The sequence below is a fragment of the Escherichia sp. UTM R2 genome (assembly GCF_048593455.1).
Classification (GTDB): domain Bacteria; phylum Pseudomonadota; class Gammaproteobacteria; order Enterobacterales; family Enterobacteriaceae; genus Escherichia; species Escherichia coli.
This window is the reverse complement of sequence record NZ_JBFWDY010000002.1, coordinates 2127707-3050452: the sequence shown is the minus strand read 5'-3', so window position 1 is coordinate 3050452 and position 922746 is coordinate 2127707. Positions and strand designations below refer to the sequence as shown.

At 50.1% G+C, this 922746-nt stretch carries 837 protein-coding genes, 5 tRNA genes, 6 other RNA genes, 40 pseudogenes, 1 riboswitch and 1 other annotated feature (2 of these 890 only partly in view); of the genes and pseudogenes, 478 read left to right on the top strand and 410 right to left on the bottom strand.

Annotation, left to right across the window (positions count from 1 at the left end; all coding sequences use genetic code 11):
* On the top strand, nt 1–399 hold the 3' portion of the coding sequence (gene modB / locus AB4H76_RS15605; RefSeq protein ID WP_000604034.1) for a molybdate ABC transporter permease subunit. 291 nt of this gene lie to the left of the window's left edge; 399 of the gene's 690 nt are visible here — the last part of the coding sequence; the start codon falls outside the window, past its left edge; it ends in the stop codon at nt 397–399.
* Between the two features lie 2 nt (nt 400–401).
* Nucleotides 402–1460 (top strand): molybdenum ABC transporter ATP-binding protein ModC, encoded by a 1059-nt coding sequence (modC, locus tag AB4H76_RS15600; protein ID WP_000891692.1) that lies wholly within the window; start codon nt 402–404, stop codon nt 1458–1460.
* On the opposite strand, the gene ybhA is transcribed toward modC, so the two are convergent.
* Nucleotides 1461–2279, bottom strand: a complete 819-nt coding sequence (gene ybhA / locus AB4H76_RS15595; protein WP_001300666.1) for a bifunctional pyridoxal phosphate/fructose-1,6-bisphosphate phosphatase — start codon at nt 2277–2279, stop codon at nt 1461–1463.
* A gap of 154 nt (nt 2280–2433) precedes the next feature.
* Between ybhA and pgl the strand changes: the two genes are divergently transcribed.
* Complete coding sequence (gene pgl / locus AB4H76_RS15590) at nt 2434–3429, top strand: 6-phosphogluconolactonase (protein ID WP_000815435.1); 996 nt, start codon at nt 2434–2436, stop codon at nt 3427–3429.
* A gap of 40 nt (nt 3430–3469) precedes the next feature.
* Here the strand turns inward: pgl and AB4H76_RS15585 are convergent, their stop codons facing one another.
* Nucleotides 3470–4423 (bottom strand): LysR family transcriptional regulator, encoded by a 954-nt coding sequence (locus tag AB4H76_RS15585; protein ID WP_000679972.1) that lies wholly within the window; start codon nt 4421–4423, stop codon nt 3470–3472.
* Nucleotides 4424–4606: 183 nt separating this feature from the next.
* Between AB4H76_RS15585 and AB4H76_RS15580 the strand changes: the two genes are divergently transcribed.
* The 3 genes from AB4H76_RS15580 (at nt 4607) to AB4H76_RS15570 (ending at nt 9612) form a co-directional block, all read left to right on the top strand.
* Nucleotides 4607–5659 carry a 4-oxalomesaconate tautomerase gene (locus AB4H76_RS15580; RefSeq protein ID WP_000723652.1) on the top strand — a complete coding sequence of 351 codons (1053 nt, stop codon included), beginning with the start codon at nt 4607–4609 and terminating at the stop codon, nt 5657–5659.
* 75 nt (nt 5660–5734) lie between these two features.
* Nucleotides 5735–7168, top strand: coding sequence for an anion permease (locus AB4H76_RS15575; RefSeq protein WP_001036475.1), 1434 nt, complete (start codon nt 5735–5737; stop codon nt 7166–7168).
* A 182-nt stretch (nt 7169–7350) separates the two neighbouring features.
* The gene (locus tag AB4H76_RS15570; RefSeq protein ID WP_000593936.1) at nt 7351–9612 is read left to right on the top strand and encodes a hydratase; all 2262 of its coding nucleotides are present in this window, start codon (nt 7351–7353) and stop codon (nt 9610–9612) included.
* Between the two features lie 233 nt (nt 9613–9845).
* On the opposite strand, the gene AB4H76_RS15565 is transcribed toward AB4H76_RS15570, so the two are convergent.
* The 3 genes from AB4H76_RS15565 to bioA form a co-directional block, all read right to left on the bottom strand.
* Complete coding sequence (locus AB4H76_RS15565) at nt 9846–11129, bottom strand: putative acyl-CoA thioester hydrolase (protein ID WP_001091587.1); 1284 nt, start codon at nt 11127–11129, stop codon at nt 9846–9848.
* Between the two features lie 151 nt (nt 11130–11280).
* On the bottom strand, nt 11281–11757 hold the full coding sequence (locus AB4H76_RS15560; protein WP_000767389.1) for a kinase inhibitor: 477 nt from the start codon (nt 11755–11757) through the stop codon (nt 11281–11283).
* 58 nt (nt 11758–11815) lie between these two features.
* On the bottom strand, nt 11816–13105 hold the full coding sequence (bioA, locus tag AB4H76_RS15555; RefSeq protein ID WP_001300379.1) for an adenosylmethionine--8-amino-7-oxononanoate transaminase: 1290 nt from the start codon (nt 13103–13105) through the stop codon (nt 11816–11818).
* 86 nt (nt 13106–13191) lie between these two features.
* On the opposite strand from bioA, the gene bioB reads away from it, so the two are divergent.
* The 5 genes from bioB (at nt 13192) to uvrB (ending at nt 19395) form a co-directional block, all read left to right on the top strand.
* Nucleotides 13192–14232, top strand: coding sequence for a biotin synthase BioB (gene bioB, locus AB4H76_RS15550; RefSeq protein WP_000951213.1), 1041 nt, complete (start codon nt 13192–13194; stop codon nt 14230–14232).
* Nucleotides 14229–15383, top strand: coding sequence for an 8-amino-7-oxononanoate synthase (gene bioF / locus AB4H76_RS15545; RefSeq protein ID WP_000118826.1), 1155 nt, complete (start codon nt 14229–14231; stop codon nt 15381–15383). Before bioB ends, bioF begins: the two co-directional genes overlap by 4 nt.
* Nucleotides 15370–16125, top strand: coding sequence for a malonyl-ACP O-methyltransferase BioC (gene bioC / locus AB4H76_RS15540; RefSeq protein WP_000246761.1), 756 nt, complete (start codon nt 15370–15372; stop codon nt 16123–16125). The genes bioF and bioC overlap by 14 nt, the downstream gene beginning before the upstream one ends.
* Entirely contained in the window at nt 16118–16795 is a 678-nt protein-coding gene (bioD, locus tag AB4H76_RS15535) for a dethiobiotin synthase (protein WP_000044843.1), read from the top strand. The genes bioC and bioD (AB4H76_RS15535) overlap by 8 nt, the downstream gene beginning before the upstream one ends.
* 578 nt (nt 16796–17373) lie before the next feature.
* A complete protein-coding gene (gene uvrB, locus AB4H76_RS15530) occupies nt 17374–19395 on the top strand; it encodes an excinuclease ABC subunit UvrB (RefSeq protein WP_000042533.1) in 2022 nt (673 codons plus the stop codon).
* Between the two features lie 191 nt (nt 19396–19586).
* On the opposite strand, the gene yvcK is transcribed toward uvrB, so the two are convergent.
* Nucleotides 19587–20495: a uridine diphosphate-N-acetylglucosamine-binding protein YvcK gene (gene yvcK, locus AB4H76_RS15525; protein WP_001295302.1), complete on the bottom strand. Its 909-nt coding sequence runs from the start codon at nt 20493–20495 to the stop codon at nt 19587–19589.
* 264 nt (nt 20496–20759) lie between these two features.
* Nucleotides 20760–20904, top strand: a riboswitch (molybdenum cofactor riboswitch).
* On the opposite strand from yvcK, the gene moaA reads away from it, so the two are divergent.
* From moaA to AB4H76_RS15490, 7 genes are all read left to right on the top strand, one after another.
* Entirely contained in the window at nt 20892–21881 is a 990-nt protein-coding gene (gene moaA / locus AB4H76_RS15520; RefSeq protein WP_001340186.1) for a GTP 3',8-cyclase MoaA, read from the top strand. It overlaps the preceding riboswitch by 13 nt.
* 21 nt (nt 21882–21902) lie before the next feature.
* On the top strand, nt 21903–22415 hold the full coding sequence (gene moaB / locus AB4H76_RS15515) for a molybdenum cofactor biosynthesis protein B (RefSeq protein ID WP_000084639.1): 513 nt from the start codon (nt 21903–21905) through the stop codon (nt 22413–22415).
* A 2-nt stretch (nt 22416–22417) separates the two neighbouring features.
* A complete protein-coding gene (gene moaC, locus AB4H76_RS15510) occupies nt 22418–22903 on the top strand; it encodes a cyclic pyranopterin monophosphate synthase MoaC (RefSeq protein ID WP_000080885.1) in 486 nt (161 codons plus the stop codon).
* Entirely contained in the window at nt 22896–23141 is a 246-nt protein-coding gene (gene moaD / locus AB4H76_RS15505) for a molybdopterin synthase sulfur carrier subunit (protein ID WP_000598619.1), read from the top strand. Before moaC ends, moaD begins: the two co-directional genes overlap by 8 nt.
* A 1-nt stretch (nt 23142) precedes the next feature.
* Nucleotides 23143–23595 carry a molybdopterin synthase catalytic subunit MoaE gene (moaE, locus tag AB4H76_RS15500; RefSeq protein WP_000852296.1) on the top strand — a complete coding sequence of 151 codons (453 nt, stop codon included), beginning with the start codon at nt 23143–23145 and terminating at the stop codon, nt 23593–23595.
* Nucleotides 23596–23731: 136 nt separating this feature from the next.
* Complete coding sequence (locus tag AB4H76_RS15495) at nt 23732–24436, top strand: Bax inhibitor-1/YccA family protein (protein WP_000373624.1); 705 nt, start codon at nt 23732–23734, stop codon at nt 24434–24436.
* A 204-nt stretch (nt 24437–24640) separates the two neighbouring features.
* The gene (locus AB4H76_RS15490) at nt 24641–25354 is read left to right on the top strand and encodes a Bax inhibitor-1/YccA family protein (protein WP_000446917.1); all 714 of its coding nucleotides are present in this window, start codon (nt 24641–24643) and stop codon (nt 25352–25354) included.
* 35 nt (nt 25355–25389) lie between these two features.
* Here the strand turns inward: AB4H76_RS15490 and AB4H76_RS15485 are convergent, their stop codons facing one another.
* Genes AB4H76_RS15485 through AB4H76_RS15475 form a run of 3 tightly spaced genes read right to left on the bottom strand, consistent with a single transcriptional unit; the run spans nt 25390 to nt 28345 of the window.
* Nucleotides 25390–26346 (bottom strand): lysylphosphatidylglycerol synthase domain-containing protein, encoded by a 957-nt coding sequence (locus AB4H76_RS15485; protein ID WP_000045450.1) that lies wholly within the window; start codon nt 26344–26346, stop codon nt 25390–25392.
* A complete protein-coding gene (clsB, locus tag AB4H76_RS15480; protein ID WP_000650316.1) occupies nt 26346–27587 on the bottom strand; it encodes a cardiolipin synthase ClsB in 1242 nt (413 codons plus the stop codon). The genes AB4H76_RS15485 and clsB overlap by 1 nt, the downstream gene beginning before the upstream one ends.
* Entirely contained in the window at nt 27584–28345 is a 762-nt protein-coding gene (locus AB4H76_RS15475) for an endonuclease/exonuclease/phosphatase family protein (RefSeq protein WP_001113347.1), read from the bottom strand. Before AB4H76_RS15475 ends, clsB begins: the two co-directional genes overlap by 4 nt.
* 132 nt (nt 28346–28477) lie before the next feature.
* On the opposite strand from AB4H76_RS15475, the gene AB4H76_RS15470 reads away from it, so the two are divergent.
* A complete protein-coding gene (locus AB4H76_RS15470) occupies nt 28478–28888 on the top strand; it encodes a YbhQ family protein (RefSeq protein ID WP_000871982.1) in 411 nt (136 codons plus the stop codon).
* Here AB4H76_RS15470 and AB4H76_RS15465 read toward each other — a convergent pair.
* Genes AB4H76_RS15465 through cecR form a run of 5 tightly spaced genes read right to left on the bottom strand, consistent with a single transcriptional unit; the run spans nt 28850 to nt 34491 of the window.
* On the bottom strand, nt 28850–29956 hold the full coding sequence (locus AB4H76_RS15465; protein WP_000469031.1) for an ABC transporter permease: 1107 nt from the start codon (nt 29954–29956) through the stop codon (nt 28850–28852). The genes AB4H76_RS15470 and AB4H76_RS15465 overlap by 39 nt on opposite strands.
* 10 nt (nt 29957–29966) lie before the next feature.
* Complete coding sequence (locus AB4H76_RS15460) at nt 29967–31100, bottom strand: ABC transporter permease (protein WP_000070131.1); 1134 nt, start codon at nt 31098–31100, stop codon at nt 29967–29969.
* On the bottom strand, nt 31093–32829 hold the full coding sequence (locus AB4H76_RS15455) for an ATP-binding cassette domain-containing protein (RefSeq protein ID WP_000996107.1): 1737 nt from the start codon (nt 32827–32829) through the stop codon (nt 31093–31095). The genes AB4H76_RS15460 and AB4H76_RS15455 overlap by 8 nt, the downstream gene beginning before the upstream one ends.
* Nucleotides 32822–33817, bottom strand: coding sequence for a secretion protein HlyD (gene hlyD / locus AB4H76_RS15450; RefSeq protein WP_000743444.1), 996 nt, complete (start codon nt 33815–33817; stop codon nt 32822–32824). Before hlyD ends, AB4H76_RS15455 begins: the two co-directional genes overlap by 8 nt.
* A gap of 2 nt (nt 33818–33819) precedes the next feature.
* The gene (cecR, locus tag AB4H76_RS15445; RefSeq protein WP_001296991.1) at nt 33820–34491 is read right to left on the bottom strand and encodes a DNA-binding transcriptional regulator CecR; all 672 of its coding nucleotides are present in this window, start codon (nt 34489–34491) and stop codon (nt 33820–33822) included.
* 228 nt (nt 34492–34719) lie between these two features.
* Here cecR and rhlE point away from each other — a divergent pair, with 228 nt between their 5' ends.
* The gene (gene rhlE / locus AB4H76_RS15440) at nt 34720–36084 is read left to right on the top strand and encodes an ATP-dependent RNA helicase RhlE (protein WP_000007101.1); all 1365 of its coding nucleotides are present in this window, start codon (nt 34720–34722) and stop codon (nt 36082–36084) included.
* A gap of 231 nt (nt 36085–36315) precedes the next feature.
* Here the strand turns inward: rhlE and ybiA are convergent, their stop codons facing one another.
* Complete coding sequence (ybiA, locus tag AB4H76_RS15435; RefSeq protein ID WP_001145126.1) at nt 36316–36798, bottom strand: N-glycosidase YbiA; 483 nt, start codon at nt 36796–36798, stop codon at nt 36316–36318.
* A 119-nt stretch (nt 36799–36917) separates the two neighbouring features.
* Between ybiA and dinG the strand changes: the two genes are divergently transcribed.
* The 4 genes from dinG to ybiE all read left to right on the top strand — a co-directional run bounded on the left by dinG (nt 36918) and on the right by ybiE (nt 41410).
* Nucleotides 36918–39068, top strand: a complete 2151-nt coding sequence (gene dinG / locus AB4H76_RS15430) for an ATP-dependent DNA helicase DinG (RefSeq protein ID WP_001340191.1) — start codon at nt 36918–36920, stop codon at nt 39066–39068.
* A 27-nt stretch (nt 39069–39095) separates the two neighbouring features.
* Nucleotides 39096–40058 (top strand): DNA-binding protein YbiB, encoded by a 963-nt coding sequence (gene ybiB, locus AB4H76_RS15425; RefSeq protein ID WP_000386551.1) that lies wholly within the window; start codon nt 39096–39098, stop codon nt 40056–40058.
* 140 nt (nt 40059–40198) lie between these two features.
* Complete coding sequence (gene hcxB / locus AB4H76_RS15420; RefSeq protein ID WP_000443530.1) at nt 40199–41284, top strand: hydroxycarboxylate dehydrogenase HcXB; 1086 nt, start codon at nt 40199–40201, stop codon at nt 41282–41284.
* A 66-nt stretch (nt 41285–41350) separates the two neighbouring features.
* Complete coding sequence (ybiE, locus tag AB4H76_RS15415; protein ID WP_211180490.1) at nt 41351–41410, top strand: protein YbiE; 60 nt, start codon at nt 41351–41353, stop codon at nt 41408–41410.
* A 102-nt stretch (nt 41411–41512) separates the two neighbouring features.
* Here the strand turns inward: ybiE and ybiJ are convergent, their stop codons facing one another.
* The 5 genes from ybiJ to mcbA all read right to left on the bottom strand — a co-directional run bounded on the left by ybiJ (nt 41513) and on the right by mcbA (nt 45904).
* Nucleotides 41513–41773 (bottom strand): DUF1471 family protein YbiJ, encoded by a 261-nt coding sequence (ybiJ, locus tag AB4H76_RS15410; RefSeq protein ID WP_000849301.1) that lies wholly within the window; start codon nt 41771–41773, stop codon nt 41513–41515.
* A 264-nt stretch (nt 41774–42037) separates the two neighbouring features.
* On the bottom strand, nt 42038–42304 hold the full coding sequence (ybiI, locus tag AB4H76_RS15405; protein WP_000146343.1) for a C4-type zinc finger protein YbiI: 267 nt from the start codon (nt 42302–42304) through the stop codon (nt 42038–42040).
* 73 nt (nt 42305–42377) lie between these two features.
* A complete protein-coding gene (gene ybiX / locus AB4H76_RS15400) occupies nt 42378–43055 on the bottom strand; it encodes a PKHD-type hydroxylase YbiX (RefSeq protein WP_000990177.1) in 678 nt (225 codons plus the stop codon).
* A 41-nt stretch (nt 43056–43096) separates the two neighbouring features.
* Nucleotides 43097–45379, bottom strand: coding sequence for a catecholate siderophore receptor Fiu (locus AB4H76_RS15395; RefSeq protein WP_085452637.1), 2283 nt, complete (start codon nt 45377–45379; stop codon nt 43097–43099).
* Between the two features lie 264 nt (nt 45380–45643).
* Entirely contained in the window at nt 45644–45904 is a 261-nt protein-coding gene (gene mcbA / locus AB4H76_RS15390) for a DUF1471 family periplasmic protein McbA (RefSeq protein WP_032279019.1), read from the bottom strand.
* Nucleotides 45905–46179: 275 nt separating this feature from the next.
* On the opposite strand from mcbA, the gene rlmF reads away from it, so the two are divergent.
* A complete protein-coding gene (rlmF, locus tag AB4H76_RS15385; RefSeq protein WP_159189409.1) occupies nt 46180–47106 on the top strand; it encodes a 23S rRNA (adenine(1618)-N(6))-methyltransferase RlmF in 927 nt (308 codons plus the stop codon).
* Here rlmF and ybiO read toward each other — a convergent pair.
* The 6 genes from ybiO to rhtA form a co-directional block, all read right to left on the bottom strand.
* Nucleotides 47103–49328: a mechanosensitive channel protein gene (ybiO, locus tag AB4H76_RS15380; protein WP_001267253.1), complete on the bottom strand. Its 2226-nt coding sequence runs from the start codon at nt 49326–49328 to the stop codon at nt 47103–47105. The two genes, rlmF and ybiO, sit on opposite strands and share 4 nt — an antisense overlap.
* Before the next feature lie 260 nt (nt 49329–49588).
* Nucleotides 49589–50311, bottom strand: a complete 723-nt coding sequence (gene glnQ, locus AB4H76_RS15375) for a glutamine ABC transporter ATP-binding protein GlnQ (RefSeq protein ID WP_000569083.1) — start codon at nt 50309–50311, stop codon at nt 49589–49591.
* Entirely contained in the window at nt 50308–50967 is a 660-nt protein-coding gene (gene glnP / locus AB4H76_RS15370; RefSeq protein WP_001159065.1) for a glutamine ABC transporter permease GlnP, read from the bottom strand. The genes glnQ and glnP overlap by 4 nt, the downstream gene beginning before the upstream one ends.
* A gap of 138 nt (nt 50968–51105) precedes the next feature.
* Entirely contained in the window at nt 51106–51852 is a 747-nt protein-coding gene (gene glnH, locus AB4H76_RS15365) for a glutamine ABC transporter substrate-binding protein GlnH (RefSeq protein ID WP_000843866.1), read from the bottom strand.
* A gap of 403 nt (nt 51853–52255) precedes the next feature.
* Nucleotides 52256–52759 carry a DNA starvation/stationary phase protection protein Dps gene (gene dps, locus AB4H76_RS15360; protein ID WP_000100800.1) on the bottom strand — a complete coding sequence of 168 codons (504 nt, stop codon included), beginning with the start codon at nt 52757–52759 and terminating at the stop codon, nt 52256–52258.
* Between the two features lie 298 nt (nt 52760–53057).
* Nucleotides 53058–53945: a threonine/homoserine exporter RhtA gene (gene rhtA, locus AB4H76_RS15355; RefSeq protein WP_001295297.1), complete on the bottom strand. Its 888-nt coding sequence runs from the start codon at nt 53943–53945 to the stop codon at nt 53058–53060.
* A gap of 234 nt (nt 53946–54179) precedes the next feature.
* Here rhtA and AB4H76_RS15350 point away from each other — a divergent pair, with 234 nt between their 5' ends.
* A complete protein-coding gene (locus AB4H76_RS15350; RefSeq protein WP_120795379.1) occupies nt 54180–54245 on the top strand; it encodes a protein YliM in 66 nt (21 codons plus the stop codon).
* A gap of 52 nt (nt 54246–54297) precedes the next feature.
* Complete coding sequence (ompX, locus tag AB4H76_RS15345) at nt 54298–54813, top strand: outer membrane protein OmpX (protein ID WP_001295296.1); 516 nt, start codon at nt 54298–54300, stop codon at nt 54811–54813.
* Between the two features lie 48 nt (nt 54814–54861).
* Here the strand turns inward: ompX and opgE are convergent, their stop codons facing one another.
* Both opgE and mntS read right to left on the bottom strand, forming a co-directional pair.
* Entirely contained in the window at nt 54862–56445 is a 1584-nt protein-coding gene (gene opgE / locus AB4H76_RS15340) for a phosphoethanolamine transferase (protein ID WP_077492831.1), read from the bottom strand.
* A 271-nt stretch (nt 56446–56716) separates the two neighbouring features.
* A complete protein-coding gene (gene mntS / locus AB4H76_RS15335) occupies nt 56717–56845 on the bottom strand; it encodes a manganase accumulation protein MntS (RefSeq protein WP_001001761.1) in 129 nt (42 codons plus the stop codon).
* Nucleotides 56846–57030: 185 nt separating this feature from the next.
* Between mntS and mntR the strand changes: the two genes are divergently transcribed.
* Both mntR and AB4H76_RS15325 read left to right on the top strand, forming a co-directional pair.
* A complete protein-coding gene (gene mntR, locus AB4H76_RS15330) occupies nt 57031–57498 on the top strand; it encodes a manganese-binding transcriptional regulator MntR (protein WP_000091016.1) in 468 nt (155 codons plus the stop codon).
* The gene (locus tag AB4H76_RS15325) at nt 57495–58613 is read left to right on the top strand and encodes an anion transporter (protein WP_420062605.1); all 1119 of its coding nucleotides are present in this window, start codon (nt 57495–57497) and stop codon (nt 58611–58613) included. Before mntR ends, AB4H76_RS15325 begins: the two co-directional genes overlap by 4 nt.
* 58 nt (nt 58614–58671) lie before the next feature.
* On the opposite strand, the gene ldtB is transcribed toward AB4H76_RS15325, so the two are convergent.
* Nucleotides 58672–59592: a L,D-transpeptidase gene (gene ldtB, locus AB4H76_RS15320; protein ID WP_001056384.1), complete on the bottom strand. Its 921-nt coding sequence runs from the start codon at nt 59590–59592 to the stop codon at nt 58672–58674.
* A gap of 218 nt (nt 59593–59810) precedes the next feature.
* Here ldtB and AB4H76_RS15315 point away from each other — a divergent pair, with 218 nt between their 5' ends.
* Nucleotides 59811–61403: an ABC-F family ATPase gene (locus tag AB4H76_RS15315; protein WP_000961458.1), complete on the top strand. Its 1593-nt coding sequence runs from the start codon at nt 59811–59813 to the stop codon at nt 61401–61403.
* A gap of 240 nt (nt 61404–61643) precedes the next feature.
* Here AB4H76_RS15315 and AB4H76_RS15310 read toward each other — a convergent pair whose 3' ends face one another.
* The 4 genes from AB4H76_RS15310 to AB4H76_RS15295 all read right to left on the bottom strand — a co-directional run bounded on the left by AB4H76_RS15310 (nt 61644) and on the right by AB4H76_RS15295 (nt 67359).
* Complete coding sequence (locus AB4H76_RS15310) at nt 61644–62909, bottom strand: DUF1479 domain-containing protein (protein WP_000168797.1); 1266 nt, start codon at nt 62907–62909, stop codon at nt 61644–61646.
* 151 nt (nt 62910–63060) lie between these two features.
* Entirely contained in the window at nt 63061–63876 is an 816-nt protein-coding gene (gene ybiV, locus AB4H76_RS15305) for a sugar-phosphatase YbiV (protein ID WP_000114272.1), read from the bottom strand.
* Between the two features lie 145 nt (nt 63877–64021).
* Nucleotides 64022–66454: a glycyl radical protein gene (locus AB4H76_RS15300; RefSeq protein WP_077492832.1), complete on the bottom strand. Its 2433-nt coding sequence runs from the start codon at nt 66452–66454 to the stop codon at nt 64022–64024.
* Nucleotides 66455–66459: 5 nt separating this feature from the next.
* Nucleotides 66460–67359, bottom strand: coding sequence for a glycyl-radical enzyme activating protein (locus AB4H76_RS15295; protein ID WP_001295295.1), 900 nt, complete (start codon nt 67357–67359; stop codon nt 66460–66462).
* Nucleotides 67360–67489: 130 nt separating this feature from the next.
* Here AB4H76_RS15295 and fsa point away from each other — a divergent pair, with 130 nt between their 5' ends.
* Nucleotides 67490–68152 (top strand): fructose-6-phosphate aldolase, encoded by a 663-nt coding sequence (gene fsa / locus AB4H76_RS15290; protein ID WP_077492833.1) that lies wholly within the window; start codon nt 67490–67492, stop codon nt 68150–68152.
* Between the two features lie 75 nt (nt 68153–68227).
* Here fsa and moeB read toward each other — a convergent pair whose 3' ends face one another.
* Nucleotides 68228–68977, bottom strand: a complete 750-nt coding sequence (moeB, locus tag AB4H76_RS15285; protein WP_000829217.1) for a molybdopterin-synthase adenylyltransferase MoeB — start codon at nt 68975–68977, stop codon at nt 68228–68230.
* Nucleotides 68977–70212 (bottom strand): molybdopterin molybdotransferase MoeA, encoded by a 1236-nt coding sequence (gene moeA, locus AB4H76_RS15280; RefSeq protein WP_000397340.1) that lies wholly within the window; start codon nt 70210–70212, stop codon nt 68977–68979. Before moeA ends, moeB begins: the two co-directional genes overlap by 1 nt.
* Nucleotides 70213–70415: 203 nt before the next feature.
* On the opposite strand from moeA, the gene iaaA reads away from it, so the two are divergent.
* The 7 genes from iaaA to AB4H76_RS15245 all read left to right on the top strand — a co-directional run bounded on the left by iaaA (nt 70416) and on the right by AB4H76_RS15245 (nt 80511).
* Nucleotides 70416–71381: a beta-aspartyl-peptidase gene (gene iaaA / locus AB4H76_RS15275; RefSeq protein WP_000513775.1), complete on the top strand. Its 966-nt coding sequence runs from the start codon at nt 70416–70418 to the stop codon at nt 71379–71381.
* Nucleotides 71368–73239: a glutathione ABC transporter ATP-binding protein GsiA gene (gsiA, locus tag AB4H76_RS15270; protein WP_001301279.1), complete on the top strand. Its 1872-nt coding sequence runs from the start codon at nt 71368–71370 to the stop codon at nt 73237–73239. The genes iaaA and gsiA overlap by 14 nt, the downstream gene beginning before the upstream one ends.
* A 19-nt stretch (nt 73240–73258) precedes the next feature.
* On the top strand, nt 73259–74797 hold the full coding sequence (gene gsiB / locus AB4H76_RS15265) for a glutathione ABC transporter substrate-binding protein GsiB (protein ID WP_000090140.1): 1539 nt from the start codon (nt 73259–73261) through the stop codon (nt 74795–74797).
* 17 nt (nt 74798–74814) lie between these two features.
* Nucleotides 74815–75735, top strand: coding sequence for a glutathione ABC transporter permease GsiC (gene gsiC, locus AB4H76_RS15260; protein ID WP_000936043.1), 921 nt, complete (start codon nt 74815–74817; stop codon nt 75733–75735).
* A gap of 2 nt (nt 75736–75737) precedes the next feature.
* On the top strand, nt 75738–76649 hold the full coding sequence (gene gsiD / locus AB4H76_RS15255) for a glutathione ABC transporter permease GsiD (protein ID WP_001236051.1): 912 nt from the start codon (nt 75738–75740) through the stop codon (nt 76647–76649).
* A 177-nt stretch (nt 76650–76826) separates the two neighbouring features.
* Nucleotides 76827–79175, top strand: coding sequence for an EAL domain-containing protein (locus tag AB4H76_RS15250; protein ID WP_001459603.1), 2349 nt, complete (start codon nt 76827–76829; stop codon nt 79173–79175).
* Nucleotides 79176–79182: 7 nt separating this feature from the next.
* Entirely contained in the window at nt 79183–80511 is a 1329-nt protein-coding gene (locus AB4H76_RS15245) for a GGDEF domain-containing protein (RefSeq protein WP_000086904.1), read from the top strand.
* A 46-nt stretch (nt 80512–80557) separates the two neighbouring features.
* Here the strand turns inward: AB4H76_RS15245 and rimO are convergent, their stop codons facing one another.
* Nucleotides 80558–81883, bottom strand: a complete 1326-nt coding sequence (gene rimO, locus AB4H76_RS15240; protein ID WP_000049367.1) for a 30S ribosomal protein S12 methylthiotransferase RimO — start codon at nt 81881–81883, stop codon at nt 80558–80560.
* 212 nt (nt 81884–82095) lie between these two features.
* Here rimO and bssR point away from each other — a divergent pair, with 212 nt between their 5' ends.
* Nucleotides 82096–82479, top strand: coding sequence for a biofilm formation regulator BssR (gene bssR / locus AB4H76_RS15235; RefSeq protein WP_000497137.1), 384 nt, complete (start codon nt 82096–82098; stop codon nt 82477–82479).
* 110 nt (nt 82480–82589) lie between these two features.
* Nucleotides 82590–83705, top strand: a complete 1116-nt coding sequence (gene yliI / locus AB4H76_RS15230) for an aldose sugar dehydrogenase YliI (RefSeq protein ID WP_077492838.1) — start codon at nt 82590–82592, stop codon at nt 83703–83705.
* Here the strand turns inward: yliI and gstB are convergent.
* A complete protein-coding gene (gstB, locus tag AB4H76_RS15225; RefSeq protein ID WP_001295292.1) occupies nt 83702–84328 on the bottom strand; it encodes a glutathione S-transferase GstB in 627 nt (208 codons plus the stop codon). The two genes, yliI and gstB, sit on opposite strands and share 4 nt — an antisense overlap.
* A gap of 246 nt (nt 84329–84574) precedes the next feature.
* Between gstB and dacC the strand changes: the two genes are divergently transcribed.
* Nucleotides 84575–85777: a serine-type D-Ala-D-Ala carboxypeptidase gene (gene dacC, locus AB4H76_RS15220; RefSeq protein ID WP_077492841.1), complete on the top strand. Its 1203-nt coding sequence runs from the start codon at nt 84575–84577 to the stop codon at nt 85775–85777.
* A gap of 46 nt (nt 85778–85823) precedes the next feature.
* Here dacC and deoR read toward each other — a convergent pair whose 3' ends face one another.
* Nucleotides 85824–86582 carry a DNA-binding transcriptional repressor DeoR gene (gene deoR / locus AB4H76_RS15215; RefSeq protein WP_000450121.1) on the bottom strand — a complete coding sequence of 253 codons (759 nt, stop codon included), beginning with the start codon at nt 86580–86582 and terminating at the stop codon, nt 85824–85826.
* A 57-nt stretch (nt 86583–86639) separates the two neighbouring features.
* On the bottom strand, nt 86640–87236 hold the full coding sequence (gene ybjG / locus AB4H76_RS15210) for an undecaprenyl-diphosphate phosphatase (protein WP_001295291.1): 597 nt from the start codon (nt 87234–87236) through the stop codon (nt 86640–86642).
* Nucleotides 87237–87520: 284 nt separating this feature from the next.
* Between ybjG and mdfA the strand changes: the two genes are divergently transcribed.
* Nucleotides 87521–88753, top strand: a complete 1233-nt coding sequence (mdfA, locus tag AB4H76_RS15205) for a multidrug efflux MFS transporter MdfA (RefSeq protein ID WP_001180089.1) — start codon at nt 87521–87523, stop codon at nt 88751–88753.
* A gap of 40 nt (nt 88754–88793) precedes the next feature.
* On the opposite strand, the gene ybjH is transcribed toward mdfA, so the two are convergent.
* The 3 genes from ybjH to AB4H76_RS15190 all read right to left on the bottom strand — a co-directional run bounded on the left by ybjH (nt 88794) and on the right by AB4H76_RS15190 (nt 91190).
* Nucleotides 88794–89078: a protein YbjH gene (gene ybjH / locus AB4H76_RS15200; protein WP_000605480.1), complete on the bottom strand. Its 285-nt coding sequence runs from the start codon at nt 89076–89078 to the stop codon at nt 88794–88796.
* Nucleotides 89079–89163: 85 nt separating this feature from the next.
* Entirely contained in the window at nt 89164–89982 is an 819-nt protein-coding gene (ybjI, locus tag AB4H76_RS15195; protein ID WP_085452638.1) for a 5-amino-6-(5-phospho-D-ribitylamino)uracil phosphatase, read from the bottom strand.
* A complete protein-coding gene (locus AB4H76_RS15190) occupies nt 89982–91190 on the bottom strand; it encodes an MFS transporter (protein WP_000217859.1) in 1209 nt (402 codons plus the stop codon). The genes ybjI and AB4H76_RS15190 overlap by 1 nt, the downstream gene beginning before the upstream one ends.
* An 83-nt stretch (nt 91191–91273) precedes the next feature.
* Here AB4H76_RS15190 and rcdA point away from each other — a divergent pair, with 83 nt between their 5' ends.
* On the top strand, nt 91274–91810 hold the full coding sequence (gene rcdA, locus AB4H76_RS15185; protein ID WP_001295289.1) for a DNA-binding transcriptional regulator RcdA: 537 nt from the start codon (nt 91274–91276) through the stop codon (nt 91808–91810).
* A 104-nt stretch (nt 91811–91914) separates the two neighbouring features.
* Here the strand turns inward: rcdA and AB4H76_RS15180 are convergent, their stop codons facing one another.
* The 4 genes from AB4H76_RS15180 to AB4H76_RS15165 all read right to left on the bottom strand — a co-directional run bounded on the left by AB4H76_RS15180 (nt 91915) and on the right by AB4H76_RS15165 (nt 96140).
* Nucleotides 91915–92967: a tyrosine-type recombinase/integrase gene (locus AB4H76_RS15180; protein ID WP_000290937.1), complete on the bottom strand. Its 1053-nt coding sequence runs from the start codon at nt 92965–92967 to the stop codon at nt 91915–91917.
* 86 nt (nt 92968–93053) lie between these two features.
* Nucleotides 93054–94571, bottom strand: coding sequence for a KAP family P-loop NTPase fold protein (locus AB4H76_RS15175; RefSeq protein ID WP_241359471.1), 1518 nt, complete (start codon nt 94569–94571; stop codon nt 93054–93056).
* 25 nt (nt 94572–94596) lie between these two features.
* Nucleotides 94597–95520, bottom strand: a complete 924-nt coding sequence (locus AB4H76_RS15170; RefSeq protein WP_000107166.1) for a phage repressor protein CI — start codon at nt 95518–95520, stop codon at nt 94597–94599.
* A 50-nt stretch (nt 95521–95570) separates the two neighbouring features.
* Nucleotides 95571–96140, bottom strand: a complete 570-nt coding sequence (locus AB4H76_RS15165) for a phage repressor protein CI (protein ID WP_001047317.1) — start codon at nt 96138–96140, stop codon at nt 95571–95573.
* 125 nt (nt 96141–96265) lie between these two features.
* On the opposite strand from AB4H76_RS15165, the gene AB4H76_RS15160 reads away from it, so the two are divergent.
* The 13 genes from AB4H76_RS15160 (at nt 96266) to AB4H76_RS15100 (ending at nt 105076) form a co-directional block, all read left to right on the top strand.
* Nucleotides 96266–96487, top strand: coding sequence for a hypothetical protein (locus AB4H76_RS15160; protein WP_000804007.1), 222 nt, complete (start codon nt 96266–96268; stop codon nt 96485–96487).
* Nucleotides 96488–96519: 32 nt separating this feature from the next.
* Nucleotides 96520–97029 (top strand): phage regulatory CII family protein, encoded by a 510-nt coding sequence (locus tag AB4H76_RS15155; RefSeq protein WP_000460902.1) that lies wholly within the window; start codon nt 96520–96522, stop codon nt 97027–97029.
* Between the two features lie 7 nt (nt 97030–97036).
* Nucleotides 97037–97237 (top strand): phage filamentation protein Fil family protein, encoded by a 201-nt coding sequence (locus AB4H76_RS15150; RefSeq protein ID WP_000956184.1) that lies wholly within the window; start codon nt 97037–97039, stop codon nt 97235–97237.
* Entirely contained in the window at nt 97201–97542 is a 342-nt protein-coding gene (locus AB4H76_RS15145) for a DUF5347 domain-containing protein (protein WP_000963473.1), read from the top strand. Before AB4H76_RS15150 ends, AB4H76_RS15145 begins: the two co-directional genes overlap by 37 nt.
* A 67-nt stretch (nt 97543–97609) precedes the next feature.
* Nucleotides 97610–97843: a DUF2732 family protein gene (locus AB4H76_RS15140; protein ID WP_001244228.1), complete on the top strand. Its 234-nt coding sequence runs from the start codon at nt 97610–97612 to the stop codon at nt 97841–97843.
* Nucleotides 97843–98070 carry a TraR/DksA family transcriptional regulator gene (locus tag AB4H76_RS15135; protein WP_000752613.1) on the top strand — a complete coding sequence of 76 codons (228 nt, stop codon included), beginning with the start codon at nt 97843–97845 and terminating at the stop codon, nt 98068–98070. The genes AB4H76_RS15140 and AB4H76_RS15135 overlap by 1 nt, the downstream gene beginning before the upstream one ends.
* Nucleotides 98067–98924 carry a DNA adenine methylase gene (locus AB4H76_RS15130; protein ID WP_000104133.1) on the top strand — a complete coding sequence of 286 codons (858 nt, stop codon included), beginning with the start codon at nt 98067–98069 and terminating at the stop codon, nt 98922–98924. Before AB4H76_RS15135 ends, AB4H76_RS15130 begins: the two co-directional genes overlap by 4 nt.
* Nucleotides 98921–101335, top strand: coding sequence for a replication endonuclease (locus AB4H76_RS15125; RefSeq protein WP_420062604.1), 2415 nt, complete (start codon nt 98921–98923; stop codon nt 101333–101335). Before AB4H76_RS15130 ends, AB4H76_RS15125 begins: the two co-directional genes overlap by 4 nt.
* Nucleotides 101336–101487: 152 nt before the next feature.
* On the top strand, nt 101488–101676 hold the full coding sequence (locus AB4H76_RS15120; protein WP_001154434.1) for a hypothetical protein: 189 nt from the start codon (nt 101488–101490) through the stop codon (nt 101674–101676).
* Between the two features lie 10 nt (nt 101677–101686).
* Nucleotides 101687–101920 (top strand): DinI-like family protein, encoded by a 234-nt coding sequence (locus AB4H76_RS15115; protein ID WP_001217575.1) that lies wholly within the window; start codon nt 101687–101689, stop codon nt 101918–101920.
* Nucleotides 101921–102222: 302 nt separating this feature from the next.
* Nucleotides 102223–103287 (top strand): hypothetical protein, encoded by a 1065-nt coding sequence (locus tag AB4H76_RS15110; RefSeq protein WP_000829586.1) that lies wholly within the window; start codon nt 102223–102225, stop codon nt 103285–103287.
* Nucleotides 103287–104363 carry a hypothetical protein gene (locus tag AB4H76_RS15105; RefSeq protein WP_420062603.1) on the top strand — a complete coding sequence of 359 codons (1077 nt, stop codon included), beginning with the start codon at nt 103287–103289 and terminating at the stop codon, nt 104361–104363. Before AB4H76_RS15110 ends, AB4H76_RS15105 begins: the two co-directional genes overlap by 1 nt.
* A gap of 8 nt (nt 104364–104371) precedes the next feature.
* Nucleotides 104372–105076 carry a hypothetical protein gene (locus tag AB4H76_RS15100; RefSeq protein ID WP_000853473.1) on the top strand — a complete coding sequence of 235 codons (705 nt, stop codon included), beginning with the start codon at nt 104372–104374 and terminating at the stop codon, nt 105074–105076.
* A gap of 106 nt (nt 105077–105182) precedes the next feature.
* Here the strand turns inward: AB4H76_RS15100 and AB4H76_RS15095 are convergent, their stop codons facing one another.
* Entirely contained in the window at nt 105183–106220 is a 1038-nt protein-coding gene (locus AB4H76_RS15095) for a phage portal protein (protein WP_000520375.1), read from the bottom strand.
* Nucleotides 106220–107116, bottom strand: a pseudogene (locus AB4H76_RS15090) (terminase large subunit domain-containing protein); the annotation flags it as partial. The gene AB4H76_RS15095 and the pseudogene AB4H76_RS15090, both read right to left, overlap by 1 nt.
* Here AB4H76_RS15090 and AB4H76_RS15085 point away from each other — a divergent pair.
* Nucleotides 107103–107546, top strand: a pseudogene (locus AB4H76_RS15085) (contractile injection system protein, VgrG/Pvc8 family); the annotation flags it as partial. The pseudogenes AB4H76_RS15090 and AB4H76_RS15085 overlap by 14 nt on opposite strands.
* A 90-nt stretch (nt 107547–107636) precedes the next feature.
* Nucleotides 107637–107855: an ogr/Delta-like zinc finger family protein gene (locus AB4H76_RS15080; RefSeq protein ID WP_000972391.1), complete on the top strand. Its 219-nt coding sequence runs from the start codon at nt 107637–107639 to the stop codon at nt 107853–107855.
* Between the two features lie 235 nt (nt 107856–108090).
* Here the strand turns inward: AB4H76_RS15080 and AB4H76_RS15075 are convergent, their stop codons facing one another.
* Entirely contained in the window at nt 108091–109776 is a 1686-nt protein-coding gene (locus AB4H76_RS15075; RefSeq protein ID WP_001024876.1) for an aspartate:alanine antiporter, read from the bottom strand.
* Between the two features lie 269 nt (nt 109777–110045).
* Here AB4H76_RS15075 and AB4H76_RS15070 point away from each other — a divergent pair, with 269 nt between their 5' ends.
* Nucleotides 110046–110423, top strand: a complete 378-nt coding sequence (locus tag AB4H76_RS15070) for an inner membrane protein YbjM (RefSeq protein WP_000681108.1) — start codon at nt 110046–110048, stop codon at nt 110421–110423.
* A 29-nt stretch (nt 110424–110452) separates the two neighbouring features.
* Here AB4H76_RS15070 and grxA read toward each other — a convergent pair whose 3' ends face one another.
* Entirely contained in the window at nt 110453–110710 is a 258-nt protein-coding gene (grxA, locus tag AB4H76_RS15065) for a glutaredoxin 1 (protein WP_420062602.1), read from the bottom strand.
* Between the two features lie 159 nt (nt 110711–110869).
* Here grxA and AB4H76_RS15060 point away from each other — a divergent pair, with 159 nt between their 5' ends.
* From AB4H76_RS15060 to rlmC, 10 genes and pseudogenes are all read left to right on the top strand, one after another.
* Complete coding sequence (locus AB4H76_RS15060) at nt 110870–111157, top strand: DUF1418 family protein (protein WP_001201560.1); 288 nt, start codon at nt 110870–110872, stop codon at nt 111155–111157.
* Nucleotides 111141–111865, top strand: a pseudogene (gene nfsA / locus AB4H76_RS15055) (nitroreductase NfsA). Before AB4H76_RS15060 ends, nfsA begins: the two are co-directional and overlap by 17 nt.
* A gap of 60 nt (nt 111866–111925) precedes the next feature.
* Nucleotides 111926–112828, top strand: coding sequence for a 30S ribosomal protein S6--L-glutamate ligase (gene rimK / locus AB4H76_RS15050; RefSeq protein ID WP_000684321.1), 903 nt, complete (start codon nt 111926–111928; stop codon nt 112826–112828).
* 87 nt (nt 112829–112915) lie between these two features.
* Nucleotides 112916–113392 carry a YbjN domain-containing protein gene (locus tag AB4H76_RS15045; RefSeq protein ID WP_000203025.1) on the top strand — a complete coding sequence of 159 codons (477 nt, stop codon included), beginning with the start codon at nt 112916–112918 and terminating at the stop codon, nt 113390–113392.
* 350 nt (nt 113393–113742) lie between these two features.
* Nucleotides 113743–114855 carry a spermidine/putrescine ABC transporter substrate-binding protein PotF gene (potF, locus tag AB4H76_RS15040; protein ID WP_000126073.1) on the top strand — a complete coding sequence of 371 codons (1113 nt, stop codon included), beginning with the start codon at nt 113743–113745 and terminating at the stop codon, nt 114853–114855.
* A gap of 94 nt (nt 114856–114949) precedes the next feature.
* Entirely contained in the window at nt 114950–116083 is a 1134-nt protein-coding gene (gene potG / locus AB4H76_RS15035; RefSeq protein ID WP_000996005.1) for a putrescine ABC transporter ATP-binding subunit PotG, read from the top strand.
* Between the two features lie 9 nt (nt 116084–116092).
* A complete protein-coding gene (gene potH / locus AB4H76_RS15030; protein ID WP_001093854.1) occupies nt 116093–117046 on the top strand; it encodes a putrescine ABC transporter permease PotH in 954 nt (317 codons plus the stop codon).
* Complete coding sequence (potI, locus tag AB4H76_RS15025; protein WP_001061665.1) at nt 117043–117888, top strand: putrescine ABC transporter permease PotI; 846 nt, start codon at nt 117043–117045, stop codon at nt 117886–117888. The genes potH and potI overlap by 4 nt, the downstream gene beginning before the upstream one ends.
* A 59-nt stretch (nt 117889–117947) precedes the next feature.
* Nucleotides 117948–118436, top strand: a complete 489-nt coding sequence (locus tag AB4H76_RS15020; protein ID WP_000389260.1) for a YbjO family protein — start codon at nt 117948–117950, stop codon at nt 118434–118436.
* 40 nt (nt 118437–118476) lie between these two features.
* Nucleotides 118477–119604, top strand: a complete 1128-nt coding sequence (gene rlmC, locus AB4H76_RS15015; RefSeq protein WP_001149766.1) for a 23S rRNA (uracil(747)-C(5))-methyltransferase RlmC — start codon at nt 118477–118479, stop codon at nt 119602–119604.
* A 28-nt stretch (nt 119605–119632) separates the two neighbouring features.
* Here the strand turns inward: rlmC and artJ are convergent, their stop codons facing one another.
* From artJ to AB4H76_RS14985, 6 genes are all read right to left on the bottom strand, one after another.
* The gene (artJ, locus tag AB4H76_RS15010) at nt 119633–120364 is read right to left on the bottom strand and encodes an arginine ABC transporter substrate-binding protein ArtJ (protein ID WP_001295905.1); all 732 of its coding nucleotides are present in this window, start codon (nt 120362–120364) and stop codon (nt 119633–119635) included.
* Between the two features lie 291 nt (nt 120365–120655).
* Nucleotides 120656–121324: an arginine ABC transporter permease ArtM gene (gene artM / locus AB4H76_RS15005; RefSeq protein WP_000464491.1), complete on the bottom strand. Its 669-nt coding sequence runs from the start codon at nt 121322–121324 to the stop codon at nt 120656–120658.
* Nucleotides 121324–122040: an arginine ABC transporter permease ArtQ gene (gene artQ, locus AB4H76_RS15000; protein ID WP_001001691.1), complete on the bottom strand. Its 717-nt coding sequence runs from the start codon at nt 122038–122040 to the stop codon at nt 121324–121326. The genes artM and artQ overlap by 1 nt, the downstream gene beginning before the upstream one ends.
* Before the next feature lie 6 nt (nt 122041–122046).
* The gene (gene artI / locus AB4H76_RS14995) at nt 122047–122778 is read right to left on the bottom strand and encodes an arginine ABC transporter substrate-binding protein ArtI (RefSeq protein ID WP_000756569.1); all 732 of its coding nucleotides are present in this window, start codon (nt 122776–122778) and stop codon (nt 122047–122049) included.
* Nucleotides 122779–122795: 17 nt separating this feature from the next.
* On the bottom strand, nt 122796–123524 hold the full coding sequence (artP, locus tag AB4H76_RS14990; protein ID WP_000027205.1) for an arginine ABC transporter ATP-binding protein ArtP: 729 nt from the start codon (nt 123522–123524) through the stop codon (nt 122796–122798).
* 217 nt (nt 123525–123741) lie between these two features.
* Nucleotides 123742–124257, bottom strand: a complete 516-nt coding sequence (locus AB4H76_RS14985) for a lipoprotein (RefSeq protein WP_044863778.1) — start codon at nt 124255–124257, stop codon at nt 123742–123744.
* Nucleotides 124258–124382: 125 nt separating this feature from the next.
* Between AB4H76_RS14985 and AB4H76_RS14980 the strand changes: the two genes are divergently transcribed.
* Nucleotides 124383–124706, top strand: a complete 324-nt coding sequence (locus AB4H76_RS14980; protein WP_001160737.1) for a heavy metal-binding domain-containing protein — start codon at nt 124383–124385, stop codon at nt 124704–124706.
* Nucleotides 124703–125533, top strand: coding sequence for an N-acetylmuramoyl-L-alanine amidase AmiD (gene amiD, locus AB4H76_RS14975; RefSeq protein ID WP_001255168.1), 831 nt, complete (start codon nt 124703–124705; stop codon nt 125531–125533). Before AB4H76_RS14980 ends, amiD begins: the two co-directional genes overlap by 4 nt.
* On the opposite strand, the gene AB4H76_RS14970 is transcribed toward amiD, so the two are convergent.
* The 8 genes from AB4H76_RS14970 to aqpZ all read right to left on the bottom strand — a co-directional run bounded on the left by AB4H76_RS14970 (nt 125530) and on the right by aqpZ (nt 135837).
* Complete coding sequence (locus tag AB4H76_RS14970; protein ID WP_001338420.1) at nt 125530–126543, bottom strand: NAD-dependent epimerase/dehydratase family protein; 1014 nt, start codon at nt 126541–126543, stop codon at nt 125530–125532. The two genes, amiD and AB4H76_RS14970, sit on opposite strands and share 4 nt — an antisense overlap.
* Nucleotides 126544–126641: 98 nt before the next feature.
* Nucleotides 126642–128072: an SDR family oxidoreductase gene (locus tag AB4H76_RS14965; RefSeq protein ID WP_001136560.1), complete on the bottom strand. Its 1431-nt coding sequence runs from the start codon at nt 128070–128072 to the stop codon at nt 126642–126644.
* 10 nt (nt 128073–128082) lie between these two features.
* Nucleotides 128083–129084 (bottom strand): low-specificity L-threonine aldolase, encoded by a 1002-nt coding sequence (ltaE, locus tag AB4H76_RS14960; protein ID WP_000566372.1) that lies wholly within the window; start codon nt 129082–129084, stop codon nt 128083–128085.
* A gap of 36 nt (nt 129085–129120) precedes the next feature.
* Entirely contained in the window at nt 129121–130839 is a 1719-nt protein-coding gene (poxB, locus tag AB4H76_RS14955; protein WP_000815335.1) for a ubiquinone-dependent pyruvate dehydrogenase, read from the bottom strand.
* Between the two features lie 132 nt (nt 130840–130971).
* The gene (gene hcr / locus AB4H76_RS14950; protein WP_000178677.1) at nt 130972–131940 is read right to left on the bottom strand and encodes an NADH oxidoreductase; all 969 of its coding nucleotides are present in this window, start codon (nt 131938–131940) and stop codon (nt 130972–130974) included.
* Nucleotides 131941–131951: 11 nt separating this feature from the next.
* Nucleotides 131952–133604 (bottom strand): hydroxylamine reductase, encoded by a 1653-nt coding sequence (hcp, locus tag AB4H76_RS14945; RefSeq protein WP_000458809.1) that lies wholly within the window; start codon nt 133602–133604, stop codon nt 131952–131954.
* Between the two features lie 143 nt (nt 133605–133747).
* Nucleotides 133748–134647, bottom strand: coding sequence for an L-lysine exporter LysO (lysO, locus tag AB4H76_RS14940; protein ID WP_000491142.1), 900 nt, complete (start codon nt 134645–134647; stop codon nt 133748–133750).
* 494 nt (nt 134648–135141) lie between these two features.
* Nucleotides 135142–135837 carry an aquaporin Z gene (gene aqpZ / locus AB4H76_RS14935; protein ID WP_001298299.1) on the bottom strand — a complete coding sequence of 232 codons (696 nt, stop codon included), beginning with the start codon at nt 135835–135837 and terminating at the stop codon, nt 135142–135144.
* Nucleotides 135838–136261: 424 nt separating this feature from the next.
* On the opposite strand from aqpZ, the gene AB4H76_RS14930 reads away from it, so the two are divergent.
* Nucleotides 136262–137920, top strand: a complete 1659-nt coding sequence (locus AB4H76_RS14930; protein ID WP_000599806.1) for an ATP-dependent endonuclease — start codon at nt 136262–136264, stop codon at nt 137918–137920.
* Here AB4H76_RS14930 and AB4H76_RS14925 read toward each other — a convergent pair.
* Complete coding sequence (locus tag AB4H76_RS14925; protein ID WP_001355621.1) at nt 137917–138873, bottom strand: VirK/YbjX family protein; 957 nt, start codon at nt 138871–138873, stop codon at nt 137917–137919. The genes AB4H76_RS14930 and AB4H76_RS14925 overlap by 4 nt on opposite strands.
* A 150-nt stretch (nt 138874–139023) precedes the next feature.
* Here AB4H76_RS14925 and macA point away from each other — a divergent pair, with 150 nt between their 5' ends.
* Nucleotides 139024–140139: a macrolide transporter subunit MacA gene (gene macA / locus AB4H76_RS14920; RefSeq protein ID WP_000746460.1), complete on the top strand. Its 1116-nt coding sequence runs from the start codon at nt 139024–139026 to the stop codon at nt 140137–140139.
* Nucleotides 140136–142082, top strand: coding sequence for a macrolide ABC transporter ATP-binding protein/permease MacB (macB, locus tag AB4H76_RS14915; protein WP_000188180.1), 1947 nt, complete (start codon nt 140136–140138; stop codon nt 142080–142082). Before macA ends, macB begins: the two co-directional genes overlap by 4 nt.
* Before the next feature lie 72 nt (nt 142083–142154).
* On the opposite strand, the gene cspD is transcribed toward macB, so the two are convergent.
* Nucleotides 142155–142379 carry a cold shock-like protein CspD gene (gene cspD / locus AB4H76_RS14910; protein ID WP_000410785.1) on the bottom strand — a complete coding sequence of 75 codons (225 nt, stop codon included), beginning with the start codon at nt 142377–142379 and terminating at the stop codon, nt 142155–142157.
* Nucleotides 142380–142528: 149 nt separating this feature from the next.
* On the opposite strand from cspD, the gene yljB reads away from it, so the two are divergent.
* From yljB to clpA, 3 genes are all read left to right on the top strand, one after another.
* Nucleotides 142529–142603: a protein YljB gene (gene yljB, locus AB4H76_RS14905; RefSeq protein ID WP_001406719.1), complete on the top strand. Its 75-nt coding sequence runs from the start codon at nt 142529–142531 to the stop codon at nt 142601–142603.
* Between the two features lie 98 nt (nt 142604–142701).
* Nucleotides 142702–143022: an ATP-dependent Clp protease adapter ClpS gene (clpS, locus tag AB4H76_RS14900; protein WP_000520781.1), complete on the top strand. Its 321-nt coding sequence runs from the start codon at nt 142702–142704 to the stop codon at nt 143020–143022.
* A gap of 30 nt (nt 143023–143052) precedes the next feature.
* A complete protein-coding gene (gene clpA, locus AB4H76_RS14895) occupies nt 143053–145329 on the top strand; it encodes an ATP-dependent Clp protease ATP-binding subunit ClpA (protein ID WP_000934040.1) in 2277 nt (758 codons plus the stop codon).
* A 342-nt stretch (nt 145330–145671) separates the two neighbouring features.
* Here clpA and AB4H76_RS14890 read toward each other — a convergent pair.
* The 7 genes from AB4H76_RS14890 to trxB all read right to left on the bottom strand — a co-directional run bounded on the left by AB4H76_RS14890 (nt 145672) and on the right by trxB (nt 152192).
* A non-coding RNA gene (locus AB4H76_RS14890) (RtT sRNA) lies at nt 145672–145807 on the bottom strand.
* Nucleotides 145808–146026: 219 nt separating this feature from the next.
* Nucleotides 146027–146114 (bottom strand) — tRNA-Ser (locus tag AB4H76_RS14885).
* A gap of 252 nt (nt 146115–146366) precedes the next feature.
* Nucleotides 146367–146585: a translation initiation factor IF-1 gene (infA, locus tag AB4H76_RS14880; RefSeq protein ID WP_001040187.1), complete on the bottom strand. Its 219-nt coding sequence runs from the start codon at nt 146583–146585 to the stop codon at nt 146367–146369.
* 284 nt (nt 146586–146869) lie between these two features.
* Nucleotides 146870–147574: a leucyl/phenylalanyl-tRNA--protein transferase gene (gene aat / locus AB4H76_RS14875; RefSeq protein WP_001241677.1), complete on the bottom strand. Its 705-nt coding sequence runs from the start codon at nt 147572–147574 to the stop codon at nt 146870–146872.
* Nucleotides 147575–147615: 41 nt separating this feature from the next.
* Entirely contained in the window at nt 147616–149337 is a 1722-nt protein-coding gene (cydC, locus tag AB4H76_RS14870; protein ID WP_001202201.1) for a heme ABC transporter ATP-binding protein/permease CydC, read from the bottom strand.
* A complete protein-coding gene (gene cydD, locus AB4H76_RS14865; RefSeq protein WP_001043621.1) occupies nt 149338–151104 on the bottom strand; it encodes a heme ABC transporter permease/ATP-binding protein CydD in 1767 nt (588 codons plus the stop codon). It abuts the gene before it with no gap.
* Between the two features lie 122 nt (nt 151105–151226).
* A complete protein-coding gene (gene trxB, locus AB4H76_RS14860; RefSeq protein WP_000537418.1) occupies nt 151227–152192 on the bottom strand; it encodes a thioredoxin-disulfide reductase in 966 nt (321 codons plus the stop codon).
* A gap of 544 nt (nt 152193–152736) precedes the next feature.
* Between trxB and lrp the strand changes: the two genes are divergently transcribed.
* From lrp to dmsC, 8 genes are all read left to right on the top strand, one after another.
* Nucleotides 152737–153231, top strand: a complete 495-nt coding sequence (gene lrp, locus AB4H76_RS14855) for a leucine-responsive transcriptional regulator Lrp (protein ID WP_000228473.1) — start codon at nt 152737–152739, stop codon at nt 153229–153231.
* A gap of 134 nt (nt 153232–153365) precedes the next feature.
* Entirely contained in the window at nt 153366–157394 is a 4029-nt protein-coding gene (ftsK, locus tag AB4H76_RS14850; RefSeq protein ID WP_073544309.1) for a DNA translocase FtsK, read from the top strand.
* A gap of 154 nt (nt 157395–157548) precedes the next feature.
* Entirely contained in the window at nt 157549–158160 is a 612-nt protein-coding gene (gene lolA / locus AB4H76_RS14845; protein ID WP_001295343.1) for an outer membrane lipoprotein chaperone LolA, read from the top strand.
* A gap of 10 nt (nt 158161–158170) precedes the next feature.
* On the top strand, nt 158171–159514 hold the full coding sequence (rarA, locus tag AB4H76_RS14840; protein ID WP_000067755.1) for a replication-associated recombination protein RarA: 1344 nt from the start codon (nt 158171–158173) through the stop codon (nt 159512–159514).
* Between the two features lie 90 nt (nt 159515–159604).
* Nucleotides 159605–160897, top strand: coding sequence for a serine--tRNA ligase (serS, locus tag AB4H76_RS14835; protein ID WP_000886683.1), 1293 nt, complete (start codon nt 159605–159607; stop codon nt 160895–160897).
* A 238-nt stretch (nt 160898–161135) separates the two neighbouring features.
* Nucleotides 161136–163580 carry a dimethylsulfoxide reductase subunit A gene (dmsA, locus tag AB4H76_RS14830; protein WP_000850306.1) on the top strand — a complete coding sequence of 815 codons (2445 nt, stop codon included), beginning with the start codon at nt 161136–161138 and terminating at the stop codon, nt 163578–163580.
* Nucleotides 163581–163590: 10 nt separating this feature from the next.
* A complete protein-coding gene (gene dmsB, locus AB4H76_RS14825) occupies nt 163591–164208 on the top strand; it encodes a dimethylsulfoxide reductase iron-sulfur subunit DmsB (RefSeq protein WP_000213098.1) in 618 nt (205 codons plus the stop codon).
* 1 nt (nt 164209) lies between these two features.
* Entirely contained in the window at nt 164210–165073 is an 864-nt protein-coding gene (gene dmsC / locus AB4H76_RS14820; protein ID WP_000534637.1) for a dimethyl sulfoxide reductase anchor subunit DmsC, read from the top strand.
* 34 nt (nt 165074–165107) lie between these two features.
* On the opposite strand, the gene ycaC is transcribed toward dmsC, so the two are convergent.
* On the bottom strand, nt 165108–165734 hold the full coding sequence (ycaC, locus tag AB4H76_RS14815) for an isochorismate family cysteine hydrolase YcaC (protein WP_000165879.1): 627 nt from the start codon (nt 165732–165734) through the stop codon (nt 165108–165110).
* 313 nt (nt 165735–166047) lie between these two features.
* Here ycaC and AB4H76_RS14810 point away from each other — a divergent pair, with 313 nt between their 5' ends.
* Nucleotides 166048–167196, top strand: coding sequence for an MFS transporter (locus tag AB4H76_RS14810; protein WP_000109259.1), 1149 nt, complete (start codon nt 166048–166050; stop codon nt 167194–167196).
* Nucleotides 167197–167405: 209 nt separating this feature from the next.
* Entirely contained in the window at nt 167406–168836 is a 1431-nt protein-coding gene (locus AB4H76_RS14805; RefSeq protein ID WP_077492896.1) for an APC family permease, read from the top strand.
* Here AB4H76_RS14805 and AB4H76_RS14800 read toward each other — a convergent pair whose 3' ends face one another.
* Nucleotides 168837–169745 carry a LysR family transcriptional regulator gene (locus tag AB4H76_RS14800; RefSeq protein ID WP_001242684.1) on the bottom strand — a complete coding sequence of 303 codons (909 nt, stop codon included), beginning with the start codon at nt 169743–169745 and terminating at the stop codon, nt 168837–168839.
* A gap of 99 nt (nt 169746–169844) precedes the next feature.
* Here AB4H76_RS14800 and AB4H76_RS14795 point away from each other — a divergent pair, with 99 nt between their 5' ends.
* Nucleotides 169845–170435 (top strand): NAD(P)H oxidoreductase, encoded by a 591-nt coding sequence (locus tag AB4H76_RS14795; protein WP_001190363.1) that lies wholly within the window; start codon nt 169845–169847, stop codon nt 170433–170435.
* Nucleotides 170436–170516: 81 nt separating this feature from the next.
* On the opposite strand, the gene pflA is transcribed toward AB4H76_RS14795, so the two are convergent.
* The 4 genes from pflA to ycaO form a co-directional block, all read right to left on the bottom strand.
* Nucleotides 170517–171257 (bottom strand): pyruvate formate lyase 1-activating protein, encoded by a 741-nt coding sequence (pflA, locus tag AB4H76_RS14790; RefSeq protein WP_000111043.1) that lies wholly within the window; start codon nt 171255–171257, stop codon nt 170517–170519.
* Nucleotides 171258–171448: 191 nt separating this feature from the next.
* On the bottom strand, nt 171449–173731 hold the full coding sequence (pflB, locus tag AB4H76_RS14785) for a formate C-acetyltransferase (protein WP_001292822.1): 2283 nt from the start codon (nt 173729–173731) through the stop codon (nt 171449–171451).
* 54 nt (nt 173732–173785) lie between these two features.
* A complete protein-coding gene (gene focA / locus AB4H76_RS14780) occupies nt 173786–174643 on the bottom strand; it encodes a formate transporter FocA (RefSeq protein ID WP_000642546.1) in 858 nt (285 codons plus the stop codon).
* Between the two features lie 405 nt (nt 174644–175048).
* Nucleotides 175049–176809 carry a 30S ribosomal protein S12 methylthiotransferase accessory factor YcaO gene (ycaO, locus tag AB4H76_RS14775; protein WP_001295344.1) on the bottom strand — a complete coding sequence of 587 codons (1761 nt, stop codon included), beginning with the start codon at nt 176807–176809 and terminating at the stop codon, nt 175049–175051.
* 129 nt (nt 176810–176938) lie between these two features.
* On the opposite strand from ycaO, the gene AB4H76_RS14770 reads away from it, so the two are divergent.
* From AB4H76_RS14770 to AB4H76_RS14705, 14 genes are all read left to right on the top strand, one after another.
* Entirely contained in the window at nt 176939–177631 is a 693-nt protein-coding gene (locus AB4H76_RS14770) for a DUF421 domain-containing protein (RefSeq protein ID WP_000642849.1), read from the top strand.
* A 198-nt stretch (nt 177632–177829) separates the two neighbouring features.
* Nucleotides 177830–178918, top strand: a complete 1089-nt coding sequence (serC, locus tag AB4H76_RS14765) for a 3-phosphoserine/phosphohydroxythreonine transaminase (protein WP_000057149.1) — start codon at nt 177830–177832, stop codon at nt 178916–178918.
* Nucleotides 178919–178988: 70 nt separating this feature from the next.
* Entirely contained in the window at nt 178989–180272 is a 1284-nt protein-coding gene (aroA, locus tag AB4H76_RS14760; RefSeq protein WP_000445249.1) for a 3-phosphoshikimate 1-carboxyvinyltransferase, read from the top strand.
* Nucleotides 180273–180440: 168 nt separating this feature from the next.
* Nucleotides 180441–181205 (top strand): metallopeptidase YcaL, encoded by a 765-nt coding sequence (gene ycaL / locus AB4H76_RS14755; RefSeq protein ID WP_001295345.1) that lies wholly within the window; start codon nt 180441–180443, stop codon nt 181203–181205.
* A gap of 172 nt (nt 181206–181377) precedes the next feature.
* Complete coding sequence (gene cmk, locus AB4H76_RS14750; protein ID WP_000125016.1) at nt 181378–182061, top strand: (d)CMP kinase; 684 nt, start codon at nt 181378–181380, stop codon at nt 182059–182061.
* Between the two features lie 111 nt (nt 182062–182172).
* Nucleotides 182173–183846 (top strand): 30S ribosomal protein S1, encoded by a 1674-nt coding sequence (rpsA, locus tag AB4H76_RS14745; protein WP_000140327.1) that lies wholly within the window; start codon nt 182173–182175, stop codon nt 183844–183846.
* Nucleotides 183847–184005: 159 nt separating this feature from the next.
* Nucleotides 184006–184290 carry an integration host factor subunit beta gene (gene ihfB, locus AB4H76_RS14740; protein WP_000167336.1) on the top strand — a complete coding sequence of 95 codons (285 nt, stop codon included), beginning with the start codon at nt 184006–184008 and terminating at the stop codon, nt 184288–184290.
* A gap of 207 nt (nt 184291–184497) precedes the next feature.
* Nucleotides 184498–186762, top strand: a complete 2265-nt coding sequence (locus AB4H76_RS14735; RefSeq protein WP_420062601.1) for a ComEC family protein — start codon at nt 184498–184500, stop codon at nt 186760–186762.
* Nucleotides 186763–186798: 36 nt separating this feature from the next.
* Nucleotides 186799–188547: a lipid A ABC transporter ATP-binding protein/permease MsbA gene (gene msbA, locus AB4H76_RS14730; RefSeq protein ID WP_000551270.1), complete on the top strand. Its 1749-nt coding sequence runs from the start codon at nt 186799–186801 to the stop codon at nt 188545–188547.
* Nucleotides 188544–189530 carry a tetraacyldisaccharide 4'-kinase gene (gene lpxK / locus AB4H76_RS14725; protein ID WP_000570539.1) on the top strand — a complete coding sequence of 329 codons (987 nt, stop codon included), beginning with the start codon at nt 188544–188546 and terminating at the stop codon, nt 189528–189530. The genes msbA and lpxK overlap by 4 nt, the downstream gene beginning before the upstream one ends.
* A 36-nt stretch (nt 189531–189566) precedes the next feature.
* Nucleotides 189567–190799, top strand: a complete 1233-nt coding sequence (ycaQ, locus tag AB4H76_RS14720; protein ID WP_000056538.1) for a crosslink repair DNA glycosylase YcaQ — start codon at nt 189567–189569, stop codon at nt 190797–190799.
* 51 nt (nt 190800–190850) lie between these two features.
* Complete coding sequence (gene ycaR / locus AB4H76_RS14715) at nt 190851–191033, top strand: protein YcaR (protein ID WP_000350058.1); 183 nt, start codon at nt 190851–190853, stop codon at nt 191031–191033.
* Nucleotides 191030–191776: a 3-deoxy-manno-octulosonate cytidylyltransferase gene (gene kdsB / locus AB4H76_RS14710; protein ID WP_000011603.1), complete on the top strand. Its 747-nt coding sequence runs from the start codon at nt 191030–191032 to the stop codon at nt 191774–191776. The genes ycaR and kdsB overlap by 4 nt, the downstream gene beginning before the upstream one ends.
* A 153-nt stretch (nt 191777–191929) precedes the next feature.
* On the top strand, nt 191930–192823 hold the full coding sequence (locus tag AB4H76_RS14705; protein WP_000436922.1) for a YcbJ family phosphotransferase: 894 nt from the start codon (nt 191930–191932) through the stop codon (nt 192821–192823).
* On the opposite strand, the gene elyC is transcribed toward AB4H76_RS14705, so the two are convergent.
* Nucleotides 192800–193579, bottom strand: a complete 780-nt coding sequence (elyC, locus tag AB4H76_RS14700; RefSeq protein ID WP_000899600.1) for an envelope biogenesis factor ElyC — start codon at nt 193577–193579, stop codon at nt 192800–192802. The genes AB4H76_RS14705 and elyC overlap by 24 nt on opposite strands.
* A 135-nt stretch (nt 193580–193714) precedes the next feature.
* Here elyC and cmoM point away from each other — a divergent pair, with 135 nt between their 5' ends.
* The 7 genes from cmoM to gloC all read left to right on the top strand — a co-directional run bounded on the left by cmoM (nt 193715) and on the right by gloC (nt 204475).
* Nucleotides 193715–194500, top strand: coding sequence for a tRNA uridine 5-oxyacetic acid(34) methyltransferase CmoM (gene cmoM / locus AB4H76_RS14695; RefSeq protein WP_001298300.1), 786 nt, complete (start codon nt 193715–193717; stop codon nt 194498–194500).
* Nucleotides 194497–195819 carry a chromosome partition protein MukF gene (gene mukF, locus AB4H76_RS14690; RefSeq protein ID WP_001288850.1) on the top strand — a complete coding sequence of 441 codons (1323 nt, stop codon included), beginning with the start codon at nt 194497–194499 and terminating at the stop codon, nt 195817–195819. Before cmoM ends, mukF begins: the two co-directional genes overlap by 4 nt.
* Nucleotides 195800–196504 (top strand): chromosome partition protein MukE, encoded by a 705-nt coding sequence (gene mukE, locus AB4H76_RS14685; RefSeq protein WP_001295347.1) that lies wholly within the window; start codon nt 195800–195802, stop codon nt 196502–196504. Before mukF ends, mukE begins: the two co-directional genes overlap by 20 nt.
* A complete protein-coding gene (mukB, locus tag AB4H76_RS14680) occupies nt 196504–200964 on the top strand; it encodes a chromosome partition protein MukB (RefSeq protein ID WP_000572670.1) in 4461 nt (1486 codons plus the stop codon). The genes mukE and mukB overlap by 1 nt, the downstream gene beginning before the upstream one ends.
* Before the next feature lie 260 nt (nt 200965–201224).
* Nucleotides 201225–203072 carry a L,D-transpeptidase gene (gene ldtD / locus AB4H76_RS14675; protein WP_420062600.1) on the top strand — a complete coding sequence of 616 codons (1848 nt, stop codon included), beginning with the start codon at nt 201225–201227 and terminating at the stop codon, nt 203070–203072.
* Between the two features lie 180 nt (nt 203073–203252).
* Nucleotides 203253–203801: a YcbK family protein gene (locus AB4H76_RS14670; protein WP_001295932.1), complete on the top strand. Its 549-nt coding sequence runs from the start codon at nt 203253–203255 to the stop codon at nt 203799–203801.
* A gap of 26 nt (nt 203802–203827) precedes the next feature.
* Nucleotides 203828–204475 carry a hydroxyacylglutathione hydrolase GloC gene (gene gloC / locus AB4H76_RS14665; protein WP_001109487.1) on the top strand — a complete coding sequence of 216 codons (648 nt, stop codon included), beginning with the start codon at nt 203828–203830 and terminating at the stop codon, nt 204473–204475.
* Between the two features lie 221 nt (nt 204476–204696).
* Here the strand turns inward: gloC and aspC are convergent, their stop codons facing one another.
* The 4 genes from aspC to pncB form a co-directional block, all read right to left on the bottom strand.
* Entirely contained in the window at nt 204697–205887 is a 1191-nt protein-coding gene (gene aspC / locus AB4H76_RS14660) for an aspartate transaminase (RefSeq protein ID WP_077492851.1), read from the bottom strand.
* Between the two features lie 184 nt (nt 205888–206071).
* Entirely contained in the window at nt 206072–207160 is a 1089-nt protein-coding gene (gene ompF / locus AB4H76_RS14655) for a porin OmpF (RefSeq protein ID WP_077492852.1), read from the bottom strand.
* A 600-nt stretch (nt 207161–207760) separates the two neighbouring features.
* Nucleotides 207761–209161 (bottom strand): asparagine--tRNA ligase, encoded by a 1401-nt coding sequence (gene asnS / locus AB4H76_RS14650; protein WP_000117881.1) that lies wholly within the window; start codon nt 209159–209161, stop codon nt 207761–207763.
* A gap of 168 nt (nt 209162–209329) precedes the next feature.
* The gene (pncB, locus tag AB4H76_RS14645) at nt 209330–210532 is read right to left on the bottom strand and encodes a nicotinate phosphoribosyltransferase (protein ID WP_001297200.1); all 1203 of its coding nucleotides are present in this window, start codon (nt 210530–210532) and stop codon (nt 209330–209332) included.
* Nucleotides 210533–210797: 265 nt separating this feature from the next.
* Between pncB and pepN the strand changes: the two genes are divergently transcribed.
* Nucleotides 210798–213410 (top strand): aminopeptidase N, encoded by a 2613-nt coding sequence (gene pepN / locus AB4H76_RS14640; protein ID WP_000193841.1) that lies wholly within the window; start codon nt 210798–210800, stop codon nt 213408–213410.
* 42 nt (nt 213411–213452) lie between these two features.
* On the opposite strand, the gene ssuB is transcribed toward pepN, so the two are convergent.
* The 5 genes and pseudogenes from ssuB to ssuE form a co-directional block, all read right to left on the bottom strand.
* Entirely contained in the window at nt 213453–214220 is a 768-nt protein-coding gene (gene ssuB, locus AB4H76_RS14635; protein ID WP_001090506.1) for an aliphatic sulfonates ABC transporter ATP-binding protein, read from the bottom strand.
* Nucleotides 214217–215008 (bottom strand): aliphatic sulfonate ABC transporter permease SsuC, encoded by a 792-nt coding sequence (gene ssuC, locus AB4H76_RS14630; protein WP_000235203.1) that lies wholly within the window; start codon nt 215006–215008, stop codon nt 214217–214219. Before ssuC ends, ssuB begins: the two co-directional genes overlap by 4 nt.
* 10 nt (nt 215009–215018) lie before the next feature.
* Nucleotides 215019–216164: an FMNH2-dependent alkanesulfonate monooxygenase gene (gene ssuD / locus AB4H76_RS14625; RefSeq protein ID WP_088537982.1), complete on the bottom strand. Its 1146-nt coding sequence runs from the start codon at nt 216162–216164 to the stop codon at nt 215019–215021.
* A pseudogene (ssuA, locus tag AB4H76_RS14620) lies at nt 216161–217119 on the bottom strand (aliphatic sulfonate ABC transporter substrate-binding protein SsuA). The gene ssuD and the pseudogene ssuA overlap by 4 nt, the downstream one beginning before the upstream one ends.
* Nucleotides 217112–217687 (bottom strand): NADPH-dependent FMN reductase, encoded by a 576-nt coding sequence (gene ssuE / locus AB4H76_RS14615; protein ID WP_001263933.1) that lies wholly within the window; start codon nt 217685–217687, stop codon nt 217112–217114. The pseudogene ssuA and the gene ssuE overlap by 8 nt, the downstream one beginning before the upstream one ends.
* 355 nt (nt 217688–218042) lie before the next feature.
* Here ssuE and AB4H76_RS14610 point away from each other — a divergent pair, with 355 nt between their 5' ends.
* The 9 genes and pseudogenes from AB4H76_RS14610 to zapC all read left to right on the top strand — a co-directional run bounded on the left by AB4H76_RS14610 (nt 218043) and on the right by zapC (nt 226668).
* On the top strand, nt 218043–218582 hold the full coding sequence (locus AB4H76_RS14610; RefSeq protein ID WP_000750304.1) for a fimbrial protein: 540 nt from the start codon (nt 218043–218045) through the stop codon (nt 218580–218582).
* Nucleotides 218583–218664: 82 nt separating this feature from the next.
* The gene (locus AB4H76_RS14605) at nt 218665–219366 is read left to right on the top strand and encodes a molecular chaperone (protein ID WP_016242023.1); all 702 of its coding nucleotides are present in this window, start codon (nt 218665–218667) and stop codon (nt 219364–219366) included.
* 24 nt (nt 219367–219390) lie between these two features.
* Nucleotides 219391–221991 (top strand): fimbrial biogenesis usher protein, encoded by a 2601-nt coding sequence (locus AB4H76_RS14600; protein WP_000286333.1) that lies wholly within the window; start codon nt 219391–219393, stop codon nt 221989–221991.
* Nucleotides 221982–223052, top strand: coding sequence for a fimbrial protein (locus AB4H76_RS14595; RefSeq protein ID WP_001165668.1), 1071 nt, complete (start codon nt 221982–221984; stop codon nt 223050–223052). The genes AB4H76_RS14600 and AB4H76_RS14595 overlap by 10 nt, the downstream gene beginning before the upstream one ends.
* Before the next feature lie 11 nt (nt 223053–223063).
* Nucleotides 223064–223606 (top strand): fimbrial protein, encoded by a 543-nt coding sequence (locus tag AB4H76_RS14590; protein WP_000730614.1) that lies wholly within the window; start codon nt 223064–223066, stop codon nt 223604–223606.
* Between the two features lie 7 nt (nt 223607–223613).
* Nucleotides 223614–224129: a fimbrial protein gene (locus AB4H76_RS14585; RefSeq protein ID WP_000919497.1), complete on the top strand. Its 516-nt coding sequence runs from the start codon at nt 223614–223616 to the stop codon at nt 224127–224129.
* Nucleotides 224095–224831 (top strand): annotated as a pseudogene (locus AB4H76_RS14580) (fimbrial chaperone). The gene AB4H76_RS14585 and the pseudogene AB4H76_RS14580 overlap by 35 nt, the downstream one beginning before the upstream one ends.
* 110 nt (nt 224832–224941) lie before the next feature.
* Nucleotides 224942–225952 (top strand): quinone-dependent dihydroorotate dehydrogenase, encoded by a 1011-nt coding sequence (gene pyrD / locus AB4H76_RS14575; RefSeq protein ID WP_001295352.1) that lies wholly within the window; start codon nt 224942–224944, stop codon nt 225950–225952.
* A gap of 173 nt (nt 225953–226125) precedes the next feature.
* Nucleotides 226126–226668 carry a cell division protein ZapC gene (zapC, locus tag AB4H76_RS14570; protein WP_001295353.1) on the top strand — a complete coding sequence of 181 codons (543 nt, stop codon included), beginning with the start codon at nt 226126–226128 and terminating at the stop codon, nt 226666–226668.
* Here zapC and ycbX read toward each other — a convergent pair.
* Nucleotides 226665–227774 carry a 6-N-hydroxylaminopurine resistance protein YcbX gene (ycbX, locus tag AB4H76_RS14565; protein ID WP_000224273.1) on the bottom strand — a complete coding sequence of 370 codons (1110 nt, stop codon included), beginning with the start codon at nt 227772–227774 and terminating at the stop codon, nt 226665–226667. The two genes, zapC and ycbX, sit on opposite strands and share 4 nt — an antisense overlap.
* 243 nt (nt 227775–228017) lie before the next feature.
* On the opposite strand from ycbX, the gene rlmKL reads away from it, so the two are divergent.
* From rlmKL to rmf, 6 genes are all read left to right on the top strand, one after another.
* A complete protein-coding gene (gene rlmKL, locus AB4H76_RS14560) occupies nt 228018–230126 on the top strand; it encodes a bifunctional 23S rRNA (guanine(2069)-N(7))-methyltransferase RlmK/23S rRNA (guanine(2445)-N(2))-methyltransferase RlmL (protein WP_001086517.1) in 2109 nt (702 codons plus the stop codon).
* A gap of 10 nt (nt 230127–230136) precedes the next feature.
* Nucleotides 230137–232044, top strand: coding sequence for an ABC transporter ATP-binding protein (locus AB4H76_RS14555; protein ID WP_000053089.1), 1908 nt, complete (start codon nt 230137–230139; stop codon nt 232042–232044).
* Between the two features lie 129 nt (nt 232045–232173).
* Nucleotides 232174–233427 carry a membrane integrity-associated transporter subunit PqiA gene (gene pqiA / locus AB4H76_RS14550; protein ID WP_000333176.1) on the top strand — a complete coding sequence of 418 codons (1254 nt, stop codon included), beginning with the start codon at nt 232174–232176 and terminating at the stop codon, nt 233425–233427.
* A 4-nt stretch (nt 233428–233431) separates the two neighbouring features.
* Nucleotides 233432–235072 carry an intermembrane transport protein PqiB gene (pqiB, locus tag AB4H76_RS14545; protein ID WP_000445533.1) on the top strand — a complete coding sequence of 547 codons (1641 nt, stop codon included), beginning with the start codon at nt 233432–233434 and terminating at the stop codon, nt 235070–235072.
* Nucleotides 235069–235632 carry a membrane integrity-associated transporter subunit PqiC gene (pqiC, locus tag AB4H76_RS14540; protein ID WP_000759123.1) on the top strand — a complete coding sequence of 188 codons (564 nt, stop codon included), beginning with the start codon at nt 235069–235071 and terminating at the stop codon, nt 235630–235632. The genes pqiB and pqiC overlap by 4 nt, the downstream gene beginning before the upstream one ends.
* A 255-nt stretch (nt 235633–235887) precedes the next feature.
* The gene (gene rmf, locus AB4H76_RS14535; RefSeq protein WP_000828648.1) at nt 235888–236055 is read left to right on the top strand and encodes a ribosome modulation factor; all 168 of its coding nucleotides are present in this window, start codon (nt 235888–235890) and stop codon (nt 236053–236055) included.
* Between the two features lie 69 nt (nt 236056–236124).
* On the opposite strand, the gene fabA is transcribed toward rmf, so the two are convergent.
* A complete protein-coding gene (gene fabA, locus AB4H76_RS14530; RefSeq protein ID WP_000227927.1) occupies nt 236125–236643 on the bottom strand; it encodes a bifunctional 3-hydroxydecanoyl-ACP dehydratase/trans-2-decenoyl-ACP isomerase in 519 nt (172 codons plus the stop codon).
* A 68-nt stretch (nt 236644–236711) separates the two neighbouring features.
* Nucleotides 236712–238472 (bottom strand): AAA family ATPase, encoded by a 1761-nt coding sequence (locus tag AB4H76_RS14525; protein ID WP_000156526.1) that lies wholly within the window; start codon nt 238470–238472, stop codon nt 236712–236714.
* Nucleotides 238473–238657: 185 nt separating this feature from the next.
* Between AB4H76_RS14525 and matP the strand changes: the two genes are divergently transcribed.
* The gene (gene matP, locus AB4H76_RS14520) at nt 238658–239110 is read left to right on the top strand and encodes a macrodomain Ter protein MatP (protein ID WP_000877158.1); all 453 of its coding nucleotides are present in this window, start codon (nt 238658–238660) and stop codon (nt 239108–239110) included.
* A gap of 74 nt (nt 239111–239184) precedes the next feature.
* Here matP and ompA read toward each other — a convergent pair whose 3' ends face one another.
* A complete protein-coding gene (gene ompA, locus AB4H76_RS14515; protein ID WP_000750419.1) occupies nt 239185–240237 on the bottom strand; it encodes a porin OmpA in 1053 nt (350 codons plus the stop codon).
* Between the two features lie 356 nt (nt 240238–240593).
* Nucleotides 240594–241103 carry an SOS-induced cell division inhibitor SulA gene (sulA, locus tag AB4H76_RS14510; protein ID WP_000288710.1) on the bottom strand — a complete coding sequence of 170 codons (510 nt, stop codon included), beginning with the start codon at nt 241101–241103 and terminating at the stop codon, nt 240594–240596.
* A 218-nt stretch (nt 241104–241321) separates the two neighbouring features.
* On the opposite strand from sulA, the gene sxy reads away from it, so the two are divergent.
* Complete coding sequence (gene sxy, locus AB4H76_RS14505) at nt 241322–241951, top strand: CRP-S regulon transcriptional coactivator Sxy (RefSeq protein ID WP_000839153.1); 630 nt, start codon at nt 241322–241324, stop codon at nt 241949–241951.
* On the opposite strand, the gene yccS is transcribed toward sxy, so the two are convergent.
* Together yccS and AB4H76_RS14495 are read right to left on the bottom strand one after the other, a co-directional pair.
* The gene (gene yccS / locus AB4H76_RS14500; RefSeq protein ID WP_000875019.1) at nt 241914–244076 is read right to left on the bottom strand and encodes a YccS family putative transporter; all 2163 of its coding nucleotides are present in this window, start codon (nt 244074–244076) and stop codon (nt 241914–241916) included. The two genes, sxy and yccS, sit on opposite strands and share 38 nt — an antisense overlap.
* Nucleotides 244077–244085: 9 nt before the next feature.
* Entirely contained in the window at nt 244086–244532 is a 447-nt protein-coding gene (locus AB4H76_RS14495; RefSeq protein WP_001261235.1) for a YccF domain-containing protein, read from the bottom strand.
* Between the two features lie 122 nt (nt 244533–244654).
* On the opposite strand from AB4H76_RS14495, the gene helD reads away from it, so the two are divergent.
* Nucleotides 244655–246709 (top strand): DNA helicase IV, encoded by a 2055-nt coding sequence (gene helD / locus AB4H76_RS14490; protein WP_000420536.1) that lies wholly within the window; start codon nt 244655–244657, stop codon nt 246707–246709.
* Between the two features lie 31 nt (nt 246710–246740).
* On the opposite strand, the gene mgsA is transcribed toward helD, so the two are convergent.
* Nucleotides 246741–247199 carry a methylglyoxal synthase gene (gene mgsA, locus AB4H76_RS14485; RefSeq protein ID WP_000424181.1) on the bottom strand — a complete coding sequence of 153 codons (459 nt, stop codon included), beginning with the start codon at nt 247197–247199 and terminating at the stop codon, nt 246741–246743.
* Between the two features lie 95 nt (nt 247200–247294).
* Nucleotides 247295–247957, bottom strand: coding sequence for a DUF2057 family protein (locus AB4H76_RS14480; RefSeq protein ID WP_000847791.1), 663 nt, complete (start codon nt 247955–247957; stop codon nt 247295–247297).
* 172 nt (nt 247958–248129) lie between these two features.
* Between AB4H76_RS14480 and AB4H76_RS14475 the strand changes: the two genes are divergently transcribed.
* A complete protein-coding gene (locus AB4H76_RS14475) occupies nt 248130–248543 on the top strand; it encodes a CoA-binding protein (protein WP_000665217.1) in 414 nt (137 codons plus the stop codon).
* Nucleotides 248544–248587: 44 nt separating this feature from the next.
* Here the strand turns inward: AB4H76_RS14475 and hspQ are convergent, their stop codons facing one another.
* Nucleotides 248588–248905 (bottom strand): heat shock protein HspQ, encoded by a 318-nt coding sequence (hspQ, locus tag AB4H76_RS14470; RefSeq protein WP_001295356.1) that lies wholly within the window; start codon nt 248903–248905, stop codon nt 248588–248590.
* Between the two features lie 57 nt (nt 248906–248962).
* Nucleotides 248963–250153, bottom strand: a complete 1191-nt coding sequence (gene rlmI / locus AB4H76_RS14465; protein WP_000116288.1) for a 23S rRNA (cytosine(1962)-C(5))-methyltransferase RlmI — start codon at nt 250151–250153, stop codon at nt 248963–248965.
* A 94-nt stretch (nt 250154–250247) separates the two neighbouring features.
* On the opposite strand from rlmI, the gene yccX reads away from it, so the two are divergent.
* Nucleotides 250248–250526: an acylphosphatase gene (yccX, locus tag AB4H76_RS14460; protein ID WP_000048250.1), complete on the top strand. Its 279-nt coding sequence runs from the start codon at nt 250248–250250 to the stop codon at nt 250524–250526.
* Here the strand turns inward: yccX and tusE are convergent.
* The 3 genes from tusE to AB4H76_RS14445 form a co-directional block, all read right to left on the bottom strand.
* Nucleotides 250523–250852 carry a sulfurtransferase TusE gene (tusE, locus tag AB4H76_RS14455; RefSeq protein ID WP_000904442.1) on the bottom strand — a complete coding sequence of 110 codons (330 nt, stop codon included), beginning with the start codon at nt 250850–250852 and terminating at the stop codon, nt 250523–250525. The two genes, yccX and tusE, sit on opposite strands and share 4 nt — an antisense overlap.
* 90 nt (nt 250853–250942) lie before the next feature.
* A complete protein-coding gene (yccA, locus tag AB4H76_RS14450) occupies nt 250943–251602 on the bottom strand; it encodes an FtsH protease modulator YccA (RefSeq protein WP_000375136.1) in 660 nt (219 codons plus the stop codon).
* Between the two features lie 206 nt (nt 251603–251808).
* Nucleotides 251809–251896 (bottom strand) — tRNA-Ser (locus AB4H76_RS14445).
* A gap of 426 nt (nt 251897–252322) precedes the next feature.
* On the opposite strand from AB4H76_RS14445, the gene hyaA reads away from it, so the two are divergent.
* The 10 genes from hyaA (at nt 252323) to appA (ending at nt 262099) form a co-directional block, all read left to right on the top strand.
* A complete protein-coding gene (hyaA, locus tag AB4H76_RS14440) occupies nt 252323–253441 on the top strand; it encodes a hydrogenase 1 small subunit (RefSeq protein ID WP_001058323.1) in 1119 nt (372 codons plus the stop codon).
* A complete protein-coding gene (gene hyaB / locus AB4H76_RS14435; RefSeq protein WP_000107384.1) occupies nt 253438–255231 on the top strand; it encodes a Ni/Fe-hydrogenase large subunit in 1794 nt (597 codons plus the stop codon). Before hyaA ends, hyaB begins: the two co-directional genes overlap by 4 nt.
* 18 nt (nt 255232–255249) lie before the next feature.
* Nucleotides 255250–255957 carry a Ni/Fe-hydrogenase b-type cytochrome subunit gene (gene hyaC / locus AB4H76_RS14430; protein ID WP_001186424.1) on the top strand — a complete coding sequence of 236 codons (708 nt, stop codon included), beginning with the start codon at nt 255250–255252 and terminating at the stop codon, nt 255955–255957.
* Complete coding sequence (gene hyaD, locus AB4H76_RS14425; RefSeq protein ID WP_077492715.1) at nt 255954–256541, top strand: hydrogenase 1 maturation protease; 588 nt, start codon at nt 255954–255956, stop codon at nt 256539–256541. The genes hyaC and hyaD overlap by 4 nt, the downstream gene beginning before the upstream one ends.
* Entirely contained in the window at nt 256538–256936 is a 399-nt protein-coding gene (gene hyaE / locus AB4H76_RS14420; RefSeq protein ID WP_000063978.1) for a hydrogenase-1 operon protein HyaE, read from the top strand. Before hyaD ends, hyaE begins: the two co-directional genes overlap by 4 nt.
* Entirely contained in the window at nt 256933–257790 is an 858-nt protein-coding gene (locus AB4H76_RS14415) for a hydrogenase expression/formation protein (protein ID WP_000004899.1), read from the top strand. Before hyaE ends, AB4H76_RS14415 begins: the two co-directional genes overlap by 4 nt.
* A gap of 133 nt (nt 257791–257923) precedes the next feature.
* A complete protein-coding gene (gene appC, locus AB4H76_RS14410; protein ID WP_000263577.1) occupies nt 257924–259468 on the top strand; it encodes a cytochrome bd-II oxidase subunit 1 in 1545 nt (514 codons plus the stop codon).
* An 11-nt stretch (nt 259469–259479) separates the two neighbouring features.
* A complete protein-coding gene (gene appB / locus AB4H76_RS14405; RefSeq protein ID WP_000460803.1) occupies nt 259480–260616 on the top strand; it encodes a cytochrome d ubiquinol oxidase subunit II in 1137 nt (378 codons plus the stop codon).
* A 12-nt stretch (nt 260617–260628) separates the two neighbouring features.
* Entirely contained in the window at nt 260629–260721 is a 93-nt protein-coding gene (cbdX, locus tag AB4H76_RS14400; protein WP_000270305.1) for a cytochrome bd-II oxidase subunit CbdX, read from the top strand.
* A gap of 79 nt (nt 260722–260800) precedes the next feature.
* Entirely contained in the window at nt 260801–262099 is a 1299-nt protein-coding gene (appA, locus tag AB4H76_RS14395) for a bifunctional acid phosphatase/4-phytase (RefSeq protein ID WP_001300464.1), read from the top strand.
* Between the two features lie 114 nt (nt 262100–262213).
* On the opposite strand, the gene etk is transcribed toward appA, so the two are convergent.
* The 8 genes from etk to cspH all read right to left on the bottom strand — a co-directional run bounded on the left by etk (nt 262214) and on the right by cspH (nt 270582).
* The gene (gene etk, locus AB4H76_RS14390; RefSeq protein WP_077492718.1) at nt 262214–264394 is read right to left on the bottom strand and encodes a tyrosine-protein kinase; all 2181 of its coding nucleotides are present in this window, start codon (nt 264392–264394) and stop codon (nt 262214–262216) included.
* Between the two features lie 19 nt (nt 264395–264413).
* On the bottom strand, nt 264414–264860 hold the full coding sequence (gene etp / locus AB4H76_RS14385; protein WP_000057871.1) for a protein-tyrosine-phosphatase Etp: 447 nt from the start codon (nt 264858–264860) through the stop codon (nt 264414–264416).
* Complete coding sequence (locus tag AB4H76_RS14380; protein ID WP_001295357.1) at nt 264848–265987, bottom strand: polysaccharide export protein; 1140 nt, start codon at nt 265985–265987, stop codon at nt 264848–264850. Before AB4H76_RS14380 ends, etp begins: the two co-directional genes overlap by 13 nt.
* A 45-nt stretch (nt 265988–266032) precedes the next feature.
* Nucleotides 266033–268129 (bottom strand): YjbH domain-containing protein, encoded by a 2097-nt coding sequence (locus AB4H76_RS14375; RefSeq protein ID WP_077492719.1) that lies wholly within the window; start codon nt 268127–268129, stop codon nt 266033–266035.
* A complete protein-coding gene (locus tag AB4H76_RS14370) occupies nt 268129–268875 on the bottom strand; it encodes a capsule biosynthesis GfcC family protein (RefSeq protein ID WP_077492720.1) in 747 nt (248 codons plus the stop codon). The genes AB4H76_RS14375 and AB4H76_RS14370 overlap by 1 nt, the downstream gene beginning before the upstream one ends.
* The gene (gene gfcB, locus AB4H76_RS14365) at nt 268872–269516 is read right to left on the bottom strand and encodes a lipoprotein GfcB (RefSeq protein WP_001316256.1); all 645 of its coding nucleotides are present in this window, start codon (nt 269514–269516) and stop codon (nt 268872–268874) included. Before gfcB ends, AB4H76_RS14370 begins: the two co-directional genes overlap by 4 nt.
* A gap of 106 nt (nt 269517–269622) precedes the next feature.
* On the bottom strand, nt 269623–269928 hold the full coding sequence (locus tag AB4H76_RS14360; protein ID WP_000681082.1) for a hypothetical protein: 306 nt from the start codon (nt 269926–269928) through the stop codon (nt 269623–269625).
* A 441-nt stretch (nt 269929–270369) separates the two neighbouring features.
* The gene (gene cspH / locus AB4H76_RS14355) at nt 270370–270582 is read right to left on the bottom strand and encodes a cold shock-like protein CspH (protein WP_000087763.1); all 213 of its coding nucleotides are present in this window, start codon (nt 270580–270582) and stop codon (nt 270370–270372) included.
* Nucleotides 270583–270867: 285 nt separating this feature from the next.
* On the opposite strand from cspH, the gene cspG reads away from it, so the two are divergent.
* Genes cspG through AB4H76_RS14335 form a run of 4 tightly spaced genes read left to right on the top strand, consistent with a single transcriptional unit; the run spans nt 270868 to nt 271647 of the window.
* Nucleotides 270868–271080, top strand: a complete 213-nt coding sequence (gene cspG / locus AB4H76_RS14350) for a cold shock protein CspG (RefSeq protein WP_000066490.1) — start codon at nt 270868–270870, stop codon at nt 271078–271080.
* 10 nt (nt 271081–271090) lie between these two features.
* A complete protein-coding gene (locus AB4H76_RS14345) occupies nt 271091–271279 on the top strand; it encodes a cold-shock protein (RefSeq protein ID WP_071524879.1) in 189 nt (62 codons plus the stop codon).
* The gene (ymcE, locus tag AB4H76_RS14340) at nt 271254–271484 is read left to right on the top strand and encodes a protein YmcE (RefSeq protein WP_001309400.1); all 231 of its coding nucleotides are present in this window, start codon (nt 271254–271256) and stop codon (nt 271482–271484) included. The genes AB4H76_RS14345 and ymcE overlap by 26 nt, the downstream gene beginning before the upstream one ends.
* Nucleotides 271474–271647: a GnsA/GnsB family addiction module toxin gene (locus AB4H76_RS14335; RefSeq protein WP_001019197.1), complete on the top strand. Its 174-nt coding sequence runs from the start codon at nt 271474–271476 to the stop codon at nt 271645–271647. Before ymcE ends, AB4H76_RS14335 begins: the two co-directional genes overlap by 11 nt.
* A gap of 48 nt (nt 271648–271695) precedes the next feature.
* Here AB4H76_RS14335 and AB4H76_RS14330 read toward each other — a convergent pair whose 3' ends face one another.
* Together AB4H76_RS14330 and torS are read right to left on the bottom strand one after the other, a co-directional pair.
* On the bottom strand, nt 271696–272769 hold the full coding sequence (locus tag AB4H76_RS14330) for a 4Fe-4S binding protein (RefSeq protein ID WP_085452645.1): 1074 nt from the start codon (nt 272767–272769) through the stop codon (nt 271696–271698).
* 71 nt (nt 272770–272840) lie between these two features.
* A complete protein-coding gene (torS, locus tag AB4H76_RS14325; RefSeq protein WP_077492722.1) occupies nt 272841–275585 on the bottom strand; it encodes a TMAO reductase system sensor histidine kinase/response regulator TorS in 2745 nt (914 codons plus the stop codon).
* Nucleotides 275586–275667: 82 nt separating this feature from the next.
* Here torS and torT point away from each other — a divergent pair, with 82 nt between their 5' ends.
* On the top strand, nt 275668–276696 hold the full coding sequence (gene torT / locus AB4H76_RS14320) for a TMAO reductase system periplasmic protein TorT (protein ID WP_001264933.1): 1029 nt from the start codon (nt 275668–275670) through the stop codon (nt 276694–276696).
* On the opposite strand, the gene torR is transcribed toward torT, so the two are convergent.
* A complete protein-coding gene (gene torR / locus AB4H76_RS14315) occupies nt 276669–277361 on the bottom strand; it encodes a two-component system response regulator TorR (protein WP_257244462.1) in 693 nt (230 codons plus the stop codon). The two genes, torT and torR, sit on opposite strands and share 28 nt — an antisense overlap.
* A gap of 129 nt (nt 277362–277490) precedes the next feature.
* Between torR and torC the strand changes: the two genes are divergently transcribed.
* Genes torC through torD form a run of 3 tightly spaced genes read left to right on the top strand, consistent with a single transcriptional unit; the run spans nt 277491 to nt 281805 of the window.
* Entirely contained in the window at nt 277491–278663 is a 1173-nt protein-coding gene (torC, locus tag AB4H76_RS14310; protein ID WP_001230242.1) for a pentaheme c-type cytochrome TorC, read from the top strand.
* Nucleotides 278663–281209, top strand: a complete 2547-nt coding sequence (torA, locus tag AB4H76_RS14305; RefSeq protein WP_077491981.1) for a trimethylamine-N-oxide reductase TorA — start codon at nt 278663–278665, stop codon at nt 281207–281209. Before torC ends, torA begins: the two co-directional genes overlap by 1 nt.
* A complete protein-coding gene (torD, locus tag AB4H76_RS14300) occupies nt 281206–281805 on the top strand; it encodes a molecular chaperone TorD (RefSeq protein WP_000209868.1) in 600 nt (199 codons plus the stop codon). The genes torA and torD overlap by 4 nt, the downstream gene beginning before the upstream one ends.
* 151 nt (nt 281806–281956) lie before the next feature.
* Here the strand turns inward: torD and cbpM are convergent, their stop codons facing one another.
* Both cbpM and cbpA read right to left on the bottom strand, forming a co-directional pair.
* Nucleotides 281957–282262, bottom strand: a complete 306-nt coding sequence (cbpM, locus tag AB4H76_RS14295) for a chaperone modulator CbpM (protein ID WP_000024560.1) — start codon at nt 282260–282262, stop codon at nt 281957–281959.
* Nucleotides 282262–283182 (bottom strand): curved DNA-binding protein, encoded by a 921-nt coding sequence (gene cbpA / locus AB4H76_RS14290; RefSeq protein ID WP_000420621.1) that lies wholly within the window; start codon nt 283180–283182, stop codon nt 282262–282264. Before cbpA ends, cbpM begins: the two co-directional genes overlap by 1 nt.
* A 260-nt stretch (nt 283183–283442) precedes the next feature.
* On the opposite strand from cbpA, the pseudogene AB4H76_RS14285 reads away from it, so the two are divergent.
* Together AB4H76_RS14285 and agp are read left to right on the top strand one after the other, a co-directional pair.
* Nucleotides 283443–284693, top strand: a pseudogene (locus AB4H76_RS14285) (YccE family protein).
* A 292-nt stretch (nt 284694–284985) separates the two neighbouring features.
* On the top strand, nt 284986–286227 hold the full coding sequence (gene agp / locus AB4H76_RS14280) for a bifunctional glucose-1-phosphatase/inositol phosphatase (RefSeq protein ID WP_085452646.1): 1242 nt from the start codon (nt 284986–284988) through the stop codon (nt 286225–286227).
* Nucleotides 286228–286264: 37 nt separating this feature from the next.
* On the opposite strand, the gene AB4H76_RS14275 is transcribed toward agp, so the two are convergent.
* Nucleotides 286265–286492, bottom strand: a complete 228-nt coding sequence (locus tag AB4H76_RS14275; RefSeq protein ID WP_001143120.1) for a YccJ family protein — start codon at nt 286490–286492, stop codon at nt 286265–286267.
* Between the two features lie 20 nt (nt 286493–286512).
* Entirely contained in the window at nt 286513–287109 is a 597-nt protein-coding gene (gene wrbA / locus AB4H76_RS14270) for an NAD(P)H:quinone oxidoreductase (protein WP_001151437.1), read from the bottom strand.
* 372 nt (nt 287110–287481) lie between these two features.
* Here wrbA and AB4H76_RS14265 point away from each other — a divergent pair, with 372 nt between their 5' ends.
* Nucleotides 287482–287655: a general stress protein gene (locus AB4H76_RS14265; RefSeq protein ID WP_001273658.1), complete on the top strand. Its 174-nt coding sequence runs from the start codon at nt 287482–287484 to the stop codon at nt 287653–287655.
* Nucleotides 287656–287912: 257 nt separating this feature from the next.
* Here AB4H76_RS14265 and rutG read toward each other — a convergent pair whose 3' ends face one another.
* Genes rutG through rutA form a run of 7 tightly spaced genes read right to left on the bottom strand, consistent with a single transcriptional unit; the run spans nt 287913 to nt 293356 of the window.
* Nucleotides 287913–289241, bottom strand: coding sequence for a pyrimidine utilization transport protein G (rutG, locus tag AB4H76_RS14260; protein ID WP_001301229.1), 1329 nt, complete (start codon nt 289239–289241; stop codon nt 287913–287915).
* 20 nt (nt 289242–289261) lie between these two features.
* Nucleotides 289262–289756: an NADH-dependent FMN reductase RutF gene (gene rutF, locus AB4H76_RS14255; protein WP_001028095.1), complete on the bottom strand. Its 495-nt coding sequence runs from the start codon at nt 289754–289756 to the stop codon at nt 289262–289264.
* Nucleotides 289757–289766: 10 nt separating this feature from the next.
* On the bottom strand, nt 289767–290357 hold the full coding sequence (locus AB4H76_RS14250) for a malonic semialdehyde reductase (protein ID WP_001001169.1): 591 nt from the start codon (nt 290355–290357) through the stop codon (nt 289767–289769).
* 9 nt (nt 290358–290366) lie between these two features.
* A complete protein-coding gene (rutD, locus tag AB4H76_RS14245; RefSeq protein WP_121689838.1) occupies nt 290367–291167 on the bottom strand; it encodes a pyrimidine utilization protein D in 801 nt (266 codons plus the stop codon).
* A 7-nt stretch (nt 291168–291174) separates the two neighbouring features.
* Nucleotides 291175–291561: a 3-aminoacrylate deaminase gene (rutC, locus tag AB4H76_RS14240; RefSeq protein ID WP_001126780.1), complete on the bottom strand. Its 387-nt coding sequence runs from the start codon at nt 291559–291561 to the stop codon at nt 291175–291177.
* An 11-nt stretch (nt 291562–291572) separates the two neighbouring features.
* Nucleotides 291573–292265 (bottom strand): peroxyureidoacrylate/ureidoacrylate amidohydrolase RutB, encoded by a 693-nt coding sequence (gene rutB / locus AB4H76_RS14235; RefSeq protein ID WP_001307100.1) that lies wholly within the window; start codon nt 292263–292265, stop codon nt 291573–291575.
* The gene (rutA, locus tag AB4H76_RS14230; protein ID WP_001301233.1) at nt 292265–293356 is read right to left on the bottom strand and encodes a pyrimidine utilization protein A; all 1092 of its coding nucleotides are present in this window, start codon (nt 293354–293356) and stop codon (nt 292265–292267) included. Before rutA ends, rutB begins: the two co-directional genes overlap by 1 nt.
* Nucleotides 293357–293643: 287 nt before the next feature.
* On the opposite strand from rutA, the gene rutR reads away from it, so the two are divergent.
* Complete coding sequence (gene rutR / locus AB4H76_RS14225; RefSeq protein WP_077491591.1) at nt 293644–294282, top strand: HTH-type transcriptional regulator RutR; 639 nt, start codon at nt 293644–293646, stop codon at nt 294280–294282.
* A 39-nt stretch (nt 294283–294321) separates the two neighbouring features.
* On the opposite strand, the gene putA is transcribed toward rutR, so the two are convergent.
* Nucleotides 294322–298284 carry a trifunctional transcriptional regulator/proline dehydrogenase/L-glutamate gamma-semialdehyde dehydrogenase gene (gene putA, locus AB4H76_RS14220; protein WP_077491593.1) on the bottom strand — a complete coding sequence of 1321 codons (3963 nt, stop codon included), beginning with the start codon at nt 298282–298284 and terminating at the stop codon, nt 294322–294324.
* A gap of 54 nt (nt 298285–298338) precedes the next feature.
* On the opposite strand from putA, the gene AB4H76_RS14215 reads away from it, so the two are divergent.
* The 6 genes from AB4H76_RS14215 (at nt 298339) to phoH (ending at nt 305458) form a co-directional block, all read left to right on the top strand.
* Nucleotides 298339–298548 carry a hypothetical protein gene (locus AB4H76_RS14215; protein WP_077491595.1) on the top strand — a complete coding sequence of 70 codons (210 nt, stop codon included), beginning with the start codon at nt 298339–298341 and terminating at the stop codon, nt 298546–298548.
* 158 nt (nt 298549–298706) lie between these two features.
* Entirely contained in the window at nt 298707–300215 is a 1509-nt protein-coding gene (gene putP / locus AB4H76_RS14210) for a sodium/proline symporter PutP (RefSeq protein WP_001018486.1), read from the top strand.
* 541 nt (nt 300216–300756) lie between these two features.
* The gene (gene efeU / locus AB4H76_RS14205; protein WP_000497942.1) at nt 300757–301587 is read left to right on the top strand and encodes an iron uptake transporter permease EfeU; all 831 of its coding nucleotides are present in this window, start codon (nt 300757–300759) and stop codon (nt 301585–301587) included.
* Nucleotides 301588–301644: 57 nt separating this feature from the next.
* Entirely contained in the window at nt 301645–302772 is a 1128-nt protein-coding gene (gene efeO, locus AB4H76_RS14200; RefSeq protein WP_085452648.1) for an iron uptake system protein EfeO, read from the top strand.
* Between the two features lie 5 nt (nt 302773–302777).
* The gene (gene efeB, locus AB4H76_RS14195; RefSeq protein ID WP_001199471.1) at nt 302778–304049 is read left to right on the top strand and encodes an iron uptake transporter deferrochelatase/peroxidase subunit; all 1272 of its coding nucleotides are present in this window, start codon (nt 302778–302780) and stop codon (nt 304047–304049) included.
* 620 nt (nt 304050–304669) lie between these two features.
* Nucleotides 304670–305458, top strand: coding sequence for a phosphate starvation-inducible protein PhoH (gene phoH / locus AB4H76_RS14190; RefSeq protein ID WP_000533522.1), 789 nt, complete (start codon nt 304670–304672; stop codon nt 305456–305458).
* 49 nt (nt 305459–305507) lie between these two features.
* On the opposite strand, the gene pgaD is transcribed toward phoH, so the two are convergent.
* Genes pgaD through pgaA form a run of 4 tightly spaced genes read right to left on the bottom strand, consistent with a single transcriptional unit; the run spans nt 305508 to nt 311691 of the window.
* Nucleotides 305508–305921, bottom strand: a complete 414-nt coding sequence (gene pgaD, locus AB4H76_RS14185) for a poly-beta-1,6-N-acetyl-D-glucosamine biosynthesis protein PgaD (protein ID WP_420062599.1) — start codon at nt 305919–305921, stop codon at nt 305508–305510.
* A 1-nt stretch (nt 305922) separates the two neighbouring features.
* Nucleotides 305923–307248 carry a poly-beta-1,6-N-acetyl-D-glucosamine synthase gene (pgaC, locus tag AB4H76_RS14180; RefSeq protein ID WP_000610451.1) on the bottom strand — a complete coding sequence of 442 codons (1326 nt, stop codon included), beginning with the start codon at nt 307246–307248 and terminating at the stop codon, nt 305923–305925.
* Nucleotides 307241–309259, bottom strand: coding sequence for a poly-beta-1,6-N-acetyl-D-glucosamine N-deacetylase PgaB (gene pgaB, locus AB4H76_RS14175; protein WP_072647698.1), 2019 nt, complete (start codon nt 309257–309259; stop codon nt 307241–307243). Before pgaB ends, pgaC begins: the two co-directional genes overlap by 8 nt.
* 8 nt (nt 309260–309267) lie before the next feature.
* On the bottom strand, nt 309268–311691 hold the full coding sequence (pgaA, locus tag AB4H76_RS14170; RefSeq protein WP_000287458.1) for a poly-beta-1,6 N-acetyl-D-glucosamine export porin PgaA: 2424 nt from the start codon (nt 311689–311691) through the stop codon (nt 309268–309270).
* A 586-nt stretch (nt 311692–312277) separates the two neighbouring features.
* Between pgaA and AB4H76_RS14165 the strand changes: the two genes are divergently transcribed.
* The gene (locus AB4H76_RS14165) at nt 312278–313636 is read left to right on the top strand and encodes a GGDEF domain-containing protein (protein WP_000409883.1); all 1359 of its coding nucleotides are present in this window, start codon (nt 312278–312280) and stop codon (nt 313634–313636) included.
* Nucleotides 313637–313676: 40 nt separating this feature from the next.
* Here AB4H76_RS14165 and AB4H76_RS14160 read toward each other — a convergent pair.
* Both AB4H76_RS14160 and AB4H76_RS14155 read right to left on the bottom strand, forming a co-directional pair.
* Nucleotides 313677–314839, bottom strand: a protein-coding gene (locus AB4H76_RS14160; protein ID WP_085947771.1) for an IS3-like element IS3 family transposase whose coding sequence is annotated in 2 segments (ribosomal slippage) — nt 313677–314578 and nt 314578–314839 — 1164 coding nt in all. Because the reading frame shifts where the segments join, the coding sequence is not laid out codon by codon here.
* A 228-nt stretch (nt 314840–315067) separates the two neighbouring features.
* Nucleotides 315068–315155, bottom strand: a tRNA-Ser gene (locus tag AB4H76_RS14155).
* A 233-nt stretch (nt 315156–315388) separates the two neighbouring features.
* Between AB4H76_RS14155 and ghrA the strand changes: the two genes are divergently transcribed.
* From ghrA to AB4H76_RS14135, 4 genes are all read left to right on the top strand, one after another.
* Nucleotides 315389–316327, top strand: coding sequence for a glyoxylate/hydroxypyruvate reductase GhrA (gene ghrA, locus AB4H76_RS14150; RefSeq protein WP_000351315.1), 939 nt, complete (start codon nt 315389–315391; stop codon nt 316325–316327).
* Nucleotides 316328–316381: 54 nt separating this feature from the next.
* Nucleotides 316382–317119 (top strand): zinc-binding phosphatase, encoded by a 738-nt coding sequence (gene ycdX / locus AB4H76_RS14145; protein WP_000283664.1) that lies wholly within the window; start codon nt 316382–316384, stop codon nt 317117–317119.
* Nucleotides 317120–317142: 23 nt separating this feature from the next.
* Nucleotides 317143–317697: a molecular chaperone YcdY gene (ycdY, locus tag AB4H76_RS14140; RefSeq protein WP_077491897.1), complete on the top strand. Its 555-nt coding sequence runs from the start codon at nt 317143–317145 to the stop codon at nt 317695–317697.
* 101 nt (nt 317698–317798) lie between these two features.
* Nucleotides 317799–318290, top strand: coding sequence for a DUF1097 domain-containing protein (locus AB4H76_RS14135; protein WP_001300785.1), 492 nt, complete (start codon nt 317799–317801; stop codon nt 318288–318290).
* Nucleotides 318291–318353: 63 nt separating this feature from the next.
* On the opposite strand, the gene csgG is transcribed toward AB4H76_RS14135, so the two are convergent.
* Genes csgG through csgD form a run of 4 tightly spaced genes read right to left on the bottom strand, consistent with a single transcriptional unit; the run spans nt 318354 to nt 320699 of the window.
* Nucleotides 318354–319187: a curli production assembly/transport protein CsgG gene (csgG, locus tag AB4H76_RS14130; RefSeq protein ID WP_001189321.1), complete on the bottom strand. Its 834-nt coding sequence runs from the start codon at nt 319185–319187 to the stop codon at nt 318354–318356.
* Nucleotides 319188–319213: 26 nt separating this feature from the next.
* Nucleotides 319214–319630 carry a curli production assembly/transport protein CsgF gene (csgF, locus tag AB4H76_RS14125; protein ID WP_001264088.1) on the bottom strand — a complete coding sequence of 139 codons (417 nt, stop codon included), beginning with the start codon at nt 319628–319630 and terminating at the stop codon, nt 319214–319216.
* 24 nt (nt 319631–319654) lie between these two features.
* Entirely contained in the window at nt 319655–320044 is a 390-nt protein-coding gene (csgE, locus tag AB4H76_RS14120; protein WP_000833288.1) for a curli production assembly/transport protein CsgE, read from the bottom strand.
* A gap of 4 nt (nt 320045–320048) precedes the next feature.
* Nucleotides 320049–320699, bottom strand: coding sequence for a biofilm master transcriptional regulator CsgD (gene csgD / locus AB4H76_RS14115; RefSeq protein ID WP_000481505.1), 651 nt, complete (start codon nt 320697–320699; stop codon nt 320049–320051).
* A 754-nt stretch (nt 320700–321453) separates the two neighbouring features.
* Here csgD and csgB point away from each other — a divergent pair.
* From csgB to clsC, 6 genes are all read left to right on the top strand, one after another.
* Entirely contained in the window at nt 321454–321909 is a 456-nt protein-coding gene (gene csgB, locus AB4H76_RS14110; RefSeq protein ID WP_000791650.1) for a curli minor subunit CsgB, read from the top strand.
* A 40-nt stretch (nt 321910–321949) separates the two neighbouring features.
* On the top strand, nt 321950–322405 hold the full coding sequence (gene csgA / locus AB4H76_RS14105) for a curli major subunit CsgA (protein WP_000771437.1): 456 nt from the start codon (nt 321950–321952) through the stop codon (nt 322403–322405).
* A gap of 58 nt (nt 322406–322463) precedes the next feature.
* Nucleotides 322464–322796, top strand: a complete 333-nt coding sequence (gene csgC, locus AB4H76_RS14100; protein WP_001094300.1) for a curli assembly chaperone CsgC — start codon at nt 322464–322466, stop codon at nt 322794–322796.
* Between the two features lie 120 nt (nt 322797–322916).
* The gene (gene ymdA, locus AB4H76_RS14095) at nt 322917–323228 is read left to right on the top strand and encodes a protein YmdA (protein WP_000489587.1); all 312 of its coding nucleotides are present in this window, start codon (nt 322917–322919) and stop codon (nt 323226–323228) included.
* Nucleotides 323229–323322: 94 nt separating this feature from the next.
* Complete coding sequence (gene ymdB / locus AB4H76_RS14090; RefSeq protein ID WP_000857405.1) at nt 323323–323856, top strand: O-acetyl-ADP-ribose deacetylase; 534 nt, start codon at nt 323323–323325, stop codon at nt 323854–323856.
* Nucleotides 323798–325279 carry a cardiolipin synthase ClsC gene (clsC, locus tag AB4H76_RS14085; protein WP_001307714.1) on the top strand — a complete coding sequence of 494 codons (1482 nt, stop codon included), beginning with the start codon at nt 323798–323800 and terminating at the stop codon, nt 325277–325279. The genes ymdB and clsC overlap by 59 nt, the downstream gene beginning before the upstream one ends.
* 7 nt (nt 325280–325286) lie before the next feature.
* On the opposite strand, the gene mdoC is transcribed toward clsC, so the two are convergent.
* Nucleotides 325287–326444, bottom strand: a complete 1158-nt coding sequence (mdoC, locus tag AB4H76_RS14080; RefSeq protein ID WP_001070375.1) for a glucans biosynthesis protein MdoC — start codon at nt 326442–326444, stop codon at nt 325287–325289.
* Nucleotides 326445–326837: 393 nt separating this feature from the next.
* On the opposite strand from mdoC, the gene mdoG reads away from it, so the two are divergent.
* The 3 genes from mdoG (at nt 326838) to AB4H76_RS14065 (ending at nt 331309) form a co-directional block, all read left to right on the top strand.
* The gene (mdoG, locus tag AB4H76_RS14075; protein WP_001343212.1) at nt 326838–328373 is read left to right on the top strand and encodes a glucans biosynthesis protein MdoG; all 1536 of its coding nucleotides are present in this window, start codon (nt 326838–326840) and stop codon (nt 328371–328373) included.
* Nucleotides 328366–330909 carry a glucans biosynthesis glucosyltransferase MdoH gene (gene mdoH, locus AB4H76_RS14070; protein ID WP_001295445.1) on the top strand — a complete coding sequence of 848 codons (2544 nt, stop codon included), beginning with the start codon at nt 328366–328368 and terminating at the stop codon, nt 330907–330909. The genes mdoG and mdoH overlap by 8 nt, the downstream gene beginning before the upstream one ends.
* A 172-nt stretch (nt 330910–331081) precedes the next feature.
* Nucleotides 331082–331309, top strand: coding sequence for a YceK/YidQ family lipoprotein (locus AB4H76_RS14065; RefSeq protein WP_001237205.1), 228 nt, complete (start codon nt 331082–331084; stop codon nt 331307–331309).
* On the opposite strand, the gene AB4H76_RS14060 is transcribed toward AB4H76_RS14065, so the two are convergent.
* The 3 genes from AB4H76_RS14060 to lpxL form a co-directional block, all read right to left on the bottom strand.
* Complete coding sequence (locus AB4H76_RS14060; protein ID WP_000180056.1) at nt 331310–331684, bottom strand: MysB family protein; 375 nt, start codon at nt 331682–331684, stop codon at nt 331310–331312.
* Between the two features lie 82 nt (nt 331685–331766).
* Nucleotides 331767–332993: a multidrug efflux MFS transporter MdtG gene (gene mdtG, locus AB4H76_RS14055; RefSeq protein ID WP_000074172.1), complete on the bottom strand. Its 1227-nt coding sequence runs from the start codon at nt 332991–332993 to the stop codon at nt 331767–331769.
* A 171-nt stretch (nt 332994–333164) separates the two neighbouring features.
* Nucleotides 333165–334085, bottom strand: coding sequence for a kdo(2)-lipid IV(A) lauroyltransferase (lpxL, locus tag AB4H76_RS14050; RefSeq protein ID WP_274428247.1), 921 nt, complete (start codon nt 334083–334085; stop codon nt 333165–333167).
* Between the two features lie 224 nt (nt 334086–334309).
* On the opposite strand from lpxL, the gene AB4H76_RS14045 reads away from it, so the two are divergent.
* Nucleotides 334310–335362: a rhodanese-related sulfurtransferase gene (locus AB4H76_RS14045; protein WP_001144615.1), complete on the top strand. Its 1053-nt coding sequence runs from the start codon at nt 334310–334312 to the stop codon at nt 335360–335362.
* A 41-nt stretch (nt 335363–335403) separates the two neighbouring features.
* Here the strand turns inward: AB4H76_RS14045 and AB4H76_RS14040 are convergent, their stop codons facing one another.
* The 10 genes from AB4H76_RS14040 to mdtH all read right to left on the bottom strand — a co-directional run bounded on the left by AB4H76_RS14040 (nt 335404) and on the right by mdtH (nt 342832).
* On the bottom strand, nt 335404–335979 hold the full coding sequence (locus AB4H76_RS14040) for a YceI family protein (protein WP_000749261.1): 576 nt from the start codon (nt 335977–335979) through the stop codon (nt 335404–335406).
* Between the two features lie 3 nt (nt 335980–335982).
* Entirely contained in the window at nt 335983–336549 is a 567-nt protein-coding gene (locus tag AB4H76_RS14035; protein ID WP_000011114.1) for a cytochrome b, read from the bottom strand.
* Nucleotides 336550–336809: 260 nt separating this feature from the next.
* The gene (locus tag AB4H76_RS14030) at nt 336810–336923 is read right to left on the bottom strand and encodes a YceO family protein (RefSeq protein ID WP_001253418.1); all 114 of its coding nucleotides are present in this window, start codon (nt 336921–336923) and stop codon (nt 336810–336812) included.
* Between the two features lie 47 nt (nt 336924–336970).
* Nucleotides 336971–338089, bottom strand: coding sequence for an N-methyl-L-tryptophan oxidase (solA, locus tag AB4H76_RS14025; RefSeq protein ID WP_000872833.1), 1119 nt, complete (start codon nt 338087–338089; stop codon nt 336971–336973).
* Nucleotides 338090–338203: 114 nt separating this feature from the next.
* A complete protein-coding gene (bssS, locus tag AB4H76_RS14020) occupies nt 338204–338458 on the bottom strand; it encodes a biofilm formation regulator BssS (protein ID WP_000414437.1) in 255 nt (84 codons plus the stop codon).
* Between the two features lie 289 nt (nt 338459–338747).
* Nucleotides 338748–338993, bottom strand: a complete 246-nt coding sequence (dinI, locus tag AB4H76_RS14015; protein ID WP_001217754.1) for a DNA damage-inducible protein I — start codon at nt 338991–338993, stop codon at nt 338748–338750.
* Nucleotides 338994–339066: 73 nt separating this feature from the next.
* Nucleotides 339067–340113 (bottom strand): dihydroorotase, encoded by a 1047-nt coding sequence (gene pyrC, locus AB4H76_RS14010; protein WP_000126543.1) that lies wholly within the window; start codon nt 340111–340113, stop codon nt 339067–339069.
* 105 nt (nt 340114–340218) lie between these two features.
* A complete protein-coding gene (locus AB4H76_RS14005; RefSeq protein ID WP_001295443.1) occupies nt 340219–340779 on the bottom strand; it encodes a lipoprotein in 561 nt (186 codons plus the stop codon).
* 133 nt (nt 340780–340912) lie between these two features.
* Nucleotides 340913–341560, bottom strand: coding sequence for a glutaredoxin 2 (grxB, locus tag AB4H76_RS14000; RefSeq protein WP_000780912.1), 648 nt, complete (start codon nt 341558–341560; stop codon nt 340913–340915).
* A gap of 63 nt (nt 341561–341623) precedes the next feature.
* A complete protein-coding gene (gene mdtH / locus AB4H76_RS13995; RefSeq protein WP_000092206.1) occupies nt 341624–342832 on the bottom strand; it encodes a multidrug efflux MFS transporter MdtH in 1209 nt (402 codons plus the stop codon).
* A 235-nt stretch (nt 342833–343067) separates the two neighbouring features.
* On the opposite strand from mdtH, the gene rimJ reads away from it, so the two are divergent.
* From rimJ to murJ, 4 genes are all read left to right on the top strand, one after another.
* Nucleotides 343068–343652 carry a ribosomal protein S5-alanine N-acetyltransferase gene (gene rimJ / locus AB4H76_RS13990; RefSeq protein WP_000468186.1) on the top strand — a complete coding sequence of 195 codons (585 nt, stop codon included), beginning with the start codon at nt 343068–343070 and terminating at the stop codon, nt 343650–343652.
* A gap of 10 nt (nt 343653–343662) precedes the next feature.
* The gene (locus AB4H76_RS13985) at nt 343663–344310 is read left to right on the top strand and encodes a YceH family protein (RefSeq protein ID WP_000877107.1); all 648 of its coding nucleotides are present in this window, start codon (nt 343663–343665) and stop codon (nt 344308–344310) included.
* Between the two features lies 1 nt (nt 344311).
* Complete coding sequence (locus AB4H76_RS13980; RefSeq protein WP_000736158.1) at nt 344312–345235, top strand: Gfo/Idh/MocA family protein; 924 nt, start codon at nt 344312–344314, stop codon at nt 345233–345235.
* A gap of 109 nt (nt 345236–345344) precedes the next feature.
* Nucleotides 345345–346880, top strand: a complete 1536-nt coding sequence (murJ, locus tag AB4H76_RS13975; protein ID WP_001050683.1) for a murein biosynthesis integral membrane protein MurJ — start codon at nt 345345–345347, stop codon at nt 346878–346880.
* A 39-nt stretch (nt 346881–346919) separates the two neighbouring features.
* On the opposite strand, the gene flgN is transcribed toward murJ, so the two are convergent.
* From flgN to flgA, 3 genes are all read right to left on the bottom strand, one after another.
* Entirely contained in the window at nt 346920–347336 is a 417-nt protein-coding gene (gene flgN / locus AB4H76_RS13970) for a flagella biosynthesis chaperone FlgN (RefSeq protein ID WP_000197363.1), read from the bottom strand.
* A 4-nt stretch (nt 347337–347340) separates the two neighbouring features.
* Nucleotides 347341–347634, bottom strand: coding sequence for a flagellar biosynthesis anti-sigma factor FlgM (gene flgM, locus AB4H76_RS13965; protein ID WP_000020880.1), 294 nt, complete (start codon nt 347632–347634; stop codon nt 347341–347343).
* A gap of 75 nt (nt 347635–347709) precedes the next feature.
* A complete protein-coding gene (flgA, locus tag AB4H76_RS13960) occupies nt 347710–348369 on the bottom strand; it encodes a flagellar basal body P-ring formation chaperone FlgA (RefSeq protein ID WP_000905458.1) in 660 nt (219 codons plus the stop codon).
* Nucleotides 348370–348523: 154 nt separating this feature from the next.
* Here flgA and flgB point away from each other — a divergent pair, with 154 nt between their 5' ends.
* From flgB to flgL, 11 genes are all read left to right on the top strand, one after another.
* On the top strand, nt 348524–348940 hold the full coding sequence (flgB, locus tag AB4H76_RS13955) for a flagellar basal body rod protein FlgB (protein ID WP_000884702.1): 417 nt from the start codon (nt 348524–348526) through the stop codon (nt 348938–348940).
* Nucleotides 348941–348943: 3 nt separating this feature from the next.
* On the top strand, nt 348944–349348 hold the full coding sequence (flgC, locus tag AB4H76_RS13950) for a flagellar basal body rod protein FlgC (RefSeq protein WP_001196460.1): 405 nt from the start codon (nt 348944–348946) through the stop codon (nt 349346–349348).
* A gap of 11 nt (nt 349349–349359) precedes the next feature.
* Nucleotides 349360–350055 (top strand): flagellar hook assembly protein FlgD, encoded by a 696-nt coding sequence (gene flgD, locus AB4H76_RS13945; protein WP_000020486.1) that lies wholly within the window; start codon nt 349360–349362, stop codon nt 350053–350055.
* A 24-nt stretch (nt 350056–350079) separates the two neighbouring features.
* Complete coding sequence (gene flgE / locus AB4H76_RS13940; protein ID WP_420062598.1) at nt 350080–351288, top strand: flagellar hook protein FlgE; 1209 nt, start codon at nt 350080–350082, stop codon at nt 351286–351288.
* 19 nt (nt 351289–351307) lie between these two features.
* Complete coding sequence (gene flgF / locus AB4H76_RS13935; RefSeq protein WP_000349316.1) at nt 351308–352063, top strand: flagellar basal-body rod protein FlgF; 756 nt, start codon at nt 351308–351310, stop codon at nt 352061–352063.
* A gap of 171 nt (nt 352064–352234) precedes the next feature.
* Complete coding sequence (gene flgG / locus AB4H76_RS13930; RefSeq protein ID WP_000625837.1) at nt 352235–353017, top strand: flagellar basal-body rod protein FlgG; 783 nt, start codon at nt 352235–352237, stop codon at nt 353015–353017.
* A gap of 52 nt (nt 353018–353069) precedes the next feature.
* Nucleotides 353070–353768 (top strand): flagellar basal body L-ring protein FlgH, encoded by a 699-nt coding sequence (gene flgH, locus AB4H76_RS13925; protein WP_001295442.1) that lies wholly within the window; start codon nt 353070–353072, stop codon nt 353766–353768.
* An 11-nt stretch (nt 353769–353779) separates the two neighbouring features.
* A complete protein-coding gene (gene flgI, locus AB4H76_RS13920; RefSeq protein ID WP_000589326.1) occupies nt 353780–354877 on the top strand; it encodes a flagellar basal body P-ring protein FlgI in 1098 nt (365 codons plus the stop codon).
* Nucleotides 354877–355818, top strand: coding sequence for a flagellar assembly peptidoglycan hydrolase FlgJ (gene flgJ, locus AB4H76_RS13915; RefSeq protein WP_001295441.1), 942 nt, complete (start codon nt 354877–354879; stop codon nt 355816–355818). The genes flgI and flgJ overlap by 1 nt, the downstream gene beginning before the upstream one ends.
* A gap of 65 nt (nt 355819–355883) precedes the next feature.
* Complete coding sequence (gene flgK, locus AB4H76_RS13910) at nt 355884–357527, top strand: flagellar hook-associated protein FlgK (protein ID WP_000096480.1); 1644 nt, start codon at nt 355884–355886, stop codon at nt 357525–357527.
* An 11-nt stretch (nt 357528–357538) separates the two neighbouring features.
* Nucleotides 357539–358492 carry a flagellar hook-associated protein FlgL gene (flgL, locus tag AB4H76_RS13905; RefSeq protein WP_001212776.1) on the top strand — a complete coding sequence of 318 codons (954 nt, stop codon included), beginning with the start codon at nt 357539–357541 and terminating at the stop codon, nt 358490–358492.
* A 195-nt stretch (nt 358493–358687) separates the two neighbouring features.
* Here the strand turns inward: flgL and rne are convergent, their stop codons facing one another.
* Nucleotides 358688–361873 (bottom strand): ribonuclease E, encoded by a 3186-nt coding sequence (rne, locus tag AB4H76_RS13900; protein ID WP_000827409.1) that lies wholly within the window; start codon nt 361871–361873, stop codon nt 358688–358690.
* A gap of 572 nt (nt 361874–362445) precedes the next feature.
* Between rne and rluC the strand changes: the two genes are divergently transcribed.
* Entirely contained in the window at nt 362446–363405 is a 960-nt protein-coding gene (rluC, locus tag AB4H76_RS13895; RefSeq protein WP_000846343.1) for a 23S rRNA pseudouridine(955/2504/2580) synthase RluC, read from the top strand.
* 111 nt (nt 363406–363516) lie between these two features.
* Here rluC and yceF read toward each other — a convergent pair whose 3' ends face one another.
* Entirely contained in the window at nt 363517–364101 is a 585-nt protein-coding gene (yceF, locus tag AB4H76_RS13890) for a 7-methyl-GTP pyrophosphatase (RefSeq protein WP_001125202.1), read from the bottom strand.
* A 198-nt stretch (nt 364102–364299) separates the two neighbouring features.
* On the opposite strand from yceF, the gene yceD reads away from it, so the two are divergent.
* The 14 genes from yceD (at nt 364300) to ptsG (ending at nt 376807) form a co-directional block, all read left to right on the top strand.
* Complete coding sequence (gene yceD, locus AB4H76_RS13885) at nt 364300–364821, top strand: 23S rRNA accumulation protein YceD (RefSeq protein ID WP_001174481.1); 522 nt, start codon at nt 364300–364302, stop codon at nt 364819–364821.
* Between the two features lie 51 nt (nt 364822–364872).
* Complete coding sequence (gene rpmF, locus AB4H76_RS13880; RefSeq protein WP_000290727.1) at nt 364873–365046, top strand: 50S ribosomal protein L32; 174 nt, start codon at nt 364873–364875, stop codon at nt 365044–365046.
* An 80-nt stretch (nt 365047–365126) separates the two neighbouring features.
* On the top strand, nt 365127–366197 hold the full coding sequence (gene plsX, locus AB4H76_RS13875) for a phosphate acyltransferase PlsX (protein WP_000197578.1): 1071 nt from the start codon (nt 365127–365129) through the stop codon (nt 366195–366197).
* A 67-nt stretch (nt 366198–366264) separates the two neighbouring features.
* Nucleotides 366265–367218 carry a beta-ketoacyl-ACP synthase III gene (gene fabH / locus AB4H76_RS13870; RefSeq protein WP_000288146.1) on the top strand — a complete coding sequence of 318 codons (954 nt, stop codon included), beginning with the start codon at nt 366265–366267 and terminating at the stop codon, nt 367216–367218.
* A gap of 15 nt (nt 367219–367233) precedes the next feature.
* Nucleotides 367234–368163, top strand: coding sequence for an ACP S-malonyltransferase (gene fabD / locus AB4H76_RS13865; RefSeq protein WP_000191372.1), 930 nt, complete (start codon nt 367234–367236; stop codon nt 368161–368163).
* A 12-nt stretch (nt 368164–368175) separates the two neighbouring features.
* Nucleotides 368176–368910, top strand: a complete 735-nt coding sequence (gene fabG / locus AB4H76_RS13860) for a 3-oxoacyl-ACP reductase FabG (RefSeq protein WP_001008535.1) — start codon at nt 368176–368178, stop codon at nt 368908–368910.
* Between the two features lie 210 nt (nt 368911–369120).
* Nucleotides 369121–369357: an acyl carrier protein gene (gene acpP, locus AB4H76_RS13855; RefSeq protein ID WP_000103754.1), complete on the top strand. Its 237-nt coding sequence runs from the start codon at nt 369121–369123 to the stop codon at nt 369355–369357.
* Nucleotides 369358–369444: 87 nt separating this feature from the next.
* On the top strand, nt 369445–370686 hold the full coding sequence (gene fabF, locus AB4H76_RS13850; protein ID WP_064670244.1) for a beta-ketoacyl-ACP synthase II: 1242 nt from the start codon (nt 369445–369447) through the stop codon (nt 370684–370686).
* Nucleotides 370687–370805: 119 nt separating this feature from the next.
* Nucleotides 370806–371615, top strand: a complete 810-nt coding sequence (gene pabC / locus AB4H76_RS13845) for an aminodeoxychorismate lyase (protein ID WP_000478681.1) — start codon at nt 370806–370808, stop codon at nt 371613–371615.
* Nucleotides 371616–371617: 2 nt separating this feature from the next.
* On the top strand, nt 371618–372640 hold the full coding sequence (gene yceG, locus AB4H76_RS13840) for a cell division protein YceG (protein ID WP_000756827.1): 1023 nt from the start codon (nt 371618–371620) through the stop codon (nt 372638–372640).
* The gene (tmk, locus tag AB4H76_RS13835; protein WP_001257000.1) at nt 372630–373271 is read left to right on the top strand and encodes a dTMP kinase; all 642 of its coding nucleotides are present in this window, start codon (nt 372630–372632) and stop codon (nt 373269–373271) included. Before yceG ends, tmk begins: the two co-directional genes overlap by 11 nt.
* Complete coding sequence (gene holB / locus AB4H76_RS13830) at nt 373268–374272, top strand: DNA polymerase III subunit delta' (RefSeq protein WP_001267956.1); 1005 nt, start codon at nt 373268–373270, stop codon at nt 374270–374272. The genes tmk and holB overlap by 4 nt, the downstream gene beginning before the upstream one ends.
* 10 nt (nt 374273–374282) lie before the next feature.
* The gene (locus AB4H76_RS13825; RefSeq protein ID WP_000480245.1) at nt 374283–375080 is read left to right on the top strand and encodes a metal-dependent hydrolase; all 798 of its coding nucleotides are present in this window, start codon (nt 374283–374285) and stop codon (nt 375078–375080) included.
* A gap of 293 nt (nt 375081–375373) precedes the next feature.
* Nucleotides 375374–376807 (top strand): PTS glucose transporter subunit IIBC, encoded by a 1434-nt coding sequence (gene ptsG, locus AB4H76_RS13820; protein WP_000475719.1) that lies wholly within the window; start codon nt 375374–375376, stop codon nt 376805–376807.
* Between the two features lie 59 nt (nt 376808–376866).
* On the opposite strand, the gene fhuE is transcribed toward ptsG, so the two are convergent.
* Entirely contained in the window at nt 376867–379056 is a 2190-nt protein-coding gene (gene fhuE, locus AB4H76_RS13815; protein WP_000953449.1) for a ferric-rhodotorulic acid/ferric-coprogen receptor FhuE, read from the bottom strand.
* 333 nt (nt 379057–379389) lie between these two features.
* Between fhuE and hinT the strand changes: the two genes are divergently transcribed.
* From hinT to AB4H76_RS13775, 8 genes are all read left to right on the top strand, one after another.
* Nucleotides 379390–379749, top strand: coding sequence for a purine nucleoside phosphoramidase (gene hinT / locus AB4H76_RS13810; RefSeq protein WP_000807125.1), 360 nt, complete (start codon nt 379390–379392; stop codon nt 379747–379749).
* A gap of 2 nt (nt 379750–379751) precedes the next feature.
* The gene (locus tag AB4H76_RS13805; RefSeq protein WP_001225276.1) at nt 379752–380129 is read left to right on the top strand and encodes a YcfL family protein; all 378 of its coding nucleotides are present in this window, start codon (nt 379752–379754) and stop codon (nt 380127–380129) included.
* A gap of 13 nt (nt 380130–380142) precedes the next feature.
* A complete protein-coding gene (gene lpoB, locus AB4H76_RS13800; RefSeq protein ID WP_000164439.1) occupies nt 380143–380784 on the top strand; it encodes a penicillin-binding protein activator LpoB in 642 nt (213 codons plus the stop codon).
* Nucleotides 380765–381589, top strand: a complete 825-nt coding sequence (gene thiK / locus AB4H76_RS13795; protein WP_001116549.1) for a thiamine kinase — start codon at nt 380765–380767, stop codon at nt 381587–381589. Before lpoB ends, thiK begins: the two co-directional genes overlap by 20 nt.
* A gap of 10 nt (nt 381590–381599) precedes the next feature.
* Complete coding sequence (gene nagZ / locus AB4H76_RS13790) at nt 381600–382625, top strand: beta-N-acetylhexosaminidase (RefSeq protein ID WP_000529267.1); 1026 nt, start codon at nt 381600–381602, stop codon at nt 382623–382625.
* Between the two features lie 22 nt (nt 382626–382647).
* Nucleotides 382648–383190: an alpha/beta hydrolase YcfP gene (ycfP, locus tag AB4H76_RS13785; RefSeq protein ID WP_000587933.1), complete on the top strand. Its 543-nt coding sequence runs from the start codon at nt 382648–382650 to the stop codon at nt 383188–383190.
* A 399-nt stretch (nt 383191–383589) separates the two neighbouring features.
* Complete coding sequence (gene ndh, locus AB4H76_RS13780) at nt 383590–384894, top strand: NADH-quinone dehydrogenase (protein ID WP_000211045.1); 1305 nt, start codon at nt 383590–383592, stop codon at nt 384892–384894.
* Between the two features lie 226 nt (nt 384895–385120).
* On the top strand, nt 385121–385660 hold the full coding sequence (locus tag AB4H76_RS13775) for a glycine zipper 2TM domain-containing protein (RefSeq protein ID WP_001043459.1): 540 nt from the start codon (nt 385121–385123) through the stop codon (nt 385658–385660).
* Nucleotides 385661–385721: 61 nt separating this feature from the next.
* Here AB4H76_RS13775 and comR read toward each other — a convergent pair whose 3' ends face one another.
* Entirely contained in the window at nt 385722–386354 is a 633-nt protein-coding gene (gene comR, locus AB4H76_RS13770; RefSeq protein WP_001336528.1) for a TetR family copper-responsive transcriptional repressor ComR, read from the bottom strand.
* Nucleotides 386355–386594: 240 nt separating this feature from the next.
* Here comR and bhsA point away from each other — a divergent pair, with 240 nt between their 5' ends.
* A complete protein-coding gene (gene bhsA, locus AB4H76_RS13765; RefSeq protein WP_000800153.1) occupies nt 386595–386852 on the top strand; it encodes a multiple stress resistance protein BhsA in 258 nt (85 codons plus the stop codon).
* A gap of 82 nt (nt 386853–386934) precedes the next feature.
* Here bhsA and ldtC read toward each other — a convergent pair whose 3' ends face one another.
* The 3 genes from ldtC to AB4H76_RS13750 form a co-directional block, all read right to left on the bottom strand.
* A complete protein-coding gene (gene ldtC, locus AB4H76_RS13760; protein WP_001300895.1) occupies nt 386935–387897 on the bottom strand; it encodes a L,D-transpeptidase LdtC in 963 nt (320 codons plus the stop codon).
* A 143-nt stretch (nt 387898–388040) separates the two neighbouring features.
* Entirely contained in the window at nt 388041–391487 is a 3447-nt protein-coding gene (mfd, locus tag AB4H76_RS13755; RefSeq protein WP_001115094.1) for a transcription-repair coupling factor, read from the bottom strand.
* A gap of 127 nt (nt 391488–391614) precedes the next feature.
* Complete coding sequence (locus AB4H76_RS13750) at nt 391615–392688, bottom strand: acyltransferase family protein (protein ID WP_000810253.1); 1074 nt, start codon at nt 392686–392688, stop codon at nt 391615–391617.
* 261 nt (nt 392689–392949) lie between these two features.
* On the opposite strand from AB4H76_RS13750, the gene lolC reads away from it, so the two are divergent.
* Genes lolC through cobB form a run of 5 tightly spaced genes read left to right on the top strand, consistent with a single transcriptional unit; the run spans nt 392950 to nt 397882 of the window.
* Nucleotides 392950–394149 (top strand): lipoprotein-releasing ABC transporter permease subunit LolC, encoded by a 1200-nt coding sequence (lolC, locus tag AB4H76_RS13745; RefSeq protein WP_000284714.1) that lies wholly within the window; start codon nt 392950–392952, stop codon nt 394147–394149.
* A complete protein-coding gene (gene lolD, locus AB4H76_RS13740) occupies nt 394142–394843 on the top strand; it encodes a lipoprotein-releasing ABC transporter ATP-binding protein LolD (protein WP_001033694.1) in 702 nt (233 codons plus the stop codon). The genes lolC and lolD overlap by 8 nt, the downstream gene beginning before the upstream one ends.
* Nucleotides 394843–396087, top strand: a complete 1245-nt coding sequence (lolE, locus tag AB4H76_RS13735) for a lipoprotein-releasing ABC transporter permease subunit LolE (protein ID WP_001251348.1) — start codon at nt 394843–394845, stop codon at nt 396085–396087. The genes lolD and lolE overlap by 1 nt, the downstream gene beginning before the upstream one ends.
* A gap of 28 nt (nt 396088–396115) precedes the next feature.
* Nucleotides 396116–397027 carry an N-acetylglucosamine kinase gene (gene nagK / locus AB4H76_RS13730; protein ID WP_000291270.1) on the top strand — a complete coding sequence of 304 codons (912 nt, stop codon included), beginning with the start codon at nt 396116–396118 and terminating at the stop codon, nt 397025–397027.
* A gap of 15 nt (nt 397028–397042) precedes the next feature.
* On the top strand, nt 397043–397882 hold the full coding sequence (gene cobB / locus AB4H76_RS13725; RefSeq protein ID WP_000952737.1) for a Sir2 family NAD+-dependent deacetylase: 840 nt from the start codon (nt 397043–397045) through the stop codon (nt 397880–397882).
* A gap of 119 nt (nt 397883–398001) precedes the next feature.
* Here the strand turns inward: cobB and AB4H76_RS13720 are convergent, their stop codons facing one another.
* The 6 genes from AB4H76_RS13720 to potA are packed head-to-tail and all read right to left on the bottom strand — an operon-like array spanning nt 398002 to nt 403117.
* Nucleotides 398002–398790: a TPM domain-containing protein gene (locus tag AB4H76_RS13720; RefSeq protein ID WP_000713462.1), complete on the bottom strand. Its 789-nt coding sequence runs from the start codon at nt 398788–398790 to the stop codon at nt 398002–398004.
* Entirely contained in the window at nt 398787–399248 is a 462-nt protein-coding gene (locus tag AB4H76_RS13715; protein WP_000076376.1) for a DUF3592 domain-containing protein, read from the bottom strand. Before AB4H76_RS13715 ends, AB4H76_RS13720 begins: the two co-directional genes overlap by 4 nt.
* A gap of 57 nt (nt 399249–399305) precedes the next feature.
* Entirely contained in the window at nt 399306–400352 is a 1047-nt protein-coding gene (gene potD, locus AB4H76_RS13710; RefSeq protein ID WP_000759317.1) for a spermidine/putrescine ABC transporter substrate-binding protein PotD, read from the bottom strand.
* On the bottom strand, nt 400349–401143 hold the full coding sequence (gene potC, locus AB4H76_RS13705) for a spermidine/putrescine ABC transporter permease PotC (RefSeq protein WP_000580316.1): 795 nt from the start codon (nt 401141–401143) through the stop codon (nt 400349–400351). Before potC ends, potD begins: the two co-directional genes overlap by 4 nt.
* Nucleotides 401140–401997 (bottom strand): spermidine/putrescine ABC transporter permease PotB, encoded by an 858-nt coding sequence (potB, locus tag AB4H76_RS13700; RefSeq protein ID WP_000799401.1) that lies wholly within the window; start codon nt 401995–401997, stop codon nt 401140–401142. The genes potC and potB overlap by 4 nt, the downstream gene beginning before the upstream one ends.
* Complete coding sequence (gene potA, locus AB4H76_RS13695; RefSeq protein WP_000531601.1) at nt 401981–403117, bottom strand: spermidine/putrescine ABC transporter ATP-binding protein PotA; 1137 nt, start codon at nt 403115–403117, stop codon at nt 401981–401983. The genes potB and potA overlap by 17 nt, the downstream gene beginning before the upstream one ends.
* 249 nt (nt 403118–403366) lie before the next feature.
* Here potA and pepT point away from each other — a divergent pair, with 249 nt between their 5' ends.
* Entirely contained in the window at nt 403367–404593 is a 1227-nt protein-coding gene (pepT, locus tag AB4H76_RS13690) for a peptidase T (protein WP_000359441.1), read from the top strand.
* A gap of 48 nt (nt 404594–404641) precedes the next feature.
* Here the strand turns inward: pepT and roxA are convergent, their stop codons facing one another.
* The 8 genes from roxA to rluE form a co-directional block, all read right to left on the bottom strand.
* Entirely contained in the window at nt 404642–405763 is a 1122-nt protein-coding gene (gene roxA, locus AB4H76_RS13685; protein ID WP_001295435.1) for a [50S ribosomal protein L16]-arginine 3-hydroxylase, read from the bottom strand.
* Between the two features lie 75 nt (nt 405764–405838).
* Nucleotides 405839–407299 (bottom strand): two-component system sensor histidine kinase PhoQ, encoded by a 1461-nt coding sequence (gene phoQ, locus AB4H76_RS13680; protein ID WP_077492788.1) that lies wholly within the window; start codon nt 407297–407299, stop codon nt 405839–405841.
* Nucleotides 407299–407970, bottom strand: coding sequence for a two-component system response regulator PhoP (gene phoP / locus AB4H76_RS13675; RefSeq protein ID WP_001265471.1), 672 nt, complete (start codon nt 407968–407970; stop codon nt 407299–407301). Before phoP ends, phoQ begins: the two co-directional genes overlap by 1 nt.
* 168 nt (nt 407971–408138) lie before the next feature.
* Entirely contained in the window at nt 408139–409509 is a 1371-nt protein-coding gene (gene purB, locus AB4H76_RS13670) for an adenylosuccinate lyase (RefSeq protein ID WP_000423742.1), read from the bottom strand.
* 3 nt (nt 409510–409512) lie between these two features.
* Nucleotides 409513–410154: a high frequency lysogenization protein HflD gene (gene hflD, locus AB4H76_RS13665; protein WP_001297479.1), complete on the bottom strand. Its 642-nt coding sequence runs from the start codon at nt 410152–410154 to the stop codon at nt 409513–409515.
* A 35-nt stretch (nt 410155–410189) separates the two neighbouring features.
* Nucleotides 410190–411296, bottom strand: a complete 1107-nt coding sequence (mnmA, locus tag AB4H76_RS13660) for a tRNA 2-thiouridine(34) synthase MnmA (protein WP_001297484.1) — start codon at nt 411294–411296, stop codon at nt 410190–410192.
* Between the two features lie 53 nt (nt 411297–411349).
* A complete protein-coding gene (gene nudJ / locus AB4H76_RS13655) occupies nt 411350–411811 on the bottom strand; it encodes a phosphatase NudJ (RefSeq protein ID WP_000476093.1) in 462 nt (153 codons plus the stop codon).
* Between the two features lie 9 nt (nt 411812–411820).
* A complete protein-coding gene (rluE, locus tag AB4H76_RS13650; RefSeq protein WP_077492724.1) occupies nt 411821–412474 on the bottom strand; it encodes a 23S rRNA pseudouridine(2457) synthase RluE in 654 nt (217 codons plus the stop codon).
* 171 nt (nt 412475–412645) lie between these two features.
* On the opposite strand from rluE, the gene icd reads away from it, so the two are divergent.
* A complete protein-coding gene (gene icd / locus AB4H76_RS13645) occupies nt 412646–413896 on the top strand; it encodes an NADP-dependent isocitrate dehydrogenase (protein ID WP_077492725.1) in 1251 nt (416 codons plus the stop codon).
* Between the two features lie 102 nt (nt 413897–413998).
* Here icd and AB4H76_RS13640 read toward each other — a convergent pair whose 3' ends face one another.
* The 6 genes and pseudogenes from AB4H76_RS13640 to bluF all read right to left on the bottom strand — a co-directional run bounded on the left by AB4H76_RS13640 (nt 413999) and on the right by bluF (nt 417792).
* Entirely contained in the window at nt 413999–414322 is a 324-nt protein-coding gene (locus AB4H76_RS13640; protein ID WP_077492726.1) for an anti-adapter protein IraM, read from the bottom strand.
* Between the two features lie 255 nt (nt 414323–414577).
* Entirely contained in the window at nt 414578–414622 is a 45-nt protein-coding gene (locus AB4H76_RS13635; protein ID WP_120795380.1) for a protein YmgK, read from the bottom strand.
* A 235-nt stretch (nt 414623–414857) separates the two neighbouring features.
* Nucleotides 414858–414968 (bottom strand): hypothetical protein, encoded by a 111-nt coding sequence (locus AB4H76_RS13630; RefSeq protein WP_032082692.1) that lies wholly within the window; start codon nt 414966–414968, stop codon nt 414858–414860.
* A 52-nt stretch (nt 414969–415020) separates the two neighbouring features.
* Entirely contained in the window at nt 415021–415425 is a 405-nt protein-coding gene (locus AB4H76_RS13625; RefSeq protein ID WP_000373101.1) for a DUF1398 domain-containing protein, read from the bottom strand.
* A gap of 220 nt (nt 415426–415645) precedes the next feature.
* Nucleotides 415646–416377, bottom strand: coding sequence for a DNA-binding transcriptional repressor BluR (gene bluR, locus AB4H76_RS13620; protein ID WP_000332303.1), 732 nt, complete (start codon nt 416375–416377; stop codon nt 415646–415648).
* Nucleotides 416378–416581: 204 nt separating this feature from the next.
* Nucleotides 416582–417792: pseudogene (bluF, locus tag AB4H76_RS13615) on the bottom strand (blue light-responsive regulator BluF).
* 313 nt (nt 417793–418105) lie between these two features.
* Between bluF and ycgZ the strand changes: the two are divergent.
* The 7 genes and pseudogenes from ycgZ (at nt 418106) to ycgH (ending at nt 424567) form a co-directional block, all read left to right on the top strand.
* Nucleotides 418106–418342: a regulatory protein YcgZ gene (ycgZ, locus tag AB4H76_RS13610; protein ID WP_000554140.1), complete on the top strand. Its 237-nt coding sequence runs from the start codon at nt 418106–418108 to the stop codon at nt 418340–418342.
* 42 nt (nt 418343–418384) lie between these two features.
* Nucleotides 418385–418657 carry a two-component-system connector protein YmgA gene (locus AB4H76_RS13605; RefSeq protein ID WP_000858002.1) on the top strand — a complete coding sequence of 91 codons (273 nt, stop codon included), beginning with the start codon at nt 418385–418387 and terminating at the stop codon, nt 418655–418657.
* 28 nt (nt 418658–418685) lie between these two features.
* On the top strand, nt 418686–418952 hold the full coding sequence (ariR, locus tag AB4H76_RS13600; RefSeq protein ID WP_000888772.1) for a biofilm/acid-resistance regulator AriR: 267 nt from the start codon (nt 418686–418688) through the stop codon (nt 418950–418952).
* A gap of 112 nt (nt 418953–419064) precedes the next feature.
* Nucleotides 419065–419313 (top strand): protein YmgC, encoded by a 249-nt coding sequence (gene ymgC, locus AB4H76_RS13595; RefSeq protein WP_001065752.1) that lies wholly within the window; start codon nt 419065–419067, stop codon nt 419311–419313.
* Between the two features lie 331 nt (nt 419314–419644).
* Nucleotides 419645–421170: pseudogene (locus AB4H76_RS13590) on the top strand (EAL domain-containing protein).
* 131 nt (nt 421171–421301) lie between these two features.
* Nucleotides 421302–421520: a cell division-associated protein YmgF gene (ymgF, locus tag AB4H76_RS13585; protein ID WP_001065861.1), complete on the top strand. Its 219-nt coding sequence runs from the start codon at nt 421302–421304 to the stop codon at nt 421518–421520.
* A gap of 399 nt (nt 421521–421919) precedes the next feature.
* Nucleotides 421920–424567: pseudogene (gene ycgH / locus AB4H76_RS13580) on the top strand (autotransporter YcgH).
* Nucleotides 424568–424623: 56 nt separating this feature from the next.
* Here the strand turns inward: ycgH and AB4H76_RS13575 are convergent.
* From AB4H76_RS13575 to ymgI, 3 genes are read right to left on the bottom strand one after another with little or no spacing between them, the layout of a single operon-like run.
* Nucleotides 424624–424959 carry a YmgD family protein gene (locus AB4H76_RS13575; RefSeq protein ID WP_162749039.1) on the bottom strand — a complete coding sequence of 112 codons (336 nt, stop codon included), beginning with the start codon at nt 424957–424959 and terminating at the stop codon, nt 424624–424626.
* A 3-nt stretch (nt 424960–424962) separates the two neighbouring features.
* The gene (locus AB4H76_RS13570; RefSeq protein ID WP_000726974.1) at nt 424963–425307 is read right to left on the bottom strand and encodes a YMGG-like glycine zipper-containing protein; all 345 of its coding nucleotides are present in this window, start codon (nt 425305–425307) and stop codon (nt 424963–424965) included.
* 1 nt (nt 425308) lies between these two features.
* A complete protein-coding gene (gene ymgI / locus AB4H76_RS13565) occupies nt 425309–425482 on the bottom strand; it encodes a protein YmgI (RefSeq protein ID WP_000122462.1) in 174 nt (57 codons plus the stop codon).
* A 100-nt stretch (nt 425483–425582) separates the two neighbouring features.
* Between ymgI and ymgJ the strand changes: the two genes are divergently transcribed.
* From ymgJ to AB4H76_RS13550, 3 genes and pseudogenes are all read left to right on the top strand, one after another.
* Nucleotides 425583–425768, top strand: coding sequence for a protein YmgJ (gene ymgJ, locus AB4H76_RS13560; RefSeq protein WP_001325005.1), 186 nt, complete (start codon nt 425583–425585; stop codon nt 425766–425768).
* Nucleotides 425729–425848, top strand: coding sequence for a hypothetical protein (locus tag AB4H76_RS13555; RefSeq protein ID WP_001131446.1), 120 nt, complete (start codon nt 425729–425731; stop codon nt 425846–425848). The genes ymgJ and AB4H76_RS13555 overlap by 40 nt, the downstream gene beginning before the upstream one ends.
* Nucleotides 425849–425882: 34 nt before the next feature.
* Nucleotides 425883–426226 (top strand): annotated as a pseudogene (locus tag AB4H76_RS13550) (autotransporter outer membrane beta-barrel domain-containing protein); the annotation flags it as partial.
* Between the two features lie 371 nt (nt 426227–426597).
* On the opposite strand, the gene minE reads toward AB4H76_RS13550, so the two are convergent.
* The 3 genes from minE to minC are packed head-to-tail and all read right to left on the bottom strand — an operon-like array spanning nt 426598 to nt 428399.
* Complete coding sequence (gene minE / locus AB4H76_RS13545; RefSeq protein WP_001185665.1) at nt 426598–426864, bottom strand: cell division topological specificity factor MinE; 267 nt, start codon at nt 426862–426864, stop codon at nt 426598–426600.
* Nucleotides 426865–426867: 3 nt separating this feature from the next.
* On the bottom strand, nt 426868–427680 hold the full coding sequence (minD, locus tag AB4H76_RS13540) for a septum site-determining protein MinD (protein ID WP_000101055.1): 813 nt from the start codon (nt 427678–427680) through the stop codon (nt 426868–426870).
* 23 nt (nt 427681–427703) lie between these two features.
* Entirely contained in the window at nt 427704–428399 is a 696-nt protein-coding gene (gene minC, locus AB4H76_RS13535) for a septum site-determining protein MinC (RefSeq protein WP_077492729.1), read from the bottom strand.
* Nucleotides 428400–428918: 519 nt separating this feature from the next.
* On the opposite strand from minC, the gene AB4H76_RS13530 reads away from it, so the two are divergent.
* A complete protein-coding gene (locus AB4H76_RS13530; RefSeq protein ID WP_001056848.1) occupies nt 428919–429287 on the top strand; it encodes a YcgJ family protein in 369 nt (122 codons plus the stop codon).
* Between the two features lie 102 nt (nt 429288–429389).
* On the opposite strand, the gene pliG is transcribed toward AB4H76_RS13530, so the two are convergent.
* Entirely contained in the window at nt 429390–429791 is a 402-nt protein-coding gene (pliG, locus tag AB4H76_RS13525) for a g-type lysoyme inhibitor PliG (protein ID WP_000695218.1), read from the bottom strand.
* A 241-nt stretch (nt 429792–430032) separates the two neighbouring features.
* Between pliG and AB4H76_RS13520 the strand changes: the two genes are divergently transcribed.
* From AB4H76_RS13520 to AB4H76_RS13510, 3 genes are all read left to right on the top strand, one after another.
* Complete coding sequence (locus tag AB4H76_RS13520; RefSeq protein WP_001297679.1) at nt 430033–430326, top strand: YcgL domain-containing protein; 294 nt, start codon at nt 430033–430035, stop codon at nt 430324–430326.
* Nucleotides 430327–430397: 71 nt separating this feature from the next.
* Nucleotides 430398–431057, top strand: a complete 660-nt coding sequence (locus AB4H76_RS13515) for a fumarylacetoacetate hydrolase family protein (RefSeq protein ID WP_000284277.1) — start codon at nt 430398–430400, stop codon at nt 431055–431057.
* Between the two features lie 91 nt (nt 431058–431148).
* The gene (locus AB4H76_RS13510; protein ID WP_001306825.1) at nt 431149–431595 is read left to right on the top strand and encodes a YcgN family cysteine cluster protein; all 447 of its coding nucleotides are present in this window, start codon (nt 431149–431151) and stop codon (nt 431593–431595) included.
* Nucleotides 431596–431801: 206 nt separating this feature from the next.
* On the opposite strand, the pseudogene hlyE reads toward AB4H76_RS13510, so the two are convergent.
* A pseudogene (hlyE, locus tag AB4H76_RS13505) lies at nt 431802–432703 on the bottom strand (hemolysin HlyE).
* A gap of 372 nt (nt 432704–433075) precedes the next feature.
* Here hlyE and AB4H76_RS13500 point away from each other — a divergent pair.
* Nucleotides 433076–433495 (top strand): translesion error-prone DNA polymerase V autoproteolytic subunit, encoded by a 420-nt coding sequence (locus AB4H76_RS13500; RefSeq protein WP_000897378.1) that lies wholly within the window; start codon nt 433076–433078, stop codon nt 433493–433495.
* On the top strand, nt 433495–434763 hold the full coding sequence (gene umuC, locus AB4H76_RS13495; RefSeq protein ID WP_000457616.1) for a DNA polymerase V catalytic protein: 1269 nt from the start codon (nt 433495–433497) through the stop codon (nt 434761–434763). The genes AB4H76_RS13500 and umuC overlap by 1 nt, the downstream gene beginning before the upstream one ends.
* A 45-nt stretch (nt 434764–434808) precedes the next feature.
* Here umuC and dsbB read toward each other — a convergent pair whose 3' ends face one another.
* Together dsbB and nhaB are read right to left on the bottom strand one after the other, a co-directional pair.
* Nucleotides 434809–435339: a disulfide bond formation protein DsbB gene (gene dsbB / locus AB4H76_RS13490; RefSeq protein WP_000943459.1), complete on the bottom strand. Its 531-nt coding sequence runs from the start codon at nt 435337–435339 to the stop codon at nt 434809–434811.
* A 145-nt stretch (nt 435340–435484) separates the two neighbouring features.
* Nucleotides 435485–437026: a Na(+)/H(+) antiporter NhaB gene (gene nhaB, locus AB4H76_RS13485; protein ID WP_000406391.1), complete on the bottom strand. Its 1542-nt coding sequence runs from the start codon at nt 437024–437026 to the stop codon at nt 435485–435487.
* 220 nt (nt 437027–437246) lie between these two features.
* On the opposite strand from nhaB, the gene fadR reads away from it, so the two are divergent.
* Nucleotides 437247–437966 (top strand): fatty acid metabolism transcriptional regulator FadR, encoded by a 720-nt coding sequence (gene fadR, locus AB4H76_RS13480; RefSeq protein WP_000234823.1) that lies wholly within the window; start codon nt 437247–437249, stop codon nt 437964–437966.
* Between the two features lie 51 nt (nt 437967–438017).
* Here the strand turns inward: fadR and AB4H76_RS13475 are convergent, their stop codons facing one another.
* The gene (locus AB4H76_RS13475) at nt 438018–439550 is read right to left on the bottom strand and encodes a SpoVR family protein (RefSeq protein ID WP_000190854.1); all 1533 of its coding nucleotides are present in this window, start codon (nt 439548–439550) and stop codon (nt 438018–438020) included.
* Between the two features lie 329 nt (nt 439551–439879).
* Here AB4H76_RS13475 and dadA point away from each other — a divergent pair, with 329 nt between their 5' ends.
* The 4 genes and pseudogenes from dadA to AB4H76_RS13455 form a co-directional block, all read left to right on the top strand.
* The gene (gene dadA, locus AB4H76_RS13470) at nt 439880–441178 is read left to right on the top strand and encodes a D-amino acid dehydrogenase (RefSeq protein ID WP_001266908.1); all 1299 of its coding nucleotides are present in this window, start codon (nt 439880–439882) and stop codon (nt 441176–441178) included.
* 9 nt (nt 441179–441187) lie between these two features.
* Complete coding sequence (dadX, locus tag AB4H76_RS13465; protein WP_000197884.1) at nt 441188–442258, top strand: catabolic alanine racemase DadX; 1071 nt, start codon at nt 441188–441190, stop codon at nt 442256–442258.
* A gap of 168 nt (nt 442259–442426) precedes the next feature.
* Nucleotides 442427–443772, top strand: a protein-coding gene (locus AB4H76_RS13460) for an IS3 family transposase (RefSeq protein WP_088538007.1) whose coding sequence is annotated in 2 segments (ribosomal slippage) — nt 442427–442910 and nt 442910–443772 — 1347 coding nt in all. Because the reading frame shifts where the segments join, the coding sequence is not laid out codon by codon here.
* A 219-nt stretch (nt 443773–443991) separates the two neighbouring features.
* Nucleotides 443992–444132 (top strand): annotated as a pseudogene (locus AB4H76_RS13455) (hypothetical protein); the annotation flags it as partial.
* Here the strand turns inward: AB4H76_RS13455 and AB4H76_RS13450 are convergent.
* Nucleotides 444067–445803, bottom strand: coding sequence for a potassium/proton antiporter (locus AB4H76_RS13450; RefSeq protein ID WP_000340194.1), 1737 nt, complete (start codon nt 445801–445803; stop codon nt 444067–444069). The pseudogene AB4H76_RS13455 and the gene AB4H76_RS13450 overlap by 66 nt on opposite strands.
* Before the next feature lie 94 nt (nt 445804–445897).
* Complete coding sequence (gene ldcA, locus AB4H76_RS13445; protein WP_000051560.1) at nt 445898–446812, bottom strand: muramoyltetrapeptide carboxypeptidase; 915 nt, start codon at nt 446810–446812, stop codon at nt 445898–445900.
* A gap of 99 nt (nt 446813–446911) precedes the next feature.
* Here ldcA and emtA point away from each other — a divergent pair, with 99 nt between their 5' ends.
* Entirely contained in the window at nt 446912–447523 is a 612-nt protein-coding gene (emtA, locus tag AB4H76_RS13440) for a membrane-bound lytic murein transglycosylase EmtA (RefSeq protein WP_001301104.1), read from the top strand.
* 1 nt (nt 447524) lies between these two features.
* Here emtA and ycgR read toward each other — a convergent pair whose 3' ends face one another.
* A complete protein-coding gene (gene ycgR / locus AB4H76_RS13435; protein WP_000020169.1) occupies nt 447525–448259 on the bottom strand; it encodes a flagellar brake protein YcgR in 735 nt (244 codons plus the stop codon).
* A 200-nt stretch (nt 448260–448459) separates the two neighbouring features.
* Between ycgR and AB4H76_RS13430 the strand changes: the two genes are divergently transcribed.
* Together AB4H76_RS13430 and ycgY are read left to right on the top strand one after the other, a co-directional pair.
* Entirely contained in the window at nt 448460–448714 is a 255-nt protein-coding gene (locus AB4H76_RS13430) for a GlsB/YeaQ/YmgE family stress response membrane protein (protein ID WP_000511313.1), read from the top strand.
* Between the two features lie 177 nt (nt 448715–448891).
* Nucleotides 448892–449332, top strand: a complete 441-nt coding sequence (gene ycgY, locus AB4H76_RS13425) for a protein YcgY (RefSeq protein ID WP_000615067.1) — start codon at nt 448892–448894, stop codon at nt 449330–449332.
* Nucleotides 449333–449410: 78 nt separating this feature from the next.
* Here the strand turns inward: ycgY and treA are convergent, their stop codons facing one another.
* The 4 genes from treA to dhaK form a co-directional block, all read right to left on the bottom strand.
* Nucleotides 449411–451108, bottom strand: a complete 1698-nt coding sequence (gene treA / locus AB4H76_RS13420; RefSeq protein WP_000841714.1) for an alpha,alpha-trehalase — start codon at nt 451106–451108, stop codon at nt 449411–449413.
* Between the two features lie 319 nt (nt 451109–451427).
* Nucleotides 451428–452846: a dihydroxyacetone kinase phosphoryl donor subunit DhaM gene (gene dhaM / locus AB4H76_RS13415; RefSeq protein WP_001301101.1), complete on the bottom strand. Its 1419-nt coding sequence runs from the start codon at nt 452844–452846 to the stop codon at nt 451428–451430.
* 10 nt (nt 452847–452856) lie between these two features.
* Nucleotides 452857–453489, bottom strand: coding sequence for a dihydroxyacetone kinase subunit DhaL (gene dhaL, locus AB4H76_RS13410; RefSeq protein ID WP_000059411.1), 633 nt, complete (start codon nt 453487–453489; stop codon nt 452857–452859).
* Nucleotides 453490–453499: 10 nt separating this feature from the next.
* On the bottom strand, nt 453500–454570 hold the full coding sequence (dhaK, locus tag AB4H76_RS13405; protein ID WP_000733715.1) for a dihydroxyacetone kinase subunit DhaK: 1071 nt from the start codon (nt 454568–454570) through the stop codon (nt 453500–453502).
* A gap of 227 nt (nt 454571–454797) precedes the next feature.
* On the opposite strand from dhaK, the gene dhaR reads away from it, so the two are divergent.
* Nucleotides 454798–456717 carry a dihydroxyacetone kinase operon transcriptional regulator DhaR gene (dhaR, locus tag AB4H76_RS13400; protein WP_001295618.1) on the top strand — a complete coding sequence of 640 codons (1920 nt, stop codon included), beginning with the start codon at nt 454798–454800 and terminating at the stop codon, nt 456715–456717.
* 99 nt (nt 456718–456816) lie between these two features.
* Here dhaR and AB4H76_RS13395 read toward each other — a convergent pair.
* The 3 genes and pseudogenes from AB4H76_RS13395 to pth form a co-directional block, all read right to left on the bottom strand.
* Nucleotides 456817–459683 (bottom strand): annotated as a pseudogene (locus AB4H76_RS13395) (autotransporter outer membrane beta-barrel domain-containing protein).
* Between the two features lie 768 nt (nt 459684–460451).
* Complete coding sequence (ychF, locus tag AB4H76_RS13390) at nt 460452–461543, bottom strand: redox-regulated ATPase YchF (protein WP_000505866.1); 1092 nt, start codon at nt 461541–461543, stop codon at nt 460452–460454.
* A 116-nt stretch (nt 461544–461659) separates the two neighbouring features.
* Nucleotides 461660–462244 (bottom strand): aminoacyl-tRNA hydrolase, encoded by a 585-nt coding sequence (gene pth, locus AB4H76_RS13385; protein ID WP_000152933.1) that lies wholly within the window; start codon nt 462242–462244, stop codon nt 461660–461662.
* A gap of 277 nt (nt 462245–462521) precedes the next feature.
* Here pth and ychH point away from each other — a divergent pair, with 277 nt between their 5' ends.
* The gene (gene ychH, locus AB4H76_RS13380; RefSeq protein ID WP_000823885.1) at nt 462522–462800 is read left to right on the top strand and encodes a stress-induced protein YchH; all 279 of its coding nucleotides are present in this window, start codon (nt 462522–462524) and stop codon (nt 462798–462800) included.
* 54 nt (nt 462801–462854) lie between these two features.
* On the opposite strand, the gene dauA is transcribed toward ychH, so the two are convergent.
* The 4 genes from dauA to lolB form a co-directional block, all read right to left on the bottom strand.
* Nucleotides 462855–464534, bottom strand: coding sequence for a C4-dicarboxylic acid transporter DauA (gene dauA / locus AB4H76_RS13375; protein ID WP_001033352.1), 1680 nt, complete (start codon nt 464532–464534; stop codon nt 462855–462857).
* Nucleotides 464535–464658: 124 nt separating this feature from the next.
* On the bottom strand, nt 464659–465606 hold the full coding sequence (prs, locus tag AB4H76_RS13370) for a ribose-phosphate diphosphokinase (protein ID WP_001298109.1): 948 nt from the start codon (nt 465604–465606) through the stop codon (nt 464659–464661).
* Nucleotides 465607–465756: 150 nt separating this feature from the next.
* Complete coding sequence (gene ispE / locus AB4H76_RS13365; protein ID WP_001260323.1) at nt 465757–466608, bottom strand: 4-(cytidine 5'-diphospho)-2-C-methyl-D-erythritol kinase; 852 nt, start codon at nt 466606–466608, stop codon at nt 465757–465759.
* On the bottom strand, nt 466608–467231 hold the full coding sequence (gene lolB, locus AB4H76_RS13360) for a lipoprotein insertase outer membrane protein LolB (protein WP_001130692.1): 624 nt from the start codon (nt 467229–467231) through the stop codon (nt 466608–466610). The genes ispE and lolB overlap by 1 nt, the downstream gene beginning before the upstream one ends.
* Before the next feature lie 213 nt (nt 467232–467444).
* On the opposite strand from lolB, the gene hemA reads away from it, so the two are divergent.
* From hemA to kdsA, 6 genes are read left to right on the top strand one after another with little or no spacing between them, the layout of a single operon-like run.
* Nucleotides 467445–468701: a glutamyl-tRNA reductase gene (gene hemA / locus AB4H76_RS13355; RefSeq protein WP_001295619.1), complete on the top strand. Its 1257-nt coding sequence runs from the start codon at nt 467445–467447 to the stop codon at nt 468699–468701.
* A 41-nt stretch (nt 468702–468742) separates the two neighbouring features.
* A complete protein-coding gene (prfA, locus tag AB4H76_RS13350) occupies nt 468743–469825 on the top strand; it encodes a peptide chain release factor 1 (RefSeq protein ID WP_000804726.1) in 1083 nt (360 codons plus the stop codon).
* Nucleotides 469825–470658 carry a peptide chain release factor N(5)-glutamine methyltransferase gene (gene prmC / locus AB4H76_RS13345; protein WP_000456454.1) on the top strand — a complete coding sequence of 278 codons (834 nt, stop codon included), beginning with the start codon at nt 469825–469827 and terminating at the stop codon, nt 470656–470658. Before prfA ends, prmC begins: the two co-directional genes overlap by 1 nt.
* Nucleotides 470655–471047 carry an invasion regulator SirB2 gene (gene sirB2 / locus AB4H76_RS13340; protein ID WP_000200373.1) on the top strand — a complete coding sequence of 131 codons (393 nt, stop codon included), beginning with the start codon at nt 470655–470657 and terminating at the stop codon, nt 471045–471047. The genes prmC and sirB2 overlap by 4 nt, the downstream gene beginning before the upstream one ends.
* A gap of 3 nt (nt 471048–471050) precedes the next feature.
* Nucleotides 471051–471860 (top strand): invasion regulator SirB1, encoded by an 810-nt coding sequence (gene sirB1, locus AB4H76_RS13335; protein ID WP_001257044.1) that lies wholly within the window; start codon nt 471051–471053, stop codon nt 471858–471860.
* Nucleotides 471861–471895: 35 nt separating this feature from the next.
* On the top strand, nt 471896–472750 hold the full coding sequence (kdsA, locus tag AB4H76_RS13330; protein ID WP_000811065.1) for a 3-deoxy-8-phosphooctulonate synthase: 855 nt from the start codon (nt 471896–471898) through the stop codon (nt 472748–472750).
* Between the two features lie 146 nt (nt 472751–472896).
* On the opposite strand, the gene AB4H76_RS13325 is transcribed toward kdsA, so the two are convergent.
* The 3 genes from AB4H76_RS13325 to chaA all read right to left on the bottom strand — a co-directional run bounded on the left by AB4H76_RS13325 (nt 472897) and on the right by chaA (nt 475044).
* Nucleotides 472897–473004 carry a type I toxin-antitoxin system toxin Ldr family protein gene (locus AB4H76_RS13325; RefSeq protein WP_000170951.1) on the bottom strand — a complete coding sequence of 36 codons (108 nt, stop codon included), beginning with the start codon at nt 473002–473004 and terminating at the stop codon, nt 472897–472899.
* A gap of 427 nt (nt 473005–473431) precedes the next feature.
* Nucleotides 473432–473539: a type I toxin-antitoxin system toxin Ldr family protein gene (locus AB4H76_RS13320; protein ID WP_000170963.1), complete on the bottom strand. Its 108-nt coding sequence runs from the start codon at nt 473537–473539 to the stop codon at nt 473432–473434.
* A 404-nt stretch (nt 473540–473943) separates the two neighbouring features.
* Nucleotides 473944–475044, bottom strand: a complete 1101-nt coding sequence (gene chaA, locus AB4H76_RS13315) for a sodium-potassium/proton antiporter ChaA (RefSeq protein WP_001295620.1) — start codon at nt 475042–475044, stop codon at nt 473944–473946.
* 269 nt (nt 475045–475313) lie between these two features.
* Between chaA and chaB the strand changes: the two genes are divergently transcribed.
* Nucleotides 475314–475544, top strand: a complete 231-nt coding sequence (chaB, locus tag AB4H76_RS13310) for a putative cation transport regulator ChaB (RefSeq protein WP_001146444.1) — start codon at nt 475314–475316, stop codon at nt 475542–475544.
* Between the two features lie 157 nt (nt 475545–475701).
* Nucleotides 475702–476397 (top strand): glutathione-specific gamma-glutamylcyclotransferase, encoded by a 696-nt coding sequence (gene chaC / locus AB4H76_RS13305; protein WP_001336325.1) that lies wholly within the window; start codon nt 475702–475704, stop codon nt 476395–476397.
* 43 nt (nt 476398–476440) lie between these two features.
* Here the strand turns inward: chaC and ychN are convergent, their stop codons facing one another.
* A complete protein-coding gene (gene ychN / locus AB4H76_RS13300; protein ID WP_001169669.1) occupies nt 476441–476794 on the bottom strand; it encodes a DsrE/F sulfur relay family protein YchN in 354 nt (117 codons plus the stop codon).
* A gap of 185 nt (nt 476795–476979) precedes the next feature.
* On the opposite strand from ychN, the gene ychO reads away from it, so the two are divergent.
* On the top strand, nt 476980–478374 hold the full coding sequence (gene ychO / locus AB4H76_RS13295; RefSeq protein ID WP_077491895.1) for an inverse autotransporter invasin YchO: 1395 nt from the start codon (nt 476980–476982) through the stop codon (nt 478372–478374).
* Here ychO and narL read toward each other — a convergent pair whose 3' ends face one another.
* Both narL and narX read right to left on the bottom strand, forming a co-directional pair.
* Entirely contained in the window at nt 478375–479025 is a 651-nt protein-coding gene (gene narL, locus AB4H76_RS13290) for a two-component system response regulator NarL (RefSeq protein WP_000070491.1), read from the bottom strand.
* Nucleotides 479018–480814, bottom strand: a complete 1797-nt coding sequence (gene narX, locus AB4H76_RS13285) for a nitrate/nitrite two-component system sensor histidine kinase NarX (protein ID WP_000918073.1) — start codon at nt 480812–480814, stop codon at nt 479018–479020. The genes narL and narX overlap by 8 nt, the downstream gene beginning before the upstream one ends.
* Nucleotides 480815–481152: 338 nt before the next feature.
* Here narX and narK point away from each other — a divergent pair, with 338 nt between their 5' ends.
* The 5 genes from narK to narI (AB4H76_RS13260) all read left to right on the top strand — a co-directional run bounded on the left by narK (nt 481153) and on the right by narI (AB4H76_RS13260) (nt 489599).
* Entirely contained in the window at nt 481153–482544 is a 1392-nt protein-coding gene (gene narK, locus AB4H76_RS13280) for a nitrate transporter NarK (RefSeq protein ID WP_000019827.1), read from the top strand.
* A gap of 392 nt (nt 482545–482936) precedes the next feature.
* On the top strand, nt 482937–486680 hold the full coding sequence (locus tag AB4H76_RS13275) for a nitrate reductase subunit alpha (protein WP_077491699.1): 3744 nt from the start codon (nt 482937–482939) through the stop codon (nt 486678–486680).
* Complete coding sequence (gene narH, locus AB4H76_RS13270) at nt 486677–488215, top strand: nitrate reductase subunit beta (protein ID WP_000702660.1); 1539 nt, start codon at nt 486677–486679, stop codon at nt 488213–488215. Before AB4H76_RS13275 ends, narH (AB4H76_RS13270) begins: the two co-directional genes overlap by 4 nt.
* Nucleotides 488212–488922, top strand: coding sequence for a nitrate reductase molybdenum cofactor assembly chaperone (gene narJ, locus AB4H76_RS13265; protein ID WP_000571699.1), 711 nt, complete (start codon nt 488212–488214; stop codon nt 488920–488922). Before narH (AB4H76_RS13270) ends, narJ begins: the two co-directional genes overlap by 4 nt.
* A complete protein-coding gene (gene narI, locus AB4H76_RS13260) occupies nt 488922–489599 on the top strand; it encodes a respiratory nitrate reductase subunit gamma (protein ID WP_001160110.1) in 678 nt (225 codons plus the stop codon). The genes narJ and narI (AB4H76_RS13260) overlap by 1 nt, the downstream gene beginning before the upstream one ends.
* A gap of 183 nt (nt 489600–489782) precedes the next feature.
* Here narI (AB4H76_RS13260) and AB4H76_RS13255 read toward each other — a convergent pair.
* From AB4H76_RS13255 to AB4H76_RS13215, 9 genes are all read right to left on the bottom strand, one after another.
* A non-coding RNA gene (locus AB4H76_RS13255) (RtT sRNA) lies at nt 489783–489914 on the bottom strand.
* Nucleotides 489915–489961: 47 nt separating this feature from the next.
* Nucleotides 489962–490093, bottom strand: a non-coding RNA gene (locus AB4H76_RS13250) — RtT sRNA.
* Nucleotides 490094–490139: 46 nt separating this feature from the next.
* A non-coding RNA gene (locus AB4H76_RS13245) (RtT sRNA) lies at nt 490140–490271 on the bottom strand.
* Nucleotides 490272–490317: 46 nt separating this feature from the next.
* Nucleotides 490318–490449: non-coding RNA, RtT sRNA (locus AB4H76_RS13240), on the bottom strand.
* 46 nt (nt 490450–490495) lie between these two features.
* Nucleotides 490496–490580: transfer RNA gene (locus AB4H76_RS13235), tRNA-Tyr, on the bottom strand.
* A gap of 34 nt (nt 490581–490614) precedes the next feature.
* A non-coding RNA gene (locus tag AB4H76_RS13230) (RtT sRNA) lies at nt 490615–490746 on the bottom strand.
* A gap of 43 nt (nt 490747–490789) precedes the next feature.
* Nucleotides 490790–490874: transfer RNA gene (locus AB4H76_RS13225), tRNA-Tyr, on the bottom strand.
* Between the two features lie 159 nt (nt 490875–491033).
* Entirely contained in the window at nt 491034–491876 is an 843-nt protein-coding gene (purU, locus tag AB4H76_RS13220; RefSeq protein ID WP_000555849.1) for a formyltetrahydrofolate deformylase, read from the bottom strand.
* A 49-nt stretch (nt 491877–491925) separates the two neighbouring features.
* Entirely contained in the window at nt 491926–492384 is a 459-nt protein-coding gene (locus AB4H76_RS13215) for a YchJ family protein (protein ID WP_001362540.1), read from the bottom strand.
* Nucleotides 492385–492496: 112 nt separating this feature from the next.
* Between AB4H76_RS13215 and rssA the strand changes: the two genes are divergently transcribed.
* The 3 genes from rssA to galU all read left to right on the top strand — a co-directional run bounded on the left by rssA (nt 492497) and on the right by galU (nt 495617).
* Complete coding sequence (gene rssA, locus AB4H76_RS13210; protein ID WP_001295622.1) at nt 492497–493402, top strand: patatin-like phospholipase RssA; 906 nt, start codon at nt 492497–492499, stop codon at nt 493400–493402.
* Between the two features lie 91 nt (nt 493403–493493).
* Complete coding sequence (rssB, locus tag AB4H76_RS13205; protein WP_000193447.1) at nt 493494–494507, top strand: two-component system response regulator RssB; 1014 nt, start codon at nt 493494–493496, stop codon at nt 494505–494507.
* A 201-nt stretch (nt 494508–494708) separates the two neighbouring features.
* Nucleotides 494709–495617, top strand: a complete 909-nt coding sequence (gene galU, locus AB4H76_RS13200) for a UTP--glucose-1-phosphate uridylyltransferase GalU (protein WP_000718995.1) — start codon at nt 494709–494711, stop codon at nt 495615–495617.
* A gap of 143 nt (nt 495618–495760) precedes the next feature.
* Here the strand turns inward: galU and hns are convergent, their stop codons facing one another.
* Nucleotides 495761–496174: a histone-like nucleoid-structuring protein H-NS gene (gene hns, locus AB4H76_RS13195; RefSeq protein WP_001287378.1), complete on the bottom strand. Its 414-nt coding sequence runs from the start codon at nt 496172–496174 to the stop codon at nt 495761–495763.
* Between the two features lie 604 nt (nt 496175–496778).
* On the opposite strand from hns, the gene tdk reads away from it, so the two are divergent.
* Nucleotides 496779–497396 (top strand): thymidine kinase, encoded by a 618-nt coding sequence (gene tdk / locus AB4H76_RS13190; protein ID WP_000068077.1) that lies wholly within the window; start codon nt 496779–496781, stop codon nt 497394–497396.
* A gap of 301 nt (nt 497397–497697) precedes the next feature.
* Here the strand turns inward: tdk and adhE are convergent, their stop codons facing one another.
* Nucleotides 497698–500373 carry a bifunctional acetaldehyde-CoA/alcohol dehydrogenase gene (adhE, locus tag AB4H76_RS13185; RefSeq protein WP_000301651.1) on the bottom strand — a complete coding sequence of 892 codons (2676 nt, stop codon included), beginning with the start codon at nt 500371–500373 and terminating at the stop codon, nt 497698–497700.
* Nucleotides 500374–500765: 392 nt separating this feature from the next.
* Here adhE and ychE (AB4H76_RS13180) point away from each other — a divergent pair, with 392 nt between their 5' ends.
* Together ychE (AB4H76_RS13180) and ychE (AB4H76_RS13175) are read left to right on the top strand one after the other, a co-directional pair.
* Nucleotides 500766–500819: a protein YchT gene (ychE, locus tag AB4H76_RS13180; RefSeq protein WP_211180492.1), complete on the top strand. Its 54-nt coding sequence runs from the start codon at nt 500766–500768 to the stop codon at nt 500817–500819.
* A 30-nt stretch (nt 500820–500849) separates the two neighbouring features.
* Nucleotides 500850–501497: an NAAT family transporter YchE gene (ychE, locus tag AB4H76_RS13175; protein WP_000616773.1), complete on the top strand. Its 648-nt coding sequence runs from the start codon at nt 500850–500852 to the stop codon at nt 501495–501497.
* Between the two features lie 157 nt (nt 501498–501654).
* Here the strand turns inward: ychE (AB4H76_RS13175) and AB4H76_RS13170 are convergent, their stop codons facing one another.
* A complete protein-coding gene (locus tag AB4H76_RS13170) occupies nt 501655–501951 on the bottom strand; it encodes a hypothetical protein (protein ID WP_420062597.1) in 297 nt (98 codons plus the stop codon).
* 283 nt (nt 501952–502234) lie between these two features.
* Between AB4H76_RS13170 and oppA the strand changes: the two genes are divergently transcribed.
* From oppA to oppF, 5 genes are all read left to right on the top strand, one after another.
* Entirely contained in the window at nt 502235–503866 is a 1632-nt protein-coding gene (gene oppA / locus AB4H76_RS13165) for an oligopeptide ABC transporter substrate-binding protein OppA (RefSeq protein WP_001297114.1), read from the top strand.
* An 85-nt stretch (nt 503867–503951) separates the two neighbouring features.
* Entirely contained in the window at nt 503952–504872 is a 921-nt protein-coding gene (oppB, locus tag AB4H76_RS13160) for an oligopeptide ABC transporter permease OppB (protein ID WP_000911112.1), read from the top strand.
* A 14-nt stretch (nt 504873–504886) separates the two neighbouring features.
* Nucleotides 504887–505795 (top strand): oligopeptide ABC transporter permease OppC, encoded by a 909-nt coding sequence (oppC, locus tag AB4H76_RS13155; RefSeq protein ID WP_000979661.1) that lies wholly within the window; start codon nt 504887–504889, stop codon nt 505793–505795.
* A gap of 11 nt (nt 505796–505806) precedes the next feature.
* Nucleotides 505807–506820: a murein tripeptide/oligopeptide ABC transporter ATP-binding protein OppD gene (oppD, locus tag AB4H76_RS13150; RefSeq protein ID WP_000110945.1), complete on the top strand. Its 1014-nt coding sequence runs from the start codon at nt 505807–505809 to the stop codon at nt 506818–506820.
* Nucleotides 506817–507821 (top strand): murein tripeptide/oligopeptide ABC transporter ATP-binding protein OppF, encoded by a 1005-nt coding sequence (oppF, locus tag AB4H76_RS13145; RefSeq protein WP_000994905.1) that lies wholly within the window; start codon nt 506817–506819, stop codon nt 507819–507821. Before oppD ends, oppF begins: the two co-directional genes overlap by 4 nt.
* Before the next feature lie 52 nt (nt 507822–507873).
* On the opposite strand, the gene AB4H76_RS13140 is transcribed toward oppF, so the two are convergent.
* Together AB4H76_RS13140 and cls are read right to left on the bottom strand one after the other, a co-directional pair.
* Complete coding sequence (locus tag AB4H76_RS13140) at nt 507874–508203, bottom strand: HI1450 family dsDNA-mimic protein (RefSeq protein ID WP_000366959.1); 330 nt, start codon at nt 508201–508203, stop codon at nt 507874–507876.
* A 34-nt stretch (nt 508204–508237) separates the two neighbouring features.
* On the bottom strand, nt 508238–509698 hold the full coding sequence (gene cls / locus AB4H76_RS13135) for a cardiolipin synthase (protein WP_000214516.1): 1461 nt from the start codon (nt 509696–509698) through the stop codon (nt 508238–508240).
* A 142-nt stretch (nt 509699–509840) separates the two neighbouring features.
* On the opposite strand from cls, the gene AB4H76_RS13130 reads away from it, so the two are divergent.
* Nucleotides 509841–510014: a YciY family protein gene (locus tag AB4H76_RS13130; RefSeq protein ID WP_001309467.1), complete on the top strand. Its 174-nt coding sequence runs from the start codon at nt 509841–509843 to the stop codon at nt 510012–510014.
* A 54-nt stretch (nt 510015–510068) separates the two neighbouring features.
* Here the strand turns inward: AB4H76_RS13130 and kch are convergent, their stop codons facing one another.
* Nucleotides 510069–511322, bottom strand: coding sequence for a voltage-gated potassium channel protein (kch, locus tag AB4H76_RS13125; RefSeq protein WP_001295624.1), 1254 nt, complete (start codon nt 511320–511322; stop codon nt 510069–510071).
* Between the two features lie 299 nt (nt 511323–511621).
* The gene (locus AB4H76_RS13120) at nt 511622–511918 is read right to left on the bottom strand and encodes a YciI family protein (protein WP_000967595.1); all 297 of its coding nucleotides are present in this window, start codon (nt 511916–511918) and stop codon (nt 511622–511624) included.
* Between the two features lie 223 nt (nt 511919–512141).
* Here AB4H76_RS13120 and tonB point away from each other — a divergent pair, with 223 nt between their 5' ends.
* A complete protein-coding gene (gene tonB, locus AB4H76_RS13115; protein WP_001360141.1) occupies nt 512142–512861 on the top strand; it encodes a TonB system transport protein TonB in 720 nt (239 codons plus the stop codon).
* Between the two features lie 39 nt (nt 512862–512900).
* On the opposite strand, the gene yciA is transcribed toward tonB, so the two are convergent.
* The 4 genes and pseudogenes from yciA to AB4H76_RS13095 form a co-directional block, all read right to left on the bottom strand.
* Nucleotides 512901–513299, bottom strand: a complete 399-nt coding sequence (yciA, locus tag AB4H76_RS13110) for an acyl-CoA thioester hydrolase YciA (RefSeq protein WP_000108160.1) — start codon at nt 513297–513299, stop codon at nt 512901–512903.
* A gap of 104 nt (nt 513300–513403) precedes the next feature.
* Nucleotides 513404–513943, bottom strand: a complete 540-nt coding sequence (locus tag AB4H76_RS13105; protein WP_000808667.1) for a septation protein A — start codon at nt 513941–513943, stop codon at nt 513404–513406.
* Between the two features lie 29 nt (nt 513944–513972).
* Complete coding sequence (locus AB4H76_RS13100) at nt 513973–514716, bottom strand: YciC family protein (protein WP_000028545.1); 744 nt, start codon at nt 514714–514716, stop codon at nt 513973–513975.
* Between the two features lie 27 nt (nt 514717–514743).
* Nucleotides 514744–514833 (bottom strand): annotated as a pseudogene (locus AB4H76_RS13095) (YkgJ family cysteine cluster protein); the annotation flags it as partial.
* A gap of 239 nt (nt 514834–515072) precedes the next feature.
* Here AB4H76_RS13095 and ompW point away from each other — a divergent pair.
* Nucleotides 515073–515711: an outer membrane protein OmpW gene (ompW, locus tag AB4H76_RS13090; protein ID WP_000737226.1), complete on the top strand. Its 639-nt coding sequence runs from the start codon at nt 515073–515075 to the stop codon at nt 515709–515711.
* Between the two features lie 59 nt (nt 515712–515770).
* On the opposite strand, the gene AB4H76_RS13085 is transcribed toward ompW, so the two are convergent.
* The 9 genes from AB4H76_RS13085 to trpL all read right to left on the bottom strand — a co-directional run bounded on the left by AB4H76_RS13085 (nt 515771) and on the right by trpL (nt 524135).
* Nucleotides 515771–516277, bottom strand: coding sequence for a ferritin-like domain-containing protein (locus tag AB4H76_RS13085; protein ID WP_001079505.1), 507 nt, complete (start codon nt 516275–516277; stop codon nt 515771–515773).
* Nucleotides 516278–516322: 45 nt separating this feature from the next.
* The gene (locus AB4H76_RS13080; RefSeq protein WP_001056490.1) at nt 516323–516823 is read right to left on the bottom strand and encodes a ferritin-like domain-containing protein; all 501 of its coding nucleotides are present in this window, start codon (nt 516821–516823) and stop codon (nt 516323–516325) included.
* A gap of 85 nt (nt 516824–516908) precedes the next feature.
* Nucleotides 516909–517088, bottom strand: a complete 180-nt coding sequence (locus AB4H76_RS13075) for a general stress protein (protein ID WP_000807651.1) — start codon at nt 517086–517088, stop codon at nt 516909–516911.
* Between the two features lie 380 nt (nt 517089–517468).
* Nucleotides 517469–518275 (bottom strand): tryptophan synthase subunit alpha, encoded by an 807-nt coding sequence (trpA, locus tag AB4H76_RS13070; RefSeq protein WP_000443067.1) that lies wholly within the window; start codon nt 518273–518275, stop codon nt 517469–517471.
* Entirely contained in the window at nt 518275–519468 is a 1194-nt protein-coding gene (trpB, locus tag AB4H76_RS13065; protein WP_000209520.1) for a tryptophan synthase subunit beta, read from the bottom strand. The genes trpA and trpB overlap by 1 nt, the downstream gene beginning before the upstream one ends.
* An 11-nt stretch (nt 519469–519479) precedes the next feature.
* Complete coding sequence (trpCF, locus tag AB4H76_RS13060) at nt 519480–520841, bottom strand: bifunctional indole-3-glycerol-phosphate synthase TrpC/phosphoribosylanthranilate isomerase TrpF (protein WP_000983912.1); 1362 nt, start codon at nt 520839–520841, stop codon at nt 519480–519482.
* A complete protein-coding gene (gene trpD, locus AB4H76_RS13055; RefSeq protein ID WP_000763511.1) occupies nt 520842–522437 on the bottom strand; it encodes a bifunctional anthranilate synthase glutamate amidotransferase component TrpG/anthranilate phosphoribosyltransferase TrpD in 1596 nt (531 codons plus the stop codon). It lies immediately after the preceding gene.
* Nucleotides 522437–523999, bottom strand: coding sequence for an anthranilate synthase component I (gene trpE, locus AB4H76_RS13050; RefSeq protein WP_077491407.1), 1563 nt, complete (start codon nt 523997–523999; stop codon nt 522437–522439). Before trpE ends, trpD begins: the two co-directional genes overlap by 1 nt.
* 21 nt (nt 524000–524020) lie before the next feature.
* Nucleotides 524021–524114, bottom strand: a sequence feature (Trp leader region).
* A complete protein-coding gene (gene trpL, locus AB4H76_RS13045) occupies nt 524091–524135 on the bottom strand; it encodes a trp operon leader peptide (RefSeq protein ID WP_001700591.1) in 45 nt (14 codons plus the stop codon). It overlaps the preceding feature by 24 nt.
* Before the next feature lie 137 nt (nt 524136–524272).
* On the opposite strand from trpL, the gene rnm reads away from it, so the two are divergent.
* From rnm to rluB, 4 genes are all read left to right on the top strand, one after another.
* Entirely contained in the window at nt 524273–525154 is an 882-nt protein-coding gene (gene rnm, locus AB4H76_RS13040; protein WP_001285663.1) for an RNase RNM, read from the top strand.
* A complete protein-coding gene (locus tag AB4H76_RS13035) occupies nt 525151–525771 on the top strand; it encodes an L-threonylcarbamoyladenylate synthase (protein WP_001295575.1) in 621 nt (206 codons plus the stop codon). Before rnm ends, AB4H76_RS13035 begins: the two co-directional genes overlap by 4 nt.
* A 27-nt stretch (nt 525772–525798) precedes the next feature.
* The gene (locus tag AB4H76_RS13030) at nt 525799–527694 is read left to right on the top strand and encodes a DUF2207 domain-containing protein (protein WP_001301109.1); all 1896 of its coding nucleotides are present in this window, start codon (nt 525799–525801) and stop codon (nt 527692–527694) included.
* 212 nt (nt 527695–527906) lie between these two features.
* A complete protein-coding gene (gene rluB / locus AB4H76_RS13025) occupies nt 527907–528782 on the top strand; it encodes a 23S rRNA pseudouridine(2605) synthase RluB (RefSeq protein WP_001291217.1) in 876 nt (291 codons plus the stop codon).
* A gap of 39 nt (nt 528783–528821) precedes the next feature.
* Here rluB and cobO read toward each other — a convergent pair whose 3' ends face one another.
* Nucleotides 528822–529412 carry a cob(I)yrinic acid a,c-diamide adenosyltransferase gene (gene cobO / locus AB4H76_RS13020; RefSeq protein WP_001278906.1) on the bottom strand — a complete coding sequence of 197 codons (591 nt, stop codon included), beginning with the start codon at nt 529410–529412 and terminating at the stop codon, nt 528822–528824.
* Complete coding sequence (locus AB4H76_RS13015; RefSeq protein WP_000559286.1) at nt 529409–530167, bottom strand: YciK family oxidoreductase; 759 nt, start codon at nt 530165–530167, stop codon at nt 529409–529411. The genes cobO and AB4H76_RS13015 overlap by 4 nt, the downstream gene beginning before the upstream one ends.
* Before the next feature lie 219 nt (nt 530168–530386).
* On the opposite strand from AB4H76_RS13015, the gene sohB reads away from it, so the two are divergent.
* Nucleotides 530387–531436 (top strand): protease SohB, encoded by a 1050-nt coding sequence (gene sohB / locus AB4H76_RS13010; protein WP_000422045.1) that lies wholly within the window; start codon nt 530387–530389, stop codon nt 531434–531436.
* A gap of 35 nt (nt 531437–531471) precedes the next feature.
* Here the strand turns inward: sohB and AB4H76_RS13005 are convergent, their stop codons facing one another.
* Entirely contained in the window at nt 531472–531723 is a 252-nt protein-coding gene (locus AB4H76_RS13005) for a YciN family protein (RefSeq protein ID WP_001031530.1), read from the bottom strand.
* A gap of 379 nt (nt 531724–532102) precedes the next feature.
* Here AB4H76_RS13005 and topA point away from each other — a divergent pair, with 379 nt between their 5' ends.
* The 6 genes from topA (at nt 532103) to acnA (ending at nt 539561) form a co-directional block, all read left to right on the top strand.
* Entirely contained in the window at nt 532103–534700 is a 2598-nt protein-coding gene (topA, locus tag AB4H76_RS13000; protein WP_001297122.1) for a type I DNA topoisomerase, read from the top strand.
* A 209-nt stretch (nt 534701–534909) separates the two neighbouring features.
* Nucleotides 534910–535884, top strand: coding sequence for an HTH-type transcriptional regulator CysB (cysB, locus tag AB4H76_RS12995; protein ID WP_000776253.1), 975 nt, complete (start codon nt 534910–534912; stop codon nt 535882–535884).
* 318 nt (nt 535885–536202) lie between these two features.
* Nucleotides 536203–536343: a YmiA family putative membrane protein gene (locus tag AB4H76_RS12990; protein ID WP_001300896.1), complete on the top strand. Its 141-nt coding sequence runs from the start codon at nt 536203–536205 to the stop codon at nt 536341–536343.
* Between the two features lie 2 nt (nt 536344–536345).
* A complete protein-coding gene (gene yciX / locus AB4H76_RS12985) occupies nt 536346–536513 on the top strand; it encodes a protein YciX (protein ID WP_001297116.1) in 168 nt (55 codons plus the stop codon).
* Between the two features lie 113 nt (nt 536514–536626).
* Nucleotides 536627–536722, top strand: a complete 96-nt coding sequence (ymiC, locus tag AB4H76_RS12980) for a small membrane protein YmiC (RefSeq protein ID WP_001310756.1) — start codon at nt 536627–536629, stop codon at nt 536720–536722.
* 163 nt (nt 536723–536885) lie between these two features.
* Nucleotides 536886–539561 (top strand): aconitate hydratase AcnA, encoded by a 2676-nt coding sequence (acnA, locus tag AB4H76_RS12975; RefSeq protein WP_000099534.1) that lies wholly within the window; start codon nt 536886–536888, stop codon nt 539559–539561.
* 63 nt (nt 539562–539624) lie between these two features.
* On the opposite strand, the gene ribA is transcribed toward acnA, so the two are convergent.
* Nucleotides 539625–540215: a GTP cyclohydrolase II gene (gene ribA, locus AB4H76_RS12970; protein WP_001176295.1), complete on the bottom strand. Its 591-nt coding sequence runs from the start codon at nt 540213–540215 to the stop codon at nt 539625–539627.
* 169 nt (nt 540216–540384) lie between these two features.
* Here ribA and pgpB point away from each other — a divergent pair, with 169 nt between their 5' ends.
* The 5 genes from pgpB (at nt 540385) to yciH (ending at nt 544038) form a co-directional block, all read left to right on the top strand.
* Nucleotides 540385–541149 carry a phosphatidylglycerophosphatase B gene (gene pgpB, locus AB4H76_RS12965; protein ID WP_001256538.1) on the top strand — a complete coding sequence of 255 codons (765 nt, stop codon included), beginning with the start codon at nt 540385–540387 and terminating at the stop codon, nt 541147–541149.
* Between the two features lie 148 nt (nt 541150–541297).
* On the top strand, nt 541298–541606 hold the full coding sequence (gene lapA / locus AB4H76_RS12960; protein ID WP_000876286.1) for a lipopolysaccharide assembly protein LapA: 309 nt from the start codon (nt 541298–541300) through the stop codon (nt 541604–541606).
* A 6-nt stretch (nt 541607–541612) separates the two neighbouring features.
* A complete protein-coding gene (lapB, locus tag AB4H76_RS12955; RefSeq protein ID WP_000891353.1) occupies nt 541613–542782 on the top strand; it encodes a lipopolysaccharide assembly protein LapB in 1170 nt (389 codons plus the stop codon).
* A 192-nt stretch (nt 542783–542974) separates the two neighbouring features.
* The gene (pyrF, locus tag AB4H76_RS12950) at nt 542975–543712 is read left to right on the top strand and encodes an orotidine-5'-phosphate decarboxylase (RefSeq protein WP_000176278.1); all 738 of its coding nucleotides are present in this window, start codon (nt 542975–542977) and stop codon (nt 543710–543712) included.
* Complete coding sequence (yciH, locus tag AB4H76_RS12945; RefSeq protein WP_001295580.1) at nt 543712–544038, top strand: stress response translation initiation inhibitor YciH; 327 nt, start codon at nt 543712–543714, stop codon at nt 544036–544038. The genes pyrF and yciH overlap by 1 nt, the downstream gene beginning before the upstream one ends.
* A gap of 125 nt (nt 544039–544163) precedes the next feature.
* Here yciH and osmB read toward each other — a convergent pair whose 3' ends face one another.
* The 3 genes from osmB to yciZ form a co-directional block, all read right to left on the bottom strand.
* Nucleotides 544164–544382: an osmotically-inducible lipoprotein OsmB gene (gene osmB / locus AB4H76_RS12940; protein ID WP_000498253.1), complete on the bottom strand. Its 219-nt coding sequence runs from the start codon at nt 544380–544382 to the stop codon at nt 544164–544166.
* 268 nt (nt 544383–544650) lie between these two features.
* Entirely contained in the window at nt 544651–545400 is a 750-nt protein-coding gene (locus AB4H76_RS12935) for a DNA-binding transcriptional regulator YciT (protein ID WP_001088621.1), read from the bottom strand.
* A gap of 89 nt (nt 545401–545489) precedes the next feature.
* Nucleotides 545490–545663: a protein YciZ gene (yciZ, locus tag AB4H76_RS12930; protein WP_001288368.1), complete on the bottom strand. Its 174-nt coding sequence runs from the start codon at nt 545661–545663 to the stop codon at nt 545490–545492.
* Between the two features lie 36 nt (nt 545664–545699).
* On the opposite strand from yciZ, the gene ymiD reads away from it, so the two are divergent.
* Complete coding sequence (ymiD, locus tag AB4H76_RS12925; protein WP_212740988.1) at nt 545700–545828, top strand: protein YmiD; 129 nt, start codon at nt 545700–545702, stop codon at nt 545826–545828.
* On the opposite strand, the gene pdeR is transcribed toward ymiD, so the two are convergent.
* Entirely contained in the window at nt 545810–547795 is a 1986-nt protein-coding gene (pdeR, locus tag AB4H76_RS12920; protein WP_000859984.1) for a cyclic di-GMP phosphodiesterase, read from the bottom strand. The genes ymiD and pdeR overlap by 19 nt on opposite strands.
* 53 nt (nt 547796–547848) lie before the next feature.
* Between pdeR and AB4H76_RS12915 the strand changes: the two genes are divergently transcribed.
* A complete protein-coding gene (locus tag AB4H76_RS12915; RefSeq protein WP_000221855.1) occupies nt 547849–547953 on the top strand; it encodes a hypothetical protein in 105 nt (34 codons plus the stop codon).
* A gap of 76 nt (nt 547954–548029) precedes the next feature.
* On the opposite strand, the gene rnb is transcribed toward AB4H76_RS12915, so the two are convergent.
* The 13 genes from rnb to puuA all read right to left on the bottom strand — a co-directional run bounded on the left by rnb (nt 548030) and on the right by puuA (nt 561959).
* Nucleotides 548030–549964 carry an exoribonuclease II gene (gene rnb / locus AB4H76_RS12910; protein WP_000484966.1) on the bottom strand — a complete coding sequence of 645 codons (1935 nt, stop codon included), beginning with the start codon at nt 549962–549964 and terminating at the stop codon, nt 548030–548032.
* A gap of 67 nt (nt 549965–550031) precedes the next feature.
* Complete coding sequence (locus tag AB4H76_RS12905) at nt 550032–551159, bottom strand: carboxymuconolactone decarboxylase family protein (RefSeq protein WP_001301103.1); 1128 nt, start codon at nt 551157–551159, stop codon at nt 550032–550034.
* 143 nt (nt 551160–551302) lie between these two features.
* Nucleotides 551303–552091: an enoyl-ACP reductase FabI gene (fabI, locus tag AB4H76_RS12900; RefSeq protein WP_000506490.1), complete on the bottom strand. Its 789-nt coding sequence runs from the start codon at nt 552089–552091 to the stop codon at nt 551303–551305.
* Between the two features lie 367 nt (nt 552092–552458).
* Nucleotides 552459–552812, bottom strand: a complete 354-nt coding sequence (locus AB4H76_RS12895) for a DUF559 domain-containing protein (protein ID WP_000565727.1) — start codon at nt 552810–552812, stop codon at nt 552459–552461.
* A gap of 67 nt (nt 552813–552879) precedes the next feature.
* Nucleotides 552880–553686: a peptide ABC transporter ATP-binding protein SapF gene (gene sapF / locus AB4H76_RS12890; RefSeq protein ID WP_000573407.1), complete on the bottom strand. Its 807-nt coding sequence runs from the start codon at nt 553684–553686 to the stop codon at nt 552880–552882.
* 1 nt (nt 553687) lies between these two features.
* Entirely contained in the window at nt 553688–554680 is a 993-nt protein-coding gene (sapD, locus tag AB4H76_RS12885) for a peptide ABC transporter ATP-binding protein SapD (RefSeq protein WP_001128858.1), read from the bottom strand.
* Entirely contained in the window at nt 554680–555570 is an 891-nt protein-coding gene (sapC, locus tag AB4H76_RS12880; protein ID WP_001146163.1) for a peptide ABC transporter permease SapC, read from the bottom strand. The genes sapD and sapC overlap by 1 nt, the downstream gene beginning before the upstream one ends.
* Nucleotides 555557–556522, bottom strand: coding sequence for a putrescine export ABC transporter permease SapB (sapB, locus tag AB4H76_RS12875; protein ID WP_000583277.1), 966 nt, complete (start codon nt 556520–556522; stop codon nt 555557–555559). Before sapB ends, sapC begins: the two co-directional genes overlap by 14 nt.
* A complete protein-coding gene (sapA, locus tag AB4H76_RS12870) occupies nt 556519–558162 on the bottom strand; it encodes an ABC transporter substrate-binding protein SapA (RefSeq protein WP_001250216.1) in 1644 nt (547 codons plus the stop codon). The genes sapB and sapA overlap by 4 nt, the downstream gene beginning before the upstream one ends.
* 311 nt (nt 558163–558473) lie before the next feature.
* Entirely contained in the window at nt 558474–558719 is a 246-nt protein-coding gene (locus AB4H76_RS12865; RefSeq protein WP_001015099.1) for a YmjA family protein, read from the bottom strand.
* Between the two features lie 133 nt (nt 558720–558852).
* Nucleotides 558853–560238: a putrescine/proton symporter PuuP gene (gene puuP / locus AB4H76_RS12860; protein ID WP_000996861.1), complete on the bottom strand. Its 1386-nt coding sequence runs from the start codon at nt 560236–560238 to the stop codon at nt 558853–558855.
* A complete protein-coding gene (locus AB4H76_RS12855) occupies nt 560228–560392 on the bottom strand; it encodes a protein YmjE (protein WP_120795382.1) in 165 nt (54 codons plus the stop codon). The genes puuP and AB4H76_RS12855 overlap by 11 nt, the downstream gene beginning before the upstream one ends.
* 148 nt (nt 560393–560540) lie before the next feature.
* Nucleotides 560541–561959, bottom strand: a complete 1419-nt coding sequence (gene puuA, locus AB4H76_RS12850) for a glutamate-putrescine ligase (RefSeq protein WP_077492036.1) — start codon at nt 561957–561959, stop codon at nt 560541–560543.
* Nucleotides 561960–562170: 211 nt separating this feature from the next.
* On the opposite strand from puuA, the gene puuD reads away from it, so the two are divergent.
* From puuD to puuE, 5 genes and pseudogenes are all read left to right on the top strand, one after another.
* Nucleotides 562171–562935: a gamma-glutamyl-gamma-aminobutyrate hydrolase gene (gene puuD, locus AB4H76_RS12845; protein WP_077492038.1), complete on the top strand. Its 765-nt coding sequence runs from the start codon at nt 562171–562173 to the stop codon at nt 562933–562935.
* Between the two features lie 26 nt (nt 562936–562961).
* Complete coding sequence (puuR, locus tag AB4H76_RS12840; RefSeq protein ID WP_001278727.1) at nt 562962–563519, top strand: HTH-type transcriptional regulator PuuR; 558 nt, start codon at nt 562962–562964, stop codon at nt 563517–563519.
* Nucleotides 563520–563793: 274 nt separating this feature from the next.
* A complete protein-coding gene (gene puuC, locus AB4H76_RS12835; RefSeq protein ID WP_001009090.1) occupies nt 563794–565281 on the top strand; it encodes an aldehyde dehydrogenase PuuC in 1488 nt (495 codons plus the stop codon).
* A gap of 1 nt (nt 565282) precedes the next feature.
* Entirely contained in the window at nt 565283–566563 is a 1281-nt protein-coding gene (gene puuB / locus AB4H76_RS12830; RefSeq protein ID WP_420062596.1) for a gamma-glutamylputrescine oxidase, read from the top strand.
* Between the two features lie 37 nt (nt 566564–566600).
* Nucleotides 566601–567866 (top strand): annotated as a pseudogene (puuE, locus tag AB4H76_RS12825) (4-aminobutyrate transaminase).
* 119 nt (nt 567867–567985) lie between these two features.
* Here the strand turns inward: puuE and pspF are convergent.
* Nucleotides 567986–568963 (bottom strand): phage shock protein operon transcriptional activator, encoded by a 978-nt coding sequence (gene pspF, locus AB4H76_RS12820; RefSeq protein WP_000852835.1) that lies wholly within the window; start codon nt 568961–568963, stop codon nt 567986–567988.
* 166 nt (nt 568964–569129) lie between these two features.
* Here pspF and pspA point away from each other — a divergent pair, with 166 nt between their 5' ends.
* The 16 genes from pspA (at nt 569130) to ompG (ending at nt 583904) form a co-directional block, all read left to right on the top strand.
* Nucleotides 569130–569798, top strand: a complete 669-nt coding sequence (gene pspA / locus AB4H76_RS12815; protein ID WP_000511025.1) for a phage shock protein PspA — start codon at nt 569130–569132, stop codon at nt 569796–569798.
* A gap of 53 nt (nt 569799–569851) precedes the next feature.
* Nucleotides 569852–570076, top strand: a complete 225-nt coding sequence (gene pspB, locus AB4H76_RS12810) for an envelope stress response membrane protein PspB (RefSeq protein ID WP_001274963.1) — start codon at nt 569852–569854, stop codon at nt 570074–570076.
* Entirely contained in the window at nt 570076–570435 is a 360-nt protein-coding gene (gene pspC, locus AB4H76_RS12805) for an envelope stress response membrane protein PspC (protein WP_000907387.1), read from the top strand. The genes pspB and pspC overlap by 1 nt, the downstream gene beginning before the upstream one ends.
* 8 nt (nt 570436–570443) lie before the next feature.
* A complete protein-coding gene (pspD, locus tag AB4H76_RS12800) occupies nt 570444–570665 on the top strand; it encodes a phage shock protein PspD (RefSeq protein ID WP_001295585.1) in 222 nt (73 codons plus the stop codon).
* 74 nt (nt 570666–570739) lie between these two features.
* The gene (gene pspE, locus AB4H76_RS12795; RefSeq protein ID WP_000473109.1) at nt 570740–571054 is read left to right on the top strand and encodes a thiosulfate sulfurtransferase PspE; all 315 of its coding nucleotides are present in this window, start codon (nt 570740–570742) and stop codon (nt 571052–571054) included.
* Between the two features lie 212 nt (nt 571055–571266).
* Nucleotides 571267–572946, top strand: a complete 1680-nt coding sequence (gene ycjM / locus AB4H76_RS12790; protein WP_000810500.1) for a glucosylglycerate phosphorylase — start codon at nt 571267–571269, stop codon at nt 572944–572946.
* Between the two features lie 13 nt (nt 572947–572959).
* A complete protein-coding gene (locus AB4H76_RS12785; RefSeq protein WP_000597460.1) occupies nt 572960–574252 on the top strand; it encodes an ABC transporter substrate-binding protein in 1293 nt (430 codons plus the stop codon).
* 20 nt (nt 574253–574272) lie between these two features.
* On the top strand, nt 574273–575154 hold the full coding sequence (locus AB4H76_RS12780; RefSeq protein WP_001080778.1) for a carbohydrate ABC transporter permease: 882 nt from the start codon (nt 574273–574275) through the stop codon (nt 575152–575154).
* Nucleotides 575141–575983, top strand: a complete 843-nt coding sequence (locus AB4H76_RS12775) for a carbohydrate ABC transporter permease (RefSeq protein ID WP_000224659.1) — start codon at nt 575141–575143, stop codon at nt 575981–575983. Before AB4H76_RS12780 ends, AB4H76_RS12775 begins: the two co-directional genes overlap by 14 nt.
* A gap of 30 nt (nt 575984–576013) precedes the next feature.
* The gene (locus AB4H76_RS12770; protein ID WP_000737347.1) at nt 576014–577066 is read left to right on the top strand and encodes a zinc-dependent alcohol dehydrogenase; all 1053 of its coding nucleotides are present in this window, start codon (nt 576014–576016) and stop codon (nt 577064–577066) included.
* Nucleotides 577067–577084: 18 nt separating this feature from the next.
* Entirely contained in the window at nt 577085–577873 is a 789-nt protein-coding gene (locus AB4H76_RS12765) for a sugar phosphate isomerase/epimerase family protein (RefSeq protein ID WP_000690229.1), read from the top strand.
* Between the two features lie 9 nt (nt 577874–577882).
* Nucleotides 577883–578938, top strand: coding sequence for a Gfo/Idh/MocA family protein (locus AB4H76_RS12760; protein ID WP_001300711.1), 1056 nt, complete (start codon nt 577883–577885; stop codon nt 578936–578938).
* Nucleotides 578935–581202: a kojibiose phosphorylase gene (gene ycjT / locus AB4H76_RS12755; RefSeq protein WP_077492903.1), complete on the top strand. Its 2268-nt coding sequence runs from the start codon at nt 578935–578937 to the stop codon at nt 581200–581202. The genes AB4H76_RS12760 and ycjT overlap by 4 nt, the downstream gene beginning before the upstream one ends.
* Entirely contained in the window at nt 581199–581858 is a 660-nt protein-coding gene (pgmB, locus tag AB4H76_RS12750) for a beta-phosphoglucomutase (protein WP_000775794.1), read from the top strand. The genes ycjT and pgmB overlap by 4 nt, the downstream gene beginning before the upstream one ends.
* Nucleotides 581859–581871: 13 nt before the next feature.
* Nucleotides 581872–582954: an ABC transporter ATP-binding protein gene (locus AB4H76_RS12745; protein ID WP_000057985.1), complete on the top strand. Its 1083-nt coding sequence runs from the start codon at nt 581872–581874 to the stop codon at nt 582952–582954.
* Nucleotides 582955–582998: 44 nt separating this feature from the next.
* The gene (ompG, locus tag AB4H76_RS12740; protein WP_000735257.1) at nt 582999–583904 is read left to right on the top strand and encodes a monomeric porin OmpG; all 906 of its coding nucleotides are present in this window, start codon (nt 582999–583001) and stop codon (nt 583902–583904) included.
* A 110-nt stretch (nt 583905–584014) separates the two neighbouring features.
* Here the strand turns inward: ompG and AB4H76_RS12735 are convergent, their stop codons facing one another.
* Nucleotides 584015–585013 (bottom strand): LacI family DNA-binding transcriptional regulator, encoded by a 999-nt coding sequence (locus tag AB4H76_RS12735; RefSeq protein WP_077492904.1) that lies wholly within the window; start codon nt 585011–585013, stop codon nt 584015–584017.
* A gap of 155 nt (nt 585014–585168) precedes the next feature.
* On the opposite strand from AB4H76_RS12735, the gene AB4H76_RS12730 reads away from it, so the two are divergent.
* From AB4H76_RS12730 to tyrR, 3 genes are all read left to right on the top strand, one after another.
* Nucleotides 585169–586566, top strand: a complete 1398-nt coding sequence (locus AB4H76_RS12730; RefSeq protein WP_000825775.1) for a YcjX family protein — start codon at nt 585169–585171, stop codon at nt 586564–586566.
* Nucleotides 586563–587624 carry a YcjF family protein gene (locus AB4H76_RS12725; protein WP_000138728.1) on the top strand — a complete coding sequence of 354 codons (1062 nt, stop codon included), beginning with the start codon at nt 586563–586565 and terminating at the stop codon, nt 587622–587624. The genes AB4H76_RS12730 and AB4H76_RS12725 overlap by 4 nt, the downstream gene beginning before the upstream one ends.
* Before the next feature lie 147 nt (nt 587625–587771).
* Entirely contained in the window at nt 587772–589313 is a 1542-nt protein-coding gene (gene tyrR / locus AB4H76_RS12720; protein ID WP_001300658.1) for a transcriptional regulator TyrR, read from the top strand.
* A 43-nt stretch (nt 589314–589356) separates the two neighbouring features.
* Here tyrR and tpx read toward each other — a convergent pair whose 3' ends face one another.
* Nucleotides 589357–589863 carry a thiol peroxidase gene (tpx, locus tag AB4H76_RS12715; protein WP_000084387.1) on the bottom strand — a complete coding sequence of 169 codons (507 nt, stop codon included), beginning with the start codon at nt 589861–589863 and terminating at the stop codon, nt 589357–589359.
* A 118-nt stretch (nt 589864–589981) separates the two neighbouring features.
* On the opposite strand from tpx, the gene ycjG reads away from it, so the two are divergent.
* Nucleotides 589982–590947 (top strand): L-Ala-D/L-Glu epimerase, encoded by a 966-nt coding sequence (gene ycjG / locus AB4H76_RS12710; RefSeq protein WP_077492905.1) that lies wholly within the window; start codon nt 589982–589984, stop codon nt 590945–590947.
* Here the strand turns inward: ycjG and mpaA are convergent.
* The 3 genes and pseudogenes from mpaA to AB4H76_RS12695 all read right to left on the bottom strand — a co-directional run bounded on the left by mpaA (nt 590922) and on the right by AB4H76_RS12695 (nt 592905).
* Nucleotides 590922–591650 (bottom strand): murein tripeptide amidase MpaA, encoded by a 729-nt coding sequence (gene mpaA, locus AB4H76_RS12705; protein ID WP_000219122.1) that lies wholly within the window; start codon nt 591648–591650, stop codon nt 590922–590924. The genes ycjG and mpaA overlap by 26 nt on opposite strands.
* Nucleotides 591651–591776: 126 nt before the next feature.
* Nucleotides 591777–591914 (bottom strand): annotated as a pseudogene (locus AB4H76_RS12700) (NAD-dependent dehydratase); the annotation flags it as partial.
* Between the two features lie 70 nt (nt 591915–591984).
* A complete protein-coding gene (locus AB4H76_RS12695) occupies nt 591985–592905 on the bottom strand; it encodes an alpha/beta hydrolase (RefSeq protein ID WP_001300523.1) in 921 nt (306 codons plus the stop codon).
* 137 nt (nt 592906–593042) lie between these two features.
* On the opposite strand from AB4H76_RS12695, the gene pgrR reads away from it, so the two are divergent.
* A complete protein-coding gene (gene pgrR, locus AB4H76_RS12690; RefSeq protein ID WP_000817708.1) occupies nt 593043–593942 on the top strand; it encodes a DNA-binding transcriptional regulator PgrR in 900 nt (299 codons plus the stop codon).
* A gap of 336 nt (nt 593943–594278) precedes the next feature.
* A complete protein-coding gene (mppA, locus tag AB4H76_RS12685) occupies nt 594279–595892 on the top strand; it encodes a murein tripeptide ABC transporter substrate-binding protein MppA (protein WP_000683020.1) in 1614 nt (537 codons plus the stop codon).
* A 50-nt stretch (nt 595893–595942) separates the two neighbouring features.
* Here the strand turns inward: mppA and ynaI are convergent, their stop codons facing one another.
* A complete protein-coding gene (ynaI, locus tag AB4H76_RS12680) occupies nt 595943–596974 on the bottom strand; it encodes a low conductance mechanosensitive channel YnaI (RefSeq protein ID WP_000559900.1) in 1032 nt (343 codons plus the stop codon).
* Between the two features lie 243 nt (nt 596975–597217).
* Between ynaI and AB4H76_RS12675 the strand changes: the two genes are divergently transcribed.
* Nucleotides 597218–597475, top strand: a complete 258-nt coding sequence (locus tag AB4H76_RS12675; protein ID WP_000605090.1) for a DUF2534 family protein — start codon at nt 597218–597220, stop codon at nt 597473–597475.
* Between the two features lie 49 nt (nt 597476–597524).
* On the opposite strand, the gene uspE is transcribed toward AB4H76_RS12675, so the two are convergent.
* From uspE to abgA, 6 genes and pseudogenes are all read right to left on the bottom strand, one after another.
* Entirely contained in the window at nt 597525–598475 is a 951-nt protein-coding gene (gene uspE / locus AB4H76_RS12670; protein ID WP_001262123.1) for a universal stress protein UspE, read from the bottom strand.
* A 151-nt stretch (nt 598476–598626) separates the two neighbouring features.
* A complete protein-coding gene (fnr, locus tag AB4H76_RS12665) occupies nt 598627–599379 on the bottom strand; it encodes a fumarate/nitrate reduction transcriptional regulator Fnr (protein WP_000611911.1) in 753 nt (250 codons plus the stop codon).
* Between the two features lie 194 nt (nt 599380–599573).
* Nucleotides 599574–600089, bottom strand: coding sequence for a methylated-DNA--[protein]-cysteine S-methyltransferase (gene ogt, locus AB4H76_RS12660; protein ID WP_000945011.1), 516 nt, complete (start codon nt 600087–600089; stop codon nt 599574–599576).
* A gap of 10 nt (nt 600090–600099) precedes the next feature.
* Entirely contained in the window at nt 600100–601626 is a 1527-nt protein-coding gene (abgT, locus tag AB4H76_RS12655) for a p-aminobenzoyl-glutamate transporter (RefSeq protein WP_077492682.1), read from the bottom strand.
* Nucleotides 601627–601662: 36 nt separating this feature from the next.
* Nucleotides 601663–603108: pseudogene (gene abgB, locus AB4H76_RS12650) on the bottom strand (p-aminobenzoyl-glutamate hydrolase subunit AbgB).
* Complete coding sequence (abgA, locus tag AB4H76_RS12645; RefSeq protein WP_077492680.1) at nt 603108–604418, bottom strand: p-aminobenzoyl-glutamate hydrolase subunit AbgA; 1311 nt, start codon at nt 604416–604418, stop codon at nt 603108–603110. The pseudogene abgB and the gene abgA overlap by 1 nt, the downstream one beginning before the upstream one ends.
* A 175-nt stretch (nt 604419–604593) precedes the next feature.
* On the opposite strand from abgA, the gene AB4H76_RS12640 reads away from it, so the two are divergent.
* Nucleotides 604594–605502: a LysR family transcriptional regulator gene (locus AB4H76_RS12640; protein ID WP_000885454.1), complete on the top strand. Its 909-nt coding sequence runs from the start codon at nt 604594–604596 to the stop codon at nt 605500–605502.
* Nucleotides 605503–605831: 329 nt separating this feature from the next.
* Nucleotides 605832–606395, top strand: a complete 564-nt coding sequence (gene smrA, locus AB4H76_RS12635; protein WP_001046829.1) for a DNA endonuclease SmrA — start codon at nt 605832–605834, stop codon at nt 606393–606395.
* 20 nt (nt 606396–606415) lie between these two features.
* On the opposite strand, the gene dgcM is transcribed toward smrA, so the two are convergent.
* Nucleotides 606416–607648, bottom strand: coding sequence for a diguanylate cyclase DgcM (dgcM, locus tag AB4H76_RS12630; protein ID WP_077492686.1), 1233 nt, complete (start codon nt 607646–607648; stop codon nt 606416–606418).
* Between the two features lie 193 nt (nt 607649–607841).
* On the opposite strand from dgcM, the gene ydaN reads away from it, so the two are divergent.
* The 4 genes from ydaN (at nt 607842) to dbpA (ending at nt 610737) form a co-directional block, all read left to right on the top strand.
* On the top strand, nt 607842–607889 hold the full coding sequence (gene ydaN, locus AB4H76_RS12625) for a protein YnaN (RefSeq protein WP_211180494.1): 48 nt from the start codon (nt 607842–607844) through the stop codon (nt 607887–607889).
* Nucleotides 607890–607902: 13 nt separating this feature from the next.
* The gene (zntB, locus tag AB4H76_RS12620; protein ID WP_000387388.1) at nt 607903–608886 is read left to right on the top strand and encodes a zinc transporter ZntB; all 984 of its coding nucleotides are present in this window, start codon (nt 607903–607905) and stop codon (nt 608884–608886) included.
* A 274-nt stretch (nt 608887–609160) separates the two neighbouring features.
* Nucleotides 609161–609334 carry a protein YnaL gene (ynaL, locus tag AB4H76_RS12615; protein WP_077492678.1) on the top strand — a complete coding sequence of 58 codons (174 nt, stop codon included), beginning with the start codon at nt 609161–609163 and terminating at the stop codon, nt 609332–609334.
* 29 nt (nt 609335–609363) lie between these two features.
* Entirely contained in the window at nt 609364–610737 is a 1374-nt protein-coding gene (gene dbpA / locus AB4H76_RS12610) for an ATP-dependent RNA helicase DbpA (RefSeq protein ID WP_077492676.1), read from the top strand.
* Nucleotides 610738–610865: 128 nt separating this feature from the next.
* On the opposite strand, the gene ttcA is transcribed toward dbpA, so the two are convergent.
* The 7 genes and pseudogenes from ttcA to recE form a co-directional block, all read right to left on the bottom strand.
* Nucleotides 610866–611801: a tRNA 2-thiocytidine(32) synthetase TtcA gene (gene ttcA / locus AB4H76_RS12605; protein WP_001157407.1), complete on the bottom strand. Its 936-nt coding sequence runs from the start codon at nt 611799–611801 to the stop codon at nt 610866–610868.
* Between the two features lie 51 nt (nt 611802–611852).
* Complete coding sequence (locus AB4H76_RS12600) at nt 611853–613088, bottom strand: tyrosine-type recombinase/integrase (RefSeq protein WP_000040852.1); 1236 nt, start codon at nt 613086–613088, stop codon at nt 611853–611855.
* A 1-nt stretch (nt 613089) separates the two neighbouring features.
* Nucleotides 613090–613305 carry an excisionase XisR gene (xisR, locus tag AB4H76_RS12595; RefSeq protein ID WP_000079604.1) on the bottom strand — a complete coding sequence of 72 codons (216 nt, stop codon included), beginning with the start codon at nt 613303–613305 and terminating at the stop codon, nt 613090–613092.
* Between the two features lie 78 nt (nt 613306–613383).
* Nucleotides 613384–613593: a double-strand break reduction protein RcbA gene (rcbA, locus tag AB4H76_RS12590; RefSeq protein ID WP_000276809.1), complete on the bottom strand. Its 210-nt coding sequence runs from the start codon at nt 613591–613593 to the stop codon at nt 613384–613386.
* The gene (gene ralR, locus AB4H76_RS12585; RefSeq protein ID WP_001317028.1) at nt 613586–613780 is read right to left on the bottom strand and encodes a type I toxin-antitoxin system endodeoxyribonuclease toxin RalR; all 195 of its coding nucleotides are present in this window, start codon (nt 613778–613780) and stop codon (nt 613586–613588) included. Before ralR ends, rcbA begins: the two co-directional genes overlap by 8 nt.
* A gap of 56 nt (nt 613781–613836) precedes the next feature.
* Nucleotides 613837–614646, bottom strand: coding sequence for a recombination protein RecT (gene recT, locus AB4H76_RS12580; protein ID WP_000166319.1), 810 nt, complete (start codon nt 614644–614646; stop codon nt 613837–613839).
* Nucleotides 614639–616519: pseudogene (gene recE, locus AB4H76_RS12575) on the bottom strand (exodeoxyribonuclease VIII); the annotation flags it as partial. The pseudogene recE and the gene recT, both read right to left, overlap by 8 nt.
* Here recE and AB4H76_RS12570 point away from each other — a divergent pair.
* The 8 genes and pseudogenes from AB4H76_RS12570 to AB4H76_RS12535 all read left to right on the top strand — a co-directional run.
* A pseudogene (locus tag AB4H76_RS12570) lies at nt 616519–616842 on the top strand (lysis protein); the annotation flags it as partial. The pseudogenes recE and AB4H76_RS12570 overlap by 1 nt on opposite strands.
* Nucleotides 616843–616979: 137 nt before the next feature.
* Nucleotides 616980–618437, top strand: coding sequence for a Trk system potassium transporter TrkG (gene trkG, locus AB4H76_RS12565; protein WP_001097895.1), 1458 nt, complete (start codon nt 616980–616982; stop codon nt 618435–618437).
* A 137-nt stretch (nt 618438–618574) separates the two neighbouring features.
* A complete protein-coding gene (locus AB4H76_RS12560; protein WP_001291094.1) occupies nt 618575–619366 on the top strand; it encodes a ParB/Srx family N-terminal domain-containing protein in 792 nt (263 codons plus the stop codon).
* Nucleotides 619359–620291, top strand: a complete 933-nt coding sequence (locus tag AB4H76_RS12555; RefSeq protein WP_001204037.1) for a hypothetical protein — start codon at nt 619359–619361, stop codon at nt 620289–620291. Before AB4H76_RS12560 ends, AB4H76_RS12555 begins: the two co-directional genes overlap by 8 nt.
* Nucleotides 620269–620478, top strand: coding sequence for a hypothetical protein (locus AB4H76_RS12550; protein WP_000126788.1), 210 nt, complete (start codon nt 620269–620271; stop codon nt 620476–620478). Before AB4H76_RS12555 ends, AB4H76_RS12550 begins: the two co-directional genes overlap by 23 nt.
* 3 nt (nt 620479–620481) lie before the next feature.
* Nucleotides 620482–621576: a terminase small subunit gene (locus tag AB4H76_RS12545; protein ID WP_000089447.1), complete on the top strand. Its 1095-nt coding sequence runs from the start codon at nt 620482–620484 to the stop codon at nt 621574–621576.
* Nucleotides 621577–621650: 74 nt separating this feature from the next.
* Nucleotides 621651–622157: pseudogene (locus AB4H76_RS12540) on the top strand (tail fiber protein); the annotation flags it as partial.
* The gene (locus AB4H76_RS12535; protein WP_001351719.1) at nt 622157–622732 is read left to right on the top strand and encodes a tail fiber assembly protein; all 576 of its coding nucleotides are present in this window, start codon (nt 622157–622159) and stop codon (nt 622730–622732) included. The pseudogene AB4H76_RS12540 and the gene AB4H76_RS12535, both read left to right, overlap by 1 nt.
* 97 nt (nt 622733–622829) lie before the next feature.
* Here AB4H76_RS12535 and AB4H76_RS12530 read toward each other — a convergent pair whose 3' ends face one another.
* The 3 genes from AB4H76_RS12530 to AB4H76_RS12520 all read right to left on the bottom strand — a co-directional run bounded on the left by AB4H76_RS12530 (nt 622830) and on the right by AB4H76_RS12520 (nt 624152).
* Complete coding sequence (locus tag AB4H76_RS12530) at nt 622830–623420, bottom strand: recombinase family protein (RefSeq protein ID WP_000078178.1); 591 nt, start codon at nt 623418–623420, stop codon at nt 622830–622832.
* Nucleotides 623421–623736: 316 nt separating this feature from the next.
* Nucleotides 623737–623970, bottom strand: a complete 234-nt coding sequence (gene ydfK / locus AB4H76_RS12525; protein ID WP_000836768.1) for a cold shock protein YdfK — start codon at nt 623968–623970, stop codon at nt 623737–623739.
* 68 nt (nt 623971–624038) lie between these two features.
* Nucleotides 624039–624152 (bottom strand): YnaM/YnfT family protein, encoded by a 114-nt coding sequence (locus AB4H76_RS12520; RefSeq protein WP_120795384.1) that lies wholly within the window; start codon nt 624150–624152, stop codon nt 624039–624041.
* A 339-nt stretch (nt 624153–624491) separates the two neighbouring features.
* Here AB4H76_RS12520 and AB4H76_RS12515 point away from each other — a divergent pair, with 339 nt between their 5' ends.
* Nucleotides 624492–624665, top strand: coding sequence for a hypothetical protein (locus AB4H76_RS12515; protein ID WP_001157925.1), 174 nt, complete (start codon nt 624492–624494; stop codon nt 624663–624665).
* 264 nt (nt 624666–624929) lie between these two features.
* Here the strand turns inward: AB4H76_RS12515 and uspF are convergent, their stop codons facing one another.
* The 3 genes from uspF to nifJ all read right to left on the bottom strand — a co-directional run bounded on the left by uspF (nt 624930) and on the right by nifJ (nt 630529).
* Nucleotides 624930–625364 carry a universal stress protein UspF gene (gene uspF, locus AB4H76_RS12510; protein WP_001295593.1) on the bottom strand — a complete coding sequence of 145 codons (435 nt, stop codon included), beginning with the start codon at nt 625362–625364 and terminating at the stop codon, nt 624930–624932.
* Between the two features lie 140 nt (nt 625365–625504).
* Nucleotides 625505–626638, bottom strand: a complete 1134-nt coding sequence (gene ompN, locus AB4H76_RS12505) for a porin OmpN (protein ID WP_000837924.1) — start codon at nt 626636–626638, stop codon at nt 625505–625507.
* A gap of 366 nt (nt 626639–627004) precedes the next feature.
* Nucleotides 627005–630529 (bottom strand): pyruvate:ferredoxin (flavodoxin) oxidoreductase, encoded by a 3525-nt coding sequence (nifJ, locus tag AB4H76_RS12500; protein WP_000628174.1) that lies wholly within the window; start codon nt 630527–630529, stop codon nt 627005–627007.
* A 273-nt stretch (nt 630530–630802) separates the two neighbouring features.
* Between nifJ and AB4H76_RS12495 the strand changes: the two genes are divergently transcribed.
* Nucleotides 630803–631069 (top strand): DUF333 domain-containing protein, encoded by a 267-nt coding sequence (locus AB4H76_RS12495; protein ID WP_001295715.1) that lies wholly within the window; start codon nt 630803–630805, stop codon nt 631067–631069.
* Here the strand turns inward: AB4H76_RS12495 and hslJ are convergent.
* Both hslJ and ldhA read right to left on the bottom strand, forming a co-directional pair.
* A complete protein-coding gene (hslJ, locus tag AB4H76_RS12490; RefSeq protein WP_001298828.1) occupies nt 631066–631488 on the bottom strand; it encodes a heat shock protein HslJ in 423 nt (140 codons plus the stop codon). The genes AB4H76_RS12495 and hslJ overlap by 4 nt on opposite strands.
* A 110-nt stretch (nt 631489–631598) precedes the next feature.
* Nucleotides 631599–632588 carry a D-lactate dehydrogenase gene (gene ldhA, locus AB4H76_RS12485; protein WP_000762229.1) on the bottom strand — a complete coding sequence of 330 codons (990 nt, stop codon included), beginning with the start codon at nt 632586–632588 and terminating at the stop codon, nt 631599–631601.
* A gap of 207 nt (nt 632589–632795) precedes the next feature.
* On the opposite strand from ldhA, the gene AB4H76_RS12480 reads away from it, so the two are divergent.
* From AB4H76_RS12480 to AB4H76_RS12470, 3 genes are read left to right on the top strand one after another with little or no spacing between them, the layout of a single operon-like run.
* Nucleotides 632796–635435 carry a YdbH family protein gene (locus tag AB4H76_RS12480; RefSeq protein WP_024243334.1) on the top strand — a complete coding sequence of 880 codons (2640 nt, stop codon included), beginning with the start codon at nt 632796–632798 and terminating at the stop codon, nt 635433–635435.
* Entirely contained in the window at nt 635432–635617 is a 186-nt protein-coding gene (locus AB4H76_RS12475; RefSeq protein ID WP_000698141.1) for a YnbE family lipoprotein, read from the top strand. Before AB4H76_RS12480 ends, AB4H76_RS12475 begins: the two co-directional genes overlap by 4 nt.
* Nucleotides 635618–635621: 4 nt before the next feature.
* A complete protein-coding gene (locus AB4H76_RS12470; protein ID WP_001345059.1) occupies nt 635622–635951 on the top strand; it encodes a YdbL family protein in 330 nt (109 codons plus the stop codon).
* A gap of 171 nt (nt 635952–636122) precedes the next feature.
* Here the strand turns inward: AB4H76_RS12470 and feaR are convergent, their stop codons facing one another.
* Nucleotides 636123–637028, bottom strand: coding sequence for a transcriptional regulator FeaR (gene feaR, locus AB4H76_RS12465; RefSeq protein ID WP_001067523.1), 906 nt, complete (start codon nt 637026–637028; stop codon nt 636123–636125).
* Between the two features lie 235 nt (nt 637029–637263).
* Here feaR and feaB point away from each other — a divergent pair, with 235 nt between their 5' ends.
* Nucleotides 637264–638763, top strand: a complete 1500-nt coding sequence (gene feaB, locus AB4H76_RS12460) for a phenylacetaldehyde dehydrogenase (RefSeq protein WP_000138622.1) — start codon at nt 637264–637266, stop codon at nt 638761–638763.
* A gap of 57 nt (nt 638764–638820) precedes the next feature.
* Here feaB and tynA read toward each other — a convergent pair whose 3' ends face one another.
* Together tynA and paaZ are read right to left on the bottom strand one after the other, a co-directional pair.
* On the bottom strand, nt 638821–641094 hold the full coding sequence (gene tynA, locus AB4H76_RS12455; protein WP_077491887.1) for a primary-amine oxidase: 2274 nt from the start codon (nt 641092–641094) through the stop codon (nt 638821–638823).
* 247 nt (nt 641095–641341) lie between these two features.
* Nucleotides 641342–643387 (bottom strand): phenylacetic acid degradation bifunctional protein PaaZ, encoded by a 2046-nt coding sequence (paaZ, locus tag AB4H76_RS12450; protein WP_001186469.1) that lies wholly within the window; start codon nt 643385–643387, stop codon nt 641342–641344.
* 284 nt (nt 643388–643671) lie between these two features.
* On the opposite strand from paaZ, the gene paaA reads away from it, so the two are divergent.
* From paaA to paaY, 13 genes are all read left to right on the top strand, one after another.
* Nucleotides 643672–644601, top strand: a complete 930-nt coding sequence (gene paaA / locus AB4H76_RS12445) for a 1,2-phenylacetyl-CoA epoxidase subunit PaaA (protein ID WP_000191077.1) — start codon at nt 643672–643674, stop codon at nt 644599–644601.
* Between the two features lie 11 nt (nt 644602–644612).
* Complete coding sequence (paaB, locus tag AB4H76_RS12440; RefSeq protein WP_000073393.1) at nt 644613–644900, top strand: 1,2-phenylacetyl-CoA epoxidase subunit PaaB; 288 nt, start codon at nt 644613–644615, stop codon at nt 644898–644900.
* Between the two features lie 8 nt (nt 644901–644908).
* Nucleotides 644909–645655: a 1,2-phenylacetyl-CoA epoxidase subunit PaaC gene (gene paaC / locus AB4H76_RS12435; RefSeq protein WP_001072837.1), complete on the top strand. Its 747-nt coding sequence runs from the start codon at nt 644909–644911 to the stop codon at nt 645653–645655.
* Nucleotides 645656–645669: 14 nt separating this feature from the next.
* Nucleotides 645670–646167, top strand: a complete 498-nt coding sequence (gene paaD, locus AB4H76_RS12430; RefSeq protein ID WP_001189201.1) for a 1,2-phenylacetyl-CoA epoxidase subunit PaaD — start codon at nt 645670–645672, stop codon at nt 646165–646167.
* A 7-nt stretch (nt 646168–646174) separates the two neighbouring features.
* A complete protein-coding gene (gene paaE / locus AB4H76_RS12425; RefSeq protein WP_000206388.1) occupies nt 646175–647245 on the top strand; it encodes a 1,2-phenylacetyl-CoA epoxidase subunit PaaE in 1071 nt (356 codons plus the stop codon).
* Entirely contained in the window at nt 647242–648009 is a 768-nt protein-coding gene (gene paaF, locus AB4H76_RS12420) for a 2,3-dehydroadipyl-CoA hydratase PaaF (protein WP_001292353.1), read from the top strand. Before paaE ends, paaF begins: the two co-directional genes overlap by 4 nt.
* Entirely contained in the window at nt 648009–648797 is a 789-nt protein-coding gene (paaG, locus tag AB4H76_RS12415) for a 2-(1,2-epoxy-1,2-dihydrophenyl)acetyl-CoA isomerase PaaG (RefSeq protein ID WP_000969784.1), read from the top strand. Before paaF ends, paaG begins: the two co-directional genes overlap by 1 nt.
* A 1-nt stretch (nt 648798) precedes the next feature.
* The gene (gene paaH / locus AB4H76_RS12410; RefSeq protein WP_085452652.1) at nt 648799–650226 is read left to right on the top strand and encodes a 3-hydroxyacyl-CoA dehydrogenase PaaH; all 1428 of its coding nucleotides are present in this window, start codon (nt 648799–648801) and stop codon (nt 650224–650226) included.
* Nucleotides 650216–650638 (top strand): hydroxyphenylacetyl-CoA thioesterase PaaI, encoded by a 423-nt coding sequence (gene paaI, locus AB4H76_RS12405; protein WP_000018413.1) that lies wholly within the window; start codon nt 650216–650218, stop codon nt 650636–650638. The genes paaH and paaI overlap by 11 nt, the downstream gene beginning before the upstream one ends.
* Nucleotides 650638–651843, top strand: coding sequence for a bifunctional 3-oxoadipyl-CoA/3-oxo-5,6-dehydrosuberyl-CoA thiolase (gene paaJ, locus AB4H76_RS12400; protein ID WP_001206197.1), 1206 nt, complete (start codon nt 650638–650640; stop codon nt 651841–651843). Before paaI ends, paaJ begins: the two co-directional genes overlap by 1 nt.
* 26 nt (nt 651844–651869) lie before the next feature.
* Nucleotides 651870–653183, top strand: coding sequence for a phenylacetate--CoA ligase PaaK (gene paaK, locus AB4H76_RS12395; RefSeq protein WP_000632280.1), 1314 nt, complete (start codon nt 651870–651872; stop codon nt 653181–653183).
* Between the two features lie 100 nt (nt 653184–653283).
* Nucleotides 653284–654234 (top strand): phenylacetic acid degradation operon negative regulatory protein PaaX, encoded by a 951-nt coding sequence (gene paaX / locus AB4H76_RS12390; protein ID WP_000039887.1) that lies wholly within the window; start codon nt 653284–653286, stop codon nt 654232–654234.
* Nucleotides 654216–654806: a phenylacetic acid degradation protein PaaY gene (gene paaY / locus AB4H76_RS12385; protein ID WP_001123464.1), complete on the top strand. Its 591-nt coding sequence runs from the start codon at nt 654216–654218 to the stop codon at nt 654804–654806. The genes paaX and paaY overlap by 19 nt, the downstream gene beginning before the upstream one ends.
* A gap of 103 nt (nt 654807–654909) precedes the next feature.
* Here the strand turns inward: paaY and AB4H76_RS12380 are convergent, their stop codons facing one another.
* Nucleotides 654910–654975 carry a hypothetical protein gene (locus tag AB4H76_RS12380; RefSeq protein ID WP_010723099.1) on the bottom strand — a complete coding sequence of 22 codons (66 nt, stop codon included), beginning with the start codon at nt 654973–654975 and terminating at the stop codon, nt 654910–654912.
* A 161-nt stretch (nt 654976–655136) separates the two neighbouring features.
* Here AB4H76_RS12380 and AB4H76_RS12375 point away from each other — a divergent pair.
* The 7 genes and pseudogenes from AB4H76_RS12375 (at nt 655137) to AB4H76_RS12345 (ending at nt 670563) form a co-directional block, all read left to right on the top strand.
* Nucleotides 655137–662374 (top strand): annotated as a pseudogene (locus tag AB4H76_RS12375) (autotransporter domain-containing protein).
* Between the two features lie 207 nt (nt 662375–662581).
* Complete coding sequence (gene pdxI / locus AB4H76_RS12370) at nt 662582–663442, top strand: pyridoxine 4-dehydrogenase (RefSeq protein WP_077491563.1); 861 nt, start codon at nt 662582–662584, stop codon at nt 663440–663442.
* Nucleotides 663443–663505: 63 nt separating this feature from the next.
* On the top strand, nt 663506–665812 hold the full coding sequence (locus tag AB4H76_RS12365; RefSeq protein ID WP_077491561.1) for a DUF2773 domain-containing bactofilin: 2307 nt from the start codon (nt 663506–663508) through the stop codon (nt 665810–665812).
* Nucleotides 665813–665982: 170 nt separating this feature from the next.
* A complete protein-coding gene (locus tag AB4H76_RS12360) occupies nt 665983–666588 on the top strand; it encodes a CDP-alcohol phosphatidyltransferase family protein (protein WP_000177526.1) in 606 nt (201 codons plus the stop codon).
* A complete protein-coding gene (locus tag AB4H76_RS12355; protein ID WP_077491559.1) occupies nt 666588–667484 on the top strand; it encodes a phosphatidate cytidylyltransferase in 897 nt (298 codons plus the stop codon). Before AB4H76_RS12360 ends, AB4H76_RS12355 begins: the two co-directional genes overlap by 1 nt.
* A gap of 15 nt (nt 667485–667499) precedes the next feature.
* Nucleotides 667500–669257, top strand: coding sequence for a bifunctional alpha/beta hydrolase/class I SAM-dependent methyltransferase (locus AB4H76_RS12350; protein WP_000431845.1), 1758 nt, complete (start codon nt 667500–667502; stop codon nt 669255–669257).
* A complete protein-coding gene (locus AB4H76_RS12345) occupies nt 669247–670563 on the top strand; it encodes a phosphatase PAP2/dual specificity phosphatase family protein (RefSeq protein WP_124061961.1) in 1317 nt (438 codons plus the stop codon). The genes AB4H76_RS12350 and AB4H76_RS12345 overlap by 11 nt, the downstream gene beginning before the upstream one ends.
* 50 nt (nt 670564–670613) lie before the next feature.
* Here the strand turns inward: AB4H76_RS12345 and azoR are convergent, their stop codons facing one another.
* Nucleotides 670614–671219 (bottom strand): FMN-dependent NADH-azoreductase, encoded by a 606-nt coding sequence (gene azoR / locus AB4H76_RS12340; RefSeq protein ID WP_000048951.1) that lies wholly within the window; start codon nt 671217–671219, stop codon nt 670614–670616.
* 200 nt (nt 671220–671419) lie between these two features.
* Here azoR and hrpA point away from each other — a divergent pair, with 200 nt between their 5' ends.
* Both hrpA and AB4H76_RS12330 read left to right on the top strand, forming a co-directional pair.
* Nucleotides 671420–675322, top strand: coding sequence for an ATP-dependent RNA helicase HrpA (gene hrpA, locus AB4H76_RS12335; protein ID WP_000139568.1), 3903 nt, complete (start codon nt 671420–671422; stop codon nt 675320–675322).
* A 271-nt stretch (nt 675323–675593) separates the two neighbouring features.
* Nucleotides 675594–676246: pseudogene (locus AB4H76_RS12330) on the top strand (YdcF family protein).
* Here the strand turns inward: AB4H76_RS12330 and AB4H76_RS12325 are convergent.
* On the bottom strand, nt 676243–679209 hold the full coding sequence (locus tag AB4H76_RS12325; protein WP_001138014.1) for a Tn3-like element TnAs1 family transposase: 2967 nt from the start codon (nt 679207–679209) through the stop codon (nt 676243–676245). The pseudogene AB4H76_RS12330 and the gene AB4H76_RS12325 overlap by 4 nt on opposite strands.
* A 3-nt stretch (nt 679210–679212) precedes the next feature.
* On the bottom strand, nt 679213–679773 hold the full coding sequence (locus AB4H76_RS12320) for a recombinase family protein (protein ID WP_001161490.1): 561 nt from the start codon (nt 679771–679773) through the stop codon (nt 679213–679215).
* A 309-nt stretch (nt 679774–680082) separates the two neighbouring features.
* Between AB4H76_RS12320 and AB4H76_RS12315 the strand changes: the two genes are divergently transcribed.
* From AB4H76_RS12315 to aldA, 3 genes and pseudogenes are all read left to right on the top strand, one after another.
* Nucleotides 680083–681660: a PAS domain-containing methyl-accepting chemotaxis protein gene (locus tag AB4H76_RS12315; protein ID WP_001323889.1), complete on the top strand. Its 1578-nt coding sequence runs from the start codon at nt 680083–680085 to the stop codon at nt 681658–681660.
* A 186-nt stretch (nt 681661–681846) separates the two neighbouring features.
* Nucleotides 681847–682038 (top strand): annotated as a pseudogene (locus tag AB4H76_RS12310) (YdcF family protein); the annotation flags it as partial.
* A 196-nt stretch (nt 682039–682234) separates the two neighbouring features.
* Nucleotides 682235–683674 carry an aldehyde dehydrogenase gene (aldA, locus tag AB4H76_RS12305; protein WP_077491587.1) on the top strand — a complete coding sequence of 480 codons (1440 nt, stop codon included), beginning with the start codon at nt 682235–682237 and terminating at the stop codon, nt 683672–683674.
* Nucleotides 683675–683715: 41 nt separating this feature from the next.
* On the opposite strand, the gene gap is transcribed toward aldA, so the two are convergent.
* Nucleotides 683716–684717 carry a type I glyceraldehyde-3-phosphate dehydrogenase gene (gene gap, locus AB4H76_RS12300; protein WP_077491585.1) on the bottom strand — a complete coding sequence of 334 codons (1002 nt, stop codon included), beginning with the start codon at nt 684715–684717 and terminating at the stop codon, nt 683716–683718.
* Between the two features lie 188 nt (nt 684718–684905).
* Between gap and cybB the strand changes: the two genes are divergently transcribed.
* The 3 genes from cybB to yncP all read left to right on the top strand — a co-directional run bounded on the left by cybB (nt 684906) and on the right by yncP (nt 685948).
* The gene (gene cybB / locus AB4H76_RS12295; RefSeq protein WP_001571380.1) at nt 684906–685436 is read left to right on the top strand and encodes a cytochrome b561; all 531 of its coding nucleotides are present in this window, start codon (nt 684906–684908) and stop codon (nt 685434–685436) included.
* A 244-nt stretch (nt 685437–685680) separates the two neighbouring features.
* Complete coding sequence (locus AB4H76_RS12290) at nt 685681–685854, top strand: periplasmic protein (protein ID WP_000731833.1); 174 nt, start codon at nt 685681–685683, stop codon at nt 685852–685854.
* A gap of 25 nt (nt 685855–685879) precedes the next feature.
* Complete coding sequence (gene yncP / locus AB4H76_RS12285) at nt 685880–685948, top strand: hypothetical protein (protein WP_212591405.1); 69 nt, start codon at nt 685880–685882, stop codon at nt 685946–685948.
* On the opposite strand, the gene hokB is transcribed toward yncP, so the two are convergent.
* A complete protein-coding gene (hokB, locus tag AB4H76_RS12280) occupies nt 685926–686075 on the bottom strand; it encodes a type I toxin-antitoxin system toxin HokB (RefSeq protein WP_001320773.1) in 150 nt (49 codons plus the stop codon). The two genes, yncP and hokB, sit on opposite strands and share 23 nt — an antisense overlap.
* 99 nt (nt 686076–686174) lie before the next feature.
* Nucleotides 686175–687544, bottom strand: a protein-coding gene (locus AB4H76_RS12275) for an IS3-like element IS150 family transposase (protein WP_088538165.1) whose coding sequence is annotated in 2 segments (ribosomal slippage) — nt 686175–687064 and nt 687064–687544 — 1371 coding nt in all. Because the reading frame shifts where the segments join, the coding sequence is not laid out codon by codon here.
* A gap of 375 nt (nt 687545–687919) precedes the next feature.
* Between AB4H76_RS12275 and trg the strand changes: the two genes are divergently transcribed.
* On the top strand, nt 687920–689560 hold the full coding sequence (gene trg / locus AB4H76_RS12270) for a methyl-accepting chemotaxis protein Trg (protein WP_077492173.1): 1641 nt from the start codon (nt 687920–687922) through the stop codon (nt 689558–689560).
* Nucleotides 689561–689598: 38 nt separating this feature from the next.
* Here trg and AB4H76_RS12265 read toward each other — a convergent pair whose 3' ends face one another.
* Nucleotides 689599–690522, bottom strand: a complete 924-nt coding sequence (locus tag AB4H76_RS12265; protein ID WP_000414564.1) for a LysR substrate-binding domain-containing protein — start codon at nt 690520–690522, stop codon at nt 689599–689601.
* A 216-nt stretch (nt 690523–690738) separates the two neighbouring features.
* Here AB4H76_RS12265 and AB4H76_RS12260 point away from each other — a divergent pair, with 216 nt between their 5' ends.
* The 4 genes from AB4H76_RS12260 (at nt 690739) to rimL (ending at nt 694928) form a co-directional block, all read left to right on the top strand.
* Nucleotides 690739–692082, top strand: coding sequence for a VOC family protein (locus tag AB4H76_RS12260; protein WP_077492171.1), 1344 nt, complete (start codon nt 690739–690741; stop codon nt 692080–692082).
* A gap of 224 nt (nt 692083–692306) precedes the next feature.
* Nucleotides 692307–693962 (top strand): glucan biosynthesis protein OpgD, encoded by a 1656-nt coding sequence (gene opgD, locus AB4H76_RS12255; RefSeq protein ID WP_000375956.1) that lies wholly within the window; start codon nt 692307–692309, stop codon nt 693960–693962.
* Nucleotides 693963–694101: 139 nt separating this feature from the next.
* Complete coding sequence (locus tag AB4H76_RS12250; protein WP_001296778.1) at nt 694102–694326, top strand: YdcH family protein; 225 nt, start codon at nt 694102–694104, stop codon at nt 694324–694326.
* Between the two features lie 62 nt (nt 694327–694388).
* Nucleotides 694389–694928 (top strand): 50S ribosomal protein L7/L12-serine acetyltransferase, encoded by a 540-nt coding sequence (gene rimL, locus AB4H76_RS12245; protein WP_001491065.1) that lies wholly within the window; start codon nt 694389–694391, stop codon nt 694926–694928.
* Here the strand turns inward: rimL and ydcK are convergent.
* Nucleotides 694920–695900 carry a YdcK family protein gene (ydcK, locus tag AB4H76_RS12240; RefSeq protein ID WP_077492028.1) on the bottom strand — a complete coding sequence of 327 codons (981 nt, stop codon included), beginning with the start codon at nt 695898–695900 and terminating at the stop codon, nt 694920–694922. The genes rimL and ydcK overlap by 9 nt on opposite strands.
* Before the next feature lie 123 nt (nt 695901–696023).
* On the opposite strand from ydcK, the gene tehA reads away from it, so the two are divergent.
* From tehA to AB4H76_RS12225, 3 genes are all read left to right on the top strand, one after another.
* Nucleotides 696024–697016, top strand: a complete 993-nt coding sequence (gene tehA, locus AB4H76_RS12235; protein ID WP_001301046.1) for a dicarboxylate transporter/tellurite-resistance protein TehA — start codon at nt 696024–696026, stop codon at nt 697014–697016.
* Entirely contained in the window at nt 697013–697606 is a 594-nt protein-coding gene (gene tehB / locus AB4H76_RS12230) for a tellurite resistance methyltransferase TehB (RefSeq protein WP_000586720.1), read from the top strand. Before tehA ends, tehB begins: the two co-directional genes overlap by 4 nt.
* 302 nt (nt 697607–697908) lie before the next feature.
* Entirely contained in the window at nt 697909–698577 is a 669-nt protein-coding gene (locus tag AB4H76_RS12225) for a DUF3313 domain-containing protein (RefSeq protein WP_001261013.1), read from the top strand.
* Between the two features lie 31 nt (nt 698578–698608).
* Here AB4H76_RS12225 and tnpA read toward each other — a convergent pair.
* Nucleotides 698609–699100, bottom strand: a pseudogene (tnpA, locus tag AB4H76_RS12220) (IS200/IS605 family transposase).
* Nucleotides 699101–699107: 7 nt separating this feature from the next.
* Here tnpA and AB4H76_RS12215 point away from each other — a divergent pair.
* Nucleotides 699108–700316: an RNA-guided endonuclease InsQ/TnpB family protein gene (locus AB4H76_RS12215; RefSeq protein ID WP_420062595.1), complete on the top strand. Its 1209-nt coding sequence runs from the start codon at nt 699108–699110 to the stop codon at nt 700314–700316.
* Between the two features lie 39 nt (nt 700317–700355).
* On the opposite strand, the gene ydcO is transcribed toward AB4H76_RS12215, so the two are convergent.
* Nucleotides 700356–701570 carry a BenE family transporter YdcO gene (ydcO, locus tag AB4H76_RS12210; RefSeq protein WP_072169390.1) on the bottom strand — a complete coding sequence of 405 codons (1215 nt, stop codon included), beginning with the start codon at nt 701568–701570 and terminating at the stop codon, nt 700356–700358.
* A 52-nt stretch (nt 701571–701622) separates the two neighbouring features.
* Here ydcO and sutR point away from each other — a divergent pair, with 52 nt between their 5' ends.
* Entirely contained in the window at nt 701623–702159 is a 537-nt protein-coding gene (gene sutR / locus AB4H76_RS12205; RefSeq protein WP_000429150.1) for a DNA-binding transcriptional regulator SutR, read from the top strand.
* A gap of 72 nt (nt 702160–702231) precedes the next feature.
* Nucleotides 702232–704193, top strand: coding sequence for a 23S rRNA 5-hydroxycytidine C2501 synthase (gene rlhA / locus AB4H76_RS12200; protein ID WP_077491395.1), 1962 nt, complete (start codon nt 702232–702234; stop codon nt 704191–704193).
* 91 nt (nt 704194–704284) lie between these two features.
* Here the strand turns inward: rlhA and AB4H76_RS12195 are convergent, their stop codons facing one another.
* Nucleotides 704285–704515 carry a YncJ family protein gene (locus tag AB4H76_RS12195; RefSeq protein ID WP_000494244.1) on the bottom strand — a complete coding sequence of 77 codons (231 nt, stop codon included), beginning with the start codon at nt 704513–704515 and terminating at the stop codon, nt 704285–704287.
* Nucleotides 704516–704736: 221 nt separating this feature from the next.
* Between AB4H76_RS12195 and hicA the strand changes: the two genes are divergently transcribed.
* From hicA to patD, 8 genes are all read left to right on the top strand, one after another.
* Nucleotides 704737–704913: a type II toxin-antitoxin system mRNA interferase toxin HicA gene (gene hicA, locus AB4H76_RS12190; protein ID WP_000813794.1), complete on the top strand. Its 177-nt coding sequence runs from the start codon at nt 704737–704739 to the stop codon at nt 704911–704913.
* A gap of 45 nt (nt 704914–704958) precedes the next feature.
* Nucleotides 704959–705375 (top strand): type II toxin-antitoxin system antitoxin HicB, encoded by a 417-nt coding sequence (gene hicB, locus AB4H76_RS12185; protein ID WP_001270286.1) that lies wholly within the window; start codon nt 704959–704961, stop codon nt 705373–705375.
* A 78-nt stretch (nt 705376–705453) separates the two neighbouring features.
* Nucleotides 705454–706860, top strand: a complete 1407-nt coding sequence (locus tag AB4H76_RS12180) for a PLP-dependent aminotransferase family protein (RefSeq protein WP_000760626.1) — start codon at nt 705454–705456, stop codon at nt 706858–706860.
* A 244-nt stretch (nt 706861–707104) separates the two neighbouring features.
* The gene (gene ydcS, locus AB4H76_RS12175) at nt 707105–708250 is read left to right on the top strand and encodes a putative ABC transporter substrate-binding protein YdcS (RefSeq protein WP_077491393.1); all 1146 of its coding nucleotides are present in this window, start codon (nt 707105–707107) and stop codon (nt 708248–708250) included.
* A gap of 17 nt (nt 708251–708267) precedes the next feature.
* Complete coding sequence (locus AB4H76_RS12170) at nt 708268–709281, top strand: ABC transporter ATP-binding protein (protein ID WP_077491391.1); 1014 nt, start codon at nt 708268–708270, stop codon at nt 709279–709281.
* Complete coding sequence (locus AB4H76_RS12165) at nt 709282–710223, top strand: ABC transporter permease (protein ID WP_001251315.1); 942 nt, start codon at nt 709282–709284, stop codon at nt 710221–710223.
* Nucleotides 710213–711007, top strand: coding sequence for an ABC transporter permease (locus AB4H76_RS12160; protein ID WP_000555471.1), 795 nt, complete (start codon nt 710213–710215; stop codon nt 711005–711007). The genes AB4H76_RS12165 and AB4H76_RS12160 overlap by 11 nt, the downstream gene beginning before the upstream one ends.
* A 21-nt stretch (nt 711008–711028) precedes the next feature.
* Entirely contained in the window at nt 711029–712453 is a 1425-nt protein-coding gene (gene patD, locus AB4H76_RS12155) for an aminobutyraldehyde dehydrogenase (protein ID WP_001163884.1), read from the top strand.
* Between the two features lie 96 nt (nt 712454–712549).
* Here the strand turns inward: patD and yncL are convergent, their stop codons facing one another.
* Nucleotides 712550–712645 carry a stress response membrane protein YncL gene (gene yncL, locus AB4H76_RS12150; protein WP_001303494.1) on the bottom strand — a complete coding sequence of 32 codons (96 nt, stop codon included), beginning with the start codon at nt 712643–712645 and terminating at the stop codon, nt 712550–712552.
* 194 nt (nt 712646–712839) lie between these two features.
* Here yncL and ortT point away from each other — a divergent pair, with 194 nt between their 5' ends.
* Nucleotides 712840–713013 (top strand): orphan toxin OrtT, encoded by a 174-nt coding sequence (ortT, locus tag AB4H76_RS12145; RefSeq protein WP_001595729.1) that lies wholly within the window; start codon nt 712840–712842, stop codon nt 713011–713013.
* An 85-nt stretch (nt 713014–713098) separates the two neighbouring features.
* A complete protein-coding gene (gene ydcY, locus AB4H76_RS12140; protein ID WP_077491387.1) occupies nt 713099–713332 on the top strand; it encodes a DUF2526 family protein YdcY in 234 nt (77 codons plus the stop codon).
* Here ydcY and AB4H76_RS12135 read toward each other — a convergent pair whose 3' ends face one another.
* Both AB4H76_RS12135 and AB4H76_RS12130 read right to left on the bottom strand, forming a co-directional pair.
* On the bottom strand, nt 713333–713782 hold the full coding sequence (locus AB4H76_RS12135) for a DMT family transporter (RefSeq protein WP_001076540.1): 450 nt from the start codon (nt 713780–713782) through the stop codon (nt 713333–713335).
* A complete protein-coding gene (locus AB4H76_RS12130) occupies nt 713779–714297 on the bottom strand; it encodes a GNAT family N-acetyltransferase (protein ID WP_075331259.1) in 519 nt (172 codons plus the stop codon). The genes AB4H76_RS12135 and AB4H76_RS12130 overlap by 4 nt, the downstream gene beginning before the upstream one ends.
* A gap of 180 nt (nt 714298–714477) precedes the next feature.
* On the opposite strand from AB4H76_RS12130, the gene curA reads away from it, so the two are divergent.
* Together curA and mcbR are read left to right on the top strand one after the other, a co-directional pair.
* Nucleotides 714478–715515: an NADPH-dependent curcumin/dihydrocurcumin reductase gene (gene curA / locus AB4H76_RS12125; protein WP_077491672.1), complete on the top strand. Its 1038-nt coding sequence runs from the start codon at nt 714478–714480 to the stop codon at nt 715513–715515.
* Between the two features lie 197 nt (nt 715516–715712).
* Nucleotides 715713–716378 (top strand): colanic acid/biofilm transcriptional regulator McbR, encoded by a 666-nt coding sequence (mcbR, locus tag AB4H76_RS12120; protein ID WP_053883758.1) that lies wholly within the window; start codon nt 715713–715715, stop codon nt 716376–716378.
* Nucleotides 716379–716413: 35 nt separating this feature from the next.
* Here the strand turns inward: mcbR and pqqU are convergent, their stop codons facing one another.
* The gene (gene pqqU / locus AB4H76_RS12115; RefSeq protein ID WP_077491674.1) at nt 716414–718516 is read right to left on the bottom strand and encodes a TonB-dependent receptor PqqU; all 2103 of its coding nucleotides are present in this window, start codon (nt 718514–718516) and stop codon (nt 716414–716416) included.
* 241 nt (nt 718517–718757) lie between these two features.
* On the opposite strand from pqqU, the gene AB4H76_RS12110 reads away from it, so the two are divergent.
* Complete coding sequence (locus AB4H76_RS12110) at nt 718758–719819, top strand: YncE family protein (protein ID WP_121689834.1); 1062 nt, start codon at nt 718758–718760, stop codon at nt 719817–719819.
* Nucleotides 719820–719933: 114 nt separating this feature from the next.
* Here AB4H76_RS12110 and ansP read toward each other — a convergent pair whose 3' ends face one another.
* Nucleotides 719934–721433 (bottom strand): L-asparagine permease, encoded by a 1500-nt coding sequence (ansP, locus tag AB4H76_RS12105; RefSeq protein ID WP_001400324.1) that lies wholly within the window; start codon nt 721431–721433, stop codon nt 719934–719936.
* 266 nt (nt 721434–721699) lie between these two features.
* Here ansP and AB4H76_RS12100 point away from each other — a divergent pair, with 266 nt between their 5' ends.
* The 7 genes and pseudogenes from AB4H76_RS12100 (at nt 721700) to AB4H76_RS12070 (ending at nt 726249) form a co-directional block, all read left to right on the top strand.
* Nucleotides 721700–722317 (top strand): glutathione S-transferase family protein, encoded by a 618-nt coding sequence (locus AB4H76_RS12100; protein WP_077491680.1) that lies wholly within the window; start codon nt 721700–721702, stop codon nt 722315–722317.
* Between the two features lie 75 nt (nt 722318–722392).
* Nucleotides 722393–722605, top strand: a complete 213-nt coding sequence (locus AB4H76_RS12095; protein WP_000226995.1) for a YncH family protein — start codon at nt 722393–722395, stop codon at nt 722603–722605.
* A gap of 819 nt (nt 722606–723424) precedes the next feature.
* A pseudogene (tssI, locus tag AB4H76_RS12090) lies at nt 723425–724348 on the top strand (type VI secretion system tip protein TssI/VgrG); the annotation flags it as partial.
* Nucleotides 724345–725319 (top strand): annotated as a pseudogene (locus AB4H76_RS12085) (RHS element protein); the annotation flags it as partial. The pseudogenes tssI and AB4H76_RS12085, both read left to right, overlap by 4 nt.
* Before the next feature lie 71 nt (nt 725320–725390).
* Nucleotides 725391–725843: a hypothetical protein gene (locus AB4H76_RS12080; protein ID WP_001449436.1), complete on the top strand. Its 453-nt coding sequence runs from the start codon at nt 725391–725393 to the stop codon at nt 725841–725843.
* Between the two features lie 11 nt (nt 725844–725854).
* Complete coding sequence (locus tag AB4H76_RS12075; protein WP_088543184.1) at nt 725855–726040, top strand: hypothetical protein; 186 nt, start codon at nt 725855–725857, stop codon at nt 726038–726040.
* Complete coding sequence (locus AB4H76_RS12070; protein ID WP_001001073.1) at nt 726040–726249, top strand: hypothetical protein; 210 nt, start codon at nt 726040–726042, stop codon at nt 726247–726249. The genes AB4H76_RS12075 and AB4H76_RS12070 overlap by 1 nt, the downstream gene beginning before the upstream one ends.
* 21 nt (nt 726250–726270) lie before the next feature.
* Here the strand turns inward: AB4H76_RS12070 and AB4H76_RS12065 are convergent.
* Nucleotides 726271–726369: pseudogene (locus tag AB4H76_RS12065) on the bottom strand (IS1 family transposase); the annotation flags it as partial.
* 327 nt (nt 726370–726696) lie between these two features.
* Here AB4H76_RS12065 and AB4H76_RS12060 point away from each other — a divergent pair.
* Together AB4H76_RS12060 and pptA are read left to right on the top strand one after the other, a co-directional pair.
* Nucleotides 726697–727470, top strand: a pseudogene (locus AB4H76_RS12060) (ISAs1-like element ISEc5 family transposase); the annotation flags it as partial.
* 50 nt (nt 727471–727520) lie between these two features.
* Nucleotides 727521–727748: a tautomerase PptA gene (gene pptA / locus AB4H76_RS12055; protein ID WP_001120141.1), complete on the top strand. Its 228-nt coding sequence runs from the start codon at nt 727521–727523 to the stop codon at nt 727746–727748.
* A 3-nt stretch (nt 727749–727751) separates the two neighbouring features.
* On the opposite strand, the gene AB4H76_RS12050 is transcribed toward pptA, so the two are convergent.
* The gene (locus AB4H76_RS12050) at nt 727752–728321 is read right to left on the bottom strand and encodes a flavin reductase family protein (RefSeq protein ID WP_000085912.1); all 570 of its coding nucleotides are present in this window, start codon (nt 728319–728321) and stop codon (nt 727752–727754) included.
* Nucleotides 728322–728493: 172 nt separating this feature from the next.
* Between AB4H76_RS12050 and nhoA the strand changes: the two genes are divergently transcribed.
* Nucleotides 728494–729339 (top strand): N-hydroxyarylamine O-acetyltransferase, encoded by an 846-nt coding sequence (gene nhoA, locus AB4H76_RS12045; RefSeq protein WP_000187904.1) that lies wholly within the window; start codon nt 728494–728496, stop codon nt 729337–729339.
* Nucleotides 729340–729434: 95 nt separating this feature from the next.
* Here the strand turns inward: nhoA and AB4H76_RS12040 are convergent.
* From AB4H76_RS12040 to yddG, 9 genes and pseudogenes are all read right to left on the bottom strand, one after another.
* Nucleotides 729435–730328 (bottom strand): annotated as a pseudogene (locus AB4H76_RS12040) (PhzF family isomerase).
* 78 nt (nt 730329–730406) lie between these two features.
* Nucleotides 730407–731087 carry a respiratory nitrate reductase subunit gamma gene (narI, locus tag AB4H76_RS12035; RefSeq protein ID WP_000617115.1) on the bottom strand — a complete coding sequence of 227 codons (681 nt, stop codon included), beginning with the start codon at nt 731085–731087 and terminating at the stop codon, nt 730407–730409.
* Entirely contained in the window at nt 731084–731779 is a 696-nt protein-coding gene (gene narW / locus AB4H76_RS12030; RefSeq protein ID WP_001166353.1) for a nitrate reductase molybdenum cofactor assembly chaperone, read from the bottom strand. The genes narI (AB4H76_RS12035) and narW overlap by 4 nt, the downstream gene beginning before the upstream one ends.
* Nucleotides 731779–733323, bottom strand: coding sequence for a nitrate reductase subunit beta (gene narH / locus AB4H76_RS12025; RefSeq protein WP_000702542.1), 1545 nt, complete (start codon nt 733321–733323; stop codon nt 731779–731781). The genes narW and narH (AB4H76_RS12025) overlap by 1 nt, the downstream gene beginning before the upstream one ends.
* On the bottom strand, nt 733320–737060 hold the full coding sequence (gene narZ / locus AB4H76_RS12020; RefSeq protein WP_000040458.1) for a nitrate reductase Z subunit alpha: 3741 nt from the start codon (nt 737058–737060) through the stop codon (nt 733320–733322). The genes narH (AB4H76_RS12025) and narZ overlap by 4 nt, the downstream gene beginning before the upstream one ends.
* Before the next feature lie 81 nt (nt 737061–737141).
* Nucleotides 737142–738530 (bottom strand): nitrate/nitrite transporter NarU, encoded by a 1389-nt coding sequence (gene narU, locus AB4H76_RS12015; RefSeq protein WP_001207896.1) that lies wholly within the window; start codon nt 738528–738530, stop codon nt 737142–737144.
* 323 nt (nt 738531–738853) lie between these two features.
* Nucleotides 738854–740184, bottom strand: a pseudogene (locus AB4H76_RS12010) (leucine-rich repeat domain-containing protein).
* A gap of 38 nt (nt 740185–740222) precedes the next feature.
* A pseudogene (locus AB4H76_RS12005) lies at nt 740223–740498 on the bottom strand (porin); the annotation flags it as partial.
* Between the two features lie 258 nt (nt 740499–740756).
* Complete coding sequence (gene yddG, locus AB4H76_RS12000; protein ID WP_000198221.1) at nt 740757–741638, bottom strand: aromatic amino acid efflux DMT transporter YddG; 882 nt, start codon at nt 741636–741638, stop codon at nt 740757–740759.
* A 231-nt stretch (nt 741639–741869) separates the two neighbouring features.
* Between yddG and fdnG the strand changes: the two genes are divergently transcribed.
* From fdnG to fdnI, 3 genes are read left to right on the top strand one after another with little or no spacing between them, the layout of a single operon-like run.
* Nucleotides 741870–744917, top strand: coding sequence for a formate dehydrogenase-N subunit alpha (gene fdnG, locus AB4H76_RS11995; protein WP_012767733.1), 3048 nt, complete (start codon nt 741870–741872; stop codon nt 744915–744917).
* A 12-nt stretch (nt 744918–744929) separates the two neighbouring features.
* Nucleotides 744930–745814 (top strand): formate dehydrogenase N subunit beta, encoded by an 885-nt coding sequence (gene fdnH, locus AB4H76_RS11990; RefSeq protein ID WP_001240582.1) that lies wholly within the window; start codon nt 744930–744932, stop codon nt 745812–745814.
* Entirely contained in the window at nt 745807–746460 is a 654-nt protein-coding gene (fdnI, locus tag AB4H76_RS11985) for a formate dehydrogenase-N subunit gamma (RefSeq protein ID WP_000045648.1), read from the top strand. The genes fdnH and fdnI overlap by 8 nt, the downstream gene beginning before the upstream one ends.
* Nucleotides 746461–746688: 228 nt before the next feature.
* Here fdnI and AB4H76_RS11980 read toward each other — a convergent pair whose 3' ends face one another.
* The 5 genes and pseudogenes from AB4H76_RS11980 to bdm form a co-directional block, all read right to left on the bottom strand.
* Nucleotides 746689–746973 carry a HigA family addiction module antitoxin gene (locus tag AB4H76_RS11980; RefSeq protein ID WP_000781370.1) on the bottom strand — a complete coding sequence of 95 codons (285 nt, stop codon included), beginning with the start codon at nt 746971–746973 and terminating at the stop codon, nt 746689–746691.
* A gap of 145 nt (nt 746974–747118) precedes the next feature.
* A pseudogene (gene adhP, locus AB4H76_RS11975) lies at nt 747119–748129 on the bottom strand (alcohol dehydrogenase AdhP).
* 133 nt (nt 748130–748262) lie between these two features.
* Nucleotides 748263–749960, bottom strand: coding sequence for a malate dehydrogenase (gene maeA, locus AB4H76_RS11970; RefSeq protein WP_000433476.1), 1698 nt, complete (start codon nt 749958–749960; stop codon nt 748263–748265).
* 156 nt (nt 749961–750116) lie between these two features.
* Nucleotides 750117–750254, bottom strand: coding sequence for a stationary-phase-induced ribosome-associated protein (sra, locus tag AB4H76_RS11965; protein ID WP_000841554.1), 138 nt, complete (start codon nt 750252–750254; stop codon nt 750117–750119).
* Between the two features lie 101 nt (nt 750255–750355).
* Nucleotides 750356–750571, bottom strand: coding sequence for a biofilm-dependent modulation protein (gene bdm, locus AB4H76_RS11960; RefSeq protein WP_000495771.1), 216 nt, complete (start codon nt 750569–750571; stop codon nt 750356–750358).
* 344 nt (nt 750572–750915) lie between these two features.
* On the opposite strand from bdm, the gene osmC reads away from it, so the two are divergent.
* Nucleotides 750916–751347, top strand: coding sequence for a peroxiredoxin OsmC (osmC, locus tag AB4H76_RS11955; RefSeq protein ID WP_000152305.1), 432 nt, complete (start codon nt 750916–750918; stop codon nt 751345–751347).
* A gap of 55 nt (nt 751348–751402) precedes the next feature.
* Here osmC and AB4H76_RS11950 read toward each other — a convergent pair whose 3' ends face one another.
* The 14 genes from AB4H76_RS11950 to AB4H76_RS11885 form a co-directional block, all read right to left on the bottom strand.
* Nucleotides 751403–752329, bottom strand: coding sequence for an oligopeptide/dipeptide ABC transporter ATP-binding protein (locus AB4H76_RS11950; protein ID WP_001285555.1), 927 nt, complete (start codon nt 752327–752329; stop codon nt 751403–751405).
* Complete coding sequence (locus AB4H76_RS11945) at nt 752322–753308, bottom strand: ABC transporter ATP-binding protein (RefSeq protein WP_000193546.1); 987 nt, start codon at nt 753306–753308, stop codon at nt 752322–752324. Before AB4H76_RS11945 ends, AB4H76_RS11950 begins: the two co-directional genes overlap by 8 nt.
* Nucleotides 753305–754201, bottom strand: a complete 897-nt coding sequence (gene ddpC / locus AB4H76_RS11940; protein WP_000979613.1) for a D,D-dipeptide ABC transporter permease — start codon at nt 754199–754201, stop codon at nt 753305–753307. Before ddpC ends, AB4H76_RS11945 begins: the two co-directional genes overlap by 4 nt.
* The gene (locus AB4H76_RS11935; RefSeq protein ID WP_000145123.1) at nt 754198–755220 is read right to left on the bottom strand and encodes an ABC transporter permease; all 1023 of its coding nucleotides are present in this window, start codon (nt 755218–755220) and stop codon (nt 754198–754200) included. Before AB4H76_RS11935 ends, ddpC begins: the two co-directional genes overlap by 4 nt.
* Before the next feature lies 1 nt (nt 755221).
* Nucleotides 755222–756772, bottom strand: coding sequence for an ABC transporter substrate-binding protein (locus AB4H76_RS11930; protein ID WP_000830550.1), 1551 nt, complete (start codon nt 756770–756772; stop codon nt 755222–755224).
* Between the two features lie 13 nt (nt 756773–756785).
* The gene (ddpX, locus tag AB4H76_RS11925; protein ID WP_001285835.1) at nt 756786–757367 is read right to left on the bottom strand and encodes a D-alanyl-D-alanine dipeptidase; all 582 of its coding nucleotides are present in this window, start codon (nt 757365–757367) and stop codon (nt 756786–756788) included.
* Nucleotides 757368–757624: 257 nt separating this feature from the next.
* Nucleotides 757625–760024, bottom strand: a complete 2400-nt coding sequence (dosP, locus tag AB4H76_RS11920) for an oxygen-sensing cyclic-di-GMP phosphodiesterase DosP (RefSeq protein WP_024179168.1) — start codon at nt 760022–760024, stop codon at nt 757625–757627.
* 24 nt (nt 760025–760048) lie between these two features.
* Complete coding sequence (dosC, locus tag AB4H76_RS11915; protein ID WP_000426292.1) at nt 760049–761431, bottom strand: diguanylate cyclase DosC; 1383 nt, start codon at nt 761429–761431, stop codon at nt 760049–760051.
* Between the two features lie 371 nt (nt 761432–761802).
* A complete protein-coding gene (locus AB4H76_RS11910; protein WP_000350395.1) occupies nt 761803–763122 on the bottom strand; it encodes a family 10 glycosylhydrolase in 1320 nt (439 codons plus the stop codon).
* A 130-nt stretch (nt 763123–763252) separates the two neighbouring features.
* Nucleotides 763253–764788: an acid resistance gamma-aminobutyrate antiporter GadC gene (gene gadC, locus AB4H76_RS11905; RefSeq protein WP_000246019.1), complete on the bottom strand. Its 1536-nt coding sequence runs from the start codon at nt 764786–764788 to the stop codon at nt 763253–763255.
* A gap of 155 nt (nt 764789–764943) precedes the next feature.
* A complete protein-coding gene (locus AB4H76_RS11900; protein WP_104769276.1) occupies nt 764944–766344 on the bottom strand; it encodes a glutamate decarboxylase in 1401 nt (466 codons plus the stop codon).
* A 361-nt stretch (nt 766345–766705) separates the two neighbouring features.
* Nucleotides 766706–769489, bottom strand: a complete 2784-nt coding sequence (locus AB4H76_RS11895) for a M16 family metallopeptidase (RefSeq protein WP_170996507.1) — start codon at nt 769487–769489, stop codon at nt 766706–766708.
* A 56-nt stretch (nt 769490–769545) separates the two neighbouring features.
* The gene (locus tag AB4H76_RS11890; RefSeq protein WP_000832435.1) at nt 769546–771918 is read right to left on the bottom strand and encodes a TonB-dependent receptor plug domain-containing protein; all 2373 of its coding nucleotides are present in this window, start codon (nt 771916–771918) and stop codon (nt 769546–769548) included.
* A gap of 37 nt (nt 771919–771955) precedes the next feature.
* A complete protein-coding gene (locus tag AB4H76_RS11885; protein ID WP_000628585.1) occupies nt 771956–773641 on the bottom strand; it encodes an ABC transporter ATP-binding protein/permease in 1686 nt (561 codons plus the stop codon).
* Nucleotides 773642–773843: 202 nt separating this feature from the next.
* Between AB4H76_RS11885 and AB4H76_RS11880 the strand changes: the two genes are divergently transcribed.
* Nucleotides 773844–773966: a hypothetical protein gene (locus AB4H76_RS11880; protein WP_124061941.1), complete on the top strand. Its 123-nt coding sequence runs from the start codon at nt 773844–773846 to the stop codon at nt 773964–773966.
* Here the strand turns inward: AB4H76_RS11880 and AB4H76_RS11875 are convergent.
* The 17 genes and pseudogenes from AB4H76_RS11875 to lsrR form a co-directional block, all read right to left on the bottom strand.
* Nucleotides 773932–775089 carry an anaerobic sulfatase maturase gene (locus tag AB4H76_RS11875; protein WP_001301030.1) on the bottom strand — a complete coding sequence of 386 codons (1158 nt, stop codon included), beginning with the start codon at nt 775087–775089 and terminating at the stop codon, nt 773932–773934. The two genes, AB4H76_RS11880 and AB4H76_RS11875, sit on opposite strands and share 35 nt — an antisense overlap.
* Nucleotides 775090–775140: 51 nt before the next feature.
* Nucleotides 775141–776823: a sulfatase-like hydrolase/transferase gene (locus AB4H76_RS11870; RefSeq protein WP_001295684.1), complete on the bottom strand. Its 1683-nt coding sequence runs from the start codon at nt 776821–776823 to the stop codon at nt 775141–775143.
* A 401-nt stretch (nt 776824–777224) separates the two neighbouring features.
* On the bottom strand, nt 777225–777986 hold the full coding sequence (gene ydeO, locus AB4H76_RS11865) for an acid stress response transcriptional regulator YdeO (protein WP_000060500.1): 762 nt from the start codon (nt 777984–777986) through the stop codon (nt 777225–777227).
* A gap of 73 nt (nt 777987–778059) precedes the next feature.
* Nucleotides 778060–778257, bottom strand: a complete 198-nt coding sequence (gene safA / locus AB4H76_RS11860) for a two-component system connector SafA (RefSeq protein WP_000543394.1) — start codon at nt 778255–778257, stop codon at nt 778060–778062.
* A gap of 247 nt (nt 778258–778504) precedes the next feature.
* Nucleotides 778505–780784, bottom strand: coding sequence for an acid resistance putative oxidoreductase YdeP (ydeP, locus tag AB4H76_RS11855; protein WP_000726695.1), 2280 nt, complete (start codon nt 780782–780784; stop codon nt 778505–778507).
* A 333-nt stretch (nt 780785–781117) separates the two neighbouring features.
* The gene (locus AB4H76_RS11850) at nt 781118–782032 is read right to left on the bottom strand and encodes a fimbrial protein (protein ID WP_000520676.1); all 915 of its coding nucleotides are present in this window, start codon (nt 782030–782032) and stop codon (nt 781118–781120) included.
* 58 nt (nt 782033–782090) lie between these two features.
* Nucleotides 782091–782594 (bottom strand): fimbrial protein, encoded by a 504-nt coding sequence (locus tag AB4H76_RS11845; protein ID WP_061354230.1) that lies wholly within the window; start codon nt 782592–782594, stop codon nt 782091–782093.
* Between the two features lie 12 nt (nt 782595–782606).
* Nucleotides 782607–783137, bottom strand: coding sequence for a fimbrial protein (locus AB4H76_RS11840; protein WP_061354229.1), 531 nt, complete (start codon nt 783135–783137; stop codon nt 782607–782609).
* 13 nt (nt 783138–783150) lie between these two features.
* A pseudogene (locus tag AB4H76_RS11835) lies at nt 783151–784376 on the bottom strand (fimbria/pilus outer membrane usher protein); the annotation flags it as partial.
* A gap of 254 nt (nt 784377–784630) precedes the next feature.
* Nucleotides 784631–784723 (bottom strand): annotated as a pseudogene (locus AB4H76_RS11830) (hypothetical protein); the annotation flags it as partial.
* A 22-nt stretch (nt 784724–784745) separates the two neighbouring features.
* Nucleotides 784746–785443, bottom strand: a protein-coding gene (locus AB4H76_RS11825) for an IS1-like element IS1A family transposase (protein WP_239606100.1) whose coding sequence is annotated in 2 segments (ribosomal slippage) — nt 784746–785194 and nt 785194–785443 — 699 coding nt in all. Because the reading frame shifts where the segments join, the coding sequence is not laid out codon by codon here.
* Nucleotides 785444–785499: 56 nt separating this feature from the next.
* A pseudogene (locus AB4H76_RS11820) lies at nt 785500–785616 on the bottom strand (AraC family transcriptional regulator); the annotation flags it as partial.
* Between the two features lie 311 nt (nt 785617–785927).
* Nucleotides 785928–787250: a type II toxin-antitoxin system serine/threonine protein kinase toxin HipA gene (gene hipA / locus AB4H76_RS11815; RefSeq protein WP_001125439.1), complete on the bottom strand. Its 1323-nt coding sequence runs from the start codon at nt 787248–787250 to the stop codon at nt 785928–785930.
* Nucleotides 787250–787516 (bottom strand): type II toxin-antitoxin system antitoxin HipB, encoded by a 267-nt coding sequence (hipB, locus tag AB4H76_RS11810; RefSeq protein WP_001301023.1) that lies wholly within the window; start codon nt 787514–787516, stop codon nt 787250–787252. Before hipB ends, hipA begins: the two co-directional genes overlap by 1 nt.
* A gap of 222 nt (nt 787517–787738) precedes the next feature.
* Nucleotides 787739–793158, bottom strand: a pseudogene (locus AB4H76_RS11805) (ECSE_1600 family autotransporter).
* Between the two features lie 530 nt (nt 793159–793688).
* The gene (lsrK, locus tag AB4H76_RS11800; protein ID WP_420062594.1) at nt 793689–795281 is read right to left on the bottom strand and encodes an autoinducer-2 kinase; all 1593 of its coding nucleotides are present in this window, start codon (nt 795279–795281) and stop codon (nt 793689–793691) included.
* Between the two features lie 78 nt (nt 795282–795359).
* Nucleotides 795360–796313: a transcriptional regulator LsrR gene (gene lsrR / locus AB4H76_RS11795; protein ID WP_420062593.1), complete on the bottom strand. Its 954-nt coding sequence runs from the start codon at nt 796311–796313 to the stop codon at nt 795360–795362.
* Nucleotides 796314–796561: 248 nt separating this feature from the next.
* On the opposite strand from lsrR, the gene lsrA reads away from it, so the two are divergent.
* From lsrA to tam, 7 genes are read left to right on the top strand one after another with little or no spacing between them, the layout of a single operon-like run.
* The gene (gene lsrA / locus AB4H76_RS11790) at nt 796562–798097 is read left to right on the top strand and encodes an autoinducer 2 ABC transporter ATP-binding protein LsrA (RefSeq protein WP_085452659.1); all 1536 of its coding nucleotides are present in this window, start codon (nt 796562–796564) and stop codon (nt 798095–798097) included.
* The gene (gene lsrC / locus AB4H76_RS11785) at nt 798091–799119 is read left to right on the top strand and encodes an autoinducer 2 ABC transporter permease LsrC (RefSeq protein WP_077491526.1); all 1029 of its coding nucleotides are present in this window, start codon (nt 798091–798093) and stop codon (nt 799117–799119) included. The genes lsrA and lsrC overlap by 7 nt, the downstream gene beginning before the upstream one ends.
* Nucleotides 799119–800111, top strand: a complete 993-nt coding sequence (gene lsrD, locus AB4H76_RS11780; RefSeq protein ID WP_001222721.1) for an autoinducer 2 ABC transporter permease LsrD — start codon at nt 799119–799121, stop codon at nt 800109–800111. The genes lsrC and lsrD overlap by 1 nt, the downstream gene beginning before the upstream one ends.
* 11 nt (nt 800112–800122) lie before the next feature.
* Nucleotides 800123–801145 carry an autoinducer 2 ABC transporter substrate-binding protein LsrB gene (gene lsrB, locus AB4H76_RS11775; RefSeq protein ID WP_000172479.1) on the top strand — a complete coding sequence of 341 codons (1023 nt, stop codon included), beginning with the start codon at nt 800123–800125 and terminating at the stop codon, nt 801143–801145.
* Nucleotides 801146–801171: 26 nt separating this feature from the next.
* Nucleotides 801172–802047 carry a 3-hydroxy-5-phosphonooxypentane-2,4-dione thiolase gene (gene lsrF / locus AB4H76_RS11770; protein ID WP_000774189.1) on the top strand — a complete coding sequence of 292 codons (876 nt, stop codon included), beginning with the start codon at nt 801172–801174 and terminating at the stop codon, nt 802045–802047.
* A gap of 23 nt (nt 802048–802070) precedes the next feature.
* Nucleotides 802071–802361, top strand: a complete 291-nt coding sequence (lsrG, locus tag AB4H76_RS11765; RefSeq protein WP_000558520.1) for a (4S)-4-hydroxy-5-phosphonooxypentane-2,3-dione isomerase — start codon at nt 802071–802073, stop codon at nt 802359–802361.
* 56 nt (nt 802362–802417) lie between these two features.
* Nucleotides 802418–803176 carry a trans-aconitate 2-methyltransferase gene (tam, locus tag AB4H76_RS11760; RefSeq protein ID WP_077491524.1) on the top strand — a complete coding sequence of 253 codons (759 nt, stop codon included), beginning with the start codon at nt 802418–802420 and terminating at the stop codon, nt 803174–803176.
* Nucleotides 803177–803179: 3 nt separating this feature from the next.
* Here the strand turns inward: tam and AB4H76_RS11755 are convergent, their stop codons facing one another.
* The 6 genes from AB4H76_RS11755 to sad all read right to left on the bottom strand — a co-directional run bounded on the left by AB4H76_RS11755 (nt 803180) and on the right by sad (nt 810274).
* Nucleotides 803180–804094, bottom strand: coding sequence for a bestrophin family protein (locus AB4H76_RS11755; protein WP_000637082.1), 915 nt, complete (start codon nt 804092–804094; stop codon nt 803180–803182).
* A gap of 207 nt (nt 804095–804301) precedes the next feature.
* Complete coding sequence (gene uxaB / locus AB4H76_RS11750; protein WP_000854624.1) at nt 804302–805753, bottom strand: tagaturonate reductase; 1452 nt, start codon at nt 805751–805753, stop codon at nt 804302–804304.
* Nucleotides 805754–805979: 226 nt separating this feature from the next.
* Nucleotides 805980–807398 (bottom strand): diguanylate cyclase, encoded by a 1419-nt coding sequence (locus tag AB4H76_RS11745; protein WP_000558044.1) that lies wholly within the window; start codon nt 807396–807398, stop codon nt 805980–805982.
* Between the two features lie 138 nt (nt 807399–807536).
* The gene (locus AB4H76_RS11740) at nt 807537–807896 is read right to left on the bottom strand and encodes a DUF4186 domain-containing protein (RefSeq protein ID WP_001191027.1); all 360 of its coding nucleotides are present in this window, start codon (nt 807894–807896) and stop codon (nt 807537–807539) included.
* Nucleotides 807896–808822: a glutaminase B gene (glsB, locus tag AB4H76_RS11735; protein ID WP_000257409.1), complete on the bottom strand. Its 927-nt coding sequence runs from the start codon at nt 808820–808822 to the stop codon at nt 807896–807898. The genes AB4H76_RS11740 and glsB overlap by 1 nt, the downstream gene beginning before the upstream one ends.
* 63 nt (nt 808823–808885) lie before the next feature.
* The gene (gene sad, locus AB4H76_RS11730; RefSeq protein ID WP_001296740.1) at nt 808886–810274 is read right to left on the bottom strand and encodes a succinate-semialdehyde dehydrogenase; all 1389 of its coding nucleotides are present in this window, start codon (nt 810272–810274) and stop codon (nt 808886–808888) included.
* A 100-nt stretch (nt 810275–810374) separates the two neighbouring features.
* On the opposite strand from sad, the gene ptrR reads away from it, so the two are divergent.
* The 3 genes and pseudogenes from ptrR to ydeA all read left to right on the top strand — a co-directional run bounded on the left by ptrR (nt 810375) and on the right by ydeA (nt 813787).
* The gene (gene ptrR / locus AB4H76_RS11725; RefSeq protein ID WP_000366497.1) at nt 810375–811256 is read left to right on the top strand and encodes a putrescine utilization regulator PtrR; all 882 of its coding nucleotides are present in this window, start codon (nt 810375–810377) and stop codon (nt 811254–811256) included.
* A gap of 76 nt (nt 811257–811332) precedes the next feature.
* Nucleotides 811333–812447: pseudogene (yneK, locus tag AB4H76_RS11720) on the top strand (putative protein YneK).
* Between the two features lie 149 nt (nt 812448–812596).
* Nucleotides 812597–813787, top strand: a complete 1191-nt coding sequence (gene ydeA / locus AB4H76_RS11715; protein ID WP_000210804.1) for an L-arabinose MFS transporter — start codon at nt 812597–812599, stop codon at nt 813785–813787.
* Between the two features lie 24 nt (nt 813788–813811).
* On the opposite strand, the gene marC is transcribed toward ydeA, so the two are convergent.
* The gene (gene marC, locus AB4H76_RS11710; RefSeq protein ID WP_000885033.1) at nt 813812–814477 is read right to left on the bottom strand and encodes an NAAT family transporter MarC; all 666 of its coding nucleotides are present in this window, start codon (nt 814475–814477) and stop codon (nt 813812–813814) included.
* 211 nt (nt 814478–814688) lie between these two features.
* Between marC and marR the strand changes: the two genes are divergently transcribed.
* From marR to marB, 3 genes are read left to right on the top strand one after another with little or no spacing between them, the layout of a single operon-like run.
* Nucleotides 814689–815123: a multiple antibiotic resistance transcriptional regulator MarR gene (gene marR, locus AB4H76_RS11705; protein ID WP_000843419.1), complete on the top strand. Its 435-nt coding sequence runs from the start codon at nt 814689–814691 to the stop codon at nt 815121–815123.
* A gap of 19 nt (nt 815124–815142) precedes the next feature.
* On the top strand, nt 815143–815526 hold the full coding sequence (marA, locus tag AB4H76_RS11700; protein WP_000091199.1) for an MDR efflux pump AcrAB transcriptional activator MarA: 384 nt from the start codon (nt 815143–815145) through the stop codon (nt 815524–815526).
* Nucleotides 815527–815557: 31 nt separating this feature from the next.
* Complete coding sequence (marB, locus tag AB4H76_RS11695) at nt 815558–815776, top strand: multiple antibiotic resistance protein MarB (RefSeq protein WP_000803659.1); 219 nt, start codon at nt 815558–815560, stop codon at nt 815774–815776.
* A 56-nt stretch (nt 815777–815832) separates the two neighbouring features.
* Here the strand turns inward: marB and AB4H76_RS11690 are convergent, their stop codons facing one another.
* From AB4H76_RS11690 to AB4H76_RS11670, 5 genes and pseudogenes are all read right to left on the bottom strand, one after another.
* Nucleotides 815833–817272 carry a 6-phospho-beta-glucosidase gene (locus tag AB4H76_RS11690; RefSeq protein WP_000012618.1) on the bottom strand — a complete coding sequence of 480 codons (1440 nt, stop codon included), beginning with the start codon at nt 817270–817272 and terminating at the stop codon, nt 815833–815835.
* Nucleotides 817273–817296: 24 nt separating this feature from the next.
* Nucleotides 817297–818970: a carbohydrate porin gene (locus AB4H76_RS11685; RefSeq protein ID WP_077491360.1), complete on the bottom strand. Its 1674-nt coding sequence runs from the start codon at nt 818968–818970 to the stop codon at nt 817297–817299.
* 55 nt (nt 818971–819025) lie between these two features.
* A complete protein-coding gene (locus tag AB4H76_RS11680; RefSeq protein WP_001296721.1) occupies nt 819026–819337 on the bottom strand; it encodes a PTS lactose/cellobiose transporter subunit IIA in 312 nt (103 codons plus the stop codon).
* A gap of 27 nt (nt 819338–819364) precedes the next feature.
* Nucleotides 819365–820686: pseudogene (locus AB4H76_RS11675) on the bottom strand (PTS sugar transporter subunit IIC).
* Nucleotides 820687–820800: 114 nt separating this feature from the next.
* Nucleotides 820801–821112 (bottom strand): PTS sugar transporter subunit IIB, encoded by a 312-nt coding sequence (locus tag AB4H76_RS11670; RefSeq protein WP_000722571.1) that lies wholly within the window; start codon nt 821110–821112, stop codon nt 820801–820803.
* Between the two features lie 198 nt (nt 821113–821310).
* Here AB4H76_RS11670 and AB4H76_RS11665 point away from each other — a divergent pair, with 198 nt between their 5' ends.
* On the top strand, nt 821311–822009 hold the full coding sequence (locus tag AB4H76_RS11665) for a GntR family transcriptional regulator (protein ID WP_000577184.1): 699 nt from the start codon (nt 821311–821313) through the stop codon (nt 822007–822009).
* Nucleotides 822010–822053: 44 nt separating this feature from the next.
* Here the strand turns inward: AB4H76_RS11665 and eamA are convergent, their stop codons facing one another.
* Complete coding sequence (gene eamA / locus AB4H76_RS11660) at nt 822054–822953, bottom strand: O-acetylserine/cysteine exporter (protein ID WP_000087216.1); 900 nt, start codon at nt 822951–822953, stop codon at nt 822054–822056.
* A gap of 194 nt (nt 822954–823147) precedes the next feature.
* Between eamA and ydeE the strand changes: the two are divergent.
* The 3 genes and pseudogenes from ydeE (at nt 823148) to mgtT (ending at nt 824662) form a co-directional block, all read left to right on the top strand.
* Nucleotides 823148–824336: pseudogene (gene ydeE, locus AB4H76_RS11655) on the top strand (efflux MFS transporter YdeE).
* 126 nt (nt 824337–824462) lie between these two features.
* A complete protein-coding gene (gene mgtS, locus AB4H76_RS11650; RefSeq protein WP_000901367.1) occupies nt 824463–824558 on the top strand; it encodes a protein MgtS in 96 nt (31 codons plus the stop codon).
* Entirely contained in the window at nt 824558–824662 is a 105-nt protein-coding gene (mgtT, locus tag AB4H76_RS11645; RefSeq protein ID WP_211180496.1) for a protein MgtT, read from the top strand. The genes mgtS and mgtT overlap by 1 nt, the downstream gene beginning before the upstream one ends.
* A 114-nt stretch (nt 824663–824776) precedes the next feature.
* Here the strand turns inward: mgtT and dgcZ are convergent, their stop codons facing one another.
* Nucleotides 824777–825667 carry a diguanylate cyclase DgcZ gene (dgcZ, locus tag AB4H76_RS11640; protein WP_000592826.1) on the bottom strand — a complete coding sequence of 297 codons (891 nt, stop codon included), beginning with the start codon at nt 825665–825667 and terminating at the stop codon, nt 824777–824779.
* Between the two features lie 254 nt (nt 825668–825921).
* Nucleotides 825922–826314, bottom strand: coding sequence for a YdeI family stress tolerance OB fold protein (gene ydeI, locus AB4H76_RS11635; protein ID WP_000671731.1), 393 nt, complete (start codon nt 826312–826314; stop codon nt 825922–825924).
* Nucleotides 826315–826589: 275 nt separating this feature from the next.
* Here ydeI and AB4H76_RS11630 point away from each other — a divergent pair, with 275 nt between their 5' ends.
* Entirely contained in the window at nt 826590–827108 is a 519-nt protein-coding gene (locus tag AB4H76_RS11630) for a 2-oxo-tetronate isomerase (RefSeq protein ID WP_001024561.1), read from the top strand.
* Between the two features lie 44 nt (nt 827109–827152).
* Here AB4H76_RS11630 and dcp read toward each other — a convergent pair whose 3' ends face one another.
* Complete coding sequence (gene dcp / locus AB4H76_RS11625) at nt 827153–829198, bottom strand: peptidyl-dipeptidase Dcp (RefSeq protein WP_077491829.1); 2046 nt, start codon at nt 829196–829198, stop codon at nt 827153–827155.
* A gap of 136 nt (nt 829199–829334) precedes the next feature.
* On the opposite strand from dcp, the gene ydfG reads away from it, so the two are divergent.
* The 3 genes from ydfG (at nt 829335) to ydfZ (ending at nt 831237) form a co-directional block, all read left to right on the top strand.
* Nucleotides 829335–830081, top strand: a complete 747-nt coding sequence (gene ydfG, locus AB4H76_RS11620; RefSeq protein ID WP_000636571.1) for a bifunctional NADP-dependent 3-hydroxy acid dehydrogenase/3-hydroxypropionate dehydrogenase YdfG — start codon at nt 829335–829337, stop codon at nt 830079–830081.
* Between the two features lie 88 nt (nt 830082–830169).
* Nucleotides 830170–830856: a DNA-binding transcriptional regulator rspR gene (gene rspR, locus AB4H76_RS11615; RefSeq protein WP_000215549.1), complete on the top strand. Its 687-nt coding sequence runs from the start codon at nt 830170–830172 to the stop codon at nt 830854–830856.
* A 177-nt stretch (nt 830857–831033) separates the two neighbouring features.
* On the top strand, nt 831034–831237 hold the full coding sequence (gene ydfZ / locus AB4H76_RS11610) for a putative selenium delivery protein YdfZ (protein ID WP_000214712.1): 204 nt from the start codon (nt 831034–831036) through the stop codon (nt 831235–831237).
* 35 nt (nt 831238–831272) lie between these two features.
* Here ydfZ and AB4H76_RS11605 read toward each other — a convergent pair whose 3' ends face one another.
* The 4 genes from AB4H76_RS11605 to AB4H76_RS11590 all read right to left on the bottom strand — a co-directional run bounded on the left by AB4H76_RS11605 (nt 831273) and on the right by AB4H76_RS11590 (nt 836006).
* Entirely contained in the window at nt 831273–832733 is a 1461-nt protein-coding gene (locus AB4H76_RS11605) for a mannitol dehydrogenase family protein (protein ID WP_077491831.1), read from the bottom strand.
* A 132-nt stretch (nt 832734–832865) separates the two neighbouring features.
* Nucleotides 832866–834200 (bottom strand): MFS transporter, encoded by a 1335-nt coding sequence (locus AB4H76_RS11600; protein WP_000255061.1) that lies wholly within the window; start codon nt 834198–834200, stop codon nt 832866–832868.
* Nucleotides 834201–834259: 59 nt separating this feature from the next.
* On the bottom strand, nt 834260–835474 hold the full coding sequence (gene rspA, locus AB4H76_RS11595; RefSeq protein WP_001295394.1) for a starvation-sensing protein RspA: 1215 nt from the start codon (nt 835472–835474) through the stop codon (nt 834260–834262).
* 205 nt (nt 835475–835679) lie between these two features.
* Nucleotides 835680–836006, bottom strand: a complete 327-nt coding sequence (locus AB4H76_RS11590; RefSeq protein ID WP_000598292.1) for a YnfA family protein — start codon at nt 836004–836006, stop codon at nt 835680–835682.
* A gap of 134 nt (nt 836007–836140) precedes the next feature.
* Here AB4H76_RS11590 and AB4H76_RS11585 point away from each other — a divergent pair, with 134 nt between their 5' ends.
* Together AB4H76_RS11585 and speG are read left to right on the top strand one after the other, a co-directional pair.
* Nucleotides 836141–836482 carry a DUF1283 family protein gene (locus tag AB4H76_RS11585; RefSeq protein ID WP_000705211.1) on the top strand — a complete coding sequence of 114 codons (342 nt, stop codon included), beginning with the start codon at nt 836141–836143 and terminating at the stop codon, nt 836480–836482.
* Between the two features lie 34 nt (nt 836483–836516).
* Nucleotides 836517–837077: a spermidine N1-acetyltransferase gene (gene speG, locus AB4H76_RS11580; protein ID WP_001138581.1), complete on the top strand. Its 561-nt coding sequence runs from the start codon at nt 836517–836519 to the stop codon at nt 837075–837077.
* Between the two features lie 2 nt (nt 837078–837079).
* Here speG and AB4H76_RS11575 read toward each other — a convergent pair whose 3' ends face one another.
* Nucleotides 837080–837790: a YnfC family lipoprotein gene (locus AB4H76_RS11575; protein ID WP_001321287.1), complete on the bottom strand. Its 711-nt coding sequence runs from the start codon at nt 837788–837790 to the stop codon at nt 837080–837082.
* Nucleotides 837791–837897: 107 nt separating this feature from the next.
* Here AB4H76_RS11575 and AB4H76_RS11570 point away from each other — a divergent pair, with 107 nt between their 5' ends.
* The 7 genes from AB4H76_RS11570 to clcB all read left to right on the top strand — a co-directional run bounded on the left by AB4H76_RS11570 (nt 837898) and on the right by clcB (nt 846904).
* On the top strand, nt 837898–838203 hold the full coding sequence (locus tag AB4H76_RS11570) for a DUF1161 domain-containing protein (protein ID WP_001300836.1): 306 nt from the start codon (nt 837898–837900) through the stop codon (nt 838201–838203).
* 198 nt (nt 838204–838401) lie between these two features.
* Nucleotides 838402–840828, top strand: coding sequence for a selenate/tellurate reductase subunit YnfE (gene ynfE, locus AB4H76_RS11565; protein ID WP_088537937.1), 2427 nt, complete (start codon nt 838402–838404; stop codon nt 840826–840828).
* A 60-nt stretch (nt 840829–840888) separates the two neighbouring features.
* Complete coding sequence (gene ynfF / locus AB4H76_RS11560; protein ID WP_001340362.1) at nt 840889–843312, top strand: selenate/tellurate reductase subunit YnfF; 2424 nt, start codon at nt 840889–840891, stop codon at nt 843310–843312.
* A gap of 10 nt (nt 843313–843322) precedes the next feature.
* Nucleotides 843323–843940 carry a DMSO reductase like molybdoenzyme iron-sulfur subunit YnfG gene (gene ynfG, locus AB4H76_RS11555; protein WP_000213028.1) on the top strand — a complete coding sequence of 206 codons (618 nt, stop codon included), beginning with the start codon at nt 843323–843325 and terminating at the stop codon, nt 843938–843940.
* Nucleotide 843941: 1 nt separating this feature from the next.
* Nucleotides 843942–844796, top strand: a complete 855-nt coding sequence (gene ynfH, locus AB4H76_RS11550; protein WP_000526503.1) for a selenate reductase membrane anchor subunit YnfH — start codon at nt 843942–843944, stop codon at nt 844794–844796.
* A gap of 42 nt (nt 844797–844838) precedes the next feature.
* Nucleotides 844839–845453, top strand: coding sequence for a Tat proofreading chaperone DmsD (gene dmsD, locus AB4H76_RS11545; protein WP_000148710.1), 615 nt, complete (start codon nt 844839–844841; stop codon nt 845451–845453).
* 158 nt (nt 845454–845611) lie between these two features.
* The gene (gene clcB / locus AB4H76_RS11540; protein WP_001315626.1) at nt 845612–846904 is read left to right on the top strand and encodes a voltage-gated ClC-type chloride channel ClcB; all 1293 of its coding nucleotides are present in this window, start codon (nt 845612–845614) and stop codon (nt 846902–846904) included.
* On the opposite strand, the gene bioD (AB4H76_RS11535) is transcribed toward clcB, so the two are convergent.
* The 3 genes from bioD (AB4H76_RS11535) to AB4H76_RS11525 form a co-directional block, all read right to left on the bottom strand.
* Complete coding sequence (gene bioD / locus AB4H76_RS11535; protein ID WP_000919231.1) at nt 846857–847552, bottom strand: dethiobiotin synthase; 696 nt, start codon at nt 847550–847552, stop codon at nt 846857–846859. The two genes, clcB and bioD (AB4H76_RS11535), sit on opposite strands and share 48 nt — an antisense overlap.
* 124 nt (nt 847553–847676) lie before the next feature.
* Nucleotides 847677–848897, bottom strand: coding sequence for a sugar metabolism global transcriptional regulator Mlc (gene mlc, locus AB4H76_RS11530; protein ID WP_000225276.1), 1221 nt, complete (start codon nt 848895–848897; stop codon nt 847677–847679).
* Between the two features lie 134 nt (nt 848898–849031).
* A complete protein-coding gene (locus tag AB4H76_RS11525; RefSeq protein ID WP_077492771.1) occupies nt 849032–849925 on the bottom strand; it encodes a LysR family transcriptional regulator in 894 nt (297 codons plus the stop codon).
* Between the two features lie 106 nt (nt 849926–850031).
* Here AB4H76_RS11525 and AB4H76_RS11520 point away from each other — a divergent pair, with 106 nt between their 5' ends.
* Nucleotides 850032–851285 (top strand): MFS transporter, encoded by a 1254-nt coding sequence (locus tag AB4H76_RS11520; protein WP_000091840.1) that lies wholly within the window; start codon nt 850032–850034, stop codon nt 851283–851285.
* Nucleotides 851286–851333: 48 nt separating this feature from the next.
* Here the strand turns inward: AB4H76_RS11520 and AB4H76_RS11515 are convergent, their stop codons facing one another.
* Nucleotides 851334–851438 carry a KPN_01571 family protein gene (locus AB4H76_RS11515; RefSeq protein WP_001351109.1) on the bottom strand — a complete coding sequence of 35 codons (105 nt, stop codon included), beginning with the start codon at nt 851436–851438 and terminating at the stop codon, nt 851334–851336.
* Nucleotides 851439–851708: 270 nt separating this feature from the next.
* Here AB4H76_RS11515 and asr point away from each other — a divergent pair, with 270 nt between their 5' ends.
* From asr to AB4H76_RS11500, 3 genes are all read left to right on the top strand, one after another.
* Complete coding sequence (gene asr / locus AB4H76_RS11510) at nt 851709–852017, top strand: acid resistance repetitive basic protein Asr (protein ID WP_001339636.1); 309 nt, start codon at nt 851709–851711, stop codon at nt 852015–852017.
* 92 nt (nt 852018–852109) lie between these two features.
* The gene (locus tag AB4H76_RS11505; protein ID WP_000233092.1) at nt 852110–852193 is read left to right on the top strand and encodes a hypothetical protein; all 84 of its coding nucleotides are present in this window, start codon (nt 852110–852112) and stop codon (nt 852191–852193) included.
* 99 nt (nt 852194–852292) lie between these two features.
* Nucleotides 852293–853114 (top strand): trypsin-like serine peptidase, encoded by an 822-nt coding sequence (locus AB4H76_RS11500; protein ID WP_077492770.1) that lies wholly within the window; start codon nt 852293–852295, stop codon nt 853112–853114.
* Between the two features lie 38 nt (nt 853115–853152).
* Here AB4H76_RS11500 and mdtI read toward each other — a convergent pair whose 3' ends face one another.
* The 3 genes from mdtI to AB4H76_RS11485 all read right to left on the bottom strand — a co-directional run bounded on the left by mdtI (nt 853153) and on the right by AB4H76_RS11485 (nt 854111).
* Entirely contained in the window at nt 853153–853482 is a 330-nt protein-coding gene (gene mdtI, locus AB4H76_RS11495) for a multidrug/spermidine efflux SMR transporter subunit MdtI (protein WP_000046661.1), read from the bottom strand.
* A complete protein-coding gene (mdtJ, locus tag AB4H76_RS11490) occupies nt 853469–853834 on the bottom strand; it encodes a multidrug/spermidine efflux SMR transporter subunit MdtJ (protein WP_077492769.1) in 366 nt (121 codons plus the stop codon). The genes mdtI and mdtJ overlap by 14 nt, the downstream gene beginning before the upstream one ends.
* A gap of 106 nt (nt 853835–853940) precedes the next feature.
* Nucleotides 853941–854111 (bottom strand): hypothetical protein, encoded by a 171-nt coding sequence (locus AB4H76_RS11485; protein WP_001329370.1) that lies wholly within the window; start codon nt 854109–854111, stop codon nt 853941–853943.
* Between the two features lie 134 nt (nt 854112–854245).
* Here AB4H76_RS11485 and tqsA point away from each other — a divergent pair, with 134 nt between their 5' ends.
* Complete coding sequence (gene tqsA / locus AB4H76_RS11480) at nt 854246–855280, top strand: AI-2 transporter TqsA (RefSeq protein WP_001118241.1); 1035 nt, start codon at nt 854246–854248, stop codon at nt 855278–855280.
* Nucleotides 855281–855304: 24 nt separating this feature from the next.
* Here the strand turns inward: tqsA and pntB are convergent, their stop codons facing one another.
* Nucleotides 855305–856693 (bottom strand): Re/Si-specific NAD(P)(+) transhydrogenase subunit beta, encoded by a 1389-nt coding sequence (pntB, locus tag AB4H76_RS11475; protein ID WP_000014036.1) that lies wholly within the window; start codon nt 856691–856693, stop codon nt 855305–855307.
* A 10-nt stretch (nt 856694–856703) separates the two neighbouring features.
* On the bottom strand, nt 856704–858236 hold the full coding sequence (gene pntA / locus AB4H76_RS11470) for a Re/Si-specific NAD(P)(+) transhydrogenase subunit alpha (protein WP_001295398.1): 1533 nt from the start codon (nt 858234–858236) through the stop codon (nt 856704–856706).
* 523 nt (nt 858237–858759) lie between these two features.
* Here pntA and ydgH point away from each other — a divergent pair.
* The 3 genes from ydgH (at nt 858760) to folM (ending at nt 862031) form a co-directional block, all read left to right on the top strand.
* Nucleotides 858760–859704, top strand: a complete 945-nt coding sequence (gene ydgH / locus AB4H76_RS11465; protein WP_021553643.1) for a DUF1471 family protein YdgH — start codon at nt 858760–858762, stop codon at nt 859702–859704.
* Nucleotides 859705–859889: 185 nt separating this feature from the next.
* The gene (locus AB4H76_RS11460; protein ID WP_000412379.1) at nt 859890–861272 is read left to right on the top strand and encodes an amino acid permease; all 1383 of its coding nucleotides are present in this window, start codon (nt 859890–859892) and stop codon (nt 861270–861272) included.
* 36 nt (nt 861273–861308) lie between these two features.
* On the top strand, nt 861309–862031 hold the full coding sequence (gene folM / locus AB4H76_RS11455; RefSeq protein ID WP_000513673.1) for a dihydromonapterin reductase: 723 nt from the start codon (nt 861309–861311) through the stop codon (nt 862029–862031).
* Here the strand turns inward: folM and AB4H76_RS11450 are convergent.
* Nucleotides 862028–862363 (bottom strand): GlpM family protein, encoded by a 336-nt coding sequence (locus AB4H76_RS11450; RefSeq protein ID WP_000524868.1) that lies wholly within the window; start codon nt 862361–862363, stop codon nt 862028–862030. The two genes, folM and AB4H76_RS11450, sit on opposite strands and share 4 nt — an antisense overlap.
* 128 nt (nt 862364–862491) lie before the next feature.
* On the opposite strand from AB4H76_RS11450, the gene rstA reads away from it, so the two are divergent.
* The 3 genes from rstA to tus all read left to right on the top strand — a co-directional run bounded on the left by rstA (nt 862492) and on the right by tus (nt 865521).
* Nucleotides 862492–863211: a two-component system response regulator RstA gene (rstA, locus tag AB4H76_RS11445; protein ID WP_001092504.1), complete on the top strand. Its 720-nt coding sequence runs from the start codon at nt 862492–862494 to the stop codon at nt 863209–863211.
* A gap of 3 nt (nt 863212–863214) precedes the next feature.
* The gene (rstB, locus tag AB4H76_RS11440; protein WP_262936165.1) at nt 863215–864516 is read left to right on the top strand and encodes a two-component system sensor histidine kinase RstB; all 1302 of its coding nucleotides are present in this window, start codon (nt 863215–863217) and stop codon (nt 864514–864516) included.
* Nucleotides 864517–864591: 75 nt separating this feature from the next.
* On the top strand, nt 864592–865521 hold the full coding sequence (gene tus / locus AB4H76_RS11435) for a DNA replication terminus site-binding protein (protein ID WP_001295399.1): 930 nt from the start codon (nt 864592–864594) through the stop codon (nt 865519–865521).
* Here tus and fumC read toward each other — a convergent pair.
* Both fumC and fumB read right to left on the bottom strand, forming a co-directional pair.
* On the bottom strand, nt 865518–866921 hold the full coding sequence (fumC, locus tag AB4H76_RS11430) for a class II fumarate hydratase (RefSeq protein WP_001099085.1): 1404 nt from the start codon (nt 866919–866921) through the stop codon (nt 865518–865520). The two genes, tus and fumC, sit on opposite strands and share 4 nt — an antisense overlap.
* A 142-nt stretch (nt 866922–867063) precedes the next feature.
* A complete protein-coding gene (gene fumB, locus AB4H76_RS11425; RefSeq protein ID WP_000066639.1) occupies nt 867064–868710 on the bottom strand; it encodes a class I fumarate hydratase in 1647 nt (548 codons plus the stop codon).
* Between the two features lie 198 nt (nt 868711–868908).
* On the opposite strand from fumB, the gene manA reads away from it, so the two are divergent.
* Nucleotides 868909–870084 carry a mannose-6-phosphate isomerase gene (gene manA / locus AB4H76_RS11420; protein ID WP_001170683.1) on the top strand — a complete coding sequence of 392 codons (1176 nt, stop codon included), beginning with the start codon at nt 868909–868911 and terminating at the stop codon, nt 870082–870084.
* A 100-nt stretch (nt 870085–870184) separates the two neighbouring features.
* On the top strand, nt 870185–871693 hold the full coding sequence (locus tag AB4H76_RS11415; protein ID WP_001043339.1) for a YdgA family protein: 1509 nt from the start codon (nt 870185–870187) through the stop codon (nt 871691–871693).
* Between the two features lie 225 nt (nt 871694–871918).
* Here AB4H76_RS11415 and uidC read toward each other — a convergent pair whose 3' ends face one another.
* The 6 genes from uidC to malI all read right to left on the bottom strand — a co-directional run bounded on the left by uidC (nt 871919) and on the right by malI (nt 879513).
* Complete coding sequence (uidC, locus tag AB4H76_RS11410; protein ID WP_001227036.1) at nt 871919–873184, bottom strand: glucuronide uptake porin UidC; 1266 nt, start codon at nt 873182–873184, stop codon at nt 871919–871921.
* A 38-nt stretch (nt 873185–873222) separates the two neighbouring features.
* A complete protein-coding gene (gene uidB, locus AB4H76_RS11405) occupies nt 873223–874596 on the bottom strand; it encodes a glucuronide transporter (protein ID WP_001075863.1) in 1374 nt (457 codons plus the stop codon).
* Nucleotides 874593–876404: a beta-glucuronidase gene (gene uidA / locus AB4H76_RS11400; protein WP_000945881.1), complete on the bottom strand. Its 1812-nt coding sequence runs from the start codon at nt 876402–876404 to the stop codon at nt 874593–874595. The genes uidB and uidA overlap by 4 nt, the downstream gene beginning before the upstream one ends.
* Nucleotides 876405–876794: 390 nt before the next feature.
* Entirely contained in the window at nt 876795–877385 is a 591-nt protein-coding gene (gene uidR, locus AB4H76_RS11395; protein WP_000969092.1) for a DNA-binding transcriptional regulator UidR, read from the bottom strand.
* Between the two features lie 220 nt (nt 877386–877605).
* Nucleotides 877606–878373, bottom strand: coding sequence for a 7-alpha-hydroxysteroid dehydrogenase (gene hdhA, locus AB4H76_RS11390; RefSeq protein ID WP_000483353.1), 768 nt, complete (start codon nt 878371–878373; stop codon nt 877606–877608).
* 111 nt (nt 878374–878484) lie between these two features.
* Entirely contained in the window at nt 878485–879513 is a 1029-nt protein-coding gene (gene malI / locus AB4H76_RS11385; protein ID WP_000179510.1) for a mal regulon transcriptional regulator MalI, read from the bottom strand.
* Nucleotides 879514–879687: 174 nt separating this feature from the next.
* Here malI and malX point away from each other — a divergent pair, with 174 nt between their 5' ends.
* The 3 genes from malX (at nt 879688) to add (ending at nt 883567) form a co-directional block, all read left to right on the top strand.
* Entirely contained in the window at nt 879688–881280 is a 1593-nt protein-coding gene (gene malX, locus AB4H76_RS11380; protein WP_000125609.1) for a PTS maltose transporter subunit IICB, read from the top strand.
* Between the two features lie 9 nt (nt 881281–881289).
* Nucleotides 881290–882462 carry a bifunctional maltose regulon transcriptional repressor/cystathionine beta-lyase MalY gene (gene malY, locus AB4H76_RS11375; protein WP_000459379.1) on the top strand — a complete coding sequence of 391 codons (1173 nt, stop codon included), beginning with the start codon at nt 881290–881292 and terminating at the stop codon, nt 882460–882462.
* A gap of 103 nt (nt 882463–882565) precedes the next feature.
* Entirely contained in the window at nt 882566–883567 is a 1002-nt protein-coding gene (gene add / locus AB4H76_RS11370) for an adenosine deaminase (RefSeq protein WP_000567490.1), read from the top strand.
* Nucleotides 883568–883600: 33 nt separating this feature from the next.
* Here the strand turns inward: add and AB4H76_RS11365 are convergent, their stop codons facing one another.
* On the bottom strand, nt 883601–884641 hold the full coding sequence (locus AB4H76_RS11365; protein ID WP_001282516.1) for an oxidoreductase: 1041 nt from the start codon (nt 884639–884641) through the stop codon (nt 883601–883603).
* A gap of 242 nt (nt 884642–884883) precedes the next feature.
* On the opposite strand from AB4H76_RS11365, the gene blr reads away from it, so the two are divergent.
* The 12 genes from blr (at nt 884884) to gstA (ending at nt 895315) form a co-directional block, all read left to right on the top strand.
* Nucleotides 884884–885009, top strand: a complete 126-nt coding sequence (gene blr / locus AB4H76_RS11360; RefSeq protein ID WP_001300888.1) for a division septum protein Blr — start codon at nt 884884–884886, stop codon at nt 885007–885009.
* Between the two features lie 272 nt (nt 885010–885281).
* The gene (ydgT, locus tag AB4H76_RS11355) at nt 885282–885497 is read left to right on the top strand and encodes a transcription modulator YdgT (protein ID WP_000217950.1); all 216 of its coding nucleotides are present in this window, start codon (nt 885282–885284) and stop codon (nt 885495–885497) included.
* Between the two features lie 85 nt (nt 885498–885582).
* Nucleotides 885583–886023 (top strand): DUF2569 domain-containing protein, encoded by a 441-nt coding sequence (locus AB4H76_RS11350; protein ID WP_001310854.1) that lies wholly within the window; start codon nt 885583–885585, stop codon nt 886021–886023.
* A gap of 76 nt (nt 886024–886099) precedes the next feature.
* Nucleotides 886100–886681, top strand: a complete 582-nt coding sequence (gene rsxA / locus AB4H76_RS11345) for an electron transport complex subunit RsxA (protein ID WP_000133193.1) — start codon at nt 886100–886102, stop codon at nt 886679–886681.
* Nucleotides 886681–887259, top strand: a complete 579-nt coding sequence (gene rsxB / locus AB4H76_RS11340; protein ID WP_000991805.1) for an electron transport complex subunit RsxB — start codon at nt 886681–886683, stop codon at nt 887257–887259. The genes rsxA and rsxB overlap by 1 nt, the downstream gene beginning before the upstream one ends.
* Nucleotides 887252–889474 carry an electron transport complex subunit RsxC gene (rsxC, locus tag AB4H76_RS11335; RefSeq protein ID WP_088537935.1) on the top strand — a complete coding sequence of 741 codons (2223 nt, stop codon included), beginning with the start codon at nt 887252–887254 and terminating at the stop codon, nt 889472–889474. The genes rsxB and rsxC overlap by 8 nt, the downstream gene beginning before the upstream one ends.
* Nucleotides 889475–890533 carry an electron transport complex subunit RsxD gene (gene rsxD / locus AB4H76_RS11330; RefSeq protein ID WP_000231927.1) on the top strand — a complete coding sequence of 353 codons (1059 nt, stop codon included), beginning with the start codon at nt 889475–889477 and terminating at the stop codon, nt 890531–890533.
* A gap of 3 nt (nt 890534–890536) precedes the next feature.
* On the top strand, nt 890537–891157 hold the full coding sequence (gene rsxG / locus AB4H76_RS11325) for an electron transport complex subunit RsxG (RefSeq protein ID WP_000920784.1): 621 nt from the start codon (nt 890537–890539) through the stop codon (nt 891155–891157).
* A 3-nt stretch (nt 891158–891160) separates the two neighbouring features.
* Nucleotides 891161–891856, top strand: coding sequence for an electron transport complex subunit RsxE (gene rsxE, locus AB4H76_RS11320; protein ID WP_001289652.1), 696 nt, complete (start codon nt 891161–891163; stop codon nt 891854–891856).
* Complete coding sequence (gene nth / locus AB4H76_RS11315; RefSeq protein ID WP_001030339.1) at nt 891856–892491, top strand: endonuclease III; 636 nt, start codon at nt 891856–891858, stop codon at nt 892489–892491. The genes rsxE and nth overlap by 1 nt, the downstream gene beginning before the upstream one ends.
* A gap of 610 nt (nt 892492–893101) precedes the next feature.
* Nucleotides 893102–894604, top strand: a complete 1503-nt coding sequence (gene dtpA / locus AB4H76_RS11310; protein ID WP_000100932.1) for a dipeptide/tripeptide permease DtpA — start codon at nt 893102–893104, stop codon at nt 894602–894604.
* A 105-nt stretch (nt 894605–894709) separates the two neighbouring features.
* Nucleotides 894710–895315: a glutathione transferase GstA gene (gene gstA, locus AB4H76_RS11305; RefSeq protein ID WP_000765749.1), complete on the top strand. Its 606-nt coding sequence runs from the start codon at nt 894710–894712 to the stop codon at nt 895313–895315.
* A 43-nt stretch (nt 895316–895358) separates the two neighbouring features.
* Here the strand turns inward: gstA and pdxY are convergent, their stop codons facing one another.
* The 5 genes from pdxY to anmK form a co-directional block, all read right to left on the bottom strand.
* Nucleotides 895359–896222, bottom strand: coding sequence for a pyridoxal kinase (pdxY, locus tag AB4H76_RS11300; protein WP_001307229.1), 864 nt, complete (start codon nt 896220–896222; stop codon nt 895359–895361).
* A 58-nt stretch (nt 896223–896280) separates the two neighbouring features.
* Nucleotides 896281–897555, bottom strand: coding sequence for a tyrosine--tRNA ligase (gene tyrS, locus AB4H76_RS11295; RefSeq protein WP_077491370.1), 1275 nt, complete (start codon nt 897553–897555; stop codon nt 896281–896283).
* A gap of 128 nt (nt 897556–897683) precedes the next feature.
* Nucleotides 897684–898340, bottom strand: coding sequence for a pyridoxamine 5'-phosphate oxidase (gene pdxH / locus AB4H76_RS11290; RefSeq protein ID WP_001282319.1), 657 nt, complete (start codon nt 898338–898340; stop codon nt 897684–897686).
* A 58-nt stretch (nt 898341–898398) separates the two neighbouring features.
* A complete protein-coding gene (mliC, locus tag AB4H76_RS11285; RefSeq protein ID WP_000178044.1) occupies nt 898399–898728 on the bottom strand; it encodes a C-type lysozyme inhibitor in 330 nt (109 codons plus the stop codon).
* A 97-nt stretch (nt 898729–898825) separates the two neighbouring features.
* Entirely contained in the window at nt 898826–899935 is a 1110-nt protein-coding gene (gene anmK, locus AB4H76_RS11280) for an anhydro-N-acetylmuramic acid kinase (RefSeq protein WP_000835077.1), read from the bottom strand.
* 273 nt (nt 899936–900208) lie between these two features.
* Here anmK and slyB point away from each other — a divergent pair, with 273 nt between their 5' ends.
* Nucleotides 900209–900676 (top strand): outer membrane lipoprotein SlyB, encoded by a 468-nt coding sequence (gene slyB, locus AB4H76_RS11275; protein ID WP_000597196.1) that lies wholly within the window; start codon nt 900209–900211, stop codon nt 900674–900676.
* A 46-nt stretch (nt 900677–900722) separates the two neighbouring features.
* Here the strand turns inward: slyB and slyA are convergent, their stop codons facing one another.
* On the bottom strand, nt 900723–901157 hold the full coding sequence (gene slyA / locus AB4H76_RS11270; protein ID WP_001296943.1) for a transcriptional regulator SlyA: 435 nt from the start codon (nt 901155–901157) through the stop codon (nt 900723–900725).
* Between the two features lie 200 nt (nt 901158–901357).
* On the opposite strand from slyA, the gene AB4H76_RS11265 reads away from it, so the two are divergent.
* From AB4H76_RS11265 to AB4H76_RS11255, 3 genes are read left to right on the top strand one after another with little or no spacing between them, the layout of a single operon-like run.
* Entirely contained in the window at nt 901358–901594 is a 237-nt protein-coding gene (locus AB4H76_RS11265; protein ID WP_000670998.1) for a DUF1656 domain-containing protein, read from the top strand.
* A 2-nt stretch (nt 901595–901596) separates the two neighbouring features.
* A complete protein-coding gene (locus AB4H76_RS11260) occupies nt 901597–902454 on the top strand; it encodes an HlyD family secretion protein (protein WP_001300356.1) in 858 nt (285 codons plus the stop codon).
* Nucleotides 902454–904466, top strand: a complete 2013-nt coding sequence (locus tag AB4H76_RS11255) for an FUSC family protein (protein ID WP_000994333.1) — start codon at nt 902454–902456, stop codon at nt 904464–904466. The genes AB4H76_RS11260 and AB4H76_RS11255 overlap by 1 nt, the downstream gene beginning before the upstream one ends.
* On the opposite strand, the gene sodC is transcribed toward AB4H76_RS11255, so the two are convergent.
* From sodC to AB4H76_RS11240, 3 genes are all read right to left on the bottom strand, one after another.
* Nucleotides 904467–904988 (bottom strand): superoxide dismutase [Cu-Zn] SodC, encoded by a 522-nt coding sequence (gene sodC / locus AB4H76_RS11250; RefSeq protein WP_001296937.1) that lies wholly within the window; start codon nt 904986–904988, stop codon nt 904467–904469.
* Between the two features lie 80 nt (nt 904989–905068).
* Nucleotides 905069–905965 (bottom strand): aldo/keto reductase, encoded by an 897-nt coding sequence (locus AB4H76_RS11245; RefSeq protein WP_000250656.1) that lies wholly within the window; start codon nt 905963–905965, stop codon nt 905069–905071.
* A gap of 48 nt (nt 905966–906013) precedes the next feature.
* Nucleotides 906014–906253 (bottom strand): DUF1289 domain-containing protein, encoded by a 240-nt coding sequence (locus AB4H76_RS11240; RefSeq protein WP_000840481.1) that lies wholly within the window; start codon nt 906251–906253, stop codon nt 906014–906016.
* 102 nt (nt 906254–906355) lie between these two features.
* On the opposite strand from AB4H76_RS11240, the gene nemR reads away from it, so the two are divergent.
* The 5 genes and pseudogenes from nemR to AB4H76_RS11215 all read left to right on the top strand — a co-directional run bounded on the left by nemR (nt 906356) and on the right by AB4H76_RS11215 (nt 914037).
* The gene (gene nemR / locus AB4H76_RS11235) at nt 906356–906955 is read left to right on the top strand and encodes a DNA-binding transcriptional regulator NemR (protein WP_001032936.1); all 600 of its coding nucleotides are present in this window, start codon (nt 906356–906358) and stop codon (nt 906953–906955) included.
* Between the two features lie 36 nt (nt 906956–906991).
* The gene (gene nemA / locus AB4H76_RS11230; RefSeq protein ID WP_000093589.1) at nt 906992–908089 is read left to right on the top strand and encodes an N-ethylmaleimide reductase; all 1098 of its coding nucleotides are present in this window, start codon (nt 906992–906994) and stop codon (nt 908087–908089) included.
* An 80-nt stretch (nt 908090–908169) separates the two neighbouring features.
* Nucleotides 908170–908577 carry a lactoylglutathione lyase gene (gene gloA, locus AB4H76_RS11225; RefSeq protein WP_001237796.1) on the top strand — a complete coding sequence of 136 codons (408 nt, stop codon included), beginning with the start codon at nt 908170–908172 and terminating at the stop codon, nt 908575–908577.
* Between the two features lie 102 nt (nt 908578–908679).
* Entirely contained in the window at nt 908680–909327 is a 648-nt protein-coding gene (gene rnt / locus AB4H76_RS11220; protein WP_001282281.1) for a ribonuclease T, read from the top strand.
* A gap of 92 nt (nt 909328–909419) precedes the next feature.
* Nucleotides 909420–914037 (top strand): annotated as a pseudogene (locus AB4H76_RS11215) (ATP-dependent helicase).
* Nucleotides 914038–914087: 50 nt separating this feature from the next.
* Here AB4H76_RS11215 and grxD read toward each other — a convergent pair.
* A complete protein-coding gene (gene grxD, locus AB4H76_RS11210) occupies nt 914088–914435 on the bottom strand; it encodes a monothiol glutaredoxin 4 (RefSeq protein ID WP_000108172.1) in 348 nt (115 codons plus the stop codon).
* Between the two features lie 333 nt (nt 914436–914768).
* Here grxD and mepH point away from each other — a divergent pair, with 333 nt between their 5' ends.
* A complete protein-coding gene (gene mepH, locus AB4H76_RS11205; RefSeq protein ID WP_000101193.1) occupies nt 914769–915584 on the top strand; it encodes a peptidoglycan DD-endopeptidase MepH in 816 nt (271 codons plus the stop codon).
* A gap of 127 nt (nt 915585–915711) precedes the next feature.
* A complete protein-coding gene (gene sodB, locus AB4H76_RS11200; RefSeq protein WP_000007283.1) occupies nt 915712–916293 on the top strand; it encodes a superoxide dismutase [Fe] in 582 nt (193 codons plus the stop codon).
* A gap of 145 nt (nt 916294–916438) precedes the next feature.
* Here the strand turns inward: sodB and AB4H76_RS11195 are convergent, their stop codons facing one another.
* Both AB4H76_RS11195 and cydH read right to left on the bottom strand, forming a co-directional pair.
* Nucleotides 916439–917608 (bottom strand): MFS transporter, encoded by a 1170-nt coding sequence (locus tag AB4H76_RS11195; RefSeq protein WP_000701040.1) that lies wholly within the window; start codon nt 917606–917608, stop codon nt 916439–916441.
* Between the two features lie 165 nt (nt 917609–917773).
* The gene (cydH, locus tag AB4H76_RS11190; protein WP_000102278.1) at nt 917774–917863 is read right to left on the bottom strand and encodes a cytochrome bd-I accessory subunit CydH; all 90 of its coding nucleotides are present in this window, start codon (nt 917861–917863) and stop codon (nt 917774–917776) included.
* Between the two features lie 298 nt (nt 917864–918161).
* On the opposite strand from cydH, the gene purR reads away from it, so the two are divergent.
* A complete protein-coding gene (gene purR / locus AB4H76_RS11185) occupies nt 918162–919187 on the top strand; it encodes an HTH-type transcriptional repressor PurR (protein WP_000190982.1) in 1026 nt (341 codons plus the stop codon).
* Here purR and punR read toward each other — a convergent pair.
* Nucleotides 919184–920116, bottom strand: a complete 933-nt coding sequence (punR, locus tag AB4H76_RS11180; RefSeq protein ID WP_000269501.1) for a DNA-binding transcriptional activator PunR — start codon at nt 920114–920116, stop codon at nt 919184–919186. The two genes, purR and punR, sit on opposite strands and share 4 nt — an antisense overlap.
* A 112-nt stretch (nt 920117–920228) precedes the next feature.
* Here punR and punC point away from each other — a divergent pair, with 112 nt between their 5' ends.
* The gene (punC, locus tag AB4H76_RS11175) at nt 920229–921440 is read left to right on the top strand and encodes a purine nucleoside transporter PunC (RefSeq protein WP_032173857.1); all 1212 of its coding nucleotides are present in this window, start codon (nt 920229–920231) and stop codon (nt 921438–921440) included.
* Nucleotides 921441–921730: 290 nt separating this feature from the next.
* Nucleotides 921731–922746, top strand: partial view of a cyclopropane fatty acyl phospholipid synthase gene (gene cfa / locus AB4H76_RS11170; RefSeq protein ID WP_077491352.1) — the 5' portion only. Its footprint extends 133 nt past the window's final position; 1016 of the gene's 1149 nt are visible here — the first part of the coding sequence; its start codon is at nt 921731–921733; the stop codon falls past the right edge of the window.

Here is a 922746-nt window from a genome sequence, read left to right as displayed (position 1 = left end):
GCTGCCGCCGTCATGTCGTTTCCGCTGATGGTGCGGGCAATTCGTCTGGCGCTGGAAGGGGTTGATGTCAAACTGGAACAGGCCGCAAGAACACTGGGGGCCGGGCGCTGGCGCGTTTTCTTTACTATCACGTTACCGCTGACCTTACCGGGAATTATTGTTGGTACGGTACTGGCTTTTGCTCGTTCTCTCGGTGAGTTTGGTGCAACCATCACCTTTGTGTCGAACATTCCTGGTGAAACGCGAACCATTCCTTCTGCCATGTATACCCTGATCCAGACCCCCGGCGGGGAAAGTGGAGCGGCGAGACTGTGCATTATTTCTATTGCGCTGGCGATGATCTCCCTGTTGATTTCAGAATGGCTGGCCAGAATCAGCCGTGAACGGGCGGGGCGCTAATCATGCTGGAACTGAATTTTTCCCAGACGTTGGGCAACCATTGCCTGACTATTAATGAAACGCTGCCCGCCAATGGCATCACTGCTATCTTTGGCGTCTCCGGTGCCGGAAAAACTTCGCTGATTAACGCCATCAGTGGACTGACGCGCCCGCAAAAAGGGCGGATTGTCCTCAATGGGCGGGTACTAAATGATGCCGAAAAAGGTATCTGCCTGACGCCGGAAAAGCGTCGCGTTGGCTATGTTTTTCAGGATGCGCGGCTGTTCCCGCATTACAAAGTGCGTGGCAATCTGCGCTACGGCATGTCGAAAAGTATGGTCGATCAGTTCGATAAGCTGGTGGCGCTTTTAGGCATTGAACCGTTGCTTGACCGTTTACCAGGCAGCCTGTCCGGAGGCGAAAAACAGCGCGTGGCGATTGGTCGGGCTTTGCTGACAGCACCGGAATTGCTGTTGCTGGATGAACCGCTGGCGTCACTGGATATTCCGCGTAAACGCGAACTGTTGCCTTATCTGCAACGGCTGACACGGGAAATCAACATTCCGATGTTGTATGTCAGCCATTCGCTGGATGAGATCCTCCATCTGGCAGACAGAGTGATGGTACTGGAAAACGGTCAGGTGAAAGCCTTTGGCGCGCTGGAGGAAGTGTGGGGCAGTAGCGTGATGAATCCGTGGCTGCCGAAAGAGCAACAAAGTAGCATTCTGAAAGTGACGGTGCTTGAGCATCATCCGCATTACGCGATGACCGCGCTGGCGCTGGGCGATCAGCATTTGTGGGTCAATAAGCTGGACGAACCGCTGCAAGCTGCGCTACGTATCCGCATTCAGGCTTCCGATGTTTCTCTGGTTTTACAACCGCCGCAGCAAACCAGCATTCGTAACGTATTGCGGGCAAAAGTTGTTAATAGTTATGACGACAACGGCCAGGTGGAAGTGGAACTGGAAGTCGGCGGTAAAACGCTGTGGGCGCGTATCAGCCCGTGGGCCAGGGATGAACTGGCGATCAAACCTGGCCTGTGGCTGTACGCGCAAATTAAAAGTGTGTCGATAACCGCCTGATTAAATCAGGTGGCTATAAATGAACTGGGCAATGCTGTCGGTGGTGTTATCACCAATCACAATGTTGGCGCGCGCTTTTACCGCGTCATCGGCGTTGCCCATCGCCACGCCTGTACCAGCGGCTTCCAGCATACTGATATCATTAAAGTTATCGCCGAATGCCACGACGTTTTCCATCGACCAACCTTGCGCCTCAACCCATTTCGTCAAACGTTTACCTTTGCTGTTGCCGCCGCGTGCAATATCAACCTGATCGTGCCAGGACCATTCACACTCCAGTCCCAGTTCATGTTCGACATGCTTACCAAAATGCTGCAATTGCGGCAGGTCATCGTGCGTCAGGGCGAACTTCCATACGGCGTTAACTTGTTGCGCCGTTTCAGCCAGAGAAGCGACTTGTGTGAAAGTCGGACGCTGTTCCGGCGGCAGGGTTTGCGCCCAGTTAGATGTGCGAATGACATGCCCGGTCGGGTGCTCATAGACCATTGCATCATCGACATACATCAGACCGTGAATGTGGTGTTCATTCAGCATCTCAATGAGTTGCAGGGCTTTAATAACGGGCATTGGGTCCGCTTCCAGCACGGTTTTTGCATGATAATCATACAAATAGGTGCCATTACAGCAAATAGCAGGTGTATCCAGCGCCAGCGCCTGATAAAAAGGATGAATAGCGACGTGATGGCGACCTGTGACGATGATTAATTGATAGCCTGCTTCGCGAGCGCGGGCCAGGGCTTCTATCGATGAAGGAAGCAGGGTCTTTTTCGGGGTCAATAAGGTGCCGTCTAAGTCGAGAGCAATCACGCGTGTGGTCATGGCGTATTCCAGATTAAGGTTAAGAATTTTCGTCTGCGCGAATGGTACACCGATACCACTATCGGACAAAATTCTGCGTTTTAATTCAGCATTCACCGCCAAAAGCGACTAATTTTAGCTGTTACAGTCAGTTGCTAAATGCAAAGGAGCATTCATGAAGCAAACAGTTTATATCGCCAGCCCTGAGAGCCAGCAAATTCACGTCTGGAACCTGAATCATGAAGGCGCACTGACGCTGACACAGGTTGTCGATGTGCCGGGGCAGGTGCAGCCGATGGTGGTCAGCCCGGACAAACGTTATCTCTATGTTGGTGTTCGCCCTGAGTTTCGCGTCCTGGCGTATCGTATCGCCCCGGACGATGGCGCACTGACCTTTGCCGCAGAGTCTGCGCTGCCGGGTAGTCCGACGCATATTTCCACCGATCACCAGGGGCAGTTTGTCTTTGTAGGTTCTTACAATGCGGGTAACGTGAGCGTAACGCGTCTGGAAGATGGCCTGCCAGTGGGCGTCGTCGATGTGGTCGAGGGGCTGGACGGTTGCCATTCCGCCAATATCTCACCGGACAACCGTACGCTGTGGGTTCCGGCATTAAAGCAGGATCGCATTTGCCTGTTTACGGTCAGCGATGATGGTCATCTCGTGGCGCAGGACCCTGCGGAAGTGACCACCGTTGAAGGGGCCGGCCCGCGTCATATGGTATTCCATCCAAACGAACAATATGCGTATTGCGTCAATGAGTTAAACAGCTCAGTGGATGTCTGGGAACTGAAAGATCCGCACGGTAATATCGAATGTGTCCAGACGCTGGATATGATGCCGGAAAACTTCTCCGACACCCGTTGGGCGGCTGATATTCATATCACCCCGGATGGTCGCCATTTATACGCCTGCGACCGTACCGCCAGCCTGATTACCGTTTTCAGCGTTTCGGAAGATGGCAGCGTGTTGAGTAAAGAAGGCTTCCAGCCAACGGAAACCCAGCCGCGCGGCTTCAATGTTGATCACAGCGGCAAGTATCTGATTGCCGCCGGGCAAAAATCTCACCACATCTCGGTATACGAAATTGTTGGCGAGCAGGGACTACTGCATGAAAAAGGCCGTTATGCGGTCGGGCAGGGACCAATGTGGGTGGTGGTTAACGCACACTAACCGCTGATTTAACCGGCGCAGTCTCTCCTGCGCCGGTGTATTAACCTATCTCCTGTAACGCATGTCTCTGGCGTTCGACGATATTGGTCCACAAATTGTCTTTATCGTCAGTCCACAAATTAATCAGCAAGGCAAAAAAGCGTTCAGCTGCCGGAGAAAGCACGGCATCTTTGCGGCGAATAATCCCCAATGTCCGACGTATAACGGGTTCCACCAGTGGGATACCAATAATCGAAGAATAGGGCGCATGGGGCATTGCCAGACCAGGAAGCGCCGAAATCCCCAGTCCTGCCTCCACTAGTCCTAATGACGTCGAAAGATGACGCACTTCGTAAAACCAGTCCAGCTTCCAGGGCTTGTCGGCTAGCTGTTGTTCTATCAACAATCGGTTGCCGCTGGAGGAACGTACGCCAATCATTTTGTAACCCACTAACTCCTGCCATTCTACAAGCTGCTTTTTGGCCAATGGATGGTCACGCCGACAGGCCAGCACGAATGGCTCGTTGACCAGTGGGGTAAAATCAATGGATGAATTTGTGACGTTGTTCATGTTTATGCCAAAGTCTGATTCGTTACACAGCACCGATTCCATGCAATTATTCGTGCCTTGTTCCAGAATCCGCACTTTAATATTGGGATACAGCTCATTAAATTTACCGATTGCCAGCGGTAAAAAATAAAATACTGCGGTCGGAATACACGCTAACGTCACCATACCACGATGATAAGCATTCATATCACGAATATTAAAAAGCGTTTCATCGAATTTCTTTATTAATTCCCGCGCCTCCGGGAGCAACCTTTTTCCTGCTTTTGTTAACGTAACCTTGCGAGTTGTACGCTCAAATAGTTGAATATGTAAATCTTCCTCCATCTTTTTTATTCTTCGCGTTAATGCAGGTTGCGTAATATTGAGTAATTTAGCGGCATTGTTAAATGAACTGGACTCTGCCAGTATGACAAATGCCTTCATACTTGATAATTCATGCTTCATTATTACTCCGGAAAATGGAAGCGACGATTTTGGGTGGCTGGTCGTTAAAAATTTTAACTGCATTTAGCCAACTTAAATTAATGAAAAAAAGTTATTAATCGTTGAGCTAAAGTCATTAGAGATGCTTTGTCCTTAATGTAACCATATCGCAATAAGTTATGTTTTTAAATTGAGGGCATTATTATGAAAAAAATACCCTGCGTGATGATGCGAGGTGGAACCTCGAGGGGCGCGTTCCTGTTAGCGGAACATTTACCCGAAGATCAAACGCAGCGCGATAAAATATTGATGGCAATTATGGGTTCCGGTAACGATCTGGAAATTGACGGTATTGGCGGCGGTAATCCACTGACCAGTAAAGTCGCCATTATTAGCCGTTCCAGCGATCCGCGTGCTGATGTCGATTATCTGTTTGCTCAAGTTATCGTCCATGAGCAACGTGTCGATACCACGCCTAACTGCGGCAATATGCTGTCTGGCGTAGGGGCATTCGCCATTGAAAATGGTTTGATTGCAGCGACTTCGCCAGTTACCCGTGTACGTATCCGCAACGTCAATACGGGTACGTTCATCGAAGCTGATGTGCAAACGCCAAATGGTGTTGTCGAGTACGAGGGTAGCGCCAGAATTGACGGCGTACCGGGTACTGCCGCACCGGTTGCGCTCACTTTCCTGAATGCCGCTGGAACGAAAACCGGAAAAGTTTTCCCGACTGATAATCAGATTGATTATTTTGACGATGTCCCGGTGACCTGTATCGATATGGCGATGCCAGTCGTCATTATTCCGGCTGAATATCTGGGAAAAACAGGTTATGAATTACCGGCGGAACTGGATGCCGACAAAGCATTATTAGCCCGCATTGAATCTATCCGGCTACAAGCGGGTAAAGCAATGGGCTTAGGTGATGTCAGTAATATGGTTATCCCTAAACCTGTGCTTATTTCTCCAGCGCAGAAAGGCGGGGCAATTAATGTGCGTTATTTTATGCCGCATTCTTGCCATCGCGCGCTGGCGATAACCGGTGCTATTGCTATTTCCAGTAGTTGTGCATTGGAAGGCACCGTCACCCGACAAATCGTCCCTTCTGTAGGATATGGCAATATCAATATTGAACACCCCAGTGGTGCGCTCGACGTTCATTTAAGTAATGAAGGTCAGGATGCCACGACGTTACGCGCATCTGTTATTCGGACAACCAGAAAAATATTTTCCGGTGAAGTTTATCTTCCCTGAAAAAATTCGTTGTCAGGATAAGGACAATCAATAAAGGACTTCTGTATGAGTCATACAGAAAGAACAGGATTTTAAATGAATAAGAAATCGTTATGGAAGCTAATTCTGATATTAGCGATCCCATGTATTATTGGTTTTATGCCAGCTCCGGCAGGATTAAGCGAACTGGCGTGGGTGCTTTTTGGTATTTACCTGGCGGCCATTGTGGGTCTGGTTATCAAGCCTTTCCCGGAACCTGTCGTACTGTTAATTGCCGTTGCTGCCTCAATGGTGGTGGTCGGTAACTTATCCGACGGTGCGTTTAAGACCACCGCCGTATTAAGCGGTTACTCTTCAGGTACTACCTGGCTGGTGTTCTCGGCGTTTACCTTAAGCGCCGCATTTGTGACCACCGGTTTAGGTAAACGTATTGCCTATCTGCTGATTGGTAAAATCGGTAACACCACGCTGGGTCTGGGTTACGTTACGGTATTCCTCGATCTGGTACTGGCTCCGGCAACACCGTCTAACACCGCGCGTGCGGGCGGCATTGTGTTACCGATCATCAACAGCGTGGCGGTGGCTTTGGGGTCCGAACCGGAAAAAAGTCCGCGTCGTGTCGGACATTACCTGATGATGTCCATTTACATGGTCACCAAAACCACCAGCTATATGTTCTTTACCGCAATGGCGGGGAACATTCTGGCGCTGAAAATGATCAACGACATTCTGCACCTGCAAATTAGCTGGGGTGGATGGGCACTGGCCGCCGGATTGCCGGGCATCATTATGCTGCTGGTCACCCCGCTGGTGATTTATACCATGTATCCGCCAGAAATTAAGAAGGTGGATAACAAAACCATCGCCAAAGCGGGCCTTGCCGAACTGGGACCGATGAAAATCCGCGAAAAAATGCTGCTCGGTGTCTTTGTGCTGGCGCTACTGGGCTGGATTTTCAGTAAGTCTCTGGGGGTTGATGAATCCACTGTGGCAATCGTTGTTATGGCGACCATGCTGCTGCTGGGTATCGTTACCTGGGAAGACGTGGTTAAAAATAAAGGCGGCTGGAATACCTTAATCTGGTACGGCGGTATTATCGGCTTAAGCTCCTTATTATCGAAAGTTAAATTTTTCGAATGGTTAGCTGAAGTCTTTAAAAATAACCTGGCATTTGATGGTCACGGTAACGTTGCTTTCTTCGTTATTATTTTCCTCAGCATCATCGTGCGTTATTTCTTCGCTTCCGGTAGTGCCTATATCGTTGCTATGTTACCGGTATTTGCCATGCTGGCGAACGTCTCCGGCGCACCGTTAATGTTAACCGCGCTGGCACTGTTGTTCTCCAACTCCTATGGCGGCATGGTTACTCACTATGGCGGCGCGGCAGGTCCGGTCATCTTTGGCGTGGGTTACAACGATATTAAATCCTGGTGGTTGGTCGGTGCGGTACTGACGATATTAACCTTCCTGGTGCATATCACCCTCGGCGTGTGGTGGTGGAATATGCTGATCGGCTGGAACATGCTGTAAATATTCTCGTCATACTTCAAGTTGCATGTGCTGCGTCTGCGTTCGCTCACCCCAGTCACTTACTTATGTAAGCTCCTGGGGATTCACTCGCTTGTCGCCTTCCTGCAACTCGAATTATTTAGAGTATATCCATTTATTATCTTTCTGCGCACTTCACGGTGCGCAGATATCTGGAGCATTTGATGATCAAGTTATCTGAAAAAGGCGTGTTTCTCGCCAGTAATAACGAAATAATTGCCGAAGAACATTTCACCGGCGAAATTAAAAAAGAAGAAGCCAAAAAAGGCACTATTGCCTGGTCTATTCTCTCTTCGCATAATACGTCCGGAAATATGGATAAACTTAAAATTAAGTTTGATTCATTAGCCTCTCACGATATTACCTTTGTTGGTATTGTACAGACCGCTAAAGCGTCCGGTATGGAACGTTTCCCGCTGCCGTATGTGCTGACCAACTGCCATAACTCACTCTGCGCCGTCGGCGGCACTATTAACGGTGATGACCATGTTTTTGGTTTATCGGCGGCCCAGCGTTATGGCGGTATTTTTGTGCCTCCGCATATTGCGGTCATCCATCAATATATGCGTGAGATGATGGCAGGCGGCGGCAAAATGATCCTCGGGTCAGACAGCCACACCCGTTACGGTGCATTAGGGACAATGGCAGTCGGTGAGGGCGGCGGTGAGTTGGTAAAACAGCTGCTTAATGACACCTGGGATATCGACTATCCGGGCGTGGTTGCGGTGCATCTGACCGGAAAACCTGCGCCGTATGTGGGGCCACAGGATGTGGCGCTGGCTATCATTGGCGCGGTGTTCAAAAACGGTTACGTCAAAAACAAAGTCATGGAGTTCGTTGGACCGGGCGTTAGCGCGCTCTCTACCGATTTCCGTAACAGCGTTGACGTGATGACCACGGAAACCACCTGTTTAAGCTCCGTCTGGCAAACTGATGAAGAAGTGCATAACTGGCTGGCGCTGCACGGTCGCGGCCAGGATTACTGCCAGCTTAACCCTCAACCGATGGCGTACTACGATGGCTGCATCAGCGTTGATTTAAGCGCCATCAAACCAATGATTGCGCTGCCGTTCCACCCGAGCAACGTGTATGAAATCGACACACTGAACCAGAACCTGACCGACATTCTGCGTGAGATTGAAATTGAGTCCGAACGCGTGGCGCACGGTAAAGCCAAACTCTCGCTGCTGGATAAAGTGGAAAATGGTCGCCTGAAAGTGCAGCAGGGGATTATCGCGGGCTGTTCTGGCGGTAACTACGAAAACGTCATCGCGGCGGCGAATGCACTGCGCGGTCAATCCTGTGGCAATGACACCTTCTCGCTGGCAGTTTACCCGTCATCACAGCCGGTGTTTATGGATCTCGCCAAAAAAGGTGTGGTAGCAGATTTGATTGGCGCAGGCGCAATCATCAGAACCGCGTTCTGCGGCCCATGCTTTGGCGCGGGCGATACGCCAATCAACAACGGTTTGAGTATTCGCCACACCACGCGTAACTTCCCGAACCGCGAAGGCTCTAAGCCAGCTAATGGGCAGATGTCAGCGGTGGCGTTGATGGACGCTCGTTCTATCGCTGCGACTGCGGCAAACGGTGGCTATTTAACCTCTGCCAGCGAACTTGATTGCTGGGACAACGTGCCGGAGTACGCCTTCGATGTAACGCCGTATAAAAATCGCGTTTATCAGGGCTTTGTGAAAGGGGCAACTCAGCAACCGCTGATTTACGGACCGAACATTAAAGACTGGCCGGAATTGGGTGCGCTGACTGACAATATCGTCCTGAAAGTGTGCTCGAAGATCCTCGACGAAGTGACCACCACCGACGAACTGATTCCTTCCGGTGAAACCTCTTCTTATCGTTCAAATCCGATTGGTCTGGCGGAGTTTACCCTGTCACGCCGCGATCCCGGTTATGTTGGCAGAAGTAAAGCGACTGCTGAGCTGGAAAATCAGCGTCTGGCGGGGAATGTCAGCGAGCTGACAGAGGTGTTTGCGCGCATTAAGCAGATTGCTGGTCAGGAGCATATTGATCCGCTGCAAACTGAAATTGGCAGCATGGTATATGCGGTGAAACCAGGCGATGGTTCTGCGCGTGAACAGGCGGCGAGCTGCCAGCGTGTGATTGGCGGTCTGGCGAATATTGCCGAAGAGTACGCGACTAAACGCTACCGTTCTAACGTCATCAACTGGGGGATGTTACCGCTGCAGATGGCAGAAGTGCCAACCTTTGAAGTGGGGGATTACATTTACATCCCTGGCATTAAAGCGGCGCTGGATAATCCGGGTACGACGTTTAAAGGTTATGTGATCCATGAAGATGCGCCGGTAACGGAAATTACGCTCTATATGGAAAGTCTGACTGCTGAAGAGCGCGAGATTATCAAGGCGGGTAGTTTGATTAACTTCAATAAAAACCGTCAGATGTAAAAAGCGCCATGTGAATGTAGGTCGCATTCGGCACTTATTGTCGGATGCGATGCTTGCGCATCTTATCCGACCTACGAATCGCATCGAATCTGTAGGCCAGATAAGGCATTTTCGCAGCATCCGGCACTTATTGTCGGATGCGATGCTTGCGCATCTTATCCGACCTACAAATCGCATCGAACCGTAGGCCGGATAAGGCGTTTACGCCGCATCCGGCAAATAGTTAATTGCTCTTACTTCTTCGCCTCTGCAACCACTTTACTACCCACGCCGCGGTTATTGTATTCCCACATGCGGTTGTAGTTAGTGTCATTCAGATTGCGCTGTATTTCGTCGTTATCATCTACGCTGCCGGTATTACCCGCAAACGGACGATTAGAGATCACCGCATCGGCCCACGGTTTAGCCGTGTTAAAACCTTCGTTGATGGCGCTATCACGGATCACCACCTGACCGTTGGTATTGGCATCAACATCCAGCGAGCGGCCCAGTTGCGCCACACCATCACCGAAAGCATTGAAACGGCTGTTTACGGCGAGGAAACCGTAGTAAATGTTGGACAGCGTAGCCGGTGCAAACACATACGCTTCTTGCTGAGTACGTGAGTTCACCACGCGGAATTCGGTGTTATCGAACACCACTGCGCCGCGACCAGAAACGATATCCACATCCCCTTCAATGTAGCTGTTGGTCACCAGCGTACGCGGCTGACGATTCGTTTCCAGACGGTTCTGCACACCGCTGTTGGTGACAAAGAAGGTGTTCTGACGACCGAGAATGTTAACGTTGTTAATCTGTACCTGGTCACCATCAGTACGCAGTGCCACCGCCGGATGGTTACCTGCATCTACGCTATCGCCCAGCGTGTTTTCGATGGTCAGATTTTGCAGTTGCAGGCCATTGTTTTGTGACCAGAAGACCGCAGAGCAGAGAACACCGATACTGTCGCTGCGTTTGCTCTGGCAGCTATCGTACATATACCACGCTGGTTTACCTGGCATATATTTGCCGCGCGGGTTGACGTCGTGACGCCAGTCGGCAGGGCTCATGCCACCATCAAGGGAAAGCCCAATCTTCACATCAATCGGTTTTTCACCTGTACCGTACAGAGTAATTCCACCCGGAGCGGCAGGGACATATACCGTTCCCTGATACTCACCAGGCATCACGGCAATATACTGGCGCTTGTTGGTACGCTTGATAATTGCCGCATCTACCGCCGCCTGAATCGTGGTATGCGTTACACCTTGAGTGCCCGCCGGGCCGACAACAAATTCAGGTTGCGCAGGCAGGGTAATCGGGGAAGGATTCCACGCTGCAGCACCTGGTGTCAGGGATGCAAAATAGTGTTGAGCATCGAAATTCTGCGCTTCTTTTGCCGACAGAATCGGGCGAGAAGAGGTACCAGGCGCGGTTTGATCAGAAGGACGTTGATCGGGCGGGGTTGAGCTACAGGCGGTCAGCGTCACGCCAAAAGCCAATGCCAGCGCCAGACGGGAAACTGAAAATGTGTTCACAGGTTGCTCCGGGCTATGAAATAGAAAAATGAATCCGTTGAAGCCTGCTTTTTTATACTAACTTGAGCGAAACGGGAAGGTAAAAAGACAAAAAGTTGTTTTTAATACCTTTAAGTGATACCAGATGGCATTGCGCCATCTGGCAGAGTGATTAACTAAACATTGCAGTAATCGAGGCGCTTGCCAGAGAGTGGAAATGAACGTTAAACCCGACCATCGCGCCGCTGGCACCTTCATCGACATCAATACGTTCTATATCCAGCGCGTGAACGGTAAAAATGTAGCGATGAGTTTCGCCTTTCGGCGGTGCTGCGCCATCGTACCCGGTTTTACCAAAGTCGGTACGCGTCTGCAAAACGCCGTCTGGCATTGCTACCAGACCAGAGCCAAACCCTTGCGGTAATACGCGGGTATCAGCGGGTAAGTTAACAACTACCCAGTGCCACCAGCCGGAGCCGGTTGGCGCATCCGGGTCGTAGCAGGTGACAACAAAACTTTTCGTTCCCGCAGGAACATCATCCCACGCCAGATGCGGTGAAATATTATCGCCATCGTAACCCATGCCGTTAAAGACATGACGATGCGGCAATTTATCGCCATCGCGCAGATCGTTACTGATGAGTTTCATGAACCCTCCTTTCTTGTTTGCAGAAAGTGTAGCCAGAAACCCTCACGCGGACTTCTCGTTATTGGCAAAAAAATGTTTCATCCTGTACCGCGCGGTTAACCGCTGCGGTCAGACGCTGCAACTGTTGCGGGAGAATAATATAGGGCGGCATCAGGTAAATCAGTTTGCCAAAAGGCCGGATCCAGACACCCTGTTCGACAAAGAATTTTTGCAGCGCCGCCATATTCACCGGATGAGTGGTTTCGACCACGCCAATGGCCCCCAGTACGCGCACATCGGCAACCATTTCGGCATCACGGGCGGGGGCAAGTTGCTCGCGCAGCTGTACTTCAATATCCGCCACCTGTTGCTGCCAGTCGCCAGATTCGAGAATCGCCAGGCTGGCGTTTGCTGCCGCGCAGGCCAGCGGATTGCCCATAAAAGTTGGCCCATGCATAAAGCAACCGGCTTCACCGTTACTGATGGTTTCTGCAACCTCGCGCGTGGTGAGTGTGGCGGAAAGGGTCATTGTGCCGCCGGTTAAGGCTTTACCGAGGCACAAAATGTCCGGCGCGATTTCTGCATGTTCACAGGCAAACAGTTTCCCGGTACGACCAAATCCAGTGGCGATCTCGTCGGCAATCAGCAAGATACCTTCGCGATCGCATATTTTGCGGATTCGTTTTAACCATTCCGGATGGTACATGCGCATCCCGCCTGCGCCCTGGACAATCGGCTCAATGATCACCGCCGCGATTTCATGACGATGCGCCGCCATCAGGCGGGCAAAGCCCACCATATCGCGCTCATCCCATTCGCCATCCATACGGCTTTGTGGGGCGGGAGCAAACAAGTTTTCTGGCAGATAGCCTTTCCACAGGCTGTGCATTGAGTTGTCCGGATCGCACACCGACATCGCGCCAAAGGTATCGCCATGATAACCATTGCGGAAGGTCAGAAAACGCTGGCGCGCTTCGCCTTTGGCCTGCCAGTACTGCAACGCCATTTTCATCGCCACTTCCACCGCTACGGAGCCGGAGTCCGCGAGAAAAACGCATTCCAGCGGTTGCGGCGTCATTGCCACCAGTTTGCGGCATAGCTCGATGGCGGGCGCATGGGTGATACCGCCAAACATCACATGCGACATAGCATCAATTTGCGACTTCATCGCCGCATTAAGCTGCGGGTGATTATAGCCGTGGATCGCCGCCCACCAGGACGACATACCGTCAACCAGGCGTCTGCCGTCAGACAAAATTAGCTCGCAACCTTCGGCGCTCGCGACCGGATAAACCGGCAGAGGGGAGGTCATGGATGTGTATGGGTGCCAGATATGGCGTTGGTCAAAGGCAAGATCGTCCGTTGTCATAATCGACTTGTAAACCAAATTGAAAAGATTTAGGTTTACAAGTCTACACCGAATTAACAACAAAAAACACGTTTTGGAGAAGCCCCATGGCTCACCGCCCACGCTGGACATTGTCGCAAGTCACAGAATTATTTGAAAAACCGTTGCTGGATCTGCTGTTTGAAGCGCAGCAGGTGCATCGCCAGCATTTCGATCCTCGTCAGGTGCAGGTCAGCACGTTGCTGTCGATTAAGACCGGAGCTTGTCCGGAAGATTGCAAATACTGCCCGCAAAGCTCGCGCTACAAAACCGGGCTGGAAGCCGAGCGGTTGATGGAAGTTGAACAGGTGCTGGAGTCGGCGCGCAAAGCGAAAGCGGCAGGATCGACGCGCTTCTGTATGGGCGCGGCGTGGAAGAATCCCCACGAACGCGATATGCCGTACCTGGAACAAATGGTGCAGGGGGTAAAAGCGATGGGGCTGGAGGCGTGTATGACGCTGGGCACGTTGAGTGAATCTCAGGCGCAGCGCCTCGCGAACGCCGGGCTGGATTACTACAACCACAACCTGGACACCTCGCCGGAGTTTTACGGCAATATCATCACCACACGCACTTATCAGGAACGCCTCGATACGCTGGAAAAAGTGCGCGATGCCGGGATCAAAGTCTGTTCTGGCGGCATTGTGGGCTTAGGCGAAACGGTAAAAGATCGCGCCGGATTATTGCTGCAACTGGCAAACCTGCCGACGCCGCCGGAAAGCGTGCCAATCAACATGCTGGTGAAGGTGAAAGGCACGCCGCTTGCCGATAACGATGATGTCGATGCCTTTGATTTTATTCGCACCATTGCGGTCGCGCGGATCATGATGCCAACCTCTTACGTGCGCCTTTCTGCCGGACGCGAGCAGATGAACGAACAGACTCAGGCGATGTGCTTTATGGCAGGCGCAAACTCGATTTTCTACGGTTGCAAACTGCTGACCACGCCGAATCCGGAAGAAGATAAAGACCTGCAACTGTTCCGCAAACTGGGGCTAAATCCGCAGCAAACTGCCGTGCTGGCAGGGGATAACGAACAACAGCAACGTCTTGAACAGGCGCTGATGACCCCGGACACCGACGAATATTACAACGCGGCAGCATTATGAGCTGGCAGGAGAAAATCAACGCGGCGCTCGATGCGCGGCGTGCTGCCGATGCCCTGCGTCGCCGTTATCCGGTGGCGCAAGGAGCCGGACGCTGGCTGGTGGCGGATGATCGCCAGTATCTGAACTTTTCCAGTAACGATTATTTAGGTTTAAGCCATCATCCGCAAATTATCCGTGCCTGGCAGCAGGGGGCGGAGCAATTTGGCATCGGTAGCGGCGGCTCCGGTCACGTCAGCGGTTATAGCGTGGTGCATCAGGCACTGGAAGAAGAGCTGGCCGAGTGGCTTGGCTATTCGCGGGCACTGCTGTTTATCTCTGGTTTCGCCGCTAATCAGGCAGTTATTGCCGCGATGATGGCGAAAGAGGACCGTATTGCTGCCGACCGGCTTAGCCATGCCTCATTGCTGGAAGCTGCCAGTTTAAGCCCGTCGCAGCTTCGCCGTTTTGCTCATAACGATGTCACTCATTTGGCGCGATTGCTTGCTTCCCCCTGTCCGGGGCAGCAAATGGTGGTGACAGAAGGCGTGTTCAGCATGGACGGCGATAGTGCGCCACTGGCGGAAATCCAGCAGGTAACGCAACAGCACAATGGCTGGTTGATGGTCGATGATGCCCACGGCACGGGCGTTATCGGGGAGCAGGGGCGCGGCAGCTGCTGGCTGCAAAAGGTAAAACCAGAATTGCTGGTAGTGACTTTTGGCAAAGGATTTGGCGTCAGCGGGGCAGCGGTGCTTTGCTCCAGTACGGTGGCGGATTATCTGCTGCAATTCGCCCGCCACCTTATCTACAGCACCAGTATGCCGCCCGCTCAGGCGCAGGCATTACGTGCGTCGCTGGCGGTCATTCGCAGTGATGAGGGTGATGCACGGCGCGAAAAACTGGCGGCACTCATTACGCGTTTTCGTGCCGGAGTACAGGATTTGCCGTTTACGCTTGCTGATTCATGCAGCGCCATCCAGCCATTGATTGTCGGTGATAACAGCCGTGCGTTACAACTGGCAGAAAAACTGCGCCAGCAAGGCTGCTGGGTCACGGCGATTCGCCCGCCAACCGTACCCGCTGGTACTGCGCGACTGCGCTTAACGCTAACCGCTGCGCATGAAATGCAGGATATCGACCGTCTGCTGGAGGTGCTGCATGGCAACGGTTAATAAACAAGCCATTGCAGCGGCATTTGGTCGGGCAGCCGCACACTATGAGCAACATGCAGATCTACAGCGCCAGAGTGCTGACGCCTTACTGGCAATGCTTCCACAGCGTAAATACACCCACGTACTGGACGCGGGTTGTGGACCTGGCTGGATGAGCCGCCACTGGCGGGAACGTCACGCGCAGGTGACGGCCTTAGATCTCTCGCCGCCAATGCTTGTTCAGGCACGCCAGAAGGATGCCGCAGACCATTATCTGGCGGGAGATATCGAATCCCTGCCGTTAGCGACTGCGACGTTCGATCTTGCATGGAGCAATCTCGCAGTGCAGTGGTGCGGTAATTTATCCACGGCACTCCGCGAGCTGTATCGGGTGGTGCGCCCCAAAGGCGTGGTCGCGTTTACCACGCTGGTGCAGGGATCGTTACCCGAACTGCATCAGGCGTGGCAGGCGGTGGACGAGCGTCCGCATGCTAATCGCTTTTTACCGCCAGATGAAATCGAACAGTCGCTGAACGGCGTGCATTATCAACATCATATTCAGCCCATCACGCTGTGGTTTGATGATGCGCTCAGTGCCATGCGTTCGCTGAAAGGCATCGGTGCCACGCATCTTCATGAAGGGCGCGACCCGCGAATATTAACGCGTTCGCAGTTGCAGCGATTGCAACTGGCCTGGCCGCAACAGCAGGGGCGATATCCTCTGACGTATCATCTTTTTTTGGGAGTGATTGCTCGTGAGTAAACGTTATTTTGTCACCGGAACGGATACCGAAGTGGGGAAAACTGTCGCCAGTTGTGCACTTTTACAAGCCGCAAAGGCAGCAGGCTACCGGACGGCAGGTTATAAACCGGTCGCCTCTGGCAGCGAAAAGACCCCGGAAGGTTTACGCAATAGCGACGCGCTGGCGTTACAGCGCAACAGCAGCCTGCAGCTGGATTACGCAACAGTAAATCCTTACACCTTCGCAGAACCCACTTCGCCGCACATCATCAGCGCGCAAGAGGGCAGACCGATAGAATCATTGGTAATGAGCGCCGGATTACGCGCGCTTGAACAACAGGCTGACTGGGTGTTAGTGGAAGGTGCTGGCGGCTGGTTTACGCCGCTTTCTGACACTTTCACTTTTGCAGATTGGGTAACACAGGAACAACTGCCGGTGATACTGGTAGTTGGTGTGAAACTCGGCTGTATTAATCACGCGATGTTGACTGCACAGGTAATACAACACGCCGGACTGACTCTGGCGGGTTGGGTGGCGAACGATGTTACGCCTCCGGGAAAACGTCACGCTGAATATATGACCACGCTCACCCGCATGATTCCCGCGCCGCTGCTGGGAGAGATCCCCTGGCTTGCAGAAAATCCAGAAAATGCGGCAACCGGAAAGTACATAAACCTTGCCTTGTTGTAGCCATTCTGTATTTGGTTAAATTGCGAGCGAGATCGCGTCTTCGATTGACTGCAATTTAACCAATTAAATTCTAAAATAATCACGAAAAAAATTTTACTTCCGCCTCATGCGGCGAATGTGGGAATTGCCCAGGCGGCGGGGGATAGGGGCTGGAGACAGTTATCCACTATTCCTGTGGATAACCATGTGTATTAGAGTTAGAAAACACGAGGCAAGCGAGAGAATACGCGGCTTGCACGCGAATTGGCGTTAAAGACGGCTCAAAGAAATATCTTTTATTTTTTAACTGGTTAGATAAATGCAATGGCAGTCACTGAACAGGCATCTCTTGCCATAAAACTGTCATCACTCATCTTGACAAATGTTAAAAAAGCCGTTGCTTTGGGGATAACCCGGTAAGGCCGGAGTTTTATCTCGCCACAGAGTAAATTTTGCTCATGATTGACAGCGGAGTTTACGCTGTATCAGAAATATTATGGTGATGAACTGTTTTTTTATCCAGTATAATTTGTTGGCATAATTAAGTACGACGAGTAAAATTACATACCTGCCCGCCCAACTCCTTCAGGTAGCGACTCATGAGTAAACCGTTCAAACTGAATTCCGCTTTTAAACCTTCTGGCGATCAGCCAGAGGCGATTCGACGTCTCGAAGAGGGGCTGGAAGATGGCCTGGCGCACCAGACGTTACTTGGCGTGACTGGCTCAGGGAAAACCTTCACCATTGCCAATGTCATTGCTGACCTTCAGCGCCCAACCATGGTACTTGCGCCCAACAAAACGCTGGCGGCCCAGCTGTATGGCGAAATGAAAGAGTTCTTCCCGGAAAACGCGGTGGAATATTTCGTTTCCTACTACGACTACTATCAGCCGGAAGCCTATGTACCGAGTTCCGACACTTTCATTGAGAAAGATGCCTCGGTTAACGAACATATTGAGCAGATGCGTTTGTCCGCCACCAAAGCGATGCTGGAGCGGCGTGATGTGGTTGTGGTGGCGTCTGTTTCCGCGATTTATGGTCTGGGCGATCCTGATTTATATCTCAAGATGATGCTCCATCTCACGGTCGGTATGATTATCGATCAGCGCGCGATTCTGCGCCGACTGGCGGAGCTGCAATACGCTCGTAATGATCAAGCATTCCAGCGTGGTACTTTCCGCGTTCGTGGCGAGGTGATAGATATCTTCCCGGCAGAATCGGATGACATTGCACTTCGCGTGGAACTGTTTGACGAGGAAGTGGAACGATTGTCGTTATTTGACCCGCTGACCGGGCAGATTGTTTCCACTATTCCACGTTTTACCATCTACCCGAAAACGCACTACGTCACACCGCGCGAGCGCATCGTACAGGCGATGGAGGAGATCAAAGAAGAGCTGGCCGCCAGACGCAAAGTGCTGTTGGAAAACAACAAACTGCTGGAAGAGCAGCGGCTGACCCAGCGTACCCAGTTTGATCTGGAGATGATGAACGAGCTGGGCTACTGTTCGGGGATTGAAAACTACTCGCGCTTCCTCTCCGGTCGTGGACCGGGTGAGCCACCGCCGACGCTGTTTGATTACCTGCCTGCCGATGGGCTGCTGGTCGTCGATGAATCTCACGTCACCATTCCACAAATTGGCGGCATGTATCGCGGTGACCGGGCGCGTAAAGAGACACTGGTGGAGTACGGCTTCCGCCTGCCATCAGCGCTGGATAACCGTCCGCTTAAGTTTGAAGAGTTCGAAGCATTAGCGCCGCAAACCATCTATGTTTCGGCGACGCCGGGTAATTACGAGCTGGAAAAATCCGGCGGCGATGTGGTGGATCAGGTGGTGCGTCCAACCGGATTGCTTGACCCGATTATCGAAGTGCGGCCGGTGGCGACACAGGTTGATGATCTTCTTTCGGAGATTCGTCAGCGAGCGGCAATTAACGAACGCGTACTGGTCACCACACTGACCAAGCGGATGGCGGAAGATCTTACCGAATATCTCGAAGAACATGGCGAGCGCGTGCGTTATCTTCACTCAGATATCGACACCGTCGAACGTATGGAGATTATCCGCGACTTGCGTCTGGGTGAGTTCGACGTGCTGGTAGGGATCAACTTACTGCGCGAAGGTCTGGATATGCCGGAAGTGTCGCTGGTGGCGATCCTCGACGCTGACAAAGAAGGCTTCCTGCGTTCCGAACGTTCGTTGATCCAGACCATTGGTCGTGCGGCACGTAACGTTAACGGTAAAGCGATTCTCTACGGCGATAAGATCACCCCATCAATGGCGAAAGCGATTGGCGAAACCGAACGTCGCCGTGAGAAACAGCAGAAGTACAACGAGGAACACGGAATTACGCCGCAAGGCTTGAACAAGAAAGTGGTCGATATCCTGGCGCTGGGGCAGAACATTGCCAAAACCAAAGCGAAGGGCAGAGGAAAATCGCGCCCGATTGTTGAGCCGGATAATGTGCCGATGGATATGTCGCCTAAAGCGTTGCAGCAGAAAATCCATGAGCTGGAAGGGTTGATGATGCAACACGCGCAGAATCTGGAGTTCGAAGAAGCGGCGCAAATTCGTGACCAGTTGCATCAGCTGCGTGAGCTGTTTATCGCGGCATCGTAACAGGATAGCGAAGAAGACTGATGACAAACGGAAAACAGCCTGATGCGCTACGCTTATCAGGCCTACATTTTCTCCGCAATATATTGAATTTGCGCGGTTTGTAGGCCGGATAAGGCGTTCACGCCGCATCCGGCATAAACAACGCGCACTTTGTCTTCAATAGGAAGCCGGAATTTTCCTTCGGATTTCCGTTAACCTAAAGCCTGTAACGCCTTTTCCAGCGCGTTATGTAACAACTGGCGGTCATGACGATACGGAATATCGCTGGCCTCCAGTACCTCCTGGATCACAATCCGCTCTTTCACCGCCGAGACATCCACTTTTGGCCCGACGATGACCGCATCAATGACCTTTTTACCAACATACTGCTCCATAATTGCCAGCTTGCTTTCCAGCTTCAAATTAGCCGCAGGTAAACTCAACTCACGCCCCAGATTGCCGATATAAACCATCGGCGCTGGCGTGCGGCGTAATGCCTGGGCGATTTCCTTCAGCAGCAGAATTGGCATCAGGCTGGTATAAAAACTGCCAGGCCCAATAATGATGAGATCCGCTTCATTGATAGCGTGAACCGCCTCACGCGTTGCGGGTACATTAGGCGTTAACAATAACTCTTGAATCGGCGTAGTTAACTGGTCGATATTGACCTCGCCGTAAACTTCATGCCCCTGATCGTCAATCGCCATCAGATCAACAGGATGCTCTGACATTGGAATCAAATGCGTATCCACTTTCAGCAGATTACGAATTAAATTGATGGCTTCCAGAGGCCGCACGCTAAGGTGATCCAGCGCCTTTAACATCAAGTTTCCGAGATTATGACCGGAAAGTTCGCCATTGCCACCAAAACGGTATTCAAACATCGCGGAGGCGACGCTCGGTTCCGTTATCAGCTGGTTGAGGCAGTTGCGCATATCGCCCCAGGCAATGCCGCCTTCTGAACGGCGAATACGCCCCGTCGAGCCACCATTATCGGTGGTGGTGACGATACCCGTTAAACGAGAACCCAAAGACGAAAGTGATGAGAGAACGCGTCCCAGTCCATGCCCTCCGCCGAGAGCAACGACACGATCAAGATCAGCCAGCGTACGATTGCGCATATAGTTTCCTGGAGTCAGATTATCCGCGCTACAGTAGCGCAAATTGCGGGGAAACAGCAATTAACCTGCCAATATTGAGGATACAAACTATTTTCTTCTACCTCTAAAGGACGATGCACGCTATGCCTCCCTGATGATGTATATCAAAGTAAAACCGCCATTTTCCCTTATTCTGTAGCGAAATAGCACGATCATGACGCTATATACATGATTACATAGCGAAAGTGTGGATGGTAAAAATCTCATTTACACGCTAGTATCGGCATAACCACTAAACACTCTAGCCTCTGCACCTGGGTCAACTGATACGGTGCTTTGGCCGTGACAATGCTCGTAAAGATTGCCACCAGGGCGAAGGAAGAAATGACTTCGCCTCCCGTATCTGGAAAGGTGTACATGGCTTCACAACTGACTGATGCATTTGCGCGTAAGTTTTACTACTTGCGCCTGTCGATTACCGATGTGTGTAACTTTCGTTGCACCTACTGCCTGCCGGATGGCTACAAACCGAGCGGCGTCACCAATAAAGGCTTTCTTACCGTCGATGAAATTCGCCGGGTTACGCGCGCCTTCGCCAGTCTGGGCACCGAAAAAGTGCGCCTGACAGGAGGAGAGCCGTCTTTACGCCGCGACTTTACCGATATCATCGCCGCTGTGCGGGAAAACGACGCTATCCGCCAGATTGCGGTCACAACCAATGGTTACCGTCTGGAACGCGATGTGGCGAGCTGGCGCGATGCGGGACTTACTGGCATTAACGTCAGTGTCGACAGTCTGGACGCCCGCCAGTTTCACGCTATTACCGGGCAGGATAAATTCAACCAGGTCATGGCAGGGATTGATGCTGCATTTGAGGCCGGTTTTGAGAAGGTCAAAGTCAATACCGTGCTGATGCGTGATGTTAATCATCACCAGCTCGACACCTTTCTGAACTGGATCCAGCATCGCCCTATCCAGCTGCGTTTCATCGAACTGATGGAAACGGGCGAGGGCAGCGAGCTCTTCCGTAAGCATCACATCTCTGGTCAGGTTCTGCGTGACGAGCTACTGCGTCGCGGCTGGATCCACCAATTACGTCAACGCAGCGACGGTCCCGCGCAAGTCTTTTGCCATCCAGATTACGCCGGAGAGATTGGCCTTATCATGCCGTATGAAAAAGACTTCTGCGCCACTTGCAACCGCCTGCGCGTTTCCTCCATTGGTAAACTCCATCTCTGCCTGTTTGGTGAAGGCGGCGTTAACCTGCGCGATCTGCTGGAAGACGATACCCAGCAACAGGCGCTGGAAGCGCGTATTTCAGCGGCGCTGCGGGAGAAGAAACAGACCCATTTCCTGCATCAAAACAACACCGGTATTACGCAAAACTTATCGTACATTGGCGGCTAAAACGTCAAAAGGAGAGATCAGATGAGTCAGGTAAGCACTGAATTTATCCCGACCCGTATTGCTATTCTTACGGTTTCTAATCGTCGCGGTGAAGAAGACGATACCTCCGGTCACTATCTGCGCGATTCGGCGCAAGAAGCGGGCCATCACGTTGTCGATAAAGCCATTGTGAAAGAAAACCGCTACGCTATTCGCGCTCAGGTATCTGCGTGGATCGCCAGCGACGATGTACAAGTGGTATTGATTACGGGTGGTACTGGCCTGACGGAAGGTGATCAGGCTCCCGAAGCATTGCTGCCGTTGTTCGACCGTGAAGTTGAAGGTTTTGGTGAAGTGTTCCGGATGTTGTCGTTTGAAGAGATTGGCACTTCCACGTTGCAATCTCGTGCGGTAGCGGGCGTCGCCAACAAAACGCTGATTTTCGCCATGCCGGGTTCGACCAAAGCGTGCCGTACCGCATGGGAAAATATCATCGCGCCGCAGCTGGATGCCCGTACGCGTCCGTGTAATTTCCATCCACATTTGAAGAAATAAGTATGTCGCAACTGACCCATATCAACGCCGCTGGCGAAGCGCACATGGTGGATGTCTCCGCCAAAGCGGAAACCGTGCGTGAAGCGCGGGCGGAAGCCTTTGTCACCATGCGCAGCGAGACGCTGGCGATGATTATTGATGGTCGCCACCACAAAGGCGACGTATTTGCCACTGCGCGTATTGCCGGTATTCAGGCGGCAAAACGCACCTGGGATCTGATCCCGCTCTGTCATCCGCTGATGCTCAGCAAAGTTGAAGTCAATTTACAGGCCGAGCCGGAGCACAATCGGGTGCGTATAGAAACCTTATGCCGCCTGACCGGGAAAACCGGTGTCGAAATGGAAGCATTAACCGCGGCCTCCGTGGCGGCGCTGACCATTTATGACATGTGCAAAGCGGTGCAAAAAGATATGGTGATTGGTCCGGTACGTTTGCTGGCGAAGAGCGGCGGCAAGTCGGGTGACTTTAAGGTGGAAGCGGATGATTAAAGTTCTTTTTTTCGCCCAGGTGCGCGAGTTGGTGGGAACAGATGCAACCGAAGTGGCTGCGGATTTCCCAACTGTTGAAGCGTTACGCCAGCACATGGCTGCGCAGAGCGATCGCTGGGCGCTGGCGCTGGAAGATGGCAAATTACTGGCTGCCGTCAACCAGACGCTGGTGAGTTTTGACCATCCGCTGACTGACGGCGACGAAGTAGCTTTCTTCCCGCCGGTAACCGGAGGTTAAGATGGCAGAAACCAAAATTGTTGTTGGTCCGCAGCCGTTCAGCGTAGGAGAAGAGTACCCGTGGCTGGCGGAGCGTGACGAAGACGGTGCGGTAGTCACCTTTACTGGTAAGGTGCGCAACCATAACCTGGGCGACAGCGTCAACGCATTAACCCTCGAACACTATCCGGGGATGACTGAAAAAGCACTGGCAGAAATTGTTGATGAAGCGCGTAACCGCTGGCCGCTGGGGCGCGTCACTGTGATTCACCGCATCGGGGAATTATGGCCGGGCGATGAAATCGTTTTTGTCGGTGTCACCAGTGCGCATCGCAGCAGTGCGTTTGAAGCCGGGCAGTTTATTATGGATTATCTCAAAACCCGCGCACCGTTCTGGAAGCGCGAAGCCACGCCGGAAGGCGACCGCTGGGTTGAAGCTCGGGAGAGCGATCAGCAGGCGGCAAAACGCTGGTAGTTTTTTGTTAGCCGGATAAGGCACCGCTGCGTCCGGCAATTTCACCGCTCAGTACATACGTTTACGCTGCGTCGATGCACAGCCTCATCATTTTGCAGTATCCTTAAGATATTCCTTATATCTTCAGGAGATCGTCATGGACAGATTCCCACGTTCTGATTCAATCGTACAACCCCGGGCTGGCTTGCAAACTTATATGGCTCAAGTCTATGGCTGGATGACCGTTGGCTTGTTGCTGACCGCATTTGTTGCCTGGTATGCGGCTAATTCCGCGGCCGTGATGGAGCTGTTGTTCACTAACCGTGTCTTTTTAATCGGTCTGATCATCGCGCAATTAGCATTGGTTATTGTGTTATCAGCGATGATTCAAAAGCTGAGCGCAGGTGTAACGACGATGCTCTTTATGCTTTATTCGGCGCTGACGGGTCTTACGCTTTCCAGTATATTCATTGTCTATACCGCTGCTTCTATCGCCAGTACTTTCGTCGTTACTGCCGGGATGTTCGGCGCAATGAGCCTGTACGGTTACACCACGAAGCGCGATTTAAGTGGCTTTGGCAATATGCTGTTTATGGCGTTAATCGGCATTGTGCTGGCATCGCTGGTCAACTTCTGGTTGAAAAGCGAAGCATTGATGTGGGCAGTTACCTACATCGGCGTGATTGTCTTTGTCGGATTGACGGCGTATGACACGCAGAAACTGAAAAATATGGGTGAGCAGATTGATACCCGCGACACGTCGAACCTGCGCAAATATTCCATTCTTGGCGCGTTAACCTTGTATCTGGACTTCATCAACCTGTTCCTGATGTTGTTGCGGATCTTCGGCAACCGCCGTTAATTCTTTTTCACCATCACTATCCCGGCCATGTGTCGGGATTTTTTTCTTACTAAAAACGACACTTAACAAGTACCAGGTATAAAATATGCCTTATGGACGAGCGGAAGCGTTTTCTGTATCCATAAATGCAAAAGTATTTTGTATGCGTGGTTTTAAATTTATTGATGGTGAATATTAATATTTTTTCTAAGGATAACTAAAAGAATGGAATCATACTCGCAAAACAGCAATAAATTAGATTTTCAGCACGAGGCCAGGATATTAAACGGTATATGGCTCATTACCGCTTTAGGTTTGGTGGCAACCGCAGGACTAGCCTGGGGAGCTAAGTATCTCGAAATTACGGCAACCAAATATGATTCACCACCAATGTATGTCGCCATAGGGTTATTATTACTTTGTATGTATGGCTTAAGTAAGGATATCAACAAGATAAATGCCGCCATCGCGGGCGTAATATATCTGTTTTTACTCTCTTTGGTGGCGATTGTCGTTGCAAGTTTAGTTCCTGTATATGCCATTATCATCGTGTTCAGCACTGCGGGCGCGATGTTTTTAATCAGTATGCTGGCCGGTTTATTATTTAATGTTGATCCTGGTTCTCACCGTTTTATCATTATGATGACGTTGACAGGGTTGGCCCTGGTAATCATCGTGAATGCGGCATTAATGAGTGAACGGCCCATTTGGGTAATAAGTTGCTTAATGATTGTGTTATGGTCAGGCATTATCTCGCATGGACGAAATAAGCTCCTTGAATTGGCGGGGAAATGCCATAGTGAAGAGTTGTGGAGTCCGGTTCGTTGCGCTTTTACAGGTGCATTAACACTCTATTACTATTTTATCGGCTTCTTTGGGATACTTGCCGCGATAGCTATAACGCTTGTCTGGCAAAGGCATACGCGTTTTTTTCATTAGCCGTAAATGCACATACTAAAGAACTTAACTAAACTTCACATCGCCGCTTCATTTTTCGCCCGTAGCTTCTTCGCCTGGCTTTCCAGCAACAGGTAACAGATCAGCGCCAGCAGCAGTGGGATAAAGTAATACAGCACACGGTAAGCGAGTAGGGCGGCGATAATTGTACCTTTGGAGGTATGCTCCCCAGCCAGTAGTGCGATAAACACCGCTTCCAGCACACCGATCCCCGCCGGAATATGCACGATGACGCCAGCAATACTACTAACCAGTAACACGCCCAGTACAAAGAAATAGTTCACGCTTTGACCAAGTAACAGCCAGATAATCGCCCCCATTACCATCCAGTTAACGCTGGAAATCAGCATCTGAGCGAGGGCGAATTTCCATGAAGGCAGCACCAGCTTTTGCCCTTTGATGGTCATATGGCGGTGCTTCGCGAAAGCGCAAAACCACAAATAAACCGCGATAATCATCAGTAAGCCAATGCCGAGAATACGCAGCGTAGTTTGATCGACATACCAGTGATCCGGCAACTCCACCACGCCTGCGGTAAAGATAATCCCTGCCAGTAAAATGTAGCCCAGCCAGTTGGTGGTAATACTGAGCGAGAAAATCCGCGTAATAGTGCTACCGGGCAACCCCAGACGAGAGTACAAACGATAGCGCATACCAATGCCGCCGACCCAGGTACTGAGCGTCAGGTTGAAGGCGTAGCAGATAAACGACACCAGCATCACCTGGCGCTTCGCCAGTTTGTGACCGCAGTAAAAGCGGGCGAGCAGGTCATAGCAGCCGTAAATCAGATAGCTGACGACCACCAGCCCGACCGCACTAAGCAGCGCAACGCGATTGTAGTCGCGGATGACCTTCCAGACCTCTTCCCAGTCCACTTTTTTGGCGTAGACCACCAGCAACACAATCACCGCGATAAAAAACAGCCAGGTGAGGATCTTCTTTGCTAAGCGCCAGCGCGGGTGTGATTTACTCATCAGGGTTTTACCCCCGTGTTTTCAGTTTCTACCCGATCCTGCGTTTCCATTGTCGGTTGTGCGGGCGGATCAACCTGCGCCAGACGTGGCGTGTGTGCCGGAAGCCAGCCAACCAGCGCCGGGAAGTGGCGTAAAAAGTGGAACGCCAGCACGCTTTTGGTCAGGTTCCACCAGGTGCGTTTGGGCAGCATGGTTTCATCCACCTGCTGACAATCTGCGGCAATAATGCCGTTCAGATTATCGCGCAGCGTCTGGTTAAAATGACGATCGTGGATGATGACATTTGCTTCGAGATTCAGTGACAAACTGAGCGGATCGAGATTACTGGACCCTACTGTCGCCCAGTGATCGTCCATCAATGCCACTTTGCCGTGGAGCGGGCGGCGGCGGTACTCAAAAACCTGAACGCCGCCTTTAACCAGATAGTTATACAGCAAGCGCGCACCGACTCTGACAATCGGCATATCCGGTTCGCCCTGAATGATCAGTTTGATCCGCACCCCGCGCCGTGCCGCTTTACGCAAGGCGTGTAAAAATCGATAGCCGGGGAAGAAGTAGGCGTTGGCGATAATCACTTCCCGCCGCGCCTGAGTGAGCATTTTCAAATAATGGCGTTCAATATCATCGCGATGTTCTTCGTTATCGCGCCAGACCAGCAATACCTGCGCTTCTCCCGGCTGGCGATTTTCTTCCGCTTTGTGATGACGTCGCCACCAGCGTCGTGCCGCGCTCTGTCCAGGCAGGTTTTCCAGCTCAAACTGGAGAATATCTTCGACAATCGGCCCTTCAAGGCGTACCGCGTAATCCTGTTTAGCCTCTGGACCGTAGCTGGACATATGCTCGGCGGAGTAATTCAGCCCGCCAATAAAGGCGATACGCGCGTCGATCACCACAATTTTGCGATGCATCCGGCGAAACACATTGGTGCGCATACCAAAAAGGCGAGGGCGGGGATCGTAGTAGCGAAATACCACGCCAGCTGCCGTCAGTTCATTGACAAACTCATCGCTGAGATCCGGCGAACCGTAGCCATCCAGCAAGACTTCCGCTTTAACCCCGCGTTGCGCTGCTGCCAGTAGTGCCGCATGCAGCTGTTTGCCGACGTCATCCTCAAACCAGATAAACGTTTCAAGAATGATGCGTTCTTGTGCCTCGCCAATCGCCTTAAACACCGCGGGATAATATTGCTCGCCGTTTTCCAGCAACTCGATCTTATTGCCTTCACGCCAGCTACATTTCATAAATGAATCTCCGCACTTAAAGGGGCATGATCAGAAAGGTGTCGCCATGTCTGCAGCGGCAACGCGGTTGGCGCGCTGGCGCTGGCATTTTTGACGTAGATCCTGTCCAGACGTAGTAGAGGAAATTGCACCGGAAACGTGCGCGCCGGGCGTCCGTGGGCGCGGGTAAATATCTCATCCAGTCCGGCCTGCACTTTTAACGGATGATTAGCTTTTTGCCGCCAGTCATTGAAATCACCCGCCACCAATACCGGTTCGCCGTCCGGTAGCTCATTCACCCATTCGGCGAGCATCGCAAGCTGCGCCTGACGGTGCGCCTCACGCAGGCCCAGATGTACGCACATCACATGAATCGCTTTTCCGGTCATCGGCGGCACAATGCGGCAGTAGAGCACGCCGCGCTTTTCCGCACCATCGACCGAAACATCGCGATTCTCATAATGTTCAATGGGATAACGCGACAGTACGGCGTTGCCGTGATGCCCTTCCGGGTATACGGCATTGCGACCGTAGGCAAAATCGCTCCACATAGTGTCGGCGAGAAACTCGTAGTGCGAGGTATCGGGCCAGTTTTCCACATGCAGCGGATGAACTTCGTGCGCGCCCATCACTTCCTGCAGGCAAACAATATCGGCGCTGACGGTACGCACGGCGTCGCGAAGTTCCGGCAAAATGAAGCGTCGGTTAAACGCGGTAAAGCCTTTGTGAATATTGATGGTGAGCACCTTGAACGAAAATTGTTGTGTTTGATCGGGCATAATTTTCCTGTCTTTGCCTCTTATCTCATTGAAATAGTGTAGTCGGCGTCACAAAAAGGTGCGGTCTTACGGAATTTTCCGTAAAGTTCGGTACTCTGAGTAAGTAGAGATAAATTCTTCAGGAGAGAAGCCATGAAGTGGCAACAACGTGTTCGTGTCGCAACGGGTCTAAGTTGCTGGCAGATTATGTTGCATTTACTGGTAGTGGCGCTGCTGGTGGTGGGCTGGATGAGTAAGACTCTGGTTCACGTCGGCGTGGGATTATGCGCACTGTATTGTGTCACGGTAGTGATGATGCTGGTGTTTCAGCGCCACCCCGAGCAACGCTGGCGTGAGGTGGCAGACGTGCTGGAAGAGCTGACCACGACCTGGTATTTTGGCGCAGCGCTGATTGTGCTGTGGCTGTTGTCCCGCGTTCTGGAAAACAACTTTTTGCTGGCAATTGCAGGGCTGGCAATCCTTGCCGGCCCGGCGGTAGTGTCTTTGCTGGCGAAAGATAAGAAGTTACATCACCTTACGTCTAAACATCGCGTACGCCGCTGACCCTGTCGTGGCCGTTATCACCAGTAGCGGCCACAAACTATTCCACACAATATCCAGACTCGCATCCTTCAAATAAATCTGCTTGGTAATGTCCGTAAAGTGGCGAATAGGGTTAATCCACGTCAGGTTTTGCAGCCATACCGGCATGTTTTCCACCGGAGAAACGTAACCGGAAAGGAGAATGGCGGGCATCATAAAGACAAACACGCCGATAAACGCCTGCTGTTGTGTTGAACAGAGTGATGAAATCAACAGACCGAATCCCACCAGCGATAAACCATAAATCACCATCGTAAAGTAGAACAGCGCCAGCGATCCGGCGAAGGGGATTTGATACGCCCAGATACCAATCGCCAGCACAATGGTGGCCTGGAAGGTGGCGACAATTAACGCCGGTACGGCTTTGCCGATGAAGATCTGCCAGGTGGTGAGCGGCGAAACCAGTAGCTGATCGAGCGTACCTTGTTCACGTTCGCGGGCGACGGAAAGTGAAGTGACGATCATTACGCCGATAGTGGTGATCATGGCGATCAGTGACGGCACCACAAACCATTTGTAGTCGAGATTCGGGTTATACCAGTTGCGTACCACCAGCTCGCTGTTGTTAGGTTTCGGTTTTCCTTCCAGCAGCTCCTGCTGATAATTTTTGACGATCTGTTGCAGGTAGTTGGCGGCAATTTGCGCACTGTTGGAGTTACGCCCGTCGAGGATCAACTGCAACGGCGCGGTCTGGAAGGTATCCAGTTTGCGCGAGAAGTCAGCCGGGAAACGCACCAGTAGTAACGCCTTTTGTGTGTCGATGGTTGGGCGGATCTCCTGTGGGCTTTTCAGCAGCAGCACATGGGTAAAGGCGCTGGCGCGGGCAAAACGTTGGGTCAGCTCCACCGAATGCTCGCCGTTATCTTCATCGTAGATGGCGATGGTGGCGTTAGTCACTTCCAGCGTGGCGGCGAACGGGAACAGGATCACCTGAATAAGCACAGGTAAAATCAGAATCGCGCGGGTTTGTGGTTCGCGCAGCAACGACTGCAACTCTTTGCGGATTAACGTCCATAAGCGATGAAACATGCTCTTCTCCCTAATCCAGCCGACGTTTGGTTTTCAGCCACGTCAGGCCGATAAACATCACCGCCGAAGCGATCAAAAACAGCACGTTTACCACCAGCACCACTGGAATATTCCCGGCGAGGAACAGGCTTTGCAGGGTGCTGACGAAATAACGAGCGGGAATAATGTACGTCACCGCGCGGATCACCGCGGGCATACTGTCGATCTGAAAAATAAAGCCGGAAAGCATAATCGACGGCAGGAACGCGGCGTTCAGGGCGACCTGAGCGGCATTGAACTGGTTGCGGGTAATCGTGGAAATCAGCAGCCCCATCCCCAGGGTACTGAGTAAAAACAGGCTGGAGATAAAAAACAGAATAAGCAGCGAACCGCGATACGGCACGCCGAGAATAAACACTGACACCAGCATACACAGCAGCATCGCCAGCATCCCGAGAAAGTAATAAGGGATCAGCTTACACAGCAGCAGTTCCGTGCGGGTAATCTCCGTAGAGAGCAGAGCCTCCATGGTGCCGCGTTCCCATTCTCGCGCCACCACCAGCGAGGTGAGAATCGCGCCGATGACCGTCATGATAATGGTCACCGCACCCGGGATAATAAAGTGCTGGCTTATCGCCGCCGGGTTAAACCAGTAGCGGGTTTGTACATCAATAAGCGGTTCAAAAGTCTGCCCGTTGTCCTCCGCTCGCTGCATTTGCCAGATCTGCCAGATCCCTTCGACATACCCCTGTACAAAGTTAGCGGTATTCGGCTCACTGCCGTCGGTGATCACCTGAATCGGTGCGGTGGCGTTGGCGCGCTCCATCTGTTCCGCAAAATCCACCGGAATAACCACCAGACCGCGAATTTTCCCCGCCTGCATTTTGGCGATCAGTTCCTGACGGTTATCGCTGATGGTGGCGTCGATGTAGGGCGAACCGGTCATGGTGTGGGTGAAATCCAGCGCCGCTTCGCTACGCTGTTCCAGCAAAATCCCGACCCGTAGCTTGCTGGAGTCGAGGTTAATGCCGTAACCAAAAATAAACAGCAGTAGCAGTGGGATCACTACCGCAATCAGCCAGCTACTCGGATCGCGAACGATCTGCCGCGTCTCTTTGACGCACAGCGCCCGCACGCGACGCCAGGAAAGGATCGGGTTACTCATTGCTATGCTCCTTATCCCAGTCGTGGATCAACTGAATAAAGGCTTGCTCCATGGTGGGATCGGGTTGCTCATCGTTAGCCGACTGTGCTTTCAAATCGTCCGGCGTGCCGCTGGCGATTAATTTCCCGCGGTACACCAGGCCGATGCGGTCGCAATATTCCGCTTCATCCATAAAGTGGGTGGTGACCATCACCGTGACGCCTTTCTCTACCATGCTGTTGATGTGCAGCCAAAATTCACGGCGGGTGAGGGGGTCAACGCCGGAAGTCGGTTCGTCGAGAAACAGAATGTCCGGTTCATGCATCAGCGAACAGGCCAGCGCCAGCCGCTGTTTAAAACCTAATGGCAGTTCATCGGTGGCGTGGGAGGCGATACTTTTCAGGCCGAACGCCTCGCTCATGCGGGAGATTTTTTCGTTCTGCGCCCGACCGCGTAAGCCATACACACCAGAGAAAAAGCGTAAATTCTGTTCGACCGTCAGGTTACCGTAGAGCGAAAATTTTTGCGCCATATAGCCGAGATGCTGGCGCGCTTTACCGGAACTCTCTTTCAGATCCATCCCCAGCACCAGCGCCTGGCCGGAAGTCGGCACCAGCAAACCGCACATCATCTTAAAGGTGGTCGATTTACCCGCGCCGTTTGGCCCCAGCAAACCAAAAATCTCCCCACGTTTAACGGCAAAGTTGACGTGATCGGTGGCGGCAAAATCCCCAAATTTCTTGGTCAGTTCTTTCGCTTCGATCACCGTCTCGCCGGGTGTGCCTTCTACCGTATGTAATATTGCGCCCAGCGGCGATTCCGAGGTTCCGGCACCGCCCAGCAAATCAATAAACGCATCTTCAAAACGCGGCGTAGTTTCGTTGATGTTGATTTCCGGCATCCCGTCGGCATGGCGAATATCGTCTGGTGTGGCCTCTTTTTTGAGGATCAGACGTACCGATTTCCCCTGAATCATGCCGTCGCTGACCTGCGGCAGTTTCAAGGCGCGTTGCAACAGTTTGCGGTTGCCCTCGTGTGGACTGGTCATCAGAAAGCTGCGTCCGGCCATGGTTTGTGTCAGGGCTTTTGGTTCTCCCTGATACAGCAACTCGCCTTCGTTCATCAGTAACACGTCACGGCACTGCTCGGCTTCGTCGAGATACGAGGTACTCCAGAGGATTAACATCCCTTCGCCCGCCAGCTCATGCACCATCTGCCACAGTTCGCGCCGTGAGATAGGGTCAACGCCGACGCCGGGTTCATCGAGCAGCAACACTTTCGGTTCGCCCACCAGGGTACAGGCCAGGCCGAGTTTTTGTTTCATCCCACCGGAGAGCTTGCCCGCCAGGCGTCCGGTAAACGGCCCAAGAGACGTAAACTCCAGCAGGCGAGCAAAAGTTTGCTTACGTGCCTCGCCGGTGACGCTGCGCAAATCCGCGTACAGATTGAGGTTCTCCATCACCGTGAGATCTTCATACAGACCAAATTTCTGCGGCATATAACCGAGCACGGCGTGCAGCGCGCCGTCGTTTTTGATCGGATCAAAGCCAATCACCGTGGCACTGCCGCTGTCGGGTTTCAGTAATCCCGCCAACATCCGCATCAGCGTGGTTTTACCTGCACCGTCCGGCCCCACCAACCCCGTCACATAACCGGCGTGAATGGTACAATCGAGCGGCGCGACGGCGGGCTTGTCCATGCCCGGAAAGCGTTTTTCCAGGCCGTTCAGCGTGATAACGGCATCATTCATGTCCTGCCTCGTCACCGAATTGTACCGTCACTGGCATTCCCTGGCGTAACGCATCATCGGCGTCGGTCACCACAATACGCAGGCGATAGACGAGGTCGGTACGCAGATCCGGCGTTTCGACGGTTTTCGGGGTAAATTCAGCAGTCGGCGAAACGAAACCAATCTGCCCGTGATACGGCTTGTCCGGGCGACCATCGGTATAAAGCAGCACTTTGCGCCCCGGCTGGGCCTGGTCAAGATTACGTTCATCAACATAAGCGCGCACCCACACCGGACGCGTTAGTGAAACGGTAAACACCGTGCCACCTTCATTGAGGACCGTGCCTGGCTCCACCGCGCGCGTTAACAGCGTGCCATCAGACGGGGCTATCAACGTTGAGTCCTGTAAATTCAACTCCGCCTGCGCCAGTTGCGCCTGCGCCTGTTCGAGGCTGGCTTTCGCCTGAGCGATGTCCTGTTCACGGTTACCGGAACGGTACTGACGCAATTTATCCTGTGCTGATTTCAGCGTTGCCTGCGCCTGGTCGCGCGAGGAGCGGGCATTTTCCAGGTCATTTGCCGAAATAGTGCGGCTTTTCCACAACCCTTGCTGGCGGTTATAGAAGTTCTGCGCATAGTCATAGGCGGCTTGCGCCTGTTTCACCGCTGCGGCGGCCTGAGCGATTTCTTCATCGCGATACCCGGCAAGCATCAGGTCATACTGCGCCTGTGCCACCGAAACACCCGCTTTCGCCTGCATCAGGGCAATCTCATACGGCTTGTGATCCAGTTCGCCCAGCACCTGGCCCGCTTTGATAGCATCACCTTCGTCCACCGCCAGCGATTCAACGCGCCCCCCAACACGGAAACTAAGATTTACCGTACGAATATCCACGTTGCCATACAGCGTCAGGCCGTTATCCTGGCGGCTTTGATACCACCAGTAGCCTCCGGCAACCACGGCGGCAAGTACCACTACCGCCAATCCGATCACGACAGGTTTTTTCATCACTACAAACTCCTTTGCGATAATCCTTGCAAAATCAGGTCGATATGACAGGTCACCGTCTGGTTGATCAGTTCGGTCTTTTCTTCATCGAACGCGGTCCAGCCGGTACGTAACAGAATTGTTTCTTTGCCAAGACGGAACGCCAGAATCTCACCAATCAACGCATGGGTATGAAGGATCATGCGGGTGTCATTGGCGTCGCAGCCGGTCCAGGCGGCAATCAGGCGTGTCAGGTGGCTGTGTAGCGGACTAATCACCTGTTCGTGCACCAGGTGGTAGGCTGCCGTGGGAGAGAGCTGCTCACGGGAGATAAACTTGCTGAGGTTGACGGTGTCATCCTGGGTGAGCAGCTTAATCATGTTCCTGCAGGCGCGAAGGATCAGTTCACGGATGGCAGCCCGATCAGGCTGTGGTTGCGCGAACAAGCGTTCGGCTTCCTCGGCATGCGGACGGAACTGCTCGCCAATAAAATCGGCAATCCACTGGGCGCAGGCGAGGTACAAATCTTCTTTCGAACCGAAGTAGTAGGTGATGGCAGCGATATTCTGCCCGGCCTGGGCGGCTATCTCGCGAGTGGTGGCGTTCATTCCATATTCACCAAACTGCGCCAGTGCGGCAGCAATCAGCTGTTTTTTCGCCTGTTCACCCTTGATTGTCATGGCAGGATTATTCATCGCACAGTCCATTCTTAATCAAATGATTGATTAAGATTATGACTCCATAGGGGAGTTGTCCAGTATGGCTAAGAATTTTAGCAACGCCAGTCACAGGGATAATTTATGCGCTGCGTCACAAAAACTGCTACACTCCGCTCCCTCATGACATTGTGGTTTTTGTCATTTTCCTTTTCAGTATCTCCCTGAAAACTACACCGGTAACGGTCGGGGCGGTTCGGAGTAGTTATGTCTTTCGATTCTTTGGGTTTAAGCCCTGATATCCTGCGCGCCGTTGCCGAGCAGGGTTACCGTGAACCCACCCCTATTCAGCAGCAGGCGATCCCTGCGGTGCTGGAAGGCCGCGACCTGATGGCTAGCGCCCAGACCGGCACCGGCAAAACAGCGGGCTTTACGCTGCCGCTGTTGCAACACCTGATCACTCGCCAGCCGCACGCCAAAGGGCGTCGTCCGGTACGTGCGCTCATTCTTACCCCGACCCGTGAACTGGCGGCGCAGATTGGCGAAAACGTCCGTGATTACAGCAAATACCTGAACATTCGTTCGCTGGTGGTGTTTGGTGGTGTGAGTATTAACCCGCAGATGATGAAACTGCGTGGCGGCGTTGATGTGCTGGTGGCAACCCCGGGACGTTTGCTGGACCTGGAACATCAGAATGCAGTGAAGCTGGATCAGGTTGAAATCCTCGTCCTCGATGAAGCTGACCGCATGCTCGACATGGGCTTTATCCACGATATCCGTCGCGTGTTAACAAAACTACCTGCGAAGCGCCAGAACCTGTTATTCTCCGCGACCTTCTCTGACGATATTAAAGCCCTGGCGGAAAAACTGTTGCACAACCCGCTGGAAATCGAAGTGGCACGCCGCAATACCGCGTCTGATCAGGTGACCCAGCACGTTCACTTTGTCGATAAGAAACGCAAACGCGAATTGCTGTCGCACATGATTGGGAAAGGGAACTGGCAGCAGGTGCTGGTGTTTACCCGTACCAAACACGGCGCTAACCATCTGGCTGAACAGCTCAATAAAGATGGCATCCGTAGTGCGGCGATCCACGGCAATAAATCGCAAGGTGCGCGTACTCGTGCGCTGGCTGATTTTAAATCGGGCGATATTCGTGTACTGGTGGCAACTGACATCGCTGCGCGCGGCCTGGATATTGAAGAGCTGCCGCACGTCGTCAACTATGAACTGCCAAACGTACCTGAAGATTATGTCCACCGTATCGGGCGTACCGGTCGTGCGGCTGCTACCGGTGAAGCGTTGTCGCTGGTGTGTGTTGATGAACACAAACTGCTGCGTGATATCGAAAAACTGCTGAAAAAAGAGATCCCGCGCATTGCGATTCCGGGCTATGAGCCGGACCCGTCAATCAAAGCCGAACCGATCCAGAACGGTCGCCAGCAACGTGGCGGCGGCGGTCGTGGGCAAGGTGGTGGTCGCGGTCAACAGCAACCACGCCGTGGGGAAGGTGGCGCAAAATCTGCAAGCGCGAAACCTGCAGAAAAACCGTCTCGCCGCCTCGGCGATGCCAAACCGGCAGGCGAACAACAACGTCGCCGCCGTCCGCGTAAACCTGCCGCTGCGCAGTAATCTTTTATGCCGGGCTATGCCCGGCATCAGGCTGATGAACAAACGCAAAACTGCCTGATGCGCTACGCTTATCAGGCCTACGTGAACTCTGCAATATATTGAATTTGCATGCTTTTGTAGGCCGGATAAGGCGTTTACGCCGCATCCGGCATTTCACAACAAGCACTTGTCAGCAATTTGAGAACACGGGAAAAAATTTATCTGTTTTACCGCCCATAAGCCACCGAGACGTTACTTCTCTATAGCCAATTGTTCGCGCAACTCCATTAAAAGGTAGCCCAGTCGATTCTTGCCCTTACCATGACCACCGTCTCCCCAGTAAGCATCGTTTTCCGTATGCTCAACCAGTTTTGCGGGCGCGGTTGCCAGCAAGAGCGCACGCAGTTCTGCATGCTGTTCGAATTTAGCGCGAAGTGCTTTTCGCATCACCTGTTCTTTGACCGACTCCCAGTTTTTACGCAGAGGCTTAGAACGATCGCGCCCCATGCGTGCGGCGACCATAGGGGAAGAAACCCGACGGATCTCTTCGCGGTATTTTTCATCAAGGAATTTTTGTGCCTGAAAATAGTGTTCTGAGGTGGGCCAGGTTTTCCCGTCAACCTTGATGGGCCAGGCGGCAAAGTTAGAAAAATCACCGTAGTCATCGCTGGTGCTGTAGAAATTTATGATGGTGTCTTGCATGACGTGTTGGATCCTTTGTGCTCGAACGGGCATTAAACCGCATTATGTTGGTGGTTATTGCGAGCCGCTTTCCAGAAACAGAAAAACCATTACCCCTGAAAACCGAAAAATGCCACAATATTGGCTGTTTATACAGTATTTCAGGTTTTCTCATGGCATTAACCGCCGCGCTTAAAGCGCAAATTGCCGCCTGGTATAAGGCGCTTCAGGAACAGATCCCCGACTTTATTCCCCGTGCGCCGCAGCGGCAGATGATTGCGGACGTCGCCAAAACGCTGGCCGGAGAAGAAGGGCGGCATCTGGCGATTGAAGCCCCCACCGGCGTTGGGAAAACGCTCTCCTATTTGATCCCCGGCATCGCCATTGCCCGCGAAGAGCAAAAAACGCTGGTGGTGAGTACCGCCAACGTGGCGTTGCAGGATCAGATTTACAGCAAAGATTTACCGCTGCTGAAAAAGATCATTCCCGATCTTAAATTCACTGCCGCTTTTGGGCGTGGGCGCTACGTTTGCCCGCGTAATCTGACGGCGCTCGCCAGCACTGAGCCCACGCAACAGGATCTGCTGGCGTTTCTTGACGACGAACTGACGCCAAATAATCAGGAAGAGCAAAAACGTTGTGCGAAGCTGAAGGGCGATCTCGACACTTATAAATGGGATGGTCTGCGCGATCATACTGATATCGCTATAGATGACGATCTCTGGCGTCGTTTAAGTACCGACAAAGCCAGCTGCCTCAACCGCAACTGTTACTACTATCGTGAATGCCCGTTTTTTGTTGCTCGTCGGGAGATTCAGGAAGCGGAAGTGGTGGTGGCAAACCATGCGCTGGTGATGGCGGCGATGGAAAGCGAAGCGGTATTGCCTGACCCGAAAAATTTACTGCTGGTGCTGGACGAAGGCCATCACCTGCCGGATGTGGCGCGGGATGCGCTTGAGATGAGCGCCGAAATCACCGCGCCGTGGTATCGGCTACAGCTGGACTTGTTCACGAAACTGGTCGCTACCTGCATGGAGCAGTTTCGCCCGAAGACCATCCCACCGCTGGCGATCCCTGAACGTTTGAATGCGCATTGTGAAGAGTTGTATGAGCTTATCGCCTCGTTAAACAACATTCTCAATCTCTACATGCCTGCCGGGCAGGAGGCAGAGCACCGTTTTGCGATGGGCGAACTGCCAGATGAAGTGCTGGAGATCTGCCAGCGGCTGGCAAAACTCACCGAGATGCTGCGTGGCCTGGCGGAGTTATTTCTTAACGATTTAAGTGAGAAAACCGGCAGCCATGACATTGTACGTCTGCATCGGTTGATTTTGCAGATGAACCGCGCGTTGGGGATGTTCGAGGCGCAAAGCAAACTCTGGCGGCTGGCTTCGCTGGCGCAATCTTCCGGTGCACCGGTGACCAAATGGGCGACGCGGGAAGAGCGCGAAGGGCAGCTACACCTCTGGTTTCACTGCGTGGGAATACGTGTCAGCGATCAGCTGGAAAGGCTGCTGTGGCGCAGTATTCCGCACATTATTGTCACCTCCGCAACCTTGCGTTCGCTGAACAGTTTTTCGCGTTTGCAGGAGATGAGTGGTCTGAAAGAGAAAGCGGGCGACCGTTTTGTGGCGCTGGATTCCCCCTTTAACCACTGCGAACAGGGCAAAATTGTTATTCCCCGGATGCGCGTTGAGCCTTCCATCGACAACGAAGAGCAGCATATTGCCGAAATGGCGGCCTTTTTCCGTAAGCAGGTGGAGAGCAAAAAACATCTCGGTATGTTGGTACTGTTTGCCAGCGGACGGGCGATGCAGCGCTTTCTCGACTATGTGACGGATTTACGTCTGATGTTGCTGGTTCAGGGCGATCAGCCGCGTTACCGTTTAGTTGAACTGCACCGCAAACGCGTCGCCAACGGTGAGCGCAGCGTGCTGGTGGGCTTACAGTCATTTGCCGAAGGGCTTGATTTGAAAGGTGATCTGCTCAGCCAGGTGCATATCCACAAAATCGCTTTTCCGCCCATCGACAGCCCGGTGGTGATCACCGAAGGGGAATGGCTGAAAAGCCTCAACCGCTATCCGTTTGAGGTGCAAAGCCTGCCGAGCGCCTCGTTTAACCTGATTCAGCAGGTTGGGCGACTGATTCGAAGCCACGGTTGCTGGGGCGAAGTGGTTATCTACGACAAACGCTTGCTGACCAAAAATTATGGCAAGCGACTACTGGATGCATTACCGGTATTTCCGATAGAGCAACCGGAAGTCCCTGAAGGTATAGTTAAAAAGAAAGAAAAAACGAAATCCCCACGCCGTCGGCGGCGTTAATGATGTGAGTCAGGTAAGGAGTCGTAAATGGACTATCGCAAAATCATTAAAGAGATCGGGCGCGGGAAAAACCACGCGCGCGATTTAGACCGGGATACTGCGCGCGGTCTGTATGCTCATATGCTCAATGGTGAAGTCCCTGACCTTGAGTTGGGCGGCGTATTGATTGCGCTGCGTATCAAAGGAGAAGGGGAAGCAGAGATGCTCGGCTTTTACGAAGCCATGCAAAATCACACCATCAAGCTGACGCCGCCAGCAGGCAAGCCGATGCCGATTGTCATCCCCAGTTACAACGGCGCGCGTAAACAGGCCAACCTGACGCCGTTGTTGGCGATTCTCCTGCACAAACTCGGTTTTCCTGTGGTGGTTCACGGGGTTAGCGAAGATCCAACCCGCGTGCTGACTGAAACCATTTTTGAATTGATGGGTATTACGCCAACGTTGCACGGCGGGCAGGCGCAGGCGAAGCTCGACGAACATCAACCGGTGTTTATGCCAGTCGGCGCGTTTTGCCCGCCGCTGGAAAAACAACTGGCGATGCGCTGGCGGATGGGCGTGCGTAACAGTGCACATACCCTGGCGAAACTGGCGACGCCATTTGCCGAAGGTGAGGCGCTGCGTCTTTCCAGCGTTTCGCATCCGGAATACATTGGACGCGTCGCGAAGTTCTTTAGCGATATCGGCGGGCGGGCGCTACTAATGCATGGTACTGAAGGTGAAGTGTATGCTAATCCGCAGCGCTGCCCGCAGATCAATCTCATTGACCGTGAAGGGATGCGGGTGCTGTATGAAAAACAGGACACTGCTGGTAGCGAGTTACTGCCACAAGCAAAAGATCCGGAAACCACGGCGCAGTGGATTGAGCGTTGCCTTGCTGGCAGCGAACCGATTCCCGAATCGCTGAAAATCCAGATGGCTTGCTGCCTGGTGGCTACGGGTGAAGCGGCAACTATCAGCGACGGCCTGGCGCGCGTTAATCAGGCATTTTAATTCTTTTCTCAGCCGGATGAGCCATGTCATCCGGCTTTTACCCCACCGCAATATGAAATTCCTGCATCTTTATTGACCTTCCCACGCCCGGCGTGCAGCATAAAAATACAACAAACACATAACATAAACAGGAGTTAACCATGGAAAGTGGTCATCGCTTTGATGCTCAGACGCTGCACAGTTTTATTCAGGCTGTATTTCGTCAGATGGGTAGCGAGGAACAAGAAGCGAAATTAGTTGCCGATCATTTAATCGCGGCAAACCTGGCAGGGCATGATTCACATGGTATTGGCATGATCCCAAGCTATGTACGCTCCTGGAGTCAGGGGCACCTGCAAATTAACCATCATGCCAAAACCGTTAAAGAGGCGGGGGCGGCGGTCACGCTCGATGGCGATCGCGCATTTGGTCAGGTCGCGGCACATGAAGCGATGGCGCTGGGGATTGAGAAAGCGCATCAGCACGGTATTGCCGCCGTGGCGCTACATAACTCGCATCATATCGGCCGTATCGGTTACTGGGCGGAGCAGTGTGCAGCGGCGGGGTTTGTCTCTATCCACTTTGTTAGCGTGGTCGGTATTCCAATGGTCGCGCCGTTCCACGGTCGCGACAGCCGCTTTGGCACCAATCCGTTCTGTGTGGTTTTCCCTCGTAAAGATAATTTCCCGCTGTTGCTTGATTACGCCACCAGCGCCATTGCATTTGGCAAAACCCGCGTCGCCTGGCATAAAGGCGTCCCCGTGCCGCCAGGTTGCCTGATTGACGTTAACGGCGTGCCGACGACCAATCCGGCGGTAATGCAGGAGTCGCCGTTGGGTTCGCTGTTGACCTTTGCCGAACATAAAGGCTACGCCCTTGCAGCGATGTGTGAAATTCTTGGCGGGGCGCTTTCCGGCGGTAAAACGACGCATCAGGAAACGTTACAAACCAGTCCCGATGCCATTCTTAACTGCATGACCACTATCATCATCAACCCGGAACTCTTCGGCGCGCCGGATTGTAACGCGCAGACCGAAGCCTTTGCCGAGTGGGTGAAAGCCTCGCCGCATGATGATGATAAGCCGATTTTGCTACCGGGCGAGTGGGAAGTGAACACGCGTCGCGAACGGCAGAAGCAGGGGATTCCACTGGATGCGGGAAGCTGGCAGGCCATTTGTGATGCAGCGCGGCAGATTGGTATGCCGGAAGAGACGTTGCAGGCTTTCTGTCAGCAGTTAGCCAGCTAAAAAAAAGCCCGTCCAGTGGCGGACGGGCAAACAAGGGTAACATAGGATCAATGAGGGTTAGAGCATATGCGTCTGTCGGCAAACAGACAGGGAAATACTTGTGCTGGACGTAGCGTAAACGCCTGATCCGTCCAACGGTTCGGATTTTGTAGGCCTGATAAGACGCGGTAGCGTCGCATCAGGCATCTGTTGCCGGATGCGGCGTAAACGCCTTATCCGTCCTACGAATTACTTATAAATTACCGCAGTACCGCTTAATTTATTGTTGTTGGTGGCGGAAGTGATGCTGTATCCACTGGCACCGGCTGCCGCGGCTTTCTCAGCCAGTTTCGCTTCCAGGGCATCGAGGGTGGATGCGCCATCGGCAGAAACCACGCCGATTTTATTCATGTTCTGTGCCTGGGATGCCGTTACCGGTTCCGCCGCGAACACGCCAAATGACAGAGTTGAAAGAGCCATAGCAGCAACAACAGTATTGATAGTTTTCATAATTAATCTCTCGCAGGTGATTTTTGTATAAGTGACGTTGTTTCGTCGATGTGATGAGTATCACGTTTTTTTACGAGAGATAAAATCGAAGAGAATTGACCGCCTTGTTCAAATAAATTGATTGATATCTAACCTACTGATAAACCATTTATTTGTTGTACTTATGAACTTGTTTTATACCGCGTGGCAGTCACAGCAGCGTTAAAGGCACGGAATGACACGCAAAATACAAATTATACTCGCTATGCATCTCGCCAGTTGTAGTTAACGTAACTGGCTGTCTTTCGAACCTCTGCGATTATATCCTGTATAAGCTGGTTTTTGTAAATCTTTCTCCTGCTGACAATGAATACATAAGCGCACGCCAGGAATGGCTTCCCGACGGGCCTGCGGGATGGGGGCACCGCACTCTTCACATTCATCCAAGCTTTCGCCGCGCGGAATTTCACCCCGAGCGCGGGCAATCGCATCTTCAATTGTACTGTTGATCTGTTCGTTGACGGCGTCATCGTTAGCCCAACCGGATGCCATATCGACCTCCCCATATCAATACTTGTACAGTTAAGTGTAGCTAATCCAGGGACGAACTCGGGCAGTTCAAGCATCAGATCTCCGACCATTCCCGCAGCAGATTATGATAAAGATTAAGCAGCGACAGGATCTCTTCACTTTCGCCGTAGCGGCTTTTCAGCGACTGAATATTGTTGTCCAGTTCAAACAGCATGGCGCGCTTTTTATCATCGCGGATCATCGACTGGATCCACATAAATGATGCCACTCGTACGCCGCGGGTTACGGGTGTCACGCAATGCAGGCTGCTGGAGGGATACAACACGAGATCGCCTGCCGGGAGTTTTACCCGATGTTGTCCGAAGGTGTCATTAACGACCAGTTCGCCGCCGTCGTAGCTTTGTGGATCGCTTAAAAACAGCGTGGCAGAAAGGTCAGTACGCATCCAGCCGTTTTGTGGATGGCTGCGTACTGCGCCATCCACATGGAAACCATAGGTTTCATTGTTCTGATAGCGATTAAACAGCGGCGTGGAAAGGGTACGCGGCAAGGCCGCGGCAAAGAATAAAGCATGTTGGTTAACCGCGTTCAGCACCTCATTTTGCAGGGCGGCGTATAACGTGCTGCGGGTGTCGACCTGTTGATTGTTCTTAACTTGCGCACCTTGTGCGCCGGTGGTGACGCGTCCATCCACCCATTCGGCTTGTTCCAGTTGTTCGCGAAAACGAGCGACGTCCTGTGGCGATAACACGCCGGGAATGTGGTACATCATACAATTTCTCCAAAAAGTGGGGCCTGCGCCCCACATCTGAATCAGAAATGCATATTGGCTGTGAGCAAGAAGGTTCTTGGCTCGCCCGGGTGATAACGGTAGCCGCTCTTGTTGATTGAGGCGACGTAATCGGTATCAAACAGGTTGTAAACGTTTAGCTGGAAGTCGAGATTGCGATTAACTCGATACCCCAGTTTGGCATCGGCGACCCAGTAACCTTCGGTAAACGCTGGCGTTCCCACCGCGCCGTCTGAACCTTTATGCATACTGCCGATATAGCGTGCGCCCGCGCCAACAGAGATATCGTCGGTTGCCTGATATTGGCTCCATAAGGTGAAGGCGTGCTCCGGGGTATACGGCAGCGATGAGGAACCATCCTGGGCAACATCTTTGCCGTTTTTGATGGTTGCTTTTTGCTGGGTATAGCCGCCAATCACCTGCCACGCGGGAGTGATATTCCCGGCCACGGATATCTCATAGCCTTCGACGCGTTTCTTACCGTATTGCGAGTAAGTTCCGTCATCATTTTGCTCAACTTCATTTTCGATATCAGTGCGGAACAGCGCGGCGGTGAGCAACAGACGTTTATCCAGAACCTGCCATTTGGTGCCAATCTCGCTGGTGTTGGCTTTTTGCGGTTTAAAATCGGTGCGGTTGGCACTGTTACCGCTGCCAGACTGCGCAAGGGCGAAGTTGTTGCCGCCCGGAGGCTGCTGGGAAACGGCATAGTTAATATAGACATTGCCGTTTTCCGTCAGGTGATACAGCGCCCCGGCTTTCCAGTTCATCAGATTGCCCGACTTGGCGGTGTCGACGGTGGTGACCGGAGAACCTTTTGCCACACCAGTTGGGCAGGTGATGGCACCGCGTCCGCTGCCGCCGCAGGCGGTGGCACTGTCATATTCAGTATGATAATTATCCAGACGGATCCCGCCGTTCAGCTCAAAATCACGGGTGATTTGCAGCGTATCAAAGGCGTAAATTGCGAAGGTATCCGTCTGACCATTGGCGTTTGCGCCGTTGCGCGTCAGGCCGCCGGGATGAATGCTGCTGTCAGGATGATAAATATTTACCGCGGGTAACGTCACCGGATTAACGCCGTAGTTAGTCTGCGTTTCACGGGTAAATTCCACGCCGGTACTGACATCATGACCGATAGAACCGGTATAGAACGTCGAGGTCAGGTTGGTCTGGTTGGTGAGAATTTTATTACTCACATCTTTGGTATTCGCCGTGCGTGACCAGGTCCAGCTATTCACATCGCTGGTGGGCTGAGTAATATTCGACGCCCCGCCCATAATCGCCGTCATCAGGTAATCCTGCTTTACGCGCGACCAACGGGTAGTATTGCGAATGGTGGTGTTATCGTTGATGTCGTGCTCAAAACGCATGGTGGCGGTGTCGGTGGTCGAATCGTCGTAATCGGAATCCGTGCCGTAAAAGTTATGAGTATCAACTTTTCCGGAATGATTCAGGGCCGCCGTTCCCGCAGATGGGGCAGAATAGCCCGGCAAACCGATGGTCGGAATGCCGCCGTCTGGCGTGTTGTGCTGAGTGACATGCAGATAATTAAGATACAAACGATTCGCTGTACCAAGGCCAAAAGCGACAGAAGGGGCGACGCCGTAACGCTCATTTTTGACTTTGTCGCGTCCGGCATCGTGCGTTTTTTCGCCCATCACATTCAGGCGCACCGCGGTAGTATCACCAATGACCTGATTGACGTCCAGCGTGCCGCGGCGGAACCAGGCGCTGCCAATACTGGCGGAGGCGTCAATGCCGGAATCATTGCGCGGCTGTTTGCTGATCATATTGATCGAGCCCGTCGGTGCGCTGCGCCCGTAGTCGGTGCCGGACGGCCCTTTAATCACTTCGACCTGCTCGGTATTGAAGGTGTCGCGCGAGACGCTGCCGATATCGCGAATGCCATCAATATAAATGCTGTTAGAGGTATCGGCACCACGCATATAAATGGCGTCGCCAGTGGTGGAGTTACCGTTCTCACCCGCAAAAAACGCACCCACGCCGGGGACGTTTTTGAGCGCGTCGGTAAGGTTGGTTGCGCCCTGATCTTTAATCACTTGTTCAGAAATCACCGTCATCGTGCGGGTAGTATCCGCTACCGGACGCGAGAATTTCGGATCGGCAGATTGTTGTGGCGCATAAAGCGAAGGCGTTGATGCTTCGACAACCAGCGTGTCATCCGCGTTAGCTTGCCCTTCGGCGGCGAGTGCCTGTGCCACAGGCGTAATACCAATACAAAGACCGGCAAAGAACGTGAGCGAATGAAATTGTCTGGCAGGGAAATTGCGATTGTTTTCCATTTAGCAGGTGACTTTTTCTTATATGTTTAAGTTTTCACTGTCACGAGAAAGCATCTCTGCGGATGCGATGCCACTGTTAATCTCGTGATAGTATTCGTGTAAGTGATAATAATTTTGATAAGCATTATCACTTGGCGCGATTTTCTATCACCCATTGCGCGAAAAAGAAATACATTTATTTACATTGCGTTCATATTTGATGTTTTTTGATTACAAAACAGGCGAAAACTGCATCCAGAGGCGAATGCAGTTACGTTGGTGGGGTTATTTGTAGATGGTTGCAGTACCGAACATCTGGTCATTTCCGCCTGCGGAATTAATGACATAACCTTTCGCGCCTTGTTCGCGCGCTTTTTCTGCCAGTTTATCCTCCAGATCGCTTAGGTTTGATGCGCCAGTTGCCGAAACGGTACCGGCGGGCCGTAGCTGACCGCTGTCCAGGTTACTCATCGGTTGCGTGGCATAAGCCGTGAGAGAGATTCCGCTCAGGACGGTGGCAATCAGTAGTGTGAGGCACTTTTTCATAATGACATCCTCATAAATACGACGGGTAGTGCCTGATAAGGGTAGGTCGCCTGCGCGATGCAAATGACGCAAAAAATTGACAGAGATGTGCTTATTTTTTGAACGATATATTTTTACAAAATAAGACAAATCAATGACATGCATAATGCTGATTTTTATGATGAATTGCCATAAACCATAGCCATGTTAAGGTTTTGGGGAATGATAAACGCAGCCAGATATTTACCCTGTCGCGTTATGCGGGTATCTTACGCCGCTGCTTAAAGGAGAATGCTATGTCCGCCCAGAAACCGGGGTTGCATCCGCGCAACCGTCATCACAGCCGCTACGATCTCGCCACGCTTTGTCAGGTCAATCCTGAACTCAGGCAATTCCTCACGCTTACACCCGCCGGGGAGCAAAGCGTAGACTTTGCCAATCCGCTGGCGGTGAAGGCGCTCAATAAGGCGTTGCTGACCCATTTTTACGCCGTAGCGAACTGGGATATCCCCGACGGTTTTCTCTGCCCACCAGTACCGGGCCGGGCGGATTATATTCATCACCTTGCCGATTTACTGGCAGAAGCAAGCGGAACAATTCCAGCGAATGCCAGCATTCTGGATATCGGCGTTGGTGCGAACTGTATTTATCCGCTGATTGGCGTACATGAATATGGCTGGCGTTTTACCGGTAGTGAAACCAGCAGCCAGGCGTTAAGCAGTGCGCAGGCGATTATCAGTTCTAATCCGGGGCTTAACCGCGCCATTCGTCTGCGTCGGCAAAAAGAGAGTGGGGCGATTTTTAACGGCATCATCCATAAAAACGAGCAATACGACGCGACCTTGTGTAACCCGCCATTCCACGATTCCGCCGCTGCGGCACGGGCAGGTAGTGAGCGTAAACGCCGTAACCTGGGGCTGAACAAAGACGATGCACTGAACTTTGGCGGCCAGCAACAGGAGTTGTGGTGTGAAGGCGGTGAAGTCACCTTTATCAAAAAGATGATTGAAGAGAGCAAAGGCTTCGCGAAGCAGGTGATGTGGTTTACATCACTGGTATCTCGTGGTGAAAACTTACCGCCGTTGTATCGTGCCCTGACGGACGTGGGCGCGGTGAAGGTGGTTAAAAAAGAGATGGCCCAGGGGCAAAAGCAGAGTCGCTTTATTGCCTGGACCTTTATGAACGACGAGCAGCGCCGCCGTTTTGTCAATCGCCAGCGTTAAAGCGTTGGTTCCCCCGGCGGTAACGGTTCAGCCGGGGTCGCGCCCGGAGCAGGCAGCACCTGATAAGTCTGCACTGGCGCGCGAACGCCCGCCAGGTCGAAATGTTTTTTCACCTGGCTGTCGAGGGCAAAGCGTACCGTCCACTGTTTGAGTGGCAGCGTGGTGAACGAAACACGCAGTGTAAACGCGGTATTGCTTAAGCCGACAATCCCGGCAAAATTCGGTTCACCAATAATCAGCCCGCGAATTTCTTCGTTTTCCATTAATTCCGCTACCGCATCTTTCAGTGCCTGATTGGCTTTATCAGCATCTTCATGGCGATCAACATCATAATTTGCCACCACCGAACCAATGCCGCGGACAAAGTTAGCAAAGGTGGTTATCGAAGACCACGGAATGATGTGATACGCCCCGGTATCCTGGCGTACGCCCACGGAGCGAATCGACATCCGTTCCACTGTGCCGGTCAACGGCCCGATAGTCACCAAATCTCCAGTGTTCATGCCGTTTTCAAACTGAATAAATACCCCGGTGATAATATCTTTCACCAGCGTTTGCGAACCAAACGAGATAGCCAGACCTAATGCCCCGGCACCTGCCAGCAATGGCGCGATATTGACGCCGATTTCCGACAACACAATCATGATGGTGATGGTACTGATAATCACCGCCAGCGCGTTACGAAACAGCGTAAGCAGGGTACGCGTGCGGGCGCTGGGTAGCGGGCGGCCATGAATATCCGAAGCCAGCCGGTTTTCGATCAAACTGGCGAGCACCGTCCAGCCAACCGCCGAGAAGAAAAGAATGAGTGCGATACGGATCAGGATATCTACGGTTTTCTGCCCCGCGCCGTTTTGCAGCCAGTTCCAGAAATCGAACAATCCCCATGCGCTCAACAGCAACATTACCGCCACGCAGACTGTCAGAATACGCGCCGTTTTCAGCGCCGCCGACAGCCAGCCATTCAACCGTTTTTGCAGCTCCGGATAGTTACGCTGAGTATGTGGCGAGAGAGTGATGGTTTTCGCCAGCCAGCGGGAAAACATACCGGAAACAAACGCTGCGATACCAATAATCGCCAGGCTGCGCACCGTTGCACCCATCATAAATTTCAGGCTGTTGCCCGGATCGAACAACGAAAAGAAAAACAGCACGATAAAATAGGCGCTTGCCAGCCAGTGCCACACCAGCGCAAAGGCGCGGATAAACAGGCTGAAAAAGGCCAGCGAATGCTCCGCGAAGTTGAGCAAATGCTGGGTAATCTCTTTTTTATTACGAAAGATCAGGTACAACGCCCAGACGGTCATGCACAGCATAATGATGACGTTCGCCAGCGCACCTATCTGTACATTCACCTGATTAGAGATAATCGGCACGGCCACAATCAGGCCATAACCTATCAAACTGCTTAACCAGCTCAGGCGACGACTCCAGTAACGGGCGCTCTCGTCCTGAATCGTGAACGGGCGCAGCTCCGCCACGTTTGGGCAAAAAATCAGGCGTAGTACGGCTTTGAAAAATTCAATGAGGGCAAAGGCGTTGAGAAACAAACTTTGTTGGAAAGCGATGGTGCGACTGCCTGCATTCAGGTTGTCGCTTAATACCTGGCCGACAAATAATGTCAGGGCCAGTAACAGCAGGTCGATAATAAACGCCCCGATAATCATCGCCGGAAGCTGCAACCAGTTGCTGCGCTCACGATTTTTTTGCCGCGCCCACTGACCCATTTTGCGATACAGCGGCAGTGCGCACAGGCGAATCAGCCAGTAAAAACCAAACACTAATACCGCTAACATTGAAAAATGGGTCAGCGCATTGCTGAAGGTTTGTGGATTAAACGGCTTATGCGGGGAGCCGGTGATATTGCGATAAAGTTGCCCGAAGCGGGCGGAAAGGGCTTCACCATAATGGCGGCTGACTTCGGTGACCTTTTGCAGCACGGTTTGCTCTTCGACCAGCGTCGGCGGCACTATTTTTGGTACCGGTTCAGCAGGGGGCGTAGCGGCAACGGTGCGCAACTGGTCGATCAACTCTTTACGCGAGGTGTCATTATCCAGCACATCCGCCAGTGCGCCATAGGCCGCTTTTTTTTGTTCGATATCCGGTTCCGGGGCCGGTTCAGTCGTTGAGTCCGTTGTCGTTGTGGTTGTAACGCCGGGTATGGATACCGCGTGGGCAGGTGCGCCCAGCAGGCAGAAGAGGATGAACAGGATCCACCGCATGACTCCTCCAGTGAGAAAATAGAGCAAAAAGATAAGTATAGATGCTGGAGGAGGGGCGATTTTAAATGAGAGGAATCTGGTGTGCCTCCCTTTCGGGTGAAAGGGAGGAAGGGATATTAAGCAGGTTGCTGACAACGTGCGGGCTTTTTTGCCGGATGCGGCGTGAACGCCTTATCCGTCCTACAAGTTCATGCAATTTTAATAAGTTGCCAGATATCCTGTAGGCCTGATAAGCGTAGCGCATCAGGCAATGTGTCTTATTAAGAGACGTGCTGCAAAAATTCCTGCAAGCGCTGGCTCGGCGGGTTCTTGATCAACACCTGCGGATTGCCATCTTCCGCAATCCGGCCTTTGTCGATAAAGATCAGCCGCGAAGCTACTTTCTCGGCAAAACCGATTTCGTGGGTCACGATCACCATCGTCATCCCTTCTTCAGCCAGATCCTGCATAACCTTCAGCACTTCATGGCGCAGTTCCGGGTCAAGAGCGGAAGTCGGTTCATCAAACAGCATCATTTTCGGCTTCACCGCCAGCGCGCGGGCAATCGCCACACGCTGCTGTTGACCACCAGAAAGTTCGGAAGGGTAGTGATGTGCACGTTCTGCCAGACCGACTTTCGCCAGCAGCTCACGCGCCAGTTTTTCCGCCTCTTCTTTGTTCGCGCCACGCACGCGTAGCGGACCAAACATGACGTTTTCCAGCGCCGTCAGATGCGGGAAGAGGTAAAACTGCTGGAACACCATACCTGCTTCCTGGCGAATCAGGCGCTCGTCAACTTTCGGATCGTTAACCTTCAGGCCATCGACAATCAGATCGCCGGAGGTGATTTCTTCCAGTTTGTTGATGCAGCGCAGCAGGGTCGATTTACCGGAACCGGACGGCCCGATAATCACCACGACTTCGCCCTGGGCAATGTTCAAATCGATATTGTGCAGCACCTGGGTTGGGCCAAAGTGCTTGGAGACGTTTTTAAATTCAATCACAGGATTTTCATCCTTCTTTCCAGACGACGCAGAATAAAGCTCAGCACCAGGGTAATAATCAGATAGAACACCGCCACGGCGCTCCAGATCTCAAGGGCGCGGAAGTTACCGGCAATAATTTCTTGCCCCTGACGGGTCAGTTCCGCCACGCCGATCACAATAAACAGCGAGGTGTCTTTAATGCTGATGATCCACTGGTTACCCAGCGGCGGCAGCATACGACGCAGTGCCAGCGGTAAAATGACGTAGCGAATGGTTTCCCAACGTGAAAGACCGAGCGCCAGTCCTGCTTCACGAAAACCTTTGTGGATAGACAGCACCGCACCACGCGTGATTTCCGCAATATACGCGCCGGAGTTGATCATGATGGTGACCACCGCCGCAGTAAATGGGTCGATGCGTAAGTCGTTAAACGCCATCGGCAGGGCGAAATAAATAAACATCACCTGGACGACGATAGGTGTGCCGCGGATCACTTCAATAAAGACCAGCGCGACGTGGTTGGCTATCCAACCTCCGAAGGTGCGTGCAAAACCTGCCAGCAATCCGATTACCAGACCGCCTGCCAGACCGAGGACCGAAATCCACAGGGTCATTTTGGCACCTTCAATCAGAAGCGGAATGGCAGGCCAGATGGCACTCCAGTCAAACTGCATATGTTGTTCCTGTTACCGTGGTGTAAATAATCAAATTCAGGGTAATTAATGGCCCCGGAGCGGGTTTGCGCCCCTCACCCTAATCCTCTCCCCAGAGGGGAGAGGGAACTGCCAGTGCGTTTTACAGGTGTAGCGTTATTATTTCGGTTCAGTACCGAACCATTTTTTGTAGATTTCGTTGTAAGTTCCGTTCTCGCGCAGGGTTTTCAACGCGCCGTTGACTTTGTCACGCAGCTCGTCGCTACCTTTCGGGAACGCAATACCGTATTGCTGCGCTTCCAGAGAGTCACCTACCGCTTTGAACTGACCGTTACCGGCGGTTTTGATGAAGTACAGAATGTTTGGCGTATCGTGCAGAACGGCGTCTGCGCGGTTGGTGCCCAGTTCCATATAGGCGTTATCGATGTTCGGGAACTGACGCAGATCTTTAGTTTTGATGTTTGCTTTCGCGTAATCAACGGAGCCAGTACCGCTCTTCACAGCAACCACTTTCCCGTCGAGATCTTTCACGCTTTTCACATCGTTATTGTTAGCTTTCACCATCACTAACAGGCCGCTTTTGTAGTAGCCGTCAGAGAAATCGATCGCTTTTTTACGCTCGTCGGTGATGGTAATGCCCGCCAGCGCCAGATCGACGTTTTTGGTTTGCAGTGCCGGAATGATCCCACTGAAATCCATCGGCTTCAGTTCGTAATCCAGCTTCAGCTCTTTAGCGATGGCAGCCCACAGATCAACGTCAAAGCCCACATATTTATCGCCCTGTTTAAATTCAAACGGAACGAAGGCGGTATCCGTCGCGACAACTAATTTTTTATCCGCGGCATGAGAAGAAACCGCAAAAGCCAGGGTCAGTGCAGCCAGTGAAACTTTTAATACAGACTTCATAGCATTTCCTTTTTTCTATCCACGGGACGATCCCCTGCGTGACATTCACATATATGAAAAAATCGTGCCAGTTTTGCAACTCCTTGATTTTTCGAGATGCGGCAAAAACGTGATGCACGATTTATAGGGCAATACCCTGAAGATGCACCATTCTGGGGCACCAATCTGGTGCGCTAAAATTGTGCACTCAACACAGTGATTATTTAGCGTAAAACCTGATGAAAAAACAATCTTTATGTAACGATTGTGTGATGATGTGGATACAAAAAATTTACTTAATCAGCTGGAGATAGCAGATGGATGCACTAAATAAGTGCGTTGAGGTGGGCTGCAAAACAAAACGGCCTCCTGTCAGGAAGCCGCTTTTATCGGGTACTAAAGTTCTGCACCATCAGCGATGGATTTATTCGATGTTAGACTCGATAAACCACAGGAATTTATCCAGGTCGCGAGACGCGGCGGTCAGGATATCTGCGGTGTCGTCATCTTTCGCTTCGCCAATCGCTTTGCGTACGTCATTAGCGACGATTGCGTAACGGTCAGCCAGTTCTTTCAGGTGATCCTGAACGTTGTGGATGTCCAGCGGGTAACTTTTCAGCGGGGTTTTGCTGTTGATAACTTGAGTGGTCCCCAGAGCTACACCGCCCAGCTGCACTGCACGTTCTGCCATGGTATCCAGATGATCGATCAGTGCGGTGCGGAAGCCATCCAGCATTTCATGTACGGCAATGAAGTTAGCGCCGCGCATGTTCCAGTGCGCTTGTTTGGTAATCAAAGAAAGATCAATAAACTGGATAACCTGGCGATTCAGCAACTCTACTGTTGCTTTTTTCTCGCTGTCGGAGACATCGTTGCGGGTATAAAGCAGATTGGTCGCTTTTGATTTAACTAATTTAGCGGTACTCATAATTTCATATCCTCTTGATGTTATGTCCCAGTAATTAACGAGACTAAGTATAGCACCGGCTATGTGTTCCGCTATTCTGGCTGTTCCTATCACACTAATAGTGGTAACAAGCGTGAAAAACAAAACTAATAAAGATTCAATGAGTTAGATATATTGATAAGAACAATTCTTATTTATCTGCTCGCCAGGAATTTTCGGAATAAATATGCTTTTGCATAATTCGATATATAAAGACGGTGTAGAGGAAAAGTAGCGAGAAATTCTGCATGGTTATGCATAACCATGCAGAAATGTAAATTTAATTAATGTCTAATTCTTTTATTTTGCTCTCTTTGCGTACTGTCAGCGTAGACCCCATTGAAGCGGCGATGATAGCGCCGAGCGCCAGTAGCTGTATGGGTGTCAGTGTTTCTCCGAGGAAAATCATCCCGGAAACGGCAGCCAGCGCCGGTTCCATGCTCATCAGCGTACCAAATGTCCGTGTTGGTAAACGGGTGAGGGCAATCATTTCCAGCGAATAAGGCAGAGCGGTCGAGAGAATAGCGACAGCCAGACCCAATGGAATAACCGACCAGTGCCAGAGTGCTTCACCAGCCTGAAGCGCTCCAATTGGCACGAAAATTAACGCTGCAATCAACGAACCAATTGCCACCGTCGCAGGGCCATGTTCCGCTCCTGCGCGTTGCCCACTTAAAATGTAAATAGCCCAACAAGCCCCGGCCCCCAGTGCCAGCGCACAGCCGGTTAAATCGACATGGGAAACGTCTTGCCCCAGCGGTAGCAGGAACCACAGACCAAGAACCGCCAGCACAACCCAGACGAAATCTACCGGGCGACGAGAAGAGAACAGCGCCACCGCCAGTGGTCCGGTGAACTCCAGCGCCACCGCAATACCCAGCGGTACTGTCTGAATAGAAAGATAAAAAAGATAATTCATCCCACCCAGCGAAACGCCGTAAAACAACAGCGGTAACCGTTGCTCTTTGGCAAAGCGCAGTCGCCATGGCTTAAAGAACGCGATGAGGATCAGCGTTCCTAATGCCAGACGCAGCGCAGTGACACCCGGTGCGCCCACCAGAGGAAAAAGTGACTTAGCTAACGAGGCTCCACCCTGAATAGACGCCATGGCAACGAGCAATATGACTATTGGTAACCAGACCGGCATTTTACGTAATGAACCAGGCATCCTTTCTCCCACAAATATCTAGACTTAAGTAAAGCGTGGAGTGTACTGGATATACCCAATGCTGGTTGAGCATTTGTTGAAAAAATTTTCCCCCGTTTTGACTAAAATGCGCCAGGATTGATGGAATCATTAGTCTGGTGATTAGGAATAATCTGGATGAATGACAGGGAAAACATGCGTAATACTTACGCAGTTCTCTGAAAAAGTGATTTAAATTTAGATGGATAGCGGTGTATGGAAACGTTCTGTTACATGAAATGGCCCGTTAGACATCACAAATCGCGAAGAGTTTCCCATTAATTTTTGATATATTTAAAACTTAGGACTTATTTGAATCACATTTGAGGTGGTTATGAAAAAAATTGCATGTCTTTCAGCACTGGCCGCAGTTCTGGCTTTCACCGCAGGTACTTCCGTAGCTGCGACTTCTACTGTAACTGGCGGTTACGCACAGAGCGACGCTCAGGGCCAAATGAACAAAATGGGCGGTTTCAACCTGAAATACCGCTATGAAGAAGACAACAGCCCGCTGGGTGTGATCGGTTCTTTCACTTACACCGAGAAAAGCCGTACTGCAAGCTCTGGTGACTACAACAAAAACCAGTACTACGGCATCACTGCTGGTCCGGCTTACCGCATTAACGACTGGGCAAGCATCTACGGTGTAGTGGGTGTGGGTTATGGTAAATTCCAGACCACTGAATACCCGACCTACAAACACGACACCAGCGACTACGGTTTCTCCTACGGTGCGGGTCTGCAGTTCAACCCGATGGAAAACGTTGCTCTGGACTTCTCTTACGAGCAGAGCCGTATTCGTAGCGTTGACGTAGGCACCTGGATTGCCGGTGTTGGTTACCGCTTCTAATCACTTTGGTGATATAAAAAATCCGCCTCTCGGGGCGGATTTTTGTTTTTAAGGTTTCGGGTCGAAAATATCGGTTCCGAGATGGTTGTAATCCACCTTCTGTAACTGGAAGTTGGTGATGTATATCGGCCCGGCTTTCTTCTCAGATATAAACGGGTATTTGATGTTAATTTCCTTCGCTTTAATCCCCGTCCACTGGGAGAAAAAGCCTAAGAAGTCATTGGCTGAGCGGCGGGCTTTAATCACACGATGCGCTTTATCGTTGCTGGAAATGACCATAAAAGGCACCTGGAAATTTTGCTGATATTTATCATCATGGGCAAGGTATTGCACGTCTTTACCGCGCTCTTTAAAGGCCAGACCGTGGTCAGAAAAGTAAACCAGCGAGAAGCTGCTGCCGCTGTTGCGTAACTGATCGTACAGCTTGCGCAGTAAATCGTCCGTTTGCGTCATGGTATAGAGATAGCACGACGTTTCTTTCGATTGCACAAAGGTTTCGTATTTTCCTTGTGTCCTGTCGCAGGCCTGCGGATGTGAGCCCATCAGATGTAGAACAATCAGCTGCGGTTGCGAGTGCTCTTGCGCCAGCACTTGAGCGGTCATATCCAGTAACGCTTCGTCTTTGGTGTTTTTATCTGCTTCAAAATTACCTTCTTTCAGGAAGTACACTTCATCTGCTCGTTTGGCGATGCTGGCGATAGCGGTATCGTATTCGCCGATTTGACCCTGGTTGGAAAACCACCAGGTCTGGAAGCCCGCGCGATTTGCCAGGGTGACAAAGTTATCCTGAAACTGTGGTTTGCCATCGACAACGCGATTGAGCGTTAAGCCAAGCGATTTCTGCGTGGAGCCACTGGCGGCAATGTAGTCAGCAAATATCAAACCGTTAACGCTGCTGGCAAACGGGGTATTGTCCCAGTGACCGCCAAAGGCACCGAGGGCATCGCGACGCGCGCTTTCACCGATCACCACCACATAGGTCTGATACTTCGGCTTAACGGCAGTGACCGTCCAGGTATCTTTCATTCCGGAAAGTTTTGCCATCCGTTCTTGCTCTTCAATCACCTCGTTATTATTGACGATGACATCCTTAGCAAAACGAAATACCGGATAGCCAGTATCTTTCAGTTTAAATACGCCACCCCAGGCCAGGTTTTGCACGGGAGCAACAAAAAATGTCGCCACACTGAATACCAGACACAGGCTGTCGAAGGTATTCCAGCGCGCTTTTTCATTCTCTTTTTTTCGCCTGATTGCTATTACGCCGAGCGCAAAAATAAATAAGCCGACCAGGTAGCTGTACCACGGAAAAATCGTCAGGATTTCGGTCGACTCTTCCATATTGGTGGAGTGCAATGCCAGCAATGTATTGAAATTAGGCGCGCCGTAGGCCTGAGCAAAAGGGAAATAACAAGCCGCCACCAGCGAACTGACACCGACCAGAACTTTTTGTACGCGAGGCAATGTTCGCCATAGCAAAAGCAAAATAGCCGTAAACGCAGCGGTGTAGAGCAAACTGAAGGGGTAACCTAAGCCGAGGTTAATTAATAGCGACTGTAAAAAGTAGAACGCAGTCCACGGGCTAAATACCCGGCTACGGGTAACAAGCGATTCTTTGAGGGTTAAATTCATATGCCACTATCGTAACAAACGCCATGTGCTTACCCTGGCGTCAAGGGTCAATACCTGCAAGAGTGCGTGAAGAGTGGAAAGGGGTCCGCATCCGCGAGCCGCAATATACGCAGGGCTGCAAGAAGATAGAGCGAGCCGCCGTTCAGGTCAACTACTGACGAACAAATCTTTTGCGAAGGGGATTGCAAATCCGACAAAAAGTGGGGTTTTTCAGACCAAAACGCGTTATGCCTGCATGAAAGCAGGAGTGAAGCGGCGTACCGCGACGCCGCTATTTATCGGAAGGTTTATCTTGCTGCGGTTTGTTGTTGACCATATCGCACAACATAGAGAGCAGCATTAACCGTACTTTAAAGGGAGAATGACTAAACACGCGCATACACCTCTTGAACTCATTCATAAGACCTCCTGACTTGCTAATCCCGTCGATCCTTGAGGGATGATTGCATTACATACAGATATAGCACAGGCTATATTATATAGCTATTGCTAAAACGTTAATTTTTTGTACCTTCGCAACTCTGGTTTACAATGTGCGCACGAAATGAGAACGCTATGTATGCGTCACCATAATGAGGAAGCACAATGAGTCGTCGCGCAGGTACGCCAACAGCAAAAAAAGTGACGCAGTTAGTGAACGTGGAAGAGCACGTTGAAGGGTTCCGCCAGGTCAGAGAGGCGCATCGGCGCGAGCTTATTGATGATTACGTTGAGCTGATTTCTGACTTGATCAGGGAAGTGGGGGAAGCTCGTCAGGTGGACATGGCTGCTCGTCTGGGAGTTTCGCAACCGACGGTGGCTAAAATGCTTAAGCGGCTGGCAACCATGGGGCTGATTGAAATGATCCCCTGGCGTGGCGTGTTTTTAACGGCAGAAGGAGAGAAGCTGGCGCAGGAAAGCCGCGAGCGACATCAGATAGTCGAAAATTTCTTGTTGGTGTTGGGCGTCAGTCCGGAAATCGCCCGTCGCGACGCGGAAGGCATGGAGCACCATGTTAGTGAAGAGACGCTCGACGCTTTTCGTTTGTTTACCCAGAAACACGGTGCCAAATGAGTCTGCCTTTTTTACGCACGCTGCAAGGCGATCGTTTTTTTCAGTTATTAATTCTTGTTGGTATCGGATTAAGCTTTTTCGTGCCCTTTGCACCGAAATCCTGGCCTGCTGCTATCGACTGGCACACCATCATCACCTTAAGCGGCCTGATGCTGCTGACCAAAGGTGTGGAGTTAAGCGGTTATTTTGATGTGCTGGGGCGCAAAATGGTGCGCCGCTTTGCTACGGAGCGTCGGCTGGCGATGTTTATGGTGCTGGCGGCGGCGCTGCTTTCTACCTTTCTGACCAACGATGTCGCGCTGTTTATTGTTGTTCCGCTGACTATCACGCTAAAAAGACTGTGTGAGATCCCGGTTAATCGGCTGATTATTTTTGAGGCGCTGGCAGTCAACGCTGGTTCGCTACTGACGCCAATTGGCAACCCGCAAAATATTCTTATCTGGGGACGTTCTGGTCTTTCGTTTGCCGGATTTATTGCCCAAATGGCACCGCTGGCTGGCGCAATGATGCTGACGCTCCTGCTCCTGTGCTGGTGTTGTTTCCCTGGAAAGGCGCTGCAATACCATACGGGGGTGCAAACACCGGAGTGGAAACCGCGGCTGGTGTGGAGTTGTCTGGGGCTGTATATCGTCTTTCTGACGGCGCTGGAGTTCAAACAAGAGCTGTGGGGACTGGTGATTGTGGCGGCAGGCTTTGCGCTGCTGGCACGTCGCGTGGTGCTCAGTGTGGACTGGACGCTGCTGCTGGTGTTTATGGCGATGTTTATCGACGTCCATTTACTGACCCAGCTTCCAGCGTTGCAAGGCGTGTTGGGTAACGTGAGTCATCTATCTGAACCCGGGTTATGGTTAACGGCAATCGGTTTATCGCAGATGATCAGTAACGTGCCGAGTACCATATTGTTGCTGAACTATGTGCCGCCGTCTTTATTACTGGTATGGGCGGTAAACGTAGGTGGCTTTGGGTTATTACCCGGATCGCTGGCAAATTTGATTGCGCTACGTATGGCGAACGATCGCCGCATCTGGTGGCGTTTCCATCTCTATTCAATACCGATGCTGTTGTGGGCGGCGTTGGTGGGATATGTTTTGTTAGTTATACTCCCGGCCAACTAGGGTCTGGCAAATAAAAAAGGCGGATTATGAGTCCGCCTTTTGCTTTAAGTTTTGAAGATTAATTCAGACGAACCGGCATCCCGGAGCGGTTTTTAATCGCTTCATCAAGAACAACCTGGTCAACATCTGGCTGACCGGTCACTGTTTGCACGCTCTTCGTCAGGGTAATTGGCACAATTTCCTGACCTTCAAACTGGGCTTCGGTGGTAGACAGCGGGTTATGGACTTCAATATAACGGCTGCCGTCTGGCTCGGTGGTCGCTTTTACCGGCTCATCAATAAACTGTACGCGGGTACCGACCGGTACTTTCTCGAACAGGAATTTGATGTCTTCGTTACGCAGACGCACACAACCATGACTTACACGCAGGCCGATACCGAAGTTGGCGTTGGTGCCATGGATAGCGTACAGGCGACCGATGTAGAGTGCATACAGCCCCATCGGGTTATCCGGACCTGCCGGAACGACAGCCGGAAGCGGTTCGCCCGCAGCGCGGTACTCTGCGTGCATTTTGGCGGTCGGCGTCCAGGTCGGGCCTGCTTTCTTACGCTCAACTTTGGTGGTCCAGTTGATAGGCGTATCTTTGCCTAACTGACCAATGCCGATCGGCAGCACGATAACGGTGTTGGTCCCTTTCGGATAGTAATACAGACGCATCTCTGCACTGTTAATGACGATGCCTTCATGAACGGTATCCGGCAGGATCAGCTGCTGCGGAATGTTCAGTACAGTACCGCCTTTCGGCAGGAAGGTATCCACACCCGGGTTCGCTTCCATCATATTGGAAAGCCCCATCTGGTACTCCGCGGCAAAATACTCCAGCGGCTGAGTGTTACCTTCAGGAATGGTGATCACCTGATTCTGACCAACCAGGCGACTCCCGTCGGTTGGCAGAGGATAAGTTACCGCAGAGGCGGTACTGCAAAAGCCGACAACAGCGAAGGCCGCTGCGAATAATGTTTTCAATTTCATATTCATGTTAAGCGAGATTTTGTGCCTGGCAGGCCATTGGGTTGAGAATATTAGAGTATTGGAAGCGCATTATAAGTTCATTCCAGCTCACAGTGAAATCAGATGTGTACGAAATCACATTTTTTGCCTTTGGCTTGAGTGTAGACCTTAAGCGAGGAGCAGGATCTTCTTTCAGACTTATGGCATAATGCGCGGTTTGTCATATCTCTTTTCAGGATACGCCTGTGTTAGTTTCCAGTAACGTCACCATGCAGTTCGGCAGTAAGCCGTTGTTTGAAAACATTTCCGTCAAATTTGGCGGCGGCAACCGTTACGGCCTGATTGGCGCGAACGGTAGTGGTAAATCCACCTTTATGAAGATCCTCGGCGGCGACTTAGAGCCGACTTTGGGTAACGTTTCCCTCGATCCCAACGAGCGCATTGGTAAGCTGCGTCAGGATCAGTTTGCCTTTGAAGAGTTCACTGTGCTGGATACGGTGATCATGGGGCATAAAGAGTTGTGGGAAGTGAAGCAGGAGCGTGACCGCATCTATGCTTTGCCGGAAATGAGTGAGGAAGACGGCTATAAAGTGGCCGATCTGGAAGTTAAATACGGCGAAATGGACGGTTACTCTGCGGAAGCTCGCGCCGGTGAACTGTTGCTTGGCGTGGGAATTCCAGTGGAACAGCACTACGGCCCGATGAGTGAAGTTGCTCCTGGCTGGAAGCTGCGTGTGCTTCTGGCGCAGGCGCTGTTTGCTGATCCGGATATTCTCCTGCTCGACGAACCGACCAACAACCTCGACATCGACACCATTCGCTGGCTGGAACAGGTGCTGAACGAGCGTGACAGCACCATGATCATCATCTCGCACGACCGTCACTTCCTTAACATGGTCTGTACCCACATGGCGGATCTGGATTACGGCGAGCTGCGCGTTTATCCGGGTAACTACGATGAGTACATGACGGCGGCGACCCAGGCGCGTGAACGTCTGCTGGCCGATAACGCCAAGAAGAAAGCGCAGATTGCTGAGTTGCAATCTTTCGTTAGCCGCTTTAGCGCCAACGCCTCGAAATCTCGCCAGGCAACTTCGCGCGCGCGCCAGATTGATAAAATCAAACTGGAAGAGGTGAAAGCCTCCAGCCGTCAGAACCCGTTCATCCGTTTTGAACAGGATAAGAAACTGTTCCGTAACGCGCTGGAAGTGGAAGGTCTGACCAAAGGGTTTGATAACGGTCCGCTGTTTAAAAATCTCAACCTGCTGCTGGAAGTGGGTGAAAAACTGGCGGTACTGGGTACCAACGGCGTCGGTAAATCAACGCTGCTGAAAACGCTGGTGGGCGATCTGCAACCGGACAGCGGCACCGTAAAATGGTCTGAGAACGCGCGCATTGGTTACTATGCTCAGGACCACGAATATGAGTTTGAAAATGATCTGACCGTGTTCGAATGGATGAGCCAGTGGAAGCAGGAAGGCGATGACGAGCAGGCGGTACGCAGTATTCTCGGTCGTTTGCTGTTCAGCCAGGACGACATCAAAAAGCCAGCTAAAGTGCTTTCCGGTGGGGAAAAAGGGCGGATGCTGTTTGGTAAGTTAATGATGCAGAAGCCGAACATTCTGATCATGGACGAACCGACCAACCACCTGGATATGGAATCCATTGAGTCGCTGAACATGGCACTGGAACTGTATCAGGGCACGCTGATCTTTGTTTCACACGACCGTGAGTTCGTAAGCTCCCTGGCGACCCGCATTCTGGAAATCACCCCGGAACGCGTGATCGACTTTAGCGGTAATTACGAAGATTACCTGCGTAGTAAAGGGATCGAGTAAGTGATTATCCGTCACCCCGATACTGTCGGGGTGACGGCGGCTGATGACAAATGCAAAATAGCCTGATGCGCTACGCTTATCAGGCCTACGCAGTACCTGCAATATATTGAATCTGCAGGACTTTGTAGGCCGGATAAGGCGTTAACGCCGCATCAGGCATTAACAAAGCGCATTTGTCAGCAATCTGAGTAACGTCGAATCGATTTTCTTAATCCCACATCAATTCACTTCCATTAATTCTCAAACATCCATGCCCAACGCTCGCTTACCGTGAATGTTGAGGTCGGCAAGCGTAAAGCGTCCTTCCCAGTTTGTTTCATAGTCCTCGCGCGGGAAGTCGCCCGGCGATGCGCCTTTTTCCAGTGCGGCCTTCACCTTGTGCGCGTAGGCAAGATTTTTCTCGCACATCGGTGCCGCAGGAATGTACATCACGTTGCCCCAACCTTGTTGATTTTCAACGGGGGCAACGGAATGGATGACGTCGCAGTGCCACCAGACGGAGTCTCCGGCTTCGAGTTTTGGAATGCTGGTTAACGCCTCAATCAACAGTGGATGCCATTGCTCTGATACCGGCAATACTCTTCCGGGCGCTACGCCGCACAGTTCATCCTCCGGCACATCATCAAGCAGCGGACGTAACAGTACGTACGCCATAGCTTCAGGAATGGGCACGACGTGCAGCAGCCCCTGACCAGGCAGCATATCAGAGAGCGCTGTCCAGCCCTGGAATGTCCGAAACACGGAACATTTGGTGGTGTTGTCCACCGTGTACTCTTCAACTTCCGTACGATGTGCCGCATGCCAGGGATCATATTGCGCCAGATTGCCATTAAAGACGTTGGCGAAAACGCGCTGATACGCTGGAAGCAGCCAGCGTTCCAGTGCCCCGGAGTCGGTATGCGCTCCAAGACCTTTGGAGGTCGTTCCGGGCGGACGGCGGCGGATACGGTCAGGGTAGATGACGCTCACATCCGGGTTAAACCATTGCTTTCCATCACTTTCAAATGTCCACAGACGATTGAGAAACGACTGCGCATTCGCCATTTCTTCACTCTGGCGGGCCTGCATTTGCGCCTGCGACCAGTAGATGGGGTAAATCTCGGGACGTGAAGCGCTGAGCGTCCCGAAGAAATTATCGCCGGGGCCTTTGTAGACCTCGTCAAAGCGGTTGCGGTCCAGATAGTCCAGCATCGACTGATCCCAGCCTAGCGCTTGTTCGCGGGGGAAATGGCCTTTTATCACCGCACAACCGCGACGTTTAATCTGTTCGCGCTGCTCTGCAGTAACATGACCTGCTTTGATATCGGCATAAGACAGCACCGGCCAGACGGCATCGCCCTGTGCTTTGAGTGCGTTGATTTCAGCCACTCGCGTGGCAATGTCATCGCTTAGCTGATTAAAGATCTGCTGGACGTCGCCAAGCTGCGCCCGCAGCGCGTGCTTCATCTGACGGATAGCTGCTTTGTGATCGGCAGGCAATGTGTCGCTGGTAAAAGTAGAAGCCATAACCACCTCTCATTAACTTTCATTCGAAACCATTCTGATTTGCATATGACAATATAAGTTATAAATAAGTTAATGCAAGTTTAATGATTTGATGTGATGTACAGGATGTAAAAAGAAGGGAAAACCGGAGCGCACGGCTCCGGTAGAGAGGTCAGCTGTTAAAAGGGGATGTGTTATCCAGCACCGCCTGAATCACATTCAGCGCGCCTTCATGATTATTATCATCGGTAGCGTAACGGGCGATTTGTTTAATGTTTTCCGCAGCATTGCCCATCGCAAAGGAATAACGCGCCATTTTCAGCATCTCCGCATCGTTACCGCTGTCGCCAATCGCTACCACATTTTGCGGTGACAGATCCCAGCGTTTCAGTAACCGCGAAATACCGTTTGCTTTATGTAGACCGGGAATAATCAGGTCGATAAAGCCAAAACCACTGGTAACGGGTTTCATAATGCCATCGAGCGCTACGTGCAGTTTGTCGATCACTAACGGGATTTGTTCATCCGGCAGGTTGAGCGAAAACTTGAACAGTACGTCGTCAATCTCCTGATAATCTTTTACAGGTTTCAGGCGATGGTAGTGTTTTGCCATCAGTGCGACAAATGCTTCGGGGGCATTTTCGCTGACATATGCACTTTGCAGACCGCAGGCGACAAAATTGAGTTGCTTATCTTTTAGCAACTCGCCAATAACAATCCGCGATTCATGTCGGGTCAGTTCGCCGTGGAACAACTGCTTGCCATGTTCGTAAACCAGTGCGCCGTTTTCCGCGACAAAAGAGATCTCATCCTTTAGCTCAGGAAAGAATGAAATAAGCTGGTAATACTGATTACCGCTGGCAACAACGAACTTAATGCCGCGCTTTTTCAGTTCCTGATATTGCGCCATAAAACGTGGTTGGTTGTACGTTTTGGCGTCGTTAAGAAAAGTACCGTCCATGTCTGTGACGATAACTTTTACGCTCATAGGTGTGCTCCTGGCTCGAAAATGAAACCGTAACAGTGTAATAACAATGTGACGCAGAGCACAAATTATATTTCGAATGAAAGTAAGGATGAAATTGATGATGTGAATGATTTAGCCCGGCGACGACGCCGCCGGGCCGAGGAGATTACAGCATATGTTCAGTACGGGCGATGATATCGTCCTGAGCGTCTGGAGAGAGCGCGGTGAAGAACGCGGAATAGCCCGCGACACGCACTACCAGATCGCGATACTGATCGGGATGTTTTTTCGCATCCAGCAGCGTTTCGCGGGAAACGATGTTGTACTGAATATGCCAGCCTTTATGCACTTCAAAGAAGGTACGCAGCAGGATCATCAGTTTCTGCTTGTCAGATTCGTTCTCCAGCGTTGCCGGATTCAGTTTCTGGTTGAGCAACACGCCGCCGAGAATCGCTGCCGTAGGCAGTTTACCCACTGAGCCAATGACCGCAGTAGGGCCAAGATGGTCAGTACCGGAGGCCGGGCTTGCGCCTTCTGCCAGCGGGGTGTGGGCTTTACGCCCGTCCGGTGTTGCCATAGTCTGCGCGCCAAACGGTACGTTAGCGGAGATTGATGACGTACCCGCGTAATAGTTGCCGCCAACCGGACCACGACCGTAGCGCGGATTATGGTACTGTTTCAGTTCGTCGATATAGGTCTGATAAGCGCGAGCCAGCAGCGTATCGACAGTATCATCGTCGTTGCCGTACTTCGGCGCACCGTTAATCAGCCGCTGACGCAGCTGCTCGTGAGTCAGGCCGTCGAAGTCATCTGCCAGTGCGGCAGCAAGCTGTTGCTGACCAATCGCACCTTGTTCAAACACCAGTTTCTTCACTGCCGCCAGGCTGTTGCCGAGGTTGGCAATGCCGACCTGCAGGCCAGAAACCCAGTCATATTTCGCGCCGCCTTGCTTGATACTTTTCGCTCGCTCAATACAGTCATCCACCAGCGCCGAGCAGAGAATATCGTGCACGTTCTCTTCCAGCATGGTGTCGACGACATATTCGATTTCGATTGATTTGCGGGTGTAGTAACGGATTTGCGTATCCCACGCGTCCATCACTTCATCGAAGTTGTTGAAGTTACCTGCCGACAACGCTTTTTCTTGTGGCAGGAACACTTTGCCGCTGGTGGCATCATGCCCGCCTTCCAGCGCCGCCAGCATCACGCGGGCGAAGTTGATAAAGCTCATGCCGGTACAGCGATAGCCCCATTTGCCACCGACGGCGGTTTCTATACAACCAATCGCTGCGTAGTCATAAGCGTCATGCGGTTCAATACCGAGTTTAATAAATTCCGGGATCACGATTTCGTCGTTGTTGAACGCCGGCATCCCGAAGCCGCAACGGATCACCTGTACGCAGGCGTCGAGGAAATCGTTGCTCATTCCTGCATGGTAACGCACGCTGAGGTTAGGCTGAGTGGAACGCAGGCGACCGCAGGATTCGAGGATCGCGTAAGAGAGTGGATTCACCGCGTCCATTGGTTGACCATCAACCAGATTTTGCCCGCCAATAGTGACGTTCTGATACAGCGGACTTCCCGCAGAGGCTTTTGAGTGTGAGCCGGAGCGGATCTTGTTCACTTCCAGCAGTTTCAGCCAGCAGCTATGCAGCATCTCGATGGCGTGTTCGCGATCCAGCGTCTGGTTGAGTTCAACGTCGCGGCGATAGTACGGGTAGAGATACTGGTCCATACGACCAAACGATACTGAGTGACCGTTAGATTCGATCTGCAAAATCAACTGGATGAAGTAACACAGTTGCAGCGCCTGCCAGAAAGTCTGCGGCGGCTGGTGGGCGATAAGATCGCAGTTTTCTGCCATCGCCAGCAGTTCATCGCGACGGCTTTCGCGGGTTTCGGTCGCGGCCATTTCACGCGCCAGGGCAGCGAAACGTTCAATGTGTTCACTGACTGCCACCAGCACGATATCAATCGCTTTCAGGAATTGCTCACCGTGTAAATCTTCCAGCACCGTCAGGTTGATGCGCGAGCGACGTTCCGCTACTTTCTCGCGCAGACCATCAAGCCCTTTTTCCAGCAGCAGCGGGAAATTCACCGCCAGGTGCGCATCGCCGGAGGTCATATTGCCTTCCGCTTTAATGATTCCGGTCGCCAGCAGACCTTTTTGCTCATCGGTAAACATGCCGTAGCAGCGATCCTGTACGGTCTGACCGCGCCACCACGGGCACACTTCATGCAGAACGCGTTTGTTCTCTTCGCTCACCGCAAAGCCAGCACCGGGACGATCTGCCAGATCATCAATCTCTTTTTCGATCCACGAGACAGTATATTCCGGGAAGATCGGCGCGGCGCGAACTTCGCTTGCCTGGTTGCCAATGATCAACTCATCGTGTTTGATCCAGATGGTGCGATTCGCCAGGTGATGCGCCAGTGCCAGCGCGCGACGTACCGGGATCGGCTTATCGAGATGTTGTTGATACATCTCGGTATAGTGCTGCGCGCGCTCGGTACAGACTGGCGGTTTCACAATATGCACCAGCGCATTTTTGTGCGCTTTAATGCGGTCGCTGAGCGTGTCCAGTTTCAGTGTGGTCATGGTTGTTATCCTCGTAAGGTCGCGGTTAACCCTTTCTGGCAGGCATACTGCTGGGCAAAGTCGAGCAGTTCTGGCGCATCAAGCGGTTTTTCCGGGGCGTCATAGGGCAGATTAAGTAAGTGATATTTGTTGATGCCCAGCGTGTGGTAGGGCAGAAAATGAATTTCGCCAACGTGCAGCTCGTCGGCGGCAAAATCGGTAATGGCTTTTACAGAGGTTTCGTCGGCATTAAAGCCCTGAATCAGCGGCACGCGGATAATGATTTTTTTGCCCGCTGCGGCGAGTTTTTTCAGGTTATCCAGCACTCTGGCGGCGTTACCGTCGGTCCACTGTTTAAACGGCGCGTCGGCAACGTGTTTTAAATCGGCAAGAAACAGATCGATATAGGGCAGAGAAGGGGCGATATATTTCCACGGCACATGCAGACAGGTTTCTACCGCAGTATGAATGCCTGCCTCGTGGCTGGCTTGCAGTAGCGCCATCGCCATTTCCGGCTGCATAAAGGGCTCACCACCCGAAAGCGTTAAACCGCCGCCGCTGCGATCGTAAAACGGTTTATCGCGCAGAACGGTCGTCATGATCTCCTCAACGCTTTTCACTTCACCACACACGGTTAATGCCTGTGTCGGACAGCAGTCGGTTAACGCCGTCAGATGCTCCGGGGTTAACTTTTCCCGATGAATAAGCAAACCATTCAGCGCGCGCTCAATCACTTCCGGCGCGGCCTTAGCGCACAGCTCGCAGCCTTCCAGACACAGTCGTGCGTCATACAGCAGATCCTGCGTGCGGGCGCGGCTTTCCGGGTTCTGACACCAGCGGCAGCCCAGCGAACAGCCTTTAAGAAATACGACCGTGCGGATACCGGGGCCATCATGGGTCGAGTAGCGCTGAATATTGAAAATCATAGTTGCCTCTCTATTTCGTTCAAGCATTAAAATACTTTCGAATGAAAGTTAGATTGATGTGCGTCAACTGTTCAGAGAGTTTTCCCGTGATAGTCTACATTCAGACAAAAAGTACATTTTGAGGATGGTTATGGAACTGTATCTGGATACTTCAGACGTTGTTGCGGTGAAGGCGCTGTCACGTATTTTTCCGCTGGCGGGTGTGACCACTAACCCAAGCATTATCGCCGCGGGTAAAAAACCGCTGGATGTTGTGCTTCCGCAACTTCATGAAGCGATGGGCGGTCAGGGGCGTCTGTTTGCCCAGGTAATGGCTACCACTGCCGAAGGGATGGTTAATGACGCGCTTAAGCTGCGTTCTATTATTGCGGATATCGTGGTGAAAGTTCCGGTGACCGCCGAGGGGCTGGCAGCTATTAAGATGTTAAAAGCGGAAGGGATTCCGACGCTGGGAACCGCGGTATATGGCGCAGCACAAGGGCTGCTGTCGGCGCTGGCAGGTGCGGAATATGTTGCGCCTTACGTTAATCGTATTGATGCTCAGGGCGGTAGCGGCATTCAGACTGTGACCGACTTACACCAGTTATTGAAAATGCATGCGCCGCAGGCGAAAGTGCTGGCAGCGAGTTTCAAAACCCCGCGTCAGGCGCTGGACTGCTTACTGGCAGGATGTGAATCAATTACTCTGCCACTGGATGTGGCACAACAGATGATTAGCTATCCGGCGGTTGATGCCGCTATGGCGAAGTTTGAGCAGGACTGGCAGGGAGCGTTTGGCAGAACGTCGATTTAACCGGACGTTCTGCATCCTCATAAATTGCTGATGACGTGGCGGAGTGCCGCGTCTTATCAGGCCTGGAGGTGGCAATTACTGCCCACACACCTCACACCCCGGATTACGCATCAGTTTCATTTCGCGAAACTGACAGGTCATCGCATCGTACATGACGATTTTCCCGCTGGCCGGTTTGCCATAACCTGCCAGCATTTTGATCGCTTCCATTGCCTGCAACGAACCAATTACGCCGATCAACGGTGCCATTACGCCTGCTTCCACGCAGGTTAATGCATTTTCACCAAACAAACGGCTAAGGCAGCGATAGCACGGTTCACCGTCCTGATAAGTAAAGACGGTGATTTGACCTTCCATACGAATTGCCGCGCCGGAAACCAGCGGTACCTTCGCGGCAAAACAGCCTGCGTTCAGTTGATTACGTACCGCAACGTTATCCGTACAGTCGAGCACCAGATCGTGTTCAGCAATCAATGCTGCAAGTTCTGCGTCATCCAGCAGTGCATTGACTGGCGTAATCGCGATATGTGGGTTGATCCGCGTCAGGGCGTCACGGGCGGATTCCACCTTCGGTTGCCCGACCGTGGCATCACTGTGCAGTGTCTGGCGTTGCAGATTCGAGAGCGAAACCGTGTCGAAGTCGAGCAGCGTCAGGTTACCGACACCGGCGCTTGCCAGATACTGCGAGGCTGCACAGCCGAGGCCGCCCAGGCCCACTATCAGCACGCGAGAATCTTTCAGCGCCTCCTGGCCGTCAAAATCAAAGCCGCGCAGAATGATTTGCCGGTTGTAGCGCAGCATCTCCTGATCGCTGAGTTCCGCCATTACAGGCCTCCGAACAACGCGTTAAACGGTTCTACTTCCACCCATTCGCCCACTTCCACATTGCCGCGATCGCGTTCCAGCACGATAAAGCAGTTGCCGAGGCTAAAGGAGCTAAATATATGTGAACCCTGATGTCCGGTGGTCGTCACTTCCAGTTCGCCATCGGCGTTGCGTTGCAGCACGCCGCGCTGGAAATCAAGACGTCCTGGCGTTTTTTTCAGGCGGGACGCTGTGCGTACGCGCTGGCGCGCGGGCAGGCCGCTGGCGGTGTTACCGCTTAGTTTTGCCAGCAAAGGCTGTACCAGTTGATAGAAGGTCAGCGTCGCTGAAACCGGGTTGCCCGGCAGGCCGCAGAACCAGCTATTGCTGAGTTTACCGAACGCGAACGGTTTACCTGGTTTAATCGCCAGCTTCCAGAAGGCGATCTCCCCCAGCTCTTCAAGAATCGTTTTGGTGTAATCCGCCTCACCCACTGAAACACCGCCGGAACTGATCACCACATCCGCCTGGCTGTCGGCTTCAATAAATGCGGCGCGCAGGGCATGGGGATCGTCGCGGATAATCCCTAAGTTAATTACCTCGCATCCCAACTGTTCTAACATCAGGTGTACGGCGAGACGGTTGGTATCGTAGATTTGGCCGTCGCCCAGCGGCTGACCGGGCAACTGGAGTTCATCACCGGTAGAAAAAAGCGCTACACGCACTTTACGAATCACCGGAACTTCGGCAATCCCCAGTGAAGCAATTACTGGCAGCTCTGCGGTAGTCAGGCGAGTTCCCGCCGGGAAAACAACCGCACCTGCAGAGATATCTTCACCGCGACGGCGAATATTTTGCCCGCTACGCACTTCAGCAGTAAAACGCACGCCATTGTCCATTTGTTCAGTCTGCTCCTGCATCACCACCGCTTCGCAGCCTTCCGGCACCGGCGCACCGGTCATAATACGAATGCAGGTACCCGCAGGCCATTCACCATGGTATGGCTGACCGGCAAAGGATTTACCGGCAACGGGCAGCGGTTGCCCGGAGGCAATATCGGCTAAACGCACCGCGTAGCCGTCCATTGCGGAGTTATCAAACCCCGGAACATCAAGCGGCGAAACGACATCGCTCGCCAGAATACGACCAAAACACTGTACCAGTGGCAGCGTTTCCTGGGCGGTCAGTGGGGTGACGCGAGAAAGCATCTCATTAAGCGCGGTGTCGAGCGACATCAATCCGGTGGTAAATTCCATGAAAACACTCCTGCGGAGGCAAAATCGAATTTGCCTATTATGTCAGAAAAACGCCACAGACTGTATGCCACCTCGGGCGTAGCGCTGGGTCCTGCCTTTACATGCCATATCCATCTTTCTATATTCAAAAATTGAATGAGTAATTCATAAAAATTCTGATATTTATAGCAAAAGTGGCGAACCACCCTTAATGGACGAATACTATGGGCAAAGCAGTCATTGCAATTCATGGTGGCGCAGGTGCAATTAGCCGCGCGCAGATGAGTCTGCAACAGGAATTACGCTACATCGAGGCGTTGTCTGCCATTGTTGAAACCGGGCAGAAAATGCTGGAAGCGGGCGAAAGTGCGCTGGATGTGGTGACGGAAGCGGTGCGTCTGCTGGAAGAGTGTCCACTGTTTAACGCCGGAATTGGCGCTGTCTTTACGCGTGATGAAACCCATGAACTGGACGCCTGTGTGATGGATGGTAACACCCTGAAAGCCGGTGCGGTGGCGGGCGTTAGTCATCTGCGTAATCCGGTTCTTGCCGCCCGGCTGGTGATGGAGCAAAGCCCGCATGTGATGATGATTGGCGAAGGGGCAGAAAATTTTGCGTTTGCTCGTGGCATGGAGCGCGTCTCGCCGGAGATTTTCTCCACGCCTTTGCGTTATGAACAACTACTGGCAGCGCGCAAGGAAGGGGCAACCGTCCTCGACCATAGCGGTGCGCCACTGGATGAAAAACAGAAAATGGGCACCGTGGGGGCCGTGGCGTTGGATTTAGACGGCAATTTGGCGGCAGCCACGTCCACAGGCGGAATGACCAATAAATTACCCGGACGAGTTGGCGATAGTCCCTTAGTGGGTGCCGGATGCTACGCCAATAACGCCAGTGTGGCGGTTTCTTGTACCGGCACGGGCGAAGTCTTCATCCGCGCGCTGGCGGCATATGACATCGCCGCGTTAATGGATTACGGCGGATTAAGTCTCGCGGAAGCCTGCGAGCGGGTAGTAATGGAAAAACTCCCTGCGCTTGGCGGTAGCGGTGGCTTAATCGCTATCGACCATGAAGGGAATGTCGCGCTACCGTTTAACACCGAAGGAATGTATCGCGCCTGGGGCTACGCAGGCGATACGCCAACCACCGGTATCTACCGTGAAAAAGGGGACACCGTTGCCACACAGTGATGAACTTGATGCCGGTAATGTGCTGGCGGTTGAAAATCTGAATATTGCCTTTATGCAGGACCAGCAGAAAATAGCTGCGGTCCGCAATCTCTCTTTTAGTCTGCAACGCGGTGAGACGCTGGCAATTGTTGGCGAATCCGGCTCCGGTAAGTCAGTGACTGCGTTGGCATTGATGCGCCTGTTGGAACAGGCGGGCGGTTTAGTACAGTGCGATAAAATGCTGTTGCAGCGGCGCAGTCGCGAAGTGATTGAACTTAGCGAGCAGAACGCTGCACAAATGCGCCATGTTCGCGGTGCGGATATGGCGATGATATTTCAGGAGCCGATGACATCGCTGAACCCGGTATTTACTGTGGGTGAACAGATTGCCGAATCAATTCGTCTGCATCAGAACGCCAGTCGTGAAGAAGCGATGGTCGAGGCGAAGCGGATGCTGGATCAGGTACGCATTCCTGAGGCACAAACCATTCTTTCACGTTATCCGCATCAACTCTCTGGCGGGATGCGCCAGCGAGTGATGATTGCGATGGCGCTGTCATGCCGCCCGGCGGTGCTGATTGCCGATGAGCCAACCACCGCGCTGGATGTCACTATTCAGGCGCAGATCCTGCAATTAATCAAAGTATTGCAAAAAGAGATGTCGATGGGCGTTATCTTTATCACTCACGATATGGGCGTGGTGGCAGAGATTGCCGATCGGGTACTGGTGATGTATCAGGGCGAGGCGGTGGAAACGGGTACCGTCGAACAGATTTTTCATGCACCGCAACATCCTTACACCCGTGCGCTGTTAGCTGCTGTTCCGCAACTTGGTGCGATGAAAGGGTTAGATTATCCCCGACGTTTCCCGTTGATATCGCTTGAACATCCAGCGAAACAGGCCCCCCCCATCGAGCAGAAAACGGTGGTGGATGGCGAACCTGTTTTACGAGTGCGTAATCTTGTCACCCGTTTCCCTTTGCGCAGCGGTTTGTTGAATCGCGTAACGCGGGAAGTGCATGCCGTTGAGAAAGTCAGTTTTGATCTCTGGCCTGGCGAAACGCTATCGCTGGTGGGCGAGTCTGGCAGCGGTAAATCCACTACCGGGCGGGCGTTGCTGCGCCTGGTCGAATCGCAGGGCGGCGAAATTATCTTTAACGGTCAGAGAATCGATACCTTGTCACCCGGCAAACTTCAGGCATTGCGCCGGGATATTCAGTTTATTTTTCAGGACCCTTACGCTTCGCTGGACCCACGTCAGACCATCGGTGATTCGATTATCGAACCGCTGCGTGTACACGGTTTATTGCCAGGTAAAGACGCGGCTGCACGCGTTGCGTGGTTGCTGGAGCGCGTGGGCCTGTTACCTGAACATGCCTGGCGTTACCCGCATGAGTTTTCCGGCGGTCAGCGCCAGCGCATCTGCATTGCTCGCGCGTTGGCATTGAATCCAAAAGTGATCATTGCCGACGAAGCCGTTTCGGCGCTGGATGTTTCTATTCGCGGGCAGATTATCAACTTGTTGCTCGATCTCCAGCGTGATTTCGGCATTGCGTATCTGTTTATCTCCCACGATATGGCCGTGGTAGAGCGGATTAGTCATCGTGTGGCGGTGATGTATCTCGGGCAAATTGTTGAAATTGGTCCACGGCGCGCGGTCTTCGAAAACCCGCAGCATCCTTATACGCGTAAATTACTGGCGGCAGTTCCGGTCGCTGAACCGTCCCGACAACGACCGCAGCGTGTACTGCTGTCGGACGATCTTCCCAGCAATATTCATCTGCGTGGCGAAGAGGTGGCAGCCGTCTCGTTGCAATGCGTCGGGCCGGGGCATTACGTCGCACAACCACAATCAGAATACGCATTCATGCGTAGATAACATTCAGGCGGAGAATAAAATGGCAAGAGCTGTACACCGTAGTGGGTTAGTGGCGCTGGGCATTGCGACAGCGTTGATGGCATCTTGTGCATTCGCTGCCAAAGATGTGGTGGTGGCGGTAGGATCGAATTTCACCACGCTCGATCCGTATGACGCAAATGACACGTTATCTCAGGCCGTAGCGAAATCGTTTTACCAGGGGCTGTTCGGTCTGGATAAAGAGATGAAACTGAAAAACGTGCTGGCGGAGAGTTATACCGTTTCCGATGACGGCATTACTTACACCGTGAAATTGCGGGAAGGCATTAAATTCCAGGATGGCACCGATTTCAACGCCGCGGCGGTGAAAGCGAATCTGGACCGGGCCAGCGATCCGGCGAATCATCTTAAACGCTATAACCTGTATAAGAATATTGCTAAAACGGAAGCGATCGATCCGACAACGGTAAAGATTACCCTCAAACAGCCGTTCTCAGCGTTTATTAATATTCTTGCCCATCCGGCGACCGCGATGATTTCACCGGCAGCGCTGGAAAAATATGGCAAGGAGATTGGTTTTTATCCGGTGGGAACCGGACCGTATGAACTGGATACCTGGAATCAGACCGATTTTGTGAAGGTGAAAAAATTCGCGGGTTACTGGCAGCCAGGATTGCCCAAACTGGACAGCATAACCTGGCGTCCGGTGGCGGATAACAACACCCGCGCGGCAATGCTGCAAACCGGTGAAGCGCAGTTTGCTTTCCCCATTCCTTACGAGCAGGCCACACTGCTGGAGAAAAACAAAAATATCGAGTTGATGGCCAGTCCGTCAATTATGCAGCGTTATATCAGTATGAACGTGACGCAAAAGCCGTTCGATAACCCGAAGGTCCGTGAGGCGCTGAATTACGCCATTAACCGTCCGGCGCTGGTGAAAGTTGCCTTTGCGGGCTATGCAACGCCAGCTACTGGTGTGGTACCGCCAAGTATCGCCTACGCGCAAAGTTATAAACCGTGGCCTTACGATCCAGTGAAAGCGCGCGAATTACTGAAAGAGGCGGGATATCCCAACGGTTTCAGTACCACGCTGTGGTCGTCACATAACCACAGTACCGCGCAGAAAGTGCTGCAATTTACCCAGCAGCAGTTAGCGCAGGTCGGGATTAAAGCCCAGGTGACTGCGATGGATGCCGGACAGCGGGCGGCAGAAGTTGAAGGTAAAGGGCAAAAAGAGAGCGGCGTGCGGATGTTCTACACTGGCTGGTCGGCTTCAACCGGCGAAGCGGACTGGGCACTATCGCCGCTGTTTGCCTCGCAGAACTGGCCACCGACGCTGTTTAATACCGCGTTTTACAGCAATAAACAGGTGGATGACTTCCTGGCTCAGGCACTGAAAACTAATGATCCGGCGGAAAAGACCCGCTTATATAAGGCGGCGCAGGATATCATCTGGCAAGAATCGCCGTGGATCCCGCTGGTGGTAGAAAAACTGGTGTCGGCACACAGTAAAAACCTGACCGGTTTTTGGATCATGCCAGACACCGGCTTCAGCTTTGAAGACGCGGATTTGCAATAAGCAACGCAGGGAGTGGAATGCTTAATTACGTTATCAAACGCTTACTGGGGTTGATTCCGACGCTGTTTATCGTCTCGGTGCTGGTGTTTTTATTTGTCCATATGCTGCCCGGCGATCCGGCGCGATTGATTGCCGGGCCCGAAGCTGATGCGCAGGTTATAGAACTGGTGCGTCAGCAGCTGGGGTTGGATCAGCCGCTGTATCACCAGTTCTGGCACTATATCAGCAATGCTGTGCAGGGGGATTTTGGCCTGTCGATGGTGTCGCGTCGTCCGGTTGCCGATGAGATTGCCAGCCGCTTTATGCCAACGCTGTGGCTGACCATAACCAGTATGGTCTGGGCGGTTATATTTGGTATGGCGGCGGGAATTATCGCCGCCGTCTGGCGTAACCGTTGGCCGGATCGATTGAGTATGACCATTGCGGTGTCGGGGATCTCGTTTCCGGCATTTGCTCTGGGGATGCTTTTAATTCAGGTATTCTCCGTTGAACTGGGCTGGCTGCCTACCGTGGGAGCAGACAGTTGGCAGCACTACATTTTACCCTCCCTGACGCTCGGCGCGGCAGTGGCCGCCGTGATGGCGCGCTTTACCCGCGCGTCGTTTGTCGATGTTTTAAGCGAAGATTATATGCGTACCGCGAGGGCGAAAGGGGTGAGCGAAACCTGGGTTGTCCTCAAACACGGGCTACGTAACGCGATGATCCCGGTAGTGACCATGATGGGCTTACAGTTTGGCTTTTTGCTCGGTGGTTCCATCGTTGTGGAGAAAGTTTTCAACTGGCCGGGACTTGGACGCTTACTCGTTGACTCCGTAGAAATGCGTGATTACCCGGTGATTCAGGCGGAAATTCTGCTTTTCTCGCTGGAATTTATTCTTATCAACTTAGTGGTGGATGTGCTTTACGCCGCCATTAACCCGGCTATCAGGTACAAGTAAGGATGCGACTATTTAACTGGCGACGTCAGGCGGTGTTAAACGCCATGCCACTGGTCAAACCTGACCAGGTACGTACACCGTGGCATGAATTCTGGCGACGATTTCGCCGTCAGCATATGGCGATGACCGCCGCATTATTCGTTATTTTATTGATTGTGGTGGCCATTTTTGCACGCTGGATCGCTCCCTATGACGCCGAAAATTATTTTGATTATGACAATCTGAATAACGGACCTTCTTTGCAGCACTGGTTTGGCGTCGATTCACTGGGGCGTGACATTTTCAGCCGTGTCCTGGTTGGTGCGCAAATCTCGCTGGCGGCGGGCGTGTTTGCCGTGTTTATCGGTGCGGCGATCGGGACGTTGCTGGGCTTGCTCGCTGGATATTATGAAGGCTGGTGGGATCGGCTGATCATGCGCATTTGCGATGTGCTGTTTGCCTTCCCGGGTATTTTACTGGCGATCGCTGTTGTTGCGGTGTTGGGAAGCGGCATTGCTAACGTGATTATTGCAGTCGCCATTTTTTCCATCCCCGCGTTTGCCCGCCTGGTGCGCGGCAACACGCTGGTGTTGAAACAGCAAACCTTTATTGAGTCAGCACGCAGTATTGGTGCCAGCGATATGACCGTTTTGTTGCGTCATATCCTGCCTGGGACCGTCTCTTCTATCGTGGTGTTTTTCACCATGCGCATTGGTACCTCGATTATCTCTGCCGCCAGCCTCTCATTTCTCGGCCTCGGTGCGCAGCCGCCGACACCAGAGTGGGGAGCAATGCTCAATGAGGCTCGAGCGGATATGGTTATCGCGCCGCATGTCGCTGTTTTTCCGGCCCTGGCTATTTTTCTGACCGTACTGGCGTTCAATTTGTTGGGCGATGGTTTACGCGATGCGCTGGATCCGAAAATTAAAGGATAGTTACGTTTGAATATTGCTTGAAAGGGTAATCACCTCACAGGAAATTATTGCCCTAAGCAAGTGTTGTAACTTTCTGCTGATTTTGTAGAATCGGGTAATTTGGTTAAAAAGCCGCAGCAAGGGACAATTTTTGCAGCGGCACAGCGTTCAGATAGTTATTTTGTTAAATGTATTAACATGCTGAGTTTATACGAAAAGATAAAGATAAGGCTGATAATTTTATTTTTATTGGCAGCACTGTCATTTATTGGTCTTTTTTTCATCATTAACTATCAACTGGTATCGGAGCGCGCGGTAAAACGTGCCGATAGCCGCTTTGAACTTATTCAGAAAAACGTTGGCTATTTCTTTAAAGATATTGAACGTTCGGCCCTGACATTAAAGGACTCACTGTATTTATTAAAAAATACAGAGGAGATTCAACGCGCCGTGATTCTTAAAATGGAAATGATGCCATTTTTAGACTCGGTGGGACTGGTACTTGATGATAATAAATATTATCTTTTTTCGCGGAGGGCGAATGATAAAATCGTTGTTTATCATCAGGAACAAGTAAATGGACCGCTTGTCGACGAGTCAGGGCGGGTTATTTTTGCCGATTTTAACCCATCGAAACGACCGTGGTCGGTGGCTTCAGATGACTCTAACAACAGCTGGAATCCGGCATACAATTGCTTTGATCGTCCGGGTAAAAAATGTATCTCTTTTACGCTACACATCAACGGCAAAGATCACGATTTGTTAGCGGTGGATAAAATTCATGTCGATTTAAACTGGCGATATCTGAACGAGTATCTTGATCAAATCAGCGCTAATGATGAAGTTCTATTTTTGAAACAAGGCCATGAGATCATTGCCAAGAATCAACTCGCTCGTGAAAAACTGATTATTTATAATAGCGAAGGTAATTATAATATTATTGATTCTGTCGATACTGAATATATCGAAAAAACATCAGCGGTGCCAAACAACGCATTATTCGAAATCTATTTTTATTATCCTGGCGGTAATTTATTGAACGCCTCAGATAAACTTTTTTATCTGCCGTTTGCGTTCATTATTATCGTATTGCTGGTGGTTTATTTAATGACCACTCGTGTGTTCCGTCGGCAATTTTCTGAAATGACAGAGCTGGTTAATACGCTGGCATTTTTGCCCGACTCAACGGATCAAATCGAGGCTCTGAAAATTCGCGAAGGCGATGCGAAAGAGATTATCAGCATTAAAAATTCGATCGCGGAAATGAAAGATGCCGAAATTGAACGGTCAAATAAATTGCTCTCACTGATCTCTTACGATCAGGAAAGCGGTTTTATTAAAAATATGGCGATTATTGAGTCCAACAATAATCAGTATCTGGCTGTGGGGATCATCAAACTGTGTGGTCTGGAAGCCGTGGAAGCGGTGTTTGGTGTTGATGAACGCAATAAAATCGTCAGGAAATTGTGTCAGCGAATTGCCGAGAAATATGCGCAATGCTGCGATATCGTGACATTCAATGCCGATCTCTATTTACTTCTGTGTCGGGAAAATGTACAGACATTTACCCGTAAAATAGCGATGGTAAACGATTTTGACAGCAGCTTTGGCTACCGCAATCTGCGCATCCATAAGTCTGCCATTTGTGAACCTTTGCAGGGGGAAAACGCCTGGAGTTACGCAGAAAAACTGAAACTGGCGATTTCCAGTATCCGTGACCATATGTTCTCCGAGTTTATTTTCTGTGATGACGCGAAACTCAACGAAATAGAAGAGAATATCTGGATTGCGCGTAATATTCGCCATGCAATGGAAATTGGCGAACTATTCCTCGTCTATCAACCGATCGTTGATATTAACACCCGCGCCATTCTGGGCGCGGAGGCGTTGTGCCGTTGGGTTTCTGCGGAGCGGGGGATCATTTCACCGCTGAAGTTCATTACCATTGCTGAAGATATCGGGTTTATCAATGAGCTGGGTTATCAGATTATTAAAACGGCAATGGGTGAATTCAGACATTTTAGTCAGCGTGCGTCGCTGAAGGATGATTTCTTACTGCATATTAATGTTTCGCCCTGGCAGTTAAACGAACCGCACTTTCATGAGTGTTTTACCACCATCATGAAAGAAAATGGCCTGAAGGCGAACAGCCTCTGTGTTGAGATCACTGAAACCGTGATCGAGCGAATTAATGAACATTTTTATCTCAATATTGAACAACTGCGTAAACAAGGGGTACGGATATCGATTGATGACTTTGGCACCGGTTTGTCAAACCTGAAACGTTTTTATGAAATTAATCCAGACAGCATAAAGGTGGACTCGCAATTTACCGGCGATATTTTCGGTACTGCGGGAAAAATTGTGCGCATTATTTTCGATCTGGCACGCTATAACCGGATCCCGGTGATTGCGGAAGGCGTAGAGAGCGAAGACGTTGCGCGCGAATTAATTAAATTAGGATGTGTTCAGGCTCAGGGGTATCTGTACCAGAAACCCATGCCATTCTCCGCCTGGGATAAAAGTGGAAAATTAGTAAAAGAGTAGTTTACGTATGTCCAGAATCAATAAGTTCGTACTTACAGTCAGTCTGCTGATTTTTATCATGATTTCAGCAGTTGCCTGCGGGATCTACACTCAAATGGTAAAGGAACGGGTGTATAGCCTGAAACAGTCCGTTATTGATACTGCTTTTGCGGTGGCAAATATTGCTGAATATCGGCGTAGCGTGGCAATTGATCTTATCAACACGCTAAATCCCACGGAGGAACAGCTGTTGGTTGGTTTGCGCACAGCTTACGCCGACTCGGTTTCCCCCTCTTATTTGTACGATGTCGGTCCTTATCTGATTTCCAGTGACGAATGTATTCAGGTAAAGGAGTTCGAGAAAAATTATTGTGCAGATATTATGCAGGTTGTGAAGTATCGACATGTCAAAAATACAGGGTTTATCTCTTTTGACGGTAAAACCTTCGTCTATTACCTCTATCCGGTAACTCACAATCGTAGTCTGATATTTTTGCTTGGTCTGGAGCGTTTTTCTTTACTGTCAAAATCGCTGGCGATGGACAGCGAGAACCTGATGTTCTCTCTATTTAAGAACGGTAAACCGGTGACCGGTGATGAATATAATGCTAAAAACGCCATCTTCACCGTTTCGGAAGCGATGGAGCACTTCGCCTATTTGCCGACCGGATTGTATGTATTTGCGTATAAAAAAGATGTTTATTTGCGGGTTTGTACATTGATTATTTTCTTTGCCGCATTGGTGGCAGTGATATCGGGTGCCAGTTGCCTCTATCTGGTACGCAGAGTGATTAATCGTGGTATTGTGGAGAAAGAAGCCATCATTAATAACCATTTTGAACGCGTACTGGATGGCGGGCTTTTCTTTTCGGCTGCCGATGTCAAAAAACTCTACAGTATGTATAACTCGGCGTTCCTGGACGACCTGACCAAAGCAATGGGCAGAAAATCCTTTGACGAAGATTTAAAAGCGCTGCCGGAAAAAGGCGGTTATTTGTGCCTGTTTGACGTCGATAAATTCAAAAACATTAACGACACCTTCGGTCATTTGCTGGGCGATGAAGTGTTGATGAAAGTGGTGAAAATCCTTAAATCACAGATCCCGGTAGATAAAGGTAAAGTCTACCGCTTCGGCGGTGACGAATTTGCGGTGATTTATACGGGTGGAACGCTGGAAGAGTTGCTATCGATTCTAAAAGAAATCGTTCATTTCCAGGTGGGAAGCATTAATTTAAGTACCAGTATCGGTGTAGCACATTCAAATGAATGTCCTACCGTCGAACGCTTGAAAATGCTGGCGGATGAGCGGCTGTATAAGAGTAAGAAAAACGGCAGGGCACAGATTAGCTGGCAGTAATCATTATTCGCAGGCCGGACAAATGATTTTGCCCGGCCTGAATTAATTAAACCCGGCTACCCCACAAATCGTACTCATCGGCGTGCTCGACTTTCACACGCAGGATATCACCCGGCTTAACGTTGGTTTCACCATTGAGATAAACCGCGCCGTCGATTTCCGGTGCATCTGCCATGCTGCGACCAATTGCGCCTTCTTCGTCCACTTCGTCGATAATCACCAGAATTTCACGGCCCACTTTCTCTTGCAGGCGCTCGGCGGAAATCTGCTGCTGCAGCTGCATGAAACGGTTCCAGCGTTCTTCTTTCACTTCTTCCGGAACCTGGTCAGGCAGGGCATTGGCGTCTGCACCTTCAACCGGGCTGTATTTAAAGCAGCCAACGCGATCCAGACGCGCTTCTTTCAGGAAGTCGAGTAGCATCTGGAAATCTTCTTCCGTCTCGCCAGGGAAGCCGACAATAAAGGTTGAGCGTAGGGTCAGTTCCGGGCAGATTTCGCGCCACTGTTTGATGCGCGCCAGTTGGCGATCTACAGAACCCGGACGCTTCATCAGTTTGAGAATGCGCGGGCTGGCGTGCTGCAACGGAATGTCCAGATACGGCAGGATTTTGCCTTCTGCCATCAGTGGGATGACGTCGTCCACATGCGGATAAGGGTAAACGTAGTGCAGACGTGTCCAGATCCCCAGTTTCGATAACTGTTCGCACAGGCTGACCATGCTGGTTTTTACCGGCTCGCCGTTGTGGAAGCCAGTACGATGTTTAACATCAACGCCATAGGCGGAAGTATCCTGCGAGATCACCAGAATCTCTTTAACGCCCGCATCTACCAGACGTTTCGCTTCACTTAACACTTCGCCAATCGGACGGCTCACCAGGTCGCCGCGCATAGACGGAATAATGCAGAAGGTGCAGCGGTGATTACAGCCTTCAGAAATTTTCAGATAGGCATAATGACGCGGCGTCAGTTTCACACCTTGTTCTGGCACCAGGCTCAGGAATGGGTTGTGTTTCGGTTTCGGCACGTAGTGATGAACGTGCTCCAGAACCTGCTCATAGCTATGAGGCCCGGTGATTTCCAGCACTTTCGGGTGGACTTCGCGGATCTGATCTTCTTTTGCCCCCAGACAACCGGTCACAATAACCTTGCCGTTTTCATTCAACGCTTCACCAATGGCTTCCAGTGATTCTTGTACCGCGCTGTCAATAAAGCCGCAGGTGTTGACGATCACCATGTCCGCATCGTCATAGCTCGGTACCACGTCATAACCTTCAGTGCGGAGTTCGGTGAGAATACGCTCTGAATCAACAAGGTTTTTCGGACAGCCAAGGGAAACAAAGCCGATTTTCGGCTGGGGAGTTACTTTGCTCATAGCTTAAAAAATATTCAGTTACAGGAAAGGTCAGGGCAGGGATTCTACAGAGTTCTGGATAAAATTTGTATCGCAATCTCATTCGCTGGCGGAGGCGAAGGAAATGTAAATTTTGTTAATTCGGCGTGAATAATTGATCCTGGACAGCATTTTGCTCAAAAAATAGCCATACTATTTAATTGCAACAAGGCTGGAAAGAGGAGGATCGAAGTATGTTCGTTGACAGACAGCGAATCGATCTGCTGAACCGGTTGATCGACGCACGCGTTGACCTCGCCGCATACGTGCAACTGAGGAAGGCAAAAGGATACATGTCCGTCAGCGAAAGCAATCATCTACGAGATAACTTTTTTAAACTGAATCGCGAACTGCACGATAAATCGCTGCGGTTGAATCTTCATCTGGATCAGGAAGAGTGGAGTGCTCTTCATCATGCTGAAGAAGCATTAGCGACAGCCGCAGTATGTTTGATGAGTGGGCACCATGATTGCCCGACTGTTATTACCGTCAACGCCGATAAGCTTGAAAATTGTCTGATGAGCTTAACGCTGAGTATCCAGAGCCTGCAGAAGCACGCCATGCTTGAGAAGGCCTGAAAACTAAGGGGGAGAAAGCGTCTCCCCCTTCATGTTTAAGTTTTTGTAAAAATGAATTTGTTATCTCCTCCACTGACTACGCTTTAAGCCAGAGTCAATCCGGAGGCGTTATGCATCGACAATCCTTTTTCCTTGTGCCCCTTATTTGTCTTTCTTCCGCTCTCTGGGCGGCTCCTGCAACGGTAAATGTCGAAGTACTGCAAGACAAACTCGACCATCCCTGGGCACTGGCCTTTTTACCCGATAATCACGGTATGTTAATCACTCTGCGCGGCGGCGAGTTGCGTCACTGGCAAGCAGGAAAAGGATTATCTGCGCCGCTTTCCGGAGTTCCGGACGTTTGGGCGCACGGGCAGGGCGGCCTGCTGGACGTGGTTTTAGCGCCTGATTTTGCTCAGTCTCGCCGCATCTGGTTAAGTTATTCCGAAGTTGGCGATGATGGCAAAGCCGGAACTGCTGTGGGTTATGGCCGCTTAAGTGATGATCTCTCAAAAGTGACCGACTTCCGCACCGTCTTTCGCCAGATGCCAAAACTGTCTACCGGCAACCATTTTGGCGGGCGGCTGGTATTCGACGGTAAAGGTTATCTTTTTATTGCTCTGGGCGAAAACAATCAGCGCCCGACGGCGCAGGATCTGGATAAATTACAGGGCAAACTGGTGCGTCTGACCGACCAGGGCGAAATCCCGGATGATAATCCTTTTATAAAGGAATCCGGTGCGCGCGCCGAGATCTGGTCTTATGGCATTCGTAATCCGCAAGGAATGGCGATGAATCCGTGGAGTAATGCACTGTGGCTGAATGAACATGGCCCGCGCGGTGGTGATGAAATTAATATCCCGCAAAAAGGCAAAAACTACGGCTGGCCGCTGGCAACCTGGGGAATCAACTATTCAGGCTTTAAGATACCGGAAGCGAAAGGGGAGATCGTCGCCGGGACCGAGCAACCTGTTTTTTACTGGAAAGATTCGCCCGCTGTGAGCGGCATGGCCTTCTATAACAGCGATAAATTCCCCCAGTGGCAGCAAAAATTATTTATTGGCGCGCTGAAAGATAAAGATCTCATTGTGATGAGCGTCAACGGCGACAAAGTGACAGAAGATGGCCGTATTTTAACGGACAGAGGGCAGCGAATTCGTGATGTTCGCACTGGACCCGACGGTTATTTATACGTTCTCACCGACGAGTCCAGTGGGGAATTACTTAAAGTTAGCCCACGCAATTAGCTAACGGGAATCATCACCACTTTGCGCACTGCGGGGCGTTCAGTGAGTTGCTGATACCAGCGTTGCAGATTTGGACGCGGTGTCCAGGTCAGGCCAACGTTAAACAAATTGTAGATGAACGGTGCGATAGCGATATCGCCCACACCAAACTCGTCGCCAGAGAACCATTTTACTTTTGCCAGTTCCGCATCGAGCAGGGCAAACAGGGCGTCGCACTCTTTGCAACTGGCATCAATGGCGGCCTGATCGCGCTCTTCCGGTGGTGTTCTGACTAATCCCATCAGGATCCCGCGATGAGCATTACTGAGCGTCTGGTTTGCCCAGTCCATCCATTTTTCCGCTTCCGCACGACGTGCCGGTGAGTCGATCCACAGGCGTTTTTGCCCGTACTGTGCCGCCAGATAGCGGACAATGGCGTTTGATTCCCAAAGAATGAGATCACTTTCGTCGTCACGCAACAACGGCACCAGCCCGTTAGGGTTCATCGCCAGAAAATCAGCATCGTGATTTATCCCAAACTCACGGCCCGCGAGAATTTGCTCATAAGGTAGTTCCAGTTCTTCGAGCGTCAGCAATACTTTTTTTACGTTAGTTGAATTATTCCGACCCCACAGCGTAATCATACTCACCCCTTTTCCGACAGGCAGCCACAGGCTGAACAGGACCCCGATGGTGAAGTAAAGTTAACTTTTAAGCAACAGCTGGCAAAAAAATGACACCAGAAGCAGCGAAGCGGCAGGATATTGCATAAACTTTAAAAACTTTACCAACTTACGGTTTCTTTAAGTTTGTGTGTGCGTTATTAATCACCAAACTTATCATACGGCGATATAACGTATTTTTTTTGAATGGATACTCGGGTGGCATTTATGACGCAATACTCCTCTCTCCTTCGTGGTCTTGCAGCGGGTTCTGCATTTTTATTCCTTTTTGCCCCAACGGCATTCGCGGCGGAACAAACCGTTGAAGCGCCGAGCGTGGATGCGCGTGCATGGATTTTAATGGATTACGCCAGCGGTAAAGTGCTGGCAGAAGGCAATGCGGATGAGAAACTGGATCCCGCGAGCCTGACTAAAATCATGACCAGCTATGTGGTTGGGCAGGCGCTTAAGGCCGATAAGATTAAACTCACCGATATGGTGACGGTCGGTAAAGATGCCTGGGCGACGGGAAATCCGGCACTGCGTGGTTCATCGGTAATGTTCCTCAAACCGGGCGATCAGGTTTCGGTGGCAGACTTGAACAAAGGTGTGATTATCCAGTCCGGTAATGACGCCTGTATTGCGCTGGCTGATTACGTTGCCGGGAGCCAGGAGTCATTTATTGGTCTGATGAATGGTTATGCCAAAAAACTGGGTCTGACCAACACTACCTTCCAGACGGTGCACGGCCTGGATGCGCCGGGGCAGTTCAGCACCGCGCGCGATATGGCATTGCTGGGTAAAGCATTGATCCACGATGTGCCGGAAGAGTACGCCATTCATAAAGAGAAAGAGTTCACCTTCAACAAAATTCGTCAGCCTAACCGTAACCGTCTGCTGTGGAGCAGCAATCTGAATGTTGATGGCATGAAGACAGGAACCACGGCAGGCGCGGGATATAATCTGGTTGCTTCGGCTACCCAGGGCGATATGCGTTTAATCTCCGTAGTGTTGGGGGCGAAAACCGACCGTATCCGTTTTAATGAGTCTGAGAAATTATTGACCTGGGGTTTCCGCTTCTTTGAAACCGTGACGCCAATTAAACCTGATGCCACCTTTGTGACTCAGCGCGTCTGGTTTGGTGATAAGAGCGAAGTGAATCTCGGGGCAGGTGAAGCGGGCTCAGTGGCCATACCGCGTGGGCAGCTGAAAAACCTGAAAGCGAGTTATACGTTAACGGAACCGCAGCTTACCGCACCGCTGAAAAAAGGTCAGGTTGTCGGGACCATTGATTTCCAGCTTAACGGTAAATCCATTGAGCAGCGTCCGCTGATCGTGATGGAAAATGTGGAAGAGGGCGGATTCTTTGGTCGGGTGTGGGATTTCGTGATGATGAAATTCCATCAGTGGTTCGGCAGCTGGTTCTCTTAATCTTCTGATAACCGGATGGCGCGAAACGTCATCCGGTTATACGTCATTAATACATCAACTTAATGCGCTGCGTCTGCGCGTACTTCACATACTCATCTTCCGGGCAACAATCGCTCACCACAATATCAAAGCGTTTCAGGTCACCCATGCGCGCCGGACGCACCTTGCCAAATTTACTGTGGTCGACAACCAGCACATGCTTTTGCGCCATCGACATGGCCCAGTGTTTTACCGGCAACTCTTCAAGATTAAAACAGGTAGCGCCTTTACTGACATGCACGCCCGCCGCAGAATAAAAAGCGATATCCGGGCAAAAATTATTCAGCGTTTGCTGAAAATCGATGGGTTTGAAAATGGCGTTGCTGGCGTGAAATTCACCACCGCAAAGAAACGCGCGGCAATGGGGTTTCTCTTTCAGCGCCAGAAAGGTATTTAGCGAATAACAAACGGCGGTAAAAGGGATTTCATTATCAATCGCTTCAATAATCCACGGCGTGGTGGTGCCACAGTCAAAAAAGAGGGTCTGATCGGGTTCTACCAGCGTCGCAGCCAGTTTTGCCGCCCGGCGTTTTTCTTCCACCAGGCGGGATTTTTGATCGCTTAACAGGTAATGGCTGGCACTGCGCGGTTCCAGAACAATATAGCCGCCGAGCAAAACGACGGGCGCACTGTGGTTGTTCAGATCGCGACGAATCGTCATCTCCGAAACCCCAAGCAGGGCGGCGGCGTCTTTAAGATGTAACTTATCGCTGCGTTTTAATTCTTGCAGCAGCTGCCCGATACGCTCTTCGCGACGTGTTTCCATAATCCCTCTGAATAGTTATTGAAGCGAGCCGCTCAATACTACACTTTTTAGCAGAGATCAGTCACGCACCCAGCCTTTGCGGATCGGTAATGCAAAACAGACGCGATACCACGATTGCAGACGTTGATAGAGTTTATGCCCCATCGCTTGCCAGATAATCTGGGCACTAAGGCAGCCAATCATACCTGCCAGCAATCCACCGAGCATATCCAGCGGCCAGTGGACGCCAAGATAAACGCGCGACCAGGCAATGACGACGGCCAGCACCATTAAAAGTGAGCCGGACCACAGGCGATGCCAGCATAAAAATGCCAGTGCAAAGGTGAAAATCACCGTACCGTGATCGCTTGGGAATGAGTCATCCGCCGCATGATGCAGGAAGTTATAGCCGATATTTTCGACAAAGGGTCGGTCGTGCGGAAAAAGATGTCCCATCGTCCAGGACACAAACAGGCTGACCGCCAGCGCGATAGCGATTTTTATCACCAGTTGCCGTTGTGCTGTAAGCCCCCACAACCAAAGTACCACGGCCAGCAACGGCACCACGGTAATCAAATCTTTAGCAATAAAAATCGCCAACGAGATCATCCACGGAGCCGAGTCTGGCGTCGCGTTAATAAGAGAGAATAGAGAGAGATTCAAATTTTCCAGCATAACTTCCCGACGCAAAGTGATTAAAAGGGAGCCAATACAGGCAAGTCGTTGAGAATAAAGTGCAGGTTAAACTGGGTAAAGCGGCATCGTCTTATTTCCCTCAAGCGGCCTGTTTACGGTGGGTGATTGTAACGGGCATAGGTTAAATAAAACTTAAAGAAAGCGTAGCTATACTCGTAATAATGTAAGAATGTGCTTAACCGTGGTTTCAGCTACAAAATTCGCTTTCTCGTTAGCTGCGCTTTTATTAAACTCTGCGCGATTATTATTGGCGAAGAAATTGCATGCAAAATAAATTAGCTTCCGGTGCCAGGCTTGGACGTCAGGCGTTACTTTTCCCTCTCTGTCTGGTGCTTTACGAATTTTCAACCTATATCGGCAACGATATGATTCAACCCGGTATGTTGGCCGTGGTGGAACAATATCAGGCGGGCATTGATTGGGTTCCTACTTCGATGACCGCGTATCTGGCGGGCGGGATGTTTTTACAATGGCTGCTGGGGCCGCTGTCGGATCGTATTGGTCGCCGTCCGGTGATGCTGGCGGGAGTGGTGTGGTTTATCGTCACCTGTCTGGCAATATTGCTGGCGCAAAACATTGAACAATTCACCCTGTTGCGCTTCTTGCAGGGCATAAGCCTCTGTTTCATTGGCGCTGTGGGATACGCCGCAATTCAGGAATCCTTCGAAGAGGCGGTTTGTATCAAGATCACCGCGCTGATGGCGAACGTGGCGCTGATTGCTCCGCTACTTGGTCCGCTGGTGGGCGCGGCGTGGATCCATGTGCTGCCCTGGGAGGGGATGTTTGTTTTGTTTGCCGCATTGGCAGCGATCTCCTTTTTCGGTCTGCAACGAGCCATGCCTGAAACCGCCACGCGTATAGGCGAGAAACTGTCACTGAAAGAACTCGGTCGTGACTATAAGCTGGTGCTGAAGAACGGCCGCTTTGTGGCGGGGGCGCTGGCGCTGGGATTCGTTAGTCTGCCGTTGCTGGCGTGGATCGCCCAGTCGCCGATTATCATCATTACCGGCGAGCAGTTGAGCAGCTATGAATATGGCTTGCTGCAAGTGCCTATTTTCGGGGCGTTAATTGCGGGTAACTTGCTGTTAGCGCGTCTGACCTCGCGCCGCACCGTACGTTCGCTGATTATTATGGGCGGCTGGCCGATTATGATTGGTCTATTGGTCGCTGCTGCGGCAACGGTTATCTCATCGCACGCGTATTTATGGATGACTGCCGGGTTAAGTATTTATGCTTTCGGTATTGGTCTGGCGAATGCGGGACTGGTGCGATTAACCCTGTTTGCCAGCGATATGAGTAAAGGTACGGTTTCTGCCGCGATGGGAATGCTGCAAATGCTGATCTTTACCGTTGGTATTGAAATCAGCAAACATGCCTGGCTGAACGGGGGCAACGGACTGTTTAATCTCTTCAACCTTGTCAACGGAATTTTGTGGCTGTCGCTGATGGTTATCTTTTTAAAAGATAAACAGATGGGAAATTCTCACGAAGGGTAAAAAAATGCCTGACTGCTTTGTGCGATCAGGCATTCTCGAATCAATGGTGATGGTCGTCAATCTGGTGTTCGATAACCATCCCTTCACCTACGCTGGCAAGATGGCGAACATAAGGATGCGGGCGGTAAGCCGGAGCTGGCGCAGGAGCCACATAGACGGTTTGCGGCACAGTCGCGACGCTGACCGCTTGTGGAACGCTGACTGAATCAGGAACCACAACCACTTTGTATCCACTCGGCACATCGACGGTGACACTTTGCGCCATCGCCACACCAGTAAAGCCCATTAAAAGCGCGCCCAACAGTAGACAATTTTTCATAATCATTTCGCCTGAAATAATGCAGCGGGTTAATTTCCGCGAATTATGCAGCCTTCATTCAGGCATTGTGTTGCCGGGCGTGCTGCCGTTTTTATTGGTCAAATGGCGCTTCGTGTTTAAGAACTTTATCGATCACATCCAGTACGCCTTCACGGTTATTGGAGCCTGCGCGGTATTTTGCCGCTGCGACGACCGCGCTACCGGCATTTTCCATTGCAAAACTAAAGCCTGCCTGACGCAGCATCTCAATATCGTTACCGCCATCGCCAAAGACCACCACTTCGCTGTCGTCTATTCCCCATAATTTCTGCAGTTGGCGAAGGCCATTGGCTTTATGTACGCCGGGGATAATCAGATCGATGCTGCCGTTGCCGGTGTGGACCGACACCATAATATCGCCGATGGCCTCATGTAATGCTTTTTGTACTTGTGGAATCAGTTCATCGGAAAGATTCAGGCCAAACTTAAAGAAGATATCCTCTAAGTTGTCAAAGTTATGGACGTATTCCAGACGGTGATAATACATTTCCGCCACCGTTTTCATGGCATCGTCATATTTTTTGAGTGTATAGGCACTATTTTTTCCGCAGGCAATAATTTCCACTTCCGGGCGCGTCAGCAAATGTTCCACGACAGTAGCAAACGCATCCTTCGATAGCTCGCCATTAAAAACATCTTTGCCTCCTTCGCTCACTACCCAGCCGCCGTTTTCAGCCACAAAGGCAATTTCATTAGCAATTTCAGGGAAGAAAGAGATCAACTGATAATATTGATTCCCGCTGGCGACTACAAAGCGAATTCCTTGTGCTTTCATTTGCTGATACTGAGCCATAAACCGCTCACGGTTATAGGTTTTTTGATCGCTTAAGAAAGTACCATCCATGTCTACCGCAATTAATTTAATGCTCATCAACTATTCTCCATCGCCGTCTGCGTTTTGGTATCGGGTTTGGCGACGGCTTTCGCGACAATAGCCGCGAGAATAACCAGCGCCAGTACAACCAGCATTGCACTACGTAATCCATAATGTTCGCCGAGATAGCCCAGCAGCGGCGGCCCGACGAGGAAAGCCAGATAACCGGTCGTTGCTACCACACTGACGCGGGTTGGTGCATCGGGGCCGGTATCGCTGGCGGCAGAAATGGTCAGCGGGAAGCCCAGCGAGGCACCCAGTCCCCAGAGTACAACAGACACCCCAGCGACCCAGGCGCTATCGACAAAAATAATCAGCCCAATACCCAACGCCCCCATTAGTGCACTGGCCCGAACCACGGCAACGCGACTGTAACGGTCGATAAACCAACCGCCGGTGAAGCGTCCAACGGTCATCCCCAGGGTAAAACCGGCATAAATCAGCGAGCCGGAAGTAGGGCTAAAACCGTGACCGTCAACCATTAATAAGGGTAACCAGTCGTTGGCAGAACCTTCGGCAAAGGCCATCGCCAGCACCACAACACCTATCAGCAGCAACTGGATATCGCGATAAAAAGGTACGCCTTTTTCGCCATGCTGGGTGCCATCGGCAGCATTTTTGCCCGTACCGTCAGGGATTGCCTGAATGGCGATATAAATAGGTGCGATACCTACCAGCGCCGCCAATAAAATGTGCACCGTTGCCGGAACGCCAAAGGCCGTCAGTGCCATCCCGACACCTGCGCCTGCCAGCGTGCCCAGGCTATAAAAACCGTGCATCATCGGCAAAACCGTCTTATTCATTTCTCGCTCAACGGCAGCACCTTCAACGTTTATCGCCACTTCCGCAGAACCAAAACTTGCCCCAAAGACGCCGAGACCAACGGCAAAGAGCAGGGGCGATGTCAGCCAGAGTGCCAGACTTAATATCATCATCCCGATCAATGCGCAGGACATCGTGACCAGGATGACATTACGTGTCCCAAAGCGTTTCACTAACCACGCCGAGCAGAGAATACCGCTCATCGAACCGATCGACAGACCAAAGAGAACACCGCCCATTTCAGCGATCGAGACAGAGAGAATATCGCGGATAGCAGGCGTACGGGTTGCCCAAGACGCCATTAACAGGCCTGGCAAAAAGAAGAACATAAACAGCGCCCAGGTTCGGCGTTTCAATGCATTACGTGAAGAATTTACGGTCATAGATCACGTCAAAATAAGAAGAGGGAAGACAACATTAGCAAGGTTGTGTACATTTGTACACAATTGCAGAGAGAGGAAATGACATGCGTCGCGCTAACGATCCGCAACGGCGAGAAAAAATTATCCAGGCCACGCTGGAGGCGGTGAAACTTTACGGAATACATGCTGTTACGCACCGCAAAATTGCTACCCTTGCCGGGGTACCGTTGGGATCGATGACCTACTATTTTTCAGGAATTGATGAGTTGTTACTGGAGGCGTTCAGCAGTTTTACTGAGATCATGTCCCGGCAATATCAGGCATTTTTTAGCGATGTTAGTGATGCTCCGGGCGCATGCCAGGCTATCACCGATATGATCTACAGCTCACAGGTTGCAACGCCGGATAACATGGAGCTGATGTACCAGCTCTACGCGCTGGCTAGCCGAAAACCGCTATTAAAAACGGTAATGCAAAACTGGATGCAGCGCAGTCAGCAAACGCTCGAACAATGGTTTGAACCCGGAACCGCCCGCGCGCTTGATGCGTTTATTGAGGGGATGACGCTGCATTTTGTCACCGACCGTAAGCCGCTATCGCGCGAGGAGATTTTGAGGATGGTTGAGAGGGTTGCAGGGTAGTAGATAAGTTTTAGATAACAAAAAACCCATTTATGTAAACGGGTTAATGAAAACAATAACTTAGAGTAAAAACAATAAGTTGGGTTGGTGGTCAGTGGTGGTTATTACGGGGTAATGCCAACCGCTGCCGCCACTTTGTCGCCACTTGGCAGCGTTGCCAGAGGATTGAAACGGAGCGCCGTTTCCAGATGATCCGGTGCCAGATGTGCGTAACGCATAGTCATTTTTATATCGTGGTGCCCGAGAATTTTTTGTAAAGCCAGAATGTTTCCACCCGACATCATGAAGTGCGCCGCAAACGTATGGCGCAGAACGTGTGTGAGTTGACCGCGAGGGAGCACGATAGACGTTTTTTCCATCACGGATAAAAATTGAAAATAGCAGTCTGTGAAGAAATTGAACCCATCAAGCGCCATGATCTCTTCGTAAAGCTCTTTACTGATAGGGATGCTTCTGTTTTTCTTCCCCTTCGTTCTTACAAAGGTAATTCGGTATTTGGTCACCTGTGAGCGGGTAAGATTTACGGCTTCTCGCCAGCGTGCGCCTGTGCTTAAGCATATCTTAACTACCAGTGCCAGAATTGGGTCCTGACGTTTGCAATCAGCTAGTAATTCAACAATCTGCTCATGGGTAAGCCATGCCATCTCTTTTTCTGCGATGGTGAATTTTCGCATGTTCTCCAGTGGGTTCGGATACGACCATTCGCCCAGGCGGGATAGTTCGCTAAAAACACTACTTAGATAGCTTTGCTCCAGGTTAATGGTGACCGGGCTTGCTCCTTTCTTCCATTTCTCACTGAAGTAGATCTCACCTGTCAGGCGTTTATCTCGATAGTGGGCAAACATTTTAGAGGTTAGATCAGTTGCAAGGGGATTGCCCAGAGCGTCAACCATCAGCAGCAATTTGTCATAGACATGCTGCCCAGCAGTCAGAGATTTACCATGTAGTTTGAACCATAGCTCAACCACGTCTTTCAGTGTTCGACGATCCACTGATTCACCCAGCCAGGGCTTTGCTTCGGTTTCTTCCATCGTGTGACGCTCAAAAGCCAGTGCTTCGCCTTTGGTGGCGAATTGTTTACGCACACGACGCCCACTACGTCCGGCGGGGTAACATTCGCAAAGCCATTTTCCTGTGGTGAGTTTTCGTACTGCCATAATAAAGCCCTCATATCAGAGGGCTAAATTTAACTGTATGTTTGACCAGTGGTCAATGTATGGTTTAGTTTATTCAAACAATGCTTTTAATCAAATGATGTGGCCAGTTCAATTAATTCAATGTAATTATGTAAGGCATAAAAAGATGTATTCAGACCATTCTCTATAAGGGCTCCTTGCAAATACTTTATAGCTGTATCACCATCAATAGGGCCTTGTTGAGATATAATCATTAGTGAATTTTGCCCATTGTTTTTTATACTTGATTTAAGCATGTTTATATTATTAATAAAATACAATGCAACATCTAAGTAATTTATTAATGTTAAATTTATTTTGGGCTCGATCTGTGAGATGAATAATCTACTGCTCGCCGTTCTATAGATATAATTGACACCTATTCTTTGCTGATTTGTATCAAGATTTAATTCAAGGATGGCTTGAGAAACACCTTTTAAATTGGAGCTTTGCTTTATCGAATCAGTGAAACGTTGTGCTGCATTTCTTCGACCAATTAGTCCATCTATAATTTGACGATCCTTATCATATATAATCATTAGCGAAATTATAAAAATATAATCTACTTTCTTTTTGACTAAATCAGATTTAAGAATGTCTATTAACCTTTCAGTATTTCGGATTGAGTCTCTTAGATTTAACCCAAATGCTTCAAATACGTTGGAAATATTTATTGAAAAGTCTTCTAATGTTGCTGTTAGTGGGTATGTTTTTGATGTGATATTTTCAAAATCGGTACCAATATAATCACCAACAACACCATTAATTAAATCTTTAAGTTCAGGTTGTTTTAAAGTAAATCTTCTATGAAAAAAACGGCCTAAATAGTCATTTGCGGAAAAATCATTACCGTAAACATTCTTGATTGAATGTTGTAATTGATCTGTGTCAGTAGCAATAATAAAGACAAAATTTTTAATATCGAATATATGTTTAACAATCTCTAAAAGAGAAATTGCATAATCTGGCCTGCATCTGTCTAATTCATCTATAAAGATAAATATAGGACATGAAAAACTATTTTCATATGCCAACCTAGACCATAACGTTAGTTCTTTTTTTAATACCTTAATGCTCTTCAGTTTTTCCTGGTGTTCCTTCAGCATTATTAATGAGGCTTCTTTGGCTATATCACCTACGTTATCTACTCCTGCATAAGTCTTGATTAGGCCAGATATGATTTCAGGTAGAACACCTTTTGTAAAGCGTCCGATAGCATGGCCGCTTTGTATCAATCGAGCATCAAGTTTTCCTGCATATGTTTGCAATTGTTGTGACAAAGAAGAAAAAAGGGTTAAAAATGCATCATCAGAAAAGTCTTGCTTCCAGGCATCAATGTAAACGCATGGGTGTGCATCTTTTATTGAGTTATAAAATCTCTTTATGAAAAAACTTTTACCAGCTCCCCATTCTGCATTAAGGTTGATTACCGTGTTGTTCTTTTGCCCCTTTTCCTTAAGATAAAAATATAGATATTCTGCATAGTGTCTCCGATTAAGTTTGTCTTTGGAAAGAATTTCCTCTTCGTCGTCTAATATAAAGGTAGTTTCTTCATCCCAGTTCCAATTACAATCACCAAATTTCACTATGAAGTCTCCATGAAAAATTTACTTAATGTAAACAACTTATAATAACTTTTGCAATAAACTCAATATCTGTAAGCGAACATTCAAAAGAGTGATTTTGGGATGAAATATAAACTCGTCCTTTAGGTAGTCGAGTTATCATTCTAAATGAATTCTCTCCATCAATATTTACTAGCCACTTACCATCATGTACATCTTTAAAACCCATTTCACATATTAATTCAGAGTCTTCGGTAGATACTACGAATGCATTTTTTAAATTGGAAGGTAGAAAGCATGGGTCAAATAAATATGAGCCATCATTTATTAACTTGCCATTGATTAATACTTTTTTCACTAATGTTAAAGTATCTTTATTTTTTGCGTTTTTCATTTCTCCTGTACCAAATGAAATCCATTCAATAGAATGGCCCGTTTCTATTGCACACTGCAAAACCCAGTCTGCAGGAAAAATGTCACGCATGTATCGTGTGGCTAATGTGCTTTTTGAAATACCTAGGTGATCAGCTAATGCTTGGCGCGTTTTGTAACCGTAAGCCTCGACAATTCGTTCTATTGTTGCCTTACCCCCTCGGTTAAAATTCATGAGTTTTTCATTATCGAACTTTATAGTGGGAATGTATACTTCATTGCAAAGGCCATTAACGGCATGTTTTTCAGAATATTGCTCTGATGAAGGAGCAGTATCTGAACCAAGAACTAACCATTCAATTGATGCTCCTGTTTCTATGGAACATATAACAACCCAATCTGCAGGAAAGGTATTACGTGCATATCTGTTGGCCATAGTACTTTGGGAAATACCTAGATGATTACATAATGCCTGTCGTGACTTGAAGCCATAGGCTAGGAGTATACGCTCAATAACTTTTTGCCCTCCACGATTCTGCATAACTATTGCTTTCAGATCGTTTTTGATATGGCTAAATTTTAATTTTTGAGTTGACATATTTTTTACACCACAACAAATGCTTTACCAAGCATAAAAACATTCCTATATTACTCAAAGTACTTAACTGTTATGCTTATAATTTTTCCAATAATTTCGATTTCTTCTTTTTTACATTCGAAAGCCCTATTTCCACCTTCAACTAAGATTCTTCCACCAGGTAAACGAGTGATATCGCGGATTGTTACTTCGGCATCAATACTTATTACCCATTTGCCGTCACGAATATCGTTAAACTCTTTATCGCAAATAAAAACGGAATTGTTATCGGTGATTACAAACGGATTTTTGAGCGTAGATGGTAGAAATTCTTTATCGAAAATATAAAAACCATCTTCCTGCAAGGTTCCATCAGATAATACATATTTAACGACTTCCATAGTATTTGTATTACCTGAAGTTTGCTTTGAACCATGTCCGGTCGTGAGCCAGTTAAGCGAGGCGCCCGTTTCAAGTGCGCACTGGATTACCCATTCAGCAGGGAATGAGTCACGCATATAGCGTGTGGCGAGAGTACTTTTAGAGATTCCTAAGTGATCGCACAACGCCTGTCGAGTCTTGAAGCCATATGCTTCTACCATGCGCTCTATAGCGCCTCGTCCGCCTTTCTCCAAATTCATGGTCACTCCAAGTGAACTTTTGTCTTGACGATTTCATTATGCGATCGTATGTTTATGATGTTCACAAAATACAAACGATCCGTATTCGTCCTGATTAATCAACATTAAACGAGGAATGTTGCATCATGAAACCTAACATTTCAATCACTCTTACCACGCCTCATGTGACTATTGAACGTTATAGCGAGCTGACAGGGCTATCCATCGATACTATCAATGACATGTTGGCTGATGGACGTCTTATCCGTCACCGTCTGCGGAAAGATAAAAAACGCGAAAAAGTGATGATCAACATAGCAGCCATGACCGTTGATGCGCTTTCAGAATGCAATCTAAACCTTAATTAGTTCGATTCTGAAATACATCAGAGGCATTGACCATGTTTGATTACCAAGTTTCCAAACACCCGCATTTTGATGAAGCCTGTAGAGCTTTTGCACTTCGTCACAATATGGCGAAGCTGGCAGAACGTGCAGGAATGAATGTCCAGACTCTGCGAAACAAACTCAACCCAGATCAACCGCATCAGCTCAATGCGCCAGAAATCTGGCTGCTTACCGATCTGACTGAAGATTCAACGCTGGTAGATGGCTTTCTGGCACAGATTCACTGCCTGCCATGTGTACCGATTAATGAGGTGGCAAAAGAGAAACTGCCGCATTACGTCATGAGTGCAACTGCAGAGATAGGGCGTGTCGCGGCAGGTGCGGTTTCTGGCGATGTAAAAACCAGTGCAGGCCGTCGTGATGCGATCAGCAGCATTAACTCTGTTACACGACTGATGGCGCTGGCTGCTGTTTCATTGCAGGCCCGTTTACAGGCTAATCCTGCGATGGCGAGTGCAGTTGATACCGTGACTGGCCTCGGTGCTTCATTCGGTTTGCTGTGAGGTGCTTATGCTGACGAAAGAACCATCATTTGCATCGCTGCTGGTAAAACAAAGTCCGGCAATGCACTACGGTCACGGCTGGATCATGGGTGAGGATGGTAAACGCTGGCATCCGTGCCGTTCACAAGATGAATTGCTGGCAGAACTATCAACGAAAAAACGGGGGAACCAATGGCTATTGAAGGCGCTGCGGCGACTGTTCCATTAAGCCCCGGTGAACGCCTGAATGGACTTAATCATATTGCGGAATTAAGAGCGAAAGTTTTTGGCCTGAATATTGAGTCAGAGCTTGAGCGGTTTATTAAAGATATGCGTGATCCACGGGATATCAATAATGAACAAAATAAACGGGCACTGGCTGCCATATTCTTTATGGCAAAAATTCCAGCTGAACGTCATAGCATCAGCATTAATGAGCTGACCACTGACGAAAAGCGGGAGCTGATTAAAGCAATGAATCATTTTCGTGCAGTGGTGAGCTTATTTCCCAGACGGCTAACCATGCCGAATTAACCAACTAATGAAATTCATGGCGTAAACCCGCCAGGCATCCCTTTATCTAAATTCAGGAGAATTGATTATGCGTAATATTGAAACCCTCACGACTAAAACCGGACCGGATGATGCAGGGCTTAATATTTTACTGACAGAGGCTCGTCTGGAAGAACGCCGGGCAAGGGCTGAAGCAATGGCAGCTCGCCTTGATAGCCTGGCGTGTCATATCACATCCCGCCAGCTAAACCACGTCGAAGCGGCAGAACTGCTGCGTGTGACTGCTGAAGCAATCCAGAACGAAGCGCAGGAGATCCACTGATGGCTGATGCAATGGATCTCGTACAGCAGCGCGTTGAAGAAGAACGCCAGCGTCATATCCGTGCTGCCCGCGCCAAAACGCCGGGCGTATCCCGCGTGCTTTGCATTGAGTGTGAAGCACCAATTCCGCCAGCACGACGTCGCGCCATTCCGGGTGTGCAGCTTTGCATTACCTGTCAGGAAATCGCAGAGCTGAAAGGCAAACATTACAACGGAGGTGCTGTATGAGCACCATCCTGAAATGGGCGGGTAATAAAACCGCCATTATGCCAGAACTGAAAAAATACCTTCCTGCTGGCCCGCGACTGGTTGAACCTTTCGCGGGTTCTTGTGCTGTGATGATAGAGACGGATTACCCCAGCTATCTTGTTGCGGATATTAATCCTGATTTAATCAACCTCTATAAAAAGGTTGCTGCTGATTGCGAGGCGTTTATATCTCGTGCCAGAGCTTTATTTGAGGAAGCAAACAGGGAGGTGGCTTATTACAACATAAGGCAGGAGTTTAATTACTCCACTGAAATTACTGATTTCATGAAAGCGGTATATTTCCTGTATCTCAATCGTCATGGTTACCGTGGGTTATGTCGCTATAACAAGAGCGGGCATTTCAACATTCCCTACGGGAATTATAAAAATCCGTATTTCCCTGAAAAAGAAATTCGCAAATTTGCAGAAAAAGCCCAGCGAGCAACGTTTATCTGCGCCAGCTTTGATGAAACGCTGGCGATGTTGAAGGCGGGGGATGTGGTGTATTGCGATCCGCCTTATGACGGTACGTTTTCCGGCTATCACACTGATGGCTTCACTGAGGATGACCAGTATCACCTGGCATCCGTTCTTGAACATCGATCATCTGAAGGTCATCCGGTCATTGTTTCTAACAGTGACACATCCCTGATTCGTTCGCTGTATCGCAATTTCACTCACCACTACATCAAGGCAAAACGCAGCATCGGCGTGTCGGCTGGCGAGAGTAAATCTGCAACAGAAATCATTGCTGTTTCCGGGGCGCGCTGCTGGGTGGGATTTGATCCTTCGCGTGGCGTGGATAGTTCTGCTGTGTACGAGGTGCGTGTATGAGTCATGATGATATGAGCAACTCTAGCGGCTTTAACGAGGCCGCTGCAGCATTTTCATGGAACGGCCCGAAAAAGGCCATTAACCCTTATCTGGACCCGGCGGAAGTTGCGCCGGAGTCTGCACTTTCAAACATGATCACTCTGTACGCTGCCGATAACGAGCAGGAACAGCTGCGCCGCGATGCACTGAGTGAGCAGGTCTGGGAGCGTTATTTCTTTAATGAATCCCGTGATCCTGTCCAGCGCGAAATGGAGCAGGATAATCTCATTAGTCGGGCAAAGCTGGCGCATGAGCAGCAGCGTTTTAACCCGGACATGGTCATTCTGGCGGACGTCAGCGCCCAGCCCACCCACATCAGCAAGCCGCTGATGCAACGTATCGAATACTTCAGCAGCCTGGGCAGGCCAAAGGCTTATTCCCGCTATTTGCGTGAGACGATTAAGTCATGTCTGGAGCGACTGGAGTATGTACGCGACAGTCAGCTATCCGCTTCTTTCCGTTTTATGGCAAGCCATCAAGGGCTTGAGGGCCTGCTGATCCTGCCTGAAATGAGTCAGGATCAGGTAAAACGCCTGTCCACCTTGGTAGCAGCGCATATGAGCATGTGTCTTGAGGCCGCTTGTGGTGATTTGTATGCCTCCGATGACGTTAAGCCAGAAGAAATCCGCAAGACATGGGAAAAGGTGGCAGCGGAAACCCTGCGTCTGGATGTTATCCCGCCTGCGTTTGAGAAACTCCGTCGGAAAAGAAACCGCCGCAAACCCGTGCCCTATGAACTCATACCGGGTTCGCTGGCACGTATGCTTTGCGCCGACTGGTGGTATCGAAAATTGTGGAAGATACGTTGCGAATGGCGGGAAGAGCAGTTGCGTGCTGTCTGCCTGGTCAGCAAAAAAGCATCTCCCTATGTCAGCTATGAAGCAGTGACGCATAAACGTGAGCAGCGCCGCAAGTCGCTGGAGTTTTTCCGTTCTCATGAACTGGTGAACGAAGACGGCGACACGCTGGATATGGAAGATGTGGTAAACGCCAGCAGCAGCAACCCGGCGCACCGCCGCAATGAGATGATGGCCTGTGTTAAAGGTCTGGAGCTTATCGCGGAAATGCGTGGTGACTGCGCCGTTTTCTACACCATTACCTGTCCGTCACGTTTCCATTCTACGCTCAATAACGGCAGACCAAACCCAACCTGGACAAATGCGACGGTAAGACAAAGCAGCGATTATCTGGTCGGCATGTTTGCTGCATTTCGTAAGGCTATGCACAAAGCCGGGTTGCGCTGGTATGGCGTGCGGGTGGCTGAGCCGCACCATGACGGTACTGTGCACTGGCATCTCATGTGTTTCATGCGCAAAAAAGACCGCCGCGCCATTACTGCATTGTTGCGTAAGTTTGCCATCCGTGAAGACCGCGAGGAACTGGGCAATAACACGGGTCCACGCTTTAAGTCTGAGCTGATAAACCCGCGCAAAGGAACGCCGACAAGCTACATCGCGAAATACATCAGTAAGAACATTGACGGACGTGGTCTGGCTGGCGAGATCAGCAAGGAAACGGGTAAATCCCTGCGTGATAACGCCGAATACGTTAATGCCTGGGCGTCTCTGCATCGTGTTCAGCAGTTCCGCTTCTTTGGTATTCCGGGGCGTCAGGCGTACCGTGAACTTCGCTTGCTGGCTGGTCAGGCGGCAAGGCAACAGGGTGACAAAAAAGCAGGTGCGCCGGTACTGGATGACCCGCGCCTTGATGCCATCCTGGCTGCCGCTGATGCTGGCTGTTTTGCCACCTACATCATGAAGCAGGGCGGCGTACTGGTTCCCCGCAAATATCACCTTATCAGAACAGCTTATGAAATTAACGAAGAGCCGACCGCTTATGGCGATCACGGTATTCGTATTTATGGCATCTGGTCACCCATTGTACAGGGCAAGATCTGCACTCATGCAATGAAATGGAAAATGGTTCGTAAGGTCGTTGACGTTCAGGAGGCGGCAGCCGACCAGGGCGCTTGCGCCCCTTGGACTCGTGGCAATAACTGTCCCCTTGCTGAAAATTTGAGCCAACAAGGGAACGACAAATCAGCTGATGGGGATATCAGAACGGACATTACCCGCATGGATGACAAGGAGTTGCACGATTACCTGCACAGTATGAGCAAAAAAGAGCGCCGGGAACTGGCTGCAAGGTTACGCCAGGTGAAACCGAAACGGCGTAAAGACTACAAACAGCGAATTACAGACCATCAGCGACAGCAGCTCGTCTATGAACTGAAGTCCAGAGGATTTGATGGCAGCGAGAAAGAAGTCGATTTACTCCTTCGCGGCGGCAGTATTCCGTCAGGAGCAGGCCTGCGTATCTTCTATCGGAACCAGCGTTTGCAGGAAGATGATAAGTGGCGGGAGCTGTATTAATTACGCGGGTTAACAATTCGTGCTCTTAATAATACCAGGTATATCAGGCTGATGAACGTAAAAAAACGTTTTACATCAGTAAGATTATTATATACTGTAAATATAAACAGTGATTATATATACAGTATTGTTTTGGTGTCATAGGAGGAAAGATGCAGGACTATTTTTTGGAGTCTTTGAAGCTCCAGCGCATTGATTTTTTTCTTAAGCTTGTAGCGGCTAGTGAGTGTAGTGATGAAGAGAAGGGGCTGGCTCTGCAGTGGGTTTCTGAGTTGACTGATGAACTCATGGCAAAAATCAGAACTCACGAATACAACCGCTCAATGGATGTCATCAGTTGAGGTGACTTTTATGCGCATTGAAATAATGATCGATAAAGAGCAGAAGATTAGCCAGTCTACCCTGGACGCCCTTGAATCCGAGCTTTACCGCAATCTGCGCCCCCTGTATCCCAAAACGGTAATTCGCATTCGCAAAGGTAGCTCTAACGGTGTGGAACTAACCGGACTGCAACTGGACGAAGAAAGAAAACAAGTGATGAAAATTATGCAGAAGGTGTGGGAAGACGACAGCTGGCTGCATTAAGAAACGTTGCTGGCGTCTGAACTTGCTTCTGGCGTCAGCAAGGTTGAACAACGAGCCCTTGCGAGGCGTTAGCTCTGTAGTGCATGTCTATGCCGCATGAGATCGCATGATCGTTTGAGGATCGTTTTTGCTAAGGCCCGCCAGAACTGGCGGGCTTTTGCGTAGATCATGCAGGTGCATGAAAACCACTACATAAAGCGGGCAGGCGTGGCGGGGATACGAGCGCGCGCTAACTAAAAAGCTAGAGAATCTGTGAATTTTTCAATAGTATTATTCTTAGTTAACTAAAGGAGAATCTTATCATGGCAGAAAACGGACCTCGTGAAGACTTGGCGAAGCTGGTGTCCCATAAACTATTGGAAAGATTTAAGTGGAAGCAACACGGTCCGACCGATCATGATTTTCCGTGTACTGAACAAGAATTACACAAGCCAGCGGAAAAAACGCAAGACCACACACATCCAGTTGATATTGTCTTTCATTATAAAGATCCTTACTTAAATAAAATTGTTTATCTAAATACTGATTTGAAAAGTTATTCAAAAGGGTCTTTAAATTCTAAAATGGTTGAAAATGCTTTAGATTCCTTAGCAAAAACTATTCATTGTGCGCAGAATAGTCAGGTATGGAAAAGTCGCTATGAGACAACCATGTCTAAAAGTGAAGTACGAGGGTTACTTTTTGTATATAATCATGATAATGACTATAAGCATAATTTCTATGACTATTTTTATCCTCCTAAACCCAAAAAAGGGAAAAGACCTGCGGCAGTTAATTTAGACAGAGTAAATGTATCTGAAAATCAGCAAATACATATAATTGAGCCACGAACTATTAGTTATCTTATGTCTGTTGTTGCTGATATGAACGAAATGATTGCGGAAAATAAATTCCCGCGTGATGATTATGGGTTCTATTATCCTCAATTAATACTTCATAAGGTTGTGACTGCAGAAGAATATCTTCCAGCTACAGTGGAAACTCTAACATCCCCCTACATGATAATTAAACATGGTCCAGTAATAGAATATAATAGAGCTAAAAAGGAGGACGAGCTGGTTTATCCTGAAGGGTTTATTGTTTATTACAACCGCTCCGGTAAAACAGACTTAGAGTTTAATTATTTATTAGATACTCTAGCTAACTACCAGATATTAAACTCAAAAAATAATATTAGAATTAGAGTAGCATGTATTGATAAAAGTGAGCACATACGGACTAATTTTATAAAAGCTATAGAAAAATTTTCATATCAGTGGGGATATGATGAATCTATGAAGGAAAAATTATTATCTATTGAGCTATATATTGTGCCTCTATCTCGAGAGCAATATTTAACAGAAGAAAGATCATGGGATGTTAAATAATGAGTGAAATACACAGTGTTACAGACAAAGCTTTATACGAGGCTTTATGCCAATCACGTGTCACTGATAATGATATGGTGGAATTGTTTTTATCCCGTGGAATTTTGGTGTCAAAAAAAACTGAGCGTAAGCAACTAGCAAAAAATTTCTCAAAGCTCACTCATGATTATTATTTGCATCAGAAAATTTCTGGAATATTTGGAGGTTTTTTAAGGCGAGAGAAATCTACGGCTATAGTTATTAAGAATAATATTGATAAGCCACTACTTGTTAAGGCTGCTAATAAGCTTAAAGATCAGCTGGAAAGCGAAGATGATATATGTCATGTAATCAGTGATAAAGATTTTATTAAAATTAGCATTACATACTTATCAACCAATTTTGGTAAAAGTGAATTTAACCAAGTAGAGAAGAAAACTGCTGTTTTTGAAATCGAGTCCCTTTCGGATGGTTTTTCAATTCGTAGGCCTGATAGTGAACAAGCTGAGATTTATAATAAAAAACTACTAAGTATTATCGAACAGGTTATACAAAAGGAAAAAGATATAGAAGCAACGACTTTAGATACAGAAGAAATCAACCTCGCGAACATCGATGACGCAGATAAAAGAACAGAATTTTTTAAGCGGCTCATCAATGGGTTGGATGGATATATTTTAGATGATGTTACGGATGTTCATATCTACCATCCTAAACCTGCTGTCATGGAGGAGGAAGATGGGGATTCTGAAACAGGAATACATATTAGCAAAGCATCTTTGAAAGGAGAGGGGGTGCTTAAATCTGAAGAGTTGAATTCTTTGTATGATAGAGGGTTTTATATTTGGAAAATAAGATGGAGAATAAAGGATAAATCTACTACTCCAGATCTTTATGATTTTGAAGCTCAGTTTAGTGATCCTTTAGAGTTTAAGAGCTTTTCATATATTTCTAGAGGGGTGAGGAAATATAAAGGTGCCGGAGAATATAATAAAAATCCGAGCCAATTACCGGATGATGAAGAATATCATTTTAAAAGACTTATTGAAAAAACGGCGCGTTCAATTATAATGGATATTAATAAAGAGTATGAGTGAGATAACAAATGAAAACACTGGATAAAATTAAGTGGAGCAGAGTGAAGTTATCAATAACCTTCTCTGAACTAATTGATTATTTTAAACGTAATTCTTATGATGAAAGTAAAGGTTATGGTTATACTTTTGTGAATTTTACTGAACATGAAGTTTCCGCTTCTTATGTTGAAAAGTCATTGCGTACAGAAGTTATTGTATCGCCCGCGGGAGATGAGATAGAACAAGATTTTTTAGAGTATGAAACCATAAAATTTGCATTAAAGCCCGTATCTAAAAATCTCTCTTTATTGGCTATTTTTAATCCCCCTAAATCTATAAAGAAATTGACGGATAGACTTAGTGTAGATTTCAATTATAGGGTTGGATTTGGTTCAATTACCTTAAATTTAAAGGAGTATATAAATTATCTAAGTTTACAGCATTCAATAAGTCTATTACATATTGATAAAATTAAAGTTAGCAATGTTGTGTTAAATGGGAACTCCAAGGCCTCGGTTGAGATAACTTCCACAAAAAATGCATTGTTAGAGCTAGAAAGTATTTTTACTAACAAAAAATATAATATAGATAAAGTTAGGTTGCATTGTTTGATTTACGGGGAACCTTCTTTTGTTGAGCTTTCAAAAAGCGCTTTTATTAATTCAGATTCTAATCATCTGGATTTTTACTCCGACTTCCTCATTCAGCAATTATCTAATGATGAATTTCGTTAATAAAGGCGGGTATGCCCGCCTTGCTGGCGATATGTTGAGCTACGCTCAATTGACTTTTCTATTTATATGGTTATTAATTGATTTGTTTATAATATCTGAATTTTTATTAAGTTGCCTTTTCAAGCTTGTAAGGGATAAAACGTATAATCTCGTGGCCGAGCCAGCAGTTAAGCTCCATTATTAGCTTCTGTAGTGGCAATAATTCATTCCTTACAAATACATTACTTGCCTTCTCCACATCCCCAAACCCCCCAACATTATTCGGCATAATCCCCATCATTTGCGGCGGCACACGATGCGCCGCCATCATGTCGTCCCGGCTTACGTTCTTGATGTTCAGAAACTCATCCTTTGCCGCCACTTCTGACAGCGGGATGATCTGAAGCCCGTCCTTTTTGCCGTTAGGCGAGTACATAAACAGGTTGCGGAAGTTGCCCGGACCTTTGGCGCTTTTCATCGCGTTGCGGAGGTTGTTCACATCCTCCTGGTTCTGAGCGGCATCGGTCATGTACATTATGAATCCTGCATGGCTGCCATTAATATAATATTTGCGTCGGAACAGCGTGGCGGACTCGTTGAGCAGGGCTGACGGAATGGCAGAAAGATAGCCGGGCAGGCCGTAGATCTCCTGGTTGATATCGGGTTCCATCAGATGAAAGATGCTGCCTTTCGTGAACTGATACGGCTGGGTTGTCATACCGTATTGCACAAACCAGTAGGTATCCAGGTCTAACCCGCGTCGGGTGTATTTTGCCAGAGCAGGCTCAAGGGCGATAACTTCACCGAAGCGGTTCGTGCGTTTCTCCAGGTAGGCGTTACCAAATACCAGATAGTCCTGCACAAAACGTGAAAAAGCCTGCTGGCTAAGCAGCGGGTGAGGGATGTAGGTGCTGGTTAGAATGTTGCATTTCACTGCAATGGGTGAGCTGTGATGCACGGCGGCGCGGAAGGTTCGCGCCAGTCCGTCAAAGCTGACGGGCGGCTCATACCAACGGTCCATCTGTACGCATTCCACATAGTCCAGTAATTCTCGGCGGTCCAGTACTGGAATGGGATCGCCGAAGCTGAATGCTTCGGCTGAAGTCTGGCTTTTATGCTGGGTCTGGTTCTGCGACGCAGCGCGGTTCTTCTTACTCTTTCCCATCAAAAAATCTCCACAATATTGCTGGTATTGGCGGACTCGCCCTGCAGCGGTTCGTTAAACAGTGCGTGCATTGTTGCCCAGGCCAGATCGGCGTGGCTGGCTTCTTCGCTGCGGCTGGCTTCATAGGTCGGGCGGTTGCCACTGGCGGTGGTGGCGCGACGGATTGCCATAAATGACTGCGCTATGTCGGTGTGTCCGGCGTCAAACTCCAGACGGCGGTGGCTGATAATGTCGTAGGCCTTGAGTACCAGAGCGTTTTTAACGTTGGGGTTGTAGACAAACTCCCGGACGGCAGGAAAGAACGCTTTCACGTTCTCATAAACCCCGTGACCGACGCCTGTCGAGTCAATGCCGATATAGGTCACGTTGTACTGCTCGGTCAGTTTTTTGATTGCATCAGCCTGGGCGCGGAAGTCCATCCCGCGCCACTGGTGACGCTCAAGAATGCGAAACTTACCGCCTGGCACGGCTGGCGGTGCCACCACCACGCATCCGGCGCTGTCGCCGTTCTGCGTACCTTTTGCCGGGTCATAACCGATCCATACCTCGCGCCAGCCAAACGGGCGCAGGGCCAGTGCATGAAAGTCGGTCCAGACTTCCCAACTGTCCACCATGCACGCCTGCAGTTCGCTGAGCGGGAACACGGACGCGAGATCGTCCACGAACTCGCACATCAGCAGGTTCTGGTATTCGTCCGGGCTGTACTCCATGCGTAGCTGGTCGAGGTCGAACAGGTTACAGCCGCCGCGCACCGCATCTTCCACGGTGACTATCTGGCGGTATTGCCCGTCTGCGCACAGCAAGCCGGGGGCCAGATTGTTGTGGGACAGGTCGATGTCCACCTTATCGGCTTTGTTGCGCCCACGGTTAAACAGCGCACCGGACCAGAACGGATACACGGGCGTAATTGCCAGTTGGTTGCATACCCGCGAACCCGCGAAGAAAGAAAGCACCACGGTGAAGCGTAAGCGCAGGACTAAGAAGCAGAAGAAAGAGCCGGAAGCGAAGCAGGGCGATTACCTGGTGGGTACGGATGAAAACGTGCTGGTACTTAATCGCACTTATGCCAACCGGAGCAACGCCGAACGGGCAGCGAAAATGCAGTGGGAACGCCTGCAACGCGGCGTTGCATCATTCTCGCTACAACTGGCGGAAGGGCGGGCAGATCTCTACACAGAAATGCCTGTGAAGGTCAGTGGCTTTAAACAGCCGATAGATGATGCGGAATGGACCATTACGACTCTGACGCATACCGTCAACCCCGATAACGGTTTTACAACCAGTCTGGAGCTTGAAGTGAGGATTGATGATTTCGAAATGGAATGATTCTTCGCAATGGAGAACTTTTAAGTTTGCAAAATGGAATAATGCGGTATCATTATTGTGAATTTAGCAAAAATGGGGAGAACTCGAAAAATGATGATTTGCCCACTGTGTGGAAGTGCCGCCCATACTCGCAGCAGTTTTCAGGTATCTTCATTGACCAAAGAGCGTTACAACCAGTGCCAGAACATTAACTGCAGCCATACTTTTGTTACCCATGAAACTTTTGTTCGTTCGATTGCAACGCCAAAAGAGTCAAATCCGGTTCAGCCGCATCCAATGAAATCAGGACAGGTGGCGCTCTCTCTTTGACGCTGCCGCCATTTTGTCGCCATCGTTAAAAAACAGTGTTTCTAACATCATGATTTTAAACAGCTTAAATTTCAGGCAACAAAAAACCCATCAACCTTGAACCGAAATGGCGGGGTTGATGGGCTCCACAAAATGGGGACATCAAAGAAAAGCAGTGGCACTAATTAAGACTGATGCCCTGCGGAAAAGTTCTGCGGTTGTGCAAAAAAATTTCATTTTCAGGGCAACTTCAGTTTTATCCTAATCCTGGCCATACCATGACGATGATTGTCCCTGCCAGCGTCAGCAGGACGTTGGCGATTGCATAGGTGCCCGCATAGCCCAGCGCCGGGATGTTACTGCGAGCTGTATCACTGATGATCTCCATTGCCGGCGCGCAGGTACGTGCGCCCATCATTGCGCCGAACAACAGCGCGCGGTTCATTCGCAATACATAAGCACCGAACAAGAAACAGATAACCACGGGCACCAGACTGACAATCAATCCGGCAATCAACATCTGACCGCCAATCGCGCCCAGGCCGTTATTAATACCGCTACCGGCGCTCAGACCAACGCCTGCCATAAACACCATCAAGCCGAACTCTTTCACCATGCTTAATGCACCCTGCGGAATGTAACCGAAGGTCGGGTGGTTAGCACGCATAAAGCCCAGCATAATTCCGGCGAATAACAACCCGGCAGCGTTCCCCATGCCGAAACTGAATGTGCTGAACTGGAAGGTGATCATCCCGATCATCAGCCCAATAACAAAGAAGGCGCAGAATGCCAGCAGGTCAGTGACCTGGCTGTGAATCGAGATAAAGCCGATGCGATCGGCGATGGTTTTTACGCGGCGGGCATCGCCGCTGACTTGTAAAACGTCACCTTTGTTAAGCACGACGTTGTCATCTATCGGCATCTCAATCTGGCTACGAATGACGCGGTTAAGGAAGCAACCGTGATCGGTCAACTTCAGTTGTGCGAGACGTTTACCTACAGCGTTATGGTTTTTAACGACCACTTCTTCAGTGACGATACGCATGTCGAGAAGGTCACGATCGAAAACTTCTTTACCGTTACGGAAGCTGGGATCGAGTCGGGCATGGGCGTCGGGATAGCCTACCAACGCTATTTCATCGCCCATTTGTAGCACGGCATCACCGTCTGGATTTGCCAGAATCCCGTTACGTCGAATACGTTCAATGTAGCAGCCGGTTTGTCGATAAATACCCAGTTCACGCAGATTTTTGCCGTCGGTCCAGGCCACCAGTTCCGGGCCGACGCGATAGGCGCGGATCACCGGTAAATAAACCTTACGGTTGGCATCAGTGTCCAGGCCACGTTCGCGGGCGATTTGCTGGGCGCTGGTCTGTAAGTCCTGATGCTGCAATTTCGGCAAGTAACGCGCACCAACAATCAAACTCACCAGACCGATTAAATAGGTTAAGGCATACCCGAGGCTCAGATTATCCAGTGCCAGTGAGAGCTGCCTGCTTTCCATGCCGGAATGACGCAGTGTATCGCCAGCACCGACCAGAACCGGTGTCGACGTCATAGAGCCTGCTAACATACCGGCCGTCAGGCCAATATCCCAGCCAAACAGCTTACCTAACCCTAAGGCGATCACCAGCGCACTGCCAACCATCACCAGTGCTAACATTAGGTAATTTTTCCCATCGCGAAAAAAAATGGAAAAAAAGTTCGGTCCGGCTTCAACCCCAACACAGAAAATAAACAGCATAAAGCCAAGATTAAGCGCATCGGTGTTAATGCTGAAATGTTGTTGGCCTAATAACAGCGATACGACTAAAACGCCAATGGAATTACCCAGTTGGATCGAACCAAGTCGTAACTTTCCGAGACATAGCCCAAGCGCGAGGACCACAAATAATAACAGAATGTAATTCCCATTTAACAATTCGGCGACGTTTATATTCACGGAGGCTAACTTCTTGTTTACTAGTAAGCTGTTGAAAGAAATGGTAATTTACGATAATGTTTTTTACCAGAATTCAGGACGCAGATTCATTCAGCGCACCTAAACGATAGTAAAGTAACAATATATTTTACTAGTGTAATCACATTAGGTATCAACGGCTATATGAATTGCGTTGGCCTATATTAGCATGGAATGCGAAGCGGCTTTATCTTACTGAACGCCACACTGGCGAAAAATGTGTTCGATAGACGCAGTGTCAGGAGGAACGAGTGAAACATAAACAACGTTGGGCGGGGGCAATCTGCTGTTTTGTCCTCTTCATTGTGGTGTGCCTTTTTCTGGCGACGCACATGAAAGGCGCTTTTCGGGCTGCCGGGCATCCTGAAATCGGCTTGCTATTTTTCATTCTTCCTGGAGCAGTCGCCAGCTTCTTTTCACAGCGTAGAGAAGTCCTGAAACCTCTGTTTGGCGCAATGCTGGCGGCACCCTGTTCGATGCTCATTATGCGGCTGTTTTTTTCACCGACGCGCTCATTCTGGCAAGAGCTGGCATGGTTATTAAGTGCGGTGTTCTGGTGTGCGCTGGGGGCACTGTGTTTCTTATTTATCAGTAGTTTGTTTAAACCACAGCACAGAAAAAATCAGTAAAGCCCTCAACGCGAGGGCTTGTCAGACGATCAGGCGTCCAGATTTTCTTTCACCCATGCAGCAAAATCGGTATAGCCGCCGATATGTTGCTGATCGACAAAAATCTGCGGCACGGTTTCTACGGGGTTACCTGCCTTTTGTTGTAGATCTTCTTTAGTGATCCCTTCCGCACGAATATCTACATAGTGATACTGAAAATCATCGTGTTCATTGCTCAATTTCTCAGCCAGATCTTTTGCACGCACACAGTAAGGGCAACCCGGACGACCAAAAATAACGGTTTGCATTATTTCTCTCCTCATAGATTTATGCCTGTAATGATCACGCTAAAATGTATTCGCTGAAAGTAGGTTTAACCTGTTGCATTAATTGCTAAAAGCTATAACTGTTAAACACAATACAGTGAAAAGTTTTAGACTGAAGGCTCACTTTGCAGAGGGAAGCGTATGCGCGCGATCGGTAAATTGCCTAAAGGCGTGTTGATACTGGAATTTATCGGAATGATGCTACTGGCGGTGGCGCTGCTGTCGGTAAGTGACTCCCTGTCGCTGCCTGAGCCATTTTCTCGGCCAGAAGTGCAGATTCTGATGATTTTTCTCGGTGTTTTGCTCATGCTTCCCGCTGCGGTGGTGGTTATTCTTCAGGTGGCAAAACGTCTTGCCCCACAGCTGATGAACCGTCCACCGCAATATTCACGTTCAGAAAGAGAAAAAGATAATGACGCCAACCATTGAACTTATTTGTGGCCATCGCTCCATTCGCCATTTCACTGATGAACCCATTTCCGAAGCGCAGCGTGAGGCGATTATTAACAGCGCCCGTGCGACGTCCAGTTCCAGTTTTTTGCAGTGCAGTAGCATTATTCGCATTACCGACAAAGCGTTACGTGAAGAACTGGTGACGCTGACCGGCGGGCAAAAACACGTAGCGCAAGCGGCGGAGTTCTGGGTGTGTTCTGTGCCGACTTTAACCGCCATTTACAGATCTGTCCGGATGCTCAGCTCGGCCTGGCGGAACAACTGTTGCTCGGTGTCGTTGATACGGCAATGATGGCGCAGAATGCATTAATCGCAGCGGAATCGCTGGGATTGGGCGGCGTATATATCGGCGGCCTGCGCAATAATATTGAAGCGGTGACGAAACTGCTGAAATTACCGCAGCATGTTCTGCCGCTGTTTGGGCTGTGCCTTGGCTGGCCTGCGGATAATCCGGATCTTAAGCCGCGTTTACCGTCCTCCATTTTGGTGCATGAAAACAGCTATCAACCGCTGGATAAAGACGCACTGGCGCAGTATGACGAACAACTGGCTGAATATTACCTCACCCGTGGCAGCAATAATCGCCGGGATACCTGGAGCGATCATATCCGCCGAACAATCATTAAAGAAAGCCGCCCATTTATTCTGGATTATTTGCACAAACAGGGTTGGGCGACGCGCTAAAACCGCCACGTCGATGTATGATACGCGGGCTTTTGACCAGGTCTGACAGAGAGGTGCAGGGTGAAAATTGCCATATTGTCCCGGGATGGAACGCTCTATTCGTGTAAGCGGCTGCGTGAAGCCGCTATACAGCGCGGTCACCTGGTTGAAATTCTTGATCCGCTTTCTTGCTACATGAACATAAATCCTGCGGCGTCTTCTATTCACTACAAAGGCCGCAAGTTACCCCATTTTGACGCAGTGATCCCGCGTATTGGCACCGCCATTACCTTTTATGGGACGGCGGCACTGCGCCAGTTCGAGATGCTGGGGAGCTATCCGCTCAATGAGTCGGTCGCCATTGCCCGGGCGCGTGACAAATTGCGTTCCATGCAACTGCTGGCGCGTCAGGGCATCGACCTGCCTGTCACGGGCATTGCGCATTCGCCGGATGATACCAGCGATTTAATCGACATGGTCGGTGGTGCGCCGCTGGTGGTCAAGTTGGTTGAAGGCACGCAGGGAATTGGCGTCGTGCTGGCGGAGACGCGTCAGGCGGCGGAAAGCGTGATTGACGCTTTCCGCGGTCTGAACGCGCATATTCTGGTGCAGGAATATATCAAAGAGGCGCAAGGGTGCGATATCCGCTGTCTGGTTGTTGGCGATGAAGTGGTCGCTGCGATTGAACGGCGGGCGAAAGAGGGCGATTTTCGTTCCAATTTGCATCGTGGCGGCGCGGCAAGCGTCGCCAGTATCACACCACAGGAGCGTGAAATCGCGATAAAAGCCGCGCGAACGATGGCGCTGGACGTTGCTGGTGTGGATATTCTGCGTGCTAATCGCGGGCCGTTGGTGATGGAAGTGAATGCGTCGCCGGGGCTGGAAGGAATAGAAAAAACCACCGGTATCGACATCGCGGGTAAAATGATCCGCTGGATCGAACGCCACGCTACGACAGAATATTGCCTGAAAACGGGTGGTTAGTCGCAATCACATTACTGATCATGGTTTTGCCTGCGCTTTTTGCGTAAGCTGTGCCGGTCTTTTTATCGAAAGAGGTTGTACAAAATTATGACATCGCTGGTCGTTCCTGGTCTGGATACGCTGCGTCAATGGCTCGATGACCTGGGGATGAGTTTTTTTGAATGTGATAACTGTCAGGCTCTGCATCTGCCCCATATGCAGAATTTCGACGGTGTCTTTGATGCCAAAATCGATCTGATCGATAACACGATCCTGTTTTCTGCCATGGCGGAAGTCCGACCTTCAGCCGTATTGCCGCTGGCGGCGGATTTATCTGCCATCAATGCCAGTTCGCTGACCGTGAAAGCATTTCTTGATATGCAGGATGATAATCTGCCAAAGCTGGTGGTTTGCCAGTCTTTATCCGTTATGCAGGGCGTAACCTATGAGCAGTTTGCATGGTTCGTGCGTCAGAGCGAAGAGCAGATTTCGATGGTCATTCTTGAAGCTAATGCCCATCAACTGCTGTTACCGACTGATGATGAAGGGCAAAACAACGTTACCGAAAACTATTTCCTCCACTGATAACTCCTTTCGAGCACGCAGTCGCTGGTGCAGTGGCTGCGCGCTGCAAAATTATCTGCTGTTTTTAACCTTTTCTTAAAGATTATTTCACTTCTCTTGTGTCGATTTGGCTTTATCACATAGAGCAAATATGCATAAAAATTTGTTAAATACCGTTTTTTAATCCGAGCTATAGTCTCAAACCCTGGCTAAAGTTATTCTTGCGATGCTTTTATATAGCGAGCAGTGCTGGCCGGGAGAAAGTTCTCTTTTCTTACACCGCGCCGATAAAAAATATGCACGTTTATTGCATATCTTTCAGTGTGACAACTTTTGTTCGTTTGTTAACGAACTTTCAGAAGGAAAGAGATATGACCGCCTTAAATAAAAAATGGCTATCGGGTCTGGTTGCGGGTGCTCTGATGGCCGTCTCTGTCGGCACGCTCGCGGCTGAACAAAAAACACTCCACATTTATAACTGGTCTGATTATATTGCCCCGGACACGGTGGCCAATTTTGAAAAAGAAACCGGTATTAAAGTCGTCTACGATGTTTTCGACTCTAACGAAGTACTGGAAGGCAAATTAATGGCCGGGAGTACCGGCTTTGATCTGGTGGTTCCATCTGCCAGCTTTCTGGAGCGCCAGTTGACTGCGGGAGTTTTCCAGCCGCTGGACAAAAGCAAATTGCCGGAGTGGAAGAATCTCGACCCGGAACTGCTGAAGCTGGTCGCCAAACACGATCCCGACAATAAATTTGCTATGCCCTATATGTGGGCGACGACCGGGATTGGCTATAACGTTGATAAAGTTAAAGCGGTGCTGGGCGAAAACGCGCCCGTCGATAGCTGGGACTTGATCCTCAAACCTGAAAATCTGGAAAAACTGAAAAGCTGCGGTGTCTCTTTCCTGGATGCGCCAGAAGAAGTTTTTGCTACCGTGTTGAATTATCTCGGCAAAGATCCCAACAGCACTAAAGCGGATGATTACACCGGACCGGCAACAGATCTGCTGTTAAAGCTGCGCCCGAACATTCGTTATTTCCATTCATCTCAATACATTAACGACCTGGCAAACGGCGATATTTGCGTCGCTATCGGCTGGGCAGGTGATGTCTGGCAGGCGTCAAACCGCGCGAAGGAAGCGAAGAATGGAGTGAATGTCTCGTTCTCGATTCCAAAAGAAGGGGCGATGGCGTTCTTTGATGTATTCGCCATGCCTGCGGATGCCAAAAACAAAGACGAAGCCTATCAGTTCCTGAATTACCTGCTGCGCCCGGATGTAGTAGCGCATATTTCCGACCATGTGTTCTATGCCAACGCCAATAAAGCAGCCACGCCGCTGGTGAGTGCGGAAGTCCGTGAGAACCCGGGTATTTATCCGCCTGCGGATGTTCGTGCGAATCTGTTCACTCTGAAAGTGCAGGACCCGAAAATCGACCGTGTGCGCACCCGCGCGTGGACCAAAGTGAAGAGCGGAAAATAATCCGCAGCCTTAGATGCCGGGCGGGCGCACCACACCCGCCGGCAATTCGCACCATCATGGTGCGCTTGCACACATTCAATGCCGGAGAGCAGCCGTGAATGACGCTATCCCTCGCCCGCAGGCGAAAACCCGTAAGGCGCTGACGCCGCTATTAGAAATCCGCAACCTCACCAAATCCTACGATGGTCAACATGCGGTGGATGATGTCAGCCTGACTATCTACAAAGGTGAAATCTTCGCGCTGCTGGGCGCTTCCGGCTGTGGTAAATCCACGCTGCTGCGTATGCTGGCAGGTTTTGAACAACCCTCTGCCGGACAGATTATGCTTGATGGCGTCGATTTGTCACAGGTGCCACCTTATCTACGCCCCATCAATATGATGTTTCAGTCTTACGCATTGTTTCCCCATATGACTGTGGAGCAGAACATCGCCTTTGGCCTGAAACAGGACAAACTACCGAAAGCGGAAATTGCCAGCCGGGTCAACGAGATGCTTGGGCTGGTGCATATGCAGGAGTTCGCCAAACGCAAACCGCATCAGCTTTCCGGCGGTCAGAGACAGCGTGTGGCGCTGGCCCGAAGCCTTGCCAAGCGCCCAAAACTTCTGCTGCTCGACGAACCGATGGGCGCGCTGGATAAAAAATTGCGTGACCGGATGCAGCTTGAAGTGGTGGATATTCTGGAGCGCGTCGGTGTGACCTGCGTGATGGTTACTCACGATCAGGAAGAGGCGATGACCATGGCGGGGCGCATCGCCATTATGAATCGTGGGAAATTTGTCCAGATTGGCGAACCGGAAGAGATCTACGAGCATCCGACTACCCGCTATAGCGCCGAATTTATTGGCTCGGTAAACGTCTTTGAAGGCGTACTCAAAGAGCGTCAGGAAGATGGCCTGGTGCTTGATTCGCCGGGGCTGGTGCATCCACTGAAAGTCGACGCGGATGCCTCGGTGGTCGATAACGTGCCGGTACATGTGGCTCTGCGCCCGGAAAAAATCATGCTTTGCGAAGAGCCGCCCGCCAATGGTTGTAACTTCGCGGTGGGGGAGGTGATACATATTGCCTATCTCGGCGATCTTTCGGTGTATCACGTTCGTCTGAAAAGTGGGCAGATGATTAGCGCCCAGCTACAAAACGCCCATCGTCATCGTAAAGGGTTACCGACCTGGGGCGACGAAGTGCGTTTGTGCTGGGAAGTGGACAGCTGTGTGGTGCTGACGGTTTAAGGAGCAAAGATGAATACACTTGAACCTGCTGCCCAGTCGAAACCGCCGGGCGGATTTAAGCTGTGGTTGTCGCAGCTGCAAATGAAGCATGGGCGCAAACTGGTCATTGCGTTGCCATATATCTGGTTGATCTTGCTGTTTCTGCTGCCATTTCTGATCGTCTTTAAAATAAGTCTGGCGGAGATGGCGCGCGCCATTCCGCCTTATACCGAACTGATGGAGTGGGCTGACGGGCAACTGTCCATCACTCTTAATCTCGGTAATTTCCTGCAACTGACCGACGATCCGCTCTATTTCGATGCTTATCTCCAGTCGCTACAGGTGGCTGCGATTTCGACATTTTGCTGTTTACTGATCGGCTATCCGCTGGCGTGGGCAGTGGCGCACAGTAAGCCTTCGACCCGTAATATCTTATTACTACTGGTGATCCTGCCGTCGTGGACCTCGTTTCTGATTCGTGTCTACGCCTGGATGGGAATATTAAAAAACAACGGTGTGCTGAATAATTTTCTGCTGTGGCTGGGGGTTATCGATCAACCGCTGACCATTCTGCATACCAATCTGGCCGTTTATATCGGCATTGTTTACGCTTACGTGCCGTTTATGGTACTGCCGATTTATACCGCGTTGATTCGTATTGATTATTCGCTGGTGGAAGCAGCGCTGGATCTCGGTGCACGACCGCTGAAAACGTTCTTTAATGTGATCGTGCCGCTGACTAAAGGTGGGATTATTGCCGGATCGATGCTGGTGTTTATCCCGGCTGTGGGCGAGTTTGTGATCCCGGAACTGCTCGGTGGCCCGGACAGCATCATGATCGGGCGCGTGCTGTGGCAGGAGTTCTTTAACAACCGCGACTGGCCGGTGGCCTCGGCGGTAGCGATCATCATGTTGCTGCTGCTAATTGTGCCGATAATGTGGTTTCACAAACACCAGCAAAAAAGCGTGGGAGAACACGGATGAATAATTTACCGGTAGTTCGTTCGCCCTGGCGGATTGTGATTTTGCTGTTGGGCTTCACCTTTCTCTACGCGCCAATGCTGATGCTGGTGATCTATTCATTCAACAGCTCGAAACTGGTGACGGTGTGGGCCGGCTGGTCAACGCGCTGGTATGGTGAGTTATTGCGCGATGACGCGATGATGAGTGCGGTTGGTTTAAGCCTGACAATTGCTGCCTGTGCGGCAACGGCGGCGGCGATCCTCGGGACTATTGCGGCGGTGGTGCTGGTGCGCTTTGGCAGGTTTCGCGGATCAAATGGCTTTGCCTTTATGATCACCGCGCCGCTGGTGATGCCAGATGTCATCACGGGCTTGTCGCTGTTGTTGTTATTCGTCGCGCTTGCTCATGCCATTGGCTGGCCTGCGGACCGCGGGATGCTTACCATCTGGCTGGCGCATGTCACGTTCTGTACGGCTTATGTGGCAGTCGTTATTTCGTCGCGTCTGCGGGAACTGGATAGCTCGATAGAAGAAGCAGCGATGGATCTCGGTGCGACGCCGCTGAAAGTATTTTTCGTCATTACGCTACCGATGATCATGCCCGCGATCATTTCTGGCTGGTTACTGGCTTTTACTTTGTCGCTTGATGATCTGGTGATCGCCAGCTTTGTTTCTGGGCCGGGAGCCACCACGTTACCGATGCTGGTCTTTTCCAGCGTGCGGATGGGGGTGAATCCGGAAATCAACGCCCTTGCAACGTTAATTCTCGGTGCGGTCGGAATTGTCGGATTTATCGCCTGGTATCTGATGGCTCGCGCAGAAAAACAGCGGATACGCGATATCCAGCGTGCAAGACGTGGCTGAAGACACTAAAATTTTCCAACCTGGCTACATAATGCCGCGCATGCCGCGGCATTGTTTTCATGGAAGACGAAACGTTGGGATTTTTTAAGAAAACATCTTCATCTCATGCTCGCCTGAATGTGCCTGCGCTGGTGCAGGTAGCGGCGCTCGCCATTATTATGATCCGTGGCCTCGACGTGCTGATGATTTTCAATACGCTGGGCGTGCGCGGTATTGGCGAGTTCATTCATCGCAGCGTACAAACCTGGAGCTTAACGCTGGTCTTTTTAAGCAGTCTGGTGCTGGTTTTTATCGAGATCTGGTGTGCGTTTTCACTGGTGAAAGGGCGTCGCTGGGCGCGCTGGCTATATCTGCTGACACAAATCACCGCCGCAAGTTACTTGTGGGCGGCTTCGCTGGGGTATGGTTATCCGGAGCTGTTCAGCATTCCCGGTGAATCAAAACGTGAAATCTTCCATAGCCTGATGCTGCAGAAGCTGCCGGATATGCTCATCCTGATGCTGCTGTTCGTTCCCTCGACCAGTCGGCGGTTCTTCCAGTTGCAATAATGTGTATAATCGTCGGCCCTGATGATGTGAAGGTCAATGTATGCAGTGCGCACTTTACGACGCGGGTCGCTGTCGTTCCTGTCAGTGGATAACGCAGCCGATTCCACAGCAACTCTCCGCTAAAACCGCCGATCTTAAGAATCTGCTGGCCGATTTTCCGGTTGAGGAATGGTGCGCGCCGGTGTCAGGCCCGGAACAAGGGTTTCGTAATAAAGCCAAAATGGTGGTGAGTGGTAGCGTTGAAAAACCCCTGCTCGGTATGCTGCATCGAGACGGCACACCGGAAGACCTTTGTGACTGCCCGCTTTATCCAGCCTCATTTGCGCCCGTTTTTGCGGCGCTAAAACCGTTTATCGCCCGAGCGGGGTTAACGCCCTACAACGTGGCGCGTAAGCGTGGCGAACTGAAATACATTCTGCTGACTGAAAGCCAGAGTGATGGCGGCATGATGCTGCGCTTTGTACTGCGTTCTGATACCAAGTTGGCGCAACTGCGTAAGGCGCTGCCGTGGTTACACGAACAACTACCGCAGCTGAAAGTTATTACCGTCAATATTCAGCCGGTACATATGGCGATTATGGAAGGGGAGACGGAGATCTACCTGACCGAACAACAGGCACTGGTAGAGCGTTTTAATGACGTACCGCTGTGGATCCGTCCGCAAAGTTTCTTCCAGACTAATCCGGCGGTCGCCAGCCAGTTGTACGCCACCGCGCGCGACTGGGTACGACAGCTGCCGGTTAAACATATGTGGGATCTGTTCTGCGGTGTGGGGGGCTTTGGTTTACACTGCGCGACGCCTGACATGCAGTTAACCGGGATCGAAATTGCGCCAGAGGCCATTGCCTGTGCAAAGCAGTCAGCCGCTGAACTGGGCTTAACGCGTTTACAATTTCAGGCGCTGGACTCCACTCAGTTTGCCACTGCTCAGGGGGAGGTGCCGGAGCTGGTGCTGGTTAACCCGCCGCGCCGCGGCATTGGTAAACCGCTGTGTGATTATCTCTCAACGATGGCACCGCGTTTTATTATCTACTCCAGCTGTAACGCCCAAACCATGGCGAAAGATATCCGCGAACTGCCAGGTTACCGCATCGAACGGGTACAGCTTTTTGATATGTTCCCGCACACCGCGCACTATGAAGTGCTGACGCTGCTGGTGAAGCAATAAAAAAGCCGCAGGTGCGGCTTTCTGAATCTTACTGTGGGAACCACTGGTCATTGATTTTCTGATATGTACCGTCAGCTTTAATTGCTGCCAGCGCGTTATTCAGTTTTTCCAGCAGGGCTTTGTTATCCGGACGTACAGCGATGCCCAGGCCGGTGCCAAAATATTGCGGATCGGTCACTTTCTCAGTAGCAACACCAAGTTGTGGATTGGTTTTCAGCCATTCGTTTACCACCGCTGTGTCACCAAATACCCCATCAATACGACCATTTTTCAGATCGATAAAGGCATTCTGATAACTGTCATAGGAGACAGTTTTCACTTCGGGGTGCTGATCCTGAATATATTTCTGGTGCGTGGTGCCGTTTTCCATCCCAATACGTTTGCCTTTCAGATCGGCAAACGTTTTGTAGGTATCTTTTTTGGCAATCACGACGGCTGAGTTTTCATAGTAGGGCGTGGTAAACGATACCTGCTTGCTACGCTCGGGCGTGATATCCATACCGGAGATTACGGCGTCATATTTTCTGAATTTCAGTGACGGGATCAGGCTGTCGAACGCGTGATTAGTAAAAGTACATTCTGCCTGCATTTGTTTGCACAAGGCTTTTGCCAGATCGATATCAAAGCCGACAATCTCATTATTAGCACCTATAGATTCAAAGGGGGGATAGGTGGCTGAAACGCCAAAATTGATTTTCTCTGCGGCAGAAGCACCGAAAGTAAAGGAAGCAAGTAAAGCGGCAAGAACTAACTTTTTCATGATGGAACTCCCGTCTGTCAATCTTATGATTTTTGGCCGTGTCTGCGGCATGGGATAACAATGCCATCAAGTGAATTTATATGCAATAAATATGATTAAATAATTTAAATGAAATAAAAAAAGACGGATAACTTAGTGGGTTGTCCGTCTTCATTATAAGAATTTATGCACTATGTAGGCCGGATAAGGCGTCCCCGCCGCATCCGGCACAGGCACCGTGCTGATGTCTGATGCGACGCTGGCGCGTCTTATCAGACCTACAAAACCCCCCGGCGAATGTACGCAGCCACATTAATTTCGCCGTTCGAATGCCAGCGCTTTGCGCTCGATCAGACGCATCATCAGCGTCAGCAGGCCGTTAACGACCAGGTAAATAATCCCTGCCGCACCGAACACCATTACATCGTAGGTGCGTCCGTACAACAACTGGCTGTATCCCATCACTTCCATCAGCGTAATGGTGTATGCCAGAGAGGTACTTTTGAATACCAGCACCACTTCGTTGGAATAAGAAGAGAGCGAGCGTTTAAAGGCATACGGCAGCAGGATCGCCAGCGTATCTTTTTTGCTCATTCCCAGGGCGCTACAGGACTGCCACTGACCTTCCGGGATCGCACGAATTGCACCGTAAAACAGCTGCGTGGTATACGCCGCACTATTCAGCGACAACGCAATCAGCGCACATAACCACGGTTCTGACAACAAATGCCACAGTGCCGGATACTCCTGCAAAGTCGGAAACTGGCCCGGCCCGTAATAAATCAGGAAGATCTGCACCAGCAGCGGCGTACCGGTAAACAGCGTGATATAACCCCGCACCAGCCACACCAGCACCGGCGTTTTCAGCGTCAGGATGATGGTAAAAATCAATGCCAGAATCAGTGCCACAATCAGCGAGGCAACGGTTAGCGTCAGGCTGGTGTGTAGCCCTTTCATCAGTTCGGGTAAATACTCAAACATTAGCTGGGCCTCCGTTCAAAACGTGTCGCGCGCAGGTCAATGCGTTTGAGAATGTACTGACTGAGCAGGGTGATCACCAGGTAAATCGCCGCCGCCACAATGTACCAGGTAAATGGTTCCTGGGTACGAGTAGCGATGCTTTTTGTTTGCAGCATTAAATCATTCACACTAATCAAACTGACCAGCGCGGTATCTTTCAGCAGCACCAGCCACTGGTTACCGAGGCCAGGCAGCGCATGACGCCACATCTGCGGCATCACCAGACGGAAAAAGATAGCCGATTTCGACAGCCCCAGCGCCTGACCAGACTCCCACTGACCCACCGGCACCGCTTTCAACGCGCCCCGAAGCGTTTGCGAGGCATAGGCGGCATACAGCAGTGACAGAGCGATGACACCACAAAGGAACGGGCTAACGTCGAAGTTCTCAATGTCCATCTGCACTGGGATCTGCACGAACCCAAGATTGATAGTGAAGCCATCCGAAAGCGTCAGCAGCAGCTGCGAGGAGCCAAAATAGATAAACAGCACCACCAGAATTTCTGGCAGGCCACGCAGAATGGTTACCAGCGCTGAACCTGCCCACGCGACAGGACGCCATTTTGCCGACTCCCATACCGCAAAGAACATCGCCAGCGCCAGCCCGACAATCAATGCACAAACGGCAAGGCCGACGGTCATCCCGGCGGCGCTTGCTAAAGGAAAAAATTCATTCATCAGGAATTACTTCTGGAACCATTTGTTGTAGATGGTTTCGTAAGTGCCATCTTTCTTCACTTTTTCCAGCGCAGTGTTGAGTTTCTGCTGCAGCTCAGTGTTGCCCTGACGTACCGCGATGCCGAGGCCAGTGCCGAAGTAATCTTTATCGGTCACTTTGTCGCCCACCGCCGCCAGTTTCGGGTTATCTTTCAGCCACTCAGTGACCACTGCGGTGTCACCGAAGACGCCGTCGATACGCCCGTTTTGCAGATCCAGTTTTGCGTTCTGGTAGCTGTCATACGGAACGGTAGTGATTTCCGGGTGCTTATCCATAATGAATTTCTGGTGTGTCGTCCCGTTCTGTACGCCGACTTTTTTGCCTTTCAGCTGATCAACACTGGTGTATTTGCCTTGCTGACCCACAAACAGGGCAGAGTTGTCATAGTACGGGGTGGTAAACAGCACCTGCTTTTCACGCTCCGGAGTGATATCCATGCCCGCCATCACGGCTTCTACGCGACGGAATTTCAGGCTTGGGATCAGGCTGTCAAACGCCTGGTTAGAGAAAGTGCAGGTTGCATCAATCTCTTTACACAGCGCTTGTGCCAGGTCGACGTCAAAACCAACGATCTGGTTGTTTGCATCAATCGATTCAAACGGAGGATAGGAGGCTTCGGTAGCAAAACGAATGGTTTCGGCAGCTGTGGCGGAAAGACTAAAACCTGCAATTAACGCGGCAATCAGAACTTTTTTCATTGTTGTTATCCCGAATCTTAGTGAGAGAGATAGTTTTTAAATGCTTCGGTTTGCGGCTCGGTAAAGCAGCTCGCGTCGCCTTGTTCTACGATATGACCATTTTCCATATACACCACTCGGCTGGCGGTTTTACGCGCCACTTCAACTTCGTGGGTGACGATCACCTGGGTAATATTCGTTTCTGCCAGCTCACGAATGATGCTGACGATTTGTGCCGTAATTTCCGGGTCCAGTGCGGCGGTCGGTTCATCGAACAGCAGTACCTGCGGTTCCATCATCAACGCACGGGCAATAGCAACACGCTGCTGCTGACCACCAGAAAGATGCAGCGGGTAACGATCGCTATAAGGTTTGAGACGCAGACGTTCCAGCAGTTTTTCTGCACGGGCCAGCGCCTGATCTTTACTCAACCCCAGTACACGGCAGGGCGCTTCAATCAGGTTTTGCTGCACGGTCAGATGCGGCCACAGGTTGTATTGCTGAAACACCATGCCAACGTTACGACGCAAATCGCGAATCGCTTTGTCAGAGGGTGTTTTGGTGAAATCGAAATGGTTGCCTGCAATGTTGAGCGTACCGGAGCGCGGCATCTCAAGCAGATTGAGTACACGCAGCAGCGAGCTTTTACCCGCGCCGCTGGGGCCAAGTAACACCAGCGTTTCGCCCTGTGGGCAATCCAGCGTGATATCGAACAGCGCCTGATGCGCGCCGTAGAAGCAATTAATGCCGTTTAATTGAATACTCATTGACACTCGTATACTGGCAGTCTGATAGCTATTGAGGTCGAAGATAGTACCTTTGACAGAATAATTATGCAATATTTCTGCTTTAAAAGTTAAAAGCAAAGCGCATTATTCAATAAACATAGCACAAAATAACGGGGGCGGTGGTCGGCGAGCATAAATGTCGGCATTCCTCACGAAATGCCGGACAATTTACGGGGTTTATTGGTTGATCAAGGCGTTAGCGATTCTCGATGGACTGACGGAGCGTACCCGCCGTGGCATGAACGCTACCGCCTAAGTAACGCACATCGTCGATGACCCAACACTGGCCTTCCTGAATCATTAACACTTCATCCTGCCAACCCTGGTCACCCTGTTTGAGATCCACGCGCAATGGAATGTTACGGGCATCACGATTAGGGATAGTCGATGCACTGGCAACGTGGGCGCTATCTGGCAAGGTGGTTCGACTGGAGAATGGATCGTTGGTCAGTAGTTCCCGATGGTTATTATCCCGGGAGGCATCGCTAAGCAGTGTCGCCAGTTTGTCGCTCAGATAAGGGCGCAAGGCGGTGATGTCGTTGCTGCGGTGCAAAATGCGGTAGTCATAAAAGTGCTGGGCCACGTTATCCGGGCCTCCTTCAACGCAAGGACCACTGCGTGTGCCGTTATCTTTATAAGCTGGAGTGACTGTGGTGCAGGCACTGAGGAGCAGTGCGCAGGGGATAAGCATTGTCAATTTGCTGTAGCGCATAATGATTTCCTTATAAGCGATCGCTCTGAAAGCGTTCTACGATAATAATGATATCCTTTCAATAATAGCGTATCAGTCTGATAATGCTTTTGAGATCGAAGGCTTAGCAAACAAGGAGATCGATCATGCAATTTTCTACAACCCCAACTCTGGAAGGCCAGACCATCGTTGAATATTGCGGTGTGGTGACCGGCGAAGCGATTTTAGGTGCCAATATTTTCCGTGATTTCTTTGCCGGTATCCGCGATATCGTTGGCGGACGTTCCGGCGCGTATGAAAAAGAACTGCGTAAAGCACGGGAGATCGCCTTTGAGGAATTAGGCTCCCAGGCGCGGGCGCTGGGGGCCGATGCCGTCGTCGGTATTGATATCGACTACGAAACGGTCGGGCAAAACGGCAGTATGCTGATGGTTAGCGTCAGCGGTACGGCGGTGAAAACGCGTCGATGAGAAGAGTCTTCTGGCTGGTCGCTGCCGCTCTGTTATTGGCAGGGTGTGCAGGCGAAAAAGGCATTGTCGAGAAAGAGGGATATCAGCTTGATACCCGACGCCAGGCGCAGGCGGCGTATCCGCGCATTAAAGTGCTGGTGATCCACTACACCGCAGATGATTTTGATAGCTCGCTGGCGACACTGACCGATAAGCAGGTCAGCTCGCATTATCTGGTCCCTGCGGTACCACCGCGATACAACGGTAAACCGCGCATCTGGCAACTGGTGCCGGAACAAGAACTGGCCTGGCATGCGGGGATTAGCGCCTGGCGCGGGGCAACGCGCCTTAACGACACCTCTATTGGCATTGAGCTGGAAAACCGTGGCTGGCAAAAATCGGCCGGAGTGAAATATTTTGCCCCGTTTGAACCGGCACAGATTCAGGCGCTTATTCCACTGGCGAAAGATATTATTGCCCGTTATCACATCAAGCCGGAAAACGTAGTGGCACATGCGGATATCGCACCGCAGCGCAAAGACGATCCGGGGCCATTATTTCCCTGGCAGCAACTGGCGCAGCAGGGGATTGGTGCCTGGCCGGATGCGCAGCGGGTTAACTTTTACCTTGCCGGGCGCGCGCCGCACACTCCTGTAGATACTACGTCATTGCTGGAGCTTTTGGCACGCTACGGTTATGACGTTAAACCTGATATGATACCGCGCGAGCAGCGGCGCGTGATTATGGCATTCCAGATGCATTTCCGCCCGACGTTATATAACGGCGAAGCGGATGCAGAAACTCAGGCGATTGCCGAAGCATTGCTGGAGAAATACGGGCAGGATTAGCGCGGCAGTTTTCCGTGGTCGCGTAGCCAGGCGGCAGTTTTCTCGATACCTTCATCCAGGGTGATGACCGGCTGATAACCTAACTCTTCCTGCGCACGCGTAATATCCAGCGTAAAGTCAAAATTCAACTTGGAGACGCCGTAGTGGGTCAGCGGCGGCTCTTTTGCTGACTTGCGGCCTAAACGCTCCATGCTGCGGGCGATCATATCCAGCATCGGGTAGGGGACGGAACGAATACGACAGTCAATATTCAACTCGTCGATCAGCTTCTGCACGATGCTGCGCAGTGTGCGATGCTCGCCGTTGGTGATGTTGTACACACGCCCGGAAGGTAGCTTATCGCAGGCTTCCTGGCTTGCCAGCCACATTGCGTGCACGGCATTTTCATAGTAGGTCATATCGACCAGCGCACTGCCGCCATGCGGTAACAGAATACTGCCGTAGTGGTGCATCATATGCGCCAGACGGGGAATAAAGACTTTATCGTGCGGTCCGAACAGACTTTGTGGGCGCAGAATAGTAAAGCGCGTTTGTGGATTCGCCTGCGAAAGCATATTGATCACTTCTTCGCTGGCTGCTTTGCTGCGGGCAAACTCGTTGGCGAAGCGGTGAGGGCGAAAATCTTCTTTAATATCGCGATGGTGGTGATAATCGAAGTACAGGGAGGGGGAAGAGATATGAATAAAGTTACGCACACCCCAGGCGACAGCCCATTCACCCAGGCGGCGAGTGGCGCGAACGTTAGCCAGATCGAAAGCCTGTTGTGTCCCCCAGGGTGAGGTAAAGCTGGAGCAGTGCCACAGCGTATCAATGCCCGCGAGCATCACTTTAGCTTGTGATGAAACCAGCTCGGTCAGATCCGCCGGAACAAACTCTGCGCCCATTTTTTCCAGCAATTTGCCCATTGCCTCGTTGCGACCGGTCGCTCGCACGCTGATGCCTTTCTGGCATAAAAACTCTACCGCGTTTCGACCTAAGCCGCTGGTGGCGCCGGTAACCAGTACCTTCATATCAATCCACTGTTGTTGAGAAAATAACGTGCGCATTCTTCCGTGATTTCCCCCATGATGCAATGGGAAACATGAAAGAATAACGCAGGTTTTGTCGATTAATCTGTGCTTTGTTCTGCCAGTCTGGCGATTTGTTTTGCCATTCCGCGAAAAATAAACAGATGCGCGGGGATCATCAATAACCAGTAAAACAGCCCCGGCATACCGTGCGGATGCCAGAAAGCGCGGACATCGATAGTACGATAGTCGCCTTTATCTTCCAGGCTAAAACACAGTCGTCCCAGCCCCGGCGCTTTCATGCCAAATAACAACGTAAGTTGTTTTTCCGGTTCAACGACAATCACTTTCCAGCTATCTACCGCATCGCCAGTCTGTAAATATTCGCGCTCCGGGCGGCCTTTCGCCAGCTTATGACCGATCGCGCGGTCCATCAACACCCGTGTCTGCCACAAAATATTGCCAAAGAAATAACGCTCTTTACCGCCGATTTGGTTCACTACCTGCCATAAAGCAGCAAGGCTGGCGGACGTTTTAACGGTAAACCCCGCCTGTTTGGCAAAATAACCGTACTCCGGTCGCCAGCGGGCAAAGGCCTGAGCGTCGTAGCCCCAGTCGCTGGAGTTGACCAGTTTTTCCTCCTCTTTCAACGTGCTACGTACCGCGTCATCGAAAGCGATCAGCCGTTGTGGGATGAGTGCACGTAGCGCGGTATCATCCGCCAGCAGATCGTGTTTCAGCCCCTGAATCAACGCCCTGGCGGTGGTGGGCGGTACGGAAGTAATCACATTGAGAAACCACACCGAAATCCAGCGGGTGGGGAGGGGGATGGGGATCAACCAGCGGCGCTTACCGCTCACCGCCATAAAATGTTCAAACTGTTGCTGATAACTGAGCACCTCTGGTCCGGCGGCTTCGAAGATGCGGTGTTCGCTGGCCGGATGATCTAACAACGCCACCAGATAGTGCAGCAAGTTTTCCAGCGCGATGGGCGTGGTGCGTGAACGTACCCAGCGTGGCGGCGTTAACACTGGCAGGTTGTAGACCATATCGCGCATGACTTCGAACGCCGCTGAACCTGCGCCAACGATAATTCCGGCCCGAAGTTCGGTCACAGGTACATTCGCTTCACGAAGAATGTCCGCCGTAGCCTGACGAGCACGCAGATGATCCGACTGCTCATGTGGCGGGGCCTGCAACGAACTGAGAAAGATTAATTGCTTAACTGGTACTTCACGTAGCGCATCGCGGACGTTGAGAGCCACCTGGCGCTCCTGAGCGATAAAATCGCCGCCTTCGCCCATGCTGTGCACCAGAAAATAGACGGTATCGATATCCTGCAACAGGGCCGGAAGGTTATCCGGCCAGCTGAGATCGACTTTATGGCAACTGACGTTTGCCAGTTGCAGCTTTGCAAGCCTGTCGACATGACGTGCCGCCGCCAGGATCTGATGCCCTTGCTGGCTGAGTGTGCGCACCAGATGCTGACCAATGTAGCCACTGGCACCGAGAACTAAAATGCGTTGCGGCACGTCTCTCTCCTTAACGCGCCAGGAATGCGCGCCAGTGGGCGGCGACTTCCGCCAGTTGTTCGCGCGAGACGTCAAGATGCGTCACCAGGCGGACAATCGGCGAGGCGTTAATCAGCACGTTTCTCGCTTTCATGTATTCGCCTAACGCGGCAGCATTTTCTTCCCCGACGCGAACAAACAGCATATTAGTGTCCTGACGCATCACATCCGCGCCTGCTTCACGCAGTTGCTCCGCCATCCAGGCGGCGTTGTCGTGATCTTCCTGCAACCGTGCGACGTTATTTTTCAGGGCATACATCCCGGCGGCAGCCAGAATCCCGGACTGACGCATCCCGCCACCGGCCATTTTCCGCCAGCGGATGGCACGTTTAATGTAATCACGATTACCGACGAGTAATGAACCGACTGGCGTCCCAAGACCTTTCGACAGGCAAATGGTGAACGAATCACAATATTGCGTGATCTCTTTCAGTTCGCAGCCGTAAGCCACCACGGCATTAAAGATGCGCGCACCGTCAACATGCAGCGCCAGATTGCGCTCGCGGGTAAATTCCCATGCTTCTTTCAGGTATTCACGCGGCAGCACTTTGCCGTTGTGGGTGTTTTCCAGACTGAGTAATTTGGTGCGGGCGAAATGGATATCGTCGGGTTTGATTTTCATCGCCACTTTATCCAGCGGTAGCGTGCCGTCGGCAGCCGCGTCGATGGGTTGCGGCTGAATACTGCCCAGCACCGCTGCGCCACCGGCTTCAAACAGATAGTTATGCGCGGCCTGACCGACAATATACTCTTCGCCACGTTCGCAGTGACTGAGCAGAGCGACCAGGTTGGCCTGAGTGCCGGTCGGCAGAAAAATGGCGGCTTCTTTACCGGAAAGCTCTGCGGCGTAGTCCTGCAGAGCATTAACGGTAGGGTCGTCTCCGTAAACGTCGTCCCCAACCGGGGCGGCCATCATTGCTTCGAGCATGGCGCGGCTCGGTCGGGTAACGGTATCACTGCGTAAATCAATCATGGCATGTCCTTATTATGACGGGAAATGCCACCCTTTTTACCTTAGCCAGTTCGTTTTCGCCAGTTCGATCACTTCATCGCCGCGTCCGCTGATGATTGCGCGCAACATATACAAGCTAAATCCTTTGGCCTGTTCGAGTTTGATCTGCGGTGGAATGGCTAACTCTTCTTTGGCGACCACCACATCCACCAGCACCGGACCGTCGATGGAGAAGGCGCGTTGCAGGGCTTCATCAACTTCAGACGCTTTTTCTACACGGATACCCGTAATGCCGCACGCTTCGGCAATGCGGGCAAAGTTTGTGTCGTGTAGTTCGGTGCCGTCAGTCAAATAGCCACCAGCTTTCATCTCCATCGCCACAAAGCCCAGCACGCTGTTGTTAAAGACGACAATTTTCACTGGCAGTTTCATCTGCACTACTGAGAGGAAATCGCCCATCAACATGCTAAAACCGCCATCGCCGCACATGGCGACCACCTGACGTTCTGGCTCTGTCGCCTGCGCACCCAGCGCCTGCGGCATGGCGTTAGCCATCGAACCGTGGTTAAACGAACCTAACAGGCGACGCTTGCCGTTCATTTTTAGATAACGTGCCGCCCACACCGTTGGCGTACCAACGTCACAGGTGAAAATAGCGTCATCGGCGGCAAAATGACTAATTTGCTGCGCCAGATATTGCGGGTGAATGGCTTTCTCGCTCGGTTTAGCTAAATCGTCCAGCCCTTTGCGGGCGTCGCGGTAATCTTCCAGCGCTTTATCCAGAAACTTGCGATCGGCTTTTTCTTCCACCAATGGAAGCAATGCACGCAGAGTCGACTTGATATCGCCGACCAGTGCCATATCCACCTTGCTGTGAGCGCCGATGCTGGCTGGGTTGATATCAATCTGAATGATTTTGGCATCGGTCGGGTAGAAGGCGCGGTAGGGAAATTGCGTGCCGAGTAGCACTAACGTGTCGGCGTTCATCATGGTATGGAAACCTGACGAGAAGCCGATTAACCCGGTCATTCCAACATCATACGGATTATCGTATTCGACATGTTCTTTACCGCGCAGGGCATGAACAATAGGCGCTTTAATTTTCCCGGCAAACTCAACTAACTCTTTATGCGCCCCCGCGCAGCCGCTGCCACACATCAGGGCGATATTGCTGGAATAACGCAGCAGTTGCGCCAGTTTGCGTAACTCTTCTTCTTCCGGCGTCACGACTGGTTGTGGCGCATGATACCAGTGCATGGTTGCCCCTTCTGGCGCAGGTTTTAACGCCACGTCGCCTGGTAACACGACAATCGAAACGCCACGGTTAAGCACCGCTTTGCGCATGGCAATCGCCAGTACTTGTGGGATCTGCTCCGGGCTGGAAACCAGCTCGCAATAGTGACTACATTCGCGGAATAGCTCTTGTGGGTGGGTTTCCTGGAAATAGCCGCTGCCAATTTCGCTGGAGGGAATATGAGCGGCAATCGCCAGTACCGGAACGTGATTGCGGTGGCAATCGAACAGGCCGTTGATTAAGTGCAGGTTGCCGGGGCCGCACGATCCGGCACAGACCGCCAGTTCTCCGCTAAGTTGTGCTTCAGCGCCAGCGGCAAAGGCCGCCACTTCTTCGTGGCGGGTGGACATCCACTCGATGGTGCCCATGCGATTAAGACTGTCACTAAGACCGTTCAGAGAGTCGCCTGTGACTCCCCAGATGCGTTTCACCCCTGCCGATTCGAGTGTTTTGGCGATATAAGCTGCAACCGTTTGTTTCATGGTTCTCCATCTCCTGAATGTGATAACGGTAACAAGTTTAGTTCATCTGACGGAGGGGGAAGGGATGGGAGAGAAAGGAGGCACTAACGGTTAAATAGCCCGATGAAAGGAATATCATCGGGCATAAGGCGATTATGCGAGAACCAAATCCCCCTGCGGATGGCAGGAGCAGGCCAGTACGTAACCTTCAGCGATTTCGGCGTCGGTCAGCGTCATTGTGCTGCTCACCGTATATTCACCGGAAACCACTTTTGTCTTACAGCAGCCGCAAACACCCGCACGGCAGGCAGCGACAACCGGAACGTTATTGCTTTCCAGCGCCTCCAGTAGCGTGGTGCCAACCGGGGCGTAAAATTCTCGTGCCGGTTGCAGTTTGGTGAATTTCAGACCGCTGGTCGCCGCTTCTGCTACTGGGGTGAAGAATTTCTCTTTAAAGAAACGCGTCACGCCGAGCGCTTTCACTTCCTGCTCTACCCAATCCATATACGGAGCCGGGCCGCAGGTCATCACGGTACGTGAAGCTAAGTCAGGTACACCTGCCAGCAGTTCGCGAGTGAGACGACCAGCGATAAAGCCTTCGGTAACGTTATTTTCTGCCACCAGCGTTACCGGATAGTTACGCCACTCATCGGCGAAAATAACATCCTGCGGCGTACGCACGTTGTAGATCACCCGCACATCGGCCTGTGGACGGTTCTTCGCAAGCCAGCGACGCATCGACATAATCGGCGTGACGCCGCAGCCTGCCGCCAGCAACAGGAATTTATCTTCTGCTTTATCGTCGCAGGTAAATTCCCCCATCGCGTCCGAAAGCCAGAGATAATCACCGCGTTTTACATCGCGCGTCAGCCACTGGGAGCCGACACCGTCATCAATCCGCCGCACGGTCAGGGTGATATATTCACTCACGCCTGGCGTGGAGGAAATGGTGTAAGCACGCAGCGTTTCCGCTGAGTTTCGCACGCTGACCAGTGCATATTGCCCGGCGCGATATGGGTAGTAATCGTGGCAAATCAGGGAAATCGTCCACACATCCGGCGTTTCTTGCGTAATGTGATGAACCTGCATCCGCCACGGGCATTGATTCGTTGGCATCGTCATCGACAAACTCCTTACGCGCTCAACAGTTGCTTCATGTCTTCTTCAACAGTGGTGATAGAACGCAGGCCGAATTTCTCGTTCAGCACCGCCAGCAGGTCTGGTGTCAGGAAACCAGGTGCAGTCGGGCCGGTGACGATATTTTTCACGCCCAGAGAAAGCAGCGTCAGCAGAATGACGATCGCTTTCTGTTCAAACCAGGAGAGCACCAGCGACAGCGGCAGATCGTTGACACCGCAGCCCAGTTTCTCTGCCAGAGTGACAGCCAGAATAATCGCTGAGTAAGCATCGTTACATTGACCTGCATCTACCAGACGCGGCAGACCTTCGATATCGCCAAACTCAAGTTTGTTAAAGCGATATTTACCACAGGCGAGGGTCAGGATCAGGCAGTCATCCGGCACGCTGGTGGCGAAATCGGTGAAGTAGTGGCGCTCGCCGCGTGCGCCGTCACAGCCACCAAGCAGGAAGATATGACGCAGTTTTTCACGGCTCACCAGATCAATCAGCGTATCAGCAGCGCCAAGCAGCGTCTGGCGACCAAAACCCACGGTGATAAGGTGCGGAATTTCGCTGTACGGGAAGCCTGCCATCTGTTGCGCCTGGGTGATAACCGCAGAGAAATCATCACCGTCCAGATGACGCACGCCAGGCCAGCCAACAATGCTGCGGGTCCAGATACGATCGTCATAAGCGCCTACGGTTGGGTCGATGATGCAGTTCGAGGTCATCACGATGGGGCCAGGGAAACGAGCGAACTCCACTTGCTGATTCTGCCAGCCGCTGCCGTAGTTACCGACCAGATGCTTGAATTTACGCAGCTCCGGGTAGCCATGCGCAGGCAGCATTTCGCCGTGGGTGTAGACATTAACGCCCGTGCCTTCGGTCTGTTCCAGCAGGTTGTAGAGATCTTTGAGATCGTGACCGGAAATCAGAATGCATTTACCCGCCGTCGCTTTGACGTTGACCTGGGTTGGCGTCGGGTGACCGTATTTACCGGTTTCGCCTGCATCCAGAATGCTCATCACTTTGAAGTTCATCTGGCCGATTTCCATTGAACACTCAAGAAGCGCGTTCATATCGGCAGGCCAGGTCCCCAGCCACGCCATGATTTTATGGTACTGGGCATAAATATCGTTGTCGTATTGACCGAGAACATGCGCGTGTTCCATATAGGCCGCCGCACCTTTCAGGCCATACAGGCACAGCAGACGCAGGCCGAGAATGTTTTCGCCAATCGCCGCTTTATCTTTGTTAGGGGTAAATTCTGCTGCCTGACGTTGCAGCTCGCCGAGATCGTCGCTCACCAGTTGCAGGTCAGCCATCGGGTTATCGACGCGCGCGTTGGCATCTACAGCCAGGCATTGCGCTTTCAGCGCCTCGCGCAGGGCAATCGCTTCACGAGCGTAGCCGACAATACGCGGAGAATCGAAGTTAACGTTGGTCAGGGTTGAGAAAAAGGCACGTGGCGCGAAGCTGTCAACATCGTGGTTGATGATGCCGTATTCACGCGCTTTTACCGCCCAGGCAGAAAGCCCTTGCAGCGCCGCGATGAGTAAATCCTGAAGGTCAGAAGTTTCCGCCGTTTTACCACACATCCCCTGCGCGTATGAGCAGCCGTTTCCTGCCGGAGTACGGATAGTTTGTTCACATTGCACACAAAACATGATCACACCTTTTAAAGTTATATTTAATATGCATGTTTAAGGTTAAGACGCTTAACGCGGGGATAAAAGGGATTTTTCATGCAACTTTAAGGGAGATTGATTTAGCGCAATTTTGGCGGCAGGGATCTACCGCCAGAGAGGTATTACGCAGAGAAAAAGGCGATGAGGATCGGCACTAACAGGCTAAGAATAAAACCGTGAACAATTGCCGCCGGGACCATATCCAGCCCGCCAGTACGTTGAAGAACGGGCAGGGTGAAATCCATTGATGTGGCACCGCATAAGCCCAGTGCAGTAGAGCGGCTGCGGCGAATCAGCCCAGGGATCAACATAATAGCAATCAGTTCACGGGCCAGATCATTAAAAAACGCCGCGCTCCCGATTACCGGACCAAAAGATTCGGTCAATAAAATACCGGAAAGAGAATACCAGCCGAAACCGGAGGCCATTGCCAGCGCGGTATTGATGGGGAGATCAAGAATAAAGGCGTTAATTAAACCACCAATTAATGAACTGACAACCACCACCACGGCGACAATCATTCCCCGGCGATTAAGGACAATCTGCTTTAAGGTCATGCCATTATTGCGCAACTGAATACCAACGAGGAAAAGTAGCAAAATTAACGTGTATTCACTGGCTTCGGTCGCGTGTTGTAAGAAAGCCAGTCCACTTAGACCAATGGCAAAACCAATCACTACTACGCCGCACAGTTTTAGCGACTCCAGCGCCATCGCAATACGCGACGGGAGTTTTTCTTGCTGATGGTGGTTGCGCCACGGCAGGCCTCGCTCCAGCCACATCAGGGCGGCAATATTACACAGTAAAATAACGGTAATACTGACGGCAGAATAATGCAGAATCGCCAACAGGTTACTGGCGAGGTTATCGAGAAACGCCAGACTGATACCCATAAAAAAGAGAATAAGGTAAACCATCCAGCTTAATAGCTGATTAATAACTTTTAACGCAGCTTGTTGGCGAAGCGGAATGAGGTAACCCACAATCAGGGGAACCAGAATGATTAACAGCCCAGAAAACATGAAAACCCAGTCCTTGCAAAGATGAAGTCGAAATGCGCGATGACACACTACTGAAAGCGGAAGGACGAGTAAAGTTGCAATTAAAAGGAAATGTTATGCATAAGGAGCAGTAGAGTATTCGTTTTCATTTAAAGATATTCTTGCGCTTTAATTACAAACTGCACCGATGTTGGTGGCGTCAAAATCGCCGAGGCGTTCCCTGAAGGCCGGGGCAGCCCACATGGATGTGGGCTGAGGGCGCGTTTTACAGGGATGTTACCTCGCGCCCGACCCGGTAGCCGTAAGGGATAAGTCGAGGGCACCGCGCAGCGGCGATTTTGTTCGCCAGAGCCCGGGGGTGCAGGGGGCGGCGGCGATTGGCCGCCCCCTGCGCGCTCCTTGCGCCAGTGGCAATATGTTGCTTAGCTCATGAAAGGAGCGCAACAAGATGATGAATCAACATATAACAACATCTTAAAAAAAGGCCTGACATTACGCCAGGCCTTCTGCGTTAATTAATCACGCTTTTCCAGCAGGGTCCGGTAAATCAGACCACCGATAATGCCGCCGACAATTGGCACCACCCAGAAGAACCACAGTTGTTCTAATGCCCAGCCGCCCTGGAAGATAGCAACCGCGGTGCTGCGCGCCGGGTTAACAGAAGTGTTAGTCACCGGAATACTGATTAAGTGAATCAGGGTTAAGGCCAGACCAATAGCGATCGGCGCAAAACCTGCCGGCGCGAATTTGTCGGTTGCGCCGTGGATCACCAACAGGAAACCTGCACTCAATACCAGTTCAACTACCAGCGCGGAAAGCATGGAATAACCGCCTGGTGAATGCTCGCCATAACCGTTAGAAGCAAAACCGCTGGCTGCCGCGTCAAAACCCGTTTTACCACTGGCAATTAAATACAGCAGCGCCGCTGCAACAATACCGCCGACAACCTGGGCAATTACGTAGCCAACGACTTCTTTTGCCGGAAAACGTCCGCCAGCCCATAAACCAATAGTGACCGCCGGGTTAAAATGACCACCAGAAATATGACCAACAGCAAAGGCCATCGTCAGAACGGTCAGACCGAACGCCAACGCCACGCCGGCAAAACCAATGCCTAATTCCGGGAAGCCTGCGGCCAGTACAGCACTACCACAGCCACCAAAAACAAGCCAGAAAGTACCAAAACATTCAGCTGCTAATTTTCTGAACATATCCACCTCAATTAAAAATTGACCCTGTGAAAAATATGGTCGTTTTATAGGGTCGTCGTAAAAAAGTGACGACGGAAATAATGCGCGGCTATTTTAAAAACGAAGGCGAGTCATTCACCAGATAAATAAATCCAGTAAATTTGATTTAGGGCAACAGCGGGTTGCCCCATATAGTCATTTGTCTGATTGACAGTGTAGTGCACGCAAAAGATTTAATCCTTTAGGCGTAATAAAAAATAATTTATCATGCTAATTATTTGATTTTGTTGTTTTTGCAGACTTATCAGCAAGAGGGAGTATACGCGATTATTCGCTCATTTTTCAGACATTTGCCATGCTTAAATGTGATGTCATCACGTATTAGCAAGGCCTTTCCCGTTATACTGCCAGCGTAAAGGATAAGTCACATATTTCTGGAGGGGATATGATTCTTGAGCGCGTTGAAATTGTGGGTTTTCGCGGTATCAACCGTTTGTCGTTGATGCTGGAACAAAACAACGTCCTGATTGGGGAGAACGCGTGGGGTAAATCCAGCTTGCTGGACGCCTTAACCCTGCTGCTATCGCCAGAATCAGATCTCTACCATTTTGAGCGCGACGATTTCTGGTTCCCGCCGGGAGATATCAACGGGCGAGAACATCATCTGCATATTATTTTGACCTTCCGCGAATCGCTGCCAGGCCGACATCGGGTTCGCCGTTATCGGCCGCTGGAAGCGTGCTGGACGCCATGCACCGATGGCTATCACCGTATTTTTTATCGTCTGGAAGGGGAGAGTGCGGAAGACGGCAGCGTGATGACACTGCGCAGTTTTCTCGATAAAGACGGACATCCGATTGATGTCGAGGATATTAACGATCAGGCACGCCATCTGGTGCGTTTAATGCCGGTGCTGCGCTTGCGTGATGCCCGTTTTATGCGCCGTATTCGTAACGGCACGGTGCCAAATGTCCCTAATGTGGAAGTCACCGCGCGCCAGCTCGATTTCCTCGCCCGTGAGTTATCCTCACATCCGCAAAATCTCTCTGATGGGCAGATTCGTCAGGGACTTTCCGCAATGGTACAGCTGCTTGAGCATTATTTCTCTGAGCAGGGGGCCGGACAGGCGCGATATCGTTTAATGCGGCGGCGAGCCAGCAATGAGCAACGAAGCTGGCGCTATCTGGATATCATCAACCGGATGATTGACCGACCTGGTGGGCGCTCGTATCGGGTTATTTTGCTCGGCCTGTTTGCTACTTTGTTGCAGGCAAAAGGCACATTGCGACTGGATAAAGACGCCCGTCCATTGTTGCTGATCGAAGATCCAGAAACCCGTTTACACCCCATTATGCTTTCAGTTGCCTGGCATCTGTTGAATCTTCTGCCATTGCAGCGCATTGCCACCACCAACTCGGGTGAGTTGCTTTCGTTAACGCCGGTAGAGCATGTTTGCCGACTGGTACGTGAGTCCTCGCGCGTTGCCGCCTGGCGTCTGGGGCCGAGTGGCTTGAGTACCGAAGATAGCCGACGCATATCCTTTCACATTCGTTTTAACCGTCCGTCATCGCTGTTTGCACGCTGCTGGTTGCTGGTGGAAGGGGAAACAGAAACCTGGGTTATCAATGAACTGGCGCGTCAGTGCGGACATCATTTTGATGCCGAAGGGATCAAGGTCATTGAGTTTGCCCAGTCCGGGCTAAAGCCACTGGTTAAATTTGCCCGCCGAATGGGGATTGAATGGCATGTACTGGTCGATGGCGATGAAGCAGGGAAGAAATATGCCGCTACGGTACGCAGCCTGTTGAATAACGATCGGGAAGCCGAACGAGAACATTTAACGGCGTTACCGGCGCTGGATATGGAACATTTTATGTATCGCCAGGGATTTTCCGATGTGTTCCACCGCGTGGCGCAAATCCCGGAAAATGTACCGATGAATCTACGCAAAATTATCTCGAAAGCGATCCATCGCTCTTCCAAACCCGATCTTGCCATTGAAGTGGCAATGGAGGCAGGACGTCGTGGTGTGGACTCCGTACCGACGCTGCTGAAAAAAATGTTCTCACGCGTGCTGTGGCTGGCGCGCGGTCGCGCGGATTAACCGCGAAACATCGTGGCCATTTGTGGCTGAATAGCGTCGAGCATCTCATAGCGCCGACGGTATTCAGCCCGTTTTTTACTGGCGATTTCGGCAATCTCTTTTCGTGCTATCTGTGCTGGAAGGCGGTAATGGCGTTCAGCATCACATACGCCGCCAACCGATTCCCAGAAAGCGTTGTAATCAGCGTGGATCTTGCCTTCTTTATCGCGATAACGCAGGCTGCGGTAAATATGCGTTTCATTGCTGACGGCAATAATCTGCTCTACCTGCAAACGTTGGGCAAACAGACAGGCCGCTTCCATCACGAGGCGTTTGGGAAATAGCCCGTGGCAGGCTTTCGTCGCATTCTGGATTTCCTGATGTGGAATTTCCCATTTTGCGCCTTGCAGTCCGCCAATAAACATCGTTCTTTTCCCCTGATATTCACACAGGGTAAACGTGATCTCTGCCAGAGGAATACCTTCGCTGTTGCGGAACAGGATTGTGCTGTCACCTTCTTTATCCATTGAGATCATCATGGTCAGCTCAAGCGTGAACTGCTCGCCGTTTTTGCCTTCCAGCTTCGCCAGTTGCAGCCCGGGGGTATTCAAATATAAGCTGAATTCTTCCGCCGACATACATCCGCGGAGTAACGCATAATGGTAACGTAACGCCTCCAGCAATTGCTTACGGCTAAGATTCGCCGCAAGGTAAGGGCGATGCAGACGCACAGGCAGTCGCGGCTGGCGCGTTAACAATACATTGAGATTAGGCCAGTGGGAAAGTTCGTTCATCCACTCAACGCTTAAACGCGGCATAATCAACGAGCGCAGCAAAAATTTCTGGCGAAAACTACGGCGATGCCAGAATTTACCCGGCCGACACTGTCCACGTGCCAGACTAAGAAAAAGTGACAGGCTGCTGAGAGATTCAGATGGCGTAAAGGTCCGTTCAGTTAGCTGCGACATATTCATGAAATCAATGGTTATACATGACGTCGATTTCACCATTGCGTATCTTAACCAAACATCAATAGTGTGATTACTAACGTAAATTTTAGGGGTTTGTTGATATTTCGTTGAAGTTAATGACCCGGATTGGCATATGGAGTATTCAGAATATTTATGAAAAAGCGGAAAACCGTGAAGAAGCGTTACGTTATTGCGCTGGTGATAGTCATCGCCGGACTGATTACGTTATGGAGAATTCTTAACGCACCCGTGCCGACTTATCAGACACTGATTGTGCGCCCCGGTGATTTACAGCAAAGCGTGCTGGCGACCGGAAAGCTGGACGCGCTGCGTAAGGTTGACGTGGGCGCGCAGGTCAGCGGTCAGTTGAAAACGCTGTCGGTGGCGATTGGCGATAAAGTAAAAAAAGACCAGCTTTTAGGGGTCATTGATCCTGAACAGGCTGAAAACCAGATCAAGGAGGTCGAAGCAACGCTGATGGAGCTACGCGCGCAGCGGCAGCAGGCGGAAGCGGAGCTGAAACTGGCGCGGGTGACGTATTCCCGTCAGCAACGTCTGGCACAAACGCAGGCGGTTTCACAGCAGGATCTCGACACCGCCGCGACGGAGATGGCTGTGAAACAGGCGCAAATTGGCACCATTGACGCGCAAATCAAGCGCAATCAGGCTTCTCTCGATACGGCTAAAACCAATCTCGATTACACTCGCATCGTTGCCCCGATGGCCGGGGAAGTCACGCAAATCACCACTCTGCAAGGCCAGACGGTGATTGCCGCACAACAAGCACCGAACATTCTGACGCTGGCAGATATGAGCACCATGCTGGTAAAAGCGCAGGTTTCTGAAGCGGATGTAATCCACCTGAAGCCGGGGCAAAAAGCCTGGTTTACGGTACTTGGCGATCCACTGACGCGCTACGAGGGGCAAATCAAGGATGTACTACCGACGCCGGAAAAGGTTAACGACGCTATTTTCTATTACGCCCGTTTTGAAGTCCCCAACCCCAATGGTTTGCTGCGGCTGGATATGACTGCGCAAGTGCATATTCAGCTCACCGATGTGAAAAATGTGCTGACGATCCCTCTGTCGGCGTTAGGCGATCCGGTTGGCGATAATCGTTATAAAGTCAAATTGTTGCGTAATGGTGAAACACGCGAGCGTGAAGTGACGATTGGCGCACGTAACGATACCGATGTTGAGATTGTCAAAGGGCTGGAAGCGGGCGATGAAGTGGTGATTGGTGAGGCCAAACCAGGAGCTGCACAATGACGCCTTTGCTCGAATTAAAGGATATTCGTCGCAGCTATCCTGCCGGTGATGAGCAGGTTGAGGTGTTGAAGGGCATCACCCTCGATATTTATGCTGGTGAGATGGTGGCGATTGTTGGCGCTTCGGGTTCCGGTAAATCGACCCTGATGAATATTCTCGGCTGTCTGGATAAGGCCACCAGCGGCACCTATCGCGTCGCCGGTCAGGATGTTGCCACGCTGGACGCCGATGCGCTGGCGCAACTGCGCCGCGAGCATTTCGGCTTTATTTTCCAGCGTTACCATTTGCTTTCGCATTTAACCGCCGAGCAGAACGTTGAAGTTCCCGCCGTCTATGCTGGTCTTGAGCGGAAACAGCGGCTGCTTCGCGCCCAGGAGTTGCTGCAACGGCTGGGGCTGGAAGACCGTACAGAGTATTATCCGGCACAGCTTTCGGGTGGTCAGCAACAGCGCGTCAGCATCGCGCGGGCATTGATGAACGGCGGTCAGGTAATTCTTGCCGATGAACCAACCGGCGCACTGGACAGCCATTCTGGCGAAGAGGTGATGGCGATCCTGCATCAGCTGCGCGATCGCGGGCATACGGTGATTATCGTCACCCACGATCCGCAGGTCGCTGCTCAGGCCGAGCGGGTGATCGAAATTCGCGACGGCGAAATTGTGCGCAATCCTCCCGCCATTGAAAAAGTGAATGTTGCTGGCGGGACGGAGCCTGTTGTCAACACGGTGTCTGGCTGGCGGCAGTTTGTCAGCGGTTTTAACGAGGCGCTGACGATGGCATGGCGGGCGCTGGCAGCGAATAAAATGCGTACTTTACTGACCATGCTGGGGATTATTATCGGTATTGCGTCGGTGGTTTCCATTGTCGTGGTGGGTGACGCCGCCAAACAAATGGTGCTGGCGGATATTCGTTCTATTGGTACGAATACTATTGATGTCTATCCCGGGAAAGATTTTGGCGATGACGATCCGCAATATCAACAGGCGCTGAAGTACGACGACTTAATCGCCATCCAAAAACAACCGTGGGTCGCCTCAGCCACACCTGCCGTCTCGCAAAACCTGCGCCTGCGTTATAACAATGTTGATGTTGCTGCCAGTGCCAATGGCGTGAGCGGCGATTATTTTAATGTCTATGGCATGACCTTCAGTGAAGGGAACACCTTTAATCAGGAGCAGCTGAACGGTCGTGCGCAGGTCGTGGTTCTCGACAGTAATACTCGCCGCCAGCTTTTCCCCCATAAAGCAGATGTGGTTGGCGAGGTGATTCTGGTCGGCAATATGCCCGCCAGAGTCATTGGTGTGGCGGAAGAAAAACAGTCGATGTTTGGTAGCAGTAAAGTGCTGCGTGTCTGGCTACCTTACAGCACGATGTCCGGGCGAGTTATGGGCCAGTCGTGGCTTAACTCCATTACTGTCAGGGTGAAAGAAGGATTTGACAGCGCCGAGGCGGAACAGCAACTCACGCGTTTACTTTCACTGCGCCACGGAAAGAAGGATTTCTTTACCTGGAACATGGACGGCGTCTTGAAAACTGTTGAAAAGACCACACGTACTTTACAACTGTTTCTGACGCTGGTGGCGGTGATTTCGCTGGTGGTGGGCGGTATTGGTGTAATGAATATTATGCTGGTGTCAGTGACCGAGCGGACGCGGGAAATTGGCATTCGCATGGCTGTAGGTGCGCGAGCAAGCGATGTTTTGCAACAGTTCCTGATCGAAGCCGTACTGGTTTGCCTGGTCGGTGGCGCGTTGGGAATAACACTGTCACTGTTAATTGCTTTCACCTTGCAGCTTTTCTTACCCGGCTGGGAGATTGGTTTTTCACCGTTGGCGCTGCTGCTGGCGTTTCTCTGCTCGACGGTCACCGGGATTTTATTTGGCTGGTTACCCGCACGAAATGCGGCACGACTGGATCCAGTAGATGCTCTGGCACGAGAGTAATTTTTGAGATAAAAATGCCAGCCGATCGGGCTGGCATTTTGCCTTTAGGATGTACACAATGAGACAGAAGAGCTATGCGACTGCCGCTTCTACTTCGACGGGCACAATAACACTGGCGTGATTGCCTTTTGGCCCCTGGTGGACATCAAACTGAACGGATTGTCCAGCTTTTAGCGTTCTGTAACCATCCATCTGAATGGTGGAATAATGAGCGAAAATATCTTCGCCGCCGCCTTCAGGGCAGATGAAACCAAACCCTTTGGCATTGTTGAACCACTTAACAGTACCCTTTTCCATGCTTCGACATCCTTCGCAAATCTTATACAAGTAAGATGGAATAAACCGGGGTCAGAGAGGGGGCTGTTCAAAACCTCGCCAACTCTAGAAATACAATTTAGAGAATTAGGGCGAGCCGTCAAGCATTTGACAGGGGACAAGGGGCAGGTATGAATCAAAAATTTGAAGCAGTTAACGCTATTGACAGGAATGTGACAGATGTCGCTGATGCCAACGATAGATGATAGTTATCTATCATGTGGAGTAGATTGGTCAGGCAAATAAGCTCTTGTCAGCGGCAGGGCGTTCTGCCGATAACCGTAACCGAAGATGATAACTGACAATGGGTAAAACGAACGACTGGCTGGACTTTGATCAACTGGCGGAAGAAAAAGTTCGCGACGCGCTAAAACCGCCATCTATGTATAAAGTGATATTAGTCAATGATGATTACACTCCGATGGAGTTTGTTATTGACGTGTTACAAAAATTCTTTTCTTATGATGTAGAACGTGCAACGCAATTGATGCTCGCTGTTCACTACCAGGGGAAGGCCATTTGCGGAGTCTTTACCGCCGAGGTTGCAGAAACCAAAGTGGCGATGGTGAACAAGTACGCGAGGGAGAATGAGCATCCATTGCTGTGTACGCTAGAAAAAGCCTGAATGCAGGCATAAAAATTGGGGGAGGTGCCTATGCTCAATCAAGAACTGGAACTCAGTTTAAATATGGCTTTCGCCAGAGCGCGCGAGCACCGTCATGAGTTTATGACCGTCGAGCACTTGTTACTGGCGCTGCTCAGTAACCCATCTGCCCGGGAGGCGCTGGAAGCGTGTTCTGTGGATTTGGTTGCGCTCCGTCAGGAACTGGAAGCCTTTATTGAACAAACCACACCCGTTCTGCCTGCCAGTGAAGAGGAGCGCGACACACAGCCGACGCTGAGTTTTCAGCGTGTACTGCAACGTGCGGTCTTCCATGTCCAGTCCTCCGGTCGCAATGAGGTTACCGGTGCAAACGTTCTGGTCGCTATCTTTAGCGAACAGGAGTCGCAGGCGGCATATCTGTTGCGTAAACATGAAGTCAGCCGTCTCGATGTGGTGAATTTTATCTCTCATGGCACGCGTAAAGACGAGCCGACACAGTCTTCTGATCCTGGCAGCCAGCCAAACAGCGAAGAACAAGCTGGTGGGGAGGAACGTATGGAGAATTTCACGACGAACCTGAATCAGCTTGCGCGCGTGGGCGGAATCGACCCACTGATTGGTCGTGAGAAGGAGCTGGAGCGTGCTATTCAGGTTCTCTGCCGTCGCCGTAAAAACAACCCGCTGCTGGTGGGGGAATCTGGTGTCGGTAAAACCGCGATTGCGGAAGGTCTTGCCTGGCGAATTGTTCAGGGCGATGTGCCGGAAGTGATGGCTGACTGTACGATTTACTCTCTCGATATCGGTTCTCTGTTAGCGGGCACAAAATATCGCGGCGACTTTGAAAAACGTTTTAAAGCGTTGCTCAAGCAGCTGGAGCAGGACACTAACAGCATCCTGTTTATTGATGAGATCCACACCATTATCGGTGCGGGTGCAGCGTCTGGTGGTCAGGTCGATGCGGCTAACCTAATCAAACCGTTGCTCTCCAGCGGTAAAATTCGTGTAATTGGTTCGACAACCTATCAGGAGTTCAGCAACATTTTCGAGAAAGACCGTGCTCTGGCGCGTCGCTTCCAGAAAATTGATATTACTGAACCGTCGATCGAAGAAACTGTTCAAATCATCAATGGCCTGAAACCGAAGTATGAAGCGCACCACGACGTGCGTTATACCGCAAAAGCGGTGCGTGCGGCGGTAGAGCTGGCGGTGAAATACATTAACGATCGTCATCTGCCGGATAAAGCCATTGATGTTATCGACGAAGCGGGCGCTCGCGCACGCCTGATGCCGGTAAGCAAACGCAAGAAAACCGTTAATGTGGCGGATATTGAGTCCGTGGTGGCCCGTATTGCACGCATTCCAGAGAAGAGTGTTTCTCAGAGTGATCGTGATACCCTGAAAAACCTCGGCGATCGCTTGAAAATGCTGGTCTTCGGTCAGGATAAAGCCATTGAGGCGCTGACTGAAGCCATTAAGATGGCGCGTGCAGGTTTAGGTCACGAACATAAACCGGTTGGTTCGTTCCTGTTTGCCGGCCCTACCGGGGTCGGGAAAACAGAGGTGACGGTACAGCTTTCGAAAGCTTTGGGCATTGAGCTTCTGCGCTTTGATATGTCCGAGTATATGGAACGCCATACCGTCAGCCGTCTTATTGGTGCGCCTCCGGGATACGTTGGTTTTGATCAGGGCGGTTTGCTGACTGATGCGGTCATCAAGCATCCACATGCGGTGCTGCTGCTGGACGAAATCGAGAAAGCGCACCCGGACGTGTTCAATATTCTGTTGCAGGTGATGGATAACGGTACGCTGACCGATAACAACGGACGCAAAGCAGACTTCCGTAACGTGGTGCTGGTGATGACCACCAACGCCGGGGTACGGGAAACTGAGCGCAAATCCATTGGTCTTATCCACCAGGATAACAGCACCGATGCGATGGAAGAGATCAAGAAGATCTTTACACCGGAATTCCGTAACCGTCTCGACAACATTATCTGGTTTGATCATCTGTCAACCGACGTGATCCATCAGGTGGTGGATAAATTCATCGTCGAGTTGCAGGTTCAGCTGGATCAGAAAGGTGTTTCTCTGGAAGTGAGCCAGGAAGCGCGTAACTGGCTGGCCGAGAAAGGTTACGACCGGGCAATGGGCGCTCGTCCGATGGCGCGTGTCATCCAGGACAACCTGAAAAAACCGCTCGCCAACGAACTGCTGTTTGGTTCGCTGGTGGACGGCGGTCAGGTCACCGTCGCACTGGATAAAGCGAAAAATGAGCTGACTTACGGATTCCAGAGTGCACAAAAGCACAAGGCGGAAGCAGCGCATTAATCTGATTGTCAGGTAGGTTGGTCAAGTCCGTAATCTCGAAAGAGGTTACGGACTTTTTATTTATGGGGTGGAACGGTGAAAACCCTATTTTTGGAGGTGAAGGTAAGTTGTTGATAATTAGTGCTGCTGGAAGGTAAGGATAAAAAAGGGTGCTGCAGGAGAATGGGATGGTTTTGCTTTATTAACAACGGGCTAAACGTGTAGTATTTGAGTTCACTGCCGTACAGGCAGCTTAGAAATTCACAGGTAACATACTCCACCCGCCCACCATGTTCACTGCCGTACAGACAGATAAAATGCGAAAAAAAAGCTCGCACTTTCGTACGAGCTCTTCTTTAAATATGGCGGTGAGGGGGGGATTGACTCGCTTCGCTCGCCCTGCGGGCAGCCCACTCACTGCGTTCGTGGTCTGTCCAACTGGCTGCGCCAGTTGTCGAACCCCGGTCGGGGCTTCTCACCCCCCCTGGAGTGCATTATGCGAAAAAAAGCTCGCACTTTCGTACGAGCTCTTCTTTAAATATGGCGGTGAGGGGGGGATTGACTCGCTTCGCTCGCCCTGCGGGCAGCCCACTCACTGCGTTCGTGGTCTGTCCAACTGGCTGCGCCAGTTGTCGAACCCCGGTCGGGGCTTCTCACCCCCCTGGAGTGCATTATGCGAAAAAAAGCTCGCACTTTCGTACGAGCTCTTCTTTAAATATGGCGGTGAGGGGGGGATTCGAACCCCCGATACGTTGCCGTATACACACTTTCCAGGCGTGCTCCTTCAGCCACTCGGACACCTCACCAAATTGTTTTGTCGCCTGACCTCATGGGGGCAACGGGGCGCTACTATAGGGAGTTGGAGTAAAACGGTCAAGAAGAATTTTAATGATAATTATTGTTTGCTCATACTGTAAACAAGTTGTGCAGTATATCTACATCGAGACAAGTTACGGACTTATACTTCCAAAGTACTTCATACATATCACAAAATAAAAAGGCCGGTTAAACCGACCTTTTACTCGTTCTTTCTCTTCGCCCATCAGGCGGTAAAACAATCAGCGACTACGGAAGACAATGCGGCCTTTGCTCAGGTCGTACGGGGTCAGTTCAACAGTCACTTTGTCGCCCGTCAGGATGCGGATGTAGTTTTTGCGCATTTTACCGGAGATGTGTGCAGTAACCACGTGACCGTTTTCTAACTCTACGCGGAACATGGTATTAGGCAACGTTTCAAGAACGGTACCTTGCATTTCAATATTGTCTTCTTTGGCCATCTAATCCTCTGGGGTATCACTACCGTAATTTGAACCGGCAAGATAATGCCGAAGTTCTGTAAATAAGTAAAGATTTGCGCGCTAAATCGCAACAAACAGGTTCGGCACATTACTCCGAAAACACACGGCTAAGCCGCACCAAAAGCGCAACGTATAAGGGAGCGGTGAGATAAACGATGGGCGTTACCTGACGCGAAAAATTCCTTATCGGCAGCGGGGTAATGAGCGTAACCAACTCTGCGACCGCAATTATAACACTCTGGGGAGAAATGTGCCGAAAACATTCATTCTTGTGGTGAAAACAAGCATCGTGGTACCCAGAAATTATTCGGCAATCGTCCGAGGCGCATTTGATTGAGATAATTAAGGTAATCCCGGCGGAGAATTTCGCAGGCACCAAGCGATGCTGTGTGATCGTTAAGGACCTGGCAGTCGATAAGCTTACCGCCATGACCGATAAATTCCTCACAGAATACCAGAAGCGCCGTTTTAGACGCATTTTCCATCCGGCTGAACATGGACTCGCCACAAAATAGCGTTCCCTGGGCCACGCCGTACATACCGCCGACAAGCTCATCTTCACGCCAGACTTCAATGGAGTGGGCATGGCCGAGTTCGTGAAGGCGATGGTAGGCTTCGACCACGCCACGCGTGATCCAGGTTCCTTCTTCGCGATCGCTGGCACAGCCTTCAATGACCTGACCAAAAGCGTAATTCATCGTGACACGATAGGGCGAGCGTTTATGAAATCGCTTCATACTACGGCTGATATGCAGTGATTCAGGCCAAAGCACCGCGCGAGGATCGGGCGACCACCAGAGGATGGGGTCGCCTGGAGAAAACCACGGAAAAATACCACGCTGGTAAGCCATTAACAGGCGCGCAGGGCTAAGATCGCCCCCCAGAGCCAGCAGGCCGTTAGGCTCACGTAATGCGCCTTCCGGGGAAGGGAAGGCTATTGAATGGCGAGAAAGCTGAACCAGGCGCATGACCGCAAAACTCCACGCAAGTCGGATCGTTCAATAATAGCTTACAAACCCTGCTTAAACTGGTAATAACGCCCCTGTCTGGCAAGCAGTTCTGCGTGAGTACCTTGCTCAATAATTTGCCCGTTGTCCATCACTATTATTTGTTGGAAACGAGAGAGTCCGCGAAGTCGATGGGTGACCATTAACACCGTTTTCTCATGCATCATTTCTGCAAGCAATTCAAGGATCTGACTTTCGGTTGTGGCATCTAAGCCTTCTGTAGGTTCATCCAGCAACACCAGTGGCGCATCATGTAACAGCGCACGGGCGATAGCCAGACGGCGCAGTTCACCACCGGAGAGCTGGCGTCCGCCTTCACCTAACCAACTGTTGAGACCTGCATCCTCGAGCAGCTTCTCCAGACCAACGCGACGCAAGATCTCCGCCAGAGCCTCATCACTACTGCCAGGCGAGGCGAGTAACAGATTATCACGCAGCGTGGCGCTAAACAGATGCACTCGCTGAGGAACAACGCTGATGGTCTGTCGTAGAGCCGCTTCATTCAGGCTGGCTATGGGGCTATCGTTAAGCAAAATCTCGCCCTGTTGCGGGTCCCATGCGCGGGTCAGCAGTTGTAACAGTGTTGATTTGCCGCATCCGGTTCGCCCGAGAATCGCTATATGTTCCCCGGCGTTTACCTGAAGAGAAATCCCTTTAAGTGCCTGTTGAGATTGCTCCGGATAAGTGAACTGAACATCCCGTAACGTCAGCGAAACGCGATAGGCAACACGAGTTTGGGTATCAGGGAAGGTGACTTCCGGTTTTTGATCCGTTAAATCAGTGATCCGAACGGCAGAGGCAATGACTTGCCCCAGATGCTGAAATGCACCCGTTACTGGTGCCAGTGCTTCAAACGCGGCTAACGCGCAGAAGACAAACAGGGCAATTAACGCGCCGGGTTGAGCATTGCCGCCAACGCCGCCAGACGCCATCCACAGCATCAGGATCACCGCTAACGCGCCGATGAGCAGCATTATCGCTTGCGACAATGCGGTCAGTTCAGATTGACGGCGTTGCGCTTCCAGCCATTGAATTTCTGTATTCTCTAATTGCGTGCGATAACGATCGCTGGCACCAAAAATGGTCAGCTCAGCTTGCCCTTGCAGCCAGGCCGTCAGTTGTTGGCGATACTGCCCGCGAAGATGAGTCAGATTTTGCCCGGTGCTTTTTCCCGCACGATAAAACAGCGGTGGCATCAGGAAAAGCGTCAGTAACATAATGCCGCCCAGCGTAAAGGCGAGGGTGAAATCAAGGAAACTTAACCCGATTGTCACCACCATAATCACCACAAAAGCGCCCACCAGCGGCGAGATAACGCGCAGGTAAAGATGATCGAGCGTATCAACATCCGCCACCACGCGGTTGAGCAATTCGCCCTGACGATAGCGCGCCAGTCCGGCAGGGGAGAGGGGCAACAATTTGCTGAAGGTGTAAATGCGCAGATGCTGCAACACGCGGAAAGTCGCGTCGTGACTTACCAGACGTTCAAAATAACGCCCGGCAGTACGGGTGATTGCGGCACCACGCACGCCCGCAGCGGGTAGCATATAGTTGAAGCTGTACAGTCCGGCAACCCCCGCAACCGCTGAGGCCGAGAGGAACCAGCCGGAAAGTGTCAACAGACCGATACTGGCGAGCAGCGTCACAATTGCCAGCACAATACCAAGACTTAACATCCATTTATGACGTTTATACAGTGCCAGATAGGGTAGCAAAGCGCGCATTTAAATCTCCTCCTGACGATGGGCCAGTAATGTGGCGAATGGGCCACCAGCCACACTTAATTCCGCGTAACGTCCTTGCTCAATAATCCGGCCATCCTGCATAACCCAAATGACATCCCACTCAGCAAGATCTTCTAACTGGTGGGTGACCATTAACGTTGTCTGGCGCAGAGAGGCGGCATTCAGCGCCTCCATTACGCGCTGTTCACTGTGAGCATCAAGGCTAGCAGCGGGTTCATCCAACAGTAATAGCGAACAGGGATTTAGTAACGCACGGGCCACCGCCACGCGCTGCGCCTGCCCCACGGAAAGGCGGGCAGCCTGGTCGCCAACAGGCGTATCAACGCCTTGTGGCAGGAGCTGTAGAAACTCGCTGACCCAGGCGTTATCCAGCGCTGCTTGTAATTCTTGTTCGCTGGCATCAGGTCGCGCCAGTAGTACGTTATCCCGCAATGTTGCTGCCGGTAATTGTGGGTTTTGCCCAACCCAGGAGAGATGTTTACGCCATGATTCTGGTGATAAATCGCGTAATTCTATCCCGTTGATTCGTAATGATCCCTGATATGAGAGAAAACCAGAAAGCGCGTTCAACAGTGAACTTTTACCTGAACCGCTGCGACCAACCAACACGGCACGTTGGCCTGCTGGCAAAGTAAAGTTCAGCGGTCCGGCCAGCGTTTTACCTTCCGGCGACGTGATAAACAGATCCTCGGCCTCAATGGTCACCGGATCGGTCGATGCTAATTCCACCTCGCCACGCTGCGGATGGGCGAGCGGGGTTTCCATAAACGTTTTCAGACTGTCAGCTGCACCAACAGCCTGGGCTTTAGCATGATAAAACGTACCGAGATCGCGTAATGGCTGGAAAAACTCTGGCGCAAGGATCAGGGCCAGAAAACCCGCAGCCAGCGTCACGCCAGTATCGTAGTGACCAAAATCCAGCTCGCCGAGATAGGAAAAACCAAAGTAGACCGCCACCAGAGCAATTGACAGCGAGGTAAAAAATTCGAGAATGCCGGAGGATAAAAACGCCAGTCGTAGCACTTCCATTGTCCGTTGGCGGAAATCTTCCGAAGCAGAACGAATACTTTCAATTTCAGCTTCACCACGACCAAAAATACGCAATGTTTCCATGCCGCGCAGGCGATCGAGGAAATGCCCACTTAAGCGAGCAAGAGCGAGAAAGTTACGTCGGTTAGCATCGGCAGCCCCCATTCCAACCAGCGCCATAAACAACGGAATTAGCGGTGCTGTGCCCAGCAGAATGAGCGCCGCAGCCCAGTTAGAGGGGAAGATCGCCACCACAATCAGCAACGGCACCGACACTGCCAGCGCCATTTGCGGCAGATAGCGTGCATAGTAATCATGCATATCGTCAATTTGCTCGAGTACCAGCGTCGCCCAGCTCCCCGCAGGTTTACCCTGAATCCACGCTGGCCCTGCTTGTTGCAGACGGTCGAGAACCTGACGGCGGATGGCAAAGCGGATATGCTGCCCGGCGTGATAACCCACCCGTTCGCGTAACCAGACCACCCATGCGCGCAGTACAAAGGTCAGAACCAGTAACGTAAAGGGAAGCAGCAGGGCTTCACGGGGAATATTCTCCATAATCATATGTTGCAGAATTCGCGCCATGAACCAGGCCTGGGCAATGATCAATATGCCGCTCACAAAGCCCAGCAGACGAGAAATATTCAGCCAACGTTGGGAGATGACGCTTTGCTGTTTTAACCAGCGGGTTAACTCTTTTTGACGAGATTTATTCATTGCACGCTTAGCAGGTGAGTTATCAGAATTATTTGCAGAGCAATGTTACAACGGGGAAAAAATAAAGGCGACCCATAGTCGCATGGTGTCGCCTTCTTTACTTTTGTTACTGATTTGTAAAATTATTTTGCGTCAGCTAAACCATCGAGGTAGCGTTCCGCATCAAGTGCTGCCATGCAGCCTGTACCAGCAGATGTAATGGCCTGGCGATAAATGTGATCCATCACGTCGCCTGCGGCAAAGACGCCAGGAATGCTGGTCTGGGTGGCATTACCATGAATACCCGACTGCACTTTGATGTAGCCGTTTTCCAGTTCCAGCTGCCCTTCGAAAATGGCAGTATTCGGGCTGTGACCGATAGCAACAAACAGACCGGCAACGTCGAGTGACTCGATGTTATCGCTGTTTTGCGTATCGCGCAGACGAACGCCAGTGACACCCATTTGATCGCCGGTCACTTCTTCCAGCGTACGGTTGGTGTGCAGAATGATGTTGCCGTTCTCCACTTTATCCATCAGACGCTTAATAAGGATTTTTTCCGCGCGGAAACCGTCACGGCGGTGAATCAGATGCACTTCCGAAGCGATGTTAGACAGATACAGCGCCTCTTCAACCGCGGTATTGCCGCCGCCGATGACCGCAACTTTCTGGTTGCGATAGAAGAAACCGTCGCAGGTTGCACAAGCAGAAACCCCACGGCCTTTAAAGGCTTCTTCAGAGGGCAGGCCGAGATAGCGTGCAGAAGCTCCGGTGGCAATAATCAGCGCGTCGCAAGTGTATTCGCCGTTATCGCCATTCAGACGGAACGGACGGTTTTGCAGATCCACCTTGTTGATATGATCAAAAATGATCTCAGTTTCAAACTTGGTGGCATGTTCGTGCATGCGCTCCATTAATAACGGACCGGTCAGATCGTTTGGATCGCCAGGCCAGTTTTCCACTTCCGTGGTGGTGGTCAGTTGGCCGCCTTTTTCCATGCCGGTAATCAGCACAGGTTGCAGGTTGGCGCGCGCCGCGTAGACAGCAGCGGTGTATCCCGCCGGGCCTGAACCCAGGATAAGCAGTTTACTGTGTTTGGTCGTGCCCATGAGATCCCCATAGTTGTTGGCAGACAATGGGCAGGATTGTAGGGAATTTACAGACGTAAAAAAAGAGTATGACGATTTTGTTAACAATTTGTGCAATCGGCAGCATCGATAAGCAGGTCAAATTCTCCCGTCATTATCACCTCTGCTACTTAAATTTCCCGCTTTATAAGCCGATTAAATGATGAATAAACGCCCCTGTTAATGAATATCTGGCATGTTGTACTAAAAATCGATGTTTTGCTTTGACAATCCCCTGGTGTTTTGCGAAAACATTCGAGGAAGAAAAAAAACAGTATTCTTATATGCGCATAACCATGCATGTAAATACCATGTTTACCGTGCTAGTGAAATCTACGTATGGCGTGGACAGACGCCATTCGTGATGTCGATAGCTGCCACAAGGCAACGGTCTTCTCACCGTAGACCCAGGCATTGCGCGCCGTGAATCTTCATGATTTCGGTCTATCGTGACGGGTAGCGACTCTGAACAGTGATGTTTCAGGGTCAGACAGGAGTAGGGAAGGAATACAGAGAGACAATAATAATGGTAGATAGCAAGAAGCGCCCTGGCAAAGATCTCGACCGTATCGATCGTAACATTCTTAATGAGTTGCAAAAGGATGGGCGTATTTCTAACGTCGAGCTTTCTAAACGTGTGGGACTTTCCCCAACGCCGTGCCTTGAGCGTGTGCGTCGGCTGGAAAGACAAGGGTTTATTCAGGGCTATACGGCGCTGCTTAACCCCCATTATCTGGATGCATCACTTCTGGTATTCGTTGAGATTACTCTGAATCGTGGCGCACCGGATGTGTTTGAACAATTCAATACCGCTGTACAAAAACTTGAAGAAATTCAGGAGTGTCATTTAGTATCTGGTGATTTCGACTACCTGTTGAAAACACGCGTGCCGGATATGTCAGCTTACCGTAAGTTGCTGGGGGAAACCCTGCTGCGTCTGCCTGGCGTCAATGACACACGGACATACGTTGTTATGGAAGAAGTCAAGCAGAGTAATCGTCTGGTTATTAAGACGCGCTAACACGGAACAGGTGCAAAATCGGCGTATTTTGATTACACTCCTGTTAATCCATACAGCAACAGTACTGGGGTAACCTGGTACTGTTGTCCGTTTTAGCATCGGGCAGGAAAAGCCTGTAACCTGGAGAGCCTTTCTTGAGCCAGGAATACACTGAAGACAAAGAAGTCACATTGACAAAGTTAAGTAGCGGCCGTCGCCTTCTGGAAGCGTTGCTGATCCTTATTGTCCTGTTTGCCGTCTGGTTGATGGCTGCCTTACTAAGCTTTAACCCTTCGGACCCCAGCTGGTCGCAAACGGCCTGGCATGAACCTATCCATAATTTAGGTGGGATGCCCGGTGCGTGGCTGGCAGATACGCTGTTCTTTATTTTTGGCGTGATGGCTTACACCATTCCCGTCATTATTGTCGGCGGTTGTTGGTTTGCCTGGCGTCATCAGTCCAGTGACGAATACATTGATTATTTTGCCGTTTCGCTACGCATCATTGGCGTTTTGGCGCTCATCCTTACCTCCTGTGGTCTGGCGGCAATCAACGCTGACGATATCTGGTATTTTGCCTCCGGTGGCGTCATTGGCAGCTTACTAAGCACTACGCTACAACCACTGCTACACAGTAGCGGGGGAACTATTGCGCTGCTCTGCGTTTGGGCTGCGGGCCTGACGCTGTTCACCGGTTGGTCATGGGTGACCATTGCTGAAAAACTCGGCGGCTGGATTTTAAACATTCTCACCTTCGCTAGTAATCGTACCCGTCGCGATGATACCTGGGTCGATGAAGATGAATATGAAGATGACGAAGAGTATGAAGATGAAAACCACGGCAAACAGCATGAATCACGCCGTGCCCGTATTCTTCGCGGCGCGCTAGCGCGTCGTAAACGGTTGGCGGAAAAATTCATTAATCCGATGGGGCGGCAAACAGACGCTGCGTTGTTCTCCGGTAAGCGGATGGATGATGACGAAGAGATTACCTACACTGCACGCGGTGTGGCTGCCGACCCGGACGACGTCCTATTTTCGGGCAATCGTGCAACGCAGCCAGAATATGACGAATACGATCCATTATTAAACGGTGCGCCAATTACCGAACCTGTCGCTGTGGCAGCTGCTGCTACCACGGCGACACAAAGCTGGGCTGCGCCGGTTGAACCTGTGACTCAGACGCCGCCTGTTGCCTCTGTTGATGTTCCACCTTCGCAACCTACAGTAGCCTGGCAGCCTGTACCGGGTCCACAAACGGGAGAGCCGGTTATTGCTCCTGCACCGGAAGGTTACCCACAGCAGTCACAATATGCGCAGCCTGCAGTGCAATATAATGAGCCGCTGCAACAACCAGTACAGCCGCAGCAGCCGTATTATGCACCTGCAGCTGAACAACCTGCGCAACAACCTTACTACGCTCCTGCGGCGGAACAACCTGTTCAGCAACCGTATTACGCCCCTGCGCCAGAACAACCGGTGGCAGGTAACGCCTGGCAAGCCGAAGAGCAGCAATCCACTTTTGCTCCACAGTCTACATACCAGACTGAGCAAACTTATCAGCAACCAGCCGCTCAGGAGCCGTTGTACCAACAGCCGCAATCCGTTGAACAGCAGCCTGTTGTGGAGCCTGAACCCGTTGTAGAAGAGACAAAACCCGCGCGTCCGCCGCTTTACTATTTTGAAGAAGTGGAAGAGAAGCGAGCCCGTGAACGTGAACAACTTGCGGCCTGGTATCAACCGATTCCAGAACCGGTTAAAGAACCAGAACCGATCAAATCTTCGCTGAAAGCACCTTCTGTTGCAGCAGTACCTCCAGTAGAAGCCGCTGCCGCTGTTTCCCCGCTGGCATCTGGCGTGAAAAAAGCGACACTGGCGACGGGGGCTGCCGCAACCGTTGCCGCGCCAGTCTTCAGTCTGGCAAATAGCGGTGGACCGCGTCCTCAGGTCAAAGAGGGGATTGGTCCGCAGTTGCCACGACCGAAACGTATCCGCGTGCCAACTCGTCGTGAACTGGCGTCTTACGGTATTAAGCTGCCCTCACAGCGTGCGGCGGAAGAAAAAGCCCGTGAAGCCCAGCGCAATCAGTACGATTCTGGCGATCAGTACAACGATGATGAAATCGATGCGATGCAGCAGGATGAACTGGCACGTCAGTTCGCCCAGACACAGCAGCAACGCTATGGCGAACAGTATCAACATGATGTGCCCGTAAACGCAGAAGATGCAGATGCTGCGGCAGAGGCTGAACTGGCTCGTCAGTTTGCGCAAACTCAACAACAACGTTATTCCGGCGAACAACCGGCTGGGGCGAATCCGTTCTCGCTGGATGATTTTGAATTTTCGCCAATGAAAGCGTTGCTGGATGATGGTCCACACGAACCGTTGTTTACGCCAATTGTTGAACCTGTACAGCAGCCGCAACAACCGGTTGCACCGCAGCAGCAATATCAGCAGCCGCAACAACCAGTTCCGCCGCAGCCGCAGTATCAGCAGCCACAACAGCCGGTTGCGCCGCAGCCACAATATCAGCAGCCGCAACAACCGGTTGCGCCACAGCAGCAATATCAGCAGCCGCAACAACCGGTTGCGCCGCAGCCGCAGTATCAGCAGCCACAACAGCCAGTTGCGCCACAACCGCAGGATACCCTGCTTCATCCGCTGTTGATGCGTAATGGCGACAGCCGTCCGTTGCATAAACCGACGACGCCGCTGCCTTCTCTGGATTTGCTGACACCGCCGCCGAGCGAAGTGGAGCCGGTAGATACCTTTGCGCTTGAACAAATGGCTCGCCTGGTGGAAGCGCGTCTGGCTGATTTCCGTATTAAAGCCGATGTCGTCAATTACTCTCCGGGGCCGGTTATCACTCGCTTTGAATTGAACCTGGCACCGGGCGTAAAAGCGGCGCGCATTTCTAACTTGTCACGGGACCTTGCCCGTTCACTTTCGACGGTGGCGGTGCGTGTCGTTGAAGTTATTCCTGGCAAACCCTATGTAGGTCTGGAGTTACCGAATAAAAAACGACAAACCGTTTATCTGCGCGAAGTTTTGGATAACGCCAAATTCCGCGATAATCCGTCGCCATTAACCGTGGTGCTGGGTAAAGATATCGCCGGTGAGCCGGTGGTTGCCGATCTGGCGAAAATGCCGCACTTGTTGGTTGCGGGGACTACCGGTTCCGGTAAATCTGTCGGTGTGAACGCGATGATCCTGAGCATGCTTTATAAAGCACAGCCAGAAGATGTGCGTTTCATCATGATCGACCCGAAAATGCTGGAGCTTTCGGTTTATGAAGGCATTCCGCATCTGTTAACGGAAGTCGTTACTGATATGAAAGATGCCGCCAACGCGCTGCGCTGGTGTGTTAACGAGATGGAGCGTCGGTATAAACTGATGTCTGCGCTGGGTGTGCGTAATCTGGCGGGTTATAACGAAAAAATTGCTGAAGCCGATCGCATGATGCGTCCGATTCCAGACCCGTACTGGAAGCCGGGTGACAGTATGGATGCCCAGCATCCGGTGCTGAAAAAAGAACCATACATTGTGGTGTTGGTTGACGAATTTGCCGACCTGATGATGACGGTAGGTAAAAAAGTGGAAGAGCTGATAGCTCGTCTGGCGCAAAAAGCTCGTGCCGCGGGTATCCACCTCGTACTGGCAACTCAGCGTCCATCGGTTGATGTTATTACTGGTCTGATTAAAGCGAATATTCCGACCCGTATCGCCTTTACCGTATCCAGTAAGATTGACTCACGTACCATTCTTGATCAGGCTGGCGCGGAATCACTGCTGGGTATGGGGGATATGCTCTACTCTGGGCCGAACTCCACGTTGCCGGTACGTGTCCATGGTGCTTTTGTTCGCGATCAGGAAGTTCATGCCGTGGTGCAGGACTGGAAAGCGCGTGGTCGCCCACAGTATGTTGATGGCATCACCTCCGACAGCGAAAGCGAAGGTGGTGCGGGTGGTTTCGATGGCGCTGAAGAACTGGATCCGTTGTTCGATCAGGCGGTGCAGTTTGTCACTGAAAAACGCAAAGCGTCAATTTCTGGCGTACAGCGTCAGTTCCGCATTGGTTATAACCGTGCAGCGCGTATTATCGAACAGATGGAAGCGCAGGGGATTGTCAGCGAACAGGGGCACAACGGTAATCGTGAAGTGCTGGCCCCACCGCCGTTTGACTAATTAATGCATTGCCGGATAAGGCGCGGTAGCGTCGCATCCGGCACTCTATCAACTGAAAATTCAGTATTTTCTTCTTTCCTCAAGCTGATTATTAGCCTGGAATAGAGAGTAGAGGGAACTCCCGATCGGGAGTGACGTAATTTGAGGAATAATGATGAAAAAAATTGCCATCACCTGTGCATTACTCTCAAGCTTAGTAGCAAGCAGCGTTTGGGCTGATGCCGCAAGCGATCTGAAAAGCCGCCTGGATAAAGTCAGCAGCTTCCACGCCAGTTTCACACAAAAAGTGACTGACGGTAGCGGCGCGGCGGTGCAGGAAGGTCAGGGCGATCTGTGGGTGAAACGTCCAAACTTATTCAACTGGCATATGACACAACCTGATGAAAGCATTCTGGTTTCTGACGGTAAAACACTGTGGTTCTATAACCCGTTCGTTGAGCAAGCTACGGCAACCTGGCTGAAAGATGCCACCGGTAATACGCCGTTTATGCTGATTGCCCGCAACCAGTCCAGCGACTGGCAGCAGTACAATATCAAACAGAATGGCGATGACTTTGTCCTGACGCCGAAAGCCAGCAATGGCAATCTGAAGCAGTTCACCATTAACGTGGGACGTGATGGCACAATCCATCAGTTTAGCGCGGTGGAGCAGGACGATCAGCGCAGCAGTTATCAACTGAAATCCCAGCAAAATGGGGCTGTGGATGCAGCGAAATTTACCTTCACCCCGCCGCAAGGCGTCACGGTAGATGATCAACGTAAGTAGAGGCACCTGAGTGAGCAATCTGTCGCTCGATTTTTCGGATAATACTTTTCAACCTCTGGCCGCGCGTATGCGGCCAGAAAATTTAGCACAGTATATCGGCCAGCAACATTTGCTGGCTGCGGGGAAGCCGTTGCCGCGCGCTATCGAAGCCGGGCATTTACATTCTATGATCCTCTGGGGGCCGCCGGGTACCGGCAAAACAACTCTCGCTGAAGTGATTGCCCGCTATGCGAACGCTGATGTGGAACGTATTTCTGCCGTCACCTCTGGCGTGAAAGAGATTCGCGAGGCGATCGAGCGCGCCCGGCAAAACCGCAATGCAGGTCGCCGCACTATTCTTTTTGTTGACGAAGTTCACCGTTTCAACAAAAGCCAGCAGGATGCATTTCTGCCACATATTGAAGACGGCACCATCACTTTTATTGGCGCAACCACTGAAAACCCGTCGTTTGAGCTTAATTCGGCACTGCTTTCCCGTGCCCGTGTCTATCTGTTGAAATCCCTGAGTACAGAGGATATTGAGCAAGTACTAACTCAGGCGATGGAAGACAAAACCCGTGGCTATGGTGGTCAGGATATTGTTCTGCCAGATGAAACACGACGCGCCATTGCTGAACTGGTGAATGGCGACGCGCGCCGGGCGTTAAATACGCTGGAAATGATGGCGGATATGGCCGAAGTCGATGATAGCGGTAAGCGGGTCCTGAAGCCTGAATTACTGACCGAAATCGCCGGTGAACGTAGCGCCCGCTTTGATAACAAAGGCGATCGCTTTTACGATCTGATTTCCGCACTGCATAAGTCGGTACGTGGTAGCGCACCCGATGCGGCGCTGTACTGGTATGCGCGAATTATTACCGCTGGTGGCGATCCGTTATATGTCGCGCGTCGCTGTCTGGCGATTGCGTCTGAAGACGTCGGTAATGCCGATCCACGGGCGATGCAGGTGGCAATTGCGGCCTGGGATTGCTTTACTCGCGTTGGCCCGGCGGAAGGTGAACGCGCCATTGCTCAGGCGATTGTTTACCTGGCCTGCGCGCCAAAAAGCAACGCTGTCTACACTGCGTTTAAAGCCGCGCTGGCCGATGCTCGCGAACGCCCGGATTATGACGTGCCGGTTCATTTGCGTAATGCGCCGACGAAATTAATGAAGGAAATGGGCTACGGGCAGGAATATCGTTACGCTCATGATGAAGCAAACGCTTATGCTGCCGGTGAGGTTTACTTCCCGCCGGAAATAGCACAAACACGCTATTATTTCCCGACAAACAGGGGCCTTGAAGGCAAGATTGGTGAAAAGCTCGCCTGGCTGGCTGAACAGGATCAAAATAGCCCCATAAAACGCTACCGTTAATGTTATCGTTGCGGTAATGTTGTTACTGTATCCCTGTGGTCGCAGGCTGTGGCCACATCTCCCATTTAATTCGATAAGCACAGGATAAGCATGCTCGATCCCAATCTGCTGCGTAATGAGCCAGACGCAGTCGCTGAAAAACTGGCACGCCGGGGCTTTAAGCTGGATGTAGATAAGCTGGGCGCTCTTGAAGAGCGTCGTAAAGTATTGCAGGTCAAAACGGAAAACCTGCAAGCGGAGCGTAACTCCCGATCGAAATCCATTGGCCAGGCGAAAGCGCGCGGGGAAGATATCGAGCCTTTACGTCTGGAAGTGAACAAACTGGGCGAAGAGCTGGATGCAGCAAAAGCCGAGCTGGATGCTTTACAGGCTGAAATTCGCGATATCGCGCTGACCATCCCTAACCTGCCTGCAGATGAAGTGCCGGTAGGTAAAGACGAAAATGACAACGTTGAAGTCAGCCGCTGGGGTACCCCGCGTGAGTTTGACTTTGAAGTTCGTGACCACGTGACGCTGGGTGAAATGCACTCTGGCCTCGACTTTGCAGCTGCAGTTAAGCTGACTGGTTCCCGCTTTGTGGTAATGAAAGGGCAGATTGCTCGCATGCACCGCGCACTGTCGCAGTTTATGCTGGATCTGCATACCGAACAGCATGGCTACAGTGAGAACTATGTTCCGTACCTGGTTAACCAGGACACGCTGTACGGTACGGGTCAACTGCCGAAATTTGCTGGCGATCTGTTCCATACTCGTCCGCTGGAAGAAGAAGCAGACACCAGTAACTATGCGCTGATCCCAACGGCAGAAGTTCCGCTGACTAACCTGGTGCGCGGTGAAATCATCGATGAAGATGATCTGCCAATTAAGATGACCGCCCACACCCCATGCTTCCGTTCTGAAGCCGGTTCATATGGTCGTGACACCCGTGGTCTGATCCGTATGCACCAGTTCGACAAAGTTGAAATGGTGCAGATCGTGCGCCCGGAAGACTCAATGGCGGCGCTGGAAGAGATGACTGGTCATGCAGAAAAAGTCCTGCAGTTGCTGGGCCTGCCGTACCGTAAAATCATCCTTTGCACTGGCGACATGGGCTTTGGCGCTTGCAAAACTTACGACCTGGAAGTATGGATCCCGGCACAGAACACCTACCGTGAGATCTCTTCCTGCTCCAACGTTTGGGATTTCCAGGCACGTCGTATGCAGGCACGTTGCCGCAGCAAGTCGGACAAGAAAACCCGTCTGGTTCATACCCTGAACGGTTCTGGTCTGGCTGTTGGTCGTACGCTGGTTGCAGTAATGGAAAACTATCAGCAGGCTGATGGTCGTATTGAAGTACCAGAAGTTCTGCGTCCGTATATGAACGGACTGGAATATATTGGCTAATACCCAATTTTTCTGAATCTAAAAAGCGCCTGCGGGCGCTTTTTTTGTCTCCCTTTGATACCGAACAATAATTACTCCTCACTTACACGTAATACTACTTTCGAGTGAAAATCTACCTATCTCTTTGATTTTCAAATTATTCGATGTATACAAGCCTATATAGCGAACTGCTATAGAAATAATTACACAATACGGTTTGTTACTGGAATCAATCGTGAGCAAGCTTGAGTGAGCCATTATGAAAACGAAAATCCCTGATGCGGTATTGGCTGCTGAGGTGAGTCGCCGTGGTTTGGTAAAAACGACAGCGATCGGCGGCCTGGCAATGGCCAGCAGCGCATTAACATTACCTTTTAGTCGGATTGCGCACGCTGTCGATAGCGCCATTCCAACAAAATCAGACGAAAAGGTTATCTGGAGCGCCTGTACAGTTAACTGTGGTAGTCGCTGCCCGCTACGTATGCACGTCGTGGACGGTGAAATCAAATATGTCGAAACGGACAATACCGGCGATGACAATTACGACGGCCTGCACCAGGTTCGCGCCTGCCTGCGTGGGCGTTCCATGCGTCGCCGTGTCTACAATCCGGACCGCCTGAAATATCCGATGAAACGAGTCGGGGCGCGCGGTGAAGGCAAATTCGAGCGCATTAGCTGGGAAGAAGCCTACGACATCATCGCGACCAATATGCAGCGCCTGATCAAAGAGTACGGCAACGAGTCTATCTATCTGAACTATGGCACCGGTACGCTGGGCGGCACCATGACCCGCTCCTGGCCGCCGGGAAATACCCTGGTCGCGCGGCTGATGAACTGCTGCGGCGGCTATCTGAACCATTACGGCGACTACTCCTCCGCGCAAATTGCGGAAGGTTTGAACTATACCTACGGCGGCTGGGCAGATGGCAACAGCCCGTCGGATATCGAAAACAGTAAGCTGGTAGTGCTGTTTGGTAATAACCCTGGCGAAACGCGAATGAGTGGCGGTGGGGTGACTTACTATCTTGAACAGGCACGCCAGAAATCTAATGCCCGCATGATCATCATCGATCCGCGCTATACCGACACCGGTGCCGGGCGCGAAGATGAGTGGATCCCTATTCGTCCGGGAACAGATGCCGCACTGGTTAACGGTCTGGCGTACGTCATGATCACTGAAAACCTGGTGGATCAGGCATTCCTCGATAAATATTGCGTTGGCTACGATGAGAAAACCCTGCCAGCCAGTGCGCCGAAAAATGGCCACTATAAAGCTTATATTCTGGGTGAAGGGCCAGATGGCGTGGCTAAAACACCGGAATGGGCCTCACAAATCACCGGTGTTCCGGCAGACAAAATCATCAAACTGGCTCGTGAAATCGGCAGTACCAAACCGGCGTTTATCAGCCAGGGATGGGGCCCGCAGCGTCACGCTAACGGTGAAATCGCAACCCGTGCTATCTCGATGCTGGCGATTCTGACCGGTAACGTTGGTATTAACGGAGGCAACAGCGGCGCGCGTGAAGGTTCATACAGCTTACCGTTTGTCCGTATGCCGACCTTGGAAAACCCGATCCAGACCAGCATTTCGATGTTTATGTGGACCGATGCCATTGAACGTGGCCCGGAAATGACAGCGCTGCGTGATGGTGTACGCGGGAAAGATAAGCTGGATGTGCCGATCAAAATGATCTGGAACTATGCCGGTAACTGCCTGATTAACCAGCATTCTGAAATCAACCGTACCCATGAAATCCTTCAGGATGATAAGAAGTGCGAGCTGATTGTGGTTATCGACTGCCACATGACCTCATCGGCGAAATATGCTGACATCCTGCTGCCTGACTGCACCGCTTCCGAACAGATGGACTTTGCACTGGATGCATCCTGCGGGAATATGTCTTACGTGATTTTCAACGATCAGGTGATTAAACCGCGCTTTGAATGTAAGACCATCTATGAAATGACCAGCGAACTGGCAAAACGTCTTGGCGTTGAGCAACAGTTTACTGAAGGCCGTACACAGGAAGAGTGGATGCGGCATCTGTATGCCCAGTCGCGGGAAGCGATTCCTGAACTGCCAACGTTTGAAGAGTTCCGCAAGCAGGGGATCTTTAAAAAGCGCGACCCACAAGGGCACCACGTTGCTTATAAAGCTTTCCGTGAAGATCCTCAGGCAAATCCACTGACCACGCCATCGGGCAAAATTGAGATTTATTCGCAGGCGCTGGCTGACATTGCCGCTACCTGGGAATTGCCAGAAGGCGATGTAATCGATCCACTGCCGATCTACACGCCGGGCTTTGAAAGTTATCAGGATCCGTTGAACAAACAGTATCCGCTGCAGCTTACGGGTTTCCACTATAAATCTCGCGTTCACTCAACTTACGGCAACGTTGATGTGCTGAAAGCAGCTTGCCGTCAGGAAATGTGGATCAACCCGCTTGATGCGCAAAAACGCGGTATCAACAACGGCGATAAAGTCAGGATCTTTAACGATCGTGGTGAGGTTCATATTGAGGCGAAAGTGACGCCACGAATGATGCCGGGTGTGGTCGCACTGGGTGAAGGTGCCTGGTATGACCCGGATACAAAACGTGTCGATAAGGGCGGTTGTATCAACGTACTGACCACTCAACGTCCGTCTCCTCTCGCTAAGGGGAATCCGTCACATACAAACCTTGTTCAGGTTGAAAAGGTGTAAGGAGTAACCGATGACAACCCAGTATGGATTTTTTATTGATTCCAGCCGTTGCACCGGTTGCAAAACCTGCGAGCTGGCCTGTAAAGACTACAAAGATTTGACGCCAGAAGTCAGCTTCCGCCGCATTTATGAATATGCTGGCGGCGACTGGCAGGAAGATAACGGTGTCTGGCACCAGAACGTGTTTGCCTACTATCTGTCGATTTCATGTAACCACTGCGAAGATCCGGCTTGTACTAAAGTCTGCCCGAGCGGTGCGATGCATAAACGTGAAGATGGTTTTGTTGTGGTCGATGAAGATGTGTGCATTGGCTGCCGCTACTGCCATATGGCTTGCCCGTATGGCGCACCGCAATATAACGAAACGAAAGGCCATATGACCAAATGCGATGGTTGTTATGACCGTGTTGCGGAGGGTAAAAAGCCGATCTGTGTTGAATCTTGTCCGCTGCGGGCGCTGGATTTCGGCCCTATCGACGAGCTGCGTAAAAAACATGGCGATCTGGCGGCCGTTGCGCCGTTGCCGCGAGCTCACTTTACCAAACCGAATATTGTGATCAAACCCAATGCCAATAGCCGCCCGACCGGGGATACCACTGGCTATCTGGCAAACCCGAAGGAGGTGTGAGATGGGAAGTGGATGGCATGAATGGCCGCTGATGATCTTCACGGTCTTCGGGCAATGTGTAGCAGGTGGTTTTATCGTTCTGGCTTTGGCGCTGCTCAAAGGCGACCTGCGAGCAGAAGCCCAGCAGCGTGTTATCGCCTGCATGTTTGGTTTATGGGTGCTGATGGGCATTGGCTTTATCGCCTCTATGCTCCATCTTGGTTCACCAATGCGCGCTTTTAACTCGCTCAACCGGGTAGGGGCTTCAGCACTCAGTAACGAAATCGCCAGCGGTTCGATCTTTTTTGCCGTAGGCGGCATCGGCTGGTTGCTGGCAATGCTGAAAAAGCTGTCACCGGCATTGCGTACGCTGTGGCTGATAGTGACGATGGTTCTTGGCGTCATCTTTGTCTGGATGATGGTGCGTGTGTATAACAGTATTGATACCGTTCCGACCTGGTACAGCATCTGGACGCCGATGGGCTTCTTCCTGACGATGTTTATGGGCGGCCCGTTACTGGGTTACCTGTTGTTGAGTCTGGCTGGCGTCGATGGCTGGGCGATGCGTCTGCTGCCAGCAATTTCTGTACTGGCACTGGTAGTGAGTGGCGTGGTGTCAGTGATGCAGGGCGCAGAGCTGGCGACTATTCATAGTTCTGTGCAGCAGGCCGCAGCGCTGGTGCCGGACTATGGTGCGCTGATGTCCTGGCGGATCGTGCTTTTGGCCGTTGCCCTGTGCTTGTGGATTGCACCACAGCTAAAAGGTTATCAGCCTGCGGTTCCGCTACTTTCTGTATCATTCATTCTGCTTCTGGCAGGGGAATTAATCGGTCGCGGCGTATTCTATGGTTTGCATATGACCGTGGGGATGGCCGTCGCAAGCTAATCATAACAACCGGGGTTTCGGCCCCGGTTCTCTTTTATTTCTGCTTCGTTAACGTGTCATAACTGGTCATCAAATTACGATAATCAGGAATGTGGTTAGAGAACAACGTCGCCAGTCCTTCAATATCATTACGCCAGTCGCGATGCAGCTCGCACGCCACGCCGAACCATGTCATCAATTGCGCACCAGCTTGCGACAAGCGATCCCATGCCGAATGCCGGGTAATTTCATTAAAGGTCCCTGACGCGTCAGTCACGACAAAGACGTCAAACCCTTCTTCAATGGCTGAAAGCGCCGGGAATGCCACGCAAACTTCGGTTACCACACCGGCAATAATTAACTGTTTTTTACCTGTCGCTTTGACAGCTTTTACAAAATCTTCGTTATCCCAGGCGTTAATATTTCCCGGGCGAGCAATGTAAGGTGTATCGGGGAATTGTGCTTTCAGTTCTGGAACTAATGGGCCGTTAGGACCGGTTTCAAAACTGGTGGTAAGAATAGTTGGTAAGTTGAAATACTTAGCCAGGTCACCCAGCGCCAGCACGTTATTTTTAAACTTATCGGGTTCGATATCCCGTACAAGGGAAAGTAAACCAGCCTGGTGATCAACAAGCAAAACGGCAGCATCATTTTTATCAAGACGAACATACGGTTTGGTCATCCTCTTCTCCTTTCGAGAGTCAGTGGTACGTCTGAAATCGATCAGACGCGATGCATTGCTCTGAAAGCATAGACGGGAAATATGAGTTTGCTGTGACCATGAAATTTTTCGACTGAACGAAGCGTATGAAATTTGTGTTAGTTCAATAAAAACAATCAGATGAGACTAATCATCTCTTCAGCATTAGCGTTATGAATGAGTAATATAAATCGATAATACCGCCGCTGGGATATCGCGTATTTTCACCCATTGACAATGTTTTTGGCGGTGGCATGATGCGCATGAAATTTGAACTTCCTCACGGTTTTAATTCATGTCCACGTATACCCAGCCTGTCATGCTTTTGCTGTCTGGCCTGCTTTTGTTGACTCTGGCGATTGCGGTGTTAAATACACTCGTGCCGCTTTGGCTCGCCCAGGAACACATGTCCACATGGCAGGTAGGCGTTGTCAGCTCATCCTATTTTACCGGCAACCTTGTCGGTACATTGCTGACAGGGTATGTCATTAAGCGCATTGGCTTTAACCGCAGCTATTATCTGGCCTCCTTCATTTTTGCCGCTGGCTGTGCCGGCCTTGGCCTGATGATTGGATTCTGGAGCTGGTTGGCTTGGCGTTTTGTCGCGGGCGTCGGCTGTGCCATGATTTGGGTGGTTGTTGAGAGCGCGCTGATGTGCAGTGGGACGTCACGTAACCGTGGGCGTTTGCTTGCTGCGTATATGATGGTTTATTACGTGGGAACGTTTTTAGGCCAGTTACTGGTCAGCAAAGTTTCAACCGAGCTGATGTCCGTATTGCCGTGGGTTACAGGTTTGACGTTGGCAGGGATCTTACCGCTGTTGTTTACGCGTGTGCTGAATCAGCAGGCTGAAAACCATGATTCGACGTCAATTACGTCAATGCTAAAACTCCGTCAGGCGCGGCTTGGCGTGAATGGCTGCATTATCTCAGGAATCGTTCTGGGATCTCTATATGGCCTGATGCCGCTGTACCTCAATCACAAAGGGGTGAGCAATGCCAGCATTGGTTTCTGGATGGCGGTACTGGTCAGTGCGGGTATCCTTGGACAATGGCCGATTGGACGTCTGGCGGATAAGTTTGGTCGACTGCTGGTGTTGCGTGTTCAGGTCTTTGTCGTCATTCTCGGCAGTATCGCGATGCTTAGCCAGGCGGCGATGGCCCCAGCGTTATTCATCCTCGGTGCCGCTGGCTTTACGCTATATCCGGTGGCGATGGCATGGGCTTGCGAGAAAGTTGAACATCATCAACTGGTGGCGATGAACCAGGCCTTACTGTTGAGCTATACTGTGGGAAGTCTGCTTGGCCCGTCATTTACCGCTATGCTAATGCAGAATTTCTCCGATAATTTATTGTTTATCATGATCGCCAGCGTATCGTTTATCTATTTGCTGATGCTGCTGCGCAACGCCGGTCATACGCCGAAACCCGTTGCTCACGTGTAAATGAATTCAAGCAGAGTGTGAACTTACTGTTTCACACTCTGCTTTTTTGTTTCTTCTATCTGACTTGCTTTATTCCAAATTTTATTCGTTTAAAAATAAAATGTGCAGCAGGTTATAATTTTGCATTTCGCTATTTCCGCACTTCTTATTTGCCGCGCATAATCCCTCGTTTTACAGATGCCCCTTTAATTTTGGCGAAGGATTTGTCTATGGCTGGGAATGTTCAGGAAAAACAGTTGCGATGGTACAACATTGCGCTGATGTCTTTTATCACTGTCTGGGGTTTTGGCAACGTTGTTAATAACTATGCCAACCAGGGGCTGGTGGTTGTTTTTTCATGGGTGTTTATCTTTGCACTCTATTTCACACCTTATGCGCTAATTGTTGGTCAGTTAGGCTCGACCTTCAAAGATGGGAAGGGCGGGGTCAGTACCTGGATTAAACACACGATGGGACCCGGACTGGCTTTTCTCGCCGCGTGGACCTACTGGGTGGTGCATATTCCCTATCTGGCACAAAAACCCCAGGCAATTCTGATTGCGCTCGGTTGGGCGATGAAAGGCGACGGTTCGCTAATCAAAGAATATTCAGTCGTAGCGTTACAGGGGTTAACGCTGGTGCTGTTTATCTTCTTTATGTGGGTTGCTTCACGCGGTATGAAATCGCTGAAAATCGTCGGTTCTGTGGCAGGGATTGCTATGTTTGTTATGTCGCTCCTGTATGTGGCGATGGCGGTAACCGCGCCTGCAATTACTGAAGTGCATATTGCGACCACAAACATTACCTGGGAAACGTTCATTCCTCATATCGACTTTACCTACATTACCACTATTTCAATGCTGGTTTTCGCGGTTGGCGGAGCAGAGAAGATTTCTCCTTACGTTAATCAAACGCGCAACCCAGGAAAAGAATTTCCAAAAGGGATGTTATGCCTGGCGGTGATGGTTGCGGTTTGTGCCATTCTGGGCTCGCTGGCGATGGGGATGATGTTTGATTCGCGTAATATCCCGGATGACTTAATGACCAACGGTCAGTATTACGCCTTTCAGAAGCTGGGCGAGTATTACAACATGGGTAATACTTTAATGGTGATTTACGCCATTGCGAATACCCTGGGACAAGTAGCGGCGCTGGTATTCTCGATTGATGCCCCGCTTAAAGTGCTATTAGGTGATGCTGACAGCAAATATATTCCAGCCAGTTTATGTCGTACCAACGCTTCTGGTACGCCCGTTAATGGCTATTTTCTGACCCTGGTACTGGTGGCGATTCTGATTATGCTGCCGACTCTCGGCATTGGTGATATGAACAATCTCTATAAATGGCTGTTGAACCTTAATTCGGTAGTGATGCCGCTGCGTTATTTATGGGTATTTGTTGCATTTATTGCAGTCGTTCGCTTGGCGCAGAAATATAAACCAGAATATGTCTTTATTCGTAATAAGCCTCTGGCAATGACCGTCGGGATTTGGTGTTTTGCCTTTACCGCCTTTGCCTGTTTGACGGGGATCTTCCCGAAAATGGAAGCCTTCACTGCAGAGTGGACCTTCCAGTTGGCGCTGAATGTTGCAACGCCGTTTGTGCTGGTAGGATTAGGACTGATATTCCCGCTGCTGGCGCGTAAAGCGAATAGTAAATAATTATTGTGGTCGGTGACGCTGACTCTGGCAGATCTGACCCGTTTTTACATAATCGAGAAATGCGCGCAAGCCGCAGGACATATACTGGCGGTTTGGATAATAGATCTGGAAGCCTGGACGCTCTGTGCTCCAGTCTTCCAGTACACATTCTAAACGACCAGTATCAAGGTACTCCTTGATCTGTTCATAGAGCAGATACCCGATACCAGCACCCATCAAAACGGCCTCCAGTTCAGCATCAACATCATCCAGAATGATATTTCCTGCGACAGCAATTTCCAGCTCCTTTGCAAATTGCCAGTGGAAAGGTTTGCCGCTGGGATAACGAAAAACAACACATTGATGATTAAGCAGATCATGAGGATGGCGGGGTTTGCCATATCTTGCAAAGTACTCTGGCGTTGCTGCTACACATAATTTCACTGGCGGGCCGATCGCCACGCTGATCATATCTTTTTCGACGATGCAACTAAGTCGAACGCCAGCGTCAAAGCCCTGTTGGACGATATCGACAAGAGAGTCGTCAGTTGTGAGCTCGACTTTAATATCAGGATATTCACGTGTGAAACCAACCAGTAAAGACATTAAAAATATACGTGCAGCTACCCGGGCGGCATTGATTTTGAGCGTTCCTGTCGGTGTCAGACGAAAATCATTCATCTCATCTAACATGATCTGAATTTCGTCGAAAGCTGGGCGCAATCGTTCATAGAGATTAGAACCCGCTTCCGTTAACGATACGCTTCGGGTTGTCCGATTGAATAAGCGAATTTTAAGACGTTGTTCCAGTGTTTTAATACTATGGCTAATGGCGGACGAGGATAAGCCTAACTCATCGCCCGCTGCACGAAAGCTTTGATTACGGGCCACGGCAAAGAAAGTGGCAAAGTCAGACATATTCATCCGCATTAGTGAAAATCCTTCATTAACTCATCCTGAATCATCACGTTTACAGGATTATGCCGCCTGCGTAAAGTGCGCTCCAGAACTTAACGTGGAGGTAAAATTATGCAGTCTGAACGTATTTATTTGGTATGGGCCCATCCTCGTCATGATTCATTGACCGCACATATTGCTGATGCGATCCATCAGCGGGCAATGGAGCGGAAAATACAGGTGACGGAACTCGATTTATATCGGCGTAATTTCAACCCAGTGATGACGCCGGAAGATGAACCAGACTGGAAGAATATGGATAAACGTTATTCTCCAGAGGTTCATCAGCTTTATTCAGAGCTGCTTGAACATGACACGTTAGTGGTGGTTTTTCCTCTCTGGTGGTACAGCTTCCCGGCAATGCTAAAAGGATATATTGACAGAGTATGGAATAATGGGCTGGCTTATGGAGATGGGCACAAATTACCATTCAATAAAGTTCGTTGGGTGGCGCTGGTTGGAGGAGACAAAGAATCATTTGTCCAGATGGGCTGGGAAAAAAATATAAGCGATTATTTAAAAAATATGTGCAGTTATCTTGGTATTGAAGATGCCGATGTCACTTTCTTGTGTAATACAGTGGTATTCGATGGGGAAGAACTTCACGCGAGCTATTATCAGTCGTTATTATCTCAGGTACGGGATATGGTAGATGCACTATAAGATGTGTTAAAAACGCTGTAGCAGAATGAAGCGCGGAATAAAAAAGCGGCAACTCAATAAAGTTGCCGCTTTACGGGGAAATTAGAACATTACCTTATGACCGTACTGCTCAAGAATGCCTTTCACGCGTTCCATGGTCTCTTTCTTCGGTGGTTTAACACCGTCGAGTTTGTACTCTTCACCCATTGCCACCCATTTGTGTTTGCCCAGCTCGTGGTAGGGGAGAAGCTCGATTTTCTCAACGTTGCCCATATCACGGGTAAATTCACCGAGGCGATGCGCTGAATCGTCATCGTCAGACCAGCCTGGGACAACAACGTAGCGGATCCACACCTTCACATTTTTGTTCGCCAGATATTTAGCGAACTCCAGCGTGCGGTGGTTGGAAACTCCAACCAGATTTTGGTGGATCTCGTCGTTCATCTGTTTGAGATCGAGCATTACCAGGTCGGTTACTTCCAGCAGTTCATCAATCACCGGATCGTAACGACGAACAAAACCGTTGGTGTCCAGACAGGTATGAATGCCTTCTTTTTTGCAGGCGCGGAACCAGTCACGAACAAACTCAGCTTGCAGGATTGCTTCACCGCCGGATGCGGTAACGCCGCCGCCGGAAGCGTTCATAAAGTGGCGATAGGTCACCACTTCCTTCATCAAATCTTCAACGGTAACTTCTTTACCGCCATGCGTGTCCCAGGTGTCGCGGTTATGACAATACAGGCAGCGCATCAGGCAGCCCTGGAAAAAGGTGATAAAGCGAATACCCGGGCCGTCTACGGTTCCACAGGATTCAAAGGAGTGAATGCGACCAATAACTGACATTGCGGTGTTTCTCCAGATGTGGCCCATCTGAGGCCGTGTTGGTGCGCAGCTCGAAGGCTACGTCGAGTCTGTTTTGGCAGTCACCTTAAAGTATAGATAGCTGACAAAAAAGGCTCTCGCGCTAAAAAAGGCCCCACTTTCGTGGAGCCTTTATTGTACGCTTTTTACTGTACGATTTCAGTCAAATCTAATTACATAGATTGAGTGAAGGTACGAGTAATAACGTCCTGCTGCTGTTCTTTAGTCAGCGAGTTGAAACGTACTGCGTAGCCAGATACACGGATGGTCAGCTGCGGATATTTTTCCGGGTTTTCCATCGCGTCGAGCAGCATTTCACGGTTCATCACGTTAACGTTCAGGTGCTGACCACCTTCGATGGATGCTTCGTGGTGGAAGTAACCATCCATCAGACCAGCCAGGTTGGTCTTACGAACTTCGTCGTCTTTACCCAGTGCGTTCGGAACGATAGAGAAGGTGTAGGAGATACCATCTTTAGCGTAAGCAAACGGCAGTTTAGCAACGGAAGTCAGAGAGGCTACTGCACCTTTCTGGTCACGACCGTGCATCGGGTTAGCACCCGGTCCGAACGGCGCGCCAGCACGACGACCGTCTGGGGTGTTACCCGTTTTCTTACCATACACAACGTTAGAAGTGATGGTCAGAACAGACTGAGTCGGGATAGCGTCACGGTAGGTGTGCAGTTTCTGAATTTTCTTCATGAAACGTTCTACCAGGTCAACAGCCAGGTCATCTACACGCGGATCATTGTTACCAAACTGCGGGTATTCGCCTTCGATTTCGAAGTCGATAGCCAGACCGTCTTCGTCACGAATCGGTTTAACTTTCGCATATTTGATTGCAGACAGGGAGTCAGCAGCAACGGACAGACCAGCGATACCACACGCCATGGTGCGGATAACGTCACGGTCGTGCAGCGCCATCAGAGAGGCTTCGTAGCTGTACTTGTCGTGCATGTAGTGGATGATGTTCAGTGCAGTGATGTACTGTTTAGCCAGCCAGTCCATGAAGTGATCCATGCGCTCCATCACTTCATCATAGTTCAGGACATCGCCTTTGATCGGTTCAGACTTCGGACCAACCTGCATTTTCAGTTTTTCGTCAACGCCGCCGTTGATTGCGTACAGCATGGTTTTCGCCAGGTTTGCACGCGCACCGAAGAACTGCATTTGTTTACCAACGATCATCGGGCTTACGCAGCAAGCAATAGCGTAGTCATCGTTGTTGAAGTCCGGACGCATCAGGTCATCGTTCTCATACTGCAGAGAAGAGGTGTCGATGGACACTTTAGCGGCGAATTTCTTGAAGTTCAGCGGCAGTTTTTCAGACCACAGAATGGTCATGTTCGGTTCCGGAGACGGACCCATGGTGTACAGGGTGTTCAGGAAACGGAAGCTGTTTTTGGTAACCAGGGTACGACCGTCGAGGCCCATACCACCGATAGATTCGGTTGCCCAGATCGGGTCGCCAGAGAACAGTTCATCGTATTCCGGAGTACGCAGGAAGCGAACCATACGCAGTTTCATGACCAGGTGGTCAACCATTTCCTGCGCTTCTTGTTCGGTGATCTTGCCAGCTTTCAGGTCACGTTCGATGTACACATCCAAGAAGGTTGAGGTACGACCGAAGGACATTGCAGCACCGTTCTGAGACTTAACAGCAGCCAGGTAGCCGAAGTAAGTCCACTGGATAGCTTCCTGAGCGTTGGTAGCCGGACCAGAGATGTCGTAGCCGTATTTCGCAGCCATTTCTTTCATCTGACCCAGAGCGCGGTGCTGTTCAGCGATTTCTTCGCGCAGACGGATAGTCTGTTCCAGGTTTACGCCGTTTTCCAGATCAGCCTGCAGAGAAGTGAACTGTGCCAGTTTGTCTTTCATCAGGTAGTCGATACCGTACAGCGCAACGCGACGGTAGTCACCGATGATACGGCCACGGCCATATGCATCTGGCAGACCGGTCAGAACACCAGATTTACGGCAACGCAGGATGTCCGGAGTGTAAACGTCGAACACGCCCTGGTTGTGAGTTTTACGGTATTCAGTGAAGATTTTTTTGATCATCGGATCCAGTTCGCGGTTGTACGCTTTGCAGGAACCTTCGATCATTTTGATACCACCGAACGGGATAAGAGCACGTTTCAGCGGAGCTTCAGTCTGCAGACCAACGATTTTCTCAAGCTGCTTGTTGATGTAGCCAGCGTCGTGAGAGGTGATGGTGGAAGCAACAGCGGTGTCAAAGTCAACTGGCGCGTGAGTGCGGTTTTCCAGTTTAACGCCTTCCATTACTTTGTCCCACAGGGTGGTGGTCGCTTCAGTAGCGCCAGCCAGGAAGGACTCGTCACCCTCGTACGGAGTGTAGTTTTTCTGAATGAAGTCACGGACGTTTACTTCATTCTGCCAGTCACCTTTGGTAAAACCTTCCCAGGCTGTGGCTAACTTTTCATTAAGCTCGGACATGTAACACCTACCTTCTTAAGTGGATTTTTTATTTACTGCGTACTTCGACAACCATTAATGGTGGTCGTTTTCACGCAGGTAAATGACCCAGTATGTCAACCCAACCAACAAACCACCACCGATAATGTTGCCGATCGTAACCGGAATCAGGTTATCAGTGATGAAATTCATCACGGTCAGGTGAGAAAAATTTTCCGGTGCAGAACCGACTGCGGTCCAAAATTCCGGGGATGCGAAGTCGCGGATTACAATACCCATCGGGATCATAAACATGTTTGCGATACTGTGCTCAAAACCGCTGGCAACAAACATCGCGACCGGCAGCACCATAATGAACGCTTTGTCCATCAGGCTGCGGCCAGAATAACTCATCCATACTGCCAGACATACCATCAGGTTTGCCAGGATACCAAGACAGACGGCCTCAATAAAAGTATGGTGCACTTTGTGGTCGGCGGTTTGTAGGACGTTTAGTCCCCATTGACCATTTGCGGTCATATACTCGCCGGAAAGCCACATTAAAAGTACAAACAGCAGTGCGCCGACTAGGTTGCCAAAATAGACATTTAGCCAGTTTTTCGCCAACTGACCCCAGGTGATGCGCCCACTCGCCTTAGCAACAACAATCAACACGGTGGAAGTAAAGAGATCGGCTCCGCAGACAACACAAAGAATCAGCCCCAGAGAGAAGCAAATGCCGCCAACCAGTTTTGCCATGCCGAAGGGCATTGTGCCTGTGCCAGTGGTTGCTGTGATATAGAAGACGAATGCGATTGAGATGAAAACACCGGCGGTAATCGCCAGATAGAAAGTCTTAAGCGGATGTTTCGTTGCTTTATAGACACCCGCCTCTTCGGCCACTTTGGCCATTGCAGCAGGAAGTAAAAGATCAAAAGGGTTGTCAGCTTTCACACTAACTCTCTCTTTATTAAGTCGGCGACGAGATACTAACAAAGCATTATAGATGAGAAATTGATATAGATCATATCTCGCCTGGCTTATAGGCCCGTAACTCGCATGGTTTTTATGCAAATACGGAGTAAATACTTGATTATCCAAATAAAAATAAATTTTAAAAATTAACAAATGAGTTGAATTTTTTCCGCATCCTCCGCTAAAACAGTTAATTAAAAGGGAGCATCAGGCGAATAAAGTAACAATATCGATCGTATTTATTAAATACAAATTACCGATATTTAACCTTATAATTACAATTATTTTATTAATGCAAATATATGTAAAGCGGGGCATTAAAAAAACGCCCCGTAATATAACTCAGACTAATCATTAAGCCTACATTGCGTAGGCTATTTGATTTTATTTTGCCCAGAATGCTGCTTTGGCGCGCTGCAGCTTTTCGTAGGCCTTCAACAACGACTGATGTGCAGCAAACGCGTGCAGATCGCTATCTACCGGTTGCAGGCCGTAAAACGCCGCTTCGCCGCTCATTGCCGCACTGGCGGCTTCTACGGCATCTGCGCCGTACATGCGAACAAACGCATTCAGATATTGCAGCGGCTGGCGATCTTCTTCCTGTGCCAGTAATAACAACGTTTGCAGGCAGCGATAATAGTTGGCGCGTTCCGGACTAAATACTGATGAGTTAAACTCCATCGTCCATTCGGTCCAGACCAGAGCCTGTTCCAGATCGCCACCAGCCAGCGCCAGCATGGCTTTTAATTCACCGATACGCAGGGTGTACCAACCGTTATCCGACCCGGTCGCCAGACCCAACAGCTCACGCACGCGGGTAAAGTCATCAAAACCTTCTTCATCCAGTTGCTCGATGAGGTTCAGGTAATCTTCTTTTTCCCACTCGCTGCCTGGTAGCGAAAGAATCGTTTCACGTAAATGGCTGCCCATACTGTTATTCGCGAGCCACAGATCTTCAGCCGGATAAATATCGGACATGCCAGGCACGATAATACGGCAAGCATAAACGCCCAGATGCTCGTAATCGGCAATATAAACTTCTTTATCTTCTTTGTTGAAGATAGCCATCAGTGTGGCGAACTCTTCTTCCGTGGTGCCGGAGAAATTCCAGTCCACAAACGGATAATCGGCATCCTGCTTGAACAGGTCCCAGGAGATTAAACCGCTGGAATCGATAAAGTGCGTTTCGAGGTTGGTATGTTCAGCGACTTCTTCATCATCGAAGGTTGGCGGAGTAAACACATCCAAATCTTTCAGGCCACGACCTTGCAGCAGCTCGGTCACGGTACGTTCCAGTGCTACGCCAAAATCAGGATGCGCACCGAAAGAGGCAAAGCAGGTACCGTTAGCAGGATTGAACAGTACCACGCAAATCACCGGATACTGGCCGCCAAGCGAACCGTCATAAGCGAAGATTGGGAAACCCTCCGCTTCCAGCGTTTCGATGGCTTCAACTACTGCTGGGTAACGCGCCAGCACGTCTGCCGGGATCTCTGGCAGGCTGATGCTTTCAGCAATAATGCGGTTTTTCACGTAGCGTTCGAAAACTTCAGACAATCCCTGAACGCGTGCTTCGTTGCGGGTATTACCTGCGGACATACCGTTGGAGACGTACAGGTTACCAATGATATTCATCGGAATATAAACGGTCTGATTGTCGGACTGACGCGTAAACGGCAGGCCGCAAATACCACGATCTTCGTTACCGGATTGTAGGTCAATCAGCATGCTGCCGGTCAGTTCATTCTCCGGATCATAAAACGCGCGCAGACGGTCATCGAGCAGCCCTTCTGGCACATCGTCATTTTCGGTCAGTGGGAACCATTTTTCGTTGGGATAATGCACGAACGGACCGTTGGCGATGGTTTCGCCCAGCCAGAAGTCCGCAAAAAAGTAGTTGGTTGAGAGACGCTCGAAATATTCACCGAGTGCAGAAGCCAGCGCCGCTTTCTTGGTTGCGCCTTTACCGTTGGTAAAACACAGTGCGCACTCTTTGTCGCGAATATGTACAGACCAGACGTTAGGCACGGGATTCAGCCAGGAGGCCTCTTCAATCTGAAAGCCGAGGTCTGAAAGTTTTTGCTGGAAGCGAGCGATGGAATCTTCCAGAGCGGCATCTTTGCCGGGGATAAATGTTTGCGTCATGAAAATCACTTTAGTCGTACGGAAAGCGCGCAATAATACGGGTTTTATCTCAAAGGCGCTATCACCGCCGCCATGCCGATGAACTGTTGACTATGCTTTTAGCGGATAAACCACGTTAAGAGCATAAAAATGAAGGCGTTCGATCTCCACCGTATGGCATTTGATAAAGTGCCTTTTGATTTCCTTGGCGAAGTTGCACTACGTAGTCTTTATACCTTTGTACTGGTCTTTTTGTTCCTCAAAATGACCGGAAGACGCGGTGTGCGGCAGATGTCGCTGTTTGAAGTTTTAATCATTCTGACGCTGGGATCAGCGGCGGGAGATGTGGCGTTTTATGATGATGTGCCGATGGTCCCGGTACTTATCGTCTTTATTACTCTGGCGTTGTTATACCGCCTGGTAATGTGGTTGATGGCGCACAGTGAAAAACTGGAAGATCTTCTGGAAGGCAAGCCAGTTGTCATTATTGAAGATGGCGAGCTGGCCTGGTCGAAACTCAATAACTCCAACATGACGGAATTTGAGTTCTTTATGGAGCTACGATTGCGTGGCGTGGAGCAGCTGGGGCAGGTACGTCTGGCGATTCTCGAAACCAACGGGCAAATCAGTGTCTATTTCTTTGAAGATGACAAGGTGAAACCGGGTTTACTTATTTTACCCAGTGATTGTACGCAGCGTTACAAAGTGGTGCCGGAGTCGGCGGACTATGCCTGTATTCGTTGTAGTGAAATCATTCATATGAAAGCGGGGGAAAAACAATTATGTCCGCGCTGTGCAAATCCAGAATGGACGAAGGCAAGTCGGGCAAAACGGGTGACCTGACAGTAAAAACATCGGCTTTTTGCTAATAATCCGAGAGATTCTTTTGTGTGATGCAAGCCACATTTTTGCCCTCAACGGTTTTACTCATTGCGATGTGTGTCACTGAATGATAAAACCGATAGCCACAGGAATAATGTATTACCTGTGGTCGCAATCGATTGACCGCGGGTTAATAGCAACGCAACGTGGTGAGGGGAAATGGCTCAAATCTTCAATTTTAGTTCTGGTCCGGCAATGCTACCGGCAGAGGTGCTTAAACAGGCTCAACAGGAACTGCGCGACTGGAACGGTCTTGGTACGTCGGTGATGGAAGTGAGTCACCGTGGCAAAGAGTTCATTCAGGTTGCAGAGGAAGCCGAGAAGGATTTTCGCGATCTTCTTAATGTCCCCTCCAACTACAAGGTATTATTCTGCCATGGCGGTGGTCGCGGTCAGTTTGCTGCGGTACCGCTGAATATTCTCGGTGATAAAACCACCGCAGATTATGTTGATGCCGGTTACTGGGCGGCAAGTGCCATTAAAGAAGCGAAAAAATACTGCACGCCTAATGTCTTTGACGCCAAAGTGACTGTTGATGGTCTGCGCGCGGTTAAGCCAATGCGTGAATGGCAACTCTCTGATAATGCGGCTTATATGCATTACTGCCCGAATGAAACCATCGACGGTATCGCCATCGACGAGACGCCAGACTTCGGCAAAGATGTGGTGGTCGCCGCCGACTTCTCTTCAACCATTCTTTCCCGTCCGATTGACGTCAGCCGTTATGGTGTAATTTACGCTGGCGCGCAGAAAAATATCGGCCCGGCTGGCCTGACAATCGTCATCGTTCGTGAAGATTTGCTGGGCAAAGCGAATATCGCGTGTCCGTCGATTCTGGATTATTCCATCCTCAACGATAACGGCTCCATGTTTAACACGCCGCCGACATTTGCCTGGTATCTATCTGGTCTGGTCTTTAAATGGCTGAAAGCGAACGGCGGTGTAGCTGAAATGGATAAAATCAATCAGCAAAAAGCAGAACTGCTATATGGGGTGATTGATAACAGCGATTTCTACCGCAATGACGTGGCGAAAGCTAACCGTTCGCGGATGAACGTGCCGTTCCAGTTGGCGGACAGTGCGCTTGACAAATTGTTCCTTGAAGAGTCTTTTGCTGCTGGCCTTCATGCACTGAAAGGTCACCGTGTGGTCGGCGGAATGCGCGCGTCTATTTATAACGCCATGCCGCTGGAAGGCGTTAAAGCGCTGACAGACTTCATGGTTGAGTTCGAACGCCGTCACGGCTAATGCCGAAATTTTGCTTAATCCCCACAGCCAGCCTGTGGGGTTTTTATTTCTGTTGTAGAGAGTTGAGTTCATGGAATCCCTGACGTTACAACCCATCGCTCGTGTCGATGGCACTATTAATCTGCCCGGTTCCAAGAGCGTTTCTAACCGCGCTTTATTGCTGGCGGCATTAGCACACGGCAAAACAGTATTAACCAATCTGCTGGATAGCGATGACGTGCGCCATATGCTGAATGCATTAACAGGGTTAGGGGTAAGCTATACGCTTTCAGCCGATCGTACGCGTTGCGAAATTATCGGTAACGGCGGTCCATTACACGCAGAAGGTGCCCTGGAGTTGTTCCTCGGTAACGCCGGAACGGCAATGCGTCCGCTGGCGGCAGCTCTTTGTCTGGGTAGCAATGATATTGTGCTGACCGGTGAGCCGCGTATGAAAGAACGCCCGATTGGTCATCTGGTGGATGCTCTGCGCCTGGGCGGGGCGAAGATCACTTACTTGGAACAAGAAAATTATCCGCCGTTGCGTTTACAGGGCGGCTTTACCGGCGGCAACGTTGACGTTGATGGCTCCGTTTCCAGCCAATTCCTCACCGCACTGTTAATGACTGCGCCTCTTGCGCCGGAAGATACGGTGATTCGTATTAAAGGCGATCTGGTTTCTAAACCTTATATCGACATCACACTCAATCTGATGAAGACGTTTGGTGTTGAAATTGAAAATCAGCACTATCAACAATTTGTCGTAAAAGGCGGGCAGTCTTATCAGTCTCCGGGTACTTATTTGGTCGAAGGCGATGCATCTTCGGCTTCTTACTTTCTGGCAGCAGCAGCAATCAAAGGCGGCACTGTAAAAGTGACCGGTATTGGACGTAACAGTATGCAGGGTGATATTCGCTTTGCTGATGTGCTGGAAAAAATGGGCGCGACCATTTGCTGGGGCGATGATTATATTTCCTGCACGCGTGGTGAACTGAACGCTATTGATATGGATATGAACCATATTCCCGATGCGGCGATGACCATTGCCACGGCGGCGTTATTTGCAAAAGGCACCACCACGCTGCGCAATATCTATAACTGGCGTGTTAAAGAAACCGATCGCCTGTTTGCGATGGCAACAGAACTGCGTAAAGTCGGTGCGGAAGTAGAAGAGGGGCACGATTACATTCGTATCACTCCACCGGAAAAACTGAACTTTGCCGAGATCGCGACATACAATGATCACCGGATGGCGATGTGTTTCTCGCTGGTGGCGTTGTCAGATACACCAGTGACGATTCTTGATCCCAAATGCACGGCCAAAACATTTCCGGATTATTTCGAGCAGCTGGCGCGGATTAGCCAGGCAGCCTGAATGAACAACGGGCAATAAATAGCCAAATCTTTCTTTATCAAAACGTCGGCACATTGTCGGCGTTTTTTTTCGGACCTTGTGAGTCATTTTGATTAATGGTAGCGTCGCTTGTCAATGTAAGTTGTTGATACATAATATTTATATATGATTAATCAACGGATGATTCACATGAAGAATACTAAATTACTGCTGGCGATTGCGACCTCTGCAGCATTACTGACAGGGTGTCAAAATACCCACGGTATTGATACCAATATGGCTATCAGCTCCGGTTTAAATGCCTATAAAGCAGCAACATTAAGCGATGCCGATGCAAAAGCGATTGCCAATCAGGGCTGTGCCGAAATGGACAGCGGCAATCAAGTCGCAAGTAAATCCAGCAAGTACGGTAAACGTCTGGCAAAAATCGCCAAAGCATTGGGTAACAATATTAATGGCACGCCGGTCAACTATAAGGTTTATATGACCAGCGACGTCAACGCATGGGCGATGGCGAACGGCTGTGTTCGTGTCTACAGTGGCCTGATGGACATGATGAATGACAACGAAATTGAAGGCGTTCTGGGCCATGAACTGGGCCACGTCGCGTTGGGTCACTCGCTGGCTGAAATGAAAGCTTCTTATGCGATCGTTGCCGCACGCGATGCCATTTCAGCTACCAGCGGTGTGGCTTCCCAGCTTTCCCGCTCACAATTAGGTGATATCGCAGAAGGCGCTATCAATGCTAAATACTCCCGTGATAAAGAGTCCGAAGCAGATGATTTCTCCTTTGATCTGTTGAAGAAACGTGGCATCAGCACCCAGGGGCTGGTTGGCAGCTTTGAAAAACTGGCTAGCCTGGATGGCGGTCGCACCCAGTCCATGTTTGACTCTCACCCACCATCAACAGAGCGTGCGCAACACATCCGTGATCGTATCGCCTCTGGTAAGTAAATCATTGTCATCTTTCGGGCTGGTCTTCTGCCAGCCCGCTATAATTGCGCAATAAATCCCCATCTGAATACAGACAAAACTGGTTTTTGCACACAACGTTAACGATTTGTGGCGTCGGCGCGTATAATGCGCGCGGTTATGTTAACGGTACGCCTGTTTTAAGGAGATAAAGATGACGGCAATTGCCCCGGTTATTACCATTGATGGCCCAAGCGGTGCAGGGAAAGGCACCTTGTGTAAGGCTATGGCGGAAGCGTTGCAATGGCATCTGCTGGACTCGGGTGCAATTTATCGCGTACTGGCATTGGCGGCATTACATCACCATGTTGATGTTGCGTCGGAAGATGCGCTGGTACCGCTGGCATCCCATCTGGATGTACGTTTTGTGTCGACCAATGGCAATCTGGAAGTGATCCTCGAAGGGGAAGATGTCAGCGGCGAAATTCGTACTCAGGAAGTGGCGAATGCAGCTTCACAAGTCGCGGCATTCCCACGCGTTCGTGAAGCATTATTGCGTCGCCAACGCGCGTTTCGCGAATTACCAGGTCTGATTGCCGATGGCCGCGACATGGGAACGGTGGTATTCCCTGATGCACCAGTGAAAATTTTCCTTGACGCCTCCTCGGAAGAACGTGCGCATCGCCGCATGCTACAGTTGCAGGAGAAGGGCTTTAGTGTTAACTTTGAGCGCCTTTTGGCCGAGATCAAAGAACGCGACGACCGCGATCGTAACCGAGCGGTAGCGCCACTGGTTCCGGCAGCCGATGCTTTAGTGTTGGATTCCACCACCTTAAGCATTGAGCAAGTGATTGAAAAAGCGCTACAATACGCGCGCCAGAAATTGGCTCTCGCATAAGCGACCGAATTTGCAGTACCCCCGTTGCAATGGAATGACAGCGGGTATGTTAAACAACCCCATCCGGGCATGGAGCCAGGTGGACGTTAAATATAAACCTGAAGATTAAACATGACTGAATCTTTTGCTCAACTCTTTGAAGAGTCCTTAAAAGAAATCGAAACCCGCCCGGGTTCTATCGTTCGTGGCGTTGTTGTTGCTATCGACAAAGACGTAGTACTGGTTGACGCTGGTCTGAAATCTGAGTCCGCCATCCCGGCTGAGCAGTTCAAAAACGCCCAGGGCGAGCTGGAAATCCAGGTAGGTGACGAAGTTGACGTTGCTCTGGACGCAGTAGAAGACGGCTTCGGTGAAACTCTGCTGTCCCGTGAGAAAGCTAAACGTCACGAAGCCTGGATCACGCTGGAAAAAGCTTACGAAGATGCTGAAACTGTTACCGGTGTTATCAACGGCAAAGTTAAGGGCGGCTTCACTGTTGAGCTGAACGGTATTCGTGCGTTCCTGCCAGGTTCTCTGGTAGACGTTCGTCCGGTGCGTGACACTCTGCACCTGGAAGGCAAAGAGCTTGAATTTAAAGTAATCAAGCTGGATCAGAAGCGCAACAACGTTGTTGTTTCTCGTCGTGCCGTTATCGAATCCGAAAACAGCGCAGAGCGCGATCAGCTGCTGGAAAACCTGCAGGAAGGCATGGAAGTTAAAGGTATCGTTAAGAACCTCACTGACTACGGTGCATTCGTTGATCTGGGCGGCGTTGACGGCCTGCTGCACATCACTGACATGGCCTGGAAACGCGTTAAGCATCCGAGCGAAATCGTCAACGTGGGCGACGAAATCACTGTTAAAGTGCTGAAGTTCGACCGCGAACGTACCCGTGTATCCCTGGGCCTGAAACAGCTGGGCGAAGATCCGTGGGTAGCTATCGCTAAACGTTATCCGGAAGGTACCAAACTGACTGGTCGCGTGACCAACCTGACCGACTACGGCTGCTTCGTTGAAATCGAAGAAGGCGTTGAAGGCCTGGTACACGTTTCCGAAATGGATTGGACCAACAAAAACATCCACCCGTCCAAAGTTGTTAACGTTGGCGATGTAGTGGAAGTTATGGTTCTGGATATCGACGAAGAACGTCGTCGTATCTCCCTGGGTCTGAAACAGTGCAAAGCTAACCCGTGGCAGCAGTTCGCGGAAACCCACAACAAGGGCGACCGTGTTGAAGGTAAAATCAAGTCTATCACTGACTTCGGTATCTTCATCGGCCTGGACGGCGGCATCGACGGCCTGGTTCACCTGTCTGACATTTCCTGGAACGTTGCAGGCGAAGAAGCAGTTCGTGAATACAAAAAAGGCGACGAAATCGCTGCAGTTGTTCTGCAGGTTGACGCAGAACGTGAACGTATCTCCCTGGGCGTTAAACAGCTCGCAGAAGATCCGTTCAACAACTGGGTTGCTCTGAACAAGAAAGGCGCTATCGTAACCGGTAAAGTAACTGCAGTTGACGCTAAAGGCGCAACCGTAGAACTGGCTGACGGCGTTGAAGGTTACCTGCGTGCTTCTGAAGCATCCCGTGACCGCGTTGAAGACGCTACCCTGGTTCTGAGCGTTGGCGACGAAGTTGAAGCTAAATTCACCGGCGTTGATCGTAAAAACCGCGCAATCAGCCTGTCTGTTCGTGCGAAAGACGAAGCTGACGAGAAAGATGCAATCGCAACTGTTAACAAACAGGAAGATGCAAACTTCTCCAACAACGCAATGGCTGAAGCTTTCAAAGCAGCTAAAGGCGAGTAATTCTCTGACTCTTCGGGATTTTTATTCCGAAGTTTGTTGAGTTTACTTGACAGATTGCAGGTTTCGTCCTGTAATCAAGCACTAAGGGCGGCTACGGCCGCCCTTAATCAATGCAGCAACAGCAGCCGCTTAATTTGCCTTTAAGGAACCGGAGGAATCATGACCAAGTCAGAATTGATAGAAAGACTTGCCACCCAGCAATCGCACATTCCCGCCAAGACGGTTGAAGATGCAGTAAAAGAGATGCTGGAGCATATGGCCTCGACTCTTGCGCAGGGCGAGCGTATTGAAATCCGCGGTTTCGGCAGTTTCTCTTTGCACTACCGCGCACCACGTACCGGACGTAATCCGAAGACTGGCGATAAAGTAGAACTGGAAGGAAAATACGTTCCTCACTTTAAACCTGGTAAAGAACTGCGCGATCGCGCCAATATTTACGGTTAAGTTTTTTACTCAAACTTGAACGAGAGAAAAGCACCTGTCGGGTGCTTTTTTCATTTCTCTAATCTGGAACTGGAAGCTGCCTCGCAGAGTTTTGAACAGTTTTCACCCTTTCGTTAAATTCTTCTGAATATGCCTCGGGGAACGCAAAATTCCCACCAGACAACCGCTCAACAAAGTTGCACACTTTCCATAAACAGGGAGGGGTGCATGAAAATAACGACAGTCGGTGTATGCATAATTAGCGGAATTTTTCCGTTGCTGATTTTGCCCCAATTGCCTGGGACATTAACCCTTGCGTTTCTGACTCTCTTCGCCTGCGTACTGGCATTTATCCCTGTTAAAACCGTCCGTTATATCGCGCTGACGTTGCTGTTTTTCGTTTGGGGCATATTATCAGCAAAGCAAATTTTGTGGGCAGGAGAAACCTTAACTGGCGCGACGCAGGATGCAATTGTTGAGATCACTGCAACTGACGGCATGACCACTCATTACGGTCAAATTACTCATCTACAAGGTCGACGTATATTCCCTGCGTCAGGTCTCGTGATGTATGGCGAATATCTTCCGCAAGCGGTTTGTGCTGGACAACAATGGTCAATGAAACTCAAAGTTCGTGCAGTTCATGGCCAACTTAATGATGGCGGCTTTGATAGCCAGCGTTATGCCATTGCCCAGCATCAGCCGCTCACCGGCCGTTTTCTGCAGGCAAGTGTCATTGAACCGAATTGTAGCCTGCGTGCACAGTATCTGGCGTCACTACAAACAACGCTGCAACCCTATCCGTGGAATGCGGGTATTCTTGGTTTAGGTATGGGGGAACGGTTATCCGTCCCCAAAGAAATCAAAAATATCATGCGCGATACTGGAACGGCGCATTTAATGGCGATATCGGGATTGCACATCGCTTTTGCGGCGTTGCTGGCTGCCGGACTCATTCGCAGTGGACAAATTTTTCTGCCTGGGCGCTGGATCCACTGGCAAATACCATTAATTGGCGGAATCTGCTGTGCTGCTTTTTATGCCTGGTTGACGGGAATGCAACCTCCTGCATTGCGTACCATGGTGGCGCTTGCTACGTGGGGAATGCTTAAGTTAAGTGGGCGACAGTGGAGTGGCTGGGATGTATGGATATGTTGTCTGGCGGCAATTTTGCTGATGGATCCTGTTGCCATTCTCTCGCAAAGTTTATGGCTCTCTGCCGCTGCGGTCGCGGCATTGATATTTTGGTATCAGTGGTTTCCCTGTCCTGAGTGGCAACTGCCGCCGGTATTGCGTGCAGTTGTTTCCCTCATCCATCTGCAACTGGGAATCACACTTCTGCTTATGCCCGTGCAAATCGTCATATTTCATGGCATTAGTCTGACCTCGTTTATTGCAAATCTATTAGCAATTCCCTTGGTGACATTTATCACGGTTCCGTTGATCCTCGCCGCGATGGTTGTGCATTTAAGCGGGCTGTTAATCCTGGAGCAAGGGTTATGGTTTCTTGCCGACCGGTCTTTGGCTTTACTTTTCTGGGGGTTAAAGAGTTTGCCGGAAGGGTGGATCAACATTGCTGAATGTTGGCAATGGCTATCATTTTCCCCATGGTTCTTACTGGTGGTATGGCGATTAAACGCCTGGCGAACGTTGCCAGCAATGTGTGTGGCTGGAGGCTTGCTGATGTGCTGGCCGCTGTGGCAAAAACCTCGACCTGACGAGTGGCAGCTGTACATGCTTGATGTCGGGCAAGGGCTGGCAATGGTGATAGCCAGAAACGGCAAAGCGATTCTCTATGACACAGGACTGGCCTGGCCTGAAGGGGATAGTGGGCAACAACTGATTATCCCCTGGCTCCACTGGCATAATCTTGAACCGGAAGGCGTTATTCTGAGCCATGAACATCTGGATCACCGGGGAGGGCTGGATTCAATATTGCATATATGGCCGATGTTATGGATCAGAAGTCCGTTAAACTGGGAACATCATCAGCCCTGTGTGCGTGGCGAAGCGTGGCAATGGCAAGGATTGCGTTTCAGCGCGCACTGGCCTTTACAAGGTAGCAACGATAAAGGAAATAACCATTCCTGTGTGGTTAAGGTTGATGACGGGACGAATAGCATTCTTCTAACCGGTGATATTGAAGCCCCAGCTGAACAAAAGATGCTAAGCCGTTACTGGCAGCAAGTGCAGGCAACATTGCTTCAGGTACCTCACCATGGCAGTAATACCTCATCATCGTTGCCATTAATTCAGCGAGTGAATGGAAAAGTGGCACTCGCATCGGCATCGTGCTATAACGCATGGCGACTGCCCTCTAACAAAGTTAAGCATCGCTATCAACTGCAAGGATATCAATGGATTGATACTCCACATCAAGGTCAAACAACGGTCAATTTTTCAGCGCAAGGCTGGCGGATTAGCAGCCTCAGGGAGCAAATTTTACCTCGTTGGTATCATCAGTGGTTTGGCGTGCCAGTGGATAACGGGTAGAATATGCGGCTATTTCAACAAATGCTGGTTTTTTGAATGCATAACGACAAAGATCTCTCTACGTGGCAGACATTCCGCCGACTGTGGCCAACCATTGCGCCTTTCAAAGCGGGTCTGATCGTGGCGGGCGTAGCGTTAATCCTCAACGCAGCCAGCGATACCTTCATGTTATCGCTCCTTAAGCCACTTCTTGATGATGGCTTTGGTAAAACAGATCGCTCCGTGCTGGTGTGGATGCCGCTGGTGGTGATCGGGCTGATGATTTTACGTGGTATCACCAGCTATGTCTCCAGCTACTGTATCTCCTGGGTATCAGGAAAGGTGGTAATGACCATGCGTCGCCGCCTGTTTGGTCACATGATGGGAATGCCAGTTTCATTCTTTGACAAACAGTCAACGGGTACGCTGTTGTCACGTATTACCTACGATTCCGAACAGGTTGCTTCTTCTTCTTCCGGCGCACTGATTACTGTTGTGCGTGAAGGTGCGTCGATCATCGGCCTGTTCATCATGATGTTCTATTACAGTTGGCAACTGTCGATCATTTTGATTGTGCTGGCACCGATTGTTTCGATTGCGATTCGCGTTGTATCGAAGCGTTTTCGCAACATCAGTAAAAACATGCAGAACACCATGGGGCAGGTGACCACCAGCGCAGAACAAATGCTGAAGGGCCACAAAGAAGTATTGATTTTCGGTGGTCAGGAAGTGGAAACGAAACGCTTTGATAAAGTCAGCAACCGAATGCGTCTTCAGGGGATGAAAATGGTTTCAGCCTCTTCCATCTCTGATCCGATCATTCAGCTGATCGCCTCTTTGGCGCTGGCGTTTGTTCTGTATGCGGCGAGCTTCCCAAGTGTCATGGATAGCCTGACTGCCGGTACGATTACCGTTGTTTTCTCTTCAATGATTGCACTGATGCGTCCGCTGAAATCGCTGACCAACGTTAACGCCCAGTTCCAGCGCGGTATGGCGGCTTGTCAGACGCTGTTTACCATTCTGGACAGTGAGCAGGAGAAAGATGAAGGTAAGCGCGTGATCGAGCGTGCGACTGGCGACGTGGAATTCCGCAATGTCACCTTTACTTATCCGGGACGTGACGTACCTGCATTGCGTAACATCAACCTGAAAATTCCGGCAGGGAAGACGGTTGCTCTGGTTGGACGCTCTGGTTCGGGTAAATCAACCATCGCCAGCCTGATCACGCGTTTTTACGATATTGATGAAGGCGAAATCCTGATGGATGGTCACGATCTGCGCGAGTATACCCTGGCGTCGTTACGTAACCAGGTTGCTCTGGTGTCGCAGAATGTCCATCTGTTTAACGATACGGTTGCTAACAACATTGCTTACGCACGGACTGAACAGTACAGCCGTGAGCAAATTGAAGAAGCGGCGCGTATGGCCTACGCCATGGACTTCATCAATAAGATGGATAACGGTCTCGATACAGTGATTGGTGAAAACGGCGTGCTGCTCTCTGGCGGTCAGCGTCAGCGTATTGCTATCGCTCGAGCCTTGTTGCGTGATAGCCCGATTCTGATTCTGGACGAAGCTACCTCGGCTCTGGATACCGAATCCGAACGTGCGATTCAGGCGGCACTGGATGAGTTGCAGAAAAACCGTACCTCTCTGGTGATTGCCCACCGCTTGTCTACCATTGAAAAGGCAGACGAAATCGTGGTCGTCGAGGATGGTGTCATTGTGGAACGCGGTACGCATAACGATTTGCTTGAGCACCGCGGCGTTTACGCGCAACTTCACAAAATGCAGTTTGGCCAATGATCGAAAAAATCTGGTCTGGTGAATCCCCTTTGTGGCGGCTATTGCTGCCACTCTCCTGGTTGTATGGCCTGGTGAGTGGCGCGATCCGTCTTTGCTATAAACTAAAACTGAAGCGCGCCTGGCGTGCCCCCGTACCGGTTGTCGTGGTTGGTAATCTCACCGCAGGCGGCAACGGAAAAACCCCGGTCGTTGTCTGGCTGGTGGAACAGTTGCAACAGCGCGGTATTCGCGTGGGGGTCGTATCGCGGGGATATGGTGGTAAGGCTGAATCTTATCCGCTGTTATTGTCGGCAGATACCACAACAGCACAGGCGGGTGATGAACCTGTGTTGATTTATCAACGCACTGATGCGCCTGTTGCGGTTTCTCCCGTTCGTTCTGATGCGGTAAAAGCCATTCTGGCGCAACACCCTGATGTGCAGATCATCGTAACCGACGACGGTTTACAGCATTACCGTCTGGCGCGTGATGTGGAAATTGTCGTTATTGATGGTGTGCGTCGCTTTGGCAATGGCTGGTGGTTGCCGGCGGGGCCAATGCGTGAGCGAGCGGGGCGCTTAAAGTCGGTTGATGCGGTAATCGTCAACGGCGGTGTCCCTCGCAGCGGTGAAATCCCCATGCATCTGCTGCCGGGTCAGGCGGTGAATTTACGTACCGGTACGCGTTGTGACGTTGCTCAGCTTGAACATGTAGTGGCGATGGCGGGGATTGGGCATCCGCCGCGCTTTTTTGCCACGCTGAAGATGTGTGGCGTACAACCGGAAAAATGTGTACCGCTGGCCGATCATCAGTCTTTGAACCATGCGGATGTCAGTGCGTTGGTAAGCGCCGGGCAAACGCTGGTAATGACTGAAAAAGATGCGGTGAAATGCCGGGCCTTTGCAGAAGAAAATTGGTGGTATTTGCCTGTAGACGCACAGCTTTCAGGTGATGAACCAGCGAAACTGCTTACGCAACTAACCTTGCTGGCTTCTGGCAACTAGTTACGCCGCGGCAGCGTTCGATTGATGGAGTCATGAATGTCGCTGCCGCACCTCTCCCTTGCTGATGCGCGTAATCTTCACCTTGCCGCACAAGGCCTGTTAAACAAACCCCGCCGTCGAGCGTCGTTGGAGGATATTCCGGCAACGATCTCCCGCATGTCCTTGCTGCAAATCGATACCATCAATATTGTTGCCCGTAGTCCATATCTGGTGCTTTTCAGTCGTCTGGGAAATTATCCTGCCCAGTGGCTGGATGAGTCTCTGGCGCGTGGCGAATTAATGGAATACTGGGCGCATGAAGCCTGCTTTATGCCGCGTAGCGACTTTCGTCTTATTCGCCACCGCATGCTGGCACCTGAAAAAATGGGCTGGAAATACAAAGACGCCTGGATGCAGGAACATGAGGCGGAAATTGCACAGTTAATTCAGCATATTCATGATAAGGGGCCGGTACGTTCAGCCGATTTTGAGCATCCTCGTAAAGGTGCAAGCGGCTGGTGGGAATGGAAGCCGCATAAACGGCATCTGGAAGGTTTATTTACTGCCGGAAAGGTGATGGTGATTGAACGGCGCAACTTCCAGCGCGTTTATGATTTAACCCACCGTGTCATGCCTGACTGGGATGATGAGCGCGATCTCGTTTCGCAAACAGAAGCAGAAATCATCATGCTGGATAACAGTGCGCGTAGCCTGGGAATATTCCGCGAACAGTGGCTGGCAGATTACTATCGGCTGAAACGTCCGGCACTGGCGGCGTGGCGCGAAGCGAGGGCTGAACAGCAGCAAATCATTGCTGTGCATGTTGAAAAATTGGGCAATCTTTGGCTGCATGATGATTTGCTGCCGCTACTCGAGCGAGCGCTGGCCGGAAAGCTCACTGCAACGCACAGCGCGGTACTTTCGCCTTTTGATCCTGTTGTCTGGGATCGCAAACGCGCAGAGCAGCTTTTTGATTTTAGCTACCGGCTGGAGTGCTATACCCCAGCGCCGAAACGCCAGTATGGCTATTTTGTTCTGCCGTTATTACATCGTGGGCAATTAGTTGGGCGAATGGATGCCAAAATGCATCGCCAGACAGGCATCCTTGAAGTTATCTCTCTGTGGTTACAGGAAGGTATTAAACCAACGACAACGCTGCAAAAAGGGCTACGTCAGGCGATTACTGATTTCGCTAACTGGCAGCAGGCAACGCGGGTGACATTAGGATGCTGCCCGCAAGGCCTCTTTACTGATTGCCGCACCGGCTGGGAAATAGACCCCGTCGCATAAATGATTATGATAAGATTTATGCATTCATAACCCGATCCATCTGGAGGAACTATGGATCATCGTCTGCTTGAAATCATTGCCTGCCCGGTTTGCAACGGAAAACTTTGGTATAACCAGGAAAAACAAGAGCTTATTTGCAAACTGGACAACCTCGCTTTCCCGCTGCGTGATGGCATTCCAGTGTTGCTGGAAACGGAAGCCCGCGTGCTGACTGCTGATGAGAGTAAATCATGAGTTTTGTGGTCATTATTCCCGCGCGCTACGCGTCCACGCGTCTGCCCGGTAAACCATTGGTTGATATTAACGGCAAACCCATGATTGTTCATGTTCTTGAACGCGCGCGTGAATCAGGTGCCGAGCGCATCATCGTGGCAACCGATCATGAGGATGTTGCCCGCGCCGTTGAAGCCGCTGGCGGTGAAGTATGTATGACGCGCGCCGATCATCAGTCAGGAACAGAACGTCTGGCGGAAGTTGTCGAAAAATGCGCATTCAGCGACGACACGGTGATCGTTAATGTGCAGGGTGATGAACCGATGATCCCTGCGACAATCATTCGTCAGGTTGCTGATAACCTCGCTCAGCGTCAGGTGGGTATGGCGACTCTGGCGGTGCCAATCCACAATGCGGAAGAAGCGTTTAACCCGAATGCGGTGAAAGTGGTTCTCGACGCTGAAGGGTATGCACTGTACTTCTCTCGCGCCACCATTCCTTGGGATCGTGATCGTTTTGCAGAAGGCCTTGAAACCGTTGGCGATAACTTCCTGCGTCATCTTGGTATTTATGGCTACCGTGCAGGCTTTATCCGTCGTTACGTCAACTGGCAGCCAAGTCCGTTAGAACACATCGAAATGTTAGAGCAGCTTCGTGTTCTGTGGTACGGCGAAAAAATCCATGTTGCTGTTGCTCAGGAAGTTCCTGGCACAGGTGTGGATACCCCTGAAGATCTTGAGCGCGTTCGCGCTGAAATGCGCTAATTTCACTTCACGACACTTCAGCCAATTTTGGGAGGAGTGTCGTACCGTTACGATTTTCCTCAATTTTTCTTTTCAACAATTGATCTCATTCAGGTGACATCTTTTATATTGGCGCTCATTATGAAAGCAGTAGCTTTTATGAGGGTAATCTGAATGGAACAGCTGCGTGCCGAATTAAGCCATTTACTGGGCGAAAAACTCAGTCGTATTGAGTGCGTCAATGAAAAAGCGGATACGGCGTTGTGGGCTTTGTATGACAGCCAGGGAAACCCAATGCCGTTAATGGCAAGAAGCTTTAGTACGCCCGGAAAAGCCCGACAACTGGCATGGAAAACCACCATGCTGGCAAGAAGTGGGACTGTCCGTATGCCGACTATTTATGGTGTGATGACGCATGAAGAACACCCCGGCCCCGATGTCCTGCTACTGGAGCGGATGCGTGGTGTTTCGGTGGAGGCACCAGCCCGAACACCAGAACGCTGGGAACAACTCAAAGACCAAATCGTTGAAGCCTTACTGGCCTGGCACCGTCAGGACAGTCGCGGTTGCGTCGGCGCGGTCGACAATACTCAGGAAAATTTCTGGCCCTCATGGTACCGGCAACATGTTGAAGTGCTATGGACCACGCTCAATCAGTTCAATAACACCGGTCTGACGATGCAGGATAAGCGGATCCTGTTTCGCACTCGCGAATGTCTCCCGGCATTATTTGAAGGCTTTAACGACAATTGTGTGCTGATTCACGGTAACTTCTGTTTACGCAGCATGTTGAAAGATTCGCGCAGCGATCAGTTACTGGCGATGGTCGGGCCGGGACTAATGCTTTGGGCACCGCGAGAATACGAACTGTTCCGACTAATGGATAATTCTCTGGCGGAAGATTTGCTCTGGAGTTACCTGCAACGCGCGCCAGTGGCGGAGTCGTTCATCTGGCGGCGTTGGTTGTATGTGTTATGGGATGAAGTTGCGCAACTGGTTAATACCGGACGATTTAGTCGGCGCAACTTCGATCTGGCATCAAAATCACTCTTGCCGTGGCTCGCCTGACGAACCTTTTAGCCACTGCCAGATACGGCCAAGCGTTTCATAGCCAACACGATCGCTATGCATCAACCAGACCGGAGAAGGGATTGCCCGTTCCCACGGGTTAAGCGGCGAGTCGATGGCCAACTGATTCGCCGGGGCTGGTAGCGGATTTAACCCTTCCTGCTGAAAAAAGATCATCGCCCGCGGCAGATGTGATGCGGAGGTCACCAGCAGGAAAGGGGCGTCACCAATCGCCTGTTTCACTGCTGCAGCTTCTTCTTCGGTATCTTTTGGCAAATCCAGGGTGATAATTTGCTCGCGCGGCACGCCCAGCGATTGCGCAACTCTGGCACCTACTTCCGCTGTACTCACCGTATTGGTTTTTGCTACGCCTCCCGTGAAGATCAGTTTTGATCCCGGATTTTCGCGCCATAAGCGAATACCTTCATTCAGGCGTGGCAGACTGTTATTGATTAAATTAGAGCTCGGTGCCCACTGCGGGTTCCAGGTATAACCACCTCCGAGCACCACGATATAGTCCACTTTTTGCGAATTATTCCATGTCGGATAGGTGCTTTCGATGGGACGCAGCAGGCGGTCGGCTACCGGTTGCAAACTCAATAACAAGAGCGCCAGCCACCCAATGCTAATAAAAATCTTCCCGGTTTTTTGAAAACGGCTAAACCACAGCAGCGCCAGGCCAGCGCCAATAATCAACAACATCAGCGGAAGTGGCAGCAACATATTGCCAATCACTTTTTTCAGTGTAAAAAGCATCCTTTCTGGTTCCTTTTTTAACCATATAGCAAGGGATCGCCAGCGATATTACACCAGACGGGTTCATTCTCGCCGTGGCTGTGACAAAATAGCGTCTTTATCAGAAAACGTCTTAGCCAACCGGTGGAGAAAGCAATGCAGGATCGCAATTTTGATGATATTGCGGAAAAGTTTTCCCGTAACATTTACGGCACCACCAAAGGGCAGCTTCGACAGGCTATTCTGTGGCAGGATCTCGATCGCGTGCTGGCGGAAATGGGCCCGCAAAAACTGCGTGTGCTGGATGCTGGCGGTGGAGAAGGGCAGACCGCAATCAAAATGGCCGAGCGTGGGCATCAGGTCATTTTATGCGATCTTTCTGCGCAGATGATCGACCGCGCAAAACAGGCGGCAGAAGCAAAAGGTGTGAGCGACAACATGCAATTTATACATTGCGCCGCTCAGGATGTTGCTTCGCATTTGGAAACGCCCGTTGATCTGATATTGTTCCATGCGGTGCTCGAGTGGGTGGCCGATCCCCGCAGTGTATTGCAGACCCTGTGGTCAGTGTTGCGTCCAGGCGGCGTGTTGTCGTTAATGTTCTACAATGCGCATGGTTTGTTGATGCATAACATGGTCGCCGGGAATTTTGATTACGTGCAGGCGGGAATGCCGAAAAAGAAAAAACGGACGCTTTCGCCAGATTATCCACGCGACCCGGCGCAGGTTTATCTGTGGCTGGAAGAAGCTGGTTGGCAAATTATGGGTAAGACAGGCGTTCGCGTGTTTCATGATTATCTGCGCGAGAAACACCAGCAGCGCGACTGCTATGAAGCATTACTTGAATTAGAAACGCGTTATTGCCGTCAGGAACCGTATATTACCCTGGGGCGTTATATTCATGTCACCGCGCGCAAACCGCAGAGCAAGGATAAAGTATGAGTGAATTTTCCCAGACAGTCCCCGAACTGGTTGCCTGGGCCAGAAAAAATGACTTCTCCATCTCGCTGCCGGTAGACCGACTCTCTTTTCTGCTGGCGGTTGCCACGCTGAACGGCGAGCGTCTGGATGGTGAGATGAGTGAAGGCGAGCTGGTGGATGCATTCCGCCATGTGAGTGATGCGTTTGAGCAAACCAGCGAAACCATCGGCGTGCGCGCCAATAACGCGATCAACGACATGGTGCGTCAACGTCTGCTGAACCGCTTTACCAGCGAGCAGGCGGAAGGGAACGCAATTTACCGTCTGACGCCGCTCGGCATCGGCATTACTGACTACTACATCCGTCAGCGCGAGTTTTCTACGCTGCGTCTTTCTATGCAGTTGTCGATTGTGGCGGGTGAGCTCAAACGCGCAGCAGATGCCGCCGAAGAGGGCGGTGATGAATTTCACTGGCACCGTAATGTCTATGCGCCACTGAAATATTCGGTAGCAGAAATTTTCGACAGTATCGACCTGACGCAACGTCTGATGGACGAACAGCAGCAGCAGGTGAAGGACGATATCGCCCAGTTGCTGAACAAAGACTGGCGGGCGGCGATTTCCAGCTGTGAATTGTTGCTTTCGGAAACTTCCGGAACGCTGCGTGAATTGCAGGATACGCTGGAAGCGGCAGGCGACAAATTGCAGGCTAATCTGTTGCGCATTCAGGATGCGACGATGACCCATGACGATCTGCATTTCGTCGATCGTCTGGTGTTCGATCTGCAGAGCAAACTCGATCGTATTATCAGTTGGGGCCAGCAATCCATCGACTTGTGGATTGGCTACGACCGCCACGTACACAAATTTATTCGTACCGCGATCGATATGGATAAAAACCGCGTCTTTGCTCAGCGGTTACGTCAGTCGGTACAAACCTATTTTGATGAGCCGTGGGCGCTAACTTATGCCAATGCCGATCGTCTGCTGGATATGCGTGACGAAGAGATGGCACTGCGCGATGAAGAAGTGACTGGGGAACTTCCTGAGGATCTGGAATACGAAGAGTTTAACGAGATCCGCGAACAGCTGGCGGCGATCATCGAAGAACAACTTGCCGTGTACAAAACCAGACAAGTGCCGCTGGATCTTGGTCTGGTGGTACGCGAATATCTGTCACAGTATCCGCGTGCACGTCACTTTGACGTTGCGCGTATTGTTATTGATCAGGCGGTACGTCTTGGCGTAGCGCAAGCAGATTTCACCGGACTGCCAGCGAAATGGCAGCCGATTAATGATTACGGAGCCAAGGTACAGGCGCATGTCATCGACAAATATTGAACAAGTGATGCCGGTTAAGCTGGCGCAGGCGCTGGCGAATCCGTTATTTCCGGCGCTGGACAGCGCCTTACGTTCAGGCCGCCATATTGGCCTCGACGAACTGGATAATCATGCATTCCTGATGGATTTTCAGGAATATCTGGAAGAGTTTTACGCGCGTTATAACGTTGAGCTTATTCGCGCACCGGAAGGGTTCTTCTATTTACGCCCACGTTCCACCACTCTTATCCCGCGTTCCGTCTTGTCGGAACTGGATATGATGGTCGGGAAAATCCTCTGTTATCTCTATCTCAGCCCGGAACGGCTGGCGAATGAGGGGATTTTCACCCAGCAGGAACTGTACGACGAACTGCTCACCCTGGCCGATGAAGCAAAACTGCTGAAACTGGTGAACAACCGTTCAACCGGTTCAGACGTTGACCGTCAGAAGTTGCAGGAGAAAGTACGTTCTTCGCTCAACCGTCTGCGTCGTTTAGGCATGGTGTGGTTTATGGGCCACGACAGCAGCAAGTTTCGCATTACCGAATCGGTGTTCCGCTTCGGAGCCGATGTGCGTGCTGGCGACGATCCCCGTGAAGCACAGCGTCGCCTGATTCGTGATGGCGAAGCAATGCCGATTGAAAATCATCTGCAACTCAACGATGAAACCGAAGAGAATCAGCCAGATAGCGGAGAGGAAGAATAATGATTGAACGCGGTAAATTTCGCTCACTGACGCTGATTAACTGGAACGGCTTTTTTGCCCGAACTTTTGACCTTGACGAGCTGGTCACGACGCTTTCTGGCGGTAACGGGGCGGGTAAATCCACCACCATGGCGGCGTTCGTTACGGCGCTGATCCCCGACCTGACCCTGCTGCATTTCCGTAACACTACGGAAGCCGGGGCCACCAGCGGTTCGCGCGATAAAGGTCTGCACGGTAAGCTGAAAGCGGGTGTCTGTTATTCGATGCTCGACACCATTAACTCGCGCCACCAGCGCGTGGTGGTCGGTGTGCGTCTGCAACAGGTTGCCGGACGCGATCGTAAAGTGGATATCAAACCATTTGCCATTCAGGGACTGCCGATGTCGGTGCAGCCGACACAGCTGGTGACCGAAACCCTGAACGAACGCCAGGCGCGCGTGCTGCCGCTTAACGAGCTGAAAGACAAGCTCGAGGCGATGGAAGGCGTGCAGTTTAAACAGTTCAACTCCATTACCGATTACCACTCGCTGATGTTCGATCTGGGCATCATCGCGCGTCGTCTGCGCTCCGCATCTGACCGTAGCAAATTCTATCGTCTGATCGAAGCTTCGCTGTATGGCGGGATCTCCAGTGCCATTACCCGTTCTCTGCGCGACTACCTGTTGCCGGAAAACAGCGGCGTGCGTAAAGCGTTCCAGGACATGGAAGCGGCGCTGCGTGAAAACCGCATGACGCTGGAAGCGATTCGTGTCACCCAGTCGGACCGTGACCTGTTTAAGCATCTGATCAGCGAAGCTACCAACTACGTGGCGGCGGACTACATGCGTCACGCCAACGAGCGCCGTGTCCATCTCGACAAAGCCCTGGAGTTTCGTCGCGAGTTACATACTTCGCGTCAGCAACTGGCGGCTGAGCAGTACAAACACGTCGATATGGCGCGTGAGCTGGCAGAGCACAACGGTGCCGAAGGCGATCTGGAAGCGGATTATCAGGCGGCCAGCGATCACCTGAACCTGGTGCAAACCGCACTGCGTCAGCAGGAGAAGATCGAACGCTACGAAGCGGATCTCGATGAGCTGCAGATCCGTCTGGAAGAGCAAAACGAAGTGGTGGCAGAAGCCATCGAACGCCAGGAAGAGAACGAGGCTCGCGCGGAAGCTGCCGAACTGGAAGTGGACGAGCTGAAAAGCCAGCTTGCTGACTACCAGCAGGCGCTGGACGTCCAGCAAACGCGCGCGATCCAGTATAACCAGGCGATTGCTGCACTTAATCGTGCCAAAGAACTGTGTCATCTGCCGGACTTAACCGCCGACAGCGCCGCCGAATGGCTGGAAACCTTCCAGGCGAAAGAGCTGGAAGCGACTGAAAAAATGCTCTCTCTTGAGCAGAAAATGAGCATGGCGCAAACCGCGCACAGCCAGTTTGAGCAGGCTTATCAGCTGGTGGTGGCAATCAACGGCCCACTGGCGCGTAACGAGGCGTGGGATGTCGCTCGCGAACTATTGCGCGAAGGGGTCGATCAGCGTCACCTGGCAGAGCAGGTTCAGCCGCTGCGGATGCGATTAAGCGAACTGGAACAGCGTCTACGCGAGCAGCAAGAAGCTGAGCGTCTGCTGGCAGATTTCTGCAAACGTCAGGGCAAGAATTTTGATATCGACGAACTGGAAGCCCTGCATCAGGAACTGGAAGCACGCATTGCCTCTCTTTCCGATAGCGTGTCTAACGCCCGTGAAGAGCGCATGGCACTGCGCCAGGAGCAGGAACAGCTGCAGTCTCGCATTCAGAGTTTGATGCAGCGTGCGCCGGTTTGGCTGGCAGCGCAAAACAGTCTCAACCAGTTGAGCGAACAGTGCGGCGAAGAGTTTACCTCCAGCCAGGACGTCACCGAATATCTGCAACAGTTGCTGGAGCGTGAGCGAGAGGCGATTGTTGAACGCGATGAAGTGGGCGCGCGCAAAAACGCCGTCGATGAAGAGATCGAACGTTTAAGCCAGCCTGGCGGCTCTGAAGATCAGCGTCTGAACGCGCTGGCGGAGCGTTTTGGTGGTGTGCTGCTGTCAGAAATTTATGACGACGTTAGCCTGGAAGATGCGCCGTACTTCTCAGCGCTGTATGGCCCGTCACGCCACGCCATCGTGGTGCCAGATCTGTCACAGGTAACTGAACACCTGGAAGGCTTGACCGATTGCCCGGAAGATCTCTATCTGATCGAAGGAGATCCGCAGTCATTCGATGACAGCGTGTTCAGCGTTGATGAGCTGGAAAAAGCGGTAGTGGTGAAAATCGCCGATCGTCAGTGGCGTTATTCACGTTTCCCGGAAGTGCCGCTGTTTGGTCGTGCTGCGCGTGAAAGCCGTATTGAAAGCCTCCATGCCGAGCGTGAAGTGCTTTCCGAACGCTTCGCCACGCTCTCCTTTGATGTACAGAAAACTCAGCGTCTGCATCAGGCGTTCAGCCGCTTTATCGGCAGTCATCTGGCGGTTGCGTTTGAGTCTGACCCGGAAGCAGAAATCCGTCAACTGAACAGCCGTCGCGTCGAACTGGAGCGGGCGTTAAGTAATCATGAAAATGATAACCAGCAGCAGCGTATTCAGTTTGAGCAGGCGAAAGAGGGCGTTACGGCGCTGAACCGCATTCTGCCGCGTCTCAACCTGTTGGCTGATGACAGCCTGGCGGATCGCGTCGATGAAATCCGCGAACGTCTGGATGAAGCCCAGGAAGCCGCGCGTTTTGTTCAGCAGTTTGGCAATCAACTGGCGAAACTGGAACCGATTGTTTCGGTATTGCAGAGCGACCCGGAACAGTTCGAACAGTTAAAAGAAGATTACGCGTACTCTCAGCAGATGCAGCGCGATGCCCGTCAGCAGGCGTTTGCCCTGACGGAAGTGGTGCAGCGTCGTGCGCACTTTAGCTATTCTGACTCGGCAGAAATGCTTAGCGGTAACAGCGATCTCAACGAAAAACTGCGTGAACGTCTGGAACAGGCGGAAGCGGAGCGTACCCGCGCTCGCGAAGCGTTGCGCGGTCACGCAGCGCAGTTGAGTCAGTACAACCAGGTGCTGGCTTCGCTGAAAAGTTCTTACGACACCAAAAAAGAGCTACTCAACGATCTGCAACGTGAATTGCAGGATATCGGCGTGCGTGCTGATAGCGGGGCAGAAGAGCGGGCGCGTATTCGCCGTGACGAGCTGCATGCGCAACTGAGCAATAACCGTTCACGCCGCAATCAACTGGAAAAAGCGCTTACCTTCTGCGAAGCGGAGATGGACAACCTGACCCGCAAACTGCGCAAGCTGGAGCGGGATTACTTTGAGATGCGCGAGCAGGTAGTGACCGCCAAAGCGGGCTGGTGTGCGGTGATGCGCATGGTGAAAGATAACGGCGTTGAGCGCCGCTTACACCGTCGTGAGCTGGCTTATCTCTCCGCTGATGATTTGCGTTCCATGTCGGATAAGGCGTTAGGTGCGCTGCGTCTGGCGGTGGCGGATAACGAACATCTGCGCGACGTGCTGCGCATGTCGGAAGATCCGAAACGTCCGGAGCGTAAAATTCAGTTCTTCGTGGCGGTTTATCAGCATCTGCGTGAACGTATTCGTCAGGATATTATTCGTACCGATGATCCGGTGGAAGCTATCGAACAGATGGAGATTGAACTTAGCCGTCTGACCGAAGAATTAACCTCCCGTGAACAGAAACTGGCGATCAGTTCCCGCAGCGTGGCGAACATCATTCGCAAAACCATTCAGCGCGAGCAGAACCGTATCCGTATGCTCAACCAGGGGTTGCAGAACGTATCGTTTGGTCAGGTGAACAGCGTGCGTCTCAACGTGAACGTGCGTGAAACGCACGCCATGCTACTGGATGTGCTCTCTGAACAGCACGAGCAGCATCAGGATCTGTTTAACAGCAACCGTTTGACCTTCTCGGAAGCGCTGGCGAAACTGTATCAACGTCTTAACCCGCAGATTGATATGGGGCAGCGCACGCCGCAGACCATCGGTGAAGAACTGCTGGATTACCGCAACTATCTGGAAATGGAAGTTGAGGTTAACCGTGGTTCCGATGGCTGGCTGCGCGCAGAGTCTGGTGCATTGTCGACCGGTGAGGCGATTGGTACCGGTATGTCGATTCTGGTGATGGTGGTACAAAGCTGGGAAGATGAATCTCGCCGCCTGCGCGGTAAAGATATCTCTCCTTGCCGCCTGCTGTTCCTCGATGAAGCAGCGCGACTGGATGCTCGTTCTATCGCCACGCTGTTTGAATTGTGTGAGCGTTTGCAAATGCAACTCATCATCGCAGCGCCGGAAAATATCAGCCCGGAGAAAGGCACCACCTATAAACTGGTGCGTAAAGTCTTCCAGAATACCGAACACGTTCATGTCGTCGGCCTGCGAGGATTTGCGCCGCAACTCCCTGAAACGCTTCCAGGAACTGACGAAGCGCCTTCTCAGGCGAGTTAAAATTAAGGCGGCAGCAATGCCGCCTTTTCTTTTTCCGAAAACTCCGTTTCTGCACTAAAAAAGTGGCACATTACGGCGCGCTTTTCTTTAAACTTCTTTACATTAGGTTATGTAAAAACGTATCGGCGTTTATATACTGAAGATAAGCCTGATGAGTAACAGGCTTGCTCGTCATACTTTCGTGAGTATTGGCGTTGTACAGGCAAGTCGTAAAATAACAGCCTGGCTATTCAGAGTATGATAAAAACAGGGGGCAAGGGATGTTGCTTAATATGATGTGTGGTCGTCGGCTGTCGGCAATCAGTTTGTGCCTGGCCGTAACATTCGCTCCACTGTTCAATGCGCAGGCCGATGAGCCTGAAGTAATCCCTGGCGACAGCCCGGTGGCTGTCAGTGAACAGGGCGAGGCACTGCCGCAGGCGCAAGCCACGGCAATAATGGCGGGGATCCAGCCATTGCCTGAAGGTGCGGCAGAAAAAGCCCGCACGCAAATCGAATCTCAATTACCCGCAGGTTACAAGCCGGTTTATCTTAACCAGCTTCAACTGTTGTATGCCGCACGCGATATGCAACCCATGTGGGAAAACCGTGATGCTGTTAAAGCCTTCCAGCAACAGCTGGCAGAGGTGGCGATTGCCGGTTTCCAGCCGCAGTTTAATAAATGGGTAGAGTTACTGACCGATCCTGGTGTTAACGGGATGGCACGCGACGTGGTGCTCTCTGATGCGATGATGGGCTATCTCCATTTCATTGCAAATATTCCGGTCAAAGGCACTCGCTGGCTATATAGCAGTAAACCTTATGCACTTGCAACGCCGCCGCTCTCGGTGATTAACCAATGGCAGCTGGCGCTGGATAAAGGTCAATTGCCTACGTTTGTTGCAGGACTGGCACCGCAGCATCCGCAATATGCGGCGATGCATGAATCGTTACTGGCCTTACTCTGTGACACCAAACCGTGGCCCCAACTGACCGGCAAAGCAACGTTGCGCCCAGGGCAGTGGAGTAACGACGTACCGGCGTTGCGCGAAATATTGCAACGCACAGGCATGTTGGACGGGGGGCCGAAAATTACTCTACCTGGCGATGACACGCCAACTGACGCGGTAGTCAGCCCATCCGCTGTTACTGTTGAAACAGCAGAAACTAAGCCGATGGATAAGCAAACGACGTCTCGTAGTAAACCTGCGCCTGCCGTTCGCGCCGCCTACGATAATGAACTGGTGGAAGCCGTTAAACGTTTTCAGGCATGGCAAGGATTGGGGGCAGATGGTGCTATTGGCCCGGCAACACGTGACTGGTTAAACGTAACGCCCGCCCAGCGTGCTGGCGTGTTGGCTCTCAACATCCAGCGATTGCGCTTGCTGCCAACAGAGCTTTCTACCGGGATCATGGTTAACATTCCGGCCTATTCGCTGGTCTACTATCAGAACGGCAATCAGGTGCTGGATTCGCGAGTCATTGTCGGTCGCCCCGATCGCAAAACGCCGATGATGAGCAGTGCCCTTAACAACGTAGTGGTAAACCCGCCGTGGAACGTACCTCCAACTCTGGCACGCAAAGATATTCTGCCAAAAGTGCGCAACGATCCGGGATATCTCGAAAGCCATGGCTATACGGTGATGCGCGGCTGGAACAGCAGAGAAGCGATTGACCCATGGCAGGTTGACTGGTCTACAATCACGGCCTCGAATTTACCGTTCCGCTTCCAGCAGGCTCCAGGCCCACGGAACTCGCTGGGGCGCTATAAATTCAATATGCCGAGTTCAGAGGCCATTTATTTGCATGACACGCCGAACCACAATCTGTTCAAGCGTGATACACGCGCATTGAGCTCAGGCTGTGTACGAGTGAATAAAGCTTCCGATCTGGCGAATATGCTGTTGCAGGATGCAGGCTGGAATGACAAACGTATTTCTGATGCGCTGAAGCAGGGTGATACACGTTACGTCAATATTCGGCAGTCGATTCCGGTGAATATCTACTACCTGACGGCCTTTGTTGGTGCAGATGGTCGTACCCAGTATCGTACAGATATTTACAATTATGATCTGCCTGCGCGATCCAGCTCGCAAATCGTATCGAAAGCGGAACAATTAATCAGGTAAATGAAGTAGTTCGGGGAAATCAGTTGTCGTAATAATTAGCATGATTGGGGGCGATTCTCTGCAGCCCCCGTCACTGCTGGGGTTGAGTCATCTTGACGTCTGCTTTACGGGCGGTTAAGGTGCCTCTTGTGCGCCAGAAGTGCATATAAACGATAACATTGACCTGTAGACTTGATTATCATGGACAAATTCGACGCTAATCGCCGCAAATTGCTGGCGCTTGGTGGCGTTGCACTCGGTGCCGCCATCCTGCCGACCCCTGCGTTTGCAACACTCTCTACCCCACGCCCGCGCATTTTGACACTCAATAATCTTCATACCGGAGAGTCAATCAAAGCGGAGTTTTTCGATGGCAGAGGCTATATTCAGGAAGAATTGGCAAAACTTAACCATTTTTTCCGCGATTACCGCGCGAACAAAATAAAGTCCATCGACCCAGGATTATTCGACCAGTTGTATCGCCTGCAAGGGTTGTTAGGCACGCGCAAACCGGTGCAACTCATTTCCGGTTATCGTTCTATTGATACCAACAATGAACTACGCGCCCGCAGCCGTGGAGTAGCGAAGAAAAGCTATCACACTAAAGGCCAGGCGATGGATTTCCATATTGAAGGTATCGCGTTAAGCAATATTCGCAAAGCCGCGTTATCTATGCGCGCAGGTGGTGTAGGATATTACCCACGTAGTAACTTTGTGCATATTGATACCGGGCCAGCACGGCACTGGTAGCAATCGCTTAACGAAACAGGGGCAGTATGAACTATCGTATTATTCCGGTCACCGCATTCTCCCAGAACTGTTCATTAATCTGGTGTGAACAAACCCGTCTGGCCGCACTGGTCGATCCTGGCGGCGATGCGGAAAAAATCAAACAGGAAGTTGATGACAGCGGCCTGACACTGATGCAGATCCTGCTGACGCATGGTCATCTGGACCACGTTGGCGCAGCGGCGGAACTGGCGCAACATTACGGCGTGCCAGTTTTTGGCCCGGAAAAAGAAGATGAGTTCTGGCTGCAAGGCTTGCCTGCGCAAAGTCGTATGTTTGGTCTGGAAGAGTGCCAGCCGCTGACGCCAGATCGTTGGCTGAACGAAGGCGATACCATCAGCATAGGGAATGTGACTTTACAGGTGTTACATTGCCCTGGGCATACGCCGGGTCATGTAGTGTTTTTTGATGATCGGGCAAAGCTGCTGATTTCTGGCGATGTTATTTTCAAAGGCGGAGTAGGGCGCAGTGACTTCCCGCGTGGCGATCATAATCAACTGATTTCTTCAATCAAAGATAAATTGCTGCCACTGGGGGATGACGTGACATTTATTCCGGGTCACGGACCATTATCCACACTTGGTTATGAACGCCTGCATAATCCCTTCCTGCAAGACGAAATGCCCGTCTGGTAAGGCACATAAAAAAGCCCGCTTTTAATGCGGGCCTGGATTTCTGGCAAAGTGCGCTTTGTTTATGCCGGATGCGGCACGAGCGCCTTATCCGGCCTACAAAATCGTGCAAATTCAAAATATTGCAGGGGACGCGTAGGCCTGATAAGCGTAGCGCATCAGGCAATGTTACGTTTGTCATCAGTCTCAGCCCGCTTTTCAGCGGGCTTCATTGTTTTTAATGCTTACAGCACTGCCACAATCGCTTCGCACAGCGGAGCCATGTTATCTGGTGTCATCCCGGCCACATTTACGCGACCAGAAGCAACCGCATATACGCCAAACTCTTCGCGCAGACGCAGCACTTGTTCTTTTGTCAGGCCACTGAAGGAGAACATGCCGTTCTGTTTGATGATAAAGCTGAAGTCGCGGTTTGCGCCTTTTTCCTGCAGCGTATTGACGAACAACTGACGCATACGCTGAATACGCTGGCGCATATCAGTCAGCTCTTGTTCCCAAATCGCACGTAACGCATCGTTGCTCAGGATGGTGGCAACAACAGAAGCGCCGTGTGCTGGTGGGTTAGAGTAGTTAGCGCGAATCGCCGCTTTCATTTGGCTGAATGCGCGATCAACGGTTTCACTGTCGGCAGCAACCAGAGTACAAGCGCCAACACGCTCGTTGTACAGGCCAAAGTTTTTAGAGTAGGAACTGGCAACAATCAGCTCTTTATGCATAACCGCGAAAGCGCGCAGTCCTTCAGCATCTTCTTCCAGACCACGGGCAAAACCCTGGTAAGCGAAGTCAAACAGCGGTAACCAGCCTTTCTCAACGGAGAGTTGTGCCAGTGTCTGCCATTGTTCCAGCGTAGGGTCGATACCGGTTGGGTTATGGCAGCAGCCATGGAACAGCACTACGTCGCCAGCCTGAGCTTCATTCAGGCTGTTAATCAGTGCATCGAAGTCAAGAGTGTGATTTTCCGCATCATAATAAGCGTATTCACGAACTTCCAGACCTGCAGAGTTAAAGACGCTCTTATGGTTCGGCCAGCTTGGGTTGCTCACCCACACTCGCTTAACGCTGGTATTTTTTGCCAGGAAATCGGCAGCTACGCGTAGTGCGCCAGTGCCCCCCGGAGTCTGTGCCGTGCGAGCACGTTTGTCATTGATCAGGGCGCTACCTTTACCAAACAGCAGTTCCTGAGTGCAGCGACCAAATTCAGGGATGCCGTCAATGCCGAGGTAATTTTTGGTGGTTTCATTTTCGAGCAGATACTGTTCAGCCTTTTTCACGCTGGTCAGTACCGGGGTTTTGCCCGTCTCATCTTTATAGACACCAATCCCGAGGTTAATTTTGCCGGGACGTTCATCGGCACGAAACAGATCGGCCAGGCCCAGAATCGGGTCGGCAGGAGCGGCGGTAATGTTCTCAAACATGACGAGGTTCCATTATGGTTACAGAAGGGAAGTCCGCTATCAGGGTAACGGGAGATTTACAAAATTCCAACTATTACTGATGAAAACTCAGGCTGTTTTTGCAAGACGTGAGATTGCTCTGGAAGGTATAAAAAAAACAGGACCAAAGTCCTGTTTTTTCGGCATTTAACAAAGAGGTGTGCTATTAGAACTGGTAAACGATACCCACAGCAACGGTGTCGTCTGAACCTACGCCCAGTTTGTTGTCAGAATCGATCTGGTTGATGATGTAGTCAACATAGGTGGACATGTTTTTGTTGAAGTAGTAGGTTGCGCCCACTTCAAAGTAGTTCACCAGATCAACATCACCGATACCTTCTACGTCTTTCGCTTTAGATTTGGTGTAAGCGATGGACGGACGCAGACCGAAATCGAACTGGTATTGCGCAACTAACAGAACGTCTTGCGTTTTGTTGGCGAAGCCGCTGGTGTTTGTAAATTTATTAGTGATCGGCGTAGCGTTACGGGTTTCACCGTAGTTCGCTGCCAGGTAGATGTTGTTCGCGTCGTACTTCAGACCAGTAGCCCACTGTTCAGCTTTTTTACCGTTGCCAAGAGGTTGAGCTTCTTGCAGGTTGGTACGGTCAGCTGCACCATAAGCACCAACGATACCAAAGCCTTCGTATTCGTAGCTGATAGAACCGCCAACACCGTCGCCGTTAGAGCGGCGTGCAGTGTCACGCTCGTTTTTACCCAGGTACTGAACAGCGAAGTTCAGGCCATCAACCAGACCAAAGAAGTTGGAGTTACGATAGGTAGCAACGCCGCCAACACGACCAACGAAGAAGTCATCGCTGTATGCCGTGTCACCGCCAAACTCAGGCAGCATATCGGTGTAACCCAGTGCATCATAAACCACACCGTAGTTACGGCCGTAATCGAAAGAACCAACGTCAGCGTATTTAAGACCCGCGAATGCCAGACGCGTTTTGTTACCAGTTTGAGCGTCAGCGCCTTCAGAGTTGTTACCCTGGAAGTTATATTCCCACTGACCATAACCGGTCAGATCGGAATTGATTTGTGTTTCCCCTTTAAAACCAAGACGGGCATAAGTTTTGTCGCCGTTTCCGCCGTAACTGTTTACACCATTGTCTTTAGAAAAATAATGCAGACCGACAGCTTTACCGTACAGATCTACTTTGTTGCCATCTTTGTTATAGATTTCTGCAGCGTTTGCAGTACCTGCTACTAACAGAGCAGGGACGATCACTGCCAGAATATTGCGCTTCATCATTATTTATTACCCTCATGGTTTTTTTATGACACCTGCCACTGCCGTCAATAAGTTCTGTCAATAAAAATTTACGGAACTATTGATGAGAGTTTGGTGTCTTTATGTGTCTGCAGGCATCTTTCCATTCAAACTAACGTTTCGCTACCGTGAAAGTGCTACAAAGATAAAGATTTGGTTTCAAAAAGAAAAAATATGTAACCAAAAGTAAAATTTAAGGAACTTTGTGAACACCGTCATATTTCCATAGAAGCGTGATGATATTTACAGCAATTTTTATCTATTTATATGATTTCCTTATATTTAAATTAACTAAACGGAAATTTTGTTTCTGATGGAAACTTTATCGACCTGGCACTAAATCCTCGTTCAGACATCCAGAATGCCAAAAAATAGTATGAAAATTGTGCTATCAGCTAAGAAAAAACTAATCCGCAATAAGAATCCAGGTTATTTTTTGTGCGCAAATGTTGCAATGTAATATTCCGTAACAGGATGATCGTTATGGCGGGGTTGCAAATAGATTGCTTGACTTAACAAACAGATAACTTGACAGAAAGGATAAAAAAGAGCCAGCAGGCGCTGGCTCTTTGAGGAAGAAAATCAGAAGCTGGCGTTGCGCGGAGTACGTGGGAACGGAATCACATCACGCACGTTTTGCACGCCAGTTACGTAAGCAATCAGGCGTTCAAAACCAAGACCGAAACCGGAATGCGGAACAGTACCGTAGCGACGCAGATCGCGATACCACCAGTAATCTTCTTTGTTCAGGCCCATTTCCAGCATACGCTCGTCCAGCACGTCCAGACGCTCTTCACGCTGGGAGCCACCAATGATCTCACCGATGCCCGGAGCCAGAACGTCCATAGCCGCAACGGTTTTACCGTCTTCGTTAAGGCGCATATAGAACGCTTTAATATCTTTCGGATAGTTTTTAACCACTACCGGTGCTTTAAAGTGTTCTTCCGCCAGATAACGCTCATGCTCAGAAGAGAGATCAACGCCCCAGTAAACTGGGTTTTCAAACTTCCTGCCGCAGTTTTCGAGAATGGTCACTGCGTCGGTGTAATCCACCTGCGCAAAATCGGCTTCAATGAAGCGTTCCAGACGTGAAACGGCATCTTTATCTACGCGTTCAGCGAAGAATTTCATGTCGTCTGCGCGTTCTTCGAGAACCGCTTTGAAGACATATTTCAGCATGGCTTCAGCCAGACCCGCGATATCGTTCAGGTTAGCAAACGCCACTTCCGGCTCCAGCATCCAGAACTCCGCCAGGTGACGGCTGGTGTTGGAGTTTTCAGCACGGAAAGTCGGGCCGAAGGTATAAATTTTGGATAATGCGCAAGCGTAGGTTTCGCCGTTCAACTGGCCAGATACGGTCAGGAAAGACTCTTTACCAAAGAAGTCTTTGTCGAAATCCACTTTGCCCTGATCGTTACGCGGCAGATTTTCCAGATCCAGCGTAGAAACGCGGAACATTTCGCCAGCCCCTTCGGTATCAGACGCAGTAATCAGTGGCGTTGAAACCCAGAAGAATCCCTGCTCGTTAAAGAAGCGATGCAGCGCCTGCGCCAGCGTATGGCGAACGCGCGCGACGGCACCAATCAGGTTTGTGCGCGGACGCAGGTGAGCGACTTCACGCAGATACTCAATGCTGTGGCGTTTTGCCGCCATCGGGTAAGTGTCTGGATCTTCAACCCAACCAGCAACTTCAACCTTGCTGGCCTGAATTTCAAATTGTTGCCCCTGGCCCGGCGACGCAACGACTTTACCCGTCACAATGACCGAGCAACCGGTGGTCAGACGCAGGACGTCTTCATTGTAATTGGGCAGAGAATTATTGATGACAGCCTGTACAGGATCAAAGCAGGAACCGTCATAAACGGCGAGGAAGGAGATGCCAGCTTTTGAATCTCGGCGGGTACGTACCCATCCGCGTACGGTGACTTCGCTGTCAACGGCTACGCGGCCCTGGAGTACGTCGGCTACAGGCACAACGCTCATAATATTCTCTCTGTTAATAGTCGGAAAAAATAAACACTTGTCCACCCGTAAATGGGGGGATACCTATGTTACCTGGCATCTGCAATCAGACAAGCAGAATTCGCAAATGCAGCGAAAGATTTCGGAATTAAAGGTAAAAAAAGGGAGCCGATTAGCTCCCTGATGATATTAACTGGCTTTTTTAATATGCGGAAGGTCGAACGCTTTGCGCAGCGCCCGAACAAACGCTTTATCGTGGCAGATAGTTTTGCCAGGGCTGTCAGAAAGTTTCGCCACCGGTTTACCGTTACACTCTACCAACTTAATCACAATATTCAGGGGTTTTACCTGGGGGATATCGCAGGTCAGGCGAGTCCCAATACCAAAACTTAATTGCACGCGGGAAGAGAAGTGGCGGTATAGCTCAACCGCTTTGCGTAAATCCAGATTGTCAGAGAAAACCAGCGTTTTACTCTGTGGATCAATTCCCAGCTTTTCATAATGTGCAATGGCTTTTTCACCCCATTCAACCGGGTCGCCAGAGTCATGACGCAGGCCTTGATACCGACTAGCGAACTCGACACCGAAATCACGCAGGAAAGCATCCATAGTGATGCAGTCGGTTAATGCAATGCCAAGTTGGTCGGGATACTCTTCCAGCCAGGCAGCAAGTGCAGCTCGCTGGCTGTTGGCTAGATCCGGGCTGATTTGCTGATGTGCCTGGAACCATTCGTGTGCCTGTGTTCCCATCGGCGTGAGGGAAAGCCGACGCGCCAGATCGTAGTTGCTGGTGCCCACAAACCAGGATTCCTGTTGCAGACGCTTAACGATGGTTTCTTGTACTTCGCGAGAAAAACGGCGACGGGTGCCAAAATCCATCAGATGGAAGCGCGACATATCAAGACCGGCGGTTAACGCCGAGAAGTCGACTAATTTGCTTTCCAGCGTGTCGAGGGCTTGCGCAACGTCGGCCTGCGGTGAGCGATAGCGATGTACCATTTCACTGATAACCGCCAGCAAAGGAACTTCCCAGAGGATGACTTCACGCCACGGGCCGCTTAAACGAATATCCAGCTTGCCATTATCGTTGGACACGGTGACTTGTTCCGGGTTAAAGCGGAACTCGCGTAACCAGTTAAGATAGTCGGCCTTAAAGAAAGGCAGGGCAGAAAGCCACTGATATTCATCATCCTGCAGGCGCAGGTGCTGCATCGCCTGAATCTGTTCACGAATAGCATCGGCATAAATACCCAGCAGATCGTCACCTCGGCAACGAAACTCCGCCGCGACATGCACATCGTAATAATGATGAAACACGGCTTGCTGCATATGCAACTTATAAGCATCTGTATCCAGCAACGAGTGCAGAACAGGAGAAGCGAATTGTGTCATAGGTGCGCAGTAGCGTCCTCGTACAGGAGCGTTTAGTACAATAAACATCTTCAGGAACTGCTGGAGTATACCTTGTTTCGCAATTTATTGAACCCCGATCACACCATATGCCACCTTTCTGGTCGATGGCATTACGCGGTGTATGTTATAAAAATGTAGCAATAAAGGCGTTTGTACCTGAAAAGATGAAGATTCTGCATAGCGCGATTTACGCAACAGGAATAGACTGAACACCAGACTCTATAAAAGATGCTAAAGGTTATTTATGACTCAACAGCCACAAGCCAAATACCGTCACGATTATCGTGCGCCGGATTACCAGATTACTGATATTGACTTGACCTTTGACCTCGACGCGCAAAAGACGGTCGTTACCGCGGTCAGCCAGGCTGTCCGTCATGGTGCATCAGATGCTCCCCTTCGTCTCAACGGCGAAGACCTCAAACTGGTTTCTGTTCATATTAATGATGAGCCGTGGACCGCCTGGAAAGAAGAAGAGGGCGCACTGGTCATCAGTAATTTGCCGGAGCGTTTTACGCTTAAGATCATTAATGAAATAAGCCCGGCGGCGAATACGGCGCTGGAAGGGCTTTATCAGTCAGGCGATGCGCTTTGCACCCAGTGTGAAGCCGAAGGTTTCCGCCATATTACGTATTATCTCGACCGCCCGGACGTGCTGGCGCGTTTTACCACCAAAATTATTGCCGATAAAATTAAATATCCCTTCCTGCTTTCCAACGGTAACCGCGTTGCGCAAGGCGAACTGGAAAACGGACGCCATTGGGTACAGTGGCAGGACCCGTTCCCGAAACCGTGCTACCTGTTTGCGCTGGTGGCAGGCGACTTTGATGTACTGCGCGATACCTTTACCACGCGTTCTGGTCGCGAAGTAGCACTGGAGCTGTACGTCGATCGCGGCAACCTTGATCGCGCGCCGTGGGCGATGACCTCGCTGAAAAACTCCATGAAATGGGATGAAGAACGCTTTGGCCTGGAGTATGACCTCGACATCTATATGATCGTTGCGGTGGATTTCTTCAATATGGGCGCAATGGAGAATAAGGGTCTGAATATCTTTAACTCCAAATATGTGCTGGCCCGCACCGACACCGCCACCGACAAAGATTACCTCGATATTGAACGCGTTATCGGCCATGAATATTTCCATAACTGGACCGGTAACCGAGTGACCTGCCGCGACTGGTTCCAGCTCAGCCTGAAAGAAGGTTTAACCGTCTTCCGCGATCAGGAGTTCAGCTCTGACCTTGGTTCCCGCGCAGTTAACCGCATCAATAATGTACGCACCATGCGCGGATTGCAGTTTGCAGAAGACGCCAGCCCGATGGCGCACCCGATCCGCCCGGATATGGTCATTGAGATGAACAACTTCTACACCCTGACCGTTTACGAGAAGGGCGCGGAAGTGATTCGCATGATCCACACCCTGCTTGGCGAAGAAAACTTCCAGAAAGGGATGCAGCTTTATTTCGAGCGTCATGATGGTAGTGCAGCGACCTGTGACGACTTTGTGCAGGCGATGGAAGATGCGTCGAATGTCGATCTCTCCCATTTCCGCCGTTGGTACAGCCAGTCCGGTACACCGATTGTGACCGTCAAAGACGACTACAATCCAGAAACTGAGCAGTACACCCTGACCATCAGCCAGCGCACGCCAGCTACGCCGGATCAGGCAGAAAAACAGCCGCTGCATATTCCGTTTGCCATCGAACTGTATGATAACGAAGGCAAAGTGATCCCGTTGCAGAAAGGCGGTCATCCGGTGAATTCCGTGCTGAACGTCACTCAGGCGGAACAGACCTTTGTTTTTGATAATGTCTACTTCCAGCCGGTGCCTGCGCTGCTGTGCGAATTCTCTGCGCCAGTGAAACTGGAATATAAGTGGAGCGATCAGCAACTGACCTTCCTGATGCGTCATGCGCGTAATGATTTCTCCCGCTGGGATGCGGCGCAAAGTTTGCTGGCAACCTACATCAAGCTGAACGTCGCGCGTCATCAGCAAGGTCAGCCGCTGTCTCTGCCGGTGCATGTGGCTGATGCTTTCCGCGCGGTACTGCTTGATGAGAAGATTGATCCAGCGCTGGCGGCAGAAATCCTGACGCTGCCTTCTGTCAATGAAATGGCTGAATTGTTCGATATCATCGACCCGATTGCTATTGCCGAAGTACGCGAAGCACTCACTCGTACTCTGGCGACTGAACTGGCGGATGAGCTACTGGCTATTTACAACGCGAATTACCAGAGCGAGTACCGTGTTGAGCATGAAGATATTGCAAAACGCACTCTGCGTAATGCCTGCCTGCGTTTCCTCGCTTTTGGTGAAACGCATCTGGCTGATGTGCTGGTGAGCAAGCAGTTCCACGAAGCAAACAATATGACTGATGCGCTGGCGGCGCTTTCTGCGGCGGTTGCCGCACAGCTGCCTTGCCGTGACGCGCTGATGCAGGAGTACGACGACAAGTGGCATCAGAACGGTCTGGTGATGGATAAATGGTTTATCCTGCAAGCCACCAGCCCGGCGGCGAATGTGCTGGAGACGGTGCGCGGCCTGTTGCAGCATCGCTCATTTACCATGAGCAACCCGAACCGTATTCGTTCGTTGATTGGCGCGTTTGCGGGCAGCAATCCGGCAGCGTTCCATGCCGAAGATGGCAGCGGTTACCTGTTCCTGGTGGAAATGCTTACCGACCTCAACAGCCGTAACCCGCAGGTGGCTTCACGTCTGATTGAACCGCTGATTCGCCTGAAACGTTACGATGCCAAACGTCAGGAGAAAATGCGCGCGGCGCTGGAACAGTTGAAAGGGCTGGAAAATCTCTCTGGCGATCTGTACGAGAAGATAACTAAAGCACTGGCTTGATAAATAACCGAATGGCGGCAATAGCGCCGCCATTCGGGGAATTTACCCCTGTTTTCTCAGGCGAGTTTCAGATTCACCACGTTGCATCACCCGTTGCAACACCTCCGCTTCCAGCTCCGCTAATCGCACCGACCCTAATCGACGCGGACGGGGGATATCCACTGTCAAATCCAGACCAATTTTTCCCTCTTCAATTAACAGCACCCGGTCAGCCATCGCTACCGCTTCGCTCACATCATGCGTCACCAACAGTACGGTAAAGCCGTGCTCCTGCCAAAGTGACACAATCAAATCCTGCATCTCGAGTCGCGTTAAGGCGTCCAGCGCCCCGAGCGGTTCATCAAGCAACAATAATCCCGGTCGATGAATCAACGCTCTTGCCAGCGCCACTCGCTGTTTCTGCCCGCCAGAAAGTGCGGCAGGCCATTCCCCTGCGCGATTCTCCAGTCCTACCGCAGCCAACGCTCGACGTGCGGCATCGCGCCACTGGCCTTTAAGGCCTAACCCAACGTTATCAATCACCGATTTCCACGGTAGCAGACGCGCATCCTGAAACATCATTCGCGTGTCTTCCTGAATTTCAGCCAGCGGTGTGGTGCCCGCTAACACATCGCCTGCGGTTGGCGTTTCCAGACCTGCCAGCAGGCGCAGCAGGGTACTTTTGCCACCACCGCTGCGGCCCACCACCGCCACAAACTGACCTGCCGGAATATGTAAATCCAGTTGGTTCAGGACGATATTTTCCGCGTAATGTTTGCTTACTGCATTGAGCAACAATGGTGTGCCCTGGTTCAGACGAGCAGTATTCATACCGTGGCCTCCTTCAAATGATAAGCCGGGTTCCAGCGCAACCAGAGGCGCTCTAACAGCTGCGCGCTGACGTCAGCCAGTTTGCCGAGCAGGGCGTAAAGAATAATAGCGACTACCACCACGTCCGTTTGCAAAAACTCCCGCGCATTCATCGCCAGATAACCAATGCCGGAATTGGCAGAAATGGTTTCGGCAACAATCAGCGTCAGCCACATCAGGCCCAACGCAAAACGCACTCCGACCATAATTGAGGGCAGGGCACCAGGCAGGATCACATGGATAAACAGCGGTATGCCGGATAATCCATAGCTACGCGCCATCTCCACCAACCCGCGATCGATATTACGGATGCCATGCCAGGTGTTGATATAAATGGGGAATAGCGTACCGAGCGCCACCAGAAAGATTTTTGCGGATTCATCAATGCCAAACCACAAAATCACCAGCGGGATCAGCGCCAGATGCGGCACGTTGCGCAACATCTGAATTGAGGTATCCAGCAGCCGTTCTCCCCAGCGAGATAGCCCGCTAATCAGTCCCAAAATCAACCCCAGCGATCCGCCAATTGAAAAGCCAATCAGCGCCCGCCAGGAGCTGATCGCCAGATGCTGCCACAGTTCGCCGCTGGCGGAGAGCGTCCAGAACGCCGTCACCACTCCTTCCGGTGAAGGCAAAATACGCGTCGACAGCCAGCCAACCGAGGAGGCCAGTTGCCACACCGCCACGATGCCCACCGGTAAAAACCAGGGGGCAACGCGCAATAACCACTTCTTCACTGGCGTTGCCATTATTTCTTCCTTAGCTTTGCGCGACTTTATGGGGGATAAAATCATTCGCCACCGCTTCGCCTTGCGGATTCAGCGGCTGCGGCTGGGGAATTTCCGGGATGGCGACATCCAGAAGCGGGAACAGCAACTCGCCAACCCGATACGCTTCTTCCAGATGCGGATAGCCCGAAAGCACAAAACTGTCGATGCCAAGCGCGGCATATTCGTTGATTCGCGCAGCGACCGTAGGACCATCGCCCACCAGCGCCGTCCCGGCACCGCCGCGCACTAAGCCAACGCCCGCCCATAAATTGGGGCTGATCTCCAGATTGTCGCGCTTGCCGTTATGTAACGCCGCCATTCGCTGTTGCCCTACGGAATCCGTCCGGGCGAATGCGGCCTGTGCTTTGGCGATAGTTTCATCATCAAGATGCGAGATTAACCGCTCGGCGGCCTGCCACGCTTCGTCGTTAGTTTCACGAACAATCACATGCAGACGAATACCGAAACGAATTTTGCGTCCATGCGCGGCAGCTTTCGCCCGCACTTGTTCGATTTTCTCTTTAACCAGTTCCGGCGGTTCGCCCCAGGTGAGGTAGAGATCAACCTGTTCTGCCGCCAGCTCCTGGGCGACATCTGACGATCCGCCAAAGTAAAGTGGCGGATACGGCTGTTGAATCGCCGGGAAGAGCAGTTTTGCTCCGCGCACATGAATATGTTTACCGTTGAAATCGACGGTTTCTCCCTGCAATAAACGCCGCCAGACCTGGGTAAATTCCGCCGAGGCTTCGTAGCGCTCGCTATGATCAAGGAACACTCCGTCGCCTGCCAGCTCTTGTGGATCGCTGCCTGTGACCAGGTTAAACAACGCACGTCCATTTGAGAGACGGTCAAGCGTGGCGGCCTGGCGGGCGGCAACGGTAGGTGAGGTTACGCTGGGACGCAGGGCGACAAGAAACTTCAGCCGCTGCGTCACCGGGATCATCGATGCGGCAACCAGCCACGCATCTTCGCAGGAGCGCCCCGTTGGAATTAGCACACCGGTATAGCCAAGACGATCCGCCGCTTGCGCAATTTGTTGCAGATAACCGTGATCAACCGGGCGTGAACCTTCTTCCGTTCCCAGATAATGCCCGTCACCGTGGGTCGGTAAAAACCAGAACATATTCAGACTCATAATTGTTTTCCTTCCAGTTGAGTGGGCTGCCAGATGCGCTGGCGAATATCGACTTTTTTCGGCACCAGACGATTTTCATAAAACAGATCTGCCGTTTGTTGCTGTAAGGCGGCAACCTCGGCGTTAACCGGTTTGATGGTGGTAGGAGGGCGATGATCTAAGTAAGAGGCAATCACCGGTGCCGGTAAGCCCATCGTTTTTGCCAGTAAAGCGATGCTTTGCTCGCGCTGGCTGCGGGTTAACGCATCGGCCTCACTAAAGGTTGCCAGTACGCCCTGAATAAAAGCGCCGTTTTTTTCTGCATAGGGACGAGCTGCCAGATAAAACGATCCAGTTTGATTGAGATCGGTGCCGTCTTTCAGCACCCGCACGCCGCCCTGTAATAATGCAGCAGAGTAGTAGGGATCCCAGATAGCCCAGGCGTCAACGTTACCTTGCTGGAACGCGGCGCGGGCATCAGCGGGCGTCAGGTAAGTGGGTTGGATATCGGTAAACTTAAGTCCGGCCTGACGCAGTGCACGCAGTAAAAGGTTGTGTGAACTGGAACCTTTCTGAAAGGCAACTTTGTGACCTTTAAGATCGGCTACGGTTTTGATCGGGCTGTTTTCTGCCACCAGAATCACTTCGGCTTTGGGCTTCGGTGGCTCGACGCCCACGTACACCAAATCAGCCCCGGCAGCCTGGGCAAAGATTGGCGGAATATCCCCGGTACTGCCGAGATCAATACTGCCAACGTTTAACGCTTCCAACATTTGCGGACCCGCGGGGAACTCCACCCAGGAGATTTTTGATTCCGGATAGCGTTTTCCAGTAACTGGTGGCTTTTTGCCAGCACCATACCAATACTGCCTTTCTGATAGCCTATACGTAACGCTTCAGGCGAGGATTCTGCAGCAACCGCAAAAGTAGAGACGCTAAGCAATCCCGCCAGCGCCAGTTTAATGATGTTACGCATGGGCATTACCTCGCAGAGACAGAAGGTCAGGAACCTGAACATCGCGGCGGTGCAATGCCTGCCAGAAAGTTTCTAGCGCGGTATCAAGACGGGTTTGCAGATTTGGCGTGAACTGGGGTCTGTGATGGTAATCAATTACTTGTGAGTCATCGGCAAACACGCCGTGCAGGATCTCCTGAGCTTTCAGTGCGCTTAAAACTGGTTTAAGGGCATAATCGACCGCCAGCAGATGGGCCACGGTACCGCCCGTCGCCAGCGGTAGCACCACTTTGCCTTGCAAAGCGCGCTCTGGCAGCAGGTCGAGCAGGGTTTTCAGCGCGCCGGAATAGGCGGCTTTATACACAGGTGTAGCGACTATCAGTCCATCAGCCTGTTGCAGCTGTTCGGTGAAGGTCTTGAGTGCCGGACTATCGAAACGAGCATAAAGCAGATCTTCCGGGGCGAAGTTTTGCAGATTCCAGTGATAAACCTCTACATCCAGGCCATTTAGTTTTTCCCGCGCATATTCCAGCAAGGAGCTGGAGCGAGAAGGAAAGCGAGGACTACCCGCCAGGGTGATGACACGCATACTCTCTCCTTATAACCAATTGTTCTTTTTTTGTTAACATTGATAACAATTCGGTCAGTCTGTCGGAGAGACAAGAAAATGCCAAATATAAATTTTGTGTATCTTTTTCTGAAAATAAACTAAAGAAAGGGCTTTATATATCACGCATATTTATTTGTTGGATAGTCATTAGATGTTGAATCAATGAATTACTCGTTCAGTTAATATTTAAATATTCATGAAATCTATAAATTAAAGATTTGTCACTTATTGGATTTAGTATGCTTGATTTAAATGGCGGACAATTATTGTTATTATTAAGTCTAATGTCATTTAAAGGCATTATCATATTTACGAAGAGATCAGGATGATAACGATGAAAAAAAGTGTATTGACGGCGTTTATAACTGTGGTATGTGTAACGTCCAGCGTTATGGCTGCTGATGATAATGCTATCACGGATGGCTCAGTAACATTTAATGGTAAAGTTATTGCTCCAGCTTGTACCCTGGTAGCTGCGACGAAAGATTCCGTGGTGACTTTGCCAGATGTTAGTGCCACGAAGTTGCAAACCAATGGTCAGGTTTCTGGCGTGCAAACTGATGTGCCAATTGAATTAAAAGATTGTGATACTACCGTAACAAAAAATGCAACGTTCACCTTTAATGGCACTGCGGATACTACTCAGATTACAGCGTTTGCTAACCAGGCCTCATCTGATGCTGCTACAAACGTGGCCCTGCAAATGTATATGAATGATGGTACAACGGCCATCACGCCAGACACAGAAACCGGGAACATTTTGTTGCAGGATGGAGATCAGACGTTGACTTTTAAAGTTGATTATATCGCTACGGGGAAAGCGACTTCAGGTAATGTGAATGCGGTAACAAATTTCCATATTAACTATTATTAATAGAACTCATTAATTGTTTTATTAATTAGTACCCCTCCAGTGTTCTGGAGGGGATATTCATATTTTTTAAGAGTGACTATTTATGAAAACTTGCATAACAAAGGGAATTGTGACCGTAAGTTTAACGGCAATATTACTCAGCTGCTCATCCGCATGGGCGGCAGGTAAAGGCGGGATTGGACTTGCAGCAACACGTCTTGTTTATTCAGAAGGTGAAGAGCAAATTTCACTGGGTGTACGTAACACCAGTCCGGATGTTCCTTATCTTATTCAGTCATGGGTGATGACCCCAGATAATAAAAAATCAGCAGACTTTATTATTACACCACCGCTATTTGTGCTGAATCCGGCAAATGAGAATCTGTTACGCATTATGTACATTGGAGCGCCGTTGGCGAAAGACAGAGAAACCCTTTTCTTCACTAGCGTACGGGCAGTCCCTTCAACAACGAAGCGGGAAGAGGGAAATACCCTGAAGATTGCCACACAAAGCGTCATCAAACTTTTCTGGCGACCAAAAGGTTTAGCGTATCCCTTAGCCGAGGCTCCGGCGAAACTGCGTTGCACTTCGTCAGCTGACATGGTTACGGTCAGTAACCCAACACCTTATTTCATTACCCTGACAGACCTGAAAATAGGTGGAAAGGTAGTTAAAAATCAAATGATTTCCCCCTTTGATAAATACCAATTCTCTCTGCCAAAGGGTGCCAAAAATAGCAGCGTAACGTATCGAACCATCAATGACTACGGGGCGGAAACGCCGCAACTCAACTGTAAATCGTAATTCGTCTTCAGTTAAGAGAGCGAGATGTATAGAACTCACCGACAACACAGCCTGTTAAGCTCTGGTGGAGTGCCATCGTTTATTGGTGGGCTGGTGGTGTTTGTGTCGGCAGCGTTCAATGCACAAGCTGAAACCTGGTTCGATCCTGCCTTTTTCAAAGATGATCCCTCAATGGTGGCCGATTTGTCTCGTTTCGAAAAAGGACAAAAAATAACGCCAGGGGTTTATCGTGTCGATATTGTTCTGAATCAGACAATTGTAGATACGCGCAACGTCAATTTTGTTGAGTTAACGCCAGAGAAGGGGATTGCCGCCTGTTTGACGACTGAAAGCCTGGATGCAATGGGTGTGAATACTGATGCGTTTCCGGCTTTTAAACAACTGGACAAACAAGCGTGTGCGCTATTGGCGGAGATTATTCCGGATGCCAGCGTAACTTTTAATGTGAATAAACTCCGTCTGGAAATTTCAGTACCGCAAATTGCTATAAAAAGTAACGCTCGTGGTTATGTCCCCCCTGAACGTTGGGATGAAGGGATCAACGCGCTATTACTGGGATATTCATTTAGCGGGGCTAACAGTATTCATAGCAGCGCAGACAGTGATTCTGGCGACAGTTATTTTCTGAATTTAAACAGTGGCGTTAATTTAGGCCCATGGAGATTGCGCAACAATTCAACATGGAGTCGCAGTAGTGGCCAAACCGCAGAATGGAAGAATCTCAGCAGCTATTTGCAGCGGGCGGTTATTCCACTAAAAGGCGAACTGACCGTAGGTGATGATTATACTGCAGGCGATTTTTTCGATAGTGTCAGCTTTCGTGGTGTGCAGCTGGCGTCAGATGACAACATGCTGCCAGACAGCCTGAAAGGGTTTGCGCCTGTGGTGCGTGGTATCGCCAAAAGCAATGCCCAGATAACGATTAAGCAAAATGGTTACACCATTTACCAAACTTATGTATCGCCTGGTGCTTTTGAAATTAGTGATCTCTATTCCACGTCGTCGAGCGGTGATTTGTTAGTTGAAATCAAAGAAGCGGACGGCAGCGTCAATAGCTACAGCGTACCGTTTTCCAGCGTGCCATTACTCCAGCGTCAGGGGCGAATCAAATACGCGGTGACACTGGCGAAATACAGAACCAATAGTAATGAACAGCAGGAGAGCAAATTTGCCCAGGCCACGTTGCAGTGGGGCGGACCGTGGGGAACGACATGGTATGGTGGTGGACAATATGCTGAATATTACCGTGCCGCCATGTTTGGTCTGGGATTTAACCTTGGCGATTTCGGAGCAATTTCGTTCGATGCGACCCAGGCGAAGAGTACGCTGGCAGACCAAAGCGAACATAAAGGTCAGTCATATCGTTTTCTGTATGCCAAAACGCTCAACCAATTGGGCACTAATTTTCAATTGATGGGCTATCGCTATTCGACGTCGGGTTTCTACACCCTTTCCGACACCATGTATAAACATATGGATGGCTACGAATTTAATGACGGTGATGATGAAGATACGCCGATGTGGTCGCGTTATTACAATTTGTTTTACACCAAACGTGGCAAACTGCAGGTCAATATCTCCCAGCAATTAGGCGAGTACGGTTCGTTTTATTTAAGTGGTAGCCAGCAAACTTACTGGCATACCGATCAACAGGATCGGCTATTACAGTTTGGCTACAACACGCAAATTAAAGATCTCTCGCTGGGGGTTTCCTGGAACTACAGTAAGTCCCGTGGTCAACCTGATGCTGATCAGGTGTTTGCACTAAATTTTTCCCTGCCGCTCAATCTGTTGCTCCCCAGAAGTAATGATAGCTATACCAGGAAAAAAAATTACGCCTGGATGACCTCTAACACCAGTATCGATAACGAAGGGCACATTACACAAAACCTGGGTTTAACGGAGACACTACTCGATGACGGTAACCTGAGCTACAGCGTGCAACAGGGATATAACAGCGAGGGGAAAACGGCTAATGGTAGCGCCAGCATGGACTACAAAGGGGCGTTTGCAGATGCCCGAGTGGGCTACAACTACAGCGATAACGGCAGTCAACAACAACTGAACTACGCTCTTTCAGGCAGTTTAGTTGCCCATTCACAGGGCATTACCCTGGGGCAATCGCTGGGGGAAACTAACGTTCTGATTGCAGCACCAGGCGCAGAGAATACTCGTGTGGCGAACAGCACCGGGCTGAAAACTGACTGGCGCGGATATACCGTTGTTCCTTATGCCACTTCTTATCGGGAAAATCGAATCGCACTTGATGCGGCGTCGTTAAAACGTAACGTGGATCTTGAAAATGCAGTAGTCAACGTGGTTCCCACCAAAGGGGCGTTGGTTCTGGCGGAGTTCAATGCCCATGCGGGTGCAAGGGTATTAATGAAAACATCAAAGCAGGGTATACCGCTGCGTTTTGGCGCGATAGCGACGCTGGACGGCGTACAGGCTAATAGCGGAATAATTGATGATGATGGCTCGCTCTATATGGCGGGTTTACCGGCGAAGGGAACAATAAGCGTGCGCTGGGGCGAAGCTCCCGATCAAATTTGTCATATCAATTACGAGCTTACCGAACAACAAATTAACTCTGCGATTACGCGAATGGATGCCATATGCAGATAATCTTTGGAGAAAAATGCGTGTCATTACTACGACTATTTTTTGCCGCCGTCTTAATGCTATGGTGCGCTCAAACCGCTGCTTATAGCGGGCAGTGTCATACTACTCAGGGGAATCCGTATATTGGCGTCAATTTTGGCGTTAAAACCCTGGAGGAAGAAGCAAATACGGCAGGGGTAGTTAAAGACAAATTTTATCAGTGGAACGAATCGAATGATTATTATGTTTCCTGTGATTGCGATAAAGACAATGTCAGAAGTGGCCGATGGGCATTCGCCGCGGATTCACCGTTAGTCTATTTAGGCGACAACTGGTACAAAATTAATGACTATCTTGCCGCCAAAGTTTTATTGCAGGTTAAAGGCAGTTCTCCTACTGCGGTTCCTTTCGAAAACGTGGGCACAGGGGGGGATACCCGATGGCATATTTGCGACCCTGGCGGTCAACGTTTAGGTGGGCAGGGGGCAAGCGGTAATAGCGGTAGCTTTTCCCTGAAAATATTGCAGCCGTTCGTTGGCTCGGTCGTCATTCCTCCTATGGCGCTGGCGCGATTATATGAATGCTACAACATACCCGCAGGTGATTCCTGCACGACTACAGGTACACCGGTTTTAGTGTATTACCTGTCTGGTACGATCAATTCACTTGGCTCATGTTCCGTCAATGCCGGAGAGACAATTGAAGTTGATTTAGGTGATGTCTTCGCTGCCAATTTCCGTGTTGTAGGGCATAAACCTCTTGGGGCCAGAACGGCAGAACTTGCAATTCCAGTCAGGTGTAACACGGGAAACGCGGGATTAGTTAATGTCAACCTGAGTCTGACGGCAACCACAGACCCCAGCTATCCCCAGGCGATTAAGACGTCACGTCCTGGCGTGGGCGTGGTGGTGACCGATAGCCAGAACAACATTATTTCCCCTGCTGGTGGAACATTACCGCTCTCTATTCCTGATGATGCAGACAGTATCGCGCGAATGAATGTCTATCCAGTCAGCACGACAGGTGTACCACCAGAAACCGGGCGATTTGAAGCTACGGCAACGGTGAGAATAAATTTTGATTAACGCGTGAACGTATGAAGAAAAAAACGATATTTCAGTGCGTTATCTTGTTCTTTAGCATTCTTAACATCCATGTCGGGATGGCTGGGCCTGAACAAGTTAGTATGCATATTTATGGGAATGTGGTCGATCAGGGCTGTGATGTCGCCACCAAAAGTGCATTACAAAATATTCATATTGGTGATTTTAATATCAGTGATTTTCAGGCCGCGAATACCGTAAGCACTGCTGCTGATTTGAATATCGATATCACCGGTTGTGCCGCTGGTATTACTGGCGCGGACGTCCTTTTTAGCGGCGAGGCTGACACCCTTGCGCCGACACTGCTCAAACTAACTGACACAGGCGGAAGCGGTGGTATGGCAACGGGGATTGCCGTGCAAATTCTTGATGCGCAAAGTCAGCAAGAAATCCCGCTCAATCAGGTCCAGCCTCTTACGCCCTTAAAAGCCGGGGATAACACACTCAAATATCAACTTCGTTATAAGTCCACAAAGGCGGGAGCAACGGGCGGTAATGCGACGGCGGTTCTCTATTTTGATCTGGTTTACCAGTGAAGGAGTGATGTTGAAACGGATAATCTGGATTCTGTTCTTATTGGGATTAACGTGGGGCTGTGAGCTATTTGCCCATGATGGCACGGTCAACATTAGCGGATCGTTTCGCCGTAATACATGCGTGCTGGCACAGGATAGCAAGCAAATCAATGTGCAGTTAGGCGATGTCTCGCTGACACGTTTTTCTCATGGGAATTATGGCCCGGAGAAATCTTTCATCATTAATTTGCAGGATTGCGGAACAGATGTCAGCACGGTTGACGTCACCTTTTCAGGAACCCCCGACGGAGTGCAGAGCGAAATGTTGTCCATTGAAAGTGGTACGGATGCAGCCAGCGGGCTGGCAATTGCGATTCTGGATGATGCGAAGATATTGATTCCGCTTAACCAGGCGAGTAAAGACTACAGCCTACATAGCGGTAAGGTGCCATTAACTTTTTATGCGCAATTGCGACCTGTCAATAGCGATGTGCAGTCGGGTAAAGTGAATGCCAGCGCGACATTTGTACTTCATTATGACTAATACGTGGAACAGATTGGCGCTCTTGATTTTCGCCGTTTTATCGCTGCTGGTGGCGGGTGAATTGCAGGCAGGAGTGGTGGTCGGCGGAACGCGATTTATCTTTCCGGCAGACAGAGAATCGATATCTATTTTACTGACTAATACCAGTCAGGAATCCTGGCTTATTAACAGTAAAATCAACCGCCCAACGCGTTGGGCCGGGGGGAAGCGTCGACAGTGCCAGCACCATTACTGGCCGCTCCGCCACTTATTCTCCTGAAGCCCGGTACGACAGGCACGTTGCGCTTGCTGAGAACGGAAAGCGACATCTTGCCTGTGGATCGCGAAACGCTATTTGAGTTAAGCATTGCCAGCGTGCCATCCGGCAAAGTTGAAAATCAGAGCGTAAAAGTGGCGATGCGCTCGGTATTTAAACTGTTCTGGCGACCCGAAGGTTTGCCGGGCGACCCGCTGGAAGCTTATCAACAATTACGCTGGACACGGAATTCGCAGGGTGTACAACTCACTAACCCAACGCCTTATTACATTAACCTGATTCAGGTGAGTGTAAATGGTAAAGCGTTAAGTAATGTGGGAGTTGTGCCGCCTAAAAGCCAGCGTCAGACAAGCTGGTGTCAGGCAATCGCACCGTGTCATGTCGCCTGGCGGGCGATAAATGATTACGGCGGGTTGAGTGCAAAGAAGGAGCAAAATCTGCCCTGAAACAGGTTCGGAAAACGTTTGCGTTTTTTTTGCCGCAGGTCAATTCCCTTTTGGTCCGAACTCGCACATAATACGCCCCCGGTTTGCACACCGGGAATCCAGGAGAGTTCATGTACTACCCCTTCGTTCGTAAAGCCCTTTTCCAGCTCGATCCAGAGCGCGCTCATGAGTTTACTTTTCAGCAATTACGCCGTATTACAGGAACGCCGTTTGAAGCACTGGTGCGGCAGAAAGTGCCTGCGAAACCTGTTAACTGCATGGGCCTGACGTTTAAAAATCCGCTTGGTCTGGCAGCCGGTCTTGATAAAGACGGGGAGTGCATTGACGCGTTAGGCGCGATGGGATTTGGATCGATCGAGATCGGTACCGTCACGCCACGTCCACAGCCAGGTAATGACAAGCCGCGTCTCTTTCGTCTGGTAGATGCCGAAGGTTTGATCAACCGTATGGGCTTTAATAATCTTGGCGTTGATAACCTCGTAGAGAACGTAAAAAAGGCCCATTATGACGGCGTCCTGGGTATTAACATCGGCAAAAATAAAGATACGCCAGTGGAGCAGGGCAAAGATGACTATCTGATTTGTATGGAAAAAATCTATGCCTATGCGGGATATATCGCCATCAATATTTCATCGCCGAATACCCCAGGATTACGCACGCTGCAATATGGTGAAGCGCTGGATGATCTCTTAACCGCGATTAAAAATAAGCAAAATGATTTGCAAGCGATGCACCATAAATATGTGCCGATCGCAGTGAAGATCGCGCCGGATCTTTCTGAAGAAGAATTGATCCAGGTTGCCGATAGTTTAGTTCGCCATAATATTGATGGCGTTATTGCAACCAATACCACACTCGATCGTTCTCTTGTTCAGGGAATGAAAAATTGCGATCAAACCGGTGGCTTAAGTGGTCGTCCGCTTCAGTTAAAAAGCACCGAAATTATTCGCCGCTTGTCACTGGAATTAAACGGTCGCTTACCGATCATCGGTGTTGGCGGCATCGACTCGGTTATCGCTGCGCGTGAAAAGATTGCTGCGGGTGCCTCACTGGTGCAAATTTATTCTGGTTTTATTTTTAAAGGTCCGCCGCTGATTAAAGAAATCGTTACCCATATCTAATTATTTCTTCGAATTCCTCTTTATAAGATAATCAGGGCTTTATTTTCAGCCCTGGTTGTTTTATATTCATCGCTGTTGCTTATTTAGACATTTTGTACTTTTATTGTTGAGGTTATTAAGCGAAGCGACAATGGATTGTGTTGCTGCGGTTTTATAGGGTAGGGGAGAGGCAGATGCGAATTAAACCAGACGATAACTGGCGTTGGTATTACGATGAAGAGCACGATCGAATGATGCTCGATTTAGCCAATGGTATGCTATTTCGCTCACGTTTTGCGCGCAAGATGTTGACTCCAGATGCCTTTTCTCCCGCAGGCTTTTGCGTTGACGACGCCGCGCTCTATTTCTCTTTTGAAGAAAAGTGCCGCGATTTTAATTTATCTAAAGAACAAAAAGCCGAACTGGTGCTGAATGCACTGGTAGCAATTCGCTATCTCAAACCGCAAATGCCGAAAAGCTGGCATTTTGTTTCCCATGGTGAAATGTGGGTGCCCATGCCGGGCGATGCGGCCTGCGTTTGGTTGAGCGATACTCACGAGCAGGTCAATTTGCTGGTCGTTGAATCTGGCGAAAATGCCGCACTATGCCTGCTGGCACAACCCTGCGTTGTTATTGCGGGTCGCGCGATGCAGTTGGGCGACGCCATTAAAATCATGAACGACAGGCTGAAACCGCAGGTTAATGTTGACAGCTTCAGCCTCGAACAGGCTGTCTAACGCGCCAACTTAAGTGCAGTCTTCGGTACACAGCTACAGCAAAGAATGGTGCCATCATCGCCCATTGCTGATTTTTTCAGCGGCGTGACTTCGCCTTCTAAAAGCTGAACACGGCAACTTCCACAAATGCCCGCGCGGCAAGAATAAGGGATACGAATTCCCTGATTTTCTAATTGCTCCAGCAACACCTGTTGGTTATTTCCACGAAATGCCTGTCCCTGCCAGTCAATATCTACATTTGCGTCCGGTTGTTGCGTGATGTTGGCGGTATCATCAGCGGCAGCTGCGCCGTAAATTTTTGCCGGAGCCGTTGCCAGAATTTCCACCTCATCGCCAACGCGAATCACGCCGCTATTACGGGCAATTAAATTCTGACCAAAATCGACATCGCCGTTATCCTGGGCAGTGCGGAAAGATTGCAATGTTTTTAATGGTTCGCCTGCCGGATGTTTTTGCCCTTTTTCTGGGCTGACGGTGGTGAAAATACAGCGGCTACAAGGTTTAACCACATCAAACACCACATCACCAATGCGAATCACTTTCCAGCTATCTTCTTCCCAGGCTGACGCGCCGGAAACCACCAGATTGGGGCGGAATTGCTCCATTTTTACACTGGCCGGACAACGTTGTTGGAGATCACGTAACGAGGCTTCGTTAGCAAGAAGGTAAGGATAGCCATCAGCAAATGACAGGGGTACAGTGTTGTGGCGTTTCACGCGCCGGGTCATTTGTGGCCCCACCCAGCGTAATTGCACTTCGCGGGAGAAAAATCCACTTAGCCATTTGTTGATCGCGTCTGGCGCAATTCGCGCGGTAAAATGTGTGCCCCAAACTTCGGTTGGTGCGTCTTGTGTGGCGAAATCAGCAAAACGAACATATGCGCTACTGCCATCTGGTGCGGTGAGATGCAAGCCATCATGCACAGGTGAAGGAGTAAACCGTACCATCTGGGGAAACTGGCGAGCGGTAATAAACGTACCGTCAGGTTCCGTGATCATAAAGATGCGATCGAAGGCCAGACCACTGACATCAGCCAGAGCATGTGTAAGACCAATGCCGCGCATCGATTTAACAGGATGAATAAAAAGCCGGGTTAATGTCGCCACGGTGCGGTCCTCAAATGAAAATAAGCCCTCAACTTTATGACATGACGCGCTTATTAGCTATAATGCGCAACAATTTTCTTAGCGCCTGTCCCATTAGGCTATTTTATTTGTCAGTTTGGCCCTGGGTTGTGCTCGAAATCCTCACGTACTTGTGTACGCTCCGGTTTCTCCGCGCTGTCCATGTCCAGACTGACTGCAACAATTACGCCTACTGCGGTAGGCTCTTAGAGTAAAAGTGACGATATGAATTCTCTGTTTGCCAGTACGGCCCGTGGGCTGGAAGAGCTGTTAAAAACTGAACTGGAAAACCTGGGGGCCGTTGAATGCCAGGTGGTTCAGGGTGGGGTCCATTTCAAGGGCGACACACGGCTTGTTTACCAGAGCCTGATGTGGAGCCGCCTGGCCTCGCGTATTATGTTGCCGCTGGGCGAGTGTAAGGTTTACAGCGATTTAGACCTCTATCTCGGTGTTCAGGCGATCAACTGGACAGAGATGTTTAATCCTGGCGCGACCTTCGCTGTCCACTTCAGTGGTTTGAATGACACCATCCGCAACAGTCAGTACGGCGCGATGAAAGTGAAAGACGCGATCGTCGATGCTTTCACGCGGAAAAATCTGCCGCGTCCAAATGTTGATCGCGATGCGCCGGATATCCGCGTTAACGTCTGGCTGCATAAAGAAACCGCCAGTATCGCTCTTGATCTGAGTGGTGATGGTTTACATCTGCGTGGCTATCGCGATCGTGCTGGTATTGCGCCGATCAAAGAAACCCTGGCAGCCGCTATTGTGATGCGATCCGGCTGGCAGCCAGGAACACCGCTGCTCGATCCGATGTGTGGTTCCGGTACGTTGCTGATTGAAGCGGCGATGCTGGCGACCGATCGCGCACCAGGCTTGCACCGTGGGCGTTGGGGCTTTAGCGGCTGGGCGCAGCATGATGAAGCTATCTGGCAGGAAGTGAAAGCGGAAGCGCAAACTCGCGCCCGTAAAGGCCTGGCTGAGTATAGCTCTCATTTTTACGGTTCGGACAGCGACGCACGGGTGATTCAACGTGCACGCACTAACGCCCGTCTTGCGGGGATTGGTGAACTGATCACCTTTGAGGTGAAAGATGTCGCGCAACTGACCAATCCGCTGCCGAAAGGGCCGTACGGCACAGTGTTGAGCAACCCGCCATACGGGGAACGTCTGGACAGCGAACCGGCGCTGATTGCGCTGCATAGCCTGCTGGGTCGGATCATGAAAAACCAGTTTGGTGGCTGGAATCTCTCTTTGTTTAGTGCCTCGCCGGATCTGCTAAGCTGCTTGCAGCTGCGTGCAGACAAACAGTACAAGGCGAAAAACGGCCCGCTGGACTGCGTACAGAAAAATTACCACGTTGCCGAAAGCACTCCAGACAGCAAACCGGCGATGGTAGCGGAAGACTACGCCAACCGCCTGCGTAAGAACCTCAAAAAATTCGAGAAGTGGGCTCGCCAGGAAGGAATTGAATGTTACCGCCTGTATGACGCCGATCTACCGGAATATAACGTTGCCGTTGACCGTTATGCCGACTGGGTGGTGGTGCAGGAGTATGCGCCGCCAAAAACTATTGATGCTCACAAAGCGCGTCAGCGTCTGTTCGATATTATCGCTGCAACCATTTCGGTACTGGGGATTGCGCCAAACAAACTGGTGCTGAAAACCCGTGAACGCCAGAAGGGCAAAAATCAGTACCAGAAACTGGGCGAGAAGGGCGAGTTTCTTGAAGTTACCGAATATAACGCTCACTTGTTGGTGAACCTGACGGATTACCTCGATACCGGTCTGTTTCTCGATCACCGTATCGCCCGTCGTATGCTCGGTCAGATGAGCAAAGGCAAAGATTTCCTCAACCTGTTCTCTTATACCGGCAGCGCCACCGTGCATGCGGGATTAGGCGGTGCACGCAGCACCACCACCGTGGATATGTCGCGTACTTATCTGGAGTGGGCAGAACGCAACCTGCGTTTGAATGGCCTGACCGGGCGTGCGCATCGCCTGATTCAGGCCGATTGCCTGGCGTGGCTGCGTGAGGCAAATGAACAGTTCGATCTGATCTTTATCGATCCGCCAACCTTCTCTAACTCAAAACGAATGGAAGATGCGTTTGATGTTCAGCGCGATCATCTGGCGCTGATGAAAGATTTGAAACGTCTGCTGCGTGCAGGTGGGACGATCATGTTCTCGAACAATAAACGTGGCTTCCGTATGGATCTCGACGGCCTGGCAAAACTGGGACTGAAAGCACAAGAAATTACGCAAAAAACGCTCTCCCAGGATTTCGCCCGTAACCGCCAGATCCACAACTGCTGGCTGATTACCGCAGCCTAAAGGAATAGTAATGTCATTAATCAGTATGCATGGCGCATGGCTGTCGTTCAGCGACGCGCCGCTTCTCGATAACGCAGAACTGCATATCGAAGATAACGAACGTGTTTGTCTGGTGGGCCGCAACGGCGCGGGCAAATCGACGTTAATGAAAATCCTCAACCGTGAACAAGGGCTGGATGACGGTCGCATTATTTACGAGCAAGATTTGATTGTAGCTCGTCTGCAACAGGATCCGCCGCGTAACGTTGAGGGTAGCGTTTATGATTTCGTTGCCGAAGGCATTGAAGAACAAGCGGAATATCTGAAACGCTATCACGATATTTCGCGCCTGGTGATGAACGACCCGAGCGAGAAAAATCTCAACGAACTGGCGAAGGTTCAGGAACAGCTGGATCACCACAACCTGTGGCAGCTGGAAAACCGCATCAACGAAGTGCTGGCGCAACTGGGGTTAGATCCTAACGTTGCGCTGTCGTCGCTTTCTGGCGGCTGGTTGCGTAAAGCGGCATTAGGACGCGCGCTGGTGAGTAATCCGCGCGTGCTGTTGCTTGATGAACCGACAAACCACCTGGATATTGAAACCATCGACTGGCTGGAAGGGTTTTTGAAAACTTTCAACGGGACGATTATTTTCATCTCCCACGACCGTTCGTTTATCCGCAATATGGCGACGCGCATTGTTGATCTCGATCGCGGCAAGCTGGTGACCTATCCAGGGAATTACGACCAGTACCTGCTGGAAAAAGAAGAAGCCCTGCGCGTGGAAGAATTACAAAATGCCGAGTTCGATCGCAAACTGGCGCAGGAAGAGGTGTGGATCCGCCAGGGGATCAAAGCACGCCGTACCCGTAATGAAGGCCGCGTACGCGCCCTGAAAGCGATGCGTCGCGAGCGTGGTGAACGTCGCGAAGTGATGGGTACCGCAAAGATGCAGGTGGAAGAGGCCAGCCGCTCCGGTAAGATCGTTTTCGAAATGGAAGACGTTTGCTACCAGGTTGACGGTAAGCAACTGGTGAAAGATTTTTCGGCCCAGGTTCTACGTGGCGACAAAATTGCCCTGATTGGTCCGAATGGGTGCGGCAAAACCACGCTGCTGAAACTGATGCTCGGTCAGCTTCAAGCGGACAGCGGGCGTATTCACGTTGGCACCAAACTGGAAGTGGCTTATTTCGATCAGCACCGCGCGGAACTGGATCCCGATAAAACGGTGATGGATAACCTTGCCGAAGGTAAGCAAGAGGTGATGGTTAACGGCAAGCCACGCCACGTATTGGGCTATTTGCAGGACTTTCTGTTCCATCCGAAACGGGCGATGACGCCGGTACGTGCGCTTTCTGGCGGTGAGCGGAACCGCTTGCTGCTGGCGCGTTTGTTCCTCAAACCAAGCAACTTATTGATTCTTGACGAACCGACCAACGATCTTGATGTCGAAACGCTGGAACTGCTGGAAGAACTGATCGACAGCTATCAGGGCACGGTATTGCTGGTTAGCCACGATCGTCAGTTTGTCGATAACACCGTTACAGAATGTTGGATCTTCGAAGGCGGCGGTAAAATTGGTCGTTATGTCGGCGGTTATCATGATGCCCGTGGTCAGCAAGAGCAGTATGTGGCGCTCAAACAGCCTGCGGTGAAAAAAACCGAAGAAGCCGCCGCGGCAAAAGCAGAAACTGTAAAACGCAGCAGTAGCAAACTAAGCTATAAATTGCAGCGCGAACTGGAGCAGCTACCGCAATTGCTCGAAGATCTGGAGGCGAAGCTGGAAGCCCTACAGACGCAGGTGGCGGATGCTTCCTTCTTCAGTCAGCCACATGAGCAGACACAAAAAGTGCTCGCCGATATGGCTGCTGCAGAGCAGGAGCTGGAGCAAGCCTTTGAACGCTGGGAGTATCTTGAAGCGTTAAAAAATGGTGGCTGATCGCAAAATAGTCGATTTAAACAGAGACAGCTGACAACGGTAAAATTGCCTGATGAACTGGGTTTATCAGGCATGAAAACCAACACTTTGTTAGTCATCTGTAAAATAGCGCATCATTAAGGAGTACCAATGTGCGAACATCATCATGCCGCGAAGCACATCCTGTGCTCGCAGTGTGACATGCTGGTGGCGTTACCGCGCCTTGAGCATGGTCAGAAAGCGGCATGTCCCCGGTGTGGCACAACGTTAACCGTGGCGTGGGATGCCCCCCGGCAGCGTCCCACCGCCTATGCGTTGGCTGCACTGTTCATGCTGTTGCTGTCCAACTTGTTTCCTTTTGTGAATATGAACGTTGCAGGAGTTACCAGTGAAATTACATTACTGGAAATTCCCGGCGTGCTTTTTTCTGAGGACTACGCCAGCCTCGGCACCTTTTTCCTGTTGTTTGTGCAACTGGTTCCCGCGTTTTGTCTGATAACCATTCTGTTACTGGTGAATCGCGCGGAATTACCGGTCCGTTTAAAAGAGCAACTGGCACGGGTGCTTTTTCAACTCAAAACCTGGGGAATGGCGGAGATTTTCCTCGCTGGTGTGCTGGTCAGTTTCGTTAAACTGATGGCTTACGGCAGCATTGGGGTAGGCAGCAGCTTTCTCCCCTGGTGTTTATTTTGTGTCCTGCAACTGCGCGCTTTTCAGTGCGTTGATCGTCGCTGGTTATGGGACGACATCGCCCCGATGCCAGAACTGCGCCAGCCGCTAAAACCAGGCGTCACGGGGATACGTCAGGGGCTGCGTTCGTGCTCCTGTTGTACGGCAATCCTTCCTGCTGATGAACCCGTGTGCCCGCGTTGTAGTACCAAAGGGTACGTTCGGCGTAGAAACAGCCTGCAGTGGACACTCGCGCTGCTTGTAACGTCCATCATGCTGTATCTTCCGGCTAATATTTTGCCCATCATGGTGACGGATTTATTAGGCTCGAAGATGCCGTCGACGATTCTCGCTGGGGTCATTCTGTTATGGAGCGAAGGCTCTTATCCCGTCGCTGCGGTGATCTTTCTGGCCAGTATTATGGTGCCAACGTTAAAGATGATCGCCATCGCGTGGCTGTGTTGGGATGCCAAAGGGCATGGCAAGCGCGACAGTGAAAGAATGCATTTGATTTATGAAGTTGTTGAGTTTGTAGGCCGCTGGTCGATGATTGACGTTTTCGTTATCGCGGTGCTCTCGGCGCTGGTGCGTATGGGAGGTTTAATGAGTATTTATCCGGCAATGGGTGCATTAATGTTTGCTTTAGTCGTCATAATGACAATGTTTTCTGCTATGACGTTTGACCCGCGTTTGTCGTGGGATCGTCAACCTGAATCAGAGCATGAGGAGTCCTGACAGTATGGAATCTAATAATGGGGAAGCCAAAATCCAGAAAGTGAAGAACTGGTCTCCCGTGTGGATATTTCCTATCGTCACGGCGCTCATTGGGGCCTGGGTTCTTTTTTATCATTACAGCCATCAGGGACCGGAAGTGACCCTGATCACCGCGAATGCGGAAGGAATTGAAGGTGGCAAAACCACCATTAAAAGCCGTAGCGTTGACGTCGGCGTGGTTGAAAGCGCCACACTGGCTGATGATTTGACACACGTTGAAATCAAAGCGCGGCTGAATTCCGGTATGGAAAAATTGCTGCATAAAGATACCGTCTTTTGGGTGGTGAAACCGCAGATTGGTCGCGAAGGGATTAGCGGCCTGGGAACGCTGCTGTCTGGAGTTTATATCGAACTGCAGCCAGGCGCGAAAGGCAGCAAAATGGATAAATACGATTTGCTGGACTCACCACCGTTGGCCCCGCCTGATGCGAAAGGTATCCGTGTGATTCTCGATAGCAAAAAAGCCGGGCAGCTCTCGCCAGGAGATCCGGTGCTGTTCCGTGGCTATCGGGTAGGTTCGGTTGAAACCAGCACCTTCGATACACAAAAACGCAATATCAGCTATCAACTGTTCATCAATGCACCTTATGACCGACTGGTGACCAACAATGTTCGCTTCTGGAAAGATAGTGGCATTGCGGTTGATCTGACGTCAGCAGGGATGCGTGTGGAGATGGGCTCATTGACAACGCTGCTGAGTGGCGGTGTCAGCTTTGATGTGCCGGAAGGTCTGGATTTAGGGCAGCCAGTGGCACCGAAAACAGCTTTCGTTTTGTATGATGATCAGAAGAGCATTCAGGATTCGTTGTACACCGATCACATTGATTATCTGATGTTCTTTAAAGATTCGGTACGCGGTCTGCAACCGGGAGCTCCGGTAGAGTTCCGGGGTATTCGCCTGGGTACCGTAAGCAAAGTGCCATTCTTTGCGCCGAATATGCGTCAGACATTTAACGATGATTACCGTATTCCGGTACTGATTCGTATCGAGCCAGAGCGGCTGAAAATGCAGCTTGGCGAAAATGCGGATGTTGTTGAGCACCTTGGCGAATTGTTGAAACGTGGTTTACGCGGATCGCTGAAAACCGGAAACCTGGTCACTGGTGCACTGTATGTTGATCTCGATTTCTATCCAAATACGCCTGCAATAACCGGTATTCGTGAATTTAATGGTTATCAGATTATCCCGACCGTTAGCGGCGGCCTGGCGCAAATCCAGCAACGACTGATGGAAGCGTTGGATAAGATCAACAAACTGCCATTGAATCCGATGATTGAACAGGCAACCAGTACGCTTTCTGAAAGTCAGCGCACAATGAAAAACCTGCAAACGACGCTGGATAGCATGAACAAGATCCTCGCCAGCCAGTCGATGCAGCAGTTGCCGACGGATATGCAGTCAACGTTGCGTGAATTGAATCGCAGCATGCAGGGCTTCCAGCCTGGCTCCGCAGCCTACAACAAGATGGTGGCGGATATGCAGCGCCTTGATCAGGTGTTGCGAGAACTGCAACCGGTGCTGAAAACGCTCAATGAGAAGAGTAACGCGCTGGTATTTGAAGCGAAGGACAAAAAAGATCCAGAGCCGAAGAGGGCGAAACAATGAAAAAGTGGCTAGTGACGATTGCAGCACTGTGGTTGGCCGGATGCAGCTCCGGCGAAATTAATAAAAACTATTACCAGTTACCTGTGGTGCAGAGCGGTACACAAAGTACCGCCAGCCAGGGCAATCGTCTGTTATGGGTAGAGCAGGTCACTGTTCCTGACTATCTGGCGGGGAATGGTGTGGTTTATCAAACCAGTGATGTGAAGTATGTGATTGCCAACAACAACTTGTGGGCCAGCCCGTTGGATCAACAGTTGCGCAACACCCTGGTTGCCAACCTGAGTACGCAACTGCCCGGCTGGGTGGTTGCCTCCCAGCCTCTGGGAAGCGCCCAGGACACGCTCAATGTTACCGTAACGGAGTTTAACGGTCGCTATGATGGCAAGGTCATTGTCAGTGGTGAGTGGCTGTTGAACCACCAGGGACAACTGATCAAACGTCCGTTCCGTCTGGAAGGAGTGCAAACTCAGGATGGTTACGATGAGATGGTTAAAGTACTGGCCAGTGTCTGGAGTCAGGAAGCCGCTTCTATTGCGCAAGAGATAAAGCGTCTACCTTAATTATAAAGATTTGTAAATATAACCGCCTCCGGTATGTTGCCTGAGGCGGTTTTTTTGTCTCTAACGTGCGGAAAAAGTTGTTCCTCTTCACATTTTTTGTACAACCGACATACCCGTGTAGCTCACAAATATGACAGTGGCGTGAATTTTGCGCATTGACGGCAGTTATGATTCGCGGTATTGCTTAACTGTGATTGCACATTTAGTAATCACTGTTTTCTTTTCCACCAGAAACCAGTATGAGGGAAACGAGGCATGAAGAGACAAAAACGAGATCGCCTGGAACGGGCACATCAACGTGGTTATCAGGCCGGCATCGCCGGACGCTCAAAAGAAATGTGTCCCTATCAGACGCTGAATCAAAGGTCACAATGGCTGGGAGGCTGGCGAGAAGCCATGGCGGACAGGGTAGTAATGGCCTGATTCTGTCTCTTTAAAAAGAAACCTCCGCATTGCGGAGGTTTCGCCTTTTGATACTCTGTCTGATTATAATCAGAAGGCAGACGTATCCTGGAACAGACCGACTTTCAGGTCGCTGGCGGTATAGATCAGACGACCATCAACCAGCACTTCGCCATCCGCCAGGCCCATAATCAGACGACGGTTAACAATGCGTTTAAAGTGAATACGGTAGGTCACTTTTTTCGCTGTCGGCAGTACCTGACCAGTGAATTTCACTTCGCCAACGCCCAGCGCGCGGCCTTTACCTTCGCCGCCCAGCCAGCCGAGGTAGAACCCTACCAGCTGCCACATTGCGTCCAGGCCCAGGCATCCCGGCATAACCGGATCGCCAATAAAGTGGCATCCGAAGAACCACAGATCCGGATTGATATCCAGTTCTGCTTCAACATACCCTTTGTCGAAGTTACCACCCGTTTCGGTCATTTTGACCACACGGTCCATCATCAGCATGTTCGGTGCTGGCAATTGCGGGCCTTTAGCGCCAAACAGTTCACCGCGACCAGAGGCAAGAAGGTCTTCTTTTGTATAGGATTCGCGTTTATCTACCATGTTCTCTGTAAGCCTTATTTTATTGAAGCACGCAGGATAGCTAACACGTGTACGCTGAACAAGTCCGATCAGTTCGGAATAAACCAGTTCAGCCAACGTAATGGCCATGGAAAACGGTGACGTCCTTCCTGTTGCGATGCTTGCGCGATACGTTCCTGGATGGTTTGCATCAGCGTCGTTTGGCCTTCGCCATCCCACACCAGATTTAATAATAACGGCAGTGCGTCAGTCACATCGTCTACTGCCCAGATGGTGAATTTGCCTTCTTCTACCGCTTTCACCAGTTCACTGTGAAGACTTAAATGGCGAACGTTAGCTGTGGGGATAATGACACCTTGTTTCCCGGTTAACTCACGTTGCTGGCAAATAGCAAAGAAGCCTTCGATTTTCTCATTTAAACCACCGACCGGCTGGGCGCGACCGAACTGATCGACTGAACCTGTGATAGCGATACTCTGATTCACCGGCACATCGGCGAGGGCGCTTATCAGGGCGCAGAGTTCAGCCATCGAGGCACTATCTCCATCAACTTCACTGTATGACTGCTCAAATGTCAGCGATGCTGAGAAGGGGATCTGTTGCTCAAGCTGTAGTTCCGACATCAGGAACGCTTGCATGATCATCATCCCTTTCGCATGGATATTGCCGCCAAGCTCCGCTTTGCGTTCGATGTCGGTGAATTCACCATCGCCAATATGCACAACGCAGCTAATGCGAGAAGGTTCGCCAAAAGCGCGTGGATGACCCGGAAATTCAATGACCGAAAGGGCGTTAATTTGCCCGATGCGTTCGCCTTCGGTTTCAATCAGGATTTGCTCCTGAAGGATCTCATCCTGCATACGTTCAGCGAGGAAACCTTCGCGCCATTCACGCTGCTGCAGCATTAAGTTTAGCTGCTCGCCGGAGAAGGTGTCGCCATCACACAGGGAGGCGACCTCTTTACACTGGCGGAGGATCCACTGCGGGCTAAGCGGAAGTGTTTCTTGTTCACCGGTGTAGCGTGCTGCTTCGCGGATAAGTACCGGCCAGGCATCCGCTCCCGGTGCAGGTAAGTGATTATGTCTGGCGGTAAATGTCACCCAGCGACACCACTGGGTTACTGACTCCGCATCGACAATCTGCAGAGTATCTTCAAATTCGCTATAAATAGCCTGCTCTGAAAGCTCTGGCTCCATCTCCTGGAAATCAGCCAATGATTCGCGTTCGCCTACCAGAATGACTTTCAGCTTCAATGGCATCGAAGGCACAGAGACGGGGAGAGGGCGCGACTCATCAAACGCAACCCAGTCAAAACGCTCGCGGTTAACGATATTTTTCAGCCGCATCCACAGCAGAGGTTGCGCCAGCAGTGTACGCAAAGAGATGATGAGAATACCGCCATTTGCCTGATGCACCAGACCAGGCTGCAGGGTAATGTCGCCATTAAACTGGCGCAGGCAGCCAAAGAGTTGCTCCGCTTCTACCCAGTCGGCAGCGACAACTTGCGTTAAAGTCGCAAAATTATCATCTGCACTCACTGCGTGACGTAAGCGGATGGAGTGGCCGGAAACCTCATAGTGACCGCCCACCAGTTGGCCTGCATCGCTTTGTAGCGTACGCGCGGCATTGGCAATAAGATTCAGATACTCAGACTCTTCCGGGGCCTTCGCCAGCATAAAAGAGGAGGATGCTCGCGTATGCAGCAACTGCTCCAGTGCGAATTGCAGTCGCGGTTGAGTATCACTGAATAAAGGATCGTTTTCGTCAATCAAATGTGGCTGAGCAAATATTTCCTGATAGCTATCGGTATCAGGAACCAGGTCACGCCATGCAAGTTTCGTAATGGTCAAAGTTGATGTTTTTTAGTCTGTTGTCAAAGCCGCGATTATACCGTAACCGGCACTACAGCACACGTAGAAAGCACCGACAATACTCCTGGCATGGGCGTTAAAGCTCACAGGATGGAGATTCTTTTCTTCACTGGCCTAAAAAGCTGATATTCTGTAAAGAGTTACACGGTAACATTGAGATCGCTATGAAATATCAACAACTTGAAAATCTTGAAAGCGGTTGGAAATGGAAGTATCTGGTGAAGAAGCATCGCGAAGGGGAGTTAATCACCCGTTACATAGAAGCCAGTGCCGCCCAGGAAGCCGTCGATGTGTTGCTCTCGCTGGAAAATGAACCCGTGCTGGTAAATGGCTGGATTGACAAGCATATGAATCCGGAACTGGTCAATCGCATGAAGCAAACCATTCGGGCCAGACGGAAGCGCCATTTTAATGCGGAACACCAGCATACGCGCAAAAAATCGATCGATCTGGAATTTATTGTCTGGCAACGTCTGGCTGGTCTTGCGCAGCGTCGCGGTAAAACGCTTTCTGAAACGATTGTTCAGCTGATTGAAGATGCGGAAAACAAAGAGAAATACGCGAATAAAATGTCTTCTTTGAAGCATGATCTGCAGGCATTGCTGGGTAAGGAATAACTGACGAAGTCAGTTCAATTTACTAAAGGCGAAAAAAACCCCGCAGCTGCGGGGTTTTTCTACCAGACGAGAACTTAAGCCTGCGGCTGAGTTACAACGTCTTTGATGCCTTTAACTTCGATCTCTACGCGACGATCCGGAGCCAGGCAGTCGATCAGTGCAGCACGCTGTTTCACGTTGTCACAGGTGTTGCCAGTAACCGGGTTGGATTCGCCCATACCACGTGCGGAGATCTTGTCTGCCGGGATACCTTTGGAGATCAGGTAATCAACAACAGACTGAGCACGGCGCTCGGACAGACCCTGGTTGTAAGCGTCAGAACCGATGCGGTCAGTGTAACCCAGAACAACTACGGAACCGTCTTTCGGATCCAGGTTGCTCAGCTGGCTGTACAGCTGATCCAGAGCAGCCTGACCTTCCGGTTTCAGGGTTGCTTTGTTGAAGTTGAACAGAACGTCAGACTTCAGAGTGAAGTGCTTGGTCTGTACTTCCGGTGCCGGAGCTGGAGCCGGAGCAACTACCGGAGCTGCTTCGCCCTGACCGAAACGGTAGGAAACACCCAGGCTCAGCAGACCGTTGTCCGGACGAGTACCGATGGTGTTTGCGTCACCGATGTTGTTGGTCCACTGGTATTCCAGACGGGTAGCGATTTCAGGAGTGATCGCGTACTCAACACCACCTGCGAAAACCGGAGAAACGCCAGTGTCGTGGTCTTTAAAGGATGCGCCACCAGGTACGTTAGCCTTGGTGTCTGCACGCCATACCATACCACCCAGACGAGTGTATACGTCCAGATCGTCAGTGATTGGGTAACCCAGTTTAGCAGTCAGTTGAACGCCCTGAGCTTTGTATGCACCGTTGATGTTGTCGCCTTTGTACGGCATACGACCTAACCAGTCGTAACCCATTTCAAAACCAACATACGGGTTAACCTGGTAACCACCAAAAGCACCTGCACCCAGTTGGTTTTCGTGGGTCGGACCATTGTTAGGAATAAAACCAGTGTCATGGTACTGGGACCAGCCCAGTTTAGCACCAGTGTACCAGGTGTTATCTTTCGGAGCGGCCTGCGCTACGGTAGCGAAACCAGCCAGTGCCACTGCAATCGCGATAGCTGTCTTTTTCATTTTTTGCGCCTCGTTATCATCCAAAATACGCCATGAATATCTCCAACGAGATAACACGGTTAAATCCTTCACCGGGGGATCTGCTCAATATTAACTCTACCGATATCTTCGGCTTATGCCGAGCACCCCTGGCGATGTAAAGTCTACAACGTAGTTGAAAACTTACAAGTGTGAACTCCGTCAGGCATATGAAAAAAAAGTCTTGTATAAGGTATGTTTAATCTTTTTTGTCAGCGACAATTTACAGAAGAAAATCGCGGAAACCGCTTCAGACAAGCCTCCGCAAGGAAAATTAGTCACGACTGAAAGCATTGGCTGGGCGACAAAAAAAGTTCCAGGATTAATCCTAAATTTACTTAATGATACAAATTAGAGTGAATTTTTAGCCCGGAAAGTTGTCTCGTGGCGTGAGAGGATGCGCTTACCGGACGCATAATAAACCCCATAGCGTTACCTTCATTTGCCGCATCAACAAGTTCAGCATGCTCTTCTTCAGTCAAATCATCTGCCAACCAACCGATCACCACACTGTAATTGCCCGTGCGTAAAGCGCGAACCATTGACTCCACAGTGTGGCAAGGGGAGAGCTGGCTAATCTGCATTACTTTCGTTAAGGGTAGCCCAGATGCCTGAACCCATTCCCGACTCAGTTTTTGTTGCGGTGTTAACCAGAGTTGCCAGCGCGATTGCTGACCGAGTTGCTGTAACAATGGCAACAGTAGAAGTTGCGTCATCATGGGCTGATCTTCGCGATAGACAACTTCACTGATAAGCCCGGCTGTAGTGTTTTCCGTAGAGACACGCGCAATTTTACTTGCTGCGGATGAGAACGACGAAGAACGATGTGCATAGCCTGAAGTGTACATAATCAATCCAGCCCCTGTGAGTTACTGTATGGATATACAGTACATCCAGTGACAACAAAGATCAACCCTATTTTCGGAAAGAGCCTCGCAAATTTTGTCGTTGGTGACGGGAAAACATAAATTAATCTTGCCCCTTAAGAATAAGTTGCCTATTTTCGTAGTTAACGGATCCGTTAATGTGAATCATTCTTTTATGTTATGATTTTAAAAGGAATTTTATGAAAAGCCTCTCCTATAAGCGGATCTATAAATCACAAGAATACCTGGCAACGTTGGGCACAATTGAATACCGATCATTGTTTGGCAGTTACAGCCTGACCGTTGACGACACGGTGTTTGCGATGGTTTCTGATGGTGAGTTGTATCTTCGGGCTTGTGAGCAAAGTGCACAGTACTGTGTAAAACATCCGCCTGTCTGGCTGACATATAAAAAGTGTGGCCGATCCGTTACCCTCAATTACTATCGGGTTGATGAAAGTCTATGGCGAAATCAACTGAAGCTGGTGCGTCTGTCGAAATATTCTCTCGATGCAGCGCTGAAAGAGAAAAGCACGCGCAATACCCGGGAAAGACTGAAAGATTTGCCCAATATGTCTTTTCATCTGGAAGCGATTCTCGGGGAGGTGGGGATTAAGGATGTACGGGCGTTACGTATACTTGGGGCAAAAATGTGTTGGTTGCGACTGCGGCAGCAAAACAGTCTGGTGACAGAAAAGATTCTGTTTATGCTTGAAGGTGCCATTATCGGCATTCATGAAGCTGCGCTCCCGGTGGCACGCCGCCAGGAGCTTGCAGAATGGGCTGACTCTCTTACGCCGAAACAGGAGTTTCCTGCGGAACTTGAGTAATCTGGCGTTGCAGACGACCAATCTCAGGCAGTAATGCAATCAATAATCCAACTTGTTGTACGACCAGAGGTTCTTTGCTGTCTGCCCGTGGTTCAAGTTGCTGCATCCGCTGTTTCAGGCTAGCTAATGCCTCATTGACGCGTTCTTCATCAGCAGGTTGATGATGTAACGCGTCATCAACATAGCAAACTGCGTCATCAAGAAACGCCAGAATTTCAGGATTAGTTAACTGCTCCCGGTGAGCACCGAGGGCTGAGATATAGCTGGTAAACGTATGGTTAAGGCACAGCAACCGAAACGCGGCTTCGCGAATTTGCGGGGTAACGTTCGGCTCGCTGGACATATTTGATACCACCGACGCCAGCTCAGCATCACGGTTGTGTGCATCGCGGCGGGCAATACGATACGCCAGACGGTTATCACGCCCCTGATGGTATTGCTCCAGTATGGCATCGAGATACCGACAGTTGGCCTCTGTGGCGCGTTCGAGCATGCGCGGCAGATTGCGAAACTGCCAGTCAGGCCAGATGTAGCTCACTGCCGCCCACGCAATGGCACAACCAATCAGCGTATCGATTACGCGAGGTAACGCTACTTCAAAACCTTCACCCAGTAAGTTAAAACACAGTAGCACCAAAAGTGTGATGAACATCGTTGCATGAGCGTATTGCACGTTACGGAAGGCAAAAAAGAGCACGCCGGTAATAACCAGCAGCACCAGCTGCCCTTCCAGTGATGGCACAAACCACAGCACAGGAATGCCAATGGCGATACCTACCAGCGTACCAATAATCCTTAACTTCAGGCGGTGGCGCGTGGCGTTATAGTTTGGCTGGCAGACAAACAAACTTGTCAGCAAGATCCAATACCCGTGATGCATTCCGGTTATTTGAATGATGGCGTAGCCGAAGCACAACACCAGCGACATTCTTATCGCATGACGGAAGAGGGCGGATTCCGGCGTGAAGTGACGGCTAAGACGCAGCCAGATATCACTCAACCCGTGCGGGCTGTCATCAGCGAGCTCATTTTCGTCATTATTATGGGGTAGTGCCTGGGCCTGTTCTGATTCAATTGTTGCCAGTTGGGCATCAATGGCGCGTAAATTGTTCAGCAAAAATCCCAGTGTTTTGAGTAAATCGGCGGGTGCGCCGTTATCGCGCATCCGCTCCAGCGCAGCATCAATATGCGTAAAAGCGCGCTCAAAATGCGGATCATGTTGATAAGGCTGACGCAACAAAATACAGCGTGACAGTTGCTGGCACGCCTGGCCCTGCATCGACATCAGCCGCTGAAAACGGAACAGCACGTCGCTGTGGCGAAAATGTTCACGCAATGTTTGATACTGAATATGAGAAGAGCTGGCACGCTCGTGAATATCCTGTGCGACAAAGTAATAATGCAGCGTGCGACGCGTTCCCCGTTGACCACGATCGCCACGTAAGCGGGTCAGCAGCGAGAGTTTCGTCTGATTCAATGTCGCCATCAGCAGACCGTTGGCGAGAGCCAAATCGTACAGCGGTGCCTGGCTTTCATCTTCAATATCAGGATCAAACATGCGCGACTTGAGCTCAAGATAACGCGCCAGTTGTTCATAGCAACGCGCCAGGTTGTCCTGCAGCGGGCGGACCGGGAACAGCAGATGACCAATAAGTGTCAGGACGTTGTACCAGACGGCACCGGCCAGCAGATACATCGGCTGCTGATACCAGTGCTCATACAGTGATGTTCCCAACATAGTGTAAATGGCGATCAGCAATGCACCGAAGGCAATTGTTGCATAGCGTTGACCCAGACCGCCGAGCAAAATGAAGCCGCTGGTAGAGAGCGTTAAGCCAATCGCAAATAGCCAGGGCCAGGGAAACAGCAATTCTACTGAGGCCGAGGCGATAAAAAAGCAGAACAGCGTAATGATGAGGTTACGCAAACGTCCCGCCAGTCGGTCATCGAGATCGGTCAGCGCCGCTGCCACCATCCCCAGCGTTAGCGGAATCGTCAGTTTTACATCACCCAGCCACCACGGAAACGCTGTGGTTCCACAAAGCGCAATAAAAATACGCGCGTAATACAGCCAGGCGCTGTTCCAGGTATAGCGTTTGAGCAAAGGACTTAGCATAAAGGCCATATTAGTGGATTATTCAAAACGACGACGTGCATTGGCTTCACGCGCAGCTTGCGCTGTTTCTACCGATACCACGCGACGACCAACCGGCCATAGTGCAATAGCGGCAATTTTAAAGTTCGCAATGCCGACAGGAATGCCAATGATTGAAATACATTGTGCGATGCCCGTTGCAATGTGCATCAGGCATAACCACCAGCCAAAGAAAATCAGCCAGAAAATATTCAATACCGTACCGCCAGTATTCAGCAGTACATTTTTGCCAGCCGGGTTCAGTTCATCGACATGAATAGCTTCATTGCCATAAGGCACCAGAGACAGTTTAGTGATCTCCCAGCAGGATCGTGTCAGCGGTAAGGTAAAAATCAGCACAATACTGACCAGAGTCGCCAACAGCCAGCCCAGAGTGGTGGCAAATCCGCCAAGCACAAAGTTCAGAATGTTCAAAACGGTACGCATAAAACCTCGCTTTACTGTGGTTTTCAGTAATGGGCGGCAATTGTAACGTTTTTTTGGGCTGGAGCACGTTTTCTCTGACGGTTACACTGATAAGAAATAATTTCGTGTGGATCTACAGAGTCATGGAACTGAAAGCGACAACGCTTGGAAAACGTCTGGCACAGCACCCTTACGATCGGGCGGTGATCCTCAATGCCGGGATTAAAGTCTCCGGCGATCGCCACGAATACCTTATTCCTTTCAATCAATTACTGGCGATTCACTGTAAGCGCGGTCTGGTATGGGGCGAGCTGGAATTTGTACTGCCGGACGAAAAAGTGGTGCGTCTGCACGGCACCGAATGGGGCGAGACGCAGCGTTTTTACCATCATCTTGATGCTCACTGGCGGCGGTGGAGTGGCGAGATGAGCGAAATTGCGTCTGGTGTTTTACGCCAGCAACTGGATTTGATTGCCACGCGCACTGGAGAAAATAAATGGCTGACGCGTGAGCAAACCTCTGGCGTTCAGCAACAAATCCGCCAGGCTTTGTCGGCGTTGCCGTTGCCGGTTAACCGACTGGAAGAATTCGATAACTGCCGTGAGGCGTGGCGTAAATGTCAGGCCTGGTTGAAAGATATTGAAAGCGCTCGGTTGCAGCATAACCAGGCGTATACCGAAGCCATGCTTACCGAGTATGCGGATTTTTTCCGCCAGGTCGAGTCTTCACCGCTGAATCCGGCGCAGGCCCGGGCAGTCGTTAATGGCGAGCATTCTCTGTTAGTGCTGGCAGGTGCAGGAAGCGGAAAAACGTCGGTGCTGGTGGCCCGTGCAGGCTGGTTGCTGGCGCGTGGTGAAGCGTCCCCTGAGCAAATTTTATTGCTGGCGTTTGGTCGCAAAGCCGCTGAAGAGATGGACGAGCGGATTCGCGAACGGCTACATACCGAAGACATTACCGCACGCACGTTTCATGCGCTGGCGCTGCATATTATTCAGCAGGGCAGCAAAAAAGTTCCGATAGTCAGCAAACTGGAAAATGATACCGCTGCCCGTCATGAACTCTTTATTGCTGAGTGGCGCAAGCAATGCAGCGAAAAGAAAGCGCAGGCGAAGGGCTGGCGGCAATGGCTGACGGAAGAAATGCAGTGGTCAGTGCCAGAAGGTAACTTCTGGGATGATGAAAAATTACAGCGTCGCCTTGCCTCTCGCCTCGATCGCTGGGTAAGTCTGATGCGGATGCACGGTGGTGCACAGGCAGAAATGATTGCCAGTGCACCCGAAGAGATTCGCGATCTGTTCAGTAAACGTATCAAGTTGATGGCCCCGTTATTAAAAGCCTGGAAAGGTGCGCTGAAGGCAGAAAACGCTGTCGATTTTTCGGGCCTTATTCATCAGGCGATTGTGATTCTGGAGAAAGGTCGCTTTATCAGCCCGTGGAAGCATATTCTGGTTGATGAATTTCAGGATATCTCGCCGCAGCGGGCAGCGTTGTTAGCGGCATTACGCAAGCAAAACAGTCAGACGACGTTGTTCGCCGTTGGTGATGACTGGCAGGCGATTTACCGATTCAGCGGTGCGCAAATGTCGCTCACCACCGCTTTCCATGAAAACTTTGGTGAAGGCGATCGCTGTGATTTAGACACGACTTACCGTTTTAACAGTCGTATCGGTGAGGTGGCAAACCGGTTTATTCAGCAGAACCCAGGCCAGCTGAAAAAGCCGCTAAACAGCTTAACCAATGGAGACAAAAAAGCCGTCACGTTATTGGATGAGAGTCAACTTGACGCTTTGCTGGATAAGCTCTCTGGTTATGCCAAACCGGAAGAGCGCATTCTGATCCTGGCGCGTTACCATCACATGAGGCCTGCCAGCCTGGAAAAAGCGGCAACACGCTGGCCGAAGTTGCAAATCGACTTTATGACCATTCATGCCAGCAAAGGGCAACAGGCGGATTACGTCATCATCGTTGGCTTGCAGGAGGGAAGTGATGGTTTTCCGGCTGCGGCGCGGGAGTCGATTATGGAAGAGGCGCTACTGCCACCGGTTGAGGATTTCCCGGACGCTGAAGAACGGCGGTTAATGTACGTGGCGCTGACCCGGGCACGCCATCGGGTATGGGCACTGTTTAACAAAGAGAATCCCTCTCCCTTTGTGGAAATACTGAAAAATCTGGATGTGCCGGTGGCGAGAAAACCGTAAGAAACAGGTGGCGTTTGCCACCTGTGCAATATTACTTCAGACGGTCCGCGAGATAACGCTGATAATCGGGGATCAGAATATCGACCGCGTCGTTGAAATGCGGCGACTGGATTATGAAGTCTGCCGTTGCCACGTTGGTGGCGACCGGAATGTTCCATACCGTCGCCAGACGCAGCAAGGCTTTCACGTCAGGATCGTGCGGCACGGCATTTAGTGGATCCCAGAAGAAAATCAATACATCAATTTTCCCTTCTGAGATCAATGCGCCAACCTGCTGGTCACCCCCCATTGGGCCACTCAACATCGCGTTGACGTTCATGCCGGTCGCGCGGGAAATTAAGTTACCGGTAGTGCCTGTTGCATACAGTACGTGTTGTTCCAGTAACGGTTGATGCCGTTCCACCCAGCTCATCAGCATTTGTTTGCAGTGATCGTGTGCCACCAGCGCAATATGTTTCCGCGCAGGTAAAGTGCGAGTCGTCAGTTCCATAATGTACATCCGTAGTTAACTTTCCTACAGATTACTGTAAGCACTTATCGCTGCAAGATAAAGACCGAAAAAGCCTGCGCACAGGCACAAAAATCTCAGGAAGATGGTTGTTTTTCCGCCCACTGCAGGAAAGTATTTCGCGTTTGTGGGTCAGCCAGTTTAAACCAATACTTCAGCCGTTGTTCTGTGAGCACCTGAGACTGCGGTGGAATAGCATCCAGCTCGGAAACACCCGAAAGCAGCGTACTGTCATCTGCCATCATCGTGGCAAATTGCGGTAGTGAAGCGCGTTTCGCGGATTTGTTATAGCGTTCAACCTCGACCTCATAATCAATCGTTTTTGCCGTTGAGGTAATGGCGAGAATATCCAGCTTTACCGGAATCGGCGTCGCATCGCCATCCAACAATTCAAGGCGCGGCGCGGCATCAAAATGGTTAGCTTCCCGCTCATTCTCCAGGCGAGGCAGGCGAAAATTGACCTGGTTGATGAGCTGGGTATTAAAACTGACCACCAGCGGTGGGGAGATATACAGCCGTTCTTCACTATTGGAAAGATGAATCGTCTTCTCAACGCGAAACACTAACTGATGCGGTCCATTATCCAGTTCAATGCTGTCCGCACCGCGCAGCAGAGAGCTGGAAACCTTCTTGCCGTCGAGTACCAGAAGATCGACATCGGTTGAAAGCCGCAGCGTGGTGGCAAAAACGGATACCGGCAAACATAATGCAATCAAGGTGGTCACGATGCCGGTTTTCATAGGTAGCTCCTGTCAAAAGACCGCCCGAATAATAATGTGTCAAAATTTTTCTTTAATCATACTTACTAACATATAGACATATTTCCCGCTTTTGCTCTCATTCATTCGTATTAGCTGCATGGTTGGCATGTCGGCTTTGTCGTACACTTTGTTAAACAGTCTGGAGGAAATAATGAAAGAAACCGATATTGCAGGTATTTTAACGTCCACTCACACCATTGCGCTGGTGGGGGCAAGCGACAAACCCGATCGTCCCAGCTATCGCGTGATGAAATATCTACTCGACCAGGGGTATCACGTCATTCCGGTTTCGCCAAAAGTTGCCGGCAAAACGCTGCTGGGCCAGCAGGGGTATGGCACGCTGGCAGACGTTCCGGAAAAAGTCGATATGGTCGATGTTTTCCGTAATTCAGAAGCTGCGTGGGGCGTGGCGCAGGAAGCTATCGCCATTGGCGCGAAAACCCTCTGGATGCAACTGGGGGTGATTAATGAGCAAGCGGCAGTACTGGCACGGGATGCCGGGTTAAATGTGGTGATGGATCGCTGCCCGGCTATTGAGATCCCTCGCCTGGGCCTGGCCAAATAAAAAATCCCCGGAAGGCAAAAACCTTCCGGGGATTCGTTCAGGGATCAGTTACGCAGACGCGGGGCCTGGAGTTGTTTGCGGATGGTCTGCGCCAGCTCATCCATGGATGGCTGTTCAGGATGTTCATCCTGCAATTCGCTACTTAGCTGGGCTTCAGCCAGGTAGGTATGAACCGGTAGGCCGTTATCGTCCTCCATCACCACGTGATACCACGGAGCGGCGCGAAGCTCGTCATTCACCGCCAGCTCATCAGGCGACGGTTCAGAGAGCGAATAAACCGGGTCGATATCCACGACCACTCCGAGATAACCTAACAGGGAATGGCGGACCTGCTGGCCGATACCGAATTTGCTGGCAATCATAGTCACCTCCCGGGAAATCTTTACCTTTGATATAAGGGTAAAATTCCACATTTCAAGTTACATGACGCGACAGGCAAACCCTTTCAGATATAGCCCTTCCGGGTAGGTAGCGATCACCGGATGATCGGCTGCCTGACGGAACTGCTCTATAAATTGTACATCACGGCCGGCATCAATTGCGGCATCCGCGATGATTTTCTGAAATAAATCGCTGGTCATCAGACCGGAACAGGAGAAAGTCAGGAGAATACCGCCTTCATTCAGCAACTGAATCGCCAGCATGTTGATATCTTTATAGCCACGACACGCGCCCATCAACTGGCTTTTATTCTCAACAAACTTCGGCGGGTCCATCACGATAACGTCAAATTTTTCACCGCGATCGCGATAAGTACGCAGCAATTTAAAGACATCATCACGGACAAACTCAGCCTTGCTCAGATCCAGTTTGTTCAGCTCAACGTTCTGCCGTGCAATATCCAGCGCTTCCTGGGAGGTATCAACGCTGACAACCTGGCTGCAACCGCCCATCAGTGCCGATACGGCGAAACCACCGGTATAGGAGAAACAGTTCAGCACACGTTTATTTTCAACGTAGCGGCGGGTAGCCAGGCGGCTGTCTCGCTGGTCCAGGTAGTAGCCCGTTTTGTGTCCGTGCTGAATATCCACCAGCAGTTTCATGCCGTGTTCTTCAATCGGCAGCAGGGCAGGTGGCAACTCGCCGGTGACGAGGCCCTGGGTCAGCTCCATCCCTTCTTTTTTACGTACCGCAACATCGCTGCGATCGTAAATCGCACATTCCGGGTACAGCGTTTGCAGGGCACTAATTAATGCCGCGCGCTGATATTCTGCGCCAGCACTCAGCAGTTGCAGCACCAGAAAATTACCGAAACGATCGATAGTAATACCCGGCAGGCCATCAGATTCTCCGGCGATTAAACGATAGCTGTCGAGGCCATCTTTTTGCGCCAGCCAGTCACGCCATTTTTGTGCTTGTTGCAAACGGCGGGAAAAAAAAGCAATGTCGATAGACTCAGACGGGTCAAACGTCCAGACGCGCGCCCGGATTTGCGAAGCTGGCGAATAAGCGCCGCGTGCTAACCATTTTCCCTGATGATCAACAATATCGATGGTTTCACCGAGGCTGGCTTTACCTTCCATGCGGGCAACGGCCCCGGAAAAGACCCACGGATGGCGACGAAGTAATGATTTTTCGCGCCCTTTGGCTAACACTAAACGTACACTCATAATTTACTTTTCTGTCGATGCAAAGAAATGGGCGTCATTGTCCGGAGTTTTCCATGGATTTGCAACGCGTCCATTAAGGATAAGGAGAGCAGCAATGTCGAAAGTCTGCATAATTGCCTGGGTTTACGGGCGAGTTCAGGGCGTAGGATTTCGCTACACCACACAGTATGAAGCGAAAAGACTGGGTTTAACCGGGTACGCCAAAAATCTTGACGATGGCAGCGTGGAAGTGGTTGCCTGCGGTGAAGAAGGGCAGGTGGAAAAATTAATGCAGTGGTTAAAGAGTGGCGGCCCGCGTTCTGCGCGTGTGGAACGGGTGCTTAGCGAGCCGCATCATCCCTCGGGGGAATTAGCCGATTTTCGTATCCGTTAAATACATTTTACCGGTTTTGGCAGGCCAGCAATTTTGGTGGCTTGCTTAGCCGGACCTTTCGGAAACAGTCGATATAAATAGCGGCTGTTACCTTTTTCTTCGCCAAATTTATTCGCCATCGCTTTTACCAGCATACGAATCGCCGGAGAAGTATTGAATTCCAGATAGAAATCACGCACAAAACGCACCACTTCCCAGTGTTCTGGCGACAGCGAAATCCCTTCGTTCTCTGCAATCACCACAGCCAGCGGCTCACTCCACTGGCTGCTTTCTTTGAGATAGCCTTCGGTATCCGTTTCTATCTCTTTACCTTCGAAGATCAGCATAATTATTACTACCTTAATCAGACTGGCGGCAGTGTAACAAAAAACAAAGCCCCGCATAAAGCGAGGCTATGAAAGTGTTAGCGGGTGAGATTAATCGCGGCTAGCGAAGCCCAGAATGCTCAGCAGGCTGACGAAGATGTTGTACAGCGAAACATACAGGCTAACCGTGGCACGAATATAGTTCGTCTCACCGCCATGAATGATGTTGCTGGTTTCAAACAAGATAGCGCCAGAGGAGATCAGAATGAAGACCGCGCTGATCGCCAGATGCAGAGCAGGCAGCTGCAGGAAGATATTCGCAACCATACCAATCAGCACCACCACAATACCCGCCATCAGCATACCGCCGAGGAACGACATATCTTTGCGGGTGGTCAGCACATATGCAGAGCAGCAGAAGAACACTAACGCCGTTCCGCCCAGTGCCATAGCGATTACGTCACCCATTCCGGCAGACAGATAGGTGTTCAGAATAGGTCCGAGGATATAACCCAGAAAACCGGTAAAGGCGAATGCGGAGATAATCCCGGTCGGCTTATTCGCCGTTTTATAGGTCAGGAACATCAAACCATACATACCCACCAGCGTCAGAATCAGACCCGGAGATGGCAGCATCAGCACCGTACTGGCAGTTGCGGTAATCGCCGAAAAGGCCAGCGTCAGGCTCAGCAGAAAATAGGTATTACGCAGCACCTTATGGGTGCTAAGCAGTGATGTACGGTCATGTGAAGAACTAACAATACGATCCATTGAGTCACTCTCTATGACAGATGTAATTAATTAAGCAGCATAATGATAATGCGTAAGGGCACCCAGAAGTTTTACCCATCTTTACGCATTTGATCTGGAACAGGTTTAACAGCGGATTATCAGGTCATTAAGCAAATATAACGCCCTGAGAATTTCGACAGGCAAAAGAAAAAGGGGTTAGCATTTAGCTAACCCCTTATCTTATTTGGCGGAAGCGCAGAGATTCGAACTCTGGAACCCTTTCGGGTCGCCGGTTTTCAAGACCGGTGCCTTCAACCGCTCGGCCACACTTCCGGAATGACGCGCACTATAAACATCCCGATGCGGCGTGTAAACCCCTAATTTGTTTGTTTGCCTGAAAAACAGCCAAAAGTGCATTGATAGCGTGAAATAACAGCAGATTGATCATTTCATCACCATGAATTCCTTCTCTTTTACTCGTTTAGCAACCGGCTAAACATCCCCACCGCCCGGCCAAAAGAAAAATAGGTCCATTTTTATCGCTAAAAGATAAATCCACACAGTTTGTATTGTTTTGTGCAAAAGTTTCACTACGCTTTATTAACAATACTTTCTGGCGACGTGCGCCAGTGCAGAAGGATGAGCTTTCGTTTTCAGCATCTCACGTGAAGCGATGGTTTGCCTTGCTACAGGGACGTCGCTTGCCGACCATAAGCGCCCGGTGTCCTGCCGGTGTCGCAAGGAGGAGAGACGTGCGATATGAATAACGAGGAAACATTTTACCAGGCCATGCGGCGTCAGGGCGTTACCCGGCGCAGCTTTCTCAAATATTGTAGTCTGGCTGCCACGTCGCTGGGATTAGGCGCGGGAATGGCACCAAAGATTGCCTGGGCGCTGGAGAACAAACCGCGCATTCCGGTGGTATGGATCCACGGTCTGGAATGCACCTGCTGTACCGAATCTTTTATCCGCTCCGCTCACCCACTGGCGAAGGACGTCATCCTTTCCCTGATTTCCCTCGATTACGACGATACTTTGATGGCTGCCGCCGGAACCCAGGCGGAAGAAGTCTTTGAAGACATCATCACGCAATACAATGGCAAATATATCCTCGCAGTAGAAGGTAATCCGCCGCTGGGCGAGCAGGGGATGTTCTGTATCAGCAGCGGTCGACCGTTTATTGAGAAACTCAAACGTGCCGCTGCCGGAGCCAGCGCGATTATCGCCTGGGGAACCTGCGCGTCCTGGGGCTGCGTGCAGGCCGCGCGACCCAATCCGACGCAGGCAACGCCTATCGACAAAGTCATCACCGACAAACCCATTATCAAAGTACCTGGCTGCCCGCCGATCCCGGATGTGATGAGCGCCATCATTACTTACATGGTGACCTTTGATCGCTTGCCAGATGTCGACAGAATGGGCCGTCCGCTGATGTTCTATGGTCAGCGAATCCACGATAAATGCTATCGCCGCGCCCACTTCGACGCCGGAGAGTTCGTCCAGAGTTGGGATGATGACGCTGCCCGCAAAGGTTACTGCCTGTACAAAATGGGCTGCAAAGGGCCTACCACCTATAACGCCTGTTCCTCCACACGCTGGAATGATGGCGTTTCTTTCCCAATCCAGTCTGGTCACGGCTGCCTGGGCTGTGCGGAAAATGGTTTCTGGGATCGCGGTTCGTTCTACAGCCGCGTGGTCGATATTCCGCAAATGGGTACTCATTCCACCGCCGATACCGTCGGTTTAACCGCGCTTGGCGTGGTGGCAGCGGCTGTTGGTGTGCACGCAGTCGCCAGCGCCGTTGACCAGCGCAGACGTCATAACCAGCAACCTACAGAAACCGAACATCAGCCAGGCAATGAGGATAAACAGGCATGAGCACTCAGTACGAAACTCAGGGATACACCATCAATAATGCCGGACGCCGCCTGGTGGTCGACCCGATTACGCGCATCGAAGGCCACATGCGCTGCGAAGTGAATATTAACGATCAGAATGTGATCACCAATGCCGTCTCCTGCGGCACCATGTTTCGCGGGCTGGAGATCATTCTGCAAGGGCGCGACCCGCGCGATGCGTGGGCGTTCGTTGAACGTATCTGCGGCGTCTGTACTGGCGTACACGCCCTGGCTTCGGTTTACGCCATCGAAGATGCTATCGGTATTAAAGTGCCGGACAACGCCAATATCATCCGCAACATTATGCTGGCAACGCTCTGGTGCCACGATCATCTGGTGCACTTCTATCAGCTTGCCGGGATGGACTGGATCGATGTGTTAGATGCGCTGAAAGCCGACCCGCGGAAAACCTCCGAACTGGCGCAAAGTCTCTCCTCTTGGCCGAAATCATCCCCTGGCTATTTCTTCGACGTACAAAACCGCCTGAAAAAATTTGTTGAAGGCGGGCAGTTGGGGATCTTCCGCAATGGCTACTGGGGGCACCCGCAGTACAAACTGCCGCCAGAAGCTAACCTGATGGGCTTTGCCCACTATCTCGAAGCTCTCGATTTCCAGCGTGAAATTGTCAAAATCCACGCGGTCTTTGGCGGTAAAAACCCGCATCCAAACTGGATTGTCGGCGGGATGCCTTGCGCCATCAACATTGACGAAAGCGGCGCGGTCGGGGCAGTCAATATGGAACGCCTGAACCTGGTGCAGTCAATTATCACCCGCACGGCGGACTTCATTAACAACGTGATGATCCCCGACGCCTTAGCCATCGGTCAGTTCAACAAACCGTGGAGCGAAATCGGCACTGGTCTTTCTGATAAATGCGTTCTCAGCTACGGCGCATTCCCGGATATTGCCAACGACTTTGGCGAGAAAAGTCTGCTGATGCCTGGCGGCGCGGTGATTAACGGCGACTTCAACAATGTGCTGCCAGTGGATTTGGTTGATCCGCAGCAGGTGCAGGAGTTTGTCGACCACGCCTGGTATCGATATCCCAACGATCAGGTCGGGCGTCATCCGTTCGATGGCATCACCGACCCGTGGTACAACCCCGGCGATGTCAAAGGCAGCGATACCAACATTCAGCAGCTGAATGAACAGGAACGCTACTCGTGGATCAAAGCGCCACGCTGGCGCGGTAACGCGATGGAAGTGGGGCCGCTGGCGCGCACGTTAATCGCTTATCACAAAGGCGATGCTGCGACCGTTGAGTCGGTCGATCGCATGATGTCGGCGTTGAACCTGCCGCTTTCCGGTATCCAGTCAACGTTAGGCCGCATTTTGTGCCGCGCGCACGAAGCGCAGTGGGCCGCAGGTAAGTTGCAGTATTTCTTCGACAAGCTGATGACCAACCTGAAAAACGGCAATCTCGCCACTGCTTCCACGGAAAAATGGGAACCTGCAACCTGGCCGACAGAGTGCCGTGGTGTCGGTTTTACCGAAGCGCCGCGCGGGGCGTTAGGCCACTGGGCCGCCATTCGCGATGGCAAGATTGATCTCTACCAGTGCGTGGTGCCGACCACCTGGAACGCCAGCCCGCGCGATCCCAAAGGGCAGATTGGCGCTTATGAAGCGGCGCTGATGAACACCAAAATGGCGATCCCCGAGCAACCGCTGGAGATCCTGCGTACTCTGCACAGCTTTGACCCGTGCCTCGCCTGTTCAACACACGTGCTGGGCGACGACGGTAGCGAGCTGATCTCCGTGCAGGTGCGTTAACAGCGAAGGAGAATCATCATGCAACAGAAAAGCGACAACGTTGTCAGCCACTATGTCTTTGAAGCGCCAGTGCGCATCTGGCACTGGTTGACGGTGTTATGCATGGCGGTGTTGATGGTCACCGGATACTTTATCGGCAAGCCGCTACCTTCCGTCAGCGGCGAGGCGACGTATCTGTTCTATATGGGCTACATCAGGTTAATTCACTTCAGCGCCGGGATGGTTTTTACCGTGGTTTTGCTGATGCGGATCTACTGGGCTTTTGTTGGCAATCGATACTCCCGCGAGCTGTTTATCGTGCCGGTATGGCGTAAAAGCTGGTGGCAGGGCGTGTGGTATGAAATCCGCTGGTATCTGTTTCTGGCAAAACGTCCGAGTGCCGATATAGGCCATAATCCCATCGCCCAGGCGGCGATGTTCGGCTATTTCCTGATGTCGGTCTTTATGATCATCACTGGTTTTGCGCTGTACAGCGAACACAGCCAGTACGCTATTTTTGCGCCGTTCCGTTATGTGGTGGAATTTTTCTACTGGACGGGTGGCAACTCAATGGACATTCACAGCTGGCATCGGCTGGGGATGTGGCTGATTGGCGCGTTTGTGATCGGTCATGTCTACATGGCGCTGCGTGAAGACATCATGTCCGACGACACGGTGATCTCCACCATGGTCAACGGCTACCGTAGCCACAAATTTGGCAAAATAAGTAACAAGGAGCGTTCATGAGCGAGCAACGCGTGGTGGTCATGGGGCTGGGCAACCTGCTGTGGGCCGATGAAGGCTTCGGCGTGCGGGTGGTGGAACGGCTGTATGCCCATTACCACTGGCCCGAGTATGTGGAGATTGTCGATGGCGGTACTCAGGGACTGAACTTGCTGGGGTATGTCGAAAGCGCCAGCCATCTGTTGATTCTCGATGCCATTGACTACGGGCTGGAACCTGGAACGCTGCGAACCTATGCCGGAGAACGCATTCCGGCTTATCTCAGCGCGAAGAAAATGAGCCTGCATCAGAACAGTTTCTCCGAAGTGTTGGCGCTGGCGGATATCCGCGGACATCTGCCAGCACATATTGCCCTCGTCGGTCTGCAACCCGCAATGCTCGACGACTACGGCGGTAGCCTGAGCGAACTGGCACGGGAGCAACTGCCCGCTGCGGAACAGGCGGCGCTGGCGCAGCTTGCTGCGTGGGGAATTGTGCCGCAACCGGCTAATGAATCGCGCTGTCTCAATTATGACTGTCTGTCGATGGAAAATTACGAAGGCGTTCGCTTGCGCCAGTACCGGATGACACAGGAGGAGCAGGGATGAGCAACGACACGCCATTTGATGCGTTGTGGCAACGAATGCTGGCGCGCGGCTGGACGCCAGTCAGTGAATCCCGTCTTGACGACTGGCTTACGCAAGCGCCAGACGGCGTGGTGTTATTAAGCAGTGACCCGAAACGCACGCCAGAGGTCAGCGATAATCCGGTAATGATTGGCGAATTACTGCGCGAGTTTCCCGACTATACATGGCAGGTGGCGATTGCTGACCTTGAGCAGAGCGAAGCCATCGGCGATCGCTTTGGCGTCTTTCGCTTTCCTGCCACTTTAGTGTTTACCGGCGGAAACTATCGCGGCGTGCTGAATGGTATTCACCCGTGGGCGGAACTGATAAACCTGATGCGCGGGCTTGTCGAACCGCAGCAGGAGCGTGCCTCATGAGCGAAACTTTTTTCCATCTGCTGGGGCCAGGAACGCAACCGAACGATGACAGTTTCAGCATGAATCCACTGCCGATCACCTGTCAGGTGAATGATGAACCGAGTATGGCGGCCCTGGAGCAATGTGCTCACAGCCCGCAGGTGATTGCGCTGTTAAACGAGTTACAACATCAACTAAGCGAACGCCAACCGCCGTTGGGCGAGGTGCTGGCAGTCGATCTGTTAAATCTCAACGCCGACGATCGTCACTTTATCAATACGCTTCTCGGGGAAGGGGAAGTGTCAGTGCGCATTCAGCAGGCTGACGACAGTGAAAGTGAAATACAGGAGGCGATCTTCTGCGGATTATGGCGGGTGCGCAGACGTCGCGGCGAAAAGTTGCTGGAGGACAAACTGGAGGCTGGCTGCGCGCCGCTGGCGTTGTGGCAGGCGGCAACGCAAAATCTCTTGCCGACAGATTCGCTGTTACCGCCGCCCATTGATGGCCTGATGAATGGCCTACCGTTGGCGCATGAGTTACTGGCACATGTACGTAACCCCGACGCGCAGCCGCACAGCATTAATCTGACGCAATTACCCATCAGCGAGGCTGATCGGCTTTTTCTCTCACGTCTCTGTGGGCCGGGAAATATTCAGATTCGTACCATTGGCTATGGCGAGAGCTATATCAACGCCACGGGGTTACGCCATGTCTGGCATTTACGCTGTACGGACACCTTAAAAGGCCCGTTACTGGAAAGTTATGAAATCTGCCCAATACCGGAAGTGGTGCTGGCAGCGCCAGAAGATTTGGTCGACTCTGCGCAGCGGCTTAGCGAGGTATGTCAGTGGCTGGCGGAAGCTGCACCGACGTAAAAAGACGGTAAGTATCGCTTTCAGTCTTATGAATATCGCAATCGGCGAATACCTCTGGTCGTAGAGTTTCAGGATAAAGAGGGAGATCTACCATTATCGGGTTATTTTTCTCTCTTCGCCTACAGGAGTGCGCATGTGGGATGTCATTGATTTATCGCGCTGGCAGTTTGCTCTGACCGCGCTGTATCACTTTTTATTTGTACCCCTTACCCTGGGGCTGATTTTTTTGCTGGCTATCATGGAAACCATTTACGTGGTCACCGGCAAAACAATCTACCGCGATATGACTCGCTTCTGGGGTAAGCTCTTCGGTATCAATTTTGCTCTTGGCGTGGCTACCGGCCTGACCATGGAGTTTCAGTTTGGTACTAACTGGTCATTCTATTCCAACTATGTGGGCGATATTTTTGGCGCACCGCTGGCGATGGAAGCATTAATGGCCTTCTTCCTCGAATCCACCTTTGTCGGGCTGTTCTTCTTCGGCTGGCAACGGCTGAATAAATACCAGCACCTGCTGGTGACGTGGCTGGTGGCGTTCGGTTCAAATCTCTCTGCGTTGTGGATATTGAATGCCAACGGTTGGATGCAATACCCGACCGGTGCGCATTTTGATATCGACACCCTGCGTATGGAGATGACCAGCTTCAGCGAGCTGGTCTTTAATCCGGTCAGCCAGGTGAAATTTGTGCACACCGTAATGGCGGGCTACGTGACCGGGGCCATGTTTATTATGGCGATCAGCGCCTGGTATTTACTGCGCGGACGGGAGCGCGATGTCGCATTACGCTCGTTTGCCATCGGTTCCGTCTTCGGTACTCTGGCGATTATCGGTACCCTGCAACTCGGAGACAGTTCTGCGTATGAAGTCGCGCAAGTACAACCGGTAAAACTGGCGGCGATGGAAGGGGAGTGGCAAACGGAACCTGCACCTGCACCGTTCCATGTGGTTGCCTGGCCGGAACAGGATCAAGAGCGTAACGCCTTTGCCCTCAAAATTCCCGCGCTGCTAGGGATCCTCGCCACTCACTCATTAGATAAACCCGTGCCGGGTCTGAAGAATTTGATGGCTGAAACCTACCCACGCTTGCAACGCGGACGTATGGCCTGGCTGTTAATGCAGGAAATATCGCAAGGCAATCGTGAGCCGCATGTGTTGCAGGCATTCCGGGGACTGGAAGGTGACCTGGGCTACGGCATGTTGCTCTCCCGCTATGCGCCGGATATGAATCATGTCACAGCCGCACAGTACCAGGCGGCGATGCGTGGCGCGATACCTCAGGTTGCGCCGGTATTCTGGAGTTTCCGCATCATGGTGGGCTGTGGTTCCCTGCTGCTACTGGTGATGCTGATTGCGCTTGTCCAGACGCTGCGTGGCAAAATCGACCAGCATCGCTGGGTGCTGAAAATGGCGCTCTGGAGTTTGCCGTTGCCGTGGATTGCGATTGAAGCCGGGTGGTTTATGACCGAGTTTGGTCGTCAGCCGTGGGCGATACAGGACATCTTACCGACATACTCCGCGCACTCCGCTTTAACCACAGGACAACTGGCTTTCTCACTGATCATGATCGTAGGGCTTTACACCCTGTTCTTAATCGCCGAAGTCTACCTGATGCAGAAATATGCCCGTCTGGGGCCGAGCGCGATGCAGAGTGAACAACCGACGCAGCAACAGGGGTAAAGGAGAAAATCATGTTTGATTATGAAACATTGCGCTTCATCTGGTGGCTGCTGATTGGCGTGATCCTGGTGGTCTTTATGATCTCCGACGGATTTGACATGGGGATCGGCTGTCTGCTGCCGCTGGTGGCGCGTAATGATGATGAACGCCGGATAGTGATAAACAGCGTTGGTGCACACTGGGAAGGCAACCAGGTCTGGTTGATCCTCGCTGGTGGGGCATTATTTGCCGCCTGGCCCAGAGTGTATGCAGCGGCGTTTTCCGGCTTTTATGTGGCGATGATCCTGGTGCTGTGCTCACTGTTCTTCCGCCCGCTGGCCTTTGATTATCGCGGAAAAATCGCCGATGCACGCTGGCGTAAAATGTGGGACGCCGGTCTGGTCATCGGCAGTCTGGTGCCGCCGGTAGTCTTCGGTATCGCCTTCGGCAACTTGTTGCTCGGCGTGCCGTTTGCCTTCACACCGCAATTACGCGTGGAGTATCTCGGCAGCTTCTGGCAACTGCTGACGCCATTCCCTTTATTGTGCGGATTGCTCAGCCTTGGGATGGTGATTTTGCAAGGTGGCGTCTGGTTACAACTGAAAACTGTTGGTGTGATTCATCTGCGTTCACAGCTGGCCACCAAACGCGCTGCACTGTTGGTGATGCTGTGCTTTTTGCTGGCGGGTTACTGGCTGTGGGTCGGTATTGATGGCTTTGTACTGCTCGCCCAGGATGCTAACGGTCCTTCCAATCCGTTAATGAAACTGGTGGCAGTGCTACCTGGTGCCTGGATGAATAATTTCGTCGAATCGCCCGTTTTGTGGATCTTCCCGCTGCTGGGGTTCTTCTGCCCATTGCTGACGGTGATGGCGATTTATCGTGGTCGCCCGGGTTGGGGATTTTTAATGGCGTCATTGATGCAATTTGGCGTGATTTTCACGGCAGGCATCACGCTGTTCCCCTTTGTCATGCCGTCAAGCGTGAGTCCAATCTCCAGCCTGACGTTGTGGGACAGCACTTCCAGTCAGCTGACGCTGAGCATTATGTTGGTAATCGTGCTGATATTTTTGCCCATTGTGTTGCTCTACACTCTCTGGAGCTACTACAAAATGTGGGGACGCATGACAACAGAAACTCTCCGCCGTAACGAAAACGAGTTGTACTAAGGAGCAGGAACAATGTGGTATTTACTTTGGTTCGTCGGCATTTTGTTGATGTGTTCGCTCTCCACCCTTGTGTTGGTATGGCTGGACCCGCGTCTGAAAAGTTAACGAACGTAGGCCTGATGCGGCGCATTAGCATCGCATCAGGCAATCAATAATGTCAGATATGAAAAGCGGAAACATATCGATGAAAGCGATCTTAATCCCATTTTTATCTCTTCTGATTCCGTTAACCCCGCAATCTGCATTCGCTCAGAGTGAGCCGGAGCTGAAGCTGGAAAGTGTGGTGATTGTCAGTCGTCATGGTGTGCGTGCTCCAACCAAGGCCACGCAACTGATGCAGGATGTCACCCCAGACGCATGGCCAACCTGGCCGGTAAAACTGGGTTGGCTGACACCGCGCGGTGGTGAGCTAATCGCCTATCTCGGACATTACCAACGCCAGCGTCTGGTAGCCGACGGATTGCTGGCGAAAAAGGGCTGCCCGCAGTCTGGTCAGGTCGCGATTATTGCTGATGTCGACGAGCGTACCCGTAAAACAGGCGAAGCCTTCGCCGCCGGGCTGGCACCTGACTGTGCAATAACCGTACATACCCAGGCAGATACGTCCAGTCCCGATCCGTTATTTAATCCTCTAAAAACTGGCGTTTGCCAACTGGATAACGCGAACGTGACTGACGCGATCCTCAGCAGGGCAGGAGGGTCAATTGCTGACTTTACCGGGCATCGGCAAACGGCGTTTCGCGAACTGGAACGGGTGCTTAATTTTCCGCAATCAAACTTGTGCCTTAAACGTGAGAAACAGGACGAAAGCTGTTCATTAACGCAGGCATTACCATCGGAACTCAAGGTGAGCGCCGACAATGTCTCATTAACCGGTGCGGTAAGCCTCGCATCAATGCTGACGGAGATATTTCTCCTGCAACAAGCACAGGGAATGCCGGAGCCGGGGTGGGGAAGGATCACCGATTCACACCAGTGGAACACCTTGCTAAGTTTGCATAACGCGCAATTTTATTTGCTACAACGCACGCCAGAGGTTGCCCGCAGCCGCGCCACCCCGTTATTAGATTTGATCAAGACAGCGTTGACGCCCCATCCACCGCAAAAACAGGCGTATGGTGTGACATTACCCACTTCAGTGCTGTTTATCGCCGGACACGATACTAATCTGGCAAATCTCGGCGGCGCACTGGAGCTCAACTGGACGCTTCCCGGTCAGCCGGATAACACGCCGCCAGGTGGTGAACTGGTGTTTGAACGCTGGCGTCGGCTAAGCGATAACAGCCAGTGGATTCAGGTTTCGTTGGTCTTCCAGACTTTACAGCAGATGCGTGATAAAACGCCGCTGTCATTAAATACGCCGCCCGGAGAGGTGAAACTGACCCTGGCAGGATGTGAAGAGCGAAATGCGCAGGGCATGTGTTCGTTGGCAGGTTTTACGCAAATCGTGAATGAAGCACGCATACCGGCGTGCAGTTTGTAATGCATAAAAAAGAGCATTCAGTTACCTGAATGCTCTGAGGCTGATGACAAACGAAGAACTGTCTAATGCGTAGACCGGAAAAGGCGTTCACGCCGCATCCGGCCACTTTCAGTTTTACTCTTTCTCGGAGTAACTATAACCGTAATAGTTATAGCCGTAACTGTAAGCGGTGCTGGCGCGTTTAATCACACCATTGAGGATAGCGCCTTTAATATTGACGCCTGCCTGTTCCAGACGCTGCATTGACAAACTCACCTCTTTGGCGGTGTTCAAGCCAAAACGCGCAACCAGCAGGCTGGTGCCAACAGAACGCCCCACGACCGCGGCATCACTCACCGCCAGCATCGGCGGCGTATCGACAATCACCAGATCGTAATGGTCGTTCGCCCATTCCAGTAATTGACGCATCCGATCGCGCATCAGCAGTTCAGACGGGTTAGGTGGCACCTGACCGCGAGTAATCACATCAAAGCCTCCTTTGCCAAAATGCTGGATCACTTTGTTGAGCTCATCTTTACCTGCCAGATATTCCGACAAGCCATGTTCATTACTCACGGTAAACAGGTTATGCGAATAACCACGGCGTAAGTCGGCATCAATAAATAACACTTTTTGATCGGACTGGGCGATCACCGCTGCCAGAGTTGAACTGACAAACGTTTTACCACTGTCTGGCGTCGCACCGGTGATCATCAGAATGTTATTCTCCGTCTCCATCATAGCGAAATGCAGACTGGTTCGTAGCGCACGTACGGCTTCCACAGCAGAATCCGCCGGGTTATCCACCGCCAGGAAGGGGATATTTTTAGTACGATGGCGCTGCTGATTAGAAAATAAATTTTTCTTACGCAGACGGGTGTGTTTATCCAGCCACTCGGACATTGGGATAGTGGCATAAACGCTGATGCCGTGCTCTTCCAGTTGTTCCGGGGCTTCTACACCACGACGCAACATCGCACGCGCCAGCACGGCACCCACAGAAATAAACAGGCCAAGAATAAAACCAAGCACCACGTTCAACGCTTTTTTCGGTTTCACTGGCTGCGGCTGAGTGACTGCCGGGTCGATAATCCGCACGTTACCAATGGCACTGGATTTCGAAATACTCAACTCCTGCTGGCGGTTAAGTAATTGCAGATATACCGCACGGCCCGCTTCTACGTCACGGCTTAAACGTAACACTTCCTGTTGAGTGGAAGGCATTGCCGATACCCGCTTATTCAGGCGTTTGCGTTCTTGCTCCAGCGTCTGGCGTTTTTCCAGCAGCGCACGATAAGTTGGGTGATCTTTCTTATACAGCTGGGAGATCTCTGCCTCGCGGAAGGTCAGCTCATTGAGTTGATTATCAACGTTCACAATCTGCTCAAGAACGGCTTTGGCTTCCAGGTTAAGGTCAACCGAATCGCGCTGCTGGCGATAAACGTTGAGTTTTTCTTCCGCTTGGTCCAGCTCGCTGCGCACTTCAGGTAACTGGCGCTGTAAGAATTCAAGGCTTTGTGAATCCTGCGCCGCCTGGCGAGCGATATTCTGTTGCAAATAGTTGTTAGCGATGCTGTTCAGAATACGAGTAATCAACTGGGGATCATCACCAGTCATGGTAAGTTCCAGCATCCCGCTTTCTTTACTGCGTTCGCTAACGGTAAAGGTTTCCTGCAATGCGTTAATCGCTTCCAGTTCGGTACGCTGGCTCAGGACAAACTGTGTTCCTGGTTTGGCCTTAATGTCCGCGATAGTCAGCGCAACGCCATCTTTTTCCAGACGCTGGCCGACCATACCATTGACGGTGAACTCTTCACCTTCCAGTGTATAGTGGCCGTTTTCCCCAACCGTGAGTGTCAGTTGCTGATCCTGACCATTCAGTTGTGGAATATGCATCCAGCTGATCGCCAGCTCACCTGGTTTTTCTTTGGTTAATCTCGCCCAGCCGCGACCCACAATCGGAAAATACTTCTGCTCAACTATGTCGCGCAGATTCAGTTCAGCAATGGTTTTACCGAGAATCATGCGCGATTGCAGCAGTTGGATCTCCGGTGCAGACTCGGGCGATGAGTTAGGGATCATATCGCTCAGGCCGCTGAGAATGGCGTTGCCCTGTTTTTGCTCAACCTGGACCAGAGTATCTGCCTGATAAATTGGTGTGCTTAACAGCGAGTAAGCGACAGCGATCAGCGTGAATAACGCGGTCACGCTGATAATAAACTTACGGTGATCCCATAACTCGCCGACCAGACGAAGCAGATCGATCTCATTTTCCTGAGTGCTGCCTGGTGGCGTATTCATATTTTTAGTTGTCATCGTATTTTATAAACTCAAATTACCGGCTGAGGCGCTTCGCCCATTCCTGACTGGCGCGCTCCAACATACCGTAGACATGTTCAAATGCGTCCTGACTTTTACGATAGGGATCCGGGATCTCTTTCTGTTCCAGCCATTGCCCAAACAGCATTGTCTTCCCGCGGACCTCGGGAGCAATTGCGGTAACCTGAGCAATATGTTCCGACTCCATTGCCAGAATCAGATCGTAATTTCGTGCCATCTCAGCAGTGAGCTTACGTCCGGCATGTCCTTCAAGAGATACGCCATGATTAGCGGCAACATCTGCCGCTGTCGCATCTGCAGGGTGTTTTACCAGACCATGAACACCTGCCGATTTGACTTTTACGCCCGGCAGACGTTTACGCAGCAAGCGCTCGCCAATGGGCGAACGGCAAATGTTGCCGGTACAAACCACCAGGATTGAGTTAAATTTTAGTTGGGCCATGTTTGAATCCACCGTGAAGTCTCTGTCAGGTCATGCACCCCGGAAATCGTCGGTACCAGCAGAGAAATCACACGGTTCCAACGAGCCAGCGGCGCGGTAGTGACATAAACAATGTCGTAAGGTTCAAGCTGGAATTCCGTTCCGAGTATCATTGCCGATGCGTCCTTCGCATTCAGCTGATAAATATTGGCGATTTTGCCATTCTGCTTGTTTTGCGTTGCACGAATAACAAAAATCCCCGTCGCATCAGCGACATCCTGATTCATACCCTCAGCGTTACCCAGCGCTTCCGCCAGGGTCATACCGCTGCGGTCCATTTTCAGCGTGCTCTGTTTACCCACTTCACCCATCACGAAGACTTTCAGATCATCGTTGCGCGGAATAAATAAAATATCGCCCGGGTGCAGCAGTTTGTTCTGGCGCAAGTCGCCACGCTGCATCAGCGCATAGAGGTTCACTTTGGTCTTTACGCCATTCTGGGTGAGCACCACGTTGCGCCAGTCTGCATCTGCGGTCAGACCGCCCGCGGCGTTAATCGCATCCATGATGGTCAGAGGAATATTGGTAATCGGCTGCTGACCCGATTTGCTGACTTCGCCGGTGACGTACGCTTTTTGCGAGCGGAACGCCGCGACGCTGACATCGACTTGCGGGCTTTCAATGACTGAATCCAGACGCGCTGTAATCTCGTTGCGTACCTGGGTAAGTGTTTTCCCGGCCACTTTCAGGCGACCAATATAGGGGTAGAAAATCGCACCATCGGCGTTAACCCAGTTGCCGGTATCACTGGCGCTACGGTATTGCCCTGCGGGGGTGGTTAGTTCCGGGTGATCCCAGACCGTAACCATCAACACATCCCCAATGCCGATACGATATTCATAGTTCGCGATTTGCTGCTCCAGCTCCGGGTTAGCCTGCGACATAATCGGTTTGGCGCGCAGCTGATCAATCAATCCTGGCGTGACGGGATAGATATTGACCATTTTGTCCAGGTCATACTGATTGTCAGGTAGTTCAATGACATCCTTGTTACTGGTCGATAAATTCTGACCAGGAACAAGGGTACATGCTGTCAAAGACAGAACAGCCAATGTCAGTACCGAAAACTTAAAAATGTTCTTTTTCATTGGTTTATATTTATCAGTCAATGTAATGTTATGAATTACGTCAGGTTATTGTCCAACCGGTACTTCTCGCTCTGCCGTCATTGGATAGAGCTGGTATTTGCGTGACAGCATTTGTCCACCATCACGCGTCAATGGTGTCCACGAAACCACCGCGCGGTTGCGGTTAGGTCCAATGGTCATCAAGTCGAACGGAATCGAGATATAAAAACCTTTACTAAAGCCGCCTTCGCCGTAGTCATCTTTAGATACGTTACTGATTGCCGCCCATACCCCTACCGCCACGCCGCTGTCAAAGCGTTTGGCGACGTCGATCGTTGCGCCTTTATCTTTTGCCAGATATTGCCCAACGCTAAGTTTCATCAGTACGCCATTGAGCGTCGGCGGGTTCCAGTAAGCCGTCACGAAACCTGTGGGTGTGGAATAATCGGTGAAGCGCATCATGTTGTCCCAGTCACGTTGCTTCACGTAGTTAACGTCCACACCCAGCGCCCAGCTGGCATCTAGCGGGCGATAAAGCAGCTCGGAACCGACACCGGCGTACATCGTTTCCAGATAACCGCCATACACCTGGCCATAGAAACCATTGCCTAAGTCGGCAAAGTAGTTCGCCTGCAAGTTGTTGAGATAAACGTCATTGCGAACGTAATCACGGATATGCGTGCGCACGCGGGGCAGGGTAGAGTCCGCGGGTAATAGCGAAGACTTAAACTTGTCGTAGTTATTGTAAATATTGGTGAAAATACCGCCATCAAGCAGCAGGTGGTCAGTAAACCAGTAGCGGGCGCTGGACATCAGCCCCAACTGGAACATATAGAAATCTTCCGGGCCGCCCAGCGATTGTGAAAGTGTTGGGTTGAAAGAGTAGCTAAAGCGATCTTCACGAATACGGTAGCCCCGACCGAAGGCAGAAAGATCTTCTGCTTCAACACGTTGCTGTTGCAGTGGCTCTGATTTACCAGGCGCTGTACCAGCCAGCTGTTTGCGCAGGCTGGCTACGTCGGTTTCGGTAGTCACCATCGCCATATGCTCGCGCTTTTGCGTCACGCTAATCTTCTCAACGCCTTGCGGCAGGTTATTCACCAGAATCCGGTTGGCACGATCGACCGCTTCACGAGAGTCACGGTATTTGTATTGCTGACCAGACATATACAGCGTCTTATCGCGTAGCTGAATTTCTGGCACGTCAAAGCCCGCGTTATACTTCAGGGCGGTAAGTTGGTTTGCTACCGTGGTGTACTGCAATCCTTCAGATTCCGGCGCTGGTTGATATGCCGGTTTTGGCGTATCGCGCAGGGCAGGGCGCAGATCGTTGAAATTGGTCCGTAAAGTGAAACCAAACATCAACGTGTTACCGCGTTCATAACTCAGGTTGAGGTCTGCCCAGCTGGCAGCGCGATAAACTGCACCGACGTTGAAATGGCTTGCCTGAGGCAGTTTGCCAGCGAAATCATTCTGGTAATTGTTGCCGTCGTATTCGAGTTTCAGACGCAGGGGATTCCACGGCGTTTGATACTCAATGCCGCCAAAGATGGAGGCCGGGCCACGAAAGATATCGCTAAAGCTGATATCGCCCGCATCGTGAGACTCTGCGCGATGACAATATTTATCGCTTACCCGGCAAAACGGGTTGGTAATATTGCCCGCATTACCGGCGTAGCCCCATGCCATCCCGAGGGTGAAATCAAATGGCCCCGCTTGCTTGCTGGCCACCAGATACTCACCGTCAAACAGACCCGTACCAGCAATATCACGTTTACCAAACGCCACTTGCGGTAGCCAGTAACCTTCTTCCCACAGGCGAAGTTTAAAATCGAATGATTTGTCTTTGTATGACTGATCGCCGCTGAAATCTTCCCACTGGCTATATTTACGTGTGCGCACATCCGTATAACGAATGGTGCCTTCCAGCCATGGGAACAGCGCCACGGAGGTGGAGTAGAAACGGTATTGATCGTTATCCCGGTAGTTGACGCTGAATTCACCTTCCGGTGCGATGCGCGCATTTGGCATCTGCAACAATCCTGTGCCGCCAAAGTCCGATTGCGACGAACCCAGCGGATCCGGATAGGTTAATACTTCAGCATGACAGGCACTGGAGACGGCAATGGCCAGGCAGCTTAAAAGATAAGAATTCTTCTTCATCAGTCAGGAACACGTTGCGTTAAAACAGACACAATCTGGTCATTTAAATCAGCATATTTTTCGGGCAGTACATGCGCAGAAAAGCCCAACCAAAGCTGGCTGCCAGGCGGTGGTTCCACATGTCTTTTATTCCACAGGGCAACAGGGGCGACGACAGTCTCACCCTCAGGCGTAATCACCATAACGTTATTCTTGTCCGCGCCTGCAAGGCGGGGGTGATCTTGCAGATAATCGGTAACGCTACGGCCTGCCTGCCAGGGCAATTGCCCAGTCCCAGAAACCGCACCCAGCAGAGTAATAGTCACCGGACGCTGTACGGTATAGAGCGTATAGTCCCCGACCAGCGGGGGATTGCTGTTCTCATCCACTCGTACAAAATCAGGGTCCAGTTTGACCGGTAAGCGACCAGCGATATTGAGATTGAGTAACTGCTGGCGCACGGATTTAATCGTTGCCGCCACATCGTCGTCAGCTTCTGCTTCCCAGGAAGCAAGCTGTGCCATGACATGTTGGTAGTCTTTAAGCGCTTTAGCTTTCGCCGCAGAGTCGGTCAGCAAGGCACCAGGCCACCAGAGGCGATCGCGCAGTTGCGGTTGTGTCATCAACTGGACAACATTTTCCACGGGGCCAACGGAAAGTGTCTGTTGTTCGCCAGGCAGATAAATAGTCACCGTTCCTTGCGCAAAGGCATGGGGTGTCATTACGTAAAGTACGCTGGCAATGAAATACGACTGTAATTTATTCATGGTGCGGGTTTAAGAAACGTCATTTCTACGGGAATAACCCCTGCGCCTAACATTTGCCGACTTTGACGAACCTGGCCAGTAGCCGAATCGACCCAGAATGTGTTTTGCCACTGTTTTTCTGGCAGTGTGGAAGTCACCTCTTCCTGCCAGACATTACACAGCACATCGCGACCCGCAATATTCAGCGTCTCTAATCCAGCAAAGGAAAAAGTGGAACTCAGGGTCGCAGAGCGAAAATGGTTGTCTTCACTCCAGAGAATATCGCGCGTCCAGCGGCTACCGTCTTTTATTGCCAGCGCGTTACGCAGAGGGTCCTGCCCGGAATTTGTCACTTCCAGCAGATTATTATTAAGTTTGACGGTCTTTAAAAGACGTCCATTATGAGTAACCAGCATGGCGTTATCCTGGGATAACCATTTGCTTTGTTCTTGTTCTATATATCCCAGTACCACAAAGATTCGTTGCCCTTCATTAAGGCGTAAATACATCGTGGAATAAGGCAACGCCTGGATCTGCTGATCCGCTACGGTGATATCCTGATTATCGAAAAGGCTGGCGCGAAATGTATCGACCATACTTTGCTGGCTGTGCGTACATCCCGCAAGAAATAGTGCGAAAATCGATAAAATAAGAGGGCGCACCTTTAATCCTTGAAAGGTTAATTAAAAAAATGCAAATCTCTAAAGCCCGGTACGAATATCGCAACCGGGTATCATTTAACTTTAATTTCGACGCGTTAAAGCAGTATTAGGGCGTAGTGGACGTGGTGGTTGAGGTGTTATGAGAACCGCCATCGCCACTGTCATTTGCTGCAACTACTGCCAACGTCGCCACACCAACAGCCGTTGCCACACCGACAACCGTCGCCGTGCCGACAGCGCCAGCAGCCACGCCACCAGTGGTAGCAGCAGTCGTGGTTGCACCTGTAGTGGTCGTTGTGGTGCCAGTAGTACCCGTCGTTGCCTCGGTCCCGTTTGCTGCTTCAGGGGCAGCAAACGCAGCTGGCGTCGTCAACATGAAGGCCATAAGGATTGCAGAAAGCTTGTGTTTCATAACTTTTCCTTTATTCATCGCATGGACAATACGTACGCTTGAGATCAGGATTGTCTACTTTGAGTATAACATCCTTGTGAAATCTCCCTTTCCTCATACCGCTTGCACTATATACAGCGGGTGAGAAAGGCGCGCAGAGGGAAATATAAGATTGTTAACGATTTCCCTCTGGAAATACGACTTGTGAGCATAAGATAAATCTTAGAAAAATACAAATTAAAGATAAGAAAATTGTTAAGAAAGCTATTAACTATTGTTGGTAATATAGTTTCAAGTGGTACTATAACTGGCTGTTAAGTGGCGTTTATAACTATTAGGTACAGAGATATTCGCTTAAATGGATTAGTTTCCCGGTGGAAAGGTAACTGATGTTATAATGTATGGTGTTGACTATTGAACTATTCCAATAAAACCAGTCAGCTTTAAACAAGCAGCGTCATATTAAGAGAGATAAACATTTGCCGCTGTTGGTCCTCGCAGGCCATTTACGCGGCAAAATTCCACGCGTAATCCTGGTATAAGCACTTCTGCGTCGCGGGGAGTGAATGCGGAAATATGGACCTGGACTTCTTTACGACCGTCGGAGGGGATAATGAATCCTTTGCCGCTTTTGCGATCAAAGGTTTTGACAATTCCTGTCATTTTACGGGACAAACAAATTCCTTACTGAAAATACTGCGCTGCACTATACGGGGTTAATAAAATAAAGCCAGCGATATTTAAGACCGCCGGACGGCTAAAATAAAATTTGCTTAATCTCAATTATCATGCGTTAATAGCTGCGTCGGTTTGAAAGACAGACAGCATACAAAGTAGTTTACTAAAGCAGTTCTCATTATCAGGCATTATCCCCTTCTTTTGAGTCTCTCTCCTGAACACTAAGTAGTTTCTGTATTAAAGCCCTGTTTGCCGAAAGGCCCAAAATGAAGGAAGTAAAATATGTCTAATAAAATGACTGGTTTAGTAAAATGGTTTAACGCAGATAAAGGTTTTGGCTTTATCACTCCTGATGATGGCAGCAAAGACGTTTTCGTCCATTTCACCGCCATCCAGAGCAATGAATTCCGCACGCTGAACGAAAATCAGAAAGTTGAATTTTCTATTGAGCAGGGGCAACGTGGCCCCGCGGCAGCGAACGTTGTTACGCTCTAAGGTTGCCGTTATTACTCAACATCTCCATTTCCGCTGTCCATGTTGTCATGGTTCACAGTACCGCACATCGGCATTCGATGTGACGGAGCGAAACCCTTTGGGCGCTAAGTGTATTTTTTGTAAATCGACGATGATCACCTTTGATAACGTCGCGCTGCAAATACGCACTGACCATGCGCCGCTGGATTTCACAAAATAATATCAGGCTCCCTCGTGGAGCCTTTTTTATATCTGCCTTATTTTTCTTCAACGCTGTATGTATAGTAAGCGATAACCTGTTGATTATTGAATCTTTCGGGGAGATGGCTTATAACATTTCTTACCTGACCAGGGTACCGGGAACCAACACCTTACTGGCGTGTTGCTGTCTTTTAAGACCAGAAGAGGTTAACAGTGAATATTGAAGAGTTAAAAAAACAAGCCGAAACGGAAATCGCCGACTTTATCGCGCAAAAAATCGCCGAGCTGAACAAGAATACAGGGAAAGAAGTCTCTGAAATTCGCTTCACCGCACGAGAAAAAATGACCGGGCTTGAAAGTTATGATGTCAAAATCAAAATAATGTGATTTTGTGAACATCACCCCGTGCGAGGTGATGTTCCGCTTGTTGCTAATTTAGTGACCAATCATTGGCGCTTGTGGAATTAAGCGTCGGTACAATTCCTCCGGCACCGGGCTTTGCCATACTCCCGCATACATTGCGTAACCAATCACCGCAAACATAATCCCCAGAACCAGTAGTGTCATTAACCAGCCAGACAACGCAAAAGCTTTTTTATTTGCCGCAGGTTTTTGCAGTGAAAAGGTCAATGTTGAGGCTACCGGACATGACTCTACGCAAGTCATACAGCCGGTACATTCCACTGTTCGTACCTGAATTAATTTATCTACCGGGATCCGTGATGGGCAATTTTTTGCGCATTTGCCACAGTTGATACAACTTTCGGCATTGCGACGAATCTTAAACGGCGATAATAGCGAAACCACGCCCATCAGCGCGCCATATGGGCAAAGATAACGACACCAGGCATGGCGAATAAACAGGCTGGCAATCAGCAAAACGGTCACGCTGATTAATGTCGCGGTCCCCATATGACGAAAGAAATCGAGCATTTTAACGTCCATCACCACGCTGTAGGGCGACAACATAAAATAGTGAATCGCCTGAGCGGGCATCAATAACGCGATATAGAGAAAAAAACTCAACAGCAAATACTTCACGCCGCGCAGAGGAATATCCAGCCAGCGGGGAAGGACACATTGCCGACCAAACAGTTTGTTACCGAGATCGCCGATTAATTCAGAAAGCGTACCAACCGGGCATAACCATGAGCAAAAGGCCTTTTTGAGTAATAGACTGATGACGATAAAAGCGACCAATAACAGCATCGCGGCGGCGTGGACGGATGGTAACTGACCTGTTGTAAGGCTATATTTCAGATTCATCAGACCGGCAATCGGTAGCCAGCCTTCGATACCTCCCGGTCTGGCGACAAATGTCGTGCTACTTGCCGTTTCGTAATAGCGCACCCAATACCAGAACGTGATGGCAATATAAATATTCATTGCCAACAGTAATAATTGCGTCGCTTTACGCCAGGTCGTGGCATTGCGCCAGTCATTCCACGGTAATTTGCCGCCCGTCGTGCCTGGCCGCCGCTGCCAGCGGGTTCTTTTTTTCTCTGCCATGATTTTGCCAGTCCGTTAAGTTGCATACCAAATGCCACTATTCTAGTTGTTCTTAACTGGCTGATATTGATTCAAATCGCGTTCAGGTCTTTCTTATGCAACCATGCTTCCAGAGCGGCAACACTGCGTGTAATTTCTTCGTGTGGAAGGGGGGCAGATAATGGCTGCTGCTCCAGTTGTGCGCATAGCTGGCTGGCGCTACGCATTCCCAGGCTCGAGCAACTGCTTTTTAGCTGATGCGCGGCACGCTTTATTTTCTCGCTATCCTGACTGGTGCGGGCAATGTCGATTTCATCGAGAAGCGGCAGGGCATGTTGTGTAAATAATACCAGCCATTCGTGGATCTTCTCCGTCCCCATTAACTGAGCATCTTCATTGAGTTGCGATACATCCAGCGATTGATCGTTATTGACTTGCAGTTGGAGATAGTGCGCCAGTAACTGACCGAGCACTTCACGCGGCACCGGTTTAGGGATAATCCCGCGGAATAATGAACTGGTACGCTGGCGCAGCGTTTCGTCAATGACATGGGCGCTAAAGCCAATCAAAACCAGCGACGGATATTGCTGTGCCAGTTGTCGGGCAAGCGTAATGCCGTCGACATCCGGCAGATCAAAATCCACCAGTGCGGCAGCAAACGGTTCGCTATTTTGTAGTGTCTCTAAAGCCTGCGCGGCATTGCCAACAGCAACAACCTGCGCACCACTGGTGTTCAGCATCTCAACGGTAATTCGCTGGGTTAGCGGGTTATCTTCAATTAACAGCAAACGTAAACCGTCAAGACGCACCGCCTGATTGACTGTTTTTGGCACGGGTGCAGTGGCAACACGTAACGGCAAGCGTAAACAAAAACAGCTTCCAACCTCCGGCGTGCTGGTGGCGCTCAGTTCGCCGCCCATCGCCTGGGCCAGACGGCTACTGATAGTCAGTCCCAGCCCGGTGCCGCCGCGTTTGCCGCTTACCTGCACAAATGGCTGGAAGATTTCTGCCAGTTTCGCGGGATCAATACCGCAGCCGCTGTCTTCCACTTCGACCAGCCATTGCTCGCCATCAGTGCGACTACGCAGGATAATGTACCCTTCGTCAGTAAAACGCAGGGCGTTGCTCAACAGGTTGGTTATAACCTGACGAATACGTCGTGGATCGCCCATTAACGCGCACGGCATATCATCGGCAATTGCCGTTGCCAGGCGAATCGGGCGACCTTTCACCCGTCCGCTCATTAATTGCAGGGTACTTTCCAGCAGCGGGCGCGGTTCAAAGGGCTCATCGCTGACCGAAACATTCTTGCCACCTGCTTCGATAGCGGAATAATCGAGAATATCGTTGAGGATGGTCAGCAACGATTCACCAGAGTCAGTAATTGCCCGCAAATCATCACGCTGGGCGTTAAGTGCGGGGTTATCTGCCAGCAGTTGAGCAGTGCCGAGAATACCGTACAGCGGTGTGCGGATCTCATGGCTCATCGCCGCCAGAAACGCCGATTTTGCCTGGCTGGCTTTTTCTGCTTCCGCCCGTGCCTGTCGGTGTTCTATCACCAGTTCCTGCAATTCAGCTGTACGCGCTTTGACCTGCGCCGCCAGCTGTTCGCGGTGGCGATTCAGTGCATGAACATTGCTGCGAAACGCATCCATCAGCCGCCCGATGGTATCCAGCTCCCGTACGCCAGCGGTTTCCGGGAAAGGGGAGTCAATATCACCGTCCAGCAGCCGTTGCAGCGCCTGCGTTTGTTCGGCAAGTGGACGCGTGACTGAGCGATAAACCACGCGCCAGAGGATCAGAATCAGTGCGCAAAGTGAAACCATCCCCAGCAATAACAGGCTGTATTGCCCGCGTGCACTCGCTTTTTCCAGATGCGCCAGTCCGTGCTGATTACGCAGCTCAATGGTGTCGACCAGCTGACTGACTTCGCTACTAAACTGCGCGAACTGGGCGATGTTATTTTGTGCGAGAGTTTGTAGGTGATTGCTGATTTCACTGTCCTGCTGATACAGCGCCAGCAAATCGCTATATTGGCTAACGGTAGTTAACGTTGTTGCGACCTGCGCACGAACACCCGGATCTTCAATGCGTATTTGCCGACGTTGCAGAATTTTCACCGCATTATTGAGCTGCTTTTCCAGCGTTGGTGCATTTTTCTGGATCTGCTCCAGCCCCAGATTCATCACCATTTGCTGCACCCGCAGAGCGCTAAGGCGCAGTTCATTCATCTGGTTAACATACTCAAGATCGATATCAATCAGCCGATCGAGTGCACTTTCAGCAGCCTGACGCTGATCTTGTTCGATCAAATCGTAAATCCCGGCCTGGGTCGCTCCAGCGGAAGTTGTCGCATTATTCGCCTGACCTTGCGCCAGGCGTGCGATCTCATCGGCGGCAGCGACTATCTGCTGACTGAGTTGCTGTTGTTGCTGGCGCAGTTGCAAACGCTGCCCCACCAGTTCCCCTTGCTGACGTAACGAACGGGAGATCTCCTGCTCCTGTTGTTCAATAGCGGTGGTATCAAAACCTTGTTCCCGTAACGCTTGCAGCAACGCATTAATCTTCAGGCTTTGTGCGGTGAGCATTCGCCCCTGCGCCTGCCACATCTTTTCGTTATCGGCACTGGTCAGGTTCTGCGCGGCGAAAAGTTCCCAGGCGCTGGCTTCGCTCAACTGGCGCGCCATATTCATGGTAGGAATCAATGCCTGAGTGTTGTCTTTTTCCACCTGGCTGATAAAGCGCAGGTTGTACCATCCCACCAGGGTACTGGTCAGGGTTAACAGCGCCATCAGGGCAAAGCCCATCCAGAGTCTTCGGGTCAGGGTTAAATTCACGGTCGGTGCACTTTAGGTGAAAAAGGTTGAGTCGCAAAGCGGAATGCATCTAGCATAAAGCCTTATTATTGATGAGGCTATCATGCGCGTACTGCTATTTTTACTTCTTTCCCTTTTCATGTTGCCGGCATTTTCGGCTGATAACCTGTTGCGCTGGCATGATGCGCAGCATTTCACGGTGCAAGCCTCTACGCCGCTTAAAGCCAAACGCGCATGGAAACTGTGCGCGCTTTATCCCAGCCTGAAAGATTCATATTGGTTATCGTTGAACTATGGTATGCAGGAGGCTGCTCGCCGCTACGGTGTGGATTTAAAAGTGCTGGAGGCAGGCGGCTACAGCCAGTTGGCTACCCAGCAAGCACAAATCGACCAGTGTAAACAGTGGGGCGCAGAGGCCATTTTGCTCGGTAGTAGCACGACCTCATTTCCCGACCTGCAAAAGCAGGTAGCAAGTCTGCCGGTGATCGAACTGGTAAATGCTATTGATGCTCCCCAGGTGAAAAGCCGCGTTGGTGTGCCTTGGTTTCAGATGGGCTATCAACCGGGGCGATATCTGGTGCAATGGGCGCACGGTAAACCACTGAATGTGCTGTTGATGCCCGGACCCGATAACGCCGGGGGCAGTAAGGAGATGGTCGAGGGTTTTCGCGCAGCCATTGCCGGAAGCCCGGTGCGTATTGTTGATATTGCGCTTGGTGATAACGATATTGAAATCCAGCGTAACCTGTTGCAGGAGATGCTGGAACGCCATCCAGAAATCGACGTCGTTGCCGGAACGGCCATTGCGGCAGAGGCGGCAATGGGGGAAGGGCGTAACCTGAAAACGCCGCTTACCGTGGTGTCGTTTTATCTTTCACATCAGGTGTATCGCGGGCTGAAGCGGGGAAGAGTGATTATGGCTGCCAGCGATCAAATGGTCTGGCAGGGGGAACTGGCAGTTGAGCAGGCCATCAGGCAATTACAGGGGCAATCGGTGTCTGATAATGTCAGCCCACCGATTTTAGTTCTGACGCCGAAAAATGCCGACCGAGAACATATCCGCCGCTCGCTGTCACCGGGGGGATTTCGTCCGGTCTATTTTTATCAGCACACATCAGCGGCTAAGAAATAACCTTCACCATGTTGCGTCACCAGTAAATCCGCGCTGAGTTTATGACGTAAACGACGAATTAACACATCGACGGTGCGCAGGTCAGGGTTTTCCACCCGACGCGCAGAAAGCATACGTAGCAGACGTTCACGGCTGAGAATTTCGCCCGGATTCGTCACAAATGCCACCAACATTTCATACTCTGCGCGGGTCAGTTTAATCGGCTCGCCATCCCGCTCCAGCGTATGGCGCGACACATTCAGGCAATAACCGGCAAAGCGATAGCAGTTGTCCTGAGTGTGCGGTTGAGCTTGTCGCGCGAGGTCGATTCGCCAGAGCAGATTTTTCACCCGTACTACCAGTTCGCGCAGTTCCAGCGGTTTGGTGACGTAATCGTCTGCGCCCATTTCCAGCCCAACAATACGGTCAATCCGATCGCTGCGTCCGGTAACCAGAATAATCCCCACCGTTGAGCGTTCTCGCAGGGCGCGGGTTAACATCAGGCCATTTTCATCGGGTAAGTTGATATCCAGCAGAATTAAATCTATCGGCTGATTCTGCATAATTTCCCGCAGCCCGGCACCGCTCGCTGTAACGGAAACGGTATACCCCTCCTGAGTGAAGTAAGATTGTAATCGCGCCTGGGTAACCGGCTCATCTTCAACAATAACAATGTGATGTGGCATCAGAGGGTTTTACTCATTCTGTTCATATCTGTTCATATTCTGCCGTAAGCCGTTCATCCTGACCAGTGCCGCTGTTCATATTTGCTCATTAAGATCGCTTCACTAAACCATAATTTTACAGGGGCTATTATGCGGAAACTCTGGAACGCGCTACGCCGACCCAGTGCTCGTTGGTCGGTACTGGCGCTGGTCGCAATTGGGATTGTGATTGGCATTGCGCTGATTGTATTGCCACACGTTGGGATCAAAGTCACCAGCACAACCGAATTTTGTGTCAGTTGCCACAGTATGCAACCGGTGTATGAAGAATATAAACAGTCGGTGCATTTCCAGAACGCCTCCGGCGTGCGAGCTGAATGCCATGACTGTCATATCCCGCCGGATATTCCAGGCATGGTGAAGCGTAAACTGGAAGCGAGCAATGATATCTACCAGACCTTTATTGCTCACTCCATTGATACACCTGAAAAATTCGAAGCCAAACGCGCGGAACTTGCCGAGCGTGAATGGGCGCGAATGAAAGAAAACAACTCGGCAACCTGCCGCTCCTGCCATAACTACGATGCGATGGATCATGCGAAGCAGCATCCTGAAGCGGCACGTCAGATGAAGGTGGCAGCGAAAGATAATCAATCCTGCATCGACTGTCATAAAGGTATTGCCCACCAGTTACCGGATATGAGTAGCGGCTTCCGTAAGCAGTTCGATGAGCTGCGCGCCAGTGCTAATGACAGTGGTGACACGCTGTACTCTATTGATATTAAGCCAATTTATGCGGCGAAAGGCGATAAAGAAGCCTCTGGTTCTCTGCTGCCTGCTTCGGAAGTGAAAGTCCTTAAACGTGACGGCGACTGGCTGCAAATTGAAATTACCGGCTGGACGGAAAGCGCCGGACGTCAGCGTGTACTCACCCAATTCCCAGGTAAACGCATCTTTGTTGCCTCGATTCGTGGTGATGTGCAGCAGCAGGTAAAAACGCTGGAGAAAACCACCGTTGCCGACACCAATACCGAGTGGAGCAAGTTGCAGGCCACCGCATGGATGAAGAAAGGCGACATGGTGAACGATATCAAACCGATCTGGGCCTATGCGGATTCGTTGTACAACGGCACCTGTAACCAGTGCCACGGCGCACCGGAAATCGCCCACTTTGACGCTAACGGTTGGATCGGCACGCTCAACGGCATGATTGGCTTTACCAGTCTCGATAAACGTGAAGAACGCACTTTGTTGAAATATCTGCAAATGAATGCGTCTGACACCGCAGGTAAGGCTCACGGCGATAAGAAGGAAGAAAAATAATGAACAATAACGATCTCTTTCAGGCATCACGTCGGCGTTTTCTGGCACAACTCGGCGGCTTAACCGTCGCCGGGATGCTGGGGCCGTCATTGTTAACGCCGCGACGTGCGACTGCGGCGCAAGCGGCGACTGACGCTGTCATCTCGAAAGAGGGCATTCTTACCGGGTCGCACTGGGGGGCTATCCGCGCGACGGTGAAGGATGGTCGCTTTGTGGCGGCAAAACCGTTCGAACTGGATAAATATCCGTCGAAAATGATTGCCGGATTGCCGGATCACGTACACAACGCGGCGCGTATTCGTTATCCGATGGTACGCGTGGACTGGCTGCGTAAGCGCCATCTCAGCGATACCTCCCAGCGCGGTGATAACCGTTTTGTGCGCGTGAGCTGGGATGAAGCCCTCGACATGTTCTATGAAGAACTGGAACGCGTGCAGAAAACTCACGGGCCGAGTGCCTTGCTGACCGCCAGTGGTTGGCAATCGACGGGGATGTTCCATAACGCTTCGGGGATGCTGGCGAAAGCTATTGTCTTGCATGGTAATAGCGTTGGTACGGGCGGAGATTACTCTACCGGTGCTGCGCAGGTGATCCTGCCGCGCGTAGTCGGTTCGATGGAAGTGTATGAACAGCAAACCTCCTGGCCGCTGGTATTGCAGAACAGCAAAACCATTGTGCTGTGGGGCTCCGATTTGCTGAAAAACCAGCAAGCGAACTGGTGGTGCCCGGATCACGATGTTTATGAATATTACGCGCAGCTAAAAGCGAAAGTCGCCGCCGGTGAAATTGAGGTCATCAGCATCGATCCGGTTGTCACATCCACCCATGAGTATCTGGGGCGCGAGCATGTGAAGCACATTGCGGTTAACCCGCAAACTGACGTGCCGCTGCAACTGGCGCTGGCACATACGCTGTACAGTGAAAACCTGTACGACAAAAACTTCCTTGCTAACTACTGTGTGGGTTTTGAGCAGTTCCTGCCGTATCTGCTGGGTGAGAAAGACGGTCAGCCGAAAGATGCCGCATGGGCTGAAAAACTGACCGGCATTGATGCCGAAACCATTCGTGGGCTGGCGCGGCAGATGGCGGCGAACAGAACGCAAATTATTGCTGGCTGGTGCGTGCAGCGTATGCAGCACGGTGAACAGTGGGCGTGGATGATTGTGGTTCTGGCGGCGATGCTGGGGCAAATTGGCCTGCCAGGTGGTGGTTTTGGTTTTGGCTGGCACTACAACGGCGCAGGCACGCCGGGGCGTAAAGGCGTTATTCTGAGTGGTTTCTCCGGCTCTACGTCGATTCCGCCTGTTCACGACAACAGTGACTACAAAGGCTACAGCAGCACTATTCCGATTGCCCGTTTTATCGATGCGATCCTCGAACCGGGGAAAGTGATCAACTGGAACGGTAAATCGGTAAAACTGCCGCCGCTGAAAATGTGTATTTTTGCCGGAACTAACCCATTCCATCGCCATCAGCAGATCAACCGCATTATTGAAGGCTTGCGCAAGCTGGAAACGGTTATCGCCATAGATAACCAGTGGACCTCAACCTGCCGCTTTGCCGATATCGTACTGCCTGCGACCACGCAGTTTGAGCGTAACGATCTCGACCAGTACGGCAATCACTCCAACCGTGGCATTATCGCCATGAAACAGGTGGTGCCGCCGCAGTTCGAGGCGCGCAACGACTTCGATATTTTCCGCGAGCTGTGCCGTCGCTTTAATCGCGAAGAAGCCTTTACCGAAGGGCTGGACGAAATGGGCTGGCTGAAACGCATCTGGCAGGAAGGTGTACAGCAAGGCAAAGGACGCGGCGTTCATCTGCCAGCGTTTGATGACTTCTGGAATAACAAAGAGTACGTCGAGTTTGACCATCCGCAGATGTTTGTTCGCCACCAGGCATTCCGCGAAGATCCGGATCTCGAACCGCTGGGCACGCCGAGTGGCCTGATTGAGATCTACTCGAAAACTATCGCCGATATGAACTACGACGATTGTCAGGGGCATCCGATGTGGTTTGAGAAAATCGAACGCTCCCACGGTGGGCCTGGCTCGCAAAAGTATCCGTTGCATCTGCAATCTGTGCATCCGGATTTCCGACTTCACTCGCAGTTATGTGAGTCGGAAACGCTGCGTCAGCAATATACGGTAGCGGGTAAAGAGCCAGTATTCATTAACCCGCAGGATGCCAGCGCGCGCGGTATTCGTAACGGTGATGTGGTACGCGTCTTTAACGCTCGCGGTCAGGTGTTGGCAGGGGCAGTGGTTTCTGACCGCTATGCACCCGGCGTGGCACGAATTCACGAAGGGGCATGGTACGATCCAGATAAAGGCGGCGAGCCTGGTGCGCTGTGCAAATACGGTAACCCCAACGTGTTGACCATCGACATCGGTACATCGCAGCTGGCGCAGGCGACCAGTGCGCACACTACGCTGGTGGAAATTGAGAAGTACAACGGAACAGTGGAGCAGGTGACGGCGTTTAACGGCCCCGTGGAGATGGTGGCGCAGTGCGAATATGTTCCCGCGTCGCAGGTGAAATCATGACCACGCTGACAGCACAACAGATTGCCTGTGTTTACGCCTGGCTAGCGCAGTTGTTCTCCCGTGAGCTGGACGATGAACAACTGACGCAAATCGCCAGTGCGCAGATGGCTGAATGGTTTTCGTTGCTGAAAAGCGAACCGCCGCTGGCTGCGGCGGTGAATGAGCTGGAAAACTGTATTGCCACGCTGACAGTACGTGACGATGCCCGTCTGGAACTGGCCGCTGACTTTTGCGGCCTGTTTCTGATGACCGACAAACAAGCGGCGCTGCCGTATGCATCGGCCTACAAACAGGACGAGCAAGAGATTAAACGCTTGTTAGTTGAGGCAGGGATGGAAACCAGCGGCAATTTCAACGAACCGGCAGATCATCTGGCGATCTATCTCGAATTGCTCAGCCATCTGCATTTTTCGCTGGGAGAGGGGACCGTTCCTGCGCGAAGAATCGACAGTTTGCGGCAAAAAACACTGACGGCGCTGTGGCAATGGTTACCAGAGTTTGTTGCGCGTTGTCGTCAGTATGACAGCTTTGGTTTTTACGCGGCACTAAGCCAGTTATTGCTGGTGTTAGTGGAGTGCGACCACCAAAACAGATAACGTCGTTTGTGCGCCTGAAAAGACGCGTTTAGCGTCGCATCAGGCATTATGGCGCAGTTGCCGGATGCGGCGTGAACGTCTTATCCGGCCCACAGGAACTGTAATCTTTGTAGACCGGTTAAGATGCGTCATCGCATCCGGCAAACACACATCACGGATGAGCTACAAACCGGGAAAGCCGCTGGCGCAGCAGGCGGTTTTCCTGCTTCAGGTGCGCAATATCATCCATTAACGTCAGCGCCACCGCGATCCCCGGCCAGTCCAGAGCCAGTTCATGACGCAGGCGTACCGCGCGTTGCACCACAATGGCGGCATGGTCGTCAAATACCCAGGTTGTTTCCTGGATCTCACGCGGTTCAACCACCCCCAAACCGACAATTTCATTCAACTCCTCTTCAGAGATGCCGGTATGCAGGCAAAATTCGGTAATAGTAAAAGTCACCGTAACATTAGCCATTATGCTTTCCCCCAATCTTTACGTGGATCAAAAGACGACTGGGCGTCTGCCAGTTGCTGCCACAGCGCGGCAGTGTTTTCATCCGGTTTCGGCGGCATCACGATTTTCAGTACCGCATACAGATCGCCGGTCTGTTTTTTGCTCACCAGACCTTTGCCTTTAACGCGCAATCGTTGCCCGGCCTGGCTGCCTGGCGGGATAGTCAGCAAAATGCTTTCTTTCAGTGTTGGAACGGTGACTTTAGCACCCAGCGCCGCTTCCCACGGGCTAACCGGCACCACAATTTCCAGATCCTGGCCGACAATATCAAACAGCGGATGTGGCGCAATATGAATCACCAGCCACAAATCGCCATTTGGACCGCCGTTTTCGCCCGGCGTCCCCTGGCCTTTCAGACGGATGCGTTGACCATTGCCGACGCCCGCCGGGATCTTCACATTCAGCGTTTTCGGAATTTCCTGTTCGATCATGCCAAAGGCGTTATAAACCGGCAGGTTATAGCTGATGGTACGCTTATGCTCAGTAAGCGTTTCTTCGAGGAATACCGCCACTTCGATTTCAATATCGTGGCCGCGTGTGGCGGGGCGTTGACGGCTCTGGCGGGCATGCTGACCGAAAATTGACGAGAAGATATCGTCAAAATCTTCGGCGTTAAAACTCTGACCGTCGCCATGGTGGAACTGACGGTTAAATTGCGGATCGTTGCGATGTTGCCACATCTGATCATACTCAGCGCGACGTTGTTCATCACTTAACACTTCCCAGGCTTCAGCGACCTCTTTGAAGCGGGCTTCGGCATCCGGTTCTTTGCTGACATCAGGATGGTATTTGCGGGCAAGTCGACGATAGGCGGTCTTGATTGTCTTGAGATCGTCCGTCGGTTTCACGCCCATGATGGCGTAATAATCCTTTAATTCCATAGCGTTATCTCGCGTAAATCAACACAAATTGAAGGAACCCCTGTAAGGTAACTCCTATAAGTGTAGGGTAATCCTCAAAATTTCATATGCCAACACAGAATATGTTATTGAAATCATCGCGGAGAGGAGGTCGCCATCAAGATGGGTTGCTGAACATATTTTAAACAGGTGAAAAAGGGTGAGCGATTTTTGATAGTTGAACCAGGCACTTTAAGTTTAACTAGGGCGTCATTATTTATTAAATTTTATAGACGCTATATATGGGTAGTAATATACATGGAATTAGTTGCACTGCAAATAATTATTTGAAACAGGCCTGGAACGATATAAAAAATGAGTACGAAAAAAATCAAACATATTCAATCACGCTTTTTGAAAACACACTGGTGTGTTTTATGCGGTTATACAATGAACTCAGACGTAAAGTAAATGAAGAGGATACTCCATGTCTGGAATGTGAATCGCTAGAAAAACAATTATATGAAATGCAAAATGATAATGATTTATCTTCATTTTTGAAAACATTGCATGCTAAAGATACGAAAATTTATTCAGGAGTTTCAGGAGGTTTTACATATACTATAAAATATTCTCAAGAGAGAGAGCTTGTTATTATATCATTGCCGTACAGAAGTTCAGAGACTATCGCAGATTTTAAAGGTTATTGTTGGCTTAATTTTATAAAATTTATTGAAAGCTTGTGTGATGATGTTTTTTCTGAGTATTGTTTAGATGATGAAAATATGAGTATCCAGCCAGAATGGATAAATACTCCGGGAATATCTGATTTAGATTCTGGTATTGATTTGTCTGGTATATCTTTTATTCAGAGTGAAATTAATAAAACTTATGGATTAAAATACGCTCCAGTAGATGGCGATGGCTATTGTCTGTTAAGGGCCATACTGGTTTTAAAAGAACATGAGTATTCATGGGCGCTGGGCAGCCATAAGACGCAAAAGCAAGTATACGAAGAGTTTATTAAAATTGTTGATAAACAGACGATCGAGGCTCTTGTTGATACGGCATTCTATAATCTCAGGGAAGATGTAAAGACGTTATTTGGCGTTGATCTACAATCTGACAACAAAATTCAGGGGGAGGGTAGTCTTATGTCATGGAACTTTCTGTTTTTTAAAAAATAATTTATTGATAGTTGCTTGAATGACAAAAAATGCATACTGCATTTACCCGAGTTTATATTTAATGATAACAAGGCACGCCTTGTTTTAGACACCGACCCAGAGAAGAGGATTAATGAGGTGAAAAATTTCCTCACTGCTCTTTCAGATAGCATTTGCTCATTATTTATTGTTAATAGTAATGTGGCATCAATCTCCTTAGGGAATGAATCCTTTTCAACAGATGAAGATCTTGAGTATGGTTATTTAATAAACACTGGCAATCATTATGATGTTTACCTCCCTCCTGAACTTTTTGCTCAGGCTTACAAGTTAAAAAATAAGGAAATGAATGCGCAACTCGACTATTTAAATCGTTATGCAATTTAATGGCAAAGGCATATGCTAAAAACCATTGTTATTAGTCTCACACTTTTTTATTGGTAAATATTGTCTCTGTATTGGTAACGCCGCAGATATTCTGTTTAGCCACAGGTGCAATTATCAGCGGCGTACGCGAGGCAGGGGCTAATCAGGCATAGTTTGCGTCAAACCTTGCCTGTTTTTGAAGATGTATATAGAAAAACAGGCGTTCAACAAGCCATTTTGCGAACCTGTTCCCGGAAAAAAGTCATATTTCTGTCACACTCTTTAGTGATTGATAACAAAAGAGGTGCCAGGAATGAACAAAACGCTAATCGCCGCAGCTGTGGCAGGGATAGTTTTACTCGCTTCAAACGCTCAGGCACAAACCGTACCGGAAGGCTATCAGCTACAGCAAGTGCTCATGATGAGCCGCCATAACTTACGTGCGCCGCTGGCGAACAATGGCAGTGTGCTGGAGCAGTCGACGCCGAATAAATGGCCAGAATGGGACGTCCCCGGTGGGCAACTCACCACCAAAGGTGGCGTGCTCGAAGTGTATATGGGCCATTACATGCGTGAATGGCTGGCAGAGCAGGGGATGGTGAAATCGGGGGAATGCCCGCCGCCGTACACCGTTTATGCCTATGCCAATAGTCTGCAACGTACCGTTGCGACCGCACAGTTCTTTATTACCGGCGCATTCCCGGGGTGTGATATTCCTGTGCATCACCAGGAAAAAATGGGCACTATGGACCCAACCTTTAACCCGGTGATCACCGATGATTCCGCCGCATTCAGTGAACAGGCGGTGGCGGCAATGGAGAAAGAGCTCAGCAAACTCCAGCTTACCGACAGCTACCAGCTACTGGAAAAAATCGTTAACTATAAAGATTCCCCTGCCTGTAAAGAGAAACAACAGTGTTCGCTGGTGGATGGCAAAAATACCTTTAGCGCCAAGTATCAACAAGAACCAGGTGTTTCCGGGCCGCTGAAAGTCGGCAACTCGCTGGTAGATGCGTTTACTTTGCAATATTACGAAGGTTTTCCGATGGATCAGGTGGCCTGGGGAGAAATCAAATCTGACCAGCAGTGGAAGGTGTTGTCGAAGCTTAAAAACGGCTACCAGGACAGCCTGTTTACCTCACCGGAAGTGGCGCGCAATGTTGCGAAACCGCTGGTCAGTTATATCGACAAAGCTCTGGTCACCGATCGCACCAGCGCACCGAAAATTACAGTGTTGGTTGGGCACGACTCCAACATTGCCTCTCTGTTAACGGCGCTGGATTTCAAACCGTATCAGTTGCATGACCAGAACGAACGCACGCCGATTGGCGGCAAAATCGTTTTCCAGCGTTGGCATGACAGCAAAGCCAATCGCGATTTGATGAAAATTGAATATGTGTATCAGAGTGCGGAACAGTTACGTAATGCCGATGCGTTAACCCTGCAGGCACCTGCTCAGCGTGTGACGCTGGAATTAAGCGCTTGCCCGATAGATGCCAACGGTTTCTGCCCGATGGATAAATTTGATAGCGTGTTGAATGAAGCGGTGAAATAACAGAAAACTCCCCCGCGAGAAGCGGGGGAGTCGCTGGTTAAACGTTTTTACGTTCGATGGTCTGTTCGCCCCAAAAAAGCGAATCTTTATCGGTCTTAGCAAAGGCTTTGACTAACACTTCATCGCTACCTTCTTCCCAAATCTTTTCCGCCATTTTTTCGTCGTACCCGGCGACTTCGAAAATGGCCTCGGCTATTTCCGGCGACGTATTGCGCAGAGATGCCCATTCACCGACGTGATGAGCTTTCGCTTCTTGAGTTGGCATGCGTATCCTCCTGTTGAAGATTAGCCGTTAAGTTTAACTGCCAGACCTGCGACATATTCCCCTTGATAACGAGCAATAGACAGTTCTTCCTGGCTTGGCTGGCGTGAGCCGTCACCGCCTGCGATGGTTGTTGCGCCGTACGGCGTACCGCCGCGAACCTGTGAAACGTCAAATAATTCCTGCGCTGCGTAGCCAATGGGGACAATTACCATGCCGTGATGCGCAAGGGTCGTCCAGGTTGAAGTAATAGTTTGTTCCTGACCGCCGCCAGTACCGGTGGAACTAAAGACGCTCGCCAGTTTTCCGTATAGTGCGCCGGAAGCCCACAGGCCGCCCGTCTGGTCGAGGAAGGTACGCATTTGACCGGACATGTTGCCAAAGCGGGTAGGTGTACCAAAAATAATGGCGTCGTAATCGGCCAGTTCTTGCGGGGTTGCAACCGGTGCAGTTTGCGTTTTACCGCCTGCTTTTTCAAATAATTGCGGCGGCATGGTTTCCGGTACACGCTTAACGACAACTTCTGCGCCATCCACTTTGCTTGCACCCTCAGCGACTGCGCGTGCCATCGTTTCAATATGTCCGTACATGGAATAATAAAGCACCAGAACTTTAGCCATTTCTAACCACTCCTCGTGTTATCTCTATTCCGTAGCGATTCGCTACCACTTATTTAAAGATAAGACGTCCTTTTCAGAGTGCAAATTTCACAACCACTTATTTGATTTATAACAACTTTCACAAGCACGTAATTTTGTCGCAAAATGACACATTTTTATCTCATCGCGTTTTTTTAATCATAAGAGCGGCTTATGGATAATTATTGGAGATGATATCTATTCTCGCTAAGAAGCTGTTGCAGAATATTACCAAACGCGGGTCTGCCCGCGTCAGTTCACTAAGCTTAGTCCCACGTAGCGAAAATATGGCAGCCGCCATACGCCGCGTTAATTCTATGCAATATGATGTCTATACCCAGACGGAGGTCAGTAATGGCAAACCATCGAGGCGGTTCCGGCAATTTTGCAGAAGACCGCGAAAGAGCATCAGAAGCAGGTAAAAAAGGTGGACAGCACAGCGGGGGTAATTTCAAGAATGACCCGCAGCGCGCATCTGAAGCAGGTAAAAAAGGTGGCAAGAGCAGTCACGGCAAAAGCGACAACTAGCCGGGCTAATCAATGACGAATGCATTTTTGTCTGTAGCTCGTCAAAAAGCCATCACCGCCGGTTACCCGGTGGTTGATACTGATGACAAATGTAAGCTTGCCTGATGCGCGATGCTTATCAGGCCTACCAGAAGATTGCAATATATTGAATTTGCACTGTTTTGTAGGCCGGATAAGGCGTTTACGCCGCATCCGGCATGAACAATGCGTACGTTGTCAACAATCTGCACCGCCGGGTAACCCCGGCGGTTTTCTGTTTATGGCTCCTGATGAACAACTTCTGGCGGTGGAACGTCAACCAACCTTCTGCTTAATAACGCATTGAGTAAAATCGCGCCAAAGGTGGCTGTACCGATTCCTCCCAACGTAAAACCGCCCAGCGTGAGAGCAAAATCACCCGCGCCCAGCACTAAGGTTACTGCGACCATAATCAAATTACCGTTCTGGCTTAAATCGACACGGTTTTGTACCCAGATCCTTGCGCCTGCGACGGCAATCAGCCCGAACACAACAATTGAAGCACCACCAATCACCGGTGCAGGAATGGTATGGATCAGCGCGCCAAATTTCGGCGAAAAGCCCAACAGCATGGCGATGACGGCAGCAGCAACAAACACCAGCGTCGAGTAGACTTTGGTCACGGCCATCACACCGATATTTTCAGCATAGGTGGTCACGCCGCTACCGCCGACAGAGCCGGAAAGCATCGTTGCCAGACCATCGCCTACGAATGCCCGCCCCATATACGGGTCCATATTGCGTCCGGTCATCCCGGCGACTGCCTTGAGATGACCTAAGTTTTCCGCCACCAGAATCACCGCCACGGGCGCAATCAGCATCATTGCCTGACCATTAAAAGCAGGAGTGGAAAAATGTGGCAGACCGAACCAGGCAGCATGGCTGACGAGAGTAAAATCGACGGCTTTTCCCAGCCCTAAAACGTTGGTCATCACGCCATACAGCAGACAGGCGACAATTAATCCTACGAGAATCAATAACCGCTGGATCATGCCACGGGTAAACACCGCCACCAGCCCAATACACAGCACCGTCATTACCGCCATCCAGCTATCAAAGGCCGAAGCCGATACACTTTTCACTGCGATAGGCGCTAAGTTCAGGCCAATCGCCATCACCACCGCACCCGTCACCACCGGCGGCATTAGCCGTTCAATCCAGCGCGTACCGATTTTCATCACCACCAGGCCAATGACGGTATAAACCAGTCCACAGGCGATAATCCCGCCCAGCGCAATGCTGATATTCGGGTTAATGCCCTGACCGTTAAAGCCCGTTGCGGCGATCACCACGCCGACAAAAGCCGCGCTGGATCCGAGATAACTGGGCACGCGCCCGCCGGTAATAAAGAAAAACAGTAATGTGCCGATCCCCGACATTAAAATGGAAAGATTGGGATCCAGCCCCATCAGAATCGGCATTAACACCGTCGCGCCAAACATCGCCACCGCGTGTTGAACGCCCATTATTGCCGTCTGAGCAAACGGCAATCGTTCATCCGGCGCGACCACGCCGCTCTCTGTAGAGGTCGATTTTAACTGCCAGTGAGGAAGACCGAACATTGCCATCAGCTGTCTCCTTAAGGAGGTTAACAAGCAGGGCGCATCAGCGCGTGATAACTGCGATCGAACCACACCAGCCCGTAGGGTGTGGCGTGACGATGAATCGCTTCGATGGCGCAAAACAAAATGTCGTGGGTGCCGACGCTCACCACCTGGCTGATACGGCAGTCAAACGAAACCAGCGCCTCTTCCAGTTGCGGGCATCCGGTCACACCAGTCTGCCAGCGGGCGGCGGCAAAGCGGTGTTCCATGGGCGTTTTGCCGCCAAAAAGGTTTGAAAGCGGCTCCTGCCCGGCGCTAAGTGTATTTACACACAGCGTTCGATTTTCATTGAATACCGGCCAGACGGACGCCCCACGATTCAGGCACACCAGTAATGTGGGCGGCGTGTCGGTCACGCTGCAGACGGCGCTGGCGGTGAACCCGGCGCGCCCGGCTGGACCGTCCGTGGTGATGATATTGACCGCCGCGCCCATGCAGGACATCGCATCGCGAAAAGTTTGTTGATCGACAATGTTCATAGTTTGCTCCTTACAACAGCCCGCAGGCTTCTTCAAAGGACAGACGTGGCAGGCGCGCAAAAAGTTTGCTGCTATCGCCATAGCCGATATTAATCAGCAGATTGCTCTTCAGCGTGCTGCCCGCAAAAAAGGCGTCGTCAACGTGTTGACGGTCAAAACCCGACATCGGGCCGGTATCCAGTCCCAGCGCACGGCAAGCGATGATAAGATAGGCCGCCTGCATGGAACTGTTGCGAAACGCTGTTTCTTCGGCAAGTTGTGGGCTGGAGGTAAACCAACTGCGGGCATCGCCGTGAGGAAACAGTTGCGGTAACCGTTCATAAAATTCACTGTCCCAGGCGACGATAGCGGTGACGGGCGCGGTCAGGGTTTTTTGCAGATTGCCGCTGGAAAGCGCCGGGCGCAGACGTTCTTTTCCCTCTGCAGTGCGGATAAACACGATACGTGCCGGAGAACAGTTAGCTGATGTCGGCCCCCATTTCATCAGGGCATAAATCTCCCGTAACGTCTCATCGCTGACGGGTGTCTCCCGCCAGCCGTTGTGAGTGCGGGCATCGGTGAACAGGGTGCTAAGCGCACCTGGGCTAACGGCTTCGTTCATAGCAATTCCTTACAGGGCGGCTTCACGGTGATGTAACAGGCTGGCAAGCCCGTTGAGTAACAGAGCATTAAACGTTTCGGGATCGGTCACGTTGCAGGCGTGTCCGCCATAGGGCATCACCATTTTCTGGCTATCGGGCAGTGCGGCATGAAGTTCACTGGAACATGCTGTTGGCACCAGCAGATCATCACTGGCGCAGATGATTTGCACCGGGCAGCGGATGCGATCCGCATGGTGACTAAAGTCAGCGCGTTTGAGGGCGTTAAGTCGACGCAGTAAATTATTTTTGCTCTGAAAATGCGCCAGTGCCAGCGCGTCTTCTGCCTCCAGGCGAGGTGCGCGGGCCGCCATCCAGTCGGCGGGATAGAGGAACAACGGCTGCGCTTCCACCCATGCCTGCGCGCCGCCGCTATACAGTAATCGTTCGCGAACCTGAAAACAGCGGCGCGTATGGGCGTTTATTCGTAGCCAGCCGTTAACGCTGATCAGCACAGTTACCGACGCGGGATAATCCAGCGCCAGCTGCATTCCCACCAGCGCACCGAGCGCATGGCCGACCACTGCGTAATGCTCAATCCCTGCGGCTACCAGCGCCTGATGCAGTTCCGCTGCCATCTGGGCGATACTGTAATCTTCTGCCAGCGTGTCGGGATTATTGCCGGTGCCGCGCTGGTCGTAACAGACTACCTGATACTCCTGCTCCAGCACCGCCAGTTGCGGTAACCAGTAACTGCCGCTACCCCCAAGACCCGAAATCAACACCACTACGGGCGCATCAGCATAAGGGGGAGGTGAGAGTGAAAGTTTCATCGCGGCCTCACTTGGCGATATGCGCAATTGTGGCGATTTCCACCAGCGCGTCAGGTTTTACCAGTCCGCACTGAATGCAGAATCGCGCCGGTTTATCACCCGGAAAAAACTCGGCGTAGATTTCGTTAATCGCGGCGTAATTTTTCCAGTCGGTAATAAAGATGCTGTTGAAGGTCACATCCGCCATCGTGCCACCCGCCGTCTCGATCACCTTGCGGATAGTTTCCAGAACGTGGCGGGTTTGCGCCTTTGGGTCATCGGCAAACAGCACGTTATTATGTTGATCAAAAGCCAGCGTACCGGAGACATACACCACGCCATCAGCCAGCGTGCCGGGAACGAAGGGGGCCAGCGGTGCGCTGCTGCCAGCGGGAATAATTACGGATTTTGGCATCGTTAAACTCCTTAAGCGATATGAGCAAAGGACGTGGGAGAAAGCGCGTCGCAGAATGTTTCGACGTCGCTGACCCAGCCAAAAAAGGTTTCGATATTGAACAACGCGGCTTTCTGTGCAAATTCAGGCCCCGCCTGGTGTGTTGCGTCTTCCAGCACCACGCCGAAATACTCCAGAAAAAAGCCATCGCGTAGCGTCGATTCGACGCAGACGTTGGTAGCGATACCGGTGAAAACCAGATGGCGTATTCCACGGCTGCGCAAAATGCTGTCCAGCGGCGTATTGAAGAAACCGCTGTAGCGCGGCTTCGGCAGCACAATATCGCCAGGCTGCGGCACCAGTTCATCCACCAGTTGATAATCCCAGGAGCCTTTCGCCAGCAATTTCCCCTGCAGCTGCGGCTGCTTACGCATGGTTTTCAGGGCGTTCGATTTATGAAAATTCGGTGAGCCGGGTCCGCCAGCTTCGACATACTGTTCATCCCAGCCATTTTGAAACCAGATGATCAGCATCCCTGCCGCTCGCGCTGCGGTCACGGCGGTTTGAATGTTGGCAATGACCGGGCGAGTGGTTGAGACATCAAACCCGGCGAGATCTAAGTAGCCGCCTGGCGTGGCATAGGCGTTTTGCATATCCACCACGATCAGCGCACTTTGCTGCGGATCGAAGGTAATGGCTTCCGGTCGAGCGGTTAATGTCGTCATCATGCCACCTCCTGAGTCAGCACAGGGAGATGGGCGCGGCACTGCATCAGTGGTTGAATGCGCTCGCCGAAGGTTTCGATTCCCGACAGAAAATCGTCGAAGGTTAACAGCACGCCTTCGGCACCAGGCACGCTTGCGACTTCATCTAACATGCGCGCGACACTGGCGTAAGAACCGACTAACGTCCCCATATTGATGTTTACCGCCGAAGTGGGATCGGCCATCTGACGGACGTTGGTGTCAGTACCTGAGCGGGTATCTTTCTGACTTTGTTCGGTTAGCCAGCTTAACGCCTCTTCATCCGCGCCCGCTTTGTAGTGTTCCCATTTGGCGCGAGCGGCATCGTCGGTTTCATCGGCAATCACCATAAACAATACATAAGAGCCAACGTCGCGCCCGGTTTGCTCTGCGGCCTGTTTCATCCGCGCAGCGGTCGGGGCGAAAGCCGTGGGTGTATTTACGCCTTTGCCGAAACAGAAGTTGAAATCGGCATACTGGGCGGAGAACGCCATGCCAGCGTCGCTTTGCCCGGCGCAGATCACTTTCATAGGGACACTCGGTTGCGGACTGACGCGACAATCATTCATGGTGAAAAAATCGCCTTTAAAATCGCTTTTTCCCGTGCCCCACAGGTCGCGCAGCACCTGAACATACTCGGTGAGATAGTCGTAACGACGGGAGAAATAGTCATCGCCAGGCCAGATACCCATCTGCTCATACTCGGGCTTTTGCCAGCCAGTCACGAGGTTGACGCCAAAACGCCCGCCAGAGATTGAGTCGATGGTTGCGGCCATACGGGCGACGATTGCTGGAGGTAACGTTAAGGTGGCGGCGGTGGCGTAAATCTGAATGCGCGAGGTCACGGCCGCCAGCCCCGCCATCAAGGTGAACGACTCAAGGTTGTGATCCCAGAACTCAGTTTTGCCGCCAAAGCCACGCAGTTTGATCATCGACAGGGCGAAATCGAAATGGTAGTGCTCCGCTTTTTGCACGATGGCTTTATTCAGTTCAAAGGTCGGCATGTACTGCGGCGCGTGGGTCGAAATGAGCCAGCCGTTGTTGCCAATAGGTACGAATACGCCAATTTTCATCATCAACCTCTCTTCGTCTCGTAAAGTGAAAGTCAGACGGGGCACTGCGTCCTGCATATCCTTTTCAGCCGCGTAATGGCTTGTTTGCAAAGTGGATGCCAGTTTTTAAAAAGTGAATGTTATTAATGTGTTAATGTTAAGTTATCTAAAATATCTGGTAAAAAGCGGACTAAACGGTCAAAACAGTTGCACATAAAACATGCATCCGTGCGCGATGAGAGTGCAGAAGGTCGAGGCCGGGCGGGGGTTTTGCTATCCTGTTGCCAATCTACAAGAGGGGAGAGCGCATGACGCAAGGCGCAGTGAAAACAACGGGTAAACGTTCGCGCGTAGTAAGCGCGAAGAAAAAAGCGATTCTTAGCGCAGCACTGGACACTTTTTCACAATTCGGTTTTCACGGCACAAGGCTGGAGCAGATCGCAGAGTTGGCGGGTGTTTCAAAAACCAATCTGCTGTATTACTTTCCGTCAAAAGAGGCGCTGTATATTGCCGTGCTGCGGCAGATTCTCGATATCTGGCTGGCACCGTTAAAAGCGTTTCGAGAAGATTTCGCCCCGCTGGCGGCGATCAAAGAGTACATCCGTCTGAAGCTGGAAGTCTCACGCGATTATCCGCAGGCTTCGCGCCTGTTCTGTATGGAGATGCTGGCAGGCGCGCCGCTGTTAATGGATGAACTGACGGGCGATTTGAAGGCATTAATTGATGAGAAATCGGCGCTGATTGCCGGTTGGGTCAAAAGCGGCAAACTCGTGCCGATTGATCCGCAGCATTTGATTTTTATGATTTGGGCTTCCACTCAACATTACGCCGATTTCGCCCCTCAGGTGGAGGCGGTGACAGGCGCGACGTTGCGCGATGAGGTATTTTTCAATCAAACGGTTGAAAACGTGCAGCGGATTATTATTGAGGGGATTCGACCACGTTAAAGATGCCGGAGGAGGTTGTAACATCCTCCGGCTACCTGTTTAACCTATAGTCATTAAGCTGGCGTTACCGCCAGCGGCAGCGGTATTCACACTCAGCGAACGCTCGATATACAGCCGTTCCAGAAGGATATTGCTTTCGCCACGGGCAAAACCCTGCACCGAAACAATTGCGCCATCCCGCGCAGCAACGGCTTCACACAATGCGCGAAGCTGATCCGAATCACCGTGGAAGATCACCGCATCAAACGGTTGAGCGGTTATATTTTCCGCTTTCGCCAGTTGAATACGTTCGCTGACTGCCGATGGCAATGCCTTCACTAACTGACGATGCAGCGCGTCATCCGGCCACAGTACCTGGCTGCCCACCGCCAGCACGGCGGCGAGCTGAGTCAGCGCATCCTGCTCATCATCGGCAATACACAACACGCGCTCACGCGGCAGCAGCGTCCAGGTGTTGCGTTCACCCGTCGGCCCCGGCAGCAATCGTTGTGTTCCTGCCTGCGCCAGCTCGCCATATTGCGTACATAACGCCTGCAATTCTGGACGATTTGCTGCCCATTCCCGCAGTGCATTTAGCGGCTGAGTCAATGCGGCTTTCAACTGCGCATCGACCGGATACTCTGCATCCTGACGCGCGAGCGTTACTGCCAGCGCACTTTCCGGGCGATTCGCCAGCAGACGGTAGAGATAGAGCGGACCGCCTGCTTTCGGCCCGGTACCGGACAACCCTTCGCCGCCGAACGGCTGCACACCAACCACTGCGCCCACCATATTACGGTTAACATACAGGTTACCAACATGGGCCGAGCCAGTGACCTGGGCGATAGTTTCATCAATACGCGTATGGACGCCAAGCGTCAGACCATAACCGGAAGCGTTAATCTGCTCGATCAGCTCTGGTAGCTGGTTACGGTTGTAACGCACCACATGCAGCACCGGACCAAAGACCTCTTTTTGCAATTCGGCAAAGTCATCCAGTTCGATCAGCGTCGGGGCGACAAAGGTGCCGCTTTGCCATTCACGGGCATCTTCACTGTTTTCCCGCACCGCCTGGAACACCGGACGGCCTTTGCTACGCATGGTCTGAATATGGCGCTCAATATTGACTTTCGCTTCGCTATCAATCACCGGACCGATATCGGTGGTCAGGCGACCCGGATTACCCATCCGGCATTCGGCCATTGCGCCGCGCAGCATTTTCAACGTGTGGTCGGCAATCTCATCTTGCAGGCACAGCACGCGCAGCGCCGAACAACGCTGACCCGCACTGTCGAACGCCGAGGCCAGCACATCTATTACTACTTGTTCGGTCAGTGCTGAAGAATCGACAATCATCGCGTTCATGCCGCCGGTTTCAGCGATGAGCGGAATAGGGCGACCCTGAGCGTCCAGGCGGCTGGCGATATTGCGCTGCAGTAACGTAGCGACTTCGGTTGAACCGGTAAACATCACCCCGCGCACGCGATCATCACCCGTCAGTTGCGCGCCCACGGTTTCCCCCTGACCTGGCAGCAACTGCACCACGCCTGGCGGTACACCCGCTTCCAGCAAAATGGCGATCCCTTGCGCGGCAATCAGCGGCGTTTGTTCTGCCGGTTTTGCCAGCACGCTGTTACCTGCCGCCAGTGCGGCAGCAATCTGCCCGGTGAAAATAGCCAGCGGGAAGTTCCACGGACTGATACACACCACAGGCCCTAATGGACGGTGGGTTTCGTTAGCGAAATCATCCCGCACCTGTCCGGCATAGTAGTGGAGAAAATCGACCGCTTCGCGCACTTCGGCAATGGCGTTACTGAAGGTTTTTCCGGCTTCACGCACCAGAATACCAATCAGTTGCTGCATCTGGCTTTCCATTAGCACGGCAGCGCGATGTAAAATTGCCGCGCGTTCAGCCGGAGGAGTGGCAAACCAGATTGGCGCGTTATTAACCGCACTTTCCAGCGCCTGTTCTACTTCACGCGGCGTGGCTTCACGCACATAGCCCACAATATCTTTCGGTTCTGCAGGGTTAATAACGGGCGACATCTCACCTGCCGCTACCGGTTGTTCCAGCATTGGCAAGGCCTGCCATTTTTGCAGTGCACTATTGAGCAGGGCAGAAGAGAGCGAGGCCAGACGGTGTTCGTTAGCGAGATCCAGCCCTGCCGAGTTGTCGCGCCCGTGACCATACAGATCGCGCGGCAGGGGAATTTTCGGATGCGGTAATCCAGTTTGCCCTTCCTGTTGCGCCAGTTTTTCTACAGCAGTGACCGGATCGGCGACCAGTTCATCCAGTGGCAAAGAGGTGTCGGCAATACGGTTAACAAACGAGGTGTTAGCACCGTTTTCCAGCAGGCGACGCACCAGATACGCCAGCAGCGTTTCATGTGTGCCAACCGGGGCATAAATACGACACGGACGGTTAAGTTTGCCGTCGGCAACTTTCCCGGTGACCTGCTCATACAGTGGCTCGCCCATACCATGCAGGCACTGGAACTCGTACTGACCCGGATAGTAGTTCTGACCTGCCAGTTGATAAATCGCCGCCAGCGTATGGGCGTTGTGCGTCGCGAACTGCGGGTAGATCAGATTTGGCACCGCCAGCAGCTTTTTCGCACAGGCGAGATATGAAACGTCGGTATACACCTTGCGGGTATAAACCGGATAGCCTTCAAGGCCGTCCATCTGCGCACGCTTGATTTCACTATCCCAGTACGCGCCTTTCACCAGGCGAATCATCAGACGGCGACGGCTGCGGGTGGCGAGATCAACCAGATAATCAATCACCAACGGGCAGCGTTTTTGATAAGCCTGAATAACAAAACCGATGCCGTTCCAGCCTGCCAGTTCCGGCTCGAAACAGAGTTTTTCCAGCAGATCGAGGGAGATCTCCAGACGATCGGCCTCTTCGGCATCGATGTTAATACCAATATCATACTGACGCGCCAGCAGGGTGAGTGATTTCAGTCGCGGGTAAAGCTCTTCCATTACCCGGTCATACTGGGCGCGGCTATAACGCGGATGCAGCGCCGACAGTTTGATTGAAATGCCCGGCCCTTCATAGATGCCACGACCGTTAGACGCTTTACCGATGGCGTGAATCGCCTGCTGATAGGAAACCATATACGCCTGTGCATCTGCGGCGGTCAGCGCGGCTTCGCCCAGCATATCGTAAGAGTAACGGAAACCTTTCTCTTCCAGCTTGCGGGCATTGGCTAACGCTTCCGCGATGGTTTCGCCAGTGACGAACTGCTCGCCCATCAGGCGCATCGCCATATCCACACCTTTGCGGATCAGCGGTTCACCGCTTTTACCGATAATGCGGTTCAGCGAGCGGGAGAGGCTGGCTTCGTTATGGGTGGAAACCAGTTTGCCAGTAAACAGCAGCCCCCAGGTAGCGGCATTAACAAACAGTGACGGGCTACGACCAATGTGTGACTGCCAGTTACCGTTGCTGATTTTGTCGCGAATTAACGCGTCGCGGGTGGCTTTGTCGGGAATACGCAACAACGCTTCCGCCAGACACATCAGCGCCACGCCTTCCTGCGATGACAGCGAAAACTCCTGCAATAACCCCTGGACCATACCTGCGCGACCACTGGCATTTTTTTGATTACGCAGTTTATCGGCCAGTTGATACGCCAGTTTATGCGCCTGTTCAGCAACTGGCTGCGGCAGGCGGGCTTGTTCCAACAGCATAGAAACCGCTTCGGTTTCCGGGCGACGATAGGCCGCGGTGATCGCGGCGCGGGAAACCGACTGGGGCAATATTTGCTCGGCAAAGTCGAGGAATGGCTGGTGTGGTTCCTCTGCCGGAGTCGGTGCTTCATCGCTCTCATTGGCCGCGCCAGAAAGCAGCGCAGGTAGCTCCGGCAGAGTATCGCTGTTTTCCAGTTGTTCGAGATAAGAAAAAATCGCCTGCTTAATTAACCAGTGTGGTGTGCGATCGATACGTGTCGCGGCAGACTTAATACGCTCACGCGTCGCGTCGTCCAGCTTAACCCCCATGGTGGTGGTTCCCATGCCATTACTCCTGTTGTTCTGAAAGGTGCAACTTAACGTTATCGTGAAATATCCATGATGTTGCAACTTTGTGCAACCATGTTAAATGTGACTTGCGTAGCAAGCTTAAAAATGAATGAAATGTTAATAAAAGAAATCGATATGACAGGGATTAAAAAAATAACTCAGACTTTTTCTCTGCGGCAGTTAACATTTTTGAAAGGTGCAACCACAAAAAATGTGAGAGAGTGCAACCTGATGAAAAATAGTGTCGCTGAGCACTAAAATTTAATGTAAATGGTGTGTTAAATCGATTGTGAATAACCAGCGCTTCCGGCAGGATACGGTCGCCCTGGTAAAACATAAACTCTGTTACCCCGTTCCGGTGGCAGATATAACGGCAAGTTTCGACATTGCCGATAATAATTTTTTGGAGACTTTAGATGGCTATTAGCACACCGATGTTGGTGACATTTTGTGTCTATATCTTTGGCATGATATTGATTGGGTTTATCGCCTGGCGATCAACGAAAAACTTTGACGACTATATTCTGGGCGGTCGTAGTCTTGGGCCATTCGTGACGGCATTATCGGCGGGTGCGTCGGATATGAGCGGCTGGCTGTTAATGGGGTTGCCGGGCGCTGTTTTTCTTTCCGGGATTTCCGAAAGCTGGATCGCCATTGGCCTGACATTAGGCGCGTGGATTAACTGGAAGCTGGTGGCCGGGCGGTTGCGTGTGCATACCGAATACAACAATAACGCCTTAACATTGCCGGATTATTTCACCGGGCGTTTTGAAGATAAAAGCCGCATTTTGCGCATTATCTCCGCGCTGGTTATTTTGCTGTTCTTCACCATTTATTGCGCTTCGGGCATTGTGGCAGGCGCGCGTCTGTTTGAAAGTACCTTTGGCATGAGCTACGAAACGGCTCTGTGGGCGGGAGCTGCGGCGACGATCCTTTACACCTTTATTGGCGGTTTCCTCGCGGTGAGCTGGACTGATACTGTACAGGCCAGCCTGATGATTTTTGCCCTGATCCTGACACCGGTTATCGTCATTATCAGTGTCGGTGGCTTTGGTGACTCGCTGGAAGTGATCAAACAAAAGAGCATCGAAAACGTTGATATGCTCAAAGGTCTGAACTTTGTTGCCATTATCTCACTGATGGGTTGGGGGCTGGGTTACTTCGGGCAGCCGCACATTCTGGCGCGTTTTATGGCGGCGGATTCTCACCACAGCATTGTCCATGCGCGTCGTATCAGTATGACCTGGATGATCCTCTGCCTGGCAGGGGCGGTGGCTGTCGGCTTCTTTGGGATTGCTTACTTTAATGAGCACCCGGCGGTAGCAGGCGCGGTAAACCAGAACGCCGAGCGCGTGTTTATCGAACTGGCGCAAATTCTGTTTAACCCGTGGATTGCCGGGATTCTGCTGTCGGCAATTCTGGCGGCGGTAATGTCAACGTTAAGCTGCCAGCTGCTGGTGTGCTCCAGTGCGATTACCGAAGATTTATACAAAGCGTTTCTGCGTAAACATGCCAGCCAGAAAGAGCTGGTGTGGGTAGGGCGTGTGATGGTGCTGGTGGTGGCGCTGGTGGCGATTGCGCTGGCGGCAAACCCGGAAAACCGCGTGCTGGGCTTAGTGAGCTACGCGTGGGCAGGCTTTGGCGCGGCGTTTGGTCCGGTGGTGCTGTTCTCGGTGATGTGGTCACGCATGACGCGCAACGGTGCGCTGGCGGGGATGATCATCGGTGCGCTGACGGTTATCGTCTGGAAGCAGTTCGGCTGGCTGGGACTCTACGAAATTATTCCGGGCTTCATCTTCGGCAGTATCGGGATTGTAGTGTTTAGTTTGCTGGGTAAAGCGCCGTCAGCGGCGATGCAAAAACGCTTTGCCGAGGCCGATGCGCACTATCATTCGGCTCCGCCGTCACGGTTGCAGGAAAGCTAAGGGACTTAGCCTGCGGCGGTTTTGTTTGGCTTCAGCAGCGGGTTGCGCTCCCTTAATGTGCCTCGCCATATAAATTGAATGGTGCAGGGAGCGCGCAGGGGGCGGCCAATCGCCGCCGCCCCCTGCTGTCCCGGCCTTCGGGGAACGCTTCAGCGATTTTGACGCCACCAACACCCGAGCTGTTATTATGTTCCGGGCAAAAAGTTAGATTTGATAATCGAGGATGGACGAAATTGCTTGATACACCCGCTTATCAGTTTTACATGGAAGTTTTGATGTATTGAGTCAGGACGGTTTTGTCGGCTGGATACGGCGTTTACGCGGCATCCGGCAAGAACACATGGCTCGTTGTAAACAATCCCATCTTTGTACCTGGAATAATCGTTTATATCCCCTGGCATTACCTCTCTTTGTTTACATTTCAACATCATTTTATAAACATTCCGCTTGTATTTTTCTTTACCGTAATGATAATCGCTATCACTGCGATTTACTTTTCTTTGCATAGATTGACTCAGAAAAACGTTTAAGGGTGGGTGGCATGTTTGTTCCGTTTCTCATTATGTTGCGCGAAGGACTTGAAGCCGCGCTGATTGTCAGTTTGATTGCCAGCTATCTTAAGCGTACCCAGCGAGGCCGATGGATTGGTGTGATGTGGATTGGCGTGTTGCTTGCCGCTGCGTTGTGCCTGGGCTTGGGGATCTTCATTAACGAAACCACCGGCGAATTTCCGCAAAAAGAGCAGGAACTGTTTGAAGGTATCGTGGCGGTGATCGCCGTGGTGATCCTTACCTGGATGGTTTTCTGGATGCGCAAAGTGTCGCGCAACGTCAAAGTACAACTGGAGCAGGCAGTCGATAGCGCATTGCAGCGTGGAAATCATCATGGCTGGGCGCTGGTGATGATGGTCTTTTTTGCCGTTGCAAGGGAAGGGCTGGAGTCGGTCTTTTTCCTGCTGGCGGCATTTCAACAAGATGTCGGGATCTGGCCGCCGCTGGGTGCAATGCTCGGTCTTGCTACTGCCGTGGTGCTAGGCTTCCTGCTCTACTGGGGCGGTATTCGCCTCAATCTTGGTGCATTTTTTAAATGGACCAGCCTGTTTATTCTCTTCGTCGCCGCAGGGCTGGCAGCTGGTGCCATTCGCGCATTTCATGAAGCCGGATTGTGGAACCACTTTCAGGAAATCGCCTTCGATATGAGTGCGGTGCTCTCAACTCACTCGCTGTTTGGCACGCTGATGGAAGGGATTTTTGGCTATCAGGAAGCGCCGAGCGTCAGCGAAGTCGCCGTCTGGTTTATTTATCTCATCCCGGCGCTGGTGGCATTTGCTCTGCCACCACGCGCAGGGGCGACAGCGTCTCGCTCCGCGTAACAAATACGACGCAAACTCTTGCTTAGTTACAACATACTTTAAAGGGATAGTCTCGTCATGACCATTAACTTCCGCCGTAACGCATTGCAGTTGAGCGTGGCTGCGCTGTTTTCTTCTGCTTTTATGGCTAACGCCGCTGATGTGCCGCAGGTCAAAGTGACCGTGACGGATAAGCAGTGCGAACCGATGACCATTACGGTTAACGCCGGGAAAACACAGTTCATTATTCAGAACCACAGCCAGAAGGCGCTGGAGTGGGAGATCCTCAAAGGCGTGATGGTGGTGGAAGAGCGGGAAAATATCGCCCCTGGCTTTAGCCAGAAAATGACGGCGAATTTACAGCCTGGCGAATACGATATGACCTGCGGTCTGCTGACTAACCCGAAAGGGAAGTTGATCGTCAAAGGTGAGGCAACGGCGGATGCGGCGCAAAGGGATGCGCTGTTAAGTCTTGGGGGTGCAATTACTGCATATAAAGCGTATGTCATGGCGGAAACCACGCAGCTGGTGACCGACACCAAAGCCTTTACCGACGCGATTAAAGCAGGCGATATCGAAAAAGCGAAAGCACTGTATGCACCGACGCGCCAGCACTATGAGCGCATTGAACCGATTGCTGAACTGTTCTCCGATCTGGATGGCAGCATTGACGCCCGTGAAGATGATTACGAGCAAAAAGCCGCTGATCCGAAATTCACCGGTTTCCACCGTCTGGAAAAAGCATTGTTTGGCGACAACACCACCAACGGAATGGATCAGTACGCTGATCAGCTTTATACCGATGTGGTCGATTTGCAAAAACGCATCAGTGAACTGGCTTTTCCTCCTTCAAAAGTGGTCGGCGGTGCAGCCGGACTGATTGAGGAAGTGGCAGCCAGCAAAATCAGCGGTGAAGAAGATCGCTACAGCCACACCGATCTGTGGGATTTCCAGGCTAACGTTGAAGGCTCGCAGAAAATTGTCGATTTGCTGCGTCCACAACTGCAAAAAGCCAACCCGGAACTGCTGGCAAAAGTCGATGCCAACTTTAAAAAGGTCGATACCATTCTGGCGAAATACCGTACTAAAGACGGTTTTGAAACCTACGACAAATTGACCGATGCCGACCGGAATGCACTGAAAGGACCGATTACTGCGCTGGCGGAAGATCTGGCGCAACTTCGCGGTGTGCTGGGACTGGATTAAGCGTTATGCAGTATAAAGATGAAAACGGCGTGAATGAACCGTCACGCCGACGTTTACTGAAAGTGATAGGTGCACTGGCGCTGGCGGGAAGTTGTCCGGTCGCTCATGCACAAAAAACGCAAAGTGCGCCGGGTACGCTTTCACCGGATGCTCGCAATGAGAAACAGCCGTTTTATGGTGAGCATCAGGCAGGGATCCTGACGCCACAACAGGCCGCAATGATGCTGGTGGCGTTTGATGTGCTTGCCAGCGATAAAGCCGATCTTGAGCGGTTGTTTCGCTTGTTGACTCAGCGTTTTGCTTTTCTGACTCAGGGCGGAGCAGCACCAGAAACGCCAAATCCGCGCCTGCCACCACTCGATTCCGGCATTCTTGGCGGCTACATTGCGCCCGATAATCTCACCATCACGTTATCGGTGGGTCACTCATTGTTTGATGAGCGCTTTGGCCTTGCGCCACAGATGCCAAAAAAGCTGCAGAAGATGACGCGTTTCCCCAACGACTCGCTGGATGCGGCGTTATGTCATGGTGATGTGTTGCTACAGATTTGCGCCAACACCCAGGACACGGTTATCCATGCGCTGCGCGATATCATCAAACACACGCCGGATTTGCTCAGTGTGCGCTGGAAGCGGGAAGGGTTTATTTCCGATCACGCGGCGCGTAGTAAAGGCAAAGAGACGCCGATTAATTTGCTGGGTTTCAAAGACGGCACTGCCAATCCCGATAGCCAGAATGATAAGTTGATGCAAAAAGTGGTGTGGGTAACGGCAGATCAGCAGGAGCCTGCGTGGACAATCGGTGGCAGCTATCAGGCAGTACGCTTGATTCAGTTTCGAGTGGAATTTTGGGACAGAACGCCGCTGAAAGAACAGCAGACGATTTTTGGCCGTGATAAGCAAACCGGTGCGCCGCTGGGAATGCAGCATGAGCATGATGTGCCTGATTACGCCAGCGACCCGGAAGGGAAGGTGATCGCGCTGGACAGCCATATCCGGCTGGCGAATCCCCGCACGGCGGAGAGTGAGTCCAGCCTGATGCTGCGTCGTGGCTACAGTTATTCACTGGGCGTCACCAACTCCGGGCAACTGGATATGGGGTTGCTGTTTGTCTGCTACCAACACGATCTGGAAAAAGGCTTCCTGACAGTACAAAAAAGGCTCAATGGCGAAGCGCTGGAGGAATACGTTAAACCTATCGGCGGCGGTTATTTTTTTGCGCTGCCGGGGGTGAAGGACGCGAACGATTATTTCGGAAGCGCGTTATTGCGGGTTTAATGTTTTTAGGCGGATAAGGCATTTGTGCGCAGATGCCTGATGCGACGCTTGCGCGTCTTATCATGCCTACAATCAGTGCGGGTTTGGTAGGCTGGATAAGGCGTTCACGCCGCATCCGGCGATCGTGCACTGATGCCTGATGCAAATCCTGCTGAAAGCACACAGCTTTTTTCATCACTGTCATCACTCTGTCATCTTTCCAGTAGAAACTAATGTCACTGAAATGGTGTTTTATAGTTAAATATAAGTAAATATATTGTTGCAATAAATGCGAGATCTGTTGTACTTATTAAGTAGCAGCGGAAGTTCCCGGCAGTGATAGTCAGTCACTATGGAGATCGCGGATGGTAACGTCCTGTACTGGACATGTTTTAGATAATCAACGCGCCACCACTCGCGGAGTTTTCTCCTCCGGTAGTCATCTCGTCACTTTGCATTTTCAACCTCATCCTTTCTTTTCATGTGTTACCGACGCCGTAAACGGTGCGCGTAGCCGTTTTTCGGCATTTTATCCAAAAGCAAACTATGGCTTACAAGGAAGCCAACCCTCTGATGTTCGTGCGCATAATCGCGCTGCCAACGGCGCGTGTGATGAATACAAACAACTCAAGGTGCTCTCCATGGGAAGACAAAAAGCAGTGATCAAAGCTCGTCGCGAGGCAAAACGTGTGCTGAGACGGGATTCGCGCAGCCATAAGCAGCGTGAAGAAGAATCGGTCACCTCGCTTGTGCAGATGGGCGGCGTAGAAGCCATTGGTATGGCCCGCGACAGTCGCGATACTTCGCCCATCCTCGCGCGAAATGAAGCGCAATTGCACTATCTGAAGGCTATTGAGAGTAAGCAGCTGATATTCGCCACGGGCGAAGCCGGGTGCGGAAAAACCTGGATCAGCGCAGCAAAAGCGGCAGAGGCCCTGATACATAAGGATGTCGACAGGATTATCGTCACCCGTCCAGTTCTGCAAGCCGATGAAGATCTTGGCTTCTTACCTGGAGATATCGCAGAAAAGTTTGCTCCCTATTTTCGCCCGGTCTACGACGTGCTGGTCCGGCGCTTAGGGGCTTCCTTTATGCAGTACTGCCTGCGACCGGAAATAGGGAAGGTGGAAATTGCGCCGTTCGCCTATATGCGTGGACGTACCTTTGAAAATGCAGTCGTCATTCTTGACGAGGCGCAGAATGTGACTGCCGCGCAAATGAAAATGTTTTTAACCCGCCTCGGGGAGAACGTGACGGTTATCGTCAACGGTGATATCACGCAATGCGATTTGCCTCGCGGCGTGTGCTCCGGATTAAGTGACGCGCTGGAACGTTTCGAAGAAGATGAAATGGTTGGGATCGTCCGGTTCGGTAAAGAGGACTGCGTACGTTCGGCACTTTGCCAACGTACGCTGCATGCCTACAGTTAAGTGTGTTATCGGTGCAGAGCCCGGGCGAACCGGGCTTTGTTTTGGGTGTTTATGCCCGGACTAGCGCTTTTTCTGAAACAACCATTTTTATTTGCCCCTGGCTGGTGAAGTGTACGCTCATCCTGTGGCTTTTTTGTAGTTGCTGATAGAGCTCATCAGGTATTGCTAACCTCTCTGCATATTCTTGCGGCGTATATTGGTAGGCTGCATGATGCTGCTGTTTTTGAAAACGCAGCTTATTGTACAGCGCCCAGACAATTAACACGACGGCATTCGCCACTGCCAGCAAAAAATAGAACTGAAGTCGGCTTCTGGCCTCGCTTTGCCAGTAATAACCCGTCAGCAGATCCATGGCGAATAAGAATATGAACAACGCAAATAATGTCCACAAGATGGTTGTGGCAACATAATCAACCAGTAAACGTACTGGTGATTGTCGGGTCGTAATAATTAAATTGTTCATATTAACCTCTCAGAATCCCGCGATCGGGACTTACCCAACGGGCGCGTTGCTTTTTAGGCATCAACATGACTCGTGTAAATGATACCAATGTCGTTGCCAGGCTCAGCATCCAGAAAATAACCGGGAACCAAATAATCCAGAAAAGCGATGAAGTCAGATTATGCTCATAGCGATTCTCGATCATCAGGCTGACAATAAATTGCAGTAAACATAACGTACACAATAATATTCCGGCAGTATGTGTCGCAGCGATATGTGTCAATTCAATATTTAACGGTACACCGGCAAGTTGGACTGCGTAAATAATGAAACCGACCAGGCAGGTGAAGGCCCATATTGTCGTCAGGCAGTATTCAAAAAACAGCGGCCACATTCGAAAGTTTTCTTTGCGCCACAACCTTGTCATATTTTTGAGGAATACTTCTGCACCGCCCTGAGCCCAGCGCAGGCGCTGTTTCCACAGCCCTTTTAACGTTTCAGGCATTAATATCCAGCACAGTGCCCGTGGCTCGTAAAAAATCGTCCACTGATTCAACTGCAGCTTCCAGCTAATATCAATATCTTCGGTGATCATATCGTCACTCCAGTAACCCACTTCTGCCAGGGCGCTGCGACGAAATGCGGCAATAACACCGGAAACGGTAAATACGTTTCCATAGATACGCTGGGTTCGCTTGATCAAACCAATAATTGAGGAATACTCGCCAACCTGAATTTTACCCACCAGGGTAGAACGTGTTCGAATACGAGGATTACCGGTTACGGCACCCACACGCGGGTTGTACAACATCGGTTCCACAATATATGCCGCCGCATCGCGGTCTAATAACGCATCGCCATCAATGCACACCAGATATTCACTTTTCGCCGCGGCAGCTCCGGTTTTAAGCGCAATGGCTTTCCCCTGGTTTTGCGCCAGATGAATGACCCGCAAATGGGGAATTTGTGCAGCCATGCGATCCAGGATGGCACGGGTTTTATCTGTTGAACCGTCATTTACGGCAATAACTTCAATGTTCTCATAACGCTGTGCTAAAGCGGCGTGTATGGTTTCCTCAACGTTTTTCTCCTCATTAAAACAGGGAATGATAATGGAGATAGACGGATTATCTTTCAACTGGGGAGCTGGTGCGTTTTCTCCCCACGGCCAGTGGCGTTCACGATAGACCCAGAAATAGACGCCGCCAACAATCCACATAATGGACATAAAAAACGGCCAGAAGAAAACGAACCTCATCATCAGTTCACCAGAGTGAAAGTACGCTACGCATAGGGGTATGCATAACACCAGACATAATATAAAAAACGATACGATGCGATTAATCATTTTTCGGATACCAGGCTGTTGAAAACTCAGGACGAATAAGGTCTATTTCAGGTTGGTTATGCAGAAAATTGTCGGGATAATAACCATAGTTTTTCACTCCATTCAGTTGTAATAGGCTCATCCAGTGAGCGAGTTGTTGCGAAGAAATAGCCTGATGCTGACCATTTTTCTGCCAGTTTTGTGCCTGTAATTCTAAAATAGATTTGTCTTTAGCCTGAGGGATGTTTTTAATTTGATTGGTCAATTGTATTAACCATTGGTCAGCCGATTTTTCTGCGACACCTTCCAGATAAGGCATAGCCATAATAGCGGTCCAGTCATAGCTTTTTAGGAAATCAGCATAATTCTGTGCAAACCAGGCTTCACTTTCAGGTTGTATTACCGGAAGTGCAAAAATATTTCGTGCAGTTTTAATATGTGGACCGCGAATGGCTTTTACGCGCGCACTAAGTTCTAAAGTGAAGTCAGTTAACGCACGACTTTTAAAGCGGGCCCACTGTTTAAATTGCTCCGGGTTTTGTCGAATTTCGCTCAGACTCCCGCTAAAGCCTGCTTGCTGATAAGCCGTGATAGCCGGTGCACTGGCATCTTCATAATCTGAAAGCAAAGCATCATCGTGGAACAATATGCCATCAAAAGCAGCATGTCCGGCAAGATCTTCATATAACATGCCAACTTGTGCTCTGACTCTGTCATCGAAAGGAGAGAGACGGTGATATTGTTCAGGATGAATTTGTGCTTTTTTCTCCCCTGTTGGTAAGTATTTTACTCGCGTTAATGTGGGATCTAAATCCCAGCTTAATACCGGCATCCACGCATAGATGTTTACACCTGAGCGGGTACGTAATTGCCAGGCAACCCGACTAAAAATATCTGCTTTCATTGGTAGCAAACGATTTGGAAACCAGACCTCTTTGACCAGCCCATCACCATCGGGATCAGCAAATGCCTGCAAATACACGGTTGATATTTGCATATCTTTCACCCGCTGAATTAGCACATCAATATTGCGATTCATTTGCTGGAGGTTTTCGTCATAAACGTAATCAAGATCGATATGCATTATCCGTTGTGGTGATTTTTCCTGTACGGTAATAATTTGCTGGGCAAACTCTTTTAATGAGGGATTATTGGCGATTAATACCCGCGGAATGGAATCCAATTGCGACGCATTTGCCAAACCTGATTCAAGGGTGAAGAACATGTCATAACCGAGTTTTTTTAATTCCTCTATCGCTATGCCATTCGCTTCGCCATAAGGCCAAACAAAAACGTGTGGATTTACCTCAACCTTTGTACGCAGGTATTCCGTCATTTTTACAGCATCCAGACGAATTCTTTCCCGGTATTCTGCTGCGGTTTCATACCGTGCGTGGTCAGTAAAATATGCACGATTTACATATACAGGCAATAAGCTGCCGGTGGCATTAGCCTGAATACCGTAGTGAGAATTCCATGTATGAGAAGCGAGCTCAACGAGCCGGGAACGCGCAACTTCTCGCACTTGTTGCCACGTGGCAAAATATTCTCGATCGACCAACTCATCGCCAAATTTTACTTGTTTATCCGCTGGCGTATCGACCCAACTGCCGACGGGGGCCCATACAGCAGGCCACTGGAAGGCCTGAAGAATTGGGAAGACGCGGGTATAAAAACTCTGGTAGCCGTCATCAAAAGTCAGCACTACAGCTTTTTCCGGTAGCGGTTTTCCTCCTCGATGTGCTTCACGAATTTGAGCAATACTGACCGGTTGATAACCGTTCTCGCGCAGCCAGGCAAATTGTTCACGCAGTGCTGATGTCCGCACTGACATAAAACGCTGGTCGGCAGCTTCGTCTTCAACGTTATGCCATGAAATCGCTACAAAACCATTATGCGGCCACGGTTGCTCGGCGAGTAAAGATTCGCGATCCTGTGGCGGTATAAATGATGTTCTTGACTGGCTAATGCACGCGGTGAGCATAATTATACTCACCAGCATCAGGAGATATTTATTTCCATTACGTAACATATTTATCCTTAAAATCTGAATGTCATATCGAATTCAACGTATAAGTTGTGTTCTCTGTCACCGTCATAAGGTCGTTTTTCCCAGCGTAGCGTTGCGCCAGCATCAATCACGTCATTCCAACTAATGCGTTGCCCGTAGCCGAGTTGGGTGACGACATCCGTGCCATAATGTTTTTGCCAGGAGGCACCAACACCTGCGCTGAATATTTGCTCCCAGCTATTTTCATAGCTTCGCCATAACAAATGGCTTGCCTCAAATGCCGGAACAATATCGAACGTTTTTATAGGGTTGTAGTATGGGGTATCGTGTTCTGTATTTTGTTCGTAATACAGACTGGGTAGGAAATCGACAATCAAATATGGTGAAGACCAGATGCGTTCCTGACCCTCAAGTGAGACTTCATGACGCTGGTTACTGTCGGAAAAATCAGTGAAAGCCCAGGAGACACCGTACTTACGCCGCTCATTTTGATACCAGCGAACATAAGCCTGAGCACTGTTGCCTGTAACACCATTTTTCATTGCCCGTAATGGAACGCGGTGAGAGAGGCGTTCCAGTTGCGAACCAATACGCCAGTTATCATTAAAATCATACCAGCCAGACAGGCGCGCGCCGGGTTTATGCTCATGATTGAAAACGCGTTCAGCGTACTCTGCCTCGAGCCAGATATTACGTGACCGCCACTCAACACCCGCAAGCCAGTCGCGAACAATCCCTTTTCCTTCGCTAAATTGTCCATCGGCATAACCGAATCCAGCAAAACCGCGCCAGTTATCCTTCAGCGGTGGTGAATAAACGATGGTGGTTAAGTCGACATCATGTTTACCACTATCCGGGCCTTCGGCATCAATTCCTGTTGAGCCAGCGATACGAAGCTCTGCAAGATTATGTACATCAACCGCACGTTTTAATCGTACAACGCCGGGATCTTGCGGTTCACGTTCGACAACATCGTGCGTTAAGACAGCTGCCTGCTGCCATTCTTGTAACGTTAATGCTGTCCAGGCTTGTTCAACCTCCAGATTAATATTACGTGGCTCGATCACTTCTGCTTTTTTTAATTCATTTTCTGCTGCACGAGGCCAACCGCGGGCTTGTAACACACTCGCGTAATCAATGCGCAGTCCCTGATTTCCTGGTGCGTTATAAGCAAGCTCTCTGGCTGTCATTTCAGCCTGAGGAAGATCATTACTATATTTTGCTACGGTTGAGAGAAACGAATGCCCCTGTAACCAGGTATCATTCGGGATGCTCGTAGGCGTGCCCATTAACCGAAGGAAAGGCGGCGAAGTATTAATGGTATGTTGGGTGACAGTTAGCGCGCCCGGATAATTTTCACTCTCCAGGTGGCTGTAAAAGAGATCCGCAAGTTCTTCATCGGATAAATCCGGGGCAATGGTCTCCTTGTGATAAAAGAGCTCGGTCATTATTGACTGTGCTTTTTTCGGCTGATGATCTTTGAGATAAGCCGATGCAACCCAATATTGCCCCCAGGGCGGAATAATTTGCCCCGTCTTTTTTAATCGCTGATAGTGAGAAATAACGTCTTTATAACGATCGCGAGTTAATAACGCGCCAAGATGATCAACCTGAATACGCTGGTACTGGGCAGTGCGGTCTGGGTTATCGTGCCACAGAATTTCTAATGCAGCGTATTGGGCGAGGGCGCGATCGGCAATGGCATAACGTTCACTTTCACTGCGCGTAGGCATAAACGACAGTCTGACCAGTTCGGCATGAATATCAGCGCGAATATCTGGCGTTAAATTGGCATCGTCAATCGCGGCAGCAAGTTGATTATTACGTAATGCCTGCACGTATTCTGTGGGATATTGTTGCGTAGATGCATTTTCAGGTAATGACTCTGTCATCGCCCGTAATTCATCCTGATGACGCCCCGCCAGTTTATAGATATAGGCTTCTGCGAGTAAATTGGCTTTGTCCGGTGCTCCAGAGTTAAGCTGCTTAAGTTTAACCAGCGCAGTATCATAGTGACCAGCATCTGCCAGGGTTAAAATTTGTCCCCGTTGATAATCCTTATTTTGCGGCTCCAGAGAGAGCGCCTTTTGCCACAGTGTAAGCGAGTTTTGCCATTGTTGCAGGTTACGATAAGCGACGGCGACAGCTGCATAACCACGCGCTGGTAATTGCTGATGACGGTAGCGGTTGTAAACGGTAATAACCTGTTTATCTTGCCCGGCCCATAAGGCAATCTGTAACCAGTCAGCAATTTGGTTATTGCTGAGTGCTGATTTTAGTGCAAACCATGACAAAGCTGGCTGAGTATTACCCTTGCGAGCTTCAATAATCAATGCATCATAGGCGTTATTAACAGCACTCTTCGCCGCGGGACTCGCTGCTAAAAATGCGGCAGTAAGAAGTTTCAAAGCCCATTTGGTTTTCGGGCACCTTTTTCTGCTACTTGAATACATCCTGTATTACTCCATGTATTGCCAAAATCTCTCTCTGTATCTAATTACAGGTAACTGAAAAGAAAGATATTTTTGCACCTCATAATCCGTTATTAAACGCGGAAGAGAGACGTGAATTGTTGATGATGAGAAGAAGAAATGATGAGCAGAGTGTCCATATAAAATCCTTTTCTCGCCCGAAAATCCATTCCAATGATGAGGATCTTCAGGAATACGGCATAAATCCCAATGCCTTTTTCAAAATAAATTAGGATTAAAATAATTAAATCAGTAAATTCCGATGCATGATTTCGGATTTTTCGAAAGTCCTGATGAAAGGCTGCGCTACGGCACTCACGGATTTAATTGTTATTCCTAATGTATCTATGAATTAATGTTTTATAAGGATTTTCTATAACCATTTATAAGTATTTTCAAGCCTGGCTTGTTGCAAACAATGTATAAAGCACTTAGGCAATAATAATTACATTCAGCAACTATCATCATCGGTATTGTTTGTGGGCGGAATTTCATATTGACAACAGTACAGTTCTTATATCTATTAATAATAGAAAGGGATCTACAACCTACAGATTGGTGTAGCTTTATGGAAAAAGACTATTTGAGAATTAGTAGTACTGTATTAGTGAGCTTATTGTTTGGGCTTGCTTTGGTTTTGGTGAATAGTTGGTTTAATCAGCCAGGCGTTGAGGAAGTTGTTCCACGATCAACCTATCTGATGGTAATGATTGCTTTATTTTTTATCGATACTGTTGCATTTATTTTTATGCAGTTGTATTTCATTTATGACCGTAGGCAATTTTCAAACTGTGTACTTAGTTTGGCTTTTCTGAGTTGTTTGATTTACTTTGTTAAAACCGTCATTATCATTCAGCAAATTATTGAGGAGCGTTTGACAAGCAGTGTTGTCCAAAATGACATTGCAATCTATTATTTGTTTCGTCAGATGAGTTTGTGCATATTAATATTTCTGGCATTGGTGAATAAAGTTAGTGAAAACACAAAACAGCGCAATTTATTTTCCAAAAAAATGACTTTGTGCATAAGTTTGTTTTTTGTTTTTGGGGGGCCGATAGTTGCTCACATACTTTCTAGTCATTATGAGAGCTACAATTTACACATTGCCGAGTTAACCAATGAAAATGGTCAGGTGGTTTGGAAAGCCTCATATGTTACCATAATGATTTTCATGTGGTTAACCTTGCTTTCGGTTAATCTATACTTTAATGGTTTACGCTATGATATCTGGAATGGAGTGACGGTGATTGCTTTTTGTGCCGTACTGTACAATATCTCTCTGTTATTTATGAGTAGGTATAGCGTGTCCACTTGGTATATTAGTCGCACTATTGAAGTAGTCAGTAAGTTAACCGTTATGGTAATATTTATGTGCCATATATTCAGTGCGCTACGAGTAACAAAGAACATTGCACATCGCGATCCCTTAACCAATATATTTAACAGAAATTATTTTTTTAATGAACTGACAGTTCAATCAGCATCAGCCCAAAAAACGCCTTATTGCGTCATGATTATGGATATCGACCACTTCAAAAAAGTCAACGACACCTGGGGGCATCCGGTTGGCGATCAGGTGATAAAAACAGTGGTGAATATCATTGGGAAAAGCATACGACCAGATGACCTTTTAGCGCGCGTCGGCGGCGAAGAGTTTGGCGTCTTGCTGACGGACATCGATACTGAACGTGCGAAAGCTTTAGCGGAAAGGATTCGGGAAAATGTTGAGCGTTTAACTGGCGATAATCCTGAATACGCTATACCACAAAAAGTGACGATTAGTATTGGCGCTGTTGTGACTCAGGAAAATGCGTTAAACCCAAATGAGATCTATCGACTGGCTGATAACGCACTTTACGAGGCGAAAGAGACCGGGCGTAATAAGGTGGTTGTGAGGGATGTGGTGAATTTTTGTGAGTCACCATAAAGCGGCATTTTGATCCTACCCACGTAATATGGACACAGGCCTAAGCGAGGTTCTTGTTTTCAAATTGTTCCGGACTGAGGCCGCCACACCAACTGTGCCGCCGCCACCGATTGTAATCACATTCGATATAATTAAACACCGTTGCCCGCATTATTTCCCGGCTGATAAAGTGTTCTCCATGGATACATTCCACTTTCAGCGAATGAAAGAAGCTTTCCACGCAGGCATTATCGTAGCAGCAACCTTTTGCGCTCATACTTCCACGCAGATTATGCCGCTTCAGTTGCGCCTGATAATCTGCTGAACAGTACTGGCCTCCACGGTCCGTGTGAACGATAACGTTCCGGGGCCTCTTACGCCGCCACAGCGCCATCTGCAGGGCATCGCAGGCCAGTTGCGCCGTCATGCGTGGCGACATTGACCAGCCAATAACGGCACGTGACCACAGGTCAATGACCACTGCCAGATACAGCCAGCCTTCATCTGTACGTAAGTACGTGATGTCTCCTGCCCACTTCTGGTTCGGGCCACTGGCGTAAAAATCCTGCTCCAACAGATTTTCTGACACAGGCAGGCCGTGTGCGCGGTAGCTGACCGGGCTGAACTTCCGGGAGGCCTTTGCCCTCAGTCCCTGACGGCGCAGGCTTGCCGCCACGGTTTTTACGTTAAAGGGGTAACCCTGAGCACGCAGTTCATCCGTCAGGCGTGGGGCACCGTAACGCTGTTTTGACCGGGTAAAAGCCGCGAGGACAACGCTGTCGCAGTGTTGGCGGAACTGCTGACGCGTGCTTATCCTTGTCCGCCGCTGACACCACGTATACCAGCCGCTGCGGGCCACCCGGAGCACGCGGCACATTGCTTTGATGCTGAACTCAGCCTGATGTTTTTCAATAAAGACATACTTCATTTCAGGCGCTTCGCGAAGTATGTCGCGGCCTTTTGGAGGATAGCCAGCTCTTCATCCCGTTCTGCCAGCTGGCGTTTGAGACGTGCAATCTCGGTAGACATCTCCAGTTCACGTTCAGAAGACGTCTGCTGATTTTGCTGTTTACTGCGCCAGTTGTAGAGTTGTGATTCATACAGGCTGAGTTCACGGGCTGCGGCAGTAACACCGATGCGTTCAGCAAGCTTCAGGGCTTCACTGCGAAATTCAGGCGAATGCTGTTTACGGGGTTTTTTACTGGTTGATACTGTTTTTGTCATGTGAGTCACCTCTGACTGAGAGTTTACTCACTTAGCCGCGTGTCCACTATTGCTGGGTAAGATCATGACTCGCTTCGCTCGCCCTGCGGGCAGCCCGCTCACTGCGTTCACGGTCTGTCCAACTGGCTGTCGCCAGTTGTCGAACCCCGGTCGGGGCTTCTCATCCCCCCGGTGTGTGCAATATACGAAAAAAAAGCCCGTACTTTCGTACGAGCTCTTCTTTAAATATGGCGGTGAGGGGGGGATTCGAACCCCCGATACGTTGCCGTATACACACTTTCCAGGCGTGCTCCTTCAGCCACTCGGACACCTCACCAAATTGTCGTTCCTGTCTTGCTGGAACGGGCGCTAATTTAGGGAAATCATGACCTGAGGTCAACAAACTTTTTTAAAAAATCGCGCGTTTATTCAAACTTCAATCAATATGCAGTTTTAATAAGCGAAATCTGCTTTTTTTGCCACCGACCACGGATTTGTTATGCTGGTGGCTTTTGTAGATCATAACGATAAGTGCGAATAAATTTCGCACAACGCTTTTCGGGAGTCAGTATGGATATCATCTTTTATCACCCAACGTTCGATACCCAATGGTGGATTGAGGCACTGCGCAAAGCTATTCCTCAGGCAAGAGTCAGAGCATGGAAAAGCGGAGATAATGACTCTGCTGATTATGCTTTAGTCTGGCATCCTCCTGTTGAAATGCTGGCAGGGCGCGATCTTAAAGCGGTGTTCGCACTCGGGGCCGGTGTTGATTCTATTTTGAGCAAGCTACAGGCACACCCTGAAATGCTGAACCCTTCTGTTCCACTTTTTCGCCTGGAAGATACCGGTATGGGCGAGCAAATGCAGGAATATGCTGTCAGTCAGGTGCTGCATTGGTTTCGACGTTTTGACGATTATCGCATCCAGCAAAATAGTTCGCATTGGCAACCGCTGCCTGAATATCATCGGGAAGATTTTACCATCGGCATTTTGGGCGCAGGCGTACTGGGCAGTAAAGTTGCTCAGAGTCTGCAAACCTGGCGCTTTCCGCTGCGTTGCTGGAGTCGAACCCGTAAATCGTGGCCTGGCGTGCAAAGCTTTGCCGGACGGGAAGAACTGTCTGCATTTCTGAGCCAATGTCGGGTATTGATTAATTTGTTACCGAATACCCCTGAAACCGTCGGCATTATTAATCAACAATTACTCGAAAAATTACCGGATGGCGCGTATCTCCTCAACCTGGCGCGTGGTGTTCATGTTGTGGAAGATGACCTGCTCGCGGCGCTGGATAGCGGGAAAGTTAAAGGCGCAATGCTGGATGTTTTTAATCGTGAACCCTTACCGCCTGAAAGTCCGCTCTGGCAACATCCACGCGTGACGATAACACCACATGTCGCCGCGATTACCCGTCCCGCTGAAGCTGTGGAGTACATTTCTCGCACTATTGCCCAGCTCGAAAAAGGGGAGAAGGTCTGCGGGCAAGTCGACCGCGCACGCGGCTACTAATAAAGCATCAGGATTCCTGCTATCCTTGGCGGGAATTGAATACAGGAGAGAGTTATGTATCCCGTCGACCTTCATATGCATACCGTTGCCAGCACACATGCATATAGCACATTGAGTGATTACATTGCCCAGGCCAAACAAAAGGGCATTAAACTTTTTGCGATCACCGATCATGGCCCGGATATGGAAGATGCTCCGCATCACTGGCACTTCATTAACATGCGTATCTGGCCGCGAGTGGTTGATGGGGTAGGGATCCTGCGCGGCATCGAAGCTAACATTAAAAATGTTGATGGTGAAATTGATTGCAGCGGTAAAATGTTTGACTCGCTGGATCTGATTATTGCCGGTTTTCATGAGCCGGTTTTTGCACCACATGACAAAGCGACCAATACACAAGCGATGATCGCCACTATCGCCAGCGGCAATGTGCATATAATAAGCCATCCCGGAAATCCCAAATATGAAATAGATGTGAAAGCCGTTGCTGAAGCAGCCGCGAAACATCAGGTGGCGCTGGAAATCAATAATTCTTCATTTTTACACTCACGTAAGGGCAGTGAAGACAACTGTCGTGCGGTAGCCGCAGCGGTACGTGATGCTGGAGGTTGGGTGGCATTAGGCTCGGATTCTCACACCGCGTTTACCATGGGGGAATTTGAAGAGTGTCTTAAAATCCTCGACGCGGTAGATTTTCCGCCAGAGCGCATTTTGAATGTTTCTCCGCGCCGCTTACTGAACTTCCTTGAATCTCGCGGTATGGCACCGATTGCGGAATTTGCAGACCTTTAATTACTAGTAATGGAAATATATTAATGAACGAGTTTTCTATCCTCTGTCGTGTGCTGGGTTCGCTCTATTACCGCCAACCGCAAGATCCTTTACTGGTGCCGCTGTTTACCCTGATTCGTGAGGGGAAACTGGCTGCGAACTGGCCACTGGAGCAGGATGAGTTACTGACGCGTTTACAGAAAAGCTGTGATATGGCGCAAGTCTCTGCCGATTACAATGCGTTGTTTATCGGCGATGAATGTGCCGTGCCGCCATATCGTAACGCATGGGTTGAGGACGCAACGGAAGCGGAAGTGCGCGCTTTTCTTTCCGAACGAGGGATGCCACTGGCGGATACGCCAGCCGATCACATCGGCACATTGCTGCTTGCGGCTTCCTGGCTGGAAGATCAGTCAACGGAAGATGAGAGCGAAGCACTGGAAACACTGTTCAGTGAGTATCTGTTACCCTGGTGTGGTGCGTTCCTTGGCAAAGTGGAGGCCCATGCAACCACGCCTTTCTGGCGCACCATGGCACCGCTAACCCGCGATGCCATTAGTGCAATGTGGGACGAGCTGGAAGAAGATTCTGAAGAATAAGTGTGATCTACGTCACTCATAACTGCAACGGATAATTTGTTGTTGCATAAAATGTGTGCTCGATCTCATTCATGGCCGCGTTTTCTGCTATCATGCGCGGCATGAACATACTTCTCTCTATTGCAATCACAACAGGCATTCTCTCCGGTATCTGGGGATGGGTGGCTGTTTCCCTGGGCTTACTAAGCTGGGCGGGCTTCCTGGGCTGTACGGCCTACTTTGCCTGCCCGCAAGGTGGGCTGAAAGGGCTGGCGATCTCCGCTGCAACCCTGCTTAGTGGCGTGGTGTGGGCGATGGTCATTATTTACGGTAGTGCACTGGCACCACATCTGGAAATTCTCGGTTATGTCATAACCGGTATTGTCGCGTTTCTGATGTGTATTCAGGCCAAACAGCTGCTGCTTTCATTTGTTCCGGGGACGTTTATAGGCGCATGCGCGACGTTTGCCGGGCAGGGTGACTGGAAACTGGTGTTACCTTCGCTGGCGCTTGGGCTGATATTTGGTTACGCAATGAAAAACAGTGGCCTGTGGCTGGCGGCGCGTAGTGCAAAGACGGCGCACCGTGAGCAGGAAATCAAAAATAAAGCGTGAGGGGCACTCACGCTTTCGCTTAAACAGTAAAATGCCGGATGATAATTCCGGCTTTTTTATCTGTCAGGATTCCGGTGGAACCGACATATGGCGGTATTTCACCAGAATGTCATTCTGCCGTTCTGCTTTATTTTGCAAATCCCACAGACCACGGTCGATACCATCATTAATCAGGAAAATGACCCCTGTTTCGATAGCCGACATCAGGCACAGCATAACAGGTTCGTTCGAGGTGTAACCCACTTCCCCTTCAAGCAAGCGCTGGTAGTCAATAAAGCGGAAAACCCCGGCCTGAACTTCATAGGAAAGTATCGTCTTACTGGTGTTCACCGAAGAAAGGATCTCGCCGGTACTCACATTGACGACGCGCAGGTTCACGGCAATCTGATCGAGCTGGTATTGCGTGTCGGCACCGATGCCAAAATATCTTGCCCCAACCCCGCCAGATTTGACGTTGCTTTCATAACCGATAATCGAACCTTCAACCATGATATTTGCCGCCGTTAAAGATTGCAGCGGGATTCGGTTATTAATGGCAACCGTGCCGTTTTCTTGTGCCGCACGAATAATCTTGCGCTCGTTAAGCAGGTTTTGTAAGCCCTGGCGCTCCAGCGGTATAAACCAGCGAGAATCTTTCAGTGCCGTGACCAGCATTGCCGTGGCGCTTTGCGGAACAGCAGTGGAGAAGTTACTTGCCGGGTAGGGTTTAAATTGCCCGGTTTCGTCCTGAATGTTGTATACCGAAACAAAGATTTTACCCGTCGGCGCTGGCAGATGGGTCAAATCTTTGTAGCTCTGAGCACGAGGCATTAATGTCGGTCTGGCGGCTTCTTTAGGCGGGGCGGTTAAGCATCCGCTCAGTAACATGACGGCAACCAAAAGAAATAAGCGCTGCATGATTATTTTCCTTATGAAGCTGGGGCTTAAAAATCGGTTGAGTTATTTTGTAAACCCGAAACCTGGATGGTCGAGGTTTGTCCGGTTTTACGATCTGTCACGTTCAACTGCAATTGACCATCGCGGTTGGCAATATCGACAATATAATCGTTGGTCACCATGCGGCCCGGTTTACCGGTATTAATATTCGACAGTAGCCCACCTAAAATTTGTGACTGGATGGCCTGAGTAAAGTTATCTAACGCTGAGGGTGTTTCAATACCAAAGTCATCGTTATAGCTCGGATCTTTATAAGAGTTTTGGGCCTGAGCGCTATTTAATAAAAAAGCGCCATTATTTGGGTTACCACCAAAGTTTGGATTACGGAACTGGAAAGTCATGGTTCCAGCCCAACTTAATGGCGAAATAAGCATGAGTAGAACTACTGCATGTTTGACACGCATTGCAGCCTCCGAACAATTTTTTATTTAGAATTCATCATGCGCCAAATCGCCCGTACTTAATAACGCCTGATTTATCTGGCGACGATTTAGTGCTTCTTCAGTTTGAATCAGTGCAAAGACGACAGTTTTCTCGAAGTCTCTTTTCAACGGAAATAAAAAAGTCTGGAAAATAACGTCCTGATTGACCGTTATAGTGATCCAGCTTCCCCATCGTGCACTGGGCCTTTCATTAATCGTTAAGTTACCCGTATAGTCACTTTCCCATTTATCACTAAAGGCTCGGTAAAAATCATGGCCAATAGATGAAACAGTATGGTCAGTTAGCAATCCCGGGACTTCTACCTCAACGGCGTGAAGATTCCCTGCGGCGAACAGAAATTCTGCCGCCACAATCCAGCGTAAATAACGTTTCATGGCTTTATCGCCTGAGGTTATCGTTTGCCCAGGAAACCGCTTGTGTCCGGTTTTTTACGGCTATCTTCTTGAAAAGATTATAAAGATGCGTTTTAACCGTATTTTCGCTGATGAACAACGAACGAGCGATCTCGTTATTAGACGCGCCGATACGCAGCTTATTCAGGATCTCTTTTTCCCGATGAGTAAGGAGGGCTGATTCCGTGCTGTTATAACGATAGTTACCTGAATGCGTAATCAGGTAGCTGGCAAGCTTTTGCGTAAAGTAGCATTCGCCGCGCAGGACGCCTTGCAACCCATTGACAACACGTTCTTGATCCTCCATGGAATAAAAAACGCCGTTGATATGAGGCCAGTTTTCAATGTCGCGGTACGGGTAATCTTCAGGCGTATTTAGCAACAATATTTTGATATTGTTGTTTTTCCTGCTCAAAGTATCCTGCCAATAATGGATAAGCTTTTTATCCGCTTCCATCATATCCAGAAGAATAATAGAGCCTGAAGAGATATCGTCCAGAGAACGTTGAATATTATGTAATTTTCCTGTAATTGCCAGCGATTGTTTAAGGTGCTGCAAGAGAGCTGTCGCCTGCAAAGAAGGTTTAGTGATCAACAATAATGTATGACCATGAATACTATGGACTTCATTAAACATGATGAAACCCCGCTTTTTTTATTGATCGCACACCTGACAGCTGCCTCTAAAATAGAAGCACCAGAAGTACTGACAGATGTTGCACTGCTGTGTGTAGTAATAAATCAGCCCTAAATGGGTAAAATATAAAACTAATGGATTACATCTGATTTCAATCTAGCCATTACAAATCTTAAATCAAGTGTTAAATATGTAACTAAATGTAACTCGTTATATTAAAATGTTAACCTTAAGGTTTTATTAAGTTTAGAAATGATAGAAAAGTTGTACATTTGGTTTTTATTGCACAATTTTAAAAAATCATACAAATGGTGATAACTTACTAATAATGCATATAAAAAATATTTCGGTGTAGTCCTTTCGTCATGTAAAACGTTCTTGTTTTTTCTCCACACCTCCGTGGACAATTTTTTACTGCAAAAAGACGAGGTTTGTCACGGCTTGTGCGCAAGACATATCGCAGCAATCAGCGACGGGCAAGAAGAATGACTGTCTGGTGCTTTTTGATAGCGGAAAACGGAGATTTAAAAGAAAACAAAATATTTTTTTGCGTAGATAACAGCGTATTTACGTGGGTTTTAATACTTTGGTATGAACTAAAAAAGAAAAATACAACGCGCGGGTGAGTTATTAAAAATATTTCCGCAGACATACTTTCCATCGTAACGCAGCGTTAACAAAATACAGGTTGCGTTAACAACCAAGTTGAAATGATTTAATTTCTTAAATGTACGACCAGGTCCAGGGTGACAACATGAAAAACAAATTGTTATTTATGATGTTAACAATACTGGGTGCGCCTGGGATTGCAGCCGCAGCAGGTTATGATTTAGCTAATTCAGAATATAACTTCGCGGTAAATGAATTGAGTAAGTCTTCATTTAATCAGGCAGCCATAATTGGTCAAGCTGGGACTAATAATAGTGCTCAGTTACGGCAGGGAGGCTCAAAACTTTTGGCGGTTGTTGCGCAAGAAGGTAGTAGCAACCGGGCAAAGATTGACCAGACAGGAGATTATAACCTTGCATATATTGATCAGGCGGGCAGTGCCAACGATGCCAGTATTTCGCAAGGTGCTTATGGTAATACTGCGATGATTATCCAGAAAGGTTCTGGTAATAAAGCAAATATTACACAGTATGGTACTCAAAAAACGGCAATTGTAGTGCAGAGACAGTCGCAAATGGCTATTCGCGTGACACAACGTTAATTTCCATTCGACTTTTAAATCAATCCGATGGGGGTTTTACATGAAACTTTTAAAAGTAGCAGCAATTGCAGCAATCGTATTCTCCGGTAGCGCTCTGGCAGGTGTTGTTCCTCAGTACGGCGGCGGCGGTAACCACGGTGGTGGCGGTAATAATAGCGGCCCAAATTCTGAGCTGAACATTTACCAGTACGGTGGCGGTAACTCTGCACTTGCTCTGCAAACTGATGCCCGTAACTCTGACTTGACTATTACCCAGCATGGCGGCGGTAATGGTGCAGATGTTGGTCAGGGCTCAGATGACAGCTCAATCGATCTGACCCAACGTGGCTTCGGTAACAGCGCTACTCTTGATCAGTGGAACGGCAAAAATTCTGAAATGACGGTTAAACAGTTCGGTGGTGGCAACGGTGCTGCAGTTGACCAGACTGCATCTAACTCCTCCGTCAACGTGACTCAGGTTGGCTTTGGTAACAACGCGACCGCTCATCAGTACTAATACATCATTTGTATTACAGAAACAGGGCGCAAGCCCTGTTTTTTTTCGGGAGAAGAATATGAATACGTTATTACTCCTTGCGGCACTTTCCAGTCAGATAACCTTTAATACGACCCAGCAAGGGGATGTGTATACCATTATTCCTGAAGTCACTCTTACTCAATCTTGTCTGTGCAGAGTACAAATATTGTCCCTGCGCGAAGGCAGTTCAGGGCAAAGTCAGACGAAGCAAGAAAAGACCCTTTCATTGCCTGCTAATCAACCCATTGCTTTGACGAAGTTGAGTTTAAATATTTCCCCGGACGATCGGGTGAAAATAGTTGTTACTGTTTCTGATGGACAGTCACTTCATTTATCACAACAATGGCCGCCCTCTTCAGAAAAGTCTTAATTTGTTGAAATATCGAGCATAAGATGAATCTGGAGAGAATGGTCTGCTGCGAATCAGCCAACCTGAAAGTATGGATAACACAACCCTCAAGGATGACTAATCATTGAGGAAATAGAATAAATGTTCAGACCTTTTTTAAACTCTCTTATGCTCGGCAGTTTGTTTTTTCCTTTTATTGCCATTGCTGGAAGCACCGTGCAAGGGGGCGTGATCCATTTTTATGGCCAAATTGTGGAACCGGCATGTGACGTCAGCACCCAGTCATCACCCGTAGAAATGAACTGCCCACAGAATGGTTCTATTCCGGGCAAAACCTACTCCAGCAAAGCGTTAATGAGCGGCAATGTCAAAAACGCGCAAATAGCCTCAGTAAAAGTGCAGTATCTTGATAAACAGAAAAAGCTGGCTGTAATGAACATCGAATATAACTAAGTTTCTGAACAACTCACGTTGCTGAGCAGAAAAATGCGATTTAACCAAAAAGCCTGCTGTACACTTAAGAAACAAGAAGGTGTAAGGAGGCGTTATGAAAACGCGTATTCATGTTGTGCAGGGTGATATTACCAAACTGGCCGTTGATGTGATTGTGAATGCGGCTAATCCGTCATTAATGGGAGGCGGCGGCGTCGATGGGGCCATTCATCGCGCAGCGGGTCCGGCCCTGCTGGATGCTTGTTTAAAAGTCAGGCAACAGCAGGGCGATTGCCCTACGGGGCATGCCGTTATTACGCTTGCAGGCGATCTTCCCGCTAAAGCCGTAGTGCACACCGTCGGGCCAGTCTGGCGTGGTGGTGAACAAAACGAAGACCAGCTTTTGCAGGATGCCTATCTCAATAGCCTACGACTGGTGGCGGCAAACAGCTATACGTCAGTGGCTTTTCCTGCAATCAGTACTGGGGTTTATGGTTACCCTCGTGCGGCAGCGGCTGAAATCGCAGTAAAAACCGTTTCAGAATTTATTACCCGTCACGCTTTACCCGAACAGGTATACTTTGTCTGTTATGATGAAGAAAACGCCCACCTCTACGAAAGACTCCTTACCCAACAAGGAGATGAATGATTTGCCCCGGCTGGCGAGCGCGGTGCTGCCACTGTGTTCGCAACATCCCGGTCAGTGTGGCCTTTTTCCTCTGGAGAAAAGTCTGGATGCGTTTGCCGCCCGGTATCGTCTGGCCGAAATGGCAGAGCATACGCTCGATGTTCAGTATTACATCTGGCAGGACGATATGTCGGGTCGGTTACTGTTTTCCGCCCTGTTAGCCGCAGCAAAGCGTGGCGTTCGCGTCCGTTTGTTGCTGGACGACAACAATACGCCCGGACTTGACGACATTTTACGCTTGCTTGACAGTCATCCACGCATTGAAGTCCGGCTTTTTAATCCTTTCTCGTTTCGCTTGCTGCGTCCGCTTGGTTATATCACCGACTTTTCCCGTCTTAATCGCCGTATGCACAATAAAAGTTTCACTGTCGATGGCGTGGTGACCCTGGTGGGAGGACGAAATATTGGTGATGCCTATTTTGGAGCAGGGGAGGAGCCACTTTTTTCGGATTTAGATGTCATGGCAATAGGACCCGTGGTAGAGGACGTTGCCGATGATTTCGCCCGCTACTGGTATTGCAAATCGGTTTCACCCTTACAGCAGGTGCTGGATGTCCCGGAGGGTGAAATGGCGGATCGCATCGAGTTACCCGCCTCCTGGCATAACGATGCCATGACGCATCGTTATTTACGCAAAATGGAATCCAGTCCATTTATAAATCATCTGGTTGATGGAACATTGCCGCTTATCTGGGCGAAGACACGTTTATTAAGTGATGATCCGGCGAAAGGGGAGGGCAAGGCAAAACGGCATTCACTGTTACCGCAGCGCCTGTTCGATATCATGGGCTCACCCAGTGAACGCATCGATATTATCTCTTCCTATTTTGTACCGACACGCGCAGGTGTGGCGCAACTCTTACGGATGGTGAGAAAAGGGGTAAAGATTGCGATCCTAACCAATTCTCTTGCCGCTAACGATGTTGCTGTCGTCCATGCCGGATACGCGCGCTGGCGCAAAAAATTGCTCCGCTATGGCGTGGAATTATATGAACTCAAGCCGACGCGTGAACAAAGTAGTACGTTACACGATCGCGGCATAACCGGTAATTCCGGAGCCAGCCTGCATGCTAAAACCTTTAGCATCGATGGTAAAACGGTGTTTATCGGCTCTTTCAATTTCGATCCGCGTTCAACATTGCTCAATACTGAAATGGGCTTCGTGATAGAGAGCGAAACGCTGGCACAGTTAATTGATAAACGCTTTATTCAGAGCCAGTATGATGCGGCCTGGCAGCTCCGTCTGGACAGGTGGGGACGGATCAACTGGGTTGATCGTCATGCAAAGAAAGAGATTATTCTCAAAAAAGAACCCGCCACCAGTTTCTGGAAGCGGGTTATGGTCAGACTGGCGTCGATATTGCCCGTGGAATGGTTATTGTAAATGTGGCTTAACGGGCTGGTGCTTTATCGTTCTCACGCTTAACAACCGGTTTACCAGAGAACAAAAACTTCAGTAACGGGATGCGCAAATGAATTTCATACAGAATTATCGCAATCCCTACTACAAATATCAGGCCACAGAGAAAACCAAGCCAGTTGGAGGTGATGTGCGGTGTAATGTATGCGCCGAAAAACAGCGTTAACGGGTGGTGAACCAGATAGATAAACAGCGATGCGTTAACAAAATAAGTCACCCGCGCTGACTGGAAGTTAAGCAAACGGTGGCCAAAGGAGAAGACCACATTCACCATCCACAGACCGAGGACCATGGTGATCACCGACTCGGTTTCGTACATCCAGGCATCGCCACTGCCATAGCGCTGGTTGAGTAAATAAGCGACAAACGCCAATGCTGCTGCAAGGGTACAGCCACGAGACGGCGTGGTAAACAAGGCTTTAAGATGAGGGAAAATGAAAGCCAGTGCGCCGAGGATAAAGAACGGCAAATAAAACAGCGTTTGCATGACAATAAAATTGAACATGCCATTACTCAGAATGGGCGGATACACAATAAAAATCGTTCTTCTTATTACCGCATAACCGATGCCGAGGCATAAAAAAATCACCGATAGTTTTACCATCGAGAATTTTTTATTCGTTTTATCAGAATTTTCTAAATTATTTCTGATGCGCTTAAATATCCATACGCACAGCGTCGTCATGACCACTAACACCAGTAAAAACCACAGGTGTGATATTAATTCCCAGGCCAACGTATTATATTTGTCATACAATGACAGCCCAGGCCAACTTTCCGCTTTTCCTTTGACATATTGCAGCATAATAAATTGCGGTAATGTCAGTAGGGGGATGGCTGTTAACATCGGGATACCTACACGTTCGACACGTACTTTCCACCATTTTTTCAAGGGATAGCGTAAAAAAAGCATGTAGGAAAAGTAGCCGGATATAACGAAAAATACCTGCATGCGGAACGAGTGGATGAAGTCATTAAAAAGGGTCAGCCACAATGATGATTCGGCGCTATTCACATGCCATGTATGGCTCGAATAGATTAAAGAAATATGAAAAGGGATCCCTAACAACATCAGCCAGGCGCGGATGGAGTCAAGGAAATATTCACGTTGCGCGGGTACTGGATTCATATATGGTTAACTAATCTCGGATTTTTCGTCTTATCCCTGTCGGGTTATGCCTTTAGGCTTGTTGCCATAGTGACACCGACCTGACCGCGCCAGGCGCAGGCTTCAAGGTTTTTATGCATAGCATCATCGCTACCACTAACCAGAATGGAAGCGTCTGTAAGACGGTTGATAAATAAATTTGCTGGCAAACCCTACACGAAGTCGATGCTTCTGTCTTTAGGAGAAGCACGGAAAGTGAAAACGGTTGCAATCAGGTGCTTAATCCATGAGCCAGCGTGCTGAACGATACCGGGATTCTGTTGTCGGAATGGCTGGTTATCCATTAAAATAGATCGGATCGATATAAGCACACAAAGGGGGAAGTGCTTACTAATTATGAAACATAAACTACAAATGATGAAAATGCGTTGGTTGAGTGCTGCAGTAATGTTAACCCTGTATACATCTTCAAGCTGGGCTTTCAGTATTGATGATGTCGCAAAGCAAGCTCAATCTTTAGCCGGGAAAGGCTACGAGACGCCCAAAAGCAACTTGCCCTCCGTTTTCCGCGATATGAAATACGCGGACTATCAGCAGATCCAGTTTAATCATGACAAAGCGTACTGGAACAATCTGAAGACCCCATTCAAACTCGAGTTCTACCATCAGGGTATGTACTTCGATACCCCGGTCAAAATAAATGAAGTGACTGCCACCGCAGTCAAACGAATCAAATACAGCCCGGATTATTTCACTTTCGGCGATGTTCAGCATGACAAAGATACGGTAAAAGACCTTGGCTTTGCCGGTTTTAAAGTGCTTTACCCGATCAACAGCAAAGATAAAAACGATGAAATCGTCAGCATGCTCGGGGCCAGCTATTTCCGCGTGATTGGTGCAGGTCAGGTTTATGGCCTTTCTGCCCGCGGCCTGGCAATTGATACCGCCTTGCCATCGGGTGAAGAATTTCCGCGCTTCAAAGAGTTCTGGATCGAGCGTCCAAAACCGACTGATAAACGTTTAACCATCTATGCATTGCTTGACTCGCCGCGTGCGACAGGTGCTTACAAATTCGTGGTTATGCCAGGGCGTGACACGGTTGTGGATGTGCAGTCGAAAATCTATCTGCGCGATAAAGTCGGCAAACTGGGGGTTGCACCGTTAACCAGTATGTTCCTGTTTGGGCCGAACCAACCGTCGCCTGCAAATAACTATCGTCCGGAGTTGCACGACTCTAACGGTCTCTCTATCCATGCCGGTAATGGCGAATGGATCTGGCGTCCGTTGAATAACCCGAAACATTTAGCGGTCAGCAGCTTCTCCATGGAAAACCCGCAAGGCTTTGGTCTGTTGCAGCGCGGTCGTGATTTCTCCCGCTTTGAAGATCTCGATGATCGTTACGATCTCCGTCCAAGCGCATGGGTGACTCCGAAAGGGGAGTGGGGTAAAGGCAGCGTTGAGCTGGTGGAAATTCCAACCAACGATGAAACCAACGATAACATCGTCGCTTACTGGACGCCGGATCAGCTGCCGGAGCCGGGTAAAGAGATGAACTTTAAATACACCATCACCTTCAGCCGTGATGAAGACAAACTGCATGCGCCAGATAACGCATGGGTGCAACAAACGCGTCGTTCAACGGGGGATGTGAAGCAGTCGAACCTGATTCGCCAGCCTGACGGTACTATCGCCTTTGTGGTCGATTTTACCGGCGCAGAGATGAAAAAACTGCCAGAGGATACCCCGGTCACAGCGCAAACCAGCATTGGTGATAATGGTGAGATAGTTGAAAGCACGGTGCGCTATAACCCGGTTACCAAAGGCTGGCGTCTGGTGATGCGTGTGAAAGTGAAAGATGCCAAGAAAACCACTGAAATGCGTGCTGCGCTGGTGAATGCCGATCAGACGTTGAGTGAAACCTGGAGCTACCAGTTACCTGCCAATGAATAAGACAACTGAGTACATTGACGCAATGCCCATCGCCGCAAGCGAGAAAGCGGCATTGCCGAAGACTGATATCCGCGCCGTTCATCAGGCGCTGGATGCCGAACACCGCACCTGGGCGCGGGAGGATGATTCCCCGCAAGGCTCGGTAAAGGCGCGTCTGGAACAAGCCTGGCCAGATTCACTTGCTGATGGACAGTTAATTAAAGACGACGAAGGGCGCGATCAGCTGAAGGCGATGCCAGAAGCAAAACGCTCCTCGATGTTTCCCGACCCGTGGCGTACCAACCCGGTAGGCCGTTTCTGGGATCGCCTGCGTGGACGCGATGTCACGCCGCGCTATCTGGCTCGTTTGACCAAAGAAGAGCAGGAGAGCGAGCAAAAGTGGCGTACCGTCGGTACCATCCGCCGTTACATTCTGTTGATCCTGACGCTCGCGCAAACTGTCGTCGCGACCTGGTATATGAAGACCATTCTTCCTTATCAGGGTTGGGCGCTGATTAATCCTATGGATATGGTTGGTCAGGATTTGTGGGTTTCCTTTATGCAGCTTCTGCCTTATATGCTGCAAACCGGTATCCTGATCCTCTTTGCGGTACTGTTCTGTTGGGTGTCCGCCGGATTCTGGACGGCGTTAATGGGCTTCCTGCAACTGCTTATTGGTCGCGATAAATACAGTATATCTGCGTCAACAGTTGGCGATGAACCATTAAACCCGGAGCATCGCACGGCGTTGATCATGCCTATCTGTAACGAAGACGTGAACCGTGTTTTTGCTGGCCTGCGTGCAACGTGGGAATCAGTAAAAGCCACCGGGAATGCCAAACACTTTGATGTCTACATTCTTAGTGACAGTTATAACCCGGATATCTGCGTCGCAGAGCAAAAAGCCTGGATGGAGCTTATCGCTGAAGTCGGTGGCGAAGGTCAGATTTTCTATCGCCGCCGCCGTCGCCGCGTGAAGCGTAAAAGCGGTAATATCGATGACTTCTGCCGTCGCTGGGGCAGCCAGTACAGCTACATGGTGGTGCTGGATGCTGACTCGGTAATGACCGGTGATTGTTTGTGCGGGCTGGTGCGCCTGATGGAAGCCAACCCGAACGCCGGGATCATTCAGTCGTCGCCGAAAGCGTCCGGTATGGATACGCTGTATGCGCGCTGTCAGCAGTTCGCGACCCGCGTGTATGGGCCACTGTTTACAGCCGGTTTGCACTTCTGGCAACTTGGCGAGTCGCACTACTGGGGACATAACGCGATTATCCGCGTGAAACCGTTTATCGAGCACTGCGCACTGGCTCCGCTGCCGGGCGAAGGTTCCTTTGCCGGTTCAATCCTGTCACATGACTTCGTGGAAGCGGCGTTGATGCGCCGTGCAGGTTGGGGGGTCTGGATTGCTTACGATCTCCCGGGTTCTTATGAAGAATTGCCGCCTAACTTGCTTGATGAGCTAAAACGTGACCGCCGATGGTGCCACGGTAACCTGATGAACTTCCGTCTGTTCCTGGTGAAGGGTATGCACCCGGTTCACCGTGCGGTGTTCCTGACGGGCGTGATGTCTTATCTCTCCGCTCCGCTGTGGTTTATGTTCCTCGCGCTCTCTACTGCATTGCAGGTAGTGCATGCGTTGACCGAACCGCAATACTTCCTGCAACCACGGCAGTTGTTCCCAGTGTGGCCGCAGTGGCGTCCTGAGCTGGCGATTGCACTTTTTGCTTCGACCATGGTGCTGTTGTTCCTGCCGAAGTTATTGAGCATTTTGCTTATCTGGTGCAAAGGAACGAAAGAATACGGCGGCTTCTGGCGCGTTACATTATCGTTGCTGCTGGAAGTGCTTTTTTCCGTGCTGCTGGCTCCGGTACGCATGCTGTTCCATACGGTCTTCGTTGTCAGCGCGTTCCTTGGCTGGGAAGTGGTGTGGAATTCACCGCAGCGTGATGATGACTCCACTTCCTGGGGTGAAGCGTTCAAACGCCACGGCTCACAGCTGCTGTTAGGGTTAGTGTGGGCTGTTGGGATGGCGTGGCTGGATCTGCGTTTCCTGTTCTGGCTGGCACCGATTGTCTTCTCGTTGATCCTGTCACCGTTTGTTTCGGTGATTTCCAGCCGTGCCACCGTTGGTCTGCGCACCAAACGCTGGAAACTGTTCCTGATCCCGGAAGAGTATTCGCCGCCGCAGGTGCTGGTTGATACCGATCGGTTCCTTGAGATGAATCGTCAACGCTCCCTTGATGATGGCTTTATGCACGCAGTGTTTAACCCGTCATTTAACGCTCTGGCAACCGCAATGGCGACCGCGCGTCACCGCGCCAGTAAGGTGCTGGAAATCGCCCGTGACCGCCACGTTGAACAGGCGCTGAACGAGACGCCAGAGAAGCTGAATCGCGATCGTCGCCTGGTGCTGCTAAGCGATCCGGTGACGATGGCCCGTCTGCATTTCCGTGTCTGGAATTCCCCGGAGAGATATTCTTCATGGGTGAGTTATTACGAAGGGATAAAGCTCAATCCACTGGCATTGCGTAAACCGGATGCGGCTTCGCAATAAAAACGTAGTTGCCTGATGCGCTACGCTTATCAGGCCTACATCGTTCCTGCAATTTATTGATTTTGCAAGACTTTGTGGGTCGGATAAGGCGTTCACGCCGCATCCGGCAAAAACAACGAGCCAATAAAAATACCGGCGTTATGCCGGTATTTTTTTACGAAAGAGGTATCAAATGCGTTTAATTGTGGTGAGCATCATGGTGACCTTGCTGAGTGGCTGTGGCAGCATTATTAGTCGCACTATACCGGGGCAGGGGCATGGCAACCAATATTATCCCGGTGTGCAATGGGATGTGCGTGACTCCGCCTGGCGTTATGTCACGATCCTTGATCTGCCATTCTCTCTGGTTTTTGATACTTTACTGCTGCCGATCGACATTCATCATGGCCCGTATGAGTGATTAACGTTCATCCCACTCATCAGCTGCTGCGCGTCCTTCCTCGGTATCCAGCGGTGGCTCAAGCTGAAATTCCCCCTCGTCCCATTCATGTAATGTATTCTCTTCCTGCCACTCCTGGCGTATCTCTATCTCATCATAGTCGCCATCAAAAACACTTTGCGCGGCTTCACCGCTAAGCATAGGTAAACATTCACCTTCTTCCCCTTCGTCGGCAAAAAACTCAACTTGCCACATGATGTCGCCGTCCTGCAAAACGTATTTTTGGGCATTGAACTGTTGCACATTCGCATCTTCGGCGTCGATGCCGGGGTTGTCTGCAAGAAATTCTTCGCGTGCAGCGTCAATGGCTTCTTCAAGCGTTGCGTACATGGTCATCACGATTCTCCCTTTGAGTTGATGAGGTTTCAGGGAAAAGGATAGCTGATTCTCCGCTTTTGCAAGTATGAAAGGCGAAAAATCAGTTCGATACCTGGGGTATTCGACGACGACGTAGACTGTTCCATGAATAGACTGCGTTGAATAACACTACGCCAGCGGTGACGAGAAATACCGCTCTGAAACCGTAGTTCGCTGAAATCGCTGCTCCCATCAATGGTCCGGTAACGTTGCCAATATCACGAAACGATTGGTTATAGCTGAAGATACGCCCGGCGATCTGGTTGCTCGAGTTGTAAACCAACAGTGTCTGTACGGCGGGGAGTAGTGCACCATCGGCGGCACCGAGCAAAAAACGTAAAATCCCAAGTTGCAATGGCGTCTGAACGTAAGACATTGGGATCAACAGCAGTACAGAAAAGATCAGCGCTGTAATCAGGATCTTTTCGGGTCCGATTCGATCGCCAAGTTTGCCGAGTCGTGGTGCACTTAGCAGAGCCGCCACGCCTGGCACCGAGGCGATCATGCCACTGATAAAGGCGACGTTACTGACGTTACCCGCCAGTTCGCGGACATACAGCGTCAGAATGGGGGCAATTGAGCCCGTCGCCACCTGGATGATTAACGTAGTGACAAACAGGCTGAGTACCAGTTTCGGGTTTTTAAGTGATGTCACCACTTCCCGCATGTGCAGCATCTCTTTTTTGCTGACCGGCTGGAATTTTTCTCTGATGCAAAACAGGGTGACGAAAAAGCAGAGTATGAGCACACTGGCGGTAATAAAGAATACCGGACGTAAGCCGTAGCTATCGGCGAGCAGGCCGCCAGCCATTGGGCCGAGCAACGCACCACTAACGCCGCCTGTGGAGAGCGTACCCAGCGCCCAGCCGCTTTTATTACGCGGTACTTGTGTGGCGATAAGAGCATTAGCGTTGGGGACAAATCCGCCAAGTAACCCAAGAAGCGCCCGCAGGATCAAAAACTGCCAGATATTTTGTGCCAGCCCCATCAACACCATCACGATGCCCATGCCGAGGGCAGAGCGTAATAGCATGAGTTTTCGGCCTTTACGGTCGGCGAGTCCACCCCAAAACGGTGAGGCGATGGCCGAAAATAAAAATGTAATGCTGAAGACAATACCGGACCACATATTCAGGGCGGAGTGACCGGTAACGCCAAGCTGCTCAACGTAGAGGGGTAAGAAGGGCATTACCAGACTGAAGGCGGCACCGGTAAGAAAACAGCCTAGCCAGGCGACGATCAGGTTTCGTTTCCAGTTTATAGGGGTGTCATTTTCACAGGGTGACATAGCAATCCGCTGTTGGTGCGCCAGACGCGGTGAACATAAGAAGAAAAGATAAGCACACTAATTATGCGCCCGACTTCCAGGGGGCGCAATCCAGAGAGCTTTTATCGCTAAATCAGGGGGATTTGCTGTGGTAATGCCGGATGCCATTCTGAAGCATCCGGCATGGGAGATTTAATAGCGTGAAGGAACGCCTTCCGGGCGTGTTTTAAAGCGACGGTGTAACCACATATACTGCTCTGGTGCCATCATGATGCATTTTTCGACCACTTTGTTCATCCACGCGGCGGTAGTTTCGGCATCATCCAGTGGCGGAGAACACTCTGGCGGCAGCATAATCAATTGATACCCTTTGCCATCTGGCTTACGGCGTGGAACGAAGGGCACCAGACATGCGCCGGACATCCGTGCCAGCATCCAGGTTCCGGTCGTGGTCGCAGCCTGCTCAACGGCAAACAACGGGACGAAAACGCTTGAGCGCGGGCCGTAATCATGATCCGGTGCGTACCAGACCACTTCGCCTTTTTTCAGGGCTTTAATCATGCCTTTTAAATCTTTGCGGTCGAGCATCGATTTATTTGAGCGCAAACGGCCCCAGGTTTGTAGCCAGTCAATCAGTGGATTATCGTTCGGGCGATAAACGCCAATACCCGGTTCCTGCATACCAAACTGCCGCGCACCCAGCTCCAGTGTCAGAAAATGGATGCCAACTAACAGGATGCCGCGTTTTTGCGCCTGCACGTCACGAATGTGTTCCATGCCGATCACTTCCGTCCAGCGGGCGATTCGGCGGTCCGGCCAGAACCACGCCATGCCGGTTTCCATCAGGCCCATGCCAACGGATTCGAAATTCTTCACCACCATTTTACGGCGTTCTTGTTCGCTCATTTCCGGGAAGCACAGTTCCAGGTTGCGATGCACAATTTTTGCGCGTCGTTTCATAAAACGTAACGCCAGTTTTCCTAATCCACAACCGAGGCGGTAGATAACCGGGTAGGGCAATTGCACGACTAACCAAAGTACGCCAATACCCAACCAGGTTAACCAATAACGCGGATGAAGCAGTGCGGTGGAGAGCTTGGGTAGATTCGTCATATCAATCCTGTTTTTCAACCTATTCGGGCAATTGTATGTATTGTCGCATTTTTTCGCCCGCAACCAAAATTTGTGGCTGAAGACTGGGCGAAATTGCCGCGCTTGTAAATAACAAATAATTTTTAATGCGCAAATGTAGCGTAAAATGTGTGGATGTTAATTATCGATAATTGCTATATCATGCCGCGGATTTTTACTTTCCTATCTCGCAGGAACCGTACACCATGCCAGTGTTACACAACCGCATTTCCAACGACGCGCTAAAAGCCAAAATGTTGGCTGAGAGCGAACCGCGAACCACCATTTCGTTTTACAAGTATTTCCACATCGCCGATCCTAAGGCGACCCGTGACGCTTTATATCAGCTGTTTACCGCGCTGAATGTTTTTGGGCGAGTGTATCTGGCGCATGAGGGCATTAACGCGCAAATCAGCGTACCTGCGAGCAATGTTGAAACATTTCGCGCGCAGCTCTATGCCTTCGACCCGGCTTTAGAGGGTTTACGCCTGAATATCGCGTTGGATGATGACGGGAAATCCTTCTGGGTACTGCGCATGAAGGTACGCGATCGCATTGTTGCCGACGGTATTGACGATCCTCACTTTGATGCCAGCAATGTTGGTGAGTATCTGCAAGCGGCGGAAGTGAACGCCATGCTTGACGATCCCGATGCACTATTTATCGACATGCGTAACCACTATGAGTATGAAGTGGGGCACTTTGAAAACGCGCTCGAAATTCCGGCAGATACCTTCCGTGAGCAGCTGCCAAAAGCAGTCGAGATGATGCAGGCACATAAAGATAAAAAAATCGTCATGTACTGCACCGGCGGCATTCGTTGTGAAAAGGCCAGTGCCTGGATGAAACATAACGGATTCAACAAAGTCTGGCATATCGAGGGCGGAATTATTGAATACGCCCGTAAGGCGCGCGAGCAGGGCTTGCCGGTGCGTTTTATTGGCAAAAATTTTGTTTTTGACGAGCGGATGGGCGAACGTATATCGGATGAGATTATCGCGCATTGCCACCAGTGCGGCGCGCCGTGCGACAGCCATACCAACTGTAAAAATGATGGCTGCCACCTGCTGTTTATTCAGTGTCCAGTATGCGCGGAAAAATACAAAGGTTGTTGTAGTGAGATTTGCTGCGAAGAAAGCGCGTTACCGCCAGAAGAACAGCGACGCCGTCGGGCAGGACGTGAAAATGGCAATAAGATCTTTAATAAGTCTCGTGGACGTCTGAATACAACACTGTGCATTCCTGATCCAACAGAATAAATATCATTGCCGGATGCGTGCCATCCGGCAACATTTCACGCTTACTTCTGCTGTACGCCTTCCACTGAAATAATCAGATCCACTTCCTGAGAAGCTGGACCTAAATCTGTCTTGATATTGAAGTCCTTGAGCTTAATTTTGCCTTCGGCCTCGAAGCCTGCACGTTTACCACCCCATGGGTCGTCGCCCTGACCAATTAATTTCGCTTCCAGCGTGACGGGTTTGGTTACGCCATTCAGCGTCAGATCGCCGGTAATATCCAGTTCGTCACCGTCTTTCTTCACGCTGGTGGAGGTGAATGTTGCCTGTGGATATTTTGCGGTATTGAGGAAATCTGCACTGCGAAGATGTTTATCGCGTTCGGCGTGATTAGTATCGACGCTGGTGGTGTTAATTGTCACATTCACTTTATCGGCAGCCGGATTTTTTTCGTCAAAGGTAAAAGTACCGTCGAAATCTTTAAAGGTGCCGTATAACCAGCTATAGCCAAGGTGCTGGATGCGGAAATTAACAAAGGCGTGCTGACCTTCTTTGTCAATTTTGTAATCGGCGGCAACCGCTGAACCGGCAGAGAACATCAGGGACGCGAAGGTTAAACCAAGCAGGCTTTTTTTCATTTTTTATACTCCATAGTCAGATGACGACTTTCCCAGCATGCGCTTCAGAGTGTCGTCTTTATCGATGAAATGATGCTTCAGGGCCATAAATCCGTGCATAACGGACAGTACTACGACGCTCCACGCGAGCCAAAAATGCAGGGCACCGGCAAAGTCTGCCTGTGCGCCAGCGTCGGCAAGGGTCGCGGGGACGTCAAACCAGCCAAAAACGCTGATCGGTTTACCATCGGCAGTTGAGATCAGATAGCCGCTGATGCCGATGGCGAAAAGCAATAGGTACAATGCGAGATGTCCAGCTCTTGCGGCAAGACGAGTCATGGGCGAATAACTCGGCAGCGGACCCGGCGGTGGAGATATGACACGCCACAGAACGCGAATAACCAGCCCCATCATTAACAAAATACCGATGCTTTTATGCAGTTCGGGTGCTTTGTGATACCAGCCATCGTAATAACTGAGCGTGACCATCCACAGACCTAAAGCAAACATGCCGTAGACAATAATTGCGCTTAGCCAATGGAAGGCCGCAGATATAACACCATAGCGTTCAGGGGTATTTGTGAATGACATAAGTGCATCCAAAACGAATTTGCGAGAGAAAGAAAATGGCGTGTCGGAGAATGAATTGCAACACAAAAATAACAAATTGAATGATATTTATTTTTATTTCAATAATTTTGAATTAATAATGAAAGAATCTTCATAAGTTTAGTGGGTTCAGCATCAGAGATGTCTGGTGAGTGCTGTAGAAGCAGGAATAATCTCATTCAATTTTTCACGCTAAATGAAAGGGAGATTAAATATTTGTCAGTTTATGTCAGTGCGGAAAACTAAAAATAAAACACATAGATCAGATCCATAATTGCCAACAATCCCCAGAGAAAAAGATAAAGCATCAGATGCTCGCGAATATTATTGATGAGATAGTGCAACAGCCGACGCATTAAATACTCCTGTAAAAACGGCCTCATTCTGGAGGCCGTAATGATGATTATTGGAAGCGGGAAAGCCTGAATGGCGTCAAATCAAAATCGCTTTTTTTGTCTTGCGCAAAATCGGCAGCTATTTCCCCTAAAACTGACGCAAATTTAAAACCGTGCCCACTCAGGCCGGTAATGAGCAGTGTATTATCGTGGCCGGGTAGGGTATCGATAATAAAATCTTCGTCAGGCGAATTATCATAGGTGCAGGCAGCGCCGTACAGGCAGCAACCGATACCCGGCAAGACATTGCGCAAGAACGGGAAGGCTTCTGACCCATCACTGGCCACTTCCGCAAACGGAACACGTTCATCCGCTGAATGGATAACCTGGCCTCCGTTATGTTTGCCAATCTTCAACGCGTCGTTTTCTGCCGGAAAACCATAATATTGATCGCCATTGGGCAGTTCACCGGTAAACGCCGGGAATTTATTCTTCACGCTATAGCGGCCATCGGCCTGATACCAGGCAAATACTTTGCGTACGGGCTGGACAGGCAGCTCCGGGAGCAGGTCTTTTACCCATGTTCCCGCGCAGACAATCGCTTTTTTCGCCTGATACTCACCGTCAGCCGTTTCAATAGTTACGCCATCATCGTCATGACGAATTGCGGTGACCGGGCAGTTGAACAGTTGCGCACAGCCCGCTTCCTTCGCCAGTTGGATCCAGGTTTTAATCGCCAGTTCGCTGCGCAAAAAACCGGAATCAGTTTCAAATAAGCCGATGTAGTTGTCCGGGACGCGTATTTCCGGCCAGCGGGCCATAATCCCTTGCGCATCGAGCTTTTCAACGTTGAGTTGCCATTGTTCGGCGCTGTGGGCGACGTTGGCGAGAAATGTGGAATCAGCCGGGCCAAGGTTAATGACGCCAGAGCGTACAAAAATGGGATCTTCTTCGTTGTGGCGGGAGAGTTCATCCCACAGCGTTTGCGCGCGGAGGACCAGCGGGACATACTTTTCGCCTTCACCATAAGCATGGCGAATTAATCGCGTATCGCCGTGGTGGCTGCCGTGTTGATGCGGTGGCATATGGGCGTCGGTCATTAGCACGTTTAAACCGGCGCGGGTTGCATAATACCCGGCGGCAGCGCCTACGGAACCGCTGCCAATAATGATGAGATCGTATTTCATTTTTTTCTCTCTGCTCTCATGGTTTAAGCAGAGTAATTAACTGAATGCAGATATACAACCCAGAAATGGTAAAGGCACCGGTGAGGTGCCTTTTGGGTGGATGGTCATGTCATGTTAATGACGCCGATACTCGTTTACCGGGAAATCACCGGATTCAATTTTGGCGATTCCTGCTTCTAATATCGAAATAAATTGTCTGGCAACATCAGTGGTTAACCAGAGCGTCTGACCAACTTCAGTCCCTTCCTGCTCGGACTTATTTGGGGTCTGGTAGTGCAAACGCAACATCAGCGCATCATAGCTATCAACGGTGCTGATGTCCCACCCTACGAGCGGATGAGTCTGAATGACTTCATTATTTTTTTCCATCATGGCCCCCTAATTCGTGTTACTAGACAACGTTATTCGAGGTTCAATGCGTTTTTATCTGAAGCAACTTCAGTATACCAATAAGTAAGGGTATTCACCGAATTTTTAAAGGGGGGAACAGATAAATTTCTGCTTTTAAGATTTATATGAACAATAAAACAGCATGTCATTCATATTTTTTTAGCATATTGTGCAATTATTTTGAGGAAGTGTAGAAATTTTGTACTCAAAATTCGTAAGTAAAATAAAAAAGCCGGGGCGACCCGGCAAAAACAAAAATCACTGCATATTATTCGCTGACAAACCAGTCATCGGCGCTTTCCCACGTTTCCTGGAGAATTTCGCTAATGCGCTGTTTATCTTCTTTTGTTGCGCCAATAACCGATAAATTATTCGCTGCGGCATAACGTACCGATACGTGGCCTTCATTATCAGGAAACGCATACTGAATACGGCGGGAAAGTTCGCCAGCCAGGGCGTCAATAGCCCCAGCTGGCAATGGAGAAGTTTTCGCTATGGTGACTTCAATTCGCATAATAGCCCCCTGTTGAATATACTGGTTATTTATACAGGTAAAATAACCTAATGACAACAGGAAGCTACGATTTTTATTGTTTAACGGACCAGCGTACCGTTTCCCCGGCGAGGAATGGCACCAGGGTGTCATCAGTCAGTGCGATGCTTTCAGCAACCTGTTGCTCTTCACGTACCAGTTCGATGAATGTGTCGTTGACCGGCAAGCCATAGAACTGCGGGCCGTTTACAGAACAGAATGCTTCAAAGTGCTGCAGAGCATTCATCTCTTCAAAGACGGTAGCGTAACTGCCCAGCGCGGTTGGGGCGTTGAAGCAGCCCGCGCAGCCGCAACTGCTCTCTTTGCGATGACGTGCATGTGGCGCAGAATCCGTACCGAGGAATACTCGATTAAAACCGCTGGCGACCAGTTCACGCAATGCCTGTTGGTGAATATTGCGTTTGAGGATGGGTAAACAATACAGGTGCGGACGCACGCCACCAACCAGCATATGGTTGCGGTTAAACATCAGATGCTGCGGAGTGATGGTGGCAGCCAGCCGTTCATTTCCGTCACGGACATAGTCGGCTGCGTCTTTGGTGGTGATGTGTTCAAAAACGACTTTCAGTGCAGTCAGGCGCTGGCGCAGCGGTTCCATCACGCTTTCTATAAAGCGCGCTTCACGATCAAAAATGTCGATATCTGCATGTGTCACTTCACCATGCACCAGTAGCGGCATACCGATTTTTTCCATGCGCTCAAGTACCGGCATGATTGCGTCAACTGACGTAACGCCGTGGCTGGAGTTAGTGGTTGCGTTTGCCGGGTAAAGTTTTGCAGCGGTGAACACGCCTTCGTTAAATCCGCGCTCCAGCTCATTAGGATCCAGCGAATCTGTTAAATAACAGGTCATCAATGGGGTGAAATCGTGCCCGGCAGGTACGGCATCAAGAATACGCTGGCGATACGCCACGGCAGCCTCAACGGTGGTCACGGGCGGAGCCAGATTGGGCATTACGATAGCCCGTCCATAAATTTCGCTGGTATACGGCACGACAGTTTTTAACATGTCGCCATCGCGGAGGTGAAGGTGCCAGTCGTCTGGGCGGCGGATCTTTAATACCTGGGATGGTGCAGTCATTAATCTCTATGCTCCGGCTGAAGGGATGTTTTTGCCGGACACAAAGGATAAGCGGAAACGTTTTCCTTTGCACGAAAAATAAAGGGCGCGAATGCGCCCTCGTCATTAATCCGTAAACGGAATGACAATTTCGCCTGGCTTCACTTCAATGCCTTTCGCCAGTTTTTTCGCCATTGCTTCGCCCTGACTGCCATCTTCGCGCAGGACGTAAGCAGGTTGCTGGTTAAAGTAATTGCGTAATGCCTGGTTCAAATAGGGAAGCAACGTTTGCATCACCGTTTGCATTTTTTCCGGTTGTACCGTCGCATCGACCACTTCCATCTCTTTCAGGAAGATCGCACCTTTTTCTTTATCAAACACGGGCAGCGCTTTCAGCTTCAGTTTCATGGTCGCTTTCTGACTACCGAACAGGGAGTTCATGTCCAGATTGGCGTCTCCGGTTAGGGTAACCTTATTCGGCTCTTCGCGACCAATTTGGCTGGTCAAGTTTGTCAGAACAATATGGGCGTCAGCCACGCCGGGTAAACCGATATCTTTTGAGAAATTATTATGTTTCGCAAGCGACTGGTTAATTTCTTGTTCGGTGATGGTGTATTGGGTGAGTTGATTACAGCCAACGAGCAGGCCACTGACGATCAATGCAGCGGCAAATAAAAACTTGTTCATGGTAGTCCTCGACATGAAATCTGCGTCAATATCCTGACACAACGCAGCATGTGTCACCAGCGATAAACTCGCCAGCAGAAAAAACTGAAAACGGCGGCAACCCGCGAATACAGGCTGCCGCGGCGGGTCAGGATTAAATCGCCATTGATGATAACAAATTGATTTGTGTCTGTTTCGCCATATTATCGCGGTAATCAGCAACGCGGCTTGGCCAGTTGATTCCGGCTACCAGCGTCAGATTACGCAGTAGCGGAAATAGCTGAATATCATCTTCCGAAAGTTCGCCATTCACGGCGTTCGGTTTGACGATCAGTTTGTCCAGCGCACGCAAATCATCGCTGATATTCTTAATCAGACCGTCAGAGTGGGCCAGCAGGTCGGCAAAATTACCCGCGCTGGCCTCTTTCTTGTCGACGAAATATTTGCGCGCGGCGGGAGTAGAAAACTCATCAAATGCCGATTTGGCAAAACGCGGCAACAGCAGTTTGTTGGCGTAGCCATTGACTTTGCGCAGCCACTCTTCAATGGCAGGGGAACGTTTGCCGGTCAGTAACGGTTTGCCGTCGAGTTTATCGACATAGTGAACGATATCCATGCTTTCTGGCATATAGCGGCTGTCATCTTTTTGCAGAATGGGAACCTGTTTTTGACCGACCATCCGGGTGGGTGTTTCTGCGTCGTCGTTGAGCAGAACATGTAATTCGACGGGGATATTTTTCAGGCCGAAAATCATGCGGGCTTTGAGGCAGTAAGGGCAGTGATCGTAAATGTATAGCTTCACGTGACTCCTCCATTTGGCTGTCAGTTCACTTTCAGTATGGAGGAGTCAGGGGGGAGTATCAAATCAGGCGTCGCGTTCCAGCAAACGACGCGCGGCGCGTTTTTGACTAAACTGCCAACCCAGCGCAAGGAAAGTGAAGATGCCAATAATTCCCAGCATCATCCACGGAAGCTCTGGCTGGTGCGCCGATTTGCCCAGGTCAAACAGCCAGCCGCCACCGATATAACCAATAGCGCCACCAATCGCCAGACCCAGACGGCTAAACCCCATATAGCTGCCGCGAGCTCTTGCGTCCGCCAGCGAAGCACTTAAGGTTTCACGCGCAGGCTCGGCAATGATCGACCCGATATAAAACAGACAAATCAGGGTGAAAAGTTGTTGCAGGCCGCTGACCATGCCCACCGGCATCATGCTTAATGACATTATCAACAGCCCAGCCATCAACCGGTGTTCCAGACGAAAATGCTTTTCACTCCAGCGGGCGATAGGATAGAGCAACGTTAACGACAGACACGCTTCAATGGCATACATCCATTTAACGGCAGAGGGCGCGCCCGCCACGTCGTTGACCATAATTGGCAGCATCAGCATCACTTGAACAGCCAGCATGTAGTAACCCGCCAGCGTCAGGACATAGGTGACAAAACGCTTGTCGCGCATCACGCGGGTCATGCCTTCGCGAACGGGCGTGCGTACGGTGGAGAGTTTCCATGCCGGTAATAACCACGCATTGAACGCTGCACACAGTACAAACAAAACGGCCCCTGTGGCGCAGACCAGGCGAAAGTCGTATTGCAACAGCCAGCTCCCCAACAATGCGCCAATGACCGCACCGGCACTGTCCTGCATCATCAACAGCGAGAAAAAACGACCACGTTGTTGTGGACGGATTAGTTTCACCACCAGCGCCGAACGCGGCGGATCAAACAACGTGCCGCCGAGTCCCGAAAGCAGGCATGAAAACCACAATAGCCACGGTTCGTGGGCGATACCCATTGTGGCGAATCCGGCGGCACGCATCAGCATACCGGTAACAATCATCGGTTTGGCACCAAAGCGGTCGGCAATTGCGCCGCCGAAAATACCCAGACCTTGCTGAATAAATTGGCGTAGACCGAGAGCAATACCGACCATGACGGCGGCCCAGCCCATTTGATCAACGAAGCGGATAGAGATCAGCGGGAAGACAACAAAGAACCCCAGCACGACCAGCATATTATCGATGAGCAGGAAATATTTACCCAGGTTCCTCGCCTGCGACACGCGGGACATTTCCCCTCCCGGGAAATAAAAGATGAGCACTTTCTATTCTGCATTGCCGCTAAGACTTTTCCCATCACTTCGGGGACAATATTTTTTTATCAAAACGTCGCTTTGATAGAGAGTTTTTATCAAATATGTGAATAATGCAGAAAATGGCATTTTGGACTTTTCACAGGGTCTGGTTGCGCAGGTATAGTAATACTTACAGCGTATTAAAGACGTTACGGGAAGGAGTAGGTATAGAATGTTTGGCTATCGCAGTAACGTGCCAAAAGTGCGCTTAACCACAGACCGACTGGTCGTGCGTCTGGTGCATGATCGTGATGCCTGGCGTCTTGCGGATTATTACGCAGAGAATCGCCATTTCCTCAAGCCCTGGGAGCCAGTGCGCGACGAAAGCCACTGTTATCCATCAGGCTGGCAGGCCAGGCTGGGGATGATTAACGAATTTCATAAACAAGGTTCAGCTTTCTACTTTGGCTTATTCGACCCGGACGAAAAAGAGATTATTGGCGTTGCCAATTTTTCCAATGTTGTTCGTGGCTCTTTTCATGCCTGCTATCTCGGTTATTCGATTGGGCAAAAATGGCAGGGCAAAGGACTCATGTTTGAAGCCCTGACCGCAGCCATTCGTTATATGCAGCGCACCCAACATATTCATCGCATTATGGCTAATTATATGCCGCACAATAAACGCAGCGGTGATTTACTGGCGCGACTGGGTTTTGAAAAAGAAGGCTATGCGAAAGACTATCTGTTGATTGATGGACAATGGCGCGATCACGTACTGACGGCATTAACTACCCCAGACTGGACGCCCGGCCGCTAAGGAGAATCTCATGAAATATCAACTTACTGCCCTTGAAGCTCGCGTGATTGGTTGCTTGCTGGAAAAGCAGGTGACCACGCCGGAGCAATACCCGCTCTCAGTCAATGGTGTAGTCACGGCCTGTAATCAGAAAACGAACCGTGAACCGGTCATGAATCTGAGTGAATCCGAAGTGCAGGAACAGCTGGATAATCTGGTCAAACGTCATTATCTACGCACAGTGAGCGGTTTTGGTAATCGGGTCACCAAATATGAGCAACGTTTTTGTAATTCAGAATTTGGCGATCTGAAACTGAGCGCAGCGGAAGTGGCGTTAATCACCACGTTGTTATTGCGTGGTGCCCAGACGCCAGGTGAACTGCGCAGCCGCGCCGCGCGAATGTATGAATTCAGCGATATGGCGGAAGTGGAGTCGACGCTGGAACAACTGGCAAATCGCGAAGATGGTCCTTTTGTGGTGCGTCTGGCCCGCGAACCGGGTAAACGCGAAAACCGCTACATGCATCTTTTCAGTGGTGAGGTTGAAGATCAGCCGGCGGTGACGGATATGTCGAACGCGGTTGACGGTGATTTACAGGCCCGCGTCGAAGCCCTGGAAATCGAAGTGGCAGAACTGAAACAGCGTCTTGATTCGTTGCTGGCCCATCTGGGAGATTAAAGTGAAAAAATTACGTATCGGCGTAGTGGGATTAGGTGGCATTGCGCAAAAAGCGTGGTTACCGGTGCTGGCGGCAGCGTCTGACTGGACGTTACAAGGAGCCTGGTCGCCTACGCGCGCGAAAGCCCTGCCAATTTGTGAAAGCTGGCGCATTCCTTATGCCGATTCGTTATCCAGCCTTGCCGCCAGTTGCGATGCGGTTTTTGTGCATTCCAGCACCGCCAGCCACTTTGACGTGGTCAGTACGTTACTCAATGCGGGGGTACATGTCTGTGTCGATAAACCGCTGGCAGAAAATCTGCGCGATGCTGAACGGCTGGTGGAACTGGCGGCGCGGAAAAAACTGACGTTGATGGTCGGTTTTAACCGTCGTTTCGCACCACTCTACGGTGAGTTAAAAACGCAACTCGCCACCGCAGCCTCGCTAAGAATGGATAAACATCGTAGCAATAGCGTCGGGCCACACGATCTTTATTTCACGTTGCTGGATGATTATCTGCATGTGGTGGATACCGCGCTGTGGTTGTCGGGCGGCAAAGCCTCTCTGGATGGCGGTACGCTACTGACTAACGACGCTGGCGAAATGCTGTTTGCCGAGCACCATTTTTCGGCTGGTCCTTTGCAGATCACCACCTGTATGCATCGCCGTGCCGGAAGTCAGCGTGAAACCGTGCAGGCCGTGACTGACGGTGCGCTCATCGACATTACGGATATGCGCGAATGGCGTGAGGAGCGCGGGCAGGGCGTAGTGCATAAACCGATTCCTGGTTGGCAGAGTACGCTTGAGCAACGTGGGTTTGTCGGCTGTGCGCGGCACTTCATTGAATGTGTGCAAAACCAGACAGTTCCGCAAACCGCCGGCGAACAGGCCGTGCTGGCGCAACGTATCGTTGACAAGATCTGGCGCGATGCGATGAGTGAATAAACCCTGTAACATCTGGCGGTAGCAATTCACCATAATCCAGGTAGACTATTCGCCTCTTTCAGCGCCTGCCTTGCAGGCGTTTTGCCCGTGGGTCTGGATTAGAACACCGATGAATTTATTAAAATCGCTGGCCGCCGTCAGCTCGATGACCATGTTTTCGCGTGTGCTTGGCTTCGCACGAGACGCAATTGTCGCCAGAATCTTTGGCGCAGGGATGGCAACCGACGCCTTTTTCGTCGCTTTTAAACTTCCTAACTTGTTACGCCGTATCTTTGCCGAAGGGGCATTTTCCCAGGCATTTGTACCGATTCTGGCGGAATATAAAAGTAAGCAGGGTGAAGACGCCACGCGGGTCTTTGTCTCTTATGTTTCTGGCCTGCTGACACTTGCGCTGGCGGTTGTGACGGTCGCTGGCATGCTCGCCGCACCGTGGGTGATCATGGTGACCGCGCCAGGCTTCGCTGACACAGCTGACAAATTTGCCCTGACCAGCCAGCTACTAAAGATTACCTTTCCCTATATCTTGCTGATCTCCCTGGCGTCGCTGGTGGGAGCGATTCTGAATACGTGGAACCGCTTCTCGATTCCGGCGTTTGCTCCAACACTGCTTAACATCAGCATGATTGGTTTCGCGCTGTTTGCCGCACCGTACTTTAACCCACCGGTGCTGGCGCTGGCGTGGGCTGTTACGGTCGGCGGCGTCCTGCAGCTGGTGTATCAGCTACCGCACCTGAAGAAGATCGGCATGCTGGTCCTGCCGCGCATTAACTTCCACGATGCCGGAGCAATGCGCGTGGTGAAACAGATGGGACCGGCGATCCTTGGCGTCTCTGTGAGCCAGATCTCCTTAATCATCAACACCATTTTTGCCTCGTTTCTTGCTTCCGGTTCGGTGTCTTGGATGTATTACGCCGACCGCTTAATGGAGTTTCCGTCCGGTGTGCTGGGCGTGGCGCTTGGCACCATTTTGCTGCCGTCGCTGTCGAAAAGTTTTGCCAGTGGCAATCATGATGAATACAACCGTTTGATGGACTGGGGGTTGCGTCTTTGTTTCCTGTTGGCGCTGCCGAGTGCGGTTGCGTTGGGCATTCTTTCCGGTCCGTTGACCGTTTCGCTGTTCCAGTACGGTAAATTTACCGCGTTTGATGCGCTGATGACCCAGCGGGCGTTAATTGCCTACTCGGTGGGTTTGATTGGCCTGATTGTAGTGAAAGTGTTGGCTCCTGGCTTTTATTCCCGCCAGGACATTAAAACGCCAGTGAAAATTGCCATCGTTACGCTGATTTTAACGCAATTGATGAACCTGGCGTTTATTGGTCCGTTGAAACATGCCGGGCTGTCACTTTCTATTGGTCTGGCGGCGTGTCTGAATGCTTCGCTGCTTTACTGGCAGTTGCGTAAGCAGAAAATCTTTACCCCGCAACCCGGCTGGATGGCGTTTCTGTTGCGTCTGGTGGTGGCGGTACTGGTGATGTCTGGCGTGCTTTTAGGTATGTTACATATCATGCCGGAGTGGTCATTGGGTACCATGCCCTGGCGTTTACTGCGTTTAATGGCGGTCGTGCTGGCGGGGATTGCCGCGTACTTCGCTGCACTGGCGGTACTGGGCTTCAAAGTTAAAGAATTTGCCCGCCGGACGGTGTAACAATGCATTCCGGCCTGCAGTGCAGGCCGGAGATAATCTTCAGATCGAAATCTTTTTACCGCCGCGATGGGTTGTTGAGGTCTGACCGTTCGCCCCATATAGCGTCGGTTCCTGATGCGGTTTCAACATTTCCAGCGCCTGTTGATTGCGCTCAATCTGTCCTTCCAGTAACCAGCCGTTATGTTGATTCATTTGGCGTAGTTGCTGCGTTTTCACAGTAATTTCCTGCCAGCGTTGACTAATATCAACGCTATTTGCTGTATTGGGTTCTTTCCTGCGTAACTGTTCGAGGTAATCCAGCGTCGCCAGCAGTGAGCTTTTTTGTTCTGTAATCCATTGCAACTGGCTGCCGTTGATCTGCCCCATAGAGAGATGTTGCTGCTCTTGATCCATTACCGTTTTGAGATCGTTAAGCACAGCGGACATCTGGTCGAGGATCTCTGCAAGACGTGTCATACGATCAGTTACTCTGCAAGTCTTGCTGCGCTTCGTTGATCAGCGCATCGGCAATTTTGCCGGTGTCCATTTTTAGTTCACCGTTACGAATCGCCAGTTTTAACGCTTCGACACGTTCAAGATTGATATCACTGCTGCCGGGTTGCATCAGTTTTGCTTGCGCGTCGCTTAACGTCACACTGGTGCTGGTGGAGGCGGTTGTTTTTGCCGCCCGGCTGTTCGTTACCGGCGCGTCAGTGGTTTCGCGCGGTTGAACGGTGCTTACAGGCTTCAGAGGCGAAGTGCGATCAATACTCATGGTTTATTCCTCATTGAGGGCGCTTTTATCATGTGTTGCTTATTTATCGGCAAGGGACGGGTAATCTTTAACAGCTTACAGGTTTATAAGAATATTCCCATCTGCATCAACAACGCCGCTGACTACCTGTCCCGATACCATGCGCACCCGCGCATTCTGTGCGACGGCTGCATTGTTCAGCGCCTGACCTTCTGCGTTGGCGCTAAACCCATCACCGCTGGCGATCACATTGACGCGTTGTCCCGCTTTTACCCGCCATGCCTGGCGAAACTGGGTTAACTGGATAGGTTGATCGGGTGATAGATCGCGCAGGCTAATGGCATCAACAAGTTGATTGATATCCAGCACCGTACGCGGTGGCAGGGTATCCAGCCGTCCGCGTTTCAGTTTGACATTGCCAGCTTCCAGCTTTCCTCCCCGCGCAATGGGCATCGCGGCAACCACATAATTTCCTGTGGCCTGTACATTAACCTGTAAATATCGTTTGTCGTTACCGCAGCGTGCCAACACATTCACATTGCCCCACAGGCGGGAATTATTGCTCATCGAAAGCAATGGCTGCTCGCATGGCGGTAGTAGATTGGGCGCTGTACGAATAGAAACACGAACCTCATCACTTACCCCCGCGAGTTGGGCGCTAAAAAAGTTGTGCAATTGCGATGTGAGATTGCTCGCCGTACTTAACGGACTGAACAGTATCGCGATGATCGCCACGCTACGTTTTATTATCAGCATTTTTGCCCCCAGCCATTTCTACAACGTGAATTGTACCTGTCCGCAATGACCATCAACGGCATAAATAGCGACCCATTTTGCGTTTATTCCGCCGATAACGCGCGCGTAAAGGCATTTAAGCTGATGGCAGAATTTTGATACCTGCGGAGGAGATATGCTCGATAAGCTCGACGCCGCCTTACGTTTTCAACAAGAGGCGCTCAATCTGCGCGCCCAGCGTCAGGAAGTGCTGGCAGCAAACATCGCCAATGCCGATACCCCTGGTTATCAGGCGCGCGATATCGATTTTGCCAGTGAACTTAAAAAAGTCATGCAACGTGGACGGGATGCAACCAGTGTGGTTGCACTGACGATGACCTCAACACAACACATTCCGGCGCAGGCGCTGACGCCTCCTACCGCAGAACTGCAATACCGTATTCCGGACCAGCCTTCGCTTGACGGTAATACCGTCGATATGGATCGCGAACGCACCCAGTTTGCCGATAACAGCCTGCAATACCAGATGAGCCTTAGCGCGTTGAGCGGGCAAATCAAAGGCATGATGAACGTTTTACAGAGCGGAAATTAACGGATGGCACTGCTGAATATTTTTGATATCGCCGGGTCGGCGTTAACTGCCCAGTCCCAGCGCCTGAACGTGGCGGCCAGTAATCTGGCGAATGCTGATAGCGTGACCGGTCCCGATGGACAGCCATATCGGGCAAAACAGGTGGTATTCCAGGTTAACGCTGCACCAGGTGCTGCGACAGGCGGCGTAAAGGTTGCCGATGTTATAGAAAGTCAGGCCCCGGACAAACTGGTTTATGAACCGGGTAATCCGCTGGCAGATGCAAAGGGCTACGTAAAAATGCCGAACGTTGATGTTGTCGGAGAGATGGTTAACACCATGTCGGCGTCACGCAGCTATCAGGCCAATGTTGAAGTGCTCAACACGGTGAAAAGCATGATGCTGAAAACCCTTACGCTCGGTCAATAAAGGAGAAAGCTATGTCCATTGCGGTAACCACCACCGATCCGACAAATACCGGCGTCAGTACCACCAGCAGTAGTTCGCTCACGGGCAGCAACGCCGCAGATTTACAAAGCAGTTTTCTGACTTTGCTGGTGGCGCAGCTGAAAAACCAGGACCCGACCAATCCAATGGAAAACAACGAGCTGACGTCGCAATTGGCACAAATCAGCACGGTCAGCGGGATTGAAAAACTCAATACCACGCTCGGATCTATTTCCGGACAGATTGATAACAGCCAGTCGTTACAGGCCAGTAACCTGATCGGTCACGGCGTGATGATCCCCGGCACCACTGTTCTTGCGGGAACCGGCAGTGAAGAAGGGGCTGTGACCACGACCACGCCGTTTGGTGTTGAGCTGCAACAGGCGGCAGACAAAGTTACGGCCACCATCACCGATAAAAATGGCGCGGTTGTGCGCACCATTGATATTGGTGAACTGACCGCCGGAGTTCACAGTTTCACCTGGGACGGTACGTTGACTGATGGCAGCACTGCGCCGAACGGTTCTTACAATGTAGCGATTAGCGCCAGTAACGGTGGTACACAACTGGTTGCCCAGCCGCTGCAGTTTGCTCTGGTGCAGGGTGTGATCCGCGGCAACAGCGGTAATACGCTGGATCTCGGCACTTACGGCACCACCACCCTCGACGAAGTACGGCAGATAATTTAAGCCTTCACATTTCAGGAGTCAGTCATGGCCTTTTCTCAAGCGGTTAGCGGATTAAACGCTGCCGCCACCAACCTCGATGTTATTGGCAACAATATCGCCAACTCCGCCACCTACGGCTTTAAATCAGGCACGGCCTCTTTTGCCGATATGTTTGCCGGTTCGAAAGTGGGACTGGGGGTAAAAGTTGCCGGTATCACTCAGGACTTTACCGATGGCACGACCACCAACACCGGGCGAGGTCTGGACGTTGCTATCAGCCAGAACGGTTTTTTCCGTCTGGTAGACAGCAACGGTTCGGTGTTCTACAGCCGTAACGGACAATTTAAGCTGGATGAAAACCGTAACCTGGTGAATATGCAAGGTTTACAGCTGACGGGTTACCCGGCAACCGGTACGCCGCCGACTATTCAGCAAGGGGCGAATCCGACCAATATTTCGATCCCGAATACCCTGATGGCAGCGAAAACTACCACCACGGCATCGATGCAGATCAACCTGAATTCCAGTGATCCGCTTCCTACTATTACGCCATTCAGCGCCAGCAATGCGGATAGCTATAACAAAAAAGGTTCGGTGACTGTTTTCGACAGTCAGGGTAATGCTCATGACATGAGCGTCTACTTTGTGAAGACCGGGGATAATAACTGGCAGGTCTACACCCAGGATAGCAGTGATCCAAACAGCATTGCGAAGACAGCGACAACACTGGAATTTAATGCTAATGGCACATTAGTGGATGGTGCGATGGCGAATAATATCGCAACCGGCGCAATTAACGGTGCAGAACCCGCCACGTTTAGTCTGAGCTTCCTCAACTCCATGCAGCAAAATACCGGCGCTAACAATATTGTGGCAACCACCCAGAACGGCTACAAACCGGGCGATCTGGTGAGTTATCAAATCAATGATGACGGTACGGTTGTCGGCAACTATTCCAACGAACAAACCCAACTGCTGGGGCAGATTGTACTGGCGAACTTTGCCAACAACGAAGGTCTGGCATCCGAAGGCGACAACGTCTGGTCTGCGACGCAATCTTCTGGCGTGGCGCTGTTGGGGACAGCCGGGACGGGAAACTTTGGCACCCTGACCAACGGTGCGCTGGAAGCGTCCAACGTCGATCTCAGTAAAGAACTGGTCAATATGATCGTTGCCCAGCGTAACTATCAGTCTAACGCCCAGACCATCAAAACCCAGGACCAGATCCTCAACACGCTGGTTAACTTACGCTAATCGCTGACGGGATAGCTCAATGGATCACGCAATTTATACCGCGATGGGAGCAGCCAGCCAGACACTGAATCAACAGGCGGTAACCGCCAGTAATCTGGCCAATGCCTCAACGCCCGGTTTTCGCGCGCAGTTGAATGCTTTACGCGCGGTGCCAGTGGAAGGGCTTTCTCTGCCCACGCGCACGTTGGTCACGGCGTCAACGCCGGGCGCAGATATGACGCCCGGCAAAATGGATTACACCTCGCGCCCGCTGGACGTCGCGTTGCAGCAGGATGGCTGGCTGGCCGTGCAGACCGCTGACGGCAGCGAAGGGTATACGCGTAATGGCAGCATTCAGGTTGATCCCACCGGGCAACTGACAATTCAGGGGCATCCGGTGATAGGCGAGGCTGGGCCAATTGCTGTGCCGGAAGGGGCGGAAATCACTATTGCTGCCGATGGCACAATCTCGGCGCTCAATCCGGGCGATCCGGCAAATACGGTTGCGCCAGTAGGGCGTCTTAAACTGGTGAAAGCCACGGGCAGCGAAGTGCAGCGCGGTGACGACGGCATTTTTCGTTTAAGCGCAGAAACCCAGGCCACGCGTGGGCCGGTACTGCAGGCAGATCCAACCTTGCGTGTGATGTCGGGGGTTCTGGAAGGCAGTAACGTCAATGCCGTTGCGGCAATGAGCGACATGATTGCCAGCGCGCGGCGTTTTGAAATGCAGATGAAGGTGATCAGCAGCGTCGATGATAACGCAGGCCGTGCCAACCAACTGCTGTCGATGAGTTAATTGAAAGGATACATGACAAGTATAAGTTGCCCGATGCGCAAGTTTATCGGGTCTATGGGGGCAATCGCAATTTATCGATTTTGCGAGCACTTGTAGGCCGGATAAGGCGTTTACGCCGCATCCGGCAAGAAGACATATGCACTTTGTCACTAATCCACTACAGGACATTTTATGATCAGTTCATTATGGATCGCCAAAACGGGCCTTGACGCCCAGCAAACCAATATGGACGTCATTGCCAACAACCTGGCAAACGTCAGTACTAACGGTTTTAAGCGTCAGCGCGCGGTGTTTGAAGATCTGCTTTATCAAACCATTCGCCAGCCGGGGGCACAGTCTTCCGAACAAACCACCTTACCCTCCGGATTACAAATCGGCACGGGGGTACGCCCGGTCGCCACTGAACGCTTACACAGCCAGGGAAACCTGTCGCAGACCAACAACAGCAAAGATGTCGCGATTAAAGGGCAGGGCTTTTTCCAGGTGATGTTGCCAGATGGTTCATCAGCCTATACCCGTGACGGCTCTTTCCAGGTGGATCAGAACGGGCAGCTGGTGACGGCTGGTGGTTTTCAGGTGCAGCCAGCGATCACCATTCCGGCGAATGCGTTAAGTATCACCATCGGTCGTGATGGCGTGGTCAGCGTAACCCAACAAGGCCAGGCAGCTCCGGTTCAGGTTGGGCAGCTCAATCTCACCACCTTTATGAATGACACCGGGCTGGAGAGCATTGGCGAAAACCTCTACACCGAAACGCAATCCTCTGGTGCACCGAACGAAAGCACGCCGGGCCTGAACGGCGCGGGACTGCTGTATCAAGGGTATGTTGAAACGTCTAACGTCAACGTGGCGGAAGAACTGGTCAATATGATTCAGGTGCAACGCGCTTACGAAATCAACAGTAAAGCGGTGTCCACCACCGATCAGATGCTGCAAAAACTGACGCAACTCTAAGGCTTAACCGGTGGCAGGTTCACCGGTTTACTGATTTTTGAAGATGATAGCCATGCAAAAAAACGCTGCGCATACTTATGCCATTTCCAGCTTGTTGGTGCTTTCACTAACCGGCTGCGCCTGGATACCCTCCACGCCGCTGGTGCAGGGGGCGACCAGTGCACAACCGGTTCCCGGTCCGACGCCCGTCGCCAACGGTTCTATTTTCCAGTCTGCTCAGCCGATTAACTATGGCTATCAACCGCTGTTTGAAGATCGTCGACCACGCAATATTGGCGATACGCTGACCATCGTGTTGCAGGAGAACGTCAGCGCCAGCAAAAGCTCCTCTGCGAATGCCAGCCGTGACGGTAAAACTAATTTTGGCTTTGATACTGTGCCGCGCTATTTGCAGGGGCTGTTTGGTAACGCTCGTGCCGATGTCGAAGCCTCCGGTGGTAACACGTTCAACGGAAAGGGCGGGGCCAATGCCAGCAATACCTTTAGCGGCACGTTGACGGTGACGGTTGACCAGGTACTGGTCAACGGCAACCTGCATGTGGTGGGTGAAAAACAGATTGCCATTAATCAGGGTACCGAATTTATTCGCTTCTCTGGCGTGGTTAATCCACGCACTATCAGCGGCAGCAATACCGTACCGTCTACTCAGGTGGCGGATGCGCGCATTGAATACGTAGGCAATGGCTACATTAACGAAGCGCAAAATATGGGCTGGTTGCAGCGTTTCTTCCTTAACCTGTCGCCAATGTAAGTGAGGCTGTGGTGATTAAATTTCTCTCTGCATTAATTCTTCTACTGGTCACGACGGCGGCTCAGGCTGAGCGTATTCGCGATCTCACCAGTGTTCAGGGGGTAAGGCAAAACTCACTGATTGGCTATGGTCTGGTGGTGGGGCTGGATGGCACCGGTGACCAGACAACCCAGACGCCGTTTACCACACAAACGCTTAATAACATGCTCTCACAGCTGGGAATTACCGTTCCGACGGGCACCAATATGCAGCTAAAAAACGTCGCTGCGGTAATGGTGACAGCGTCACTTCCTCCGTTTGGACGTCAGGGGCAAACCATCGATGTGGTGGTTTCTTCCATGGGAAATGCCAAAAGCTTGCGTGGAGGTACGTTGTTGATGACACCGCTTAAGGGCGTTGACAGTCAGGTGTATGCGCTGGCGCAGGGCAATATTCTGGTTGGCGGCGCAGGAGCCTCCGCTGGCGGTAGCAGTGTTCAGGTTAACCAACTGAACGGTGGACGGATCACCAATGGTGCGGTTATTGAACGTGAATTGCCCAGCCAGTTTGGCGTCGGGAATACCCTTAATTTGCAACTTAACGACGAAGATTTCAGCATGGCGCAGCAAATCGCTGACACCATCAACCGCGTGCGTGGATATGGCAGCGCCACCGCGTTAGATGCGCGGACTATTCAGGTGCGCGTACCGAGTGGCAACAGTTCCCAGGTCCGCTTCCTTGCCGATATTCAGAATATGCAGGTTAATGTCACCCCGCAGGACGCTAAAGTAGTGATTAACTCGCGCACCGGTTCGGTGGTGATGAATCGCGAAGTGACCCTCGACAGCTGCGCGGTAGCGCAGGGGAATCTCTCAGTAACAGTTAATCGTCAGGCCAATGTCAGCCAGCCAGATACACCGTTTGGTGGTGGACAGACTGTGGTTACTCCACAAACGCAGATCGATTTACGCCAGAGCGGCGGTTCGCTGCAAAGCGTACGTTCCAGCGCCAGCCTCAATAACGTGGTGCGCGCGCTCAATGCGCTGGGCGCTACGCCGATGGATCTGATGTCCATACTGCAATCAATGCAAAGTGCGGGATGTCTGCGGGCAAAACTGGAAATCATCTGATGATCAGCGACAGCAAACTACTGGCAAGTGCGGCCTGGGATGCGCAATCACTCAACGAACTAAAGGCGAAAGCGGGCGAAGATCCGGCGGCAAATATCCGTCCGGTGGCCCGTCAGGTGGAAGGGATGTTCGTGCAGATGATGTTGAAAAGCATGCGCGACGCTTTACCAAAAGATGGCCTGTTCAGCAGCGAGCACACTCGCCTGTATACCAGTATGTATGACCAGCAGATTGCCCAACAGATGACGGCGGGCAAAGGTCTGGGGCTTGCAGAGATGATGGTTAAACAGATGACGCCAGAACAACCATTGCCAGAGGAGTCCACGCCAGCAGCACCGATGAAATTCCCGCTCGAAACTGTGGTGCGTTATCAAAATCAGGCGCTTTCGCAGCTGGTGCAAAAGGCCGTGCCACGTAACTACGATGATTCGCTGCCGGGTGACAGTAAAGCATTCCTCGCGCAACTCTCGCTGCCCGCCCAACTGGCAAGCCAGCAAAGCGGTGTGCCACATCATTTGATCCTCGCTCAGGCGGCACTGGAATCTGGTTGGGGGCAACGGCAAATCCGCCGCGAAAACGGCGAGCCGAGCTATAACCTGTTTGGTGTCAAAGCCTCTGGCAACTGGAAAGGGCCAGTTACTGAAATCACCACGACTGAATATGAAAACGGCGAAGCGAAGAAAGTAAAAGCGAAGTTTCGCGTCTACAGCTCGTATCTGGAAGCCTTGTCGGATTACGTTGGGCTGTTAACGCGTAACCCGCGCTACGCCGCCGTGACGACCGCCGCGAGTGCGGAACAGGGGGCGCAGGCCCTACAGGACGCGGGCTATGCCACCGATCCTCACTATGCCCGCAAACTCACCAACATGATTCAGCAGATGAAATCGATAAGCGACAAGGTGAGCAAAACCTACAGTATGAACATTGATAATCTGTTCTGAATAACTCAAGTCCGGCGGGTCGCTGCCGATAATACTCTGTAATTGAAGGCTTATAAGGAACCTCCATGTCCAGCTTGATTAATAACGCCATGAGCGGACTGAACGCGGCCCAGGCGGCGTTAAATACGGCAAGTAATAATATCTCCAGCTATAACGTTGCCGGATATACCCGCCAAACCACTATTATGGCGCAGGCCAATAGCACGTTGGGCGCTGGCGGCTGGGTTGGCAATGGTGTCTACGTTTCTGGTGTGCAGCGTGAGTATGATGCGTTTATTACCAACCAGTTACGTGCGGCGCAGACGCAAAGTAGCGGTCTGACTGCCCGCTATGAGCAGATGTCGAAAATCGACAATATGCTCTCCACCAGTACCTCTTCGCTGGCAACACAGATGCAGGATTTCTTCACCAGCCTGCAAACGCTGGTGAGTAACGCGGAAGACCCGGCAGCGCGCCAGGCGCTGATTGGGAAATCAGAAGGATTGGTGAATCAGTTTAAAACCACCGATCAATATCTGCGCGACCAGGACAAACAGGTCAATATCGCGATAGGTGCCAGCGTTGATCAGATCAACAACTACGCTAAACAAATTGCCAGCCTGAACGATCAAATCTCGCGCCTGACAGGCGTGGGGGCAGGGGCGTCACCTAACAATCTGCTGGATCAACGCGATCAACTGGTGAGCGAATTAAACCAGATTGTTGGTGTAGAAGTCAGCGTTCAGGATGGCGGCACTTATAACATCACGATGGCCAATGGTTACTCACTGGTTCAGGGAAGTACGGCGCGGCAACTGGCGGCAGTTCCTTCCAGCGCTGACCCTTCTCGTACGACTGTCGCTTATGTTGATGGGACGGCAGGCAATATTGAGATCCCGGAGAAATTACTGAATACCGGGTCGCTGGGCGGCATTCTGACATTCCGTTCTCAGGATCTGGACCAGACGCGTAATACGCTTGGACAACTGGCGCTGGCATTTGCCGAGGCTTTCAACACCCAACACAAAGCCGGATTTGATGCTAACGGCGATGCCGGTGAAGATTTCTTTGCTATCGGTAAGCCCGCGGTTCTGCAAAACACGAAAAACAAAGGTGACGTTGCGATCGGTGCCACGGTAACTGATGCCTCCGCGGTACTGGCGACAGATTACAAAATCTCGTTCGATAATAATCAGTGGCAGGTCACCCGCCTTGCCAGCAATACCACTTTTACGGTGACGCCGGATGCCAACGGTAAAGTGGCATTTGATGGTCTGGAGTTGACGTTTACAGGAACGCCTGCCGTTAACGACAGCTTCACGCTGAAACCAGTAAGTGACGCCATCGTCAACATGGATGTATTAATCACCGACGAAGCGAAAATCGCGATGGCGAGCGAAGAAGATGCGGGTGATAGCGACAACCGCAACGGTCAGGCCCTGCTGGATCTGCAAAGCAACAGTAAAACGGTGGGCGGTGCGAAATCCTTTAACGACGCTTATGCCTCGTTAGTGAGTGATATCGGTAATAAAACCGCGACGTTGAAAACCAGTAGCACCACGCAAGGTAATGTGGTGACGCAGCTTTCCAATCAGCAGCAGTCGATTTCCGGTGTCAATCTCGATGAGGAGTACGGAAATCTGCAACGTTTTCAGCAGTATTACCTGGCGAATGCGCAGGTTCTGCAGACGGCAAACGCGATTTTTGATGCGCTGATTAACATTCGCTAAGGGGAGATAAGATGCGTTTCAGTACCCAGATGATGTACCAGCAAAACATGCGTGGCATCACCAATTCTCAGGCAGAATGGATGAAGTACGGCGAGCAGATGTCGACAGGTAAGCGAGTCGTTAACCCTTCTGACGATCCCATTGCAGCATCACAAGCCGTAGTTCTCTCCCAGGCACAGGCGCAAAACAGCCAGTACACGCTGGCACGTACTTTCGCCACTCAAAAAGTGTCACTGGAAGAGAGTGTACTTAGCCAGGTCACCACTGCTATCCAGAATGCTCAGGAAAAAATTGTCTACGCCAGCAATGGCACCTTGAGTGACGATGACCGGGCCTCGCTGGCTACGGATATTCAGGGGCTTCGTGACCAGTTGCTGAATCTGGCGAACACCACTGACGGTAACGGGCGTTACATTTTTGCCGGTTATAAAACAGAAACTGCGCCGTTTAGTGAGGCTAACGGTGATTATGTCGGCGGAACAGAAAGTATTAAGCAACAGGTCGATGCTTCGCGTTCGATGGTGATAGGGCACACGGGTGACAAAATTTTCGACAGTATTACCAGCAACGCGGTAGCGGAACCAGACGGTAGCGCTTCTGAAACCAATCTTTTTGCCATGCTGGATAGTGCCATCGCAGCCCTGAAAACGCCGGTCGCGGATAGCGAAGCGGATAAAGAAACCGCCGCTGCGGCGTTAGATAAAACCAACCGCGGACTGAAAAACTCGCTGAACAATGTGCTGACTGTTCGCGCGGAATTAGGCACGCAGCTGAACGAACTGGAGTCGCTGGATTCATTAGGTAGCGATCGCGCTTTAGGGCAAACGCAGCAGATGAGCGATCTGGTTGATGTGGATTGGAATGCAACTATTTCATCTTACATCATGCAGCAAACGGCATTGCAGGCATCGTATAAAGCATTTACCGATATGCAGGGATTGTCGCTCTTCCAGCTCAACAAATAATTTCGCTTTAAAATATATCATGAAACTGGGTATGTTTTGTCTGCCTGCTCTGGGATCGCTGGGGCGGGCATTTTTTTGCCTATTTTGCATTGTTGGTTAGCAAGGATGCCATTCGATGAATTTTAATATGTTGATTCAAAGATGAAATAAAAAAGCCCTGGCAGTTACCAGGGCTTGATTACTTTGAGCTAATTATTACTCAACAGGTTGCGGACGCGCAGGAGCGGCAGAGGCATGATGTGTTGCCGTATGACCACCTGCGGCACCTTTACCTTCGAAGGCAAAAGTAGGGCGCTGCCAGTCACTGTGACGCGGTGCCTCCGGAACATATTCCGGTGCTGGAGCGCGCGTCATTGGCGCGGTAGCGTGGTTATGCTCAACGGTGACCTCAGGTTCGACCGCAGCTACCGTTTCAACTTCTGCTGCGACTTCAGCGACTACTGGCGCGGCAGGTTGAGCAACAACTTCAGGTTCAGCAACTACAACCTCAGCAGTTTCGACAACTTCTTCAATATCTGCCGTCTCTTCCTGCGGTTCAACCACCGGTTCTGCTTGTTCTGCAACTTCCTGGGCTACGGCAACATCAGACTCGGTAATCACCTGCGGCTGTTCAGTTACCGCGGCAGCAATCACTTCAGGATGCGTCGTTTCAACCACTTCCGGTTGCGGTTCGGCAACCTGAACGGGGGCTTCTACGACACCGGCCACTTCTTCAACAACTGGCGCGCTAACAACCGGTTCGATAGCGGCGGCGACAGGGACCTCAGTCACCATCGGCTGCACATGTACTTCTTCCTGTTCGCGCTGCTCTTCAACCTGTACATCTTGCGGACGTACAATTGGATAGCGGATCCAGACTTTGCCAGAGGCCAGTTCCGGAGACGCGCACGCTACGGTCAACGGCATTGGCGACTGGGTTGGATAACGCTCGTCACGATAGCGACGACGACGCTGACCACTTACGCGCAGGTGACGAGGCGAGCGGCGAGAACGACGCGGCATGCCACCGTTGTCACGGTTATCAGCATTGTTCTCTTCTTGCTGTTCTGGTGCAGTTTGCGCTACGACTGGCAGCGGGACTTTCACCAGTTCTGTGCGTGGAGCTGGCGCTTCCTGAACAATTGGTTCGGCAGCGACAGTTTCTTCAACCACCGGTGCGACTACCGCTTCTTCGGCTACGCTTTGCTCGTAACGCACTTTCTGATTGAGCTGACGCTGTTTACGACGCGGCTGAACCGGACGTACACGTTCTTCCTGTTCGGTTTCCTGAACAGATTGCTCTTCAACATTCAGCGCCTTCGCTTCTTGTTGCGCCTGACGTTTATCATCATTACGGCGGCGGCTACGTTCACGACGCGGCGCTTGCTGCTCGTCGGTGGTACGCGCTTTTTCCGTTACCTCAGCCTGCTGACGGCTCTCACGCGTCTCGGCAGTCTGCTGCTGTGCCTGGCGACGATTACGACGGTTTTCTTCGCGATTATCGCTGCCTTCAGTACGTTCACTACGGGTGTCGCGGCGCTCATTACGGTCACGGCGGTTGTTCTGACGAGGCTTGCGACGATCCTGTTGACGTTCCGGTTTCGCTTCTGCTTTCGGTGTTGGTTGCTCGGACGGTTTGGTTTCTTCACCACCGCTGAACAGCGCTTTCAGTGCGCCGAAGAAGCGGCTCAACAGCCCAGGTTGGGCAGGAGCGGCTGGTGTTGCCGGTGCAGATTTAGGTGCTGGGGCTACGACAGGCGCGGCAGGTTCAGCTGGGGTTGGCGCTGGCGGCACATCCGGCATGGCAAAGGTTGCCAGCGCAGGTTGTTCCGGACGCTTACGTTCAGCGAACTCTTCTTCAGACGGCAGCGCCATCGCTTCTTCATGCAGCTTCGGCAGCATGTAGCTTAAGGTCGGCGTTTCTTCCCCTTTACGCACGCGCAGCACGTGGTAGTGCGGGGTTTCCATCTGATCGTTTGGCACAATCACGCAGCGAACACCGTCCTGACGCGTTTCAATGGCATTCACCGCAGAACGTTTTTCATTCAGCAGATAAGAAGCGATTGGCACAGGAACAATGGCGTGAACTTCCTGGGTGTTCTCTTTCAGCGCTTCTTCTTCGATCAGACGCAGAATAGAGAGCGACAGCGATTCGTTGTCACGCACGGTACCGGTACCGGAGCAGCGCGGGCAGACGTGATGGCTGGATTCACCCAGTGATGGGCTCAGGCGCTGACGGGACATTTCCAGCAGGCCAAAGCGAGAAATATGGCTGATTTGAATACGCGCACGGTCCTGACGCACCGCTTCACGCAGACGGTTTTCTACCGCACGCTGGTGGCGTACTGGCGTCATGTCGATGAAGTCGATAACAATCAGGCCGCCGAGGTCACGCAGGCGCAGCTGACGAGCAATCTCATCGGCAGCTTCGAGGTTAGTGTTAAACGCGGTTTCTTCGATATCGCCGCCGCGGGTCGCGCGTGCGGAGTTGATGTCGATGGCCGTTAACGCTTCGGTGCTGTCGATAACAATGGAACCACCAGACGGCAGACGAACTTCACGCTGGAAGGCGGACTCGATCTGTGACTCGATCTGGTAGTGGCTGAACAGCGGGATCTCGCCGGTGTACAGTTTGATTTTGCTGCTGAAATCCGGGCGACCTAATGCAGCGATATGCTGACGTGCCAGTTCGAGCACTTTCGGGTTATCGATAAGGATTTCGCCGATGTCCTGACGTAAGTAATCGCGGAATGCGCGAACGATTACGTTGCTCTCCTGATGAATCAGGAACGGGGCCGGGCGGCTTTCAGCGGCTTTTTTGATGGCTTCCCAGTGTTTCAGACGGAAGCTTAAATCCCATTGCAGCGCCTCAGCAGATTTGCCGACGCCAGCGGTGCGCACGATAAGCCCCATGCCTTCCGGCAGTTCAAGGCTTGCCAGTGCTTCTTTTAATTCGGTACGGTCGTCGCCTTCGATACGGCGAGAAATGCCACCCGCGCGCGGGTTGTTCGGCATCAGAACCAGATAGCTACCCGCCAGACTGATAAAGGTGGTTAATGCCGCGCCTTTGTTGCCGCGCTCTTCTTTATCGATCTGAACAATGACTTCCTGACCTTCACGCAACACATCTTTAATGTTGGGACGACCATGAGCACTGTAGTTAGCAGGGAAATATTCGCGGGCAATTTCTTTTAGTGGGAGGAAACCGTGACGTTCAGCGCCGTAATCAACAAAAGCAGCTTCCAGACTCGGTTCAATGCGGGTGATTTTACCTTTGTAGATGTTTGCCTTTTTCTGCTCGTGCCCTGGACTTTCGATATCCAGGTCATACAGACGCTGCCCATCTACAAGGGCAACGCGCAACTCTTCCTGCTGAGTTGCGTTGATTAACATTCTTTTCATCGTAACTTACTCATTATTCTTACATTGACGACTAAGCTGCGGGCAAAGTAACGCCTTTCCGGGTGTGAACCGATGGCCTCGTGTCTAGTCGCGTCGCCAACCTCACGGTTATCGTCAGCTCAAAGAGGCGCAGAGTGTCGGTTGCCCGTTTTTCATGCGGAAAAACAGCGCAATTATCAAAGAAACAGACTGGGTATTACTCTCCAGAAATATTTCCATCTACCGGTAAGGACTGCAACCCGCAGCCCGCTAACTGCCTGAAAGATCAATACGTCTTACGCCATTGCTGCGTGGATGATCGGTCGGGCAAAATGGGTTATTCCGTAAAATTTCTTGTTTTAACAAGGATGGACACGGAAACGGCCTCATTATTCCACTGCAAGCCTTGTTATAGCAAGATGACTTTTACCATTTATCACCCGCTTACTCACAGTTTTTTCACTTCTTGCTGGTGATTGGTTTAATAACCATCAATAAAGTGATCACGCAGTGAAGTAATAAGGTGCAAAAGTAAATATAAGCATAGAAAAATGAGTGGCGCGAATCCTGTTGGCTAATTAGAATCGCCAACCATGAAAACAGAGACTCCATCCGTAAAAATTGTTGCTATCACCGCTGACGAAGCGGGGCAACGTATCGATAACTTTTTGCGTACCCAATTGAAAGGCGTACCAAAAAGTATGATTTACCGTATTTTGCGTAAAGGCGAAGTGCGGGTGAACAAAAAACGTATTAAGCCTGAATATAAACTCGAAGCGGGTGATGAGGTGCGTATTCCACCGGTTCGCGTTGCTGAGCGGGAAGAAGAGGCGGTTTCGCCACATCTGCAAAAGGTGGCGGCGCTGGCGGACGTCATCTTATATGAAGATGATCACATCCTGGTGCTGAATAAACCTTCCGGTACGGCGGTACATGGCGGCAGTGGTTTAAGCTTCGGCGTTATTGAAGGTTTGCGGGCGTTGCGCCCGGAAGCGCGGTTCCTTGAACTGGTTCATCGTCTTGACCGGGACACCTCAGGTGTTTTGCTGGTAGCGAAAAAACGCTCGGCGTTGCGTTCTCTGCATGAGCAATTACGTGAAAAAGGGATGCAAAAAGATTACCTGGCGCTGGTGCGCGGTCAGTGGCAGTCGCATGTGAAGAGCGTTCAAGCACCGTTACTGAAAAATATTCTGCAAAGCGGCGAACGTATCGTGCGTGTGAGTCAGGAAGGCAAACCGTCGGAAACACGCTTTAAAGTGGAAGAACGCTATGCATTTGCCACCCTGGTGCGTTGTAGCCCGGTAACAGGGCGTACTCACCAGATCCGTGTGCATACACAATATGCGGGTCATCCGATTGCCTTTGACGATCGCTACGGTGACCGTGAATTTGACAGGCAGCTCACTGAAGCAGGCACGGGATTAAATCGCCTGTTCCTGCACGCTGCAGCGTTGAAGTTTACTCATCCGGGGACCGGTGAGGTGATGCGTATCGAAGCTCCGATGGATGAAGGTTTGAAGCGTTGTTTGCAAAAGCTGCGTAACGCGCGCTAATACAAGCATATAAACCTGATAATGGGCGGTTGGCCTGATAAGGCGTTTACGCCGCATCAGGCCGCCAGCACCGATTGCCGGATGCGACGTAACCACATCCGGCGCAAACAACTATCCCATCAGCGGGTTTTTCCCTTCCCGACGTAACATCTGACACAGCGCGATTAGCGGTAAACCAACCAGCGTGTTAGGATCACGCCCCTCTAAACGCTCAAACAGCGTAATGCCAAATCCTTCACTCTTAAAGCTACCCGCGCAGTGCAGGGGATGCTCTTTACGCACGTAATTATCAATCTCCGCCTCGCTCAGGTGACGGAAATGGACGTCAAAAGGCTCCACTTCTGTTTGCAGATGCCCATTCGCCGAATTAAACAACGCCAGTCCAGTATAGAAGGTGACGATATTGCCGCTGGCTTTGCGTAATTGCAGACGGGCATTTTCTTCCGTTAACGGTTTACCGGTGATTTCGCCATCAAGAACACATACCTGGTCTGAACCAATAATTAAATGATCCGGATAACGTGACGCCAGAGATTGCGCTTTTTCTTGTGCCAGTCGAAGCACCAATTGTCGCGGTGATTCGTCGCTGCGTGGGGTTTCGTCGACCTCTGGTGCTGCACATTCAAAAGAGATTTGCAGTTTTTCCAGAAGAGCGCGACGCCATGGCGAGGTGGAGGCTAAAATAAGTTTAGGCATATTTTTTTCCATCAGATATAGCGTATTGATGATAGCCATTTTAAACTATGCGCTTCGTTTTGCAGGTTGATGTTTGTTATCAGCACTGAACGAAAATAAAGCAGTAACCCGCAATGTGTGCGAATTATTGGCAAAAGGCAACCACAGGCTGCCTTTTTCTTTGACTCTATGACGTTACAAAGTTAATATGCGCGCCCTATGCAAAAGGTAAAATTACCCCTGACTCTCGATCCGGTTCGTACGGCTCAAAAACGCCTTGATTACCAGGGTATCTATACCCCTGATCAGGTTGAGCGCGTCGCCGAATCCGTAGTCAGTGTGGACAGTGATGTGGAATGCTCCATGTCGTTCGCTATCGATAACCAACGTCTCGCAGTGTTAAACGGCGATGCGAAGGTGACGGTAACGCTCGAGTGTCAGCGTTGCGGGAAGCCGTTTACTCATCAGGTCTACACAACGTATTGTTTTAGTCCTGTGCGTTCAGACGAACAGGCTGAAGCACTGCCGGAAGCGTATGAACCGATTGAGGTTAACGAATTCGGTGAAATCGATCTGCTTGCAATGGTTGAAGATGAAATCATCCTCGCCTTGCCGGTAGTTCCGGTGCATGATTCTGAACACTGTGAAGTGTCCGAAGCGGACATGGTCTTTGGTGAACTGCCTGAAGAAGCGCAAAAGCCAAACCCATTTGCCGTATTAGCCAGCTTAAAGCGTAAGTAATTGGTGCTCCCCGTTGGATCGGGGATAAACCGTAATTGAGGAGTAAGGTCCATGGCCGTACAACAGAATAAACCAACCCGTTCCAAACGTGGCATGCGTCGTTCCCATGACGCGCTGACCGCAGTCACCAGCCTGTCTGTAGACAAAACTTCTGGTGAAAAACACCTGCGTCACCACATCACTGCCGACGGTTACTACCGCGGCCGCAAGGTCATCGCTAAGTAATCACGCGTCTGCGTGATGAAGCTTAGTGAGGATTTTCCCCAGGCAACTGGGGAAAGACCAAACCGGGCGGCGACGATACCTTGACACGTCTAACCCTGGCGTTAGATGTCATGGGAGGGGATTTTGGCCCTTCCGTGACAGTGCCTGCAGCATTGCAGGCACTGAATTCTAATTCGCAACTCACTCTTCTTTTAGTCGGCAATCCCGACGCCATCACGCCATTACTTGCTAAAGCTGACTTTGAACAACGTTCGCGTCTGCAGATTATTCCTGCGCAGTCAGTTATCGCCAGTGATGCCCGGCCTTCGCAAGCTATCCGCGCCAGTCGTGGGAGTTCAATGCGCGTGGCCCTGGAGCTGGTGAAAGAAGGTCGAGCGCAAGCCTGTGTCAGTGCCGGTAATACCGGGGCACTGATGGGGCTGGCAAAATTATTACTCAAGCCCCTGGAGGGGATTGAGCGTCCGGCGCTGGTGACGGTATTACCACATCAGCAAAAGGGCAAAACGGTGGTCCTTGACTTAGGGGCCAACGTCGATTGTGACAGTACAATGTTGGTGCAATTTGCCATTATGGGCTCAGTTCTGGCTGAAGAGGTGGTGGAAATTCCCAATCCTCGCGTGGCGTTGCTCAATATTGGTGAAGAAGAAGTAAAGGGTCTCGACAGTATTCGGGATGCCTCAGCGGTGCTTAAAACAATCCCTTCTATCAATTATATCGGCTATCTTGAAGCCAATGAGTTGTTAACTGGCAAGACAGATGTGCTGGTTTGTGACGGCTTTACAGGAAATGTCACATTAAAGACGATGGAAGGTGTTGTCAGGATGTTCCTTTCTCTGCTGAAATCTCAGGGTGAAGGGAAAAAACGGTCGTGGTGGCTACTGTTATTAAAGCGTTGGCTACAAAAGAGCCTGACGAGGCGATTCAGTCACCTCAACCCCGACCAGTATAACGGCGCCTGTCTGTTAGGATTGCGCGGCACGGTGATAAAAAGTCATGGTGCAGCCAATCAGCGAGCTTTTGCGGTCGCGATTGAACAGGCAGTGCAGGCGGTGCAGCGACAAGTTCCTCAGCGAATTGCCGCTCGCCTGGAATCTGTATACCCAGCTGGTTTTGAGCTGCTGGACGGTGGCAAAAGCGGAACTCTGCGGTAGCAGGACGCTGCCAGCGAACTCGCAGTTTGCAAGTGACGGTATATAACCGAAAAGTGACTGAGCGTACATGTATACGAAGATTATTGGTACTGGCAGCTATCTGCCCGAACAAGTGCGGACAAACGCCGATTTGGAAAAAATGGTGGACACCTCTGACGAGTGGATTGTCACTCGTACCGGTATCCGCGAACGCCACATTGCCGCGCAAAACGAAACCGTTTCAACCATGGGCTTTGAAGCGGCGACACGCGCAATTGAGATGGCGGGCATTGAGAAAGACCAGATTGGCCTGATCGTTGTGGCAACGACTTCTGCTACGCACGCTTTCCCGAGCGCAGCTTGTCAGATTCAAAGCATGCTGGGCATTAAAGGTTGCCCGGCATTTGACGTTGCAGCAGCCTGCGCAGGTTTCACCTATGCATTAAGCGTAGCCGATCAATACGTGAAATCTGGGGCGGTGAAGTATGCTCTGGTCGTCGGTTCCGATGTACTGGCGCGCACCTGCGATCCAACCGATCGTGGGACTATTATTATTTTTGGCGATGGCGCGGGCGCTGCGGTGCTGGCTGCCTCTGAAGAGCCGGGAATCATCTCCACCCATCTGCATGCCGACGGTAGCTATGGTGAGTTGCTGACGCTGCCTAATGCTGACCGTGTGAATCCAGAGAATTCAATTCATCTGACGATGGCGGGCAACGAAGTCTTCAAGGTTGCGGTAACGGAACTGGCGCACATCGTTGATGAGACGCTGGCGGCAAATAATCTTGACCGTTCTCAACTGGACTGGCTGGTTCCGCATCAGGCTAACCTGCGTATTATCAGTGCAACGGCGAAAAAACTCGGTATGTCGATGGACAATGTCGTGGTGACGCTGGATCGCCACGGTAATACCTCTGCGGCCTCTGTCCCGTGCGCGCTGGATGAAGCTGTACGCGACGGGCGCATTAAGCCGGGGCAGTTGGTTCTGCTTGAAGCCTTTGGCGGTGGATTCACCTGGGGCTCCGCGCTGGTTCGTTTCTAGGATAAGGATTAAAACATGACGCAATTTGCATTTGTGTTCCCTGGACAGGGTTCTCAAACCGTTGGAATGCTGGCTGATATGGCGGCGAGCTATCCAATTGTCGAAGAAACGTTTGCTGAAGCTTCTGCGGCGCTGGGCTACGACCTGTGGGCGCTGACCCAGCAGGGGCCAGCTGAAGAACTGAATAAAACCTGGCAAACTCAGCCTGCGCTGTTGACTGCATCTGTTGCGCTGTATCGCGTATGGCAGCAGCAGGGCGGTAAAGCACCGGCAATGATGGCCGGTCACAGCCTGGGGGAATACTCCGCGCTGGTTTGCGCTGGTGTGATTGATTTCGCTGATGCGGTGCGTCTGGTTGAGATGCGCGGCAAGTTCATGCAAGAAGCCGTACCGGAAGGCACGGGCGCTATGGCGGCAATCATCGGTCTGGATGATGCGTCTATTGCGAAAGCGTGTGAAGAAGCTGCAGAAGGTCAGGTCGTTTCTCCGGTAAACTTTAACTCTCCGGGACAGGTGGTTATTGCCGGTCATAAAGAAGCGGTTGAGCGTGCTGGCGCTGCCTGTAAAGCGGCGGGCGCAAAACGCGCGCTGCCGTTACCAGTGAGCGTACCGTCTCACTGTGCGCTGATGAAACCAGCAGCCGACAAACTGGCAGTAGAATTAGCGAAAATCACCTTTAACGCACCAACAGTTCCTGTTGTGAATAACGTTGATGTGAAATGCGAAACCAATGGTGATGCCATCCGTGACGCACTGGTACGTCAGTTGTATAACCCGGTTCAGTGGACGAAGTCTGTTGAGTACATGGCAGCGCAAGGCGTAGAACATCTCTATGAAGTCGGCCCGGGCAAAGTGCTTACTGGCCTGACGAAACGCATTGTCGACACCCTGACCGCCTCGGCGCTGAACGAACCTTCAGCGATGGCAGCGGCGCTCGAGCTTTAAAAGAGGAAAATCATGAATTTTGAAGGAAAAATCGCACTGGTAACCGGTGCAAGCCGCGGAATTGGCCGCGCAATTGCTGAAACGCTCGCAGCCCGTGGCGCGAAAGTTATTGGCACTGCGACCAGTGAAAATGGCGCTCAGGCGATCAGTGATTATTTAGGTGCCAACGGCAAAGGTCTGATGTTGAATGTGACCGACCCGGCATCTATCGAATCTGTTCTGGAAAAAATTCGCGCAGAATTTGGTGAAGTGGATATCCTGGTCAATAATGCCGGTATCACTCGTGATAACCTGTTAATGCGAATGAAAGATGAAGAGTGGAACGATATTATCGAAACCAACCTTTCATCTGTTTTCCGTCTGTCAAAAGCGGTAATGCGCGCTATGATGAAAAAGCGTCATGGTCGTATTATCACTATCGGTTCTGTGGTTGGTACCATGGGAAATGGCGGTCAGGCCAACTACGCTGCGGCGAAAGCGGGCTTGATCGGCTTCAGTAAATCACTGGCGCGCGAAGTTGCGTCACGCGGTATTACTGTAAACGTTGTTGCTCCGGGCTTTATTGAAACGGACATGACACGTGCGCTGAGCGATGACCAGCGTGCGGGTATCCTGGCGCAGGTTCCTGCGGGTCGCCTCGGCGGCGCACAGGAAATCGCCAACGCGGTTGCATTCCTGGCATCCGACGAAGCAGCTTACATCACGGGTGAAACTTTGCATGTGAACGGCGGGATGTACATGGTCTGACCGCGATTTGCACAAAATGCTCATGTTGCGCGCAGTCTGCGTGGTTATGAGTAATAATTAGTGCAAAATGATTTGCGTTATTGGGGGGTAAGGCCTCAAAATAACGTAAAATCGTGGTAAGACCTGCCGGGATTTAGTTGCAAATTTTTCAACATTTTATACACTACGAAAACCATCGCGAAAGCGAGTTTTGATAGGAAATTTAAGAGTATGAGCACTATCGAAGAACGCGTTAAGAAAATTATCGGCGAACAGCTGGGCGTTAAGCAGGAAGAAGTTACCAACAATGCTTCTTTCGTTGAAGACCTGGGCGCGGATTCTCTTGACACCGTTGAGCTGGTAATGGCTCTGGAAGAAGAGTTTGATACTGAGATTCCGGACGAAGAAGCTGAGAAAATCACCACCGTTCAGGCTGCCATTGATTACATCAACGGCCACCAGGCGTAAGTGAACATCTCCAGGCGGTCGTTCGACCGCCTGAGTTTTATCTTTTTGTCCCACTAGAATCATTTTTTCCCTCCCTGGAGGACAAACGTGTCTAAGCGTCGTGTAGTTGTGACCGGACTGGGCATGTTGTCTCCTGTCGGCAATACCGTAGAGACTACCTGGAAAGCTCTGCTTGCCGGTCAGAGTGGCATCAGCCTAATCGACCATTTCGATACTAGCGCCTATGCAACGAAATTTGCTGGCTTAGTAAAGGATTTTAACTGTGAGGACATTATCTCGCGCAAAGAACAGCGCAAGATGGATGCCTTCATTCAATATGGAATTGTCGCTGGCGTTCAGGCCATGCAGGATTCTGGCCTTGAAATAACGGAAGAGAACGCAACCCGCATTGGTGCCGCAATTGGCTCCGGGATTGGCGGCCTCGGACTGATCGAAGAAAACCACACATCTCTGATGAACGGTGGTCCACGTAAGATCAGCCCATTCTTCGTTCCGTCAACGATTGTGAACATGGTGGCAGGTCATCTGACTATCATGTATGGCCTGCGTGGCCCGAGCATCTCTATCGCGACTGCCTGTACTTCCGGCGTGCACAACATTGGCCATGCTGCGCGTATTATCGCGTATGGCGATGCTGACGTGATGGTTGCAGGTGGCGCAGAGAAAGCCAGTACGCCGCTGGGCGTTGGTGGTTTTGGCGCGGCACGTGCATTATCTACCCGCAATGATAACCCGCAAGCGGCGAGCCGCCCGTGGGATAAAGAGCGTGATGGTTTCGTACTGGGCGATGGTGCCGGTATGCTGGTACTTGAAGAGTACGAACACGCGAAAAAACGCGGTGCGAAAATTTACGCTGAACTCGTCGGCTTTGGTATGAGCAGCGATGCTTATCATATGACGTCACCGCCAGAAAATGGCGCAGGCGCAGCTCTGGCGATGGCAAATGCTCTGCGTGATGCAGGCATTGAAGCGAGTCAGATTGGCTACGTTAACGCGCACGGTACTTCTACGCCGGCTGGCGATAAAGCTGAAGCGCAGGCGGTGAAAACCATCTTCGGTGAAGCTGCAAGCCGTGTGTTGGTAAGCTCCACGAAATCTATGACCGGTCACCTGTTAGGTGCGGCGGGTGCAGTAGAATCTATCTACTCCATCCTGGCGCTGCGCGATCAGGCTGTTCCGCCAACCATCAACCTGGATAACCCGGATGAAGGTTGCGATCTGGATTTCGTACCGCACGAAGCGCGTCAGGTTAGCGGAATGGAATACACTCTGTGTAACTCCTTCGGCTTCGGTGGCACTAATGGTTCTTTGATCTTTAAAAAGATCTAAGTTGTCATTTTCCACCCTTATAAAAGGTCCGCTTGCGGGCCTTTTTTCTTAGCTTTTATTCCGACTTGTTCCGTAGTGAACATGCTGCCACACTAACAATTCTCTGATAAGGAGCCGGTATGTTCTTAATTAACGGTCATAAGCAGGAATCGCTGGCAGTAAGCGATCGGGCAACGCAGTTTGGTGATGGTTGTTTTACCACCGCCAGAGTTATCGACGGTAAAGTCAGTTTGTTATCGGCGCATATCCAGCGACTACAGGATGCTTGTCAGCGGTTGATGATTTCCTGTGACTTCTGGCCTCAGCTTGAACAAGAGATGAAAACGCTGGCAGCAGAACAGCAAAATGGTGTGCTGAAAGTCGTGATCAGTCGCGGTAGTGGCGGGCGAGGGTACAGCACATTGAACAGCGGACCGGCAACGCGGATTCTCTCCGTTACGGCTTATCCTGCACATTACGACCGTTTGCGTAACGAGGGGATTACGTTGGCGCTAAGCCCGGTGCGGCTGGGGCGCAATCCTCATCTTGCAGGTATTAAACATCTCAATCGTCTTGAGCAAGTATTGATTCGCTCTCATCTTGAGCAGACAAACGCTGATGAGGCGCTGGTCCTTGACAGCGAAGGGTGGGTTACGGAATGCTGTGCGGCTAATTTGTTCTGGCGGAAGGGCAACGTAGTTTATACGCCGCGACTGGATCAGGCAGGTGTTAACGGCATTATGCGACAATTCTGTATCCGTTTGCTGGCACAATCCTCTTATCAGCTTGTCGAAGTGCAAGCCTCTCTGGAAGAGTCGTTGCAGGCAGATGAGATGGTTATTTGTAATGCGTTAATGCCAGTGATGCCCGTATGTGCCTGTGGCGATGTCTCCTTTTCGTCAGCAACGTTATATGAATATTTAGCCCCACTTTGTGAGCGCCCGAATTAGTCATGAAAAAAGTGTTATTGATAATCTTGTTATTGCTGGTGGTACTGGGTATCGCCGCTGGTGTGGGCGTCTGGAAGGTTCGCCATCTTGCCGACAGCAAATTGCTTATCAAAGAAGAGACGATATTTACCCTGAAGCCAGGGACCGGACGTCTGGCGCTCGGTGAACAGCTTTATGCCGATAAGATCATCAATCGTCCACGGGTTTTTCAATGGCTGCTGCGTATCGAACCGGATCTTTCTCACTTTAAAGCCGGGACTTACCGCTTTACACCGCAGATGACCGTGCGCGAGATGCTGAAATTGCTGGAAAGCGGTAAAGAAGCACAGTTCCCTCTGCGACTGGTAGAAGGGATGCGTCTGAGCGATTACCTCAAGCAATTGCGTGAGGCCCCGTATATCAAGCATACGCTGAGCGATGATAAGTACGCCACCGTAGCGCAGGCACTTGAACTGGAAAACCCGGAGTGGATTGAAGGTTGGTTCTGGCCAGACACCTGGATGTATACCGCCAATACCACCGATGTCGCGTTACTCAAGCGAGCGCACAAGAAAATGGTGAAAGCGGTCGATAGCGCCTGGGAAGGGCGTGCGGACGGTCTGCCTTATAAAGATAAAAACCAGTTGGTGACGATGGCATCAATTATCGAAAAAGAAACCGCCGTTGCCAGTGAACGCGATAAGGTTGCCTCAGTATTTATCAACCGTTTACGCATTGGTATGCGCCTGCAGACCGACCCGACCGTGATTTACGGGATGGGAGAGCGTTATAATGGCAAACTTTCTCGTGCAGACCTGGAAACGCCGACAGCGTATAACACCTATACCATTACCGGTCTGCCGCCAGGTGCGATAGCGACGCCGGGGGCGGATTCGCTGAAGGCTGCTGCGCATCCGGCAAAAACGCCGTATCTCTATTTTGTGGCCGATGGTAAAGGTGGTCACACGTTTAATACCAATCTTGCCAGTCATAACAAGTCTGTGCAGGATTATCTGAAAGTGCTTAAGGAAAAAAATGCGCAGTAAGTATATCGTCATTGAGGGGCTGGAAGGCGCAGGCAAAACTACCGCGCGTAATGTGGTGGTTGAGACGCTCGAGCAACTGGGTATCCGCGACATGGTTTTCACTCGGGAACCTGGCGGTACGCAACTTGCCGAAAAGTTAAGAAGCCTGGTGCTGGATATCAAATCGGTAGGCGATGAAGTCATTACCGATAAAGCCGAAGTTCTGATGTTTTATGCCGCGCGCGTTCAACTGGTAGAAACGGTCATCAAACCAGCTCTGGCTAACGGCACCTGGGTGATTGGCGATCGCCACGATCTCTCCACTCAGGCGTATCAGGGCGGCGGACGTGGTATTGACCAACATATGCTGGCAACACTGCGTGATGCTGTTCTCGGGGATTTTCGCCCCGACTTAACGCTCTATCTCGATGTTACCCCGGAAGTTGGCTTAAAACGCGCGCGTGCGCGCGGCGAGCTGGATCGTATTGAGCAAGAATCTTTCGATTTCTTTAATCGCACCCGCGCCCGCTATCTGGAACTGGCAGCACAAGATAAAAGCATTCATACCATTGATGCCACCCAGCCGCTGGAGGCCGTGATGGATGCAATCCGCACTACCGTGACCCACTGGGTGAAGGAGTTGGACGCATGAGATGGTATCCATGGTTACGACCTGATTTCGAAAAACTGGTAGCCAGCTATCAGGCCGGAAGAGGTCACCATGCGCTACTCATTCAGGCGTTACCGGGCATGGGCGATGATGCTTTAATCTACGCCCTGAGCCGTTATTTACTCTGCCAACAACCGCAGGGCCACAAAAGTTGCGGTCACTGTCGTGGATGTCAGTTGATGCAGGCTGGCACGCATCCCGATTACTACACCCTGGCTCCCGAAAAAGGAAAAAATACGCTGGGCGTTGATGCGGTACGTGAGGTCACCGAAAAGCTGAATGAGCACGCACGCTTAGGTGGTGCGAAAGTCGTTTGGGTAACCGATGCTGCCTTACTAACCGACGCCGCGGCTAACGCATTGCTGAAAACGCTTGAAGAGCCACCAGCAGAAACCTGGTTTTTCCTGGCTACCCGCGAGCCTGAACGTTTACTGGCAACATTACGTAGTCGTTGTCGGTTACATTACCTTGCGCCGCCGCCGGAACAGTACGCCGTGACCTGGCTTTCACGCGAAGTGACAATGTCACAGGATGCATTACTTGCCGCATTGCGCTTAAGCGCCGGTTCGCCTGGCGCGGCACTGGCGTTGTTTCAGGGAGATAACTGGCAGGCTCGTGAAACATTGTGTCAGGCGTTGGCATATAGCGTGCCATCGGGCGACTGGTATTCGCTGCTAGCGGCCCTTAATCATGAACAAGCTCCGGCGCGTTTACACTGGCTGGCAACGTTGCTGATGGATGCGCTAAAACGCCATCATGGTGCTGCGCAGGTGACCAATGTTGATGTGCCGGGCCTGGTCGCCGAACTGGCAAACCATCTTTCTCCCTCGCGCCTGCAGGCTATACTGGGGGATGTTTGCCACATTCGTGAACAGTTAATGTCTGTTACAGGCATCAACCGCGAGCTTCTCATCACCGATCTTTTACTGCGTATTGAGCATTACCTGCAACCGGGCGTTGTGCTACCGGTTCCTCATCTTTAAGAGAGACATCATGTTTTTAGTCGACTCACACTGCCATCTCGATGGTCTGGATTATGAATCTTTGCATAAGGACGTGGATGACGTTCTGGCGAAAGCCGCCGCACGCGATGTGAAATTTTGTCTGGCAGTCGCCACAACATTACCGGGTTATTTACATATGCGGGATCTGGTAGGCGAACGTGACAACGTCGTATTTTCTTGTGGCGTGCATCCACTCAACCAGAATGATCCCTACGATGTAGAAGATTTACGCCGTCTGGCGGCAGAAGAGGGTGTTGTAGCGCTGGGTGAAACCGGGCTGGATTATTATTACACGCCGGAAACTAAAGTACGTCAGCAAGAGTCCTTCATCCATCATATCCAGATTGGTCGTGAACTGAACAAGCCGGTTATCGTCCATACCCGTGACGCCCGTGCCGATACGCTGGCAATTCTGCGCGAAGAAAAAGTGACGGATTGCGGTGGCGTACTACACTGTTTTACAGAGGACAGAGAAACGGCGGGTAAATTACTGGATCTCGGATTTTACATCTCCTTTTCCGGCATTGTGACCTTCCGTAATGCGGAGCAACTGCGCGATGCTGCGCGTTATGTCCCCCTGGATCGGTTACTGGTGGAAACTGACTCACCTTACCTTGCGCCGGTACCGCATCGAGGAAAAGAGAATCAACCTGCGATGGTTCGTGACGTTGCAGAATACATGGCTGTGTTGAAAGGTGTTGCCGTTGAAGAACTGGCGCAGGTAACCACCGATAACTTCGCCCGTCTGTTTCACATCGACGCTTCCCGCCTTCAATCCATCCGTTGAATGAGTTTTTTTAAAGCTCGTAATTAATGGCTAAAACGAGTAAAGTTCACCGCCGAAAATTGGGCGGTGAATAACCGCGTTTGAAATATTGTGACATATGTTTTGTCAAAATGTGCAACTTCTCCAATGATCTGAAGTTGAAACGTGATAGCCGTCAAACAAATTGGCACTGAATTATTTTACTCTGTGTAATAAATAAAGGGCGCTTAGATGCCCTGTACACGGCGAGGCTCTCCCCCTTGCCACGCGTGAGAACGTAAAAAAAGCACCCATACTCAGGAGCACTCTCAATTATGTTTAAGAATGCATTTGCTAACCTGCAAAAGGTCGGTAAATCGCTGATGCTGCCGGTATCCGTACTGCCTATCGCAGGTATTCTGCTGGGCGTCGGTTCCGCGAATTTCAGCTGGCTGCCCGCCGTTGTATCGCATGTTATGGCAGAAGCAGGCGGTTCCGTCTTTGCAAACATGCCACTGATTTTTGCGATCGGTGTCGCCCTCGGCTTTACCAATAACGATGGCGTATCCGCGCTGGCCGCAGTTGTTGCCTATGGCATCATGGTTAAAACCATGGCCGTGGTTGCGCCACTGGTACTGCATTTACCTGCTGAAGAAATCGCCTCTAAACACCTGGCGGATACTGGCGTACTCGGAGGGATTATCTCCGGTGCGATCGCAGCGTACATGTTTAACCGTTTCTACCGTATTAAGCTGCCTGAGTATCTTGGCTTCTTTGCCGGTAAACGCTTTGTGCCGATCATTTCTGGCCTGGCTGCCATCTTTACTGGCGTTGTGCTGTCCTTCATTTGGCCGCCGATTGGTTCTGCAATCCAGACCTTCTCTCAGTGGGCTGCTTACCAGAACCCGGTAGTTGCGTTTGGCATTTACGGTTTCATCGAACGTTGCCTGGTACCGTTTGGTCTGCACCACATCTGGAACGTACCTTTCCAGATGCAGATTGGTGAATACACCAACGCAGCAGGTCAGGTTTTCCACGGCGACATTCCGCGTTATATGGCGGGTGACCCGACTGCGGGTAAACTGTCTGGTGGCTTCCTGTTCAAAATGTACGGTCTGCCAGCTGCCGCAATTGCTATCTGGCACTCTGCTAAACCAGAAAACCGCGCGAAAGTGGGCGGTATTATGATTTCCGCGGCGCTGACCTCGTTCCTGACCGGTATCACCGAGCCGATCGAGTTCTCCTTCATGTTCGTTGCGCCGATCCTGTACATCATCCACGCGATTCTGGCAGGCCTGGCATTCCCAATCTGTATTCTTCTGGGGATGCGTGACGGTACGTCGTTCTCGCACGGTCTGATCGACTTCATCGTTCTGTCTGGTAACAGCAGCAAACTGTGGCTGTTCCCGATCGTCGGTATCGGTTATGCGATTGTTTACTACACCATCTTCCGCGTGCTGATTAAAGCACTGGATCTGAAAACGCCGGGTCGTGAAGACGCGACTGAAGATGCAAAAGCGACAGGTACCAGCGAAATGGCACCGGCTCTGGTTGCTGCATTTGGTGGTAAAGAAAACATTACTAACCTCGACGCATGTATTACCCGTCTGCGCGTCAGCGTTGCTGATGTGTCTAAAGTGGATCAGGCCGGCCTGAAGAAACTGGGCGCAGCGGGCGTAGTGGTTGCTGGTTCTGGTGTTCAGGCGATTTTCGGTACTAAATCCGATAACCTGAAAACCGAGATGGATGAGTACATCCGTAACCACTAATCCGTAAGACGTTGGGGAGACTAAGGCAGCCAGATGGCTGCCTTTTTTACAGGTGTTATTCAGAATTGATACGTGCCGGTAATGCTGAAATTACGCGGTGCGCCGTAGACGATAGAACCTTCCACGTTGGTATCGTAGGTTTTGTCGAACAGGTTATTGACGTTCCCCTGTAACGAGAAGTTTTTCGTCACCTGGTAGCGGGTGAAGAGATCCACCAGCGCGTAGCTACCTTGCTCGGCGCGGAAGGTGCCATACGGTGTCACGGTGTCGGTATACACGCGATTTTGCCAGTTAACACCACCGCCGACTGTCAACTCTGGCATGACAGGCAACCGATAGCTGGTGAACATTTTAACCGTGGTGCGTGGCAGATTAGGATTAACGGCGTTTCCTTCGTTATCCTCTGCAATATAGCGCGTTGCGCCAAATGTCAGCTGCCAGTTGTCGGTAATTGCGCCGTTGAGTTCAAATTCCACCCCTTTACTGACTGTCCCATCCACCGCTTTATAGGCGGTTTCGCCGTTGCTGCCGGGGATAGGTGTACCGGTGGACTGAGCGACATTATCCTGCTCAATACGGAAGATGGCTAATGTGGTGGTCAGACGGCTATTCATCCAGTCCGATTTCAGACCCAGCTCGTAGTTGTTACCGGTGATTGGAGCCAGATATTTGCCTGAACTGTCACGATCATTTTGCGGCTGGAAAATAGAGGTATAGCTGGCGTAGGTCGACCAGTTGTCATTGATGTCAAACACCAGACCAGCGTAAGGCGTGGTGTGGTTTTTCTCCATGCTGTAAGTCAGCGTATCAACCCGCCAGTTGGTATAACGTGCGCCGAGGATCAGATGCAGCGGATCGGCAAGGGTGACTCGAGTGGCAGCATATAACGATTTCATATGTGTGGTATCGTCCTGTGCCAGGCTCTGTGGTGACCAGTCGGTTTGTGGGAAATTGCCATTAAAGTTGTAGAAACTGCCAATTTCATCCGGGAAGATGTTGGCCCATGAACTGAAGTAACGATTGTTTTGTTTGCTGTAACTGCCACCAAACATTAGATTGTGCTGACGACCAAACAATTCATAAATACCGTCAGCGAACAAATCCAGCGCATCAACTTTACGTTTGCCACTGTTCCAACCGGTGCCGCCGACATAATCAAAGCCAGGTCCATAATTACTGTATGGCCCAACCAGCATACCATCCGCTTTGTTTACATAGGCATCGACATACATCATTTTGCTGTCAAATTCGACTTCAGAGTGGGTGGCATTCAGTGTCGCTTGCCAGGTATCAGCAAACCGCTGCTTCAGGGTCATAAAGACCTTGTTGATCTCTTTATCGTTGTACGCCCAGTCAGGTGCGGTACTGCGTGCACGATCGTAACTGTTGCTGCTGCCATCAGTATTCCAGCGCGGTAAACCGCCCCAGGTAGGGCTATTAACATCAATGCGCTGATATTCGTAACCGGCTGAAAGCGTCGTAAGATCGCCTAAATCAGCATCGACAATGCCCGAGAAGAAGGTCTTTTCACTGTTGTAGCGGTCCAGCCATGAGTCGTTATTCTGGTAGCCGCCGACAATTCGCGCGCGGATTTTACCGTCTTCGGTGAGTGGGCTTTGTAAATCCGCCACATACCGTTCTTTGTTCCAGCTACCGTATTCCGCCGAGACATCGCCTTTAAATTCACGACTGGTCGCGTGTTTTCGAACCATATTAATTGCCGCAGATGGATTACCCGTCCCGGTCATGAGTCCTGTCGCGCCACGCACTACTTCTACGCGTTCAAAGAGTGCCATATCAGAAAGTGCGTCGCCCAGATTCCAGCGCGATTCAAAATAGGTGGGGATACCATCAACCATATAGTTATCGATCTGGAATCCGCGGGAATAATAAAGAGCACGATCGGAATCCGCCTGACTTTTGCTGATCCCCAGCGTGTTTTCCATCACTTCGCCCAGCGTTTGTAACTGCTGATCTTCCATCCGCTGCTGGCTAACAATAGTGACCGACTGAGGAATATCACGTTGAGTCATCTGCATTTTGGTACCCGCAGAGGTAGACGTTACGCTGTAATCATTTTCGCCATCATCTGGAGCTGTGGCTGAACCCTCAACAATCACCGTTTCTTCAGTGGCTGGTGCAGCAAAAGCGGCAGAAGGTAATAGTGCCAATGCTATGCAACCGGCAAGTAGTGAGGGTTTGGTGATGGCTTGATATTGATTATCCCTGTTAAATTGTGTTGAAAGTATTTGAAATCTCTTGGTTTATGTTGTCGTCAGGCTCATGCCGGAGGAGGGTGATGAGCGGTTATATTTAGTGTGCGAATAATTTTGTTTGTAAATGCAAATGAGAAATATACGCATTCATATTTGTCGTGTAAACCAAACAGAGAATGTCTTTTCAGCGCATTCGCAGGCAGAAATGGGAATAATGGCGATATATACGGCAGCAAAACGATTTTTTGCTTAAGAAATCGTGAGTTAAGGTTGAAAGAGCAGGTTTAACTCGACCATACTCTATACTCGCAGTGTGGCGCGGCGTAGCATGGCGCAACGCATGGCTATTTGAAAAAGGAAAATGTCGTGGCAGAAGAAACTATATTCAGCAAAATTATTCGTCGTGAGATCCCCTCCGATATCGTCTACCAGGATGATCTGGTAACGGCGTTTCGCGATATTTCGCCGCAAGCGCCAACGCATATTCTGATCATTCCGAATATCCTCATACCGACTGTGAACGACGTGTCAGCTGAGCATGAGCAGGCGCTGGGACGCATGATCACCGTAGCGGCAAAAATTGCTGAGCAAGAAGGTATTGCCGAAGATGGCTATCGTCTGATCATGAACACCAACCGCCATGGCGGACAAGAGGTTTACCACATCCATATGCACTTGTTGGGTGGCCGTCCGCTGGGACCAATGCTGGCGCATAAAGGTCTGTAACGATGAGAAAAGGATGCTTTGGGCTGGTGTCTCTGGCGTTGTTACTGCTGGTGGGCTGTCGTTCACATCCGGAAATTCCGGTGAATGATGAGCAATCGCTGGTGATGGAGTCATCTTTATTGGCTGCGGGCATCAGTGCAGAAAAGCCCGTCCTTTCGACGTCTGATATTCAACCTTCAGCATCCTCAACGCTTTATAACGAAAGGCAAGAACCCATTACCGTTCATTATCGTTTTTACTGGTATGACGCCAGAGGGCTGGAGATGCATCCTCTGGAAAGGCCACGCAGCGTTACCATTCCCGCACATTCGGCGGTAACGCTGTACGGCAGCGCCAATTTTCTGGGGGCGCACAAAGTCAGACTTTATCTATATTTGTAAGGGGTGAATCTTGATGACAAAAATGAGTCGCTACGCCTTGATTACCGCGCTGGCGATGTTTCTCGCCGGGTGTGTGGGGCAACGTGAACCTGCACCGGTAGAAGAAGTGAAACCAGCGCCGGAACAACCAGCCGAGCCACAACAGCCTGTCCCCACAGTGCCCTCGGTGCCGACGATCCCGCAGCAACCAGGCCCAATTGAGCACGAAGATCAAACGGCACCGCCTGCGCCGCATATTCGCCATTATGACTGGAATGGCGCAATGCAGCCGATGGTCAGTAAGATGCTTGGGGCTGACGGGGTGACTGCGGGTAGCGTCCTGCTGGTTGATAGCGTTAACAACCGTACTAACGGTTCGCTGAATGCCGCAGAAGCGACCGAAACGCTGCGAAATGCGCTGGCTAATAACGGGAAATTTACCCTGGTTTCCGCCCAGCAGCTGTCGATGGCTAAGCAACAGTTAGGTTTGTCGCCGCAGGACAGTTTAGGTACCCGTAGTAAAGCCATAGGCATTGCCCGCAATGTCGGCGCTCATTACGTGCTGTACTCCAGCGCCTCTGGCAACGTTAACGCTCCGACCCTACAAATGCAGCTGATGCTGGTGCAGACGGGCGAAATTATCTGGTCAGGTAAAGGTGCCGTTTCGCAGCAATAATCCCATCATGCGCGACGAATTGCTGTCGCGCTTTTTCCCGCAGTTTCATCCCGTCACGACGTTTAATAGTGGGCTTAGTGGCGGGAGTTTTCTCATTGAACATCAGGGCCAGCGTTTTGTTGTGCGTCAGCCGCACGATCCTGATGCGCCGCAGTCCGCGTTCTTGCGCCAGTATCGGGCTTTATCACAACTACCCGCAAGCATTGCACCGAAGCCGCATTTATATCTCCGTGACTGGATGGTAGTCGACTATCTGCCCGGCGCGGTAAAAACGTATTTGCCGGATACCAACGAACTGGCAGGCTTGCTGTATTATCTACATCAACAACCACGTTTTGGCTGGCGAATAACGCTGTTGCCGTTACTGGAACTGTACTGGCAGCAAAGCGATCCGGCGCGGCGGACAGTGGGTTGGCTGCGAATGTTAAAACGTCTGCGCAAAGCGCGGGAACCACGGCCTTTACGCTTAAGTCCATTGCATATGGATGTCCACGCCGGAAATTTAGTGCATAGCGCGTCAGGGTTAAAACTCATCGACTGGGAGTATGCCGGAGATGGTGATATCGCGCTGGAACTGGCGGCGGTGTGGGTGGAAAATGCTGAACAGCACCGGCAATTGGTCAATGACTATGCCACTCGCGCGAAGATTTATCCGGCGCAATTATGGCGTCAGGTCAGGCGATGGTTTCCCTGGCTGCTGATGCTCAAAGCAGGGTGGTTTGAGTACCGCTGGCGACAAACCGGCGATCAACAATTTATCAGGCTGGCCGATGACACCTGGCGGCAGCTATTAATAAAACAATAAGGAGAGCAGTGTGGGTCCAGTAATATTGGATGTCGAAGGTTACGAACTGGACGCGGAAGAGCGTGAAATACTTGCGCATCCGCTGGTGGGAGGGCTGATTCTCTTTACGCGTAACTATCATGATCCTGCCCAGTTGCGTGAACTGGTGCGCCAGATCCGCGCAGCATCGCGCAATCATCTGGTGGTGGCGGTAGATCAGGAAGGTGGACGCGTCCAGCGTTTTCGCGAAGGTTTTACCCGCTTACCGGCAGCACAATCCTTTGCTGCGCTGTTGGGAATGGAAAAGGGCGGCAAACTGGCGCAAGAGGCGGGTTGGCTGATGGCCAGCGAAATGATCGCTATGGATATTGATATCAGCTTTGCGCCAGTGCTGGATGTAGGACATATCAGCGCGGCGATTGGCGAGCGTTCTTATCATGCCGACCCAGAAAAAGCCCTGGCAATCGCCAGTCGGTTTATTGATGGGATGCATGAAGCCGGAATGAAAACGACCGGGAAACACTTCCCAGGACACGGAGCAGTAACTGCAGATTCACACAAAGAGACGCCGTGCGACCCACGCCCGCAAGCGGAAATTCGTGCCAAAGATATGTCGGTTTTCAGCACGTTAATCCGCGAAAATAAACTCGACGCCATTATGCCTGCGCATGTGATCTACAGTGATGTTGATCCGCGTCCGGCGAGCGGTTCTTCCTACTGGCTGAAAACCGTTTTGCGTCAGGAACTGTGTTTTGACGGCGTGATTTTCTCTGACGATTTATCGATGGAAGGTGCCGCGATTATGGGCAGTTATGCCGAACGCGGGCAGGCATCACTGGACGCAGGTTGCGATATGATCCTGGTCTGCAATAATCGTAAAGGGGCCGTCAGCGTGTTAGATAATCTGTCACCGATCAAGGCAGAACGTGTTACACGTTTGTATCATAAAGGTTCATTTTCGCGACAGGAACTGATGGACTCGGCTCGCTGGAAGGCGATCAGCACCCGTCTGAATCAGTTACATGAACGCTGGCAGGAAGAGAAAGCAGGTCACTAACCCTGGCTTATGTGAGGAAGCGATGATTATCTATTTACACGGTTTTGACTCTAACAGTCCGGGTAACCACGAGAAAGTCTTACAATTGCAGTTTATTGACCCGGATGTACGCTTGATAAGCTACAGTACGCGGCATCCGAAACATGATATGCAGCATCTGCTCAAAGAAGTGGACAAAATGTTGCAACTGAACGTCGACGAGCGTCCGCTGATTTGCGGCGTTGGTCTGGGCGGATACTGGGCGGAACGGATTGGTTTTCTTTGCGATATCCGCCAGGTGATCTTCAACCCTAATTTGTTCCCTTATGAGAACATGGAAGGCAAGATTGATCGCCCGGAAGAGTATGCCGATATTGCCACTAAGTGTGTGACCAACTTCCGCGAGAAGAATCGCGATCGTTGCCTGGTGATTTTGTCGCGTAATGATGAAGCGCTTAACAGCCAGCGGACATCTGAAGAGTTGCATCATTATTACGAGATTGTCTGGGACGAAGAGCAGACGCACAAATTCAAGAATATCTCCCCGCATTTGCAGCGCATTAAAGCGTTCAAAACCCTCGGGTAAATGCCCTCGTCGCATCAGGTAACCTTGCCGGTACCTGATGCGCTCCGAATTCTGTAAGTCGGATAAGGCGTTTACGCCGCATCCGACAGTCGAGCATCAATGCCTGATGCGCCTCTTATCAGGCCTACCGAACGCCCTGCATACACCCCTCACTCTATATCACTCTCACAAATTCGCTCAAATAATAAACAATAAACTCTGTTTTTTGATCTCACCCGGTAAAGTCGCCTATCTTTTCAGCAACAAAACTTGATTAACATCAATTTTGGTATGACCAATGCACCATTCATGTTATTCTCAATAGCGAAGAACATTTTCATTGCTGTAACCTGTTGTTAATTAAGAGCTATGTTAATAACCATTAATTAACAATTGGTTAATAAATTTAAGGGGGTCACGTTGACTACGCCATTGAAAAAAATTGTGATTGTCGGCGGCGGTGCTGGTGGGCTGGAAATGGCAACACAGCTGGGGCATAAGCTGGGACGCAAGAAAAAAGCCAAAATTACGCTGGTCGATCGTAACCACAGCCACCTGTGGAAACCGCTGCTGCACGAAGTGGCGACTGGCTCGCTTGATGAAGGCGTCGATGCGTTGAGCTATCTGGCCCATGCGCGCAATCATGGTTTCCAGTTCCAGCTGGGTTCCGTCATTGATATTGATCGTGAAGCGAAAACAATCACTATTGCAGAACTGCGCGACGAGAAAGGTGAACTGCTGGTTCCGGAACGTAAAATCGCCTATGACACCCTGGTAATGGCGCTGGGTAGCACCTCTAACGATTTCAATACGCCAGGTGTCAAAGAGAACTGCATTTTCCTCGATAACCCGCACCAGGCGCGTCGCTTCCACCAGGAGATGCTGAATTTGTTCCTGAAATACTCCGCCAACCTGGGCGCGAATGGCAAAGTGAACATTGCGATTGTCGGCGGCGGCGCGACGGGTGTAGAACTCTCCGCTGAATTGCACAACGCGGTCAAGCAACTGCACAGCTACGGTTACAAAGGCCTGACCAACGAAGCCCTGAACGTAACGCTGGTAGAAGCGGGAGAACGTATTTTGCCTGCGTTACCGCCACGTATCTCTGCTGCGGCCCACAACGAGCTAACGAAACTTGGCGTTCGCGTGCTGACGCAAACCATGGTCACCAGTGCTGATGAAGGCGGCCTGCACACTAAAGATGGCGAATATATTGAGGCTGATCTGATGGTATGGGCAGCCGGGATCAAAGCGCCAGACTTCCTGAAAGATATCGGTGGTCTTGAAACTAACCGTATCAACCAGCTGGTGGTGGAACCGACGCTGCAAACCACCCGCGATCCAGACATTTACGCTATTGGCGACTGCGCGTCATGCCCGCGTCCGGAAGGGGGCTTTGTTCCGCCGCGTGCTCAGGCTGCACACCAGATGGCGACTTGCGCAATGAACAACATTCTGGCGCAGATGAACGGTAAGCCGCTGAAAAATTATCAGTATAAAGATCATGGTTCGCTGGTATCGCTGTCGAACTTCTCCACCGTCGGTAGCCTGATGGGTAACCTGACGCGCGGCTCAATGATGATTGAAGGACGAATTGCGCGCTTTGTATATATCTCGCTATACCGAATGCATCAGATTGCGCTGCATGGTTACTTTAAAACCGGATTAATGATGCTGGTGGGGAGTATTAACCGCGTTATCCGTCCGCGTTTGAAGTTGCATTAATCGACGTACACTGGCGGATGTGGCATAAACGCCTCATCCGCCCTGGACAAATGGTACGAGCGGTAGGCCTGATAAGACGCGTTAAGCGTCGCATCAGGCATTCCTTCAGACTCCTCCGAATCATTAAGTATTTCCAGCCATTCCCGCGCTTTTCATCTTCTGTCTGATAGCTGCTTTTCTCCTTCGCTTGCATGATTGGCATAACTGCAAAGAAGGAGGTGTTCCCGTGAATAAATCAATGTTGGCGGGTATCGGGATTGGTGTCGCAGCTGCGCTGGGCGTAGCGGCAGTGGCCAGTCTGAACGTGTTTGAACGGGGCCCGCAATACGCTCAGGTTGTTTCTGCAACCCCAATCAAGGAAACGGTTAAAACACCGCGTCAGGAGTGTCGCAACGTCACAGTGACCCATCGTCGACCGGTGCAGGATGAAAATCGCATTACCGGGTCGGTGCTCGGCGCTGTTGCTGGCGGCGTGATAGGGCATCAGTTTGGTGGTGGTCGCGGTAAAGATGTCGCCACTGTTGTGGGGGCGCTGGGTGGTGGATATGCCGGTAACCAGATCCAGGGCTCTCTCCAGGAAAGCGATACTTACACGACTACGCAACAGCGTTGTAAAACGGTGTATGACAAGTCAGAAAAAATGCTCGGTTATGATGTGACCTATAAGATTGGCGATCAGCAGGGCAAAATCCGCATGGACCGCGATCCGGGTACGCAGATCCCGCTAGATAGCAACGGGCAACTGATTTTGAATAACAAAGTATAACAAGGCTGTACTCTGCAATTTGGCCCCTCATTCGCTCAGGCTGAGGGGCTTTTTTTGCGACTTATTTCACCAGTTCGGGCCATAAACGCAAAGTCGTTCCGGCAATCTGCATCAGTTTTTCCAGCGATGCACCTTCGCGTGCGCTGATCGACATCCCCTGAATAATACAATTAAGGAATTCTGCCAGATGTGTCACGTCACAGTGGGGCGGGATTTCCCCGCGCGCTTGTCGTTGACATAAAAACTGCTGCAAAGTGCGCTCTTGCATCGCATGGCGTGATTTCAACGTATTGGCGATATCTCCTGAATCTGGGGAGAGGGTGGTGCAGTTGTTGATCATGAAGCAGCCTGCCGGGGTGTCTTTGCTGGTAAAGCAGTTGGCGATGGCAGCAAAATAGTCAGCCAGCGCAGACTCCACGCTTTTCTCTTCACAAAACAGCTGTGCTTCATGCTTAGCGGCAAAACGATCGATATAGCGGTCGAGAACGGCACGAAATAACCCCTCTTTGTTGGTAAATTCCGCGTATAGCGTGGGCGCTTTGGCTCCGGTCGCTTCGACGAGGTCCGCAAGAGAAGTCGCTTCATAACCGTGTTGCCAGAACAATTTCATGGCCTTATCAAGCGCGGCATCCCTGTCGAACACTTTTGGGCGGCCACGGCTTTTTTTTACACATTGTGTTGAGTCAGTTGCCATGATGCCGTTGTACCTGGTGACTGTGAATGAAAGGTTATTATAAAAATAATCACCTCCGTTCACCAGTCCAGATCCCATAAAAATAATTGCTTTCTATTTAACTGAAATTTAAAGATTTTTAAATTAATTAATGATTGTTATAAAAAATATCTTGTATGTGATCCAGATCACATCTATCATTTAGTTATCGATCGTTAAGTAATTGCTTGCGACGTCATTCATCTGCATAAGGCCACTATTATGAAAAACGTAAAAACCCTCATCGCTGCGGCGATTTTAAGCTCCATGTCATTTGCCAGCTTTGCGGCTGTCGAAGTTCAGTCAACGCCAGAAGGCCAACAAAAAGTCGGTACAATCAGTGCTAACGCGGGGACAAATCTGGGATCGCTGGAAGAGCAGCTGGCGCAAAAAGCGGATGAGATGGGCGCAAAATCTTTCCGTATTACTTCTGTAACCGGTCCGAATACCCTCCATGGAACAGCAGTAATTTATAAATAAGCATTAACCCTCATTAATGCCTGCTACTGCTGATTTTTTCCCCGCGACATGCCGTGTCGCGGGGATTTTTTTTATCCAGGATTTACAGAGTTTGTGGGCTCACTTGATGACGGCGGACATCCACCGGCATCCCGGAACGGACATCCATCACATGTTGCATCACTTCAGCGTCAGTTTGTGCTGCATCTTTAAATGATTGCATTGCGCTATTCAGCGTAATTGGCAGCAGCTGCGGATCGTCATCAATCTTCTCTGACAGCGGCTGATGTACTTCAACCAGACGCGCACCGTTTGGTTCGGCAGAGACTTTTATCGGAGTGTTGATGATATTCACTTTGGTGCCTGGGGTGACCTGGCTAAAGAGTGTTTTGATATCGTCATCCCGCAGACGAATACAGCCAGAACTTACCCGCATGCCAATGCCAAAATCGGCGTTCGTACCATGAAGCAAATAAACGCCGCCATAGGCCGCCAGACGAATCGCATGATGGCCCATTGGGTTATCCGGTCCAGCCGGCACTACCGCAGGCAACTCAATTCCCTGTGCTTTATAACGGGCGCGGATGTTTGCCGTTGGCGTCCAGGTTGGGTTTGCACGTTTGTCTGAAACGGTGGTCACCATTGTCGGTGTCAGCGTGTCACCACCTAACTGACCAATACCTATTGGATACACGGTTACCGAATTTTTACCCGGCGGGTAGTAATAGAGACGCAGCTCCGCAATGTTGATCACAATGCCTTCGCGCGGCGCGTCTGGAAGTAGGGTTTGCAACGGGATCGTTAACACGCTGCCCGCGCGCGGTACGTAAGGATCAACGCCGGGGTTAGCCTGTAACAGAGCGAGAAAGCCGACGTTATATTTTTTGGCGATGGCTTCCAGAGAACCACCGTCATTTTCCACCACATGAAATTTGTTTTCGCCAACCAGACGACTGCCCGCTGGCGGCAGCGGCCAGGTGTTGGCTTTTGCCGGTAGCGCCAGCGCCACGGCAGCGGCGAACGTAAAAAACGTTAGCCAGCGAGAAAAACGCGTTTTGATCATCACCAAAAATCCATAATAAATATAAGGTTATTGTAATAAACAGATAAGCCTGAATTATGGATGGTGACAGTGTCGGATAGTGCAGGGAAGTGCAAAGAATTTGTAAATGTTGCAGATGGGGGCGCAGAAACGCCCCCGATTTACCATTAAGCGATCGCGTTCTCTTCCAGTTCACGCATAAACTGGCGTACCCATTCGATACGCGTTTTCCGCTCACTCAAATCCTGAATAAATTTCAGGCGCGTCGGACCATCAAGGCGGTAATGCTGCGGCTGTTTTTGCAGCAAACCAATCAACCAGGCCGGATTAACGTGATTCTTCTCGGCAAATTCGATCACCCCGCCTTTCTCATTACCTTCCAGCTTCCTGATCCCCAGTTTCTGCGCTTGCTGGCGCAGACGGGCAATATCCAGCAGGGTACGCGCCGGATCTGGCAGCAGGCCGAAGCGATCGATAAGCTCGACTTTGATCTCTTCCAGTTCGTTTTCCGTTTTGGCGCTGGCAATACGTTTGTAGAACGACAGACGCGTGTTCACGTCAGGGATGAAATCATCTGGCAATAGCGACGGCATCCGCAGCTCGACTTCTGTTTGCTGGCTGGTGAGATCTTCCAGCGACGGCTCGCGTCCGGCTTTCAGTGCATCGACGGCGTTTTCCAGCAACTCCATATACAGCGAGAAACCGATGGTTTCCATTGAGCCGCTTTGTTCTTCGCCAAGCAGTTCACCCGCGCCGCGAATCTCCAGATCGTGCGTTGCCAGCGCAAAACCTGCCCCGAGATCTTCCAGCGAGGCAATTGCTTCAAGACGTTTTTGTGCATCGGTAGTCATCGCTTTTGGATGCGGTGTCAGCAACCATGCATATGCCTGATGATGCGAACGTCCGACGCGACCGCGTAACTGGTGCAGCTGCGCCAGACCGAAGTGATCCGCGCGTTCAATGATAATAGTGTTGGCTGTCGGGATGTCGATCCCGGTTTCGATAATGGTTGTACAAACCAGCACGTTGAAACGTTGATGATGGAAATCATTCATCACCCGTTCCAGTTCGCGCTCGCGCATCTGCCCGTGACCGATGGCGATCCGCGCTTCTGGCACCAGTTCTGCCAGCCGTTCGGCGGCTTTCTGAATGTTTTCCACATCATTGTAGAGATAATAAACCTGTCCTCCGCGCAAAATTTCACGCAGGATCGCCTCCCGGACCACCATGCTGTCATACTCACGGACAAAGGTTTTAACTGCCAGACGACGGGCGGGCGGCGTGGCGATAATCGACAGGTCACGCATTCCGCTCATTGCCATATTCAGCGTACGTGGGATCGGCGTTGCAGTAAGCGTCAGAATATCCACGTTCGCGCGCATCGCTTTAATGCGCTCTTTATGACGCACCCCGAAGCGGTGTTCTTCATCGACAATCAGCAGGCCTAAATCTTTAAACTTGACGTCACTTTGCAGCAGTTTGTGCGTACCGATCAGAATATCGATTTTCCCTTCCGCCACTTCCGCAAGGATTTGCGTCTGCTCTTTGGCGCTGCGGAAACGGGAGATCATTTCGATACGTACCGGCCAGTTGGCGAAACGGTCGCGGAAGTTGTCGTAATGCTGCTGCGCGAGAAGGGTGGTAGGCACCAGCACCGCCACCTGCTTGTGGTTATCTACTGCCAGGAAAGCTGCGCGCATCGCCACTTCTGTTTTACCAAAGCCAACATCGCCGCACACCAGACGATCCATTGCCAGCGGCTGACACATGTCGCTAAGTACCGCATTAATGGCCTGCGCCTGATCCGGCGTGGTTTCAAACGGGAAGCTGTCGCAGAACAACTGATACTGCTCACGATCGTGTTTAAACGCGAAGCCCTCTTTGGCGGCGCGTTGCGCGTAGATATCCAGCAATTCCGCCGCCACATCACGCACTTTTTCCGCCGCTTTCTGCCGCGCGCGTGACCACGCATCGCCGCCAAGTTTATGCAGCGGGGCGTTTTCTTCCGCGCCACCTGCGTAACGGCTAATCAGATGCAGTGACGACACCGGAACATACAGTTTGGCGTCGTTGGCATAGGTGAGCATCAGATACTCGCCAGTAATGCCACCCGCTTCCAGCGTGGTCATTCCGGCATAACGACCGACGCCGTGCTCCAGATGGACCACCGGCTGACCAATATGCAGTTCCGCAAGGTTACGGATCAGTGTATCGGGGTTGATGGTGCGGCGAGAATCCTGACGACGACGGGCAACGCGTTCACCGAGCAGATCGCTTTCGCAAATCAGCGCCAGATTACGCACCGTATCGACAAAACCATGTTCGGCAGCGCCAATCATCAGATAACGCCCACGGTCGCTGGCTTCATCAAGACGCATAATGCGTTGCGGAGCAATTTTAATTCGTGCGAGCAGTTCACCCAGCGCTTCACGGCGACCTTCACTTTCTACCGAGAACACCACCGGACCGTCGAAAGTCTCGAGGAACTTACGCAGCGCATCCAGCGGCGCTTTTTGTTGTGCCTGAACGGCCAGGTCTGGCAGTTTCTGGAAACCTAAATTGGCATTCGCGGCTTTTGTCGGTAAATGTTCAGTTTTTAGCTGCACCCGGGGCCAGTTTTTCAGCTCTGAGAAGAGCTCGTCCACCCGCAGCCAGAGCGATTGTGGTGGCAACAGCGGGCGCATCGGATCGACGCCGCGATTCTCAAAACGCGCCAGCGTGTCAGCCTGGAAACGTTCGGCACTGGTTTCCAGATCGCCAGTATTCACGAGCAAGGTATTGGCAGGGAAATAACTGAACAGCGGCGGCAGTGGTTCGCTGAAGAACAATGGCTGCCAGTACTCGATCCCGGCAGGTAATGTGCCTTTACTCACTTGCTGGTAAATATGTTCTGGATCGCGCTTCACTTCGAAGGTATCGCGCCACTGGCTGCGGAACAGTTCAATTGCCGCTTTATCGGTCGGAAATTCGTGCGCGGGCAGCAGATTGATCGCTTCTACTTCCTCCAGCGTGCGCTGGCTGTCGACGTCAAACACCCGCAGGCTGTCGATTTCATCATCAAAGAAATCAAGACGATAAGGCAGCTCACTCCCCATCGGGAAGAGATCCAGCAACGCGCCGCGCGTGGCGTATTCGCCGTGCTCCATCACCTGGTCAACATGGCGATAACCGGCGCTGTCCAGTTGGGTTCGTAATGCATCTCGTGACAGGCGCTGACCTTTTTTCATCACCAGCGCATGACCGTGGAGAAAACTGTGTGGGCAAACGCGCTGCATAAGCGTATTCACCGGAACAATCAGTACGCCACGCTGCATCGTCGGTAGCTGGTAAAGGGTGGAAAGGCGCGAGGAGATAATGTCCTGATGAGGCGAAAAACTGTCGTAGGGAAGAGTTTCCCAGTCCGCCAGATTCATCACCATTTGATCGGTAAACTGGCTGATTTCATCATGCAAACGCAGAGCATTTTGCATATCTGGTGCAATGAGTACCACCGGACCGGCGTGACGTTCGGCAATTTCCGCTACCAGCGTTGCACAGGCTGCGCCGGTTAACTCGCCCAGCAGACGCTGCTCACCCGCTTTGACGGGCAGCGTATAACGATATTGTTCAGGCATAACGGTTGTCAGATTCTCGTTAGGATATGCCTCAACATATGGGGGCATATCTCTGATAAGCAATGCTGTTCATTATCCGTAATCGACATGGTTTAGCAAATTGAATCGCCCCGGCTGGGGCGATGGCTTAGCGGGAGTAACTGACGGCAGCGGGCAGTGAAGGCGGGGAGAACAACAGATCGCTGAATGCACGCTGTGAAAGTTTTCTTACCAGCAAGCCCGCAACAGTACAGATGAACAAACTGACAAAGGGATAAACCAGCAGGAGTGTCAGTTCGACTTGCGGCGACCAGCGTGCTGCGTTCATTTGCGCAAGCAGAGTTAAGCTGAATATTTCAACCAGAATGCGATGGGTGGTGTAGATAGCAATGGTGTTGGAGCCAATCACATTCAGCAGGCTGGTGGAGCGCATACCGAATCGTTGCTCGTATTGATAAAACAGCTTCATGATCACCACAATCGATACCAGCGACAACAGCAGCGAGATAGTAAACAACCAGGCACCGACCGCCAGAACGGTAAGCAAAGAAGCCATCAGCAGATGGCGGCGCAACGGCACCTCTTTAACACAGGTCATTATTGTTGCGCCAAACCATGCGCCAAGGCTGTAATAAGGCAAATTGCGGATCACACTGTTCATTCCCCACCACGGCGTGGGAACGAAATTAACCGCCACACTCAGCAGTACAAACAAGGCGAATAGTGGCAGCGCCAGACGGCTAAAAATTTTACATACCACGAAATAGACAATTAACGCATACAGATACCACAAGCTGGTGCTGGCGGTGATCATCCCGTGCAGGAACTCACCGGTGGAATCGGCATAAGCGGCATTGGAGGCATTGCTTAAATCGCGCTCAGGTGCCAGCCACTGGTTCAGCGCACTTAACGCCAGCCACTGCACCACGCCCCAAAGCGCCAGCACCCAGAAGATGTTCCAGATCCGTTTATCGAGACAATTTCCCCACGGTACGCTGTCGATATAGCGGCGAATCAAATAGCCGGATATAAAGAAAAAAACCGGCATACGAAAGGGGGCAAGGTAAAGATTGAAATAGATCCAGCATTTGCTCAGGACTTCCGATAACGGATGCTGAAAAGTGGTCAGATGCGGATAAAAGGTAATGACCGAGTGATAAATCACCACCAGACAAATACATAACCCTTTGATCTGGTTAATCCATAGCTCTTTTTGTTTCATCAGGACAACACGCTCTTTTTTAATTTACATGCGGTTGATCCTGCGGGTTATGAACCGAGGTGTAATGGGTATCTGTCTGTATTGGATGATTTTTCAGATTAAGATCAGGCGGCAAGATTGATGATAAAACATGGCAATTTAGCCGATTGATTTACGGGGGCTTTTCAGATTAGCCCTGACGATCACTTACAGTTCAGACGTTTACCCATCTTGCTTTCGCTTATATACTCGTGTCTTTGCTACAGCAACCAGACGGATTTCATGTACCAACCTGTCGCTCTATTTATTGGCCTGCGTTACATGCGTGGGCGTGCAGCGGATCGCTTCGGTCGTTTCGTCTCCTGGCTTTCTACCATCGGCATTACCCTCGGGGTGATGGCGCTGGTCACAGTATTGTCAGTGATGAACGGCTTTGAGCGCGAGCTGCAAAACAACATCCTTGGCCTGATGCCACAGGCAATTCTCTCTTCTGAGCATGGCTCTCTTAACCCGCAGCAACTCCCAGAAACGGCAGTCAAACTGGACGGCGTTAATCGCGTCGCACCTATTACTACCGGTGATGTGGTACTGCAAAGCGCGCGCAGCGTGGCGGTCGGGGTGATGCTCGGTATCGACCCGGCGCAAAAAGATCCACTTACACCGTATCTGGTCAATGTGAAACAAACTGACCTCGAGCCGGGGAAATATAATGTCATCCTCGGCGAACAACTTGCCTCACAGCTAGGCGTTAATCGCGGTGATCAAATCCGCGTGATGGTACCATCTGCCAGCCAGTTCACGCCGATGGGGCGTATTCCAAGCCAGCGCCTGTTCAATGTGATTGGCACTTTCGCCGCCAACAGTGAAGTCGATGGCTATGAAATGCTGGTGAATATTGAGGATGCCTCGCGTCTGATGCGTTATCCGGCAGGCAATATTACCGGCTGGCGTTTGTGGCTGGATGAGCCGCTGAAAGTCGACTCATTAAGTCAGCAAAAACTGCCTGAAGGCAGCAAATGGCAGGACTGGCGTGATCGTAAAGGCGAGTTGTTCCAGGCCGTACGCATGGAAAAAAATATGATGGGTTTACTGCTGAGCCTGATTGTCGCCGTTGCGGCGTTTAACATTATTACCTCACTAGGGCTGATGGTAATGGAGAAGCAGGGCGAAGTAGCGATCCTGCAAACGCAAGGCTTAACTCCGCGACAAATCATGATGGTCTTTATGGTGCAAGGGGCCAGCGCCGGGATTATCGGTGCGATCCTCGGAGCGGCGCTTGGCGCCCTGCTTGCCAGCCAGTTAAATAATCTGATGCCGATAATCGGCGTCCTGCTTGATGGCGCGGCGCTGCCGGTGGCTATCGAACCTTTACAGGTCATTGTTATTGCGCTGGTGGCGATGGCTATCGCGCTGCTGTCTACGCTTTACCCTTCATGGCGCGCTGCCGCCACTCAACCCGCTGAGGCTTTACGTTATGAATAAGATCCTGTTGCAATGCGACAACCTGTGCAAACGCTATCAGGAAGGCAGTGTGCAAACCGATGTGCTGCACAATGTCAGTTTCAGCGTCGGCGAAGGTGAAATGATGGCGATCGTCGGTAGCTCTGGTTCCGGTAAAAGTACCTTGCTGCACCTGCTGGGCGGGCTGGATACGCCAACCTCCGGCGATGTGATTTTTAATGGTCAGCCAATGAGCAAACTGTCGTCGGCAGCGAAAGCTGAACTGCGCAACCAGAAGCTGGGCTTTATTTATCAGTTTCACCACCTGCTGCCGGATTTTACCGCCCTGGAAAACGTGGCTATGCCGCTGCTGATTGGCAAGAAAAAGCCCGCTGAAATCAACAGCCGTGCACTTGAGATGTTAAAAGCGGTGGGGCTGGATCATCGTGCGAATCACCGCCCATCTGAACTTTCTGGCGGCGAACGCCAGCGTGTGGCGATTGCCCGTGCGCTGGTGAATAACCCGCGCCTGGTACTGGCGGATGAACCTACCGGTAACCTCGATGCGCGTAACGCCGACAGCATCTTCCAGTTGCTTGGGGAATTGAATCGCTTGCAGGGCACCGCCTTCCTGGTGGTTACTCACGACCTGCAACTGGCGAAACGTATGAGCCGCCAGTTAGAAATGCGTGATGGTCGTCTGACGGCGGAACTGAGCCTGATGGGGGCGGAGTAATGGCGATGCCTTTATCGTTATTAATTGGCCTGCGTTTTAGTCGCGGACGGCGGCGCGGCGGCATGGTGTCGCTGATCTCCGTTATTTCTACCATTGGCATTGCCCTCGGCGTGGCGGTATTGATCGTCGGCTTAAGCGCGATGAACGGCTTTGAACGCGAACTGAACAACCGTATTCTGGCGGTGGTGCCGCATGGTGAAATCGAGGCGGTGGATCAGCCGTGGACTAACTGGCAGGAAGCACTGGATCACGTGCAAAAAGTGCCGGGTATTGCCGCTGCCGCGCCGTATATCAATTTCACCGGGCTGGTGGAAAGTGGCGCGAATCTTCGCGCAATCCAGGTGAAGGGCGTTAACCCGCAACAGGAACAGCGTCTGAGCGCATTACCCTCGTTTGTCCAGGGCGATGCGTGGCGCAATTTTAAAGCGGGCGAACAGCAAATTATCATCGGCAAAGGCGTGGCGGATGCGCTGAAAGTGAAGCAGGGGGATTGGGTGTCGATTATGATCCCCAACTCGAATCCCGAGCATAAACTGATGCAGCCAAAACGTGTGCGTTTGCACGTTGCCGGTATTTTGCAGTTGAGTGGTCAACTCGATCACAGTTTTGCCATGATCCCGCTGGCGGATGCCCAACAATATCTTGATATGGGTTCCAGCGTGTCAGGTATTGCCCTTAAAATGACGGATGTTTTCAACGCCAATAAGCTGGTACGCGATGCGGGTGAAGTGACCAACAGCTATGTTTATATTAAAAGCTGGATTGGTACTTACGGCTATATGTATCGCGATATCCAAATGATCCGCGCCATTATGTATCTGGCGATGGTACTGGTGATTGGCGTGGCCTGTTTCAACATCGTCTCCACCTTAGTGATGGCGGTGAAAGACAAGAGTGGCGATATCGCAGTATTAAGAACGCTGGGGGCGAAAGATGGTTTAATTCGCGCCATCTTTGTCTGGTATGGATTGCTGGCAGGGCTGTTCGGCAGCCTGTGTGGTGTGATTATCGGCGTAGTGGTTTCACTGCAACTTACCCCGATTATTGAGTGGATTGAAAAGTTGATCGGTCATCAGTTCCTCTCCAGCGATATCTATTTTATTGATTTCCTGCCATCGGAATTGCACTGGCTGGACGTCTTCTACGTACTGGTCACAGCATTGTTGCTGAGTCTTTTGGCAAGTTGGTATCCGGCGCGGCGCGCCAGTAATATTGACCCTGCGCGAGTCCTTAGCGGCCAGTAAAGGCAGTACATTAAAACAAGGAGCGGCAATGTATTACGGGTTTGATATTGGTGGAACAAAAATTGCGCTTGGCGTGTTTGATAGCGGTCGGCAGTTGCAGTGGGAAAAGCGGGTGCCGACACCGCGTGACAGCTATGACGCATTTTTAGATGCAGTGTGTGAGCTGGTAGCTGAAGCTGACCAACGTTTTGGCTGTAAAGGTTCTGTCGGCATCGGTATTCCGGGAATGCCGGAAACAGAAGATGGTACGCTGTATGCCGCCAATGTCCCCGCTGCCAGCGGTAAACCGCTGCGTGCCGACCTGAGCGCACGTCTTGATCGCGATGTACGCCTTGATAACGATGCCAACTGTTTTGCCCTTTCAGAAGCCTGGGATGATGAATTTACTCAATATCCACTGGTGATGGGGTTGATTCTCGGCACCGGTGTTGGCGGCGGGCTGATTTTCAACGGCAAACCGATTACCGGTAAAAGCTACATTACCGGCGAGTTTGGCCATATGCGTCTGCCGGTTGATGCGTTAACCATGATGGGGTTGGATTTCCCGTTACGCCGCTGCGGCTGTGGTCAGCATGGCTGCATTGAAAATTATCTGTCTGGTCGCGGTTTTGCGTGGCTGTATCAACACTATTATCATCAACCGTTGCAGGCTCCCGAAATTATTGCGCTTTATGATCAAGGCGATGAGCAGGCAAGGGCGCACGTTGAGCGTTATCTGGATTTATTAGCGGTTTGTCTGGGAAATATCCTGACCATCGTTGACCCTGACCTGGTCGTCATTGGTGGTGGCTTATCGAATTTCCCGGCAATCACAACGCAACTGGCGGACAGGCTGCCTCGTCATCTCTTACCTGTAGCTCGTGTTCCGCGCATTGAACGCGCGCGCCACGGTGATGCGGGAGGAATGCGTGGTGCGGCCTTCCTACATCTAACCGATTAAACAACAGAGGTTGCTATGCTGTCGCGTCGGGGTCATCGGTTAAGTCGTTTTCGTAAAAATAAACGCCGCCTGCGCGAGCGTTTGCGTCAGCGTATTTTTTTCAGAGATAAAGTGGTGCCGGAAGCAATGGAAAAACCAAGAGTACTCGTACTGACAGGGGCAGGAATTTCTGCGGAATCAGGTATTCGTACCTTTCGCGCCGCAGATGGCCTGTGGGAAGAACATCGGGTTGAAGATGTGGCAACGCCGGAAGGTTTCGATCGCGATCCTGAACTGGTGCAAGCGTTTTATAACGCCCGTCGTCGACAGCTGCAGCAGCCAGAAATTCAGCCTAACGCCGCGCATCTTGCGCTGGCTAAACTGCAAGACGCCCTCGGCGATCGCTTTTTGCTGGTGACGCAGAATATCGACAACCTGCATGAACGCGCAGGTAATACCAATGTGATTCATATGCATGGGGAACTGCTGAAAGTGCGTTGTTCACAAAGTGGTCAGGTTCTCGACTGGACAGGAGACGTTACCCCAGAAGATAAATGCCATTGTTGCCAGTTTCCGGCACCCTTGCGCCCGCACGTAGTGTGGTTTGGCGAAATGCCACTCGGCATGGATGAAATTTATATGGCGTTGTCGATGGCCGATATTTTCATTGCCATTGGCACATCCGGGCATGTTTATCCGGCGGCTGGGTTTGTTCACGAAGCGAAACTGCATGGCGCGCACACCGTGGAACTGAATCTTGAACCGAGTCAGGTTGGTAATGAATTTGCCGAGAAATATTACGGCCCGGCAAGCCAGGTGGTGCCTGAGTTTGTTGAAAAGTTGCTGAAGGGATTAAAAGCGGGAAGCATTGCCTGATGCACTACGCTTATCAGGCCTGCAAGGGGACGCAATTAATTGAATTTGCGGGTTTTGTGGGCCGGATAAGGCGTTCGCGCCCCATCCGGCATAATACACGCGCACTTTTCCGGCCTCTTTTATCGTTTACTCGTCAATAACAATGCGGCAATAAACGTACAGACACCAATTAGCCCTGCCCAGAGTGGCGATATTCTGGTAATCGCAAAGCTATTATCGATATACAAACATAAAGCCTGATAACCCATATTGGCAATAGTCATCGCCACTGCAAATTTTAACGCATAAATAAAACGAGTCGTGTAGTAAAAGATCCTGGAAAATAAGATAAACGTCGCAGCCCAGGCGATAAAACCTAATGTGTTGGTGCTGCCGGGGGGAGCATTTTCATGCTGTTGTCCTGGATGCGGATAATACGTTAGTGGCGGCGTCGATTGTTTTAATATCTGTGCTTGTAGAACAGCCAATGCATTATTGATTCCCTGATACCAGAGATCTGCATTTAAATAAGCCAGCGTGTGATTTTCTATCAGAAGGCCGAGATGTTTATCGTCTAGACCACTTTCAACCTGGCCGTTGGTGATCATAATTAACCGTGGTTCGCGGGTAGTAAATAGTAACAGAACACTTCCTTTTACATCACTCAATGAAGATGACGCATGCGCCAGCATCGCTTTACCATTTTGTCTGAGACTGGCTTCATTATTAATGTCGGGTAAAACCACAATAAACGGTGCAATTCCCGTTTGTTGGCGAAAAAGCTCGGCTTTATGCGCGATCTCTTCAGCATCTGGTACAGTACCGGTAACGTCCGTAAAAAGTGTCTTCATTATTGGAATTAATGGCTTGCTGGCTGCTGTCAGAGGCAGGAGTATCAGTAAACTGAGCAGTATAATGAATTTTTTCATGGGCGGGACTTCCGTTTCCTGCGTGATTTTTTAGAGGAGGGCATACTTATTAATAAACCGACGGCGATAAAAATAACGCCCATAATGCCGATAAACCCCCATTTAAAAAAATTAACCCACGGGTTATTTATCTCAGCCTTTTCAGGATGCCCGGGAGAATAATAAACATTAACTTTATCGCCTTCGCTGTCTTCATAAAAATCGCTGCCGATACTCGAATTGAAAATTAGCGTGTAATCTGGCGTCGGTCGAAAGGCAACGACGGGATACCACGAACCATCTTTACCCGTGCGATGAGAATGACTGGAGTGCCAGACGGTATCAACAATGACGCCTTCGGTATGAATCGCGTCTTTGCTATAGGTGAACTGGTTATAAAAGACAACAACAGAAATGAGGATCAGTACCAGACCGATACCGAGGAATATACGAAAGAAAACTTTACTGTCCTGACTCATTAGCCACATCCTTGCTAACTAAAAAACGGGCGGTAATACCACCGCCCGCTTGCTGAATTAACGTCCTGCTTTCAGCTTCTGATAATACTCTTCATAAATGCTGCTGGCTGCGCCAACGTCATTCTGCCATTCGCCATTTTTAATGGTTTCAGCATCCGGGTAGAGTGTTTTATCGTTCGCCACTTCTGGACTTAACAGCTTACGCGCCGCAAGGTTTGGCGTTGGATAACCGATAGTTTCAGCAACCTGTTTTGCCACATCCGGGCGCAGCAGGAAGTTGATCAATTTCAGCGCGCCTTCTTTGTTTTTGGCATTTGCCGGGATCGCCAGGCTGTCCATCCAGAAAATGCCGCCTTCTTTCGGCCACACCACGTCAATTGGCGTACCCGCCTGGCGTGCAACGAAAGCAGAACCGTTCCAGATCATGCCGAGGTTAACTTCGCCTTCCATGTACGGGTTCGCCGGGTTATCGGAGTTAAAGGCTGCCACGTTTGGCATCAGTTTTTTCAGCTCGTTATATGCAGCTTCAATCTCTTTCGGATCGGTGGTGTTACCGGAGTAGCCCAGCTTACGCAGCGCCATCTGGAACACTTCACGGGCATCGTCGGTCAACAGCAGGCTGCCTTTGTACTCTGGCTTCCACAGATCGGCCCAGCTGGTGACAGATTTCGGATCCACCGCATCACCGTTAACACCAATCGCCGTCGCACCCCAGATATACGGAATGGAGTAGTCGTTATTCGGGTCAAAAGGCTTGTTGAGCATGTCTGGATCGAGATTGCTGAAGTTTGTTAACTTCGACTTGTCGATCTTCTGGATCATCCCTTCTTTACGCATTTTATCAACGTAATAGGTTGAAGGAACCACCAGATCATAGGCACCGTCTTTGTATGTTTTCAGCTTGGCGTACATGGTTTCGTTCGACTCGTAAGTCGAATAGATAACCTTAATACCGGTTTCTTTGGTGAACTGTTCAAGCAGTCCTGGCGGCACGTACTCGGTCCAGTTGTAGAAATACAGCGTGTTGTTGTCATCGGCGTGAGCGGCGCTCATGCCCAGTGCCAGAGCACCCGCCGCGAGCAGGTGGCGTGACCATTTTTTCATTTAACGTCCCCTGTGTTACCTTTCGTTTTATCACGAGCAATAAGCTGGCTGGCAATAACCATCACCAGCGACAGCACCAGTAATATGGTTGCCAGCGCGTTAACTTCCGGCGATACGCCGACTTTGACCATCGAATAAATTTTTAACGGCAGAATTTCATAACTTGGTCCGGTGACGAACGAAGAAACTACCACATCGTCCATCGACAGGGTAAAGCTTAACACCCAGCCCGCCGCCACCGCTGGCATTGCCAGTGGCAGAATGATTTTTCGCAGAATGGTAAATTCGCTGGCACCGAGATCTTTCGCCGCTTCCAGCATTCGCACGTCAAAACCTTTCAGGCGCGAATACACCGTCACCACCACAAATGGCAGGCAGAAGGTGATATGCGAGAACAGCAGCGACCAGAAGCCAAGCTGAATACCCAGCAGCATAAACAGCACCAGCAGCGAAATCGCCATCACGATATCTGGTGACATCATCACCACAAACAGCATTCCGCTAACGAACGGCTTACCACGAAAGCGATAACGGTACAGCGCAACTGCCGTCAGTGAACCGATAAGCGTAGCAAACGTCGCCGAAAACACCGCCATTGTTAGTGAATGCTGCGCTGCCTGTAACAGGCTGTCGTTGTTCATCAGCAGGCTATACCATTTGGTGGTAAAACCCTGCCAGTTGATGCCAAAGCGCGAGCTGTTAAAGGAGTTCACAATCAAAATAATGATTGGGATATACAGGTACGCGTAGATAGCGGTCATAAAACCGCCGCGAAGCAGTCGACCGATCATTCGAGTTCCACCTTCTTATTCAGCAAACGAGAAGCGCGCCAGTAAACCAGCAACATCAGGCCCATTACGATAGTCAGCGTAATGCTGGTAGCTGCACCAAACGGCCAGTCACGAATATTAAGGAACTGGACCTTGATGACGTTACCGATCAGCAGGTTTTTCGCACCGCCCATCAGGTCGGATACATAGAACAGGCCCATCGCTGGCAGCATCACCAGCAGACATCCGGCAATAATTCCCGGCATCGTCAGTGGAATAATGATACGGATAAAAGTCTGTAACTTGCTGGCACCGAGATCGCGCGCCGCCTCAAGCAACGGCTTATCCAGTTTTTCGATACTGGAGTACAGCGGCATCACCATAAACGGCAGCAGAATGTAAACCAGACCGATAATCACCGCACTGGGCGTGAACATGATACGGATTGGTGTGTCGATAACGCCCAGCCAGAGCAAAAACTCGTTGAGATAGCCTTTGGTGCTGAGGAAAATTTTCAGCCCGTAGATACGAATTAATGAGTTGGTCCAGAACGGAACAATCAGCAGAAACAGCAGCAGCGGACGCACCTTGTGTGGCAACTTCGCCAGAAACCAGGCAAACGGGTAGCCCAGCACCAGGCAGGCGAGGGTGGCGATCAGCGCCATATTCAGCGAGTGCAATAGCACTTCAAAATAGAGCGGATCGAGCAGACGCGTGTAGTTATCCAGCGTAAAGACCATTTTGACAAAACTGGCGTCGTCGCGGGTCAAAAAGCTGGTGCCAATGATCATCAGGTTGGGCAGAAAGACAAACAACACAAGCCAACCGACAATAGTGACAATCACTACATTCTGGAACTTACTTGTGTTCTTCATCAGCCAGTACGACCTCCCAGCTTTCTACCCAATTAATGGCCATTTTTTGGTCGAGAGAGTGGTCAAAGTCAGGATCGTCTTCATTGAAGAATTCGCTGACCATCACCATCTTGCCATTTTCCAGTTCAACAACCGACTCCAGCGTCATGCCTTTGTAGTTACGCTCGCGAACGTAACCAATCAGCCCTTCAGCGTGGTTGTCGTCGTTAATCTCTTCAACACGTAAGTCTTCCGGGCGCAGCAGAACATGCAGTTTTTGCCCCGGTTCAACGGCGAAGTTAACGTAGATATTACATTCGCGGCCTTCAACGTTGGCGCGTACGCGCTGCTCGTCTAGACGTTCGATGACAGTGGCGTTAAACATATTGATTTCGCCAATGAAGCCGGCAACAAACAGGTTTTTCGGCTCTTCGTAAATTTCGCGCGGTGTACCATCTTGCTCAATACGACCCTCGCGCATCACCACAATCCTGTCTGACATGGTGAGCGCTTCTTCCTGATCGTGAGTGACAAAGACGAAGGTAATACCAAGCTTACGCTGTAACGCTTTCAGCTCGTTCTGCATTTGCTTACGCAGTTTGTAATCCAGCGCTGAGAGCGACTCATCCAGCAACAACAGACGAGGCTTGTTAACCACCGCGCGAGCAATGGCGACGCGTTGCTGTTGACCACCAGAGAGCTGATGCGGTTTACGTTGAGCGAAGGTTTCCAGTTGCACCATCCGCAGGGCTTCCATCACGCGGGGCGTAATTTCAGCAGCGGGGGTTTTTTGCATGCGCAACCCAAAGGCCACATTTTCGAACACGGTCATGTGGGGGAAAAGTGCGTAGCTTTGGAAAACAGTGTTCACATAGCGGTTTTCCGCCGGAACGTGGGTGATGTCCTCGTTATCCAGCATGATGCGTCCGGAATCAACAGTTTCCAGACCTGCAATCAGGCGAAGAACGGTTGTTTTACCGCAGCCAGAAGGGCCAAGCAGCGTGAGGAACTCGCCATTGTTGATAGTCAGATCCAGCTGGGGAATGACCTCTTTACCATCAAAGCATTTGCGAATTCCCGCCAATTGCACCAGCGGTGAAAGCGAACTCGGTTGTTTATTCAATTTTTTACTCTGTCCCATGTAAACGCAACGGATGGCTTACCGATGCGGGGTTTGTGGTTAACCACCTTGGTGACTCTTAATGAGGGCGGTAATTCTACGGCAAACCGCTTGAATCGCCAATCTTTGTTGTGAATTACTGGCTTAGCTTTATATTCATTAAGGTAATGCTGATAAATATTCCCGCTTGCAGGGGTAAAAGTGACCTGACGCAATATTTGTCTTTTCTTGCTTCTTAATAATGTTGTCACAAAAAGTGAGGGTGACTACATGGATAAACTACTTGAGCGATTTTTGAACTACGTGTCTCTGGATACCCAATCAAAAGCAGGGGTGAGACAGGTTCCCAGCACGGAAGGCCAATGGAAGTTATTGCATCTGCTGAAAGAGCAGCTCGAAGAAATGGGGCTTATCAATGTGACCTTAAGTGAGAAGGGCACTTTGATGGCGACGTTACCGGCTAACGTCCCTGGCGATATCCCGGCGATTGGCTTTATTTCTCATGTGGATACCTCACCGGATTGCAGCGGCAAAAATGTTAATCCGCAAATTGTTGAAAACTATCGCGGTGGCGATATTGCGCTGGGTATCGGCGATGAAGTTTTATCACCGGTTATGTTCCCGGTGCTGCATCAGCTACTGGGTCAGACGTTGATTACCACCGATGGTAAAACCTTGTTAGGTGCCGATGACAAAGCCGGTATTGCAGAAATCATGACCGCGCTGGCGGTATTGCAACAGAAAAACATTCCGCATGGTGATATTCGCGTCGCCTTTACCCCGGATGAAGAAGTGGGCAAAGGGGCGAAACATTTTGATGTTGATGCCTTCGATGCCCGCTGGGCTTACACTGTTGACGGTGGTGGCGTAGGCGAACTGGAGTTTGAAAACTTCAACGCCGCATCGGTCAATATCAAAATTGTCGGTAACAATGTTCATCCGGGCACGGCGAAAGGAGTGATGGTAAATGCGCTGTCGCTGGCGGCACGTATTCATGCGGAAGTTCCGGCGGATGAAAGCCCGGAAATGACAGAAGGCTATGAAGGTTTCTATCACCTGGCGAGCATGAAAGGCACCGTTGACCGAGCCGATATGCACTACATCATCCGTGATTTCGACCGTAAACAGTTTGAAGCGCGTAAACGTAAAATGATGGAGATCGCCAAAAAAGTGGGCAAAGGGTTACATCCTGATTGCTACATTGAACTGGTGATTGAAGACAGTTACTACAATATGCGCGAGAAAGTGGTTGAGCATCCGCATATTCTCGATATCGCCCAGCAGGCGATGCGTGACTGCGATATTGAACCGGAACTGAAACCGATCCGCGGCGGTACCGACGGCGCGCAGTTGTCGTTTATGGGATTACCGTGCCCGAACCTGTTCACTGGCGGTTACAACTATCATGGTAAGCATGAGTTTGTGACTCTGGAAGGTATGGAAAAAGCGGTGCAGGTGATCGTCCGTATTGCCGAGTTAACGGCGCAACGGAAGTAAGCGAAAAGGGATGCGGCATGTGATGCCGCATCCGGCTTAAATCCAAACTTACCCTTCGAAGAACCAGTATCCGCTATTGACCAGCGCCGCGAGCATCGCGAGGAATGACGGATCTTCCAGCGCATCGCCAAAATTCTCCGCGGTCAGCGCAATGTTGCTGGCGAGTGCATCCAGTGCCGGACGGTGCGGGGAATCGATCTTCTCACCATTGGCATACACGTCGTCGCCAATGCGCAATACGCGCAGACCACCCAGGCGCACCAGCACATCACCTTGTTTCAGCGCATCGTAGATTTCATCTGGCTGATAAGGCGGCTCTGGCGGCGCGATATCCAGTTCATGACGTGACTGGGATATAAACTCGCCAAACCATTGCTTAAAGTGTTCCGGCTGGTTGATCAATTCGAGCATCATCTCACGCAGTTTATCCATTTCTTGCGGCAGAACGTCCGCAGGATGAGCGCGAGGTGGAACATCCGGATCGCTGTAGTAGTTGCCGCCCAGTTCACGTTGCAGCACATAATCGGCAAATCCGCTAATTAATTCCCGCGTATTTGGCGCGCGAAAACCCACGGAATAGTTCATCGCATTTTCCAGCGCGTAGCCTTCATGCGGGAATCCTGGCGGAATATAAAGAATATCGCCAGGCTCCAGCTCTTCATCGATGATGGCTTCGAACGGATCGACCTGTAACAGATCCGGGTGTGGGCAGTGCTGTTTCATTTGCAGCTTTTCGCCCACTCGCCAGCGACGACGTCCGGTACCCTGAATGATAAACACGTCGTACTGATCGAGATGCGGGCCGACGCCGCCGCCAGGTACAGAAAAAGAGATCATCAGATCATCAATACGCCAGTCCGGTAGTTCACGGAACGGTCGCATCAGCGCGGCGGTCGGCTCATGCCAGTGATTTACTGCTTGCACTAACAATGACCAGTTAGTTTCACCGAGATGATCGTAGCTTTCGAACGGACCGTGGCTGACCTGCCATTTGCCATCCTGGTGACTGACCAGTCGACTGTCGACTTCGCTTTCCATCGCCAGACCCGCCAACTCGTCTGGAGAGATCGGGTCAATAAAATTATTAAAGCCGCGTTTTAACACCACCGGGCGTTTCTGCCAGTGACGTTCAAGAAAATCGGGCCAGTTAAGAGTGAGTTGGTATTCCATGTTAAGCATCCACAGGCTGGTATCTGCAACCGATTATAACGGATGCTTAACGTAATGCGTGAAGTATGGACATATTTATTCATCTTTCGGCGTAGAATGCTGGCGACCAAAAATCACCTCCATCCGCGCACCGCCAAGCATGCTATCTCCGGCGACGATTTTACCCTCATATTGCTCGGTGATTTCGCGGGCTACCGCCAGCCCCACACCTTGCCCAGGGCGTAAAGTATCAACCCGTTGACCACGGTCGAAAATGACCTCTCGCTTGCTTAATGGAATACCGGGGCCATCATCCTCGACCACAATATAGAGATGCTCGTCGGTTTGCCTTGCAGAAATTTCGACAAACTCGAGGCAATATTTACAGGCATTATCCAGCACGTTGCCCATCACCTCGACAAAATCGTTCTGCTCACCGACAAAGCTGATCTCTGGCGAAATATCGAGAGAGATATTGACCCCTTTGCGTTGATACACTTTGTTCAGCGCTGAGTTGAGATTGTCCAGCAGTGGGGCGACCGGATGCAGCTCGCGGCTGAGCAATGTCCCGCCGCGCATACTGGCACGATGCAGGTAGTAGCCAATTTGCTGTGAAATGCGGCTGATTTGCTCCAGCATTACCGGCTCAGCATCACTGACGCTCATCTTTTCACTACGCAGAGAACGCAGCGTACTTTGCAGCACCGCCAGTGGCGTTTTCAGACTATGGGTCAGGTCGGTGAGCGTCGTACGGTATTTGTCGTAACGTTCGCGTTCACTTTTTAACAATCGGTTCAGGTTTCGTACCAGACTGGTCAGTTCTCGCGTTGTGGCTGGATTGAGCAATTCGCGGTTATGTTCTTCCAGTTCGCGGACTTCTTTTGCCAGGGCTTCGATGGGGCGTAAACTCCACCAGGCGGCGACCCACAGCAGCGGGATCACTAACAGCAGATTGGCTGAGAGCACATAGATAAACCAGCTCCAGACCATATAGGAACTTTTTAGCTCCACCGGAATGGTATCCACCACCACAATGGTTAATTTTGGCATCCGCGATGTTGCCGGGTAGACGTTTACTGCCACCGAGTGGGTCATCTCCGCGTCGTCATCATCTTCCCGCACTTCCTGCAACTGTTGCTGTATCGAATGATCTCCACTCAGCAAGAGGCTGGTATCGTTAACATCCGCTTCAATTTCATGAAAACCATTCGATTTCAGCCAGTCAGGCTGGATCATCTTCATCAGCCAGGGCACGTCACGTTGCGCCCATAAAAGCTGCCCGTTCTCATCATAAATTAGCGTCATGGTGGGGCTTTGCTTGTCGATATTTTCGGGTAACTCGACATGCAACTTATTGTTTTCCCACTTCGCAAGGGTATAGAACAGATTGCTCTCGCCACGTAACAGCCGAAACGTAGTTTTATCGAAACTGACGCTATAACCGATCAGCGCGACCATTCCGTAGGCAAGCGAAAGCACCAGTACTACCGCTGCCGTTGCCAACAGAAAACGTACCCGCAGCGAGAGCGGGAAAAAAAGACGCAGTAATTTTTTCATCAGCGCAATTCGAACAGATAGCCCTGGCCGCGAACGGTGGTAATCACTTCTTGGGGATATTGTGCCTGAATTTTTTTGCGCAGACGTCCCATCAGTACATCAATGGTATGGCTTTCCCGCAGCTCCGCATCCGGATAGAGTTGGAGCATTAACGAATCTTTGCTGACCACTTTGCCATTATTGCGTATCAACGTTTCCATAATGGTGTATTCGAACGCGGTCAGTTTGATCACTTCGTCATTAATAGATAATTCACGGCGAGAGAGATCAACCTGAAACGGGGGGAGCGAAATGACCTGTGAAGCCAGACCGCTATTACGCCGCATTAATGCCTGCATTCGCGCCATCACCTCTTCAATATGAAACGGTTTAGTCACATAATCATCAGCACCGGCACTTAATACTTCGACTTTGTCCTGCCAGCTTTCACGGGCGGTTAATACCAGAATCGGCAGTGAAACATCGTTGCTACGCCAGCGGCGAATCAGTGACAGACCGTCCTCGTCTGGCAATCCGAGATCGACAATCGCAATATCCGGTATATGTTCATTGAGATAATAATCGGCTTCTTTGGCATCTTCTGCGTCATCGACCTGATGACCAGCATCCTGAATCTGAACTTTAAGGTGGTGACGTAACAACGCATTGTCTTCAACAACCAGTACGCGCATTTTTATTTCTCCCTGTCTTAATTATTAAAATAGTGTAACGCGATTATGTGGTTATGGGGGTAAACATTAAATAAACCAGCGGGGAGGGGAGGTAAAGTGAAAAAATAAAAAGCGGATAATCTTAATAAGCAGGCCGGACAGCATCGCCATCCGGCACTGATACGAGGTTTATTTCAGCTCATCAACCATCGTGATAGCTCGACCAATATAGTTAGCCGGCGTCATCGCTTTCAGGCGGGCTTTCTCTTCTTCTGGCAACGCCAGACCATCGATAAACTGCTTCATGCCTTCGGCGTCAACGCGCTTACCGCGAGTCAGCTCTTTCAGCTTCTCGTACGGTTTTTCGATGCCATAGCGACGCATAACTGTCTGGATTGGTTCAGCCAGCACTTCCCAGTTGTGATCCAGTTCATCCAGCAGATGGTCACGGTTCACTTCCAGTTTGCTCACGCCTTTCAGGGTGGATTGATATGCAATCAAGGCATAACCGATACCCACGCCGAGGTTACGCAGCACGGTAGAGTCGGTCAGGTCACGCTGCCAGCGGGAAACCGGCAGTTTGCTTGCCAGATGCTGCAATACCGCGTTGGAAAGGCCCAGATTCCCTTCGGAGTTTTCGAAGTCGATCGGGTTAACTTTATGCGGCATGGTGGAAGAACCAATCTCACCAGCAATGGTTTTCTGTTTGAAGTGGTTAAGGGCGATATAACCCCAGACGTCACGGTCAAAGTCGATCAGAATAGTGTTGAAGCGCGCAACGCAATCAAACAGTTCGGCAATGTAGTCGTGCGGTTCGATCTGGGTGGTGTACGGGTTCCACTGAATACCCAGCGAGGTGACGAACTCTTCGCTGAACTGATGCCAGTCAACTTCCGGGTAAGCGGCGATGTGGGCGTTATAGTTACCGACCGCGCCGTTGATTTTGCCGAGGATCTCCACCTGGTTAAGCTGGCGGTACTGGCGCTCCATACGGTAGGCGACGTTTGCCATCTCTTTACCGATGGTTGACGGCGTGGCTGGCTGACCGTGGGTACGAGACAGCAGCGGGATATCGCGATACTGAACGGCGAGATCTTTAATGCCATCAATCAGTTGACGCCAGTATGGCAGGATCACTTCATCACGCGCGGTTTTCAGCATTAATGCGTGGGAGAGGTTATTGATATCTTCCGAAGTACAGGCAAAGTGGATGAATTCAGAAACCGCGTGCAGTTCCGGGATCTCCGCCACTTTTTCTTTCAGGAAATACTCAACCGCTTTAACGTCGTGGTTAGTGGTACGCTCGATAGTTTTGATGCGCGCCGCATCTTCTTCGCTGAAACTGGCGACGATTGCATCAAGGTAACCGATTGCGTCGGCAGCAAAAGCAGGAACTTCCTTGATCGCTGCGTGCGCGGCCAGTTTTTGCAGCCAACGTACTTCAACTTGTACACGGAATTTCAGCAAACCATATTCGCTGAAAATCCCGCGCAGCGCGCTGACTTTATCGCCGTAGCGTCCATCGACAGGGGAAACGGCGGTCAGTGAGGATAATTCCATAGATCACAACTCCGGGGTTAAATGAGCAAGAATTTGTTTTGCCTGAGTGGTCAGGCGATTACGAGAAAACATCAGTTGCAGACGTCCGCCGCCGACCTGGTGCCAGAGCACGGCGGCGCGAATGCCTGCCAGCAGGGTTGCGCGAACTTTCGCCTGCACTTGTGGGCTTTGCAGTACAGCAGGGGAACCGGTGACCTGAATGCGCGGGCCAAGCGGGCTGATCACATCAACATAGATAGCAGCCATCGCGCTCATCAGCGTTTCGGACTGTAAATCGAAGTGTTCGAGCTGGCGTTGCAGGCCGTTGATCCGGTTGCCCAGAGTGTCGAGCGCGCCTTTCGCTGAGGAGAGTTTGCGCTCAAGCACCATCAAGCTGAGTGTGTAGCGGGTTAACTCAGCGTTTAAGCCCTGGCGACTGCTGGCATTGAGCACGCCGAGCAGGGTTTCCAGCCCGACGCGCAGGTTGGCTTCGCTACCGCCAAAAACCGCCAGCGTCGAGCTGGGGTTCATATCAATAATACTGTTGAGTGAGACGTGTAGCGCATCGGCATCACAATGCCCCTGGTGAGCGAGTTGTTGCACCAGGCGTGCCGACTGACAAATACCGGCCAGGGCGAGGGTGATGTCATAGTAATTCTTTGCCACGTTCACTGCTTCCTTGTTTTAAGTAAAGATAATAATCAGACCGGCAGCGGCAGACGCTGCTCAATAATACCGCCACCGAGGCACACTTCACCGTTATAGAAGACGGCAGACTGGCCCGGCGTCACGGCGGCAACCGGTTCATCGAAAATCACTTCAATGCGATCATCGTCCAGCGCCTTGACGGTGCAAGGGATATCGGTCTGGCGATAGCGGGTTTTTACCGTGCAACGCATAGTGCCGGTGAATGGTTCGCGATCGACCCAGTGCAACTGCTGGGCAATCAACCCGACAGACATCAGCCGCGGGTGTTCATGGCCCTGAGCGACAACCAGAATGTTGTTTTCGACGTCTTTGTCCACCACATACCACGGTTCTTCGGTACCTTCTTTGGTGCCACCGATACCCAGACCTTTACGCTGACCGAGAGTGTGATACATCAGCCCCTGGTGCTCACCAATTTCATCGCCATCGACGGTAATGATTTTGCCCGGTTGCGCCGGGAGATAACGGCCCAGGAACTCGCGGAATTTACGTTCGCCAATGAAGCAAATGCCGGTAGAGTCTTTTTTCTTCGCGGTGACCAGACCAAGATCTTCAGCAATCTTACGCACCTGCGGTTTTTCCAGTTCGCCGACCGGGAACAGGCTTTGCGCAATCTGCTCATGGCTGAGCGTATAAAGGAAGTAGCTCTGGTCTTTATTGCTGTCCAGACCACGCAGCAGGCGGCTCTTGCCATCGACATCGGCCCGACGTACGTAATGACCGGTAGCGATATAATCGGCACCTAAATCTTCGGCGGCAAATTCGAGGAAGGCTTTAAATTTGATCTCTTTGTTGCACAGAATATCCGGATTCGGCGTGCGACCGGCTTTATATTCGGCAAGGAACAGTTCGAAGACGTTGTCCCAGTACTCGGCAGCAAAGTTAACGGTGTGCAGTTCAATGCCGAGCTTGTCGCAGACAGCCTGGGCATCAGCCAGATCCGCTGCCGCTGTGCAATATTCCTCACCGTCGTCTTCTTCCCAGTTCTTCATAAACAGGCCTTCAACCTGATATCCCTGTTGTTGCAACAGCCAGGCAGAAACGGAGGAATCGACACCGCCGGACATGCCGACGATTACTTTTTTTGCGGTTTCAGACATTGGATCACTCACGACATTGAACTTCAAGGCGGCGTATTCTATCACGCAGCCTTTTAGATGACACCCTTTGTAAAAGGCCAGTTAAAATCGCCAATCATCTCCAGCGGATAGCGTTGCCCGCTTTGATAACAACGGATACTTTCCGCCACCAGCGGCGAACGAAGATTTGACGCCTGTAAAATTTCTTCGGCGCTGACCCAACGACAGCAGTCGATATCGCTGTCATGAGGCTGGGTCGGGCATATTTGCTCAAGCTCAATGGCAAAGAGGAAACGCAAAAACGGCGTTTTATCTGGCGCAATCCACTGATGCATACGAATAAAGTGTTGCGGTTGCGCGCTGATGCCGGTTTCTTCCCATAGCTCACGGGCGGCAGCTTCCACTAAGGTTTCATCGGCTTCCAGATGCCCGGCAGGTTGGTTCCATAACGCTTTACCATTAATCGTCTCTTCAACGACTAAAAATTTACCCTCTGCGTGCACTACGCAAGCAACGGTAACGTGCGGTTTAAACATTGTGCATCCTTATTCTGTTGCTTCTCGCCATTCGCCATTGGCAAGGTTATCCAAAGTGTAATCACCCATCGCATAACGAATCAGTCGCAGCGTGGGGAAGCCAACATGGGCGGTCATGCGGCGCACCTGGCGATTACGTCCTTCATATAAGGTGATCTTCAGCCAGCTGGTGGGAATACTTTTGCGTTCACGAATTGGTGGATTCCGCGGCCATAACCACGCGGGTTCGTCAACCAGCTCCGCGCCTGCGGGCAGGGTAGGGCCATCATTTAAGGTTACGCCATTGCGCAAGGCTTCAATTGCGTCTTGCGTGGGAAAACCTTCCACCTGCACATAATAGATTTTTCCGGTGCGTTTACCCGGCTGGGTTAAACGCGCCTGCAACGCGCCGTTATTGGTCAGCACCAGTAACCCTTCGCTATCGCGGTCAAGACGACCTGCTGCATAAACGCCCTGAACCGGGATGAATTCTTTTAATGTTTTGCGTCCGGCTTTATCGGTGAACTGCGGAAGAACATCGTAGGGTTTATTGAAGAGGATCACACGCGTGGGCTGGTTTTCAGGTTTACGCCTGGTAGAACGTTGCGAGCTGAATCGCTTAACCTGGTGATTTCTAAAAGAAGTTTTTTGCATGGTATTTTCAGAGATTATGAATTGCCGCATTATAGCCTAATAACGCGCATCTTTCATGACGGCAAACAATAGGGTAGTATTGACAAGCCAATTACAAATCATTAACAAAAAATTGCTCTAAAGCATCCGTATCGCAGGACGCAAACGCATATGCAACGTGGTGGCAGACGAGCAAACCAGTAGCGCTCGAAGGAGAGGTGAATGGAAAGTAAAGTAGTTGTTCCGGCACAAGGCAAGAAGATCACCCTGCAAAACGGCAAACTCAACGTTCCTGAAAATCCGATTATCCCTTACATTGAAGGTGATGGAATCGGTGTAGATGTAACCCCAGCCATGCTGAAAGTGGTCGACGCTGCAGTCGAGAAAGCCTATAAAGGCGAGCGTAAAATCTCCTGGATGGAAATTTACACCGGTGAAAAATCCACACAGGTTTATGGTCAGGACGTCTGGCTGCCTGCTGAAACTCTTGATCTGATTCGTGAATATCGCGTTGCCATTAAAGGTCCGCTGACCACTCCTGTTGGTGGCGGTATTCGCTCTCTGAACGTTGCCCTGCGCCAGGAACTGGATCTCTACATCTGCCTGCGTCCGGTACGTTACTATCAGGGCACTCCAAGCCCGGTTAAACACCCTGAACTGACCGATATGGTTATCTTCCGTGAAAACTCGGAAGACATTTATGCGGGTATCGAATGGAAAGCAGACTCTGCCGACGCCGAGAAAGTGATTAAATTCCTGCGTGAAGAGATGGGGGTGAAGAAAATTCGCTTCCCGGAACATTGTGGTATCGGTATTAAGCCGTGTTCGGAAGAAGGCACCAAACGTCTGGTTCGTGCAGCGATCGAATACGCAATTGCTAACGATCGTGACTCTGTGACTCTGGTGCACAAAGGCAACATCATGAAGTTCACCGAAGGCGCGTTTAAAGACTGGGGCTACCAGCTGGCGCGTGAAGAGTTTGGCGGTGAACTGATCGACGGCGGCCCGTGGCTGAAAGTTAAAAACCCGAACACCGGCAAAGAGATCGTCATTAAAGACGTGATTGCTGATGCATTCCTGCAACAGATCCTGCTGCGTCCGGCTGAATATGATGTTATCGCCTGTATGAACCTGAACGGTGACTACATTTCTGACGCTCTGGCAGCGCAGGTTGGCGGTATCGGTATCGCCCCTGGAGCAAACATCGGTGACGAATGCGCCCTGTTTGAAGCCACCCACGGTACTGCGCCGAAATACGCCGGTCAGGACAAAGTAAACCCTGGCTCTATTATTCTCTCCGCTGAGATGATGTTACGCCATATGAGTTGGACTGAAGCGGCTGACCTGATTGTTAAAGGTATGGAAGGCGCAATCAATGCCAAGACCGTAACTTATGACTTCGAACGTCTGATGGAAGGCGCTAAACTGCTGAAATGTTCAGAATTTGGTGATGCGATCATCAAGAACATGTAATCACTACATGTGTTTAATATTGCAACGGGCGTATAACACGCCCGTTGTTTTATTTATGTAGGTATTATTAATAGCATATCGAGCATATTTATATAAAACCCTTTACTTGAGCCCATATGGGCATATTTTTATAATGCAACTATTATGCAAACATTTATTTGTTATTTTGCTTTCTCCTGGAGGACACTCTTGACTGCTTTTGAGTAGACTCCATAAATCCTTGTTGAATGGTGCGATGTTATAAATAGTAATAGGATATTCTTTATCTTTAAGGATAATTCCAGATTTAACCGGTGTAAATATACTGCCAGGAGGGAGAAATATAGTAGATTGATACCAGATGATCATTTTCATATTACCCCATATGGCTGAAAAAGATATGCCGCATGAAGGTTGAATTACCGTGTCAATTACTATCCACTTCATTTGTTATGTCTTATCCCACGGTATTTAATATGGTTCATTAGGATGTTTATTTCTTGATTTTGCATATGAGTATATTACCCCCCCTCAAAAAAATAAATTAATTAAAATGATGGCTTATATAAAATAAAATTTAAAGCAAGGAATCTCAATGGATGTTAAACAAAATGAGATTTTGTGAAAGCAATAAATTATTGACTTCGTTTTAGATTTGTTTAGCTATAATGTTATACATTCAAATGACTGAACATCCTGTAATTAAAACATAGCCTTTATGCTACTTTGTGCCAATTTGCTAAACATTATGGTTGCCTTTTTATATAACGATAATAATGAATATAAGCATGACATGAGAATAAGGTTTCAATTTTTGAGTTATATAGGAATGATTTAACCTGTTCCTGGCTAAAATACATATAACCGGATGATGACTAAACCAAAATACATGTGCGTTAAGTATTGAAACGGACGTGTGGCACGGCCGTTGTTTTTATAAATATGTTAACCGTTATAAAATAACGTATCAAAAGTCAAGTGATCACATTTCAAATATCAAGTTGATAGTATTAGTCTGGTGATTATTTATGGGTGACAATAAAAAGACAGTATTAATCATCCATAGAGATAGTCTCTGCACTTTTATTTCCATTATGCTAATGCCTTACTGAATTATGAAGCATTTCTTAAGTATCCAACTTTAGCTAGATTAATGGTTTATTATTTTCTACATCTTCAATATATAAAAGCGTATTATCAATGGCGTAGTAACTGCGTTTGTTATGATTAACATCAGTAACCCACCGGAAAACGCCCGCGCCTGCCAGTGTTGAACAGTATTCCCGAAATGTAGATTTTCCGCAAATATGAAGCAATGCGGCCTCTTTTATTTTAGCAGGGTTCTTGGTCGTACTAACTTTTAACAGGTTCCTGGTTCCTCTTAATAACAAAACCGTATCATCGTGAGTAATAATTCTGATGTTATCCGTAGCCAGATAATAAATGTAATGTGCAATACGGTGATGTTTTAATTCTGAATAAAACCAGGAGAAGTTTTGCTCTTTTCTCACTTGCTCAAACATCTTTTGAAAAACAACGACCTGATCCATCAGGATAATAACCTCTTGTTAGTTGTGAGACTGCGTAGTGTGCACGATCGGTTTTACCACTTCAATCTGGTCTGTCCTTTGGCTGTGATATGTACAGAGTGTGATAGAGGGAATATCTGAATTCTCCCGGTGAGCATTTTGCAACGGACCAGCTCCGGTACAAACGCTGTTGTGGGTTCAGATTATAACATTCTGTCTAAGGGGCGGGATAAAGGTGAAATTAGGGGGCATGAAAGATGACTTTATAACCTTGCTCACCCCAGTGTTGTAAAAGTTCGTTTTGCCTTCTCGTTGGTGCCATGCCTGTCCAGACAATCAATGTTTGCGTCGGGAACAGTTCCGGGCGCGGCGATTCAATGGGATCAGCAAGAACAGAAATGTGCCATCCTGACAATGATAAACGCCATGCTTCCAGCCACAATCGTGCTCTCTCTTCAACATTCCACGCCATCAGAATGGCTTCTTTACCGGGCTTACGGCGCATTTCGAAAAGCGAGGTTGCTGCGTATTCAATTAATGCGCCGTCAAACATACTGCTCATAATGCGGGAGGTGTTGTGATCAAGCACGAGACGCTGGCGAACAGGAAGGTAAACATGATTAATCAATTGATCTACTGGGTACTCTCGACCCAGTGAAATAATTCTCGCGCGTAGTTTGGCAGGATTAGCCATGCGAAGAATTGACATCATCTCTTCTTGCAGGCGGCTCCAGTCATCTTCCGTATCCTGGCTGGTGGTTTCCAGTAATGCTTTAACTTTGCCTACAGGGACGCCATTACTTATCCAACGCTTGATCTCTTCGATGCGTTGTATGTCTTCTTCATCAAAGAGTCGGTGTCCGCCTTCACTGCGCTGTGGTTTTAACAAACCGTAGCGGCGTTGCCAGGCCCGGAGAGTGACAGGATTAATCCCGCAACGTTCAGCAACATCACCAATGCTGTAATAAGCCACAATTCCTCCTTGCGGTCACAAATCTCCGTCGCCTGTACACGACCCAATAATACTTTGTACAATATACGCTAAAATTGTACAAAGTATAAATAAGATTTCAGCTAAATTGGATGAAACATTATTTTTAATGTGGATTAAATTTAAACGTAACGTATTCATTTTCACGATGATTTACTGAAATCATGTGAAAGAATGTGCTGAAAATTATTTTTTCTCTGGCCACGCTATGGAAGGGATACCATTCAATTTAGCTTTAGCAAACAGATCTCCCTGAAACATCTTAATTCCTGCGGATTCAAGCCACATCCACTCTTCTGGTGTTGCCACGCCCATAGCACTGACTTGAATTTCAAGTGATGTACAGCATTTTATGATCGCCTGAATAATTGCCTGCCGTGGCCCACTTTTATGAACATTGGTAATCAATTCCTGACTGATTTTAATTCTGTCAGGCTGGAAGCGTGACAGGAGTAACAAACCAGCAAAACCTGCGCCAAAATGATCAATTGCTACACTGATACCAGCAGCCTTTAGCGATTTAATCGCTTCGGCAAACTCATCAAACCGAGATATGACTTCACTTTCAGTAAATTCAACGATGATTTGTTCAGGCACCAGAGCATTGGCCTTTATTTCATTAAGTAAAAAAGAGACTGCGTCAGGTTCGTTAACCAGGGTCATAGGTAATAGATTGATTGAAATCATTTTATCACCGAGCTCAAGTGCGTGTGCCATCGTGAATGCAAGCGCCTTACTTTTGAGATCCGCTGTGTAGATTTCCCCGTCTTTACGCTGCCCAACCGCTATGGCTGATGGGCTATCTTCATTTTTTGCACAATGGCTTCAAAAGCGATTATCCGCCGCGATAAGGGATCGACAATAGGATGAAAGGCAAAGTGGTCGTTTATAGTTGGTGAAAGGGCACAGGAATCAAGTTCTTTATCAGATCCGTCAGCGATAAAAAGCCAGGAGTCTTCGGCAGGGATCTCGAAATAGGTTGATTGTTCGGTTGCAAGGACAAAAGTACGAAAAAATTGTAGCGCTCTGTCATCATAAGTTAGCTGAAATTTTGATGTGCCTTTGTCGAATACGGCCTGTAAAACGTCATCTCGCTCGTGCAGGCGCAAATCAAATAATTCCATTCCCGCTTTGCCAAAACGGCGAGCAGGCGCGTAATCGCACAGCAGCTCAACAATATTATAGTGCCGTGGATCCTGGCATATAGCCCGATATATCATTTTAACCTGTTCTTCCGGACCTTCCAGAAGCTGGAAAAAATGAGAACCATTAAACAGTAAGATCCCTGTTACGTCAGACTGCATGTTCCTGCGATTTGCTATCGAAACCATTTCTTCGATTTTTTTGACAGGTTCGTCGTCACGTATATGGCTACGATAAATAAGGGTGGTAAGCATTAACAATCCAGGGTAATGGGTGAGGCGAGAGTAAGACGGTAACAGACATATCTTCTTGTGTCTTTCTTTTAATACCAAAACATAACCGTTTCTTTACATTGATAAAAAATGGAAAAAGTTGAACACTAGTTGGCGAAAAATCTTGTATAGATTGTCAGTTAAATGATGCAATATTTTTTATCATAACACATTGTTTTATATGCATTAGCACTAATTGCAAAAAATTAATTTATCATTCTGTACACATATTTCGTACAAGTTTGCTATTGTTACTTCACTTAACATTGATTAACATTTTTAACAGAGGCGTAGCATGCATCAAAATTCAGTGACTTTAGATTCTGCGGGAGCAATCACTCGTTACTTTGCAAAAGCTAACTTGCATACTCAGCAGGAAACTCTCGGGGAAATTGTGACTGAGATTTTGAAAGATGGACGTAATCTGAGTCGAAAGTCGCTTTGTGCCAAACTTCTTTGCCGACTGGAACACGCGACTGGGGAAGAGGAACAGAAACATTATAATGCACTAATTGGGTTGCTTTTTGAATAATGCAACAGCCTGATTATTTAACAGGTTAGCTATGAAGTCGTTATGAAGACATCTGATAATGAACGTATAAAATATGAAATTACTGGCCAGGCGGTGCTCCAGATACTGCGCATGAAGATAAATTTTTCATTGCAGACTCTTATTAAGCAATTACTCGTAATGAAATCGGCTGAGGAAGATGCTTTCCGACGCGATTTAATTGACAGCATAATTCGTGATTTTAGCAATAGTGATTCAGGAGGGCCAAACCGAAGAACAGCGACAGCTGACAATAAAAGTATGTTCAATGGTAAGAAAATAAACAGAATACATTAAAATTTCATAAGTAAGATGAGAGGTTACCATGCTTGAAGATACTACAATTCATAATGCAATAACTGATAAAGCGTTAGCAAGTTACTTTCGCAGTTCGGGTAATTTGTTAGAAGAAGAATCAGCAGTGTTAGGGCAGGCTGTCACCAATTTAATGCTTTCAGGCGATAATGTTAATAATAAAAATATTATCTTAAGTCTGATACACTCCTTGGAAACAACAAGTGATATTCTCAAAGCTGATGTGATTAGAAAAACACTGGAAATCGTGTTGCGATACACAGCTGATGATATGTAACTTCTAATTATTAAGTATAAGTTTATAGAAAACTCATTCATCTTATTTTTGTCTGTCGCTTTAGACTATACACAGCATAATTTTATTGGGTTAATATTTCTACGAGGCTGACATGAATAATTCAATCCCAGAGAGATTTATTTTTCAATGTGCTTTGTTTAAAAATCTCGAGAGGGAGGTGTTCATGACGCATGGGTATGTTGATAGTCATATTATTGATCAGGCTTTACGCTTGCGTTTAAAAGATGAAACCAGTGTGATTCTTTCTGATCTCTATCTGCAAATATTGCAGTACATTGAAATGCATAAGACTACACTAACGGATATCATTATTAATGACAGGGAATCCGTGCTCTCTTAGAACTTGAGTAAGGTTTTAGAATAAACATCAGCTGTATCACCATGCTGATGCAAAGTGAGCATTTCAGGCGTTATGCTTTCTTATTATGTCCGCAATATCAGGTGTCAAGAATGGAGAGTTCTCGCTCTCCATTCTTGACGCCTGATATCCCGCCTAACTTATTTTGTACTGCCTACATTATGCTCAATAATTAATGGGTTAGATCAAGATGGAGAAAATTTTATCTTCGGCGTGGATATTTCTTATGCTCTCTACCATGCTCTCTGTAGATGCCAGCGCGAGCGAATGAATGGCATTTTCATGTATTAAACCCTTTGGCCGGGACAAGCAAATGCGCAATACACTCATACCCATCCTCGTTGCGATATGCTTGTTTATTACCGGTGTCGCTATTTTGAACATCCAGCTCTGGTATTCCGCAAAAGCAGAGTACCTGGCGGGAGCGAGATATGCCGCCAACAATATCAATCATATACTTGAAGAAGCGTCACAAGCGACTCAAACAGCGGTTAACATTGCCGGGAAGGAATGCAACCTCGAGGAGCAATATCAGCTTGGCACTGAAGCAGCTCTGAAACCTCACCTGCGCACAATCATCATTCTCAAACAGGGAATAGTCTGGTGTACATCCCTGCCTGGGAATCGGGTCCTGTTGTCTCGTATTCCTGTTTTCCCGGACAGTAATTTACTGTTGGCTCCAGCAATCGACACCGTTAATAGATTACCTATCCTGCTCTATCAGAACCAATTTGCAGATACGCGCATTTTGGTTACGATAAGCGATCAGCATATTCGTGGGGCACTTAATGTACCCTTGAAAGGGGTAAGGTATGTATTTTACGCGTGGCGGATGACATTATTGGACCAACGGGTGATGTGATGACGCTTAATGGACATTATCCCTATACCGAGAAGGTTCACTCCACAAAATATCATTTCACTATTATCTTTAACCCGCCGCCACTCTTTAGCTTCTACAGACTTATCGATAAAGGCTTTGGGATTTTAATATTTATTCTGTTAATCGCCTGCGCCGCTGCCTTCCTGCTTGATAGATATTTCAATAAAAGCGCAACGCCTGAAGAGATCCTGCGACGGGCAATAAATAATGGGGAGATCGTCCCTTTTTACCAACCTGTGGTAAATGGTCGGGAAGGGACATTGCGGGGAGTTGAGGTGTTAGCCCGCTGGAAACAACCTCACGGTGGATATATATCACCCGCGGCATTTATTCCACTTGCTGAAAAATCCGGATTAATCGTTCCGCTTACGCAAAGCCTGATGAATCAGGTTGCCAGACAGATGAACGCTATCGCGAGTAAATTGCCGGAAGGTTTTCATATTGGAATTAATTTTAGCGCTTCGCATATTATTTCGCCGACGTTTGTCGACGAGTGTTTAAATTTCCGTGACAGTTTTACCCGCCGCGATTTAAACCTTGTTCTGGAAGTCACCGAGCGTGAGCCATTGAATGTTGATGAAAGTCTGGTTCAGCGGTTGAACATACTGCATGAAAATGGTTTTGTCATCGCACTGGATGATTTCGGTACTGGCTACTCAGGGCTTTCTTATCTTCATGACCTGCATATTGATTATATCAAAATTGATCACAGTTTCGTTGGCCGCGTAAACGCAGACCCAGAATCAACCCGAATTCTGGATTATGTATTGGATCTGGCGCGTAAACTTTCGATCAGTATCGTCGCTGAAGGTGTCGAAACGAAAGAACAACTTGACTATCTGAACCAAAATAATATCACATTTCAGCAGGGTTATTATTTCTATAAACCTGTTACATACATCGACCTGGTCAAAATTATCCTTTCTAAACCGAAGGTGAAGGTTGTGGTTGAGTGAAAATTGATCAGTAAGGCCATAGTGCGGTGTAATTATAGACAGCTAATTAGCTCGTTGCCTCTTGTTACTATTGTTCATTATTTTGTTTGCTATAATTGTTTGAAAGTTTTGACAGGATTGCCATTAGTAGCATGAACAATAGTAATAATCTGGATTATTTCACTCTCTATATCATATTTTCCATTGCATTTATGCTGATCACCCTCCTGGTCATCCTTATTGCAAAACCCAGTACCGGGCTGGGAGAAGTGCTTGTGACGATAAATTTGCTTAATGCCCTTGTTTGGCTGGCGATCAATCTGGTTAATCGATTAAGAGAAAGACTCGTCAACCACAGGGATCAGCAATAATCTTTCAGTTTCTCACTGTCAGTATGCGGCTGAATGGGTTGCTGGCAGTGAACGCCTGGATCATTGAAGGAAAGGCATTATTGCGCAAATAGTTGTCAACCCTGGTGTTATCACGGTTGTTTTTATATATCACCGAAATAATCCTCATCGCAACTATTAACAATTTTGATGTCGAAGAGTTATTTGTTAAACAAAATCGTCACCTCAAAGTGATCAATGTCATGAAAATAAGGTGAAAAATGATAATGCCGACTTATTTATCATTTATATATTGTCGCTGTTTATCTATTTAAATTTTTTGTGCTTTTGTTTTTGTCTTTACCCTCCGTTTTGGTAATCTGAGCTCATAGGTTATTTGACCAGGAATGTTTGTTAATCCAATGAATGGATGGTTAATCTATGAAACTGAAAAAACTCCCCGGGTTTAGTTTGGGACTTATTGCTCTGGCGGTGGGTAATGCATATGCAACACAATTGTTGGATGATTATAGTATAATTTCCTATATGACTGATGAAGAATCGCCGATTGAAATCAAAGATAATAATCCGATAAGTAATGGAGAGTATCTAACCACTGAAGACGAAAGCCATGCTGTGAAAGTGGATGACGGTGTAACTGGATATATAAATAATGCCAGTGTGATGACTAGTGGTGATGGATCTTATGGTATTTCTGTTGATAGTCAAAACAAAGTATTATATATAAGCGATAGCGATATTAAGACCTCTGGAAGCGTATCTGACAAAGAAAATGGAGGGATAACAGCCAGCGCAGTAGTCAGTGAATTTGGTGGCACCATCTTTATGAATGGTGATAATTCAGTCGAGTCGGGTGGGGCATATTCAGCGGGACTTTTAAGCCAGGTTAATGATTCTGAAAAGATGGTAAATAACACCCGTCTTGAAACCACAGATAAAACGAACATTGTTACCTCTGGGGAAAATGCAGTAGGTGTTCTTGCATGTTCAAGTCCTGGAGAGTCTCGAACATGTGTCGATGCTGTAGATGATGAAGTTAGTGATTCTAACAGTTACGAAGTTATTAGCCGTGCTGATTTAAAAATGAATGGTGGTTCCATAACAACTAATGGCATTAATAGCTATGGTGCTTATGCTAATGGGAAAAAAGCATATATTAATTTAGATTATGTGGCACTTGAAACTGTGGCTGATGGAAGTTATGCAGTTGCTATTCGACAAGGTAACATTGATATAAAAAATAGTTCTATTACAACAACAGGCACTAAAGCCCCCATTGCAAAAATATACAATGGTGGAGAGTTATTTTTTTCCAATGTCACCGAGGTATCAAAACAAGATAAAGGAATATCAATTGATGCATCAAATATCGATTCTCAAGCCAAAATAGCACTATTAAGTGTTGAACTTTCAAGTGCTTTGGATAGTATTGATGTTAACAAAACTACAACGGATGTAAGTATCCTTAATCGAAGTATTATCACACCTGGTAATAATGTTCTGGTTAATAATACTGGAGGTGACTTAAACATAATTTCGTCCGACTCTATTCTAAATGGAGCGACTAAACTCGTCAGCGGCACAACCACGCTGAAGCTTTCAGAAAATACAATCTGGAATATGAAAGATGACTCCGTTGTTACCCATCTGACTAATTCAGACAGTATTATCAATCTTTCGTATGATGATGGTCAAACATTTACCCAAGGAAAAACATTAACCGTAAAAGGTAATTATGTCGGTAATAATGGTCAGCTTAATATCCGCACCGTATTAGGTGATGATAAATCGGCTACGGACAGACTTATTGTTGAGGGTAATACTTCGGGTTCAACTACCGTCTATGTGAAAAATGCTGGAGGAAGCGGCGCGGCCACGCTAAACGGGATCGAACTCATAACTGTGAATGGCGATGAATCTCCAGCAGATGCCTTCAGATAAGGTGATGCAAGGATTGCAGCTGGAGCTTTCGAATATCAACTAAAACAACAAGGCAAAAACTGGTATTTGACAAGTTATCAGTCAGTGAATGAGGAGGATAACAGCTCAGAGGGAAATTCAGAATCAACAGAAACGCCTACCCCCGTCCTGCGCCCCGAAGCTGGAAGTTACGTCGCTAACCTGGCAGCTGCTAACACTCTTTTTGTTATGCGTCTGAACGACCGTGCGGGTGAAACGCGCTACATCGATCCTGTAACTGAACAGGAGCGTTCAAGCCGACTTTGGCTACGTCAAATTGGCGGGCATAATGCCTGGCGTGACAGCAACGGACAGTTGAGAACGACCTCGCATCGCTACGTCTCGCAGTTAGGGGGCGATCTGTTAACCGGTGGTTTTACCGATAGTGACAGTTGGCGTTTGGGAGTGATGGCTGGTTATGCCCGCGACTACAACTTAACTCATTCCAGCGTGTCGGATTATCGTTCGAAAGGGAGTGTCAGAGGCTATAGCGCAGGGCTGTATGCCACCTGGTTTGCCGATGACATCAGTAAAAAAGGCGCATACATTGACTCCTGGGCGCAATATAGCTGGTTTAAAAACTCGGTGAAAGGGGATGAATTAGCCTATGAATCCTATAGCGCGAAAGGTGCAACCGTCTCGCTGGAAGCGGGTTACGGTTTTGCCCTGAATAAATCCTTTGGTCTGGAAGCGGCGAAATATACGTGGATCTTCCAGCCACAGGCACAGGCTATCTGGATGGGCGTCGATCATAATGCGCACACGGAAGCCAATGGCTCACGTATTGAGAATGACGCAAATAACAACATCCAGACCCGACTCGGCTTCCGCACCTTTATTCGTACTCAGGAGAAAAACAGCGGTCCGCACGGTGACGACTTTGAACCTTTTGTTGAAATGAACTGGATCCATAACAGTAAAGATTTTGCTGTCTCAATGAACGGTGTGAAAGTCGAACAAGATGGGGCGAGTAATTTGGGGGAAATTAAACTTGGCGTAAATGGCAACCTGAATCCAGCGGCCAGCGTCTGGGGAATGTGGGCGTGCAGCTGGGTGATAATGGCTACAATGACACCGCAGTGATGGTGGGCCTGAAATATAAGTTCTGATCCCGCCGTTAGCTAAAAAACCGCGTCGTATTCATCGACGCGGTACATATGAAATATTATTTTTTGCCGATAGCACGCATGGTGTCATCAATTGCCGTGATCAACAGCATTTGCGGGTCTTTAGCGCAAACCTGATTCAGTTTTTCTACCACTTTGGCGCTCAGTTCCGGAGATTGCTCAATTTTTAAATCACGGCTGGCAACGCTGGCATTACCCATTACCGCAACAATTTCTGCAATCTGTGCGCTGTCAGTTTTTGCCATTTCGTTGGCTTCTGCGCAAGTAATATAGGTTTCTGACGGCAAACCGTTTTTAATATTGTAGTCCTGCGCCCAGGTCATTGGTGCGAAAACAAACAGGCCCGCCAGTAAAGCAAATTTTTTCATCATCATTCCTTATTTCATTTTACCCAGAATTGCACCACCCGTACCGCCAATCACGGCACCTTTAATCGCCCCTTCGAGGCCATTGCCGGTCAGAACGCCAGTGACAGCACCAACGGCGGCACCCACTTTTGCACCTTTACGCGCATTTTTACCGTCGCGGCCTTTTTCTGTTACTGCACCAACACCAGCGCCAACAGCTGCACCTTTCAGTACGCCATTAACACCATTGCCAGTAAGTAAACCAACGCCTGCGCCTAGCAATGCACCTTTCGTGGTGCGGTTCATATCCGCCATCGCTGGCGTGGAGCAGAACAATGCTGAGATAAGCCCGAAGGCAAGTATTTTTTTCTTCAACTTAGATGTCCGGTATTAAGTAAGTTGCACACACAATAATTTCGTCTTCAATTAAGATCTGCTTAACTAAAGAACGCTCGCTATTATTCAGATAATTCAAAATGAGCGTGGCTGTGATGATAGGAATTATGTTTTTTACGTGAATGAGAATAATCTTAAATGAGGAATAACTCATTGATTGACAATATATTTATTCAAGAAGTGTCATTGACTGTTAACGCAATGTTGTAAAGGTAAGATAATCTGATTTATCAATATTATTGTGTGATTTTTATGTGAGCAGAAGATATTCATCAGCAACGATTACATTAGTCATTTTATTTTGCCGACGGCCTCATTGTCGAAAGATAAGCGTACGACAGTATTATCAGAAAAGAGTGATTTTTTATCCAACTACACTTCAGCGCACTGCGTGTAAAAAATGCCTCTTTCTTATGCGGGATATCATCATTTCATCATGATGTCTTTGGTGAGCGGTGAACACAATACACCTGCGCTGTCTCTTCAGGATGAATCCCCTGGTCTGGTGCCTGCGGGCTGATGTTGCAGCAGAGCTTAGGTCACTTAGACGCTACTATCATTTATCCAATGGCATGGAATCGAAATCAGTCGATACCCGCAGTATATATCGTGAACTGGGTGCAACGCTGAGTTACAACATGCGCCTGGGGAACGGTATGGAAATGAACCCTGGCTGAAGGCGGCTGTGCGCAAAGAATTTGTCGATGATAACCGGGTGAAGGTGAATAATGACGGTAATTTCGTCAATGATTTGTCGGGCAGACGTGGAATATACCAGGCAGCTATTAAAGCCTCATTCAGCAGTACGTTTAGCGGACATCTCGGGGTGGGGTATAGCCATGGTGCCGGTGTGGAATCCCCGTGGAACGCGGTGGCTGGTGTGAACTGGTCGTTCTGACCATCAACGATTAAACTGCGCTTCGGCGCAGTTTTCGTTTACAGGATGTTGAAAGGGAAAATTCTGGGGCAAAAAAAGCCCGCCAGTTACGGCGGGAAACCTCATCCTATGGGAGAACAATGAATAATGAAATTGCGGGGTTATCATCTCCCAGTATATCCATACTAACAATAAGGTTATTTACTCAACCAGGCATAAACATTTTGTTTTGTGCGTGGGAACAGCCTTAAGGTGTAAAGGGGGAGGTGGAAATAGCAATGAGGAGTATCAGCAAGAATACTCGCCGCTTTACCACAACGTGGATGAGAGGGATGAAAAACTCAAGGCAGAGATAACTCTGCCTTGAAGATAAATGCGCTTTTACAGCGGGCTTATTTCAGCTCTTCTGCTTCCGGTAAGGTCACGTTCAGCTCAAGAATAGAAATATCGCCATCTTTTTGCTCAAGCTGTACGGTTACCATCTCAGGATCAATTTGTACGTATTTACAAATAACCTCAAGAATATCTTTACGCAACTGCGGCAGATAATGCGGTTCTGCATCGCTGCGACGGCGTTCAGCAACAATAATCTGCAGCCGTTCTTTTGCAATGTTGGCTGTGTTTTTCTTCCGCGAGAGAAAGAAATCGAGTAATGCCATAACTTATCCTCCGAACAAGCGTTTGAGGAAGCCTTTCTTCTCTTCTTCAATGAAGCGGAAAGGACGTTCTTCTCCCAACAGACGTTCTACGGTATCTGCGTAGGCTTTACCCGCATCGGCGTTAATGTCGAGAATGACCGGTTCACCCTGGTTAGAGGCGCGCAATACTGATTGATCCTCTGGGATCACGCCGACGAGTTTGATGCGCAGGATCTCCAGCACATCTTCCATGCTCAGCATGTCACCTCTGCTTACGCGGCCTGGGTTATAGCGCGTTAACAGCAGGTGCTCTTTAATAGGCTCTTCGCCATTTTCTGCGCGGCGTGATTTCGACGCCAGAATGCCTAAAATACGGTCAGAGTCGCGTACTGAGGAGACTTCCGGGTTGGTGGTAATAATGGCTTCGTCTGCAAAATAGAGTGCCATTAACGCACCGGTTTCAATCCCTGCCGGGGAGTCACAAACGATAAATTCAAAATCCATCGCTTTCAGATCATCAAGAACTTTGGCGACCCCTTCACGGGTGAGGGCATCTTTATCGCGTGTTTGCGATGCCGGCAGAATATAGAGATTTTCAGTACGCTTATCTTTAATTAACGCCTGATTTAGCGTTGCATCGCCCTGAATGACGTTGACGAAATCGTAAACGACCCGGCGTTCACAACCCATAATCAGGTCGAGATTACGCAGGCCGATATCAAAATCTATCACGACAGTTTTCTTTCCCTTCTGGGCCAAACCAGTGGCGATGGCCGCGCTGGAGGTTGTCTTACCAACACCCCCTTTGCCCGAAGTAACAACAATAATGCGTGCCATAGAAATTCCTTGTTAAAAAGGGATCAATTTAACGGTTGAACGGTCAAAGCGTTTTCGACTAACTGCAGTCGCGCCGCTTTGCCATAAAATTCTGTTGGGATTTGATCACTCAGCCAGTATTCACCTGCGATGGACACCAGTTCCGCCATCAGGTTCGTACAAAATATTTGCGTTTCCCGGTCACCACTTGCCCCTGCCAGCGCACGACCGCGCATCATGCCATAGACATGAATGTTCCCATCGGCAATCAATTCGGCCCCAGCGCTAACGTGGCTTGTAACAATCAGATCACATTGTGGAGCATAAATACGCTGACCGGAACGCACCGGGGTATCTATTAAACGCGTTTTTGTGACCGGCGTTGTATTTTGCGCTGGAGCCTGCGGTGTGGGAGCTGGACGTGGCGCTTTTTCCTTTCCTTCCGTCAGGATAGGCAGCCCCATCTTTTCAATTTCGGCTTTAAGTTGCGCATCTTTGCAGCCACTTACGCCAATAACCCGCAAACCGGTTGCCGAAACCGCCTTATGCATCGCTGACCAGTTTACCGGGTCTTCCAGTGCACTGACGTTGAGTACAACGGGGGCATGTTTTAAAAATGCGGGGGCCTGAGCGATTTTGTCTTCCAGCGCCTGATGGATAACCTTAGGTTCTGCCTCATGCAGATGAACCACAGATAAAGTGAAGCTACTGCCTTTAAGCTCGATTGGCGTGTTTGACATCCTGGCCTTACTCAATTAGCTATTAATCATCGCCAGCGCGCGATGATGTTCCGAAGACTATAAGGCATGTTATAGTCTGGATTATATTGAGGCAAGTCACCCTCCCATTTATTCAGAGTAAAAGTCTATTCTGTGATAAATGGCGCTGATTCATAGCTTAAAAAATACCCTTGTCAATCAACCCATTGCCGTCGTACTTTTGATTGTTCTTATTTACGCTTCCTTTTTCCGCACCCTAATCGTGACAGCATCTCCAGACCTGTTTAAATATCCAGTATTGAGGCAAGTGTATTTTTTCACCACGCCAGGCTTTCTTAACTTTCCATTTTTTGCGGCATCATTAAAGAACAGATACCCGTTATCTTAATATCCGCCACAGAATTGCTCTATCATAGAAACCGCAGAAGACGTCTGATACTTCTGTCAGGTCATCGTAACTCGTCCAGGTCAGCGGTTTTGATTACGGATTGATGATGAAATGAGCATAAGTGTTGTACGGTTGGATTATCAGGATGTGCTATGAATATGATGCGTATTTTTTATATCGGATTGTCAGGTGTGGGGATGATGTTCTCATCAATGGCGTCTGGAAATGACGCTGGCGGGCTTCAATCTCCTGCGTGTGGCGTTGTTTGCGACCCGTATATTTGTGTGAGTTCAGATGGCATTTCCCCAGCGTTAACAAGGAAATATCTCGGCGAAAAAGCCGCTGAAAACTTACAATCATTACAAGGCTACGATCCCAGCGAATTTACATTCTCTAACGGTGTATTTTGCGATGTTAAAGAAAAATTATGTCGTGATGATCGTTATTTTGGTGTGGATGGTAAGCGGAGTGGAAAAATCAATCAAACCACCACAAAGATGTTATTTATGTGTCGTGAGTGATGTCTTGTTTACATTATGTTCTATTCGTCATTAACCTCTTAAGCGACAGAGAGGAGTGGGGCGTTAACGTTTATGACGGGGAGAGTCCCCGTCGGTTGATATTTACTTAATTTGAATATCGACGTTATATTTTTTAGTTTTGTTTTTACGGGCGTCGTTTCGGGTTTGCAGCACTCGCAGCTCATATTTGCCAGAAGCAGGGAGTGAGTATTGTCCGTGACTATCGAGTTCTGGGGAATATCTGGATAAATCAACAGAATCATCGATTCCTGGCCCGAAGAGGTAAGTATCAGCGCCTTCATTAGAGATACTCACATGTACTTTCTGACCTTTTTTGGCATAGAAGGTATATGTATCGTAATCGTATCCCTTTATTTCGCCGGAGTACTGAGCGCTGCTATGGCCTTTTCTGAACTCAACATTGACATTCTTACCCGCAGCAAAGCTCGTGGAGGTTAGCAGTGCAAACAGCAATACAGCCTTACTGATGCTCTTGATTTTCATTGGTAGTCTCCTGTTCAGAATGAGTACGATGAACTGTTATAATATAACAATCCCTTACGGGAGAATTCCAGTGGCTTTTCTGCGTTCGGTAAAATCCCGGCGCGGCATTTTTTGCCGGGGGGATTACTTATAAAGGGGCATGGACTCAACAAACCGCAGAAATCTACAGCTGGCTGGCTTGTGGCGCGGGTTTCATTGATGTTAGCTTATGCCAAAACCTGGCATCTTAAAGAGTAAAAGTATGTTTTGTGTGATTTATCGAAGCAGCAAGCGTGACCAGACCTATTTATATGTCGAAAAAAAAGACGATTTTTCGCGTGTTCCTGAGGAACTGATGAAAGGTTTTGGTCAGCCTCAGTTAGCGATGATTCTGCCGTTGGATGGGCGGAAGAAACTGGTCAATGCTGATATTGAAAAGGTTAAACTGGCATTAACCGAGCAAGGTTACTATTTGCAGTTACCGCCACCACCCGAAGATTTGCTGAAGCAACATCTTTCCGTCATGGGGCAGAAAACAGACGACACTAACAAATAACCGATATCCGGCGGTGGCATTATCTTTGTCGGCGCGGGTTTTCATATCCACGATAAGGTGAGGGGAACGTTATGTATCAACATCACAACTGGCAAGGTGCGCTGCTGGATTATCCGGTGAGTAAAGTAGTCTGTGTTGGCAGTAACTATGCCAAACATATTAAAGAGATGGGCAGCGCAGTGCCCGAAGAGCCAGTGCTGTTTATTAAACCAGAAACGGCACTGTGCGATCTGCGGCAGCCATTGGCGATCCCATCCGATTTCGGTTCAGTTCATCATGAAGTCGAACTGGCGGTGTTGATTGGCGCGACGCTGCGTCAGGCTACGGAAGAGCATGTCCGCAAAGCCATTGCCGGTTATGGCGTGGCGCTCGATCTGACGTTGCGTGATGTTCAGGGAAAAATGAAGAAAGCCGGGCAGCCGTGGGAAAAGGCTAAAGCGTTTGATAACTCTTGTCCGCTTTCCGGGTTTATTCCCGCGGCGGAATTTACCGGCGACCCGCAAAATACAACGCTGGGCCTGAGCGTAAACGGCGAGCAACGCCAGCAAGGTACGACTGCGGACATGATCCATAAAATCGTTCCGCTGATCGCTTATATGAGCAAGTTTTTTACCCTCAAGGCCGGTGACGTTGTGTTGACAGGCACGCCTGATGGCGTCGGCCCGTTGCAAAGCGGTGATGAGCTGACAGTCACTTTCGATGGGCATTCTTTGACAACTCGCGTTTTGTAATACTTTTTGCCGCCTGAAAGCGGCGGCAAAACTTGCATCGCTGTGCCAGACTGGTTATAAGGTGCGTTTTAACGTAATGGCGGAACACCTGATGAGCGATGTACCTTTCTGGCAAAGTAAAACCCTGGACGAAATGAGCGATGCGGAATGGGAGTCGTTGTGTGATGGTTGCGGTCAGTGTTGCCTGCATAAACTGATGGATGAAGACACCGACGAAATCTACTTCACTAACGTCGCCTGTCGCCAGCTCAATATTAAAACCTGTCAATGTCGGAACTACGAACGTCGTTTCGAGTTTGAACCCGACTGCATTAAATTAACCCGTGAAAATCTGCCAACATTCGAATGGCTGCCAATGACCTGCGCTTATCGGTTGCTGGCGGAAGGTAAAGATTTACCTGCGTGGCATCCGCTACTTACGGGTTCGAAAGCGGCAATGCATGGTGAACGTATCTCTGTGCGTCATATCGCAGTGAAAGAATCAGAAGTGATTGACTGGCAGGATCATATCTTAAATAAACCTGACTGGGCGCAGTGATAAATTTAATAGATGTTGATGGGGGCTTTCTTAATATACGTCTGGATGCTCGCCATTTCGTAGCCCTGTTTTTGAAAGCGCTCTGTCATAATGAGAGTTACCCGATACCTTATTATCAACAGGTAACTCTCAATCTTTAAAAAACGTCTGTGTTTTTAAATGTGATAAACCTTATACCTTGAGTACATGGAGAGAATAATAGCTTATCAGACTTCAGGTACCTCAAAGAGTGTCTTTTTACCGTGTCTTTTCTGATACTCATTACAGGTGTTAATCATTTTTTTGGCCGCTTCTTTTAGCAAAGAAAGCATTAAATCATCATAATCAACATAGAATCTGGTTGTTTCAGTTTCCGTTTTTATCTCCCCGATGGCGACTATTTCGGTGGTTAATTTCAATTTGGCGGCATCGATATCTTTATTCGCTTGTTTAACCGTGTTTGACAGGGTGGTAAAGAAATTCTGCACAGATTTTAACTTGTTCTTCAATTCTGGAATCAGTTTCCCTTCAACTACGCCCGCAGCAATAGAATAGGAAATGATTAATCCAAATGGACCGGCGACGACACCGGCATACGCTTCCTTCCTGATTTTATCTACCTGTGACTGGAAATAGCTGTTTTTTTTTCTGAAAAATCATTGGTTAACTGGCTATCTAACGCCAGCAGTTTCCCGGAAGCGTTGTTGAAACTTTGTGAGCTTACCAGCAGGGATTTTTGCGCTTCATTCAGCTTCGTGATGCCGTCATCCAGTACCTTAATGAGAATGTCTTTCTGGGCGGATGCTTTCTTCTCATTGTACTCATCAAATAGCAAAATATACGCTGCGAGCAATTGCGTCGCAACACCACACCATTCATACACTGTTTGGGTTGCTTCAAAATACTTATCCTGGCTATCCATAAGTAAGGTTTTAATATCGCCGACTAAAACGGAGGCTGCCTGTGAATACTCCTGTTTAAAGCGACTTAACTCTTTTATGGTTTCATCAAAGGTCTGCCAGGGGATGACCTGATCGAGATATTTATTATAAAGATCTAATGCTCCATCTGCGGTTTCGATTGCGTTTTTAACTACTTCTACCGTTTTATCTGCAACGATTTCAGCCATAATCATTCGCCTCTTTAAATATATAAATTGTAATGAAACTCCTGTTTTACAACTATTAATAAATTTTACTTCATCTAATTCATAGTTAGCCGGGCGGGATGCGTCAATGTCTTTATTTCTATTAATATGATAAATATCAAACAATGTTTAATGTCATTATGGCGAATGCTTCTATTCTATTTTTTTGCCGGGTGATATTTTTCATTTCTGCTGGATGAGCGTCGTCGCCAGAAGGCCACGTGAGCACAGGATAAGAGAACGAAAAATCAGCAGTCTATGCAGCGACAAATATTGATAGCCTGAATCAGTATTGATCTGCTGGCAAGAACAGACTACTGTATATAAAAACAGTATAACTTCAGGCAGATTATTATGTTGTTTATCAAGCCTGCGGATCTCCGCGAAATTGTGACTTTTCCGCTATTTAGCGATCTTGTTCAGTGTGGCTTTCCTTCACCGGCAGCAGATTACGTTGAACAGCGCATCGATCTGAATCAACTGTTGATCCAGCATCCCAGCGCGACTTACTTCGTCAAAGCAAGTGGTGATTCTATGATTGATGGTGGAATTAGTGACGGTGATTTACTGATTGTCGATAGCGCTATTACCGCCAGCCATGGTGATATTGTCATCGCTGCTGTTGACGGCGAGTTTACGGTGAAAAAATTGCAACTACGCCCGACGGTACAGCTTATTCCCATGAACAGCGCGTACTCGCCCATTACCATCAGTAGTGAAGATACGCTGGATGTCTTTGGTGTGGTGATCCACGTCGTTAAGGCGATGCGCTGATGTTTGCCCTCTGTGATGTAAACGCGTTTTATGCCAGCTGTGAGACGGTGTTTCGCCCTGATTTATGGGGTAAACCGGTGGTTGTGCTATCGAATAATGACGGTTGCGTTATCGCCCGAAACGCTGAGGCAAAGGCGCTTGGCGTTAAAATGGGCGATCCCTGGTTCAAACAAAAAGATCTGTTTCGTCGCTGTGGCGTGGTTTGCTTTAGCAGCAATTATGAGCTTTACGCAGACATGAGCAATCGGGTGATGTCGACGCTGGAAGAGCTATCGCCCCGCGTCGAGATTTACAGTATTGATGAGGCATTCTGCGATCTGACAGGTGTGCGTAATTGTCGCGATCTGACTGATTTTGGCAGAGAAATTCGCGCAACGGTGCTACAACGTACCCATCTTACTGTTGGTGTGGGGATCGCCCAGACCAAAACGCTGGCTAAGCTTGCCAATCATGCGGCAAAAAAATGGCAGCGGCAGACGGGTGGGGTGGTGGATTTATCAAATCTGGAACGCCAGCGTAAATTAATGTCTGCTCTCCCCGTGGATGACGTCTGGGGGATTGGACGGCGGATCAGCAAAAAACTGGACGCGATGGGGATCAAAACCGTTCTCGATTTGGCGGATACAGATATCCGGTTTATCCGTAAACATTTTAATGTCGTGCTCGAAAGAACGGTGCGTGAACTGCGCGGCGAACCCTGTTTGCAACTGGAAGAGTTTGCACCGACGAAGCAGGAAATTATCTGTTCCCGCTCGTTTGGTGAACGCATCACGGATTATCCGTCGATGCGGCAGGCCATTTGTAGTTACGCTGCCCGGGCGGCGGAAAAACTTCGCAGCGAGCATCAATATTGTCGGTTTATCTCCACGTTTATTAAGACGTCACCATTTGCGCTCAATGAACCTTATTACGGCAATAGCGCGTCGGTAAAACTGCTGACGCCCACTCAGGACAGCAGGGATATCATTAACGCTGCTACGCGATCTCTGGATGCCATCTGGCAAGCGGGCCATCGTTACCAAAAAGCGGGCGTGATGCTGGGGGATTTCTTCAGTCAGGGAGTCGCGCAGCTCAATTTATTCGATGACAACGCACCGCGCCCCGGGAGTGAGCAATTGATGACGGTAATGGATACACTGAATGCTAAAGAGGGCAGAGGAACACTCTATTTTGCCGGGCAGGGGATCCAGCAACAATGGCAGATGAAGCGAGCCATGCTTTCACCACGTTATACAACGCGAAGTTCTGATTTACTGAGGGTCAAATAAATATAGCGGCAGGAAAAAAGCGCTCCCGCAGGAGCGCCGAATGGATTAGCGACCGAACAGATCACGTTTTTTCGCTTTAAACGGCTGGGAAATCACCACCAGCACTGCGACAATCAGGTAAGCGATAAAAATACCGAGCAGCCACTGCGGCATTTCCAGACCTAAAAAATCCCACTGACGCTCGGCGCAATCGCCAGAGGCGACAAACACTTGCGGCACCCACTTATCCAGCGGCAGCCATTCCGGGAAACGAACCATAAAATCACAGGTGGCAAACGGCGAAGGATAGAGCTGAAGCATGGTGTGCTCGTAAGTTAACTGCACACCGCGGAACGCACTATACAACCAGATAACCATCGCTACATAACGCAGCGGAGTTTTCGGGGCGATCGCGCCAATCAGCGCAGCACCCAGAACGCCGAATAACGCGCAGCGTTCATAAATACAGAGCACGCAAGGTTTCAGTAACATCACATGCTGGAACCACAGCGCCGTCAGTTCCAGTGCCAGAGCAGTAAACGCCATCAACAGCCACGCGCCCCGGCCTTGTGAACATTGGTTCAAAAATCGCAACATAATCATTTCCCTGCAATATGCATAGAGTGCGCAGTTTAAACCAATTCATTCGCTGCGCCACCAGGAGGCAGCAAAAATAGGACGCAATTGGACAATTATCGGGCGAAAAGGCAAACCGGGCATTTATATGCCCGGTAAGTTGTTATCAAAGCGTTGCTATCCAGCCCATTTGCATAAACCATTCGGTTACAGGGGCAAGCGTAAACTCGACGCAGAGCAAGCCGACGAGTGTCAGGACGAGGGTGTAAGGCAGGGCCATCCACACCATGCGGCCATAAGAGAGGCGAATCAATGGCGCGAGTGCAGAGGTCAGCAGGAACAGGAACGCAGCCTGACCGTTCGGCGTAGCGACGGAGGGCAGATTGGTACCGGTATTAATGGCGACCGCCAGCAGCTCGTATTGCTTCAACGTGATAGCGCCACTTTCCATTGCCGCTTTCGCTTCGTTGATATAAATCGTCCCCACGAAGACGTTATCCGAAATGGATGACAGCAGACCGTTGAAAATATAGAACAGCGACAGCTGAGCATGTTCCGATGCCTGCAACACAAACTGAATAATTGGCGAAAACAGTTGTTGGTCGATAATCACCGCCACTACCGAGAAAAACACCGTCAACAGTGCGGTGAATGGCAGAGATTCGGTGAAGGCTTTACCGATAGCATGCTCATCGGTGACACCGGTCAATGATGTTGCCAGAATAATGACTGACAAACCAATCAAGCCAACTTCCGCCAGATGCAACGCCAGCGCAGTCACCAGCCAGACGCCAATAATCGCCTGGACAATCAGACGGATTTTATCCTGACGGGTACGCTGGTGGCGGCTTTGATCGTCAAACTGTTGCAACACTTCGCGGACTTTCTCCGGCAGCGTTTCACCGTAGCCAAACCAACGCAGCTTCTCTACCAGCAGGCAGGTTAACAGGCCACAAATCAGAACCGGAACGGTCACCGGCGACATGCGCAGGAAGAAATCGCCAAAATGCCAGCCAGCCGCTTTAGCGATGATCAGGTTCTGTGGTTCGCCCACCATGGTCATTACGCCGCCTAATGCGGTGCCGACACCGGCATGCATCATCAGGCTACGCAGAAAGCCACGGAACTGTTCCAGAACCACTTTGTAATGCTTGTCGATATGACTATCGTCTTGCAGGTCGGTGTCTTCGGTACGGGAAGAGGCTACGCGGTGATAAATACCATAAAAACCGACTGCAACGCTGATCACCACCGCCACGACGGTTAAGGCATCGAGGAACGCGGAGAGGAACGCAGCCGCCACGCAAAAAGAGAGCGACAGCAGCATTTTGGAGCGAATGCTTAACAGCAAACGGGTAAATATGAACAGCAACAGCTGTTTCATAAAATAGATACCCGCCACCATAAACATCAGTAACAGCAAGACTTCAAGATTTGCCGCCACCTCTTCACGGACGTGTTCCGCGCTGGTCATGCCGATGAATACCGCTTCGATAGCCAACAGACCACCGGGGAGCAGCGGGTAGCATTTCAGGGCCATCGCCAGAGTGAAAATAAATTCCGCTACCAGCAACCAGCCCGCGACGAAAGGGCTGATGAGGAAAATTAACGGGTTTACGATTAAGAAAATGATGAGGGCGAGTTTGTACCAGTCGGGGGACTGGCCCAAAAAATTGCGCCATAGCGCGCGGCCCCAGGAGATCTCCATGATGGTTTCCCTTACCTTACAAATAATCAATGATGTTTTTATGTTTAAACGCAAAGCTTAACGGTCAGGCAGGAGTGAGGCAAGTCTTGATAGTCAAGGGGAAAGAGATGCGGAAAATGAAGCCTTGATCCCTTTTTCTTCTTTTTGTCTGCTATCAGCGTAGTTAGCCCTCTGGTATGATGAGTCCAACTTTGTTTTGCTGTGTTATGGAAATCTCACTATGGTCATTAAGGCGCAAAGCCCGGCGGGTTTCGCGGAAGAGTACATTATTGAAAGTATTTGGAATAACCGCTTCCCTCCCGGGACTATTTTGCCCGCAGAACGTGAACTTTCAGAATTAATTGGCGTAACGCGTACTACGTTACGTGAAGTGTTACAGCGTCTGGCACGAGATGGCTGGTTGACCATTCAACATGGCAAGCCGACGAAGGTGAATAATTTCTGGGAAACTTCCGGTTTAAATATCCTTGAAACACTGGCGCGACTGGATCACGAAAGTGTGCCGCAGCTTATTGATAATTTGCTGTCGGTGCGTACCAATATTTCCACTATTTTTATTCGCACCGCGTTTCGTCAGCATCCCGATAAAGCGCAGGAAGTGCTGGCTACCGCTAATGAAGTGGCCGATCACGCCGATGCCTTTGCCGAGCTGGATTACAACATATTCCGCGGCCTGGCGTTTGCTTCCGGCAACCCGATTTACGGTCTGATTCTTAACGGGATGAAAGGGCTGTATACGCGTATTGGTCGTCACTATTTCGCCAATCCGGAAGCGCGCAGTCTGGCGCTGGGCTTCTACCACAAACTGTCGGCGTTGTGCAGTGAAGGCGCGCACGATCAGGTGTACGAAACAGTGCGTCGCTATGGGCATGAGAGTGGCGAGATTTGGCACCGGATGCAGAAAAATCTGCCGGGTGATTTAGCCATTCAGGGGCGATAATCCCTTCCGTTTAAAGAGCAAACCCCTCAAACGAGGGGTTTTTTGTTGTTTTTACAGATTTCCCATTCTTGGCGGGCAACGTTCCAGCAACTCGATGCTGCCGTCTTCGTTTTGCTGTTCGAGCATCACATCAAATCCCCACAGGCGATGCACATGCTTCAGGACTTCTTTGCGCCCCCGATCCAGCGGTGCGCGATTATGTGGAATATAACGCAGCGTCAGCGAACGGTCGCCGCGCAAATCCACGTTCCAGATCTGAATATTCGGCTCCAGATTACTTAAGTTATATTGCGACGATAACCGGTTACGGATCTCCCGATAACCTTCTTCATTATGAATAGCGGAAATCTCCAGATAATTATGCCGATCGTCATCCAGCACGGTGAAGAAGCGGAAATCACGCATCACTTTCGGTGACAGGAACTGGCTGATAAAACTCTCATCTTTGAAATCACGCATCGCGAAATGCAGCGTTTCCAGCCAGTCGGAACCGGCGATATCCGGGAACCAGTATTTGTCTTCTTCCGTTGGCGACTGACAAATCCGTTTAATATCCTGGAACATGGCGAACCCGAGGGCATACGGGTTGATGCCGCTGTACCACGGGCTGTTATAGGGGGGCTGGAAGACCACATTGGTGTGGCTGTGCAAAAACTCCAGCATAAAACGTTCCGTTACTTTCCCTTCATCATACAGATGGTTAAGGATGGTGTAGTGCCAGAAGGTCGCCCAGCCTTCGTTCATCACCTGAGTCTGTTTTTGCGGATAAAAATACTGGCTCACCTTACGCACAATACGCAGGATTTCACGCTGCCATGATTCCAGCAGTGGCGCATTTTTCTCCATAAAATAGAGCAGGTTTTCTTGTGGTTCGGACGGATAGCGGCGCGCTTCAGCAACCGTTTTCTCTTCCTCGCGCTTCGGCAGGGTACGCCAGAGCATATTGACCTGACTTTGCAGATACTCTTCGCGACTTTTCTGCCGGGCTTTCTCTTCTTGCAGCGAGATTTTTTGCGGGCGTTTGTACCGGTCCACGCCGTAGTTCATCAGCGCGTGGCACGAGTCCAGAAGCCGTTCTACTTCATCAACGCCATAACGCTCTTCGCACTCGGTAATATATTTACGGGCAAAAATCAGATAATCGACAATCGAACTGGCGTCGGTCCAGCTACGGAATAAGTAATTGTTTTTGAAGAAAGAGTTATGCCCATAGCAGGCATGAGCCATCACCAGCGCTTGCATGGTAATGGTGTTCTCTTCCATCAGGTAAGCGATACACGGGTTAGAGTTAATGACGATTTCATAGGCCAGTCCTTGCTGACCGTGCTTATACAGCCGTTCAGTCTCGATAAACTTTTTACCGAATGACCAGTGCGGATAGTTAATTGGCATGCCGACGCTGGAGTAGGCATCCATCATCTGTTCTGAGGTTATCACTTCAATCTGGTGCGGGTAGGTATCCAGCCGGTAGAGTTTCGCCACCCGGTCTATCTCTGCCAGATAAACATCCAGCAGGTCGAACGTCCAGTCGGGTCCATCGCTCAAACGTGTGGTGTCCTTATTCATAGAATCGATCGTCGCCATACGCGCACCTCATTGTTGTCGGCGCTCTCTGTGTGGAGCACCTCATTTCAAGCATAGAACACCTGTTAAAAACCGCGTCGCCGGAGAATTTTTTTCTTTGCGATTTCTTATTATCAGAGTGCCACTAATCCGCTTCTGAACGGAATTTTATGCTGGATAAAAAGGGCGTTCAGCAGGAGATACTAAAGACGCCATATTGCCGCAGAGTCAGGGAGATGTGAGCCAGCTCACCATAAAAAAGCCGTATGTTGAATAATATTTTCAACTGAGTTATCAAGATGTGATTAGATTATTATTCTTTTACTGTATCTACCGTTATCGGAGTGGCTATGCGAGTTGTCATACTGGGAAGTGGTGTGGTAGGCGTTGCCAGCGCCTGGTACTTAAATCAGGCAGGACATGAGGTCACCGTCATTGATCGGGAGCCGGGGGCCGCCCTGGAAACCAGTGCCGCGAATGCCGGGCAAATCTCCCCCGGATATGCTGCACCGTGGGCGGCACCAGGTGTGCCTTTAAAAGCGATTAAATGGATGTTCCAGCGCCATGCGCCGCTGGCGGTTCGTCTCGACGGTACGCAGTTCCAGTTGAAATGGATGTGGCAAATGTTACGTAACTGCGACACCAGCCACTACATGGAAAACAAAGGGCGGATGGTGCGTCTGGCGGAATACAGCCGTGATTGCCTGAAAGCATTGCGCGCCGAAACCAATATTCAGTATGAAGGGCGTCAGGGTGGGACGCTGCAACTGTTCCGTACCGAACAACAGTATGAAAATGCGACCCGCGATATCGCCGTGCTGGAAGATGCCGGCGTACCGTATCAGCTGCTGGAATCCAGCCGCCTGGCGGAAGTGGAGCCCGCGCTGGCAGAAGTGGCGCACAAACTGACGGGCGGCCTGCAGTTACCCAATGATGAAACCGGAGACTGTCAGCTATTTACCCAGAATCTGGCGCGGATGGCGGAGCAGGCGGGGGTTAAATTCCGCTTTAATACGCCCGTTGACCAACTGCTTTGCGACGGCGAGCAAATCTACGGCGTGAAGTGTGGCGATGAAGTGATTAAGGCCGATGCGTATGTGATGGCGTTTGGTTCTTACTCGACGGCGATGCTCAAAGGCATTGTTGATATTCCGGTGTATCCGCTGAAAGGCTACTCGCTGACCATTCCAATTGCGCAGGAAGATGGTGCGCCGGTATCCACCATTCTTGATGAAACCTACAAAATCGCCATTACCCGTTTCGATAACCGCATTCGTGTTGGCGGAATGGCGGAGATTGTTGGTTTTAATACCGAGCTGTTGCAACCGCGTCGTGAAACGCTGGAGATGGTGGTTCGCGATCTCTATCCACGCGGCGGTCATGTCGAGCAGGCGACTTTCTGGACTGGTCTGCGCCCGATGACGCCAGACGGCACGCCGGTTGTCGGGCGTACACGCTTTAAAAATCTGTGGCTGAATACCGGTCACGGCACGCTCGGCTGGACGATGGCTTGCGGTTCCGGTCAGTTGTTAAGCGATCTGCTCTCTGGTCGCACGCCAGCGATCCCATATGAGGATCTAAGCGTAGCGCGCTACAGCCGTGGATTTACGCCATCACGTCCGGGCCATTTACATGGCGCACACAGCTAAGGAAACGAGATGACCCGTCCGATACAGGCCAGCCTCGATCTGCAGGCATTAAAACAGAATCTGTCCATTGTCCGCCAGGCCGCGACGCACGCGCGCGTCTGGTCGGTGGTAAAAGCGAACGCTTACGGGCATGGTATTGAGCGTATCTGGAGCGCGCTCGGGGCCACCGATGGCTTTGCATTGCTTAACCTGGAAGAGGCAATAACGTTACGTGAGCGCGGCTGGAAAGGACCGATCCTGATGCTGGAAGGATTTTTCCATGCTCAGGATCTGGAGATTTATGACCAGCACCGCCTGACCACCTGCGTACACAGCAACTGGCAGCTCAAAGCACTGCAAAATGCGCGGCTAAAAGCACCGTTGGATATTTATCTTAAAGTGAACAGTGGGATGAATCGGTTGGGCTTCCAGCCCGATCGCGTGCTTACCGTCTGGCAGCAGTTGCGGGCAATGGCGAATGTTGGCGAAATGACCCTGATGTCGCATTTTGCCGAAGCGGAACATCCTGATGGAATTTCCGGCGCGATGGCGCGTATTGAGCAGGCGGCGGAGGGGCTGGAGTGTCGGCGTTCGTTGTCCAATTCGGCGGCGACTCTGTGGCACCCGGAAGCGCATTTTGACTGGGTTCGGCCTGGCATTATTTTGTATGGCGCTTCGCCGTCCGGTCAGTGGCGTGATATCGCCAATACCGGATTACGTCCGGTGATGACGCTAAGCAGTGAGATTATTGGTGTCCAGACGCTAAAAGCGGGCGAGCGTGTGGGCTACGGCGGTCGCTATACTGCGCGCGATGAACAGCGAATCGGCATTGTCGCCGCAGGGTACGCCGACGGTTATCCGCGCCACGCGCCTACCGGTACCCCTGTTTTAGTGGACGGCGTGCGCACCATGACGGTGGGAACCGTCTCGATGGATATGCTAGCGGTCGATTTAACGCCTTGCCCGCAGGCGGGTATTGGTACGCCGGTTGAGCTGTGGGGCAAGGAGATCAAAATTGATGATGTCGCCGCCGCTGCCGGAACGGTGGGCTATGAGTTGATGTGCGCGCTGGCGCTACGCGTCCCGGTTGTGACGGTGTAACTTGTTGTAAGCCGGATCGGAGGCAACGTCTTCTGGGTGCAAAAAAATCATCCATCCGGCTGGTCAGCAACTGTAGTTGTTAATGTGACAGAGCCATTGCCCATGATAGTGTCCATTAAAATGAACTGCGCCCCAAAGGTTAGACACCAGACCAAAAACTGAGGATGCATGGAAAAGTTTTCATTGGAGTTCAAAAAGGTAGTATCAGAAAAGTACCTGGAGGGAGAGTTGAGTCTGAAATCTGTAGCAAGGATGTACGGTATCAGTCCCTGCACAGTAAGAAAATGGGCTTATGCCTATCGGGAACATGGGATAAGCATACTTACGGGTAAAAAAGGACGCTATTCTGCTGAGTTAAAACTCACAGTAGTAAAAGAAGTCGTGGATGACTGTTTTTCTGTTCGTGAAGTAGCGGTAAAACACGGAATACCAGCCTTTGGTACTGTATGCAACTGGCTTGAAAAATATAGAAAATATGGCGAAGATGCTTTCATTCGAAAAAATAAAAAGAGTATTCCTGTGCCGGATAAAAGCGCCATTTCAGCACCACCACTACCAACATTAACCAAAGATGAGAGAGAAGAACTTGAACAACTCAGGGTCGAGAATGCCTACTTAAAAAAGTTGAAAGCCTTGGTTCAGCAGAAAACATGCTCAACGTTCAGGAAAAAGTGAGCATTGTGAATGAACTAAGGCAGGAATGGCCATTGTCCCGATTGTTAATTGTTTCCGGGCTGCCCCGGAGTACATTTTACTATCATGTCAGACGGCTTGCTGCTCCTGACCGGTATCAGTCTGCCAGAGCGCTTGTGCTGAAAATTTATCACCAGCACAAAGGCCGCTATGGTTACAGACGCATCAGGCTGGCATGTCGTAACGAGGGGGTTTTACTTAATGGTAAAACCGTCAGAAAACTGATGAAGGAACTGGGTATTAGCAGCCTGATCCGCGTTAAAAAATACCGTTCATATAAAGGAGAACAAGGACGAATTTGCGATAATCTCCTGAAACGCAATTTTGATGCAAAACGCCCCAACGAGAAGTGGGTTACAGATGTCACTGAATTTAAAGTGAATGGCAAGAAGCTGTATTTGTCGCCCATCATGGATCTTTATAATGGAGAAATAATTTCCTATAACCTCGCCACTCGCCCTCAACCTTCAATGGTGCAGACTATGCTTACGGATGCGCTGAAACAGCTGTCGAAAGATGAACACCCCATACTGCACAGCGATCAAGGTTGGCAATATCAGATGTCCCGGTGGCAACGATGGTTAAAGGATAGCGGTATAGTCCAGAGTATGTCTCGCCGGGGAAATTGTCTTGATAATGCAGTTATAGAGAGCTTTTTTGGAACATTGAAATCAGAATGTTATTACCTCAATGAATATAAAAATGTGGAGGACTTAAAGCGAGACATCATTGATTACATAAACTATTATAATCAATTGAGGATAAAGGAAAAACTTGGCGGTCTTAGCCCGGTACAATATCGATTGAGTCAGGCTGCATAAGTTGTCCAAGATCTGGGGCGCAGTTCAAAAGGATGGACACTATTTCCCCGGAACCTGAACTCACCGCACAGGCGTTCTACATAAAACGCTTACGCTTCATTGTTGACTCGAACTCGACTTCAGATAAATCACGCTTTACCCTTGATGGAGCCTGTACATAGATTTGTGTAATTGCCTGATTTTGATATGTTCAATTCAACATCAAATGAAGGTTAAATTATGGACGACAAACAATTGCAGGCTCAGGCTGCGTTCAGCAAAGCATCGCAACCGGCGATAGATGCTTCATTAAATTTAAGATTCAGCTTCCTCTTCAGCCACCCGTACGCCAATCTTCAACACTTCATTATCTTCTTTCTCGGCCACCGTCCAGATCATCCCGGCAAACTCTACCTGGTCACCGACAACCGGTGCCGCGCCTAACAACTGCTGGACAATTTCACCCAGCGTTTGCTGCTTATCACGATATTCTCGCCCGTCTTCCAGGCCATATATCAGCGCAACATCAGCATATTTGGCGCTGGCTTCGAGAATGAAGTCACCAAAGAAGCGTTGATCCAGCGCGACCGGCGGCGACTGGCTGAACAGTTTACCGAGCGCCGGAAGATCGCGTTCCCGACCAATTACACACAACACATCGCCTTCGCGCAGTCGGGTGCTGCCGGTAGGATGAAGCAACTGGTTATCACGAAACAGTGCCGCAATACGCGTCTCTTTTGGCATATGCAAATCGCGCAGTGCCGCGCCCACGCACCATTTATCGGCACTCAATTGATAAACAAACTGCTCCCACGGATTTTCCGGATGAATATCCAGGCCAACGCGTGACACCGGACGTCCCACTGGCGGAACCACCACTTTGGCTTTTTTAGCCGCCCACGAGAGTGATGTTCCCTGCAAGAGCAGTGAAACCAGAACCACAAAGAAGGCGACATTAAAGAACAGACGTGCATTCTCCAGCCCCGCCATCATCGGGAACACGGCCAGGATGATTGGCACCGCGCCGCGTAATCCTACCCAGCTGATAAACACGCGCTCACGCAGATTGAAACCGCGGAAGGGGAGCAATCCAGCAAATACCGAAAGGGGACGGGCGAAGAATATCATCCATGCGGACAAAATGAGCGCCGGAATGGCAATAGGCAGCAGATCGCTTGGGTTAACCAACAGCCCCAGCACCAGGAACATGGCGATTTGCGCCAGCCAGGCGAGGCCGTCGAAATTTTGCAGGATGCCGTAGCGGTTGCGAATAGGGCGATTACCCAGCAGAAAACCGCACAGATACACCGCCAGAATACCGCTACCTTCCAGCGCAGTAGTTAATGAGAAAATCAGAATACCGCCACTTAATGCCAGCAATGGATATAATCCGGCGGGCAGGGCGATGCGGTTGATCATTTGCAGTAGTAAATAACCGCCGCCAAGACCTATTACAATGCCCAGACCAAATTGTTGCAGAATATCGACAATGAACATCCAGCTAATATTGCTCTCATGATGCTGGATCATCGCAATCAGGGTAATCGTCAGAAAGACCGCCATTGGATCATTACTGCCGGATTCAATTTCCAGCGTCGAGCCAACACGTTCGTTAAGCCCCTTACCACCCAGCAGAGAAAAGACCGCTGCAGCATCGGTAGAGCCGACGATAGCGCCGATTAATAAGCCTTCAATCAAATCAAGATTAAACAGCCACGCCGCCATCATGCCGGTTAAACCAGAGGTGATAAGCACGCCCAGCGTCGCCAGCGACAGTGCCGGTCCTAACGCCACACGAAAGGAACTGGCCTGAGTGCGCATCCCGCCGTCGAGCAAAATAATCGCCAGTGCCAGGTTACTTACCATGTAGGCGAAGGGGTAATTATCAAACGGGATACCGCCGACGCCATCGACTCCTGCCAGCATGCCGATCGCCAGAAAAATAACCAGAATAGGAATGCCAAGACGGGAAGAAAATGAACTAAGTAATATACTGCTGGTGACAAGGATGGATCCTAAGATGAAAAGGCTAATTATTGTTGTGGCATCCAACGGTCGGTTACTCCTGATTACGCTGTCTCTTATATAAACCCTACCATATTAGCGGCAGAGACAGCGTTTTACTTAGCCCTGAAGCGTGATTTTTTTACATTTTAAGAACAGGATGACCGCTAATCGTCAACTGAGTGCCTTCCCGGGTGTTATTCAGAATGGCATGTGCGCCCAACGGCAGCGTAACCGTGCGTTGTTCATGACCAAAATCGAGGCCGGTAATGAGTGGAATCGACAGGCGGGAACGCAAAAACGCGTACACTGACTCCAGGTTGTAACCTGCGTCATAATCATTGGGCGTGCTGCCGCTAAAGCTACCGAGAATAATCGCCTTCTGACGTGGCAAAATTCCCGCATGATAGAGCTGCAACAGCATACGTTCGACCCGGAAAGGGTGCTCGTTAATATCTTCCAGCACCAGAATACCGTTCTCAATTTTTGGCATCCACGGTGTACCGATCAGTGAAATCAGCATCGCAAGATTGCCTCCCCACAACGTGCCTTCGGCCCGACATGTCGGGCCTTCCCCTTGCCATTCAATGGTGAAGGTTTCATTGCGTAACGCCAGCCAGAAATGGTGCTCGGTAAAGGCGTTCAGTTCATCCGCGCCAAAGTTTGCTACCAGCATGGGGCCGCTAAAGGTGATGACATTGCCATGCGCCAGAAGACCGCACTGAATGGCGGTAAAATCGCTATGTCCGCAAATGAGCAACGGGTCATGTTGTTGGCGAGCCACCAGTGCCTGCCAGTCAATATCTGCCAGTAAACGACTGGCACCGTAACCGCCGCGTACAGCCAGCACGATGGTGTTGGGGGTAGTCAGTCTGGCAAGGGAATTGAGATCTTCCAGACGCTCTGTTTCCGTACCCGCAAAACGCTCACAACGACGGGCAATAACCTCGACGTTATTGACTTGATGCCCCGCGTCGGTAAGGCGCTGGATACCACGCAGCGCGGCGTGCTGTTTAATGCAGTAACCCGATGGGGCAATTAAGTGAAACAGAGACATGGCAATTCCTTGCTGACAACAGAAACGAAATGTATATCATGCCGCTTAGGTGTGCCGTTGTCACCTCAACGGCGATTCCAGGCTATAAGGATAGAAGAAGTGAAATTGAGATGGTTTGCCTTTTTGATTGTGTTATTAGCGGGTTGTTCATCAAAGCATGACTATACGAACCCGCCGTGGAACGCGAAAGTTCCGGTGCAACGTGCGATGCAGTGGATGCCAATAAGCCAGAAAGCCGGTGCAGCCTGGGGCGTCGATCCACAATTGATCACGGCGATTATCGCTATCGAATCGGGTGGTAATCCGAACGCGGTGAGTAAATCGAATGCCATTGGTTTGATGCAGTTAAAAGCTTCAACCTCCGGACGTGATGTTTATCGCCGTATGGGCTGGAGTGGTGAGCCGACGACCAGCGAGCTGAAAAATCCAGAGCGTAATATTTCAATGGGGGCGGCTTACCTGAATATTCTGGAAACCGGCCCGCTGGCAGGCATTGAAGATCCGAAGGTACTGCAATATGCGCTGGTGGTGTCATACGCTAACGGGGCAGGTGCGCTGCTACGGACTTTCTCGTCAGATCGGAAAAAGGCGATCAGCAAAATCAACGATTTGGATGCTGACGAGTTCCTCGAACACGTAGCGCGAAATCACCCTGCGCCGCAGGCTCCGCGCTATATCTACAAACTTGAGCAGGCACTGGACGCGATGTAAATCAGTCGCGCACTTTGTCCGCTTTTTCCCGGGCTTCTCGCTCGAGAGAGAAAATAATCCGCTGTAATTGCCGCTCCACCGTCGGGCTGACGTTAAGAAAACGGAAGCTCAGACGGGGAGTGGTGATGGTTTCATTCTTGCCATCAATCACTTTGCGCTCGCTGATGGAGATTAACTGGGCGTCAAAGTGAAAAACACCCCATTGCCCCATGTTGACTTCAATCTGAGCGAAGCGCATGCCTTCTTGTAATTCGGCAGGCTTTGCTGTTTCCAGTAATGCGCCCATGCCGCCTAACGACAAATCATACAGGCGGAAACGTAACGTACTGTTATCCGCCAGTTTGGTCTGGCAAAAATAAGGCGGATGGAGTGGGGCGGAGATGCGGAAATATCGGCGTCGTTGTACAAACCATAAGGTGGGAGGCGGTACGGTAATAAATGCCGGAAGCTGCAAGTATTCACTCTGCTGTAGTTGTTCAACAGTAAACTCGACTTTCGCACCCTGAGTTTCGGCGGTAATGGTAATGTGCTGTGCCTTTAGCACGGCGATGTTGTCTTCGGCTTGACTGCCGAAATCCAGCACCAGTTTATCCGGGGTTATTGCCAGTAATTTGCTGATCAGCTGCCCGCCATTCCAACTGAGACGCAAAGGAATTGCGGCTTTGTGCAAATCGCGTAACACGCCCAGGACGGCTAACGGATTTTGTTTCAGGAACTGCTCATGGTAATGACTCACGCGGAAAAACTCCTGACTGACAAACTGTCTTTGGTTTATCGGTCACAGTTAACAAAACTTAATACAAATGCGTGAATATTTTTTACATGTTGTTCTTAAATCAGCCGACATACGCCCAGCATCGATCCCGCCCTTGCCTATACTTAGAGCGTTGATGTAAGCATTTCTTGCGTCCGATTCATCGAAACGAGGGCCTGAACATGGGAATTATTGCCTGGATTATTTTTGGCCTGATAGCCGGCATTATCGCCAAGCTAATCATGCCGGGGCGTGATGGTGGTGGATTTTTCCTGACCTGTATTCTCGGGATAGTCGGTGCGGTGGTCGGCGGCTGGCTGGCGACCATGTTTGGCATTGGCGGCTCCATCAGTGGTTTTAATCTGCACAGCTTCCTGGTGGCGGTGGTGGGAGCTATTCTCGTTCTGGGCATATTCCGCCTCCTGCGAAGAGAATAAGATTTTCATAAGGCGGATAGCGATACAGATGCCGCTATCCGCTTTCACATCAGAACGTATACTCGACACCTGCTTTACGGGTGAAAAAAATCAATATAGCACTTCGATATCCGATAAAGTCGGTTCCCGGTAACAACAACAGAATCCTTTTTTAATTATTGTTTCGTTGTTTTTGGTGTGATTCAGAAAATAAATATTTTAGACAGTAGCCAGTCAGGCGTTAAAAATGGGGCGGATAGTGAGGCGGTTTTGGCTGCGCTTATTGAACATTTAGAATTGATCAATCCTTCTGGCAGATTAAGCCAAAATACCCGTTCGGCAATGCTTCAGTTACGCGAAGAGGAATGGTCTGAATTCTTTTTTTGGTTGCTAAATTCTCTGGAGTGTCTGGATTATGTGATTATTAATTTAACTCCAGAAAGCAAAAAAACGTTGATGAGTGAACACCGTAACAATATTCAGGTAGCAATTGATGCTTTATACAGCCAACGTCGGCGTAAATCGCCGGGTGATGAAAGTGAAACACTTACCCGTAGAAATGACGCTATCTTCGGCAACCACGTATGGCAAACATTTGCGCAATACTTCCCGCCAGGACTTGAAAAACCGTCTGTGTAGAAAAAACCATAGCTATGGTGTTATCTGCCGACAACGCCATCCGGAGAAGCCGAATGACGTTGTCGGAGTAAGCGCTGGTTAAGGTGTGGGTTGTGCCTCTTTGGTTGAGGGTTGCGTCGTTGCTGACTTAACGGTCGGACGCGTCGCCGGAACATTGTCACACGGTTGCTCTTTCGGGCAGATCAAATCCAGCATTTTCAGCGTCACGCCATTGGTCCAGCCAAAGCCATCCTGTAATGGATATTCGCCACCGCCGCCCCCCGTTCCGGTGGTGCTGACATCATATTTTTCCACCAGCTTTTTCTCCCGGTCATAGGTGTGCTGAACATTGGTCAGGAAGTGCCAGCTAATGTCCATCGCCACCTCTTTTTGCCCGTAGTTTTGTAATCCTTCTGTCGCGACCCACTGTAACGGTGCCCAGCCATTTGGCGCATCCCATTGTTGCCCACTTTTCACCGACGTGGTGTTCAGGCCGCCGGGTTGCAGCAGATGTGTTTTCGTCGCCGTCGCCATTTTGTTGGCGCGATCTTTCGCTGCCGCATTGACGTACAGCGGGAACAGGGCGGCCGCGGTTAACTGATTGCGCACTTTATGACTTTTCAGGTCGTAATCGGCATACCAGCCTTGTTGATCGTTCCACAGGTATTTTTCGATCCCTTTTTGACGGGCATTTGCCAGCGTTTCGTACTGGTTTGCCATCGCGTTATCTCCGGCAGCTTTGCTGGCGCGGGCGAGGATTTTTTCCATTTTAAACATCAGGCTGTTCAGATCGACCGGTACGATGCTGGTGGTGCGTAAGGTATTTAACTGCTGCGGGTTGTCCATCCAGCGCGAGCTGAAATCCCAGCCAGACGCAGCGGCAGAGCGCAGGTCGCGGTAAATTTCAGTGGCAGGTCGATTCGGATTGCTTTTGGCGGTGGCAATATCTTCCACCCATGACTCTGGTCGTGGCGTATCGCGATCGTCCCAGTAGCGGTTGAGAAGGGTACCATCCTGAAGTTTGACAACGCGTTTTTCCTGTTGTCCGGCTTGCAGGTTTTCAACACCGTCCATCCAGTAAGCATATTCTTTTTGCATTTGCGGCAGGTATTGCTTCAACGCGGCATCGCCTTCATGCTGCGCCAGTAACTCTACCATCAGGGCAAAGAAGGGCGGTTGCGAGCGGCTTAAATAGTAACTGCGGTTGCCGTTGGGAATATGACCGTAAGTGTCTATTTCATGAGCAAAATTGGCCACCATATCCGCGACTTTATCCCAGTGACCGCTTTCGGCAAGTCCTAACATGGTGAAGTAACTGTCCCAGTAATATACCTCGCGAAAGCGTCCGCCCGGCACGACATAAGGTTCCGGCAGCGGTAACAGAGAATCCCATTTTTCGGTGTTTTCGGTAGAACGCGTTAATACCGGCCAAAGTCCGTCAATATGTTCGCGCAGTGACTGCCCCTCTGGCGGAACATATTTCTCGCCTTCTTTCGGCAGGGTGAAATTGACGTTAACGAAATGGCGCAGATCAAATCCGCTCTGGTTTTGCTGCATCCGATAATCAGCAAGGATCATCAGCGGATCGCTGTTCGGCACGGCATCGGCAAAGGTTTTTTGGTCCGGAAAAAGTTTGGCGTTTTGCACATCATTAAACAGCGGCCCTAATAAAATATCAGGCGGCTGTGGTGTTACCGGTGTTTCTTCTGCCTGCACCGATAGCGCAGCGAAACACAAAAAGATACAGGCTGGAATTAACGCCATTTTTTGCGGGCGAGAAGGTGCGGGGGATTTCATCAATCATTCTCCTTTGGCGAAACCGAATAAAACGGTATTCAAGTATCAGAAAACCTTAGTTCAGGATCGCACTAGCTGCATGATCGAAATCTCATTCTGCGAACTGTCAGGCATTTTAGAAAAGGGAATTAAAGGGATAAATAACGGCGAAATAGAGTGATCAAATAACGTCTGTTTATTAGCCAGCCAGCGGCGTTGGGTTCGTGATTAGCGAAGAAAAATCATCATAAATTGGTGAAAAATATAACAGGTAGTTAAAAACCATTAGTGCTGAGTAAATTGCCGGATGACATCAGAACGATGCCATCCGAACAGTGGCTTAACCCTGACGGTTGAAACGTTGCGTTTTAACGTCCAGCGTTAGCGTTTCTTCTGGTTGTATCGCATACAGTTTCTCACCCTGCTGGCAAATCCAGCCAATCCCCAGTTCACGGGCGATTAGGGCGCTGTGGGATACCGGACTTCCGGCGCTAAGGCAGATACCTTTTACAACCGCCGGATCCAGTTGCAGTACTGTGGAAGGATAAATGTTCTCCGCCAGTAGAATAGTTGGCGAGTTAAACTGCGGGAGTTCTTCTTTCGTTTGGGTCAGGTGGACCAGGGTGCGATGCAGAAGATCGTCCACATCAATATAGCGAGCTTGTAGATATTCATCATCCAGTTGCTGGTATTGCTGGCTAAGTTCTTTAAGAACTTGCTGCCAGGCATATTCTGCCGTGCAATGTTCATGCTGAAGGAGTTCGCTTGCCGCCGCCAGCAGTTCCGGATCATCTAACAGTGTATGGTGACCAGAAAAGATTGCGGCAATATCGTCAAGCCCGCTGGCTTCTGCTTTCGCTGTTAACGTCATCAGATCTAATAACGTGAAGTCAATAGCCTGGCGTAATCGATCTTGTTCTTCTTCCACGGTCAGGGTTGATTTTGCCTGTACCGTACATAAAACTGGTTGATAATAAAAGGCTTTACCCGAAACAGGCGGAACGGGACGCAGAGTAGGTGGAGCGACTTCCTCCGTTTCACCAAAGTTATCTTCAGCCAGCTGACGGAAAGCGATCAGTGCCTCTTCAGCTTCTGGCCCTTTCGCAATCAGGCGCAGCGTATCGTTATAGCGAACTTGTAGTAACGCAATCTGGTTAATACTCTCTGGTGTGACGCATTTGCCGTTTTTTTCCAGCAACATATCGGCATTAAATGTCGATAAGGTATAAACCAGCCGGGAGGCCGGACGTACATGCAGGCCGTTACGGTTTTTTATGACCACCGCCAGAGAACGGGCTTCTTCATCGTACGCAGGACATGTGTCAGAGATTTCAGTGTCGGAGGACGGTAAACCCAGTTGTTCACGTTTGGCTTCCAGCGCATGCATGGCGTCAAAGATAACTTTGTCGATATCCGCCCCCGAGGCCGCGCTGACCGTTGCTGCCAGTGTACCTTCGACCAACGGCGCAGCACACAAACGTACTTTTGCGGCGATCTCGGGAGCCAGCAATTCCAGCGCAGTTTCAGCACTCAATAATGCGCTACCCATATCCATCATGACCAGCACATGGTCGGCATCAGCAACAGATTCGATGGCCTCCATCACTTTGACGGCATCGGTACCAATGGGATTTTGTGGATCGTCAATTCCCGCGGCAATGGCGATTTTACAACTATCACTCATTAACATCTGACGGGCTAATTCACCGACACCTTCTCCCAGTCGGCTGCTATGTGAAACTATGACCAGGTTTACCATCACCAATTCCTTACTCTTTTGCGGCTAACGCCAACATTTGCATCATAAACATCACCGAGGTCGCGCCGGGATCCTGGTGACCAATACTGCGTTCACCGAGATAACTGGCGCGGCCTTTGCGGGCTTGCATCGTAATCGTACTTTGTGCAGCGGATTCGGCGATGCTACTGGCAGCTTCGAGCGCCACCGGAACAGAGAGATTTTGCTCGCTGGACTGACGTAACGATTCCACCACCGGCACCCACACATCACACATGGTTTTATCGCCAGGTTCGGCTTTCCCGCGACTGATTACGCCGTCCGCGCCATCGCGGAACATCTGATAAAGCTCTTCCAGTGTCAGGCTTTGCCGTGCCTGGGTCGCCTGTGCGGCGCGGATAAAGAAGGTACCGAACAGCGGACCACTGGCACCACCGACGCTGGAAAGCAGCGTCATACCGGTATTCTTGAGAATGAAACCGATATCTTTATCTGCGATAGCAGGGAGTTTTTCCACCACTTTGCTAAAGCCTCGGTTCATATTTAGCCCGTGGTCAGCATCGCCAATTTCGCGATCCAGTCCGGTAAGATACTCGCTCTCGGTGCTGAAAATATCGCCACAACGAGTGAGCCAGTTAACAATTTGAGTTCTGCTCAGTGACATTGCTTTCTCCTTATTTACCCCAGTTAAGGGCCGGGGTGTGGACCGGGGCGTCCCAGAGTGCCAGCGTTTCGTCATCAACTTTCAGTAAGGTGATTGAGAAACCGGTCATATCCAGTGAGGTGCAGTACGCGCCAATTAAATTACGTTCGATAGTCAATCCCGCTTGCTGGCAACGTGTGGTCAGGCGGTTATAGACGCCGTACAGCTCAGAAAGCGGAGTTGCGCCAAGATTGTTAACCAGCGCAATCACCCGATCGCCAGACTGGAGCGGTTGTTTGGTTTGTTGTTCTTCCTGCCAACTGCCTTGTTGATAATCCCAGAAACGCAAAGTGCGATGGTATGAGCCATTTACCAGCAGGGTGTCGAACATTTCATCGACGGTTTGATCAAGGGAAGAGAAGGGGCGGCGGTCAATACCCGGCTCACCATGAATGCCGACGCCAAACTCCATCTCATTATCCGCCAGGGTAAAAGAAGGTTTGCCCGCGGCAGGAACGGTACAGGCACCGAGAGCGATACCTATTGAGTGGCCTTGATTATTCAGCTTACGCCCCAGTTCCGCACAGGCGTCCAGTGAGTCGCCACGCTCCGCCGCTGCGCCTACGAGTTTTTCAATTAATACGGTGTTGGCAACGCCGCGTCGCCCGGCAGTATAAAGACTGTCTTTTACCGCAACGTCGTCATCAATGACCACAGTGGTCACTTTTACGCCGCTATCGTGCAGTAACTCGGTCGCTGTTTCAAAGTTAAGAATATCGCCGGTGTAATTTTTGATAATCAACAGTACACCTTCGCCGCCATCAACTTGCATGGCGCATTCAAAGATTTTATCGGGCGTCGGTGAGGTGAAAATTTCGCCCGGACAGGCCCCCGAAAGCATCCCCTGACCGATATAACCACAGTGCATCGGCTCGTGTCCGCTGCCGCCACCCGACAGCAGGGCGACTTTTCCTGCAACAGGGGCATCAGCTCGGGTGACATACACCGGATCCTGATGCAGTGTCAGCGATGGATGCGCTTTCGCCAGTCCTGCCAGTTGTTCGTCCAGTACGTCTTGCACATCATTGATCAATTTTTTCATTATTTTGCTCCAGCAATTACGGTAGGGCATGGATGATGTTCAACGACACGGCGACCACTGACTGCCGATGAATCCATTGTGCATCAGGCAAGGGAAAAGAAAATTAGCCCAAATTATGTTTCATAGTGAAACATATGCTTTAATGAATGTTCCATATTGAAACTTTTACGTGTATTAATACTTAAAATTGCGAGCCGGAACACCTTTTGTCATAAGGGATGCGGGATATGAGTGGCGCTTTTAACAACGATGGTCGGGGCATATCTCCCTTAATTGCAACCTCCTGGGAGCGATGCAATAAGCTGATGAAACGGGAGACATGGAACGTACCACATCAGGCCCAGGGCGTGACATTTGCTTCTATTTATCGGCGTAAGAAAGCGATGCTGACGCTCGGGCAGGCTGCGCTGGAAGATGCCTGGGAATATATGGCACCGCGAGAGTGTGCGCTGTTTATCCTCGATGAAACCGCCTGCATTCTCAGCCGTAATGGCGATCCGCAAACCTTGCAGCAGCTAAGTGCACTGGGATTCAATGACGGCACGTATTGCGCCGAGGGAATTATTGGTACTTGTGCGCTATCGTTAGCGGCTATCTCTGGTCAGGCCGTGAAAACGATGGCCGATCAACATTTCAAACAGGCACTCTGGAACTGGGCCTTTTGTGCAACGCCGTTGTTTGACAGCAAGGGCCGATTGACGGGAACAATAGCGCTGGCGTGTCCGGTTGAGCAAACTACCGCAGCTGATTTGCCGTTGACGTTGGCAATCGCCCGCGAGGTCGGAAATTTACTGCTGACGGACAGTTTGCTCGCTGAAACTAACCGTCATTTAAATCAACTTAATGCCCTGTTAGAAAGTATGGATGATGGCGTGATTAGCTGGGACGAGCAGGGTAATTTGCAATTTATTAATGCCCAGGCGGCGCGGGTCTTGCGCCTTGACGCGACGGCAAGTCAGGGACGGGCAATCACTGAACTCTTAACGTTACCCGCCGTATTGCAACAAGCAATAAAACAGGCACATCCGCTCAAACACGTAGAAGCAACCTTTGAAAGCCAGCACCAGTTTATTGATGCGGTGATAACCCTTAAACCGATAATAGAAACGCAGGGAACCAGCTTTATTTTGTTGCTCCATCCTGTGGAACAGATGCGGCAGTTGATGACCAGTCAATTAGGAAAAGTCAGCCATACCTTCGCTCATATGCCACAGGACGATCCGCAAACCCGCCGCTTGATTCATTTTGGTCGCCAGGCGGCGCGCAGTAGCTTTCCTGTCCTGCTTTGTGGAGAAGAGGGCGTGGGCAAGGCACTGCTAAGTCAGGCAATTCATAATGAAAGCGAGCGTGCTGCAGGTCCTTATATCGCCGTCAATTGTGAGTTATATGGTGATGCTGCGCTGGCGGAAGAATTTATTGGTGGCGATCGCACGGACAATGAAAATGGCCGTCTGAGTCGGCTGGAACTGGCACACGGCGGCACGCTGTTTCTTGAAAAGATTGAATATCTGGCGGTGGAGTTACAGTCTGCTTTGCTTCAGGTTATCAAGCAGGGGGTTATCACGCGACTGGATGCGCGGCGTTTAATACCAATTGATGTCAAAGTGATTGCAACAACGACCGCGGACCTCGCAATGCTGGTGGAACAAAATCGTTTTAGTCGCCAGCTGTATTACGCGCTGCATGCATTTGAAATTACCATCCCGCCTCTGCGTATGCGGCGTGGCAGCATTCCGGCGCTGGTGAATAACAAATTACGCAGTCTTGAAAAACGCTTCTCTACGCGGCTGAAAATTGATGACGATGCCCTCGCTCGCCTGGTTTCTTGTGCATGGCCAGGCAACGATTTTGAACTTTACAGCGTCATCGAGAATCTTGCTCTGAGTAGTGATAACGGGCGCATTCGCGTCAGTGATTTGCCGGAACATCTGTTTACCGAGCAGGCGACAGATGATGTCAGCGCCACCCGCCTTTCCACCAGTCTGTCATTTGCGGAAGTTGAAAAAGAGGCAATTATTAACGCAGCCCAGGTCACAGGCGGTCGCATTCAGGAAATGTCGGCTTTACTTGGGATCGGCCGCACTACGCTGTGGCGGAAAATGAAGCAACATGGCATTGATGCAGGGCAGTTTAAGCGCCGGGTATGAAAGACAGAAACGATTTCTGATACATCAGAGTGATCTGTATTTCATTCCGGCGCACGCTAACAATTTTCAGCATCGTTTAAGGGCTTGTCTATCCCGCACTTAAAAGCTGAAGCGATATCCTCCGTTGACTTGCTTCTGATCAAAGAGGTTACCCTGCGTGTAATCCGCTTCGAGATAGAATGTGTGCTGTTTGTTATACTGTGCACTGACTCCCACGCCGTTATTCCAGCCATTACCTTTGAAACTGTACTTCTCCCGGGAGTTGTTCAACAGATATTCGGTATCCCCTGAAAACTCGCGGATAGCGCCAGTCTTCACATAGACATTCAGCTGGCTGTTGCCTGCGGTGATGTCATACCCCAGTATCATGCTGGCACGCCCCAGCAGCGATTCGTAGTGATTCAGATGTATATTGAGGCCATTACTCGCCTTCATAGTCATCTCATTCTGGTGGCTGTATGTAAGCTGGGTTTGCGGCTCTATATAGAACCCATAACCAGTAGGGGACAGGTTGAACCTCTGCCCGGCTTCCAGGGAGATGCTCATTCCATTCGCAGTGCCGTTGGCGTTAACGCCGTTGTTCTGACTGTCCAGTACGTGGAAACTATTTTTCTGGCGCGATGCTTTTATAACGAGATCGCTGTAAAAACCGTTTTGTGCCATGTAACTGGCGTACATTCCCATGTAGTCTGAACGTGCGGTACCGTCGCCTCCGCTATAGTCCGGCGATGCATGTGTTGAGCCAATATACAGACCGACATACAACGGCATTACATCAGAGAGACGTTTATCCCCACCAAACTGGATACCGCTGTAACCCATGTCAAAGCCGCTCAGTTTGCCACTGGCAAAGGAGTCCAGGCTTCCCCCATAACTGCGCAACCAGATATTACCGTCTTTACTCTGATTTCGCAGGTCACCCATCCGTTGCATCAGCGTACGGTTTTCAACATAGTTCAATAAGTAACCGACATTGAGATAATTGCCGCCAGCATCTGCGGTCGTGGTGGGTTTAGGCGTGGGAGCGGGTTCAGGCGTAGGATCGGGGTTGACTATGGGAGGCTGAGCGGGAGCTGGTGTGGGTTCAGGATTAGGAGTCGGTTCCGGAACTGTCCCGGAAGCGTAAAGCTCCCAGTTAGTGCCATTTTTACGCACATCGTACAGATATCCCCCCAACTCAACCTGAGAAGACGCGCTGAACGAGGCCGCGCCGTCAGTGGTTTTTACCACTGTCAGAACTTCATTTCCCGTTGTGGCCTCGCTGCCCTGGTTGCGGATAGCCAATACGTGATTACCAGCACTACTCCCGCTGATATTCAATAAATCCCCTTTATTATTAACGCCATTACCCTCGCCAACAACATCAGCACGCATAATAAAGGTACTGTTACCGCTCAGGTTCTCTACGTTTAATGTGGCAAATGTGCCGGCAGTTGACCCGTGGCTGGCAAAATCGACAGTTGAATGGCTCAGCGCCAGCGTGTCGAGATTAGAATTACTTGTTACGTTCCAGACGCTGTTATTCATTGCAACGTCCAGTTTTCCGCCATTGACATTATCGCTGAGGGAGGAACCTGTCCAAACCGACCCAGGGTGCATATCCAGATTGATTAGCCCACCTTTGGAAAGAACGCTACCGTTGATAAGCATACGACCCGAGGCGTTGATGCGGCTGGCGGCATAACCATCGTCATGTTGCGTTGCGATGGCCATCTGGTCGGGTGTACTCATATCAATGACCAGATCGCTCGTGAGGTCGATCTGGCTGTTGGTCATGGCATAAATTCCCCTGGCTCCTGCCGCGCCGGTGATAGCCAAACTGTCTCCGGTTATTCTACCGCCGCTGAGAGCCCACAAACCCAGCGCCAGACTGCCATTACGATCAACTGTAATATCGGTATTTTGCATGTTGACAACAGCCGTTGCCGTCTGGGCCGAGGCACCATAAGAACCGCCGGAAAAGATGCTGTTTCGTTGCGCTGCCGTGCCAGTAAAATTGATTATCGCGTCTGAACCACTGGTGACGAGGCCACCGCCCTGCGCGGAAGAAATATGGCTATCTGCACCGATAGTGGTTGTACCACCACGAACTTCGACGCCATTGGCCGCGGCTCCAGTTACATCAACAGTGAGTGCATTCGCGCTAACCTGGCCAAAGCTCCAGAGGCCGTGAGCATTATCGCCATTGGTTTTAATGGTACTGTTTGTTCCGAGATCGACAACAGAGTTTTTCTGTACGTTTATCCCCATGGCGCTGTAGCCCTGAACATCGATTGTCAGGTCTGTAGCCGTAAAACGCGCAGCACCATTGGCGTTATTGCCGTTGAGACCACCGATATAAACACCTGTACTTCCATCGGTCGTGATTTTACTTCCGCTTCCAAGATCGACACTGGTGCCATAGTCATTGATGGTTAGGCCTATACCGTTCGAGTTTTCAATGGTGAATTGAGTGGCTGTTAGTGTTGAGCTATGCCCAATAATGATGCCGTCATCGTTACTCTTAATGGTGCTGCCTGTGCCTAAGTCAGCATGGGTATAGTCACCAATTAAGTTAATGCCGATGGCAGAGGTTTGACCAACAACATCTACTGTGAGTCGGTTAGCTGTCAGGGAGCTGTTTTTGCCCTGAATAATGATTCCTTTTGCATATCCAGAGGCGTCGTTGACATTGACGGTGACATCATTACCCAGGTTGATATTGCCAGGCGTGTTTCCTGCTGGGGTCATTACACTATAGAGGTTTCCTGATGGATCGGCGGTATCTCCTGTAATTCTGTCACCATCATTAATAGTAATATTGGTGCCATATTGACTTCCTGTATCAGCAGCTATCAGCAGGGGGGAAATATAATTGCATTCAAACCAATAGCGCCAAATTTTATCAGTTGAATTGAGGGCGAACGGATTTTTAATTCAGCGAGACGATCTGCTTTGGTATTCCCATTGTGTTGTTTGATGCCCATACCACTCCTATATAGTACCCAGACTATGGGTCTATGGATTTTGTCATTTTGTTTAAATCAATGAATAATATCCTCTTATCATCATGATATTTGTATGGTGCAATCATGATGAGCTTCTCAGAGAATAATTCTCTATTACCGGGCAAAATCAGGAACACAGGAATTAATATATATTTAACATCCCCCTTACAAAGGTGAGTTTATATCGAGTTATTCCCTAAGTTGTCGTTACTTATTCCAATTCGTTACTATAAATATGGCAAAAATATTACAACAAACAGCGGTTAAAAAATTTGGTGAAGATTTTTTGTAATAATCCTAATTAGTTATGGGAATTTCGCTTGATGTATCTGCATAACAAAAACAATATGCGCCATTTTTGCATTACTAATAAGAAAAAGCAAAAAACATCGATATTCATTTTTGGTCAATGGGTTTTCTGGCCTATCGTTGTTATTGTGCTACTGGTTATCATTTTCATCTTGCCAGCATATTGGAGCGTGATCAATTTTGATCAGCTGTGAAGGGGGCTGATGTGTAGTGATACAAAAACTTACGTTATATCACTGCTAATGAGATATCCGTCATCTGAACACTTATGTCTTTAATTATTCTCGTGGTTCACTATAGGCAATAAGCACAAAAGTGTAGGATGTTACAAGAATGATTAGGACTCGGTGAAATGAAAAATCCACGCAATTGCGTGGATTTTATATACTTTTGCGCTCTTCATGAGATTTAGCGAAACCTCATGAGACAATAAATTAATTAGACGTTGAAAAGGAAGTTCATCACATCGCCATCTTTCACGATGTAATCTTTACCTTCTGCACGCATTTTGCCTGCTTCTTTCGCGCCTTGTTCACCTTTGTAAGTGATGAAATCTTCAAACGAGATGGTTTGTGCACGGATAAAGCCTTTTTCAAAATCAGTATGGATTTTGCCCGCTGCCTGCGGCGCGGTTGCTCCAACCGGAATGGTCCATGCACGCACTTCTTTCACCCCAGCGGTGAAGTAAGTTTGCAGGTTCAGCAGTTTATAACCGGCACGGATCACACGGTTCAGGCCCGGCTCTTCCAGCCCAAGCTCCTGCATAAACTCGTCACGTTCTTCGTCGTCCAGTTCGGCAATGTCTGCTTCAACAGCAGCACAAACCGGAACCACAACAGAACCTTCTTTCGCCGCGATTTCACGCACCTGGTCAAGATATGGGTTGTTTTCAAAACCGTCTTCGTTGACGTTGGCGATGTACATTGTTGGTTTCAGCGTCAGGAAGCTCAGGTAACGAATAGCCGCTTTCTCTTCAGCGCTTAAATCCAGCGCGCGCAGCATACCTGCATTTTCCAACTGGGGCAGGCATTTTTCCAGGACCGCCAGCTCAGCTTTCGCGTCTTTATCGCCACCTTTGGCTTTCTTCTGTACGCGATGAATCGCACGTTCGCAGGTGTCGAGGTCTGCCAGCGCCAGTTCGGTGTTGATAACTTCAATATCGTCAGCCGGGTTAACTTTGCCGGAAACGTGAATGATGTTGTCATTTTCAAAGCAGCGAACAACGTGACCGATCGCTTCGGTTTCACGGATGTTGGTCAGGAACTGGTTACCCAGACCTTCGCCTTTCGATGCGCCTTTTACCAGACCGGCGATATCGACAAATTCCATGGTCGTGGGAAGCGTACGCTGCGGTTTTACGATTTCAGCCAGTTGATCCAGGCGAGGATCAGGCATTGGTACGACGCCTGTGTTCGGCTCAATGGTGCAGAATGGAAAGTTGGCCGCTTCAATACCGGCTTTGGTCAGCGCGTTGAACAGGGTAGATTTCCCGACGTTGGGCAAACCGACGATACCGCATTTGAATCCCATGATTTAAATCACCTTAATATCTTAATAATCAACCTGTTATTGCTAACAGATTGCAGAAATGGAAATAACTTTGCCTATTATACACGGCACTCGGCAAAAATGCCGCAGACAACGACTTATTGCGCTTTAAAGGCGTGCAATCGGTTCGTTGCTTTGGTCAAGCCATCTGTAAACCACATTTCAGTACAACGCGCCGCTTCGTCAATGGCTTCATCAATTAACTTCTGTTCACTAACAGGCGGTTTGCCTAACACAAAACCGACAACTTTATTTTTATCGCCCGGATGACCGATTCCGATGCGTAAACGGTGAAAGTTAGGGTTATTACCCAATTTACTGATGATGTCTTTCAGTCCATTGTGACCACCATGGCCACCGCCCAATTTAAATTTGGCGACGCCAGGAGGCAGATCCAGTTCGTCGTGGGCCACCAGAATTTCGTCCGGATTAATGCGGAAAAAACTGGCCATCGCCGCAACGGCTTTGCCGCTGAGATTCATAAATGTAGTCGGGACTAACAGGCGGACATCTTCGCCTCCAAGAGTGACTCGCGAAGTATAACCAAAGAATTTAGCCTCTTCGCGCAGCGGAGCGCGCAAACGCTCTGCCAGTAAGTCAACGAACCAGGCACCAGCATTATGTCGCGTTGCGGCGTATTCAGCACCGGGGTTCGCCAGGCCGACAATCAATTTAATCGTCACGTTTTTTTGTCCTGAGTGTGTACATAACTGGCGCGTAGTTTACTGGTTGCGGCCCCGCTTGACAAAAAACTGCGTATCAAATGCAGATAACGTAATAATTGCCTGAGTGGACTATTAGAAAGTCAAGGTGTTCAGGCGTTTATTTGTAAAGTTTTGTTGAAATAAGGGTTGTAATTGTGATCACGCCCGCACATAACCCACTGGGTGTTGTCTATACTTTACACATAAGGAAGAGGGGTATTCCCTGTTACAACCCAGAAAGTTCCGGAGGTGACATATGAAACGCAAAAACGCTTCGTTACTCGGTAACGTGCTCATGGGGTTGGGTCTGGTGGTAATGGTGGTCGGCGTGGGGTATTCAATCCTCAACCAGTTACCACAGTTTAATATGCCCCAGTATTTCGCACATGGTGCAGTGCTAAGTATTTTCGTCGGTGCCATTCTCTGGCTGGCGGGTGCCCGTGTTGGCGGGCATGAACAGGTGTGCGACCGTTACTGGTGGGTTCGTCACTATGACAAACGTTGCCGCCGTAGCGATAATCGCCGTCATAGCTAACAAATAATGCAGTTTGCTGACCAGTCAGTTTGCGCTGACTGGTCAATCTCGTACTTATAAATCCGCCATCGCCGCGCGACGATTCGGGAAGAACGCGAGGCGTCCCGGGATCGGTTGAATGCCTGCGCGAGCCATAGTGCGCAGTGGCTGGAATTCCACGTTGCACACGCGCAGTTCACATCCTTCGGGCAGACGCTTCACAAAACGCTGGAACGCATCAAGACCACCAGCATCAAGTACCGGAACGGCATCCCACTTCAGAATCACAATCCGTTTGCCTTCAAGACGTGACTCCAGGTCCGTGAACAAGCCTTCAGCAGCAGCAAAAAACAGCGGGCCAATAACGCGCAGTACCAGAACATCGTCTGGAACATCTACGACTACCGGTGCCAGGCGAGTCATACGTGCGATACGACGCATAAACAGCAGCGATGCCAGCACGATCCCCACGCTGATGGCAATAACCATATCAAACAGCACGGTCAGCGACATGCACAGCAGCATGACAATGATGTCATCTTTCGGTGCATGACGCAGCAAGTCGACCACTTTATGCGCTTCACTCATGTTCCACGCCACCATCAACAGCAGGGCTGCCATAGCGGAAAGCGGCAGCCAGGAGAGCAGCGGTGCCAGTACCAGCAGGGCAAGAATAACCAGAATAGAGTGGATCACCGCCGAGATAGGGGAAGTTGCCCCGGCACGGACGTTAGCGGCAGAACGCGCGATGGCAGCTGTAGCGGTAATACCACCAAAGAACGGAGCGATAATATTCCCCAGTCCCTGTCCAACCAGTTCGCTGTTCGCCTTGTGTTTCGTCCCGGTCATACCATCCAGTACCACGGCGCAGAGCAGAGATTCGATTGCGCCGAGCATTGCCATTGAGAATGCCGCAGGCAGCAGTGTGCGAATAGAATCCCAGGTTAGCGTGAATTCTGAATTAGGCAGATCCCACGGCAGCACCAGTTGCGGCAGCAGTTGCGGAATACCGTTACCCTGAGAACCATCGGCCAGGACGTAGTGGAATTGCGAACCGATGGTAGCAACATGTCCGCCGAGCAGGTTAACAATCCCCATCACCGCGCAACCAGCCAGCAAGGCCGGAAGGTGACCGGGTAAACGAATGCCCAGACGCGGCCAAAAAACAAGAATACCTAGCGTCACAATGCCAATGGCAGCATCACCCACATTAATGGTCGGCAGCGCCATAAATAATGCGCCGACTTTTTGTAGATAATGTTCCGGGACATGGGCCATTTGCAGACCGAGAAAATCTTTAATCTGCATGGTACCGATGGTGATCCCGATACCCGAGGTGAAACCTAAGGTGACGGAAACCGGAATATACTCAATCAGGCGACCAAAGCGTGCCAGACCCATCAGAATCAAAAAGATCCCCGACAGCAAGGTCGCAACCAGCAGTCCTGCCAGTCCAAACTGTTGCGACACGGGATAGAGAATTACCACAAATGCCGCAGTCGGACCGGAAACGCTAAAGCGTGACCCACCCGTCAGAGCAATGACAATCCCCGCAACAGCTGCGGTATATAAACCGTACTGGGGTGCCACACCACTACCAATAGCCAACGCCATCGCCAGCGGGATAGCAATAATCCCGACGGTTATCCCGGCAATCAGGTCACGGGTAAACCGTGCGGCAGTATATTTTTCTTTCCAGCAAGCGTCGATCAGAGCGCGGAAAGGCATCACATGTGAGGAAAATATTTTGTTCACAATAATGTTTCATCCGTGAGCGCATCATCTGTCAACTAAATGGCAGGTGAAGGAGGCATAGGTCATACAAATGGATATTACAGACAAAAAAACCCGCCGCAGCGGGTCTTTGAGCCGGGTTCGATTAGTGTTCGAACATGGCAGAGATCGATTCTTCGTTGCTGATACGACGAATCGCTTCGGCCAGCATACCTGACAGGGTCAGAGTACGCACGTTCGGCAGTGATTTGATTTCATCGCTCAGCGGAATGGTATCGCAGACAACGACTTCATCAATTACAGAGTTACGCAGGTTGTTCGCCGCGTTGCCAGAGAAGATCGGGTGAGTCGCGTACGCAAATACACGTTTAGCACCACGTTCTTTCAGAGCTTCAGCAGCTTTACACAGCGTACCGCCAGTGTCGATCATATCATCGACCAGTACGCAGTCACGACCTGCAACGTCACCGATGATATGCATCACCTGTGAAACGTTCGCACGCGGACGACGTTTGTCGATGATTGCCATATCGGTATCGTTCAGCAGCTTAGCGATAGCGCGGGCACGCACAACGCCGCCGATGTCCGGAGAAACCACAATTGGGTTATCCAGATTCAGCTGCAGCATGTCTTCCAGCAGGATCGGGCTACCAAATACGTTATCAACCGGAACGTCGAAGAAACCCTGAATCTGTTCAGCGTGCAGATCCACTGTCAGCACACGGTCAACACCGACGCTGGAGAGGAAGTCTGCAACCACTTTCGCAGTGATTGGTACACGAGCGGAACGGACGCGACGGTCCTGGCGCGCATAGCCAAAGTAGGGGATAACAGCGGTGATACGACCTGCGGAAGCACGACGCAGGGCATCAACCATAACGACTAATTCCATCAGGTTGTCGTTAGTAGGGGCACAAGTGGACTGGATGATGAAAATATCACCACCGCGTACATTTTCATTAATTTGTACGCTGACTTCGCCATCGCTAAAGCGACCTACAGCGGCGTCGCCGAGTGAAGTGTACAGGCGGTTGGCAATACGTTGTGCTAGTTCCGGGGTGGCGTTACCAGCAAAAAGCTTCATATCAGGCACGAGAAGAACCTCAGGCATGCGTCCATTGGTGGAAAGAATCTGCCGAAAACTGTGCGGGCCAGGCATGATCCTTTCCAGGCGGTGTATTAAAGAGCGCGATGCAACGTCTGGAACAAGGTGACGTTGTCACCGAAACTCAGCTTGCCCGGCTTAAAGCATGGCTCTGTGCAATGGGGAAAGATTAACGCCTTTCGCCACAAAGCCATTGAGCCATTCCGGGGCTTGCTCTAGCACCTGGCGGGCTTCAGACTCTGTATCAAATTCAGCAAAGACACAGGCCCCTGTCCCAGTCAGGCGCGACGGGGCGTATTCTAACAGCCAGGAAAGCACCGCATCAACCTCGCGAAAACGTTTTCTTGCGATAACCTCGCAATCATTGCTGAATTCACATTTTAGCAACGTTTCTATTGACCTTTTTGGCGTATTGCGCGGGAGTTCAGGATCTTTAAAAATCACCGGAGTCGGAATACTTACACCAGGGTGCGCCACCAGATACCACTTCTCTGGCGGATCCACCGGCGTTAGTATTTCACCAACGCCTTCGGCAAACGCGGCATGCCCCCGAACAAAGACAGGAACATCTGCGCCCAGCGTCAGCCCCATTTCCGCCAGCTCATCCATGCTTAGCCCGCATTGCCAGAGATGATTTAATGCCACCAGGACCGTCGCGGCATTGGATGAACCACCGCCGAGACCGCCGCCCATCGGCAAACGCTTATCAATGCTGATATCCGCACCGCTTCCCGTCGGAAGACGCCCGCTGTCTGCCGCAGTTTTCATCAACAACCGCGCTGCGCGAACGATCAGGTTATCTTCATGTTCCACGCCTTCAACGGGCGTTAACAGACGAATATCCCCATCGTCACGAAGCTCAATGCTGATGGTGTCGCCGTAATCAAGAAACTGAAACAGCGTTTGCAGCGTGTGGTAACCATCCGCACGCTGACCGGTAATGTATAAAAACAGATTAAGTTTTGCCGGAGAGGGCCACTGTGTCCGCATTATTTCACTATCCAGTTATCCATTTTTAACTTGATGCGTTGACCACCGTCGGTGAGTTCCATATTGGCTGGCATCGCAGGTTGCGTTTTGGTGTCATAACCACCATAAACAACCTTCCAGTTTTTGCCATTCTGGCTGTAGGTAATTTCGCTCAGGCGGTACTGGTCGTCCAGTTTGTAGTCGGTTGCATCACCCGGTAAACCTAAAATCCACTGGCGCAAGCTGTTGAGCGGAATTGGCATTCCGGTCAATTTGCCAATCATCTCTTCGGCGTCATCGGCGGTATAACGCTGACCTTTATTGTCGACTAACTGCACGTTACCCGGTTGAGCATTCAGCTCCAGTTCCGTGCTGCCCAATGGGTTAGTGAGCAGCAGACGGTAGCGATCCTGGCCGGTTTGCTGCCAGAAAAAGCGGGCGTACACTTTTTGTTGGTCAGAAATATAAGCGAACGCGCCGCGAGTCTGATACTGATTAAGATTGCGCACGTCTTGCTGATGCTGACGCCATTGTGGCGAATCCGGGCTTTTGCCAGGACCTTTGGGCGTGGTAACGGAACAGGCAGTGAGCACAAGAGCAGCCAGCGGTAGCAGGCGGATAAGACGAAAATCGGGCAGGGGCATAGTGATGACAAGTCCTTGAGATACGTTGCAGTTATAACCCTTAATGCTAGCGTTACCGTCCGCTATCGTCTATGTTCAAGTTGTCTTAATTGCCAGAATCTAACGGCTTTCGGCAATTACTCCAAAAGGGGGCGCTCTCTTTTATTGATCTTACGCATCCTGTATGATGCAAGCAGACTAACCCTATCAACGTTGGTATTATTTCCCGCAGACATGACCCTTTTAGCACTCGGTATCAACCATAAAACGGCACCTGTATCGCTGCGAGAACGTGTATCGTTTTCGCCGGATAAGCTCGATCAGGCGCTTGACAGCCTGCTTGCGCAGCCGATGGTGCAGGGCGGCGTGGTGCTGTCGACGTGCAACCGCACGGAACTTTATCTTAGCGTTGAAGAGCAGGATAACCTGCAAGAGGCGTTAATCCGCTGGCTTTGCGATTATCACAATCTTAATGAAGAAGATCTGCGTAAAAGCCTCTACTGGCATCAGGATAACGACGCGGTTAGCCATTTAATGCGTGTTGCCAGCGGCCTGGATTCATTGGTTCTTGGGGAGCCGCAGATCCTCGGTCAGGTTAAAAAAGCGTTTGCCGATTCGCAAAAAGGCCATATGAAGGCCAGCGAACTGGAACGCATGTTCCAGAAATCTTTCTCTGTAGCGAAACGCGTTCGCACTGAAACAGATATCGGTGCCAGCGCTGTGTCTGTCGCTTTTGCGGCTTGTACGCTGGCGCGGCAGATCTTTGAATCGCTCTCTACGGTCACAGTGTTGCTGGTAGGCGCGGGCGAAACCATCGAGCTGGTAGCGCGTCATCTGCGCGAACATAAAGTACAGAAGATGATTATCGCCAACCGCACTCGCGAACGTGCCCAAATACTGGCAGATGAAGTTGGCGCGGAAGTGATTGCCCTGAGTGAGATCGACGAACGTCTGCGCGAAGCCGATATCATCATCAGTTCCACCGCCAGCCCGTTACCGATTATCGGGAAAGGCATGGTGGAGCGCGCATTAAAAAGCCGTCGCAACCAACCAATGCTGTTGGTGGATATTGCCGTTCCGCGCGATGTTGAGCCGGAAGTTGGCAAACTGGCGAATGCTTATCTTTATAGCGTGGACGATCTGCAAAGCATCATTTCGCACAACCTGGCGCAGCGTAAAGCCGCAGCGGTTGAGGCGGAAACTATTGTCGCTCAGGAAACCAGCGAATTTATGGCGTGGCTGCGAGCACAAAGCGCCAGCGAAACCATTCGCGAGTATCGCAGCCAGGCAGAGCAAGTTCGCGATGAGTTAACCGCCAAAGCGTTAGCGGCCCTTGAGCAGGGCGGCGACGCGCAAGCCATTATGCAGGATCTGGCATGGAAACTGACTAACCGCTTGATCCATGCGCCAACGAAATCACTTCAACAGGCCGCCCGTGACGGGGATAACGAACGCCTGAATATTCTGCGCGACAGCCTCGGGCTGGAGTAGCAGTACATCATTTTCTTTTTTTACAGGGTGCATTTACGCCTATGAAGCCTTCTATCGTTGCCAAACTGGAAGCCCTGCATGAACGCCATGAAGAAGTTCAGGCGTTGCTGGGTGACGCGCAAACTATCGCCGACCAGGAACGTTTTCGCGCATTATCACGCGAATATGCGCAGTTAAGTGATGTTTCGCGCTGTTTTACCGACTGGCAACAGGTTCAGGAAGATATCGAAACCGCACAGATGATGCTCGATGATCCTGAAATGCGTGAGATGGCGCAGGATGAACTGCGCGAAGCTAAAGAAAAAAGCGAGCAACTGGAACAGCAATTACAGGTTCTGTTACTACCAAAAGATCCTGATGACGAACGTAACGCCTTCCTCGAAGTCCGTGCCGGAACCGGCGGCGACGAAGCGGCGCTGTTCGCAGGCGATCTGTTCCGTATGTACAGCCGTTATGCCGAAGCCCGCCGCTGGCGGGTAGAAATCATGAGCGCCAGCGAGGGTGAACATGGTGGTTATAAAGAGATCATCGCCAAAATTAGCGGTGATGGTGTGTATGGTCGTCTGAAATTTGAATCTGGCGGTCATCGCGTGCAGCGTGTTCCTGCTACGGAATCGCAGGGGCGTATTCATACTTCTGCTTGTACCGTTGCGGTAATGCCAGAGCTGCCTGACGCAGAACTGCCGGACATCAACCCAGCAGATTTACGCATTGATACTTTCCGCTCGTCAGGGGCGGGTGGTCAGCACGTTAACACCACCGATTCGGCAATTCGTATTACTCACTTGCCGACCGGGATTGTTGTTGAATGTCAGGACGAACGTTCACAACATAAAAACAAAGCTAAAGCACTTTCTGTACTCGGTGCTCGCATCCACGCTGCTGAAATGGCAAAACGTCAACAGGCCGAAGCGTCTACCCGTCGTAACCTGCTGGGGAGTGGCGATCGCAGCGACCGTAACCGTACTTACAACTTCCCACAGGGGCGCGTTACCGATCACCGCATCAACCTGACGCTCTACCGCCTGGATGAAGTGATGGAAGGTAAGCTGGATATGCTGATTGAACCGATTATCCAGGAACATCAGGCCGACCAACTGGCGGCGTTGTCCGAGCAGGAATAATGGAATATCAACACTGGTTACGTGAAGCAATAAGCCAACTTCAGGCGAGCGAAAGCCCGCGGCGTGATGCTGAAATCCTGCTGGAACATGTTACCGGCAAAGGGCGTACTTTTATCCTCGCCTTTGGTGAAACGCAGCTGACTGACGAACAATGTCAGCAACTTGATGCGCTACTGACACGTCGTCGCGATGGTGAACCCATTGCTCATTTAACCGGGGTGCGAGAATTCTGGTCGTTGCCGTTATTTGTTTCGCCAGCGACCTTAATTCCGCGCCCGGATACGGAGTGTCTGGTGGAGCAGGCACTGGCGCGGTTGCCTGAACAACCTTGCCGTATTCTCGATCTCGGGACGGGTACCGGGGCGATTGCGCTTGCGCTGGCTAGCGAGCGCCCGGACTGCGAAATTACCGCTGTAGATCGTATGCCCGATGCTGTCGCTCTGGCACAACGTAATGCCCAGCATCTGGCGATCAAAAATATCCGCATTCTGCAAAGCGACTGGTTTAGTGCGCTGGCCGGGCAGCAGTTTACGATGATTGTCAGCAATCCGCCGTATATTGACGAGCAGGACCCACATCTTCAACAAGGCGATGTCCGCTTTGAGCCGCTCACTGCGCTGGTTGCGGCAGACAGTGGAATGGCAGACATCGTGCATATCATCGAACAGTCGCGTAACGCGCTGGTATCCGGCGGCTTTCTGCTTCTGGAACATGGCTGGCAGCAGGGCGAAGCGGTGCGACAAGCATTTATCCTCGCGGGGTATCATGACGTCGAAACCTGCCGTGACTATGGTGATAACGAGCGCGTAACGCTCGGCCGCTATTATCAATAACAAGTTTTTCTACACTGCTTAGTGTTCATCTTATTAGTATCGCGCTTTCTGTTGGGCTATTAACCTTACGTTTCTGGCTACGTTATCAGAAGCATCCCCAGGCATTTGCTCGCTGGACGCGCATTGTGCCGCCGGTTGTCGATACGCTGTTATTGTTAAGCGGCATTGCGTTGATGGCTAAAGCGCACATCCTGCCATTTTCCGGGCAGGCACAGTGGCTGACTGAAAAGCTGTTTGGAGTTATCATTTATATCGTTTTGGGTTTTATTGCACTCGATTATCGTCGTATGCACAGTCAGCAGGCGCGCATTTTTGCCTTCCCGCTGGCGTTGGTGGTTCTGTACATCATCATTAAACTCGCCACCACAAAAGTACCGTTACTGGGGTAAGTCATGAGATCGTTAGCTGATTTCGAATTTAATAAAGCGCCATTGTGCGAAGGCATGATCCTGGCTTGCGAAGCAATCCGCCGCGATTTTCCCTCGCAAGATGTTTACGACGAACTGGAGCGTCTCGTTAGTCTGGCGAAGGAAGAAATCAGCCAGCTTCTGCCTTTAGAAGAGCAGCTGGAAAAACTGATCGCGCTGTTTTACGGCGACTGGGGATTTAAAGCCTCACGCGGCGTTTATCGTCTTTCCGATGCATTATGGCTGGACCAGGTGTTAAAGAATCGACAGGGCAGTGCGGTATCATTAGGTGCGGTTTTATTATGGGTCGCGAATCGTCTCGATTTGCCGCTGCTGCCGGTGATTTTCCCTACGCAGCTGATATTGCGCATTGAATGTCCGGATGGCGAAATTTGGCTGATTAATCCTTTTAACGGTGAATCGTTAAGCGAACATATGCTGGACGTATGGTTAAAGGGAAATATCAGCCCGTCGGCGGAACTGTTTTATGAAGACCTTGATGAAGCTGATAACATTGAGGTAATTCGCAAATTGCTGGATACACTCAAAGCCTCGTTGATGGAAGAAAATCAGATGGAGCTGGCGTTACGCACCAGCGAAGCTTTATTACAATTCAACCCTGAAGATCCCTATGAAATTCGCGATCGCGGGTTGATTTATGCGCAACTGGATTGCGAACACGTTGCGTTGAACGATTTAAGTTATTTCGTTGAACAGTGTCCGGAAGACCCGATCAGCGAAATGATCCGTGCGCAAATAAATAACATCGCGCATAAACATATTGTGCTGCATTAATTAATCGACATTTTACTCAAGATTAAGGCGATCCTATGAAACAAAAAGTGGTTAGCATTGGCGACATCAACGTAGCAAATGACCTGCCGTTCGTACTGTTTGGCGGTATGAACGTGCTGGAATCTCGCGATCTGGCGATGCGCATTTGCGAGCACTACGTAACCGTGACCCAGAAACTGGGTATCCCTTACGTGTTCAAAGCCTCTTTTGACAAAGCCAACCGCTCCTCCATCCACTCTTATCGTGGACCGGGCCTGGAAGAAGGGATGAAAATCTTCCAGGAGTTGAAGCAGACTTTTGGCGTGAAAATTATCACCGACGTTCACGAACCAAGTCAGGCACAGCCCGTTGCTGATGTCGTGGATGTGATTCAGTTGCCGGCGTTTCTTGCTCGCCAGACTGACCTGGTTGAAGCCATGGCGAAAACCGGTGCGGTAATTAACGTCAAGAAACCACAGTTTGTCAGCCCGGGACAGATGGGTAATATCGTTGATAAATTCAAAGAAGGCGGCAACGAAAAAGTGATTCTTTGCGATCGCGGTGCTAACTTCGGCTATGACAACCTGGTTGTCGATATGCTGGGCTTCAGCATTATGAAGAAAGTGTCTGGTAACTCGCCGGTGATTTTCGACGTGACCCACGCACTGCAATGCCGCGATCCTTTTGGCGCAGCTTCCGGCGGTCGTCGTGCTCAGGTGGCTGAGCTGGCACGAGCCGGTATGGCGGTAGGTCTGGCAGGGCTGTTTATTGAAGCGCATCCGGATCCGGAACATGCGAAATGTGATGGTCCATCCGCGCTGCCGCTGGCTAAACTGGAACCGTTCCTCAAGCAGATGAAAGCGATTGATGATCTGGTGAAAGGTTTCGAAGAACTGGATACCAGCAAGTAATCTTTTTGTTTGAAAAATAAAGTCTTAGCGTTGTGCGTTAAGACTTTTTTATGGGTGCCGGATACAAAAAAGGCCGCAGGCTGTTACCCCTGCGGCCGGTTTCGGGCGCATATTGCCATCACGGCAGCCTGACGCCCGTTTTCACCTTACTTCCGGTTACGCCACCAGCCGACAATCGCTGCGGTAATAATTCCCGCCAGGATCGGTGCTGCCAGGTCGTCCCAGAAAATCATGGCAAACTGCGCGAGCGTCATATAGCCGCCTTGTTGTAATGACAACATTTTGCGGCTATTCTTGAATTGTTCTGGTTCAAGATTAGCCCCCGTTCTGTTGTCAGGTTGTACCTCTCAACGTGCGGGGGTTTTCTCTTTCCAGCAACCAATGCCACCAGGGATAAAGCCCCCGCAACATTGCGCCTCACCGGATAACGCCGGCTTGGTGTGGATACTACGACTCAATTCATCTTCACTTCATCCCTGAAATGTTTGCAATGAAGAGTGCATTCCGGTTTTTCAACAGCTGTTACAGTCATTTCATGAGTGCTCTGGATGAGGCTTCCAGCTCGGGTTGCCAATATTTACTTGTGGAAGTGATAAAGACAAAAATGGCCGCAGGCTGTTACCCCTGCGGCCGGTTTCGGGCGCATATTGCCATCACGGCAGCCTGACGCCCGTTTTCACCTTACTTCCGATTACGCCACCAGCCGACAATCGCTGCGGTAATAATCCCCGCCAGGATCGGTGCTGCCAGGTCGTGCCAGAAAGTCATGGCAAACTGCGCGAGCGTCATATAGCCGCCTTGTTGTAATGACAACATTTTGCGGCTATTCTTGAAGTGTCTGGTTTCAAGATTAGCCCCCGTTTTGTTGTCAGGTTTTACCTCTCAACGTGCGGGGGTTTTCTCTTTCCAGCAACCAATGCCACCAGGGATAAAGCCCCCGCAACATTGCGCCTCACCGGATAATTCCGGCTTGGTGTGGATACTACTTCTCAATTCATCTTCACTTCATCCCTGAAATGTTTGCAATAAAGAGTACATTCCGGCTTTTCAACAGCTGTTGCAGTGGTTTCGTGCAGGTTGTGGTACAGGCTCGCAATTCTGATTAACGAGCTGTCCAGGTAGTATGAAGAAATACAATAAGCAGGAATTTATCTTATCTCCCCCGATTTCCGTCATCGGAGGAGATATAACTGTCAGGCAAATATCGTCATCAAATAGGCGGCAAACAGTGCCAGATGCGCTGCGCCATTGAGCACGTTAGTACGTCCGGTGGAGAAGGAGATATGGCACAGCACTAAAGAGGCCACCATCACCACCATTTCTGGCGCACCAAGTGCAAACTGTAATTCGTTACCCGTCATAAAGGCAATTAGCGTGACGACAGGTACGGTAAGCGAAATGGTTGCTAACACTGAACCAAAGAACAGATTCATCGCGCGCTGGACCTGGTTGTTCAACACTGCTTTTAACGCACCTAAACCTTCCGGCGACAGAATCAACAGAGCCACCAGGAAGCCAGTAAAGGCGACAGGGGCATTCATGCTGTCGAGCAATGTCTCCAGCGGGCTGGCATTCATTTTGGTGACTGCAATAACGGCAATCAGATGGATAATCAACCAGATAGCATGCCACACGCTGCTATGGGCAGACGGTTTACCGTGATGCGGGTCGTCGTCATCACTGTCATCTTCGTGCTCGTAGACAAACAAACTTTGATGCGTTTTGGTCTGGATCAGCAAAAATACGCCATACATTGCCGCAGAAATTAATGCTACCAGTAACGCCTGACCGGTTGAAAAATTCGCCGCAGGCAGAGCCATTGGAAATACCAGTACGATTATCGCCAGGGGGAACAGCGCAATTAAATACTGCTTGATACCAAACAGATTCATATATTGGGTGGCAAACTTACGACCGCCCAACAATAATGAAAAGCCAACCAGCCCACCGGTAACAATCATAATGATTGAATAGAGCGTATCACGCATTAGCGTTGGCGCGGCGTCGCCGGTTGCCATTAAAGCTGAAATCAAACTGACTTCAAGAATAACCACTGAAAGGCTAAGAATAAGCGAACCGTAAGGTTCTCCCAGGCGATGGGCTAATACGTCCGCATGACGGACAACACTAAAGGCGCTACTTAAAATACCAATAAGCGCAAGAAGATTGATGGCAATGACCACTGGTAGTGTCTGGCTGCTTCCCCACAGGAACAGCACTACCAGCGCCAGAACCGGGAAAATAAGCGAAGTCTCCTTGTGACGGGTTTTTACCGCCTCTTGAGCATTTGACATTATGGTTATCCCTTTGCAGATGAATTTATCGAAAATGTAAAAAATAGGTAGGAAAAATAACAGAAAGTGTCTGGATATCGGTAACATTTTACGAATTTTTACCCCGCTGTCGATTTTTTACTCATTGGGGCATAAAAATAAGTAATACGTTTAGACAATGTTTGTTTTAGCGTTTCTTAAGAACAGTCTGACATGAAAATTCTTATGTTTTGGCAAGAGTAGATATTGTTGACCACACTTAATGTTCAACTTTGTAAAAGGAGTCAACGATGCCGTATAAAACGAAAAGCGATCTGCCGGAAAGCGTAAAGCACGTTCTACCGTCTCATGCCCAGGATATCTATAAAGAAGCGTTCAACAGCGCATGGGATCAATATAAAGATAAAGAAGATCGGCGTGATGACGCCAGTCGCGAAGAAACCGCGCATAAAGTGGCCTGGGCTGCTGTGAAGCATGAATATGCCAAAGGGGATGATGATAAATGGCATAAAAAATCGTAAAACCGGTAGCTTAGTTAAAGCTATTCGTGCGGTGTTGCCTTGCAAGTGGTCCGTGGATTGCATATTGTCCCGTTAGTGGTTTCAAAATGAGCAGTAAAAATGTCCGGAAGACACCAAATAGTTGTCGCAGGGAAGTATGCAGTGGCGGAGGTGTAAGGTGATAACGCGTGATTTCTTGATGAATGCCGATTGTAAAACGGCATTTGGTGCCATTGAAGAATCACTCTTATGGTCAGCAGAACAACGGGCGGCTTCGCTGGCGGCGACGCTGGCTTGTCGACCTGATGAGGGACCGGTGTGGATCTTCGGTTATGGATCGTTGATGTGGAATCCGGCACTGGAGTTTACCGAGTCGTGCACCGGTACACTGGTTGGATGGCATCGCGCGTTTTGCCTACGCCTGACCGCCGGGCGCGGGACTGCGCACCAGCCGGGACGGATGCTTGCACTGAAAGAGGGCGGACGCACCACAGGCGTCGCCTATCGACTGCCAGAAGAGACGCTGGAGCAGGAACTAACCCTGTTGTGGAAGCGAGAGATGATTACCGGCTGTTATCTGCCAACCTGGTGTCAGCTTGATCTTGATGATGGACGCACAGTAAACGCCATTGTGTTTATTATGGACCCGCGACATCCAGAATATGAATCTGATACTCGCGCTCAGGTCATAGCGCCGTTGATTGCGGCGGCGAGCGGTCCGCTGGGAACCAACGCACAATACCTTTTTTCACTGGAACAGGAGCTTATCAAACTGGGAATGCAGGACGATGGGCTGAATGATTTGCTGGTATCGGTAAAAAAACTGCTGGCGGAGAATTTTCCGGATGGTGTGTTACGGCCGGGATTCGCCTGAGTAAATTTCCCTCATAGTGGGGCGTCAGACGCCCCCTTAAACATTAAAATGTGAGCACTTTATCGGCTGACAGCGTCCATTGCGCCAGTTCCACAAGAGTACCGATTTCCACCCCATCAATCAGAGGAAGTGTACTAATCCCGCGCCCGTCGGTACAGGTTTTGCACAATTTCACCGGTACATTCTGAGCGGTAAGGATCTCCAGCATTTGCTGAATGTTGTAGCCTTCCCCTGGTTTTTGCCCGCGCAACCCGGCTGTGACCGCATCAGACATCAGGAACAGACGCAGATCCAGATTGCTCTCCTGCTCTCGTAACGCAATGGCCAGCCGCAAGCTGTTAAACAAGGATTCGCTCCCGTAAGGTGCGCCATTGGCAACGATCACGATTTTTTGCATTATTTACTCCTGTATTCAGGGAATTAGACACTCATCTTCTATCTTACTGCTTCTGCAGCGTCTGACCAATCGGTCACATTTTTAAGGATTTTCCTGAAAGCGCGAGAAAATACGACAAAAGTTGCCAGTAATCGTTATTCTTTAAGGCTATGGTTTTTCATTTTTTACCGGAAGTTACCGACGTTTTGAGCCGTTTCGTTCCTCGCATTATTCCGTTTTATTTACTCTTGCTGGCGGCAGGCGGTACAGCTAACGCACAATCTACCTTCGAGCAAAAAGCGGCAAATCCCTTTGATAATAACAATGATGGTCTGCCGGATTTAGGCATGGCACCTGAAAATCATGATGGGGAAAAACACTTTGCTGAAATTGTGAAAGATTTCGGCGAAACCAGTATGAATGATAACGGGCTGGATACTGGCGAGCAGGCAAAAGCTTTCGCATTGGGAAAAGTCCGCGACGCGCTTAGTCAACAGGTTAATCAGCACGTAGAGTCCTGGCTATCACCGTGGGGAAATGCCAGTGTTGACGTCAAAGTGGATAACGAAGGTCATTTTACCGGCAGTCATGGAAGCTGGTTTGTGCCGTTACAAGATAATGATCGTTATCTCACCTGGAGCCAGCTTGGTCTTACTCAGCAGGATGATGGGTTGGTGAGCAATGTGGGCGTTGGGCAACGCTGGGCGCGCGGCAACTGGCTGGTGGGTTATAACACTTTTTATGACAACTTGCTGGACGAAAATCTTCAGCGAGCGGGCTTTGGTGCCGAAGCGTGGGGCGAATATTTGCGATTATCGGCAAACTTTTATCAGCCATTTGCTGCATGGCATGAACAGACAGCCACGCAGGAACAACGGATGGCGCGCGGGTACGACCTGACAGCCCGGATGCGCATGCCGTTCTATCAACACCTCAATACCAGTGTCAGCCTAGAACAGTATTTTGGTGATCGTGTTGATTTGTTTAACTCTGGTACGGGTTATCACAATCCCGTCGCGTTGAGTCTGGGATTAAATTACACCCCTGTGCCATTAGTCACTGTGACGGCCCAGCATAAACAGGGTGAAAGTGGCGAGAATCAAAATAACCTCGGGCTGAATCTTAATTACCGCTTTGGTGTACCGCTCAAAAAACAACTTTCTGCGGGCGAGGTTGCCGAAAGTCAGTCGTTACGTGGTAGTCGCTATGATAATCCGCAGCGAAATAATCTACCGACTCTTGAGTACCGACAGCGAAAAACGTTAACGGTGTTTCTGGCGACACCGCCGTGGGATCTAAAACCTGGCGAAACAGTGCCGCTGAAATTACAAATCCGCAGTCGTTACGGTATTCGGCAACTGATTTGGCAGGGCGATACGCAGATATTAAGTTTGACGCCAGGCGCACAAGCCAACAGCGCGGAGGGCTGGACGCTGATCATGCCTGACTGGCAGAACGGGGAAGGGGCGAGCAATCACTGGCGATTGTCGGTGGTGGTGGAAGATAACCAGGGGCAGCGTGTCTCCTCCAATGAGATCACGCTAACGCTTGTCGAACCGTTCGACGCATTGTCAAACGACGAACTGCGCTGGGAACCGTAATCAGAAAATGCGCTCCTGATGCACCCATACCGCTGCTTCCACGCGAGACTTGAGCTTCATTTTCTTCAGCATGTGCTTGACGTGCACTTTTACTGTGCTTTCGGTGATATCCAGGCGGCGGGCAATCATCTTGTTCGGCAAACCCTGGGCAATCAGCTTGAGAATATCGCGCTCGCGTGGGGTTAACTGGTTAACATCGCGCTCAGTAGTGGCACGGTTAGCGCGCAAGCTGGCGGCCAGAACAGGCGTTAATGCTTCGCTTAATACCATTTCGCCAGCAGCTGCCTGATGCAATGCTTTCAGCAGATCTTCCGGTTCCATATCTTTTAACAGATAGCCATCCGCGCCGCGTTTCAGTGCGGTGACCACATCTTCTTCATGGTTAGAGACGCTGAATACCACAATGCGCCCTGAGAGGGACTTTTCGCGCAGTTTATCCAGCGTTTCCAGACCGTTCATGCCGGGCATATTGAGATCTAACAGGATCAGATCGGGATCAAGAGACTCCGCCAGTTCAATACCCTGTTCGCCATTACTCGCTTCGCCAACCACGGTGATATCTGGTGCCATACTGATAAGCTGTTTTACGCCAGTTCGCAGCATCGGGTGATCGTCAATCAGCAGGATAGTAGCCGGTTCCTGATTACTCATGGGTATCTCCTTGGACGTCTGTGAAAGTTTTTTCGGGAATAAAGGTGACCACCACTTCGGTGCCACCTGATTCACGACGGCGGACGCGGCAATCGCCTCGTAAACTTTGCGCACGATCGCGCATTATTATCATGCCGTAGTGATTGCTGCGGATGGCATTTTCAGGCACGCCGCAGCCGTTATCCTGGACGGTCAGTTTGACCTGATTATCGTTTTGCGCCACCGTCACCACGACTTCACTCGCTTGCGAATGTTTGAGGGCGTTACTTAATGCCTCACGGGCAATTTGCAACAAGTGGATTGCCTGATGCGAAGGCACCAGGCGAGGCGGCAATTGATAATCCAGCTTCACCGGGAAGCCAAATTTGGCGCTGTACTCTTCGCAACTCGCCTCCAGCGCCGGACGTAATCCAGGCTCGGTGAGCTGCAAGCGGAATGTGGTGAGCAATTCACGCAACTGCGCCCAGGATGCATTCAGTTCGTTACGGATCTGACTTAACAGTTCGCGGCTGCTTTCTGGCAGCGCATCGCCCTGCATCTGTAAACAACTCACCTGCATCTTCATGCAAGAGAGAGATTGGGCAATAGAATCATGCAGTTCGCGCGCAATGGTGGCACGCTCTTCCATCACGATCAACTGTTGCTGACGTTCCTGATGGCGATCCAGCGCCAGCGTGGCGGTGAGTTGTTCAACCAGGGTATCCACCAGTTGTTGTTGATCATGGCTAAGATGACGCCCCTGCGGCAGGGTCGCCAGCAAAATACCGTACTGCGTATGAGAGTCAGCCAGCCGCCACTTCAGGGTCGTGCCGCGATCACCAACGGGTAATACGCCGCGCGGGCAGAGCTGGCAGCCTTTATCATCACAAGTCATATCTGGCTGGCAGGTAAACTCCTGATGATTCTCTTCATCATCAGTGTCATACACCCGCAATTCGATATCACGTAGCAGGGTTAAATTCTGTAAGCCGTTGAGTACAGGTGACAGGCGTTCACACAGCGGGGCGCGGGAATGCAAACGGCGGTTAGCCTGCCATAAAAAAGAGAGGATCTGATTTTTATGCTCCAGCCCGGCGGTTTTCTCCTGAACCCGCTGCTCAAGTACGGCATAACTTTCGGCCAGTTCTGCAGACATATTGTTCAACGCAGTTCCAAGCATCGCCATTTCGTTGCGCCCGCTGATGTTTGCGCGTTGGGTAAAATCGCGATGACTGACGGCACTCGCCATTGCCAGCAGTTGCCGCCACGGTTGTAGCAGTCGCGCCCGCAACCAGATAATAGTGAACACCAGTAAAAGTGCCATAAATACCGCCATTACCCGATGGACCAGTACCACTGTCTCGATGCGCATTTCCGTGGTGCGGTCAAAACCAGATACCAGTTGATCAAGCCCGGCAACAAACTGGCTGACATCCGCTGACACCGTTTCTCGGTTTTGTGCACGCATCAGCGCAGGGATCAGTTCATTACGCCAGTAATCTTGTAAACCCTGTAATTGCGCCAGTTGTCCGTCTCGTTCTGCTGCTCGAGTCAACTCGGCGCTAAATGCCGTTTGTTCCATCTCTTTAATTAAGGGCTTGTCTTTCTCGCTTAATGGCACTGCCGCCAACAGACGGTAACTTTGCATGCGCAGCGATCCCGCTTTGTTGATCGCATGGGCGCTGCCCTGAACGCCTTGCACCAGCCAGCCAGAAACCGCCATCCCTGCCAGTCCAATAGCAGTAGAAAGCAACACAATAAGCGCAACCTGATTAACCAGGGTGAGCGGAGAGAGACAACGTTTAAGCATGTAAACCTCTTCCTTCAGGCTTTAAATGAGCAATAACCTTAATGAATGTGACGATACATTCTGGAATGGCAGTATTCTCGGCTATTGGCTGAAGTATACCCATACCCGGAAAGAGTTACTCCTTATTTGCCGTGTGGTTAGTCGCTTTACATCGGTAAGGGTAGGGATTTTACAGCACCGTGAAAAATCTCATAATTTTTATGAAGTCACTGTACTCACTATGGGTAATGATAAATATCAATGATAGATAAAGTTATCTTATCGTTTGATTTACATCAAATTGCCTTTAGCTACAGACACTAAGGTGGCAGACATCGAAACGAGTATCAGAGGTGTCTATGAGTCACTCATCCGCCCCCGAAAGGGCTACTGGAGCTGTCATTACAGATTGGCGACCGGAAGATCCTGCGTTCTGGCAACAACGCGGTCAACGTATTGCCAGCCGCAACCTGTGGATTTCCGTTCCCTGTCTGCTGCTGGCGTTTTGCGTATGGATGTTGTTCAGCGCTGTTGCGGTGAACCTACCGAAAGTCGGCTTTAATTTTACGACCGATCAGCTATTTATGTTGACTGCGCTGCCTTCGGTTTCTGGCGCGTTATTACGTGTTCCATACTCCTTTATGGTTCCTATCTTCGGTGGTCGTCGCTGGACGGCGTTCAGCACCGGTATTCTGATTATTCCTTGCGTCTGGCTGGGTTTTGCCGTGCAGGATACCTCCACGCCTTATAGCGTCTTCATCATCATCTCTCTGCTATGCGGCTTTGCTGGCGCGAACTTCGCCTCCAGTATGGCAAACATCAGCTTCTTCTTTCCGAAACAGAAGCAGGGTGGCGCGCTGGGTCTGAATGGTGGTCTGGGCAACATGGGCGTCAGCGTCATGCAGTTGGTTGCTCCGCTGGTGGTATCACTGTCGATTTTCGCAGTATTTGGTAGCCAGGGCGTCAAACAGCCGGATGGGACTGAGCTGTATCTGGCGAATGCGTCCTGGATATGGGTGCCGTTCCTTGCCATCTTCACCATTGCGGCGTGGTTTGGCATGAACGATCTTGCTACCTCGAAAGCCTCCATCAAGGAGCAGTTGCCGGTACTCAAACGGGGTCATCTGTGGATTATGAGCTTGCTGTATCTGGCAACCTTCGGCTCCTTTATCGGCTTCTCCGCAGGCTTTGCGATGCTGTCAAAAACACAGTTCCCGGATGTTCAGATTCTGCAATACGCTTTCTTCGGGCCGTTTATTGGTGCGCTGGCGCGTTCTGCAGGTGGTGCATTATCTGACCGTCTGGGCGGAACTCGTGTCACGCTGGTGAACTTTATTCTGATGGCGATTTTCAGCGGCCTGCTGTTCCTGACCTTACCGACTGACGGGCAGGGCGGAAGCTTCATGGCATTCTTCGCGGTCTTCCTGGCGCTGTTCCTGACAGCTGGGCTGGGTAGTGGTTCCACTTTCCAGATGATTTCAGTGATCTTCCGTAAACTGACAATGGATCGCGTGAAAGCAGAAGGGGGTTCTGACGAACGTGCGATGCGTGAAGCGGCAACCGACACGGCGGCGGCGTTGGGTTTCATCTCTGCGATTGGCGCGATAGGTGGCTTCTTTATCCCGAAAGCGTTCGGTAGCTCGCTGGCATTAACGGGTTCGCCAGTTGGCGCAATGAAAGTATTTTTGATTTTCTATATCGCCTGCGTAGTGATTACCTGGGCGGTATATGGTCGGCATTCTAAAAAATAAATCTTAATATTTGATTATCCTTTGCGCGGCATGATGTCGCGCTTTTTTTATGCGTTATTTAGTTACAACATACTAATGTTATATGGTTTATTTCGCCGGATTTCATTAAGAGCCATTAATATGTTACCCATGGGGAATACTCCTTAATACCCATCTGCATAAAAATCTTAATAGTTTAAATAACTACAGGTATAAAACGTCTTAATTTACAGTATGTTATGTGGTGGCTGTTAATTATCCTAAAGGGGTATCTTAGGAATTTACTTTATTTTTCATCCCCATCACTCTTGATCGTTATCAATTCCCACGCTGTTTCAGAGCGTTACCTTACCCTTAAACATTAGCAATGTCGATTTATCAGAGGGCCGACAGGCTCCCACAGGAGAAAACCGATGAGTAAATTCCTGGACCGGTTTCGCTACTTCAAACAGAAGGGTGAAACCTTTGCCGATGGGCATGGCCAGCTTCTCAATACCAACCGTGACTGGGAGGATGGATATCGCCAGCGTTGGCAGCATGACAAAATCGTCCGCTCTACCCACGGGGTAAACTGCACCGGCTCCTGCAGCTGGAAAATCTACGTCAAAAACGGTCTGGTCACCTGGGAAACCCAGCAGACTGACTATCCGCGTACCCGTCCGGATCTGCCAAACCATGAACCTCGCGGCTGCCCGCGCGGTGCCAGCTACTCCTGGTATCTTTACAGTGCCAACCGCCTGAAATACCCGATGATGCGCAAACGCCTGATGAAAATGTGGCGTGAAGCGAAGGCGCTGCATAGCGATCCGGTTGAGGCATGGGCTTCTATCATTGAAGACGCCGATAAAGCGAAAAGCTTTAAGCAGGCGCGTGGACGCGGTGGATTTGTTCGTTCTTCCTGGCAGGAGGTGAACGAACTGATCGCCGCATCTAACGTTTACACCATCAAAAACTACGGCCCGGACCGTGTTGCTGGTTTCTCGCCAATTCCGGCAATGTCGATGGTTTCTTACGCATCGGGTGCACGCTATCTCTCGCTGATTGGCGGTACTTGCTTAAGCTTCTACGACTGGTACTGCGACCTGCCTCCTGCGTCTCCGCAAACCTGGGGCGAGCAAACTGACGTACCGGAATCTGCTGACTGGTATAACTCCAGCTACATCATCGCCTGGGGTTCAAACGTGCCGCAGACGCGTACCCCGGATGCTCACTTCTTTACTGAAGTGCGTTACAAAGGCACCAAAACTGTTGCCGTCACACCAGACTACGCTGAAATCGCCAAACTGTGCGATCTGTGGCTGGCACCGAAACAGGGCACCGATGCGGCAATGGCGCTGGCGATGGGCCACGTAATGCTGCGTGAATTCCACCTCGACAACCCAAGCCAGTATTTCACCGACTATGTGCGTCGCTACACCGACATGCCGATGCTGGTGATGCTGGAAGAACGCGACGGTTACTACGCTGCAGGTCGTATGTTGCGCGCTGCTGATCTGGTTGATGCGCTGGGCCAGGAAAACAATCCGGAATGGAAAACTGTCGCCTTTAATACCAATGGCGAAATGGTTGCGCCGAACGGTTCTATTGGCTTCCGCTGGGGCGAGAAGGGCAAATGGAATCTTGAGCAGCGCGACGGCAAAACTGGCGAAGAAACCGAGCTGCAACTGAGCCTGCTGGGTAGTCAGGATGAGATCGCTGAGGTAGGCTTCCCGTACTTTGGTGGCGACGGCACGGAACACTTCAACAAAGTGGAACTGGAAAACGTGCTGCTGCACAAACTGCCGGTGAAACGCCTGCAACTGGCTGATGGCAGCACCGCCCTGGTGACCACCGTTTATGATCTGACGCTGGCAAACTACGGTCTGGAACGTGGCCTGAACGACGTTAACTGTGCAACCAGCTATGACGATGTGAAAGCTTATACCCCGGCCTGGGCCGAGCAGATTACCGGCGTTTCTCGCAGCCAGATTATTCGCATCGCCCGTGAATTTGCCGATAACGCTGATAAAACGCACGGTCGTTCGATGATTATCGTCGGTGCGGGGCTGAACCACTGGTATCACCTCGATATGAACTATCGTGGTCTGATCAACATGCTGATTTTCTGCGGCTGTGTCGGTCAGAGCGGGGGCGGCTGGGCGCACTATGTAGGTCAGGAAAAACTGCGTCCGCAAACCGGCTGGCAGCCGCTGGCGTTTGCCCTTGACTGGCAGCGTCCGGCGCGTCACATGAACAGCACTTCTTATTTCTATAACCACTCCAGCCAGTGGCGTTATGAAACCGTCACGGCGGAAGAGTTGCTGTCACCGATGGCGGACAAATCCCGCTATACCGGACACTTGATCGACTTTAACGTCCGTGCGGAACGCATGGGCTGGCTGCCGTCTGCACCGCAGTTAGGCACTAACCCGCTGACTATCGCTGGCGAAGCGGAAAAAGCCGGGATGAATCCGGTGGACTATACGGTGAAATCCCTGAAAGAGGGTTCCATCCGTTTTGCGGCAGAACAACCAGAAAACGGTAAAAACCACCCGCGCAACCTGTTCATCTGGCGTTCTAACCTGCTCGGTTCTTCCGGTAAAGGTCATGAGTTTATGCTCAAGTACCTGCTGGGGACGGAGCACGGTATCCAGGGTAAAGATCTGGGGCAACAGGGCGGCGTGAAGCCGGAAGAAGTGGACTGGCAGGACAATGGTCTGGAAGGCAAGCTGGATCTGGTGGTTACGCTGGACTTCCGTCTGTCGAGCACCTGTCTCTATTCCGACATCATTTTGCCGACGGCGACCTGGTACGAAAAAGACGACATGAATACTTCGGATATGCATCCGTTTATTCACCCGCTGTCTGCGGCGGTCGATCCGGCCTGGGAAGCGAAAAGCGACTGGGAAATCTACAAAGCCATCGCGAAGAAATTCTCCGAAGTGTGCGTCGGCCATCTGGGTAAAGAAACCGACATCGTCACGCTGCCTATCCAGCATGACTCTGCCGCTGAACTGGCGCAGCCGCTGGATGTGAAAGACTGGAAAAAAGGCGAATGCGACCTGATCCCAGGCAAAACTGCACCGCACATTATGGTCGTAGAGCGCGATTATCCGGCAACTTACGAACGCTTTACTTCTATCGGCCCGCTGATGGAGAAAATCGGTAACGGCGGTAAAGGGATTGCCTGGAACACCCAGAGCGAGATGGATCTGCTGCGTAAGCTCAACTACACCAAAGCGGAAGGTCCGGCGAAAGGCCAGCCGATGCTGAACACCGCAATTGATGCGGCAGAGATGATCCTGACACTGGCACCGGAAACCAACGGTCAGGTAGCCGTGAAAGCCTGGGCTGCCCTGAGCGAATTTACCGGTCGTGACCATACGCATCTGGCGCTGAATAAAGAAGAGGAGAAGATCCGCTTCCGCGATATTCAGGCACAGCCGCGCAAAATTATCTCCAGCCCGACCTGGTCTGGTCTGGAAGATGAACACGTTTCTTACAACGCCGGTTACACCAACGTTCACGAGCTGATCCCATGGCGTACGCTCTCTGGTCGTCAGCAACTGTATCAGGATCACCAGTGGATGCGTGATTTCGGTGAAAGCCTGCTGGTTTATCGTCCGCCGATCGACACCCGTTCGGTGAAAGAAGTGATAGGCCAGAAATCCAACGGCAACCCGGAAAAAGCGCTCAACTTCCTGACGCCGCACCAGAAGTGGGGTATCCACTCCACCTACAGCGACAACCTGCTGATGCTGACTTTAGGTCGCGGTGGTCCGGTGGTCTGGTTGAGTGAAGCCGATGCCAAAGATCTGGGTATCGCCGATAACGACTGGATTGAAGTATTCAACAGCAACGGTGCTCTGACTGCCCGTGCGGTTGTCAGCCAGCGTGTTCCGGCAGGGATGACCATGATGTACCACGCGCAGGAACGTATCGTTAACCTGCCTGGTTCGGAAATTACCCAACAGCGTGGTGGTATCCATAACTCGGTCACCCGTATCACGCCGAAACCGACGCATATGATCGGCGGCTATGCCCATCTGGCATACGGCTTTAACTACTACGGCACCGTAGGTTCTAACCGCGATGAGTTTGTTGTAGTACGTAAGATGAAGAACATTGACTGGTTAGATGGCGAAGGCAATGACCAGGTACAGGAGAGCGTAAAATGAAAATTCGTTCACAAGTCGGCATGGTGCTGAATCTCGATAAGTGCATCGGCTGCCACACCTGTTCAGTTACCTGTAAAAACGTCTGGACCAGCCGTGAAGGCGTGGAATACGCGTGGTTCAACAACGTGGAAACCAAGCCGGGTCAGGGCTTCCCGACTGACTGGGAAAACCAGGAAAAATACAAAGGCGGCTGGATCCGTAAAATCAATGGCAAACTGCAGCCGCGCATGGGTAACCGCGCCATGCTGCTGGGTAAAATCTTCGCTAACCCGCATCTGCCGGGGATCGACGATTATTACGAGCCGTTCGATTTTGATTATCAGAACCTGCATACCGCGCCGGAAGGCAGCAAATCGCAGCCGATTGCCCGTCCGCGTTCGCTGATTACCGGGGAACGGATGGCGAAAATCGAAAAAGGGCCGAACTGGGAAGATGACCTGGGTGGTGAGTTTGACAAACTGGCGAAAGACAAGAACTTCGACAACATCCAGAAGGCGATGTATAGCCAGTTCGAAAACACCTTTATGATGTATTTGCCGCGCCTGTGCGAACACTGCCTGAACCCGGCATGTGTGGCGACCTGCCCGAGCGGTGCGATTTACAAGCGTGAAGAAGATGGCATCGTCCTGATCGACCAGGATAAATGCCGTGGCTGGCGTATGTGCATCACCGGATGCCCGTACAAAAAAATCTACTTCAACTGGAAGAGCGGTAAGTCTGAGAAGTGCATCTTCTGCTATCCGCGTATTGAAGCGGGTCAGCCGACCGTGTGCTCAGAAACCTGTGTCGGTCGTATCCGTTATCTTGGCGTGCTGCTGTACGATGCCGACGCGATTGAACGTGCAGCCAGCACCGAGAACGAGAAAGATCTTTACCAGCGTCAGCTGGAGGTGTTCCTCGATCCGAACGATCCGAAAGTCATCGAGCAGGCGATTAAAGACGGTATTCCGCTGAGCGTTATTGAAGCCGCACAGCAGTCGCCGGTTTATAAAATGGCAATGGAATGGAAACTGGCGCTGCCGCTGCATCCAGAATATCGCACACTGCCGATGGTCTGGTACGTGCCGCCTCTGTCTCCGATTCAGTCTGCAGCAGACGCGGGTGAGCTGGGTAGCAACGGCATTCTGCCAGACGTCGAAAGCTTGCGTATTCCGGTACAGTATCTGGCGAATCTGCTGACCGCCGGTGATACCAAACCGGTACTGCGCGCACTGAAACGTATGCTGGCGATGCGTCATTACAAACGTGCTGAAACCGTTGACGGTAAAGTTGATACCCGTGCGCTGGAAGAGGTCGGTCTGACCGAAGCCCAGGCACAGGAGATGTACCGTTATCTGGCGATTGCTAACTACGAAGATCGCTTTGTGGTGCCGAGTAGTCATCGTGAACTGGCACGGGAAGCCTTCCCGGAGAAAAATGGCTGCGGCTTTACCTTTGGTGATGGCTGCCACGGTTCAGATACCAAATTCAATCTGTTCAACAGCCGTCGTATCGATGCCATCGATGTGACCAGCAAAACGGAGCCGCATCCATGATCGAACTCGTGATTGTATCGCGTCTCCTTGAATATCCGGATGCTGCCTTATGGCAGCATCAACAAGAGATGTTTGAGGCGATTGCTGCGTCGAAAAATCTGTCGAAAGAAGATGCCCATGCGCTGGGCATTTTCCTGCGCGATTTAACGGCGATGGATCCGCTCGATGCCCAGGCCCAGTACAGCGAACTGTTCGACCGTGGCCGCGCCACGTCACTGTTGCTATTTGAACATGTTCACGGTGAATCCCGTGACCGCGGCCAGGCGATGGTGGACCTGCTGGCGCAGTACGAGCAGCACGGTTTGCAGTTAAACAGCCGCGAATTACCGGACCATCTGCCGCTGTATCTGGAGTACCTGTCGCAGCTGCCGCAAAGCGAAGCCGTGGAAGGTTTGAAAGATATCGCGCCGATTCTGGCATTGCTGAGCGCGCGTCTGCAACAGCGTGAAAGCCGTTATGCCGTGATGTTTGATCTGCTGCTGAAATTGGCCAATACCGCTATCGACAGCGACAAAGTGGCGGAAAAAATTGCCGACGAAGCGCGCGATGATACGCCGCAGGCGCTGGATGCTGTCTGGGAAGAAGAGCAGGTTAAATTCTTTGCTGACAAAGGCTGCGGTGATTCAGCAATCACTGCTCATCAGCGTCGCTTTGCCGGTGCCGTCGCGCCGCAATATCTGAATATCACCACCGGAGGACAGCACTAATGCAATTCCTGAATATGTTCTTCTTTGATATCTACCCGTACATAGCCGGGGCGGTCTTCCTGATTGGTAGCTGGCTGCGTTATGACTACGGGCAGTACACCTGGCGCGCGGCGTCCAGCCAGATGCTGGATCGCAAAGGGATGAACCTGGCGTCGAACCTGTTCCATATCGGTATTCTGGGGATTTTTGTTGGTCACTTCTTCGGTATGCTGACGCCGCACTGGATGTATGAAGCCTGGCTGCCGATTGAAGTGAAACAGAAAATGGCGATGTTTGCTGGTGGTGCCAGCGGCGTGCTGTGTCTGATTGGCGGCGTGCTGTTGCTGAAGCGTCGTCTGTTCAGCCCACGCGTGCGTGCAACCACTACCGGAGCGGATATCCTGATCCTGTCGCTGCTCGTTATCCAGTGCGCGCTGGGCCTGTTGACCATTCCGTTCTCCGCTCAGCATATGGACGGTAGCGAGATGATGAAACTGGTTGGCTGGGCGCAGTCGGTGGTGACCTTCCACGGTGGCGCTTCTCAACACCTCGATGGTGTGGCGTTTATCTTCCGTCTGCACCTGGTGTTGGGGATGACGTTATTCCTGCTGTTCCCGTTCTCGCGTCTGGTGCACATCTGGAGCGTACCGGTGGAGTATCTGACACGTAAGTATCAGTTGGTGCGCGCTCGTCACTAAGCGAATTTTAGTTCACATAGACCCTGCTTCGGCGGGGTTTTTTTATGGGCACGGTGCGGGGTGAGTTGTCGGATGCGCTTCGCTTATCCGACCTACAGGGGAGGATATTGTAGGTCCGGTAAACGCGGTGCCATCGGGCAAAATTAGCTCGGAGTAACAGGTTTTGAGTATTTCAGGAAGTGATGGTGGTGGGGGAAGGATTACTCAGCGCTGCGCGCTTCGCCCTTCGGGTCGTTGCCTGCGGCAACGCTCTCTCGCTGGCGCTCAAGTCGAACCTTGGTCGAAGCTTCTCATCCTTCCCCGCTTGGGCAGAATATTTAATTGCGGATTCGTTTGAGAGTTTACGGACTTTTGAAAAGTGATGGTGGTGGGGGAAGGATTACTCAGCGCTGCGCGCTTCGCCCTTCGGGTCGTTGCCTGCGGCAACGCTCTCTCGCTGGCGCTCGAGTCGAACCTTGGTCGAAGCTTCTCATCCTTCCCCGCATGGGCAGAATATTTAATTGCGGATTCGTTGGGAAGTTCAGGGACTTTTGAAAGTGATGGTGGTGGGGGAAGGATTACTCAGCGCTGCGCGCTTCGCCCTACGGGTCGTTGCCTGCGGCAACGCTCTCTCGCTGACGCTCGAGTCGAACCTTGGTCGAAGCTTCTCGTCCTTCCCCGCATGGGCAGAATATTTAATTATGGATTTGTAAGGGAATTCAGGGGTTTTTGAAAGTGATGGTGGTGGGGGAAGGATTACTCAGCGCTGCGCGCTTCGCCCTTCGGGTCGTTGCCTGCGGCAACGCTCTCTCGCTGGCGCTCAAGTCGAACCTTGGTCGAAGCTTCTCATCCTTCCCCGCTTGGGCAGAATATTTAATTACGGATTCGTTTGAGAGTTCAGGGACTTTTGAAAGTGATGGTGGTGGGGGAAGGATTCGAACCTTCGAAGTCGATGACGGCAGATTTACAGTCTGCTCCCTTTGGCCGCTCGGGAACCCCACCAGGGGTAATTCAAATTTCGAGGTAATGCTTGAGATGGTGGTGGGGGAAGGATTATTCGTCGCTTCGCTCCTCACCCTTCGGGCCGTTGCCTGTGGCAACGTTCTCTCGCTTTCGCTCGAATCGAACCTTAGTCGAAGGTTCTCACCCTTCCCCGATGAGTGCAAACTTTCACAATCTCACCGAAGTTACCACATCGCTGTGGTGAATTATGGTGGTGGGGGAAGGATTCGAACCTTCGAAGTCGATGACGGCAGATTTACAGTCTGCTCCCTTTGGCCGCTCGGGAACCCCACCACGGGGTAATGCTTTTTACTGGCCTGCTCCCTTATCGGGAAGCGGGGCGCATCATATCAAATGACGCGCCGCTGTAAAGTGTTACGTTGAGAAAAATGAACTGGTTGCGTAATTTTCATCCGTAACGGATTAAAGGTAACCAGTTATTTTTGCTGGCGATTAAAGAATAATCGTCCGATTACCGTAAACAAAGACGCGCTGTGCCAGTACTTTGTATAGTGCACGACTTAAGACGTTTTTCTCGACGTCACGACCTGCGCGCATCATATCTTCAGCTGTGTAGGTATGATCGACATGAATAACGTCCTGCATGATGATTGGGCCTTCGTCCAGATTGTCATTCACATAGTGAGCGGTTGCGCCAATAATCTTCACACCACGTTCATAGGCCTGGTGATAAGGACGTGCGCCAATAAACGCTGGCAGGAATGAATGGTGAATATTGATGATCTTATTCGGGAAGCGTGCCACAAATTCCGGCGTTAATACCCGCATATACTTCGCCAGCACCACGTAGTCAGGTTGATAAGCATCAATGGCATCCGCCATCTTTTGATCGTGCTCGTTGCGGCTTAACCCTTCATGGCTTACCAGCTCAAACGGAATATCAAAACGCTCAACCAGAGAACGTAGAGTATCGTGGTTACCAATAACTGCCGCGATTTCGACATCCAGGCCGCCGTAATTGGCTTTCATCAACAAATCGCCAAGGCAATGCGCTTCTTTAGTGACCAGAATCACTATCCGGCGACGACCGGCAGGATTCAGCTCACGCACGGAGCCTTCTGGCAATGCGCTATCGAGATCCGCCAGCAGGGTGGAATCATTAAAAATCCCTTCCAGTTCCGTGCGCATAAAAAAGCGCCCGGTACGGTGATCAACAAATTCATTGTTCTGTACGATATTTAACTCGTGCTTGTAGCAAATATTGGTAATACGTGCGATCAGACCTTTTTGGTCCGGACAAATAGTACGCAGAACTTTACGTTGGAGTGAATGCATTGCTGGAAAAACCTTGTTGAGAGTGTTTGCTAAACCGTACCGTCAACCATTATTGGCCGCAGCACTTTTTAAATTTTTTACCTGAACCACAAGGGCAGGGATCGTTGCGGCCAAACTGCGGACGTGTACCGTCAATATAGTACCATTGACCGTTTTCTTTCAAAAATCGCGAACGTTCAATTATTGCACCTGTTTTGCCACCTTCGGTAAATCGAGCAACAAAACTGACAAATCCGATATTGTCGGCGTCCTGCCAACAATGTTCAAATACGGTCAATCCCAACCATTCAGTATGCGCAAATCCGGCAATCAATTCGGCACGTAACGCCGCTGCTCCACAAGATGGATGCCAGGTCTTTATTAAATAATCTGCGTCTTGCATCACAAAAGCGCAGTAACGCGAACGCATGAGATGTTCTGGATCAGGTGCAACCTTTTCACCAGACACATAAGGGTGGCAACATAGGCTATACTCGACAGCACTACCACAGGGACAAAGCTGAGACACAAATAATCTCCCTGGAAACAATAACGGCGTATTAACCGCCTGAGTAGCACTATGTTAACCGAGCAGTAGCGATGTGGCTACGATTGCATTCCAGGGGAATCTTGCGGGAATAATGAGAAAGATAAAAATAGGGCTGGCGCTGGGATCTGGCGCGGCGAGAGGTTGGTCGCATATTGGCGTTATTAATGCGCTAAAAAAAGTGGGTATTGAAATTGATATCGTTGCAGGATGTTCAATTGGTTCGCTGGTGGGCGCTGCCTATGCATGCGATCGATTATCTGCGCTGGAAGATTGGGTGACCTCTTTCAGTTATTGGGATGTTTTACGCCTGATGGATCTCTCCTGGCAGCGCGGTGGGTTACTGCGCGGCGAGCGTGTCTTCAATCAATACCGCGAAATAATGCCGGAAACAGAGATCGAAAATTGTTCCCGTCGCTTTGCGGCTGTTGCCACCAATTTAAGTACGGGACGTGAATTATGGTTTACTGAAGGCGATCTCCATCTTGCTATTCGCGCATCATGCAGTATTCCAGGACTCATGGCACCTGTTGCACATAACGGCTACTGGCTGGTTGATGGAGCAGTCGTTAACCCAATTCCTATTTCCCTCACGCGTGCATTGGGGGCTGATATTGTGATAGCGGTTGACCTGCAGCACGATGCTCATTTGATGCAACAAGATTTGCTCTCCTTTAATGTCAGTGAAGAAAATAGCGAGAATGGTGATTCTCTGCCGTGGCATGCGCGTCTGAAAGAAAGGTTAGGCAGCATAACGACACGTCGGGCGGTGACAGCGCCAACGGCAACAGAGATTATGACCACTTCTATCCAGGTGCTGGAGAACCGCCTTAAAAGGAACCGCATGGCAGGTGATCCGCCCGATATTCTGATTCAACCTGTTTGCCCGCAAATATCTACGCTTGATTTCCATCGCGCGCACGCTGCCATTGCGGCCGGACAGCTGGCAGTGGAAAGGAAAATGGACGAACTTTTGCCGTTGGTACGCACCAACATTTGACCAGAATTTTTATCTACACTTAAGTTAATTCTGACAGGCGCAGGTGGCAATAGCATGCCACTATTGAGTAAAGCCAGTCAGGGGAGAGAACATGACGCAGCCATTGGTCGGAAAACAGATTCTCATTGTTGAAGATGAGCAGGTATTTCGCTCGCTTCTGGATTCATGGTTTTCCTCATTGGGAGCGACAACGGTACTGGCGGCTGATGGGGTGGATGCCCTTGAGTTGCTGGGAGGTTTCACTCCAGACCTGATGATATGTGATATCGCGATGCCACGAATGAACGGGCTTAAACTGCTGGAGCATATACGTAACAGAGGCGACCAGACCCCAGTTCTGGTGATATCTGCCACTGAAAATATGGCAGATATTGCCAAAGCGTTACGTCTGGGCGTTGAAGATGTTTTGCTGAAACCAGTTAAAGATCTGAATCGCTTGCGCGAGATGGTTTTTGCCTGTCTCTATCCCAGCATGTTTAATTCGCGCGTTGAGGAAGAGGAAAGGCTTTTTCGCGACTGGGATGCAATGGTTGATAACCCTGCCGCAGCGGCGAAATTATTACAGGAACTACAACCGCCGGTTCAGCAGGTGATTTCCCATTGCCGGGTTAATTATCGTCAATTGGTTGCCGCGGACAAACCCGGCCTGGTGCTTGATATTGCCGCACTTTCGGAAAACGATCTGGCATTTTATTGCCTTGATGTCACCCGAGCTGGACATAATGGCGTACTTGCTGCCTTGTTATTACGCGCATTGTTTAACGGATTATTACAGGAACAGCTTGCACACCAAAATCAACGGTTGCCAGAGTTGGGCGCGTTATTGAAGCAGGTAAACCATTTACTTCGTCAGGCCAATCTGCCGGGGCAGTTTCCGCTATTAGTTGGCTATTATCATCGCGAACTGAAAAATCTCATTCTGGTTTCTGCGGGTCTGAATGCGACGTTAAATACCGGCGAACACCAGGTGCAAATCAGTAATGGTGTTCCGTTAGGCACTTTAGGTAACGCTTATTTGAATCAATTGAGCCAGCGATGCGATGCCTGGCAATGCCAAATATGGGGAACCGGTGGTCGACTGCGCTTGATGTTGTCTGCAGAATGAGCAAACGATAACGCGGGCTAAATTTGCATTACCTGCTAATGTCGGCTGGTGGTACTATCGTCGCCATTCGTATAAGTAATTGTCTTAATTATGCTAACTCGCCTCCTTTTCAGAACTTAGCCCCTTCGGGGTGCTGATATACTGGGATGCGATACAGAAATATGAACACGTTCAAAACACGAACAGTCCAGGAGAATTTAAATGGCTGCCATTAATACGAAAGTCAAAAAAGCCGTTATCCCCGTTGCGGGATTAGGAACCAGGATGTTGCCGGCGACGAAAGCCATCCCGAAAGAGATGCTGCCACTTGTCGATAAGCCATTAATTCAATACGTCGTGAATGAATGTATTGCGGCTGGCATTACTGAAATTGTGCTGGTTACACACTCATCTAAAAACTCTATTGAAAACCACTTTGATACCAGTTTTGAACTGGAAGCAATGCTGGAAAAACGTGTAAAACGTCAACTGCTTGATGAAGTGCAGTCTATTTGTCCACCGCACGTGACTATTATGCAAGTTCGTCAGGGTCTGGCGAAAGGCCTGGGACACGCGGTATTGTGTGCTCACCCGGTAGTGGGTGATGAACCGGTAGCTGTTATTTTGCCTGATGTTATTCTGGATGAATATGAATCCGATTTGTCACAGGATAACCTGGCAGAGATGATCCGCCGCTTTGATGAAACGGGTCATAGCCAGATCATGGTTGAACCGGTTGCTGATGTGACCGCATATGGCGTTGTGGATTGCAAAGGCGTTGAATTAGCGCCGGGTGAAAGCGTACCGATGGTTGGTGTGGTAGAAAAACCGAAAGCGGATGTTGCGCCGTCTAATCTCGCTATTGTGGGTCGTTACGTACTTAGCGCGGATATTTGGCCGTTGCTGGCAAAAACCCCTCCGGGAGCTGGTGATGAAATTCAGCTCACCGACGCAATTGATATGCTGATCGAAAAAGAAACGGTGGAAGCCTATCATATGAAAGGGAAGAGCCATGACTGCGGTAATAAATTAGGTTACATGCAGGCCTTCGTTGAATACGGTATTCGTCATAACACCCTTGGCACGGAATTTAAAGCCTGGCTTGAAGAAGAGATGGGCATTAAGAAGTAACATCCGTATCGGTGTTATCCACGAAACGGCGTTGAGCAATCGACGCCGTTTTTTTATAGCTTATTCTTATTAAATTGTCTTAAACCGGACAATAAAAAATCCCGCCGCTGGCGGGATTTTAAGCAAGTGCAATCTACAAAAGATTATTGCTTGATCAGGAAATCGTCGAGGGATTTACCTTGCTCATCCATTGCTTTTTTGATTACAGCTGGAGTACGGCCTTGGCCAGTCCAGGTTTTAGTTTCGCCGTTTTCGTCAACGTAGCTATATTTTGCCGGACGCTGAGCACGTTTAGCTTTGGTGCCAGATTTAACGGCAGCAAGGCTATTCAGCAGTTCGTTCGGGTCAATACCGTCAGCGATCAGCATTTCGCGATATTGCTGCAGTTTACGAGTGCGCTCTTCAACTTCAGCAGCAGCCGCGCTTTCTTCTTCGCGACGTTCGTTAACAACAACTTCTAATTTTTCCAGCATTTCTTCCAGCGTTTCAAGTGTACATTCTCTTGCCTGCGCACGAAGAGTACGGATGTTGTTCAGAATTTTAAGTGCTTCGCTCATTGTAGTAATCTCAAACTTATATTGGGGTGGTTTGTTGAGGTAATAATAGAGCCTTAAATTCAGTTGTGCAATAGCCAGGAATGTAAGGAATTCAAAATTGTTCTTTATTTTGTGCCGCCAATAAATATCTTTTCATAAAATTAGCCAGAAAAGACGCGGCATATAGCCCTATTTACACCGATGATTTCGCAGCACGTGAGGTTAAAACTTCCTGATTCATGTCACATTTTATGGGGAGATTATCGTAGGCTGACGACCTTTCAGTCTTCTGTATTAGTTGTGTTTACGAGAATTCCCTATTAAGCGAATGATGAAAAGTAGAACAGTCGCAATAAGAGCATGGACTTAGTATTGCACTATCTCCTGGAGGTCAACAGAGGGCTATTACTTGCGCAACAGGTTAAAGATTGTGAATAGTTACCAGCAGTCATTTACCCGCTTATAACAAGCGAGGCAGTTGTAATGATAGCTCAGAAGGATTATGCAAGGCTTCGTAAGGGAGAACGCATATACCCACTTCTGTGCATACTGTTGAGCTGAAAAACTGACGAATTATGATAAACTCCAGCCAACTTTATTTCATATCATTGAGGGCCTGTGGCTGATGGCACAGCTATATTTCTACTATTCCGCAATGAATGCGGGTAAGTCTACAGCATTGTTGCAATCTTCATACAATTACCAGGAACGCGGCATGCGCACTGTCGTATATACGGCAGAAATTGATGATCGCTTTGGTGCCGGGAAAGTCAGTTCGCGTATAGGTTTGTCATCGCCTGCAAAATTATTTAACCAAAATTCATCATTATTTGATGAGATTCGTGCGGAACATGAACAGCAGGCAATTCATTGCGTACTGGTTGATGAATGCCAGTTTTTAACCAGACAACAAGTATATGAATTATCGGAGGTTGTCGATCAACTCGATATACCCGTACTTTGTTATGGTTTACGTACCGATTTTCGAGGTGAATTATTTATTGGCAGCCAATACTTACTGGCATGGTCCGACAAACTGGTTGAATTAAAAACCATCTGTTTTTGTGGCCGTAAAGCAAGCATGGTGCTGCGTCTTGATCAAGCAGGCAGACCTTATAACGAAGGTGAGCAGGTGGTAATTGGTGGTAATGAACGATACGTTTCTGTATGCCGTAAACACTATAAAGAGGCGTTACAAGTCGACTCATTAACGGCTATTCAGGAAAGGCATCGCCACGATTAATAAGAATTTCTTTACTGACAGGGTGAGCAGGGCACTTTTATCCTGTCAGTTCGTTTTACGCACTTCTTCCGGGCTATATACCCTTCTCGGCAGTTTTTTAACGCCGCTATACGCCTCACAGGGCTCTTAAGCACCGACGTTGACTTGTGACCTGTAAAGTACAATATCCCTGTGTTTAGGCGTTATACATCGTCGCAAATATGATGAAGGCTAATGCTGTCGGTTTATGGAAAAGTTGCTTTGGGTAAACAAAAAAACGGCCCCAGAAGGGGCCGTTTATATTGCCAGACAGCGCTACTGATTAAGCGGATTTTTTCGCTTTTTTCTCAGCTTTAGCCGGAGCGGCTTCTTTTTTCGCTGCAGTTTCACCTTCTACATAATCACGACCGTAGTAGGTATCCAGCAGGATCTGTTTCAGCTCGGAGATCAGCGGGTAACGCGGGTTAGCGCCGGTGCACTGGTCATCGAATGCATCTTCAGACAGTTTATCCACGTTCGCCAGGAAGTCTGCTTCCTGAACGCCAGCTTCACGGATAGATTTCGGAATACCCAGTTCAGCTTTCAGCGTTTCCAGCCATGCCAGCAGTTTCTCGATCTTAGCAGCAGTACGGTCGCCCGGTGCGCTCAGACCCAGGTGGTCGGCAATTTCAGCATAACGACGGCGAGCCTGCGGACGGTCATACTGGCTGAATGCAGTCTGCTTGGTCGGGTTGTCGTTCGCATTGTAGCGAATAACGTTACAAATCAGCAGGGCGTTTGCCAGACCGTGCGGAATATGGAACTGGGAACCCAGTTTGTGCGCCATTGAGTGACATACACCCAGGAAGGCGTTCGCAAACGCGATACCCGCGATAGTCGCTGCACTGTGAACACGTTCACGCGCTACCGGATTTTTAGACCCTTCGTGGTAGGACGCTGGCAGATATTCTTTCAGCAGTTTCAGTGCCTGCAGAGCCTGACCATCAGAGAACTCAGATGCCAGTACAGAAACATAAGCTTCCATGGCGTGAGTTACTGCGTCCAGACCACCGAAAGCACACAGGGACTTCGGCATGTCCATAACCAGGTTGGCGTCGACAATCGCCATATCCGGGGTCAGCGCATAGTCCGCCAGCGGGTATTTCTGACCAGTAGCGTCGTCAGTTACAACCGCAAACGGAGTGACTTCAGAACCTGTACCAGAAGTGGTGGTGACAGCGATCATTTTCGCTTTCACGCCCATTTTCGGGAACTTGTAGATACGTTTACGGATATCCATAAAGCGCAGCGCCAGCTCTTCGAAGTGAGTTTCCGGATGTTCGTACATAACCCACATGATCTTCGCGGCGTCCATCGGGGAACCACCACCCAGCGCGATAATCACGTCTGGTTTGAAGGAGTTTGCCAGTTCTGCACCTTTACGAACGATGCTCAGGGTCGGGTCCGCTTCTACTTCGAAGAAGACTTCAGTTTCAACGCCTGCTGCTTTCAGTACGGAAGTGATCTGATCAGCATAACCATTGTTGAACAGGAAGCGGTCAGTCACGATGAGCGCACGTTTGTGGCCATCAGTAATCACTTCATCCAGCGCGATTGGCAGGGAGCCACGGCGGAAGTAGATAGATTTCGGAAGTTTGTGCCACAACATGTTTTCAGCTCGCTTAGCAACGGTTTTCTTGTTGATCAGGTGTTTCGGACCAACGTTTTCAGAGATGGAGTTACCACCCCAGGAACCACAACCCAGAGTCAGGGAAGGTGCGAGTTTGAAGTTATACAGGTCACCGATACCACCCTGAGAAGCCGGGGTGTTAATCAGGATACGAGCCGTTTTCATTTTCTGACCGAAGTAAGAAACGCGAGCCGGTTGGTTATCCTGGTCAGTGTACAGGCAAGAGGTATGACCGATACCACCCATAGCAACCAGTTTCTCTGCTTTTTCTACCGCGTCTTCGAAATCTTTAGCGCGGTACATTGCCAGAGTCGGGGACAGTTTTTCATGTGCGAACGGTTCGCTTTCATCAACAACGGTCACTTCACCGATCAGAATCTTTGTGTTTTCTGGTACAGAGAAGCCTGCCAGTTCAGCAATTTTATAGGCTGGCTGACCTACGATAGCCGCGTTCAGCGCACCGTTTTTCAGGATAACGTCCTGAACAGCTTTCAGCTCTTTACCCTGCAACAGATAGCCGCCGTGGGTTGCGAAACGTTCACGTACTGCGTCATAAACAGAGTCAACAACAACAACAGACTGTTCAGAAGCACAGATTACGCCGTTGTCGAAGGTTTTGGACATCAGTACAGATGCAACTGCACGTTTGATATCAGCAGTTTCATCAATAACAACTGGAGTGTTACCCGCGCCTACACCGATAGCTGGTTTACCGGAGCTGTATGCGGCTTTAACCATGCCCGGACCACCAGTCGCGAGGATCAGGTTGATGTCTGGGTGGTGCATCAGTGCGTTAGACAGTTCAACAGAAGGTTGATCGATCCAGCCGATCAGATCTTTCGGAGCACCGGCAGCGATAGCAGCCTGCAGAACGATATCAGCCGCTTTGTTGGTGGCATCTTTTGCACGCGGGTGCGGGGAGAAGATAATGGCGTTACGGGTCTTCAGACTGATCAGCGATTTGAAGATAGCAGTTGAAGTCGGGTTAGTGGTCGGAACGATACCGCAAATAATACCGATTGGTTCAGCGATAGTGATGGTACCAAAAGTGTCGTCTTCAGACAGAACACCACAGGTTTTTTCATCTTTATAGGCGTTGTAGATATATTCAGAAGCAAAGTGGTTTTTGATCACTTTATCTTCGACGATACCCATGCCGGATTCGGCAACGGCCATTTTCGCGAGTGGGATTCGAGCATCTGCAGCAGCCAGAGCGGCGGCGCGGAAGATTTTGTCTACTTGCTCTTGAGTGAAACTGGCATATTCACGCTGGGCTTTTTTTACACGCTCTACGAGTGCGTTAAGTTCAGCGACATTAGTAACAGCCATAATGCTCTCCTGATAATGTTAAACTTTTTTAGTAAATCATCTGCTCGAATACGAGAGTATAGTCAGTGCGGTGATGATTTGCTTAACCGATGAAAATCAAAAGCTTACTCGCGCTCACACTCACTGTGATTTACTAAAAGAGTTTAAACATTAGAGTTATTATCTCTAATGCGTCACTTCCAGGTGGCGTAAGCAAGATTACTCACTTCTGGGTACTGATTACGTGATCCAAATCAAATTTTTGCAAAGCTGACACCTTTCAGCATCGCTTTTCGCCATTATAGCTAACAGTTAATAAATTGTAGTATGATTTGGTGGCTACATTAGCATGCTTTGCACAACTAGATAACAATAACGAATGATAGCAATTTTAAGTAGTTAGGAGGTGAAAAATGCTGTCAAAAGGCGTATTGTCAGCGCGTCTTTTCAACCTTATTTATGGCTAACATTATCCGGCTTTTGCTTCGGAGCTAACCGTGATTCAGACCCTTTTTGATTTTCCCGTTTACTTCAAATTTTTCATCGGGTTATTTGCGCTGGTCAACCCGGTAGGGATTATTCCCGTCTTTATCAGCATGACCAGTTATCAGACAGCGGCAGCGCGAAACAAAACTAACCTTACAGCCAACCTGTCTGTGGCCATTATCTTGTGGATCTCGCTTTTTCTCGGCGACACGATTCTACAACTTTTTGGTATATCAATTGATTCGTTCCGTATCGCCGGGGGTATCCTGGTGGTGACAATAGCGATGTCGATGATCAGCGGCAAGCTTGGCGAGGATAAACAGAACAAGCAAGAAAAATCAGAAACCGCGGTACGTGAAAGCATTGGTGTGGTGCCACTGGCGTTGCCGTTGATGGCGGGGCCAGGGGCGATCAGTTCTACCATCGTCTGGGGTACGCGTTATCACAGCATTAGCTATCTGTTTGGTTTCTTTGTGGCTATTGCATTGTTCGCTTTATGTTGTTGGGGATTGTTCCGCATGGCACCGTGGCTGGTACGGGTTTTACGCCAGACCGGCATCAACGTGATTACGCGTATTATGGGGCTATTGCTGATGGCATTGGGGATTGAATTTATCGTTACTGGTATTAAGGGGATTTTCCCCGGCCTGCTTAATTAATTCCTTTCAAATGAAACGGAGCTGCCATGCTCCGTTTACTTCGTCATTATTTTTACTTTGTTCCCGCGCAGTTATCAAAAGCAAAAGGAATAGGTAAAAATATTCTTCTCAAATTACAGTTAGTTATAAGGATTTCCTTAACTGCTTCTCCTCACCATCATGTTATTTTCGCCACATCATAATCCTGGGCTTGCTGAAGAATAATTGAAATGATATTAGTAATTCCACTGCCTTTGGTAGAGGAAAGTTCTAAATAATAATCAATTGTTAAATTATTGTGCATTTCACTACTGGAACTGTAATCAGAAAAGATAGACATGCTTAGCCAATCTCTATTTGATTGAATTGAAAGATGTTTGTTAAGGCATGGATGCAAGCTATAGATTCTGATACGGTCAATAAAAGAGAATTGCTTAACAATTTTGCAAAATGTATTGGCGAGTAAGAACCGCATTTGGTACTTTCCGGGCAACCGCCAGACGATTCTTTATTGGTAATGAGAATAATTAACAATTAAAGAGCGTCGCGAAAGAATAATGTGTCTCGACAGGGGAGACACAGTACGAATCGACATAAGGTGATCGTCTGAATCACCAGAATAAATAAAGTCGGTGATAGTAATACGTAACGATAAAGTAACCTGACAGCAGAAAGTCTCCGAGCCTGTGCAGGGTCCCAATCCGGGATTACACATGCTGGTTAATACCAGTAATTATAATGAGGGAGTCCAAAAAACAATGACCAACATCACCAAGAGAAGTTTAGTAGCAGCTGGCGTTCTGGCTGCGCTAATGGCAGGGAATGTCGCGCTGGCAGCTGATGTACCCGCAGGCGTCACACTGGCGGAAAAACAAACACTGGTACGTAACAATGGTTCAGAAGTTCAGTCATTAGATCCGCACAAAATTGAAGGTGTTCCGGAGTCTAATATCAGCCGAGACCTGTTTGAAGGCTTACTGGTCAGCGATCTTGACGGTCATCCAGCACCTGGCGTCGCTGAATCCTGGGATAATAAAGACGCGAAAGTCTGGACCTTCCATTTGCGTAAAGATGCGAAATGGTCTGATGGCACGCCAGTCACAGCACAAGACTTTGTGTATAGCTGGCAACGTTCTGTTGATCCGAACACTGCTTCTCCGTATGCCAGTTATCTGCAATATGGGCATATCGCCGGTATTGATGAAATTCTTGAAGGGAAAAAACCGATTACCGATCTCGGCGTGAAAGCTATTGATGATCACACATTAGAAGTCACCTTAAGTGAACCCGTTCCGTACTTCTATAAATTACTTGTTCACCCATCAACTTCACCGGTGCCAAAAGCCGCTATCGAGAAATTCGGCGAAAAATGGACCCAGCCTGGTAATATCGTCACCAACGGTGCCTATACCTTAAAAGATTGGGTCGTAAACGAACGAATCGTTCTTGAACGCAGCCCGACCTACTGGAACAACGCGAAAACCGTTATTAACCAGGTAACCTATTTGCCTATTGCTTCTGAAGTTACCGATGTCAACCGCTACCGTAGTGGTGAAATCGACATGACGTATAACAACATGCCGATCGAATTGTTCCAGAAGCTGAAAAAAGAGATCCCGGACGAAGTTCACGTTGATCCATACCTGTGCACTTACTATTACGAAATTAACAACCAGAAACCGCCATTCAACGATGTGCGTGTGCGTACCGCACTGAAACTAGGTATGGACCGCGATATCATTGTTAATAAAGTGAAAGCGCAGGGCGACATGCCCGCCTATGGTTACACTCCACCGTATACTGATGGCGCAAAATTGACTCAGCCAGAATGGTTTGGCTGGAGTCAGGAAAAACGTAACGAAGAAGCGAAAAAACTGCTGGCTGAAGCGGGTTATACCGCAGACAAACCGTTGACCATCAACCTGCTGTATAACACCTCCGATCTGCATAAAAAGCTGGCGATTGCTGCCTCTTCATTGTGGAAGAAAAACATTGGTGTAAACGTCAAACTGGTTAACCAGGAGTGGAAAACGTTCCTCGACACCCGTCACCAGGGTACTTTTGATGTGGCCCGTGCAGGCTGGTGTGCTGACTACAACGAACCAACTTCCTTCCTGAACACCATGCTTTCGAACAGCTCGATGAATACCGCGCATTATAAGAGCCCGGCCTTTGACAGCATTATGGCGGAAACGCTGAAAGTGACTGACGAGGCGCAGCGCACAGCTCTGTACACTAAAGCAGAACAACAGCTGGATAAGGATTCGGCCATTGTTCCTGTTTATTACTACGTGAATGCGCGTCTGGTGAAACCGTGGGTTGGTGGCTATACCGGCAAAGATCCGCTGGATAATACCTATACCCGGAATATGTACATTGTGAAGCACTAATGGCAATGCGTGGGGCAGGAGTGTCCTGCTCCACGGTGTCTGATTTTTATCGCATTACAGAAGGCACAGGCCAGAAGGTAGGGCAATGTTAAAATTTATTCTACGTCGCTGTCTGGAAGCGATTCCGACGCTATTTATTCTTATTACTATTTCGTTCTTTATGATGCGCCTCGCGCCGGGAAGCCCTTTTACCGGCGAACGTACTTTACCGCCAGAAGTGATGGCCAATATCGAAGCGAAATATCATCTTAATGATCCGATCATGACACAGTATTTCAGCTACCTGAAACAACTGGCGCACGGTGATTTCGGTCCATCGTTTAAATATAAAGATTATTCGGTCAATGACCTGGTTGCATCCAGTTTTCCCGTTTCTGCCAAATTGGGAGCCGCAGCATTTTTCCTTGCGGTAATACTGGGTGTTAGTGCTGGCGTTATTGCCGCATTAAAACAAAACACCAAATGGGACTATACCGTGATGGGCCTGGCAATGACCGGGGTTGTTATCCCCAGTTTTGTGGTTGCACCATTATTAGTCATGATATTTGCGATCATTTTGCATTGGCTGCCAGGCGGTGGCTGGAATGGTGGGGCGCTTAAATTCATGATATTGCCGATGGTGGCGTTGTCACTCGCTTATATCGCCAGTATTGCGCGTATTACCCGTGGCTCTATGATTGAAGTATTACACTCCAACTTTATTCGTACTGCCCGGGCGAAAGGGTTACCTATGCGGCGGATCATTTTACGCCACGCATTAAAACCTGCTCTGTTACCCGTGCTCTCCTATATGGGCCCCGCATTTGTCGGCATTATTACCGGTTCTATGGTCATCGAAACCATTTATGGTTTGCCGGGGATTGGGCAACTGTTCGTTAATGGCGCATTGAACCGTGACTATTCCTTAGTGTTAAGCCTGACCATCCTGGTTGGTGCGTTAACCATTTTGTTTAATGCCATTGTCGATGTGCTATATGCGGTTATCGACCCGAAAATCCGTTACTGATACTGGAGCTCGCGATGATGTTAAGTAAGAAAAACAGCGAGACGCTGGAAAATTTCAGTGAAAAGCTGGAGGTCGAAGGGCGCAGCTTGTGGCAGGACGCACGTCGACGTTTTATGCATAACCGTGCGGCGGTTGCCAGTCTGATAGTGCTGGTGCTGATCGCGTTATTTGTAATCCTGGCACCGATGCTTTCGCAGTTTGCCTATGACGATACTGACTGGGCGATGATGTCCAGCGCCCCGGATATGGAGTCCGGTCACTACTTTGGTACTGACTCATCCGGTCGCGACCTGCTTGTGCGCGTTGCGATTGGCGGGCGTATCTCACTCATGGTCGGTGTTGCTGCGGCACTGGTGGCAGTGGTCGTGGGGACACTTTATGGTTCGCTTTCCGGTTATCTGGGCGGTAAAGTGGATTCGGTAATGATGCGTCTGCTGGAAATCCTCAACTCCTTCCCATTCATGTTCTTCGTCATTTTGCTTGTGACCTTTTTCGGTCAAAACATCCTGCTGATTTTCGTGGCGATTGGCATGGTTTCCTGGCTGGATATGGCTCGTATTGTGCGTGGACAAACCCTGAGTCTGAAGCGCAAAGAGTTTATTGAGGCGGCACAAGTTGGCGGTGTATCGACATCGGGCATTGTTATTCGCCACATTGTGCCGAATGTACTCGGTGTGGTGGTGGTCTACGCATCACTTCTGGTGCCCAGCATGATCCTCTTTGAATCTTTCCTTAGCTTCCTGGGGTTGGGTACGCAAGAGCCGTTAAGCAGCTGGGGTGCATTGCTGAGTGATGGCGCGAACTCGATGGAAGTCTCTCCATGGTTATTGTTGTTCCCAGCGGGATTCCTCGTGGTGACGCTGTTTTGTTTCAACTTTATCGGCGATGGCTTGCGTGATGCCCTCGACCCGAAAGATCGTTAAGGAGTGCAGCCATGAGCGTAATTGAAACTGCAACTGTGCCGCTCGCACAACAACAGGCTGACGCACTGCTGAACGTGAAAGATTTGCGTGTCACCTTTAGTACCCCGGACGGCGACGTCACGGCGGTCAATGATTTGAATTTTTCCCTACGTGCCGGAGAAACGCTGGGTATTGTAGGTGAGTCTGGTTCGGGTAAATCGCAAACTGCATTTGCGTTGATGGGCCTGTTGGCTGCCAACGGACGTATTGGCGGATCGGCAACCTTCAATGGGCGTGAAATCCTCAATTTGCCAGAGCATGAACTCAATAAACTGCGCGCTGAACAAATCTCAATGATTTTTCAGGACCCAATGACTTCGTTGAATCCCTATATGCGCGTCGGTGAGCAGTTGATGGAAGTGCTGATGCTGCATAAGAACATGAGCAAAGCTGAGGCGTTTGAAGAGTCGGTGCGGATGCTCGATGCGGTAAAAATGCCGGAAGCGCGTAAACGCATGAAAATGTACCCGCACGAATTTTCTGGCGGCATGCGTCAGCGAGTCATGATTGCGATGGCATTGCTATGTCGACCTAAGCTACTGATTGCGGATGAACCCACTACTGCGCTGGACGTCACCGTACAGGCGCAGATCATGACGCTATTAAATGAACTGAAGCGGGAATTTAATACCGCCATCATTATGATCACCCACGATCTTGGCGTGGTGGCGGGGATCTGCGACAAAGTGCTGGTAATGTACGCCGGGCGCACGATGGAATATGGCAATGCGCGCGATGTCTTTTATCAACCCGTTCATCCTTATTCTATCGGTTTGCTCAACGCGGTGCCGCGTCTTGATGCGGAAGGTGAAACAATGTTGACCATCCCTGGTAATCCGCCAAACTTGCTGCGATTACCGAAAGGTTGCCCGTTCCAGCCACGTTGTCCACATGCGATGGAAATTTGTAGTAGCGCACCGCCGCTGGAAGAGTTTACGCCTGGCCGTCTGCGTGCTTGCTTTAAACCGGTGGAGGAACTGTTATGAATGCTGTAACTGAAGGAAGAAAAGTCCTCCTTGAAATCGCCGATCTTAAAGTGCACTTTGAAATCAAAGATGGCAAACAGTGGTTCTGGCAACCGCCGAAAACGCTCAAAGCCGTCGATGGTGTCACTCTTCGCCTGTATGAAGGGGAAACATTAGGTGTGGTAGGGGAATCGGGATGCGGTAAGTCCACCTTTGCTCGCGCCATCATCGGTTTGGTCAAGGCGACCGACGGTCATGTTGCCTGGTTAGGTAAAGAGTTGCTGGGCATGAAGCCCGATGAATGGCGTGCCGTTCGCAGTGATATTCAGATGATTTTCCAGGATCCGTTGGCATCGCTAAACCCGCGTATGACCATCGGCGAGATCATCGCTGAACCACTGCGTACTTATCATCCGAAAATGTCACGCCAGGAAGTTCGCGAGCGCGTGAAGGCGATGATGCTGAAAGTCGGGTTATTGCCTAACCTGATTAACCGCTATCCGCATGAGTTCTCCGGTGGGCAGTGCCAGCGTATCGGGATTGCTCGTGCTCTTATTCTTGAACCGAAGCTGATTATCTGCGATGAGCCGGTGTCGGCGCTGGACGTGTCAATTCAGGCGCAGGTGGTCAACCTGCTCCAGCAGCTGCAACGTGAGATGGGATTGTCATTAATTTTTATCGCTCATGACCTGGCCGTGGTAAAACACATTTCCGATCGTGTGTTGGTGATGTATCTCGGCCATGCGGTAGAACTGGGGACCTATGATGAGGTCTACCACAATCCACTACATCCTTACACCAGGGCATTGATGTCGGCAGTCCCCATACCTGATCCGGATCTGGAGAAGAACAAAACCATCCAGTTACTGGAAGGGGAATTACCGTCGCCGATCAACCCGCCTTCCGGTTGTGTTTTCCGTACCCGTTGCCCGATTGCCGGTCCGGAGTGCGCCAAAACACGTCCTGTTCTGGAGGGGAGTTTCAGACACGCCGTTTCTTGCCTGAAAGTCGATCCGCTTTAAACACAATAAGGGCTGACAGTTGTCAGCCCTTTTTCACGCCGAAAGCGATTATTTATTCCCGCCAGATGATATGGCAAAGTTTGTGATCTTTTTCGCGGCATAACAGAATGCGGGCGAAAACATCGTTGATTTCACCATCTTCACTGTCCGCCAGACCAATCACCACTTCGGCAAAAAAGTCCGGGTTCAAATCGAAATCAACATGTTCCTGCCAGTCTTCCGCCGGATCGAATAACTCCGCGCCGCCGCGCTCTTCAAACTGAAGATTGAACAGCAGAACATCAGCTGGATCGAGATTGTCGGCAGCCAGTTCGAGAAAAATATCGTAGGCCTGCTCAAGCGTTTCATCTTCAGTCAGGCGATTGTTTAGATCCATATCCATAGTCACTACCTGTTTAACCTCTGTTGGCGACGTTTTACAGCAACGGGCTGAAGAAGTAAAACAGTCGCTCGGCGACACGTTGCCATAATGGACGTTTTAGCCATAAACGGGCATCGAGCAGACGTGAACGCGAAATATAATCGTCCTGAACGGCGGCAAGGTCTGCACCAAAACCTTTATCGTCGATTGCCAGAGTAATCTCGAAATTTAGCCACAGACTCCGCATATCAAGGTTAACGGTGCCAACCAGACTTAGTTCACCATCGACCAGCACGCTCTTGGTATGCAGTAACCCGCCTTCAAACTGATAAATTTTAACCCCAGCAGCCAGCAGTTCCGTAAAGAATGCGCGACTGGCCCAGCCGACCAGCATCGAGTCATTTTTTCGCGGAAGGATAATACTGACATCCACCCCGCGCTGTGCCGCCGTGCAAATCGCATGAAGTAAATCATCGCTTGGCACAAAGTAGGGCGTTGTCATGATCAAATATTCACGCGCCGAATAAGCCGCAGTCAATAATGCCTGGTGAATGAGATCTTCCGGAAAGCCTGGGCCAGAAGCAATTGTGTGAATGGTGTGACCGCTGGCCTGTTCAAACGGCATAATATTGACATCTGGTGGTGGCGGCAGAATACGTTTTCCGGTTTCAATCTCCCAGTCGCAGGAATAAATAATCCCCATCGCGGTGGCGATGGGGCCTTCCATACGCGCCATCAGATCAATCCATTGCCCTACGCCCGCATCTTGTTTGAAGTAGCGAGGGTCGACCATATTCATGCTGCCGGTGTACGCGATGTAATTATCGATCATGATCATCTTGCGATGTTGGCGCAGGTCCATACGGCGTAAAAACACACGCATCAGATTGACCTTTAAGGCTTCGACCACTTCAATACCGGCATTACGCATTAGCTCGGGCCACGGGCTGCGGAAAAAAGCCACACTCCCGGCGGAGTCGAGCATCAATCGGCAATGAATGCCGCGTCGCGCAGCGGCCATTAATGATTCAGCCACCTGGTCCGCCATGCCGCCGGGCTGCCAGATATAAAACACCATCTCAATATTATGGCGCGCGAGCTGGATGTCGCGGATTAACGCCTGCATCACATCATCTGACTCGGTCATCAGTTGTAGCTGATTCCCTTTGACCCCAGCGATCCCCTGACGACGCTCGCAAAGCTTGAATAATGGCGCAGCGACACTGCTATTTTCTTCGGCGAAGATATGCTTACAGGCTTTAAGGTCGTTAAGCCATTTTGCGGTGGAAGGCCACATCGCTCTGGCGCGCTCAGCGCGGCGTTTGCCTAAATGGAGCTCGCCAACGGCAAGATAGGCAATAATTCCGACTAACGGCAGAATGTAAATAATCAACAGCCAGGCCATCGCGGAGGGAACTGCGCGTCGTTTCATTAGAATGCGTAAAGTTACGCCTGCAATGAGCAACCAGTATCCCAGAATGGCCAACCAACTCACCAACGTATAAACGGTTGTCATAGATTAGAAATCCTTTTGAAAGCGCATTGTTATGAGTTTACGCATATGGATTCATCTGGCAAATAAAAACGCGGGAAAAGCACTGGTCAGCGTCGGGGGCGGGGGTATAATGACCATTCTGTTATTGCATAGAGTAGTTAACATGAAGCGGAGTAGAACGGAAGTGGGGCGCTGGCGCATGCAGCGTCAGGCTAGCCGACGTAAATCGCGTTGGCTTGAGGGGCAATCGCGCCGAAATATGCGTATCCACAGCATCAGGAAGTGCATTCTAAACAAACAGCGTAACTCGTTATTGTTTGCGATCTACAATATCTAAATGTACTGGGCACCATTGCGGTGCCCAATAAGTTTACTCTTCCGTCTTTAAACTCTATTTTTGCGCCGATTCTTTACTGTCAGCTTTCGTTTCTAGTTCATCGTTATCGCTGAAAATACCATGACCTGAGTTCAACAACATTGAAACGAGCATATCATTATTAATCTCTTCACCATTTAAAACTCGCGCCAGAATTTCGCTGCCAAACAGTTGCGGTGAGAGAATGATATCCGGATGTACCATCTTAATCTTATTCAGGTTTTTGCTATCACTGACGGCGAGAACTGTTTTGACATCACTGCTCATATCTTTTGCCGAGAGTACAACAAACGCGTTATCTGCATCGTTATCACTCAGCGCCAGAATGGCCCGGCAACGATCGATTCCCGCTTTCTTTAATACAGAACTGTCATTACTGTCACCGGGGATAACATCAGCATTATCGCCTAAGCGTTGCTCAAGTTGCTTGATATCATCTTCAGGCAAGTTGCTGATAACTGTTACGTTTTGTCCGCGTTGATTCAGTTGCAGGATCGTATTGATGGCGAGAATCGAATGTCCGCAAACAATAAAATGATCTTTACGATGCATTGTATGATTGTTTCCTTTTACAAGTTTGTTGAATCCCCCGCGGATAAGCGGACCAAAAATTGAGGTCATAGATGTGGCAAAAACGGTAATGCCGGAAATAATGACCGAAATAGTGAACAATCGTGCTGATTCAGAAACAGGGACAATATCGCCATAGCCGACGGTTGACATAGTTTCTATCGAAAAATAGAACGCGGTCATCAAACTTTCTATTCGCGGATTAAAACCTTCGCTTAAATAAAGCGCACCGTAGGTTGAGTAAAACAGTAATGTCGTGAAACTAATAAATGCAAAAATTGTCCCGGCTGCGGCGCTACTGTGGGAGAAGTCTTTGCGCAGTATCAGCAAAAACACCAGCGTAAAAATGCAAAATCCAATACTAAATTTCAGCCAGGGATAAAAATGCAGGGTGTAAATTAGCGCTATCAACAACAAAATGATACTGATTGCCCATGCGAGCTTTGCCCGGAACAGTAAGCCAATGGAGTTCAGGACAAGAAAGACGCCGAGCATAAAGAGTGGGGCGTTTGCCAGCAAGGAGAGATCCAACTCTGAAAATGCTTTGATATGGAAAATATCAAGCAAATTGACCGACATACCATAGATTGTTTTAAAAATAAGCAATCCATTTAAAAAGACGGCCAGCGCGAGAATGTCGTGCCGAAGGGTCACCCATAAATTTGTTGCTGTTTGTTTGAATGTAGCCCAGTGACTCACTGATACCTCTGTAACCACAATTTTGTTTAATTATCTTAGCGTGCACATTTTCTGAACATACATGCAGCGCGTGAATGTGTTAAACAATAGTAGATGACTTTATCCGCAGTAATCAAAGGATATGAGCGAGCAACTGTACCTCAGGAAAGGTCATTTTTCCTGAATATGCTCACATCATATAAAGAAATACAGATAAAGTTATTATCTGCTTGTGGTGGTGAATGCACTGACCGGCTATAAGGAAAGGCCAAACAAGAACACGGTTGCAAAAACCGTGCCCTTAAATATTGAATCTCTATTCAGAACACTTTCTTAAATGGTTTCACTGAAACGTGTTCATAGACTCCTGCCGCTACGTACGGGTCAGCATCGGCCCAGGCCTGAGCTGCTTCCAGCGATTCAAATTCAGCAATAACGGTTGAGCCAGTAAATCCCGCAGCCCCTGGATCGTTACTGTCTACCGCTGGCATTGGACCAGCTGTCAACAAACGACCTTCATCATGCAGTAACTGTAAACGTGCTAAATGTGCCGGACGAACGGAAAGGCGTTTTTCGAGGCTATCAGCTTTGTCTTGAGCGTAAATAACATACAACACGGGCACAACTCCTTGTTCGGGAAAGTTGTAAAGTACGTTATTTGAAAGGGCGAAGATCTGCAACGGAAAGATGATGTCTTTGTTAAGGCCATGCATAAAGTAAGGGTAATTACGCCAAAAATGACATTTTCACTGATCCTGATCGTCTTGCCTTATTGAATATGATTGCTATTTGCATTTAAAATCGAGACCTGGTTTTTCTACTGAAATGATTATGACTTCAATGACCCTTGATTTACCTCGCCGCTTCCCCTGGCCGACGTTACTTTCGGTCTGCATTCATGGTGCTGTTGTGGCGGGTCTGCTCTATACCTCGGTACATCAGGTTATTGAACTACCTGCGCCTGCGCAGCCGATTTCTGTCACGATGGTTACGCCTGCTGATCTCGAACCGCCACAAGCCGTTCAGCCGCCACCGGAGCCGGTGGTAGAGCCAGAACCGGAACCTGAGCCGATCCCCGAACCGCCAAAAGAAGCACCGGTGGTCATTGAAAAGCCGAAGCCGAAACCTAAGCCAAAACCGAAGCCGGTGAAAAAGGTACAGGAGCAGCCAAAACGCGATGTCAAACCCGTAGAGTCGCGTCCGGCATCACCGTTTGAAAATACGGCACCGGCACGCCTGACATCAAGTACAGCAACGGCTGCAACCAGCAAGCCGGTTACCAGTGTGGCTTCAGGACCACGCGCATTAAGCCGTAATCAGCCGCAGTATCCGGCACGAGCACAGGCATTGCGCATTGAAGGGCAGGTTAAAGTTAAATTTGACGTTACGCCGGATGGTCGCGTGGATAACGTACAAATCCTCTCAGCCAAGCCTGCGAACATGTTTGAGCGTGAGGTGAAAAATGCGATGCGCAGATGGCGTTATGAGCCGGGTAAGCCAGGCAGTGGGATTGTGGTGAATATCCTGTTTAAAATTAACGGCACCACCGAAATTCAGTAAGCAGAAAGTCAAAAGCCTCCGACCGGAGGCTTTTGACTATTACTCAACAGGTAAGGCGCGAGGTTTTCCTTCAGGATCAACCGCGACATACTTAAATAATGCTTCTGTCGCTTTATAGCGTTGCCCAATTGGTTCAGACGCTACTTTTTTCACCCACACTTCAATATTAATGCTGACCGATGTCGTCCCTTTCTGGACACAGCGTGCATAGCAGCACACCACATCGCCGACCGCAACCGGCCGTAAGAAAGTCATTCCTTCAACCCGCACAGTCACTACGCGACCGTGGGCAATTTCTTTTGCCAGAATAGCGCCGCCAATATCCATTTGTGACATTAACCAACCACCAAAGATGTCACCATTGGCATTGGTATCGGCGGGCATGGCTAAAGTACGTAAAACAAGATCGCCCTGAGGGACGTTATGTGTTGTAGACATGGTAAAACCGACTTAAAAGGAAAATCACAGGCGCGATGCTACTATGATTTTCCTGAGGAGAACAGAGGAGATACAGCGCCAGCCCCGAAGGACTGGCAGTCTGGTTAGGATTTATCTTCCTGCGGCATGTGGCGGTAGATATAGATACCGCTTAACAATGTGAAGATTAAGGTAAGGGCGGTCAGGCCAAAGACTTTAAAGTTGACCCAAATATTTTGCGGCAGCCAGAATGCGATGTAGATGTTTGCCAGACCGCAAAGGATAAAGAAAACAGCCCAGGCCAGATTCAGCTTCGACCATACCGGTTGCGGCAGCGTGAGTTCTTTACCCAGCATCCGCTGAATTAGCGGCTTTTTCATCACCCATTGGCTGACTAACAGGGCTCCCGCAAATAGAGCATAAATGACTGTAACCTTCCATTTAATAAACTCATCATTGTGGAAGAACAGCGTCAAGCCACCGAAGACGACCACCAGAACAAAAGTGATCAGGGCCATCTTCTCAACCTTACGAAAGCGAACCCAGCTATAGATAAGCACAATCGCCGTGGCGACGATCAGCGCCGCAGTAGCCGCATAGATGTCATAAATCTTGTAAAACGCGAAAAAGACAACCAGCGGTAAAAAATCAAGAAACTGCTTCATTTTACGATTCCGTAATCAAATGCTTAAGGTTATTGGCGAATCAACATATACAGGCGGAACAGATAGATGAGCAATATGGCTGAAATCAGGTTGCTCAAGGTGTTCGCCAGTACGGCACCAATTTCCGGGGTTAATGCGGCAAAAGAAGAGGCAAAAAGCAGCAACAGTGTTTTTGCCAGCAACCAGCTCAGTACTGCGGGTGCCACCAGACGCATATTCGCCCAAGTCAGCCGCATACTGCTACGCATCGAGGCAAAAACGCCCATTTTGTCCTGTACCAACATCACCGGTGCCAGGGCCAGTAAAATGGCCATGATAATTCCCGGAACGACCACCAGCATGATGCCAATCTGTACTAAAAGGGTAGTCAGAAAAATCAGAATAAATAACTTTGGCAATATCGGCGCACTGGCACCAATAGCTCGCAGCGCACTGACTCTCTGACCCGCAGACACCAGCTGGATAATTAATATTACGCCTCCGGCGAGAATGGCGTTACCGATTAATCCTGAAAAAGTGGACGCCGCTGAAGCCTGCAGCAAAATTTGTTGCTGTTCCGGTGACATATTCTGAACCAGGTCGAACAACCCACTACTGCCGCTAACGGGCACGCCGTCATTGAGCTGCGCAAGCTGTGCATCACTGGGTGAGAAAACATGCCCTAACACCACTGTGATAAACGCACATAGCAACGATACCAACAGAATGGTCATAAATTGATTACGGAAGAAATTTCCGGTGTCACGGTATACGGACTGCGCCGTGATAGACATGCACTCTCCTTGAGTTTTATGCAGGTGTTAATTAGCGGGCAATTGTACCCTGGTTAAGCCTCGGGTGGCAGCATCAGGTCTTGTATGGAAAAGCATATCTTTGTAAAGCGGAGGTAATTGCTGGCCTTCAGGCATGGGCAAATCGCGGCAAGTGGCGACCGAGTTAATATTTGCGTAGCGAAAATATTTAAAAATTGATTTAAATCACATTAACCAGGATTCTCAATGCAACTTCTAAATTAATCCAGATCAATAAAGGGTGAATTATCATATGTAATGTGATCTATGTAGGATCATTTGTTACTCCAATGTAGGTATATTCGTCACGTTTTTATAACCATAACGACGGAGCGGATATGAAAAAGTTAACAGTGGCGGCTTTGGCAGTAACAACTCTTCTCTCTGGCAGTGCCTTTGCGCATGAAGCAGGCGAATTTTTTATGCGTGCAGGTTCTGCAACCGTACGTCCAACAGAAGGTGCTGGTGGTACGTTAGGAAGTCTGGGTGGATTCAGCGTGACCAATAACACGCAACTGGGCCTTACGTTTACTTATATGGCGACCGACAACATTGGTGTGGAATTACTGGCAGCGACGCCGTTCCGCCATAAAATCGGCACCCGGGCGACCGGCGATATTGCAACCGTTCATCATCTGCCACCAACACTGATGGCGCAGTGGTATTTTGGTGATGCCAGCAGCAAATTCCGTCCTTACGTTGGGGCAGGTATTAACTACACCACCTTCTTTGATAATGGATTTAACGATCATGGCAAAGAGGCAGGGCTTTCCGATCTCAGTCTGAAAGATTCCTGGGGAGCTGCCGGGCAGGTGGGGGTTGATTATCTGATTAACCGTGACTGGTTGGTTAACATGTCAGTGTGGTACATGGATATCGATACCACCGCCAATTATAAGCTGGGCGGTGCACAGCAACACGATAGCGTACGCCTCGATCCGTGGGTGTTTATGTTCTCAGCAGGATATCGTTTTTAATTCCGCACAAAAACGACCCCGTAATATACGGGGTCAATAAGGACATGGTATAAAGGGTATTATTTCTTCGCTTCTACGCCATCAGTTTCAGAGCGAATTAAAAATTTCTCAGTTGTTTGCGGAATATTCTGAATCAGCCAGTCGGCCATTTGCTTTTCCTCATTTAAAATCGCTTCGATGGTTGGAATTGAAGCTGTATCACCGGCATTTTTTGCTGCTGCTAATAGTGAGGTGTAACAGGCGATTTCAAATTGCTCGAAGACATATCCGCTAATAGAGCCTTTGACTATTTCATCAGAAGGGAATATACCACCGATTGACTGCCCAAGCGCAGCCATTTTACTCATGGAATCTTTAATGACTGAACGTGAAATGTCATTACGATCAAGAATAGTTTCCAGTTGAACAATCTGGTTTTTGGTTTCACTAAGATGTTGTTCAATACGAGCGCGTAGTTCAGGATAATTATCTATACGGCTGGCCATGGATTCAAGCATAGATTCGGCTTGCTTTTCCATTGCGTGGGCGTCACGTAACCAGTCATGATAATGTTCAATACGATTCATGAAAATGTCCTCTTTATAAAATGACTAAAAGTTAAAATTCATATTTCAGGCTTTATTTTCGGCTTTCTTATTTACGTTATTAATGGCCAGATCAGTCAGTTTGATGTCGGTGGCCTTTTCTTCTTCCAGGGTTTCTTTCAGAAGCTTCGCTGCTTTACGGTAACCTAATTGTTCAGCCAGCGTCGCTAATGTCCCGTAACTGGCAATCTCATAATGCTCGACTTTCTGTGCTGCGGCAATCAGTGCGGCATCACGCACTTCGTTTTTCTCGGTACTTTCGATGACCTCATTAGCTTCTTCAATAAGACCTTCCATTGCCACACATTTCATGCGCTTAATTTTCAGGTTCGATTCGGACTCCACAACTTGATCAATACGTTCAATCTGTCCATGAGTTTCCTCGAGGTGCGCATGAAAAGCCTGACTTAATTTTTCATTTGATGTTGCTCTTGCGAGTTTTGCCAGTGCCCGGGTTAATTGTTTTTCTGCGCTGTAGGTATCTGAAAGCAGGTGAATAAATACATCTTCAATGGTCTTCATATTCATATTTTTCTCCAGTGAAATCACTGCGAGCCATACGGCCCGCAGATGCAATTATCTTTATCAGCTGATATTAATAATTAACGGTGAATCAGGATTTGCCTGATTTATTACCACCGCTTTGTTGACCGCCTTTTTTACCCGCTTCAGATGCGCGTTGCGGATCATTTTTAAAATTACCGCCGCTATGCTGACCGCCTTTACGGCCTGCGTCGGATGCCTTCTCACGGTCTTCGGCGAAATTTCCTGAACCACCACGATGTTCGGCCATGTTATTTCTCCCGTTGCGTTGCATTGTTTCATTAATATGAGTGTTGTGTGTCGACACTCATTAAAATTAGTCGCTAATGAGAATTAGTCAAATTAAGCGCAACGAGAAGATAGAGGGAAAATATATTTTGAGGAACATTCTGGATATATTAACAATTACCTGAGGAATAAGTGACTTAGAGAAAATTATTGATTTTACTGGTGTTATGTTGCGGGATTAATTTGTTTGATTATATTACTGTTGGGCGGAAAAATGACGTAAGTTGACGTTCGACCGGGGTAAGCGAAACGGTAAAAAGATAAATATTAAATGAATTTAGGATTTTTCCGGCTTCATTAAAGAAAGTTAAAATGCCGCCAGCGGAACTGGCGGCTGTGGGATTAACTGCGCGTCGCCGCTTTCATCGGTTGTACAAAAACTTTCAGTGCCGCCAGCATTTTCTCTGGCTCATTAATATGTTGCTCGATGATTTTAACAATGGCCGAACCAGAAATCGCGCCCGCAGCTCCTGCATCAATCGCTGCTTTTACCTGATCCGGGGCGGAAATACCAAATCCCTGCAATGGAGGTGCAGCGTTGTACTCTTTCAGCTTCGCAACCAGATGATTGAGGGGTAACGCGGCGCGGTTTTCTGCGCCGGTCACGCCTGCTCGTGACAGCAAATAGGTGTAACCACGACCGTAAGAGGCTATCTGGCGCAGCAGGTCGTCATCGGCATTTGGCGGGCAGATGAAGATAGGTGCGACATTATGACGCAACGCGGCCTGGCGGAAGGGCGCGGACTCTTCAACTGGCACATCGGCAACCAGCACCGAATCGACGCCGACTTTTTCGCACTGGGCATAAAACTCATCAATGCCTTTGTTAAACACCAGATTGGCATACATCAACAGGCCAATGGGAATGGTCGGGTGTTTCTGGCGAATCAGTGCCAGCATTTCAAAACATTGTGCCGGAGTCACACCTGCCGCAAAGGCGCGCAGAGTGGCGTTTTGAATCGTCGGGCCATCCGCCAGTGGGTCGGAGAAGGGGATACCTAACTCCAGCGCGTCAGCACCGGCTTCAATTAGCGTATCGATAATTTTCAATGACTGCTCAATGCCCGGATCACCGAGCGTGACGAAAGGAACGAATGCGCCTTCTTTGCGCTCCTTCAACTGGGCAAACAGAGATTCGTAGCGTTCCATCAGATTTCCCCTCGTGCTTTCAAAATATCGTGAACGGTGAAGATGTCTTTATCGCCGCGACCGGAAAGGTTAACCACCAGTAGCTGCTCTTTATCCGGGTTTTCGCGCATCATTTTCAACGCATGGGCCAGGGCGTGGGAGGATTCCAGCGCCGGGATGATCCCTTCGTGCAGGCACAGCGTTTTGAAGGCTTCAAGGGCTTCATCATCGGTAATAGACACGTAATCAGCGCGTCCAGTGCTGTTAAGATACGCGTGTTGTGGGCCGACAGACGGGAAATCCAGTCCGGCGGAGATGGAGTAAGATTCTTCAATCTGCCCGTCTTCGGTTTGCATCATCGGCGCTTTCATACCGAAATAGATACCCACGCGACCATGTTTTAGCGGTGCGCCGTGCTCGCCAGTTTCGATACCGTGACCACCTGGCTCCACACCAATCAGGCCGACGTTGGTTTCATTGATGAAATCAGCAAACATGCCGATGGCATTCGAACCGCCGCCAACACAGGCGATAACGGCATCCGGCAGGCGACCTTCTCTTTCCAGAATCTGCGCTTTGGTTTCTTCGCCAATCATCCGCTGAAACTCACGCACAATGGTCGGATAAGGATGCGGGCCAGCTGCGGTGCCCAGCATATAGTGCGCGGTTTCGTAACTACCGGACCAGTCGCGCAGCGCCTCGTTACAGGCATCTTTCAGCGTCGCGGAACCGCTATGCACCGGGATCACTTCCGCACCCATTAAGCGCATACGAAAAACGTTAGGCGACTGGCGTTCAACGTCTTTGGCACCCATATAAATACGGCATTTCAGGCCGAGCAGGGCGCTGGCAAGGGCCGACGCCACGCCATGCTGACCGGCACCGGTTTCGGCGATGATTTCGGTTTTACCCATCCGCTTCGCCAGCAACGCCTGCCCCAGCACCTGGTTAGTTTTATGCGCGCCGCCGTGCAGCAAATCTTCACGCTTGAGATACAGCGTGGTGTTCGTCCCGGCTGTAATGTTCTGGCATTTGGTCAGCGCGGTTGGACGCCCGGCATAGTTTTTCAGCAGGTCGTTGAACTGAGCCTGAAATTCAGGATCTTTTTGCGCACTGACAAAAGCTTCTTCCAGCTGGCGCAGAGCAGGCATCAGGATTTGTGGCACGTACATGCCGCCAAACTCACCAAAATAGGGGTTAAGTAATGTTGTCATTGTTCCTTTCCTTAATATGCGCGCAGCGTCTGGAAAACCGAGGCCAAAAGACGTGCGTCTTTGATGCCCGGTTGCGACTCTACAGCAGAATTAAAATCAAGTCCGGCGCAGCCGGTTTGTGCCGCTTCCACGCAGTTATCTGCGCCTAAGCCCCCCGCCAGCAGAACGTTGCCAAGCGATTGACCATTTAATAGTGACCAGTCAAAACGTTGCCCGCTTCCACCCTGGCCGTTGTCTAAAACATATTTATCAACGTGCTGAAACTCGCGGGCGGGCAGGGTTTCACCGACGCTTAATGCTTTCCAGATGGCAACATGTGCTGGCAGAGCTTCACGCAGCGTATCGATATACAGCTGTTCTTCATTACCATGCAGTTGCACTGCCGCCAGCGATAACACCTTAGCTTTGTCCACCACATCGGCAATATCGTGATTGCGGAACACGCCAACATACTGCAACGGTGCCGCAGCCATCACTTCCTGCGCCTGTTCAACGTTGACGCAACGCGGTGATGTCGCAACAAAAATCAACCCACCGTAAATCGCGCCCGCGTCATAAGCTGCTTTAGCATCTTGCCCACGCGTCAGGCCACATACTTTATTCTCACCCAGCAACACCCGGCGCACGGCGGCGTGCAAATCGTCATGGGCCATCAACGCCGAACCAATCAGAAAACCGTTAGCGAAGTGGCTTAACTCGCGCACCTGAGCGTAAGTATTGATGCCGGATTCGCTGATTACCGTCACGTTGTGCCCCAGTTTCGGCGCAAGCTCGCGGGTACGGTTGAGATCAATCGACAAATCACGCAGATCGCGGTTGTTGATGCCAACGACCTTTGCCCCCAATGCAATGGCACGCTCCAGTTCCTCTTCATTACTGACTTCGGTCAGCACACCCATCTCCAGACTGTGGGCGACGGCGGCAAGCTGGCGATATTGTTCGTCATCCAGTACTGAAAGCATTAATAAGCAGGCATCAGCCTGGTAATAGCGCGCCAGATAGATCTGGTAAGGATCGATAATGAAGTCTTTACATAAAATCGGCTGCGGGGCGATTTGGCTGACGATGGGGAGGAAATCAAAGCTCCCCTGAAAATATTTCTCATCAGTCAGCACCGAAATTGCCGAAGCGTAATGTTTATAAATGGCGGCAATGCGTGCTGGATCGAAATCATCACGGATCACGCCTTTTGACGGCGACGCTTTCTTGCACTCCAGAATAAACGCCGTGCGCGCACCCTGTAGCGCATCATAAAAATGTCGCGTACTCGGCTGAACCTCATTCTGAAAACTGGCCAGCGGTTGCTGCTGTTTGCGGGTTTCTACCCAAATCGCCTTGTCTGCGACGATTTTCGCTAAAACGGTTTGCATCATTTACCCTCGTGCCGCCAGTGCGGTAACTCTGTCGTAAGCGGAACCACTGCGCAGTACCTCAAGAACGGTTTGCGCATTGGCTTGCAGATCTTCATGGCCATGCAGGCGCATTAACATGGCGACGTTCGCAGCGACGGCTGCTTCATGGGCGGCGTCGCCTTTACCTTGTAACAAGCGTGTTAAAATGTCACGGTTTTCTTCCGGTGTTCCGCCTGCCAGTTGCTCCTGGTGGTAGGGAGTCAGGCCAAAATCTTCAGCGGTCAATTGATAGCTCTTAATTTCGCCGTCATGCAGCTCGGCAACGATTGTCGGCGCGTGTAATGAAACTTCATCCATCCCGCCGCTGTGCACCACCGCCGCGCGTTGATACCCCAGCACGCGCAAGGTTTCGGCAATCGGCAGCACCAGTTCCGGACTATAAACACCAATTAACGCCAGCGGCGGATGCGCCGGGTTAATCAATGGCCCCAGCACATTGAACAGGGTGCGGGTTTTCAGTTGCTGGCGAACCGGCATCGCGTGGCGGAATCCGGTGTGATACTTCGGCGCAAAGAGGAAACATACACCTAACTCATCCAGCGCCTGGCGCGATTTATCGGCGTTCATATCAAGATTAATACCGAACGCCGCCAGCAGATCGGACGAACCAGATTTACTGGAGACGCTACGGTTGCCGTGTTTCGCCACTTTCAGCCCACAGGCCGCGGCGACAAACGCACTGGCGGTAGAAATATTGATACTGTTGCTGCCGTCACCGCCAGTACCGACGATATCAGCAAACAGATAATCCGGGCGCGGGAACGGCGCTGCGTTTTCCAGTAGCGCGGTTGCTGCCCCGGCGATCTCGTTCGGGTGCTCACCGCGAATTTTCATGCTCACCAGCGCCGCCGCCAGTTGTTCCGGCTTCAGCTCGCCACGCACCACCGCTGAAAACAGCTGGTGGCTTTCTTGTTGGCTAAGCGTCTGCGCCTGATACAGTTTTTCCAGAATCGGTTGCAGCGTGTTGGCTGGCTCTAGTTTCTGCTGCGCCCAGGCCAGCGTTTGTTCCAGCAGGCGAGCACCCTGGGTGGTGAGAATGGATTCCGGATGGAACTGGAATCCACAAACGCGATCCGCATCGTGACGTACTGCCATCACCATGCCATTAAAATGGGCGTTGATGGTTAAACCGGCCGGAATGTTACTGCCAACCAGCGAGTGATAACGCGCCACCGGCAGCGGGTTTGTTAATCCGGCAAACATCGCCTGACCGTCATGTTCAATGCTGGAGGCTTTACCGTGGAGAATTTCGCCCGCCTGACCGACATAGCCCCCGTAAGCTTCGACAATCGCCTGATGTCCGAGGCAAATGCCAATAATGGGCAGCTTGCCACGCAAGCGGGTGAGGAGTTCCGGCATACAACCGGCTTCGCTCGGCACACCGGGGCCAGGAGAAAGCATCAGCACCGGATTGCTCATGGTCGCCAGGCGTTCAATTAAGGTTTGCGCCGGAATATGGTTGCGGTAAATCACCACGTTATGCCCATTGCTGCGCAACTGATCTGCCAGGTTGTACGTAAAAGAGTCGATATTATCGAGCAGCAGAATGTCAGCCATCAGAAAGTCTCCTGTGCATGATGCGCGGTGGCAATAGCGCGCAGTACAGCGCGGGCTTTATTACGGGTTTCGTCGGCTTCCGACTGCGGAACAGAATCAAGGACTACGCCAGCACCGGCTTGCACGGTGGCGATACTGTTTTCCACCAGCGCCGAGCGGATCACAATGCAGGTGTCGAGATCGCCATGCGCGGTGAAATAACCTACCGCGCCGCCGTAGCTGCCGCGGCGACGACCTTCAGCCTCGGCAATTAACTGCATAGCGCGTACTTTCGGCGCACCGCTTAACGTTCCCATATTCATACAGGCGCGGTAAGCGTGCAGGGCGTCGAGATCGTGGCGCAGCTCACCGACCACGCGGGAGACCAGGTGCATCACGTAAGAGTAACGGTCAACTTTGGTAAGATCGGCGACGTAGCGGCTGCCGGGGGTGCAAATGCGTGCCAGATCATTACGGGCGAGATCCACCAGCATCAGATGTTCAGAAAGCTCTTTATGATCGGTACGCATTTCCAGTTCGATGCGGCTGTCGAGGTCTCTGTCCAGTGAACCATCGGCACGACGACCGCGTGGGCGTGTCCCGGCAATCGGGTAGATCTCAATCTGGCGGCTGGTGGCGTCATATTTGAGCGAACTTTCCGGCGACGCGCCAAACAGGGTGAAATCATTATCCTGCATAAAAAACATGTACGGGCTGGGATTACTCTTTTTCAGCACGTAATAGGCCGCCAGCGGTGACGGGCAGGGCAGAGAGAAACGGCGAGATGGCACCACCTGGAAAATTTCTCCAGCGCGAATCGCTTTTTGCAACAAACGCACTACGCCACCGAACTCTTCATCGCTCTGGTTACATTCACAACGCATATGCGGCACGGAAACCACCGGCAGCGGTGGCGCGGTTTCGGTCAGTTGCTGACGTAGTTCGTTCAGGCGAGCAGTGAGACGTTGTTTTTCTTCTTCATTCGGAGCAAACAGGCTGGCCTGAATACGGGTGCTTTTTTTCTGATGGTCAATCACCATCAGCGTTTCAGCGAGATAAAAACAGAAATCAGGGCAGTTATTTTCCGCTGACAGTTGCGGTAAATCTTCAAATCCCGCCACAAGGTCATAAGAGAACAGGCCGCCGAAGAACATGGCTTCTCGTTCTTCCTTCGGTACATTCAACAGATTCTGCAATAAACGGAAAGCGTCAAAAACCGAAAGGGAGCATAAGCGGGCGTCTTCATCCAGCAGTGGACTGACAGGGGGGAAGCGCAGCACACGGCAGTTTGGTGATTGTTCACTTTCCACACCCGCAGGCAGGGCGTTATCCAGTAGTGCCAGCAGGGCTTCGCCGTTGCCAGAAAGTGCCTGGATTGTGACAGTGTCACCTAAAGCTGTAATGCGCAGCGCACTGTCTACCAGCAGCAGGCTTTTTAAATCATCTTTGCTGTCGATATCTGCGGATTCCAGCAGCAGCGTTGCCGGACGATCCCCACACAACTGGTGAAAAAGCGCGGTGGGATTGTCGCGATAAGCGCCTTCGCAGGTTAGCAGTTCGAGAGTCGGTTTTTGTGTTTGCATTGTTATTCTCTAATTTTGTTCAAAAAAAAGCCCGCTCATTAGGCGGGCTGGGTATCTGATTGCTTTACGCATGGTGAATACACTGCCCGTTTCAGGAAGTGCGCCACCAACCTTTCAGTACGAAAATTGCTTTCATTGTCGATACCCTTTTTACGTGAACTTGCGTACTAGTTAACTAGTTCGATGATTAATTGTCAACAGCTCATTTCAGAATATTTGCCAGAACCGTTATGATGTCGGCGCAAAAAACATTATCCAGAACGGGAGTGCGCCTTGAGCGACACGAATTACGCAGTGATTTACGACCTGCACAGCCATACCACAGCTTCCGATGGCTGCCTGACGCCAGAAGCATTGGTGCACCGTGCAGTCGAGATGCGCGTCGGCACCCTGGCGATCACCGACCATGACACCACAGCTGCAATCGCACCAGCAAGAGAGGAAATTTCACGTTCGGGACTGGCGCTGAATCTTATTCCCGGCGTGGAAATTTCCACGGTCTGGGAAAATCATGAAATTCATATTGTCGGGCTGAATATTGATATTACTCATCCGCTAATGTGTGAGTTCCTCGCGCAGCAGACAGAACGGCGCAATCAGCGGGCGCAGCTCATTGCCGAAAGACTTGAAAAAGCGCAAATACCTGGGGCGCTGGAAGGCGCGCAACGACTGGCTCAGGGCGGCGCAGTGACGCGCGGTCATTTTGCGCGTTTCCTTGTGGAGTGCGGCAAAGCCAGTTCAATGGCGGATGTCTTTAAAAAGTATCTGGCGCGCGGGAAAACCGGATACGTTCCGCCACAGTGGTGTACAATAGAACAAGCTATTGATGTCATTCATCATTCTGGCGGTAAGGCGGTGCTAGCTCATCCTGGGCGGTACAATCTTAGTGCTAAATGGCTGAAAAGATTGGTTGCGCATTTTGCCGAACACCACGGCGACGCGATGGAAGTCGCGCAGTGCCAGCAATCGCCCAATGAACGCACCCAGTTGGCGACCCTTGCGCGTCAGCATCATTTATGGGCATCACAAGGATCTGATTTTCATCAGCCATGCCCGTGGATCGAACTGGGTCGTAAACTCTGGCTGCCCGCAGGCGTTGAAGGCGTCTGGCAGCTATGGGAACAGCCGCAGAACACCACAGAGAGGGAATTATGAGCCAGTTTTTTTATATTCATCCTGATAACCCACAGCAACGTCTGATCAACCAGGCGGTGGAGATCGTGCGTAAAGGCGGGGTGATTGTTTATCCAACTGATTCCGGCTATGCGCTCGGCTGTAAAATTGAAGATAAAAACGCCATGGAGCGTATTTGTCGTATTCGCCAGCTGCCGGACGGTCACAACTTTACCCTGATGTGTCGCGATCTTTCTGAACTCTCGACCTATTCATTTGTCGATAACGTTGCGTTTCGTTTAATGAAAAACAACACGCCGGGCAACTATACCTTCATCCTGAAGGGGACGAAGGAGGTGCCACGCCGTCTGTTGCAGGAAAAACGCAAAACCATCGGTATGCGTGTGCCTTCTAACCCGATTGCGCAAGCGTTGCTTGAAGCATTGGGCGAACCGATGCTTTCCACTTCGCTAATGCTGCCAGGCAGCGAATTTACCGAATCCGATCCGGAAGAAATTAAAGACCGTCTGGAAAAACAGGTAGATTTGATTATTCACGGCGGTTATCTCGGGCAGAAACCAACAACGGTTATTGATCTTACCGATGATACGCCGGTCGTGGTGCGTGAAGGCGTAGGTGATGTGAAGCCTTTCTTATAACAAATTGCGTTCCATGGATGGAAGACTATGGCAGGGAAGTTTCGCTGCATTTTGCTGTTGATAGCAGGGCTGTTTGTATCATCTCTAAGTTATGCAGAAAACACGGAGATCCCTTCTTATGAAGAAGGGATCTCGCTCTTTGATGTTGAAGCCACTCTGCAACCAGATGGGGTGCTCGACATCAAAGAAAATATTCATTTTCAGGCGCGAAATCAGCAGATTAAGCACGGCTTTTATCGTGATTTACCACGACTCTGGATGCAGCCTGATGGGGACGCTGCACTGCTGAACTATCATATTGTTGGCGTCACCCGTGATGGTATTCCTGAACCCTGGCATCTTGACTGGCATATCGGGTTAATGAGTATTGTCGTGGGCGATAAACAACGTTTCTTGCCTCAAGGCGACTATCATTATCAAATTCATTATCAGGTTAAAAATGCTTTCCTGCGTGAGGGGGATTCTGATCTGCTAATCTGGAACGTGACCGGTAACCACTGGCCGTTTGAAATTTATAAGACCCGTTTTTCTCTCCAGTTCTCTAATATTGCGGGTAATCCATTTAGCGAAATCGATCTCTTTACCGGAGAAGAGGGCGACACATATCGTAATGGCCGCATCCTTGAGGACGGAAGAATTGAATCCCGCGATCCGTTTTATCGTGAAGATTTCACGGTCCTCTACCGCTGGCCTCACGCTTTACTTAGCAATGCCTCGGCTCCGCAAACGACGAATATTTTCAGCCATCTTCTTTTACCCTCCACGTCATCGTTGTTAATTTGGTTTCCGTGTCTGTTCCTGGTTTGTGGATGGTTATATCTCTGGAAGCGCAGGCCGCAATTTACGCCGGTAGATGTGATTGAAACCGATGTCATTCCGCCAGATTACACGCCCGGCATGTTACGTCTCGATGCGAAGCTAGTTTACGACGATAAAGGTTTTTGTGCCGATATCGTAAATCTGATTGTGAAAGGAAAAATTCATCTGGAAGATCAGTCTGACAAGAACCAGCAAATCCTGATTCGTGTTAATGAAGGCGCGACCAGAAATAATGCGGTATTACTGCCCGCAGAGCAGTTATTACTGGAAGCGTTATTTCGTAAAGGCGATAAGGTCGTTCTTACGGGGAGACGCAACAGAGTCTTACGCAGGGCATTTTTACGGATGCAGAAATTTTATCTGCCGCGTAAAAAGTCTTCGTTTTACCGGTCTGATACTTTTTTGCAATGGGGTGGACTGGCAATATTGGCGGTCATTCTTTACGGTAACTTGAGTCCTGTAGGCTGGGCAGGAATGAGTCTGGTGGGCGATATGTTTATTATGATCTGCTGGATTATTCCTTTTTTATTTTGTTCCCTTGAGCTTTTGTTTGCCCGCGATGATGACAAGCCTTGCGTTAATCGTGTAATCATCACTTTGTTTTTACCACTGATTTGTTCAGGCGTGGCCTTCTATTCTCTCTACATCAATGTCGGAGATGTATTCTTTTACTGGTATATGCCAGCGGGTTATTTTACCGCTGTTTTCCTGACCGGTTATCTCACTGGCATGGGGTATATTTTTCTGCCAAAGTTTACCCAAACTGGACAGCAACGTTATGCCCACGGTGAAGCTATCGTTAACTATCTTGCGCGTAAAGAGGCGGCAACACACAGTGGGCGGCGTCGGAAAGGGGAAACACGGAAACTGGATTATGCGTTGCTAGGTTGGGCGGTCTCGGCAAACCTTGGCAGAGAATGGGCAGCACGTATCACCCCATCACTCACAGCGGCTGTTCGCGCCCCGGAAATTGCCCGTAGCGGCGTTTTATTCTCATTACAGACGCACCTAAGTTGCGGGGCCTATACCAGTTTGTTGGGGCGAAGTTATTCCGGTGGTGGTGCTGGCGGCGGCGCGGGTGGCGGAGGCGGTGGTGGCTGGTAATTAAGCTGATGTTAATCGAAACAAGCTTTAACCATAAAGATAGTGTAGTATGTTGCGCCTCAAAGCCAGGCCAGTTAAAACGTCGAGTCGTTTACTTAAGGCCTGAGGAGTTCAAACAGACTTTACTATCAGTGAGTCAGATGTAAGTTCTGACTCACTGTTGCACAAAAGCATATCAGACGCCTGGGAAGGCGACACCAAAAGGAAGCTCTATGAGCGAAAAGCTACAGAAAGTGCTGGCGCGTGCCGGCCACGGTTCTCGCCGTGAAATCGAATCTATTATTGAAGCCGGTCGTGTGAGTGTTGATGGCAAAATTGCTAAACTCGGCGATCGCGTTGAAGTTACCCCTGGATTGAAAATCCGTATCGATGGTCACCTTATTTCGGTACGTGAGTCCGCTGAACAAATTTGTCGCGTTCTGGCTTATTACAAACCGGAAGGTGAGTTGTGTACCCGTAACGATCCGGAAGGGCGTCCGACGGTGTTTGACCGTCTGCCAAAGCTGCGTGGCGCACGCTGGATTGCCGTAGGTCGTCTGGACGTTAACACCTGTGGTCTGCTGCTGTTCACCACTGACGGTGAACTGGCAAACCGTTTAATGCATCCAAGCCGTGAAGTTGAACGTGAATACGCCGTGCGTGTATTTGGTCAGGTTGACGACGCGAAACTGCGTGATTTGAGTCGTGGCGTGCAACTGGAAGATGGTCCGGCAGCTTTTAAAACCATCAAGTTCAGCGGCGGCGAAGGGATCAACCAGTGGTACAACGTTACTCTGACCGAAGGCCGTAACCGTGAAGTTCGTCGTCTGTGGGAAGCGGTTGGTGTGCAGGTCAGCCGCCTGATCCGTGTTCGTTACGGTGATATCCCACTGCCAAAAGGTCTGCCACGCGGTGGCTGGACGGAGCTGGACCTCGCCCAGACTAACTATCTGCGCGAACTGGTGGAGCTACCGCCAGAAACCAGCTCTAAAGTCGCTGTAGAAAAAGACCGTCGTCGCATGAAGGCGAATCAGATTCGTCGTGCGGTGAAACGTCACAGTCAGGTGAGCGGCGGTCGTCGTTCTGGCGGACGTAATAATAACGGTTAATCAAAGTATGCCGGACGTCATATCCGGCATTTTTACAGATTAATAATCGATCCCTATCTGCGCTTTTACACCGGCATCAAACGCATGTTTGACGGGGCGTAATTCACTTACCGTATCTGCCAGTTCAAGAATATCCCGATGACAACCACGACCCGTGATAATCACCGTCTGTTGATGTGGACGTTCATTTAACGCCTGCACCACTTCTTCCAGTGGCAAATAGTCATACGCCACCATATACGTCAGTTCATCAAGCAAAACCATATCCAGTGAGGAATCAGCAAGCATCCGCTTTGCATGTTGCCAGACTTCGCGGCAGGCGGCGGTATCAGACTCGCGGTTTTGTGTATCCCAGGTAAAGCCCGTTGCCATCACCTGAAACTCAACGCCATGTGGCTCCAGCAGATTGCGTTCGCCATTAGGCCAGGTGCCTTTAATAAACTGCACGACGCCTACTTTTTTTCCGTGACCAACTGCGCGTGTTGCCGTACCAAATGCCGCGGTGGTTTTGCCTTTTCCATTGCCGGTAAAGACGATGATAATACCGCGTTCATCCTGGGCCTGGGCCACACGAGCATCTACTTTTTCTTTCACTCGCTGCTGACGCTGTTGGTAGCGTTCATCACTCATTGGGAAATTCCTGGTTTACGGCCCGGTTGGGCGTCAAAGGTCATGCCGGTTTTACGGCGGCTGTCATCGCCCATCAGCCAGAGGTAGAGCGGCATGATATCAGCGGGTGTTTTAAGTTTCTGTGGATCTTCGGTCGGGAAGGCGCTGGCACGCATTGCGGTGCGCGTACCGCCTGGGTTAATGCAGTTGACACGCAGGCGCTGCTGATATTCATCGGCCAGTACCTGCATCATCCCTTCGGTGGCAAATTTCGACGCTGCATATGCACCCCAGTTGGCTCGTCCCTGACGTCCAACGCTTGATGAAGTAAAGACCAGTGAACCGGCGTCCGATTTGAGTAATAAAGGAAGCAGTGCCTGGGTGAGCATAAAGGTGGCATTAACGTTGACCTGCATGACGTCCTGCCAGACCTGCGGATTTTGTTCGCTCATTGGGCAAACATCGCCGAGCAATCCGGCATTATGCAAAACACCATCCAGACGCGGATAATTAACGGCAATGCGCTGTGCCAGTTGTTGGCAATTTTCGGACGTGCAGGTCAGCAAATCGAGAATAAACCACTGTGGCTGACGCCCAGTTTCTTCGTTTATGTGGCTGGCTACCTGACGTAATTTTTCTTCATTACGGCCCAACAGAATCACTGTCGCACCATAGCGTGCATACGTCATCGCGGCTTCACGACCAATACCATCGCTGGCTCCCGTCACCAGGATAATGCGATCATTGAGTAAATCTTGTTTTGGCTGGTAATGCATGGCTACTCCTCAACGACGTTGTCTGTCGCGCTGCCAGTGTACTTTATGACTTTGGGGCTTTATGCCTGAAACAGAAGGGCATTTCAATCAGCCTGGGGCGATAACACCGCAAAATGGATACTTTGTCATACTTTCGCTGCAATAACATCTCTGCGAGACGGCTTAACATGCCTGTTGTAAACTGTGAGCCAAAGCGTTGTTTAACCAAGGTGGGGACTCGTGGAATTGTTGTCTGAATATGGTTTGTTTTTGGCGAAAATCGTTACCGTTGTGCTAGCGATTGCGGCGATTGCCGCCATTATTGTCAATGTTGCTCAACGTAATAAACGCCAGCGTGGCGAGTTACGGGTCAACAATCTCAGCGAACAGTATAAGGAGATGAAAGAAGAACTGGCCGCGGCGCTGATGGACTCACATCAGCAAAAACAGTGGCACAAAGCGCAGAAGAAAAAGCATAAGCAAGAAGCGAAAGCAGCAAAAGCGAAAGCCAAACTGGGCGAGGTGGCAACTGACAGTAAACCCCGCGTCTGGGTGCTGGATTTTAAAGGCAGCATGGACGCCCATGAAGTGAACTCGCTACGTGAAGAGATAACGGCTGTACTCGCAGCATTCAAACCGCAGGATCAGGTTGTGCTCCGTCTGGAAAGCCCTGGTGGCATGGTGCATGGTTACGGGCTGGCGGCTTCGCAACTGCAGCGTCTGCGCGATAAAAACATTCCTTTAACTGTTACGGTAGACAAAGTCGCTGCCAGCGGCGGTTACATGATGGCCTGTGTGGCGGACAAAATTGTTTCCGCACCGTTTGCTATTGTGGGTTCCATTGGCGTGGTGGCGCAAATGCCCAACTTTAACCGCTTCCTGAAAAGCAAAGATATTGATATCGAACTGCACACTGCCGGGCAGTATAAGCGCACGCTGACGTTGCTGGGTGAAAATACCGAAGAAGGGCGGGAGAAATTCCGCGAAGAGTTGAACGAAACGCATCAGTTGTTTAAAGATTTTGTGAAGCGTATGCGTCCTTCTCTGGATATTGAACAGGTGGCAACGGGTGAACACTGGTACGGACAACAGGCGGTAGAGAAAGGCCTGGTTGATGAAATCAACACCAGTGATGAAGTTATTCTTAGCCTGATGGAAGGCCGTGAAGTGGTCAATGTACGCTATATGCAGCGTAAACGACTCATTGACCGATTCACCGGCAGCGCGGCAGAGAGCGCCGATCGATTGTTGCTACGCTGGTGGCAGCGGGGTCAAAAGCCATTGATGTAAAAGACAAACGCGAGGCTAAGACCTCGCGTTTTGCTTTAATCAACCAGATGATATTTTTCTGAAAGCACATGGGCCAGGTGTTTGAACATATTAAACACCGCGGTGCTTTTGGCTGTTGGCAATCCTTGTTCATCTAAAAAGTAGTCGCCGGTAAATACCAGCACGCCATTACGCTGCGTGACGCCGGTGGCTTCAATCCCTGCGAGCGTATCCTCATGCTCACGAATGATTTTGTTGGCCTCTTTCAACAGCGTTTCGCGGTCGATGGGTTGTGTCTCTTTGTTCATTATTTACTCCTTAAACAAGGACATTAGTCTACGCCAGGCATGGCTTGCAGACAAATATACCACGCTGGTGGCAAGAGCGCCTTACTGGCAACTTTGGATTTTGCATGCTAATAAAGTTGCGTATCGGATTTTATCAGGTACAGTGTGACGCTTTCGTCAATCTGGCAATAGATTTGCTTGACATTCGACCAAAATTCCGTCGTGCTATAGCGCCTGTAGGCCAAGACCTGTTAACTCAGTCACCTGAATTTTCGTGAACAGAGTCACGACAAGGGGTTGATATCCGCAGAGAGCGAGTCCATATCGGTAACTCGTTGCCAGTGGAAGGTTTATCAACGTGCGACGCATTCCTGGAAGAATCAAATTAGGTAAGGTGAATATGGGTAAAGCTCTTGTCATCGTTGAGTCCCCGGCAAAAGCCAAAACGATCAACAAGTATCTGGGTAGTGACTACGTGGTGAAATCCAGCGTCGGTCACATCCGCGATTTGCCGACCAGTGGCTCAGCTGCCAAAAAGAGTGCCGACTCTACCTCCACCAAGACGGCTAAAAAGCCTAAAAAGGATGAACGTGGCGCTCTCGTCAACCGTATGGGGGTTGACCCGTGGCACAATTGGGAGGCGCACTATGAAGTGTTGCCTGGTAAAGAGAAGGTCGTCTCTGAACTGAAACAACTGGCTGAAAAAGCCGACCACATCTATCTCGCAACCGACCTTGACCGCGAAGGGGAAGCCATTGCATGGCACCTGCGGGAAGTGATTGGGGGTGATGATGCGCGCTATAGCCGAGTGGTGTTTAACGAAATTACTAAAAACGCGATCCGCCAGGCATTTAACAAACCGGGTGAGCTGAATATTGATCGTGTTAATGCCCAGCAGGCGCGTCGCTTTATGGACCGCGTGGTGGGGTATATGGTTTCGCCGCTGCTATGGAAAAAGATCGCTCGTGGTCTGTCTGCCGGTCGTGTGCAGTCGGTGGCGGTTCGCCTGGTGGTCGAGCGTGAGCGTGAAATTAAAGCGTTCGTGCCGGAAGAGTTCTGGGAAGTCGATGCCAGCACGACCACGCCATCTGGTGAAGCGTTGGCGTTACAGGTGACTCATCAGAACGACAAACCGTTCCGTCCGGTCAACAAAGAACAAACTCAGGCTGCGGTAAGTCTGCTGGAAAAAGCGCGCTACAGCGTGCTGGAACGTGAAGACAAACCGACAACCAGTAAACCTGGCGCTCCTTTTATTACCTCTACGCTGCAACAAGCTGCCAGCACCCGTCTTGGATTTGGCGTGAAAAAAACCATGATGATGGCGCAGCGTTTGTATGAAGCAGGCTATATCACTTACATGCGTACCGACTCCACTAACCTGAGTCAGGACGCGGTAAATATGGTTCGCGGTTATATCAGCGATAATTTTGGTAAGAAATATCTGCCGGAAAGTCCGAATCAGTACGCCAGCAAAGAAAACTCACAGGAAGCGCACGAAGCGATTCGTCCTTCTGACGTCAATGTGATGGCGGAATCGCTGAAGGATATGGAAGCAGATGCGCAGAAACTGTACCAGTTAATCTGGCGTCAGTTCGTTGCCTGCCAGATGACCCCAGCGAAATATGACTCCACGACGCTGACCGTTGGTGCGGGCGATTTCCGCCTGAAAGCACGCGGTCGTATTTTGCGTTTTGATGGCTGGACAAAAGTGATGCCTGCGTTGCGTAAAGGCGATGAAGATCGCATCTTACCAGCAGTTAATAAAGGCGATGCTCTGACGCTCGTTGAACTTACACCAGCCCAGCACTTTACCAAGCCGCCAGCCCGTTTCAGTGAAGCATCGCTGGTTAAAGAGCTGGAAAAACGCGGTATCGGTCGTCCGTCTACCTATGCGTCGATCATTTCGACCATTCAGGATCGTGGCTACGTGCGAGTAGAAAATCGTCGTTTCTATGCGGAAAAAATGGGCGAAATCGTCACCGATCGCCTTGAAGAAAATTTCCGCGAGTTAATGAACTACGACTTTACCGCGCAGATGGAAAACAGCCTCGACCAGGTGGCAAATCACGAAGCAGAGTGGAAAGCTGTACTGGATCACTTCTTCTCGGATTTCACCCAGCAGTTAGATAAAGCTGAAAAAGATCCGGAAGAGGGTGGTATGCGCCCGAACCAGATGGTTCTGACCAGCATTGACTGCCCGACTTGTGGTCGCAAAATGGGGATTCGCACAGCGAGCACCGGGGTATTCCTTGGCTGTTCTGGCTATGCGCTGCCGCCGAAAGAGCGTTGCAAAACCACCATTAACCTGGTGCCGGAAAACGAAGTGCTGAACGTGCTGGAAGGCGAAGATGCTGAAACCAACGCGCTGCGCGCAAAACGTCGTTGCCCGAAATGCGGCACGGCGATGGACAGCTATCTCATCGATCCGAAACGTAAGTTGCATGTCTGTGGTAATAACCCAACCTGCGACGGTTACGAGATCGAAGAGGGCGAATTCCGCATTAAAGGTTATGACGGCCCGATCGTTGAGTGTGAAAAATGTGGCTCTGAAATGCACCTGAAAATGGGGCGTTTCGGTAAATACATGGCCTGCACCAACGAAGAGTGTAAAAACACACGTAAGATTTTACGTAACGGCGAAGTGGCACCACCGAAAGAAGATCCGGTGCCATTACCTGAGCTGCCGTGCGAAAAATCAGATGCTTATTTCGTGCTGCGTGACGGTGCTGCCGGTGTGTTCCTGGCTGCCAACACTTTCCCGAAATCGCGTGAAACGCGTGCGCCACTGGTGGAAGAGCTTTATCGCTTCCGCGACCGTCTGCCGGAAAAACTGCGTTATCTGGCCGATGCGCCACAGCAGGATCCGGAAGGTAATAAGACCATGGTTCGCTTTAGCCGTAAAACCAAACAGCAATATGTCTCTTCGGAAAAAGACGGAAAGGCGACTGGCTGGTCAGCATTTTATGTTGATGGCAAATGGGTTGAAGGAAAAAAATAACCTTTAATTCTGTCAGGTTTTTATAAACAAAGGGTCGCGAAAGCGGCCCTTTTTTATTGCATATTATTTTTTCTTCACACCTATACACTAAGGCTATAAATGATATAGTGGTTATAGTTAGCACCTTTTTTATTATTAAATCGTATTAGTCACCCGCCAGGTGTGACGAAAAAACGATGTTCTGATGGCGTCTAAGTGGATGGTTTAACATGAAATTACAACAACTTCGCTATATTGTTGAGGTGGTCAATCATAACCTGAATGTCTCATCAACAGCGGAAGGACTTTACACATCACAACCCGGGATCAGTAAACAAGTCAGAATGCTGGAAGACGAGCTAGGCATTCAAATTTTTTCCCGAAGCGGCAAGCACCTGACGCAGGTAACGCCAGCAGGGCAAGAAATAATTCGTATCGCTCGCGAAGTCCTGTCGAAAGTCGATGCCATAAAATCGGTTGCCGGAGAGCACACCTGGCCGGATAAAGGTTCACTGTATATCGCCACCACGCATACCCAGGCACGCTACGCATTACCAAACGTCATCAAAGGCTTTATTGAGCGTTATCCTCGCGTTTCTTTGCATATGCACCAGGGCTCGCCGACACAAATTGCTGATGCCGTCTCTAAAGGCAATGCTGATTTCGCTATCGCCACAGAAGCGCTGCATCTGTATGAAGATTTAGTGATGTTACCGTGCTACCACTGGAATCGGGCTATTGTAGTCACTCCGGATCACCCGCTGGCAGGCAAAAAAGCCATTACCATTGAAGAACTGGCGCAATATCCGTTGGTGACATATACCTTCGGCTTTACCGGACGTTCAGAACTGGATACTGCCTTTAATCGCGCAGGGTTAACGCCGCGTATCGTTTTCACGGCAACGGATGCTGACGTCATTAAAACTTACGTCCGGTTAGGGCTGGGGGTAGGGGTCATTGCCAGCATGGCGGTGGATCCGGTCGCCGATCCCGACCTTGTGCGTGTTGATGCTCACGATATCTTCAGCCACAGTACAACCAAAATTGGTTTTCGCCGTAGTACTTTCTTGCGCAGTTATATGTATGATTTCATTCAGCGTTTTGCACCGCATTTAACGCGTGATGTCGTTGATGCGGCTGTCGCATTGCGCTCTAATGAAGAAATTGAGGTCATGTTTAAAGATATAAAACTGCCGGAAAAATAATTTCTTGCGTTATTTTCGGCACCTTTTATGTAGCGAAGGTGCCGGAATATATTCTCTTTTGTTACTTATTTCTATACCGTGCACAATATTTTTATCCCTCATATTTATAGGGTAAATTACCTGTAAAGTAGTGTCTAATTACCCGCCTCGCAAACTCCAGTTTTCAAATATCTATTTCAGGTCAAAAGATTGAATTATTCACTGGAGACGATTCGTAAATTCGCTGGATTTTTGACTAAAGTTTCTTTAGGATTTGTCTCATCGTATGATTAATTACACCAATCGTTCAACGTCTTGCTGATAAGTGATGGCGATTATATGAGGTTAGCAATGCCTTCTGGAAATCAGGAACCCCGCCGCGATCCTGAATTAAAACGTAAAGCCTGGCTGGCGGTTTTTCTTGGTTCTGCACTTTTCTGGGTGGTTGTCGCACTGCTGATTTGGAAAGTGTGGGGATAACTATGGTCGGTCAGGAGCAACTGGAGTCGTCACCATTATGCCAGCATAGTGACAATGAAACAGAAACGAAACGGGAATGTTCCGTCGTTATTCCAGACGACTGGCAACTAACATCGCAGCAGCAAGCCTTTATAGAACTGTTTGCTGAAGATGATCAGCCGAAACAATAATTATCATCATTCTTATTACCCATTTTTAATGAATTAAAGGGCTTTTAATACACCGCAGCAATAACAGCTTGAGTTATCTCAACACAAAATAATAACCGTTAAGGGTGTAGCCTATGATCAACACAAATATGAAATATTGGTCCTGGATGGGCGCGTTTTCTCTGTCGATGCTCTTCTGGGCCGAACTCCTCTGGATCATTACTCACTGATCCTTGACCCCGCTGCGGCGGGGTTGTCATTTGCTTTGCCACAAGATTTCTCCTCTTTTATCAATTTGGGTTGTTATCAAATCGTTACGCGATGTTTGTGTTATCTTTAATATTCACCCTGAAGAGAATCAGGGCTTCGCAACCCTGTCATTAAGGAGGAGCTATGTCGTCAACCCTACGAGAAGCCAGTAAGGACACGTTGCAGGCCAAAGATAAAACTTACCACTACTACAGCCTGCCGCTTGCTGCTAAATCACTGGGCGATATCACCCGTCTACCCAAGTCACTCAAAGTTTTGCTCGAAAACCTGCTGCGCTGGCAGGATGGTAACTCGGTTACCGAAGAGGATATCCACGCGCTGGCAGGATGGCTGAAAAATGCCCATGCTGACCGTGAAATTGCCTACCGCCCGGCAAGGGTGCTGATGCAGGACTTTACCGGCGTACCTGCCGTTGTTGATCTGGCGGCAATGCGCGAAGCGGTTAAACGCCTCGGCGGCGATACTGCAAAGGTTAACCCGCTCTCACCGGTCGACCTGGTCATTGACCACTCGGTGACCGTCGATCGTTTTGGTGATGATGAGGCATTTGAAGAAAACGTACGCCTGGAAATGGAGCGCAACCACGAACGTTATGTGTTCCTGAAATGGGGAAAGCAAGCGTTCAGTCGGTTTAGCGTCGTGCCGCCAGGCACAGGCATTTGCCATCAGGTTAACCTCGAATATCTCGGCAAAGCAGTGTGGAGTGAATTGCAGGACGGTGAATGGATTGCTTATCCGGATACACTCGTTGGTACTGACTCGCACACCACCATGATCAACGGCCTTGGCGTGCTGGGGTGGGGCGTTGGTGGGATCGAAGCAGAAGCCGCAATGTTAGGCCAGCCGGTTTCCATGCTTATCCCGGATGTAGTGGGCTTCAAACTTACCGGAAAATTACGTGAAGGTATTACCGCCACAGACCTGGTTCTCACTGTTACCCAAATGCTGCGCAAACATGGCGTGGTGGGGAAATTCGTCGAATTTTATGGTGATGGTCTGGATTCACTACCGTTGGCGGATCGCGCCACCATTGCCAATATGTCGCCAGAATATGGTGCCACCTGTGGCTTCTTCCCAATCGATGCTGTAACCCTCGATTACATGCGTTTAAGCGGGCGCAGCGAAGATCAGGTCGAGTTGGTCGAAAAATATGCCAAAGCGCAGGGCATGTGGCGTAACCCGGGCGATGAACCAATTTTTACCAGTACGTTAGAACTGGATATGAATGACGTTGAAGCGAGCCTGGCAGGGCCTAAACGCCCACAGGATCGCGTTGCACTGCCCGATGTACCAAAAGCATTTGCCGCCAGTAACGAACTGGAAGTGAATGCCACGCATAAAGATCGCCAGCCGGTCGATTATGTTATGAACGGACATCAGTATCAGTTACCTGATGGCGCTGTGGTCATTGCTGCGATAACCTCGTGCACCAACACCTCTAACCCAAGTGTGCTGATGGCCGCAGGCTTGCTGGCGAAAAAAGCCGTAACTCTGGGCCTCAAGCGGCAACCATGGGTCAAAGCGTCGCTGGCACCGGGTTCGAAAGTCGTTTCTGATTATCTGGCAAAAGCGAAACTGACACCGTATCTCGACGAACTGGGGTTTAACCTTGTGGGATACGGTTGTACCACCTGTATTGGTAACTCTGGGCCGCTGCCCGATCCTATCGAAACGGCAATCAAAAAAGGCGATTTAACCGTCGGTGCGGTGCTGTCCGGCAACCGTAACTTTGAAGGCCGTATCCATCCGCTGGTTAAAACTAACTGGCTGGCCTCGCCGCCGCTGGTGGTTGCCTATGCGCTGGCGGGAAATATGAATATCAACCTGGCTTCTGAGCCTATCGGCCATGATCGCAAAGGCGATCCGGTTTATCTGAAAGATATCTGGCCATCGGCACAAGAAATTGCCCGTGCGGTAGAACAAGTCTCCACAGAAATGTTCCGCAAAGAGTACGCAGAAGTTTTTGAAGGCACAGCAGAGTGGAAGGGAATTAACGTCACACGATCCGATACCTACGGTTGGCAGGAGGACTCAACCTATATTCGCTTATCGCCTTTCTTTGATGAAATGCAGGCAACACCAGCACCAGTGGAAGATATTCACGGTGCGCGGATCCTCGCAATGCTGGGGGATTCAGTCACCACTGACCATATCTCTCCGGCGGGCAGTATTAAGCCCGACAGCCCAGCGGGTCGATATCTACAAGGTCGGGGTGTTGAGCGAAAAGACTTTAACTCCTACGGTTCGCGGCGTGGTAACCATGAAGTGATGATGCGCGGCACCTTCGCCAATATTCGCATCCGTAATGAAATGGTGCCTGGCGTTGAAGGGGGGATGACGCGGCATTTACCTGACAGCGACGTAGTCTCTATTTATGATGCTGCGATGCGCTATAAGCAGGAGCAAACGCCGCTGGCGGTGATTGCCGGGAAAGAGTATGGATCAGGCTCCAGTCGTGACTGGGCGGCAAAAGGTCCGCGTCTGCTTGGTATTCGTGTGGTGATTGCCGAATCGTTTGAACGAATTCACCGTTCGAATTTAATTGGCATGGGCATCCTGCCGCTGGAATTTCCGCAAGGCGTAACGCGTAAAACGTTAGGGCTAACCGGGGAAGAGAAGATTGATATTGGCGATCTGCAAAACCTACAACCCGGCGCGACGGTTCCGGTGACGCTTACGCGCGCGGATGGTAGCCAGGAAGTCGTACCCTGCCGTTGTCGTATCGACACCGCGACGGAGTTGACCTACTACCAGAACGACGGCATTTTGCATTATGTCATTCGTAATATGTTGAAGTAACAACTATTTGCTTGCCGGTTATTTTGCTTCCGGCAAGCAAATGAATTACACAATGCAAGAGGGTTATTTGTTCAGCAAATGGCCCATTTTCTCGGCTTTGGTATCGAGATAATGTTCGTTATTGGGGTTACGACCTACAATCAATGGTACGCGTTCAACAATATTAATCCCTGCTTCGGTCAGAATTTCGACTTTTTTCGGGTTATTGGTTAACAAGCGGACTTCATTGACGCCAAGGAGTTTGAACATATCAGCGCAAAGAGTGAAGTCGCGCTCATCAGCGGCGAAGCCTAACTGGTGGTTAGCCTCTACGGTATCGTAACCTTGATCCTGCAGTGCGTAAGCGCGGATTTTATTCAGCAGACCAATGTTACGACCTTCCTGACGGTGATACAGCAAAATACCACGGCCTTCCTCGGCAATTTGCGTCAATGCCGCTTCGAGCTGGAAGCCACAATCGCAGCGCAAGCTGAACAGGGCGTCACCGGTCAGACATTCGGAATGGACGCGCGCAAGTACCGGGGTATGCCCGGAAATATCGCCATAGACTAGCGCGACATGATCGTGTCCGGTTGCCAGTTCTTCAAATCCCACCATCAGGAAATCGCCCCATGGGGTTGGCAGTTTGGCTTCTGCCACACGTTTAAGCTGCATGAAATTCTCCAGATAATGCTGGTTCTGTATTGGCTTATTTTGCCATAACGAGAAGGGGTTCACCTAATCACGACGCGTCGATCGTTCACGGAATGGCACAAATCTGTCAATTTTTCCTGAAACTGGCGTTTTCAGTTATGATTGTGGGACTTATCAAAAAGGAGAGGCCATGCGTTCGATTGCCAGACGTACCGCAGTGGGAGCTGCACTATTGCTTGTCATGCCAGTAGCCGTATGGATTTCTGGCTGGCGTTGGCAACCTGGAGAACAAAGTTGGCTACTAAAAGCGGCTTTTTGGGTTACTGAAACTGTCACCCAGCCCTGGGGCGTCATTACACATTTGATTTTATTCGGCTGGTTTCTCTGGTGTCTGCGTTTTCGCATTAAGGCTGCCTTTGTATTATTTGCCATTCTGGCGGCCGCAATCCTTGTGGGACAAGGCGTTAAATCCTGGATCAAAGACAAAGTCCAGGAACCACGACCTTTTGTTATCTGGCTGGAAAAAACACATCATATTCCGGTTGATGAGTTCTACACTTTAAAGCGAGCAGAACGCGGAAATCTAGTGAAAGAACAGTTGGCTGAAGAGAAAAATATCCCACAATATTTGCGTTCACACTGGCAGAAAGAGACGGGGTTTGCCTTTCCTTCCGGTCACACGATGTTTGCTGCCAGTTGGGCACTGCTGGCCGTTGGTTTGCTGTGGCCGCGTCGGCGAACGTTAACCATTGCTATCTTGCTGGTCTGGGCAACGGGAGTCATGGGAAGCCGCCTGCTGCTCGGGATGCATTGGCCACGCGATCTGGTAGTAGCTACGTTGATTTCGTGGGCGCTGGTGGCGGTGGCAACGTGGCTTGCGCAACGAATTTGTGGGCCATTAACACCACCTGCGGAAGAAAATCGCGAAATAGCGCAACGAGAACAAGAAAGTTAACGCTGGTTGATTTTCCGAATTTAGCCCTTAAATCATCAACAATGCGTGTGGATGCCATTTCGCAGACGGCGCGAAAATGGTACTTTAAAGGGCTATTGCGGTAAGTTGACCATAATTTATTCGCTCTAACCACATAACGGGAAGTAATGTGAAATATTTACTCATTTTCTTACTGGTGTTAGCGATCTTCGTGATTTCGGTCACGTTGGGTGCGCAGAACGATCAACAGGTGACGTTTAATTATCTGTTAGCGCAAGGGGAGTACCGTATTTCCACATTGCTGGCGGTATTGTTTGCTGCGGGGTTTGCTATCGGTTGGTTGATTTGTGGCCTGTTCTGGCTGCGAGTTCGTGTTTCCCTGGCGCGCGCTGAACGTAAAATAAAGCGACTGGAAAACCAGCTTTCACCCGCGACTGACGTGGCTGTAGTGCCGCACTCGTCAGCGGCGAAGGAATAACTTTCTATGCTGGAGTTGTTGTTTCTGCTTTTGCCTGTAGCCGCTGCCTATGGCTGGTATATGGGCCGCAGAAGTGCGCAACAAAACAAGCAAGATGAAGCCAACCGCTTGTCGCGTGATTACGTAGCGGGGGTTAACTTCCTGCTTAGTAATCAACAGGATAAAGCGGTAGACCTGTTTCTCGATATGCTTAAAGAGGATACAGGCACCGTTGAAGCCCACCTTACGCTCGGAAACCTGTTCCGTTCGCGTGGCGAAGTTGATCGCGCTATTCGCATCCATCAGACCCTAATGGAAAGCGCCTCGCTGACCTATGAACAGCGTCTGTTGGCGATTCAACAACTGGGGCGTGATTACATGGCCGCCGGGTTATATGACCGCGCGGAAGACATGTTCAATCAGCTGACCGATGAAACTGACTTCCGCATTGGCGCGCTGCAACAGTTGCTACAAATCTACCAGGCTACCAGTGAGTGGCAGAAAGCAATTGATGTTGCCGAACGCCTGGTGAAGCTGGGTAAAGATAAACAGCGCGTCGAAATTGCCCATTTCTACTGTGAGTTAGCCCTGCAGCATATGGCCAGCGACGATCTCGATCGTGCCATGACCTTGCTAAAAAAAGGGGCGGCGGCAGATAAAAACAGCGCCCGCGTATCCATAATGATGGGACGCGTGTTTATGGCGAAAGGAGAATACGCCAAAGCCGTCGAAAGTCTGCAACGCGTGATATCCCAGGACAGAGAACTGGTCAGCGAAACGCTGGAAATGTTGCAAACCTGCTATCAGCAGTTGGGTAAAACTGCCGAATGGGCAGAATTCCTGCAGCGTGCGGTGGAAGAGAACACCGGTGCCGATGCTGAATTGATGCTTGCTGATATCATCGAAGCGCGCGACGGTAGTGAGGCCGCACAGGTCTATATTACGCGCCAGCTTCAGCGTCATCCGACCATGCGTGTGTTCCATAAGTTAATGGATTACCACTTAAATGAAGCGGAAGAAGGGCGTGCCAAAGAGAGCCTGATGGTGCTGCGTGACATGGTTGGCGAAAAGGTACGTAGTAAGCCTCGTTATCGCTGCCAGAAATGTGGTTTTACCGCATACACCCTCTACTGGCATTGTCCGTCTTGTCGGGCCTGGTCAACCATTAAACCGATTCGCGGTCTTGATGGCCTGTAATTTTTAAAAAAATCCTACTTTAGTTACAACATACTAGTTATTGATGTTCCATTGTGCTCCGGCAACGACGGCGCAGAAAAAGCCTGCCAGGGGAAAAATCGCAACTGTTAATTTTTTATTTCCACGGGTAGAATGCTCGCCGTTTACCTGTTTCGCGCCACTTCCGGTGCCCATCATCAAGAAGGTCTGGTCATGACGTTAACTGCTTCATCTTCTTCCCGCGCTGTTACGAATTCTCCTGTGGTTGTTGCCCTTGATTATCATAATCGTGATGACGCGCTGTCCTTTGTCGACAAGATCGACCCACGCGATTGTCGTCTGAAGGTCGGCAAAGAGATGTTTACATTGTTTGGGCCACAGTTTGTGCGCGAACTTCAACAGCGTGGTTTTGATATCTTTCTTGACCTGAAATTCCACGATATTCCTAACACTGCAGCGCACGCTGTCGCTGCTGCAGCTGACTTAGGCGTGTGGATGGTGAATGTTCATGCCTCTGGTGGGGCGCGTATGATGACCGCAGCGCGTGAGGCACTGGTTCCGTTTGGCAAAGATGCACCGCTTTTGATTGCTGTGACAGTGTTGACCAGCATGGAAGCCAGCGACCTGGTCGATCTTGGCATGACACTGTCACCTGCAGATTATGCAGAACGTCTGGCAGCACTGACGCAAAAATGTGGCCTTGATGGTGTGGTGTGTTCTGCTCAGGAAGCTGTGCGCTTTAAACAGGTATTCGGTCAGGAGTTCAAACTGGTTACGCCGGGCATTCGTCCGCAGGGGAGTGAAGCTGGTGACCAGCGCCGCATTATGACGCCAGAACAGGCGTTGTCGGCTGGTGTTGATTATATGGTGATTGGTCGCCCGGTAACGCAATCGGTAGATCCAGCGCAGACGCTGAAAGCGATCAACGCCTCTTTACAGCGGAGTGCATGATGAGTGATTCCAACAGCCGTCTGGTCTACTCAACGGAAACCGGACGTATTGATGAGCCCAAAGCGGCCCCTGTACGCCCTAAAGGCGACGGTGTGGTGCGTATTCAGCGTCAGACCAGTGGACGTAAAGGTAAGGGCGTTTGCCTGATTACCGGTGTCGATCTCGATGATGCCGAACTGACAAAACTTGCAGCGGAACTGAAGAAAAAATGCGGCTGCGGCGGAGCAGTTAAAGATGGAGTTATTGAAATCCAGGGCGATAAGCGTGATTTATTAAAATCACTACTTGAAGCGAAAGGGATGAAGGTAAAACTCGCAGGCGGTTAACATAAAAAGCCACGGATATATCCGTGGCTTTCGAATATTTTACTGTGTGTATTATTCAGTTATTTCGTACTGAACAGAATCAAGCGTATTATAATTGCGAGTCGATAATCGACATTTATTTACGATTATTTACCGACCTGGTGACCAATAACACCACCGACAGCTGCACCACCTAATGTACCCAACGTACTGCCATCGGTCAGTACTGCACCGCCTAATGCCCCTGCACCCGCGCCGATTGCGGTGTTGCGGTCCCGTTTAGACCAGTTAGAACAGGCACTCAGAGACATTGCCAAAGTAATTGCCAGAACAGCCGCGGTCATTTTTTTGCTCGTTACAAACATAATACTCTCTCCTGAATTTATGATTCACGGAAGTAAGCTCTCTATAACTATAATAGCTAAGAATAAGCCTGGTGAAATTATTCCGTGAAATCTGCTCGCGCGCAGGGTTATATCACGCAGGTGATAATGACTTCCTGTTATATCGCTGATAATAATTTTATATCTTGAGAGTGTTAATAACAGGTAAATAGTCTTAATTATCAACCAGGAATCATCTTAGAGCGGATGATTTGCCAAACTGCAAATCATCCGTAGAGAAGGGAAATGGTTAAATGTCAACGACGTGAACGGTGAGTTTACTGTGCTCAAGATGCATCAGATCGCTGGCGCGTATTTTCGAATCGGTAATCACGCGATTGAATCGCTCAACGGGACCGATGGAGTATGAATGTACAGCACCAAATTTCGAGCTGTCAGTCAGGACTATCGCTTCGCACTCTTTTTCCAGCACGGCATTGACCACATCGGTACGCATCATATCGCGACCGGTAAATCCAGTTTCAGGTTGCCAGCCATCAATACCAATAAATGCTTTGCTGAAATGCACCTGTTGGATGCACTGGCGTGTCAAAGGGCCAACCATACTTTCGCTTTTTTTCTGATACACGCCACCGAGCAAAATAACTTCACAAGGCGCGTCTTTCAGCAAATGCGCGATGTAGCTGCTGACCGTGATGATAGTGACATTTTTCTTCTGCTCGCCCAGAGTCCGGGCGAGTAGGGCATTGCTGCTGCCATTTTCGATAAAGATGGTTTCGCCCGGTTGAACCAGCGACGCGGCAAACTCGGCGAGTTCACGCTTCAGCGTATAGTTGCTCATCATACGGGTTTCGACGTCATCACTATCAAGCGAAACAGCAAAGCCATGTGCACGGCGGAGGTAACTCAGTTTTTCGAGTGTGTTGAGATCCTGGCGAATGGTAACTTCAGAAACTCCAGTGGCTTTTGCCAGATCGGTTACGCTAACCTGACCCTGGTCAATGACCATCTGTAGAATAGTTTGTTGTCGGGAATTCATCGCTGTAATTCTTATAACGTTATAATACTTAATAAAAAAATACTGACGCGCCGGGCATCCTCAAATAGGAAAACCTGAAGGCACGATTGTTAAATCTCCCACGGTGCCTTCGGGATGTCTGGCGTAGATTCAGCAACCTGGCGCAAGAGTTCTGCTTTAAGTATCTCGAGATTATGGATCGCAGAGTGGTAATCGCCTGCCACAAGGATATCTAACACAATATCAATACGTTCGGCAACGCGCTGGGCATCAAATTCAGACATCAAGGACATCCTTATAGCAAAAGTGGAAAATGAATAATGCAAAAATTGCCGCTAAAAGAGAAGTGTTTAACAGCAACGGCTAATTATCATCCAAAAATACGATATATAATGACGGGATATAGCGCTAAGTATATATATTCATCTACTTATGCGCGCTTCAGATAGCGTTTATACCAGCGTTCGAAGGCGACGGCGGGCATCGGTTTGGCAAACAAAAATCCTTGCCGCTCATTGATCCCGTTCTTGGTTAAAAAAGCATCTTCCTTTGCACTCTCTACACCTTCGGCGATCACCTGAAGATTCAATGCCTGGGCCACAGCGACGATCGCCCGGACCAGTGACTGCGAGACAGGTTGTTTGTGAATATCTCGAACAAAAACCTGGTCAAGTTTGATGGCATCGATCGGAAAGCGCGCCAGTTGCGAAAGTGAAGAGTAGCCGGTACCAAAATCATCCAGATGTACTTGCGCACCTAGTTGGCTAAATTGTTGAATAACAGACAGTGCCAGTTCATCATTCTCAATCAGACAACTCTCTGTCAGTTCAACATCTATAGGGCAGTATTCAAAATTGAGTTCCTGGAGAACCTGTTTCAGGGCGGTGAAAATGGTTTGATCGGCGAGCTGACGTGCAGAAATATTTACCGCCACTCGCAGGTTTATGCCTTTATCCCGCCACTTTGCCACCTGGCGTACGACATCGAGAATCACCCAACGGCCTAAAGGCACAATTAGCCCTGACTCTTCGGCGTAGGAAATGAAGTCCAACGGTGGAATCAACCCACGTTCAGGTGACTGCCAACGTACTAGTGCTTCCAGACTGCGCACTTCGCCACGCCAGGTGATTTTCGGTTGATAGTGAATAACCAACTGATCGTTTTCTAGTGCTTTACGCAAGTTGGTATCCAGCCAGAGATATTCAAATACCCGTTGATTCATTTCTGGGGTAAAAACGCAAAATTGTCCTCGTCCGCCTTCCTTCGCTGTGTACATTGCTGTGTCGGCGTGACGAATAATAGCCGCGCTGTCCGAACCATGTTCGGGAGAGAGTGCAATACCTACTGAACAGCTGGTATAAACTTCAATTAAACCAATACGAAAGGGGAGGCGTAAGCGGGTCAAAATTCGTGATGCCATTGCTTCCAGCGCGCTTTGTGAGGTATTGGATGCCAGTACCAGAAACTCATCGCCACCTGGACGCGCCAACACCTGGTCATGTTCGAGACAGCTTAAAATAGCCAATGACACGTCGCGTAATAACTGGTCACCAAACAAATGCCCATAGGCGTCGTTGACCTTTTTAAAATTATCCAAATCAAGATACACAACCCCAACTTTATTGTTATCTGCATGATTAATAGCGTGATCGATTAACTCCTGCATTGCGTTACGATTCGGCAGTCCGGTGATACTGTCGGTATTTGCCAGAATACGCAGTCGCTCCTGAGCGCGGCGCTCTTCGGTAATGTCGGTACCGGAACAGATTAAAAAAATCTCGTTTTTGCCACTGCCGCTGTGGACAAATTTATTGCGAAACAGAAACAGCCGCTGGCCTTTACGTGTTGGTATCCACAGTTCGACTTCATATGCATTGCCGCTTCGAAAAAATACACGGTTATTGCGCCTGGATGCCGCAGCTTCACGACGGCTCATAAACAGTTTAAACACGCTTTGCCCAATGACGTCGTGTTCTTTCAACCCTGTGTAATCTTCACATAAGCGATTGAAGCGTTGAATATTCCCCCGGCTGTCGAGAATGACTATTGCGGAATGTGCTTCAGAAACTACCTGCTCAGCAAAGGAAAGCCCGTGTGATAAATCACGAGCAACCGCCGGTGTGTCATGCCATGCAGACGCGTTGCCAGCCCATTCCCGTTTATTGATTTTTCGTCCTACCAGATGCACAGAAAGATCGCTTTCATCGACGGTCAGACTCATCATCAGGCTGGAGGTGATGACCGTCATTTCCCTGATTCGAGCAGCCTGTTCGGCAGATAACTGCAACATACGTTCAGGTTCTGTGGTTTCGGTGGTAGAAAAGCGCAAAACATCGCTGCTTTCCGTCAACCGCCAGTATGAATTGTGCGATCCGAGAAAGTTGTACAACGTTGTGGACTCCCTAACGGTTTTCATGATGCATATCCTCCGGTTAACAGCGGAGTCCGCGGTTAAATAAAAGGAACAACATGACTTACATGAAATTAACGGCGGCTAAACGCATTGTTTTTTTTATATATTTATTTGTAATCCAGTTTTGGAAAAACGCCAGTTTTCAAACGAAAGTCAGTTAAAAAACTGCCGGGATATGATGAAGGTAGAGCGGGGAAATAAACGGCCCATTCATAAGGAATGGGCCGTGAAAGGAGATTACGCGACCGGGCGCGCAATAATGCTGCGGGTTTCCATGCGGACTTCGGCAATGGTGACGTCAATAACGTCAGTTACTTTATAAACCGTTTCACCTTTAATTTGTACGGTGCCGTTTTCCTGGCTGCAAACCATTTCATCGCGCACAGCGTGTAAGAAAGGTGCAGGAATAAAGGCGATAGCGCCGTTATCAACCAAACGAACACGCATGCCGCCACGGCTGATATCGACAATTTCCGCCGCGAAACGGGTGTCGGTCCCGGCTTTGTCTTTCAGGAAGCGTGCGTATAACCAGTCACCAACATCACGTTCTGCCATCCGATTGAGACGGCGACGCTCGGCCATTTGGACAGTGATCTCATCCTGTGGACGCGTCGCAGTTTCGCCTTTGATAACCGCTTTCAGCAGACGGTGGTTGATCATGTCGCCATATTTACGGATCGGCGATGTCCAGGTGGCGTATGCTTCCAGACCGAGGCCAAAGTGAGGACCGGGTTCAGTGCTAATTTCAGCAAATGACTGGAAGCGACGAATGCGGCTGTCGAGGAAACCAGTTGGTTGCGCATCCAGTTCACGACGCAGTTTGCAGAAACCGTCCAGCGTGAGCACTTCTTCGGCATCGACATGCAGACCGTGCGTTTTCAGCAACGCTGCCAGCGCGTCGGCATTCGCCGGATCAAAGCCCATATGCACGTTATAGATGCCAAAACCGAGCTTATCGCGCAGTACGCGGGCCGCACAAATGTTAGCGGCAATCATCGCTTCTTCGACGATACGGTTGGCAATGCGACGAGGCTCGGCGACGATATCCAGCACTTCACCTTTTTCACCGAGAATAAAGCGGTAATCCGGGCGATCTTTAAACACCAGTGCGTGGTTATGACGCCACTCGCCGCGGCGTTGGCAAATTTGCGCTAACAAACGGACTTGTTCGGCAATTGCTTCACTTTCAGGCTTCCAGTCACCGGTATTTTCCAGCCAGTCAGAAACCTGGTCATACACCAGCTTCGCTTTGGATTCGATGGTGGCGGCAAAGAATTCGATATTATCTTCAATGGTGCCATCAGCGGAGAGCGTCATGCGGCATGCCAGTACCGGGCGGACTTCATTGGCGCGCAGTGAGCAGAGATCGTCAGAAAGCTCGCGAGGCAGCATAGGGATGTTGAAGCCAGGCAGATAGTTGGTGAATGCGCGAATTTTCGCGGCTTTGTCCAGCTTACTGCCTTCAGCAATCCACGCGGTTGGATCGGCAATCGCCACAATCAGCTGAAGTTTGTCATCCGGCAACGCCTTAGCGAAAAGGGCGTCATCCATATCTTCTGTGCTGGCACTGTCGATGGTGACAAAATCCAGCGCGGTCAGATCTTCACGAACCAGACCTTCATCGAGCATTTCGGTAGCGACGCCGTCTGGTGCTTCTTTTTCCAGATTATGGTGTGCAAGGGTAACCCACCACGGTACAAAGTGATCGTCACCAAAAGTGATGTATTGTGTCAGTTCTGCATAGAAAGAACGATCGCCTTTCAGCGGATGACGGCGCATTTCGGCAACCGCCCAGTCGCCTTCTTTAAACTCGTGGTTCAGGCCACGGGCTGCGCGGCAAGGAATGGCGTCTTTTAAGAGTGGATGATCAGGAACGATGGCCAGACGGTCATTTTTGCCCTGAACCTTACCCACGAAACGAGTCAGGAACGGTTCAACCAGTTCTTCTGGCTCTGCGGATTCACGTTCTTTTTCACTGTGGATCACCGCGATAATTCGGTCGCCATGCATGACTTTTTTCATCTGCGGCGGCGGAATGAAATAACTTTTTTGCGCGTCGACTTCCAGGAAGCCAAAGCCTTTTTCTGTGGCTTTTACCACCCCTTCAGCGCGTGGCGTCTGGGAATGCAGTTGCTGTTTAAGCTGCGCTAGCAGCGGGTTGTCCTGAAACATAATTGTCTATTTTGGTGGCCATTAGAGCGGCTGACAGTTTTACGCGAATCTGTCTGACGCGGCAAGGTTAATATGTCTCACCCAACGCGATTTTTAAGCGATTTATCCAGCCACACAGCCCGCTCCATACCAGCAGATTAATAATCTGCGTTGATGATTTTTCGTGTTCGAGTAAAGGGCTGAACTGGGCGGCGCTAAAGCGATCGGGTGCTCGGGTCAGCCATTGTATCGCCTGAACGGTAGCGTGCTCAACAGAATGACGGTCAGCCCATTGGTTAATTTCATTTTCGCCCTTGCGCAGAAGGGTGTTGATTTTTTTATATTCATTTAATGAATCCATACAGGCGGCAAAACAAGCAGGGCTGCCATTTATCCGTGCGCATAACAACGCCGCAAGCTGATTATCCGGCTGTGTATTAACCCGTGTGCTGTTTAACAACTTTTCAAGAAGGGAAAGTGAAATAGGGTGGAGAGAGAGTGTTTCAGCCAGTTGGCAAAGTTCTGCAGTTGAACTTTTTGTGTAATCTTCAGGTAGTTTTTCCACCTCATAGCTGCTTCGCCAGCGTATTGATTCATCAGTAAACAGTGACGCGTCGGCATAGTTTTGTATCTCCAGACCGGGTAACCAGCGTACCGGATGTCCAAGATAAGCCTGAAATGTCGCAATGGTCCGCGCCTGAAAGCCAATAAATCCAATGATTTGGTTAATGATTACACAGTCCCAGGCAGTAAGACCGACGTCATTCAGATGCTGGCGCGATCGGTTGTCGATAATAGAAGGCGAGCTAGCCAGTTGGCGGGCATATTGCGTGATTTGTGCCAACCGATGATTACTTTCCCTGGAGGAATCAGGCCCGGGGAGCGGCGTAAGTCGCGCCGAATAGTAGTTACATAACCGCTGGACGCCGCAAACCTGAGCAACCGTCAGGGCCGTAGACAAGCGTTCATAAGCGGTGAAAGTCTGTGAACGGGTCACGGTAAGCTGGTCAGGGAACAATTCCACTGCAAGAACGCGCGCAGGGACCAGCCATGAAAGGAAGGGGGCCAGCGTTTCTTCATCAAGGATCACGTCGAGCAGAAAGGGATCGCTGACCTTTGCGGCTTCCGGGACCAGAGGCAGAACGTCATACTCCGCAGTACTGGATTGCGTTTCATGATACCAGTGGCTTTTGCCGGTGATGTGGCGTTGTTCCATGGGCGCTCCTTGGTCGTAAAGGAAATCGTTATCCTGACGCAAGGCGGGAAGGGGAGAAAGACGGATCGGCGATAACAAATATCAGAAAGGTATAACAGAGATAACGGGCGGCAGAACGCCGCCCATCTTTACCAACAGAACGATTATTTCAGTTCGAGTTCGTTCATTGCAGCGATGCTGAAACCGCCGTCAACGTGGACTACTTCACCGGAGATACCGGCAGAGAGATCGGAGCACAGGAATGCCGCAGAGTTACCCACATCTTCAATAGTAACGGTACGGCGAATCGGGGTAACGGCTTCGCAATGAGCCAGCATTTTGCGGAAGTCTTTGATACCGGAAGCCGCCAGAGTACGGATCGGACCAGCAGAGATGGCGTTAACACGCACACCTTCCGGACCCATCGCGTTCGCCATATAGCGCACGTTCGCTTCCAGAGACGCTTTTGCCAGACCCATAACGTTGTAGTTCGGGATAGCGCGCTCAGCGCCAAGGTAGGAAAGGGTCAGCAGGGCAGAACCCGGATTCAGCATGGAGCGGCAAGCTTTTGCCATTGCAACGAAGCTGTAGGAGCTGATGTCGTGGGCAATTTTGAAGCCTTCACGGGTAACGGCGTTAACATAGTCACCATCCAGCTGATCGCCAGGTGCAAAACCAATAGAGTGTACGAAACCGTCAAATTTCGGCCAAACTTTCCCCAGTTCAGCGAACATGGTGTCGATGCTGGCATCTTCTGCAACATCGCACTGCAGAACGATGTCAGAACCCAATTGAGCGGCAAATTCTTCTACGCGGCCTTTCAGTTTGTCGTTCTGGTAGGTGAATGCCAGTTCAGCTCCTTCGCGGTGCATCGCCTGAGCGATACCGTAGGCGATGGATAGTTTGCTGGCAACACCGGTTACCAGAATGCGCTTACCGGAAAGAAAACCCATAGCTTTAATCCTTATTGTTGATGCTTGTTGTGCCTGAAAATCAGGCGATTCGTCGTTTTAGTAAACAGTACGAACAGATAAACGGTTATTATAATCAACCTGGCTGTGAGTAGCTATAGTTGCCAGGTCCGACCGGAGCAGGCTGCGGCAGGGGGGGCGCTTTTCCCCTCACCCTAACCCTCTCCCCAGAGGGGCGAGGGGACCGTATTGTGCAAATATTGTTACCCCAGCAACAAACAGGCTCATACAGCCCCTAACCCTTTCATGGCGATGGCTGGGACGGTTCAGACCTTGCCGAATATTCTCCAGCACCGTCTCCATGTTTTCACCACAACAGCTATTCGGCTCGGTCTGCCCCCTCGCTCTTTCAGGGAGAGGGTGACCGGCGGTTCAGTTCCTGCAGAATATTCTCCAGCACCGTCTCCTCATTACAATCAATCTCGTTATTCCAGAAACGCAGCACGGTCCAGCCCTGCGACTCAAGCCAGCTAGTGCGCCTGGAATCATAGGCAACTGCTAAATCATGCTGCCCACCATCCAGCTCAACGACTACACGCGCCGAGCAGCAAGCAAAATCGAGAATGTAGCTCCCCACTGGATGTTGACGGCGAAATTTGAAATCACTAAAACGTCGGCTGCGAAGATATCGCCAGAGCTTTCGTTCCTGCAAAGTGAGATTGCGTCTTAAATCACGCGCATTTGATTTAATTTTATCTATCACCTCATTCTGACAAGATTTAATCTTTTGTCAGAATGAGGTGAATAATCTGGAAGGAGGATTCAGAAAATTAGCGATCTTTACGCCACGCATCCGCCGTCAATGCCTCGCCAAAATGACCGGCAATCAGCCGTTTGGTGAGTTCATGCAGCGGCGATGCCAGCACATCCGCGGTGCTGCCTCGCTCGACAACCTCGCCCTGATGCATCACCAGCACCTGGTCGCTAATGTGCTTCATCATTCCGATATGCTGGGTAACATAAATATACGAAATGCCCTGTTTTTCCTGTAATTCCAGCATCAGATTAATCAACTGCGAACGCATCGACATATCCAGTGAAGCGAGGGCTTCATCGGCAATAATGACTTTTGGGCGCAATATCAGCGCGCGCGCCAGACCCAGACGCTGTTTTTGCCCGGGTGCCAACATATGCGGATAGTAACTGACGTGATCCGGTAGCAGCCCAACCATACGCATCGTTTCAATAATCTGTTTGCGACGCTGTTCCGGTTCCAGGTCGGTGTTCAGACGCAATGGAAAATCCAGAATTTGCGAGATACGTTGACGGGGATTCAACGAGGTCGAAGGATCCTGAAAAATCATGCGAATACGCTGACTGCGGAAGGAATAATCGCCAAAATGCAGCGGATGATCGTCAATCAATAACTCGCCGCTGGTAGGCTCTATCATTCCCGCCAGCATTTTTGCCAGCGTGGATTTACCCGAACCATTCTCGCCAATAATCGCCAGTGTCTGGCCTTCACGTAGCGTAAAGCTCAAGGGTTTTACCGCTTCTACGGTCTGACGACGAAACCAGCCGGTCCGGTAGCGGAACGTTTTACTTAAATTACGCACTTCAAGCAGCGTTTCGATCATCTCACTCTTTCTCCATGTTCAGCGGGAAATGACAGGCATAGAGATGATTTTTCGCCCCCGTCAAACGTGGCGTCACAATGCATTCTCGTTGTGCATACGGGCAACGTGGCCCCAGACGACAACCAATCGGTAACTGTTCCAGCAGTGGGATAGCGCCGGGTAGCGTATTGAGGCGACTTTTATGCGGCATCGCGCTGCCGAAGTCTGGTATCGCGCGGATCAGCGCCTGGGTATAAGGATGATGTGGCATCGTCACCAACTCCTTACTCGGCGCGGTTTCCACTGTTTGACCGCAGTAAAGCACGTTAATTTTATCCGCCCATTGGCTAAGCATTTGTAAGTCATGGCTGATAAGCAAAATAGTGGTATTGCTGTTTTGGTTGAGACGCGTCAGCAGGCGAAAGATTTGCGCCTGGGTTGTTGGCTCCATTGAGTTGGTCGGTTCGTCAGCAATCAGCAGACGCGGTTGATTCGCCAGTGCAATGGCTATCATCACTTTCTGACATTCACCTTCGGTCAACTCATAGGGAAAACTGCGCATCGCATCTTTGTGATCTTTAATCCCCACGCGGTGCAGCAGTTCAATGGCACGGCGTTTGCGCCAGCCAAAACGCTGCCACCAACGGCCTTTATAGGTCCAGGCTGGGATGTTTTGCATCAACTGGCGACCCACACGTTCTGAAGGGTCAAGACACGACTGCGGTTCCTGGAAAATCATCGACACGTTATGGCCAACCAGTTTGCGCCGTTCGCGTGCGGAGAGACGCAGCAAATCGATATCATCAAAACGCATACGGTCAGCAGTAACACGCCAGTTATCTTTATTCACCCCACAAATCGCTTTCGCAATCAAACTCTTGCCGGAACCGGATTCACCAACAAGACCGCGGATTTCACCTTCGGTTAAGGTCATACTTACCCGGTCGACGGCTTTAACCCACTCATCACCGGTTTTAAATTCAATGGTCAGGTTACGAATATCGAGTAATGGCATTATTCCACCCCCGCAATAATCGCACGACGAACGCCATCGCCAAGGAGGTTAACCAACAACACGCTAATCATAATTGCCGCACCTGGCAGCATGACAGTCCACGGGGCGACATAAATCAGTTCCAGCGCATCACCGAGCATCGCTCCCCATTCAGGCGAGGGGAGTTGTGCGCCGAGATCGAGAAAGCCCAGCGCGGCGATATCGAGAATTGCCATCGACAGTGCGCGGGTGATCTCGGTGACCAGCCCGGCGGTGATGTTTGGCATCACAGCAAACCAGAGAATATTCAGCGTTGATGCGCCATCCAGACGGGCGGCGATAACGTACTCTTTTTCCAGTTCGTCATGCACCATGCTGTAAATCGAACGTACCATACGCGGCAGCAATGCCAGCCAGACAGCAAACATAGCGTGGGACAAACTCGGTCCGGCAAACGCTACAACGATAATTGCCAACAGCAGCGAAGGGATCGCCAGTAAGGTATCCAGAATATGGTTAAGCACCGCTGAGCGGAGGCCGTGTGTCGCCCCGGCGAAGGTGCCCAGTACCAGGCCACAGATCGTCGCGGCAAGCGTCACCACAAATGCGCCACCCACGGTTGGCGCAGCTCCGCTCAGTAAACGGCTTAAAACATCGCGTCCGAGGTCGTCAGTCCCCAGGAAGAAAGAAACTTCGCCATAGCGCGACCATGACGGCGGCAATAATTGATAACCGAGAAATTGCTGGTCGATGCCGTAAGGCGCAAACCAGCCGCCAAAAATACACAGTACAGCCAGCCCCGCGCAGCCGTACAGGCCGACCATCGCAGAGGCGTCACTATAAAATTTGCGCCAGGCGGTACGCAGCGTGCCCGGCGGGCGCTTTTCGCTGTATACGCTATCGTAAGGCATACCATTCCTTATGTTTCAGAGGGTTAGCCATGGCACCCAAAATATCAGAAATCACGTTAACAATAATGACCAGTGAGCCACACACCATCACTCCGGCGGAAATGGCTGCGTAATCCTGCTGGCGGATGGCGTTAATTAACCAGCGCCCTAAACCCGGCCAGCTAAAAACCATTTCGGTGATCATCGCCAGCGTCAGCATGGTGGAAAACTGTAAGCCCAGGCGAGGAATAACCGGCGGTAACGCGTTATGCAGAACGTGGCGACGCAAAATAGTAAAGCGCGACAAACCGCGGGTCGCCGCCGCTTTTACATAGTTCTGGTCATACACTTCGATAGTGCTGATACGCATCAGGCGGATCACTTCAGTTGTTGGCGCAACCGACAGGGTGATCACGGGCAATATCATATGGCGGATTGCGCTCATGATCATTTCATCCCGCCATGGTGAGTCCGAAAGCCAGGCATCAATCAACGCAAAACCGGTAATCGGTTTCACTTCGTAGAGCAGATCGAAACGCCCTGAAACGGGCAACCAACCTAGCGTGAGTGAACAAAACAGCGTCAACAGAAGCGCCAGCCAGAACACCGGGATTGAAAAGCCCAGTAAGGCGATGGCGTTGATCAAGTTATCCTGCCACTTATGGCGCGTAATCCCGGCAATCATCCCCACGGGGATGCCAACAATCAGCGCAAAACCGAAGGCGAGGATGCACAGTTCCATCGTCGCCGGGAAGACCTCTTTTAACTGTTCGGCAATCGGTTGACCGTTAATGCTGGAAACACCAAAATCCCAGTGGATCAGGCCGTTAAACCAGAACACCCAGGCATTCCACAGTGACGCGCCTTGTAACGGCGCATGAGGGGTGAAATAGCTCAAGCTGAAGCCAACGAAGGTCAGCAGGAACAAGGTGACAATCAATAACAAAATGCGGCGTAAGGTGAAGATAATCATGGTTTTTTCACCTCATCCTGTTTCTCGCGATACACCCCAGCAAAGGAGGCGTTACCAAACGGGCTAAGTACCAGACCTTTGATATCGTACCGATAGGCCTGCAAACGCAATGACGACGCCAGCGGCAAAATGGGCAATTCCTGCGCCAGAATACTCTGCGCTTCGTCATAGGCTTCAATACGCGCCGCCAGCTGCTGCGAGGAGAGCGCCTTACGCAACACGCTGTCGAATTTCGGATCGCACCAGTGGGCGAGGTTGGTCTGTGAATGAATTGCCGCGCAGCTCAGTAAAGGACGGAAGAAACTGTCCGGGTCGTTACTGTCCGTCGCCCAACCGGATAACGTCAGATCATGGCTCATATCCATCAACCGCGCCTCCTGAAAGCGACCTTCTACCGGCACAATCACCACTTTTACGCCAACCTGCGCCATATCCGCCTGAATCAGTTCGGCAGTTTTCAGTGGACTGGGGTTCCACGCCTGCGAACGTGTGGGCACCCACAGTTTCAGCGTTAAATTTTCCAGCCCCAACGACTTCAACTGTTCGCGCGATTTCGCCGGATTGTATTCAGTAATTTTAGCCTCGTTGTCATAGGCCCACGAGGCGCGCGGTAAAATAGAGGCCGCCGTTTCAGCCGTACCATAATAGATGGATTGCATCAGGCGCTGGTTATTAATCGCCAGTGCCAGCGCATGGCGGACAGCGGGATTATTTAGCGGCGGTTTGGCGGTGTTAAATGCCAGATAGGCGACGTTCATCCCAGGACGCAGCGTTAAACGCAAGCGCGGGTCGTCACGCAAAATGGATAGCTGGCTGGCAGCTGGCCAGGCCAGAACGTCGCATTCCCCGGTCAGGAGTTTCGACAGACGTCCGGTGCCGCCGGAGCCTAAATCCACCACTACCTGCGGCATTAACGGTTTACCGCGCCAGAAGTCATCATGACGTTGTAGGCGAATAAATTGCCCGGCGCGGTATTCCGACAACTGATACGGACCGGTGCCGACCGGTTGACGGTCGAGTTGCTCCTGGCGATCTTCTTTCTCTAACTTCCGGGCATATTCTGCCGACATGACCGAAGCATAATGGGTTGCGAGGTGCCACAAAAAAGAAGCATCCGGCTGGGCGAGTCGGAACTCAACGGTATGATTATCCAGTTTGCGGACGCTTTTCACGTTATCGGCAAATTGCAGGCTGTCGAAGTAGGGGAAGTTGCTGCCGTTGACGTTATGCCACGGGTTGTTGCGGTCAAAAATTCGCTGGAAGGTAAACACCACATCGTCGGCATTCATTTTACGAGTGGGAGTAAACCAGTCGGTTTTTTGAAACGGAACATCGCGACGCAGGTGGAAGCGATAGGTTGCGCCGTTGTCGAGTACTTCCCAGCTTTCGGCAAGTTCCGGCATCAGGCGATAGGTATAGGGATCGACATCCAGCAGTCGATCATAAAACTGGGCGGCAAGGGTATCGACAATTAACCCACTGCTCGCTTTGGATGGGTTAAAGGTGTTGACTTGCCCGCTGACGCAATAGACAAAACCGCTGTCGCGGATATCAGCATGCGGGGGAGATTCAGGCGCGGCGATTGCCTGACCACTCACAAGTCCAGCAATCACCAAAAGAGACGATAATACCTGGCGCATAATATTAAGGGATTTTATGTAAAGAGGCTATCTTACTAATATTTAATGACATTTGCCATTACCGTTTGTGTTCAGGGGTCGTAATGAGGGCCGTGTGGTTGGTCGTTGAACAGATGGCGTCGCCATCTGTTCAACATTCGTACCCGTGATTTCTCTATAACTATAACTCACAGAACAACTTAGCGAGGAGCAGAGCGGTACGATCGTGAGAAACCCATTAAAGCACGCTGCAATGCGTGTCATTTTAACCGGATGCAGAGTGAACGCTTTATCCGGACAACGATACTGACCGATCGTCTGCAATTAAATAATTACTCATTACCCCATTGATTCAAAAACTCTGCGATCTCATCAATGCGTACGGGATTAATCCCCGCTTCAGCAGCCATTTCATGTTGGGCTTCTTCGCTGATCTCTTCATTGTTCATCAAACGGGTGAGCAGTAACTGGAAGTAGTGGGCCAGCGGTGTGCGTTCAGCGTCTGCGACAGGCTCTGCGCATTCGGTCGCGTACTCATCGGCAATATCAAAATATTTTAGCGGGATATCGTGGTTCATTATTTGCCCCTGGAGTTAATGCGCTAAGCATAAGGGCGGATGATAGCACTCGTGATCCGGGTCATACATCTTTTTATAGTTAATGGCGCGGCGCATTACCCTCAGGCAGGATAATGCGGCGCGCATCCGACTATTACGTTTCGCTCACTGGCGTTCTGTCACCTTCGTACAGCGGCACTTTGCGATAGCGGCGAATCAGATACCACAAATATGCGCCGCCTAACGAAGCCCATACCAGACCCAGCGTCAGCGAGGTGGCTTCGAGGTTAATCCACAGCACGCCCACCGTCAGCGCGCCAACCAGCGGCATTAATAAATAGTGGAAGTGTTCCTTCCAGCTTTTATTCATTCCTTTGCGCCGCCAGAAGTGGTTGAACACCGACAGGTTAACGAAGGTAAACGCTACCAACGCGCCGAAGTTAATTAACGCTGTGGCGGTAACTAAATCGAAGAACAGCGCCGACATCGCGACAATCCCGACCATAATGACGTTCAGTGCCGGAGTCCGCCATTTCGGATGCACATAGCCAAACACGCGCTCCGGAAACACATTGTCGCGCCCCATCACATACAGCAGACGTGACACGCTGGCATGTGAGGCCAGGCCAGACGCTAACGTGTTCACAAACGTGGTGCAAAGGAAAATCGACTGGAACAGCTTACCGCCGACGTAGAGTGCAATTTCAGGCAGTGCGGCGTCCGGGTCTTTAAAGCGGCTGATATCGGGGAAGAACAGCTGCATAAAGAACGACGCCGCGATAAAGATAACGCCACCATAGACCGCCGTCAGGAAGATGGCTTTCGGGATCACGCGTGCGGCGTCTGGTGTCTCTTCCGAAAGTGTGGTCACTGCATCGAAACCAAGGAAAGAGAAGCAGACGATCGTCGCCCCGGTAATAATCGGAATCAGATGCGCGTTCTCGCTGATAAACGGCTGTAACGACCAGACCGTGCCAACGCCTTCTCCTTTATGCAGTCCCTGAACCACCAGGAAGATAAACACCACCATGATGGAGATTTGCACCAACACAAACAGGGTATTGAAGTTAGCGACCAGGTTGACGCTCTTCAGATTCGCGGCGGTTAAAATGGCGACGAAGGTTACCACCCACACCCACGGCGGCACTTCCGGGAAGAGGGCGGAGAGATAGATTTTCGCCAACAAAACGTTGATCATCGGCAAAAAGAGATAATCCAGCAGTGATGACCAGCCGACCATAAATCCGACGTGCGGGTTAATCGACTTTTGCGCGTAGGTATAGGCCGAACCGGCCTCCGGAAACTGGCGAACCAGTTTGCCGTAGCTGATAGCGGTAAACAGCACGCCCGCCAGCGCCAGCAAATAGGACGCCGGAACGTGACCGTCGCTAATGCCTGACACAATGCCAAAAGTATCGAACACAGTCATCGGCGTGAGATAGGCCAGACCCATCATTACCACCTGCCACAATTTCAGTGATTTTCGCAGACGGGTTTTGCCGGGTTGCGCAGCAATATTCAGTGGTGAATTAATAGCCATAATTGCTGCCTCCCCTGCGTAATAAGGTTTGCGGTCGTGTCGACCTGAAATCAAACCTGTTTAGCAAGGGAAGCAAAGGGGGCGGAGTCCAGTCAGTCGCAGGAGGGGCGCATACGCAGCCTCCCTCGCCATGCGGGGATTTAATCATCGGCATCATCTCATTTCCTCGTCACAGTCTTAATCGTTAACGGAAGCCCGTTGCCGCCTGCGCTCCATAACGCGACATCCGGAAAATGTCTGGATTACCAGCAAATGTCAGGCCTGGCTCCGCTCAGGCCGATGAAACAACCCCGCAAGGGGTATTACGCGTTTTTCAACATCCACTCAATTTCTGTTTCTGTGATGAGGCGCTCAAACTGCAACAGCTCATCATTTTTACAGGCGTGATAGACATGGCAAAACCGTTCGCCTAAATAGCGGCGCAGGTGATCATTCTCGATAAACTCACCCAGGGCATCGCTCTGGCGAATCGGGAAGGGTAAGCCATCCTGTTCCAGCCCGTTGCCTTCGACTTCTTCCTGCAACGGCAGCTCGTTATCAAGACCGTGCAAAATACCGGCAAAAATCGCTGCCATCACCAGATATGGGTTGGCATCGGCACCCGCCACGCGATATTCCACGCGGTGATTATGACGATCGCCGCATGGAATACGCAGGGCGACGGTGCGGTTGTTATGGCCCCACGACGCCTGCGTCGGTACATACATCCCCGGCTGGAAGCGGCGATACGAGTTCACGTTTGGTGCCAGCAACGCCATTGATGACGGCATCAGATCGATCATTCCGGCGAGCATTTTTTTCAGCAGCGGCGAATCTTCGCCTTCCGCGTCAGAAAGCACGTTCTCGCCACGATTATTTTGCATACTGATATGGATATGCATCCCGCTGCCCGCGTGCTCTTCATACGGCTTCGCCATAAAAGTGGCGTGCATCTTATGCTTTTCTGCCATCAGACGCACCAGGCGTTTTAGCGCCAGCGCATCATCGCAGGCTTCCAGCACGTTATCGGTATGGTAAAGGTTGATTTCAAACTGACCCGGCGAGGCTTCGGCGACCGCACCGTCGGCGGGAATTAACTGTAACTGCGCCAGTTCATCAATATCATTGAGCACGTCGGCGAAGTGGTTGAGGTTATCAACGGAGTAAACCTGGCTTTGTGTATTGCGGTCATCGGTGCCGGGCGCGCAGGGCGGTTGCAGATACCCTTCAGCGTCGCGCTGACGATCCAGTAAATAGAACTCCAGCTCTACCGCTACAACCGGGAACAATCCGCGCTGGCGTAGCTGCTGCCACAGGCGGTTAAGAACGTTCCGCGGCTCAACGTCAAAGGGAGCGCCATCTTCATCGACCATGGTCAGGAGCATCTGACCGATAAACTCTGGATCGGCGGCAGAAGGGGTTAAGGAACCGAGAACAGGAACACAAGTACGATCCGGCTCGCCCATTTCCTGACCCAGACCCGCTTCTTCTACTACGTTGCCCAGAATATCCATTGCAAACACCGAGGCCGGGAAATAACACCCTTTCTCCAACTTCTTCAGGCTTGCAACAGGGATACGTTTTCCACGGAAGCAACCATTCAAATCAGTAAGTAAAACATCAACATATTGCGTATTCGGGTAGCGCTCCAGGTAGCATTTCACTTCCTGCGTAAAGGCGCTACCCCGCCTCTCTTCTGACTGCTGAACAAAGTTCTCTACTTCAACGATATTGGTTTCCATGATTCTTCGCCTTTGGTTTGTTTTCCGCTCGTTATCAAAGCGTAAAATATAATGACCACCATTCGAATCTGTATGCAAACTAAATGTTTGTCAAATGTTAAATTGAGTTTGCAAAAATGAAAACCCACTGCTAGATTGAAAAAATATTGAACATAAAGGTCATTTAAAGCGCAGTAATGGCGATAATTTAGTCCACTTTGTGAGATTGAGCATGGAAAATATAATGAACAATCCGGTTATCGGTGTCGTAATGTGCAGGAACAGGCTTAAGGGTCATGCGACCCAGACTCTGCAAGAAAAGTACCTGAATGCCATCATCCACGCAGGCGGCTTGCCAATTGCGCTACCACATGCGCTGGCGGAACCGTCGTTACTTGAACAACTTTTGCCGAAACTCGATAGCATTTATCTTCCTGGTAGTCCCAGCAATGTGCAGCCGCACCTATATGGTGAAAACGGCGATGAGCCTGACGCCGATCCCGGGCGTGATCTTCTGAGCATGGCGATAATTAATGCCGCACTCGAAAGGCGCATCCCCATTTTCGCCATCTGCCGGGGTTTACAAGAACTGGTGGTGGCAACCGGTGGTTCGTTGCATCGCAAGCTGTGCGAACAGCCTGAATTGCTGGAACATCGGGAAGATCCCGAACTGCCGGTGGAACAGCAATATGCACCGTCGCATGAAGTTCAGGTTGAAGAGGGGGGATTACTGTCTGCGTTGTTACCTGAATGTAGCAACTTTTGGGTAAACTCTCTACATGGACAAGGGGCGAAGGTCGTTAGCCCACGGTTGCGTGTTGAAGCTCGCTCGCCGGATGGCTTAGTTGAGGCGGTTAGCGTCATCAATCATCCTTTTGCGCTGGGCGTACAGTGGCACCCGGAATGGAACAGTAGCGAGTACGCGCTTTCGCGTATATTGTTCGAGGGCTTTATCACCGCTTGTCAGCACCATATCGCTGAAAAACAGCGACTCTGACCACTACAGTTTAAGGAAATGCAAATATGAGTGATGAGGGACTGGCGCCAGGAAAACGCTTGTCGGAAATCCGCCAGCAGCAGGGGCTTTCACAACGTCGTGCCGCCGAACTCTCCGGGCTGACTCACAGTGCTATCAGTACGATAGAACAAGATAAAGTCAGCCCTGCCATCAGTACGCTGCAAAAGCTGCTGAAGGTGTATGGTCTGTCACTCTCGGAATTCTTTTCCGAGCCGGAAAAACCTGATGAGCCGCAGGTCGTCATTAATCAGGACGACTTAATTGAGATGGGTAGTCAGGGTGTGTCAATGAAGCTGGTTCATAACGGTAACCCGAATCGCACGCTGGCGATGATCTTTGAAACGTACCAGCCGGGCACAACCACTGGGGAAAGAATTAAGCATCAGGGTGAGGAAATAGGCACTGTACTGGAAGGTGAAATTGTTCTGACGATTAATGGTCAGGATTACCACCTCGTCGCGGGGCAAAGTTATGCCATTAATACCGGCATCCCGCACAGTTTCAGTAATACGTCGGCAGGTATTTGCCGAATTATCAGCGCCCATACGCCCACCACGTTTTAATCTTTTTGTTCTGTAAGCCGGGTAAGCGCAATGCGCCCGGCAATCTATACACAAAATCATTCAAGTTGCATCAAGGCGGCAAGTGAGCGAATCCCGATGAGCTTACTCAGGTAAGTGATTCGGGGGAGCGAACGCAGCCAAGGCAGAGGCGGCTTGAAGGATGAAGTGTATATAAAGAATGTCGCCAGAAATAAACGGGCATACGGCCCGGGGATCTCTGCGCCCTGACGTTCACAAACTGCATATATCTGATAGACGTGAAACAGGAGTCATAATGAATTTTCATCATCTGGCTTACTGGCAGGATAAAGCGTTAAGTCTCGCCATTGAAAACCGCTTATTTATTAACGGTGAATATACTGCTGCGGCGGAAAATGAAACCTTTGAAACCGTTGATCCGGTCACCCAGGCACCGCTGGCGAAAATTGCCCGCGGCAAGAGCGTCGATATCGACCGTGCGATGAGCGCAGCACGCGGCGTATTTGAACGCGGCGACTGGTCACTCTCTTCTCCGGCTAAACGTAAAGCGGTACTGAATAAACTCGCCGATTTAATGGAAGCCCACGCCGAAGAGCTGGCACTGCTGGAAACTCTCGACACCGGCAAACCGATTCGTCACAGTCTGCGTGATGATATTCCCGGCGCGGCGCGCGCCATTCGCTGGTACGCCGAAGCGATCGACAAAGTGTATGGCGAAGTGGCGACCACCAGTAGCCATGAGCTGGCGATGATCGTGCGTGAACCGGTCGGCGTGATTGCCGCCATCGTGCCGTGGAACTTCCCGCTGTTGCTGACTTGCTGGAAACTCGGCCCGGCGCTGGCGGCGGGAAACAGCGTGATTCTAAAACCGTCTGAAAAATCACCGCTCAGTGCGATTCGTCTCGCGGGGCTGGCGAAAGAAGCAGGCTTGCCGGATGGTGTGTTGAACGTGGTGACGGGTTTTGGTCATGAAGCCGGGCAGGCGCTGTCGCGTCATAACGATATCGACGCCATTGCCTTTACCGGTTCAACCCGTACCGGGAAACAGCTGCTGAAAGATGCGGGCGACAGCAACATGAAACGCGTCTGGCTGGAAGCGGGCGGCAAAAGCGCCAACATCGTTTTCGCTGACTGCCCGGATTTGCAACAGGCGGCAAGCGCCACCGCAGCAGGCATTTTCTACAACCAGGGACAGGTGTGCATCGCCGGAACGCGCCTGTTGCTGGAAGAGAGCATCGCCGATGAATTCTTAGCCCTGTTAAAACAGCAGGCGCAAAACTGGCAGCCGGGCCATCCACTTGATCCCGCAACCACCATGGGCACCTTAATCGACTGCGCCCACGCCGACTCGGTCCATAGCTTTATTCGGGAAGGCGAAAGCAAAGGGCAACTGTTGTTGGATGGCCGTAACGCCGGGCTGGCTGCCGCCATCGGCCCGACCATCTTTGTGGATGTGGACCCGAATGCGTCCTTAAGTCGCGAAGAGATTTTCGGTCCGGTGCTGGTGGTCACGCGTTTCACATCAGAAGAACAGGCGCTACAGCTTGCCAACGACAGCCAGTACGGCCTTGGCGCGGCGGTATGGACGCGCGACCTCTCCCGCGCGCACCGCATGAGCCGACGCCTGAAAGCCGGTTCCGTCTTCGTCAATAACTACAACGACGGCGATATGACCGTGCCGTTTGGCGGCTATAAGCAGAGCGGCAACGGTCGCGACAAATCCCTGCATGCCCTTGAAAAATTCACTGAACTGAAAACCATCTGGATAAGCCTGGAGGCCTGAAATGACCGAACATACCAGCAGTTACTACGCCGCCAGTGCGAATAAATATGCACCATTCGACACACTGAATGAGTCAATCACCTGCGACGTTTGCGTGGTTGGCGGCGGCTATACCGGGCTCTCCTCCGCGCTGCATCTGGCGGAAGCGGGCTTTGACGTAGTGGTTCTCGAAGCCTCACGCATCGGCTTTGGCGCAAGCGGGCGCAATGGCGGGCAACTTGTGAACTCCTACAGACGCGACATCGACGTGATCGAAAAAAGCTACGGCATGGACACCGCCCGTATGCTCGGCAGCATGATGTTCGAGGGTGGCGAGATCATCCGCGAACGTATCAAACGCTATCAGATTGACTGCGACTACCGCCCCGGCGGCCTGTTTGTGGCGATGAATGATAAACAGCTCGCCACACTCGAAGAGCAGAAAGAGAACTGGGAACGCTACGGCAATAAACAGCTGGAGCTGCTGGACGCTAACGCCATTCGCCGTGAAGTAGCCAGCGATCGCTACACTGGTGCGCTGCTGGATCACAGCGGTGGGCATATTCACCCGCTAAACCTCGCCATTGGTGAAGCCGATGCCATCCGCCTGAACGGCGGGCGCGTGTATGAGCTTTCTGCGGTCACGCAGATCCAGCACACCACGCCCGCCGTGGTGCGTACTGCCAAAGGTCAGGTGACGGCGAAGTATGTGATTGTCGCCGGGAATGCGTACCTGGGCGATAAAGTGGAGCCGGAGCTGGCGAAACGCAGCATGCCATGCGGTACGCAGGTGATCACCACCGAGCGGCTGTCGGAAGATTTAGCCCGTTCGCTGATCCCGAAAAACTACTGCGTGGAAGACTGTAATTATCTGCTTGATTACTACCGTCTTACCGCCGATAACCGCCTGCTGTACGGCGGCGGCGTAGTGTATGGCGCGCGCGACCCGGATGACGTTGAGCGTCTTGTGGTGCCGAAACTGCTGAAAACCTTCCCGCAGTTGAAGGGCGTGAAAATCGACTATCGCTGGACGGGCAACTTCCTGCTGACCCTGTCGCGTATGCCGCAGTTTGGTCGCCTCGATACCAACATCTATTACATGCAGGGCTACAGCGGCCACGGCGTGACCTGTACTCATCTAGCCGGACGTTTGATTGCCGAACTGCTGCGCGGCGACGCCGAACGTTTCGATGCCTTCGCCAATCTGCCGCATTACCCGTTCCCCGGCGGGCGCACGCTGCGTGTGCCGTTTACCGCGATGGGCGCGGCGTATTACAGCCTGCGCGATCGTCTGGGCGTTTAATTTCCGATTAACCGTGAAGAGTCAAAAGGTGTGAAACATGAGCAACAATGAATTCCATCAGCGTCGTCTTTCTGCCACCCCGCGCGGGGTTGGCGTGATGTGTAACTTCTTCGCCCAGTCGGCTGAAAACGCCACGCTGAAGGATGTTGAGGGCAACGAGTACATCGATTTCGCCGCAGGCATTGCGGTGCTGAATACCGGACATCGCCACCCTGATCTGGTCGCGGCGGTGGAGCAGCAACTGCAACAGTTTACCCACACCGCGTATCAGATTGTGCCGTATGAAAGCTACGTCACCCTGGCGGAGAAAATCAACGCCCTTGCCCCGGTGAGCGGGCAGGCCAAAACCGCGTTCTTCACCACCGGTGCGGAAGCGGTGGAAAACGCGGTGAAAATTGCTCGCGCCCATACCGGACGCCCTGGCGTGATTGCGTTTAGCGGCGGCTTTCACGGTCGTACGTATATGACCATGGCGCTGACCGGAAAAGTTGCGCCGTACAAAATCGGCTTCGGCCCGTTCCCTGGTTCGGTGTATCACGTACCTTATCCGTCAGATTTACACGGCATTTCAACACAGGACTCCCTCGACGCCATCGAACGCTTGTTTAAATCAGACATCGAAGCGAAGCAGGTGGCGGCGATTATTTTCGAACCGGTGCAGGGCGAGGGCGGTTTCAACGTTGCGCCAAAAGAGCTGGTTGCCGCTATTCGCCGCCTGTGCGACGAGCACGGTATTGTGATGATTGCTGATGAAGTGCAAAGCGGCTTTGCGCGTACCGGTAAGCTGTTTGCCATGGATCATTACGCCGATAAGCCGGATTTAATGACGATGGCGAAAAGCCTCGCGGGCGGGATGCCGCTTTCGGGCGTGGTCGGTAACGCGAATATTATGGACGCACCCGCGCCGGGCGGGCTTGGCGGCACCTACGCCGGTAACCCGCTGGCGGTGGCTGCCGCGCACGCGGTGCTCAATATTATCGACAAAGAATCACTCTGCGAACGCGCGAATCAACTGGGCCAGCGTCTCAAAAACACGTTGATTGATGCCAAAGAAAGCGTTCCGGCCATTGCTGCGGTACGCGGCCTGGGGTCGATGATTGCGGTAGAGTTTAACGATCCGCAAACGGGCGAGCCGTCAGCGGCGATTGCATAGAAAATCCAGCAACGCGCGCTGGCGCAGGGGCTGCTCCTGCTGACCTGTGGCGCATACGGCAACGTGATTCGCTTCCTGTATCCGCTGACCATCCCGGATGCGCAATTCGATGCGGCAATGAAAATTTTGCAGGATGCGCTGAGCGATTAATAGCCCAACGCAATAATGTCTGATGCGCTGCGCTTATCAGGCCTGCAAACGACGTATTGATTATGTATGCCGAATAAAGCATTCACGCCGCATCCGGCAAGTTGTATTGCTCAACTTCGCTAAATCTGGTGCTTTTTCAACAACGCGCGGAACTGATGATAAGTTAACCCCAGTAATTCAGCCGCGCGCTTCTGGTTATATTTCCCTTGTTGCAAACTGAGTTGCAGCAACTCTTTTTCCTGCTGCATCTGAAACTCACGTAAATCCAGCGGCAGTGTTGGAAGCGAGGTGGTTTCTGAAACGGCGATAGCGTCTTCAGGCGGACGCCGTTTAAAGGGATCAATAATGATGTCATCAAGCGGATAATCGCTGGTGCCGTGGCGATACACTGAACGTTCCACCACGTTTTTCAATTCACGAATATTTCCCGGCCAACGATAATTCAGCAATGTTTCTCTGGCGCGCTCCGTAAACCCCGGGAACAGAGGCAGCTTGATTTCCCGACACATCTGGATGGCAAAGTGTTCTGCCATCAACATTATGTCGCTTTCGCGCTCGCGCAGTGGTGGCAGTTGTACAACATCAAAAGCCAGTCGGTCGAGCAGGTCAGCGCGAAAAGTGCCTTCATTGACCATCGCCGGGAGATCGGCATTCGTCGCGCATACCAACCGCACATTCACCTGCAATGGCTGGCTGCCGCCAACGCGCTCCAGTTCACCGTACTCAATCACGCGCAATAATTTCTCCTGCACCATCATCGGTGCCGTAGCGAGTTCATCAAGAAATAGCGTACCGCCGTCGGCACGTTCAAATCTCCCTGGATGACGTTTTTGCGCACCGGTAAACGCCCCCGCTTCGTGACCAAACAGTTCGGAATCCAGCAGATTTTCATTTAACGCCGCGCAGTTAAGGGAAATAAACGGCCCTTGCCAACGGGAGGAGAGATAATGCAGGCGGCTGGCAATCAGCTCTTTACCGGTGCCGCGTTCGCCGATGATGAGCACCGGTTTGTCCAGCGGTGCGAGATGCGAAACCTGTTCCAGCACTTCGAGAAAGCTGTTCGCCTCACCAAGTAAATTATCTTTGTATTCTGCCATGATGAAATTCGCCACTTGTTAGTGTAATTCGCTAACTCATCCTGGCATGTTGCTGTTGATTCTTCAATCAGATCTTTATAAATCAAAAAGATAAAAAATTGGCACGCAAATTGTATTAACAGTTCAGCAGGACAATCCTGAACGCAGAAATCAAGAGGACAACATTATGGGTATTTTTTCTCGCTTTGCCGACATCGTGAATGCCAACATCAACGCTCTGTTAGAGAAAGCGGAAGATCCACAGAAACTGGTTCGTCTGATGATCCAGGAGATGGAAGATACACTGGTTGAAGTACGTTCTACTTCGGCGCGCGCGTTGGCAGAAAAGAAACAGCTGACTCGCCGTATTGAACAAGCGTCGGCGCGTGAGGTTGAATGGCAGGAAAAAGCCGAACTGGCGCTGCTGAAAGAGAGAGAGGATCTGGCACGTGCAGCGTTAATTGAAAAACAGAAACTGACCGATCTGATTAAGTCCCTGGAACATGAAGTGACGCTGGTGGACGATACGCTGGCACGCATGAAGAAAGAGATTGGCGAGCTGGAAAACAAATTGAGCGAAACACGCGCTCGCCAGCAGGCATTGATGTTACGTCATCAGGCGGCAAACTCGTCGCGCGATGTGCGTCGTCAGCTGGACAGTGGCAAACTGGATGAAGCAATGGCTCGTTTCGAATCTTTCGAACGTCGTATTGACCAGATGGAAGCGGAAGCAGAAAGCCACAGCTTCGGTAAACAAAAATCGCTGGACGATCAGTTTGCCGAACTGAAAGCCGATGATGCAATCAGCGAACAACTGGCACAATTAAAAGCCAAAATGAAGCAAGACAATCAATAATAACATCCAGGCGGCGTCCGAACGCGCCGCCGCTCATCGTCTAAGGAGTACTTATGAGCGCGCTATTTCTGGCTATTCCGTTAACCATTTTTGTGCTGTTTGTTTTACCGATCTGGTTATGGCTGCATTACAGCAATCGTTCTGGTCGCAGTGAATTGTCGCAAAGTGAGCAGCAGCGATTAGCGCAACTGGCTGATGAAGCAAAACGGATGCGCGAACGTATTCAGGCGCTGGAATCTATTCTTGATGCAGAACATCCGAACTGGAGGGATCGCTAATGGCGGGCATTAATCTCAATAAAAAATTATGGCGTATTCCACAGCAGGGCATGGTCCGCGGCGTCTGCGCCGGGATTGCCAACTATTTTGATGTACCGGTAAAACTGGTGCGTATCCTGGTGGTGCTGTCGATTTTCTTCGGTCTGGCGCTGTTTACCCTGGTTGCTTACATCATTTTGTCATTTGCGCTTGATCCAATGCCGGACAACATGGCCTTTGGTGAGCAGCTACCTTCCAGCAGCGAATTGCTGGATGAAGTCGACCGTGAACTGGCGGCAAGTGAAACGCGTTTACGCGAGATGGAACGTTATGTCACTTCCGATACTTTCACGTTACGTAGCCGTTTCCGTCAACTGTGAGGAAAGTTATGAATACTCGCTGGCAACAGGCCGGGCAAAAGGTAAAGCCTGGTTTCAAATTAGCAGGCAAGCTGGTACTTCTTACCGCACTGCGCTATGGCCCGGCGGGTGTGGCGGGCTGGGCGATAAAATCAGTTGCTCGCCGACCGCTGAAAATGTTGCTGGCTGTGGCGCTGGAACCGCTGTTAAGTCGGGCTGCTAATAAACTGGCACAGCGTTATAAAAGGTGAGGGGAGTTTCGCAAAAATTGTTAAATCTCAGGCGTATAATGGATGGCAATTTTCATCCATAGAAGGACGCTTACATGTTTAAAAAAGGCTTACTTGCTCTGGCACTGGTGTTTTCACTGCCCGTTTTCGCCGCTGAACACTGGATCGATGTTCGTGTTCCAGAGCAGTATCAGCAAGAGCACGTTCAGGGGGCCATCAATATTCCCCTGAAGGAAGTGAAAGAGCGCATTGCCACCGCCGTTCCGGATAAAAACGACACCGTGAAAGTGTATTGCAATGCCGGACGCCAGTCAGGGCAAGCAAAAGAGATCCTTAGCGAGATGGGATATACCCACGTTGAGAACGCCGGTGGCCTGAAAGACATCGCAATGCCGAAGGTCAAAGGTTAAAAGAATTCACCATGAGCGGCGCTTATGCGCCGTTTTTTTTTCTGTCACACCTTATTTACATCCCCATAGATTATTTGCGTCAGCTCACAAATACGCTTTTTCCCTGGTAAAAAATGATTTCCTGCGTGACTAAAACCCTTGTGCTCAATTGACAGTTTATTTTCTGCGGAGTAGTCTCTCGTTTCATGGGACCGCTACCACGGAAAGGCAACATGAAACAGAAAATTACGGATTACCTGGACGAAATCTACGGTGGAACATTTACCGCAACTCATTTACAGAAACTTGTAACGCGTCTTGAGAGTGCGAAACGATTAATTACACAGCGACGTAAAAAACACTGGGATGAAAGTGATGTCGTGTTAATTACCTATGCCGATCAATTTCACAGCAATGATTTAAAACCATTACCCACATTTAATCAGTTTTACCATCAATGGCTGCAAAGCATTTTTTCACATGTTCATTTGTTGCCGTTTTATCCATGGTCATCTGATGATGGCTTTTCGGTAATTGATTATCATCAGGTCGCCAGTGAAGCGGGGGAGTGGCAGGATATTCAGCAACTCGGTGAATGCAGTCATTTAATGTTTGATTTTGTCTGCAACCATATGTCGGCAAAAAGTGAATGGTTTAAAAACTATTTACAACAGCATCCAGGTTTTGAAGATTTTTTTATTGCCGTTGACCCGCAAACCGATCTCAGCGCCGTCACTCGCCCGCGTGCGTTACCGTTATTAACGCCATTCCAGATGCGCGATCATTCAACGCGCCATTTATGGACCACCTTTAGTGACGATCAAATTGACCTGAATTACCGTAGCCCTGAAGTGTTGCTGGCGATGGTGGATGTTTTACTCTGTTACCTTGCGAAAGGTGCTGAGTATGTCCGCCTGGATGCCGTTGGCTTTATGTGGAAAGAGCCGGGAACAAGCTGCATCCATCTGGAAAAAACACATCTGATTATCAAACTGTTACGGTCGATTATTGATAACGTTGCGCCAGGTACAGTGATCATTACCGAGACCAATGTTCCGCATAAAGACAACATTGCTTACTTTGGCGCAGGCGATGACGAAGCACATATGGTGTACCAGTTCTCGCTGCCGCCACTGGTGCTGCATGCGGTGCAAAAACAGAACGTTGAGGCGCTTTGTGCGTGGGCGCAAAACCTGACACTACCTTCCAGCAACACCACCTGGTTTAACTTCCTCGCCTCTCACGATGGCATCGGGCTAAACCCGCTACGGGGCTTGTTGCCTGAAAGCGAAATATTAGAGCTGGTCGAGGCGTTACAGCAGGAAGGTGCATTAGTAAACTGGAAAAATAATCCCGACGGTACACGCAGTCCGTATGAAATAAATGTGACCTATATGGATGCGTTAAGCCGCCGTGAGAGTAGCGATGAAGAACGTTGCGCCAGGTTTATCCTTGCCCATGCGATTTTGTTAAGTTTCCCCGGTGTGCCAGCGATATATATTCAAAGTATTCTTGGCTCGCGTAATGATTACGCAGGTGTCGAAAAACTCGGATATAACCGTGCGATTAACCGTAAAAAATATCACAGTAAAGAGATAACCCGAGAACTGAACGATGAAGCTACATTAAGGCATGCGGTATATCATGAGTTGTCGCGTTTAATTACACTTCGTCGCAGCCATAACGAGTTTCATCCGGATAATAATTTTACCATTGATACGATTAATTCATCCGTAATGCGTATTCAAAGAAGTAACGCTGATGGTAATTGTCTGACTGGATTGTTTAATGTCAGTAAAAATATTCAGCATGTAAATATTACTAATCTGCATGGTCGGGATCTGATTAGTGAAGTTGATATATTGGGTAATGAAATAACGCTGCGCCCCTGGCAGGTTATGTGGATTAAATAAAAAGGAACATCTCATGATTAAATCAAAAATCGTGCTGTTATCAGCACTGGTTTCATGCGCCCTGATTTCAGGCTGTAAAGAAGAAAATAAAACGAATGTATCCATCGAATTTATGCATTCTTCGGTGGAGCAGGAGCGCCAGGCCGTTATCAGTAAATTGATTGCCCGTTTTGAAAAAGAAAACCCTGGCATCACCGTTAAGCAAGTGCCCGTGGAAGAAGATGCCTATAACACTAAAGTCATTACTCTTTCACGTAGCGGTTCGCTGCCGGAAGTGATCGAAACCAGCCATGACTACGCCAAAGTGATGGACAAAGAGCAGCTTATCGATCGCAAAGCGGTTGCCACAGTCATCAGCAACGTTGGTGAAGGCGCGTTTTACGATGGCGTACTGCGTATTGTGCGTACCGAAGATGGTAGCGCATGGACCGGTGTTCCTGTCAGCGCCTGGATTGGCGGTATCTGGTATCGCAAAGATGTGCTGGCAAAAGCGGGGCTTGAGGAGCCGAAAAACTGGCAACAGCTGCTGGACGTTGCACAGAAACTGAATGACCCGGCGAATAAAAAATACGGCATTGCGCTGCCTACAGCAGAAAGCGTGTTGACGGAACAATCCTTCTCCCAGTTTGCGTTATCCAACCAGGCTAACGTCTTTAACGCCGAAGGCAAAATCACCCTTGATACACCAGAGATGATGCAGGCACTGACCTATTACCGCGACCTTGCTGCCAACACTATGCCGGGTTCTAACGACATCATGGAAGTGAAAGACGCCTTTATGAACGGCACCGCGCCGATGGCGATTTACTCCACCTATATCCTTCCGGCTGTGATTAAAGAAGGCGACCCGAAAAACGTCGGTTTCGTGGTGCCAACCGAGAAAAACTCTGCGGTCTACGGCATGTTGACCTCGCTGACCATTACCGCCGGGCAAAAGACCGAAGAGACGGAAGCAGCAGAAAAATTTGTCACCTTTATGGAGCAGGCAGACAACATTGCCGACTGGGTGATGATGTCGCCAGGTGCTGCGCTGCCGGTGAATAAAGCGGTGGTGACTACCGCCACCTGGAAAGACAACGACGTTATTAAGGCGCTGGGTGAACTACCGAATCAGCTAATCGGTGAACTGCCAAATATTCAGGTTTTTGGCGCAGTAGGGGATAAAAACTTTACCCGCATGGGTGATGTGACGGGTTCTGGCGTGGTGAGTTCAATGGTGCATAACGTCACCGTGGGTAAAGCCGATCTCTCTACTACGCTGCAAGCGAGCCAGAAAAAACTGGATGAACTGATCGAACAGCACTAAACCCAGGACAGGAATCCGCAATGAACAGGCTTTTTTCAGGTCGTTCCGATATGCCCTTTGCGCTGCTGCTTCTCGCGCCCAGCTTATTACTGCTGGGCGGTCTGGTGGCGTGGCCGATGGTGTCGAATATCGAAATCAGTTTTTTACGTCTGCCGCTCAATCCCAACATCGAGTCAACGTTTGTTGGGGTGAGCAACTATGTGCGTATCCTCTCCGATCCCGACTTCTGGCATTCGCTGTGGATGACGGTCTGGTATACCGCGCTGGTGGTGGCGGGCAGCACCGTGCTCGGGCTGGCGGTGGCGATGTTTTTCAACCGCGAGTTCCGCCTGCGCAAAACCGCGCGTTCGCTGGTGATCCTCTCCTACGTAACGCCGTCCATTTCGCTGGTGTTCGCCTGGAAATACATGTTCAACAACGGCTACGGCATTGTTAACTACCTCGGCGTCGATCTTCTGCATCTCTATGAGCAGGCACCGCTGTGGTTCGATAATCCGGGCAGTAGCTTTGTGCTGGTGGTGCTGTTCGCCATCTGGCGCTACTTCCCGTATGCCTTTATCTCGTTTCTGGCGATTTTGCAGACCATCGACAAATCGCTGTACGAAGCGGCAGAGATGGATGGCGCTAATGCCTGGCAACGGTTTCGTATCGTCACGCTGCCCGCAATTATGCCGGTCCTGGCGACGGTGGTGACACTGCGCACCATCTGGATGTTCTACATGTTCGCGGATGTTTATTTGCTGACGACCAAGGTCGATATTCTCGGTGTATATCTCTACAAAACCGCCTTTGCCTTTAATGATTTAGGAAAAGCGGCGGCGATCTCGGTGGTGCTCTTCATCATTATTTTCGCTGTCATTCTGCTGACCAGGAAACGGGTGAACCTCAATGGCAACAAATAAACGCACACTCAGTCGCATCGGTTTTTACTGCGGGCTGGCGCTGTTTCTCATCATCACGCTGTTTCCATTTTTTGTGATGCTGATGACCTCGTTCAAGGGCGCGAAAGAGGCGATCTCACTGCATCCTACGCTGCTGCCGCAGCAGTGGACGCTGGAGCATTACGTCGACATTTTTAACCCGATGATTTTCCCGTTTGTCGACTACTTCCGTAACAGTCTGGTGGTGTCTGTGGTTTCATCCGTGGTGGCGGTATTCCTCGGCATTCTTGGGGCTTACGCGCTTTCCCGCCTGCGCTTTAAAGGTCGGATGACCATCAACGCCAGCTTTTACACGGTGTATATGTTCTCTGGCATTTTGCTGGTGGTGCCGCTTTTCAAAATCATCACCGCGCTTGGCATTTACGACACTGAGATGGCGCTGATCATCACCATGGTGACGCAAACTCTGCCCACCGCCGTGTTTATGCTGAAAAGCTACTTCGACACCATCCCCGATGAGATCGAAGAAGCGGCGATGATGGATGGCCTCAACCGTCTGCAAATTATCTTCCGCATCACCGTGCCGTTGGCGATGTCCGGGCTGATATCCGTGTTCGTCTACTGCTTTATGGTGGCGTGGAACGACTATCTGTTTGCGTCGATTTTCCTCTCCAGCGCCAGCAATTTCACCTTACCGGTGGGCCTGAACGCGCTGTTCAGTACGCCAGATTACATCTGGGGACGGATGATGGCGGCCTCACTGGTGACCGCATTGCCGGTGGTGATTATGTATGCGCTTTCGGAACGTTTTATTAAGAGTGGTTTGACCGCCGGTGGCGTGAAGGGCTAAAGCGGCCAGTTTCTTTACAAGGAGTTTTAAATGAAAAAGTTAGTAGCCACAGCACCGCGTGTTGCTGCGCTGGTTGAGTATGAAGATCGGGCGATTTTAGCTAATGAAGTGAAGATCCGCGTGCGTTTCGGCGCACCGAAACACGGAACGGAAGTGGTCGACTTCCGCGCCGCCAGCCCGTTTATTGATGAAGACTTTAACGGCGAATGGCAGATGTTCACTCCGCGTCCGGCAGATGCGCCGCGCGGCATTGAGTTTGGCAAATTCCAGCTTGGCAACATGGTGGTTGGCGACATTATCGAGTGCGGCAGCGACGTTACCGACTACGCGGTGGGCGACAGCGTATGCGGCTACGGCCCGCTCTCCGAGACGGTCATCATTAACGCAGTGAATAACTACAAGCTGCGCAAAATGCCGCAAGGCAGCTCCTGGAAAAACGCCGTCTGCTACGACCCGGCGCAGTTTGCCATGAGCGGCGTGCGCGATGCCAACGTGCGCGTAGGGGATTTTGTGGTGGTGGTAGGGCTTGGCGCAATCGGTCAAATTGCCATCCAACTGGCTAAACGCGCTGGCGCTTCTGTGGTGATTGGCGTCGATCCTATCGCCCATCGCTGTGATATTGCCCGTCGCCACGGCGCGGATTTCTGCCTTAACCCCATCGGCACTGATGTAGGTAAAGAGATCAAAACGCTGACCGGCAAGCAGGGTGCCGATGTGATTATCGAAACCAGCGGCTACGCCGACGCGCTGCAATCGGCGCTCCGCGGTCTGGCTTATGGCGGCACCATCTCCTATGTCGCGTTTGCCAAGCCGTTTGCCGAAGGTTTTAACCTCGGACGCGAAGCGCATTTCAATAACGCCAAAATTGTCTTCTCTCGCGCGTGCAGCGAACCGAACCCGGATTATCCGCGCTGGAGCCGCAAGCGTATTGAAGAAACCTGTTGGGAACTGCTGATGAACGGTTATCTCAATTGCGAAGATTTAATCGACCCGGTGGTGACCTTTGCCAATAGCCCGGAAAGCTATATGCAGTATGTCGACCAGCATCCGGAACAGAGCATCAAAATGGGCGTTACGTTTTAATTCAAAGGAATGAAAAAAATGAAAATCGGCACACAGAATCAGGCGTTCTTTCCGGAAAACATTCTGGAGAAATTTCGTTATATCAAAGAGATGGGCTTCGATGGTTTTGAGATTGACGGCAAACTGCTGGTTAACAACATCGAAGAAGTCAAAGCGGCGATCAAAGAAACCGGTTTACCGGTGACCACCGCCTGCGGTGGCTATGACGGATGGATTGGCGACTTTATCGAAGAGCGTCGTCTTAATGGCTTAAAGCAGATCGAGCGCATTCTCGAAGCGCTGGCAGAAGTGGGCGGTAAAGGCATCGTCGTTCCGGCTGCGTGGGGCATGTTTACCTTCCGCTTACCGCCGATGACCTCGCCGCGTAGCTTGGACGGCGACCGCAAAATGGTGAGTGATTCCCTGCGCGTACTGGAACAGGTCGCCGCGCGTACCGGAACCGTGGTGTATCTCGAACCGTTAAACCGCTATCAGGATCATATGATCAACACCCTCGCCGATGCCCGCCGTTACATCGTCGAAAACGATCTTAAACATGTACAGATTATCGGCGATTTCTATCACATGAATATCGAAGAAGATAACCTGGCGCAGGCGCTGCATGACAACCGCGACCTGCTCGGTCATGTGCATATTGCGGATAACCATCGCTACCAGCCGGGCAGCGGCACCCTGGATTTCCACGCGCTGTTTGAACAGCTGCGCGCGGATAACTATCAGGGCTATGTAGTGTACGAAGGGCGTATCCGGGCGGAAGATCCTGCCCAGGCGTACCGTGATTCGTTGGCCTGGTTGCGTACCTGCTAAGAGGTCTTTGTGAAAAGTGCAATGACAAGCTCTCCGCTGCGGGTCGCGATAATAGGCGCAGGCCAGGTGGCGGATAAGGTTCATGCTTCGTACTACTGCACCCGCAACGATCTGGAACTGGTGGCTGTCTGTGACAGCCGCCTTTCCCAGGCGCAGGCGCTGGCAGAAAAATACGGGAATGCATCCGTGTGGGACGATCCGCAGGCCATGCTGCTGGCGGTGAAACCTGATGTGGTTAGCGTCTGCTCACCTAACCGTTTTCATTACGAACATACCCTGATGGCACTGGAAGCGGGCTGCCATGTGATGTGCGAAAAACCGCCCGCCATGACGCCAGAACAGGCGCGGGAAATGTGCGATACCGCGCGCAAACTGGGCAAGGTGCTGGCCTACGACTTTCACCATCGTTTTGCGCTCGATACGCAACAGCTGCGTGAACAGGTGACCAACGGCGTTTTGGGAGAGATTTACGTTACCACCGCCCGCGCCCTGCGTCGCTGCGGCGTTCCCGGCTGGGGTGTCTTTACCAATAAAGAACTGCAGGGTGGTGGCCCGCTGATCGACATCGGCATTCATATGCTGGATGCTGCGATGTATGTGCTGGGCTTTCCGGCGGTGAAAAGCGTGAATGCGCATAGCTTTCAAAAGATCGGCACGCAAAAGAGCTGTGGTCAATTTGGTGAGTGGGATCCGGCAACTTACAGCGTCGAAGATTCGCTGTTTGGCACCATTGAATTTCATAACGGCGGCATTCTGTGGCTGGAAACGTCATTTGCACTCAACATCCGCGAACAGTCGATTATGAACGTCAGCTTTTGTGGTGATAAAGCTGGTGCGACGCTGTTTCCAGCACATATCTACACCGATAACAACGGTGAATTAATGACGCTGATGCAACGGGAAATGGCAGACGACAACCGCCATTTGCGCAGCATGGAAGCCTTTATCAATCACGTACAGGGCAAGCCCGTGATGATAGCCGACGCCGAGCAGGGGTACATCATCCAGCAACTGGTGGCGGCGTTGTATCAATCCGCAGAAACAGGGACGCGTGTGGAATTATGACCAGGCCAGTAACGTTATCAGAACCCCATTTCAGCCAGCATACCCTGAACAAGTATGCATCGCTGATGGCGCAGGGGAACGGCTATCTTGGGCTTCGCGCCAGCCATGAAGAAGATTACACGCGCCAGACGCGCGGCATGTATCTGGCGGGGCTTTATCATCGGGCGGGTAAAGGTGAAATCAACGAACTGGTGAACTTGCCTGATGTGGTGGGGATGGAGATTGCCATAAATGGTGAGGTTTTCTCGTTATCCCACGAAGCCTGGCAGCGTGAGCTTGACTTTGCCAGTGGAGAATTACGCCGCAATGTTGTCTGGCGTACCAGCAACGGCGCAGGTTACACCATCGCCAGTCGTCGCTTTGTTTCGGCAGACCAACTCCCGCTCATTGCGCTGGAAATCACTATTACTCCACTGGACGCCGACACGTCAGTGCTGATTTCAACAGGCATTGACGCCACGCAAACCAACCACGGTCGCCAACATCTCGACGAAACCCAGGTGCGGGTGTTTGGTCAGCATCTGATGCAGGGGATCTACACCACCCAGGATGGACGCAGTGATGTGGCCATCAGCTGTTGCTGTAAGGTGAGCGGTGATGTGCAGCAATGCTATACCGCCAAAGAGCGCCGTTTACTGCAACATACCAGTGCGCAGCTTCATGCGGGCGAGACAGTGACGTTGCAAAAACTGGTGTGGATCGACTGGCGGGATGACAGGCAAGCTGCTTTAGACGAGTGGGGCAGCGCGTCGCTTCGCCAGCTTGAAATGTGTGCGCAACAGAGTTACGACCAACTTCTTGCAGCATCAACAGAAAACTGGCGTCAATGGTGGCAGAAACGTCGTATCACGGTAAACGGCGGCGATGCGCACGATCAGCAAGCGTTAGATTATGCGCTTTATCATCTGCGCATCATGACGCCTGCTCACGACGAGCGCAGCAGTATTGCGGCAAAAGGCTTAACCGGAGAAGGCTACAAAGGCCACGTTTTCTGTGATACAGAAGTATTTTTGCTGCCGTTCCATCTGTTTAGCGATCCAACGGTTGCCCGAAGTTTACTGCGTTATCGCTGGCACAACTTGCCAGGCGCGCAGGAGAAAGCACGACGCAACGGCTGGCAGGGCGCGCTATTTCCGTGGGAAAGCGCGCGCAGCGGCGAAGAAGAGACGCCGGAATTTGCCGCCATTAACATTCGCACCGGGCTGCGGCAAAAAGTGGCCTCGGCGCAGGCGGAACATCATCTGGTCGCCGATATCGCCTGGGCGGTTATTCAATACTGGCAGACAACGGGGGATGAAAGTTTCATTGCTCATGAAGGCATGGCGCTACTTCTGGAGACGGCAAAGTTCTGGATTAGCCGCGCGGTGAGAGTTAACGATCGTCTGGAAATTCATGATGTTATTGGGCCAGACGAATATACCGAACATGTCAATAATAATGCATACACCAGCTATATGGCCCGCTACAACGTTCAACAGGCGCTGAATATTGCCCGCCAGTTCGGCTGTAGCGACGATGCGTTTATCCATCGCGCCGAAATGTTCCTCAAAGAGCTATGGATGCCAGAAATTCAGCCCGACGGCGTTTTGCCGCAGGATGATTCGTTTATGGCTAAGCCGGCGATTAATCTGGCGAAATACAAAGCGGCGGCGGGGAAGCAAACCATACTGCTGGATTATTCACGCGCAGAAGTGAACGAGATGCAGATCCTCAAACAAGCTGATGTGGTGATGCTCAATTACATGCTGCCGGAGCAGTTCTCAGCGGCATCGTGTCTTGCCAATCTGCAATTTTATGAACCGCGCACTATTCACGACTCGTCATTAAGTAAAGCAATCCACGGCATTGTTGCCGCACGCTGTGGCCTGCTGACCCAAAGTTATCAGTTCTGGCGCGAGGGGACTGAAATCGATCTTGGTGCTGATCCGCATAGTTGTGATGATGGTATCCATGCTGCCGCAACTGGCGCTATCTGGCTGGGGGCGATTCAGGGTTTTGCCGGGGTGAGCGTGCGTGACGGTGAATTGCATCTCAATCCGGCGTTACCTGAGCAGTGGCAACAGTTGTCTTTCCCTCTGTTCTGGCAGGGCTGCGAATTACAGGTCACTCTTGACGCGCAGCGTATTGCGATTCGAACTTCTGCGCCCGTTTCACTGCGTTTGAACGGTCAGCTTATAACCGTGGCTGAAGAATCTGTTTTCTGTTTGGGTGATTTTATTTTGCCCTTCAATGGGACCGCTACCAAACATCAGGAGGATGAATGAAACTGCAAGGGGTAATTTTCGATCTGGATGGTGTAATCACCGATACCGCGCATCTGCATTTCCAGGCGTGGCAGCAGATTGCCGCTGAAATTGGCATCAGCATTGATGCGCAGTTTAACGAATCCCTAAAAGGGATCAGCCGCGATGAGTCTCTGCGGCGCATTCTGCAACACGGGGGCAAAGAGGGCGACTTTAACTCGCAGGAGAGGGCGCAACTGGCGTATCGCAAAAATCTGCTCTATGTCCACTCACTACGCGAGTTGACGGTCAACGCTGTTCTACCCGGCATTCGCTCTTTGCTGGCAGATCTCCGTGCACAGCAGATCTCGGTTGGGCTGGCTTCTGTCTCCCTGAATGCGCCGACGATTTTAGCGGCGCTGGAGCTGCGCGAGTTTTTCACCTTCTGCGCGGATGCTTCCCAACTTAAAAACTCGAAACCGGACCCGGAAATCTTTCTCGCCGCCTGTGCAGGGCTGGGCGTGCCGCCGCAGGCATGTATCGGCATTGAAGATGCGCAGGCGGGCATTGACGCCATTAACGCCAGCGGTATGCGCTCGGTGGGGATCGGCGCGGGCTTAACCGGGGCGCAATTACTGTTGCCTTCAACGGAATCACTCACCTGGCCGCGGTTATCGGCCTTCTGGCAAAACGTATAGCAAAGGAATCAACATGGCTCAGCTTTCGTTACAACATATTCAAAAAATCTACGATAACCAGGTGCATGTGGTGAAGGACTTCAACCTGGAAATTGCCGATAAAGAGTTCATCGTGTTTGTCGGCCCGTCGGGCTGCGGTAAGTCGACCACCCTGCGCATGATTGCCGGGCTTGAGGAGATCAGCGGCGGCGATCTGTTGATCGACGGCAAACGAATGAATGACGTTCCAGCCAAAGCACGCAATATAGCGATGGTGTTCCAGAACTACGCGTTGTATCCGCATATGACGGTTTACGACAACATGGCGTTTGGTCTGAAGATGCAAAAAATCGCCAAAGAGGTGATTGATGAGCGGGTGAACTGGGCGGCGCAAATTCTCGGCCTGCGTGAGTACCTGAAACGTAAGCCGGGGGCGCTTTCCGGCGGGCAACGTCAGCGAGTGGCGCTTGGGCGGGCGATTGTACGCGAAGCGGGCGTGTTTTTAATGGATGAACCGCTCTCTAACCTTGATGCCAAGCTGCGCGTGCAAATGCGCGCAGAGATCAGCAAGCTGCATCAGAAACTGAACACCACCATGATCTACGTGACCCACGATCAGACCGAAGCGATGACCATGGCGACGCGGATTGTGATTATGAAAGACGGGATTGTTCAGCAAGTAGGTGCGCCGAAAACCGTTTATAACCAACCCGCGAATATGTTTGTTTCCGGATTTATTGGATCACCAGCGATGAATTTTATTCGCGGCACGATCGATGGCGATAAATTCGTTACGGAAACGCTTAAATTAACCATTCCCGAAGAGAAATTAGCGGTTCTGAAAACACAGGAAAGTTTGCATAAGCCCATCGTGATGGGAATACGACCGGAAGATATTCATCCGGACGCGCAAGAGGAAAATAACATTTCCGCCAAAATTAGCGTGGCAGAATTAACCGGTGCGGAATTTATGCTCTACACCACGGTTGGGGGGCACGAGTTAGTGGTCCGTGCTGGTGCGTTAAATGATTATCATGCAGGAGAAAATATCACTATTCATTTTGATATGACGAAATGTCATTTCTTTGATGCAGAAACGGAAATAGCAATTCGCTAAATACAGGGGGAAGGCATTCCCCCAGGATAATACAAGGAACAATAATGAAAAAGTTATTACCCTGTACCGCACTGGTGATGTGTGCGGGAATGGCCTGCGCACAGGCCGAGGAAAGGAACGACTGGCACTTTAATATCGGCGCGATGTACGAAATAGAAAACGTCGAGGGTTATGGCGAAGATATGGATGGGCTGGCGGAGCCTTCAGTCTATTTTAATGCCGCCAACGGGCCGTGGAGAATTGCTCTGGCCTATTATCAGGAAGGGCCGGTAGATTATAGCGCGGGTAAACGTGGAACGTGGTTTGATCGCCCGGAGCTGGAGGTGCATTATCAGTTCCTCGAAAACGATGATTTCAGTTTCGGCCTGACCGGCGGTTTCCGTAATTATGGTTATCACTACGTTGATGAACCGGGTAAAGACACGGCGAATATGCAGCGCTGGAAAATCGCGCCAGACTGGGATGTGAAACTGACTGACGATTTACGTTTCAACGGTTGGTTGTCGATGTATAAATTTGCCAACGATCTGAACACTACCGGTTACGCTGATACCCGTGTCGAAACGGAAACAGGTCTGCAATATACCTTCAACGAAACGGTTGCCTTGCGAGTGAACTATTATCTCGAGCGCGGCTTCAATATGGACGACAGCCGCAATAACGGTGAGTTTTCCACGCAAGAAATTCGCGCCTATTTGCCGCTGACGCTCGGCAACCACTCGGTGACGCCGTATACGCGCATTGGGCTGGATCGCTGGAGTAACTGGGACTGGCAGGATGATATTGAACGTGAAGGCCATGATTTTAACCGTGTAGGTTTATTTTACGGTTATGATTTCCAGAACGGACTTTCCGTTTCGCTGGAATACGCGTTTGAGTGGCAGGATCACGACGAAGGCGACAGTGATAAATTCCATTATGCAGGTGTCGGCGTAAATTACTCGTTCTGATAATGGGCTAAATTGCCGGATGCGGCGCGAGTACTTTATCCGATCTATAAATGTAGGCCGGATAAGATGCGCTAGCATCGCATCCGGCATTCAGGCAAGGTAGCTGGTATTTATTTCAGCGTCATATGCGTGGCAACGGTAATATTCTGTGGTGACGGTTTTCCAGAAATTAAGCGGAATAATAACTCGCAGCTTTGTTGACCTAACTCCTGCGTCGGAACATCGATGCCGCCCGGTGCAGGCGTTAAAATAAATGACAGCGTTTCATTGCTATAACCCACCACCGCTAACTGCTGCGGAATAGCAATATTTTTCTCTGCTGCCGCACGATAAATGCTCATTAATTTCAGGCTGTCAGTGGCAAACACCGCCTCAGGCAACGGTGACTGGCTTAATAACTGCCGTGCTGCTTTTAATGCAGTTTCATGGGTATAACCGCCATCAACAATCCATTCATCACGCACTGCAATATTATGCGCAGCCAGGCTCTGCTTATAACCATTAACGCGATCAACCGAAACATGGACATCAAGCGGAGCATGCAGGCAGGCAATATTTTGATGCCCACTTTCAATTAATGCATCGGTCAACGCAATGCTGTCGCCAAAATTATCGGTATCGACAGAATAAACATGGGTATATTGACCTTCAACTTTGCCAATCACCACCACCGGAATATCATATTTATCGAGTTGGGCAAAAAATGACTCATCCGCTGGCGAACTGAGCATAATAATGCCTTTAATCATTTTCTGCTTAATTTTGCTTTCGCATTTTTGCAGATCTTCTGCCGGATTGTGCGACGTTTGTAATATCACGTCGAAACCTTCTTCTTCAGCTTTGGCGGTGATGGCATGCAAAACTTCAGAGAAAAACGGATTACCCGCCGTAGTTTTGGTCGAACGGGTAGAAATCACCATAATGGCATCAAAACCCGAAGAGGTCAGCGCGCGGGCCAGCTTGTTTGGCTGATACTGTAATTCTTCAATGGCCCGTAACACTTTTTCGCGCGCTTCCGGGGAGATATTAGTTTGCTTATTCAGCACGCGTGATACGGTGGATTTTGATACGCCTGCAACCCTGGCAATATCATAAATAGTAGGGGACATAGGTCAGGAACTCCGTCCGAACGTGAATGCTGCACATCTTATGGAGTTCGCCGGTCGATGACAACACGGGCAGTTGATAATCAATGGCCTGGCCCCCACATTCATATCCTTACGAATGATTTTTTTTCTGGTCTTCAGAGCAGCACAGGACAGCAATGAAGCGACTTAAAAATGAACTCAATGCGCTGGTGAATCGGGGTGTCGACAGACATCTGCGCCTCGCTGTAACCGGACTTAGCCGCAGCGGCAAAACAGCGTTTATCACCGCGATGGTTAATCAGTTGCTTAATATTCACGCCGGAGCACGTTTGCCGCTGTTAAGTGCGGTGCGTGAAGAGCGCCTGCTGGGCGTGAAACGCATTCCCCAGCGTGACTTTGGCATTCCGCGCTTCACCTATGACGAAGGGCTGGCGCAGTTATATGGCGATCCACCCGCCTGGCCAACGCCAACGCGCGGCGTCAGTGAAATCCGCCTGGCGCTACGTTTTAAATCGAATGATTCGCTGCTACGCCACTTTAAGGATACCTCCACGCTGTATCTGGAAATTGTGGATTATCCCGGCGAATGGTTGCTCGACCTGCCGATGCTGGCGCAGGACTATTTAAGCTGGTCGCGCCAGATGACGGGCTTACTCAATGGTCAGCGCGGAGAATGGTCGGCGAAATGGCGAATGATGAGCGAAGGGCTGGACCCGCTAGCGCCTGCCGACGAAAACCGGCTGGCGGACATTGCCGCCGCGTGGACCGATTATCTCCACCACTGTAAAGAGCAGGGGCTGCACTTTATTCAGCCTGGGCGCTTTGTCTTGCCGGGAGATATGGCAGGTGCGCCCGCGCTGCAATTCTTCCCGTGGCCGGATGTCGATACCTGGGGCGAGTCCAAACTGGCGCAGGCCGATAAGCATACCAATGCCGGAATGCTGCGCGAGCGCTTTAATTATTACTGCGAGAAGGTGGTGAAGGGGTTCTATAAGAATCATTTTCTGCGCTTTGACCGCCAGATTGTGCTGGTGGATTGCCTGCAACCTCTCAACAGTGGGCCACAGGCATTTAATGATATGCGTCTGGCACTGACGCAGCTGATGCAAAGTTTTCACTACGGGCAGCGTACCCTGTTCCGGCGTTTGTTTTCGCCGGTTATCGATAAGCTATTGTTTGCTGCCACTAAAGCGGACCATGTGACCATCGATCAGCACGCTAATATGGTTTCATTACTGCAACAACTGATTCAGGATGCCTGGCAAAATGCGGCGTTCGAAGGGATCAGCATGGACTGCCTGGGGCTGGCGTCAGTTCAGGCGACCACCAGCGGCATTATTGATGTTAACGGTGAGAAAATCCCGGCGCTGCGTGGTAATCGACTTAGCGATGGCGCACCGCTCACTGTTTATCCTGGCGAAGTTCCCGCACGTTTGCCTGGTCAGGCGTTCTGGGATAAGCAAGGCTTCCAGTTTGAGGCATTTCGTCCGCAGGTGATGGATGTCGACAAACCACTACCGCATATTCGTCTTGATGCTGCGCTGGAATTTTTAATAGGAGATAAATTGCGATGACCGAACCGTTAAAACCACGTATTGATTTCGACGGTCCTCTGGAGGTCGATCAGAATCCTAAATTCAGGGCGCAGCAGACCTTTGACGAAAATCAGGCGCAAAATTTTGCCCCGGCCACGCTCGACGAAGCGCAGGAAGAAGAGGGGCAAGTCGAAGCGGTAATGGACGCAGCGTTACGTCCGAAACGCAGCCTGTGGCGCAAAATGGTGATGGGCGGGCTGGCTCTGTTTGGCGCAAGCGTTGTCGGGCAGGGTGTACAGTGGACAATGAATGCCTGGCAAACCCAGGACTGGGTGGCGCTGGGTGGATGTGCCGCTGGGGCATTGATTATCGGCGCTGGCGTAGGTTCTGTGGTAACAGAGTGGCGGCGCTTATGGCGCTTGCGACAGCGCGCCCATGAACGCGACGAAGCGCGTGATTTATTGCATAGCCACGGCACGGGCAAAGGCCGCGCATTTTGCGAAAAACTGGCGCAGCAGGCGGGTATTGATCAGTCGCATCCGGCGCTGCAACGCTGGTATGCCTCAATCCATGAAACGCAAAACGACCGTGAAGTGGTCAGCCTGTATGCGCATTTGGTCCAGCCAGTTTTAGATGCCCAGGCGCGGCGCGAAATCAGCCGTTCGGCGGCGGAATCAACGTTGATGATTGCGGTCAGCCCGCTGGCGTTGGTCGATATGGCGTTTATCGCCTGGCGCAATCTGCGTTTAATTAATCGCATCGCCACGCTGTATGGCATTGAACTGGGGTATTACAGCCGTTTGCGTCTGTTTAAGCTGGTATTGCTGAATATCGCTTTTGCCGGAGCCAGCGAACTGGTGCGCGAAGTGGGGATGGACTGGATGTCGCAAGATCTCGCTGCTCGTTTGTCTACCCGCGCAGCTCAGGGGATTGGTGCAGGACTTCTGACGGCACGACTCGGGATTAAAGCTATGGAGCTTTGCCGCCCGCTGCCGTGGATTGACGATGACAAACCTCGCCTCGGGGATTTCCGTCGTCAGCTTATCGGTCAGGTGAAAGAAACGCTGCAAAAAGGCAAAACGCCCAGCGAAAAATAATGCAATATCGGGTGCTGACCGGATATCTTTACGCCGAAGTGCCCGTTTTTCCGTCTTTGTGTCAATGATTGTTGACAGAAACCTTCCTGCTATCCAAATAGTGTCATATCATCATATTAATTGTTCTTTTTTCAGGTGAAGGTTCCCATGCGTCTGGAAGTCTTTTGTGAAGACCGACTCGGTCTGACCCGCGAATTACTCGATCTACTCGTGCTAAGAGGCATTGATTTACGCGGTATTGAGATTGATCCCATTGGGCGAATCTACCTCAATTTTGCTGAACTGGAGTTTGAGAGTTTCAGCAGTCTGATGGCCGAAATACGCCGTATTGCGGGTGTTACCGATGTGCGTACTGTCCCGTGGATGCCTTCCGAACGTGAGCATCTGGCGTTGAGCGCGTTACTGGAGGCGTTGCCTGAACCTGTGCTCTCTGTCGATATGAAAAGCAAAGTGGATATGGCGAACCCGGCGAGCTGTCAGCTTTTTGGGCAAAAATTGGATCGCCTGCGCAACCATACCGCCGCACAATTGATTAACGGCTTTAATTTTTTACGTTGGCTGGAAAGCGAACCGCAAGATTCGCATAACGAGCATGTCGTTATTAATGGGCAGAATTTCCTGATGGAGATTACGCCTGTTTATCTTCAGGATGAAAATGATCAACACGTCCTGACCGGTGCGGTGGTGATGTTGCGATCAACGATTCGTATGGGCCGCCAGTTGCAAAATGTCGCCGCCCAGGACGTCAGCGCCTTCAGTCAAATTGTCGCCGTCAGCCCGAAAATGAAGCATGTTGTCGAACAGGCGCAGAAACTGGCGATGCTAAGCGCGCCGCTGCTGATTACGGGTGACACAGGTACAGGTAAAGATCTCTTTGCCTACGCCTGCCATCAGGCAAGCCCCAGAGCGGGCAAACCTTACCTGGCGCTGAACTGTGCGTCTATACCGGAAGATGCGGTCGAGAGTGAACTGTTTGGTCATGCTCCGGAAGGGAAGAAAGGATTCTTTGAGCAGGCGAACGGTGGTTCGGTGCTGTTGGATGAAATAGGGGAAATGTCACCACGGATGCAGGCGAAATTACTGCGTTTCCTTAATGATGGCACTTTCCGTCGGGTTGGCGAAGACCATGAGGTGCATGTCGATGTGCGGGTGATTTGCGCTACGCAGAAGAATCTGGTCGAACTGGTGCAAAAAGGCATGTTCCGTGAAGATCTCTATTATCGTCTGAACGTGTTGACGCTCAATCTGCCGCCGCTACGTGACTGTCCGCAGGACATCATGCCGTTAACTGAGCTGTTCGTCGCCCGCTTTGCCGACGAGCAGGGCGTGCCGCGTCCGAAACTGGCCGCTGACCTGAATACTGTACTTACGCGTTATGCGTGGCCGGGAAATGTGCGGCAGTTAAAGAACGCTATCTATCGCGCACTGACACAACTGGACGGTTATGAGCTGCGTCCACAGGATATTTTGTTGCCGGATTATGACGCCGCAACGGTAGCCGTGGGCGAAGATGCGATGGAAGGTTCGCTGGACGAAATCACCAGCCGTTTTGAACGCTCGGTATTAACCCAGCTTTATCGCAATTATCCCAGCACGCGCAAACTGGCAAAACGTCTCGGCGTTTCACATACCGCGATTGCCAATAAGTTGCGGGAATATGGTCTGAGTCAGAAGAAGAACGAAGAGTAAGCGCGAATATGCCTGATGGTGCAACACCATCAGGCATATTAAATTATGCTTTCAGTACAGCCAGAGCTGCTTCGTAATCCGGCTCGGTGGTGATTTCATCCACCAGCTGGCTGAAAATCACATTGTCATTTTCGTCAATAACCACAACGGCACGCGCTGCCAGACCTTTCAGTGGGCCATCAGCAATTGCCACACCGTAGGCTTGCAGAAATTCAGCGTTACGGAAAGTGGAGAGGGTGATAACGTTGTTCAGACCTTCTGCGCCGCAGAAACGAGACTGGGCGAACGGCAGATCGGCAGAGATACACAGCACAACGGTGTTGTCGATCTCGGTTGCCAGTTGGTTAAACTTACGTACTGATGCGGCGCAAACACCGGTATCAATACTCGGGAAAATGTTCAGCACTTTGCGTTTACCCGCAAACTGACCGAGGGTGACGTCAGACAGATCTTTTGCCACGAGAGTAAAAGTCTGCGCTTTGCTACCCGCCTGCGGGATGGAATTGGCGACTGTAACCGGGTTGCCCTGGAAATGAACGGTTTGTGACATGATTATCTTTCCTGTTTACATATAGTTAACGTCACACCTAGTTTATGCTAACTGTCAATAACACAGCAAACGCTATTTGCGCTTAATCCGCAGACCACCGCGACAACAAGGAGTAAAGATGAGAACCGTTAAGGTATTCGAGGAAGCCTGGCCCTTACATACCCCGTTTGTGATTGCCCGGGGAAGTCGCAGTGAAGCGCGCGTGGTGGTGGTTGAACTGGAAGAAGAGGGTATTAAAGGCACCGGCGAATGCACGCCGTATCCGCGTTATGGGGAAAGTGATGCCTCGGTAATGGCGCAAATTATGAGCGTCGTGCCGCAACTAGAGAAAGGGCTGACACGGGAGAAGTTGCAAAAAATTCTCCCTGCCGGCGCAGCACGTAATGCGCTGGATTGTGCATTGTGGGATCTGGCCGCGCGAAGACAGCAGCAATCGCTGGCTGATTTGATCGGCATAACGCTTCCCGAGACAGTTATCACTGCACAGACGGTTGTCATCGGTACGCCTGATCAGATGGCCAATAGTGCATCAACACTCTGGCAGGCAGGCGCGAAATTACTGAAAGTGAAGCTGGATAACCATCTTATCAGTGAGCGGATGGTGGCAATTCGCACAGCTGTGCCCGATGCGACGCTGATCGTTGATGCAAATGAATCCTGGCGTGCAGAAGGGTTGGCGGCGCGTTGCCAGCTATTGGCGGATTTAGGCGTTGCGATGCTTGAACAACCGCTTCCTGCGCAGGACGATGCGGCGCTGGAGAATTTTATTCATCCGTTGCCGATTTGTGCTGATGAAAGTTGTCATACTCGTAGCAATTTGAAGGCGCTGAAAGGGCGCTATGAGATGGTTAATATTAAGCTCGATAAAACCGGGGGTCTGACGGAAGCGCTGGCGCTGGCGACTGAAGCGCGTGCACAAGGTTTCAGTCTGATGCTGGGCTGCATGTTGTGTACCTCTCGTGCCATTAGCGCCGCTTTACCGCTGGTGCCGCAGGTCAGTTTCGCCGATCTTGACGGACCGACCTGGCTGGCGGTAGATGTGGAACCGGCGCTTCAGTTCACGACGGGCGAATTGCATCTTTAGGATGCCAGCGCAGCAAGTTTGCCATCGCAAAGAGATATTTTTCGCTGGCTTCGTCGGAGGAGATGGGCGGAAACTCTGCGGTGATGCAATGCAAGTTCAGATCTGCACACCAACTGCCGAAAGAGCCAGGCGTTTCATAACCGACGCTGGTTACCAGAGGCAATTCAAACGCCTGAGCCAGCCATTCGCCTAATTCGCTGTGTCTGGGATCTTCAATACAGGCCAGTGGATCGTGGAATGAGACCACCCAGGCAGGTTGAATGCGGTGTATAAGCTGGCACAGCGCCTGGGTTTCAGGTTCGGAGCCAGGTTTGTCACCTGTCAGTAATACGACATCGCGTTCTTCAGCGGCGCTGTTCCAGCGATAAACGGTTTCACCTTCCTTCCAGTTCGCCGCCGGAAAGTTTCTGTTTAAATCCACACCATTAGCATTGGCCCGTAACCCCAACTGGCAGCCGTCAGGATTCACACACAGCACCACATGATGACGGCGCAAAGAAGGTGTCAACGTCCGCAGAGCACAGGAGAGCGTGACGACCGAAGAGTTTTCATCACCGTGAGTGCCAGCCAGAATCAAACCACTTTCGCGGCTGGCTGCAGGGGCAGGAAACCAGATTAACGGCGCGCCCAATAATGAACGTCCGTAATGTTCTGTTCCGGGCGGAAATGCGCCGCGTTCGGCGCGTGGGCGGGTTACGGTCATGATCGTCTCTGGTTCAGGAAGTATTACAGGCAGTGTTGTGCAAATTTTGCGGATTATCAAATCCTTTTCTTCAACGCTATGTCATCGATCTTGTATCACTTTTTTGCCGGAAGTTGTTTGCATTTTATTAGTTGGATAGGGTTTGTGGATTTTTGCTGGCTGACGGGCAAATAAAGTTTGTTTAATGGTTTGCTTATCTGCCAGTTGATTAATCACATGGCGGGCTATCTGACCGCCAGCACCAAGAATCAGTACATTTTTCATGAAAATTATCCCAGATTATTGGCAGCAATATGCCAGGCCATATCACTATTGCGGATTTGAATATGTTTCATTACAGAGTTTCCTCAAAGAACGGAGCTAATACTGAAATTGCTTCAGCCACATAGGCTTTGCCGTCATAAAGATCCATATGGTTTGCGCCTTCAACAATGTGATAGCGTTTATCCTGGCTTGATGCTCGATCGTACAGGTCGTCACTCATCCATTTGCTCCCTGCCTGGCTGCCCGCCACAATCTGCGTCGGCTGAGTCAGGTACACTTCCGCCATATGGTAAGCATCATAGGTAATAATCTGGTTAAGGCTGCGCAAAGTAGCGTAACCCGGTGCTGTTGGATACTGCGCGCGAGGGGTGTGGTAATACTCCCAGGCCTGACGCAGTTCTTCGTTCGGCGCATCGGACTCCTTCATTGGTGCCAGTGGCATAATGGCGTATTCTCCGCTGCTAATATCGCTGGTTCTGGCGTTTGAACCCGCTTCAACGTATGGCAGGGCATCAATAGATTTCACATTGTTTTCCCAACCATTACGGAATATCGAACCAATATTGACCGCACTAACGGTACCGATGGCCTTGATGCGGCGATCCTGAATTGCAGCATTGGCTGTATATCCTGCACCGGCACAAATTCCCATCGCACCAATTCGGGTATTGTCGACATAAGAAAGCGTTGTCAGGTAATCAATCACGGCACTGATGTCTTCAGTACGAATGTATGGGTTTTCTAACTGACGCGGCTCGCCGCCACTTTCACCTTGATAAGATGCGTCATAAGCAATAGTGACAAATCCCTTTTCCGCCAGTTTTTTGGCATAGGTTCCGGCCGTTTGTTCTTTAACGCCCCCACCTGGGTGAGATAACACAATTGCCTGATACTGACGGGTTTCATCAAATTTTGGAGGGAAATAGATCACTGCAGACAAAGAGATGGTTGGATTATTGCTGTTAGTGAAGCTGACTTTATTATTCATCATTCCGTTCCTCATGGAGTTGTCGGTTCGTTTTAACGGTTGGTGATATCACTATAGATATTGATCATTAAGTTGATTAGACCCAAAATCATGATTAGACCTATCATTTAAATGATTAATAGATTGCATGGAGATACTGAATGAAGCGTGAAGAAATCGCTGATCTGATGGCGTTTGTCGTCGTTGCAGAGGAGCGTAGCTTCACTCGTGCAGCAGCCCGCCTGAGCATGGCGCAGTCAGCTTTAAGCCAGATAGTGCGTCGTATAGAAGAACGATTGGGATTGCGGCTTCTGACGCGAACCACGCGCAGCGTTGTTCCAACTGAAGCGGGCGAGCATCTTTTGTCTGTTCTTGGCCCTATGTTGCATGACATAGATTCAGCCATGGCATCCCTGAGCGATCTGCAGAACCGCCCATCCGGGACAATACGTATTACTACTGTAGAACATGCAGCAAAAACGATATTGTTACCAGCAATGCGCACATTCCTGAAATCGCATCCTGAAATTGATATTCAGCTCACCATTGATTATGGTTTGACCGATGTCGTTTCTGAACGTTTTGATGCAGGCGTCCGTCTGGGTGGGGAGATGGATAAAGATATGATCGCCATTCGAATCGGGCCAGATATACCAATGGCTATTGTTGGCTCACCGGATTATTTTTCTCGCCGAAGTGTTCCAACGTCAGTGTCACAATTAATAGATCATCAGGCAATTAATTTGTATCTTCCCACATCGGGTACAGCAAATCGCTGGAGATTAATACGCGGTGGACGTGAAGTTCGTGTTCGCATGGAAGGTCAGCTTTTACTGAATACGATAGACCTGATCATTGATGCTGCAATTGATGGGCATGGATTGGCGTATCTACCTTATGATCAGGTTGAGCGGGCTATTAAAGAAAAAAAACTGATACGTGTTTTGGATAAATTCACACCAGATTTACCCGGTTATCACCTGTACTATCCACACCGTCGACATGCTGGCTCGGCATTCTCATTATTTATAGATAGGCTGAAGTATAAAGGTGCTGTTTAGCACTACTTGCTGATACATTAATTTAATTCTTCTCTTAACGTATTCTCAGTTCCTTTCAACGTTTTGGTCATTTTTTATTCTTCGTACAATGGCGACAGATGCTGATTATGATACCGAAAACGGGTTTGAACGTGCGAAGCCCGAACGTAGTGTTCGGAGTTCTATGTGCTTTACCGCATTTTGGAGACTATTATTTACACTAAATCTGATTTGATATATTGATACTTAAAACATTTGATGCTTCCTTTGTCACTTTTTTGATGGAAGTTGTTTGCATTTCTTTAAGGCGAAACAAATAATTACGCATCAATTTTAATGTCGGTTAGAGGGAAACTTATGAAGCACTCTGTTTCAGTCACGTGTTGTGCGCTGTTGGTCAGCAGCATTTCTCTTTCGTATGCTGCAGAAGTTCCGAGCGGCACAGTACTGGCAGAGAAGCAGGAGCTGGTGCGCCACATTAAAGATGAGCCTGCGTCGCTGGATCCCGCTAAAGCCGTGGGCCTGCCAGAGATTCAGGTCATTCGCGATCTGTTTGAAGGTCTGGTGAATCAGAACGAAAAAGGGGAGATTGTCCCCGGCGTTGCGACTCAGTGGAAAAGTAATGACAACCGTATCTGGACTTTTACCCTGCGCGATAACGCAAAATGGGCGGATGGCACACCGGTAACGGCGCAAGATTTTGTCTACAGCTGGCAACGTCTGGTGGACCCAAAAACATTGTCGCCATTTGCATGGTTTGCCGCGCTGGCGGGAATCAACAACGCACAGGCGATTATTGATGGTAAAGCTACGCCTGACCAGCTTGGCGTCACCGCAGTTGATGCCCATACTTTGAAAATTCAGCTTGATAAACCGTTGCCGTGGTTTGTGAATTTAACCGCTAACTTTGCCTTCTTCCCGGTGCAAAAAGCCAACGTAGAAAGCGGTAAAGAGTGGACGAAACCCGGAAATCTGATCGGCAATGGCGCTTATGTTCTTAAAGAGCGCGTAGTCAATGAAAAACTGGTCGTGGTACCGAATACCCATTATTGGGATAACGCCAAAACGGTACTGCAAAAAGTGACCTTCCTGCCAATTAATCAGGAATCCGCAGCCACTAAGCGTTACCTCGCGGGGGATATTGATATCACCGAATCCTTCCCGAAAAATATGTATCAGAAGCTGTTGAAGGATATTCCGGGGCAGGTTTATACGCCGCCGCAGCTCGGGACCTATTATTATGCGTTTAACACGCAAAAAGGGCCGACGGCAGATCAGCGCGTTCGTCTGGCATTAAGTATGACGATAGATCGCCGCCTGATGACCGAAAAAGTATTAGGGACGGGCGAAAAGCCAGCGTGGCATTTTACACCAGATGTTACCGCGGGATTTACGCCGGAACCTTCGCCGTTTGAACAAATGAGTCAGGAAGAACTGAATGCGCAGGCAAAAACTTTGTTGAGCGCAGCTGGTTATGGTCCGCAAAAACCGCTGAAGCTGACGCTTTTGTATAACACTTCAGAAAACCATCAAAAAATTGCGATTGCTGTAGCATCGATGTGGAAAAAGAACCTTGGCGTAGATGTTAAATTGCAAAATCAGGAATGGAAAACCTATATCGATAGCCGTAACACCGGCAATTTTGATGTTATCCGCGCCTCGTGGGTGGGGGATTATAATGAACCCTCCACTTTCCTGACATTATTAACGTCAACGCATTCAGGAAATATTTCACGCTTTAACAATCCGGCATATGACAAAGTTCTGGCCCAGGCATCGACGGAAAATACCGTTAAAGCGCGTAATGCCGATTACAACGCGGCAGAAAAAATCCTCATGGAGCAAGCACCGATTGCACCAATTTATCAATATACCAATGGACGATTAATCAAGCCGTGGCTGAAAGGTTATCCCATTAATAATCCTGAAGATGTGGCGTACAGTCGGACTATGTATATTGTGAAGCATTGATGTGATGGGAACTGGCGTTACCCTTGTGCATAACGCCAGTGATGTCTGATTTAGCGACCCTGTTCCGGCGGTGTAATGTTATCCATATACAGCGTCTGGCTGGGGAAGGCAAAGTCCGCGCCGTGTGACTGTACAATATCGATAATCTTCAAATAAACGTCTTGCTGTGCAGCAAGCCATTCAGCCCATACCGTGGTTTTGGTAAAGCAATAAACCATAATATTCAATGAAGAGTCAGCAAACTGGTTGAAATAAACCAGTAAGGTTTGTCGCTGGTCGATGGCCGGGTGATTTTTCAGCATCTCACGTACAGCTTCGACAATAACGCCCACTTTTGCCGCATCCTCATAACGTAAACCAATGGTCGTGGTAATGCGGCGGTTGGTCATTCGTCCTGGGTTTTCTACGCTGATCGACGAAAACAGCGAGTTCGGTACGTACAATGGACGATTATCAAAGGTCGTAATTTTGGTAATTCGCCAGCCAATTTCCGCTACTGTACCTTCGATATTTCTGTCCGGTGAACGGATCCAGTCGCCAATACTGAAAGGACGGTCGAAATAGAGCATAATCCCGGAAAAGAAGTTACTCAGAATATCTTTACCGGCCATACCGACAGCCAGACCACCAATACCACCAAAGGTCAGCAAGCCAGAAAGGCTCATGCCGAAATGTTCGCCATAAAGCAGAACAAGCACCACAATAATGGTGATTTTGATGATACGCGACATAATCCGCGCACTGGTGATATCGCGACCTTTTTTAATCTGCTGTTTTTCAAACTGATTAATCAGCAGAAATAGCTTAATCGTCAGAATAACCGCAATCAGGGACGTACAGATAAAATCGATAACGCCTGGGGTGATAAATTTGAGTTTATAGTTTTCTATAACATAATTAATAATGCTACCAACAGCACTGATAATTATGGTGTAGATTAAAAATTGCACCGCATGGAATAAAAATCCTTTTCTTTTACGATTTCCACGGCGAAACCAAAAGCTCATCAGAATCAATGCTGCGCAGCTACCGAAAATAATGACCAGATTAAGCGCATTATTTGTAAACAGTTCAGCGATCATTGTTTTATCAGGCTCCTCCAGATAATTGTCGTCATGCCGGAAACCCCTGGCGGGGCTATTTTACCGCGACAATTCATTCAGATCATCAATAGTCAGGGAAGGAAGTAGCAACATTAGCTAACTAATCAATGCGTTGATTGTAAATCCAGCTAAGAGGTGAGGTTTTCAGAGCAGACAACGGTGAAATGTCATGGTATTGTTACGTTTAGGTAACAAGAAATTTGTCTGCACAAGGATTACATCATGATTATGGCGAAACTGAAGTCAGCGAAAGGGAAGAAATTTCTCTTTGGTTTGTTGGCGGTTTTCATTATTGCGGCGTCGGTTGTGACTCGCGCGACCATCGGCGGCGTTATAGAACAGTACAATATTCCGCTGTCTGAGTGGACGACATCAATGTATGTGATTCAGTCATCGATGATTTTTGTTTATAGCCTGGTCTTTACTGTGTTGCTGGCAATCCCGTTGGGAATTTATTTCCTTGGCGGCGAAGAGCAGTAAGTAAAAAATAGGCCCGATAACTCGGGCCTTGTCAGTTATTGAAGAGTCGTTAATCGTCTTCTTCGTCATCCAGTTCAACGGGTGTCTGATACTGGTCAGGTTTAATGACCAGCAGGTCGCAGCGAAGATGATCAATCACCTGTTCCGCCGTGTTGCCGAGGAATGCTGCTGAAATACCGGTGCGTCCGACCGTGCCCAGAACCACAATTCCCGCCTGTAAATGCTCCGCCAAATCAGGAATCACCTCTTCAGGCAGACCTTTTTCTACGTGCGTCATGTTTTCATTAATGCCGAATTTCTGCCGCAGAGCTTTCATTGCCAGCAAATGTTGCCCACGAATGGCATCGTTATAAACGCTCGGATCAAATTCCGGCAGTTCAATCGCGATATTAATTGGCGTTACTGGGTAAGCGCCAACCAGATGAACTTCGGTATGGTTGACTTGTTCTGCCAGTTCGATCGTCTCTTTGACCAGTTTTTCATTGAGCGCATTATGATACGGCTCTTCACTGGCGAGATTCACCGCCACCAGCGCCTTACCTCCTTCCGGCCACGGCTGGTCTTTCACCATCCACACCGGGCTTGGGCATTTGCGTAACAGATGCCAGTCCGTTGGCGTAAAAATCACCGCTTCCAGACGGTCATGTTGGTGCGCCATTTTTAGCACCAAATCGTGCCCGCCGCTGATCACTTCCTGAATGATGGCTTCGAAAGGACGGTTATGCCAGACCACTTTAATTTCAATGGGAACGCCAGCATTGAGATAATATTTTGCCTGCTCGTGGATCCAGGCTGTACGCTGGCTGATGACGCCCTGACGCATAGCGGTACGTTCGTCCGGGGAGAGCAGGGTGGTCATTTCGTATGAGAAGTCATAGATCGGCAAAAAGGCTTTAATTTTGCCACCAATCCGTTGATGTAAATAAACAGCTCGCCGCAATGCTGGTTGGTCGTCCTGGTTAGGATCGATAACAACGAGCATGTTCTGATACATAGCCATACAGGGTCTCCTTACAACAACTGTCAACGCAGTTTGTAATTAAAAGATTAACCCATATCTGGTGAATGAAACAGTGATGAACCTTCTGCCAGATCAATAAATCAGAAAAATTTAATGATATGACAGAAGGATAGTGAGTTATGCGGAAAAATCAGGCAACGTTACGCGTATGACCAGCAAGCTGGGCCAGCGCATCGTTATTTTCGATGGTGATGTATTTACCTTTGACTGCCAGCATGCCGCTTTTCTGGAAGCGACCCAGCAGACGGCTGATGGTTTCTACCGTCAGGCCCAGATAGTTACCGATATCGCCACGAGTCATCGTCAGGCGGAATTCACGAGGGGAGAAGCCGCGTTGGGCAAAACGACGGGACAGGTTGTAGATGAATGCAGCCAGACGTTCCTCGGCATTTTTCTTCGACAACAGCAGGATCATGTCCTGATCGCCTTTGATTTCACCGCTCATCAGACGCATCATCTGCTGACGCAGATTCGGCATTTTACCGGACAAATCGTCCAGCGTTTCGAACGGGATTTCACATACCATCGAGGTTTCCAGCGCCTGCGCGAAGCTCGGGTGATGGCCGCTGCCGATGGCGTCAAATCCCACCAGGTCGCCTGCTAAATGGAAACCAGTGATTTGCTCGTCGCCTTGCTCAGTGATGGTATAACTTTTAATCGTACCGGAGCGGATGGCATAAAGCGATTTAAGTTCATCACCAGCCTTAAACAGCGTCTGGCCTTTCTGAATAGGCTTCTTCCGCTCAATGATATTATCAAGCTGATCAAGCTCATGTTCGTTGAGTGTGAACGGGATGCAAAGCTGGCTGATGCTGCAATCCTGGCAATGGATAGCACAACCGCCAGACTGAATGCGCCGTATAATTCGCTTTTCCGGGATCATAGGTCTGCTCAAGCCGTAATTGATATTTGTCAATTTTAACATCTTTTTAGGGAGCAAGTAAGTCTAAGCAAACCTTAACAGCAGAGAATTCCGATATTAGATGTAAATATATGTCTATCTATTTGAAAACCCTTAAGTTGTTAAGGGTAACTTTACATAAAAGTGTGAACAAGCTGGCACAAATTGTTTAATGTTTACAGCAAAAGATAACCTTCATGGCGCAATAACCACTCTTTTCGCTGAACTCCGCCTGCATATCCGGTCATGGTGCCGTTTCGGCCAATAACCCGATGGCAAGGTACGACGATGCTGATGGGATTCGATCCGTTTGCCGCACCAACGGCACGCGCCGCGCCAGGACGGCCCAATTGCTCAGCCAGTTGGCCGTAATGCATTACCTGTCCGCAGGGGATAGTGCGTAGTGTTTTCCAGACTTCGCGCTGAAATGGCGTCCCCCCCGTAGCAGTGGGAAGCGTATCAATAATGCTAAGATTACCGGCAAAATATTCACGAAGCTTGTCGCTTAAACCGCCTGGATTGGTGGCAGAAATGCGCTCATAGCCTTCTTTGCGATAATGGATGTCCAGCAGCTGCACCATGCGTTCGCTGTACTCTTCCCATTCAACCGCCCGCAGACGAAATTGTTCATCGCAAATCACCCACAGTGGACCCAGTGGCGTGGCAATTTTTTCTTCAAGTAATCTCAGCATCCGTTCTCTCTTAAGACAAACGTGGGGAAATCCCCGGACCTATCGGCAGACCAACAAGATACCACGCCAGCAACATCAGCAGCCATACCACCAAAAAGATAAGCGGATAGGGCAAGACTAACGAATAGTAAGTACCCAGTTTCGCGTCTGGTTTGTAGCGTTGCAGGAATCCAAGAAACAGTGGAACAAAAGGAGATACCGGCGCTAAAGGCAATACGGATGAGTCGGCAATACGAAAGAGGATTTGCGCAAATGCCGGGTGAAAGCCAAGTAGCATAAACATTGGTACGAAAATGGGGGCAAGAATCGACCAGATTGCGGAACCGCTGGCAATAAACATGCATAAGAAAGAGGAAAGCAACGCCAGACCGACAAACGCCGGGATGCCGCTAAGCCCTGAACTTTCCAGTATATCGGTCAGCCCCACGGCGATGAATTTCCCCATGTTGCTCCAGTTAAACATGGCGACAAATTGGGCGAGGGGAAAAACCATCACGATAAATCCCGCCATCTCTTTCATCGGTTCAATCATTAAATGCGGTAAATCCGCCTGACGTCGAATTGTGCGGGTAGCGATGCCATAAGCCAGCGAGACAACAAAGAAAAAAAGAATGATCAGTGGCACGATACCTTTAATAAAGGGTGATGGCATCACGGTGTGATTAATCGGATCGCGCAATATCCCGTTTTGCGGGATCACCATCAGCGCAATCGCAGCAATAAAAAGTAGCGATACGACACCTGCTATGCGTAAACCAAAACGCTGACTTTCGGTCAATGTCTGCAGTTTCTCATCGCTGTTTCCCTGCCATTGACCTAACCGTGGCTCGATGATTTTGTCGGTTATCAGGCCGCCAATAATCGTCAGTACGACTACGGAGCTGGCCATAAAATACCAGTTATCAATTACACTGACGTGCATTTGCGGATTGAACGCAGCTGCCGCTTCCGTGCTGATCCCCGACAGCAACACGTCGGTTGTGACAATCAGTAAATTAGCCGTAAAGCCGCAACCTACGCCTGCAATGGCAGCCAGTAAACCTGCAACTGGATGCCTGCCCACCGCCAGAAAAATCAGCGCACCCATCGGTGGCATGATCACTAACGCCGCATCGGAAGAAATGTGGCTGAAAAAAGCAATAAACAGCACCATATAACTGGCGTAGCGGGCATTAACATGCGATGCCATTTTAACCATTAGTGCTGGCAGTAAGCCGACGCGCTCCGCCAGACCGGCACCTAAAACCAGCGCCAGGATCGCACCAAGTGGAGCAAAACCGCTAAAGTTTTTAATAACATTAAGTAAAAACCAGTGTAATCCTTCCACACTGAGCAGGTTTTTCACCACGACCGGCGTACCATCGGTCGGGTTTTTCGCACTGACGCCAAAGGCCGACAAAATTGCCGTCGTCACCATGAGTACGATAATCAAATAGATAAAGAGCAGAAAAGGATGGGGAACCTTGTTACCAATTCTTTCGACCCAGCCATAGAGCTTCCCGGATTGGGAGGACGACGGTATGGATGACATACTCATGGGCATTCCTCGGTTGTTGTGTTTGCGTTGTTGTTGTTATTTTAAAGGTGACGGTGTCACGTTTTTCGGGATAGGGCAGTGATACGGTTGCGTGTCCGTTACTTGCTGATGCTCTTGTTGGCATTCTTGCAATAGCCCTGAATCAAGGAAGAGATTGACTGTGGTTGCTGCCATAGTTTTCGCCGCCAGCAGCATTCCTTTATGAGCAATAGATGTTCGCCCCTGGCTAACCAGTTGCCACGTATGTAGCGGTGTACCGACGGCAAAACAGGGGCTGAAACACTGGGCAACAGGCAGTTTCCAACTGACGTCGCCGACATCAGTCGATGCCGCAAGCACGTTATCGGTGGCGGCATATGGAGCGACTTCATTCGCCAGTACCGTTTCACGATGACGTAGTGCAAAAACCTTGCCGTTTTCGCCACCGGTTGCGGCGATATTATTCAGACTGTTTTGCCGATCGTTGGAGGTGAGCGTAGCCTGAATTTGTTTCGCAAAAGCCAGTTCTTCGGAGTTCCATTCCGGGGTACCAAAATGGGATAGGGCCTGGTACATGGCATTTTCTAAGGTGCGATTCGGGAGATAACTGGAACAGGCTTTGTCGAAGCGGCATTCAACCGTGGTTTCGGTCATCAATGCCGCACCTTCGGCGATTTTGGCGACCCGATCATAAATATGCTGCACGTCGGTCATTTCGGGGGCGCGGATAAGATAAAGCACTTCTGCCTGCGCCTGGACCACGTTGGGCGAGATCCCGCCGCTATTTGTGATGGCATAGTGTACGCGCGCTTTTTCAATAATATGTTCGTTGAGGAAGTTGGTGCCAGTGGTCATCAACGTTACGGCATCAAGGGCGCTGCGTCCCAAATGAGGGGAATTCGCGGCATGTGCTGCGATCCCTTTAAAGCGCCATGATGCCTGAATGTTTGCCAGCGTGCGGGTATTGAACATACCGGCAAAGGCTTCCGGGTGCCAGGTGAGTGCCGCATCCACATCATCAAATACCCCCTCGCGAACCATGAACGTTTTACCCGAGCCGCCTTCTTCGCCAGGACAACCATAAAAGCGCACCGTGCCGCCTTGCCCATATTGTTCCAGCCATTTCTTGACGGCTATTGCAGCGGCAAAGGCGGCGGTTCCCAGCAAATTGTGTCCGCAACCGTGACCATTTTCACCGGGCGTCACGGATGTAGGTTGCGCGCAACCTGCTTGCTGACTTAAACCTGCCAGGGCGTCATATTCTCCCAGCAGGGCGATAACCGGTTTGCCTTGACCAAACGAAGCAATAAAGGCATTTGGGATATTGCCTACGTTGCGGGTAACGGTGAAGCCTGCAGATTACAGCGCCGAAGCCAGATGCTCCGCTGACCAGAACTCTTCAAAACGTGTTTCTGGATGATCCCAGATTTGATCGGCAATATCGGTATAACGTTGGCGATCGGCTTCAATCGCATCGTCGATAAAACGATAGATTTCCTGCATCAGATACCTCGCGTCCAGGGAAAATTGAGCGCGGTGCGCGCCAGCGTTTCGACGGCAATAGCGAGAACCTGCTCGTCAAAATCGAATTTTTCGTTGTGATGACCTGCCGCCAGCTGTGTGCCAAACACCACGTAGGAGGCTTGCCCTTGATGTTGCTGCACGCGGGCCATCATTAATGTGGCATCTTCGGAACCCGCAGGCGCTTCAACACGTTCAATGGCCTGATTGACCCCCGCGACCTGAGCCGCCTGACTTTGCAACCATGCGACCCATTGCGGCGAAGGAGAACTGGCGGTAGCTGCACCCATCAGACGAGTTTCAACGCCGACACCATACATGGTTGCTGCGCCCTGAATCGCTTGTTGTGCACGGTCAAAAACATATTGATTAATGACGTCGCTGGCCCCGCGTGTTTCCACTTTCAGCAACGCCGAGGCAGGAACAACGTTACGACCGCTTCCTGCCTGCATAACGCCCACGTTTACTCTGGAAGCTCCTTCGCTGTGCGGGGCGATTGCATGCAGTGCAAGAGTGGCTTGTGCTGCCGCCAACAAGGCATTGTGACCGTCTTCTGGTTTTGCGCCTGCGTGAGCGGCGGTACCGGTGAAGTGCGCGTCAAATTTGGTGGTTGCCATAAAATTATCACTGCCGCACACCACGGTGCCCGCAGGTACGCCAGTGCCAATGTGCACGGCAGTAAAATAATCAACATCATCTACGACACCTGCATCGACCATCGCCCGCGCGCCACGCGTACCTTCCTCTGCAGGCTGAAAAATCAGTTTGATGACGCCATGTAGTCCGGACTCGAACTGTTTAAGGGTATGCGCCAGCCCAAGCCCAATGGCGGTATGTCCATCATGACCACAGGCATGCATCATTCCGGCGTTACATGACGCAAAACCGTCGCGGTAGGGGCGATGGCTGACATCCTGCTCTTCACTGAGATCCAGCGCGTCCATATCGACACGGAAAGCCATCACCGGACCGGGGCGACCGGTATCCAGGGTGGCGACGATACCAGTGAAACCACCTTCAAAAGCCGCAATCCATTGTGCTAGCGCACCCTGTTGACGAGCGCGCTCGAATTCGCGTTGTAGAGTGAATTCATCAGGTAATCCCATCCGGCTACTTTCATTAACTACTTCGCGACCCAGCGCCAGTGAATAGCCGAGCTGGTGCAATTCTTCCGCAACAAGGGTGGCAGTGCGGAATTCCACCCAGCCAGGCTCTGCATAGTGATGAAAATCACGTCGCCAGTGCGATAATTTTGGGGCAAGCGAATTAACAAATTGATTCAAAGACTCCATAACCTTTCCCGTCATCAGTAAAAAGTGTGACCCGGTTCACCTAGCGATAGTTTTTACTTATCACTAACTGATTTTTCACAGTTTTAACCGTTCATAAATTACCCTGACACAATCATCTGCATTAAAGTAGATGCCAGTTTCTTTGGTCTGATAAATAACGGTTATCGGTGGCGTCATGGCTTTTCAGGTAAAAATTCATCAAATTCGGGCTTTTGTTGAAGTGGCTCGTCAGGGCAGCATTCGCGGAGCGAGCCGAATGTTGAATATGTCGCAACCGGCACTGAGTAAATCTATTCAGGAGCTAGAAGAAGGGTTAGCGGCGCAACTCTTTTTTCGCCGTAGTAAAGGCGTGACGTTAACTGATGCCGGTGAAAGTTTTTATCAGCACGCCAGTCTAATTCTTGAAGAGCTGCGCGCAGCCCAAGAGGATATTCGCCAACGACAAGGGCAACTGGCAGGGCAGATTAATATCGGCATGGGGGCCAGTATTTCCCGCAGTCTGATGCCAGCTGTCATATCTCGTTTTCATCAGCAGCATCCGCAGGTAAAAGTACGCATTATGGAAGGGCAACTGGTGTCGATGATTAATGAATTGCGTCAGGGAGAATTGGATTTCACCATCAATACCTATTATCAGGGACCGTACGACCACGAATTTACTTTTGAGAAATTACTGGAAAAGCAATTCGCGATCTTTTGCCGCCCGGGACACCCCGCCATTGGTGCCCGTTCGATCAAACAGTTACTGGATTACAGCTGGACAATGCCGACGCCACACGGCAGCTACTACAAACAGTTGAGTGAATTGCTTGACGATCAGGCGCAAACGCCACAGGTCGGTGTAGTCTGCGAGACGTTCTCAGCCTGTATCAGTCTGGTGGCAAAAAGCGATTTTCTCAGCATACTGCCTGAAGAAATGGGCTGCGATCCCTTGCACGGACAGGGGCTGGTGATGTTGCCGGTTAGCGAAATTTTACCGAAAGCGGCCTATTATTTGATTCAGCGGCGTGATAGTCGCCAGACACCACTGACCGCGTCATTAATCACGCAATTCCGGCGAGAATGCGGCTATCTGCAAAGTTAAAACTGCATAAAAAAATAGAGTCTGTCGACATCCGCCAGACTCTACAGTACACACAGCAGTGCATCCGCGTCTTAAATCCGGCATTGTCTCCTCTGCGCCGGTGACTGTGTTATAACGGTTTTAACCTTTAGTTGCCAATTTTCTTCAGTGACAGATTTCACGAAAATATAAGTTACATTATTAATATCGTGAATGAATAATCATGCATAAGTATTTTGCTTAAAATATCGGCAATATTTGGAACTTATTACTGGAAATTTGGGTAATACGTTGTTGGACCGACCCGGTCTGGTTATCATATCGCGCTCTTAATTGCGGGAGGATGTAACATGAACCTTGACGACAAATCGCTGTTTCTTGACGCCATGGAAGATGTCCAGCCGCTGAAACGTGCTACCGATGTCCACTGGCATCCAACGCGTAACCAACGTGCGCCGCAGCGTATCGACACGCTGCAGCTTGATAATTTCCTCACCACCGGATTTCTCGACATCATCCCACTAAGTCAGCCGCTGGAGTTTCGGCGGGAAGGGTTGCAACATGGGGTGCTGGATAAGCTGCGCAGTGGTAAATATCCGCAACAGGCGAGCCTGAATCTTTTGCGCCAGCCGGTGGAAGAGTGCCGCAAAATGGTGTTCAGTTTTATTCAACAAGCCCTGGCGGATGGTTTGCGTAACGTGCTGATTATTCATGGTAAAGGGCGGGATGATAAATCGCATGCCAATATTGTCCGCAGCTATGTGGCGCGCTGGCTGACCGAATTTGATGATGTTCAGGCATATTGCACCGCGCTACCGCATCATGGCGGCAGCGGGGCGTGTTACGTCGCACTACGTAAAACGGCGCAGGCGAAGCAAGAAAACTGGGAGCGCCACGCTAAGCGCAGTCGTTGATCTCGAGACGCATCCGCGGCTTATGCCGCCAGCACGCGGTTGCGTCCATCATTTTTCGCCCGATACAAAGCATCATCAACGCGTTTAAACAGTTCATCGATGCTTTCATTTCCTTCGTGATGCGCCACACCAATGCTGACGGTAAAGCGTGGTAAGCCCGAAATACTCACTTTTGCCACGCTTACGCGGATAGTTTCAGCCAGCGAAAGCGCGGTATCCAGTGGGGTTCTTGGTAGCAATAAGACAAACTCTTCGCCTCCCCAACGAAACACCAAATCGCCTTTGCGAGAGCAACTTTCGAGGGTGCGGGCGAGGGCGCATAACACCTCATCACCTTTAGAATGCCCATAGAGATCGTTAATGTGTTTAAAACGATCGGTGTCGATGAGCAACAAGCTGTAATCCTGAGCGATGGCGAGATGCTGCATTTGGCCTGGTTCCGTAATGTGATAAAACTGTCGCCGATTCAGTAATCCGGTCATCGCGTCATGGTGAGCAGCATGTTCCAGCTGCTCCTCCAGCCGTTTTTGCTCAGTAATATCATGCACAATACATAACATGAGCTTGTCGCCATAAATTTCAATCGGTCCGGCATAGGTCTGCACATGACGAGTCGAACCATCCGCCAGTTTATGAACAAAATTCAAAGGTTTATGACCACCGGGTAAATGCGAGATTTCATGCATGATAGGCATGACGCGACGCCCGAGCATATTTATTTCCCAGGTATGTTTCTGGCACATCGTTTCATGGTTATAACCATAGAAATTGAGCGCGGCGAGGTTAGCATCGACGATTTGTCCATCTCGTGACGGGTCAATCAACAACATTGGTGCAGAGTTAGTCAGAAAAAAGCGCGCATAAAAACCTTGTTTTTTGCGCTGATAATTTGCCGAGCGACTGGCTTTTAAACCCAGCGTTGCCGGCGCTTCGATACCTTCGAAAATAATCACCGGTTCTGTTTCTGTCAGCTTTCGCAAAACAAGCCGACAGCTCAATGCTGTTTCCTCTTCTTTACGCTGAACAGTGAGGATTTCGATAATATCGTGTTGGTTTTGCAGATCGGAGAGGTATTTCGGCAGTTCTTTTTGTGAGGAGACGGAATAGGGTCCGGTTCGTAGCTGACTAAACGTGAGGTCTTGCATCAACAGTTTCGCCGCGCTATTGGCATAAATTAACTGTTCCTCAAAGGGCGAAACGATCCAGACAGGACTGGTGAGTAAGTCCAGGGTATTGAAGTTGTGCGTAATCATTGAGATCCCGTTATTTTTATCAATTTTTGTTGCTATCCGATCGCAAAAAAGCCACGTCATATGATCAGATAATTCTGATAATGATAGACGCTATTTAACACTTCACACGGTTTGTATACGGAAAAGCATTTTGCTTTTTGTATTCAATTTAGACAGAATTTTATTAATCATTTCAGGGTAATGGGGTGATGAGATGTTGCGTAACAGGGCCAGAAGGCTAGACTACAAAATAATGCGTTGATGATGGAGGCACTGTGGAAGCGATTAAGGGATCGGACGTTAATGTCCCGGATGCAGTATTTGCCTGGATGCTGGATGGTAGAGGCGGCGTTAAACCGCTGGAAAATACAGATGTGATTGATGAAGCGCATCCCTGTTGGCTCCACCTTAATTATGTACACCATGATAGCGCCCAATGGCTGGCGACAACACCGCTGCTTCCCAATAACGTACGTGATGCGCTGGCGGGCGAGAGCACGCGTCCCCGAGTCAGCCGTCTCGGTGAAGGCACGCTGATTACATTGCGCTGTATAAACGGCAGCACCGATGAACGCCCCGATCAACTGGTCGCCATGCGTGTATATATGGACGGGCGGTTAATTGTTTCGACCCGACAACGCAAAGTGCTGGCGCTGGACGATGTGGTGAGCGATCTGGAAGAGGGCACGGGTCCGACCGATTGCGGGGGATGGCTGGTGGATGTGTGCGATGCGTTGACCGATCATTCCAGTGAATTTATCGAGCAGCTGCACGATAAAATTATCGACCTTGAAGATAATCTCCTTGATCAGCAAATTCCACCGCGTGGATTCCTGGCTCTGCTGCGCAAACAATTAATTGTGATGCGTCGCTATATGGCACCGCAACGTGATGTTTATGCTCGTCTTGCCAGTGAACGTTTGCCGTGGATGAGCGATGACCAACGCCGTCGGATGCAGGATATTGCCGATCGCCTTGGGCGCGGCCTTGACGAAATCGACGCCTGTATAGCACGGACTGGCGTGATGGCGGATGAAATCGCTCAGGTGATGCAGGAAAATTTAGCTCGTCGTACCTATACAATGTCGTTGATGGCAATGGTCTTTTTACCCAGTACCTTTCTGACCGGGTTATTTGGCGTCAACCTTGGTGGGATCCCTGGCGGCGGGTGGCAATTCGGATTTTCAATTTTTTGTATTCTGTTAGTTGTTCTTATTGGTGGTGTTGCTTTATGGTTGCATCGTAGTAAATGGTTGTAACAAAAGCAATTTTTCCGGCTGTCTGTATACAAAAACGCCGCAAAGTTTGAGCGAAGTCAATAAACTGTCTACCCATTCAGGGCAATATCTCTCTTGCAGGTGAATGCAACGTCAAGCGATGGGCGTTGCGCTCCATATTGTCTTACTTCCTTTTTTGAATTACTGCATAGCACAATTGATTCGTACGACGCCGACTTTGATGAGTCGGCTTTTTTTTGCCTGTTATTTATCAGCGTCTACCCTTTAAGAGTCCACCCAATGACCGGAGGGAAATATGACGACACTTATTTATTTGCAAATTCCTGTCCCTGAACCGATTCCTGGCGATCCTGTTCCAGTGCCCGATTCGATCCCTCGCCCGCAACCCATGCCTGACCCACCACCCGATGAAGAACCGATTAAATTGTCGCATCGTGAGCGTAGATCTGCGAGGATACGCGCCTGCTAACTTTGCGTCGATGACCACGAGAATAGATTGTGACCGCTTTTTCTACCCTGAATGTTTTGCCTCCCGCCCAACTCACGAACCTTAATGAGTTGGGTTATTTAACCATGACGCCGGTGCAGGCCGCCGCGCTTCCGGCGATCCTTGCCGGAAAAGATGTTCGCGTGCAGGCGAAAACCGGCAGCGGCAAAACGGCGGCTTTTGGCCTCGGCTTGTTACAGCAAATTGATGCGTCGCTATTTCAAACCCAGGCTTTAGTGCTGTGTCCTACGCGTGAACTGGCGGATCAGGTGGCAGGTGAATTGCGTCGGCTGGCGCGTTTTCTGCCAAATACCAAAATTTTGACGTTGTGCGGTGGTCAACCGTTCGGTATGCAGCGTGATTCGTTGCAACATGCGCCGCATATTATCGTGGCAACGCCGGGGCGTTTGCTGGATCACCTGCAAAAAGGCACGGTATCACTGGATACGTTGAATACGCTGGTGATGGATGAGGCCGACCGCATGCTGGATATGGGATTTAGCGATGCCATTGATGATGTCATCCGTTTTGCGCCTGCATCTCGACAGACGCTTCTGTTTTCGGCAACCTGGCCGGAAGCCATCGCTGCAATCAGCGGACGAGTGCAACGCGATCCTTTGGCGATTGAAATTGACTCAACAGATGCTTTGCCACCCATTGAACAACAATTTTATGAGACATCCAGCAAAGGCAAAATTCCTCTGTTGCAACGGTTATTAAGCTTGCATCAGCCATCCTCTTGCGTGGTGTTTTGCAATACCAAAAAAGATTGCCAGGCTGTCTGCGACGCGCTGAATGAAGTAGGGCAAAGTGCATTGTCGTTACACGGCGATCTGGAGCAACGCGATCGCGATCAGACTCTGGTACGTTTTGCTAACGGTAGCGCCCGTGTACTGGTTGCTACTGATGTTGCTGCGCGTGGTCTGGATATTAAATCGCTTGAGCTGGTGGTGAACTTTGAGCTGGCGTGGGACCCTGAAGTTCATGTACATCGCATCGGTCGTACAGCTCGTGCAGGAAATAGCGGTCTGGCGATCAGTTTCTGTGCTCCGGAAGAAGCACAGCGGGCCAATATCATTTCTGACATGTTGCAGATAAAACTTAACTGGCAAACGCCGCCAGCTAATAGTTCCATTGTGCCGCTGGAAGCAGAAATGGCAACGTTGTGTATCGATGGCGGGAAAAAAGCCAAAATGCGCCCGGGTGATGTATTAGGTGCACTGACAGGAGATATCGGGCTTGATGGCGCAGATATTGGCAAAATCGCCGTGCATCCGGCGCATGTCTATGTCGCGGTCCGTCAGGCTGTTGCTCATAAAGCATGGAAACAGTTACAGGGCGGGAAGATTAAAGGAAAAACGTGCCGGGTGCGGTTATTAAAATAATGAAATGTTGAATTGCCGGGTGCAAGAGTAAACATCTTATTCGGGATTGCCGGATGCGACGCTGGCCGCGTCTTATCCGGCCTCCATAAGAGTAGCCCAATACGCTTGCGCATCGGGCGCTATCCTGGTTATTTCACTTCAACCACATTCAGTCGTAACTCATCCAACTGATTTTCATCTTCTTCTGGCTGCCAGCCCGCCGGTTGTAGTGGGATCTCTTCGCGATCAAACGCCAGATCACCCCCGTTAACCACTTCAGAACCGTGGGTAATGCCTTTAAAATCGAACAGGTTGGTATCGCACAGATGCGACGGCACTACATTCTGCATCGCGCTGAACATCGTCTCGATACGCCCTGGATAACGTTTATCCCAGTCACGCAACATGTCAGCAATCACCTGACGTTGCAGGTTAGGCTGTGAACCGCACAGGTTGCACGGAATAATCGGGAACGCTTTTGCATCGGCAAATCGCTGAATATCTTTCTCGCGGCAGTAGGCCAGCGGACGAATAACGATATGTTTGCCATCATCGCTCATCAGTTTCGGAGGCATACCTTTCATCTTGCCGCCGTAGAACATATTTAAGAACAACGTTTGCAGGATATCGTCACGATGGTGACCCAACGCGATCTTCGTCGCCCCCAGTTCCGTTGCGGTACGATAAAGGATACCGCGACGAAGGCGAGAACACAGTGAGCAAGTGGTTTTGCCCTCTGGAATCTTCTCTTTCACGATACCGTAAGTGTTCTCTTCGACAATCTTGTACTCAACGCCCAGCTTTTCAAGATACTCGGGCAGAACGTGTTCTGGGAAGCCCGGTTGCTTTTGATCGAGGTTAACAGCCACCAGCGAAAAATTGATTGGCGCGCTTTGCTGCAAATTGCGCAGAATCTCCAGCATGGTATAGCTGTCTTTACCCCCTGAGAGGCAAACCATGATGCGATCGCCTTCTTCAATCATATTGAAGTCAGCAATGGCTTCGCCCACGTTACGACGCAGACGTTTTTGTAATTTGTTCAGGTTGTATTGTTCTTTCTTTGTAATTTGTTGATTTTCTTGCATTATTTCAGTTCTCTGGTACTAAATGGGGCAAATTGGGGGCAAACTTTGCAACTACGATAACCGCGCATTCAACATGGCTATCTGTTCGTCGTTCATGTCATCAATCCACATACCGTAAATTTCATACACCATCTGCGCAGTTTCATGCCCCATTTGGCTGGCTATAAATGCCGGGTTCGCTCCTGCCGTCAACAGCCAGCAGGCAAAAGTATGCCGCGTATGGTACGGATTACGGCGGCGAATACCAGCACGTTTTACTGCTGCATTCCACCTTGCCCCCAAACTGCTTACCGAGTAATAAGGTTTTTGTTTTCCGTTACACACCCTGGGCATGAAAACAAAATGCAGTTTTTGCTTTTCGGTTCTGCCGTACTCCCGATGATAAAAGGTGATTTCGCTTTTGCGATGATGCCCGGTCAGTTTGTATTGCTCCTTCAGTGCTTCAAGAGCAGGCTGCAGTAGTGTTACTGTTCGGATCCCGGCATTTGTTTTTGGGGGACCGAACATATCAAGTATCGTCAGGTTTCTTCTGACATTCACTATTCCCTTTTCGAGATCCACATCCTCCCACGCCAGAGCTGCCAGTTCCCCGTGACGAAGTCCTGAGTAAACGGCAAATTTCCACAAGTTCTGGCTCTGTCCTTTTTCACTTTCCATTAATGCATTGAATTCTGTTTTAGATAACGGATCAGGCTTTATTCTGTTTCGCTGTAATTTTTTTACTCCTTCAAATGGTTTGGTTGATATAAATCCCGACTGATACGCAAAACGCAACAGCGAACAGAGCAGGGCGATATAGTTATCAACTGTGCGCACGGTTCTTCCTTTTTTGTTGGATCTTGGATTATCCAGGTAAAGCGTTTCTCCATGCAGCAGTTCATTCCGGTAGTTTAAGATATCGCTATAACGAATATGTGATATCGGGGTACTTTCACAAATTATTATTCTGAGTGTTTTTAATTGTGATTTCGTTTTCTTCATTGTGTTTGTTGTTAACTCTGTCTCTTTAATTTTTGTCCAGATATCACAAAGCTCTCCGAACGTTTTTATGACTCTCGTTGTCACCATTTTTGCCCCAGTGCTGGACTGGGGAAAACGTCTTAAATACTCAAATTCACCGGAGTTTATTTCATGAACTATCAGCGCTCTTAAATTTCCGGCCTTTTTAATATTACTGTTTGTAATCTCCCAGCCTTTTAATGTTTCCCGACATCGTTTTCCTCGAAACATGAACCAGATGCGAATGTATCTACCTCTAATCTCGACACCTGTTGGTAATTTAGACATATCATGAGTCTTTGATAAACTGATTTATCTTTGGATAGTTGTACCAGATAATCCCTCGTTTGCTGTCTGGCTTACCTAAAGGAGATACTCGTTTGAAGTGGAAGCCCTCCACCCAACAGTTCTGGCGGTATGCTTCAATTTGTCTGGCCCCCAGACCAGTGCGAAGCATCAGGCCGTATTCAACCATCCACTCTTCATTAAAGATTACTTGTGCCATCGCATCACCTCTGGCAGGCGCCAATGTTAGACTGAAATTGACGCCCGATGTTGATTATTAATAATCAGCTATGAAGTTTTAATTTGAATACAATGCAATTCTCGAGGACTGAAGTTTCTCGCAATTAAAATTTATCAGTTTTACTTTCTGCTCTCTGGAAACGCCTGCTTCTTTTTTACCTGAGAGCATTTTTTCGCATTCTGATTTCGTTAGTTTAGATTTTGAATATCTTGTCCAGTTAGTAGGAGTGCCACCTTCCTTTTCAATAGTGGCGGTAATTTTATACATGAACACCTCCATTATTATTTCCAGTGGTTCGTTTATTCCATCTTTCGAGTGCTTCTTTTTCACTTCCACCATAACCGGTTCGGGATTCGCATCCGTTACACTTCGCTCGGTAATATCCTGAAATGGCTTTCACCGTTACTGATGGACAACCACAAAATGGACATGGTTTAACATTGTCATATCTCATAATTTTTCTCATAAAAAATATTTCAAGTTGGCGGTGCATTACACCGCCAGCCTGAATTATTCCTCTGAATTATCGATTACACTGTATTCCCCGGTTAATACAGAGGAATCTGCAGGATCGATTGTCAGTGGTTCCTTTTCATCCATTGATACTGCACGCTGGATCTCAATTGATACGGGCAGATATTTGAACAGGCGACGAATAGCCGTTTTCTTTGCCATTTCTTCCCAGTGAGTTACCCACGGCCCGTTATTACCAGCTTTACTCAGGCTGCGCACCAGCTCAATCTGTTTGCGCGTCATAACTTCAAACTGAGTACCTCCGTCTTTCAGTCTTGCGACAGCATAGACGTGGGTAACCGGGGCATCTTCGTTTTCTCCCGGGCGGTGTATTAACTTTTCATCAAGGCCAAATTCGAAGCTAAACTCGTCACCTTCACGGACAACACGGGCTGACAGGCTGGCGATTTGACCAGAACGGCGAGCCAGATCAATCATGCCGCGATAGCCAATGATTAGCTGAACGTTCTTTTTACCGCTCTTTTCGTTTTTATTACCAAAAGGCAGTAAATATGCATGACCGAGGGCGCTACCTGGCTCAAGTCCGAGCTGTGAACACTGTACGATCGCACTGACAAAACTCATAGTGTCACAGTTTCCTAACGCCGGAACTTTACGAATTTCTGTGGTGGCGATACGGATCATACGTTCAGCCGTCATATGGCGTGGAAGAGCTGCTGCCAGTTGCTCTTTCATTGATGGCTGGTTAATAAAACTAATCACGTCGCTATTTTTAACTGCTGCTGGTGCACGGTTTCCCTGAGTTTTTTGCAGATCGGCTTTTGCGATTGGTGGTTGCTTAGTCATTTGCATATTCCTTAGCCCAGCGGGGCAGTGATAATGTCTTAATAGCTGGCCATTCATCGGTATTCAGGCAGTCAGACAGGGTTCGCAGATTGCGGTGATATTCCTGTTGACCTGCCAGTTTTGCTTCTTCGCCCATCATGAAAATTTCAACCGGATAACGTCCGCATTCAATAGTTGTGCTGGCAACCAGAAAAACGAAAGTTGGCTGCACTCCAAACTGTGCTTCATAACCGTCACTGTAGAATGCATCCTGAACGTGATAGCGGTAGTCGTAATAAGCGGTTTTGAATCGTTGAATATCCGCCGTAGTTTTCACGTCCATGATCCAGTGAAATTCAGGGATAATTTTGTCCGGACGGCACCGACACAAAATTCCTGTTTCAGGATCTTCCCAGTAAATTGATGATTCAGCGTGTCCGGCGCTTTCAACAAGCCATTGCCCCAGCGGCAAAGCCATAACGCTTTGATACATGAGTTCAATTTTCCGGCCTTCTTCCGCAGTGATAACCGTTTTTCCTGTGCTTGCGCATTCCATCAGAAACGCTTTCTCTTCTTCTTTTCCGGCGTTTGTACGGCGGTTAAATTCAGGTGCTACGATAAAGCGGTTACTGAATTCTTCCGGTTCAAGTACCCGGCAGTGGAAAGCAGTTCCTAAATCGAGCGTTTTTGTCTTTGTGGTGTCCACGGGGGCATTTTTACGCCACAAATATAGTGCCGGAGTATCAGCAATGTCATCGAGCTGAGACTTACTGATACCGGGACCCGCGTGGTAATTCTCATTCGAAATTCCGTAATAAATACCTGGCTCTATGTCTTCTACGATTACGGGATCTGCGACTTCGCCAGTTTCATCACTGCAATCGCGATGCGGATCGCTGCCAGCATTCTCATTGTGCGGATGTTCAGCGCCTTCCATTTCCTCCGGATCATTTTCCTTAGCTTCAACCTGACTCTCTTCAGCGAATGTTTCCTGGTATGTTGCGTCGCCCATCACCGCACCACAGTCAGGGCAGTTATCCCCGCCAGTCTGGCCGCAGGCATTGCAGGCTATTTCCGGTTCCTGTTGCACTACTGGCTCAGGTTGATTCATATCTGGGCTGGTTTTTTCCGTTTCTGGCTGGTTCTGGTACACACAATCGCGAGTCTGGATCCCCTTTACCCATTTCGGATCGTTCGGGTCGCTAATTCCGTCAACAAATTCACCACGTGATGCAGCAAGCAATTTATCGGCATCGACAGGATTTTTTGATGGAATGTTTTTCCGGGCTTCATGGAGTTCTGCCCGCAGTTCCTGATATTTCGCATCAACAGAATTTACCTGTGACTGAGCATCCAGCGGCTGCGTGTCCTGATGATGTTCAGTTGCGTCCGGTTCCATTGTTTCAGCCTCTCCCTGTTCAACTGCCGTTGTTCCAGATGGTTGCGGTTTTTCTTCATCATCCTGTTTTCCTTCTTCTGTTACTCGCTGCGGCATCGGGGCAGAGGAGCGACCGCAGGCAATATCCACGATTTCCGGATCAGGGTTGGCATGATCGGTTTCAGTCAGTACTTTGTTCAGATATTCAGTGACGTGCGCGGGGATGACCTCGATCCCAATTGGTGCTTCTTTTACGGACGCAACCACGATGGCGCGGGAATAATCCAGCCCGCCAGGCATGGTGATGAATTTGTCGCGGAAAACAGAAAAGGGCGGTTTATTTTCAGCGATAATTTCCTCAATGCGTTTAGCGTGTGCCGGATGAAGGTTATAGATGTCCAGATCCATTGAACGGGCCAGTACGCCAGTGGCTACGTCGCGCGCCAGTGACGTCAGATCGTGTACGAAACCTTCGCCGCGATCGGTGAGGTTTCCGCCGCCAGCATTAGCACCGGAACGCGGCAATTACTGACATGCAGATGCGTCAGCGTGATGTTGCTGCGCTCGATGCAAAATACACGAAGGAGTTAGCTGATGCGAAAGCTGAAAATGATGTTCTGCGTGATGATGTTGCCGCTGGTCGTCGTCGGTTGCACATCAAAGCAGTCTGTCAGTCAGTGCGTGAAGCCACCACCGCCTCCGGCGTGGATAATGCAGCCTCCCCCCGACTGGCAGACACCGCTGAACGGGATTATTTCACCCTCCGGGAACGACTGGTAATGATGCAGGCCCAACTTGAAGGTGCTCAGCAATACATAACCGAGCAGTGTTTAAAGTAAAATCTTAACTACAATATGATTCATTTTGATGATTGTTTCATAAGGAACAGTGAAGTAAGATCTAAGAGGAGTTAAATTTTATACAGTATAATCATAATATTGCAGCAAGGTGGTTATAATTGAAAGAATATTTAGATATGAATACATCTCATGTAAGAGTTGTTACTCATATGTGTGGGTTCCTGGTTTGGCTCTATAGTCTTTCAATGTTGCCACCAATGGTTGTAGCATTGTTTTATAAAGAAAAAAGCCTGTTCGTTTTCTTTATAACTTTCGTTATATTTTTTTGCATTGGTGGCGGAGCGTGGTATACAACTAAGAAATCTGGCATTCAATTACGTACCCGTGATGGGTTTATTATAATTGTAATGTTTTGGATTTTGTTTTCTGTTATTAGTGCATTCCCTTTATGGATTGACTCAGAACTTAATTTAACGTTCATTGATGCTCTGTTTGAAGGGGTTTCTGGAATAACAACAACAGGAGCAACTGTAATTGATGATGTTAGTTCATTACCTCGGGCATATTTGTACTATCGGTCACAGTTAAATTTTATAGGTGGTTTAGGAGTTATTGTTCTGGCGGTTGCTGTATTGCCATTATTGGGTATTGGTGGTGCAAAGCTTTATCAGTCAGAAATGCCGGGGCCATTTAAGGATGACAAACTCACTCCCCGCCTGGCCGATACGTCACGGACACTGTGGATAACTTATTCTTTATTAGGTATTGCTTGTATTGTCTGTTATAGACTTGCAGGAATGCCTTTGTTTGATGCTATTTGTCACGGGATTTCCACAGTTTCGCTTGGTGGTTTCTCAACTCATAGCGAGAGTATCGGATATTTTAATAACTATTTGGTTGAGCTGGTGGCTGGTTCTTTTTCCCTGCTATCGGCTTTCAACTTCACTCTTTGGTATATTGTTATTAGCAGGAAAACGATAAAACCTTTAATCAGAGATATTGAACTTCGTTTCTTTCTGTTAATAGCCTTAGGGGTGATCATTGTTACCTCTTTCCAGGTCTGGCATATAGGTATGTATGACTTGCATGGAAGTTTTATTCATTCGTTTTTTCTTGCCAGCTCCATGCTCACTGATAATGGTTTAGCTACGCAGGATTATGCAAGTTGGCCCACGCACACGATAGTGTTTTTGCTGTTGTCAAGTTTCTTTGGGGGATGTATAGGTTCAACTTGTGGTGGAATTAAGTCACTTCGATTTCTTATACTTTTCAAACAAAGCAAACACGAGATAAATCAGCTTTCTCATCCCAGAGCGTTGTTGAGTGTAAATGTAGGAGGGAAGATAGTTACAGATCGTGTAATGAGGTCTGTATGGAGTTTCTTTTTTCTTTATACTCTCTTCACGGTGTTTTTTATACTGGTGTTAAATGGTATGGGATATGATTTTCTTACATCATTTGCAACAGTGGCTGCATGTATTAATAATATGGGATTAGGTTTTGGGGCTACTGCATCGTCATTCGGAGTGCTTAATGACATTGCAAAATGTTTAATGTGCATAGCTATGATTCTTGGTCGCCTTGAAATTTATCCTGTTATTATATTGTTTTCAGGTTTTTTTTGGCGCTCCTAATATATGGCTGATTTATAATTGTGAGTTTAATATTATGTTGACTCACTCATTGATCCAATACCTAACTTTACCAGCAACCCCTCCGTCCCCAGTAGCACTGGCTGCTGGGGTGCGTTTTATTCATAAAGCAAGGCTGTATGAGCGAGAAATTAAAGATAGTCTATCGCCCATTACAAGAATTGTCACCGTATGCGCACAACGCCAGGACGCACAGCCCTGAGCAGGTGGCACAACTGGTAGAAAGTATTAAGCAATTCGGCTGGACTAATCCGGTGCTGATTGACGAAAAGGGCGAAATTATTGCGGGTCACGGTCGTGTTATGGCGGCTGAAATGCTCAAAATGGATTCTGTTCCGGTCATTGTTCTGTCTGGCCTGACGGATGAGCAGAAAAAGGCGTACCGCCTGGCAGATAATCGCCTGCCGATGAATGCTGGCTGGGATGAAGATCTGTTGCGGATGGAGCTGTCGGACCTAATCAATGCTGATTTTGATGTCTCCCTGACAGGCTTCATCCCGACAGAAATTGATGAACTGTTGACGGATGTTTTGCCCGGTACAGGAAATGAGGAGGAGCCGTATACGACGAAAATTGATACGCCTGTTTATGAGCCGTCGGGCGGTAAACCGGATATCAGTGAACTGTACGACGATACGAAAACTCAGGAGCTGATCAGCCGGATACGTTCGGCGTCCCTTGAGCCTGATATTGAGAAATTCCTCCTGTGTGCGGCAGAACGTCACACGGTGTTTAATTTCAGCAGAATTGCGGACTATTACGCTCACGCCCCCTCTGAAATTCAGTGTTTTTTCGAGGAGTCGGCGCTGGTGATCATTGATTATCAGCAGGCTATTGAAAATGGATTTGTCCGGATGACGCAGCGCATGGTGGAGATCATGCATGGTGGTGAGGAGGAGGAATATGCGTGATGATTTTTGCGCCTTTATTCTGACTCACGGGCGACCGGACAAAGTTCTGACTTACCGGACGTTGCGTCGTGCTGGCTATACCGGGAAAATTTTTATCGTTGTTGATGATGAAGATAAGACACGAAATCAGTACATGGCTGAATTTGGTGAACAGGTGCTGGTGTTTTCCAAAGCCGATATCGCCAGTCGTTTTGACGAAGCCGATAATTTCTGTGACCGCCGCTCAATTTTTTACGCCCGTAATGCCTGTTTCGACCTGGCAAAACTGGTCGGGTGTAAATACTTCATTCAGCTCGATGATGATTATCACGAGTTCCAGTTTCGGGTGGATCGCAACTATGACCAGGCCTATTTTCCGATAAGGAAACTGGATGCGATCCTTTCTGAAATGCTGGCGTACTACGAATCAATACCTGCTCTTTCCATCGCTATGTCGCAGGGCGGGGATTTTCTTGGTGACAATGGCGGCCATGCTTCGTGGGTGAAACGCAAGGCAATGAACAGCTTTATCTGTTCGGTTGATCGACCGTTCTCATTCATGGGGCGCATTAACGAGGATGTGAATACGTACACGAATCTCGGTCGCTGTGGTGAATTGTTTATGACGATCGGTGCTGTCCAGTTAGGGCAGAAACAGACGCAGAAAAACAGCGGCGGAATGACCGAGCTGTATCTGGATTCCGGAACCTACGTTAAAAGTTTTTACTCCGTCATGTATGCGCCGTCGTGCGTAAAAATCTCACTGATGGGTGCCAGCCATAAACGCATTCACCATCAGGTCACCTGGAACAACGCTGCAGTAAAAATCCTTCACGAAAAATACAGGAAGAAGACACCCTGCATATCAATGGGGGTGACAAATGATTCCGTATTCGAAAGTCGAGTCTCTGGCAGCGTGCCGGATGACTGCACAACAAATCGCTGACGTTCTGGATGTTGATCTGAACCGACTGAAAGAAAATCGGGAAGCAATGACAGATTTTTATGCGGCCATCCGTAAGGGCAGAGCGAAAGGTGAAGCCGAGTTACGAGCGGCATTGTTTAAGCTTGCCAGAAAAGGGGATGCCTTTGCTCTGCGCGAACTACTCAGGGTGGATAAAAATCAGGACTAACTGATGAGCAGACCGGACTGGGGGGCGTTGCAGCAGGAGTATATTGCTGAATACACCCGCTCCGGTATATCTCCGGTGGCATGGTGTGAAGCAAGGGGACTGAATTACGCAACAGCCCGTCGTTACATCAAAAAAACTCCGAAAAATGCGCAGACAGAAATGTGCAAAACTGCGCAAAAAAGTGCGCAGAAAAAATCTGCGCAGACTGCACAAAAGCGGAACGAAAAATCTCAGGAAAAAAAGCCAGTATTCGATGCGGGCCTGAATGAGGGCGACGCGGAGGAATTTTCGTTCTGTCCCGATGAATTCGGCATTTCTGACCAGCAGGCTAAGTTTGCGATGCTTGTTGCTCAGGGTAAAAAGCCGACAGAGGCGTACCGACTAGCCGGTTATGAGGGGCAAGGTGCGACAGCTAACAGCAACGCCAGTCGTATGCTTAGAAATGCCAGGGTTTTTCGCGCTATCAGCTACTTCCGCAATCAGTACCAGAAACGCTATACCGCAGACCTGGATTTACTAGTGAGTCAGTTGATGGCTATTGTCCTGGCCGACCCCAATCAGCTTGCACAATTTCGCCGTGTTAACTGCCGTTATTGCTGGGGCGAGAATCATCTCTACCAGTGGCGCGATATAGCAGAATTCGACAAGGCAGCGGCGCAGGCTTCCAGAGATGGCAAACCCGAACCGGAATATGGAGGCCTCGGCTTTGTTGATAACGCCATACCCAATCCGGACTGCCCGAAGTGCTGCGGTGAGGGAACGGGACAGCTTTATATGGCTGATACCACTCTGCTTGATGGGGATGCGCGGCAATTATATGCAGGGGCAAAATTCGGAAAATTCGGCGTTGAGATCCTGCTGGAGGATAAGGCTGCCGCCCGGCGTGAATTGTTGCGTTTGTTTTCTGCTGGCGGGGCTTTATGTGCAGATAAACGGCTACAGGAACTGGAAATTGAACGGCGCAGAATGGAAAACCAGAAGCTGCGCAAAGAGATCGAAACGGTGGAAGATAATGAACATCCCCAGCCTGTGGCGATCAATATTAATGTGGTTGATGCCAGAGTAAGGAGTGATGAAGATGATCTCTCCGACGCTTAACCGCACTGCTATTAACAGCATGTTTACCAGTCTCTCCGGAGAGCTGAACGAGCTGGCAATTTATGAGGCTGGTTATGCGTGGCTGGACGATTAAGGGCAAACCTGCCAGTGGTCGAGCCGTATTATCTCAGGAACAGGACGGCATTAAATCGCACACCCACAGCGCCAGCGCATCCAGTACGGATTTGGGGACGAAAAACACATCGTCGTTTGATTACGGCACTAAATCCACGAATAACACCGGGGCGCATACCCATAGTGTTAGCGGTACGGCTGCTTCAGCCGGTGCACATACCCATTCGATGACATTTGTTTCAGGTGGTTCCAGTGGTGCTCCGGGAAGTGGAGCATCTGATTATTCTAAATACAGTGTTAACACTTCTTCTGCAGGCGCTCATACGCACTCTGTATCGGGTACTGCTGCAAGCGCAGGTGCACACGCACATACTGTGGGTATTGGTGCTCATACGCACTCGGTTGCGATTGGCTCACATGGACACACCATCACCGTTAACGCTGCTGGTAACGCGGAAAACACCGTCAAAAACATCGCATTTAACTATATTGTGAGGCTTGCATAATGGTATTCAGAATGAGTGAACAACCACGGACCATAACAATTTATAATCTGCTGGCCGGAACTAATGAATTTATTGGTGAAGGTGATGCATATATTCCGCCTCATACAGGTCTGCCAGCAAACAGTACCGATATTGCACCGCCAGATATTCCGGCAGGCTTCGTGGCTGTTTTCAACAGTGATGAGGCATCGTGGCATCTCGTTGAAGATCATCGGGGTAAAACGGTTTATGACGTGGCTTCCGGCGACGCGTTATTTATTTCTGAACTCGGTCCGTTACCGGAAAATGTTACCTGGTTATCGCCGGAAGGGGAGTTTCAGAAGTGGAACGGCACAGCCTGGGTGAAGGATACGGAAGCAGAAAAACTGTTCCGGATCCGGGAGGCGGAAGAAACAAAAAACAACCTGATGCAGGTAGCCAGTGAGCATATTGCGCCGCTTCAGGATGCTGCAGATCTGGAAATTGCAACGGAGGAAGAAATCTCGTTGCTGGAAGCATGGAAAAAGTATCGGGTATTGCTGAACCGTGTTGATACGTCAACTTCACAGGATATTGAATGGCCAGCACTGCCGTAGGGTAAAACATATAAATTCTATAATTAGATGTATCTTTCCATTTACGGCAAGGAAGGGGGCTTGGAAGACGTAAAGCATCTCACACCGAGATTATTTTTTATATGTCAGGTGTCTGAAGTTTTGCTTTGGCTCTTAAAATGGTTTGCCGCGAGGTTTTGAATTCCCGGGCAATGGCACTTATACTTACACCTGACTTAATTCGTTCGAATACCACCTGTTTCTGTTCTTCATTTAACACAGGTGGTCGACCAAAACGTTTCCCTGCGCCGCGGGCTCTTACTATCCCGGAATGAGTGCGTTCAAGTAAAAGGTCTCGTTCAAATTCAGCGACTGCTGAAATTACTTGCATCATCATTTTTCCTGTTGGACTGGTCAGGTCAATGCCCCCCAATGCTAAGCAATGCACTCTGATACCTGTTTCGGTCAGTTGTTCCACTGTTTTCCTGATATCCATTGCATTACAACCAAGGCGATCCAGTTTTGTCACAATCAATTGATCACCACATTTCAGGCGAGCAAGCAACCGGTTAAAACCAGGACGCTCACTGGTTGCTGCTGAGCCACTAATGTGTTCTTCGATTATTTGCTGAGGTTTGATTTTAAAACCTGCACTTTCGATTTCCCGGCGTTGATTTTCGGTGGTCTGATCCAGCGTTGATATCCGACAGTAAGCAAAAATTTGAGACATAGTGAGACTCTATACGAAATTGGTGTTCATATCATAATGCATCTCAGAAAATAATTATGATTATTTTTGTGCATATTTGTATGTACACGTTCGAAAATAAACGAATGCGTATGCAACCCCGTAATTTTGGTGAGACCCAAAATCGATTTTGTGAAAAATGGCTTTAACTCGGTTTGTTTTTCGAGTTCCGGGCGGACTCAAGGAAGAAGAATAGTGTTGCGTGTTATTTTAACCAGATTTCAAGTTGTTTGGTCGTGGAAAAGTGGAGCAAAATGTTGTTAAAGTGGAAAAATGATAAAAAAGTAAGTTTATTATATTACATTTTACCATTTAAATTTTGGTTGTCTTTAAGAACTGATATCGCTGTTTGTAATAATTCTTTGTTATCCAGCCATGATTTTTTCTTTATGTTTCCTTCAATGTAATCAAGCAATGTTCTGGTATTGATAGGTCTTCCCTGTTTTGCTACTTCCACTACAGCATCCCCTAGGATAATTCTTACTTCAGGAAGCTGCGCAGGGAACCACTTTAGGGTGTCTTTTGATTTCATGAAGATATTCCTTAAAATATTATTGATTTTCATTGCGATATTGTATGTCTGATTCAGGATATGTTGACTTATACATCGGTTTTGTCTGGGTTATTGGATATGCCAATCCCTAATTTTATTAGGGCATGACTAAAAATGCTGAATATGATAAGGAGAGATGTGATTATCAGTATGCTGTTCATATAACCTCGAATTAGTAATGTGTTATATATGATATAGTTGACAATTTTTATCTTGGGTGTTCTTAAAGTTCGTAGATAAACATTGTCGTTTCAGGTATACAGGAATGCTAACAGGTGGCAGCAAAAATCAGGCGGTTTATGGCGCAAGCTGAAGCGGCAACTGCAAACTATCTTATGCAGAGACTCTACACGGATTGGGTTTAAAAGTATACATAGATAACAGTTTTTATCTGAAGAAGAAAAATATCAAGGTGATATAGCCTATATGCCTATGATGCGGAGGAATGAATGTGATGGGAGTGATGTATCTGAATAGTTGAAAAACCGCAGTCACGTCGTATGCAAGAACGTGCTGCGGTTGGTTTGACTTTGATTGAGACGTTTTGGAATTTTTTTTTGTGGCAAAAATGGGGCAAAACGCTGCAAAAGGGGCAAAAAAGGGGCAAAAAAAGAGTGGATTATCGTAGTTTATTGTTCTCGCTGATGATGTTTAACACATTGAAAAATAAGTAAAACACTTATGAGTCAGATAGTTGTGATTTTTGCCCTTACTTGTTCAGGTTGTATTGTTCTTTCTTACTAATTTCTTGATTTTGCGACATTTAAAAGCGACTCAATTCGTTATATGGCATCAGAAGAGTATGCGTCATGCCGGAACGCCCAGCATAAGAAATCTGATATAAAAACTGTGGCGTGTATGGTACGGATTAGAGGGGAAAATGTCAGCACATTTGCGAAATGAATCAAAAAGCCCGCAGCAATGTGCGGGCGTTAGTGTCAGCGCACAACCAGCACGGAGCACTCTGCGTGACGCACTACAGCTGCGGCGTTGGAACCGAGCAGATAAGTGGTGATATCCGGTCGATGGGAAGCAATGATGATCATATGAGCGGGGATCTTCTTCGCCAATTCCAGAATGCGGTCTTTGGGCGAGCCTTCCTCAACATGGACATGCACTCTGTCGGTTGGCAGTTTAAATTTTTTAATGATCTCTTCCAGTTGCGATTTGGCTTCCGCTTTCAGGTCATCCATTGCCGGTAATTCTGCGGAATACGCTAAACCCAGAGAGGCATAGTAGGGCAGTGAAGGTATTACCGTCAGGAAATGAACCTCTGCATCATCAATCTTTGCCTCTGCCTCAACGTGGCTAATCACGCGTTGAGTTAATTCTGAATCGGAAATATCGATAGGGACAAGAATCGTTCTGTTCATAAAACCTCCTGTTTTAGTATCCGCATAAAGTGTAACGCCAGATGACACTTTTTGTGTAATGACGGAGTTCACATTTTTAATTTAGATCAAAGGAGGAAGAATAAGCAGAAAAAGCCCGCCATAACAGCGGGCAGGAGGATTTAGAACTGATAAACCAGACCTAAAGCGACAATATCATCGGTAGAGATGCCATTGGCAGCGTAGAAGCTGTCATCTTCATCCAACAGGTTGATTTTATAGTCAACGTAGGTGGACATGTTTTTATTGAAATAGTAAGTCGCGCCAACATCGGCGTATTTAACCAGATCTTTATCATCAACACCTGCCGGGTTGTCTGCACCACCCGCAGCGTGCAGGTCACGGCCTTTAGACATCAGGAAAGAGACTGCCGGACGCAGACCAAAATCAAACTGGTACTGTGCAGTGACTTCAAAATTCTGGGTTTTGTTTGCCACAGCATAATCGCTGTCGCCAAACGGGGTCATATTACGCGTTTCTGAATACATGGTTGCCAGGTAAATATTGTTAGCATCGTATTTTAGCCCAGCAGTCCACGCGTCTGCTTTATCACCACCCGCCGCAGTATGGTTAACCTGGTCATTGGTGCGGTCAGAAGAGGTGTATGCCGCACCAGCGCTAAAGCCCATGCCTAAATCATATGTTGTGGAAAGACCCCAGCCGTCACCGTTTTCATGGCGAACATCACGTCCGTTGTTGGTGCCTTCCTGACCATTACTGGCTCCTTCGTTGTTACCTTGATACTGCACCGCGAAGTTCAGACCATTTACCAGACCGAAGAAATCAGTATTACGATAAGTCGCGACGCCATTGGCTCGACCAGTCATAAAGTTGTCTGCATTGGTATAAGAGTCACCGCCAAATTCAGGCAGCATATCGGTCCAGCCTTCGATGTCGTACATTACGCCATAATTACGTCCGTAATCGAAAGAACCGTAATCTGCAAATTTCAGCCCGGCAAATGCCAGACGGGTCCATGACTGGTTTTTTGAAGATTCAGTGTTGTTTGCCTGAATATTGTATTCCCATTGACCGTAGCCAGTGAGTTGATCGTTAATTTGGGTTTCGCCTTTAAAACCCAGACGCGCATAGCTCTGGTCGCCATCTTTCGCTGAATTATCAGAAAAATAATGCAGGCCATCAACTTTGCCATACAGATCTAATTTGTTGCCGTCTTTATTATAAACTTCGGCTGCATGTGCAGCACCTGCGGCGAGCAGGGCAGGAATTAAAAGTGCCAGTACTTTGCTTTTCATTGAATAAATCCTTTAGTTATTTTATTTGCCTTTTATCCCCATTTCGGGGAGTGAAAACATCCTAAAGGAGAAGTTCAGTTAGCCGATAAATATCATTTGTTACGCCTTAAGTAAAACCTTAATCAAATAATTCCTCTGAAATGATAATAAGTCTGGTGAATGTATCGAAGATAATACATACAAAATAAAAATTATACTTTTAATTTGCTATACGTTATTCTGCGCGGGTTATATGCCTTTATTGTCACAGATTTTATTTTCTGTTGGGCCATTGCATTGCCACTGATTTTCCAACATATAAAAAGACAAGCCCGAACAGTCGTCCGGGCTTTTTTTTTAGAATTGGATAATCCTTATCCAGAGCATTTAATCGGTGTTGCTTTTTTCCGCTTTTCCGGCCATTTGTGCCAGGAAGTCATAGCGTTTTTGCAAATCAGCTGCAGCATCTTTCCATAACTGTTCTGCCACTTCTGGCTGCTGCGAATTCAGCCGACGGAAACGTTGCTCGTGAAGTAACGTTTCTTCCAGTGCTTCTGACGGCGGGCGTGAATCCAAGGCCAGCGGCAGTTTGCCTTCATCGGCACGACGCGGATCAAAGCGATATAGCGGCCAGAAGCCGGTAGCTGTGAGTTGGCGCATCTGGTCGTGGCTGAGTGCCAGATCGTAACCATGCTCTTCACACGGGCTATAAGCAATGATCAGCGATGGCCCCGGATACGCTTCCGCTTCCTGAATCGCTTTCACCGTCTGGTTCAGCTGCGCGCCGAGAGAAATCTGCGCCACATAAACATGACCGTACATCATCATACTGACGCCAAGATCTTTACGCGCTTTACGTTTGCCGTGCTCGCCAAATTTAGTTACTGCACCCAGCGGTGTCGCTTTCGACGCCTGACCACCGGTGTTGGAATAGCATTGCGTATCCAGCACCAGAATGTTGACGTTTTCCGTCAAACTCAATACATGATCCAGACCGCCAAAGCCGATATCGTAAGCCCAGCCATCACCACCAATCAGCCAGATTGATTTTTCCACCAGTGCATCTGCATCACGTAGCAGTTCATGTGCTTCGGCAACATCGTTGAGTTGCTGGCGTAAAGCTGCAACCTGTTCACGACGAACCTCTGGCGTGGCGTCTGATTTCAACGCCGTCAGTAATTCCGCCGGGATTTTATCGGCAAATTGATCCAGCAGACGCAGCACGCGGACACGGTGTTGATCGACCGTCAGGCGGAAACCAAGGCCAAATTCGGCATTATCTTCAAATAGAGAGTTCGCCCATGCCGGCCCACGACCGTTGGCATCGGTGGTATACGGTGTAGAGGGCAGGTTACCGCCATAAATTGAAGAACAGCCAGTGGCGTTAGCGATCAACATCCGGTCGCCATAGAGCTGAGTCAGTAATTTAATATACGGCGTCTCGCCACAACCGGAGCAAGCACCTGAATATTCAAACAGCGGTGTAATCAGCTGCGATGTACGAATATCAATACGTTCCAGTTTGCTACGGTCGATTTCTGGCAGGTTGAGGAAGAAATCGTAATTGATTTTCTCTTCTTCGACATGTTCCAGGCGAGACATCATATTGATGGCTTTAATCTCTGGATTCTGACGGTCTTTCGCCGGGCAAACTTCGACGCACAGGTTACAACCGGTGCAATCTTCCGGTGCCACCTGCAAGACATATTTCTGCCCGCGCATATCACGCGATTTCACATCCAGCGAATGCAGGCTGGCAGGGGCGTTTTCCATCGCTTCAGGCGGCACCACTTTTGCGCGAATAGCTGAGTGTGGGCAAGCGGCAACGCAGTGGTTACATTGGGTACAGAGTTCCTCTTTCCAGATGGGGATCTCTTCGGCGATATTGCGTTTTTCCCAGCGCGTAGTGCCCATCGGCCAGGTGCCGTCTGGCGGCAGCGCCGAAACGGGGAGGGCGTCACCAAGCCCGGCGAGCATCGCAGCGGTTACGGTTTTCACGAAATCAGGGGCGGCATCGGAAACCACTGGCGGTCGATTGGCGCTGTGCGGATTTACCGGTTGCAACGGAACTTCTTCTACGGATTCACGCGCCAGCGCCAGAGCCTGCCAGTTGCGTTCCACCAGATCCTGGCCTTTGCTACTGTAACTTTTGGCAATCGCACCCTGCAATTCTGCGAGGGCGCTATCGCCAGGCAGAATTTGCGTCAGATGGAAAAAAGCCATCTGCATGACGGTATTAATACGGGCCGCCAGGCCACATTCGCGGGCGATTTTCGCCGCGTTAATCACATAGAAGCGCGCTTTTTTCTGGTTTAACACGGCCTGAACTTCTTGCGGCAAGCGCGACCACACTTCATCTGCGCTGTACGGTGTGTTGAGCAGGAAAATGCCGCCAGGTTTTAAACGCTCAGCCATCTGATATTTATCGATAAACTGCAACTGGTGGCAGCCAACAAAATCAGCCTGGGAAATGAGATAAGCGGAACGAATCGGCTGTTCGCTCACTCGAAGGTGAGAAACCGTCAGGCCGCCCGCCTTTTTGGAGTCGTAAACAAAATAGCCCTGTGCGTACCACGGCGTGGAATTACCGATAATCTTGATATTGTTTTTGGTCGCGGAAACGCTGCCATCACTACCAAGGCCATAAAACAAGGCTTCCAGTTTCGCCGAGTTTGGCAGGGTGTTTTCCGGCAACGGCAGTGACAGATTAGTCACATCATCGTAAATACCAACCGTAAAGCGCGCTTTCGGTTTAGCCGCGTTGAGCTCGGCAAATACCGCCAGTACACAGTCCGGGCCAAATTCTTTGGATGAAAGACCATAGCGCCCACCAATGACACGGGGCAGAGTTTCGCGCTCGCCATTATTAAAGGCTTCTGCCAGTGCGGTCATCACATCCAGATAGAGCGGTTCTGCCTGGGCACCGGGTTCTTTGGTTCTGTCCAGTACCGCCACGCTGCGTACGGATCCCGGCAGAGCTTGCAGTAAATGTTTAGCGGAGAAGGGGCGGTACAGGCGAACTTTCAGCACGCCGACATTTTCGCCACGGGTTAGCAATTCATCAATCACTTCTTCACAGGTGCCAATGGCAGAGCCCATCAGGATAATCACCCGTTCCGCTTGCGGATGCCCGTAATACTCAAACGGCTGATACTGACGACCTGTCGCGGCAGCGAAATCATTCATCGCCTGTTCAACATGGTCATAGACCGCGTTGTACCAGGGGTTGGTGGCTTCGCGAGACTGGAAATAAGTGTCAGGATTGGCGGACGTACCGCGGATCACCGGATGTTCCGGGTTGAGCGCCCGGGCGCGATGAGCATCAATTTCGGCCTGCGGCATGAGATCAAGAATAGTGTCATCGGCCAGCGGGACAATTTTATTGATTTCGTGGGACGTGCGGAAACCATCAAAGAAATGAATAAATGGCACGCGGCTTTTCAGCGTCGCGATGTGCGAAATGAGAGCAAAGTCTTGCGCTTCCTGGACGTTTGCCGCACACAACATCGCGCAACCCGTCTGGCGCACCGCCATGACGTCGGAATGATCGCCAAAAATAGAGAGTGCATGTGTGGCAACGGTACGTGCCGCTACATGCAGGACAAACGGTGTGAGTTCGCCTGCCAGTTTGTACAGCGTCGGGATCATCAGCAGCAAACCCTGCGATGACGTAAACGATGTTGAAAGGGCACCCGTCTGCAAAGCGCCATGCACGGTAGCGATAGCACCCGCTTCCGACTGCATTTCAACCACGCGTGGTGTGTCTCCCCAAACGTTCTTCAAGCCGTTTCCGGCCCAGGCATCAGCCTGTTCTGCCATCGTGGAACTGGGGGTAATAGGGTAGATGGCGATAACTTCACTGGTGCGAAACGCCACCGAAGCAACCGCGCCATTACCGTCAATAGTAATCATATGACACCCTTACATTGCGCAAATGAGGGGCGCACGAAATTGCTGCGCGCCCAGTAGTAATCTTTCAATTTTAGCAAATGGCTTTCTTCTGCATTTTCGCTTTTGTGTCCCCCACATCAGCGTAATGAATGTTTTGATCAAACAGAGGGCAAAAAAATAGCCATAAAAAAGTAAAAATGCGGGGCAACGCGCAGGACAGCTCTCGACGTCGCCCTCTGTGCTGCCTATTATTTATGGCGGTGTCGTTTGGCTTGAAGATCAGAGGAAGAAGAGATGCGAGCAGCGTTTTGGGTAGGGTGTGCCGCTTTATTGTTGTCGGCGTGTAGTAGTGAGCCTGTTCAGCAGGCGACTGCGGCGCACGTAGCGCCAGGTTTAAAAGCGTCGATGTCCAGTAGTGGAGAAGCAAATTGTGCAATGATCGGCGGTTCGCTTTCTGTTGCCCGTCAACTGGATGGTACGGCGATTGGGATGTGTGCATTACCCAACGGCAAACGCTGTAGCGAACAGTCACTTGCCGCCGGGAGCTGTGGCAGCTATTAATTCATTAAATCCGCCAGCTTATAAGTTAATGTCTGTTTCGCGGTCGCCAGCGTTAACTGGTTCGCGGTCAGATCCACTTGTGCACCTTCTTTCAGCATTTCGCTAATGGTGTTATCGAGTTCATTAAGCTGCGGGTTAGCGCACATCATACGGGTCATTGCCAGCCCTTTGGCTGTCAGTTCACCATTAGACAGTTTGCCTTCACCGCTAAAGCGGTTACACATGCTGCCGGAAATCATCATTTTTTCACCAAAGCTGATTTCTGGCGGATTTTTATCGCTGGTCACGGGCTTACCGTTTACGCTTTCCAGCACAAAGCGATGATGCTGTAGCTGTTCTGGCGTAACAGCAATTTTGTCATTACTTACACATCCCGCCATCAGCAGGCTTAGCGCAACAAACGCGGCTACTTTCTTCATTGTGGTTCTCAATTACAGTTTCTGACTCAGGACTATTTTAAGAATAGAGAATGAAAGGTCATTGGGGATTATCTGAATCAGCTCCCCTGGGTTGCAGGGGAGCGGCAAGATTAAACCAGTTCGTTCGGGCAGGTTTCGCCTTTTTCCAGATTGCTTAAGTTTTGCAGCGTAGTCTGAGAAATACTGGTCAGAGCTTCTGCTGTCAGGAATGCCTGGTGCCCGGTAAACAGCACGTTGTGGCAGGCAGACAGGCGACGGAATACGTCATCCTGGATCACGTCGTTGGATTTATCTTCAAAGAACAGATCGCGTTCGTTCTCATACACGTCCATACCCAACGAACCAATTTTCTGATTTTTCAGCGCTTCAATTGCTGCCTGAGAATCAATCAATGCACCGCGACTGGTATTGACGATCATCACGCCATTTTTCATCTGATCGAAGGCGGCTTCGTTCAACAGATGGTAGTTTTCCGGTGTCAGCGGGCAGTGCAGAGAGATAACGTCTGATTCAGAGAACAGGGTTGGCAGATCGACATACTCCACACCGAGTTCCAGCGCCGCTGCACTTGGATACGGATCGAACGCCAGCAGACGCATACCAAAACCTTTCAGAATGCGCAGCATCGCCACACCGATTTTACCGGTACCGATAACGCCTGCCGTTTTGCCATACATAGTAAAGCCGGTCAGACCTTCCAGAGAGAAGTTAGCGTCACGGGTACGCTGATACGCGCGGTGAATACGGCGGTTCAGCGTCATCATCATACCGATGGCGTGTTCAGCAACGGCCTCTGGATCATAGGCTGGAACACGGACTACTTTCAGCCCCAGTTCTTTTGCCGCGTCAAGGTCGACGTTATTGAAACCGGCACAGCGCAGGGCGATATATTTAACGCCGTGCTTTTTCAGCTCTTCCAGCACCGGGCGGCTGCCGTCATCGTTTACGAAAATACATACCGCTTCGCAGCCATTGGCAGTTTTAGCGGTTTTTTCCGTCAGCAGAAAGTCAAAAAATTCCAGCTCAAAGCCAAAGGACTCGTTCACCTGTTGCAGGTACTTCTTGTCGTACTGTTTTGTGCTATAAACGGCGAGTTTCATAAGACTTTCTCCAGTGATGTTGAATCACATTTAAGCTACTAAAAATATTTTACAAAATTTCAAATATAATTGAAAGCTATGGCGATATTGAAAAATTCATCAACAACTATGCTTAGTGTAGGCGCAACCTTCAACTGAACGGTTAAACATGCCACAATACCCGTATTGAATGCTTAATTTTTCGCTAAATCAGGATATTAACTACCCATGCTGGGTAAATATAAAGCCGTTCTCGCGCTGTTATTACTGATTATTCTTGTGCCGTTGACGCTGCTGATGACGCTCGGGCTGTGGGTTCCCACGCTGGCGGGCATCTGGCTACCGCTCGGGACACGTATTGCATTAGATGAAAGCCCACGCATTACGCGTAAAGGTTTAATCATTCCCGATCTCCGTTATCTGGTGGGAGATTGTCAGCTTGCGCATATCACCAACGCCAGCCTTTCACATCCCAGCCGCTGGTTATTGAACGTCGGCACGGTAGAACTTGATTCTGCTTGTCTGGCGAAATTGCCGCAGACGGAGCAATCGCCAGCTGCTCCAAAAACCCTCGCGCAGTGGCAGTCCATGCTGCCTAACACCTGGATCAATATCGATAAACTGATTTTTTCTCCCTGGCAGGAATGGCAGGGAAAACTCTCTCTCGCATTAACCTCTGATATCCAGCAACTGCGTTATCAGGGCGAAAAAGTTAAATTTCAAGGCCAGCTGAAAGGGCAACAACTTACAGTCAGCGAACTGGATGTCGTCGCGTTTGAAAATCAGCCGCCGGTTAAACTGGTGGGGGAATTTACTATGCCGCTCGTGCCGGATGGACTTCCTGTAAGTGGGCATGCTACTGCGACGTTAAACTTGCCGCAGGAACCGTCACTGGTGGATGCAGAGCTGGACTGGCAGGAAAATAGCGGGCAATTGATTGTGCTGGCACGGGATAACGGCGATCCGTTGCTCGATTTGCCGTGGCAAATTACTCGTCAACAATTGACCGTAAGCGATGGTCGCTGGAGTTGGCCGTATGCAGGTTTTCCTTTGAGTGGCCGACTGGGTGTCAAAGTCGACAACTGGCAGGCAGGGCTTGAGAACGCTCTGATCAGCGGACGACTGAGTGTGCTGACCCAGGGGCAAGCGGGTAAAGGCAACGCGGTGCTAAATTTTGGCCCAGGAAAATTAAGCATGGATAACAGTCAGCTGCCTCTGCAGCTGACCGGTGAAGCGAAACAGGCGGACCTGATTTTATATGCCCGTTTACCTGCGCAGCTAAGTGGAAGTCTGTCTGACCCAACGCTGACCTTTGAGCCAGGCGCGTTACTTCGTTCAAAGGGAAGAGTCATCGATTCGCTGGACATCGATGAAATCCGCTGGCCTTTAGCGGGTGTAAAAGTCACCCAACGTGGTGTTGACGGACGTTTGCAGGCCATTTTGCAGGCGCATGAAAATGAACTGGGCGATTTCGTGCTGCATATGGATGGGCTGGCGAATGATTTTCTCCCTGACGCGGGCCGCTGGCAGTGGCGCTACTGGGGAAAAGGCAGTTTTACACCGATGAATGCCACCTGGGATGTCGCAGGAAAAGGTGAATGGCATGACAGCACGATTACGCTGACCGACCTCTCCACCGGTTTCGACCAGTTACAATACGGTACGATGACGGTAGAAAAGCCGCGATTAATTCTCGACAAGCCCGTCGTCTGGGTACGTGACGCACAGCATCCCTCCTTCAGCGGCGCGCTGTCACTGGACGCCGGGCAAACGCTGTTCACTGGCGGCAGTGTGTTACCGCCATCAACCTTAAAATTTAGCGTCGATGGGCGCGATCCGACGTATTTCCTCTTTAAAGGCGATTTACATGCTGGTGAGATTGGCCCGGTTCGGGTAAATGGTCGCTGGGACGGTATTCGTCTGCGCGGTAACGCCTGGTGGCCAAAACAATCACTGACTGTATTTCAGCCGCTGGTGCCACCCGACTGGAAGATGAACTTACGCGATGGTGAACTGTATGCTCAGGTTGCATTTTCTGCTGCGCCTGAACAAGGATTCCGCGCGGGAGGACACGGCGTGTTGAAAGGCGGTAGTGCCTGGATGCCAGATAATCAGGTTAACGGTGTCGATTTTGTCCTGCCTTTCCGTTTTGCCGATGGAGCCTGGCATCTGGGGACTCGCGGCCCCGTTACGTTGCGAATTGCCGAAGTGATTAATCTGGTGACAGCGAAAAATATTACGGCTGATTTGCAAGGGCGTTATCCGTGGACTGAAGAAGAACCCTTGCTGTTGACTGATGTTAGCGTCGATGTGTTAGGCGGTAACGTACTGATGAAACAATTACGTATGCCGCAACATGACCCGGCGCTGTTGCGGCTGAATAATCTCTCATCCAGCGAACTGGTTAGCGCCGTCAATCCGAAACAATTCGCCATGTCCGGGGCATTTAGTGGTGCATTGCCGTTATGGCTAAACAACGAAAAATGGATAGTGAAAGATGGTTGGCTGGCAAATAGCGGGCCAATGACCTTGCGGCTGGATAAAGACACCGCAGATGCGGTGGTGAAAGACAATATGACTGCGGGTTCAGCAATTAACTGGTTGCGCTATATGGAAATTAGCCGTTCATCGACAAATATTAATTTAGATAATCTCGGTTTATTAACCATGCAGGCCAACATTACAGGTACCAGTCGCGTTGATGGTAAAAGCGGTACGGTAAACCTTAATTACTATCATGAAGAGAATATTTTTACGCTGTGGCGCAGTTTACGCTTTGGCGATAATCTCCAGGCATGGTTGGAGCAGAACGCACGTCTGCCGGGAAATGACTGTCCGCAAGGAAAAGAGTGTGAGGAAAAACAATGAAAATTTTACTGGCTGCGTTGACGTCATCTTTTATGCTGGCTGCCTGTACGCCGCGTATTGAAGTCGCTGCGCCCAAGGAACCGATCACTATCAATATGAACGTTAAAATTGAGCATGAGATCATCATCAAGGCAGACAAAGATGTCGAAGAGCTGCTTGAAACTCGTAGCGATCTTTTCTGAGGCGATGATGAAGAAAACATTACTTTTTTGTGCGTTTCTTGTTGGGCTGGTAAGCAGCAATGTAATGGCATTGACTCTGGATGAAGCCAGAACTCAGGGGCGGGTAGGTGAAACATTTTATGGTTATCTGGTTGCGCTGAAAACGGATGCTGAAACAGAGAAATTAGTAACCGACATTAATGCCGAACGTAAAGCGAGTTACCAACAACTGGCAAAGCAAAATAATGTGTCTGTAGATGATATCGCGAAACTCGCCGGGCAAAAGCTCGTAGCTCGGGCCAAACCGGGGGAATATGTACAAGGGATAAACGGTAAATGGGTGCGAAAATTTTAATAGCAAAACCGCAATATCGGGATAACGCTACAGGAGAAAGCGATTGATCTATTTTCCTGAAACAAGGTGAATATTCAAAAACTCCTGTCAAATTGCCTTTCGCCCTGAAAAATGCATAGTCAAATATCTGTTTTAACTAATTGGCGTTGCAGTACACACAACGCCAATTAGTTAGCGGAATTTACGTCGATACTCGCCTGGCGTCATCCCAAAGCGTTGCTTAAATACCGTTGAAAAATGACTCTGGTCAGAAAATCCCCAATGAAAGCCGATGCCTGCCAGTTTTTCATCATCTGCGGCATGGCGAATCGCATCTGCACAAAAATCGAGACGACGGTTACGAATATATTGCGCGACTACCAAACCTTTATCGGCAAACATTCGGTACAAACTACGTACTGACATACCTGTCTCTCCGGCTATCCACTCCGGGCGTAATATCTCTTCGCGAATATTATCGTCTATCAACGTAACCACTTTTTGAAACTGACGTTCACGACGAGGTTGAACAGATTCCCGCTGATGAAGTACCGGGCGAAGCAGACACACCATCGCCTGTAGCGCAGCTTCACTTTCTGTTTCAGAAAGTGCCGGATTATTCATGCTCTCCTGTAACAGGCGATGACTGAGTTGCACCATGGGTAAGTCAGCGTCCAGTCTTTCTGCGCAGACAGGTTTTTGATGGGGAAAATATTGTTCCAGCAGAGTGCGTGGCAAAAGTAATGAAATCTGTTTAGAAGACTCCTGCCAGTAAAGCGAACAGGGGCGTGAGGCATCGAGTAACGTAATATCGCCAGCGCCAATCTGCACCTGACGCTCATCCTGCTCCATTATTGCCTGACCACTAAGTTGAAAAACGGTGTAAAACCAGGCATCGTCGCTGCCTTTTATTTCCTGCCAGGTGCGGTATAAATTCACTCCGTTGGTTGTCACGGTACTCAGCTTTAGTCCTTTGGCAAAATGCGTTTCCAGTACACCCGTGTAACGCTCAGTCAGCAGGCGTCCGGTAAAATTTCCGCATACCTGATTGATTTGGGAAAGCCATTGCTGAAACTCATTATCCACTGCGGGGTTCATGGCACGTTTTCGCTCTGTGAAATGTATTTTTATTGTTGCATTTGTGTTGCAATAAACGAAGCTAATGAGCCTGACTATAGGAAATAAGTCTTGTCAGGCATAGAGACATAAGCGGTTATTGTCACGATTTGCGGAGCTTGTCACAGCTGACAAAGCGAATGTCACAGCGAAAAAAGTGACTTTTCTTGTCGCTGCGTACACTGAAATCACACTGGGTAAATAATAAGGAAAAGTGATGACAGAGCCGCATGTAGCAGTATTAAGCCAGGTCCAACAGTTTCTCGATCGTCAACACGGTCTTTATATTGATGGTCGTCCTGGCCCCGCACAAAGTGAAAAACGGTTGGCGATCTTTGATCCGGCCACCGGGCAAGAAATTGCATCAACTGCTGATGCCAACGAAGCGGATGTAGATAACGCAGTCATGTCTGCCTGGCGGGCCTTTGTCTCGCGTCGCTGGGCCGGGCGATTACCCGCAGAGCGTGAACGTATTCTGCTACGTTTTGCTGATCTGGTGGAGCAGCACAGTGAGGAGCTGGCGCAACTGGAAACCCTGGAGCAAGGCAAGTCAATTGCCATTTCTCGTGCTTTTGAAGTGGGCTGTACGCTGAACTGGATGCGTTATACCGCCGGGTTAACGACCAAAATCGCGGGTAAGACGCTGGACTTGTCGATTCCTTTACCCCAGGGGGCGCGTTATCAGGCCTGGACGCGTAAAGAGCCGGTTGGCGTGGTAGCGGGAATTGTGCCATGGAACTTTCCGTTGATGATTGGTATGTGGAAGGTGATGCCAGCACTGGCAGCAGGCTGTTCAATCGTGATTAAGCCTTCGGAAACCACGCCACTGACGATGTTGCGCGTGGCGGAGCTGGCCAGCGAAGCTGGTATTCCTGATGGCGTTTTTAATGTGGTCACCGGGTCAGGTGCTGTATGCGGCGCGGCCCTGACGTCACATCCTCATGTTGCGAAAATCAGTTTTACCGGTTCAACCGCGACGGGAAAAGGTATTGCCAGAACTGCTGCTGATCGCTTAACGCGTGTAACGCTGGAACTGGGCGGTAAAAACCCGGCAATTGTATTAAAAGATGCTGATCCGCAATGGGTTATTGAAGGCTTGATGACCGGAAGCTTCCTGAATCAAGGGCAAGTATGCGCCGCCAGTTCGCGAATTTATATTGAAGCGCCGTTGTTTGACACGCTGGTTAGTGGATTTGAGCAGGCGGTAAAATCGTTGCAAGTGGGACCGGGGATGTCACCTGTTGCACAGATTAACCCTTTGGTTTCTCGTGCGCACTGCGACAAAGTGTGTTCATTCCTCGACGATGCGCAGGCACAGCAAGCAGAGCTGATTCGCGGGTCGAATGGACCAGCCGGAGAGGGGTATTATGTTGCGCCAACGCTGGTGGTAAATCCCGATGCTAAATTGCGCTTAACTCGTGAAGAGGTGTTTGGTCCGGTGGTAAACCTGGTGCGAGTAGCGGATGGAGAAGAGGCGTTACAACTGGCAAACGACACGGAATATGGCTTAACTGCCAGTGTCTGGACGCAAAATCTCTCCCAGGCTCTGGAATATAGCGATCGCTTACAGGCAGGGACGGTGTGGGTAAACAGCCATACCTTAATTGACGCTAACTTACCGTTTGGTGGGATGAAGCAGTCAGGAACGGGCCGTGATTTTGGCCCCGACTGGCTGGACGGTTGGTGTGAAACTAAGTCGGTGTGTGTACGGTATTAATCTGGTTCGCTCATAAGTAAAAAACGGCACCTGGTGCCGTTTTTTTGTCTGAAACAATCACTTATCTTTCTTCAGCGCCCCTAGCGTTGGCGTTTCGTCAAAGAAGTTCCATGGTTTCAGCAGAGTATGTACCCATTCGGTCGGCATAATCGGCCACTCTTCGGCGCGGGCCACATGTGTGGTGCCGGTGGTCATCCAGACAACGGCGTCGGTGTTGTCCAGCGACTCGTTATCCTTACTGTATTGTCCAAGACCGGTGTCATGAGTAGAACGGTTCGGATATTTGCCTTCCGGGAAACGCTCGCCAGGATGATAACGCGTTACCCAGAGCTGCTTGTCCATAAAGCTTAAACGATGATAGATCCACTCGTCCGGCGCGAACTGGGCACCTTTTGCTACCGGGTGAGTACCACCTGCATAAGGAATAATTTGATAGGAAACCGGATTGCCCATGCGGTTCTCTTTGTTCGGGTTACTCAACAGACGAATCGTGCCCGGATCAAATTTCTGTGCGGCATCCTGTTCATTGCCGATGTTGTACTGATTAACTTGCATGGCACTGGTGCGTGGGCCACCGGCAGTATTCGGTTTTACCACTGGGTCCATCGCCACCAGGCTGTTATTCTCGCCATCTACATCCAGATCGAGGCGGAAATTATAAATATGTTGGTGTGTAGTACCCACGATATTGTGATCGATAAGCGTGCCGTAGCGCGTGTCATCTTTCGCCGTCTCATCGTGCATGGTTTTCGCTTTAACACCTTTCACCGCTTCGATGCCCGTAGCACCGGCATTGATGCCAATAGTGCCGTTTTCATGGAAGATCCAGTCAAAAATGTAGTCATAGTTACCCACTGTACTGATCCAGCGCACCACTAACTCCCGGCGTTCGGTACTGACGTTGGGCTGGCCCATTTCCTGATGCTTATACTCCGGCCCGGCATAACGTTCAAATACCGCGATAGCGCGAGGGATCTCCATCGGCACGCCAGTGTAGTCGGCGATGGTTTCATTAAGGAGCACTGCGTTAGACGGGGCATCTTTACCACGAGCAATTGGTGAGGTTAGCGTACCCATACCGTAGTCACCAGAGTCCAGATACGCTTTAAAGTACCAGCCAATATCAGGATCACCGTAAGGCACAATCATGCCGCCGAGAGAACCTTCGTACATGACTTTGCGTTTGGTGCCATTGTCGTTATAAGTCACGGTGGAGATCATCGGCCCGACGCGAGAGTTCATGCTGAGGTGAAAATCCCAGTTCCGCCAGTGAATCATATCGCCAGTAATGGTGTAATTTTTACCTTCAGGCTCAATGATTTGCATAGGCTTAACTGCCGGAGCAACGCGGTCACGGCCATCAAATGGGCGTGCGGTCATTGGCACCGGAACTACCGGACCTTCTTCAATCTTAACGATTTTTTTCTGTTCTAAATCAACGACCGCCACCAGGTTTTCGATGGGATGTGCCCAGTAGTTGCCATCACCGACATCAAGATAGCTGATGACTTTGAGCAACCGGGCATCTTGTTTCAGGCCATCTTTACCATCGAAATAACCTACGGTCAGCGGCGTGGTAATCACTTTTTTCGCATCAGTAATACCGCGTTTCTTCACGGCAGCGGCAAATTCTTCACTGTTGTTAATAATGTTCTGCACACTGGCGAAATCATCCAGCAACACCATACCGTGGGCGTCTTTAATGGGTTGCCAGGAGAGCAGTTTGTTGTTTTGCAGATCCACCACCGCTTCGATGATATGTTTGCCGTCGAGCATAATGACGTCGGCTTTGCGCGGCTGGTCAACCGGTTTGTTTTCCAGCGCAAACGCCCAGACAGCTTCTTTATCTGGCGGTAGCAGGGAGATCTCAGTAAAACGGGTATTGGGTTTGAAGTCCGCGGAAGCTTTAACAATTTCAACGGCCTGTTTAATTTCGTCCGCAGTTAGCGCATTAAGTGGGTGAGGGCGCTTTTCTACCTGAAAGGTTTGATCCAGCCCGGACTGGAAAACATCGTTAATAAAGGTGTCAGAAACCCAGGCTTTATTGTCTTTCATCACTACCGGTACTTGCAGTGCCAGAGGCTGACCATTAACAATTGCTGTTTGCGCACCAGGCTTCACTTTCACGTACGCGCCATCTTTAATCAGGGTAAAGAGCTGGGCGTAGTCGTCCCACTGCACATCGGCACCAAATTCTTTAAGCGTTTTATCCATTGGCACCATATGCGCTTCACCACCGTGGGCAAATACCGGCGCTTGCCAGGCGAAACTTAAGGCGACTGCCAACGCCAGGGTTGTTTTACGGGCAGAATACAGAGAGGGGCTTCCCATTATTAACCTCGTCAGATGTTGTGTTCTTGTTAGCAACCGCGCTCTGTGGGCGGTTTAGTCAGGTTCACATTATCAGTACTGATGCAAAGGGGATTGCCTGCACCTGCCAGGTTGTTTGGCAGGTGTGCCAGCTTTTCATACAGTGGATGCCCTGAAAATAGATGTACACATCATGCATAATGTGACAACGTCACAAAACTTAGTGAAATAAAAGGGCAACTATTCGCCGTTGCCCTTCATTCACCGATTAATCGACAAAATCACCGTGCTGCCTGGCCACCAGCGTCAGAATTGAATACAGCGCCACCGGGGTTTGATGCTGATTGAATACCTCTACAGCCCATTCCACCACACCTGTTGGTTTTTCTTCTGCGCTACGCTGTTTTTTCAGCGTCTTGCGCTTACAGGTGAGACGTACCTGGATGGTATCGCCTGGCTTTACGGGTTCGATAAAACGCAAGCTTTCCAGCCCGTAGTTAGCAATGACCGGACCGACACCGGCATCGACAAACAGACCCGCAGCCGCAGAAAGCACAAAATACCCATGCACCACCCGCTCACCGAAAATAGATTCGGCAGCAGCAATCTTATCCATATGTGCATAGAAATGATCGCCGCTGAGGCAAGCAAAGTTAACAATATCGGCCTCTGTCATTGTGCGGCGGGGAGTCAACAGGCTGTCGCCTGGTTGTAGCTCCTCAAAATATTTGCGGAACGGATGAATACGATCTTCTTCGACTTTCGCACCGCGCACCCACTGTTTACTGATAGCGGCAAGCATCGTCGGACTACCCTGAACAGCGGTTCGCTGCATGTAATGTTTCACCGCTCGTAAACCGCCTAATTCTTCACCGCCTCCTGCGCGACCAGGCCCACCATGTACCAGTTGTGGCAGTGGGGAGCCATGCCCGGTGGATTCTTTTGCCGACTCTTCATTGAGGATCTGAATTCGCCCATGCGTACGTGCCGCGTCGGCAATAAACTGACGCGCAATTTGCGGATCAGCCGTCACCAGCGTTCCCGCAAGGCTACCGCCGCCTGCACAAGCCAGTTGCAGAGCATGTCGCTGGTTTTGTGCTGGCATCAGCGTTGCGACAGGGCCAAAGGCTTCTGTTGCATGTACCGCCGGTGTTTCATCCGGCTGCGGACAGTACAATAAGGTTGGCGGGAAGAAGGCACCCGCAGCAGATAAATCCGCCTGACCACCGAGGCGAATCTCGCATCCTGCAGCCAGCAATATGTTCACTTTTTCCTGCACATCGGCACGCTGCTCAGCATTTACCAGTGCGCCCATTTTCACGCCTTCCTGAGCAGGATCACCGACCACGACTTTCTGTAATCGCGCAACCAGAGCATCACTGACAGCATTAACCAATGCCTGCGGCACAATAATCCGCCGGATTGCCGTACATTTTTGCCCGGCTTTTGTGGTCATCTCACGCACAACTTCACGAATAAACAGCGCAAACTCCGGTTGATCCGGGGTGACATCTTCGCCCAGTACGCAGCAGTTCAGGGAATCAGCTTCCATAGTGAAGGGGATAGATTTGGCGACGATATTTGGCTGAACTCGCAGCATCTGTCCGGTCGCCGCTGACCCCGTGAAAGTCACCACATCCTGGCTGTCCAGATGATCCAACAAGTCGCCAGCACTACCGCAGATCAGACTAATTGCGCCTTCGGGAACAAGACCACTATCGACAATTGATTTCACCATCGCCTGAGTCAGTTGGGCCGTCGCGGTAGCTGGTTTGATGATGGCTGGCATTCCGCCCAGCCACGTTGGTGCCAGCTTTTCCAGCATTCCCCAGCAGGGGAAGTTAAAGGCGTTAATATGCACTGCCACGCCTGACTTTGAGGTCAGTAAATGGCGCGCGGCAAATCCACCTTCTTTCGATAAGGGGATCAATTCATCTTCCGGCCACAGCGTATCGTCAGGCAGCTCCCGGCTACCGAGGCTGGCGTAAGTAAATAACGTCCCAATGCCACCTTCAATATCAACCCAACTGTCTGCCCGCGTTGCGCCTGTTTGCGCAGAAAGAGCATAGAAACGCTCTTTTTCACTCAGCAGATGTTTAGCGACCGCTTTAAGCATCGCCGCACGTTCGATAAAGGTCATAGCGCGAAGGGCGGGGGCACCTTTTTCAATGGCAAACTGGCGGGCAGCCGCCATATCAAGACCTTCACTGGTCACTTCCCATAACGCCTCGCCGCTAATAGCGTGGTGAATCAAACGGCTACGGCCCCGGCCAGACTGCCAGGTACCGGATAAGAAACTGGCTAACTGCTGCATCGCTACTCTCCAGATGTTTCACATTTCTGTTGCTAATAGTTAAATCGCGAATCATAAAAAGCAAGGAATCTTTTAACGAAATGTTAACTATGCGATCTGTATAGCAACTGCGGAAAACATTAATGCACTGATAAATAATGATTTATAAAAATAGGGTGCGAAATCCGTCACAGTTCAAACATACAAAATTTGTGATTTTACTTAACTATTGTGTAACTTTCATAAAACAATGTGATTCGTGTTTTTAATTAATTCACGAAAACTGGAATCGTAAAGGTGATGACGTGACCCAAGAAGAACGCTTTGAGCAACGGATAGCCCAGGAAACGGCTATCGAGCCACAGGACTGGATGCCCGATGCTTACCGAAAGACATTGATCCGCCAGATTGGGCAGCATGCGCACTCCGAGATTGTTGGTATGTTGCCTGAAGGTAACTGGATCACTCGCGCACCAACCTTGCGGCGTAAAGCCATTCTGTTGGCCAAAGTGCAGGATGAAGCCGGTCATGGTCTGTATCTCTATAGCGCCGCCGAAACACTGGGCTGCGCCAGAGAAGACATCTACCAAAAAATGCTCGACGGACGGATGAAATATTCCTCCATCTTTAATTATCCGACATTGAGTTGGGCTGATATCGGTGTTATCGGCTGGCTGGTGGATGGCGCAGCGATCGTCAATCAGGTGGCGTTATGCCGCACTTCTTATGGCCCGTATGCCAGAGCAATGGTGAAAATCTGCAAAGAAGAGAGTTTTCACCAGCGTCAGGGGTTTGAAGCCTGCATGGCACTGGCGCAGGGCAGCGAAGCTCAAAAGCAGATGTTGCAAGACGCCATTAACCGTTTCTGGTGGCCAGCCTTAATGATGTTCGGGCCAAACGATGATAACTCGCCAAACAGCGCCAGAAGTCTCACCTGGAAAATCAAACGTTTCACCAACGACGAACTCCGCCAGCGTTTCGTGGATAACACCGTTCCACAGGTTGAAATGCTCGGTATGACCGTTCCTGACCCGGATCTGCATTTTGACACTGAAAGCGGTCACTACCGCTTTGGTGAGATCGACTGGCAGGAGTTTAACGAAGTAATTAACGGTCGCGGAATTTGTAATCAGGAGAGGCTCGACGCCAAACGTAAAGCCTGGGAAGAAGGTACCTGGGTACGGGAAGCAGCGCTGGCCCATGCACAAAAACAACATGCCCGTAAGGTCGCATAAGGAGATTCAAAATGAGTAATGTTTACTGGCCGTTATACGAAGTTTTCGTGCGTGGCAAACAGGGCTTATCACACCGCCATGTTGGCAGTTTACATGCTGCCGATGAGCGGATGGCACTGGAAAATGCCCGTGATGCTTACACCCGTCGTAGCGAAGGATGTTCAATTTGGGTGGTGAAGGCGAGTGAAATTGTTGCCTCGCAACCGGAAGAACGCGGTGAATTTTTTGATCCGGCTGAAAGCAAGGTCTATCGCCATCCAACGTTTTACACCATCCCTGATGGCATTGAGCACATGTGAGGTCGGAAATGAATCAGTTAACGGCTTACACCTTGCGCCTGGGCGATAACTGCCTGGTGCTCTCCCAGCGGTTGGGTGAATGGTGCGGTCACGCACCGGAACTGGAAATCGATCTCGCACTGGCAAACATTGGCCTCGATTTATTAGGTCAGGCACGCAACTTCTTATCGTATGCCGCTGAATTAGCGGGAGAAGGCGATGAAGATACCCTGGCCTTCACCCGAGACGAGCGCCAGTTCAGCAACTTATTGTTGGTTGAACAACCAAACGGCAATTTTGCCGACACCATTGCACGCCAGTATTTCATCGATGCATGGCATGTGGCGCTCTTTACCCGTCTGATGGAAAGCCGTGATCCGCAACTGGCGGCGATTTCTGCCAAAGCAATTAAAGAAGCGCGCTATCACCTGCGTTTTAGTCGTGGCTGGCTGGAGCGACTGGGCAATGGTACTGACGTATCAGGGCAAAAGATGCAGCAGGCCATCAACAAGTTGTGGCGTTTTACCGCCGAACTGTTCGATGCCGACGAGATTGATATTGCACTGAGTGAAGAGGGTATTGCGGTTGATCCACGCACTTTACGCGCAGCGTGGGAAGCCGAAGTTTTTGCCGGGATCAACGAAGCCACATTGAACGTACCGCAAGAGCAGGCGTATCGCACTGGCGGTAAAAAAGGACTGCATACCGAACACCTTGGACCCATGCTGGCAGAAATGCAGTATCTCCAGCGTGTCTTGCCCGGTCAGCAATGGTAACAGAGGAGATGGGTATGCAGCGTCTGGCCACCATTGCACCGCCACAGGTTCATGAGATATGGGCGCTACTCAGCCAGATCCCGGACCCGGAGATCCCGGTGCTGACCATTACTGATTTAGGCATGGTGCGTAATGTGACACAGATGGGAGAAGGATGGGTGATCGGCTTTACGCCGACATATTCCGGTTGTCCGGCAACGGAACATTTGATTGGCGCGATACGTGAGGCAATGACAACCAACGGGTTTACCCCCGTTCAGGTTGTGCTGCAACTCGACCCGGCATGGACCACCGACTGGATGACCCCCGATGCCCGTGAGCGTCTGCGAGAGTATGGCATTAGCCCGCCCGCCGGACACAGTTGCCATGCCCATTTGCCGCCAGAAGTACGTTGCCCGCGCTGCGCCAGCGTCCATACCACACTTATCAGTGAATTTGGTTCCACGGCCTGCAAAGCATTGTACCGCTGCGATAGTTGCCGCGAACCTTTCGATTATTTCAAATGTATTTGAGGATGCCATGACAACGTTTCATTCCTTAACAGTGGCAAAAGTCGAGTCGGAAACCCGTGATGCGGTGACCATTACCTTTGCGGTGCCCCAGCCTTTGCAGGAGGCGTATCGCTTTCGCCCCGGTCAACATTTGACCTTAAAAGCCAGCTTTGATGGTGAAGAATTACGCCGTTGTTACTCCATTTGCCGCAGCTATCTGCCTGGCGAAATTAGTGTGGCGGTGAAAGCCATTGAAGGCGGACGTTTCTCCCGCTATGCCCGCGAACACATCCGCCAGGGTATGACGCTGGAGGTCATGGTGCCGCAGGGGCATTTCGGCTATCAGCCGCAGGCCGAACGCCAGGGGCGCTATCTGGCAATTGCAGCAGGATCAGGTATTACGCCAATGCTGGCGATTATCGCCACCACTTTACAAACCGAGCCTGAAAGTCAGTTCACCCTGATCTACGGTAACCGTACCAGCCAGAGCATGATGTTTCGCCAGGCACTGGCAGACCTGAAAGACAAATATCCTCAGCGTTTACAGTTGTTGTGCATTTTCAGTCAGGAAACCCTCGACAGCGATCTGCTTCACGGGCGTATTGACGGTGAAAAATTACAGTCACTTGGGGCCTCGCTCATTAATTTTCGTCTTTATGATGAGGCATTTATTTGTGGTCCGGCGGCGATGATGGATGACGCGGAAACCGCCTTAAAAGCACTGGGAATGCCAGATAAAACCATTCATCTGGAGCGGTTTAATACGCCTGGCACGCGCGTCAAACGTAGCGTTAACGTGCAAAGTGACGGACAAAAAGTGACTGTACGTCAGGATGGGCGGGATCGGGAAATCGTGCTTAATGCCGACGATGAAAGCATTCTCGATGCGGCATTGCGCCAGGGGGCGGATCTGCCCTATGCCTGCAAAGGCGGCGTCTGTGCGACCTGCAAATGCAAAGTGCTGCGTGGCAAAGTGGCGATGGAAACCAATTACAGTCTGGAACCGGATGAACTGGCCGCAGGTTATGTGTTGAGTTGCCAGGCACTGCCGCTGACCAGCGATGTGGTGGTTGACTTTGACGCGAAGGGGATGGCATGAGCGAACTGATCGTCAGCCGTCAGCAACGAGTATTGTTGCTGACCCTTAACCGTCCCGCCGCACGTAATGCGCTAAATAATGCCCTGCTGATGCAACTGGTAAATGAACTGGAAGCTGCGGCTACCGATACCAGCATTTCGGTCTGTGTGATTACCGGTAATGCACGCTTTTTTGCCGCTGGGGCCGATCTCAACGAAATGGCAGAAAAAGATCTCGCGGCCACCTTAAACGATACACGTCCGCAGCTATGGGCGCGATTGCAGGCCTTTAATAAACCACTTATCGCAGCCGTCAATGGTTACGCGCTTGGGGCGGGTTGCGAACTGGCATTGTTGTGCGATGTGGTGGTTGCCGGAGAGAACGCGCGTTTTGGGTTGCCGGAAATCACTCTCGGCATCATGCCTGGCGCAGGCGGAACGCAACGTTTAATCCGTAGTGTCGGTAAATCGTTAGCCAGCAAAATGGTGCTGAGCGGAGAAAGTATCACCGCTCAGCAAGCACAGCAGGCCGGGCTGGTTAGCGACGTCTTCCCCAGCGATTTAACCCTCGAATACGCCTTACAGCTGGCATCGAAAATGGCACGTCACTCGCCGCTGGCCTTACAAGCGGCAAAGCAAGCGCTGCGCCAGTCGCAGGAAGTGGCTTTGCAAGCCGGACTTGCCCAGGAGCGACAGTTATTCACCTTGCTGGCGGCAACAGAAGATCGTCATGAAGGCATCTCCGCTTTCTTACAAAAACGCACGCCCGACTTTAAAGGACGCTAATGATGGAATTCATCCTCAGTCATGTAGAAAAGGGCGTGATGACACTAACGCTCAACCGCCCGGAACGCCTGAACAGTTTTAATGATGAGATGCACGCACAACTGGCAGAGTGCCTGAAACAGGTCGAGCGCGACGACACTATCCGTTGCCTGTTACTTACAGGTGCCGGGCGCGGATTTTGTGCTGGTCAGGATCTTAACGATCGTAACGTTGATCCCACAGGCCCCGCACCGGATTTAGGGATGTCAGTTGAACGTTTCTATAACCCACTGGTACGTCGCCTGGCAAAACTGCCAAAACCGGTGATCTGTGCAGTCAATGGCGTGGCGGCAGGGGCAGGCGCAACACTGGCACTGGGGGGCGACATCGTTATTGCTGCCCGTTCAGCAAAATTCGTCATGGCGTTTAGTAAGTTAGGCTTAATACCCGATTGCGGTGGAACCTGGTTACTGCCACGCGTTGCCGGACGAGCGCGCGCCATGGGGCTGGCACTGCTGGGGAATCAACTGAGTGCTGAACAGGCGCACGAATGGGGGATGATCTGGCAGGTTGTTGATGATGAAACGCTGGCAGATACCGCGCAACAGCTGGCACGGCATCTGGCGACACAACCGACATTTGGTCTTGGACTTATCAAGCAAGCGATAAATAGCGCTGAAACCAATACGCTCGATACGCAACTGGATCTGGAACGTGACTATCAGCGACTTGCCGGACGGAGCGCAGATTATCGTGAAGGTGTCAGTGCGTTCCTGGCTAAACGCTCACCGCAGTTCACGGGGAAATAGCATGATGATAAATGTGCAAACTGTGGCAGTGATTGGGAGCGGCACCATGGGGGCAGGCATTGCTGAAGTTGCTGCCAGTCATGGACACCAGGTTTTACTGTATGACATTTCTGCTGAAGCGCTGACCCGCGCAATCGACGGGATACACGCGCGGTTAAATTCACGCGTGACGCGGGGAAAACTGACTGCTGAAACCTGTGAACGCACATTGAAACGCCTGATCCCGGTGACCGATATTCACGCGCTGGCAGCTGCGGACCTGGTCATTGAAGCGGCGTCTGAACGTCTGGAAGTCAAAAAAGCGCTCTTTGCACAGCTGGCGGAAGTTTGCCCGCCACAAACGCTATTGACCACTAACACTTCGTCAATCTCTATAACCGCGATTGCTGCGGAGATAAAAAATCCTGAACGTGTTGCGGGGCTGCATTTTTTTAACCCGGCACCGGTGATGAAGTTGGTGGAGGTGGTCAGTGGGCTGGCAACGGCGGCGGAAGTTGTTGAGCAGTTGTGTGAACTAACGTTGAGTTGGGGTAAGCAGCCTGTGCGCTGTCATTCGACTCCTGGATTTATCGTTAACCGTGTTGCGCGTCCTTATTATTCCGAGGCCTGGCGGGCACTGGAAGAGCAGGTTGCTGCACCAGAAGTGATTGACGCTGCACTTCGCGATGGCGCTGGTTTCCCGATGGGGCCGCTGGAATTAACCGATCTGATTGGTCAGGACGTCAATTTTGCTGTCACCTGTTCGGTGTTTAACGCTTTCTGGCAGGAGCGTCGTTTTTTACCTTCGCTGGTGCAACAGGAACTGGTGATTGGTGGACGGTTGGGCAAGAAAAGTGGGCTGGGCGTGTACGACTGGCGCGCGGAACGTGAGGCAGTTGTTGGCCTGGAAGCGGTAAGCGACAGTTTTAGCCCAATGAAAGTAGAAAATAGAAGTGACGGTGTCACGGAAATTGACGATGTTTTATTGATTGAGACACAAGGCGAGACGGCACAGGCGCTGGCAATACGACTGGCACGCCCGGTGGTAGTGATCGATAAAATGGCGGGCAAGGTGGTGACCATTGCTGCTGCAGCGGTGAACCCGGACTCAGCGACCCGCAAGGCCATTTATTACCTGCAACAGCAGGGCAAAACAGTGCTGCAAATTGCAGATTACCCAGGAATGCTGATTTGGCGAACGGTAGCAATGATCATCAATGAAGCCCTTGATGCGCTTCAAAAAGGCGTGGCCTCTGAACAGGATATCGATACCGCCATGCGTCTTGGGGTGAATTATCCATATGGCCCACTTGCCTGGGGAGCGCAACTTGGCTGGCAGCGAATATTAAGGCTCCTTGAAAATCTACAGCATCACTATGGCGAAGAACGCTATCGCCCATGTTCATTGCTGCGCCAACGGGCGCTTCTGGAGAGCGGTTATGAGTCATAAGGCCTGGCAAAATGCCCATGCAATGTATGAGAACGATGCCTGCGCCAAAGCGCTTGGCATCGACATTATCTCAATGGATGAAGGCTTTGCTGTAGTGACCATGACCGTCACTGCACAAATGCTTAACGGTCATCAAAGTTGCCACGGCGGGCAGCTATTTTCACTGGCTGATACTGCCTTTGCCTACGCCTGCAATAGCCAGGGGCTGGCAGCCGTCGCTTCTGCCTGCACGATTGATTTTTTGCGTCCAGGCTTTGCCGGAGACACCTTAACTGCTACTGCGCAGGTACGTCATCAGGGCAAGCAAACCGGTGTTTACGACATCGAAATTGTTAACCAACAACAAAAAACGGTTGCGCTGTTTCGCGGTAAATCTCACCGCATCGGCGGCACCATTACAGGAGAAGCCTGATGCGTGAAGCCTTTATTTGTGACGGAATTCGTACGCCAATTGGTCGCTACGGCGGGGCATTATCAAGTGTTCGGGCTGATGATCTGGCTGCTATCCCTTTGCGGGAACTGCTGGTGCGAAACCCGCGTCTCGATGCGGAGTGTATCGATGATGTGATCCTCGGCTGTGCTAATCAGGCGGGAGAAGATAACCGTAACGTAGCCCGGATGGCGACTTTACTGGCGGGGCTGCCGCAGAGTGTTTCCGGCACAACCATTAACCGCTTGTGTGGTTCCGGGCTGGACGCACTGGGGTTTGCCGCACGGGCGATTAAAGCGGGCGATGGCGATTTGCTGATCGCCGGTGGCGTGGAGTCAATGTCACGGGCACCGTTTGTTATGGGCAAGGCAGCCAGTGCATTTTCTCGTCAGGCTGAGATGTTCGATACCACTATTGGCTGGCGATTTGTGAACCCGCTCATGGCTCAGCAATTTGGAACTGACAGCATGCCGGAAACGGCAGAGAATGTAGCTGAACTGTTAAAAATCTCACGAGAAGATCAAGATAGTTTTGCGCTACGCAGTCAGCAACGTACGGCAAAAGCGCAATCCTCAGGCATTCTGGCTGAGGAGATTGTTCCGGTTGTGTTGAAAAACAAGAAAGGTGTTGTAACAGAAATACAACATGATGAGCATCTGCGCCCGGAAACGACGCTGGAACAGTTACGTGGGTTAAAAGCACCATTTCGTGCCAATGGGGTGATTACCGCAGGCAATGCTTCCGGGGTGAATGACGGAGCCGCTGCGTTGATTATTGCCAGTGAACAGATGGCAGCAGCGCAAGGACTGACACCGCGGGCGCGTATCGTAGCCATGGCAACCGCCGGGGTGGAACCGCGCCTGATGGGGCTTGGTCCGGTGCCTGCAACTCGCCGGGTGCTGGAACGCGCAGGGCTGAGTATTCACGATATGGACGTGATTGAACTGAACGAAGCGTTCGCGGCCCAGGCGTTGGGTGTACTACGCGAATTGGGGCTGCCTGATGATGCCCCACATGTTAACCCCAACGGAGGCGCTATCGCCTTAGGCCATCCGTTGGGAATGAGTGGTGCCCGCCTGGCACTGGCTGCCAGCCATGAGCTGCATCGGCGTAACGGTCGTTACGCATTGTGCACCATGTGCATCGGTGTCGGTCAGGGCATCGCCATGATTCTGGAGCGTGTTTGAGCATATCAACCTGCGAGTACCCTACAATGATAACCAATACAAAGCTTGACCCGATTGAAACCGCGTCTGTTGATGAGTTACAGGCGTTGCAAACACAGCGTCTGAAATGGACGCTCAAACACGCGTATGAAAATGTGCCGATGTATCGGCGCAAATTCGACGCAGCAGGCGTACATCCTGATGATTTCAGGGAACTTTCAGACCTGCGTAAATTTCCCTGTACCACCAAACAGGATCTGCGCGACAACTATCCCTTTGACACCTTTGCCGTGCCAATGGAACAAGTGGTGCGCATTCATGCTTCTTCGGGAACCACAGGTAAACCGACAGTTGTCGGCTATACGCAAAACGATATTGATAACTGGGCCAATATTGTAGCGCGTTCTTTGCGTGCGGCAGGGGGCTCGCCCAAAGACAAAATTCATGTTGCCTATGGTTACGGCCTGTTTACTGGTGGGCTGGGTGCGCACTATGGTGCCGAACGTCTGGGCGCTACGGTGATCCCGATGTCTGGCGGGCAGACGGAAAAACAAGCGCAACTGATCCGTGATTTTCAACCAGATATGATCATGGTTACGCCATCTTATTGCCTTAACCTGATTGAAGAGCTGGAGCGGCAGTTGGGCGGTGATGCCAGCGGTTGCTCGCTGCGGGTTGGAGTATTTGGTGCTGAGCCGTGGACACAGGCCATGCGTAAAGAGATTGAGCGTCGCCTGGGGATCACCGCACTGGATATTTATGGCCTGTCAGAAGTGATGGGGCCGGGGGTGGCGATGGAGTGTCTGGAAACTACCGACGGCCCAACCATTTGGGAAGATCATTTCTATCCTGAAATTGTTAATCCTCATGACGGCACACCGCTTGCCGATGGTGAACATGGCGAACTGTTATTCACCACGCTGACCAAAGAAGCATTGCCGGTCATTCGTTACCGCACGCGTGATTTAACCCGACTGTTACCAGGAACGGCGCGGACTATGCGCCGCATGGATCGCATCAGCGGACGCAGCGATGACATGTTGATTATTCGCGGTGTAAATGTCTTTCCGTCACAACTGGAAGAAGAGATTGTCAAATTCGAACATTTATCGCCGCATTACCAACTGGAGGTGAACCGCCGGGGGCATCTTGATTCACTTTCTGTGAAAGTGGAGTTGAAAGAAAGTAGCCTGACATTGACGCATGAGCAGCGTTGCCAGGTATGCCACCAGCTGCGCCATCGGATTAAGTCGATGGTGGGGATCTCTACCGATGTGATGATCGTTAACTGTGGCAGTATCCCGCGTTCAGAAGGCAAGGCGTGTCGGGTGTTTGATCTGCGCAATATTGTTGGTGCCTGACGTATCGTCTGGCCCTGGTGGGGTAAAGCGCCAGGGCCAGAAGTCGATACGACCTGTGCTATGATTCATAAATCACAACAATAACAACAGACTGAAGCGAATGAGTAAACTTGATACTTTTATCCAACATGCTGTAAACGCTGTTCCGGTCAGTGGCACATCTTTGATCTCCTCTCTGTATGGTGATTCGCTTTCCCATCGTGGTGGTGAAATCTGGTTGGGTAGTCTGGCTGCTTTGCTGGAAGGGCTGGGATTTGGTGAGCGTTTCGTGCGCACCGCTTTGTTTCGTCTTAATAAAGAAGGCTGGCTGGATGTTTCCCGCATCGGGCGACGCAGTTTCTATAGCCTCAGTGATAAAGGCTTGCGCCTGACGCGACGGGCAGAAAGTAAAATTTATCGCGCAGAGCAACCTGCATGGGATGGTAAATGGCTCCTGTTGCTCTCGGAAGGTTTAGATAAATCAACGCTGGCTGATGTCAAAAAGCAGTTGATCTGGCAAGGTTTTGGCGCACTGGCACCCAGCCTGATGGCATCGCCGTCGCAAAAACTGGCCGATGTACAGACACTTTTGCATGAAGCGGGTGTGGCGGATAACGTGATTTGTTTTGAAGCGCAAATACCACTGGCGCTTTCTCGCGCAGCACTGCGTGCCAGAGTAGAAGAGTGCTGGCATTTAACTGAACAAAATGCCATGTACGAAACCTTTATTCAGTCATTCCGCCCGCTGGTGCCGCTTTTAAAAGAGGCGGCAGACGAGTTAACCCCGGAGCGGGCATTTCATATTCAGCTTTTACTGATCCATTTTTATCGCCGTGTCGTCCTTAAAGACCCATTGTTGCCGGAGGAGTTGCTTCCGGCACACTGGGCAGGGCATACGGCGCGTCAGCTGTGTATCAACATTTATCAGCGCGTAGCGCCTGCTGCTTTAGCGTTCGTTAGTGAAAAAGGTGAAACCTCGGTCGGTGAACTGCCTGCGCCGGGAAGCCTGTATTTTCAACGTTTTGGCGGCTTGAATATTGAACAGGAGGCGTTATGCCAATTTATCAGATAGACGGTCTGACTCCGGTTGTGCCAGAAGAGAGTTTTGTCCATCCGACAGCGGTATTGATCGGCGATGTTATTCTCGGCAAGGGCGTTTACGTTGGGCCAAATGCCAGCCTGCGTGGCGATTTTGGTCGTATCGTGGTGAAAGATGGCGCGAACATTCAGGATAATTGCGTTATGCACGGTTTTCCCGAGCAGGATACTGTTGTAGGAGAAGATGGACATATTGGTCATAGCGCTATCCTTCACGGCTGCATTATCCGCCGCAATGCATTAGTGGGAATGAACGCGGTAGTGATGGACGGTGCGGTGATTGGCGAGAACAGCATTGTTGGTGCATCCGCATTTGTGAAAGCCAAAGCAGAAATGCCAGCTAATTACCTGATTGTCGGCAGCCCGGCGAAAGCGATTCGTGAACTCAGTGAGCAGGAGTTGGCATGGAAAAAGCAGGGTACGCATGAGTACCAGGTGCTGGTGACACGCTGTAAGCAGACGTTACATCAAGTCGAGCCATTGCGGGAAATTGAACCTGGCAGGAAACGCCTGGTATTTGATGAGAATCTGCGACCGAAACAGTAACAGATGTAAAATTATTTTGTCCCTTTAATTATAAAGCAGAGTTATGTTTAAGCTCTGCTTTATTTATTTGAGTATTAATTCATACCGTTTTTTCATCATATAATTATTTATAATGAGAATGTGGTTTTAATTTGTAATTTATATTATATACACAATTTATATATTTCATGGTCTTTTTTTATTCACCTGAATTATAATTGTGAATTATAGGAAAGTATGTTTGATTAGATAATAATCTACTGGCAATATTGGATGTCTTCTATGTTTTAAATAACTAATTGGTCGGGTTAGTGCATCCGGCTTTCTTTATATTCGCCAGAAGGATTTATTATGCAAAGGAAAACTCTATTGTCGGCCTGTATTGCATTAGCTCTGAGTGGTCAGGGTTGGGCGGCAGATATCACAGAGGTAGAAACCACCACAGGTGAAAAGAAAAATACCAATGTGACTTGTCCGGCAGACCCAGGAAAACTCAGTCCGGAAGAGCTTAAACGCTTACCCTCTGAATGCTCTCCTTTAGTCGAACAAAACCTGATGCCATGGCTTTCCACAGGCGCTGCTGCGTTAATCACGGCCTTAGCCGTAGTGGAACTAAACGACGATGATGATCATCATCATCGCAACAATTCTCCACTCCCACCGACACCCCCTGATGATGAATCAGACGACACTCCAGTTCCCCCAACTCCTGGCGGAGATGAGATAATACCGGACGATCCGGATGATACGCCTACACCTCCCAAACCGGTTTCGTTTAATAATGACGTTATTCTCGATAAAACAGAAAAAACGTTAACTATTCGCGATTCAGTTTTTACTTATACCGAGAATGCTGACGGGACTATATCTCTGCAAGATAGCAATGGTCGTAAGGCAACGATTAATCTTTGGCAGATTGATGAAGCGAATAACACTGTTGCCCTTGAAGGGGTGAGCGCAGATGGCGCAACGAAGTGGCAATATAATCACAACGGTGAGCTTGTTATTACGGGTGATAATGCCACAGTAAACAACAATGGCAAAACCACCGTTGACGGTAAAGATTCCACCGGTACGGAAATCAACGGTAATAACGGGAAAGTGATTCAGGACGGCGATCTGGATGTCAGCGGCGGCGGTCACGGTATTGATATCACCGGCGACAGCGCGACGGTGGATAACAAGGGCACCATGACCGTCACCGATCCGGAGTCCATGGGTATCCAGATTGACGGCGACAAGGCCATCGTCAATAACGAAGGCGAGAGCACCATCACCAACGGTGGCACCGGCACACAGATTAACGGTGACGACGCCACAGCAAACAACAACGGCAAAACCATCGTTGACGGCAAGGATTCCACCGGTACGGAAATCAACGGTAATAACGGGAAAGTGATTCAGGACGGCGATCTGGATGTCAGCGGCGGCGGTCACGGTATTGATATCACCGGTGACAGCGCGACGGTAGATAACAAGGGCACCATGACCGTTACCGATCCGGAGTCCATCGGTATCCAGATTGACGGCGACAAGGCGGTTGTTAATAACGAAGGCGAGAGCACCATCACCAACGGCGGCACCGGCACGCAGATTAACGGTGACGACGCCACGGCGAATAACAGCGGCAAAACCACCGTTGACGGCAAGGATTCCACTGGCACGGAAATCAACGGTAATAACGGGAAAGTTATCCAGGACGGCGATCTGGATGTCAGCGGCGGCGGTCACGGTATTGATATCACCGGTGACAGCGCGACGGTAGATAACAAGGGCACCATGACCGTTACCGATCCGGAGTCCATCGGTATCCAGATTGACGGCGACAAGGCGGTTGTTAATAACGAAGGCGAGAGCACCATCACCAACGGCGGCACCGGCACGCAGATTAACGGTGACGACGCCACGGCGAATAACAGCGGCAAAACCACCGTTGACGGCAAGGATTCCACTGGCACGGAAATCAACGGCAATAACGGGAAAGTGATTCAGGACGGCGATCTGGATGTCAGCGGCGGCGGTCACGGTATTGATATCACCGGCGACAGCGCGACGGTGGATAACAAGGGCACCATGACCGTCACCGATCCGGAGTCCATCGGTATCCAGATTGACGGCGACAAGGCGGTTGTTAATAACGAAGGCGAGAGCACCATCACCAACGGCGGCACCGGCACGCAGATTAACGGTGACGACGCCACGGCGAATAACACCGGCAAAACCACCGTTGACGGTAAGGATTCCACCGGTACAGAAATCAACGGCAATAACGGAAACGTTATTCAGGACGGCGATCTGGATGTCAGCGGCGGCGGTCACGGGATTGATATCACCGGCGACAGCGCGACGGTGGATAACAAGGGCACCATGACCGTCACCGATCCGGAGTCCATGGGTATCCAGATCGACGGTGACAAGGCCATCGTCAATAACGAAGGCGAGAGCACCATCACCAACGGTGGCACCGGCACCCAGATTAATGGTGATGACGCCACGGCAAACAACAACGGCAAAACCACCGTTGACGGCAAGGATTCCACCGGTACGGAAATCAACGGTAATAACGGAAAAGTTATTCAGGACGGCGATCTGGATGTCAGCGGCGGCGGTCACGGTATTGATATCACCGGCGACAGCGCAACGGTGGATAACAAGGGCACCATGACCGTCACCGATCCGGAGTCCATCGGTATCCAGGTTGACGGCGACCAGGCGGTTGTTAACAACGAAGGCGAGAGCGCCATCACCAACGGTGGCACCGGCACGCAGATTAACGGTGATGACGCCACGGCAAACAACAACGGCAAAACCACCGTTGACGGCAAGGATTCCACCGGTACGGAAATTGCTGGCAATAACGGGAAGGTGATTCAGGACGGCGATCTGGATGTCAGCGGCGGCGGTCACGGTATTGATATCACCGGCGACAGCGCAACGGTGGATAACAAGGGCACCATGACCGTCACCGATCCGGAGTCCATCGGTATCCAGATTGACGGCGACCAGGCCATCGTCAATAACGAAGGCGAGAGCACTATCACCAATGGCGGCACCGGCACTCAGATCAACGGTAACGACGCCACCGCGAATAACAGTGGAAAAACCTCTGTTGATGGAAAAGATTCCACGGGTACCAAAATCGCGGGCAATATCGGCATTGTAAATCTGGATGGTAGCCTGACTGTTACAGGCGGTGCGCATGGTGTTGAGAACATTGGTGACAACGGCACGGTTAACAACAAAGGAGATATTGTTGTTTCCGATACTGGATCGATTGGCGTGCTCATCAACGGTGAGGGGGCAACAGTATCCAATACGGGTGATGTTAACGTTAGCAATGAAGCGACAGGGTTCAGCATCACAACCAACAGTGGGAAGGTTTCGCTGGCAGGCAGTATGCAGGTTGGCGATTTCTCGACCGGGGTAGATCTTAATGGCAACAATAACAGCGTGACGCTGGCGGCAAAAGATCTAAAAGTGGTCGGGCAGAAAGCGACGGGCATAAACGTTTCTGGCGATGCGAATACAGTGAATATCACTGGTAACGTTCTGGTTGATAAGGATAAAACCGCAGACAATGCGGCGGAATATTTCTTCGATCCATCCGTGGGTATCAACGTTTACGGCAGTGATAATAACGTGACGCTGGATGGAAAGTTAACTGTTGTATCAGACAGTGAGGTTACTTCTCGTCAGAGTAATTTATTTGATGGCAGCGCAGAGAAAACGTCAGGTCTGGTTGTGATTGGCGATGGCAATACCGTTAATATGAATGGTGGACTTGAACTGATTGGAGAGAAAAACGCGCTTGCAGATGGGTCGCAGGTTGCTTCCTTGCGCACAGGATATAGTTATACCAGCGTTATTGTCGTTAGTGGTGAGTCGTCGGTATATCTGAATGGAGATACGACAATCAGCGGAGAATTCCCTCTGGGGTTTGCCGGGGTTATTCGGGTACAGGATAAAGCTTTGCTGGAAATTGGCAGTGGCGCTACGCTAACAATGCAGGATATTGACAGTTTTGAACATCATGGGACAAGAACCCCAGAACTTACTTATGCTGATTCCGGTGCGAAAATTGTTAATAAAGGTACTGTTGAAATTCAGAATTTAGGTTTTGCTTTTGTTACTGGTGAAAATACAACAGGTATAAATAGTGGCACGATCTCGTTATTACAAAATGGTAAAGATCCGGCACCGTCTCCCATTGTTTTACTGGCTACTAACGGAGGGAGCGCCACTAATGCAGGTACGATCACAGGTAAAGTGACGGAACAACATAGCGTATTTAACAAGTATTCAACGGGCACATCGAATTCATTTATTTTTAATAACGATGTCAGTAGCATAACAGGGTTAGTCGCTCAATCGAATAGCACAATTATCAATACTGACAGCGGCATCATTGATTTGTATGGTCGTGGTAGTGTCGGCATGCTTGCTATAGCAGATTCAACAGCAGAAAATCAGGGTAAAATTACACTGGATTCTATGTGGGTAGATGCAAATGACACTACCGCAATGCGAGATATAGCTAGCAACAGCGCCATTGACTTCGGTACAGGTGTGGGAGTTGGTACTGATAGTTATAGTGGTGCAGGGAAAAATGCAACAGCAATTAACCAATTGGGCGGTGTTATAACTATTTATAACGCCGGCGCAGGTATGGCGGCCTATGGCGCCAGCAATACAGTTATTAACCAGGGGACGATTAACCTCGAAAAAATGGTAATTATGACGATAGTCTGGCAGCAAATACTCTGGTAGGGATGGCTGTTTATGAGCATGGTACTGCTATCAACGACCAGACGGGTGTTATCAATATCAATGTTGGTACTGGTCAGGCGTTTTATAACGATGGCACAGGAACAATTGTTAACTATGGTACAATCTGCACTTTCGGCGTGTGCCAATCGGGGAATGAGTACAATAATACAGATGATTTCACCTCACTGATCTATACCGGTGGCGATACGATTATACGAAGCGGAGAAACTGTAACGCTAAATAAATCTGCTGCTGTGACTGATAAGCTGGCTGGGAATGTTGTTAATAGCGGAACGCTTTCCGGTGATCAAATTACGGTATCAAGCGGTCTTCTGGAAAATACCAGCGGTGGCATCATCAATAACTTAGTAAAACTTGACAAGGGTGCCGTCATTAAAAATGCCGGGGTGATGACGAATAACGTCGATGTTAGCGGTGGAATCCTCAATAATGCCGGAGAAATGACTGCGCAAATTACCATGAATGCTGGTGCTGATAGTTCGTTAGTGAACAACACCGGAACCATCAATAAAATCGTGCAGAACGCGGGGGTATTCAATAATAGTGGCAGTGTAACAGGGCGGATGATGTCGGCTGGCGGGGTCTTTAATAATCAAACTGACGGGGCGATTATGAGAGGTGCTGCGCTGACAGGTACTGCAGTGGCAAATAACGAAGGAACCTGGAACCTCGGAAGTAGTAGTGAGGGTAACAACACCGGGATGCTGGAAGTTAATAATAATTCAGCTTTCAATAACCGCGGCGAGTTTATTCTTGATAACGACAAGAATGCTGTGCACATCAACCAGTCCGGTACGCTTTATAATACCGGTCACATGAACATCAGTAATTCTTCCCACAACGGAGCCGTTAATATGTGGGGCGGAAATGGTCGTTTTATCAATGACGGAACGATTGATGTTTCTGCGAAGTCACTGGTAGTCAGCGCTAATAATGCCGGCGATCAGAATGCCTTCTTCTGGAACCAGGATAACGGGGTCATCAACTTCGATCACGACAGCGCCAGTGCCGTGAAAGTCACCCACAGCAACTTTATTGCCCAGAATGACGGCATCATGAACATCAGCGGCACCGGTGCTGTGGCTATGGAAGGTGATAAGAACGCGCAGCTGGTTAACAATGGCACCATCAACCTCGGTACCGCAGGCACTACTGACACGGGTATGATCGGTATGCAACTCGATGCCAACGCCACGGCGGATGCGGTAATCGAAAACAACGGCACCATCAATATCTTCGCCAATGACTCGTTTGCATTTAGCGTACTGGGTACAGTAGGTCATGTGGTTAACAACGGCACGGTGGTGATTGCCGATGGGGTTACGGGTTCTGGACTGATCAAGCAGGGCGACAGCATCAATGTTGAAGGTATGAACGGTAACAACGGTAATAGCAGCGAAGTGCATTATGGCGACTATACGTTGCCGGATGTGCCGAAGCCCAATACGGTTAGTGTAACGTCGGGAAGTGATGAGGCTGGTGGCAGCATGAACAACCTCAACGGCTATGTCGTCGGTACCAACGTTAACGGCAGCGCCGGGAAGCTGAAGGTTAACAATGCCAGCATGAACGGCGTGGAGATTAACACGGGCTTTACCGCTGGTACGGCAGACACCACTGTGAGTTTTGATAACGTAGTGGAAGGTAGCAACCTGACCGACGCTGACGCCATCACCTCAACGTCCGTGGTATGGACTGCCAAAGGCAGCACCGATGCCAGCGGTAACGTTGACGTCACCATGAGCAAAAATGCCTACACCGATGTGGCAACAGATGCCTCGGTGAATGACATCGCGAAAGCACTGGATGCGGGTTACACCAACAACGAACTGTTTACCAGCCTGAACGTCGGCACGACTGCTGAACTGAACAGTGCTCTGAAACAGGTCAGCGGTAGCCAGGCGACCACGGTATTCCGCGAAGCGCGCGTGTTAAGCAACCGCTTTAGTATGCTGGCAGATGCCGCGCCGAAAGTGGGTAACGGTCTGGCGTTCAACGTTGTCGCGAAAGGCGATCCGCGTGCCGAGTTAGGTAATAATACCGAATACGACATGCTGGCATTGCGTAAAACTATCGACCTGAGCGAAAGCCAGACGATGAGTCTGGAGTACGGTATCGCTCGTCTCGATGGTGATGGTGCGCAGAAAGCGGGTGATAATGGCGTTACAGGCGGTTATAGCCAGTTTTTTGGCCTGAAACATCAGATGTCGTTCGATAACGGCATGAACTGGAATAACGCCTTGCGTTACGACGTTCACAACCTTGACAGCAGCCGCTCGATTGCATTTGGCAACACGAACAAAACGGCTGATACCGACGTGAAACAGCAGTACCTGGAGTTCCGCAGCGAAGGGGCGAAGACTTTCGAACCGAGCGAAGGACTGAAGGTTACGCCATATGCGGGTGTAAAACTGCGTCACACACTGGAAGGTGGCTATCAGGAGCGCAATGCCGGAGACTTTAACCTGAATATGAACAGTGGCAGCGAAACGGCGGTGGACAGCATCGTCGGGCTGAAACTGGACTACGCAGGTAAAGACGGCTGGAGCGCTAGCGCTACGCTGGAAGGCGGGCCGAACCTGAGCTACGCGAAGAGCCAGCGTACGGCAAGCCTGGCAGGCGCAGGCAGTCAGCACTTTAACGTCGATGACGGTCAGAAGGGCGGCGGCATCAATAGCCTGACAAGCGTCGGCGTGAAGTACAGCAGCAAAGAAAGTTCGCTGAATCTGGATGCGTACAACTGGAAAGAGGATGGCATCAGCGATAAAGGCGTGATGCTAAACTTCAAGAAAACGTTCTAATTTTTAGCATGTGATCCCTAAACCGCAACGCTGATACAGGTTGCGGTTTTTTTATTGCCGGATGTGGTACGTGACGCGTTTTGTTTTGTGTCTTTCAGGACAATAGAGCAACTCATCCAGTAATCTTGTTTACACCTTCGCATTATTTATCTCTTTTCGTTTCTATACTGATTTTTCTTAATCCGTTTTATTACAGGGCAGGGTGCGATGAGCAGCAATACATTTACTCTCGGTACAAAATCCGTTAACCGTCTTGGTTATGGCGCGATGCAACTGGCAGGTCCTGGAGTTTTTGGCCCCCCACGAGATCGCCACGTCGCTATAACCGTGCTGCGTGAGGCGCTGGCATTGGGCGTCAATCATATTGATACCAGCGACTTTTATGGTCCGCACGTCACCAATCAGATTATCCGCGAAGCGCTTTATCCTTACTCTGACGACCTGACAATTGTCACTAAAATTGGTGCGCGGCGTGGAGAGGACGCATCCTGGTTGCCCGCATTTTCTCCGGCAGAGCTGCAAAAAGCGGTGCACGATAATCTACGTAATCTCGGGCTGGGCGTGCTGGATGTGGTTAACCTGCGCGTTATGATGGGGGATGGTCATGGCCCAGCGGAAGGATCGATTGAGGCCAGCCTGACCGTGCTGGCAGAGATGCAACAACAAGGCCTGGTAAAACATATTGGCCTGAGCAACGTCACACCGACGCAGGTTGCAGAGGCGCGCAAGATTGCCGAAATTGTCTGTGTGCAAAACGAATACAACATCGCGCACCGTGCTGATGATGCAATGATTGATGCTTTGGCCCACGATGGCATTGCCTACGTGCCGTTCTTCCCGCTCGGGGGCTTTACACCGCTGCAATCGTCCACACTTTCCGATGTTGCTGCGAGCCTGGGTGCAACACCAATGCAGGTGGCGCTGGCGTGGCTGTTACAGCGTTCACCGAATATTTTGCTGATCCCAGGGACGTCTTCGGTTGCGCATTTACGGGAGAATATGGCTGCTGAAAAATTGCAACTTTCTGAGGAAGTGTTGTCTACGTTGGATGGTATTTCGCGAGAATAACGAATATACAAAAGGGAAAGATGCATTTCCCTTTTGTTTCTTTTTTAATGGCATGGAGTGCATATGTTTAAGGCCAGGATTTGCGGCTGGATAGGTTTACTTCCCCTGTTTATGCTGAGTCTTCCAGTACAGGCGGAACTTCGATGTGTTGCAAATGCAGTTGATATTGAACAATTTTTTTCTGCGGCTACCGCTGAAGATAAACAACAAGTTGAACAAGCTATCAACAGTAGCGTGAATCTTGTCCCCTTCGGTTTATCTGCATCGGACTGGAAAGTGCATCGTGGCGATTTAGTGGTAGAAGGTAATATAGAGAGTAATCAAAAATTGATTGTTCTTGGCAATTTGACAGTCAAAGGAAATATTTCCACTTTCTCTCTTTCTAATCCATGGGTTATTCTCGGTAACGTGACGGCAACGAATATAGTTACGGATTCACCACTGTTAATTACCGGTTCGATAAATGCAAGTGGACTGGTATTTATCGACTCATATTACGATAATCCGTCTACGATTAAGGGGAGTATTAATGCGCGTGGGATATTTATCAATGACATAATTGCACCTGTTGTTGCGTCTTCGACAAATAGTGAATTCATGGTCCGTGCGAGTGACAAAAATGACACTGAAAATGTCAAAAAAGCGCTGATGATAATAAATCCTGATGCATATTATTGGGGTCTAATAAATGATGAAGATGCTCTGAAAGAAATTTTTAAGCGAAGCAATATTCGCATGGCAGGGAATGTCTGTAATCAGATGAAAAAAGAAGCGCTGTTTCGCCCTAAGCCTTCTCCTGAGTTAGTGCAGGAATTGCAAATGCTGGATGAAGGCAACGTTGCTGCATTTGAAGGACGAGATATTGCGACATTTGATCTTGCCATAATCCGAACTCTCCCAAGGCTTAAAGGAATTTCAGCTAACCTACGCAAACAACTTATTAATAGCAATGATGAACAAACGATTGAAAGTATGGCGAGATATATGCCTGACAATGAGATTCTGGAGTTGACCGATCAGCAATTGGGTTACCAGCCTGTTGTTCTGGGGTTGCTCGACCGTGAACCGCTCTCTGTCGAAATAATGACGCGAATGAGTCGTCTACCTGATGGTGTCGGTCCGTTGAATCTTGCGCTACGTGAAAATCTCCCTCTGGATATCGTAATGACTCTGGCGAAAAGAGATTGGGATATGATCATTCAGGAGCTTTATAAAGATGCGTGGTTATTGCCTGAATCCATTATTGATGGCTATATCCGCAGTGATGATTCCTCTATTCGTCAGGTCGGTGCTGGAGGACAACTCACCTACAATCAGGCAATGCAGTTGGCGAACGATTCATCAAACAATGTTGTCACAAGCTTAGCGTTCAAGCTGGCAGAGATGAAACACCATGGTCAATTATTGCGGATGACGCCACAAGAGAGTGACAAAGTTGCAGCCTATTTATACCAAAAATTCGAGAATGACGATGATCTAATACGTGTGTTATTTTTAGCATTGCCAGATAACTTACAGTTTAATTTTGTTAAAAAGATGGAGAAAAAATCCCCTGCCTACTTTTGCTGTCGGGATATGCAGGTAATTCACTCTGACGCTGCTCTACAACGGTTATTGACACGTTTCAACGATCCTGAGGGGTGGAGTAATCTGGCGAAAAATCAGTATCTGAGCACGTCGATGAAACAAAAAATTTGGCAACGTGCTTTATCGCATCGGAAAAATAATCCGAAAGCAGATTCAGCTGCGTATGAAACCAGCGCTGATATGATTTTGTCTGAGCTTATCAGCCACGGTGAAGTTGATGATCAGATGCTATTAAATGCCACAGCCCTGATACGTTTGGAAGACTGGGACTTTTTAGAGAGTGCATTAGTTAGTTGGGATAATTTACCCGCTGTTGTCCTCAAGGAATTACAGCAAAATACGCCACGCAATGATATTTGGGCGAAGTTTTTTCTGAGGCAGGAAAACAGCTCCCGTGCGCAGGTTGATGAAGCATTACGCGTCTATTATGCACTCGACCCCGATGCGTTAGCACAACTGGATGTACTGGCAAAACAACCGGATCGTATATGGTGGAGTACACTGGCGAAAAGCAATCTCACATTTTTCAAGTTCGGCGCACTTAACAACCGCCACACACCGCCTGCAGTACTGGCGGCAGAAATTGATCCCGAGTGGTGGATTGTGGCGATGAATAATCCCCGTTTTCCAGTTGATGTATTAAAGGCGAGGCTGAAACGTGATCCTTTGCTGGCGTTAGAGCTTGTTAACCCTGAACTGGATTTAGTCCGCCAGCTGGCGCTTAACGGTAAGACGCGCGCAATACGGGAACAAGCGATGAGAAAACTTGATGAGTTGTATTGATCCACAACGTAATATTTCTTAACCCTTTGATTAATTGGGGATAATTATTCCTGACAGTGAGTCCCCAATACCTTGATATATTCTGAATTTTTAATGAAGCGGCGTGTTGCGATATCTCCGTCAGGGGAATTGATGCACCATAGCGCAAACCGAATTATCAAGGATTGATAATGACGCTCTACCAGATAAAACCGCTCTTTCAGTCGCTGTTAAGGCCGACGATGTTTTGGCTTTACAAGCACCACGTTACAGCGAATCACATCACTCTTGCTGCACTGGCGCTTTCTCTTCTTACCGGATTGCTGTTGATGTTGGTGGCACAACCCATCCTCTTTATGCTATTGCCCATCGTGCTTTTTATCCGTATGGCGCTCAATGCGCTGGATGGCATGTTGGCGCGTGAGTGCAATCAGCAAACACGGCTTGGGGCAATTTTGAATGAGACTGGTGATGTTATTTCCGATATTGCGCTCTATTTAACATTTTTATTTTTACCGGAAAGTAACGCATCACTCGTGATACTCATGTTATTTTGCACCATATTGACCGAGTTTTGCGGTTTACTCGCGCAGACGATTAACGGTGTTCGCAGTTATGCCGGTCCATTTGGCAAAAGCGATCGCGCGTTAATATTTGGTCTGTGGGGTCTGGCCGTTGCCATTTATCCACAGTGGATGCAGTGGAATAATCTTTTATGGAGCATTGCTTCAATTCTGCTTCTCTGGACTGCGATTAATCGTTGTCGGAGTGTGCTTCTTATGAGCGCTGAAATATAATGCTGGAAAAATCTCTGGCAACACTTTTCGCGTTGCTAATTTTAGCAACGCTGATAAACCGTTTTCTGCTATGGCGGTTACCGGAGAGAAAAGGGGGTGAGGTTACATTACGTATTCGTACCTGGTGGGGCATCGTCATTTGTTTTTCAATGGTGATTTCAGGTCCACGCTGGATGACGTTGACGTTTTTTGCGCTGATAAGTTTTCTGGCATTGAAAGAATATTGTAAGCTTATATCTGTACATTTTCCGCGTTGGTTATATTGGGGTATTCCTCTTAACTATTTGCTTATCGGTTTTAATTGCTTTGAGCTGTTTCTGTTATTTATACCTTTGGCTGGGTTTCTGATATTAGCCACCGGGCAAGTTTTAGTGGGTGACCCCTCTGGTTTTCTGCATACCGTGAGCGCCATTTATTGGGGCTGGATAATGACCGTTTTCGCCTTGAGTCATGCCGCCTGGTTATTAATGTTGCCAACCACAAATATCCAGGGCGGGGCGTTACTGGTGTTATTTCTTTTGGCATTAACCGAGTCAAACGATATTGCACAGTATTTATGGGGAAAATCCTGCGGCAGAAGAAAAGTGGTCCCTAAAGTCAGCCCGGGAAAAACATTGGAAGGTCTGATGGGCGGCGTCATCACCATCATGATTGCGTCACTGATTATCGGACCGTTACTGACACCGCTAAATACATTACAGGCATTATTAGCGGGTTTGTTAATTGGTATTAGTGGTTTTTGCGGCGATGTCGTGATGTCAGCCATCAAACGAGATATTGGTGTTAAAGATAGCGGAAAACTATTGCCAGGACATGGCGGACTCCTTGACAGGATTGACTCATTAATTTTCACCGCTCCGGTATTTTTTTATTTTATACGCTACTGCTGTTACTGAAGGAAAATAGAGAAAATGGAAAATTCACGCATCCCTGGGGAACATTTTTTTACCACCAGTGATAATACAGCGTTGTTTTATCGGCACTGGCCCGCTTTACAGCCCGGGGCGAAAAAGGTCATCGTCTTATTTCATCGCGGGCATGAACATTCTGGTCGTCTACAACATCTCGTTGATGAACTGGCGATGCCAGATACTGCTTTTTATGCCTGGGATGCCCGAGGGCATGGAAAAAGTTCGGGGCCGCGTGGTTATAGCCCATCTCTTGCGCGTTCAGTGCGGGATGTCGATGAATTTGTCCGTTTTGCTGCCAGCGACAGCCAGGTTGGACTGGAAGAGGTGGTAGTGATCGCGCAAAGCGTCGGCGCTGTGCTGGTTGCCACATGGATTCATGATTATGCACCTGCAATTCGCGGGCTGGTGCTGGCTTCTCCGGCCTTTAAGGTTAAATTGTATGTGCCGCTGGCACGTCCTGCGCTGGCGTTATGGCATCGTCTGCGTGGTCTGTTTTTTATTAATTCCTATGTGAAAGGACGCTATTTGACCCACGATCGGCAACGGGGGGCGAGTTTCAATAATGATCCGCTGATCACACGGGCGATTGCCGTTAATATCTTGCTCGATCTCTACAAAACGTCTGAACGTATTATTAGAGATGCGGCGGCGATTACGCTCCCCACGCAACTTCTGATATCAGGCGATGACTATGTGGTGCATCGCCAACCGCAGATTGATTTTTATCAGAGATTACGTAGCCCTCTGAAAGAGCTGCATCTGCTGCCAGGCTTTTATCACGACACGTTGGGTGAAGAGAACAGGGCGCTGGCATTTGAAAAAATGCAAAGCTTTATTAGTCGTTTATATGCTAACAAATCGCAAAAATTTGATTATCAGCATGAAGACTGCACAGGACCATCAGCGGATCGATGGCGGCTACTTTCTGGTGGACCCGTGCCATTATCGCCGGTTGATTTAGCGTATCGCTTTATGCGAAAGGCGATGAAATTGTTCGGGACGCACTCTTCGGGCCTGCATCTCGGAATGAGCACCGGCTTTGATTCAGGCAGTTCGCTGGATTATGTCTATCAAAATCAACCGCAAGGTAGTAACGCATTCGGGCGTTTAGTCGACAAAATCTACCTGAACAGTGTTGGCTGGCGCGGTATTCGCCAGCGCAAAACCCATTTACAAATACTGATTAAACAAGCCGTTGCCGATCTCCACGCCAAAGGTTTAGCCGTCCGCGTGGTTGACATTGCCGCAGGGCATGGGCGCTATGTACTGGATGCGCTGGCAAACGAGCCTGCCGTAAGCGATATTTTGTTACGTGATTACAGCGAGTTAAATGTTGCACAGGGGCAAGAGATGATTGCTCAACGGGGAATGTCTGGGCGGGTGCGTTTTGAACAGGGCGATGCGTTTAACCCGGAGGAACTCAGCGCGTTAACTCCGCGGCCTACGCTGGCGATTGTCTCTGGCCTGTATGAGCTTTTTCCCGAAAATGAGCAGGTAAAAAACTCACTCGCAGGTCTTGCCAATGCCATCGAACCGGGCGGCATTCTCATCTACACCGGGCAGCCGTGGCACCCTCAACTGGAGATGATTGCCGGGGTGTTAACCAGTCATAAAGATGGTAAACCGTGGGTAATGCGCGTGCGTTCGCAAGGGGAGATGGATTCACTCGTGCGTGATGCCGGATTTGATAAATGCACACAACGGATTGATGAGTGGGGTATTTTTACGGTTTCGATGGCGGTGCGTCGTGATAACTGAACGTCGGAACGTATTGCTACAAGGCGCTGGCTGGTTATTGTTGCTGGCCCCGTTTTTCTTCTTCACCTATGGATCTCTTAATCAGTTCACCGCGGTTCAGGACCTTAACAGCCATGATATCCCCAGTCAGGTATTCGGTTGGGAAACGGCGATCCCTTTTCTTCCCTGGACTATTGTTCCTTACTGGAGTCTGGATCTTTTATATGGATTTTCGCTGTTCGTTTGTAGCACGACATTCGAACAGCGCCGACTTGTCCACCGGCTTATTCTGGCAACGGTAATGGCCTGCTGCGGTTTTTTGCTCTATCCGCTGAAGTTTAGTTTTATCCGTCCTGAAGTGAGTGGGGTGACGGGATGGCTATTTTCGCAACTTGAACTGTTTGATCTGCCTTATAACCAGTCTCCTTCGCTGCATATTATTCTCTGCTGGCTACTTTGGCGTCACTTTCGTCAGCATCTGGCTGAGAGGTGGCGTAAAGTCTGCGGCGGATGGTTTTTACTCATCGCCATTTCGACGCTGACGACCTGGCAGCATCATTTTATTGATGTCATCACAGGGCTGGCGGTAGGTATGTTGATTGACTGGATGGTGCCCGTCGACCGTCGTTGGAATTATCAGAAACCTGATCAACGTCGAATCAAAATAGCACTGCCCTATGTCGTAGGCGCGGGCTCGCGCATTGTATTGATGGAGCTAATGATGATGATTCAGTTATGGTGGTCAGTCTGGTTATGTTGGCCAGTATTATCGCTACTCATAATTGGCCGTGGGTACGGTGGGCTTGGCGCGATAACAACAGGGAAAGATAGTCAGGGGAAACTACCGCCCGCCGTTTACTGGCTGACATTGCCCTGCCGCATCGGGATGTGGCTGTCTATGCGTTGGTTTTGTCGTCGCCTGGAGCCGGTGAGCAAAATGACTGCTGGTGTTTATTTAGGGGCGTTTCCACGACATATTCCGGCACAGAATGCGGTTCTGGACGTCACCTTTGAATTCCCTCGCGGACGAGCGACAAAAGATCGACTCTATTTCTGTGTACCGATGCTGGATCTGGTGGTTCCGGAAGAGGGGGAGCTACGACAGGCCGTGGCGATGCTGGAAACATTACGCGAAGAGCAAGGCAGCGTTCTGGTCCATTGCGCATTGGGATTATCGCGCAGTGCGCTGGTAGTGGCGGCATGGCTGTTATGTTACGGACACTGTAAAACCGTTGATGAAGCGATTAGCTTTATTCGAGCCAGACGCTCGCATATTGTGCTTAAGGAAGAGCACAAAGCGATGTTGAAATTATGGGAAAACAGGTAAGTGGATTGAGATGTGGACTGAACTACAGTCCACATCAAGATCGTGTCCGGTTATGCAGCAACAATGCTGTCGATGGCTGCTTTCGCGTCAGACTGCGCTTTCGCTGCCATTTCCGGACCGTATGCGATCCCTTCGGCGAAGACAAAATTCACATCGGTAATGCCGATAAAGCCGAGGAACGTGGACAGATACGGCGTCACCAGGTCCGTTGGTCCATCTTTGTGGATCCCGCCGCGGCTGGTAATAACGATGGCTTTTTTACCCGTTACCAGACCTTCCGGACCGTTCTCGGTATAGCGGAAAGTAACGCCTGCGCGTGCAACCAGGTCAAAATAGTTTTTCAACTGAGTCGAGATATTGAAGTTATACATCGGTGCCGCAATAACGATAACGTCGTGGGCTTTCAGCTCGGCAATCAACTCATCGGAAAGCGCCAGAGCTTCTTGCTGACGAGGAGTCAGCGGCGCATCGCTCGGACGCAGTGCACCAACCAGTTCGCCATCCAGTACCGGAATCGGATTTGCAGCCAGGTCGCGAACGGTGATTTCATCAGCGGAGTGCTTTTCGCGCCATTGTTCAACAAAATAATCGGACAACTGATTAGACTGAGAGTACCCTGCCAGGATGCTGGATTTAAGAACTAATACCTTGCTCATGGTGTTTCCTTATAGATGTTTGAATGGGCGATGCCCCGTTGCTTGTTGACACTTTATTCACAATCCTGCCACAGAGATAGCGCAATAAATCGAAGCCTATGTTCGAATTTATTGAACAACGCATAGAAAGCCGCGATGTGGTACTCTATATCTATCATTTAAAAGAAAATTAATCAGGCAGATTACTGCCCACTAACGTTATGACAGAACAACAAAAATTGACCTTTACGGCCTTGCAGCAGCGGCTGGATTCGCTGATGCTGCGCGACAGACTGCGTTTTTCTCGCCGTCTGCACGGTGTTAAGAAGGTTAAAAATCCTGATGCACAACAGGCCATTTTCCAGGAGATGGCGAAAGAGATTGACCAGGCGGCAGGGAAAGTCCTGCTGCGTGAAGCGGCACGACCGGAAATTACTTATCCTGACAATTTACCGGTTAGTCAGAAAAAACAGGACATTCTCGAAGCGATTCGTGATCACCAGGTGGTGATCGTCGCCGGGGAAACGGGTTCTGGTAAAACGACTCAGTTACCGAAAATCTGTATGGAGCTGGGGCGCGGGATTAAAGGGCTGATCGGCCATACCCAGCCGCGTCGCCTGGCGGCAAGAACGGTGGCGAACCGTATTGCGGAAGAGCTGAAAACGGAGCCGGGCGGTTGCATCGGTTACAAAGTGCGTTTCAGCGATCACGTAAGTGATAACACGATGGTCAAGCTGATGACCGACGGTATCCTGCTGGCGGAGATCCAGCAAGACCGCCTGCTGATGCAGTACGACACCATCATTATTGACGAAGCGCACGAACGCAGCCTGAATATCGATTTTCTGCTCGGCTATTTGAAAGAGTTGCTGCCGCGGCGTCCTGACCTAAAAATCATTATCACTTCCGCGACTATCGACCCGGAACGCTTTTCGCGCCACTTTAATAATGCGCCGATTATCGAAGTCTCCGGTCGGACCTATCCGGTGGAAGTGCGCTATCGACCGATTGTTGAAGAAGCCGATGACACCGAGCGCGATCAGTTGCAGGCGATTTTTGACGCCGTAGACGAACTGAGCCAGGAAAGCCCTGGCGACATTCTGATCTTTATGAGTGGTGAGCGGGAAATTCGCGATACCGCCGATGCGCTGAACAAGCTGAACTTACGCCATACCGAAATCTTGCCGCTTTATGCGCGGCTTTCGAACAGCGAACAGAACCGCGTGTTCCAGTCGCACAGCGGACGGCGCATTGTGCTGGCGACCAACGTCGCGGAAACCTCGCTGACCGTACCGGGGATTAAATACGTCATCGACCCCGGTACAGCGCGTATCAGCCGCTACAGCTATCGCACCAAAGTGCAGCGTTTGCCGATTGAACCCATTTCGCAGGCGTCTGCCAATCAGCGTAAAGGCCGCTGTGGTCGTGTGTCCGAAGGGATCTGTATTCGTCTCTATTCCGAAGACGATTTCCTCTCGCGCCCGGAGTTTACCGATCCGGAGATTCTGCGTACCAACCTGGCCTCGGTTATTTTGCAGATGACCGCGCTGGGGCTGGGCGATATCGCTGCGTTCCCGTTTGTCGAAGCACCGGATAAACGCAATATCCAGGATGGCGTGCGTCTGCTCGAAGAACTGGGCGCGATCACCACGGATGAACAGGCCAGCGCCTATAAACTGACGCCGCTCGGTCGCCAGCTCTCGCAGTTGCCTGTCGACCCACGTCTGGCGCGTATGGTGCTGGAAGCGCAAAAACATGGCTGCGTGCGTGAGGCGATGATTATCACGTCCGCGCTCTCCATTCAGGATCCGCGCGAACGTCCGATGGACAAACAGCAGGCATCGGACGAAAAACATCGTCGCTTCCACGACAAAGAATCCGACTTCCTCGCGTTTGTAAATCTGTGGAATTATCTTGGCGAGCAGCAAAAGGCGCTTTCTTCCAACGCCTTCCGTCGCCTGTGTCGTACCGATTACCTCAACTATCTGCGCGTGCGCGAATGGCAGGATATCTACACCCAGTTGCGTCAGGTGGTGAAAGAACTTGGCATTCCGGTTAACAGCGAACCGGCGGAGTATCGCGAAATTCACATTGCGTTGCTGACGGGTTTGCTTTCCCATATCGGCATGAAAGATGCCGATAAACAAGAATATACCGGCGCACGTAACGCGCGTTTCTCCATCTTCCCCGGTTCTGGTTTATTCAAAAAACCGCCTAAATGGGTAATGGTGGCGGAACTGGTAGAAACCAGCCGCCTGTGGGGGCGCATTGCTGCGCGTATCGATCCGGAATGGGTGGAGCCTGTCGCTCAGCATTTGATTAAACGTACCTACAGCGAACCGCACTGGGAACGGGCGCAGGGCGCGGTGATGGCAACGGAAAAAGTCACTGTTTATGGTTTGCCAATTGTTGCCGCGCGCAAGGTCAACTACAGCCAGATCGATCCGGCGTTATGTCGTGAACTCTTTATTCGCCACGCGCTGGTGGAAGGTGACTGGCAGACGCGTCACGCATTCTTCCGTGAAAACCTGAAACTACGGGCGGAAGTAGAGGAGCTGGAACACAAATCACGTCGCCGCGATATTCTGGTTGATGACGAAACGCTGTTTGAGTTCTACGACCAGCGCATCAGCCACGATGTAATCTCCGCTCGTCACTTCGACAGCTGGTGGAAAAAAGTCAGCCGCGAAACGCCTGATTTGCTCAACTTTGAAAAGAGCATGTTGATCAAAGAAGGCGCGGAAAAAATCAGCAAGCTGGATTACCCGAACTTCTGGCATCAGGGCAATCTCAAGCTGCGTTTGAGCTATCAGTTTGAGCCCGGCGCGGATGCTGACGGTGTGACCGTACATATTCCGCTGCCGTTACTTAACCAGGTTGAGGAAAGCGGGTTTGAATGGCAGATCCCCGGTCTGCGCCGCGAACTGGTGATTGCTCTGATTAAATCGTTGCCGAAACCGGTACGCCGTAATTTTGTACCCGCGCCAAACTACGCCGAAGCGTTTTTAGGCCGCGTCACACCGCTGGAGTTACCGTTGCTTGACAGCCTTGAGCGCGAGTTACGGCGGATGACCGGCGTTACCGTTGACCGCGAAGACTGGCACTGGGATCAGGTGCCCGATCACCTAAAAATCACCTTCCGCGTGGTGGATGACAAAAACAAGAAGCTAAAAGAAGGGCGCTCGCTACAAGATCTGAAAGATGCGCTGAAAGGCAAAGTGCAGGAAACGCTGTCTGCGGTGGCGGATGACGGTATCGAGCAGAGCGGCTTACATATCTGGAGTTTTGGGCAACTGCCGGAAAGCTACGAGCAGAAGCGCGGCAACTACAAAGTGAAGGCGTGGCCGGCGCTGGTGGATGAGCGCGACAGTGTGGCGATCAAACTGTTTGATAACCCGCTGGAGCAAAAACAGGCAATGTGGAACGGTCTTCGCCGTCTACTTCTGCTGAATATTCCCTCGCCGATCAAGTATTTACATGAGAAGTTACCAAACAAAGCCAAGCTTGGACTGTACTTTAACCCGTATGGCAAAGTGCTGGAGCTGATCGACGACTGTATCTCCTGCGGTGTGGATAAATTGATCGACGCCAATGGTGGCCCGGTCTGGACGGAAGAAGGCTTTGCTGCGCTGCATGAGAAAGTGCGTGCCGAACTGAATGACACGGTGGTGGATATTGCGAAGCAGGTCGAGCAAATCCTTACGGCAGTCTTCAATATCAACAAACGCCTAAAAGGGCGGGTGGATATGACCATGGCGCTGGGGCTTTCTGACATTAAAGCGCAGATGGGCGGGCTGGTATATCGCGGTTTTGTCACTGGTAACGGCTTCAAACGGCTGGGCGACACGCTGCGATATTTGCAGGCGATTGAAAAACGGCTGGAAAAACTGGCGGTTGATCCGCATCGCGACCGTGCTCAGATGCTGAAAGTCGAAAACGTCCAGCAGGCGTGGCAGCAATGGATCAACAAACTGCCGCCCGCACGTCGTGAGGATGAAGACGTGAAAGAGATCCGTTGGATGATAGAAGAGTTGCGCGTTAGTTACTTCGCTCAACAACTTGGTACGCCTTATCCGATTTCAGATAAGCGTATTTTGCAGGCGATGGAGCAGATTAGCGGTTAACACTGCTATTTGCCTGATAAATCTAAAACCCGGTAAGCATTTAGCGCCGGGTTTTTTATTAATTCTAAAACGGTAAGGGCAAAAATTCAGGAATTCAGAAAAATACAATTCTCTGCTGCAAGATGAATAATGTTTATCTACAGCATTTCCTTAAAAGTTATGTCGGGCTTGCGGAGTGGCGGTTAAGGAAATACGACTTCCTCCTTTCAGAGTGCTCCGCTTCTCACTATTATCTCACGCAGTATTCTTAAGGGAACGATAAGGAGGAACCATGAACATTACCCCGTTTCCGACGCTTTCGACGGCAACTATAGATGCCATAAATGTTATCGGACAGTGGCTGGCGCAGGATGATTTCTCCGGTGAGGTGCCGTATCAGGCTGATTGCGTCATACTTGCAGGAAATGCGGTTATGCCGACTATCGATGCGGCATGTAAGATTGCTCGCGATCAGCAAATTCCTTTACTGATTAGTGGTGGTATCGGTCACTCGACCACTTTTTTGTATAGCGCCATCGCACAGCATCCGCACTACAACACTATCCGCACCACTGGCAGAGCAGAGCGACCATCCTGGCGGATATCGCTCATCAGTTCTGGCATATTCCGCATGAAAAAATCTGGATTGAAGACCAGTCAACAAACTGCGGTGAAAACGCACGCTTTAGCATCGCGCTATTGAATCAGGCCGTAGAACGAGTTCATACGGCTATCGTTGTACAGGACCCCACCATGCAGCGGCGCACGATGGCAACGTTCCGCCGTATGACCGGGGACAATCCCGATGCACCACGCTGGTTAAGTTATCCCGGATTCGTTCCTCAGTTAGGAAATAACGCAGACAGTGTAATCTTTATTAATCAGTTACAAGGATTATGGCCGGTTGAGGGGAGCCCGCAGAATTCGGAAAAAATCGTACGCTAAGGTTTTCCGGGCATCCGTAAGGGCCGAAACTTCCCGTCTTCCAGTCTGCGGCTCTGCCGCCAGACGTAATCGCCGGTTAGGTTGATGTGCTCCCAGCCCAGCGGCGACAGGAATTGCAGCAGCTCGCCGTCCACCGGCTTGCCGGCCTCGACCAACCCCTGGGTGGCGCGTTCCAGGTACACCGTGTTCCACAGCACGATAGCCGCCGTCACCAGGTTGAGGCCGCTGGCCCGGTAGCGCTGCTGCTCGAAGCTCCGATCCCTGATTTCCCCAAGGCGGTTGAAGAACACCGCCCTGGCCAGCGAGTTGCGCGCCTCACCTTTGTTCAGGCCGGCATGCACGCGGCGGCGCAGTTCAACACTTTGCAGCCAGTCCAGGATGAACAGCGTGCGCTCGATCCGGCCCAGCTCGCGCAGGGCCACGGCCAGTCCGTTCTGGCGCGGGTAGCTGCCGAGCTTGCGCAGCATCAGCGAGGCGGTGACGGTGCCCTGCTTGATCGAGCTGGCCAGGCGCAGGATGTCGTCCCAGTGGGCACGCACGTGCTTGATGTTCAGGGTGCCGCCGATCAGCGGGCGCAACGTCGGGTAGGCTTGCACGCCCTGCGGCACGTACAGCTTGGTTTCGCCGAGGTCGCGGATGCGCGGCGCGAAGCGGAAGCCTAGCAGGTGCATCAGGGCAAAGACGTGATCGGTGAAGCCGGCCGTGTCGGTGTAGTGCTCCTCGATCCGCAGGTCGGACTCGTGGTACAGCAGGCCGTCGAGCACATAGGTGGAATCGCGGACGCCGACATTCACCACGCGGGTGCTGAACGGCGCGTACTGGTCGGAGATATGGGTATAGAACAGCCGTCCCGGCTCGCTACCGTACTTCGGGTTGACGTGCCCGGTGCTCTCGCCCCGGCCACCCGCGCGGAAGCGCTGGCCATCGGAGGATGAGGTCGTGCCGTCGCCCCAGTGGGCGGCAAAGGCGTGGCGATACTGGTGGTTGACCAGCTCGGCCAAGGCCGCCGAATAGGTTTCGTCGCGGATGTGCCAGGCTTGCAGCCAGGACAGCTTGGCGTAGGTCAGGCCGGGGCTCGACTCGGCCATCTTGGTCAGCCCGAGGTTGATCGCATCACCGAGGATTGCGGACAGCAGCAACGTCCTGTCTTTGGCCTCGGCCCCGTCCTTCAAGTGGGTGAAGTGGCGGCTGAAGCCCGTCCAGTCGTCCACGTCCATCAGCAGTTCGGTGATCTTGATGCGCGGCAGTAACTGGCTGGTTTGGTCGATCAGCGCCTGCGCCCGATCCGGCACCGCCGCATCCAGCGGGGTGATTTTCAGCCCTGACTCGGTGAGGATGGCATCGGGCAGCTCGTTGTCCTTGGCCAGGCGGGTGACGGTGGCCAACTGCTCGTCCAGCAGCTGCAAACGCTCTTCCAGGTACTGGTCGCTGTTCGGGTTGATCGCCAGGGGCAGGGCCTGCTCGCGCTTGAGTGCGGCGAACTTCTCGGCCGGCAGCAGGTAGTCGTCGAAGTCGCGGAACTGCCGCGAGCCCTTGACCCAGATGTCGCCGGAGCGCAGGGCGTTCTTCAGCTCGGACAGGGCGCAGATTTCGTAGAATTTCCGGTCGAGGCCTTCCGGGGTGATCACCAGCGGCTTCCAGCGCGGCTTGATGAAGGCCGTGGGTGCATCGGCCGGCACCTTGCGCAGGTTGTCGGCGTTCATCTCACGCAGGGTCTGCACGGCTGCCAGCACGCCTTGCGCGGCCGGCGCGGCGCGCAGTTCCAGCACCTCCAGCAAGGCCGGCGTGTAACGGCGCAGGGTGGCGAAGTTCTCGCCGACCAGGTGCAGGTGGTCGAAGCCTTCCGGCCGGGCCAGCAGCTCGGCCTCGCTGACGCTCTCGGTGAACTCGTCCCAGGGAATCACCGCCTCGATGGCGGCATAGGGGTCGCTGCCGCTTTCCTTCGCTTCCAGCAGCGCCTGGCCGATCCTGGAGTACAGGCGCACCTTGTCGTTGATCGCCTTGCCCTGCTTCTGGAACTGCTGCTGATGCTTGTGCTTCGCGCCGCTGAACAGCTTGACCAGGATGCGGTCATGCAGATCGACCAGCTCATCGATCACGGTCGCGGTGCTCTCCAGCACCACGGCGGCCAGGGTCGCGTAGCGGCGCTGCGGCTCGAACTTACCGAGGTCTTTGGGCGTCATCTGCCCACCCTCGCGGGCCAGCTTGAGCAGGCGGTTCTGGTGGATGTGCCGGCCCAAGCCTTCGGGCAAGTCCACCAACTGAAATGTCTTCAGCCGCTCGATGTGTTCCAGCATGTGCCGAGAGTTGGGTTTCAGCGGTGCCTGGCGCAGCCAGGTCAACCAGGTGATGCTGCTGCCGGCCTTGAGCTTCAACAGCTCGTCCAGCTTGGCCCGATGCGAGTCCGTGAGTGGTTCGACCAGGGCGCGGTAGACCCGCCGATTGGCTCGCGCAATGGCTTCCGAGCAGGCCCGGTCAATCACGCTCAGCGCCGGCAGGATGCGTCGTTTCTGCCGTAGGCTCTCCAGGGCCTGACCGGCCAGCAGCAAGCCTTTGTCGGTCTGCTGGGCCAGCTCGGTTAGCTCGCGCACCAGGGCGCGGAAGTCGGACAGGCCGAACGGGGCCAGTTGCAGGTAGGTGCGCAGTTCCTGGGCATGCTCGCGACGGGTCACGTCGCGCTCGCCGTACTTTGCCCAGCTCGCCGGCTCGGCCTGGACTTGCTTCGCCACCCACAGGATGACCGGCTCGGGCAGCTCGCTGTCGGTTCCCAGCGCGTAACCGGGGTAGCGCAGCAGGCAGAGCTGCACGGCGAAGCCGAGGCGGTTGGCGTCGCCGCGTCGCTGGCGGATCAGCGACAGGTCGGAGTCGTTGAAGGTGTAGTAGCGGATCAGGTCATCCTGGCTTTCCGGCAGCGCAAGCAGGGTGTCCCGCTCCGTGGCCGAGAGGATCAAGCGACGCGGCATGTGTCAGTCGTCCGTGCGGAGGTACTGGTAGAGGGTTTCCCGGCTGATGTTGAACTCGCGGGCAAGCTGCGCCTTGGGCTCGCCGGCCGTCGCTCGCTGCCGCAGGGTAGCAGCCTGCTCATCGGACAGGGCTTTCTTGCGGCCCCGGTACGCGCCACGCTGCTTGGCCAAGGCGATGCCCTCACGCTGCCGCTCGCGGATCAGGGCGCGCTCGAACTCAGCGAAGGCCCCCATCACCGACAGCATCAGGTTGGCCATCGGCGAGTCCTCGCCAGTGAACACCAGGCCCTCCTTCAGGAACTCGATGCGCACGCCGCGCTGAGTCAGCTTCTGTACCAAGCGACGCAGGTCATCGAGGTTGCGGGCCAGCCGATCCATGCTGTGCACCACCACTGTATCGCCTTCGCGGACGAAGCTCAGCAGCGCTTCGAGCTGGGGGCGCTGGGTGTCCTTGCCCGATGCCTTGTCGGTGAACACCTTGCTCACCTGGGTTTGTTCCAGCTGGCGTTCCGGGTTCTGGTCAAAGCTGCTGACCCGGACGTAGCCGATGCGGTGCCCCTGCACGATGTCTCCTTGGTTGAAGGCGGCTTAAGTGCACTTTCTGTTCCGTTGTGCCTCAAAGCCCATTTCTGTCAGGCTGAAATCTATAACCTTCGCGGGCATGTGTCAAAAAATGGGAAAGCAGACTCTATTCTGACGAAGCGGCGCGGCCCTGCCTGACATCAAGTTAGGGTATAGCCTAGATTGACATGCGCGATGCAACCCTTAACTTGCTTGCACCTATCGTTTCCATGCTAGCTTTATCGTAACGCTCAAGAAATTGGGCTTAATGCCGAAAACAATAAAATAAAACAGCCAACCCTTGAGGTTCTTATGCGCCAGAATTTACCAGTGACGGGTCGAAACTTAGAACTCCCAAAAGATGCCAATATTCTTTCGACTACCTCCCCTCAAAGCCATATCACGTACGTTAATCCTGACTTCATTAAAATCAGTGGTTTCACTGAGGAAGAACTATTAGGCCAGCCTCACAACATCGTAAGACACCCAGATATGCCGCCTGCTGCATTTGAGCATATGTGGAGTACATTAAAATCTGGCCGCTCATGGATGGGGCTAGTAAAAAATCGCTGTAAAAATGGCGACCACTATTGGGTAAGTGCTTATGTAACGCCAATAGCTAAGAATGGTTCGATTGTTGAATACCAGTCTGTAAGGACCAAGCCTGAACCTGAGCAGGTTTTGGCTGCGGAAAAATTATATGCTCAATTGAGAAGCGGGAAGGCCGCGAGGCCGAAATTGGCTGCTAGCTTTTCCGTGAAAATACTCTTGCTCATATGGGGTAGTATTATATCAAGCGCAATGGCTGCCGGCATGCTTACTGATACATCAATAAGCAGCTTATTGTTAGCCACTTTAATGTCAGGAAGCTTAAGCTCTGTTAGTGTTTTGGCTATTCTCTCTCCTCTTGGAAGACTGGTTGAAAGAGCCAGGAATATTTCCAATAACCCATTAAGTCAATCCCTCTACACTGGGCGCACCGATGAGTTTGGCCAAATCGAGTTTGCTTTACGAATGATGCAAGCTGAAACAGGCGCCATAGTAGGTCGCATAGGTGATGCATCAAATCGGCTTAGCGAACACACCCGAGGCCTACTAAAGGATATTGAGTCAAGCAATGTACTTACAGTTGAGCAGCAGGCAGAGACAGATCAAATAGCAACGGCAGTAAACCAAATGGTGGCAAGCATTCAAGAGGTTGCGAGCAATGCACAGCATGCTGCAGATGCGGCCGGAAGAGCAGACACTGAGACGGCATCTGGCCAGCGTCTGGTAGCCCACACAAGCCAGTCAATCACTGCCCTTGAAGGTGAAATTAGGCAAGCCACTCAGGTTATTCATGAGCTTGAAGGTCAAAGTAACGAGATATCAAAAGTTCTTGACGTTATACGAGGGATCGCCGAGCAAACGAATTTGTTGGCACTCAACGCAGCAATTGAGGCCGCGCGTGCTGGTGAGCAGGGGCGTGGTTTTGCTGTTGTCGCCGATGAGGTTCGCAGTCTTGCTGCTCGCACACAGCAATCGACAACGGATATTCAAAGCATGATCAGCGCTCTACAAGAGCGAGCGCAATCCGCTGTTACAGTCATGGAGCAAAGTAGTCGGCAAGCGCACACGAGTGTAGCTCACGCAGAGGAAGCAGCTACAGCTCTTGATGGAATTGGCCAACGCGTTAACGAAATTACCGACATGAACGCGCAAATAGCGACTGCGGTCGAGCAGCAGGGAGCAGTAAGTGAAGACATAAACCGCAGTATTATCAATATACGCGATGCTGCTGATACCAATGTACAGACCGGGCAGAATAATTTGCAAAGTGCGAAATCTGTCGCTCAGTTAACTAGCGCTCTGAGCGAACTGGCAAAACAGTTTTGGGAAAAACGAGGATAACGCTTTTCAGTATCTCGACAGGGATAACTTACTTTACCATCGGTTATCCCTTTTAGCCGCACAAATTTTAGCCATGGCTTTTCAGGAAGTCAGGGCTATCAGAATGGCCTTAGAAAGCCTAGTCAAAGAGCTGTCACGAGAACACCGTTAGCTTAGCGTACGATTTTTTCCGAATTCTGCGGTTCCCCCGTTGAGCGTTATCTCTCACTACTCACTGGCGAGCTGCCGCGTTTACGCGATGATAGCGATGGCTACGGTCCCCGCGGGCGAGATTTTATCGTTCACGTTGATTTTCCGGCAGAAGTCATTCAGGCATGGCAAACGCTGAAACACGATGCGGTGCTCATCGAGGCGATGGAAAGTCGCTCGTTACGTTAAAAATTGCCCGTTTGTGAACCACTTGTTTGCAAACGGGCATGACTCCTGACTTTTATTTCTGCCTTTTATTCCTTTTACACTTGTTTTTATGAAGCCCTTCACAGAATTGTCCTTTCACGATGCCGTCTCTCTGATGATTGATGTTAATTAACAATACATTTACCAAAAGCAAACATATAAATCACAGGAGTCGCCCATGTCAGTACCCGTTCAACATCCTATGTATATTGATGGACAGTTTGTTACCTGGCGTGGAGACGCATGGATTGATGTGGTAAACCCTGCTACAGAGGCTGTCATTTCCCGCATTCCCGATGGTCAGGCCGAGGATGCCCGTAAGGCAATCGATGCAGCAGAACGTGCACAACCAGAATGGGAAGCGTTGCCTGCAATTGAACGCGCCAGTTGGTTGCGCAAAATCTCCGCCGGGATCCGCGAACGCGCCAGTGAAATCAGTGCGCTGATTGTTGAAGAAGGGGGCAAGATCCAGCAGCTGGCTGAAGTCGAAGTGGCTTTTACTGCGGACTATATCGATTACATGGCGGAGTGGGCACGGCGTTACGAGGGCGAGATTATTCAAAGCGATCGTCCAGGAGAAAATATTCTTCTGTTTAAACGTGCGCTTGGTGTGACTACCGGCATTCTGCCGTGGAACTTCCCGTTCTTCCTCATTGCCCGCAAAATGGCTCCCGCTCTTTTGACTGGTAATACCATTGTCATTAAACCCAGTGAATTTACGCCAAACAATGCGATTGCATTCGCCAAAATCGTCGATGAAATAGGCCTTCCGCGCGGCGTGTTTAACCTTGTACTGGGGCGTGGTGAAACCGTTGGGCAAGAACTGGCGGGTAACCCAAAGGTCGCAATGGTCAGTATGACAGGCAGCGTCTCTGCAGGTGAAAAGATTATGGCGACTGCGGCGAAAAACATCACCAAAGTGTGTCTGGAATTGGGTGGTAAAGCACCAGCTATCGTAATGGACGATGCCGATCTTGAACTGGCAGTCAAAGCTATCGTTGATTCACGCGTCATTAATAGTGGGCAAGTGTGTAACTGTGCAGAACGTGTTTATGTACAGAAAGGCATTTATGATCAGTTCGTCAATCGGCTGGGTGAAGCGATGCAGGCGGTTCAATTTGGTAACCCCGCTGAACGCAACGACATTGCGATGGGGCCGTTGATTAACGCCGCGGCGCTGGAAAGGGTCGAGCAAAAAGTGGCGCGCGCAGTAGAAGCAGGGGCGAGAGTGGCGTTGGGTGGCAAAGCGGTAGAGGGGAAAGGATATTATTATCCGCCGACATTGCTGCTGGATGTTCGCCAGGAAATGTCGATTATGCATGAGGAAACCTTTGGCCCGGTGCTGCCGGTGGTCGCATTTGACACGCTGGAAGATGCTATCTCAATGGCTAATGACAGTGATTACGGCCTGACCTCATCAATCTATACCCAAAATCTGAACGTCGCGATGAAAGCCATTAAAGGGCTGAAGTTTGGTGAAACGTACATCAACCGTGAAAACTTCGAAGCTATGCAAGGCTTCCACGCCGGATGGCGTAAATCCGGTATTGGCGGCGCAGATGGTAAACATGGCCTGCATGAATATCTGCAGACCCAGGTGGTTTATTTACAGTCTTAATGAGTGAAAGAGGCGGAGATTTTTTCCTCCGCCTGTGCGCGTCAGAGTTTAGCGTATTTTTCGAGGGTGCGAATAAGCTGCGTGACGAAGCCATATTCGTTATCGTACCAGGCGACCGTTTTCACCAGTTGTAAATCGCCCACGGCGGTAATTTCCGTTTGCGTGGCATCAAACACCGAACCGAAATGGCTGCCAATGATATCGGAAGAGACTATTTCTTCATCGGTATAACCAAATGACTCGTTATTGGTGGCTGCTTGTTTAAGTGCGTTATTCACCTCTTCGGCAGTCACTTTTTTTCCGAGAATCGATACCAGTTCAGTGACCGAACCTGTTTTCACCGGCACGCGTTGCGCATGACCTTTCAGTTTGCCGCTCAGTTCCGGGATCACCAGACCAATGGCTTTTGCCGCGCCCGTAGTGTGGGGAATGATATTTTCTGCCGCTGCGCGTGAAGCACGTAAATCTTTACCACGCGGGCCATCCACCAGTGACTGGGTGCCAGTATAGGCATGAATGGTCGTCATCGTGCCGACTTCTATCCCGAAACTGTCATGCAAGGCTTTGGCCATCGGCGCAAGACAGTTAGTAGTGCATGATGCCACGGAAACAATGGTGTCGTTGCCATCCAGAGTGTCGTCATTGACGTTATAAACGATAGTTTTCATTTCACCGGCAGGGGCGGAAATCAACACCTTCTTCGCGCCAGCATCAAGATGCGCCTGCGATTTCTCGGCGGAGGTATAAAAGCCAGTACATTCGACAATGATTTCTGCACCTTTCGCTTTCCACGGAATATTTTTAGCCTCTTTTTCGGCGTAAACCGCGATACTTTTCCCATTAACGATAAGTGAATCTTCCGTAAAATCAACGCTCCAGGGGAACGGTCCGTAGTTTGAATCATGTTTCAGCAGGTAGGCGAGAATTTTTGGAGAAGTGAGATCATTAATAGCGACAACGTCTATGTTGCTTTTGACTTCAAGTAATCGACGCAACACCAGTCGACCGATACGACCAAAACCGTTAATACCAACTTTACTCATGGTTTTCTCCTGTCAGGAACGTTCGGATGAAAATTGATCCTTTCCAGGCTTAGACCAGGATGGCGGGATGGGCAATCTCCATTCTTACAGTGAAACGTAACGTACTGAAAACGGGTGAACAATATTTAATGAAATTTTGAGAAAAGCCCGTTATGTTAACGGAAAATTATGTTAAAGCAGGAAATGTTATGGAAAATAAATACTCAAGGTTACAAATCAGCATTCACTGGCTGGTCTTTTTGCTGGTTATCGCAGCGTATTGCGCAATGGAGTTTCGTGGTTTCTTCCCACGTAGCGATCGGCCACTCATCAACATGATTCATGTTTCCTGTGGCATCTCAATTCTCGTGCTGATGGTGGTTCGTCTTTTGTTAAGACTGAAATACCCAACCCCGCCGATTATACCTAAGCCGAAACCGATGATGACGGGACTGGCGCATTTGGGACATTTGGTGATTTATCTCCTGTTTATTGCGCTGCCAGTGATTGGTTTGGTGATGATGTATAACCGAGGCAACCCGTGGTTTGCGTTTGGTATGACGATGCCTTACGCTTCAGAGGCCAATTTCGAACGGGTAGATAGCTTAAAGTCGTGGCATGAAACGCTGGCGAATCTGGGATACTTTGTCATCGGGTTGCACGCTGCGGCCGCACTGGCACACCACTATTTCTGGAAGGACAACACACTTCTACGCATGATGCCGCGTAAACGTTCCTGAAGGATATTTAAAGAAAACGCCTGTACTAAAACCGACCCGTGGTACAGGCGAAGAATACGGGTCTACATCGGAAGCGCCTATTATATTTATTTGTATGACAAATAAAACCATAATCCTTGCCCATACGTCCATCTGGCTTATTTTTAATCAATTCACCCGATCTTTGATCTCATCAACGGTATCAAAATAAACCAGCGTATAACGTTCAAATCGAACATAAGATTCGATAAACCATGGAGGTTATATGAAAAAACTGGCACTTATTTTGTTTATGGGAACGCTTGTTTCCTTTTATGCCGATGCCGGGCGCAAACCTTGTTCTGGTTCGAAAGGGGGGATCTCACACTGTACTGCAGGCGGCAAATTTGTCTGTAATGATGGTTCTATTAGTGCATCGAAAAAAACATGCACTAACTGAAGTGTAAAAGGGGTGCCATGAGAAAATGAATCTGCTAGTCAGATGCGCGGGGAAAATCCCCGCGCTTGCCCTTACCTGGACGTGCAGGCCATGAGCGCAGCAACCTCCTTATCACCGTCCCGGAACCGCAGTTCGTAGAGCGTTTGTCGGGTCAGGAGTGTGAATGTCAGAATCGTAATGCAGATAATGAGCAGACACACCACCAGAGGGTTGTGCTTCATAGCCTTTCTCCTTGCCGGATGGCGGGTAAGAGGCTAAGATCTGAATTGCTAGGTTCATTCGTTGGCCTCGGTTTGTACTGACCCCAAAAAGTTGGACAGTTAAACACGAGGCATATAGGTCTGATTCCGATATTCAATTGGAGTCAGACCTTTTAATTTCAGGCTAATTCTTCTGCTGTTGTAGTATTCAATATATTCCGTAACAGCATCCTTCAGTTCGCTTATATTACTGAACTCATCAAGATAAAAACACTCCGACTTTAAGGTTCCAAAGAAACACTCCACCACAGCATTATCCAGACAATTGCCTTTTCTGGACATGCTTTGTTTAATACCATGTTCTTTAAGGATATTTTGATATCTTCTCATACGATACTGCCATCCCTGGTCAGAGTGCAGAACAGGATGCTCGTGAGGATTAAGCTTTTTGAATGCCTGATCGAGCATATTCTCAACCATGTTCATCACTGGTCTTTCCGAAAGGCTGTAAGAAATAACTTCGTTGTTGAAGAGATCTATTACTGGAGACAAATACAGCTTGCGCCCATTGACTGCAAATTCAGTAACATCGGTAACCCACTTCTCGTTTGGCCGCGTAGCCTTGAAATCTCTTTGGAGAACATTAGGGGCGGTTTGCCCTACATCTCCTCTGTAAGAGCGGTATCGCTTGACCTTAATCGCTGCTTTAAGTGAGAGGGTTCCCATCAGGCGCTGAACAGCTTTATGGTTAATCTGTTTCCCTTCTCGATGAAGAGACAGCGTTACCCTACGGTATCCGTATCGGCCTCTATTCTCGTGATAAATCTCACTAATACGCTTTTTAACGTCCGCATACTTGTCAGGCTTGCTGAGAGCCTTTAGATGATAATAAAACGTACTGCGCGGTATCTCCGCAGCCCTGAGAAGCTCATCAAGAGGATAAAACTGCCTTAGCTCGTTGAGTACTTTCACTTTTTCGTGGGATGAGCTAAGGCTTTCAGCTTTTTTAGATACATAAGCCGCGTTTCAAGAAATCGAACTTGCCTTTCAAGATCCTCAATGCGTCGGTCTTTTGACAGCTCCAATGCTGATGCCGCTTTTTCTGGATCAACTGATATTGCAATGTTTCTTTTGGTGCCAATCTTGAGCGCGCGTAAACCAGCTTCTCCGCGCTCTTCATAGACCTTCAGCCACCTGGCTACAGAACCACTACCAGCAAGCATAAAGTGAGCAGCAGCCTGATTAAGGGACATGTGCTGCTCGATCACAGCTTTCACGACCTTAATACGCAACTCTGGATCAGCACTAACGCCTTTAGGTTTGGGAATTAAACCTTTTTCTCCATGTTTTTCATAGAGGGCAACCCATGTCCTGACCTGGGTTCGGGGGACACCAAAACGTGCCGAGATGATCCTGTAACCATCATCAGTTGTGAAGTAGTGATTCACGACTTCAAGGCGCTTTTCAAAAGGGTATTTTGGCTTTGACATATTAGGGGCTATTCCATTTCATCGTCCAACAAAATGGGTGCAGTACAGTTGATAGAAATATCGGTCGGGGCCTTCGTCTTTCTGATTCCCGGTTAGCCTGAAAACAGAAAGTCTCAGGCACCCGCAGGCATCCTATGAGGTTTCCTTAGGGACGAAAATAATCACTTCACGAAATTGCGTGCTGTTTTCCAGAATTTTTCGTCATTCGGGTTAGCCAGTTTAGCCATTCGTTACTCTCTTCATTCCAATAGCATTAATTTTCTCTGCAATAATTGTTGTAAAAATGTGACGCAAAGAGGTTTTTGGTCATAAGTAATTACCGTCAAGTGCCGATGACTTTCTATCAGGAGTAAACCTGGACGAGAGACAACGGTAATGAATACAACTCCCTCACAGCGATTAGGTTTTTTGCATCACATCAGGCTGGTTCCGTTATTTGCCTGCATTCTTGGCGGTATCTTAGTTCTATTCGCATTAAGTTCTGCTCTGGCTGGCTATTTCCTCTGGCAGGCCGATCGCGATCAGCGTGATGTTACTGCGGAGATTGAGATTCGGACCGGGTTAGCGAACAGTTCAGATTTTTTGCGTTCATCCCGGATCAATATGATTCAGGCCGGGGCTGCGAGTCGTATTGCGGAAATGGAAGCAATGAAGCGAAATATTGCGCAAGCCGAATCGGAGATTAAACAGTCGCAGCAAGGTTATCGTGCTTATCAGAATCGGCCGGTGAAAACACCTGCTGATGAAGCCCTCGACACTGAATTAAATCAACGCTTTCAGGCTTATATCACGGGTATGCAACCTATGTTGAAATATGCCAAAAATGGTATGTTTGAAGCAATTATCAATCATGAAAGTGAGCAGATCCGAACGCTGGATAATGCTTATACTGATATTTTGAACAAAGCCGTTAAGATACGTAGCACCAGAGCCAACCAACTGGCGGAACTGGCCCATCAGCGCACCCGCGTGGGTGGGATGTTCATGATTGGCGCGTTTGTGCTTGCCCTGGTCATGACGCTGATAACATTTATGGTGCTACGTCAGATCGTCATTCGTCCACTGCAACATGCCGCACAACGGATTGAAAAAATCGCCAGTGGCGATCTGACGATGAATGATGAACCGGCGGGTCGTAATGAAATCGGTCGCTTAAGTCGTCATTTACAGCAAATGCAGCATTCACTGGGGATGACAGTAGGGACTGTTCGACAGGGCGCGGAAGAGATTTATCGTGGCACCAGCGAAATTTCCGCTGGCAATGCGGACCTTTCATCTCGCACCGAAGAACAAGCGGCGGCAATTGAACAAACTGCCGCCAGCATGGAGCAACTCACTGCGACGGTGAAACAGAATGCGGATAACGCGCATTATGCCAGTAAACTGGCGCAAGAGGCTTCTATTAAAGCCAGCGATGGCGGGCAAACGGTTTCCGGTGTAGTAAAAACGATGGGCGCTATCTCTATGAGTTCGAAGAAAATTTCTGAGATCACCGCCGTCATCAACAGTATTGCTTTCCAGACGAATATTCTGGCACTGAATGCTGCCGTTGAAGCCGCGCGAGCGGGTGAGCAAGGGCGTGGATTTGCCGTTGTCGCCAGCGAAGTACGGACACTCGCAAGCCGCAGCGCTCAGGCGGCGAAAGAGATTGAAGGCTTGATCAGTGAATCAGTCAGGTTAATTGACCTGGGGTCGGATGAGGTGGCAACGGCAGGGAAAACCATGAGCACTATTGTTGATGCCGTCGTGAGTGTCACACATATCATGCAGGAAATCGCCGCCGCCTCGGATGAACAAAGTAGAGGCATAACTCAGGTTAGCCAGGCGATTTCTGAAATGGATAAGGTGACGCAACAGAATGCTTCTCTGGTAGAAGAGGCCTCAGCAGCGGCGGTGTCCCTTGAAGAACAGGCGGCACGATTAACTGAGGCGGTGGACGTATTCCGTCTGAACAAACATTCTGTGTCGGCAGAACCTCGCGGAGCGGGTGAACCAGTTAGTTTCGCTACGGTGTGAAAATGTTCAAGGAAGGGATCGACAGATCCCTTCACCTTTCAGAACGGCATTGATTTTCGAATAGCGTTAATCATCAACTGGCAACCAGAAGAGAACGTCGCATCTACGCGGGTCAGTATTCCAATCGGTTCGCCTGCACCATGTCCCGGAACAGGCAGGGCCACCAGCGTGGCATGACGCAGGTCGTCTTTTACAGCGCCAGAAGGGACAAACCACACGTAGTCGTATTCAACCGTAAGTTGACGAGATAGCGAAGCAGACAGCGTTTCGATACAACCCGAAGGAATTTTACATCCCTGGCTCTGCACTAATGCATCTGAATGCTGGCGTGGCGCAGTGCCTTCTGGTGATACAACGACCGGCCATTCCAGCACCCGGCTTAGCGTTACGTTCTCCTGAAGTAGCGGATGATTAGGGCGGACAACCAGCTTCAGCGATTCAAGAAACAGCAGTTCGTAATTAAGCCCGGTCATCAGTTCAGGATCTGACATCCGACCAATGCCGATATCGATTTCCCCGGTTTTCAAACCCGCCAGAATCATAGGGTTACTCATTGTCGCAACTTGCAAGGTCGTCTCTTTTTGTTGCTGATGAAACTGACCTATAACCGAAGGTAATATCCCCAGTGCCGCAGTAGGTAGTGCACCAACCCTGACGACATCATTATTAAGACCTTCTTTACGATGAAGCGACTGTCCGGCAGTGTTGATGGCGTCAAGAACTCTGACTGCATGCGTTAAAAATTGTTCGCCGGGTAAGGTAAGTTGCGCCCCCTGACGACCACGCTCAAACAAGCGAGCGCCCGTCAGCTGCTCCAGTTCATTCAATGTCTTAGAGAGCGCAGGTTGACTCAAATTAAGGGTTTCAGCCGCGCGCCCCAAAGTTCCTTGTTGTGCGACAGCTACGAATGTATGAAGGTGGCGCAAACGGATGCGCTGACTAAACAGACTATTTTTTTCCATAAGCGATGTTAAAAACGAAGCGGTGTCGCTGACAAGTGAAGTTGTTTGATTATGATAACTTGATTGCAAAATATTATTAACAATTAAAGCAATTATGTTACAGCAAAATGGATAATATTGATGTTTTCGCGGCGAGATCACAGTTTGTAAATTCTTCCCGCCAGAGTGAATGCGGTTACCTACACTCCAGATTACTGACCACTGGAGGCAGACACTATGGCGAACAGCATCACGGCGGATGAGATTCGGGAACAGTTTTCGCAGGCAATGTCAGCCATGTACCAGCAAGAAGTTCCGCAATATGGCACGCTGCTGGAACTGGTAGCTGATGTGAATCTGGCTGTGCTGGAAAACAATCCTCAACTGCACGAAAAAATGGTAAATGCAGACGAGCTGGCGCGACTGAATGTTGAACGTCATGGGGCGATTCGCGTTGGGACTGCACACGAGCTTGCTACTCTTCGGCGGATGTTTGCCATTATGGGGATGTACCCGGTGAGCTATTACGATCTCTCGCAGGCAGGGGTGCCGGTACATTCGACAGCATTTCGGCCCATTGATGATGCTTCTCTGGCGCGTAATCCCTTCCGCGTTTTTACCTCCTTACTCCGCCTTGAGCTTATCGAGAACGAAATTTTGCGCCAGAAAGCGGCGGAGATTCTGCGTCAGCGCGATATCTTCACCCCACGTTGTCGACAACTGTTAGAGGAATATGAGCAGCAGGGCGGTTTTAACGAAACACAGGCACAGGAGTTTGTGCAGGAAGCCCTGGAAACGTTTCGCTGGCACCAGTCAGCAACGGTAGATGAAGAAACCTATCGCGCCTTGCACAACGAACATCGGTTGATTGCTGATGTGGTCTGTTTTCCTGGATGCCATATCAACCATCTGACGCCACGTACGCTGGATATTGACCGGGTGCAGTCGATGATGCCTGAATGCGGAATTGAACCAAAAATTCTGATCGAAGGGCCGCCGCGCCGCGAGGTACCGATTTTACTACGGCAGACCAGCTTTAAGGCACTGGAAGAGACGGTGTTGTTTGCGGGGCAGAAACAGGGCACGCATACTGCGCGCTTTGGTGAAATTGAGCAGCGTGGCGTGGCATTAACGCCGAAAGGGCGACAACTGTATGATGATCTTCTGCGTAACGCTGGAACCGGGCAGGATAATCTCACTCACCAAATGCATTTACAGGAAACCTTCCGCACTTTTCCTGACAGTGAGTTTTTAATGCGTCAGCAAGGGCTGGCATGGTTCCGGTACCGTCTGACGCCTTCAGGTGAGGCGCATCGTCAAGCGATTCATCCCGGAGACGATCCACAGCCCTTAATTGAACGTGGTTGGGTCGCGGCGCAACCCATTACCTATGAAGATTTCTTGCCCGTTAGCGCGGCGGGGATCTTCCAGTCAAATCTGGGTAATGAAACGCAGGCACGCAGCCACGGTAATGCCAGTCGCGAAGCATTTGAGCAGGCGTTGGGTTGTCCGGTTTTGGATGAGTTCCAGCTTTATCAGGAAGCGGAAGAACGCAGTAAACGTCGCTGTGGTTTGCTTTAAATTCTGACCATCCGCCTTTGCAAAAATTTGCCTGATTTTACAAACGAATCAGGCTCATCCCATCGACATAAAAAAATTGCCGATTTATGCATATTCTCTGAGTTCAACAATTGGATTATTAATAAATATTGTCTAGAGTGAGCGGTCATAAATAAGCACTTTCTTGCCGCTGAAAATGACCAGCGCGGGACCATTCACAACACCAGAAGGACTCACTTTCAGGTATGGATCGTAGACGATTTATTAAAGGTTCAATGGCTATGGCCGCCGTGTGCGGTACCAGCGGCATTGCTTCTCTTTTTTCTCAGGCGGCATTCGCGGCAGATTCTGATATTGCCGACGGACAAACCCAGCGTTTTGACTTCTCCATTCTACAGTCAATGGCGCATGACTTAGCGCAAACAGCGTGGCGTGGTGCGCCTCGTCCGTTACCTGACACTCTGGCGACAATGACGCCGCAGGCTTATAACAGTATTCAATACGACGCCGAAAAATCGCTCTGGCATAACGTTGAGAACCGTCAACTGGACGCTCAGTTCTTCCATATGGGAATGGGATTCCGTCGCCGCGTTCGTATGTTTTCTGTAGATCCAGCAACACATCTGGCGCGTGAAATTCACTTTCGCCCGGAGTTGTTCAAATACAACGATGCAGGTGTTGATACCAAACAATTAGAAGGGCAAAGCGATCTCGGCTTTGCCGGTTTTCGCGTGTTTAAAGCCCCCGAACTGGCGCGTCGTGATGTAGTATCATTCCTCGGTGCGAGTTATTTCCGCGCCGTTGATGACACATATCAATACGGTTTGTCGGCTCGCGGCCTGGCGATCGACACTTACACCGACAGTAAAGAAGAGTTCCCCGACTTTACCGCCTTCTGGTTTGATACGGTAAAACCGGGGGCAACTACCTTTACCGTTTATGCGTTGCTCGATAGCGCCAGTATTACTGGTGCCTATAAGTTCACTATCCATTGTGAGAAAAGTCAGGTGATTATGGATGTGGAAAATCACCTGTATGCGCGCAAAGACATTAAACAGCTGGGCATTGCGCCGATGACCAGCATGTTCAGCTGCGGTACTAATGAACGTCGGATGTGCGATACAATTCATCCGCAAATTCATGACTCTGATCGTCTGTCCATGTGGCGGGGCAACGGCGAGTGGATTTGCCGTCCGCTGAATAATCCGCAAAAATTGCAGTTCAATGCTTACACCGACAACAACCCGAAAGGGTTTGGTTTATTGCAACTGGATCGTGACTTCTCCCATTATCAGGACATTATGGGCTGGTATAACAAACGCCCAAGTCTGTGGGTGGAACCGCGTAACAAGTGGGGTAAGGGCACCATCGGCCTGATGGAAATCCCAACAACGGGCGAAACGCTGGATAATATTGTCTGCTTCTGGCAGCCAGAAAAAGCTGTAAAAGCGGGTGATGAGTTTGCATTCCAGTATCGTCTGTACTGGAGTGCGCAACCGCCTGTTCATTGCCCATTAGCGCGCGTTATGGCGACGCGTACCGGCATGGGCGGTTTCCCGGAAGGTTGGGCGCCAGGTGAACACTATCCCGAAAAATGGGCGCGTCGTTTTGCCGTCGATTTCGTTGGTGGTGATCTGAAAGCTGCCGCGCCAAAAGGCATTGAGCCGGTGATTACGCTTTCCAGTGGGGAAGCGAAGCAAATCGAAATTCTCTATATTGAACCCATTGATGGTTATCGTATTCAGTTTGACTGGTATCCGACGTCGGACTCCACTGATCCGGTCGATATGCGGATGTATCTGCGTTGTCAGGGGGACGCTATCAGTGAAACATGGCTGTATCAGTATTTCCCGCCAGCGCCCGATAAACGTCAGTATGTTGACGACCGCGTGATGAGTTAATTGTTTTTTCTTCGGCACCTTCTTCGGGAGGTGCCGTCTGGTTAAACACGATCCCGCTCGCATTTTTCCCTAAGTTAAATGAGTAATCTGATGGTGTGTATTTCAGATACACCTTGTCAGCCACTAACAGGGAGTGCGTATGTTTCCAGAATACCGAGATTTAATATCCCGTCTGAAAAACGAAAATCCTCGCTTTATGTCCTTGTTCGATAAACACAATAAACTTGATCATGAAATTGCCAGAAAGGAAGGTTCCGACGGTCGAGGGTACAATGCGGAAGTGGTCCGCATGAAAAAACAAAAGCTACAGTTAAAAGATGAGATGCTCAAAATCCTGCAGCAGGAGAGCGTCAAAGAGGTGTAAACTTTCCTAAGCCGCCAGCCAGGCGGCTTTTTTAACAACTGCATGGATTGACTGGAGATAAGATGACTGAAACGATAAAAGTAAGCGAATCACTTGAATTACATGCTGTTGCAGAAAATCACGTCACTCCTCTTTATCAGTTAATCTGTAAAAATAAAACCTGGTTACAGCAGTCGCTAAACTGGCCGCAGTTTGTTCAAAGTGAAGAGGACACGCGAAAAACGGTGCAGGGTAATGTGATGTTGCATCAACGCGGCTATGCCAAAATGTTCATGATTTTCAAAGAAGATGAACTTATCGGCGTTATCTCGTTTAATCGTATTGAACCACTGAATAAAACCGCTGAAATAGGCTACTGGCTGGACGAATCTCATCAGGGGCAGGGGATCATTTCTCAGGCGCTGCAGGCATTGATTCATCATTACGCCCAGTCTGGTGAACTTAGACGCTTCGTGATCAAATGTCGGGTGGACAATCCGCAAAGCAACCAGGTCGCTTTGCGCAATGGTTTTATCCTTGAAGGTTGCCTGAAACAGGCTGAGTTCCTGAATGATGCCTATGATGATGTGAACTTATACGCGCGTATTATCGATTCACAATAACCCTGCCAGCGGCGTTCGCGTAATGCGCTTCTCGCCGTTAATGACTTTTGGACCACGGACATGAACCGTGTCGCCATCAAAGGCTTCAACGACGGCGTGGTCGGTTAACTCCACATGGTTTTCAATTATCACCGCACCTGTAATACGGCTCTCACCTTGTATTACAACGTGCTCGTCGAGCAGAATCGGTCCGCCACGTACCACAGCATTTCCGCCAATCAAGACATGATGTTTTAACACACAATTACCTTCCACAATGGCATATTCCGCCACCTGTGAACTGTAATGAATCGTCGGAATGGCATCTTCTTCTATGCCAGCTTTCACCTGCGCGTGACCGTAGACTTTAGCGCAATCGCATAGCCAGACGTTGTTCTCTTCATTACCTTCAATACTGGCAAAATCAAAAACTTCGGCGCGATGTTCAATAAAAGCATACCGGATGACGGCATCGCCATAAATTTGTGCCTGGTGAACAATACGCGAGGCGCTAACCCTTGCGCGATCATAAATTTGTAGCAGGAGTTGATGGTCGGGCGTTAAGCCTTGTGCGCCGACGATCATAGAATGTTGATTAATTAAGGCGTGACCAAATATTCTACATTGCCCGCAAACCAGTGAGTCATGAATGGTGACGCTGTCACTTATATATGCACCCTGGCTGATTTCACTATTATCGATCCAGACATTATCCGTTGCGTAAACCTCTCCCCACAGCACGCTGGTGCCGGTGATGCGCGTATTACCGGAAATCACCGCTCCGCCGAACGCAATAGCATTCTGGTCGTAAATCCAGCAATTTCCTTCCTGTGCTAACACCGTTTCGCGATCGATCCAGCCGCCAGCGGTTCCTGCTATCACATCGTTAAAATCGCTAATGGCGATAATCTGCCGTAATAACACATTTTTTTTAGTGCCATCTTCCTGATAACTAAAGGCTCGCTGTTCTTCACTTAGACGATATTTGCGCATAGCGTTTTCCCACAGGTGACTTACTATAACCGTAGCAAATTCTGCGGCTCTGGCTATGCTCGAGAAAATTCCATAAAATGCATTTCAAATATACTTTATAAATTAAACAAAATGAGTAAGAAGATGCAGAGCGATAAAGTGCTCAATTTGCCGGCAGGCTACTTTGGTATTGTGTTGGGGACGATAGGGATGGGATTTGCCTGGCGCTATGCCAGCCAGGTTTGGCAGGTCAGCCACTGGTTAGGGGATGGGCTGGTGATTCTGGCGATGATCATCTGGGGATTATTGACTAGCGCATTTATTGCCCGACTTATACGCTTTCCGCATAGCGTGCTGGCGGAAGTTCGCCATCCAGTGCTGAGCAGTTTTGTGAGTTTGTTTCCGGCAACGACGATGCTGGTGGCGATTGGTTTTGTTCCGTGGTTTCGCCCACTGGCGGTGTGCCTGTTCAGTTTTGGTGTCGTGGTTCAGTTGGCTTATGCCGCCTGGCAAACTGCGGGATTATGGCGCGGATCTCACCCTGAAGAAGCTACCACGCCTGGACTGTATCTGCCGACAGTTGCCAACAACTTTATCAGCGCAATGGCCTGTGGTGCGTTGGGCTACACCGACGCCGGTCTGGTGTTTTTAGGCGCAGGCGTTTTCTCATGGCTAAGCCTTGAACCTGTGATCTTGCAGCGTCTGCGCAGTTCGGGAGAATTACCCACGGCACTGCGGACATCACTCGGCATTCAGCTCGCTCCTGCGCTGGTGGCCTGTAGTGCCTGGCTGAGCGTCAACGGCGGCGAGGGTGACACGCTGGCGAAAATGCTTTTCGGTTATGGACTGCTGCAACTGCTGTTTATGCTACGTCTGATGCCATGGTATCTCTCCCAGCCATTTAATGCTTCATTCTGGAGTTTCTCGTTCGGCGTATCTGCACTGGCAACCACCGGTTTGCATCTGGGGAGTGGCAGCGATAATGGATTTTTCCATACGCTGGCGGTGCCGCTGTTTATCTTTACCAATTTTATTATTGCAATACTGCTCATCCGTACTTTTGCACTTCTGATGCAGGGAAAATTGTTAGTCAGAACCGAGCGCGCCGTTTTAATGAAAGCAGAGGACAAAGAATGATCATTCGTGACGAAAACTATTTTACTGATAAATATGAATTAACCCGCACACACTCTGAAGTACTGGAAGCGGTGAAAGTGGTTAAACCGGGTAAAACGCTGGATCTGGGCTGTGGCAATGGTCGTAACAGTCTTTACCTGGCAGCCAATGGTTATGATGTTGACGCATGGGATAAAAATGCCATGAGTATCGCCAACGTCGAGCGCATTAAATCCATTGAAAATCTGGATAATTTACACACCCGAGTCGTTGATCTGAATAACCTCACATTTGATGGACAGTACGATTTTATTCTTTCGACTGTGGTGCTGATGTTCCTTGAGGCTAAAACCATCCCGGGGCTGATTGCCAATATGCAACGTTGCACTAAACCTGGCGGTTACAACCTGATTGTGGCGGCGATGGATACCGCCGATTATCCATGTACTGTCGGCTTCCCGTTTGCCTTCAAAGAGGGAGAATTACGTCGATATTACGAAGGCTGGGAGAGGGTGAAATACAATGAAGACGTCGGCGAGCTGCACCGCACCGACGCCAACGGTAATCGTATTAAACTACGTTTCGCCACGATGCTGGCACGTAAAAAATGACCCGGTAAGAACAAAGCGCGTGAAAATTCCCCACGCTGAGATGGTTTACTGTTCTTCTTTTCGGTAAGCATATTTTTTATCGAAGGGATGTGAAATTAATCACAGTAGTCGAAGTTTTTTAGCAGCTTAACTTACTGAAATTTAACTACTGATGATTGACTTAGCCCCTTTTTCGGCATTGACTATGTCGTCTGAAAAGGGGCTGAAAAATTTATTTTCACCAACACTTTTTTTGCCACAACACGAAGCGGCGCTTTTTGCTATAACTTAAAAAGTAATATAATCATCTCAGGAAACTATTCATGCGTACCACATCATTTGCGAAAGTTGCAGCTTTATGCGGCTTGTTGGCTCTGTCTGGTTGTGCCTCTAAAATCACCCAGCCAGATAAATATTCTGGTTTTTTAAACAATTACTCTGATTTAAAAGAAACAACCTCAGCAACAGGTAAACCTGTTTTACGTTGGGTAGACCCGAGTTTTGATCAAAGCAAATATGACAGCATCGTCTGGAACCCAATCACTTATTATCCGGTACCAAAACCTTCTACCCAGGTAGGGCAGAAAGTTCTGGATAAAATTTTGAACTATACCAACACCGAAATGAAAGAAGCGATAGCGCAGCGTAAACCACTGGTTACCACCGCTGGGCCGCGTAGTCTGATTTTCCGTGGGGCCATTACCGGTGTAGATACCAGCAAAGAAGGGCTGCAATTCTATGAAGTGGTTCCTGTTGCATTAGTGGTTGCGGGGACGCAAATGGCTACAGGCCACCGTACCATGGATACTCGCCTCTATTTTGAAGGTGAGCTGATTGATGCAGCGACTAATAAACCGGTTATCAAAGTCGTTCGTCAGGGCGAAGGTAAAGACCTGAATAACGAAAGTACGCCAATGGCTTTCGAAAATATTAAACAAGTTATTGATGACATGGCGACCGATGCCACTATGTTTGACGTTAACAAGAAGTAATTCCAGCCGCGCCATCGTAAGATGGCGCTTTTTATCCGGTGCGCCGTAAAACCCCGTCCTTCAGGGCGGGGATATAAGGCGCGGTTTTCCACCTAACAGGTGTTTGCTGTTGTTCAATGTATTGGCGGATGACGGATATTGGCGCACCTCCGCAGCTACTGGCAAAATAGCCAGGACTCCACAAAACGCCTTTGTAGTAATACCTGACTGCAATATCTGGTCGATCTCGTCGCAGTAACCTACCCGATACGCCTTTGAGGCTGTTTACCAGACTGGATATCGCCAGTTTGGGAGGTTAGTTAATTAACAAATGGACGTGATCTGGTTCGCCATCCATTTCAACCAGTTCAGCTTCAAAATCAGCACATACATTTGAAAAGTAACTGCGTAGTTTTTCTGTCGCGTCATGGTCAAAAATCTGGCGTCGGTATTTGGTGACAAAGACCAGGTGAACATGCATCAGGGAAACACAATGCCTTCCACGCCGGATATCGGTTTCTTTTTTCACAGACCAAAGTATCATTTGACCTGTGAAACGATTACAGGCATTTAAATTCCAGTTAAGACCAGGTGGTCAACAGGAGTGTGAAATGAGGCGCTTCGCAGGCGCATGTCGTTTCGTTTTCAATCGTGCTCTGGCACGTCAGAATGAGAATCATGAGGCAGGTAATAAATACATCTCTTACGGGAAAATGGCTTCCTGGCTGGTTGAGTGGAAAAATGCCACTGAAACGCAATGGCTTAAAGATTCTCCCTCACAGCCATTGCAACAGTCACTGAAAGACCTTGAGCGGGCTTACAAAAACTTCTTCCGGAAGCGGGCTGCTTTTCCCCGATTCAAAAAGCGGGGACAGAATGATGCATTCCGCTACCCGCAGGGCGTTAAGCTCGATCAGGAAAACAGCCGTATTTTTCTGCCGAAACTGGGCTGGATGGGCTACCGGAATAGCCGTCAGGTCACGGGTGTTGTGAAAAATGTCACTGTCAGCCAGTCCTGCGGTAAGTGGTACATCAGTATTCAGACAGAAAGTGAAGTATCCACTCCGGTTCACCCTTCAGCATCAATGGTCGGGCTGGATGCTGGCGTGGCTAAACTCGCCACGCTGTCAGATTGCACAGTCTTTGAGCCTGTAAACAGTTTTCAGAAAAACCAGAAGACGCTGGCGAGACTTCAGCGACAGTTAAGCCGCAAGGTCAAATTCAGCAACAACTGGCAGAAGCAGAAACGCAAAATACAGCGACTGCATTCCCGTATCGCAAATATCCGCAGGGACTACCTTCACAAAGTCACAACGACCGTCAGCAAAAACCACGCAATGATAGTCATTGAGGATTTGAAGGTCAGCAACATGTCAAAGTCAGCAGCGGGTACGGTCAGCCAGCCGGGGCGCAATGTCCGGGCAAAATCAGGTTTAAACCGTTCGATACTGGATCAGGGCTGGTATGAAATGCGCCGCCAGCTTGAGTACAAGCAGCTCTGGCGTGGCGGTCAGGTGCTTGCTGTTCCGCCAGCGTACACAAGTCAGCGTTGCGCGTGCTGTGGTCATACAGCGAAAGAAAATCGCCTGTCACAAAGTCAATTCAGATGCCAGGTATGTGGATATACAGCGAACGCCGATGTAAACGGCGCTCGTAACATTTTAGCGGCGGGGCACGCCGTTCTTGCCTGTGGAGAGATGGTGCAGTCAGGCCGCCCGTTGAAGCAGGAACCCACCGAAATGATTCAGGCGACAGCCTGAACGTAGCAGGGATCCACGTCCTTCAGGGCGTGGAGGATGTCAATATCGGTTTCTGTCAGCGATTAAATTCAACACCACGTAACAAACGCCTCCGGCAATTAATCCCCAGAACGCAGAACCAATCCCGACCAGCGTCAATCCACTTGCCGTTACCAGAAATGCCACCACCGCCGCGTCGCGCTCACGCTCATTATGCAGCGCCTGATACAAACTTCCGCCAATGGTACTCAACAGCGCCAGACCTGCCAGCATCTGGATCCAACTTACGGGCAGGGCAGCCATCATCCCGGTAATGGCACTACCAAACAGACCTGCGAGCAAATAGAAAATGCCTGCAACGGCAGCTGCCAGCCAACGTTGATCTTTATCCGGATGCGCTTCCGGGCTTTGGCAAATAGCCGCGGTGATTGCCGCAATACCGACGGAATAAACGCCGAAAGGGGAAAAAACCAGTGCCAGCAATCCAGTAAATACAATTAATGGCGAAACAGGAGCCGAATATCCGGCGGCTTTCATTGCTGCGATACCCGGTGCGTTTTGCGATGCCATCGTCACCAGAAAAAGGGGGAGTGCAACGCTCAGGCTGTGAGCAAACGCAAAATCAGGGGTAATATAAGTGGGGAGAACGGGTTTAAAGACAACATCAGTTGTGACAACGTCACCTTGCGCGATAACGATCACGATCCCAATAATCATCGCGGCAATTACCGCATAGCGCGGCGCAACGGCCTTGGTTGCCAGCCATACCAGCAACATACTGCCACACAACGTAAATTGACCGTCCAGACTGGCAAACGCCTGTAAACCAAAGCGTAATAAAATCCCGGCAAGCATTGCCGCCGCAAGCGAGTGCGGAATAATGCACATCAGACGAGCAAAGAGTCCCGTTATGCCGCAGAGGACTATTAACGCGTTGGTGACAATAAAAACGCCGATGGCTTCGTTAAGTGTTAGTCCCTGCAATCCGGTGACCAACAAAGCCGCGCCAGGCGTTGACCATGCGGTGAGAACAGGTACGCGATACCATAATGTCAGAGCCAGCGTACTGACGCCCATTGCCAGCCCCAGCGCCGTCATCCAGCCAGAGATTTGTGCAGTGGTGGCTCCGGCGACAATCGCTGCTTGCCAGATTATTGCCGCTGAACTGGCGTAGCCAATTAATACCGCCAGAAACCCCGCCAGTAGCGTGGGTGGAGGAACAGAAAACAGACGCATAGTCACCTCGTGCGTTATAGCGTACAGGCACCGTAGCATTTGTCCGTTATAACGCACAAGTGATAAACTTCCGTTTTGCCGGAGGAGTCGCATGGAAAATCTCGCTCGCTTTTTATCCACCACACTTAAACAACTACGTCAGCAGCGCGGCTGGAGTCTTTCGCGACTGGCAGAAGCGACGGGCGTTTCTAAAGCGATGTTAGGGCAGATTGAGCGTAATGAATCCAGCCCGACGGTCGCGACATTATGGAAAATTGCCACCGGGTTGAACGTGCCATTTTCGACATTTATTTCTCCGCCACAGTCCGCTACGCCTTCAGTTTATGATCCACAACAGCAGGCGATGGTGATCACTTCACTGTTTCCTTATGATCCACAACTCTGCTTTGAACACTTCTCGATTCAGATGGCACCTGGTGCAATAAGCGAATCGACGCCCCATGAGAAGGGGGTAATCGAACATGTCGTCGTCATTGATGGACAACTTGATCTGTGCGTTGATGGGGAATGGCAGAGCCTTAATTGTGGGGAAGGCGCTCGATTTGCTGCAGACGTCACGCATGTCTATCGTAATGGTGGGGAGCAAACCGTACATTTTCATTCCCTCATCCATTACCCGCGCAGTTAAGCGGGAAAACTATTTCGCAACGTCGCGCTTGTGGCTAAAATAGCCGCCATTTTTCAGCTACTGGATAAGAATGTGACCGTATCTTCTCATCGACTTGAACTGTTAAGCCCGGCACGCGATACCGCCATTGCCCGCGAAGCTATTTTGCACGGTGCTGATGCTGTTTATATCGGCGGCCCTGGTTTTGGTGCCCGTCATAATGCCAGTAATAGCCTGAAAGATATTGCCGAGTTGGTGCCGTTTGCCCATCGTTATGGTGCAAAAATTTTCGTCACGCTTAACACCATTTTGCATGATGATGAGCTGGAACCCGCGCAACGGCTGATTACCGACCTCTACCAGACCGGCGTCGATGCGCTGATTGTTCAGGATATGGGGATTCTGGAACTTGATATTCCGCCGATTGAACTGCACGCCAGTACGCAGTGCGACATTCGTACAGTAGAAAAAGCGAAGTTCCTCTCTGATGTTGGCTTCACGCAGATTGTGCTGGCGCGAGAGCTGAATCTTGAGCAGATCCGCGCGATTCACCAGGCTACGGACGCGACCATTGAATTCTTTATTCATGGCGCATTGTGCGTGGCCTATTCGGGTCAGTGCTACATATCTCATGCGCAAACAGGGCGTAGCGCCAACCGTGGCGATTGTTCACAGGCGTGCCGTTTGCCATACACATTGAAAGACGATCAGGGGCGGGTGGTTTCCTATGAAAAACATCTGCTGTCGATGAAAGATAACGATCAGACTGCCAACCTCGGCGCGCTGATTGATGCTGGTGTACGCTCCTTCAAGATTGAAGGGCGTTACAAAGATATGAGCTACGTGAAGAATATCACCGCCCATTATCGCCAGATGCTGGATGCCATTATTGAAGAACGTGGCGATCTGACGCGTGCTTCATCAGGTCGTACTGAACATTTCTTTGTTCCATCGACGGAAAAGACTTTCCACCGTGGTAGCACAGATTATTTTGTGAATGCCCGTAAAGGCGATATTGGCGCGTTCGATTCGCCGAAATTTATCGGCCTGCCGGTAGGCGAAGTAGTGAAAGTGGCGAAAGATCATCTCGATGTTGCCGTTACCGAGCCACTGGCAAATGGCGATGGCCTGAACGTGTTGATTAAACGTGAAGTCGTCGGTTTTCGTGCCAATACGGTCGAGAAAACCGGAGAAAATCAGTACCGCGTCTGGCCCAATGAAATGCCAGCAGATTTGCACAAAATTCGCCCGCATCACCCACTAAACCGTAATCTTGATCATAACTGGCAGCAGGCACTGACAAAAACCTCCAGCGAACGTCGGGTGGCGGTAGACATTGAACTGGGCGGTTGGCAGGAACAATTGATTCTGACTCTCACCAGTGAAGAGGGGGTCAGCATAACGCATACGCTGGATGGGCAGTTCGACGAAGCCAATAACGCCGAAAAAGCAATGAACAATCTGAAGGATGGTCTGGCAAAACTGGGGCAAACCCTCTATTACGCCCGCGATGTGCAAATTAATTTGCCGGGGGCGCTGTTTGTACCAAACAGTCTGTTAAACCAGTTCCGCCGTGAAGCTGCTGACATGCTGGATGCTGCGCGTCTTGCCAGTTACCAGCGCGGCAGCCGTAAACCGGTTGCTGATCCTGCGCCGGTTTATCCGCAAACGCATCTGAGTTTCCTCGCGAACGTTTACAACCAGAAAGCGCGTGAATTTTATCATCGCTATGGTGTGCAGCTGATTGACGCGGCGTATGAGGCACATGAAGAGAAGGGCGAAGTCCCTGTGATGATCACCAAGCATTGTCTGCGCTTTGCCTTTAATCTGTGCCCGAAACAGGCGAAAGGCAATATCAAAAGCTGGAAGGCGACGCCAATGCAACTGGTAAACGGCGATGAAGTATTAACGCTAAAGTTTGATTGCCGCCCATGCGAGATGCACGTCATTGGCAAAATCAAAAATCACATACTGAAAATGCCGTTACCGGGAAGCGTAGTGGCATCCGTAAGTCCGGATGAGCTGCTGAAAACATTGCCGAAGCGAAAAGGGTAAAACGCCAGTTTTCTGGTTACTCACAACTTATTGAATCTGCATGATATTGCCTGCCGGGTAAGGCGTTACGCCGCATCCGGCATCAAATGACTCAACGTTGTCCCGCTTCTGGTTTGCGCGATTTTTGCCAGTAAAAATGCTCGCGCAAACCTTCCGCCGACTCTTCCGCCACAGCACGCAATTCATCGCTGTCCGCTTCATGACGCAGCTGATGATCCACATTCTTTACCCACACAAATTCATGTCCTTTGTGCCCTGCCATGAGTTGTCCTGAAAACAGAGCACACGTTAATAAGACAACCGATAACGCCTTCGTAAACATCCTGCCACCTTTTTCTTACCTTTTGCCGCTATGATGCCGATCGTTTCTTGAGGTTATTATTCAGTTTTGCAAATTAGCGCAAAGAAATTCTGGAATCTTCCTTCCTGATTTTGCATTGCATTCTGCCGTTGCGGCGATTTAGTGCTATTTTCGAGCAAATTACACACGGAGGTAAACACTAATGTTTACTTTGTTGATATACTCAGCGGCAGGGAGGCGATGTGAAACAAAGCGAGTTCAGACGTTGGCTCGAATCTCAGGGCGTCGATGTAGCGAATGGCAGCAACCATTTGAAACTCAGGTTTCATGGGAGGCGCAGTGTCATGCCGCGTCACCCCTGCGATGAGATTAAAGAACCATTGCGTAAAGCAATCCTGAAACAACTCGGTTTGAGTTAATCGCCAATTAAAAAGGTTAATGACATGCGAGAGACAGTCGAAATTATGCGTTATCCCGTCACTCTTACACCCGCGCCGGAAGGCGGTTATATGGTTTCTTTTGTGGATATCCCTGAAGCGTTGACCCAGGGCGAAACTGTCGCTGAAGCGATGGAAGCGGCAAAAGATGCTTTACTGACCGCATTTGATTTTTATTTTGAAGATAACGAGCTTATCCCTTTACCTTCGCCATTAAATAGTCACGATCACTTTATTGAAGTACCTTTGAGCGTCGCCTCTAAGGTATTGCTGTTAAATGCTTTTTTACAGTCAGAAATCACTCAGCAAGAGTTAGCCAGGCGAATTGGCAAACCTAAACAGGAGATTACTCGCCTATTTAACTTGCATCATGCGACAAAAATCGACGCCGTCCAGCTCGCGGCAAAGGCGCTTGGCAAAGAGTTATCGCTGGTGATGGTTTAATTACAGTTAACGAAAAGTTGTCATTTTTAACAACTGATATAGACTGCCGAATCATCTGCACATAATTACGATTCGATAATGAAAAAATACCAGCAGCTTGCAGAACAATTACGCGAGCAGATTGCGTCGGGTATCTGGCAACCCGGCGATCGTTTGCCTTCGTTGCGTGACCAGGTGGCGCTTTCAGGCATGAGCTTTATGACTGTCAGCCATGCCTATCAGTTGCTCGAAAGTCAGGGATATATTATCGCACGACCGCAGTCGGGTTATTACGTTGCGCCACAGGCAATAAAAATGCCGAAAGCGCCAGTCATTCCAGTCACTCGAGATGAAGCAGTCGATATCAACACTTATATTTTTGATATGTTGCAGGCCAGTCGCGATCCGTCGGTCGTTCCGTTTGCCTCGGCCTTTCCCGACCCGCGACTTTTCCCCCTCCAACAACTAAACCGCTCGCTGGCGCAGGTAAGCAAAACCGCCACAGCGATGAGCGTGATTGAAAACTTACCGCCAGGAAACGCAGAACTGCGTCAGGCTATTGCTCGTCGCTATGCCTTACAGGGCATCACCATTTCTCCTGATGAAATTGTCATTACTGCCGGGGCGTTAGAGGCATTAAACCTCAGTTTGCAAGCGGTAACTGAACCGGGCGATTGGGTGATAGTAGAGAATCCTTGTTTCTACGGTGCGTTGCAGGCGCTGGAGCGGCTACGGCTGAAGGCGTTATCGGTGGCGACGGATGTTAAAGAAGGGATCGATCTTCAGGCGCTGGAACTGGCGTTGCAGGAGTATCCGGTGAAAGCGTGCTGGCTGATGACTAATAGCCAGAATCCACTCGGATTTACCTTAACGCCGCAAAAAAAAGCACAACTGGTGGCGTTGCTCAATCAGTACAACGTAACGCTGATTGAAGATGACGTTTACAGCGAACTTTATTTTGGACGGGAAAAACCGCTGCCTGCGAAAGCGTGGGATCGCCACGATGGCGTTTTGCATTGCTCTTCGTTTTCGAAATGTCTGGTGCCTGGTTTTCGTATTGGTTGGGTCGCCGCCGGAAAACATGCACGTAAAATTCAACGATTGCAGTTGATGAGTACGCTTTCCACCAGCTCACCGATGCAGCTTGCGCTGGTGGATTACCTTTCCACGCGCCGATACGACGCCCATCTTCGTCGCCTGCGTCGCCAGCTTGCGGAACGTAAACAACGTGCCTGGCAGGCACTGCTGCGTTATCTGCCTGCGGAAGTGAAAATTCATCATAATGACAGCGGTTATTTTCTCTGGCTGGAGCTCCCCGAGCCGTTAGATGCCGGCGAATTGAGCCTGGCGGCACTGACGCATCATATCAGTATTGCGCCGGGTAAAATGTTTTCTACCGGTGAAAACTGGTCACGTTTTTTTCGTTTTAATACCGCGTGGCAGTGGGGAGAACGTGAAGAACAGGCGGTAAAACAATTAGGCAAACTTATTCAAGAACGGCTGTAATAGCGTTTAATTTAATTCCTCTTAGATTGGGTAATATGAATTTCGAATAGCAGTCATATTTCCTAACTCCTTGACTATACTCCAGAAGATAACCTTACAGACGGCATAATGCGCGGTAGCTCACAACCTGATTAAATTTTCTCAGGGGCGAAGGTGTGCCTGCAAGCCGCCGTCTATGGTTAAACAAGGAGATATTTTTACGGCACGGCGGCTGAACAATTAATTACGACAGGAGTAAGACCTTATGAGCAAGACATTTGCCCGCAGCAGCCTGTGTGCGCTCAGCATGACAATAATGACCGCTCACGCCGCCGAACCACCTACCAATTTAGATAAACCGGAAGGGCGTCTGGATATTATCGCCTGGCCGGGATACATCGAACGCGGACAAACTGATAAACAATACGACTGGGTAACGCAGTTCGAAAAAGAGACAGGCTGCGCGGTGAATGTGAAAACCGCCGCGACTTCCGATGAAATGGTCAGTCTGATGACCAAAGGGGGTTACGATCTGGTTACGGCATCCGGCGATGCCTCGCTGCGTTTGATTATGGGTAAACGCGTGCAGCCGATTAATACCGCATTGATTCCCAACTGGAAAACGCTCGATCCGCGCGTGGTTAAAGGCGACTGGTTTAACGTGGGCGGCAAAGTCTATGGCACGCCATATCAATGGGGTCCGAACCTGCTGATGTACAACACTAAAACCTTCCCGACGCCGCCGGATAGCTGGCAAGAGGTTTTTGTTGAGCAAAATCTGCCGGACGGCAAGAGCAATAAAGGCCGCGTTCAGGCTTATGATGGCCCTATCTATATTGCGGACGCTGCGTTGTTCGTTAAAGCCACTCAGCCGCAGTTGGGCATCAGCGATCCATATCAACTCACCGAAGAACAGTACCAGGCGGTGCTGAAAGTGCTGCGCGCTCAACACAGTTTGATCCATCGCTACTGGCATGACACTACCGTGCAAATGAGCGATTTCAAAAACGAGGGTGTGGTTGCTTCCAGTGCCTGGCCCTATCAGGCCAACGCCCTGAAAGCCGAAGGCCAGCCTGTTGCTACCGTTTTCCCGAAGGAGGGTGTTACCGGTTGGGCTGATACCACCATGCTGCATAGCGAAGCGAAACATCCGGTTTGCGCCTACAAATGGATGAACTGGTCATTAACGCCAAAAGTGCAGGGCGATGTGGCGGCCTGGTTTGGCTCGTTACCGGTAGTGCCGGAAGGGTGTAAAGCCAGTTCGTTATTAGGCGAGAAAGGGTGTGAAACAAACGGTTTTAACTATTTCGATAAAATAGCCTTCTGGAAAACGCCTATAGCAGAAGGGGGCAAGTTTGTTCCCTACAGTCGCTGGACGCAGGATTACATTGCCATTATGGGCGGTCGCTAACTTCGCTGGGGTGCTTTATGACGTACGCAGTGGAGTTTGACAACGTCTCGCGGTTGTACGGTGACGTGCGCGCAGTAGATGGCGTCAGTATTGCGATAAAAGATGGTGAGTTCTTCTCTATGCTGGGGCCGTCCGGCTCCGGCAAAACCACCTGCCTGCGCCTGATTGCTGGCTTCGAACAGCTTTCCGGCGGGGCTATCTCTATCTTTGGTAAACCCGCCAGCAATCTGCCACCGTGGGAGCGGGACGTGAATACTGTCTTTCAGGACTACGCGCTATTTCCGCATATGTCGATTCTTGACAATGTCGCCTATGGGCTGATGGTCAAAGGCGTGAATAAAAAGCAGCGGCACGCAATGGCGCAAGAGGCGCTGGAGAAAGTGGCGTTGGGGTTTGTACAGCAACGTAAACCGTCACAACTTTCTGGTGGTCAGCGCCAGCGGGTTGCTATCGCCAGAGCATTGGTGAATGAACCGCGCGTATTGCTGTTGGATGAACCGCTCGGCGCACTGGATCTCAAATTGCGTGAGCAGATGCAGCTGGAACTGAAAAAACTGCAACAGTCTCTCGGTATCACTTTTATCTTCGTTACCCACGATCAGGGCGAAGCATTATCGATGTCCGATCGTGTGGCGGTTTTCAATAATGGACGCATTGAGCAGGTCGATTCCCCGCGCGATCTCTATATGCGCCCGCGCACGCCGTTTGTTGCCGGGTTCGTTGGTACATCGAATGTTTTTGATGGACTGATGGCAGAGAAACTTTGTGGCATGACGGGAAGCTTCGCCCTGCGACCGGAACATATCCGCCTCAACACCCCTGGTGAACTTCAGGCCAATGGCACGATCCAGGCGGTGCAATATCAGGGCGCGGCGACCCGTTTTGAACTGACACTGAGCGGCGGTGAAAAACTGCTGGTGAGTCAGGCCAATATGACAGGCGAAGAACTGCCTGCCACGCTCACGCCCGGACAACAGGTGATGGTTTCCTGGTCGCGTGATGTGATGGTGCCGCTGGTTGAGGAGAGGTGAATGGCGATGAACGTATTGCAATCACCTTCACGTCCAGGTCTGGGTAAGGTGTCCGGTTTCTTCTGGCGGAATCCGGGGCTGGGGCTGTTTTTACTGCTGCTTGGCCCGCTAATGTGGTTTGGCATTGTCTATTTCGGCTCGCTGCTGACACTGTTATGGCAGGGATTTTATACTTTTGACGATTTCACCATGTCGGTAACGCCGGAACTGACGCTGGCGAATATCCGTGCGCTGTTTAATCCGGCGAATTACGACATCATTCTCCGCACGCTGACTATGGCTGTGGCAGTCACTATCGCCAGCGCCATTCTGGCTTTTCCAATGGCGTGGTATATGGCGCGCTATACCAGCGGGAAAATGAAAGCGTTTTTTTATATTGCGGTAATGTTGCCGATGTGGGCGAGCTACATTGTTAAAGCCTATGCCTGGACGTTATTGCTGGCAAAAGATGGCGTGGCTCAGTGGTTTTTACAACATCTTGGGCTGGAACCACTGCTGACTGCGTTCCTTACATTACCTGCGGTGGGCGGCAATACGCTGTCAACTTCCGGGCTGGGGCGCTTTCTGGTGTTTCTCTATATCTGGCTGCCGTTCATGATCCTGCCCGTGCAGGCGGCGCTTGAGCGTTTGCCGCCGTCATTGTTGCAGGCGTCGGCTGATCTCGGCGCACGTCCACGACAAACCTTTCGCTATGTGGTGCTGCCGCTGGCGATCCCGGGTATTGCCGCTGGCTCTATCTTTACCTTCTCACTCACACTGGGCGATTTTATCGTCCCGCAGCTGGTTGGCCCGCCAGGATATTTTATCGGCAATATGGTTTATTCCCAGCAGGGGGCGATTGGCAATATGCCGATGGCGGCGGCATTCACCCTGGTGCCGATTGTTCTCATCGCACTGTACCTGGCGTTCGTGAAACGTCTGGGAGCGTTCGATGCACTCTGAACGCGCACCGTTTTTCCTCAAACTGGCGGCCTGGGGCGGCGTTGTTTTCCTACATTTTCCCATCCTGATAATCGCCGCCTATGCGTTTAACACTGAAGATGCGGCGTTTAGTTTTCCACCGCAGGGCCTGACGCTGCGCTGGTTTAGCGTGGCAGCACAGCGTAGTGATATTCTTGATGCAGTGACACTGTCACTTAAAGTGGCGGCGCTGGCGACATTAATGGCGCTGGTGTTAGGGACGCTGGCAGCTGCCGCGCTGTGGCGACGAGACTTTTTCGGCAAAAACGCCATTTCGCTGTTACTGCTGCTGCCCATTGCGCTGCCGGGCATTGTCACTGGTCTGGCGTTATTAACCGCCTTTAAAACCATCAATCTGGAGCCGGGATTTTTCACCATCGTGGTCGGTCATGCGACTTTTTGTGTAGTTGTGGTGTTTAACAATGTCATCGCCCGTTTTCGCCGCACCTCATGGAGTCTGGTTGAGGCGTCAATGGATCTTGGGGCCAATGGCTGGCAAACCTTCCGCTACGTAGTGTTGCCGAATCTCAGTTCGGCGTTACTGGCAGGAGGAATGCTGGCGTTTGCCTTGTCGTTCGATGAAATCATCGTTACGACCTTTACGGCAGGTCATGAACGAACGTTACCGTTGTGGTTGCTCAATCAGCTTGGGCGACCGCGTGATGTACCGGTAACTAACGTGGTGGCACTGCTGGTTATGTTGGTAACAACCTTGCCGATCCTGGGGGCCTGGTGGCTAACCCGCGAAGGCGACAATGGTCAATAACCACTGATACAGGAATATGCTATGCAACATAAGTTACTGATTAACGGAGAACTGGTTAGTGGCGAAGGGGAAAAACAGCCTGTCTATAATCCGGCAACGGGGGACGTTTTACTGGAGATTGCCGAGGCATCCGCAGAGCAGGTCGATGCTGCTGTGCGCGCGGCAGATGCAGCATTTGCCGAATGGGGGCAAACCACGCCGAAAGTGCGTGCGGAATGTCTGCTGAAACTGGCTGATGTTATCGAAGAAAATGGTCAGGTTTTTGCCGAACTGGAGTCCCGTAATTGTGGCAAACCGCTGCATAGTGCGTTCAATGATGAAATCCCGGCGATTGTCGATGTTTTTCGCTTTTTCGCGGGTGCGGCGCGCTGTCTGAATGGTCTGGCGGCAGGTGAATATCTTGAAGGTCATACTTCGATGATCCGTCGCGATCCGTTGGGGGTCGTGGCTTCTATCGCACCGTGGAATTATCCGCTGATGATGGCAGCGTGGAAACTGGCTCCGGCGCTGGCGGCAGGGAACTGCGTAGTGCTTAAACCATCAGAAATTACCCCGCTGACCGCGTTGAAGTTGGCAGAGCTGGCGAAAGATATCTTCCCGGCAGGCGTGATTAACGTACTGTTTGGCAGAGGCAAAACGGTGGGCGATCCGCTGACCGGACATCCTAAAGTGCGGATGGTGTCGCTGACGGGCTCTATCGCCACCGGCGAGCACATCATCAGCCATACCGCGCCGTCCATTAAGCGTACTCATATGGAACTTGGTGGCAAAGCGCCAGTGATTGTTTTTGATGATGCGGATATTGAAGCAGTGGTCGAAGGTGTACGTACATTTGGCTATTACAATGCCGGACAGGATTGTACTGCGGCTTGTCGGATCTACGCGCAAAAAGGCATTTACGATACGCTGGTGGAAAAACTCGGTGCTGCAGTGGCAACGTTAAAATCTGGTGCGCCGGATGACGAGTCTACGGAGCTTGGACCTTTAAGCTCGCTGGCGCATCTCGAACGCGTCAGCAAGGCAGTAGAAGAGGCGAAAGCGACAGGGCACATCAAAGTGATCACTGGCGGTGAAAAGCGCAAGGGTAATGGCTATTACTATGCGCCGACGCTGCTGGCTGGCGCATTACAGGACGATGCCATCGTGCAAAAAGAGGTATTTGGTCCAGTAGTGAGTGTTACGCCCTTCGACAACGAAGAACAGGTGGTGAACTGGGCGAATGACAGCCAGTACGGACTTGCATCTTCGGTATGGACGAAAGATGTGGGCAGGGCGCATCGCGTCAGCGCACGGCTGCAATATGGTTGTACCTGGGTCAATACCCATTTCATGCTGGTAAGTGAAATGCCGCACGGTGGGCAGAAACTTTCTGGTTACGGCAAGGATATGTCACTTTATGGGCTGGAGGATTACACCGTCGTCCGCCACGTCATGGTTAAACATTAAGGATAATATTGCAGATCGTAAGAGTATGAGATGATCTTGCGTACTGTCAGAGCACTGATTTCTCTGACAGTACGTGCTGCGTGCAAAATCACTACATCAAATAAACCAGCCAAATCTCATAGAGATAAGAGTAAACAAACCAACAGCAGCAAAGACATTTATCAGTACTACAGTTCTACTGGAAACATTCATTTTTGCCACCTTTTATCATTGCCCCTATGTGTATAGTACGGGTTAAGAAAATCCGCAATAATACTCATTCTGAAGATGGATAAGGGCAAGTTGCTGTTTGATGTTTTTTTCTCAAACCGGTTAAAAAACTTGATGCACGTCAAAAAATGACGCATATTTGCGCGCGTTTTATTCATCTGGCTGGATGCCCGTACATGTCTCTCTATCAACATATGCTTGTTTTTTATGCGGTTATGGCAGCAATCTCATTTCTTATCACTTGGTTTCTTTCTCACGATAAGAAACGCATCCGTTTCTTAAGCGCCTTTCTGGTGGGGGCAACATGGCCGATGAGTTTCCCGGTGGCGCTGTTGTTTTCACTGTTTTAAATCTTACTCACTGGCTTGACGGCACCACGCAGACTTATATCATTTGGATGAATCGATAAATTTCACAAGTGGCTAAGGAGAAAGTATGTCGCATCTGGATGAAGTCATCGCGCGCGTGGATGCCGCGATTGAAGAGAGCGTCATTGCCCATATGAACGAATTATTAATCGCCCTGAGCGATGACGCGGAGTTAAGTCGGGAAGATCGCTACACCCAGCAGCAGCGTTTGCGCACCACTATTGCTCATCACGGTCGCAAGCATAAAGAAGATATGGAAGCGCGCCATGAACAGTTAACCAAAGGCGGCACCATCCTGTGATTAAAATGAGCGTCTGGCTACCAACCAGGCGCCAACCACAAGTAAAATGGCGCCACAAATTGGGCCGATCAACGCCCGTAGTGGTACGCCATGGCTGCGGAAGATATCCAGCACCAGACCGCCAATCAGCTGGCTGGCGACCAGTACCGCAATAGTTGTCGCCGCTCCCACATTCTGATATCCGCTGATACTGGCGAAGACAAAAAACGATCCCAGCAAGCCAGGTATAAGTGTCCACCAACGCACGCTGGACACCAGTTCGCCAAACCCCGCCATACCTTGTTTAAACCATAAAATAGAAACAAAGAGCACAATCCCCACCAGTGAGTTCAGCAACATGGCGATGAGAATGGTAGAGGAGGTCTGGGTGATGCGCACCATCAGCGTGTTCTGGACTACCAGACCAATTCCGGCGGCAATCAAAAAGGCAAGGGTGAGCGACTGATTCATCCAATCGCGTCCGGTTCAGTGCGTTCGTCGAGTTGCAACTGCATAAATGTCAGATCCAGCCAGCGCCCAAATTTAGTGCCCACCTGCGGCATTTGTGCGGTGACGACAAATCCCAGCGACTGGTGCAGATGCAGCGAGGCCTGATTTTGCGATTCGATCCCGGCGACCATGACATGCTTCCCGCAATCCCGCGCTTCATCAATCAATCGGCTTAACAATTTACGCCCCAGACCTTTGCCCTGATGATCGGGATGGACATAAACCGAATGTTCCACGGTATGGCGAAAACCATCGAAACTACGCCAGTCGCCAAACGAGGCATATCCCGTCACTACGCCATCTTCTTCACTCACCAGCACCGGATAACCTGCTATGGTCCGCGCTTCAAACCAGGCAATGCGGTTATCCGCATCCACCGTTTGGTCATTCCAGATAGCCGCCGTATACAACACGGCGTGGTTATAAATTTCCGCAATGGCAACACAGTCGGCTTTGCGGGCAAAACGGATGGACATGTCTGGCCTCAATAAAATAATGATGATGATGTTATCAATACTATCGAAAACAGCCCGAAGCAACGGATTCCTCGATGAAATTATTGCGTGTTGCAGAGGGGATGTGACGGCTGCAAACAAAACCAATCCTGCGAGCCTGCTACTATTGATGGATTCATGCCAAAAGCACAGGAGAGCATTATGGGGCAACAAAAGCAGCGTAATCGACGTTGGGTTCTGGCCTCGCGTCCACATGGCGCACCGGTTCCGGAGAATTTCCGTCTTGAAGAAGATGATGTCGCCACACCGGGTGAAGGACAGGTGTTACTGCGCACAGTTTATTTGTCCCTGGACCCGTATATGCGTGGACGTATGAGCGATGAGCCATCTTATTCACCGCCGGTTGATATTGGCGGCGTGATGGTCGGCGGTACGGTGAGCCGTGTCGTGGAGTCGAATCATCCTGATTATCAGCCTGGCGACTGGGTGCTGGGCTACAGTGGATGGCAGGACTATGACATATCCAGTGGTGATGATCTGGTGAAACTTGGCGATCATCCGCAAAATCCATCGTGGTCGCTGGGTGTGCTGGGGATGCCAGGCTTTACCGCTTATATGGGGCTGCTGGATATCGGTCAGCCTAAAGAGGGCGAAACGTTGGTGGTAGCTGCGGCGACAGGACCAGTGGGGGCGACGGTGGGGCAAATCGGCAAACTTAAAGGTTGCAGAGTGGTGGGGGTAGCCGGTGGCGCGGAAAAATGCCGCCATGCTACCGAGGTGTTAGGCTTCGATGTTTGCCTTGATCACCACGCGGACGATTTTGCCGAACAACTGGCGAAAGCGTGCCCAAAAGGTATTGATATCTATTATGAAAACGTGGGCGGTAAGGTATTTGATGCAGTGCTACCATTACTTAATACATCTGCGCGCATTCCCGTTTGTGGCTTAGTGAGCAGCTATAACGCTACAGACCTACCACCCGGTCCGGATCGTTTACCCCTGTTGATGGCAACGGTGCTGAAAAAACGTATTCGCTTGCAAGGGTTTATTATCGCTCAGGATTATGGTCACCGCATCCATGAGTTTCAGAAGGAGATGGGGCAATGGGTGAAAGAGGATAAAATCCACTACCGAGAAGAAATTACTGACGGTTTAGAGAATGCGCCACAGACGTTTATCGGCCTGCTGAAGGGTAAAAACTTCGGCAAAGTGGTGATCCGCGTGGCGGGTGATGATTAAAGTTTCAACGGCGGCGTAAGCCGCCATAAAAATCCAGGCAAAAAGCTTATTTTCAGCTTTAATTAACTAACCACGTCATTGTTCTGCTGCTAATAACAACAAAGGTGAGTGGTTTATGATTATTCACTTTAATACACCAGGTGAACTCCTTCTGCCATGCAGGCAGGGTTGGACAGAAAACACGCGAAGGAATTAAAATGCCTGGAACGGGAAAAATGAAACATGTCAGTTTGACTCTGCAGGTTGAGAACGACCTGAAACATCAGCTTAGTATTGGCGCATTAAAACCTGGCGCACGCCTGATTACTAAAAATCTGGCGGAGCAATTAGGTATGAGTATTACACCTGTGCGTGAAGCATTATTACGTCTGGTTTCGGTGAATGCGCTTTCTGTCACACCAGCGCAAGCATTTACAGTTCCGGAAGTGGGGAAACGTCAATTAGACGAAATCAATCGGATCCGCTACGAACTGGAATTAATGGCAGTTACTCTGGCTGTTGAAAACCTCACACCGCCAGACCTGGCGGAACTCCAGGAATTGCTTGAGAAATTACTGCAGGCGCAAGAAAAGGGCGACATGGAACAAATCATTAATGCGAACAGGCTATTTCGCTTAGCGATTTATCATCGCTCAAATATGCCCATCCTGTGTGAGATGATTGAGCAACTGTGGGTCAGGATGGGACCTGGTTTACATTATCTCTATGAAGTGATTAATCCAGCGGAATTACGGGAGCGTATAGAAAACTATCGTCTATTACTCGCCGCGTTAAAAGCAAAAGACAAAGAGGGATGCAGACATTGTCTTGCTGAAATTATGCAACAAAATATTGCTATTTTATACCAGCAATACAATCGTTAAAGTAAATGCCCGGCAAATACCGGGCATCAAGGTAATTACTCAAATCTCCACGCAATATTCATGCCGACACCATAATTTCGTCCGGGCGCAGGTTCGTAATATCGCCCGTTTGACTCATTGACAATGACAGAACCAACGTATTCTTTATCGAATAAATTATCGACACGACCAAATAAATCCACAGTTAAATTGTGGTAATTGTATTTATACCCGGTGAATAAGCCGACGAGAGTATAAGACGGCGCTTTTGCCGTATTTTCATCATCTGCCATAATATCGCCCATATAACGCGCTTCCGTGCCTGCATACCAACCATCTTCCGGTACATAACCTATCGACGCAAAGCCCATATTACGGGCGATCCCTGGCATCCGATTACCGTTACAATCCTGTTCGTTGCAAACATTGCTGCGATAGGTCGCATCAAGCCAGGTCCAGGACGCGTTTACGCGAAAATCTCCCGCGAAACGTTGATCCCATGCCAGTTCAGCGCCTTGACGACGGGTCTTTCCGGCATTTTTGTAAGTCGTACGCCCACCGCTACTGCTATCGACAACAATTTCATCATCGGTGTCGGTCTGAAACAATGCGAGACTAAGCAGCCCATCACCAATACGCGTTTTACTGCCGATCTCAATTGTATCGTTGGTGGATGGTTTTAAACCAAAGTTCATACCGCTTTGCCCATCAGCACGATAAGACAGCTCATTAATCGTCGGCGTTTCAAAACCACGCCCGGCTGCCAGATAGATATTCCAGGCATCGGTCATTGCATATTTTAACGAACCGGCAGGTAGCCATTTGTGATAACTGGCATCACCGCTGTCATCGCCGTTACCTGGAGTAACGTAATAATCGTTGGAATCAAACCACACGGAGCTGTAGCGCACGCCAGCATCCAGCGACAGTTTTTCGCTCAGCTGCCACTGCGTCTGTAAATAGGGATCGATGTTCCACATCAGATTGCGTTCGTCGCGACGCAACTCACCTTTTTGCCCGTACTCCGGCATGCCGCTATTCAGGCGGAAGTTATTGTAGCCCTTGCGGTTTTCACTCATGTTTTCGTAGTTCAGGCCGGTAGTGAACGTGACCGGAACGCCCAGTTCACCACGGTGTGTCCAGCGGCTGTCTATTCCCTGGTAATGGCGTTGCAGGGTAATCACGCCGCCCGCATGTGACGGGTTAAGTTGTGGTGCCATGGGTATTGACTGGTACTGGGTCGTTTCTCGCTCTCCGGCATACATCATCATACTCATATCATCCCGCGAACTCAGGCTACGTTCATAGCGCAACCCAGCCTGAGTTTGCTTGATGGTTTTTCGCGTGTCGTACTGTTCTGCACGAGGCGCTTGTTGTGGATTCGCCTTCCATTCTGCTTTGGTTAGCCCACCTGGGTCATCTGCTTTGATATCCACACTATTGAAAATCAGGCTTAATTTGCTGGCTTCATCAATGCGTACGCCCAGTTTGGCATTGGCTAAATTTTTCTGTGCGCCACTATGGTCACGATAGCCGTGGGTCGTAAAACGCGTGGTTGAGACGGTGTAATCAACATCGCCGGGTTGTGTGCCGTCTCCCGTTGCGCCCGTTGCTTTCAGCCCATAGCGCCAGCTGCCAAAACTGCCGTAGTAACTACTGGCTTCAATGGTTGGTGGCTGTTGTCCGGTCTGGGTGGTGACATTCATTACACCGCCAGACGCGTTGCCATACAGGGCAGAAAAGGGGCCACGCAGCACTTCCACATTTTGCACACTGCTTAAATCGATGTTGGATGTTTGCCCTTGCCCGTCGGGCATGGTGGCGGGAATACCGTCCACATACAGGCGAATACCGCGAATTCCGTAAGTGGAGCGGGAGCCAAATCCGCGAATCGACAGCTGTAAATCTTGCGCATAGTTCTGCCGATTTTGTACCTGCAAACCAGGCACGCTGGTCAGTGATTCGGACAAGTTAATGCGCGGTGTTGCCAGGCGCATCCCCTCGCCATCCACCACGCTTACTGCTGCTGGGGTATCCAGTTCTGAAACCACCTGCGGTGCGGCACTGACAATCATGGTTTGTTCATCAGCGGCAAAAACAACGGGGGAAAGGGCAAGTAGTGCGGGCAAAACGGTCTGTCGGACGGAAAAAATCTTCATGAAAAAAGCCAGGTTAAGAATGGGAAAACGCCGTTATGGTAATGAAATTGTAAATTTATGGAAAACGAAACGGCACGATACGTTAAGTAATTGAGAAAATTGTAGTCGTAACGGCAAGAAATGCTCCACATTTGAGAAAATAATGATTACCATTCCCATTTATAACAAGAGCGTAACGATGATTACGCTTAGCGAAGCATTGTGAAGCAGCAAAAATATCGGTTCATCAAAGGGAGTCGTCATGCATTTACGTCATCTGTTTTCATCGCGCCTGCGTGGTTCATTACTGTTAGGTTCATTGCTTGTTGCTTCATCATTCAGTACGCAGGCCGCAGAAGAAATGCTGCGTAAAGCGGTAGGTAAAGGTGCCTACGAAATGGCTTATAGCCAGCAAGAAAACGCACTGTGGCTCGCCACTTCGCAAAGCCGCAAACTGGATAAAGGTGGCGTGGTTTATCGTCTTGATCCGGTCACTCTGGAAGTGACGCAGGCGATCCATAACGATCTCAAGCCGTTTGGTACCACCATCAATAACACGACTCAGACGTTGTGGTTTGGTAACACCGTAAACAGCGCGCTCACGGCGATAGATGCCAAAACGGGCGAAGTGAAAGGCCGTCTGGTGCTGGATGATCGTAAGCGCACGGAAGAGGTGCGCCCGCTGCAACCGCGTGAGCTGGTAGCTGATGATGCCACGAACACCGTTTACATCAGTGGTATTGGTAAAGAGAGCGTGATTTGGGTCGTTGATGGCGAGAATATCAAACTGAAAACCGCCATCCAGAACACCGGTAAAATGAGTACCGGTCTGGCGCTGGATAGCAAAGGCAAACGTCTTTACACCACTAACGCTGACGGCGAATTGATTACCATCGACACCGCCGACAATAAAATCCTCAGCCGTAAAAAGCTGCTGGATGACGGCAAAGAGCACTTCTTTATCAACATTAGCCTTGATATCGCCAGGCAGCGTGCATTTATCACCGATTCTAAAGCGGCAGAAGTGTTAGTGGTCGATACCCGTAATGGCAATATTCTGGCGAAGGTTGCGGCACCGGAATCACTGGCTGTGCTGTTTAACCCAGCGCGTAATGAAGCCTACGTAACGCATCGTCAGGCAGGTAAAGTCAGTGTGATTGACGCGAAAAGCTATAAAGTGGTGAAAACGTTCGATACGCCGACTCATCCGAACAGCCTAGCGCTGTCTGCCGATGGCAAAACGCTGTATGTCAGTGTAAAACAAAAATCCACTAAACAGCAGGAAGCTACCCAGCCGGACGATGTGATTCGTATTGCGCTGTAATAGATATGGCGAGGGTGAAAACGGAGAGACTTGCCTGACTTTTATCACGCCGCATGCGGCACACCTTCGTCAGTAATTTGAAGTTGCCCGGCACGTAGCCGGGCAATTTTGCAATTAGCTCGCCGTTTCAGGCTTAAACACGATTTCCTGTTTTTCTTCATCTTCCTCGACGACTGGCGCAGTGCTGTGAATTTCAGCAACGCGTTTGCGCACACCAAACCAGCCTATAACCAGCAGAATACCGATAATCGGCAGCGCCGCGATAGTATAAGTCCCGTTCGGGTAATCGAACGCCATCAGCACAAGGACACTCAGTAAAAACAGTAATGTCAGCCAGGAAGTGAAGGGCGCGCCAGGCAGTTTAAAACTGACATCCGCTGCTTTGCCTTCTTTAATCGCTTTACGCAGGCGCATCTGGCACACGATGATAAACGCCCATGAAGCGATGATTCCCAGCGACGCGAAGTTCAACACAATCTCAAATACGCGTGACGGCACCAGATAGTTGAGGAATACGCCGACGACATACACAACCAGTGTCGCCAGAATCCCGGCATACGGCACATGCTGACGGCTCATTTTCGCCATAAAACTCGGTGCGGAACCGCCCATCGCCATTGAGCGCAGAATACGCCCGGTGCAGTACAGGCCTGAGTTCAGGCTGGAGAGTGCAGCGGTCAGCACCACAATATTCATAATGCTGCCGATATACGGCACGCCAAGTTTAGAGAAGAAAGTCACAAAAGGACTCTGCCCGGCCTGGTATGCATTCCACGGCAGCAATAGCACCAGCAGAACCACCGAACCCACATAGAACAGACCGATACGCCAAATAACACTGTTGATCGCTTTCGGCACCATCGTCTGTGGATCTTTACATTCACCAGCCGCAGTACCTACCAGTTCAATCGATGCAAAGGCAAAAACCACCCCCTGGATAAGCACCAGTGCAGGCAGCAGCCCGTGCGGGAAGAAACCGCCATTATCGGTAATTAAATGGAACCCTGTGGTATTACCATCCAGCGGCTGACCACTACCGAGGAACACCGTACCCACCACCAGGAAGATCACAATAGCGAGCACTTTAATGAGTGCAAACCAGAACTCCATCTCTGCGAACCATTTCACACCGATCATGTTCATGGTGCCTACGATGGTCAGCGCAGCGAGCGCAAAGACCCACTGCGGCACGTCGCCAAACGCCCCCCAGTAATGCATATACAGCGCTACAGCGGTGATATCGACAATCCCCGTCATCGCCCAGTTGATGAAATACATCCAGCCAGCAACATAAGCGGCTTTCTCACCCAAAAACTCACGGGCATAAGAGACAAAACTGCCACTGGAAGGGCGGTGTAACACCAGCTCACCCAATGCACGTAGAATAAAAAATGAAAACAGGCCGCAGATCAAATAGACCAGTGCCAGTGCGGGCCCCGCCATTTGCAGTCGGGCTCCTGCACCTAAAAACAAGCCGGTGCCAATCGCGCCGCCAATGGCGATCATCTGTACCTGGCGATTGCCCATCGCTTTGTGATACCCCTCTTCGTGGGCATTAAGCCAGCGGCGTTTCGCGGCGTGTTGATCTGAAGTGTCGGTGTCGTGTTTACTCATTGCTCTCCCTGATTGCTTTAATGAAAAAGTCATATAAGTTGCCATGAACAATGTTTATTCATCCTGGCGATGATAGTTATCACCATTATTCTTTATGGGTATAAAACTATCGGCGCAGCATCCTACCCGTTATCGATAAACGATGCAAAACATCCCCTTACAATCCTGAAGGGGAATAATACAACTGACGAAAAAATGACAAATCCTTTTGCTGGTTAACCTGTGTACTGTCCTACACTTAATCTTTAAAAGATTGTGAGGGGCATATGGTTAAGGTGTATGGCGTACCCGGATGGGGCTCTACAATCAGTGAGCTGATGCTAACACTGGCTGATATTCCTTATCAGTTCTTTGATGTCAGTGGTTTTGACCACGAGGGAACTTCACGCGAGTTATTGAAAACCCTGAACCCGTTGTGTCAGATTCCGACACTGGCGCTGGAAAATGACGAGATTATGACGGAGACAGCGGCGATTGCATTGATGGTTCTCGATCGTCGCCCGGACCTTGCGCCACCGGTTGGGCGCGCCGAACGTCAGCTGTTTCAACGGCTATTGGTCTGGCTGGTTGCTAATGTCTATCCAACATTCACTTTCGCCGATTACCCTGAGCGTTGGGCTCCTGACGCACCTGAACAGTTAAAGAAGAATGTTATTGAATATCGAAAATCGCTTTATATCTGGTTGAATTCGCAGCTCACTGCTGAACCTTATGCGTTTGGTGAGCAACTAACGCTGGTGGACTGTTATCTTTGCACTATGCGCACATGGGGGCCTGGGCATGAATGGTTTCAGGATAATGCCACGAATATCAGTGCGATTGCTGATGCTGTATGTCAGTTACCGAAATTACAAGAAGTATTAAAAAGGAATGAAATTATTTGAGTGGGATACCAGAAGATTATGTTATTTATTATTCAGTAACTTTATCCACAATGATGGGCGTAATTAATTAAATTCATGGTATGTTTTTTAATTTATATCACTCTCCTTTTCATTCAGCGTGTCTATTTCATTTCCTCTGAAAAGAAACTAACTATTCACATTGTGCAGATGTTTCAGTTGTTATCACAGGCATTCTATAATCTCAAAATGTTTTTAATGATGGATATGCTCGGAGTTGGAGATGCAATTAATATTAATACAAATAAAAATATCCGGCAGGTATGCTAAAAGGATAAATGGCGTTCTCTGTATTTATTCGCAATTATCTGTAGGACAAATATGGAGAGCTTGATGAGTCAGAGCTAAAACAGCAATTGATTAATAAACATGTTGATTTATTCAAGAAAATGGATGTATTTTAAATGTTGATTCTTAATATAACCTAATCAATAGATTATCAAGTGAGAGCTACACATTATTGGAGGGGCAGGGGAAAACACCATTTTGGGAACAATGCATCAGGTACTCTTACCACTGAAGCAAGATCATCCGGCACCAGGTGGTGGTGCAGTGCTTTGGAAATGGTCCCCTCGGGGGAGTTGTCATTATTTTCTATGCTATTTGCTTATTATATTCATCAGGTGAATTTAATAAATTCCTAATTTGAAATATCCACTATTAAGCTAGTGTTTAACGACGTTAAGATGGCAATGTGCAGATCATGTTATCAGGGTGGGGCGGTAGCGTATATTCCTTATACAAACCATCATTCATTTCAATGATTGTTATTGAATTATTTATTGTTGTGAATAAAAAGACATTATGAATATTGGTTTGACTTTGCATATCAGGTTTTTTATTACTCGCTGTAATGTACGAGCCTGTCGTGAATAACGTCGAGAACCCATCCGTTGCGTTTGTGATTATTTTGTTGACTAAACAGACACCCGTTTCTCTGAAGTAAAATCCCAGACTAAATCATCACATAACCATGACATTTTTCTGATATTCCCCGGTAACGCCAGATGTCGACTCGCTTATCTCATCCGCCCGACATGTTGTACATGCAATATGTGCGGATTATTATTCATTTTCACGGAGGTTGCTATGTCAACCGGATTACGTTTCACACTGGAAGTGGACGGCCTGCCGCCGGATGCTTTTGCGGTGGTTTCCTTTCATCTGAACCAGTCACTCTCTTCGCTCTTTTCCCTCGATCTCTCCCTGGTCAGCCAGCAGTTTCTCTCCCTTGAATTTGCGCAGGTGCTGGACAAAATGGCCTACCTGACGATATGGCAGGGCGATGAAGTACAGCGCCGGGTGAAAGGCGTGGTGACCTGGTTTGAACTCGGGGAGAACGACAAAAACCAGATGCTGTACAGCATGAAGGTGCACCCGCCGCTGTGGCGTGCCGGTCTGCGCCAGAACTTCCGTATCTTCCAGAACGAGGACATCAAAAGCATCCTCGGCACGATGTTGCAGGAAAACGGGGTGACCGAATGGAGTCCGCTGTTCAGCGAGCCGCATCCTTCCCGTGAGTTTTGTGTCCAGTACGGTGAGACTGATTACGATTTCCTGTGCCGGATGGCGGCGGAGGAAGGCATCTTCTTTTATGAGGAGCATGCTTACAAAAGTACCGACCAGAGCCTGGTGCTGTGCGACACAGTCCGCCATCTGCCCGAATCTTTTGAAATCCCATGGAACCCGAACACCCGTACCGAGGTGAGCACCCTCTGCATCAGCCAGTTCCGCTACAGCGCACAAATCCGCCCTTCTTCCGTGGTGACCAAAGACTACACCTTTAAACGCCCCGGCTGGGCCGGACGTTTTGAACAGGAAGGCCAGCACCAGGACTACCAGCGCACGCAGTATGAAGTGTATGACTACCCCGGACGTTTCAAGGGTGCCCACGGGCAGAACTTTGCCCGCTGGCAGATGGACGGCTGGCGAAACAATGCAGAAACCGCGCGGGGAATGAGTCGCTCGCCGGAGATATGGCCGGGACGACGAATTGTGCTGACGGGGCAACCACCCTCAGCCATACCAGTGAAGGCCACCGCGTGTCGGTCCACTACGGCTATGACGATAAAGGCCGCCTGACCGGCGAACGCCAGACGGTGGAGAACCCGGAGACGGGGGAACTGCTGTGGCACCATGAGACCGGACATGCGTACAACGAACAGGGGCTGGCAAACCGCGTCACGCCGGACAGTCTGCCGCCGGTGGAGTGGCTGACCTACGGCAGCGGCTATCTTGCGGGCATGAAGCTGGGCGGGACGCCGCTGCTGGAGTTCACGCGCGACCGCCTGCACCGTGAGACGGTGCGCAGCTTCGGCAGCATGGCAGGCAGTAATGCCGCATATAAACTGACCAGCACATACACCCCCGCAGGCCAGTTACAGAGCCAGCACCTGAACAGCCTGGTGTATGACCGTGACTACGGGTGGAATGACAACGGCGACCTGGTGCGCATCAGCGGCCCGCGACAGACGCGGGAATACGGCTACAGCGCCACGGGCAGGCTGGAGAGTGTGCGCACCCTCGCACCAGACCTGGACATCCGCATCCCGTATGCCACGGACCCGGCGGGCAACCGGCTGCCGGACCCGGAGCTGCACCCGGACAGTACACTCACAGTGTGGCCGGATAACCGCATCGCGGAGGATGCGCACTATGTCTACCGCCACGATGAATACGGCAGGCTGACGGAGAAGACGGACCGCATCCCGGCGGGTGTTATCCGGACGGACGACGAGCGGACCCACCACTACCACTACGACAGCCAGCACCGCCTGGTGTTCTACACGCGGATACAGCATGGCGAGCCACTGGTCGAGAGCCGCTACCTCTACGACCCGCTGGGACGGCGAATGGCAAAACGGGTCTGGCGGCGGGAGCGTGACCTGACGGGGTGGATGTCGCTGTCGCGTAAACCGGAGGTGACGTGGTATGGCTGGGACGGAGACAGGCTGACGACGGTGCAGACTGACACCACACGTATCTTACACAAGACCCCATTGGGCTGGAGGGGGGATGGAACCTGTATAATTACCCACTGAATCCGATAATAAGGATGGATCCTTTGGGTTTGTATAATTTATATCAATTATTATATGATGTTTGGCATGATGATTCATATGGAACATCATCAATTGATATTACTGGCAGTGGAGATCTAATATCATTAGGTGGTCATGCAGGACTTGGCGTTGCGTTTGCTAAAAAGAAAGGTGAAATGTTATCTGATATTTGTATTTATGCTACAGCATGCGGACATGCAGGAATTGGTGGTGGGATAAATGCGGCTATCACATATTCTGAGACCAAGTCTTTACCTACATCGGGAGTCAGCAATTCAGTAGGTGTAACGGTTGGCGGCGGAGTTGGGGGGCATTTTGCGTATACTTATGTAGTGGATGTTGATAATCCAGAATCATCGACAGAATCTGTTGGTATCGGTGCAGGTGTTGACGCTTCAGTTATGACTCTGGCTTGTAGAACGTGGCAAGAATGCTGGGTCAATTAACAGGAGGAAATATGAAAAAATATATATTTTTAGTTTTATTTTTATTGTGTGGTTGTTCTCCAGTGGACATAGAACCAGCTAGACAAGAAGTTAATATCTTTCGTAGTTTATATCAGACAGGGAAATACAGTGATATATATAAAATCACTTCAAGTGATTTTCAGACTGCCACATCTGAAAAAAATTTATCGACATAATGAACGAAGCAAAAGAAAAAGATCTTGGGACTTATAAAAAATCAACCCTTAAAACTGAAAAAATCACTCGCGGATTATTTTCAAACGATGAAATTACATTGATATATTTCTCAGAATATTCAAAAAGAATTGTCCAAGAGGTTTTTGTGTTTAATGTTGAAGACAAAAAAGTAAAATTAAAAGGTTATAGGTATGATTCGATTAATTAAAATTTTTGATGATGACTTCAATTAGTAGAACATGTATTTTTCGATAAAAGCACCGATGACTTTTTCATGAAGTTCTACAGAGCGCGAGAAACAGATGGTTCTGCGAGTCAGACGTTTGATTCAGGTTCTCAGGGGCAGATTCAGGGAAAGATCATCGTGTGCCGTAGGCACAAAGATGCAAAACGGGACATTTTGCATGTAATAAGCATAAGCTTGTGAAGAGATGGTGGCAGGCCCACCGGGATCTGCTGTCGGAAGTCGGTCCCAAACAACCCCGGCTGCTGTGGTAAAGAGCCATGGTAGCAGGGAAAGATCATCAGAAGTTCACTTTTTGTACTAAACAATTCGCATTTTATGTTTAAAAATTGAGATATTCCTTATTACCTGAAGCTGTTTTTTATTGCTTACACATGATCAAATACTCCTTACATAATTAAGGAGAACAAAATGGAACTTAAAAAATTGATGGGACATATTTCTATTATCCCCGATTACAGACAAGCCTGGAAAATGGAACATAAGTTATCGGATATTCTACTGTTGACTATTTGTGCCGTTATTTCTGGTGCAGAAGGCTGGGAAGATATAGAGGATTTTGGGGAAACACATCCCGATTTTTTGAAGCAATATGGTGATTTTGAAAATGGTATTCCTGTTCACGACACCATTGCCAGAGTTGTATCCTGTATCAGTCCTGCAAAATTTCACGAGTGCTTTATTAACTGGATGCGTGACTGCCATTCTTCAGATGATAAAGACGTCATTGCAATTGATGGAAAAACGCTCCGGCATTCTTATGATAAGAGTCGCCGCAGGGGAGCGATTCATGTCATTAGTGCGTTCTCAACAATGCACAGTCTGGTCATCGGACAGATCAAGACGGATGAGAAATCTAATGAGATTACAGCTATCCCAGAACTTCTTAACATGCTGGATATTAAAGGAAAAATCATCACAACTGATGCGATGGGTTGCCAGAAAGATATTGCAGAGAAGATACAAAAACAGGGAGGTGATTATTTATTCGCGGTAAAAGGAAACCAGGGGCGGCTAAATAAAGCCTTTGAGGAAAAATTTCCGCTGAAAGAATTAAATAATCCAGCGCATGACAGTTACGCAATGAGTGAAAAGAGTCACGGCAGAGAAGAAATCCGTATTCATATTGTTTGCGATGTCCCTGATGAACTTATTGATTTCACGTTTGAATGGAAAGGACTGAAAATTCACAATGTGTGTTAATTTTACTGACATCTTTCAAAAGGAGCACAATCATGCCGCACATCGACATTAAATGTTTTCCGCGTGAACTGGACGAACAACAAAAAGCAGCACTTGCTGCAGATATTACCGACGTTATTATTCGCCATCTGAACAGTAAAGACAGTTCGATAAGCATTGCTCTACAGCAGATTCAACCAGAATCTTGGCAAGCTATCTGGGATGCCGAAATCGCGCCCCAAATGGAGGCTTTGATAAAGAAACCCGGTTACAGCATGTAATGCTTAACCCGCCGTAACTCGCTTGCCGCTGGTAACAAACGTGCCAGCACCTAAATGATGCAACGTATTGAGCTTATCATCATCAAACTGCCAGCGGCCTTCGACAAATACCCGTGCGTCTGCCGCTGCTGATACCACCTCGCCAAACAGCGTGTCGTATTTTTGTTGCGCAGAAGTCGCAGGTAGCAGGCGGCACTCCATCCACGCCAGGCATTTCTCTTCAACAAGTGGCAAACCAAGCACCGGACCTTTCACCACCGGAATGCCATAGCAATTAAATTTATCTTCTTCACGACCCGACACGCTTCCCACTGCCCACGTCCAGTTAGTTGCTGCAACGCCCGGGATAACGATGCCAAACTTACCGTTACGTTCAATCAACTCCCTGGTCCATGTCGATTTATCTACCACAATCGCCACGCGTGGCGGTTCAAACTCCACCGGCATTGACCAGGCTGCAGCCATAATGTTACGCCGCTGGGATTGCTCATCGAAACTGGTGATCATGACAGTTGGGCCATGATTTAATAGACGGCTGGCATGGTGTAATTCTATGGGGATGAATCGGCTCATGGTATCGCCTCGCGAAGAAGGTTTTTTTAAGCGTAGTCCGTAACGCAATAAGTAACGAAATTAACGGGATTGGCGATTTGCAAACGTGATGCATGTCCGCGATCGCACAAAATAGCCGGTGCGGCGTCTATTCCAGGTTATAAGTTGAGAAAACCACTAAGGGAAACGCCTGATGACGCCCATTCTGAATCACTATTTTGCCCGTATTAACTGGTCGGGAGCTGCTGCGGTCAATATTGATACGCTTCGTGCATTGCACCTGAAACACAATTGCACCATTCCGTTTGAAAACCTTGACGTTTTGCTGCCGAGGGAAATACAGCTTGATGATCAATCGCTGGAAGAGAAACTGGTGATAGCCCGTCGTGGCGGTTACTGTTTTGAGCAGAATGGCGTGTTTGAGCGGGTGTTACGCGAGCTGGGGTTTAACGTTCGCAGCTTGTTAGGGCGCGTAGTGTTATCAAATCCGCCAGCATTACCTCCGCGCACCCATCGTTTGCTGTTGGTGGAACTGGAAGAGGAAAAATGGATTGCTGATGTCGGTTTCGGTGGGCAGACGCTAACCGCGCCGATTCGTTTAGTTTCCGATCTCGTGCAGACCACGCCACACGGAGAGTATCGGTTGTTGCAGGAGGGTGATGATTGGGTGTTGCAGTTTAATCATCATCAGCATTGGCAGTCGATGTACCGTTTTGATCTCTGCGAGCAGCAACAAAGCGATTATGTGATGGGCAATTTCTGGTCGGCGCACTGGCCGCAGTCGCATTTTCGCCATCATTTGCTGATGTGCCGCCATTTGCCGGACGGCGGCAAGCTGACACTGACCAATTTTCATTTTACCCATTATGAAAATGGGCACGCGGTGGAGCAGCGAAATCTACCGGATGTGGCGTCATTATATGCTGTGATGCAAGAACAGTTTGGTCTGGGCGTGGATGATGCGAAACATGGCTTTACCGTGGATGAGTTAGCGCTGGTGATGGCGGCGTTTGATACGCACCCGGAGGCGGGAAAATAATTTATGTCAGGTTGCCGGATGCGGCGTAAACGCCTTATCCGGCATACATTAGCCCGGTTGTAGACCTGACAGGCGAAGCGCATCAGACAACGGTTTCAGAGTTCAATTGCCCATTCGGCATGAAACAAAATCACCGCTGTGCCTGAAATGGTGACTTTTTCCGGTTGGTTATCACGAATTGTCACCGTCACTTCAATCATACCGTCACGCCCCAATGCGCGCCCCTGATGGCCTTTAACACGCAACACGTTGCCATCGTGGGGCAATACGTTGTGATGTACCAACCATGCACCCATCGGGCCATTGGCATTGCCAGTCACCGGATCTTCCACAATACCAATCGCAGGCGAGAACATGCGACCATCGGTTTCGTTTTTGCCTGGACGGATCTGGAACGGGAAGAAACCATTGCAGCCAATCTGTTAACTGATAGCGGTCAGCGCATTAAGGTCAGGCGAAAGAGCGTCGATATCCACTTCCGGCTTCAATGGGATCATCACTTTAGAATGCCCGGTCGTCGCGACCTGGATCGGCAAACCCGGCAGAATATCGTCTTCAGTAAGATGCAATGCGTTGATAATCGCCGCGCGTACTTCACCCTCCAGCGGCAGTTCAAAGCCCGGCGTACCTTGTTCCAGCGAAATACGATAATCATCGTTGTGCTTTTCGATAGTCACGCGATGTTTTCCTGCCAGCGATGTTTGCCAGATCGTGCAATTTCCTAAACCTAACACCTTCGCACGTACATAGTGCGCAGCTACTGTCGCGTGACCGCAAATCGGCACTTCAACCGTTGGCGTAAAGTAGCGGATGCGCACATCGCTGTCGTCGCTGTGCAGCAGAAAAGCAGTTTCCGAATGGCCTAACTCGCGGGCGATAAGCTGCATTTGCGCTTCGCTAAGATTATCGGCGGGGAAAACAACACCGGCAGAATTGCCGCGAAACGGTTGTGAGGTAAAAGCATCGACGTGGTACACCTGCGGTTTCATTAACGTTCTCCTGTGACTGGAGAACTATCATAGCCTGCAAGTGGCCGGAGAGCGAAGGACTATCCGGCCAGGGTGAAATTATCGCCGCGAACGCACAATTTGATATCGACGAGTAAAGTACTCAAACGGCGCGCTCCACACATGCACCAGTCGGGTGAACGGGAAGAGCAGGAAGATGGTCATTCCCAACACCAGATGCAGGCGGAAGACGAACGCTACGCCGTTGAGCATCTCTGACGATCCACCACGGAAAGTGACAATGCTTTGCGCCCAACCCACCAGCTTCATCATTTCGCTACCATCAGGATACTGTGCTGAAAACGGTATGGTACTTAGCCCCAACAGACACTGGATCAGCAAAATGCTCATGATGATGATATCCGGCGTAGTGGAAGTGGCACGCACGCGCTGATTTGTCAGCCTGCGCCACAGCAGTCCTGCGCCGCCAATCAACGTCAACACACCGCAAATACCGCCGAGCACCATCGCCATGAGTTGTTTCGCTGCCACTGGCAAAAACCACGCGTACATCCAGTGCGGCGTTAACATGCCGAACAAGTGCCCGAAGAAAATCCCCAAAATGCCGATATGGAACAGATTCGACCATATCACCATCCCGCGTTTATCGAGCATTTGACTTGAGGAGGCGCGCCAGGTGTACTGCCCGTAGTCGTAGCGCAGCCAGCTGCCGAGGAAAAACACCGTCGCACAAATGTACGGGTAGATATCGTAAAAAAAGACGTTCAGATACTGAATCATTTCCCACCTCCCGCACTGATGTCGACATATTGCGGCGCGACATCCTGGCTAAAGCGTCGCTGATATTGATTAAGCGGCGAGCTGTCACACGCCGTGGCGTTATCTTCAATAAACTTCACCTGTTCCTCTTCCCACACTGCATCAAGCGCCTGGCGGGTGTCATCGCGCTCTTCGCTGTTTACTTGTTTTGTGACACTGTCACTTGAAAGGGAGCTTCCCGCCAGTTGCAGCAGAGCATCAAACAACGCGTACCACGGTGCCTCGCGTTGTTTTAAGCGACCGCCAAGCAGGGCGAGGATCGGCGCAACATTGAGCAATCCTTCTTTCGCCTGATCGTCAGGCAGTACGCTTAAATACTCCAGATACAGCGGTAGATAATCGGGCAGTTCCCGACAATCCAGCTGCAGGCCGACCTTTTCATACTCCGCCAGCAGGTCCACCATTGCCTGGCCGCGATCGCGGGACTCGGCATGAACATGTTCGAACAGCAGCAGCGACGTGGTGCGCCCGCGGTCAAACACTTCGCACCATTCGGCCTGTTTATCCAGCAGCGGCGCGTTAAGCAGGTTGTGGGTGAAATCCGTAAGCATCGGCGCGTCGCGGCGGATCAACGCCAGCGCGTCCTCCTTGCATTCCCACAACAGCTCATCCGGATACTCCATCAACAGGCCGATCACTTTGAGGATCTGCATTATTCGCCCTCCGCTTTGTCGCGCACTTCGGTGATGTTGATGGCATCGATACGGCTACTGTTGAACAGGTTGAATTTGCTGTCCGAGCCGTGACAACCGTCGCCAAAGGTAAAACCGCAGCCGTTGCGTTCTGCGAAGGCATCGCCCGCCATTTCCCGATGGCTGGTCGGGATAACAAAACGATCTTCATAGTTGGCAATGGCGAGATAGCGATACATTTCTTCGACCTGGGCGACGCTCAGGCCTACTTCGTCGATGGCACGAGTATCAGTAACGCCTTCCACGGTTTGTGAACGCATATAGTGGCGCATCGCCATCATCCGTTTCAGCGCCCGCAGTACCGGACCGGTATCGCCGGCACTCAACATATTGGCGAGATATTGCACCGGAATACGCAGGCTTTCGATGGCGGGCAGCACGCCTTCGCTTTTCGGCAAACCGCCCGCATCTGCGTAGGACTGAATCGGCGACAGCGGAGGAACGTACCAGACCATCGGCAGGGTGCGATATTCAGGGTGCAGCGGTAGCGCCAGTTTCCAGTCCATCGCCATTTTGTAGACAGGCGAACGCTGGGCAGCTTCAATCACGTTTTGTGGAATACCTTGTTTCAGGGCTTCCTCGATCACTGAGGGATCGTGTGGATCGAGGAACACTTCGCACTGACGTTCATAGAGGTCAACTTCGCGCTCGGTGCTCGCCGCTTCCTCGATGCGGTCGGCGTCGTAAAGCAGCACGCCCAGATACCGGATGCGACCCACGCAGGTTTCTGAGCACACGGTGGGTTGGCCTGACTCAATTCGCGGATAACAGAAGATACATTTTTCTGACTTGCCGCTTTTCCAGTTGAAGTAGATTTTTTTGTACGGACAACCGCTAATGCACAAACGCCAGCCACGGCATTTATCCTGATCAATCAGCACAATGCCGTCTTCTTCGCGTTTGTAGATAGCGCCGCTTGGGCAGGTCGCCACGCAACTGGGATTGAGGCAGTGTTCGCACAGGCGCGGCAGGTACATCATGAAGGTGTTTTCAAACTGCCCGTACATCTCCTTTTGTATGGCCTCGAAGTTGCGGTCGCGGGCACGTTTTTCAAACTCGCCGCCCAGCAGTTCTTCCCAGTTTGGCCCCCAGATCACTTTGTCCATCTGCTTACCGTCAATCAGCGAGCGCGGGCGAGCAGTAGGGATATGTTTGCCTTCCGGTGCGCTATGCAAATGTTCGTAGTCGAAAGTGAAAGGTTCGTAGTAATCATCAATCTGCGGCACCACCGGGTTGGCGAAGATTTTGGTTATTACGCCCATCTTGCTGCCCAGACGCGGACGGATCTTGCCATTCACATCGCGGACCCAGCCGCCTTGCCACTCTTCCTGATCTTCCCAGTTTTTCGGATAACCAATGCCCGGTTTGGTTTCGACGTTGTTAAACCATGCGTACTCCATGCCTTCGCGCCCGGTCCAGACGTTTTTACAGGTCACCGAACAGGTATGGCAGCCGATACATTTGTCGAGGTTAAGCACCATGCCGACTTGTGAACGGATTTTCATTTTTTCGCCTCCTGTACCTGATCGCGACCTTCATCATCCAGCCAGTTAACGTTCTTCATCTTGCGGATCATGATGAACTCATCGCGGTTCGATCCGACGGTGCCGTAGTAGTTAAAGCCCCAGGCCAGCTGCGCGTAACCGCCAATCATATGCGTTGGTTTCGGGCAAACGCGGGTAACCGAGTTATGAATGCCGCCGCGCATGCCAGTTACTTCCGAACCAGGAATATTCATAATGCGTTCCTGGGCGTGATACATCATGGTCATGCCCGGCGGTACACGTTGGCTGACCACCGCGCGGGCAGTCAGCGCGCCGTTGGCGTTGAATACTTCCACCCAGTCGTTATCGACAATGGTCAGTTCTCGGGCATCTGTTTCGCTGATCCAGACAATCGGTCCACCGCGAGAGAGCGTCAGCATTAGCAGGTTTTCACTGTAGGTTGAGTGAATGCCCCATTTCTGGTGCGGCGTCAGGAAGTTAAGTGCTTTTTCCGGGAAGCCGTTTGGCGGTATCTGGCGCATCTCACTGACGCTACGGGTGTCGATAGGCGGGCGATAAGCCACCAGGCTTTCACCAAAAGCACGCATCCACGGATGATCCTGATAGAGCTGCTGGCGTCCCGACAGCGTGCGCCACGGAATTAACTCATGAACGTTGGTGTATCCCGCGTTATAGGAGACGTGATCGCTTTCCAGACCGGACCAGGTGGGGCTGGAGATAATTTTACGCGGCTGCGCCTGAATATCGCGAAAGCGAATCTTCTCGTCCTCTTTGTGCAGCGCCAGATGGGTATGTTCGCGCCCGGTGATCTCGCCCAGCGCCTGCCACGCTTTGACTGCAACATGACCGTTGGTTTCCGGTGCCAGTGCCAGAATCACTTCTGAAGCGTCAATGGCGGTGTCAATCAGCGGACGCCCCTGTGCCGGGCCATCACGCTTGGTGTAATTGAGTTTGCCGAGGAAATCGATTTCATCCTGGGTATTCCACGAAATCCCTTTACCGCCATTGCCAAGTTTGTCCATCAATGGCCCGAGCGAGGTAAAGCGTTCATACGTAGCAGGGTAGTCGCGCTCCACCGCCACAATATTCGGCGCGGTTTTGCCTGGAATCAGATCGCATTCGCCTTTGCGCCAGTCGAGCACTTCACACGGCTGTGAGAGCTCTGCCGGAGAGTCATGCAGTAGGGGTTGTAATACCACGTCGGTTTCTTTGCCAAGATGACCCACGCACACTTGCGAAAATGCTTTGGCGATACCTTTGTAGATTTCCCAGTCGCTGCGTGATTCCCACGCCGGATCGACCGCCGCAGAAAGCGGATGAATAAACGGATGCATATCCGAGGTGTTCATATCGTCTTTTTCGTACCAGGTGGCGGTGGGCAGAACGATATCGGAGAACAGGCAGGTACTGGACATGCGGAAGTCGAGCGTCACCAGCAGGTCGAGCTTGCCTTCAATCGCTGCAGTTTGCCACTCGACTTCTTCCGGTTTGATCCCGTCGCTGGCACCGAGTTCCTCGCCCTGAATCCCGCTTTCGGTCCCCAGCAGATACTTCTGCATATACTCGTGGCCTTTGCCGGAGGAGCCAAGCAGGTTAGAGCGCCAGACAAACAAATTACGCGGATGATTGCTGCTGCTATCTGGTTGTTCGCAGGCCATACGTAAATCGCCCGATTTCAGCGCCTGGGCGGTAAATTCTGTGGGGGATAATCCGGCCTTGTCGGCTTCAGCTTTAATCCCGAGCGGGTTACGCCCCAGCTGCGGCGCAGAAGGTAGCCAGCCCATACGTTCGGCGCGAACGTTGAAATCAATCAGATGACCGCTGTACTTACTGGCATCGGCGAGCGGTGAAAGTAACTCCTGAGCAGAGACTTTTTCATAGCGCCATTGGCTGGAATGATTGTAGAAAAACGAGGTGCTGTTCATTTGGCGCGGTGGTCGGTTCCAGTCGAGCGCAAAGGCCAGTGGCAACCAGCCGGTTTGTGGGCGCAGTTTTTCCTGGCCGACATAGTGTGCCCAGCCGCCACCGCTTTGCCCGACACAACCGCAGAAGATCAGCATATTGATCATCCCGCGGTAGTTCATGTCCATGTGATACCAGTGGTTAACACCTGCGCCGAGGATAATCATCGAGCGCCCATGCGTTTTATGGGCGGTATCGGCAAATTCACGGGCGATGGTTTCAATATACTGGCGCGGCACGCCGGTAATTTGCTCACCCCAGGCTGGGGTGTACGGTTTGATTTCAGCGTAATCTTTCGCACTGTTTTCATCTTCCAGCCCGCGATCGAGGCCGTAATTCGCCAGTACCAAATCATAAACGCTGACCACCGGACAGGTGTTGCCATCGACTAACGTCAGGTTTTTAACGGGCAATTGGCGCACCAGCACCGGATTGTGTTTTACGCTGCGAAAATGCGGATTTTCAATGCCGCCAAAGTAGGGGAAGGCCACGCCTGCAACAGCGTCATGTTGACCGAGCAGGGTTAACGACAATTCGGTTTCCGTACCGGCGGCAATGGATTCCAGATTCCATTTGCCTTTTTCTCCCCAGCGGAAACCAATCGAACCGTTCGGCACTACCAATTCACCTGCGGTATTAACTGCTACGGTTTTCCACTGCGGATTGTTGCTTTCGCCCAGTCCATCCACCAGGTCAGATGCGCGGATCATGCGCCCGGGAACGTAGCTACCATCGTCGCGAGGCTCCAGCATTACCAGCATCGGCATGTCGCTGTAGCGGCGGCAGTAGTTGATAAAGTAGTCGCTGGGATTATCGAGATGAAACTCTTTTAAAATCACATGGCCCATTGCCATCGCCAGGGCGCTATCAGTGCCTTGTTTCGGTGCCAGCCACTGGTCGCACAATTTGGCCACTTCAGAGTAGTCAGGGGTAATGGCGATGGTTTTAGTGCCTTTGTAGCGTACTTCGGTAAAGAAGTGGGCGTCCGGCGTACGTGTCTGCGGTACGTTAGACCCCCAGGCGATGATGTAGCTGGAGTTATACCAGTCGGCAGATTCCGGTACGTCGGTTTGCTCGCCCCAGGTCATCGGCGAGGCGGGCGGCAGGTCGCAATACCAGTCGTAGAAACTTAAACAGGTGCCGCCAAGCAGCGACAGATAACGCGTTCCGGCGGCGTAAGAAACCATCGACATCGCCGGGATCGGCGAGAAACCGGCAACGCGATCCGGGCCGTAGGTTTTGATGGTCCAGACGTTAGCGGCGGCAATCAGCTGGTTTAGTTCCTGCCAGTTGGAGCGGATAAACCCGCCGCGCCCACGCACTTGTTTGTAGCTCAGGCACTTTTGCGGATCGTTCATAATCGATGCCCACGCCAGTACCGGATCGCTGTGTTGCTTGAGGGCTTCGCGCCACAGTTCAATCAGTCGTTTACGAATGAGCGGGTATTTCAGGCGGTTAGCGCTGTAAAGATACCAGGAGTAACTTGCGCCACGCGGGCAGCCGCGAGGTTCATGATTGGGCAGGTCAGGGCGAGTGCGCGGGTAGTCGGTCTGTTGGATTTCCCAGGTCACCAGACCATTTTTAACGTAGATTTTCCAGCTACAGGAGCCTGTACAGTTAACACCGTGGGTGGAACGCACGATTTTGTCGAACTGCCAACGCTGGCGATAGCTGTCCTCCCAGTCGCGGTTGCTATGCATCACCTGTCCGTGACCATCGGCAAAGGTTTCGCCCTTTTGTTTGAAGTAGCGAAAGCGATCCAAAAGTTTACTCATGACATGACTCCTGCTCCAGGAATGAATTGGGATCTGATGCCTTGTCGGATGCGACACGGTTGTACATCAGGCATCGATCTCTTATTTTTGGCTGAACTTCCGCCGACCATAAACCAGCCAGGTCAGCAGCACACAAACGATGTAGAAGATTAAAAACACTTTCATCGCGCCGACCGGAGAGCCGGTCATATTGAGCGACATGCCAAACGCCTGCGGAATAAAAAAGCCGCCCACTGCGCCAATGGCTGAGATAAAGCCCAGAGCCGCCGCCGTTTCGGTGACGGCTTCTTTCTGAGCTTGCTCATCACTACCGCCTTTCATCTTTACCCGATAAATGGTTATCTGGCGAAAGATGACGGCGATCATCTGGAAAGTAGAACCACTTCCCAGACCCGCAGTCAGAAACAGCCCCATAAATACGGCGTAAAAGGCGATGAAATTACCGGAGCCTGTGCCCGGTAAGGTAAGGAACAGCAGGGCACTGAAAATCGCCATAAAAATAAAGTTGATCAACGTCACCCGCACGCCGCCGAACTTATCGGAAATAGCACCACCAACCGACCGCGCGATGGCACCGATAAATGGGCCAAAGAACGCCAGGCGCAGAATATTCACATCCGGGAACTGGGTTTTTGCCAGCATGGCAAAACCCGCAGAAAAACCGATAAACGAACCGAAGGTGGCAAGGTAAAGCAGGCTCAGCAGCCAGAGATGCAGGCGTTGTAAGACAGGGAGCTGGTCGGCAATTGAGGCGCGTGAACTGGCGATATCATTCATCCCTGACCATGCGGCGATCGTGGCAATCGCCAGTAGCGGTACCCAAATCCATGCGGCATTCGCCAGCGACATCACCGAACCGTCGGCCTGCGGTACGCCATTGACGCCGAGAAAGGCAAATACAGGTACAAAAATGACCAGCGGTGCAACCAGCTGCATTACACTTACACCTAAGTTTCCTAATCCGCCATTAATCCCAAGAGCGCTCCCTTGTTTGGCTTTTGGAAAGAAGAAACTGATATTGCCCATGCTCGAAGCAAAGTTTGCACCTGCAAAACCGCATAGCAAAGCGATAACGATAAATATCCCAAAAGGAGTATTCGGATTTTGCACGGCAATTCCGAGCCAGACGCAAGGAATAATCAGGATTGCAGTACTAAAAATCGTCCATCGGCGTCCACCGAATATAGGCACCATAAAGGAGTAGGGAACACGCAATAATGCGCCAGAAACGGAGGGTAATGCGGTTAATAAAAAGAGTTGATCGGTAGTAAAATTAAAACCGATTTTATTGAGATTAACGGTAACTGCGCTAAATAGCATCCAGACACAGAAGGCAAGAAGTAGACAACTGACTGATATCCAGAGATTTCTTCGAGCAATATGTTTTCCTTTATTTTCCCAGAAGGCCGGATTTTCTGGTTTCCAGTCGCGCAAAAGATAACGACTATTTTTCTCATTTTGCAGTGCCATATTGTTCCTCACATGCACACATTGGTAATGAAAAAAAGACAAAACACGAGGTAAGGCGCAATAGCCAGTTATTAGAATTAAGGATGAATTGGGTGAAGTGCTGATTGAAAGAATAGATAAGAAAGCGTAACCGCGGGGGCAGAATGGGGATTAAGTAGCCAGATATGTGTTACTAAATGTAACTAACAAGCTAACCTTCAAACGGGGTTAATCTTTGAACGTATGTCATGTTTCAACCCTTCAGATCGTGAATCTAAAGGGTTACATATTAACTATATTATCAACAAGACCAGACACTTATAGAATTAGTGATGATTTATTCACTAAAAAGGCCATGAACTGGAGGAAAACGATCTGTCCAGAAGGTCTATCGGTTCCTCTCTTATTGCCTGATTGTAATAATCGTTATTACAGTAAGTATTGTTTATTTCATCTAAGGTCATGTTTTTAACTTTTATATTCCTCTGGTTTACAACTTCCTCTGTCTTGTAAGTGTGTATATTATATGGGGTATATGCTTTTTTAATAGGATAGTGAAACAATTCGTTATCCACATCTATTCCGTCAGAGTGAACTTCAAATGCACCAGGCGAAAGAATTGCCAGGCCAGTATTAAGCTTAAGTGCTGGGGAAAACAAATTAAATAACATGAGCTGCATAGTAGGGCAATTGTTCTTCCCAGAAACATTTAAAAAATTTAAGTTTTGCTCTGTTTTATTATGGGGAATAAAGTTCCAATATCGGATGTATTATTAGTATCAATGTGGGTTATTTTATTATTGTCCAGTCTTAAACTTTTGATAGATGGAAGATAAGTCAGGAAATCAAGATTTATATATTTCAACTGGTTGTTAGCAGCGTTTAATGTCTGAACATTGCAGAAGTTGCTATAGAATATTTTAATTTCAGAAAGCAAATTGTTGTTAATAAGTAACGTATTCAAGTTGGGAAATAAGTCATTGTGTAAACTTGTTAGTTTATTATGGGATAGATCCAGCAGTAAGAGTTCATTTTTATTACCTGCAACAATATCAGTTAATTGATTATGGCTGAGATTCAGGTATTGCAGCCATTCGCAAGATTCTAATTGCACAAACTCTAGTTGATTATGTGCCGCACTAAAATAAGTAACTGATGAAAGCCTATCTATATCAATATTTCTGAGAGCATTATTATTCATAGATATATGTGTAATACTTACATTTCTGCCTTGAGAAAAATTTATTGACTCAAGAGCATTACTATTCAGACTTAGCTTTACGAGTCTATCGTAGTTGGTTGCATCAAAATGTGTGAGTTGGTTATTATCAAGATTGATAGATGTGAAGTTTTGCAGCCCTGGTGGTTGAGTGGTTAAATTAAGTCCTGATAAATCAATGGTCACTTCATTAGTGTCATCAATTATATTTCTTACTGCAGTCCAGTACTGCATTTGTGCAAGTGGATCATTGTTGATGCCGTTAACTAATACATGCCAAAGATGTTTTGATGATATTAGTTGATCAATGTCATTGGTTGGCAGTAAATTGTTATTGCTTAAGTTTAAATATTCCAGTTTTGTAGTGTTTTTGGCGTTTAAATGTGCAATATGGTTGTCGTTTAAAGTGATTGTTTTCATCCTGGGATGATTGTGTAATATAAGGTCAGTGATCATATTGTGATGGGCACTTAACTCAATCAGAGATTCTTGCCGCGCGAGCCGTTGGCTTCATCGTTATAGCCTTTAAAATCATATTCCCAGTGACCAAAACCAATCATTTGATCATTGATTTGCGTTTCTCCTTTAAAGCCGAGACGGGCATAAGTTTTATCACCATCGTCACGCTTATCATCAGTAAAATAACGTAGAGCGGTAACCTTGCCATAAAGGTCGAGTTTATTACCATCCTTGTTATAGACTTCGGCAGCGTGTGCTACGTTCGCAGCTAACAAACCAGTTACAACCACCGCAACTATTTTTAATTTCATTTAACAGAATCCTTTTAATTATCGTTAAACGTATTTTCTAAACGAATTTTAAACGGCGTCATTTATAAGTGACATACTGTTTTTAAAATAGAATGGTGATTAAAAACAATGAGAAAAATAGATGAAATAATATTATTTGTCGATATGTGATCGAAGTCGAAATGAGATATAAGGTGAATTACTGGTATTTGAAATTTATTTTTTAATATTGTCGGAATTTATCTGATTAACTGCCGGGCCGTAGACCCGGCAATTATTTTAACCACGACGTGTCGCCAGCCAGCAGAGCAGGGAACCGCCGCAGACCATTAGCGCGCCTTGCCAGAACGAGAACGACAGCGGGGCGCTGAGCAGCACGGCTGCAAGCGCTGAGGAAAGTACAGGCGTAAAATACGAGCCTACCGCCATTATGGTGACATTGCCATGCAATATACCGACATTCCATGCAGCATAAGCAAATCCTAAGGTAAATGCCGCAGAGATGAGTTTAATCATGACGGGCGTGCTAAATACCATTTCTGGTTGTGGCGTGAGAAAATAGTAAACCCACAGACTTGCTCCCGTTAGCAGGACAAAAACGGTAATTCCGTTAAATCCGCGTGCGTATTTATTCGTTACTGTGCAATAGGCTGCCCAGATAAACGCACCAATAAACGCCAGGAAATAACTCAATGGGCTGGTGGTGATATTATTGATGATTTCATCATAATGTAACCCATTCTCACCGCCTAACACCCAGCAGACGCCGACCAGGGCTAATAATAATCCTGGTACAATCAGCCAGTTGGTTTTCTGACCATTAAACAGAATGGCAAAGAGAATTGTCAGGCTGGGCCACAGATAGTTCACCATACCCACTTCAATCGCCTGATGACGGGTCGCCGCATACCCTAAGGAAAGCGCCAGACAGATTTCATAGCTGACGAATAACAGACTCCCGGCGAGTAAATAGCCTTTCGGAATCTGCCGAATACGCGGAAATCCAACCGTGAAGATTAACAGCAGCCCGCTTAATGAATAGATAGCAGCTGCGCCGCCGACCGGGCCGAGCCCCTCGCTGACACCGCGAATCAATCCTACCATCGTGCTCCACAGGACGATCGCTATTAGCCCTATGAGCGTTGCTTTTTGTCGTGTCATGCTCGCTGTTTTGTCTCTCTTGCCGTTAAAAATTAAGCTGAATTTTATAGCATTTTTTTAACTGGCCTGTCAGGCAGTGGTGCGTTTTTCTACCGCTATTGAGGTAGGTCAATTTGCGCAGGCGGATTATTTTGTGGCAAACACGTGTTCTTTTTGATTTCGCGCAAAAAGATTCAGAATTTTACTGTTAGTTTCCTCGCGCAGTAATACCCCTGAAAAAAGAGGAAAGCAATGGACGTCAGTCGCAGACAATTTTTTAAAATCTGCGCGGGCGGTATGGCTGGAACAACAGTAGCGGCATTGGGCTTTGCCCCGAAGCAAGCACTGGCTCAGGCGCGAAACTACAAATTATTACGCGCTAAAGAGATCCGTAACACCTGCACATACTGTTCCGTAGGTTGCGGGCTATTGATGTATAGCCTGGGTGATGGCGCAAAAAACGCCAGAGAAGCGATTTATCACATTGAAGGTGACCCGGATCATCCGGTAAGCCGTGGTGCGCTGTGCCCGAAAGGGGCCGGTTTGCTGGATTACGTCAACAGTGAAAACCGTCTGCGCTACCCGGAATATCGTGCGCCAGGTTCTGACAAATGGCAGCGCATTAGCTGGGAAGAAGCATTCTCCCGTATTGCGAAGCTGATGAAAGCTGACCGTGACGCTAACTTTATTGAAAAGAACGAGCAGGGCGTAACGGTAAACCGTTGGCTTTCTACCGGTATGCTGTGTGCCTCCGGTGCCAGCAACGAAACCGGGATGCTGACCCAGAAATTTGCCCGCTCCCTCGGGATGCTGGCGGTAGACAACCAGGCGCGCGTCTGACACGGACCAACGGTAGCAAGTCTTGCTCCAACATTTGGTCGCGGTGCGATGACCAACCACTGGGTGGATATCAAAAACGCTAACGTCGTGATGGTGATGGGCGGTAACGCTGCTGAAGCGCATCCCGTCGGTTTCCGCTGGGCGATGGAAGCGAAAAACAACAACGACGCAACCTTGATCGTTGTCGATCCCCGTTTTACGCGTACCGCTTCTGTGGCGGATATTTACGCGCCTATTCGTTCCGGTACGGACATTACGTTCCTGTCTGGCGTTTTGCGCTACCTGATCGAAAACAACAAAATCAACGCCGAATACGTTAAGCATTACACCAACGCCAGCCTGCTGGTGCGTGATGATTTTGCTTTCGAAGACGGTCTGTTCAGCGGCTACGACGCTGAAAAACGTCAATACGATAAATCGTCCTGGAACTATCAGTTCGATGAAAACGGCTATGCGAAACGCGATGAAACACTGACTCATCCGCGCTGTGTGTGGAACCTGCTGAAAGAGCACGTTTCCCGCTACACGCCGGACGTCGTTGAAAACATCTGCGGTACGCCAAAAGCCGACTTCCTGAAAGTGTGTGAAGTGCTGGCCTCCACCAGCGCACCGGATCGCACAACCACCTTCCTGTACGCGCTGGGCTGGACGCAGCACACTGTGGGTGCGCAGAACATCCGTACTATGGCGATGATCCAGTTGCTGCTCGGTAACATGGGTATGGCCGGTGGCGGCGTGAACGCATTGCGTGGTCACTCCAACATTCAGGGCTTGACTGACTTAGGCCTGCTCTCTACCAGCCTGCCAGGTTATCTGACGCTGCCGTCAGAAAAACAGGTTGATTTGCAGTCGTATCTGGAAGCGAACACGCCGAAAGCGACGCTGGCTGATCAGGTGAACTACTGGAGCAACTATCCGAAGTTCTTCGTTAGCCTGATGAAATCTTTCTATGGCGATGCCGCGCAGAAAGAGAACAACTGGGGCTATGACTGGCTGCCGAAGTGGGACCAGACCTACGACGTCATCAAGTATTTCAACATGATGGACGAAGGCAAAGTCACCGGTTATTTCTGCCAGGGCTTTAACCCGGTTGCGTCCTTCCCGGATAAAAACAAAGTGGTGAGCTGCCTGAGCAAACTGAAGTATATGGTGGTTATCGATCCGCTGGTGACTGAAACCTCTACCTTCTGGCAGAACCACGGCGAGTCGAACGATGTCGATCCGGCGTCTATTCAGACTGAAGTATTCCGTCTGCCTTCGACCTGCTTTGCCGAAGAAGATGGTTCTATCGCTAACTCCGGTCGCTGGTTGCAGTGGCACTGGAAAGGTCAGGACGCGCCGGGCGAAGCGCGTAACGACGGCGAAATTCTGGCGGGTATCTACCATCATCTGCGCGAGCTGTACCAGGCCGAAGGTGGTAAAGGCGTAGAACCGCTGATGAAGATGAGCTGGAACTACAAGCAGCCGCACGAACCGCAATCTGACGAAGTGGCAAAAGAGAACAACGGCTATGCGCTGGAAGATCTCTATGACGCAAATGGCGTGCTGATTGCGAAGAAAGGTCAGTTGCTGAGTAGCTTTGCGCATCTGCGTGATGACGGTACAACCGCATCTTCTTGCTGGATCTACACCGGTAGCTGGACAGAGCAGGGCAACCAGATGGCTAACCGCGATAACTCCGACCCGTCCGGTCTGGGGAATACGCTTGGATGGGCCTGGGCGTGGCCGCTCAACCGTCGCGTGCTGTACAACCGTGCTTCGGCGGATATCAACGGTAAACCGTGGGATCCGAAACGGATGCTGATCCAGTGGAACGGCAGCAAGTGGACGGGTAACGATATTCCTGACTTCGGCAATGCCGCACCGGGTACGCCAACCGGGCCGTTTATCATGCAGCCGGAAGGGATGGGACGCCTGTTTGCCATCAACAAAATGGCGGAAGGTCCGTTCCCGGAACACTACGAGCCGATTGAAACGCCGCTGGGCACTAACCCGCTGCATCCGAACGTGGTGTCTAACCCGGTTGTTCGTTTGTATGAACAAGACGCGCTGCGGATGGGTAAAAAAGAGCAGTTCCCGTATGTGGGTACGACCTATCGTCTGACCGAGCACTTCCACACCTGGACCAAGCACGCATTGCTCAACGCAATTGCTCAGCCGGAACAGTTTGTGGAAATCAGCGAAACGCTGGCGGCGGCGAAAGGCATTAATAATGGCGATCGTGTCACTGTCTCAAGCAAACGTGGCTTTATCCGCGCGGTGGCAGTGGTAACGCGCCGTCTGAAGCCGCTGAATGTAAACGGTCAGCAGGTTGAAACGGTGGGTATTCCAATCCACTGGGGCTTTGAGGGTGTCGCGCGTAAAGGTTATATCGCTAACACTCTGACGCCGAATGTCGGTGATGCAAACTCGCAAACGCCGGAATATAAAGCGTTCTTAGTCAACATCGAGAAGGCGTAAGGGGGCGAACAGATGGCTATGGAAACGCAGGACATTATCAAAAGGTCCGCAACTAACTCCATCACGCCGCCTTCTCAGGTGCGTGATTACAAAGCAGAAGTCGCAAAACTTATCGACGTTTCCACCTGTATCGGTTGTAAAGCCTGTCAGGTGGCGTGTTCGGAGTGGAACGACATCCGTGATGAAGTGGGGCACTGCGTCGGGGTTTACGATAACCCCGCCGATCTGAGCGCCAAGTCCTGGACGGTGATGCGCTTTAGCGAAACCGAACAGAACGGCAAGCTGGAGTGGCTGATCCGTAAAGACGGCTGTATGCACTGTGAAGATCCGGGCTGCCTTAAGGCGTGCCCGTCTGCTGGTGCAATCATTCAGTACGCTAACGGGATTGTCGATTTCCAGTCGGAAAACTGCATCGGCTGTGGTTACTGCATTGCCGGGTGTCCGTTTAATATTCCGCGCCTCAACAAAGAGGATAACCGGGTATATAAATGCACGCTCTGCGTCGATCGCGTCAGCGTCGGCCAGGAACCGGCTTGTGTGAAAACCTGTCCGACCGGGGCTATCCACTTCGGCACCAAGAAGGAGATGCTGGAGCTGGCGGAACAGCGCGTGGCGAAACTGAAAGCGCGTGGTTACGAACATGCTGGCGTCTACAACCCGGAAGGGGTCGGTGGTACGCACGTTATGTACGTGCTGCATCACGCCGATCAGCCGGAGCTGTATCACGGTCTGCCGAAAGATCCGAAGATCGACACCTCGGTAAGCCTGTGGAAAGGCGCGTTGAAACCGCTGGCAGCGGCTGGCTTTATTGCCACTTTTGCCGGGTTGATTTTCCACTACATCGGTATTGGCCCGAATAAGGAAGTGGACGATGACGAGGAGGATCATCATGAGTAAGTCGAAAATGATTGTGCGCACCAAATTTATTGATCGCGCCTGTCACTGGACCGTGGTGATTTGCTTCTTCCTGGTGGCGCTGTCCGGGATTTCGTTCTTCTTCCCGACGCTGCAATGGCTGACGCAAACCTTCGGTACGCCGCAGATGGGACGCATTTTGCACCCGTTCTTCGGCATTGCGATTTTCGTCGCACTGATGTTTATGTTTGTGCGTTTTGTGCATCACAACATCCCGGATAAGAAAGATATTCCGTGGCTGTTGAACATTGTCGAAGTATTAAAAGGCAATGAGCACAAAGTGGCGGATGTTGGTAAGTACAACGCCGGGCAAAAGATGATGTTCTGGTCGATCATGAGCATGATTTTCGTGCTGCTGGTGACCGGGGTGATTATCTGGCGTCCGTACTTTGCGCAGTACTTCCCGATGCAGGTTGTTCGCTACAGCCTGCTGATCCACGCGGCTGCCGGCATCATCCTGATCCACGCCATCCTGATCCATATGTATATGGCATTTTGGGTGAAAGGATCGATTAAAGGGATGATCGAAGGGAAGGTAAGTCGTCGCTGGGCGAAGAAACACCATCCGCGCTGGTATCGTGAAATCGAGAAGGCAGAAGCGAAAAAAGAGAGTGAAGAAGGGATATAATCTCTTTTGAACTTTAAGCTGAAAATGGCGCTGTAAAAGGCGCCATTTTCATATTGTAGACAACGTAGGCTTTGTTCATGCCGGATGCGGCGTGAACGCCTTATCCGGCATGAAAACCCTTCAAATCCAATAGATTGCAGTGAACGTGTAGGCCTGATAAGCGTAGCGCATCAGGCAATGTTGCGTTTGTCATCAGTTCTAAATGGCGCTTTATAAAGTGCCATTTTTTTATTGCGTAACCAGACGGCGTAATCGCGACACATCCACTGTTTTTTCTGCCTCTGCCAGACTCCAGGCGTTTTGCAGATTCAGCCACATTTGCGGCGAACTGCCGATCACCACGGAAAGTTTAATCGCCATTTCTGGCGTCAAAGCTGCTTTTCCTGTCAGCAATCGGCTTGCCGTTGAGGGAGCAATTTCCATTGCTCTGGCAAACTCGCGCAGGCTGACATTAAGTTCGTCCAGTGATTCCTGAATAATGTCCCCCGGGCGGGGATGATTGGCCATTTTCATTAGTGTCTTTACTCTCAGTAGCGTTCCTTCACTGGGAACACTATCATTATTGTTCCTTCCTACGCAACAATAATCCATTTAGCCATTTCATGTTGGAGAGTGTGCGATGCTGCGACCCGAACATGGCAGTCGCAGCAAAGGCCTCTTAGTGACGGAAATCAATCACCATGCGGCCACGGATTTTGCCTTCTTCCATCTCAGTAAAGATGGTGTTGATGTCCGCTAACGGACGCAGGGCGACTTTCGGCACCACTTTACCTTCGGCGGCAAACTGGAAGGCTTCAGTTAAATCCTGGCGCGTGCCGACCAGCGAACCGACCACTTCAATACCATCCAGCACAAGACGTGGGATATCCAGGCTCATAGACTCCGGCGGTAGACCGACAGCCACAACACGACCGCCTGCACGGACAGCATCAACTGCCGAGTTAAACGCAGCTTTAGCTACCGCTGTTACCACCGCAGCGTGAGCGCCACCAGTTTTCTCCTGCACAATTTTGGCGGCGTCTTCGGTGTGTGAGTTAATCGCTAAATCTGCGCCCATTTCGGTTGCCAGTTTTAACTGCTCATCATTGACATCAATGGCGATCACTTTGGCGTTAAAGACATTCTTCGCGTATTGCAGGGCGAGGTTACCCAGACCGCCAAGACCGTAGATAGCAATCCACTGCCCTGGACGAATTTTTGACAGCTTAACGGCTTTGTAGGTGGTGACTCCCGCACAGGTAATGCTGCTGGCCGCCGCCGAGTCCAGACCATCTGGCACTTTTACCGCGTAATCGGCGACCACGATGCACTATTCCGCCATCCCGCCATCAACGCTGTATCCGGCATTTTTAACTGAACGGCAGAGCGTTTCGTTACCACTGTTACAGTATTCGCAATGACCGCATCCTTCGTAGAACCACGCCACGCTGGCACGATCGCCTGGTTTTAATGAGGTGACACCTGGACCCACTTCTGCCACCACACCGATGCCTTCATGGCCCAGAATTACGCCGGTTTTGTCACCAAAATCGCCATTCTTAACATGAAGATCGGTATGACATACACCACAACACTCCATTTTCAGCAGGGCTTCGCCATGTTTCAGTGAGCGCAGTGTTTTATACGTAACGTCAACATGATGATCCTTCGTAACAACTGCAGCCTTCATAGTTCCTCCTTTTCGGATGATGTTCTGCATAGCAGGTGAGGCAAATGAGATTTATTCGCCACTACCCAGTATGGATGAGATCTGAAAAAGGGAGAGGGAAATAGCCCGGTAGCCTTCACTACCGGGCGCAGGCTTAGATGGAGGTACGGCGGTAGTCGCGGTATTCGGCTTGCCAGAAATTATCGTCAATGGCCTGTTGCAGGGCTTCGGCAGAGGTTTTCACCGCCACGCCTTGCTGCTGCGCCATTTTGCCAACCGCAAACGCAATTGCGCGGGAGACTTTCTGAATATCTTTCAGTTCCGGCAGTACCATACCTTCGCCGTTCAGCACCAATGGTGAATACTGCGCCAGCGTTTCACTTGCCGACATCAGCATCTCATCGGTGATACGTGACGCGCCGGAAGCAATAACACCCAGGCCGATGCCCGGGAAAATAAAGGCGTTGTTACACTGGGCGATAGGGTAGATTTTATCTTTCCATACCACTGGATTAAACGGGCTGCCCGTGGCGACCAGCGCGTTACCTTCGGTCCAGGCGATAATGTCCTGCGGTGTGGCTTCCACGCGTGACGTCGGGTTAGACAGCGGCATCACGATCGGACGCGGACAGTGTTTATGCATCTCACGGATGATCTCTTCCGTAAACAGCCCGGTCTGTCCTGAGACGCCAATCAGAATATCTGGTTTTACATTGCGCACCACATCCAGCAGTGACAGCACATCGCTGTCGGTATCCCAGTCACTGAGGTTTTCGCGCTTCTGCACCAGTTTGGTCTGGAAAGGCAGCAGGTTCGGCATCTTGTCAGTCAGCAAGCCAAAGCGATCGACCATAAAGACTTTCTGCCGCGCCGCTTCCTCGCTTAATCCTTCGCGCTGGGTCTGGGAGATGATCATTTCGGCAATGCCGCATCCCGCTGAACCTGCGCCAAGGAAGACGATTTTTTTCTCGCTTAACTGACCACCTGCCGCGCGGCTTGCTGCGATCAGTGTGCCGACTGTTACCGCCGCAGTGCCCTGAATGTCATCGTTAAAAGAACAAATTTCATTGCGATAGCGGTTAAGTAACGGCATCGCATTTTTTTGAGCAAAGTCTTCAAACTGCAACAGCACGTCTGGCCAGCGTTGTTTCACAGCCTGGATAAATTCATCAACGAATTCATAGTATTCGTCGTCAGTGATACGCGGATTACGCCAGCCCATATACAGCGGATCGTTAAGCAGCTGTTGGTTGTTCGTTCCGACATCCAGCACCACCGGAAGGGTATACGCCGGGCTGATGCCGCCACAGGCGGTATAGAGCGACAGTTTACCGATCGGAATGCCCATCCCGCCGATGCCCTGGTCACCAAGCCCCAGAATGCGTTCACCGTCAGTCACCACAATCACTTTAATATTATGGTTCGGCACGTTTTGCAGAATATCGTCCATATTGTGCCGGTTCTGGTAAGAGATAAACACGCCGCGTGAACGGCGGTAGATCTCAGAAAAACGCTCACAGGCTGCGCCGACGGTTGGGGTATAAATAACAGGCATCATCTCATCAAGATGATTGTTTACCAGACGGTAGAAGAGGGTTTCGTTAGTGTCCTGGATGTTACGCAGGTAGATGTGTTTGTCGATTTCGGTTTTGAATCCCTGATACTGGATCCATGCTCGTTCCGCTTGTTCTTCGATGGTTTCGACCACTTCCGGCAGTAACCCCAGCAGGTTGAAGTTACGGCGTTCTTCCATGCTGAAGGCACTGCCTTTATTCAACAACGGAAATTCCAGTAGTACAGGGCCAGCGTAAGGGATATAAAGCGAACGCTGTTTTTTTGTTTTTGGTTCCATGTCACTCACTCTTTTTTGAATATCCATCCCTGGGGGGCTTTTATCGTCTTTGCTTTACCGCCAGGGCGTCGGCCTCAAGTATAAAGCAGATAAAAACAAAAACACCATTGCGCAGGCAATGGTGTTTAATCGTCATTGAGGACTGATGGTTATGAATTACTTTTCAGCGGGGCGTTTTCTGCCGGTTGGGTTATTTACTACGCTGGATTTGTCACCTTCGGTAACTATTTTGCGCTGGTTAGAAATTTTATGGTCCAGTCCAAGAATATGACGTGCCTGACGGTTCGATTTCATTTTAACTCCTCAATCCTGTAGCTAGTTTTAAGGACAACATCGCCGTAGCGAAGAAACACGTGCTAAACCCCTAAATTAGGTTGCCGATCAAGCATAGCACCTTAAAGCGTAGGGTGCTGGCCACTGACCACATAATTGATCGTTTGCTGGTAGATATCACTGAGGATGTCGTTATCAGAAGCTTCAACCCATTTGGTCAGCTCCATGAGAATGTCATCTTCAGTGACAACACCATGCTGTGCCCGAAGGCCTTGCTCAATGGCATTAACCAGAGCGGGTTCTGCTGTTGAATTTTCTGCCTGATAATAAGTAAACATAGTGATTCTCCGTGTCTGTGTATTTATGGTGTCTGCTACGGATCGCAGATTTATAAAGCACATTCAGCATGGCAAATATTTGCCGCTTCGTTGTTAAGATTAGTCCTGGTTGATGATTTTTATATTTTAACACCATGATATTCATAGGGATTGTGATTGGTATGATCCGATTAATATTGATACAATATCTTTTGGGTTATATATTCCCGGTAATCTATTGTGGGAATTTAATTTAAGTGCAGAAGTAATATTTTCGCCGGATTTTATTCGGAATATCCTGCTTATCCTCGTGCTGTTTCTCACGTAGTCTATAATTTCCTTTTTAAGCCCACAGGAGAGCAACAATGACAATCCATAAGAAAGGTCAGGCACACTGGGAAGGCGATATCAAACGCGGGAAGGGAACAGTATCCACCGAGAGTGGCGTGCTGAACCAACAGCCGTATGGATTTAACACGCGTTTTGAAGGCGAAAAAGGAACCAACCCTGAAGAACTGATTGGCGCAGCCCATGCCGCATGTTTCTCAATGGCGCTTTCATTAATGCTGGGGGAAGCGGGATTCACGCCAACATCGATTGATACCACCGCCGATGTGTCGCTGGATAAAGTGGATGCCGGTTTTGCGATTACGAAAATCGCACTGAAGAGTGAAGTTGCGGTGCCGGGTATTGATGCCTCTACCTTTGACGGCATAATCCAGAAAGCAAAAGCAGGATGCCCGGTCTCTCAGGTACTGAAAGCGGAAATTACGCTGGATTACCAGTTGAAATCGTAAAGCATTGCCGGATGACGCGTCAGGCGCGTGAATGCCTGATGCGTTGTTAGCATCTCTACAGTGCCCGCCAGCACCGGATCTCACGTCCGTCCTCCCTTATTGTTAATGATTGCCGGACTTCACATCCGTGGGTTGCCAGCGGGCAACGTTCGCGGAGAAAACAGCCTTGCGGCAACGTGCGGTTTCCCGGCAGATCCGTTTTACGTAATGCCCATTCTTCCTCCAGCGGTTTATCAATGGCGGGGAGGGAGTCCAGCAATAATCGGGTGTACGGATGTGCCGGAGCCGTCAGTACCTGTTGCGCGCCGCCCAGTTCTACAATCTGCCCGAGATACATCACCGCTACCCGATCGCTCATATGACGAATCACCGAGACATTGTGTGAGATCAGCACATAGGTCAGCCCGCGATTTACCTGTAGCGTTACCAGTAAATTGAGGATCTGCGCCTGCACGGAGATATCCAGCGCTGAGGTTGGCTCATCAAGCACAATCACGTCAGGCTGCGAAGAGAGTGCTCTGGCAATGGCGATGCGTTGCCGCTGCCCGCCGGAGAACGCATGAGGCAGGCGGTCGAGATACTCCGGACGAATACCCACCTGCACAGCCAGCTCCTCTGCCAACGCCCGCCGCTGTTGTTCACTACTACGCTTAGCTATCCAGAGCGGTTCTGTGATGATGCGCCACACCGGTAAGCGCGGATTAAGCGAAGAGAGCGGGTCCTGAAACACCATCTGCATAATGCGTTGTGATCCTGAACGGATGTATTGCCCGTGGCTCGGTTGCAGCATACCCATTAAAAGCTGTGCGAGGGTGCTTTTGCCGCAGCCTGACTCACCGACGATCCCTAAGGTTTCACCACGGCGGATCTGTAAATCAATACCATTAATCGCATGAACATGTTCCGTAGTTTTACCAAGCCAGTTTTTACGGGCCGGGAAATTGATATGGACGTCGCGTAACGTTAATAACGTGTCAGACACTTATGACCTCCTGCTGCGGATACCAACAGGCGCAGCGCTGGTTGTTGTCACCACACGCTGTCAGCGCCGGGACGTTTTCACACTGTGCACCTGCCGCATAACAACGATCGCGAAAAGCGCAGCCGTCAGGCAAATGGGTGAGATTTGGTACCGTCCCTGGAATGGCGGGTAATGGCTGGCGCGGTATTCCATGTTCTGGTGCGCATTGCAGCAAACCAATGGTATACGGATGCCGGGGATGATGGATAACGTCTGCCGTCACGCCGCTCTCAATCACGCTTCCGGCATACATCACGTAAACGCTATCGCACAGTTGCGACACCACGGCCATATCATGGCTGATGAACAGCACCGCAGTTCCACTGGCTCGAGCTTTATGTTTAAGCAAACGCAGTACCTGCAACTGTACCGTGACGTCCAGCGCCGTAGTCGGTTCGTCGGCAATAATCAATTGCGGCTCGCAGGAGAATGCCAGCGCAATCATTACCCGCTGGCGCATACCACCTGAAAGCTCAAACGGATAGCGCGACATAACTTCCACGGCATCCGGGATTTGCATCTCTTCCAGCAGGTCAATCGCTTTAGCTCTGGCTTCCCGACGACTTATTGGTTGATGATGGCGGATCACGTCCATCATCTGAAGACCTATTCGACGTGTCGGATTGAGGGCGGTCATCGGTTCCTGAAAGATCATCGCCACTCGTGCGCCGCGCCACTGACGAAGCTGTTTTTCCCGCGCGTTAAGAACATCTTCTCCCAGCAGGGAAATCTGCCCCCGATGTACGCAATAACTGCCCGTCGGTAGCAGACGCATAATCAGCATTGCGGTGACTGATTTACCTGAGCCGGATTCTCCCACCAGACCGACAATTTCACCGCGGTTAATCTGCAAGGACACATTGTTGAGCGCGTGAACATCACCGTTAAAACCGGGGAAACTCAAATGCAGTTGTTGAATGTCCAGAACGGGTTGGGTCATGACTGCTTTCCTCCTGCTTTCGGGTCAAGCAGATCGCGAATACCATCACCAAAGAGATTAAACCCAACGGCGGTAAGCAAAATCGCTGCCCCCGGAAATGCGCAATACCACCACTGATCGAGTACATAGTTGCGACCATTCGCTACCATCGCGCCCCATTCAGCACTCGGTTGTTGAGCACCCAGGCCAATAAATCCCAACGTGGCGGCCATTAAAATCGCGCTACCGATATCCAGCGATGCCTGCACGATCAGCGGCGGCAGGGAGTTACGTAAAATATGCCAGCTGATCAGATGCCAACGCGACGCACCAAAGGTTTTCGCCGCCTGAACATAGGTATACTGGCGTACAACTAATGCTTGCCCCCGCGCCAGGCGCACATAAAAGGGAATTCGCACAATAGCAATAGCCAGCATGGCGTTAAACAAACTCGGCCCGAGAGCGGCAGCCAGTGCCATTGTCAGTACCAACGAAGGAATCGACAGCATAATGTCCATGATGCGCATGATGATGGCGTCTGCGCGTCCGCCAAGCACACCGGATAGACATCCGAGTAGCGAACCAATCATACCCGCAATGGCGACCACCACTAATCCGGCGAGAATTGATTGCTGACTGCCGACCAGTACGCGGCTGAACAGATCGCGTCCCACTTCATCGGTGCCAAACCAGTGCGCCGCAGAAGGCGGCAAAAGGCGGGCGGTTAAATCAATGGCGTTGGGATCATGCGTCGCCAGCCACGGTGAAAAAATCATCATCAGTAGCATTAATACAATGATGACTGCGCCGGTCACGGTGAGCGGACTGCCTTTCAGCATCCATACCAGTTTTGCACCGTTAAATCGCGTTTGTTTTTGTGGGCGTACGGCGGACGTTTCCTCGCTTAGCATCATTCACCACCTCCACGTCCGATACGCGGATCAATCCACAAATAGAGCAAATCCACCACCAGGTTGACCAGCACATAAGCAAATGAAACCACGACGGCAAAGCCCATCACTGCCGGGAAGTCGAGCGCCTGTATTGATGTTACTACCCATGCACCCATTCCGGGCCAGGCAAAAACGGTTTCGGTGAGCACTGCGCCATACAACAAATCGCCCAGCGCCAAACCCAATACGGTAATCGATGGGATCAACGCATTGGGTAGCGCATAACATAAAACGATATACCAGCCGGGCAAGCCGCTGGCCCGGGCGGTACGAATGTAGTCTTCACTCAATTGTTCCAGCATCGCTGAGCGGATCTGGCGAGCGACAATTCCCAGGTGAACGAACGCCAGCGTTAATGCCGGTAAGATGAGATGTTGCAACGCATTGAAGAAGACTTCACCGTTGCCTTCAAGCAGCGCATCGAGCAGATAAAAGCCGGTAACGTGCGTTGGTGGATCCAGCCAGTCATCAAGCCTTCCGCCGCCGGGAAGAATTTGCAGATGACCATAAAACAGCACAATGACGCCCAGCCCAAGCCAGAACGCAGGTGTGGAGATTCCGGTAATGGCCATTATTCGCACCAGATGATCCAGCCAGCGATTTCGCCAGACTGCAGAGAGTATGCCCAGCGGGATGCCAATCAGGAGTGCCAGCAGCAGGGCACCAAAAGCCAGCTCTAGCGTCGCCGGGAAAAATATACGCAACTCTTCCAGCACCGGACGCCCGGTACGAATGGATGTTCCCAGGTCACCATGAAACAGGTCGCTGACGTAGCGGTAAAACTGTACATACAGTGGCTGGTCCAGTCCCAGTTGCTGGCGAATATTTTCCACGATAGCATCGCTGGCGCGGTCACCCGCCAGTAACCGCGCCGGATCACCAGGGATCAGATGCGAGATAATAAACGTAATCACGCAGACGCCCGCCACCACGAGCACCAGCCCCCAGCAGCGTTGGCGTAAAATACTCCAGAAGGTCACGTTATTTACTCATGGTATTGATATTGAAGACCTGTTCCAGCATGGGATTGAACACAAAGCCTTTCACCTCTTTGTTCATCGCCAGTTGGTAGTTTTTCTGGAACAGGTACACATAAGCAGCGTCATCAATGACGATTTTCTGTGCCTGCTGGTAGTCCCGGGTACGCTGCGTCTGGTCGGTGGTCGCAAGCGCATTGCGCAGTAACTTATCGACCTCACTGTTTTCATAGAACGAGCGGTTACCCGGCAGACCTTTTTTGTCTGACTCAAACCAGTAATTCATAAACATATACGGGTCGGCAAAATCCGGACTCCAGTTGCCAATCGCAATGTCGTAATCACCTTTACCCACTCTGTCGCGCATGGTGGCGTTCGCCAGCTTTTCCAGCTTCACAATGATGCCCAGCTTGTTGAGACTGGATTGTGTCGCCAGAGCAATAGGCTCCCAGTTCGGATCGTTATCGGAGTAGAGAAACGTCAGGCTGGTGGGTTTGCTCGTCACTTTATCCCATTCGGCTTTGGCTTTCGTTTCGTCATGGTTGTATTGCATTGCCGTCGCATCGTAGCCCCACATGCCTTCCGGAATCGGGCCGCGCATCTGTTTTCCGTTACCACTCAGAATGCCGTTAACCATGCCCTGATAATCGGTAGACCAGGAAATGGCCCGACGCAGATCCGCCTGATTAAGAGGCGCTTTGCTGTTATTCAGATACAGATAGGTAACGCGCAGTGACGGATACTCTGCCACATTGACTTTATTTTCCTGCTTCAGGGCGTTGAGTTGATCCACCGGCAGCGCATCGGCAATGTCAATGTCGCCACGGGAGAGCTGCAGGCGACGGGAGGCACTTTCACCAATAATTTTTACCGATACCCGTTTGAAGTTCGGTTTATTGCCTGGGTAATGCGGATTTGGCACCAGAACTAATTGCTGACCTTTTTGCCAGCTTTTCAGCATAAATGGTCCGGAACCGGCGGTATTTTGCGCGAGGAAGCCGCGAGCATCATCCGCTGCATGTTCCTTTAAGACCGCCGGATTGATAATGGATGCACCGTCATTCGCCAGCGTGTAGAGGAACGGTGCGAATGGTTGGCTAAGGGTAAACTTCACCGTATGTTCGTCGGGAGCATCAATCTTTAAATCTTTGGGAAATGCTTCTGCTGGCCCCTGGCCGATTTTTAGTAGCCGCTCAAAAGAAAGTTTTACTGCTTCGGCAGTGACAGGTGTGCCATCGGCAAATTTAGCATTATCTTTCAGGGTGAACGTCCACTCTTTTTGATCGTCAGACGCTTTCCAGCTACTTGCCAGATCGCCTTCAACGTCGGTTGAGCCTTTATCACCGTCCGTTTTGTACTGAACCAGCCGCTGATAAGACGGGTAGGTCACTGTCCAGTCGTTATTATCTATTGTTACCGCCGGGTCGAGGGTTTGTGGATCGGCGGCCTTACCAATCACCAGCATATCTTTTGGTACGGCGGCGTGCGCAACCGGGAAATTTGTGGCAAGGACGAGCGCGAGCAATGTGGGACGAAACGATATCGATCTCTTCATGACAGTTTCCTGATTAACTGACGTGCTGTGTGCCAGGGGATATAAAACAAGAGAATTGATCAGTGAGCAGTGGGTAACTCGCTGCCTGGGGTAATTCGAAGTGCCACCATTCGCTGGAGATACCGACAAAACCGCCACCAGTCATAATCGCATTCAGCAACAGCCGATTGCGCTGAGCGGCGGGCGGGACGGAAGGATGGTAAGCATGGGAACGTTCGTGCATTTCATCGAATCCTGCGCCCATATCGAGGATGTTCCCGTGCTCATCACGAAGCGTCAGGTCGATCGCCGTGCCACGGCTGTGATTAGAACCGACCGTCACATCAACAACATATTGCGGGTCTGGGCAGGCTTGCCACAACATCGCCTGTGCTTGTTGTGGGCGATACGCGTCGTAAATCACCAGTTGTAAGCCTGAGAGCTGGGCGATACTGATACTTTTCGCCAGCGCGGTAATCGCATCCTTGTGTAACAGACAACGCGCTTGCTGGTAAATAGCTTTACCTGTGATGTTATCAGCGCAGGCGTATTTCAATTCGATCTCCAGATCAGGGAAGATCACGGCTAAATCAACCAGTTCGGTGGTATCCGACATAAACGGTTCCTGTATAAGACAAAAATTGCTGCGCTTTCCGCTTATGCAGATCTCATGCCATGCCGGGATAAGCGCCAGAATGCTGGCTTAAAGTTTTATTTTTTAACTTTTGATCAACATTTGTGCAGCGTAGTGCAGTTTTGGTGCAAGAGGGGAAGTTAAGGAAGGAATCTCCCGGAATCGTAGCTGAAATCACAGTATTTAAGTGACAGTGTCACGTTAAATGAAAACCCGCGAGTGCGGGCGAGAGGAATTTGTCAGATTTTCAGCGGTAACACGCTGCTCATCCAGCCTGGAATTTCTTCGGCGGGTAGGGGGCGGGAAAAGAAATATCCCTGAATAACGCGACAGTGGATCTTGCGTAGCATCTCAAATTGCTCTTTGGTTTCGACGCCTTCCGCCACGACGGTTAAATTGAGGCTTTGCCCAATGCTGGTAATGGCTTCAAGTAAGGCAAGGATGCGTTTTTCCGTCAGACAACGATCGACAAAACTTTTGTCAATTTTGATTTCCGTTACCGGAAGACTGACTAAGCGGGATAATCCGGAAAAGCCCGTGCCAAAATCATCTACCGATAAGCCCACGCCCATATCGCGCAGGATCTGAATGCGCTTAAAGATTTCGGTATCGTGTTCCATCATCATGCTTTCCGTGATTTCCACCGTCAGCTGGTGGCCGTCAATACCCCAGGCTTGCATTGCATCAGACACCTGATTAGGCAGCTGATTACTGCGAAAGTGCAGTGCCGACAAGTTAACGGAAAGCGCCGGGATATGAATATTCTGGCTACGCCATTCTGCTAACTGACGGCAAGCTTCCGCGATGACCCAGCGCCCAATATTTTCGATTTCACCAATCTCTTCTGCGAGAGGAATAAACCGTGAAGGGGGCACATGACCATGCAGGGGATCGTGCCAGCGAGCAAGGGCTTCGATGCCGTACAGTTCACCCGTTTCTGCGAAGATTTGCGGCTGGTAAACCAGTTTCAGTTGGTTATTGCTAATCGCTTCTTTCAGCGCTGCGCCTAAAAACAAACGCTCTTTTACCATTTCGTTCATCGCCGGGCTGAAGAACTGCCAGCCGTTACCGCCATTCTTGCGAATATAATCCATTGCATTGTGAGCAGTGGAGAGCAAGTAATCGCGGTTTTTACCCACGTCGTAGCTGATGCCAATACTCAAGGTAAGCGGGAAGGGTTTATCGTCAATCATTATCGGCTTGCTGACCACATTCCGTAGCTCATCGGCGATTTGGGTAATGTTACTGACGTCGTTTTCGAGGCTCACGAGGACAAACTGCGTACCTTCGATACGACAGAGATACTGATCCGGTTTGAGTTTTTCACGAAAGCGATTGACCACTTCCAGCAATGCCTGATCGGCCCACGCATAGCCAAGGCTATCAATCACATCCTGAATATGGTCAACACCGATGAGATACACCACGGGAGAGACGGCTTTGTCGACCAGGTCATCGAGGTAATTGTGCAGGTTATTGCGATTTGGCAGACCGGTCATCGGATCAAATTGGATGAGTTGTTCAATATGCTGACGGCTTTTTTCCTGTTCCAGCGCCAGCGCGGCCATATGCTGGCTGATATCTGCCACGCGTTCGATAAAGGCGCTGGTTTCTGCTCCTGACGAGGTTTTAATTTGCAGGATCCCCGCAGGCGCGCCATCACGCTGACGAATGGTCGCTGACCAGCTTTGCGCATTTTGAATTTCTGCACCGTGGGAAGATGACGCCCAGTGTATCGGCATCCCGTTGCGCAGTGCGAACAGCGAAACATGCGATTCGTTGAGTACAGATTCGATGTTACGACAAATGATTTCCCCCATTTCATGAAATGGCGGGCTGCTGCACATGGCGGCGAGAATATTGCCTTCAAGCTGGCGGATTTGCCGTTCTTCGGTGATATCCGAGAAAGTCATTACCAGGTTCTGCAGATGCGCGAGCACGTCATAAACCGGGCTGATAGAGGCTTTAATCCAGATTTTTTCACCGGTGCGCGTCAACAGCAGAAATTCGTCCTGATCGCGGGCGGTTTTCCATAGCAACTGTTGTAAACGAATGCGGTTATCGGCAGGGAATTCAGGAATGTTCAGGAGTGTATCGGGCTGCATACCGCTGGCTTCGCTAATGCAGTAACCAAACATTTCGGTAAATGCGCGATTGCACTGCACAATATGGCGTTCCGGATCGAGGACAATCACCGGTCGGTCGAGATGGTCAACGGCAATAATCAATTGTCGGGTCTGTTCTTTTTGCGCCATTTCTACGCTGGCATCCCGTACCAGCGCCAGGTAATAAACTTTCCCCTCGGCGCTCACTTTCGATAGCGCAAAACGGGTCCAGATTTTACTGCCGTCTTTTTTCTCCAGCTGCAGCTCCCGACTCATCCCCTCGACGCGCGCTTTACCGCCTTCACGGTTGTGACGAATATATTCAGGATGCGCAGGACGCAAATCCCGCGGAATCAGCATATCAATGTTATTGCCAATGACTTCTTCACGTTTGTACCCCCAGAGCTTCTCTGCGGCGGGGTTGAAAAACATCACTTCATCATTTTCGTTAATTAACACCGCACCCATCATATTTTGCTCAAGGGCGGGGAAAAAAATGCCATCGGCGGCATTATCCGCATCGGTTAGCTTCATGATTACCTCTGCATCCTGGCGCATCTAAAGACTGGCTTTCCAGAGTTCAACACGGTTTCTACCTCGTCTTTTGGCGATATACAGAGCTTCATCGGCTATTTGAATGAGGCGCTCATAGTCAGGATGACCATTAAACATGGCGGCACCGATGGAAAGTGAGAGGGCAATATCCTCGCCGTTTGCGGCTTTCAGTTTGGTTTTCTCCACCCGACTGCGAATACGTTCTGCGGTACGTAACGTTTCGTTTTCAGAAGCTTCAGTCAAAACAATGATAAATTCATCGCCCCCGTAGCGAAAAACATAATCACTACTGCGGACGTTGTCATAAAAGGCCTGAGAGACTTTACGCAGAATTTCATCGCCAGTGTTATGGCCCCACGTATCGTTGATCTCTTTGAATTTATCAACGTCAATAATCAGCACTGACAGCGGTGTACCGGTCCGGTTGGCATGGGCAATTTCGCGTTTGAAGATAGTCGGCAGGAAGCGGCGGTTAAGTAATTTCGTCAGTACATCCATACCGACTTCGTGGCGCGATACTTCTTCAAACAATTCACGCAGCAAGGTAATAATTTGCGATACAGTATTTCTTATCTGTAATAAAAATTTCACCCGCAGACTTCTGTTATTCAAATTCCTGGTGTTACGCATGGTTTGATTGAATATACCGTCGAAATCCTGAATCAGACGGGAGATATGGCCTACTTCGGCAATGCCACTAAAATAATGTCGACCTTTATGGTTAAACCACAGGCCAAAATCAGCCTGGCTTAAAGGCAAACTACTGCCTAAATCAGAATCCAGCAGGATTTTATAGATAATATCTATTTCCCATGAAAGTATTGAGGCTATTTGCCGTTCTTTTTCTTCTTCGGCGTTTTCCAGCAACGAGAAGATACGATAGTTTTCATCTTCCTTTGAGGCACTACTGTCACTAAAGGTAAACGCGCGGGTCATCACTTCCATCGCGATATCAATACTGTTAATCGAGAAATGATAGACCTGAAGTTTTTCTGCGGCGGAATAATCCGAAGAGAAGATTACCGGATAGAGGATTTTTTTCAGCACCCGAAACCCCATCTCGACAATTTCTACCGGAATTCCTATGCGGGCATGCACTTCCGCGACGGTATGCTGGATTTGTATTAGCCTTTCGACATCGTCAACCTGGGCAGAAAGCACGTTAATAATCCAGCGTTCCATCGCACTTTTCAACTGCCGCTCAACTTGTTCATTACTCAAGAATTCTTCGGCATGCGGGTCGATGCGGACAATTCGATAAAACTCGATACTCAGATAATGAGCATGCGCAACGGCAATTTCCGCGGCTTTAGCACGAATGGGCGGATCTGCCTGTTCGACAAGTCCGGTCCACTCATCTTTCATTCTTTTAAAATACATCTCCATAATTCACACCCTTATAAGGCTGGGAAATCAGACGGAATCAAAACGCAACGTGCGAGATCGACTAACTGCACCATATTCTCCTGAAATATGAAGATATACTGAAAAGAAATAAGCGACTTAGGACAGTTTCAATCTACGCTACTGTTCTTCAGAAGAGTATAGCCCATCGTAATTATTTTTCGGTGACAGCGAATATCGTATGGTTTTTCATATTCATACATTTTTATTAGGGATTTATAGCTGTTTAACTAAGTGTGGTTAATTGCGTGGTTAATTTGACTTATGTAAGCATGATTACTAGTGGGATATTTCACAAGGTGTAACAAGCCGGTGGGTAAAGCACCGGCTTGTTACAAAGTAAGCATGGGAGTTTAACTGCCCCAACGACTTTGCAGATAGCTGACCGCTTGTTGAGTCTGCGGTTTATTCAGATAGTCCTCACGGAACAAGATGGTGCCGCTAATTTCTGGTACCGCATCGTTAAGATCGAGCTGCTTTTTCAGTTCCGGTACGCCGCCGTTAATCATCCAGTCTGGCTCTATCTTTGAAGGTTCACCCACTTTATAGAAGGCGATACCGATATACAGGCGGGTCCTGGTCGGTTTAACGACATCCGCCCACCATTTTGCCAACACGTCATAACGCGCGGCACTCCGTGAGAACGGCCAGTAAATTTGGGGAGCAATGTAATCCAGCAATCCTTGTTCCACCCATCGACGGGTGTCAGCGTAGGATTCGTCATAGGCTGCCGCGCCTCGGGTATCGGAACCGAGCGGATCGTGTGATCGGTTACGCCACACGCCTGCCGGGCTAACGCCAAATTCGACTCCCGGCTTAATGCTTTTAATGGTGTGCGATACCTTTGCAATTAACTGCTGAGTATTGTTGCGCCGCCAGTCTGCTTTTGACGCAAATGCGCCTCCGTATTTACGGTACGTTTCGTTATCATTTAGCCGTGAACCCGGTGACTCAGTATAGAAATAGTCGTCAAACTGCACGCCATCTACCGGATAGCGGGAAACCACTTCTGCGACTATTGATGTGATCCAGTCCTGAACCTCAGGGATGCCCGGGTCGAGGACAAAGCGATCGCCAGACGTTCTGATCCAGTCACGGTGTTGCACATAGACGCTCGCCGGTTGTTGAGACAGAGTGCTATTCAGTTCCCTGATAGTACCGGGCTTCGTATTAACCGATACGCGATAGGGGTTAAACCAGGCGTGTACTTTCATCCCACGCTTGTGGGCTTCGTCGAGCATAAATTGCAGCGGATCGTAACCCGGATTTTCACCAATCTTACCGGTCATAAGATCGGACCACGGCAAAATTTTCGATGGCCACAGGGCGGTACCGTCCGGCTTGACCTGGAAAAAGACCGTGTTTATGCCGAGACGTTGCAGATGATCCAGTTTGTCGATCATCGCCTGTTGTTGTACACGGGCCCGGCTGGTGGGGTTACTAATGTTAACCGAGGAAACCGGTGGCCAGTCGAGCCGAGAAACCGTGGCCAGCCAGATGCCACGCATCGGTTGTGACGATTGTTGCGTCGTGGCTGGTGGCTTTGAACCTGCTGGTGGTGTCACCATGGACTCTGGAGGCGTGCTTTTACAACTACACAGTAAAAGTGCCAGTGCAACTAGTATCGCTGGTCTTCTAATCGTTAATTTCTTGTTTCGGGAGCAGATATCCATATGTGCTGGTTTCCGGTAAACAGATGTGCGCTCATTCTCGTACTTATCCCGGTTAAGTCAATACGACAGCAAGCACGAAAAAGGGAGCGATGACTTATCGCTCCCTTGTCTTATAACCATTCAGACATGGTTAGTGTTTCTTGTCATTCATCACAATATAGTGTGGTGAACGTGCACGCGGGTGCAGGAAGAAGTGACCTTTTGGTGCGTTCTGACTGTTGATTGGCTCCAGAGTGACGCCGGTATTCGCTTTGCCTTTACGATCATGAACAGCATAGAGAATAAAGGGCAGGGCAAGTACCACCAGGAAACTAACAACCAGTAATTCAACATACATATCGGTAGAATCACCCTGGATGTTATCCGGCGGCAGGAAGGAAACAATAAACGCCATAATTGAAGTCAGCAGACCGACAATTGCCACGACCAGTTTCACCCCTTTACCACCAGGGATATTAAATGTGCGTTTTAAGTCAGGATGTTTAAGAACCAACACAATGTAGCCAATAAACAGCATGAAATAAGCACACAGATAAATCACCACCGTCAGCGCCAGTGCGATCAGGAAGGACATGTTGTTACCGCCACCGGTATTGGTGAGGATGATCAACGCGATAGACGTAATCACCAGCTGCGAAATGACCAGCGTTACCGGTACGCCATTTTTGTTCATTTTAGCGAATGCCGCTGGCAGCAGGTTTTTCTGCGCTGTGACATACATCCCGCGAGAAGGACCAACAATCCAGGAGGCGATTTCCGCCAGAACACCCAGCAACAGCAGTGCGGAGATCACGCGAACCGTCCACTCAATTTCTGGTGCCACATGGGACATCAGAACGGTAAAGGTTTGCATTACCCCTGCGGAGAGGTTGATTTCATTACCCGGAATGACCATCGCAATAGACAAACCACCAACAGAGCTTAAGCAAATTGCCGCCACCATCAGCAGTAACATAGCCAACGGATAGTCGCGCCCTGGGTTGCTCATTTCATTGACGTGGGTTGCGGATGCTTCTACGCCCATATAACTCAAAATGAAGGCAACAAATACTACCAGGGTGCCCACTTTAGAGAAGTCAGGGAAGAAGGTCTTCGAATCCATTTCGATAGCAACGGGGGCACCGGAGTGCAGATAAATAGCCGCTAATGCGATCAAAATAAATGCAGGTAACAGGATACCGGCGAAGAAGCCAACTTTAGCAATTCGCGCCGTGTATTTCGTGCCACCAAACTGCGTTAATGCCAGCGCCCAAAGAATGATGAGTGCTGCAATAGTTTTGGTAATGGGGTCTTCATTCAGCGCTGGCCATTTCAGGATGTAGGAGAGTGCCCCTAACACGAAATAGAGCATCGGAATAAAACCAATGGCGATTTGCAGATAGCCAAATGAGATCGCTGCAAATCCCCATCTCGGCCCCAGAGTATTTGATACCCAGGCGAAGACACCACCTTCTTCCCAGCCGTCGACGGTGGCCATTTCCGCAGCACAAAGTCCCACGGGAATAAACCATAAAATCCCGCCTAATAGCAGGAAGAAGACTAATGAAAAGCCCGATGTTGCGAAGGTAGGGTATTCATAAACAGCCATTACCATCGATGCCGTTATGGCAAAGAATCCAAGTAATGTGAGCTGCTTAGCTTTACCTGTCTGTACTGATGTAGCCATATTATCCCCCTAAAACGGTATTCCTGTCGGAACCGCACCTGTTTTGTTCTGAAGCGTATTCAGAACAATATTTTCCGTTGCTAATGCCAGTGAACAGACTTTGGAAATTGTCCCGAAACGGGTTCGTTTCGGGACACCGTTACCGTTAAACGTTATCAGGTATGTTTAAAGCTGTTCTGTTGGGCAATACCCTGCAGTTTCGGGTGATCGCTGAGATATTTCAGGGAGGCTTTGTAGTCTTCCAGCAACAGTTCAGCAAAGTCCATTTCGAAGCCGCGACGACACATAATGCGCATCACCACGATGTCGGTGGCTTCACCGCCGAGAGTGAAGGCCGGAACCTGCCAGCCGCGCAGACGCAGACGTTCAGAGAGGTCATACAGGGTGTATCCCGGATCTTCACCATCTTTCAGTTTGAAGCAAACCGCCGGGATGCCTTCGTCCGGGCGACCCGTACAGATGAACTCATACGGCCCCAGTTTGGCGATTTCATCCGCCAGATAAGCGGCAACCTGGTAAGAGGCGTTCTGTACTTTGGTATAGCCTTCACGACCGAGGCGCAGGAATTCATAGTACTGTGCAATTACCTGACCCGCCGGGCGGGAGAAGTTGATGGCGAAAGTACCAATCTGACCCCCCAGGTAGTCAACGTTGAACACCAGTTCCTGCGGCAGCGCTTCTTCATCACGCCAGATAACCCAGCCGCAGCCCAGCGGAGCCAGACCGAATTTATGGCCTGAAGCACTGATCGATTTCACACGCGGCAGGCGGAAGTCCCAGACGATATCCGGGGCGACGAACGGTGCCAGGAAGCCACCGCTGGCAGCGTCGATGTGCATGTCGATGTCGATACCGGTATCGGCCTGGAATTTATCCAGCGCATCGTGCAGCGGTTGTGGGAACTCATAGTTACCAGTGTAGGTCACGCCGAAAGTCGGCACCACGCCGATGGTGTTTTCGTCACAGGCTTCAATCATGCGTTTCGGGTCCATAAACAACTGACCGGGGCGCATAGGGATCTCACGCAGCTCCACATCCCAGTAGCGGGCGAATTTATGCCAGCAGATTTGTACCGGACCGCACACCAGGTTTGGTTTATCCGTTGGTTTGCCTGTAGCTTCCATACGCTTGCGCCAACGCCATTTCATCGCCATCCCGCCGAGCATACAGGCCTCGGAAGAACCAATGGTGTTGGTGCCAACGGCCTGACCATTTTTCGGCGCAGGCGCATGCCACAGATCGGCAACCATATTTACGCAACGCAGGTCGATGGCTGCGGATTGCGGATATTCTTCTTTGTCGATCCAGTTTTTGTTAATGGATAAATCCATCAATTTGTGGACATTTTCGTCGTCCCAAGTCTGGCAGAAAGTGGCCAGGTTCTGACGAGCGTTGCCATCAAGATATAATTCGTCATTGATAATCTGGAATGCGACATCGTCGCGCATTTCGTGCAGCGGAAAACGTTTTGATTCTGCGATAGTGGAAATAGACTTCGCACCAAAACGTGAATCGAGTAGTTCCGACCTTAAATCCGTTACTTGCTTCTTATCCATTTTAAACTCCTTAAAATGATTGGATCGCATTAAAAAAGTAGGATTTATCGATAAAGTAAGCAAGTGCAAAGGACTCGTGTTTAAATAACAAAATCCTAATGTTATTTATCGTGAGATATTACGAGAATAATATTTTTTCATTGAAAAACAATGCAATATGAAATTCTTGGGTGGTGGTAAGGTGTTTTATGCTGTTATTTTTATGCGCATTCTGTGTCTCCTGAATTATCACGAAAAAATCAGACCTTAAAATATCACTATTAGTACTTGATTATTATTTTGAACGCATTTATAAAATTATTACATAAAAATAGCGAATATTGCTAAAATCCCCGCCAACGATGTGTTGACGGGGCTGTTATTATTTTGGCAATAATACTCCGGTATAAGTATTTACCGGATGAGAAAGATATTGTTTAACGGCAGTGTTAACATTCTCTACCGTCATTTGTTTCAACAATTGCTCCTGCTCAGTCCATGCTGCAGGATCGTCATATTGAATAAGACTATTTACAATGGTGTTCGCTAATTGTTGAACGCTACGCTGTTGGATATCGAGGCTGCGCTGAACGTTTTGCTGGTATTCATTCAGTTCTTGCTCACTGATCCCTTTAGCCAGACGCTTAACCATCACTTCATTCGCTAACGTTAACAGTTCATCATGTCGTTCTGGTTGACAAGTAAAAGCCAGCAAATGACTGATATCTTTGGCCTGAGGATCAACCGAGAGGCGAGAAGAAACGCTGTATGCCCCAGATGCCTGTTCACGAATATTAACGCGTAGATCTTTTGCCAGTGCGACGTTAAAAGCATCGAGCGCCATACGCGTCGGCAGATTAACAGGTGTCCGGGAATCATAACGCTTCCACTGTGAAACCTGTGCCACAGGTTCATTTTGTTCTTTTACAGTAACCGATGCGTTGTCCGTCGCGCGAGTTAATGGTTTACCTGCGGCTAATGGCGAATCAGAGTGTTTGATTGATCCTAAGTAACGCGTAATTAACGCCACGAGTTTGTCTTCTGCGACATTACCGACAATGACAAACGTGATATCCGCTGGAGATGAAAACAATTGGCGATCGGCAGCCAGCGCATCTGCGGCAGTAAACTGTGCAATCTGATTTTCTTGCAGTAATTTCGTGCGGTCATCAGCATAGCGCGTCTCATACATCTGCTGGGCGAATTTCTCCGCTGGACGCTGGTCGAGCGTTTTCAACGCCTGAATTTGAGCATTTTGTAGCGATGCCCAAATATTATCGTTAATCGTGCTGTGGGTGATTCGCTGGTTAATCAACTGAAAACCAGGTTCAGGGTTATTAGTCCGCGCGCTAACGGAGAGCAACGTATTCATGCCACTGACTTTACTGCTCATGGTTACCGAATTTTCCGCACTCCAGCGTTTCAGGCTGGAAGAGGAGAGTTCGCCAACGCCGCTTCCGCTAACTGCTTTATTTGCCAGCGCGATAAGTGATTTTTGCTGCGCAGGGAAACTTAAATCGCCTTTATTCGATACGGCAATAATTTGTAGCTTTTGCTCTTCACCCGCGGATTTTGCCAGAATAACCCTGGCACCATTGGAAAGTGTTAATGATGTCAGATTCTCCGCCAGCGTTTCTTTGCTGCTAATTTCCGCCTGTGGGTCTGCGTCTACTGTTAACGATAAATTTCTGCCTGGGAAGACGTAAGCCGCCAGCTTTTTGTTGGCGTACTCCTTTTCCAGCGCCAGGATAGCCGCAGGAGACAATGCTTTTTTGGCGGCAACCTCATTGTTTACCATTTGCTCCCAAAATGCGTCCTGGTTCTTTCTTAACTGCTGCCATTTTTCCGCCAGACTTTGCACGGTAATTTGCTGCCACAGACGTTTCGAAAGTTGATATGTCTCTTCCGGCGACAAGAACGGCGTATTATTTAATGAGCTGGATGCCAGGCGACTGGTCAGCATACGTAAATCACGTTCAGCTTGCTGATCAACCGCATTTTTCAGCCAGGTGAGGCGGGTAGATTTGACATCATCGAGTTCTTCAGCAGAAAAACCATGCTGATCAATGGTTGCCAACTCTGCCATTAATGCATTCGCAGCATCCTGCATATTATCGTCTCGTGCATTTACACGGAAAAACAGCGACTGATAATCGGGTGCAATTTTAACGCTGCGCGCAGTGCCGCCAGAAATAGTCTTCAACTCGCCCGACTGTATGCGTTCCTGCAGACGTTGATTGAACAGCTGAACTAACATGCTCCATTCAGCTTGTTCGACAAAGCTTTGCTCATCGTTCACTTGTACCATTGGCAGGCGATAATAGAGTGCGATGCCGTTCACCCGGTTTTCTTTATCATTAATGATATTAAAGCGCAGGTGGTTTTCGGCTTTTGTCGGCCAGACGCGATTTTCAGCTGCTTTGTTAGCCGGAAGCTTACTTAAATTATCCTTTATCAGCGCCAGCGCTTCTTTACTGTCGATATCGCCGACCACGATAAAGGTCATATTATTTGGTTGATACCAGCGTTGATAAAATTGGCGCAATTGTGCCGGTGTGACCGTGGCGACAGTATCCATCAGGCCGATAGGTTCACGGTCTAAATTACGGGTATTTGCCAGCAGGAAAGGGCGGCGCGCCTGAGAGGTGCGCCATTTCGCATCCTGATGGGCACGCCATTCCTCAGTAATTACGCCACGTTCAGCGTCTACTTCGAGTTTTTCAAAGATGGCGGCATTACTCCATTCACTGAAGATTGCCATCACTTGTTGCAGATTTTGTTTCTGCGTAGTCGGCAAACTCACCTGATACACCGTTTCGTCATAGCTGGTATAGGCATTAACATCGCGACCAAAACGCAGGCCCATTGACTCAAATGTTTCGATGACTTTATTACCCGGCCATGTTTTTGTGCCGTTAAACATCATATGTTCTACAAAATGAGCCACGCCGCGCTCATTGTCTTCTTCCTGCAATGAACCGGTATGAATTTGCAGCCATAAATTTACCTGATCCTTTGGATGAGCATGCGGATAAATCATATATCGCAAGCCATTGTCCAGTTGCCCGGTAATTAACTTTTCATCCTGCGGTAAGGCGGCGGCAATCAGCCGCCCGGGGAGCAACAGAGTTGCCACTAACGTCAGTAAGAAACAGAGGTTTCTCATAATTATCTCCATGCGAAAACCGGGCGAATTTACCCGGTTAAGTAAAATCCGAACTATTAAAATTTCATGCTGACATCAAGCCAGAAAGTACGGCCACTGGCGTAGGTCGCCACACCGGTGTTCGTTGTATCAACAGCGGTTTTGCTATCCAGTACATTGAGAATATCGGCACTGATCGTCAGGTTTTGTTGTTTCAGAAATTGTGGCGTCCAGGACAAGCGGGTGTCCCAGGTCAGGCTGCTATCCAGTTTTTCGTCAACATACTGCTTGTAATCTGAATATTCGCTGATGTATTGCGCATTTGTCTTACCAAGGATAATGCGAGCTTTACGCGCTTCTTGCCAGGCCAGCGTATTCGCCCACACTAACCCGCTCGGTTGATGCGTGAAATCCATGTTTAAGGAGATCTTTAATGGGTTATTAAAATCTGCCACTGGAACGCTATCGTAAGAGACCAGATTACCGTTATAAACCACCTGGTTATCACCGGTATTGCTCTCCTCATAACCATTGTTTAACGACAAGTTGCCCTTGCTCTTGATATAGCTAAAGACAATTTGTGGGTTAATATCTACCTGGCGGATATGCAGGGGTTCGGCCAGTTCAAAACTGAGGCTGAACGAATGCGTTTTGGTTTTGCCATCGTTGTTATATTCAGTAATGGTGGTTTTAGTCGCGCTGTCGGTACGACTGCTTTTGCTGATTTGATCATGCGCTTCACGGTAAACATAGTTTGCACGCGCAATAACGTTCTTACCGATTTTCTGCTGCAATCCCATTGCCAGTTCATCGTTATAAGGCGTTTTCAAATCCTGATAACGCGTCAGAGTTTTATTACCTGATACCGATTCCGTCCAGCTATTGCGGATATCACGTAATCCCATATCAAGAATATTCCCGCCATAGTAACGGTTATAACCTGCTGTAATCATTGAGGTTTGATTAGCAAAAATATCCCATTCCGTCATAAAGCGCGGGGAGATATTGTGGTTTGACAGATAGTTGTCATAGTCATACCGCACGCCGGGCATTAATGACACATTACGCCAGCTAATGCGATCCGCCATATACAGCGTGTAGTTGTCAATTCCCAGGCGGCCTTTACCTTTATGGTAAATGGTATGGTTAGTTTTCTTTCCGGCAGCATTAATCACATAGGATTCAGACTGGTTATGGCGTTCAGTCCACGCATCGGAATAGATGTATTCCGCGCCGAAGTAGGGTTGATGCGAAACATTACCCACGGCGAATTTTTGCCAGTCCAGGCGTGTTTTGAAGGTGTAATTATCTACAGCCTGGGAAATGTGTCCTAATCCGCCACGGGTGCAACGCCCTGTAATATCACCATATGTACATGAAAGTTCGGTGTACCAGATGTCATGATCGTGACGGGTATAATCACTAATATGATCCCAACCAACGGTGGTACGCAGTTTGGCCCATGCGAGCTGCGTATCCATATCCCATGCCAGACCATAGGATTTATTACCCATTTCGCGATCAGACTGCGGGAAGGTGCTGGTATTATAATCACGGCTGGAGCCGGTATATTTTAAGGTTAAATCGTGGGTAAAGCGGTCGCTGGCAAACCAGGTAAATTTGCTTAATGCAGTATCGATAACGTTTTTATACTGTGCCCGACCGGCGACAATGCCGTCATTCGAAACATAATCCGCGCGGGTGATATCAGACTGGCGGCGCGATAAACCGGCGGTAACGCCGAAGTTATCAGCGAGTTCCTGATTAAACGACAAGGTATAAAAGTTCTTTTTAAAATCTGGGGAGTAATAAGTACTTCCTGAAGAGCCTTGATTAAATGCGCTCTTGTTATTCTCATCGATATGCGATGTTAACCAGTCCGAACGCGTAGTGCGATAACCCAATTTCACCTTGCTATCATCAGCGTTGAAGCGTTTGATCTTTGCATCAATTACCCCGCCATTGAAGCGACCAAATTCAACCGGCACAAAACTGTCATAAAGCGTCACATTGTCCAGTAAGCTGACATCAAGATAATACCCCTGTGACATCCCGCTAATATTGGTTGCACTACTGGCATCGGACTCATTCGCTGGGTTCAGGTTATTAGTTGCACTAATACCGTCAATCAAATAGGCATTCTGGTAGGGCGACGCACCGTGAATAGAGATTTTCTCAGGGCGAATATCTCCCTGGTTCAACGAGGTACTTTGCGTTGAATCCATGCGTACCGCAGGGTTGGTTCTCAGCAGATCGCTGATATTGCCATTCCCGGTCGGTAAACGCTCGATGCTTTCACTGGTGTAATGCGTGTTGCCGTTTACGGGTACAGGGACAGGAGCATAGACCGTCATCTCTTCAAAAAAATGCATGTACATGTTTTTGTCATCGACGGCCTGCGCCACATCAGCGCCACATAAAATGACGCCAGGAATAAGAACTCGCTTCATTTATTTATATCTCCGTACAGCAGGGCTTTTATTGTTTTTATAAAACCGCGCTAATGTCACAAATATCATCGGCCAGGTTCCAGACACCGGGTTGATGTGTAACCATAATGACGCCGCTTGTGGGTAGTTTTTCACGCACTAAACGCAGTAAGCGGATAGCCTCTTGTTCCTCAAGATGAGAGGTAGTTTCGTCAAGAAATATCCATTTCGGACGTCGTAAAATTAATCGTGCCAGGGCGATACGTTGTTTTTCGCCGCTGGAAAGAATATCTCCCCAGCGATCGTGGTCATGAATACGCGCAGCCAATTTCCCAAGACCAACCTGATGCAGTACTTCGCTCAACGATTTATCGTCTACGGGCAGGGGAAGTGCTTTACAAATAATCTCTTTCAGTAAGCCGGTTTTGATTAACGGTGTTTGTGACACATACCAACTGTCAGCAGGAGAAGAAATATCACCTTTAAACCACGGCCAGCAGTGGGATAATGTTTTAAGCAGTGTGGTTTTTCCCGCACCAGAGTAGCCTTTCAGTAATAGCCATTTGCCTGGCGAAACATGAAAGTTCAGGTTCTCTAATATGATCTTATTATCAGGCGTACGAATACTCGCATCAGCCACTTGTACCGCATGTTGGCAATTTTTAGGCTTATTCGTAGGGCGCTGTTCAGTGAGTTGATGGAACTCATACAAGCGATCGATAACCGCAGCCAGTTCAGCAAGTTCGTCATATTTATAAATAAACCAGCTTAAATTGTTCGATACCAGCATAAATGCCTGGCGCGATTTCATCAGTCCGCCCAGATTGATCTGCCCGCTAATAAACTGCGGCAATAACAGAAAGTAGGGAAGAACGCTAAGCGAGCGCGAATAAATATTCTGCCAGTAATCAAGCCACCGCTGACGATTCATTAAACGATGCCAGTTCTCTTTAATGGTATGAAAATTGTCGCTCAACTCCTGGCGTTGTAGAGACTCAGCATTGCTTAGCGCAATCAGTTCTGCCTGCTTATTATGCTGCACAAGATTTGTTCGAAATGTCGCTTCGCTACGTTGTTTTTCCACATTAAGCGGACGAATACGTTTACCCACCTTATGGGTAAATAAAGTTCCACCGATCACAATGAGCACGACGGTATAGACCATATACCCCTGGATATTCCATTCTGTTCCACCAACAGTGAATGAGAGCGTACCCGCGCTTTGCCAAAGAATAACGGTAAAGGTGATCAGCATGCTAAGTGACTGGATGAAGCCAAATGAAAGACTGAGCGTTTTGCTGATCAGTAAGAGAATGTCTTCAGCGATACGTTGGTCAGGGTTATCTGTATTTTTATGCTCGCCGTAGATCTGCGTGAAGTAGTAGTTTTTATCTGCAAACCACCGATTAAGGTAGTAATCTGTTAACCATTCGCGCCAGCGAATAGTCAGCAGTTTAATTAACCATGTTTTGTTTACGGATATTAATACAAAGATCCCCAGCAGGGCAGGGAACCAAAGGACAAGCTGCCAAAGCTTATCGGTTTCTTTCTGGCTTAGCGCATTGAAAAAATCATTATTCCAGTCGTTTAACCAGACCTGAATTTTAACCACGCCAAGGATCATTGCGAGGATAATAATGATTAACAACACTGAAGTTTTATTATTCTTACGCAGCCAAAAGGGCTTCAACAGACAGAGATACTTTGCTATCAACATACGAAGCGTAATGGGAATGGTTATCATTAGCGAAAATTGATTGTGCCATCCAATGATTATCTATGGCAATGATTTACTGATGAAATTTATTTAAGTATCATTTAACAATATGAAATATAAAGGAATATTTCATTTTCAGTGGTTATGGTTATGCTATTGATAATCAAGGATATTGCTAATGCCCTGATGCATACCACGTAAGCCAGGATTTTCGCAAGGGAAGATGATGATGACGAAACACCCGACAGGAATTTATGTCGGGAGCCTTGTTATGGTCATAAGAAGGAGGCTAAGAATGGAGTTAAAAGAGAGCGTTATTAATTATTCTCCATTTGTTTTGCAACATCCATAATGTGGTAAAGCGGTACTCTGTTCTTAGCTAACTCTACCATGGCGTTCATATAAGGTACCATGGTTGAAAAAAGGATTTTATAACCTTCGCAAAAATAAGAAACAGTCTCATTGTTTACTTTAGTAATACGATGCTTAGGACAACCGCCATTGCAGATAGGTTTATATGCACATTGCTGACATTTCGCTGGAATCCGTTTTTTTTGCGCTGTCAGTTGTACACTGTTCATCGTTTTGAGTTCAGATTTATTAATGTTTCCAATTTTGTACTGTGGATAGACAAAATGGTCGCATTCGTAAATGTCTCCATTACTTTCAACAACCAGATTATCCTTGCAGGACTCCTGGAAAATACAACTGGTATGCCCATTCCCCAAAAAACGGCTGACAAAGCTTTCAAACTGACGGATGAAAATTTCACCCACATCGTTTTTAACCCATTGCATAAAAATGGTTGACATAAACTTGCCATAAGCCGTGGGAGGCACAGAAAAATCAATGATACGGAATGTGTTCTCACTATGACCACTGAAATCAATATTCGGCGTCCCGGTTTCTAGCAATTCGATAAATTGCATATGTTTACTGCCGATAGATTTTAAAAAATGATAAACCTCAAGAGGGTAATGGACATTAACGTTATTAATGACGGTTAACGTATTAAACTCTACTTGATATGATTTCAGACGCTCGATGGCTGCTATCACTTTTGCAAAAGTACCGTTACCTGAATTACTGCGTCTGTAACGGTCATGTAACTCCTGGGGGCCATCGATCGAGATACCAACCAGAAATTCATGTTCTTTGAGAAAGGCACACCATTCATTATTCAATAAAATGCCATTCGTTTGTAATGCATTAAAAATACGTTTTTGGCCTGCATAGCGTTGTTGATAGTGAATAACTTTACGGAAAAAATCCAGGCCAGCCAGAGTGGGTTCACCGCCTTGCCAGGTAAAATAGACCTGATTGCCAGACGCTGCGATATATTGTTTGATGAACTCTTTCAGAGTGCTGTCATCCATCCATTTTTCATGAGTAAACTGCGACTCTTTTTCAAGGTAAAAACAGTAATCACATTTGAGATTACATTGAAAACTGGAGGGCTTGGCTGTAACGTGCATCGCTATCTCGCTCAATAAGGCGGCGGAAAAATCCGCCGCATGAAGGTTTAGTTATTTCGCTTCGCTTAGTGCTTTCTTGATATTGTTAAACTTCTCCTGATTTACCTCGCTAAGCGGTGGCTGGCTGCTGTCGATAAACTCTCTTACCACGCCTTGCATCTCTTTAACGACCTGCGGATTGGCGGCGGCAAGGTTATCTTTTTGCTGTAGATCCGTCAGTTTGTAGAGACCTAACTGATTGTTTTCTACTGTATAGACAAGCGAATAATCGTTATTTCTCACCGTATAAGAGAATTGGCTTAAGTCCTCAGTGTTGGGGTTATGCGGGTAATCGTCTGACTGATGGCGAACAAATTTGTGGTAATTATCCCAGAATGGAATATTTTCCTCGTCAAACCAGTGAGAATAAGAGGTTATCCAGGTCAGATTTTTATGTGGCTCGCCTTGTTTCTTATCTTGCAACCAGGGCAGCAAGGAAACGCCATCCAGCTTAAGGTCTTTTGGAATGCTGATATCGGCTGCATCAAGAGCTGTCGGGTAGAAATCCATTGCGGAAATCAGCTTGTCATAATTACCGGGTTGAAGTTTTCCTTTCCACCACATAAACATTGGGGTGTGAGTACCGCCAGGATAGGTCTGACTCTTATAGCCTTTTTGCGCCCCGTTCAGCGGCAGAGGACCATCGATAACCGCACCATTATCGGAGGTAAAGAGAATAATTGTATTGTCATACTGTCCGTTTTTCTTCAGTTGTTCGAGAATGCGTTTTACACCCTGATCAACAGAATAAACGGAAGCGTAGTAGTTATCTGCTGTTTGACTACCGGTATTAAATTGCTTCTGATATTGATCCGGTGCAGGATTATCATTTGGCAGGTGCGGAGCATTATAAGCCAGGTAAAGCATAAAAGGCTGGTCAAGTGTTTTGGCACGATCAACAACGCCAATTGCCTCATCGGTTAACTGATCGCTGATATAACCTTTTGCGGGGACACGTTCACGATTTTTGAACAGTGAAGGGGAGTTGTAATATGCCGTTCCTGCAGCGTGGAATCCCATAAAGTAATCAAAGCCACGGTTTTGAGGTTGCCATTCTTCCGCAGAAAATGTGGTGAAGTTGTCATGATAGTCACGCGTTTGTTTATCTTCCGGTACCGGCACATTACTGATTTTTGACAAGTGCCATTTACCTACTGCTGCAGTGTAATAACCATGATTCTGGAATAATTCAGGCAAGAAAGTTTCTGTTAGCGGAATACCATCCTGAGCATCGGTATTGGAATAGACACCAAAGCGGGCGGGAGCTCGACCGGTCATTATTGCGGCGCGGGAGGGGCCGGAAACACCGTGTGCCACATAGCCGTTAGTAAAACGTACGCCTTCATCCATTAATGAAAGGAGCGTCGGCGTTGATTTTTGTGCAGCTTCAATGGCTTTATCTATCCCTATTTTGTAGGTATCGACAACTTCACGATTTTCCATTGTTTTTGGGTCAAAAGATCCCTTATCAAAAGGAAGTTGTCCATAACCAAGATCATCCATGGTCAGTACGATAATATTTGGCTTTCCTTTGGTACTGTATTCTGTCGGCGTAAAGTCTGAGAAAGCAACGTTTGTTTTGGTTGCTTTCAGCTTTACATCATCTGCCGCATGAGCAGCAAATGCAGCCATACCAGATGCCAGTATCAAAGATATCGAGGTACTTACGACACTTTTCTTTAATGCAGACTTCATAAATGTTCCTCTTCTTATTGTACTTAATTCCAAAGTAATTTTACGAAGAGAAATAAGTGGATGTAAGTGAAGTTAGTCACATAAAGAGATAGCAGATTTAGCTAAAAAAAGGGAAAAAACAGTCCATAAAGCGTTGACATTACTTTCTGTTCTATTAAGTAATTTCTCGCCGATAAACAACTAATTTATTGATATTTAATAAATTATTGCATTTTACTGATAAAATGCAGAATTGAGATCATAAATAATCATGCAACAGGTTATGCAAGTGCATAAATATGTGATGGATGTCACTTATTTATTTCAATAAATATATCGCCTAAAAACAACGCGGGGCAGGGAATGGCTGCCCCATTTAATTCTTACGCAGCGTGTGTGGTTGACTACTCGTTAGCAAATAATCAAATAGCTAAAGCATTCATCGTGTTGCCCGTATTCATACCCGTGTGACTTTGACAACGGTACTCCTTAGAAACTCTCTTCGGACTGTTGCCGAAATGTTTGCGGAACGCATAAATAAAATAAGATGTACTGGCATAACCACATTGTTCGGCAATTTTATTGACTGAACCTTCTACGCGTATCAAATTTTTTGCGTGCTGCATTCTGGCATCTAAAAGAATCTGTGAGAATGTCGTTTGCTCTTGCTTAAGTTTTTTCTTCAACAGGCTTTCACTGATGTACAGGCAGTCACAAATATCTTTCAGCTTCCATGGGTGCGCCAGCTTCATGTTGACAATATTTCTCACTTTCCCAGAAACGGATAGCACACCGTTAGTTAATAGTGTAATGAAACCTTTGCATGCGGCAAAAATAGACAGGCAAGAAAAAAGCAAAAGTTCTGAAAAATTATGATGATTGCGTTCTTCCGAGTTGAGATAAGCAATCATTTCATTAAGCAATCCAGTCGGTACATTTGAAGCACGTAAAAACTTCGCAGGAACAGGCACCGTCACTGTCTGGATGTTAGTGCATTGTAGATATTTTTTAATGGTATTTTCATTAAATCCGATTTCTTTAAAATGCCGCTCATAAGGTTCAAAATTTGTACGAACAGCGTTATCTACCATCAGGATCTCGCCGTCAGAGAAGGCGTAATCTTTATCTAAAATGTTAGCGTTGAAAGCATGATGAATAAATATAACAGAACAAACGAGCGACATTTTATCTCCTTAAAACAATAAAGTTTTATCGATACTTTTTTAACATTTCACATTTATAATTTTCTGTTTATTTTCAGTCTTGCAAACTATTGATAATGAAATGTGTAAGATCTCTTGCAATGCGACCCATTTCTGAAATACTCAGCTGATCAATTGCCGAAAAAATGGCTATCAACGTAAGTGTCAGTAATAAGACAACCACAATTACAGACATGATTTCTTTATAGTTGTCTCTTTGCGTGATTTTGTTTTTCACTGTGGTCGCATGCATTTCAAATATGTTTATTTAGCGGATAACGTTAAAAATCGTTAATCAGTATGCTTAATATAACAGGCTGGAGAAAAGAGGAAATAGGACTGGTGCTTCAGTACTGAGCGGAGTTTCTTACAGCTGTAGGCAGAAGTTTATATCTTATAGTATGTAGTTTAATTTAATCCATGTGAGCAAATTGCGCGATAATAGTCAATGAGGAATTCTTCTGCTGTGCGGATGACAGCAGAAGAAATGAGAAGAGGCATTAATTTGATGGTTCTAATTCAACCGGAATACTTTTATAGCCAGGAATGCCACTTAATGGATCGTGGTTATCAAGTGTTAGCATGTGATTCGATTCTGGAAAATAGGTCACCAGTGAGCGGTCAGCCATAGGGTAAATGACCACTTTTAATCTATCCATGCGGCGTGAGCTGCGCTTACCGTCTGGCGTAAGCGCAATAAGATTAACTCTTTCGCCGTTTTTTACACGGCAAATTTTAGCTTGTTTAGCACTCATAAAGACCACATCTCGTTGACCGAATACCCCTCGATAGCGATCATCCATACCATAAATCGTCGTGTTGTACTGATCGTGGCTGCGTACTGTCGCCATGACCAGCTTACTGTTAAACGCTGAAGAGGGATCTTCTAACAGCCCTTTGCTGGTAATGAAATTAGCCTTACCTGACGGCGTCATCCAGCGCCTTTCAGCAGCTGCATTTATCAGGTGAAAACCACCGGGATGACGGATGCGCTGGTTATAGTCGGCGAACTCTGGCAGCACAGCTTCAATGTCATTGCGAATGCGATCATAATCTTCCACCAGATACTCCCAGGCTACCACGCTCTGGGGTAGTGCTGCCTGCGCGATTCCCGCGACCACTGCACACTCTGATTTCAGCATTACACCGGCGGGTTTTAACACGCCACGCGAGGCATGAATCATCGACATTGAATCCTCAACGGTTACCGCCTGCGCACCGCTTTTTTGCATATCAATCTCGCTACGCCCCAGAACCGGCAGAATATAGCTATGCCGTGCGGTCAGCAGATGAGAGCGGTTAAGCTTAGTGGCTACGTGTACCGCCAAATCTAATTGCGTTAACGGTACAGCGCTCGCTTCCCGATCTGGCATTGCCAGTGCAAAGTTGCCCCCCATGCAGATCAATGCTCGAGCCTGCCCCGTACATATTGCTTGCATGCTGGCAATTGCAGCATGTCCAGGTGCATGAGGTGGGGTGAAGCCATAGCGCTCACCCAGGCGAGCCAGAAACTCTGCAGACGGTTTCTCGGTGATACCGACGGTTCGGTCGCCCTGTACATTAGAGTGACCACGTAGTGGGCAGATACCCGCACCAGGCTTGCCAATGTTACCTTTCATCAACAGCAAATTGACCAGTTGCTGTACGTTCTGGGTACCATGTTCGTGCTGAGTGATCCCCATTCCGTAACAGATAATGGTGCGTTCGGCAGCGGCATATGCGTCAGCCAGTTCGGCGATTTGTGTCTGACTTAGTCCAGAAATACGTTCGATATCTTTCCACTCGGAATTGAGAACGTCACGGCGTAGCTCGTCAAAGCCGACGGTATGCGTTTGAATAAATTCGTCATCAAGCAATGAGGGCCGACCTGCGGCACTTGCAGCATCATCGCGCTCAATTAACAGGCGCATCATCCCCTTGAGCAACGCCATATCGCCACCAATGCGCACGTTGTAGTAGGCACTGGCCAACTGAGTCTCAGAGTTCGTCAGCATTTCAAACGGGTTTTGCGGTGCGGTAAATCGCTCCAGGCCACGTTCCTGTAGAGGATTGATGGCGATCATTTTCGCTCCCCGTTTCACTAAAGCGCGCAACGAAGTCAGCATGCGAGGGTGGTTTGTACCAGGGTTATGCCCAATGCAAATGACTAAATCGCACTTCTCAAAGTCTTCCAGCAACACGGTCCCTTTACCTACACCGATACTCGCTGCCAAACCCACGCTTGTCGGTTCATGGCACATGTTGGAGCAGTCGGGAAAGTTATTGCTCCCGTATTCACGGGCAAAAAGCTGATAAAGAAAGGCAGCTTCATTGGAAGTGCGGCCCGAAGTATAGAATTCAACCTGATTGGGATCACTATAGCTTTGAAGGCGTGCGCCAATTTCGTCGAAAGCTTGTTGCCAGCTTAATGGCTTGTAACAGTCGCTGACGGCATCATATTTCAAAGGCTGAGTGAGACGTCCCGCAGCCTCAAGCTCGTGATCTCCCCAGGTAAGTAATGATTGAACCGTATTCTCAGCAAAGAAAGAGGCATTTACCTGCTTATCCGTGACTTCCCAGGCGATTGCTTTTGCGCCGTTTTCACAAATGTCGAATGACGCACTGTGCTTAGGATCTGGCCATGCACAACCCGGACAGTCAAAGCCCTCTGGCTTATTCATGTCAAACATGGCAATAACATCCTGGCGTATATCCATCTGCTTACGTACTGCATTCGCTACGGATTTGACAGCACCCCAACCACCTGCAGCACCCTGGTAGGATTCAATTTTTTTCTTCATCTACTTATCCTGTGTGGAAATGAATTATTAGGATTTGTAATAGCGATGATGCACAGTACATACAAAGGGATTATCGCCAACATGGATATATAAGAGTAGGGGACTATTCTCTTTCTATTTTTAATCTATTATCGTTAAACAATAGATTAAATACGATAAGTTAAGCATCATCTCTCATAGTGTTTAAATTAACATATTTTTCAATATAAAAAATAAGACTCTGGCTTCAATTGTGCGCGGATTTTCTTACAGGTGTAGGCTAATAGTCTTCACAAAATAATTATCCGCGCAATTTTCGTGAATGGAGCGCATAGACTAAGGTCAAAATCACAATTATTCATAGATAAAAGTGACACCAATGACTGACTGGACGGTTCCGGCTGAAACCTTGTTTCCTGTTTGTCCATAGGTTGCGCTTAAACCCAGAGGTACTTTGCTTTTATTTACTGTCCCCAGGGAGACATTTTCTCCCGTAGCCAGTATTTTTCCATTACGCATTAGAGTGACACCCACTCCCGATGCTTTTGTTGCATCAGGTGCTGTGTTAGCAAACACTTGTCGGCTACTGTCAGTGGTGGCACCCGAAAGATAAAATGAGAGCTTTTGTTCGCTTGAGCAATATACGCCAAGGGGTATTTCTGCGCTTCCAGGAAAGTCCGGGAGATCCACGGTGACATTACGACTATCAACGGTGCAGCCGCCTGTTGGCATAACAACATTGTTATTTGAAATAATATTCCACGTAAAATTACGCGGATTTCCGCTTCCTAATGTTGCAATTTTATACATATGAATACGGGCAATGACTTCCCCCGCTTTTATGACAACTCCACCGGCCGCCCCAACTGGGGTAATATAGAGTTTTAACGGTAATGGCATCGGTGTCTTATCACCAATATCCAATACGTTGGTATTTGTCGTCAACGGGAAGGGGTAGGTCACATTATTCCAGTACAGCGATCCTTTATATGACTGTAGGGAGCCTGCGAAAGCTGAGCCTTGTACCAGGTTTATATGATCAGTGTCGTACCAGCCGCCGTAATCATTCCAGCAACTTATATGCTGAGACAAGTCTACAACCAGATTCTGGCCCGGCTGTATTACAGGGTCGAGATTAACATAAACAGAGGTTGTACCTGCTCCAATACTTGACCCGCCATCGACATTACAACTGAAGGCAAAAACTTTGCCTGCCATTAATAGAAGATAAATACCGAACAGGACCTTTATACTGATTGTTTTACCCATGATATATCCTAAGGTTAAAAATTGATTTAAAAAGAAGGCTAAGAAAATCGAATCGACGTTATTGCCAGGTGTAGATCACATTGATTAGCGCCTCGATCGTTCCCTGGCTTGCGTTTCCATTCACCGTGATAGCTCTTGCCTTAAGTGGAAACTGTGCATTACGAGTGATCTCATCAACAATAACCGTTTTGCTATCGCCATTTTTTAACGCAGCATCCTGGTCATCCCTCAGCTCTATCTGAATATTTTCGGCAGTACCTTCATTTTTGTAATAACCCGTATTGTCAGTTGAACCTGTCACGATTGCCGTCACTGCACTTGTTTCAACCGGACAATCGGTTAATGACAAAGTAATATTGTGCCAGCCAGATGCAGAACCAGGTTGTTGCAGATTGCGCGTATAAAGATCCCCGAGATTAACGTTAGCTTCTTTGGTTTGAATAGTGCAGGGTTTAGCGACTACCCGACCATTAACAGTGATAGTGACATCGGCGGCCTGGAGAGTTGCTGTGAATAACGCGCAAAACGTAGCTAACAGTAACCTCTTGTGAAGTCTTTTCATATCTGACTCTGATTATTGAAATTCAAGGGTAAAGGTTGCCGAAGCCCTCACCAGTCCCGGATTGACGGACTTCTGAGTTGACTTCAGACGAGCGGAGTAAGGCAAAATATTGTTCTGTTCTGGTACTAGTGGGATCCACTGCATCCCGGCTTGAAGATCATTCAGTTTCACCGGACGCATATTTGCGTCCAATATTTCTATACCCAAACCGGAGGCCGTATTGCTTCCTTCATCCAGTTTCAACAAAGTATTATTTTCTGCATCCTCAATACCGTTAAATGCAACCCGAACCCCCGTTGTCCCTTTGCTGCATTCACTTAACGTAATCTGAAAAGGGACGGCTGGACTTGTGCTACCGGTCGTTGGAAATTGTCTGGCACTGTTTTTTTGGAGATCTACGGTAAAATTAAGCGAATCCGATGAGACTGTGCAGCCATAATCGAGGACGCGCCCGCTAATTTTAATAACGCTATCTGCGGATAAAGCAGAATAGGTGGTTAACCCCAGACATAAACCGAGGAAAATAATGTTATTGTATTTCATAATCTATTGTTCCTTAGCGACAGATTGCTGTCTGCTGGTTCAGTAAGGTACCAGGAGAAACTTCAGGAAGCTTGTACTCGACAATACAGTTTGAGTTTTTATCTTTGCCCCATGAAACCTGTAATTGCCTGACTGTGGAAGTCCAGTCAGATAAACCTGACCATTTTCCGCGACAATGCTGCCATTTTTATTCTCTCCGTGTGTGACAATTGCACCGAATGGAACGCTCTTATTACCGTACTTCAACGTCATTAATACTTTCCCGCCGATTTGTGCATTAAATGTTGCTCTGGCAATAGCACCGTGAGTTGGGATGACAGTGACCACGGTTTCATCCAGTTCAACATTATCTGCAAGGGAATTCGCGTTAAGAGCAACACGGTTTTCTCTATATTCTGTCGCAAATGGTAATATGGCATAGCCACGCCAGTCGGTATGAATTCCGGTCTGGTTCTCTATTTTGACATTATCAGCACCAGGAGCCTTAACCAGAACCATTGTGTCGCCCAGCGGCTGTCCAAAGGTGATGCCATCAGCATGAGCAATAATCCCACCACTCATTCCGTAATAAATCTGGCTGCTGTCACCACTCCGACTGTAACCGACATTAGTATTACCATAAGCTCCACGATAATTAAGAGAACTGTAACCACTGGTGCCAGACGATGTATTACCTCCGTGGGTGTTACCGACCTGAACGCTATAATTCAGGTTATTATCCGGCAGCAGAGTGCCATAAACCCCCGATAGATTGGTCATGCCGCCTTTCAAATCGTTTGACATACTGTAACTGGCGTTTGAATTACGAAATGCCGACTGACTGTCTGTACGCATCCAATGACTGAAGGGAACATTAAGCGTAAAAGCGAGTAAATGATCCCGATCGTTTTGCCATATATTATTGGAATAGCTGTAATTCAGCGAAGTCGTAATATCACCAAACGGCACATTTAATCCAAATGATATTTGCTGGTCGCTGCGTGACGTGTTCCAGTAACTTTGGCGACTGGCACTGAAAAATGTCGTACTGTAATTTCCAAGCTGCTGAGAGATGCTTATTTGTTCCTGACCACGCTTACTGTAGAACAGATTAAAATAATCAATAAATTGTGTCTGCTCATTGGTGTCTCCGGTAGGAGGCTTGACGGTGTAACCACTCATTCGACTGTAGGCACTGTCGGATAAGTTATAAAAACCTTGCGTAGAATAGCGATATCCTGCGACCTGGATATTGGTTCCACAACAAGTTTATTGCTGCACTTGTTGAAGAGAGTATTTGCAAAAACATTTTATGTCGCTAAATAACATGACGATTTCATTATGCATGTTATTTATAAACCGTGACTAAACAGAATATTATTGCGAACAAGGGAAGTGTCAGGAAAGGTTAAGAGCTACCAATGGTTAATATGGCTATAAATCATTAGCTATGGTTAATGTTTGCTTGCTGAAACTAACACCGAATTGCTCTAAACAGATAAGTGCAGGGTTTATTAAAGCTGTCCGACAGACTTTCTTAACCTGGTAATATCTCTCTTGGGTGACTCTCCAAACATCCGCGAATATTCCCGACTGAAATGGGATAGCTTTCGTGGTAATGACTCCAACTTATTGATAGTGTTTTATGTTCAGATAATGCCCGATGACTTTGTCATGCAGCTCCACCGATTTTGAGAACGACAGCGACTTCCGTCCCAGCCGTGCCAGGTGCTGCCTCAGATTCAGGTTATGCCGCTCAATTCGCTGCGTATATCGCTTGCTGATTACGTGCAGCTTTCCCTTCAGGCGGGATTCATACAGCGGCCAGCCATCCGTCATCCATATCACCACGTCAAAGGGTGACAGCAGGCTCATAAGACGCCCCAGCGTCGCCATAGTGCGTTCACCGAATACGTGCGCAACAACCGTCTTCCGGAGCCTGTCATACGCGTAAAACAGCCAGCGCTGGCGCGATTTAGCCCCGACGTATCCCCACTGTTCGTCCATTTCCACGCAGACGATGACGTCACTGCCCGGCTGTATGCGCGAGGTTACCGACTGCGGCCTGAGTTTTTTAAGTGACGTAAAATCGTGTTGAGGCCAACGCCCATAATGCGGGCTGTTGCCCGGCATCCAACGCCATTCATGGCCATATCAATGATTTTCTGGTGCGTACCGGGTTGAGAAGCGGTGTAAGTGAACTGCAGTTGCCATGTTTTACGGCAGTGAGAGCAGAGATAGCGCTGATGTCCGGCAGTGCTTTTGCCGTTACGCACCACCCCGTCAGTAGCTGAACAGGAGGGACAGCTGATAGAAACAGAAGCCACTGGAGCACCTCAAAAACACCATCATACACTAAATCAGTAAGTTGGCAGCATCACCAGCTTTCGTAACCGACAGCATAGGCTGCTGTGGTGACATCGTAATGTTCATTCAGCATCGGTCGCCTGACTTCATTGAGACGTAGCCATTTCTGATACCGGAGTGGACTCATTCCCGCTTGATCCGTCCTTAAATAAGTAACAGCACCCTCTGGTGTTTTCGTATGCAGTGTCTATGCGACAGACACTGCGCTCTTAGCATGGGGCAGGGAATAACCAGGCTATTTCTCCATGCACAGGCCAATTATGAAAGAGGAGAGGCTTAAGTTCTTGAACCCTGAACGAATAACGACTACCAGAAAAGCACTTCGCATCACTCAGACATGATTTAACATAATATACATTATGCGCACTAATATAAACCAAGGAAGAATCCAGTCGTTGGCGGTCATGATTGTCATGCTCATTAACAATGACCAAACCCCATATCTCACTTACTACCGTATTCTCGGCTTAACCGTCCATGCAACCTCAACACATTGCTTTCAACTGCCGTCACCACGTTCTCCGGAAAATCTGTCGGTAATGAAGTCTTCACGTTATCCAGTGCTGCTGGAATCATTCTGGCAAAGTCACTCAGGATTTCATGCATCTGCACTTCCGGGAATCTCAGCACCTTTGCTGTCGCCAAAAAATGTCGCGGATAAATTTTATCGATTGCCGTTTTTTTGCCTTTGGATGCGTTAAGCCCCATTGCCAGTTTGAGATCGCTGATGTGTATTCCCGTACCGCCAAGGACCGGAAATGCTGAAATGATGTCGTAAAATGGCGTGAGTCGATAACTGCCGCCAGCCTGAATAAATACGGAGAAGTTTTTTGCATGACCGTCCGTTGCGCCAATCAACCACTGGAAGACCTGGAATTTCATAAAATCATAGCGATCTTTCAGCGCCTCGCTGGACCCCATCAAAAAAGCCATGATCCGCGCGATGCCTGGGCCTCCATCTGATTCATATTTCACCGATGAAGGTAAACCGAATGTCTGACACATATCCTCCTGTGGCAAGCGAAGTAAAACCGTTCGCTCAGCATTCCAACGCCTGTCAAAACGTTCGACCGCTAACGCGCGCACATTTCCCGCTTTAATGATTTCTGCGTCCGGAACATTCAACCCAAGTTCTTTCGCCAGCAGCAGACAGTAATACTCATTATCAACGCTTTGGCTGAGATCGAGCGTCGCATTGGGCTGCCTGATTTCGCCAATCGGTAATTTAATGATGTGCGTCGTCGGCGTTATTCCTTTCGGAATGCACCAGTCATTGCCTATTCTGAGCAGTGCTGTCTTCTCCTGTGCGCCAGCAACCGAGATGCGAAAGTCATTTTCTTCTCTAATCATGCCTAGCGGGATATCTGCTTTATAAGCCGTTAATACTTCTTCAAGTCTGGCTTCAGTAAGCTTTTCCCATGCCATTATCGGATGCGTTACGGTTTCGTCTTCGGGTATTAACGTCACGGCACCAACGCTGTCTCGCCCTATTTCTGACAATAAATCAAACGGTTGTCTGGATTTGGCATGATAACGTTTAACGATCCGGTCACGTACAATCGGGCTATCGGGTAACAGGTTATCGAAGAAGTTAAATACGGCATCAGAGGTGATATTCCCCCTCTGCAATGGCAGCGAAAGTGACAACGGTCTGGCATAACGGCTTGCTAACCACTCCGGTGCATACTTAAAGGTGTGCGCGCCGTTGGCTAACTTCGTTAACTCGCCTACCCGCTGGTTGTTCATCCAAGTGACAAGTTTAGGCATTACCACTCCAGATTTTGCTGTTCTGTTGATTCTGGCGAGGCATTTTTCGCGTCGCATAGCGTCATTGAGAGTTCAAGCGACTGTAAAATCTTAAAAAATGTCGTGAGCGTGGTATTGTCAGGGTTGTTTTCGAAATTGGAAATCGTCGCCTGCTTAATACCAATTTTTTTCGCCAGCTCGCTCTGCGTCCAGCCATTTTGCTGGCGAACCAGTTTCATTGCATTCGCCAATTGCGTTGGGCTATAGATCTTCTGAAAGCTCATCATGTCATACGTCCACAGCAAGTTTATCCGCTTAAGGGGATATTATAAGTTTTATCCTTTAGTGAGGATAAGTCAATCTGGAAACACATCTTATCCGCTCTACGGGATAAACGCTGCGATATCCGCGATCGCGGATAAAAAGGAGGATTTAAATAAGGCGTTGATGCGCCGTTTGAAGTCGGCAATATTAAGCCGCATGCCATCTCGACATGCGGCTTATACGGTTTACCAGCTATATTTCACTCCCAGCATGCCCTGAGTATCGCTATAGCCTTTATCACCTAGTTGCACACCGACATTCCCCCACAGGCTAAGGTTGTTATTTACTTTCGCCTCAACCCCGGTACGTACTTCACCGAGATTACGCGCACCTTCACGGCCTACGGTTTGACCATTCATCTTCACGACGTAGACTTTGCTGTTGTTGATCCAATTCGCTTCAATGTAAGGCTGGAACTCACGCTGTTTACCATCGTCACGCTGGTGATGGCTGTTCAGGTAGGTTTTCACCCCAAGTCGCGTTTGCACATTTCCGTCGCCTTCCGTTTCAATGCGCGTTCCGTCTTTCCGGGTATGGTCGGAATCTTTCACACCCATCCAGGTGATTTGCGCCTGTGGCTGGACGTACCAGGTATTCAGCGTCCCTTCGCTGCCGCTAAATGTTCCCGCTTCAAAGGTATACCCACCCTCAACAGAGGCCGTCACACCGCGAGAATCATAGTCGTCAGCAGAACGGTTATCGGAACTGACGCTGTTATCAAACCAGTTATACAGCGCCCAGCTGTCAACATAAGCGCCGGTCTTATTCGCATCGTTCTGATACCAGGTCGCGTACAGCCCAGCGCTGTAACCGCTGATGCGCCCATCCGATTTATAACCCACACGATTACTCTGAGTATTACTGTGCTGATTAGCGTAACCTGCCATCACGCCAAGATGCCAGCGATCCTGCGCGTTGCTACTCCACTGCGCCAAATCGCCGCCTAGCTGCAATACATAGCGGTTAGCCTGAGTATTTAGCTGACCGTCACCGGCCCTTGAACGTTCGTGCCCTCCGACATGACGCATCCACATACTGCTTGCCGACCCCTGAGAATGCAGTGAATCTATATACTGCGGCTCACCCAGACGGTCGTGTAAACGATGGCTAAACAGCGAGTTGGCTGCGGCAATGTTGCTGATATAGCTTCCGGCCTCCGGGCGATAAACTGATGGGCCTTCCGGATCCACAACAGGGGGATTATTGATGGGATCGGGTGTATCCGCTGGCGTTACGCCGTCCCATTTACTGGTCAGATACCAGTTTTTCTCGTCATTCCCCTTCCCTTTAGCCAGCGTGTAGACGTAAGCCCCAGCTTCGACAGTTCCGGTGGTCAGCGCGAAGTTACCTGCAGAATTACCGCCAACCTCAATGAGTTCAATACCGTTGACCGTTTGTGCACCGACGCCGCCAATGTTATCAACCCGAACGCGAGTGTTCCCTTGGGTATCGCCTTTCACGTTCATTTTATCGGTGGGCGAATTATCGCCGCCCAGCGTCGCGTTGAACGTCATCAGGCCATTGTTTCCGGTATAGTTGCCGTTAACGGTCAGTACATTCCCCGGTTTCCCCCCTTCGCTATTCATTTGAACCGTGCCGCCATTCTCCAGGTTGCCGCCGATTGTGGTTTTAGCGACACGCAGTGTCCCCCCAGGCATAACGTTCACATCACCTGCAGTGGTGACATTTCCCGACATCACACCGCTGTTATGGATATTAATGTGTTGACTTGCCATATTAATGGCAGAGTCGGAACCGAAAGCAATTTCCCCCCCACGATATCCGTCGTACCCTGATACGCCGCGGAATCGTTGTTAAGAGTCAGGATCCCGGTACCCAGTTTTGTCACATCACCGCTACCGCTGATACTGTGCGTCATCGCCCAGCTACGCTCAGTGGAGATGGTGAGCAGGCCATTATTGATAACGGAAGCATCACCCAGGTTTTTCTGCTCGTTGACGCTGAGCGCGCTGCCTGTATCAATGTTGAATTGCCCCACAAAGCGGCTATTATCGCCATCCAGCTCTACATCTGTCCTGGCGGTTGCGCTCACGATACCCTTCCCGCTTATGCTATTACGCAGTTCGCCAGTCACGTTTTTTAGCGTTAACAGACCGTCATTGGCAATATTTCCTCTGCCTAACCCCTGAGTATTATCGAGGCTGACTTCCGCATTTGGGCTAATGCTGGTTAACGCATTGTAGCGTGCATTAAGCCCCTCGATAGCCAGCGTTCCCCCTGTAACATTCAGGTTTCCGCCACCTGTCAGTTCACCCTGACTGATCCCACCTTTATTTACCGTCAGCGCCCCCTCTTTGAACAAAACAGTCGAACCCATCTGCCCGGTGAATGTCTCTACCGTCTGCGTCGATCCATTAAGATCGACGATGGCCGCGTTGCTGATGTTCAGTTCCCGGGTGTTGCCAAGTGCACCATCCGCATCGGTACGTAATGTCCCCATCTGAACGTAGGTTGCCCCCTGATAGTCGTTCTGACCGTTGGAAAGCGAAACCTGTCGCACCGTATTGATTGCCAGATCCCCTTCACCACCGATTTTTGCCGACATATCGGCCGTTGCGCCATAGGCTCCGCCATGTTCGGCTAACGTCAGCTTTTGCCCACCATGGATGTTCAGCGCTTTCAGCCCATAGTTAACGTACAAACCATCACCTGGTGCGGTCGTGAGGCGGAATCCATAATCACCCTCGGCGACCACCGTTCCGTTTTGCGCAATGTGTAACGTTTTGTCCGCTTCTACCTCGTCGCCCTGTAAATCACGTAACGTTAATGAGCCACCCGACCCAATAACCGTTTGCGCCTTCACCAGTTGAACGCCGACATGGCTATCATCGTGTTCCAGCAAATTGAGCGTCGTCAGAGGGTTCTTCGCCATGGGATCATTCCACGGTTTAGGCACGTCGATAAGCACGTCGCCCGTCCCGTTTACCTGATAGTTACGGCCTTTCCAGGTGTAGTCACCCGCGCCGACAACCAGCGTATCGACGCTGATATATCCCTCTGCAAGCGTCGCAGCAGGAATATCCGTATCGAAAATGAGCGTACCGCCATTCATGGCCAGTCCACCAATGGATTGCTCTCCCACTTTTACCGATGTGGTATTTTCACTGTCAGACTGCAACATCGCGTGAGTAAGCGCAGCGGTGTTGTCGCGTTCCAGAGTGAAGGTACTGTCTTTCAGTTGGGCAACACCGGCGAATTCAGTCCCTGTTGCATGGGTAAAGCCAAATATCTTGTCGGAGGATGACAGCTGCACTCGCATCAAACCATCGCCTTTGAGCGCATTGGTCAGCGTGTAATCTCCTGCACTGTTCGTTGATGCGAGAATGTCGAGCGTACCGGGGCTTGCAATGGTGACTTCACTCGAACCCATGCCCGTTACCCCATCTGCCGTATGAGACGCAATGGTCAGGAGGCCGTCATTGACCAGCGTTTTACCGCTATAAGTATTCCCTACATTGAACACCGTATGGCCTGCATCATGGATCACTTTTCCGTCTTTATCGTCACCTGTAATCAGCATATCGACCTGGTAGCCGGCATCACTGTTATTAGTATGATTAAAGACAAAAACACCTTCGCCAGAACCAAACTCTACTTTCGTCGCGTTGGTGATAAACCCGGCATCTGCCGCCGCCTCACCGTGAGCAGCACCAATGTTTAGCGTTCCTACAGCAGGTTCAAAAACACCTAAGTAAACTTCTCCACCTTCGACATTCAGCGTGCCGCTATTCGTCAGGGTTAACGTACCCGTACCAGATGTCCCTACGTACATATTGAATGTTTCAAGAAGAGAGTTCTGCCCATCCACCCTCACGTCGCCCTTACTTTTGTCATTGAGAGCTATCTGTGTATCACGCGCTTTAACTATACCTCCGGTGGTAATATTCAGTTCACCCGCGCCTAATACACCGACCTGTAGCAATTGGGCGTTAGTAGATGATGTCTTTAAATTCCAGAGACTATCCGTTGAAATATTAACTATCCCCTTACCGGAGGCATTTCCTCCGATAAATCCATAGCCCGTTGAATTAAGGGTGGCACCATTACTGACATTTACGATACCGCTACCAAAATTACCGACATTGATACCCACAGTATCGAACGATGATGCCCCATCCATCAGGTTCAGTGTGCCGATACCGCTTGCTTTATCGCCCAAAAAAGTAATATTTTGCGATACAAACTTACCGCCATCGCTAATATTGAGGTTTCCGACGCCCGCAACACCAATGGTGGTATAGACATTCTTATTGACCTCCCACATCCCCCCCGTGGTGATGCTGACATTCCCGACGCCGTTTTCTCCATAACCGAGTGAGCTTCCTCCGTTGCTGACAACAAGCCCCTCATTACTGATATTCATTTCGCCGTGGCCGTCATAACCAAGATTAGTTCCGAGATTAGTGATAACGGAGTTCTTATCCTTAACAGTAATGTTGCCTGTGCCTGTTTCTTTCATCCCCGCAGTGATAATTCCCGAATCTACTTTACCTTCACGCGAGACATTAAGTTCACCGTCACCAGCATCACCGATATAGATATAGCGGAAAGCTTCGCCTGTTCCGAGGAAACTCCAATGCCCTTTATCGGTCACGTTGACGACACCGTGGGAACCGTCTTCAACGCCCACCAATGAATATTCTTTGTTATTAATTAGTCCATTATTGGAAATATTGACTGCGCCATTACCGAAATATCCATTATAGAGTCTGCGTACCGTGATGACAGAGTCTTGATCCTGCACATTCAGGGTTCCGACACCGGTGGCATTGCCACCGATAATCGTATTTTCAGCCGTAACCAGCCCCCCCTCGCGAATAGTCGCTTCCCCCATCCCTTGATTACCAATTTGAAATTCAATTGAGGAATCGTTATTTTTTATTAGCCACTCGCCACCCTTTTCAACGACAACCTGGCCATTACTGCCCGCCTGATAGCCTAAAATGGCGACGATTGAACTCGTGACGTAACCCTTATCTGTAATATTTAATGAGCCCGTACCGTAACTCCCTATTTCGAATAATTCGGTCGTCAGAACAGAGTCCTCTCCCTCAACATTGACCGTCCCGACGCCTCCTGTCGAAGAACCTAATCTTAAATAGCCTCCATCGACGTGACCCTTCTGTTTAATATTCAGCGTCCCCGTTCCGGATTGACCCACATTTAAAGGCCTTGCATTATTTCCGCTATCATACAATCGCCAGGTGCCACCCAAAACATTAACGGTGCCCTCTGAGTCCTCATTAGCGCCAATGACGCTGGTAGTAATAGTGGTTAAGGAGGCATTACCGCCAGCCAAAATATTAAGCACTCCAGTGCCATACCAGCCAACCAGGTAGGCATCATAAGCAACATCAGTATCAATATTGGTAATCTGATCATTATCAACTTCCAGACTTGCACCAGACGCTGAACCGCTTAGTGCCAGCAAAACACCCAGCGTCAATCTACTGAATTTCGTTGTCAGTCCAGAGGATTTACGCAAATTAACCGTCGATGTTTTACCTGCCCTGCGAGTTAATTCCGAGCAGGCCTGAAATACCTGTAGAGTGCAATTCCATATCACGCGATAGATTCTATTCATATAAACGCTCCATATACAAACAATACAGCCACGAAAGAGATGAGTCGTCAGACATTAAAAATGAAACTTATTAAATTGTCAGAGGTCTGTATTGAGTGTTAGTTGGAGGTGGGAAGGTGTCAATTTGGCTAATTTGCTAATGCTTTCGAATTGATAGATTAAAAATTGCATAGTTCTTATTTTATTTAAAAATGAACTATGAGTTATTGTTGCTTAATAAGAAAACTGTTTCTTTCAATAAGAAAATTATCATCATCATATTTAACAAAGAATAGCACTAATTGCTAAAAATCGAAGTTTATTAAACCCCTTTTGCATCCATTAGTGTCTTTAGGAATATTCGTTATAAAATAAGGGTTATGCTTAATGCTTTAAGAAAAATAGCAATTTCCTCTTGAATATATTACTGGTGATGGAAGGATGAATCTGCAAGCTGGCATTTAACAAGCCAGTTCTAAAAGAAGGGAAATAAGAATAACTATACTCAAAAACTAACAGCCACGGTCATCATGATGTGGCTGTCAATGAAACTATAACCCAGGCGCTTTCCATAACGACGTCGTCAGTCCATGATCAACCAGCCCCAGCTGATCCTGATAAACTGCCTGCCACTTATCGCGTGAATCCTGATAAAGTTCATGCTTTTCCGGGTCTGGTGTGTGCGTCCGTTCCCAGCGAACCAGGCGTTCTCCGGTTTCTGCCATTGATGAAAAAATTCCGGCACCGACGCAAGCTGCAATGGCACATCCTAATGCAGTGGCTTCTTTGACCACCGGAATATTGACGGGTAATCCCGAGACATCAGCGAGAATTTGACTCCATAATTTCCCTTTTGAACCTCCGCCTGCAAAGACTAACGATGAAGGATGAATATTCGAAAAATCAGCAATTTGCTGCAAGTTACACGCTGATACAATCGCCGCATTTTCTTCCAGCGCACGGAACAATGTCGCTTTGTTACATTTATCCGGGTCAATGGACAAATTAATAAAGGAAGGCGCAGCGTGATACCAGGTTTTAAAGCGCATTCTGTCGGAGAAGATCGGCATTACGCCCCACGACCCAGGCGGCACCCGACTGGCCATCTCTTCCAGCAGCGTATAGGTGTCGATGCCTAAACGTTCGGCAATCAGTTTTTCTTCGGCACAGAAAGCATCGCGGAACCAGCGCATGGTGAGTCCGGTAAAAAAGCTTATAGATTCAGCTTGTACCATGCCAGGAATAACATGAGGATTAACGCGCACGTTCATTTCTGGGTCTGTCACCGGCGCGGCTAAATTTACAACTTGCTGCCAGAATGTGCCGCCAAGAACCGCGGTTTGTGCCGGACGCACAACGCCTAACCCCAGGCAACCAAGCTGCACGTCGCCTCCTCCAACGACCACCGGAGTGCCCACCTTCAGACCGCAGAGTTCCGCCGCTTGTGAACTTACCACGCCCAGCAATGTGCCGGTTTCTTTGACAGGAGAAAGAATATCGGCACGCAGGCCAGCCATATCCAGCAATGCAGGTTTCCAGTCACGGATGGTTAGATCAAGAAGTCCCGTGGTGCCAGCGTTAGAGGGATCCACCGCAAGTTCGCCGCTGAGCATATAGGCCAGCCAGTCGCTGATCATGGTGATGGTTGATGCCTGACGGTAAATATCGGAACGATGGTGCGCCAGCCAAAGTAATCTGGGGATGGCACTTAAAGCCAGTGTTTGTCCGGTCGCTCGATAAACTTCGTTTTCAAAGGTATTGTTGTGCAGTTCTTTAAGTTCGCTAACTTCGCGTGCCGCTCTGGCATCCACATTGGCGCAGGCCCAGATCGGTGTTCCTTCATTGTTATATAAAACAATGCCTTCACGCATTGAACATGCCGAAACGGCAGCGATATACTCCGGGGCTATGCCGGCGTTGTGCAACGCCTGGCGCATACACTCACACGCCAGTTGCCAGTTTTTGTTGAGATCAAATTCCATAGAACCAGGAACGTCCGGTACTGCCAGATGCCGCCACTCCGCCTGTCCCACTGCTTTTTGATTGCCTTCCAGGTCGAATATCACAGCCCGAATACTTCCGGTGCCTGCATCCAGCGCCATCAGGTAGTACTTTGATTCTGAAGGGGTAAAGAGTCGAGCCATTAGATTATCCTCGGCTTATGCGTTCTGTCTGTTCCTCTATACGTTCTCCATCATTCCCGGTAATAAGGTCATGCAAATTTAACTACGTAAAATCGCCGCTGCTGTGTCCTGATCGGTAACCAGTGCGTTGATATAACCGCCTTTCATTGCAGCGGCAATTGCTTCGGCTTTATTTTCTCCCCCTGCCACGCCAACCCGGACGGGTAGGGTCTTCAGCGCGCTTAAAGGTAAGCCAATCAGTTCGTTATGTATTTTGATATCCGTGACAACGTCACCTTTTGCATCAAAAAAGTAGCCTAAAATGTCGCCAACCGCCCCTTTTCGGCCAATCATTAACTGTTCGCCCTGGCTGATATAACCGGAGCGAATGATCGTCGCGTCGTCTTGTTGACTCACGGCCCCAATGCCGACAATCGCCACATCCGCTGCTTGCGCGGCTAGCAGAACATCTTTGACGCAATTTTCATTTTTTAGCGTACGGGCAATGTCAGCGGAGGATGCCCGCAACGGAGCCGGAATAATATTCACACTGCACGCCGCGTTAAGCTGCCCGATACCCGTCATATAAGAACCGACGCCACCGGAGAGCGTGACCAGGCGAATTTGCTGTGACGAAATAAAACCACTTAAGCGTTGCAGCGTATTCATGGTTGCCTCGCCAAAACCAATCGCCAGCATCTGTTGTGGTTGAAGTAAACTCATCAACATATGCGCCGCGCCTATCCCCAGTCGCCCGCCGACATCAGCATCCGCAAGCCCAGGGATCACCCGGACATGTTGCAGCGAAAACTGACGACGTAATTGTGTTTCATATTCCAGACAGCCTTCAAAGCGAGAATTAATCTGCACGCGAATAATGCCGGACTGATGCCCTTTCTCCAGCAATCGCGACACTTTCAAACGTGTCAGGCCGAGACGATCGCTGATCTCACTCTGGGTCAGCCCGTCGTGGTAGTAAAACCACGCGATCCGCGCGACCTGTTCTTCTTCACACATTCCCTGTTCTGAAATTGCCGAATCGTTGATTGTCATAATTCATTCTTCACTTTGAACATATTTAAATCTTTAATGCAATTGTTCAGTTCTTGCGCATTTATATCTGTGATGGCAACCACAGTTTGACTCTACGAGTATGAACAAACGCAACCGTGAAAATCAAAATAGCATAAATTGTGATCTATTCGTCGGAAATATGTGCAATGTCCACCTAAGGTTATGAACAAATTAAAAGCAGAAATACATTTGTTCAAAACTCACCTGCAAAACTGAACGGGGGAAATATGCAAACGAGTGATACCCGCGCGTTACCGCTACTTTGCGCCCGCTCGGTTTATAAACAGTATTCAGGGGTCAATGTCCTGAAAGGCATCGATTTTACGTTGCATCAGGGGGAGGTCCACGCCCTGCTCGGCGGCAATGGTGCCGGTAAATCGACGTTAATGAAGATTATTGCCGGTATTACCCCTGCTGATAGCGGTACGCTGGAGATTGGGGGCAACAACTACGCCAGATTAACGCCAGTTCATGCTCATCAGCTGGGCATTTATCTCGTTCCCCAGGAACCGCTGCTTTTCCCAAGCCTGTCGATAAAAGAAAACATCCTGTTTGGGATGGCAAAAAAACAGCTCTCCATGCAAAAAATGAAGAACTTGCTGGCGGCGCTGGGCTGCCAGTTTGATCTGCATAGTCTGGCAGGATCGCTGGATGTCGCCGATCGCCAAATGGTGGAAATCCTCCGCGGGCTAATGCGCGACTCGCGGATTCTGATCCTCGATGAACCTACCGCCTCGCTTACCCCTGCGGAAACCGAACGCTTGTTTACTCGCTTGCAAGAGCTGCTTGCTACTGGCGTGGGTATTGTTTTTATCTCGCATAAGCTGCCGGAAATTCGCCAGATTGCCGATCGAATTAGCGTGATGCGCGACGGAACCATCGCCTTAAGCGGCAAAACCAGCGAACTGTCTACCGACGACATTATTCAGGCCATCACGCCAGTGGTACGGGAAAAATCGCTCTCTGCCAGCCAAAAATTATGGCTGGAGTTACCTGGTAACCGCCCACAACATGCCGCCGGAACGCCGGTGCTGACACTGGAAAATCTGACTGGCGAAGGCTTCAGGAATGTCAGCCTGACGCTCAATGCCGGAGAAATTCTGGGCCTGGCTGGGCTGGTGGGAGCCGGACGCACAGAACTGGCCGAGACGCTCTATGGTCTGCGTACTTTGCGTGGCGGACGCATTATGCTGAATTGTAACGAGATCAATAAATTATCCACTGGAGAACGTTTACTGCGCGGTCTGGTTTATCTGCCGGAAGATCGCCAGTCATCCGGACTGAATCTCGATGCTTCGCTGGCCTGGAATGTCTGCGCCCTTACTCATAACCTTCGTGGATTCTGGGCGAAAACCGCGAAAGATAATGCCACCCTGGAACGATATCGTCGGGCGCTGAATATTAAATTTAACCAACCGGAACAAGCTGCACGGACATTATCCGGTGGCAACCAGCAAAAAATCCTCATTGCCAAATGCCTGGAAGCCTCGCCGCAAGTATTGATTGTCGATGAGCCGACGCGCGGCGTGGATGTCTCGGCGCGTAATGATATCTACCAACTGTTGCGCAGCATCGCCGCACAGAATGTGGCTGTGCTGCTTATCTCCTCCGACCTGGAAGAGATCGAACTGATGGCAGATCGCGTGTATGTGATGCATCAGGGCGAAATTGCCCACTCTGCACTGACCGGGCGCGATATTAATGTCGAGACTATTATGCGCGTTGCCTTCGGCGATAGTCAGCGTCAGGAGGCGTCATGCTGAAGTTTATTCAGAACAACCGTGAAATCACGGCACTGCTGGCGGTGGTGCTGCTGTTTGTATTACCCGGTTTTCTCGACCGCCAGTATTTAAGTGTGCAAACGCTGACCATGGTTTATAGCAGCGCGCAAATCCTGATCCTGCTGGCAATGGGCGCGACGCTGGTAATGCTTACGCGCAATATTGATGTTTCAGTGGGTTCGATTACCGGAATGTGCGCGGTGCTGTTGGGGATGTTACTGAACGCGGGGTATTCACTACCTGTTGCTTGTGTCGCGACTTTACTGCTTGGTTTGCTCGCGGGATTTTTCAACGGTGCCCTGGTCGCGTGGCTAAAGATCCCTGCCATTGTTGCCACCCTTGGCACGTTAGGGTTGTACAGAGGCATCATGTTGCTGTGGACTGGCGGTAAATGGATTGAGGGATTACCCGCCGAACTGAAACAACTCTCCGCCCCGCTACTGTTTGGCGTTTCCGCGATTGGTTGGTTGACGATAATTCTGGTGGCATTTATGGCCTGGCTGCTGGCGAAGACGGCGTTTGGACGCAGTTTTTATGCCACGGGCGATAATTTACAGGGCGCTCGTCAACTGGGCGTTCGTACTGAAGCCATTCGCATTGTGGCATTTTCGTTGAACGGCTGCATGGCGGCACTGGCGGGAATTGTGTTTGCTTCGCAGATTGGTTTTATCCCCAACCAGACCGGTACCGGGCTGGAGATGAAAGCAATTGCAGCCTGCGTGCTGGGCGGCATTAGTTTGCTCGGTGGTTCCGGTGCGATCATTGGTGCGGTACTCGGCGCATGGTTCCTGACGCAGATCGATAGCGTACTGGTGCTGTTGCGCATTCCGGCATGGTGGAATGATTTTATCGCGGGTCTGGTTCTGCTGGCGGTGCTGGTGTTTGATGGACGCCTGCGTTGTGCGCTGGAACGTAATCTACGGCGGCAAAAATATGCCCGCTTTATGACGCCACCGCCATCCGTTAAACCCGCTTCGTCAGGTAAAAAACGGGAGGCCGCATAATGCGTATTCGCTACGGTTGGGAACTGGCTCTTGCCGCACTGCTCGTTATTGAGATTGTCGCATTTGGTGCAATTAACCCGCGAATGTTAGATCTCAATATGTTGCTGTTCAGCACCAGTGACTTTATCTGCATTGGCATTGTCGCCCTACCGCTAACGATGGTGATTGTCAGTGGCGGGATCGATATTTCGTTTGGTTCGACCATCGGCCTCTGCGCCATTGCATTGGGCGTACTGTTTCAAAGTGGTGTGCCGATGCCGCTGGCGATACTCCTGACCTTACTGCTCGGCGCATTGTGCGGGCTGATCAACGCCGGATTAATTATCTATACCAAAGTTAACCCGCTGGTGATTACGCTTGGCACGCTGTATCTGTTTGCCGGAAGCGCTCTGCTGCTTTCCGGTATGGCCGGAGCGACGGGGTACGAAGGTATTGGTGGATTCCCGATGGCGTTTACAGATTTCGCTAACCTGGATGTGCTGGGACTCCCCGTTCCGCTGATTATCTTCCTGATATGTCTCCTCGTTTTCTGGCTCTGGCTGCATAAAACCCATGCCGGACGTAATGTGTTTTTGATTGGGCAAAGCCCGCGCGTGGCGCTTTATAGCGCGATTCCAGTTAACCGCACCTTATGTGCGCTCTATGCCATGACGGGGCTGGCGTCTGCGGTCGCCGCTGTGCTGCTGGTATCGTATTTTGGTTCAGCACGTTCCGATCTCGGTGCGTCGTTTCTGATGCCCGCCATCACCGCCGTGGTGCTTGGCGGGGCCAATATTTATGGTGGTTCCGGTTCCATTATCGGCACCGCCATTGCGGTTTTATTAGTGGGATATTTGCAACAAGGTTTGCAAATGGCAGGAGTGCCAAATCAGGTGTCCAGCGCCCTTTCCGGTGCGCTACTTATCGTCGTTGTCGTAGGTCGTTCCGTTAGCCTGCATCGCCAGCAAATTAAAGAGTGGCTGGCGCGTCGGGCCAATAACCCATTGCCATAAAGGATATCTTCATGACACTTCATCGCTTTAAGAAAATCGCCTTACTTAGCGCTCTTGGCATTGCCGCAATCTCTATGAATGTGCAGGCCGCAGAGCGTATTGCATTTATTCCCAAACTGGTTGGCGTGGGATTTTTTACCAGCGGTGGCAACGGCGCACAACAAGCGGGTAAAGAGCTGAGCGTTGATGTGACCTACGACGGGCCGACAGAACCCAGTGTTTCTGGTCAGGTACAGTTGATTAATAACTTCGTCAATCAAGGTTATAACGCCATTATCGTTTCTGCGGTTTCGCCTGATGGCTTGTGTCCGGCACTGAAACGCGCCATGCAACGTGGTGTGAGAGTGCTGACCTGGGACTCTGATACTAAACCGGAGTGCCGCTCTTACTACATTAATCAGGGAACGCCCGCCCAGTTGGGAGGTATGTTGGTGGATATGGCGGCGCGTCAGGTGAATAAAGACAAAGCCAAAGTCGCGTTTTTCTACTCAAGCCCCACCGTTACGGACCAAAACCAGTGGGTGAAAGAAGCGAAAGCGAAAATCGCCAAAGAGCATCCTGGCTGGGAAATTGTCACTACGCAGTTTGGCTATAACGATGCCACTAAATCATTACAAACCGCAGAAGGAATATTAAAAGCGTATAGCGATCTCGACGCCATTATCGCCCCCGATGCCAATGCCCTGCCCGCTGCCGCACAAGCCGCAGAAAACCTGAAAAATGACAAAGTAGCGATTGTCGGATTCAGTACGCCAAATGTGATGCGCCCGTATGTAGAGCGCGGCACGGTGAAAGAATTTGGACTGTGGGATGTGGTTCAGCAAGGCAAAATTTCAGTGTATGTCGCGGATGCATTATTGAAAAAAGGATCAATGAAAACGGGCGACAAGCTGGATATCCAGGGCGTAGGTCAGGTTGAAGTCTCGCCAAACAGCGTTCAGGGCTATGACTACGAAGCGGATGGTAATGGCATCGTACTGTTACCGGAGCGCGTGATATTCAACAAAGAGAATATCGGCAAATACGATTTCTGATGTGCATTACTTAACCGGAGTAAGTTATGGCAGATTTAGACGATATTAAAGATGGTAAAGATTTTCGTACCGATCAACCGCAACAAAATATCCCTTTTACCCTGAAAGGTTGCGGTGCGCTGGATTGGGGAATGCAGTCACGCTTATCGCGGATATTTAATCCGAAAACGGGTAATACCGTGATGCTGGCCTTTGATCATGGTTATTTTCAGGGGCCGACTACCGGACTTGAACGCATTGATATAAATATCGCCCCGCTGTTTGAACATGCCGATGTATTAATGTGTACGCGCGGCATTTTGCGCAGCGTAGTTCCCCCAGCGACCAATAAGCCGGTGGTACTGCGGGCGTCAGGTGCGAACTCTATTCTGGCGGAATTAAGTAATGAAGCCGTGGCGTTATCGATGGATGATGCCGTGCGCCTGAACAGTTGCGCGGTGGCGGCGCAGGTTTATATCGGCAGCGAATATGAACATCAGTCGATCAAAAATATTATTCAGCTGGTTGATGCCGGAATGAAAGTGGGAATGCCGACCATGGCCGTGACTGGCGTGGGCAAAGATATGGTGCGCGATCAGCGTTATTTCTCGCTCGCGACTCGAATCGCCGCTGAAATGGGGGCGCAAATTATCAAAACCTATTATGTCGAAAAAGGTTTTGAACGGATTGTTGCCGGATGTCCGGTACCCATTGTTATTGCTGGCGGTAAAAAATTACCGGAGCGCGAGGCGCTGGAAATGTGCTGGCAGGCTATCGATCAGGGCGCTTCTGGTGTGGATATGGGGCGTAATATTTTCCAGTCTGACCATCCGGTGGCGATGATGAAAGCCGTACAGGCGGTGGTTCACCATAACGAAACGGCTGATCGGGCATATGAACTCTATCTGAGTGAAAAACAGTAACTGCGGATTTAAGGAGAAGAATTATGCACGTCACACTGGTTGAAATTAACGTTCATGAAGACAAGATTGACGAGTTTATCGAAGTTTTTCGCCAGAACCACCTGGGCTCTGTACAGGAAGAAGGCAATTTGCGCTTCGATGTCTTACAGGACCCAGAAGTGAATTCGCGCTTTTATATCTACGAAGCCTATAAAGATGAAGACGCAGTGGCATTCCATAAAACCACGCCCCACTACAAAACCTGTGTCGCGAAACTGGAATCTTTAATGACCGGGCCGCGTAAAAAACGTCTGTTCAATGGGTTGATGCCGTGAGGCGAATTCATCAGTTTTATCTACAATTGGGGTAACGCGCTGACGGGAGTAAATAAATGTCTGACTGGAACCCCTCTTTATATCTGCACTTTGCCGCTGAACGATCGCGTCCGGCGGTGGAGCTGCTTGCCAGAGTACCGCTGGAGAATATCGAATACGTTGCCGATCTTGGCTGTGGCCCAGGTAACAGCACCGCCCTTCTAAACCAACGTTGGCCTGCTGCCAGGATAACAGGCATCGACTCGTCTCCGGCGATGATTGCTGAAGCGCGCAGTGCTTTGCCAGACTGCCAGTTCGTGGAAGCAGACATCCGCAACTGGCAACCGGAACAGGCACTCGATCTGATTTTTGCTAATGCCTCACTGCAATGGCTGCCCGACCACTACGAATTGTTTCCTCATCTGGTTTCTTTACTTAATCCGCAGGGCGTGCTGGCAGTACAGATGCCAGATAACTGGCTGGAGCCGACCCATGTGCTCATGCGCGAAGTTGCCTGGGAACAAAACTACCCGGATCGCGGGCGTGAGCCGTTGGCTGGCGTTCATGCTTACTACGATATTTTGAGCGAAGCCGGATGTGAGGTCGATATCTGGCGAACCACCTACTATCACCAGATGACGTCACACCAGGCGATTATCGATTGGGTGACTGCCACTGGATTACGTCCGTGGTTACAGGATCTGACCGAGAGCGAACAGCAGCTTTTTCTTAAGCGCTACCATCAGATGCTGGAAGAGCAGTATCCACTGCAAGAGAACGGACAGATACTGCTGGCATTTCCGCGTCTTTTTATTGTTGCCCGGCGTATGGAGTAAATATCACGTCAGCTGGTAATGACGATCGGGAAGAATTTTTGCTGGAATTTCGGCTTCATCGTTCATCTGTAACAGGTCAATTTCAATAGCGTTGCAGATGGCATCCAGTGGTAAATCATTGTTTTCAGTACCGAACGGATCTTCCAGTTCTTCCGCCAGACAATCCAGCGAAATAAAAGTGTAGGAAATCAGCACAGAGATAAAAGGCGTCATGTAATGCAGGTCCACGACCAGCGCGAACGGCAGCATGATACAAAACAGATAAACGGTACGATGCAAAATCAGGGTGTAGGCAAAGGGAATTGGCGTATAGGCAATGCGCTCGCATCCTGCCAGGACCGCTGAAATATCATTAAGCCGATCGTTGAGGCTAATAAACAGGATATCTGAAAGCTGCCCATTGCGGCGCTGAACCGCCAACCACTCCCCCATTATTAACAAGATACGGTTAGCTGGAGAGTTCGAAGCCAGTACAGGCTGAAGATCTTCAGTCTTGAGATAATGAGCCAGCACTTCCGCCTGTGGCTGTTTGCGTAATGTCATGCGTAAACAGTGGGCGAAGGCGATTTGCAACCGGGCAAACTCCCTTACACTTGCCGAATCCGGCAATGTCGTTTTTACCTCGCGCAGTAACGACCGTGAGGCAATCATCAACTGCCCCCAAAGTTTTCGCGCTTCAACGTAACGGGCGTACCCGGCATTATTACGAAAACCAAGAAAAATGGCGATGGCGACACCGAGAATGCTGAACGGTGCGAGGGTGAATTTGATGCCCAGATGCGTGTACCAGGGCAGCATGAAAATAACAGCGATAGAAAAGAGAAAATTGAGTAGTAAGCGCGATGATATCTTGGATAATACTGAGCCGTGCCAGACAAAAATACGGCGCAGCCAGTGTTGTTGTGGACGAACAATCATGGTTATCTTCAGGCGTGAAAAAGTCGCCCTATTAAACGTGATTACGATCACATTCTCAAGACGCTACTTACAAATTACCTACAAGCTTAACAACATTAACAGGCGCTGCATGTGGCATCTGTTAATGATAAAGGCACATAGTATGTTGTAACTAATATAGTGAAATAAGAAACCCGGTCGAAACCGGGTTCAGAAGTAACGGTGTTATTAGCACAACGGACGTACAGCTTCGCGCATCCCTTTTTCAAGAATCGCATCCAGGTCATTAGCAACCTGCTCGACCAGACCAGGCACTTGCGTCAGGTCCTGCTCCCAGTGGTCTTTTTCTGCCAACACAATCGCTACCAGTTCCTGGGTACCGATAACACGGTCACGATGCTGGCTCCAGAGTTGCTGATAACGTTCCAGCCAGTGTGCATCGTCCTGTACCGGATATGTTTCTCCGTTACGCTCACCACGATAGAAGGCAATCAATGCCGCTAATGCGAAAGTAAGGCGCGCCGGAAGTGTGCCTTTTGCCTTCTGCCCTGCCAGCAGCTGCGGCAGGATGCGAGTGCGGAACTTGGTCATACCGTTGAGCGCGATAGACAGCAGCTGATGCTTAATGTACGGGTTACGGAAACGCCCGGTGACTGCACTGGCGAAAGATTCCAGTTCATCACGAGGCAAATCCAGTACCGGAATAATTTCTTCGTAGATAGCTTTTTCAACGAATGCGCAAATTTCAGCATCGTTCATCGCTTCACCTACGGTATCCAGCCCTGCCTGGAACGCCACCGGCACCAGCGCGGTGTGCGCACCGTTGAGGATTGCCACTTTGCGTTCTTTGTACGGTTTAATATCGTCAACAATCAGCACGTTGAGCGGATATTTGTCCAGACGCAGTTCAGTCGCTAAGGATTTCGGTCCCTGAATCACAAACAGGTAAAAGTGTTCAGCGGTGTCGAGAAAACCATCGTGATAACCCAGCTCTTCTTCCAGTTTAGCCACTTCATCGCGCGGATAACCGGTAACGATACGGTCCACCAGCGTAGAACAGAAGCTGTTAGCCTGATCCAGCCATTGAATAAATGCTTCTGGCAGTGCCCACTCTTGCGCATAGCGCAGCACCAGTTCACGCAACGCGTCGCCATTGTAGTCGATCAACTCACACGGGATGATGATCCAACCTTTATCCAGCGCACCGTTGAAATGGCTAAAACGTTCGAACAGCAGACGGGTCAGTTTTGCCGGATAACTTACCGCTGGCGCGTCATCGAATTTATCGCCCGCATGGTAGCTGATACCCGCTTCGGTGGTATTAGAGAAAACAAAGCGCATTTCCGGGTTGTGAGCCAGTTTCAGGAATTCATCGTATTCACTGTAGACGCTGATTTCACGATTAACCGAGCGAATCAGACGCGCGTCGCTGACCGCTTCCCCCTTCTCATTCAGGCCACGGATAATGGTGGTATACAGACCATCCTGCGTGCTCAGTGACGGTGGGAATGAAGTTTCAATCGGACGAACAACGACCACACCAGAATTCAGATCGGTGTGCTCATTCAGGAGATCGATTTGCCAGTCAACAAAGGCGCGCAGGAAGTTACCTTCACCAAACTGAATGATACGTTCTGGATACTGTGCACCGGGAAAATCGCGACGATTTAGTGTTTTCACAATGGGTTCCCTTCTGATTAGTCATACAACCTGTTTGAATTGGTACGACAGGTTAGCAAACTTTAATACGCCGAACCCCTGTTTTGATCAACTCCTGATGATTAATGAGCAGTTTTATGAGAAAAGTGTGGCGCGGATCATGGTTTAATCGAGGAAATACGCCTTTTCCTGGATCATAAAGTGGTAGAACACATTGCATTCAAATCGCGCGGAATGAATAAAGATGTCAGACAACTTCCTCACCGTAACGCATAGTGCTGGTACGGTTGCGCCCATCTTTCTTCGAGCGATACAGACACGTATCGGCTTCGACCATCAATTTATTAAAATCATCGGTCAGCGTTCGGTACGATGCGCGACCACTACCGACGCCAATACTTACCGTGAGATAAAGCGTTTTTTGTTGCCAGGTGAATGGTTGCAGTTCAACGCCTTTACGGATTTTTTCCGCCATTAGCAGACCATCGACAGGATTCACCGACGGCACTGCAACAGCAAATTCTTCGCCGCCCATGCGCGCCACCAGCCCCTTATCACCGACAATCTTCTGAATATGCCGGGCAAACACGCTTAACACTTTATCGCCACATTCATGTCCATAGTTATCGTTAATGCTTTTGAAATAGTCGATATCAAGCAGCATGACCGTCAGATGTTGTGTCTGTTTCAGCGATGGACTTTTCAGCGCCTCATAAAGACCGGACCGTGAGTAAACCTGAGTCAGAAAATCAAAGTCGGCTCGCAGCGCAACTTGCTTCATTAGCGAATTGATCGCTGCCACGCTAAAAGAAACCATAATTGGGCATATCGCCATCGTGGCAATACCGAGACGTGCGGAGAACATTTCCGGAATGGAGAACGGCGAACCGACCGAGATATCAATCACCGAATTTGCCACCAGTACGATTTCCACCGCACCGGTGACAAAGGTCAACAGACATGTTACCTGCGGCGTATAGCGCACTGCACACCAGATTAATGCAGGCAGCGGGAACGCCAGACTCCCCGCTCCGCCAATGACTACCGAGGCAATAACCGACACAATAAGCGCGATGGCGGGCATCATCTGTTCTGCTTTAAAGCGCGGCAGCACTCCAGGAATAGCCAACGTCAGCATACAAGGCACGATCAACACGCCCGTTGAGAATTGCTCACTGAACCAGTCCGCAAGCAAAGGCCAGAAATCCAGACTATCAATACTGACCGAACCAATCGCCCCGACAATAGCGCATAATAATGCGGCAATCAGACAGTAATTAAATAGCCGTAAGGCACTTACTGGCTCATACTTATTTTTCCCCAGACGCTTATCCCGCACGACCAGTAAGGCGACGGTAACAATAAACATCATATTGGAGAAATTGATAACCAGTGAAACCAGTCCCCATTCGGTGGTTATGGCATCATAAACCAGCATCGCCACATAACTGATCGCATAGTAATGCAGTCGATTAAGCCAGACATAGCGGGCAAACACCCCCGCCATTACGCCATTCAGCGGCCAGAAAAGAGAAAGTTCGTGAACCAGCCGTAACTCTGCACCAATAAAATAGAACAGCGTGGTTAGCGCAAAAATAGCGATGCTATTACGTAGCAGATGACCTTCCTGGAACAAACGGAAAGTTGAAATGGGGTGTACATGCATTAATTATCTGTCCATACAATTGCGGGTGGCAATTATCTCAACGTAATAAGTAAATTCTCATAAAGGATAGCATGTTCGCTAACAGCGGCGGCAAATAAAGGTACCCTGGGAATGCTATTTTATCGTTTTCCGCAATTCTCATGGCTGATTCATCTGTACAACCAGCCAGTGATAGATTACCGCCACGATATAACGTTGTTGTTCTTCGCTTAACGAAACACCCTGCGGAATGTTATGCCACTTAGCCAGACAACCGCGACAGCAGGTCGCGGTGGCGTGCTGAGCGATAAACACCGGATGCCCGCGCATGGGGGTTTGCTTACCGTCATTAGCCGGTAATGCCGGAGCAAGACGTTTAGCGACAAAATCCGCCGCATGTTGTTCGATGACTGGCGCGCCTTTCTCCAGGCAATACTGACGCTCTTTCATGCCCAGACGAAAGCGAGAGCGAAATTTTGAACGGGATAAACGCGCGAAGAGTGGATCGAGAGACTGCATTAATAAACCGAACGCCCTAACTGTTTCGTCAATTGTTCAAGGACGGCAATACCCGCAAGCGAGTTACCTGCATCATCCAGTTCCGGACTCCAGACAGCGATGGCCATTTCATGCGGAACAATCGCCACAATACCGCCACCAACGCCAGATTTCGCCGGTAGCCCCACCCGCCAGGCAAACTCCCCCGCGTTCTGGTACATACCACTGGTCGCCATCAGCGCGTTAATTTGCCGCGCCTGCATTGGCGTCACCACAGGTTCATCAATATGAATAGCTTTCCCCTGATTAGCCAGAAAGACAAACGTCCTGGCCAGCTCTACACAGCTCATTTTCAGAGCGCAGTAATGAAAGTAGTTTTGCAGAACGGTTGTCACATCATGATGGAAATTGCCAAACGACTTCATCAGCCAGGCGATAGCCGCATTTCGCGCGGAATGTTCAAATTCGGAACGCGCTACCACCGTATCGTATGAAATATCAGACACACCGCTTAAGCCGCGCACGACTTCCAGCATACGTTGCCGTGGTGCGCTTAATCGCCCTTGCAACATATCGCAAACCACCAGCGCACCAGCATTAATAAACGGATTACGCGGAATACCCTGCTCCATTTCCAGTTGCACTAAAGAATTGAACGGTGATCCAGACGGATCTTTGCCGACGCGTTGCCAGATTTCCTCTTCGGAGTAATGACGCATGGCGACAACGAGACTCAGCACTTTGGAAATAGACTGAATGGAAAAACGTTCTTGCGCGTCTCCGGCCTGAAAAAGCTGTCCGTCAACGGTACAGATAGCAATGCCCAATCGGGAACCGTCTACTGTAGCCAGCGCCGGAATATAATCCGCGACTTTACCCTGACCAATGAGCGGCCGCACTTGCCGCAAGATGTTTTCTAAAATTGCATTATCCATGGCGACTGCCACTTTCTACTCCTGGACCGCAGGTCTGAAAAGACCTGCGAGTATATCAGAGCTGAATATGTCGCGTCAGATCCGGTCTTTCCACACCGTCTGGATATTACAGAATTCGTGTAAGCCGAAATGGGAAAGCTCACGACCAAAGCCACTCTTTTTCACGCCACCAAAGGCCACTCGCGCGTCGCTGGCACAATAACCATTGATAAACACCCCACCGCATTCCAGACGTGCCGCCATCTGTCTGGCCTGTGTTTCGTCGGTGGTAAAAATGGTCGCTGAAAGGCCGAACTCACTATCATTAGCCAGTTCCAGCGCATGTTCTGCATCTTTCGCAACGGTGATTGCCGCAACAGGGCCAAACATTTCTTCCCGAAACGCGGTCATTTCTGGGGTAACATTCGCCAGAACCGTTGGCGGATAGTAGTTACCTGCCCCAGCCATCTTTTCCCCGCCCAGTAACAAACGCGCACCCTGCGCCAGGGTTTTCTCCACCTGATGATGCAGCTCATCACGTAAATCAAAACGAGCCATTGGTCCGAGAGCATTCTCTTCATCACGGGGATCGCCCATTTTCAAGGCTGCCGCAGCTGCCACAAAACGTTCGGTAAATGCAGAAGCAATTCCCTCTTCGATAATAAAGCGTTTTGCCGCTGCACAAACCTGTCCGGTATTCTGATAACGTCCGGCTACCGCCGCTTTAACCGCCAGTTCCAGATCGGCATCGTTAAGCACAATAAATGGATCCGAACCGCCCAGTTCCAGTACGCATTTTTTCAGTGCCGCTCCAGCCTGTGCGCCAATAGCTGCTCCCGCACGAACACTTCCGGTCACCGTGACAGCAGCAATGCGCGAATCTTTAATCATTTGACTGACACCGTCGTTGTCGGCATTCAGCCAGCCATATACGCCTTGCGGGATTCCCGCATCTTTAAACACCTGGGCAATGAGCTGAGCACAGCCCATCACATTCGGCGCATGTTTAAGTAAGTAGCCGTTACCTGCAAGAATGATGGGAACCGCGCCACGCATCACCTGCCATAACGGAAAGTTCCACGGCATAATCGCCAGAATCGTCCCCAACGGTCGATACTCAATAACTGCCTGCTGATTTTCCACCAGCGTAGGTTCCGCCTTCAGCATTGCCGGACCATGTTCTGCATACCAGTCACACAAATTCGCCGATTTCGCCACTTCAGCGCGCGCCTGATTGATTGGTTTGCCCATTTCACGGGTGATCATTTGCGCCATTTCTTCGCTACGGGCGCGCAGAGCCTTACCGATACCACGCAGTTTTTCAGCACGATAATCTATATTTGTCTCGCGCCAGTCGCGAAAGCCTGCTGCCGCCAGCTGAAGTGCGTTTTCGATATCGTTAGCGCCAGCCCACGGCAGCACAGAAAGTTGTTCACCCGTGGCAGGATTTATTGAAATTGCATGAGTTGCCGGAGTAATGGTCATCGGGGTATCTCCTTTATGAGTCATGGTATGAAGATACGCAGATTTACTCTTGCTTTAAAATGAATAATATTAAGCCACTTATTCACGAATCGAGAATGTTATGGATCTGACCCAACTGGAGATGTTCAACGCGGTTGCCGAAGCTGGCAGCATTACCCAGGCTGCAGCAAAAGTGCATCGCGTACCGTCGAATCTCACTACCCGTCTACGCCAGCTGGAAACAGAACTGGGGGTAGATCTGTTTATTCGCGAGAATCAGCGTTTACGTCTCTCTCCTGCCGGGCATAACTTTTTACGCTATAGCCAACAAATTCTCGCGTTAGTGGATGAAGCGCGGAGCGTTGTCGCTGGCGATGAGCCGCAAGGTTTATTTTCTCTTGGTTCGCTGGAAAGCACCGCAGCAGTGCGCATTCCGGCCACGCTGGCGGAATTCAACCATCGTTATCCCAAAATTCAGTTTTCACTTTCCACCGGCCCTTCCGGCACTATGCTGGAAGGAGTGCTGGAGGGAAAACTGAATGCGGCATTTATTGATGGGCCCATTAACCATACTGCCATTGACGGGATACCGGTATACCGCGAGGAGCTGATGATCGTCACGCCACAAGGTCATGCGCCAGTAATCCGCGCCAGTCAGGTTAACGGCAGTAACATTTATGCCTTCCGCGCCAATTGTTCGTATCGTCGCCACTTCGAGAGCTGGTTTCATGCTGACGGTGCCGCTCCGGGAACTATCCATGAAATGGAGTCTTATCACGGAATGTTGGCCTGTGTGGTCGCAGGAGCAGGCATTGCGCTTATTCCACGCTCTATGCTGGAAAGTATGCCGGGGCATCACCAGGTTGAAGCGTGGCCGTTAGCTGAGCAATGGCGTTGGTTAACAACCTGGCTGGTCTGGCGTCGCGGTGCGAAAACGCGTCCGCTTGAGGCATTTATTCAACTACTGGATGTGTCTGACTCGGCAAAACAGAGTTACCAATGAGCTATTTTGATAGTTCTTGCGGCTAATATGCTCTATATAGTGATGTTCCGATGACTTATGACTATATGGGGCAAATATGGTTACGCCAGTAAGCATCAGCAATTACATATCTCTTCCTGATGATTTTCCCGTTCGTAATATTGCACCACAGGTAAAAGAAGTTTTAAAGGACTTTATTGATGCGCCAAGTACAATAATATGTGATGAAGAGTGGCGCACGTCTTTAAACATCAACTCAGCCACAAAAAAGATATTTAATAACCTTGATAACTTATCATATATTCAGAGGACTTCTTTTCGGGGTAACGACACGCTATACAATGAAAAGGTTCAGTTTAAACTCACTTATCCCGTCAAGAATGGAAGACACAAAGAAAATATTGAATTTCAGGTAGTAATAAATTTAAGCCCTATTTATTTAGATAATTTTCGCCATGATGGAGAAATTAATATTTTTGCGCTCCCAACCCAAAGCCTGTCACTATGGGGCGCGTATTTCAGACCGGCGTCGAGCGTGTGCCATTTCTGTTTCTGAATGATTTTATTGAACAATTTCCAATGATCAACCTTGGCGTTCCCATCAAAAGAGCGCATACACCACATATTGAACCCCTGCCTCCGGATCGCCATACCGCTGCAGATTACTTACGCCAGTTTGATTTGCTTGTCCTGAATTTTATCTCTCGCGGTAATTTTGTCATACTCCCCCGATTATGGAGTAACTCTGAGGTTCACAGATGGTTCGTCAATAAAGATCCTAACTTGATCACCGCCATTCTCGACATAACAGACGGCGAATTAAAAGAGGATTTATTGCAAAGCCTGATGGATTCATTAGGTTCTAACAAACATGTACTACCCGAAGTCTGCATCTGCTTTTTATCCCTTTTAGCAGAACAAGAATCTCCTCATTTTCAGGACTTTTTTTTATTTTTCGCCAATATGTTATTGCACTATCACCAATTTATGAATCCCAATGAAAGTGATCTGAATGACGTGTTGATGCCAGCATCATTAAGTGATGATAAAATTATCAAACATATGGCGCGCAGGACCCTCAAACTGTTTGTAAAAAATGAAACGCCGCCAAAAGTTACTCACGAAGACCTGGTGAAAAACAGGCCTCGCTCCCCTGTCAGACCACCTATACCCGCAACCGCCAAAACGCCAGACCTCCCTGAACGTCATTAAACCGTGATGTTACCGACTCTCTGACGCGGAACAGAATCAGCGTCAGAGAAACGGAAAACGCGATCCAGATCACAAATGCATTGTATTCACATCATTAACCGTTTTAAGATCATTTCATCACTTTTTCGCAACTCACCCGATAATCTGTTATGACAACAAACACTGTTTCCCGCAAAGTGGCGTGGCTACGGGTCGTTACGCTGGCAGTCGCCGCCTTCATCTTCAACACCACCGAATTTGTCCCTGTTGGCCTGCTCTCTGACATTGCGCAAAGTTTTCACATGCAAACCGCTCAGGTCGGCATTATGTTGACCATTTATGCATGGGTAGTGGCGCTAATGTCATTGCCTTTTATGTTAATGACCAGCCAGGTTGAACGGCGCAAATTACTGATCTGCCTGTTTGTGGTGTTTATTGCCAGCCATGTACTGTCGTTTTTATCGTGGAGCTTTACCGTTCTGGTGATCAGTCGCATTGGTGTGGCTTTTGCGCATGCAATTTTCTGGTCGATTACGGCGTCTCTGGCGATCCGTATGGCTCCGGCCGGGAAGCGAGCACAGGCATTGAGTTTAATTGCCACCGGTACAGCACTGGCGATGGTCTTAGGTTTACCTCTCGGGCGCATTGTGGGCCAGTATTTCGGTTGGCGAATGACCTTCTTCGCGATTGGTATTGGGGCGCTTATCACCCTTTTGTGCCTGATTAAGTTACTTCCCTTACTGCCCAGTGAGCATTCCGGTTCATTGAAAAGCCTCCCGCTATTGTTCCGCCGCCCGGCATTGATGAGCATTTATTTGTTAACTGTGGTGGTTGTCACCGCCCATTACACGGCATACAGCTATATCGAGCCTTTTGTGCAAAACATTGCGGGATTCAGCGCCAACTTTGCCACGGCATTACTGTTATTACTCGGTGGTGCGGGCATTATTGGCAGCGTAATTTTCGGTAAACTGGGTAATCAGTATGCGTCTGCGTTGGTAAGTACGGCGATTGCGCTGTTGCTGGTGTGCCTGACATTGCTGTTACCTGCGGCGAACAGTGAAATACACCTCGGGGTGCTGAGTATTTTCTGGGGGATCGCGATGATGATCATCGGGCTTGGTATGCAGGTTAAAGTGCTGGCGCTGGCACCAGATGCTACCGACGTCGCGATGGCGCTATTCTCCGGCATATTTAATATTGGAATCGGGGCGGGTGCGTTGGTAGGTAATCAGGTGAGTTTGCACTGGTCAATGTCGATGATTGGTTATGTGGGCGCGGTGCCTGCTTTTGCCGCGTTAATATGGTCAATCATTATATTTCGCCGCTGGCCAGCGACACTCGAAGAACAGACGCAATAGTTGAAAGGCCCATTCGGGCCTTTTTTAATGGTACGTTTTAATGATTTCCAGGATGCCGTTAATAATAAACTGCACACCCATACATACCAGCAGGAATCCCATCAGACGGGAGATCGCTTCAATGCCACCCTTGCCCACCAGCCGCATAATTGCGCCAGAGCTGCGTAGACTTCCCCACAAAATAACCGCCACCAGGAAAAAGATCAGCGGCGGCGCAACCATCAGTACCCAATCAGCGAAGGTTGAACTCTGACGCACTGTGGACGCCGAGCTAATAATCATCGCAATGGTTCCCGGACCGGCGGTACTTGGCATTGCCAGTGGTACAAAAGCAATATTGGCACTGGGTTCATCTTCCAGCTCTTCCGACTTGCTTTTCGCCTCCGGTGAATCAATCGCTTTCTGTTGCGGAAAGAGCATCCGAAAACCGATAAACGCGACGATTAAGCCGCCTGCAATTCGCAGACCGGGAATCGAAATGCCAAATGTATCCATCACCAGTTGCCCGGCGTAATACGCCACCATCATGATGGCAAATACGTACACCGAGGCCATCAACGACTGACGATTACGTTCGGCACTGTTCATGTTGCCTGCCAGGCCAAGAAATAGTGCGACAGTTGTTAATGGGTTAGCTAACGGCAGCAACACCACCAGCCCCAGGCCAATTGCTTTAAACAAATCTAACATTGGTGGTTGTTATCCTGTGTATCTGGGTTATCAGCGAAAAGTATAAGGGGTAAACAAGGATAAAGTGTCACTCTTTAGCTAACCTTGCATCGCATTGACCAAAACTTGAACCGATTTAGCAAAACGTGGCATCGGTCAATTCATTCATTTGACTTATACTTGCCTGGGCAATATTATCCCCTGCAACTAATTACTTGCCAGGGCAACTAATGTGAAAAGTACCAGCGATCTGTTCAATGAAATTATTCCATTGGGTCGCTTAATCCATATGGTTAATCAGAAGAAAGATCGTCTGCTTAACGAGTATCTGTCTCCGCTGGATATTACCGCGGCACAGTTTAAGGTGCTCTGCTCTATCCGCTGCGCGGCGTGTATTACTCCGGTTGAACTGAAAAAAGTGTTGTCGGTCGACCTGGGAGCACTCACCCGTATGCTGGATCGCCTGGTCTGTAAAGGCTGGGTTGAAAGGTTGCCGAACCCGAATGATAAGCGCGGCGTATTGGTAAAACTTACCACCAGCGGCGCGGCAATATGCGAACAATGCCATCAATTAGTTGGCCAGGACCTGCATCAAGAATTAACAAAAAACCTGACGGCGGACGAAGTGGCAACACTTGAGCATTTGCTTAAGAAAGTCCTGCCGTAAACAAAAAAGAGGTATGACGATGTCCAGACGCAATACTGACGCTATTACCATTCATAGCATTTTGGACTGGATCGAGGACAACCTGGAATCGCCACTGTCACTGGAGAAAGTGTCAGAGCGTTCGGGTTACTCTAAATGGCACCTGCAACGGATGTTTAAAAAAGAAACCGGTCATTCATTAGGCCAATACATCCGCAGCCGTAAGATGACGGAAATCGCGCAAAAGCTGAAGGAAAGTAACGAGCCGATACTCTATCTGGCAGAACGATATGGCTTCGAGTCGCAACAAACTCTGACCCGAACCTTCAAAAATTACTTTGATGTTCCGCCGCATAAATACCGGATGACCAATATGCAGGGCGAATCGCGCTTTTTACATCCATTAAATCATTACAACAGCTAGTTGATAACGTGACAACGTCACTGAGGCAATCATGAAACCACTTTCATCCGCAATAGCAGCTGCGCTTATTCTCTTTTCCGCGCAGGGCGTTGCGGAACAAACCACGCAGCCAGTTGTTACTTCTTGTGCCAATGTCGTGGTTGTTCCCCCATCGCAGGAACAACCACCGTTTGATTTAAATCACATGGGTACTGGCAGTGATAAGTCGGATGCGCTCGGCGTGCCCTATTATAATCAACACGCTATGTAGTTATTGTCAGGCTCTGATCACAGAGCCTGACATCTCCGTAATATCTTCCTGAAGTCTCAAATATTTTCGCCATTGTTGGCGATGAGATCCCGATACCAGTAAAACGACGCTTTACGTATCCGTTCCAGCGTTCCCTTCCCTTCGTTGTCTTTATCGACATAAATCATTCCGTAGCGCTTTTTCATTTCCCCTGTTCCGGCAGAAACCAGGTCAATGCAGCCCCACGGGGTGTAGCCAATTAAGTCAACACCATCTTCGACTACGGCTTTTTTCATTTCCCGAATATGGGAAGCAAAGTAATCAATGCGATAGTGATCGTTCACCGTGCCGTCAGCTTGTCTCTGGTCAACTGCACCAAATCCATTTTCGACAATAAACAGCGGCAATTGAAAATGATCCCAGAACCAGTTGAGTGAATAACGTAGCCCTGCCGGATCAATTTGCCATCCCCATTCGGATGTATCGATATAAGGGTTGCTGACCAAGTCTCGTGGTTCAACATAATCCAGTTGCGGGTTATCGGGCGAAAATTGTGTCGTAAAAGACATGTAGTAGCTAAAACCGATAAAGTCGACACATCCACTGGCAAGAATCGCGTTATCTTCTGGTGTGATATCGAGGTTGAATCCTTTCCTGGCAAAGTAATTCAGCATATGTTGCGGATAATATCCACGAGCATGAACATCAGTAAACCAGTAACGACGATGCATCGCTTTCGTGGCCATCATCATATCGTTGGGTGCACACGTCAGAGGATAGATGGGGCACATGGCGATCATACAGCCAATGTTAAATTCAGGATTGATCGATTTTCCAGTCTGTACCGCCAGGGCACTGGCAACTAACTCGTAATGTACCGCCTGGTACATTATTTGTTCGCGCTCATTGATATCTTCCTCTGGCGAATACAAGATACCGGAATTAGTAAATGGACACAGGCTTTCGCTGAAATTCACCTGATTATTGATTTCGTTAAACGTCATCCAGTACTTTACTTTTTCTTTATAGCGCGTGAAGACCGTTGATGCGAAGCGGATAAAAAAGTCGATCAGTTTACGGTTTCGCCAGCCACCATATTTTGTCACCAGATGATAAGGCATCTCAAAATGTGAAAGCGTCACCACAGGTTCCATTCCCTGCTTAAGGCATTCATCGAACAGATCATCATAAAATTGTAAACCCTCTTCATTCGGCTCCTGTTCGTCACCTTGCGGAAAGATTCGTGTCCAGGCAATGGAAGTTCGAAAGCATTTGAATCCCATCTCGGCAAATAACTGAATATCTGTTTTATAGCGATGATAAAAATCAATTGCTTCATGATTGGGATAATTAAGCCCGTCGATAACGCCTTCTGTCACTTCACGCGGCACCCCGTGAGCGCCAGCAGTCATCACATCAGCGATACTGATGCCTTTTCCTCCTTCATTCCAGCCACCTTCCAACTGATGCGCGGCTACCGCGCCGCCCCATAAAAAACCTTTTTTAAATCCTGACATACACAACTCCTTAACTAAAATAGATTACCACCAGACTTCCGCCTGGATGCCGGCCATAAACTCGTCTTTGCTGTTCTCATTAAACTTAAAATTCGATAATTCGTTATCCAGAATATTGATATACGTTCCATAGAAGCGAATTTCTGGTCGTGAACCTAAAATGCTTTCACCCACTTTCAATGCATGCCAGAGTGTCGTTTTATAAGCCGATTCATTTAGTGTTACACCCTGCTGAGTTTTGTTCTGTTGCTTAAACCAGCCTAATTCAAGCCCCGTCTGATTCCATGTATTCCAGATCCAGGCCGGTCTTATTACAGTGCGAATACTGTCAAAATCACTATGAGCACCACTTTCATAACTATAAACATCTTCGCCGTGAGAATAGACAAGCGCGTTAGCCATAATAATATTGTCAGTAAGATACATCTCGCCCTGAGAGATTAAACGCCAGGCGATCCCATTGGTATGGTCACCATAGTAATAGCGACCGTGCGCCATCGTATTACTGGCATCTGAGAAACTGGCAAAACTGCTGGCATAGGAATTATTGGCAACCTGTAACGTAAATTCATTAAACGTATCGCGTTGCAGGTTTTGCCGTAAAACAGAAGTCAGCATCCAGCTATCTTTCATTTCAAAATAACTGTTGTGATTTTCGTTATCTTGTTGTTGATCCGTTTTATTAGGTGCGGAATATTTAGCCATTAATGATAATGTCGCATCATCCCATAACGGGATATTGCGATAACGAACATCCACAGAATTGGTATTCATCTGGCTGGTACGCGAAAAATCACGAGAGTAAACATCGACATCATCACGGCTTAAGGACATATCAAACAGCCCTACACCAAGTGCCCAGTTTTCAATCCCCACACCCGCGGCGACATCCGTGGTTAAGGTTTTCCAGTCCAGCATCTGGATCTCATATTGCGGGAGTTTATGTTTGCCGACCCAGAAGTCTGCCTCTGGTGCGAAGGGTAAAAAACCTCGCGTTGTCAGGTAAATATCGCTGAACTGCATGATATTTTCATTGGCACTGTCACCAAACCAGGCATCGTTATACTGCTCACCCACGTTGCCATCATAGGTAACGACCGCATTTGCCGTTTTACCGTCCTGATTATAAACACGCTGATTTAAGGTCAGGTCAAACCAACCGCTCATCTCATTACCAAAACGTCCCAGAGAACCCGCTGCATAAGTTTGTGGTGAGCCGTGATTACCAGTACCCCAGCCTGAGCGGAAGTACCCCTGATAGCTGAACCCAATATCATCCTTTATATATTTACTGATATCTTTCAGGGTCACGCTTTCGATAGTGGTTTTGTCGCCTTTACTTTCAATAACGGCAACTTGCTGCGATCCATTTATAGTATGCGCTGCGGTAAACGAGTTCTGTTCACCGTTTTCATTTTTGATGTTATCAGCGACGGGAGATGTCGCTGATATTTCAGCAAGCGAGGCTGATTTATATTTGTTTTCCGTGATGCTTTTTTGTAAGGTCGAAAGTCGGGATTTATATACTCCCAGTTCATTCTGTGTTGCTTTCAGCTCTTGTTTATTTTGCGACAATTCATTTTCAAGCAATTCAAGGCGCTGCTCTATGGTTAATTTTGTTGCCATCGCGTTCAATGGAAACAATGCTGTAATAATAGAAAAAGACAAAAGGCTGACGTTAAGCGTCTTTATATTCATGACTTATCCTTAAGAGTATAATAATTTCCTCCAGCTATCGCACTGGAGGAAAAAATCAGGCATGGAGTTCTTTTCTTAATGAAATAATTTCCCTGGCTAAATCCTGGCATAATATTGCATTCATCAAATGATCCTGTGCATGAATCAGAATTAAATTAACTTTTATTTTGCCACAGCCTTCATCCTGACTAATTAATGCGGTCTGAATCTTATGTGCCTGAAGACAGGCAGATTCAGAACTGGCCATTAGCTGAGTTGCGCCCTGCCAGTCTTTTTGCCCGGCACAACGTATGGCTTCCATCGCGTCAGAACGTGCCTGCCCCGCGTTGACCAGTAACTCCATAACAAGTTCTTCATCTGCAAACATCACAATCTCCTTCCTGGGTAAATGGAATTATCCGTTAGTTGTCATGTTATTGACTTTGTTGGCGGCAATAACAAAAGGTAAATAGATCATTGTCGCCACACCTAAACATAAAAAACCAACCAGTAAAGCCAGCCAGTTCCCCCGGTTCCGAGGAAAGCAATTAAAGGTCCGGGCGTAGTCCAGGGCACGGCATAAGCAACCGGTGGAATAATTTCCATCGAAACAAAGAAGTAACCAATGGCACAGTTAACAATGGGAACCATAATAAACGGCACCATCATGATGGGGTTAAGTACAATAGGAAGGCCAAACATTATCGGTTCATTGATATTGAAAATACCGGGGATAAATGACATTTTTGCCAGATCACGGTATTCCGCACGCTTAGAAGCGATAAAAATAGCCAACAATAACCCCAACGTCATACCTGAACCGCCGCAGTTGGCGAATGCATCATTAATAGAAGTCCAGGTAATCGGATATGGCGCGCCCCAGGTAGTGCCATGTTGAGCGGCCCAGGAGAGATTCTCCAGATTAGCCTCAGAAAAAACGGTTTCTCGAATTGCCGATGTGGTATTAGGTCCGTGGATCCCCAGCACCCACAGGAAATTACCCACAGCCCCCAGGATAATTACCGCAAAGATATTCGTTCCCATATGTTTGAGCGGCGTCTGGATTAATGTGTAAATAAGATCGTTTAGTCCTGCCGGGGATATCAGTGTCAGGCAATAATTAAGTGCGGAAAAGAACACCATGACAAAAAATATTGGCAATAAAACTTTAAATGAACGCGCTACCGCAGGCGGTACAGCTGCCGGCATCGTTATGGTGATTTTTGGGTTTCGAGCTAAGCGACAAAATATTTCACTGGTGATCAATGCAACGATAACAGCAACAAACAACCCCTGCGCGCCGAGATATTTGGTCGTCAGGAATGCTTGCCCATCTATCATCTGATATGGCGTATAAACAATAAAAAATGCTCCTATTGCCGTTAATCCGCATAAAAGATCATCTTGCTCATAGCTAATCGCCATATTCCTGGCTACCAGGAAAGCAATCATAATTGACATGATATTTACAGAACCATTCATTACCGGAGTAAAAATAGCTTGTGCTTTTTCAAGGTTGGGGAAAATGCTATTCAGATGCAGTAATCCGGCAATAAAACCGTCTGGCGATAATATGGCAAAGTTAATTAATATAATTAATGAACTTGCCATGATAATTGGAAACGTAAAAACGAATCCATCTCTCACCGCTGCAACATGTTTTTGTGAGTTTAACTTGATAGCAACTGGAACAAGAAAACGTTCCATTCCACGTTCGAATGAGGCCATTAATCCCATTTTTTTATACCTGTTGTTTTGGATATTTATACATCCCAATAAAGCATGTATGCCATATCCATTTTATGATGTGTGAAAAGTTAGTTCAGGTAATAGTTTAATAATATTAGATTCTTACTCTTGCAGTAGTTTCATCGCAAATTCAAGAACTGCCTGTCCGTTCATGGTGCCGTAGTCTTTCATCTCGATAACGGCTACAGGCATTTTCCCCTGTGCAACGGCTTCAATCTCTGGTTTCTGAAAGCGAACTTGCGGGCCAAGTAAAACAACGTCAACTTCGTTATTTTTAATTTTCCCTTTAGCCTCTGCAATCGCCAATGCGGAAATATTAACTTCAAGTGAAATAGCGTTAGCATGATCAATCATACGTTTAACCAGCATACTGGTTGACATGCCCGCAGCGCAAACTAACAATATTTTTTTCATATTTTCCCTTACTGGTATATAACAGATTACATTGTTTAAATATCATATCCCGCAGTAGCTATACGTCCTGGTACATTGATCACAGTAATACAGTGATAAAGTTGTTCAACATCAGGGTGATTATTAAACGACTCGGCCATACGATAAACCAATCAGGACTCAACTCCTTGTTTTCAATGGCTCTTAAAAGGTGCAAAAGTGATTTTTCAAAAGATTGCCCGCTTACTTAAATCCGAAATCAATGGCAATTCATGGCATGTTGGTGATTTGTTGCCGTCAGAAGCGGAACTCGCTGTTCGTTATAATGTTTCGCGTAATACCCTGCGTAAGGCATTATCCTTGCTGGAAGGCGAAGGAATTATTCACAGAAAGCATGGTTCAGGAACATACATTCAAAAAAAGAATTTTGTTGCACACATTGATCACATGAACAGTTTCAGTGAAATTGCGCATAAAAGCGGCAAAGAGGCAGGGAGTCAGATTATGAAATTTGAAGTGCAGGATGCTTCACCCACTATTGCGACTGAGCTGAATTTAGTGACTGGTGAGCAGGTTTATTACATAAAGAGACTGCGATTCATTGAGGATAATGCAGCACAATTAGAAGAAACGTGGATGTCAGTAGCACGTTTTCCTGATTTAACCGTGTCACATATGCAAAAATCCAAATTTTCATATATTGAGAATGAATGCGGGATCAAAATCATTGGCACCTTTGAAACTTTCTCCCCTACTTTTCCTACCCCAGAAATCGCCAGTATTTTACGGATCAGCCCACGGGATCCCATACTTAAAATTCAGACCCAGGCTGTGGACAGTAACTCTATTCCGCTGGATTATTCGTTACTTTACAGCAATATTTTCGAGTTCCAGGTAAAGTACTTTTTCCCGCGATAAAAGCAGACGCACAGAGTGCTGACATCACATTCTGTGCGTATGGTTTAGCCTCTAACCTTTACCGCTTTACGCCACCGCAAGCCAAATACATTGATATACAGCCCGGTCATAATGAGCACCGCACCTAAAAATTGCAGACCCGTTAAGCGTTCATCCAACAATAGTGCCGCACTTGCCAGTCCGACTACGGGCACCAGTAACGATAACGGTGCAACCCGCCAGGTTTCATAGCGTCCCAGTAACGTCCCCCAGATCCCATAACCAACAATTGTCGCCACAAACGCCAGATACATCAGCGACAAGATGGTGGTCATATCAATAGTAACCAGACTGTGAATCATGGATGCGGAACCATCGAGAATCAGCGAGGCAACAAAGAAGGGAATGATTGGGATTAAAGCGCTCCAGATTACCAGCGACATCACCGCCGGACGCGTTGAGTGCGACATGATCTTTTTATTGAAGATGTTGCCACACGCCCAACTAAATGCTGCAGCCAGGGTCAACATAAAGCCGAGCATCGCCACATGCTGACCGTTCAGACTATCTTCGATTAACACCAGTACGCCAAAAATCGCTAAGGCGATCCCCGCCAATTGTTTGCCATGCAATCGCTCCCCGAAAGTAAACGCGCCAAGCACGATAGTAAAAAACGCCTGTGCCTGTAACACCAGCGAAGCCAGTCCAGCAGGCATACCGAAGTTAATGGCACAAAAAAGAAAAGCAAACTGCGCAAAACTGATGGTTAATCCATACCCCAGCAGCAAATTCAGTGGTACTTTCGGTCGTGCGACAAAAAAGATAGCCGGAAAAGCGACCAGCATAAAGCGCAAACCGGCCAGCATCAGCGGTGGCATGTTATGAAGCCCCACTTTGATGACCACAAAATTTAGCCCCCATACGACCACTACCAGTAGCGCCAACACCCCATCTTTTCGCGACATTCTACCGCCTCTGAATTTCATCTTTTGTAAGCAATCAACTTAGCTGAATTTACTTTTCTTTAACAGTTGATTCGTTAGTCGCCGGTTACGACGGCATTAATGCGCAAATAAGTCGCTATACTTCGGATTTTTGCCATGCTATTTCTTTACATCTCTAAAACAAAACATAACGAAACGCACTGCCGGACAGACAAATGAACTTATCCCTACGACGCTCTACCAGCGCCCTTCTTGCCTCGTCGTTGTTATTAACCATCGGACGCGGCGCTACGCTGCCATTTATGACCATTTACTTGAGTCGCCAGTACAGCCTGAGTGTCGATCTAATCGGTTATGCGATGACAATTGCGCTCACTATTGGCGTCGTTTTTAGCCTCGGTTTTGGTATCCTGGCGGATAAGTTCGACAAGAAACGCTATATGTTACTGGCAATTACCGCCTTCGCCAGCGGTTTTATTGCCATTCCTTTAGTGAATAACGTAAAGCTGGTGGTGCTCTTTTTTGCCCTCATTAACTGCGCCTATTCTGTTTTTGCTACCGTGCTGAAAGCCTGGTTTGCCGACAATCTTTCGTCCACCAGCAAAACGAAAATCTTCTCAATCAACTACACCATGCTAAACATTGGCTGGACCATCGGTCCGCCGCTCGGCACGCTGTTGGTGATGCAGAGCATCAATCTGCCCTTCTGGCTGGCAGCTATCTGTTCCGCGTTTCCCATGCTTTTCATTCAAATTTTGGGTAAAGCGCAGCGAGAAAATCATCGCCACGGAAACAGGCAGTGTCTGGTCGCCGAAAGTTTTATTACAAGATAAAGCACTGTTGTGGTTTACCTGCTCTGGTTTTCTGGCTTCTTTTGTAAGCGGCGCATTTGCTTCATGCATTTCACAATATGTGATGGTGATTGCTGATGGGGATTTTGCCGAAAAGGTGGTCGCGGTTGTTCTTCCGGTGAATGCTGCCATGGTGGTTACGTTGCAATATTCCGTGGGCCGCCGACTTAACCCGGCTAACATCCGCGCGCTGATGACAGCAGGCACCCTATGTTTCGTCATCGGTCTGGTCGGTTTTATTTTTTCCGGCAACAGCCTGCTATTGTGGGGTATGTCAGCTGCGGTATTTACTGTCGGTGAAATCATTTATGCGCCGGGCGAGTATATGTTGATTGACCATATTGCGCCGCCAGGAATGAAAGCCAGCTATTTTTCCGCCCAGTCTTTAGGCTGGCTTGGTGCCGCGATTAACCCATTAGTGAGTGGCGTAGTGCTAACCAGCCTGCCGCCTTCCTCGCTGTTTGTCATCTTAGCGTTGGTGATCATTGCTGCGTGGGTGCTGATGTTAAAAGGGATTCGTGCAAGACCGTGGGGGCAGCCCGCGCTTTGTTGATTTAAGTCGAACACAATAAAAATTTAATTCAGCCTTCGTTTAGGTTACCTCTGCTAATATCTTTCTCATTGAGATGAAAATTAAGGTAAGCGAGGAAACACACCACACCATAAACGGAGGCAAATAATGCTGGGTAATATGAATGTTTTTATGGCCGTACTGGGAATAATTTTATTTTCTGGTTTTCTGGCCGCGTATTTCAGCCACAAATGGGATGACTAATGAACGGAGATAATCCCTCACCTAACCGGCCCCTTGTTACAGTTGTGTACAAGGGGCCTGATTTTTATGACGGCGAAAAAAAACCGCCAGTAAACCGGCGGTGAATGCTTGCATGGATAGATTTGTGTTTTGCTTTTACGCTAACAGGCATTTTCCTGCACTGATAACGGATCGTTGACACAGTAGCATCAGTTTTCTCAATGAATGTTAAACGGAGCTTAAACTCGGTTAATCACATTTTGTTCATCAATAAACATGCAGCGATTTCTTCCGGTTTGCTTACCCTCATACATTGCCCGGTCTGCTCTTCCAATGACCACATCCAGAGGCTCTTCAGGAAATGCGCGACTGACACCTGCTGTCACGGTAATGTTGATATGCCCTTCAGAATGCGTGATGGCATGGTTATCGACTAACTGGCAAATTCTGACACCTGCACGACATGCTTCTTCATCATTAGCCGCTTTGACAATAATGATAAATTCTTCGCCCCCGTAGCGATAAACCGTTTCGTAATCACGCGTCCAACTGGCTAAGTAAGTTGCCAGGGTGCGTAATACTACATCGCCGATTAAATGCCCGTAGGTATCATTAACCAATTTAAATCGGTCAATATCCAACAACATTAAATAAAGATTCAGAGGCTCAGTGTTGCGTAACTGATGATCAAAGGATTCATCAAGAACCCGACGCCCCGGCAATCCCGTCAAAACATCCATATTGCTACGGATCGTCAGCAAATAAATTTTGTAATCGGTTAATGCCGCAGTAAAAGAAAGCAACCCCTCCTGAAAGGCGTCGAAATGCGCGTCCTGCCAGTGATTTTCAACAATAGCCAGCATTAATTCCCGACCACAGTTATGCATATGTTGATGGGCAGAATCCATTAGCCGAACGTAAGGTAATTCATCGTTATCGAGTGGCCCCAGATGATCAATCCACCGACCAAACTGGCACAGTCCATAAGAATGGTTATCCGTTATTTCTGGCTTACTGGCATCTCTCGCGACCACGCTGTGAAACATACTCACCAGCCACTGGTAGTGGGCATCGATAGCCTTATTGAGATTTAACAAGATGGCATCAATTTCCGTTGTCTTCTTGATCATTGCCACTCCTTTTTCACAGTTCCTTGTGCGCGCTATTCTAACGAGAGAAAAGCAAAATTACGTCAATATTTTCATAGAAATCCGAAGTTATGAGTCATCTCTGAGATAACATTGTGATTTAAAACAAAATCAGCGGATAAAAAAGTGTTTAATTCTGTAAATCACCTCTGCATTATCGTAAATAAAAGGATGACAAATAGCATAACCCAATACCCTAATGGCCCAGTAGTTCAGGCCATCAGGCTAATTTATTTTTATTTCTGCAAATGAGTGACCCGAACGACGGCCGGCGCGCTTTTCTTATCCAGACTGCCGCTAATGTTGATCATCTGGTCCGGCTGAACTTCTCGTCCATCAAAGACGGCCGCAGGAATAACGACATTAATTTCACCGCTCTTATCGCGAAAAACGTAACGGTCCTCTCCTTTGTGAGAAATCAAATTACCGCGTAGTGAAACCGAAGCGCCATCGTGCATGTTTTTTGCGAAATCAACGGTCATTTTTTTTGCATCATCGGTTCCGCGATAGCCATCTTCTATTGCATGAGGCGGCGGTGGCGCTGCATCCTGTTTTAAACCGCCCTGGTCATCTGCCAACGCATAAGGCATGACAAGAAAACTTGCTAATACAATGGCCTGAAATTTCATACTAACTCCTTAATTGCGTTTGGTTTGACTTATTAAGTCTGGTTGCTATTTTTATAATTGCCAAATAAGAATACTGCCAATTGTTATAAGGCATTTAAAATCAGCCCACTAGCTGTCAAATATTCAGAGAATTTAACTCACTAAAGTTAAGAAGATTGAAGAGTCTTAAACATATTTTCAGAATAATCGGATTTATATGTTTGAAAATTATTATATTTGACGAGCATACAGAAAAAGCAAATCACCTTTACATATAATAGCGTGGACAAAAAACAGTGAACATTAATAAAGATAAAATTGTACAACTCGCAGATACCGACACTATTGAAAACCTGACATCCGCGTTGAGTCAAAGACTTATCGCGGATCAATTACGCTTAACTACCGCCGAATCATGCACCGGCGGTAAGTTGGCTAGCGCCCTGTGTGCAGCTGAAGATACACCCAAATTTTACGGTGCAGGCTTTGTTACTTTCACCGATCAGGCAAAGATGAAAATCCTCAGCGTAAGCCAGCAATCTCTTGAACGATATTCTGCGGTGAGTGAGAAAGTGGCAGCAGAAATGGCAACAGGTGCCATAGAGCGTGCGGATGCTGATGTCAGTATTGCCATTACCGGCTACGGCGGACCGGAGGGCGGTGAAGATGGTACGCCAGCGGGTACCGTCTGGTTCGCGTGGCATATTAAAGGCCAGACCTACACTGCGGTTATGCATTTTGCTGGCGACTGCGAAACGGTATTAGCTTTAGCGGTGAGGTTTGCCCTCGTCCAGCTGCTGCAATTACTGCTATAACCAGGCTGGCCTGGCGATATCTCCAGGCCAGCCATTGGTGGTGTTTATATGTTCAAGCCACGATGTTGCAGCATCGGCATAATCTGAGGAGCCTTACCGCGCCATTGTCGATACAGCCGTTCCAGATCTTCGCTGTTACCTCTGGAAAGGATCGCCTCGCGAAAACGCTGCCCATTTTCACGCGTTAATCCGTCCTGCTCAACAAACCACTGGTAACCATCATCGGCCAACATTTGCGTCCACAGATAAGCGTAATAACCTGCAGCATATCCGCCACCAAAAATATGGGCGAAATAACTGCTGCGATAGCGTGGCGGTATAGCAGGAAGATCCATATTTTCCGCCACCAGCGCCCGCAATTCAAAATCATCGACATCCTGCATTGCTTCGTTTTCTTCCAGGCAATGCCAGCGCATATCGAGAAGTGCGGCGCTAAGCAGTTCGCTCATCTCATACCCTTTGTTGAACAGGCTGGCATTACGCATTTTCTGTTGCAGTTCGTCAGGCATTGCTGCCCCGCTCTGATAATGCCGGGCGTAGCGAGCGAATACCTGCGGATGCGTTGCCCAGTGTTCGTTGATTTGCGACGGAAATTCGACAAAATCATGCGGCGTGTTGGTGCCGGAAAGCGTGGCATAACGCTGGCGGGCAAAAAGGCCGTGCAACGTATGACCAAATTCATGGAATAAGGTTATGACATCATCCCAGAGTAACAACGCAGGCTCACCGGCAGCGGGTTTCTGATAATTGCAAACGTTATAAATTACCGGATGCGTTTCATTAAGCGTTGATTGCTCAACAAAATTGCCCATCCATGCACCGCCGCTTTTTGAATCACGGGCGAAGAAATCACCGTAAAATAACGCCAGCCCCACGCCATTATGATCAAAAATTTCCCACACCCGAACGTCAGGATGGTAGACAGGAATATCAAAACGTTCGACAAACTTAATACCGAAGAGCTGATTCGCGGTCCAGAATACACCTTCATTCAACACCGTGTTTAATTCAAAATATGGCTTGAGCTGCGCCTCATCAAGATCAAATTTCTCCCGCCGTACCTGTTCCGCATAAAATGCCCAGTCCCACGGCTGCGCGCTAAACCCGCCCTGCTGCTTATCGATAACCGCCTGTATGGAGGCTAATTCATCGCTCGCACGTTGACGCGCCGCTGGAACAATTTCCCGCATAAAGTTGAGTGCTGCTTCTGGCGTTTTTGCCATCTGATCGGCGATTTTCCATGCGGCATAATGAGGAAAACCAAGCAGTTTCGCCTGCTGTGCGCGAATCTCTACCAGACGTTGAATGATAGCGCGGGTATCATTGCCATCATTTTTTTCCGCTCGCGTCCAGCCCGCAATAAACAGTTTTTCACGCGTCGCACGATCGCGCATTTCGGCAAGCGCCGGTTGTTGGGTGGTATTCAGCAGCGGAATCAGCCATTTGTTATCCAGACCTTTCTCGCGAGCCGCCACTGCCGCCAGCGCAATCTCTTGCTCACTCATTCCTGCCAGCTGCGCGATATCGTTCACAACCAGACCGCCGGATTTATTTGCTGCAAGTAACCGCTGGTTAAACTGGCTGGTCAGGGTCGCAGCTTCTGTATTCAGTACTTTTAATTTTGCTTTATCAGCTTGCGCAAGTTTGGCTCCGGCAAGGACAAAACGTTGATGAATAACCTCCACCAGGCGGATGGATTCACTATCAAGCCCCAGGGATTCACGGCGCTGCCAGACAGCATCTACCCGCGCGAATAATTCACCGTTCAGATAGATATCATTAGCCAGTTCCGCCAGTTCAGCGGAAAACTGTTCATCAAGACGCTGTAATTCATCATTGGTATGCGCCGCAGTCATCGCAAAAAAGACGCTGGTAACGCGGGTAAGTAATTCTCCGCTTTGTTCCAGTGCCAGAATAGTATTGTTGAAATCAGGCGTTTGCGGGTTAAGCGCGATGGCAGCAATTTCTGCCCGCTTTTGCTGCATTCCCTCATCGAATGCCGGGCGATAGTGATGATTGGCAATTTGATCAAAATGAGGAGCCAGATACGGCAGTGTGCTTTGCACAAGGAAAGGATTCATTGTTGTCATTTTCTTCTCCTGAACGCGAGGTGTTCCATAGCGTAGGCTTACTGATAACGGAGTGCAATCTTGCAAACCAGTATTACCCGCTCTTAAGCATCACGTGCTATGTTATTGACACACAAAAGCGTTGAGGAACAGTGAGATGATCGTTTTAGTAACTGGAGCAACGGCAGGTTTTGGTGAATGCATTACTCGTCGTTTTATTCAACAAGGGCATAAAGTTATCGCCACTGGCCGTCGCCAGGAGCGGTTGCAGGAGTTAAAAGACGAACTGGGAGATAATCTGTATATCGCCCAACTGGACGTTCGCAACCGCGCCGCTATTGAAGAGATGCTGGCATCGCTTCCTGCCGAGTGGTGCAATATTGATATCCTGGTAAATAATGCCGGCCTGGCGTTGGGCATGGAGCCTGCGCATAAAGCCAGCGTTGAAGACTGGGAAACGATGATTGATACCAACAACAAAGGCCTGGTATATATGACGCGCGCCGTCTTACCGGGTATGGTTGAACGTAATCATGGTCATATTATTAACATTGGCTCAACGGCAGGTAGCTGGCCGTATGCCGGTGGTAACGTTTACGGTGCGACGAAAGCGTTTGTTCGTCAGTTTAGCCTGAATCTGCGTACGGATCTGCATGGTACGGCGGTGCGCGTCACCGACATCGAACCGGGTCTGGTGGGTGGCACCGAGTTTTCCAATGTCCGCTTTAAAGGCGATGACGGTAAAGCGGAAAAAACCTATCAAAATACCGTTGCATTGACGCCAGAAGATGTCAGCGAAGCCGTCTGGTGGGTGTCAACGCTGCCTGCTCACGTCAATATCAATACCCTGGAAATGATGCCGGTTACCCAAAGCTATGCCGGACTGAATGTCCACCGTCAGTAATTTTTATACCCGGCGTAACTGCCGGGTTATTGCTTGTCACAAAAAAGTGGTAGACTCATGCAGTTAACTCACTCACAAGCAAGAACGAATGACCGTCGAAACGCAACTTAATCCCACACAGCCTGTCAATCAGCAGATTTATCGTATTCTTCGTCGCGACATTGTCCATTGCCTGATTGCACCAGGCACACCGTTGTCGGAAAAAGAAGTTTCTGTTCGTTTCAATGTGTCACGCCAGCCGGTTCGTGAAGCCTTTATTAAACTGGCGGAAAACGGCCTGATTCAAATTCGTCCGCAGCGTGGCAGCTACGTCAACAAAATTTCCATGGCCCAGGTGCGAAACGGCAGTTTTATCCGTCAGGCCATTGAGTGCGCGGTGGCGCGTCGGGCGGCGAGCATGATTACCGAAAGCCAGTGCTACCAACTGGAACAAAATCTTCACCAGCAACGCATTGCCATTGAGCGCAAGCAACTGGATGATTTTTTTGAACTTGATGACAACTTCCATCAACTCCTGACGCAGATTGCCGACTGTCAACTGGCGTGGGATACCATTGAGAACCTGAAAGCGACCGTTGATCGCGTGCGCTATATGAGTTTCGACCATGTTTCTCCACCAGAAATGCTGTTACGCCAGCATCTTGATATTTTCTCTGCCCTGCAAAAACGTGATGGCGATGCGGTAGAACGTGCAATGACGCAACATTTGCAGGAAATCAGCGAATCCGTGCGCCAGATCCGCCAGGAAAACAGCGACTGGTTTAGCGAAGAGTAATTCATTTACTCTCATCCCATCCGGGATGAGAGGCTTTTCCCCCCGCCTTACGGCTCATGCATGCATCAAAAAAGATGTGAGCTTGATCAAAAACAAAAAATATTTCACTCGACAGGAGTATTTATATTGCGCCCGTTACGTGGGCTTCGACTGTAAATCAGAAAGGAGAAAACACCTATGACGACCTACGATCGTAACCGTAACGCAATCACCACTGGCAGCCGTGTTATGGTTAGCGGCACCGGTCACACTGGCAAGATCCTGTCGATTGATACTGAAGGTCTGACCGCTGAGCAAATCCGCCGCGGAAAAACCGTAGTTGTTGAAGGTTGTGAAGAGAAACTGGCACCTCTGGACCTGATTCGTCTCGGCATGAACTAAGTGTGTGAATGCCGCCGATGGCGGCATTGCTTTTTTTACTTCACGGAATATTTCGCCACGGTCGCTTTCGCGCCATGCGCTAATAAAGACAAGTACGCTTCCGTCACTTTTGCAGTAAACAAGCTATTGTCTGGCAAATCATCACCAAAGATTGCCTTAATCGCCAGCAATGACTGGACGCGCGCTTTCCCTTCGGCACTACTTTGTACAGCCTTCTGAATAACAGGTAACAGTGGGTCACTGATTTTTATCGGATTTCCCTGTTCATCAACACCACCGACATAACGCATCCAACCCGCGACGCCCAGCGCCAGCAGATCGAACTTGCTGTCATGCGCCAGATGCCAGCGAACAGAATCCAACATCCGCTGTGGCAATTTCTGGCTACCATCCATCGCAATCTGCCAGGTTCGATGACGTAACGCCGGGTTGCTATAGCGTGCAATTAATCGGTTAGCGTAATCTTGCAAATCAACGCCCTGCACTTTCAGCGTCGGCGCTTGTTCCTGCAACATCAAGCCATACGCCGCATAACGATAATGTTCATCTTCCATGCAGTCATTAATGTGCTGATATCCAGCAAGATAACCCAAATACGCCAGGAATGAATGACTGCCGTTGAGCATGCGCAACTTCATCTCTTCATAAGGCAGCACATCACTAACCAGTTCGGCTCCCGCTTTTTCCCATTCTGGACGTCCGGCAACAAAGTTATCTTCTATTACCCACTGGCGGAAAGGTTCACAGGCAACGCCCGCAGGATCGCCCACACCGGTAAGTTGTTCGATTTTCGCCAGCGTATCCTCTGTCACTGCGGGCACAATACGGTCCACCATTGTTGATGGGAAAGTCACGTTATCTTCGATCCATTGTGCCAGTTTTACATCAACAGCTTTCGCGTATGAAGTGACAACGTCACGCATAACATGACCGTTTTCTGGCATGTTGTCACATGACATGACGGTAAATGCGGGAAATCCTGCCGCTTTACGGCGGGCCAGCGCCTCAACAATCACCCCTGTTGCTGTTTTCGGCTGGTGGGGATTTTGCACGTCGGCAGCGACCATCGGGTGATCGAGCATTAACTGTCCGGTCGCCGGAGAGTGGAAATACCCTTTTTCGGTGATTGTCAGAGAGACAATCGCGATTTGCGGTTCACACATCGCAGCCAACACGGTTTCTAAGCCATCCATCTGTACGTGCAAGGCTTTTTTAACGACGCCAACGACGCGAGCCGTCCACGCATCGGCCGACATTTCCGCAACGGTATAAAGATTATCTTGCTGTTGTAAATCGGCAATTTGCTGTTCGCCGCCGATTAAGTTGACCTCATAATATCCCCAGTCACTGAAATGTTCTGTAGCAAGAATATCGGCATACACGCCCTGATGCGCACGGTGAAATGCACCAAAGCCTAAATGAATAATTCTTGGGGCCAGGTTATTACGATCATAAACAGGGAGTGTCGCTTTTGCTGATAACAAATGAATTCCCATGATTCCATATCCTAATTATCAATAGTGTTCTTGGACAGATACAATTCTGTTTCATGCATTTAACAATAAAATACTTGTACTCTTCATGAAAAAAAACATCAAGGTGGCAGATGCCACCTTGAATAGTTTACATTAATGTTTTGCCCACTCCTGATATTCTGATTTTAATTTTTGAGGTGCTGTTTCTGGCATCAGAATCAAACCGCCGATAGAGATAATGCCAAGAACAATTACATAAATAGCCATACCATAATAATGACCACCGGTAACCTGAAGGATTTTCACTGCAACCAATCCCAATACTCCGCTACCTATTAATGAACCTAATTGCCATATTAAAGCAATGCCACTACAGCGAATATGGGTTGGGAATAATTCAGGAAAAAATGATGCCTGTGGTGCATAACACATGCTATGACCAAAACTAATAACAATAATCATTACCAACTGCGTTAGCCAGAAGTTATCTTGATTGATTGCCAAAAAGAAAGGAATAATCATGATAACTTGTAATCCAGCCCCTATAATATAAACAGGTTTACGACCAATCTTGTCGCATAACGCCCCCATTAAAGGAATGGAGAACACTTCTATAATGACAGCGACAATCATCGTCTCCATTAAAATATTAGCATCCAGATTATTAGCTTTCCCATAAGCTAATACAATTACGGTAAACATCGCGAATGTACAGGCTTCAATCAGTTTTGCACAAACACCTTTTGCTACAATACCTGGATAATCACGTACAACTTCAATTAGAGGGCGAGATTCCTCTGCTTTTGTTTCCCTAATTTGAGCAAATACAGGAGATTCATCAATTTTTAAACGAATAAACAAACCTACGATTACAAGTAACAGACTCAATAAAAATGGAATACGCCAACCATAGTCCATCATCGCTTCAGGGGTTAACGTCGCATTGAGTATTGCGAATAATGCCATTGGAAGTAAAAAGCCTACAGGAGCACCAATCTGAACCCAACTGGCAAAAAAACCACGGCGTTTGGGTTCAGCATATTCAGCCGTCATCAACACAGCACCTGCCTGTTCGCCTCCAACCCCAAAACCTTGTAAGACTCTTATAAATATTAATAATGCTGGAGCCCATATACCGATCTCTTCATAAGTTGGTAGTAACCCAATACAAAAAGTACCTAATCCAACAATTAAGATCGTTATAACTAACGCTTTTTTCCTTCCGACTTTATCACCTATATGCCCAAATACAATTCCCCCAAGAGGTCGAGCCAGAAAACCAACAGCATATGTGGCAAACGCAGCCAGTGTACTAATTAAAGGATCATCACTAGGGAAAAATAAATGACCAAAAAATAATACTGCCGCTGTGCCATAAGCAAAAAAATCGTAGTATTCAGCAGCTGTACCAATCGATGAGGCCGACGCAACACGCCGAACGACGGATGTATTCTTGATTTCATTATTTATATCGACGGAACTAACCATAAAAATCTACCTTTGTAGGATTGAGGAATAATCAACATCCATGTTGTTTGTTTTTAACCTTACCAGTTCCACAGCGTGCCATCTTCCAGACGTGCGACTGGCAGATAAGCAGGTTCATAGGGATATTTCGCCGCCAGCTTTTCATCGAATTCGATGCCAAGACCCGGTTTGTCTCCCGGATGCATATAGCCGTTATCGAAAGTCCAGTTGTGCGGGAAGACTTCAAGCATTTGTTCGGAATAACCCATGTATTCCTGGACACCGAAATTGGGGACCCACAGATCAAAGTGCAGCGCCGCAGCCATGCAGACTGGTGACAAATCGGAAGGACCGTGTGAGCCAGTACGTACCTGATACAACGAAGCAAAATCGGCAATCCGGCGCATACCGGTAATTCCGCCTGCATGGGTCAGTGTGGTGCGGATATAATCGATAAGTTGCTCTTCAATCAGTTGCTTGCAGTCCCAGATGCTGTTGAAGACTTCACCCACCGCGATGGGTGTGACGGTATGTTGGCGAATGAGACGGAAGCATTCCTGGTTTTCCGCAGGCGTCGGGTCTTCCATCCAGAACATGCGATAATCTTCAATGCTTTTACCAAAGCGCGCCGCTTCAATAGGCGTTAAGCGATGGTGCATGTCATGCAGCAAATGTTCATTAAAACCAAACTTGTTACGTACCGCGTCAAACAATTTCGGCATGAAATCGAGGTATTTCTCCGTCGACCACAGCTGCTCTTCCGGCCACTGTCCTTTGGTTGCGGGTTCATAAGCCAGACCTTTACCTTTCGACATGCCGTAGGTGGTTTTCATACCAGGGATTCCGCACTGCACGCGGATGGCTTTGAATCCCAGCTCCTGATGACGGGCATAATCATCCAGAGCTTCATCAATACTGTGACCGGTGGTATGGCAATAAACCATCACCCCTTCACGAGACGCGCCGCCGAGTAACTGGTAAAGCGGCATGTTGGCAGCTTTGGCTTTAATATCCCACAGCGCCATATCAACCGCTGAAATGGCCGACATCGTAACCGGACCGCGACGCCAGTAAGCACCTTTATAGAAAAACTGCCAGATATCTTCGATACGGTGCGCATCGCGACCAATAAGCTGCGGACAAAGGTGATCCTGCAAATAAGAGGCCACGGAAAGCTCACGTCCATTGAGGGTGGCATCCCCAAGGCCCGTAATACCGTCCTCAGTGGTGATTTTTAATGTGACGAAATTACGCCCCGGACAGGTAACAAAAACTTCAGCCTTTACGATCTTCATGTTCGATTCCTTGCATCGCTTGTCGTGATGCATGAAATCTACGCATCTGAGCTACTACCATACAAGTATGAAGATCGAAAAAAGCCGGAGTGATCACAAAAAAAGGCGTATATTTGCGCTGTGAATGGTTGACAAAAGATGAAATAGAATACCTTTTGTCAGCTGACACTTCCTCTTATCTTATTGATAAAATGGATTTATGTTCCTACGTGCGCCCCCAGCCCGCAACAATGATCAACATGCCGCAAAGCGCAATCAACGCACCCGTCCAGTCATAAAGAGTCAGTTTCACGCCATCCACAACGCGCAGCCACATCAACGCCGTGCAGACATAAACGCCACCATAAGCCGCGTAAACACGCCCACTCGCCGCTGGATGCAACGTTAACAACCAGACAAACAGCGCCAGTGAAATCCCCGCCGGAAGCAACAGCCAGATACTGGCGTTTCGTTTTAACCACAACCAGGGCAGAAAGCATCCAATAATTTCACACAGCGCAGTAGCAAAAAATAGTAACGTTGTTTTAATCATCTTTGTCTCTTATTGACATCATGTATAGTTATAGGGCGACATAATATCATCAATATAAACACCCTCCTGGTACGTTTTGCGTCCGCAGTGGATGGTGTAGAATCACCTTTAATCATTCATACAGGGAATGAATTATGAAAATCACTCTCAGCAAACGAATCGGCCTGCTCGCTATTCTGCTGCCTTGCGCACTGGCATTGAGCACAACTGTTCATGCCGAAACTAACAAACTGGTGATTGAGTCTGGCGACAGTGCACAAAGCCGCCAGCACGCCGCTATGGAAAAAGAGCAATGGAATGACACGCGCAATCTGCGCCAGAAAGTGAATAAACGCACTGAAAAAGAGTGGGATAAAGCCGACGCCGCTTTTGATAACCGCGATAAATGTGAGCAAAGCGCCAACATCAATGCCTACTGGGAGCCCAATACTTTGCGCTGCCTGGACCGTCGAACTGGCCGCGTTATTACCCCCTAACCTGTTATTGATTTAAGGAATGTAAGGACACGTTATGCCAAGCGCCCACAGTGTTAAGCTACGCCCGCTGGAGCGTGAAGATTTACGCTATGTACATCAACTCGACAATAACGCCAGTGTGATGCGTTACTGGTTTGAGGAACCCTACGAAGCCTTTGTTGAACTCTCTGATCTGTATGATAAGCATATTCACGATCAGAGCGAACGGCGCTTTGTGGTGGAATGTGACGGCGAAAAAGCCGGTCTGGTGGAACTGGTGGAAATTAACCATGTTCATCGCCGCGCAGAATTTCAGATAATTATCTCCCCGGAGTATCAGGGGAAAGGTCTGGCAACCCGTGCCGCCAAATTAGCAATGGACTATGGCTTTACCGTTCTCAATCTCTATAAGCTGTATCTGATCGTTGATAAAGAGAATGAAAAAGCGATTCACATTTACCGCAAGCTTGGCTTTTCGGTTGAAGGTGAATTGATGCACGAGTTCTTTATTAATGGTCAATATCGTAATGCCATTCGCATGTGTATATTCCAGCATCAGTATCTGGCAGAGCACAAAACACCGGGTCAGACTCTCCTGAAGCCGACCGCACAATAGCATTAATAATAATCGATCGTATTTTTGATGGTGTAAACCCGTTCGACGGCGGGTTTTACTCCTTCATCAACAATGATTAGCTGACAGTCCACCGGATTAGCGTGACTGTCATATTCACAGCTCTGTTTTACATTACCAACCCGTTGATTATTCAGTAAAGTAACCGCTGTGTAATCTAATTTTTTGATCGGATCCGTTGATGGCGTGGCGCTGACAGATAATGTTTTGTCGTTACTTTTCGTGGTTTTACCCAGCGGATAACCCTGATCATCATAGCGATATTCCATCTGCATTTGTTTGCTGCTGGCTTTAATCACGAAGCCATTATCATCGGTTTCCCAACTCACCCCGGCAGAAGGTAATTCTGCTAGCTGGCATTTTCCCTGTAAACGTACTCTCTTCTCCAGCGTCTCGGCATCACGGTAATAATTGGCGTCCAGTACCAGAGCGACCACGGTATTATTTTCCAGATCCAGTAATTCGAGTGAATCAAAACAGCCTTCTTCCGACAAAGTCCCAGAAACACGTTTCGTCACTTCACCTTGCTCATCCATTAATGTCTGAGTGAAATCTTTTACCGGACCACGCAGCGGATCAAAATCGAATTCATTAGAGAAACTGGCCATCTCAGGGGTAAATGAAAGTGTTACCTCTGTGCGGTCACATCCTGTGAGGAATATCGCGAGTAAGCATGGTAGTAATTTGTATTTCACAACAGTCACCAGAGAGTAGAGATGATTCTCAATCATAGTAGCAAATACAGTACTTTACACGTTAAATGCTATGCTTAAAGAAGTTATCTTCGCGTAAGGAGCTTATGATGAAACTCTCAACCTGCTGTGCCGCGCTTCTGCTCGCCCTCGCCTCACCCGCGGTACTCGCCGCGCCGGGATCCTGTGAGCGCATACAGAGCGATATATCACAGCGCATTATCAATAATGGCGTACCCGAAAGCAGCTTCACGTTAAGTATTGTACCCAATGACCAGGTTGATCAGCCTGATTCCCAGGTCGTCGGCCATTGCGCTAATGATACGCATAAAATTCTCTATACCCGCACCACCAGCGGTAACGTCTCTGCTCCCGCGCAGTCTAGCCAGGATGGCGCGCCTGCCGAACCGCAGTAACACATTATCGACTGAACGCCGGATATGACAAATCCGGCGATTTGAACATACAACATAATCCCACCTTATTACTCATACCCTTCTATTGATATGGATTAATAATTCTTAACCCAAAATGGGTAGACTCCCTCTATTGTTAGCGCGCTAAATATTCAATATATAAACTTTTATATAACGATAAAGAACAGGGAGTGAGTTATGTCCAAAAATGAACGAATGGTGGGCATCAGCCGCAGAACACTCGTTAAATCTACCGCGATAGGTTCTCTGGCGCTGGCTGCAGGCGGTTTTTCTTTGCCGTTTACCCTTCGCAATGCAGCAGCATCGGTACAACAGGCCCGCGAAAAAGTGGTCTGGGGTGCCTGTTCCGTCAACTGTGGTAGCCGCTGTGCACTTCGTCTACATGTTAAAGATAATGAAGTGACCTGGGTGGAAACTGACAATACCGGCAGCGATGAGTACGGCAACCATCAGGTACGCGCCTGTTTGCGCGGTCGCTCCATCCGCCGGCGTATTAATCATCCCGATCGCTTGAATTACCCAATGAAACGCGTGGGCAAACGCGGCGAAGGCAAATTCGAACGGATTAGCTGGGATGAAGCCCTGGATACTATCGCCAGTAGCCTGAAGAAAACCGTCGAACAATATGGCAATGAGGCTGTATATATTCAGTACTCTTCGGGGATCGTTGGCGGCAATATGACCCGCTCTTCGCCATCAGCCTCGGCGGTCAAACGCCTGATGAACTGCTACGGCGGTTCACTCAACCAGTATGGCTCCTACAGCACTGCGCAAATTTCCTGTGCCATGCCCTACACCTACGGCAGTAATGATGGCAACAGCACCACGGATATTGAAAACAGCAAGCTGGTCGTGATGTTTGGTAACAACCCGGCAGAAACCCGCATGAGCGGTGGTGGCATCACTTATCTTCTTGAAAAAGCGCGCGAGAAATCGAACGCCAAAATGATTGTTATCGATCCGCGATATACCGATACGGCTGCCGGTCGTGAAGACGAATGGCTCCCTATTCGCCCGGGCACCGATGCCGCGCTGGTTGCGGGTATTGCCTGGGTATTGATTAACGAAAATCTCGTTGATCAACCTTTTCTCGATAAATACTGCGTCGGCTATGACGAAAAAACCTTACCCGCAGATGCACCCAAAAATGGTCACTATAAAGCCTATATTCTTGGTGAAGGTGACGATAAAACAGCGAAAACGCCGCAGTGGGCTTCGCAAATTACCGGTATCCCGGAGGACCGTATCATCAAACTGGCGCGTGAAATTGGCACAGCAAAACCCGCTTATATCTGCCAGGGCTGGGGGCCACAACGCCAGGCAAACGGCGAACTGACTGCACGCGCTATTGCTATGTTACCTATTTTGACGGGCAATGTCGGCATCAGCGGCGGAAATAGTGGCGCGCGTGAATCGACCTATACCATTACCATAGAACGCCTGCCGGTGCTGGATAATCCGGTCAAAACGTCAATCTCCTGCTTCAGCTGGACAGATGCTATCGATCATGGTCCGCAAATGACGGCAATCCGCGACGGCGTCCGCGGCAAAGATAAACTGGATGTGCCCATTAAGTTCATCTGGAACTACGCGGGAAATACCCTCGTTAATCAGCATTCTGACATCAACAAAACGCATGAAATTCTGCAGGACGAATCGAAATGCGAAATGATTGTGGTCATCGAAAACTTTATGACCTCATCGGCAAAATATGCCGACATTCTGCTGCCAGACCTGATGACCGTTGAGCAGGAAGATATTATTCCTAACGACTACGCCGGTAACATGGGATATCTCATTTTCCTCCAGCCTGTCACCAGCGAAAAATTCGAACGCAAACCGATTTACTGGATCCTGAGTGAAGTCGCGAAACGTCTTGGATCTGACGTCTATCAAAAGTTCACAGAAGGTCGCACGCAGGAACAATGGTTACAACATCTGTACGCCAAAATGCTTGCCAAAGATCCGGCGTTACCGTCTTACGACGAACTGAAAAAAATGGGTATCTATAAGCGTAAAGATCCCAATGGCCATTTTGTCGCCTACAAAGCATTTCGTGACGACCCCGAGGCAAATCCACTTAAAACGCCTTCCGGTAAGATTGAAATTTATTCCAGCAGGCTGGCGGAAATTGCCCGTACCTGGGAACTGGAAAAAGATGAAGTGATAAGCCCATTGCCAGTTTATGCCTCAACCTTTGAAGGCTGGAACTCCCCTGAACGTAGAACCTTCCCACTGCAACTGTTTGGTTTCCATTACAAATCCCGTACTCACTCGACCTACGGCAATATTGATCTCCTGAAGGCTGCCTGCCGTCAGGAGGTGTGGATCAACCCTATAGATGCGCAGAAACGTGGGATTGCCAACGGCGATATGGTGCGGGTGTTTAACCATCGTGGCGAAGTTCGGCTACCAGCCAAAGTAACACCACGTATTCTCCCTGGAGTTAGCGCTATGGGCCAGGGAGCCTGGCACGAGGCCAATATGTCTGGCGATAAAATCGACCATGGCGGCTGTGTGAATACGCTAACCACTCTGCGCCCTTCACCACTGGCGAAGGGAAACCCGCAGCACACTAATCTGGTCGAGATCGAAAAAATATAACCCACGACAACCATAAATTCTGGCATGACATTTTGTTTGAAAAGCAATAAGTGAGTAATGATGAAAATCCATACCACTGAGGCGCTCATGAAGGCTGAAATCAGCCGTAGAAGTCTGATGAAAACCTCCGCACTTGGCAGTCTTGCGCTGGCAAGCAGTGCTTTCACTCTGCCATTTTCCCAAATGGTCCGGGCGGCAGAGGCTCCGGTAGAAGAGAAAGCGGTCTGGAGTTCCTGCACCGTTAACTGCGGGAGCCGCTGTCTGTTACGTTTGCATGTGAAAGATGACACCGTGTACTGGGTGGAGTCTGATACGACAGGTGACGACGTCTACGGTAATCATCAGGTTCGAGCGTGTTTACGCGGGCGCTCTATCCGCCGACGGATGAATCATCCTGATAGGTTGAAATATCCCATGAAGCGCGTCGGCAAGCGCGGTGAAGGTAAATTTGAACGGATAAGTTGGGACGAAGCCCTGGATACCATCAGTGATAATCTTCGGCGGATCCTGAAAGATTACGGCAATGAGGCTGTACATGTCCTGTACGGAACAGGCGTAGATGGCGGAAACATCACCAACTCAAACGTCCCGTACCGTCTGATGAACTCTTGCGGTGGTTTTCTCAGTCGCTATGGCAGCTACAGTACCGCACAGATCAGTGCCGCAATGAGTTATATGTTCGGTGCCAATGATGGCAACAGCCCGGATGATATCGCCAATACGAAACTGGTCGTTATGTTCGGAAATAACCCGGCAGAAACGCGGATGAGCGGCGGTGGTGTCACTTACTACGTCGAGCAAGCCCGCGAACGTTCAAACGCACGCATGATCGTCATCGATCCACGTTATAACGACACTGCTGCCGGGCGTGAAGATGAATGGCTGCCCATTCGCCCTGGCACCGATGGCGCACTGGCCTGTGCGATTGCCTGGGTACTGATTACTGAAAACATGGTCGATCAGCCATTTCTCGACAAATATTGTGTTGGTTACGATGAAAAAACGCTGCCCGCCAACGCACCACGTAACGCGCATTATAAAGCCTATATTCTGGGCGAAGGGCCTGACGGCATAGCTAAAACGCCGGAATGGGCAGCAAAAATCACCAGCATCCCGGCAGAAAAAATTATCCAGTTGGCACGAGAGATCGGTTCAGCAAAACCTGCTTATATTTGTCAGGGTTGGGGGCCACAACGACATTCCAACGGCGAGCAAACATCCCGCGCTATTGCCATGCTTTCCGTTCTCACCGGCAACGTCGGCATAAACGGCGGCAACTCAGGCGTACGCGAAGGTAGCTGGGATCTGGGGGTAGAATGGTTCCCGATGCTCGAGAATCCTGTTAAAACGCAGATTTCCGTCTTTACATGGACAGATGCCATCGACCATGGTACGGAAATGACCGCGACCCGTGATGGTGTTCGTGGAAAAGAAAAACTGGATGTCCCCATCAAGTTTTTATGGTGCTACGCCAGTAACACATTGATCAATCAACATGGCGACATCAATCACACCCATGAGGTGCTTCAGGATGACAGCAAGTGCGAGATGATTGTTGGCATTGACCACTTCATGACGGCCTCGGCTAAGTATTGCGATATCCTGTTGCCCGACCTGATGCCAACAGAGCAAGAAGACCTTATCTCTCATGAATCTGCAGGGAATATGGGCTATGTGATCCTCGCCCAACCCGCAACCTCAGCAAAATTTGAACGCAAACCCATCTACTGGATGCTGAGTGAAGTCGCCAAACGCTTAGGACCAGACGTTTATCAAACCTTTACTGAAGGTCGCAGTCAGCATGAATGGATCAAATATCTCCATGCGAAAACGAAGGAACGTAACCCTGAGATGCCCGACTACGAGGAGATGAAAACGACCGGGATCTTTAAGAAAAAATGCCCGGAAGAACACTACGTCGCTTTCCGCGCATTCCGTGAAGATCCACAGGCAAACCCGTTGAAAACACCTTCGGGGAAAATCGAAATTTATTCTGAACGACTGGCGAAGATTGCAGATACCTGGGAATTGAAAAAAGATGAAATTATTCATCCCCTTCCTGCGTATACCCCAGGTTTTGATGGCTGGGACGATCCCCTGCGGAAAACCTATCCACTGCAGTTAACGGGCTTCCATTACAAAGCGCGTACCCACTCCAGCTACGGCAATATTGATGTGTTACAGCAGGCCTGCCCACAAGAGGTGTGGATCAACCCCATTGATGCTCAGGCACGCGGTATCCGTCATGGCGATACCGTGCGGGTATTTAACAATAATGGAGAAATGCTGATTGCCGCAAAAGTGACTCCGCGTATTCTGCCTGGCGTTACCGCCATCGGGCAAGGTGCGTGGCTTAAAGCGGATATGTTTGGTGACCGGGTCGATCACGGCGGCAGTATCAATATTCTGACCTCTCACCGCCCTTCACCGCTGGCAAAGGGAAACCCGTCGCACAGCAATCTTGTCCAGATCGAAAAGGTTTAAGGAGTAGCCCATGACCACACAATATGGATTTTTTATCGATTCCAGCCGCTGTACTGGCTGTAAAACCTGCGAACTGGCGTGCAAAGATTTTAAAGATCTTGGCCCGGAAGTCAGTTTCCGCCGTATTTATGAATACGCTGGCGGCGACTGGCAGGAAGATAATGGCGTCTGGCACCAGAACGTGTTCGCTTATTATCTCTCCATCTCCTGTAACCATTGCGATGACCCCGCATGTACAAAAGTCTGCCCCAGCGGCGCAATGCATAAGCGTGAAGATGGCTTTGTGGTGGTTGATGAAGATGTTTGTATCGGCTGCCGCTACTGCCACATGGCTTGTCCGTACGGCGCGCCACAGTACAATGCTGAAAAAGGGCACATGACGAAGTGCGATGGTTGTTATTCGCGCGTCGCCGAGGGGAAACAACCCATATGTGTCGAATCCTGCCCGCTGCGTGCACTTGAGTTCGGTCCAATTGAAGAGCTGCGCCAGAAGCACGGCACTCTTGCTGCCGTCGCGCCACTGCCGCGCGCGCATTTCACAAAACCCAATATCGTTATCAAACCTAACGCCAACAGCCGCCCGACCGGCGATACCACTGGTTATCTGGCTAATCCGGAGGAAGTGTAAAATGGGAAATGGATGGCATGAGTGGCCACTGGTTATCTTTACCGTATTGGGTCAATGCGTAGTAGGCGCGCTGATTGTTAGCGGAATTGGCTGGTTCGCCGCCAAAAATGACGCAGACCGTCAGCGTATTGTCCGTGGCATGTTTTTCCTCTGGCTGTTGATGGGCGTCGGGTTTATTGCCTCTGTCATGCACCTGGGATCGCCACTGCGGGCGTTTAACTCGCTGAATCGAATCGGAGCTTCTGGTCTGAGTAACGAGATTGCTGCCGGTTCCATATTTTTTGCCGTTGGCGGATTATGGTGGCTGGTGGCAGTCATCGGTAAAATGCCGCAAGCGTTGGGGAAACTCTGGTTACTTTTCAGCATGGCGCTCGGCGTCATTTTCGTCTGGATGATGACCTGCGTGTATCAAATCGACACCGTGCCAACCTGGCATAACGGTTACACTACGCTGGCTTTCTTCCTGACGGTATTGTTGAGCGGTCCAATACTTGCTGCCGCAATTCTGCGGGCAGCTCGCGTTACATTTAATACCACACCATTTGCCATCATTAGCGTTCTGGCGCTGATCGCTTGTGCCGGGGTGATTGTGCTGCAAGGTTTGTCTCTGGCGTCTATTCACTCATCCGTGCAACAAGCCAGCGCACTGGTACCAGATTACGCCTCCTTACAGGTCTGGCGTGTGGTATTGTTATGCGCAGGTCTTGGATGCTGGCTTTGCCCGCTCATTCGTCGCCGTGAACCTCACGTTGCCGGACTTATTCTGGGGCTAATCCTCATACTTGGCGGTGAGATGATCGGGCGTGTGCTCTTTTATGGCCTGCACATGACAGTAGGAATGGCTATTGCAGGTTAACAAATTGGTGCGGGGCAACCCGCACATTTCAGGATGTTAGGAATGACCCATTTTTCACAGCAAGATAATTTTTCTGTCGCGGCGCGCGTGTTGGGCGCGCTGTTTTATTACGCTCCAGAGAGTGCGGAAGCCGCACCTCTGGTTGCGGTACTCACCAGTGACGGCTGGGAAACTCAGTGGCCTCTACCAGAAGCGTCATTAGCGCCGCTGGTGACGGCTTTTCAGACACAGTGTGAAGAGACTCACGCCCAGGCCTGGCAGCGTTTGTTTGTCGGCCCGTGGGCACTGCCGTCTCCGCCGTGGGGGTCGGTCTGGCTGGATCGCGAATCTGTGCTGTTTGGCGATTCAACATTGGCACTTCGTCAGTGGATGCGCGAGAAAGGCATTCAGTTTGAAATGAAGCAAAACGAACCGGAAGATCATTTTGGTTCACTGCTGTTGATGGCTGCGTGGTTGGCGGAGAATGGTCGCCAGACAGAATGCGAAGAATTGCTGGCATGGCACCTTTTTCCGTGGTCAACACGTTTTCTTGATGTTTTTATCGAAAAAGCAGAACACCCTTTCTACCGTGCACTGGGTGAACTGGCTCGCTTAACGCTGGCGCAATGGCAATCACAACTGTTAATTCCTGTCGCGGTTAAACCGCTGTTTCGATAGGATCACCGTAATATTGCCGGATGGTGACGATTACGCGCAATCCGGCAATAATAGGTTACAGTGTCACGTTTTTTTATCTCTTAAAGCACGCACTGCTTTTGCGGCTGGCCTCTTTTGCCGCAAAATAGTCGCCCGTGTTTCATTGCCCATTTCTGCTCATGCATCATCTACACATCTATCCGGATCTGCGCACTATGTTCCGCCGTCTGCTTATCGCAACAGTCGTCGGTATTCTCGCGGCCTTTGCCGTTGCCGGGTTTCGTCATGCGATGCTGCTACTGGAGTGGTTGTTCCTCAATAATGACTCCGGCAGTCTGGTCAATGCAGCGACAAACCTTTCCCCCTGGCGACGGTTGCTAACTCCGGCGCTCGGCGGACTGGCGGCGGGTTTGTTGCTGATGGGCTGGCAGAAATTTACCCAACAACGCCCTCATGCGCCGACCGATTACATGGAAGCGTTGCAAACCGATGGACAGTTCGATTACGCAGCAAGCCTGGTTAAATCGCTTGCCTCTCTGCTGGTAGTAACCAGCGGCAGTGCAATTGGTCGCGAAGGTGCGATGATTCTTTTAGCTGCCCTTGCCGCCTCCTGTTTTGCCCAACGTTTTACGCCACGCCAGGAGTGGAAATTATGGATCGCCTGTGGGGCCGCGGCGGGAATGGCTGCGGCCTATCGTGCCCCGCTTGCTGGCAGTTTATTTATAGCCGAAGTGCTGTTTGGCACTATGATGTTGGCCTCTCTCGGCCCGGTGATTATTTCCGCCGTCGTGGCATTGCTGGTTAGCAATCTGATTAATCATAGCGACGCGTTACTCTACAACGTACAACTCTCAGTGACGGTTCAGGCTCGTGACTATGCGCTGATTATCAGTACAGGTGTGCTGGCAGGTCTGTGCGGACCACTGTTGTTAACGTTAATGAACGCCTGTCATCGTGGATTTGTGAGTCTCAAACTTGCGCCGCCCTGGCAACTGGCACTAGGCGGGTTGATCGTGGGTCTGCTTTCCCTGTTCACACCTGCAGTGTGGGGCAACGGCTATAGCACCGTACAATCCTTTTTAACCGCCCCACCACTGTTAATGATCATTGCCGGGATCTTCCTTTGTAAACTGTGTGCCGTGCTGGCGAGTAGCGGTTCCGGCGCACCCGGTGGGGTCTTTACACCGACGCTATTTATCGGTCTTGCCATTGGCATGTTGTATGGTCGTAGCCTGGGATTATGGTTCCCTGATGGCGAAGAAATTACACTTTTACTCGGATTGACCGGGATGGCGACACTGTTGGCGGCGACCACGCACGCGCCGATTATGTCGACGTTGATGATATGTGAAATGACCGGGGAGTATCAGCTACTCCCCGGTTTATTGATTGCCTGCGTAATTGCGTCGGTAATTTCGCGGACGTTACACCGTGACTCTATCTACCGCCAGCACACTGCGCAGCATAGCTAAGCGGATGTATTGCCCCAGTTCACGCTGTTCGGCGCGCGGCAGATAAGGCAGTTCACCAATGAGCGGTGCCGGAAGTTTTTTACCCAGCACATCAATGATTTCCGCATAATGCGCCAGTCCTGGGTTGATTCGGTTAGCCACCCAGCCAATGAGCGGCAGCCCGTCGTTGGCGATCGCCTGAGCTGTTAGCAGTGCATGGTTAATGCAACCTTCCTGAATACCGACAACCATCAACACCGGCAGTTGTTCCTGCACTACCCATTCAGAGAGTGGACGCAAATCATTCATCAGACTGCGCCAGCCGCCAGTCCCTTCTACCACGACATGATCGACTTTTTCGGTCAGGTTTGCCAGGCCGTTTGAAATGAGGGTGTAATTGATTGGGCAACTGTGCGCCACGCTACTTTCTTCTTCGCTTAACGCGATAGGATTAACTGCTTCATAAGGCAGTTCGATGGTTGAAACACTCTGCAACACCAGGGCATCTTTATTACGCAGCCCTTCGGGTGTCTCTTTGCTCCCCTTCGCTACGGGTTTATATCCCGCAACCGTTTTTCCCTGGGAGGCTAACGCTTGTAGCAATGCGCGGGAAACCACCGTTTTCCCTACAGAAGTGTCTGTACCGGTAATAAAGAAACGCTTCAGCATCACTAACTCCACCGTTATGCTTCACAAATATAAACCAGGAAAATAATTAACCTTGAAAGTCTAAGTTATGCTTTCCTGGCCCAAATTGAGATAGCGCAAATTTTGGTAGAACAGTTAAAAAATGTTAACCCTGCAACAGACGAATCAACAAAGAACCGTTATACATCGCGTCTTTTACCAGTGCAGCGCCTGCCATCGTGCCCTGGTTAGAAAACTGAGTACTCTCAACGCTGATGTGCTGACTATACGCAGGAAGGGCCTGCTGACGGATGCTGTCTGAGATGACCGGGAAGAGGATATCTGCCGCTTTACTTAACGGTGAGCCAATCAGTATTTTTTGTGGGTTAAATAAATTCACCATGATGGCAAGAATGCGCCCGACATGCGCGCCCACCCCGGTAATGATGTCTTTTGCCAGTAGATCGCCGCGCAATGCCGCCTGACACAATGAGTCCACGGTTAACGGTTGTCCATGTAACATCGAGCTCATGGATTGATTAAGACGCAGCTGTGCCAGCTCAAGAATACTGTCCACGCTGGCGATGGTTTCGAGGCAGCCGTGATTCCCGCAATAACAGCGTTTCCCATACGGGTCGACCTGTGTGTGGCCTATTTCCACGAGACTACTGCTGCCTGCGTGTAGCAGATGACCATCGGTAATGACGCCCGCCCCCACGTTGTGATCGATAACCACCTGAATCACATCGCGCGCCCCGCGTGAGGCACCAAACAAGGCCTCTGCCATCGTCCATGCGCTGATATCATGCTGAATATAAACCGGAACGCCGGTATGCTGCTCCAGCGCCTCGCCGAGCGGCATCTCTTTTACATCCTCGTAGAATGGCATGCGATGTACAATGCCATTTTCCGTATCAATAATTCCCGGCAGGGTTATGGCAATCGAAGTTAGACGCTCAAGTTTTTTCTGGTGGCGGATAAAAAACTGATCGATATGGGAAATGATACGATCCAGCAATGGCGAGTCATCTTTTAACGCCAGTTCCTGCGACTCTTCCACCACCAGTTTGCTGCTCAGATCGCGCAGAGCAAGGAAAATCTCCCCGCGACTAATGCGCAGAGAAAGATAGTGCCAGGCTTCAGTTTCAACCACCAGCCCCACCGCCGGACGGCCACGGTTCCCCGCTTCTTTGATTTCCAGCTCTTGCACCAGGTGTGCTTCGAGCATCTCACGGACAATTTTAGTGATACTGGCAGGAGCCAGCTGCGCCAGACGGGAAAGATCGATACGCGAGACTGGACCAAGCTGATCAATCAGGCGATAAACCGCGCCCGCGTTGGTCTGCTTTATTTGATCAATGTGCCCAGGCTGGTTTTCAGCAACCACCGCATACTCCCTATATTTTCGCGCTCCGAAATAATCTGTAGGCTATGGTGAAGCACTTCAATACGTGTCGTCAAATTTTTACTTAGGCATGTGATTAACAGCACATTTTTCGGGCTTTTTCGCTGAAATTTCCCTCACCTGAGAGCATTCAGCAGATGAATACGAAAGTTACGCGCAGCTGGACTTTGTTCATGATGTTTCGGCCAGACCAACCACATTTCAGAAACCGCATCCTCTTCAGCAATCGGCACCCAGCGCATTTCGTTGAGCTGAACACGTTTAAATGACGCAGGCAAAATTGAAACACCCAGACCGGCGGAAACCAGACCGATGATGGTCATTGCCTCGCCCACCTCCTGAGTGATGACGGGCGTCAAATGGTAACGTCGCATCAGCCCGAGAATATCGTCATACAGCCCTGTCCCGACGTGCGGATCAAAAAAGACAAAGGGTTCTTTCGCCAGTTCAGCCAGCGTTACATTCGGGTTATTTGCCAGGAGATGATCGTGCGGGATCATCGCCATAAGCGGTTCATGGACGATGACTGCGTGTTCGAGCGTCTCCGGTAACGCTGTGTTACGCAGCAATCCCATATCCAGCGTTCCTTCAATGAGCGGAGCGATTTGCTCGCGAGTGTTCATTTCGCGGGTTTGTAAATGGACATCGGGATAATCTCGGCGAAACAGCGATAACGTATCGGACACCGCCCGAATAAAAGGAGCCGACGAAGTAAAACCAATGCGCAACTCCCCCGCTTCACCCTGATGCAATCTTTCAGCGCGAGCGGCAGCGTCATCCACCATAGACAGGATTTGCCGACTATCTGCAAGAAACTGTTTTCCTGCTGCCGTCAGCAATACACTGCGATTGGTTCGTGCCAGCAGTCGGGCACCAATTTGTTGCTCCAGCGCCTGAATCTGCTGACTTAGCGGCGGTTGCGAAATATTCAGGCGGGCAGCGGCGCGCCCGAAATGCAGCTCTTCCGCAACAGCAACAAAGTAACGCAGATGACGAAGTTCAATATTCATATTTAAAAAATCTTATTTGAGATTATTAATATATTAGACAGAATAATTCGATTTTCCTACCCTATGTATAAGCCTGATCCACAGGCATATTTAGCAAGGATTTCAAGTGAGCCGTACTACAACTGTTGATGGCGCTCCGGCAAGCGACACTGACAAGCAAAGCATTTCTCAGCCAAATCAATTTATTAAACGCGGTACGCCGCAATTTATGCGCGTCACCCTGGCGCTGTTCTCTGCCGGACTGGCAACCTTCGCACTTCTCTATTGTGTGCAGCCTATCCTTCCGGTGCTTTCGCAGGAGTTTGGCTTAACGCCCGCGAACAGTAGTATTTCACTGTCCATTTCCACGGCGATGTTGGCTATCGGTTTGCTATTTACTGGCCCGCTATCCGATGCCATTGGTCGCAAACCAGTGATGGTCACGGCGCTACTGTTGGCCTCCATTTGTACGTTACTTTCGACAATGATGACCAGCTGGCACGGCATTTTGATTATGCGCGCCTTGATTGGGCTTTCGTTAAGTGGCGTGGCAGCTGTTGGCATGACTTATCTTAGCGAGGAAATCCACCCCAGTTTCGTGGCCTTTTCGATGGGGTTGTATATCAGCGGCAACTCAATTGGCGGCATGAGCGGACGCTTAATTAGCGGTGTCTTCACGGACTTTTTCAACTGGCGAATTGCTCTGGCGGCAATCGGTTGTTTCGCGCTGGCCTCGGCGTTGATGTTCTGGAAAATCCTCCCGGAATCACGCCATTTTCGCCCGACTTCGCTGCGCCCTAAGACGTTATTTATCAACTTTCGTCTGCACTGGCGTGACCGGGGATTACCGTTATTGTTCGCAGAAGGCTTTTTGCTGATGGGGTCGTTCGTCACGCTGTTTAATTATATCGGCTATCGGTTGATGCTCTCCCCCTGGCATGTCAGTCAGGCTGTGGTTGGCTTATTATCGCTGGCTTATTTGACCGGTACATGGAGCTCACCCAAAGCCGGAACCATGACCACCCGCTATGGGCGTGGTCCAGTGATGTTGTTTTCGACGGGGGTTATGCTGTTTGGTTTACTGATGACCTTATTCAGCTCGCTGTGGCTGATCTTTGCCGGAATGTTACTCTTCTCAGCAGGATTCTTCGCAGCCCACTCAGTTGCCAGCAGCTGGATCGGCCCCCGCGCAAAACGCGCTAAAGGCCAGGCCTCCTCGCTGTATCTGTTCAGTTACTATCTGGGGTCGAGTATTGCCGGGACGCTGGGTGGTGTTTTCTGGCATAACTATGGCTGGAACGGCGTCGGCGCATTTATTGCTCTGATGCTGGTCATTGCTCTGCTGGTCGGGACGCGTTTGCATCGTCGTCTGCACGCCTGAAAAATAAGTCCGGACTGCGGTAAATACCCATCCGGACTTATTGCCTGCTCAAACCAACGTTAATAGCCATCCTAAAATAGACGAAGCGCCAGCCAATTCCCGCAGCGCATCTAGCGTCATCAGGATTATAAGTACCCAAATAAACGGATTCATTTTGCTGTGTGTCATTTATTACTGATGCGCAGTTATTCTACCGCTTTGTAAGTAGTAAAATAGTTAACCCGATCAAGACTACTATTATTGGTAGCTAAATTTCCCTTAAGTCACAATACGTTATTATCAACGCTGTAATTTATTCAGCGTTTGTACATATCGTTACACGCTGAAACCAACCACTCACGGAAGTCTGCCATTCCCAGGAATATAGTTATTTCAACGGCCCCGCAGTGGGGTTAAATGAAAAAACAAATTGAGGGTATGACAATGAAAAAAGTATTAGCTCTGGTTGTTGCCGCTGCTATGGGTCTGTCTTCTGCCGCCTTTGCTGCAGAGACTGCGACCACACCTGCTCCGACTGCGACGACCACCAAAGCAGCGCCGGCGAAAACTACACATCATAAAAAACAGCATAAAGCAGCACCTGCCCAGAAAGCGCAGGCGGCTAAAAAGCATCATAAAAATGCGAAAGCTGAACAGAAAGCCCCTGAACAAAAAGCGCAGGCAGCGAAGAAACACGCCAGGAAACACAGCCATCAGCAACCGGCAAAACCTGCTGCACAACCCGCAGCGTAAGTTTTCAACAGTAATGCTGGCGCGCCCCCTCGCGCCTGAAAATTACGGTGCTAAGCGGATAACGTTTAGCACCGCCTTTAGCGGAGGGTAGTATGGTGGGCCGTTATCGCTTTGAGTTCATTCTTATCATCCTTATTTTATGCGCACTGATTGCCACCCGTTTTTATCTTTCCTGACTGTAGTTATCTGATTTTACTCCCACTTTCATCCCGTCCCGTCTATAGTATTTATGAGGGTTTGCTTTTAATAATCATAATTACTCACCAGAGTGTGATATGCGTACAACCATTGCTGTAGTGTTGGGTGCAATTAGTTTGACGTCTGCTTTTGTGTTTGCCGATAAACCAGACGTTGCCAAATCGGTAAACGATGAGGTCAGCACCCTGTTTTTTGGTCATGATGATCGTGTGCCAGTGAATGACACGACCCAATCACCGTGGGATGCGGTTGGGCAACTGGAAACGGCCAGCGGCAATTTATGTACGGCGACGCTGATTGCACCCAATCTGGCATTAACGGCAGGACACTGTTTATTGACACCTCCAAAGGGTAAAGCCGATAAAGCAGTGGCGCTGCGTTTTGTGTCAAATAAAGGTCTTTGGCGCTATGACATCCACGACATAGAAGGCCGCGTTGATCCGACACTGGGAAAGCGGTTAAAAGCAGATGGGGATGGTTGGATTGTACCTCCCGCAGCCGCGCCGTGGGACTTCGGATTGATTGTGCTACGTAATCCCCCTTCTGGCATTACGCCGTTGCCGTTATTTGAGGGAGATAAAGCCGCGCTTACCGCCGCATTAAAAGCGGCAGGTCGTAAAGTGACTCAGGCGGGATACCCTGAAGATCATCTCGATACGTTGTACAGTCATCAAAACTGTGAAGTGACTGGCTGGGCGCAAACGTCGGTGATGTCACATCAGTGCGATACCTTGCCGGGTGACAGCGGTTCGCCTCTGATGTTGCATACCGATGACGGCTGGCAATTAATTGGGGTGCAAAGTTCGGCTCCTGCCGCGAAAGATCGCTGGCGCGCCGATAACCGGGCCATTTCTGTTACTGGTTTTCGCGACAAGCTGGATCAACTGTCGCAAAAATAATGTTCAAACGCTGCCCGACAGCGCGGGCAGCGTGTTCATCAGGCAAGTTTCACCATGATCATTCCAGCCAACAGCAAGACCAGGCCAATCCAGCCTTTACGATTTAACCGTTGACCAAACAAGATCCAACCTGCGGCTAACGTGGCGGCAATACCAAACCCGCCCCACAATGCATAAGCGACAGACAAGTCGATCCCTTTAACGGCCTGAGAAAGCGCACTAAAGGCAGCCAGCACCGCCGCCAGGGAGAGCAAGCCAAATATTTTGCGACGAAAGCCGTCAGAAAATTTCAAAAAGACGTTAGCAACAATTTCCAGCACGATTGCCAATGCCAGCCAGGCGGCGTGAACCCATTCAAACTGCGCCATGGTTCACCTCCAGTTCAGGTTTACGCGCTTTACGGGTACCTGATTTTATCAACACAATCCCGGCGACCAGGGTGGTTAACCCGGCAATTTTCATCAGCGATAAACTTTCGTCGAATAACAAAACGCTAAACAAGGTAATAAATAAAATACCGATACCTTCCCACAACGCATAAGCTACGCCTAAGGCGATTTTTTTAACGGCGAAAGAGAGAAATATATACGACAGAGAAATCATCACCAGCATTAAAATAAAGCCGCCATGTCCCTCACTGACGCTCGCCCATTTCATTGACAGCGTACCGGTAATTTCTGTAGCAATAGCCAGACCTAATAAAATCCAATAAATATACATTGTCCTTCTCCTGCAAGAGAATTATTTTAATTTTCGCTTAATTCAGCGAAACCAAAGTAAAGTGGTCAAGCCCCGCGCATAGCGCAAGCTTTGGCAGAAGAAAGGACTAAAGCGCGTTGCGCCAGTGCTGCTCACCTACGAGCAAGATAGTGGATGAGGTACGAAGATGGGTAAATTTAGAAAATAACGTCCTGAACAAATTGTCCATAATATTACAATTATCCGCAGTGTTGCTTCTCGTCATCGCGGATGATAATTGTCCTCGGTAGTTGAACACGCCTGATTTGTATCATAGCTTAAGAATTAACTCAAAATATTTTCACTTCTTTACCTGAGCGGTTTGATTTTCGTTATGATGACGGAGCGAAAAAGACATTATTATTAGCAAAGGAAGAAAAAACGGGGACAAGCATGGCAAAGCCGATCATCACGCTCAATGGCCTAAAAATCGTCATTATGTTGGGAATGCTGGTCATTATTCTCTGCGGTATCCGTTTTGCCGCCGAGATCATCGTGCCGTTTATTCTCGCATTATTTATTGCTGTTATTCTTAACCCGCTGGTGCAACACATGGTCCGCTGGCGAGTGCCGCGTGTACTGGCGGTGTCGATTTTGATGACCATCATCGTGATGGCGATGGTGTTGCTATTAGCTTATCTGGGTTCCGCGCTCAACGAGTTGACGCGGACGTTACCGCAATATCGCAACTCTATTATGACGCCGCTGCAAGCTCTTGAGCCGTTGTTGCAACGCGTAGGGATTGACGTCTCAGTTGACCAGCTGGCGCATTACATTGATCCGAACGCGGCGATGACGTTGCTCACCAACTTATTGACGCAGTTATCTAATGCCATGTCATCAATATTTTTATTGCTGCTGACGGTGCTGTTTATGCTGCTCGAAGTGCCACAATTGCCCGGAAAATTTCAGCAAATGATGGCGCGTCCGGTTGAAGGGATGGCGGCGATTCAACGTGCAATTGACAGTGTTTCTCATTATCTGGTGCTGAAAACAGCCATCAGCATCATCACCGGCCTGGTCGCCTGGGCGATGCTCGCCGCACTCGATGTTCGCTTCGCTTTTGTCTGGGGATTGCTGGCCTTTGCGCTTAATTACATCCCTAATATTGGTTCAGTTCTCGCGGCAATCCCCCCTATCGCTCAGGTACTGGTGTTTAATGGCTTCTACGAAGCGTTGCTGGTGCTGGCGGGATATCTGCTGATTAATCTGGTCTTCGGCAATATTCTGGAGCCGCGCATCATGGGACGTGGGCTGGGGCTTTCCACATTGGTGGTATTTTTGTCGTTGATTTTTTGGGGATGGTTGTTAGGACCGGTGGGTATGCTGCTTTCCGTGCCGTTAACAATTATTGTCAAAATTGCGCTTGAACAAACAGCGGGAGGTCAAAGCATCGCCGTTCTGTTAAGCGATCTCAATAAAGAGTGACGGCCTCCGCAGAGGCCGTCAGGGTTACAGAGCTTTCAGGATTGCATCCACGCTGGCTTTGGCGTCACCAAACAGCATGTGGGTGTTTTCCTTGAAGAACAGCGGGTTTTGCACACCAGCATAGCCAGTGTTCATCGAACGTTTAAAGACAATCACGTTCTGCGCTTTCCACACTTCCAGCACAGGCATACCAGCAATCGGACTCTTCGGATCATCCTGCGCCGCCGGGTTAACCGTATCGTTAGCACCAATCACCAGTACGGTATCGGTATCAGCAAAGTCATCGTTGATCTCGTCCATTTCCAGCACGATGTCATACGGTACTTTTGCTTCAGCCAGCAATACGTTCATATGTCCAGGCAAACGCCCCGCAACCGGGTGGATACCGAAACGCACGTTGATACCACGAGCGCGCAGTTTCTCGGTAATTTCAGCGACAGGATATTGCGCCTGCGCGACTGCCATGCCGTACCCCGGAGTAATGATCACTGAATGGGAGTTTTTCAGCAGTTCCGCTGTCTCTTCTGCGGTGATTTCGCGGTGCTCGCCCACTTCCTGATCATCGCCAGTAGAAGAGCCGTCGGTGCCGAAACCACCCGCAATAACGCTGATAAAGGAACGGTTCATCGCCTTACACATAATGTAAGAAAGGATAGCGCCCGAAGAACCGACCAGCGCACCGGTCACAATCAGCAGGTCGTTGCTGAGCATAAAGCCCGCAGCCGCAGCCGCCCAGCCGGAGTACGAGTTCAGCATCGACACCACCACTGGCATATCTGCACCACCGATGGAGGCGACTAAATGCCAGCCGAATACCAGCGCAATTGCGGTCATTATCAGCAATGCCAGCACTTGCAGGCCGACGCTGTCCGTGCGAACAAATACAATCAGCAGCAGGAAGGAAACGACCAGAGCCGCCAGGTTCATTTTGTGACGGTTTGGCAGCATCAATGGTTTAGACGAAATCTTGCCACACAGTTTGCCGAACGCCACCACCGAACCCGTGAACGTTACCGCCCCGATGAAGATACCGAGGAACACTTCCGTCAGGTGAATATTGACCAGAATCGGTGCCATTCCCGCGTCATGATGCAGATAGCTGTTAAAGCCAACCAGCACTGCCGCCAGACCCACGAAGCTATGCAGGATCGCCACCAGTTCTGGCATTTCGGTCATTTCAACTTTCTTCGCCAGACGGATACCAATTGCCCCACCAATGACCATCGCCAGCAAGATCCAGCCAACATTACCCGTATCCGGTCCAAAAATGGTTGCGATTAACGCAATCGCCATCCCGGCGATACCGAAGTTGTTACCCTGGCGAGACGTTTCATGTTTCGAAAGACCGGCCAGACTGAAGATAAACAGGATCGCGGCAACAATGTATGCAGCTGTAACTAATCCTCCAGACATATGTTACCCCTTAATTTTTGCGGAACATTTTCAGCATGCGCTGAGTCACGGTGAAGCCACCGAAAATATTAATGCTGGCTATAAGCACCGCGATAAAACTAAGGAAGCTAACCCAGCCGCCCTGGCCAATCTGCAACAGTGCTCCGACAACAATAATCCCTGAAATCGCGTTGGTGACCGACATCAACGGTGTATGCAGCGCGTGCGATACATTCCACACCACGTAATAACCGACAACGCAGGCCAGCGCGAAAACGGTGAAGTGCCCAAGAAACTCTTTCGGCGCAACGCTTGCCAGCCAACCGAAAAGGATGATTGCCAGCGCCATCAACGCGTATTTACGCCACGGTGAGCAGGCACATTTTTCCTCAGTTTTCACTTCCGGTGCCGCTTTTTGTGCCGCCTGCGGCTGAGCTGATACCTGAATCGGCGGTGCCGGCCAGGTAATTTCGCCCGCACGGATCACGGTCACGCCGCGAATCACCACATCATCAAAATCAACAGTGATATTGCCGTCTTTCTCTTTGCACAACAGTTTCAGCAGATTAACGAGGTTAGTACCGTAAAGCTGTGAGGATTGCGTCGGCAGACGGCCCGGAAGATCGGTATAACCAATCACTTTGACACCATTTTCCGTAGTGAAGATTTCACCCGGCACGGTGTATTCACAGTTGCCACCGTTTTGGGCTGCCAGGTCGACAATCACACTGCCCGCCTTCATGGAGTCAACCATTTCACGGGTAATTAGCTTCGGCGCTGGTTTGCCTGGAATAAGCGCGGTGGTGACAATGATATCGACCTCTTTTGCCTGGGCGGCAAAGAGTTCCATTTCCGCTTTAATGAACGCGTCCGACATCACTTTGGCATAGCCATCGCCGCTGCCCGCTTCCTCTTTAAAATCCAGCTCGAGGAATTCCGCGCCCATACTTTGAACTTGTTCTTTCACTTCCGGACGGGTGTCGAATGCACGCACAATCGCGCCGAGACTGTTTGCTGCGCCAATGGCGGCCAGACCTGCAACACCCGCACCAATCACCATCACTTTTGCCGGTGGCACTTTCCCGGCCGCAGTAATTTGCCCGGTAAAGAAGCGCCCAAATTCATGTGCCGCTTCAACAATGGCGCGATAACCGGCGATGTTCGCCATCGAGCTTAGTGCGTCCAGCGATTGTGCGCGTGAGATACGCGGCACAGAATCCATCGCCATCACGGTCACGTTACGTTCCGCAAGTTTTTGCATTAATTCCGGATTCTGCGCAGGCCAGATAAAACTCACCAGCGTTGTCCCTGGATTCAGTAACGCAATTTCATCATCTAACGGCGCATTGACCTTCAGAATGATCTCTGACTGCCAGACGCTATTCCCTTCTACAATTTCAGCGCCCGCTTGCACAAACGCTTTATCGTCAAAACTTGCCAGTTGACCCGCGCCGCTCTCTACCGCGACGGTAAAACCCAGTTTCAGCAGCTGTTCCACTGTTTTTGGCGTTGCTGCAACACGGGTTTCATTGGTTAACCGTTCTCTTGGTATGCCAATTCGCATGATATTCCCTTCCATCGGTTTTATTGATGATGGTTTGCCTGTGTCAGGAGCCACACAAGCCGCTCATGTACGAGCTAAATGTTACTCCGTTAAAATAAATTAGTAACAAACGCCCTATAACGTACTGAAAATTATGCCTGTGATCTAGCGCCAAAAATCAGTATTTCGGCGTGAACTCGCAAAATATTAACGATTCAGCCGTGATAGTGGGATAAACACCTTAGAACGCCGGATAAAGACTGATAATTGTCTTCGACGGTCGGGTAAAACGAGACATCGCCCCGGCACGAATCACTACTTAACATTAAATTAACTTATACAATTCAGTTGCTTCAGTAGTAATGATGCTGATACGGCTGTTTTTTAAGCATAGACGGTCATTTGAGCAGGATTAAAATTGGCTTAAGGAATGTGATATGAAAAATGACGCAGACAGTTACACCGTTTAAATGCAATAATCAGCCACGTTTCTCGTTAATAACAATACCAGTACCTGGTTTGCGCAAGGCGAAGGATTATTTTTATGAAGCTTAAGAACACCCTCCTGGCGTCGGCACTGCTTTCTGCTACGGCATTCTCCGTTAACGCAGCAACAGAACTGACACCGGAGCAAGCGGCAGCGGTTAAACCTTTTGACCGTGTAGTGGTTACCGGTCGTTTTAATGCTATTGGCGAAGCGGTGAAAGCCGTTTCTCGTCGCGCAGATAAAGAAGGTGCCGCCTCTTTTTATGTTGTCGACACTTCTGATTTTGGTAACAGCGGTAACTGGCGTGTGGTCGCTGACCTCTATAAAGCCGATGCTGAAAAAGCAGAAGAAACAAGTAATCGCGTAATTAACGGTGTTGTCGAACTGCCGAAAGATCAGGCTGTTCTGATTGAACCGTTTGACACGGTCACCGTCCAGGGCTTCTATCGTAGCCAGCCAGAAGTCAATGATGCCATCACCAAAGCAGCAAAAGCGAAAGGTGCCTACTCTTTCTACATTGTTCGTCAAATCGATGCCAACCAGGGCGGCAACCAGCGTATTACTGCATTCATCTATAAAAAAGATGCTAAGAAACGTATCGTCCAGAGCCCGGATGTGATCCCGGCAGATTCCGAAGCAGGACGTGCAGCTCTGGCTGCCGGTGGCGAAGCCGCGAAGAAAGTTGAGATCCCAGGTGTTGCGTCTACCGCATCACCAAGTTCTGAAGTCGGTCGTTTCTTTGAAACCCAGTCATCAAAAGGCGGACGTTACACTGTCACGCTTCCTGACGGCACTAAAGTCGAAGAACTGAACAAAGCGACAGCAGCGATGATGGTCCCGTTCGACAGCATCAAATTCTCTGGCAACTACGGCAACATGACCGAAGTCTCCTATCAGGTTGCGAAACGTGCCGCGAAGAAAGGTGCTAAGTATTACCACATCACCCGCCAGTGGCAGGAACGTGGTAATAACCTGACCGTCAGCGCAGATCTGTATAAATAACTATTCAGTTACTCCTATAAGGCGGCTTGATGCCGCCTTTCGCATTTTTAGTCACAAATTTCCCCGCGACCATTGCATGCAGACACATCTCTTCGTAAAATCCCGCGCTTCAGTGGCAAACTCCATTTTTATGCGTTTTGCCCTAATATTTATTCTTCTTATCACGTTTTAATCACTGGATATCGATGGAAAAGAAACTGGGACTGAGCGCACTCACCGCGCTGGTATTAAGCTCAATGCTGGGCGCGGGTGTTTTCAGTCTGCCGCAAAATATGGCGGCAGTTGCCAGCCCGGCAGCACTGCTCATCGGCTGGGGTATTACTGGCGCTGGCATTTTATTGCTGGCCTTTGCCATGCTGATCCTCACGCGCATTCGTCCCGAACTTGACGGCGGTATCTTTACCTATGCCCGCGAAGGGTTTGGCGAGCTAATCGGCTTTTGTTCCGCATGGGGATACTGGCTGTGCGCAGTCATCGCCAACGTCTCCTATCTGGTGATCGTTTTTTCCGCGTTAAGCTTTTTTACGGACACGCCGGAATTGCGCCTGTTCGGCGATGGTAATACCTGGCAATCGATAGTCGGTGCATCGGCTTTATTGTGGATTGTTCACTTTTTGATCCTGCGCGGGGTGCAAACCGCTGCCAGCATTAACCTGGTGGCGACACTGGCAAAATTGTTGCCGCTGGGTCTGTTTGTTGTGCTGGCGATGATGATGTTCAAACTGGATACCTTCAAGCTCGACTTCACCGGACTTGCACTTGGCGTACCCGTGTGGGAACAGGTGAAAAACACCATGCTGATCACCCTGTGGGTTTTCATTGGTGTGGAAGGTGCCGTGGTTGTTTCTGCGCGTGCGCGTAATAAACGTGATGTTGGCAAAGCGACACTGCTGGCGGTTCTCTCCGCTCTGGGCGTTTACTTGCTGGTAACGCTGCTTTCGCTGGGCGTGGTGGCACGTCCTGAACTGGCTGAAATTCGTAACCCGTCAATGGCCGGTCTGATGGTGGAAATGATGGGACCATGGGGCGAAATCATCATCGCTGCCGGTTTGATCGTTTCCGTTTGCGGCGCGTACTTAAGCTGGACCATCATGGCGGCAGAAGTTCCGTTCCTGGCTGCCACTCATAAAGCATTCCCACGCATTTTTGCGCGCCAGAACGCACAAGCTGCGCCATCCGCCTCGCTGTGGTTGACCAACATCTGCGTGCAAATTTGTCTGGTACTCATCTGGCTGACCGGTTCCGATTACAACACGTTGCTGACCATCGCCTCAGAAATGATTCTGGTGCCCTATTTCCTGGTCGGCGCGTTCTTGCTGAAAATCGCAACCCGTCCACTGCATAAAGCGGTAGGTGTCGGTGCCTGCATTTATGGCTTATGGTTATTGTATGCCTCTGGTCCAATGCACTTGCTGTTATCCGTTGTTCTGTATGCGCCGGGGCTGCTGGTTTTCCTGTATGCGCGCAAAACGCATACACATGATAATGTACTGAACCGTCAGGAAATGGTGCTGATTGGCATGCTGTTAATTGCCTCAGTTCCGGCGACCTGGATGCTGGTGGGATAACGTTCATCCCATCGTTGGATAGCAAAGGAGATAACGATGGGTAAAGCCCAGCCCTTGCCAATATTAATTACTGGCGGAGGTCGTCGCATCGGCCTCGCCCTCGCCTGGCATTTCATTAATCAAAAGCAACCGGTGATTGTCAGCTATCGGACGCACTATCCAGCCATTGATGGACTGATTAAGGCAGGTGCGCAGTGTATTCAGGCTGATTTTTCGACCAACGACGGTGTGATGGCGTTTGCCGATGAAGTACTAAAAAGCACCCATGGTCTGCGTGCTATTTTGCATAACGCCAGTGCGTGGATGGCGGAAAAACCAGGTACACCACTGGCCGACGTACTGGCTTGCATGATGCAGATCCACGTTAATACCCCATACCTGCTCAACCATGCGCTGGAAAGATTACTGCGTGGGCACGGACACGCCGCCAGCGATATCATTCACTTTACCGATTATGTGGTGGAGCGCGGTAGCGACAAACATGTTGCGTATGCTGCAAGCAAAGCGGCACTGGATAATATGACCCGCTCGTTTGCCCGCAAGCTGGCACCGGAAGTGAAAGTGAATTCTATTGCGCCATCGCTGATCCTGTTTAATGAACATGATGATGCCGAATATCGACAACAGGCGCTGAATAAATCACTGATGAAAACCGCGCCTGGCGAGAAAGAAGTGATCGACCTGGTCGATTACTTACTTACCAGTTGCTTTGTCACCGGACGCAGTTTCCCACTTGATGGCGGTCGTCATCTGCGTTAATGCAGCTTTATCCAGCATATAATCAACACCCATGCGCTTATCCCCCAACACGCAACAGAACCAACAAAAGCGGCGGGCAAGCGCATCATTCCGGTGAAATACCACAGCGACACCAGGTAAACAAAATAGGGAATAATCGACCACATACTAAAAATGATGGTTGCGCGTAAGGCTTCAATGCCGCGTTCGCTGGCAACAATATAATGCGCGATAAGCGCAAAGGTCGGGAAAAGTGGAATCAGCCCGGCGATATAATAATTTTTCGTTTTTGCTAAAACACCAATCAACAGCACTACCAGCGCACCGAGCGCGGCTTTGATTACCAGCCCCATTTTTTTACCTTAACACTTCCATAACAAGTCATCAGTAGAATACCTGATGAAAACTTGTTTAGAAACGATTGATAGTAAGTAAAAACAGCGCGGTGTATTGTGACGTTTTTATATCTACCGTGAATGTTATGAACACTATCGTATTTGTGGAAGATGATGCGGAAGTCGGTTCACTGATTGCCGCGTACCTGGCAAAACATGATATGCAGGTTACCGTAGAGCCGCGCGGCGACCAGGCCGAAGAAACCATTTTGCGAGAAAATCCGGATTTGGTGTTACTCGACATCATGCTACCAGGCAAGGACGGCATGACCATTTGTCGTGATTTACGCGCAAAGTGGTCTGGACCGATTGTTCTTCTAACCTCTCTCGATAGCGATATGAACCACATCCTGGCACTGGAAATGGGTGCCTGCGACTATATTCTCAAAACGACGCCCCCTGCTGTTTTGCTAGCGCGTTTACGTTTGCATTTGCGTCAGAATGAGCAAGCCACACTGAGCAAAGGTCTTCAGGAAACGTCTCTGACTCCCTACAAAGCCCTGCATTTCGGCACGTTGACCATCGATCCCATCAACCGCGTAGTCACCCTGGCTAACACTGAAATCTCGCTCTCGACAGCTGATTTCGAATTATTGTGGGAATTAGCTACCCATGCCGGGCAAATCATGGACCGCGATGCATTGCTGAAAAATTTACGCGGCGTCAGTTATGACGGACTGGATCGTAGCGTGGACGTGGCTATTTCGCGGTTAAGAAAAAAACTGCTCGATAACGCCGCAGAACCTTATCGCATTAAAACTGTGCGTAACAAAGGCTATCTTTTTGCGCCTCATGCATGGGAATAAGCGATGAAAAAACTGTTTATCCAGTTTTACCTGTTATTGTTTGTCTGCTTCCTTGTGATGTCTCTGCTGGTTGGGTTGGTGTACAAATTTACCGCCGAACGCGCGGGCAAACAGTCGCTGGATGATTTGATGAACAGTTCGCTGTATCTGATGCGCAGCGAATTGCGTGAGATCCCCCCACACGACTGGGGTAAGACGCTGAAAGAGATGGATTTAAATCTCTCTTTCGATCTGCGTGTCGAGCCATTGAGTAAATACCATCTTGATGATATTTCCATGCACCGACTGCGTGGCGGCGAAATTGTCGCCCTGGACGATCAGTACACGTTTTTGCAGCGTATCCCGCGCAGCCACTACGTGCTGGCAGTTGGTCCTGTTCCTTATCTTTATTATCTCCATCAGATGCGATTGCTGGATATCGCCCTGATCGCTTTTATTGCTATTTCCCTCGCCTTTCCGGTGTTTATCTGGATGCGTCCGCACTGGCAGGATATGTTAAAACTGGAAGCAGCGGCGCAACGATTTGGCGATGGGCATCTCAATGAGCGTATCCACTTTGATGAGGGTTCGAGCTTTGAACGACTTGGTATCGCATTTAACCAGATGGCGGACAATATCAACGCCTTGATTGCCAGCAAAAAACAGCTTATTGACGGTATCGCTCACGAACTGCGAACACCGTTAGTGCGCCTGCGTTATCGACTGGAGATGAGCGATAACCTGAGCGCCGCCGAATCCCAGGCGTTGAATCGTGATATCAGTCAACTTGAAGCTTTAATTGAAGAGCTGCTGACTTATGCCCGACTCGATCGCCCACAAAACGAGCTTCATCTTAGCGAACCAGACCTGCCGTTGTGGCTGTCAACGCATCTGGCAGACATTCAGGCAGTAACGTCCGATAAAACGGTACGGATTAAAACGCTCGCGCAAGGCCATTATGCGGCGTTGGATATGCGCTTAATGGAGCGCGTGCTGGATAATTTGCTCAATAACGCCCTGCGGTACTGCCATTCAACGGTTGAAACCAGCCTGCTACTGTCGGGGAATAGAGCGACATTAATTGTTGAGGATGATGGCCCAGGGATTGCCCCAGAAAACCGCGAACATATCTTTGAACCTTTTGTTCGCCTCGATCCCAGCCGGGATCGCTCAACCGGCGGCTGCGGGCTGGGGCTGGCAATTGTCCACTCTATAGCACTGGCAATGGGCGGTACGGTTAATTGTGACACCAGCGAACTGGGTGGTGCTCGCTTCTCGTTTAGCTGGCCGTTATGGCATAACATCCCGCAATTTACCTCTGCCTGACACTACGCGCACGATGGTCAAGTCACCACGACTGTGCTATAAAATAAGTATGTTGTAACTAAAGTGGTTAATATTATGGCGCGTTACGATCTCGTAGACCGACTCAACACTACCTTTCGCCAGATGGAACAAGAGCTGGCTGCATTTGCCGCTCATCTTGAGCAACACAAGCTATTGGTTGCCCGCGTGTTCTCTTTGCCGGAGGTAAAAAAAGAGGATGAGCATAATCCGCTTAATCGTATTGAGGTAAAACAACATCTCGGCAACGACGCGCAGTCGCTGGCGTTGCGTCATTTCCGCCATTTATTTATTCAACAACAGTCCGAAAATCGCAGCAGCAAGGCCGCTGTCCGTCTGCCTGGCGTGTTGTGTTACCAGGTCGATAACCTTTCGCAAGCAGCGTTGGTCAGTCATATTCAGCACATCAATAAACTCAAGACCACGTTCGAGCATATCGTCACGGTTGAATCAGAACTCCCCACCGCGGCACGTTTTGAATGGGTGCATCGTCATTTGCCGGGGCTGATCACCCTTAATGCTTACCGCACGCTCACCGTTCTGCACGACCCCGCCACTTTACGCTTTGGTTGGGCTAATAAACATATCATTAAGAATTTGCATCGTGATGAAGTCCTGGCACAGCTGGAAAAAAGCCTGAAATCACCACGCAGTGTCGCACCGTGGACGCGCGAGGAGTGGCAAAGAAAACTGGAGCGAGAGTATCAGGATATCGCTGCCCTGCCACAGAACGCGAAGTTAAAAATCAAACGTCCGGTGAAGGTGCAGCCGATTGCCCGCGTCTGGTACAAAGGAGATCAAAAACAAGTACAACACGCTTGCCCTACACCGCTTATTGCGCTGATTAATCGGGATAATGGCGCGGGCGTGCCGGATGTTGGGGAGTTGTTAAATTACGATGCCGACAATGTGCAACACCGTTATAAACCACAGGCGCAGCCGCTTCGTTTGATCATTCCCCGGCTGCACCTGTATGTTGCGGATTAACGCCCGGCTTTCATACTGCCGACCATCTGTTCTGGCCGTACCCAGCTGTCAAACTCGGCTTCGCTAAGATACCCCAGCGCAAGGGCCGCAGCTTTTAAGGTCAGCCCTTCTTTATGCGCTTTTTTGGCGATCTCCGCGGCTTTGTCATAACCAATGTGGGTGTTAAGCGCAGTCACCAGCATCAGCGATTCATTGAGTAATTGATTGATTCGCTCACGATTCGGTTCAATACCCACTGCGCAGTGTTTATTAAAACTTTCCATGCCATCTGCCAGCAAGCGCACCGATTGCAGGAAATTGTGGATCACCATTGGACGGAAGACGTTCAGTTCAAAGTTACCGGAAGCGCCCCCCATGTTGATCGCCACGTCGTTCCCCATCACCTGACAGCAGAGCATGGTTAATGCCTCACACTGTGTTGGATTCACTTTCCCCGGCATGATTGAGCTGCCCGGCTCATTTTCCGGGATTGAGATTTCACCAATTCCGCAGCGCGGGCCAGAGGCCAGCCAGCGGACATCATTGGCGATTTTCATCAGTGACGCAGCCAACCCTTTCAACGCGCCGTGCGCCTGAACCAGGGCATCACAGGTCGCCAGCGCTTCAAATTTGTTCGGCGCGGTAACAAACGGTGCACAGGTAATGACTGCCAGTTCATCTGCTACGCGACGCGCATACTCCGGATGGGTATTTAGTCCAGTACCCACCGCTGTACCGCCAAGAGCCAGTTCCGCTACGTGAGGCAGGCTGTATTCGATATGTTTGAGATTATGCTCGAGCATCGCTACCCAGCCGGAAATCTCCTGCCCCAGCGTTAACGGCGTGGCATCCTGCAAGTGAGTACGACCAATTTTGACGATATCGGCAAAAGCACGGGATTTCTCATTCAGTGTCTGTGTCAGGGTTTTAAGCTGAGGAATGAGTTGCTTGCGCAGCGCCAGCAGCGCCGCAACGTGCATCGCCGTCGGAAAGACATCGTTGGAACTTTGGCTTTTGTTCACGTCGTCGTTAGGGTGAACTTTACGTTCCATCCCGCGCACACCGCCGAGTAATTCACTGGCCCGGTTAGCCAGCACTTCGTTCATGTTCATGTTACTTTGCGTGCCGGAGCCGGTCTGCCAGATAGCCAGCGGGAATTCGTCGTCATGCTGTCCTGCCAGTACTTCATCCGCCGCCTGACGAATGGCGCTCGCTTTCTCTTCAGACAACAAGCCTAAATCTTCATTAACTTTTGCCGCTGCACGCTTGGTTAGCGCCAGCGCATGAATCAGTGAGGTGGGCATTTTCTCCGTCGAAATGCGGAAATGCTCCAGCGAGCGTTGAGTTTGTGCGCCCCACAGCTTATCTGCCGGGACATCAATCGCCCCCATCGAATCTTTTTCGCTGCGTACTGTATTCATGACCTGCTCCTCACCTGATTAATTTTTTCTTTCTGTTTTGCTTTCGTTAAGCAACTTTTAGCTCACTTATTATTTACCATTTGATAACAAATGTTTGGTCTTTCGTGCCATGTAAAAAAACCGCCCCGAAGGGCGGCTCTGTTTATTTCACACAGCGGGTGCATTGTGTGAGTTGTATCTGCTGGAAGAAGTCATTTCCTTTATCATCCACAAGGATAAACGCCGGGAAATCTTCCACTTCAATTTTCCAGATGGCTTCCATTCCCAGTTCCGGATATTCAACACATTCCAGGCTCTTAATACTTCCCTGCGCCAATACAGCGGCCGGACCACCGATACTGCCAAGGTAGAAGCCGCCGTGTTTTTTACAGGCATCCGTCACCTGCTGGCTGCGGTTGCCTTTCGCCAGCATGATCATACTTCCGCCCTGCGCTTGCAGTTGATCGACATAAGAATCCATCCGTCCGGCGGTCGTTGGGCCAAGAGAACCGGAGGCATAACCTTCCGGCGTTTTGGCCGGACCCGCGTAGTAAATCGGATGATCTTTGATGTACTGCGGCAGCCCTTCACCGTTATCCATCCGCTCTTTCAGTTTGGCGTGAGCAATATCACGACCGACGATAATCGTGCCGTTAAGCGATAAGCGTGTAGAAACGGGATACTGCGACAACTGTGCGAGGATCTCTTTCATCGGACGGTTAAGGTCAACGCGCACCGCTTCGCCTTCTCCCGCTTTGCGCAGCTCTTCCGGGATATATTTGCCTGGATTATGTTCCAGTTTTTCGATCCAGATCCCCTGACGGTTGATCTTCGCTTTGATATTACGGTCAGCAGAGCAGGAGACGCCCATACCGACCGGGCAGGATGCGCCGTGACGTGGCAGGCGAATCACGCGGATGTCGTGAGCGAAGTATTTACCACCAAACTGCGCACCCAGACCAAGATTTTGCGCTTCGATCAGCAATTCTTTTTCCAGTTCCACATCGCGGAACGCCTGACCGTGCTCATTCCCTTCCGTTGGCAGTTCATCATAGTATTTCGCGGAAGCCAGTTTCACCGTTTTAAGGTTCGTTTCTGCAGAAGTTCCACCAATAACGAACGCAATATGATACGGAGGACAGGCCGCCGTACCCAGCGTGCGCATCTTCTCAACCAGGTAATTTTTCAGTTTCCCCGGCGTCAGTAACGCTTTGGTTTCCTGATAGAGATACGTCTTGTTTGCCGAACCACCACCTTTGGCGATACAGAGGAATTTGTATTCGTCGCCATCAACGGCATAAAGATCGATCTGCGCTGGCAGATTGGTGCCGGTATTCACTTCTTTATACATATCCAGCGGCGCGTTTTGCGAGTAGCGCAGATTATCTTCGATATAAGTGTTATAGACACCGCGCGCCAGCGCCGCTTCATCACCACCACCGGTCCATACACGCTGCCCTTTTTTACCAACAATAATCGCGGTGCCGGTATCCTGACAGGTTGGCAGAACGCCTTTCGCCGCGATGTCGGAGTTACGCAGGAATTGCAGCGCCACATATTTATCATTTTCGCTGGCCTCCGGGTCACGCAGAATGTCGGCCACCTGTTGTTGGTGCGCCGGACGCAGCATGAACGACGCATCATGAAACGCCTGGCGCGCCAACAGAGTTAACGCTTCGGGTGCGACTTTCAAAATCTCCTGCCCTTCAAATTCAGATACGCTAACGTGTTCGCTGGTTAGCAGGTAATACTCAGTATCATCTTTTTTGAGTGGAAAAGGAGCCTGATAATGAAAGGGTTTGTTTGACATTGTTCTCTCACTTACTGCCTGGTTTGGTTATGCTCTGGGCGGGTGTTCCGTTGCCCTGTTAAAAGCGAGTAACAATATCCTACACACTTTTTTAACAAAAACTGAGACTAGTACGACTTTTTGCGGCTCCAGGTTACTTCCCGTAGGATTCTTGCTTTAATAGTGGGATTAATTTCCACATTAAAACAGGGATTGATCATGCAAAAACTCATTAACTCAGTGCAAAACTATGCCTGGGGCAGCAAAACGGCGTTGACTGAACTTTATGGTATGGAAAATCCGTCCAGCCAGCCGATGGCCGAGCTGTGGATGGGCGCACATCCGAAAAGCAGTTCACGAGTGCAGAATGCCGCCGGAGATATCGTTTCACTGCGTGATGTGATTGAGAGTGATAAATCGACTCTGCTCGGAGAGGCCGTTGCCAAACGCTTTGGCGAACTGCCTTTCCTGTTCAAAGTATTATGCGCAGCACAGCCGCTCTCCATTCAGGTTCATCCAAACAAACGCAATTCTGAAATCGGTTTTGCCAAAGAAAATGCCGCAGGTATCCCGATGGATGCCGCCGAGCGTAACTATAAAGATCCTAACCACAAGCCGGAGCTGGTTTTTGCGCTGACGCCTTTCCTTGCGATGAACGCGTTTCGTGAGTTTTCCGAGATTGTCTCCCTACTCCAGCCAGTCGCAGGTGCACATCCGGCAATTGCTCACTTTTTACAACAGCCTAATGCCGAACGTTTAAGCGAACTGTTCGCCAGCCTGTTGAATATGCAGGGTGAAGAAAAATCCCGCGCGCTGGCGATTTTAAAATCGGCCCTCGATAGCCAGCAGGGTGAACCGTGGCAAACGATTCGTTTAATTTCTGAATTTTACCCGGAAGACAGCGGTCTGTTCTCCCCGCTATTGCTGAATGTGGTGAAATTGAACCCTGGCGAAGCGATGTTCCTGTTCGCTGAAACACCGCACGCTTACCTGCAAGGCGTGGCGCTGGAAGTGATGGCAAACTCCGATAACGTGCTGCGTGCGGGTCTGACGCCTAAATACATTGATATTCCGGAACTGGTTGCCAATGTGAAATTCGAAGCCAAACCGGCTAACCAGTTGTTGACCCAGCCGGTGAAACAAGGTGCAGAACTGGACTTCCCGATTCCAGTGGATGATTTTGCCTTCTCGCTGCATGACCTTAGTGATAAAGAAACCACCATTAGCCAGCAGAGTGCCGCCATTTTGTTCTGCGTCGAAGGCGATGCAACGTTGTGGAAAGGTTCTCAGCAGTTACAGCTTAAACCGGGTGAATCAGCGTTTATTGCCGCCAACGAATCACCGGTGACTGTCAAAGGCCACGGCCGTTTAGCGCGTGTTTACAACAAGCTGTAAGAGCTTACTGAAAAAATTAACATCTCTTGCTAAGCTTATTAAAGGCTTATAACACCTTCAGGCGGCCAGTCCGCCTGATTTCATTTTATGGATAATCATTATGAATAAATCGCTGGTAGCGGTAGGCGTCATTGTTGCGCTAGGCGTAGTCTGGACAGGCGGCGCATGGTATACAGGCAAGAAGATTGAAACCCATCTCGAAGACATGGTCGCGCAGGCGAACGCGCAACTCAAACTGACAGCTCCTGAATCCAACCTGGAAGTGAGTTATCAAAACTATCATCGCGGCGTATTCAGCAGCCAGTTGCAACTGTTGGTGAAACCCATTGCCGGGAAAGAAAATCCGTGGATTAAAAGCGGTCAGAGCGTCATCTTCAACGAATCGGTTGATCATGGTCCCTTCCCGCTTGCCCAGCTTAAAAAACTGAACCTGATCCCGTCGATGGCATCAATTCAAACCACGCTGGTTAATAACGAAGTAAGCAAACCACTGTTTGATATGGCAAAAGGTGAAACGCCTTTTGAGATTAACTCGCGCATTGGTTACAGCGGTGATTCCAGTTCCGATATTTCGCTCAAGCCACTGAATTACGAGCAAAAGGATGAAAAAGTCGCCTTTAGCGGCGGCGAGTTCCAGTTAAATGCTGACAGAGACGGCAAAGCCATCTCCCTTTCCGGGGAGGCGCAAAGTGGTCGGATAGACGCAGTTAACGAATACAACCAGAAAGTGCAGTTGACCTTTAATAATCTGAAAACCGACGGTTCCAGCACGCTGGCAAGTTTTGGTGAGCGTGTAGGAAATCAAAAACTGTCACTGGAAAAAATGACCATTTCAGTGGAAGGCAAAGAACTGGCACTGCTGGAAGGCATGGAGATCAGCGGTAAATCGGATCTGGTCAATGACGGTAAAACGATCAATAGCCAACTGGATTACTCGCTAAACAGCCTGAAGGTACAGAATCAGGATCTGGGCAGCGGCAAGCTGACTTTAAAAGTCGGCCAGATTGATGGTGAAGCCTGGCATCAGTTTAGCCAGCAATATAACGCGCAAACTCAGGCGCTGCTGGCACAGCCAGAAATTGCCAACAACCCCGAACTTTATCAGGAGAAAGTGACGGAAGCCTTCTTTAGCGCCCTGCCGCTGATGCTGAAAGGCGATCCGGTGATTACTATCGCGCCGCTAAGCTGGAAAAACAGTCAGGGTGAAAGTGCCCTGAATCTGTCGCTGTTCCTGAAAGATCCGGCAACGACTAAAGAAGCGCCGCAAACGCTGGCGCAGGAAGTAGATCGTTCGGTTAAATCTCTGGATGCGAAACTGACCATTCCGGTGGATATGGCAACTGAGTTTATGACTCAGGTAGCGAAGCTGGAAGGTTATCAGGAAGATCAAGCGAAAAAACTGGCGAAACAGCAAGTTGAAGGTGCATCAGCAATGGGGCAGATGTTCCGTCTGACCACCTTGCAGGACAATACCATCACCACCAGCCTGCAATATGCTAACGGTCAGATAACGTTAAATGGGCAGAAAATGTCGTTAGAAGATTTTGTTGGCATGTTTGCGATGCCAGCTCTTAACGTTCCGGCTGTACCGGCAATTCCGCAGCAGTAATTCACGGCCAAAACGCCGGAGAATTTTCACTCCGGCGTTTTCATCTGAAAACAAACCAGAGATTGCCTGATGCGCTACGCTTATCAGGCCTACCTTTTCCTGCAACACTTTGAATTTATGAGTTTTTGTAGGCTGGATAAGGCGTTTACGCCGCATCCGGCATAAAAAACGCGCACTTTGTCAACAATCTGAAACGCCGGAGGTTTTTCTCTCCGGCGTTATTTCTTACTTCAGCATAAAGTCATATTGAATACTCATTTTCACATCCCAGTAATTCAGGCGATCGCCCAGCGCACTGCCATCGCGCTTTTCCCGCCCTTTATCGGCAGCAAGAAAGAAATTCATCCCTTGTAACGGCCCTTCGCTGACCCGATAGTTCATACCACCTAAGATACCCGCGCCTTCAATCCGCACATCTCGTTTACTGGATTCATAGCCGCGAGTCACAATCGGTGCAAATGTCAGTGTAAATTGCGGCGTTAAACGATAGTTGACGCCCAATTGCCAGGACTGCATTCCTTCACGGTTACGATCAAGACTTAATGAAAAGGGATAGCCAATGTCGGTATCCACCACGGCACCATTCATTGCATGGCGCAAATAACCACCACTGCCAAATACGCTTCCCCACGGCGCATTCCAGGTCAATTGTCCACTAACCAACGCCGTTTCATTGGGCTGGCTGGTATTACGACTTAAACCTTCGAGCTGCGCGTAAAAGCCGAGCAACTCCCCTTTCAACGTATAATTCGGGTCGAGCGGTATGCTTTTCTCGAGAATACTTTGTATCTGATTGGAAACATCTTTCTGTACCGATCCCCCCAGAGAATAGCGACTGGTATCATCATGCCAACTGGCGGCTAAAAAAGAACGTGCGCGATGTTTATCGTATTTTCCCGTCTGGCTGTTATACACCCCTTCATCACGAATACCGGTTGTTGAATCAGTCCATAAAAATACTCGTGAACGCCACATTCCCCACAGATCAATATTTGGTGTTAAAGCCCAATAACCTAATGCTCCTTCAGAAACTGTCGGTAATGTACGTTGCGAACTGCCAGCCATTAACGGAATACGATAAGGTAAGCTACCATAACTATAATCCGTCCCGAAGCGACCTAATTTAAGCAGGCTATTTTCACTGGGTTTTATTTTTACTGCCCCCAGGGCAAAGCCAAAACTTTTATCACCATCAAGATACCACCGGGTACTCATATCAGCACGAGCACCTAATTTATAAACATAATACGCCCCGCCTTCAACGCCAATAATATTGGAATAATAACCACTATTGAAATCGAGCAATCCTCCCTGTACCCATGCGTAAATATCTCTTCCCGCGCCAGCACTGGGCTTATCCGCCCTGCGCAATTCGTTTTTCAGTCTGATGCGTAGTCCCGCTTCATCGTCAGCCAGTTGCGCCGCATAAGCAGAGGTAAGGCCAGAGGCAGCCGTCAGGCAAATAACGGCCATGGCCACTATTTTTCTCATAGTTGCACCTTTGATGTTCTGATTATTTTTATTGAATATTAATTAGTGATATCGCTGATTAATTGCTGCTGCACTTTTTTACGATTATCAATTTCAACCACGATTTCTTTGAATTTTTTATCCGTGAGCGGATAAAACCAGATAATAACGAATGCCAGTAGCATAAATCCGCAAGGTACTAAGGCAATTGATGTGCGGATGCCCATAATAACTTCCGGCGTTTGCACCTGATTGGCGATATATCCGCTTAACCCCAAAATAAAGGCAGGAATTGAACCTCCGATTGCCTGACCGCATTTACGGGTAAATGAGAATAGTGAATAGGTGAGCCCTTCAATTCGCACGCCGGTCAGGTATTCACCGTATTCTACGGTATCAGCTTCCAGCGCCCACATCACGGTCATGGTAACGCCCTGACCAATTGAAGCGATGGCCAACGCAACCAACGCCACCGGCAGTGACCAGACGGAAACCCAGAAGAACAGCAGATAACCGCAGGTTCCCAGCAAAGCGCCAATCAGGAAGGTATTCTTTTTACCGATCCTCGCGACCATCCCCGGCACCAGCGGTGCCGATGCCACAGTACCAACCAGGTTTTGCACCAGTACCAGCACAGTGAACAGCCCGGTATCATTTAACACATAGCGCACGTAGAACAACGACGAGGCGCTGACCGCAAAGGTCGAAATCAGCACACACAGCGCACCGATGCACAACATAAACAGCGGGCGATTCCGTTTCAGGGTTTGCAGACTGATATTCAATGACGGCTGCGCAACGATACGTACCACATTCTCACGCGTCGATTTGAAGCAGATGAAGTAAAGCACCATTCCGGCAATCGCCAGCACAATTGTCCAGAAATGGTATACCGACACCATCTCTTCCGGGCTGGAGTTCTTAATGCTCGGTCCTATCAGAAATGCCAGGCAGACAAAGGTCAATGAAGCGGCAATCCCACGAGCCGCGCCCAGACGGGCGCGGGATTGTGGTTGTTGGGTCATCGCGGTAGCAAGTGAACCATAAGGAATATTCACCAGGCTGTAGCAAAGCCCGAGGCCCATGTAGGTCAAATATGCATACACCACTTTGCTACCATGGCTCCAGTCGGTCGGCACCCAGAATACCAGCACGCTGAAGATCATTAACGGCGCAGTACCGAAGAGTAAAAACGGGCGGAATTTTCCCCAGCGGGTATTCACACTGTCCACCACTCGTCCGGCAAAGACGTCGGCGAAGGCATCGAATACCCGCACCAGTAACAGCATGGTGCCCGCCGCAGCGGCACCGACGCCAGCGACGTCGGTGTAGTAACTCAACAGGAAGAGCGCCCCCATTGCGAAGGCGAAGTTATTGGCGACGTCACCGAGGCTGTAGCCGACGATGGTGCGCCAGGAGAGTTGTTGATTCATTGTTTGCCTCCCTGCTGCGGTTTTTCACCGAAGTTCATGCCAGTCCAGCGTTTTTGCAGCAGAAAAGCCGCCGACTTCGGTTTGCGGTCGCGAGTGAAGATCCCTTTCTTGTTACCGCCAACGCGCAATATGCCTTGCGAGGTCGCAAAATCGGCGAAATTCCATACCTGTTCACCGACGACGGCGCTGACGCGATCAAAGACGCGGTGATACATATCCAGCCATGCACACTGATACTCTTCACTCCACATGTCGGTGTACATTGAGTGCAGCCCGGCTAACGTATCCACGCCGTATTCGGTGATGATAATCGGCTGATGCAGTTTCTCCTGCCAGGCCAGAAGTTCTTTTTCCAGTACCTTCTCTGCCGTTTCCAAATCGCCGCTTTGGACATACCATCCGTAATAACGGTTCAGGCACAGCACATCAAAGAGATCGCTGATGGTATCGGTGTGAGCGTCGCAGAACATTACATTGACGCAGGTGATCGGACGCGTCGGGTCGAGTTTACGCGTTGCTTCCGCCAGTGGCGCGAAATATTCCCGTGCACCTTGCGGACGGGTATCCGGTTCGTTGGCAATACTCCACATCACCACGCTTGGGTGGTTTTTGTCACGCGCTATCAGCTCTTTAATCGCCTGTAAGTGCGCTTGCTGAGTTTCCCCGTTGACTGCCTCTTCGCTGTACAGTTCTTTCGGCTTGTTGCCCGCTTCGAAACCAATGCCTAAAGAGAGGTTAAAGCCGACAGCAGCAGTTTCATCAATCACCACGATGCCATGTTCATCTGCCCAGTCGAGCATCTCTTCAGCGTAAGGGTAATGCGAGGTACGGTAGGAGTTGGCCCCAATCCAGTCCATTAATGCGTGGTCGTGCACCATCAGCACGTTATCGAATCCTTTGCCACGCAAGTCCGCATCTTCATGACGACCAAAACCCGTAAAGTAGAACGGTTTGTGGTTAATCAGGAACTGTTCGCCCTTCACTGCCACTGACCGGATGCCGACGCGAAGCGGGTAGATATCACACTCTGTCTGGCTTTTGGCTGTGACGCACAGTTCATAGAGATAACCTTCACCCGGTTGCCAGAGGTGCGGATTCACCACTTGCAAAGTCCCGCTAGTGCCTTGTCCAGTTGCAACCACCTGTTGATCCGCATCACGCAGTTCAACGCTGACATCACCATTGGTCACCACCTGCCAGTCAACAGACGCGTGGTTACAGTCTTGCGCGACATGCGTCACCACGGTGATATCGTCCACCCAGGTGTTCGGCGTGGTGTAGAGCATTACGCTGCGATGGATCCCGGCATAGTTAAAGAAATCATGGAAGTAAGACTGCTTTTTCTTGCCGTTTTCGTCGGTAATCACCATTCCCGGCGGGATAGTCTGCCAGTTCAGTTCGTTGTTCACACAAACGGTGATACGTACACTTTTCCCGGCAATAACATACGGCGTGACATCGGCTTCAAATGGCGTATAGCCGCCCTGATGCTCCATCACTTCCTGATTATTGACCCACACTTTGCCGTAATGAGTGACCGCATCGAAACGCAGCACGATACGCTGGCCTGCCCAACCTTTCGGTATAAAGACTTCGCGCTGATACCAGACGTTGCCCGCATAATTACGAATATCTGCATCGGCGAACTGATCGTTAAAACTGCCTGGCACAGCAATTGCCCGGCTTTCTTGTAACGCGCTTTCCCACCAACGCTGATCAATTCCACAGTTTTCGCGATCCAGACTGAATGCCCACAGGCCGTCGAGTTTTTTGATTTCACGGGTTGGGGTTTCTACAGGACGTAACATAAGGGACTCCTCATTAAGATAATAATACTGGTCAACCTTTAATCTGATTAGTTAACCAATTCTGTGTTGCACACAGTTATCTGTGAGAAACCCATGGAAGAGAAATGGAAATAAAAAGAACTGACACCGCGATCAAAAAACCAAAAACTGCAATACCCACAGCGTGATATAGATCGCATTAATCTTTAAAACAGCGTTGACAGAAGCCATAAAATAAGCAACCGAACGTTCGTTCGAGCGTATTGGGAACGATAAACTCTCATGACATATGGCTACAGTGAATATTTTGGGGGGAATTCTCCGAAGCCGGGAAGGATAATTTTTGCACAGAGAAATTACGATATGAAACGCGGGCACAGTTATCACCAGCCCGCCGAAAAAGAGAGAGAATCAGGATGCGGTTAAGATACCGCCAATCATCGCGCGTAATCCCTGAGCAAACGACGCTTCACGCGCCAGGTCTTCCGCTTCGATATCGGCCAGTACACCGTAGGTCAGATCCAGCAGTAAACGTGAAGTCATTGCCGTGTTGATGTCTGGGCTTATCTCGCCTTTTTGCTGGGCATCACGCATCCGCTGGGCAACAAATTCCGTGATCGTCATATGCTTATTTTTAAGCATGGCGGCGACCTGTGGGTTACGCATCCCTTCCGCCATAATTTCAACCACCAGCGCCCGTTGTCCAAAGGCTTCATGGGTGAGAGAGACAATGGACTCGACCATATAGTCAACGAAATGAATCCCTTCAATCGGTTCCCGGAAACGGGCCAGCGCCCTCTCCTGGTCCTGTAAGATAATCGCCTGAATCAAGGCTTCTTTGGAGATGAAATGGTGATAGAGCGTCCCGGGACTAATGGCGCAAGATTTACAGATGGCTTTCATCGAGGCACTGTGAAATCCATTTTCTGAAAAAATCTCTCTGGCAGCATTGAGGATCCGGGTCCGTGTCGGTTGTGCTTCAGTCTGCATGTTATCCATCATTAAACCATTATAGTTAGCGTGAATAACTAGTTTACCGCGTTGTCAGGTGAGCGCCTATCATTGCTGTTGAATAGTGCGAAGGCACACTCTATTCGTATACTTTTCACTCTGAAATTGGTTAACCAATAGCCGTGATTTGGCTGCCAGTTATTTAGCAGAGACGTTGATGAGTTTATCCCGGTAAACAACACGCACGGTTGTTTACCGGTCCGTTAGTGTATTAATTGAGCTCCTGTACCCCACCACCGGAGACGGTGAGAATTTGTCCGCTTACCCAGCTCGCAGCAGGCGAGCAAAGGAACAGCGCTGCGTTAGCAATATCTTGCGGTTGGCCCAGACGTCTGATCGGCGTGTGCTGTAACATTTTTTGTTCAATTTCTGGTGTAATAACGGATTTCAGGGCATCGGTTAATATTGCCCCCGGCGCAATGCCATTTACCCGAATATTTTTTTCACCCAGGTCAAACGCCATATTTCTGACCAGATGACTGGCCGCAGCTTTAGATGATGCATAGGAAGTCATGTTTATATTTTTATTTTCTGCCGCCATAGAAGTGATGGTCAGAATAACGCCACCGCCATTTTTTTCCATTTCTGGCGCAACAAGTTGTGACAGATGGAAAAAAGAAAACACATTCAGTTCATAAGCACGGCGAAAATCCGCCATTGGCATATCAAACGGTTTAGGTCCACCGCCACCGGCGTTGTTAACCAGAATATCAACTTTACCCAGCTTACTGATAGCAAAGTCTGCCAGTGCAGAGAGTTCCTGTTCGGAAGTAATATCACAACGGCAGGCAAATGCCTGACCACCTAGTTGTTGAATTTCGTCTACAACATGGTTAGCTGCGTCGGCGTTAATATCACTGACCACCACAGATGCGCCAGCTGTCGCGAATGTAATGGCGATTTCTTTACCAATACCTGCACCCGCACCTGTGATGATGGCGCATTTTCCGTCGAGTCTCAGGTTGTCAGAATTAAACACATAAACCTCCTGTGAACTTCAGTAAAAATAAAAGGCACCGCCTGTGTGCCACATTTTTTATCATTAACCTTGAGGAAAGGACACTACCAGGTATAGCAGATAAAGAGAGGATTATTTCGCTGCAATGAGCCGGGCGGGAATAATAAGATTGCGTGAATGCGTCTCTTCATGGGTGATTTTTTGCATCATGCGATCCGCAAGTGTGATACCAAGTTCCCGCGCTGGCGTGCTGGCCCAGGTAACAGGTATATCATCAAGTGTGGTTGGTGTCGCATCGGTAAATGCCGCCAGCGAAACCTGTTGCTCAAAGTAACGATCGACTCCACTTTCCCCGCTTTGCCGCCCTGCTTTGAGCAAACCAAACCATGCCCCCATCGCAATAGTTTCGTTATAGCAAACCACGGCACTGATGGTCGGGTTATGACGTAAAAGCGCCGTGATAGCTTCCGCGGCTTGCTTCTGGCTGGAAGTGCACTCCAACACCCAATCGCTATGAAACGGCAGGCCAAATTTTAGTAGAGTTGCACAATAGCCCCCAACCCGTTCTGCACGGGTTAATGAGGAACTTTGCCCTCCCAGCCAGGCGATCCGCTGATGCCCATTGCGAATGAGATGCTCCGTCAACAACTGTGCAGCCTGCATGTTGTCCGGGCGAACCGTATCAACATCATCAAGATAACTGGCACGGGAAGCGAAAATCACCGGGATAGCTTTTTCTTCTGCCATCCGTCGCAGGTCATCGCTACTTCCTGCAGCTCCGGCAATTACCACACCATCGACACCCTGATTCAGTAACAGTGAAAACCGCTGTGCCAGCTGCTCACCGTCTTTACCGCCGTGAAGCAAAAAAACCATCCGTCCCTGCGCTTCCAGAGCTTCCGTCAATCCGGCCGTCAATTCGGCGTAAAACGGCGCAGATAAATCACGGACGATCAAACCAATGACGCCGCTTTGCCCGCCGCGCAGCGCCGACGCCTGGCGATTGCGCACAAATCCCAGCTCTTCAATGGCGGCGTTAACGCGTTCTCCTGTGGCGGTAGAGATTCGCCCTTTGCCACTAAGCACCAGCGAAACGGTACTTACCGACACGCCCGCAGCCAGCGCAACATCATGAATGGTTATTTTTTTGGCGGTAGCCATGCAGATGACCTACTCCCTGATTATGTGACAGATAAAACGTTTTACCTTTTATTTATCTTATACCCGCTATTATCGTTGCGTAATGTGATTTATGCCTCACTAAAATTTGATAAAACGTTTTATCTTCTCGCGCAATTTACTGAATCCAGATTGTTCTCTACGAGGAGTCGTTTTATGACGGCGAAAACAGCACCGAAAGTCACGCTGTGGGAGTTCTTCCAGCAGTTAGGCAAAACCTTCATGTTACCCGTGGCATTATTGTCGTTCTGCGGCATTATGCTCGGCATTGGTAGTTCTCTTAGCAGCCATGATGTCATAACCCTGATCCCGGTCCTGGGCAACCCCGTGTTGCAGGCTATCTTTACCTGGATGAGTAAGATTGGCTCGTTTGCTTTTAGTTTCCTGCCTGTCATGTTCTGTATCGCCATCCCGCTGGGCCTGGCACGCGAAAATAAAGGCGTAGCGGCATTCGCTGGCTTCGTCGGTTATGCGGTAATGAACCTCGCGGTAAACTTCTGGTTGACCAATAAAGGCATTCTGCCAACCACGGATGCCGCGGTTCTGAAAGCCAATAACATCCAGAGCATTCTTGGGATCCAGTCGATCGATACCGGGATCCTCGGTGCGGTGATCGCCGGTATTATCGTCTGGATGCTGCATGAGCGTTTCCATAATATCCGCCTGCCGGATGCGCTGGCATTCTTCGGCGGTACGCGCTTCGTACCAATTATCTCCTCGCTGGTGATGGGCCTTGTCGGCCTGGTGATTCCATTAGTCTGGCCGATTTTCGCCATGGGTATTAGCGGCTTGGGCCATATGATAAACAGCGCGGGTGATTTCGGACCGATGCTGTTTGGTACCGGTGAACGTCTGCTGTTGCCGTTTGGTCTGCATCACATTCTGGTGGCATTAATTCGCTTTACCGACGCAGGCGGCACGCAGGAAGTCTGCGGTCAAACCGTCAGCGGCGCACTGACCATCTTCCAGGCGCAATTGAGTTGCCCGACCACTCACGGTTTTTCTGAAAGCGCCACGCGTTTCCTTTCGCAAGGTAAAATGCCTGCGTTTCTCGGCGGTCTGCCAGGTGCAGCGTTAGCTATGTATCACTGCGCGCGCCCGGAAAATCGCCATAAAATTAAAGGTCTGCTGATTTCTGGCCTGATCGCCTGCGTCGTTGGCGGCACTACCGAACCGCTGGAATTCCTGTTCCTGTTCGTAGCGCCAGTTCTGTATGTCATCCACGCGCTGTTAACCGGCCTCGGCTTCACCGTCATGTCTGTGCTCGGCGTCACCATCGGTAATACCGACGGCAATATCATCGACTTCGTGGTGTTCGGTATTTTGCATGGTCTGTCAACCAAGTGGTACATGGTGCCAGTGGTGGCGGCAATCTGGTTTGTCGTTTACTACGTCATCTTCCGTTTCGCTATCACCCGCTTCAATCTGAAAACCCCGGGGCGCGATAGCGAAGTTGCCAGCTCAATCGAAAAAGCCGTTGCCGGTGCGCCGGGTAAATCAGGTTACAACGTTCCTGCAATCCTCGAAGCATTAGGCGGTGCCGACAATATTGTCAGCCTCGATAACTGCATTACCCGTCTGCGTTTGTCTGTGAAAGATATGTCGCTTGTTAATGTGCAGGCACTGAAGGACAATCGGGCAATTGGCGTAGTACAACTTAATCAACATAACCTGCAGGTTGTTATCGGGCCACAAGTTCAGTCAGTAAAAGATGAAATGGCCGGTCTGATGCATACTGTCCAGGCATAAGGATAAGATATGTTCGATTTTTCAAAGGTCGTGGATCGTCATGGCACATGGTGTACACAGTGGGATTATGTCGCTGACCGTTTCGGCACTGCTGACCTGTTACCGTTCACGATTTCAGACATGGATTTTGCCACTGCCCCCTGCATTATCGAGGCGCTGAATCAGCGCCTGATGCACGGCGTATTTGGCTACAGCCGCTGGAAAAACGATGAGTTTCTCGCGGCTATTGCCCACTGGTTTTCCACCCAGCATTACACCGCCATCGATTCTCAGACGGTGGTGTATGGCCCTTCTGTCATCTATATGGTTTCAGAACTGATTCGTCAGTGGTCTGAAACAGGTGAAGGCGTGGTGATCCACACACCCGCCTATGACGCATTTTACAAGGCCATTGAAGGTAACCAGCGCACAGTAATGCCCGTTGCTTTAGAGAAGCAGGCTGATGGTTGGTTTTGCGATATGGGCAAGTTGGAAGCCGTGTTGGCGAAACCAGAATGTAAAATTATGCTCCTGTGTAGCCCACAGAATCCTACCGGGAAAGTGTGGACGTGCGATGAGCTGGAGATCATGGCTGACCTGTGCGAGCGTCATGGTGTGCGGGTTATTTCCGATGAAATCCATATGGATATGGTTTGGGGCGAGCAGCCGCATATTCCCTGGAGTAATGTGGCTCGCGGAGACTGGGCGTTGCTAACGTCGGGCTCGAAAAGTTTCAATATTCCCGCCCTGACCGGTGCTTACGGGATTATAGAAAATAGCAGTAGCCGCGATGCCTATTTATCGGCACTGAAAGGCCGTGATGGGCTTTCTTCCCCTTCGGTACTGGCGTTAACTGCCCATATCGCCGCCTATCAGCAAGGCGCGCCGTGGCTGGATGCCTTACGCATCTATCTGAAAGATAACCTGACGTATATCGCAGATAAAATGAACGCCGCGTTTCCTGAACTCAACTGGCAGATCCCACAATCCACTTATCTGGCATGGCTTGATTTACGTCCGTTGAATATTGACGACAACGCGTTGCAAAAAGCACTTATCGAACAAGAAAAAGTCGCGATCATGCCGGGGTATACCTACGGTGAAGAAGGTCGTGGTTTTGTCCGTCTCAATGCCGGCTGCCCACGTTCGAAACTGGAAAAAGGTGTGGCTGGATTAATTAACGCCATCCGCGCTGTTCGTTAACCCCAATTGCGCAACGTAAAAAATCGTTGCGCAATCGTGGATTTTTACCCTGCTTTGTTTTTATAATGGTGCGCACTTTTATATCCAGAAAAAGAGTGCGACCATGATTGATACCACCCTGCCATTAACTGATATCCATCGCCACCTTGATGGCAACATTCGTCCCCAGACCATTCTTGAACTTGGCCGCCAGTATAATATCTCGCTTCCTGCACAATCCCTGGAAACACTGATTCCCCACGTTCAGGTCATTGCCAACGAACCCGATCTGGTGAGCTTTCTGACCAAACTTGACTGGGGCGTTAAAGTTCTCGCCTCTCTTGATGCCTGTCGCCGCGTGGCATTTGAAAACATTGAAGATGCAGCCCGTCACGGCCTGCACTATGTCGAGCTGCGTTTTTCACCAGGCTACATGGCAATGGCACATCAGCTGCCTGTAGCGGGTGTTGTCGAAGCGGTGATCGATGGCGTACGTGAAGGTTGCCGCACCTTTGGTGTGCAGGCGAAGCTTATCGGCATTATGAGCCGGACCTTCGGCGAAGCCGCCTGTCAGCAAGAGCTGGAGGCCTTTTTAGCCCACCGTGACCAGATTACCGCACTTGATTTAGCCGGTGATGAACTTGGTTTCCCGGGAAGTCTGTTCCTTTCTCACTTCAACCGCGCGCGTGATGCGGGCTGGCATATTACCGTCCATGCAGGCGAAGCTGCCGGGCCGGAAAGCATCTGGCAGGCGATTCGTGAACTGGGTGCGGAGCGTATTGGACATGGCGTAAAAGCCATTGAAGATCGGGCGCTGATGGATTTTCTCGCCGAGCAACAAATTGGTATTGAATCCTGTCTGACCTCCAATATTCAGACCAGCACCGTAGCAGAGCTGGCTGCACATCCGCTGAAAACGTTCCTTGAGCATGGCATTCGTGCCAGCATTAACACTGACGATCCCGGCGTACAGGGAGTGGATATCATTCACGAATATACCGTTGCCGCGCCAGCTGCTGGGTTATCCCGCGAGCAAATCCGCCAGGCACAGATTAATGGTCTGGAAATGGCTTTCCTCAGCGCTGAGGAAAAACGCGCACTGCGAGAAAAAGTCGCCGCGAAGTAACAAAATGGATGGTGCAAATGCACCATCCATTTTTCATGCAAGGCACAAAGTCGCGCGATGTTTGGCGGATTCGATGCCCAGCTCAATCAACTCCATTACCTGGATTGCCTGGCTTGCCGGAACCGGATTTTCACCATCGCCATTTAACGCATCACGAATAGCCGCATAGTAAGCCGGATAATTCCCAGGCACCGTCAACAGCGTTTCTTCGACACGTTCCTCACCTTCCACGCGGGTAAGTACGCCATCACGCATATCGTAGCCCCAGTCTTCCTGCGGTAGACGCTCGCCATTTTTCAGACGTTCTTCCTGTGGATCGAGGCCATATTTCACATAACTGCCTCGGGATCCATGCACGATATACCGTGCTGACTCAGCGGCTGCCAGCATGGTACCGTGTAAAATGACTCGCCGCTGTGGATAGGACAAGATGGCGTGGAAATAATCGGTCGACTGCGCTCCGGGCCGTAACTGTGCCAAATCTACCGTCATGCTGACCGGTAAACCAAAAAGCGTAATGGCCTGATCAAGAAGATGTGGTGCTAAATCGTACCAGATACCGCTGCCTGGGCCGCCCTGTTCACGCCAACGATCGCGCACCTGCGGACGGAAGCGGTCAAAATGAGACTCAAAGTAAGCAACTTCACCCAGCACGCCTTCCGCGAGTAAACCTTTTAGCGTCAAGAAATCGCTATCCCAGCGACGGTTATGGAATACAGACAGCACACGCCCCAGGCTTTTTGCCAGCGCATCCAGCTCTCGCGCTTGTGACAGTGTCACGGTAAAGGGTTTATCAACGACCACATGTTTACCCGCCTCAAGCGCCGCTTTGGCTAACGGGAAATGGGTATCGTTGGGTGTAGGAATGACAATCAGGTCTATGTTGGGATCGTTAAACAGATGCTTCGGCTCAGAGACAACCGTAACCGTTGGCCAGTCGGCTTTTACTTTTGTTTCATCACTGCTGGAGATTACCGCCAGTTCCAGCCCGGGCGTGCCCGCAATCAGGGGCGCATGGAAGGTTTTGCTCGCATAACCATACCCAATCAACCCAACACGGATGTTGTCGCTCATGTCATTGCCTCTCATTGAAGTATGATGGCTATTTGACACTATCCTTTACCCACGCTCAACAGTTTAATAACCTGCCAGCAATAAGGGATGTTGTTTAACTTAAGTCAAAAAAATAGCGAATTTTCCAACGACAAAAGCTAAATATCGCAAAAACCTCAGTAAAAATCTTGCTGGAGCTATTATTGCTAAGTAACATTTATCCCCTGAAGTTAATGGATCAATCAAGAGAGATGTGGGCTGTAATGAATCGTCTTATTGAATTAACAGGTTGGATCGTTCTTGTCGTTTCAGTCATTCTTCTTGGCGTGGCGAGTCACATTGACAACTATCAGCCACCTGAACAGAGTGCTTCGGTACAACACAAGTAAGCTCTGCACTTGTGGAGCGACATGCTGCCCGTCCGGGTGCATGTTTTCACTTGTCGGATATTAAACCAGGAATTTATTATCTTGTTCGATGTTGTTGGTGATTGTCAGGGATAGTAAAGCGCGTTACTCTTTTCAGAGCAGTTTTTCATCCCTGAATATTTGCCATCAGCGCATTCTTATTATTGTAATAACACAAGCGTTCACTTTTGGTGAAATTTTATCATCACTAATAATACCTACCCCTTTGGTATTAATTATTTTATGGACCTTTTATGACTGTTCAGGACTACTTATTAAAATTTCGCAAAATCAGTTCACTCGAAAGTCTGGAAAAACTCTACGACCATCTTAATTACACCCTGACGGACGATCAGGAACTGATCAATATGTATCGTGCTGCCGATCACCGTCGCGCAGAGCTGGTTTCTGGCGGGCGTTTGTTTGACCTCGGCCAGGTACCGAAGTCCGTCTGGCACTATGTCCAATAAAGAAAGTAGCGATCGGTTATAAAAGCCTTATAATAACGCCCCTAAAATTAGATTTGCCTGTTTGCGTCGCTATTCTGGAGAACCTATGACCACCACAACGCCACAACGTATTGGAGGCTGGTTGCTTGGCCCGTTGGCCTGGCTTTTAGTCGCTCTGTTGAGTACGACGCTGGCGTTGTTGCTGTATACCGCTGCGTTATCTTCTCCGCAAACATTTCAAACGCTCGGCGGACAAGCACTGACGACACAAATCTTATGGGGCGTTTCTTTTATTACCGCTATCGCCTTGTGGTATTACACACTGTGGTTGACCATCGCTTTCTTTAAACGTCGGCGTTGTGTTCCTAAACACTATATTATCTGGCTGCTTATTTCCGTATTGCTGGCAGTAAAAGCATTCGCTTTTTCACCCGTGGAAGATGGCATAGCCGTTCGCCAGTTGCTGTTTACTTTGTTGGCAACCGCATTGATCGTCCCCTATTTCAAACGCTCGTCGCGGGTAAAAGCGACGTTTGTGAATCCGTAATAACCTTACAGTTAACCTGTTGTCGCCTGCTCTGGATTAACGGATAATAGGCGGCTTTTTTATTTCAGGCCGAAAAATGACTGACTACCTGTTACTGTTTGTCGGAACTGTACTGGTCAATAACTTTGTACTGGTCAAGTTTCTCGGTCTCTGTCCGTTTATGGGGGTTTCCAAAAAACTGGAAACCGCGATGGGCATGGGGCTGGCAACAACGTTTGTGATGACGCTGGCGTCTATTTGCGCCTGGCTTATCGATACGTGGATTTTGATCCCACTTAATCTGATTTACCTGCGCACCCTGGCATTTATTCTGGTGATTGCTGTGGTCGTGCAGTTCACCGAGATGGTGGTGCGCAAAACCAGCCCGGTGCTTTACCGTCTGCTGGGGATTTTTTTGCCGCTTATCACCACCAACTGTGCAGTGCTCGGCGTGGCGTTGCTGAATATCAATCTCGGGCACAATTTCTTGCAGTCGGCGCTGTACGGTTTTTCCGCCGCTGTCGGTTTCTCGCTGGTGATGGTGCTCTTCGCCGCCATCCGCGAACGCCTTGCTGTGGCTGATGTCCCGGCACCTTTTCGCGGTAATGCCATTGCGTTAATTACCGCAGGTCTTATGTCTCTGGCCTTTATGGGCTTTAGTGGTTTGGTGAAGTTGTAATGAATGCTATCTGGATTGCCGTTGCCGCCGTGAGCCTGCTGGGCCTGGCGTTTGGCGCCATTCTGGGTTATGCCTCCCGCCGTTTTGCGGTGGAAGACGATCCGGTCGTTGAGAAAATTGACGAAATCTTACCGCAGAGCCAGTGTGGTCAGTGCGGTTATCCCGGCTGTCGCCCCTACGCGGAAGCCATCAGCTGTAACGGTGAAAAAATCAACCGTTGCGCCCCAGGTGGCGAAGCTGTGATGCTAAAAATTGCCGAGTTGCTTAATGTCGAGCCGCAGCCGCTGGATGGCGAAGCGCAAGAGATAACGCCTGCGCGGATGGTGGCGGTTATTGATGAAAATAACTGTATTGGCTGCACTAAATGTATTCAGGCGTGTCCGGTAGACGCCATCGTTGGCGCTACCCGTGCCATGCATACGGTAATGAGTGATCTCTGTACGGGCTGCAATTTATGTGTTGATCCGTGCCCGACGCACTGCATCTCGTTGCAACCGGTCGCAGAAACACCTGACTCCTGGAAATGGGATCTGAACACCATTCCCGTGCGTATCATTCCCGTGGAACACCATGCTTAAGTTATTCTCTGCATTCAGAAAAAATAAAATCTGGGATTTCAACGGCGGCATCCATCCACCGGAGATGAAAACCCAGTCCAACGGTACACCCCTGCGCCAGGTACCCCTGGCGCAGCGTTTTGTTATTCCACTGAAACAGCATATTGGCGCTGAAGGTGAGTTGTGCGTTAGCGTCGGCGATAAAGTATTGCGCGGCCAGCCGCTTACCCGTGGTCGCGGCAAAATGCTGCCTGTTCACGCGCCCACCTCGGGTACCGTTACGGCTATTGCGCCCCACTCTACGGCTCATCCTTCAGCTTTAGCTGAATTAAGCGTGATTATTGATGCCGATGGTGAAGACTGCTGGATCCCGCGCGACGGCTGGGCCGATTATCGCACTCGCAGTCGCGAAGAGTTAATCGAGCGCATACATCAGTTTGGTGTTGCCGGGCTGGGCGGTGCAGGATTCCCGACAGGCGTTAAATTGCAGGGTGGCGGAGATAAGATTGAAACGTTGATTATCAACGCGGCTGAGTGCGAGCCGTACATTACCGCCGATGACCGTTTGATGCAGGATTGCGCGGCTCAGGTCGTAGAGGGTATTCGCATTCTTGCGCATATTCTGCAGCCACGCGAAATTCTTATCGGCATTGAAGATAACAAACCGCAGGCGATTTCCATGCTGCGCGCGGTGCTGGCGGACTCTAACGATATTTCTCTGCGGGTGATTCCAACCAAATATCCTTCTGGCGGTGCTAAACAATTAACCTACATTCTGACCGGGAAGCAGGTTCCACATGGCGGGCGTTCATCCGATATCGGCGTATTAATGCAAAACGTCGGCACTGCTTATGCAGTGAAACGTGCCGTTATTGATGGCGAGCCGATTACCGAGCGTGTTGTAACCCTGACTGGCGAAGCAATCGCTCGCCCGGGCAACGTCTGGGCACGGCTGGGGACGCCAGTGCGTCATTTATTGAATGATGCCGGATTCTGCCCCTCTGCCGATCAAATGGTGATTATGGGTGGCCCGCTAATGGGCTTTACCTTGCCATGGCTGGATGTCCCGGTCGTAAAGATTACCAACTGTCTGTTGGCTCCCTCTGCCAATGAACTTGGCGAACCACAGGAAGAACAAAGCTGCATCCGGTGTAGCGCCTGTGCTGACGCCTGCCCTGCGGATCTTTTGCCGCAACAGTTGTACTGGTTCAGCAAAGGTCAGCAACACGATAAAGCTACCACGCATAACATTGCTGATTGCATTGAATGTGGGGCTTGCGCGTGGGTTTGCCCGAGCAATATTCCCCTGGTGCAATATTTCCGTCAGGAAAAAGCTGAAATTGCGGCTATTCGTCAGGAAGAAAAGCGCGCCGCAGAAGCCAAAGCGCGTTTCGAAGCGCGCCAGGCTCGTCTGGAGCGCGAAAAAGCGGCTCGCCTTGAACGACATAAGAGCGCAGCCGTTCAACCTGCAGCCAAAGATAAAGATGCGATTGCTGCCGCTCTGGCGCGGGTGAAAGAGAAACAGGCCCAGGCTACACAGCCTATTGTGATTAAAGCGGGCGAACGCCCGGATAACAGTGCAATTATTGCAGCACGGGAAGCCCGTAAAGCGCAAGCCAGAGCGAAACAGGCAGAACTGCAGCAAACTAACGACGCAGCAACCGTTGCTGATCCACGTAAAACTGCCGTTGAAGCAGCTATCGCCCGCGCCAAAGCGCGCAAGCTGGAACAGCAACAGGCTAATGCGGAACCAGAAGAACAGGTCGATCCGCGCAAAGCCGCCGTCGAAGCCGCTATTGCCCGTGCCAAAGCACGCAAGCTGGAACAGCAACAGGCTAATGCCGAGCCAGAACAACAGGTCGATCCGCGCAAAGCCGCCGTCGAAGCCGCTATTGCCCGTGCCAAAGCACGCAAGCTGGAACAGCAACAGGCTAATGCGGAACCAGAAGAACAGGTTGATCCGCGCAAAGCCGCCGTCGAAGCCGCTATTGCCCGAGCCAAAGCGCGCAAACTGGAACAGCAACAGGCTAATGCGGAACCAGAAGAACAGGTTGATCCGCGCAAAGCCGCCGTCGAAGCCGCTATTGCCCGTGCCAAAGCGCGCAAGCTGGAACAGCAACAGACTAACGCAGAACCAGAAGAACAGGTTGATCCGCGCAAAGCGGCAGTTGCCGCGGCTATTGCCCGCGCTCAGGCCAAAAAAGCCGCCCAGCAGAAGGTTGTAAACGAGGACTAAATGGTATTCAGAATAGCTAGCTCCCCTTATACCCATAACCAGCGCCAGACATCGCGCATTATGCTGTTGGTGTTGCTCGCAGCCGTGCCAGGAATCGCAGCGCAACTGTGGTTTTTTGGTTGGGGTACTCTCGTTCAGATCCTGTTGGCATCGGTTAGTGCTCTGTTAGCCGAAGCTCTCGTACTCAAACTACGCAAGCAGTCGGTAGCCGCAACGTTGAAAGATAACTCAGCATTGCTGACAGGCTTATTGCTGGCGGTAAGTATTCCCCCCCTCGCGCCATGGTGGATGGTCGTGCTGGGTACGGTGTTTGCGGTGATCATCGCTAAACAGTTGTATGGCGGTCTGGGACAAAACCCGTTTAATCCGGCAATGATTGGTTATGTGGTCTTACTGATCTCCTTCCCCGTGCAGATGACCAGCTGGTTACCGCCACATGAAATTGCGGTCAACATCCCTGGTTTTATCGACGCCATCCAGGTTATTTTTAGCGGTCATACCGCCAGTGGTGGTGATATGAACACACTACGCTTAGGTATTGATGGCATTAGTCAGGCGACACCGCTGGATACATTTAAAACCTCTGTCCGTGCCGGTCATTCGGTTGAACAGATTATGCAATATCCGATCTACAGCGGTATTCTGGCGGGCGCTGGTTGGCAATGGGTAAATCTCGCCTGGCTGGCTGGCGGCGTATGGTTGCTATGGCAGAAAGCGATTCGCTGGCATATTCCCCTCAGCTTCTTAGTAACGCTGGCGTTATGCGCAATGTTGGGCTGGTTGTTCTCACCAGAAACACTGGCAGCACCGCAAATTCATCTGCTGTCTGGAGCGACCATGCTCGGCGCATTCTTTATTTTGACTGACCCGGTTACCGCTTCTACGACCAATCGTGGTCGTCTTATTTTCGGCGCGCTTGCGGGCTTATTAGTCTGGTTGATCCGCAGTTTCGGCGGCTATCCTGACGGCGTGGCTTTTGCCGTCCTGCTGGCGAACATCACGGTTCCTCTGATCGATTACTACACGCGTCCGCGCGTCTACGGCCATCGCAAAGGGTAAACCATGCTGAAAACTATCCGAAAACACGGCATTACGTTGGCGCTATTTGCAGCGGGTTCAACAGGGTTAACTGCGGCCATCAACCAGATGACCAAAACGACGATTGCTGAACAGGCCAGTCTGCAACAAAAGGCGTTATTTGATCAGGTGCTGCCAGCCGAACGCTATAACAATGCGCTGGCACAGAGTTGCTATCTGGTAACTGCGCCAGAGTTAGGTAAAGGTGAGCATCGGGTTTACATCGCCAAACAGGATGACAAACCGGTAGCCGCCGTTCTGGAAGCAACCGCGCCAGATGGCTATTCCGGTGCGATTCAGCTGCTGGTGGGAGCCGATTTTAACGGCACGGTACTTGGCACGCGCGTGACAGAGCACCACGAAACGCCAGGGCTTGGCGATAAAATCGAACTGCGCCTTTCTGACTGGATCACCCATTTTGCGGGTAAAAAAATCAGTGGTGCAGATGATGCGCACTGGGCGGTGAAGAAAGATGGTGGTGATTTCGACCAGTTCACCGGCGCGACGATTACTCCCCGCGCGGTGGTTAATGCGGTAAAACGCGCCGGATTGTACGCTCAGACGTTACCGGCACAACTTTCTCAACTTCCTGCCTGTGGAGAATAAAGCGTGAGCGAAATTAAAGACGTTATTGTTCAGGGGTTGTGGAAAAACAACTCTGCGCTGGTCCAGTTGCTCGGCCTTTGTCCTCTGTTGGCGGTCACGTCCACTGCCACTAACGCTCTGGGTTTAGGACTTGCGACTACGCTGGTACTGACGCTGACCAACCTGACCATTTCGACGCTGCGTCACTGGACGCCAGCCGAGATCCGCATTCCCATTTACGTGATGATCATCGCCTCGGTGGTCAGCGCTGTACAGATGCTGATCAACGCCTACGCCTTTGGCCTGTATCAATCATTAGGGATTTTTATTCCGCTGATTGTCACTAACTGTATCGTTGTGGGCCGCGCTGAAGCCTTCGCCGCCAAAAAAGGTCCGGCGCTTTCGGCACTGGACGGCTTTTCAATTGGTATGGGCGCAACCTGCGCCATGTTCGTGCTGGGTTCACTACGCGAAATTATCGGCAATGGCACATTGTTTGACGGTGCAGATGCGCTGTTAGGTAGCTGGGCAAAAGTATTACGCGTGGAGATTTTCCACACCGACTCCCCTTTCCTGCTGGCGATGCTGCCACCAGGTGCATTTATTGGCCTGGGACTGATGCTGGCAGGAAAATACCTGATTGATGAAAGAATGAAAAAGCGCCGTGCTGAAGCAGCTGCAGAACGTGCATTGCCAAACGGTGAAACAGGGAATGTCTGATGAATAAAGCAAAACGCCTGGAGATCCTCACTCGCCTGCGTGAGAACAATCCTCATCCCACCACCGAGCTTAATTTCAGTTCGCCTTTTGAATTGCTGATTGCCGTACTGCTTTCCGCTCAGGCGACCGATGTCAGTGTTAATAAGGCGACGGCGAAACTCTACCCGGTGGCGAATACGCCTGCAGCGATGCTTGAACTGGGCGTTGAAGGGGTGAAAACCTATATCAAAACGATTGGGCTTTATAACAGCAAAGCAGAAAATATCATCAAAACCTGCCGTATCTTGCTGGAGCAGCATAATGGCGAGGTTCCGGAAGATCGTGCTGCGCTTGAAGCCCTGCCCGGCGTAGGTCGTAAAACAGCCAACGTCGTATTAAACACTGCATTCGGCTGGCCGACTATTGCTGTCGACACGCACATTTTCCGCGTTTGTAATCGTACTCAATTTGCGCCGGGGAAAAACGTCGAACAGGTAGAAGAAAAGCTACTGAAAGTGGTTCCGGCAGAGTTTAAAGTCGACTGCCACCATTGGTTGATCCTGCACGGGCGTTATACCTGCATTGCCCGCAAGCCCCGCTGTGGCTCTTGTATTATTGAAGATCTTTGTGAATACAAAGAGAAAGTTGACATCTGAAGAAAAGGGGTAACACCGATTACCCCATTGATAACCTTTCTTTATCCTCTTTTAAAACATCTTTTTAACGTCAATGATGCCATTGCTTAGCGTTATCATCAGGTAATCCGTTTGCGGATAACCAAAAATGCAGGTTAATTGTTTTTTTAATAGCGAAATTTTCTATTCATTCGTGATCAAGATCACGATGCTGTCGCAATGTAAAAACATTGCAAGAATCAGGTTAAAATCATTTAAATTTACACACGCAACAAATATTGACCTACAAAACATTACACTGGCTATTTTTCAGAAACTGGACTATCTCACTAGTAAAAACGCTAAATAGCAGAACATATCGCCGTTAAGCCATCACCCCCCTCTCAGTGCAGTGAAAAAATCTGCCGTTACGTTTTTTGAAAAATTTAACGCTGGATAACATTTCCCGGAATGGTTGAATTCCCCGCCTCAGTTATATGTAACAGATTATTACAAAGGACTTGTCTGAAAGTGCAAGATAGTGAACATTACCTGCCGTTTCCCCTCCCACTATAACAATTGCGCGTATGTTTTTTATACATAACGCGAGAAAGCACCCCCGTTAATATGGGATGTAAAAAAAGAGGTAAAAGTGTCCACTGCAAACCAAAAACCAACTGAAAGCGTCAGTTTGAACGCTTTCAAACAACCGAAGGCGTTCTATCTCATCTTCTCGATTGAGTTATGGGAACGTTTTGGTTATTACGGCCTACAAGGAATTATGGCTGTTTACCTGGTTAAACAACTGGGTATGTCTGAAGCGGATTCAATCACCCTTTTCTCTTCCTTTAGTGCCCTGGTTTATGGTCTGGTCGCTATCGGCGGCTGGTTAGGTGACAAGGTACTGGGTACTAAACGCGTAATTATGCTCGGCGCTATTGTGCTGGCGATTGGTTATGCTCTGGTTGCCTGGTCTGGTCACGACGCCGGTATCGTTTATATGGGTATGGCGGCTATTGCGGTCGGTAACGGCCTGTTTAAAGCTAACCCGTCTTCTCTGCTTTCTACATGCTATGAGAAAAACGACCCGCGTCTGGACGGTGCATTCACCATGTACTATATGTCCGTCAACATCGGCTCTTTCTTCTCTATGATTGCTACGCCGTGGCTGGCCGCGAAATACGGCTGGAGTGTTGCGTTTGCGTTGAGCGTTGTAGGCCTGCTGATCACTATCGTTAACTTCGCCTTCTGCCAACGCTGGGTTAAACAGTACGGTTCAAAACCAGACTTCGAGCCTATCAACTACCGTAACCTGCTGCTGACCATTATTGGTGTTGTGGCACTGATCGCTATCGCCACCTGGCTGCTGCACAATCAGGAAGTTGCGCGTATGGCGCTGGGCGTTGTTGCCTTCGGTATCGTGGTTATCTTCGGTAAAGAAGCCTTCGCGATGAAAGGTGCTGCGCGTCGTAAAATGATCGTTGCCTTCATCCTGATGCTCGAAGCCATTATCTTCTTCGTGCTGTACAGCCAGATGCCAACGTCACTGAACTTCTTTGCGATTCGTAACGTTGAGCACTCCATTCTGGGTCTGGCCGTAGAACCTGAGCAGTATCAGGCACTGAACCCGTTCTGGATCATCATCGGTAGTCCGATTCTGGCCGCTATCTATAACAAGATGGGCGATACCCTGCCGATGCCAACCAAGTTTGCAATCGGCATGGTGATGTGTTCTGGTGCGTTCCTGATTCTGCCGCTGGGTGCGAAATTCGCGTCTGACGCTGGTATCGTGTCTGTAAGCTGGCTGGTCGCAAGCTATGGCCTGCAGAGCATCGGGGAACTGATGATCTCTGGTCTGGGTCTGGCAATGGTTGCTCAACTCGTTCCGCAGCGTCTGATGGGCTTCATTATGGGTAGCTGGTTCCTGACCACTGCCGGTGCAAACCTGATTGGTGGTTATGTTGCGGGTATGATGGCTGTGCCGGATAACGTTACCGATCCGCTGATGTCACTGGAAGTCTATGGTCGCGTATTCTTGCAGATTGGTGTCGCTACTGCCGTTATTGCAGTACTGATGCTGCTGACCGCGCCGAAACTGCACCGCATGACGCAGGATGACGCTGCAGACAAAGCGGCGAAAGCAGCCGTAGCGTAAAATTCAGGGAAACTCTTTTACAAGCCGCTAACTTTTCGTTAGCGGCTTTTTTTTTGTTCAGCAACGCACTACCATACTTTAAACCACAGACAAAAGGAGTTACCGATGAAATTGTTCTACAAACCGGGTGCCTGCTCTCTCGCTTCCCATATCACCCTGCGTGAGAGCGGAAAGGATTTTACCCTCGTCAGTGTGGATTTAATGAAAAAACGTCTCGAAAACGGTGACGATTACTTTGCCGTTAACCCTAAGGGGCAGGTGCCTGCATTGCTGCTGGATGACGGTACTTTGCTGACGGAAGGCGTAGCGATTATGCAGTATCTTGCCGACAGCGTCCCCGACCGCCAGTTGCTGGCACCGGTAAACAGTATTTCCCGCTATAAAACCATCGAATGGCTGAATTACATCGCCACCGAGCTGCATAAAGGTTTCACACCTCTGTTTCGCCCTGATACACCGGAAGAGTACAAACCGACAGTTCGCGCGCAGCTGGAGAAGAAGCTGCAATATGTGAACGAGGCACTGAAGGATGAGCACTGGATCTGCGGGCAAAGATTTACAATTGCTGATGCCTATCTGTTTACGGTTCTGCGCTGGGCATACGCGGTGAAACTGAATCTGGAAGGGTTAGAGCACATTGCAGCATTTATGCAACGTATGGCTGAACGTCCGGAAGTACAAGACGCGCTGTCAGCGGAAGGCTTAAAGTAATAGCCATCGGCCCACAGGTCGTTGTGGGCCGAAATGAGATATTTCAGAGCTTTGTTGCGCTGAAGTAATGTTCTGGTTTGGCAATACGATCCTGAGCAGCCACCACTTGCAGCTCATATTCCTGCATTGCTTTGGTGGTCACCATGATTTCGTAGACTGCAGCGGTCACATGTTCCAGCGCCTCCTGCAGCGTTGCCCCCTGAAGCAGTTTCACCAGCAGTAAACCGCTCGTCACATCACCAACACCTACCGGCTGGCGCATACCAAAATCCACCAGCGGACGGCTGATATGCCAGGCTTCATCGGCGGTGACCAGCAGCATTTCAAAACGGTCACGGCTGTAGCCAGCTCGCGCCAGGTGTTTAACCAACACAATTTGTGGCCCTTGCGCAATGAGTTCGCGCGCTGCCAGAACCGCTTCTTCGACGTTATTTACCGCATGCTCACAGAGTATTTCCAGCTCAACCAGATTTGGCGCAATGATATCGCTGGCAGGCAAACCGTGCCGCACATGAAACTCTGCGACACCCGGTGCAACGATACAGCCTTTTTCCGGATGACCCATTACCGGATCGCAAAAATATTTCGCCTGCGGATTCGCGGCTTTCACCTGACGGACGATACCGAGGATATGTTCACCCTGCTCCGCCGATCCCAGATAGCCACTTAATACGGCATCACAGGTGTGTAATTTATCAATGGCGGCAATGCCTTGCACAATTTCGGTTAAATGGCTGGGCGGCATCACGCAGCCAGTCCATTTGCCGTATTGGGTGTGATTAGAAAATTGAACGGTGTTCAGCGGCCAGACGTTCGCGCCCAGGCGGCGCATCGGAAACTCTGCCGCACTGTTACCCGCATGACCATAAACAACGTGAGACTGGATAGCGAGAATATTTTTCATCATGTTCCCTGTATAAAAACCAGGGGGAGTGATTTCTCACTCCCCCTTTCCACTTAATGCATTATTTCCAGCAAATCAGACAGTAATTCTTTTTACCGCGACGCAGTAAGGTAAAACGACCAAACAGACGATCTTCTTCTTTAAAGAAGTATTCAGGATCGGACTGTTTTTCACCGTTAATGGTGATGGCATTGGAGGCGATAGTTTTACGTGCCTGACCACGGGAAGGTTGCAGTTCAGAATCGACCAGTGCCTGCATCAGGTCTGCGCCCTTTTCCATCTCAACCATCGGTACGCCGTCCTGCGCCAGTAGTTCGAAGTCCGCTTCACTCAGCGCACTCAAAGAACCGCTGAACAGGCATTCGGTAATACGTTTTGCCGCCTGTAAACCTTCTTCACCGTGAACCAGACGAGTCACCTGCTCCGCCAGTACATACTGGGCGCGCGGTGCTTTACCGCTGTTTTTATCTTCTTCTTCCAGGGCGTTGATCTCTTCAATGCTCATAAAGGTGAAGAACTTCAGGAAGCGGTAAACGTCGGCATCCGCAGTGTTGATCCAGAACTGGTAGAATTTGTACGGGCTGGTTTTCTTCGGATCCAACCAGACTGCGCCGCCTTCAGTTTTACCAAATTTGGTGCCATCTGCTTTAGTGATCAGCGGAACGGTCAGGCCAAACACCTGATTCTGATGCAGACGACGGGTCAGGTCGATACCAGAAGTGATGTTACCCCACTGGTCAGAACCACCAATTTGCAGCACCACACCGTACTGTTTGTTCAGACAGGCGAAGTCATAACCCTGCAACAGGTTGTAGGAAAACTCAGTGAACGAAATCCCCTGATCTTCACGGTTGAGACGCTGCTTAACCGCTTCTTTGTTGATCATCTGGTTAACGGAGAAGTGTTTGCCAATATCGCGCAGGAAGGTCAGCACATTCATATTGCCGAACCAGTCATAGTTGTTCGCCGCGATAGCAGAGTTTTCTCCACAGTCGAAATCGAGGAACGGGGCAACCTGCTTACGGATTTTGTCCACCCACTCCTGAACAGTTTCTTCGGTGTTCAGCTTACGCTCGGCAGCTTTGAAGCTCGGGTCGCCAATCAGACCCGTCGCGCCGCCTACCAGCGCAACCGGCTTGTGGCCCGCCTGCTGGAAGCGTTTCAGGCATAACAATGGAACAAGATGCCCCAAATGCAAGCTGTCAGCGGTAGGATCGAAGCCGCAATAGAGCGCGATCGGGCCTTGCGCCAGTCGCTCTGCTAACGCTTCCTCGTCCGTCACCTGGGCTACCAGCCCCCGCTCTTGCAATTGTTTAATCAAGTTACTGCTTGCCATCAAAATCTCCATGTATATAACGACTGCACCTTTGCCGGTACACGACTTTTCGCCAGATGCGAAAGAGACATAGAATAAAGTGCCAGAATCAGGAGTACCAGCGATTAAAGCAAGATTTTTGCATCTTTTCAGGGTGCAAGACGATCAATCTTCCACGCATCATTTTCACGCTGGTACAAAAAGCGGTCATGCAGGCGATGCTCACCACCCTGCCAGAACTCAATCTGTTCAAGGCTGACGCGAAAACCGCCCCAAAAGCTCGGCAATGGCACTTCGCCCTGTTGAAACTTCTGCTTCAGCTCCAGGAATTTACTTTCAAGGATACCGCGGGCAGAAATGCGACTGGACTGCTTCGAAACCCATGCACCAATCTGGCTATCACGCGGGCGGCTATGAAAATATTTCATCACTTCGAGAGTCGAAAGTCGTTCTGCTTTACCGATCACCATCACCTGGCGCTCAAGGGTATGCCACGGGAACAGCAGGCTAACGCGCGGATTATTTTCGATTTGATGTGCTTTACGGCTGCCGAGGTTGGTGTAAAACACCATGCCTTTTTCGTCGTAATGTTTGAGTAAAACGATGCGCTGATAAGGCTGACCATGTTCATCCACGGTAGCGACCACCATCGCGGTAGGGTCCGCCAGTTTGGCTTCACAAGCCTGAGAGAGCCAACGTTCAAAAAGGGTTAATGGATCGGCGGGAAGATCGCGGCGGCGTAACCCGCCTTTGGTGTATTCACGGCGCAGATGCGCGATTTGCTGCAATTCGTCGTTATCAGACATGGTTTTCTTTACGGATTGTCAGTGGGTGACGCTATTGTGCGCCGCCCCTGGAAAAATCTCAACGCTGTGGATTTTGTAACTGACAGTTATTCAAGACGATGCGGTCGCGTTTATAGACAGTCGCTTCATCGCCTTTCGACCAGAAAACATAGATTCCGTCAGTGTAACGCGCGCCAGAGGCTGAAATGCCCTGTTTGAGATGCAGTAGTTGATTATCGTAAACAAAACTGACCTCCTGGCGCGGATTATTCAGTTTGACCGTCAACGGTTTTTCATCACACTGGTATTCCAGCGTATCGGTTTGCATGCGCTCAACCAGCTGATTAAAGGCGCTACAGCCGGAGAGAAGGACCGGCAAAATGATAATTAACAGTTTTTTCATAGTCATATCCCGAAGACTTTCCTGGTCTGGAGGGCAATACGCCCTCCCTAACGTTCCAAGTGTAACGGCAGACGCGGTAAGAAAAATTCAGTTAACTCTGATATCACGGGTTAGCGGGGAAAATAGCCCCCAGTACCGTCTCCTGGCTTGCGCCAGTGACGGAAGGCAGATTTCCTGGTAATCCCGCCAGCGTCCGCCAGGCAAGCCAGGCGAAAGCCAATGCTTCCATGTCATCGCCACTAATGCCAACGGCATCGGTGGTGGTGACTTCTGTGCCTGGCAGTAATGCCGCCAGACGCGCCATGAGTAGCGGATTACGACTACCTCCACCACATACCATCAATCGTTCGCAGCCACCGCTCAACAAAACTTGTTCAGAAATGGTCACGGCGGTGAGTTCTGCCAGTGTCGCCTGCACATCTCGGGGATCAACACCCGGAAAATGGCGCAAATGGCGCTCCAGCCAACCATAGTTAAAGTATTCGCGTCCGGTGCTTTTCGGTGCAGGTTGCGAGAAATACGGGTCGCTGAGCATATTTTGCAGCAGTGGGAGAATAACTTTACCCGCCCGTGCCCACTCGGCATCTTTATCGTAAGGTTTACCGGCCTGACGCCAGATCCAGGCATCCATCAGCATGTTACCAGGACCGGTATCGTAGCCCCCAACCGGCTGCCCAGGAATGAGCAGTGACAGATTGGCGATGCCGCCAATATTGAGCACCATTCGTCGCTCGGTTGGGTGAGCCAGCAGCGCATGATGGAACGCAGGTACCAGCGGTGCGCCTTGTCCTCCCAAGGCAATATCGCGACGGCGAAAATCACCGACAACCGTAATTCCGGTGCGTGCCACAATTTGATTGTTATCGCCAATCTGTAAAGTGTGTGGTGCCACGCCCGTCGGTTCATGCCAGACGGTTTGACCGTGACAACCGATCGCAACTATATCTCTTGCCTGCAGATTTTGTTCCTTAAGCAAGGCATTGACCGCATCAGCAAAAAGTCGCCCGAGTTGAGTATCAAGCTGTCCAAACTGCGAAAGTGTAAGCTGCTGGCCCTGGCAAATATCCAGTACAGCCTGTTTCAGAGATACCGGGATCGGCCAACTCAAACTTGCCAGCTGTGCGACCCGGTGTTCATCAATTGTCGCCAACACAACATCAACACCATCAAGGCTGGTGCCTGACATAACGCCAATAAAGCGGCCCGATTTCATAGTTCATCCTTTTTCAATCTGACGTTTGCGCACCACTCAAACATAAACTTTTCGTGAATACCATGCGGAATGACCGATTTTTACCGTTGGTAGTAAAACATTATCTTCAAATCAATAATCATCATGAATGTTTTGTTTATAATTGGTTGATCCTACTTTCATTATGATTTGCTCATATTTGGTAGAACATGTAACCATGGATTCACATATGCCATATACTTTGACCATGAGGGATGCTTGCGTGGCGTTTCATGGTGAACAGGAGATTTTTCAATGATTAAACGCGTATTGGTTGTTTCAATGGTAGGTCTGTCTCTTGTCGGTTGTGTTAATAACGACACCCTGTCAGGGGATGTTTATACCGCTTCTGAAGCGAAACAAGTACAGAATGTCAGCTATGGCACCATCGTTAACGTACGTCCGGTACAGATTCAGGGCGGTGATGATTCCAACGTTATCGGTGCAATTGGCGGTGCTGTTCTTGGTGGTTTCCTGGGGAATACTGTTGGTGGCGGAACCGGGCGTTCTCTGGCTACTGCAGCAGGCGCTGTTGCAGGTGGCGTAGCTGGTCAGGGCGTACAGAGTGCAATGAACAAAACGCAGGGTGTCGAGCTGGAAATTCGTAAAGACGATGGTAATACCATCATGGTGGTACAGAAACAAGGCAACACTCGTTTCTCTCCGGGCCAACGTGTCGTACTGGCCAGCAATGGCAGTCAGGTGACCGTTTCTCCGCGCTAAATAAGTTTGCGTGTGGTCAGGTTACTGACCACACGCCCCCTTCATTTCACCCTTTGGCCTGTAACTCAATGATATTATGCTCAAGTTTTGCGATGAGCGTAATCAGTTGCTCCAGTTCCTCTGCGGAGATGCCATGTAATATTTCCGCGCGGGTTTTGTTAATAACAGCTTCCATTTCGCTGATCAGCGGCTCTGCCTTTTCCGTCAGTTTAATACGTTTAGCCCGACGATCGCTGGCACAAGTTTGACGCGAAATTAACCCTTTTTCTTCCAGTTGGTCCAGAGTACGGACCAGTGATGGCTGCTCGATGCCAATCGCTTTTGCCAGTTGAATTTGCGACTGGTCTGGAGGTAACTGATGGATATTGTGTAACGTAACCCAATGGGTTTGTGTTAACTCCAGCGGTTTCAGGCGATGGTCTATCAGAGCACGCCATATGCGCACCAACCGTGCCAGATCAGAACCTAGTGGCGATTCCAATTTCATCTCCTTATAATTAGCTTGCTAAGATATTATGCGGCTTTTAGAATAGTGTGCAGCAATTGTATTGCTAAAACAAATGTATTGCTGCATTTGGTTACCGTCAGACATATTTTTCAGAAATTGCGCGTAAATTTTTCGCACTTAAAGAATATTTATTAATCTAACGCAATATATTCGGTCGTAAAGGAATCTACTTTGTGAAGTTTATGCTCAATGCAACAGGATTGCCCTTACAAGATCTGGTGTTCGGTGCGTCCGTCTACTTTCCTCCGTTTTTCAAAGCATTCGCGTTTGGATTCGTCATCTGGCTTGTCGTACACCGCCTGCTTCGTGGCTGGATCTACGCCGGTGACATCTGGCATCCCTTGTTAATGGATTTATCGCTGTTTGCGATTTGCGTTTGCCTTGCTCTGGCAATACTGATTGCGTGGTAACTATGTCAATTAAAACAATTAAGTATTTCTCAACAATCATTGTAGCGGTAGTTGCGGTTCTTGCCGGATGGTGGCTGTGGAATTATTACATGCAATCTCCGTGGACACGCGACGGAAAAATACGCGCAGAACAGGTTTCTATCACCCCACAGGTGTCGGGACGTATTGTTGAGCTGAATATAAAAGACAACCAGCTGGTTAACGCGGGGGATCTTCTGCTCACGATCGATAAAACGCCCTTTCAGATCGCCGAGCTGAACGCACAGGCTCAGCTGGCGAAAGCGCAATCTGACCTCGCAAAAGCCAATAACGAAGCGAATCGTCGTCGTCATCTCTCACAAAATTTTATTTCTGCCGAAGAACTCGATACCGCTAACCTCAATGTTAAAGCGATGCAGGCCAGTGTTGATGCCGCACAGGCGACGCTGAAACAGGCACAATGGCAACTGGCGCAAACGGAAATTCGCGCCCCGGTGAGTGGATGGGTGACTAACCTTACTACCCGCATCGGCGATTACGCTGATACCGGGAAACCGCTGTTTGCCCTTGTCGACAGCCACTCGTTTTACGTCATTGGTTATTTTGAAGAAACCAAGTTGCGCCATATCCGCGAAGGTGCACCAGCACAAATTACCCTCTATAGTGATAACAAAACGTTACAGGGTCACGTTTCCAGTATCGGTCGGGCGATTTATGATCAGAGCGTTGAAAGTGACTCAAGCCTTATTCCGGATGTTAAACCTAACGTCCCCTGGGTTCGACTCGCCCAACGCGTTCCCGTCCGCTTTGCGCTGGATAAAGTCCCAGGCGATGTCACGTTGGTGTCGGGCACCACCTGTAGCATTGCCGTAGGTCAATAATGAACGCATCGTCATGGTCCTTGCGCAATTTGCCCTGGTTCAGGGCCACGCTGGCGCAATGGCGTTATGCGTTACGCAATACCATTGCCATGTGTCTGGCGCTGACGGTTGCCTATTATTTAAATCTGGATGAACCCTATTGGGCGATGACCTCGGCTGCAGTGGTTAGCTTTCCCACCGTTGGCGGTGTTATCAGCAAAAGCCTCGGACGCATCGCTGGCAGTTTGCTCGGAGCCATTGCGGCACTGCTTCTTGCCGGGCATACGCTCAATGAGCCGTGGTTTTTTCTATTGAGCATGTCGGCGTGGCTTGGCTTTTGTACCTGGGCCTGTGCGCACTTCACGAATAACGTCGCGTATGCATTTCAACTGGCGGGCTACACGGCTGCCATCATCGCCTTTCCGATGGTTAATATTACTGAGGCCAGCCAGCTGTGGGATATCGCTCAGGCGCGCGTTTGCGAGGTGATTGTCGGCATTTTGTGCGGCGGCATGATGATGATGATCCTGCCTAGCAGTTCCGATGCTACAGCCCTTTTAACCGCATTGAAAAACATGCACGCCCGACTACTTGAACATGCCAGTTTACTCTGGCAGCCTGAAACAACCGATGCCATTCGTGCAGCACATGAAGGGGTGATTGGGCAGATACTGACCATGAATTTGCTGCGTATCCAGGCTTTCTGGAGCCACTATCGTTTTCGCCAGCAAAACGCGCGCCTTAATGCGCTGCTCCACCAGCAATTACGTATGACCAGTGTCATCTCCAGCCTGCGACGTATGTTGCTCAACTGGCCCTCACCGCCAGGTGCCACACGAGAAATTCTCGAACAGTTGCTGACGGCGCTCGCCAGTTCGCAAACAGATGTTTACACCGTCGCACGTATTATCGCCCCGCTACGCCCGACCAACGTCGCCGACTATCGGCACGTCGCCTTCTGGCAGCGACTACGTTATTTTTGCCGCCTTTATCTGCAAAGTAGTCAGGAATTACATCGTCTGCAAAGCGGTGTAGATGATCATACCAGACTCCCACGGACATCCGGCCTGGCTCGTCATACCGATAACGCCGAAGCTATGTGGAGCGGGCTGCGTACATTTTGTACGTTGATGATGATTGGCGCATGGAGTATTGCTTCGCAATGGGATGCCGGTGCCAATGCATTAACGCTGGCAGCAATTAGCTGCGTACTCTACTCCGCCGTCGCAGCACCGTTTAAGTCGTTGTCACTTCTGATGCGCACGCTGGTGTTACTTTCGCTATTCAGCTTTGTGGTCAAATTTGGTCTGATGGTCCAGATTAGCGATCTGTGGCAATTTTTACTGTTTCTCTTTCCACTGCTGGCGACAATGCAGCTTCTTAAATTGCAGATGCCAAAATTTGCCGCATTGTGGGGGCAACTGATTGTTTTTATGGGTTCTTTTATCGCTGTCACTAATCCCCCGGTGTATGATTTTGCTGATTTTCTTAACGATAATCTGGCAAAAATCGTTGGCGTCGCGTTGGCGTGGTTAGCGTTCGCCATTCTGCGTCCAGGATCGGATGCTCGTAAAAGCCGCCGCCATATTCGCGCGCTGCGCCGGGATTTTGTCGATCAGCTAAGCCGCCATCCAACACTGAGTGAAAGCGAATTTGAATCGCTCACTTATCATCACGTCAGTCAGTTGAGTAACAGCCAGGATGCGCTGGCTCGCCGTTGGTTATTACGCTGGGGTGTAGTGCTGCTGAACTGTTCTCATGTTGTCTGGCAATTGCGCGACTGGGAATCGCGTTCCGATCCGTTATCGCGAGTACGGGATAACTGTATTTCACTGTTGCGGGGAGTGATGAGTGAGCGTGGCGTTCAGCAAAAATCACTGGCGGCCACACTTGAAGAATTACAGCGGATTTGCGACAGCCTTGCCCGTCATCATCAACCTGCCGCCCGTGAGCTGGCGGCAATTGTCTGGCGGCTGTACTGCTCGCTTTCGCAACTTGAGCAAGCACCACCGCAAGGTACGCTGGCCTCTTAATTACTTAATTACACCACAGGCATAGCGTTCACCGCCACCGCCCAGCGGTTTAGGTTGATCGGACATATTATCGCCGCCAACGTGGACCATCAGCGCTTTGTCTTTGATTTCATCCAGTGATTTCAGACGAGGCGCGATGACGGCATCGGTAGCTTTGCCGTCATTATTGACGACCAGTGCAGGCAGATCGCCTAAATGCCCGGCACCTTCTGGCCCTTCATGTTTACCGGTATTTTGTGGATCAAGATGCCCGCCTGCGGATTCCGCGGCGCTGGCTTTGCCATCTTTGGTGGCTGGCTGGCAGCTTCCTTTGGCATGAATATGGAAGCCATGTTCACCGGGGGGTAATGCTTTCAGATCGGGCGAAAACTCCAGACCTTTATCGGTTTCAGTAATGGTGACGCTACCAATTGACTGCCCTACCCCTTGCGACGTGACGAGGTTCATCTCGACTTTTTCACTGGCAGCTTGTGCGCCGGTTGCAACAACCAGCGCCAGAATAGCCAGACTAAAACGTTTCATAGGACCTCCGTTCATTGTGCATTCCTGAATAAGTGTAAACCAGTGACACATTTTTGAACGGCGGCTATTCCTAAAAGTGCTTACGGTACGTCGTACCCCAGTGCCGCTTTACGGATACGAAACCATTGTTGACGGGTCATTTTCAGTGTTTCTGCTTCGACAGCTGCCCGTACGCGCTCAATTTTACCTGAACCGATAATTGGCAGCGGCTGCGATGGTAAACGTAATACCCAGGCGTAAACCACCTGTTCAATCGAGCCCGCGTTTAACTCCTCTGCCACCACAGCCAGTTCATCACGCAGCGGCTGGAAATAATCATCATTAAACAGACGACCACCACCAAGGCAAGACCACGCCATCGGACGAACACGCAGTTGTTGTAGTTGGTCGAGCGTGCCATCCAGCAGTAACGGCTGATGCACCGGGGATATTTCCACCTGATTAGTGGCAAGGGTAAACGGCAGACGTGATTGCAACAGGGCAAATTGCGCAGGCGTAAAGTTCGATACGCCAAAATGACGCACTTTGCCGCTCTGATGCAGATGTTTGAACGCGTCCGCCACTTCATCGGCATCCATTAACGGGTCTGGTCGGTGGATTAACAGCAAATCCAGATGATCGGTCGCGAGATTAATTAGCGACTGTTCGGCGCTCTTAATGATGTGATCGCGGTCAGTGATGTAATGACCAATGACGTTTTCTTCACGCGCGGTCGTCGCGATACCGCATTTACTGACGATTTCCATCCGTTCACGCAGGTGAGGTGCCAGTTTCAGTGCCTCGCCAAACGCCGCTTCGCACTGATAGCCACCATAAATATCAGCATGGTCCACGGTGGTCACGCCGAGATCCAGATGCTCTTCAATAAAACTGACCAGCTGGCGGGCGGACATATTCCAGTCCATCAATCGCCAGTAGCCCATCACAAAACGGGAAAACTCCGGGCCTTGCGGCGCAATAGTAATACGCTGAACCATAATCGCTTCCTCTTATCAGATATGAGAGGAGTATACGCAAGATTAGGTTCAAAAGAGTGATGGTTGCTCCGGTTCGTCTGATGACGCTGGCTTATTTGCGCGTAATTTGCGCATTAATCGCTGCCGACAAAGGCGCAGCACCTCTTGTTTTTCGCCATCGCTCATTTTATTCCAGTTAAAACGCTCATCACGACTACGAAAACAGCCGCGACAAAACCCGCGTTCGTCAGACTGGCAAATTCCCCGGCACGGGCTCTGGACGGGAAAGAACTCTAATTGCTCCGCCACTTCGCCCTCCTCAGATAAGATTATTACCATTATTGAAGCTGTTAATGTCCAAAGTAGCAACTTTGCTTGCACTAGACCGACTGGTCTACTACACTCCAACGCATGAACAAACACACCGAACATGATACTCGCGAACATCTCCTGGCGACGGGCGAGCAACTTTGCCTGCAACGTGGATTCACCGGGATGGGGCTAAGCGAATTACTAAAAACCGCTGAAGTGCCGAAAGGGTCCTTCTATCACTACTTTCGCTCTAAAGAAGCGTTTGGCGTTGCCATGCTTGAGCGTCATTACGCCGCATATCACCAGCGACTGACTGAGTTGCTGCAATCCGGCGAAGGTAACTACCGCGACCGCATACTGGCTTATTACCAGCAAACACTGAACCAGTTTTGCCAACATGGAACCATCAGTGGTTGCCTGACAGTAAAACTCTCTGCCGAAGTGTGCGATCTGTCAGAAGATATGCGCAGCGCGATGGATAAAGGTGCTCGCGGCGTGATCGCCCTGCTCTCTCAGGCGCTGGAAAATGGCCGTGAGAACCATTGTTTAACCTTTTGTGGCGAACCGCTGCAACAGGCACAAGTGCTTTACGCACTGTGGCTTGGCGCGAATCTGCAGGCCAAAATTTCGCGCAGTTTCGAGCCACTGGAAAACGCGCTGGCCCATGTAAAAAACATTATTGCGACGCCTGCCGTTTAGCAGGCATTTTTTATCACCAGACGACCGGGAGCCTTTATGTCATCTGAAAAACTGTATTCCCCACTGAAAGTGGGCGCGATCACGGCGGCAAACCGTATTTTTATGGCACCGCTGACGCGTCTGCGCAGTATTGAACCGGGTGACATTCCTACCCCGTTGATGGCGGAATACTATCGCCAACGTGCCAGTGCCGGTTTGATTATTAGTGAAGCCACGCAAATTTCTGCCCAGGCAAAAGGATATGCAGGTGCGCCTGGCATCCATAGTCCGGAGCAAATTGCCGCATGGAAAAAAATCACCGCTGGCGTTCATGCTGAAAATGGTCATATGGCCGTGCAGCTGTGGCACACCGGACGCATTTCTCACGCCAGCCTGCAACCTGGCGGTCAGGCACCGGTAGCGCCTTCAGCACTTAGCGCGGGAACACGTACTTCTCTGCGCGATGAAAATGGTCAGGCGATCCGTGTTGAAACATCCATGCCGCGTGCGCTTGAACTGGAAGAGATTCCAGGTATCGTCAATGATTTCCGTCAGGCCATTGCTAACGCGCGTGAAGCCGGTTTTGATCTGGTAGAGCTCCACTCTGCTCACGGTTATTTGCTGCATCAGTTCCTTTCTCCTTCTTCAAACCATCGTACCGATCAGTACGGCGGCAGCGTGGAAAATCGCGCACGTTTGGTACTGGAAGTGGTCGATGCCGGGATTGAAGAATGGGGTGCCGATCGCATTGGCATTCGCGTTTCGCCAATCGGTACTTTCCAGAACACAGATAACGGCCCGAATGAAGAAGCCGATGCACTGTATCTGATTGAACAACTGGGTAAACGCGGCATTGCTTATCTGCATATGTCAGAACCAGATTGGGCGGGGGGTGAACCGTATACTGATGCGTTCCGCGAAAAAGTACGCGCCCGTTTCCACGGTCCGATTATCGGCGCAGGTGCATACACAGTAGAAAAAGCTGAAACGCTGATCGGCAAAGGGTTAATTGATGCGGTGGCATTTGGTCGTGACTGGATTGCGAACCCGGATCTGGTCGCCCGCTTGCAGCGCAAAGCTGAGCTTAACCCACAGCGTGCCGAAAGTTTCTACGGTGGCGGCGCGGAAGGCTATACCGATTACCCGACGTTGTAATCCAACATTGCGAGCGGCGTAAAGCCGCCGCTATACTAAAACAACATTTTGAATCTGTTAGCCATTTTGAGGATAAAAAGATGCGTCTTCTTCATACCATGCTGCGCGTTGGCGATTTGCAACGCTCCATCGATTTTTATACCAAAGTGCTGGGCATGAAACTGCTGCGTACCAGCGAAAACCCGGAATACAAATACTCACTGGCGTTTGTTGGCTACGGCCCGGAAACCGAAGAAGCGGTGATTGAACTGACCTACAACTGGGGCGTGGATAAATACGAACTCGGCACTGCTTATGGTCACATCGCGCTTAGCGTAGATAACGCCGCTGAAGCGTGCGAAAAAATCCGTCAAAACGGGGGTAACGTGACCCGTGAAGCGGGTCCGGTAAAAGGCGGTACTACGGTTATCGCGTTTGTGGAAGATCCGGACGGTTACAAAATTGAGTTAATCGAAGAGAAAGACGCCGGTCGCGGTCTGGGCAACTAATCTCCTGCCGGGCGTGAACTCATCGCGCCCGCATCTTTACTGCATCGACAAGTAATATTTGTCATAATGCGCGCTGCAATTTATCCGTATTAAGAGAATCAGATGTCCGATAACGCTCAACTTACCGGTCTGTGCGACCGTTTTCGTGGTTTTTATCCTGTTGTGATCGATGTTGAAACAGCCGGATTTAACGCCAAAACCGATGCGCTGCTTGAGATTGCCGCCATCACCCTGAAAATGGATGAACAAGGCTGGCTGATGCCGGACACCACATTACATTTCCACGTCGAACCATTTGTCGGCGCAAATTTGCAACCAGAAGCCCTCGCCTTCAACGGCATTGACCCGAACGATCCCGATCGCGGCGCGGTCAGCGAATACGAGGCGCTGCACGAAATTTTTAAAGTTGTACGTAAAGGTATTAAAGCGAGCGGCTGTAACCGCGCCATTATGGTGGCGCACAATGCCAATTTTGATCACAGCTTTATGATGGCCGCCGCAGAACGCGCCTCACTGAAACGTAACCCGTTCCACCCTTTCGCCACTTTTGACACTGCTGCACTGGCCGGGCTGGCACTCGGACAAACCGTATTGTCAAAGGCTTGCCAGACCGCTGGCATGGACTTCGACAGCACCCAGGCGCACTCCGCGCTGTACGACACCGAACGCACTGCTGTGCTGTTTTGTGAAATCGTCAACCGCTGGAAACGTCTGGGAGGCTGGCCGCTACCTGCCGCCGAAGAGGTGTAATCGAGTCGATGCCTGATGACATGCAATGATTCAGGCATCTATAGTGAGGCTATTCCACGCATCCTGCATGATATTCACGGGGAATAGCGTTAATGGCAGATAATCCAGACCCTTCATCGCTCCTGCCGGACGTGTTTTCACCGGCGACCCGCGACTGGTTTCTTCGCGCCTTTAAACAGCCGACCGCTGTCCAGCCGCAAACCTGGCATGTGGCGGCGCGAAGCGAACATGCGCTGGTGATTGCACCGACCGGCTCCGGGAAAACGCTGGCAGCATTTCTCTACGCCCTCGATCGGCTCTTCCGCGAAGGCGGCGAAGATACCCGCGAGGCGCATAAGCGTAAAACCTCACGCATCCTCTATATTTCACCGATAAAAGCCCTGGGCACCGACGTTCAGCGCAACTTGCAGATCCCGTTGAAGGGTATTGCCGATGAACGGCGGCGGCGCGGCGAAACGGAAGTCAATCTTCGCGTAGGGATCCGTACTGGCGATACGCCTGCACAGGAACGCAGCAAACTCACCCGTAATCCGCCGGATATTCTGATCACCACACCCGAATCACTCTATCTGATGCTGACCTCCCGCGCGCGCGAAACGCTACGCGGCGTCGAAACGGTAATTATTGATGAAGTCCACGCGGTAGCGGGCAGTAAACGTGGTGCGCATCTGGCGTTAAGTCTGGAGCGGCTCGATGCGCTGCTCCACACCTCAGCACAGCGAATTGGCCTTTCTGCCACTGTGCGCTCAGCCAGCGATGTGGCAGCATTTCTTGGTGGCGATCGCCCGGTTACGGTAGTCAACCCGCCCGCAATGCGCCATCCGCAGATACGAATTGTCGTACCGGTCGCCAATATGGATGATGTCTCATCGGTCGCCAGCGGCACCGGCGAAGACAGCCATGCCGGCCGGGAAGGCTCCATCTGGCCATATATTGAAACGGGTATCCTTGATGAAGTGTTGCGCCATCGCTCGACCATTGTCTTTACTAATTCACGCGGGCTGGCGGAAAAACTGACGGCACGATTAAATGAGCTTTACGCCGCACGCTTACAGCGTTCCCCGTCTATCGCCGTTGATGCGGCCCATTTCGAGTCGACCTCCGGCGCAACCTCTAACCGTGTACAAAGTAGCGACGTTTTTATTGCCCGCTCACACCACGGCTCCGTCTCTAAAGAACAACGAGCAATCACCGAACAGGCGCTGAAATCGGGTGAATTACGCTGCGTGGTCGCAACCTCCAGTCTTGAACTGGGGATTGATATGGGCGCGGTGGATCTGGTGATTCAGGTGGCAACGCCGCTTTCTGTTGCCAGTGGGTTACAACGCATTGGTCGCGCCGGACATCAGGTTGGCGGTGTATCTAAAGGGCTGTTTTTCCCCCGTACCCGGCGTGATTTAGTCGATTCCGCAGTCATTGTAGAGTGTATGTTCGCAGGCAGGCTGGAAAACCTGACACCACCGCATAATCCTCTCGACGTCCTTGCGCAGCAAACCGTTGCCGCCGCGGCGATGGATGCATTACAGGTAGACGAATGGTACTCCCGCGTACGCCGTGCCGCACCGTGGAAAGATCTGCCAAGACGTGTTTTTGACGCCACGCTGGATATGCTTTCCGGGCGCTATCCCTCTGGCGATTTTTCTGCTTTTCGCCCCAAACTGGTCTGGAACAGGGAGACCGGGATATTGACCGCCCGACCTGGCGCTCAATTGTTGGCGGTTACCAGCGGCGGCACCATTCCGGATCGTGGCATGTATAGCGTGTTATTACCCGAAGGTGAAGAAAAGGCCGGTTCGCGGCGGGTGGGTGAACTGGATGAGGAGATGGTATATGAGTCGCGGGTGAACGACATTATCACTCTCGGCGCTACCTCATGGCGGATCCAGCAAATCACCCGCGATCAGGTGATTGTGACTCCTGCTCCGGGTCGTTCTGCCCGGCTCCCCTTCTGGCGTGGTGAAGGTAACGGACGTCCGGCTGAATTAGGCGAGATGATCGGCGATTTTCTTCATTTGCTGGCGGATGGCGCGTTCTTTTCCGGGACTATTCCCCCGTGGCTGGCAGAAGAAAATACGATCGCCAATATTCAGGGGTTGATTGAGGAGCAGCGCAACGCGACGGGCATCGTTCCGGGGAGTCGCCATCTGGTCCTCGAACGGTGCCGTGATGAAATTGGTGACTGGCGTATTATTTTGCACTCTCCCTATGGAAGACGGGTGCATGAACCCTGGGCGCTGGCGATTGCCGGGCGAATACATGCGCTATGGGGCGCTGACGCGTCGGTGGTCGCCAGTGATGACGGCAGTGTTGCACGTATTCCTGACACCGATGGTAAATTGCCCGATGCCGCGATTTTTTATGTTTGAACCAGAAAAGTTGCTGCAAATTGTCCGCGAGGCGGTAGGCAGCTCGGCACTTTTCGCCGCCCGTTTTCGCGAATGCGCCGCGCGGGCATTATTAATGCCGGGGCGCACTCCGGGCCATCGCACCCCGCTTTGGCAACAACGGCTGCGCGCCAGTCAGTTGCTGGAAATCGCTCAGGGATATCCGGATTTTCCGGTCATTCTCGAAACCCTACGCGAATGTCTGCAAGATGTTTATGATCTTCCCGCACTGGAACGTTTGATGCGTCGCCTGAACGGTGGCGAAATTCAAATATCCGATGTAACGACCACTACGCCCTCGCCTTTCGCCACAAGTTTATTGTTCGGCTATGTCGCGGAATTTATGTACCAGAGCGACGCCCCGCTGGCAGAGCGCCGGGCATCCGTACTGTCGCTGGACAGCGAGTTACTGCGCAATCTACTCGGACAGGTCGATCCGGGGGAATTACTCGACCCGCAGGTCATTCGCCAGGTGGAAGAAGAGTTGCAACGACTGGCTCCTGGCAGAAGAGCGAAAGGTGAAGAAGGATTGTTCGACCTGCTGCGCGAACTGGGGCCAATGACCGTTGAAGACCTGGCGCAACGGCATACAGGCAGCAGTGAAGAGGTTGCGTCGTATCTGGAAAATCTTCTTGCAGTAAAACGAATCTTCCCAGCGATGATTAGCGGACAGGAGCGTCTTGCCTGTATGGATGATGCCGCCAGGCTGCGTGATGCCCTCGGCGTACGACTACCAGAGTCATTGCCAGAGATTTATTTACATAGAGTCAGTTACCCGCTTCGCGACCTCTTTCTGCGCTATCTCCGGGCTCATGCTCTGGTCACGGCTGAACAACTGGCTCATGAGTTTAGTCTCGGTATTGCCATTGTCGAAGAGCAGCTTCAGCAACTGCGTGAACAGGGTCTGGTGATGAATCTGCAACAAGACATCTGGGTGAGCGATGAAGTATTTCGTCGTCTGCGTTTGCGCTCGCTGCAAGCCGCCAGAGAAGCGACGCGTCCCGTTGCAGCCACGACCTATGCGCGATTGCTGCTGGAACGTCAGGGCGTATTACCCGCCACCGATGGTAGCCCGGCGCTCTTTGCCTCAACATCGCCAGGCGTTTATGAGGGCGTAGATGGCGTGATGCGGGTGATCGAACAGCTTGCCGGAGTCGGTTTACCCGCCTCACTCTGGGAAAGCCAGATCCTGCCTGCCCGCGTACGCGACTATTCGTCAGAAATGCTCGATGAATTACTGGCAACCGGTGCGGTTATCTGGTCGGGGCAAAAAAAACTGGGTGAAGATGACGGCCTGGTGGCACTGCATCTACAGGAATATGCTGCAGAATCGTTCACTCCCGCCGAAGCGGATCAGGCGAATCGTTCGGCGCTGCAACAAGCGATAGTCGCTGTTCTGGCTGACGGAGGAGCCTGGTTTGCACAACAAATCAGCCAACGGATACGCGACAAAATCGGCGAATCGGTTGATCTCTCTGCCCTGCAAGAGGCGTTATGGGCGCTGGTCTGGCAAGGCGTCATCACCAGCGACATTTGGGCACCGTTACGCGCCCTCACCCGCAGCAGTTCCAACGCACGCACCTCAACTCGCCGCAGTCACCGGGCTCGTCGTGGACGTCCTGTCTATGCGCAACCCGTCTCGCCGCGGGTATCTTACAACACACCAAATCTGGCTGGACGCTGGTCGTTATTGCAGGTGGAGCCACTAAACGATACCGAAAGGATGCTGGCGCTGGCGGAAAATATGCTCGACCGCTACGGCATCATCAGTCGTCAGGCGGTGATAGCCGAAAATATCCCTGGCGGGTTTCCATCGATGCAAACGCTTTGTCGAAGTATGGAAGACTCCGGGCGAATTATGCGAGGTCGTTTTGTAGAAGGTCTGGGTGGCGCGCAATTCGCTGAACGTCTGACTATTGACCGATTGCGCGATCTGGCGACACAAGCCACGCAAACGCGCCACTATACACCAGTGGCGCTCTCTGCCAACGATCCGGCTAATGTGTGGGGAAATCTTCTGCCCTGGCCTGCACATCCGGCAACGCTGGTTCCAACGCGTCGGGCGGGTGCGCTGGTGGTCGTTTCTGGCGGCAAATTGTTACTCTATCTGGCGCAAGGTGGCAAAAAAATGCTGGTCTGGCAGGAAAAAGAGGAATTACTCGCCCCAGAGGTTTTCCACGCGCTGACTACCGCACTGCGTCGCGAACCACGGCTGCGCTTTACGCTAACAGAAGTGAATGATCTACCGGTCCGGCAAACGCCGATGTTTACGCTGCTGCGTGAGGCGGGATTTTCAAGTTCGCCACAAGGGCTGGATTGGGGATAGAGAAAGGACTGACGGATGCCCGTTCGCATCCGTCAGTATTGCAGGACGGATTATTCCGCGTCCGGCTCTTCAGACTTGTATTTAGCGGCAGTTTCTTTGATCAGCTGCTGCAGTTCGCCACGCTGATACATTTCGATCACGATATCACAACCGCCGACCAGCTCGCCGTCAACCCACAGTTGCGGGAAGGTCGGCCAGTTAGCATATTTCGGCAGTTCCGCACGAATGTCCGGATTCTGCAGAATATCAACATAGGCAAAACGTTCGCCACATGCGGCAAGCGCCTGGACTGCCTGGGCAGAGAAACCGCAGCTCGGCAGTTTCGGTGAACCTTTCATGTACAGCAGGATCGGGTTTTCAGCAATCTGGCGTTGGATTTTTTCGATAGTGGTGCTCATTGTCTTGCTTCCTCAAACTTCTTTACGGCAGTAATCTGACATTGTAGCGGGTCAGTGCGGCATCGGAAAATAACATTTTCATCACGCTTTTGCTATTTTATCCCTTTGCTCTATTTGTTGCATTTCAAATATTCGTTTCTTCTCTGATGCCGGCAAACTGGCGTATTTATAACCATTTTTAGCTTTCACTGCTGCATTTTTTTGCGCTCGCCAACGAAACGTATTTTTTAACAATAAAAGCTATTAACTTTCTCTTCTTCTATGCATTAGAATCATCAAGTTTTGTAAATCAGACGCAGGCATGATAGACCTGCCTTAACAGAGGGACGCTCAGTGGCGCGGATAAACCGTATTTCGATCACGCTCTGTGCTTTACTTTTTACCACCCTGCCTTTAACGCCTATGGCCCATGCTTCAAAGCAAGCCAGGGAGAGTTCTGCTACCACTCATATCACCAAAAAAGCAGATAAAAAGAAAAGCACGGCAACCACCAAAAAGACCCAGAAAACAGCGAAAAAAGCCGCCAGTAAAAGTACGACCAAAAGCAAAACCGCTTCTTCCGTTAAAAAATCTTCCATTACCGCTTCTAAAAACGCCAAAACTCGCAGCAAACACGCCGTCAATAAAACGGCCTCAGCCAGCTTTACCGAAAAGTGTACCAAACGTAAGGGCTATAAATCGCATTGTGTGAAAGTCAAAAATGCCGCGTCAGGAACTCTTGCCGACGCGCACAAAGCGAAGGTGCAAAAAGCTACGAAAGTGGCAATGAATAAACTGATGCAGCAAATTGGTAAGCCATATCGTTGGGGTGGCAGCTCACCGCGTACCGGTTTTGATTGCAGCGGCCTGGTTTATTACGCTTATAAAGATTTGGTGAAAATTCGTATTCCGCGTACGGCGAATGAAATGTATCACCTGCGTGATGCAGCGCCAATCGAACGTAGTGAACTGAAAAACGGCGACCTGGTCTTTTTCCGTACTCAGGGACGCGGCACAGCCGATCATGTCGGCGTGTATGTCGGCAACGGCAAATTTATTCAGTCACCGCGCACAGGTCAGGAAATTCAAATCACTTCTCTCAGTGAAGACTACTGGCAGCGCCACTATGTTGGCGCTCGTCGGGTAATGACCCCAAAAACACTTCGCTAAAACTTTACCCTGTTGTTACGGCAACAGGGTAAGTTCATCTTTTGTCTCACCTTTTAATTTGCTACCCTATCCATACGCACAATAAGGCTATTGTACGTATGCAAATTAATAATAAAGGAGAGTAGCAATGTCATTCGAATTACCTGCACTACCATATGCTAAAGATGCTCTGGCACCGCACATTTCTGCGGAAACCATCGAGTATCACTACGGCAAGCACCATCAGACTTATGTCACTAACCTGAACAACCTGATTAAAGGTACCGCGTTTGAAGGTAAATCACTGGAAGAGATTATTCGCAGCTCTGAAGGTGGCGTATTCAACAACGCAGCTCAGGTCTGGAACCATACTTTCTACTGGAACTGCCTGGCACCGAACGCCGGTGGCGAACCGACTGGAAAAGTCGCTGAAGCTATCGCCGCATCTTTTGGCAGCTTTGCCGATTTCAAAGCGCAGTTTACTGATGCAGCGATCAAAAACTTTGGTTCTGGCTGGACCTGGCTGGTGAAAAACAGCGATGGCAAACTGGCTATCGTTTCAACCTCTAACGCGGGTACTCCGCTGACCACCGATGCGACTCCGCTGCTGACCGTTGATGTCTGGGAACACGCTTATTACATCGACTATCGCAATGCACGTCCTGGCTATCTGGAGCACTTCTGGGCGCTGGTGAACTGGGAATTCGTAGCGAAAAATCTCGCTGCATAATAACTGATGGCAAATGCAGCATTGCCTGAAGCGCTACGCTTACCATGCCAACGCGGATGAGGCGTTAACAGCGCATTCGGCAAGATAAATCGCACGTTGTCAGCAACTGTAACGCAGAAGGTTATCCTTCTGCGTTTTTGTTTAATTAGCTGTTAGCAACGCAAACTGTTTCAGGTTGTTTTCTGGCTGACATAAACACCAGCAATAATGCCAGTCCCGCGACAATCGCTCCCATCACCGGCACAAAGCTGTATCCCAGCCCAGCGGAAATTACCGCACCACCAGCAGCTGCTCCCAGCGCATTTCCAAGATTAAAGGCACCAATATTGACTGATGAAGACAGACCTGGCGCTTCACTGGCGACACGCATCACGCGCATCTGTAACGGCGGTACGACCGCAAAGGTTGCTGCGCCCCACACCACCATGCTAATAGCTGCGCCGAACTCATTGCGGGCCAGGAACGGGATTGCCAGCATAATCACCATCAACAACAACAAAAAGCCTTTCAACGTGCCGTTAACTGAACGATCTGCCAGTTTGCCGCCGAGATAGTTACCGATAGAGAATCCGACACCAATCAGCACCAGCATTGCCGTGACGAACACCGGTGTTGCGTGGGTAATACTTTGCAGTACCGGAGAGATATAGGTGTAGAGAGTAAACATTGCACCAGCTCCCAGTACCGTCGTCAGCAATGCAGACAGCACCTGCGGACGCATTAATACCGCCAGCTCTTTTTTCACTTCAGGTCGTGCCCCTGCACCACCTTTAGGTAATGAGAAGAACAGACTTACCATTGAAATCACTCCCAGCCCCGCCGTTGCCAGAAATGACATCCGCCAGCCGATGGTTTCACCCAACCAGGTCGCCGCCGGCACGCCACCGATATTTGCCAGGGTTAACCCCATAAACATAGTGGCAACTGCGCTGGCCTGTTTATGTTTTGGCACCACGCTTGCGGCCACGACTGAACCCAAACCAAAAAATGCTCCGTGATTCAGGCTGGTCAAAATGCGTGAAAGCATCAGGGTCATATAATCCGGCGCGATGGCGGAAAGAACGTTGCCTAGCGTGAAAATTGCCATCAGGAAAATCAACGCACTGCGGCGGGCACGATGAGAAAGTAGAAGCGTCATCAGCGGCGCGCCCACCATTACGCCAACTGCATAGGCACTGATTAACATTCCGGCAGCGGGAATCGAGACATCCACACCGCGCGCAATGACGGGCAACAAGCCCATTGGCGAGAACTCCGTTGTCCCGATACCAAACGCGCCAATCGCCAGCGCCAGCAACGGATAGTTAATTTTCATGCCTTATCTCCACCTCTTCGCGTCATTACGCGATATTCATTAAAGTGGCGAAAGCATGACAGCAATCACAAAAAAATGAAAATAACAAAAAGAGAAAACACTTTTGCCATTTTGCTAACAAACAGGAAGGAGATGCGAGGGAGAACGCGCTCCCTCGAGAGGAAATCAGTGCAGCGCGGCAGTCAAACCCACGGCTACGATCAAACCGAGGACGATAATCGTTGTTACCAGTGAAAATTTAAGGTCGGTGCTCATCAAGTTTTCTCCTTTTTTATTACCACACAAAAAGTGATATTACGCATTTTTACACACTGTGATGAAAAAATCTCCCGTCATTTATAATGATAAGTGTTTTTACCACTTCCCCTTTTCGTCAAGATCGGCCAAAATTCCACGCTTACACTATTTGCGTACTGGCCATTGACCCCTTCCTGACGCTCCGTGTCGTTTTTCCGGCGTACCGCAACACTTTTGTTGTGCGTAAGGTGTGTAAAGGCAAACGTTTACCTTGCGATTTTGCAGGAGCTGAAGTTAGGGTCTGGAGTGAAATGGAATGGCAACAATAAAAGATGTAGCGAAACGAGCAAACGTTTCCACTACAACTGTGTCACACGTGATCAACAAAACACGTTTCGTCGCTGAAGAAACGCGCAACGCCGTGTGGGCAGCGATCAAAGAATTACACTACTCCCCTAGCGCGGTGGCGCGTAGCCTGAAGGTTAACCACACCAAGTCTATCGGTTTGCTGGCGACCAGCAGCGAAGCGGCCTATTTTGCCGAGATCATTGAAGCAGTTGAAAAAAATTGCTTCCAGAAAGGTTACACCCTGATTCTGGGTAATGCGTGGAACAATCTTGAGAAACAGCGGGCTTATCTGTCGATGATGGCGCAAAAACGCGTCGATGGTCTGCTGGTGATGTGTTCTGAGTACCCAGAGCCGTTGCTGGCGATGCTGGAAGAGTATCGCCATATCCCAATGGTGGTGATGGACTGGGGTGAAGCAAAAGCTGACTTCACCGATGCGGTCATTGATAACGCGTTCGAAGGCGGCTACATGGCCGGGCGTTATCTGATTGAACGCGGTCACCGCGAAATCGGCGTCATCCCCGGCCCGCTGGAACGTAACACCGGCGCAGGCCGCCTTGCCGGTTTTATGAAGGCGATGGAAGAAGCGATGATCAAGGTGCCGGAAAGCTGGATTGTTCAGGGTGACTTTGAACCCGAATCTGGTTATCGCGCCATGCAGCAAATACTGTCGCAGCCGCATCGCCCTACTGCCGTCTTCTGTGGTGGCGATATCATGGCAATGGGCGCACTTTGTGCTGCTGATGAAATGGGTCTGCGCGTCCCGCAGGATGTTTCGCTGATCGGTTATGATAACGTGCGCAACGCCCGCTATTTTACGCCGGCGCTAACCACGATCCACCAGCCAAAAGATTCGCTGGGTGAAACAGCGTTCAACATGCTGTTGGATCGTATCGTCAACAAACGTGAAGAACCGCAGTCCATTGAAGTGCATCCGCGCTTGATTGAACGCCGCTCCGTGGCTGACGGCCCGTTCCGCGACTATCGTCGTTAATCACCCGTTGCGGGAGTCTCTTCCGGCTCCCGCAGCCACTCCTTATTCAGCGTCTCACTATCGCCGAGATACTCAAGCAGCCAGGTTAACGCAGGCGACATATCATTTTGCTGCCATGTCAGACAACATGCCGAATCCGGAAAGGGGTTTTCCAGTTCTAATGCCACCCACTTCCCCTCATTAAGCCACGGTTTGGCGAAATGTGTTGGCACCATCCCTATGCATAATCCTGCCGAGATACAGGTTGCCGATGATTCCCAGTCAGGCACGACAACTCTTTTTTGGTTATCCAGCAACCAAGTAATACGTTTAGGTAGCGTTCGCGAGGTGTCTTCGCGCACCAACGACGGCCAGTTGCGCAACGTATCATCGCTGAACGGGCCATCCATCAACGCCAGCGGGTGGTGGCTGGCAACAACGCAACTCCAGCTTAGCATCCCCATATCCCGGAAGGCATAACGACCGCCTACCGGAATCGCGCGTGTTGCGCCAATCGCCAGTTCCACGCGCCCATCGGAAAGCGCATCCCAGACACCGTTGAACACTTCCTGAAAGACAAGAAGTTCGACATCATCAAAATGGCGATAAAAATCAACGATCATCTGCCGTGTACGTTCTGGCCTGACAATATTATCCACTGCGATAGCTAACTGACCGCGCCAGCCGTTCGCTATCTGCTGACATTGCTGGCGGGTGATCTGCATTTTTTTGACAACAGAGCGCCCTTCTTTGAGAAACCACGCTCCAGCAGCGGTCAGCTCCACATCACGGTGCCGTCGTTCAAAGAGCGGCACCGCCAGCCACTCTTCCAGCTGACGCACGGTATAGCTGACCGCAGAAGGAACGCGATGCAGCTCCTGTGCCGCAGCGCTAAAACTACCATTACGCGCTACCGCATCAACAACTTCGAGTGAATATTCTGACCACATAGTCTGCCTACAAAATTTTTGAAACCAGTCATCAAATATTACCGTTTCACAACACTAATTTCACTCCCTACACTTTGCGGCGGTGTTTAATTGAGAGATTTAGAGAATATACATGCAACCTGGGAAAAGATTTTTAGTCTGGCTGGCGGGTTTGAGCGTACTCGGTTTTCTGGCAACCGATATGTATCTGCCTGCTTTCGCCGCCATACAGGCCGACCTGCAAACGCCTGCGTCTGCTGTCAGTGCCAGCCTTAGTCTGTTCCTTGCCGGTTTTGCCGCAGCCCAGCTTCTGTGGGGGCCACTCTCCGACCGTTATGGTCGTAAACCGGTGTTATTAATCGGCCTGACAATTTTTGCGTTAGGTAGTCTGGGGATGCTGTGGGTAGAAAACGCCGCTACGCTGCTGGTATTGCGTTTTGTACAGGCTGTGGGGGTCTGCGCCGCGGCGGTTATCTGGCAAGCGTTAGTGACGGATTATTATCCTTCACAGAAAGTCAACCGTATTTTTGCGACCATCATGCCGCTGGTGGGTCTGTCTCCGGCACTTGCTCCCCTGTTAGGAAGCTGGCTGCTGGTCCATTTTTCCTGGCAGGCGATTTTCGCCACCCTGTTTGCCATTACCGTGGTGCTGATTCTGCCTATTTTCTGGCTCAAACCCACGACGAAGGCCCGTAACAATAGTCAGGATGGTCTGACCTTTACCGACCTGCTACGTTCTAAAACCTATCGCGGCAACGTGCTGATATATGCGGCCTGTTCAGCCAGTTTTTTTGCATGGCTGACCGGTTCACCGTTCATCCTTAGTGAAATGGGCTACAGCCCGGCAGTTATTGGTTTAAGTTATGTCCCGCAAACTATCGCGTTTCTGATTGGTGGTTATGGCTGTCGCGCCGCACTGCAGAAATGGCAAGGCAAGCAGTTATTACCGTGGTTGCTGGTGCTGTTTGCTGTCAGCGTCATTGCGACCTGGGCTGCAGGCTTCATTAGCCATGTGTCGCTGGTCGAAATCCTGATCCCATTCTGTGTGATGGCGATTGCCAATGGCGCGATCTACCCTATTGTTGTCGCCCAGGCGCTGCGTCCCTTCCCACACACAACTGGTCGCGCCGCAGCTTTGCAGAACACTCTACAACTGGGTCTGTGCTTCCTCGCAAGTCTGGTAGTTTCCTGGCTGATCAGTATCAGCACGCCATTGCTCACCACCACCAGCGTGATGTTATCAACAGTAGTGCTGGTCGCGCTGGGTTACATGATGCAACGTTGTGAAGAAGTTGGCTGCCAGAATCATGGCAATGCCGAAGTCGCTCATAGCGAATCACACTGATCTATATCGATATACTTATACTTAGGCTGCTAACAAAATTTTGTTGTATGATTGAAATTAGCGGCCTATACTAATTTCGAGTTGTTAAAGCTACGATAAATATTATGTTTTTACGGGGACAGGATCGTTCCCGACTCACTATGGATGGTCATTTCGGCAAGGGTTCCTCCTTTCCCTCTGTTCTACGTCGGATTATAGACTCGCGGTTTTTTCTGCGAGATTTCTCACAAAGCCCAAAAAGCGTCTACGCTGTTTTAAGGTTCTGATCACCGACCAGTGATGGAGAAACTATGAGTTCATCGTGTATAGAAGAAGTCAGCGTACCGGATGACAACTGGTACCGTATCGCCAACGAATTACTTAGCCGTGCCGGTATAGCCATTAACGGTTCTGCCCCGGCGGATATTCGTGTGAAAAACCCCGAATTTTTTAAACGCGTTCTGCAAGAAGGCTCTTTGGGGTTAGGCGAAAGTTATATGGATGGCTGGTGGGAATGTGACCGACTGGATATGTTTTTTAGCAAAGTCTTACGCGCAGGTCTCGAGAACCAACTCCCCCATCATTTCAAAGACACGCTGCGTATTGCCGGCGCTCGTCTCTTCAATCTGCAGAGTAAAAAACGTGCCTGGATAGTCGGCAAAGAGCATTACGATTTGGGTAATGACTTGTTCAGCCGCATGCTTGATCCCTTCATGCAATATTCCTGCGCTTACTGGAAAGATGCCGATAATCTGGAATCTGCCCAGCAGGCGAAGCTCAAAATGATTTGTGAAAAATTGCAGTTAAAACCAGGGATGCGCGTACTGGATATTGGCTGCGGCTGGGGCGGACTGGCACACTACATGGCATCTAATTATGACGTAAGCGTGGTGGGCGTCACCATTTCTGCCGAACAGCAAAAAATGGCTCAGGAACGCTGTGAAGGCCTGGATGTCACCATTTTGCTGCAAGATTATCGTGACCTGAACGACCAGTTTGATCGTATTGTTTCTGTGGGGATGTTCGAGCACGTCGGACCGAAAAATTACGATACCTATTTTGCGGTGGTGGATCGTAATTTGAAACCGGAAGGCATATTCCTGCTCCATACTATCGGTTCGAAAAAAACCGATCTGAATGTTGATCCCTGGATTAACAAATATATTTTTCCGAACGGTTGCCTGCCCTCTGTACGCCAGATTGCTCAATCCAGCGAACCCCACTTTGTGATGGAAGACTGGCATAACTTCGGTGCTGATTACGATACTACGTTGATGGCGTGGTATGAACGATTCCTCGCCGCATGGCCAGAAATTGCGGATAACTA

What these genes read in the sequence shown, in the direction of transcription:
- modC (WP_000891692.1), top strand. Translation starts at nt 402, where the DNA reads ATGCTGGAACTGAATTTTTCCCAGACGTTGGGCAACCATTGCCTGACT.
- ybhA (WP_001300666.1), bottom strand. Translation starts at nt 2,279, where the DNA reads ATGACCACACGCGTGATTGCTCTCGACTTAGACGGCACCTTATTGACC.
- pgl (WP_000815435.1), top strand. Translation starts at nt 2,434, where the DNA reads ATGAAGCAAACAGTTTATATCGCCAGCCCTGAGAGCCAGCAAATTCAC.
- AB4H76_RS15585 (WP_000679972.1), bottom strand. Translation starts at nt 4,423, where the DNA reads ATGAAGCATGAATTATCAAGTATGAAGGCATTTGTCATACTGGCAGAG.
- AB4H76_RS15580 (WP_000723652.1), top strand. Translation starts at nt 4,607, where the DNA reads ATGAAAAAAATACCCTGCGTGATGATGCGAGGTGGAACCTCGAGGGGC.
- AB4H76_RS15575 (WP_001036475.1), top strand. Translation starts at nt 5,735, where the DNA reads ATGAATAAGAAATCGTTATGGAAGCTAATTCTGATATTAGCGATCCCA.
- AB4H76_RS15570 (WP_000593936.1), top strand. Translation starts at nt 7,351, where the DNA reads ATGATCAAGTTATCTGAAAAAGGCGTGTTTCTCGCCAGTAATAACGAA.
- AB4H76_RS15560 (WP_000767389.1), bottom strand. Translation starts at nt 11,757, where the DNA reads ATGAAACTCATCAGTAACGATCTGCGCGATGGCGATAAATTGCCGCAT.
- bioA (WP_001300379.1), bottom strand. Translation starts at nt 13,105, where the DNA reads ATGACAACGGACGATCTTGCCTTTGACCAACGCCATATCTGGCACCCA.
- bioB (WP_000951213.1), top strand. Translation starts at nt 13,192, where the DNA reads ATGGCTCACCGCCCACGCTGGACATTGTCGCAAGTCACAGAATTATTT.
- bioF (WP_000118826.1), top strand. Translation starts at nt 14,229, where the DNA reads ATGAGCTGGCAGGAGAAAATCAACGCGGCGCTCGATGCGCGGCGTGCT.
- bioC (WP_000246761.1), top strand. Translation starts at nt 15,370, where the DNA reads ATGGCAACGGTTAATAAACAAGCCATTGCAGCGGCATTTGGTCGGGCA.
- uvrB (WP_000042533.1), top strand. Translation starts at nt 17,374, where the DNA reads ATGAGTAAACCGTTCAAACTGAATTCCGCTTTTAAACCTTCTGGCGAT.
- yvcK (WP_001295302.1), bottom strand. Translation starts at nt 20,495, where the DNA reads ATGCGCAATCGTACGCTGGCTGATCTTGATCGTGTCGTTGCTCTCGGC.
- moaA (WP_001340186.1), top strand. Translation starts at nt 20,892, where the DNA reads ATGGCTTCACAACTGACTGATGCATTTGCGCGTAAGTTTTACTACTTG.
- moaB (WP_000084639.1), top strand. Translation starts at nt 21,903, where the DNA reads ATGAGTCAGGTAAGCACTGAATTTATCCCGACCCGTATTGCTATTCTT.
- moaC (WP_000080885.1), top strand. Translation starts at nt 22,418, where the DNA reads ATGTCGCAACTGACCCATATCAACGCCGCTGGCGAAGCGCACATGGTG.
- moaD (WP_000598619.1), top strand. Translation starts at nt 22,896, where the DNA reads ATGATTAAAGTTCTTTTTTTCGCCCAGGTGCGCGAGTTGGTGGGAACA.
- moaE (WP_000852296.1), top strand. Translation starts at nt 23,143, where the DNA reads ATGGCAGAAACCAAAATTGTTGTTGGTCCGCAGCCGTTCAGCGTAGGA.
- AB4H76_RS15495 (WP_000373624.1), top strand. Translation starts at nt 23,732, where the DNA reads ATGGACAGATTCCCACGTTCTGATTCAATCGTACAACCCCGGGCTGGC.
- AB4H76_RS15490 (WP_000446917.1), top strand. Translation starts at nt 24,641, where the DNA reads ATGGAATCATACTCGCAAAACAGCAATAAATTAGATTTTCAGCACGAG.
- AB4H76_RS15485 (WP_000045450.1), bottom strand. Translation starts at nt 26,346, where the DNA reads ATGAGTAAATCACACCCGCGCTGGCGCTTAGCAAAGAAGATCCTCACC.
- clsB (WP_000650316.1), bottom strand. Translation starts at nt 27,587, where the DNA reads ATGAAATGTAGCTGGCGTGAAGGCAATAAGATCGAGTTGCTGGAAAAC.
- AB4H76_RS15475 (WP_001113347.1), bottom strand. Translation starts at nt 28,345, where the DNA reads ATGCCCGATCAAACACAACAATTTTCGTTCAAGGTGCTCACCATCAAT.
- AB4H76_RS15470 (WP_000871982.1), top strand. Translation starts at nt 28,478, where the DNA reads ATGAAGTGGCAACAACGTGTTCGTGTCGCAACGGGTCTAAGTTGCTGG.
- AB4H76_RS15465 (WP_000469031.1), bottom strand. Translation starts at nt 29,956, where the DNA reads ATGTTTCATCGCTTATGGACGTTAATCCGCAAAGAGTTGCAGTCGTTG.
- AB4H76_RS15460 (WP_000070131.1), bottom strand. Translation starts at nt 31,100, where the DNA reads ATGAGTAACCCGATCCTTTCCTGGCGTCGCGTGCGGGCGCTGTGCGTC.
- AB4H76_RS15455 (WP_000996107.1), bottom strand. Translation starts at nt 32,829, where the DNA reads ATGAATGATGCCGTTATCACGCTGAACGGCCTGGAAAAACGCTTTCCG.
- hlyD (WP_000743444.1), bottom strand. Translation starts at nt 33,817, where the DNA reads ATGAAAAAACCTGTCGTGATCGGATTGGCGGTAGTGGTACTTGCCGCC.
- cecR (WP_001296991.1), bottom strand. Translation starts at nt 34,491, where the DNA reads ATGAATAATCCTGCCATGACAATCAAGGGTGAACAGGCGAAAAAACAG.
- rhlE (WP_000007101.1), top strand. Translation starts at nt 34,720, where the DNA reads ATGTCTTTCGATTCTTTGGGTTTAAGCCCTGATATCCTGCGCGCCGTT.
- ybiA (WP_001145126.1), bottom strand. Translation starts at nt 36,798, where the DNA reads ATGCCCGTTCGAGCACAAAGGATCCAACACGTCATGCAAGACACCATC.
- dinG (WP_001340191.1), top strand. Translation starts at nt 36,918, where the DNA reads ATGGCATTAACCGCCGCGCTTAAAGCGCAAATTGCCGCCTGGTATAAG.
- ybiB (WP_000386551.1), top strand. Translation starts at nt 39,096, where the DNA reads ATGGACTATCGCAAAATCATTAAAGAGATCGGGCGCGGGAAAAACCAC.
- hcxB (WP_000443530.1), top strand. Translation starts at nt 40,199, where the DNA reads ATGGAAAGTGGTCATCGCTTTGATGCTCAGACGCTGCACAGTTTTATT.
- ybiJ (WP_000849301.1), bottom strand. Translation starts at nt 41,773, where the DNA reads ATGAAAACTATCAATACTGTTGTTGCTGCTATGGCTCTTTCAACTCTG.
- ybiI (WP_000146343.1), bottom strand. Translation starts at nt 42,304, where the DNA reads ATGGCATCCGGTTGGGCTAACGATGACGCCGTCAACGAACAGATCAAC.
- ybiX (WP_000990177.1), bottom strand. Translation starts at nt 43,055, where the DNA reads ATGATGTACCACATTCCCGGCGTGTTATCGCCACAGGACGTCGCTCGT.
- AB4H76_RS15395 (WP_085452637.1), bottom strand. Translation starts at nt 45,379, where the DNA reads ATGGAAAACAATCGCAATTTCCCTGCCAGACAATTTCATTCGCTCACG.
- mcbA (WP_032279019.1), bottom strand. Translation starts at nt 45,904, where the DNA reads ATGAAAAAGTGCCTCACACTACTGATTGCCACCGTCCTGAGCGGAATC.
- rlmF (WP_159189409.1), top strand. Translation starts at nt 46,180, where the DNA reads ATGTCCGCCCAGAAACCGGGGTTGCATCCGCGCAACCGTCATCACAGC.
- ybiO (WP_001267253.1), bottom strand. Translation starts at nt 49,328, where the DNA reads ATGCGGTGGATCCTGTTCATCCTCTTCTGCCTGCTGGGCGCACCTGCC.
- glnP (WP_001159065.1), bottom strand. Translation starts at nt 50,967, where the DNA reads ATGCAGTTTGACTGGAGTGCCATCTGGCCTGCCATTCCGCTTCTGATT.
- glnH (WP_000843866.1), bottom strand. Translation starts at nt 51,852, where the DNA reads ATGAAGTCTGTATTAAAAGTTTCACTGGCTGCACTGACCCTGGCTTTT.
- dps (WP_000100800.1), bottom strand. Translation starts at nt 52,759, where the DNA reads ATGAGTACCGCTAAATTAGTTAAATCAAAAGCGACCAATCTGCTTTAT.
- rhtA (WP_001295297.1), bottom strand. Translation starts at nt 53,945, where the DNA reads ATGCCTGGTTCATTACGTAAAATGCCGGTCTGGTTACCAATAGTCATA.
- ompX (WP_001295296.1), top strand. Translation starts at nt 54,298, where the DNA reads ATGAAAAAAATTGCATGTCTTTCAGCACTGGCCGCAGTTCTGGCTTTC.
- opgE (WP_077492831.1), bottom strand. Translation starts at nt 56,445, where the DNA reads ATGAATTTAACCCTCAAAGAATCGCTTGTTACCCGTAGCCGGGTATTT.
- mntS (WP_001001761.1), bottom strand. Translation starts at nt 56,845, where the DNA reads ATGAATGAGTTCAAGAGGTGTATGCGCGTGTTTAGTCATTCTCCCTTT.
- mntR (WP_000091016.1), top strand. Translation starts at nt 57,031, where the DNA reads ATGAGTCGTCGCGCAGGTACGCCAACAGCAAAAAAAGTGACGCAGTTA.
- AB4H76_RS15325 (WP_420062605.1), top strand. Translation starts at nt 57,495, where the DNA reads ATGAGTCTGCCTTTTTTACGCACGCTGCAAGGCGATCGTTTTTTTCAG.
- ldtB (WP_001056384.1), bottom strand. Translation starts at nt 59,592, where the DNA reads ATGAATATGAAATTGAAAACATTATTCGCAGCGGCCTTCGCTGTTGTC.
- AB4H76_RS15310 (WP_000168797.1), bottom strand. Translation starts at nt 62,909, where the DNA reads ATGGCTTCTACTTTTACCAGCGACACATTGCCTGCCGATCACAAAGCA.
- ybiV (WP_000114272.1), bottom strand. Translation starts at nt 63,876, where the DNA reads ATGAGCGTAAAAGTTATCGTCACAGACATGGACGGTACTTTTCTTAAC.
- AB4H76_RS15300 (WP_077492832.1), bottom strand. Translation starts at nt 66,454, where the DNA reads ATGACCACACTGAAACTGGACACGCTCAGCGACCGCATTAAAGCGCAC.
- AB4H76_RS15295 (WP_001295295.1), bottom strand. Translation starts at nt 67,359, where the DNA reads ATGATTTTCAATATTCAGCGCTACTCGACCCATGATGGCCCCGGTATC.
- fsa (WP_077492833.1), top strand. Translation starts at nt 67,490, where the DNA reads ATGGAACTGTATCTGGATACTTCAGACGTTGTTGCGGTGAAGGCGCTG.
- moeB (WP_000829217.1), bottom strand. Translation starts at nt 68,977, where the DNA reads ATGGCGGAACTCAGCGATCAGGAGATGCTGCGCTACAACCGGCAAATC.
- moeA (WP_000397340.1), bottom strand. Translation starts at nt 70,212, where the DNA reads ATGGAATTTACCACCGGATTGATGTCGCTCGACACCGCGCTTAATGAG.
- iaaA (WP_000513775.1), top strand. Translation starts at nt 70,416, where the DNA reads ATGGGCAAAGCAGTCATTGCAATTCATGGTGGCGCAGGTGCAATTAGC.
- gsiB (WP_000090140.1), top strand. Translation starts at nt 73,259, where the DNA reads ATGGCAAGAGCTGTACACCGTAGTGGGTTAGTGGCGCTGGGCATTGCG.
- gsiC (WP_000936043.1), top strand. Translation starts at nt 74,815, where the DNA reads ATGCTTAATTACGTTATCAAACGCTTACTGGGGTTGATTCCGACGCTG.
- gsiD (WP_001236051.1), top strand. Translation starts at nt 75,738, where the DNA reads ATGCGACTATTTAACTGGCGACGTCAGGCGGTGTTAAACGCCATGCCA.
- AB4H76_RS15250 (WP_001459603.1), top strand. Translation starts at nt 76,827, where the DNA reads ATGCTGAGTTTATACGAAAAGATAAAGATAAGGCTGATAATTTTATTT.
- AB4H76_RS15245 (WP_000086904.1), top strand. Translation starts at nt 79,183, where the DNA reads ATGTCCAGAATCAATAAGTTCGTACTTACAGTCAGTCTGCTGATTTTT.
- rimO (WP_000049367.1), bottom strand. Translation starts at nt 81,883, where the DNA reads ATGAGCAAAGTAACTCCCCAGCCGAAAATCGGCTTTGTTTCCCTTGGC.
- bssR (WP_000497137.1), top strand. Translation starts at nt 82,096, where the DNA reads ATGTTCGTTGACAGACAGCGAATCGATCTGCTGAACCGGTTGATCGAC.
- yliI (WP_077492838.1), top strand. Translation starts at nt 82,590, where the DNA reads ATGCATCGACAATCCTTTTTCCTTGTGCCCCTTATTTGTCTTTCTTCC.
- gstB (WP_001295292.1), bottom strand. Translation starts at nt 84,328, where the DNA reads ATGATTACGCTGTGGGGTCGGAATAATTCAACTAACGTAAAAAAAGTA.
- dacC (WP_077492841.1), top strand. Translation starts at nt 84,575, where the DNA reads ATGACGCAATACTCCTCTCTCCTTCGTGGTCTTGCAGCGGGTTCTGCA.
- deoR (WP_000450121.1), bottom strand. Translation starts at nt 86,582, where the DNA reads ATGGAAACACGTCGCGAAGAGCGTATCGGGCAGCTGCTGCAAGAATTA.
- ybjG (WP_001295291.1), bottom strand. Translation starts at nt 87,236, where the DNA reads ATGCTGGAAAATTTGAATCTCTCTCTATTCTCTCTTATTAACGCGACG.
- mdfA (WP_001180089.1), top strand. Translation starts at nt 87,521, where the DNA reads ATGCAAAATAAATTAGCTTCCGGTGCCAGGCTTGGACGTCAGGCGTTA.
- ybjH (WP_000605480.1), bottom strand. Translation starts at nt 89,078, where the DNA reads ATGATTATGAAAAATTGTCTACTGTTGGGCGCGCTTTTAATGGGCTTT.
- ybjI (WP_085452638.1), bottom strand. Translation starts at nt 89,982, where the DNA reads ATGAGCATTAAATTAATTGCGGTAGACATGGATGGTACTTTCTTAAGC.
- AB4H76_RS15190 (WP_000217859.1), bottom strand. Translation starts at nt 91,190, where the DNA reads ATGACCGTAAATTCTTCACGTAATGCATTGAAACGCCGAACCTGGGCG.
- rcdA (WP_001295289.1), top strand. Translation starts at nt 91,274, where the DNA reads ATGCGTCGCGCTAACGATCCGCAACGGCGAGAAAAAATTATCCAGGCC.
- AB4H76_RS15180 (WP_000290937.1), bottom strand. Translation starts at nt 92,967, where the DNA reads ATGGCAGTACGAAAACTCACCACAGGAAAATGGCTTTGCGAATGTTAC.
- AB4H76_RS15170 (WP_000107166.1), bottom strand. Translation starts at nt 95,520, where the DNA reads ATGTCAACTCAAAAATTAAAATTTAGCCATATCAAAAACGATCTGAAA.
- AB4H76_RS15165 (WP_001047317.1), bottom strand. Translation starts at nt 96,140, where the DNA reads ATGAATTTGGAGAAAGGCGGACGAGGCGCTATAGAGCGCATGGTAGAA.
- AB4H76_RS15160 (WP_000804007.1), top strand. Translation starts at nt 96,266, where the DNA reads ATGAAACCTAACATTTCAATCACTCTTACCACGCCTCATGTGACTATT.
- AB4H76_RS15155 (WP_000460902.1), top strand. Translation starts at nt 96,520, where the DNA reads ATGTTTGATTACCAAGTTTCCAAACACCCGCATTTTGATGAAGCCTGT.
- AB4H76_RS15150 (WP_000956184.1), top strand. Translation starts at nt 97,037, where the DNA reads ATGCTGACGAAAGAACCATCATTTGCATCGCTGCTGGTAAAACAAAGT.
- AB4H76_RS15145 (WP_000963473.1), top strand. Translation starts at nt 97,201, where the DNA reads ATGGCTATTGAAGGCGCTGCGGCGACTGTTCCATTAAGCCCCGGTGAA.
- AB4H76_RS15140 (WP_001244228.1), top strand. Translation starts at nt 97,610, where the DNA reads ATGCGTAATATTGAAACCCTCACGACTAAAACCGGACCGGATGATGCA.
- AB4H76_RS15135 (WP_000752613.1), top strand. Translation starts at nt 97,843, where the DNA reads ATGGCTGATGCAATGGATCTCGTACAGCAGCGCGTTGAAGAAGAACGC.
- AB4H76_RS15130 (WP_000104133.1), top strand. Translation starts at nt 98,067, where the DNA reads ATGAGCACCATCCTGAAATGGGCGGGTAATAAAACCGCCATTATGCCA.
- AB4H76_RS15125 (WP_420062604.1), top strand. Translation starts at nt 98,921, where the DNA reads ATGAGTCATGATGATATGAGCAACTCTAGCGGCTTTAACGAGGCCGCT.
- AB4H76_RS15120 (WP_001154434.1), top strand. Translation starts at nt 101,488, where the DNA reads ATGCAGGACTATTTTTTGGAGTCTTTGAAGCTCCAGCGCATTGATTTT.
- AB4H76_RS15115 (WP_001217575.1), top strand. Translation starts at nt 101,687, where the DNA reads ATGCGCATTGAAATAATGATCGATAAAGAGCAGAAGATTAGCCAGTCT.
- AB4H76_RS15110 (WP_000829586.1), top strand. Translation starts at nt 102,223, where the DNA reads ATGGCAGAAAACGGACCTCGTGAAGACTTGGCGAAGCTGGTGTCCCAT.
- AB4H76_RS15105 (WP_420062603.1), top strand. Translation starts at nt 103,287, where the DNA reads ATGAGTGAAATACACAGTGTTACAGACAAAGCTTTATACGAGGCTTTA.
- AB4H76_RS15100 (WP_000853473.1), top strand. Translation starts at nt 104,372, where the DNA reads ATGAAAACACTGGATAAAATTAAGTGGAGCAGAGTGAAGTTATCAATA.
- AB4H76_RS15095 (WP_000520375.1), bottom strand. Translation starts at nt 106,220, where the DNA reads ATGGGAAAGAGTAAGAAGAACCGCGCTGCGTCGCAGAACCAGACCCAG.
- AB4H76_RS15080 (WP_000972391.1), top strand. Translation starts at nt 107,637, where the DNA reads ATGATGATTTGCCCACTGTGTGGAAGTGCCGCCCATACTCGCAGCAGT.
- grxA (WP_420062602.1), bottom strand. Translation starts at nt 110,710, where the DNA reads ATGCAAACCGTTATTTTTGGTCGTCCGGGTTGCCCTTACTGTGTGCGT.
- AB4H76_RS15060 (WP_001201560.1), top strand. Translation starts at nt 110,870, where the DNA reads ATGCGCGCGATCGGTAAATTGCCTAAAGGCGTGTTGATACTGGAATTT.
- AB4H76_RS15045 (WP_000203025.1), top strand. Translation starts at nt 112,916, where the DNA reads ATGACATCGCTGGTCGTTCCTGGTCTGGATACGCTGCGTCAATGGCTC.
- potF (WP_000126073.1), top strand. Translation starts at nt 113,743, where the DNA reads ATGACCGCCTTAAATAAAAAATGGCTATCGGGTCTGGTTGCGGGTGCT.
- potH (WP_001093854.1), top strand. Translation starts at nt 116,093, where the DNA reads ATGAATACACTTGAACCTGCTGCCCAGTCGAAACCGCCGGGCGGATTT.
- potI (WP_001061665.1), top strand. Translation starts at nt 117,043, where the DNA reads ATGAATAATTTACCGGTAGTTCGTTCGCCCTGGCGGATTGTGATTTTG.
- AB4H76_RS15020 (WP_000389260.1), top strand. Translation starts at nt 117,948, where the DNA reads ATGGAAGACGAAACGTTGGGATTTTTTAAGAAAACATCTTCATCTCAT.
- rlmC (WP_001149766.1), top strand. Translation starts at nt 118,477, where the DNA reads ATGCAGTGCGCACTTTACGACGCGGGTCGCTGTCGTTCCTGTCAGTGG.
- artJ (WP_001295905.1), bottom strand. Translation starts at nt 120,364, where the DNA reads ATGAAAAAGTTAGTTCTTGCCGCTTTACTTGCTTCCTTTACTTTCGGT.
- artM (WP_000464491.1), bottom strand. Translation starts at nt 121,324, where the DNA reads ATGTTTGAGTATTTACCCGAACTGATGAAAGGGCTACACACCAGCCTG.
- artQ (WP_001001691.1), bottom strand. Translation starts at nt 122,040, where the DNA reads ATGAATGAATTTTTTCCTTTAGCAAGCGCCGCCGGGATGACCGTCGGC.
- artI (WP_000756569.1), bottom strand. Translation starts at nt 122,778, where the DNA reads ATGAAAAAAGTTCTGATTGCCGCGTTAATTGCAGGTTTTAGTCTTTCC.
- artP (WP_000027205.1), bottom strand. Translation starts at nt 123,524, where the DNA reads ATGAGTATTCAATTAAACGGCATTAATTGCTTCTACGGCGCGCATCAG.
- AB4H76_RS14985 (WP_044863778.1), bottom strand. Translation starts at nt 124,257, where the DNA reads ATGCGCTACAGCAAATTGACAATGCTTATCCCCTGCGCACTGCTCCTC.
- AB4H76_RS14980 (WP_001160737.1), top strand. Translation starts at nt 124,383, where the DNA reads ATGCAATTTTCTACAACCCCAACTCTGGAAGGCCAGACCATCGTTGAA.
- amiD (WP_001255168.1), top strand. Translation starts at nt 124,703, where the DNA reads ATGAGAAGAGTCTTCTGGCTGGTCGCTGCCGCTCTGTTATTGGCAGGG.
- AB4H76_RS14970 (WP_001338420.1), bottom strand. Translation starts at nt 126,543, where the DNA reads ATGAAGGTACTGGTTACCGGCGCCACCAGCGGCTTAGGTCGAAACGCG.
- ltaE (WP_000566372.1), bottom strand. Translation starts at nt 129,084, where the DNA reads ATGATTGATTTACGCAGTGATACCGTTACCCGACCGAGCCGCGCCATG.
- poxB (WP_000815335.1), bottom strand. Translation starts at nt 130,839, where the DNA reads ATGAAACAAACGGTTGCAGCTTATATCGCCAAAACACTCGAATCGGCA.
- hcr (WP_000178677.1), bottom strand. Translation starts at nt 131,940, where the DNA reads ATGACGATGCCAACGAATCAATGCCCGTGGCGGATGCAGGTTCATCAC.
- hcp (WP_000458809.1), bottom strand. Translation starts at nt 133,604, where the DNA reads ATGTTTTGTGTGCAATGTGAACAAACTATCCGTACTCCGGCAGGAAAC.
- lysO (WP_000491142.1), bottom strand. Translation starts at nt 134,647, where the DNA reads ATGTTTTCTGGGCTGTTAATCATTCTGGTTCCCCTGATTGTGGGTTAC.
- aqpZ (WP_001298299.1), bottom strand. Translation starts at nt 135,837, where the DNA reads ATGTTCAGAAAATTAGCAGCTGAATGTTTTGGTACTTTCTGGCTTGTT.
- AB4H76_RS14930 (WP_000599806.1), top strand. Translation starts at nt 136,262, where the DNA reads ATGATTCTTGAGCGCGTTGAAATTGTGGGTTTTCGCGGTATCAACCGT.
- AB4H76_RS14925 (WP_001355621.1), bottom strand. Translation starts at nt 138,873, where the DNA reads ATGAATATGTCGCAGCTAACTGAACGGACCTTTACGCCATCTGAATCT.
- macA (WP_000746460.1), top strand. Translation starts at nt 139,024, where the DNA reads ATGAAAAAGCGGAAAACCGTGAAGAAGCGTTACGTTATTGCGCTGGTG.
- macB (WP_000188180.1), top strand. Translation starts at nt 140,136, where the DNA reads ATGACGCCTTTGCTCGAATTAAAGGATATTCGTCGCAGCTATCCTGCC.
- cspD (WP_000410785.1), bottom strand. Translation starts at nt 142,379, where the DNA reads ATGGAAAAGGGTACTGTTAAGTGGTTCAACAATGCCAAAGGGTTTGGT.
- clpS (WP_000520781.1), top strand. Translation starts at nt 142,702, where the DNA reads ATGGGTAAAACGAACGACTGGCTGGACTTTGATCAACTGGCGGAAGAA.
- clpA (WP_000934040.1), top strand. Translation starts at nt 143,053, where the DNA reads ATGCTCAATCAAGAACTGGAACTCAGTTTAAATATGGCTTTCGCCAGA.
- infA (WP_001040187.1), bottom strand. Translation starts at nt 146,585, where the DNA reads ATGGCCAAAGAAGACAATATTGAAATGCAAGGTACCGTTCTTGAAACG.
- aat (WP_001241677.1), bottom strand. Translation starts at nt 147,574, where the DNA reads ATGCGCCTGGTTCAGCTTTCTCGCCATTCAATAGCCTTCCCTTCCCCG.
- cydC (WP_001202201.1), bottom strand. Translation starts at nt 149,337, where the DNA reads ATGCGCGCTTTGCTACCCTATCTGGCACTGTATAAACGTCATAAATGG.
- cydD (WP_001043621.1), bottom strand. Translation starts at nt 151,104, where the DNA reads ATGAATAAATCTCGTCAAAAAGAGTTAACCCGCTGGTTAAAACAGCAA.
- trxB (WP_000537418.1), bottom strand. Translation starts at nt 152,192, where the DNA reads ATGGGCACGACCAAACACAGTAAACTGCTTATCCTGGGTTCAGGCCCG.
- lrp (WP_000228473.1), top strand. Translation starts at nt 152,737, where the DNA reads ATGGTAGATAGCAAGAAGCGCCCTGGCAAAGATCTCGACCGTATCGAT.
- lolA (WP_001295343.1), top strand. Translation starts at nt 157,549, where the DNA reads ATGAAAAAAATTGCCATCACCTGTGCATTACTCTCAAGCTTAGTAGCA.
- serS (WP_000886683.1), top strand. Translation starts at nt 159,605, where the DNA reads ATGCTCGATCCCAATCTGCTGCGTAATGAGCCAGACGCAGTCGCTGAA.
- dmsA (WP_000850306.1), top strand. Translation starts at nt 161,136, where the DNA reads ATGAAAACGAAAATCCCTGATGCGGTATTGGCTGCTGAGGTGAGTCGC.
- dmsB (WP_000213098.1), top strand. Translation starts at nt 163,591, where the DNA reads ATGACAACCCAGTATGGATTTTTTATTGATTCCAGCCGTTGCACCGGT.
- dmsC (WP_000534637.1), top strand. Translation starts at nt 164,210, where the DNA reads ATGGGAAGTGGATGGCATGAATGGCCGCTGATGATCTTCACGGTCTTC.
- ycaC (WP_000165879.1), bottom strand. Translation starts at nt 165,734, where the DNA reads ATGACCAAACCGTATGTTCGTCTTGATAAAAATGATGCTGCCGTTTTG.
- AB4H76_RS14810 (WP_000109259.1), top strand. Translation starts at nt 166,048, where the DNA reads ATGTCCACGTATACCCAGCCTGTCATGCTTTTGCTGTCTGGCCTGCTT.
- AB4H76_RS14805 (WP_077492896.1), top strand. Translation starts at nt 167,406, where the DNA reads ATGGCTGGGAATGTTCAGGAAAAACAGTTGCGATGGTACAACATTGCG.
- AB4H76_RS14800 (WP_001242684.1), bottom strand. Translation starts at nt 169,745, where the DNA reads ATGCGGATGAATATGTCTGACTTTGCCACTTTCTTTGCCGTGGCCCGT.
- AB4H76_RS14795 (WP_001190363.1), top strand. Translation starts at nt 169,845, where the DNA reads ATGCAGTCTGAACGTATTTATTTGGTATGGGCCCATCCTCGTCATGAT.
- pflA (WP_000111043.1), bottom strand. Translation starts at nt 171,257, where the DNA reads ATGTCAGTTATTGGTCGCATTCACTCCTTTGAATCCTGTGGAACCGTA.
- pflB (WP_001292822.1), bottom strand. Translation starts at nt 173,731, where the DNA reads ATGTCCGAGCTTAATGAAAAGTTAGCCACAGCCTGGGAAGGTTTTACC.
- ycaO (WP_001295344.1), bottom strand. Translation starts at nt 176,809, where the DNA reads ATGACGCAAACATTTATCCCCGGCAAAGATGCCGCTCTGGAAGATTCC.
- AB4H76_RS14770 (WP_000642849.1), top strand. Translation starts at nt 176,939, where the DNA reads ATGAAGGCGTTCGATCTCCACCGTATGGCATTTGATAAAGTGCCTTTT.
- serC (WP_000057149.1), top strand. Translation starts at nt 177,830, where the DNA reads ATGGCTCAAATCTTCAATTTTAGTTCTGGTCCGGCAATGCTACCGGCA.
- aroA (WP_000445249.1), top strand. Translation starts at nt 178,989, where the DNA reads ATGGAATCCCTGACGTTACAACCCATCGCTCGTGTCGATGGCACTATT.
- ycaL (WP_001295345.1), top strand. Translation starts at nt 180,441, where the DNA reads ATGAAGAATACTAAATTACTGCTGGCGATTGCGACCTCTGCAGCATTA.
- cmk (WP_000125016.1), top strand. Translation starts at nt 181,378, where the DNA reads ATGACGGCAATTGCCCCGGTTATTACCATTGATGGCCCAAGCGGTGCA.
- rpsA (WP_000140327.1), top strand. Translation starts at nt 182,173, where the DNA reads ATGACTGAATCTTTTGCTCAACTCTTTGAAGAGTCCTTAAAAGAAATC.
- ihfB (WP_000167336.1), top strand. Translation starts at nt 184,006, where the DNA reads ATGACCAAGTCAGAATTGATAGAAAGACTTGCCACCCAGCAATCGCAC.
- AB4H76_RS14735 (WP_420062601.1), top strand. Translation starts at nt 184,498, where the DNA reads ATGAAAATAACGACAGTCGGTGTATGCATAATTAGCGGAATTTTTCCG.
- msbA (WP_000551270.1), top strand. Translation starts at nt 186,799, where the DNA reads ATGCATAACGACAAAGATCTCTCTACGTGGCAGACATTCCGCCGACTG.
- lpxK (WP_000570539.1), top strand. Translation starts at nt 188,544, where the DNA reads ATGATCGAAAAAATCTGGTCTGGTGAATCCCCTTTGTGGCGGCTATTG.
- ycaQ (WP_000056538.1), top strand. Translation starts at nt 189,567, where the DNA reads ATGTCGCTGCCGCACCTCTCCCTTGCTGATGCGCGTAATCTTCACCTT.
- ycaR (WP_000350058.1), top strand. Translation starts at nt 190,851, where the DNA reads ATGGATCATCGTCTGCTTGAAATCATTGCCTGCCCGGTTTGCAACGGA.
- kdsB (WP_000011603.1), top strand. Translation starts at nt 191,030, where the DNA reads ATGAGTTTTGTGGTCATTATTCCCGCGCGCTACGCGTCCACGCGTCTG.
- AB4H76_RS14705 (WP_000436922.1), top strand. Translation starts at nt 191,930, where the DNA reads ATGGAACAGCTGCGTGCCGAATTAAGCCATTTACTGGGCGAAAAACTC.
- elyC (WP_000899600.1), bottom strand. Translation starts at nt 193,579, where the DNA reads ATGCTTTTTACACTGAAAAAAGTGATTGGCAATATGTTGCTGCCACTT.
- cmoM (WP_001298300.1), top strand. Translation starts at nt 193,715, where the DNA reads ATGCAGGATCGCAATTTTGATGATATTGCGGAAAAGTTTTCCCGTAAC.
- mukF (WP_001288850.1), top strand. Translation starts at nt 194,497, where the DNA reads ATGAGTGAATTTTCCCAGACAGTCCCCGAACTGGTTGCCTGGGCCAGA.
- mukE (WP_001295347.1), top strand. Translation starts at nt 195,800, where the DNA reads ATGTCATCGACAAATATTGAACAAGTGATGCCGGTTAAGCTGGCGCAG.
- mukB (WP_000572670.1), top strand. Translation starts at nt 196,504, where the DNA reads ATGATTGAACGCGGTAAATTTCGCTCACTGACGCTGATTAACTGGAAC.
- ldtD (WP_420062600.1), top strand. Translation starts at nt 201,225, where the DNA reads ATGTTGCTTAATATGATGTGTGGTCGTCGGCTGTCGGCAATCAGTTTG.
- AB4H76_RS14670 (WP_001295932.1), top strand. Translation starts at nt 203,253, where the DNA reads ATGGACAAATTCGACGCTAATCGCCGCAAATTGCTGGCGCTTGGTGGC.
- gloC (WP_001109487.1), top strand. Translation starts at nt 203,828, where the DNA reads ATGAACTATCGTATTATTCCGGTCACCGCATTCTCCCAGAACTGTTCA.
- aspC (WP_077492851.1), bottom strand. Translation starts at nt 205,887, where the DNA reads ATGTTTGAGAACATTACCGCCGCTCCTGCCGACCCGATTCTGGGCCTG.
- ompF (WP_077492852.1), bottom strand. Translation starts at nt 207,160, where the DNA reads ATGATGAAGCGCAATATTCTGGCAGTGATCGTCCCTGCTCTGTTAGTA.
- asnS (WP_000117881.1), bottom strand. Translation starts at nt 209,161, where the DNA reads ATGAGCGTTGTGCCTGTAGCCGACGTACTCCAGGGCCGCGTAGCCGTT.
- pncB (WP_001297200.1), bottom strand. Translation starts at nt 210,532, where the DNA reads ATGACACAATTCGCTTCTCCTGTTCTGCACTCGTTGCTGGATACAGAT.
- pepN (WP_000193841.1), top strand. Translation starts at nt 210,798, where the DNA reads ATGACTCAACAGCCACAAGCCAAATACCGTCACGATTATCGTGCGCCG.
- ssuB (WP_001090506.1), bottom strand. Translation starts at nt 214,220, where the DNA reads ATGAATACTGCTCGTCTGAACCAGGGCACACCATTGTTGCTCAATGCA.
- ssuC (WP_000235203.1), bottom strand. Translation starts at nt 215,008, where the DNA reads ATGGCAACGCCAGTGAAGAAGTGGTTATTGCGCGTTGCCCCCTGGTTT.
- ssuD (WP_088537982.1), bottom strand. Translation starts at nt 216,164, where the DNA reads ATGAGTCTGAATATGTTCTGGTTTTTACCGACCCACGGTGACGGGCAT.
- ssuE (WP_001263933.1), bottom strand. Translation starts at nt 217,687, where the DNA reads ATGCGTGTCATCACCCTGGCGGGTAGTCCTCGCTTTCCTTCTCGCTCC.
- AB4H76_RS14610 (WP_000750304.1), top strand. Translation starts at nt 218,043, where the DNA reads ATGAAAAAAAGTGTATTGACGGCGTTTATAACTGTGGTATGTGTAACG.
- AB4H76_RS14605 (WP_016242023.1), top strand. Translation starts at nt 218,665, where the DNA reads ATGAAAACTTGCATAACAAAGGGAATTGTGACCGTAAGTTTAACGGCA.
- AB4H76_RS14600 (WP_000286333.1), top strand. Translation starts at nt 219,391, where the DNA reads ATGTATAGAACTCACCGACAACACAGCCTGTTAAGCTCTGGTGGAGTG.
- AB4H76_RS14595 (WP_001165668.1), top strand. Translation starts at nt 221,982, where the DNA reads ATGCAGATAATCTTTGGAGAAAAATGCGTGTCATTACTACGACTATTT.
- AB4H76_RS14590 (WP_000730614.1), top strand. Translation starts at nt 223,064, where the DNA reads ATGAAGAAAAAAACGATATTTCAGTGCGTTATCTTGTTCTTTAGCATT.
- AB4H76_RS14585 (WP_000919497.1), top strand. Translation starts at nt 223,614, where the DNA reads ATGTTGAAACGGATAATCTGGATTCTGTTCTTATTGGGATTAACGTGG.
- pyrD (WP_001295352.1), top strand. Translation starts at nt 224,942, where the DNA reads ATGTACTACCCCTTCGTTCGTAAAGCCCTTTTCCAGCTCGATCCAGAG.
- zapC (WP_001295353.1), top strand. Translation starts at nt 226,126, where the DNA reads ATGCGAATTAAACCAGACGATAACTGGCGTTGGTATTACGATGAAGAG.
- rlmKL (WP_001086517.1), top strand. Translation starts at nt 228,018, where the DNA reads ATGAATTCTCTGTTTGCCAGTACGGCCCGTGGGCTGGAAGAGCTGTTA.
- AB4H76_RS14555 (WP_000053089.1), top strand. Translation starts at nt 230,137, where the DNA reads ATGTCATTAATCAGTATGCATGGCGCATGGCTGTCGTTCAGCGACGCG.
- pqiA (WP_000333176.1), top strand. Translation starts at nt 232,174, where the DNA reads ATGTGCGAACATCATCATGCCGCGAAGCACATCCTGTGCTCGCAGTGT.
- pqiB (WP_000445533.1), top strand. Translation starts at nt 233,432, where the DNA reads ATGGAATCTAATAATGGGGAAGCCAAAATCCAGAAAGTGAAGAACTGG.
- pqiC (WP_000759123.1), top strand. Translation starts at nt 235,069, where the DNA reads ATGAAAAAGTGGCTAGTGACGATTGCAGCACTGTGGTTGGCCGGATGC.
- rmf (WP_000828648.1), top strand. Translation starts at nt 235,888, where the DNA reads ATGAAGAGACAAAAACGAGATCGCCTGGAACGGGCACATCAACGTGGT.
- fabA (WP_000227927.1), bottom strand. Translation starts at nt 236,643, where the DNA reads ATGGTAGATAAACGCGAATCCTATACAAAAGAAGACCTTCTTGCCTCT.
- matP (WP_000877158.1), top strand. Translation starts at nt 238,658, where the DNA reads ATGAAATATCAACAACTTGAAAATCTTGAAAGCGGTTGGAAATGGAAG.
- ompA (WP_000750419.1), bottom strand. Translation starts at nt 240,237, where the DNA reads ATGAAAAAGACAGCTATCGCGATTGCAGTGGCACTGGCTGGTTTCGCT.
- sulA (WP_000288710.1), bottom strand. Translation starts at nt 241,103, where the DNA reads ATGTACACTTCAGGCTATGCACATCGTTCTTCGTCGTTCTCATCCGCA.
- sxy (WP_000839153.1), top strand. Translation starts at nt 241,322, where the DNA reads ATGAAAAGCCTCTCCTATAAGCGGATCTATAAATCACAAGAATACCTG.
- yccS (WP_000875019.1), bottom strand. Translation starts at nt 244,076, where the DNA reads ATGGCCTTTATGCTAAGTCCTTTGCTCAAACGCTATACCTGGAACAGC.
- AB4H76_RS14495 (WP_001261235.1), bottom strand. Translation starts at nt 244,532, where the DNA reads ATGCGTACCGTTTTGAACATTCTGAACTTTGTGCTTGGCGGATTTGCC.
- helD (WP_000420536.1), top strand. Translation starts at nt 244,655, where the DNA reads ATGGAACTGAAAGCGACAACGCTTGGAAAACGTCTGGCACAGCACCCT.
- mgsA (WP_000424181.1), bottom strand. Translation starts at nt 247,199, where the DNA reads ATGGAACTGACGACTCGCACTTTACCTGCGCGGAAACATATTGCGCTG.
- AB4H76_RS14480 (WP_000847791.1), bottom strand. Translation starts at nt 247,957, where the DNA reads ATGAAAACCGGCATCGTGACCACCTTGATTGCATTATGTTTGCCGGTA.
- AB4H76_RS14475 (WP_000665217.1), top strand. Translation starts at nt 248,130, where the DNA reads ATGAAAGAAACCGATATTGCAGGTATTTTAACGTCCACTCACACCATT.
- hspQ (WP_001295356.1), bottom strand. Translation starts at nt 248,905, where the DNA reads ATGATTGCCAGCAAATTCGGTATCGGCCAGCAGGTCCGCCATTCCCTG.
- rlmI (WP_000116288.1), bottom strand. Translation starts at nt 250,153, where the DNA reads ATGAGTGTACGTTTAGTGTTAGCCAAAGGGCGCGAAAAATCATTACTT.
- yccX (WP_000048250.1), top strand. Translation starts at nt 250,248, where the DNA reads ATGTCGAAAGTCTGCATAATTGCCTGGGTTTACGGGCGAGTTCAGGGC.
- tusE (WP_000904442.1), bottom strand. Translation starts at nt 250,852, where the DNA reads ATGCTGATCTTCGAAGGTAAAGAGATAGAAACGGATACCGAAGGCTAT.
- yccA (WP_000375136.1), bottom strand. Translation starts at nt 251,602, where the DNA reads ATGGATCGTATTGTTAGTTCTTCACATGACCGTACATCACTGCTTAGC.
- hyaA (WP_001058323.1), top strand. Translation starts at nt 252,323, where the DNA reads ATGAATAACGAGGAAACATTTTACCAGGCCATGCGGCGTCAGGGCGTT.
- hyaB (WP_000107384.1), top strand. Translation starts at nt 253,438, where the DNA reads ATGAGCACTCAGTACGAAACTCAGGGATACACCATCAATAATGCCGGA.
- hyaC (WP_001186424.1), top strand. Translation starts at nt 255,250, where the DNA reads ATGCAACAGAAAAGCGACAACGTTGTCAGCCACTATGTCTTTGAAGCG.
- hyaD (WP_077492715.1), top strand. Translation starts at nt 255,954, where the DNA reads ATGAGCGAGCAACGCGTGGTGGTCATGGGGCTGGGCAACCTGCTGTGG.
- hyaE (WP_000063978.1), top strand. Translation starts at nt 256,538, where the DNA reads ATGAGCAACGACACGCCATTTGATGCGTTGTGGCAACGAATGCTGGCG.
- AB4H76_RS14415 (WP_000004899.1), top strand. Translation starts at nt 256,933, where the DNA reads ATGAGCGAAACTTTTTTCCATCTGCTGGGGCCAGGAACGCAACCGAAC.
- appC (WP_000263577.1), top strand. Translation starts at nt 257,924, where the DNA reads ATGTGGGATGTCATTGATTTATCGCGCTGGCAGTTTGCTCTGACCGCG.
- appB (WP_000460803.1), top strand. Translation starts at nt 259,480, where the DNA reads ATGTTTGATTATGAAACATTGCGCTTCATCTGGTGGCTGCTGATTGGC.
- cbdX (WP_000270305.1), top strand. Translation starts at nt 260,629, where the DNA reads ATGTGGTATTTACTTTGGTTCGTCGGCATTTTGTTGATGTGTTCGCTC.
- appA (WP_001300464.1), top strand. Translation starts at nt 260,801, where the DNA reads ATGAAAGCGATCTTAATCCCATTTTTATCTCTTCTGATTCCGTTAACC.
- etk (WP_077492718.1), bottom strand. Translation starts at nt 264,394, where the DNA reads ATGACAACTAAAAATATGAATACGCCACCAGGCAGCACTCAGGAAAAT.
- etp (WP_000057871.1), bottom strand. Translation starts at nt 264,860, where the DNA reads ATGGCCCAACTAAAATTTAACTCAATCCTGGTGGTTTGTACCGGCAAC.
- AB4H76_RS14380 (WP_001295357.1), bottom strand. Translation starts at nt 265,987, where the DNA reads ATGAAAAAGAACATTTTTAAGTTTTCGGTACTGACATTGGCTGTTCTG.
- AB4H76_RS14375 (WP_077492719.1), bottom strand. Translation starts at nt 268,129, where the DNA reads ATGAAGAAGAATTCTTATCTTTTAAGCTGCCTGGCCATTGCCGTCTCC.
- AB4H76_RS14370 (WP_077492720.1), bottom strand. Translation starts at nt 268,875, where the DNA reads ATGAATAAATTACAGTCGTATTTCATTGCCAGCGTACTTTACGTAATG.
- AB4H76_RS14360 (WP_000681082.1), bottom strand. Translation starts at nt 269,928, where the DNA reads ATGAAACACAAGCTTTCTGCAATCCTTATGGCCTTCATGTTGACGACG.
- cspG (WP_000066490.1), top strand. Translation starts at nt 270,868, where the DNA reads ATGTCTAATAAAATGACTGGTTTAGTAAAATGGTTTAACGCAGATAAA.
- ymcE (WP_001309400.1), top strand. Translation starts at nt 271,254, where the DNA reads ATGCGCCGCTGGATTTCACAAAATAATATCAGGCTCCCTCGTGGAGCC.
- AB4H76_RS14330 (WP_085452645.1), bottom strand. Translation starts at nt 272,769, where the DNA reads ATGGCAGAGAAAAAAAGAACCCGCTGGCAGCGGCGGCCAGGCACGACG.
- torT (WP_001264933.1), top strand. Translation starts at nt 275,668, where the DNA reads ATGCGCGTACTGCTATTTTTACTTCTTTCCCTTTTCATGTTGCCGGCA.
- torR (WP_257244462.1), bottom strand. Translation starts at nt 277,361, where the DNA reads ATGCCACATCACATTGTTATTGTTGAAGATGAGCCGGTTACCCAGGCG.
- torC (WP_001230242.1), top strand. Translation starts at nt 277,491, where the DNA reads ATGCGGAAACTCTGGAACGCGCTACGCCGACCCAGTGCTCGTTGGTCG.
- torA (WP_077491981.1), top strand. Translation starts at nt 278,663, where the DNA reads ATGAACAATAACGATCTCTTTCAGGCATCACGTCGGCGTTTTCTGGCA.
- torD (WP_000209868.1), top strand. Translation starts at nt 281,206, where the DNA reads ATGACCACGCTGACAGCACAACAGATTGCCTGTGTTTACGCCTGGCTA.
- cbpM (WP_000024560.1), bottom strand. Translation starts at nt 282,262, where the DNA reads ATGGCTAATGTTACGGTGACTTTTACTATTACCGAATTTTGCCTGCAT.
- cbpA (WP_000420621.1), bottom strand. Translation starts at nt 283,182, where the DNA reads ATGGAATTAAAGGATTATTACGCCATCATGGGCGTGAAACCGACGGAC.
- agp (WP_085452646.1), top strand. Translation starts at nt 284,986, where the DNA reads ATGAACAAAACGCTAATCGCCGCAGCTGTGGCAGGGATAGTTTTACTC.
- AB4H76_RS14275 (WP_001143120.1), bottom strand. Translation starts at nt 286,492, where the DNA reads ATGCCAACTCAAGAAGCGAAAGCTCATCACGTCGGTGAATGGGCATCT.
- wrbA (WP_001151437.1), bottom strand. Translation starts at nt 287,109, where the DNA reads ATGGCTAAAGTTCTGGTGCTTTATTATTCCATGTACGGACATATTGAA.
- AB4H76_RS14265 (WP_001273658.1), top strand. Translation starts at nt 287,482, where the DNA reads ATGGCAAACCATCGAGGCGGTTCCGGCAATTTTGCAGAAGACCGCGAA.
- rutG (WP_001301229.1), bottom strand. Translation starts at nt 289,241, where the DNA reads ATGGCAATGTTCGGTCTTCCTCACTGGCAGTTAAAATCGACCTCTACA.
- rutF (WP_001028095.1), bottom strand. Translation starts at nt 289,756, where the DNA reads ATGAACATTGTCGATCAACAAACTTTTCGCGATGCGATGTCCTGCATG.
- AB4H76_RS14250 (WP_001001169.1), bottom strand. Translation starts at nt 290,357, where the DNA reads ATGAACGAAGCCGTTAGCCCAGGTGCGCTTAGCACCCTGTTCACCGAT.
- rutD (WP_121689838.1), bottom strand. Translation starts at nt 291,167, where the DNA reads ATGAAACTTTCACTCTCACCTCCCCCTTATGCTGATGCGCCCGTAGTG.
- rutC (WP_001126780.1), bottom strand. Translation starts at nt 291,561, where the DNA reads ATGCCAAAATCCGTAATTATTCCCGCTGGCAGCAGCGCACCGCTGGCC.
- rutB (WP_001307100.1), bottom strand. Translation starts at nt 292,265, where the DNA reads ATGACGACATTAACCGCTCGACCGGAAGCCATTACCTTCGATCCGCAG.
- rutA (WP_001301233.1), bottom strand. Translation starts at nt 293,356, where the DNA reads ATGAAAATTGGCGTATTCGTACCTATTGGCAACAACGGCTGGCTCATT.
- rutR (WP_077491591.1), top strand. Translation starts at nt 293,644, where the DNA reads ATGACGCAAGGCGCAGTGAAAACAACGGGTAAACGTTCGCGCGTAGTA.
- putA (WP_077491593.1), bottom strand. Translation starts at nt 298,284, where the DNA reads ATGGGAACCACCACCATGGGGGTTAAGCTGGACGACGCGACGCGTGAG.
- AB4H76_RS14215 (WP_077491595.1), top strand. Translation starts at nt 298,339, where the DNA reads ATGATGTTGCAACTTTGTGCAACCATGTTAAATGTGACTTGCGTAGCA.
- putP (WP_001018486.1), top strand. Translation starts at nt 298,707, where the DNA reads ATGGCTATTAGCACACCGATGTTGGTGACATTTTGTGTCTATATCTTT.
- efeU (WP_000497942.1), top strand. Translation starts at nt 300,757, where the DNA reads ATGTTTGTTCCGTTTCTCATTATGTTGCGCGAAGGACTTGAAGCCGCG.
- efeO (WP_085452648.1), top strand. Translation starts at nt 301,645, where the DNA reads ATGACCATTAACTTCCGCCGTAACGCATTGCAGTTGAGCGTGGCTGCG.
- efeB (WP_001199471.1), top strand. Translation starts at nt 302,778, where the DNA reads ATGCAGTATAAAGATGAAAACGGCGTGAATGAACCGTCACGCCGACGT.
- phoH (WP_000533522.1), top strand. Translation starts at nt 304,670, where the DNA reads ATGGGAAGACAAAAAGCAGTGATCAAAGCTCGTCGCGAGGCAAAACGT.
- pgaD (WP_420062599.1), bottom strand. Translation starts at nt 305,921, where the DNA reads ATGAACAATTTAATTATTACGACCCGACAATCACCAGTACGTTTACTG.
- pgaC (WP_000610451.1), bottom strand. Translation starts at nt 307,248, where the DNA reads ATGATTAATCGCATCGTATCGTTTTTTATATTATGTCTGGTGTTATGC.
- pgaB (WP_072647698.1), bottom strand. Translation starts at nt 309,259, where the DNA reads ATGTTACGTAATGGAAATAAATATCTCCTGATGCTGGTGAGTATAATT.
- pgaA (WP_000287458.1), bottom strand. Translation starts at nt 311,691, where the DNA reads ATGTATTCAAGTAGCAGAAAAAGGTGCCCGAAAACCAAATGGGCTTTG.
- AB4H76_RS14165 (WP_000409883.1), top strand. Translation starts at nt 312,278, where the DNA reads ATGGAAAAAGACTATTTGAGAATTAGTAGTACTGTATTAGTGAGCTTA.
- ghrA (WP_000351315.1), top strand. Translation starts at nt 315,389, where the DNA reads ATGGATATCATCTTTTATCACCCAACGTTCGATACCCAATGGTGGATT.
- ycdX (WP_000283664.1), top strand. Translation starts at nt 316,382, where the DNA reads ATGTATCCCGTCGACCTTCATATGCATACCGTTGCCAGCACACATGCA.
- ycdY (WP_077491897.1), top strand. Translation starts at nt 317,143, where the DNA reads ATGAACGAGTTTTCTATCCTCTGTCGTGTGCTGGGTTCGCTCTATTAC.
- AB4H76_RS14135 (WP_001300785.1), top strand. Translation starts at nt 317,799, where the DNA reads ATGAACATACTTCTCTCTATTGCAATCACAACAGGCATTCTCTCCGGT.
- csgG (WP_001189321.1), bottom strand. Translation starts at nt 319,187, where the DNA reads ATGCAGCGCTTATTTCTTTTGGTTGCCGTCATGTTACTGAGCGGATGC.
- csgF (WP_001264088.1), bottom strand. Translation starts at nt 319,630, where the DNA reads ATGCGTGTCAAACATGCAGTAGTTCTACTCATGCTTATTTCGCCATTA.
- csgE (WP_000833288.1), bottom strand. Translation starts at nt 320,044, where the DNA reads ATGAAACGTTATTTACGCTGGATTGTGGCGGCAGAATTTCTGTTCGCC.
- csgD (WP_000481505.1), bottom strand. Translation starts at nt 320,699, where the DNA reads ATGTTTAATGAAGTCCATAGTATTCATGGTCATACATTATTGTTGATC.
- csgB (WP_000791650.1), top strand. Translation starts at nt 321,454, where the DNA reads ATGAAAAACAAATTGTTATTTATGATGTTAACAATACTGGGTGCGCCT.
- csgA (WP_000771437.1), top strand. Translation starts at nt 321,950, where the DNA reads ATGAAACTTTTAAAAGTAGCAGCAATTGCAGCAATCGTATTCTCCGGT.
- csgC (WP_001094300.1), top strand. Translation starts at nt 322,464, where the DNA reads ATGAATACGTTATTACTCCTTGCGGCACTTTCCAGTCAGATAACCTTT.
- ymdA (WP_000489587.1), top strand. Translation starts at nt 322,917, where the DNA reads ATGTTCAGACCTTTTTTAAACTCTCTTATGCTCGGCAGTTTGTTTTTT.
- ymdB (WP_000857405.1), top strand. Translation starts at nt 323,323, where the DNA reads ATGAAAACGCGTATTCATGTTGTGCAGGGTGATATTACCAAACTGGCC.
- clsC (WP_001307714.1), top strand. Translation starts at nt 323,798, where the DNA reads ATGATGAAGAAAACGCCCACCTCTACGAAAGACTCCTTACCCAACAAG.
- mdoC (WP_001070375.1), bottom strand. Translation starts at nt 326,444, where the DNA reads ATGAATCCAGTACCCGCGCAACGTGAATATTTCCTTGACTCCATCCGC.
- mdoG (WP_001343212.1), top strand. Translation starts at nt 326,838, where the DNA reads ATGATGAAAATGCGTTGGTTGAGTGCTGCAGTAATGTTAACCCTGTAT.
- mdoH (WP_001295445.1), top strand. Translation starts at nt 328,366, where the DNA reads ATGAATAAGACAACTGAGTACATTGACGCAATGCCCATCGCCGCAAGC.
- AB4H76_RS14065 (WP_001237205.1), top strand. Translation starts at nt 331,082, where the DNA reads ATGCGTTTAATTGTGGTGAGCATCATGGTGACCTTGCTGAGTGGCTGT.
- AB4H76_RS14060 (WP_000180056.1), bottom strand. Translation starts at nt 331,684, where the DNA reads ATGACCATGTACGCAACGCTTGAAGAAGCCATTGACGCTGCACGCGAA.
- mdtG (WP_000074172.1), bottom strand. Translation starts at nt 332,993, where the DNA reads ATGTCACCCTGTGAAAATGACACCCCTATAAACTGGAAACGAAACCTG.
- lpxL (WP_274428247.1), bottom strand. Translation starts at nt 334,085, where the DNA reads ATGACGAATCTACCCAAGCTCTCCACCGCACTGCTTCATCCGCGTTAT.
- AB4H76_RS14045 (WP_001144615.1), top strand. Translation starts at nt 334,310, where the DNA reads ATGCCAGTGTTACACAACCGCATTTCCAACGACGCGCTAAAAGCCAAA.
- AB4H76_RS14040 (WP_000749261.1), bottom strand. Translation starts at nt 335,979, where the DNA reads ATGAAAAAAAGCCTGCTTGGTTTAACCTTCGCGTCCCTGATGTTCTCT.
- AB4H76_RS14035 (WP_000011114.1), bottom strand. Translation starts at nt 336,549, where the DNA reads ATGTCATTCACAAATACCCCTGAACGCTATGGTGTTATATCTGCGGCC.
- AB4H76_RS14030 (WP_001253418.1), bottom strand. Translation starts at nt 336,923, where the DNA reads ATGCGTCGGCTGTTGCACTATCTCATCAATAATATTCGCGAGCATCTG.
- solA (WP_000872833.1), bottom strand. Translation starts at nt 338,089, where the DNA reads ATGAAATACGATCTCATCATTATTGGCAGCGGTTCCGTAGGCGCTGCC.
- bssS (WP_000414437.1), bottom strand. Translation starts at nt 338,458, where the DNA reads ATGGAAAAAAATAATGAAGTCATTCAGACTCATCCGCTCGTAGGGTGG.
- dinI (WP_001217754.1), bottom strand. Translation starts at nt 338,993, where the DNA reads ATGCGAATTGAAGTCACCATAGCGAAAACTTCTCCATTGCCAGCTGGG.
- pyrC (WP_000126543.1), bottom strand. Translation starts at nt 340,113, where the DNA reads ATGACTGCACCATCCCAGGTATTAAAGATCCGCCGCCCAGACGACTGG.
- AB4H76_RS14005 (WP_001295443.1), bottom strand. Translation starts at nt 340,779, where the DNA reads ATGAACAAGTTTTTATTTGCCGCTGCATTGATCGTCAGTGGCCTGCTC.
- mdtH (WP_000092206.1), bottom strand. Translation starts at nt 342,832, where the DNA reads ATGTCCCGCGTGTCGCAGGCGAGGAACCTGGGTAAATATTTCCTGCTC.
- rimJ (WP_000468186.1), top strand. Translation starts at nt 343,068, where the DNA reads ATGTTTGGCTATCGCAGTAACGTGCCAAAAGTGCGCTTAACCACAGAC.
- AB4H76_RS13985 (WP_000877107.1), top strand. Translation starts at nt 343,663, where the DNA reads ATGAAATATCAACTTACTGCCCTTGAAGCTCGCGTGATTGGTTGCTTG.
- murJ (WP_001050683.1), top strand. Translation starts at nt 345,345, where the DNA reads ATGAATTTATTAAAATCGCTGGCCGCCGTCAGCTCGATGACCATGTTT.
- flgN (WP_000197363.1), bottom strand. Translation starts at nt 347,336, where the DNA reads ATGACACGTCTTGCAGAGATCCTCGACCAGATGTCCGCTGTGCTTAAC.
- flgM (WP_000020880.1), bottom strand. Translation starts at nt 347,634, where the DNA reads ATGAGTATTGATCGCACTTCGCCTCTGAAGCCTGTAAGCACCGTTCAA.
- flgA (WP_000905458.1), bottom strand. Translation starts at nt 348,369, where the DNA reads ATGCTGATAATAAAACGTAGCGTGGCGATCATCGCGATACTGTTCAGT.
- flgB (WP_000884702.1), top strand. Translation starts at nt 348,524, where the DNA reads ATGCTCGATAAGCTCGACGCCGCCTTACGTTTTCAACAAGAGGCGCTC.
- flgC (WP_001196460.1), top strand. Translation starts at nt 348,944, where the DNA reads ATGGCACTGCTGAATATTTTTGATATCGCCGGGTCGGCGTTAACTGCC.
- flgD (WP_000020486.1), top strand. Translation starts at nt 349,360, where the DNA reads ATGTCCATTGCGGTAACCACCACCGATCCGACAAATACCGGCGTCAGT.
- flgE (WP_420062598.1), top strand. Translation starts at nt 350,080, where the DNA reads ATGGCCTTTTCTCAAGCGGTTAGCGGATTAAACGCTGCCGCCACCAAC.
- flgF (WP_000349316.1), top strand. Translation starts at nt 351,308, where the DNA reads ATGGATCACGCAATTTATACCGCGATGGGAGCAGCCAGCCAGACACTG.
- flgG (WP_000625837.1), top strand. Translation starts at nt 352,235, where the DNA reads ATGATCAGTTCATTATGGATCGCCAAAACGGGCCTTGACGCCCAGCAA.
- flgH (WP_001295442.1), top strand. Translation starts at nt 353,070, where the DNA reads ATGCAAAAAAACGCTGCGCATACTTATGCCATTTCCAGCTTGTTGGTG.
- flgJ (WP_001295441.1), top strand. Translation starts at nt 354,877, where the DNA reads ATGATCAGCGACAGCAAACTACTGGCAAGTGCGGCCTGGGATGCGCAA.
- flgK (WP_000096480.1), top strand. Translation starts at nt 355,884, where the DNA reads ATGTCCAGCTTGATTAATAACGCCATGAGCGGACTGAACGCGGCCCAG.
- flgL (WP_001212776.1), top strand. Translation starts at nt 357,539, where the DNA reads ATGCGTTTCAGTACCCAGATGATGTACCAGCAAAACATGCGTGGCATC.
- rne (WP_000827409.1), bottom strand. Translation starts at nt 361,873, where the DNA reads ATGAAAAGAATGTTAATCAACGCAACTCAGCAGGAAGAGTTGCGCGTT.
- rluC (WP_000846343.1), top strand. Translation starts at nt 362,446, where the DNA reads ATGAAAACAGAGACTCCATCCGTAAAAATTGTTGCTATCACCGCTGAC.
- yceF (WP_001125202.1), bottom strand. Translation starts at nt 364,101, where the DNA reads ATGCCTAAACTTATTTTAGCCTCCACCTCGCCATGGCGTCGCGCTCTT.
- yceD (WP_001174481.1), top strand. Translation starts at nt 364,300, where the DNA reads ATGCAAAAGGTAAAATTACCCCTGACTCTCGATCCGGTTCGTACGGCT.
- rpmF (WP_000290727.1), top strand. Translation starts at nt 364,873, where the DNA reads ATGGCCGTACAACAGAATAAACCAACCCGTTCCAAACGTGGCATGCGT.
- fabH (WP_000288146.1), top strand. Translation starts at nt 366,265, where the DNA reads ATGTATACGAAGATTATTGGTACTGGCAGCTATCTGCCCGAACAAGTG.
- fabD (WP_000191372.1), top strand. Translation starts at nt 367,234, where the DNA reads ATGACGCAATTTGCATTTGTGTTCCCTGGACAGGGTTCTCAAACCGTT.
- fabG (WP_001008535.1), top strand. Translation starts at nt 368,176, where the DNA reads ATGAATTTTGAAGGAAAAATCGCACTGGTAACCGGTGCAAGCCGCGGA.
- acpP (WP_000103754.1), top strand. Translation starts at nt 369,121, where the DNA reads ATGAGCACTATCGAAGAACGCGTTAAGAAAATTATCGGCGAACAGCTG.
- pabC (WP_000478681.1), top strand. Translation starts at nt 370,806, where the DNA reads ATGTTCTTAATTAACGGTCATAAGCAGGAATCGCTGGCAGTAAGCGAT.
- yceG (WP_000756827.1), top strand. Translation starts at nt 371,618, where the DNA reads ATGAAAAAAGTGTTATTGATAATCTTGTTATTGCTGGTGGTACTGGGT.
- tmk (WP_001257000.1), top strand. Translation starts at nt 372,630, where the DNA reads ATGCGCAGTAAGTATATCGTCATTGAGGGGCTGGAAGGCGCAGGCAAA.
- holB (WP_001267956.1), top strand. Translation starts at nt 373,268, where the DNA reads ATGAGATGGTATCCATGGTTACGACCTGATTTCGAAAAACTGGTAGCC.
- AB4H76_RS13825 (WP_000480245.1), top strand. Translation starts at nt 374,283, where the DNA reads ATGTTTTTAGTCGACTCACACTGCCATCTCGATGGTCTGGATTATGAA.
- ptsG (WP_000475719.1), top strand. Translation starts at nt 375,374, where the DNA reads ATGTTTAAGAATGCATTTGCTAACCTGCAAAAGGTCGGTAAATCGCTG.
- AB4H76_RS13805 (WP_001225276.1), top strand. Translation starts at nt 379,752, where the DNA reads ATGAGAAAAGGATGCTTTGGGCTGGTGTCTCTGGCGTTGTTACTGCTG.
- lpoB (WP_000164439.1), top strand. Translation starts at nt 380,143, where the DNA reads ATGACAAAAATGAGTCGCTACGCCTTGATTACCGCGCTGGCGATGTTT.
- ycfP (WP_000587933.1), top strand. Translation starts at nt 382,648, where the DNA reads ATGATTATCTATTTACACGGTTTTGACTCTAACAGTCCGGGTAACCAC.
- comR (WP_001336528.1), bottom strand. Translation starts at nt 386,354, where the DNA reads ATGGCAACTGACTCAACACAATGTGTAAAAAAAAGCCGTGGCCGCCCA.
- bhsA (WP_000800153.1), top strand. Translation starts at nt 386,595, where the DNA reads ATGAAAAACGTAAAAACCCTCATCGCTGCGGCGATTTTAAGCTCCATG.
- mfd (WP_001115094.1), bottom strand. Translation starts at nt 391,487, where the DNA reads ATGCCTGAACAATATCGTTATACGCTGCCCGTCAAAGCGGGTGAGCAG.
- AB4H76_RS13750 (WP_000810253.1), bottom strand. Translation starts at nt 392,688, where the DNA reads ATGAAACAAAAAGAGCTATGGATTAACCAGATCAAAGGGTTATGTATT.
- lolC (WP_000284714.1), top strand. Translation starts at nt 392,950, where the DNA reads ATGTACCAACCTGTCGCTCTATTTATTGGCCTGCGTTACATGCGTGGG.
- lolD (WP_001033694.1), top strand. Translation starts at nt 394,142, where the DNA reads ATGAATAAGATCCTGTTGCAATGCGACAACCTGTGCAAACGCTATCAG.
- lolE (WP_001251348.1), top strand. Translation starts at nt 394,843, where the DNA reads ATGGCGATGCCTTTATCGTTATTAATTGGCCTGCGTTTTAGTCGCGGA.
- nagK (WP_000291270.1), top strand. Translation starts at nt 396,116, where the DNA reads ATGTATTACGGGTTTGATATTGGTGGAACAAAAATTGCGCTTGGCGTG.
- cobB (WP_000952737.1), top strand. Translation starts at nt 397,043, where the DNA reads ATGCTGTCGCGTCGGGGTCATCGGTTAAGTCGTTTTCGTAAAAATAAA.
- AB4H76_RS13720 (WP_000713462.1), bottom strand. Translation starts at nt 398,790, where the DNA reads ATGAAAAAATTCATTATACTGCTCAGTTTACTGATACTCCTGCCTCTG.
- AB4H76_RS13715 (WP_000076376.1), bottom strand. Translation starts at nt 399,248, where the DNA reads ATGAGTCAGGACAGTAAAGTTTTCTTTCGTATATTCCTCGGTATCGGT.
- potD (WP_000759317.1), bottom strand. Translation starts at nt 400,352, where the DNA reads ATGAAAAAATGGTCACGCCACCTGCTCGCGGCGGGTGCTCTGGCACTG.
- potC (WP_000580316.1), bottom strand. Translation starts at nt 401,143, where the DNA reads ATGATCGGTCGACTGCTTCGCGGCGGTTTTATGACCGCTATCTACGCG.
- potB (WP_000799401.1), bottom strand. Translation starts at nt 401,997, where the DNA reads ATGAAGAACACAAGTAAGTTCCAGAATGTAGTGATTGTCACTATTGTC.
- potA (WP_000531601.1), bottom strand. Translation starts at nt 403,117, where the DNA reads ATGGGACAGAGTAAAAAATTGAATAAACAACCGAGTTCGCTTTCACCG.
- pepT (WP_000359441.1), top strand. Translation starts at nt 403,367, where the DNA reads ATGGATAAACTACTTGAGCGATTTTTGAACTACGTGTCTCTGGATACC.
- roxA (WP_001295435.1), bottom strand. Translation starts at nt 405,763, where the DNA reads ATGGAATACCAACTCACTCTTAACTGGCCCGATTTTCTTGAACGTCAC.
- phoQ (WP_077492788.1), bottom strand. Translation starts at nt 407,299, where the DNA reads ATGAAAAAATTACTGCGTCTTTTTTTCCCGCTCTCGCTGCGGGTACGT.
- phoP (WP_001265471.1), bottom strand. Translation starts at nt 407,970, where the DNA reads ATGCGCGTACTGGTTGTTGAAGACAATGCGTTGTTACGTCACCACCTT.
- purB (WP_000423742.1), bottom strand. Translation starts at nt 409,509, where the DNA reads ATGGAATTATCCTCACTGACCGCCGTTTCCCCTGTCGATGGACGCTAC.
- mnmA (WP_001297484.1), bottom strand. Translation starts at nt 411,296, where the DNA reads ATGTCTGAAACCGCAAAAAAAGTAATCGTCGGCATGTCCGGCGGTGTC.
- nudJ (WP_000476093.1), bottom strand. Translation starts at nt 411,811, where the DNA reads ATGTTTAAACCGCACGTTACCGTTGCTTGCGTAGTGCACGCAGAGGGT.
- rluE (WP_077492724.1), bottom strand. Translation starts at nt 412,474, where the DNA reads ATGCGGCAATTCATAATCTCTGAAAATACCATGCAAAAAACTTCTTTT.
- icd (WP_077492725.1), top strand. Translation starts at nt 412,646, where the DNA reads ATGGAAAGTAAAGTAGTTGTTCCGGCACAAGGCAAGAAGATCACCCTG.
- AB4H76_RS13640 (WP_077492726.1), bottom strand. Translation starts at nt 414,322, where the DNA reads ATGAAGTGGATAGTAATTGACACGGTAATTCAACCTTCATGCGGCATA.
- AB4H76_RS13630 (WP_032082692.1), bottom strand. Translation starts at nt 414,968, where the DNA reads ATGGAAATAAAAGTGCAGAGACTATCTCTATGGATGATTAATACTGTC.
- AB4H76_RS13625 (WP_000373101.1), bottom strand. Translation starts at nt 415,425, where the DNA reads ATGGATCAGGTCGTTGTTTTTCAAAAGATGTTTGAGCAAGTGAGAAAA.
- ycgZ (WP_000554140.1), top strand. Translation starts at nt 418,106, where the DNA reads ATGCATCAAAATTCAGTGACTTTAGATTCTGCGGGAGCAATCACTCGT.
- AB4H76_RS13605 (WP_000858002.1), top strand. Translation starts at nt 418,385, where the DNA reads ATGAAGACATCTGATAATGAACGTATAAAATATGAAATTACTGGCCAG.
- ariR (WP_000888772.1), top strand. Translation starts at nt 418,686, where the DNA reads ATGCTTGAAGATACTACAATTCATAATGCAATAACTGATAAAGCGTTA.
- ymgC (WP_001065752.1), top strand. Translation starts at nt 419,065, where the DNA reads ATGAATAATTCAATCCCAGAGAGATTTATTTTTCAATGTGCTTTGTTT.
- ymgF (WP_001065861.1), top strand. Translation starts at nt 421,302, where the DNA reads ATGAACAATAGTAATAATCTGGATTATTTCACTCTCTATATCATATTT.
- AB4H76_RS13575 (WP_162749039.1), bottom strand. Translation starts at nt 424,959, where the DNA reads ATGATGATGAAAAAATTTGCTTTACTGGCGGGCCTGTTTGTTTTCGCA.
- ymgI (WP_000122462.1), bottom strand. Translation starts at nt 425,482, where the DNA reads ATGAGTTATTCCTCATTTAAGATTATTCTCATTCACGTAAAAAACATA.
- AB4H76_RS13555 (WP_001131446.1), top strand. Translation starts at nt 425,729, where the DNA reads ATGCCTCTTTCTTATGCGGGATATCATCATTTCATCATGATGTCTTTG.
- minE (WP_001185665.1), bottom strand. Translation starts at nt 426,864, where the DNA reads ATGGCATTACTCGATTTCTTTCTCTCGCGGAAGAAAAACACAGCCAAC.
- minD (WP_000101055.1), bottom strand. Translation starts at nt 427,680, where the DNA reads ATGGCACGCATTATTGTTGTTACTTCGGGCAAAGGGGGTGTTGGTAAG.
- minC (WP_077492729.1), bottom strand. Translation starts at nt 428,399, where the DNA reads ATGTCAAACACGCCAATCGAGCTTAAAGGCAGTAGCTTCACTTTATCT.
- AB4H76_RS13530 (WP_001056848.1), top strand. Translation starts at nt 428,919, where the DNA reads ATGAATATGATGCGTATTTTTTATATCGGATTGTCAGGTGTGGGGATG.
- pliG (WP_000695218.1), bottom strand. Translation starts at nt 429,791, where the DNA reads ATGAAAATCAAGAGCATCAGTAAGGCTGTATTGCTGTTTGCACTGCTA.
- AB4H76_RS13520 (WP_001297679.1), top strand. Translation starts at nt 430,033, where the DNA reads ATGTTTTGTGTGATTTATCGAAGCAGCAAGCGTGACCAGACCTATTTA.
- AB4H76_RS13515 (WP_000284277.1), top strand. Translation starts at nt 430,398, where the DNA reads ATGTATCAACATCACAACTGGCAAGGTGCGCTGCTGGATTATCCGGTG.
- AB4H76_RS13510 (WP_001306825.1), top strand. Translation starts at nt 431,149, where the DNA reads ATGAGCGATGTACCTTTCTGGCAAAGTAAAACCCTGGACGAAATGAGC.
- AB4H76_RS13500 (WP_000897378.1), top strand. Translation starts at nt 433,076, where the DNA reads ATGTTGTTTATCAAGCCTGCGGATCTCCGCGAAATTGTGACTTTTCCG.
- umuC (WP_000457616.1), top strand. Translation starts at nt 433,495, where the DNA reads ATGTTTGCCCTCTGTGATGTAAACGCGTTTTATGCCAGCTGTGAGACG.
- dsbB (WP_000943459.1), bottom strand. Translation starts at nt 435,339, where the DNA reads ATGTTGCGATTTTTGAACCAATGTTCACAAGGCCGGGGCGCGTGGCTG.
- nhaB (WP_000406391.1), bottom strand. Translation starts at nt 437,026, where the DNA reads ATGGAGATCTCCTGGGGCCGCGCGCTATGGCGCAATTTTTTGGGCCAG.
- fadR (WP_000234823.1), top strand. Translation starts at nt 437,247, where the DNA reads ATGGTCATTAAGGCGCAAAGCCCGGCGGGTTTCGCGGAAGAGTACATT.
- AB4H76_RS13475 (WP_000190854.1), bottom strand. Translation starts at nt 439,550, where the DNA reads ATGGCGACGATCGATTCTATGAATAAGGACACCACACGTTTGAGCGAT.
- dadA (WP_001266908.1), top strand. Translation starts at nt 439,880, where the DNA reads ATGCGAGTTGTCATACTGGGAAGTGGTGTGGTAGGCGTTGCCAGCGCC.
- dadX (WP_000197884.1), top strand. Translation starts at nt 441,188, where the DNA reads ATGACCCGTCCGATACAGGCCAGCCTCGATCTGCAGGCATTAAAACAG.
- ldcA (WP_000051560.1), bottom strand. Translation starts at nt 446,812, where the DNA reads ATGTCTCTGTTTCACTTAATTGCCCCATCGGGTTACTGCATTAAACAG.
- AB4H76_RS13430 (WP_000511313.1), top strand. Translation starts at nt 448,460, where the DNA reads ATGGGAATTATTGCCTGGATTATTTTTGGCCTGATAGCCGGCATTATC.
- treA (WP_000841714.1), bottom strand. Translation starts at nt 451,108, where the DNA reads ATGAAATCCCCCGCACCTTCTCGCCCGCAAAAAATGGCGTTAATTCCA.
- dhaM (WP_001301101.1), bottom strand. Translation starts at nt 452,846, where the DNA reads ATGGTAAACCTGGTCATAGTTTCACATAGCAGCCGACTGGGAGAAGGT.
- dhaL (WP_000059411.1), bottom strand. Translation starts at nt 453,489, where the DNA reads ATGTCACTGAGCAGAACTCAAATTGTTAACTGGCTCACTCGTTGTGGC.
- dhaK (WP_000733715.1), bottom strand. Translation starts at nt 454,570, where the DNA reads ATGAAAAAATTGATCAATGATGTGCAAGACGTACTGGACGAACAACTG.
- dhaR (WP_001295618.1), top strand. Translation starts at nt 454,798, where the DNA reads ATGAGTGGCGCTTTTAACAACGATGGTCGGGGCATATCTCCCTTAATT.
- ychF (WP_000505866.1), bottom strand. Translation starts at nt 461,543, where the DNA reads ATGGGATTCAAATGCGGTATCGTCGGTTTGCCCAACGTCGGGAAATCT.
- ychH (WP_000823885.1), top strand. Translation starts at nt 462,522, where the DNA reads ATGAAACGCAAAAACGCTTCGTTACTCGGTAACGTGCTCATGGGGTTG.
- ispE (WP_001260323.1), bottom strand. Translation starts at nt 466,608, where the DNA reads ATGCGGACACAGTGGCCCTCTCCGGCAAAACTTAATCTGTTTTTATAC.
- lolB (WP_001130692.1), bottom strand. Translation starts at nt 467,231, where the DNA reads ATGCCCCTGCCCGATTTTCGTCTTATCCGCCTGCTACCGCTGGCTGCT.
- hemA (WP_001295619.1), top strand. Translation starts at nt 467,445, where the DNA reads ATGACCCTTTTAGCACTCGGTATCAACCATAAAACGGCACCTGTATCG.
- prfA (WP_000804726.1), top strand. Translation starts at nt 468,743, where the DNA reads ATGAAGCCTTCTATCGTTGCCAAACTGGAAGCCCTGCATGAACGCCAT.
- prmC (WP_000456454.1), top strand. Translation starts at nt 469,825, where the DNA reads ATGGAATATCAACACTGGTTACGTGAAGCAATAAGCCAACTTCAGGCG.
- sirB1 (WP_001257044.1), top strand. Translation starts at nt 471,051, where the DNA reads ATGAGATCGTTAGCTGATTTCGAATTTAATAAAGCGCCATTGTGCGAA.
- kdsA (WP_000811065.1), top strand. Translation starts at nt 471,896, where the DNA reads ATGAAACAAAAAGTGGTTAGCATTGGCGACATCAACGTAGCAAATGAC.
- AB4H76_RS13325 (WP_000170951.1), bottom strand. Translation starts at nt 473,004, where the DNA reads ATGACGCTCGCGCAGTTTGCCATGATTTTCTGGGACGACCTGGCAGCA.
- AB4H76_RS13320 (WP_000170963.1), bottom strand. Translation starts at nt 473,539, where the DNA reads ATGACGCTCGCGCAGTTTGCCATGACTTTCTGGCACGACCTGGCAGCA.
- chaA (WP_001295620.1), bottom strand. Translation starts at nt 475,044, where the DNA reads ATGTCAAATGCTCAAGAGGCGGTAAAAACCCGTCACAAGGAGACTTCG.
- chaB (WP_001146444.1), top strand. Translation starts at nt 475,314, where the DNA reads ATGCCGTATAAAACGAAAAGCGATCTGCCGGAAAGCGTAAAGCACGTT.
- ychN (WP_001169669.1), bottom strand. Translation starts at nt 476,794, where the DNA reads ATGCAAAAAATCGTGATCGTTGCCAATGGCGCACCTTACGGGAGCGAA.
- narL (WP_000070491.1), bottom strand. Translation starts at nt 479,025, where the DNA reads ATGAGTAATCAGGAACCGGCTACTATCCTGCTGATTGACGATCACCCG.
- narX (WP_000918073.1), bottom strand. Translation starts at nt 480,814, where the DNA reads ATGCTTAAACGTTGTCTCTCTCCGCTCACCCTGGTTAATCAGGTTGCG.
- narK (WP_000019827.1), top strand. Translation starts at nt 481,153, where the DNA reads ATGAGTCACTCATCCGCCCCCGAAAGGGCTACTGGAGCTGTCATTACA.
- AB4H76_RS13275 (WP_077491699.1), top strand. Translation starts at nt 482,937, where the DNA reads ATGAGTAAATTCCTGGACCGGTTTCGCTACTTCAAACAGAAGGGTGAA.
- narH (WP_000702660.1), top strand. Translation starts at nt 486,677, where the DNA reads ATGAAAATTCGTTCACAAGTCGGCATGGTGCTGAATCTCGATAAGTGC.
- narJ (WP_000571699.1), top strand. Translation starts at nt 488,212, where the DNA reads ATGATCGAACTCGTGATTGTATCGCGTCTCCTTGAATATCCGGATGCT.
- narI (WP_001160110.1), top strand. Translation starts at nt 488,922, where the DNA reads ATGCAATTCCTGAATATGTTCTTCTTTGATATCTACCCGTACATAGCC.
- purU (WP_000555849.1), bottom strand. Translation starts at nt 491,876, where the DNA reads ATGCATTCACTCCAACGTAAAGTTCTGCGTACTATTTGTCCGGACCAA.
- rssA (WP_001295622.1), top strand. Translation starts at nt 492,497, where the DNA reads ATGAGAAAGATAAAAATAGGGCTGGCGCTGGGATCTGGCGCGGCGAGA.
- rssB (WP_000193447.1), top strand. Translation starts at nt 493,494, where the DNA reads ATGACGCAGCCATTGGTCGGAAAACAGATTCTCATTGTTGAAGATGAG.
- galU (WP_000718995.1), top strand. Translation starts at nt 494,709, where the DNA reads ATGGCTGCCATTAATACGAAAGTCAAAAAAGCCGTTATCCCCGTTGCG.
- hns (WP_001287378.1), bottom strand. Translation starts at nt 496,174, where the DNA reads ATGAGCGAAGCACTTAAAATTCTGAACAACATCCGTACTCTTCGTGCG.
- tdk (WP_000068077.1), top strand. Translation starts at nt 496,779, where the DNA reads ATGGCACAGCTATATTTCTACTATTCCGCAATGAATGCGGGTAAGTCT.
- adhE (WP_000301651.1), bottom strand. Translation starts at nt 500,373, where the DNA reads ATGGCTGTTACTAATGTCGCTGAACTTAACGCACTCGTAGAGCGTGTA.
- AB4H76_RS13170 (WP_420062597.1), bottom strand. Translation starts at nt 501,951, where the DNA reads ATGCGGTTCTTACTCGCCAATACATTTTGCAAAATTGTTAAGCAATTC.
- oppA (WP_001297114.1), top strand. Translation starts at nt 502,235, where the DNA reads ATGACCAACATCACCAAGAGAAGTTTAGTAGCAGCTGGCGTTCTGGCT.
- oppB (WP_000911112.1), top strand. Translation starts at nt 503,952, where the DNA reads ATGTTAAAATTTATTCTACGTCGCTGTCTGGAAGCGATTCCGACGCTA.
- oppC (WP_000979661.1), top strand. Translation starts at nt 504,887, where the DNA reads ATGATGTTAAGTAAGAAAAACAGCGAGACGCTGGAAAATTTCAGTGAA.
- oppD (WP_000110945.1), top strand. Translation starts at nt 505,807, where the DNA reads ATGAGCGTAATTGAAACTGCAACTGTGCCGCTCGCACAACAACAGGCT.
- oppF (WP_000994905.1), top strand. Translation starts at nt 506,817, where the DNA reads ATGAATGCTGTAACTGAAGGAAGAAAAGTCCTCCTTGAAATCGCCGAT.
- AB4H76_RS13140 (WP_000366959.1), bottom strand. Translation starts at nt 508,203, where the DNA reads ATGGATATGGATCTAAACAATCGCCTGACTGAAGATGAAACGCTTGAG.
- cls (WP_000214516.1), bottom strand. Translation starts at nt 509,698, where the DNA reads ATGACAACCGTTTATACGTTGGTGAGTTGGTTGGCCATTCTGGGATAC.
- AB4H76_RS13130 (WP_001309467.1), top strand. Translation starts at nt 509,841, where the DNA reads ATGAAGCGGAGTAGAACGGAAGTGGGGCGCTGGCGCATGCAGCGTCAG.
- tonB (WP_001360141.1), top strand. Translation starts at nt 512,142, where the DNA reads ATGACCCTTGATTTACCTCGCCGCTTCCCCTGGCCGACGTTACTTTCG.
- yciA (WP_000108160.1), bottom strand. Translation starts at nt 513,299, where the DNA reads ATGTCTACAACACATAACGTCCCTCAGGGCGATCTTGTTTTACGTACT.
- AB4H76_RS13105 (WP_000808667.1), bottom strand. Translation starts at nt 513,943, where the DNA reads ATGAAGCAGTTTCTTGATTTTTTACCGCTGGTTGTCTTTTTCGCGTTT.
- AB4H76_RS13100 (WP_000028545.1), bottom strand. Translation starts at nt 514,716, where the DNA reads ATGTCTATCACGGCGCAGTCCGTATACCGTGACACCGGAAATTTCTTC.
- ompW (WP_000737226.1), top strand. Translation starts at nt 515,073, where the DNA reads ATGAAAAAGTTAACAGTGGCGGCTTTGGCAGTAACAACTCTTCTCTCT.
- AB4H76_RS13085 (WP_001079505.1), bottom strand. Translation starts at nt 516,277, where the DNA reads ATGAATCGTATTGAACATTATCATGACTGGTTACGTGACGCCCACGCA.
- AB4H76_RS13080 (WP_001056490.1), bottom strand. Translation starts at nt 516,823, where the DNA reads ATGAATATGAAGACCATTGAAGATGTATTTATTCACCTGCTTTCAGAT.
- AB4H76_RS13075 (WP_000807651.1), bottom strand. Translation starts at nt 517,088, where the DNA reads ATGGCCGAACATCGTGGTGGTTCAGGAAATTTCGCCGAAGACCGTGAG.
- trpA (WP_000443067.1), bottom strand. Translation starts at nt 518,275, where the DNA reads ATGGAACGCTACGAATCTCTGTTTGCCCAGTTGAAGGAGCGCAAAGAA.
- trpB (WP_000209520.1), bottom strand. Translation starts at nt 519,468, where the DNA reads ATGACAACATTACTTAACCCCTATTTTGGTGAGTTTGGCGGCATGTAC.
- trpCF (WP_000983912.1), bottom strand. Translation starts at nt 520,841, where the DNA reads ATGATGCAAACCGTTTTAGCGAAAATCGTCGCAGACAAGGCGATTTGG.
- trpD (WP_000763511.1), bottom strand. Translation starts at nt 522,437, where the DNA reads ATGGCTGACATTCTGCTGCTCGATAATATCGACTCTTTTACGTACAAC.
- trpE (WP_077491407.1), bottom strand. Translation starts at nt 523,999, where the DNA reads ATGCAAACACAAAAACCGACTCTCGAACTGCTAACCTGCGAAGGCGCT.
- AB4H76_RS13035 (WP_001295575.1), top strand. Translation starts at nt 525,151, where the DNA reads ATGAGCCAGTTTTTTTATATTCATCCTGATAACCCACAGCAACGTCTG.
- AB4H76_RS13030 (WP_001301109.1), top strand. Translation starts at nt 525,799, where the DNA reads ATGGCAGGGAAGTTTCGCTGCATTTTGCTGTTGATAGCAGGGCTGTTT.
- rluB (WP_001291217.1), top strand. Translation starts at nt 527,907, where the DNA reads ATGAGCGAAAAGCTACAGAAAGTGCTGGCGCGTGCCGGCCACGGTTCT.
- cobO (WP_001278906.1), bottom strand. Translation starts at nt 529,412, where the DNA reads ATGAGTGATGAACGCTACCAACAGCGTCAGCAGCGAGTGAAAGAAAAA.
- AB4H76_RS13015 (WP_000559286.1), bottom strand. Translation starts at nt 530,167, where the DNA reads ATGCATTACCAGCCAAAACAAGATTTACTCAATGATCGCATTATCCTG.
- AB4H76_RS13005 (WP_001031530.1), bottom strand. Translation starts at nt 531,723, where the DNA reads ATGAACAAAGAGACACAACCCATCGACCGCGAAACGCTGTTGAAAGAG.
- topA (WP_001297122.1), top strand. Translation starts at nt 532,103, where the DNA reads ATGGGTAAAGCTCTTGTCATCGTTGAGTCCCCGGCAAAAGCCAAAACG.
- cysB (WP_000776253.1), top strand. Translation starts at nt 534,910, where the DNA reads ATGAAATTACAACAACTTCGCTATATTGTTGAGGTGGTCAATCATAAC.
- AB4H76_RS12990 (WP_001300896.1), top strand. Translation starts at nt 536,203, where the DNA reads ATGAGGTTAGCAATGCCTTCTGGAAATCAGGAACCCCGCCGCGATCCT.
- yciX (WP_001297116.1), top strand. Translation starts at nt 536,346, where the DNA reads ATGGTCGGTCAGGAGCAACTGGAGTCGTCACCATTATGCCAGCATAGT.
- ymiC (WP_001310756.1), top strand. Translation starts at nt 536,627, where the DNA reads ATGATCAACACAAATATGAAATATTGGTCCTGGATGGGCGCGTTTTCT.
- acnA (WP_000099534.1), top strand. Translation starts at nt 536,886, where the DNA reads ATGTCGTCAACCCTACGAGAAGCCAGTAAGGACACGTTGCAGGCCAAA.
- ribA (WP_001176295.1), bottom strand. Translation starts at nt 540,215, where the DNA reads ATGCAGCTTAAACGTGTGGCAGAAGCCAAACTGCCAACCCCATGGGGC.
- pgpB (WP_001256538.1), top strand. Translation starts at nt 540,385, where the DNA reads ATGCGTTCGATTGCCAGACGTACCGCAGTGGGAGCTGCACTATTGCTT.
- lapB (WP_000891353.1), top strand. Translation starts at nt 541,613, where the DNA reads ATGCTGGAGTTGTTGTTTCTGCTTTTGCCTGTAGCCGCTGCCTATGGC.
- pyrF (WP_000176278.1), top strand. Translation starts at nt 542,975, where the DNA reads ATGACGTTAACTGCTTCATCTTCTTCCCGCGCTGTTACGAATTCTCCT.
- yciH (WP_001295580.1), top strand. Translation starts at nt 543,712, where the DNA reads ATGAGTGATTCCAACAGCCGTCTGGTCTACTCAACGGAAACCGGACGT.
- osmB (WP_000498253.1), bottom strand. Translation starts at nt 544,382, where the DNA reads ATGTTTGTAACGAGCAAAAAAATGACCGCGGCTGTTCTGGCAATTACT.
- AB4H76_RS12935 (WP_001088621.1), bottom strand. Translation starts at nt 545,400, where the DNA reads ATGAATTCCCGACAACAAACTATTCTACAGATGGTCATTGACCAGGGT.
- yciZ (WP_001288368.1), bottom strand. Translation starts at nt 545,663, where the DNA reads ATGTCTGAATTTGATGCCCAGCGCGTTGCCGAACGTATTGATATTGTG.
- ymiD (WP_212740988.1), top strand. Translation starts at nt 545,700, where the DNA reads ATGCAAAAATTGCCGCTAAAAGAGAAGTGTTTAACAGCAACGGCTAAT.
- pdeR (WP_000859984.1), bottom strand. Translation starts at nt 547,795, where the DNA reads ATGAAAACCGTTAGGGAGTCCACAACGTTGTACAACTTTCTCGGATCG.
- AB4H76_RS12915 (WP_000221855.1), top strand. Translation starts at nt 547,849, where the DNA reads ATGACTTACATGAAATTAACGGCGGCTAAACGCATTGTTTTTTTTATA.
- rnb (WP_000484966.1), bottom strand. Translation starts at nt 549,964, where the DNA reads ATGTTTCAGGACAACCCGCTGCTAGCGCAGCTTAAACAGCAACTGCAT.
- AB4H76_RS12905 (WP_001301103.1), bottom strand. Translation starts at nt 551,159, where the DNA reads ATGGAACAACGCCACATCACCGGCAAAAGCCACTGGTATCATGAAACG.
- fabI (WP_000506490.1), bottom strand. Translation starts at nt 552,091, where the DNA reads ATGGGTTTTCTTTCCGGTAAGCGCATTCTGGTAACCGGTGTTGCCAGC.
- sapF (WP_000573407.1), bottom strand. Translation starts at nt 553,686, where the DNA reads ATGATCGAAACGCTGCTTGAAGTGCGTAATTTAAGTAAAACGTTCCGC.
- sapD (WP_001128858.1), bottom strand. Translation starts at nt 554,680, where the DNA reads ATGCCATTACTCGATATTCGTAACCTGACCATTGAATTTAAAACCGGT.
- sapC (WP_001146163.1), bottom strand. Translation starts at nt 555,570, where the DNA reads ATGCCTTACGATAGCGTATACAGCGAAAAGCGCCCGCCGGGCACGCTG.
- sapB (WP_000583277.1), bottom strand. Translation starts at nt 556,522, where the DNA reads ATGATTATCTTCACCTTACGCCGCATTTTGTTATTGATTGTCACCTTG.
- sapA (WP_001250216.1), bottom strand. Translation starts at nt 558,162, where the DNA reads ATGCGCCAGGTATTATCGTCTCTTTTGGTGATTGCTGGACTTGTGAGT.
- AB4H76_RS12865 (WP_001015099.1), bottom strand. Translation starts at nt 558,719, where the DNA reads ATGAACCACGATATCCCGCTAAAATATTTTGATATTGCCGATGAGTAC.
- puuP (WP_000996861.1), bottom strand. Translation starts at nt 560,238, where the DNA reads ATGGCTATTAATTCACCACTGAATATTGCTGCGCAACCCGGCAAAACC.
- AB4H76_RS12855 (WP_120795382.1), bottom strand. Translation starts at nt 560,392, where the DNA reads ATGCCGATGATTAAATCCCCGCATGGCGAGGGAGGCTGCGTATGCGCC.
- puuA (WP_077492036.1), bottom strand. Translation starts at nt 561,959, where the DNA reads ATGGAAACCAATATCGTTGAAGTAGAGAACTTTGTTCAGCAGTCAGAA.
- puuD (WP_077492038.1), top strand. Translation starts at nt 562,171, where the DNA reads ATGGAAAATATAATGAACAATCCGGTTATCGGTGTCGTAATGTGCAGG.
- puuR (WP_001278727.1), top strand. Translation starts at nt 562,962, where the DNA reads ATGAGTGATGAGGGACTGGCGCCAGGAAAACGCTTGTCGGAAATCCGC.
- puuC (WP_001009090.1), top strand. Translation starts at nt 563,794, where the DNA reads ATGAATTTTCATCATCTGGCTTACTGGCAGGATAAAGCGTTAAGTCTC.
- puuB (WP_420062596.1), top strand. Translation starts at nt 565,283, where the DNA reads ATGACCGAACATACCAGCAGTTACTACGCCGCCAGTGCGAATAAATAT.
- pspF (WP_000852835.1), bottom strand. Translation starts at nt 568,963, where the DNA reads ATGGCAGAATACAAAGATAATTTACTTGGTGAGGCGAACAGCTTTCTC.
- pspA (WP_000511025.1), top strand. Translation starts at nt 569,130, where the DNA reads ATGGGTATTTTTTCTCGCTTTGCCGACATCGTGAATGCCAACATCAAC.
- pspB (WP_001274963.1), top strand. Translation starts at nt 569,852, where the DNA reads ATGAGCGCGCTATTTCTGGCTATTCCGTTAACCATTTTTGTGCTGTTT.
- pspC (WP_000907387.1), top strand. Translation starts at nt 570,076, where the DNA reads ATGGCGGGCATTAATCTCAATAAAAAATTATGGCGTATTCCACAGCAG.
- pspD (WP_001295585.1), top strand. Translation starts at nt 570,444, where the DNA reads ATGAATACTCGCTGGCAACAGGCCGGGCAAAAGGTAAAGCCTGGTTTC.
- pspE (WP_000473109.1), top strand. Translation starts at nt 570,740, where the DNA reads ATGTTTAAAAAAGGCTTACTTGCTCTGGCACTGGTGTTTTCACTGCCC.
- ycjM (WP_000810500.1), top strand. Translation starts at nt 571,267, where the DNA reads ATGAAACAGAAAATTACGGATTACCTGGACGAAATCTACGGTGGAACA.
- AB4H76_RS12785 (WP_000597460.1), top strand. Translation starts at nt 572,960, where the DNA reads ATGATTAAATCAAAAATCGTGCTGTTATCAGCACTGGTTTCATGCGCC.
- AB4H76_RS12780 (WP_001080778.1), top strand. Translation starts at nt 574,273, where the DNA reads ATGAACAGGCTTTTTTCAGGTCGTTCCGATATGCCCTTTGCGCTGCTG.
- AB4H76_RS12775 (WP_000224659.1), top strand. Translation starts at nt 575,141, where the DNA reads ATGGCAACAAATAAACGCACACTCAGTCGCATCGGTTTTTACTGCGGG.
- AB4H76_RS12770 (WP_000737347.1), top strand. Translation starts at nt 576,014, where the DNA reads ATGAAAAAGTTAGTAGCCACAGCACCGCGTGTTGCTGCGCTGGTTGAG.
- AB4H76_RS12765 (WP_000690229.1), top strand. Translation starts at nt 577,085, where the DNA reads ATGAAAATCGGCACACAGAATCAGGCGTTCTTTCCGGAAAACATTCTG.
- ycjT (WP_077492903.1), top strand. Translation starts at nt 578,935, where the DNA reads ATGACCAGGCCAGTAACGTTATCAGAACCCCATTTCAGCCAGCATACC.
- pgmB (WP_000775794.1), top strand. Translation starts at nt 581,199, where the DNA reads ATGAAACTGCAAGGGGTAATTTTCGATCTGGATGGTGTAATCACCGAT.
- AB4H76_RS12745 (WP_000057985.1), top strand. Translation starts at nt 581,872, where the DNA reads ATGGCTCAGCTTTCGTTACAACATATTCAAAAAATCTACGATAACCAG.
- ompG (WP_000735257.1), top strand. Translation starts at nt 582,999, where the DNA reads ATGAAAAAGTTATTACCCTGTACCGCACTGGTGATGTGTGCGGGAATG.
- AB4H76_RS12735 (WP_077492904.1), bottom strand. Translation starts at nt 585,013, where the DNA reads ATGTCCCCTACTATTTATGATATTGCCAGGGTTGCAGGCGTATCAAAA.
- AB4H76_RS12730 (WP_000825775.1), top strand. Translation starts at nt 585,169, where the DNA reads ATGAAGCGACTTAAAAATGAACTCAATGCGCTGGTGAATCGGGGTGTC.
- AB4H76_RS12725 (WP_000138728.1), top strand. Translation starts at nt 586,563, where the DNA reads ATGACCGAACCGTTAAAACCACGTATTGATTTCGACGGTCCTCTGGAG.
- tyrR (WP_001300658.1), top strand. Translation starts at nt 587,772, where the DNA reads ATGCGTCTGGAAGTCTTTTGTGAAGACCGACTCGGTCTGACCCGCGAA.
- tpx (WP_000084387.1), bottom strand. Translation starts at nt 589,863, where the DNA reads ATGTCACAAACCGTTCATTTCCAGGGCAACCCGGTTACAGTCGCCAAT.
- ycjG (WP_077492905.1), top strand. Translation starts at nt 589,982, where the DNA reads ATGAGAACCGTTAAGGTATTCGAGGAAGCCTGGCCCTTACATACCCCG.
- mpaA (WP_000219122.1), bottom strand. Translation starts at nt 591,650, where the DNA reads ATGACCGTAACCCGCCCACGCGCCGAACGCGGCGCATTTCCGCCCGGA.
- AB4H76_RS12695 (WP_001300523.1), bottom strand. Translation starts at nt 592,905, where the DNA reads ATGATGAATAATAAAGTCAGCTTCACTAACAGCAATAATCCAACCATC.
- pgrR (WP_000817708.1), top strand. Translation starts at nt 593,043, where the DNA reads ATGAAGCGTGAAGAAATCGCTGATCTGATGGCGTTTGTCGTCGTTGCA.
- mppA (WP_000683020.1), top strand. Translation starts at nt 594,279, where the DNA reads ATGAAGCACTCTGTTTCAGTCACGTGTTGTGCGCTGTTGGTCAGCAGC.
- ynaI (WP_000559900.1), bottom strand. Translation starts at nt 596,974, where the DNA reads ATGATCGCTGAACTGTTTACAAATAATGCGCTTAATCTGGTCATTATT.
- AB4H76_RS12675 (WP_000605090.1), top strand. Translation starts at nt 597,218, where the DNA reads ATGATTATGGCGAAACTGAAGTCAGCGAAAGGGAAGAAATTTCTCTTT.
- uspE (WP_001262123.1), bottom strand. Translation starts at nt 598,475, where the DNA reads ATGGCTATGTATCAGAACATGCTCGTTGTTATCGATCCTAACCAGGAC.
- fnr (WP_000611911.1), bottom strand. Translation starts at nt 599,379, where the DNA reads ATGATCCCGGAAAAGCGAATTATACGGCGCATTCAGTCTGGCGGTTGT.
- ogt (WP_000945011.1), bottom strand. Translation starts at nt 600,089, where the DNA reads ATGCTGAGATTACTTGAAGAAAAAATTGCCACGCCACTGGGTCCACTG.
- abgT (WP_077492682.1), bottom strand. Translation starts at nt 601,626, where the DNA reads ATGAGTATGTCATCCATACCGTCGTCCTCCCAATCCGGGAAGCTCTAT.
- abgA (WP_077492680.1), bottom strand. Translation starts at nt 604,418, where the DNA reads ATGGAGTCTTTGAATCAATTTGTTAATTCGCTTGCCCCAAAATTATCG.
- AB4H76_RS12640 (WP_000885454.1), top strand. Translation starts at nt 604,594, where the DNA reads ATGGCTTTTCAGGTAAAAATTCATCAAATTCGGGCTTTTGTTGAAGTG.
- smrA (WP_001046829.1), top strand. Translation starts at nt 605,832, where the DNA reads ATGAACCTTGACGACAAATCGCTGTTTCTTGACGCCATGGAAGATGTC.
- dgcM (WP_077492686.1), bottom strand. Translation starts at nt 607,648, where the DNA reads ATGATTACGCACAACTTCAATACCCTGGACTTACTCACCAGTCCTGTC.
- ynaL (WP_077492678.1), top strand. Translation starts at nt 609,161, where the DNA reads ATGACGACACTTATTTATTTGCAAATTCCTGTCCCTGAACCGATTCCT.
- ttcA (WP_001157407.1), bottom strand. Translation starts at nt 611,801, where the DNA reads ATGCAAGAAAATCAACAAATTACAAAGAAAGAACAATACAACCTGAAC.
- AB4H76_RS12600 (WP_000040852.1), bottom strand. Translation starts at nt 613,088, where the DNA reads ATGTCTAAATTACCAACAGGTGTCGAGATTAGAGGTAGATACATTCGC.
- xisR (WP_000079604.1), bottom strand. Translation starts at nt 613,305, where the DNA reads ATGGCACAAGTAATCTTTAATGAAGAGTGGATGGTTGAATACGGCCTG.
- rcbA (WP_000276809.1), bottom strand. Translation starts at nt 613,593, where the DNA reads ATGTATAAAATTACCGCCACTATTGAAAAGGAAGGTGGCACTCCTACT.
- ralR (WP_001317028.1), bottom strand. Translation starts at nt 613,780, where the DNA reads ATGAGATATGACAATGTTAAACCATGTCCATTTTGTGGTTGTCCATCA.
- recT (WP_000166319.1), bottom strand. Translation starts at nt 614,646, where the DNA reads ATGACTAAGCAACCACCAATCGCAAAAGCCGATCTGCAAAAAACTCAG.
- trkG (WP_001097895.1), top strand. Translation starts at nt 616,980, where the DNA reads ATGAATACATCTCATGTAAGAGTTGTTACTCATATGTGTGGGTTCCTG.
- AB4H76_RS12560 (WP_001291094.1), top strand. Translation starts at nt 618,575, where the DNA reads ATGAGCGAGAAATTAAAGATAGTCTATCGCCCATTACAAGAATTGTCA.
- AB4H76_RS12555 (WP_001204037.1), top strand. Translation starts at nt 619,359, where the DNA reads ATGCGTGATGATTTTTGCGCCTTTATTCTGACTCACGGGCGACCGGAC.
- AB4H76_RS12550 (WP_000126788.1), top strand. Translation starts at nt 620,269, where the DNA reads ATGACTGCACAACAAATCGCTGACGTTCTGGATGTTGATCTGAACCGA.
- AB4H76_RS12545 (WP_000089447.1), top strand. Translation starts at nt 620,482, where the DNA reads ATGAGCAGACCGGACTGGGGGGCGTTGCAGCAGGAGTATATTGCTGAA.
- AB4H76_RS12535 (WP_001351719.1), top strand. Translation starts at nt 622,157, where the DNA reads ATGGTATTCAGAATGAGTGAACAACCACGGACCATAACAATTTATAAT.
- AB4H76_RS12530 (WP_000078178.1), bottom strand. Translation starts at nt 623,420, where the DNA reads ATGTCTCAAATTTTTGCTTACTGTCGGATATCAACGCTGGATCAGACC.
- ydfK (WP_000836768.1), bottom strand. Translation starts at nt 623,970, where the DNA reads ATGAAATCAAAAGACACCCTAAAGTGGTTCCCTGCGCAGCTTCCTGAA.
- AB4H76_RS12520 (WP_120795384.1), bottom strand. Translation starts at nt 624,152, where the DNA reads ATGAACAGCATACTGATAATCACATCTCTCCTTATCATATTCAGCATT.
- AB4H76_RS12515 (WP_001157925.1), top strand. Translation starts at nt 624,492, where the DNA reads ATGCAAGAACGTGCTGCGGTTGGTTTGACTTTGATTGAGACGTTTTGG.
- uspF (WP_001295593.1), bottom strand. Translation starts at nt 625,364, where the DNA reads ATGAACAGAACGATTCTTGTCCCTATCGATATTTCCGATTCAGAATTA.
- ompN (WP_000837924.1), bottom strand. Translation starts at nt 626,638, where the DNA reads ATGAAAAGCAAAGTACTGGCACTTTTAATTCCTGCCCTGCTCGCCGCA.
- nifJ (WP_000628174.1), bottom strand. Translation starts at nt 630,529, where the DNA reads ATGATTACTATTGACGGTAATGGCGCGGTTGCTTCGGTGGCGTTTCGC.
- AB4H76_RS12495 (WP_001295715.1), top strand. Translation starts at nt 630,803, where the DNA reads ATGCGAGCAGCGTTTTGGGTAGGGTGTGCCGCTTTATTGTTGTCGGCG.
- hslJ (WP_001298828.1), bottom strand. Translation starts at nt 631,488, where the DNA reads ATGAAGAAAGTAGCCGCGTTTGTTGCGCTAAGCCTGCTGATGGCGGGA.
- ldhA (WP_000762229.1), bottom strand. Translation starts at nt 632,588, where the DNA reads ATGAAACTCGCCGTTTATAGCACAAAACAGTACGACAAGAAGTACCTG.
- AB4H76_RS12480 (WP_024243334.1), top strand. Translation starts at nt 632,796, where the DNA reads ATGCTGGGTAAATATAAAGCCGTTCTCGCGCTGTTATTACTGATTATT.
- AB4H76_RS12475 (WP_000698141.1), top strand. Translation starts at nt 635,432, where the DNA reads ATGAAAATTTTACTGGCTGCGTTGACGTCATCTTTTATGCTGGCTGCC.
- AB4H76_RS12470 (WP_001345059.1), top strand. Translation starts at nt 635,622, where the DNA reads ATGATGAAGAAAACATTACTTTTTTGTGCGTTTCTTGTTGGGCTGGTA.
- feaR (WP_001067523.1), bottom strand. Translation starts at nt 637,028, where the DNA reads ATGAACCCCGCAGTGGATAATGAGTTTCAGCAATGGCTTTCCCAAATC.
- feaB (WP_000138622.1), top strand. Translation starts at nt 637,264, where the DNA reads ATGACAGAGCCGCATGTAGCAGTATTAAGCCAGGTCCAACAGTTTCTC.
- tynA (WP_077491887.1), bottom strand. Translation starts at nt 641,094, where the DNA reads ATGGGAAGCCCCTCTCTGTATTCTGCCCGTAAAACAACCCTGGCGTTG.
- paaZ (WP_001186469.1), bottom strand. Translation starts at nt 643,387, where the DNA reads ATGCAGCAGTTAGCCAGTTTCTTATCCGGTACCTGGCAGTCTGGCCGG.
- paaB (WP_000073393.1), top strand. Translation starts at nt 644,613, where the DNA reads ATGAGTAATGTTTACTGGCCGTTATACGAAGTTTTCGTGCGTGGCAAA.
- paaC (WP_001072837.1), top strand. Translation starts at nt 644,909, where the DNA reads ATGAATCAGTTAACGGCTTACACCTTGCGCCTGGGCGATAACTGCCTG.
- paaD (WP_001189201.1), top strand. Translation starts at nt 645,670, where the DNA reads ATGCAGCGTCTGGCCACCATTGCACCGCCACAGGTTCATGAGATATGG.
- paaE (WP_000206388.1), top strand. Translation starts at nt 646,175, where the DNA reads ATGACAACGTTTCATTCCTTAACAGTGGCAAAAGTCGAGTCGGAAACC.
- paaF (WP_001292353.1), top strand. Translation starts at nt 647,242, where the DNA reads ATGAGCGAACTGATCGTCAGCCGTCAGCAACGAGTATTGTTGCTGACC.
- paaG (WP_000969784.1), top strand. Translation starts at nt 648,009, where the DNA reads ATGATGGAATTCATCCTCAGTCATGTAGAAAAGGGCGTGATGACACTA.
- paaH (WP_085452652.1), top strand. Translation starts at nt 648,799, where the DNA reads ATGATGATAAATGTGCAAACTGTGGCAGTGATTGGGAGCGGCACCATG.
- paaI (WP_000018413.1), top strand. Translation starts at nt 650,216, where the DNA reads ATGAGTCATAAGGCCTGGCAAAATGCCCATGCAATGTATGAGAACGAT.
- paaJ (WP_001206197.1), top strand. Translation starts at nt 650,638, where the DNA reads ATGCGTGAAGCCTTTATTTGTGACGGAATTCGTACGCCAATTGGTCGC.
- paaK (WP_000632280.1), top strand. Translation starts at nt 651,870, where the DNA reads ATGATAACCAATACAAAGCTTGACCCGATTGAAACCGCGTCTGTTGAT.
- paaX (WP_000039887.1), top strand. Translation starts at nt 653,284, where the DNA reads ATGAGTAAACTTGATACTTTTATCCAACATGCTGTAAACGCTGTTCCG.
- paaY (WP_001123464.1), top strand. Translation starts at nt 654,216, where the DNA reads ATGCCAATTTATCAGATAGACGGTCTGACTCCGGTTGTGCCAGAAGAG.
- pdxI (WP_077491563.1), top strand. Translation starts at nt 662,582, where the DNA reads ATGAGCAGCAATACATTTACTCTCGGTACAAAATCCGTTAACCGTCTT.
- AB4H76_RS12365 (WP_077491561.1), top strand. Translation starts at nt 663,506, where the DNA reads ATGTTTAAGGCCAGGATTTGCGGCTGGATAGGTTTACTTCCCCTGTTT.
- AB4H76_RS12360 (WP_000177526.1), top strand. Translation starts at nt 665,983, where the DNA reads ATGACGCTCTACCAGATAAAACCGCTCTTTCAGTCGCTGTTAAGGCCG.
- AB4H76_RS12355 (WP_077491559.1), top strand. Translation starts at nt 666,588, where the DNA reads ATGCTGGAAAAATCTCTGGCAACACTTTTCGCGTTGCTAATTTTAGCA.
- AB4H76_RS12350 (WP_000431845.1), top strand. Translation starts at nt 667,500, where the DNA reads ATGGAAAATTCACGCATCCCTGGGGAACATTTTTTTACCACCAGTGAT.
- azoR (WP_000048951.1), bottom strand. Translation starts at nt 671,219, where the DNA reads ATGAGCAAGGTATTAGTTCTTAAATCCAGCATCCTGGCAGGGTACTCT.
- hrpA (WP_000139568.1), top strand. Translation starts at nt 671,420, where the DNA reads ATGACAGAACAACAAAAATTGACCTTTACGGCCTTGCAGCAGCGGCTG.
- AB4H76_RS12325 (WP_001138014.1), bottom strand. Translation starts at nt 679,209, where the DNA reads ATGCCGCGTCGCTTGATCCTCTCGGCCACGGAGCGGGACACCCTGCTT.
- AB4H76_RS12315 (WP_001323889.1), top strand. Translation starts at nt 680,083, where the DNA reads ATGCGCCAGAATTTACCAGTGACGGGTCGAAACTTAGAACTCCCAAAA.
- aldA (WP_077491587.1), top strand. Translation starts at nt 682,235, where the DNA reads ATGTCAGTACCCGTTCAACATCCTATGTATATTGATGGACAGTTTGTT.
- gap (WP_077491585.1), bottom strand. Translation starts at nt 684,717, where the DNA reads ATGAGTAAAGTTGGTATTAACGGTTTTGGTCGTATCGGTCGACTGGTG.
- cybB (WP_001571380.1), top strand. Translation starts at nt 684,906, where the DNA reads ATGGAAAATAAATACTCAAGGTTACAAATCAGCATTCACTGGCTGGTC.
- AB4H76_RS12290 (WP_000731833.1), top strand. Translation starts at nt 685,681, where the DNA reads ATGAAAAAACTGGCACTTATTTTGTTTATGGGAACGCTTGTTTCCTTT.
- hokB (WP_001320773.1), bottom strand. Translation starts at nt 686,075, where the DNA reads ATGAAGCACAACCCTCTGGTGGTGTGTCTGCTCATTATCTGCATTACG.
- trg (WP_077492173.1), top strand. Translation starts at nt 687,920, where the DNA reads ATGAATACAACTCCCTCACAGCGATTAGGTTTTTTGCATCACATCAGG.
- AB4H76_RS12265 (WP_000414564.1), bottom strand. Translation starts at nt 690,522, where the DNA reads ATGGAAAAAAATAGTCTGTTTAGTCAGCGCATCCGTTTGCGCCACCTT.
- AB4H76_RS12260 (WP_077492171.1), top strand. Translation starts at nt 690,739, where the DNA reads ATGGCGAACAGCATCACGGCGGATGAGATTCGGGAACAGTTTTCGCAG.
- opgD (WP_000375956.1), top strand. Translation starts at nt 692,307, where the DNA reads ATGGATCGTAGACGATTTATTAAAGGTTCAATGGCTATGGCCGCCGTG.
- AB4H76_RS12250 (WP_001296778.1), top strand. Translation starts at nt 694,102, where the DNA reads ATGTTTCCAGAATACCGAGATTTAATATCCCGTCTGAAAAACGAAAAT.
- rimL (WP_001491065.1), top strand. Translation starts at nt 694,389, where the DNA reads ATGACTGAAACGATAAAAGTAAGCGAATCACTTGAATTACATGCTGTT.
- ydcK (WP_077492028.1), bottom strand. Translation starts at nt 695,900, where the DNA reads ATGCGCAAATATCGTCTAAGTGAAGAACAGCGAGCCTTTAGTTATCAG.
- tehA (WP_001301046.1), top strand. Translation starts at nt 696,024, where the DNA reads ATGCAGAGCGATAAAGTGCTCAATTTGCCGGCAGGCTACTTTGGTATT.
- tehB (WP_000586720.1), top strand. Translation starts at nt 697,013, where the DNA reads ATGATCATTCGTGACGAAAACTATTTTACTGATAAATATGAATTAACC.
- AB4H76_RS12225 (WP_001261013.1), top strand. Translation starts at nt 697,909, where the DNA reads ATGCGTACCACATCATTTGCGAAAGTTGCAGCTTTATGCGGCTTGTTG.
- ydcO (WP_072169390.1), bottom strand. Translation starts at nt 701,570, where the DNA reads ATGCTACGGTGCCTGTACGCTATAACGCACGAGGTGACTATGCGTCTG.
- sutR (WP_000429150.1), top strand. Translation starts at nt 701,623, where the DNA reads ATGGAAAATCTCGCTCGCTTTTTATCCACCACACTTAAACAACTACGT.
- AB4H76_RS12195 (WP_000494244.1), bottom strand. Translation starts at nt 704,515, where the DNA reads ATGTTTACGAAGGCGTTATCGGTTGTCTTATTAACGTGTGCTCTGTTT.
- hicB (WP_001270286.1), top strand. Translation starts at nt 704,959, where the DNA reads ATGCGTTATCCCGTCACTCTTACACCCGCGCCGGAAGGCGGTTATATG.
- AB4H76_RS12180 (WP_000760626.1), top strand. Translation starts at nt 705,454, where the DNA reads ATGAAAAAATACCAGCAGCTTGCAGAACAATTACGCGAGCAGATTGCG.
- ydcS (WP_077491393.1), top strand. Translation starts at nt 707,105, where the DNA reads ATGAGCAAGACATTTGCCCGCAGCAGCCTGTGTGCGCTCAGCATGACA.
- AB4H76_RS12170 (WP_077491391.1), top strand. Translation starts at nt 708,268, where the DNA reads ATGACGTACGCAGTGGAGTTTGACAACGTCTCGCGGTTGTACGGTGAC.
- AB4H76_RS12165 (WP_001251315.1), top strand. Translation starts at nt 709,282, where the DNA reads ATGGCGATGAACGTATTGCAATCACCTTCACGTCCAGGTCTGGGTAAG.
- AB4H76_RS12160 (WP_000555471.1), top strand. Translation starts at nt 710,213, where the DNA reads ATGCACTCTGAACGCGCACCGTTTTTCCTCAAACTGGCGGCCTGGGGC.
- patD (WP_001163884.1), top strand. Translation starts at nt 711,029, where the DNA reads ATGCAACATAAGTTACTGATTAACGGAGAACTGGTTAGTGGCGAAGGG.
- yncL (WP_001303494.1), bottom strand. Translation starts at nt 712,645, where the DNA reads ATGAATGTTTCCAGTAGAACTGTAGTACTGATAAATGTCTTTGCTGCT.
- ortT (WP_001595729.1), top strand. Translation starts at nt 712,840, where the DNA reads ATGTCTCTCTATCAACATATGCTTGTTTTTTATGCGGTTATGGCAGCA.
- ydcY (WP_077491387.1), top strand. Translation starts at nt 713,099, where the DNA reads ATGTCGCATCTGGATGAAGTCATCGCGCGCGTGGATGCCGCGATTGAA.
- AB4H76_RS12135 (WP_001076540.1), bottom strand. Translation starts at nt 713,782, where the DNA reads ATGAATCAGTCGCTCACCCTTGCCTTTTTGATTGCCGCCGGAATTGGT.
- AB4H76_RS12130 (WP_075331259.1), bottom strand. Translation starts at nt 714,297, where the DNA reads ATGTCCATCCGTTTTGCCCGCAAAGCCGACTGTGTTGCCATTGCGGAA.
- curA (WP_077491672.1), top strand. Translation starts at nt 714,478, where the DNA reads ATGGGGCAACAAAAGCAGCGTAATCGACGTTGGGTTCTGGCCTCGCGT.
- mcbR (WP_053883758.1), top strand. Translation starts at nt 715,713, where the DNA reads ATGCCTGGAACGGGAAAAATGAAACATGTCAGTTTGACTCTGCAGGTT.
- pqqU (WP_077491674.1), bottom strand. Translation starts at nt 718,516, where the DNA reads ATGAAGATTTTTTCCGTCCGACAGACCGTTTTGCCCGCACTACTTGCC.
- AB4H76_RS12110 (WP_121689834.1), top strand. Translation starts at nt 718,758, where the DNA reads ATGCATTTACGTCATCTGTTTTCATCGCGCCTGCGTGGTTCATTACTG.
- ansP (WP_001400324.1), bottom strand. Translation starts at nt 721,433, where the DNA reads ATGAGTAAACACGACACCGACACTTCAGATCAACACGCCGCGAAACGC.
- AB4H76_RS12100 (WP_077491680.1), top strand. Translation starts at nt 721,700, where the DNA reads ATGGTTAAGGTGTATGGCGTACCCGGATGGGGCTCTACAATCAGTGAG.
- AB4H76_RS12095 (WP_000226995.1), top strand. Translation starts at nt 722,393, where the DNA reads ATGGTATGTTTTTTAATTTATATCACTCTCCTTTTCATTCAGCGTGTC.
- AB4H76_RS12080 (WP_001449436.1), top strand. Translation starts at nt 725,391, where the DNA reads ATGGATCCTTTGGGTTTGTATAATTTATATCAATTATTATATGATGTT.
- AB4H76_RS12075 (WP_088543184.1), top strand. Translation starts at nt 725,855, where the DNA reads ATGAAAAAATATATATTTTTAGTTTTATTTTTATTGTGTGGTTGTTCT.
- AB4H76_RS12070 (WP_001001073.1), top strand. Translation starts at nt 726,040, where the DNA reads ATGAACGAAGCAAAAGAAAAAGATCTTGGGACTTATAAAAAATCAACC.
- pptA (WP_001120141.1), top strand. Translation starts at nt 727,521, where the DNA reads ATGCCGCACATCGACATTAAATGTTTTCCGCGTGAACTGGACGAACAA.
- AB4H76_RS12050 (WP_000085912.1), bottom strand. Translation starts at nt 728,321, where the DNA reads ATGAGCCGATTCATCCCCATAGAATTACACCATGCCAGCCGTCTATTA.
- nhoA (WP_000187904.1), top strand. Translation starts at nt 728,494, where the DNA reads ATGACGCCCATTCTGAATCACTATTTTGCCCGTATTAACTGGTCGGGA.
- narI (WP_000617115.1), bottom strand. Translation starts at nt 731,087, where the DNA reads ATGATTCAGTATCTGAACGTCTTTTTTTACGATATCTACCCGTACATT.
- narW (WP_001166353.1), bottom strand. Translation starts at nt 731,779, where the DNA reads ATGCAGATCCTCAAAGTGATCGGCCTGTTGATGGAGTATCCGGATGAG.
- narH (WP_000702542.1), bottom strand. Translation starts at nt 733,323, where the DNA reads ATGAAAATCCGTTCACAAGTCGGCATGGTGCTTAACCTCGACAAATGT.
- narZ (WP_000040458.1), bottom strand. Translation starts at nt 737,060, where the DNA reads ATGAGTAAACTTTTGGATCGCTTTCGCTACTTCAAACAAAAGGGCGAA.
- narU (WP_001207896.1), bottom strand. Translation starts at nt 738,530, where the DNA reads ATGGCACTGCAAAATGAGAAAAATAGTCGTTATCTTTTGCGCGACTGG.
- yddG (WP_000198221.1), bottom strand. Translation starts at nt 741,638, where the DNA reads ATGACACGACAAAAAGCAACGCTCATAGGGCTAATAGCGATCGTCCTG.
- fdnH (WP_001240582.1), top strand. Translation starts at nt 744,930, where the DNA reads ATGGCTATGGAAACGCAGGACATTATCAAAAGGTCCGCAACTAACTCC.
- fdnI (WP_000045648.1), top strand. Translation starts at nt 745,807, where the DNA reads ATGAGTAAGTCGAAAATGATTGTGCGCACCAAATTTATTGATCGCGCC.
- AB4H76_RS11980 (WP_000781370.1), bottom strand. Translation starts at nt 746,973, where the DNA reads ATGAAAATGGCCAATCATCCCCGCCCGGGGGACATTATTCAGGAATCA.
- maeA (WP_000433476.1), bottom strand. Translation starts at nt 749,960, where the DNA reads ATGGAACCAAAAACAAAAAAACAGCGTTCGCTTTATATCCCTTACGCT.
- sra (WP_000841554.1), bottom strand. Translation starts at nt 750,254, where the DNA reads ATGAAATCGAACCGTCAGGCACGTCATATTCTTGGACTGGACCATAAA.
- bdm (WP_000495771.1), bottom strand. Translation starts at nt 750,571, where the DNA reads ATGTTTACTTATTATCAGGCAGAAAATTCAACAGCAGAACCCGCTCTG.
- osmC (WP_000152305.1), top strand. Translation starts at nt 750,916, where the DNA reads ATGACAATCCATAAGAAAGGTCAGGCACACTGGGAAGGCGATATCAAA.
- AB4H76_RS11945 (WP_000193546.1), bottom strand. Translation starts at nt 753,308, where the DNA reads ATGACCCAACCCGTTCTGGACATTCAACAACTGCATTTGAGTTTCCCC.
- ddpC (WP_000979613.1), bottom strand. Translation starts at nt 754,201, where the DNA reads ATGATGCTAAGCGAGGAAACGTCCGCCGTACGCCCACAAAAACAAACG.
- AB4H76_RS11930 (WP_000830550.1), bottom strand. Translation starts at nt 756,772, where the DNA reads ATGAAGAGATCGATATCGTTTCGTCCCACATTGCTCGCGCTCGTCCTT.
- ddpX (WP_001285835.1), bottom strand. Translation starts at nt 757,367, where the DNA reads ATGTCGGATACCACCGAACTGGTTGATTTAGCCGTGATCTTCCCTGAT.
- dosP (WP_024179168.1), bottom strand. Translation starts at nt 760,024, where the DNA reads ATGAAGCTAACCGATGCGGATAATGCCGCCGATGGCATTTTTTTCCCC.
- dosC (WP_000426292.1), bottom strand. Translation starts at nt 761,431, where the DNA reads ATGGAGATGTATTTTAAAAGAATGAAAGATGAGTGGACCGGACTTGTC.
- AB4H76_RS11910 (WP_000350395.1), bottom strand. Translation starts at nt 763,122, where the DNA reads ATGGATATCTGCTCCCGAAACAAGAAATTAACGATTAGAAGACCAGCG.
- gadC (WP_000246019.1), bottom strand. Translation starts at nt 764,788, where the DNA reads ATGGCTACATCAGTACAGACAGGTAAAGCTAAGCAGCTCACATTACTT.
- AB4H76_RS11900 (WP_104769276.1), bottom strand. Translation starts at nt 766,344, where the DNA reads ATGGATAAGAAGCAAGTAACGGATTTAAGGTCGGAACTACTCGATTCA.
- AB4H76_RS11895 (WP_170996507.1), bottom strand. Translation starts at nt 769,489, where the DNA reads ATGAGAAACCTCTGTTTCTTACTGACGTTAGTGGCAACTCTGTTGCTC.
- AB4H76_RS11890 (WP_000832435.1), bottom strand. Translation starts at nt 771,918, where the DNA reads ATGAAGCGAGTTCTTATTCCTGGCGTCATTTTATGTGGCGCTGATGTG.
- AB4H76_RS11885 (WP_000628585.1), bottom strand. Translation starts at nt 773,641, where the DNA reads ATGATAACCATTCCCATTACGCTTCGTATGTTGATAGCAAAGTATCTC.
- AB4H76_RS11880 (WP_124061941.1), top strand. Translation starts at nt 773,844, where the DNA reads ATGACGAAACACCCGACAGGAATTTATGTCGGGAGCCTTGTTATGGTC.
- AB4H76_RS11875 (WP_001301030.1), bottom strand. Translation starts at nt 775,089, where the DNA reads ATGCACGTTACAGCCAAGCCCTCCAGTTTTCAATGTAATCTCAAATGT.
- AB4H76_RS11870 (WP_001295684.1), bottom strand. Translation starts at nt 776,823, where the DNA reads ATGAAGTCTGCATTAAAGAAAAGTGTCGTAAGTACCTCGATATCTTTG.
- ydeO (WP_000060500.1), bottom strand. Translation starts at nt 777,986, where the DNA reads ATGTCGCTCGTTTGTTCTGTTATATTTATTCATCATGCTTTCAACGCT.
- safA (WP_000543394.1), bottom strand. Translation starts at nt 778,257, where the DNA reads ATGCATGCGACCACAGTGAAAAACAAAATCACGCAAAGAGACAACTAT.
- ydeP (WP_000726695.1), bottom strand. Translation starts at nt 780,784, where the DNA reads ATGAAGAAAAAAATTGAATCCTACCAGGGTGCTGCAGGTGGTTGGGGT.
- AB4H76_RS11850 (WP_000520676.1), bottom strand. Translation starts at nt 782,032, where the DNA reads ATGGGTAAAACAATCAGTATAAAGGTCCTGTTCGGTATTTATCTTCTA.
- AB4H76_RS11845 (WP_061354230.1), bottom strand. Translation starts at nt 782,594, where the DNA reads ATGAAAAGACTTCACAAGAGGTTACTGTTAGCTACGTTTTGCGCGTTA.
- AB4H76_RS11840 (WP_061354229.1), bottom strand. Translation starts at nt 783,137, where the DNA reads ATGAAATACAATAACATTATTTTCCTCGGTTTATGTCTGGGGTTAACC.
- hipA (WP_001125439.1), bottom strand. Translation starts at nt 787,250, where the DNA reads ATGCCTAAACTTGTCACTTGGATGAACAACCAGCGGGTAGGCGAGTTA.
- hipB (WP_001301023.1), bottom strand. Translation starts at nt 787,516, where the DNA reads ATGATGAGCTTTCAGAAGATCTATAGCCCAACGCAATTGGCGAATGCA.
- lsrK (WP_420062594.1), bottom strand. Translation starts at nt 795,281, where the DNA reads ATGGCTCGACTCTTTACCCCTTCAGAATCAAAGTACTACCTGATGGCG.
- lsrR (WP_420062593.1), bottom strand. Translation starts at nt 796,313, where the DNA reads ATGACAATCAACGATTCGGCAATTTCAGAACAGGGAATGTGTGAAGAA.
- lsrA (WP_085452659.1), top strand. Translation starts at nt 796,562, where the DNA reads ATGCAAACGAGTGATACCCGCGCGTTACCGCTACTTTGCGCCCGCTCG.
- lsrC (WP_077491526.1), top strand. Translation starts at nt 798,091, where the DNA reads ATGCTGAAGTTTATTCAGAACAACCGTGAAATCACGGCACTGCTGGCG.
- lsrD (WP_001222721.1), top strand. Translation starts at nt 799,119, where the DNA reads ATGCGTATTCGCTACGGTTGGGAACTGGCTCTTGCCGCACTGCTCGTT.
- lsrB (WP_000172479.1), top strand. Translation starts at nt 800,123, where the DNA reads ATGACACTTCATCGCTTTAAGAAAATCGCCTTACTTAGCGCTCTTGGC.
- lsrF (WP_000774189.1), top strand. Translation starts at nt 801,172, where the DNA reads ATGGCAGATTTAGACGATATTAAAGATGGTAAAGATTTTCGTACCGAT.
- lsrG (WP_000558520.1), top strand. Translation starts at nt 802,071, where the DNA reads ATGCACGTCACACTGGTTGAAATTAACGTTCATGAAGACAAGATTGAC.
- tam (WP_077491524.1), top strand. Translation starts at nt 802,418, where the DNA reads ATGTCTGACTGGAACCCCTCTTTATATCTGCACTTTGCCGCTGAACGA.
- AB4H76_RS11755 (WP_000637082.1), bottom strand. Translation starts at nt 804,094, where the DNA reads ATGATTGTTCGTCCACAACAACACTGGCTGCGCCGTATTTTTGTCTGG.
- AB4H76_RS11745 (WP_000558044.1), bottom strand. Translation starts at nt 807,398, where the DNA reads ATGCATGTACACCCCATTTCAACTTTCCGTTTGTTCCAGGAAGGTCAT.
- AB4H76_RS11740 (WP_001191027.1), bottom strand. Translation starts at nt 807,896, where the DNA reads ATGCAGTCTCTCGATCCACTCTTCGCGCGTTTATCCCGTTCAAAATTT.
- sad (WP_001296740.1), bottom strand. Translation starts at nt 810,274, where the DNA reads ATGACCATTACTCCGGCAACTCATGCAATTTCAATAAATCCTGCCACG.
- ptrR (WP_000366497.1), top strand. Translation starts at nt 810,375, where the DNA reads ATGGATCTGACCCAACTGGAGATGTTCAACGCGGTTGCCGAAGCTGGC.
- ydeA (WP_000210804.1), top strand. Translation starts at nt 812,597, where the DNA reads ATGACAACAAACACTGTTTCCCGCAAAGTGGCGTGGCTACGGGTCGTT.
- marC (WP_000885033.1), bottom strand. Translation starts at nt 814,477, where the DNA reads ATGTTAGATTTGTTTAAAGCAATTGGCCTGGGGCTGGTGGTGTTGCTG.
- marA (WP_000091199.1), top strand. Translation starts at nt 815,143, where the DNA reads ATGTCCAGACGCAATACTGACGCTATTACCATTCATAGCATTTTGGAC.
- marB (WP_000803659.1), top strand. Translation starts at nt 815,558, where the DNA reads ATGAAACCACTTTCATCCGCAATAGCAGCTGCGCTTATTCTCTTTTCC.
- AB4H76_RS11690 (WP_000012618.1), bottom strand. Translation starts at nt 817,272, where the DNA reads ATGTCAGGATTTAAAAAAGGTTTTTTATGGGGCGGCGCGGTAGCCGCG.
- AB4H76_RS11685 (WP_077491360.1), bottom strand. Translation starts at nt 818,970, where the DNA reads ATGAATATAAAGACGCTTAACGTCAGCCTTTTGTCTTTTTCTATTATT.
- AB4H76_RS11680 (WP_001296721.1), bottom strand. Translation starts at nt 819,337, where the DNA reads ATGTTTGCAGATGAAGAACTTGTTATGGAGTTACTGGTCAACGCGGGG.
- AB4H76_RS11670 (WP_000722571.1), bottom strand. Translation starts at nt 821,112, where the DNA reads ATGAAAAAAATATTGTTAGTTTGCGCTGCGGGCATGTCAACCAGTATG.
- eamA (WP_000087216.1), bottom strand. Translation starts at nt 822,953, where the DNA reads ATGTCGCGAAAAGATGGGGTGTTGGCGCTACTGGTAGTGGTCGTATGG.
- mgtS (WP_000901367.1), top strand. Translation starts at nt 824,463, where the DNA reads ATGCTGGGTAATATGAATGTTTTTATGGCCGTACTGGGAATAATTTTA.
- mgtT (WP_211180496.1), top strand. Translation starts at nt 824,558, where the DNA reads ATGAACGGAGATAATCCCTCACCTAACCGGCCCCTTGTTACAGTTGTG.
- dgcZ (WP_000592826.1), bottom strand. Translation starts at nt 825,667, where the DNA reads ATGATCAAGAAGACAACGGAAATTGATGCCATCTTGTTAAATCTCAAT.
- ydeI (WP_000671731.1), bottom strand. Translation starts at nt 826,314, where the DNA reads ATGAAATTTCAGGCCATTGTATTAGCAAGTTTTCTTGTCATGCCTTAT.
- dcp (WP_077491829.1), bottom strand. Translation starts at nt 829,198, where the DNA reads ATGACAACAATGAATCCTTTCCTTGTGCAAAGCACACTGCCGTATCTG.
- ydfG (WP_000636571.1), top strand. Translation starts at nt 829,335, where the DNA reads ATGATCGTTTTAGTAACTGGAGCAACGGCAGGTTTTGGTGAATGCATT.
- rspR (WP_000215549.1), top strand. Translation starts at nt 830,170, where the DNA reads ATGACCGTCGAAACGCAACTTAATCCCACACAGCCTGTCAATCAGCAG.
- ydfZ (WP_000214712.1), top strand. Translation starts at nt 831,034, where the DNA reads ATGACGACCTACGATCGTAACCGTAACGCAATCACCACTGGCAGCCGT.
- AB4H76_RS11605 (WP_077491831.1), bottom strand. Translation starts at nt 832,733, where the DNA reads ATGGGAATTCATTTGTTATCAGCAAAAGCGACACTCCCTGTTTATGAT.
- AB4H76_RS11600 (WP_000255061.1), bottom strand. Translation starts at nt 834,200, where the DNA reads ATGGTTAGTTCCGTCGATATAAATAATGAAATCAAGAATACATCCGTC.
- rspA (WP_001295394.1), bottom strand. Translation starts at nt 835,474, where the DNA reads ATGAAGATCGTAAAGGCTGAAGTTTTTGTTACCTGTCCGGGGCGTAAT.
- AB4H76_RS11590 (WP_000598292.1), bottom strand. Translation starts at nt 836,006, where the DNA reads ATGATTAAAACAACGTTACTATTTTTTGCTACTGCGCTGTGTGAAATT.
- AB4H76_RS11585 (WP_000705211.1), top strand. Translation starts at nt 836,141, where the DNA reads ATGAAAATCACTCTCAGCAAACGAATCGGCCTGCTCGCTATTCTGCTG.
- speG (WP_001138581.1), top strand. Translation starts at nt 836,517, where the DNA reads ATGCCAAGCGCCCACAGTGTTAAGCTACGCCCGCTGGAGCGTGAAGAT.
- AB4H76_RS11570 (WP_001300836.1), top strand. Translation starts at nt 837,898, where the DNA reads ATGAAACTCTCAACCTGCTGTGCCGCGCTTCTGCTCGCCCTCGCCTCA.
- ynfE (WP_088537937.1), top strand. Translation starts at nt 838,402, where the DNA reads ATGTCCAAAAATGAACGAATGGTGGGCATCAGCCGCAGAACACTCGTT.
- ynfF (WP_001340362.1), top strand. Translation starts at nt 840,889, where the DNA reads ATGAAAATCCATACCACTGAGGCGCTCATGAAGGCTGAAATCAGCCGT.
- ynfG (WP_000213028.1), top strand. Translation starts at nt 843,323, where the DNA reads ATGACCACACAATATGGATTTTTTATCGATTCCAGCCGCTGTACTGGC.
- ynfH (WP_000526503.1), top strand. Translation starts at nt 843,942, where the DNA reads ATGGGAAATGGATGGCATGAGTGGCCACTGGTTATCTTTACCGTATTG.
- dmsD (WP_000148710.1), top strand. Translation starts at nt 844,839, where the DNA reads ATGACCCATTTTTCACAGCAAGATAATTTTTCTGTCGCGGCGCGCGTG.
- clcB (WP_001315626.1), top strand. Translation starts at nt 845,612, where the DNA reads ATGCATCATCTACACATCTATCCGGATCTGCGCACTATGTTCCGCCGT.
- bioD (WP_000919231.1), bottom strand. Translation starts at nt 847,552, where the DNA reads ATGCTGAAGCGTTTCTTTATTACCGGTACAGACACTTCTGTAGGGAAA.
- AB4H76_RS11525 (WP_077492771.1), bottom strand. Translation starts at nt 849,925, where the DNA reads ATGAATATTGAACTTCGTCATCTGCGTTACTTTGTTGCTGTTGCGGAA.
- AB4H76_RS11515 (WP_001351109.1), bottom strand. Translation starts at nt 851,438, where the DNA reads ATGAATCCGTTTATTTGGGTACTTATAATCCTGATGACGCTAGATGCG.
- asr (WP_001339636.1), top strand. Translation starts at nt 851,709, where the DNA reads ATGAAAAAAGTATTAGCTCTGGTTGTTGCCGCTGCTATGGGTCTGTCT.
- AB4H76_RS11505 (WP_000233092.1), top strand. Translation starts at nt 852,110, where the DNA reads ATGGTGGGCCGTTATCGCTTTGAGTTCATTCTTATCATCCTTATTTTA.
- AB4H76_RS11500 (WP_077492770.1), top strand. Translation starts at nt 852,293, where the DNA reads ATGCGTACAACCATTGCTGTAGTGTTGGGTGCAATTAGTTTGACGTCT.
- mdtI (WP_000046661.1), bottom strand. Translation starts at nt 853,482, where the DNA reads ATGGCGCAGTTTGAATGGGTTCACGCCGCCTGGCTGGCATTGGCAATC.
- mdtJ (WP_077492769.1), bottom strand. Translation starts at nt 853,834, where the DNA reads ATGTATATTTATTGGATTTTATTAGGTCTGGCTATTGCTACAGAAATT.
- tqsA (WP_001118241.1), top strand. Translation starts at nt 854,246, where the DNA reads ATGGCAAAGCCGATCATCACGCTCAATGGCCTAAAAATCGTCATTATG.
- pntB (WP_000014036.1), bottom strand. Translation starts at nt 856,693, where the DNA reads ATGTCTGGAGGATTAGTTACAGCTGCATACATTGTTGCCGCGATCCTG.
- pntA (WP_001295398.1), bottom strand. Translation starts at nt 858,236, where the DNA reads ATGCGAATTGGCATACCAAGAGAACGGTTAACCAATGAAACCCGTGTT.
- ydgH (WP_021553643.1), top strand. Translation starts at nt 858,760, where the DNA reads ATGAAGCTTAAGAACACCCTCCTGGCGTCGGCACTGCTTTCTGCTACG.
- AB4H76_RS11460 (WP_000412379.1), top strand. Translation starts at nt 859,890, where the DNA reads ATGGAAAAGAAACTGGGACTGAGCGCACTCACCGCGCTGGTATTAAGC.
- folM (WP_000513673.1), top strand. Translation starts at nt 861,309, where the DNA reads ATGGGTAAAGCCCAGCCCTTGCCAATATTAATTACTGGCGGAGGTCGT.
- AB4H76_RS11450 (WP_000524868.1), bottom strand. Translation starts at nt 862,363, where the DNA reads ATGGGGCTGGTAATCAAAGCCGCGCTCGGTGCGCTGGTAGTGCTGTTG.
- rstA (WP_001092504.1), top strand. Translation starts at nt 862,492, where the DNA reads ATGAACACTATCGTATTTGTGGAAGATGATGCGGAAGTCGGTTCACTG.
- rstB (WP_262936165.1), top strand. Translation starts at nt 863,215, where the DNA reads ATGAAAAAACTGTTTATCCAGTTTTACCTGTTATTGTTTGTCTGCTTC.
- tus (WP_001295399.1), top strand. Translation starts at nt 864,592, where the DNA reads ATGGCGCGTTACGATCTCGTAGACCGACTCAACACTACCTTTCGCCAG.
- fumC (WP_001099085.1), bottom strand. Translation starts at nt 866,921, where the DNA reads ATGAATACAGTACGCAGCGAAAAAGATTCGATGGGGGCGATTGATGTC.
- fumB (WP_000066639.1), bottom strand. Translation starts at nt 868,710, where the DNA reads ATGTCAAACAAACCCTTTCATTATCAGGCTCCTTTTCCACTCAAAAAA.
- manA (WP_001170683.1), top strand. Translation starts at nt 868,909, where the DNA reads ATGCAAAAACTCATTAACTCAGTGCAAAACTATGCCTGGGGCAGCAAA.
- AB4H76_RS11415 (WP_001043339.1), top strand. Translation starts at nt 870,185, where the DNA reads ATGAATAAATCGCTGGTAGCGGTAGGCGTCATTGTTGCGCTAGGCGTA.
- uidC (WP_001227036.1), bottom strand. Translation starts at nt 873,184, where the DNA reads ATGAGAAAAATAGTGGCCATGGCCGTTATTTGCCTGACGGCTGCCTCT.
- uidB (WP_001075863.1), bottom strand. Translation starts at nt 874,596, where the DNA reads ATGAATCAACAACTCTCCTGGCGCACCATCGTCGGCTACAGCCTCGGT.
- uidA (WP_000945881.1), bottom strand. Translation starts at nt 876,404, where the DNA reads ATGTTACGTCCTGTAGAAACCCCAACCCGTGAAATCAAAAAACTCGAC.
- uidR (WP_000969092.1), bottom strand. Translation starts at nt 877,385, where the DNA reads ATGATGGATAACATGCAGACTGAAGCACAACCGACACGGACCCGGATC.
- malI (WP_000179510.1), bottom strand. Translation starts at nt 879,513, where the DNA reads ATGGCTACCGCCAAAAAAATAACCATTCATGATGTTGCGCTGGCTGCG.
- malX (WP_000125609.1), top strand. Translation starts at nt 879,688, where the DNA reads ATGACGGCGAAAACAGCACCGAAAGTCACGCTGTGGGAGTTCTTCCAG.
- malY (WP_000459379.1), top strand. Translation starts at nt 881,290, where the DNA reads ATGTTCGATTTTTCAAAGGTCGTGGATCGTCATGGCACATGGTGTACA.
- add (WP_000567490.1), top strand. Translation starts at nt 882,566, where the DNA reads ATGATTGATACCACCCTGCCATTAACTGATATCCATCGCCACCTTGAT.
- AB4H76_RS11365 (WP_001282516.1), bottom strand. Translation starts at nt 884,641, where the DNA reads ATGAGCGACAACATCCGTGTTGGGTTGATTGGGTATGGTTATGCGAGC.
- blr (WP_001300888.1), top strand. Translation starts at nt 884,884, where the DNA reads ATGAATCGTCTTATTGAATTAACAGGTTGGATCGTTCTTGTCGTTTCA.
- ydgT (WP_000217950.1), top strand. Translation starts at nt 885,282, where the DNA reads ATGACTGTTCAGGACTACTTATTAAAATTTCGCAAAATCAGTTCACTC.
- AB4H76_RS11350 (WP_001310854.1), top strand. Translation starts at nt 885,583, where the DNA reads ATGACCACCACAACGCCACAACGTATTGGAGGCTGGTTGCTTGGCCCG.
- rsxA (WP_000133193.1), top strand. Translation starts at nt 886,100, where the DNA reads ATGACTGACTACCTGTTACTGTTTGTCGGAACTGTACTGGTCAATAAC.
- rsxB (WP_000991805.1), top strand. Translation starts at nt 886,681, where the DNA reads ATGAATGCTATCTGGATTGCCGTTGCCGCCGTGAGCCTGCTGGGCCTG.
- rsxC (WP_088537935.1), top strand. Translation starts at nt 887,252, where the DNA reads ATGCTTAAGTTATTCTCTGCATTCAGAAAAAATAAAATCTGGGATTTC.
- rsxD (WP_000231927.1), top strand. Translation starts at nt 889,475, where the DNA reads ATGGTATTCAGAATAGCTAGCTCCCCTTATACCCATAACCAGCGCCAG.
- rsxG (WP_000920784.1), top strand. Translation starts at nt 890,537, where the DNA reads ATGCTGAAAACTATCCGAAAACACGGCATTACGTTGGCGCTATTTGCA.
- nth (WP_001030339.1), top strand. Translation starts at nt 891,856, where the DNA reads ATGAATAAAGCAAAACGCCTGGAGATCCTCACTCGCCTGCGTGAGAAC.
- gstA (WP_000765749.1), top strand. Translation starts at nt 894,710, where the DNA reads ATGAAATTGTTCTACAAACCGGGTGCCTGCTCTCTCGCTTCCCATATC.
- pdxY (WP_001307229.1), bottom strand. Translation starts at nt 896,222, where the DNA reads ATGATGAAAAATATTCTCGCTATCCAGTCTCACGTTGTTTATGGTCAT.
- tyrS (WP_077491370.1), bottom strand. Translation starts at nt 897,555, where the DNA reads ATGGCAAGCAGTAACTTGATTAAACAATTGCAAGAGCGGGGGCTGGTA.
- pdxH (WP_001282319.1), bottom strand. Translation starts at nt 898,340, where the DNA reads ATGTCTGATAACGACGAATTGCAGCAAATCGCGCATCTGCGCCGTGAA.
- mliC (WP_000178044.1), bottom strand. Translation starts at nt 898,728, where the DNA reads ATGACTATGAAAAAACTGTTAATTATCATTTTGCCGGTCCTTCTCTCC.
- anmK (WP_000835077.1), bottom strand. Translation starts at nt 899,935, where the DNA reads ATGAAATCGGGCCGCTTTATTGGCGTTATGTCAGGCACCAGCCTTGAT.
- slyB (WP_000597196.1), top strand. Translation starts at nt 900,209, where the DNA reads ATGATTAAACGCGTATTGGTTGTTTCAATGGTAGGTCTGTCTCTTGTC.
- AB4H76_RS11260 (WP_001300356.1), top strand. Translation starts at nt 901,597, where the DNA reads ATGTCAATTAAAACAATTAAGTATTTCTCAACAATCATTGTAGCGGTA.
- AB4H76_RS11255 (WP_000994333.1), top strand. Translation starts at nt 902,454, where the DNA reads ATGAACGCATCGTCATGGTCCTTGCGCAATTTGCCCTGGTTCAGGGCC.
- sodC (WP_001296937.1), bottom strand. Translation starts at nt 904,988, where the DNA reads ATGAAACGTTTTAGTCTGGCTATTCTGGCGCTGGTTGTTGCAACCGGC.
- AB4H76_RS11245 (WP_000250656.1), bottom strand. Translation starts at nt 905,965, where the DNA reads ATGGTTCAGCGTATTACTATTGCGCCGCAAGGCCCGGAGTTTTCCCGT.
- nemR (WP_001032936.1), top strand. Translation starts at nt 906,356, where the DNA reads ATGAACAAACACACCGAACATGATACTCGCGAACATCTCCTGGCGACG.
- nemA (WP_000093589.1), top strand. Translation starts at nt 906,992, where the DNA reads ATGTCATCTGAAAAACTGTATTCCCCACTGAAAGTGGGCGCGATCACG.
- gloA (WP_001237796.1), top strand. Translation starts at nt 908,170, where the DNA reads ATGCGTCTTCTTCATACCATGCTGCGCGTTGGCGATTTGCAACGCTCC.
- rnt (WP_001282281.1), top strand. Translation starts at nt 908,680, where the DNA reads ATGTCCGATAACGCTCAACTTACCGGTCTGTGCGACCGTTTTCGTGGT.
- grxD (WP_000108172.1), bottom strand. Translation starts at nt 914,435, where the DNA reads ATGAGCACCACTATCGAAAAAATCCAACGCCAGATTGCTGAAAACCCG.
- sodB (WP_000007283.1), top strand. Translation starts at nt 915,712, where the DNA reads ATGTCATTCGAATTACCTGCACTACCATATGCTAAAGATGCTCTGGCA.
- AB4H76_RS11195 (WP_000701040.1), bottom strand. Translation starts at nt 917,608, where the DNA reads ATGAAAATTAACTATCCGTTGCTGGCGCTGGCGATTGGCGCGTTTGGT.
- cydH (WP_000102278.1), bottom strand. Translation starts at nt 917,863, where the DNA reads ATGAGCACCGACCTTAAATTTTCACTGGTAACAACGATTATCGTCCTC.
- purR (WP_000190982.1), top strand. Translation starts at nt 918,162, where the DNA reads ATGGCAACAATAAAAGATGTAGCGAAACGAGCAAACGTTTCCACTACA.
- punR (WP_000269501.1), bottom strand. Translation starts at nt 920,116, where the DNA reads ATGTGGTCAGAATATTCACTCGAAGTTGTTGATGCGGTAGCGCGTAAT.
- punC (WP_032173857.1), top strand. Translation starts at nt 920,229, where the DNA reads ATGCAACCTGGGAAAAGATTTTTAGTCTGGCTGGCGGGTTTGAGCGTA.